A 922,746-nucleotide genomic window follows, 5' to 3' on the forward strand; every position below is an offset into this window, starting at 1 on the left:
CCGATCGAGACGACCAGGGGAACACGCATGGACCGCACCGAACGCAACGCGATGATCACCGAGCACCTGCCGCTCGTGGGCTACATCGTGTCCGACGTCCGTGCACGAGCCACCCACCTCGACCGGGACGACCTGGCCGCCGTCGGCTCGCTCGCCCTGGTCACGGCCGCGGAGGCGTTCGACCCGACCCTCGGCGTCCCGTTCGGCGCCTACGCCCGGACCCGCATCACCGGTGCGATCGCTGACGACATGCGCTCGGCCGACTGGGCGAGCCGCGGCACCCGCAAGCGCATCCGCGAGGCCCTCGCGACCCAGGAGGCGCTGTCCTCCCGACTCGGCCGCAGCGTCTCCGTGCAGGAGATCGCCGACGCGATGGGCGTCGACCGTCAGACCGCCGTCGACGCGATGAGCGATGCCGGGCGCACCGTGACCCCGATCGACGAGACCGTGCACGACACCGTCGCCGCCGACCTGCCGCTGCCCGGCGACGACCTGGTCGAGACCGAGCGCCGCCGCTACCTGCGCGCTGCCGTCCAGGCGCTGCCGGAGCGGATGCGGTACGTCGTCGAGGCCGTGTACTTCGGCGACCGGTCGGTGACCGAGGTCGCCGCCGAGCTGGGCATCACGCACTCCGCGGTCTCGCAGCAGCGCTCCGAGGCGATGCGTCTGCTGCGCGACGGCCTGGCCACCCACTACGGCGACGGCGGCACGGTGCCCGAGCCGGTCTCGCGGACCACGACCGCACGGCGCAGCGCCTACCTGGCCCGTGTCGCGACGAACGCGGCCGTCGGTGTCGCCCGCGCGGTGCAGGACGCGGCGTCCGGCCACCAGGTCGTCGCCAGCTGAGCGTGGAGGACCGGCCCCGAGGAAATCGTGCCGGTTCTCCTAACGCCTCCGGCCTCCCGGTCGACAGGCATCCATGTCAGCCCACGGACGGGCAGACGAAGACCCAGATTTCACGGAGGAAACCACCATGGGTATGTCCATCAACACCAACCTCTCGGCACTCAACACGTACCGGAACCTGAACTCGACGCAGAACGACCTGTCGAAGTCCCTCGAGAAGCTCTCGTCGGGTCTCCGCATCAACCGTGCTGCCGACGACGCGGCCGGTCTGTCGATCTCCGAGGGGCTGAAGTCCCAGGTCGGTGGCCTCACGGTCGCCGCCCGCAACGCACAGGACGGCATCTCCGTCGTGCAGACCGCTGAAGGTGGGCTCACCGAGACCCACTCGATCCTGCAGCGCATGCGCGACCTGGCCGTCCAGGCCGGCAACGACTCGAACAACGCGGCGTCTCGCGACGCCATCAAGACCGAGTCGGACCAGCTCCAGCAGGAGCTCGGCCGCATCGCCTCGTCCACGAACTTCAACGGCACGTCGCTGCTCAACAGCAACGCGACCCTGAAGTTCCAGGTCGGCGCGAACGGTGACGCCAACAGCCAGATCTCGGTCGACCTCTCCGGCGCGAACGTGTCGAAGATCGTCGACAACCTGGCCGGTGGCTCGAGCACCACGGGGACGAAGTTCGACATCGCGGACATCTCGAAGGTCGCCGGCAAGGCGTCGTTCGAGGTCACCAAGGGCGGCGAGACCACCACGGTCCAGACGGCCGACCTCGGTGCCGCGGGCACGTTCGACAGCGTGCAGGGGTACGCCGACGCCCTCAAGGCCGACGCGAACTTCTCGAAGAGCTTCACCGTCACGGTGAACAAGGACGCGAACGGTGCCGGCACCGGCATCACGGTGACCGCAAACAACGGTGGCGACGTCGCCGTCGCCACCCCGGGCACGGGCGTCGCGGCCGGCACTCCGGGCGCCACCTCGACCGGCGGCGTCGCGTTCGACACCGCCGACAAGGCGCAGGCGTCGATCAAGCTGATCGACGAGCAGATCGCCAAGGTCTCCTCGGCCCGCTCCAACCTCGGTGCGATCCAGAACCGCTTCGACCACGCCATCAACGTGACGAACGTGGCCAAGGAGAACCTCACCGCGGCGCAGTCCCGCATCACCGACGTCGACATGGCCGAGGAGATGGTCAAGTACACGCGCGACAACATCCTCAGCCAGGCCGGCACCTCGATGCTCGCGCAGGCGAACCAGAGCACGCAGGGCGTGCTGTCCCTCCTGCGCTAGCCGCGAGCGCACCGCCGTCCGGGGTCGTTCAGGTCCTCCGGGCGGCGGTGCACCCCTCCCTCTTCCCCTCCAGTCCGTAGCGCCCCGGGAGCCCCACGATGTCGACGACGTCAGCGACGGCCAGCAGCCTCGCGATCGACGGCCTGGTCAGCGGGCTGAAGACCACGGACCTCATCAACTCGCTCATGAGCGTCGAGCAGGTCCCGCAGACGCTGCTCAAGAACAAGGTCACCGCGACGACCTCGTTCATCTCCTCGCTGCAGACGCTCAACGGTCTCGTGCAGTCCCTGGCCACGAGGGCGGCGGCTGCGGCCGGGCCGGCGTCGCTCGACGTGTTCTCGGCGACGTCGAGCTCGGCGAACGCGAGCGTCTCCACCGGGGCGAACGCCTCGGCCGGGTCCGTGTCCTTCACGGTCGGGCAGACGGCGGCAGCCCAGGTCGGCGTCACCGCGGCGATGACCGCGTGGGGGTCGCAGTCCGAGCCGCTGACGTTCGTCAGGCCCGACGGCACGACCACCACGGTGACCCCCGCCTCCGGCTCCCTCGACGACACCGTCACGGCGATCAACGGGTCGGCCGCCGGCGTGAGCGCGACGAAGGTCGCCGCCGGGACCGACGCCACCGGCGCCAAGCTGTACCGGCTGCAGCTGACGAGCACGGCGACCGGAGCCGCGGGTGCGTTCACGGTGTACCGGGGGAGCGCCGACCAGGTCTCGGCCGGCACCGCGACGAACGTGCTGACCGAGTCCGGTGCCGCGACGGTCACCGCCGCTGCCGATGCCTCGGTCACGCTGTGGGCCGGCACGGCGGCGGCGCAGACGATCACGAGTGCGACGAACACGTTCGGCGACCTGCTGCCGGGGCTCAGCGTCACGGTGAGCAAGGCCTCGACGGACCCCGTCACGGTCTCGGTCGCGCGGGACACGAGCAAGGCGCAGGCGGTGGCCTCCGGCCTCGTCGACGCGCTCAACGCCGTCGCGAGCTACTACGCGTCGAACACGGGCGTGACGAGCACCACGAGTCCGACCACGGGGGCGACGAGCACCACCGCCGGCGTCCTGCTCGGTGACGCGACCACGCGTTCGGCGATGCAGCGCCTGACGAGCGCGATGTCCACGCCGGTCAACGGGAAGTCGCCGTCGTCCGTCGGGATCACCATCGGCAAGGACGGCACCTTCACGTTCGACGCCGGCGCCTTCCAGAAGGCGCTGGCCGCCGACCCCGCCGGCACGCAGACGATCCTCTCCGGCGTGGCCCAGGCCGTCTCGGACGCCGCGACCGCCGTCAGCGACAAGTACACCGGTTCCATCACCACCGCGATCACCGGACAGCAGTCGGTGGTCAAGGACCTCAACGACCAGATCGACGCCTGGACCGACCGCCTGACCGCGCGACGCGCGACGCTGCAGTCGCAGTACTCGGCGCTCGAGACCAGTCTCAGCAAGCTGCAGTCGCAGTCGAGCTGGCTCACCAGCCAGATCTCCGCGCTGTCGTCGAGCTGAGCGAGGAGACCCCATGTACGACAAGAACACGCTGCGCCGCCGTGCGCAGTACACGAACGAGTCCGTGCTGTCGGCGACGCCGGCCCAGCTCGTCACGATGCTGTACGACCGGCTGCTGCTCGACCTGCACCGAGCCGAGGCAGCGCAGGGGACGAGCGACTGGGACGCCGCCCGCGACCAGCTCCTGCACGCCCAGGCGATCGTCGGCGAGCTGTCGTCGACCCTGCGCATCGACGCATGGGACGGCGGCGAGGGCCTGCTCGCCATCTACAACTACGCCTCGACCTCGCTCATCACGGCGAACGTGCACCGCGACGTCCAGGCGACGCGGGACTGCATCCGCATCCTCGAGCCGCTGCGCCAGGCCTGGCACGACGCCGCCGGCGCGATGACCGCGGCCGCTCCCGCTGCGACCGGTGGGGCACTCGGTGTCGCCTGACGAGACCGCCGACGCGGCGCACCTCGCCGACGCGGCGCACCGCGCCGAGTGGGAGGCCGTGCTCACCGTCCTGGAACTGGCGGCGGTCGCCGACGACCCGGCCCCCTGGCACGCCCCGGCCGGGCTGGGACCGGTGCCGCGCGCCTTGGTGGGGCGGGCCTCCCGGCTGCTCGCCGCGCAGCGGGACCGCATCCAGGCACTCGAACTGCAGCGCCGTGCGACGCTCGACCACCTCGGCGCCCTGCGCCAGGTCGACGCCACGCGCGAGCCGCAGCGCTCCGTGTACCTCGACGCCAGCGCGTAGGCGACTCCGCGCACAGGACAGCTTCGCGCACAGGAAGCCGAATCGCGCATGGTCGGTCGGAACTTCCGACTGACCACGCACGATCCGGCCTGCCGTGCGCGGATCTGCCCGCCGGTCACCACGCGCGGATCGACGCGCCGTGCGCGGACCTACCCCCGCACGGGTCCCGGCCCCCGTTCGGGGCGAGCGCTAACGAGCCCCTCGGACCGCTCCGATAGCGCACCACGAGCACGGATCGCTCGACCACCCGGCCACGGATCGGCCACCACCGCACGACGTCCTCGCCCCCGGGCGGAGCCGTCCTGACGAGGGGTACCCCCGTGTTCGATTCCGTGACGTCGGCGGCGCTGCAGAGCGCGCTCGACGGCCTGTCGATGCGCCAGCGTGTGATCGCGAACAACATCGCGAACGTCAACACCACGAACTACCACGCCGAGAAGGTGCAGTTCGAGGACGCCCTCGCCCAGTCCGTCGTCGACGGGTCCGGCCGCACCACGCCGACCGTCGCACGGAGCCTCGAGCCCACGAACACCAACGGCAACAACGTCAACCTCGACGAGGAGACGCTCTCCAACGTCGACACCGTGCTGCGCTACCAGTTCGCCACGCAGGCGATGAACTCGGAGCTGACGAGCGTCCGCGCCGCGATGCGGACGAACTCGTGACGACCTTCGACGCGATCGGCATCGCGAGCACCGGCCTCACCGTGCACCGGAAGTGGCTCGACGCGATCTCGGACAACATCGCGAACGTCAACACCGTGCGGTCGATGGACGACTCGGCGTTCCAGGCCCGCTACGTCGAGGTCCAGGAGGGCGCCGGCGTCTCCGGCGCCTACGTCAAGGGCGCCGCGTTCGGTAGCGCCGCCGGCCGCGTGACCTACGACCCGGACAACCCGCTCGCGAACGCCGAGGGGTACGTCCGCATGCCGGACATCGACCTCGGCACGCAGATGGCGGACCTCATCATGGCCCAGCGCGGCTACCAGGCGAACGCCGCCGTGGTCGACCGTGCCAAGACCGCCTACGAGGCGGCACTGCAGATCGGGAAGAACTGATGCCCATCGACGCCGTCAACGGCGTGACCACGAACGCGCTCTCCGGCGTGTTCGGCACGTCCCAGGCCACGACGCCCGCCACCGGCACGCAGCCCACGACCGGCACCGACGGGTCGTTCGCGGCCACCCTCGGCAGCGCCGTCGACGGGCTGCAGGACCTGCAGAGCACGTCGAAGACCCTGGCCGTCAAGGCCGTCACCGGCAACCTCGACGACATCCACGACGCCACCATCGCGTCCACCCGCGCGCAGGTCACGCTCGAGCTCATGGCCGCCGTCCGCAACAAGGGCGTCGACGCCTTCAACGAGATCATGAGGATGCAGGCCTGATGCCCGCCGCACTGCAGAACCTGTTCGGACGCCTCGGCGCCTACGTCAAGGGCTTCTCCGCCGCCCAGCGCACGATCGCCATCCTGGCGGTCGCGGCGCTCGTCCTCGGCGGGGTCGCCCTGGCCTCGTGGCTCGGCAAGCCGTCCTACGCGCCGCTGTTCACGGGCCTGGCCGCGGCCGACGCCAGCAGCGTCACCGACCAGCTCACCACCGACGGCGTGCCGTTCCAGCTCACCGACGGCGGCGCGACGATCCTCGTGCCGCAGTCGTCGGTGTACACCGAGCGGTTGAAGGCGGCGTCGAACGGCCTGCCGTCGTCGAACGAGGGTGGCTACTCGCTGCTCGACAAGATGGGCGTCACGAGCTCCGAGTTCCAGCAGGACGTCACCTACAAGCGCGCGATCGAGGGTGAGCTCGCGAAGACGATCTCGGCGATGGACGGCGTGCAGACCGCCACCGTGCAGCTCGCGATCCCCGAGAAGTCCGTGTTCGTGTCCGAGGAGAAGGACCCGACCGCGTCGGTGTTCATCGCGACGAAGAACGGCACCGAGCTGACCAGCGACCAGGTGCAGTCGATCGTGCACCTGACGAGCGCCGCGGTCGAGGGCATGCAGCCCACCGACGTGTCCGTCGTCGACGCGAAGGGCCAGACCCTGTCCGCCGTCGGCACCGGGGCGACGGGGAGCGGCGCCGACCAGGCCGCCGACTACGACGCCACCACGTCGAAGAAGATCCAGGACCTGCTCGACACCACGCTCGGCGCCGGCAACGCCAGCGTCGTGGTGTCGGCGACGATGAACCAGAACACAGGCACCCGCACCTCGGAGGCCTACACGACCCCGACGACCGGACCCGTGGCGCTCAACGAGTCGTCGACCACCGAGGAGTACGGCTCCGGCGCGGCCGGCGGCAAGGGCGCCACGGGTGTCCTCGGGCCGGACAACATCGCGGTCCCGAACGGCACGGCGTCCGGTGCCGCGAACGGCGACGGCGGGTACAAGAACGAGTCGGCGACGAAGAACAACGCCGTCGACAAGACCACCGAGACCACGCAGATCCCGTCCGGCGGCGTCGACCGGCAGACCGTCTCGGTCGCCCTCAACAGCAAGGCCGCGTCGGTGCAGAACGCGAACCTGCAGAGCATCAACGACCTGGTGGCCGCGGCCGCCGGGGCCGACACCACCCGCGGCGACCAGGTCAAGGTCGCGATGATGGACTTCGACACGACCACCGCCGACGAGGCCGCCAAGGCACTCAAGGCGCAGCAGGCCGCCGACGAGCAGGAGGCCCTCTGGTCCTCGATCCGCACCGCGGGCATCGCGGTCGGGATCGCGCTGGCGCTGATCGCGCTCATCGTCTTCCTCGCTCGTCGGGGACGCCGTCAGGAGCGCGAGAGCGTCGACGTCGGCGAGCTCGACGCGTTCGGCGCGGCCTTCGAGCTGCCCCTGGCCGTCGACGCCGCCGCCGGTCGCTCCGGACTCGCAGCGGGTGCGGACGCGCCGACCGTCGCACTGCCCACGCTGCCGCACGACGACGCCCCGACCGAGGTCCTGACGACCGACGAGATCAGCGCCGAGCGCCGCCGCCAGGACATCGCGAACCTGGCGGAGCGCGACCCGAAGCGCACGGCCGAGCTCCTCCGTGGGCTCCTCGACGACCGGACCTCGGTGTGAGCGGCCCGATGGCGACCCCGGGCGAGCGGTCCCTCAGCGGTGCGCAGAAGGTCGCGCTGATCCTCATGCAGATGGAGACCGACCGCGCCGCCGAGGTGATGAAGCAGTTCTCCGAGCTCGAGGCCGAGGAGATCTCCGCCGAGATCGTCCGGATGCGCCGGGTCGAGGACACCGTGGTCGACGCCACGATCACCGAGTTCCACCGGATGACGAAGACTGGTCGCACGCAGCGCCGCGGCGGCAAGGACACCGCGCTCGGCCTGCTCGACGCCGCGTTCGGGTCCGAGCGTGCCGCCGGCGTGATGGACCGGCTCGCCTCGAACCTGGCCGGACAGTCCTTCGACTTCCTCGACGACGCCGAGCCCGGGCAGGTCGTCACGCTGCTCGAGGGCGAACTACCGCAGACGATCGCGCTCGTGCTCGCCCACCTGCAGCCGGGCCAGGCCAGCGCCGTGCTCGCCGGGGTCGACGACCGCGTCCGCACCGACGTCGCGCAGGCGTTCGCCACGATGGGCAGCGCGACCCCCGAAGCCGTCGGGATCGTCGCGGGTGTGCTCCGGCAGCGTGCCGGCGCCGTCGTCTCGCCCCGGGAGAGCGTCGAGGTCGTCGGTGGCATCGCGCCGCTGGTCGACATCATCAACCGCTCGGACGTCGCGACCGAGAAGGCCGTGCTGGACGGACTCGAGGCGCGCGACCCGGAGCTCGCCGAGGACATCCGGTCGCGGATGCTCACCTTCGAGGACATCGTCAAGCTCGAGTCGCGGGACATCCAGCAGGTGCTGCGCGGCATCGACTCGAAGATCCTGGCGACCGCCATGAAGGGCGCCGCCGGGCCGGTGGTCGAGACCATCCGCGCCAACGTCTCGGAGCGCAACCGCTCGCTGCTCGACGACGAGATCCAGGCGATGGGCCCGGTCCGCGTGTCGCAGGTCGAGGAGGCCCGTGCCGAGGTCGTCCGCTCCGTGCGCGAACTCGAGGCCCAGGGCGTCATCACCGTCCACCGCGCCGAGGAGGACGAGCTCGTTGACTGACACCACCTTCGCCCCGCTCGCGTTCCCCGTCGTCGCCGACACGGGGATGCAGCACCGCGTCGCCAGCGCCGAGGTACGTGGACACGCGGCCGGGTACGCCGCGGGGCTCCGCGCCGCACACGCCGAGACCGAGGCGCTGCGTGCCGAGCTCGAGGCCGTGCACGCGCAGCGCACGGCGCAGCTCGAGGCCGAGTCGTCGCGACGCCTCGCGGTGCTCGGAGCGATGACGGACGCGCTCGTCGCACGCACCGTGCCGGTGCTCGAATCCGCCGAGCAGTCGGTGGTCGAGGCCGCCATGGAGCTCGCCGAGGCTGCCGTCGGGTACGCGATCCGTGCCTCCCGTCCGGTGTCCGCGGATGGTGATGGTCGAGAACCGGACGGGACGGCCGTCGACGGACGGGAGGACCGGGTCGGCTCCGGCGCCGAGGCGACGGTTCGCCGTGCCCTCGCCCTGGTCGACCACGCCGTCGCCATCGCCGTCCGGCTCAGCCCGGCGGACGCGGCCGCCGTCGCGCACCTCGCGCTGCCGGTCGCGGTCCGCGCCGACCCCGCACTGTCCGACGGCGACGCCGTCGTGGACCTGCCGGACGGCGTGCTCGACGCCCGGATCGCCGCCGCGCTCGCCCGCGCGAAGGACGCACTGGGGGTCAGCGCGTGACCGCGACCCTGCTCCGTCCCCGCGGACTCGACGCCGCCGTGGCCCTGGCCGCGCCGCAGCGTGTCGGGGTCGTCACGAGTGCCGTGGGCCTGGGATTGACCGTGGCCGGGCTCGACGTCAGTGTCGGCGAGGTCGTGCTGGTCGGCCGCGAGGACGGACCGCAGACCGCGGTCGAGGTCGTCGCCACCGACGCCGCCGGTGTGCGCTGCATGCCGCTCGGTCGACTGACCGGGGTGACCGCGGGCATGCCGGCGCGTCCGACCGGTCGACCGGTGCTGGTGCCGACCGGACGCGGGCTGTTCGGACGCGTGCTCGACGGGCTCGGCCGACCGATCGACGACCGCGGGCCGCTCGACGCCGACGCCTGGGTGGAGCTCGACCACGCCACCCCGAACGCCATGGCACGCACGCGGATCGGCACGCCGATGCAGCTCGGTGTGCGCGTGCTCGACACGCTCACGACCGTCGGACGCGGACAGCGCATGGGCCTGTTCGCCGGCTCCGGTGTCGGCAAGTCCTCGCTGCTGTCGATGATCGCGCGGGGGAGCGACGCGGCCGTCAACGTCATCGCACTCGTCGGGGAGCGTGGCCGCGAGGTGCGCGAGTTCCTCGAGGACGACCTGGGGGCCGAGGGCCTCGCACGTTCGATCGTCGTCGTGTCGACGTCCGACGAGCCCGCGCTCATGCGCCTGCGCGCCGCGTTCGTCGCGACGCGCATCGCCGAGTCGTTCCGCGATGCCGGGCAGGACGTCGTGCTCATGATGGACTCGCTGACCCGCGTCGCGATGGCCCAGCGCGAGATCGGGCTGTCCGTCGGGGAACCGCCGGCCACCCGGGGCTACCCGCCGTCGACGTTCTCAGTGCTCGCCGGGCTGCTGGAGCGTGCCGGGACCGACCGTGTCGGCAGCATCACGGGCATCTACACCGTGCTCGTCGACGGCGACGACCACAACGAGCCGATCGCCGACGCGGCGCGCAGCATCCTCGACGGACACGTCGTGCTCGACCGGAAGCTCGCCGTGACTGGGCACTTCCCGTCCGTCGACGCGCTCGGGTCCATCTCTCGCGTGGCGTCGAAGGTCACGTCGTCCGAGCAGCGCGCTGCGGCGACGGCGCTCCGGAAGGTGATGGCCGCCCGGAAGGCCGCGCAGGACCTGCTCGACGTGGGCGCCTACCAGCGGGGGTCGAACCCGCTCGTCGACGCCGCGGTCGACCACCAGGACGCGATCGACGCGTTCCTGCGGCAGGGCATGGACGAGCGGGCCACCGCCGCCGGGTCCTGGCAGCTGCTCGACGGTCTGGTCCGTCAGCTCGGGGGTGCCTGATGGCGCGCCGGTTCCCGCTGGCCGGGCTCCTGCGACTGCGGCACGCCGAGCAGGACCGTGCCGCCGCGAGCCTGGCGACCGCGAACGACCGTGCCCGCGAGGCTGCCGACGCCCGCATCGCCGCCCGCCGCACGCTGCAGGACTCGGGCACCGCGATGCCGATCGAGGACGCCGCCACGCTCAGCGCCGTCGCCGCCGCCCGGGCTGCCACCCGGGGGATGCTCCGCGAACTCGACGCGGTCGTCGAACACCGCCGCGCCGACGTCGACCGTGCCCAGGGCGAGTACAACACCGCACGCCGATCGGCCCTGGGGCTCGAGAAGCTCGAGGAGCAGCACACGGTCCGCACGACGGCCGAGGCACTCCGCACCGAACAGAACGCACTCGACGAGATCGCGGCACGCAGCCGCACCGAAGGGGGGACCCGATGAGCCTGGAAGCCGTCCTGAGCCGGATCTCCGAGATCCGCTCCCAGATCGACACCCTGCAGAGTGGCGGGACACGCGCGTCGTCGTCTGCTGCCGCGGCGGCTGCATCGTCGTCCGCGTTCGACGCGACCATGGCCGCGACCGGCGGCGCGGCGACGGGGTCCGGTGTGACCGCCGGCGGCGCAGCCGGCACCCCGTCGGCAGCGCCCGCAACGTCCGTGGACGCCGGCAAGGGCACCGTCGCGACCGGCAGCGGGAAAACCGGCGACGACGTCGTGGCCGACGCGAAGAAGTACCTCGGCGTGCCGTACGTCTTCGGCGGCACCACGACGGCGGGCATGGACTGCTCGGGCCTGGTGCAGACCGTGTTCAAGGACCTCGGCGTGACCATGCCCCGGGTCGTGCCGGACCAGGCGAAGATGGGCGTCGCAGTGCCGTCCCTGGCGCAGGCGCAGCCCGGCGACCTCATCATCCCGAAGGGCGAGGGGCACGTCGTCATCTACGTCGGCGACGGCAAGGTGCTGCACGCCCCGCGTCCGGGCAAGGACGTCCGGATCGTCGACAACTGGTACAAGGACTCAGACATCGCCACCATCCGGCGCATCGTCCCGTCCGCCCAGGAGGCCGCCGCCACGAAGGCGGCGTCGACCGTCGGAGTCGGCGGATCCGGAACCGACCTGCAGACCGCGGCGCTGATGTCCCTGATGCAGTCGGGGAGCGCGGCATGAGCCCCACGATGACCATCGCCCCGAGCACACCCGCACCGTCGGGTCGTGCCGGGACCGCGCCGGCCGCCGACCCGGCCGCGTCGGCGGCCGACTTCATCGCGGCGATGACCGCGGTCGACACCGGGTCCCCGGAGCAGCAGGGTGCGCCGCGGAAGGGCGCGCCCACCGACACGACCGACACGGCCCTCGCGTCCGCCCATGACCCGGCGGCGTCGGCAGCGTCCGCCGCGCAGCTCGCCGGGCTGGCCGCGCTGCTCGGATCGGCCGCAGCGACTGCTGCCGGTGCTCCCGCGCCGACTGCTGCTGGTGTTCCCGCGCCGGCCACTGCCGCCGCCGCACCCACTGTCGGTGCCAGCACCGCCGCTCTGCCTGCCGCACAGGCGGACACCACGCCTGCTCCGTCGACCTCGGGCACCCGGGTTGCCCAGGACCCGATCGCCACGGGTCCCGGTGCGCCGGGTGTCGCTCCGGCTGGCGCCTCGCACGCTGCACCGGCCGAGGACAGCGCGACGGGCCGAGACGCGGCGAGCACCGGCACGGGACCGGCGGCCGCCGCCGTTGCGCCGACAGCCGTCGTCGCTGGCGCTTCCACTTCCGCCGCCGCGGAGGGAACGCGAGTCGTGACGACCTCGGACCGCCCCGTGGACCGAGCATCGGCGAGCACGAGCACGAGCACGAGTGCGAGCTCGACCACGACCACCAGCCCGGGAACGACCGCTGCGTCGGCCACGACGTCGGCAACCCCGTCCGCCGCGGTGATCGGGACGACGAGGACGACCGCGACGGCCCCGACGACGACCGCGACCGCGACGGCCGCCACGACCACGGCACTCCAGCCCCGCCGCGTCGCCGGCGCGCCCGGACCTGCCCAGGGCGAGCCGAGCCTCCAGGCTGCGACGTCCCCGGCGGCCACGACGTCGGACGTTCCCTTCGCACTGCCGACCGTCCAGGGCTCGACGGCGGCCCCGGCCACCACAGCGGCGCAGCCGACGGCCCCCGCCGCGCCGGCCCCGCTCACCCAGCAGCTCGCGCGCCCCGTGTTCGCACTCGCGCAGGCCGGCCCGGGCGAGCACGTCGTCACGGTGCAGGTCGTGCCGGACAGCCTCGGTCCGGTCACTGTCCGCGCCCACGTGACCGCGCACGGCATGCACGTCGAGCTGTTCGCGGCCTCGGACGCGGGGCGCGACGCCGTGCGGCAGGTCCTGCCGGACCTGCGGCGCGAGGGCAGCGCCGTCTCGACCACCCTCGACCTGTCCTCGCAGAACCACCCGGGGCAGTCGGCCGGCCAGTCCGCCGCCCGCGACGGACGCCCGACCGCCGGCCCGGCAGCCGCGCCGGCCGACCGGGAGGACCGACCCACCAGCGCCCCGCCCACTCCGTCCACCACCACCCCAGTCCGCACCGCGGGACTCGACGTCCTCGCCTGACCCGGATCACGACAAGGAACCCACCATGCCCCTCGACGGGATCACCGGCAGCGTCGACCAGGCCACACAGGCCGCCGCCCTCGCTGCGAACGCCACGACGAAGAAGTCCCAGACGATGGACTCCGAGGTCTTCATGAAGCTGCTCGTCACGCAGCTGCAGAACCAGGACCCGTCCTCGCCGATGGACACCAACCAGATGATCAGCCAGCAGACGCAGCTCGCGATGATGGAGCAGATCACCAACCAGACCACGACGGGGAACGAGAACTTCTCGCTGCAGATGCGCATCGCTGCCGCGAACCTCGTCGGCAAGCAGGTCAGCTACACGGACGCGACCTCGGGGGCAGCCGTCACCGGGACCGCATCGGCCGTGTCCTACGCGCAGAGCGTGCCGACCGTCACCGTGAACGGGAAGGAGGTCGATCTCGACGTGATCTCCGGTATCAAGACCGCCTGACCTCCCCTTCGCTCTCTCTCACCACTGTCTCGTTCTGGAAGGAACACCCCATGCTCCGCTCGCTCTACTCCGGGATCTCCGGACTCCGCTCCCACCAGGAGATGCTCGACGTCACGGGCAACAACATCGCCAACGTCAACACCGTCGGCTTCAAGGCCTCGACCACCGTCTTCCAGGACACCCTGTCGCAGATGACCCAGGGTGCCGGCGGACCGCAGACCGGCATCGGCGGCACCAACCCGGCCCAGATCGGCCTGGGCGTGCAGGTCGCCGGTGTCTCCACCAACTTCGCGCAGGGCTCGGCACAGGCCACGGGCAAGGCCACCGACCTGATGATCTCGGGCGACGGCTTCTTCGTGACCCGGCTCGGCAACGACACCGTCTACAGCCGCGCCGGTGCGTTCGACTTCGACGCGAACGGTCGACTCGTCAGCTCCGACGGCAAGATCGTGCAGGGCTACTCGGCCCAGAACGGCGTCGTGAACGACGGGGGAGCGCTCTCTGACATCACCCTGCCGCTGCAGGCCGCAGCGCCCGCCACCGCCACCACCTCGGCGACCGTCGCGGGCAACCTGCCCTCGGACACCGCGGTCAACGAGACGATCAACCGCGACGCGACCGTGTACGACCAGTACGGCACGAAGCACACGCTGTCCCTGGCGTACACGCGCACCCCGGGCGGCTGGTCCGTCGCCGCGTCGAACGGTCAGGGCACCTCGGCCACCGGGAACATCACCTTCGGCGCGGACGGCAAGATCACCGCCGGTGCGACCCTGGCGGTCGGCGGCATCACGGTCGACATGACGCAGCTGTCCGGCTTCGCGTCGCTGAACACCGCCTCGATCGCGTCGCAGAACGGCCACGAGGCCGGCTCGCTGCAGAACTACACCATCTCGAAGGACGGCACCGTTATGGGCACGTTCTCGAACGGCTCCTCGATGGCGCTCGGCCGCATCGCCCTGGCCACCTTCGCCAACCCGGCCGGGCTCGAGAAGACCGGGGCGTCGGGGTACCGCGCCACGGCCAACTCCGGCCAGGCGCAGGTCGGCGTCCCCGGGTCGGCCGGCATCGGTTCACTCGCGGCCGGCACGCTCGAGATGTCGAACGTGGACCTGTCGCAGGAGTTCACGAACCTGATCGTCGCGCAGCGCGGCTTCCAGGCGAACGCGCGCATCATCACCACCTCGGACGAGGTGCTGCAGGAGCTGACGAACCTGAAGCGGTAGTCGCGGTCGTTGCGGGGAGGGTCGCTGCGGTCGTTGCGGCGACGGTCGGACCGACAGGAGGCGCGGTGCCGGCTGGCACCGCGCCTCCGGTCATGCGAGGTCCCCGGCTCAGGCGGCGCGCAGGACAGCGGTCCTGATGGCTGCGGCATCGTGCTCGTCATGGTCGACCAACAGCGCGCGCTGCCTCGACGTCCCGTTCGAGGTCGTCGCCGACGAAGCGACAGACTGAACGACGTCCGCAACCGGCTCTGGTTCATTGCCGACGCCGGGTACGACCTTCGGCGGGACCTGCCGAGCCGGAGTTCTGTGCTCACTGAACTCCTCGGAACCCATCTCGCGGTCTTCGTGACGGCCCGCTCCCATCCAGACCGCGTTTCGCGTGATGCTTCCTCGCGACTGCGTCGTCGCGGCGGAGGAGCCTGTCCGGCAGCTGGAATCAGGCTCACAGCGACAGCGGCTGATCAAGCTCGCAGACGGCCTCGCCGCGTGCTGTTTCCTCCAGTGGGAACGGATTCAGCGGCACCCGACGATCCGAACGACGATGACCCGCGGGACAGATCGAACGAAGAAGCACTGACTCGGCGCGGCCGTATGACGCACCCGCATTGAGAATCGTTCCGGACCACCTATGTGCGACAGAAGATCTCTGCGGGATTGCTCTGGGCGCTGACGCGACCGGCCAACGACCGGCTATCGGGACGGCACCCGTCCTGATTGACTCGCCACATGTCTGCTCGGAGTCTCACCGTGACCGGTGTCGTCGTGATCGCGTTCGCGCTGCTTGTGTGGATCATCAATCCGACGATTCATGGGGTGAGTTTCGTGGTGCTGGTCGTCGCGCTCGTCGCTGGCCTTGCCTGCGTCGTCCTGGGGATCGTGCGGCGTCCACGAGGTTGATCCTCGTCTGTGTTGAACCCCGTCCCACCGGGGGGATCGGTTATCGGGACGCCGCGAGGGGCTTCCCATCTGGTCAGCGCCGGCGGGGCTCGAGGTGGTAGTAGACAGTCATCGCAAGGTCGTTCTCCCCATCGGTCACGCTGCTCGCAAACGTCATGTCCTCGATCGACACATCGCCGAGATCATCGATGGTCTGCGCAACTCGCCGCAGCAGGGCAGCAACATCTCCTTGCCCTTCGCCTGCGGGGTTGCTCTGCGAGAAGTGGTTGATCGTCCAATCCATACGCTCCACGCTCCCGACCATAGCTGTGCCCTCGAGCGCCGAATGCGCCGGTCCGATTGCCGGTCGGCAACTGGAACTGCTTCGCGGGAGACACCCGCGGCTGCCGTGCCATGCTGACCGGGTGATTCTGCTGACCGAGGCCGTCCGCGGTGCGTGGCTTGTCGAGCGCGCCGGCCGATGGGCGACTGTCGGCGGTGTCGCTGGCACGGGCTTCGAGGCGTACGTGCGGCTGCTGCACCCGGTGGATGCGCACCGAATTAGACCGAACGCGGTCGACGATTGGGGCAATCCCGTAGATGTTGAGCACACGCGTTGGCGGTGGGCTGAGGTCGCGCGCCGCAACGGCCGGGTGATGCATTCCCTTGTGCAGTGGTGGCGCATCACTGACGAAGAGCAGACCAAGGACTGGTCGGATGGGTGGAGGGTTGGTCAGTCCGACGATGGGTGGTTCGACCCGGAGGATCTCGCGGTCCTGACCACGCACCTGCGGGCCGCGACACGGACCCCGGACGACCTGGTCATCGGAGCGTGGGAAGGCACCGGCAACCCGCCCTGGGCCGAGGGGGTGGGAGCACGCGCGCGCGCTCTCATGCAGATGCCCTGGCCCGGTCGGGACATGTGGTTGTTCAGCTCAAGCCTTTGCGAGCTTGCGGACCCGACGTGGGCGCACCGCACCGTGCCTGGATGGCAATGCAGCCGCTACGGACAGGAAGGGCCATACACGTCGCTGATCTGGCCCGAGGATCACACTTGGGTCGTCGCTTCCGAGGAAGACTGGGACTCGACGATCGTCGCCGGCTCACGCACACTCGTCGACAGCATCGTCGCGGACGCACACTTCGAAGCCTTCGAGGTGCACGAAGATGACGACCTGAGCTGGGACGGCGATCTCCTCAACCCCCGCCGACACCCGACACCAGGGCTCTGAGACGACCAGACGCCCGGTGAGGGATCGTCGACCGTGACGGGTTGCAGGGCTAGCTGCCGAAGCTGACGTCCTCCGGGCACGGCGGCTGATCGTCTCCCGCCATGAACCCTTCCAAGCTGCTTCGGACCGGCGCTCTGCCGCCCGCGCGGGGCACTAGGTGCGAACGGTCAAGGTCCTTCCCGGAGTCGAGGAAGACCCACCGGGTTAAGCGCAGCGGCCAACCCCAGTCATCACGGCGAACGATGCGTTCCGCCTGCTGCGCGATCCACTGAGAGACACGATCGGCGGTGCGCTTGGCGCCGTGCTCTCCGGCAGGTTCGAGCACATCGAGGTTCCCGTCGATTGGCCCGACGTCGTCGTAGTGCTTCTCGTCTCCCCAGCGGCACTCGGCGACGAAGCCGCCGTCGTCGTGCGTGAATGTGACCCACAGCCATCGGAGATCAGTCGTCAGGTGAGGGAGTTCAACGCCTACGAACGGCACGGCGATCTCGAGCGCGACGGACTGCTCCGCGCTCAGGCCGAGCCGCTGCCAACCCGTTGCGTGCTGACGGAGTTGCCGCACAAATAGCGCATCCTGCGCATCTGCCATTCTGACCCGTGGGAACCAATCCAAGTCAGACACAGCAGAAGGTTGGCATCTGCGACCGACCGCCGGCAACCCAACCTCGTCTCGGCAACCGATCCCCGGGCGGACGGCACCAGTTAGTCTCATGGCTGGCGCAGGGAGCTTTCGAAAACGTTCATCGCGCTGGGGGCGCTCTGCGACCGGGACGTAATGGTGCGCTCGTATTGTGTCGGGATGAGTCAGGTCAGCGCGCCCGTACCCCTTCCTCGTGCCCTCGTTGTGATGGCATGGGTGCTCGCCGCTCTGTTCAACGTGGTGCTCGTGAGCTTCTTCGCCTTGTACTCAGTAGCCAATGACTGGGCAGCAGAACGATCGGAAGTGACTGGGGCATTCGATCCGTCACAATTACTCCCGCATGACGCGGCGCTGTGGTTGAGTGCCCACGCCGCGATCGTTCTACTCGTGATGCTCGACGTCGTGGGTATCGCGCTGTTGCTGCGCTCGCGCCGGAGGCGCCTCACCCTGTCTCAGTAGCGGATCGGCTACCGAGACGGGTCGCGCTCGATGTCGACCCCGCGTAACGGCTGACGACGAGACGTTTACGAGCAGCTTCGCTCCGTGTCGTGGTCGCGTCCCAATCGACGTTCCGATGCGGTTACGCGGAAGGATCATCTGCCCTCTGCGGCTCGCAGCGCGCGCAGGTGCACCGTGGCCCAGGAGCGATACGGCTTCCACGCCTCGGTGATCTCATCGAAGGAGCGATAGGTTCCGTAGCGTCTCGTGATTTCGTCGCTCAGCTTGCCTTCGTGGTGTGGCAGCACGTCGGGGAAGTTCGCGCCGCGAATCACCACGAGCTCGGCCGAGAACGGTCCCATCCCCAGGATGCCCTGCACCTGCACGAACGCCTCAGCCGACGGCATCGATCGGAGGAACGAGCCGGAGAGTCTGCCGTCGAGCGCGGCCTCGGCGATCGCGTGCAGGTACTCCGCCTTGCGTCCGGGCAGGACCAGTGATTCCGCGAACAGCGCGGCAGGAGACGGGAAGGCTCCGTCGTCGCCGAGCTGCTGTGTGAGCCGTGTCTTGATCGCGGCCGCCTGCCGGATTTGCAGGCGTTGCGACAGCACCGACCAGACGGCGGCCTCGTAGGGCGAGAAGAAGCCGCACGGACGGAAGCCACGGAGCTGCGCCTGCGCCTCCGCGATGACCCCGTCGCGCATCGCGACGTCGGGCCAGCTGCGTCCGTCGATGTCGATCGACAGCAGCCGGCGGACCTGGTCGGTCGCGGCATCCAGATCCCCGGTGCCATCGACCACGATGCGGACGGACGGCCCGTCTTGGGTGATGACGGAGTCCACCCGCTGCCAGTCGGTGTCGCACAGGAAGGTGGTGTGGATGCCCGGTGCCTGCGTCTGGGACGCGAGCCTGCCGGGGGTGAAGCCCTCCCAGAACCGCCTGCTGGTGGCGAGCGACCAGGGCCCGACGACGTCGTGGACCGTCTCGAGTCGCGACACGGCGCTCAGTGCACGTACACCGCTGCCTCGGTGTCGGACACCTGGGGCAGCAGCTCGGACTTCGAACCACGGATGAACACGGCCGCGATGATCGATGCGAGCACCAGTCCGATCGCCGCAGCGAGGAACGCGACGGAGTACCCGCTGGTGAACGCGTCAAGTTGTGACCCGCCGGCGCCGAAGTCGGCCACGCGTGCGGCGTAGAGGGCGGTGAAGACCGACAGACCGATCGACCCACCGATCTGCAACGCCGAGTTCAGCGTGGCCGAGGCAGCGCCGGCGTCTTGCGGCTCGACACCCGTCAGCGCGAGGTTCTGCAGCGGGACGAAGACGAACGCCATGCCGAGACCCAGCACGATCAACGCCGGCAGCACCTGCACCAGGTACGAGCCATCGGCAGTGACACGGCTGAGGTAGGCGAGGCCGACGGCGGAGACCAGCGGTCCGCCGATCATCATGGGGCGCGGGCCGATGGTGGACAGCAGCTTCGTCGCCACCGGCACCATGACCATGATGCTCAGCGTGATCGGCAGCGTCGCCAGGCCGGCGAGCAGCGGGTCCATCCCCAGCACGATCTGCAGGTGGAACGACACGTAGAGCATGGCCCCGATCATCACGCTGCCGACGATCATCTGGACCAGGAACGCGCCACCGCGAACCGAGTCGGCGACGACCCGGAGCGGCAGCAACGGCTGCGCCACACGGCTCTCGATGACCACGAAGAGCACCAGCAGACCGGCACCCAGGGCGAGGAACCCGACCGTCTGGATCTGGCCCCAGCCCTGCTCGGCGAGGCTGAACCCGTACACCAGCGAACCCAGCCCGATCGTGACCGTGACGGCCCCGATCAGGTCGTAACGGTTGTTGCCTGCGGTCTGGGACTCCGTCACCAGCAGCATCCCGCCGACGAGTCCCACGACCACGAAGAACACGTTCACGAGCAAGCACCAACGCCAGTCGGCGAACTCGGTGAGCACACCGCCGAGCACGAGTCCGACCGCCGCACCAGCGCCCGCGACCGCTCCGAAGACCGCGAAGGCGGTGTTCCGCTCCCGCCCGCTCGGGAAGGTCACGGTCAGCAGAGCCAGAGCAGCCGGGGCGAGCAGGGCTGCGAAGACGCCCTGCAGACCGCGAGCGACGATCAGCTCGGTGCCGTTCTGGGCGAGGCCGCCGAACGCGGAAGCCGCACCGAAACCGAGCATCCCGACCAAGAAGGTGCGCTTGCGACCCCAGTAGTCCGCGACCCGACCGCCCAAGAGCAGAAGCGCACCGAACGCGAGGGCATAGGCGGTCACGACCCACTGACGTTCCAGGTCAGTGAGGCCGAGTTCCTGCTGCGCCTGCGGCAGCGCGATGGTGACGATCGTGCCGTCGAGCACCACGACGAGTTGGGTGAGCGCGAGGACGACGAGCGCCCACCAACGCTTGGGAGAAGCGGATGTGCTGAGCGCGGTCCGCGACGACGTCGACATGGGAAAACCTCCGGGCTTCGATTGGGAACGCCGGAGGTTTTCAGCCCCGGATCGCCTGGGCTGATGCACCAGGTCGACCACACCGATGGGAATCGGTCAGGCGCCCAGCATACCCCGCCTTCAACCCGGCCGGCTCACCTGCAGACCACTTCGTCAGCGATACGATCAACGCGTTCACCTTCGTGAAGCGGTCGCCCTGCAAGGGCGGTCCGGGGCTGGAAACCCTCGCATCCAGCCCCGTCGACTCTGCGTCGACTGACGTCGCGAGAGGTGGCTGGCGTGCGTTCCAAGCACAGGAAGCAGCCATGCGCATGCACACCCACACCTCGTCTCCCGCCGCTCCACTGACCGACCAGGTCGTCATCATCACCGGAGGCTCCAAGGGCCTCGGCGCAGCGATCAGCGCCAGCTGCGCGGCAGCAGGAGCCCGAGTCGTCCTCGTCGGCCGCAACGGTCAGGCACTGCGTGAGCACGCCGCGACGCTGGGGCAGGCTGCCAGCTGGATCCAGGCAGACCTGAACGACCCGGCGGCGCCGACCGAGGTCCTCGCACAGACCCTGGAACGCCATGGACGGGTCGACGGGTTGGTCAACAACGCGGGCACCGCGCACTTCGCACCGATCGAGCGGATCAGCGCGAGTGACATCGACGTGACGATGTCACTCGACGTCCGCGCACCGCTGCTGCTTGCCGGCGCGGCCGCGCCAGTGATGCGTGAAGGCGGGAGCATCGTCAACGTCTCGTCCACATTGTCTGCTGTCGGCAGCCCGGCAACGGCGCTCTACGCGGCGGCGAAGGGAGCACTCGATGCGGCCACTCGCGCCTTGGCAGCAGAGCTCGGCCCCCGCAACATCCGTGTGAACGGTGTCCGGCCCGGTCTGACCCGCACCGAGGCGACCGAACTCGCCCACAGCGACGGCGTCTTGTTCGAGACGTACCGAGCAACGGTTCCCCTGGGCCGCACTGGGACCGGCGCCGAGGTCGGCGACGCGGTGGTGTTCCTGCTGAGCTCGGCCGCCGCGTTCGTCACCGGGCAGACGCTGGCTGTCGACGGAGGGCACACCACCTCCAACCTCGCCGTCCGCCCATCGGCCGATCGGCACTAGGGGAATCGAGAACAGGCCCCTCACCCGCGTCGTTCAACCGAGCGACCGGTGCGGGCTCGGCCATGGGCCGACCAGATCACAGGCGCCGCCCGGTGTTTTCTTGGACGTCTCGATAGACGATCCGCTTTCGGACCCGTGTCCGAAAGCGGATGGCTTACCGGGCGCCAGTTGACGATCAACGCTTCCGACGGTCTTCCCGGTTCACCACCAGTGAGAATCCGACAACGAAGATCGCCCAGCAGACGACTTGCACCACGTGGCCGACTGATGGCGCACCCACCAAGCCCAGGACTGCAAAGAGCAATGCGAGCACCCCGAAAATGATCGCGACGATGAGCCACCTGCGCGTCTTGCGCCACGAACGCTGATTCGGCGACCCTTCAGGCCTGCTCACGGCAACACCAACATGTCGGCAGCGTACCGGCAGTTCTTGTCCGGAGTGGATCGGCTACTGGGAGGGCTCTGAGCAGCATTCTGCTCTTTCGGCGGCGATGCGTGAGGATGACGGCATGGACTCCGATGGTGAGCGCGCCGCCCGCGTCATGCAACTTCGTCGGGCGCTCCAGGCAGCTCAGCCTGGATCGGTCGCGAGCCTCAGGGGTTCCCTCGCTGAGGGGACAGCGGACGCGTGGAGCGATATCGACCTTTCGTGGCGTGTGAGCGTCGGCGACGACGCACTCAAAGTCTTGCCGCACGCACTCGAAGCGGCGGGGCGAGTCGAGTCACTTCGGCTCGACCCCGAACTCGACCCGGATCGTCGCCTGGTGTTCGTACGGTTCAGAGATTGGTCGTTGTTTCAGCGGGTGGACCTCGATGTGGTCGGTTCGTTCCACGGCGGTCGCGCGACCTGGGATCGTGGATGGTCTCGGGCAGAGAGCGCCTTGATGAATGCGGTCGCTGCCATCCGCGCGTCACATCGAAGGCGCGGCGACATTGACGGGCTGGTCAAGCGAGGGCTGGAGCGGGTGGGGGCTCCTGATCCCGGCGGGGCGTTGACGGATCGGCTGTCCGCCCTCATCGACGCCGCGGTCGCCGCCGACCCAGCTCAGACAGGTCTGGCACAACGTGTCTATGCAGAAGTGTTCGCACTCGGCAGTGCGAATAGATGATCTTTGCCGTTCGAACGGGGATCCGCTACCGGGCAGCTGCTACTGCCATACCAAGCTTCCCGCCGAGCCCAGCTGCAAGCACGTGTGCGTCCTGAAGAGGCATCCACCAGCACGTCCAGCTCACTGCCTCCCCTCCGTCGGACCTGAAGCGTTCGCCCGCCTGCCACCGTTCCGCGAGGTCCGCCTGCTGCACTGACATGAGGAAGAAACGGCGCACTGCGATCTCGTCCCGGGCCGGCCGCACGTCGTACCGTTCCTCACCGAGCGACCGCAACACACGGCCTAGGCAATCGGTTTCCTCGAACAGCTCCCGCACCGCGGCGCGCTCGGGCGTCTCGCCAAACTCGATGCTGCCGGCGGGTACCTGGACCCCGGTCCTCGTCAGCGGGATCGTGTCGTGCGTGAAGACGAGAAGGTGCCCGTCGTGCACCACGTAGCAAACGACCTTGTCGACCTCGATTGGCATGAGTCCACGGTACGGTCCCCTCAGGGAGCCCGCAGGTGGCTCAGGGCGTTGTCCGGTACCCGATCGGCTATCGGTACAGCTCATCCTCGGAGTGACGGGCCGATAGCGTGAAGAGATGGCAACCGGCGTGAAGTATGACTCTCTCTGGGACGAAGCTCACCGGTCCTTCGATAGGGGCGCCCTCCGCGTGGATCACGCGCCCGTCGACGGCGACCCACGCTGGGGTCTCAGCCTCGTCCTGCTTCCCCCGGCGCATCTCGCTGACTCGTTGGCCGCGGCCGCCGCTGAAATCGGTAGCCTCTACGACGGCACGCACCACATCTACAACGCCGCCGACCTGCACATGACGGTCACGAGCCTGGAGCCCTACCGCGACAAGGTCGCGCAGACGACGATCAAGCACTACGTTGACGCGGTCGAGCGTGCCCGCGATCTGCTGGACGTCAACGTTCGGCTGGTTGGGCTCGGCGGCTCGCCTTCCGGTGTGTTCGTCCAGGGCTTCGACGACGAGACGCTGGTACCGATCCGGCGACAGATGCGTGAGGCAGCGGCGGACCTACACGATGGCGTCGGGCCGCCGATGGCGTTCGTCCGCGACACGGCACACGTCTCCATCAGCGTCCACCGGGAAGCAGTCCCCGAGCCCCGAGCGGCCGAATACGTCCAACGACACAGGCGCACGGGCTTCGGCGACATGGCGGAAGCCACAGTCGCGCTCGCGCGGTATCGGGTGTCAGACCACTCGATGAGTGTCCAAGTCATTCACACCGTCCGGTAGCCGATCGGCAAGTGAGACGAACGATTTGGTCGGCGATCGCGCTAGCGCGACGAGCTGCGGCGCCCGTTGAACGACCGTCTTCCGGACACTCCCGATGCGGATGAGCGCCGCCAGTGCGGGGTTGCGCGGTACTGCCTCTGCTCTGATCAAATCGATGTGACGACCCCACTGGGTCGTACTCTCGACGCGTGAGCGACCCGAGAGAACCTTCCCTCCCCAGGAACAAGGCAATGAGCAATGGGTCGCGGCCACGCAGCAAGCCAGGGTGCTTGTAGAACGAGGACCTATCATCGTCGGTGCGTCAGCGCAGGCCGCATTGACTGGACTGACCCTCGTCTTCTTCGCGCTCGGCACGACCCTGGCGGCGCTCGAGCCGTCGCCGTGGGAGGCAATCGTCAGCGGTGCTGGATTCACCGTCGCTCTGCTCGGGTGGCTGTGGGCACGTCGGCACGACGGCTTGGAGCCCTTCCTCGCCAGCGGCGAGCAAACCCCCGTCTCACTCCTCGATCGCGATCAACGGCGAGCCCTCCGGTCGCAGATGCGCGGAAAGACGCCGCCCACTCCCTACTCGAAGGAACTCGTCGACCTCCTCACACGTCGGCAGCAAGCATCGGCAAGGCACATCTGGCCGACGCTCATCGGGTTCGGGGTCGCCCTCGTCGGCATGAACCTCAACTCGGGGAGGTTTCTGCTCGCCTTCCTGGCGGTCAGCGTCATCATCGCGGTCGCCAGCTGGATCGAACGGCGTCGGTGGCGGCGAACGCGCGCACTGATCGCTGGCCATCAACGTCAGTAGTTGAGATCTTGACGTTCCTGGTCCTGCCGAGGATTGCGCGTACGCGCGAGACCTCGCGCCCGCACGGCAAGCGGCTTCGATCGAAGCAACAGACTCCAACCCGACGACGGCCGGCAGACGATCCGTGAACGGACAGAGCGCACATCGCTGCTCCGTGTTGTCAACCGAGCAGGCTGCGCAGCCCCGTGACCGCCGTCACGAGCCCGACTACCGCAAGGACTGCTCCGAGCATCCGCATCCATGCGGTTCCCCAACGGGCAAGTGGGCTCCAGGTCAGGCCGGCTCGCTCCGCAGCGCGGATCCACCCGGCGACAATCTGCGGGAAGGTGATGACGAAGGTCCCCCACAGCAGGACGAGTGTGCCGAAGATCAGGGGAACCATGGCGCCAACGCTACTGCCGCCGGTGAACAGCTCTGAGAGCGTCCGGTGGCCGATCGGGTAGCGAGACGGTTCTTGATCGTTCTGCAGGAGATGTCGCTGGAGATGGTCGTCGGTCAGACGGAGAGCGTCGGTGCGGGTGCACAACTCCGCGAAGTCGTGGTGGCCGCCCTCGAACAGCATCAGTTCGCGCTGGACGCCCTGCGCTGTGAGGGTCTTTCGCGATGCGCTAGTCGCGTCGGTCGGTGCCGCCGTCGTGCCGGAACGTCGCGCGGTACTGCTGCGGCGACGTGCCGAGATGACGGTGGAAGGCGCTGCGGAACGACGCGGGCGTTCCGAGCCCCACGTCGTGCCCGATGCGCTCCACGGGGTCGTCGGTCGTCTCGAGCAGCTGTCGAGCGCGATCGATGCGTGCCGCGGTGAGCCACGCCAACGGCGAGGTCCCGGTCTCCTCGCGGAACCTGCGGGCGAGGGTGCGCCGCGAGACGTGGGCCTCGCGCGCCAGCATGTCGATCGTGACGACCCGATGGAGGTCCCGGAACATCCACTCGCGCAGGTCGTCGAGCCGGTGGCCGGTGGGTCGTGGACGAACTCGGTCGACGTACTGCAGCTGTCCACCAGACCGGCTCGGCGGCGCCACGAGGGCCCGTGCGTGGTCGTTGGCCGCCGCGGCACCGTGGTCGCGGCGGATCAGGTGCAGGCTCAGGTCGATGCAGGCGGTGACCCCGGCCGAGGTCAGGACGTCGCCGTCGTCGACGTACAGGCGGTCGGGCTGCACGTCGACCGAGGGGTGGCGCTGCCGCAGCTCGTCGACCTTCTGCCAGTGGGTCGTGGCCGGTCGACCGTCCAGGATGCCGGCGGCAGCCAGGGCGAAGGCTCCGGAGCAGAACGACACCAGCCGAGCACCGCGGGCGTGCGCGCTCCGCAACGACGCGACGACCCCGTCCGGCAGCGGGGTCGACGTGTCCTGGTACCCAGGCACGATGACCGTCTCGGCTCCCCGGAGCGCGTCCAACCCACGAGCGGTGGACAGGGTCGCACCGGCTGACGACAGGGGAGCGACGGTGACCGGCGTCAGGGCGTAGCCAGCCTGCGGCGTGAAGACCTGGGCGGCGACCCCGAACTCGAGCGGGAAGACGCCGGGCAGTGCCAGCAGAGCGATCCGGTGCATGGCCCGATCGTAGCGAAACATGACCTACGGGCCACTGCCGGTCGTGCTCGACGGTGCTTAGCCTCGAGTCATGACCGATCATCTGACGCTCCCCTCGACGCCCTGGCTCGACGAAGCGCTCACACTCGTGCGGGGGACCGAGCGTGCCGGGGTGACGGACCACAGCATCCGGACGTATCTGTTCGCCCGCCTGGTCGCAGAGCGGGACGGCATGACCACGGACGCCGGCCACCGCGACGACCTCGTGCTGGCGGCCTGTCTCCTGCACGACCTCGGCCTCGGCTCGCTCGCCACGGGTTCGACACGGTTCGAGGTGGAGGGTGCAGACATCGCAGCCGAGCTGCTGACGCGGCACGGAGCACCTGCCGGCGACGTCGACGTGGTCTGGGAGGCCATCGCCCTGCACTCGTCGCACGGCATCGCCGACCGCCGTGGCCCCGTGTCCTACCTGACCTACCGCGGCGTGTTCGCCGATGCGAGCGCAGAGACGGAGGGGCTCGACGCGGCTGCCGTCCGGCAGATCCAGACGGCGCTGCCGCGGCCCGCCGGCGACCGATCCGTCATCGACGCGATCGCTGACCACGCGGAACGATCGCCGGCTGCGGCGCCGCCGCACAGCATCGGCGCCGACCTGCTCCGTGAGCGGCGTCTCGCAGCAGGGGGCGCCGACTGAGCGCCGAAGACGGACGGGAGGCGCGGTGCGGGCTGGCACCGCGCCTCCCGTCAAGCAACGTCCCCAGCCCCGGCGGCGCGCAGGACGGCGGTCCTGGTCGACGCGGCGTCAGAAACGTCGCGGTCGACCAACAGCGCGCGCATGCCCGCGGAGCGCGCCCCCTCGACGTCCCGTTCGAGGTCGTCGCCGACGAAGAGACACTCGGCGGCCTCGACGCCCACCGCCCGCGCCACAGTCAGGAACGCCCGCCGGTCCGGCTTCTGGAACCCGATCTGTTCGGAGACGCACACCGCGTCGAAGGCGCCCTCGAGACCGGTCTGTGCGAGCTTGTCGCGCTGCTGTCTCTCGGAACCGTTGGTGAGCAGACCCAGGCGGTACCCCCGAGCGCGCAGTTCCTGCAGCAGGGACAGGCTGCCGGGGAACGCCCGCCACGACGCTCGGTACGCGCGGAGGTAGCAGTCGAAGAGTGCATCCAGACCGTCATCATCCGTCGGCGTGCGGTGGCCGAGCGCCGGCAAGACGGTTCGGAGACGCGCGCGCCGCTGCTCCGGGAAGCTGATCTGGCCGGCGCGCCAGCGTTCGAAGTGCTCGTCCTCGGCAGCGAACCAGGTGTCGAGCGCGGACTCCGTCGGGGTCAGGCCCTGGGACTCGAGGAACGTGGTGACGCCGGCTTGGGCCGCGCCCCGGTGGTCGAACAGGGTGCCGTCGAGGTCGAAGCAGACTGCGCGGAGAGCCCCCATCGGGCCAGGCTACGACGAAGCGCCCCGTCCGGTCGTCGCCCAGCGGGTTCGCTCAGCGGTCCCGCTCGAAGGCGAGATCGAGGGCCAGCTCAACGGCGTACCGGGCGCCATCCGGCACGAGCGGGGTCTGCGCGAGGTCGCCGAGGGGGACCCAGATCGGCTCGTACCGGTTGGTCGCTGACGCACGCTTGCACTCGGGACCGCCCAGCGTGACAACGTCGTCGTCCACGCTGACGACGAAGTAGGCCACCGGGGTGTCGCGTTCGACCGGCACGTCCAGCAACTCGCCGACGGTTCCCTCGAGGCTCGTCTCCTCGAGCAGTTCACGTCGGCATGCTGTGCGGAGGTCCTCGCCGTCCTCCACGCCTCCGCCGGGCAGGACGCAGTAGTGGCGGCCGCCGTTGCGGCGGTCGATCAGGAGCAGGTGCCCGTTCCGGATGACGACTGCCGCTGCCCTGACTCGCACGCGCCAAGCTCATCACGAGACCGGCCGCCGTGTCGCGCACATCGGTCGATCAACAGACCGGCGCGCAGCCCGCGAGAGCGTCACGGTCATGACCATCGTCGAGCGTTTCGTCGTCGGGGGGAGGGGGGGCACTGCTGGCTCGAGACGTCCGGCGCCGTTCTCGTAGTGTTGTGCGATGGACCTCGATCGTCTTTGGCCGTTGTTCGGGCTGCGTCTCATCACTCCGCGACTGGAACTCCGCCCCCTGCGCGACGAGGACCTGCCTGGGCTCGTCGACGCGGCCCTGTCCGGTGTGCACGATCCAGCCCGGATGCCGTTCGGTACTCCGTGGACGGATGCAGAACCGGCGACCTTGGCTCGTTCCCTGGCGCAGTACCACTGGAAACTCCGAGCCGGTCTGACCCGTGACTCGTGGGGCGTGAGCTTCACCGTGCTGCACGAGGGAACGCCGATCGGGGTGCAGGAGTTGCACGCTCGCCGCTTCGCTGCACGCAAGACGGTCGAGAGCGGGTCGTGGCTCTCGCTGGCACATCAGGGTCTCGGGCTCGGGACCGAGATGCGGTCGGCGCTGCTGCTGTTCGCGTTCGACCACCTCGGAGCGGAGTGGGCGGAGTCGAGTGCAGCGGCGTGGAACGAGCCGTCCCTTCGGGTGTCCGCGAGGCTCGGGTACCTGGTCAACGGCGTCACCAGGGCCCAGACCCGCGCCGACGAGGTCGTCGACGAGGTCCGGGTCCGCCTGAAGCGGACGGACTTCGCCCGGCCGAGCTGGAGTCTGACGGCCGACGGGGTGGAGGCAGCGATCGGACTCCTGCGTGAGTAGAGCGGGCTGACGGACGGCTGCGGCAAGGACGAGATGTTCACGGAACGATCTGGTGGTGGCGCTGCGGTCGACGATCGACTACTGGAACACCTCGGGAAGTGCGGCGATGAACTCGTCGAAGTGGCTGTACCAGACCGAGTGCGCCGCACCGGGAACGTCACGGACCGCAACACCGCGGGCGCTGTGCAGCGCCGCCGTCTCGTCGTCGACGTACCGACTCGGGTCCGCGCGAACGATGATGGACCCGGCCTCCGGCTCGAAGGACATCCTCGCGCCCATCGACTGCGCGACGGCGGTGGGAGGATCGAACCGTTGGGCGGCGCGAGCCTCCACCTCACAGTCCTGCTCGCTGTAGAACGGCCGGGATGCTCGGAGTCCGGCGTAGGTGCGCAAGCGCGCGTCCTCCTCGTAGGCTGCGACGAGCTCGTCCCGGTCCCGTCCTCCACCACCAGCGGCGAACGGCGTGTCGACGTAGACCGACAATCTCGGTGCGAGCACACCAGACGACACCGCCGCTGCCAGCAGCAACCCACCATAGGAATGTCCGATCACGAGGTCGGGCACTGTCCCGCACCCGTTCGCAAGAGAGTCCGCGACCGATCGCGCGGCGCGGTCCACCGTCATCGTGTCATCGCTCGGAGACATCCCGTGCCCGGGTAGATCGACCGCGTGGACGCGGTAACCGCTCGAGACGAGCAGCGGGACGACCCGCTGCCAGCTCTCGTGCGACCCCATCATCCCGTGGAGCAGTACGGCATTCCGTTCGCCTCGACCCTGCACCACGACGTTGAGCAACATCCCGACAGCGAACCACATCGCAGGCTGTGTGTTCCGACGGCGAGGCGCCGTCGATGGACCGGCCATCGCGCGCTCATCCGCAATGGATGTCCACCGGGACGAGCCGTCAGAGCTTCGGGAGCGTCCGACCCGCGCTCGCGTGGAGGTAGTCGAGACCTTCGACCACCAGAGTCCCGAGGATGAGGTCGGCGCGCAACGACTCCACCTCGAGCAACGCGGCTTCACGTTCAGTTTCGGAGATCAGTCCCGACGCGCACGCGGCGGCGAACTCGTCTTCATCATCGACAACGAACGAGCCATCGCGCCGCAGCAGCGGATCAAGCTCGAGATCGTCGAACTGCCACTCGTCGCGCGACTCTCTGGGCGGCGTCGCGATGTCGACGTGCACGACGTACTCGGAGCCGAGCACCCAATGCGCGACGAACCAGGCTGCATGAGGAAGCAGGATGATCGAATCACGGCCCCGCCCCTGGGCATCCTGGGCAACCTCGCACGTCGAAGTCGGGCCGTCCCGATCGGTACCGGTGTGGCCGCTCCCAGCGGGTGTGAAGACCCCGGCCCCGCGCTCGTCGACCGCGACCACGTACCCACGCCAGGACCGGGTACCCGCCGGACGCTTCCGTTTCACGATCGTCACGACGTCGAGATCCTCAGCCGCGACAGCCATGGCGCAACGATGGACGAGCAGGGATCATCCGCCAGGCGTGTACTGCGTCTGAGCCAGGCTGGAGAACGTCAGCGGCGAAGGATGCTGCCGCTCGCATGCGCACCGCAGCGGCAGTCGGATGCCCTCACCAGTAGAGTCCGGTCATGGCGCTGGTGCTGATGTGTGGTCTGTCCTTCTCCGGCAAGAGCACCCTCGCGACGCAACTGGCGGTCGAGCTGGGCGCTGAGCTGCTGAGCCTCGACGGGATCAACGTGGAGCGCGGTTTCCACGGCGGCCAGGGCATCCCGTTGGAGGAGTGGGCGAACACCAACCGGATCGCACACGAACGAGCTGGCGCGCTGCTCGCTTCCGATCGTCACGTGGTCGTCGACGACACCGGTTCACCCCGGTTCATCCGCGACGCGTGGCGTGCGACGGCGACCGAATCGGCGGCACCGTTCGTGCTCGTGTGGGTGCAGGTCTCGCCCGAACTGCAGCGTCGTCGTGTGCTGGCAAACCGCGACCAGCCGTCACGGGCGGACGTCACCGACGCCGTGGTGACCGAGCACGCGGCGAGCTTCGAACCTCCGATCGAGGAAGACCCGTTGGTCGTCGACGCGGCTCGGACGACCGACCCCGCCACCGTCAGCGCCGTCGTCGCAGAGATCGGGGCTCGCATCGTGCGATCGCCGACCCCGCGCCCGCGTACCGGCGGCCTCGGGAGTCCTGACGGGACGGGACCGACGCGATGATGCGACCCCTGGTCCTCTCGGGAGGGCCGGCAGTCGGGAAGACCACGTGCGGTCGAGCGCTCGCGGCCACCCATGACCGGGCCGCGTACATCGACGGCGACGACATCCGCCAGCTCGTGGTCACCGGCGCCGCGACGCTGTGGTCCGGCCCCGAAGGTCAGGCGCAACACGAGCTCGCGGTCCGGAACACCGCTGCACTCGCGATGAACCTGCTCGCCGACGGCTTCGTCGTCACAGCATCCGACGTGGTGACGGCGGACGTCCTCCCCGTGTACCGCGAACAGTTGCCGGACTGCTTCATCGTGCACCTGGCGATCACCCTCAACGCAGCGCGTGCACGAGCAGCCACCCGCCCGGTGTACATCACGGACGAGGAGTTCGAGCTGCTGCATCGGATCACCGCTGCTCCACCAGCGGTCGACCTCGTCATCGACGTCACCGACATGACCGTGGAGCAGCAGATCGGACGGGTACGCGACGCCTGGACGGCGGCCGAGAAGCGCTGACCGGAGCCGATCGCTCGCGGAGGTGGAGTGCCCGCCGATCGCGATGCATGCTCGCAGCGGCGGCTGACGTCGGACGCACGGTCGTCTCCGGGACGGCCACCGAGCCTCCCGGCTGGTTCCGACAGTGGCGGATCCTGGTCGGCCAGTCCCTGACCTACAAGGGCGCCTTGATCCTGACGACGGCGGGCAGCGCGGGCCTGCAGGGGACGCAACCGCTGTTCATCGGTTGCGGCTCACCGCGCACGGCGTCTGGACGGTGTTCTCTGGACAGAGGTCGAACTGACTCCTCGTCGGCGAGGAGCGGCTGCTGGGGGATCTACTACCGAGGCGGCTCCTGCCCCTTCGTGCGAGCACCCAGGACGCCCTCGACGACCCAGCACGCGAGACCGACCACGATGAGCGCGACGCCGATCCAGACCGAGGCTCCGGTGCTCGTCGCCGCGTTGCCCGCCCACACCGCTATGCCGTACAGGACCAGGAAGAGGCCCACCCCGCCGACGATCGCCGTGATGAGCTTCGGGCGAGGCGTCCCTCTGGGCCGCGTGATCCCGAGGAAGTCGAGTACTCGTCGCATGCAGCCGAGCCTAGGGCGCTGCCGCCACTCGAGGTCACGGACCGAGGGCGCGCGCGGACAGCGACCGATCCGATCGAGATGGTGGAGCGAAGCGCGTCAGTTGACGGACGTGACCGACACGGAACCGCGGAGTGCCCTCGGCCCGAGGCGGTGTCCGATCGGCCCCCGGGCACCCCGACTCGTACGCTGGTCCGATGGAGAGCCTGATCCGCTTTGCTCGTCCAACGGACGCGGCGGCTGTCGAGCAGATCGAGAACGCGGCCGATCGGCTCCTGATCGATCGGCTCCAGCCCGAGGGATGGTCTGATGCTCCCTCGGGAGACACCCGACTGGCCGGTCATGGGTTCCTGCTCGTCGTGGAGCTGGTCGGCGGGGACGTCGCTGGGTTCGCACACGTGCTCGAGGTCGACGGAGTGTGCCACCTCGAGCAGCTCTCGGTACACCCTGCGCACGCTCGGCAGGGTCTGGGCCAGGCGCTCGTCGACGCCGCGAAACGGCAGGCTGCGGCTCGCGGCTACACGCGGATCTCGCTGCGGACGTTCGCGGATGTGCCGTGGAATGCCCCGTTCTACCGATCAGCTGGTTTCGTGGAGGAAGAACCAGCAACAGAGTTCCACCGGTCGCTGGTCGACACCGAATCCCGGCTGGGTCTCGACGCGTACGGACGCCGGGTGCAGATGACAGCATGCGTCGCGGGACTGTTGCCGTAGGACAACCCACTCGCGGACGGGCGTGCACGGCTGGTCGGTCCAACTCGGCGTACCGGACGAGGCGCCTCGCGACCACGCAGACCCGCCAGGAGCTCGGTGGCGCTGTCAGGGCATGGAGGTCTCGGGCGTCCGGACAGGATCTGTCGACGGGTGCTCCTCGACGTACCGGCGGGCGCGCCGGACGCGGATGACCGTTCGCGGGAGCAGCCAGGCGAGGACCACGACCATGAAGACCAGGAAGAGGACCGAGAACACGACCAGGCTGCCGCGCAGGATCCCGCTGACGAACTGGAACGCGATGGAGACGTACAAGAGCGTGACGTAGGCCGTGTTGAACTGCAGAACGACCTGGATGACCTGCGCGTACCGCACCGCCCCCGCCTTCTCGGCCTCCTCGAGTGGGACGGCTCTGCCGCGGAGGACGAGCTTCGCGTACCGCCGCAGCCGGTCGAGGTCGCGTCCCCCGGCGTCGCGCAGCAGTCGGCTGAACGGGAGCGCGACGATGATCGATGCGAATGCCGTGGCGAGGAACGTGAGCTGCCCGGCCAGCAGGATCCCGACCAGCGCCTCCCGGGTCGTGCTGGGGTCGAGGACGTTGAGCACGGCGGTGCCGACTGACGAGACGATCGCGGCGATCACGAACGTGATGCCGATCCTGACGACCTTTCGACGGATGACGTCTGGGCCGGGGAGGACCTGGTCCCTGAGCTCGACCATCGGGGTGTCCAGGCGGCGGAACCGGCTGCCGATCGGGCGCGCGACGACGAACAAGATCGCGGAGCCACCGACGAGCACGGCAGGCACCCACACCGGCGCCTGCGCGGACGTGCTCGCGACCACGACGACGACCGCGGCGACGACGTCGACGGCCACGACGACGAGGAAGGCACGCCGCAGGTACCGGCTGCGGCCGGACGGTGTCCGGTCGTCGAAGTACGCGGTCCAGGAACCGACGACCAGGGGACCGAAGACGAGGAACGGTGACGCTGCCGCTGCGCTGACGAGCAGTCCGTCGGGGGCTCGCCCGAGGTGCAGGGCGATGAGCAGCCCGGCACCGAGGGCCAGGGCGGTCGTGACGACGATCGTCACCAGGAAGGCCAGGACTCGCATGCACGCTCCTCGGGTGGCATCGGCACGTTGTCGACGCTGATCCCGATCATGGCCGCTTCGCTCCGCGCCGGGACGAACCGTGCGGTTCCCCGCACCGGACGGGCGGTGGGCGGACGCCTCGACACCCGGATCCGTACGCAGGTGCGGCGCCGATGCAGGGTGCCTCAGCCCTGGGCGGTCGGCCTGATGACGACCTCGCCGACGTCGACCCCGTCGGGCTGTTCGACGGCGAACGCGACGGCACGGGCGACTGCCTCTGGCGGCATCGCGATCGCGTCCCGCTGGGCGATGAGCGCCGCGGCGGTGTCCGCACTCGCACCGGCGCCGACCCCCTCGGTGTTCGTGAACCCCGGGCTGATCACGGTGACACGGAGTGACGGGCCGGCCTCTTGCCGGAGTCCCTCGGACAGCACACGCACCGCGGTCTTCGTCGCGGCGTACACGCCCTGCGCCGGGACGATCCGGTGCGCGGCCGTGGAGGCCGTGTGCACGAAGTGCCCGCCGCCCTGCGCCCGGAACACCGGCAGTGCGGCGGCGATCCCGTTGAGCACGCCGGTCACGTTGACGTCGATCATCTGCTGCCAGTCGTCGACGCGCACCTCGTCGAACGGCGAGATCGCCATGCTGCCGGCGTTGGAGAACAGGACGTCGAGGCTGCCGAAGTGCTCGCGGGCCGCGGCGACGAGCCGCTCCAGGTCCTCGCGGCGACGGACGTCGGTGGGGACGGCGATCGCCTGACCGCCGTCGGCGGTGATGTCGTCGACCAACGACGTCAGCCGATCGGCACGACGTGCACCGAGCACGAGGCGCGCTCCCGCGGTCGCGAGGTGTCGGGCGGTCGCGGCACCGATGCCGCTGGACGCGCCGGTGATCGCGATCGTCTTGCCGTGGATGCCGGTCATGGTGACTCGATTCGTCTAGGGTAAGTGGACACCTGTCTGCCACTGGAGGAGCGTACCGGACACATGTCCACTTCGTCGAGTGACCCAGACCCCGCGCTCCGCACGGACGCGCAGCAGAACCGCCGCCGGATCGTCGAGATCGCGCGCCGGGCCTTCGCCCATGACGCCAGCGCCACGATGCAGTCGATCGCACGCGCAGCGGGAGTGGGACAGGGCACGCTCTACCGGCGCTTCCCGACCCGCGAAGCACTGCTGGTCGAGGTGTACCGCGAGGACTTCGAGCGGCTGACCGCGGCAGCGGGCGTCTTGCTCGCCGAGCACCCGCCGGTCGAGGCCCTGCGCCGCTGGTTCGACGAGCTCGCGGCGTTCGGGCACCTGAAACACGCCCTGTCGAGCGTGCTGGACGCGGTGACCCGTGCCGAGCTGCACGATGACCAGTACGACCGGATCCTCGCCGCGGTCGGACAGCTCCTCGACGCCGGCAAGGCCAGCGGCGAGCTCCGGGCCGACGTCGCGCCGGACGAGGTGTTCCCGCTCCTGGCCTTCCTGTGGCACGTCCCACCACAGTCCGACGAGCGCACCGGGCACCTGCTCGACCTGGTCCTCGACGGGCTGCGCGAGCCACGACGATCGACCTGAGCGGGGCTGGCGACGTCGGAACGATCGATCACCCCGGCAGTCGCTCAGGCTGACACGGGCTCGTCGTCCCACGGCACCGGCGTGGTGGTGCCGGACTCCCAGTCCGCCCGGAGCATCCCATAGCCGACCGAGGCGAGCGGGGGACCGCCCTCGACCGGCCAGCCCGCCCGGTAGTGCGCCTCCTTGACCCAACCGGCACGCAGGAACGTGCGGCGCATCGCGGTGTTGTCCTCGCGCGTCTGTCCCTCGAACCGGTCGGCTGCGTCGAAGGTGCGGAACACGTGGTCGGTGGTCGCCCGGAGCGCGCGCACTGCCAGGCCGCGACCACGGTGGGCGCCCGCGATCCGCAGGTCGAACAGCGGCACGGGGTCGGCGAGGTCCTCGAGACGGACCAGCCCGACCCGGCCGTGGTCGTCGGCGTCGAGCCAGAACGTGTCGTGCTCGTCGTCACGCCATGCGCCTTCGTCGATCGCGCGCTGGGCGTCGGCGACCCCGATGCTGCGACGGACGTGGAACGGGAAGTCCTCGGTCGTCAGGAAGGCGACCAGGGCGTCGCGGTCGGCACCAGCGGGGTCCATACGGGTCAGGCGTACCGTCATCCGGCCACGGTACCGCCGACGCTCGTCACACCCGCGCGTCGATCTCGTCCGCCGACGCCTCGCCGACTGCCGGACGCTGACCGGCACGCAGGGCGACGCGAGCCAGCACCGCTGTCGGCACCACTGTCAGTGCGACGATCACGGCGCCGACGAGCGCCGGCCCCGCGACACCGAGTGCGCCGAGCGTCCCCCCGGCGATCGCCGTCCCGACCGCCGTGCCGAGGTTGAACGACGACACCGTGAAGGCAGACCCCAGCGTCGCGGCAGGACCGGCGGCACGCACGGCCAGGTGGATCAGGACGCCGTTCGCGCTCAGGCCGAACAGCCCCAGGACCACCAGGAGTGCCGACGTCACCCAGGGCAGACCGGACACGGCGCCGATGCCGAGCAGCAGCAGCGTGCTCACGGCCGGCGTGACGACGGTGACCACGTGCGGGTGCCGGTCACCGAGCCGTCCACCGACCACCGTGCCGACGAACGAGCCGACGCCGAAGCCGGTCAGGACCAACGGCACGAGGGTCGACGGCACACCGGCCCGGTCGGTGAGCAGGGGCGCGATGTACGAGTACGCCGCCACCACACCGCCGGTCGTCGTCGCACAGGCAGCCAGGACGAGCCACAGCCGTCCGGACCGCAGGCCGGCGAGCTGGCCGCGCACCGACACCGCGTGCGTGACACGGCCGTGGGGAACGAAGCGGGCGACCAGCACCGCGGCGACGACGGCGGCCGCGGCGATGGCCCAGAAGGTCCCGCGCCATCCGAGCACCTGCGCGAGCACGGCGCCGAGCGGCACACCGAGGACGGTGCCGAGCGAGCCCCCCGCGCCGATGACCCCCTGGGCGCGCGACCCGAGCCCCGGACCGGCGGCGTCCGAGGCCACGACGGCGGCGACGGACCAGAACGCCCCAGCCGCCAGCGCGGTGAGGAACCGGGCCGCGAGCAGCGTGCCGAAGTGCGACCCGGTGGCGACGACGACGTGGCCGACGATGAACACCACCAGCGCGAGCACCAGGGTCAGGCGTCGGGGGAGTCGCAGTGTCAGCAGCGTCATCGACGGACTGCCGACGATCATCCCGACGGCGAACACGGTGATCAGCAGACCCGTGTGCGCCAGCGAGATGCTCAGGTCGCCGGCGATCGCGGGCAGGATCCCCGCGACCACGAACTCCGACGTGATCATGAGGAACGTGCCGAGTGCCAGGACGTAGACCAGGAACGGCAGCCGCGTCACGACCGCACCCCGCTGACGGACGCGGTCCGGCCCCAGTTCGCCAGCAGCTGCAGGGCCTCGGCGTTCCGCGACCCGGGTTCGGCGGTGTACACGAGCAGGTTCAGTCCCGCACCCGCGATCGGCACCAGGTTCTCGTAGGAGAGTTCCACGTCCCCGACCAGCGCGTGCCGGAACGTCTTGCGACCGGAGCCGTGCAGGCGGACGTCGTGCTTCGCCCACCTGGCTCGGAACTCGTCGCTCCGGGTGCTCAGCTCGCCGATCAGCTCCTGCAGCCCCTTGTCGTGCGGGTCCTGTCCGGACGCGGTCCGCAGCATCGCGACCGAGACGTCCGCAGCGCCGTCCCAGTCCGTGTAGAGCCGCCGCGAACGGTCCTGGTGAAGGAAGGCGAACCGTGCGAAGTTGGGCTGGTCGGGCTCGGCGTCGAACAGGTCCGCGTACAGCGCGTGGCACAGCGGGTTCGCCGCGACGACGTCGAGCCGTCCGTTCTGCACGAAGGCGACGGCGTCGGTGATCGCGTCGACGACGAACCGCATCGACGGTCGCAGCGCGTCCGCCTGGCTCGTGCCACGCCGCTGCCGCACCGGTGAGCTGTTCGCCGTGCGTGCCAGGTCGAACAGGTGCGAGCGCTCGGACTCGTCGAACCGCAGGGCCGTGGCGATCGCATCGAGGACCACGTCCGTGACCCCGCCCAGCGCCCCGCGCTCGATCCGCGCGTAGTACTCGACACTGACACCGGCCAGCATCGCGACCTCACTGCGACGCAGGCCCGGCACACGGCGGCCGGGTCCGCCCGGCAGGTCGACCTGCTCGGGTCGCACCCGCGCGCGCCGCGACGTCAGGAAGTCGCGGACCTCTGGGTTGTTCGTCATGGGATCGACCGTAGGCGCGAGGCGCGCGTCGAGGGGTGCCGCAGCGGGGAACCCCAGCCGGCCCGACCGTCACAGCCGCAGTCGCAGCAGGAGTGAGTCGCCGTGCACCGGATCGGGTTCCCGTTCCCCGGTGTCGACGAACCCGAGCTTGTCCAGCACGTGCAGCGACGCGGCGTTCCACGCGCGGACCGTGGCAGCCAGGTGCCCGTAGCCGTGGGAGGCCGCGTCGTCGACGATCACGCGCGCCGCCTCGGTCGCGAACCCCTGACCCCAGGACGCGCGGAGGAACTCGAACGCGAGCTCGGGTTCCTGTGGGACACCAACGCTGTTCGCGACGAGCCCGCAGTAGCCCACCGCCTCGGCCGAAGTCGCGAACTCGACGACGAACAGCCCGGGCGCGGGAGTCCGCTCGTCCGTCCGGATCCGCTGCTCCAGTTCGGCGACCGTCGGGTGCCCGTCGGGCGTGATGCGTCGACGCGCCGGGACCCGGTCGTCGCGCTCCTGCCAGAGCCGGCGCTGGAAGGCGGCGTCCGCGACCCGCCAAGGACGCAACCGCAGCCGCTCGGTCCGGAAGCCGTCGTCGTGGTCCATGGCAGCATCATGCCCCGTCGCGGTCACGGCACCAGCACGATGCGGCCGAAGACCCGCCCGTCGTCCATCTGCCGGTGCGCCTCGGCCGCCTGCGCCAACGGCAGGACCGTGTCGACGACCGTGCGGAGCTCGCCTCGAGCAGCGGCGTCGAACTGTGCAGCGCGGACGGCATCGCGTTCGCCCGGGTCCACCGAGGCCAGGCTGAACGTGGCGACCGAGCGCGACTGCTGGAACGACCGCATGAGACGCATCCCGAAGTCCGGCGGCGGGAAGCCGGCGACGGCACCGACCAGGACCAGCCGCCCGTTCGGCGCGAGGAGGTCGATGAACCGCGGGACGTCTGCGCCGCCGGCGACGTCGATGACCACGTCGAACTCCGTGGGCGCGTCCGGCGCGCCGACACCGGCACGGTCGAGGACGTGGGTCGCGCCGAGTTCCCGCAGGCGCTGTCCACGGTCGGCGGAGGACGTCGTCACGCTCACCGACGACGCCCCCTGCCGCGTGGCGATCTGCACCGCCGCGATCCCGATGCTGCCGGCAGCGCCACGGACGAGGACCGTCTCACCAGCGCGGACGTGCGCGTGGGCGAGGGCGAAGTGCGCCACGGTGGCGGCGCTGCCGAGCGAGACCGCGTCGACGGACGAGAGCCCCTCGGGGATCGGGACGACGTCGTCGATCCGCGCGAGCGCCTGTTCGGCGTAGCCGCCCGAGGTCCCCGTGAACCCCCAGACCCGTCGCCCGACGTGCACCGGGTCCACCTCGGCGCCGACCTCCGTGACGACCCCGGCGACCTCGCTGCCGAGCACCATGCCGACCGGGTGCCCTGCGCCGAGCGTGCCACGGCGGATCACGGCGTCGACGCCGCCGACACCGATCGCCTCGGTGCGGATCACGACCTGGTCGTGGCCCGGCGTCGGAGCGGGCAGGTCGACCAGCTCCATCCCGCTCGGGTCACCGAACGCTCGGATCGTCACTGCACGCATGGGGTCTCCTCGTCATCGCATCCGGACCGGGTACGGTCTGGACGGTAGTGGACGACCGTGTCCACTTCGACGAAGTGAGGACGATGGACGCCGATCCGACTCGGAAGCTGCGTGCTGACGCGCAGGACAACCGGGACCGCATGCTCGTCGCGGCGCGGGAGCTGTTCGCCGAGCGCGGGCTCGACGTCGGGATGCGCGAGATCGCCCGGCGAGCGGCGGTCGGACCGGCCACGCTCTACCGGCGGTTCCCGACGCGGCAGACGCTCATCGACGAGGCCTTCGCCGTCGAACTCCGGTCCTGCCGAGCGATCGTCGAGCGGGGCGCTGCGCACCCGGACGCCTGGCACGGTCTCCGTGGCGCGCTCGAAGAACTCACCCTGCTCAGCGCGAGCAACCGGGGCTTCGTCGACGCGTTCACCGCGACGGCCGACGTGAGCGCCGCCCTCACGGAGCACCGACGCCGACTCCTCGGCATGCTCGACGGACTCGCCCGTCGTGCGAAGGCCCAGGGCGCGCTGCGTGCTGACTTCGTCGCGAGCGACCTGGTGCTCGTCCTGCGAGCCGGGCGCGCGGTCGGCTCGGTCGACGCGACCGACAGCGCAGCCGCCGCGCGTCGCTTCGTCAGCCTGATCGTCGACGGGCTGCGACGCTGACCGGCAGGCAGCCGCTCGGACCACCGGACGGGAGGCCCGGTGCCAGCTGGCACCGGGCCTCCCGTCCGACATGCGGTCGCGGTCAGCGACCGGCGTTGGCAACCGACAGTGCGCGCGCGTAGTCGACCGTCGGCAGCGCGGTGAAGCCGAGCGACTCGTACAGCGCGCGGGCCGGCGCGTGGAACTCGTCGCCGCCGGTGCCGATGTGCACGACCTCGACGCCGCGGGCGGTCAGCCGGTCGATGACCGCCGTGCAGAGGGTCCGCGCGACGCCGGTACGGCGCGCGGTGGGGCGGACGGCGACCATGTCGAGCCGCCCCGACGTCCCCCCGGTGACGTTCCAACCGACGAAGCCGAGGACCCGGCCGTCCGCCTCGGCGAGGGTGACGAACCGGTCCTGCGACGGGTCGAGCAGCGCGGGGACCTCGTGTCGGTAGTCGTCCTCCCACCGACCGTGGTCGTGGCGGGTCACCTCGGGCCGGAGTTCCAGGAGCGAGCCCGTGAAGAGCGGCCGGAAGACCTCGATCGTCAGGTCGACGAGCGCGGGGACGTCGGCGGGCGTGCAGTCGCGGATGTGCATGGGTGATGGCCTTTCGAGAGCGTGCTGGAGGAGTCCTCCCGTCGATGACGAGAGGCCGTGTGGCCGTGTCGGCCGTTCCTTCAGTGGCGGGTGCGCCAGCTCGCGAAGCAGTCCATGGCGGCAGCGTAGCCGCGGAGGGCTCAGGCCGCCCGCGCCCGGAACCAGCGCACGAGCTCGCGGACCGCGGGCACCGACGAGACGGCGTCCCCCTGGTGCGCGTCCAGGTCGTCGAACGTCGCGCGGTAGCCGGGGACGCCCTCGAGCTCCTCGTTGCTCGGGAACCCCATCGTCCACTCCGGGAACTGCCGTTCCTCGATCAGGTCCTCGAGCAGCACGGTGACCTTCGTGTGGCGGCTGTCGTCACGGATGGTGTGCATCTTCCCGCGGACCGCGGCGTCGGGTCCCTCGAGCACCTGCAGGAAGTAGCCGTTCCGGAAGAGCAGCATCCCGGTGATCCCCGTCTGCTCGTTCGACGCGCGGCTCTGGGTGAGCAGCGCGGTGAGGTCGGCGGGCTCGAGGGTGCTCGTGGCGACGCTGGAGTAGATGAGGGACAGCATGCGACCGATCGAACACCGTGGTCGCTGGGGTATGCGGCGCCGCAGGACGAATCACGCAGCGGCCGGCTGCGGTCTGGTCTGGTCCGGTCCGGACCGGTCCGGTCTGAGGGACCGACGCACGCTCGTGGTCCACCGGTCTGCTGTCGGCCCGTAAGCTGCGCCCGTGGATGCAACACTGCCCTCGGGGACGACGCGCCGACGCGTCGAGCTCCGGCTCGTCCGACCACTCCTGACGTGGTTCGCCCGCCCCACCGTCACGATCGACGGCGTCGGGCACCCGGCGCAGTGGGGAGACGGCACGTGGGCGGTGCCGGACGGCGGTGGGACCGTGATCGGCGTCTACCTGTACAACCGCGTGTGGCGGTTCGGTGCCGCGTCGGTCGAGGTCCCGCCCGCGGCCACGGCCGACGCGTTCGAGTACCGCACCGGACCGCTCCCGGTCGGTCCGGGGCGCATCCGCACCCGCGCTCGCTGATCCACTGGACCGCCGCCGGCCTCCCGCTCTACTGTGACGACATGTCGACGGTCAGGGTGCACAACTTCGCGGTCTCGCTCGACGGGTTCGGCACCGGTGCCGACCAGTCGGCGGAGCGGCCCTTCGGGCACGCCGACGGTCGCCTGATGGGCTGGTTCATGCAGACCGCGACGTTCCGCGGGATGCAGGGAGCACCGGGAGGCTCGACCGACGTCGACGACGTCCACGCACGTGCGTGGGCGCCCGGCATCGGTGTCGAGATCATGGGCCGCAACAAGTTCGGCCCGCAGCGGGGCCCGTGGCCGGACGACGGCTGGACCGGCTGGTGGGGTGACGAGCCGCCCTTCCACACGCCCGTCGTCGTGCTGACGCACCACCCGCGCGAGCCGCTGGTCATGGCGGGCGGCACGACGTTCCACTTCCTCGACGCCGGTCCTGCGGACGCCCTCGCGACGGCGCGTGCGCTCGCACCCGACACCGACGTGCGCATCGGCGGCGGGGTCGAGACCGTCCGTGCGTTCCTGCAGGCCGACCTGGTCGACCACCTGCACGTGGTCGTCGTGCCGATCGTGCTCGGCCGGGGCGAGCGGCTCTGGGACGGGCTCGAGGGGCTCGAGGACCGCTTCGACGTCGTCGCCGAGGCCTCCCCGAGCGGTGTGGTCCACCTGACGTTCGACCGCCGCCCGCACCCGCAGGTCTGACCCGGAAGTCTGGCCCGGAAGTCTGACCCGGAAGCGCGGGTCAGGCCTGCGCCGCTGCCTCGGGCCCCTGCTCGGCGGCCGCCGGGTCCATCCACCCGAACTCCAGCACGTTGCCGTCCGGATCGGTGAGCTGCCGCTGGTACATGAAGCCGAGGTCCGTCGCCGGTCGGGCTTCGGAACCGCCGGCACCGACTCCCGATGCGACGGTCTGGTCGACCGCGTCGCGGGAGTCGAGCATCACCGCGGTCAGGACGGACACGGCCTGGGACGGGTCGCCGGCCGGGCGGTCGGTGAAGCTCTGGAAGAACTCCCGACGCAGGATCATGAACGCGCTGTGGTCCTCCTCCACGATCACGCACGCGGCGTTCTCGTCCGTGAAGAGCGGGTTGATCCGGAATCCGAGGGCCGCGTAGAACGCCTTCGCCCGGTCCAGGTCGGTGACGGGCAGGTTGACGAAGACCATGGGCATCGGGAGGCTCCTCGGGACGGTGTGACCACACCCTGGCACCGCGGACGCGCCCGTGCAAGGGACCGCTCACCGTAGAGTGCACCATGACCGAAACCGGAACCGCACCGGCGCTGCTCCGCCTCGGCGTCCTCGCCACCTCGCGCAAGGCCGACGAGCGCCGCCTCCCGATCCACCCCTCGCACGTCGGCCGGATCGACGCCGACATCCGCGCCGCCATGGTCCTCGAACGCGGCTACGGCGAGCGCTTCGGGGTGTCGGACGCGCAGCTCGAGCCGCTGGTCGGCGCGATGGCCGACCGCGACGAGGTCGTCGCCCTCGCCGACGTCGTGCTGCTGCCGAAGCCGCTCGCGGCCGACCTGCGCGACCTCCGCGACGGACAGGTCGTCTGGGGCTGGCCGCACTGCGTGCAGGACGTCGAGCTCACCCAGGTGGCGATCGACCGCCGGCTGACCCTGATCGCGTGGGAGGCGATGAACCACTGGCAGTCGGACGGCGGGTTCGGGCTGCACGTGTTCCACAAGAACAACGAGCTGGCGGGGTACTGCTCGGTGCTGCACGCGATGCAGCTGTGCGGGTCGACGGGGGACTACGGCCGTCGGCTGTCGGCGGTGGTGATCGGCTTCGGTGCGACCGCCCGCGGTGCCGTCACGGCGCTGAACGCGCACGGCGTCCACGACGTGCGGGTCCTGACGCACCGCGACACGGCTGCGGTCGGGTCGCCGATCCCGTCCGTCGACCTGCTGCAGCTCCAGCCGGACGACGCCGCCCCGGCCGACAGCATCGTGACGACCGCCGACGGCCCGGTCCCGCTCGCGCCGTTCCTCGCCGGGCACGACATCGTCGTGAACTGCACGCTGCAGGACCCCAACGCGCCGATCACCTACCTGCGGACCGAGGACCTCGGGGTGTTCCGTCCGGGCAGCCTGATCGTCGACGTGTCGGTCGACGAGGGCATGGGCTTCAGCTGGGCCCACGGGACCACCTTCGCCGAGCCGATGGTGACGGTGGGGGAGTCGACGAACTACTACGCGGTCGACCACAGCCCGTCGCTGCTCTGGAACTCGACGACGTGGGAGATCAGCGAGGCGCTCATGCCGTTCCTGCGTCCCGTGCTGTCGGGACGTTCCGCTTGGGACGAGTCGGAGACGATCCGGCGGGCGATCGAGATCGACGAGGGGCACGTCGTGAACGACGCGGTCCTGGCGTTCCAGCACCGGTCGCCGCACTTCCCGCACGAGCGACAGGACTGACCCGCAGCGACGGGGCGCTCAGCGACGGGTCGCGCCGATCGCCCAGACCCGCGGCGGCTCGACGCCGTTGACGGCGTCGTCACCGACGATGCGGGCCTTGAACACCCACGGGTTGTGGCTGCCCGCGGTGCGTGCGTTCCGCCAGTGCCGGTCGAGGTTCTTCGTGGTGCTGACTCCCGACGCGGCGAGTGCGTCGAACAGGTGCGACGTCGCCTGGGTCGCGAGCGACGTCAGTGCGACCTGCGCCTGGGCGGTCGCGAGTTCAGCGCGGTCGTTGCGTCGCTCGTCCTCCTCCTCGTCGAGGAAGGCGCCCTCGTACGCCCCCTGCAGCGCCTCCGCCGCGCGGGCGACGATCGCCTCGGCGGCGAAACCAGCGGCGGAGACCTCGCCGACGACCTGCAGGATCTGCGGGTCGGCCGCGAACGTGTCGGCGTTGCCGTGCGAGAACACCCGGGTGCGGTTCCGGACCTCGAGCGCGATCTCCCGCTCGGCCGCGAGCACGGAACCGGCGAGCACGCTGAGCAGCACCCCCTGGTAGAACGCCGTCTGGTACCGGAACCGCTCGTCGAACAGCACGACGTCGTCGGCACCGACCCGGGCCTCACGGAACGTGCTCGTGCCGGAGCCGGTGGTCTGCTGGCCGAACCCGTCCCAGTCGTCGGTGTGGGCCACGCCGGGCTGGTGTGCGTCGACGATCGCGATGACCCGGTCGCCGGTGTCGGTGCGCTCGGCGTAGGTGTCGATCCAGTCGGCGAAGATGCTGCCCGTCGAGTAGTACTTCTGCCCGGTGATGCGGAAGCCGCCCTCTGGGTCCGGCGTGACCTTCGTCACGACGTCGCCGATCTGCACGGAACCGACCTCGGTCCAGGAGTTACCGGCGATCTCGCCACGGCCGAAGCGCTCGAGCCACACGTCACGGGGGCCGGATCGGGCGACCAGACGGTCCTCGACCAGGGCGAAGTGGCCACGCAGGGCCTGCGGGATGTTGCTGTCGGCGGCGGCGAGCTCCGTGAGCAGGCGGAACAGCTGGGGGAGCGTCGCACCCGATCCGCCGAACTCGACGGGGACCCGCACTGCGCCGAACCCGGCATCGGCGAGCTCGCGGATCTCGGCGGTGGGCAGGCGGTGCTCACGTTCGCGCTCCGACGCCCCGGCGGCGATGCGGTCGAACACGGGGCGGAAGCGCGCCGACAGGGCCTCGTCGGACGGTGCATCGGTCGTGGTCGTGGAGGCGGGTGTCGTCGTGGTCATGGTGGGGTCCGTTCTCGTCGGGTCAGAGTGTGGCGGGTGCCGTGGCGGGGGATGTGATGACGGTGTCGCCGGTGGTGGTCGGGGCCGTGCGCGCTGCCGTGCGTCGTGCGAGCAGGACCGCACCGCCGAACACGGCGACCAGCACGACCAGTGCGGTGCTCGTCGCGATCGGCCCGGCCGGCCAGTGCCCGGTCAGGCCGAGCACGGCCGGCACCGTCGTGGTGACCTGGCTGGCCAACACGAGGGCCCAGCCGGTGTAGGTCGTGATCCCACTGCGGCCCAGCGCGAGCAGGACGAAGAAGAGGGTCCAGAGCAGAGCCCACCCGGCCCACAGGACGGCGAGGACCGGGTCATCGGCGAGGTGTACGACCGCGAACACCGCGGCGAGCGCGGCGACCAGACCGCAGAACCAGCCGAGCCCGACGGAGCCCAGCGAGAACAGCGCGTCCAACCCGACGTACAGGTAGGTGAGCCCGAACAGGAAGGTGCCGGCGATCGCGAAGAGCGCGGGCAGGGAGCCGTCGGCCGACACGGCGACGGCGATGCAGAGGACGAGTTGCAGGCCGCCGATCAGGACGTTGAACACGCCGCTGTCGCGACCGGGCACGTGCCCGAGCAGGGTGAGGCCGTTGACCAGGAGTGCGGCCCCGGAGCGGACCAAGCAGATGAGCGCCATGCGGGGACGCTAGCGAGCGGTCGGCGTGTGCCGGAAGGGCGGTGGCGTCACATGACGAAGGTGGTCGTCGTGTGACGTTGCGCGTCGTGGTCAGTGCCGCAGTGCCGCTGTGCCGCTGTGCCGCTGTGCCGCGGTCTCGCCGTGTGACGGGTCAGGCCGCGCCGCGCTGCACCCCGGCGGCGCGAGCGACCACGATGGTGACCGCGAGCAGGACGGCCGGCACCAGCATCGCGAGCCGCAGGCCCAGGTGCTCGCCGAGGAACCCGAGTGCGGGCGGACCGACCAGGAACGCGACGTAGCCGGCGGTCGCCACGACGGACACCCGTCGGTCGCCGTCGGTGGGGTGGTCGCCCGCCGCCGAGACCGCGAGCGGGAACCCGAGCGCGATGCCGAGCCCCCACACGACGGCCGCGGCCGCGGTGACGATCGGCGTCGGGGACACGACGACCGCCAGGACGCCGACCAGCCCGACGATCCCGCAGGCCCTGACCACAGCGCCGCGACCGAAGCGCGTGACGAGCGGTGTGCCGGCGGACCGGCCGATCAGCATCGCGAGGGCGAAGCCGGTGAAGACGAGGGAGCCGAGCACCTCCGGGGCGTCGTGGTCCGTCGTCATCAGCAGCGGGAGCCAGTCGCTCGCAGCTCCCTCTGCGAAGGCCATCGCCAGCGTGATGACGGCGATGAGCGCCAGCTGCAGCGTGATGACGGAGCGCCTGGAGCCCGCGGGGTCGGGAACGCTCGCCGGCGCCGGGTCGCCGGCGGGCCGGGGCATCGGGCGGATCGTGAGCGCGGCGGTGAGGGCGAGCGCGGCCATCACCCCGGCGGCGATCGGCAGGTGCACGACGACCGGGGTCCTGGCCGCCGTCATCGCGATGCCCACGATCCCGCCCGCGACCGACCCGAGGCTGAAGCAGGCGTGCAGGACCGGCACCACGGGCTTCACGATGACCCGCTCGACCGCAGCCGCCTCGACGTTGAGCCCGATCTCGGCGATCCCGGCGCCGAACCCGATCAGGAACAGTCCCGCCCAGACCCCGGCTGCGAGCTGGGCGGGCGCGAGCAGTCCGACCAGCAGCGTGCCGACCACGGGCAGCGCACCCCCGGCCAGGATCAGCGGCTTCGGGCCGATCCGACGGAGCAGCACGCCGGCGCCCAGGATGCCGAGCATCGAACCGATCGACAGGCCGAAGAGCACGAAGCCCATCGCCTCGATCGAGGCGCCGAGGTCAGCACGGACCGACGGCGTCCGGGTGATCCAGGACGCGATGCCGAACCCCGTCATCGTCGACGTCGCGAAGAGGGCGACCCGGTGCAGGCGGGTCGAGGGCGGCGCTGCCTGGGTGTCCACCCGCCCACTCTTCCATCCCGGTGGTCCTGGACGCCTCAGCGGGACGGCAGCGCCACGCCGGTCGCCCGTTCGAGCGCGTCGACCAACGCGGTGCGGAACCCCGCGTCCTCGACGGCGTCGTGCGGGCGCTGCTGCTCCCCGTGGAACCAGTACGCGCCACTGACCGTCGTGCCGGCGTCGGTGGCGAGGGTCTCCTGCGTGCGGTGCCCGAGCGCGAAGTCGTCGGTCGCGCCGGCGCCGCCCATCTTGGTGGCGACCCAGCCCGGGTCGACGGCGTTGCTCCGGACGGCGGGCCGCCGTTCGGCGACCTCGCGCGCCATCGCGGTGACGAAGAGCTTCGTGTCCGAGTAGCTGTTGGTCGTGCTCCGCCCGTCCCAGTCGACGCCGTCGAGCCGTGCCCGACCGCCGCGGTGCATCCCGCTGCTCAGGTACACGTGCCGCGTCGGCGCGGTGAGGAGTGCCGTCATCAGGTAGGGCGCGACGACGTTCACCGGCACGAGCGAGGCTCCGGAGACGACCCCGGCGTTGTGCACGACGGCGTCGACGGGCTCCCCGTCGTCGAGGTCGTGGGCGGCGCGCACCACGGCGTCTCGGTCGGACAGGTCGACCACGACGAGCTGCGCGCCACGTCCGACCAGGTCGGCCACGGCGTCCGCGCGCTGCGGGGAGCGCGCGTGCACGAGGACGTCGTGGCCGTCGTCGAGCAGGGTCTGGGCGGTCGCGCGACCGAGGCCGTCGGTGGAACCGGTGACGAGGATGCGAGCCATGGTCCCGATCCTGCTCCCCGTGCACAGGCACCGCCTGCCAGGCTCACAGTCGACATGGAACTCATCGCACCCGAACTCGTCGTCGTGCTCGCCACGGCGATCGCGGTCACGACCGCCGTCGCCGGGCGTCTCCGGATCGCACCGCCCGTGCTGCTGCTGGCCTTCGGCGCCGCGATCGCCTTCATCCCGGCGTTCCGCGAACTGGAGCTGCCCGCCGACGCCGTGCTGCTGCTGTTCCTGCCGGCGCTGCTGTACTGGGAGAGCCTGACGATCTCGCTGCGGGAGATCCGCGCGAACTTCCGCGGCATCCTGCTCATGGGCACGCTGCTCGTCGTGCTGACGGCCGGCGGTGTCGCGACGCTGCTGCACCTGCTCGGCATGCCGTGGGGACCGGCGTGGGTGCTCGGTGCCGCGGTCGCCCCCACGGACGCCACCGCCGTCGGGGCCCTGACCCGCTCGCTGCCGCGACGGAACACCACCGTGCTGCGCGCCGAGAGCCTGGTCAACGACGGCACGACCCTCGTGATCTACGGGATCGCGGTGGCGGTCACCGCGGGCGAGCAGACCCTGAGCGTGTGGAACGTCTCGGGCATGCTCCTGCTGTCCTACGTCGGTGGGATCGCGGCGGGGCTGCTGGTGGCGTGGCTCGGGATGCTCGTGCTCCGGCGCATCTCCGCGGTCGTGCTCGAGAACCTGCTGACACTGCTGGTGCCCTTCGTGGCCTTCCTCGCGGCCGAGGCGATCGGTGCGTCCGGGGTGCTCGCGGTCGTCGTCGCGGGGCTCGTGGTCAGCCAGGTCGCCCCGAAACTCGACCGCGCCGAGACCCGGCAGCAGACCCGGTCGTTCTGGTCGTTCGCGACGTTCCTGCTCAACGGGTCGCTGTTCGTGCTGGTCGGGATCGAGGCCACGATCGCCGTGCGGGACCTCGAGCCGCGCGAGCTGCTCGTCGGCCTCGACATGATCGGCCTGGTCTCGGTGGCCGTGGTCGTGCTCCGCTTCGCCTTCCTCAACCTGTCGTGGGGCGCGGTCCGTCTCGTCACGCTCCGCACCGGTGGGTCACCGCGCGAGGGCCACCGCGACCGCGTGGTGAGCGGCTTCACGGGCTTCCGCGGCGCCGTGTCGCTCGCCGCCGCGGTCGCCGTCCCGCGCATGGTCGAGGGCGGCGGCGCGTTCCCGGAGCGCGACCTCATCGTCTTCGTCGTCGCGGGCGTCGTGATCGTCACGATCGTCGGACAGTCGCTGGTGCTGCCGGTGGTGGTCCGGTGGGCGGACTTCGGGGGCAGCCACGAGGTCGCGGACGAGCGCCGCACCGCCGAACGTCGGGCGCTCGAGGAGGCACTCGCGGCGCTGCCGAGGCTCGCCGACCGCTCGGGTGCCGACGCCGACGTGGTCCGCCGCATCCGCGAGGACTACGAGGGGCACCTGGCGCTCGTCCGGGCCGAGCAGAGCGACGACGACGACCACCCGCTGCTCGCGAAGCGCGGTGATGCCGTGGAGCTCGAGCTCGAACTCGTCCGGCTCAAGGCGGCGACCCTGATCCGGATGCGCGACGAGGGCGACATCGACGACCTCGTGCTGCGCCAGGTCCGCGCGGAGTACGACGCCGAGGAGACCCGTCTGCTGCGCCAGGGCGAGCGCGACTGACCGCGTCCGGCGGACCCCGGCGCGCGGTGACGGATCACGCGGACCGCGGCGCCGCCCGCCGTGCTCGCGACCGGCGCACCCACGCCCGCCAGGGGAGCGACGACGCCAGGGCCGACCCGATGACCACGGTGCCGAACCACCCGACGAGCACGCCGGGGACCGGCACGAGCAGGCTCGTCCACAGCAGCACCGCGAGGACGCCGAGCACGTACGCCGCGCCGGCCTTCAGGTAGCGCAACCGCTGCAGCCCTGCCGCCTGGTCCAGGCGCGACGTCAACCGCGCCAGGAACAGTGCCCCGACACCGATCGCGGCCGCGCCCACCGCAGCCTGCCCGAGCGCTCCGAGGCCGTCCACCCCGGACGTGCCCGACCCTGACAGCGAGTACACGCCGTCCAGGATCTCGAACAGCATGAACACGACGAGGCCCCGCTCGAAGACCACCGTCGAGGCGTGCGCATGGACCCGCCACGAGCGGAGCGCTGAGCCCGACCCGAGCGCCCAGGCGGCGACCCGCTTCGAGACCAGGTACGCGGTGACGCCGGCGACGCCGCCCACGGCGACCGGCACCACCGCAGCCGGGGCCCACGCCGTGTCGACCCCGACCAGCACGCTGGTCAGGGCGACCCCGGCGGTCGCCGTCACCAGCGACCAGACGCGCGGCCGCGCGACGGCGGCGAGTCGGGCCTCCAGGCGGCCGAGCCACGACCTGCGCGACGCGCGGTCGGTGTTGAACAGGTACTCCGCGAACACCAGCCAGATGAACGACGCGCCGAACGCCGCCAGCGCGGGGCGGACCTCCTGCAGGTGGGCGCTGAAGGCGCCCGGGGCGACGACGGCCTCGGTCACCGCCTGCGCCGGGTCGGTGGCGTCCCCGACGGCGACGGCCGCCGGCGGCAGCAGGAGCCGCATCGCCAGGACGCCCGCCACGATGCCGAGCGACAGGAACAGCCGTCTGGCCGGGGAGTGCAGCCGACCGGCGATGCCGGCCATCGGCACCGAGGAGTCGGCGGCCATCGCGATCTCGAGCAGGGCGAGCGCCACGAAGGCGAACGCGGCCGCCGGGCCGAGGACGCCCCACGCGAGGGCGGCGAGCGCGACGGTGACGAGCAGGGGGACGGTCAGCAGCGATCTGGCCATGACCCCATGGAGCGCTCCCGGGCTGGGCTCGGCGTGGACTCGGGCTGGGCATCAGCCTGGAGGTCCGGGCGGGTCCGCCGGATCGGGTAACGGCGGGTCCGCAGTTGCGCGGACCCGCGGGGGTGCGTTCCCGCACCCGCCTCGCCGGTCAGCTGCGGGAGCGGAGGGTGCCCCGGACGACCGAGTCGCCCGAGTGGGCGGGGTCGCCGTCGGCGGCCTCGGCGGAGACGTCGACGACCGGGTAGCGCGCCGGGTCGACGCCGGAGGGGACCACGAACCGGCCGGTGTCGCCGTCCAGGAACCCGACGCTGACCAGGCCGCGCAGGTCCGAGCGCATCATCCAGACCTCGCGGAGCGGTGCCTGGCCCTCGGTCGCCCGGTGGTCCAGGTCGACGACGAGCACCAGACTGCCCGAGCCGTCCCGCTCGAGTTCGGCGCTGCCCGCGGCACCGGTCCAGCCGGGCAGCGGGTCGAGGGCCGTGCGGGACACGACCGCTCCCGCGGGGTCGCCGCCGCGGGACAGGGCGGTCCCGAGGCCGATCCCGGCGACGAGCGCGACGATCCCGACCCCCGCGGTCAGCAGCGCGACGGTGCGGCGGCGGACCCGGCCCCGACGACGCGGTGCGACGTCGGTCACGGGGGCCGGCGCAGGACCGGCGGCTGACGGTGTGGTCGCGGGTGCGGAGGCCGTGTCGAAGCCGAGCTCGGTGGCGATGCGGTCCCACACGGCGGGTGCCGGTCGTTCGAGCGCGACGCCCTCGGTGCTCCGGGCCACGGACACGACGCGTCGGAGGTCGACGAGTTCGTCCCGACAGGTCGGGCACGCCGCGAGGTGCTCGGCCTGCGCGCCGGAGGGCCCGACCTCGCCGATGGCGAGCAGCGCCAGGGTCTCCTCGTCGATGTGGTTCATTCGATCACCTCCAAGCGTGTTCGGAGCCGAGCCAGACTTCGACGGATGTGGCTCTTCACGGTGCCGAGCGGCAGGTCGAGTCGTTCGGCGATCTCACGGTGGCTGAGTTCCTCGTAGAACGCCAGTCGCATGACCGTCCGGGGGACCTCGTCGAGCCGGTCGAGCTCGCCCGCGACCATCACCCGTTCGGCGAGTCCGTCGGTGACGTCCTCGGCCATCGGTGCCGCTGCCTCTTCTCCGGCGACGGCGATGGTGAGTCGCGTGCGTCGAGTGCGTTCGGTGTGGGCGTCGGTGATGCAGTTGCGGGCGATGCCGACCAGCCAGGCACCGAGTGGGGCCTTGGCGGGGTCGTAGGTGGAGCGACTGCGCCAGGCCCGGACGAACACCTGCTGGGTGACGTCCTCGGCCGCGGCGACGTCGGAGAGCGAGCGGAGCGCGAGCGTGTGGACCAGGGGCGACCAGCGCTCGTAGACGGAGCGCAGGACACGCTCGTCACCGCTGCCGAACGCATCGGCGAGCGCGGAGTCGTCGGGTGGTGTGATCGTCACGTCGTCGTGGGGCCTTCCGGTGACCGCGATGGGCACCTGTCCCGATGCTAGGGCGTCGGGCCGGGTCACGGTCGGGAGTCGCGGATCGGTCACTGCGGTGTCGCGGTGACCACGAGGTTGCTGTCGTAGTGGTGGGTGGTGGTGTCGAACGCGCCGCCGCAGGTGACGAGCACGAGTCGCCGGGGTCCGTCCTGGTCGAAGATGCTCGACCAGGGCACCCCGGTCTTCCGGACCAGGTCGACACTGTCGACCCGGTACCCGGTCGCGGAGCCGTCCGCGCCGGTGACCGTGATCGTCGTGCCGGTCGGGACGTCGACCAGGTGCGCGAACGGACCGATGCCGTACCCGACCGCGTCGACGTGCGCCGCGACGACGGTCGTCCCGGTGGTCGAGGTCGGTCCGGGGCCGAACTTCCACCACCCGGCGTTCGCGGGGTCCGCTGGCAGGGACATCGCCCCGGTGTCGTCGACGCCCTCGGGAAGCACGGGCTGGTCGATGGGCAGGCCGGCGACGGCGATCCGGACGGGGGCGACCGTCGGTGCGACGTCCCGGGGCAGTGCGGCGCTCTGCTGCGGCACCGAGGTGGAGAACGCCGACGGGACGGGGGTCGGCGTCCCGGTCACCACAGTGGGGAGCGGGGACTCGCCGGGGACCCGATCCGCCGACGAGCACCCGGTCAGGCAGGTCAGGGCGACGGCAGCGGCAAGGGGGACTGCCACCGCCGCCCCGACCCGGAGCCGCACGGTCAGCGCCGTGCTGCCCGGTCGCCCGCGCCACGACGACGCAGGACGACGACCACGAGACCGGCGAGCAGCACTGCTGCGCCGCCGCCGAGCGCGAGCGGGGTGGTGCTGTCGGGACGGTTCGTCGCGACGAGTCCGGCGTTGCCGGCCGGGACGCCGTTCGGGTTGCCCAGGCCGGTGATGGTCTGGGTGGCGAGCGCCAGGTTCTTGTCGTTCAGGCTGCCCCACGCGTACACGATGGTGTCGGTGCCGGACTGCACGGGGACGTCAGCCGGGCCGATGACCGGCGCGGTGGTGCCGGTCGCCGCGACCGAGGCCGAGACGGTGCCGGCGGGGAGCACGAGCGCCTTCTCGTCCGGGTTGGACAGGTTGGACACCACGGCCTTCCCGCCCGCGAGCACGTCGACCGCGGGTGCTGCTGCGACGTGACGGACGATGAGACGACCCTGACCGGCGGGGACCGCCGAAGTGTCGTTCGTGAAGACCGTGGCGGTCGGGGAGCCGTCGGCCTTCAGGTGCGCGACGGCGGTGTAGCTGCCGCCGGCGGTGAACGAGACGTCCGCCGGGCCGATGATCGGCTTGGAGTCGTCGGTGGCGTCACTCGCCGTGATGGCCAGCGTGTGTGCCCCGGCGGGGACCGTCATCGGACCGGCGAGGGTGCCGGGCGTGAAGTCGTCGATGGCGCGCTTGCCGTCGAGGTAGACGTCCACGGTGGTGTTCGGGACCGCGTGCAGGACGGAGAGCGTGGCGTCGGACGTGGCCGCTGACGCCGTGGCCGTGGGGACCGCGAGCGCGAGGGCTGCGAGCAGGGCACCGGCGCCGATGCCGGTGACGAGGTTCTTCCGCATGGTGTTCCTCCTGGTGGGTTCGGGAGCGTCGTCGTCGACGTCCTCACTCCCACTACCGGCCCACCACCCCGGTCGGATGCACCCGGACGCACCGATGTGTCCGGATCGGGCTTACGGGCGGTCCGGTCCGGTCGATAGAGCGCACTGACCACCCACGGACGGGCGGCCAGCAGGACCTGCCCCACGGACGGTGGCGGGTGGACACACCAGGGACGGACCAGATGATCGTCGTCACACGACTCAACGGCAGCGGATTCGCTGTCAACCCCGACCTCGTGGAGCGCATCCAGGAGACGCCGGACACGACGCTCATCATGGTCGACGGTGCGAAGTACATCGTCCGCGAGTCCATGGCCGAGGTCATCGACCGGATCGCCGCGTACCGCGCCCGGATCGTCACGATGGCGTACGGCTCCGAGGCGACGAACGCCACCGGCCCGCAGCCGACGCTCGCCGCGGTCGCCCCGCTGCACGCCGCTCCGGCCCCGCGCTCGCTCGACGGGGGGCGCTGACGTGGACATCGCGACCATCATCGGCATCCTGCTCGCCTTCGGTGCCCTGTTCGGCATGATCGAGATGGAGCACGTCGAGCTCGGCGGCCTGTTCCTGCCGGCGCCGATCCTGCTCGTCTTCGGCGCCACCATCGGTGCCGGCGTCGCGAGCACCACGCTCAAGGACGCCATCGCGAGCTTCAAGGCCGCACCGAAGGCGTTCACCGGCAAGGTCACCCCGCCCGCTGCGGTCATCGACGACGTCGTCGGCCTCGCCGAGGTCGCGCGGTCCAACGGTCTGCTCGCCCTCGAGCAGGAGGCGGACAAGCACGACGACCCGTTCATGAAGAAGGCGCTGCAGAACATCGCGGACGGCACCGACGGCGACGAACTACGGATCCTGCTCGAGGACGAGATCGAGTCGAACGCCGCACCCATGCGGAGCGCGAGCTCGTTCTTCATGGGCCTCGGCGGCTTCGCCCCGACCGTCGGGATCATCGGCACCGTGGTGTCGTTGACCCACGTGCTGGCGAACCTCGGCAAGCCGGACGAGCTCGGCCCGCTGATCGCGAGCGCCTTCGTCGCGACGCTCTGGGGCCTGCTCACGGCGAACTTCATGTGGCTGCCGATCGGTGGGAAGCTCCGCAAGCTCGCGCAGCTCGAGTCGGACCGGCAGACCCTGCTGATGGAGGGACTGCTCGCGGTGCAGGCCGGCAGCCAGCCGCGCCTGCTCGGGGAACGCCTGAAGGCCATGGTGCCGCCGGCAGCGCGGAACGACGCGGCGGCCGGCAAGGGCAAGGCGGGCAAGGGCAAGGGCGGCAAGGGCGGCGACAGCGCCGACGCCGACGACCAGCAGCTGGCGGCCTGACGATGAGCGCGAACCCCCGCGGGCACGGGCGCGGACGGGGCGGCCGCAAGAAGGGCGGCCACGACGACGCCGAGCACCCCGACGAGCGGTGGATGGCGTCGTACATGGACATGATCACGGTCCTGATGTGCATGTTCCTCGTGCTCTTCGCCATGTCGACGGTGGACCAGCAGAAGTACATCGCGCTGAAGAACTCGTTGGCGACGGGCTTCGGCGAGGTCAAGACGGCCAAGATCGACACGGCCAGCGGCACCGTGGTGAAGGCCGACCAGGTGAAGGACGGCAAGGGCTACTCGACGGACGACGCGAAGGCCGACCACTCGACCGCCGCGTCGGGTGCGAAGGACACCAACACCGACCCGGCGTCGACGGCGGTGCCGGCCACGGCGAGCAAGCAGGACGTCGCGGCGGCGACCAAGGAGCTCGACGACCTGAAGGCCATCCAGGAGGCCATCACGGGCAACCTCGACAAGGCGGGCCAGACGTCGAACGTGCAGTTCACGGTCGACGCTCGCGGGCTCACCGTGCGGCTCGTCGGCAGCGAGACGTACTTCGGCACGAACAGCGCCGACCTGTCCGGCCAGGCGAAGACGATCATGGACGCGATCGCACCGGTCCTGCGGGGTGCCGGCCACGACGTCAGCGTCGAGGGCCATGCCGACCAGCGGAACTCGACCGCCCCGTACGCCACCAACTGGGAGCTGAGCGCCGCACGGGCCACCGGGGTCCTCCGTGACCTGGTCGAACGCGGCGGGATGCCCGGCGAGCACATCCAGAGCGTCGGGTTCGGGTCGAGCCGCCCCCTGGCGACGGGGACGACCGACGCCGACAACGCGTTGAACCGCCGGGTCGACATCGTGGTGCTGTCGAACCAGGACCAGGACGTCAGCGCCCTGATGCCGGCACTCGCCGAGGCGCAGGACGCGGCGAAGGGGAGCGCGACCGGGTAGCCGGACGACGGCCCCACTCCGGGGTACAGCACTGACGGGTGGCACCCAGGGGACCGATAGGCCCCTTCGTGACCGACATCCTGCCCGCGCCCGAGGTGTACGACTTCGCGCGCCCGTCGACGCTCGCCCGCGAGCACGCGCGGGTGCTCGAGCTCGCCTTCGAGACGTTCGCCCGGCAGTGGGGCACGCAGCTGACCGCGAAGGTCCGTGTCGTGAGCCAGGTCACGAGCGAGCAGGTGCAGATCATGACGTACGACGAGTACGCCGCATCGCTGCCCGCACTCACCGGCATGGCGCTGCTGCCGATCGCGGACACGACCCCGAAGGGCGTGCTGCAGGTCCCGCTCGACGCCGCCTTGACCTGGGTCTCGCACGCGCTCGGCGCCGCGAGGCCGCTGCCGACCCCCGACCGCACCTTCACCCCGATCGAGCAGGCGCTCGTCCGCAAGATCGTCGAGGACGCCCTCGACGACCTGCGCTACTCGTTCGGCGGCCTGCTCGTGCACGACGTCGGCGTCGGCGGCTTCCAGTACAACTCGCAGTTCGCCCAGGCCGCCCAGAAGGGCGACCTGATGATCGTCGCGTCGTTCAGCATCCGGGTGGGGGAGCGCATCGCGCCGGGCACGCTCGCGCTGCCCGCCGAGGCCGTCCTGCCGCAGCTCGGTGAGACCGCGACCACCGTCAGCCCCGCTGACGCCCGCGCGCTGCTCGACGCGCAGCTCGCGAGCGTGCCGGTCGGCGTCTCCCTGCGGCTGGCCCCCGCGGCGGTGCTGCCGTCCCAGGTCCTCAGCCTCGCCGTCGGCGACGTGCTCCCGCTGCCGCACCCGCAGCACCGCCCCCTCACCATCGCGGTCGACGGCGAGCCCGTCGGCACCGCCGCCGTCGGCGCGAACGGTTCACGCCTGGCCGGCATCGTCGTCACCACCACATCGGAGCAGCCCGCATGACCGCCACCACCACCACCCTGCACACCGGAGCCGCCGAGGCGCTCGCGCTGCAGCTCCCGACACCGGCTCCGCTCCGCGCACTGGCACTGCCGGGAGGCGCCACCTCGGCCGTCCTCGAGGCCGCGGTCGACGGCGTGGTCGCCTCCTTCGTCGGTGGCCTGTCCGCGGACCTCGCCCTGGTCCTCACCGACCTGGGCACGATCACCGCCGCCGGTGGCACCGACCACGGGCTGGTCGACGTCACCGACGTGCTCCGTCCGTCGCTCGAGGCCGGCGCGTCGGTCCTGGGCGTCGGTGTCCTCGGTGCCGCCCGGCGCGAATCGGCGGCCTCGCTGTTCGCCGACCCGGAGACGGTCGTGTTCGAGCTCACCGCCGGTGGTCTGCCCGCCGGCTGGTTCGGCATCCGCATCCGCGAGAACGGCACGATCGGGACGACCGCGGCGCAGCCGGTGTCGAGCATCCCGACGGGCAACCTCGGCCGGATCAACAACGTCGAGATGACCCTGACCGTCGAGATCGGCCGGACCCGGATGTCCGTCCGCGACGTCCTCGGCATGGAGCCGGGCGCCGTCGTCGAGCTCGACCGCTCCGCCGGGGCGCCCGCCGACGTCCTGCTGAACGGACGGCTCATCGCGCACGGCGAGGTCGTCGTCGTCGACCAGGACTATGCCGTCCGCATCACCAAGATCCTCGACGTCGCCGAAAGCCTCTGAGCCCGCCTTGGACACGCTCGTCATCGCGCTCCGCGTCGCGCTCTCGCTCGGCGTCGTGCTGGCCCTGATGTGGGTGCTGCACCGACGCGTGTCGAAGGGGCAGTTCGGCGCGGGGAAGAAGACCCGGGGCCGCCGCTCGGCGTCCGTCGAGGTCGTCGCCCGCCAGGGGATCGGCGGCAAGGCGAGCGTCGTCGTGGTCGACGTCGAGGGTGAGCGCCTGGTGCTCGGCGTGACCGAGGCCGGCGTGAGCCTGCTGACCAGCGGCGCGGCGCCCGCGCCGGAGCTCACCATCGTCACCGGCCCCGTCGTGCTGCCCACGCGCGCCGCGACGACCGCGCCGGACGGCGCCAGCGCCAGCCTGTTCCGCGCCGAGCTGGACCGACAGGACCAGGCCACCCCGATCCTCCCGGCCGACGCGGCGGAGCCGCTGCCCATGCGCCCCCGCAACCGCGGCCGTCGTTCGGTCGCCGTCCCCACCTCGCAGCAGCTGCAGGGCTCGGTCCTGTCCGCCGACACCTGGCGCCAGGCCGCCGCCGCCCTGCGCTCACGGCGGGCCGGGTGACCGCCGCGCGCGCCCGCGTCCTGCTCCTCGCGATCCTCGGGGTGGCCATGGTCGCCGGCTTCCTCATGCTCACGGCGACCGGGGCGCACGCGGCCGGGGTCGTCCAGCCGACCGCCCCCGCGACCCCCTCCGCACCGGCCGCACCGTCGACCGGCGGCTTCTCGGTCAACGTGAACGGCCCGGACGGCACGCCCTCGTCGGCGGTCGTGACGCTGATCGGCATCACGCTGCTGAGCATCGCCCCGGCGCTCATGCTCATGATGACGTCGTTCACGAAGATCTTCGTCGTCCTGGCGATGACCCGGAACGCCCTCGGCCTGCAGTCGATCCCGCCCAACCAGGTGATCGCGGGCCTGGCGCTCTTCCTGTCGCTGTTCGTGATGGCGCCGGTGATCGGGCACATCAACGACGACGCCCTGCAGCCCTACCTGGCCGGGCACCTCGACTTCCAGCAGGCCGTCGACATCGGCACCAAGCCGCTCCGGACCTTCATGCTGCACCAGACGCGCGAGGAGGACGTGGCGCTCATCACCCGCGCCGCCGGCCTGGCGAACCCGAAGGACCTGGACGCCGTGCCGATGACGACCGTGATCCCGGCGTTCATCATCTCCGAGCTCCGCAGCGCGTTCATCATCGGGTTCGTCATCTTCATCCCGTTCCTGGTCATCGACCTGGTCGTGTCGGCGGCGCTCATGTCGATGGGCATGATGATGCTCCCGCCGGTGATGATCTCGCTGCCCTTCAAGATCCTGCTGTTCGTGCTCGTCGACGGGTGGGGGCTCATCATCAAGTCGCTCATCGAGAGCTACCAGGTGGTGCACTGATGGACCAGCAAGCGGTCATCGACCTGGTGCTCCAGGCCCTCATCGTCGCCGGCAAGCTCGCCGCCCCGGTCCTCGTCACGTCGCTCGTCGTCGGCTTCGCGATCTCGCTGTTCCAGTCGGTCACCCAGATCCAGGAGGTGACGCTGTCGTTCGTGCCGAAGGCCCTGGCGGTTGCCGTCGCCCTGGTCGTCTGCGGCAACTGGATGATCTCGGAGATGATCGGGTTCACGCACTTCGCGTTCGACCAGATCCCGAAGCTGCTCGGGGTGGGCTGATGGAACTCGCCATCGACTTCAACGCGCTCGAGGGCACCATGCTCGCCGGGGTGCGCATGATCGCGTTCTTCCTGATCGCCCCGCCGTTCTCGTACAAGGCGTTCCCGGCGACGGTGAAGCTCATCCTCGCGCTCGGACTGGCCGTCGGCGTCGCACCGCGGGTCACCGCCGGGTACGTCTCGCTCGACACCGGCCCCTTCCTGGTCGCGCTCGTCACCCAGCTCGCCGTCGGCCTGGTGCTCGGCTTCCTGGTGTACCTGGTGTTCGCCGCGGTGCAGTCCGCCGGCGCGCTGATCGACCTGTTCGGCGGCTTCACGCTCGCCCAGGCCTACGACCCGCAGTCCCAGGTCAACGGCGCGCAGTTCACGCGCCTGTTCCAGATGGCCTCGCTCGCGCTGCTGTTCGCGTCCGGCGGGTACCAGCTCATCGTCGGCGGGCTCGTCCGCTCGTTCGACGCCGTCCCGCTCGTCGACGGCACCGGGCACGTCGGGTCCTTCGCCCTCGGCGGCGTCGCCGGGCTGCTCGTCGCCGCTCTGTCCCAGATGTTCCTGGCGACGCTGCAGATCGCCGGACCGCTGGTCGTCGTGCTGTTCCTCGCCGACGTCGGACTCGGGCTGCTGACGCGTGTCGCCCCCGCGCTCAACGCCTTCCAGATGGGCTTCCCGATCAAGATCGGGCTGACCGTCATCTTCGCCGGCGCGCTCTTCATGGCGCTGCCCGCGGTCGTGTCGAGCCTGACCGGGGACGCCGTGCAGGCGATCTCGGGGAGGGGGTGAGCATGTCCGACAGCGGTGAGAAGTCCGAGAAGGCCACCGACAAGCGGATGCGCGAGGTCCACAGGAAGGGCCAGCTCGGCCGCTCCCAGGACCTCGGCGCGTGGATCGGCATCGCCGCCGCGGCCCTCGTGGTGCCCGCGACGATCGGCCGTGCGGCTGCCGCCGGGCAGGCGCAGCTCGACGCCGTCCGGGTCGTCATCGCCGACCCCACGATCGGCACGATGCGCGGGGTGTTCGACGACGCGATGGGGTCCATCGGCGCCACGATCGGCCCGATGCTGCTGGTCGTCCTCGTCGCGGTCACGGCCGCAGCGGTGGCGCAGGGCGGTGTGCACATGCGCTCGCTCGCCCCGACGCCCGAGCACTTCGACCCCGTGCAGGGCATCAAGCGCGTGTTCGGCATGCAGGCGCTCTGGAACGGCGTGAAGGCCCTCGTGAAGACCGCGGTCGTCGGTCTCGTGCTCTGGTTCGCCGTGCAGGGACTCGTCCCCGTGCTCATGACCAGCGGGTCCCTGCCGCTGACGGCCGTGCTCGCCGCCGCGGGCGAGGGCGCCGGCACCCTGCTGCGCGCGGCGATCGCCGCCGGCCTGGTGCTCGCAGCGCTCGACGTGTTCGTCGTCATCCGCCGGAACCGCAAGCGCACGATGATGACCAAGCGCGAGGTCAAGGACGAGAACAAGCAGTCCGACGGCGACCCGCTGGTCAAGGGGCAGCGCCGCTCCCGACAGCTCGCGATGAGCCGGAACCGGATGATCCAGGCGATCCCCGGTGCGGACGTCGTGATGACCAACCCGACGCACTACGCGGTGGCCCTCAAGTACGAACCCGGCAAGTCCGCGCCGCGCGTCGTCGCGAAGGGAGCCGGGCCCGTCGCCGTGCTCATCCGCGAGCGCGCGCTCGAGGCCCGCGTGCCGATCGTCCGCGACGTCCCGCTCACCCGGGCACTGCACGCCGCGTGCGAGCTCGGCCACGAGGTCCCCGTCGACCTCTACACGCCGGTCGCCCGCGTGCTGTCGTTCGTCATGACGCTCAAGGCCGCCGGCACCCACGCGGGCACCCACGCCCCGCCCCGACCCACCACCCCGGCCGAGGTCGCCACGGTCATCGACCCGGCCACCCTGACCGGGGACCTCCGGCCCCGCCGACTCCGGCCCGCACGACACCAGCCCGAACCCACCCAGGGAGTCCCCGCATGAACCGCACGGACCTGCCGAAGCTCGCCGTCCCGGTCGCCGTCGTCGGCATCATCCTGCTGCTGATCCTGCCGGTGCCGTCGTTCCTGCTCGACTTCCTGATCATCTGCAACATCCTGCTGGCGCTGGTGATCCTGCTGACGACGCTGTTCGTCAAGAAGCCCCTCGACTTCTCGGTGTTCCCGTCGCTGCTGCTCGTCGCGACGCTGTTCCGCCTCGGTCTCAACGTCGCGTCCACCCGTCTGGTGCTCGGCGAGGGCTTCGCCGGCGACGTCATCCAGGCGTTCGGCCACGTCGCGGTGTCCGGGTCGATCATCATCGGCGCGGTCATCTTCCTCATCCTCATCGTCATCCAGTTCGTCGTCGTCACGAAGGGCGCCGAGCGGGTCGCCGAGGTCGGCGCGCGCTTCACGCTCGACGCGATGCCGGGCAAGCAGATGGCGATCGACGCGGACCTGAACGCCGGACTCATCACCGACGAACAGGCGAAGGAGCGCCGTGCGTCGGTCTCCGCCGAGGCGGACTTCTACGGCTCGATGGACGGCGCGTCGAAGTTCGTCAAGGGCGACGCCATCGCCGGCATCCTGATCATCGTCATCAACCTCATCGGCGGCATCGCGATCGGGATGCTGCAGAACGGGCTCTCCGTCACCGACGCCCTGTCGAAGTACGGCATCCTGACGATCGGCGACGGGCTCGTCACGCAGATCCCGGCCCTGCTCATGGCCGTCTCGACCGGCATGATCGTGACGCGTTCCGGTGCCGAGTCCGAGATGGGGTCGTCCGCGGCCACCCAGCTCGGCCAGTCGAAGAACGCGCTGCTCATCGCCGGTGTCGCCGCGATCGCGATGGGCTTCATCCCGGGCATGCCGATCCTGCCCTTCCTGCTCGTCGGTGGCACGCTGCTGTTCACCGGGTGGCGGATCGGACGGAACGCTGCCCGCGCCGAGCAGGCGGCCGAACAGCAGCGGGCCCTGGCGGCCGTCGCACCGACCGGCGACACCCCCGAGGACCTCGTCGAGCAGATGCGGGTCCACGCCCTCGAGATCCTGCTCGCGCCCGACCTGGTCGACATGGTCTCCGGTGCCTCCGACGACCTGCTCGGCCGGGTCCGCGCGCTCCGCCGGAAGATCGCCGTCGACATGGGCGTCGTCGTGCCGCCGGTCCGCACGCGCGACAGCATCGAGCTGCCGCCGTCGACGTACGCCATCCGCATCGCCGGCGTCGAGGCCGGCCGGGGCACCGCGCCCGCACGGAGCGTGCTGGCGCTCGGCGACCAGCTCGAGGGGCTCCCGGGTGACGCGACGGTCGAGCCCGTGTTCGGCCTCGCCGGCAAGTGGGTCCCCGCCGAGCTCCGCCACGCCGCAGAGATGACCGGTGCGACCGTCATCGACCGTGTGTCCGTGCTCGTCACGCACCTGCAGGCCGTCATCGGGGACAACGCCGCGCGGCTGCTCACCCGCGAGGACGTCAAGGTGCTGACCGAGGGCGTCAAGCAGGTGAACCCCGCCGCGGTCGAGGAGCTCGTGCCCGGGATGCTCTCGATGGCCGAGCTCCAGCGTGTCCTCCAGGGGCTCCTGGTCGAGCGCGTCCCGATCAACGACCTCGGCCGCATCTGCGAGGCGCTGACCCTGCGGGCGAAGGTCTCCACCGACCCCGAGGGCCTGGTCGAGGCCGCTCGCGCCGCGCTCGGTCCCGCGCTGCCGGCCCGCCACCTGGACGACGGCGTGCTCCGCGTCATCATGATCGACCCGCTGCTCGAGCAGTCGATGCTCGAGGGCCTGCGGCCGTCGGAGCAGGGCTCGCAGATCATGCTCGACGCCCACCGCATCGAGCAGGTCCTCGGGTCCGTCCGCGACGCGGTCCACAGTGTCGAGGAGCAGGGGCTCTCCGCCGTGCTCGTCTGTGCCCCGCAGCTCCGCCCGGCCGTCCACCGCATGGTGTCGGCCCAGTCGAACGGCTTGCCGGTGCTCTCCTACCAGGAGGCCACCGCCGCGGGCTCCACCATCGAGACCGTGGGAGTGGTCCGTGCCGCCGACCCGATTGCAGCGTAGCGCCGCCACGCTCGACGACCTCCGCGTCGCCGTCCGCACCGAGTTCGGGCCGGGCGCGCGGATCGTCAGCGCCGAGCGGGTCACGAGCGGCGGCATCGGCGGGCTGTTCCGCAAGGCCCACGTCGAGGCGACCGTCGAGGTCCCGGCGGCGTCGGACCCGCCCGTCGCACGGATCGCGATCGCCGACGGTCCGGTGCAGCGCATCGGCATCGCGGCGCTCCTGGCCGACGCCGAGGCGGCCGAGGCCCGCATCGCGGGCGCCGACGGCACGTCGACGGCCCGAGCCGACGCCTTCGCGTCGGTGCTCGACGGGTTCGTCGCGGACGGGATCGCGCCGACGCCGACGCCGGCGCTGGTCGCGCTCGAGGCCCTGGACGGCCCCGACGCGCCGGACGCCGGCGCGCCCGTGGGTGCCGCACCGGGCCTCCCGTCCGGCACCGCCGGTCTGCCAGGAGGCTCGTCCACCCTCGCCGACGTCGTCGCACTCGTCCCGCGCCCCGCGCCGGCCGCGGTGCGGGCGCCGGTGCCGGCCGTGCTGTCGTCCGACGGTGACCTCGTGCTGCTGGTCGGGCGGATGCGTGACGTCGACGCGGCCGCGGGTGCGTTCGCCGCGCGCCACGGACTGCACGGGACGGATGCCCAGGACCGCCGCGCCGGGATCCTCGCGCGAGCCGAGGGGGTCCGCCAGGGGCACGCCCTGCTCGGGTTCGCGGGGTGGGACGACCGAGCGGCACTGGCGGGCCTCGTGCCGGACCAGGTGTGGGTCGTGGTGGACGCCGGACGGAAGCACGAGGACAGCGTGGCGATGGTGTCGTCGGTGACGAGCGCGGTGGCGGTCGCCGGTGTCGTGGCGATCGGCACGTCCGAGACGGCGACGCCGGACACCGTGCACACGCTGGGGCTGCCGGTGCACGTGCTCTGACGTGCCGCTGCGGCGCGCTGCCCCGCTCGGTGGTTAGGCTGAGCGGGTGCTGGTACTCACGCGGAAGGTCGGCGAGCGGATCCTCATCGGTGACGACATCGTCATCACGGTGCTCGACTCCCGGGGGGACGGCGTGCGCATCGGCATCGATGCACCCCGCGGTGTGAAGATCCAGCGCGAAGAGGTCGTCCGCGCGGTGACCGAGGCGAACGTCGAAGCGGCGCAGGCCGCTGCCGGTGTGACGCCGGACGACGCCGAGGCACGCCTGCGGGCAGCGCTCGGCGGGGCTGCGCCTGCTGCGTCGCCTTCGGCGCCCTCGTCGCCTTCGTCTGCTTCGTCTGCTTCGTCGCCTGCGGACGACTGATGCATCGCGCCCCCTGACGGACATCGCGCCCCGGGGGACCGGGGCGCGATGTGTGTTCGGGGGTGCGGCAAGCGCTAGGGACGGGGCTTCTTCTCCTGCTCGGGGAGCCGTCCGGCGGCGCGCTCGGCCGCGAACCAGGCGTGTGCCTCGTCCTGACGGGCCTGTTCCTCGCCGAGGGCGATCGGCGCGCGGACGTGCCCGGGCTGGTAGCCGAACGAGTCGAGCAGCTGCGGCACGACTGGCCGCAACCGGGCGATGAGCCGGTCGGCGTAGGCCGACACCGCACGGGCTCGCTGCGCCGACAGCCGGCCGTGCACCAGGTACCACTCGAGGTGCTGCTCGAGCAGGCCGAGTGCGAACAGGTCACGCAGCCAGACCAGCACGCGGCGGGTGTCACCCGGGGCGACCTCGTCGACCGCCGCGGTGAAGACGTCCCACTGCATGAGCTCGGCGTGCGCCTTCGCCGCCTCGATGAGCTCGTGCTGCGAGCGGTTCAGCAGCTTCGCGGCGCGGGCACGGTCCTTGCCGGCGGAGCCGATGCGCACACCGATCTCGGTCACCATGGTGTCGACACGGCCCGCGAGCAGTGCCCGCTGCACGGTAGGGTCGCGCAGGTCCGCGACGCTCGCCGCGAGGGATCCGCGGTCCTTCGCCGTCTGCCCCAGACGCCGGACACCCGACGCGTCGGCGAGCTTCGCCCCGACCTGCGCCGCGACGAACTTCGCCGTGGACGCGGCGTCCCGCGGCGCACGCTTCCGGAAGTCGGTGAGCAGGCGCTTGCCGACGAGCTGCAGCAGCACGGTGTTGTCGCCCTCGAAGGTGACGTAGACGTCGAGGTCGGCACGCAGACTGGTCAGGCGGTTCTCCGCGAGGAACCCGGCGCCGCCGCAGGCTTCGCGGCACTCCTGCAGGGTGTCGAGCGCGGACCAGGTCGACATCGACTTGAAGGCGGCCGCCTGGGTCTCGAGGTCCTCGCGGCGCTCCGGGGTGTCGAGCCGCCCGCTGAACACGTCGTCGAAGGTGCGGAGCAGCTGCTCGTGCGCGAACGACTGGGCGAACACCGTCGCCAGGCGGGGGATCAGGCGCCGCTGGTGCCGGCCGTAGTCGAGCAGGACGCCCTCGTCGCCGCCGTCGGTCGGGAACTGCCGGCGGTGCATCGCGTAGGTCAGGGCGATCTGCAGCCCGATCTTCTGCGCGACGACCGCCGCGCCGTCGAGGGACACCCGGCCCTGCACGAGCGTGCCGAGCATGGTGAAGAACCGCCGTCCGGGGGAGTCGATCGGCGAGGAGTAGGTGCCGTCCTCGGCGACGTCGCCGTACCGGTTGAGCAGGTTGGTGCGCGGGACCCGGACGTGGTCGAAGTGCAGGCGGCCGTTGTCGATCCCGTTCAGGCCGCCCTTGACGCCGTCGTCCTCGCCGCCGACACCGGGCAGGAACACCCCGTCCTCGTCGCGCAGCGGGACGTAGAACGCGTGCACGCCGTGGTCCACCCCGCGGGTGACGAGCTTCGCGAACACGACCGCGGCCCGGCCGTGCAGGGCAGCGTTGCCGATGTAGTCCTTCCACGCGCCACGGAAGGGGGTGTGCACGACGAACTCCTGCGTCGCCGGGTCGTAGGTGGCGCTCGTGGCGATGCTCTGGACGTCCGACCCGTGACCGGTCTCGGTCATCGCGAAGCAGCCGGGGACGGAGAAGTCGATGATGCCGGGCAGGAACTCGCGGTGGTTGCGCTCCGTGCCCAGGTGGTGGACGGCGGAGCCGAACAGGCCCCACTGCACGCCGGCCTTGATCTGCAGGGAGGGGTCGGCGGTGGTGATCTCCTCGAAGGCCGCCAGGTTGCCGCCGTGGTTGTCCTGGCCGCCGAACTCCGGCGGGTACGGACGCTGGATGGCACCCGCCTGCTGCAGGATCCGGAGCTGGTCGAACGCCCGGACGCGGTGCTCGTGGTTCGTCAGTCCCTCGACCTTGTGCAGCGCCGGGTCGAGCACGAGCCGGCGCGAGATGCGACGGTCCTCGGCCCAGCGGCCCAGCAGGTGCTCGGCGAGCAGGTCGACGTCGATGCGGACGTTGGTGTCGGTCCCCGCCGTCGGGGTCCCGCCCGCGGGGTCGCCAGCGGCATCGGCGTTCGGTGCGGAGACGCCCGGCGCGGCGGTGCCGGCTCGGGTGCTGGAAGCGGTGTCGACCATGGGTGTCCTCCTGAACAGCGGTGTTGCTCCTGCCAACGCTATGCACGTCCGCCCGGAGCCGCATGCGAGCGGTGCGGTCGCGACAAACCGGGGTCCGAGGTGGTCGCGTCGGTGGTGGGAACCCGACAACGCCGGAGTCCGGCACACTGGATGGCATGTCACGCACCACCGACGCACCACAGCCCACGAAGCGCGAACGGACCTTCTTCGGCCAGCCGTTCGAGCTCTCCACCCCGTTCGCGGTCGAGCTGTGGGAGCGGTTCTCGTTCTACGGGATGCAGGGCATTGTCCTCATCTACATGTACTACACGGTCACGGAGGGCGGCCTCGGTGTCGACCGGACCGTCGCCGCGGGGATCATGGGCGCGTACGGCGGCGCCGTCTACCTGTTCACGATCCTCGGCGCGTGGATCGCTGACCGGCTGGTCGGCGCGGACCGCACCCTGTTCGGCAGCGCCATCGTGGTGATGGCCGGACACATCGCCCTGGCGCTGATCCCCGGTGTCGCCGGCGTCGGCGTCGGACTGGTGCTCATCGCGCTGGGCTCCGGCGGGCTCAAGGCCACCGCCACCACGATCGTCGGCAGCCTGTACTCCCGCGAGGACCCGCGCCGCGACGCCGGGTTCTCGCTGTACTACCTCGGCGTCAACATCGGCGCGTTCTTCGGGCCGATCCTCACCGGCCTGCTGCAGAGCTCCCTCGGGTTCCACTTCGGGTTCGGGCTGGCCGCCGTCGGCATGGCCGCCGGCCTGGTGCAGTACGGCATCCGTCGGCGCAACCTCCCCGACGCCGTGCGGCACGTGTCGAACCCGCTCGACCGCCGGCGCTGGCCGGTCGTCGCGGTCGGTGTGGTCATCGGCCTGGCCGTCATCGTGACGGCGGTGCTGACCGGTCTGCTCAACGTCGGCAACCTGCCCACCGTCGTCGTCGCGATCGTCATCCTGTCCACGATCGGCTACTTCGTGGTCATCCTGACGAGTGGGATCACTCGCGACGAGCGCTCCCGGGTGCTGGCCTTCATCCCGCTGTTCATCGCCAGTGCGGTGTTCTGGTCGCTGTACCAGCAGCAGTTCACCGTCGTCACGATCTACTCCGACCAGCGGCTCGACCGGTCGATCGGCGCGTTCGAGATGCCGGTCTCGTGGGTGCAGTCGATCAACCCGATCATGATCATCATCCTGTCCGGGGTCTTCGCGGCGCTGTGGACCAAGCTCGGCGACCGGCAGCCGTCCACGCCGACGAAGTTCGCGCTCGGCACCGGGATCATGGGCATCGCGTTCCTGCTCTTCCTGCCGTTCGTCGGCACCGGGCGGAACGGCACCCCGGTCCTGGTGCTCGTCGGCATCCTGCTGGTGTTCACGATCGCCGAGCTGCTGCTCTCGCCGATCGGGCAGTCCGTCGCGACGAAGCTCGCGCCGCCGAAGTTCCAGACGCAGATGGTCGCGCTGTTCTTCCTGTCGGTGTCGCTCGGCACCGCGGTGACAGGTGTGCTGTCGAAGTACTACGACCCCGCGAACGAAGCGCCGTACTTCACGGTGCTCGGCCTGGTCGCCGTGGTCGTCGGCGTCCTGCTGCTGGTCGGAGCAAAGCCGGTGCTCCGCCTGATGCGCGGGATCCGGTAGCCGTTCCGGTAGCCTGGACGAAGCCACGTCGACCCCGAGACCACAGGAGACACACCATGCTCGAACTCGTCGGAGCGATCATCATCGGCGTCGGTGTCCTGGGCGGCGTCGGCACGTGCATGGCACTCGGCGCCATGGCCAAGAGCGGGTCCGAGGACTACTAGGCCTCATTCCGCTCCGGTTCCACCGGGACCAGTTGACGACTCAGGACGGTCGCGCGCTCGAAGGGGCCGCGGCCGTCCTCCGTGTACACGGGCTCGTCGAACGCGACGGTCCACGACAGCGGCTCGCCGACGCCGGGGTAGCCGACGATCTGGTTGCCGCCCGGAGCCACGATGACGCCGATCAGCTCGCTGCCGCCGATCGAGTCGACCCAGCGTTCGCCGCCCTGCTCGGTGTCGACGACGCGCACGAGCGCCCCGATCCCGAGCGAACCGCGGGACCGGTCGACGTCGGGGCTCGGGCGGCGCTTCCGGTTCCACATCACGCCCGTACCGTACCGCGTCGACACGTCGCCCCGCCCTGCGCGCTGACCCGCGCGGCCGCCCGCCCACCCGCCCGAGGTTCCACGATTCGCGCATCTCGGGTCGGCCGACCGGCACCTCCCGCGACCAGGACGAACGTGAGCGGCGAGTCTCGCCCTCTCGACGGGCGCCACCAGCGGACGGACGGGAGGCTCGGTGCGGGCCCGCAGCGAGCCTCCCGTCCGTCGTCCGCTCCCGTCGACGGCCCCAGATCGCAGAAATCGCGAACCTCGGGCGTCTGGACAGGCCAGTTGTGCGACCTCGGCGGAAGTGAGCGGCATGTCGTGGCATCTCGGGCCCCGGCGCCCGGCGGACGTCAGGCGGGTGCCACCGCAGCCGCCGCCGCCGGCTCCGCCCGCCGGATCTCGGTGATCGACGAGTGGCCCGTGTCGGGGTGCTTCCGCATCGACAGCAGGCGCTCCATCGACGGCTCGAGCGCCGTGACCTTGTCGAGCGGCGCACTGACGACGAGCTGGAACCCGAGCCGCAGCCACGCCGTCACCGCACGCCCGGCGAACTCCGAGTCCGCCTTGATGAACGCCTCGTCCAGGAACACCGGCGCGAACCGCGGGCGAGGCCGGGTCTCGTCACCGAGCTGGTACCGCAGCGCCGCACCGACGATGAACGCCACGAGCTCCTGCGTCTCACCGCCGGACTTGTCGCCGAGGGACGAGTACACGCCCAGGTCGGTGCCCGTCGTGTCGTACCGCACGGCCGTGATCTCCATGTGGCGTCGAACGTCGAGCACGGCGTCGCGCTGCGAGGTCCGGGCGCCGCGGTGCATCGACCCGTCGTGCCGGATCACGGCCATGAAGCGTCGGAGTCGGCGGAACCGGGTCTCGAGCACGTCGTCGGTGAGCTCGGTGTCGACCGACGCGGACAGGGCACGGAGTTCGCGGCGGAACTGCGTGACGTCCTCGCGGGTGACCCGGCGGATGACGATCTTCAGGCGGTCGCGGTTCGCGCCGAACGGCAGGTCGCGCAGGATCTCGTTGACCGGTTCGAGCCGTTCCTCGATCTCGACGACCGCACGGTCGAAGGCGCCGGCCAGCGGGACGAGGTCCTCCCCGCTCCACTGGGACAGCCGTCGACGCCACTCGCTGCGCCGCGCATGCAGGCCGGTCGCGACGATGTCGTCGAGGATCGCGCGGTAGTCCGGGTACGACGCGACACCGGTGCCGAGGTTCGGGTCAGGCCACGCGTCCTGGTAGCGCTGGAACGTCATCGTGAGCGCGTTCGACGCCGACGCGGCGCCGTCGAGGGCCTGCGACAGTCGCTCTTCGAGCCGCCGGCGCAGGCGACGGGTGGCGTCGTCGAACCCGTCGACGCCGTCGGGTGCGCCGACCTCGTCGAACGTCTCCGCGAGCAGCTGGGCCTGCTGTTCGTCGGGCAGCAGCGCGGGACTGTCGTCGAAGCGCGCCAGGATCTCGGCCGCGGCGTCCTGCCCGTCGACGAGCACCGCGTGGCGCTCCTCGAGCCGCTGCACCGACAGCCGCGCGGCAGCCCGGCGGTCGGCAGCGTCGTCGAGGGCCGTCCGGAGCCGTGCGACGGACGTCCGGAGTGCTCGGAGGCCGTCGTCAGCGGCCAGCAGGGCGTCCCGCTCGGTCGACAGGCGCGCCAGCGACTCGTCGGCGCCGGTCAGGTCGATCGCGTCCCACGTGGTGTCGACCAGGTGCTGGTGCGCGGCCCGGAGCTCGTCGAGCGCGGTGATGTCCTGCGCGACGTCGGTCCGACGGGCCTCGAGTGTGGCGAGGTCCTCGGCGATCGCCGCCAGCTCCTGCTCGACCGCGACGACCCGGGACTCGTTCGTGAAGCCGATGACGTTCGCCTGCCGTCGGTCGCCGTGCGCGCCGCGACGGCCGTCGCGGAGCTGTCCGGACTCCGTCACCCGACGACCGCCGCCCCCGAGCTCGGAGGCCGACGACACGCAGCGGGCGTCGATGCGGTCGGACTCGATGCGCGACCGGACCCAGGTGCTGAAGGGGGAGTCCTTGACGGCGAGCTTGCCGGACACCATCGCGCGGTCGCCATCGACGTCCAGGTGCGGTCCGGACGGCACGCCCTCGAACTGCACCCGGACCGGGATGCGGAGCGCGTCGATCGCGGCACTGAACGTGTCGAGCTGGTCCTGGTCGACGAGCAGCGTGCGCGCGACGGGGGCGAGCACGGACTCGATCGCGGTGCGCCAGCGCTCCTCGCCGGGCAGCACGTCGAGCAGCTCTGCGACGAAGGGCACCGACGCGGGGTCCATCCCGGCGGCCTGCGCCATCGCCACCCGGGCCTCGTGCATCGGCAGCGGCATCGCGCCCTGTCGGTGCTCGAGCGACTGCCGCTCCTGGCGGAGGGACCGCTCGCGGTCGAGCAGCGGGTACTCCTCGCGGGTGAGCGCGTCGCGGCGGTCGTCGAGCGCGGCACGCGCGGCGGCGTGGGTACCGAGGAACTCGTGCGACGCGCGCTGTCCGGCGACGAACGCGGACTCCGTCGTGAAGGTCCCGAGCGCGGCCGTCCGGTCGTCGAAGGCCGTCCGGGTGCGCTCCACGGCGGCTCGCTCGCGCGTGCGTCGCTCGATGCGGTCCTCGAGCTGGGCGAGTGCGTTGCCGCCCGAGTCGCGCAGGCGGGCCTCTGCCTCGCGCAGCTCGATCTCGACGGCGGCGTGACGGGCGGACGCCGCCTCGACCTCGGCGCGGGCCGCGGTGCGGGAGCGACGGTTGCGGTCGACCTCGTCGTCGAGCAGCGCGCGCTTGCGGGTCGCTGTCCAGTGGGCGAACGGCGACACCTCGGACCCGGTCGCGATGCCGTCGAGGGCGGCCGCGGCGGCCCGGGAGCGTTCGATCTCCAGGTGCAGCTCGGTGATGGGGGCGAGGATCCGGACCTTCCGCTCCTCGGTGTCCATCGCCTCGTACGCCTCGTCGAGCGCGGAGAAGTGCGCGAGCGCGCGGTCGGCGGCCTCGTAGGTGCCGGGCGTCTCGAGGACGAGCGACTTGTAGAGCGAGTCGACGGTCGGCATGTGCTGCCCGGCCTGGATCCGCGCGAGCAGCCGCATCGCCCGGTTGCCCCCACCGGAGTCACCGATCCCGAGCCGGGTCTGCAGCGTGTAGGCGAGCTCCTGGTACGTGTCGCGGATCACGAGCCCGGGGACGCGTCCGGTCAGCTCGAGGTGGCTGAACCGCGACGGCACGAAGGCCTCGAGTCGCCGCAGGTCGAAGTCGTCGTCGACCGTCGCCATGGTCATCTGGATGTCGCCGACGCCGCGCGCGCGCTTCGGCACGATGTACGCGCGGAGCACCGTGAAGCGTCGCTCGTCGTCGTTGAGGAACGTCACCGCCACGGCACCCCACGTCGCGGTGTCGTCGCCGCGCAGGTTCACGTCGCGCAGGCTGCCGGACTCCGGGTCGCGCCGCGTGTCGATCTTGCCCCGCAGGTACGTCAGCAGGTTGCGCTGGTCTGCGCTCCGCGCCCGCCCCGTGGTGGCGTCGTTCGACGCGCCGTTGAACGGCACGTCGGACGGCATCATCACCGCGAGGTACGCGTCCATCAGCGTGGACTTGCCCGTGCCGGACGCGCCGGAGATCAGCGTCGCCGCGCCGGACAGCTCGATCTGGCGGTGGCCGTGGAAGCCGCCCCAGTTGACGACCTGCATGGACTGGGCGCGCCACTGCGCGACGGTGTCGAAGAGCGCCGGCATGCCGGCGGTGTCGATCCGGCGGTCGGTCACGCGGACTCCTCCTCGTCGTCGTCATCGGTCTGGAGGCTCGGCTCGGCTCCGTCAGGCGCGTCCACCGGTACGGAGCTCGCGTTCGACGACGCTGTGTTCGCCAACCACGTGTCCAGTTCCAGCAGCCGCTCCAGCGGGAGCAGGACCTCGACGACGCTCGCCACCCGGAAGCGGTCCGGGTCGCTCGTCTTCAGCAGGATGCGTGCCGTCACCAGGCGCTCGATGGCCTTCGCGACCCGGCCCTCGTCGCGGGTGCGGTCGGTCGCGGTGGCCGGTCGGAAGCCCGCCACGTGCCCGAGGATCTCCGACCGGTCGACGACGACCTGGTCGGGGCCCGGCCGGGTGTCGGCGCGGAGCCGCATCCGGAGCCAGACCAGGACGATCGTCTCCTCCCGCGTGTACGGCACGTCGCGGAGCAGCGTCGGGAAGCCGCGGCGCTGGCTCTCGGAGCGTGCCTGGCGCTTCCACGCGACCTCACGGTCGCGGTCGACGTGCAGTTCGAGGAACAGGTCGTTGAGGCGTGAGCGCAGCTGTCCCTCGGCGTCGAGCACCGCGCGCCACTCGTCGGGGTGCGTCCGCGCGCTGACGTAGGGGTGCCGGAGCAGCGCGACGAGCGCGCGGCGCTGGAGCTCGTCGAGGCGGCCCTCGTCGCCCTCGAACAGCGCGAAGCTCGATTCGTCGCGCTCGGTCTCGTCGAGCGCGACCGAGGCGGACTCGTCGAAGGGATCGATGCCGTCGAACGCGTCCGCGTCGTCGACGTGGGATGCCGTCGTGTCGGTCACCGGGCCTCCAGGGTGGTGCTGTCGTCGTCTGCCGGACGGTCCTCGGTGAGGTCCGCCGTGGGCATGGTGAAGGTGACCGCCGTGCCGTCCGGGCGCACCGTGTGGTGCGGGACGGCGGTGGCGGCGGTCTCGAAGTCGGTGTGACCGGTGAGCAGGTGCGCGAGGCCGAAGAGCTCGACCGGGCGGCGCTGCTCCGGCGGCAGCGCGTGGAAGGCGCCGACGCTCGTGCCGGCACCGGCGGAGCGGAGCGCCTCGCGGAGCTCGACGAGCAGGGGACCGCCGTGGCGCCGGAGCGACTCGACGTCGATGTCGTCGAAGACGTCGTCGTCGGGTTCCTCGATGGGCGGCGGGACTGCCTCGGTGTCCGGGTCGTAGAAGCGTTCGCGGAGCGTGCCGACCTCGGCGACCGGGGGGAGGAGGCCGAGCGGGATCCGCTCCCGCGCACCGCCGGACTCCATCAGGGCGGCCATCCGGCGGTTCACGCTGCGGAGCACGGCGTCGAGCTCACGGTCCCGGACGACGTCGTGCGCGACGATCTGGTCGCGGAGCGTGCCGGTGAGCAGGCGGCGCTGCGCGAGGACGTCCTCGATGCCCTGCCGGAGGATCACGACCGTGTTGCGGAACGTGCGGCGTTCGGCGGTGCTGAGCGACTCCGCGAAGGGGTGGTCGAGGATCGTGGCGATGTCCTCGCGCAGTCGCAGCAGCAGGGCGTCGTCGCGGAGCAGCTCGAAGGCGCCCTCGAACGCGCGGCCCTCGGGCGTGGCCTCCATCAGGGTGTCCGTGCGCGCCAGGTAGTCGTCCAGGATCTCGCCGATCGGACGGACCTCGTTCCGGAAGTCCTCCACGATCTCGCGGTGCATCGTCGCCACCGCTTCCTCGACGCGCTTGAAGTCGCTCGGGAGCTGGCGGATCAGGTCGGTGATGTTCGTGTAGCCGTCGCGCATCCGGTCGTCGTCCACCGCGGTGGGCTCGTCGCCGCTGGCGAGTCGATCACGCTCGGCCTGCAGCTCGGCGATCTGTGCGTCGAGCCGGCGGATCTGCACGTCGGGGTCCGGCTCGGCGCGGGCGGCCCAGCGGTGCACGGCGTCGACGATCATCGCCAGGCGGCTCTCGCTGATCAGCGCCCGGTCCGAGGACAGGGCGTCCACGAGGCTCAGCGCTTCGAGGGCGTGGCTCGTGAGGGAGTACTGCTCGTCGCCGTCAGGGGAGTTCGAGCGGACGAGCCACTGTGCCGCGACCCACTCGCGGCAGAGCGCGCGGCCGGTCGGCCTGGTGTCGGGCTCGTCCTGCTGTTGCTGCTGCTGCGACTGCGTGTGTGCCTGCAGTCGGGCGACGTGCTCCTCGACCTGCAGGTGCATGCGGTCGGCGGGGACGTACTGCACGTCGCGGTCGAACACCGTGCGGAAGACGGCGAGCACGACGGCGCTCGTCGGGCGGGACATCAGGCGGAGCGTCGGCCGGTCGAGCACCGCGCGCACGCGGGCGTACTCGAGGTCGACGTCGGTCATGCTGCCCCTGGTGGTCGGTCGGGTCGTGGTCATGCAAAGAGCCCGACGCGCTGGCGTCGGGCTCTTCGGGGTGTGGGCGATACCAGACTCGAACTGATGACCTCTTCGGTGTGAACGAAGCGCGCTACCAACTGCGCCAATCGCCCCCTGCACTTGCGTGCGGATCGATAGTAGCGGATGTGGCCGGCGCTGCCGAACCGTGTGTCGCGCTCGCGCGTGGCGCGTGGCGCGTGGCGCGTGGCGCGCGGCGGGTGGTCGGTCGGGCGGTCAGCTCGAGGTTGATCGCTTGGCGCGCGGAGACGTCCTCGCGCCATGCGGTCGAGCTCGAGCCGGGCGGCGAACCGCGAGCGCCCGGCGGCGAACCGCGAGCGCCCGGTGGCGAACGGCGCTCCGGATCCGCCCGGCCTCAGGCCGGGACGGGCACTCGGCGCGCTGGGATCCCCGTGAACCCGGGGGACACGCCCGGTGAACGGGAGGGATTTTGGAGAAACCGCTCGGAGTCGGATAGAGTTCACGTCGTCGCCGCGAGAGCGGAGACGAACGGATGTGGCCCCGGTCACGCCGTGCGGATGTGGCGCAGTGGTAGCGCATCACCTTGCCAAGGTGAGGGTCGCGAGTTCGAATCTCGTCATCCGCTCGAGTACCGGTTCCTTCGGGGACCGGTTTCTCACCAGAGGGTATCCCACCGTTCGGGTACTCACGGAGACGTGATCCTCGATGGTGGGGTGGCCGAGAGGCTAGGCAGCGGCCTGCAAAGCCGTCCACGCGGGTTCGAATCCCGTCCCCACCTCCACGGATGTCTCTCTCTGGGCGATTGGCGCAGCGGTAGCGCGCTTCCCTGACACGGAAGAGGTCACTGGTTCGATCCCAGTATCGCCCACCACGGAAAACCCCCGGCAGACCGGGGGTTTTCGTCGTTTCTGCCCCCAGGGCTACCGCGGCGTGGTCCCGAACTCGTCGAGGACGTCGCCCAGGGTCGTGCCGAGCAACACCGCCGTCCGTTCGTACTTGTCGTGCAGTCGCGTTCGGGTTGCCTGGTCGGGGATGGTCGCGAGCCGGGCTGGATCGGCGTTGTGGCTGACGTCGGCACGCTTCACCCGAGGGGCGATCGGGTCGGCGAGCACCCGCGCCATCGAGTCGGCGAGCGTCTCCCCGCGCCGTTTCGTCATCGCGTCCACGGCCATGACCTGCTCGACCGTGAACCCCATCGACCGGAGTTCGGCGAGCGTCGTGTCCGTGTCCTCGACCACGTCGTGCAGCCAGCCGACGACCTGCTCGTCCTGGGTGGTCAGCCGGGCAGCGACCGCGGCGGGGTGCTCGATGTACGGCCGGCCCGCCTGGTCGACCTGCTGGGCATGCGCCCGGGTCGCCACGTCACGCGCCAGGGACTCCGGATCAGTCGTCATGGGCTCAGCGTGCCACGACCACCCGACAGCACGACCACGCGGGCGGGACGTCGAGGTCACGGCCCGTCGGCACGGCGCCGATGCCGGTCGCCCCCTGGTGTAGCGTCGTGCTCGAGAACGTGCCCTGACCTCTGCACGGTGCTCTCCCGAGGAGGTCTCCATGTGCATCTGTCCGCAAGGACAACCGTCGTTCGCGGGTCCGCGATGAGCCGGCCGGACGGGACGGGTTTCGTCGCGGCCATGACGGCGTTGTACCGCGCCGGGGAGCAGGACGACCTGTGCGCGCCCTTCCTCGCCGCGTTCCCCGTCGACAGCGTCGCGATCTCCACGCTCGGCGACCCACTCGGTTCCGAGACGGTCGGCGCCAGCGACGACTCCGCCGCGCGCTGGGACGAGATCCAGCTCGACCTCGGCGAGGGCCCGTGCTGGGAGGCACTGGACCGCGGGGCACCGGTCCTGGTGCCGGACCTGCAGGACACCGAGACCGTGCGGTGGCCGCTGGCACTGCATGCGCTCCGAGCGACCCAGCTCGGAGCGGTGTTCGCGTTCCCCATGCACGTGGGCCCGATCCCGGTCGGCGCGGTCGACCTCTTCGGGAGGGCATCCGTGTCCCTCCGGCCCTCGGTCGTCGAGGACGCGGTCACCATGACCGGCCTCGTCGCCCGACACGTCCTGCACCGGGCCCTGGTGCGGACTGAGCGTGCCGAAGAGGGCACGTGGAACACTGGGAGCAGTTCCGGGCGGTACTCGCGACGCGAGGTGCACCAAGCCTCCGGGATGATCGCGGCACAGACCGGGGCCGGAGCCGCAGATTCCCTGTTGCTCTTGCGGGCGTTCGCACACACGGCCGGACGACCGGTCCTGGAACTGGCCGCGGACGTGATCGCCGGGCGCGTGGACTTCACGGACCACGACGAGCACGAATGAGCGGGAAGGAACCCACCATGGCGCGGACCCGAGAACAGCACCTCGTCGACACGTTCGTCACGCTCACCGACACCCTCGTCTCGGAGTACGACACCGTCGACCTGCTGCAGACGCTCGTCGACAACGCCGCCGCCCTGTTCGACGCGTCGGCGGCGGGCATCCTGCTGGTCAACGAGCAGCAGGAGCTCGAGGTCATCGCCTCGACGAGTGAGCGCAGCACGTTCATCGGCCTGATGCAGCTGGACGCCGGCGAAGGGCCATGTGTCGAGGCCTTCACGAGCGGCATGACCGTGATCGTCGAGGACGCACGTTCGATGCGCCGTCGATGGCCGCGCTTCGCCGAGCTGTCCGCCGAGCTCGGGTACGCGTCGGTCCACTCGATCCCGCTCCGGCTGCGCGACACGACACTCGGCTCGATGAACCTGTTCCGCGAATCCGAGGGCACGCTGAACCGGAACGACGCCGTCGCTGCGCGGGCACTCACCGATGTGGCCACGATCAGCATCTTGCAGCAGCGGTCGGCCGAACAGGCCGTCCTGGTGCAGGAGCAGCTCAAGCGGGCCCTTGAGAGCCGGGTGTCGATCGAGCAGGCCAAGGGCTTCCTGGCGCACACCTACCGGCTCGACCTGGACACCGCGTTCGACGTGCTCCGCAAGTACGCTCGGTCGCACCAGTCACGGATCGCCGAGGTCGCGCGGGACGTCGTCAACCGGGTCATCGTCATCCCGCCGCCGACCGCGCCTGACCCGCAATCCGAGTCCGAGTCCGAGTCCGAAGGACGCTGACCCGCGCGACCCGCCTGGCAGACGAGACCGGCCGGGCGCGGGATCAGAAGTCGCGCCCGACCGGTGGCTCGTGGTGGGTGACGCGACGCCGCCGGCAGTGCTGCCGGGGGAGCCGTCGTCCCCGCTCGTCAACGGACCCGACTGCCGTCGCAGCGACACGGTCGTGTCAGCGACACGGTCGTGTCAGCAAGACGTTCGTGTCATCGACGCAGGTGGTTCCGGCGGCCGGGGACTGGGGCTGCTGGCAGCAACGCTAGAGGTGTCCGCCCGGCGGCGCAAGATCCAGTTCAGTCAGTCCCGCCCACGCCGCAACGTGTCGCTCGGCCGCTCGCCGAACCGGTCCCCGTAGGCGCTCGCGAAGCGGCCGAGGTGGTTGAACTGCCAGTCGCGGGCGACGTCGGCCACGGTCGCAGACTCACCGTCCTCGAGCTCGCGACGGGCACCGTCGAGACGCAGGTCGCGCAGGTACTTCGTCGGGGTGGTCTCGAGGTCACGCGCGAAGGCGTTCTGCAGCCCGCGCACGCTCAGGCCCGACGCTTCGGCGAGGTCGTCGAGCGTCAGGGGGGACCGGGCCTCGTGGTGCATGAGGTCGACGGCGCGGGCGACCGACGACGAGGTCATGCTCGGCGCGGCGCGGACGGGGAAGGTCCCGACGACGGCGTCGGCGACGCGGGCGTTGAGGATCGCACGCTCGGTGCCGGTCACGGACGCCGCGGTCAGGTCGGGCGTCGACCGCCGGAGTTCTGCCTGCAGGCGTCGGAGGGCGTCCGTCCCGTCGGGCTCCTCGTCGAAGACGAGGGGACCGCGCAGGTGGATGCCCCGATCCGCCAGGGCTCGGCGCAGCAGCCCCTCGGACAGGTGCAGCATCGAGACCTTGCGCGTGTCGGCCGAGAAGTCGTAGACGACGCTGCCGGACAGCAGCATCGGACGGCCGGGCGTGGCGGTCCGCGTGTCGGCCGCCTCCGGGGTGATCGTCGCGGTGCCGTCGCCGATCCAGAAGACGATGTGGTCACGACGTGGTTGCATGCGCCCGACCCGCGTACCCTCGACCGTGGCACCGCGCATGGACAGGTCGGCGTCGCCGGCGCCGGCGTACTGGAACTGGTCGAGGGACCCGTCCACCCCGTCGGCGAGCCCGTAGGTCGCCTCGAGCTCTGCGCCGCGGTGCTCACTGACCGTCTCCACCCGGTACCTCCGGAAGGTGGGCGGCCGTTCCGGGAGCGGCATCGCCGTCACGGGCTCATCCTGACACGGCGGGTGTCCGGACCGCGACCCGCGTCCACGGGGTGTCGCGTCCGCGCGGTCCGGACGCGACCCGGTGCCGGACGGGAGGCCCGGTGTCGGCCCGCCCCGCGCCTCCAGTCCGGTCGTGGGTCACGCCGGACGCGCGTCATCGCGCGATCTCGACCACGCGTGTGGCCCGGTCGACGAACGCGTCGTCCGACGTGGTGACGACGGCGGCGAGGCCGGTGTGCTCGACGAGGTCCACGACGAGGTCGACGATGCCGGCGGCCGTCGCGCTGTCGAGCTGCGCCGTCGGCTCGTCGGCGAGCAGCAGGCCCGGGCGGCCGACGACGGCGCGGGCGATCCCGACCCGCTGCTGCTGCCCGCCGGAGAGCTCATCGGGCCGCTGGTGCTCGTGGCCGCTGAGGCCGACCCGCGCCAGGGCGTCGGCGACCGCGGCGTCGCGCTGGACGGGGTCGGTGCGCCGGATGCGGAGCGGCACCTCGACGTTCTCGGCGGCGGTGAGCACGGGCAGCAGCGCGAAGTCCTGGAACACGATCGCGAGCCGGTCGCGGCGGAGCGCGCGGAGTTCGTCGTCCCCCTGGGTCGACAGGTCCGTGCCGTCCAGGGCGACCGTGCCGCGTGTCGGCCGTTCGAGGCCCGCGAACAGCCGGAGGAGCGACGACTTGCCCGAGCCGGAGGCACCGCGGACCACGACGAGCTCGCCTCGGTCGGCGCGCAGGTCCACGTCGTGCAGGACGCGCAGCGTGCCGGCCCCCGTGACGACGTCGAACCCGACCCCGGAGGCGTCGAGCACGGGCGCGGTCACCGTGCCACCTCGTCGTCGCCGCGCCGCAGCAGGACGTGGTCGTCCTGCAGGGACAGGCGGACGCGGTCCCGCAGTCCGAGCGCCCGCTGGAAGGACTCCGGGAGCTGCAGCCGACCGGCGTCGTCGATGACGGCGAACTCCTCACCCGACGCGTCGCCGAGGTCGTCGCGGATCGTCTCCGTCGATGTCCGACCGTCGCGGATCCGCACGGTCCGACGCACCTGCTCGGCAACCGTCTGGTCGTGCGTGACGATGAGCACCGTGACGCCCTCGTGCTCGTTGACCGCCCGCATGGTCGCGAGCACGGCGCGGGCAGCGTCGCGGTCGAGCGCTCCCGTCGGCTCGTCAGCCAGCAGGACGCGCGGTCGGTTGGCGAGGGCGACCGCGATCGCGGCGAGCTGCTGGACACCACCGGCGAGCGCCTCGGGCAGGCGGTCGGCTTCGTCGGCGATCCTGACCAGGTCGAGCACGGTGCGGACTCGGTCCGTGCGTTCCTGGCCGCGAACGCCCGCGACGGTGAGCACCGCGGCGACGTTCTCCGCCACGGTCAGGTACGGCACGAGGTTCCGGGAGGTCTGCTGCCAGACGAAGCCGACCGCGCTGCGGTGGAACGCCGTGCGGCCGCGACGGTCCAGGGCGCCGAGGTCCACGTCCGCCACGACGGCCTGTCCGGCTGAGGGCGCGTCGAGGCCGGACAGGATCCCGAGCAGGGTCGACTTGCCGCTGCCCGATGCCCCGACGAGCGCGACCATCTCGCCGGACCGGACCACGAGGGTGAGGCCCTGCAGGGCCTGGACCTCCACGTCGCGGGAGCGGTAGATGCGCACGAGGTCGCGGCAGACGATGTCGGGTGTGGTGCTCATCGGGTCCTCCCGGGATCGGTCTGACGAGGGCGTGGGCGCCGGTCGTGGCGCCCGTCGCGGTGGACGGTCCGCGGAGCCCCGACCTGGACCGCCGCTGCCAGGACCGCGGCGAGCGCGAGGACGACGCCGATGCCGACCACCGCGAGCAGGACCGGGTCGACCGCGACGCCCGGTCGGACGTCCCCGCCCGTGAACGAGCGCAGGTCGGCGGCGGGCAGGGTCGTCGCGACGACGGTACCGGCCACGACCAGGCCCGTCACGAGGGACGCGAGCAGGAGCGGGAGCGTCTCGGCCGCCACGACGGCCGCGAGCGTTCGCCGGTCGGCGCCGGACACCGCCAGCAACGCACTCCGCCTCCGGTGCACCGCCCCGGCCAGCACGGTCGCGACGGCGAGGGCACCCGCGCCGAGCACACCTCCCAGGACCGCTGCCGCGAGGGCGAACACCCGGGTGCCGGGCAGCCGCGGGTCCGCGTCGAGCGAGCGCTGCACGCCGTCGGCCGTGACGACCGACCCGGACGGGACGGCGGACCGGATGGCCGAGGCGACCTGGTCGGCACGGGCACCGGCGGTGGTCCGGACCAGGACGCGGTCGACGCTGCCGGTGTCGGTCACCGCGTCGGCGTTCCGCGCGTCGACGAGCACCCACCGTCCTGCCGGCGTGAAGGGCGACACGTCCGGCGCGGTCGCGACGATCCGGGTGTCCGTGCCGAGCACGCTCGAGTCGCGCCCGGTCGCGTCGGCGAGGGAACGCGAGGCCACCAGGTCGACCCGGTGGGTGTCGCGGTCGCGGAGCGCCGTCGGGACCGGGAGTGCTCCCGGGACGCCGTGCTGCACCCGTGCGAGACGGGCCGTGTCCGCGACGATCACGGTCGCCTGCACCGTGCCACGTGCGGTGTCGAACGCGACCTCGTCGGACGTCGAGACCCCGACCGCGGCGGCGACCCCGGGCAGGCGCGCGATCCGGTCCACCTGGTCCGCGTCGAGCGCGACCGAGGTGACGGCGACGTCGGCTGCGACGCTGCGTCGTGCCGCCTGCGCGACGCCGTCCTCGAGGGTGCTGCCGACGACGGTCGCGAACAGGGCGACGGCGATGCCGATCACCGCCACGACGAGGGGGACCGCCTGTGCCGTGGCGGTGCGCGCAGCGGTGGCGACGCCGACCAGCATCGCCAGACCCGGTCGCCGTCGTCCGCGGTCGACCACACGCGCGAGGACGACGGGCAGCAGGCGGAGCGCGACGACGACGCCGGACGCCGCGAGCAGCAGCGGGACCACGGCGGCGAACGGGTCGACCGCACCGTCCGGAGCGCTCGTGCTCAGGCCACTGCGCACCGAGACGACGACGGCCGCGGTCGTCGCGACGAGGACCGCCCCCTCGACCAGGAGCCGGAGCGGACGTCGTGTGACACCCACCTGCCGCGTCGGGGCGAGCGCCGCGGCCGCGAGACACGGCACCGCCACCGCGACCAGCGCGGCGACCACCGCCGGTGTCACCGCGGGGACGGACCCGCCGAGGGGTGACCGGCCGACCAGCCACGCCAGGACCGCCCCGACGGCGGCACCGGGCACGGCGGCGACGGCCACGAGACCGGCCGCGAGGGCGCGGAGGCGCAGGGCGGAGGCCCCGCGGGCGCCGAGCAGGCGCAGCACCGCGTCCGCGCGCTCGAGGACCAGGCGGGCGAGGATCGCGGCGAGGACCACGAGCGCACCCGCGGGTCCGGACGCCAGCGACGCGGCGAGCGTACCGACCGTGGCGTCGCGGGCGGCGGCGGCACTGAGGACCTCCGGCAGGTCGGTGGTGAACGCGGTCGACCCGGACGCCGTGCCGGGCATCGGGTGCCGCGTCGTCAGGAACCGTCGCGTGGCGTCGACCAGCGCCGGGCGACCCGGGGCGCTGACCGCGGCGGGTCGCACCGGGAACCAGGCATGCGCCTGCGTGGTGCGCCCGCCCGACGCGACGGCTCCGTACGAGCCCGGCGCCGTGAACGCCGTGCCGATCCGGCTCACGCCCCCGGTCGTGGTGTTCGTCCGCCCCGCGCGCAGGGTGGTCGGGACGTGCGCCCACGTCGGGTCGGCCGCGTCGACCGGCCGGTACACGCCGACGAGTCGGAGTGCCGTCGCACCACCGCCGATCGTCCGGACGCTGCCGAGGGGCCAGTCGACCGCGGCCTGCACCGACGGGGAGACGGCCACCTCGATGGTGGACGGGTCGGATGTCGCTCGTGGCGCGCGACCTGCCGACCACCGGACCAGGTCTGCCACCGCGCGGTCGGACGTGAGCGCGAACGACGCGGGAACCCGGGACGGTTCGGCGTCGAGGTCGAGGTAGGGCGTCGCCGCGTACGCGCCGGCCGCCCCGGTGACGGAGCGGAGTGCGGGGGGCATCGACCGGCGCACGGCGACGAGGTCCTGGTCGAGTGCGTCGAAGGCCCGTTGCGCCGATGCTGGCGACGCGTCGTCGTCGGACAGGGCGAAGGTCGCCTCGAGGTCGCGCTGCCCGACGGCGGCCCGGCTGACGTCCCCGCGCGTGCCGGCGGTCGCGAGTCCAGTCAGCACCGGCAGCGCCGAACCGCCGAGGAGTGCGGCGACGAGGGTGACGACCGCGACGGCGACCAGGGGCGCTCGGTGGGCGCCGAGCACGCGGCGGGCGGCCACGCCCTGGCCGCTGGATCGGAGGAGCGCCGGGCGGTGCAGCGCATGGCGGCCGCTCACCGTGGGTCGCCCTCTGCGACGACCCGGCGGGATCGGCGGGCAGCGACGAGTGCGGTGACGCCCGTGCCGAGCACGATCACCGCGGGGACGGCCAGCGACCACGGGGAGACGATGTCCGGCGTGGCGGTGACCAGTCCTGCCGCACCCGGGACGGTCGCGATCGCGAACGGTGCGACGACGGCGGCGACGGTCGCCCCGCCGCCGACGGTGCCCGCGACGACCGAGCCGAGCACGGGGACGACGAGCTCGGTGAACCGGGCACGCGCTGCCGCTCCCGGCTCGACCCCGAGCGCGCGGAGGACGCGGGAACGCTGGCGCTCGGCGGTCGTGACGACGGTGCCGACGACGGCGAGCAGCGCGAGGAGCGCCCCGAACCCGGCAACCACGCCGAGCACCCCGACGGCGGGCGCGAGCACGGGCGACGAGGACACCGACGCCGCGGTCGACACCGTCCCCGACACCGTGCGCACCCGGGCGACCTCAGCCGCCACGGCGCGCGGGTCCGCCGCGGCGAACCAGGTCTCGTCGACCCGGGGCACGGAGCCTGCGGTGCCCGAGACGGCGGGGCCGCCGAGGACGGCCGCGTCGACCAGGGTCGGCAGGTCGGCAGCCACTGCGCTCGTGCTGCCGCTGCCCGGGACAGCCGCCACCGTCCCGACCACCCGTGCGTGCAGGGTGCGTGCGGTCGACGCGGCGTCGAGGTCGAGCGCCGACCCGCGGTGCAGCCCGAGTCCATCGGCGAGGCCCTCGCTCACCACGACGGGCAACCGGTGGTCGATCGCCGGGCGCCCGAGCGGGATCCGGGACGGGCCGGACAGGTCCTCGAGGACGGTGTGCCCCGTCGCGCGGACCACACCGAGCACCGACGCGTCGACGCGGACCCGGAGCCGTGTGCCGTCGGCGACCACGTCGGTCTCGGGCGGCCGGGCGGTGAACGACACCGTTTCCTCGACCGCGAGCACCCGCCAGCGTCGCGCAGCCCCCGTCGGGTCCGCCGGCAGGTCCGCGGCGAGCCGTGCGGACGCACCGAGGCCGACTCCGGCGCCCGATCCAGACCCAGACCCAGACCCAGACCCAGACCCAGACCCAGACCCTGCCTCGCCCCCCGGCACGGCTCCGGCTCCGGCCGCGTCCGCCGTGACGAGCGGGAGCGCCACCGCCACACCGTCGTCGTCGACCGCCCAGAGCGTCGACTCGACCGACCCGCCGGCGTCGGACCGGGTCGTCCCGTCGAGGGTCGCGGACCCGACCCGGACGTCGACGACCACACGCCCGGTCCCCGCGGGCAGGGCCGTCCCCGCACGACCCGGCGTGGGCGTCCCGGCGAAGGCCGTCGCACCGGCGTTGCCGGTCACCCCGCGGGCCGCGCCGGCCGGCATCGCGACGAGGGGCACGGTGCGTCCACCGACGGTGACCCGGTCCGTCAGGACCGGGGTCGCTGCGGAGGAGCCGGTGACCAGTCCGGAGCTCGGCACGGTCGACGCCGCGCCCTCGCCCACCGCGTCGTCGCCATCGGCCGTGACGCGGACGGCCGGGCCGACGAGCGCGTCCGCCGTCGCACGGTCGACGGCGGCGTCGGTCGCGGACAGCCCTGCTGCCAGGCAGCCGGCCGCGACCGACATCGCGACGAGGACGACGACGGGAGCGACCGACGCGAGCTCACGGGACAGCCGCCGCGCGACGAGCGACGGCAGGAGACGCCGCGTGCGGGCGGCCGCACGTGCGGCGAGCCCGGCGGCGACCCCGACGAGCACGACCGTGACCAGGGCGGTCGCGAGCACGCCGAGCACGGGGGACAGGGCGGCGACGGGATCGGTGGTGACACCGGCGTCCGTGGCACGGACCGGGACCCCGACCGTGAACAGCCGCCAGGTCGCGAAGCCGGCGGCACCGACGCCGACGAGCGCCACGACCACCGCGCGCCCCGTGCCCGCTCGACGGGTCGGCGCGGGACGTCGTCCGCCGACGACCGCGCCGACGAGGACGGCCGCCAGCACGGCGACCGCCGGCGTCACCACGCCCGCGACCGATGGGATGACGGCGCCGCGGCTCACGACGGGCACCAGGGCCGCGGCACCGACGACCCCGACCACGGCGCCGGCAGCGCCGACGACCAGCGTCTCGAGGCCGGTCCACCGCACGAGCTGTGCGCGTGTCGCCCCGCGCGCGGTGAAGAGCGCGTCCTCACGGGACCGAGCGTCCCGCAGCAGCGTGGCCAGCACCCCGAGTGCGACGAGCGCGAGCACGGCCGAGACCACCACGCCGATGCGGACCACGGCGCGCGCGGTCGCGATGCCGAGGTCGATCCGACCGAGCGTCGACGCGAGCGACCCCTCGACGTCCGCCCCGGCGAGCGCACCGTCGTCCGCACCGGTCGCCGTCCGGACGCTCCGGAGTCCGCGGAGCAGTTCGTCCGACGACACCAGGCGCCCCTGCACGGTGACGGGCGTCACGGTCCATGACGCCACGGCGGTGTCCGACGCTGCCGACACCGTCCGCACCGGCACGACGACCGGTCCCGCCACCCCGGCGTCGGTGCCGGAGCCGACGTCCGACGCGCCGGCCCACCGGGGCGCGAGCGGGTCGTCGGCGCGCCACGTCGCGGCGATGCGGAGCTCGACACCACCCGCGGAGCCGACGTGCACGACGTCGCCGACCCGCAGACCGAGTCGTGCGGCGGCGTCCGCCTGCACGGCGGCCGGGACCGGTCCGGCGGCGGTGTCCGGCGGCCACGCGCCGGTGACGACGTGGGCGACGGACGGGAGGTCCGGGACGGCGGCGAGCCGGGCCTCCTGTCCGGTGCTCCCCGCGTCCACGGCCACGGTCGCCGACGCGGACCAGGTCACGGTCGCGCTCTGCGCGGGCAGGCGGTTGCCGATCGCGGTGTCGACACTGCGGCGCTGCTCGGCAGGTCGGTCGGCGAGGGGCTGGCTGACGACCGTGCCGGCCGCACGGGCGGGTTGCGCGGCGAGCACCGCAGCGGCGCCGGCCTGCGCGCCCGCGTCGCCGACGGACAGCGCCAGCAGGGGTACGGCGACGGCGACAGCGACGACGGTGGCGAGGGGGACCAGCAGTGCGATCCGGGCGCGGGCACGGGCGACGAGCAGACTCCGTCGTCGCACGTGCACCCCCCGGGTCTTGACCTCGCCGCCATCATCGCGCACCGCGGGGGGCCGGCAGGACGACACGCGCTGTGCGCACCGGTCGACACGACCGGATGTCGTCCCGACGGCGCACGGCGGTGCAGGATCGGTGCGTGGAATCGCGTGCACACCCCAGCCGGCCCGACGTCACGACGACCGAGATCGTCGGGGGTCCGGAGCCCCTCACGGTCGGTCTGCACCCCGCGGACGACTCCTGGCCGGCGACCTACCGCGAGCACGAGCGGCGGATCCGCTCGGCGATCGGGTCGGCGCTGGCGGTCGACGTCGAGCACATCGGGTCCACGTCGGTGCCGGGGCTGGCGGCCAAGCCGATCGTCGACCTCGTCGTGGCCGTGCCCGACATCACCGACGAGGACGCCTACCTGGGGCCGCTGCTCGCCGCCGGCTACCGACTGCGCGTCCGGGAGCCCGGGCACCGCCTGGTCCGGACGCCCGAGCGCGACGTGCACGTCCACGTGTACGAGCGGGGCGCCCCGCAGGTGGACGCCTACCTGCTGCTCCGCGACCACCTGCGTGCGGACCCGGCGGACCGGGCACTGTACGAACAGACGAAGCGCGACCTGCTGGCGCAGCAGTGGGACGACATGAACGCCTACGCCGACGCCAAGACCTCGGTGATCGAGGCGATCAAGGACCGGGCGCGCGAGCGGCAGCACGGACGCGGCGGCGCCTGACCAGGCTGCACGGCCGTGCACGCGCCTGACCGGGTTGCACGGCCGTGCACGCGCCTGACCGGGCTGCACGGCCGTGCACGCGCCTGACCGGGTGACGACGGGCGTGTGGAAGGATCGTCTGGTGGACGAGCGGGCAGCACCGGTCGCCGTGGTGATCGCGGCGATGAGCGAAGAGGTCGACGCCTTCGCCGACCTGATCGGCGGGGTCCCGTCCGAGTACGGCCCCGTCGGCGGCCACGACGGACACCAGCTGCTCGACGTCGACGGCGCCACGGTCGCCGTCCGTCGCAGCGGCATCGGGTTCACGAACGCGACCGCGGCCGTCGCGCACTGCTTCCACGACTTCGGTGCCGTGCCCGTCATCAGCGTCGGGACGGCCGGCGGGCTCATGCACGGGGTGGCCATCGGCGACGTCGTCGTGGGGGACCGCTACGTCAACCTCAACGCCGACGCCACGGCGTTCGGCTACGCGCTCGGACAGGTGCCGGGCATGCCGACCGGCTACGCCCCGGATCCCCGCATGGTCGCACTCGCACTGGGTGCGAAGACCGGGCACCGACTGCGGTCGGCGACGATCGGGTCGAGCGAGGTCTTCGTGACCGAGGACCGCGCGCGCGTGCTCCGTGACGCCTTCCCGACCGTGGCGGCCGTCGACATGGAGTCGGCCGCCATCGCCCAGTTCGCGCACGTGCACGCGATGCCGTTCGTCTCGGTCCGGGGCATCAGCGACCTGTGCGCACCGGACGGCGACGAGTTCCGTCTGCACCTCGACGACGCCGCGGCCCGGGCGGCCGAGGTCGTGCACGACGTCGTGCGGGGCCTGGCCGCCTGACGTCGACGCGGCCCTCGGCGGGTGGCTCCTGGCAGACTCCACACGGGGACTCCGGGCGGTCATCTTCGGGTCGAGCGAGAGGCTGGTGGTGTCCGTGCGGACGATGACGTTGCGTGTCCGGGAGTCGTTCTGGTTCCTGCCGGCGCTGCTGGGCATCGCGGCGATCGTCCTGGCCGAGGTGCTGGTGGCGGTCGACCGGGCGGTCATCGACGGTGGTGTCCGGATCGCGGTGCTCGACTCCCTGAGCGCGAGCGGCGGCCGGTCCACCCTGACGACGATCGGCACGGCGATGCTGACCATCGCGGGCACGTCGTTCTCGATCACCATCTCGGTCCTCGCCACGACCTCGTCCACCTACGGCCCGCGCCTGGTCCGGAACTTCATGGCCGACCGGGCGAACCAGTTCGTGCTCGCCGCGTTCACGGCGACGTTCCTCTACGCGATCGTCGTCGTCCGCTCGGTCCACACGGACGTCGACGACGGTTCCGCGTTCGTCCCCGTCATCGCTGTGCACGTGGCCGTGCTGATGGGGATCCTCGACGTGGGCGTCCTGGTCTTCTTCATCCACCACATCGCGACGAGCGTGCAGATCACCTCGCTGCAGAAGCAGGTGCAGGTGGACCTGGTGGCCGCCGTCGACCAGGCCTTCGTCGACCGGGACGACGCGCACGACGCCGTCACCGTCGCACCGCACGGGCCCGACCGCGAGGGTGGCAGGACGATCCGCGCGGCGCAGGACGGCTACGTGCAGTCGGTCGAGTGGGAGCGCCTGGTCTCGTGGGCCGATCGGCACGACCGTGTGCTCGACCTGTGCGTGATGCCCGGTGACCACGTCATCGTCGGGGATCCGATCGCAGTCGTGCACGTGGCCGACACGGCGACCGACGGGGGAGCAGTGGACGACGACGGCACCGGCGACGGGGCCGCCAGGCAGGTCCGCGCCTGCATCATGACCGGGACGGCCAGGACCCCGCTCCAGGACGTCCGCTTCGCGCTGCAGCAGCTCGTCGAGATCGCGGTGCGCGGGCTTGCGACCGGCTCGAACGACCCCTACACGGCGGTCAGTGCGCTCGACATGGCGGCGGTGGCGCTCGTGCCCGCCTGGCGTGACGGCGAGCGGGTCACCGGGTACCTCGACGACGACGGGACGGTCCGCGTGACGCCGCACTGGCCGCTGCTCGAGGACCTCGTCGACTCGGTCTTCGAGGGCGTCCGCACCTACGGGGAGGACCAGCCGATCGTGCTGCGTGCCGCGCTGCGGTTGGCCGAGCGACTCGCCGACGCCGGGAGGGACGCACGCGCGGCGTCGGCCGAGCAGACGGCGTCGGTGCTCCGGACGTCCCTCGACCGAGCCGAGCGGGACGTCCGGAGCTGAACCCGCCGACCGGGTCGTGCCGTCGCGGCACGGACCCGGTCCGACGGGGAACGACGCCGGTGCGGTGTGGAACGCACCCCTGGTGCGGGTCAGGACCCGGACCCGCAGCGCGGGTCAGGACCCGGACGTCGGGCCCTCGGTCGGGGCGGACGGCGCGTCGGACGGCTTCGGAGCGTCGGACGGCTTGGGCGCGTCGGTCGGCGGGGTCGGCGCGTCCTTCCCGTCCTTGCTGCCCTTGCCGGCACCGTCCTGGGCGGTCGGCGGCTTCGGTGCGTCCTTCGGCGGCGTGGGAGCGTCGCCACCCGGGGCCGGAGCAGCACCGGCGGCCGGGCCGCAGGTCGCGCCGGCACCACCGGGGCCACCGGCCGCCGGACCGGCGGCGGGTCCGCCCGCGGCAGGACCCCCGGAGGGCGCGCCCGACGGCGCACCGGACGGCGCACCCGACGGCGCACCCGACGGTGCACCGGTGGGGGCCGAGACGGGCGTGCTGCCCCCGTCGTTGCCCGCGGCGACCGCGGCCGTCACCCCGACGCCGCCGATCAGGACCGCGACGATCGCGGCACCGATCCCGAGCCGTCGACCCAGACCGGAGCGGCGCGCGCTCGACTCGGCGGGTGCGGCGGAGGCCATGGGGAGCTGGTGGTGCGGGAACTGCTCGGTGGGCTGTCCGTCCGCGTCTCGGCGGGGGAACTCGCGGGTCGGCTCGTCGTTGTTCGTCATGGTGTCTCCAGTTCGTCTCCGGCTGCTGCCGGGCCGGCGGTCCTGCCGGTGACGACCACGCTCGGAGTCAGATCTGAAGCATCACTGAAGCATCTCGCGTGCACAGGTTGCGCCCAGCTGCTTCCATGCTCGGTGATTGCGAGTGCGACGTACCGTGTCCGCCGTGCCCACTCCAGCCCGCGTCCTGCTCGTCGACGACGACGACACCATCCGCGTCTCCGTCGCCCGCTCGCTCCGTGACGAGGGCCTCGTCGTGCTCGACGCACCCGACGGGTCCGACCTGCAGCGCGACCTGACGCAGTTCGTCCCCGACCTGGTGGTCCTCGACTGGATGCTCCCCGGCGCGAGCGGCATCCAGCTCGCCGCGCGGGTCCGTACCTCGTCCGACGCGGCGATCGTGATGCTCACCGCCCGCGACGAGGTCGACGACCGCCTGCGCGGCTTCGCCGAGGGCGCCGACGACTACGTGGTCAAGCCGTTCGCGATGGCGGAACTCGTCGCCCGTGTCACCGCGGTGCTGCGTCGCCGGGGACGGATCCCTGCGGTGGTCGAGGTCGGCGACCTGGTGCTCGACCCCGACGCGGCGGTCGCGCGCCGGGCCGGGGTCACCCTCGACCTGACCGCGACGGAGTACCGACTGCTCGCGTTCCTCGCCGAGAGCCGCGGGCGCACGATGTCGAAGGGCCAGATCCTGACGCAGGTGTGGGGCTACGACAGCGTCGACCCGAACCTGGTCGAGGTCCACCTCAGCGCCCTCCGCCGCAAGATGGAGGCACACGGCCCCCGCCTCGTGCACACGGTGCGCGGCATCGGGTACCGCCTCAGCGCGGTGGCCGCGTGACGGCCGGCGCCCAGCCGCCCGCGTCCCTGCGCACCGGCTCGCTGCGGACCCGCACGGTGGTGGCGGTCCTGCTCCTGCTCGCCGTGCTGCTCGGTGCGCTCTCGGTCGCGGTGCAGGCGACGCTCGGCGACCGACTCCGCGCGCAGATCGAGGACCGTCTGCGCGACCGGGCCTCCGCCGCAGCCGCACTCGTCGGCACGGTGGACGCCGACGACCTGGCCGACCGGCTCTCGATGCAGGGCCTGTCCGTCACGATCACGACGAGCGACGGCGGATCGGTCGAGGCCGGTCCCACCCCGGACCAACTGCGCCAGGGCCCACCCGACCCGGCCGGTCTCCCCGGTCCCGCCGGGTCCGGTCCCGCCGGGTCCGGTCCGGGAGGCTCGTCCACCGACGACACAGCGGCGTCGGGCAGCGGGACGGCCGGTTCCACGGCGACGGGCCGTGCAGGCGCGCAGGTCACGATCACGTCCTCGCGGGTCACCGCACAGGACCGCCTGGTCACCCTGGTCTCCCGCCTGAGCGACGGGTCGACCATCCGGCTCACGGCGGGCACCGGCTCGGTCGACGAGGTCCTCGGCGAGCTCCGCTGGGTGATGCTCGGCGCGTCGGCGGGCTTCATGCTGCTCGCGGCCGGTGGCCTCGTGCTCGTGGTCCGTCGCACGATGCGGCCCCTCGACGAGATGACACGCGCGGCGCGCTCGATCGCCCACGGCGACCGTGGACGACGACTGCGCCCCGGACGAGCGGACACCGAGATCGGTCGCGTCGCCGTGGCCTTCGACGAGATGCTCGACGCCGTCGAGGGCGCGGAGCGACAGGCGCTCGAGGCCGAGGCACGGATGCGGGAGTTCCTGTCCGACGCCGCGCACGAGTTGCGCACCCCGGTGGCGGGGATCCGCGCCGCTGCCGACACCCTGGTCCGCGCACCGCTCGACCCGCTCGAGCGCGAGGACCTCGCCGTGCACGTCGTGCGACAGGCGGGCCGCGCATCACGCCTGGTCGACGACATGCTCCTGATGGCGCGCGTCGACCGCGGACTCGAGCTCGCCCTGGCGCCCACCGACCTCGGTGCCGTGGTCCGGATCGAGGCCGACCGCGCGCGCCTCCGAGCCCCGGGCCTGCGGGTGCGCGTCCGGACACCGGACGCACCCGTCACGGTGACCGGGGACGGCGACCGCCTGGGACAGGTCGTCGGCAACCTGCTCGAGAACGCCGCACGGGCGACCGGCGGCGTCGGCTCCGTCGAGGTGTCCGTCGGTCGGTCGGAGGACGAGGTCGTCGTGCGGGTCACGGACGACGGCCCGGGCGTGCCCGAGGCCGAACGCACCAGGATCTTCGACCGGCTCGTCCGACTCGATGCCGGGCGGGACGACCGCAGCGGCGGTGCCGGGCTCGGCCTGCCGATCGCCCGCGGCATCGCCCGTGCCCACGGCGGTGAGCTCGTCTGCCCGCCCAGAGGAGCGACGGCGTTCGTCCTGACCGTCCCGGCGGTCCGTGCAGCTGGTGCCCCGGCCGTTGCGCGTGCCCCGCTGGCCGAGGCGGTTCGTTCGCGCGCGTGACGGATCCGGTTCGTCGGAGCCGGGGATCGTCGACCCGATCCGTCACCGCTGGATCCGGACCCCTGCTCCGCCGGAGCTCGGTGACCGCGCCGCAGCCGTCACGACCGGGTCGATCCAGCCTGGCCGACCGGGCCACGTCGGCGTACGCTCGCGCAGCAGCAGGACCAGCAGGACCAGCACCTCCTCAACGACGAGCGAGAGCGAGACCCCGTGCGCCGAGCACTGACCGCCCTGATCGCGGTGGCGACCCTGATCGTGGGACTGACACCGGCCCTCCCGGCTGTTGCCGTGACCCCGGGTGCCGCGCCCGCATCGCGGAGCGGCCACGCCGCTCCGATGCACCAGAACCCGATGGCGCTCGCGCTGCCCGACGGGCAGACCGCCGCGAGCTGCGCCGACCCGAGCGCTGTGCACGGCGTCGGACGCGACCGCAACTGGTACCTGTACTGCACGTCGGACGCGCTGACCGCGACCGAGCTGGACCCGGACGGGTCGCTCGTGCAGCACGTCGTCCCGACCTACCGGTCGACGGACCTGACGCACTGGACGTACGTCGGCGACGCGTTCACCACGAAACCGGCCTGGGTCGGTGACGCGAACGGCATCTGGGCGCCCGACGTGGTCTTCCGGAACGGGCGCTGGTACCTGTACTACGCCGCCTCGGACACGCCCGGCGCGACCGCTCCGACCGGCGGGGGCTCCGCGGTCGGGGTGGCGACGAGCTCCAGTCCGACCGGTCCGTGGACGGACTCGGGCGGTCCGGTGGTCGCTCCGCAGGCCGCGCCGAACGGCACCGGGCAGCGGTGGGAGTTCGACCCCGAGGTCATCACCGACCGGGGCACGACCTACGTCTACTTCGGCAGCTACTTCGGCGGGGTGCACGTCCGCACCCTGAGCCGCGACGGGCTGCGATCGGACCCGTCGAGCGAGCGGTTGATCGCGATCGACAACCGGTACGAGGGCGCGTACCTGATGCGCCACGGCGGCTGGTGGTGGTTCATGGGATCGGCCACGAACTGCTGCAACGGTGCCCTGACCGGGTACGGCGTGTTCGTGGCGCGGTCGCGCAGCCCCCTCGGACCGTTCCTCGACCGGGACGGCGTGTCGATCACGAGCACCCGCGTGGGTGGGACGCCCCTGCTCGCGCAGAACGGCAACCGGTGGGTGGGCACCGGGCACGACACGGTGGTGACGGACTTCGCCGGGCAGGACTGGATCATCTACCACGCGGTCGACCGCGGTGAGCCGTACTACGCCGGGCAGCCGACCTACACGAAGCGGCCGGTGCTGATCGACCCGCTCGACTGGCAGGGCGGGTGGCCGTCGGTCCGTGGGGGTGCGGGACCGTCGGACACCGTCCAGCCCGGGCCGGTCGCACAGCCGGGGGAGCGGCCGACGTACCGTGCGTCCGTCGCCGCCGTCGACGTGCCCGGTCGCCTGATCCGCGCAGCGTCGACGGAGTTCGACGGCTCGGCGCTGCCGCCGACGCTCACGTGGACCCGCGAACCGGACGCTTCGACGTGGACGGTCTCCGACGGTGCGTTCCGGTGGCAGACGCAGGCGGCGGACCTGCACCCACCGGCGACACCGCTCGCCTCGGTGCTCTCCGAACCGGCTCCCCGTGGCGACTGGGTGGCGGAGACCACCGTGTCGGTCGACACCCCGGCGAGCGGTGACGGTGTGTACAACTACGTGCAGGGTGGGCTGATCGTGTACGGGTCCGACAGCGACTCCGTCCGGCTCGTGTCGAACTCGATCTACGACACCCGGCAGACGGAGTTCGGCAAGCAGGCCTCCGGGCAGCCCGCCGGGGCTCCGACCTACGGCAACATGGTCGTCGGCCCCGTGGGCGACGCCACGACGCTGCGGATCGTGCACCGGGTCGTCGACGGCGAGGACCACTACACGGCGTCCACCAGCGTGGACGGTCGGCACTTCGTGCAGGGCGGGACCTGGACGGCGGCACTCGGCGACACGCCGCGCATCGGGCTGATCTCGCTCGGCGGGACCGGGTTCACGAGCACCTTCGACGACCTGCGCGTGAGCACGGTGGTGTCCTCGCGCCGCTGAGGCTCGCGCCGGTTCAGGCGGCGCCGGCCTGGATGCCCGTCACCGACATCGTCGGGGGCAGGTCGGACGAGCAGGCCTGGTAGCCGGGGGCCTCGACGAAGAGCGAGCGCGTGGACCCTGGCGGGATGACACGGAGGCCGTCCGCCGACCGCGGAGCACACGACGCGTTGGAGCCGTCACCCGGGCGTGTGACGTGCAGGACGAAGTGCGCGGCCGCACCGGGGGACAGGGTCACGGTGGTGTGCGGGGTCTGGCGGTCGAGGTTCGCGCCCGGGCCGATCTGGGCGCCGTTGCCGCCGCCGACGAACGAGACACCCGGCCAGCCCTGGATCGTGCACGCGGCGGAGCCGGTGTTCGTGATCGTGACCGGGACGTCGATGTCGACGTCCGTGTGCAGGTCCTTAGTGGTCGACGCGGAGAGCGTGTCGACGCCGCAGCGGCCGGGAGCGGACGACCCACCGGCCGACGTCGTGCTCGACGCGGAGGTGCCGCTCGTCGGGGTCGTGGCGGTCGGTGTCGGGCTCATCTGGGAGTCCGACGCCGTGGTGGCCGAGCCGGACGGCCCCGTCGTGATCGCCGGGTCCCCGGTGGTGGCGGTTGCGGCGCAGCCGGCGAGGCCCACGATGACGACGCCGAGGCCGGCGAGCAGGAGGGTCGATCGTGTCGTGCGGGCGGTGCGGGTGTGGTGCGTGTGCGACCTGGGTGTGTGGTTCATGGGTTCGACCATGATCGCCCCTCGATGAGACGACCGTGAGACGGGGCGTCTCACGTGGGTCTCACGGAACACCTGGCAGGCTCTGCGTGTCCGGGACCGACCCCGGGCAGGACGGAGCACCCGGATGCGTCTGCTGCTGCTCGAGGACGACCTCGACCTGGCCGCGCAGGTGTCCGCGGGGCTCCACCGTGCCGGGTTCGCGGCCGACCACGTCGCGACCATCGCCGAGGCCGACCTCGCGGTCACGGTCACCGATTACGACTGCCTGGTCCTCGACCGGATGGTGGCCGACGGGGACGCGCTCACCCTCGTGCGCCAGCTGCGCCAGCTGCGGGAGCGCGGTGACGAGGTCGCCGTCGTGGTGCTCACCGCCCGCGACACCGTCGAGGACCGCGTGGACGGGTTCCACGTCGGTGCCGACGACTACCTGGTCAAGCCGTTCGCGTTCGCCGAGCTCGAGGTCCGGGTCCGCGCGGTCACGCGACGGCGTGGCCGGACCCGTGCCCCGGTCCTCCGCGCCGGGGACGTCGCACTGGACGTGCCGCGGCACGAGGTCACCCGCGGTGGTGTCCTGCTCTCGCTGACCGCCAAGGAGTTCGCGGTGCTCGAGATGCTGCTCGCCGCCGACGGCGAGGTCCGTACCCGGACGGACCTGTTCGAAGGGTGCTGGGACGAGCGCACGGACCCGACGTCGAACGTCGTCGACGCGGTCGTGGCGCAGCTCCGCCGACGCCTCGGTCCACCTGATCCGATCGAGACCCTCCGCGGTGTCGGGTACCGGATCCGGTCGTGACCCGTCCGTCCCGCAGCGCCGCCGGACGGCGGCTGGCGTGGGTGCGGTGGTGCATGACCGCGTTCTTCGCCCTGACCACCGCCGCGTGCCTGGTCGGGCTGGCCACGTTCGCTGCCCGGCAGGACCAGGTCGACCGGGAGCGCATCGACCGTGAGCTGCTCGTGCACGCCGACCGGATCGCGCTCGGGATCGACATCGACGCCGACGGGTTGGTCTTCTCGTCGGCGCCGCCCGGAGCGAACCTGGACACCGCGGTCGGCCTCAACGCGATCGGCACCGCGCCGACGGGGATCGTGATCGACGGCGCCCTGCAGTACGCCGAGCCCGCGGCGCGGGAGCTCCCCTCCGCCCGCACGGTTGAACGCCTGGACGCTGCGGTCCGGCACGGTGCGGGCAGCGCGTCGACGACGACGTCCGACCGGTCCGGGACCCTGACGCGGTGGGTGGCGGTCCCCGTGCCGCAGGCCCGTGACGCCACCGTCCTCGTCGGGACCGCGCCGAGCTCGAGCGTCGACCACCAGACCGTCGTGCTCGGGCTCGTCGCGGCGGTCCTCGGCCTGGTGAGCGTGGCCACCCTCGCCGGACACCTGCTCTCCGGCATCGCGATGCGACCCGCCGTCCGCCAGACCGAGCAGCAGGAGCAGTTCCTCCGCGAGGCGGCGCACGAGCTGCGGACGCCGATCGCCACCATGGCGCTGATCGCGGAGTCGGGGCTCCGCGACCCGGACACGGCGACCGGAGCGCTCCGCGCGCTGGACCGCCGACTCGCGGGCATGAGCATGCTCGTCACGAGCCTGCTCGCACGGGCGCGGGCCGACCAGTCCGGCGCGGCTGTCAGCATGCGCCCGCTCCGGCTCGACCAGCTCGTCGAGGTCACGGTCGCGGACCTCGAGGCCGGTGACGACGTGCAGGTCGACGCCCGCGAGACCGTGGTCCGCGGCAACCCGGAGCTCATCGCCCAGGCCGTGCGCAACCTTGTCGAGAACGCGCTCGGCCACGCGCCCGGCAGTCGTGTCGAGGTCACCGTCGGCGAGCGGGCGTTCGTCGTCGCGGACGACGGCGGGGCCCCGGGCCGTCGTGCCGTCGACGGGCGCGCACCCCGCCCCGCCGGCACGGGGACCGGGCTGTCCATCGTGGAGTGGGTCGCCGAGGTGCACGGCGGCACGGTCGAGCTCGGTCCGTCCTCGTCAGGCGGCACCCGCGCGACGATGCGGTTCCCGGAGCCCGCCGCAGGCACTGACGACGTCTGAGCAGCGGGATGCGCCGGGCCGTACCGAGGGGGCCGCGGTCATCGTCGCCCGGGCCAGTCGTGCCCGACCGGACCCGTCACGTCCCCCTCGTCACGACCACGCATCACCCAGTGATGCAGGAACGGGAGGCCGACGGCGACCACGAGACCGATGACGTACACGACAGTCGTCCCGAGGGCGTCGGGGGTCGACTCGTAGTTCGACCACGGGAGACCCGTGCAGACCTGGACCAACGGTCCGAGTGCCCCGACCGCAGCACCCGGTGCCACGACGAGGGCCCACGGACGCCGTCCGCCACGGTGGAGCACGACCGCACAGGACGTGGCGACGATCGCGATGCCGCCCCAGAACCACGACGCGCCGGACGTCCGCCACCCGTCGTGCGTCAGCCACGCCTGCACCAGGGTGAGCGTCCGCTCCCAGGCGTGGTCGTTCCCGGTCCGGGTCAACGGCATCGGGAGCGGCCATCCGATCACCGCGAGGACTCCCGAGACGGTCGCGATGACGCCGCAGACCCATCGGGCGAGGGTCCGGTGGTCGACCGGCTCGACGTCGAAGGACTCGATGCTCACCGGACCAGCCGCACGGTCGTGGCGATCGGGCCGAAGCTCGACGTGGTCCCATCAGCGACGAAGCCGTTCCGACGGTAGAACGCATGGGCGCGCGGGTTGTCGGCGGCGACCCAGAGTGACGCCGGCCGGTCGCCGAGTGCCGCGTCGAGGAGCGTCTGGCCGGCCCCGGTGCCGTGGGCACGAGCGAGGACGTAGAGCATGGTCAGTTCCTCGGGCCGGACCGCATCGGGCTCGGTCACGGTCTGGACCGCTGCGAAGCCGACGACGCCGGTCTGGTCCGTGACGACCACGGTGGGGGAAGGCCCCTCGGGCGAGCTCCGTCCGCCACATCGCGATCCGCCGGTCGACGTCGAACCAGGGGTGCGTGTCCGGGTCGTCGACGAAGCGGCCGTACGTCTCCCGCCACGACGTGGCGTGGACGCGCGCGATGCCCTCGGCGTCCTCGACACCGGCGTGCCGGACGACCCACGCGGGCGTCGGCGCTGGCGAGGCGAGTCGCACGAAGGACCGGAGCTGCGCCGGGCGGACGTCGTGCGTCTCGACGAGACCGTGGGCTTCGTAGAAGGCACGCTGCAGTGGCTCCGCGTCCGTCAGGAGTACGACCTGCCGGATGTCGGCCGCCCGTCGCAGCACCTCGTCCAGCAGGGCGCCGCCCACACCCTGTCCCTGTGCAGCGGGAGCCACGAGGACGTCCTGGACGTAGACGATCGTCGTCCCGTCCGACACCGTCCGCGCGAGCCCGACCAGACGGCCAGCACCGTCGCGTGCCGTCAGCACGAGGGAGGAACCCTGGATGGCCCGTTCGAGCTGTCCAGGCACGTCCGTGTACGCGGACCAACCGACCGCGTCGTACAACGCCCGCAGTTCGCCGGACATCGGTCGTTCCGCTCGGACACGCAGCTCCATGTCCCGAGTCTCCCAGCACCGCCGACGCCGGGAGCGACCGGTCCTCGGGATTGAGAGGACACGCAGGTCCGGCCGCCCGGTCGAGCGTGCACCTAGGGTTGGCCGGATGGGGAACGAGAACGGATCCGGTCGGCGACGTGGCGGACTGATCGGCATGACGGTGGTGGGCGCGTACCTGGTGCTGCGCTTCGGGTACCTGGCGTACCGCGAGCACGAGGACGGCATGTCGACGCCCGCGGTGATCGGCACGCTCGTGCTGTACGCGGTCGGGCTCTTCGTCATCGTCGAGATCGTCCTGGGCGTGCAGAACGCCACGACCCGCAGACGCGAGGCCGCGCTGGCACAGCAGCACCCCGGCGCCCACCTGGTGCCGGTGCTCCTGCAGAAGGACGTCGCGACGGACGTCCGCCGCGTGGCCGCGATGCTCAACGTCACGCTGACGGAGACCGTCCCACGCCGCGGACACGCGACGGTGGTCGCCGACCAGAACGGGATCGGCATCTACGTCGGCGGCAGCACCCCGCGCCTCCTGCTCGGCATCCCACGCGCGGCGATCCGCTCGGTGGGCAACGGCGAGACCAGCGCCGCGGGTCGGTACCGCTTCGGCAAGGTCGACGCGCTCCGGATCACGGTCGACAACGGGCAGTGGACCACGATCGACCTGCCGGCGTACCGCACGGTCGTCGGGTTCTCGAAGCACCTGCGTGACGAGGAGCTCACGACGCAGGTCCGGTCCGTGGCGGTCGCAGCCGGTGTCCGGCAGGACGACCTGCAGTCCCGGCCGTACTGACCGCCGAGCCGCTCAGGAGGCCGGTCGGAACACGCTGATCGCGGGGGCGTCCCCGGCGTCGTGGGTCTCGTCCGTGGCCCGCCAGGTCCTGCCGTCGTGCTCGATCGTGTCCGGCAGGTCGCCGCGCACCAGGATGCGGACGGCCGGCTCGTCCCCGTCGACCAGGTCCACGCCGTGCACGTCGGGCTCGGCGGGACCGTCGTCGGGGACTTCCTTCACGAACTCACTCATGCTCCCGAGTGAACACGGACACGCCCGGAACCGCCCGCGGGTCGTCCGGATCGGGTGGACACGGCTACACTCGGTGCAGCGCGGTCGTCAGGTCGTGCGATGCGGATGTGGCGCAGTGGTAGCGCATCACCTTGCCAAGGTGAGGGTCGCGAGTTCGAATCTCGTCATCCGCTCGGGAACAACCGGCTCCACCCGGCCCTCACACAGCCTCGACCTCGGTCGAGGCTGTTGTGGTTCCGGGGCCTGTTGTGGTTCCGGCTCAGGGCTGTTGTGGTTCCGGGCCCGGAACGGTCCTGGTTCAGAACGCAGCCGCTCGGACGCCCGGCATCCCGACCCACCGATGCGGCCCGTTCGTCACCACGGTGACCAACACGGCGTCGCAGCCGTGGCAGCGGGCGACCGCCCCCATCGCCGTCCGGTACACCCGTGTCTCACCCAGGGCACCGAGCTCACCGCACCCCGTGCACCGCAACCGCGCGACCGTGGCGTCCGGCCCCAGCACCTCGCTGAGGACACCCGCCAGTGCGTTGCCGTCGAGGACCGTCATCAGCTGCCTCCGAACCGTTCCGCACGGACGTCGCGGATGTCGTGTCCGAGCTCGCCGAGCCAGGTGAGGACCTGCTCGACGAAGGGCGTCGAACCGCACACGTAGACCAATGCCCCGTCCTCCGGCGGCAGCACCGCGGCGGCGAGGGCCTCGCGGGTGAGCCTGCCGCTCGGGGTGGACGACCCGGCGGGGGAGCGGCGGCTGTACACGACGGTCAGTGCGAACGGCGCCGCGGCGGCCTCGGCGGCGGCGAGCTCGTCGCGGAAGAAGACGTCCTCCGGGGTGCGCACGGCGTAGAGCATCCGGAACGGCTGTGGGTCGTCGAGCTCTTGGTGCGTCGACACCATCGCGAGCAGGGGGACGATGCCCGAGCCACCGGCGATGAGCTGCACGGGCCGCGACGACCGCGCGGGGCGCCAGACGAACCAGCCGCCGAGCGGTCCGTGCACCTCGAGGGCGTCGCCGACCTCGACCGCGTCGACCAGGAACGGGGACACCTCGCCGTCGTCGACCCGGTCCACGGCCAAGGTGACCCGGGTGCCGTCGCCCGCGGAGGCGATCGAGTACGCGCGGGTGGCCTGGTAGCCGTCCTCCGCGGTCAGGCGCAGGTCGAGGTGCTGCCCCGGGTCGTTGCCCGGCCAGGTCGGCACGTCGAGGACGATGCGCCGGGCGTTCGGGGTCTCCTGGGCGACCGACGCGACGGTCGCGTCGTGCCAGGTCGGCCGCCTGCGGGGCGCGGGCGGCGGGACGGAGCCGGCCCGGGCCTCCAGACCGACGAGATCAGTGGCGGACGTGTCGGACGTGATCGACGGAGCAGGACCGCTCACCAGTACCGCTCCTCCTTCCAGGGATCGCCGTGCAGGTTGTAGCCCGCGTTCTCCCAGAAGCCCGGTTCGTCGTCGGCCTGCATGACGATCCCGCGCACCCACTTCGCGCTCTTCCAGAAGTACAGGTGCGGCACGAGCAGCCGCGCGGGTCCGCCGTGCTCGGGCTCGAGCGGCGCGCCGTCGGCCTCGAAGGCGATCCAGGCCTTGCCGTCCAACAGCTCGTCGAGCGGGACGTTGGTGGTGTACCCGCCGAAGCTGTGCACCATGCAGTAGTCGAGGGACGTCTCGACCTGGTCGAACAGCGCGTCGAGCGGGACGCCGCGCCAGGGCATGTCGAGCTTGGTCCAGTGCGTGACGCAGTGGATGTCGACCGTGACGTCCTGCACGCCGAGTGCCTGCACCTCGTCCCACGTCCACTCGGTCAGCCCGGACTCGGTGCGGATCGAGAAGCTCCAGTCCGCGGGGGCGATCTCGGGCGTCGCGCCAGCGGACAGGACCGGCCAGTCGCGGACGAGGGTCTGGCCCGGTGGGATGCGGGAGTCGTCCTGGTCGCGACGGCGTCCGCCGAAACCCCGTGTGAAGCTCGCCATCGTTGCTCTCCCAGTCGGTCAGCGTTCCCTGTGTCGATCATGGCCCCTCGACGCCGATCCGGCGTGTAACAGGTTCGTGAACTGTGCCGCCGGGGGCGTCGAAGGATTCGCCAGGGGCGGTGAAGCCCTCTATCGTTCACCGGAACGATTACCAGGAGGGGCCACCCCGAATGCAGCACGTCGTCCACACACCCGAATACCCGCGGCGCGGGCCGAGCCGTCGCTCGCTCCTCACCGGTGCAGCCGGACTCGCCGGCCTCGGCCTGCTCACCCTGACCGGGTGCAGTTCCGGCGCCAGTGCGGGCACCCCCGAACTGCCCGAACAGGCCGCCACCGGGCTCGCCCGCCGCGGCGGCCGGCTCCGCATCGCCCGGCCCGCCGCGTCCGCCGCCGAGACCCTCGACTCGGCGAGCTCGCTGTCCGCCTACGAGTACCTCGGTGCGCTGTACAACCGGCTCGTCAAGCTCGACGAATCCGGCAGGACGGTGCCGGACCTGGCGAAGGAGTGGTCCGCGAACGCCGACGGCACCGTGTGGACGTTCCACCTGCGCCAAGACGTGCGCTTCCACGACGGCTCGCGCTTCGGAGCGGACGACGCGATCGCCAGCATCCGGCACATCCTCGACGAGGCGACCGGCTCCCCCCAGGCCGGAGTGCTCGGCGAGGTGATGACGGCGAAGTCCATGCGCGCAGTCGACCGGTCCACGCTGCGCTTCGACCTGACGAAGCCGAACGCCGAGTTCCCGTCGCTGCTGACGGCGTACCAGTGCTACATCGTGCCCGCCTCCGCGATCAGCACGATCGGCCGCACCGGGATCGGAACGGGTCCGTTCCGCCTGTCGTCGTTCACCCCCGCTGGCGCCGGCAGCGTCGAGGCGTTCGACGACCACTTCGCCGGTCGTCCCGCGCTCGACGGCATCGACTTCTTCTCGATCCAGGACACCACCGCTCGCGTGAACGCCCTGCTCGCCGGGCAGATCGACCTGATCTCGCAGACGAACCTGGACTTCGCGACCGCCCGGGTCGTCGCCGCGTCCGACCGCGCGACTGTCGCCCGCTCCGTGAACGCGCAGTGGTACACGATCCCTATGCTCGCGACCAGCAAGGAGTTCAGCGACAACCGGGTCCGACAGGCCATGAAGCTGGCGTACGACCCGAAGTCGATCGTGCAGACCGCGTTGCAGGGCACCGGGTCGCCCGGGTGGGACAACCCGGTGCCACCACAGCTCGCCGCGTTCGTCGACGTCCCGCGCGAGCACGACCCCGACAAGGCGAAGAGCCTGCTCAAGCAGGCCGGACGGGAGGGTCTGGCCACCTCGATCTACACGTCCAGTTACGAGTCGGTCTTCACCCCGCTGGCGGTCGCGTACCGCGACCAGGTCGCCGAAGCGGGCATCGACCTGACCATCAAGAACGCCTCGTCCGACTCGTACTACACGCAGATCTGGATGCAGAAGCCGCTGATGGTGAGCTACTGGTTCACCGGCCGGCCGATCGACCAGCTGCTCAACCAGATCTTCCGCACCGGCTCGTCCTACAACGAGAGCGCGTGGTCGGACACGGGCTTCGACACCATGCTCGATCAGGCCCGCGCCGAGATGGACGACGCGAAGCGTCTGACGCTCTACCAGGACGCCCAGCGTGTCGTGGTCGAGAACGGTGCCGACATGACGCCGATGTTCGGGGACCGTCTGGTCGGGCTCTCCCGGGACGTCGTCAACTACGCCGAGTTCGGGTTCGAGTTCGACTACCTCCGGATCGGACTGCGCCGATGAACGTCCTGCTCCCCGTCGTCCGCCGCGTGGGCATCGCCCTGCTGACGGTGGTCCTCGCCTCGCTCTTCGTGTTCCTGGCCGTGCAGGCGCTGCCCGGGGACGTCGCCCAGCAGCTGCTCGGACAGAACGCCACCCCCGACGCCGTCGCCGCGCTGCGGAAGACGCTCGGTCTCGACCAGAACGTGTGGCTCCGGTACGGCCAGTGGCTCGTCGGCGCTGCCCACGGCGACTTCGGCACGTCGCTCGTGAGCGGGAACCCGGTCGCGCCGACGCTGTTCACCGCCTTCCGCAACAGCATGCTCATCGCCGTGCCCGCGATGCTGGTCGGCGTCACGCTGTCACTGACCCTCGGCGTCGTCGCCGGCGTGCGCCGTGGTCGTCCGACGGACCGGGTCATCTCGATCGTGAGCCTGGTCGTCATGAGCGTGCCGGAGTTCATGGTCGCGACGGTCCTGGTCCTGCTCTTCGCGATCGGCGTCCCGCTCTTCCCCGCCGTCGTGCTGCGGGGGAGCGACGCCACGGTCGGCGAGCTCCTGCCCTCCATCTGGCTGCCGATCATCGTGCTGACCCTGGCGATGGCCGCGTACATCGTCCGGACCGCGCGGTCGTCGACGATCGACGTGATGGCGTCGGAGTTCGTCACGACGGCCGAGCTCAAGGGCCTGACGCTCCGCCGCGTCGTGTGGAAGCACGCCGTGCCGAGTGCCCTGCTGCCGACGCTCAACGTCGTCGCGCTCAACGTCGCGTGGCTGCTCGGCGGTGTGGTCGTCGTCGAGAACGTCTTCAACTTCCCGGGCATGGGCAAGCTCATGCTCGAGTCCGTCTTCAACCGGGACCTGCCGACGATCGAGGCGATCGCGCTCCTGAGCGCCGTCGTCTACGTCGTGTGCAACCTCGCCGCTGACCTGGTGGCACTCGCGCTCGACCCCCGCCTGCGCACCCGACAGCGTCGCACCCGGGTCCGACCCGCAGCACGACGCGCCACCGCACGTCGGACCGCCACCACGAGCGCTGCCCCGAGCCGCGCCGACGAAGGGACGGCAGCATGACCGCCATCGCACCCCGCCTGGGCCGCATCGCGACGCCGCTGCGGTCGTCCACGGCGCTCTCCGTCGGCCTCGGCCTGATCGCACTACACCTCGTGCTCGCGATCGCTGCGCCGCTCATCGCCGGGCACGACCCGGTCGCCACCGACCCAGGCACCGTGCTCGCCGGGCCCGAGTGGTCGCACTGGCTCGGGACCGACCAGTACGGCCGCGACATCCTGTCCCGCACCCTGAACGGTGGTCGGTACGCGCTGCTGGTGACGTTCCTGGCCACGACGATCGCCATCGCGGTCGGCACGGTGCTCGGCGCGGTCACCGCCTACGCCGACAACTGGTTCGACGAGGTCGTCATGCGCGTCGTCGACGCCCTGCTGAGCGTGCCGTCGATCCTGGCGCTGCTCGTGGTCGTGACCGTGTTCGACGCCGGGCTCTGGGTCATCGTCCTCGCGGTCACGGTCGTCTACGCACCCGCCGTGACCCGCGTGGTGCGCGGTGCCGCCCGGACCGTGATCACGCAGGACTACGTCACGGCGGCACGGGCACGGGGCGAGAAACCGCTGTCCATCGTGTTCCGCGAGATCCTGCCGAACGTGCTCGACGTCGTCCTGGTCGAGTACGCGATGCGGGCGTCGTGGATCGTGCTGCTCGTGGCGTCGCTGTCCTTCCTTGGCTTCGGCGCCAACCCGCCCACACCCGACTGGGGACTCATGGTGCAGGAGAACCGCACCGCCCTGACCGTCGTGCCGCTCGGCACGCTGGCGCCGATCGTGGCACTCGCGACGCTCGTGGTCGGCCTCAACCTCGCCGCGGACGGGCTGAGCAAGTCACTCGGTGTCGACCGCGCAACGCAGGGAGCCACGAGCGCATGACCGCCACGCACACGCACGCCCCGACCGACGCGGTCACCGACGCCGTCCCGGTCCGTGTCCAGGACCTCGCGATCTCCTACGCCGCCGGACGCACCGAGGTGCCCGTCGTCCGCGGTGTCTCGTTCACGATCGCCGCCGGCCGGACCCTCGGGCTGGTCGGCGAGTCCGGCAGCGGTAAGTCCACGGTCGCGCGGACCCTGCTGGCGCACCTGCGCACCGGGTCCCGCATCGTCGCCGGCAGCGTCACCGTCGCCGGACAGGACGTCTTCGCCCTGTCACCGTCCGCGACGCGACGGCTGCGGGGCGGCACCGCGTCGGTCGTCGCACAGAACGCCGGACAGGCCCTGACACCGTCGATGCGGGTCGGTGAGCAGATCCGCGAAGCCCTCCGCGCCCACGGCGAGCCCGACGACCCGGAGCGCGTCACCGAGCTCGTGCGGATGGTCCGGCTCCCGGACCCGGACACGATCGTCCGGCGCTGGCCGCACCAGCTGTCCGGCGGACAGCAGCAGCGCATCGCGATCGCGATGGCCGTCGCCGCGCGACCGAGCGTCCTGGTGCTCGACGAGCCGACCACCGCGCTCGACGTCGTGACCCAGGCTGCCGTGCTCGACCTGGTCGCCGACCTCGGGCGCGAGCTCGGCATGGCGGTCCTGCTCGTCAGCCACGACCTCGGCGTCGTCTCGGCGATGGCCGACGAGATCGCCGTGATGCGTCGCGGCGAGATCGTCGAGCACCGCTCGACCGCGTCGCTCTTCGCCGCGCCGCAGCACGAGTACACGCGGGCCCTGTTGGCCGCGGTGCCGGACGGCACCCGGTCGGGAGGCCCGGACCGGCTCCGTCACGACGCGAGCGTCCCGGAGACGGTCACCGACGCACCCGCCGCAGCCGGTCCTCCCGTCCGGCACGGCCGCCCCGTGGTGGACGCTCGCGACCTGGTGGTCCGGTACGGACGCGGCCTGCCGGCCGCGGTCGACGGCGTGTCCTTCACCATCGGGCCGCAGGAGACGCTCGCCGTCGTCGGCGAGTCCGGCAGCGGCAAGTCGACGCTCGCGACCGCACTGGCGGGGCTGGTCCCCGCGGAGTCGGGCATGTTCACCTACGACGACGGGACGACCTCGGGCGACCTGCGTGACCCGGTCGCCGCCCGCCGTCCGGAGCTCCGCCGTGCGGTGCAGCTCGTCTTCCAGAACGCGGACACCTCGCTCAATCCCCGCCGCACGGTCGGCGCCGCCGTCGCACGACCGCTCCGGTTGTTCACCGGCTCGAGCTCACGCGCCCGGGTGGACGACCTGCTGACCAAGGTCGGGCTCGGACCGGAGTTCGCCGATCGCCTGCCCGCGCAGCTCTCCGGTGGGCAACGGCAGCGCGTCGGGATCGCCCGGGCGCTGGCAGCCGGGCCGCGGCTCGTGATCGCGGACGAGATCACCACGGCGCTCGACGTGCAGGTGCAGGCCGGGATCCTGGCGCTGCTCGCCGACCTGCAGCGGGACGACGGGCTCAGCTGCCTGTTCATCAGCCACGACCTCGCCGTCGTGCGGGGCGTGGCCGACCGGGTCGCGGTGATGACCGGTGGGCGGATCGTCGAGATCGGCCCGACCGAACGGGTGTTCAGCGGACCGAACCACCCCTACACCCGGACGCTGCTGGCGGCGACGCTCCAACCCGGGGTCACCGAGCTGCCGGACGTCGACGACGGCGTGCAGCACTGGCGGCACACCGACGGGTGGGCCGACCACGGGGACGGGCACCGGATCAGGAACTGGGAGGACGCATGAGCACGACGCTGACCGGGATCGGCGCACCGGACGGGCTGCCCGCCGGCGTGACGGTCCGCGACACGTGGATCCCGATGCCCGACGGCGCCCGCCTGCACACCCGGATCTGGGCGCCTGCGCCCGCATCCCAGGACGCTCCGGTGCCGGTGCTGCTGGAGTACCTGCCGTACCGGCTCGACGACTGGACGGCACCGCGCGACTCGGAGCGACACCCCTGGTACGCCGCGCACGGGTACGCGTCGGTGCGCGTGGACATCCGCGGTACCGGGTCCTCCGACGGGTTGTTCGACGACGAGTACAGCGAGCAGGAGCTCCGCGACGGCGAGGCCGTGATCGCCTGGCTCGCCGCGCAGCCCTGGTCCACCGGGGCCGTCGGCATGTTCGGCATCTCGTGGGGTGGCTTCAACGCCCTGCAGCTCGCAGCCCGGGCCCCCGAGGCGCTCAAGGCGATCGTCACCGTGTGCTCGACCGACGACCGCTACGACAACGACGTGCACTACACGGGCGGCGCGGTGCTCGGCATCGACATGGCGGCCTGGGGCGCGACCATGTTCGCGTTCAACTCCCGTCCGCCCAGGCCGGAGGTCGTCGGCAGCGACTGGGTCGACCGCTGGCGGGAGCGCCTCGACGCGAACCGGCCGATGACGCCGGTCTGGCTGTCGCACCAGACGCGCGACGACTACTGGCGCCACGGCAGCGCGACCGAGGACGTCGGGGACGTCCGCGCGGCGGTGCTCGCCGTGGGTGGGTGGGCCGACCCCTACCGCGACGCGGTGCTCCGGCTGGTCCGCGACGTCGACGCCCCGGTGCGCGGCATCATCGGGCCGTGGTCGCACCAGTACCCGGACCGCGGTCTGGCTCCGGGACCCGCGATCGGCTTCCTGCAGGAGACGCTGCGCTGGTGGGACCGATGGCTGCGCGGCGTCGACACCGGTGTCGAGCGGGAGCCGGCGCTGCGGGCGTGGATCAACGACCCGGAGCCGCCCGCGTCGTACTACGCCGAACGCACCGGCCGGTGGGTCGGCGCGACGACCTGGCCGTCGGCCTCGACCGAGCCGCGGACGCTGTCCCTCGACACCCTGCGTGGTGGCCGTGACGGCAGCGTCGTCGTCGACTCTCCGCAGGAGACCGGTGCCGACGCCGGTCGGTTCTTCCCCTTCGGCAACGCGACGGACCTGCCGCCGGACCAGCGCGCCGAGGACGGTCGGTCGGTGTGCTTCGACCTGCCCGTCGACACCGCCTTCGACCTGCTCGGCAACGTCGAGGTCGCGGTGGCCGTCACGAGCGACCAGCCGCGCGCGACGGTCACGGTCCGGCTGTGCGACGTCGCGCCCGACGGCAGCTCGACGCTCGTCACGCGCGGGGTCCTGAATGCCGCCCGACGGAACGGCATGGACCGGGACGACCCGCTGGAGCCCGGGGTCCCCGCGGTGCTGCCCGCCCGGCTCGTCTCGACCGGGCACCGCTTCGTCGCGGGACACCGCCTGCGCATCGCGCTGTCGACCGCGTACTGGCCGTGGGTGTGGCCGCACGGCACCACGGCGCGCCTGGTCGTCGACCCCGCGGCGAGCACCCTCACGCTGCCGGTCTGGACGGGAGGCGCCGACGACGGGATCGTGTTCGAGGAAGCGGAACGCTCCACGCCGCTCGCGATCACCCGGGTGGCCCCGACCGACCCGCTGCCGCAGCGCACGGTGACGCACGATGTCGAGACGGGGGAGTGGACGCTCGACGTCGACCCTGGATACGGCGGCGGTCGGGTCTACCCTGACGGGCTCGAGTTCACCGAGGACGCCCGCGAGACCTACCGCATCCGCTCGGGCGACCCGTCGTCCGCGCGGGCCGACTCCCGGTGGCGGATCGGCCTGGCCCACGACGCGTGGGCAGCTCGGCTCGAGACGTCGTCGTCGGTCACCGCGAGCGTCGACGCCTTCCACGTCGTGAACACCGTGCGCGCCTGGGCCCGCGACGGCGTCGACGCCCCGGAGGAACCGGTGGCGGAGCACACCTTCCACGACGACGTGCCGCGGACCTCGGCGTGAGCGGGGCAGCGGCACCCGACGAGCGTCCGGTACCCCCTCGGGCCCGGCAGCGGCCGGCGGTGCGGCGCGCGATGATCGTCCGAGCCGCACGTTCGGTGATCGTGCGCAACGGCCTCGGGGCGACCGGGCTGCGCGACATCGCGGCCGAGGCCGGGGTGTCCGTCGGAACGGTCACGTACCACTTCGCCAGCGTCGCCGAGATCCTCAACGAGGTCGTCGTGCTCGAGACCGAGCGGTTCTACGGAGCGATCGTCGCGGCCGTCGACGCCGAGCCCGACCCGGTGCAGGCCCTGCGGATGCTCGTCGCGCCGCTGTTCGACGACAGCGAGCAGGTCCGGCAGCACTGGCGGATCTGGTCCGACTACTGGACCGCCGTCGCACGTCGTCCCGAGGTCGCCGAGGAGTACGCCGAGCGCATCCGGGTCTGGGAGGCATGTCTGGTCCGGGTCGTCCGTCGTGGGGTCGACGACGGCACGTTCGACCGCGGTCCGGGCGGCATCGACCCGGCCACCGTGGCGCTGAAGACCGCGGCGTACAGCGACGGCGTCGCGACCCAGATCGCCCAGAACGCACCGGGGCTGTCGAACGCGGTCGCGCTGACGTGGATGTGGGAGTTCCTGGCCCTCCAACTCGGGCTTGTCCCGGGGACCCTGCGGTCCTAGCGTTGGACGCATGCCGATGACGGACGGACAGCCGAGCGAGCGGGTGATGATCGCCGGCGCCGTCGAGGACCTGGCGGAGATCCACCGCCGGCTGGTCGTCCTGTCCGAAGGCGCCTACGGGCAGGTGTTCGTCGAGGTCGCCCTCGCCGAACAGGTCCGCATCCTGCCGGCCCCACCACGGGTCACCGTCACCTGGCTGGTCCGCACCGAGCGGCCGTCGGTCGTCCCGCCGCTCTGCTTCGCCGACCACGGTGAGGCCCTCGCCACCGCGGTCGTGGCCTGGGCGTCCGAGTGGTGCCGACCCGACAGTGAGCCCCGCACGAGCGTGTGGATCGGCTGCTCGGACAGCGTCTGGATCGAGCAGGCCCGCGCCGCGGTGCAGCTCGAGCTCTCCGACGCCGGCCAGCAGGTCCAGGTCGAGTTCGGCGAGTAGCCGCCCGTTCACGAACACGACGTCGTCGGTTCACCTGGCTGTACCGCTGCACAGACATCCTCGGATGGCACCCGAACGGGGCGCACGACGAGGGGAACCGACATGGAACAGCACCACTCGAAGCGGCGTCGCACCGCGCTGACGCTGGGCGCCGTGCTCATCGCCGGCGCGATCGCGCTGCCCGGCACCGCCGAGGCCGTCGGCCAGCTGGCACTCAACCAGCACGGCGGAGCCCAGCGCGCCGCCGGCGACCAGACCCAGGCCGTGCGCCAGGCCGTCAAGAACGCGAACGCGAAGAACGTCATCCTGCTCATCGGCGACGGGATGGGCGACTCCGAGATCACGGTCGCGCGGAACTACCAGTACGGCGCCGCAGGCCGGCTGCCCGGGCTCGACGCACTGCCGCTCACCGGTTCCTACACGACGTACTCGCTCGTCAAGGACGGCGCCGACAAGGGCAAGCCCGACTACGTCACCGACTCGGCGGCCTCGGGCAGCGCCTGGGCGACCGGGACGAAGACCTACGACGGTGCGATCTCGGTCGACATCGACGGCACCCCGCAGGACACCCTCGTCGAGCTCGCGAAGGCGAACGGGCTGCGCACCGGCAACGTCTCGACCGCCGAGATCCAGGACGCGACCCCAGCCGTGCAGGTCGCCCACGTCGGTGCCCGCAGCTGCTACGGCCCCGACAGCACGTCGTGCGGGACCGACGCGCTGGAGAACGGCGGCCTCGGTTCGATCAGCGAGCAGCTGCTCGACGCACGACCCGACCTGACCCTCGGCGGAGGCTCCACCAGCTTCACGCAGACCGCCAAGGCCGGGCAGTACCAGGGCGAGACCCTGTTCGACCAGGCCTCCGAGCGCGGCTACCAGGTCGTCGGCGACGCAGCCGGCCTGGCCGGCGTCCGCCGCGCCGACCAGCAGCGCCCGGTGCTCGGGCTCTTCACGCCGGGGAACTTCCCGACGCGCTACGCACCGACGACCGCCACCGTCGGCGGCGCGGACCAGCCCGCCGTTCGGTGCACCCCGAACCCGGCGCGGCTCGACACCGGGCTCTCGCTCGCATCGCTGACGAACAAGTCGATCGGCCTGCTCAACCGCCCGCAGGCCAACGGCAAGGGCTTCTTCCTGCAGGTCGAGGGCGCGAGCATCGACAAGCAGGACCACGCCGCCGACGCCTGCGGTCAGATCGGCGAGACGATCGACTTCGACGAGGCAGTGCAGGCAGCACTGGCCTTCGCGCAGAAGGACGGCAACACCCTGGTGATCGCCACCGCCGACCACGCCCACTCGAGCCAGATCGTCGACAACACGCCGCCGACCTCGCTCTCGACGGCGCTCGTCACGGCTGACGGCACCACGATGAAGGTCTCGTACGGCACCGCCGGAGCGGGGTCGTCGCAGCAGCACACCGGCACGCAGGTGCGCATCGCCGCCTTCGGTCCCGGTGCCGCGAACGTGGTGGGACTGACCGACCAGACCGACACCTTCTTCACGATGTCGGACGCCCTGCGGCTGAACGGCGACCTGGCGGCACTGAGCCGTGGTGCCCGCATCGACCTGTCGGTCGGCGCGCCCCGTCCGGGACAGCGGGTCACGCTGACCGGCAGCCGGTTCGACGGCGACCGGCAGGTGCGGGTGCAGGTCGGTTCGACGGACCTCGGCACGGTCGACGTCATCGACGGCACCGCAGCGGTCCGGTGGAAGGCCGTCGCCGGCAAGGCCACGGTCACGTTCACCGGTGTGCAGTCCGGCAAGCAGGCCTCGACGCAGGTGCGCGTCCGGTAGCCGACACCAGGACGGACGGGAGGCCCGGTGCCAGCTGGCACCGGGCCTCCCGTCCGTCGTCCGCCCGCGAGCGCGGGCCGCTGGTCGCGACGGTCAGGCGGTGTCGCCGCCGGACGTCTCGCGGATCCGTCGCACGACCGCGCTGGTGGAGTGCTCCGGGACGTAGTCGACCATGACGACCTCGCCGCCGTAGGCACGGACGACGGGGGTCTCGCGCAGCATCTCGGGGGAGTAGTCCCCGCCCTTGACGTAGACGTCGGGGCGGACGCGCTCGAGCAGCGGGATCGGGGTGTCGGTGGCGAACACGGTCACCAGGTCGACGCAGGCGAGGGCCGCGAGGACCCCCGCGCGGTCCTCAGCCGTGTTGATCGGACGCTCCGGTCCCTTGAGCCGCCGGACCGAGTCGTCGTCGTTGAGCGCGACGACGAGCAGGTCACCGAGCTCCTTCGCCTGACGGAGGTACGAGGTGTGGCCGCGGTGCACGACGTCGAAGCAGCCGTTCGTGAAGACCACCCGACGACCGTCGCGGTGGGCGGCGTCGACCGCGGCGGCCAGGTCGTCGTGGTCGACGACGGTCTCGGCGGGGGCTTCGACCGACCGCAGCAGCGAAGCGGTGTCACAGGTCGAGGTACCGGCCTCGCGCACGACCACGTCGGCCGCGGCCTGGGCGAACTGCACGGCCTCGCGCGCGCTCGACCCGACGGCCAGGGCGACGGACGCCGCGGCGCAGAACGTGTCACCGGCACCGGATGCCTGCTGCTCGGACGCCGGGGTGGCGCGCGTGCGGAACCCGCGCTCGTCGCCCGGTTCGAGCAGGACCGTGCCGTTGCGGTCGAGTGTGACGACCGCCGCACGGGCGCCCGTGGCCGCGAAGACCGCCTCACGATGGGCCAGGACGGCGTCGGCACGCTCGGCGCCCAGGCCGAGGTCGGTGCCGAGCAGTGCGGTGGCCTCGCCCGCGTTCGGCGTCACCAGGTCGGGTCGCAGGTCGTGCCAGCCCCGGAGGTCGTGGGCGTCGACGACGACGACGTCGGGGCGGTCGCGGTCGATGACGGGCAGCACGGACTCCGGCGTGACGCCGAGCCCGTAGTCGCAGACCACGGCCGCGTCCGCGCCACGGAGCGCGCGGGCGACCGCCGCTGCGAGCTGGTCGGTGTGTCCCGCGGTGGGGACGCCGGCCAGGTCGTCGACGCGCACGACGACGCGATCGCCGCCGACGATGCGGGACTTCGTGGTCGTGGTGGCGCCGGGGACGGCGACCAGGAAGTCGGTCTCGACGCCGGCGGCGGCGAGACGGTCGCGGAGGACCGTGCCGGCCTCGTCGTCACCGATCAGTCCGACCATGCGGACGCGGGCACCGAGTGCTCGTGCGTTCACGGCCGTGTTGGCGGCGCCGCCGGGGACCGCGATGGTCTCGGTCACGCGGACCACCGGGGCAGGGGCCTCGCGGGACACCCGCTCGGCCTCGCCGATGGTCCAGCGGTCGAGGATCGGGTCGCCGATGACGACGACGAGCGGCTCGCGGTCGTCGATGCGGGCAACGACGTCACGCACGAGACGGACGTCGGCGGTCATCGGTCGTAACCCTCTGCGGCGGCGGTGTCGGGCGTGGCGGCGGCGCCGGGCGCGGCGGCGGCACCGGGCGCGGTCGGGGCGGCGGCGCGCGCCCTCGTAGGCGCGGTCGCCGCCTCGAGGTGCACGACCGTGGTCGTCGTCATCTCGTCGAGCAGGTGCGGGCCGTAGCCGAAGCCGGACCCCGACGCGCCGCGCGGTTCGGCGCTGCCGCCGGGCGCACCGCCGAACACGGCGTTGACCTTGACGGTGCCGACCGGCAGTGTCGCCGCCGCACGCAGCGCAGCGCCGGTGTCGTTCGTCAGCACGGTGGCGGCCAACCCGTAGCGGTCGCCTGCGGCCAGGCGGAGTCCCTCGTCGAACGAGTCGACGACGCGGATGGGGGCGATCGGCCCGAAGGTCTCCTCGGTCAGGGCGAGGGCGTCGTCCGGCACGTCGGTCAGGACCGTCGCCGGGTAGAACGTGCCGGTGCCCTCGGGCACGCTGCCGCCGGTGCGGACCGACGCCCCGCGCGCCACGGCGTCGTCGACGTGCTGCTGGACGAGACCGCGCAGCCGCTCGTCGACGAGGGGGCCGTACTCGGCGGCCGGCAGCGCGGTGCGGCGCTCGGCCTCGGCGACGAGCGCCGCGACGAAGTCGTCGGCGATCGCGCGGTGCACGTACACGCGTTCGACGCTCGTGCAGATCTGACCGGTGTTCGCGAACGCCCCGAGCGCCGCCTGGCCCGCCGCCCACGTCGGGTCGACGTCGGCGTCGATGACGATCGGGTCGTTGCCGCCGTTCTCGCGGATCACGTGTGCACGGGTGCCGGTCGCCACCTGTGCGAGTCGGTCACCGGTCGCCGTCGACCCCACGTGCGCGTACACCGCGATGCCGTCCTCGGCGAGGAGCGCTTCGCCCGTGGACGCGTCGCCGTCGACCCCGACGAGCACGCCGTCGGGCAGGACCTCGGCCAGCAGCGCGTTGAGGCGGGCGATGGTCGCGGGGCACCGTTCGCTGCCCTTGTGCACGACGGTGTTGCCCGTGACCACAGCCGCGCCGAGGATGCCGAGCGCGACGGCGACCGGGTCGTTCCACGGCGTCAGGGCGAGCACGACGCCGCGGGGGTGCGGGATCGTCCAGTCGGCAGCACCGTGCTGGCCGCGCAGGGCCTCACCGCGGTGCAGGGGTCCGAGCTCGGCGTACTGCAGCAGCGTGCCGATGCCCGCCTCGACGCCGCCGATCGCGTCACCCGGGACCTTGCCGGTCTCGCGGGTGTTCAGCTCGGCGAGCTCGTCGGCGTGGGCGCGCAGGTGCTCGGCCGCCGTCCGGAGCAGGGCACCGCGGTCGGCGGGTGCCGTCGTCGACCAGGTGTCGAAGGCCGCACGGGCACGGGACACCGCGTCGCGGACCTGCTCGGGCGTCGCCACGGCCGTCGTCGACGCGACCGATCCCGTGACCGGGTCCAGGACGACGATCTCGGTGGTCGTGGTGGGGGCTTCGAGCGTCATGCGGGTCCTTCCAGGACGTCGGCGGAGGTCCGACGGTGCTCCTCCTTCCCTGGGGAGGGTCACGGGTCCGCGCTCCGCGGCTGACGGGCACGCTCCCGGGTGGTCGCCGGTAGACAGGACGACGTGCCGGGGACGCCGGCACGACACCCGGCGGGTCCGCCGGACGAGGGAGACGACGAGCGTGGAACGCATCGGGCAGGGCGGCGACCGGTTCGAGGGGGTCCGCGAGATCGCGGTGCTCCGGGGCGGCGGCCTCGGTGACCTGATGTTCGCGATGCCGGCGATCGAGGCCCTCGCCGCCGCGTACCCGGACGCGCGGGTGACCCTGCTCGGGACGCCATCGGCCGAGGCGCTGCTTGACGGCAGGACCACGGCGGTCCACGCGTTCGAGGAGCTCCCCGTGCACCCGGGCGTGCGCGACTCCGGCGAGGGCGCCCCCGACCTCGAGGACTTCGAACGACGACTGCGAGGCCGCTTCGACCTCGCGGTGCAGCTGCACGGCGGCGGCCGGAACTCGAACCCGTTCCTGCTCCGCCTCGGTGCGCCCCACACCGTGGGCACCGCCACCGAGGACGCCGAGGTCCTCGAACGATGGGTGCGCTACGTCTACTACCAGCACGAGGTGCTGCGCGGACTCGAGGTCGCGGCGCTGGCGGGTGCCGAGCCGGTCACGCTCGACCCGCGCGTCACGGTCACGGATGCCGAGCGACGCGACGTCCGTGCCCGGTTCGGCGTCGAGCGGACCCTCGTCGCGATGCACCCGGGAGCGACCGACCCGCGCCGACGCTGGAGCCCGGACCGCTTCGCCGCGGTCGCCGTGGCACGCCTCGCGGCGGGGGACGACGTGGTGCTGGTCGGCGACGACTCCGACCGCCCGGCAGCGGACGCGATCGTCGACGCCGTCCGCGACACGGTGGACGCCGACGCTGCCGCGCGTCTGCACGACGTGGTCGGGACGTTGCCGTTGTCCGAGCTGCCGGCGGTCCTCGGCGCCGCCGACGTGATGGTCGGGGACGACTCCGGCCCGCGGCACCTCGCCGTCGCGGTCGGCACCCGCACCGTCGGCGTGTTCTGGTTCGGCAACGTCATCAACGCCGGCCCGCTGGACCGCGGCCGGCACCGCGTCCACATGTCGTTCGTCACGCGGTGCCCGGTCTGCGGCATCGACGTCACGCAGGTCGGCTGGACCGCCGAACGCTGCGAGCACGACCCGTCCTACGTCGACCAGGTGACGCCGGACCTGGTGCTGGCGGATGTCGAGGACCTGCTCCGCACGCGCTGAGCCCCGGTCGTCGCACGACATGCCGCCGGCGTACCACCGAGGTCGCGGAGAACGTCGCCGGTCGAGGTCGCACGACGTGCCGGCGGGTTGACGTCGAGGTCGCGCGATCTGCTGCCCGGCGTGCCCACGGACGGCCCGTCGTGCGACCTCAGCGGACATGAGCGGCATGTCGTGGGACCTGGGCGGCAGGCGGCGGCAGGCGGCGACACGGCACGACCACAGGACCGAGGGGAGGCCCGGTGCCAGCTGGCACCGGGCCTCCCGTCGGTCAGCGGATCGCGATCACGGCCAGCTGGGCTCCGTGGCGGGCATGATCGACATCTCGCGGATCTCGCAGCCGGCCGGCTGCGAGAGCGCGAACAGGATCGCGTTGGCGACGTAGGACGGCTCGATCAGGAGCGCGTCCGGGCCGGGCTTGTACTGCTCGGTGCGGTCCGCGAAGAAGTTCGTGCGCATGCCGGCCGGGATGACGTTCGTGACCCCGACCTTGCCGGCCGTCTCGGCCGCCAGCGCCTGTGAGAACCCACGAACGCCGAACTTCGACGCCGAGTACGCGGTGCCGTCGCCGACCCCGCGCAGCGCGAGCGACGAGGCGATCGTGACGACGCGGCCGCGGTTCTCCTCGAGCGTGGGGAGTGCCGCGCGCACGACGGCTGCCGTGCCGAGCAGGTTCACGCCGACGATCTGCTCCCAGTCGGTGGCGGACAGCGCGCCGATGGGTGCCGGCTTGTCGATCCCGGCGGCGGTGACGACCGCGTCCAGGCCCCCGTGGCGCTCGGCGGCGTCCCGGACAGCCTGCTCGGTCGCCGCGGTGTCCGTCACGTCGACCGCGACTGCGTCGACCCCGTCGGCGACGCCCTCGACGCGCAGGTCGAGGACGATCGGGGTGCCACCGGCCTCGAGGACGGCGTCGACGACGGCCGCTCCGAGTCCGCTGGCGCCGCCGGTGACGAGGACGCGGCCGATGGGGGTGGTGGGGACGGGCATGTGGTTCCTTCCGGGGTGGATCAGGTTCGTGTGGTCGGTCGGGTTCGTGGTGGGCGCGCTCAGCCGACGGCCGCGAGCGCGGACGCCAGGCGTGTGGTGGAGCGTCCCGGGTGGAACGGCACGGTGACGACGCGCCCGCCCCACTCGGCCAGGGTGACGGCCTCGGGCAGCTCGTCGGCGGTGTAGTCGCCGCCCTTCGCCCAGACGGCGGGACGGAAGCGACGCAGCGCCTCGTCCGGCGTGGTCTCGTCGAACACGACGACGGCATCGACGCAGTCCAGCGCCAGCAGCAACTCGGCGCGGTCGTCCTGGGTCATGATCGGGCGTTCGGGTCCCTTGAGCGTGCGGACGGAGTCGTCCGAGTTCAGGCACACGACCAGGCAGTCCCCGAGCGCCCGGGCCGCGGACAGCGTCCGCGCGTGGCCGGCGTGGATCAGGTCGAAGCACCCACCGGTCGCGACGACCGTGCCGCCTGCGGCGCGCACCTCGTGGACGACCCGCAGGGCGTCCCGGTCGGCTCCTGGCACCGCGACCACGGCGGGGGCGTCGGCGAACAGGGCGGCGACCCCGCCGGCGGCGAGGTACGCCGACGCGTCGGCCACACCGGCGGCGACGGCGTCCGGGACGTCGGCGCCACCGGCGAGGGCGACGGCGACCCCGGCGGCCAGTCGGTCGCCGGCTCCGCACGGGTCGGCGGCGGTGACGGAGGGCGCCGGCACGAAGCGGGAGTCCATGCCACGCGCGGTCCGACGTCCGACCAGCGCACCCCGGTCGCCCATGGTGACGGCGACGGCACCGACGTCCCACGCGTCGACCAGGGCCGCTGCCGCGTCGGTGGCGAAGGGCACGCCCTGGCCGGGCAGGTCGGTGAAGCGTCGGGCCTCGGCGGCGTTCGGCGTCGCGACGGTGATCCCGGCCACGGGGGTCGCGCCCCTGGGGTGCGGGTCCCAGACGACGGGGGTGGCGGCGGCGGCAGCGGCGATCGCGTCGCGCAGTGCCGGAGCCGCGGCGACCCCGCGACCGTAGTCGGCCACGACGACGGCGTCGACCTGGGTCAGCACCGCGGTCATCTCGGCCGTGACCGACGGCACCGGCGGGGTGTCGCAGCCCTCGTCGATCCGGACCAGGGCGTGCTCGCCGACGCGCACGCGGGTCTTGACGGGCGTCGCGACACCCGACGGACCCGCGACGACGCGGACGTCCGGGAGCAGGGCGCGGAGCTCGTCAGCCCGGTCGTCGTCGCTCAGGACGGTGACCAGCGTGACGTCGTGGCCGTCCTTCGCCAGCATCGTCGCGACGAGCCCGGCGCCGCCGGCACGGCGGTCGTCGGTGCGGACGTCGACGACGGGCACCGGAGCGTCCGGGCTCAGGCGTTCGCTGGTCCCGCTGACGTCGACGTCGAGCAGCGTGTCGCCCACGACGGCGATGCGCAGGCGGGTCCCGCGGGCGCTCATCGACGGCCCCCGCGTCGGAGCGCCGGTTCCATGGCCTTGCAGAGGGCGTGCACGAGGACGAGTTGCGCCTCCTGCACGTTCGCGGACGGGCCCTCGATGCAGATCGCGTCGTCGACGGTGTCGGCGAGCGGGTTGGGTCGGGCCCCCGTCAGGGCGAGTGCCCGGGCACCCACCGCGCGAGCGGCCTCGGCCGCGCGCAGCAGGTTCGGGCTCCGGCCGCTGGTGCTCAGCAGGACGACGACGTCCCCGGCGCGGGCGTGGGCACGCACCTGGCGCGCGAAGACCTCCTCGAACCCGTAGTCGTTGCCGATCGCGGTGACCGCGGAGGACTCGGCGTGCAGGGAGATGGCGGAGTAGGCGGGCCGGTCCCCGTCGAACCGGCCGGTCAGCTCCGAGGTGAGGTGCTGTGCCTCGGCGGCGGACCCGCCGTTGCCCGCGGCCAGCAGGCGTCGACCGGCGACGAGCCGGGCGGCGATGTCGTCGGCCCACGCGGCGATCTGGTCGCGGTGGTCGACGAGCGAGGCCACGACCGGCACCGAGGCGGCGACGTGGTCGAGCACGGCGCGGGCGCTGTCGCTCAGCTGTTCGGTCGTGCCGATCCCGCTCTGTTCGATGGTCATCGTGCTGTCCTCTCGGTGGCGCGGTCGGGGAGCGTGCCCCGACCCGTCGAAGTGGTCCTCGCGGGGAACGGGATGTCGGCAGCGACCCCGGCGACCAGACGCTCGTAGACCCGCTCCGTGTCGGCGGCGACGCGGCTCCAGGCGTAGCGGGACTCGACCCGCGCACGACCGGCGGCGCCGTAGCCCTCGGCACGGACGGGGTCGTCCAGCAAGCCCGCGACGGCGGCAGCGACGGCGTCCTCGTCGCGCGGCGGGACGTGCAGCCCGGTGGCGTCCTCGACGACCGTGTCGATGAGCCCGCCGACCCGTGACGCGACGACGGGACGTGCGCACGCCATGGCCTCGAGCGGCACGATGCCGAACGGCTCGTACCAGGGGGCGCACACGACGACGTCGGCGCTGCGGTAGACGGCCGGCATGTCGTCCTGGCCGAGCTGCCCGCGGAAGGACACGTGGTCGCGGACACCGAGCGAGCGGGCCAGGGCGTCGAGGCGCTGGTACTCCGGGTCGTCCGGCAGGTCGGCACCGGCCGTGCCGGCACCGCCCACGACGACGAGTTCGACGTCGCGCCCGGCCTCGACCAGGCGGGCGAGCGCGGCGATCGTCGTGCCGACGCCCTTGCGGCGGACCAGGCGTGAGGCCGTCAGGACGCGGTGCGTCCGTCCGCGCACCTCGACGGGGCCGGTCGGCTGGAAGCGGTCGACGTCGACGCCGCACGGAACGACCGAGATCGCGTGCAGGGGGACCCCGAGCGCCTTGAGCTCGAAGGCCTCGTCGGAGCAGGTCGCGACCACCTGGTCGACCCCGCGGCCGACGGCCGGTTCGACCCACTCGCGCTCCTCGGGACTGGTGTCGGCGGAGCCCTGGTGTCGCCGCTTCACGATGCCGAGCGCGTGGAAGGTCTGCACGACCGGGATCCGGGTCCCACCGGTGCGGATCTGCACCTGCGACACGGCATCGAGTGCCGCGTGCCCGGACATCCAGAAGTGGCCGTGGACGACGTCCGGTCGGTCGACGAACCACTCGGCGGCGAGGATCTGGGCGAACGTCGCCATGTACGGGAAGAGCTCGTCCTTCGACACCGCACGGGCGGGTCCGGCGTCGACGTGCACGACCTCGACGCCGGGGCGCAGCATGACGCGGGCGGGCAGCTCGGCGTCGTCCCGGCGCGTGTACACGGTCACCTCGTGGCCGCGGTCGGCGAGTGCGCCGGACAGCGCGGCGACGTGCACGTTCTGCCCGCCGGCGTCGACCCCGCCCAGCACGGCCAGCGGACTGGCGTGTTCGGAGACCATCGCGATCCTCATCGGGTGCTCCCTTCCAGAGCGGGGCTCGGGCTGCGCCCCGCGCGCCGGTGGCGCGTCACGACGTCGTCGAGCAACGCGTCCCAGTCCCCGAGGAACCGGGCGAGCGAGTGTCGTGCGAGCGCGGCTTCCCGGGCGACGGCGCCACGTCGGCGCGCCTCGTCCGGGTCGTCGACCAGCAGCCGGGAGGCCCGGGTCAGCTCCGCCACGTCCGTCGCGATCGCGCCGGCCTCGGCGGGCACGGTGCGCGCCGCGTCGGTCGTCGCGAGGACCAGGACCGGCATGGCCATGTGCATCGCCTCGATGAGCGACAGCCCCAGCGAGGTCCAGCGGTTCGGGTGCAGGTACGCCCGACGCTCGGCCAGGGCGGCGTGCATCGGGTCCGGCTTGACGTCGCCGAGCCCGACCAGGCGGTCACCGAGTCCGAGGTCGGCGAGGCGCTCCGTCCCCATCCCGAAGACGTCGACGGGGGCGACCGCGGCGAAGCGGGGGAGCAGGTCCGTGCCCACCACCCGGTTGCGCCGCACCGGCTCGTTGATCACCGCACCGAAGCGCTCCAGTCGTCCCGAGTACAGCGGCCCCGGGTCGACCACGCCGTGCTCGACGACCGTGGTCCGCGCGGAGCCGCAGTCCCACATCAGCGCGTTCCAGTGCGTCACGTGCGCGATCGTCATGTCGGCGTGGTCCCGGAAGGGGTGCAGGCTGTTCGGCACGTCGACACGGGGCGCGTTGTGCTCGACGAACACCGTCGGCACCGAGCGGCCGCGCAGCAGGGTCGCGGCGACCTCGGCCTCCTCGGTGCGCTGCAGCACGACCAGGTCGACACCGGCGTCCGCGACGTCCTCGGGCGCGATCTCCACGACGTTCGGCCAGTCGCGTCCCCCGGTGCCGAGTCCCCAGCCGTCGCGGGCGGCGGTGGTCGGGACGAGGTACTCGTGCGACCCGCGGACGAACGCGTCCATCCAGCCGCCGTGGACGTGCCAGACGAGGATCCGCATGCAGTCCCTTTCGGTCGCGCTCCGTGCGGATCGGGCGGGTTGCCGGACCGTCAACAGCAGGAGCAGGAGGAGCAGTGCCGCACGCTACGCACGCGCTTCTGGTGTCCTTCGCAGACTGCTCGGCTTCATCCGCAGAGCGCGCCCGACCAGGCGACCGTGTGCCGCGAGGACGTCCTCGGGGGTCACCGACGACAGGCACGGGTGTCCGGGGACGGGGCACTCGCGTGCGCGACTGAGCCGGCACGCGGCGCCCTGGTCACCGAGCAGTTCGACGTGCTCGGCGTACGGGGCCCACTTCATGGCGGGCACCACGGGGGAGAACAGGCTGACGATCCTCGCGCCGACCGCCGCGGCCAGGTGGGCCGGGCCGGTGTTGCCGACCACGACGACCTCGGCGCCGGCCAGCACCGCCGCGAGCTCCGCCGGGCTGGTCCGCCCGCCGAGGTCGAGCACGGTGGCGTCCTCCGGCGCACCCGCGGCGACGGACGCCGTCAGCGCCCGTTCCCCGGGCGAGCCGGTCACGACGACCGGGATGCCGAGGTCGCCGTAGGCGGCGACGAGCGCCCGGTGGTGCTCGGGCGGCCAGGACCGCGCGGGGACGCTCGCGCCCGGGTGGACCACGACGTAGCGGTCCAGCGCAGCCACCTCGGGTGGCGCCGCGGCGTCGTGCCGCACCACGAGCCTCCCGTCGTCGTCGGCCGGCAGGCCGAAGCCGGCCGCCTCGGCGATCCGCAGCGCGCGCTCGGGTTCGGGGAGGTCCTCGGGCAGGTCCTCGCCGGGTCGCAGGCGCACGTCGAGCAACGAACCGGGGTGGTCGACGGACGCACCGGACACCCGTGCGACGCCCGCCAGCCGCAGCAGCACGGCCAGCGGCAGCGGCGACTGGTGGAAGGACGTCAGCACGACGGCCTCGTCGATCCGCTCCTCGTCGACGAGCGCCCGGAACTCGTCGAGCAGGGCGTCGTCGAGCGGCCGCGCGGTCTCCGTGACCCACGGCGCGGCCCACACCCGCACCCGGTCGATCCCGGGCAGCAGCTCGGCGGCGGGGGCCCCCTGCGGGCCGCAGAGCATCGTGACGTGCGACGCACCGGCCGCCACCGCGCGCACGGCCGGACCGGTGACCAGCACGTCGCCGAACGAGTCGAGGCGGGCGACCAGGACCCGCGGGCCCCGTCGGTCGTCCGTCACGCTGACGCCGCCCGCACGTGCGCCAGCACGAGGGCGACGGCGTCCTCGATGGTCGCGGCGACGGTCGGGGCGGCAGCGACCTCCTCCGGACGCGTCCGCGGTGTCGGGACGAGGACCGACTGCGCGCCCGCGGCTGCGGCGGCGCCGACGTCCGCGCCGATGTCGCCGATGACGACGAGTTCCTCGACCGGCACGCCGAGTCGCTCCGCAGCCTGGAACACCAGACCCGGGCGGGGCTTGCGGCAGGCGCAGTCGTCCTCCGCACCGTGCGGGCAGACGCACCACACGTCGAAGGGACCGACCAGTTCGTCGACCCGCGCGTTCGTCGCGTCCACCTGCTCGCGGGTGGCACCACCGCGGGCGATCACCGACTGGTTCGTCACGACGCCGACCGGCAGCCCGGCGGCGCGGGCGCGCTCGACGGCACGACGTGCACCCGGGACGGGGACCACGCGGTGCGGGTCGGCGTTGTAGGGGACGTCGATGACGAGCGTGTCGTCACGGTCGAAGAGGAGACCGCCGACTGCGCGGTCCACGGAGAGAGCCATGCGTCCGACATACCGGAGACCGCCCGGACACGCCGCCAGGAAGGCCGCCGGACGCGACCGTCGTCCGCGCCCGGGGCCGCACCGCTAGCGTCGAGCGGGTGACCGCCCTCGATGCCCTCCCTCCGTCCGACGGCCGCCCCGAGCTCGTGGTGCTGCGTGCCATCAAGCTCGGCGACCTGCTCGTGGCGGTGCCCGCACTGCGCGCGCTGCGTCGGGCGTTCCCCGACCACCGCATCAGCCTGGCGACGACCGCGTGGCTCGCCCCGGTCGTCGAGCTCGTGCCCGCCGTCGACGTGCACCTGGCGCAGCAGGGCTTCGACCACCCGATCGGGGTGCCGGCCGGCGTCACCGACGTCGCGGTGAACCTGCACGGAGCCGGCCCGGAGTCCGAGGGGCTGGTCGCCGCACTGGGGGCGCGGCGGGTCATCGGGCACGGCGGCAGCGACGGCCCGCCCTGGAACGACGGGCCGGTCAACGAACGCGAACGCTGGGTCCGTCTGCTCGAGGCCCACGGCATCCCCGGCGACCCCGACGACGTCGGCATCGACCGGCCCACCGCGCCCGCGGTCGTCGCGGACGCCGCCGTCGTGCACGTCGGTGCGTTCCACGGCGCGCGGCACTGGCCGGTCGACCGGTTCGCCGAGGTGGTGCGCGGTCTGCGCGAGCGCGGACACCACGTGGTCCTGACGGGAGGCTCGGCGGACGTCGAGCGCGCCGCCGCCGTCGCCGAGTCCGCCGGGCTGCCGCCGGAGGCGGTCCTGGCCGGTGTGCTCGACCTGCAGCCGTTCGCGGCCGTGGTCGCGGCGGCCCGCGTGGTCGTCACGGTCGACACCGGCGCAGCGCACCTGGCTTCGGCGTACGGCATCCCGTCGGTCGTGCTCTTCGGACCGGCGCCGCCGGAGTCCTGGGGACCGCCGGCGTCCGGCCCGCACGTGGTGCTCACGGATGCGTCCGTGCGGCGCGGCGACGTGTTCTCCGAGGAGCCCGACCCGGCGATCCTGGCCGTGCACCCCGCCGACGTGCTCGGCGCGGTCGACGGACTCGGGGTCTCCGCGCCGGCTGCGGCAGCAGACGGCGTGCGGGCGGGGTCGGGGACCGACCGGTAGCGTCGGTTGGACGGACCCGGAACGCCCGGGCCGTGGAGGGAGCACCGTGTTCGAAGCGGCCAACATCCGGGACTGGATCGGCATGCCGGTCGTCGACGAGAGCGACGACAAGGTCGGGAACCTCGAGAGCATCTACTACGACACCGCGACGTCCGAGCCCGCGTTCGGATCGGTCGCGACCGGGATGGTCGGCTTCCAGAAGCTCGTGTTCGTCCCGCTCGTCGGTGCGACCGTCGCGCCGAAGCACCTGCGCGTGACCTTCCCGAAGAAGCTCATCAAGGACGCGCCCTCCATCGCGACCGACGGCGAGCTCGAAGCCGACACCGAGCCGGTGCTGTTCCAGCACTACGGGCTCGAGTACCGCACCGGCAGCGGCGGAGAGCGTCGACTCGGCCGACGCTGAGCGCCGAGACGGTAGCCTGACCGCTTCCGTCCGACGTCCCGTCCACCCGAAGGTCACGTGCTGTTCAGGTCCGCCCGCTCCCTGCTGCTCCTCGCAGTGGCGGCGTCGGTCGTGCTCGCGGCCGGGGTCCTGCAGACGTCCGGTGCCACGGCAGCGCCGCTCTGGCCGGTCCCGCAGCCCTACCGGGTGACCGCCGACCCGGTGGAGTCGCTCGCGGGACTGCCGCCGGGCAGCGAGTACGTCGCCCTCGGGGACTCGTACTCCGCCGGGTACGGCCTCGGTGACCCGACCGGGCTCCCCGTCTCCGCGTGCGGGCAGTCCGCCCAGGACTACCCCCACCGGGTCGCGGCCCGGTTCGGACTCGCGTTGCACGACGTCACCTGCGGTGGCGCGACGACCGCGGACATCCTCGGCGGGCACCAGTTCCGGGGCGTCCCGCCACAGATCGAGGCACTGTCCGCCGACACGCGGCTGGTCACCGTCACGATCGGCGGCAACGACGCGGACCTGTTCGGCACGGCCGCGGCGTGTCTGGCGCTGTCACCGGCGGGTCCGGTGTTCTCCGGCCGGGATGCCCCGTCGTGCCGCAGCACGCTGGTGCAGGACGGCGTCGACCAGCTCGGGGTGAAGATCCGGTCGCGGGTGGCGCTCGGCATCGCAACGGCGTTGGCCGCCATCCGGAACGCCGCCCCGAACGCCCAGGTCGTCTTCCTCGGCTACCCGGCCATCTTCCCGGACGCCGAGCACACCCCGCCCAAGGGGTGTTTCCGGTCCGCGCTCGACCTCGGCACGCTCACGGGCTCGTTCCCGGCGAACTCCTACCCGTTCACGAACACCGACGTGCGGTACCTGCACGGTGTCCAGCAGGACCTCGACGACGTGGCGCGGTCGGCTGCGGCCGCGGCCGGCGTCCGCTACCTCGACGTGTTCGCGTCGACGCTGTCCCGGTCGGCCTGCGCCCGGCAGGGGGCGCTGGTGTCCGGCGTGACGCTCGACTCGACCAACGGGCTGCGACGGATCGACCTCGAGCCGGGGGCGCTGCACCCGAACCGCTCCGGGGCGGCGTACCTGGCGCGCCGGGTCGAGGCCGCGGTCCGCACCGCCGCCGGCTGAGCGGACCGCGTCGAGGCGTCAGGCCATGCCGACCGGGTCGGCCTCGGGTTCCGGCGAACGAGTCGAGCGCGATCGACCCCGCGACCGCGTGGGTGTCTCGTGCGCGGTGGCCGGGACGACGCACACGGGTGCGACGGAACGGCGGAGGACGTCGCGCAGCACCGAACCGGACAGCACGTGCACGTGTCCCTGCCCGAGCACGACCAGCGATGCAGTGCGGGTGTGGGCGACGATCGCCGGACCCGGGTGACCCTCGACCAGCAACGACCGGACGCGGACCCCCGGGGCACGTGCGACCAGCCGGTCCGTCGCCCGCTGCAGCAGCGCCTGGCTCTCCCGGCGCCACCGGAGGGGGTCCTCGGCGAAGTCGGTCAGTCCGGTCCGGGTGACCAGCGGCATCTCCCACGCCCGCAGCAGTGTCAGTCGTCGGTGCCGCCGGGACGCCTCGGCGACCGCGATCGCGACGGCCCGCTCGTCTTCGGGTTCGTCGACGGCCAGGACGACGTCGCCGTCGATCGGGTCCGGTCCGTCGGGCACCACGACGGTCGGGACCGCGGCGCGCTCGGCGACCCGGGCCGGCGCGGAGCCGAGGGTCGAGCCACGCCGGCTCCGGAACGTGCCGACGACGAGCAGGTCGCCGCCGCCGGATTCGGCCACGAGCGCAGCGGCGAGCGGACCAGCGTGCCGGACGACGTCGACCTCGACGTCGGGCAGCGCCGCACGGGCCGCCTCCGCGACCTGCTCGGCCACCCGGCGACTGCCTGGGCCGACGCGTCCTTCCGGTGGCGGGTCGTCGCGTCCGTCCGGTGGCGGACCGCCGCGTCCGTCCGGTGGCGGACCGCCGCGTCCGTCCGGTGGCGGACCGTCGCGTCCTTCCGGTGTCGGGTCGACGTCGACGACCCGGAGCCGCTCGAGGTCCGTCGCGGCGTGCGCGACGACCCAGCGCAGCGCTTCGTCGTGCGGCCGTGCGGCGTCCGCTGCCAGCGTGACGGTGGTCCAGTGCTCGTCCATCCCGATCGACCTCCCGTGGTGAGATCCGACGGGGCGTCTCGCGGCGCTCCTGCGGGCGAAGTTACTCCGCGCGGACCGACAGCACCACGCGGTGCGCTGGGGGTCGTCTGCGAGGACCGCGAGCGTACGTTCACGGCATGGTGCAGAGCGCGGGGGTGATGCTGTGGCGGACCGCTCCGTCCGGCGGCATCGAGGTGTTCATCGCCCACATGGGCGGGCCGTTCTGGCGGCGGCGTGAGCGGGCCTGGTCGATCCCGAAGGGCGAGCACGACGCCGTGGAGGACCCGCTCGACGCCGCCGTCCGCGAGTTCGGCGAGGAGATCGGGGTCGCGGTGCCCGACGTCCCGCTCGTGCTGCTCGGGACCTTCCGACAGGCCTCCGGCAAGCGCGTCACGGTCTTCGTCGGGCAGGCGCCGGACTTCGCGGTGGCCGCGGTGCACAGCAACACCGTCCGACTCGAGCTGCCCCGGGGCTCGGGCCGGTTCGTCGAGGTGCCGGAGGTCGACGACGCGCAGTGGGTGCCGATCGAGCGGGCGCGCGGCCTCCTGGTGGCCGGGCAGGTCCCCGCGCTCGACGCGCTGGACGTGCTGGTGTCCTCGGCGGGGTGACGGCTTCGTCACGGAACGGTCGCGAACCGGACAGCCGTGCCGCGTGCTGGATAACCTGAGCGAGCGTCGAGGCAGGCCGATGCGCGAACAGGGGAGAACACATGCGCCGGTGGCGGATGATCACAGCCGGGTTGACCGGGATCGTGCTCGGGGCAGGGCTGGCGCTCGGAGGCGCGACGAGTGCGTCGGCAGCCACCGCCGGGCACTGGGGTGCTTTCGAGGTCAGTGGGACCGCCCGTGCCTACACCGGCTCGGTCGCGCTGCCCGGGTTCCCGGAGACGACCTTCACGTCGAGCTCGCGACAGGCCCAGGTGATCAGCGGCGCCACGACGGGACAGGGGCCGGCAACGCCGCCCGGCGCGGTCTACGGCAACAGCCGGTACAACACCTACCTGAACCAGCGGCCGGCATTCGATCGCCCTGACGCGCCGGCCGAGACGACCTACACCTTCGCTGGCGGCACACCGGGTGCTGGCGGGTGGTCCTTCGTGCTCGGCGACATCGACGCCGACCAGGCGACGATCTCGGCGACCCTGGCGAACGGGCAACCGGCGCCCATCGCCGATCTCGGCTACCAGGGTTCGTACAACTCGTGCTCGACGGTGTCGCCCGGTGGGTGGAGCTGCCCGCCGGACCCGGGCGGGGTCGCGCCCGGTCAGGACACGCCGACCTGGGACCCCACCACCGGCGTGCTCATCGGCAACACGGCGGCGAACGACACGGCAGGGGCATCGGCGTGGTTCACGCCGACTGTTTCGCTGGGGACCCTCACCATCACCTACCAGCAGCGCAGCGGCCTGCCGGTCTACCAGACCTGGTTCGCCAACAAGACCTCCTCGCTGTCGGGCGTCGCGCGGCTCGACGGCGCGCCGCTGCCGAACACCGTCGTGACCGTGACCGCGCCGAACGGCTCCGAGTACACCACCACGACTGACGACCAGGGCGCGTACTCCTTCGACGCGCTGACGCAGGCCGATGGCTACCAGGTCGCGATCGCGACCCCGGACAACGCCACCGTGCAGGCCGCACCCGGCATGGTCTCGCTGCGCGGTGACGTGACGAACGCCGACTTCGACTTCCTCACCCCGCCGGGAACCGTCGCCCTGACCGGCACGGTGGTCGACACCGCTGGCACGCCGGTCGCCGACGTGCCCGTGACGATCACGGACCCCGCAACGGGAGCAGTCCTCGCCGAGACGGTGACCGACGGCGACGGCTCCTACACGGCGTCCGGGCTGCCCGCGGACACCGCCGTCGTGGCCAGCACGACCGGGGCCACCGCGGTGCCGGTGACGACCGGCGCGGACGGAGCAGCCACCGTGGTCGCCCAGCCGCTCGTCATCCAGGCCGCACTGTCGACGATCAGCGGGCGGGTGACCCTCGACGGGACTGCCCCGAGCGACGCCGCGGTCGTGGAGCTGGTGCAGGGCGACCAGGTCGTCGCGACGACCGAAGCCGACGCCGACGGCACCTACGAGTTCCGGGTGCTCCCCGGTGACTACACCGTGCGGACCGCGGCTCCCGTGCCCGGTGCCGACGGTCCCACGGAGACCTCGGTGACCACGACCGCCGGGGGCACCTCGACGGCGGACTTCCCGTTCGTCACGCCCGTGCCCGTCACGGTCTCGCAGGCGGGATCGGTGACGTACACCGACGGCACTCCCGTCGGGGGCACCACCGTGACCGCGCGCCCGGTCGACGCGGGTTCCGGTGCGGTCATCGTCGTCACCACGAACGCCGACGGGTCCTACGACCTGACGGGTCTGACCCCCGGTACCGACTACCGGATCACCGTGGACGGGACCGACCCGCAGCTCGTCACGACCGTCGCCACCGGCGCCGCTCCGACGCCGGCGGACTTCGTCCTCCCGCTCCCGACCGTCGACCAGCCCGGCACCGTGAACGACGCCGACGGCGCCCCCGCGGCGGACGTCGAGGTCGTCGCCACCCCGACCGGCTCTGGCGAACCGGTGACCGCCACGACCGACGCCGACGGTGCGTTCGACCTCGTCGGCCTGCAGCCCGTGACGGAGTACTCGGTCGTCGCCGGCAGCGGTGCACAGGCGACCGACCCGCAGGTGGTAACCACGGTGGCCGCGGGCGCGACGCCCACTCCGCTCGCGTTCGTCCTGCCCGCGGCTGTGGTCACGCCCACGCCGACCCCGACGCCCACGCCGACCCCGGCTCCGGCTCCGGCTCCGGCTCCGGCTCCGACCGTCCCGCCGGCGGGGGCGGGCTCCGGCGGATCGGGCGTGAGCGGTCCGCTCGCCTTCACGGGTGCCGAGATCGCGCCGGCGGCGATCGCTGCCGGCATCCTCGTGCTGCTCGGCGGCGGGCTGCTGACCTTCCGCGCCGCCCGCAACCGCCGTCGGACGGAGCACCTGCAGGACTGAACCCGCGCGACCGGGCTGCGCCGGGCCTCCAGGCCGCCAGCGCAGTTCGCACAACAGAAAGCGATCCGCACCACGCAAGCCGGTGGTGCGGATCGCTTTCCGTTGTGCGACCACATCCCGCACAACGCGCGCGTCAGCACACAGCGCGCGCAACGCGCGTCAGCGCGTGCGGTGCGTCCGCGTCGTGCCGGTGATCGTCGCGACCGAGCCGGTGACCGTCTGGATCGCCCGGCTGATCGTCGGGATCGACGTCGTGACGACGGCCAGGGAGGACGTGATCGCCTCGATGGACGAGGTCGACAGGTGCTCCTGGTGCGTCGAGTGCATCGGGAAGCCCCGGCGCGCCGCGACCACCACGCCGAGCGATCCGAGCAGCACCACGGCCCCGGCGACCGGCAGCATCTGCATGCCCGTCAGCCCGAGCACCTGCCCGCCGATGGCCGCACCGCCCGCGATCCCGATGTTCGACGCGCCGTTGACCAGCGCTCCGGCGATGTCGGGGGAGACCCCGCCCGTGCGGATCGCCGCGGCCATGAACAGCGTGCCGGTCGTGCCGTTCGCCGCCATCCAGACGCCGGCGACGACCATCGTGCCGAGGAGCGACCCGTGCACGAACGGCAGCGCGACGAACGCCGCGGCCATCGCGGCCACGGCTGCGATGAGCGTCTGCCGTGGGGCACGGTCGACGAACATGCCGGCGAGCCAGAGTCCGATCATCCCGGTGCCGCCCAGCACGAGCAGCGCACCGCTCACGAGAGCGGCGTCCAGCCCGGCGTCGATCACGTACGGACCGATGTACGTGTAGACGACGTAGTGCCCCGCGAAGAGCAGCAGGTCCGCCGTGACCACCGCGAGCAGACCGGTGCGAGCCCAGGCCTTCGGTGACCCGATGTGCGGCGACGCGGTGCCGGCGACCGCCGGCAGGAACGCCGCGGCGACGACGGCCAGGACGGCGGCGCACACGGCGACGGCCCCGACGGCCGGCCGCCAGCCGATCGACTGCCCGACACCGGTGGCGAGCGGGACTCCGACGACGAACCCGAGCGAGCTGCCCGAGTACACGAAGGCGATCGCCCGTCCGGCCAGGCGGGGCGGCACGATCCGGGTCGCGTAGGCCGAGGCGACCGAGAAGAACAGCGCGTGGGCGACACCGCCGACGACGCGGCCAGCGCAGACCACGGCGAACGAGGGCGCGAGCGCGACCATCAGGTTCGACACGGTGTACCCGACGAGCGTCGCGACCAGGACGCCCTTGCGGGGGAGTCGAGCGGTCAGCGACGTGAGCGGCAGCGCGAGCAGGGCGACGGCTGCGGCGTAGACGGTGATCACGATGCCCATGGTCGACTCGGACACGCCGAGGTCCGAGCTCATCGTGCCGAGCAGCCCGACGGGCATGAGCTCGGTCGTGATCGCGAAGAAGGTGGCGAGACCGAGGACAGCGATCCCGACGATCGCCTTCGAGGTCAGGACAGACGGGGTGTGGAGCGACGTGGTGCTGGGCGTGGTGCGGGTCGACGCGGTGTTCGTCGTCATTGGCTGACCTCCTCGGGGCGTGGCGGAGCGCGCGACGGGACGTCTCGTCGACGACACCACGACCAGGAGGGTCGGGCTGCGCGCTCGGTGTGCGGATGTGTGGTTGGTCACTCCACGGCGAGTGCGATCAGACCAGTCTGACACGAGGTCGTCGGATTGTCACGGGAGCGCTCCAACGCCGCCAGGAGGCTCAGAACGACTGCGCGACCCGACCCTGGACGCCGCCGCCGGACAGCTCGAGCGTCAGGGTCCCGCTCAGCGACTGCGCGGTCATCGACACCGCCCCGTGCAGGGCGTCCTCGCGGGGGAAGCACGCCGTCGACGCCTCCATCCGGTTCGCCGTGGCGACCAGGCAGACCGTCCCCCGGTCAGTGCCGACGCCCGCCCACACGTTCCACGGCGTCGCCGCGTCGTCACCGCTGAGGGAGCGGTTCGTGTAGATCAGCCGGGTGGAGTGCAGGCGCACCGGGGCCTCGAGCGACCCAGGGATCTGGTCGGCGTAGGTCTGCGGCGCGTCGAGCAGCTGTTCCAGCGTCACCGTGCCGGCCGTCGGGGTCACGGACGGTGACGACGGGACCGCTGGGTGCACGGTCCCGATGACGAGTCCGGTCCCGAACGCGACCACGATCGCCGCGGCCAGACCGCCGGCGACCCATGGCCGCGTCCGCGCGCTCCGGAGGACGCGGACGGCGCGGTCACGGGCCCGGATCCAACCGCTCGGCACGTCGGCACCGTGGCCGGGTCCGCCGGACGGGAGGCCCGGGTCGCCCTGGTCGGGAGCCGTCGCCTCCACCCCGTGGTCGGTGAGCGGCGGGACGGCAGCGGTCCCGGGCATGTCGCCCGGCAGGTCGTCGTCACGTTCGGCGTCGACGGGCGGGCCGTCGACCATCGACGCCGGCGCCTCGGCGCCTTCCGGGGACTCGGCGTGCTCCGAGGACCCGGCGCGTCCCGGGGTTGCGGGCGCGACGCTCGGCGTCACCGATGCGGCGGACCCGGGCCGGACGGTGCGCGGCACGGGGCGGCGTCCGAGGTCGGTCAGCGCGATCCGGGCCCGTGCCGCCTCGGTGGGCGTCGACCCCGAACCCCAGGCGATCTCCTGCAGGCGCGCGCGTTCGCGGTCGGTGTCGCGGTCGTCGGCGGCCATGCGCACTCCCGGTGTCCGGTCGATGCTGTCTCGAGATCATCGTGGCACTCGTGCGAACACCGCGTGCACCGAGTTCGGAGACCTGTCCGGATCCGGTGGGTGTAGGTCTTGTGCATGACAGACGCACGCGAACCCGACCCCGAGGTCATCGAGCCGGTCAGCCACGACGCGACCTCCGGCGAGGCCGACTACGTCGCGACGAACCCCGGCGGCAGCGGTGCCGAGCGGCACAACCCGCTGCCGGACGAGGAACAGGGCCGCGACACCGAGTACGACCCGGTCGACCAGGGCCCCGAGCACGAGGGCTGAGGCGCTCAGCGGAGCACGCGGCGCAGGAGTGCCCGCTCGCCGGCGGTCCACGCGGCGCTCGTGACGACGTACAGTGCGGCCGCGGACGGCGCGACCGCGGCGAAGACGACGGTCACGAACGGCACCCAGCGCGTGACCGCAGACGTCGCGGCCGCTCCGGGCACGGCGGCGTCGACGGGCTCCGGTGGGTTCCACCGCAGGTTCGACCGCCGGGTCAGTTCGACGACGACCGCCAGCACCGCCAGCAGCAGGACGAGCACCCAGGCGTGCGCCCACAGCGGCGAGGCGACCACCGCGACGAACGAGTGTCCGAGCGGGATCCCGACGAGCGTGGCCTCGAGCAGCGCGTTCGTCGCGCCGGCGATGGTCGCGTGCGTGAACAGGGCGTACACGACCGACACGACGGGTGCCTGCGCGAGCACGGGCAGGCACCCGGCCAGGGGTGAGACGTGCTCGGACGTGTACAGCTCCTGGACGGCACGCCGCAGGCGTTCGGCGTCCCCGCGGTGACGACGCCGCAGTGCCGCGAGCTGCGGGGCGAGACGACGTCGATCGCGCTCGGCACGCACCTGCAGGACGGACAGCGGGACGAGGAGCGCGCGGACGGCCAGGGTCACCAGCACGACGGCGAGTGCGGCGGCCAACGGCCCGGCGACGGGGTCGAGCGCGATGGTCAGGGCGGCGAGCAGCTCCGCACCGAGGTGCAGCGCGCCGCCGATGAGCGGCCCGACGAGGGGGAGGGTGGACAGGTCCATGACGATTCCGATCGAGTGTGGTGGCAGGGGTCGACGAGCGACCCGCACACCGATCGGTGTCAGGTCGCGGGGACGGCTCCCGGTGCCCGGGGCCGAGCGTGCCCGGCAGCGTCCGGGTGGCTCCACGCGATCCGCGTGACGAGGTCGAGCGGGACGGCCCCGACACGGCCGTCGGCGGCGGCGGGGGACCCGAGGACGAGGCCCAGCACCTGCGCCACGAGGACCGCTGCGGCGACCACCGCGACACCGAACCCGGCCAGGGCGAGCAGCGGCATCGCGCCGGAGGCAGGGTCGACGAGGAGCAGTGCGGCGACTGCGCGCAGGAACACCTCGACGACGGCCATGGTCTGATCAGCGTATCGCCCGCGTGCCGCCCCGCACCGGTGCCCTGACCAGGGGATGATCGCCGCATGACCGCCGCTGCCCCGAGCACCCCCGCGACCCTCGCGTTGGAGCGCGCCGGGGTGCCCTTCACGCCCCACGTGTACGAGCACCACGAGACCGCGACCAACTTCGGCGAAGAGGCGGCCGCCGCGCTGGGCCTCCGCGAGGAACAGGTCTTCAAGACGCTCGTCGTCTCGGTCGACGGCGCGCTGGCGGTCGCGATCGTCCCGGTGGCGAACCGGCTCGACCTCAAGGCCATCGCCGCTGCCGTCGGCGGCAAGAAGGCCACGCTCGCCGACCCGACCCTGGCCGAGAAGCGGACCGGCTACGTCGTGGGCGGCATCAGCCCCGTCGGCCAGCGATCGCAGCTCCGCACCGTGCTCGACGAGTCGGCGACCACCTACCCGACGATCTTCGTCTCCGGTGGTCGTCGCGGGTTCGACATCGAGATCGCCCCTGCTGACCTGCTGGCGGTCACGAAAGCGACCACGGCGGCCATCGCCCGGACCTGAGTCGAGTCCGCGCAACTTCTTCCACCACCCGGGAATGACCCGGTCCCTCCTGCGTTGCATTGAGTCGAAGGCACTCAAGTTCCCAGGAGGTCCCTTTGCCAGCAACGTCCGGCCCGACCAACGGCAACGACGCGTTCGACGCGTTCCTCGCTCGTCTGCTCGCGGCACAGAACGCCGGCGCCCAGCGATCCACACCGCTGGGACGTCCGGTCGACATCACCCGGCTGCTCAGCCGCCGCACCCACGACCTGCTCCAGCGCACCGCCGAGTACGCGGTCGCCCAGGGGCAGCGGGAGCTCGACGCACTGCACCTGCTGCACGTGCTCGTCGAGACCGAGCCCTTCGACGCCGTCGTCCGCTCCGCGGGCATCGACCCGGCGCACCTGGCCGACGAGGTCGAGCAGCGCCTGCCCGCCCCGACCGCCGAGCCCGTCGAGGGTCGGCCGGCACTCACGCCCTCGGCGCAGCGCGTCCTCGTCGAGGCCACCCAGGCGGCCCGCGGCTTCGGCAGCACCTACACCGACCCCGAGCACGTCTTCTTCGCGCTCGTCATGGACCAGGAGACCGTCACCGGTCAGCTCCTGGCGAGCGCCGGCATCACCCCGCAGGTGATGCAGTCGTACGCACAACAGGCCGCCGATGCGGCTCGAGAGGGGCGCCCGATGCCCGGGACCACCGAAGCCGACCAGCAGCAGTCGGAGACCCCGACGCTCGACCAGTTCGGCACGGACCTCACCGAGCGCGCCCGCCAGGGCGGCATCGACCCGGTGATCGGCCGCGCGGACGAGATCGAACAGACCGTCGAGATCCTGCTGCGCCGGTCGAAGAACAACCCCGTGCTGATCGGCGAGCCCGGTGTCGGCAAGACCGCGATCGTCGAGGGCCTCGCGCAGCGCATCGCGGACGGCGACGTCCCGAGCCTGCTGCAGGGCAAGCGCGTCGTCGCCCTCGACCTGCCCGGCATGCTCTCCGGCACCCGCTACCGCGGCGACTTCGAGGAACGCCTGACGAAGGCCATGGACGAGATCGCGGCGCACGCCGACGAGCTCATCGTGTTCGTGGACGAGCTGCACACGGTCGTCGGTGCCGGTGGTGGCGGCGAGGGCGGGTCGATGGACGCGGGCAACATCCTGAAGCCCCGTCTGGCCCGCGGTGACCTGCACATGGTCGGCGCGACCACGCTGAAGGAGTACCGCCGGATCGAGAAGGACGCCGCACTCGAGCGCCGCTTCCAACCCGTCACGGTGGGGGAGCCGAGCGTCGAGGACGCCGTGGCGATCCTGACCGGGCTGGCGCCACGGTACGCCGAGCACCACGGCGTGACCTACACCGACGACGCCCTGCGCGCCGCCGTCGAGCTCTCCCACCGCTACGTCGCCGACCGGCAGCTGCCCGACAAGGCCATCGACCTCATCGACCAGGCCGGGGCCCGCCGCCGGCTCGCCCGTTCGGGCGACGTCGACGTCGAGGCACTGCGCGACCAGGTCGCTGAGCTGATGGCCGAGAAGGACCGTGCCGTCAGCGCGGAGGACTACGAAGCGGCGTCACGCCTACGCGACCAGACGGCCGAACTGGAGGCCCGGATCACCGCCGCCGCACAGGCGGACGTAGGTCGGTCCTCCAGTCCGGAGTCCGCAAGCACGGAGATCACCGAAGCCGACATCGCGGCCGTGGTGGCGCGAGCCACCGGGATCCCCGCGTCCCGGCTGACCCAGGGCGACCGGACGCGGCTCGCCGCGCTCGAGGACGAACTGCACGAGCGGGTCGTCGGACAGGACGACGCCGTGCGGGCCATCGCCACGGCGGTGCGTCGCAACCGGACCGGCATGGGCGACCCGGACCGTCCCGTCGGCAGCTTCCTGTTCCTCGGGCCGACCGGGGTCGGCAAGACCGAGCTGGCGAAGTCCCTCGCGGCATCGCTGTTCGGGGACGAGACGGCGATGCTCCGCTTCGACATGAGCGAGTTCGGCGAGCGGCACACCGTGTCGCGGCTGGTCGGCGCCCCTCCCGGGTACGTCGGCTACGACGAGGCCGGTCAGCTGACCGAGCGTGTCCGTCGCAACCCGTACTCGGTCATCCTGCTCGACGAGGTCGAGAAGGCGCACCCCGACGTCTTCAACCTGCTGCTGCAGGTGCTCGACGACGGACGGCTCACGGACGGACAGGGCCGCACGGTCGACTTCCGGAACACGGTCGTGATCATGACGTCGAACATCGGGTCCGAACTCCTGGCGTCGCGCACGGGAGCCCTCGGGTTCTCGGCGTCGGCGGACGGTGGGTTCTCGGAGGAGGACCTGCGGCAGCGCGTGATGGGCAAGCTCCGCGAGGCGATGCGGCCGGAGTTCATCAACCGCATCGACGACATCGTGCTGTTCCGCAAGCTCGACCGCTCGCAGATGGAGTCGATCGTGTCGCTGCTGCTCGCGGAGACCTCGATGCGGCTCATCGCGCAGGACATGGTCCTGTCGGTGTCCGAGGACGCCGTCGCGTGGCTTGCCGAGCACGGGTACGAGCCGGAGTACGGTGCCCGCCCGCTCCGACGGCTGATCCAGCGCGAGGTCGACGACCGCATCGCGACGCTCGTCGTGGACGGGGTGGCCGGTGCTGGTGACACGGTGCAGGTCACCGTGGACGGCGACGCCCTCGTCGCCCGCGTCGCAGGCGTCACGGCGACGCTCGTCGGCTGACCTCGATCCACACGGAGAACGCCCCGGGACCTGTTCGGTCTCGGGGCGTTCTTCGTGCCTGTCGAATGCATTTCGAGGAATTCCGGAGGAACGCTTGCGGTGACGTCGAGAATGCCGCTATGGTTCACACACCTCGTACAAATCGTGCCGAAAGGGGGCCGACCATGATCACCATCATCATCACCACGCAGACGCCGTTCCGTGCAGTCCGTGGCAGCTTCGGCGCCCCGTTCCGCGGTACCTGCTGACGCGGGACGTCCTCGTCCCCATCTCGGCCTCGCGCCGCGGTCGTCGCTGAACTGAGCGCCCGCGCTGCAGCCGCCAGACCCGGTCATCCGGGCCCGGCATCTCTTCGCTGATCGTGACCCTGGCGGGCTCCGCTCGTCCGGTCGGTCTTGATCGGGTACCGCCACCCCGGTTCGTCGGGCTCGTGCGGTTGGGCGGGCTTGTCCGGCTGGTCCGGCGCGGCTGCCTGCGGTTCCCGATCGACGTCGCGCGGAATGCGCGCGAGGAATGTCGTGCACGACTGGGACGATTCCCGCGTCAGGTCATTCGTCGTTCTCGGCTGCCACCATTCGCGCATTTCCGTGCGAATGCATCGAGCAGTCCCCACCCGGCCGCGGGTCGCTCCGTCGCGCCGCGCTCCACAACTCCTCCTCGACACGAACGGTGACCACCATGTCCACCAAGTCCGTCCTCCGACCGCCCGACGCGCCCGTCGCCCCCGGCAGGGTCTCGTTGCCCGACCGGGTCGCGCTGCGCGTCGGGATGTCCCTCATCATCTGGAGCCGTCGCACGCGGCGGCCGCAGATCGACCCCGAGCTGCGTGCGCGGCTCGCTCGCGAACGCGAGCAGCGCGAAGCCGAGTGGGTCATACTCGGCGCCGGCCTGCGCATGTGGCGCTGAGGCGCGGCGCCCGGCCGCTCGGGCCGCTCGCGGTGTGGTGCCGGGTTGATCGCTCCGTGCGGGGATGGTTCCTCGCACGGAGCGATCGTCCCCGCACGAGCCGCCAATCTCGCACGGTGCGCAGCCGCCAACCTCGCACGGTGCGCAGCCGCCAACCTCGCACGGTGCGAGACGCACGCCGACCGCCCGTACGGTTGTCCCATGACCGAAACCGCGTCCGATCTCGTCCAGCGCCTCACCACGATCGTCCCCGACTTCCCGAAGCCCGGGATCCTGTTCCGTGACGTGACGCCGGTGTTCGCGGACGCAGTCGCGTTCGGGCGCGTGTGCGAGGCACTCGCGGCGCCGTTCGCCGTCGGGGGCGGGTTCGCCGCGGTCGCGGGCATCGAGGCACGAGGCTTCGCACTCGCCGGCGGCATCGCTGCACAGCACCAGGTCGGCGTGCTGACCGTGCGCAAGGCAGGCAAGCTCCCGGGCGAGGTGCTCAGCGAGCAGTACGCGCTCGAGTACGGCGAGGCCGAGCTCGAACTCCGCCCCGCGCAGCTCCCCGCCGGCACACGGGTGCTCGTCGTCGACGACGTCCTCGCGACGGGCGGCACCGGGGCCGCGACCATCACGCTGCTCGAGCGTGCCGGCTACCAGGCCATCGGATTCGCCGCCCTGCTCGAACTCGACGGGCTGCAGGGACGCGAGCGCCTCGAACCGCGCTTGCCCGTCACCACGCTCGGCGCCGTCCCGGCCTGAGCGGCCCCGCCCGCCGACTAGCATTGCCGCACCACCAGAACGAGGAGTCCCACCACGTGACCGAGTCAGTCGCCCCCGCACCCGACGAAGCGCCCGCCGCGCCCGAGCCCGTGACCGCGACCACCACGACGACGGGCACGGAGCTCTTCGACGGGGTGCGCGGCGTCGTCGCCATCCGGGTCGCCGGCGTCCTCAAGGACCTGTCCGCCGACGTGCAGGCGGGGGAGACCGCCGAGCCCGTCACGCTCGACGAGCAGGACGGCCTCGACATCCTGCGGCACTCGGCAGCGCACGTCCTCGCCCAGGCGGTGCAGCAGATCAACTCCGACGCCAAGCTCGGCATCGGGCCGCCCGTCACCGACGGCTTCTACTACGACTTCGACGTCGCCGAGCCGTTCACCCCCGACGACCTCAAGGCGATCGAGAAGGGCATGGACCGCATCGTCAAGCAGGCCCAGCGGTTCCGTCGCGTCGTCGTGACCGACGAGCAGGCCCGCGAACTGATGGCGGGGGAGCCCTACAAGCAGGAGCTCATCGGCCTCAAGGGCGCCGCGTCCGAGGGTGACTCGGGCGAGAGCGTCGAGGTCGGTGCCGGCGAGCTGACCGTGTACGAGAACGTCGACCCGAAGTCGGGCGAGGTCGTCTGGCAGGACCTCTGCCGCGGGCCGCACGTGCCGCACACCCGGTGGATCGGCAACGCCGCCAAGCTCATGCGCGTCGCTGCTGCCTACTGGCGCGGGTCGGAGAAGAACCCGCAGCTGCAGCGCATCTACGGCACGGCGTGGCCGGACAAGGACCAGCTCAAGGCGTACCTGGTCCGCCTCGAAGAAGCGGCCAAGCGCGACCACCGCAAGCTGGGTGCCGAGCTCGACCTGTTCTCGTTCCCGGACGAGATCGGTTCCGGCCTGGCGATCTTCCACCCCAAGGGCGGCATCATCCGTCGCGAGATGGAGGACTACTCCCGGCGACGCCACGAGGAGAACGGCTACTCGTTCGTCTACACGCCGCACATCACCAAGGGCGACCTGTTCGAGCAGTCCGGCCACCTCGGTTGGTACAAGGACGGCATGTTCCCGGCCATGCACATGGACGAGGCACGCGACGAGGACGGCAACGTCACCCGCCAGGGCGCCGACTACTACCTCAAGCCGATGAACTGCCCGATGCACATCCTGGCGTACCGCTCGCAGGCCCGGTCGTACCGCGACCTGCCGCTGCGGATGTTCGAGTTCGGGACGGTCTACCGCAACGAGAAGTCCGGCGTGATCCACGGGCTCACCCGCGTGCGCGGCATGACCCAGGACGACGCCCACATCTTCACCACCAAGGAGAAGATGAAGGAAGAGCTCACCACGACGCTCGAGTTCGTGCTCTCCCTGCTGCGCGACTACGGCCTCGACGACTTCTACCTCGAGCTGTCGACCAAGGACCCGGAGAAGTACGTCGGCGACGACGACGTCTGGGACGAGGCCACGAACACGCTGCGCGAGGTCGCCGAGGAATCCGGTCTCGAGCTCGTGCCGGACCCCGCCGGCGCCGCCTTCTACGGTCCGAAGATCTCCGTCCAGGCCCGTGACGCCATCGGGCGGACCTGGCAGATGTCGACCGTGCAGCTCGACTTCAACCTGCCCGAGCGCTTCGGCATCGAGTACGCGGCGGCCGACGGCACCCGGCAGCGTCCGGTGATGATCCACCGCGCCCTGTTCGGCTCCATCGAGCGCTTCTTCGGCGTGCTCACCGAGCACTACGCGGGTGCCTTCCCGGCCTGGCTCGCTCCGGTGCAGGTCGTGGGCATCCCGGTCGCCGAGGAGTACGGCGACTACCTGGACCAGGTCATCGCGACGCTCCGCACGCACGGGGTCCGCGCCGAGGTCGACCACTCGGACGACCGCATGCAGAAGAAGATCCGCACGCACACCAAGCAGAAGGTGCCGTTCCAGCTCATCGCCGGTGGCGACGACCGCGACGCCGGCGCGGTCAGCTTCCGCTTCCGTGACGGCCGCCAGGACAACGGCGTGCCCGTGGACGAGGCGGTCGAGCGCATCCTGAACGCGATCCGCGAGCGCGCGCAGGTCTGATGGAACTGCCTGGAGGACCCGAGCAGGTCCCCGGGACCGGTCACGTCGACGACGTGGTCGGTCCCGGGACCGCCGGCACCGGTTCCAGCGACGACCCGCTGGTGATCCGTGACGCCGCCACCGGCGCCGCGGTGCCGGACGCGTTCCAGCGCCTGTGGAACCCGCACCGGATGGCGTACATCGACGCCGGCCGCGAGGGCGAGGGTCGCGGCCACAAGGACGACTGCCCGTTCTGCGAGGCACCGACGAAGTCCGACGAGGACGCCCTGATCGTCGCCCGCGGCGAGCACGCCTACGTCCTGCTCAACCTGTACCCGTACAACAACGGGCACCTGCTGGTCTGCCCGTACCGCCACATCCCGCTGTACGACGACGCCTCGCCCGACGAACTCCGCGAGATCGGCGAACTCACCCAGACGGCGATGCGGGTGCTGCGGCAGGTGTCGCACTGCGACGGCTTCAACATCGGCATGAACCAGGGCGAGGTCGCGGGTGCCGGGGTGGCCGGGCACCTCCACCAGCACATCGTCCCGCGGTGGCAGTCGGACTCGAACTTCTTCCCGATCATCGCCCGCACCAAGTCGATGTCCCAGCTGCTCGGCGACACCCGACGGCTCGTCGCCGAGGGTTGGCCGACGAGCGACTGATCGCGGAGCGCGGTGCCGGGTCGCGCACTAGGATGGACGGCATCATGAGCGACAGCAGCAGCACCCCCGACACCAGCACCAACGGCACCTCGATCACCGGCTCGTCCCGGGTCAAGCGCGGCCTGGCGGAGATGCTCAAGGGCGGCGTGATCATGGACGTCGTCGACGCCGAGCAGGCCCGCATCGCGGAAGAAGCCGGCGCGACCGCGGTCATGGCCCTCGAGCGTGTCCCCGCCGACATCCGCGCCCAGGGTGGCGTCGCCCGCATGTCCGACCCGTCGATGATCGAGGAGATCATCGCAGCCGTGTCGATCCCGGTCATGGCCAAGGCCCGCATCGGGCACTTCGTCGAGGCCCAGGTGCTGCAGGAGCTCGGCGTCGACTACATCGACGAGTCCGAGGTGCTCTCGCCCGCCGACTACGTCAACCACATCGACAAGTGGAACTTCACCACGCCCTTCGTCTGCGGTGCGACGAACCTCGGCGAAGCGCTCCGTCGCATCACCGAGGGCGCGGCCATGATCCGCTCCAAGGGTGAAGCGGGCACCGGTGACGTGTCCGAGGCGACCAAGCACATCCGCACCATCACGAAGGAGATCGCGGCGCTCCGCAACCTCCGTCCCGACGAGCTCTACGTCGCGGCGAAGGAACTGCAGGCCCCGATCGACGTCGTGCAGGAAGTCGCCCAGTCCGGAAAGCTCCCCGTCGTGCTCTTCACCGCCGGCGGTGTGGCCACCCCGGCTGACGCCGCGATGATGATGCAGCTCGGCGCCGACGGCGTGTTCGTCGGTTCCGGCATCTTCAAGTCCGGTGACCCGGCCGCCCGCGCCGCCGCGATCGTCAAGGCCGTGACCTTCCACGACGACCCCAAGGTCATCGCCGAGGTGTCCCGTGGGCTGGGCGAGGCGATGGTCGGCATCAACGTCGCCGACGTCCCCGCACCGCACCGCCTCGCCGAGCGTGGCTGGTAACCACACCGGCGGCACCGCCCCGCGGATCGGGGTCCTGGCGCTGCAGGGGGACTTCCGCGAGCACATCGCGTCGCTGACCGCACTCGGTGCCGACGTCGTCCCGTTGCGCCGCCCGGAAGAGATCGCCACGCTGCACGGCGTCGTGATCCCCGGTGGCGAGTCGGGCGTGATGGACAAGCTGTCGCGGGCGTTCGGCGTCGCCGAGCCCCTGTCCGAGGCCATCCGGGCGGGACTGCCGACCTACGGCACGTGTGCGGGCATGATCATGCTGAGCGACCGGATCACGAACGCCATCGGCGGGCAGCAGACCCTCGGTGTCCTCGACACCACGGTCCGGCGCAACGCGTTCGGCAGTCAGAACGACTCGTTCGAGACGGACATCCCGATGCCCGACCTGGGCGACGCCCCGGTCCACGCGGTCTTCATCCGCGCGCCCGTGGTCGAGCAACACGGCGCGGGCGTCCACGTGCTCGGGGCCCTGGCCGACGGGCAGGTCGTCGCGGTGCAGCAGGACAACGTCATCGCCAGCGCCTTCCACCCCGAGGTGGCGGGCGAGGACCGGTTCCACCGCCGGTTCCTCGGCCTCGTCCACAGCGCCTGAGGCGCAACCACCTGTCCACAGCCCCTGCGCGCCGGGCGCGTACCGGGCCTCCTGTCAGTACACTGACCGGGACGTTCCGCAAGACGCAAGGAGAACCGTGTCCGGGCATTCCAAGTGGGCAACGACGAAGCACAAGAAGGCCGTCATCGACGGTCGTCGTGCCAAGTCGTTCGCCAAGCTCATCAAGAACATCGAGGTCGCGGCCAAGATGGGTGGCGCCGACATGTCGGGCAACCCGACCCTGGTCGACGCCGTCCAGAAGGCCAAGAAGACCTCGGTGCCGAACGACAACATCGACCGTGCGATCAAGCGCGGTGCCGGTCTGACCGGTGAGTCGATCGAGTACACGACCATCATGTACGAGGGCTACGCGGCCAACGGCGTCGCGATGCTGATCGAGTGCCTCACCGACAACAAGAACCGTGCCGCGGCCGAAGTCCGCACGGCGATGTCGCGCAACGGCGGCACCATGGCCGACCCGGGCAGCGTCGCGTACAACTTCGCGCGCAAGGGCGTCATCTCGGTGACCAAGGTCGACGGCCTGTCCGAGGACGACGTCATGACGGCGGTGCTCGACGCCGGTGTCGAAGACGTCATCGACCAGGGCGGCGGCTTCGAGGTCATCACCGACGCGTCCGACCTGGTGTCGGCGCGCACGGCGCTGCAGGACGCCGGCATCGACTACGACTCCGCCGACGCCGAGTTCGTCCCCGGGCTCAAGGTCCCGGTCGACGCCGAGACCGCCCGCAAGGTCTTCCGCCTCATCGACGCGCTCGAGGACAGCGACGACGTGCAGAACGTGTACGCCAACTTCGACATCCCCGCCGACGTCCAGGCCGAGCTCGACGAGGACGAGGACTAGGCCCACATGCTCCGCGTGCTCGGGGTCGATCCCGGGCTCACCCGGTGCGGTGTCGGTGTGGTCGAGGTCACACCGGACCGCCGCGCCCGGTTGGTGCACGTCACCGTCGTGCGCACGCCGTCGGACATGGCCCTCGAGCAGCGTCTCGTGCTCATCGCCAGCGGCATCGCCGAGCAGATCGAAGAGCACCGTCCCGATGCCGTCGCCGTCGAGCGGGTGTTCGCGCAGGCCAACGTCCGGACGGTGATGGGGACGGCCCAGGCCTCTGGCCTGGCGCTGCACGCCGCGGCGTCGCGGGGCATCCCGGTCGGGCTGCACACCCCGTCGGAGGTCAAGGCGGCGGTGACCGGGTATGGCAACGCCGACAAGAAACAGGTCCAGTCCATGATCGCCCGGATCCTCGGTCTCACCGAGGCACCGAAGCCGGCCGACGCCGCCGACGCACTCGCGTTGGCCGTGTGCCACGCCTGGAGGCTCGGTGCACCCGACGCCGTCGGCGTCAGTTCGGCGGTCCTGACGCCGGCCCAGCGAGCGTGGCGTGACGCCCAGGCCGGCACGGGCGGGCGGACGGCTTCCTCACCGCTCGCCCGGGCCGCGGCGGGAGCGGCCGCCGCGCAGCGCGGCGCGTCCGGCTCGTCGGCCGGTGCCCGTAGGCTCGGAGGATGATCGCGAGTCTCCGGGGCACCTGCATCGACGTCGCCGGATCGGCGGTCGTGATCGAGGTCGGCGGCGTCGGCTACCTGGTCACCGTCACCCCGGCGCACGCCCTCACGATGCGCCTCGGCTCCGAGGTCTTCGTGCGCACGGCCATGATCGTGCGCGAGGACGAACACCTGCTGTTCGGGTTCGAGTCGACCGACGCGCTGCGTGTCTTCGACCTGCTCCGCAGCGTGTCCGGCGTCGGTCCCAAGTCGGCGCTCGGCGTCCTCGGCGCGATGGACCCCGCCCAGATCGCGAACGCCGTCGCGAACGACGACGACGCGGCGTTCCGCAAGGTGTCCGGCATCGGTCCAAAGACCGCCAAGCTCATCAACGTCGCGCTCTCCGGCAAGCTCGCCGCGTTCGAGACCCCGACGGCCGCCCCCGGAGCCCGCAGCGTGACCGCGCACCCGGCGTCCGAGGACGTCGTCATCGCGCTCATCGGGTTGGGATGGCGCGAGGACGCGGCGCGCAGCGCCGTCGAGGACACCATCGCGAGCGAGCCCGGTGTCGCCGCGATGGGCACCCAGGCGCTGCTCCGCGCCGCGCTCGGCGCCCTCCGCCCCACCGGTGCCGGCCGGTGAGCGGCATCACGGCGGCCGACGCCCAGTCTCCCGAGGAACTCGCCTTCGAGGGTGCCCTCCGCCCGAAGTCACTGGCCGAGTTCGTCGGCCAGCGCAAGGTCCGCGGACAGCTCGACCTGCTGCTCAAGGCCGCCGCGATGCAGGACCGCACCCCGGACCACATCCTGATGGCGGGTCCTCCCGGACTCGGCAAGACCACGCTGGCGATGATCGTCGCGCACGAGTCCGGCCGTCCCCTCCGCATGTCGAGCGGACCGGCGATCCAGCACGCGGGGGACCTGGCGGCCGTGCTGTCCTCGCTCATGCCCGGCGAAGTGCTGTTCATCGACGAGATCCACCGCATGGCCCGGTCGGCAGAAGAGATGCTGTACCTGGCGATGGAGGACTTCCGGATCGACGTCATGGTCGGCAAGGGCGCCGGAGCGACCAGCATCCCGCTCGACCTCGCACCGTTCACGCTCGTCGGCGCCACCACCCGGGCCGGCCTGCTGCCGAACCCCCTGCGGGACCGGTTCGGGTTCACCGCCCACCTCGAGTTCTACGAACGGGACGAACTCGAGCAGGTCCTCATCCGCGCGGCCCACCTGCTCGAGCTCGACTTCGACCGCTTCGCCCTGCGCGAGATCGCCGGGCGTTCCCGGGGGACCCCCCGCATCGCGAACCGACTCCTGCGCCGCGTGCGCGACTTCGCCCTCGTGCACGGCACCCGCGACGGCATGGCGGCGGTCCAGGGCGCTCTCGAGCTGTACGACGTCGACGAGTACGGCCTCGACCGGCTCGACCGCGCCGTGCTCGAGACCATGCTGACCCGCTTCGACGGCGGCCCGGTCGGGCTCAACACGCTCGCTGTCTCGGTCGGCGAAGAAGCCGAGACGATCGAGTCGGTCGTCGAGCCCTTCCTGGTGCGCATCGGCCTGGTGACACGGACCCCGCGGGGCCGGATCGCCACGCCGGCCGCCTGGCGTCACCTGGGTCTCGCGCCGGGCGCCGCGGGTGTCGGACCGCAACCGGGCCTCTTCGACGACGACCAACCCGACTGAGCCGCCAGCCACAGCCACGTGCCCTAGACTGCTACGGCCCGAAACCGAAATACCAGAGAAGGCATCGCAATCATGGGTCAAGAAGTCATCCTCATCGTCATCGTCGTGGCGTTCGCGGCCTTCATGTTCTACAACAGCCGCAAGCGCAAGAAGCAGCAGGGCGAGCTCGCCACCAAGATGGTGCCGGGTGCTCGCGTGATGCTGTCCTTCGGTCTCTACGGCACGCTCCTGTCGGTCGACGACGAGAAGGTCACCGCCGACGTCGAGATCGCCCCCGGCACCATCGTGACCGTGCACCGTCAGACGCTCTCGCGGGTCGTCGATGACAGCGCGTCCGACATCGAGACGACCGCGACGCCGGAGGACGAGGCCAAGCCCGTCGCCGAGCCTCGTGCCGTCACCGAACTCAACGGTGAGCCCGTCTACGGCGAGCGTGCCGACGAGGCCGAGCAGACGAAGCGCAAGACCGAGGACTGAACCACCGGGCCGCCGGGACACGACCGTGACCTGGCGGTGACACCGCTTCGACCGGCGTGCGCGCGGGTCGAACTGACAGAAAGACGAGACGACCGGTGGCACGACCGACCCCCGTCAAGAAAGCGCTGCGCTCGCTCACCTGGTTGGTGATCATCATGGCGGTCCTGGCCGGCCTCAACACGGCGGCCTCGATCCTCGCCAGCACCACCAAGGACACCACGGGCAAGTGGTTCGCCGGGGCCAGCTGGGTCCCCGAACTCGCACTCGACCTGCAGGGCGGCACGCAGCTGACCCTGGCGGCGCAGAGCACCGACGGCGACTCGGTCACCTCGGAGCAGCTCAAGCAGGCGGTGGACATCATCCGGCAGCGCATCGACGCGACCGGTGTGTCTGAGTCCGAGATCAACACGCAGGGTGCGAACAACATCGTCGTGTCCATCCCGGGCAAGCCCGACCGGCAGACGATCTCACGCATCGAAGCCGCCGCGAAGCTCACGTTCCGCCCCGTGCTCTACACCGAGGCGGCGACGGACACCGCCGTCGGCGGCAAGGCCGGTTCCACGGCGTCCCCGACGCCGTACTCGCCGCCCGCGTCCCTGCCGGCGTCGCCGACCGCGAAGCCGACGAACGCGAGTGACCTCAACTGGGCCTCGCCGCGGCTGCAGGACCTCTACACGAACTACAACTGCAAGGCGCCGGACGACGTCACCGCCGCTCCGGACGACCAGCCCCTGGTCACGTGCGACCAGGACGGCACCTCGAAGTTCATCCTCGGGCCGGTCGAGGTCTCCGGTGCGGACATCAGCAACGCCACATCGGGCCTCGCGACCTCGTCGCAGGGCACCACGACCGGCGAGTGGGCCGTCAACCTGACGTTCAACGGCGCCGGCACCAAGGACTTCAGCACGGTCACCAACCGTCTGGTCAAGCTCCAGCAGCCGCAGAACCAGTTCGCGATCGTGCTCGACGGCAACGTCATCACCGCGCCGACCACGAACAGCGCGATCACCAACGGCAAGGCCCAGATCAGCGGGTCGTTCACGGCCGAGTCGGCGAAGACCCTCGCCGACCAGCTGAAGTACGGTGCCCTGCCGATCAACTTCAAGGTGCAGTCGAACGAGAACATCTCCGCGACGCTCGGCACCGCTCAGCTGATCGGCGGCCTCGTCGCCGGCCTGATCGGCCTGATCCTGGTGATCATCTACTCGATCATCCAGTACCGCGCGCTGGCCTTCGTCACGGTCCTCTCGCTCGGCGTCGCCGCGGCGCTGACCTACCTAGTGATCGCGATCATGTCGTGGCGGGTCGACTACCGCCTGTCGTTGGCGGGTGTAGCGGGGTTGATCGTCGCGATCGGCATCACGGCGGACTCGTTCATCGTCTACTTCGAGCGCATCCGCGACGAGCTCCGCGAGGGCCGTGCCCTCGAAGGAGCCGTCGAGTCGGGGTGGCGCCGTGCGTTCCGGACGATCATCGCCTCCGACTCGATCAACTTCCTCGCGGCGATCGTGCTGTACATCCTGGCCGTCAGCGACGTGAAGGGCTTCGCGTTCACGCTGCTGCTCACGACGCTCATCGACATCGTGGTCGTGATCCTCTTCACCCACCCGATGCTCCAGCTCATCTCGCGCCGTCGCTTCTTCAACGAGGGACACCGCTTCTCCGGGCTCGATCCGTCGGCCCTCGGCGCGGTCTACCGCGGTCGTGCGCAGTTCCGAGCACCCATCGTCGACGGCAAGCGCCAGCGCAGTGCCGGTGAGGCACAGCGTCGACAGACCATCGCCGAGCGCAAGGCCGGCACCGGCGAGACGCCGGACGGGAAGGACAGCTGATGGCGAGCTTCAGCCAGTTCGGGAACGACCTCTACACCGGCAAGCGGTCGTACGACATCGTCGGACGCCGTCGCCTGTGGTACCTGATCGCCCTCGCGGCCATCGTCATCTCGCTCGCGGTCCCGTGGCTCCGTGGCGGGTACCAGCTCGGCATCGAGTTCACCGGTGGTTCCGAGTTCACGATCTCCGACGTCAAGACCGTCGACCAGAACCTGGCGACGAACACCGTCGAGCGGATCGTCCCCGACGAGATCCCGCGTGTCTCGCAGCTCGGCACGCACGGCATCCGCGTGCAGACCGGGCAGCTGACCGACGCCGAGACGACGCGCGTGCAGAGCGCCCTCGCCGACGCGTACAACGTCGACGACTCCGAGGTCGCCTCGACCTTCATCGGCGCGACCTGGGGCGCCGACGTGCTGTCCCAGGCCATCCGCGGTCTGGTGATCTTCCTGGTGCTCGCGGCTGTCTTCATGGCCCTGTACTTCCGCACCTGGAAGATGTCGCTGTCGGCCATGGCCGCGCTGCTCCACGACCTGCTCATCACCGCAGGCGTGTACGGCATCGTCGGCCTCGAGGTCACCCCTGCGGCGGTGATCGGCTTCCTGACGATCCTCGGCTACTCGCTCTACGACACCGTGGTGGTGTTCGACAAGGTCCGCGAGAACACGTCGCAGGAGTCGCACCGCACCTTCGTCCAGTCCGTGAACCTGGCCGTCAACCAGACGCTCGTGCGCTCGATCAACACCTCGGTCGTGGCGCTGCTGCCCGTCGCCGCGATCCTGTTCATCGGGTCGTACGTGCTCGGTGCCGGGACGCTGCGCGACATCTCGCTCGCGCTCTTCATCGGCATCATCGTCGGCACCTACTCGACGATCTTCATCGCGTCGCCGATGTACGCGCACCTGCGTGAGGGCGAGCCGAAGGTCAAGCAGGCCGACGACAAGAAGCGGGCCGCTGCGGCAAAGCGTGCCGCAGTGGAGACCCCGGCGGAGGTCTGAGCACCGTGCAGGAGATCTCGACCGACGAAGCCATGGCGCGCATCGCCTCGGGTGCACGCCTGTACGACGTGCGCGAACAGGGCGAGTGGGACGAGGTGCACGCCCCGCAGGCCACGCTCGTCCCGCTGTCCGAGTTCGCCGAACGCTGGACCGAGATCGAGTCTTCCGACGAGCCCGCGATCGTCGTGTGCCACTCCGGCATGCGCTCCGCCCGCGTCGTCCAGGCGCTCGAGCAGCAGGGTGTCCCCGCGGTCAACCTGGCGGGCGGGATGGTGGCGTGGGAGGCCCAGGGCGGTCCCGTCGTCCACCCGGGCACCGGCGACGCCGAAGGCGAACGCGGTCACGGGCACTGACCCGACGCGCGTAGTGTTGTCGGATCAGGTCCCTGGAGGCGCAGCATGACGGACACCCGTGAGTCGGCGAAGCAGGACGACTCGGTCCCGAGCCGCCCCGGGTCGCCGTCGCAGCCCACGAGTCCGCTGGGCCCGAACACCACGGGCAACCTCGGGTCGCTCCGGTCCCTGCTCCCGCGCCTGTTCTCCCGTGCGCAGCCCGCCGGTGCGGTCGACACCCTGATCCGCACGGTCCGGTCGCACCACCCGAAGGCCGACGTCACCCTCATCGAGCGTGCGTACTCGGTCGCAGAGCGCGCGCACGACGGCCAGAAGCGCAAGTCCGGCGAACCGTACATCACGCACCCGGTCGCGGTCGCGCAGATCCTCGCCGACCTGGGCATCGGCACGATCACGATCGCCGCTGCGCTGCTCCACGACACGGTCGAGGACACCGACTACCAGCTCGACCAGCTCCGCCAGGACTTCGGCGACGAGATCGCGATGCTCGTCGACGGCGTGACCAAGCTCGACAAGGTCAAGTACGGCGACAGCGCCCAGGCCGAGACCGTCCGCAAGATGGTGATCGCGATGTCGAAGGACATCCGGGTGCTCGTCATCAAGTTGGCCGACCGCCTGCACAACGCCCGCACCTGGGGGTTCGTCGAGTCGACGTCCGCCACGCGCAAGGCGAAGGAGACGCTCGAGATCTACGCGCCGCTCGCGCACCGGCTCGGCATCCAGATGATCAAGCTCGAGCTCGAGGACCTGTCCTTCGCGGTCCTGCACCCGAAGCTCTACGTCGAGATCGACAGCCTGGTCAAGGAACGGCAGCCGAAGCGCGAGCAGTTCGTCCAGAACGTCATCGGCACGCTCAAGAAGGACCTCAAGGCGGCCAAGGTGCGTGGCGACGTCATGGGCCGGCCGAAGCAGTACTACTCGATCTACCAGAAGATGATCGTGCGCGGGCGCGAGTTCGACGAGATCTACGACCTGGTCGGCATCCGCGTGCTGGTGCCGACCGTGCGCGACTGCTACGCCATGCTCGGCTCGGTGCACGCGCGGTGGACACCGCTGCCCGGGCGCTTCAAGGACTACATCGCCACACCGAAGTTCAACCTCTACCAGTCGCTGCACACGTCGGTCCTCGGGCCGCAGGGGCGTCCGGTCGAGATCCAGATCCGCACGCACGAGATGCACCAGCGCGCGGAGTTCGGCGTCGCTGCCCACTGGAAGTACAAGCAGCGCGCCGCCGGTCGTGACGTCGACAGCTCGAGCCAGACCGACCAGGACATGGCGTGGCTCGCGCACATCACCGACTGGCAGGCCGAGACCAGCGATCCGGGGGAGTTCCTCGATTCGCTGCGCTACGAGATCGGCGCGAAGGAGACCTACGTCTTCACGCCGCAGGGCAAGGTCATCGGGCTGCCGGCCGGGGCGACACCGGTCGACTTCGCCTACGCCGTGCACACCGAGATCGGGCACCGCACCATGGGCGCCAAGGTCAACGGTCGCCTGGTGCCGCTCGAGAGCTCGCTGTCCAGCGGGGACGTGGTCGAGATCTTCACGTCGAAGAACCCCGACTCCGGGCCCAGCCAGGACTGGCTGACGTTCGTGCGCAGCCCCCGTGCCCGCAACAAGATCAAGCAGTGGTTCACCAAGGAGCGTCGCGAAGAGGCGATCGAGCAGGGCCGTGACGCGATCGCCCGCGCCATGCGCAAGCAGAACCTGCCGCTCCAGCGCATCATGAGCCAGGACTCCATCTCCGAGGTCGCCTCGGCGATGCGGTACGACGACGTCTCCGCGCTCTACGCCGCGATCGGCGAGGGCCACGTCTCGACGCAGTCGGTCATCGAGAAGGTGCTGGCGGGCGTCCAGACCGAGACGGAGACCGACGAGCCCGAGCTCTCCTTCCCGCGCCAGGTGACGAGCCGCCAGCTCCGCAACAGCGACAGCGGTGTGCTCGTCCGCGGGGCGCCGGACATCCTGGTCAAGCTCGCCAAGTGCTGCACCCCGGTGCCGGGGGACCAGATCGTGGGCTTCATCACCCGCGGACAGGGCGTCTCCGTGCACCAGGCGTCGTGCACCAACGTCAAGTCGCTCATGAACGAGCCCGACCGGATGATCGAGGTCGAGTGGGCGCCGTCGTCCAAGTCGGTGTTCCTCGTGCAGATCCAGATCGAGGCCCTCGACCGGTCCGGGCTCCTCAGCGACGTCACGCGCGTGCTCACCGACCACCACGTGAACATCCTGTCGGCGACGGTGTCGACCTCGTCCGACCGCCTGGCGCTCTCGCGGTTCGTGTTCGAGATGGGCGACACGACGCACCTCGACCGTGTCCTGAACGCGGTACGGCGCATCGACGCCGTCTACGACGTGTACCGCGTCAGCGCCGGCTGACCGGGAGCCCCGCGTCATCGCCGGCTGACCTCGGCGAGTCGCCGCTCGGCCTGACGCACCATCGGCACGGTCCCGAGCGCCCGCAGCGCGTCGGACACGTCCGCTGCGGACACCGTGCCGGCCACGAGCAGCCCGTGCACGACGGCGGCGCGACCAGCCCACGCCGCCGGACCCGCGACCCGCAACAGGTCGAGCGCGGTCCGCACCGGCGTCGTGACGGACGCGCCCCCGATCCGGACGACGTCGGCCGGTACGATAGCGACCTCGCGGATGCGCACGTCGCCGTCCTGTCGGATGCGCTGTCCCGCCGGTACGCAGGCCTCGTGGGGGAGCGGCGGACGTGAACAGGCACCCCAGACCCAGGCGGCGGAACGCCCGGCCGCGATGACCCGTGGGTCGGCGGCGCTCCACGCGAAGGACGCCGCACGGAGCGCCGGGTCCTGCGGCTCGGCGACCGAGGCCCAGCACGCACCGACGGCCACGAGCTCACCGGCCAGGACAGCGGCTCGGAGCTCTGCCTCGGGCCAGTCGTCCGTCGTCAACAGCCGGGAGGAACGCACCCGCACATCCTGCCGCACGTGGCCCCGGCGACCGGTGCGCTGTGGACAGCGGGCGCTGCCCGACGTCAGCGCAGGACGTGCGCCCGGTGCACCAGCGCGGCGGCGCCGATGAGCGGCCCGTCCTGGGACAGACCGGTCGGCACGATCCGCACCTTGGTGACGAAGCCGAACTCGACGCGCTCGGCGACCGCCTGCCTGGCGTACTCGAACAGGTCCGGCGTGACGTGGGAGAAGCCCCCGCCGATCGCGACGACCTCGAGGTCGACCAGCGACGTCGCCGCGGCGATCGCCTGGCCGAGCGCCCGCCCGCTGCGTCGCACGGCGGCGACGGCGATCTCGTCGCCGGCAGCGTACGCGGCGGCCAGGTCCTCACCGGTCTCCCCGGTGAATCCCTGCCGCTTCGCCCAGGCGACGGTCTTCGGACCGCTGGCCACGGCCTCCAGGCATCCGGTCCCGCCACAGGCGCACGGGTCGTCGTACCCACCGCACTCGACGTGACCGATGTGTCCTGCGTTGCCGGTCGGGCCGCTGACGGTCCGGCCGTGCAGGATGAGCCCGCCACCGACGCCCGTCGAGACGATCATGCCCATCACGTGGTCGGAGCCCTGCGCCGCGCCGAGCCAGTGCTCGGCCAGGGTGATCGCGAGCCCGTCCATGCGGAGCGTCACCGGCGTGCCGTCGGGGACGTGCGCGGCGACGCGGTCGCGGAGCGGGTACCCCCGCCACACGGGCATGTTGAGGGGTGAGACGAGGCCGTGTTCCTCGTCGACCGGCCCAGCCGAGCCGATGCCCACGCCCGCGAGGGCGGCGTCGGCCGGCATGGCGCCGAGGGCGTTCGTCACGGCCTCGTCGACCGCGGCCTGCAGCTCGTCGGACGTGCGCTGCGGTCCGGTCGGGCTCCGGAACCGCGTGCCGGGCAGGACGATGCCCTCGTCGGTGACCAGGGCGGCCTCGACCTTCGTGCCGCCGAGGTCGACGGCCAGGGCGAGGGACGAGGGGATGGATCCGGTGTTCGACATGCGCGCTCCGATGCGGCGGTCTGGAGGCTCGGGGCGCGTGCCGACGCTGCGTCGCGTCGAGCGCGTCCCGGCTCGGTTGGTGGTCGGCAGGCGCCGACCGGTCAGGTCAGGTCAGTACGAGGACGTGTCGTCGCCGACGCCCGACGCGGTGCCGGTCGCCGAGCGGTGCGCGACCTCGTCGAGGATGCGGGCCGAGGCACTGGTGCCGATGCGGTCGGCGCCGGCGTGCACCATCTCGAGCAGGGTGTCGAGCCCGCGCACGCCACCGGACGCCTTGACGCCCGTGTCGGGACCGACGGTCCGGCGCATGAGTGCGATGTGCTCGGCCGTGGCGCCCCCGCCGGCGAACCCGGTCGACGTCTTGACGAACGCCGCCCCGGCCGACGTCGCCGCGCGGCTGGCCGCGACGACCTCGTCGTCGGTCAGGAACGCGGTCTCGAGGATGACCTTGACGACGGTGTCGCCGGCGGCGTCGACGACCGCGCGGACGTCACGCTCGACGCGCTCCCAGTCACCAGACCTGGCCGCGCCGATGTTCTGCACCATGTCCAGCTCGAACGCGCCGTCCGCCAGGGCCTGGAGCGACTCGGCGACCTTGGCCTCGGTGGAGGTCGTGCCGTGGGGGAACCCGATGACGGTCCCGACACCGACGCCCGTGCCCTGCAGGCGCTCGACCGCGTGGGCGACGTCGCTCGGGCGGACGCAGACGCTGAAGACGCGGTGCGCTGCTGCCTCGTCGAGCTGTGCGTCCACGTCGGAGCGGGTCAGCTCCGGCTTGAGGATCGCGTGGTCGATGAGCCGACGGACGGCGTCGGCGGTGACGGGGAATGCTGCGTTGTCCACCCGGCGAGCCTACCGTCAAGGCGCACGGCGTACCGTGCCATGCATGCGCGTCCTCGTCACCGGGGCCACCGGCTACATCGGCGGTCGCCTCGTCCCCCTCCTGATCGAAGCCGGGCACAGCGTCCGGGTCCTCGTCCGCACCCCCACCAAGCTCGACGACGTGCCCTGGCGTGACCGGGTCGACGTCGTGCAGGGGGACCTGCAGGACGCCGAGGCCGTCGGCCGGGCGGTGGACGGCATCGAGGCCGTGTACTACCTGGCGCACGCCATGGGTGCCGACGGCGACTTCGAGGAGGCCGAGCGGAACGCCGCGCAGACGATGGCCGACGTCGCGAACCGTGCGGGTGTCCGTCGCTTCGTGTACCTCGGCGGGCTGCACCCGGACGGCGAGCTGTCGAAGCACCTCCGCAGCCGGAAAGAGGTCGGCGACGTCCTGCTCGGCTCCGGCGTCCCCACGATCGCCTACCAGGCCGGTGTCGTCATCGGTTCGGGCAGCACCTCGTTCGAGATGATCCGGCACGTCACCGACGTGCTGCCGTGGATGCCGACACCGCGCTGGGTGCGCAACCACATCCAGCCGATCGCCGTGCGCGACGTCCTGTACTACCTGGTGGCGGCGCTCGACATCGACGCCGACGTCAACCGGACTTTCGACATCGGTGGGCCCGACGTGCTGCGGTACGGGCAGATGCTCAATGGCTACGCGGTCGAGGCCAAGCTGCCGCAGCGCCCGATCTCGCCGCTCCCGGTCATGACCCCCGGCCTGGCCGCCCACTGGTTCAACGCCGTCACCCCGATCCCGCGCAAGCTCGCGACGCCGATCATCGAGTCGCTGCAGTTCGAGTGCGTGCAGCGCGAACACGACATCGACGACGTGGTCCCGCGGCCCGAGGGCGGACTCACCGGGTACCGTCGCGCGGTCCGACTGGCCCTGACCAAGATGCGGAAGGGCGAGGTCACGACGAGCTGGCGGAGCGCAACGCTGGCGAGCACCCCGGCCGACCCCCTGCCCAGCGACCCGGACTGGGCGGGACACACCGTCTACGTCGACGACCGGCTCCGGCACACCTCGGCCCCACCCGAGGCGGTGTGGAGTGTCGTCGAGTCGATCGGCGGCGAGAACGGTTGGTACTCGTTCCCGCTCGCGTGGGTTGCTCGTGGCTGGATGGACAAGATCGCGGGTGGCGTCGGCCTGAACCGCGGGCGGCGCGACCCGAAGCGCCTGGAACAGGGCGACGCGCTCGACTGGTGGCGCGTGGAACGACTCGACCGCGGGCGCTACCTGCGGCTCCGTGCCGAGTTCAAGTCGCCGGGTCGTGCCTGGCTCGAGATGACCGTGACCCCGTCCGACGACGGGGGCTGCGACTACCACCAGCGCGCGATCTACTTCCCACAGGGGCTCGCCGGGCGCCTGTACTGGTACGGCATCCTGCCCTTCCACGGGGTGATCTTCCCCGGCATGGTCGAGCGCATCACCGCCCGTGCCGAGCGCGAGGCGCACCGGACCGACTCGACGCAGGCCAACAGCACGCAGCAGAATGGGTCCCGCGCGCCAGCGCACGAGGAGGCAGCATGAGTGACGACGAACGCGGACTGGTCTTGTTCCTGGGGGACAGCATCACCGCAGGCGGATCATGGGACGAGCGGCTCCCCGAGGAGCGGACCGTCAACCATGGCATCAACGGCGACACCACGGACGGCGTCCTCGAGCGGCTCGACGCCGTCGTCCAGGCGGCTCCCGACGCGATCGTGCTGCTGATCGGCACGAACGACTTCGGCAACCACCGCAAGAGCGCCGAGCACGTGGTGCGCAACATCGAGACCATCCTCGTCACGCTGCGCCGCGAGCTGCCGGGCGTCCGGCTGCTGCTCGTGTCGATCCTGCCGCGCCAGGCGGAGTACGCGCCGCGCATCGAAGAGGCCAACCGGCACCTGCGGCAGTTCGTCGCCACGTGCCACGCGCAGTACCTCGACGCGTGGCCCGCACTGGCCGACGTGGACCACCTCGCCGACCACTTCACGGACGACGGTCTGCACCTGACCGATGACGGCTACCGTGCGTACACCGGCGAGCTCGTGCCGGCGCTCGAGCGACTCCGCGGGCTCCCGCCGATGTCCCGCCCCATCACCGCGATCGAGCTGGACGAGGCCTCGGCCTGATGGCCGGCCGGAAGGGGCGACCCCAGGTCGGGTCGTCCCTGCGGTCGACCGGGGAGCAGCGTCCCGACGCGTCCCGGTCCGGCGGCACGTCGCGAGCCGGGTCCACGTCGTCCTTCGGTCGCGCTGCCTCCGGTTCCGCTGCCTCCGGTTCGGGTGTCTCCGGTTCGGCGAAGACGACGCCGGACTTCACGCGACCGGCCCTCGCTCCGTCGCTCCTGGCGGCGATCGTGCTCTTGGCGTGTGTGGCGCTCCTCGACGCGCCCGCGTTCGTCGCCGTCCGGTGGGGCGTGACGGTCCTCGCGCTCATCGTGCTGGTGTTCGCCCTCCGGGGTCGCACCTGGTGGGCGATGGTGCTGATGGCCGCCGTCGCCGTGTGCTGGAACCCGCTCGTGACCGTCCCGATCCCCGGCCAGGTCTGGGCGGCCCTGCAGATCCTCGTCGCAGCGCTCTTCATCGTCGTCGGGATCGCCGTCCGAGTGCCTCGATCGGCAGAGGACCGCGCCGCCCGGTAGGATCGCAGGGTCGGACGCACGGTCCGACCGCACGATCAGATGGGCATGGATGAGCAACGAGACCGAGCCGGAGACCGAGAGTCCTCTGCTGAACCCTCGACCGTCCTCCGGCGGTCTCGACCGGTCCGACGTCGTGCTCCGCAAAGGGCGCTTCACGCTGCTGAACGGCCACCTCACGCCGCAGCAGTCGATGATCGAGGACCTGCTGTTCCTCGACGACGCCCTCACCGCCGGTGACGTCGACCACCTGCTCATCCGCGGCAACGACCAGCGCCCCGTCATCGCGCTCGACGAGCGGGACCGGCAGCGGGCCGAGGCCGCGGTCATGGACGCCGCGGTCGGTGAACCCTTCTACGCGAAGCCGCCCGGCCAGCCAGCCGTCCTCGTCGGGGACGACGGCCTCGGCTCGGCCGACGAACCCGTCCTGCGGGTGTTCCGTCCCCGTCTCGAACCCCTCGGGCGCCTGCGCTACGGCGCCGAGACGAGCGTGCAGCTCGAGTTCTGGCGCGTCACCGAGACCGAGGTGCTCGCACCGGTCGAGAACGCCCTGATGCGACGCAGCCTGCCCATCGAGGAGTTCGACCTCGTCGACATCGAGCGCTACGGACGCACCTGGCAGACCGTCGAGCACATGTTCGACGACCACGTGTCCGACATCCGGTTCCCGATCGACATCGTCTTCTCCTGGGTCGACGGCAACGCGGTCGAGTACCAGCGCGCCCGACAGGCCGCGCAGTCATCGGCCGTCCTGGGCGAGGGCGACGACGCCCCGGCGCGGTTCCGGCAGATCAACGAACTCAAGTACGCCCTGCGCTCGGTGCACATGTACGCACCGTGGATCCGGACGATCTACATCGCGACCGACTCCCCGGCTCCCGCCTGGCTCGCCGATCACCCGCGTGTCCGCATCGTGCGGAGCGAGGAGTTCTTCGCCGACCCGTCCGTGCTGCCCACGCACAACTCGCAGGCCGTCGAGTCACAGCTGCACCACATCCCGGGCATCAGCGAGCACTTCATCTACTCGAACGACGACATGTTCTTCGGGCGTCAAGTCGACCCCTCGGTGTTCTTCAGCCCGGGGTCCGTCACGAAGTTCATCCTCGCGACGACCCGGATCGGGCTCGGCTCGAACAACGCGCGCCGCAGCGGCTTCGAGAACTCTGCCCGCGTGAACCGACGGCTGCTGCAGCAGCGGTTCGGCGCGGTCACGACCCGTCATCTCGAGCACGCGCCGACGCCCCTGCGGTCGAGCATCATGACCGAGATGGAACACGAGTTCGCGGACGAGTTCCGAGCGACGGCGGCCTCGCGCTTCCGCGCCGCCGAGAACATCTCGGTCACGAACTCGCTGTACCACTACTACGCGCTCCTCACCGGGCGGGCCATCGTGCAGGAGAACTCCCTGGTGCGCTACATCGACACGACGATGCTCGCCGGGCTCCGCGAGCTCGAGGACCTGCTCAAGAAGCGGAACGCCGACTTCTTCTGCCTCAACGACGGCAGCTTCCCCGAGGTCAGTGACGACGAGCGCACGACGAAGGTCACGGACTTCCTCGAGCGGTACTTCCCGTTCCCGGCGCCGTGGGAGCGACCCGGCGCCTAGGCCCCACCACGACGAACGACAGGCCCGGCGCCCCATCTGGCGCCGGGCCTGTCGTCTGTGCCGCGTCAGCGGTGGACGGGGGAGACGGGCACCGAGTCCAGCGTGAAGACGGGGATGCTCGAGGTGACCGGTGCCGGCTCGACCGCCGCGGGGATGACCACGCCGGCCGCTGCCAGACGTGCGTCGGTCTCCGCCGACGAGACCGGCTCGCCGACGGTCGAGTACTGCCCGATCGGGACGACCGAGTGCACCACGTTGTGGCCGTACACGTGTACCAGGTTGAAGGACTGCGCCCCGTCGCGCCCCCGCGTGCCCCGCTGGAACTCGTTGAGGTCCTGCGTGTAGCACGTGGCGCTGGCGACGGACACCGGGATGCCGGCGAACACGGCGCTCGTCGAGTAGTGCAGGTGCCCGGCGATGATACTCAGGACGTCGGAGCCCTCGACCACCTCGGCCAGCGCCTGCTGCTCACGGAGCTCGACCAGCACGGTGAGGTCCTGGACGCTCGGCACCGGTGGGTGGTGCATGGCGAGGATCGTGCCGTGCGGGGCTGCCTCGGAGAGGACCTCGGCGAGCCAGTCGAGCTGCTCCGGGGTCACCACGCCGTGGTGCTTGCCCGGCACGCTGGTGTCGAGCGTGATGACCCGCAGCCCGTTGACGTCGTAGACGAAGTCCACCGGGCGGTCGGTCGGCTGCAGGCCGAACAGCTCCTGGCGGAACGCACCGCGCTCGTCGTGGTTGCCCATGGCCCAGATGACCTGCGCACCGATGCGGTTCGCCGCCGGTTCGATGATCTGCCGGACGCGAGCGTACGCACCCGGCTCGCCCTTGTCGGCGACGTCACCCGTCACGACGATGGCTTCGGGGCGAGCGCCGGAGGCCTCGATGTCGGCGATGATCTGCGTCAGCCGCGCTGCCGAGTCGACGGCCCCGTAGAGGTCACCGTCCCCGGCGATGAGGTGTGTGTCGCTGAGGTGGAGCAGGAAGTGGTTCGGCCTGGGATGTTCAGCCGTCCGGGCGTCCATCGGGTTCTCATTCCGTTGGTGGTTCCTCGGCAGAGGATCTCCCGCTGGGGGAGTGCACGGTGCAACACGATGCCACATCGTCCTGGAGCAGTCCAACACGTGTTCATGAATCGAAGGTGAACCGGAAGCGGCATTTCTGAAAATGAGGCGAACGAAAGCGCCCTCGTCCACGAGTGGACGAGGGCGCTTCGTTCTTGCCGAGAGGTGTTACCTTCCGCCAGCTCCGACCTGCGGGGCCTGGTGCGTGCCCTCGAGGTCGGGACCGTGGTGCGCGGCGTGTGCTGCCTCGAGCTCCGACTTCGAGACCGGCGCGATGCGGTCCTCGAAGAAGAAGCGCGACATGCCCGCACGGACCTTCTGCACCGAGGTGATCTGCCCCTTGGCGTTCGGGCGGACCATGAGTGGCTTGTACTCCTCGAACTCCAGGAGCTTCCAGCGCTCGTACTCGTCGAGCTGCTCGTGGACCTCGATGTACTCGCCGTGCGGCAGTCGGACGATGCGGCCCGACTCGTACCCGTGGAGCACGATCTCGCGGTCCTTCTTCTGGAGCGCGAGGCAGACGCGCTTCGCGATCCAGAAGGCGACGAACGGGCCGAGGATCGTCGTGGCCTGGATGACGTGGATCACGTGGTCGATCGACACCATGAAGTGCGTCGCGATGATGTCCGAACTCGCCGCTGCCCAGAGGCTGGCGTAGAGCGTGACACCGGCGGCACCGAACGCCGTGCGGGTCGGGGCGTTGCGGGGACGGTCCGCGATGTGGTGCTCGCGCTTGTCACCCGTGACCCACGCCTCGACGAACGGGTAGACGAACATCGCCAGGATGAGGCCCATGAGGACCGCGATCGGCACGAGGATGTTGAACGACACCGTGTAGCCGAACCACACGACCTCCCAGTGCGGCGGCACCAGACGAAGCGCACCGTCTGCGAAGCCGATGTACCAGTCGGGCTGGGTTCCGGCGGAGACCGGGGAGGGGTCGTACGGGCCGTAGTTCCAGATCGGGTTGATCGTGAACAGCGACGCGATGAGCGCCAGGATGCCGGCGACGATGAAGAAGAAGCCACCGGCCTTCGCGGCGAACGCCGGGAGGATCGGGACACCGACGACGTTGTCGTTGGTCTTGCCCGGTCCGGCGTACTGCGTGTGCTTGTTGATCACGACGAGCACCAGGTGGACACCGAGAACGGCGACCAGGATGGCCGGCAGCAGCAGGATGTGCAGCGTGTACAGGCGGCCGACGATGGCGGTCCCGGGGAACTCACCGCCGAACAGGATGTACCCGATCCAGACGCCGATCACCGGGACGCCCTCGATCATGCCGACGATGATCCGCAGGCCGTTGCCGGACAGCAGGTCGTCGGGGAGCGAGTAGCCCGTGAAGCCCTCGGCCATGGCGAGCACCCAGAGGACGAAGCCGAAGACCCAGTTGAGCTCGCGCGGCTTGCGGAACGCACCCGTGAAGAACACGCGGGCCATGTGCAGCATCACCGAGGCCACGAACAGCAGCGCTGCCCAGTGGTGGATCTGCCGGACGAAGAGCCCGCCGCGGATGTCGAACGAGATGTTCAGGGTCGACTGCAGCGCCGTGGACATCTCGACGCCCTTGAGCGGGACGTACGAGCCGTTGTAGACGACCTCGGTCATCGAGGCGCCGAAGAAGAACGTCAGGAAGGTGCCCGAGAGCAGGATCACGACGAACGAGTAGAGCGCGACCTCACCGAGCATGAAGCTCCAGTGGTCCGGGAAGATCTTGCGCCCGACCTCTTTCACCAACCCGGAGATGCTGGTGCGCTCATCGATGTAGTTGGCGACCCCGCCGATGATGCGGGATCCACGCTCCGGTGCCGGCTTGGTGCTGGTCGTCGGTGCGTTCGTGGTGGTGGTGCTGGTCATCAGCGTTCACGCTCCCAGAATGACGGTCCGACTGGCTCGTGGAAGTCGCTCTGCGCAACCAGGTAGCCGTCGTCGTCGATCGCGATCGGAAGTTGGGGGAGGGGGCGTGCCGCCGGGCCGAAGATGACGTCGCAGTTGTTCGAGACGTCGAAGGTGGACTGGTGGCAGGGGCACAGCAGGTGGTGCGTCTGCTGCTCGTAGAGCGCGACCGGGCATCCGACGTGGGTGCAGATCTTGGAGTACGCGACGATGCCGTCGTAGCTCCACCCTTCCTTGCCTTCGGAGGGGTGGAGGTCTTCTGGCTGGAGGCGCATGAGGAGGACCGCGGCCTTCGCCTTCTCCTCGAGCATGTGCTCCTTGTCGAGGAGGCCGTCGGGGATGACGTGGAACACGGAGCCGATCGTGACGTCGGACGCCTTGATCGGGAGGCCGGTGGGGTCCTTCGTGAGCCGGGTCCCCTTGGCCCACATCGTGTGGCGGAGGAGCTCGTTCGGGTCGGCGGCAGGGGCGAGGTCGCGCACCAGGACGATGCCCGGCAGCGGGAACGCCACGAGCGCACCGATCATCGAGTTGCGGATCAGCTTGCGACGGCTGAAGCCCGACTCCTTGTCGGCGAGCTGGAAGGCCTCGACGGCCTTCGCGCGGGTCGCGTCGGTGCCACGGGTCGTGTGACGCATCTCGGTGATCTCTCGGTCACTGACGAGGGTCTTGGACCAGTAGACCGCGCCGAGACCCAGCGCCAGCAGCGCGAGCGAGATGGCGAGACCGAGCCACAGGTTGGCGGTGCGCACGGTGCCGAAGTCGTCGGACCGGATGGGGAACGCGACGTAGGCCGCGATCGACAGCACACTGCCGACGATCGACAGGTAGAAGAACGTGGCGACCTGACGCTCGGCCAGGCGCTGCTTCTTGGGGTCGACGTCGGTGCGACGTGCGCGGTGCGGCGGCTCGCCCGGGTTCTCGAACGGTTCTGCAGGCACGACCGCGGTGCCGACCGGCGCCGTCGAGTCGTGCTTCTCGACAGCCGAGGACGAGGTCACTGCCTCGTCGTCGTGCTCTGCCATGGTGTTCCCTTCAGTGTCGTGCGACACGGACGATCAGTTGGACTTCGCGGTGAGCCAGACGGTCATCGCGACGACCGCGCCCAGTCCGAAGATCCAGATGAACAGACCCTCGGCCACCGGACCGATGGCACCGAGGCCGAAGCCACCGGGCGAGGAGTTGTCCTGCACGTACTTGAGGTACGTGATGATGTCGGCCTTCTGCTCCGGCGTGATGTTCAGGTCGTTGAACACCGGCATGTTCTGCGGGCCGGTGAGCATCGCCTCGTAGATGTGCTTGCCGGAGACGTCCGTGAGCTTCGGCGCGTACTTGCCCTCGGTCAGTGCGCCACCGGCGCCTGCGACGTTGTGGCACATGGCGCAGTTGATGCGGAAGAGCTCGGCGCCCTCGGCTGCGTCACCGCCGCCCTTGGTCAGCGTCGTGGACGGGACGGCGGGGCCGGGGCCCAGCGAGGCGACGTAGGCCGCGAGCTGGTCGACCTGCTCGTCGGTGAACTGTGACGGCTTCTCTTCTGCCTGGGGGCCCGAGGCGGCCATCGGCATGCGGCCGGTGCCCACCTGGAAGTCGACCGACGCGGCGCCGACACCGATGAGCGAGGGGCCTTCGCCGGTGCCCTGGGCGGACAGGCCGTGGCACGTCGCGCAGTTCGAGGCGAAGAGCTTCTCGCCCTGGTTCACCTGCGACTGGCTCGAGGCCGCCACGGTGCTGACGCTGTCGTCGGCGTTGGCCGACGAGCTGAACAGCGCGTAGGCCCCGCCGGTGGTCATGAGACCCACGACGATGAGGGAGACGGTCGCCATCGGCGAGCGACGGCCCTTCTTGGTCTTGGTTCTGTTGAACATGCTGTGGGTGCTGTCCGATTCCTACTTGAGAAGGTAAATGACGGCGAAGAGGCCGATCCAGACCACGTCGACGAAGTGCCAGTAGTACGACACGACGATGGCGGTGGTGGCTTCCTTGTGCCCGAAGTTCTTGGCGGCGAAGCCGCGGCCGAGGGTCAGGAGGAAGGCGATCAGGCCGCCGGTCACGTGCAGGCCGTGGAAGCCGGTGGTGAAGTAGAACGCGGAGCCGTACGCACTCGAGGAGAGCGTGATGCCCTCGTGCCAGAGGTTGGCGTACTCGAAGATCTGGCCGCAGACGAACAGGGCGCCCATGCAGTAGGTGACGAAGAACCACTCCGTCATGCCCCAGTCGCGCGGGTTCCAGCTAGTGCGGTGCACCTGGAAGCGCTCGGCAGCGAAGACGGCGAACTGGCAGGCGAAGCTGGACAGCACCAGGATGATCGTGTTCACCGAGGCGAAGGGCACTTCGAGGTTGGCGGTCTCCTTCGCCCAGAGCTCGGGGGAGGTGCTCCGCAGCGTGAAGTAGATCGCGAAGAGGCCGGCGAAGAACATCACTTCGCTGCCCAGCCACACGATCGTCCCCACGGCAACGGGGTTCGGCCTGTTGAGGACCGTACCGCTGGCTGGTCTGGAGAGAGGGGTGCTTGTCACAGTCTCCATTATGGCCGAAACCACCGACAGTGTTTTGCCAGTCAACTGGCGGGTCGTTCGAACTCACTACGATCGTGGTCATGTCCGACCTCCTGACCTGGCCCGCCGTCATCAGCGCCCTCATGGCGCGCGAGGACCTGACGATCAGGCAGTCCACATGGGCCATGGAGGAGATCGTCCGTGGGCACGCCACCGACGCGCAGATCGCGGGCTTCGCGGTGGCACTCCGGGCGAAGGGGGAGACCGTCGACGAGGTCGTCGGCTTCCGTGACGCGATCCTCGATGCCGCCGTTCCGCTGGACGTGGACCCGATGGCGCTCGACATCGTGGGCACCGGCGGGGACGTCGTCGGCACCGTCAACGTCTCGACGATGGCGGCCATCGTGATCGCGGCCGCGGGGGTCCCCGTCGTCAAGCACGGCAACCGCGCGAGCTCGTCGAAGTCCGGCTCGAGCGACGTGCTCGCCGCGCTCGGCCTCGACCTGACGATGGACGCGACGCGCGTAGCGGACACCTTCCGACGCGTCGGGCTGACCTTCGCCTTCGCGAGTGCGTTCCACCCCGGGTTCGCGCACGCCGCACCGGTCCGCCGCGAGATCGGTGTGCCCACGGTGTTCAACTTCCTCGGGCCGCTCGTCAACCCGGCCCGGTGCGAGGCCAACGCCGTCGGTGTGGCGCAGCTCGAGCTCGTGCCGATCATCACGGGCGTGTTCCAGACGCGTGGGGCGACGGCACTCGTGTTCCGCGGTGACGACGGGCTCGACGAGCTCACCACCACCGGACACAGCCACATCTGGGAGGTCACCGGCGGTCGCATCACGGAGCACGACCTCGATCCCCGCGACCTCGGGATCGCCCGCGCCCGCACCGAGGACCTGCTCGGGGGCGAGCCGGCCGAGAACGCCGCGATCGTCCGACGCGTCCTGGCGGGGGAGACCGGACCGGTGCGCGACATCGTCCTGCTCAACGCCGCTGCCGGACTGGTGTCCTTCCGGTTGGCGCAGGACCCGTCCCAGTGGGACCGTCCGGTCCTGCAGCGCTTCCGCGAGCAGCTCCTCGTCGCGGCCGAGGCGATCGACTCCGGTGCCGCCGAGCGCAAGCTCGCCGACTGGGTCGGCGCGGCGCCCGTCGCGTAGCCGACGGACCGCGCCCGCGGCGTGGCCGACGGACCGCGCGGGTCACGTCGGACGCACCGCGGCCCCGGACCACGGACGGGAGGCCCGGTGCCGGTCCCAGGGACCGACACCGGGCCTCCCGGCTGGTGCGTCGCGTCAGCTGACGACTACTGGACGTCCTCGTCGACCCAGTCGAAGGTCTTCGTGACGGCCTTCTTCCAGAGGCGCAGCGTGCGCTCGCGCTCCGTGGCGTCGAGCTGCGGCTCCCAGCGACGGTCCTCCTGCCAGTTGGCACGGAGCTCGTCGAGGTTCGCCCAGAAGCCCACGGCGAGACCGGCCGCGTAGGCGGCGCCGAGCGCGGTGGTCTCGGCGACGACGGGCCGCACGACGGGGACGTTCAGCATGTCCGCCTGGAACTGCATGAGCTCGTTGTTCGCGGTCATGCCGCCGTCGACCTTGAGCTCGGTGAGGTCCACGCCGGAGTCGGCGTTCACGGCATCGAGCACCTCGCGGGTCTGCAGGGCGGTTGCCTCGAGCGCTGCACGGGCGATGTGTCCCTTGTTGACGTACCGCGTGAGGCCGACCAGGGCACCGCGGGCGTCCGGACGCCAGTACGGCGCGAAGAGCCCGGAGAACGCGGGGACGAAGTACACGCCGCCGTTGTCCTCGACGGTCTTGGCCAGGGCCTCGACCTCGGGTGCGCTCTGGATGATGCCGAGGTTGTCACGCAGCCACTGGATCAGGGACCCCGTGACGGCGATGGAGCCCTCGAGCGCGTAGTGCGTCTCCTGGTCGCCGAGCTTGTACCCGACGGTCGTCAGCAGCCCGTTCTCGGAGCGGACGATGTCCGTGCCCGTGTTGAAGATCAGGAAGTTGCCGGTGCCGTAGGTGTTCTTCGACTCGCCCTTGTCGAACGCGGCCTGGCCGAAGGTGGCAGCCTGCTGGTCGCCGAGGATGCCCGCGATGGGGACCTCGCGCAGCAGGTTCGAGGACTCGACGTGGCCGTACACCTCGGACGAGCTGACGATCTCCGGCAGCATCGCCTTCGGGACGCCGAAGTCGGCGAGGATGTCGTCGCGCCACTGCAGCGTCTCGAGGTCCATGAACAGGGTGCGCGACGCGTTGGTGACGTCGGTCTTGTGCACGCCGCCGTCGGTCCCACCGGTCAGGTTCCAGAGGACCCAGGTGTCGGTGGTGCCGAACAGCAGGTCGCCGGCCTCGGCCTTCTCGCGGGCACCCTCGACGTTCTCGAGGATCCACATGATCTTGGTGCCGGCGAAGTACGTCGCCAGCGGCAGGCCGACGATGGCCTTGTAGCGGTCGGTGTCACCGTCGGCGAGCTTGTCGACGATCGACTGCGTGCGGGTGTCCTGCCAGACGATCGCGTTGTAGACCGGCTTGCCGGTGTTCTTGTCCCACACGACCGCGGTCTCGCGCTGGTTCGTGATGCCGACCGCCGCGACGTCGTGGCGGGTGATGTCGGCGCGGGACAGTGCCTGGCCGATGACCTCACGGGTGTTGTCCCAGATCTCGCTCGGGTCGTGCTCGACCCATCCCGCGCGCGGGAAGATCTGCTCGTGTTCCTTCTGTCCGACGGAGATGATCGAACCGGAGTGGTCGAAGACGATGGCACGGGTGCTGGTCGTGCCCTGGTCGATGGCGACGATGTAGTCGGCCATGGGTGCTCCTTGCGGGTGTGTGGTGCCGGCCGGGCCCGACGATGGACCCGGCCGACGTGGACGGGTGTGGGTCAGGCGAGGGGGAGGAGCGCGTACGACAGGCCGGCGGCGATCGCACCACCGACGAGCGGGCCGACGACCGGGACCCAGGCGTAGGACCAGTCGCTCGAGCCCTTGCCCTTGATGGGCAGGAAGGCGTGGGCGATGCGCGGGCCGAGGTCACGGGCCGGGTTGATCGCGTAGCCGGTCGGGCCACCGAGGGAGACACCGATCGCGATCACGAGGAAGGCGACGGGGACGGCCCCGAGTTCGGACGGGGTCTTGCCGTTCGTGAAGGCGATGACCGTGAACACGAGGACGAACGTGCCGACGATCTCGGTCACGAGGTTCCAGCCGTAGGACCGGATGGCCGGACCGGTCGAGAAGACGCCGAGCTTGGCCGCCGGGTCGGGCTCCTCGTCGAAGTGCTGCTTGTAGGCGAGCCAGACGATGACGGCGCCGATCACGGCACCGATCATCTGGGCGAGCCAGAAGAGGAGCATCGCGCCCACGGTGATGTTGCCGAGGATGGCCTGCGCCAGGCTGACCGCGGGGTTGAGCTGACCGCCGGACTTGTACGACACGGTGACGCCGGTGAAGACCGCGAAGCCCCAACCGATCGTGACCATGAGGAAGCCTGCGCCGAAGCCCTTGGACTTCTTGAGCGAGACGGCGGCGACCACGCCACCACCCAGGATGATGAGCATCGCGGTGCCGACGAGCTCGGACAGGAACTTGACGCCGATGTCGTCCATCGGTGACCTCCAGTGCTGTGAGAGGGGGTCCGGGCTGCTCCGGCACTCCCCGTCGAGTGATTGGGGCGAGCATACTGCTGAGATTTCGCTGAGGGCGATGGACACGTGAGCGATCTGCGGCAAAGTGCACGAACGTGCAGAGGGGGTGTGCGCATGCCCTCCCGGGAGCCGGTTCCCGCCCGGACAGCCATGCACGAACGTGCATGTCGTGCGAACGCCGCCCGTTGTAGATTGGCGGCACTCCGGACGACGTCGGCGGTGTGCTGACCCGGTCCGCGTGTGGAGACCCGTGGAGGCCAGCTCATGAAGAAGCTCATCAACGACCCGCAGGACGTCGTCATCGAGACCGTGCGCGGGTTCGCCGCGGCGCATGCCGGTCACGTCGTCCTGGTCGAGGACCCGATCCACCTGCGACGGGCCGATGCCCCGGTCGCGGGCAAGGTCGGCCTGGTCAGCGGCGGCGGCAGCGGGCACGAGCCCCTGCACGCCGGCTTCGTCGGGTTCGGCATGCTCGACGCCGCCGTCCCCGGTCCGGTGTTCACAAGCCCGACGCCGGACCCGATCGTCGCCGCCACCAAGGCCGTCGACGGCGGCGCCGGGGTGCTCCACATCGTCAAGAACTACACCGGCGACGTCCTGAACTTCGAGACCGCCGCTGAACTCGCCGGGATGGACGACATCCGGGTCGAGACCGTCGTGGTCGACGACGACGTCGCCGTGCAGGACTCGCTCTACACGGCCGGCCGCCGCGGTGTCGCCGGCACGGTCGTCGTCGAGAAGTGCGCCGGAGCGGCCGCCGAGCGCGGGGACGACCTCGACGCCGTCGCCGCCGTCGCCCGCCACGTCAACGACGTCACCCGCTCGATGGGCCTGGCGATCGCCCCCGGCACCGTCCCGCACGCGGGCGAACCGTCGTTCACCCTGGGCGACGACGAGGCGGAGCTCGGCATCGGCATCCACGGCGAACCGGGGCGCGAACGCATCGCGATGGCCCCGGTCGACCAGCTCGTCGACCGTGTGCTCGAACCGGTGCTGACCGACCTGGCGGCTCCGACCGGATCGCGGCTGCTGCTGTTCGTCAACGGGATGGGCGGGACCCCGCTGTCCGAGCTGTACATCATCTACCGGCGCGCCGCCGAGGTGCTGGCGGACCGGGGCTTCGAGGTCGCGCGTAGCTTGGTGGGCGACCACGTCACGTCCCTCGAGATGCAGGGGTTCTCGCTCACCGTCACGGTGCTCGACGACGACCTGACCACGCTCTGGGACGCTCCGGTCGAGACCCCCGCGCTGCGCTGGGGCCGCTGAGACCGACACATCGCTCGAAGGGACACGAATTGGCGCTCGACACCGCATGGGCCATCGACTGGGTGCGCCGCACCGCCGCGACGATCGACGAACACCGGGCTGAGCTCGTCACGCTCGACCGGGAGATCGGCGACGGGGACCACGGCGAGAACCTCGACCGTGGCTTCCGCGCCGTGCTCGAGGCCGTCGACGCCGGCTCGTTCGACACGCCGGGTGCGGTCTTCAAGACCGTCGCCACGAAGCTCATCTCCACGGTCGGCGGCGCGGCCGGACCACTGTTCGGCACCGCGTACCTGAAGGCGGCACAGGCCGCTGGCGACGCGACCGAACTCGACGCCGACACGCTGGTCGCCGTGCTCACCGCGGCGCGCGACGGCGTGGTCTCGCGCGGCAAAGCCGCTGTCGGCGACAAGACGATGATCGACGCGTGGACGCCGGCCGTCGACGCCGCGGCGACGGCTGCCGGCGCCGGCGAGTCGGCCGAGCGGGTGCTCGGGGCCGCGGCCGACGCCGCCGTCACCGGCGCCGAGTCGACCGAACCGCTCGTGGCGCGCAAGGGCCGGGCGAGCTACCTGGGGGAGCGCGCCGTCGGGCACCGCGACCCGGGTGCCCAGTCGACCGCGTACATCCTCCGCGCTGCTGTGGACGCGGCGTGACCGTCGGCATCCTGGTCGTCTCGCACAGCGCGGCGATCGCCACGGGGACCGTCGAGCTGGCTCGTCAGATGGCCGCCGACGTCCCCCTCGTGGCCGCCGGCGGCACGGAGGACGGCGGCATCGGGACCTCATTCGAGGCGATCACCGCGGGGATCGAGGAACTCGCGGGCACCGATGCGGTCGTCGTCCTGTGCGACCTCGGTTCGGCGTACCTGACGACGGACACGGCGCTCGACTTCCTCGACGACGAACTCCGCGCGCGTGTCCACGTGTCGGACGCGCCGATCGTCGAGGGTGCGGTCGCCGCTGCGGTGGCAGCGCAGACGGGTGGCGACGCCACCGCGGTGCTCGCTGCCGCCGCATCGGCCGCAGGCAGCGAGGCGGACGCGGGTGGGGCCTCCAGCCCGGACCTGCCTGGAGGACCCGCAGCGGCCGACGAGACCGGCGCGGCAGCCGAGGCGGGCGCGTCCACCACCGTCGAGCTGGTCAACGAGACCGGGTTGCACGCCCGGCCCGCGGCCGAGTTCGTGAAGACCGCCGCGCGGTACGACGCCGCCGTCCACGTCAACGGCGTCGACGCGAAGAGCCTGCTCGGGATCATGGCGCTGGCACTGCCGAAGGGCGCGACGTTGACGATCGAGGCGACCGGCGACGACGCCCAGGACGCCGTCGACGCGCTGGACGCACTCGTCCGGTCCGGGTTCGGCGAGCACTAGGGGCAGCCGAGCGCCCCGGGGTGTCGCCCGTCAGCGGATGCTGATCGTCGCTGCGACGTCTAGGTCGGACGGTCCACCCGCCGCCCCCGCGGTGGCGAAGAGGACGGCGCCGAACACGGCGCTCCAGAACGTCCGGGCATCGCGGGGAACGCCGTGCTCGCTCGTCCAACCGTGCTCGACGAGCATCCGGTCGAGGTAGCGCTCCGACTGCCGGAACAGCACCGCGAGCAGCGTGGCGGTCCGTTCCCGCAGGGCGTCGTCGTCCTGTGCGAGTCCGAGCGCCGTCACGAGCAGCGCGGTCGACGGCATCGCCAGCGCGGTCCGTGCGAGGACCTGGCCGAAGGCCTCGGGTGACGACGTCCGACGCCCGGCCGCCTGCAGCCGTGTCGTGTCGCGGAGGAACCGGACGAAGGCCGCATCGACGACCAGACGGTCCTTCGAACCGAAGTGGTGCGTGATCTGATTCGGGTACACCTCGGCCGTCCGAGCGACGTCGCTCACGGTGAGCGCGCGGGGCCCTCGGTCGGCGAGCAGGCCCGCGGCCGCTGCCAGGATGCGTGCCCTGGTCGCCTGCCCCCGAGTGGTTGCCATGTCCCGATTGTACGTGGTACAACTCAACTTGTGCAGCATACAACTCAGAACGACGACGACATCGTCATCACCGGCCTCGGCGCGGTGTCTCCGTTCGGCCACGGCGTCGACCCGCTGTGGACGGCCCTGGTCGACGGACGGTCCGGCGTGCACGAGCTCGACCGCGCCGGCATGCTCTGGGACCGGGTCCCGATCCGTGTGGGGGCCGACGCGGCCCTCGACGCCGACGCCGCCCTCGGTCGGGTCCGGGCGCAGCGACTCGACCGCAGCCAGCAGCTCGCACTCGTCGCCTCGGGGGAGGCCTGGGCCGACGCCGGTCGACCCGGCGTCGATCCGGAGCGGCTCGCGGTCGTGCTCGGGACCGGGATCGGCGGGATCGAGACGCTGCTGGACGCGCACGACGAACTCGGGCGGAACGGTGCGCGCCGGGTCTCGCCGCGAGCGGTGCCGATGCTCATGGCCAACGGGGCGGCGGCGCAGGTCAGCATCGAGCTCGACGCCCGAGCCGGTGCGTACACGACGGTGTCGGCATGCGCATCCGGTGCCGAGGCGATCGCCATGGCGGCGCGGCTCGTCCGCACCGGCGAGGCCGACGTCGTGGTCGCGGGCGGGACCGAGGCCGCGGTGACCCCGGTGACGATGGCGTCCTTCGCCCAGTCGCAGGCCCTCGCCAAGCCCGACGGTGACGACCCGACCACGCTGTCCCGCCCGTTCGACCGCGACCGGCGCGGGTTCGTGCTGGGAGAGGGCGCCGGCATCGTGGTGCTCGAACGGGGCGCGCATGCCCGGGCCCGTGGTGCGCGGGTGCACGCGGTCCTGGCCGGGTGGGGCGTCACCGCGGACGCGTTCCACATCACGGCGCCGCGCGGGGACGGCTCGGGTCAGGCGCGAGCGATGACCCAGGCGCTGCGCATGGGCGGGTTGCACGGGGGAGACGTCGACCACGTGAACGCCCATGCGACGGGTACCCCGGTCGGCGACGCCAGCGAGGCCGCGGCGATCGCCAGGGTCGTGGGGCGCGGCGCGGTCGTCACCGCACCGAAGAGCGCGATCGGGCACCTGTTCGGCGCGGCCGGCGCGGTCGAGACGATCCTGACGGTCCGGTCACTCGAGACCGGGGTCGTGCCGCCGACGCTCAACCTGGAGCACCCGGACCCCGCGATCGACCTCGACGTGGTGTCCGGTACCGCTCGGACCGTCCCGCTCCGTGCGGCGCTCACCAACTCGTTCGGCTTCGGCGGACAGAACGCCTCGCTCCTGCTGACCCGGGGCTGAGCCCTCCGGCCCGTCAGCGGGGCACGAGCTGCTGCAGCCCCGTGACGCGGAGCAGGTCGAGCTTCTCCGCGTCGGCCGAACCGGGCACCACCGTGTAGACGACGATCCGCAGGTCACCACCGGGCACACTGAGCGTGTCGCAGTCGACCTCGATCCCGCCCACCGGCGTCCGTAGGGTCTTGCGACTCGCCCGGTGCTCAGCGACGCGCGCCACCGCCCAGCGGCGCTCGAACTCCGGGGACTCGCGTCGCAGCCGCGCGACGAGGTCGGCCAGGGCGCGGTCGCCCGGGTACCGGCCGACCGCCGAACGCAGGTCGGCGACGAGGTCGCTGGAGAACTCCTCCTGGTGGTCGTCGTCGTACTCGACCCCCTCGTGGCCGACCATGAAGTGCCGCCACATCAGGTTGCGCTCGATGCCGACCAGCCGTGCCGGGTCACCGGTCAGGGCGGCCCACAGGTCGTTCCAGAGCAGGATGTCGTGCGTCGCGGTGAACACGGCCAGCGGGACGTCCCCGAGTCGGTCGATCAAGCGCTGTACGCCGGGCGTGACGTGTCGCGGCACGACACCGCGTGACGGCGGTGCGGCACCCGCGACGCGGAACAGGTGGTCGCGCTCCTCGGTGGTCAACCGGAGCGCGGTGGCCAGGGACCCGAGCAGCTGCGGTGACGGGTTGACCGAGCGGCCCTGCTCGAGCCGGACGACGTAGTCCACGCTCACCCCGGCGAGCGCGGCGAGCTCCTCGCGCCGCAGTCCGGGCGTGCGGCGACCGGCTCCGGCGGGCAGCCCCACGGCCTCGGGCGTCACGCGGTCGCGCCAGGCGCGCAGCACGGTCGCGAACTCGTTCATGTGCCCATCCTGCCCCGGACGCCGACCTCCGGGGTGGTACTCGCGGTCCCACCGTCGACGGGCACCTGGGACGCCCGTCCGCGGTGGCGCATGGTGGGGACATGACCACGACACTCATCACCGGAGCCAACCGCAGCCTGGGGCTCGAGACCACCCGCCGCCTGATCGAGGCCGGCCACACCGTGTACGCCGGCATGCGCGACCCCGCCGCCGGCGACGAAGCCCGTGTACTCGGGGCCCACGTCGTCCGGATCGACGTGACCGACCAGGACAGCATCGACGCCGCTGTCGCGTCGCTGCCGTCGCTCGACGTGCTCGTGAACAACGCCGGCGTGCTCGGCACCTCGTTCGGCGTCGACGACCTCGATGCCGCCGCGATGGCGTCGGTCCTCGACACGAACGTGACCGGGATCGTCCGGGTCACCCAGGCAGCACTCCCGCTGCTGCGCGCATCCGCGGCTCCCGTGGTGGTGAACGTGGCGTCGGGCGTCGGGTTCACTCGCTGGCTGACCACGCCGGGGCACGACGAGTTCCACGTGCCGTCGATCCCGTACGCGGCGTCGAAGGCCGCCGTGATCGCGCTGACGGTGCAGTACGCGAAGAACCTGCCGACGTTCCGCGTCAACGCGAGCGACCCCGGGTACACCGCCACCGAGTTCAACGGCTTCGGCGGCCACCAGACGGTGACGGAGGGCACGGACGCGACGGTCGCGCTCGCCACGGTCGGGACGGACGGTCCCACCGGCGAGTTCCACGACCGGACCGGTCGGATCGCCTACTGACGACGTCCCGGCCAGGGCCCGGAGCGGACGGACAGGAGGCTCGGTGCGGGCCGGCACCGAGCCTTCTGTCCGGTCCGGGGGACCGCGGTCCGAGGACCGGCTCAGTCGTCCGTCGGGACGCGTCGGCGCCGCGACGCGGCGACCAGGATCGCCGCGATGAGCACGATGCCGACGCCACCGGCCACCAGGACGGGCCAGGTCGACGGCGTGTCGTCACCCGCCGTGGGTGCTGTCGCCTCGAGGGTGACGTCGATCTCGGTCGCGTCCGAACCGGGCTCGGTGGACGCGCTCGGCGACCCGGTCGGTGTGCTGGCCGGCAGGTCGACCGTGAAGGCGAGCTCGCCGGTGATCGGGTGCCCGTCGGGGGAGACGTACCGCCAGAGCATCGTGTACGACCCGTTCGTGGGCTCCACCGCCTTCGACATCGTCAGGCCGTCGACCGTGACGTCGCCCGTGGAGACGTCCTGGCCGGCGGCGTCGCGCACCTCGATGCGGAGGCCGGCGTCGAGCCCGGTCAGCGGTGCCTCGGAGAAGGTCAGGTCGACGCGGTCGAGCGGGTCGGTGAGCGTCTGCCCGTCGGACGGCGTGCTCGACACCAGGGACGAGTGCGCGTCGGCACGGTCGGCGTCGACGACGACGAGGCTGGTGAGTGCCACGACGATCGCCACGAGGGACATCCGGACGCTGCGGCGGACCGCGGTGGAGGACATGCAGGGATCCTACGGGGCACCGGCCCTGGTCGGCCCGACGTGCTCGCCATCGGTGGCAGGATGACCGGATGCGTGCCGTCAGCTACTCCGAGTTCGGTGCCGTCCCCCGGGTCGTCGAGCTCGACCGGCCCGACTGTCCGGTGGACGGCGTGGTCGTGCGTGTCGCAGCGACCGGTGTCTGCCGGAGCGACTGGCACGCGTGGCGTGGACACGACGACTCGGTCCACCTGCCGCACGTGCCAGGGCACGAGTTCGCCGGGACCGTGATCGCCGTCGGCGACGCCGTCCGCGCACACGCGGTGGGGGACCGGGTCACCGCGCCGTTCGTCTTCGCCTGCGGGGCGTGCGACGAGTGCCGGTCCGGTGCCACCCAGGTGTGCACCCGACAGCAGCAACCCGGGTTCACGCTGCCGGGCTCGTTCGCCGAGGAACTCGTGGTGCCGCACGCCGACGTCAACCTCGTCACGCTGCCCGACGCCGTGCCCTTCGTCGACGCCGCCGGACTCGGGTGCCGCTTCGGTACCGCGTACCACGCGCTGCACACCCGGGGTCGCGTCGCCGCGGGGGAGCACGTCGTCGTGGTCGGGTGCGGCGGAGTCGGGCTGTCGGCGATCATCGTCGCCGTCGCGGCCGGCGCACACGTGATCGCGGTCGACGTGTCGCCCGGGGCACTCGAGCGTGCCCGGACACTGGGGGCGACGACGGTCGTGTCGGGGCCGGACGCCGTCGACGAGGTCCGGCGGCTGACCGGTGGCGGCGCCCACGTCTCCGTCGACGCCTTCGGCAGCCGTGCCACCTCGGTCACCGCCGTGGCCACGCTCCGCCCCCGAGGCCGGCACGTCCAGGTCGGACTGCTGCTCGACGACGAGGCCGTCCCGGCGATCCCGATGGGCCGCGTCATCGGCGAGGAGCTCGAGCTGCTCGGCAGCCACGGCATCTCGGTGGGGGAGTACGCCGCCATGCTCGACGACATCGTCGCCGGTCGGCTCCGGCTCGACGCAACGATCGGGCAGACGATCACCTTCGACGAGCTGCCCGCCGCGCTGCAGGCGATGGACCGACCTGCGACCGTGGCAGGCATGACCGTCGCCGTGCTCGACGTCGTGTCGTCATGACACGGACCCGGGTCGAGCTCGGCCGACGTGAGGACCTCGGCGCGGACTGCGCCGACTGCTTCGGGCTGTGCTGCGTGGCGTTGTCGTTCGCGAAGTCGGCGGACTTCCCGTTCGACAAGGACGCGGGGGAGCCGTGCACCAACCTCGACGACCAGGACGGCTGCCGGATCCACCCGCATCTGCGCGACCGGGGCTTCGCCGGGTGCACCGTGTTCGACTGCTTCGGTGCGGGGCAGAAGGTGTCGCGGTCCACGTTCGCCGGACGCTCCTGGCGCGACGACCCGGGGACCCGTGCCGAGATGTTCGCGGTGTTCCCGGTCGTCCGACGGCTGCACGAACTGCTGTGGTACCTCGACGAGGCGATCGGCCTCGTGACGGGGTCGCGCGACCCGGCACCCTGGACCGCGGCGTTCACCCACGTCAAGGAGCTGAGCGACGCTGACCCGGCGACGGTGCTGGCGGTCGACGTCGACGCGGAGTACGACGCGTGTCGTGACCTACTGGTCAGCGCCAGCGAGATCGCCCGCGCGGAGGTCGGTCGCGTCACGCCGCTGGACTCGGGGCGCGGCGTCCGTGGGCTGGGGAGTGACCTGGCCGGCGCCGACCTGCGTGGTGTGGATCTGCGTGGGCAGACCCTGCGGGGGAGCGTGGCGCTGGGCGCCGACCTCCGAGACGCCGAACTGTCGCGCTGCGACCTGCTCGGCGTCGATCTGCGCGGTGCAGATCTGTCCGGAGCGGACCTGACCGACGCGGTCTACCTGACGCAGCCGCAGGTGAACAGCGCGCGCGGCGACGACCGGACGCGGCTGTCGGCCGGGTTCGCGCGCCCGTCGCACTGGTCACGCAGAACGTGAGGTATGGTCATTCTACGTTCGTGTCGTCACAGTTGCCGGCGGCCGTCGGGATTCCGGCACTGAACCAGACCGACTCATTGGTGATGGCGGGGGCACCGTCGGCGATCTGCACGTGAGCGGTGGGAACCAGGACCGGTTCGGGGGCGCCCGCCGTGTCGATCGCCGGGTCGGACGGACCCAGGGTCGCAACGGCGAGGGCCACGGGGATCAGGATGTTCGCGATGATCATGCTCTGACGGTAGGGAGCATCGCTGAGGCAATTCGGGGTGTGATGTCCACCGCTGGGCGGCGTCGGGGACCGTCGGACTCATCCGAGCTGACATAATGTGCATTATCGGCGCGCCGGCACAGCTGCAGGCGGGGTGGTTCACAACGCTCTGTCGCGGCTCCAGAACTGCGAGACGGACACAGCACCGTGCGACTTCGCGGTGCTGTGTCCGTCTCGTGGTTCGGTGCGGAGCGAACTGCTCAGGCGTCGGAGGTCGGCACGTCGTCCGCGTCGATCTCGAGTGCTGCGTCCTCGCGTCCGTCTTCCTCCACCGCGTCGACGTCGGTGTCCGGCTGCTCGGGAGCTGCGCTCTGCGTGGTTTCCTCGGCTGGGTCTGGCTGGCTGTAGCTCATGGGCCGGACGCTACGCGCGCCAGTCTGGGTGCGCCGCAGGCCGTCCGTGCGGCGCACCACGTGCCGTGGGCGCCTCACCCACCGGTCGGGAGGCTCGACACCCGACCGCCACCGAGCCTCCCGTCCGCCGCGGGCCGGGCCGAGGGGAACGGCGCTATCGTCGAGCACCGTGGAACGCGTGCTCGTTGGGTTGATCGGTTCGGGACTCAGCAGGTCGCTCACGCCGCTGATGCACGAGACGGAGGGCGCCCGCCTCGGCCTCGACTCGGAGTACCGGCTCCTCGACCTCGATGCGCTCGGGCGCCCGGCGACCGATCTGCCGGCTGTGCTCGACGAGGTGCAGGCGCAGGGCTTCGCCGCCGTCAATGTGACGCACCCTTGCAAACAGGCCGTGATGCCGCTGCTCGACGAGCTCGACCCGGACGCTGCGCGCATCGGCGCGGTGAACCTCGTCGTCTTCCGTGACGGCCGCCGGATCGGGCACAACACCGACTGGCTCGGCTTCCGGATCGCGATCGAGCGGGGTCCGGGCAGTGTCGCCGGTGCCGCCGTGGTGCAGTTCGGCGCGGGCGGAGCCGGCGCGGCGATCGCGTACGCGCTGGTGTCACTCGGCGTCGCGCGGTTGACGATCGTCGATGCAGACGCCGACCGGGCCGAAGGACTCCGGGTGTCGCTGGGATCGGACGTGGTCGACACCGTCGCCCTCGACGACGTGCCGTCGGTGCTTGCACAGGCGGACGGCGCCGTCAACGCCACTCCCCTCGGCATGAACGACGACGGACGCGCCGCGTTCGATCCCTCGGTGCTGCCTGCCCAGGCCTGGGTCGCGGACGCCGTCTACTTCCCGATCGACACGCCGTTGCTGCGCGCCGCCCGGGCCGCCGGCCGGAGGACCGTTGACGGCGGCTGGATGGCCGTCGGCCAGGCGGTGGCGAGCATCCGGGAGATCACCGGCCGCTCCCCCGACCTCGACCGGGTCCGCGTCGACTTCATCGGGTTCCTCCGCGACGGACGGATCGCTGGGTCGCGGTGACCTGGGTCGTGCTGACCTGGGCCGTCTTGACCGGATGTCGTCGTCGTCCGGCTCACCCCCGGACGTAGTCGGCCAGGTGCTTCCCGGTCAGCGTCGTGCGGTCAGCGACGAGTTCGGCGGGCGTGCCCTCGAACACCACGCGACCGCCGTCGTGTCCGGCGCCCGGACCGAGGTCGATGACGTGGTCCGCGTGCGCCATCACGGCCTGGTGGTGCTCGATCACGACGACGCTCTTGCCCGAGTCGACGAGTCGGTCGAAGAGCCCGAGCAGCTGCGCGACGTCGGCGAGGTGCAGCCCCGTCGTCGGTTCGTCGAGGACGACGATGCCGCCCGGCTCGCCGAGGTGCGCCGCGAGCTTGAGCCGCTGCCGCTCGCCGCCGGACAGCGTCGTGAGCGGCTGGCCGATGGTCAGGTACCCCAGGCCGACGTCGACGAGTCGCTGCAGGACGGCGTGCGCGGCGGGGATCCGGGCGTCACCTGCGGCGAAGAACTGCTCCGCCTCGGCCACGGGCATCGCGAGCACCTCGCTGATGTCCTTCCCGCCGAGTCGGTACGCGAGCACGGACTGGTCGAACCGCTTGCCGTCGCACTCCGCGCACGTGGTGGAGACGCCGGCCATCATCCCGAGGTCGGTGTAGACCACGCCGGCCCCGTTGCACGCCGGACAGGCCCCCTCGGAGTTGGCGCTGAACAGGGCCGGCTTGACGCCGTTCGCCTTCGCGAAGGCCTTGCGGACGGGCTCGAGGAGCCCGGTGTACGTGGCCGGGTTGCTTCGACGTGAGCCCCTGATGGCGCTCTGGTCGATGGCCACGACGTCGTCGCGCGAGGCCAGCGAGCCGTGGATCAGCGTGCTCTTGCCGGACCCGGCGACCCCGGTGACGACGGTGAGCACCCCGAGTGGCACGTCGACGTCCACGTGCTGCAGGTTGTGCCGGTCCGCACCGCGGATCTCGATCGCGCCGGTGGGGTGTCGGAACGAGGACTTCACCGACACCCGGTCGTCGAGGTGCTTCCCGGTGACCGTCCCGCTCCCCCGCAGTCCGTCGATCGGCCCCTGGTAGCAGAGCGTTCCGCCATCGGTGCCTGCACCAGGGCCGAGGTCGACGACGTGGTCCGCGATGCGGATCACCTCGGGCTTGTGCTCGACCACCAGCACGGTGTTGCCCTTGTCGCGGAGGCGGAGCAACAGCCCGTTCATCCGCTCGATGTCGTGCGGGTGGAGGCCGGTGCTCGGTTCGTCGAAGACGTACGTGACGTCGCTGAGGCTCGACCCGAGGTGCTTGACCATCTTCACGCGCTGCCCTTCCCCACCGGAGAGCGTGCCGGTGGGACGGTCGAGTGACAGGTACCCGAGCCCGATCTCGACGAAGGCGTCGACCGCGTCGCGGAGGCCGTCCAGCAGCGGACCGACCGAGGGTTCGTCGAGCCCGTGCAGCCAGGCGGCGAGGTCGGTGATCTGCATCGCACACACCTCGGCGATGTCCTTGCCGGCGACCTTCGACGACCGTGCGGTCTCGTTGAGGCGCGTCCCACCGCAGTCAGGGCACGTGGTGAACGCGACGGCTCGGTCGACGAACGCCCGGATGTGCGGCTGCATCGCTTCGCGGTCCTTCTGCAGGAACGACCGGCGGACCCGGTGCACGAGCCCTTCGTACGTCATGTTGATGCCGGCGATCTTCTGCTTCGTCGGCTCGCGGTACAGGAAGTCCTGCCGTTCCTGCTCGGTGAAGTCCCGGATCGGCTTGTCCCCGTCGAAGTACCCGGACTCGGCGTACAGGCGGACGTTCCAGCCGTCGGTGCCGTAGCCGGGGATCGTGAGGGCGCCGTTCCGCAGCGCGCGCGAGTCGTCGAACAGCTGTGTGAGGTCGATGTCGGTGACGCTCCCCCGCCCTTCGCACCGGGCACACATGCCACCGAGGCGGTTGAAGGACACCTTCTGCGCCTTGGCGTCAGTGCCCTTCTGCACGGTGATGGCGCCGCCCGCCGACACCGTCGCAAGGTTGAACGAGAACGCGTTCGGCCCGCCGACGTGCGGCTGACCGAGCCGGCTGAACAGGATCCGGAGCATGGCGTTGGCGTCCGTCACCGTCCCCACGGTCGACCGCGGGTCCGCGCCGATCCGTTCCTGGTCGACCACGATCGCCGTGGTGAGGCCGTCCAGGACGTCGACGTCCGGACGGCCGAGCGACGGCATGAAGCCCTGCACGAAGGCGCTGTAGGTCTCGTTGATCATCCGCTGCGACTCGGCGGCGACGGTGGCGAAGACGAGCGAACTCTTGCCGGAGCCGGACACCCCGGTGAAGACGGTCAGCCGTCGCTTGGGCAGGTCGACGTCCACGTCGCGGAGGTTGTTCTCGCGTGCTCCGCGCACACGGATGCGGTCGTGACGGTCGGCTGCCGGGACCTCGGGCTTCTCCATGCCGCTCAGGGTACCGACGAGTACCGACCTGCAGAAGGCCCGGACGCGGACGCGGAGAGCGGCCATACTGACCGGCATGGCACTCCGCTGGTACTCCGTCGTCGTCGACAGCCACGACCCGCACGCGCTCGCGCGGTGGTGGGCCGAGACCCTCGCCTGGCCCGTGGTGTTCGAGGCCGACGACGAGGTCGTCATCGCTCCCCCGGGCTCCGAGGCGCTCGAGGGGACGGTCCCGCGCGAGCAGCTGCCCCAGGGGTGGGTGTTCGTCCCGGTCCCCGAGGCCAAGTCCGTGAAGAACCGCCTGCACATCGACCTCGCGCCGGCTCCCGACGACGACCACCAGGGACAGGTCGACGCACTCGTCACCCGCGGCGCGACAAGGGTCGACGTGGGTCAGGCGGACGCACCGTGGGTGGTGCTCGCCGACCCCGAGGGAAACGAGTTCTGCGTCCTCACACCCCGCGAGTGACCTGCCGCACCAGCGCAGGCAGCTCCGGCGGTTCGAACGGCTCGTCGGTGGCCTCGAGCTCATCGGCGCTCCACCAGCGCGAGTCGAGGATGTCGACGCGCTCGTCGTCCGTCCACTCGGCGTCCGACAGCACGAACCCGTCGGTGCGGACCACGTAGAACTCGGCGTGGCCGCGGTCGTGGTCGGCCTGGTCCCAGCTGACGTCGAAGTCCCAGGCCCAGACGGGCTCGCCCGGGTCGTCGATCACGATGCCCGTCTCCTCGCGGAGCTCGCGGACCGCTGCGTCCCGGTGGGACTCCCCCGGGTCCACGCCCCCGCCCGGCGTGATCCAGCGGTGGGACCCGTCGCTCGACGGCGCGTTGGTGTCCATCAGGAACACCCGGCCCTCGGGGTCGAGCAGCAGGATGCGGGAGGTTCGGCGCAGGCCGGGCTGGGCGGTCACCGGGCTGACGCTACCGCGTCGCTCAGGACTGCGTGAAGCCCGAGACGTCGCCGACCAGGCGCGTGTGGTCGGACGGGATCGGCTCGACGGCGGCGAGGGCGATCTCGGCGGCGAACTCGGACACGCTGTAGAGCCTGCCGACGGCGCCGCGACGTTCCTCGATCGCGCCGGGGTTGATGCGGTTCAGCAGCGTCGCCGTGATCGTGCCCTCGATCATGTCGCCGGACACGACCACGAACTCGATGCCGGCGGCTTCGAGCTGCGGGACGAGCTCACGGAGGGCGGTCTCACCCGCGTGCTTGCTCTTCGCGACGGGCAGGTACTCGGGCAGGGTCTCGGCGGTCTCGACGAAGTGCGCCTGGTGGCTCGTGACGAACACCACGCGCGACCCGGCCGGCATGTGTGGCACGGCGGTCTGCAGCATGTCGACCTGGGCGTCGCGGTTCAGCCGGAGCGCGTAGTCGTCGCCCATGCCGGACTCCATGCCCCCGGACGCGTTGAGCACCAGCAGGTCGATGCCGCCCCACGCCGCGACGACGGCGTCGACCATCGCCTGGACGGAGTCGTGGTCGGTCAGGTCCGCGCCGACGGCCAGGGCGTCCCCGCCGGCGGCGACGATGCCCTCGGCGATCTGCTCGGCGCGGCGGGCCTTGTTCCGGTAGTTCACGACGACCTTGGCCCCGGCGTCGGCCAGGTACCCGACCGTGTCGGCTCCGATGCCGCGCGAGGACCCGGTGACGAGGGCGCGCTTGCCGGCGAGTGCTCGGGCGGCGAGGGGGTTGCTCACGGTGGTGTTCCTCCTGGTTCAGGGCCGCTCGTCGGGCCCGCTCGAGCCTACCAATCCCCCCGGAGACACCCGGACCTCCACCCCTTGTCGGTGGTCATCAGATATGTTGAACGGACGTGGACCGGTCGTCGTGACGCAGCGGCACCGAACGCGTCCGAGGGAGGGAAGGACCGCGTGAACATCACCGAATGGGTCCAGGCACTGGTCTGGATCGCCCTGGTCCTGGTGCTGGGGGTGGTCGAGGTCTTCACGCTCGACTTCATCTTCATCATGCTGGCCGCAGGGGCCGCCGGTGGGCTCATCGCCGCCGTGATCGGCGCTCCGTGGTGGCTGTCCGCCATCGTCGCAGCGGTGGTCGCACTCGTGCTGCTCGCCCTCGTGCGTCCGCGCGTGCTGCAGGCCCTCGGCCGCAACGCCGACCCGCACCGCACGGGTGTCGAGGGGCTGGTCGGCATGGCCGGCACCGTCGCCGTCGCCTTCACCCCGTCCCGGCCCGGTCAGGTCCGTCTGGCCAACGGCGAGACGTGGAGCGCGCGGATCGACACCGCCGTCCCCGACCGCACCCCGCCGCTCGGCACACTCGTCGTCGTCGAGTCCATCGAGGGCTCGACCGCAGTCGTCCGCATCGAACAGAAGGCAACTCCGTGACCCTCGAACCCGGCACGATCGTGCTCCTCGTCCTGATCGTCGTCATCGTCATCTTCGTCATCGTCGTGCTCGCCAAGGCGATCCGCATCGTCCCGCAGGCCACCGCCGGCGTGGTGGAACGTCTCGGCAAGTACCACAAGACCCTCAACCCCGGGTTGAACCTCCTGGTCCCCTTCATCGACCGGCTCCGGCCGCTGCTCGACATGCGCGAACAGGTCGTGTCGTTCCCGCCACAGCCCGTGATCACCGAGGACAACCTGGTGGTCTCGATCGACACGGTCGTCTACTTCCAGGTCACCGACGCCCGCGCCGCCACGTACGAGATCGCGAACTACCTCGGGGCCGTCGAGCAGCTGACAACCACCACGCTCCGCAACGTCGTCGGTGGGCTCAACCTCGAAGAAGCGCTGACCAGCCGCGACAACATCAACGGCCAGCTCCGCGTCGTCCTCGACGAAGCCACCGGCAAGTGGGGCATCCGCGTGGGTCGCGTCGAGCTCAAGGCGATCGAGCCGCCCGTGTCGATCGTCGACGCCATGGAGCAGCAGCTCCGTGCCGAGCGGAACCGGCGTGCCGCCATCCTGCAGGCCGAGGGAACGAAGCAGTCGCAGATCCTCGAAGCCGAGGGGCAGCGACAGGCAGCGATCCTCCAGGCCGAGGGTGCTGCGAAGGCCCAGGTCCTCCGGGCCGAGGGTGAAGCCCAGGCCATCGCGACGGTCTTCGACGCCATCCACGTGGGCGACCCGGACGAGAAGCTCCTGTCGTACCAGTACCTGCAGATGCTCCCGAAGATCGCCGAGGGCACCGCGAACAAGGTCTGGATGATCCCCAGCGAGTTCACCGAGGCCCTGTCGGGCATCGCGAAGGGCTTCACGGCGACCCGCACCGGCGGAGCCCCCGCCGGCGCCGCCGCCGCCGGCAGTTCGGACTTCCTCGATAAGATCTCGAAGCTCGCGAACGAGAGCCTGGCGAACTCGTCCGCCGGCTCCACGACGGTCGCGGATGCGAACGCCCCCGCATCGGACATCGTGCCCGACTCAGCACTCGACGAGCGCCTGGCGGAGTCGAACCGCAGCGTCGAGGAGAAGCTCGCCGCGGCGGCCGACGCCACCCGTCGGCAGCTCCGCGACGACCAGCAGAACGGCTGACCCCGAGACCGCGACGGCCAGCGCCGCGGCGGCTCCGCACAGACGAAGGCCCGCTCCCCCGATGGGGAGCGGGCCTTCATCTGTGCGGACGTTACGCGCCGCGTCGAGCACGCAGGAACGCCAGGCGCTCCTGCAGCAGTTCCTCGAGCTCTTCGCGCGAGCGACGCTCGAGCAGCATGTCCCAGTGGGTGCGCGGCGCCTTGACGTCTTCAGCGGCGACCTCGACAGGAACCCCGTCATCGCCCAGGAGCCGTCCTTCGAAACCGCTGCGCGGGTCCGACCAGGTCGGCGGGACCTCGGCGTCGGCCGAGAACACCACGTCGAAGGTCTCGCCCGTCGATGCCTGGAAGACCGCTCGCTTGCGGTCAGAGAGCTCGACGCCCTCTTCGCTCTGGAGACTCTGACTCCCGAGCCGCATGCCGCGGAGACTCCGATCAGCCATGGTGGACTCCTCTCAGTCGTTCACCCGTACCAACACCGTCCCACGCGGGTTCGTTCCGGGACGGCTGCATTCACAGTCGGTTCCCAGTGCGAGAACGGCGGCGCTGCCACGGCGCGCACGCGAGCAGGACGAGCAGGCCGCCGAGCGAGAGCACCAGCGCGATGAGCCCGGACGCGACCGTCGCCGGGGTGGTCGTCGTGCCGAGCGGGACGTCGGTCACCATCGAGGTGGCGGTGTACTCCGGCACGCGGTCGATCGTCCGGCCGCTGGGATCGATCACCTGGGACGCCCCGACGGTCGAGATGTTCACCAGCGAGCGCCCGGTCTCGATGGCCCGCATCCGGGCGATCTCGAGCTGCTGCAGGTTCTCGTCGGTCCCCGAGAAGTCGGCGTTGTTGGTCTGCGCGAGGATCACCTGCGCTCCCCCGCGTGCCATGTCCCGGGTCAGTCCGTCGTCGACGATGTCGAAGCAGATCGCGATGCCGGCCTTGACCCCCGCGACGGACAACACGTTCGGCTTGGTGCCCGGCGTGTAGTCGCGCTGCAGCAGGCCGATCAGCGACGGTGCGAGCTTCGAGTAGAACCACCGGTCGGGCACGTACTCGCCGAACGGCACGGGGCGCTTCTTGTCGTAGGACGACTGCCACCCGTCGGCCGTCCACACGAACGAGGTGTTGTGCAGCACGCCGGACGGTGTCTGGGTGATCGCGCCGGCGACGAGCGGTGCGTCGACCGAACGGACGACGCGGTCCAGTGCCCCGGCGATCACGGGCTGCGCGCGCGGGTCGAACTCCGCAGATGCCTCCGGCCAGACGACCAGGTCCACCCCCGTCGCCTCCACGTCGGTCGCGGCGACCTGCGACTGCAGGACCTCGCCGGGTGCCGCCCGGTCGAAGTACCCGGCGGGGCCGTTGCCCTGCACCGCCTCGATGCGGATCGTCCCGTCGGTGGCCGTGGGCCACGCGGGCACGGCGAGCACGGCCGCGACCAGCAGTGCCGCCGTGGCGACGCGGACCCGCACCTGCATGCCGCCGACCAGGCCGAGCGAGACGACCACGGCGACGCAGTACACGACGACGAAGGACACCCCGAGCACGCCGACCCAGGCCGCCAGGTGTGCGAACGGGCTGTCGGACTGGGACAGCCCGACCCGCCCCCACGCGAACCCGCCGTAGGGCCAGCTGCCCGAGAACCACTCGCGTCCGGTCCACAGTGCGGCGATGACGGCCGGGAGGCCCCACACGCGCCCGGCGGTCGAGGTCACGACCCGCGCGACCCAGCGGTACGCGAGTGCCACGGCGACGCTGCCGAGTGCGAACATCGCGGCCTCGAAGAGCGCCAGGGCCAGCCACGGGACCGGGCCGAGGTAGCGACCGGCCCAGGAGATCGCGGGCACCCATAACGCGACGCCCCCGAGGTAGCCGATCCACGCCGCGCGTCGCCACCCGTGCCCCATGGTGGACAGCAGCAGGCACGCGACCGCGGGGTAGGCCAGGAACCACCAGCCGGGCGAGGGGAACGACAGCGCGAACAGGACCCCGCCGATGACCGCGAGCGGCAGGGCGACGCGCACCGGCAGCGCGGTGAACGGCGACGGCTGCGAGACGCCGCGCACCTCACCGGACGGCGTCGGGAACGGCGGCGTCCGGGACGGACCGCGGCGTCTCCGTGGGACGGCACCGGCGCGCGGAGGCGCGACGGACTCGGGGACCTGCACCGGGCCTCCCGTCAGACCGTCGCGTACGCGACGATGCCGCGGCGCACCGCGTCCGTCGCACGACGGGCGGTGTCGGCGAGGTCGGGGTCACCCGCGTTCTTGATCTGGTCGAGCAGGTCGATGACCTGCTTGGACCACCGGACGAAGTCACCGGCCGCCAGGTCGAGCGACCGGAGGACGTCGTCGAGCGCCGACCCGGACGCCCACCGGAACATCCCGAGGGCGATCGCGGGCGTCGGCGGCTGTGATCCCGCCAGGCGGGCGTCGCGCTCGATGTCGTCCAGGCGGGACCAGATGGTCAGGGTCTCGTCGAGCGCGGGCCGGAACGCACCGCGTGGCAGGGCGTGCTCGGTGCCGGGGGCGTCCTCGCGTCGGGGCTGGTACACGATCGTGGCCGCCATCGCGGCGAGCTGTCCGGGGGTCAGTTCCTTCCAGACGCCGGCCTCGAGGCACTCGGCGACGAGCAGGTCACGTTCACCGTAGATGCGCTGCAGACGACGTCCGCCGGCGGCGACGGTCAACTCGCCGTCACCACGGGCGGTCGCGGCGGTCGGGACGAGGCCGGACGGCTCGGTGCCGGTCGTCCCCGTGCCGGTCGTCCCGCTGTCGGTCGTCCCGCTGTCGGACGGCACGAGGTAGCCGAGCTGCAGGAGCACGTCGGTGACCCGGTCGAACGTGGTCGCGACGGCACCGGTGCGCGACCGGATCTGCTGCAGGAGCTTGTCGTTGACGCGCTTGAGCTTGTACCAGCGCTCGGCCCAGCGGGCGTGGGCCTCGCGGTCAGGGCAGGCGTGGCACGGGTGGCGCTGCAGTGCCCGACGGACCTCGGTGATCGCGGCCTGCCGTTCGGCGCGGGCGCCGTGCGATGCCTCGCGGCCACCGGGGACGTTCGTGCGCTCGAGGTCGGACAGCTGCCGGCGGAGTGCCGCGTACTCGGTGAAGTCGCCGAGGTGGCACTGCATCGACTTCTGGTAGCCGTCGAGCGACTCCTGCTGCGAGCGGACCTTGCGTGCCAGGTCGACCACGGAGCGGTCCGCCTGGAACTGCGCGAACGAGGTCTCGAGGACCTCTCGTGTGCGCTGGCGCCCGAACTGCTCGATCAGGTTGACGGCCATGTTGTACGTCGGCTTGAACGACGAGTTGAGCGGGTACGTCCGGCGGCTGGCGAGCGACGCGACAGCCTGCGGTTCGAGCCCGTCGGACCACTGGATCACCGAGTGGCCCTCGACGTCGATGCCGCGGCGTCCGGCACGGCCGGTCAGCTGCGTGTACTCCCCCGGGGTGATCGGGACGCGGGCCTCGCCGTTGAACTTCTCGAGCTTCTCGAGCACGACCGTGCGGGCGGGCATGTTGACGCCGAGCGCCAGGGTCTCGGTGGCGAACACGACCTTGAGCAGCTTGCGCTGGAAGAGGTCCTCGACCACCTCTTTGAACGCGGGGAGCATGCCGGCGTGGTGTGCTGCGACACCGCGTTCGAGTCCTTCGAGCCACTCCCAGTACCCGAGCACCGCCAGGTCCTCGTCGAGCAGGGTGCGGCAGTGGTACTCCGCGGTCTCACGGATCTCGTTGCGCTCGTCGCGCGTGGTCAGCGACAGTCCGGACCGGACGACCTGTCGGACGCCCTGGTCGCACCCGTTGCGGCTGAACACGAAGAAGATCGCGGGGAGCAGCATCCGCTCGTCGAGCATGTGCGCGATGTGCTCGCGGTGGGCCTTCTCGGTGCGCGGACCACGGCGGTCGACGTAGCCGCCGTGCCCGCGGCGTCCGCGGTGTCCGCCGCGGGAGTCGTTCCGCGAGCCGCCACCGACCAGTCGGAGCAGCTCCGGGTTCACGCGGTTCGTGGCCGCCGCGCCGGAGGAGTCGAACAGGTCGACCATCTTGTTGCCGACCAGCACGTGCTGCTCGAGCGGGACGGGCCGGTCCTCGGAGACGATGACGTCGGTCTCGCCGCGCACGGTCTGCAGCCAGTCGCCGAACTCCTCGGCGTTCGACACCGTCGCGGACAGGGACACCAGGCGGACCTCGGTCGGCAGGTGCAGGATGACTTCTTCCCACACGGCGCCGCGAAACCGGTCAGCCAGGTAGTGCACCTCGTCGAGGACCACCCACGCCAGGTCGTCGAGCAGGTCGGAGTCGGCGTAGATCATGTTGCGCAGGACCTCGGTCGTCATCACGACGACGCGGGCCCGCGGGTTGACGTTCGTGTCACCCGTGAGCAGGCCGACCTCGGTCTCGCCGTAGACCTGGACGAGCTCGGCGTACTTCTGGTTGCTCAGCGCCTTCATCGGCGTCGTGTAGAACACCTTCGCCGTGGGCTGCCGCATGGCCAGCCAGATCGCGAACTCGGCGACGATCGTCTTGCCGGCGCCGGTCGGGGCGGCGACGAGCACGCTCCGGCCCTGGTCGAGGGAGTCACACGCCGCGAACTGGAACGGGTCGAGGTCGAAGCGCAGGTCGGTGCGGAACAGCTCGAGGTTGCGCGACCGGTTGCGGATGCGCGCCGCCTGGAACCGTTCGGCAGCGCTGAGGCTCGTGTCGGTCACAGGCCGTACTCGGCGTCGAGCTTGGCCTGTCGCTTCGCGAGGCGTCGGTCGTGGACCCAGGTGATGCAGCACGCGGCGACGTACAGCACGGTCATGGGCACGGCGAGCAGGAACATCGAGATGACGTCGGCGCTCGGGGTGACGATCGCGCAGAACACGAGGATGCAGAGGATGGCGACGCGCCAGGACTTGATGATCGCCGCCGCCGTCAGCACGCCGACGAAGTTCAGCAGCACCAGGAACACCGGCAGCACGAAGGCGATGCCGACCGCCACGATGAGCTTGATCGTGAAGTCGTAGTACGCCTTGGCGTCGACGATGGACGTGTCCTGACTCGACACGAAGCTGCCGAGGATCCCGACGATGTGCGGCAGCACGTACCAGCCGAAGGCGCACCCGAGGAAGAACAGCGGGATGGCGGTGCCGAGGAAGCCCCAGACGTACTGCTTCTCGCGGCGGACCAGGGCCGGGACGATGAACGCCCAGATCTGGTAGAGCCACACCGGACTGGCGATGACGATGCCGATCGTGATCGCGATCTGCAGCTTCAGGTCGAACGCGCCGGTGATCATCGGGAAGTTCAGTTCGGCGGTGTGTCCGCCCACCTTCGCCAGCTCGGCCACCGGGGCCCGCAGCGAGTCGAGGACGAACGGGGTGAGGAACCAGCCGCCCACCGCGCCCACCAGGACCGCGAGGACCGCCTTGAAGAGCCGGTTCCGCAGCTCGATGAGGTGCTGCCCGAGGGACATGCGGCCTTCGGGTTCCTTGGGACGGCGACCCTGCCGCTTCTCTCGCCCGCTCGCGGTCGTCGAAGCCATGTCCCGATCCTACGGCAGCGGGACCGACAGTCCGCGGCCGTGCCGAGAACGCACAGCCGATGGCAGTCGACGATCGGGTGCGGGACGCCGTGTCCGGGCCGGCCGTTGCAGGGCATGCCGCGCGGACGTCGCCGACGTCGCGGGAACCGTCGCTCGCAGGGCCGCGGGGCGGCAGGTCGCGCGACCGCGGCAGCCGCGGGCGGCAAGTCGCGCGACCGCGGCAGCCGCGGGCGGCAAGTCGCGCGACCGCGTCAGCCGCGGGCGGCAAGTCGCGCGACCGCGTCAGCCGCGGGCGGCAAGTCGCGCGACCTCGGCAGCCGCGGGCGGCGCGTCGCGCGACCGCGGCGCGGCGACGCTCTCGCCTGGCCCGAGTCGGGCGGGAGGCCCGGTGCGAGCCCGCCACGGTCCTCCCGTCCGGCGCACGGTCGCGTCCAGTGTGCTGGCCGCGCCGTGTGGGCCGCGTTGCGGTCGCACGACACGCCGTGCCGACCGCGTCGAGATCGCGGGAACCGTCGGTTGGCGCGCCCCCAAGCGACACGTCGTGCGATCTCGGCGGACGCAAGCGGCGCGTTGCGCGACCTCGCGCGGTGGCGTCAGTGGCCGCGCAGCGCGGACTCGGCGAACACGCGGACCGCCTCCCGCGCAGCGGGCGGGTCGATCACGACGGCCCGGCCAGGCAGACCGGCGACCAACCGCACCACGCCGTCGAACCCGGCCGAAGCGGCCAGCCGGACGCGGACCCGACCGCCGCCGTCGGGCGCGTCGGCGGTGTCGGCGAGGAAGTCCGCCACCAGGGGCAGCGACGACGCGTCGAGCTCGACCGTGACGATGACGTCCGTGGCCGACTGCTGGAACAGGGTGTCGGGCATGTCGACGTCGTCGATCGACCGGGTCACCGGGCGGTCGTCCACCCGCACGGCGGACATCCGGTCGAGGCGGAACGTGCGCAGTGCGTCGCGGTCGAGGTCCCACGCGCGCAGGTACCAGGCCGTGTCGATCGACTCGACGCGCAGCGCGTCCACCCGACGGGTGCTGCCCCGCGTGCGGGGTCCGGCGTAGTCGAACACGAGACCGCGGCAGTCCGACATCGCCTGGCGGATGGTCGTCAGGGTCGCGTCGTGGAGTTCCTGGCTGACGGCGACGTTGGCGGCGGCACCTCCGGCGCCCCGCGAGAGCTTGGCCATGAGGGCGCGGATGGCGTCGCGGTCCGCGGCCTCGGGCAGCGCAGACAGGTACTGGAGCCCGGCGATGAGTGCGGAGGCCTCGCGGGCGGAGAGCCGCGGGGAGTCGTCGATCGCCACCAGGTTGGTCAGCACGATCATGTCGTTCTGCTCGAGGTCGTCCCAGGCGATGTCGAACAGGTCGCCGTGCTGGTACTGCATGGTCTCGCCCGGGATCCCCGAGACGGCGATGAGCTCGACGGCACGGCGGATGCGGGCCTCTGGTACGCCGAAGTGGCGCGCTGCCTCGGCCACCGACACGCGCTCGCGGTCGATCAGGTACGGCACGAGGGCGAGCAGGAACGCGAGCTTGTCCTGCGCCTGCAGGGGTTGGGTCTCAGCCACGTGGCACCTCGTCACCCATGTCGGGCCCACCGTGGTCGGCGACCAGCCCACGCAGACGGGCGGTCACGCGCTCGCGCATGTCGGCCGGTTCGAGCACGCTGACCTCTGGCCCGAAGGCGGCGAGTTCCTCGGCCAGGATCTGCGGGTCGACGTAGTGCACCAGCAGGACTCCCGGTTCGCGCACGGTGGTGTCGCGCCGACGCCCGAGCCGACGTTCCGCGTCGGACCCGGGCACGACGGTGATCGTGGCGGTGCGCTCGGCCCAGATGCGGTCGAGTTCGGCGAGGGTGCGCTCGCCGGCGCCGGCGGGAGCCGGGTGCTGCCCCGCGCCGAACTGCGACACGGGTCCGACGATGCGCGAGAGCAGGTAGTTCTTGTCACCACCGGTGGCGGGCTCGTGCGCGGCGAGCATCCACCGGCCGCCGTGCTGGACCAGCGCGAGCGGCTCGAGCTCGCGACGGCGTGCCTGGTGCTCGCCGGGGGTGATGTAGTCGAAGCGCACCGCGGCGGCCCGGTCGAGCGCGGACCGGAGGGGCTCGAAGGCGGCGTCGCGCGCGCGCAGGCGCGGGGCGTAGGCCGCGGTGCCGATGGACCCGGCTGCCGCCTCGTCGTCGCCGGCCGCCCGGACCTTGAGCAGCGCCCGTCGCGAGTCGGAGGACAGGGCACCCTCGCGCCAGGCCATGGCGGCGAGGGACAGGAGTGCTGATTCGTCGGGGGTGAAGCGGACGTCGAGGGGCAGGTCGTACTCGCCCTTCGGGATCCGGTACCGCAGGGTCTGGTTGTTCCCAGCGGCCCCGGGCGTCTCGATGGTCTCGAGCGGGATCCCGAGGTCGCGGACGTCGTCCTTGTCGCGCTCGAACTGGCGCTCGAGCGAGGCGTTGTCCCCGCCGGTGGCGAAGCGCTGCCGGTAGCCCTGCACGTTGGCGAGGATCTCGGACTTGGTCAGGCCGGCTTCGGTCGACAGCAGCGCGAGCACGAGGCTGAACAGGCGCTCTTCCGCCGGTACGCGGGGCACACGGGTGGCTGGCACGGCGGTCCTAGGACTTGACGGATCCGAGCACGTCGATGACGTACGCGTACGCGGCGCCCTGCTGGTGCACGATCGCGAGCACCTGGTCGCCGACGTGCCTGCCCAGGAGGGCGCTGCGGACGCCCTCGGCGATCTGGCCCTTGGCCAGCGGGATGGTCTGTGCGCCGGTGCCGTCGGTCCAGCTCGAGCCGGCCACCGTCGAGTCGGCACCCCACGTGACGGCCGTGTACTTGACGACGGCGGTGTCCTTCGCGGTGAGCGTCGAGCCGGAGCCCTTGCGCAGCAGGTGGGTCTCGTCACCCGAGGGCGCGGCCGTGGACGGCACGGTGATGCCCGGGGCGCCGTCCGGGGCGAGGACGACGGCGGGCATGCCATCACCCGCGAGCTGCGGGGTGCCGGTGGCACGGGCGTCGAAGGCCCGCTTGACGTCGATGACCGCGATGACCGCGTCCTCGGTCTTCTTGCTCGCGGTGGCACCGCTGCTCAGGGCGCTCTGCGGCAGCGCGACGGCCAGGCGGTCGCCCACGTGGGCGCACTCGAGCGCCTTGCCGAGGGCGCCGGCGTTCGTCGAGCCCGCGGTGATCGGCGCGACCTGGCCGGCGTACCCGCTCGTCTGTGCGACCTTGCCGGTGGCACCGTCGACCAGCGTGTACTCGATCAGGACGGGGGTGCCGTCCTCGATCTGCCGGCCGTCGCCCGTGCGCACCACGGAGACCTGCGTGCCCTTGGTGGTGACGCCCGACGGGACCGTGACGGTCGGCTCCTTGCCGAAGGCGCCCTTCACGGTGACCGCCTCGGACGCAGCCCCGGGGGTGTTGCAGCTCGACGGGGTGGACCCGGCGCCGTTCGACGCGCATGCGGTCAGCGACGCCGCCAGGGCGATGGTGACCAGGAGTGCGGGGATGGTGCGCACGGACCCTCTTTCCGTTCGGTGCAGGACGAGCGACGGACGTAGCCTACCGGTCCGCACCGGGCGTCCCGGTCGTGTCCACAGCCTCGGCGGCGGCGACCTTGCGGGCCTGTGCCGCGGCCTGCCGTGCCACCTTGCGGAGCTTCTTGTCGCTCGCCGACCGCTCACCGACGGCCCCGGGCGTCCATGCCTCGACGTCCTCGTCGGCGAACTCCGCCTTGCCGGCACGGCGCTTGAGGTTCGGGAGCACCACCCCGTCAGCCAGGCGCCGCGCGGTCACCAGGAAGCCGGTGTGTCCCACCATGCGGTGGTCCGGACGGACGGCGAGGCCCTCGACGTGCCAGGTGCGCACGAGCGTCTCGCTCGACTGCGGGTCGGTGAAGCGTCCGGTGTCGCGGAGCGCCTCGGCCGTCCGCGAGAGCTGCGTGACGGTGGCGACGTAGCAGACGATCAGGCCGCCGGGCACGAGGGCGTCGGCAGCAGCGTCGACGCACTCCCACGGCGCGAGCATGTCGAGCACGACACGGTCGACGCTCTGCGGCTCGGTGGCCCCTGGGAGCTCCTCGACGAGGTCGCCGACGGTCACGCTCCAGTTGTCCGGGACGGCACCGAGGAACGTGCCCACGTTGCCCCGGGCGATCTCGGCGAACTCGTCGCGGCGTTCGAACGACTGCAGCCGCCCGGTCGGACCGATCGCCCGGAGCAGCCACAGCGACAGCGCGCCGGAGCCGACGCCGGCCTCGACCACGCGTGCGCCGGGGAAGACGTCCGCGAAGGCGACGATCTGGGCCGCGTCCTTCGGGTAGACGATCGCGGCACCGCGGGGCATCGACATGACGTAGTCGTTGAGCAGCGGCCGGAGGGCGAGGTACTCGTCGCCCGAGCTCGCGGTGATCACGGACCCGTCGGGCTGCCCGATGACGTCGTCGTGCGCGAGCATGCCGCGGTGCGTGTGGTAGATCACGCCCGGCTCGAGCGAGAGCGTCGTGAGCTTGCCCTTCGGTCCGGTGAGCTGGACCCGGTCACCGGCCCGGAACGGACCGCGGGGCGGGGTGTGCGGCGCGCCGCCGGCCGTGTGCGTCAGGCCGGTCGTGTCGGGCAGCTCGGCGTTCACTGCGCGGCCCCGTCCGCGACGGAGGCCGACGGGTCGACCGCGGACGGGCCTCCTGTCGGGACCGGAGACGGACCGGAGCGCGCGGGACCACCGGACCCGCCGGCACGTGCTGCCAGGGCCGGCGAGGTCAGCGCCACGAGGCGGTCGACGTCCACCCCGGCGAGCGACGTCAGGTAGACGTCCCCGGCGGTCTCGGGCAGCGGGACGATGTGCTCGACGGCGATCGTCACCGCACCGGAGGCGACGGCAGCGGCGACGCCGGTCGCGGAGTCCTCGATCGCGACGCACGCGGTGGCGTCGACCCCGAGCTGGGCGGCGGCGCTCAGGTAGGCCTCGGGGTGGGGCTTCGGGTGCTCGACGTCGTCTCCGGCGACGACGACCCGGAACGGGTGGTCCGCCAGGGCGTCCGCGGCGACCAGGGCCATGTTCCGGCGGGACATCGTGACCAGCGCCGTCGGGATGCCGCGGGCGTGGAGCTCCTCGATGAGCTCACGGGCCCCCGGACGCCACGGCAGGTCGTCGTGCGCCATGCGCTCCATGACGTACGAGGTCATCCACTGGACGATCTCTTCGACCTCCATGTCGACGCCTCGGTCGCGCAGGATCTCCCCCGACCGCTCGAGGCCGCTGCCCACCAGGGACAGACCGTCCTCGTGGGTCCACTCGGCCCCGTACCGGCTCGTCAGCTCCACTTGGGACTGCTGCCAGATCGGTTCGGTGTCGATGATCGTGCCGTCCATGTCCCACAGCACGGCTGCGGGGTGGACGAGGGCGGGAGGATGCGCGGTCACGGGCGACGAGTCTACCGGCGTGCGGCCCGCGTCGCGCCTGGTCCGGAGCCGACCGGGACGCGGGCGGCGTCGCCCCGGGGGCCTACAGTGGATGCCTGATCGTGTCGGGCGCCTCGCGGTGCCCCACTCCACCTCCAGGAGGTCCGCTCCGTGCCACAGCACTCCCCCTTCCAGGACGGCCGGCTCCTCGTCGTCGCGTTCGAGGGCTGGAACGACGCCGGGGAAGCCGCCAGCGGCCTCGCTCGACGGATCGTCGACGCGCTCGGCCTCGACGAGCTGCGTGAGATCGACGGGGAGCAGTACGTCGACTACCAGTTCAACCGACCGAACGTCGGCAGTGACGACGACGGCGTGCGCGGCATCCAGTGGCCCCGCATCGTGCTGCACGGACCCGGCCAGGTCGGCCGTCCCGTGATCAGTGCCACCGGGGAACCCGCGGAGCGCGACGTGTTCGTCCTGGTCGGTCCCGAGCCGTCCCGCACTTGGCGTGCGTTCTGCGCCGAGGTCATCGACCTCGCCGACGTCCACGCGATCGACGCGGTCGTCTTCGTCGGCGCGATGCTCGCCGACGTCCCGCACACCCGTCCGATCTCGGTGTTCGTGTCGAGCGAGAACGCCTCGGTGCGCCAGGCCTTCGACGTCGACAAGTCCTCGTACGAGGGCCCGACGGGCATCCTCGGCGTGCTGTCCGACACGATGGACAAGGCCGGCCTCACCACCCTGTCGCTCTGGGCCTCGGTGCCGCACTACGTGCACAACGCGCCGTCGCCCAAGGCCACCCTGTCGCTGCTCGACAAGATCGAGGAACTGACCGACGTGACCGTCCCCCGCGGCACCCTGCTCGACGACGCCACCGAGTGGGAGGAGGGCATCGACGCCCTCGCCGCCGACGACGAGGACATGGCGTCGTACATCGGGCAGCTCGAGCAGGCACGCGACACCGTCGACTCCCCCGAGGCGTCGGGCGACGCGATCGCCCAGGAGTTCGAGCAGTACCTGCGGCGCCGGGAGCGCAAGGACGGCAAGGACGGTGGCGGTCAGGCCGGCGAGGGTCCGTGGCGGCCCCCGCAGCCACCGCAGTAGCGGCGACCGACGGACGGACGGGAGGCCCGGTGCCAGCTGGCACCGGGCCTCCGGTCCGTCGTGTGGTCGGCTCGATGTGTCGGAACTCGCCGCTCAGGTGCGTCCGGGTTCCGGAGATGGCCGATCGCGCGCGTCGAGACGCCGGGGTTCCGGAACCTGGACGCCCGACGGCCACCAGACCGCTGCCGGCGCGGGAGGACGCGCGCGCGTCAGCCGATGCGGATGCCGAGCAGTGCGTCGACGACGTCGACGAGCTCCGGCGTGGAGCGGGTGCCGCCGGCAACCGCCGTGTCGACCGCCGCGACGGCCCCGGGCGTGTCGAGGTCGTCCGCGACCCGGGCTCGCAACCGGGCGACGACGTCGTCAGCGTCGTCGGCGTGTCCGGCCCCGCCGCCCACCCACGCGTCCCAGGTCGCCAGTCGGCGTGTCGCGCTGGCGAGTTCGGCGTCGAACCACTCCCAGTCGTCCGAGTACCGGTGCGACAGCAGGGCGAGGCGGATCGCCCGCGGGTCCGCTCCGTCGTCGAGCAGCCCGCGCACCGTCACCAGGTTGCCGAGCGACTTCGAGATCTTCTCGCCCTGGTAGGCGATCATCCCGGTGTGCACGTAGGCGTGCGCGAGCGGCTGGTGCGCGAGGGCCGCCGCGTGCCCCGCACTCATCTCGTGGTGCGGGAAGACCAGGTCGCTGCCCCCGCCCTGCACGCTGATCGGCAGGCCGAGCCGGTCACCGGCGATCACGCTGCACTCGATGTGCCATCCGGGACGTCCCACGCCGACCGCGCTCTCCCAGCTCGGCTCGCCCGCCCGGGCCGCGCGCCAGAGCAGGGGGTCCAACGGGTCACGCTTGCCCGGGCGGTCGGGGTCGCCGCCGCGCTCCGCCGACAGGGCGAGCATCGTCTCGCGGTCCATGCGGCTCTCGTCGCCGAGCGACCAGGACTCGGTCGGGCGGTTGACGTCGAAGTAGAGGTCGTCGCCCTCGCTGTCCGGTGTCGGCACGGCGTAGGCGGAGCCGGTCTCCTGCAGGAAGGCCACCGCTTCGGCGATCCGCTCGACCTCGTCCGTGACGGCGACGTAGTCGTCCGGGGGCAGGATGCGCAGGGCCTCCATGTCGCGGCGGAACAGGTCGATCTGCGAGGCTGCGAGGTCGCGCCAGTCCACGCCGTCCCGCGCGGCCCGTTCGAGCAGGGGGTCGTCGACGTCGGTCGTGTTCTGGGCGTACTCGACGTCGAGACCGGCGTCGCGCCAGGCACGGCCGAGCGTGTCGAACGCCAGGTAGGTCGCGGCGTGGCCGAGGTGTGTGGCGTCGTACGGGGTGATCCCGCACACGTACAGGGCGGCGCGGGCCTCGCCGTGGGTGGGGTCGACCGGCTTGCCGGTCGAGGTGTCGTGGACGACGGGTCGTGGACCGGAGCCGGGGACCTCGGGGACGGACGGGGCCTGCCAGGCCCTCACGGCTGGATCACCTGGAGCGACAAGAGCACGAGGAGAACGATACCGAGTGCAACTCGGTAGTACACGAAGGGCATGAAACTGCGCTTGCTGATGTAGTTCATGAACGCGGCGATCACGACGAAGCCGACGCCGAAGGCCACGACCGTCGCGACGAGCGTGTCGACGACGCCGAACGGCGCTCCGGTGTCGCCGAGGCTGGTCGCGGCTTCGTACAGCCCGGACAGGAACACCGCCGGGACGGCGAGCAGGAACGCGAACCGTGCCGCCGCTTCGCGGGTGTAGCCGAGCGCGAGCCCCATGGACACCGTGGCGCCGGACCGCGAGACGCCGGGGACCAGCGCCAGCACCTGCGCCAGACCGATCAGGATCCCCCCGCCGAACGTCATGTGCTCGATGCGCCGTTCCTTGCGGCCGACACGGTCCAGCACGCCGAGGACCACGCCGAACACGATCAGGACGACCGCGACGATCCACAGCGACCGGAACGTGGTCTCGATCGTGTCCTGCAGCAGGAGTCCGACGACGCCGATCGGGATCGTGCCGAGGATCACGAGCCAGCCCAGCCGCACGTCCGGGTCGTTCCGCGGCACCTTGCCCGACAGCGCTCCGAACCACCGCCGGACGATGCGCGTGATGTCGCGCCAGAAGTAGATCAGCACGGCCGTCTCGGTACCGAGCTGCGTCACGGCGGTGAACGCGGCGCCCGGGTCCTGCGCATCGGGCAGGAAGAGGCCGACGATGCGCAGGTGGGCGCTGGAGGAGACGGGCAGGAACTCGGTGAGTCCCTGCACGAAGCCGAGGAAGATCGCCTCGAGGATGTGCACTGGCGCGGCCTTTCCGGAGCGGGGCTCGGTCGTGTCTGTCGTGGCCGGGTCGGAGGTCGCCCCGGCGACCAGCAAGTCTCTCAGTACGACCCGAGCAGGTCGCCGAGCACACGCCGACCGAAGGCCAGGGAGTCCAGCGGCACCCGCTCGTCGACACCGTGGAACATCGCGGGGAAGTCGATCCCGGCGGGCAGCTGGAGCGGGACGAACCCGTAGCCCGCGATGCCCAGGGTCGACAGCGCCTTGTTGTCCGTCCCGCCCGACAGCAGGTACGGCAGCACCGGCGCACCCGGGTCGTGCCGGCCGAGCACGTCCCGCACGGCGTCGACGAGCGGCCCGCCGAAGTCCTGCTCGAGCCCGACGTCGCGGAAGGACGTGATGACCTGGACGTCCGGCCCGGCGAGTTCGCGCACCCGGGCGAGGACCGTCTCCTCGTCCCCCGGCAGGCAGCGGACGTCGATCAGGGCCTCGGCCGCGTCGGGGATGACGTTGTGCTTGTACCCGGCCTGCAGCACCGTGGGGTTCGACGTGGTGTGCAGCGCGGCGTGGATGAAGCGTGACGCCGAGCCCGTGGCAAGCGCGATCTCGTCCGGGCCGGTGACCGCGGGGTCCACGCCGAGGAACCTGGCGACCTCGGTCACCATCGCGTCGGTCGTGGCCGACAGGCGGACCGGCCACTCCTCGCTGCCGATGCGGGCCACGGCCGCGGCGAGCTTCGTCACGGCGTTGTCGCGGATGACGTGCGAGCCGTGCGCCGCGGTCCCCGTCGCGACGAGCTTGAGCCACAGCAGCGCCTTCTCGCCGGTCTGCAGCAGGTAGGCGCGACGATCACCGAGCGTGATGGAGTACCCGCCGACCTCGCTGATGGCCGCCGTCGCGCCCGCGAAGACCTCGGGATGCTGCTCGACGACGTGGTGGGAGCCGAGGACGCCCCCGGCTTCCTCGTCGGCGAAGTACGCGATGACGAGGTCCCGGTCCGGGGCGCCCTGCGCGGCGATGACGTCGCCCAGTGCCGTCAGCATCATCGCGTCCATGTTCTTCATGTCGACGGCGCCGCGGCCCCAGAGCATGCCGTCGCGGACGTCACCGCCGAAGGGGTCGACGCTCCAGTTCGCCGGGTCGGCGGGGACCACGTCGAGGTGGCCGTGCACCACCAGCGCGGGCTTGTCGGGGTTCCGTCCGGGGACACGCGCGACGACGCTGACCCGGTCGGGTTCGGACTCGAACAGCTGCGGGGTAAGACCGAGTCCGCGGAGCTTCGCTTCGACGTAGTGCGCGGCCTCGGTCTCTCCCGAGGACCGGCCGTTCCCCCAGTTGCTCGTGTCGATCCGGATGAGGTCGCGCGCGATGGCCGCGGTGGCTTCGAGGTCGGTCGTGGTCGGCTCGAGTCCGGGGTCCGTCGTCATGCTGCAACGCTACCGGGCACCCGTGACGCCGGACGCGCCCGGGATGTCCGCCCGTGTTCAACCACCGTTCAGTCCCGTGCTAAGGTCTTCTCCGGCAGCAACGCCGGGGAAACCCGTTGTTCCAGCCCACAACTGAAGAACATCTGTCCGGATGGCGGAATTGGTAGACGCGCTAGCTTGAGGTGCTAGTGCCCGTATTAGGGCGTGGGGGTTCAAGTCCCCCTTCGGACACGCAGTGTTGAGACACGCGGCGAATGGCTCACCTTCGGGTGGGCCATTCGTTTTTGCGCGCCCGGATTCGAACAGTGGATGCGGCCGATCCGCCGACCGCGCGACATCCCCGACGTCGTACGACATCGACGGTGTCGCACCACCGGCACAGGACGCGACCACATGACGGACGGGAGGCCCGGTGCCAGCTGGCACCGGGCCTCCCGTCCGTCTGCGCGGTGGTGCCTACTTCGCCGCGTCGACGAAGGAGCGACGCGGGTCGGTCTCCTTGATCAGCGAGGTCGCGTCGCGGCCGGAGACCGCGCCGGTGATCCAGCCGATGACGATGCGCGCCTTGCGGTTGAGCGTCGGCATCGCGTACACGTGGTACGAGCGGTGCGCGAGCCACGCGAACAGGTTCGTCATCTTGATGCCCTTGATGTTGGCGGCACCCTTGGCCACGCCGTACGAGGCGACCGTGCCCACGGAGACGTGGCGGTACTCCTCGAGGGGCTTGCCCGTGATCGTCGCGACCACGTTGTCCGCGGCCACGACGGCCTGGCGGACGGCGTTCTGCGCGTTCGGCGGGTAGAAGGCCGGCTGCTTCTCGGCGGTCAGGTCGGGGACCTGCGCGACGTCGCCGAGGCCCCAGACGCCGGCGACGACCTCGTGGGTGTCCTCGGCCTCGACCTGGAGCTTCGCGTTGGCCGCGAGGTGCCCCTTCGGTCCGCGCGGCAGGTCGGACGCGTCGAGCAGCGGGTTCGGCTTCACGCCGGCGGTCCACACGAGCAGCCCGGTGGCGAACTCGTCGCCGTCGGAGAGCTTGACGACGCCACCCTCGCAGCTCGGCATGGTGGTCTTCAGACGCACGTCGATGCCACGTGCGCGCAGGGACTCGAGCGTCCACTTCGACAGCTCCGGGCCGACCTCGGGCGCGACGCGGTCGAGCGCGTCGATGAGGACCCAGCGGGGCTGCTCGCCGGCGAGCGACGGGTAGGTCTTGATCGCGGCCTGCGAGACGTCGAAGAGCTCGCCGATCGCCTCGACGCCGGTGTAGCCACCGCCGACGAAGATGCTGGTGAGCAGTCGACGACGCTCGTCCTCGTCACGCGTGGCCGCGGCCTTCGCGATGTTGTCGAGGAGCTTGGCGCGGACGTAGGCCGCCTCTTCGACGGTCTTGAAGCCGACGCCGACCTCCTCGAGACCGGGGGTCGGGAACGTGCGCGTGACCGAGCCGAGGGCGACCACGAGCTGGTCGTACCCGAGCGTGCGGTCGTCGCCGCCGGCCGTGGCGATCGCGACGGTCTTGTCTGCCGACGAGATCCCGGTCACCTTGCCCTGGATGACGCGCGTCTTCCGGAGCGCACGACGGAGCTCGACGGTGACGTCCTTCGGGTTGATGTGGCCGCCGGCCACCTCGGGCAGGAACGGCAGGTACGTGTAGTACGTGTTCTGGTCGACCAGGGTGATGCGCATCGGCACCGTCGCGGCGTGCTTCTGCAGCTGCTTGACGGTCGCGTAACCAGCGGAGCCGCCACCGAGGACGAGGACGTGAGGGATCGAATCTGCCATGGGTCTGGTCTACTCGATCAACCCTCAGCGCGTCATGTCCGCCGCGCACATCTGCCAGATCCGGTGCAGATCAACGACACCTGTCGTCTGAACTGCAGGGTGGGAAGGGTCAGCGTCCGTCGCGCAGCCGCCACCACGCGGTCTCGGCGAGGTCGACGCCCATGAAGACCCCGTGGGGCGTCCGTCGGGACTCGACCAGGCTGAAGCGCCGCAGGCGGTACCCGCCGCCGAACCGATCGATGATGGCCTCGGGCGACGAGTCGGCGGTGCGCTTGACGTGCCACGTGCGGTCGTCGACGGGGACGATCACGCTGCCACCGGCGCCGGGCGCGACACCATCACCGGCACCGGCACCGGCACCGGCACCGGCACCGGCGCTGGCACTGGCACTGGCACCGTCATCGCCGGCCGCCGATGCGGGACCGCAGGATGTCGATCCGCTTCTGGATCTGTTCGATGCTCGCCTGGGCGACGGCCGGTCCCCCGCTGATCCGCCGAAGCTCGGCGTGGATGGCCCCGTGCGGTTCGTTCGCGTGCCGCGACCAGATCGACACCAGACGCTGGAGTTCGGAGCGCTGTTCCTTGATGGTCAGGTACATCGGCCGGTCGGGCTCGGGCGCCCTGGGGGTCCCGTCCTTGACCGCGCGGCCCTTGGACCGTTTCGCCTGGGTCGCCTGCCGGGACCGGAGCAGGTCGCGGACCTGGTCGGGTTCGAGCAGCCCGGGGATCCCGATGAAGTCGAGCTCTTCGAGGGACCCGATCTCGCCGCCGGTGCCGAACTCGCCACCGTCGTAGAGCACCCGGTCGAACGAGGCCTGCGAGTCGAGGGCCTCGAACGGCTGCACGTCGAGCAGGCTCTCCGAGGCGCGGTCTTCCTTGTTGGCCTCGGCGACCAGCGCGTCCTCGGGGTTGTACATCCCGTCGTCGGCGTCCTTCGGGCGGTCGAGCGCGTGGTCGCGTTCGAGCTCGAGCGTGGCGGCGAGTGCCATCAGCCCCGGCACGCTCGGCAGGAACACCGACGCGGTCTCACCGCGACGACGGGCCCGGACGAACCGCCCGATGACCTGCGTGAAGAACAGCGGCGTGCTGGCACTGGTGGCGTAGACCCCGACGCACAGCCGTGGGACGTCGACGCCCTCGGAGACCATCCGCACCGCGACCATCCACCGCGAGGTGTCGGCGGCGAAGGCGCCGATGCGGCTCGACGCGGCGGCCTCGTCCGAGAGGACCACGGTCGGCCGCTCCCCCGTGATCCGCTGCAGGATCCGGGCGTAGGCGCGGGCGGTGGACGCGTCGGTCGCGATGACCAGGCCGCCGGCGTCGGGGACCCCGCGGCGCACCTCGGTCAGGCGCGTGTCGGCGGCGGAGAGGACCGCCGGCATCCACTCGCCCTCGGGTGACAGCGCCGTGCGCCAGGCCTGGGCGGTGATGTCCTTCGTGACCTGCTCGCCGAGGGAGGCCGACATCTCGTCGCCCATCCGGGTCTTCCAGCGCATCTGCCCGGCGTACGCCATGAACAGCACCGGCCGGACGACGCCGTCGACGAGGGCTCGGCCGTAGCCGTAGTTGTAGTCGGACACGGAGGTGCGGATGCCCTGCTCGTCCATGGCGTACTGGACGAACGGGATGGGCGCGGTGTCCGAGCGGAACGGTGTGCCCGACAGCGAGAGCCGTCGTGTGGCGCCGTTGAACGCCTCTCTGATGCCGTCGCCCCAGGTCAGCGCGTCGCCGCCGTGGTGGACCTCGTCGAGGACGACGAGGGTGCGGCCGCCCTCGGTGATCCGCCTGAGGACGTCGGGGTTCATGCCGACCTGGGCGTAGGTGACCGCCACGCCCTGGTAGTGCCGGCCGAACATGCCGTCACCGTTCTTGAACATCGGGTCGATGCGGATCGAGACCCGGTCGGCGGCGTCGGCCCACTGGCGCTTCAGGTGCTCGGTCGGCGCGACGACGACGAGGCGGTCGACCGTCCCCCTGGCCAGCAGCTCGGTCGCGAGCCGGAGCGCGAAGGTGGTCTTGCCGGCGCCGGGCGTCGCCGCGGCGAGGAAGTCACGGGGCTCGGTCTCGAAGTACTTGGTCAGCGCTTCGACCTGCCATGCACGGAGCTTCGACGCGGTCCCCCATGCCGCACGGTCGGGGAACGCCGGCGACAGGTGCTCGGCCGCCGCGTTGCCCGCGATCTCCGCCAGCTCGGCCGGCGCGAGCTCGGCGGTTGCCAGCTCGGCGGGTGCCGGCTCGGCCGGCGCCAGCTCGGCGGACACCCGGCCCGGTCGGGCCGCGTTCCCGGTGGTGTCGACCGGACCGACCGCCGCCGTGTCGGCTGCGGCGGTCTGCTGCTGTTCGTACTCCGCTGCGCTCACTTCGGGCGATTCTACCGTCACCCGATGTCCTGCCGGGCGTGAGGCGGGCGCTGCTCGGGCGTGCCGCGGACCAGCGATGCCGGACGCAGCACGCCGGCGCCGAACCGGGCGGTCACCGCGTCGACGGTGGTCTCGGTCTCACGCCACGGCGCGTCGTCGTCCCACAGGGCGTTGCTGGCGGCGGTCGGCACGAGGTTCTCGCCACGGACGCCGATGAGCCGGATGCGGTTGCCCGGTCGGTGCAGCACGTCGTAGAGCTCGACGGCTTCACGGTGGATCCGACGGGCGACGTCGGTCGGTTCCGCGAGGGTGCGGGACCGGGTCAGCGTGGTGAAGTCGGTGTACCGGACCTTGAGCGCGATCGTACGGCCCTGGACCTCGGCCCGACGCATGCGCACCGCGACCTTCTCGGCCAGACGGAGGAGTTCCCGCGCGACGGCGTCGCGCTCGGTCAGGTCGGTGCCGAAGGTGACCTCGTGCCCGATCGACTTCTCGCCGACCGCGGTGTCCACCACGCGCGGGTCGCGGCCCCAGGACAGGTCGTGCAGGCGATGTCCGCCCGCCGAACCGATCGCGTGGACGAGCGACTCGAGCGGTGTGGTCGCGAGGTCGCCGACGGTGCGGATGCCCCGTCGTTCGAGCACCTCTTGTGTCTTGCCCCCGACGCCCCAGAGCGCGGACACCGGCTGCGGGTGCAGGAACGCGACCGTGTCGGCCGCCGGCACGACGAGCAGCCCTGCCGGTTTCGCCCGGCTGGACGCGAGCTTCGCGACGAACTTGGTCGAGGCTGCACCCACCGAGCAGTGCAGGCCGGTCTCCTCGAACACCGCGCGGCGGATGGCCTGTCCGATCTGCCACGGCGTGCCGTACAGCCGGACGGCCCCGGCGACGTCGAGGAAGGCCTCGTCGATGCCGAGTCGCTCCACCCGGGGCGTGAATCGGTCGAAGACCTGCATCACCGCTCGGGACTTCGCCTGGTACTTCTCGAAGTGCGGCTCGACGATGACGGCGTTCGGGCAGCGCCGCTTGGCGACGGCCATCGGCATGGCGGAGTTCACGCCGTACCTGCGGGCTTCGTACGTGGCAGCGGTGACGACCGAGCGGTCGGAGTCGTGGCCGACGATCACCGGCAGTCCGACCAGGTCGGGGCGGTCGAGCAGCTCGACCGACGCGAAGAAGGCGTCCATGTCGACATGCAGCACCGTCGCCGAGACGTCGGCGACCGGCTGGTCAGAAACAAGTCGGTTGCTGCCGTCCTGCTTGCTCACGAGGCGATGGTGCCAGGGGCCACCGACACCGGTCCGAGCGCGTCGTTCGCGATCGTCCGTGCCGCCGAGTCGCGGGACGACGGGTGGTACTGCCCCGCCCGGACGTCCCGTGCCAGCCGCGCGAGCTCGGCGTCGGCGCGGAAGGCGCTGCCGCCCACGACCCGCATGGCCTCGTCGACGACGTGCTGCGCGGTGTCGACGGTGCGGGCCTTCGTCCCGACCAGCAGCGGGAACCAACGCCGCCCGTGGTCCTCGAGCTCGTCGACGTCACGGGCGAGCGCGTCGACCTGCAGCGCCACGGCGTCCACCGCTCCCCGCATGTCCGCGACCGCGCGACGCACGTCCGGGTCGTCACTCCGCAGCACGCCGTCCATCGACCGCCGCCGCTGCACGGACTGCACGGTGAGCTCGACGGCGCGCGACGCGATCCCGACGTACACCGATGCCACGAGCAGCTCGAACGCGGCGAAGACCCCGAACACGAGCGGATCGGCGGTCGGACCGACCGGCAGCGACCGGACGATGCGCTCTGCGGGGACGTGGACGCCCTCGAGCAGCGTCGTCCGGCTCTGCGTCGCCCGCATGCCGAGGGTGTCCCAGTCGTCCAGGTGCCGGATGCCCCCGTCCGAGCGCAGTGCGAACCCGTGCACGAGCCGCGGCTCGGACCCCGACGTGTCCTTGCCGAACACGCTCAGCACGTCCCACGCTGGTGCAAGCGACGTCGAGACCTTCGTGCCCGTGAACCGGAAACCGCCCGCGCCGTCCGGCTGCGCCGTCGTCGTCGAGTCGAAGAGCACGCGGTCGTTGCCGGGCTCGCTGACCCCGAAGGCCAGCAACCGGTCCGCCGCGGCGTGGTCCGTGACGGACTGGAGGAACGACTCGCCCCGGGCGGACGCGCTGCGGGCCGCCTGCACCCAGGTCTGGTGCATGCCGAGGGCCAGCGCGGTCGCCGGCGCGGCCTGGGCGAGCGTGCGCTGCACGGCCGCGGTCGCCCGGAGCCCGAGCCCGCTGCCGCCGTCCGCGATCGGGACACCGATCCGCAGGTACCCCGCCGCGCGGAGTTCGTCGAGGTCCTCGAACGGGAACGCGTTCTCCGCGTCGTACCGGGGTGCCCGCTCGGCGATCCGGGCGAGCAGGTCCTCGGGAACCGTCCAGGGGCGACGCTTCGTGCTCGTCGCGGAGTTGGCCTGGGTCATGGCACGAGACTACGTTCGGGAGGGTGTCAGATCGTCATCCGTGGTCCAGGTACGTCGCGATCGGTGACTCGTTCACCGAGGGACTCGGTGACCCCGACCCCACAGCACCGGGCGGCAACCGCGGGTGGGCCGACCGCGTCGCTGCGTTCCTGGCGAGCCGGACCGACGACTTCGCCTACGCCAACCTGGCCGTCCGCGGTCGGCTGCTGCAGCAGGTCATCGACGAGCAGGTCGAGGACGCGCTCGCGCTGCACCCCGATCTGATCACGGTGTCCGCCGGCGGGAACGACATCATCCGACCCGGCTCCGACCCGGACGAGGTGGCATCGCGGTTCGACAGGATGATGGCCGACCTGCGGCGAGACGGTGCCGACGTCGTGCTGTTCACCGGGCCGGACGTCGGCATGACACCGGTGCTCGGGATGGTGCGCGGCAAGGCGGCGATCTACAACGAGCACCTGCACGCCATCGCCCTGAAGCACGGCGCGATGGTCGCCGACATGTGGGCGATCCGCGGGCTGCGGGACCCGCGGATGTGGGCCCCGGACCGACTGCACCACTCCCCTGTCGGACACGCCACAATCGCCGCCGCAGTGCTGGACACGCTCGGCGTCGACCACGAACTGGCGCCCTCGACGCCCGAACCCCTGGCCGCCCGCCCGTGGCGCGAGGCCCGCGCCGAGGACCTCGGCTGGGCCAGGGAGTACCTGGTGCCGTGGGTGGTCCGCAGGATCAGGCACACGTCGTCCGGTGACGGCATCACCGCGAAGCGCCCGCACCTCGAGCAGATCGGCACCGGGGCGCGCGACGGCCGGTAGGGCAGCTCAGGCGCCCTCGAACGGGTTGGTCCACCGCCACCAGATGCCCGGGTCGGGGATCGCCTGCTCGAGCACCAGCGGCACCGAGACCGGCGCGTGGTCGGTGATCGTGAACCGGACCCGACCCACGCGCTCGCCCTTCGTCCCGAGCGTCACCGAATCGAGCTGTGCCTTCGCCCGCACGGAGGTCCGCCCCCAGACGAGCACCTCGGAGGCCTTGGCACTGACCGCGTCGGTCTCGTCCTTCCACGGGGTGGAGTACGTGCCGAAGGACTGTCCCGCGTGGGTCAGCGTCACCACGTGGAAGTTGTCGGCGACCGAGTGGAGCAGCCGCTGCACGTCCGAGTCGAGTGCGTCGTGGTCCACCCCGCCGAGCATCGCGCCGATCACCGTGACCGTGCGGCCGCCCCGCTCGTAGGTCGCGGCGAAGAGCAGGCACGCCCCGGCTTCGTCGAGGGTGCCGGTCTTGATGCCCTCGACGCCGTCGATCCCGAGCAGCTTGTTCGAGTTCTCGATGTCGCCGACGTCCGGCACCGTCACGGTCTTGGTGCCGACGACCTCCTTCACCACGGGGTTCGCGAGCGCGAGCTGCCCGAGGTCGACCAGGTCCGTCGCGGTCGAGGTGTTGCCGGCGTCGAGGCCGGTCGGCTCGTGGATCGTGGTGTCGTCGAGCCCGTGGTCGTCGAGCCAGGTCGTCGCCGCCTTCTGGTAGGCGTCGAGTGACCCGAACGCCCAGATGGCGAGGGAGCCGGCGTAGTTGTTCGCCGACTTCATGAGCATGACCTGCAGCGTCTGGTACTCGGACAGCTGCAACCCGGCAGGCATCGGCGCGACCTCGCCGTTCACCGCGAGGTACTTGGCGTACAGCCCCTGCATCTCCGGGGTGAACGCGATCGTCGGGCCGGCCTGTCCCCGTGCGAGCGGCTTGGCGTCGAGCACGACCAGCGCCGTGACGACCTTCGAGATGCTCGCGATCGACCGGGGCTTGGTGTCCCCACCGGTGCGGAGGCTCTCCGGGAAGTCAGTGGCCTCGACCGCAGTGGCCCCGTAGGACGGGAAGGACAGCGCCGGCAGGGTCGCGGTGGGCGCCGCGTACGACGTGGTCGAGGCGCTCGCCGGCGAGAACGGCACGAGCGCCGCAGCGACCAGGTACCCGATCGCCAGCAGCAGGACCGCGACGACCGAGATGGTCACCGGCCGGCGGACGGCGGAACGGGGGCGGCGGACGACTCGTGACACGACACCCGAGCGTACCGGGGGGCGGTACCGGCCATCTGGGGAACCGCCGGTCTGTGGAGAAGCCGCTCCGGGCCTCCAGGGTGTGGACGGACGACCGGGACGCGCGACCGCCGGCTAGCGCAACGCGCGCTGGGCGGCGGCGACCGCCCACAGTCCGACGGCGCTCGCCGCGGCCACGTTGAGCGAGTCGACCCCGTGGTGCATGGGGATGCGCACGGTGGTGTCGGCGGCGGCGATCGCGGCCGGCGTCAGCCCCTGCCCCTCGGTGCCCATCACGAGCGCGACCCGCTCGGGGACGTCCCGGGCGAACGCGTCCAGGTCGACCGAGCGGTCGGTCAGCGCCATCGCCGCCAGGTGGAAGCCCGCGGCGCGGAGTTCCTCGCCCGCGTGGGGCCAGTCACCGATGCGCGTCCACGGGACCTGCAGGACCGTCCCCATGCTCACCCGGACGCTCCGCCGGTACAGCGGGTCGGCGCACCGCGGGCTCACGAGCACGGCGTCCGCCCCGAGCCCGGCGACGCTGCGGAAGACGGCTCCGACGTTGGTGTGGTCGACGATGTCCTCGAGCACCACGACCAGTCGCGCGTCACGGACGACCTCGGCGACGCTCGGCAGCTCGGGACGCTGCATCGACGCGATCGCACCGCGGTGCATCCGGAACCCGGTGAGCTCCTCGAGCAGGGCGTCGGGGCCGACGAAGACCGGCCCGTCGTGGTCCGCGACGAGCGGCAGCACGTCGTCCAGCCACTTCTCCTGCACCAGGACGCTGCGGGGGACGTGTCCGGCCCGCACCGCGCGCTCGATCACGGTGTTGGACTCGGCGATGTACAGCCCGCCCTCGGGTTCGGTGACCCGCCGGAGGGCGACGTCGGTCAGCCGCTGGAAGTCGTCGAGGCGGGGATCGTCGAGGGTGTCGATGCGGACGGTGTGCACGGGGCTCGGTTCCTGGTCGTGTCCGCGCCCCGGCGGCGAGCCGGTCCCGTGCCGGCGGCGCGGGAAGGGGCGGGGACGGTCGGCTGTTGAGGGTACCGTGGACCCGATGGCGACGAGCGACGCGACGAGCGGTGCGACCGAGACGGCTGACGACCTCGACCGGGTCGCCGAGCTGCTCGCGGGCAAGCGCATCGCGGTGCTCTCCGGCGCCGGGCTGAGCACCGACTCCGGCATCCCGGACTACCGCGGCGCGGGCCGTGTGGTGCGCAAGCCGATGACGTTCCAGGAGTTCCGCGCCGACCCCGCCAAACGGCAGCGGTACTGGGCCGGCTCGCATCTGGGGTACCGGACCTTCGCGGCCGCCGCACCGAACGCCGGGCACCGGGCCCTCGCAGCGCTCGAACGCGCCGGGGTCGTCACGGGCATCGTCACGCAGAACGTCGACGGGCTGCACCTGCGCGCCGGGTCGCGGCGGGTCGTCGAGATCCACGGGTCGACCGACCGCGCGCTGTGTCTGACCTGCGGACAGGTCTTCGCGCGGGCCGACCTCGCCACCACGCTCGACACGCTCAACCCCTGGATCGACGAACCCGGCTCGGTGGTGCTCCAGCCCGACGGCGACGTCGAGATCACCGACGTCGAGCGCTTCGTCGTGCCGGCGTGCTCGGTGTGCGGCGGCGTCCTCAAGCCCGACGTGGTGTTCTTCGGCGAGTTCGTGCCCACCGAGAAGTTCGCCGAGTCCGTCTCGCTCGTGGCCGATGCCGACGCCCTGCTCGTCGTGGGGTCCTCGCTCACCGTCAACTCCGGCGTCCGCCTGGTCGACCACGCCGCACGCCGCAAGCACCCCGTCGTCATCGTGAACCGCGGCGCGACCCGCAGTGACCGCCGCGCCGCGGTCAAGATCGACGCCGGCACGACCGAGACGCTGCAGGAACTGGCCGACCGGCTCGTTCTGCGATGATCGACGCGTGACGACCCACCTGTACCTCGTCCGGCACGGCGAGACCGACTGGAACGCGCAACGCCGCATCCAGGGCTCGACCGACATCCCGCTCAACGACACCGGCCGGGCGCAGGCCGCCGCCACCGCCGAGCTGCTGGCACGACGCCGCTTCGACGCGGTCGTGGCGTCGCCGTTGTCCCGGGCTGCCGAGACCGGCGCGATCATCGCCGCCCGCCTGGGACTGCCCGAGCCGGCCGCGTACCCGGGAATCGCCGAGCGCTCGTACGGCGACGCCGAGGGACTCACCGACGACCAGGTCCTGGCGCAGTACCCGGACGACGTCATCCCCGGACGCGAGTCCCGCTCGGCGCTGCTGGCTCGCGTCACGGAGACGCTCGGCGAGATCGCGATCCGCTTCGACGGCGGCGTGGTCGTCGTGGCCACGCACGGCGCCGTCATCCGCAGCGTCGTCAACGCGGCGGCACCGGGCACGGCAGACCGTGTGCACACACCGATCCGCAACGGGTCGGTGCACTCGTTCCGCTGGGACCCTGAGCGATTCCACGCCGAACTCGTGGAGTTCGACGACCCGATCGAGGACGTCTCGGACGCTCCCGGCAAGTACGCCTCCGACTACCAGAACCCGCTCGAGCGCCGCAGCTGACCGCCGTCGCGACCGGCGGTCCCGTCGATCAGGACGGTCCGCCCGGGAACCCCGTGGCGCCGTCCGGTCGTGCACCCTGCGCCTGGGCCGTGCGCTCCGCGTGCCCGCCCTCGTCGGTGCGAGGAGCCAGTGGGTCCCCGAGGTGCTGCAGCCGCTTCGCCCGACGCGATGCCGACAGCGCCACGACCAGGGCGACCCCGACGACGAGCACGAACACGATCGACACCGTCAACCAGACCGACATGGCACCCCCTGCTCAAACCGGCAGCTGTGCACCGCCGGTCCCCCACGCTACCGCTCCATGGGTCGTTGCCGGATCGTTGTCGCGAGCAGGGCGAACGACGTCGCGGGCCGGACTAGCATCCCCTGCACCGGGACCGGCACGCGGCTCCGGCGCGGAAGGGGCGGGATGACCACTGAGGGACCCGGCGAGCACGGCCGCCACCGCGACTGGCTCGCCCAGGAGGACGAGGACGACGACCTCGGGCGTGCGTTCGGCCCGGACACGGCGTCGGTCCCGGTCCGCACGACCCCGCAGCGCGTGCGGTCATGGTCGCTCCTGCTGGTCGGACTCGTCGTCGTCGCCGTCGTCATCGTCGTGGCGCTCGGCATGATCGTCGGCGGCGTGCAGAACGGGGTCGGCGGTGTGTTCCCCCGCCCGCAGGCCGCCGGCGACCGGTTCGTCACCCAGGCCCAGACCCTGGACCACGTCACCGCAGCCAGCGCCGACGAACCGACGAAGACCTCGTTCGCCAGCTACGACGTCACGGCCCGGGTGAGCGCTGGCACGGCCATCGACCCGGCAGCGCAGACGGCACTGGTCGACCAGCTCAGCGCGTCGGCCGCGGCGACGAGCGGCAACGGCGTCACCATCTGGGCGGTCCTCGACCTGGGTACCGCCGACGTGGGCGTGTCGCGGTCGCGGGAACGCACCGAGCAGCGGCTGTCCGTCGCGCAGGCGGTCGCCGGCACCGCCGGCGTCCAGCAGGTGCGGTGCGTGTGGGTGGCGAGCGACACCGGACGCGCCGATGAGCCCACCGACCAGCGCGTCACGGTCGTCGCCGGCCCGACCGGCGTCGACGTCGAAGCCGTCCGGGCGCAGGTGACCGACGCGGTCCACCGGGTGTTCCCCGCCGCCGAGATCCAGGTCACCGCGGCGAAGAGCTGACCGGCCCGCCAGCCCGCGGGCCGCGTCAGCGCGCGCGGTCGGCGAGACGCGGTCAGCGCGCTCGGTCCGCGACCGCCCGCTCGACCGCCTGCAGCACGCGCTCGGCCGAGTCCGCCCACCGGAACCGGGCCGCCTGTGTGACCGACGCCGCCGAGGCGGACGCCCACCGGGCCTCCAGTCGGCGCACCGCCGCGGCGACCGCCGACGGCGACGACGGGTCGAAGTACTCGGCGACGTCGCCGCCGATCTCGCGGAAGATCGGGACGTCGCTGACCGCCACCGGCGTGCCGACGCCCATCGACTCGACCAGCGGGATGCCGAAGCCCTCGTCGTACGACGCCGTCACCAGCGCGGTCGCTGATCGGAGCGTGTCGAGGTACTCCTGGTCCGAGGCACCGTCGTGGAACACGACCGCCCCCGGTGCCAGGGCGTCGAGACGCGCCCGGTCGGCGTCCGACACGCGCGACATGCAGTGCAGGGTCCAGTCCGCGCCGAGGAGCGGCAGCGCCGCCGCGAGCGTCTCGACGTTCTTGTAGGGCATGAACGACCCCATGTAGACCAACGACCGCTCGCGCGGCCCGTCGGCAGGACGCACCGCCGCCGGGTCGGCGGCGTTGTACGCGACGGTGACCGGACGCCGCGTCAGCCGGTGCTCGGCGATCAGCCCGGCGGTGGTCTCCGAGACGGTGACGACCCCGTCGGCGCCGTTCAGCAGCATGCGCTGCGGCCACCACGCCAGGTGGAATGCGCGCCAACCGAGCCGGATCGGCCAGGAGAACTCGCGCGGGGGCGTGCGGTTGCGGTAGTAGATCAGGTCGTGGAGCGTCAGCACGAGCGCGTAGCGGCGTCCGCGCGACCCCATGGTCTGCATGGGCGAGAACACCGCGTCGAGGCCCAGACGGTTCACGTGCCGCGCCACCAGCGGCTCCCCCGGCTCGGTGGGCGCCGGGACCAGTTCCCAGGGCAGCTCCGCCGGCAGGGACTCGCGCTGGCGCTCGTCGCTCACCAGCAGCACGACGTCGTGCCGGTCCGGCAGGTGGGCGACGACGCCGGCGGTGAACCGGCTGATGCCGTCGTGCCGGCCGATCCGGACGTACCGGCAGTCGATCCCGATCCGCAGGCGCGTCACGATCCCTCGCCCTGGGTCGGCTTCGTCCTGGAGGCCCGACCCGGCTTGGCAGGGCGCGGTGCCTTCCGGACGGGGTCGGCCATCCGGCGCAGGGTCGGCTGGGCAGCGGCGGCGGGCGTCTCGTAGTGCACCAGGTGCCCGACGTCCGGTACGACGACGAGCTCGGCGTCGTGCAGGCGGGCCGCCAGCGCCCGCTGTTCCGGCAGCGCGGTGATGTCGTCGCGCTCGGCCGCGATCAGCAGCACGGGCACGCGGATCCGGTCGGCGTACTCGGAGACGTCGTGGGTGACCGAGGTGCGGAACGCCTCGAGCACGCTCGTGCGGTTCGCGAACGCCGAGAAGTACCGGTCGTGCTGGTCGTGCACCCATCGGCGCATCGCCGGGTCGTGCGACTTCAGCATCGCGACGCTCATCGCCCGGACGATGCCGCGGTTCCGCAGGATCCCGAGACCGATCGGCCGCGGCAGGGCGGCCCCGGCGCGGTAGTAGGCGATCGCGATGCCGGTGCCGACGGCGCGGGGACCCTGCAGTGCGGGTGCGGCGATCGGGTTGACCAGGACGAGCAGCCGGGTGTCGAGCCCGGCGGCGACGGCGGCGGACACCACGATCGAGCCGAACGAGTGCCCGAGGACGACGGCCGTCCGGTCGAGACCGAGCGCCCCGTGGAACCCACGCAACCAACCGACGTACCCGTCGATGTCGGACGTCGGCAGCGGGTCGGACACGCCGAAGCCGGGCAGGTCCGGGACGATCACCCGCACGCCGGTCAGGTGGGCCGCGATCGACTCGAGTCCGTGGTGGTCACCGCGGAAGCCGTGCACCGCCAGGACGGTCTGCGTGGCGTGTCGGGGGCCGTACTCCCAGAAGTGCGTGGTGCGGCCGTCGACCTCGACAGCGCGGTGCACGACGGGCGTCGCGGCCATCAGCGACGAGTACGGGGACAGGACCGGCGGTTGCATCCGCGCCAGTCTATGGAACGCACTCGGCAGCAGCCGCCTATCGTGTCCGGAGCGGGTCGTTTCACGGGTCCGCCGACTTTCGACGAGGAGCACGGTTGACCTTCACAGCCCCGATCCAGCTGCCCGGACTGACCCTCGACCCTCAGTGGTACAAGCGCTCGGTGTTCTACGAGTGCATGATCCGCTCGTTCGTCGACTCGAACGGCGACGGCATCGGTGACATCCAGGGTGTGATCGGCAAGCTCGACTACCTGCAGTGGCTCGGCGTCGACGCACTCTGGCTCCCGCCGTTCTTCAAGTCGCCGATGCGCGACGGCGGGTACGACATCGCCGACTACCGGGCGATCCTGCCCGAGTTCGGCACCCTCGACGACTTCCGCGAGCTCGTCACGAAGTCGCACGAGCGCAACATGCGCATCGTCATCGACATGGTGATCAACCACACGTCGGACCAGCACGAGTGGTTCCAGCAGTCCCGCGAGGACCCGGACGGCCCGTACGGCGACTTCTACGTCTGGCGGGACACCGACGAGGACTACTCCAACATCCGCATCATCTTCGTCGACACCGAGGAGTCGAACTGGACGTTCGACCCGGTCCGCCGGCAGTTCTTCTTCCACCGGTTCTTCTCGCACCAGCCCGACCTGAACTTCGAGAACCCGGCCGTCGTCGAGGCCGTGTACGACGTCGTGCGGCACTGGCTCGACCTGGGCGTGGACGGACTGCGGCTCGACGCCATCCCCTACCTGTTCGAGTCGGAGGAGGGCAACGGCGAGGGTGAGCCGGAGACCCACGAGTTCATCAAGAAGCTCCGGTTCATGGTCGACGACGAGTACCCCGGTCGCGTCCTGCTCGCCGAGGCGAACCAGTGGCCCCGCGAGACCGCCGCGTTCTTCGGTACCGACGAGGAGCCCGAGTGCCACATGGCGTTCGACTTCCCGGTGATGCCGCGCATCTTCTACTCGCTCCGCGCGCAGCACGCGTCGGAGCTCAAGGCGATCCTGTCGGAGACCCTCGACGTGCCCGCGTCGGCGGCGTGGGGCGTGTTCCTCCGCAACCACGACGAGCTCACGCTCGAGATGGTCAGCGAGGAGTACCGCCAGGCCATGTACGGCTGGTACGGCTACGACCCGCGCATGCGCTCGAACATCGGCATCCGCCGTCGTCTGGCGCCGCTGCTCGACAACTCCCGCGCCGAACTCGAGCTCATCCACGCGCTCCTGTTCTCGCTGCCCGGTTCGCCGTTCCTGTACTACGGCGACGAGATCGGCATGGGCGACAACATCTGGCTGCCGGACCGCGACTCCTCGCGCACGCCGATGCAGTGGACGCCGGACCGCAACGCCGGGTTCTCCACCGCTGACCCTGGCAAGCTCTACCTGCCCGTCGTGCAGTCGCTCGTCTACAACTACGCGCAGGTCAACGTCGAGGCCCAGCTCGCCCAGTCCCGGTCGCTCTTGCACTGGGTCCGCAACGTCATCCACGTGCGGAAGGCGCACCCGGTGTTCGGCCTCGGGTCGCTCGCGGTGCAGGACACCGACAACGAGAGCGTGCTCGCCTTCGTCCGCTCGTGGGAGGGCTCCGGCACCCAGTTCGGGCCCTCCGCCGAGGACGTCCTCTGCGTGTTCTCGTTCACGGTGAACCCGACCACGACCACGATCACGGCGCCGCAGTTCGCCGGGCGTCCCCTGTACGACCTGTTCGGTGGCAGCTCGTTCCCGTCGTTCGACGACGAGGGCAAGGTCACGCTGACACTGGGGACGCAGTCGTTCTACTGGTTGCACGTAGGCGCCGCGCCGAACGCCTGACAGGCGGGTCGCGCGGGGCGTGTCGGTGTGTCGCGTTAGCCTGACGAGCGTGACGTTCCCCACCGCACAGCTCGACTCGCCCGCACCGGCGCAGGACCTCTCGACCCGGCCCTGGTGGCACGCGCTCGGGGTGTTCGACCTCGAGACCACCGGCATCGACGTCGAGACCGCCCGGATCGTCACCGCGCACGTCGGCCTGATCGACATGACCGGTCGCAGCATCGTCGAGGGCTCGTGGCTCGCCGACCCCGGGGTGCCCATCCCCGAGCAGGCCTCGGCGGTGCACGGCATCAGCACGGAGCGCGCCCAGGCCGACGGCCGACCGGCCGGCGAGGTCGTGGCCGAGATCGTCGCGGCAGTCGAGGCCGTGTTCGCCCGGGGCATCCCGCTCGTGATCTACAACGCGCCGTACGACCTGACGCTGCTCGACCGTGAGGCCAAGCGTCACGGCATCGCCTCCCCCGTGATCGGCAACGTCGTCGACCCGCTCGTCATGGACAAGGCGCTCGACACCTACCGCAAGGGCAAGCGCACGCTCGAAGCGGCCGCCGAGCTGTACGGCGTGACGCTGTCCGACGCGCACGACGCCGGGGCCGACGCGATCGCCGCCGGACGCGTGGCGCAGGCCATCGCGGCGAAGTACCCCGACGACCTCACCGTCTCCGCCGAGGAACTGCACCGCAAGCAGGTGGCGTGGTGCGCCGACCAGGCGGTCTCGTTCCAGGAGTACATGCGCAAGAAGCGCGACCCGTCCTTCGTCGCCGACGGCCGCTGGCCCCACCGCACCGCCGACTGACCGGCCCGCGTTCCCGCGGTGTCGAACGGCTCGGCACAACGAAAACCGGCTCGAACCAGGCGCGTCCCTGGTTCGAGCCGGTTTCCGTTGTGCGACGCCGATCCGCGCCGCCGCACACGCACGCGACGACTGCGAATGCAGAACGGGCGGCCCTCCCGGAGGAGGACCGCCCGTTCACCGCGCGAGGCTGCTTACTTGGAGAAGCCCTTGAAGCGCTGGTTGAACTTCTCGACGCGGCCGGCCGAGTCGAGGATGCGCTGCTTGCCCGTGTAGAACGGGTGCGAGGCGGACGAGATCTCGACGTCGATGACCGGGTAGGTCGCACCGTCGAGCTCGATGGTCTTGTCGCTGTTCGCGGTCGAACGCGTCAGGAACGTCTCACCGGAAGCCAGGTCGCGGAAGACGATGGCGCGGTACTCGGGGTGGGTGTCGGTCTTCATGAGATTCCTCGGTGTGGATTGCGTGTTGAGAGAGGCGGATGCCCCGGAAGTCAGTGGCTCACGCCAGCCGTCCACGTTACCAGACGGAGAGCGCGATGTGGAGCAGGCTCAGGCGGCGCGCGCCGTGAACCGGCCGGCGTCCTTCGTGACCGTGAGGTCGATCCCGAACGCCGTCGTCAGGGTGTCGGCGGTCAGGACCTCGTCGATCGGCCCGGCGGCCTGGACGTGCCCGTCGGCCAGGACCAGCGCGTGCGTGAAGCCCTCGGGGATCTCCTCGACGTGGTGCGTCACGATGACGATCGCGGGTGAGTCGGAGCTCTGCGCGTAGCCCCCGAGGGTCCGGACGAGGCTCTCGCGGGCGCCGAGGTCGAGCGAGGCGGCCGGTTCGTCGAGGAACAGGATCTCGGGGTCGGTCATCACGGCCCGGGCGATCTGCACCCGCTTCTGCTCGCCGTCGCTGAGCTCGCCGAAGGTCCGGTCGGTGAAGGCTCCGAGGCCCCACTCGTCGAGCACCCGCTGCGCGCGACGCACGTCGAGCTCTTCGTACTCCTCGTTCCAGCGACCCGTGACCGAGTACGCCGCCGTGAGGACCACGTCGATGACCTTCTCGGTCACCGGGATGCGACGCGCGAGGGCGGTCGAGGCGAACCCGATCCGGGGCCGCAGCTCGAACAGGTCGGCGCCGCCGAGTTCGGTCCCCAGGACCTCGACCTCGCCCGACGTCGGGAAGCTCTGCGCCCCCGCGACCTGCAGCAGCGTGGTCTTGCCGGCGCCGTTCGCGCCGAGCACGACCCAGCGCTCGTCGTCCTGCACCTCCCACGAGATGCCGTCGAGGATGGTGGCCCCGTTCCGGACCACGGACACGTCTGACAAGCGCACAACCGAGGGCATGCCCCAACCCTACGCGAGCGCGGCTGCCCGCAACGCCCACACGCCGGGACGTGACGGGAGGCCCGGGTGACGTCCGTCACGGACGTCACCCGGGCCTCCTGTCAGAGCCGGGACGGTGGTCGGCTCAACGAGCCGCCAGGACCTGGTCGTAGACCGCGCGCGTCCGCTTCGCGATCGCGGCCCAGGTGAACTCGGTCTCGACGCGCAGGCGGCCGGCGCGGCCCATCAGTTTGGCCAGCCCCAGGTCCGACAGGACCTCGTTGAGGGTGGCCGCCAGGTCGGCGACGTACTTGTCGGGGTCCGTCGGGGTGCCGGTGCCGTCGGTGGCCTGGTCGATCGGGACAATCCGCCCGGTCAGGCCGTCGGCGACGACCTCGGGGATGCCGCCGGTGCCGGTGCCGACGACCGGGATGCCGCAGGCCATGGCCTCGAGGTTCACGATGCCGAGGGGCTCGTAGATCGACGGGCAGACGAAGACCGTGCCGGCCGTCAGGACCTTCACGATCTCGTCGTGGGCGAGCATCCGGTCGATCCAGACGACGCCGTCACGCTGCTGGCGGAGGTCCTCGACGAGGCCGGTCACCTCGGCCAGGATCTCCGGGGTGTCCGGCGCGCCGGCGCACAGCACGACCTGGACCTCGGGCGGCAGGGACGCCACCGCGCGGAGCAGGTACGGCAGGCCCTTCTGTCGGGTGATCCGTCCGACGAACACGACGCTCGGGCGGTCGGGGTCGATGCCGAGCGCACGGACGGCGTCGTGGTCGACCTGCGGCTGCCAGGCCTCGACGTCGATCCCGTTGTAGACGACGCGCACCTTGGCCGGGTCGATCGACGGGTACGACCGCAGGATGTCGGCACGCATCGCCTTGGACACCGCGACCACCGCGTCGGCCTGCTCGAAGGACTCGCGCTCCATCCAGCTGGACAGACGGTAGCCGCCGCCGAGCTGCTCGGCCTTCCACGGACGGAGGGGCTCGAGCGAGTGCGCGGTGACGACGTGTGGGATGCCGTGCGTCAGCTGGGCGAGACGGCCAGCGGCGTTGGCGTACCAGGTGTGCGAGTGCACGATGTCGGCGCCCTGGACGTCGGCGGCCATCTGGACGTCGGTCCCGAGTGCCTGCAGCGCGCCGTTCGCGTCAGCGAGACCCTCGGGGGTGCGGTAGGCCCACACACCTTCTTCGTCGCGGAACGCGCCGAAGGCACGGACCCGCACCTCGGTGTCGGTCCCGGACCGCAGGGCCGCGGTCAGTTCGGCCACGTGGACACCCGCTCCGCCGTAGACCTCCGGCGGATACTCCCTGGTCAGTAGATCGACTCGCACGGACTCAACGTAACGGGTTCACACTCCGGACGCCTACTGTGAACCCCATGGCACCAAAGAAGGTCTTCGGCATCGTCCTCGCCGGAGGCGAGGGCAAGCGGCTCATGCCGCTCACTGCCGACCGCGCGAAGCCCGCTGTCCCGTTCGGCGGGAACTTCCGCCTCGTCGACTTCGCCCTCTCCAACCTGGTCAACTCCGGGTTGCAGAAGATCGTCGTCCTGACGCAGTACAAGTCGCACAGCCTCGACCGGCACGTCGCCGAGACGTGGCGCATGGAGGGCCTGCTCGGGTCGTACGTCGCGTCCGTGCCCGCGCAGCAGCGCCTGGGCAAGCGGTGGTTCGCCGGGTCGGCCGACGCGATCCTGCAGTCGCTCAACCTGCTCCGTGACGAGCGGCCCGACATCGTCGTCGTGGTCGGCGCGGACCACGTCTACCGCATGGACTTCTCGCAGATGGTCGAGGCACACATCGCGTCGGGCCGGAACGCGACCGTGGCGGCCATCCGCCAGCCGATCGGCCTCGCCGACCAGTTCGGCGTGATCCAGGTCGCCGACGACGACCCGACGAAGATCGAGGCGTTCCTCGAGAAGCCGAAGGACGCCGTCGGGCTCGCCGACTCCCCCGGCGAGATCCTGGCGTCGATGGGCAACTACGTCTTCAACGCCGACGCACTGGTCGACGCCGTCCTGCGCGACGGACAGATCGAGACGAGCGACCACGACATGGGTGGCGACATCGTGCCGGACTTCGTGTCCCGCGGCGACGCCGGCGTGTACGACCTGCAGCGCAACGAGGTCCCCGGCTCGAACGACCGCGACAAGTACTACTGGCGCGACGTGGGCACGATCGACTCGTTCTACGACGCGCACATGGACCTCATCGCGCCCGTGCCGGTCTTCAACCTGTACAACACCGACTGGCCGATCTTCAACCAGCAGACCAACCTGCCGCCGGCCAAGTTCGTGCGCGACGGCAACGGCAACACGGGGTCGACCGTCGACTCCATCGTGTCGCTCGGCTGCCTGATGTCCGGTGCGCAGCTCGAACGCAGCGTCATCGGGCCGTGGTGCACCGCCGACTCCGGCTCGAAGGTCCTCGACTCGATCGTGTTCGAGCGCGCGACCATCGGTGCCGGGGCCGTCGTGAACCGGGCGATCCTCGACAAGGACGTGGTGCTCGCACCGGGCGCCCGCGTCGGCGTCGATCGCGCGGCGGACGAGGCGCGGGGCTTCACCGTGACCGAGTCGGGCATCACCGTCGTGGGCAAGGGCGTCCGGGTCGAGGCGTAGCCCCGGCGCGCGGTCGGGCGCATGCCCGGACGCGCGACGTCACAGGGTGCGCGGCACCGCTACCGTGGTGGCGTGCCGCGCTTCCTCGTCGTCCTCGATGCCGACTCCACCCTGCTCGAGGACGAGGTCATCGAACTGCTCGCCGAGCACGCCGGGACCCGACCACAGGTCCAGGCGGTCACGGAGCGCGCCATGCGCGGGGAACTCGACTTCGCCGAGAGCCTGCGGGAGCGGGTCGCGACCCTGGCGGGCCTCCAGGCCGACGTCGTGGAGCGCGCGCAGCGGGCGGTCCGTGTCACGGTCGGCGCTGACGAGCTCGTGCGCGGCGTGCACGCCGCAGGTGGCACGGTCGGCGTGGTGTCCGGGGGGTTCCACGAGGTGCTCGACCCCTTCGCTGCCCGGCTCGGGCTCGACCACTGCCGGGCGAACCGGCTCGAGGTGGTGGACGGCGTGCTGACCGGGCGGGTCCTCGGCGACGTCGTCGACGCTGCGGCGAAGGCCGCGACCCTGCGAGCGTGGGCTGCCGAGGACCGCGTGCCGATGACCAGGACCGTCGCGGTCGGGGACGGCGCGAACGACCTCGCGATGATGGCGGCGGCCGCACTGGCGGTGGCGTTCGACGCGAAGCCGCGCGTGCGCGACCAGGCTGACGTCGTGGTCGTGGACCGCGACCTGTCCCCGGTGCTCGCGGCGCTCGGGCTGCGCGGGTAGCGCCAAGCGCCGAGCCGGGCCGAGCCGAGCCGGGCCTGGCCGGGCCGGGCCGGGCCGGGCCGGGCCGGGACTAGTGGCCCATGCCGAGGCCGCCGTCGACCGGGACGACCGCGCCGGAGATGTACCCGGCGCCGTCGCCGGCCAGGAACAGCGTGGCGTCGGCGACGTCGTCCACGGTCCCGTACCGCGCGGCCGGGATCTGCTTCTTGAACTCGGCCTGCAGCTCGTCGGGCAGCGCAGCCGTCATGTCGGTCTGGATGAAGCCGGGCGCCACCACGTTCGCAGTGATGCCGCGGGAACCGAGTTCGCGGGTGATCGACCGCGCCATGCCGACCAGCGCGGCCTTCGAGGACGCGTAGTTGACCTGCCCGACCTGGCCGTACGCGCCGACGACGCTCGACATCAGCACGATCCGACCGAACTTCGCCTTCATCATGCCCTTGGTCGCACGCTTGACCACCCGGAACGTCCCGGTGAGGTTCGTGTCGATCACGCTGGTGAAGTCCTCTTCCGACATGCGGAGCAGGAGCCCGTCGTTCGTGATGCCGGCGTTCGCGACCAGGACCTCGACCGGGCCGAGCTCCTGTTCCACCCGGGTGAACGCCGCGTCGACCGACGCCGAGTCGGTGATGTCGGCCTGCACGGTGAGGGCGCCCTCGGGCCCGCCGTCGCCGCTGCGCGAGGTGACCGCGACCCGGTGCCCGGCGGCGACGAACCGTGCGGCGAGGGCGTGGCCGATGCCGCGGTTGCCGCCGGTGACGAGGACGGTACGGGGGGTGGTCATGGGCGCTCCGTTCGCTGGGTGCACGGGGTTGCTGCCCGGTGCACGGGGTCTTCCGCTCGGGCGTTCCGGGGGCTCCAGCGCCCGACACGCCCGCACGAGCCTACCGGGGCGGACGCGGACCGGACGATGCGGGCAAGTGTCGGTGGACGGGCTTAGGGTTGATCCTGGGCAGACGGAGATCGAACGCATGAAGACGACGCAACGCATGAAGTCAGCGCGAGGCATCAAGTCGACGCGCCACACGACGCAGAGCATCACGGCGCTGCCGGACACGCCGCAGCGCGACCGGAAGCACCGTCTCTCGCGCTACGTCTGGCAGATGGCCGTCCGCGTGATCCTGTTCGTCGGGGCCGTCCTGATCTACACCGTCTGGCACAGCCCGCTGCTCGCGCTCATCCCGATCGTCCTGGCCGGGGTCATCCCCTGGATCGCCGTCGTCGTGGCGAACGCCGGCAGCCACACCGAGTCCGACTACGTCGCCCCAGCCGGTGCGCTCGTCCGTGCGGCGGACTACGACCCGCGTCTGCGCGAAGCGCAAGAGGACGCACGGGCCCAGGCGTACCGCGACGAGCAGGAGCGCCTGCGGCAGAACGCGCAGCACGCACAAGAAGAGTGGCAGCGCAGCGGCGACCGCTCCCGTGTCTGGGGCCACCGCTGATGGGTGCGACCTTCGACCTGTTCACCGAACCGGGGTCGACCCCGGTCTGCTCGCGCGCCGGGTGTTCGACGCCCGCGGCGTGGCGCATCAACTGGCGCAACCCCCGGATCCACGCGACCGACCGCGTGAAGATCTGGGCGGCATGCGACGAGCACCGCGACTTCCTGGCCGGGTACCTGCGCTCTCGCACGTTCCCGGTGCGCGTGACCGGCCTCGACGAGGACGTCGAGCGCCTCGACGACACCAAGCAGCACGACGCGCCCAAGAACGACGTCGGCGAACGGGCGCGCGCGGCCAACGAGCGATGACCGAGTTCGACCCCCGCAGCCGGTACGGGCGACGCCACGCCGAGCGCATCGAGCGGGCCGCCCAGCAGGACCGTCCGTCCGCGGGCGAAGCACCTCGTGGCACCGATGAGCCGTTCGTCGGCTGGGGGTTCGTCCGCAGCCGACGATGGCTGGGGTACCTCGCCATCGCGGTTGGCTTCGCGATCCTCTGCACCCTGTTCGGCATGTGGCAGTGGGACCGCCGCAACGAAGCCGTGCGTGAGAACCAGCAGATCGCCGCCAACTACGACCACACCCCGGTCCCGGTCCAGGACGCCCTGCCGCGCGCGGGCAGCTGGGACGACGACCAAACCTGGTTGCGCGTCGAGGTCACCGGCCGCTACGACACCGACGACCAGCTCCTCGTCCGCAACCGCGTGCACAACGGCCAGCCCGGGTTCGAGGTCCTGACGCCGCTCGTCACAGCCGATGGCCGTGCGTTCGTCGTCGACCGCGGCTGGGTGCCGACCGGCAACCGCCAGGACGCGCCCGACAGCGTGCCGTCGCCCCCGTCCGGTCAGGTGACGGTCATCGCCCGGCTGCAGCAGAGCGAACCGCGCATCCCCGGACGCACCGACCCGGCACACACCGACCAGGTGCAGTCCGTCACGCTCACCGACGTCGCGAAGAAGGTGGACGCCCCGATCTGGACCGGCGCCTACGGTCAGCTGGCGTCCGAGTCCCCTGCGCCGACCCAGGCCCGCCCGTTCGGATGGGACCGCCCGAGCGCCGACACCGGGTTGCACCTGAGCTACTTCATCCAGTGGTTCATGTTCGCGGCCGGGGGCTTCGGCTTCCTGGCGTACCTGATGGTCCAGGAGTACCGCAACCTGAACCAGGACGACCCCGAGGAGCGCGAGCGCGCCCTCGAACGACAGCGTCGCAAGGACGCCAAGCCGAAGACCGATGCGGACGTCGAGGACGAACTGCTCGAGTCGCGCTCCTGACCGGACAGAGTCGCGCTCCTGACCGGACACACGACCCGTCCGGGCAGCGCGGTGGTCGCTACGCCAGCTCGATGAGCTCGGCGTAGTCCTTGTTCCAGTGGTCCTCGGTGCCGTCCGGCAGCAGCAGCACACGCTCGGGGTTGAGCGCCTCGACGGCGCCGGTGTCGTGGGAGACGAGCACGACGGCCCCCTCGAACCCGGCCAGGGCGTTGAGGATCTCCTCGCGCGATGCCGGGTCGAGGTTGTTCGTGGGCTCGTCGAGCAGGAGCACGTTCGCGCCCGACACGACGATCATCGCGAGCGACAGCCGGGTCTTCTCGCCGCCGGAGAGCACGCCGGCCTTCTTGTAGCCGTCGTCGCCGGTGAACAGGAACGAACCCAGGACGCGGCGGGCCTCGGTCTCGTTGAGGTCAGTCGATGCCGAGACCATGTTCTCGATCACCGTGCGGTTGATGTCGATGTTCTCGTGTTCCTGGGCGTAGTACCCGATGCGCAGGCCGTGACCGGGCTGGATCTCCCCCGTGTCCGGAGCGTCCGCGCCGGCGAGGATCCGCAGCAGCGTGGTCTTGCCGGCACCGTTGAAGCCGAGGATGACCACGCGGGAACCGCGGTCGATCGCCAGGTCGACGCCCGCGAAGATCTCCAGCGACCCGTAGGACTTCGACAGTCCCTCGGCCATCAGCGGCGTACGACCACACGGGGCCGGCGTGGGGAAACGGATCTTCGCGACCCGGTCGGCGACGCGCTCGTCCTCGAGGCCTGCGAGCAGCTTGTCGGCTCGCGCGACCATCTGGTGCGCCGCGGCGGCCTTCGACGCCTTCGCGCCGAACCGGGCGGCCTGGTCCTTCAGCGTGGCGGCCTTCTTCTCGGCGCCGGCACGCTCCTTGCGGCGGCGCTCCTCGTCGGCGACGCGCTGCCGCTGGTACAGCTTCCAGCCCATGTTGTAGATGTCGATGGTCTGGCGGTTGGCGTCGAGGTAGAACACCCGGTTGACGACCTCGTCGACCAGCTCGACGTCGTGGGAGATCACGATGACGCCGCCGGGGTAGGTCTTCAGGTGCTCACGGAGCCAGACGACGCTGTCGGCGTCGAGGTGGTTGGTCGGCTCGTCGAGGATCATCGTCTCGGCGTCGGAGAACAGGATGCGCGCGAGCTCGATGCGACGACGTTGACCACCGGAGAGCGTCTTGAGCTGCTGGTCGAGGATGCGGTCCGGCAGCTTGAGGTTCGACGCGATGGACGCGGCCTCGGCCTCGGCCGCGTACCCGCCGAGCGCGTTGAACTGGTCATCGAGGCGGGAGTACCGGCGCATCGCCTTGTCGGCGACGGCGGCGTCCGCGCTGGCCATGTCGACCGTGGCGAGACGGATGCCCTCGACGAGCTCACCGAGTCCGCGGGCATCGAGGATCCGCTTGCGGGCGGTGTCCTCGGGGTTGCCCGAGCGCGGGTCCTGCGGCAGGTAGCCGATCTCGCCGGTGCGTTCGATCTTGCCGTCGGTCGGCGGCTGCTCCCCCGCCAAGGCCTTGGTCATCGTGGTCTTCCCGGCGCCGTTCCGGCCGACGAGACCGATCTTGTCGCCCTTCTCCACTCGGAAGGACACGTTCTCCATCAGGAGGCGAGCCCCGACGCGGATCTCGAGGTCGTGCACGGCAAGCACAGTGGAAGTCCAATCAGTTGGTGGTTGTGCACAACGGTGTGTGCGTGGGGTGCACCGCTACGCTGACGGGACCGGCTGTCCCAGAACAGGGACCAGCAGTCCATTCTAGGAGAATCCATGACGAACGCCACCGGGTTCGCTCCCCGCGCAGTCCTCGCCGACCGCCTCCGCACGCACGGCCTGGCCACGAACGTCGCCCTCGTCGCCGGTGGTGCCCTCTTCACGGCCGCCATGGCGCAGGTCGAGATCCCGATGTGGCCGGTGCCGATCACCGGCCAGACGCTCGCAGTCGTGCTCGTCGGTGCCACCCTCGGCGCACGCCGGGGCATCCTGTCGATGCTCGTGTACGCCGTGGCCGGACTCGCCGGAGCGCCCTTCTTCGCGGACATGCAGGGCGGCCTCCACGCGCTGTCGCTGCCCAGCTTCGGCTACGTCATCGGGTTCGTCCCGGCGGCGGGCGTCATCGGGTGGCTCGCGCGCCGCAACTGGGACCGCAGGGTCGGCCGCGCCGCGGTCGCGTTCACACTGGCGAGCGCGATCCCCTTCGTCACCGGTCTGCCCTACCTGGCCGTCGCCCTCGGCGCGCTCGGCCTGCCGAACGACCTGCAGTCGGTGCTCGCGGCCGGCCTGTACCCGTTCATCGTGGGTGGCCTGGTCAAGGCGCTCATCGCCGCCGGCATCGTGCCGCTGGTGTGGAAGGCCGTCGGACGCCGCTGACGCACTCCCCACGAACGCTGAGGGCCCCGCACCGCACCGGTGTGGGGCCCTCGTGCGTGTCCGCGTGTCGACGGGCGTGGACGGGCGTCGACGGGCGTCGAGGTTCCGGAATTCCGGAACCTCGACGCCCGGCACCGTCCACCTGCGGAACCTCGGAAGCCGTGAGCGGCAAGTCACGGAACCGCACGCAGTGGCATGGACCCACACGACGAACGGGAGGCCCGGTGCCAGCTGGCACCGGGCCTCCCGTTCGTGTGCGAGGTCGCGACTAGATCGAGAAGCCGAGCGCGCGCATCATCTCGCGACCGTCGTCGGTGATGCGGTCAGGGCCCCACGGCGGCATCCACACCCAGTTGATGCGGAAGGCGTCGACGATGCCGTCGAGCGCGTTGGCGGTGTCGCCCTCGATGACGTCGGTCAGCGGGCAGCCCGCGCTGGTGAGCGTCATGCTGATGATGAGCGCCGTCGCCTCGTCGTCCCAGGCCAGGTCGTAGATGAGGCCGAGGTCGACGATGTTGACGCCGAGCTCCGGGTCCTGCACCTCTTTCAGGCCCTCGACGACCTCGTCGAACTTCTCCGGTGCGAGTGCGGTGATCATCAGTTGCCCGCCGCCGCTGCCTCGGCCTGCACGTACCGGTCGTAGCCCTCGTTCTCGAGGCGGTCGGCCAGCTCGGGTCCGCCCTGCTCGGCGATCTTGCCGGCGACGAACACGTGCACGAAGTCGGGCTTGATGTACCGGAGGATGCGCGTGTAGTGCGTGATGAGCAGCACGCCGAGGCCAGTGGCGGCCTTGGCGCGGTTGACGCCCTCGGACACGATCTTCAGCGCGTCGACGTCGAGTCCCGAGTCGGTCTCGTCGAGGACGGCGAACTTCGGCTTGAGCAGCTCGAGCTGCATGATCTCGTGACGCTTCTTCTCGCCGCCGGAGAAGCCCTCGTTGACGTTGCGCTCCGCGAAGGCCGAGTCCATCTTGAGGTCGGCCATCGAGGTGCGGAGGTCCTTGACCCAGCTGCGGAGCGCGGGGGCCTCGCCGTCGATGGCGGTCTTCGCCGTGCGCAGGAAGTTCGACACGGTCACGCCGGGGATCTCGACCGGGTACTGCATGGCGAGGAACATGCCGGCGCGGGCACGCTCGTCCACGCTCATGTCGAGCACGTTCTGTCCGTCGAGCGTGATCGAGCCGCCGACGACGTGGTAGCGGGGGTGACCGGCGATCGTGTAGGCCAGCGTCGACTTGCCCGAGCCGTTCGGGCCCATGATCGCGTGGATCTCGCCCTCGTTGATGGTCAGGTCGACGCCCTTGAGGATCTCCTTGACCCCCTGGTCGGCGTCGATCGAGACCTGCAGGTCGCGGATTTCGAGAGTGGACATTGGGTTCCTCCGGTTGCAGCTGGTGTGCGGCGTCAGCCGCGGGAAGTGAGTGGTGGCCGTGTCCGGCCGGAGCACATGGGGCTCAGTCGACCGGGACGGGGTCGTGCACGTCGACGTAGACCTCGCCGTCGCGGACCTCGACCCGGAACACGGGGACGGGCTCGTACGCCGGGAAGTTCTGCGGCTTGCCAGTGGTCAGCGAGAACTGCGAACCGTGGGCCCAGCACTCGAGCGAGTCCCCTTCGACGAAGCCCTCGGCCAGGGAGATGTCCCCGTGGGTGCAGGTGTCGCCGATCGCGTGCACGGTGCCGGCGGAGTCCTTCACGATCGCGACCGCGACGCCGTCGACGACGACGCGCATCGGGCTCTCGACCGCGATGTCCGTCTCGGCGCAGATCTTCTCGGCCATCAGGCGTCCGTGGTTCCGGTCGCGGGTGCAGCGAGCACGGTGCGTCCTTCGAGGAGCTCCTGCTCGACGGCCGCGATCAGGCGTGCCTCGAGCTCGGGGGCGCCGATCTTCTGGATGACCTCGACCAGGAAGCCGAGGACGACCAGACGCCGGGCCTCTTCTTCCGGGATGCCGCGGGCCTGCAGGTAGAACAGCTGCTCGTCGTCGAACCGACCGGTGGCGCTGGCGTGGCCGGCACCCTCGATGTTGCCGGTCTCGATCTCGAGGTTCGGGATGCTGTCCGCACGGGTGCCGTCGGTCAGGACCAGGTTCCGGTTCTGCTCGTACGAGTCCGTGCCGTCCCCGGAGCGCCCGATGAGCACGTCGCCGATCCACACGGTGTGAGCACCCTGCCCCTGCAGCGCACCCTTGTAGTTGACCCGACCGCGCGTGTTCGGCGCGTCGTGGTTCACGTAGACCTGCTGTTCGATGTACTGACCGGCGTCGGCGAAGTACACGCCGTACATCTCGGTGTCGGCCCCCTGGGCGCCGAGGTGCGTGGACGGGTTGACACGGATCACGTCACCGCCGAGCGAGACCACGACGTGCTTGAGGAAGGCGTCGCGCCCGACCTCGGCCCAGTGGGTGGCCACGTGCACGGCGTCGTCGGCCCAGTCCTGCAGGCTGACGACCGTCAGTCGTGCCCCGTCGCCCACCACGATCTCGACGTTCTCACTGAGCAGCGCGCTGCCGCGGTTGTCGATCACGACGATGCCCTGGGCGTGCGCTTCGGCCGTGATGACCGTGTGCGCCGCTCGCGGCTGCGTGCCGAAGTCGGACCGCGTGATGGTCATCGACTCGTTCGCGTCGGTCGCCTTCACCGTCACGGCGAGGACGGCGTCGCGCGCGGTCCATGCGGCGGCGGACGCTCGGTCCTCGGGGAGTCCGGCAGAGCCGACGCGGGCGTCGTCGCTGCGGACCCACTCGACGTCGGCGCCGTCGGTCTGGGTCGCGAGGTACGGGTACGCCGAGCCGTCGAGTCCGCCGTCGAGCAGCGGCTGGATCTTGTCGAGCGGCGCGAACTTCCAGTTGACCTCGCGGCCGGTGACCGCGGGGTAGGCCTCGATGTCGCCGGACTGCGGACGCTGCGACCGGGTCTGGATGGGGACCTTCGACTCCCAGGCGCCGTCCGAGTGCGCGCGAGCGCCATGCTGCTCGAGGCCGCCAGTGCTGCGCTCGGTGCCGGACGCCGGCTCGATCGGCTGGTCGATACGGGGGGTGGGGGTGGAGCTCGACATCTAGCCGACGGATCCTTCCATGCTCATCTCGATGAGCTTGTTGAGTTCGAGCGCGTACTCCATCGGGAGTTCGCGCGCGATGGGCTCGATGAAGCCGCGGACGATCATGGCCATCGCCTCGTCCTCGGCCAGACCGCGGGACATGAGGTAGAAGAGCTGCTCTTCGCTGACCCGCGAGACCGTGGCCTCGTGTCCGAGCTGGACGTCGTCCACGCGGATGTCGATCGCCGGGTAGGTGTCCGATCGGCTGATCGTGTCGACCAGCAGCGCGTCGCACCGCACCGTGTTGGCGGCGTGGTGCGCGCTCGGGTCGACCCGGACCTCGCCGCGGTAGCCGGCGCGGCCACCGCCACGGGCGATCGACTTCGACACGATCGACGACGTCGTGTACGGCGCCATGTGGATCATCTTGGCGCCGGCGTCCTGGTGCTGCCCGGGACCGGCGAAGGCGACCGACAGGGTCTCACCCTTGGCGTGCTCTCCAGCGAGGTAGATCGACGGGTACTTCATCGTGACCTTGGACCCGATGTTCCCGTCGATCCACTCCATCGTGGCGCCCTCGTGCGCGATGGCACGCTTGGTGACGAGGTTGTAGACGTTGTTCGACCAGTTCTGGATCGTCGTGTAGCGCACGCGGGCGTTCTTCTTGACGATGATCTCCACGACGGCCGAGTGCAGGGAGTCGGACTTGTAGATCGGGGCGGTGCAGCCCTCGATGTAGTGGACGTAGCTGTCCTCGTCCGCGATGATCAGCGTCCGCTCGAACTGGCCCATGTTCTCGGTGTTGATGCGGAAGTAGGCCTGCAGCGGGATCTCGACGTGGACGCCCTTGGGGACGTAGACGAACGACCCGCCGGACCACACCGCGGTGTTCAGGGCAGCGAACTTGTTGTCGCCGGCCGGGATGACCGTGCCGAAGTACTCCTGGAAGAGCTCGGGGTGCTCACGGAGCGCGGTGTCCGTGTCCATGAAGATGACGCCCTGCTGCTCCAGGTCCTCGCGGATCTGGTGGTAGACCACCTCGGACTCGTACTGCGCGGCGACGCCGGCGACCAGACGCTGGCGCTCAGCCTCGGGGATGCCGAGCTTCTCGTAGGTGGCGCGGATGTCCTCGGGGAGGTCTTCCCACGACTGCGCCTGCTTCTCGGTGGAGCGGACGAAGTACTTGATGTTGTCGAAGTCGATGCCCGACAGGTCGGCGCCCCACGTCGGCATCGGCTTGCGACCGAAGAGCGAGAGCCCCTTGAGCCGGTTCTTGAGCATCCACTCGGGCTCGTTCTTGAGGTTCGAGATGTCGGTGACGACCTCGTCCGAGATGCCACGGCGGGCCGAGGCACCGGCGGAGTCGGAGTCGGACCAGCCGAACTCGTACTGGCCGAGTCCCTCGAGTTCTGGACGGTCGATGAGCACGTCGGACATGGTCTCCTCGTTTCCTTCTCGGGGCAGTTCCCTGGCGGCAACCGGCGGGTGCCGGATGCCATTCCATCGCGGACCACCGACACGACCGACCGGTCGAGCAGGGGTTCACGCAGCTGCTGCCTCGCAACGTCATGGTTCCACGCAGTGCTGGGTTCCACCGGCGATCTCGGCCCATTCGGAGCCGGCGCCTGCCTAGACTTGACTGCTGCTGAACCCTCGAATCCTACAGGGCAACCGCGCAGAACGACAGGAAGGCACCACCCTCGTGACTCGCGTCGCATCTGAAGCCGAGCAGGACGTCCGCACCCCGTGGTGGTCCCTCCCCCGTGTCGTCGACCCTCGCGTCGTCGTCCTGGCCTGGGCATCGTTCGTCGTCGAGGTCGTCCTCATCGGCACCGGAGGGCTCGTCCGCCTGACCGCGTCCGGGCTCGGATGCCCGACCTGGCCCCGGTGCACGGCCGACTCGCTCGTGTCGACGCCGGAGATGGGCGTGCACGGCATCATCGAGTTCGGCAACCGGCTGCTGACCTTCGTGCTCGTCATCGTGGCGATCGCGATGTTCCTGGCCGTCGTCCGGATGCGCCGGACCCGCCCCGAGCTGTTCTGGCTGGCGTTCGCCCAGGGCGCAGCGATCCCGGTACAGGCGGTCATCGGCGGCCTGAGCGTGCTGACCAACCTGAACCCTTACGTCGTCGGCCTGCACTTCGTCGTCTCGACGGCCCTCGTCGCCGTCACGGCCACGCTCGTGTACCGCTCGACGAACGGCCCCCGCACGGCTCGACGCACGGTGCCGCGCTGGTACCGCGGTGTCGTGGGCGGGACCATCGCCGCGACCGTCGTCACCGTGCTCATCGGCATCCTGACCACGGGCAGCGGCCCGCACGCCGGCGCCGACGAGGCGGTGGACGGCGGCCGACTGCACCGCACCGGGCTCGACCCCGCCGTGCTGCAGCACGTGCACGCGGTCCCCGCCTACGTGCTCTTCGCCCTGACGCTCGTGCTCGTCGTCGGCGCCGTGCGGCTCCGCCTGTCGAGCAAGTGGGCGCTGGTGCTGCTCGTCGTCGAGTTCGTCCAGATCGCGGTCGGCCTGACCCAGGCGCGCACGGCACTGCCGGTCGGACTGGTCGGGACCCACATGGTGCTCGCCGGGCTGCTCGTGGGCGCTGTCACGGTCGTGACGCTCTCCACTCGCGCGAGCGCCGGACGCGACGCCGTCCGCGCACCGCTCCCCCGCTAGGGGCACGCAGTTCGGAGCGCCGCGGTGCTCGCCCGGATCCCGGACGCACGCGCGGCCTGCCGGGTCGGGCCGGCCCTGCGGCGGTCCGCCGTCGGAGGGGAGGAACGGTGCGAGCCGGTGACGAGCCTCCAGGCCGTGGACGGTGGCCCGTGACCCGTGACCCGTCACCCGCGAAGATGCAGTCCCACGGGTGCCGCCCGGTGTCGGTCACTTGCGTCCGCATGTTCCGTCATCGCACGAGTCGATCGACCGGTGCCATGTCGTCTCATGCGTCCGCATCTTCCGACGGCGATCAGGAGCCGACGCAGCGATCATGCGGCTGACCGTCCGCGTGGGACACGAGACGCCGCTGGAACCGCGAGACGCCGCCCCGTGGGGCGGCGTCCCGGATGCGCGGCGGCGTCTCGGCGGCGCCGCGGCGTCTCGCCCAGCGCCGCGCGGGCAGCGCCGACCGCTAGAAGGTGAAGACCTGCGGCAGGAGCGGGTCGATGCCCACGGCGATGAACAGGAGCGTCAGGTACGTGATCGAGCTGTGGAACACCCGCATCGGGTGGACGTGCTCGACGTGCTGGATCGCCCGGTTGTACAGCTTGTGCGACTCGATGACGAACCACACGCCGCCGGCGAGGGCGACGACCGTGTACAGCGGGCCCATGTGGGCGACGGGGATGAGCAGCAGCGAGCAGACCAGCGTGGCCCAGGCGTAGAGCACGACCTGCAGACCGACGACCGTGCGACCGCGGACCACGGCGAGCATCGGCACCGAGGCGGCGTCGTAGTCATCGCGGTACTTCATCGAGAGCGGCCAGTAGTGCGGCGGCGTCCACAGGAAGATCACCATGAACAGGATGACCGGCGCCCAGGTCAGCGACCCGGTGACCGCGGCCCATCCGATGAGCACGGGCATGCAGCCGGCGGAGCCGCCCCAGACGATGTTCTGCGGGGTGCGACGCTTGAGCCACAGCGTGTAGACGAACACGTAGATCAGGATCGCGGCCACGCTCAGGGCGGCGGCGAGCCAGTTGACCAGGAACCCGAGCACGGCGGTCGAACCGATCGCCAGGATCCACGAGAAGACCAGGGCCTGGCGGTCGGTGAGCTCGCCGGTGACGAGCGGGCGCGCACTGGTGCGCTTCATCAGGCGGTCGATGTCGCGGTCGATGTAGCAGTTGAAGGCCGACGCGGACCCGGCGGACATCGCGCCGCCGAGCAGCGTCCAGAAGACCAGCCACAGGTCGGGCACGCCCCGCTGGGCGAGGAACATCGTCGGTGCGGTCGTCACGAGCAACAGCTCCATGACCCGCGGCTTCGTCAGCGAGACGTACGCTCGGACCTTGCGGGACAGGGTCGAGGGACGACCGGTGTCGGGCCTGGTCACGGTGGCAGTCGGCAAGGGGACCTTCAGTCTGTTCGCTTCAGCTCGCACACTCGGTGGACGTCGCCGTCGGCGTCCGGGCATGCGCTGACCCGGAATGCTCACGGGTCCTGGACAGTTTACGTGATGGAAGCGCCGCGATGCTGCCCCGCTCCCCCGACACGCCCGGTCCACGGGCCGCAGAGGCCGGATCACGTGAACATCCGGCGTCACCTGGGGACCTTCTGTGTGGCGGTTCACTATGCTGGTGGGGCCTCCCGCTGTGTGCCCCGATGACGCCGGCCGCTCCACGAGCCGGTCGGTCGCCGTCCACCGACGGCCGGACCAGGGCCCCGGGTGGCAACCATGTCCGTGCGATGGCACGAGCCCTCGCACATGTCGCATCAAGAAGGGTCAACATCCAAGTGGCTGAATTCACCTGGGACGCCATCGACAAGAAGGCCGTCGACACGGCCCGCGTGCTCGCCGCCGATTCGGTCGAGGCCGCCGGCAACGGTCACCCCGGCACCGCGATGAGCCTCGCCCCGCTCGCCCACCTCCTCTTCCAGAAGGTGATGCACCGCGACCCGAGCGACTCCACGTGGATCGGCCGTGACCGCTTCATCCTGTCCGCGGGTCACGCCTCGATCCTGCAGTACGTGCAGTTCTACCTCGGCGGTTACGGCCTCGAGATCGACGACCTGCAGCACCTGCGCAAGTGGGGCTCGAAGACGCCGGGTCACCCGGAGTACGGCCACACGGACGGTGTCGAGATCACGACCGGCCCGCTCGGCCAGGGCCTGGCCTCGTCGGTCGGCTTCGCCTACGCGCAGCGCTTCGAGCGCGGCCTCTTCGACCCGGAGACCCCCGCCGGTCAGTCCGCGTTCGACCACCACACCTACGTGATCGCCGGTGACGGCGACATGCAGGAGGGCATCACGAACGAAGCCGGTTCGCTCGCCGGACGGCAGCAGCTCGGCAACCTCATCGCGTTCTACGACTCGAACCAGATCTCGATCGAGGACAACACCGACATCGCGTTCTCCGAGAGCGTCCCCGAGCGCTACGAGGCGCTCGGCTGGCACGTCCAGATCGTCGACTGGAAGAAGACCGGCGAGTACCACGAGGACGTCGAGGAGCTGTACGCAGCCATCGAGACCGCCAAGCAGGTCACGGACAAGCCGTCGCTCATCGTGCTCAAGACGATCATCGGCTGGCCGTCGCCCACCAAGCAGAACTCGGGCAAGATCCACGGTTCGGCGCTCGGCGCCGACGAGATCAAGGGCCTCAAGGAGGTCCTCGGCTTCGACACCGACAAGACCTTCGAGGTCGCCCCCGAGGTGCTCGAGTACACGCGCGGCGCCGTCGCCAAGGGCCAGGCCCAGCACGCCGAGTGGCAGAAGACCTTCGACGCGTGGGCCGCGGCCAACGCCGACAAGAAGGCCCTGTTCGACCGCATGCAGGCCAAGGAGCTCCCCGAGGGCATCGAGGCAGCACTCCCGGTGTTCTCCACCGAGAAGGCCGTCTCGACCCGTGCCGCCTCGGGCAAGGTCATCAACGCCATCGCGCCGCTGATGCCCGAGTTCTGGGGTGGGTCCGCCGACCTCGCCGAGTCGAACCTGACCACGATCGAGGACGCCAAGTCCTTCGGTCCGGCCGAGGCCTCGACGTCGACCTGGAGCACCGACCCGTTCGGCCGTGTGCTGCACTTCGGCATCCGTGAGCACGCCATGGGCGCGATCCTCAACGGCATCGTCCTGCACGGCAACACGCGCCCCTTCGGTGGCACGTTCCTGATCTTCAGCGACTACATGCGCCCGGCGGTCCGTCTCGCCGCGCTCATGAAGGCGCCGGCGGTCTACGTCTGGACGCACGACTCCATCGCCCTCGGCGAGGACGGCCCCACCCACCAGCCGATCGAGCAGCTCACGGCACTCCGCGCGATCCCGGGTCTCGACGTCGTCCGCCCGGCCGACGCCAACGAGGTCGCGTACGCGTGGCTGACGGTCCTGTCGCACACCGACCGCCCGGCCGGTCTGGCGCTCAGCCGCCAGAACCTCCCGGTGTTCGAGCGTGGCGAGGGCGATGCCTCCGGCGAGACCCTCGCGTCCGCCAAGAACGTCGCGAAGGGCGCGTACGTGCTCGCCGAGGCGCCGAACGGCACCCCGGACGTCATCCTCATCGGCTCCGGCTCCGAGGTGCAGATCGCGATCGACGCGCGCGAGCAGCTCAAGGGCGAGGGCATCAACGCCCGCGTCGTGTCGGCGCCGTCGCTCGAGTGGTTCTTCGAGCAGGACGACGCCTACCGCGAGTCGGTGCTCCCGTCCTCGGTCAAGGCCCGCGTGTCGGTCGAGGCCGGCATCGGCATGAGCTGGCGCGACATCGTCGGCGACGCCGGTCGCAGCGTCTCGATCGAGCACTTCGGCGCCTCGGCGGACTACCAGACGCTGTACAACGAGTTCGGCTTCACCACCGAGCACGTCGTCGCAGCCGCGAAGGAAACCATCGCAGCAGCATCCTGAGTCGTGAGGGCCGGGTCCGGTACACGGGCCCGGCCCTCCGCACGGGAGGCTCCGGGCGGCTCCGCACGTCACCTCCCGTCTTCAGGGGCTCGCCCCACAGACCCCGACGCACCAAGTCGACGAAAGAAGAGAAACACATGGCTGACACCACCCCCACCGAAGCGCTCTCCGCCACCGGCGTGAGCATCTGGCTCGACGACCTGTCCCGCGAACTGCTCGAGACCGGTCGTCTCGAGAACCTCATCAAGGACCGCAACGTCGTCGGCGTGACGACCAACCCGACGATCTTCGCGTCGGCCCTCGCCAAGGGCGAGCGCTACGACGCCCAGGTCAAGGAGCTCGCGGCGAAGGACACCGACGTCACCGAGGCGATCTTCGAGATCACCACGCAGGACGTCGCCAACGCCTCCGACGTCTTCAAGGCGATCTACGACGACACCAAGGGCTTCGACGGCCGCGTGTCGATCGAGGTCGAGCCGGGCCTGGCGCACGAGACCGCCAAGACCATCGAGCAGGCCAAGTTCCTGTTCGAGAAGGTCGGCCGCGAGAACGTCCTCATCAAGATCCCCGCGACGATCGAGGGCCTCGAGGCGATCACCGAGGTCATCGGCGCCGGCATCTCGGTCAACGTCACGCTGATCTTCTCGCTCGAGCGCTACCGCGCCGTCATCGACGCCTACCTCGGCGGTCTCGAGAAGGCCAAGGCCGCTGGCCACGACCTGTCGAAGATCCACTCGGTGGCGTCGTTCTTCGTGTCGCGCGTCGACTCCGAGATCGACAAGCGCCTCGACGCCGTCGGCACGGACGAGGCCAAGGCCCTCAAGTCGAAGGCCGGCATCGCCAACGCGCAGCTCGCCTACCAGGTCTGGACCCAGGCCTTCGCCTCGGAGCGTGCCCTCGGCCTGCTCGAGGCCGGTGCCAACACGCAGCGTCCGCTCTGGGCCTCGACCGGCGTCAAGGACCCGTCGCTGCCCGACACGCTGTACGTGACCGAGCTCGCCGCACCGAACACGGTCAACACCATGCCCGGCAAGACGCTGGAGGCCACGTTCGACCACGGCGAGATCCACGGTGACGCGATCGCTGGACAGTACGACGACGCCAACCGGGTCATGGACCAGCTCGCCGCGCAGGGCATCGACTACGACGACGTCGTGGCGCTCCTCGAGAAGGAGGGCGTGGACAAGTTCAACGTCTCCTGGGGTGAGCTCGTCGACACCGTGAAGACGGCCCTCGAGAACGCCAAGAAGTAGTGACTGTCTCCATCGCCGCCAGCGGTGACGCGGCGCGGGCCATCGAACAGGTGGTCCCGCGCCTCGTCACCGACCTGGTGGCGTCGGGCATCACCGCCCAGGACCCCGACCTCTGGGGCCCCTCGGCGGAGACCGAGGCCGCATCGCGCCTCGGCTGGGTCGAGGCAGTGGCGGTCTCGCGGCCGCTCGTGGCCCGCATCGTCGAGCTGCGGGAGCAGCTGCTGGCCGACGGGGTCGACCACGTCGTCCTCGCCGGCATGGGTGGCTCGTCCCTCGCCCCCGAGGTCATCACCCGGACCGCGGGTGTCCCCCTGACGGTGCTCGACTCGACCGACCCCGCCCAGGTCACCGCGGCGCTGACCGACCGCCTCGAGCGCACCGTGCTCGTCGTGTCGTCCAAGTCGGGCTCCACGCTCGAGACCGACTCGCAGCGCCGGGCCTACGAGCAGGCGTTCCGCGACGCCGGCATCGACCCCGCCCAGCGGATCGTCGTGGTCACGGACCCGGGCTCCCCGCTCGAGGCATCCGCGACCGACGCCGGCTACCGCGTCTTCACCGCCGACCCCACGGTCGGCGGGCGGTACTCCGCACTGACCGCCTTCGGGCTGGTGCCCGCGGGACTGGCGGGTGCGGACATCGCCGAACTGCTCGACGAGGCGGACGCGATCTCGGCGTTGCTCGCGGTCGACATCGACGAGAACCCCGGGCTCGTGCTCGGAGCGGTCCTCGCCGGGACGTCGCCGCTGCGGGACAAGATCGGCATCGTCCCGGACGGCACCCACATCATCGGGTTCGCCGACTGGGCCGAGCAGCTGATCGCCGAGTCCACGGGCAAGTCCGGGACGGGCCTGCTCCCCGTCGTGCTCGACGTGGACGCCCCCGAGCTCACCGCGGACCTGCCCGACCTGCAGGTCATCCGGCTGGTCGGCTCCCGCGACGACGAACGCCACGTCGCCGAGGGCGAGGTCGAGATCACCGGCACGCTCGGCGGCCAGTTCCTGGTGTGGGAGTACGCCGTGGCCGTCGCCGGGCGACTGCTCGGCATCGACCCCTTCGACCAGCCCGACGTCGAGGCGGCCAAGGTCGCCACCCGTGCGCTGCTCGACGGCGACGGCACGCCCGTCCCGTCGGCCGCGCCGTCCTTCCAGGACCGCGGCGTGACCGTGACCGCGACCGGTCTCGAGACCGGCGGCGGCCTCGACCAGGCCATGTCGAGCCTCCTGTCAGGCGTGGGTGCCGACGGCTACGTCGCCATCCAGGCCTACGTCGACCGCAACGTGAACCGCGAACTCGCGGTGCTGCGCGACGTCGTCGCCGAGCACGTCGGCCGACCAGTCACCTTCGGGTGGGGTCCGCGCTTCCTGCACTCCACCGGCCAGTACCACAAGGGCGGACCCGCGACGGGGGTGTACCTGCAGATCCTCGCCGACGATGCGGGCGACCTGCCGATCCCCGGTCGGCCCTTCACGTTCGGCCAGCTCATCCGGGCCCAGGCTGCCGGGGACGCCAGCGTCCTCGCCCAGCACGGTCGTCCGGTGCTGACGCTGTCGTCCGGGGACCTCCCGGCACTGACGGACGTCGTCACCGCGGCGCTGCAGGGGCCCACACCCACTTCCTGACACCAAAGGAGTTCACCGACACATGTCACCGGTGGCGATCACCCCGGAGCACAACCCGCTCCGGTTGCCCACGGACCGTCGACTGAACCGGATCGCGGGTCCGAGCACCCTCATCATCTTCGGCGTGACGGGCGACCTGTCCCGCAAGAAGCTGATGCCCGCGGTCTACGACCTCGCGAACCGGGGGCTCCTGCCGCCCGGGTTCGCGTTGGTCGGGTTCGCTCGGCGTGACTGGGAGGACCAGGACTTCTCCCAGCTCGTCCACGACGCGGTCAAGGAGCACTCGCGGACACCCTTCGACGAGGACGTCTGGCGGCAGCTCGAACAGGGCATCCGCTTCGTCCAGGGGTCGTTCGACGACCCCGAGGCGTTCGTCCAGCTCAAGGAGACCGTCGACGCGCTCGACGCCGAGCGGGGAACGCTCGGCAACCACGCCTTCTACCTGTCCATCCCGCCCAAGATGTTCCCGGTCGTCACCGAGCAGCTCAAGCTGTCCGGCCTGACCGAGAAGGCCGAGGGGTCGTGGAGTCGTGTCGTCGTGGAGAAGCCCTTCGGGTCCGACCTGCGCACCGCACGCGAGCTGAACGCCATCGTCGAGAGCGTCTTCGCGCCCGACGACGTGTTCCGCATCGACCACTACCTCGGCAAGGAGACGGTCCAGAACCTCCTGACGCTGCGGTTCGCGAACCAGATGTACGAACCGATCTGGAACTCGAACTACGTGGACCACGTGCAGATCACGATGGCCGAGGACATCGGCGTCGCCGGACGCGCTGCGTACTACGACGGCATCGGTGCGGCGCGCGACGTCATCCAGAACCACCTGCTGCAGCTCCTCGCGCTCACCGCGATGGAGGAGCCCGTCTCGTTCAAGGCCGGACACCTCCGTGCCGAGAAGGAGAAGGTGCTCTCCGCCGTGGAGCTGCCGTCCGACCTCAGCACGGCGACCGCCCGCGGGCAGTACGACGGCGGCTGGCAGGGCGGCGAGAAGGTCCTCGGGTTCCTCGAGGAAGCGGGCATGAACCCCGAGTCCACGACCGAGACCTTCGCGGCGATCAAGTTGAACATCGCCACGCGGCGTTGGCAGGGTGTGCCGTTCTACCTGCGTGCCGGCAAGCGCCTCGGCCGCCGTGTCACGGAGATCGCGATCGTCTTCAAGCGCGTCCCCGAGGACGTCTTCGGCATCCCGCAGTCGCCGCTCGGCCAGAACGCGCTGGTCATCCGCGTGCAGCCGGACGAGGGCGTCACGCTCCGCTTCGGCTCGAAGGTCCCCGGCGTCGGCACCCAGGTGCGCGACGTGACGATGGACTTCGGCTACGGCCACGCGTTCACCGAGGCATCCCCCGAGGCGTACGAGCGACTCATCCTCGACGTACTTCTCGGCGACCCACCGCTGTTCCCGCGCCACCAAGAGGTGGAGCTCTCCTGGAAGATCCTCGACCCCATCGAGGAGTTCTGGCGCACGCAGGGCCAGCCCGAGCAGTACCGTCCCGGCACGTGGGGTCCGGCCTCGGCCGACGACCTGCTGACCCGCGACGGCCGGACCTGGAGGCGTCCATGAAGATCGACCTGCCGAACACCACGGTCTCGAAGATCCAGAAGACCCTCGTCCACATCCGCGAAGAGGGTGGCGCCGTCGCACTCGGTCGCGTCCTGACGCTGATCATCTCCACGGCCCTGGGCCACGAGGAAGAGGCGATCGCGGCCGCGAACGAGGCATCACGCGAGCACCCGATGCGCGTCATCATCGTGTCGAAGAACGACGGCGACATCGCCTCGCCCGGTCGGCTCGACGCGCAGATCCGCGTCGGCAGCGACGCGGGTGCGAGTGAGGTCATCGTCCTGCGCGCGTACGGCGAGACGGCAACGAACGAGGAGAGCCTGGTCACCGGCCTGCTGCTCCCCGACGCGCCGGTCATCGCCTGGTGGCCCGGGATCGCGCCGCTGAAGCCGGCCGAGTCGTCGCTCGGCCGCATCGCCCAGCGGCGCATCACCGACGCGGCCACACAGAAGGACCCGAGCGCGGCGATCACCGCACTGGCCGAGTCGTACGTGCCGGGTGACACCGACTTCGCGTGGACCCGGCTGACGCTCTGGCGCAACCAGCTCGCCGCGGCGCTCGACCAGCCGCCGTACGAGCCGATCACCGGTGTCGAGGTGTCGGGGGCGAGCGACAGCCCGTCCACGATCCTCCTCGCCGCGTGGCTCCAGCTGCAGCTCCAGGTCCCGGTGTCGGTCGTGACCTCCCCGCGTGCCACGGGCTCGAGCGGCATCCACGGCGTCTCGCTCGTCCGTGAGTCCGGCACCATCGAGCTCGAGCGCTCCCTGGTCGACGTGGCGACGCTGTCGATGCCGGGTCAGCCGGTGCACGACCTGTCGCTGCCGCGCCGGAACCTGCGCGACTGTCTCGCAGAGGAACTCCGTAGACTCGACCCGGACGTCCTCTTCGGAGACGTCGTCAAGCACGGGGTGGCCCAGCTCCGCGAGCACATCGCGGACTGACCGCACCACTCGGTCGGGTCGCATGTCCAGCGCGGACGTGGGACCCGACCGGACCGAAGGCGGTCCACCACGGCCCGCCGACCTGAACACGGGAGTCACGTGACCAACGAACGGCGGGTGCTGGTGCACCCGGACAAGCAGGCCCTCGGCGCGTCCGTCGCCGCACGCTTCATCACGAAGATCATCGACGTGCTGGACGAGCAGGAGCGCGCGGACATCGCCATCAGCGGTGGTTCGGTGTCGACCCTCGTGCTCGCCGCCATCGGCCAGTCGCAGGCGCGTGAGAGCGTCGACTGGTCGAAGGTGCACGTCTGGTGGGTCGACGAGCGCTGGGCGCCCGAAGGGGATGCCGACCGCAACGTCACCGGCACGCAGGCCGACTTCTTCGACCACGTCGGCATCCCGGCGTCGAACATCCACCCGATGGCCGCGTCCGACGCCGGCATCTCCATCGACGAGGCCGCGGCGCGGTACGAGCGCGAGCTGCAGGACGCGGCGCCCGACTCGGCCGTCGCGCCGAAGTTCGACATCACGCTCCTCGGCGTCGGCCCGGACGGCCACACCGCGTCGCTCTTCCCGGAGTTCGCGCAGCTGTCGATCACCGACCGCACGGTCGTGCCGGTCGACGACTCCCCCAAGCCCCCGCCGCAGCGCCTGACCCTGACCTACCCGGCGATCAACGCGTCGCAGCGCGTGTGGGTCATCCTGTCCGGCGCCGAGAAGGCCTCGGTCCTCGGCCTGGCACTCGCTGGTGCCTCCGTCGACGAGGTCCCCGTCGGCGGCGTGCAGGGTCGCAAGCGCACCGTGTTCTTCGTGGACCAGGACGCCGCCCGCGACGTCCCCGAGAACCTGATCGCGTCGACGTACTGACGTCCCGCACCCTGTGACAGGAGGCCCGGTGCCAGCTGGCACCGGGCCTCCCGTCGTTCCGGGGTCGCCCCCCAACCCGCGCGAGGTTCCGAAATCATGGCATCTCGCGCCCACTGACCGGTCACTCGCGGAACCGCGACGCCAGCCGCGCGGCGAGTCGTGCGATCTCGAAGACCGCCGCACCGCTGATCGCCACCCGCAACGACGAAGGCCCCCGCACCGGAGTGCGGGGGCCTTCGTGACGTTCGGTGCTACTTCGCGGTACCGCGACGCTGCCGGAGCTGCTGCAACGCGTCTTCGAGGAGCTGTGCTGCTTCTTCCTCGGTGCGGCGCTCCTTGACGTACGCCAGGTGGGTCTTGTACGGCTCGGTCTTCGTGACCTGCGGCGGGTTCTCCTTGTCGCGGCCAGCCGGGAGCCCGGTGGACGGCGAGTCGACCGTCTCCGGGATCTCGTCGTCGGGGAGGTTCGCCGCGAAGTAGCGGACGACCTCGTTCCCCAACGCGTCCCAGTACGAGATCGCGACGCGCTCGGCCTGGACCCCGCGGTCCTGCTCCCCCATCGGGCCTGCGCCGACGCGCGACCCCCGGATTGCACTGCCTCCTGATGCCATGGCTCAGCTCCCCGCTGTGAACTTGTTGATGAGACCGAGCACGATGATGCTCACGATCCAGAGCAGACCGAGGATCACCGTGATGCGGTTCAGGTTGCGCTCGGCCACGCCGGACGCCCCGAGGTTGCTCGTCACACCGCCACCGAACATGTCGGAGAGGCCGCCACCGCGGCCCTTGTGCAGGAGGATGAGGAGCGTGAGCAGGAGGCTCGTGATTGCGAGCAGGACCTGCAGCACGACGGAGAGTATCGCCACGACGTACCTTTCGTGTCAGTCAGCCATGCAAGTGTACCGGGCCGCCGGAGCGGCCGGGTCACCGGCACGGGCGTGGCTCGGGCCGGCCACGGTGACGCGGCCGGCCCGAACTGGTCGGATCAGAGTCCGACGTGCTGCCGGAAGCGCGCGATCGCCGCGAACTCCTGCACGTCGAGGGACGCGCCACCGACGAGCGCGCCGTCGACGTCGGGCTCGCGGAGGAAGCCCGCGATGTTGCCCGACTTGACGGAGCCGCCGTACAGCACGCGCGTCGCGGCGGCGAGGTCCTCGCCCCACGCGGCGGCGATTCCCCGGCGGATGGCGGCGCACTCGTCCTGCGCCTGGTCGGCCGACGCTGCCTGGCCGGAACCGATGGCCCAGACGGGCTCGTACGCGACGACGATCTCGGACGGCTGCACGGCGTCGAGGACGACCTGCAGCTGCTCGACGGCAACGACACCGGCGCCGCGTTCTTCACGCTGCTCGCCGGTCTCGCCCACGCACACCACCGGGACGACGCCGTGCTTGACGGCGGCGGCCGTCTTGGCGGCCACGACCTGGTCGCTCTCCCCGTGCATCGTGCGGCGCTCGGAGTGTCCGACGATCACGTACGCGGCGTCGAGTGCCGCGAGGAACGCACCAGAGACGTCACCGGTGTACGCACCCGAGTCGTGCTGGGACAGGTCCTGGGCGCCGAAGCGGATCGGGAGCTTGTCGGCCGAGATGAGCGTCTGCACGCTGCGCAGGTCGGTGAAGGGCGGGAACACCGCGACCTCGACGTCGTCGAAGTCGTGGCGTGCGTCCTTCAGCGTCCACGCGAGCTTCTGCACGGTCGCGATCGCCTGGAGGTGATCGAGATTCATCTTCCAATTGCCGGCGATGAGCGGAACGCGATTCATGCTGCACTCTCCACAAGCTTGCCGGCGATGAGCGGTGTTCGGGTCATCGGGTCCATCCGAGTGCTTCGAGACCGGGCAGCGACTTGCCCTCGAGGAACTCGAGGCTCGCACCGCCGCCGGTCGAGATGTGGCCGAACTGGTCGTCGGAGAACCCGAGCGACCGCACGGCCGCGGCGGAGTCACCACCGCCGACGACCCCGAGGCCGTCGACCTCGGTCAGGGCCTGCGCGACGGTCTTCGTCCCCGCGGCGAAGGCCGGGAACTCGAACACGCCCATCGGGCCGTTCCAGAACACGGTCTTCGACCCGGACACCGCGCGGGCGAACCGCTCGGCCGTCTCCGGACCGATGTCGAGGCCGATGCCGTCGGCACCGAACGACGACGACTCGATCGCGTCAGCGGCCACCGTCTCGTGATCGGCGTCCGCTGCGAAGCCGGATGCCACGACGACGTCGGTCGGCAGGTCGATCGTCACGCCGAGCTCGTCCGCGCGCGACAGGTACTCGCGGACGACGTCGAGCTGGTCCTGTTCGAGCAGGGACTTGGCGACGCCGTGGCCCTGAGCCGCCAGGAAGGTGAAGAGCATGCCGCCGCCGATGCAGAGCGTGTCGACCTGCGGGAGCAGGTGGTCGATCACACCGAGCTTGTCGCTGACCTTCGATCCGCCGAGCACCACCGTGTAGGGGCGCTCGGGGGTCGCGGTGAGGCGCTCGAGCACGCGCAGTTCGGTCTCGATGAGCCCACCCGCAGCCGAGGGCAGCACCGACGCGAGCTCGTAGACCGAGGCCTGCTTGCGGTGCACGACACCGAACCCGTCGGACACGAAGGCGTCGGCCATGGCGGCGATGCGCTCCGCGAAGGCCTGGCGCTCGGCTGCGTCCTTCGAGGTCTCCTCCGGGTTGAAGCGGAGGTTCTCGAGCAGCAGGACGTCACCGTCCTGGAGCTCGTCGGCTGCCGCACCGGCCAGGTCACCGACGGTCTCGTCGACGAACTCGACCGGCTTGCCGAGCAGCTCGGCCAGACGCTGCCCCACCGGCGCCAGCGAGTACTCCGGTGTCGGCGAGCCGTCCGGGCGACCGAGGTGCGAGATCACGATGACGCGAGCGCCGGCCGTGATGAGCGTGTTCAGCGTGCCGAGGGACGCGCGCACGCGCCCGTCGTCCGTGATGACCCCGTCCTTGAGCGGGACGTTGAGGTCACACCGGACGACGACGCGCTTGCCGGCGAGGTCACCGAGGTCGCCCCAGTGACCGGGGCTCCCCAGGGTTCGGAGGCTCATGTGTTACAGACGCTCGCCGACGTACTCGGTCAGGTCGACGAGGCGGTTCGAGTAGCCCCACTCGTTGTCGTACCACGAGGTGATCTTGACGAGGCCGCCGATGACCTTGGTCAGGCCGGAGTCGTAGATCGAGGAGTGCGGGTCCGTGGTGATGTCGGTCGACACCAGCGGGTCCTCGCTGTAGAGCAGGATGCCCTTCATCGGGCCCTCGGCTGCTTCCTTGTAGGCGGCGTTGATCTCGTCGACCGTGACCTCGGACTTGGTCTCGAGGGTGAGGTCGGTGATCGAACCGGTCGGGACCGGGACGCGGAGCGCGAAGCCGTCGAGCTTGCCGGCGAGCTCCGGCATGACGAGACCGATGGCCTTGGCGGCACCGGTCGAGGTCGGGACGATGTTGAGTGCGGCCGCGCGGGCACGACGGGGGTCCTTGTGCGGGCCGTCCTGCAGGTTCTGGTCGGCGGTGTACGCGTGCACCGTCGTCATGAGCCCGCGCTCGATGCCGAACTTGTCGTGGAACACCTTGGCGAGCGGCGCGAGGCTGTTCGTGGTGCACGACGCGTTCGAGATGATGTTGTGGTTTGCCGGGTCGTACTGGTCCTCGTTCACACCGAGCACGATGGTGACGTCGTCACCGGTGGCCGGGGCGGAGATGATGACCTTCTTGGCGCCCGCGTCGATGTGCTTCTGCGCGTCGGCGGCCTTGGTGAAGAACCCGGTCGACTCGATGACGATGTCGACACCCAGGTCGCCCCAGGGGAGGTTGGCGGGATCGCGCTCCGCGAGGACCTTGATCGGCTTGCCGTCGACCACGATGTTGTCGCCGTCGAGCTCGACGGAGACGCCGAGGCGACCGGTGATCGAGTCGAACTTGAGCAGGTTCGCCAGAGCGGCGTTGTCCGTGAGGTCGTTCACAGCGACGATCTCGAGGTCGCTGCCCTTGGCCAGAGCGGCCCGGAAGAAATTACGGCCGATGCGGCCGAAGCCGTTGATGCCGATCTTGACGGTCAATGGTTCTCCTGGTGGGTGTGGAGCGCTCGGAGGGCGCTGCTTGTTCGGAGTCGAGGGCCCTGCGACAGGCCCGCGTGTGCTGGACGATACGCCCGCGACGTCGCCCTCACGACCCTAGCAGTCGGAGCTTCAGCACCCGTTCGTGTGACGTGCAGACGGGCGTCAGGCGCCTTCGAGCTCCTCGGGGACGCTCGCCTCGGTACCGGGGACGTCGAGCTCGACGGCGCGCTTGTCGGCCATCGCGAGCAGACGGCGGATCCGACCGGCGATCGCGTCCTTGGTCATGGGCGGGTCGGCGTGCTGGCCGAGCTCGTCGAGGGACGCGTCACGGTGGGCCAACCGGAGCGACCCGGCGTACCGCAGGTGGTCGGGGACCTCGTCGCCGAGGATCTCGAGTGCGCGCTCGACCCGTGCGCAGGCGGCGACGGCCGCCTGGGCGGAACGCCGGAGGTTGGCGTCGTCGAAGTTCACGAGCCGGTTCGCCGTGGCGCGGACCTCGCGGCGCTGACGCATCTCCTCCCAGTCCGCGGTGGTGCGGGCCGCGCCCATCGCGGTGAGCATCTGTCCGATCGCCTCGCCGTCGCGGATGACGACGCGGTGCACACCGCGGACCTCGCGGCCCTTCGCGGCGATGCCGAGGCGCGAAGCGGCTCCCACGAGTGCCATCGCCGCCTCGTTGCCGGGGCAGGTCACCTCGAGTGCGGCGGCCCGGCCGGGGTCCGTGAGGGTGCCGGCGGCCAGGAAGGCACCTCGCCAGATCGCGGCGAGGTCCTCGCGGTTGCCCGTGGTCAGACGGTTCGGCAGACCACGCACCGGACGACGGCGGGCGTCCATCAGACCGGTCTGCCGTGCGAGGGTCTCCCCCGCCTCGAGCACGCGGACCAGGTAGCGGGTCCCGCGACGGGACGATGCCGTGGAGCCGACCGAGGCCTCGCTCCGGACGCCGTACAGCTCGGCCAGGTCCTTGCGGACGCGGTGGACGATGATCCGCGTGTCGACCTCGACCTCGACGGCGATCCTGCCGGAGATGACGTGCAGGCCACCCGCGAACCGGAGGATCGTCGCGAGTTCGGCGGCACGGACCGTGTTGCGGCCCACGGCGACCCTGGCCAGTTCGTCCTTGACCTCGGCAGTCAACGGCACAGCATCATTCCTTACGTTCAGTCGGTGGTGGGGTTCTGCATCCCGGTGGCGCACACGTGTGGAGCGGCCGGTGGGACGGTCACTCCCGGCCGAGATCTCGGTTCTTCACACGCACGGCGACGTTGGGCATCCCACGGAGGAGGCTCGCCAACTCGGCGACGATGGCGACCGAGCGGTGCTTGCCGCCGGTACAGCCGATGGCGATCGTAGCGTGTCTTTTGTTCTCGCGCTGGTACCCGTCGAGGACCGGCTCGAGCACGGCGGCGTAGCGGTCGACGAACGTGCGGGACCCCGCCTGCGCGAGGACGTACTCGGACACGGGTGCGTCCAGACCGGTGTGCGGACGGAGTTCCGGCACCCAGTACGGGTTCGGGATGAACCGCACGTCGGCCACCATGTCGGCGTCGGCGGGCAGTCCGTACTTGAACCCGAAGCTCATCAGCGTGACCTGGACGCCGGTGAAGCGGTCCTCGGCGAACTTCTCGGTCACGGTGTTGGCGAGCTGGTGGATGTTGAGGTCGGACGTGTCGATGATCACGTCGGACGCCTCGCGCAGCCCGAGCAGCCGCGTGCGCTCACGGGCGATGCCGTCGAGCAGCGTGTCCTCGCCCTGGAGCGGGTGCGGTCGCCGGACCTGCTCGAAGCGCCGGACGAGGACCTGGTCGGTCGCCTCGAGGAAGAGCACCCGGACGCGGGCCGAGGTCGCCGCCCGGAGTCGTTCGACGGCGTGTTCGGGATCGGTGAAGTAGCGGCCCCCGCGGACGTCGACCACGGCGGCGAGCTTCGGGATCTTCTCGCCGGCGCGGTCGGCCAGGTCGGTGAGCGGGCCGAGCATCTGCGTCGGCAGGTTGTCGACCACGTACCAGTCGAGGTCCTCGAGCGCCTTGCCCACCGTTGAGCGCCCGGCGCCGGACATCCCGGTCACGATCAGGACGTCGTGCTGCGGACTCGCATCGGTGTCGGTCATCTGGAGATGTGCTCCGTCGTCGCTGCCCGGGCGCGTCGCTCGGGCGGGCCGGGGGCCCGCAGGGGCGGGCCGGGGTGAGTGTGCTCGGGGACCAGGCTATCGCCCGTTCGGGGGTCGCGGACCCGACGGCCGGGAGGACCGTGGTGACGTCACGACGGCAACTGCGGACCGCCGCCGGTCACCTCGGGGACCCGCACCGGGCCTGCTGTCCGGTCTGCGCTGCCCGGGCCGCCGTCGGCGTCGGGCGCGCTGCCGGGACCGGGGGCGCTGCGAGGCCCGGGGGCGCTGCCAGGCTCGGGGGCGCTCGTGGGTGACTCCCCCGTCGGCACGCTGGCCGGCACCGTCTGCAGCTTCCGCACGACCGCTGCGGCGGTCGCCGGGCCGACACCCTGCACCTCGCCGATCTCGTCCGCCGTGGCGGACCGCAGGCGGGCGACCGAGCCGAAATGCTTCAGCAGCGCGCTGACGCGGCTCGGCCCGAGACCGGGGATCTCGGACAGCTGCGTGCGGACGTCGCGCTTGCGGCGGCCCCGCTGGTGGGTGATGGCGAACCGGTGGGCCTCGTCGCGGATGCGCTGGATGAGGAACAGGGCCTCGGAGTTGCGCGGCAGGATCACCGGGAAGTCGTCGTCGGGCAGCCAGAGTTCTTCGAGGCGCTTGGCGATGCCGACGAGGGCGATGTCGGTGACCCCGGCCTCGTCCATCGCCCGCTTGGCTGCGGCCACCTGCGGCTGCCCGCCGTCGACGATGAGCAGCTGCGGGCGGTAGGCGAAGCGCTTGGTCGGCTTCTCGACCGCGACCACGCCCTCGGCGTTCTGGTCCGGCTGGTCCGGCAGTTCGGCGTCCTCGTCGAGACGGGCGAGGCGCCGCGTGAGCACCTGGTGCATGCTGTCGGTGTCGTCACGGGTCTCGGCGATCGAGTAGCGGCGGTACTGGTCCTTGCGCGGCAGACCGTCCTCGAAGACGACCATCGACGCGACGACGTTCGTGCCCTGCAGGTGCGAGATGTCGTAGCACTCCATGCGCAGGGGCGCCTCGGACATGCCCAGGGCGTCCTGGATGTCGGCCAGCGCGGCGGCACGCGTGGTGTAGTCGGCGGACCGCTTCGTCTTGTAGAGCATGAGCGCCTGTTGCGCGTTCTGCGAGGCCGTCCGGGCGAGCCCGGCGCGGTCGCCGCGCTGCGCGGTGCTGAGCTTCGTGCCACGCCCCCCACGCCGCTCGCTGAGCCACTGCTGCAACGCGTCGGCATCGTCCGGGAGCTCCGGCACGACGACCTCGCGCGGGGGCTCCTCGGTCGTCGGGCTGGTCAGTGGACCGCCGGCCCGCGACGACAGCTCGGCATCGGCGTATACACCCTGCACGATCTGCTCCACCAGCTCGCCCGTCGTGATGTCGAGCTCCTTGTCGACGACCCACCCGCGGACACCGCGGATGCGACCACCGCGGACGGAGAACAGCTGCACGGCGGCCGCGAGTTCGTCCTCGGCGATGCCGAACAGGTCGAGGTCGACCGAGTCCTTGAGCACCACCGCGGACTTCTCGAGCACGGCTTCGAGTGCCCCGACCTGGTCGCGGTACTTCGCCGCCTGTTCGTACTGCATGGCGTCGGCCGAGGCCCCCATGCGCTGCCGGAGCTCGGTGATCACGCGGCGGTCGTAGCTGTTCATGAACCGCACGAACTCGTCGACGAGCGCGCGGTGCTCGGCGATCGTGACGCGCTGCGAGCACGGGCCCCCGCACTTGCCGATCTGCCCCGGGAAGCACGGCTTGCCGGTCTGCATGGCGCGCTTGTACGACGAGTCCGAGCAGGTGCGGATCGGGAACACCTTGATCATCAGGTCGATGGTGTCGTGCACGGCCCAGATCTTCGGGTACGGACCGAAGTACTTGGCCCCCCGGATCTTGCGGTTGCGCGTGACCATCACCCGGGGGGCTTCGTCGCCGAGCGTGATCGCCATGTACGGGTACGACTTGTCGTCCCGGAACTTGACGTTGAACGGCGGGTCGAACTCCTTGATCCAGGTGTACTCGAGCTGGAGTGCCTCGATCTCGGACCCGACGGTCGTCCACTCGACGCTCTTCGCCGTCAGGACCATGCGGCGGGTGCGTTCGTGCAGGGTCGGCAGCGGCGCGAAGTAGTTGCTCAGCCGAGCGCGGAGGTTCTTCGCCTTGCCGACGTACAGCACCCGGCCGTTGCCGTCACGCCATCGGTACACGCCCGGATCGGTCGGGATCTCACCGGCCTTCGGACGCCACGGGACAGTGTCCGCCACCTACCGCGCACCTGCCCGCTGCTTGTCGGACCCGGCACCGCGCCCGAGCGTGCCGGTCTCGGAGACCTTGCGTGCGCCCACCGAACGCTGCTTGCCGACCCGTGCGTCCTGCGCCTCGAGGATCTCGCGCAGGAACACGCCCGTGTGGCTCTCCGGGACGTCGGCGACGTGCTCGGGCGTGCCGGTCGCCAGGACCGTCCCGCCGCCGGAGCCACCTTCGGGACCCATGTCGATGACCCAGTCGGCGGACTTGATGACGTCGAGGTTGTGCTCGATCGTGATCACCGTGTTGCCCTTGTCGACCAGGCTCTGCAGCACGAGCAGCAGCTTGCGGACGTCCTCGAAGTGCAGACCGGTCGTCGGCTCGTCGAGCACGTACACCGTGCGGCCGTTCGAGCGTCGCTGCAGCTCGGTCGCGAGCTTGACGCGCTGGGCTTCGCCACCCGACAGCGTCGTGGCGCTCTGGCCGAGGCGGACGTATCCCAGGCCCACGTCGACGAGGGTCGCCATGTACCGGTGGATGGCGGAGATCGGCTCGAAGAACTCGGCTGCCTCGCTGATCGGCATGTCGAGGACCTCGGAGATGTCCTTGCCCTTGTAGTGCACCTGCAGCGTCTCGCGGTTGTACCGCGCACCGCCGCACACCTCGCACGCGACGTACACGTCGGGCAGGAAGTTCATCTCGATCTTGATGGTGCCGTCGCCCGAGCAGTTCTCGCAGCGGCCGCCCTTGACGTTGAAGCTGAACCGACCGGGCAGGTACCCGCGGATCTTGGCCTCGGGGGTCTCGGCGAACAGCTGCCGGATCCGGTCGAACACGCCGGTGTAGGTCGCGGGGTTCGACCGCGGGGTGCGGCCGATCGGTGCCTGGTCGACGTGCACGACCTTGTCGAGCTGGTCGAGCCCCTTGACCCGGGTGTGCTTGCCCGCGATGTGGCGGGCACCGTTGAGCTGGTTGGCGAGCACCTTGTACAGGATGTCGTTGACGAGCGTCGACTTGCCGGAGCCGCTGACGCCCGTGACGGCGGTGAAGACGCCGAGCGGGAAGTCGACGTCGACCTCGCGCAGGTTGTTCGCGCGCGCGCCCTGCACGGTGATCACGCGCTTCTTGTTGATCGCGCGACGCTTGCTCGGCATGTCGATCGCGCGACGGCCCGCCAGGTAGTCACCCGTGATCGACTCGTGGTTCTCGATCATGTCGGCGTACGACCCCGAGTGCACGACGTTGCCGCCGTTGACCCCGGCGCCCGGGCCGATGTCGACGACCCAGTCCGCCGTGCGGATGGTGTCCTCGTCGTGCTCGACGACGATGAGCGTGTTGCCGAGGTTCTTCAGCTTGACGAGGGTGTCGATGAGTCTGCGGTTGTCGCGCTGGTGCAGCCCGATGCTCGGCTCGTCGAGCACGTAGAGCACACCGGTCAGCCCGGACCCGATCTGCGTGGCGAGCCGGATGCGCTGCGCCTCGCCGCCGGACAGCGAGCCGGCGCCACGGGACAGCGTCAGGTAGTTCAGGCCGACCTCGAGCAGGAACTCGAGCCGCGCGCGGATCTCCCGCAGGACCGCTGCGGCGATGTGCGCTTCGCGGTCGGTCAGGGTCAGGGTGTCCATGAAGGCGTAGGCGTCGTCGAGGCTGAGCTGGGTGACGTCGGCGATGCTGCGGTCGGCAACGGTGACGCCGAGGACCTCGGGCTTCAGGCGCGTGCCGTCGCAGACCGGGCAGGGCACTTCGCGCAGGTAGCCCTGGAAGCGCTGGCGCTGCGAGTCCGACTCGGCCTCGGCGAACTTGCGCTCGATGTAGGGCATGACGCCCTCGAACCCGCTGGTGTAGCGCATCTCACGGCCGAAGCGGTTGCGCCAGGACACCGAGACCTCGAAGTCCTTGCCGGTGAGGATGGCTGCCTGCACCGTCGGGTCGAGCTGGCTCCACGGGGTGTCGAGCCGGAAGCCGAGCTCCTTGCCGAGGCCGGCCAGGAGCTTCTCGAAGTACGCGTACAGACCGCTCGTGCCGGTCCACGGCAGCAGCACGCCGTCCGCCAGCGAGGCCTCGGGGTCGCCGAGCACCAGGTCGGGATCGACCGACATGCGCGTGCCGAGGCCGGAGCACTCGGGGCACGCGCCGAACGGGGCGTTGAACGAGAACGTCCTGGGCTCGATCTCGGTGAGCGCGAGGGGGTGGTTGTTCGGGCAGGACAGGTTCTCGGAGTAGGTCCGGACGGCGCCGGGGCCCTCGTGGTCGACGAGGTCGATCGCCACCGTGCCGTTGGTCAGGCGCAGCGCGGTCTCGAGCGAGTCGGTCAGGCGTCCGAGGATGTCGTCGCCGGCCACCAGACGGTCGACGATCACCGAGATGTCGTGCTTGACCTGCTTCTTGAGCGTGGGCGGGCTGCTCAGCTGGATCCGCTCGCCGTCGACGATCGCCCGCGAGTACCCCGAGGCCGCGAGCTCCTGGAAGAGGTCGACGAACTCGCCCTTCTTCTTGGAGACGATCGGCGCGAGCACCTGGAAGCGGGTGCCGGTCTCCTGCGTCATGAGCTGGTCGGCGATCTGCTGCACGCTCTGCTTGCTGATGACCTCGCCGCAGACGGGGCAGTGCGGGATTCCGATGCGCGCCCAGAGCAGGCGCATGTAGTCGTAGACCTCGGTGATGGTGCCGACGGTGGAGCGCGGGTTGCGGTTCGTCGACTTCTGGTCGATCGACACCGCGGGCGACAGACCCTCGATGAAGTCGACGTCGGGACGGTCGACCTGCCCGAGGAACTGGCGGGCGTAGGCCGACAGCGACTCGACGTACCGGCGCTGTCCCTCGGCGAAGATCGTGTCGAACGCCAGGGAGGACTTGCCGGACCCGGACAACCCGGTGAACACGACGAGCGAGTCGCGCGGGATCTCGAGGTCGACGTCCCGCAGGTTGTGCACGCGCGCACCGCGGACGCTCAGCGTCGTGGTGTCGTGCGGTGCGGTGCCGCCGGGCAGGTGCAGGTCTGCGGGCTCGAGGTCGGAACGGTCGGCGTCCGGCCGGTCGTCGTCCGCGGCGCCGCCGAGGGCGTTGCTTCCGGGCGTGACAGGGCCGCGATCAGAGGTGATGGTCATCGCCCACGAGTCTACGAACCGATGCCGACATTCGGTTCCGGTTCGGTGTCAGACGAATGCGTCGAGAGCGAACGCGACGCCGGAGGCCTGCTCGCTCGCCTGCCAGAGCCGAGCTGCCTCGGTGCGGTCGTGCGCGCGCGGCTCGGCGCGGACGACGACAGCCGGTCCCCGCAGCTGGAAGGCACCGCCCGGACCCCAGTACTCACCCGAGCGGACTCCGGCACCGACCGTGGCGTGCACGAGCGGCAGCGCACCCGCGTCCTTGCCCTGGGCGAACAGGCGTTCCCCGGGTCGGGTCCACGCGGGCTCGTCGCGCGCCGGGGTGACCAGCGGGCGGGACGGACCGAGGGAGTCGAGCGCGAGGCCCGGGTGGGCGACGACGCTCGACACGGCGGACCCGGCGTCGGCCAGGCGCTCGGCGAGCTCGAAGCCGAACAGCATCACCGCGAGCTTGCTGCGGCCGTACTGCCGGTAGCCGGAGTAGTGCCCCGCGCCGAGCGGGTCGCGACGGTCGAGGGCGGCCCAGCGGTGTGCGATCGAGCCGAGGTGCACGACGCGCCCACCCGTGCGCTCGAGCATCGGCAGCACGAGCCCGGTGAAGGCGAAGTGCCCCAGGTGGTTCGTGCCGACCTGCAGCTCGAGGCCCTGCGCGGTGGAACGTTCGGCCCGCGAGCCCACGACCCCGGCGTTGTTGAGCAGCGCGTCGACCGGACCGAGGTCCTGCAGCGCCGTCGCGGCCGCGCGGACGCTGTCCAGGTCGGCCAGGTCGACGTGCAGGTGCTCGAGCACCGCGGTCGGGACCTGCTGCCGGATGCTGCGCGCAGCTGCTTCTGCCCGTTCCGCACTGCGCGTCGCCAACACGACCCGGTGGCCCGCGGCGGCGAGCTGTTCGGCCGCGTGGTACCCGAGCCCGGCGCTCGCGCCCGTGACGACGACGGTGCGGGGTCGAGCTGCGTCGGCCTCAGCGGACATGGCCGGCCGACTCCATCTGCCGCAGTGCCTTCTTGAGGTCCTGGACCTCGTCGCGCAGGCGCGCGGCGAGTTCGAACTTGAGCTCGGTCGCGGCCTGGAGCATCTGGTCGTTGAGGTCGGCGATGGTCGCCTCGAGCTGGGTCGCGCCCTCACCGGCGATGCCCTCGCGCTTGAGCGACGGCGTCGGCGCCCGGCCGCGGTCCTTCGCGCTGCTGCCGCGACGCTCGAGCAGCGCCTTCGTGTCGTCGTTCTCGCGGTTCAGCTGCTCGGTGATGTCGCCGATCTTCTTGCGTAGCGGCTGCGGGTCGATGCCGTGCTCGAGGTTGTAGGCCACCTGCTTCTCGCGGCGACGGTCGGTCTCCTCGATGGCCTGCTTCATGGAGTCGGTCATCTTGTCGGCGTACATGAGCACCTGACCCGACACGTTGCGGGCGGCACGGCCGATGGTCTGGATGAGCGACGTCGACGAGCGCAGGAAGCCTTCTTTGTCGGCGTCGAGGATCGCCACGAGGGACACCTCGGGCAGGTCCAGCCCCTCGCGCAGCAGGTTGATGCCGACGAGCACGTCGTAGACGCCCTGTCGCAGCTCGGTCAGGAGCTCGACACGCTTGAGCGTGTCGACGTCGGAGTGCAGGTACCGGACCCGGACGCCCGCGTTGCCGAGGAAGTCGGTCAGCTCTTCGGCCATGCGCTTGGTCAGGGTCGTGACCAGCACGCGCTCGTCCTTGTCGACGCGCTGCTGGATCTCCTCGAGCAGGTCGTCGATCTGGCCGTCGGACGGCTTGACGACGATCTCGGGGTCGATCAGGCCGGTCGGGCGGATGATCTGCTCGACGACACTGTCGGTGATCCCGAGTTCGTACTTGCCGGGTGTCGCCGACAGGAAGACCTTCTGCCCGGCACGCTCGAGGAACTCTTCCCACTTGAGCGGGCGGTTGTCCATCGCGCTGGGCAGCCGGAAGCCGTGCTCGACCAGGGTGCGCTTGCGGGACGCGTCGCCTTCGTACATCGCGCCGATCTGCGGCACGGTGACGTGCGACTCGTCGATCACGATGAGGAAGTCGTCGGCGAAGTAGTCGAGCAGGCAGTGCGGTGCTTCGCCGGGCATGCGCCCGTCGACGTGCCGCGAGTAGTTCTCGATGCCGGAGCAGAAGCCGATCTGCTCCATCATCTCGATGTCGAAGGTGGTGCGCATCCGCAGGCGCTGGGCCTCGAGCAGCTTGCCCTGGCCCTCGAGCTCGGCGAGGCGTTCGGCCAGTTCTTCCTTGATGGTGCCGATGGCGCGGTGCATGACGTCGGTGTCGGCGACGTAGTGCGACGCCGGGAAGATCGAGACCGCAGGGAGGTCGTCGATGACGTTGCCCGTGAGCGGGTGCAGCGAACTCAGTGCCTCGATCTCGTCCCCGAACATCTCGATGCGGATCGCGTGCTCTTCGTACATCGGGATGATCTCGATGGTGTCGCCACGGACCCGGAAGGTCCCGCGGGCGAAGTCGACGTCGTTGCGCTGGTACTGCATCGCGACGAACCGGCGCACGAGCTGGTCGCGCGAGATCTCCTGGCCGACCGAGAGCGCCACCGAGGCGTTCATGTACTGCTCCGGCGTACCGAGGCCGTAGATGCACGACACGGTCGACACCACGACGACGTCACGACGACTGAGCAGCGAGTTCGTCGTCGAGTGCCGCAGACGCTCGACCTCGGCGTTGACCGAGGAGTCCTTCTCGATGAAGGTGTCGGTCTGCGGGACGTACGCCTCGGGCTGGTAGTAGTCGTAGTACGACACGAAGTACTCGATGGCGTTCTTCGGCAGCAGACTGCGGAACTCGGTGGCCAGCTGCGCCGCCAGGGTCTTGTTGTGGGCCAGCACGAGCGTCGGGCGCTGCACCTGCTCGATGAGCCAGGCCGTGGTCGCCGACTTGCCGGTACCCGTCGCGCCGAGCAGCACCACGTCGGTCTCACCGGCGTTGATGCGCCCGGCGAGTTCGGCGATCGCCGCGGGCTGGTCACCGCTCGGCGAGTACTCGCTGATCACCTCGAACGGGCGGACCGCGCGGGCGGGTTCCATCGTCACTGCCATGCGGTCAATGCTAGGCGCGCCCACCGACACCTCGCCGGTCTGCTCGCCGACGGCGTACCCCTCGTGCTGCAGGGCGTATCGTCCCGGAAGAGCAGGCTCCGAGGACGCTGATAAGAACGGTCCCTAGCGTCTCGTTCGTACAGCAGCACCCCGATCGATCCTCACTCCCCCGAAGAGGCCCCCATGACGACGGCGACCCCAGCGGCACCGACGAAGGGCACCCCGTTCCGCGGACGCATCCGCGGGCGCGTGCTCATCCTGCTGTGCTTCATGTACGCGATCTCGTACATCGACCGCACCAACATCTCGACCGCACTCCCCCACATCACCGAGGAGTTCGGGTTCAACGAGGCCACCGCCGGCCTGATCGTGTCGGCGTTCTCGCTGCCGTACGCCCTGCTGCAGGTGTTCGGCGGCACGATCAGCGAGAAGTTCGGCCCGCGCAAGGCCCTGTTCGTCATCACCGTCATCTGGGGCGTCGCGACGCTCTGGACCGGCTTCGCGGTGGGCTTCTGGACGCTGTTCGCCGCTCGCGCCCTGCTCGGCCTCAGCGAGGCAGCCGCCTTCCCGACCGCGACCCAGGCGATGAGCCGCTGGATCCCCCGCGACCGGAACGGCTTCGCACAGGGTGTCGTGCACTCCGCGGCCCGGCTCGGCAACGCGCTCGCCCCCCTGGTCGTCGCGTACTTCATCGCGATCAGCGGCTGGCGACTGGCCTTCTTCGCGACCGCCGTGCTGTCGTTCGCGTGGGCCGTCGTCTGGTTCGTCTGGTTCCGCGACAAGCCGGAGTCGGCCAAGGGCATCACGCAGGTCGAGCTGTCCGAGCTGCCGCCGGTCGAGACCCGTGCGACCCGGCCCCCCGTCCCGTGGCGCCAGATGGCCAAGCAGATCCTGCCGGTCACCTTCGTCGACTTCGGCTACGGATGGACCCTCTGGGTGTTCCTGACCTGGCTGCCGACGTTCCTCAGCTCCACCTACGGGCTGGAGATCGGCGACTTCGCCCTGTTCACGACGCTCATCCTGCTGGCGGGTGTCGTCGGCGACACGGTCGGCGGCATGCTGAGCGACCGCATCATCCACCGCGGCGGGAACACCCGGAACGCCCGGCGCACGATCCTGGTCATCGGGCTCGGCGGGTCACTGCTGTGCCTGATCCCACTCGTCATCGGCCAGGGGCTGCTCGTCGCGACGATCTCGCTCGCGCTGTCGTTCTTCTTCCTCGAGCTCTGCAACGCCAACCTCTGGGCGATCCCGATGGACGTCGCCCCGCAGTGGTCGGGGACGGCGTCCGGGTTCATGAACACCGGGTTCGGCGTCGCAGGCGTCATCTCGCCGATCGTCTTCGGGTTGCTCATCGACGCGAGCGGGTGGCAGCTCCCCTTCGCCCTGTCCTGCGCCCTGCTGTTCGCCGCGGCGGTCGTCGCGTGGTTCATGAAGCCGCAGCGCCTCACCTCGACGGACGGCGTGCTCGAGGTCGGGACGCCGACGGCGGAGCAGCAGGCCTGACCAAGACCACGTGACGGACTGGAGGCTCGTGGCGACGCCGCCACGGGCCTCCAGTCCGTCAGGCGCGGACCTTGCGCGACGCCAGCGACGGCCGCCCGGTCAGCGGGACGCTGAGGGGTGTCCAGCGGAACGCCTCGGTGATCGCCACCGACAGCACGACGACCAGCAGGTAGGTCACGAGCGTCAGCCACGGCTTGGGGACGAGCGCCTCGAGCGGGCTGGATCCGTAGAGCAGCAGCCAGATCACCAGCGGGTGGCTGAGGAAGATGCCGAACGACCGGTCCGAGGCGTAGTCGACCACGCGCGCGAGCGGACTGCCCGCCACGCGTCGGTCCGCCCAGGCCGCGCCGACCGCCAGGAACCCGACGAAGACGATGGTGCTCCACACGGCCTCCACCGGCTGCAGCGGCGTGCCGGCGGCGTACGGCGAGTCGCCGGTCGCCATCTGCAGCACGAACACCCCGAGCGTCAGGAGCACGCCGCCGAGGAAGGCCCAGCCGATGCCACGACGGTGGGTCCGCACGAACCCGAGGAACCGGTCGGCGTGGTCGGCGGCGATCGCACCCGACACGATGAAGAACACGTACGAGAAGAAGAACTGCTTCTGGGTGCCGTGCAGCCACGCGTCGGTCGAGGGGAAGTACTTGTAGCAGGCGAAGACCCCGAGCTGCACGACGAGCGAGACGACCAGGACGCTCACGTGGTGTCCGCGGGTCTTCCGGACGAGCCACATGATCGCCGGCAGCAGCAGGTAGACCTGCATCGTCACGAGCAGGAAGTAGAGGTGGTACTTGGCCGTCCCGGTCACGACCCCGGTGGCGAACGTGGTCACGAGCGCGGGCACGTCACCACGCTGGCCGGAGTCGAGCAGCCAGGCGGACGCGACGTACACGAACGACCACGCCAGGTACGGCACGCCCACGAGCAGGAACCGCTTCGGCCAGAACACCGACATCGGTTTCGGCCGGATGGCGTAGCTGTAGACGAGGACGAACGCCGTGAGCGTGAAGAAGACCAGCCGGGTGAAGTGCAGCAGCGCGAGCAGACCGGCCAACCCGACGTCGTCGGACGCCATCGTGTGGCTGGTCGTGTGCACCCCGAGCACGCACGCGAACGTCAGGATGCGCAGCACGTCGACCTCGTACAGGTGACGCGGTCGACCGGACGCGGTGCGCGTCGGGGTCTGCACGCCGACGGTGCCGGCGGCCGGTGTGCCGGCGGCCGGTCCGGCCGGTCCGGCGGGGTCGCGGGTCGAGATGGGGCTCTGGGTCACGACGTCGCCGCCATCCCCCGCACCCGGGCACGCTGGATCTTGCCGGTGGGTGCCCGGGGCAGGTCCGGGACGACGACGATCTCGACCGGCCGGCGGAACCGGGTGAGGGACCGCTCGGCACGCGCCGTCAGGTCGGCCACGAGGGCCACCGGGTCGAGGGGCTCGTAGAGGTCCGGCTGCGGGATGACGTACGCGATCGGGACGCTGCCGAGGACGTCGTCGGGGCGGCCGACCACGACGGCCTCGAGCACCCGGGCGTCGCCGAGCAGCACGTCCTCGACCTCGGACGGCCAGACCTTCTCGCCCCCGCGGTTGATGACGTCGTCGGAGCGGCCGACCAGCGACACCCAGCCATCCGGGGCGACGGAGCCGACGTCACCGGTGGCGAGCCAGCCCTCCGCGTCGAAGCGCTCGGCCGCACGGCCGAACAGGTACGACCGCACGACGCCGGGGCCGCGGATCCAGAGCGCGCCCACCTCGCCCGCGGGCAGGACCGAGCCGTCCTCGCCGCGGACCTGTACCTCGGAGTCGACCGGCACACCGACGGTGCCGGGTCGCGCAGGCTGGTCGAGCGGCGTCGCGGTGATCTGGCTGGCGCCTTCGGTCATGCCCCAGCTGACGACGAGCGGGACGTCGCCGAGAGCAGCCCGGACCGGGTCGGGCAGCGGTGCCGAGGCGCTCCGGACGAACCGCAGCCCGGCGGGGAACGCCATCGGGCCGGTCTTCGCGAGCACCGCGAGGATCGCCGGGACGGCGTTCAGCCAGGTGATCCGGCGTTCGCCGAGCAGCTCCCAGAAGCCCGTGCGCCGGAACCGGCGGTCGAGCACCAGCGTGGCACCGGCCACCAGGGTCGCGAGCAGGCCGACGACCTCGGCGTTGACGTGGAACAGCGGCAGCGAGTTGAAGCCGCGGTCATCCGGGGACAGGCGGTTGTGGTCGACGACGGCCCTGGCGACGGAGAGCAGCTGGGTCTCCGGCAGCTCGACCCCCTTCGGCGTACCGGTCGAGCCCGAGGTGAAGAGCACGACCGAGCCCTGGCCGGGGGCGTCCTCGGACTCCGCGGGCAGGTCACCGTCACGGACGTCGGACGGGAGGCCCGTGGCCGGGTCGACGCGCGCCGACGGCGTACCGGGGATGGTCGCGTCGACGTCGCGGTCCGAGACGACGATGGACCCGCCACCGAGCAGGTCGGCGAGCCGCGCCGGCTCGGTGGTCGGCTGGCCGGTGTCGACAGGGACGGCACGGCGCCCGGACGCGATCGCTGCGAGGTGCACCACCGCGAAGGCGAGCGGGTCGCCGACGTCGACCAGCACGGCGCCGGAGTCGGGGACGCCGATCACCTCGAACGTCGACGCCCAGGCGTCGACGGCCTGTCCGAGGGCCCCGTAGGACAGGACCCGGTCGGAGCGGGCGTCCTCGAGGTAGGCGCGGTCGGGGTCGACCTCGGCGCGGTGCCGGATCAGGTCGCGGAGACCCTGGGGAGGAGTTCGGACGTCGTGCTGCATCGGTTCATGCTAGGACCGCTTGCTATGACGCGCCGGAGGATGCGTCGACCGGCGCGAACCGGCGCAGCAGCCACTGCCACAGGCCGAGCATCCGAGGCTGTCCGTCGGCGTCGAGCGGCGTCGTGTCCTTGATGGTCCGCGAGTGCGACTCGTCCGGTGTCCCGACCCGGATGTCCGTCAGGATCGCGTGCGGATCCCATCCCGTCGGCGGGGCTGCGGTGTCGGTGCGCCAGGGTCCGTCCCGGCCGCCGGCCGTCGCGGGGCCGTCGAGGCCGAGGACTTCCCACGACCCGCGGATCCGTGGGCCGAACACGTCGCGGACGTCGTCGATCGCGTACATGCGCGACACCGGGGTGGCACCCGGGTGGTCCATCCAGGCCGCGTGCACGGGACCGAGCGACTCGACCGGCGACGAGAACATCAGCGCACCGAGGACCGGCCGGACGTGCGCGATGTACGCCGCTTCGCCGCCGCCCTGGGAGTGCCCGGCGACGACGATGTCCTGCCACGCGATGTCCTCGTCGGGGGCGACGAACCGCCCCCAGCCACCCTTCGGGTCGACGTCGTCGAGGTGCGCGATCGCGTCCCGGAACCGGGAGACGATGGAGCCGGCGGGCGAGACGTCGCTGAACTCGGACGGGCGGGTGCCGTCGAAGCGGTTGCGCTGCACCTCGCCGTAGCACTGCGCGTCGGCCTCGCAGGTGCCCGAGAGCGTCTTGCCGAGGTTCCAGTAGTCGAGCCCGAGGACGTGGTAACCGTCGCCGAGTGCGGTCGTCAGGAACCGCTGGTACTGCGCCGGCTTCGCCCGGGTGGCGGGCAGGAAGAGCAGGAGCGGGCCGTCGCTCGCCGTTCGCGCCGCGAAGTCGTCGCGGTTCGGCTCGAGCCGTTCACCGTCGATCGCCCCGAGTCGGAAGCGGTGGAACTCGTCTGCCGGACCACGTTCGCCGCCCCGCGCCTGGGCTGTGGCCGGCGCACGACCGTGCTGTTCCTCCCGCCGTTCGGCAGTCAGGTTCGCGGCGATGACCGCGCCGCCGCCGATCGCGACGAGCACGATCGCGGCGACGAGGAGCAGGATGCGGTGCCTCATCCGACCAGGCGCTCCCAGACCGCGTCAGCGGAAGCGAGGGTCTGGTCGAGCGTGCCGGTGGCGTCGACGACGTGGTCGGCCAGTGCGAGCCGCTCCGCGTCGGACGCCTGGGCCCCGATGCGCCGCTCGGCCTCGGCCTCGTCCATCCCCCGGTGCTCGACGAGTCGTCGGACCCGCACGGCGGCGGGTGCGTCGACGACCACCACCGCGTCGAAGCGGAGCGGCCGCGACCCCTTGGCCTCGGCGAGCAGGGGCACGTCGTACACGACGACCGCGTCCGGGTCGGCTGCTGCGGCGCTGTCGAAGGCCTGTTGCGCGAGTCGCCAGACCTCGGGGTGGGTGATGCGCTCGAGGTCGCGGCGTGCCGCCGGGTCCGAGAAGACCACCGCGCCGAGTGCTGGTCGGTCGAGTGAGCCGTCCGGGGCGATCACGCCCGGGCCGAAACGCTCGGCGACCCGGGCCAGGCCGGGACTGCCGGGGGCCACTGCCTGGCGGGCGAGTCGGTCCGCGTCCACGACGACGGCGCCGAGCTCCGCCCAGCGGCCGGAGACGGTCGACTTCCCCGCGGCGATGCCGCCCGTGAGTCCGATGATGCGCACGTGACCGAGCCTAGGGTCACGAGGCTCACGGAATGCCGGAAGCCCGGCACCCCCGAAGGGATGCCGGGCTTCCGGTTCGCGCAGGACTCGATCAGTTGGTCGAGCTGAGCTTCTCGCGGAGCGCCGCGAGCGATGCGTCGTCGGCCAGGGTGCCCTGGCCGGCCTGCTCGCTCGTGGTGGACGAGGACGACGCGGTCGCGGGGAGGTCGAACGACCCCGAGGCCTCGTCGGTGAGGGACTTGGCGACCTGGGCCTTGTGGGCCTCCCAGCGACCCTGGGCGGCCGCGTACTGGCCTTCCCATGCTTCGCGCTGGGTGTCGTAGCCCTCGAGCCACTCGTTGGTCTCCGGGTCGAAGCCCTCGGGGTACTTGTAGTCACCCTTGTCGTCGTACTCGGTCGGCATGCCGTAGAGCGCCGGGTCGAACTCGGTGCTCTCCGGGTCGACGCCCTCGTTGGCCTGCTTGAGGCTGAGCGAGATGCGGCGACGGTCGAGGTCGATGTCGATGATCTTCACGAAGACCTCGTCGCCGACGGAGACGACCTGCTCGGCGAGCTCGACGTGCTTGTTCGAGAGCTCCGAGATGTGGACCAGGCCCTCGATGCCGTCCGCGACGCGGACGAAGGCGCCGAACGGCACGAGCTTCGTGACCTTGCCCGGTGCGATCTGGCCGATCGCGTGGGTGCGGGCGAAGACCTGCCACGGGTCCTCCTGGGTGGCCTTGAGCGAGAGCGACACGCGTTCACGGTCCAGGTCGACCTCGAGGATCTCGACGGTGACTTCCTGACCGACCTCGACGACCTCGCTGGCGTGCTCGATGTGCTTCCAGCTGAGCTCGGACACGTGGACGAGACCGTCGACGCCGCCGAGGTCGACGAACGCACCGAAGTTGACGATCGACGAGACGACGCCCTTGCGGACCTGGCCCTTGTGGAGGTTGTTGAGGAACGTGGTGCGGGACTCGGACTGCGTCTGCTCGAGGAGCGCACGGCGCGACAGGACCACGTTGTTGCGGTTCTTGTCGAGCTCGAGGATCTTCGCCTCGATCTCCTGGCCGAGGTACGGCGTGAGGTCGCGGACGCGGCGCAGCTCGATGAGCGATGCCGGGAGGAAGCCGCGGAGACCGATGTCCACGATGAGGCCGCCCTTGACGACCTCGATGACGGTGCCGGTGACGACCCCGTCGGACTCCTTGATCTTCTCGACGTCGCCCCACGCACGCTCGTACTGCGCACGCTTCTTCGACAGGATGAGGCGGCCTTCCTTGTCCTCCTTCTGGAGGACCAGGGCCTCGACCTCGTCACCGACGTTGACGACCTCGTTGGGGTCGACGTCGTGCTTGATCGAGAGCTCGCGCGAGGGGATGACACCCTCGGTCTTGTACCCGACGTCGAGGAGGACCTCGTCGCGGTCGATCTTCACGACGGTGCCGGAGATGAGATCGCCGTCGTTGAAGAACTTCAGGGTCTTCTCGACCTCGGCCAGGAAGTCATCAGCCGAACCGATGTCGTTGATGGCGACCTGCTTAGGAGCCTTGGTCGTAGTGGTTGTCATGTAGAGATTGCTCCGAACGGACATGAGTCGGGCCAGGGCGACACAGGAGACGAGTCCTGGGCGGTGCCGCGATGGCGGTTGGTGTGCTGGCGCGGATTGCGCCGCACAAGTCTAACCGGGCGTGGGATGGCTCACAAGCACGCATGCGGTGCCGTGTCGCGACCAGTCCGGCGTGCGCAACGGCGACGGTCAGTCGACGAGTGCCGAACGCAGGGTGTCGAGACCGACACCGCCCAGGGCGAGTGCCCGGTGGTGGAACGCCTTGAGGTCGAAGTCGCTGCCCTGTCGTGCGGCCACGTCGTCGCGGATGGACTCCCAGACGCGCTGCCCGATCTTGTACGAGGGCGCCTGCCCGGGCCAGCCGAAGTAGCGCGCCACCTCGAAGCGGATGAAGGCGTCGTCCATGTTGACGTTCCGGCGCATGAAGTCGAGCGCGTACTCCCACGTCCACCCGCCGCCGTCCGGGTTCGTCTTCTGCAGGTGCACGCCGATGTCGAGCACGACGCGGGCGGCACGCATGCGCTGTCCGTCGAGCATGCCGAGGCGGTCGCCGTCGTCGTCCAGGAACCCGAGCTGCTCCATGAGCCGCTCGGCGTAGAGCGCCCACCCCTCGACGTGGCCGGAGGGGCCGGCGAGCTGTCGCCGCCAGGTGTTGAGCTCGCCGCGGTTGTAGACGGCCTGGCTGATCTGCAGGTGATGGCCGGGGACGCCCTCGTGGTAGACGGTGGTCTTCTCACGCCAGGTGCCGAACTCGGTCACGCCCTGGGGCACGGACCACCACATGCGGCCAGCACGGGAGAAGTCGTCGGACGGGCCCGAGTAGTAGATCCCGCCCTCTTGCGTGGGGGCGATCCGGCACTCCAGGCGCTTGATCGGGTCGGCGATGTCGAAGTACGTGCCGTCCATCGCGCGGATCGACGCGTCGCTGGTCTCCTGCATCCACCGGCGCAGGGCGTCGGTGCCGTGCAGGGTGCGGGCCGGGTCGGCGTCGAGGACCTCGATCGCCCGGGCGACGGATGCGCCGGACTCGATCCGGTCGGCGATCCGTTCCTGTTCGTCACGCATGCGCGCGAGTTCCTCGATGCCCCACTCGTACGCTTCGTCGAGGTCGACGACGGCGCCGAGGAAGCGCCGGGAGTGCAGCTCGTACGCGTCGCGGCCGACGGCGTCGACCGGGGTCGCGAGCGGCATCAGCTCGTGCTCGAGGAAGCGGCTGAGCGAGCGGTAGGCAGCAGCCGCGGCGTCGGCACCGCGCTGCAGGTCCGCGCGGAGCGACTCGGGCAGGGTCGTGCCGTCCTCGGTCGCCGCGGCGTCGGCGAGCTGCCGGAAGAAGCCGTCGGCGGCACCGCTGCGCGCGGCCTGTTCCGCGACGAGCTCCACCTGGCGGCGGGCCGGGGTGACCTGCTCGCGCGTGCCCTGGAGCAGTGACTCGCGGTACCCCTCGAGCGCGTCGGGCAGCGCGGCGAACCGGCTGGCGATGTCGTGCCAGTCGGACTCGGTCGCCGTCGGCATCAGGTCGATCGCGTCACGCAGGGACTGCGGCGGGCTCGCGATGACGTTCAGGTCACGCAGGTGGAGCCGACGCTCGTACGACTCGACGACCAGGTCGAGCTCGGCGCCGAGGTCGGTCTTCGTGACCCGGTCGACGTCGTCGACGGGGGTGGCGGCGTCGAGGGCGCCCTTCGCCGCGCGGGCGGCCGACGCCATCGCATCGGCACCGGCCGGTGAGGTGTCGCCGTACTCGCCCGTCCGGCCCGCGACCCCGATGTACGTGGCGATGGTCGGGTCGAGGTCGACGAGGGTGCTGACCCAGTCCTCGGCGACACGGTCGACGGCGGAGGGCTGGCGGACGGGGCGTTCTTCGGTCATGCCCCGACCCTACCGAGCCGGTCCGACGAGGTCAGTGGGCCGCGGCCTCCCAGTTGGCGCCGAGGCCGACGGAGACGTCCAGCGGCACCGTGAGCTCCGCCGCGCCGCCCATGCGTGTCCGCAGGATCTCCTCGACACGGTCCTGCTCGCCGGGAGCCACCTCGAGGATGAGCTCGTCGTGCACCTGCAGCAGCAGCCGGGTGCCGAGGTCGCCCTCGCGCAGGTCGGCCGCGACGCCGAGCATCGCGATCTTCATGATGTCGGCGGCCGACCCCTGGATCGGGGCGTTGAGCGCGGCACGCTCGGCGTTCTCACGCAGCACCCGGTTCGGGCTCTTGAGGTCGGGGAAGGGCCGTCGGCGACCGAAGATCGTCTCCGTGTAGCCGGCTTCGCGGGCCTCTTCGACCACGTTGCGGAGGTAGTCACGGACCGCGCCGAACCGGGCGAAGTACTCGGTCATCAGGGTGCGTGCCTCGGCCTGCTCGATGCGCAGCTGCTTCGAGAGCCCGAACGCGCTCAGCCCGTACGCCAGGCCGTAGGACATCGCCTTGACCTTCGTGCGCATCTCGGCGGAGACGTCGGCCGGCTCGACACCGAACACCCGAGCCCCGACGAAGCGGTGCAGGTCCTCGCCCTCGTTGAAGGCCTGGATGAGCCCGGGGTCGCCCGACAGGTGCGCCATGATGCGCATCTCGATCTGCGAGTAGTCCGCCGTCAGCAGCGTCGTGTACGGCTCGGCCACGGCGAACGCCGACCGGATGCGCCGACCGACGGCCGTCTTGACCGGGATGTTCTGCAGGTTCGGGTCGGTGGACGACACACGCCCGGTGCTGGTCCCGGTCTGCTCGTACCGCGTGTGGATGCGCCCGTCCACGACAGCGGCGTCGAGCGTGTCGACGATCTGGCGGAGCTTGGTGGCGTCGCGGTGCTGCAGCAGCAGCCCGAGGAACGGGTGGGGGTGCTGGTCCTGCAGGTCGGCGAGGCTGGCGGCGTCGGTCGAGAAGCCGGTCTTGGTCTTGCGGGTCTTCGGCATCGCGAGCTCGGTGAAGAGCACCTCTTGCAGCTGCTTCGGCGATCCGAGGTTGACCTCGTGACCGATCTCGGCGAAGGCCTGCTGGGCGAGCTCGGCGGCGCGCTCCCCCAGTTCCTTCGACAGCCCGGTGAGCACCGGACGGTCGATGCCGACGCCCGTGGTCTCCATCTGCGCCAGGACCGACACCAGGGGCAGTTCGATGTCGTCGAGGACCTGCAGCGAACCGGAGTCGATGCGGGCACGCAGGGCCGTGGTGACCCGGAGGACGTACCAGGCGTGCACGCCCACGTTCACCGGCGCCGTCTCGGGGACGAGCTGGTTGGGGTCGGCCGTCGGCAGCTCTTCGCCGAGCTCCTGGTACACCAGGTCGGCGAGGGGCTGTCCCTGCTTGCCGGGGTTGGCGAGCCAGCCCATGATGCGGGCGTCCCCCGCGATGCCGTTGACGACGATGCCCGCGGTGCCCAGCGCCTTGACCGCGGCCTTGGCGTCGTGGAAGTGCTTCGGCGCGTCCGAGGCGAACCACGCCGTCAGCTGCTCGTAGTCCTTCGCGCCGCTGCCGCCGGGGACGAGCACGGCGTCGTCGTGGGTGGCGATGCCGATCGCGCTGAGCCGGCCGTCGATGACCTCGACGGCGACGCCGTAGCCGTTCTCGGCGCCGGACGCGCCCTTGCGCTCGAGCCAGTAGCCGAGCTCTTCGTCGATGAGCGTGCCGACGGGTGGCGGCGTGACGCCGGAGTCCTCGACGGTGCCCTCGACCGCGGTGTCAGCAGCGTCGCCACCCCCGACGACCTTGAACACCCGGTCGAGCAGCGTGCGGAACTGGAGCTTCGCGAACAGCTCGCGCACCGCCGTCTCGTCGACGGGACGGAGCGCCACGTCGCCGGGGCCGACGGGGAGCTCGACGTCGGTGACCAGGCGGTTCAGTCGGCGGTTGCGGATCGCCCGGTCCCGCTGCTCGCGCAGGTTGTTGCCGACGACGCCCTTGATGTCGTCGGCGTGCTCGAGCACCCCGTCGAGCGAGCCGTACTGCGTGACCCACTTGACGGCGGTCTTCTCACCCACCTTGTCGATGCCGACCAGGTTGTCGCTGGTCTCGCCGACGAGCGCGGCGATGTCCGGGTACTGGTGCGGTTCGATGCCGTAGCGCTCGTATACCTTGTCGCGGTCGTAGCGCGTGAGCTCGGAGACGCCGCGGACCGACGGGTACAGCAGTGTGACGTCGTCGTTGACCAGCTGGATCGAGTCGCGGTCGCCGGACACGACGTAGACCTGGTAGCCCTGCGCCGCCCCCTGTGCGGACAGGGTCGCGAGGATGTCGTCGGCCTCGTAGTCCTCTTTCGTGACGGTCGTGATGCCCATCGCCTCGAGTGCCTGCTGCAGCAGCGGGATCTGGCCCTTGAACTCGGCCGGGGTCTCGGAGCGGGTGCCCTTGTACTCGGCGTACTCCCGCGTGCGGAACGAGAACCGGGAGATGTCGAACGCCACCGCCAGGTGGGTTGGCTTCTCGCGCTGCAGGAGCATGAGCAGCATCGAGATGAACCCGTGGATGGCGTTCGTGTGCTGTCCGTCGCGGTTGACGAAGCTGTCGACCGGCAGTGCGTAGAAGGCCCGGAAGGCGAGCGAATGGCCGTCGATGACCATGAAGGTAGGCTTTGCGGAGTCCGACACCCGGACAGCCTACCGACGCCACCCGACACAGGAGCGCTGCGCGTGACCGACGAAGCGACCACCACCGGCCCCGTCGACGAACGGCTCGCCGACCGCGGCATGGGGGAGCTCGGCGAGAAGATGGGCATGGTCATCACGGAGCTCTCGGCGGAGCGCGCCGTCGGCTCCATCCCCGTCGAGGGCAACCGTCAGCCGGTGGGCCTGCTGCACGGCGGCGCCTACGTCGTGCTGGCCGAGAGCCTCGGGTCGATGGCGGCGAACGTGCACGCCGGACCCGGCCGCTACGCCGTCGGCATCGAGCTGAACGCGTCGCACTCCCGCAGCGCGACGAGCGGCACCGTCACCGGGGTCTGCACCGCGATCCACCTCGGCGGCACGCTCACGACGCACGAGGTCGTGCTCACGGACGACCAGGGCCGGCGCTGCTCCACCGTCCGCATCACCAACATGATCCGCGAGCGGCGCTGAGCCCTCGCCCGTCAGCAGGGAGTCCGCCGTGGACTGGAAGATCGAACTCGTCATGGTCCCCGTCAGCGACGTCGACCGGTCGCGCGACTTCTACGAGCGCATCGGCTTCACGATCGACCACGACCAGCGGGTGTCCGACGAGGTCCGCTTCGTCCAGGCGACACCGCCGGGATCCGCCTGCTCCATCGCGTTCGGCCAGGGCATCATGTCGCCCGACGTCGTCCCCGGCTCGCTCAAGTCGATCCAGGTCGTCGTGCCCGACGCCGACCAGGCGCTGTCGGACCTGCGGTCGCTCGGGGTCGACGCCGTCGGGGTGGACGAGATGGCCTGGGGCCGCTTCGTCTTCTTCACCGACCCGGACGGCAACGCCTGGACCCTGCAGCAGGTCCCCGCGCGCAGCTGAGCCGGCGCGGTCAGTCCTCGGGCGGTCGCTGCAGCAGCAGTCGGGCGTCCCCGAAGCCGAGGCGCCGGTAGAGCCGCTCGCCGTCGACGCTCGAGTGCACCGACGTGCGCTCGGCGCCGAGCTCGTCCGCGACCGCCAGCAGCCGGTCGACCATGCGTCCGGCCACACCCGACCCACGCAGGTCGGGGTGGACGTAGACGGTCTGCAGCTCGGCCGCCACCCGTCCGCCCGGTCGGTGCGGCGCGGGCGGGCGCGGCGTCAGCGCCAGCCACGCCATCCCGAGCACGATCCCGTCGCGCTCCGCGACGACGCACCGGTGTGTCTCCGGGTGGTGCAGCGCGAAGGCCGTCATCGCGTCGCGGTAGGCCTCGGGCGACTGGCCGGGCGTGCGCCCGTCCTCGTCGACGCTCCACCGCCAGCGCAGGTCGGCCACCGCGGGCATGTCGTCGGGACGGGAGGACCGGATCACCACGTCGTTCACGGACCCACCCTCGCAGATGGTCGCCACACGCGTCGACGCCGCCACCCGGAGCAGGCGGCGGCGTCGACGTGGTGTCGGTGAGCGACTACTTCTTGGCGCTGAGCTGCTCGATGATCGCCTTGGCGACGTCGTGCATGGTCAGACGGCGGTCCATGGAGGCCTTCTGGATCCAACGGAAGGCCTCGGGCTCGGTCAGGCCCATCTTCTCGTTGAGCAGGCCCTTGGCGCGGTCGACGAGCTTGCGGGTCTCGAAGCGCTCGACCAGGTCGGCGACCTCGGCTTCGAGGGTGATGATCTGCTGGTACCGCGAGAGGGCGATCTCGATCGCGGGGAGCAGGTCGTTCGGGGTGAACGGCTTGACGACGTAGGCGAGGGCGCCGGCCTCGGTCGCACGCTCGACGAGTTCCTTCTGGCTGAACGCCGTCAGGAGGACGACCGGCGCGATGTGGTTCTTCGACAGCTTCTCGGCTGCGGAGATGCCGTCGAGCTGCGGCATCTTGACGTCCATGATGACGAGGTCGGGGCGCAGGTCGGTGGCGAGCTGCACGGCGGTCTCGCCGTCGCCCGCTTCGCCGACGACGTCGAACCCGTTGTCACGGAGGATCTCGACGATGTCGAGACGGATGAGCGATTCGTCCTCGGCGACGACGACGCGACGGGGTGCTGTTGCGGTTGTTGCTTCTGAGTCACTCACGCCGGAGAGCCTACTAGACCCGCGGAGTCCTGCCCGCAGCCATGGACCGATCAGTGAACATCCGGACCCTGGTCCGAGTGGCGGGACCCGGGGACCGGAACTGCGGACCTGGTACGAGTGGCGGGACTTGAACCCGCACGCCGTGAGGCAGAGCATTTTGAGTGCCCCGTGTCTGCCGATTCCACCACACTCGCGAGGACGCCGATGCTACCAGGCCGAGCCGGGCCTCCAGGTCGGTCGTGCCGCCGCCCGGGCACCGTCGAGCGCCTCGACCGCGGCCACCAGGCCGGCCCGACGCGGGGACCGCGGCGGCAGCACGCCGAGCAGCGCGCGGAGCACCCGCGCGTCCTCGGCGCCGTCGGGCGTCCCTGCCCAGGCGAGCAGCGCGGCGGCGGACCCGTCGGACACCACCGCCTCGCGGAACCGGCTCCGGACCAGGTCACGGAGCGCGTCCACGCCCGGCGCGTCCGATGCGGGCAGGACGGGTCCGGGGTACCGGCTGACGGCCTGGAGGCGCGCCCCGCGGTCGAGCGCGGCGAGCACGCCGTCGACGTCGGTGCGCACACCGCCCACCCGGTACGGGCGTGAGGCCAGCGTCACGCGGGGGGCGCTCGCCGCGAGCACCCGACGCAGGCGCACGACCTCGGCGCGGACGGTGACGGTGGCGCCGGGGTCCCCGTACACGGCTTCGGCCAGGTCGGCAGCGGGCAGCCCCCCGGGTGCGGTCGCCAGGACGGCGAGGATCTCCGAGTGCCGGGCGGACAGCGCGACCGCGCGGCCGTCGACCCGCAGCACGGCTGTGTCGGCCCCGAGCAGGACGAGTTCGGCGTCCTCGGGCGCCGTCGTCCGGCCCCGGTCCGGCCGCCGGAGGGTCGCCAGCGCGAGTTCTGCCTCGGCGGCCGCGACCGTCGCGGCGAGGAGCGGGAGCGTGTGCCGTTCGACGGCACGGTCGTCACCGGTGACGTCGACCACGCCGATCGGTCGGCCGTCGGTGTCGTGCACGGGGACCGCGCTGCACGAGAACGGCTTGACGGCGGTGGCGTAGTGCTCCTCGCTGCGGATCTGCACCGGCCGGTCCAGTCGGAGCGCGGTGCCGGGGGCGCTGGTCCCGACGTGCTCCTCGGCCCAGTCCGCCCCGGCGACGAACCCCATGTCCTCGGCGGCGCGGCGGGCGTGCCGGGCACCGTCGACGAACACGAGCCGACCGGCCGCGTCCCCGACCGCGACGATGCACCCGGCGGCCCGGGAGTCGTCGAGGAGCAGCCGTCGGACGATGGGCAGGAGCGTGGCGAGCGGGCCGCTCCGTCGAGCGGCGTCGAGCTCGTCGGCGCCGAGGGTGACCTCTGGCGTGCTGTCCGGATCGACCGACGCCGACCGTCGCCACGACGCAGCGACGAGGGGGCGGACGGACCCGGGACGGGGAGCGCGCATGCGTCCTCCGTCCGACCGGGTCCGCCCGTCGCGTCCTCGCGGCAGGTGCGGTCAGCCTACGTCCGCGCGCTCGACGGGACCAGGCCCAGGTCCTCCAGTTCGGTGTCGGTGAGCATGCGGGACCGGGTGAGGAACCGCTTGCCCTCGGGGACCTCGACCGAGAACCCGCCGCCGCGACCGTCGACGACGTCGATCGTCAGGTGCGTGTACTTCCAGTACTCGTACTGGGACCGGGACATGTAGACCTCGACGGGGTCGATGCCGTCGACGTCGAGCGCCCCCAGCAGCACGTCACCGGACCCGGTGCGGAACATCCCGACCGGGTAGCACATCGGGCTCGACCCGTCGCAGCAGCCGCCGGACTGGTGGAACATGAGCGGGCCGTGCCGGGCGGTGAGGGAGCGCAGGAGCTCCCCCGCCGCCGGCGTCACCGCGACACGTGCGGTGGGGTGCGGCATCAGAAGAACCCCATCGGGCCTTCTGCGTACGACACCAGCAGGTTCTTCGTCTGCTGGTAGTGGTCGAGCATCATCTTGTGGTTCTCCCGCCCGACGCCGGACTGCTTGTACCCACCGAACGCCGCGCCGGCCGGGTACTGGTGGTACGTGTTCTCCCACACGCGGCCCGCCTGGATGTCGCGGCCGGCCCGGTAGAGCGTGGTGGCCTCGCGGCTCCAGACCCCGGCGCCGAGTCCGTAGAGGGTGTCGTTCGCGATCGAGATCGCGTCGTCGTACCCGCTGAAGCTCGTGAGCGCGAGGACCGGTCCGAAGATCTCCTCCTGGAAGATGCGCATCGCGTTGTCGCCCTCGAACACGGTGGGCGTGACGTAGTACCCGCCGCTCAGTTCGCCGCCGAGGTCGGCGCGCTCGCCGCCGGTCAGGAGCTTCGCGCCCTCCTGCTTGCCGATGTCGATGTAGCTCAGGATCTTCTCGAGCTGGTCGTTGGACGCCTGCGCACCGATCATGGTCGCCATGTCGAGGGGATGCCCCTGCTTGACGGCACGGACACGGTCGAGGCCGTCGGCGACGAAGCCGTCGTAGATCTCCTTCGCGACGAGCGCCCGGGACGGACACGTGCAGACCTCGCCCTGGTTCAGGTTGAAGAAGGCGAAGCCCTCGAGTGCCTTGTCGTAGAAGGCGTCCTTCTCCTGGGCGACGTCGGCGAAGAACACGTTCGGGCTCTTCCCGCCGAGTTCGAGCGTCACCGGGATCAGGTTCTGCGACGCGTACTGCATGATCAGGCGACCGGTCGTGGTCTCCCCCGTGAACGCGACCTTGCGGACGTCGGGGTGCTGCGCGAGCGGGGCGCCGACCTCGAAGCCGAAGCCGTTCACGACGTTGAGGACCCCGGCGGGGAGCAGGTCCTGGATCAGGTCGATGAGCACGTGGATGGACGCCGGCGTCTGCTCGGCGGGCTTCAGCACAACGCAGTTGCCGGCGGCCAGGGCGGGTGCGAGCTTCCACACCGCCATCAGGATCGGGAAGTTCCACGGGATGATCTGCGCGACGACGCCGAGCGGTTCGTGGAAGTGGTACGCGACGGTGTCGTGGTCGATCTCCCCCGTCGAGCCCTCCTGCGCGCGGATGGCCCCGGCGAAGTACCGGAAGTGGTCGATCGCGAGCGGGATGTCGGCGCCGAGGGTCTCGCGGATCGGCTTGCCGTTCTCCCACGTCTCGGCGACGGCGAGCATCTCGGTGTTCTGCTCCATCCGGTCGGCGATCCGGTTCAGGATGTTCGCGCGCTCGGTGATGCTCGTCCTCCCCCACGCCGGGAAGGCCTTCCACGCGGCGGCGACGGCCTTGTCGACGTCGGTGGAGTCGCCCCGTGCCACCTCGGTGAAGGTCCTGCCGGTGACGGGTGTCGGGTTCTCGAAGTACTGCCCACCGGTCGGCGGCACGTACTCCCCGCCGATGTAGTGGTCGTAGCGGGACCGGAAGGTGACGAGGGAGCCGTCCTCCCCCGGTGCGGCGTAGGTGGTCGGCGAAGCTGCGATGGTCATGGTGGTGCCCTCTCGACGACGGTGTCGGTGGAGCGCGCGGTCCGTGCGCTCGGGAGCGACGCTACGAGCCGCGAGGTTGCATCCGGTTGCGAGTCCGGACGGTAGGGTCCATGCCATGGGGACGGAACACCCGCTGGTGGACGGGACCGGCGACGGGTACGTGGTGAGCGAGACCGTGCTGCCGGTCGTGGCACTGACGCCGATGCGCGCCGACCTGTTCCTGCGGGCCGCGGCCGACGGCCGCCGGGTCGTCGTCCTGACCCCGGACGCCGCACGGCTCACGGAGTCCTTCCGCCAGGTGCTCGACGGCGCCGACGGACGCTGGGTCGTCCGCGCCGAGGACGGTGCGCTCCGCGACGGCATGACCGGGACCGCACTCACCCGGGTGGCCGACGCGTTCCGGACCCCCGGCAGCGGTGACGCGGTCGACCCCCGCCACCTCGCGGTCCCCGTGCCCGACCAGGTGCAGTTCGTCGTCTCCGCGTCCATCCGGCACCGCGCCGATGCCGGCATCCGACTCGGCCGGGCGTGGGAGACGTTCGCGGCACTCGGGCCGGGCTCGACCCCGGTCGGGTGGGGCACCCACGAACCCGTCGAGGACGCCTGGGACAAGGACACGCTGACCGCCGCAGCCCGCGCCCGCATGCCGCACGACGCCCGCTTCTCGGTCATCGGGTCCCCCGACGCGCCGCTCGCCGGCTCGGTCACGGCGCGCCGCACCGACAAGGGCGTCGAGGAGGTCGTGACCGGCCTGGTCGGCGTCGGCGCGCCCGGCACCCCCGGCGTCCGACGCGCACACGACGCGGCCACCGTGCTGCTCGCCGACCTGTGCCGGACCGCGCTGCCGCTCGTCGCGATGGTCTTCGCCCGCGTCGGCTCGGCGGACCTGACGGTGCGCCCGGTGCTCGAACAGGACCCGGAGCCGGTCGCGATGCTGCTCGGGGCCCCCGCGGTGCAGGGCCTCGGGCTCGACGTCGACGAGATGCGGGAGCGCTTCGGCGCCGAACGCGTCGGCCGTCCGCGCGTGCCGTCGCTGGTGCTGCGGTTCCGCGACGGCCCCTCGCGTCCGGACGCCACCGGCTGGGAACGCCTGCGCCCCGTGGTCGACCACCTCGGCCGTGACGCCGTCGAGCGGCTCACCGGACGCGACCTCGGCGCAGACCGTCACTCGGAGGAGCACCCGCATGCCCCGTGAGCTCACCGTCCTCGGGCCGGTCCTGGTCGGTGACGCCGAGTTCCGACCCGCCGCTGCCGTGGTCGACCCCGGACTCGGCATGCGCCTGGTCCGCGAGGGTCTGGTCGCCCGGTTCATCGACGGTGACGGTCGGCTCATCGCCACCGTGCAGCACCCGCGCCGGGTCCGTTCGACGTCGGAGATCCGTCGACTGCTGCCGGACGTGTCGACGCTGCCGCCCGAGGCGGACGGTGGCGGGTGGTGGTGGACGGACGTGTTCGTCCCGCTCGACGACGAGACCGAGCCGATCGGCAGCGCGCTGGCGACGGCGATCGCGGAGCGGGCGCACGGCGTGCTGTCCGCCCAGGACACGAGGCGACGATGACCGACGACCCACTGTTCACCAGCCTGTTCGCCGCGATGCAGGCGGCTCCCGACGACGTGGCCCTGCGTGGGCAGGTCGCGCAGCTGCTCCTGCAGCGCGGCCGTGCCGCCGAGGCGCTCCAGCACGCCGGGATGGTCCTGCAGCAGGACCCGGGCAACGCGCTCGCCCTGCAGGTCCTGACGGACGCGACCGCCGCGCTGCGGCCGGGAGGCCCGGTGCCGGTCACCGACGACGCCACCGACACCGAGCCTCCCGCCCGTGCCGCCGAGGGCTTCGACTGGCGACGTGCCGAGGCGGACCTGGGACGCAGCGTCCCGCCGCCGTTCGTCGAGCCGAGGGCGGACGACGCCGGGACGGACGAGTCGGCCGAGTCGGCCGAGTCGGCCGGTGCGCCCGAGAAGATCCGCGTCGACGGCGAGGGCGAGCACGCCCTCGACATCGAGATCGAGCGTCCGGACGTCACGCTCGACGACGTGGGCGGGCTCGAGGACGTCAAGCAGCGCATCCGCGAGTCCTTCCTGGAGCCGATGCGCCACCCGGAGATCGCCGCCGCGTTCGGCAAGACCCTGCGTGGTGGACTGCTGCTGTACGGGCCTCCCGGGTGCGGCAAGACCTTCATGGCCCGGGCGATCGCCGGCGAGCTCGGGGCGCACTTCGTGACGGCACGGATCGACCAGATCCTCGACCCGTACGTGGGCAACACGGAGAAGAACCTGCACGCGGTGTTCCAGGCGGCAAGGACCCGGGGACCCTCGGTGCTGTTCCTGGACGAGATCGACGCGCTCGGTGCACGCCGGTCGAGCATCGGCAGCGGGTGGAGCGGCCTGCGGCAGATGGTGAACCAGCTCCTGCTCGAACTCGACTCGGTCGGCTCGGAGAACGACGGCCTGTTCGTGCTCGCGGCGACGAACAGCCCGTGGGACGTCGACCCGGCGTTCCTGCGCCCCGGTCGGCTCGACCGGATGACCCTCGTGCTGCCACCCGACGCCCCGGCGCGCGAGGCCATCCTGCGGCACCACTTCGCCCGGCGTCCGATCGCCGGCATCGACCTCGGCCAGGTCGTCGCGGCGACCGAGGACTTCTCCGGCGCCGACCTCGCGCACCTGGTGACCTCGGCCGCGGAACAGGCAATGGCGAAGTCCGTCGCCGCGGGCGAGATCCAGCCGCTCGGCATGGCGGAGGTCCGGCACGCGCTGACCCAGGTGCGGCCGTCGACCGGGTCGTGGCTGGTCACGGCGAAGAACGTCGCGGCCTTCGCGAACGCGGACGGGCGGTACGACGAGCTGGTGGCGTACCTGAAGCAGAAGCGTGTCCTCTGACGCTCCCGCGGGTGCCGACGCGGTCGGGTCCGCTGCTGCTCGCGCGGGGTCGCTCCGCGCGCTCGGGCAGCTCGACATCGCCGAACGGGTGCTGCGCGAGGCGCTCGCCCAGGCGCCAGGCGACCCGGAGCTGCTCAGCGAGTGGGCCGCGCTCCACCAGGCGCGCGGCGAGCTGCAGCAGGCCGAACAGGCAGCGCGCGCCGCGGTCCAGGCCGCACCGGACACGCTGCCGCCGTACCTGCGGCTCGTCGCCGTCCTGATCGCCGCCGGCCGGGGACCGGAAGCCCGTGTCATCACCGGCCGACTCGTCCCGATGGCGCCCGACGTGGCGGGGCTCTGGGCGCAGCACGCGATCGCGAGCATCGACGCACGGGGACGCCGACTGCCCGAGGTCCGGCAGGCGTACGAGCGGGCGATCGAGCTCGAGCCGGACTCCCCGGACTGGTACGCCCTCGCCGCGGTCTGCGAGCGGGCCCACCGCAACACCCACTTCGCGCGCGAGCTCGTCGTCGAGGGACTGCAGCGGGCCCCGCAGCATCCCGGGCTGCTCGCCATGCGCGCCGAGTACGCCCCGGTCGCTGACCAGCCGGACCTGCTGCTCGACCTGCTGGTGTCGAACCCGGGCGACGAGGAGTCCCGCGAACTCCTCGACGCGGCCGTGACCTGGGAGCGCCGCGCCGCCGCGGCCGTTGCGCTCGTCCCGGCGCTCGTGGCCGTCGTGCTGCTCGCCGCCGGGCCGGGCGTGGTCGGCGCCGTCTTGACGACCCTCGCTGCCGCACTCGGCGGCGTCGGGTCGTGGTTCCTCCTGCGGCGGTACCGCCGTCGGCGGGACCGGCTGCCCGCGAGCTACCTGGGGACACTGCCGCGGCGCGGAGCGGTGCTCGCGCGGTGGGGCGGGCTCGCGGCGACGGCCCTGGTCGTCGCCGCGGTGGCGCTGCGGTGGGCTGCGCCGGTCCTGCCCGGGCCGGACGCGCTGCCCGCAGCCCTGGCCGCGGGCGCTGCCACCGTGTTCGGACTGGCGTCGGTGGTCGCGCTCCTGCCCGGCGACGACCGTGTCCTGCGCACGGCACGGAACCGGACCGGACGGGTCCTGTGGGGAACGGCGTGGCAGTTCGGCAGCCTGCGGCAGGAGCTCGCGCTCTGGTCCGGCCTGGTGGTCGGCGTGCTCGGGATCATCGCGACGTCGACGTCCCTCGACGGCTCGGCGCCGGCCGGCCTGGTCACCGCCGTCGCGTGGCCCCTCGCGCTCGTGACCGCGTCGATGTTCGTCGAGGCGTTCCGCGCGGGACGGTTCGCCGCGCAGCGGTACTTCCGGAGCCTGGGGATCCGCTACCGGCTGTTCGCGCTGGTCGTGCTGACGGCGGGGCTGGTCGGGATCGGCGCCGCCGGGTTCCAGGCTCCCGGGGACCGCGGGTCGTCCGATGCGCCGGACCCAGAGCCAGGGTCGTCGTACTCGGTCCCGGGGTTCCAGGACCGCACGGTGACACCCGTGCCGGTGCCGACCTTCTCGATCCCCTCGTTCGACCTGCCGACCGTGCCGCCGATCACCGGCGAGGGCTGAGGGCCGGGCATCGTCGGGTCCTCATCCGCTGGCGAGTCGCTGGGCCACCGCCCGCACATCCGCAGGTACCGCGGCGTCCGGTCCCGCGCCGCGCAGGGCAGCGAGCAGCACCCGGACGACGCAGGCCGCGTCCGCTCCCGACGCTTCCGCCAGCGCGATCGCCGCTGACCGGCCGCCAGGCTCCGGACGGGACAGGACGAGGGACACGGCGACGGACAGGGCGTCCACGTCGCTCGTCCCGCTGGGCGCCATGAGCACGGCGCCGTGGTCTGACCGCTCCCGGGCCCTCGCTGCGGCGGCCCGGAGCGCCGCGTCGACCGTGGCGCCTGAAGGCTGCTGGAGCCGATGCAGGAGCGCCGAGGTCTCGCGCAGACCCTTCGACAGGTCTGCGCCGTCAGTGACAGCCCGCAGCACCGCCGCCGTGGCCGCGCCGGCCACGACGTCGAGCGACCACGCGTCGGCCGGCGCCGAGAACAGACCGAACTCCGTGAACGCCTGCTCGGGTGACCAGCCACCGACCAAGCCGAACGGGATCGCCGCGACCATCGGGGACATCGATCCGAGGACAGCCACCCGCCCAGGATGATCGGTCCGGTCCACGTGCGCTGCCGTGGCCGCAGCTCCACGGAGCCGCGCCCCACTCCGCTCGGCGCCCTGCTGGACCCACGTGGACAGTGCTGCCGCGATCCGTTGGACCGGGGGCAGGTCGGGGCGCGCGGACGCGGCGAGCCGTTCCCGGAGCACGGTCATCGTGGTGACGGACGGTTCGCTGGTCGCCGCCAACTCCGCCACGAGGTCCGTGACCGTGGCGCCGGTCGGGACGCCGGATCCCCGAGAGGACCGGAGTCGCTCGGCGACGAGGGACAGCGCCTGGTCTGCAGCGAGACCACGGTCCGGAGCGGCGAGGAACCCTCCGGCGTCCGCACCGCCACACCAGAGGAAGCCGTCCGGTCGCGACGGCTCGTCGCCGACCGCCCACACCTGTATCGGACCGTCAGTCTCGTCTGCCGCGGAGGCCCGGCCCCGGACATGCGGGACGATGTCGTCGCGCATGTGGCCAGCAGGCGACGGCGCGAGCGGCCAGGTGTCGCCGCGCTCGCTCAGCGCGCCCACGCCGGGACGAACTCCGGCGCTCGTCCCTGCGATGCAAACTCCGCTCGCCACGCGTCGAGGTCCGGCACCGGGTCGTCGTTCGTCCGCGGCACCCGGGGGTCCGCCGCACCGAAGTCGAGACGGTCGTCGTACACGAACGAGAAGGAGAACGAGCCCGCAGCGGTCAGGTGCAGTTCGGCGCCGACCCACGACCCCTTCTGCGGGTCCGCCGCGGCGCGGCGGAGGACCTGGAACTCGTCGAGCATCGGCTCCGGGACCGCGATCGAGGTCGTCTGCCCTGCGGACACGACGGAGCCCCGTGCCGTGTGTTCGCGGCCGCAGAACGCGACGAAGAAGTCCGCGGTGTCGAAGGGCCCGCCCTGCGACAACCACCGGTAGGCGTTCCCCGCGAGCGTCGTCTGCGCCTGTGTCATCGACTGGAGCGAACCAGCGGTCGGGTCCGGCTCGGACGCCGTCTGCTGCCCTGCGGTGTCCGAGCGCGACGCCAGGAGCTGCGGCGGGAGCTGCGGGTGCACGTGAGTGACCAGTGCGATCGGCAGGTACAGCTCCTGCGGCCCGGGGTTCACCAGGACACCGCGATCAGGGTTGGCGATGTCGATGACCCGTGCCCCGTTCAGGACGACGACGTCGTTGGCCGCGGGGAACTCGACCTGCACACTGTGCTGTTCACCGGTGAACACGACGAGTGCTGCACCATCGGCACGCGGCTTCGAGATGGGGTAGGCCATGCCGTCGGTCATCTGCATGGGGACGAGGAGCGGGCTGGCGATGAACCCGTTGACGAAGTCCCCGAGCGCCGCGGGATCAGCCACGGCGCTGACGAGTCGGGCGTCGAGTTCCGGGTTGTCCATCCCGGTCATCGATCGATCCGCCGCGCGAGCTGCCAGTCCACCAGGTCGAACACCGCGGACCACCGCGGCGAGGAATCCAATCGGTCGTTCTGCTCGTTCATCACAGGCCTCCTCGTGTGGTTCGGCGGGCCACAGATCGTCCGCCGGGAGCTCGGAATGCTCAGACTGCTCGAGGTGCGCCTCGACCCCGAGCGACCTCCGTCTAACCGTACCGGAGGCTGAGCAGTACGCTGATCTCGATGGACTTCACACCCTCGCACACCTTCCTGCAGGCCGTTCGGCTCCTCCATCAGCGGGGCTGGGAGTCGGTGCGGGTGTTCCCTGAGCTGTACGAGATCGGCGACTGGCGGTGCTGGCTCAACGCCTCGGGTTTCGGGTCCGGCCGACGGCCGTTCCGGATGGCGGTCTACCTCGGATCCGAGGACTGGGAGATGCCGTTCGAGCACGACCCGTCCGATCCGCTCACCCCGGAACAGATCGCTGACGGGCTCGAACCAGGCCTTGACGATCGAGCACGCCAAGCAGACCCGTCCTACGGCCCCTGGTTCGAAGAACTCCTTCGACGGAGCGGCCCCGACGCGCTGCCGGTGTTCCGGGGCGGCGGGCTGGCGCGCGGCGCTGGGCCCGCGGTGATCGGTCAGGACGGTGAGCTCACCCCACTCGACATGGCTCCGGAACCACCCGAACCGATCCGCGCGACCACCGTCGGCTGACCACGCCTTCGTCGAATCGACGGCCGTTTCAGAACAGCTCGGCAGTGAACTTCCCGGGAGTCGTCGGCGCCCGATGGGTTGGCTCGTGGTCGGCGATCGCGTCAGCGCACGCCTGCAGCAGCGCGTCTGGGTCGTCCGTCGCCGCACCGTCGATGACCTCGTCGAGCACGGTCACGAGGACACCTCGTCGCTCGACCTGGACGTCGCCGACGAGCCGGAAACGGGAACCGGGGAGGAACACGACCTCACGTTCGTCCGGGTGCGCCGAGAACGGGGCGATGCTCCGTCCCGTCCGCGAGCGGAACGCAACGAGTCCGTCGACCGTGTCGCCCTCACTTGCCACGTCAGGGTCGGATGACGTGGCGGTGAGGCCGCGGAGGGAGAACTCGCCCACGAGACGGAAGTGACCGGGCAGCGCGCCGCCGTGGAACACGATGCCGGCGGTTGCCGGGAGCTTCGACAGCGCATGGAGGAGCACCTGCACGCGTTCTGACGTGTCAACCACCCGAGCCCTCCCGCAGGGTGATCCGCCACTTGCCGTTCACGAGCTCCTTGCTCACGACCTCGAACTGCGTGTGCCGTTGGAACAGCACCTCGTCCTCGCGCATGACGTCCGAGAACGGCTTCACGTTGACACCGGTCTTCCCTTCGATTGTCAGGACCGTGTTCCCAGGGAAGGCCTTCGTCGGGTCGGTGGAGGTGCTGATGAAGCCCTCGTCACTCCACGGCTTCCCGACCTGGAGGCCGTCCAGCGTCGACTTGTCGAACTGCACGCCGCGGTAGAAGGTCCCTTCGACCGGCGGCAGCTTCGCGATGGCGTCGGTCGTCCGGGAGATGTCCGCCTCCAACGAGGTCGCGTCTGCCGGTGAGTGGATGTCACGAAGGTGGTCGTTCATGTCGCCGTAGTGCGAGGTCGTGTAGTCGTAGACACCGAGCACGTCGTCCTTCGTGAGCGTCGGGTACGCCTCGGACACGGCGGTCGCCCACTCGTCCTCGGACTTGACGAAACCGGTGCCGTCGTTGGAGCGGTACTGCTTGTTCACCTCATCCAGCTGGGGCAGCGGTGTGTCCGCAGGGGCGCCAGGAGGGGGCGCATCGAGACCGGTGTGGGGAGGCACGTGTTCCACGGGCGGTGCATCGTGCCCAGCAGCTGGCGCGTCGTGTGCAGCAGGCGGAGCATCGTGCGCAGCCGCAGGCGGCGCGTCGTGCGCAGCCACAGACGGCGCGTCGTGCGCAGCCACAGACGGCGCGTCGTGCGCAGCCACAGACGGCGCGTCGTGCGCAGCCACAGACGGCGCGTCGTGCGCAGCCGCAGACGGCGCGTCGTGCGCAGCAGCGGGCGGCGCGTCGTGCGCGACCGGCGGGACGTCGTGACCCGCGGGCGGCACGTCGTGCGTCACGGGCGGGACGTCGACCTTCGCGGCGTCTCCGGCCAGGTCGACGCTCGTCGTGGGCAGCTCGCCCTCGCGGGTCACCTTCGCGACGTCGCCCGCGTCGATGCCCTTCGCGACACCAGCCAGGTCCGACCCCGTGATGCCCTTCGCAGCGTCGACGAACCCGTCGGCGCCACGGGCAGCCCGGGCAGCGTCGTCCGCGAACCCGCCCGCACGGGCCACGTCGCCCGCGGCATCGGCAGCCGCGGCGGTCGCGTGCGCGCCGGCGCTCGCTTCGCCGGCGCCGGGGATGAACAGGGTGCCGATGTTGAACGCACTCGCGCCGGCTGCCCCGCCCGGGTCGTCGACCCACGACTGCGCGATGTTGTAGCCGTCCCAGGACGACGACTCCCACCACTCGTCGGGGAGCTTCAGCCCGACGAGCCCGCCGACGGTGTCAGCCAGGGCGGTGGTGTCGTCGTGGCCCCAGTCCGACAGGAACTGCTGCGTGTCCTTCGGCAGGAAGTCGCCGAGCGGCGTGTTGCCGAGCGTGTTGACCACGGTGCCGACCGGCGACAACGCCGACGCCAGGTGGCCGAGACCGAGCCAGGACCCGGCGAACGTCTGCCCCGCGCGGTCGAACGCGTCGCCGACCATGTCCGAGCGCCCGGTGATCCCACCCGCGATGGCCTCGGCGTACCAGGGGACCCCGGTGCCGTCCCACCCGGTCAGCAGCGAGCTCAGGCCCTTGGCCATGCCGCCGAGACCGTCGACCACGACGCCCTTGACCAGGTGCGCGGGGAACCCGGCGGCCTTCTCGCCGCAGGACTCCTTGCGGTCACCGGTGGAGCCCCACGGGGTGTCGATGTCCTGCTGGCCGGCCCACGGCATCGATGCCTCGGCCGCCGCCATGATCTGCGCCGGGGTCCCGGTGGGGCTGCCCGGCAACGGTGCCAGACACGCGGCCCCGAGGATCGCGTTCGCGCAGGTCTGCTGCGCGGCGAGCCACTCCTCGGCCAGGTCGGCCCCACGGCGGATCAGCCGGTTGTTCTCGTCGACCATGTCCGGGTCCTGGTCCCACGACGTGATCTCGACCTTGGTGCCGGTGATCAGGCTGACGCCGAGCGTGCTCACGGCCTGCGAGGCGATGACGTAGCCGTCGTCGGAGTTCTGCACCTTCGGTTGGAAGTGGTTCGCCCGGTAGACGAAGTCCTCGGCGTCGGTGCGCAGCGTGTCGAGCTTGGTCTTGATCGGGCCGACCGCCTCGGCATAGGTCGACAGCGCGGTCGCCACCGCGGTGAGCCCGTCTCCGAGCAGCGTCGTCGCCGTCCCGACCGGGGTCATCACCGAGTACAGGTGTTCGGCGCCGTCCGACTGGTACGAGCCGGAGATCGCTTGCCAGGCGCGGACCGTGTCACCGCCACCGGTCGACACCGTGGTGCCGAGCGTCGAGATGGTCGACGCCCCCGTCGACACCGACGCGGCGTCGATCTTGTCCCCGGGCAGCTTGCTCGGGTCGATCAGGCTCACGGCGCGACACCCAGGATGGACAGGTCACCGTTGCCCGCGGCGATCCCCGCGTTGGTCTCCATGGTGGCCGCGATCTCCTCGTCGCCGTGCACGACGGCGTTCGTCGCGGCGACCGCACCGTCGATGGCGGCGGGGACGTGCCGTGTGATCGTCGTCACGTTGTCGGACATCGCGTCGAAGAACTGCGACAGCGCTCCGTTGATCAGCTCGGACTGGGCTCCGGTCGCGACGGTCTGCACCGCACCGTCGATCTTGCCGAGCGCGTCCATCACGGGCTGGCTCTTCGTCGCGACGTCGGTCAGGACGGTCTTCACCCCGGCGGGGTCGACGTTGTAGGTCATGGCTCACCTGTGTCCGCCCGGCCGTCGACCGGCCGGGCGATGTGCTCGGGTCGTCAGCCGATGCTGTCGACGGCGCTCTTGGCCTTCTGGATGGTCTGCTGCGCGGTCTGGTCGGTCGACTGCAGCGAGGTCCGGAGTGTCGCGATGATGCTGCGGACCTCGGATGCAGCGTTCTTCCAGCGGAGTTCCTTCGACTGGTACTCGTCGGAGACGCCGTCGGCCTGGTAGTCGCTCATCGCGGCGCGGACGTCGCCGTCGCGCTGGTCGATCAGTGCCTCGAGCTGGGCGGCGACGCGGTTGAAGTTGTCCTGCGCGCTCTGCGAGGCGGCGACGTCGTAGTCGCGGCGGTCTGCCTGGTTGCCTGCCATGGTGCTCCCCCTGGTGTCAGTGGCCGGCGCCGAAGCGCGCAGCGTCGAAGTTGACGGTGCCGGACGCCTGGGTGGCGTCGTCGGCCATCTGCTGGTCGCCCTGCCCGAACGCGGTGTCCATGCCGCCGATGCCGCTCAGCACAGCGGCGAGGGCGGCGTTGAGCTCGTTCGCCACCTGGTCCGACTGGGACTTGAACCGGTCGAAGGCCGCGCGGCCCGCACCGTTGAACTTGCCCTGCAGCGGCTCGGCCGCGGCGAGCAGCGCCTTCACCTGGGACCCGAGGTCCTGGGAGGCACTGCCGGTCTTCTTGCTCAGCTGGCCGAGTGTGTCGGCCCCCATCGCGAACTTCACGTCTGTTCCCCTCAGTCGGTCGTGCGCTCGTGCACCAACGTCGACATTGTTCTCCATCGGAACGACTCGTGCAAGATGCAACGGGAGGTTCTCCCACCGGCTGCTAGCCTCTCCACGCTGCAGTCCTGCGGATCCACGGGGAGGAACCGATGCCGAGCGCGCTCGTCGGCTCGTTGAGCTGTGCCCGGTGCTCGCGCATCCTGGCCGCTGCCGAGCGGTTCTGCACCCGGTGCGGCGCCCCCCAGGTCGGAGCTGCGACCGGGGCCGCCACCGCGACCGGTGCCGGCCTGCTGGCCGGGGTGGTACCGGCAGCCCCGACTCGACGGCGGACCGCGGCCGTCGTCGACGGCCTGGCCACGATCCTCCCGGCCGGCGTCCTGGTGGTGTCGCTCGTCCGGACCGACACGGCGGGCGCCGTCGTCGCAGGCGTCGCGCTGGCCGTCCTCGTCGTCCTGGTCCAGCTGCTCGCCGTCTGCCGGACCGGCCTGACCCTCGGACTCGCCGTCACCCGGCTGCGCCGCGTCGACGTGCTCAGCGCCCTGCCGCCGACGGCCGCGACGGCGATCCGCGGCACCCTCGCAGCGTGGTCGCCGCACACCACGATCACCGCCGACGTGCGACGCGGCCGGGACCCGCTCACCCCGGCCCTGCCGGCCCTGCACGTGCAGCAGCTGGGTCCGGCGGTGGTGCCGTCGGCACCCGTCGCGGGCGAGGGCCGCCGCGCAGCCCGCGCACGGCAGGACGGGACGACCGAGACCCGACGCGGTGCGCGCCAGCAGGTCGTGCCGCTCGCCGACGTCCGGCTGGTCCCCGCCTCGGGCGACACGATCGTCGTGCGCGGTACCGTGCTCGTGGGCCGCCGCCCCGAGGCGGACACCCCGGACGTGACCGTGCACGCGCTGCCCGACATCGCACGCACGCTGTCCCGCAACCACGCCGTGCTCGAGTGGGCGGACGACCTGCTCTGGGTGACGGACCTGCACACCACGAACGGCACGACGATCACCTCGCCCGAGGGAGCCGTCCAACCGCTGGTGCCGGGGCAGCGCACGGCCGCCGCGACCGGGTGGCGGGTCGAGCTGGGCGAACGCGAGTACACGGTGACGGCCGGAGGACCGGCGTGATGCCCGGGCCCCGTCGCCACCACCACGAGGAGACGACCGAGCGTGCCTGACAACAACGACACGATCCTGCTGGAGTCGGTGCGGACGCACCGGGTCCGTCTGCGCGGGGCCTTCCTGATCGGCGAGCTGGCGGAGCGCCGCACGGTCAACGACAACGTCCGACGCCTGGTCGGCAGCATGGTGCTCGCCGCCGTCGTGTGTGCCGGATGTGTCGGGACGGCCTTCGTCCTGAACGCGATCCAGAACGGACAGGCCGGCGGCCTCGGCGGGTCTGCCGGCACCACGAGCACCACGGCACCCGCGAGCGGGACGAGCGTCGGGGGGAACCGGTGACCGACTTCACACGCCTGACCGTCGTCGGCGCCACCCGCCGAGCGACGCTCGTCATCCCGAGCGACGAGACCCTCGGGTCGCTGGTCCCGCGGCTCGTCGAGCTGCTCGACGAACGGGTCGCCCCGGTCGCGCGTCCGCTGACGCTGCTCCGGTCGACCGGCGAACAGCTCGACACCACGGCGTCGGCCGCCGACCAGGGCGTCGCCGACGGCGAGGTGCTGCGGCTGCTGCGACTCGACGAGGCCCCGCCCCCGCCCGAGGTCAGCGACGTGACCGACGCCGTCAGCGACGCACTCGGCTCCCGCTCCGGTCTGTGGGGACCCGGTCCACGCCTGCTGGTCGGCGGCGTGGGCATCGGTCTGCTGACGCTCGCCGCCGGGGTCGCCGCGCTCGACCTGCCGGGCCTCCGAGCAGTCCCCGCGATCGCGTGGGCCGTCTGCGTGGTCGCCGGGCTCGGCCTCGCCCTGGTCCGGGTCCGGACCGTGGCCTGGGCCCTCCTCGCCGCCGCCCTCGGGCTCGCGTTCCCGACCGCGGTCGGCCTGGAGGCCCTGCTCGCCTCCGCCGGGCCGTCCGGCTCCGTCACGCTCGGTCTGGCCGCGCCCACCGCGACCGTCGCGTGGCTCTCGCTGTTCCTGGTGGCAGGACTGGGCCGCCGCTCCGCGCCGGCCGCACTGGGCTCGGCGGTCGGTGTGGTCGGCGCCGGCGTCGCGACGCTGCTCGAGCGGACCCCGATGACCGGGGTCGAGAGTGCCGGTGTGCTCGCCACCGCCGCGGTCCTGGTGATCGGGCTCATCCCCTGGTACGCGATGTCGCTGTCGGGGTTGACGGGGCTCGACGACCAGGTGATCACCGGACGCCTCGCCCGGCGCGAGACCGTGCTGACCACGGTGGACCGCGCCTACCGGACGCTCACGTGGGCCACCTTCGCGGTGGCCTCGACGCTCGCCGTCGCCCTGGTCGGGGTCGCCGAGGCGACCGGTCCGTGGGCGCAGTGGCTCGGGGTCGCACTCGTGACCGTGACCGCGCTGCGGACCCGCGCGTTCCCGCTCGCGGCGCAGGTCGCGGCGCTGTGGGCGGCGACGGTGCCGGCGGTCGTGGTCGGCGTCACGGTGCACCTGCGCGGCGACGACGGAGCACTGGCCCCCGCTGTCCTCGCCGGTCTGGCGGTCGTGGTCGCGCTGCTCGTGCTCGTGGCCCCCGCCCGGCACCAGCGTGCGTCGCTCCGGCGGCTCGGCAACGTCGTCGAGTCGCTCGCGGTGATCGCCCTCGTCCCTCTGCTGATCGGCACGTTCGGCGTGTACGGCCAGCTCCTCGGGGCGTTCTGATGAGCGTGTTGCGGTCGCTCGTCGGCACCGCCCCGGCCGCGGTCCTCGGAGCCACGGCGTCCGGGACGGGCGTGCTGGAGCAGGCCGACCGTGCGATCCGCGCCCCGCTCGCCCTCAGTCGACGGCTCGGCTTCGTGCAGCTCACCGGCGGGGTCGGCGCATCCACGTCGGCGTCGCTCGTCGCCAACCTGGTGGCCCACCGCCGGACGGGTCCGGTCCTGGGGGTCGACGCTGCGGCCGGCGCGCGCTCGATGCTCTGGCACGCGGGGCTGCCCGACCTGCCGCCGACCCTCGACGACGCGCGACGGCGCGACCCGGCGAGCACGTCGGACGCCACCACCGGACTCGCCCGCGCCGGTTCCGGGCTGTACGCCCTCGACGTCCGCGAGCCCGGCACGGCGGACGAACACGACGCACCGCCCCGTCAGGCGACCGAAGCCCGCTGGGCCGAGGCGGTCGCCCCGGTCACGCGGTTCTTCGACGTGGTCTGCACCGACTGGGGCGTCCGCGCCCCCGGAGTCGACCTGACCGCGGTCGCGTACGCCAGCCACGCCGTCTGCCTGGTCGCGAGGACCGACCGGGTGTCGCTCGAGCGTGCCATGGCGGTCGTCGAGGCCGTCCGCGCGCTCGAACACCGACCGACGGTCGTCGTGGCCGCGGTGGACGTCGGGCGCTCGGGCTCGCGAGCCGTCGAAGCCGTCCGGTGGCCGGACGCCACGGTCCTGCGGATCCCCGCCGACCCGGCACGGCTCGCGGGCGCCCCCAGGTCGACGCGCGACCTCACCGTCGCGACCCGCACCGCGCACGCCCGGCTCGCCGCCGCGCTGCTCGACACGACGACGGCCGGCACCGCGACCGAACGGAGCGACCGATGACGCGTCGACTCGTCCACCGTCCCACGCGCGTGAGCCGCCCGCTCCGCGACGAGCCGACCGAGCCGCTCGCCCCGCCGCCCGCGCTGCCGGAGGGGCCCGTCGGCGGCATCCCGATCCAGACGCTGCTGCCCGTCGTCGGATCACTCTCGTCGATTGTGATGATCGTCGTGCTGCGCAACGCCAACCCCGTCTTCATGGTGATCGGGGCCGTCGTGCTCGTGGTCGCCCTGGTCGGGGGCGTCGGCATGGCCGTGTCCCAGCGCGGGAACCAGGCCAGGACCCGACGGTCGCAGCGTGAGCGCTACCTCGACTTCCTCGAACGGACCCGGACCGAGATGCGGGCGCGGGCCCGCGACGTCCGGGCGAAGGCCAGCGTGCTGAACCCGGAACCGGACGCCCTGATCGAGGTCGTCCGCGACCCGGCGCGGCTGTGGGAACGCCGGCGCGGCCACGACGACTTCCTCGTCGTCCGCGGTGGGGTCGGCGACGTGCGCTGGTTCGACCTGACGCTGCCCGACGACGAGAACCCGGTCCAGCCCTTCGACCCGATCATGCTCGACGAGGCGCGCACGGTCGTGCAGCACTACGCGACCGTCGCGGGCATGCCGGTGACCGTCGACCTGGACCGCGCCGGCCACGTCGCGGTCATCGGCGACCGGGACCGTGTGCTCGAGGTGGCGCGCGGGATGATCGCCCAGCTCGCGACGCTGCACTCCCCCGAGGACCTGCACCTGGCCCTCGTGCACCCCGGTGCCCGCGCCGACGACTGGCGCGGGTTCGACCTGCTGCCGCACGCCGTCGACGACGAGCTGCTCGACGGCGACGTCCCGGCGCGGCGCATCGCCCCCGACGTCCAGTCGCTCCTCGGCGTGATCGGCGGCGAACTGGCGGACCGGGCGCAGTTCGCCGCGACTGCCAAGCGAAGTTCGGGGACGAGCGACCAGGCCGAGAACGCCCGGCTCGTCGTGTTCGTCGACGACCACGGGCACATCGCCTCCGACCTGCCGGTGCCGGACGCCGACCTCGGGCTCGCGGAGCTCCAGGTCACGACCGTGCACCTGCTGTCGGACCGCCTGCACGAGCCGTCCGACGTCACCGTCCGGATCGTGGTCGAGGACGACGACGCCACCGTCACCGACGCGCGGCGCGAGGCCGACGGCGAGGTCGTCGAGACGCGCTTCCGGACCGACCGCGTGCCGGCGACGACCTTCGAGACCCTGGCCCGCGAGCTCGCGCCGCTGCGGCTCAGCCTCACCGCGCAGGACGCCGCCGAGTCGGTCGACGGCATCGGCGTGACGGAGCTGCTCGGCATCACCGACATGGCCGACGTCTCGCCCGAGCAGGTCTGGCTTCCCCGCTCGCCCCGGGACTTCCTACGGGTGCCGATCGGTCTCGACGACTTCGGCGCGCCCGTGCTCCTCGACCTGAAGGAGTCCGCGCAGCTCGGCATGGGTCCACACGGCATCTGCATCGGTGCGACCGGCTCCGGCAAGTCCGAGATGCTCCGGACGCTCGTGCTCGGCCTCGCGCTCTCGCACTCCCCCGAGGACCTCAGCATGGTCCTCGTCGACTACAAGGGCGGGGCCGCGTTCGCCCCGTTCGCCGGACTCCCGCACATCGCCGGCATCATCGACAACCTCGAGGACGACGCCGGGCTCATCGAACGGGCACGCGCCTCGATCGCGGGCGAGGTCGTCCGACGACAGCGGGTGCTGCGCGACGCCGACAACGCGCCGTCGATCACGCACTACCGCGAACTCCGCACGCAGCGTCCGGAACTGCCGCCGCTGCCACACCTGCTCCTCGTGATCGACGAGTTCGGCGAGCTGCTGACCGCGGAGCCCGAGTTCATCGAGCTGCTCATGACGATCGGGCGCATCGGACGGTCCATCGGCGTGCACCTGCTGCTGTCGAGCCAACGCATCGAGGCCGGACGGCTGCGGGGGCTCGACACGTACCTGTCGTACCGGCTGGGCCTCCGGACGTTCTCCGAGGCCGAGAGCTCCACGATCCTCGACCGCCCCGACGCGTTCCACCTGCCCGCGATCCCCGGCTACGGGTACCTCAAGGTCGACACCTCCGTCTACCGGCGGTTCCGTGCGGGGTACGTCTCCGGGCCAGTCGAGGCGACCACCGTCCGGGCCGAGCCGGCGTCGCGACCGGAGCCGGTCCTCCTGCCCGTCTTCAACACCCTCGCCTCCGATGCGGGTGACCACGGACCGGGCGAGACCGAGCTCCGTCGTCCGCAGACCGGACGCGCACTGGTCGACGAAGCCGTCGAGCGCCTGCTCGACGCCGACCGCACCACCCGCCCGATCTGGCTGCCACCGCTGCCGACGCGACTCGCGCTCTCGCGGGTGATCACCGAGCGGGTCGAGGACGTGCCAGCGCTGCGCGTCCCCCTCGGGCTGCTCGACGACCCGTCCGAACAGACGCAGCGCCCCTGGTACCTCGACCTCACGCGAGCCGGCGGGCACGCCGCCGTGATCGGGGCCCCGCAGTCCGGTCGCTCCACGATGCTGCGGTCGATCGCCGCGTCCACGGCCCTGACGGCGACGCCCCAACAGGTCAGCCTGTACGGGCTGGACCTCAGTGGGAGCGGGCTCGCGCGGATCGAGGCCTTCCCCCACGTCGGTGGCGTCGCGACCCGGGCGGACCCGGCACGCATGCAGCGGTTGCTCGAGGAGCTCCAGCTCATGCTGGCCACCCGTGAGCGCGCGTTCCGCGTGCACGGGGTCGACTCCCTCGACGCGCTGCGTGCCCGGCACGCGGCCGGTGCGCTGCCGGAGCTCCCGAGCGCCGAGGTCGTCCTGCTCGTCGACGGGTACGGCGCCGTGCGCGACGAGTACGAGCGGTTCGAGCCCGTCCTCGGCGAACTGCTGCAGCGCGGCTCCGGACTGGGTGTGCACGTCGTCATGACGATGACGCGGTGGAACGAACTGCGCATGGCCGTACAACCGCTCGTGGGGACCCGGGTCGAACTGCGTCTGAACGACCCCGCCGACTCGGTGGTCGACCGTCGGCTGTCACAGACGATCCGTGCCGACCAGCGCGGCCGGGCGATCACCGAGGAGCGGCGCTTCGTCCAGCTCGCACTGCCGGTCATGGACGACGTGGACGACGACGACGTGGCGGACGCCCTCGAGGCCCTGGCACGTCGGGCGGCGGACAGCTGGTCGGGCCCGGGTGCGGCTCCCATCCGCCTGCTGCCGGCCGACTACGAACCGGCGGAGCTCCCCGACCCCTTCGTCGAGCCGGACCGGGTGCCGTTCGGGCTGCGCCAGGACACCATGCAGCCGGCGTTCCTCGAGCTCGGCGACCGCGACCAGCACCTGCTCGTCTTCGGCGACTCCCGGTCGGGCAAGTCGACGCTGCTGCGCGGGGTCGTCGAGGGGCTGGTCGACCGGCACTCGCCCGACGAGCTCGTCGTCGCCGTGATGGACAGCCGTGGTGCCCTCGCCGACGTCTGCCCCGACGACTACCTGGGCGGACAGGCGTCGAGCGCCCTCGAGGCCCGGTCGCTCGCGGCGGCCATCGCCGAGGAACTCGCCAAGCGGCAGGCCTCGTCCGACCGCGGCTCCGGCCCTCGGATCGTCGTGGTCGTGGACGACTTCGACATCCTCGCCAGCGGCGGGACGCAGCCGCTGGAGCCGCTGCTGCCCTACCTGCCGTCGGCCCGCGACCTGCGCCTGCACGTGCTCGTGGCACGACCGGTGGCCGGTCTGCAGCGGGCGCTGTTCGACCTGACCCTGCAGGCGCTCCGCGACACCGGCGGCAGCACCTTCCTGATGTCCGGGGAGCGGAGCGAGGGGCAGATCGCGCCGCAGGTGTACGCCGAGCCGATGACCGCCGGCCGCGGTCGCATGCTGCGGCGCGGCGAACGGTCGTTCATCGCCCAGGTCGCGCACTTCCGGACTGCGGGCACGACCGCGGAGGACGACCGGTGAGCGTCACGCCCGTCCGGATCGTCGTCGCCGGCACGGCCGGCGGTGTCGGCACGACCACGGTCGCCGCGCTGCTGTTCGAGGCGCTCCGCCGCGCGTCCGTCGTGGGTGCCCCGGTGCTGTACGACCACTCGGGCGGCGACCTCGGCCTCAGGCTGCCGAACGGCGACGACGTGTCGGCGGTCGAGGACACCGTCGCCGTCCACGACGTCGGAGCGCACGCGTGGCGCGGTGGCATCGAGGCCCTGGCGTCGCCGGCCGACCTGCTCGTCGTCGTGGCTCCGGCGACGGGCGTCGGGCTCGCCGACGCTGCGCGCGTCCTCGAGGCCGCCACCGGTCGCTCCGGACGGACCGCGTCGACGCGGACGCTCGTCGTCCTCAACACCCCGTTCGGCTCCGACGTCGACCGTCGGGACGTGGACGAGTTCCGGCTCCGGCACGACCACAGCAGCGTGCTGCGCCTGCCCTCCGACCGGGCGCTCGGGATCGGCGGCCGGATCCCGTCGTCCCGCCTGTCCGCCGCCACCCGACGGGCCCTCGCCGAGTTCGACCGGCGCACCGTCGGCATGCTCGCGACGCAACGCCGCGGCTGATCCCCGGGTACCGTCTGAGTCCCGAACGATCAGGAGGACCTCCCGTGGACTCTCGTGCCGTCCGCACGTTCCGGGTGTTCGTCGTGGTGACCGCCGTCGTGGCGATCGTCCTCGGCGTCGTCGCCGTGGTGCTGCCCGACCCCTCGCTGGTCGTCGTCGCGCTGCTGTTCGGCGTCTACCTCGTCGTCGCCGGGGTGCTGCGGGTGTACGCGGCGGTGCGCGGACACGGCACGCCTCCCGTCTGGCGCTGGACCTCGGGAGTCGTCGGCACCCTCGTCGCGCTGGCCGGGCTCGTCACGCTCCTCGATCCGCTGGTCCCCCTCGTCGTCTACGCGGTGCTCGCCGGGGTGGGGTTCGTGATCGAGGGCGTCGTCGCCCTGGTCGGTGGGGTCGTCGGGCACCCCGGGTCCTCGCGTGTCCCCACGGTCGTCAGCGGTGTGCTGTCGGTCCTGGCGGGTGTCGCCGTGCTCGTCGCGCCCGGCATGGCACTGACGGTGTTCATGGTGCTGGCGGGGATCGCGCTCGTCGTCGTCGGCATCGGGGCGCTGCTGCTCCTGCCGCCGCGGTCAGCGGTCCGCCGCCAGGGCGCTCCCGCCCGCGCCGATCGCCGTTAGGCCGCGCCGGTCCCGAACAGCAGGCCGAGCAGGTACGTCACCACGGCCGCGCCGAAGCCGATGGCGAGCTGCCGGAGCGCCCGGCGGAGCGGCGACGCCCCGCTCAGGACCCCGACGACCGCGCCGGTCCCGAGCAGCGCGACGCCGACCAGGAACGCCGCCACCGCGATCGCCGCCCAGCCCTCGAGCCCGAACAGGTACGGCAGCACCGGGATGACCGCGCCGGAGGCGAAGAAGCAGAAGCTCGAGATGGCGGCGCTCATGCCGTTGCCGACCGCCTCGTGGTCGTCGGCGACCCGGGTGGGCCCGGTCGCGGGCCCGCTGCCCAGTCCGGCGATGACCTCGGCGGCGTGCGACTCGGCTTCGGCCTCGGGCATGCCACGCGCCCGGTAGACCAGCGCGAGCTCGTTCGCGTCGACGTCGAGGTGCGCGACCGCGTCCCCGGCGTCGGGGTGCGGTGCCGATGCCTCGAGCAGCTCCCGCTGGGACCGGACGGAGACGTACTCGCCGGCACCCATCGACAGCGCACCGGCGAGGAGCCCCGCGATCCCGCTCAGCAGCACGAAGTGCCGGTCGGCCCCGCTGGCGCTGATGCCGATGATCAGCGCCAGGTTCGACACCAGGCCGTCGTTCGCGCCGAACACCGCCGCCCGGAACGTGCCGGACAACCGCATCCGCCCGCGGTTCGCGAGGCCGCGGACGACCTCGCCGTGGATCCGCTCGTCGGCCGCCATCTGCGCGGTGGCGTCGTCGTCGTCGGCGTACGGGGAGCGGTCCTCGGCGCGCTGCATGAGCGCGAGCACGAACACCGACCCGAAGCGCTTCGCCAGGGCAGCGAGCACCCGCGTGCGCAGACTGCCCCGCAGCGGCCGACCTGCGTCGTCGCCGAGCAGGTCGACCCAGTGCTGCTCGTGGCGGCCCTCGGCCTCGGCCAGCGCCGCCAGGATCTCGCGCTCCTCACCGTCACGTCGCGCGGCGAGGTTGCGGTACACGGCCGCTTCGGCGCGCTCGTCCGCCAGGTACCGGCGCCAGCGACGCACGTCGCCCGGCTGACGGGCCGCCGTGTCGGTCTGGAGGCTGTGCTCGCTCATCGGGTCGTCTCCTGTCGGTGGCTGGCCGGGTCTCGACCCGGCGCGCGCGTCCTGGGCCAGGCCGCGCACTGGACGCGGCGAGGGCGCGGACCGGAGCCTGCCTGCACCCGTGTGCAGGGCCTCCGGGCCGCGCCCTCGCGCGTCGCGGGACTAGTCCCGAACGTACGCCGGGGCCGCCTCGGCGTGCGCGTCACCGACGCGGTGCACGCGCAGGTCGTTCGTCGAGCCCTCGATCCCGGGAGGCGAACCGGCCGTCACGATCACACGGTCGCCGGGCGACGCCAGGCCGTTCTCGAGCAGGACGTCGTCCACCTGCGAGAACAGCTCGTCGGTGTGGGTCTTCCGCTCGACCAGGAACGAGCGGACGCCCCAGGTGAGGGTCATCCGACGGCGGGTGGCCTCGTTCGGGGTGAAGGCGATGATGGGCAGGCCGTGCCGCAGTCGCGACATGCGGCGGGCGGAGTCACCGGACTCGGTGAACACGCAGAGGTAGGACGCCTCGGTGAACTCGGCGATCTCGACCGCTGCGAGCGTGATGGCTCCACCGAGCGTGCGCGGCTTCGTGCCGAGCGGCGCGATGCGCTCGAGGCCGTGGTCCTCGGTGGACTCGACGATGCGGGCCATCGTGCGGACGGTCTGCACCGGGTACTCACCGACGCTCGTCTCGCCGGACAGCATGACCGCGTCGGCCCCGTCGAGCACGGCGTTCGCGACGTCGGAGGTCTCGGCGCGGGTGGGGATCGGCGACGAGATCATCGACTCGAGCATCTGCGTCGCGACGATGACCGGCTTGGCCATGCGGCGGGCGAGCTCGACGGCGCGCTTCTGCACGATCGGGACGGCCTCGAGCGGGAGCTCCACGCCGAGGTCACCGCGGGCGACCATGATCGAGTCGAAGGCGTCGATGATCTCCTCGAGCGCATCGACCGCCTGCGGCTTCTCGATCTTGGCGATGACGGGCAGGCGCTTGCCCTCTTCGTCCATGATCTCGTGCGCACGGACGACGTCCGAGGCGTTGCGGACGAACGACAGTGCGATGAGGTCGGCGCCCTGGCGGATGCCCCAGCGCAGGTCGGCCTCGTCCTTCTCGCTGAGCGCGGGGACGTTCACGGCGACACCGGGGAGGTTGATGCCCTTGTTGTTCGAGACCGTGCCGGCGACGACGACCTCGGTGCGGACACGCACGCCGTCGGTGTCGAGGACGCGCAGCCGCACGCGACCGTCGTCGATGAGCAGCGGGTCGCCGGGCTTGACGTCCTGTGGGAGCCCCTTGAAGGTCGTGCCGCAGATCTCCTTCGAGCCGGGCACGTCCTCGGTCGTGATCGTGAAGACGTCGCCGACGTCCAGGTGGTGCGGGCCGTCGGCGAACCGGGCGAGTCGGATCTTCGGACCCTGCAGGTCGACGAGGATCGCGACGGGCTTGCCGAGCTCGGCCGCCGCGCGACGGACGTTCTCGTAGTTCGCCTCGTGGACGCTGTAGTCACCGTGGCTGAGGTTGAGTCGAGCGACGTCGACACCCGCCTCGATGATCTCCTTGACGGTCTCGTAGTCCGAGGTGGCCGGTCCGAGGGTCGAAACGATCTTTGCGCGTCTCACTGGATTCCTTCGTGTGTGGTGGTGGGGCCTGCGTGCATGGTGTTCGTGGGGCTTCGCGGTACGAAGAGAGGCCACCAGCACCCTATCGAGTGCCGGTGGCCTCCTGCTCACCCTGAGACGTGCATCAGACGGAGATCGCCCGGTCGGTCGCCTTGACCGGGGCGGGGAGCATCGTCGTCCCCTCGAGGTACTCGTCGACCTTCGCGGCGGCCGCCCGGCCCTCGGCGATCGCCCACACGATGAGCGACTGCCCACGACCCGCGTCACCGGCGACGAAGACGCCGGGCTCGTTGGTCGTGTAGTCGGCACCGCGTGCGACCACGCCCCCGGCGCTGAGCGGCAGGCCGAGCTGGGGTTCGAGGGTGTCGGTCTCCGGTCCGGTGAAGCCCATCGCGACGAGGACCAGGTCGGCCGGGATCTCGCGCTCGGTGCCGGCCTTGGGGACACGACGCCCGTCGAGGTACTCGGTCTCGGCCACGCGCAGCGCACGGACCTCGCCCGCCTCGTTGCCCAGGAACTCGACCGTCGAGGCCAGGAACGCACGTTCGCCGCCCTCTTCGTGGGCGCTCGTGACCTCGAACACGGTCGGGAACATCGGCCACGGCTGGTCCTCGGGACGCTCCTCGGGAGGCTGCTTGCCGATGGCCAGGTTCGTGACGCTCAGGGCGCCCTGTCGGTGCGCGGTGCCGATGCAGTCCGCGCCGGTGTCACCGCCGCCGATGACGACGACGTGCTTGCCCTCGGCGGTGACCTGGTTGTCGACCACCGTGCCGGCGCCGGCACGGTTCTGCTGGACGAGGTACTCCATCGCGAAGTGCACGCCGGCCAGGTCGCGACCCGGGATCGGCAGGTCGCGCGGAACCGTCGCACCCGTGGCGACCACGACCGCGTCGTACCGCGACTTCAGGTCGTCCCAGGTGATGTCGACGCCGATCTCGACACCGGCGCGGAAGCGCGTGCCCTCGGCCTGCATCTGGGCGAGTCGCGCGTCGATCTGGCGCTTCTCCATCTTGAAGTCCGGGATGCCGTAGCGCAGCAGCCCGCCGATGCGGTCGTCGCGCTCGTAGACCGCGACCGTGTGCCCGGCTCGGGTGAGCTGCTGGGCGGCGGCGAGTCCGGCTGGTCCGGAACCGACCACGGCCACGGTCTTGCCGGTCAGGCGCTCCGGCGGGTGCGGTGTGACCCACCCGTTCTGGAAGGCCTGGTCGATGATCGAGACCTCGACCTGCTTGATCGTCACCGGCGGCTGGTTGATGCCCAGCACGCAGGACGACTCGCAGGGTGCCGGGCACAGACGGCCGGTGAACTCGGGGAAGTTGTTCGTCGCGTGCAGCCGCTCGATCGCCTGACGACCCTCACCACGCCAGGTCAGGTCGTTCCACTCGGGGATGAGGTTGCCGAGGGGGCAGCCCTGGTGGCAGAACGGCACGCCGCAGTCCATGCAGCGGCCGGCCTGGCGCTTGAGCTGGCCCGACTCCTGCTGCTCGTAGACCTCTTTCCAGTCCATGAGCCGCACCGGGACGGGCCGACGCTTCGGCAGTTCGCGTTCCTGGACCTTCAGGAACCCCTTGGGGTCAGCCATGTGTTGCCTCCGGGGTGTCGGTCTGGTGTGTCGTCAGGGAGTCAGCCACCTGCGGTCACCTCCATGATGCGGTTCCAGACGACGTCGCCGTCGGGGTCGAGTCCTTCGTCGACGGCCTGTCTGCGGGTCTCGAGCACGGCCGCGTAGTCGCGCGGCAGCACCTTGACGAACGCGGAGAGGTCGCCGGAGGCCACCAGGTCGGCCGCGACCGTCGATCCCGTCTCGGCGGCGTGCCGCTCGAGCAGGTCGGTGACGATCTCGACGTCCGCGCTGTCGAGCGCTTCGAGGCGCAGCTCACCGCTGGCCAGCGCATCGGCGTTCACGTGCTCGGTGCGGAGGCCGAGCACGTACGCGGTGCCACCCGACATGCCGGCGCCGAGGTTCCGCCCGGTCTCGCCGAGCACGACGGCCAGCCCGCCGGTCATGTACTCGAGCGCGTGGTCACCGACGCCCTCGACCACGGCGGTCGCACCGGAGTTGCGCACCAGGAACCGCTCGCCCACGATGCCGCGGATGAACATGCTGCCCTGCGTCGCGCCGTAGCCGATGACGTTGCCGGCGATGACGTTCTCGCTCGGCTCGAACCCGCCGCCCTCGGTCGGACGCACGACGATGTCGCCGCCGGACAGGCCCTTGCCGACGTAGTCGTTGCTGTCGCCGATGAGCCGCAGCGTGATGCCCGCCGGCAGGAACGCTCCGAGCGACTGCCCGGCCGACCCGCGCAGCGTTATGTCGATCGACCCTGCCGGCAACCCGTTCTCACCGTGGCGGAGCGTGACCTCGTGACCGAGCATCGTGCCGACCGCGCGCTCCGTGTTGCGGATCGGCAGGTCGAGCGCGATCGTGCCGCCGTGCTCGAGCACGTCGGACGCCCGGTGGATGAGCTGCACGTCGAAGTGCTGCTCGAGCTCGTGGTCCTGGTCGCGGTGGTGCCGGCGCGGCTCGTCGGCCGTGAAGTCCGGGCCGTGCAGCACCGGGGCCAGGTCGAGGCCCGACGCCTTCCAGTGCTCCACCGCGCGGTCGACGTCGAGCACGTCGGTCGCGCCGATCGCCTCGTCGAGGGTGCGGAAGCCGAGCTCGGCCAGCAGCTCGCGCACCTCTTGCGCGATGAACTCGAAGAAGTTGACGACGAACTCGGGCTTGCCGGAGAAGCGCTTGCGGAGCTCGGGGTTCTGCGTGGCGACGCCGACCGGGCACGTGTCGAGGTGGCACACCCGCATCAGGATGCAGCCCTCGACCACGAGCGGGGCCGTGGCGAAGCCGTACTCCTCGGCGCCGAGCAGCGCGGCGACGACCACGTCACGACCGGTCTTCATCTGGCCGTCGACCTGGACCACGACGCGGTCGCGCATGCCGTTGAGCATGAGCGTCTGCTGGGTCTCGGCCAGGCCGATCTCCCATGGGGTGCCGGCGTGCTTGAGCGAGTTCAGCGGCGAGGCTCCCGTGCCGCCGTCGTGGCCGGAGACCAGCACGACGTCGGCGAGGGCCTTCGTCACGCCGGCTGCCACGGCACCGATGCCGGACTGACTGACGAGCTTGACGTGCACGCGCGCCGAGGGGTTCGCGCGCTTGACGTCGAAGATCAGCTGCTTGAGGTCCTCGATCGAGTAGATGTCGTGGTGCGGCGGTGGCGAGATCAGCCCGACGCCGGCCGTGGCGTGGCGTGTCCGCGCGATCCACGGGTACACCTTCTGGGGCGGGAGCTGTCCGCCCTCGCCGGGCTTGGCGCCCTGCGCCATCTTGAGCTGGATGTCGGTGGCGTGCGTCAGGTACATGCTGGTCACGCCGAACCGCCCGGAGGCGACCTGCTTGATCGCACTGCGCCGCTCGGGGTCGAGCAGCCGGTCGACGTCCTCGCCGCCCTCGCCGGTGTTCGACCGGCCGCCCAGGCGGTTCATAGCGATCGCGAGGGTCTCGTGGGCTTCCTTCGAGATCGATCCGTACGACATCGCGCCGGTGTTGAACCGCTTGACGATCGACTCGATCGGCTCGACGTCCTCGAGCGCGATCGGCGTGCGGACGCCGTGCTTGAAGCGGAACAGTCCGCGCAGCGTCATCAGCTCTTCGGCCTGGTCGTCGACCGCCTTGGAGTACTCGCGGAAGATGTCGTACCGACGGGCGCGCGTGGCGTGCTGCAGCCGGAACACGGTGTCCGGGTTGAACAGGTGCGGCGGGCCCTCGCGGCGCCACTGGTACTCGCCGCCGGTCTGCAGTCGCTCGTGCGCGAGCACCGAGCCGTCCTGCGGGTAGGCCTGCACGTGGCGCTCGGCGTTCTCCTTGGCGATGACGTCGATGTCGACGCCGCCGAGGATCGACGAGGTGCCGGTGAAGTAGCGGTCGACGAACTCCTGCGACAGGCCGACCGCCTCGAACGCCTGGGCGCCGGCGTAGCTGGACACCGTCGAGATGCCCATCTTCGACATGATCTTGAGCACGCCCTTGCCGAGCGCCTTGATGACGTTCTTGACCGCCTGCTCCGGGGTGATGCCGGCGATCATGCCCTGGCGCACCAGGTTCTCGCAGGTCTCCATCGCCAGGTACGGGTTGATCGCCGAGGCGCCGTACCCGATCAGGGTGGCGACGTGGTGGACCTCGCGGACGTCACCGGCCTCGACGATGAGCCCGACCTTCATGCGCTGCTCGGTGCGGATCAGGTGGTGGTGGACGGCCGCCAGCAGCAGCAGGCTCGGGATCGGCGCGTTCTCGGCGTTGCCGTCACGGTCCGACAGCACGATGAACTGCTTGCCGGACTCGATCGCGTCGTCGACCTCGTCGCAGACGGCCTGGATGCGCTGCTCCATCGCCTGTTCGCCGGCGTCGACGCGGTACAGCCCACGGATCGTCACGGTGAGGTGGCGCCCCGAGTCGGTCTCGAAGTGCTGGACCTTGGCGAGCTGGTCGTTGTCGATGACCGGGAAGTCGAGCACGATCTGCTTGGCGTGCTCGGGGCCGGCGTCGAGCAGGTTGCGCTCCGGCCCGAGCCCCATGCCCATCGACGTGATGACCTGCTCGCGGATCGAGTCGAGCGGCGGGTTCGTGACCTGGGCGAACTGCTGCGTGAAGTAGTCGAACAGCAGACGCGGTCGCTGGGACAGGACCGCGATGGGCGTGTCCGACCCCATGGCGCCGAGGGGCTCGGCACCCGCAGCCGCCATCGGCCGCAGCAGCACCCGCACTTCTTCTTCGGTGTACCCGAACGCCCGCTGGCGCCGCGTGACCGAGGCGGGGGTGTGCACGATGTGCTCGCGCTCGGGCAGGTCGCGCAGGTTGATGCGGCCGGCGGCGAGCCACTCCCCCCACGGACCCGACGTCGCGAGCTCGCGCTTGACCTCGTCGTCCTCGATGATGCGGCCGGCCTCGGTGTCGACCAGGAACAGTCGACCCGGGCGCAGGCGGCCCTTGCGGACGACCTTCGACGCGGGCACGTCGATGACGCCGGTCTCCGAGCCCATGACGATCAGTCCGTCGTCGGTGACCAGGAACCGACCCGGGCGCAGGCCGTTGCGGTCGAGCGTGGCACCGACGAGGGAGCCGTCGGTGAACGTGATCGCCGCGGGGCCGTCCCACGGCTCCATGAGCATCGAGTGGTACTCGTAGAAGTCGCGGAGTTCCGGGTCCATGTCGGTCTGGTTCTCCCAGGCCTCGGGAACCATCATCGACACCGCGTGCGGGAGCGACCGCCCGGTCAGGGTCAGCAGCTCGAGGGTCTCGTCGAACGAGGCCGAGTCGCTCGCGCCGGGGCTGACGATCGGCAGCAGGGGTGCCATGTCGCCGAGCAGGTCACTCTCGAGCTGCGACTGCCGAGCACGCATCCAGTTGCGGTTGCCACGGACGGTGTTGATCTCGCCGTTGTGGGCGAGCGTGCGGAACGGCTGGGCGAGCGGCCACGAGGGGAACGTGTTGGTCGAGTAGCGCGAGTGCACGATCGCCAGCTTCGACGCGAACCGCTCGTCGCTGAGGTCGGGGTAGAACGGCTCGAGCTGGAGCGTCGTGACCATGCCCTTGTAGACCATCGTCCGGCTCGACAGCGACATGAAGTAGATCTCCTGCTCGCGCTCGACGCGCTTGCGGAGGCGGAAGGTCTGCCGGTCGAGGGCGACGCCGCTGCGCGGGGTGCCGTCCTGCCCGTGGTGTTCGGACACGACGAAGCACTGCTCGAACGCGGGCATGGCGGCGCGCGCGAGGGAGCCGAGCACCTCGGGTCGCACCGGGACCTCGCGCCAGCCGAGGACGCGCAGGCCCTCGTCCGCCGCGGTGGCCTCGACCGCGGCCTTGACGGCGGCGCGGTCGTCGGCGTCGAGCGGCAGGTAGGCGGTGCCCACGGCGTACTCCCCCGCCGCCGGGAGCTCGACGGGTGCCTCGGCACGGAAGAACTCGTCGGGCACCTGGCACAGGATGCCGGCGCCGTCGCCGGTCCCCGCGTCGGAGCCGACGGCCCCGCGGTGCTCGAGGTTGCGGAGCGCACCGAGCGCCGCGTCGACGATGTCGTGGCCGGGCGTCCCGCGGAGGGTCGCGACCATCGCCAGGCCGCACGCGTCCTTCTCGTTCGCCGGGTCGTACATGCCGGCGGCGTCCGGCACCGCGGAGAACCGCTGGTGCGCGGGCCGCAACGCGGACCCGGTGGTCGAGGGGAGCTGGGGTGGCTGGAGCGCCATGGGGACCGTCCTCACGAGCGAGTGGAACAGGGACAGCGATGGCCGTGGGGCGAGGCTGGAGTCGAGCTCGCCCACCGTCCGACCCCGTGGGGCCGGGCCGTCAGGAACGGTCGGCAGCTGTGGCGACCGGGCTGGAACCGGCGGCGATGGGTGCGTCGTCGTCGTGCTCCGAGTAGGTGTCCTCGGAGTCTACATCGGTCTTCGAGCGCGGCTCGCGACCCGGCAGGTAGGCGCTGGGTTCCTTGCCGGTGTGGCGCTTCGACTGGACGTAGAAGATGACCAAGCCGATGATGATCGCCGCGAACGAGGCCCAGACGTTGGTCCGGATGCCGAAGAACGTCTCGCTCGTGTCGACGCGGATGGACTCGAGGACCGACCGGCCGATGCCGTACCAGATCAGGTACAGCGAGAGGACCCGCCCCCACTGCAGCTGGAACTTCCGGTCGATCAGCATGATCACCGCGAAGCCGACGACGTTCCAGATGATCTCGTACAGGAACGTCGGGTGGAACAGCGTGCCCTCGGGCAGACCGGTCGGGTACGCGGCGTTCGACGACTCGATCTGCAGGCCCCACGGCAAGCTGGTCGGCATGCCGAAGAGCTCGTGGTTGAAGTAGTTGCCGAGACGGCCGAAGGCCTGGGCCAGCAGCATCGCCGGGGCGACGGCGTCGAGGAACGCGGTGAAGCGCAGGCCGACCTGTCGACACCCGATGTACGCACCGACCGAACCGAGGATGAGCGCACCGAAGATCGCCAGGCCGCCCTCCCAGATGTAGAGGAACGACAGCGGGTCACGACCAGGGCCGAAGTAGTCGCTGACGTGGGTGAACACGTGGAACAGCCGGCCGCCGATGATGCCGGAGGGAACCGCCCAGATCGCGATGTCGATGATGATCCACCGCTCGACACCGCGGGCGTTGAGCCGGCGGTTCGTGACCACCACCGCGGCGACGATCCCGAGCAGGATGCAGATCGCGTAGGCGTGGATGCGGAAGTCGAGCGGCAGCGACCAGCCGAACACGTCACGGAGCCAGGCGGTCAGGTCGAAGTACTGCCAGGCCGTGCTGGGGCTCGGGATGCTCAGGAGGGGCATGGAGAAACTGGCGCCTTTCAGTGCAGCTGTCGGTGCCGATCCGGTTGCGTCGACCCCGGATCACTGTAGCGCGGGTGGCCCGCCGGTCAGGAACCGCCGGGGGCTGTCTGTGGAAACCGTGATGCGCAGGAGACGGGAGGCCCGGTGCGGGTGAGCTGGGATGCTCACCCGCACCGGGCCTCCTGGGAGGTCGGTGACGGACCGTCAGCGCCGCACAGCACCCGCCGACAGCTCGGCGGCCCGCTGACCGACACCGGTCACCCCGAGGTCGGCGAGGGCACGGACGAAGGCGGACCCGACGATGGCACCGTCGGCGTACTCGAGGACCTCGGTCACCTGGTCGGCCGTCGAGATGCCGAGCCCCACGCACGTCCGGGCGACGCCCGCGTCACGGAGCCGTGACACGACGGTGCGCGCGGCGACGTCGACGCCCGCGCGTGCACCGGTGACGCCCATCGTCGAGACCGCGTACACGAACCCGCGGCTCGAGTCGACGGCCTGTTTCATGCGGACGTCGGACGACGACGGAGCGGCCAGGAACACGCGGTCGAGTCCGGTGCGCTCGGAAGCGCCCATCCACTCGCGGGCCTCGTCGGGGACCAGGTCGGGCGTGATCAGCCCGGCAGCGCCCGCGGCGACCAGGTCGTCGGCGAACCGCTCGACCCCGTACCGCAGGACCGGGTTCCAGTAGGTCATCACCAGGACCGGCACGTCGGCACGTTCGGTGATCCGGTGGACCGCGTCGAAGACCTGCGCGACACGGAAGCCGTTGGCCAGGCTCTCCTCCGCCGCACGCTGGATGACCGGGCCGTCCATGACCGGGTCGGAGTAGGGCAGTCCGAGCTCGATGACGTCGACGCCGTTCTCGGCGAGGGCCACGGCCGCGTCGACGCTCGTGTCGAGGTCGGGGTAGCCAGCCGGAAGGTAGCCGACGACCGCGCCGGCACGGTCGGCGTTGGCCTGGTCGATCGTCGTCGCGACGGTCCGGGCGGTCACAGCTGCACCGCGGTCTCGTCGAGGACACCGAAGTACCGGCTGGCCGTGGCCACGTCCTTGTCACCGCGTCCGGACATGTTGACGAGGATGACCCCGTCCGGCCCGAGTTCCCGGCCGAGCTTCATCACGCCGGCCAGGGCGTGCGACGTCTCGATCGCGGGCAGGATGCCCTCGGTGCGACTGAGCAGCCGGAACGCCTCCATCGCCTCGGTGTCCGTGATCGGTTCGTACTGGGCGCGGCCGATCGCCGCCAGGTGCGCGTGCTCCGGTCCGACGCTCGGGTAGTCGAGACCGGCGGAGATGCTGTGGCTCTCGATGGTCTGGCCGTCCTCGTCCTGCATGAGGTAGGACTTGGCGCCCTGCAGCACGCCTTCGCGCCCGAGCGTGATGCTGGCAGCGTGCCGACCGGTCTCGACGCCGTCGCCACCGGCCTCGTAGCCGAGCAGCCGGACGGACTCGTCGTCGAGGAACGCCTCGAAGATGCCCATCGCGTTCGACCCGCCGCCGACGCACGCGGCGACGGCGTCGGGAAGCCGACCGACCAGGTCGAGGACCTGCTGGCGGGCCTCGATGCCGATCACCTTGTGGAACTCGCGGACCATCTCCGGGAACGGGTGGGGGCCGGCGACCGTGCCGAGCAGGTAGTGCGTCGAGTCGACGTTCGCGACCCAGTCGCGGAGGGCGTCGTTGATCGCGTCCTTGAGCGTGCGCGAGCCGGTCTCGACCGGGATCACCTGGGCGCCGAGCAGCCGCATCCGGGCGACGTTGAGGGCCTGTCGCTCGGTGTCGACGGCGCCCATGTAGACGACGCAGTCCATGCCGAACAGGGCGGCAGCCGTCGCGGTCGCGACACCGTGCTGCCCCGCACCGGTCTCGGCGATCAGCCGGGTCTTGCCGAGGCGCTTCGCCACCAGTGCCTGGCCGAGCACGTTGTTGATCTTGTGCGAACCGGTGTGGTTGAGGTCCTCGCGCTTGAGGATCACCCGGGCACCGCCGGCGTGCTTGGCGAACCGCGGTACCTCGGTGATGATCGAGGGTCGGCCGGTGTAGTCGCGGTGCAGGGCGTCGAGCTCGGCGTGGAACGCGGGATCGGCCCAGGCCTCGCGGAAGGCCGCTTCGAGCTCGTCGAGCGCCAGCACGAGCGACTCGGGGACGAAGCGTCCACCGAAGTCGCCGAAGTACGGGCCGTGCAGGTCACGGAGTGAGGTCACGTTGGTGCTCCAGACGAGTCCGGCTCGTGGCCGGACCATCGAGGTGTCAGGCGTCGAGGAACGACGCGAGTGCAGCGGCGGGGTCGGCACCGGTGACGAGTGCTTCGCCCACCAGGACGACGTCAGCTCCGGCGCGGCGGTAGTGCGCCACGTCGGCGGGGCCGGTGACGGCGGACTCGGCGACACGGACGACCCCGTCGGGGATCCGGTCGGCCAGGGAGCCGAACAGGTCGCGGTCGAGCGAGAAGTCGGTGAGGTCGCGGGCGTTCACGCCGAGGATGCGGGCACCGGCGTCCAGCCCACGCGAGACCTCGTCGCCCGAGTGGGCCTCGACCAGGACGCGCATGCCGAGCTGTTCGGCCAGCTCGTGGAGCTCGACCAGCTGCTGCTGCTCGAGCGCCGCGACGATGAGGAGCACCACGTCGGCGCCGGACGCCCGGGCCTCGACGACCTGGTACGGGTCGGCGATGAAGTCCTTGCGGAGCACCGGGACCGACACGCGCGCCTTGACGGCCTCGAGGTCGGCGAGCGAGCCGAGGAACTTGCGCCCCTCGGTCAGGACGCTGATCGCCGACGCGCCACCGCGTTCGTAGTCCGCGGCGAGTCCGGCCGGGTCGGTGATCGGCGCCATCGACCCGCGCGACGGGCTGGCACGCTTGACCTCGGCGAGGACCTTGACGCGGTCGCCGGGTGCCAGGAAGTCGAGGGCGTCGAGCGGCGAAGTGACACGGTCGAGGTCACGTTCGACGTCGGAGTACGGGCGGTCGACGCGGCGGGCGGCTGCGTCCTCGAGCGCGCCCGCGACGAGGGTCTCGAGCACGTTGGGCATGCGCGGCCTACTCGTTGTGGTGCTTGGAGACGTACTTCGGACCGTTGACGCCGTACCCGGCCTTGCCCATCACCCAGCCGATGATGAGCCCGATCACGACGATTGCGGCCGAGGCCCAGACGCCCCAGACGATGTCGAACCAGAAGCAGAGCGTGCCGATCGTGAAGCCCACCAGCATGATGATGACGGACGTCCAGGCTGCCGGCGAGTGGCCTTCGCCGAGTTCTGCGGGCTCAGTGGTGCTCACGGTGCTCCTCGTGGTCGGGTGCGTCGTCGGTCGAACGACGCGACTCCGATCCTACCGTGTCGTCCGGAGCGGACCCCGACAGCGGTGACTTGCCCGGCGCCGCGTCCGTGGGGTCGACACCGGCGCTCAGGTCGTCCCAGTCGACGATCGCGTCGCGCTGCACCGGGGCCGTCGGAGCGGTCTCGGTCGGCGACGCCGCGTACTTGCGACTCGGCCCGGGCCAGGAGCCCTGGACCACCAGGACGAGGACCCCGAGCAGCGCCGCGAGCACCCCACCGACGATCCCCACGACCGGCCACGCGGAGACGTCGACGGTCGTGACGATGCGACGCACGGCGGACAGGTCGCTCACCCCGGCGACGTCGCCGATCGCGCCCTTCGCGGCGCCGACCGGGTCCGCCAGGGCGCTGATGCCGGAGACGACGATGCCGATCCCGAGCAGGACCTGGATGACCGCGAGGACGACACGGACGACGCGTCCGGCGATGGTCATCGCGAGGAACAGCGCCAGCGACGCGATCGCCAGCGCCGTGAACTGCGGCACCGCCGCCGACCCGTCGGCGACCACCGTGGACGAGACCGCCGCGGCCGCGTCGAGGTGCACGGTGAACCAGGTCTGGGTCCAGGACAGCATCACGATGCCGGCGACGACGAGCCCGAGGAGGACCACGAGCGGACGCGACCGCAGCCGCTTCACGAGCGGACCTCGCGCATCCGGTTCGCGGTGGCGACCGCCCGGAGCGGCGCGGCCGCCTTGTTGACGGCCTCGGCGTGCTCGGTGGCCGGGTCCGAGTCGGCGACCAGACCCGCGCCGGCCTGCACGCGAGCGATGCCGTCCTGGATCAGGGCGGTGCGGATCGCGATTGCCAGGTCGGCATCGCCGGCGAAGTCGAAGTAGCCGACCACGCCGGCGTACGCCCCGCGCTTGGCCGGTTCGAGCTCGTCGATGATCTCGAGGGCCCGCGGCTTCGGCGCTCCGGACAGGGTGCCGGCGGGGAAGGTCGCGCGGAAGACGTCGATGGCGGACTGGCCCGGCCGGACGACCCCCTCGACGCTCGACACCAGGTGCATGATGTGGCTGAAGCGCTCGACCGTCATGAACTCGGTCACCGCGACGGTGCCCGGTTCGCAGACCTTCTGCAGGTCGTTGCGCGACAGGTCGACGAGCATCAGGTGCTCGGCGCGTTCCTTCGGGTCCTCGAGCAGGTCCGCACCGAAGCGGACGTCCTCTTCCGGGGTGGCACCGCGCGGACGCGACCCGGCGATCGGGTGCGTGATGGCCCGGCCGTCCTGCACCTTCACGAGGGCCTCGGGCGAGGCGCCGACGATCCAGAACGGCTTGCCCGCGGTGTCCTCCATCGACAGGAAGTACATGTACGGGCTGGGGTTCAGCGTGCGCAGGACGCGGTAGACGTCGATCGGGTCCGCCGTCACCTCGTGGTCGAAGCGCTGCGAGATGACGACCTGGAACACGTCGCCGTCACGGATGAAGTCCTTCGACCGGACCACGGACGCCATGTAGTCCTCGGGGGTGGTGCGGTGCGTCGGTGTGGGGTCGGCGATGTCGAAGGCCTGTGCCACGGTGGCCGGGGTCGGCTGCACCAGGTCGGCCTGCATCCGGTCGAGTCGCTGCTGCGCGCCGGTCCAGAGTGCGTCGGCGTCGTCCGTGCCGTCGTTGAGCGCGCTGGCGACGAGCAGGACCAGCCCGGTGCGGTGGTCGAGCGCGGCCATCTCGGCGACGAAGGCCAGTGACTGTCCGGGCACGTCGAAGTCCGCAGCGGGGACGTTCGGCAGGTGCTCGAGCTGGCGCACGGCCTCCCATCCGATGAACCCGACCGTCCCACCGACCAGCGGCGGTGTGCCGGGGACGCGGGGCGTGGCCCAGCGCTCGTGCAGGCGCGCGAGGACCTGGAGCGGCGCGCCGTCGAGCGAACCGACGGCGCGCTCGGCGCTCATGCCCGTGTCGATCCAGGCGGCGCGGTCGTCGTCCTGGGTCAGGACGCCGAAGCTGCGGACGCCGACGAACGACCAGCGCGACCACAGGCCGCCCTGGCCAGCGGACTCGAGCAGGAACGAGCCGGGACGCCCGTCGGCGAGCTTGCGGTAGACCCCGACCGGGGTCTCGCTGTCGCCGTAGAGCGCCCGGACGACGGGGACGACGCGGTGGCCGTCCGCGACCAGGTCGTCGAACTCCGGACGGGAGGTCGTGTGCGGCTTGTCGGGGACCGTGGCGGACGGCGCGGTGGTCGCGTTCGTCATCGGGTCGCCCCCGCCGTGTCGGCCGGGGTCGCCTCGGGTGCGGTCGCGGTGACCGGGTCGAGCGGATCGACGTCGAAGCAGCGGTGCGCGCCGGTGTGGCACGCCGCGCCCACCTGCTGCACGGTCACGAGCAGGGTGTCGTCGTCGCAGTCCAGCGCGGCGGCACGCACGTACTGGGCGTGCCCCGAGGTGTCGCCCTTCCGCCAGTACTCCTGCCGCGAGCGGGACCAGAAGGTCACCCGCCCCTCGGTCAGGGTGCGGCGGAGGGCTTCGCGGTCCATCCAGCCGAGCATGAGGACGTCCTTCGACGCTTCCTCTTGCACGACTGCCGGGAGCAGCCCGTCCGCACCGAAGCGCGCACGGTCGAGGACCGCGTCGGTGCTGGTGCTGGTGCTGTCGGTCATGAGGCTCCTAGCGTACGGCGTGCCCGGACTCCCGCAGGGCGTCCTTGACGTCGCCGATGGTCATCTCGCCACGGTGGAACACGCTCGCCGCCAGCACCGCGTCGGCGCCGGCGTCGACCGCGGGCGCGAAGTGCTCGACGAGCCCCGCTCCACCCGAAGCGATGACCGGGACGCTCGACACGGCACGGACGGCACGGACCAGTTCGAGGTCGAAGCCGTTCTTCGTGCCGTCGGCGTCGATCGAGTTGACCAGCAGCTCACCCGCGCCCCGGTCGACGGCCTCGGCGGCCCACCGGACCGCGTCGAGGTCGGACTCGGTGCGACCACCGTGCGTCGTGACCACGAACCCGGACGGCATCCGGTCCGAGCGCTTGACGTCGAGCGACAGGACCACGGCCTGGGCACCGAACCGGTCCGCGATCTCCCCCACCAGGTCGGGCCGGGCGATCGCGGCGCTGTTCACGCCGATCTTGTCCGCGCCGCACTGCTGCAGCCGCGAGACGTCGTCGACGCTGCGGACCCCGCCGCCGACGGTGAGCGGGATGAAGACCTGCTCGGCCGTGCGGGTGACGGTCTCGTACATCGTCGAGCGGTTCTCGACCGTGGCGCCCACGTCGAGGAACGTCAGCTCGTCGGCGCCCTGCTCGTAGTAGCGCGCCGCGAGCTCGACCGGGTCGCCGGCGTCCTGAAGGTCGAGGAAGTTGACGCCCTTGACGACGCGACCGCCCGACACGTCGAGGCACGGGACGACGCGCACGGCGACACCGCCGCGGGGACCGCCGACCGTGCCGCTCACAGGCGTGCGGCGTGGATCGGGCTGACCAGGATCGCGCGGGCGCCCAGGTCGTAGAGCGCGTCCATGATCAGGTTCGCGTCGTCGCGCGGGATCATCACGCGCACCGCGGACCAGTCGCGGCCGTGCAGCGGCGACACGGTGGGCGACTCGATGCCCGATGCGACGGCCGTCGCCTGTTCGAGCAGCGCCGTGGGGATGTCGTAGTCGAGCATGACGTAGCCACGGGCGACCAGCACGCCCTGCAGGCGGCGACGCAGGACGTCGATGCCCGGGATGGTCTCGTCGGTGGTGATGAGCAGCGCGGTCGACTCGAGGATGACCGGCCCGAAGATCTCGAGCCCGGCCGCCCGGAGGGTGCTGCCGGTCGAGACGACGTCGGCCACGGCGTCGGCGACCCCGAGTCGCACGGCGCTCTCGACCGCGCCGTCGAGCTTGACGAGCGTGGCGGTCACCCCGTGCCGGCCGAGGAACTCCCCCACGAGACCCGGGTAGCTGGTGGCGACGCGGACGCCCTCGAGGTCCTGCAGCGACGAGAAGCGCCCCGGGGTGCCCGCGAACCGGAACGTCGAGTCGGCGAACCCGAGCGCGTCGACCTCGTGCGCCAGGGACCCGGAGTCGAGCAGCAGGTCGCGGCCGGTGATGCCGACGTCGAGGGCACCGGATCCGACGTAGGTGGCGATGTCGCGCGGCCGGAGGAAGAAGAACTCGACGCCGTTGCGCTCGTCGAGCAGGTGGAGTGCCTTCGGGTCACGGCGACCGGCGTACCCGGCCTCGCGCAGCATCTCGGAGGCGGTCTCGGAGAGGGAGCCCTTGTTGGGCACGGCGATGCGGAGCATCAGGGGTCTGCTTTCTGGTCGGCTGGGTCGGTGACTGCTCTGTCGGGTGCGCCGGGGCGCGTCCTACAGATGTCGCCAGACGTCGGCCGGGGTCAGGCCCTTGGCGATCATCAGGACCTGCAGGTGGTAGACGAGCTGGGAGATCTCCTCTGCCGTGCGCTCGTCGCCCTCGTACTCGGCGGCCATCCAGACCTCGGCCGCCTCTTCCACGATCTTCTTGCCGATCTGGTGCACGCCGGCGTCCAGTTCGGCGACGGTGCCGGAGCCCTCGGGGCGCGCGGCGGCCTTGTCGGTCAGCTCCGCGAACAGGTCGTCGAACGTCTTCACCGTCCCAGGCTACCGTCCCGCGAGCGCCCGCTGCGCCGCGTCCCGGAGGTCCTGGATGCGCGCCGCCGGCTCGCCGCCGTACACCGCCGAGCCCGCGACCAGCGTGTCGGCACCGCTCTGCACCGCTGTCGGCACCGTGTCGACCGCGATGCCGCCGTCGACCTCGAGCCAGACGTCGAGCCCCGAGGCGTCGACCGCCGCGCGCGCGTCGGCGAGCTTGGGCATGACCGACGGCATGAACGACTGGCCGCCGAACCCGGGCTCGACGGTCATGAGCAGGACCATGTCGAAGGCGTCCAGGTGTCGCAGGACCTGCGTGACCGGGGTACCGGGCTTGAGCGCGACGGCGGCACGGGCACCGTTCGACCGGATCGCCGCGGCGGTTGCGAGGGCGTCGGTCGCCGCCTCGTAGTGGAACGTGACGCTGGCCGCACCCGTCTCGGCGTACTTCGGGGCCTGGGTGTCGGCGTCGGTGATCATCAGGTGCACGTCGAGCGGCACCGGCGACACCTCTTGCAGGCGCTGCACGATCGGCAGGCCCAGGGTCAGGTTCGGGACGAAGTGGTTGTCCATCACGTCGACGTGCACCATGTCGGCGGTCGTGATGCGCTCGAGCTCCCGCTCGAGGTTCGCGAAGTCGGCGGACAGGATGCTCGGCGAGATGCGGATCGTCACGCGGCAACCCTACCGGCGCGGGACGGGGCCCCTTTAGGCTGATGACATGACGGATGTTCAACGAGAGTCCATCCGCGTGCAGATCACCTTCGCGCAGGACGACGACGCCCCGCTGACCGACGTGATCCGGAACCAGCAGGACGTCCTCGAGCTCCTGGACTTCGCACTGTTCCTGACCCACGGCGACGTGCTGCGCTGGGTGAACGGTGGCGGCCGCGGGCAGATCCGGCTGGCACGGCTGGACCACGGCACGCCCGTGGAGATGGACATCGACCTGGTCATGTCCGGCGGGCTCGGCCTCACGCACGGTGACGCCCACGCGGGTGTGACCGCAGCCGGCACCGTGCTGCTCACCGCAGCGCGGAGCCACACCGGCGTCCCGGATCCGGAGCGCTCGGACCGCCAGCGTTCGTCGGATGCCGAGAAGCACGTCCTCGAGGCCATGGAGCGGGTGGCCTACGACGCCCGCGGCACCGACCTCGCCTGGCGCATCCGCGAGGCCGAGCAGCACAACGGCACCACCCCCGAGGGCACGACGGGCAAGGGGCTGCGATTCGTCCGGGCGGCGGCCCGCCTGTCGCAGAAGGACGGCATCGACTTCCGCATGGAGTGAGCGACCGACACCTGGACCCCGCGGTCCAGCCCGGGCTCAGCGGCGACGGAACAGCGCGATGAACATCGCGTCGGTGCCCACACGATGCGGCCAGAGCTGCGCCGTCATGCCGTCGGCGACCTGCGGGTCCCGGGCGGCGACCGAGCGCACGACCGCGGCCGTGTCGAGCTGCTCGAGCACGTCGCCGTGGCGCGCCATCAGCGCATCGACCTGGCCGCGGGTCTCGGCCAGGTGCGGCGAGCAGGTCACGTACGCCAGCGTCCCGCCCGGAGCGAGCACGCGGACCGCGGCGTCGAGCAGTTCCCGTTGCAGGACCGCGAGCTCCTGGACGTCCTCGGGCGCCTTCCGCCAGCGCGCTTCCGGGCGACGGCGGAGCGCACCCAGCCCGGTGCAGGGGGCGTCGAGCAACACGCGGTCGTACGTCACGCCCGAGCCGTCCTGGCCGTAGCGACGACCGTCCCCCTCGACGACGGTGACGGTCTCCCCGAAGCCGTCGAGGGCGTTGCGGACGAGTCCGGCACGCGCCGGCACGAGCTCGTTCGCGACGAGGGTCGCGCCGCCCTGCGCGGCCTCCGCCGCGAGCAGCGCCGCCTTGCCGCCCGGTCCGGCGCACAGGTCCAGCCACCGCTCACCCGCGCGGACCGCGGACGACCGGCTCAGCGCCAGCGCCGCGAGCTGCGAGCCCTCGTCCTGCACGCGCAGCCGACCGGCCGCGACGCCGGGCACCCGTGCCGGGTCCCCGGACAGGCCGCGGATCCCGACGGGTGAGACCGGCAGGGCGTCAGCGTCCGTCACGACGCCCGCCACGTCGGCCGGGACGGGAGGCTCGGAACCGGCAGCGACGTCGTCCTGCGACCCGTCGTCGTCCGTCTCCACCGCCCGGGTCACCGACGCCACGTCGGCCTCGGTCGCGAGTCCGGGCAGCGCGGCGAGCTGGACGCGCGGCGCGACGTCGTCCGCCGCGAGCAGCGCCACGAGCTCGTCGCGGGACCGCTCCGCCGCCAGGGCGTCCCGGAGCGAGGCCACCACCCACGCGGGGTGGGACCACCGCGTGGCCAGCAGTTCGTCGCCGGACAGGTCTCGGGTGATCTCGGTGTCCCACTGTTCGGGTGTCCGTGCCGCGATCTTGCGCATCACGGCGTTGACGAACCCGGTCGCCCGGTGCGCGCCGACCTCGCGCGCGAGCTCCACCGTCGCCGACACCGCGGCGTGGGTCGGGGTGCGCATCGCGAGCAGCTGGTGCACGCCGATGCGGAGGACGTCGAGCACATCGGCCTCGACGTTGGCGACCCGTCGACCCGAGGCGGCCTCGACGACGGCGTCGTACCGGCCGATCATCCGGATCGTGCCGTAGGTGAGCTCGGTGGCGAACCCGGCGTCACGCGGCGACAGTGCGGCGCGGCGGATGCGCGTCGGGAGCAGCAGGTTCGCGTAGGCGTCGTCGACCTGGACGGCGCGGAGGACGTCGAACGCCACCCGCCGCGCGCTCGGGCCGCGCACGGTCCGGCTCGGCTGCTGCCGCTGCTGGTGCGGGCTCATGCCATGACCTTCCCCTCGAGTCCGCCCAGGCCCCGGGCCCAGGCGGCGGCGTCCATCGGCTTCTTGCCCGCGGGCTGCACCTCGGTGAGCACGAGCGGACCGTCGGCGGTGCCGACCAACAGCCGACCGTCGTCGAGCCGGAGCGCGCCGGGCGCGAGCGACGGGGCGGACTGCTCCGGGCCTCCCGTCGGGAACCGGCTCGCTCGGAGCAGCTTGACGCGCGCGTCACCGAGGTGCGCGAAGGCGCCGGGCTCGGGCGTGACCCCGCGGACGTGTGCGTGGACGACGGCCGCGGGGCGCGCGAAGTCGACGTGACCGTCGTCGATCGTGGTCTTCGGGGCGGTGGTGGGCTCGCCCACCTGGTCGGACGCGGTGGCGCTGCCGTCGGCGATGCCGTCCACGACGCGGGCGACGACGTCGGCGCCGACCTCGGCCATCGCGGCCAGGACCTCGCCCGAGGTCGCCTCGGCGTCGATGTCGAACGGCTCGCTGGCGAACACCGGGCCGGCGTCGAGGGCCTCGACCAGCTGGAAGACGGTCGCGGCGGTGCGGGTGTCGCCGGCCATCACGGCTCGCTGGACGGGTGCCGCGCCGCGGTACGCCGGCAGGTCGGAGAAGTGCAGGTTCACCCAGCCGTGCTGCGGGACGTCGAGCGCGGCGCGGCGCAGCAGTGCGCCGTAGGCGACGATGACGCCCAGGTCGAGGTCGAGTCCGGCGAGCTGTTCGGTCACTGTGGCATCGACACGCGAGGCCTCGATCACGGGCAGGCCGAGCTCGGCGGCGAGCTGGGCGACGGGCGTCGGGGTCAGGACGCGCTTGCGGCCCTGGGGCGTCGGCGGACGGGTGAGCACCGCGGCGATCTCGTGGTCCGAGGCCGCGAGCCGACGGAGGGTGGGGACGGCCGCAGCGGGGCTGCCGGCGACGACGAGACGCATGGGTTCGATCCTCCCACGCCGCCGCCGGTCGGGCCGCCGGTCAGGCTGCGGCCTGCCGGGCGGCGACGAAGGCGTCCACGCACGTGTCGATCTGTTCGTCCGTGTGCGCGGCGGACAGCTGGACGCGGATGCGCGCGCGGCCCTTCGGCACCACGGGGTAGCTGAACGCGGTGACGTAGACCCCGCGGGCCTGCATCTCGTCCGCGACCCGGGCGGTCAGTGCGGCGTCGTGGAACATCACGGGGACGATCGGGTGCTCCCCCGGCAGCAGGTCGAACCCGGCGTCGGTCATCCGGGTGCGGAAGCGCTCCGCGTTGCGGACGAGTCGGGCTCGGGCGTCGTCGGAGCGCTCGATGCGGTCGAGCGCCGCGACGGTGCCGGCGACGATCACGGGCGCGAGCGAGTTCGAGAACAGGTACGGGCGGGAGCGCTGCCGGAGCAGGTCGACGATCTCACGCCGGCTCGACACGTAGCCCCCGGATGCCCCGCCGAGCGCCTTGCCGAACGTCCCCGTGTACACGTCGACGCGGTCCGCGACGCCGCAGAGTTCCGGGGTGCCGCGGCCGCGCTCCCCCACGAAGCCGACCGCGTGCGAGTCGTCGACGATCACGAGTGCGTCGTACCGATCGGCGAGGTCGCAGATCGCCGCCAGCGGGGCGATCGACCCGTCCATCGAGAAGACGCCGTCGGTGACGATCGCCCGGAACCGCGCGTCGCCGGCGGCGACGAGCTGCGCCTCGAGGTCCTGCACGTCGCGGTTGCGGTAGCGGAAGCGCTGCGCCTTGCTCAACCGGATGCCGTCGATGATCGAGGCGTGGTTGAGCTCGTCCGAGATGATCGCGTCCTCGGGGCCGAGCAGCACCTCGAACAGGCCGCCGTTCGCGTCGAAGCACGACGAGTACAGGATCGTCGCCTCGGTGCCCAGGAACGCCGACACCCGGCGCTCGAGGTCGACGTGCAGGTCCTGCGTGCCGCAGATGAACCGCACGCTGGCCATGCCGTAGCCCCACCGGTCGAGGGCGTCCTTCGCGGCGTCGACCAGGTCGGTCGCGTCGGCGAGCCCCAGGTAGTTGTTCGCGCAGAAGTTCAGCAGCTCGGCGCCGTCCGCCTGGATCGACGCGCGCTGCGGCCCGGTGATGCGCCGCTCGTGCTTCGTCAGCCCCGCTGCCTCGATCCCGGCGAGTTCGCCCGCCAGGTGGTCCTTGATCGAGCCGTACACCTAGATCTCCGTCCAGTCGATGACGACCTTGCCGCCGCCAGCCGTTCCCGCCGCGTCGAACGCCTGCTCCCATGCGCTCACCGGGTACCGCGCGGTCACGAGGGACCCGATGCGGTCGCGGAGCGTGCTGCTCGTCTGCAGCATCGAGCTCATGGTCTGCCACGTCTCGAACATCTCGCGGCCGTAGATGCCCTTCACGGTGAGCATGTGCGTGACGACGAGTCCCCAGTCCACGGCGATCGCGCTCGACGGCAGCCCGAGCATCGCGATCCGCCCGCCGTGGTTCATGTTCGCGACCATCGACGGCAGCGCGGTCGGGGCGCCGGACATCTCGAAGCCGACGTCGAAGCCCTCGCGCATCCCGAGCGTGCGCTGCGCCCCGCGGACCGCGGCGGCTGCGTCGTCTCGGACGTCCACGGCGAGGTCGGCGCCCATCGCCGTGGCCATCGCCAACCGGGCCGCGCTGACGTCGGTGCCGACCACGAAGCGGGCCCCGGCATGCCGGGCGACGGCGATCGCCATCAGCCCGATCGGCCCGCACCCGGTGACCAGGACGTCCTCACCGACGACCGGGAACGCCAGGGCCGTGTGCACCGCGTTGCCGAGGGGGTCGAACAGCGCGCCGACCTCGGGGTCGACGGGGCCGTGGTGCACCCAGACGTTCGCACCGGGCAGCGTCAGGAACTCGGCGAAGGCGCCGTCGCGCTGGACCCCGAGGCCCGTCGTGCGGATGCACATCTGCCGCCGACCCGCACGACAGTTCCGGCACGTCCCGCACACGATGTGGCCCTCGCCGGACACCAGGTCCCCGACGGCGACGTCCCGCACCGCCGAGCCGACCTCGACCACCTCGCCGCAGAACTCGTGGCCGGGGACGAGCGGCGCGGTCACGGCGGACGCCGCCCATTCGTCCCAGCGGCGGATGTGCAGGTCGGTGCCGCAGATCCCGGTACGGAGCACGCGGATCAGGACCTCGTCCTCGGTGGGCACCGGGTCGGGTCGTTCCGTCATCTCGAGGCCGGGTGCAGCCTGGGGTTTGTACAGCGCGCGCATGCGTCCACCTCGTCGTGGGTCTGCCGGTGGGCGACTCGTGGTCGCCCGCCTCCACCCTTCCACATCGGAACGAGTTCGCGAACCCATGGGTACGTTCGCATGCATGGCAGACGTCATCACATCCAGCACCCGGTACGCCGGTTCCTCCATCCAGAAGGCCACACTCGTCGTCGGCGTCGTGTTCCTGCTCGTCGGGATCGCGGGGTTCGTCCCCGGGCTGACCTCCGGCTCGCTCGCGGGCGCCGGCAACGGCTCGATGGCGATGCTGCTCGGACTGTTCCAGGTGTCCGTGCTGCACAACGTCGTGCACCTGCTGTTCGGTGTGGTCGGTCTGGTCGCGGCGTCCCAGGCGACGGGGTCGCGCATCTACCTGGTCATCGGCGGGATCGTGTACCTGGTGCTCTTCGTCTACGGGCTCTTCACCGCCGGGCACGACTCGGGCGCCAACTTCGTGCCGCTCAACACGGCCGACAACTGGCTGCACCTGCTGCTGGCCGGCGGCATGGTGGCGCTGGGCGTGTTCCTGCCCCGGATCGGGACCCGGGCGTCGGCCCGCGCCTGACGGGAGTCGCGGTCGTCGGCCCGCTCCTGACGGGAGTCGCGGCGTCGACCCGCTCCTGACGGGTCAGACCTCGGAGAAGGGCTCGGCGTCGTCGAGCCGCACCCGCAGCGTCGGGGCTGCGCGTCGGCGGTTGCCGCCGGGCAGCACCCGCCGGGTGGAGGACCGCCGGATCACCTCGGCCTTCAGCGTCGCAGCGACCTCGGCTCCGTGGGCGTAGGGGAAACGCACGATGGCGCGCACCGTGCCCGGCGTCGGGTCGTCGACCGGCACCGGGCCGAGCACGGGACCGACCGGCGCCTCGCCCAGTGCCTCGACCGCGGCCGTGACCGCCTGCTCGGTTCCGGTGAGCGTCGCGACGCGCACGGCGGGTGGGAACAGCAGCTCGCGGCGGTCGACGAGTTCGTCGTGCGCCGGGGCGTCGAGCTTCCACAGCACCATCGCGGTGGCGAGCTTCCCGCCGATCCCGACCAGGTACGTCTCGGCACCCGGCGCGCCCTTCGCGGCGGCGTTGGTCCAGAAGCGCAGCACTTCTTCCTGCACGCGGAGGCCCTCACGCGCCAGCGTGCGTTCACCGTCGAGCAACAGGACGCATGCGTACCCACCGGGCGTCGAGGGTTCTGCCCCGCGCGTCGCGACGACCACCGCGGGCTTCGCCGGGACCTCGTCGATCGGTCGTGACCCGTCCGCGACCACGATCCGGGTGCCGGGGAACGCCCGCCCCAGCTCGTCCGCGGTGCGCTGCGCCCCCTGCCCGACGGGCTTGAGCTTCCCGCCGCCGCACGTCGGACAGCGGTACCCCGCCGCGAGTGCGCCGCAGAACCGACACTGCGGGACGGCACCGTGCGTCGGGCTGCCCAGGGGCCCGGCACAGACGCGACAGTGCGCCCGCTCGCCGCAGTCGGCGCACACCAGCCCGGTCCCGAACCCGGGGTTCGCGACCTGCACCAGGACCGGCCCCGTTCGGCTGGCCTCGCGAGCGGCGCGCCAGGCGCTGCTCGGGATCCGGGCCTGCGCGGCGAAGCCCTCGGCGCTCACCTGCTGCGCGGTCGGGACGACCTTCGGTACTGCGGCACGGTACGGGGTGACGTCGTCGAGCCAGTGCAGCTCGACCAGCCGCTGCACGTCGGTGCTCCGCGCGTGTGCGAGGAACAGGAGCGCAGCGCCGGACTGCGCCGCGCGGACCAGCGCCACGTCCCGCGTGTGGACGTACGGGGCCCGCGGCTCGGTGAACGACGCATCGCCGTCGTCCCACATGGCGATGAGCCCGAGGTCGTCGGCGGGGGCGTACACGGCCGTGCGGTTGCCGATCGCGACCACCGCGTGCGTCCGGGCCCGCAGCAGCGCCTTCGCCCGCTGGCCGTTCGTCTGCTTGGCGTCGAACCGGACGACCCGGTCCGTCGGCAGCAGTGCGAGCAGGGCGCGCTCGAGGTCGGTCACGTCACGGAAGTCGGGCACCGCGATGACGGCGGAGCGCTCCCCCGCCACCGTGCGCGCCGCGGCCTGCGCCAGGGTCGCCGCCCACCCCGGGACCCACACCGGGTCGCCGCCCTCGACGTCGAGCTGGACCGGGTGTGGCACGGCCGCCACGGCAGCACGCCCGTTCGACGCGAGCGTCTCCTCGACGACGCCGGGAGCGTAGCCCGTGACCGCGGGCGGCTCCACCGGGTCGGGCACGTGGTCGGGGTCGCGCGCCAGCCACGCCTTCTCGGCTCGGACCTGGCGTGTCGGCACCGCGAGGCGCAGCACGTCGGACGCGACGCCGGCGGCACGGTCGGCGACCGCGCGCGCGAGCCGCCAGATCTCCGGCGCCAGGACCGGCACCGGACTGACCAGCGTCTCGATCACGCTCAGCTCGCCGGGCCAGTCCCCCTCGTCGACGATCTCGACGACGTAGGCGTCCGACATCCGCGCACCGGTCCGCAGCGGCACCTTGACGCGCACCCCCGGCACGCAGTCGTCCGCGAGCTCGGCGGGCACCCGGTAGTCGAACAGACGGTCGAGTTGCGGGAGCGGCGAGTCGAGGACGACGCGCGCGACGGTGGTCACGCGGGGACCCTAGACGGCGGCGGCGACGAGTCCTGCGGCCTGGCGGAGTTCCTCGACGCGGTCGAGGTGCTCCCAGGTGAACCCGGGGAGCTCGCGACCGAAGTGGCCGTAGGTCGCGGTCTGCGCGTAGCGCGGCTTGAGCAGGTCGAGGTCGCGGATGATCGCCGCGGGACGCAGGTCGAACACGGTCCGGATCGCGGCCTCGATCACGGCGTCGTCCACGTGCCCGGTGCCGAAGGTCTCGACGTACAGTCCGACCGGCTTGGCGCGCCCGATCGCGTACGCGACCTGGACCTCGAGGCGGTCGGCCAGGCCTGCGGCGACGGCGTTCTTCGCGACCCAGCGCAGCGCGTACGCGGCGGACCGGTCGACCTTGGACGGGTCCTTGCCGCTGAACGCGCCACCCCCGTGGCGGGACGCCCCGCCGTAGGTGTCGACGATGACCTTGCGACCGGTGAGTCCGGCGTCGCCCTGGGGGCCACCGATCTCGAACCGGCCGGTCGGGTTGACGATGACCTCGACGCCCGACGAGTCGAGGTCGACCAGGGCGAGGACCGGGCGGATCACGTGCTCGGTGATCGCCGCGGTGAGGTCGTCGAGCGTGACGCTCGGAGAGTGCTGGGTCGAGACCACGACGGTCTCGACGGTCTTCGGCACGACGCCGTCGTACCCGACCGTCACCTGGGTCTTGCCGTCCGGGCGCAGGAACGTCAGCTCACCGGACTTGCGGACCGCGGCGAGCCGCTCGGCCAGACGGTGCGCGAGCCAGATCGCGACGGGCATGTACTCGGGGGTCTCGTTCGTCGCGAAGCCGAACATGATGCCCTGGTCGCCCGCGCCCTGGCGGTCGAGCGGGTCGACGCCAGCACCCGAGCGGGAGTCCAGCGACTCGTCGACGCCCTGCGCGATGTCCGGCGACTGCGCCCCGATCGAGACCTCGACGCCGCACGTGGCGCCGTCGAAGCTGACCTCGGACGAGTTGTACCCGATGCCGGTGATGACGTCACGCACCAGCTTGGGGATCTCGACGTAGCCCGAGGTGGTGACCTCGCCGGCGACGTGCACCAGACCGGTCGTCACCATCGTCTCGACGGCGACGCGGGCGTGCGGGTCGACCGCCAGCAGGGCGTCGAGGATGGTGTCCGAGATCTGGTCGCAGATCTTGTCGGGGTGCCCCTCGGTCACCGACTCGGACGTGAAGAGGCGCAGCGTGCTGGACGTCAACGGGCTCAGACGGTGGGCTGCGGCTGCTGCTTGGTGACGGTGAGCTTGTCCTCGTTGATCTCGTGGAGGGCCACCGACAGCGGCTTGTCGTCGATCGTCGAGTCGACGAGCGGTCCGACGTTGTCGAAGAGCGAGCCCTCGTGCAGGTCGGCGTAGTAGTCGTTGATCTGGCGCGCACGCTTGGACGCGAAGATGACGAGCGCGTACTTCGACTCGACCTTGGACAGCAGGTCGTCGATGGGCGGGTCGATGATGCCCTGGGGGTTGGCCATGGTGTCTCCAGACAACGAGCGGATGCGCTCCCGGCTAGGGCGCAGTGAACAAGTCTACGACCTCGCGCGCCGCCGTGCCGACATCGGAGTTCACGATCCGCACGTCGAACTCGTCCTGGGCCGCGAGCTCGACCTTGGCCGTCTCGAGCCGCCGGGCCTGTTCCTCGCTCGACTCGGTGCCCCGGCCGATGAGCCTGCGGACCAGCTCGTCCCACGTCGGTGGCAGCAGGAACACCAGGACGGCCTCGGGCATGGCGTCACGGACCTGCCGCGCGCCCTGCAGGTCGATCTCGAGCATCACCTTGTCGCCGGCGTCGAGCGCGCGGTCGATCGGCGGTCGCGGGGTGCCGTACCGGTACGAGTTGTGCACCGTGGCCCACTCGAGCAGTTCGCGGTCGCGGATCATCCGGTCGAACTCGGCGTCGTCGACGAAGAAGTAGTGCACGCCGTCGACCTCGCCCGGCCGGGGCTGTCGCGTCGTGGCCGACACACTGAGGTTGACGTCCGGGTACTGCTCGCGGATGTAGGCGCTGACCGTTCCCTTGCCGACCGCGGTCGGCCCGGCGAGGACGACGAGCTTCGAGGTCCCGCGCTTGCGCCCGCGCGCAGCGAGCCAGTCGGCGAGGACGCCGCGCTGCCGCGTCCCGAGTCCGCCGAGCCGCTTGGACGGCGCGATCCGGAGCGTGCCCATGATGGTCTCGGCGCGTGCCGGCCCGATGCCGGCGAGGCTGGTGAGCAGGTCGCGCACGCGCAGGGTCTTCTCGGCCGAGGCGTCGTCGTCGCCCCACGCGGACCGCGCCACGTCGAGCGCCGAGCGCTCCCCGGACGCCACCGCGGACTTGACCGCGGCCCGGGCGCGTCGCGCGGCCACGGCCGCGCGTGCGGCGGCAGCCCGGTCGACCTCGGGCGGGTTCCGGTGGGCGGGCAGGTCCGCGCGGTCCGGGCTCATGCCGCCGACCCGGTCGTGGCCAGCGCGGCGCGGACACGCTCGGCGCGGTCGGTGACGAGACCGACGACACCGTCGGGGCCGTCACCGAGCAGCCCGCGCGACTCGCTGACCAGGACCTGCTCAGCACGCGACCCGTACAGCCCACGGAGGTCCTCGATGCGGGCACCCTGCGCGCCGAACCCCGGTGCGAGCACGGGGGACGTCCCGATCTCGTGCTCGTCGATGCCGAAGTCCGTCAGGTCGAGGGTGGCGCCGAGCACGAGCCCGACGTCGCCGATGGCCTGGTCGCCCACGGCCGGGTTGTCGTCTGCCACGTCCAGAACGATACCGGCCGCGACGCTCCGTCCCGCGCGCGGACCCTCGGCGAGCACCGCGGTCTGCAGCACCCGGGCCTCCGGGTTGCTCGTCGCGGCGAGGACGAACACCCCGGCGCCGTTCGCCCGCGCGACGTCGATGGTCCCCCGCAGCGAGCCGTACCCGAGGTACGGCGAGACCGTCATCGCGTCAGCCGCGAACGGCCCGTCGCGGTCCAGCCACGCGAGCGCGTAGTCGTCACCCGTGGTCCCGATGTCGCCGCGCTTGACGTCGGCGACGACCAGGAGGCCCGCATCACGTGCCCGACGGATCGTCGCGTCGAGTGCGCGGTAGCCGGCGACCCCCGCCGCCTCGAAGAACGCGACCTGCGGCTTCACGACCGCGGCGCGGCCCGCGGCCGCGTCGACGAGGGTCGCACCGAACGCGGTCAGACCGGCCTCGTCACGGCCGAGCCCCCACGCCGCCAGGGTGGCGGCATGGGGGTCGATCCCGACGCACAGGGCGGAACGCGACCCGATGGCGGCCGCGAGTCGGACACCGAACGATGCCCGGCCTCTCCCCACCGGCACGGCCGGCCCGCCGCTGGCGCGTCGGTCTGGAACCGGCGGCGTGGGCCCGGTCTGGGTGGACGTCACCAGCCCGCCCGCTCGAGCGCGTAGTCCTGCAGGCTGCGCACCGCGTGCGGGGTGCCGATCGTCTCGATGGCTGCGACGGCGGCGCCGAGCTGCGCGATCGTCGTGAACAGCGGCTTGTCCGCCGCGACGGTCGCCGCACGGATCTCGTAGCCGTCGGCGCGACCCGACGCCCCGCTCGGGGTGTTGATCACGATGTCGACCTCGTTGCGCGCGAGCAGGTCCACCACGCTCTCGCCGCCCTGGCTGTACTTGCCGACCACGTCGACCAGGATGCCGTTGCGGCGGAGGACCTCGGCGGTCCCCTCGGTCGCGGTGATCGTGAAGCCGAGCTGCTGCAGGCGGTGCACCGGAAGGACGATCGCGCGCTTGTCGGTGTCGGCGACGCTCACGAAGACCGTGCCGCTGGTCGGCAGGCCGCCGTACGCGGCGATCTGGGACTTCAGGAACGCCCGCGGGAAGTCGCGGTCGATGCCCATGACCTCACCGGTGGAGCGCATCTCGGGGCTGAGGACCGAGTCGACGACCTGGCCTTCGGCGGTGCGGAACCGCCGGAACGGCAGCACCGCTTCCTTGACGGCGACCGGCGCCTGCGCCGGGACGAACGCACCGTCGCGGGCGGGCAGCAGCCCCTCGGCGACGAGGGCGTCGACCGACGTGCCGGTCATGATCCGCGCCGCCGCCTTGGCCAGCGCGATGCCGAGCGCCTTCGAGACGAACGGGACGGTGCGGCTGGCGCGGGGGTTCGCCTCGAGCACGTAGAGCACGCCGGCGCCGATCGCGAACTGCACGTTGAGCAGGCCGCGCACGCCGATGCCGCGCGCGATCTTCTCGGTCGCGTCGACCACGGCCTGGATCTCACCGCGCCCGAGGCCGACCGGCGGGAGCGTGCAGGACGAGTCACCCGAGTGGATGCCCGCCTCTTCGATGTGCTCCATGATGCCGCCGATGTAGAGCCGCTCGCCGTCGAACAGGGCGTCGACGTCGATCTCCACGGCGTCGTCGAGGAACCGGTCCACCAGGAGCGGCAGGTCCGGGCCGATGATCGCCTGGTCGGCCATGCGGTCGAAGTAGTCGGCCATCGCGGCGGAGTCGTAGACGATCTCCATGCCGCGGCCGCCGAGCACGAACGACGGGCGGACGAGGACCGGGTAGCCGATCTCCTCGGCCACCGCGGTCGCGCTGTCGAGGTCGTGCGCCGTGCCGTTGCGCGGTGCGAGCAGGCCGGCCGCGTCGAGGATCGCGGAGAACTGGCCGCGCTCCTCGGCGGAGTCGATCGCCGTCGGGGTGGTGCCGAGGATCGGGATGCCCGCGGCCTCGAGCGGCTTCGCGAGTCCGAGCGCGGTCTGGCCGCCCAGCTGCACGACGACGCCGACGAGCTCGCCCGAGGCGGCCTCGGCCTCGATGACCTCGAGGACGTCCTCGGTGGTGAGCGGCTCGAAGTACAGCCGGTCCGAGGTGTCGTAGTCGGTCGAGACGGTCTCCGGGTTGCAGTTGACCATGATCGTCTCGAACCCGGCGTCGCTCAGCGCGAACGACGCGTGCACGCACGAGTAGTCGAACTCGACGCCCTGCCCGATGCGGTTCGGACCGGAGCCCAGGATGACGACCTTCTTGCGGTCGCTCGGCGCCACTTCGGTCTCGGTGTCGTAGGACGAGTAGTGGTACGGCGTCAGGGCCGGGAACTCACCGGCGCAGGTGTCGACCGTCTTGAAGACCGGGCGGATGCCGAACCCGTGCCGGACGTCGCGGACCTGCTGCTCGGTGATGCCGCGGAGCGCCGCGATCTGGATGTCGCTGAAGCCGTGTTCCTTCGCCCAGCGGACCGTGTCCGCGTCGAGCTCGGCGGCGTCACGGACCTCGGCCGCGACCTCGTTGATGAGCACGATCTGGTCGAGGTACCACGGGTCGATCGCGTTCGCCGCGAATACCTCTTCGACGGTGGCACCGGCGAACAGAGCCTGCTGGACCGTGACGATGCGGCCGTCGGTCGGGATCTTCGACTTCTCGAGGAGGGCGTCCTTGTCGAGCTCGGCCGCCGGGGTGTCCCAGTGGAAGCTCGACCCGCGCTTCTCGAGCGACCGCAGCGACTTCTGCAGGGCGGTCGTGAAGTTGCGACCGATGGCCATCGCCTCGCCCACGCTCTTCATCGTCGTGGTCAGGGTGGCGTCGGCGGCCGGGAACTTCTCGAACGCGAAGCGCGGGGTCTTCACGACGACGTAGTCGAGCGTCGGCTCGAAGCTCGCCGGGGTGACGCGCGTGATGTCGTTCTGGATCTCGTCGAGGCGGTAGCCGATGGCGAGCTTGGCGGCGATCTTGGCGATCGGGAAGCCCGTCGCCTTCGACGCCAGCGCACTCGACCGCGACACGCGCGGGTTCATCTCGATGACGATGAGGCGGCCGTTCGACGGGTCCACCGCGAACTGGATGTTGCAGCCGCCGGTGTCGACGCCGACCCGACGGATGATGTCGATGCCGATGTCGCGCATGTTCTGGTACTCGCGGTCGGTCAGGGTCAGCGCGGGGGCGACCGTGATCGAGTCACCGGTGTGCACACCGACCGGGTCGACGTTCTCGATCGAGCAGACGACGACGGTGTTGTCGAAGTTGTCCCGCATCAGCTCGAGTTCGTACTCCTTCCAGCCGAGGATCGACTCCTCGAGCAGGACCTCGGTGGTCGGGCTGGACTGCAGACCGTCGCCGACGAAGCGGACGAGCTCGGCCTCGTTGTACGCGAATCCGGAGCCCAGACCGCCCATGGTGAAGGACGGGCGGACGACCAGCGGGTAGCCGAGGTCCTTCGCGAACTCCTTCGCCTCGTCCAGCGTGTGGGCGATGTGGCTGCGGGCGACGTCGGCGCCCGACTCGAGCACGAGCTCCTTGAAGAGCTGGCGGTCCTCACCACGCTGGATCGCGTCGACCTTCGCGCCGATGAGCTCGACACCGTGCGCCTCGAGGATGCCGGCCTCGTCGAGCGCGATCGCCGCGTTCAGCGCGGTCTGCCCGCCGAGCGTCGGCAGGATCGCGTCCGGCTGCTCGATGCGGATGATCTCCTCGATCGAGGCGTTCGTGATCGGCTCGATGTAGGTGGCGTCCGCGAAGTCCGGGTCGGTCATGATCGTCGCCGGGTTCGGGTTGACGAGGATCACGCGGATGCCCTCGGCACGCAGGACACGGCAGGCCTGGGTGCCGGAGTAGTCGAACTCGGCGGCCTGCCCGATCACGATCGGGCCGGAGCCGATGACCAGGACGGAGTTGATGTCAGGGCGCTTCGGCATCAGTTGCCTTCCTTCGTGACGTCGGCTGCGGGGGTGGTCGCGTCGGCGGTGGCTGCGTCCAGCGGACGGCCCTCCTTGCGCGCGACGACCATGTCCCGGAAGCGGTCGAACAGGTACATGCTGTCGTGCGGTCCGGCGGCGGCCTCGGGGTGGTACTGCACGCTGAACGCCGGGATGTCGAGCGCGCGGAGGCCCTCGACCACGTCGTCGTTGAGCGAGTAGTGGGAGACCTCGACGCGGCCGAAGCCGGCCGGGGACTCGAGCACCTGACCGACGGGGGCGTCGACAGCGAAGCCGTGGTTCTGGCTCGTGATCTCGACCTTGCCCGTGGTGGTGTCGAGCACCGGCTGGTTGATGCCGCGGTGGCCGAAGGGCAGCTTGTAGGTGCCGAAGCCGAGCGCGCGTCCGAGCAGCTGGTTCCCGAAGCAGATGCCGAAGAACGGGCGGCCGTCGCCCAGGCTCTCCTGCAGCAGCGTCACCTGCGACTCCGACGCCGCCGGGTCACCGGGACCGTTCGAGTAGAACAGCGCGTCCGGGGCCAGTTCGCGCAGTTCCTGGATCGTGACGTCCTGCGGCAGCACGTGCACCTCGAAGCCGCGGGCGGCGAGGTAGCGCGTGGTCGACGCCTTGACGCCCAGGTCGAGCACCGCGAGGGTGCCGATCTGCTCGCCGACCGCGGGGACGACGTACGGCTCGGCCGTGGACACCGCGGCGGACAGGCTCTGCCCGGCCATGTCGGCCTGGTCCTGCACGAGCTGCAGCTGCTCGGCGGCGGACAGGGCCGCGTCCGGACCGCTGAACACGCCGCCCTTCATCGCGCCGGCGTCGCGGATGCGGCGGGTCAGCGCCCGGGTGTCGACGCCGGAGATGCCGACGATGCCGTCGCGGACCAGGTGCTCGTCGAGCGAGGCGGTCGCCCGGTGGTTCGACACCACGCGGCTGGGGTCGCGCACCACGTACCCGGCGACCCAGATGCGCCGCGACTCGGGGTCCTCGTCGTTGACGCCCGTGTTGCCGATGTGCGGCGCGGTCTGCACCACGATCTGCCCGGCGTACGACGGGTCGGTCAGGGTCTCCTGGTAGCCGGTCATCCCCGTGGCGAACACCACCTCGCCGAGGGTGCGTCCGCGGGCGCCGTAGGCCCAGCCGTCGTGTCGGGTGCCGTCCTCGAGGACCAGCACGGCCCGTTCGCGTGTCATCAGTTCGTCCCTTCGCCCGCGGTGTGCGGGTGGTTGTGCTTCGTCGACAGCTCCTGCAGGGCGACGAGCGCTGCCGCGTCGTCCTGCGGGAACCGGAAGTAGGTGTCGAGGTCCGTCGCGCCGGCGGCGCCGGTCGCCGTCCATCGCAGACGGACCAGTCCCCCGGGTTCGACCACCCGGTCGATGGCCGCCGTCGCGCGGTCGGCGCCCCGGAGCAGCGCTGCGGCGATCCACCGGTCCGGTTCACCGGCCAGGTGCATCACCACGCCGGTCTCGTGCACGGTCAGACCGCCGCGACCACGGAAGCCGAGCCCGCCTGCCGCGATGCGTTCCAGGGGGTGGTCGGCGCGGGTCGTCGCGACGCTGAACCCGTCCCACGACCCGACCGTGGTTCCGGGGTCGGACGGCACCGGGACGGGAGGCGCGACCTGCGCCTGCTTCCTGACCCGCGTCCGCCAGGTGCGCACCATGGCGAGGAACAGCGCGGCCACGGCGAGCAGGATCACGCCGCCGAGGACCCACCGTGCGGCGTCGCCGCTCATGCGTGCACCTGCTGCGCCCTGGCCGCCGCGGCGACCGTCGTCGCGTCGACGACGGCGCCGTCGAGCACCGTCGGGAAGCCGTGGTGGAAGGTCGCGACGACGCGGCCGGGCAGACGCATGCCGAGGTAGGGCGAGTTCCGTGACTGCCCCGCCAGGTCGGTGACGGCGAACTCGCGGCTCGCGCTCGGGTCGTAGAGCGTGACCTCGGCCGGGGCGCCCTCGGCGATGGCGTGCCCGTGGCCCTCGACCTGCCCGATGCGCGCGGGAGCGCTCGAGAGCACGCGAGCGACGTCGGCCCAGTCCAGACGACCGTCGTCGACCACGGCGGCCTGGACCACGCTGAGCGCGGACTCGAGGCCGACCATGCCGTTCGCGGCGGCCGGCCACTCGCAGCACTTGGCCTCGGCCGTGTGCGGCGCGTGGTCCGTCGCGACGATGTCGATCGTCCCGTCGGCCAGGGCGGCCCGCAGCGCGTCGACGTCCTCACGCGAGCGCAGCGGCGGGTTCACCTTGTAGCGGGCGTCGTACCCGGGGGCGCCGTCGAGCCCCGCGATGAGGTCCTCGGTCAGCACGAGGTGGTGGGGCGTGACCTCGGCGGTGACGTCGATCCCGCGGGACTTGGCCCAGCGGATCACCTCGACGCTGCCGGCGGTCGAGACGTGGCACACGTGCAGCCGGGCGCCGACGTGGTCGGCCAACAGCACGTCGCGGGCGATGATCGCCTCTTCCGCGACCGCGGGCCACCCGGCCAGACCGAGCTCGGACGACAGCCGGCCCTCGTTCATCTGCGCACCCATGGTCAGACGGGGTTCCTGCGCGTGCTGGGCGAGGACGCCGCCGAAGCCCTTGATGTACTCGAGCGCCCGGCGCATCAGCAGCGGGTCGGACACGCACGAGCCGTCGTCCGAGAACACCCGGACCTTCGCCCGCGAGGTCGCCATCGCGCCGATCTCGGACAGGTGCGTCCCCTGCAGGCCCTGCGAGACGGCTCCGATCGGGCGCACGGTGACGTAGCCCGCGTCGTCCCCCAGTGCCTGGACCTGCTCGACCACGCCGGCGGTGTCCGCGACGGGACTCGAGTTCGCCATCGCGTTGACGGCGGTGAAGCCGCCGGCGGCCGCGGCACGCGAGCCGGACAGGACGGTCTCGGACTCCTCGGACCCGGGCTCGCGCAGGTGGGTGTGCAGGTCCACGAGACCGGGCAGGGCGATCAGGCCGTCCGCGTCGACGACGGTGGCGCCGGCCGCGTCGAGACCGGACCCGACCGCGGTGACGAGCCCGCCCTCCAGTCGGATGTCGGCACGCGAGCCGTCCACCAGCTGCGCGCCGCGGATCAGGTGAGGGGTCATGCGACGGACTCCTTCGCTTCGTTGCCGGTCAGTTTCGTTTCGTTCCCGGTCAGCGCCAGGTACAGGACGGCCATCCGGACCGACACCCCGTGCTCGACCTGCTCGACGATCGTCGAGGCCGGCGCGTCGGCGGCGACGTCGGCGATCTCGAGACCGCGGTTCATCGGCCCCGGGTGCATGACGAGGGTGCGGGGGTCGAGCCGGGCGAACCGCGCCGCGGTCAGGCCCCAGTGGCGGCTGTACTCGCGCGGGTTCGGGAAGAACGCGTCGTTCATGCGCTCCTGCTGGATGCGGAGCGTCATCACGACGTCCGGGTCCTCGGCCAGTGCGACGTCGAGGTCGTGGTGCACGGCGGCACCGAACGGCGTGGTCGTGGCGGGGAGCAGGGTCGGCGGCGCGGCGAACGTCACGCTGGCGCCGAGCGTGCGGAGCAGCCAGGCGTTGCTGCGGGCGACGCGGCTGTGCAGGACGTCGCCCACGATCAGGACGCGCACGCCGTCGAGGGCCTGGCCGCGGGACCCGGAGCCGTGCAGGCGACGTCGCATCGTGAACGCGTCGAGCAGTGCCTGGGTGGGGTGCTCGTGGGTGCCGTCGCCGGCGTTGACGACCGGGACGTCGATCCAGTCCGCGTCGGCCAGCACCCGCGGGGCTCCGGACGCGCCGTGCCGCATCACGATGCCGTCGATGCCCATCGCGCCGAGCGTCTGCACCGTGTCCTTGAGGGACTCGCCCTTCGAGACGCTGGAGCCCTTCGCGGCGAAGTTGATCACGTCCGCAGACAGGCGCTTGGCGGCGGCCTCGAACGAGATGCGCGTGCGGGTCGAGTCCTCGAAGAACAGGTTCACGACGGTCTTGCCGCGCAGGGCCGGCAACTTGCGGACCTCGCGCTGGTTGACCTCGGCCATCTCCTCGGCGACGTCGAGGATGTGCACGGCGTCGGCGCGCGACAGGTCGGCGGTGGACAGCAGGTGCTTCACGCGTCGCCCCCCGACTGCTCGATCACGACTTCGTCGGTGCCGTCGGTCTCGGTCAGGCGCAGCGTGACCCGCTCGTCGGACGCCGTCGGCAGGTTCTTGCCGACGTGGTCCGCGCGGATCGGCAGCTCGCGGTGACCGCGGTCGACCAGCACGGCCAGCCGGACGGCGCGGGGCCGGCCGATGCCCTGCAGCGCGTCGAGTGCGGCCCGGACGGTGCGGCCCGAGTAGAGCACGTCGTCGACGAGCACGACGACCTTGCCGTCGATGCCGCCCGCGGGGATGGTCGTCCGGTGCGGTGCTCGGCCGATGCCGTGCCCCAGGTCGTCGCGGTGCATGGTGACGTCGAGGGCACCGACCCGTTCGGTGCCGATCCCGCCGCGGGCCGAGGCCCACTCCGGCTCGATCTCGGCCAGGACGCGGCCGAGCCGTTCCGCCAGGACGGCGCCACGGGTCGGGATGCCGAGCAGCACGAGGTCCGAGCCGCCGTGGTTGGCCTCGAGGATCTCGTGCGCGATGCGTGTCAGGGCACGCGTGATGTCGGGGTGCTGCAGGACCGTTCTGGTACCCACGCCGACCTCCTTCCCCGCCTCTCAGGACGGCATTTAAAGGATGCTGACGAGCTCAACCCTAGCGGGACTCCTGGTCCCCGGCGACCGTCCGACCGGACGGTCCACGGTCGCCTCCGACGGGCGCTCGCCCACCGGCGACCGCGCCGAGCACACCGTTGACGAACCCGGCGGACTCCTCCGTCGAGAGCGACTGCGCGAGTTCGACCGCCTCGGAGATGGCGACCGCGTCGGGCACCTCGTCGTTGAACCGGATCTCCCACACGCCCATCCGCAGGATGCACCGGTCGAGCACCGGCATGCGCGGGATCGACCAGCCCTGGGCGTGCTCGACGATCACGGCGTCGATCTCGGAGCGGGCCTCGTCCACGCCGGTGACGACCTGTCGCGCGTAGTCCCAGCTGGACGCACGCTCGGGCTGGTCGAGGTGGCGGACGGTCTCGGTCGCCAGCACGTCGGCGATCGGGAGCTCACGCACCTCGGCCACGTACAGCATGTCGAGGGCGCGCTTGCGGGCCTTGGAACGAGCACTCATGTGGCAGCGCCCTAGTCGTTGACGCGGCCGAGGTAGTTGCCGTCGCGCGTGTCGATCTTCACCTTGGTGTCGGTCTCGAGGTACAGCGGCACCTGGATCTGGTAACCGGTGGCCTTGATGGTCGCCGGCTTCGTGCCACCCGACGAGCGGTCGCCCTGCAGGCCCGGCTCGGTCTCGATCTCGGTGACGATCGAGGTGGGGAGCTCGATGTAGAGGGGGTTGCCCTCGTTCATCGCGATGGTGACCATCGCCGACTCGAGCAGGAAGTTCTTCGCGTCGCCGACGACCGTGGCGGGGACCGGGACCTGGTCGTAGGTGTCGGTGTCCATGAACACGTACGAGTCGCCGTCCTCGTAGAGGAACTGGTAGTCACGGCGGTCGACCGTCGCGGTCTCGATCTTGGCGCCGGCGTTGAACGTGCGGTCGACGACCTTGCCGGAGACGACGTTCTTCAGCTTGGTGCGGACGAACGCACCACCCTTGCCGGGCTTGACGTGCTGGAACTCGACGACCGACCAGAGCTGCCCGTCGATGATGAGAACGGCGCCGTTCTTGATGTCAGTGGTACTGGCCATGGGTGTCGATGTCCAATTCGTGTTGAGGAATGAAGGGGTGCGGGCGGCTGGGTGCCCCGGACGAGTGTAGCCGACCGCCTCAGTCCCGCCGTCGTGCCCGCCGAGCGTCTCAGTCCCGCCGTCGTGCCCGCCAGGCATCGATCGCGGCCCAGCCGAGCAGCACCACGGTCGCCCCGCCGAGCAGGCCACCCGCTGCACCCGTGCTCAGCACCGCGGTCGGCCGGCTCGGCATCGTCAGGTACACGATCGACAGGATCCCGGCGCCCGAACCGAGGAGCACGAGCAGGATCCGCCGGATCATGCCCGACACCGTCCGGCGGTCGCGCTGGTCGGCGAGCAGGCGGATGTTCACCGACAGGCGGTTCTGCTCGATCGCCTCGCCGATGCGGTCGACCCGGCGCGGCAAGCGCCGGACCGTCGAGACCAGGCCGAACAGCTCGCGGGCGGCGATGCCGCCCAGCACGCTGGGTCGGAGCTGGTCGCGGATCTGCTCGCTCGCGAGGTTGCGCGACTCGTCGAGCAGGTCGAACGACGGCAGCAACGTGCGGAGCGTGCCCTCGAAGATGGCCAGCGCCCGGGCGGCCGCGACGAAGTCCGGCGGGGGCTTCAACCGGTAGCGGCCGAACACCTCGACCGCGTCGTCGACCGTCTGCACGCCGATGCGGGCACCGGGCCCGAGCTCGTCCGCCACGAACCGCGCGATGTCCCGCCGGAAGTCCGGTTCGTCCTCGGCGCGGCGCACCGGCGCCATGCGCAGCACCGCGTCCGCGATGCGCGTCGTGTCGTTCTGGATGTACGCCGCGACGAGTTCCTGCACGACGTCGCGCAGGGTCGGGTCGAGTCGTCCCACCGATCCGAAGTCGATGAGTGCGGGGCGACCGTCGGGCAGCAGCAGGACGTTCCCCGGGTGCAGGTCGCCGTGGTAGATCCCGTCGAAGACGACCTGTCGCAGGAACACCCGCAGGATGGCCCGCATCGGTCCGTCCAGGTCGCGATCGGCACGGGACGCCCGGATCGCGCTCAGCGTGTCGCCCTCGAGGAACTCCATCACGAGCACGCGTCGGCCGGACAGCTCGGGGTACGAGGCCGGGAAGCGGACCTCGTCCGGACGAGCGCTGCGTTCCTGCGCCGCACGCAGGGTCTCGAGGTTCCGGAGCTCGGACCGGAAGTCCACCTGGCGGATCAAGTCGTCGGCGTACTGCTGCGCGACGTCCCGCACGCCGACCTGTCTGGCCTCGGCCGAGGTGCGCGCCATGAACGTGACCACCCGCAACGCGATGTCGACGTCGCGACGGACGGCGTCGTCGATGCCGGGACGCTGCACCTTGACCGCCACAGCGGTGCCGTCGTGCAGTCGCGCCCGGTGGACCTGCGCGATCGACGCCGCGGCCACGGGCGTCGCGTCGAAGGACTGGAACAGCTCGTCGACCGGTGCGTGCAGTTCGCTGGCGAGCAGTTCGGCGACCTCGGACGGATCAGCCGGCGAGACCCCCTCCTGCAACGACGCCAGGCCGTCGGTCCACTCGTCGGGCAGCAGGTCGTCGCGTGTGGAGAGCAGCTGGCCCATCTTCACGAACCCGCCACCGGCCTCCTCGAGCGCCAGGCGGAGGTGCTCGGCCTGGCTGCGCCGCTTGTCGGAGGTCTCCGGGTCGCGGGAGAAGTCCAGCCGGCGGAAGGGCAGGAGGTCGTGACGGCGGGCGATGGACAGCAGTTCGGCGAAGCGGCGCGCGCGGGTCCGGAGGGTTCCCGCGTCGACGGCCTGCCCGCCGCCGAGGTCGCTCAGGCGGGGAGGGTTGGGCACTCAGCCAGCATGCTCCCCCGGCCTGGGGTTCCGCAGGCGACTCCTCCACAGGACGGGAGGCCCGGCTCGTCCCCCACAGGACGGTTCCGCCCGCCCCGCGGTCGTCGGGGCCGCGTCAGGGTCGCCCCGTGGCTAGACCCCGACCTCTTGGTACGCGGTGAACAGCAGGTGGTCCTCGGGCCCCTCCAGCACCACCGGCTTGCCGACACCGTCGAGCACGATGAACCGGAGCATGCCGGCCCGGGCCTTCTTGTCCCGGCGCATCGTCGCCAGCAGCGACTGCCAGCGCCCGAGTGGGTACGTCGTCGGCAGCGACAGTGCGTCCAGGATCGCCCGGTGGCGGTCGACGGTGGCGTCGTCCAGGTGCCCGGTCAGACGCGCGAGCTCCGCGGCGAAGACCATGCCGACCGACACCGCCGCACCGTGCCGCCACTGGTAGCGCTCGGCGTGCTCGATCGCGTGCCCCAGGGTGTGTCCGTAGTTGAGGACCTCGCGTCGGCCCTGTTCCGTGAAGTCGTCCGACACCACGCGTGCCTTGAGCTCGATCGCGAGCTCGACGACGCGGCGGAACTCCGGCGTGGTCGGGTCCGTCGCGCGCTCGACGTCGGCCTCGATGACGTCGAGGATCTCGGGCACGGCGATGAACCCGGCCTTGACGATCTCGGCGAAGCCGGTCAGCACGTCGTTCCGGGGCAGCGTCGCCAGCAGGTCCAGGTCGGCCACGACCGCGTGCGGTGCGGCGAAGGCACCGACCAGGTTCTTGCCCTCGTTCGTGTTGATGCCGGTCTTGCCGCCGACGCTGGCGTCGACCATCCCGAGCACGCTCGTCGGGATCGACACGTACGGCACGCCTCGGAGCCAGGTCGCGGCGACGAACCCGGCCAGGTCGGTGACGGCCCCGCCGCCGAGCCCGATCACGGCATCGGTCCGGGTGAAGTCGGACTGGCCCATCACCTGCCAGCAGAACGCGGCCACCTCGACGCGCTTGGCCGCCTCGGCATCGGGGACCTCGGCGATGAGTGCCTCGAGGCCGGCGTCCACGAGCAGCACCCGCAGTGCCTCCGCACGGGCACCGAGCGTGGGGGCGTGCACGATGAGCACCTTCGCGACGCGGGGGCCGAGCAGCGCGGGCACCGAGTCGAGCAGCCCGCTCCCGACCGCGACCACGTAGCCGTCCTCGCCGCCGACGCGGATCTCGGTGGTGCCCTCGGGCAGGGTCGACTCGGTCACGGTGCTCCTCGTTGGGTTCAGTGGTCGGACTGCAGCCAGCGCACGACGTCGTCGACCACGTGCGACATCGGTCGCCGCGAGGTGTCGACCACGGTGTGCGCGAGTTCCGCGTAGGTCGCGGCGCGCTCGTCCAGGATGGTCTGCCACGCGTCGATGCCGCCGGACGCCAGCAGCGGTCGATCGGAGCCGGCGATGCGCTCGGCGACGGCCTCGGGCGACACGGTCAGCAGCACGATGCGGGCGCCGGTCAGCGCCTGACGCGTGGCCGCGTGCGTGACCGCTCCCCCGCCGACGGCGATCACCCCGCCGGCGCCGATTGCCCGCCGTACTGCGTCGGCCTCGAGTTCGCGGAAAGCGGGCTCGCCCCGGTCGGCGAAGATGCCGGGGATCGGACCGTGCTCGCGCGCGATGACCCGGTCGGTGTCGGTGAAGGGCACGCCGAGGCGCTTCGCGACCCGCTTGCCGACGGTCGACTTGCCCGCGCCCATCGGGCCGATCACCACGACCGGCGCCTCGGCAGGCTGCTCAGCGCTCACCAGGTCGTGGAGTGCGCTGCCGGCTCGGTGCGGCGCGAGCGCAGGGTCTCCGGGATCGACGCGAGGTACGACTCCAGGTTGCGCTTGGTCTCGACGACGTTGTCGCCGCCGAACTTCTCGAGGACGGCGTCGGCCAGGGTCAGGGCGACCATCGCCTCGGCGACCACACCGGAGGCCGGCACGGCACAGACGTCGGAGCGCTGGTGGTGCGCCGAAGCGTCCTCGCCGGTGGCGACGTCGATCGTGTGCAGGGCGTGGGGGATGGTGGCGATCGGCTTCATCGCGGCACGGACCCGGAGCACGGTGCCCGTGGACATGCCACCCTCGGTGCCGCCCGCTCGGTCGCTCGTGCGGATGATCTCGCCGTCTTCGCGGTACAGCTCGTCGTGCGCCTCGGAGCCGCGGCGTCCCGCGGTCTGGAAGCCGTCGCCGACCTCGACGCCCTTGATCGCCTGGATGCCCATGATCGCCGCGGCGAGCCGGGCGTCGAGGCGGCGGTCCCACTGCACGTGCGAGCCGAGCCCCGGCGGGACCCCGTAGAACAGGACCTCGACGACACCGCCGAGGGTGTCGCCGTCCTTCTTGGCGGCCTCGACCTCGGTGACCATGCGGGCCGAGGTGTCGGCGTCGAAGCACCGCAGCTGGTCCTCGTCGAGGCGGTCGACGTCGTCGGGCTGCGGGAGTGCCGTGCCGTCGGGCACCCGGACGGTGCCCACCTGCAGGGTGTGGGCGACGGAGCGCATGCCGAGCTCGGCGAGGAAGGCCTTGGCGACGGCGCCGAGCGCGACGCGGGCCGCGGTCTCGCGGGCGGACGCGCGCTCGAGGATCGGTCGGGCCTCGTCGAAGCCGTACTTCTGCATGCCGACCAGGTCGGCGTGCCCGGGACGGGGTCGGGTCAGCGGGGCACTGCGGCCGCGGGAGAGCTCGGTCTGCTCGACCGGCTCGGGGTTCATGACCTCGACCCACTTCGGCCACTCGGTGTTGCCGATGCGGATGGCGATCGGGCTGCCCAGGGAGTAGCCGTGCCGGACACCGCCCGAGACGTGCAGCTCGTCCTGCTCGAATTTCATGCGGGAGCCACGACCGTAGCCCAGCTTGCGCCGAGCGAGGTCGGTGCGGATGGACTCGAACGACACCGGGACGCCAGCGGGCAGGCCCTCGAGCATCGCGATCAGTTCGGGTCCGTGGGACTCACCAGCGGTCAACCAACGAAGCATGGTGTCCATCCTCCCACAGGCGCCGTCTGTGCGACGCGCCCGTGGGAGGACCGGCGACTACTGGTACGACGGGTGGGCGCGTAGCCATGCCTGGAACTGCTGCACAGCGGCCTCGTGCTGCGGGAGCGTGTCGGAGAACACCGTCTCGCCGGTCTCGAGGTTCACCGTGACGAAGTACAGCCAGTTGCCCGTCGCGGGCTGGGTGACGGCCTTGATGGCGACGTCACCCGGGTTCGAGATCGGCCCCGGCGGCAGTCCCTTGTGCTGGTACGTGTTGTACGGGTTGCCGGAGTCAGAGCGCTCGGCGTCGGTGGTCGTGACGCGGTGCGTGTTCCCGGTGCCGTAGGCGACCGTCGCGTCCGACTGCAGGAGCATGCCCTGGTCGAGGCGGTTCTGGAAGACGCGCGCGACCTTCGGGAAGTCCGCCGCGAGACCCGCCTCTTTCTGCACGAGCGAGGCGAACACGATGACGTGCTCCTGGTCGGCCTCGGCGACGCCGGCGTCCTTCAGGTGCTGCTTCATGGTGTCGACCATCGACTGGAAGTACTGCTGTGCCGTCCACCCCGGGTTGATCGGGTAGGTGGCCGGGAACAACCAGCCCTCGAGCGACGTGACGCCGCTCGGCAGTCCGTACGCCGACACGTCCTTCGCCGCGGCCGAGACCTGCGCCTCGGACAGTCCGGCCTTCGAGACCATGCCGGCCTCGATGTCCGCCAGCGCCGTGCCCTCGGGGATGACGATCGACGCGGTCACCTTGTTGTCCGCGTCCTGCAGGGCGGCGAGGGCGGCCTTCGAACTCATGTGCTTCTTCAACGCGTACGAGCCGGGCTGGAACTGCACCTCGTTCGAGGTGAGCAGCAGCTTGTAGAACGCCGTCGACGTCTTCACCACGCCGCTGCGCTGCAGGGTCTTCGCGACGTCCTCGCCGATGTCGCCCTGCTTGATCGTGATCGTCACCTTCGACGTCCCCGACCCGGTGTAGTCGTCGGTCTCCTGCTTGCCCGAGACCGCCGCGATCACCTGCTGCACCTTCGGTGCGGCGAACGCGTACGCGCCGATGCCGGCCGCGATCACGACCGCGACGATGACGATGCCGGCGACGAGGGCGCCACGCGACCTCCGGTGCGGCTCGCGCGTCGGACGGGAGGCTCGCCCGCCTCGGCCACGACCCCCACCACCGGCGCCGCCCGCAGCGTCGCCGCCGTTGCCGCCGTTGCCGCCGTTGCCGGCACCCTGGTCTGCGTCGCGCGGAGCGCGGGCTGCCGACCCCGTCCCGCCGTCCGCCGCGGAGCGCTCTCCCGGCCCGGTGCCCAGCAGTGCGTGCACCTCGGGGTGCAGCTGGTCGGTGCCGCGGACGGCAGGGCCGTCAGCCGGAGGGACCGAGGATCCCGCGTCGTCAGGAGCGGGAGACGCGGCGTCCCGCGCCGACGCGGACTCGCGGGCACGGGCCTCCCGTCGGGAGAGCGGTCGTCCGATCTCGCCTCCGGCAGCCGCAGCGTCGTCGTGGTCGTCTGATCGGCCGTCGGCGGGCTGCTCAGCCCGCCGTTCGGCGTCGTTGCCGGAGGCGATGATCGCGTTCCAGTCCAGGTCGTCTGCCAACGGTCCTCGGTCTCTCGGTGGGTGACTCCGCAGCGGCTCCGTCGATGCGGTGACGACGGGAGGGCAGCCTATCCAGGGAGCGTGGCCCCCGGAGGGGCGCCGGACGAGCGCTCGTGGTCGAGCGCATGTTGCAGAATGATAACAGCGGCCGCTTGGTCGATCACGGCTCGCGACTTCTTCGTGTTCCGGCCGGCCTGGTGCAGGCCGCGCTGCGCCGTGACCGTCGACATCCGCTCGTCGACCATCCGCACGGGTCGGTGTGCGGCGAGTGCCGCGGCGAACACGCGAGCGTCGGTCGTCGAGGGCGTGTCCCCACCCGACATCGACAGCGGCAGCCCCACGACCAACTCGAGCACGTCGTACTCGTCCGCGATGGCCACGATCCGGGCGATGTCGGTCTTGTCATCGCGACGGACCGTCTCAACCGGGGTGGCGATCAGGCCGTCCCGGTCGCACACCGCGACGCCGATCCGGGCGCGACCGACGTCCACGCCGAGTCGCCGCCCGGACCGCATCGGCACGATCAGCCCGCGAGCCGCGCGGTGACGGCCCGGAGCGCCGCGGGCAGGGCCGATGCGTCGGTCCCGCCGCCCTGGGCGAGGTCGGGCTTGCCGCCTCCGCCGCCGCCGAGCACCCCGGCAGCTTCCTTCGCGAGGGGACCTGCCTGGACACCGGCGGCGCGCGCGGCGTCGTTCGTCGCGACGATCACGGCCGGCTTCCCGCCGACGACGGCGCCGAGGACGACCACCGCGGCACCGTCACCGAGCTGCGACCGCACACCGGTGGCGAGCGAGCGGAGGTCGTCGGCCGACTTCAGGCCGTCGACGGACTCGGCGACGACGGTGGTGCCGCCGATGGTCGTCGCCAGACGGGCGATCGTGGGGACCCGCTGCTGCAGGCCCGCGGACTCGAACTCCGCGATGCGCTTCTGTGCGACGCGGAGGTCCTCCATCAGCGACTGCACACGCGTGGGGAGGTCGTTGCGGGGTGCCTTCAGCGCACTCGACAGCTGCGACACGATCGTTCGCTCGACGGCGAGGTCGCGGAAGCCCTCGAGGCCGACGAGTGCCTCGACGCGGCGGTTGGTCGAACCGACGCTCGCTTCGCCGACGAGGTTCACCAGGCCGACCTGCGCGCTCGAGGCGACGTGCGTGCCACCACAGAGCTCGCGGGACCACGGGCCGCCGATGTCGACCATGCGGACCTCGGCGCCGTACTTCTCGCCGAAGAGCGCCTGCGCGCCGAGCTCCTTCGCCGCGTCGAGCGGCAGGACCCGTGTCGAGACCTCGAGGTCTGAGCGGATCGCGGTGTTGACGACCTCTTCGATCTCGGAGCGGGTGCTGAGCGAGATGGGCTGGCTCCACGAGAAGTCGAGGCGCATGTAGCCCGACTTGTTGTAGGAACCGGCCTGCAGCGCCTCGGGCCCGAGGATGTCGCGCAGCGCGGCGTTCACCAGGTGCGTGGCCGAGTGCGCCTGGGTCGCACCGCGGCGGTACTCGGCGTCGACGACGGTGGTCGCGGCGTCACCGACACCGACCTCGCCGGAACGGACCTGCACCTTGTGGCTCCAGAGCCCGGAGACCGGGCGCTGGACGTCGAGCACCTCGAGGTCGAAGCCGTTGCCGACGATCGAGCCCTGGTCGGCGTCCTGCCCGCCGGACTCGGCGTAGAGCGCGGTCTCGCTGAGGACGACCTCGGCGATGTCGCCGACCACGGCGCGGTCGACGCTGGCGCCGTCGACGATGATGCCGAGCACGGTGGACTCGGCTTCGAGTGCGTCGTACCCCAGGAAGGTGGTCTCGCCCTTCGCGCGGAAGGCGCTGTACACGCTGAGGTCAGCCAGCGCGGTCTTCTTGCTCTTCGCGTCGGCCTTCGCGCGGGAACGCTGTTCGGACATGAGCGTGTCGAAGGCCGCGCGGTCGACGTGGACGCCGGCCTCTTCTGCCATCTCCATCGTCAGGTCGATCGGGAACCCGAACGTGTCGTGCAGCAGGAAGGCGGTGTCGCCACCGATCGCGGGCTGGTTGTCCTGCTTGGCGCGGTCGACCGCGACGTCGAGGATCGTCGTGCCCTGCGCCAGGGTGCGGAGGAAGGTCTCTTCCTCGGCGTAGGCGATGCGCGCGATGCGGTCGTAGTCGGACGCGACCTCGGGGTAGGCGTCGCGCATCGCGTCGCGGGACGCGGGGAACAGCCGCGGGAAGGTCGCGGACTCCACGCCGAGCAGGCGCATCGCACGCACGGTGCGGCGCAGGAGCCGACGGAGGATGTAGCCACGCCCCTCGTTCGACGGCGAGACACCGTCGGCGATGAGCATGAGCGAGGACCGGACGTGGTCCGCGATGACGCGCATGCGGACGTCGTCCTCGTGCACGGCGCCGTAGCGGCGACCGGAGACCGCTGATGCTTCGTCGAGGACCGGACGGACCTGGTCGATCTCGTACATGTTGTCGACGCCCTGCTTGATGAAGGCGACGCGCTCGAGCCCCATGCCGGTGTCAATGTTCTTGTTCGGCAGCTCGCCGGTGATCGTGAAGTCGTACTTGGAGCGGACGTCGGCGATCTGGTACTGCATGAACACGAGGTTCCAGATCTCGACGTAGCGGTCGTCGTCGGTGGCCGGACCACCGTCGATGCCGTACTCGGGTCCACGGTCGAAGAAGATCTCGGAGCACGGGCCCGCCGGGCCCGGCTGCCCGGTCGACCAATAGTTGGTGTCCTTGCCGAGGCGCTGGATGCGGTCGTCCGGCAGGGACGAGTGCTGCTTCCAGAAGGCGATCGCCTCGTCGTCGTCCTCGTAGACGGTGACCCAGAGGTCGTCCGGGGCGAAACCGAGGCCGCCGTCGGACTCCGCGCCGGTGAGGAACTCCCAGGCGTACTGGATCGCCTGTTCCTTGAAGTAGTCCCCAAACGAGAAGTTGCCGTTCATCTGGAAGAACGTGCCGTGACGCGGGGTCTTGCCGACTTCTTCGATGTCGTTCGTGCGGATGCACTTCTGCACGCTGGTTGCGCGGGGGTACGGCGCGGGGATGAGCCCGGTGAGGTACGGGATGAACGGCACCATGCCGGCGACGGTGAACAGCAGCGACGGGTCGTCCGAGACGAGCGAGGCGGAGGGGACGACTGTGTGGCCTCGGTCGCCGAAGTACTGGAGCCAACGGCGGCGGATCTCTGCGGTCTGCATGGTGCTTCCTGGTGACGAGAGGGCGGAACGGGAGGACTTGTCAGACGTCGGTGCGGAGCTCGGCTTCGCGGGAGCGGTACCCGTCTGCCACGGCACCCCGGAACGCCTTCGTGCGGGCGTCGACCTCGGCGAGGAACGTCGCACCGGCCGAGGTCCTGCCGACCCGGTGGGCGACGAGGAACCCGATGACGACGCCGACGGCGACGAAGAACAGCTGCTTCACGGTGCCTCCCTCCAACGCACGCCGAGGCGCGCGTCCGACCAGCTTAGCCGTCACCCCGGCAACGCCGAACGGCGGGCCGCCCGCTGTGGACGACCCGCCGTTCGGGGTGTGCTGTGGATCAGCCGGGGCTGGTCAGCGAGCTGCGTAGTACTCGACGACGAGCTGCACTTCGCAGGTCACGGGGACCTCGGCGCGCTTCGGGCGACGCGCGAGGCGTGCCTGGAGCTTGTCGATCTCGACCTCGAGGTAGCCCGGGACCTTCGGGAGGACTTCCTGGTGGCCACCGGCAGCGGCGACCTGGAAGGGCTCGAGCGACTCGGAGCGCTGCTTGACGTGGATCAGCTGGCCCTCCTTGACGCGGAAGGAGGGGCGGTCGACCAGCTTGCCGTCGACGAGGATGTGACGGTGCACGATCAGCTGACGGGCCTGCGAGGTCGTGCGGGCGAAGCCGGCACGGAGCACGAGGGCGTCGAGGCGCTGCTCGAGCAGCTCGACCAGGTTCTCACCGGTCAGGCCGTTCGTCTTGCGGGCCTCTTCGAAGACGATGCGGAGCTGCTTCTCGCGGATGCCGTACTGGGCGCGCAGACGCTGCTTCTCACGGAGACGGACGGCGTAGTCGCTGTCCGCACGACGGCGCGTACGGCCGTGCTCACCGGGCCCGTAGGGGCGCTTCTCGAGGTACCGGGCCGCCTTCGGCGTCAGCGGGATGCCGAGCGCGCGCGACAGGCGGGTCTTGCTGCGGGTACGTGACTTGGTAGACACAGGGTCCTTTTCTCTGTACTTGCTGAACTGAACACGGGTCTCGGCACGCGCACGTGCCGACGAACCCCGTGAAGGGATCCAGAGGGATGAGCCTGTGGGATCGGACGGCTACAGTCCGAACCTCTGTCCCCGTACCGGACCACGCGAGGTGGTCACGGGACTCTGTTCCCGACGCAGCCGCACGCGGGAACCAGGACGTAGGCCCGTCAACGATAGCAGGGATCCGCCGGGCCCCCAAGCACCGCGCTCACTCGCCGCGGGTGATCCGCCGCAGGCGGTCGAGCCGCGGGCCGACCTCTCGCTCGAAGCCGTTCGTGGTCGGCGTGTAGTACTCGGTGCCCTGGAGTGCGTCGGGCAGGTACTGCTGCTCGGCGACGCCGTGTTCGGCGTCGTGTGAGTACACGTAGCCCTTGCCGTGGCCGAGGCGCTTGGCTCCGGCGTAGTGGGCGTCACGCAGGTGGTTCGGCACCACGCCCATGCGCCCGGCCTTGACGTCGGCCATGGCCTGGTTGACGCCGTTGTAGGCCGCGTTCGACTTCGGCGCGGTCGCAAGGTAGACGACCGCCTCGGCGAGGGGGATGCGGCCCTCGGGCATGCCGATCAGCTGCACGGCTTGGGCGGCGGCGACCGCGATGGGCAGGGCCTGGGGGTCCGCCATCCCGATGTCCTCGGACGCCGAGATGATGATGCGTCGCGCGATGAAGCGCGGGTCCTCGCCCGCCTCGATCATCCGGGCCAGGTAGTGCAGCGCGGCATCGACGTCGCTGCCCCGGACGGACTTGATGAACGCACTGATGACGTCGTAGTGCTCGTCGCCCTGTCGGTCGTAGCGCAGCAGCGCGCGGTCCACGGCGGCGGCCACGGTGTCGGCGTCGACGACCGGCACGCCGTCGTCGTCGTCCTCCTGCGCCGCACCGGCGGACGCGGCGGCGGCTTCGAGCGCGGTCAGCGCGCGGCGGGCGTCTCCCGAGGCGAGGCGCACGATGGCCGCGCGGGCTTCGTCGCCCAGGACCACGGAGCCACCGAGACCGCGCGGGTCCTCGACCGCGCGGTCGACGAGCATGCCGAGGTCGGTGTCGGTCAGGGGCTTGAGCGTCAACAGGAGGGACCGTGACAGCAGCGGCGAGATCACCGAGAACGACGGGTTCTCGGTGGTCGCCGCGATGAGGATCACCCAGCCGTTCTCGACGCCGGGCAGCAGGGCGTCCTGCTGGGCCTTGCTGAACCGGTGGATCTCGTCGAGGAACAGCACCGTGGTGGCCCCGTACAGGTCGCGGTGCGTGAGGGCCTTCTCCATGACCTCGCGCACGTCCTTGACGCCGGCCGTCACGGCGGAGAGCTCGACGAACTCGCGGCCCGACTGTCGGGCGATGGCCTGGGCCAGGGTCGTCTTGCCGGTGCCGGGCGGTCCCCAGAGGATCACGGACACGCCCCCGGGGTTCTCACGGGTGCCCGTCGCGAGCTGCACGAGCGGCGAGCCGCGACCGAGCAGGTGCTGTTGTCCGGCGACCTCGGCGAGACTCGTCGGTCGCATCCGGACCGCCAGTGGCACGGACCCCTGCGACAGCCCCGTACGCCCACCGGTCGTGGGCGCCGTCATGCCCGATCGATCCGCTGCCATGGCGCCAATCGTAGGCGCGGAGACCGACACCGGATCCATCGGCGCGGTCCGATACGCTCGCAGCACACTGTGACGAGAGGGCAGACCAGCACCGTGGCACCGAAGAACCAGGCGCGCGAGGACCGCGAGGCACGCGAGCGGCTCCGACTGTACGAAGCACGGCAGGGTCTGCACGTCCGGCAGCGACGCCGTCGGGTGCGGGACGACCTGTTCGGTGTCGGTGCGCTCGTCGTGGTCGCCGCCCTCGCGACCGGCTCGCAGCTGGCCTTCGCCGGCTCACGCCCGTCGCACGACGCGAGTGCCAGTGCCAGTGCCACTGCCACTGCCTCCCCCACGCCGTCCTCGAGCGCCACGCCCGCGAACACCGGCGACGTGCCGAGCGCCTCCATCGCGAAGGACAGCACCTGGACGGGCACGCTCACCCTCAACAAGGACGTCGACCTCGGGATCGAGCTCGACGGCAAGGCCGCTCCCCAGGCGGCCAGCGTCGAGATCGACCTGATCCGCAAGCAGTTCTACGAGGGAACGAAGTGCCACCGGCTCGCCGACAGCGCGGACTTCAAGTTCCTGCAGTGCGGCTCGGCGAACGGCGACGGCACGGGTGACGCCGGCTTCGAGTACGGCCCGATCGAGAACACGCCGAGCGATGACCTGTACCCGAAGGGCACGATCGCCGTCGCGCGGAGCTCCTCGACCTCGTCCCAGTCGACGCAGTTCTTCATCGTCTACGGCGACACGACGCTCGACGGGTCCACGGGTGGGTACACGGTCGTCGGCAAGGTCACCAGCGGCCTGGACGACCTGCAGCGCGAGATCACCTCGAAGGGCATCAGGGACGCGGGCCAGGACGGCACGGGTGCCCCGAAGGTGGCAACCACCATCACCGGCGCCACGATCGAGCGCCAGCAGTAGTCCACAGTCTCCGCACCGGCGGGTCGCGCAGCCCGCAGTTGCAATAGGGTGGCTTCCTGACCGTGCCGACGGTGACGTCGGTGATGCATGACCACGATCGAGGCGAGACCTGTGGGATCTGACGAAGCAACGACCTGGGGGCGGGTCGACGATGACGGCACCGTGTACGTCCGGTACCAGGACACCGAACGTGTCGTGGGCGAGTACCCGGATGCCACCGCCGACGAGGCCCTCGCCTACTTCGCGCGCAAGTACGCCGACCTCGAGGGCCAGGTGAAGATCGCCGAGCAGCGTGTGCAACGTGGGGCCTCGGCGAACGACGTCGCCCGCACGGTCGAGCACCTGACGGCCCTGGTCGGTGAAGCCCGGGTCGTCGGTGACATCAAGTCGCTCGAAGACCGTGTCGCAGTCCTGTCCGAGCAGCTCGGTTCGCTCACCAAGGAGCAGGAAGAACAGGCCAAGCAGGCTCTGACCGACGCGTTGGAGTTCCGGACGGGTCTGGTCGAGGAAGCCGAGGCGCTGGCTGCGGTCGACCCCGCTCGCGCCCAGTGGAAGCAGATCACCGCGCAGCTCGACGACGTCTTCGCACGCTGGCAGCAACACCAGCACGACGGCCCGCGCATCCCCAAGAACGACGCCAACGAACTCTGGAAGCGCTTCCGGTCCGCCCGGTCGACCGTCGACCAGCACCGTCGCGCGTTCTACTCGGAGCTCGACGCCCAGCACCGCGACGCGCGGACGCGCAAGCAGGAACTGGTCCAGCAGGCCGAGGCACTCGCACCCCGCGGCTCCGACGCCATCCCCACCTACCGGCAGCTCCTCGACGACTGGAAGCAGGCCGGACGCGCCGGCAAGCGCCACGACGACGCACTCTGGGCGCGCTTCAAGGCCGCGGGTGACGTGCTGTTCGAGCAGCGGCACGCCGAGAGCGCTGCCGAGGACGAGGAGTACTCGGTCAACCTCGAAGCCAAGCAGGCCCTCCTCGTCGAAGCCGAGCCGCTCCTGCAGCAGCGCGACCGGGTGGCCGCGCGCAGGACGCTCACCGACATCCAGCGCCGCTGGGACGAGGTCGGTCGTGTCCCGCGCAACGACGTCCGCCGCATCGAGGACCGTCTGCGTGCGGTCGAGGACCACGTCCGCAGCCTCGAGGACGCGCACTGGCGTGAGTCGAACCCGGAGCGCAAGGCCCGCACCACGGGTCTGGCGAGTCAGCTCGAAGACGCCATCGGCAAGCTCGAGGCCGAACTCGAGTCCGCTCGGGCCTCCGGTGACTCCCGCAAGATCAAGGACGCGCAGGAAGCCCTCGACGCGCGCAAGATCTGGCTGGACGCCCTCGGCAGCTGATCCACGAACCGCCACACTCCGTGCCCTCGTGACCACCCGGTCGCGAGGGCACGGTCGTGTTTGGGCCGGCCCTCAGACCGCCGTGGCCATCCCGAGCAGCAGTCGGATGTCGAGGTCGTCCTGCCGCATCTGCGCAGCGAGTTCGTCCATCGACGAGAACTTGACCATGCCGCGCACGTACGAGACGAAGAGCACCGAGATGGTGTCGTCGTACAGGTCGATGTCGACGTCGAGCAGGTGCGCCTCGATCTGCTTCGCCGGCACGCCCTCGAATGTCGGGTTGTTGCCGACCGAGACGGCCGCTGGGTAGGTCCTACCGTGGTGCAGCACCCGCGCGGCGTAGACGCCGTCGGCAGGGACGAAGCCCTCGCACGCCGGGTCGAGGTTCGCTGTCGGGTAGCCCATCGCGCGACCCCGCTGGTTGCCGTGCACCACGGTGCTGCGGACGGCGTGCTCACGCCCGAGCAGACGGGCTGCCTCGGCGACCCGGCCGTCGCCGAGCAGCTCGCGGATCCACGTGGAGGACACCCGGCGTTCCCCGTCCGGCCGGACGTCGTCGACGAGGTCGACGTCGTCGATGAGCTCGACGGCGAAGCCGTGCTGCGCGCCCAGCACCCGCAGCAGCGCCACGTCGCCGATGCCCTTGGCGCCGAACCGGAAGTCGCTGCCGACGAAGACGAGCCGTGCGTTCAGGGTGTCGACGAGGATGCGGGACACGAACTGCTCGGGCGACCAGGACTGCAGTTCCTCGTCGAAGCGCAGCAGGAGCGTGGCGTCGACGCCCACGGCCTCGAGCAGTTCACGGCGCTGCGCGATGCTGGTCAGCGCCGGCGGGACCTTGCTCGGGTCGATCACGGTGAGCGGGTGCCGGTCGAACGTGACCACGGTCGACACGAGTCCCTGTCGGGCGGCGGCCTGTTCGAGGTGCGCGATGACGGCTCGGTGCCCGACGTGCACGCCGTCGAACTTGCCGATGGTGACCGCGCTCGGGCCGAACCCCTGTGCGACGTCCGCGACGTCCTCGTAGTACTGCATGCTGCTCCCCCGTCTACTCGCCGGCCGCAGCGGCGGGCTCGGACTGGGCGGCGGGCGCTCCGGCGGTGCGGTGGTGCTTGCGGAGCCACCAGAGGCCGGCGATTGGCAGCACGAGCGGCGCGAAGGCGTAGCCCAGGCCGTAGTAGGACCAGATCGTCAGGTCGGGGAACAGCTGCCGGTCGAAGAGCGAGAGCGTGCCGATCACCAGCACACCGGTCATCTCGAACACGATGGTCACGCATGCCACGCGGTACCAGAACCGACCGGGCACGATCAGCGCGATCATCGCGACGATGTAGACGACCGCGGCAACGGCACTGAGCGTGTAGGAGAACGGAGCGAAGGAGAACTTCTCGGCGATCTGCACCACGCTGCGACCGGTGGCGGCGAGGGCGAGGATGCCGTAGACGGCGATGAGGACGCGCCCGACACCGGTCGCGAGGGAGGACTTGGTCGCCATTGCACCGATTCTACCGATGCCCGGTGACACCACCGACCGCGACCGGGTCAGTTCAGCGCGAACCAGATCTGGTACATGCGGTAGACCATCACCGCGACCGTGAAGGCGCCGGCTCCGAGCACCACGGTGCTCCACCGCGTGCGGTCGACGAGCGCCCACACGATGGTCGCCGGCGGGACCAGCAGCACCGACACCGCGTAGACCCAGAACTCGAGCACGTTGCCCTTCGGCGGGTTGCCGACCGCCGGTGCCACGAGTGCGATCACGAGCTGCGCGACGAGCAGCAGCTCGACGAGGACGAGGGACCCGACGGTGTAGTCGTTGGGCTTCCAGCCGACGAACCCGACGACGACGGCGAACAGCCCCACGACGACGGCGAGCACGAGCTGCACCCACATGAACCACTCGATCACGCCGTGGCTCCGTTCGTGGGGAAGTTCGTGATGACGCGCAGCAGACCACGGCGGACCGACACCAGACCCACCAGGCGGTCGTCCCGCGCGGTGACCGCGGCGACCGGGCCGTCCGTGTCCGGGTGGTCCGCGCTGATCCGCTTGCCGTCGGCCAGGTCCTTGGCGGCGACGGCGTCGAGCGCGACGACCGGGAAGAGCTGCCGGGCGACGTCGGCGGGACGGTGGAGTGCGGCGCGGACGTCGACGGCGTCGTCCTCGAGGTCGATGGCGTCCGCGACCGAGAACGGGCCGACCAGCGTGCGCCGGAGCGCGGTCAGGTGTGCGCCGGTCCCCAGCGCGGCACCGACGTCACGTGCGAGCGCCCGCACGTAGGTGCCGGACGAGCAGGACACGACCACGTCCAGGTCGACGACGGCCGTGTCGGCGCCGTCCACCGTGACCGTGCGGTCGTTCCGACCGGTGACGTCGAACTGCGAGACGGTGACGGACCGGGCGGTGAGCGTGACCGCCTCGCCCTTTCGCGCCAGGTCGTACGCGCGGCGTCCGTCGACCTTGATCGCGCTGACGGTCGAGGGGACCTGCGAGATCGGTCCGCGCTGGGCGGCGACGGCGCGCTCGACCGCGTCGGCGGACACGTCGGCCTGTGCGACGCCCACAGCGGCGACCGGGGTGCCGTCGGCGTCGTCCGAGTCGGTTGCGACACCGAGCCGGATCGTCGCCGTGTAGGTCTTGCCGAGTCCGACCAGGTGCGTCAACAGGCGCGTCGACGGGCCAGCACCCAGCAGCAGCAACCCGGTCGCCATCGGGTCGAGCGTGCCGGCGTGACCGATCTTCTTGAGACCGAGTCGCCGTCGAGCGATCGAGACCGCCCGGTGGCTGGAGATCCCCTGCGGCTTGTCGACCAGGAGGATGCCGTCGGGCGCGGTTTCGAGCACCCGAGGAGAGTACCAGCGCTGGTCAGCAGGCGTCGTTCCACTCGCGTCGCGGGTGCTCCGGGTCGGTGACGTCGAGCACGGCCGACGCGGCGATCTTGACGTCGGCTCGTCGTTCGAGGCGGCCGGACTCCTGCTCGACCCACATCGACCAGCGCCACAGGCCGCGGGCACCAACGCCGAGGACACCGTGCCCGTGGACGACGAGGACGCCGTCACCCGCGCCGGTGCTGCGGAACGGCGCGACGAGGTCACTGCGGAGCTCGTCGACGTCGGCGGACGGCGCTGCCGCGGCCATCGCCGAGATCCCGTGCTGCTCGAACCCTGCGACCAGTGCTGCAGCGACGTGCTCGAGGTCGACACCGTCCTGGCCGTCGATCCCGACGACGGTCCGGTTCGTGCCGACCTGCGCGATCACCTCGCTCGCGATCGCGGCCATCGTGTCGGTCTCTTCGGGTGCCCAGCGTGCCATGCGTCCACCGTAGGCTGTCGTGGTGAACGCGCGTCGAGCCTCCCGTCAGCCCATGGCGGAGCCGGACATCGCGACACCGCTGGTCGCGTGGTTCCGCGCCGAGGCGCGCGACCTTCCATGGCGACGGCCCGGCTTCCCCGCCTGGGGCACGCTGGTCAGCGAGATCATGCTGCAGCAGACGCAGGTCGCGCGCGTGGTCCCCCGCCTGGAGGCTTGGCTCACGCGATGGCCGACGCCTCGCGACCTCGCGGACTCGCCTCCGTCCGACGCGGTCCGGGCATGGGACCGGCTCGGCTACCCGAGACGGGCGCTCGCGCTGCACGCGGCGGCGACGGTGATCGCCGAGCAGCACGACAACGTCGTGCCGCGGGACGTCGACGCACTCCTCGCACTGCCCGGCATCGGCGACTACACCGCGCGGGCGGTCGCCGTCTTCGCCTACGGCGACCGGCACCCGGTCGTCGACGTCAACGTGCGACGGGTGCTCGCCCGGGCGCTGCTCGGGGAGGGCGAGCCGGGCCCGGCGAACGCGAAGCGCGACCTGCCGCTGATGGCCTCGGTCCTCCCGGAGGACCGCGACGAGGCGGCCGCGACCAACGCCGCCGTGATGGAGCTCGGCGCATTGGTCTGCGTCGCCCGCTCCCCCGCGTGCGACGCGTGTCCGATCGCCGACCGGTGCGCATGGCGAGCCGCCGGCTACCCGGAGCACGACGGTCCCCGTGCACCGAAGCAGGCGAAGTTCGCCGGCAGTGACCGGCAGGTCCGGGGCCTGGTGATGGCGGAACTCCGCGCGAGCGACGTCCCCGTCACCCCCGCCGAGATCGCGATGGTCTGGCCGGACGCCGACCAGCTGGCCCGCGCGCTCGCGTCGCTCCTCCGCGACGGTCTCGCCGTGGGCGACGACGCGAGCGGCTACCAGCTGCCCGGCGGCGGCGACTAGGCCGGGTCCGCTGCCTCGTCGTCGTCGTGCTTGTACGGGTCGGCGTCACCGGCGTAGGTCGCTCCGGTTGCGGCGCTGCGGACCTGCTCGTCGCGCATCTTCGCCTGGGCCAGCAGGTCCTCGAGGTGTGCCGAGGTGTCCGGCAGGGCGTCGGCGATGAACTCGAGCGACGGGGTGAGCCGCGCCGTGATGTTCTTGCCGACCTCGGTGCGGAGCAGGCCGGTCGCGGCCTTGAGCGCCGCGGCGGAGTCGGCACGTTCTTCGTCGGAACCGTAGACGGTGTAGAAGACCGACGCGTGCTGCAGGTCGCCGGTGACGCGGACGTCGGTGATGGTCACGAACCCGAGGCGCGGGTCGCGCAGCCCCTTGTCGATCCGACGTGCGACGACTTCCTTGATGCGGTCCGCCATCTTGCGTGCGCGCTGCGGATCAGCCATGGGTGCCTCCTGGGGCAGTGGTGGAACGGGGAGAGCCCCGGCCTCCCCGTACAGGGAAGCCGGGGCTCAGGGTACTCACACGATCAGTCGCGCGGCTTCTCGACGAGCTCGGTGGTCTCGATCTCGTCACCGGGCTGGATGTCGTTGAACTTGCCGAGACCGATACCGGCCTCGTAGTCCGTACGGACCTCGGTGACGTCGTCCTTGAAGCGACGGAGCGACTCGATCGCCAGTCCGTCGGCCAGGACCACGCCGTCACGGATGACGCGCGCCTTGGCGTTGCGCGTGATCGTGCCGGAGCGGACGATGACACCCGCGATGTTGCCGAACTTCGAGGACCGGAAGACCTCGCGGATCTCGGCGACACCGGACTGCACCTCTTCGTACTCGGGCTTGAGCATGCCCTTGAGGGACTGCTCGATGTCCTCGAGTGCGTTGTAGATGACCGAGTAGAACCGGACGTCGATGCCCTCACGCGCCGCACGTTCACGGGCCTTGACGTCCGGACGGACGTTGAAGCCGATGACGATGGCGTTGTCGATCGTGGCGAGGTCGATGTCCGACTCGGTGATCGCACCCACACCGCGGTGCAGGATGCGCAGCTGGACGCTGTCGTCCACCTCGATGTCGAGGAGCGACTGCTCGAGTGCTTCGACAGCACCCGAGACGTCACCCTTGATGATGAGGTTGAGCGAGTCGACCTTGCCCTCTTCGAGTGCACGGGTGAAGTCCTCGAGCGAGATGCGCTTGCGGGCCTTGGCCAGCTGCGCGTTGCGCTCGGCCGCTTCACGCTTCTCAGCGATCTGACGGGCGGTGCGGTCTTCTTCCGTGACCAGGAAGGTGTCACCGGCGCGGGGCACCGAGGACAGACCCTGGACCTGCACCGGACGACTCGGGGTCGCTTCGGTGACGACGTTGCCGTCCTCGTCCGCCATCGCACGGACGCGGCCGTAGGCCGTCCCCGCGACGATCGCGTCGCCGACGTGGAGCGTGCCGGACTGGATGAGCACCGTGGCGACTGCACCGCGGCCCTTGTCCAGACGCGCCTCGATCGCGACACCGCGGGCGTCCTTGTCGGGGTTCGCACGCAGGTCGAGCCCGGCGTCAGCGGTGAGCAGCACGGCGTCCAGCAGTTCCTGGATGCCGATGTTCTGCCGCGCGGAGACGTCGACGAACATGACGTCGCCGCCGTACTCCTCGGCCACCAGGTTGTACTCGGTGAGCTGCTGGCGGACCTTGGCCGGGTTCGCGCCTTCCTTGTCGATCTTGTTCACCGCGACCACGATCGGCACGTTGGCCGACTGCGCGTGGTTCAGCGCCTCGATCGTCTGGGGCATGATGCCGTCGTCCGCCGCGACCACCAGGATCGCGATGTCCGTCACCTGCGCACCACGGGCACGCATGGCGGTGAACGCCTCGTGGCCCGGGGTGTCGATGAAGGTGATCGGGCGTTCGATGCCCTCGTGCTCCGCGACGATCTGGTACGCACCGATGTGCTGCGTGATGCCGCCGGCTTCGCCCTCGACCACCTTGGAGTTGCGGATGGCGTCGAGCAGTCGGGTCTTTCCGTGGTCGACGTGGCCCATGACGGTGACGACCGGGGGACGCTGCTGCAGGACGGAGTCGTCCTCGTCGGCGTACTCGGCGTCGATGTCGATGTCGAAGCCCTCGAGGAGCTCGCGGTCCTCGTCCTCCGGGGAGACGATCTGGATCCGGTACCCGAGCTCTTCGCCGAGGACCTCGAAGGTCGCCTCGTCGAGCGACTCGGTCGCGGTCGCCATCTCACCGAGGTGGAACAGCACCGTCACGAGGTTGCCCGGGCTGGCGTCGATCTTGTCGGCGAAGTCCGAGATGCTCGCACCCCGACGCAGACGGACGACCGTGTTGCCGTCGCCGCGCGGGACCTGCACACCGCCGAGCGACGGCGCCTGCCGCATCTCGTACTCGGCGCGCTTCGTCCGCTTCGACTTGCGGGCACGGCTCTTGCCGCCACCACGACCGAACGCACCGGCGGTCCCACCACCGGGACCACGACCACGGCCACCGCCACCGGCGGGACGCGGGCCGCTGAAGGCCGGACGAGGGAAGCCACCACCGGCGCCACCGGCACCGGCACCCGGACGACCACCGGGGCCGCCACGACCGCCGCCACCCTGGCCCGGGCGCTGCCCGAAGCCGTTGGGACGGTTGCCCTGACCGGGACCACCGGGACGAGGAGCACCCGGGCGGGGTGCACCCGGACGCGGGGGCTGGGGACGGGGGATGCCACCGCCGCCACCGGCGCCGGCTGCGGGACGCTGTCCCATGCCCTGGTTCGAGGCGAACGGGTTGTTGCCGGGGCGCGGCGGGCGCGAGCCCATGCCCTGGTTCGACGCGTAGGGGTTGTTGCCGGGACGGGCGCCCGGCTTCGGGCCACCCGGCTTGGGGCCGGCTGCGGACGGCTTGGCACTGCCGGCCTTGACGGCGTCGCTCTTCGGGGCGTCGTCGGTGGACGACTCACCCGTCGACTCGGCGGCCTTCTCGGCTTCCTTCGCCTTGCGTGCCGCCTCGGCCTCGGCCTGTCGCTGGGCGACGGACTTCGGTGCCGGGGTGGCGGGGACGTCCGAGTCGGTCGCCTGGGGAGCGACCTCGGGCTCGGGCTCCGGTGCCGGGCGCTTGGGGCCGGGCTTCGGACCACCCGGCTTCGGGGCGGACGACTTCGCCGCCGCGGGTGCGGGGGCTGCTGCGGGTGCGGCGGATGCCGAGGCACCCTGCGCCTGCAGGGCGGCACGAAGCTTCCGTGCCACGGGGGGCTCGACACTCGAGCTCGGTCCCTTGACGAACTCGCCAAGCTCCTTGAGCTTCTCGAGTGCGGTCTTGCTGTCGACGCCGAGCTCGCTTGCGATCTCGTGTACGCGTGGTTTCGCCACTGTTCTCCTTCACGGGTCCCACCCCGTCAAGGGGCAGGACTCACTGGATGATGGGTCTCATTTCGAGCCGCTCATCAGTTGTCCATAAGCCGTTCAGCCTGTTCTGTCGTGTCCTGGTGCTCTTCCGCGTCGATCTGCTCGGCGAGACGGGGTTCCGCCTCGGGCAGACGCCGCAGGTACTCGAGCACCGCAGACGTGTCCGGTTCACGATCCAGCCGCAGCGCCCGGCGGAAAGCCCGGCGCTTGACGGCCAGCTCGTAGGCTTCGACGGTCGGTGTGAGCCACGCTCCCCGGCCCGGCATGACTGCCTTCGGATCCGCCACCACACGGCCGTCGCCCTGGGCGACGACTCGGAGGAGGGAGGATCGGGGCGCGCGACGACGACTGCCGATGCACGTTCTGACGGCGACCACTCTACTCCCTGCCTTGGATGACCGCGATCCGGCACGCCCGGATCCGCAACGCCGCGGGCGAAACGCCGTCAGCGGTGCGCGTCCGGACCACGCCGATCAGGACTCGTCGTCGTCCAGGATGGAGCCCCGACGACCTGCCTGGATGTCGATCAGGATTCGTCGTCGTCCAGGATCGAGCCCCGACGACCTGCCTGGATGTCGATCACGACTCGTCGTCGTCCAGGATGGAATCCGGCTGGATGTCGATCCGGGCGCCGGTGAGCTTGGCGGCGAGGCGGGCATTCTGCCCTTCCTTGCCGATCGCGAGCGACAGCTGGTAGTCCGGCACCAGTGCCCGGACCGCCTTCGTCGAGGCGTCGAGCACGAAGGCGCTGGTCACCTTGGCCGGCGACAGTGCGCTGGCCACGAACGTCGCCAGGTCCGGCGACCAGTCCACGATGTCGATCTTCTCGGCCCCGAGTTCGGTCGTCACGGCGCGCACGCGGGCGCCGAGCTCACCGATGCAGGCGCCCTTGGCGTTGACCCCCGGCTCGTTCGCCTTGACGGCGAGCTTGGTCCGGTGACCGGCCTCGCGGGCGAGCGAGGTGATCTCGACGACACCGGACGCGATCTCCGGGACCTCGAGCGCGAAGAGCTTGCGGACCAGCCCCGGGTGCGTGCGGGACACGGTGATCTGCGGGCCCTTGTTGCCACGGCCGACGCTCGTCACGAACACGCGGATGCGCGAACCGTGCGCGTAGGTCTCGCCGGGGACCTGCTCCTCCGGAGGGAGGATCGCCTCGACCGTCCCGAGGTCGACGAGCACCATCTTCGGGTTGGGGCCCTGCTGCACCACGCCCGCGACGATGTCGCCTTCCTTCCCGCGGAACTGCCCGAGGATCTTGTCGTCCCCGATGTCGCGCAGGCGCTGGTTGATGACCTGCTTCGCCGCGAACGCCGCGATGCGGCCGAAGTCGCTCGGCTGGTCGACAGCCTCGCCGATGACCGTGCCCTCGTCGTCGCGCTCCGGCACGAAGACGCTGACCTCACCGGTCTTCCGGTCGAGCTCGACGCGCGACTGCGCATCGGCCGGCTCGCCGTTCTCGTCGGTGTGCTTGTGGTAGGCCGTGAGGATGGCCGACTCGATGATCTGGACGAGTTCTTCGAACGGGATCTCCCGTTCACGCTCCATGAGTCGCAGGACTGCGAGATCGATCTTCACCGCGTGGCCTTTCGTATTCAGCTGAGTCGCTCCGACGCACTGGAACCGCGCAGAAGTCGGCATTCAGACTACCGCACTGCGCCCCGCGGCCCGGCCGCACCCAGGATGCGCGGGAGGCCCGGTGCCAGCTGGCACCGGGCCTCTTGTTCAGCGCGGGGACGCGACCCGCTAGATCGCCCGGACGGCCTCGAGCAGCTGTGCGACCGGGACCTCGGTGCGGTCGCCGCTCGCGCGGTCCCAGACCTCGACGATCCCGTCGGCTGCACCGCGCCCGGCGACCACCACGACCGGCATGCCGAGCAGTTCGGCGTCGCGGAGCTTGACACCCGGTGAGACCTTGGGGCGGTCGTCGTACAGGACCTCGTAGCGGTCCCCCTCGAGCTGCTCGACGATGCTCGTGGCGAGGTCGTACGCCGTCGCGTCCTTGCCCGTCGCCACGACGTGCACGTCGAACGGAGCGACGTGCTTGGGCCACGCCAGGCCCTTGTCGTCATTGTGCGCCTCGGCCAGGATCGCTAGGATCCGGGTCACACCGATGCCGTAGGAACCCATCGTGACCGTGACGAGCTTGCCGTTCTCGTCCTGCACCTTGAGCCCGAGCGCTTCGGCGTACTTGCGACCGAGCTGGAAGACGTGGCCGATCTCCATGCCGCGCGCGGTCTCGAGCGGGCCCGAGCCGTCGGGTGCCGGGTCGCCGGCGCGGACGTCGGAGACCTCGGCAACACCGTCGTGGACGAAGTCGCGACCGGCGACCAGGCCGGCCACGTGCACCCCGCGCTCGTTCGCGCCGGTGAGCCAGCTCGTGCCGTCGACCACGCGCGGGTCGACGACGTAGCGGATGCCCGTCGTGCTGTCGGCACCGAGCACCTGCGGACCGATGTAGCCCTTGACCAGGCCCCGGTGCTTGCGGAAGTCGTCGTCACCAGCGGCTTCGACCTCGGCCGGGGCGAAGGCCACCTCGGCACGCTTGAGGTCGACGTCGCGGTCCCCGGGCAGCCCGACGACGACGAGCTCCCGCGACCCGTCGAGCTGCGTCAGCGCGAGCACGACGTTCTTGAGCGTGTCGGCTGCCGTCCACGGGGAGCCGTCGCGGGGGACGACCTGGTTGGCGTGGTCGACGAGGGTGCTGATGGTCGGCGTGTCGGCCGCGGGCAGCAGCACCGGCTCGGGCTGGCCGCCGATCGGCAGCGCATCGGGGACCGGCGTGACGTAGGCCTCGACGTTGGCGGCGTACCCGCCGGCGCTGCGGACGAAGGTGTCCTCGCCGACGGCGATCGGGTGCAGGAACTCCTCGGACTTCGAGCCGCCCATCGCGCCGGCGTCGGCCTTGACGATCGCGTACTCGAGCCCCAGACGGGAGAAGATCCGCTCGTACGCGTCGCGCATGGTCTGGTAGCTCGCGTCGAGCCCGGCGTCCGTCACGTCGAACGAGTAGGCGTCCTTCATCGTGAACTCGCGACCGCGCAGCAGCCCAGCGCGCGGACGGGCTTCGTCGCGGTACTTGTCCTGGATCTGGAACAGCGTGACGGGGAGGTCCTTGTACGACGAGTACAGGTCCTTGACCAGCAGCGCGAAGAGCTCTTCGTGCGTGGGCGCGAGCAGGTAGTCGGCGTCCTTGCGGTCCTTGAGCCGGAAGATGCCGTCGCCGTACTCGGTCCAGCGGTTCGTCGCCTCGTACGGCTCACGCGGGACGAGGGCCGGCAGCAGGACCTCCTGCGCACCCGCCGCCTGCATCTCGTCGCGGATGATGCCCTCGATGCGGGCGCGCACGCGCAGACCGAGCGGCAGCCAGGCGAAGATGCCCGGGGCCTGGCGACGGACGTACCCGGCGCGGACGAGCAGCTTGGCGCTCGTCACCTCGGCGTCGGAGGGGTCGTCGCGGAGCGTGCGGAGGAACAGATGTGAGAGCCGTGTGACCACGGGCCAAGCCTAGCGGCGGCCGAACCCGCACTGCGACGGGGTCGACAGGCTGTGGAGAACCGGTCGTGGTCCCCGATCGGGTCAGGACGTGACGACGAGCGGCTTGCCCGTGCCGGCCGCGGGGCCCATCTCGTCGGCCAGACGGTTGGCCTCGTCGATGAGCGTCTTGACGATCTCGCTCTCGGGCACGGTCTTGATGACCTCGCCCTTGACGAAGATCTGGCCCTTGCCGTTGCCGGACGCGACGCCGAGGTCGGCTTCGCGGGCTTCACCCGGACCGTTCACGACGCAGCCCATCACCGCGACGCGGAGGGGCACGGTCATGCCCTCGAGCCCCGAGGTGACGTCGTTGGCGAGCTGGTAGACGTCGACCTGTGCGCGGCCGCAGCTGGGGCAGGACACGATCTCGAGCTTGCGCTCCCGCAGGTTCAGCGACTGCAGGATCTGCAGACCGACCTTGACCTCTTGTGCCGGGGGTGCGGAGAGCGAGACACGGATGGTGTCGCCGATGCCCTCGCCGAGCAGGATGCCGAACGCCGTGGCGCTCTTGATGGTGCCCTGGAACTCCGGACCCGCTTCGGTCACACCGAGGTGCAGGGGCCAGTCGCCGCGCTCGGCGAGCTGGCGGTACGCCTTGACCATGATGACCGGGTCGTTGTGCTTGACCGAGATCTTGAAGTCGTGGAAGTCGTGCTCCTCGAACAGGGAGGCTTCCCAGACGGCCGACTCGACCAGGGCTTCGGGGGTGGCCTTGCCGTACTTCTGCAGCAGGCTCGGCTCGAGCGACCCGGCGTTGACCCCGATGCGCAGACTGACGTTCGCGGCCTTGGCCGCCGCGGCGATCGCGCCGACCTGGTCGTCGAACTTGCGGATGTTGCCCGGGTTCACGCGGACCGCGGCGCACCCGGCGTCGATCGCCTGGAAGACGTACTTGGGCTGGAAGTGGATGTCGGCGATGACCGGGATCTGCGACTTCTTCGCGATGATCGCCAGCGCGTCGGCGTCGTCCTGCGTCGGCACGGCCACGCGCACGATGTCGCAGCCGGAGGCGGTGAGCTCGGCGATCTGCTGCAGCGTCGCGTTGATGTTGGTGGTCTGCGTCGTGGTCATCGACTGCACCGACACGGGTGCGTCGCCGCCGACCAGCACCTTGCCGACCCGGATCTGCCGGGACTTGCGACGAGGGGCGAGGGTTTCCGGGGCCTTGGGCATACCGAGATTCACAGCGGGCACGATCAGCACTCTACGCGCTCGGTCCGACACGACCGAGCCGCCTCACAGGGTGTCGACGACCGTGACCAGCGGGCCGTACAACCGCATCGCGGCCAGGGCGCGCTCGTGGTCGGCGTCGCTCGCACCGGCGCACGCATCCGCCACGACCGTCACGTGGACGCCGGCGTCCGCTGCCGCCAGGGCGGTCGACAGCACGCAGCAGTCGGTCGAGACGCCGACCAGCACCAGGTGCGGGTGGTCGCCCACCAGGGCCGGGAGGTCCGTGCCCCACTTGCCGAAGGTCGTCGCGGTGACGACGGGACCGTCGACCGCCGCGAACGGCTCGGTCAGGTCGTACAGCGGGTCGTCCGCGGCCACGAGAGCGAACGGCCAGTCGCGGTAGTAGTCGACCCAGGCCCCCGTCGGCTGCTCCGGTGCCACGAACCGCGTCCGGACGGTCCGTCCGGCGAACCGGGGCAGGATCCGCTCGATCGCCGCGGACGCTCGGTCGTACCCGGGCGTCGACCACGGGCTGTCGCCGGTGAAGACCCGCTGCATGTCGATGACGACGAGCCACGCGTCGGTGAGGTCGACGTCGGCCACGGCGGACGCGGCGTCGGCGACCGTCATGCCCGTGCCTCCTGGCGCCGGATGGACCCCCGCGAGGCGAGCGTCCCGACGAACCCGACGACGAGCGCGACCAGGACCCCGAGGTTGGCGTAGGCCCAGGCGCCGGTCCTGCCACCCAGGCCGAAGGGCTCGAGGAGGTACCCCTGCCAGTTCAGCCAGGACGGGACGCCGTACGTGTTGGTGACGAGCCCCCACCCGAGCACCGTCCCGAGCACGACGAGCCCGATCGCGCCCCAGCGGACGTCGCCGTACCGCCCGTGCCGGTCGTGCAGCTCGCCTACGGCGTACGCCGTCCGACGCAGCACCACGTCGGCGACGAACACCCCGCACCACGCGGCGACCGGGACACCGAGCGTCACCAGGAACGCCTGGAACGGGGAGATGAAGTCGGACGCGAAGAACACGACGTACACGGCTCCGGCGATCATGAACACGCCATCGACCCCGGCCGCGACGGGACGGGGGATGCGGACACCGGCGCTCAGGAGCGCGAGCCCGGACGAGTAGATGTCGAGGACGGCGCCGCCGACCAGTCCGAGGATCGCCACGATCGCGAACGGGATGAGGAACCAGACGGGCAGCAGGGTCGTCAGGGCCCCGATCGGGTCCGCGCCGATGTCCGCGTTGAGCTGCTTCGACGAACCAGCGAGCAGGACCCCCGTCACGACGAGGATCGCCGGGGCGAGCGCGCCGCCGAACGTCGTCCACCAGACGACGCCGCCGGTCGACGCCGACCGGGGCAGGTAGCGCGAGTAGTCCGCCGCCGCGTTCACCCAGCCCAGGCCGAAGCCGGTCATCACGAGGACGAGCGCTCCGATCACCTGCTGCGCGCTGCCCGAGGGCAACGCCGCGATCGCGCCGAGGTCGATCGACGGTGCCGCCAGCACGATGTAGACCACGGTCAGGACAGCGGTGACCACGGTGATCACGGTCTGCAGCCGCATGATCACGTCGAACCCGGCGATGCCGGCTCCGATCACCAGGGCCGCGACGACGATGAGGGCGACCACCTTGGTCAGGACACCATCGTCCCAGCCGAGCTCACGGAACACGGTCGAGGTCGCCAACACGGCCAGTGCGGCGAGGGCGGTCTCCCACCCGACGGTGAGGACCCAGCTGAGGAACGACGGCAGCCGGTTGCCGCGGACGCCGAACGCCGCCCGGCTGAGGACCATCGTCGGCGCGGACCCGCGCTTGCCGGCGATCGCGACGATCCCGCACAGCAGGAACGAGAACGCGACACCGACGACGGACACGATGGTCGCCTGTGCCGCCGAGATGCCGAACCCCAGGACGAACGACCCGTAGCTCAGTCCGAGCACCGAGATGTTGGCGGCGAACCACGGCCAGAACAACCCGCGTGGGCGTCCCTTGCGTTCGGACTCGGCGATGACGTCGATGCCCTGCCGCTCGACCGTCCGGACCTCGGGCGCTGTGCTCATGCGCCGAGCGTAGTGCTACCCGAACAGGTTGACCGGACGGACGATGTCGGCGTAGATCAGCAGGGCGCTCATGCCCGCGAGCAGCACGACCACCACCATCGTGAGCGGCATGGTCTTCGCCAGGTCGATCGGACCCGGGTCGGCCTTGCCGACGAGCGTGAACGCCCGCCGCTTGACCGTCTCCCAGAGCGCACCCGCGATGTGTCCGCCGTCGAGGGGCAGGAGCGGCACCATGTTGAGCACGAACAGCCCGATGTTGAGCGACGCGAGCAGCCCGAGGATCGTGTAGATCTTGTCCACCACGGGCACGCCGCTCATCGACGACACCGTGCCGATCGCCCTGCCGACGCCGACGACCGAGACGGGGCTGTCCGCCGACCGGGCCTGTGAGCCGAACGCCGCGTTCCAGACGGCGACCAGGCGCTGCGGCAGGTCGATGATCAGGTGCGCGGACGCCCCGATCTGCGCGCCGGTCGCGGGCAGCACCGCCGCCGGCGACTGCCGCACCAGGGTCTGTCCGATCGACACGCCGACGACGCCGACCTGCTGCGTCTTGGCGGTGCCGTCGGACTGTTCGACGATCTTGCCGGACGCGTCGTACACGTCGCGGGTCGCCAGTGCCGGTGTGACCTGCAGGGTCTTCCGCTCGCCGTCACGCTCGACGACGACCGTGACCTGCTCGCCAGCCGACCGCTGGAACGCGTTCGAGACCTGCGTGATGGTCGGGTTCTCGGTCCGGCCCACTGCGACGACGACGTCACCGGATCGGATGCCGGCTTCCTTGGCGGGTGACACGGCGTCGCCGGGGGAGCACTCCGTCGACTGCGTCGTGGGCAGCACGCAGTCCACGCTCGACGTGAAGGTCGTCGTGGGGGCCCCGAAGCCCACGAGCAGCACGCCGAACAGGACGATGCCGATCACCAGGTTCATGGCCGGCCCGGCGACCATCACGATGATGCGCTTCCACGGCGTGAGTCGGTAGAACGCGCGGGAGTCGTCCCCACCCGACTCGGCGATCTGTTCGGCGCTGGCCTGGCGGGCGTCCTGGACGAAGGCGCTGTACATGCCGGTGTTGGTGATGGCACGGCCGGAGGCGCGGGGCTTCAGCATGCCGACCATCGAGATGTAGCCGCCCAGCAGGATCGGACGGATCCCGTACTCGGTCTCCCCCCGTCGGAACGACCAGATCGTCTTCCCGAACCCGAGCGAGTACTGCGTCACCTTGACGCGGAACAGCTTCGCGAAGGCGAGGTGACCGAGCTCGTGGAGCCCGATCGAGACGAGCAGGCCGATGATGAACACGACCACGCCGAGGACGAACAGGAGCACGGTTCCGACGGTCACCGGAGCAGCGTACGGGACGCTGGCCATCAACCAGCCGAGCGTGCGCTGGGTGGTGGGTCGGGCCTCTCGCCCGGACTGGAGGCTCGGTGCACGTCCGCCGCACCACGCGCGTCGGGTGTGTGGTCAGCCGGCGGTCTCAGCGCGCGAGCACGCGGTCTGCCGCGTCGCGCGCCCAGCGCTCGGCGGCGAGGACGCCGTCGAGCGAGGACTCCCCCGCGACGTGCACGTCGACGACGCGCTCGACCGTGTCGACGATGTCGAGGAACCCGATGGCACCGGCGTGGAAGGCGGCCACGGCTTGCTCGTTGGCGGCGTTGAACACCGCCGGGTGGGTGCCGCCGAGCTCGCCGACCCGCTTCGCCAGCGCGACGGCGCCGAACGCATCGGTGTCGAGCGGTTCGAAGGTCCAGGTGCTGGCGGTCGTCCAGTCGAGCGGCACACCGACCTCGGGCACCCGGTGCGGCCAGGCCATCCCGAGCGCGATCGGCAGGCGCATGTCGGGCGGCGAGGCCTGGGCGATCGTCGAGCCGTCGGTGAACTCCACCATGGAGTGCACGATCGACTGCGCGTGGACCGTCACCTCGATGCGGTCGTAGGGGACGTCGAACAACAGGTGGGCCTCGATCACCTCGAGGCCCTTGTTGACGAGGGTGGCCGAGTTCGTGGTGACCACGAGCCCCATGTCCCACGTCGGGTGTGCGAGTGCCTGCGCCGGGGTGACGTCGCGGAGTTCCTCGCGAGACCGCCCGCGGAACGGTCCGCCGCTCGCGGTGAGGACCAGGCGGCGGACCTCGGCGTCGGTGCCGGAGCGCAGTGCCTGGGCGATCGCGGAGTGCTCGCTGTCGACCGGGACGATCTGCCCGGGCGCGGCCGCCGCGCGCACGAGCGGACCGCCGACGATGAGGCTCTCCTTGTTCGCGAGGGCGAGCGTGGCACCGGTCTCGAGCGTCGCGAGGGTCGGGCCGAGGCCGACCGAGCCCGTGATGCCGTTCAGGACGACGTCGGCCTGGACGCTGCGGACCAGGCGCTCGGCGTCGGTCGCGCCGAGGGCGGTGTCACGGACTCCGAAGGCGGCGGCCTGGTCGGCGAGCATCGCGGCGTTGCTGCCCGCCGTCAGGCCGACGACCTCGAAGCGCTCGGGGTTGCGCCGGATGACGTCGAGCGCCTGGGTGCCGATCGACCCGGTGCTGCCGAGGAGGACGACTCGGCGACGCTCGACGGGCACGGTCAGCCCTTCGCGAGGATGTCGACGACGAAGACGAGCGTCGCGTTCTTGGGGATGTTCGAGCCCTCGGGCGGGGTGGCGCCGTACCCGTCCTCCGGGGTGACGACGATCATCACCTGCGAGCCGATCTTCTGGCCGACCAGCCCGGTGACGAAGCCCTTGATGAGCGAGCCCTCGGCGATGGTGAAGGTCGTCGGTGCGCCCTTCGACCACGAGGAGTCGAACTCCTTGCCGGTCTTGTAGACGACGCCCTTGTACTGCACGAGCGCGGTGTCGCCCTCGGCGATGGTCGCGCCGTCGCCCTGCTTGATGACCTCGGGCGTCGTCGTGCTGGGCGCGTCGACGTCGGGGATGGTGATCTCGGGCACGCCGCTGGCCTTGTCCTTGACCGTCGGCAGCTTCGGGTCCTGGGTCTGCGGGGTGCCGGTGGACTTGGTGGGGGTCTGCGCGACGACGTCAGCGACGACGACGATGTCACCGCCGGTGTTGAAGCCGAGCGCAGCCGACGCGCCGATGGCCGCGATGCGGTCACCCACGTGCGCGCAGGACAGGAGCGCGCCGAAGCCGCTGCCGCCGACGGAGAGGACCTGGGCGTTGCCCTGGTCGAACCCGACCGTGCCGAGCTTCTTGGCGGTCGAGGCCTGGTAGACGCTGTAGGCCACCTGGGCGAAGTCGCCCTTCTTCAGGTCGGCGCCGGTGCCCTTCGTGACCGTCGTCGCCTGCGGCGGGGAGGCCTTGAGGCCCTTGTCGAACGTCACGGTCGGCGCGGTGGTCCCACCGAAGTCACCCGTGACGTCGATCGCCGCGGAGGACTTGCCGGGCTTCGGGCAGCTGGTGATCGCTGCGGTCGACGCACTGGCCGAGGCGGACGGGGACGAGGATGCGTCGCTCGACCCGGACCCGGAACAGGCGGCGAGGCCCAGGACGACGGCGGGGACGAGGGCGATCGGGAGCAGGCGGAGACGCTTCACGGGGAGTCAGTCTGCCGCACGTGTCGAAGAGTCCGCTCCGAGTGCCGCGTCGGAGTCCGAACCCCGCACCAGGGTGACGGGGTCGTGGTGCACGGGGAACGCCACCGAGCGGGCGATGAAGCACAGCGCGTTCGCGGCGGTGTGCGCCGCGTCGGCGTCGGCGACGCGGTCCGCTTCGGCGATCGTGACGACGGGGTGCAGCGTGGCCGAGGTGATCTCGCCCGAGCCGTCGCGGTTCGTGTTGAGCGCGGCCGTGGCCGTGTCCTCGTAGGCGAGCACCGTGAACCCCTGGGTGACGGCGACGTGCAGGTAGCTCAGCATGTGGCACTGGGCGAGTGCCGCCGTCAGGAGCTCCTCCGGGTTCCACCGGTCGCGATCGCCGCGGAAGGTCGGGTCGGCCGAACCGGCCAGGTCGTGTTTGCCGGCGGCGGAGACGACGTGGTCGCGGCCGTAGTCGCGGTACCCGCTCGTGCCGGTCCCCCGGTCGCCGGTCCAGCTGACGGACACCTGGTACGTGTGGTCGTGCATGGGGCTCCTCGTCGTCGTGGCACCGCGGTCACGGTCGTCATGGCAGCGCGGTCACGGTCGTCATGGCAGCGCGGTCACGGTCGTCATGGCAGCGCGGTCACGTCGGTACGATCGCTCCATGACGGAGAGCACCGATGTCCGCACCGACCGCCATCCTCTCACCGCGTCCGGGTCCGTCGAACTGGCGGTCCTGGAGCGTTCGGGGTTCGACGAGAGCCGGCACGTCGGCGCCGGGATCGTGGTCGACGCCGCGGGCGCGATGATCGACTCGGTCGGCGACGTCACCGCGAGCATCTACCCGCGCTCGACCATGAAGCCGTTCCAGGCCCTGGCGATCCGTCGCAGCGGGGCCGTGTTCTCCGCCGAGGAACTGGTGCTGACGACGGCGAGCCACGCGGGCACCCCCGCGCACCAGGCGGTCGTCCAGCACATGCTGCACGCCTACGACCACGTCGAAGCCGACCTGGGCTGCCCGCCCGACATGCCCTACGACCGCGCGACCGCTCGTGCGATGACCGAGCCCCGACGCCTGACGATGAACTGCTCCGGCAAGCACGCGGGCATGCTCGCCGCGTGCCGGGTCAACGGCTGGGACGAGTCGAGCTACCTGGACATCGAGCATCCGATGCAGCAGGCCGTCCGTGCCACCGTCGAGGACGCGACGGGCGAGACCGTCGACGTCGTCGGCATCGACGGGTGTGGCGCGCCGGTCTTCCCGTTGACGTTCGCGGGCATGGCACGGGGCATCGCCGGCGTCGTGCAGCGCGGCGACGCCGACACCGCGGCCCTGACCGACGCGGTGCTCGCGCACCCGTGGGCGATCGACGGTGTCGGCCGGGCGAACACCGTGACGATCGAACGCCTGGGTCTGGTCGCGAAGCTGGGCGCCGAGGGCGTCATGGTCATGGCGCGTCCGGGTGGCGCCGCGGTCGTCGTCAAGGTCCTGGACGGGGCGCTGCGGGCTGGCACGCTGGCGGCCCTGACCCTGCTGGAACGGAACGGCGTGGTGTCGGCGGAGGGCGTGGCCGACGTGATGGCGACCGTGGGCGAGAAGGTGCTCGGTGGCGGCGTGCCGGTGGGTGCCGTGCGCGTGGGGGCCGGCCTGCGCTGAGGTGCTGGTCGCCGGGTCGCCGGGTCGCCGGGTCGCCGGCTCGCCGGGTCGCGGGGTCGCCGGCTCGCCGGGTCGCCGGGTCGCGGGGTCGCCGCTCATCGTTCGTCCGGCTGAAGGAGCTCGGGCAGTACCGGCGCGACCCGTTCGCCCGTCGCCCCCGGCCGTGACCGTGTGGTGCACCCGTACCGTGTGACGTCGATCGTCGGCCCGTCCTGCCGCGGCGCCGTCCCGAGATCCGGCACGAGCACCACCGACGCGATCCGCTGGCCGCGACCGTCGAGCAGCACCGCCACGGCAGTCCCCGACCCGAGGCCCGAACCCGCGCGGCGAAACACCCCGGGCAGGACACGGTCGTCGTCCGGGAACCGCACGTCGTCCGAGAAGACAGTCCGTGCCTCGTCCTGCTCCGATGCACAACGGCCGAGTGCCACGACCATCGCGGCGAAGACCGCCACGGCCAGTGCTCCGTGTCCGATGACCACGATGCCGGCGGTGGCGTCGAGCGTGACCGGCTGACCGTCGTCCGCGCGACCGACCGGGACCGTGCCCGCTCGGGCGACACCCGACGACGCACCCGTGTCCGCCGGTGGGTCCACCCAGGGCAGCGGATCGACGACGGCGACGGGCGGCAGGATGTCGGTGTCAGCGGGAGCACGGACCGACACCGCGACGACGACCAGCGCGACCGCGCACGCGACCATCGAGCCCCGCTGCACGGCAGTGGCACCAGAGTCGGCCCCGACGATCACGGACGGACCGAACGCGAGCAGGACCGCGAGGAAGCCGAGGATCGTGCGCAGCACCGTGATCGTCATGCGGCGATCGAACCGCACCCGCGCTCCCCGGAGACGGGATCGGCGCCCGCGGTGGACGACCGCGGGCGCCGGGCGCGGTGTGGAGGAGTGCTACTGGACGAGGAAGAACTGCTCGCCGATGTCCACCCGCGCGCCGCGTTCCACCCGGTAGCGGCGCCCCGGTTCGCACCGCCGGATCGAACCGTCGATGTGCCGGATGACCGACCCGTTGCCGGAGAACCGGTCCGACACCCACAGGTCGTCCCCGTCGCGTCCGATCTCCAGGTGGGTCTTCGACACGGACTTGCCCGGGTCGTGGATCGTCAGGAGGTCGTCGAACCGCTCGCCCGGCTGCGGTCGCGGCAGACGGCCGAGGAGTCCGGTGCCGTGGACACCGAGCTGCTCGCCGGTGCTGCAATGCAGCACGAACAGTGCACGCGTCGGGGCCTTCGTGACGATCCGGGTCTCGTCGACGTCCTCGTCGTCCTCGTCGAGCTGCGCTGACTCGTCGGCATCGCTGCTCGAGGGGACGGTCGCGGCGCCGGGCACGGGCAACACCGGACCGGTCACCCCGGGGATCGGGGGCAGTGGTGCGGACGTCGGGGCGGACGGGGCCTGGTCATCGCCGCCCGGTGTCGAGGACGGCGCCGTCGGCGACTCGGGCATCGGAGGGACACGGAGCATGTCCTGGTCGTGGTCCTGGTCCTGGTCCTGGTCGACCCCGCTCGACTCGCCCGGGCCTGACTCGACCATGCCGGTCTCGTCCACGTCGATCTCGCCACGGCCGGTTTCGTCCGCGCCGGTCTCGTCAGCGTCGGTCTCGTCCGTGCTGGTCTCGTCCGCCCCGGTCTCCTCCGCGTCGAGCTCGTCCGTGGCCGAGCGCGCAGCCCAGTCGGGCCGAGCGACCGGCAACGGCACCACCGGACCGGTGAACGCAGCGGTCACGGCCGGGCGGACCGCCCCGCACTCGTTGCAGAAGATGTCGTCCGGCTCGAGCTGATGTCCGCAGACGTGGCAGGTCGTGGGGTGCGTCCCCGGCTGGACCAGCGGGGTCGGACGGGGCGGGCGTCGGTCGACGAGCGGCTCGACCGCGACGGTGTCGCCGGGACGGGGAGCCTCGTTCGCCAGCTGGGGGCCGGCCGCCGGACTCGCCAGGCCCTCCGGCTCGCCGGCCTGCGCCGTCGCACCGGTCTGCGTCGCGGCGTCCGCCCGACCCGAGTCGTCGGTCGGCGCCGAGGCGTCCGCCCGCGCCGAGTCGCCGGCCGTGTCATCAGCGGGCGGTACGAGTGCAACCGGAGCGTCGGATGCGGCAACGGCAGCCACGTCGGGTTCGGACGCGGTCGTCGCCGTCTCGTCGCCGGCTCGTCCGATCCACCACGAGGGCGTGCTCGGGGTCGGTGCGGGAGTCTGCTGCGCAGGAGCCCAGAACGGCGCGGAGTCGTCTCGCGACGGAGCCGGCGGCTGGGCGCCCGGTGGGCCGGACCGTTGCGCCAAGCGGGTGATCTCGGGGTCGTCCTCGGGCGCGATCGGCTCGGCCGGGAACGCATCGGGGTCGAGCGGCGGCTCTGCGGGCGGCTGCTGCGCCTGCCCGGCGGCGACGGGAGGCTGTTCGGCAGGTCCCGTCGTCCACGCACCGAGGCCGCTGCCCGCTCCGTGGACGTGCGTCGGAGCCGAGCGCGGCGCGAAGGAGTCCGGCGTCTGTACCGGGACAGGCTCGACCAGGCCGGACCGGCGTCGGTCCTCGCCGGTGAGCCACGCACGGGTCGCGGGGTCCAGCGTCGACTCCGGCAGCCACGCTTCCGTTGCGGGGTCCTGGCGTCGTCCGTGCTGGTCGGGCTGCTGCAACGGCGGCGGGGTGCCGCGGTCGACGGGCTCGGGAGCGACGGCACGACGGTTGGCGGCGGTGTTCACGGCACGACCGCACTCACCGCAGAAGATCGCGCCGTCAGGCAGCACCGATCCGCAGTGTTCGCATGTGATCACAGGTTGCCTCTGTCCTCGTCCGGCCCGCTGCGTCGCTCGGCGAGCCTCCCGACATCGTAGTCACCGTCCGCTCCGTGCCCGACGGGGGCCCCGGCGGGGCGGCGGGCGCCGCTGCTGACCGGCCCCGGGGTCGTTGCCTGAGGACGTCGTGCGCGCAGTGACCGGGTGGAGACCGCCGTCCGGAGACGCTCGCGGCGCGTGCGACCGGAGCGCAGGTGTCCGATGGCGGAGTCGACCGCGTCCCACATCCGGTCTGCGGCATGCTGGTCCGCGTTGCTCGGCCCGAAGACGGCGCGGTCGGCCAGCGCTGCGAGCCCCGTGCCCGCGTCACCGGGGGCGGCGATCGCGACCTCGCGCCGGGTCGCCGCGGCAGGGATCTCCTGCCCCCGGTCGAGCAGGGCGTCGCGGTACTCGTCCCACGCGCCGATGATGCGTCCGCGGGCGGTGGCAGCACGTCGACGGCGGCGACGGCGGACCCGCTTGACCACGAGGACGACGGCGAACGGCAGGAGCACGAGCGCCACGAACCCGAGGGTCCCGACGATCCACGGCAGTGCGGCGAGCAGGACCTGCAGCCAGAGCGGCGGCTGGTCGGGCGTGTCGCGGTCGCTCTGTGGCGGGGCCTGCTGGTCCTGGTCCTGCTGCTCGGCGGGCGGCGGCGGGACGACCGTCTCGGGTCGCGTCACCGGCTTCGGGGTCTGCTGCTGTTCGTCGGGGATCTCACGGACGGCCGGGTTCGGGTCGAGCATGACCCAGCCCCACTGCGCCGTGTCGACCTCGATGCGGGCCGTGACGTCCGAGCCGCGGAACGTCGTGGTCCCCGACCCGCCGGAGCCGTCCCCGGTTCCCTGACCAGACGGACTCGTGCCGGAGTCACCGCCGGCGGTGAACCCCATGACGACCCGCGCGGGGAACCCGATCTCGTCGGCCATCAGCGCCGCTGCGACCGCGTACTGCTCCTGGTCCCCCACCATGAGCGGCGAGGTCAACAGCTCCTGGATCCGGTCCGCACCGTGTCCGGATCGGCTCACCCGGTCGTCGCCGACCCCGTGGCTGACGTACCCGTTGCGCTTGAGTGCCCGGATGACGGCCACGAGTTCCGCCCCGTCGGTCTGCGCATCGGCTGCCGTCGAGTCGACGGTGTCGCGGACAGGGTCGGGCACGTTCGTGGCGGACGGCACGACGGCGTCGCCTGGTCGGGCGGCCGCCATCTGCTCGTCGGTCGGCTGGTCGGGGACGACGGCCCGCAGGTCGTACCGGGTGCCGTCCCGCACACCGCCGACGACGGCTCCGGTGTGCGTCGCGGCGTTGTAGAAGAACGCGCTGCGGTGCCGTTCTGCATCGGGGCCACGGAACGCGACCTGTTCGAGGTCACCGACCGTCGGCAGCCACACGCCGCTGTACCCGTCGACGGTCACACCGACGTCGACCGTGCTCCCTCGCACACCGCGGACCTCCACCGTGGTCGGCACGCGCTCGAAGGTGCCGGACGGCGACGCCCCGTCGGACCCGCCCACCCGGTAGGTGACGCCGTCGTAGGTGTCGAGCGTCGCGATGCGGACGAACCCGTTTCGCGGCAGACCGGTCACGCGCAGCTGCGTCGTGTCCGCCGCGGTCGACTCCTCGTACGCGCGGAACCCGCTGAGCGGGCTCACCTGGTCTCGAGGGTCGAAGGGCTTCACGACGTCGGTCCGGGCCACCGTCCTCGCGGCGGTGGGCGGGGCGACGAGTCCCAGCCCGGTCGCGACGACCGCGGCCGCAACGATGGTCCCGGTGCCCACGAGTGCCGGCCGCAGCACGGATCGACGCACCGCGACGGGTGCACCGATGGTGCGCGCCACTGCGGTCGCGCGACGCGCGTGCCGGACGGTCAGTGCCCAGACGAGTGCGACCCCGGTCAACGCGACCCCGACCGCGATGGACGTGTCCAGTCGCGTCGGTCCGACCACGACGCCGGCTGCGAAGAGCACCAGCGCCGGGATGCTCGCGAACTCCGGACGGGAGGCCCGGGTCGCGCAGCTCACGCCGGTCACGGTGGCGACGAGGAGCGTCACGAAGAACGGCACGAGCAGGGCCTCGTAGGTGCCGACCGGCAGGCTGATGGTCACGAGCCGCTTCCAGCCGAGTGCGACCCCGGAGAAGAGGTCGAGGAGCCCCTGCCCCGTCGGCAGCACCCCCGCCGCGCCACCGGGCACTGCGGCCGGGACGCCCGTCACGACGAAGGCGGCGATGGTCGCGACGGCGACGGCCGCAGTGGGCAGTCGGAACACCGCGCCGAGCAGGGCGATCACGGTGCCCGCGAACACGGCCGTCAGCGCTGCGACGACCATCCCCTGGTCACGGTAGACCGGCCACCATGCGACGCTCGCGAGCGCGAGCAGGAGCCAGACGACCAGGGTTCCGGCAGTCAGCCGGGTCGGGGACACCCGTCGGGCGTCGCGACGGGCCTGCCGACGGGTGTCGCGCCGTGGGCGCGCCGGTGCGAGCGGCGGGGCGCTCATGCGGCTGCCGATCGGTGCAGTGCAAGACGGAGGTCGTCGAGGTAGCCGATGGTCATGACCGTCAGGCCGGGGACGCGGACGAAGCGCGGGACGGACTCCGCTTCGCAGATGACGGCGACGACCTCGACACCGATCGGGAAGCGGGTCGCCGCCAGACGGAGCGCGGGCAGCCCGACCGTCGACCCGACGACGAGGAAGGCCACGGAGATGCCGGCGGTGTCGTTGCCCACGATGCGCGCGACCTCGGCGACGGGCAGGCACGCGTCAGCCATGGCGACGGACGCGAACTCGTCCAGCAGCCGCGTCGGCGTGACCGTCGGCAGGCGGTGGACGGCGTAGACGGCGCGCTTGGCGAACTCGGGCGTGCGCTCGGAGACGACGACCGTGACCTCGCGTCCGTCCCGGATCGCCCGGCTGCCGAGCGACGCGGCCGCACTGACCGCGAGCTCGAACTCGTCGTCGTCGGCGAACTCCGACCGGGCCACCCCGAGCGCGACCACGAGGTGCGAGCGCCGAGTGTCCTCGAACTGACGCACCATCAGCGCACCGGTCTTCGCCGTCGACTTCCAGTGGACGGTGCGGGGATCGTCGCCCGGCATGTACTCGCGGATGGCGTGGAACGAGATGTCGGCTGGTGACAGGTCCGTGGTGGCCTGACCCTCGAGGTCGCGGACGAGACCGGTGCTCGTCGACGGGATGGCGACCGTCCTGGGGTGCACGATCACCTGTTCGCGAGCGGTCCACACGAGTTCGCGGCGGACCAGCCCCACCGGGTCGGCTCGCACACCCGTGACCGGTCCGACGTCGAGGACACCGCGCCGGGAGGTCGGGACCGGGACGGCGCGTTCGAAGGTGCCCCGCGGTGCGATCGTCGGCACGGCGACGTCCACGAGACCGGCGCCGACCGGGACCTCGACTGTGACGGGGACCGACGGCAGCCGTGTGGGGTTCTCGGCGGTCACGGTGACACCGGCCTCGTCCCCCACCGCGACGCGCTTGGCGGGCGGGCTCATCCGGATGACCAGGCGGGAGTGCCCGATGAGCGCGACGGCGGCGACGACGACGAGGAGCACCCCGGCGAAGCCCACGACCACGACCTCGCGCAGGCCGAAGCGGTACCCGACGACCAGCGCGACGACCGTCAGGGCCGCGACGGTCCAGCCCAGGCCGGTGACCACGGACGAGACCTCGTCTCGGGCACGTGATGCGGTCCTCCAGACAGTCCGCCACAGGCGCACGACACCGACGACGGCGTCGGCCGCGACGCCGTCCCGGTCGCCGACGATCCGCGTCCGGACGTTCGTGAGACCGGCGACCGTGCTCGTGCGCTCGTGGGCCGTGCCCGCTCGACGCGACCGCGTCGAGGAGGGACGACGCGAGCGCGTGGAGACCGGCCGCCGGTCGGTCACGACGTGACCCGGTCCGCGGGCGGCGGGGTCTCGACCAGGAGCTGGGAGACGACGCTCGAGGTGCTGACGCCGTCGAACTCCGCTTCAGCGTCGAGCACCATGCGGTGCGCCAGGACCGGTTCGGCGAGGGCCTTGACGTCGTCGGGCGTGACGTAGTGCCGTCCGCTCAGCGCGGCGAAGACCCGGCTTGCCCGCATCAGGCCCATCGCGCCACGCACACTGACACCGAGGCGGACCTCGCTCGCCGCGCGGGTCGCATCGACCAGCCGTGCCACGTAGTCCGCGATCGTGGCGTCGACGTGCACGGTACGGGCCAGGGCCGCCATCTCGGTGATGGTGGCGGCGGGAACGACGCTCGCGAGCGGGACCGACGACGACGGTGCGGACGAGGTCTCGAGGATCTTCACAGTCGCCGCGTGGTCCGGGTACCCGATCGACGCCTTCATCAGGAAGCGGTCGAGCTGGGCCTCGGGGAGTCGGTAGGTCCCCGCCTGCTCGATGGGGTTCTGCGTGGCGATGACCATGAACGGCGCGGCCAGGCGGTGGGTGATCCCGTCGACGGTGATCGCGGATTCCTCCATCGCCTCGAGCAGGGCGGACTGGGTCTTCGGGCTGGCGCGGTTGATCTCGTCGGCGAGCACGATGTTCGCGAAGACGGGGCCCCGGTGGAACTCGAACTCCTGGTTGCGCTGGTCGTAGACGCTGATGCCGGTGATGTCGCCGGGGAGCAGGTCCGGTGTGAACTGGATGCGGTTCGTCGAGCCCTGCACGCTCTGTGCGAGCGCCCGCGCCATGCTCGTCTTGCCGGTGCCGGGGACGTCCTCGAGGAGCAGGTGCCCCTCGCTGAGCATCGCCGTCACCGCGAGCCGGATGACGAACGTCTTCCCGAGGAGCACCTGCTCGACGTTGGTCACGATGCGGCCGGCGACGTCGGCGAACCAGGTGGCCTGCTCGGGGGACATGCTCATGCGGGGAGTTCTCCTCGTTCGGTTAGTTGCCGTCGGCCGACGTGACGTCGTGGCTGGCGTACCCGGGGTCAGTGTGTCCGTCGACGGTAGCGCTCACGCGGATCTCCACCGCTCCGACTGGCACGGGATCCGACGTGCCGTACGCTCCGCCGTTGTCCGGTTTCTGATCCGTGCAGCTGATGACGCCGAGGAGCCCGGGTGAGCAGTAGACGATGCCGTAGTCGCTGGGGGCGAACGCTGGGTTGCCGTTGTTCGGAGGGTTGATCACCGGCCTCTGGCCCTCGACAGCACCGGCGATCGACGCTCGCGTGGTGAACGCCGTTGCTCCGGAGAGCGTCGTCGAGGCGCAGTAGTCGTCCGCAGTCGCACAGGTCGTGAGCACGACGTTCGTCGGGACGCCGAATCCGGCACCAGCCCCGAGGTCGGCGGACCCGTCGAAGAGGACCCTGGGCCCTCCGTTGACCGAGTAGTACAGGTAGTCGCCGCGGCCCGAGGCAGTGAGGGCGATGCCGTAGTCCTGTTTGGGCAGACCATCCGTCGGTACCGACACGGTGCCTTTCGGCGCATCGGGCGTCTGGTATCCCTGCACGTTTGCGACATCGGAGGCAGAGCAGAACAGGCCGTTGTCCGCGAGTGCCACGTATCGGTACTGACTCGAGATCTGGTCCGTCGCCGTGGTCGCGTTCCACACGTATTCCGAACCCGAGGTCGAGCATCCCGTCGGGATTGCGGCGTCGGAACGGTACTTGACGATGCGCATCGAGGTACCGCCGCCCGCCCAGTCGGACTCCGAAGCGGTCAAGCTCACGGCCGTCTGCCCTGCCTGCGGGTTGCCCGTTGCCGACAGCGCTGGCTTCGCAGGCGACCCGACGGCCGTCCCGCTCCCCTGGGCCGAGTTCCACTGCACCACGGTGTTGTCCCGATCCGCACTGTTCCGCGCGGAGACGGTCACGGTGTACTGCGCAGCGCTCTGGGCGCCCTGGAACGTCGCGTCCGTCGCCGTGCCGGTGTTCCGCGTGGTCGACAGCCCCGGTCCCTCGATGCTGACGACGTAGTTCGACACCGCGGTGCCGTTGTTCGGCGTGGCGACCGGGTTCCACGAGACGTCGAGCTGGTTCGGCGTGGACCTGTCGGCTGCGACCGTGATGCCCTTCGGGGGTGCTGGCACGTAGTCGGCGCTCATCGCGGCGGACTGCTGCGAGGCGGCGGACTGCCCGATCGCGTTCACGGCCACGACGGTGAAGCGGTACGTCGCCTTCGGGTCGAGGCCCGTCAGGGTGCAGACCGTCGCCAGTCCGCAGTCCTTCGCGATGCCGTTGGTCCCGGTGACGCGGTACCCGGTGATCGCCGAGTTGTTGGCCTGCGGCGAGGACCACGACAGCGTGACCTGGCCGCCGTCGTACGAGCCCGTGCGGGTCGGTGCGCCGGGGGCGTCCGGCACGTCCTGCACCGAGATCGTCACGTCGCCCCAGACGTACCGGTCCGGGTCGTTCGTCGCGTCGGCGATCTGGTACTGCAGGTTGGTGTTGACGGGCTTGGCCGAGTCGGACACCGACACCTGCAGCCGTGACCGGTCTGCGCTCGGGGTGATGGTGACTCCCGAGGGCAGCCCGCCGGCCAGCCCGCGGATGTTGACGACCCGCAGTCGTTCGTTCGGGAACGGGTTCGTCGGCTGGTCGTTGGCGAGCACGTCGATCGTCGTCGACTGCCCGCGCTGCGCGACCGCGCTGTCGGCCCCCGGTTGGACGAGTGGGCGGTTCGAGGCGACGATGCCGACCGACACGAGACCCGAGCGGCCGGCGTTCGTGGCGTCCGCCACACCGATGCCGATCGTCGCGGTGGTGTTCTTCTGCGCGGTGTCGGCGACCGAGATCGTCAGGCGCTGCCCGGAGATCGTCGCGGTGGTCCCCGAGGCCGGCTGGCTGACGACGGAGTACGTGAGCTCCGGCAGGTCCTTGGGGTAGGGGTAGTCCGTCAACCGGGCCAGGTCGATCGTGCGGGAGTCACCCGGCTGCATCTCGATCGACGATCCGGTGAAGGCCGGGGGCTGGTTCGACCGTGGCTCCACCTTGATCGGCAGGACGAGCGTCGCGACACGGCCCTTGCCACCGTTGGCGTCGGAGCCGTCCGTCACCTCGAACGAGATCGAGGCGTTGCCGTAGTAGAGCTTCGCGGAGGTGAACTGGAGCGTGGACCGGTCGGCGGTCAGGTCGTCGCCGTTGGCGTGCGTGGCCTTGACGGAACCGGCGTCCGTGACCTCGGCGGTCCGGCCGTTGGCGGTGACCACGTACTTCGACAGCGGGATCCGGACGGTGGCCTCGCTCGTGACGGTGATGGCACCGGCGGAACGGTTGACCTGCGGGAGGGCGTCGTCGAAACCGGGGACGTGGATGAAGCCGTAGGACACGATGTCCGGGTGGTCCTGGCGTGCGACCGAGAACGGGATCACCTGCGACTGGTCCGTCAGCGTCACGACGACCCGACCGTCGGTGGTGACGCGGGCGTCGTCGCCGTAGCCGTCGACCACTCCGACGCGCAGCTGGGACGTCGCCCCCTCGGCGAAGAAGACGTTCCGCAACACGTCGACCGTGACGGTCTGTCGGTGCAGGATGTCCTGCAGGTCGAGGGTGGTGTCGTCCACCTCGGGTCGGAGCGGTCGGGCGTCCTTGTCGACCGTCACCGTGAGGAACGCCGTGCTCGCCCCACCGTTCTCGTTCGACGCCGTGTACAGCACCGCGAAGTCGCCGCTGGTCGCGTCCTTCGGCGGCGTCACACGGATCTGCTGCCCGCGGAGCACCTTCGCCCTGACGTCCTGCGCCGTGGGCTCGGCCTTGGAGACGGTGAGCTGCCCGCCCTCGGGATCGGAGTCGTTCTGCAGGACCCGCACCGTGACGGACCCACCCGGGCGGATGGTGACGTGGTCGGCCTCGGCGATCGGGTTCGACGCCTGTTCTGCGCGCGGCGCGATCCCGATCCGGATCGTGCCGGTGGCCCGGGCGCCGAGGGCGTCGACGACCGTGTAGGTGAACTCGTCGGTGCCGGCGGAGTAGTCACCGGCGTCGTAGGTGAGCGAGGACGACCCGACGTCGCTCACCGAGCCCTTGTCGGGGTTCGACGCGACACCGACGAGCTGCACCGAGTCACCGTCGGGGTCGATCCCGTTGAGCGGCACCGAGATGCGCACGGCCTGGCCGGCGACGACACGGGCGGTCACGGTCTGCGGCACCGGCGGGTTGTTCGTGGCGCTGTCGGCCTCCCGGACGGAGATCGACACGGCAGCGTCGGCGGACTGCCCGTCAGGGCCGGCGACCCGGTAGACGGCGGTGTAGTTGCCCGGCGTCTTCGGGGCGAGGTAGCGCAGGTGGTCACCGGAGACGAAGAGCAGGCCGCCGTCGCCCGGCACGTTCTGCACCAGGTCCGGCTCGAGCGTGAGCGGTTCGCCCTCGGGCTGCGTGTCGTTCGCGAGCACGTCGATGTCGGCCACGTCACCGACACGGACCGTGGCGGAGTCCGGCTGTGCGACCGGCGGCTGGATCCGGTCGGGCTTCGGGATCTCGACGACGGTGATGGTCCCCGTCGAGGACGCGAGCCCGTTCGTCTCGGTGTAGCTGAACGTCACGGGGCCGTCGAGCGGCGCGGTCAGCGTGGTGCGCACGGTGTGCTGGTCGAGGATGCTCGCCTGCACCCCGGAGCCACGGTCGGGTCCGCCGAGCGCGGTCACGAGCAGCACACCGCCGGCCGGGTCGATGTCCGTCGCGGTGACGTCGGTGTCCTTCGTCGACAGCGTCGTGACGAACACGGTCTTCGGGGTGGTGATCGGAGCCGTCGAGGCGTCGGGCGGGCGCAGGACCGTGATGCGCACGACACCGCTGGCCGTCTTGGTGCCGTCCGTCACGGTGTACTCGACCTGGTGGTCCCCCAGGGCGGAGCTGTCGACGCGGAACGTGCCCGCGTCGTAGCTCGGCGTGATCGTCACGCCGGTGGCCGAGGAGACACTGGTCAGCGTGACCGTGCCGTTCCCGCCCCGGACGTGCTCGAGGGGGTCGACCGAGAAGGTCCTGCCGGCGTAGCCCTGCACCGGGAAGGCGTCCGCCCGCAGCGGGACGCTCCCCTGCGCGGCGACGTGCACGGTCACCGAGCCACGACCGTCCGCGCGGCCGTCGCTGACGACGATCTGCACGCTGCGGTCGCCGGTGCGACCGCTGGTGTTCCGGAAGTCGAGCAGTCCGTCGGGCGTCGTGGAGACCTGGTCGCCGTCCGAGGCCGAGGCGGACTCCAGATAGACCGGATCGCCGTCCGGGTCGACCCAGTCGCCGAGGACGTTGCTGGAGACGTGCCCGTTGCGCACCACGTCGGCGCTGGTGTCCCGGACCTGCCGCGGTGCGTCGTTCTGCGACGCGGGACGCACCGACACGCGGACGGTCGCGCTGGCGGAGCCGCCGTTGCCGTCGGTGATCGTGTACGGGAACTCGACGGTGCCGCTGGCACCCTCGGCGAGGCTGATCTGCAGTCGCTGGCCGTCATCGACGATCGCGACCGAGCCGTCGGCGCTGTCCACGTCACCGACCTCGGTGATGACGATCGGGTCACCGTTGGGGTCGTAGTCGTTGAGCAGGACCGGGAGGCTCGTGGTGCGTCCGGGACGCGCGCCCAGGTCGTCGTCGACCGCCACCGGCGGCTTCTGGTCCTTCTCGACCTGCGGGTCGTCGTCGGACACCTGTTCCTGCTGCTGGTCGTCGTCCCGCTTGACCAGGTCGGACCAGTTGTCGATGAGCTGGCCGCTGCGGGCGATCGCCCACGACCGGCCCGTGGCGGGGTCGTTCGCGACGACCGTGTCCCCGTTGTGCACGATGGCCAGCGCAGCGTCCCCCGGCACACGGTCGAGCTGCTGCACGGCACGGCCGTCACACGTGTCGACGGCCTGTCCGCCGCTCCACGCGGCGTAGGTGCAGGACCCGGTGACGTACGGCCGAGCGGCGCGACCGGACACGGCCAGCGCGGTCGAGGTCACCGACCCCGAGGGGGTCACGCGCACGGTTCCGGCCGCGCCCGCGACGACCACCGCGTCGCCGGTGGCAGCGGAGCGCTGGAGTGCCGGCGACGCCCCCACGCGGTCCCCGAGGTCGACGGTGCTGCCGTCGATCGAGAGCCTGCCGTTGGTTCGGTCGAGGACTGCCACGTGGGTCCCGACACTCGCCACCTGGAAGTCGTCGGTCCGGTCCATGCGCACCGACCACTTCTGCGCGACCGACAGCGTCGTCCCGAGCTGGACCAGGGACGCCGTGCCCGTGCGGGGCGAGTAGACGGCGACGTGGTCGTCCGAGGCGTCGAACACGGCGTCGGCGCCGAGGGTCAGGTCGGCCTTGGTCGACGCGTCGAACTCGTCCAGGCGGTTGGCCGGCGTCGACCAGAGCTCGCCGGTGTCCTGGTTGCCGATGACCGCGGTGCTGCCGGCGAGGAAGACCTGCGGGGACCCGGACGGCAGGGTGACGGCGTCACCCACGGTCGCGTCTGCCACGTCGACCTTGGCGACGGTGCCCTTGGTCTCGTCGACGCTGTAGACCACCGAGCCGCGCTGGAGCACCGAGAGGGAGTCCGTCGATGCCTCGACCGCGGTGTTGAGCTGCAGGACCTGGGTGTTCACGCGTCCCACGGCTCCGTACTGCGCCGAGGGCACCCAGACGGTCCCGTCGCCGAGGTCGATGCGCTGGGTGTGGTAACCGCTCGACACCACGGCGGCGCCCGCGACCAGGGCCGCGACGACCACCGACGCCCCGACCGTCACGGCGGCGGACCGGTGCCGCGCGATCAGCCGCCTGATCACGAGCCGCTCCCGATGGTCGCGCAGCGCTGTGCACTCGCGGCCCCGGTCTTGCCGTCACGGTTGACGGCGACGGAGATGCACTCCTCGTCGCCGGCGGCTCCGGACACGACGAAGGTCGTGCCCGACTGCTGACTGGAAGCGCCGTTCGACGAGATGACGTACGTGTCGCCCGACTCGAGCCCGGGGTCGGACCAGCGGAAGGTGATCGACCCGGTCGACGAGGACGCACGCACGTCGGAGACCGTCGGGATCGCGCCGGTGCCCGACCGGGACACCGCGAGGACCGTCGTCACCGCGAGGGCGGCCACCACGACGGCCGCGACGCTGGACACCCACACGACGGTGCGTCGGGAGCGGCGCCGGTTCTGTGTCATCGAGCCGGTCCGGTGCACGGTGCCGACGCTGCGGGACCCCGTGGCCGCGACCCCGCCCTGGACGGGACGCCGTGCGCGGCGCCGACGTCCGACCCGCGACGGTGGCTGCAGGTCGCGCACCATCGTGCGGTCGCCGTCGGGCGAGGGCATCGCGACGGCCCAGGCCTCGACCGCGACGTCGGCCGGTGTCTGCGGCAGGCCGAGCTCGGCCTGCACCTGCTGGAACCCGCGCACCAGTTCCATCACCGTGGCGGGTCGCTGCTGGACGCGGCGCGACATCGCCGTCGCGAGCAGCCGCTCCAGCGACGGCGGGACGTCGGTCCGTCCGGTGGGCTTCACGCCACCCCGGTCGATCCGGCCCATCAGGTCGGATGCGCCGTTCTTGCCGCCGGGCACCTCGAAGGGACTGCGGCCGGCGACGAGCGAGAAGACGGTGGCCGCGAGCGAGTACACCTCGGACTGGACCGAACCGCGGGACTCGTCGATCAGGACCTCGGGCGCCGACCACGGGATCGACATGCCGATGGGCTCGTCGGGGTCCGCGCCGCCGATGGTGGCCGCGATGCCGAAGTCGGACAACACCGGGTTGCCGTACGCCGTGAGCAGGATGTTCGAGGGCTTGACGTCCCGGTGCAGCACACCCTCGCGGTGCGCCGTCTCGAGCGCCGACCCGATGCGGATGCCGATCGACAGCACCTCGGACACGGGCACGGGCGCACGACGGTACCGCTCGCTGAGGGAGGACGAGCAGAGCTCCATGACCAGGTACGGTCGGCCGTCCGACGCGACGCTGGCCTGGAACACCGTGAGGATCGACGGATGCGTGCTGAGCCGTGCCATCAGGTTCGCCTCGGCCTGGAACATCTGCCGCACGCGGTCGTCGACGACCTCGTCGAGCAGGACCTTCACCGCGACCTGACGCCGCGGCATGTCCTGTTCGTAGAGGAAGACGTCGGCGAAGCCACCGGAACCGAGCACGTGGACGGGGCTGAAGCCGGCGATGACCGGAGGCGTGGACGGCAGGCGTCGCGCCATGGTGCCCTTCCTCCCCGGCCGGCATGGCCAGTCGTTCGTCGCGGCATCCCAGTCTACGGAGCCGCACTCGGCGCGACTCCGTGCGCACACGCAGGCAACGCCCCCGCGGTCCCCCAGTTCGGGGGCCCTGGTCAGTGTCGAGGAAGCGTGTCCTCGAGGTCGGTGTCGTCGGGTGCACCCTCGACCTGCAGGACGACCACGGTGACGTTGTCGCGGCCACCCGCGACGAGTGCGTCGCCGACGAGGCGTTCGGCGAGTTCCTGCGGATCGGTGACCTTGGCGGCGATCCGGCTGATCCCGGCGTCACCGATCTCCTTGGTGAGCCCGTCCGAGCAGATGATGTAGCGGTCGCCGGTGCGGAGCGGCAGGGTCCACCAATCGGGCTCCGGCGGCTCGCCGAAGCCCACGGCCCGGGTGATCACGTTGCTGTCAGGGTGCGCCTCGGCGTCCTCGGCACGCAGGACACCGGCGTCGACCATCTCCTGGACGACCGAGTGGTCGACGGTGATCCGGCGGAGGGCGCCGTTCTCGATGCGGTAGGTGCGGGAGTCCCCCACGTTGAACACGAGCGCGGCAGGCTGCCCCTCGGTCGCCACCAGGGCCAGCCCCGTGACGGTCGTGCCCGCGCCGATCGCGTTGCCACCGGCTGCGCGCTCGATGTCCGCCGTCGCCAACAGGAGCGCGTGCTGGATGGACTGGCGCGACCCGAAGGGACCGTCGACCGCGTCTCCGAGCCGACGGACGACCGCGTCACTGGCGCGGTCGCCGGCGAGGTGGCCGCCCATGCCGTCCGCGACGACGAAGAACGGCGCCTCGACGATGTAGCTGTCCTCGTTGTGGTCCCGACGGCGGCCGATGTCGGTCGCGGCACCCCACGACAGCGTGAGCATGGCACCGCCTGCTCCGGGGACGTCGATGGCGTGTGCGGCGGCGGCTCGGCCGAGTTCGGTCACGTGTCAGGATCGCTCTCTGGGGGTTCGGGGCGTGCCGGTCAACTGCGTCGGGGGGATGCGAGGGTCGGTGGGAAGCCGTCCGCAGACGGTGTCGCTCGGAGGTGTGGCGAGAGGATCTCGATGGCGATGCCGTCCCCGATCTCGACTACCGTACCCGTCAGCGCGACGATCGACGCACCTGCTGGCATCCGGTACGGCGGGGCACCCGCGGGTCTGACCACCGTGCCGTTGGTCGAGCGGAGGTCCTGGACCACGGCGACGTCGCCCTCGGCGTGGACCTGCAGGTGCGACGAGGAGACCTGACCGAGCGGCGAGGGGACCGTCACGAGGACGGGCTCCGGTCCGCTGACGATGCGTGGGAGCGCCGGCCGACGGCCGATCACGACGGGGCGGTCCAGGCGGAGACGTCGCTCCCCCACCCGGATCGACGGCACCCGGTCGCGGACCTGCGTCGATCCGCCGCGGGACGGGACCGCGGGGAGGACCGGCGACGCGTCCGGTTCGCCGGACGGCCCCGACGAGGGCTGCGGCTCGGACGTCGCAGCACGTCGGATGACGGTGTCGCCGAACGGGTCCGACAGCCCACGGGCATGCGGCGGGAGCGACCGGGGCCGGATGACGGTGTCCTCGGTGTCGTCGTCGTGCACGCCGTGCCCCTTCCCCGATGTCCCGACGAGCGTAGACGATGCCGTGCACCGCGCGTCACCCCCGCCACGCCGGGGCGGCGCCGGCGAGCACGGAACGGAGCACGAGGCCGGCGAGCGGGTCACGCGGGTCCGTCTCCAGCGCGTAGCGAGCGCGGACCTCGGCGCGAGCGGTGGAGCCGGTCGCCCACGCGCACCACGCCGCCAGTGCGAGCGCGCCGGCGACCCCGATGCGTTCGTCGCGAGGAGACCCTTGGCGCTTCCATGCCTGCCAGACGGCGACGCAGCGGTCCCCGGCGGTGCGGACCCGGACGAGGTCCGGGGTTGGCCCCACGCCGTGGAGAGCCGTCGGGGTGTCGTCGTGGAACGGGTCGTACGGTCGCACCGCGCGGGCGACAGGCACCGCGGGGTCAGCGAGCTCACGGACGAGCGCCATGCGGGTGGCGAGGGCACCGCAGGCGGTCGTGATCGCGGCTGCGGTCGCGGTCGTCACCGCCGCCGGACCCGGCGCGACGAGGGCGGCGCACGCCGCCGGGAGGGTGATCGCAGCGGCGATCTCCCGCGGGTGACGGACGTACTGGTCGGAGGCTGATCGGACTGCGTCTGGGTTCATGGGGCAATCGAAACGCGAACCGGGCCTCCAGGACGGCGCGCAGCGTGACCTGTGGACGACCGGACGCTCCGGGCCCGCTGTGCAGGACTCGGTCAGGCCGTCGCCGGCGCGAGGCTCTCGGCGACGAGCTCCCATGCACCGTCGACGCGGTCGATGACCACGCCGTTCGCGGCCGCCCATGCCAGCAGGTCATCCATCCCGCTGACTTCGGCGCCGGTGCGCGCCAACAGGGCGACGAGCCGTCCCTTCGCCGTCTTGTTCCAGTGGTTCAGCGCCTTGCGTCGACCGCTGCCGTCGTCGCTGACCACCCGGAGGGGCACGGCCCCGTCGAGCGGACCGAGCGCGCGGTACCCCTCGGACCTGAGGTCGAGGACGAGGCCGTCCGAACGCGACGACAACGCCCGAGCAGCCGGGGCCGGCCAGTGCGACGCGAGCCGCAGCGACCCCAGGCGCGAGTCGTGGGACAGGCGGTAGGCCGGGATCGGGTCGCCCCCACCGAGCGGTCCGAACATGGCGGACTGCACCACGACGTGCCGCGCCCACCACGCACGGGACGCCACCGAGGCCGTGGCCGCCTCGAGCGGGTCGTAGAGCACCCCGGTGTACCGCTCGATCGCGGGCAGGGTCGGTGCAGTGTCCAGCGACAGGTTGCGGTGGCGTTCCGCGATCGACTTCGGGCCGAGCTTCAACGCCGTCCGTGCGGTGGACTCCTCGGAACTGACGGAGCGGGCCGCGGTGATCACCGCGGCCCGCTCGTCGGACAGTTCCGGGAACGAGAGCACTCCCAGGTCGAGGGTGGTGCCGATGTCCCCGCCCTCCCGCTTCGTCTCGGACGGCGGGAGGAGGACGGTCAGTCCGGTCAGGACGCCAGCGCGGCCTGCCGCGCCACGATCGTGACCGTGTCGTGCTCGACGGAGAGGAAGCCGTCCTCCGCGTCGACCGCGACGGTGGAGCCATCGGCCCGCGTGATGCGGACCTGGCCCTGCGCGAGGATCGCGAGCATCGGCTCGTGTCCCGCGAGGATGCCGATCTGGCCCTCCGTCGTGCGTGCGACGACCATGGTGGTGTCGCCCGTCCAGACCTCGCGGTCCGCCGAGACGACACTCACGGTGAGACCCGCCATGTCAGCGGTTCTCCTTCTGGATCTGCGACCACTTCTCTTCCACGTCGTTGATGCCACCGACGTTGAAGAACGCCTGCGTCGCGACGTGGTCGAACTCGCCGTCGGCGATGGCGCGGAAGGACTCGATGGTGTCCTTGAGCGGCACCGTGGAGCCCTCGACGCCCGTGAACTTCTTCGCCATGTACGTGTTCTGCGAGAGGAACTGCTGGATGCGACGCGCGCGCTCCACCGTGATCTTGTCCTCTTCGGAGAGCTCGTCGACACCGAGGATGGCGATGATCTCCTGCAGTTCCTTGTTCTTCTGGAGGATCTGCTTGACGCGCGTGGCCGTCTCGTAGTGGTCGGCACCCAGGTAGCGGGGGTCCATGATCCGCGACGTCGAGGTCAGCGGGTCGATGGCTGGGTACAGACCCTGCGACGCGATCTCACGCGAGAGCTCGGTCGTCGCGTCGAGGTGCGCGAACGTGGTCGCCGGCGCCGGGTCGGTGTAGTCGTCGGCCGGCACGTAGATCGCCTGCAGCGACGTGATCGAGTGACCACGCGTCGAGGTGATGCGCTCCTGGAGCACACCCATCTCGTCGGCGAGGTTCGGCTGGTAGCCCACCGCGGACGGCATGCGACCGAGCAGCGTGGAGACCTCGGAGCCGGCCTGCGTGAAGCGGAAGATGTTGTCGATGAAGAGGAGCACGTCCTGCTTCTGGACGTCGCGGAAGTACTCCGCCATCGTCAGCGCCGACAGGGCGACACGGAGGCGCGTCCCCGGCGGCTCGTCCATCTGGCCGAACACGAGGGCGGTCTTGTCGAAGACCCCCGCCTCTTCCATCTCACCGATGAGGTCGTTGCCCTCACGCGTGCGCTCACCGACACCGGCGAACACCGAGACACCGCCGTGGTCCTGCGCGACGCGCTGGATCATCTCCTGGATGAGGACGGTCTTGCCGACGCCCGCACCACCGAACAGACCGATCTTGCCGCCCTGCACGTAGGGGGTCAGGAGGTCGATCGACTTGATGCCCGTCTCGAACATCGAGGTCTTGGACTCGAGCTGGTCGAAGGCCGGGGCCTTGCGGTGGATCGGCCAGCGCTCGGTGATCTCGAGCTTCTCGTCGGTGTTGAGCACGTTGCCCAGCACGTCGAAGACCTTGCCCTTGGTGACGTCACCGACGGGGACCGAGATCGGGGCGCCCGAGTCGCGGACTTCCTGACCGCGGACGAGACCGTCGGTGGGCTTCAGCGAGATGGCACGGACCAGGTCGTCGCCGAGGTGCTGGGCGACCTCGAGGCCGATCTCCTGCGACGACTCACCGATGGTGATGGTCGTGAACAGGAGGTTGTACATCTCCGGGATTGCGTCGTGCGGGAACTCGATGTCGACGACGGGGCCCGTGACACGGGCGATCCGGCCGACACCGGGCGCCGACGACGTCTCGACCGCGGTGGTTGCGGTGTCGGTCATGGCTGGTGCCTTCCTGAGGGTGGGTTGCTGTCCGCGAGCGACGCGGACTACTTCTTCTTCGACGAGAGCGCGTCGGCGCCGCCGACGATCTCGGAGATCTGCTGCGTGATCTCGGCCTGACGCGCGTTGTTGGCGAGTCGGGTGAAGTCACGGATCAGCGAGTCCGCGTTGTCACTGGCCGCCTTCATGGCCTTCTGGCGGGCGGCGTGCTCGGAGGCAGCCGACTGCAGCATGGCGTTGAAGATGCGGCTCTCGATGTAGACCGGGAGCAGCGAGTCGAGCACCGCGTCGGCGTCCGGCTCGAACTCGTAGAGTGGCAGCGGCTCGTCGTTCGTGGGCTCGTCCACGCCGTCGACGACCTCGAGGGGCAGCAGACGCACGACCTGCGGCTCCTGCGTCGCCAGGCTGAGGAACCGGTTGAAGACGATGTGGATCTCGTCCACGCCACCCTCGGCCGTGTCCTGGAGGAACTTCGCCACGACGGCGTCGCCGATCTCCTTGGCCGTCGAGAACTCCGGCTGGTCGGTGTTGCCGACCCACTGCTGCTCGGACGGACGCTCACGGAACGCGAAGTACCCGACGGACTTGCGCCCGACCAGGTAGTAGACGACGTCCTTGCCCTCGCTGCGGAGCAGGGAGGCGAGCTCCTCGGTCTGCTTGAGGACGTTCGTGCTGAACGCGCCGTTCAGGCCGCGGTCCGAGGTGAAGAGCACCACGGCTGCACGGGTCGACGTCTCGGGTTCGGTCGTCAAGACGTGGTCGACGTTCGAGAACGTCGCCACGGCCGAAACGGCCCGGGTCACCGCACGCGAGTACGGTCCCGAGGCGGCCATGCGGGCCTGGGCCTTCTGGATCCGCGACGCCGAGATCAACTCCATGGCGCGCGTGACCTTCTTCGTGGTCTTCGCGGACTTGATGCGCTGGCGGTAGACCCGGACCTGGGCTGCCATCTAGCGACGACCCTTGACGATCTGCTCCTGGTCGACGTCCTCGGCGTCAGCCGCCTGGACCTGCTCGGACCCGAGGGTCTTGCCGTCGCTGGTCTGGAAGCTCTTCGTGAACTCGTCGATCTGGCGCCCCATCTCGGCGACGGTGTCGTCGCTGAGCTGGTTGGTCTCGCGCAGGGTCGTGAGCACGTCGGAGTTGCGACGCAGGTGGTCAAGCAGCTCGGACTCGAACCGGAGCACGTCGGGGACGGGAACCGTGTCGAGCTTGCCGTTCGTGCCGGCCCAGATGGAGACGACCTGCTCTTCGACGGGGTACGGCGAGTACTGCGGCTGCTTGAGCAGCTCGGTCAGACGGGCACCGCGGTCGAGCTGACGACGCGAGGCCTGGTCGAGGTCCGACGCGAACATCGCGAACGCCTCGAGCGAGCGGTACTGCGCCAGCTCGAGCTTGAGCGTGCCGGAGACCTTCTTGATCGACTTGACCTGGGCGTCACCACCGACGCGGGACACCGAGATGCCCACGTCGACGGCCGGACGCTGGTTCGCGTTGAAGAGGTCCGACTGCAGGAAGATCTGGCCGTCGGTGATCGAGATGACGTTGGTCGGGATGTACGCCGAGACGTCGTTCGCCTTGGTCTCGATGATGGGCAGACCCGTCATCGATCCGGCGCCGAGCTCGTCGGACAGCTTCGCGCAACGCTCCAGCAGACGGGAGTGCAGGTAGAAGACGTCGCCCGGGTAGGCCTCGCGCCCCGGCGGACGACGCAGGAGGAGCGACACGGCACGGTAGGCCTCGGCCTGCTTCGACAGGTCGTCGAAGATGATCAGGACGTGCTTGCCCTGGTACATCCAGTGCTGGCCGATGGCCGAGCCGGTGTACGGGGCGAGGTACTTGAAGCCGGCCGGGTCGGAGGCAGGAGCGGCGACGATGGTCGTGTACTCCATCGCACCGGCGTCCTCGAGCGCGCCCTTGACGGAGGCGATCGTGGAGCCCTTCTGACCGATGGCGACGTAGATGCAGCGGACCTGCTTGTCCTCGTCGCCCGACTCCCAGTTGGCCTTCTGGTTGATGATCGTGTCGATAGCGATCGCCGTCTTGCCGGTCTGGCGGTCGCCGATGATCAGCTGACGCTGACCCCGGCCGACGGGGATCATCGCGTCGATCGCCTTGATGCCGGTCTGCAGCGGCTCGTGCACCGACTTGCGGGACATGACGCCGGGGGCCTGGAGCTCGAGGGCACGACGTCCCTCGGCTGCGATCTCGCCGAGCCCGTCGATCGGGGCGCCGAGCGGGTCGACGACACGGCCGAGGAAGGCATCGCCGACGGGGGCCGAGAGGACCTCGCCGGTGCGGGTGACTTCCTGGCCCTCTTCGACGCCCGAGAACTCGCCGAGCACGATGGCGCCGATCGAGTCCTCGTCGAGGTTCTGCGCGAGGCCGAGCGTGCCGTCCGCGAAGCGGATGAGCTCGTTGGCCATGACGCCGGGGAGGCCTTCGACGTGGGCGATGCCGTCACCGGCGTCGGTGACGTGCCCGATCTCGGCCGTGGAGGCCTTCGTCGGCTCGTAGTTCGAGACGAAGTCCTTCAGGGCATCACGGATCTCATCGGGGCTGATGGTGATGTCTGCCATGGGATTTTCCTTGTTGGTTTCCGGGGCGCTACGGCTCCGAGAGGGTGATGCTGCCCGGTGGGGACAGTTCCCGTTGTGGACTTGGGTGTCTGGTTCGACCGTACGCTCAGCCGGCGAGCTGGAGCCGGAGGTCGGCGAGGCGCGTGGACACGGTGCCGTCGATGACGTCGCCGCCGACCTGCACCCGGACCCCGCCGACGACCGCGGGGTCGACGACGTGGTTGACGATGATGTCCTTGCCGTAGCGCTCCGAGAGACCGCGGGCGACGCGGGCGGCCTGGCTGTCGGACAGCGGCACGGCGGTGATCACCGTGGCCACCACCTTCGCTGCCTGGTCGGCCACGATGCGCGAGGCGTCGCGGACGAGCTCGCCGATCCGTCGACCTCGCGGCTGCTGGACCAGTGCCGACAGGATCGTCACGGTCTGCGGCGACGACTTGCTGCCGATGAGGCGCTCGACGAGCGCGCTCTTCTGTTCCGGGCTACCGAGCTTGGTCCCCAGCGCCAGCTCGAGGCCGGCGTCGGAACGGACGGCCGTCTCGAAGGCGAAGAGCTCCGCCTCGATCGAGCTGCCCGTCCCCGCAGTCGCGGCGACGGCGCGGATGCCCGCGTCCTCGATGCCGGCGAGCAGGTCCTGTTGGGACGACCAGCGCGAGCCGGCCACCGCGGTCAGCACGGCGCGCGTGGCGTCGGACTGTCCGGCGAAGACCCGGTCGACGACCGACTTCTTGCCGACGACGTCGGCGGTCGGGTCGGCCAGCAGCGTCAGGAGCTGCGGCGCACCGGCGACCACTCGCCCTGCGGCGAGGATCTCAGCACCGCTCTCCAGGTCGGCGCTGCTGCCGAGGTCGGCGAGCACCGCCTGCGTGGAGGTCAGTGCTGAACGGGTGGCGCTCCGCATGCTCAGCGCTCCGTCTCGGCCTGCGACGCCTGGACCTCGGACACGTCGGCGTTCTTCGACGACTCGAGGTCGGCGAGGAAGCGGTCGACGACCGCGGTGGCCTTGGCGTCGTCCTTGAGGGACTCACCGATGACACCCGACGCCAGGTCGAGTGCGAGCGAGCCGACCTCGGTGCGGAGCGACTGGAGCGCGCTCTGGCGCTCTGCCTCGATCTGCGCCTGGGCGTTGCTCGTGATGCGCGCTGCGTCGGCCGAAGCCTGCTCGCGCACCTCGTTGCCGATGGCGGTCGCGTCGGCACGGGCCTGCTCGCGGATCCGCGAGGCTTCGGCACGGGCGTCGGCGAGCTGCTTGTTGTACTCGTCGAGCGCGGCCGCGGCCTGCTCCTGAGCGGCTTCGGCCTTCTTGATGCCGCCCTCGATGGCCTCGGTGCGCTCATCGAGCATCTTGGTGATGCGCGGCGTGACGACACGCCAGAACACCACGAAGATGATGACGAAGGCCACCGCGGACCACACGATGTCGTACACCGGGGGGATCAGCGGATTGATGTTCTCCTCCGCCGCGATGATGAGTGCGTGCTGCATCGAGGAACCTTAGTTGGTGAAGATGAAGTACGTCGCGATACCGATGAAGGCCAGGGCCTCGGTGAAGGCGATACCGATGTACATGAGGGTCGTCAGGCGGCCCTGGAGCTCGGGCTGGCGAGCGACGGACTCGATCGTCTTGCCGACGACGATGCCGACGCCGATGGCCGGGCCGATCGCAGCGAGGCCGTAGCCAACCGTCGCGATGTTGCCGTTGATCTCCGCGAGAACGGTCGTTGCGTCCACGTGTTTTCCTTTCGAGGTGCGGGTCCGGCGGATGCCGGTCCCGTAGGGGGTCAGTGAGGAATCAGTGCTCGTCGGCCAGCGCCAGCTGGATGTAGACGGCGGTGAGGAGCATGAAGACGTAGGCCTGCAGCAGCGCGACGAGGATCTCGAAGAAGCTGAACGCGATGCCGAACGCGATGGTGCCGACACCGAACGCCTTGAAGCCGAGCGAGGCGTCGAAGAAGAAGAACTGCGTGGCCGAGAAGAACAGGACGAGCAGCAGGTGCCCGACGACCATGTTCATCAGGAGTCGCAACGTCAGCGTGATCGGTCGGAGCACGAAGGTCGACACGAGCTCGATCGGCGTCACGATGATGTAGAGGTACCACGGCACCCCGGGCGGGAAGAGCGAGTTCCGGAGGAACGTGCCCGGGTGCTTGCGCAGCCCCGCGTAGATGAAGGCGACGTAGGCGACGATGGCCAGGATCATCGGCATCGCGATGCGGCTGGTGCCGGCGAGGTTCATGAACGGGATCAGTCCCGTCAGGTTCATGAACAGCACGCCGAAGAAGATCGTCGCGAGGAGCGGCAGGAAGCGCTTGCCGTCCTTCTCGCCGAGGTTGTCGAAGGTGTTCCGGCGCACGACGTCGAAGCCGTACTCGATGAACGCCTGACCCCGGTTCGGGACCAACTTCAGTGCGCGAGTCCCCACGAACGCGAAGACGAGCAGCACTGCGACCGCGATGAAGCGGATGATGACGACACGATCGATCTCGAACGGCGTCCCGGCGAAGAAGATCGCCTCCGGGAAGAACTCGTTGATCGACGGGCCATGGAACTCGGCGGCCTTACTGCTCCCCGCCGCAACGGTGTTGGCCGCAGCGGTGAGGGACAGGGGAAGAGCGTGGGATAGCAGCGCTGTCTCCTGTGTCGGCGCGCGCACGTCATGGCACGCGATGGTGGACTGTGTGGAGGCTGTCCGCTCCGAGCGAGGCTCCGGACGCGGACGCAACAAACCCTATCAGGTGAGAGAGCCTTCTCGGGCTCTCAGGGGCGCGGGTCGCCCTTCCCAGGATCCGAGGAGTCGAGGGCCGACGACCCCGACCCGGGCAGCGGCACGTCGATCGGCACCCGGCCCTTGGCGATCACGGTGACGTCGATCACGAGCGACCCGATCACACCGACGATGATCGCGATCGCCAGGACCGGCGTGTCCACCCAGTCGCGGTCCTTGAGCAGCACGAGCACCACGATGAAGAGCACGAACTTGACCAGGAACATCCCCATGATCGTCCCGAAGAACGCGCCGGAGATCATCTGCCCGCCGGAGAACCGGATCGCCAGCAGCACGCTCACCGCGGTCAGACCGCAGAACACCACGCTCATCACGGCGCCGATCAGTCCCCCGGCCAGCCCCGGCGTCCCGGCGACGAGGAAGCCGACGACACCGCCGACCACCGCCAGCGCGAGCGCCAGGAGGGCGCCCTGCACCAGGATCCGTCGGAAGATCGGACGGACGTGGTCGAGGCCGTTCGGGGTGGTCACGAGGGTTCTCCAGTGGTGGGACGGGTCGGACCCGAACGGGGCCCGCCCGTGACGGGACGGTCGCGCCCGGCTGCGGCGCGGTCGAGCGGATCGAGACTGGCGTCCACACGACCACCCGCCCGCGCGGCGGTCTGCGCCGCGATCTCGGTGCGCTTCCGCCCGAGCGGGGCGAAGGTGGCGATCGCGCAGATGGTGAAGCCGACCGCGACGAACGCCACGACCCACCACCAGTTCACGAACAGGAAGAGCAGACACCCGACGGCGACCGTGGCGGTCCACGCGTAGAAGATCAGCACCGCGTGGAAGTGCGAGTGCCCCATGTCGAGCAAGCGGTGGTGCAGGTGCTTGCGGTCCGCCGAGAACGGCGACTTGCCCGCGCTGAGCCGGCGGAACACGGCCAGCCCGAAGTCGAGCATGGGCACGATCAGGATCGCGAAGGGCAGCAGGATCGGGATGAACGCCGGCAGCAGGTCGGTCCGGGTGCGGACCGCCGCGGGGTCGATGTTGCCCGTGATGGACACGGCGCTCGTGGCCATCAGGAACCCGACGAGCAGCGCGCCGGCATCGCCCATGAAGAGCTTCGCCGGGTGCCAGTTGAGGACGAGGAAGCCGCAGCACGCACCGACCAGCACCGCGGTCAGCAGCGACGGCAGGTTGAAGAAGAACTCGGTCTGCACGACCACGCGGTTGATGAAGAACGTGTAGAGGAAGAACACCCCGCCGGCGATGATCGCGACCCCGGCCACGAGTCCGTCGAGTCCGTCGATGAAGTTCACCGCGTTCATGACGAGCACCACGGCCAGCACGGTGAAGATCAGGCTCATGTAGGACGAGCCCACGCCGAGCGTGTTGCCGATCGGCAGCGAGACGATCGCGACGCCCTGCCACGCCAGGATCCCGGCGGCGATGATCTGCCCGGCGAGCTTGGTCATCCAGTCGAGGTCCCAGATGTCGTCGGCGACGCCCAGGACCACGATGATGGTCGCGCCCGCCAACACGGCGAGCACGCGCTGTGGCTCGGCGAACACGAGCCGGAAGAAGTCGATCCCCTGGATGTGCGGGAACACGAACCAGGCGCAGAGCAACGAGACGACCACGCCGAGGAACATCGCGATGCCGCCCAGGCGCGGGACCGGCGTGCGGTGGACGTCACGCTCGCGGACCTGCGGGTACCACCGGTACTTGACGCCCGCCTTCCAGAGCACCCAGCTGACCAGGAAGCTCACGACTGCGGAGATGGCCCCCGCGAGCAGGTAGTACTTCACGTGACGAGGTCGGCCCCCACGACCCGTTCGATCTCGGAGTCCGGGATCACCCCGTGCCGGACGATCCGCAGGCCGTCACCCGTCGACAGCCCGGTCGCGTCGACGATCGTCGAGCCCGTCGAGGCAGCGACACCGTCATGGACGTCGAGCGTGCCGCCGTCGAGGTACACCGCGACGCTCTCGCCGAGCATCGACTCCGCCGAATCGACGTCCATCGCGGCCGGGTCCCCCGTGCTGTTGGCCGACGAGACCGCGAGCGGCCCCACCTCGCGCAGCAGCTCGAGGGCGATACGGGAGTCGGGCATGCGGAGCGCGACGGTCCCCCGGGTCTCCCCCAGGTCCCAGTCGAGGGAGGGCTGGGCGTGCAGGATCACGGTCAGGCCGCCGGGCCAGAACTCCGCGACCAGCTCGCGCACCTGCTGGGGCACCTCGCTCGCCAGGGCGTCGAGCGTCGGCGGCCCGGGGATCAGCACGGGCGGCGGCGACTGCCGCGTGCGGCCCTTGGCGTCGAGCAGCCGCTGGACAGCGGGCGCGTTGAAGGCGTCGGCCGCCAGACCGTAGACGGTGTCGGTGGGGACGACGACGAGCTCGCCCCGTCCGAGTGCTGCTCGTGCGAGCCGCATCCCGGTCAGGAGCCCGTCGGGGTCGTTGCAGTCGTATCGGGATGCCATGACTCGCACGATGATAGTGCGACACAATGGTGGACATCGTGAACTCGACGCCTGCGCCCCGACTCCTGTTCCTCTTCGACATGGACGACGTCCTCGTCCGGTACGACTGGGAGACCCGCATGGCGGGCCTCACCGAGCTCACCGGGCACGACCTCGGCGAGCTCCGCCGACGCTGGTGGCTGTCCGGCAACGAGCAGCGCGCCGAGGCCGGCGGGTTCCCCGACGCCGACACCTACCTGGCGGCCTTCGAGCGGGCGATGGGCTGCTCCGTCCCCGAGTCCGACTGGGCGCGTGTCCGTGGCGCGGCCATGACCGAGCTGCCGGAACGCATCGAGGCCGTCCGGATCGCCGCCGAGCACGGGCGTGTCGCCCTGCTCACGAACAACGGCCCGCTCGCCGGCCGCTGGATCCACACGTGGGCGCCGTCGCTGCCGCCGCTGTTCGGCGAGCACCTCGACACCACCAGCAACTTCGGCGCGCGCAAGCCCGAACCCGAGGTGTTCGAGCGGGCCCTCGCCCACCACGGCGCCGCCCCCGAGGACACCTTCTTCGCCGACGACATGCCCGAGAACGTCGCGGGGGCGCGCAGCGTCGGCATCCACGCCGTGCTGGTCGAGCACGACACGGACCTGCGGGACGCCGTCCGCGCGTTCGTGGCCGACCGGCACGACACCCTGGAGGCTCGGCTCACCTCCGCCTAGCGCGTGGCGGTGGTCGTGCGGTCGCGACCCGTCAGGTCGACGTGCGTCTCCGGGGACCGGAACCCCCGGCGCGCCAGGACCTGCCGCACGGCTGCGCCCTGCGGTTCGGCGTGCTCGACGACGAGCAGTCCGCCGGGCACGAGCAGCCGCCAGGCCGTCTCGGTGAGGGCCCGGACCGCGTCGAGGCCGTCCACTCCCCCGTACAGCGCGAGCGCCGGGTCGTGGTCACGCACCTCGGGGTCGATCGGGACCGCGTCGTCCGGCACGTAGGGCGGGTTCGACACCACGACGGACACGGAGCCGTCGAGCTCCGGGAACGCGTCGGCCAGGTCGCCCTCGACCAGGCGCACCGTCCCGCCGTACGTGGCGACGTTGCGCCGGGTCCAGGGCAGCGCGTCGGCGGATCGTTCGACCGCGTACACGAGTGCGTTCGGCACCTCGGTGTCCATCGCGATCGCGATCGCACCGCTGCCGGAACCCAGGTCGACGGCGATCGGCTCCGGCACCGCCGTTGCCCGCAGCGCGTCGATGCCGAACTGCACGACGGACTCGGTCTCGGGGCGTGGGACGAACACCCCGGGTCCGACCGCGAGCGTCAGCGCACGGAAGTGGGCCTCGCCGGTGATGTGCTGCAGCGGCTCGCGGGTGGCACGGCGGGCGACGGCCTGGCGGAACCGCTCGACGTGCTCCCCCGCGATCGCGCCGCCGATCATCGCACGGGCCTGCACGGCGCCGCGCGAGGTGTCGGTCGCCCACGCGAGCAGCAGCTCGGCGTCCACACGCGGCGTCGGGACGCCGTTCCCCACGAGCGCAGCGGTCGCCTCGTCGAGGAGGCGATCTGCCGCGAACGTGGGTCCGGTCGACGTGGGTCGGCTGTCGGAGGTGATCCGGGCCTCCAGGCTGGTCCTAGGCGGTCTGGTCGCCGACGGCGGCCAGACGTGCCTCTTCGTCCGCACGGATGGCCGACTCGATGACGGGCTCGAGCGCACCGTTCATCACGCGGTCCAGGTCGTACGCCTTGTACCCGGTGCGGTGGTCCGCGATCCGGTTCTCCGGGAAGTTGTAGGTCCGGATCCGCTCCGAGCGGTCCATGCCCCGGATCTGCGACCGACGGGCGTCCGACGCCAGGGCGTCGAGCTCCTCCTGCTGCTTCGCCAGGATGCGGGCACGCAGGACGCGCATCCCCGCCTCCCGGTTCTGCAGCTGCGACTTCTCGTTCTGCATCGCCACCGTGATGCCGGTCGGCAGGTGGGTGATGCGCACCGCGGAGTCCGTCGTGTTGACGGACTGGCCACCGGGGCCGGACGAGCGGTAGACGTCGATCTTCAGGTCGTTCTGGTTGATCTCGACCTCTTCGGGCTCGTCGACCTCGGGGAAGACGAGCACACCCGTCGTCGAGGTGTGGATGCGCCCCTGGGACTCGGTCGCCGGCACACGCTGGACACGGTGCACGCCACCCTCGTACTTGAGGTGCGCCCACACGCCCTGGGCCGGGTCGGTCGAGTTCGACTTGATCGCGACCTGGACGTCCTTGTAGCCGCCGAGGTCGCTCTCGGTGCGCTCGAGGAGCTCGGTCTTCCAGCCCTTGGACTCGGCGTAGTGCGAGTACATGCGCAGCAGGTCGGCCGCGAACAGCGCCGACTCCTCGCCGCCTTCGCCGCCCTTGATCTCCATGATGACGTCGCGACCGTCGTCCGGGTCGCGCGGGACGAGCAGGCGACGCAGGCGCTCCTGGCGCTCGGCGAGCTGCTCCTCGAGCCCGGGGACCTCGTCCGCGAACGCCGAGTCCTCCTTCGCGAGCTCCCGGGCGGCGGCGAGGTCGTCCCCCGCCGCCGTCCAGGACTCGTAGGCGGACTTGATCCGGTTCAGCTCGGCGTAGCGCCGGTTGACCTTCTTCGCCCGGGCCGCATCGGCGTGGAGCGCGGGGTCCGACAGCTGCTGCGTCAGGTCCTCGTGTTCCGCCAGCAGCCCTGCCACCGACTCGAACACGCGTTACTCCTGGTGTCCGGCGTGGTGCCCGGTCGCGGGGACCGACTTCTGCACCTGCACCAGGAACTCGACGTTCGACTGCGTCTCCCTGAGGTTCCGCAGCACGATCTCGAGCGCCTGCTGCGGGTCGAGCCCGGCCAGGGCACGACGCAGGCGCCAGGTGATCGTGACCTCGTCGGCGGAGAGCAGCTGCTCCTCGCGACGGGTGCCCGAGGCGTTCACGTCGACGGCCGGGAAGATCCGCTTGTCCGCGAGGTGGCGGTTCAGGCGCAGCTCCATGTTGCCGGTGCCCTTGAACTCCTCGAAGATCACCTCGTCCATCTTCGACCCGGTCTCGACGAGCGCTGTGGCGAGGATGGTCAGCGAGCCGCCGTTCTCGATGTTGCGGGCGGCGCCGAAGAAGCGCTTGGCCGGGTACAGCGCGGCGGAGTCGACGCCACCGGAGAGCACGCGGCCCGACGGCGGGGTGGACAGGTTGTACGCGCGGCCCAGGCGGGTGATCGAGTCGAGCAGCAGGACCACGTCGTGGCCCAGCTCGACCAGGCGCTTCGCACGCTCGATGGCGAGCTCGGCGACCGTGGTGTGGTCCTCGGCGGGGCGGTCGAAGGTCGAGGCGATGACCTCGCCCTTCACCGTGCGCTGCATGTCGGTGACCTCTTCGGGCCGCTCGTCGACCAGCACGACCATCAGGTGCGCCTCGGGGTTGTTCTTCGAGACCGCGTTCGCGATGGCCTGCAGCACGACGGTCTTGCCGGCCTTGGGCGGCGAGACGATCAGGCCGCGCTGGCCCTTGCCGATCGGCGACACCAGGTCGATGATCCGCGTGCTCAGCTTCTCCGGAGCGGTCTCGAGACGCAGGCGCTCGTTCGGGTACAGCGGCGTGAGGTCCTGGAAGTCGACGCGAGCGCCGGCCTCGTCAGCGGTCTGGCCGTTGATCGTGTCGATCTTGACCAGCGCGTTGTACTTCTGGCGGCTCTGCTGCTCGTTGTCACGCGGCTGCTTGATCGCACCGACGACGGCGTCGCCCTTGCGCAGGTGGTACTTCTTCACCTGGCCCAGGGAGACGTAGACGTCGCTCGGACCCGGCAGGTACCCGGTCGTCCGCACGAAGGCGTAGTTGTCGAGGACGTCGAGGATGCCCGCGACCGGGATCAGGACGTCGTCCTCGGTGATCTCCGGCTCGAACTCGTCGTTCTGCCCGCCGCGGCCGCGCTTGCGGTCGCGCTGACGGCGGCTGCGACCGTTCTCGGCCTCGTCCTCCTGGCGGCGCTGCCCGTCCTCGCGCTGGGCCTGCGCCTGCGCCTGGCCGTTCTGCTGCTGGTTCTGGTTCGGCGCCTGCTTCTGCTGACCCTGCTGCTTCTGGCGGCCGTTCTGCTGCTTCGGCTGCTGGTCGGCCTGGTCCTCGGCGTCGTCCTGCTTCGCGTCGGCGTGGTTCTGGGCCTGGTTCTGGTTCTGGTTCTGGTTCTGGTTGCCACGACCGTTCTGGCGGCCGTTCTGCTGCTGGTCATCGGCCTGCTGCTCGCCCGACTGCTCGGCGTTCTGCCCACGGCCACGGCCGCGACCACGGCTGCGACGGCCGCGACGGGGGCCGCCGTCGGCGTCGTTCTGCTGGTCGCCGTGCTGGTCGGTGCCCTGCTGGTCGTCGGCCTGGTCGTCATGACCGGCCTGGTCCTGCTGCTCGGCCGACTGCGGCCGCGACGCCGACTGCGGCTGCGGCTGCAAAGCCGACTGCGACTGGGACGGTGCGCCGGACTGGGGCTGCTCCGGCTGCTCGGTCGACTGGGCCGGCTCGGCCTTCTGCCCGCGACGACGGCGCTGGCCACCCGACTGGGCTTCCTGCGCGTCCTTCTCGGCGCGGACCTGGTCGAGGCCCGCGAGCAGGTCCTCGGTGCCGGTGTGGCCGTGGTTGGTGTGGTCGGCCGCGGTGGTCGGGGCCGTCGTCACGGTGCCGCCGGACGTGGCACGACGCGAGCGACGAGCACGCGAGGGTGCCTCGGTGTCGGCAGTGGGTGCCTCGGCGCTGGGGGCTTCGGCGCTGGGGGCTTCGGCGCTGGGGGCCTCGGTCGGTGTCTGGCTCTTCGGCGCGCGTGACCGCGGCGCACGGGCCGCGGCGGGGATCGCCTCGTCCGTCGGTGCCACGGCGTCGGGCTCCGGCAGGGTCAGGGTCTCGGACGCCGCAGCGGCACCGGCGCCGGTCGCGGAGTCGGCGGGACGGCGGTCCTCGATCGAGGCGATGAGGTCGCCCTTGCGCAGCTTCGAGAGCCCGGTGATGCCGAGGGCGGACGCGATCCGCTGCAGTTCCGGCAGACGGAGTGCGCGCAGGTCGCTGGGGATCTCCACCGAGGCGGTGGAGTTGTTGACGTTGGTCACAGTGCTGTGTTCCTTCCGAACCGCAGAGCGCGGAGAGTTTCCACCGACTTCCCGCGCGGATGCAACAGCATCGTGAGTGCGACGGCCGCCGTTCAGACGACGGACCGGGAAGCGGTGATCTGAGGGAGATCACACCTGCGGGGACCTGGAGTTCATGCTGGCTGGTTCGTGCTGGCACGGTGTTCATGCCGGCTCGAAGCCGCGCTACGAGCGTCCGAGGTCGTTCGCCGGGTGCGCGTTCACTGTAGCACCACCGAGATCGACGGCCAGCATGAGCGGCCGCCAGGTGGTTTCGGCGTGTCGTTCCAGCAGCGCCGCCGCGGTCAGACGCTGCGCCGGGTCGCTGCCGAGCACGAGCAGGCTGGGTCCGGCGCCGGAGACGACGGCGGCCAGGCCGTGCTGCCGGAGCAGGCGGATGAGCACGTCGGTCTCGGGCATCGCACTCGCGCGGTACGTCTGGTGCAGTCGGTCCTCGGTCGCGGCGAGCAGGAGCTCGGGGCTCTGGATCAGCGCGGCGACGAGCAGCGCCGAGCGCGACACGTTGAACGCGGCATCGGCGTGCGGCACGCTGTCGGGCTGCAGGGACCGCGCGAGCTTCGTCGACAGCGTGGAGGTCGGCACGAAGACCACGGGCGAGACGCCGCGGTGCACCAGCAGGCGCTTGTACGCGGGACCGTCGGGTGTCATCCACGCGATCGTCAGGCCGCCGAACAGCGCCGGTGCGACGTTGTCCGGATGCCCCTCCATCTCGGTGGCGAGCGTCAGCAGGGTCGAGGCGTCGAGGTCGACGATCCCCTCGAGCAGCCCCCGCGCGGCCATCAGTCCGGCGACGATCGCGGCGGCGGAGGACCCCAGACCGCGGCCGTGCGGGATCGCGTTGACCGCGCTGAGCTCGAGACCGGGCTGCTCGACTCCGGCATGCTCGAGACCACGACGGACCGCGCGCACCACCAGGTTCGTGTCGTCGGTCGCGACCTCACCCGCCCCGACCCCCTGCACCGTGACCGTCGCGCCCGGTTGCGGCCGCACGCGGACCTCGACCTCGTCGTAGAGCGAGAGCGCCAGCCCCAGGGAGTCGAACCCCGGGCCGAGGTTGGCCGAGGTCGCCGGCACGCGGACGCGCACCGCCCGTCCGGCCGGTACGGCGATGCGGGCGGTCGAGCCCCGTCCCGCTCCGGACGGACGGTCGGTGCTCACGCGGCGCCGACCAGTCCGAGCACGTCGGCGATCGCCGCGGTGTCGACGGGCACGCTCGTCGGGGTGACGTCGCCGCCGTCCTCGGTCTTGAGCGCCCACTGCGGGTCCTTGAGGCCGTGGCCGGTGACCGTGATGACGACCTTCGCGCCCTTCGGGACCTGGCCGGCGTCGGCACGCTCGAGCAGTCCGGCGACGCCGATGGCCGACGCGGGCTCGACGAAGACCCCGACCTCGGCCGACAGGATCCGGTGCGCGGCGAGGATGCCGGCGTCACTGATCGCGCCGAAGTAGCCGTCCGTCTCCTCGCGGGCCTCGAGCGCGTACTTCCACGACGCCGGGTTGCCGATGCGGATCGCCGACGCGATGGTCTCGGGGTGCGGGACGACCTCGCCCGACACGATCGGGGCGGCGCCGGCGGCCTGGAACCCGAACATGCGCGGCATCCGGCTGGAGCGGCCGGCGGCGACGTCCTCGCGGTAACCGCGCGAGTAGGCGGTGTAGTTGCCGGCGTTGCCGACCGGCAGGAAGTGGAAGTCCGGGGCGTCGCCCAGGACGTCGACGACCTCGAACGCCGCGGTCTTCTGGCCCTCGATGCGGTCGTTGTTGACCGAGTTGACCAGGTGCACCGGGTAGTTTGCAGCGAGGTCGCGCGCGATGTCGAGGCAGTCGTCGAAGTTGCCCTGCACCTGCAGCAGCTGGGCGTCGTGCGCGACGGCCTGGCTGAGCTTGCCCATCGCGATCTTGCCCTCGGGCACGAGCACCGCGGCGGTGATGCCGGCGTGCGTGGCGTACGCGGCGGCAGAGGCGCTCGTGTTGCCGGTCGACGCGCAGATGACCGCCTTGGCCCCGTGCTCGACGGCCTTCGAGATCGCCATCGTCATGCCGCGGTCCTTGAACGACCCCGTCGGGTTCATGCCCTCGAACTTGATCCAGACGTCGGCACCGGTGCGCTCGGACAGTCGGCGTGCCGGGATGAGCGGCGTGCCGCCCTCGCCCAGCGTGACGATGGGCGTCGCCTCGGTCACGTCGAGTCGGTCGGCGTACTCGCGCAGGACTCCCTGCCACTGGTGGGCCATCGGGGTTCTCTCTCTGTCGGTGGTGCGGTGCTGGTGGTGGTCTGGGTCAGGGCCCGGGCCCCGGCATGGGGCTTGGTCTTGGTCTGGGTCAGGCGCCGATGACGCGCAGGACGCTCGTGACCTCGGTGACGACGTCCTCGCCGCGCAGGGCGACGACCGTGTCGGCGAGGTCCGATTCGCGCGCCTGGTGGGTGCCGATGACCAGGGTCGCCGTGCCGCCGTCGCCGTGGGCGCTCGACTGCTCGACCGTCTCGACGCTGACGCCGTGTGCCGCGAGGATGCCCGCGACGGTCGAGAGCACCCCGGGGGCGTCGGCCACGAGCAGGGTGATCTGGTAGCTCGTGCGGACCGTGCCGATCGGGAACACCGGCAGGGCGGACTGCGTCGACTCGGCGATGCCGGGGCCACCGATGACGTGTCGGCGGGCGGCCGAGACCAGGTCGCCGAGCACGGCCGAGGCCGTCTCGACCCCGCCGGCACCTGCGCCGTAGAACATCAGGTCGCCGGCGGCCTCGGCCTCGACGAACACGGCGTTCTTCGCGCCGTGGACGCTGGCGAGCGGGTGCGACTCGGGCACCAGTGCCGGGTAGACCCGCGCGCTGACGCCTTCGCGGCCGTCGGCATCGGTCAGCCGCTCGCAGGTCGCCAGGATCTTCACCACGTAGCCGGCCTTGCGCGCGGCCCGGACCTGCTCGATCGTGATCGCGGTGATGCCCTCGCGGTGCACGGCGACGAGCGGCACCGAGGTGTGGAACGCGATCGACGCGAGGATCGCCGCCTTCTGCGCGGCGTCGTACCCCTCGATGTCGGCCGTCGGGTCGGCCTCGGCGTACCCCAGCTCGGTCGCGGTGGCGAGCGCGTCCTCGAAGGTGCTGCCCTGCCGGTCCATCAGGTCGAGGATGAAGTTCGTCGTGCCGTTGACGATGCCCATGATCCGGACGATGCGGTCGCCGGCGAGCGAGTCGTGCAGCGGACGGATGATCGGGATCGCCCCGGCGACGGCGGCCTCGTAGTAGAGCTGTGCGCCGACCTGCTCAGCCGCGGCGAAGAGCTCGGGTCCGTGTGTGGCGAGCAGGGCCTTGTTGCCGGTCACGACGTCGGCCCCCGACTGCAGCGCCTGCAGCACGAGGGTGCGTGCGGGCTCGATGCCGCCGATCAGCTCGACCACGATGTCCGCTCCGAGGATGAGCGACTGCGCGTCCGTCGTGTACAGCTCGCGCGGCAGGTCGACGTCGCGCTGGGCGTCGAGGTCGCGGACGGCGATGCCCACGAGTTCGAGCCCGGCGCCGGCGCGCGAGGCGAGCTCGTCACCGTGCTCGAGCAGGAGGCGTGCGACCTGCGAACCGACGGAGCCGGCTCCGAGCAGCGCGACGCGGACGTTGCGGTATTCGATCATGTGGTGCGTTTCTTCCGGGTCTCGGGTCTCACCGTGCGGCATCGGCTGCGGCCATCGGTGACACCCCGGTGTCGCGGGCGAGGAGGTCGTCGATGCCCTCGCCACGGACGAGGATACGGGCTCGCCCGTCGGCCACCGCGACGACCGGCGGACGGCCGACGTGGTTGTAGTTGCTCGCGAGGCTCCAGCAGTAGGCACCGGTCGCCGCGACCGCCAGCAGGTCGCCGCGGTGCACGTCGCCGGGCAGGTACTCGTCGTGGACCACCACGTCGCCGCTCTCGCAGTGCTTGCCGACCACACGGGTCAGGACCGCGTCGGCGTCCGAGGTGCGGGCGAGCCGCGCCGTGTACTCGGCACCGTAGAGCGCCGGGCGGGCGTTGTCGCTCATGCCCCCGTCGACGGAGACGTAGGTGCGCGTGGCACTGCCACCGCCGTCGACCTCGAGCTGGACGGGCTTGATCGTGCCGACCCGGTAGAGCGTGACGCCGGCGGGTCCGACGATGTACCGCCCCGGCTCGACCGCGACGTCCGGCACGGGGATGTCCCGCTCGGCGCAGGCCTCGGCCACGATGGCCGCCAGCGCGTCGGCGATGTCCTCGGGTTCGAACGCCGAGTCGGCATCGGTGTAGTCGATGCCCCAGCCGCCGCCGAGGTTGAGCTCGGGCACCGGACCCGTGCGCACCAGCGTGGCGTGCACGTCCATCAGGCGACGTGCGGCTTCGCGGAACCCGGACTCGTCGAAGATCTGCGAGCCGATGTGCGAGTGCAGCCCGACGAACGCCAGCGACGGGAGGGCGCGGATCGCCTCGGCCGCCTGCACCGCCTCGGTCAGGGGGATGCCGAACTTCTGGTCTTCGCGCGCCGTCGCCAGGTACTCGTGGGTCGAGGCGTGCACACCGCTGTTGATCCGGATGCGCACCCGCTGGACGACGCCGGCGGCTCGGGCGGCATCCGCGACGCGACCGATCTCCTCGTGCGAGTCGAGCACGATCGTGCCGAGACCGATCTCGACCGCCCGGGCGATCTCGGCGTCGGACTTGTCGTTGCCGTGGAAGCCCATCAGCGCGGGGTCGGCGCCGCCGGCCAGAGCCACAGCGATCTCACCGGCGGTGCAGACGTCGAGTCGCAGGTCCGCTTCGGTCATCCACGCGGCGACCTGGGTCGTGAGGAACGCCTTGGCGGCGTAGTAGACGTGCGCGCGGCTGCCGATGCGCCCGAACGCCTCGGTGAACGCGTTCCGCACCCGGACCGCACGCGACTGCACGTCGTGCTCGTCGACCACGTAGAGCGGGGTGCCGAACTGCTCGACGAGGTCGGTGGCGGTGATGCCGCCCACCGCCAGGGAGCCGTCGTCGGTCCGCGTCGCGGAGGCCGGCCAGATCCGCGCGGTCAGCGCGGAGGCGTCAGCCGGGGACCGCAGCCGCGGCGGGGCAAGTGGGTTCTCGCTCACGGGACCCGATCCTAGCGAGCCGAGCGGGGCCTCCCGTCCGGCGGCACGCGACCTGTGGACAGGTCAGCAGGTGCCCGTGGTCTGCAGTCCCTGCTCGCTGAGCGGCAGCTGGTCCGCGGTGATGCGCACCTCGGCACGGGACGCCGTGACGTCGAGCGAGCGGACCCGGAGCGCCTCCGGCAGGAACTTGGCGGTGCAGACCGGCACCGGTGTGTCCGTGACGCCCGGGATGCTGTCCACCTTGAGGTCGAGCGCCGAGTTCGTGATGCGCACCGTCTTCGGTGTGATCGTGATGCCCCTGCCGTCGCTCTGCGCCGTCACCGACCCCTGCGCCAGGTACCCGATGTCGTACCCGAGCACCGCGGTCGACCCGGACAGCTGCACCCCGCCGTCGGTGAGCGAGAGCCGGTCGAAGAGCGGACTGTACTTCGCCAGGTCCTTGACGCTGCCGGAGGCGAGCGTCACCGTGCCGTCGACGTCGTGCACGTCGCCCTTGCCGTCGACCGGGACGTCGTGCACCGTGACGTCGGCGGCGAGCGGGATGCCGTCGACCGTGATCCTGCGTGACGAGATCGAGACGTCGTCGAGCGTGCCACTGATGAGCTGCGGGATGACCACACCGTCGGCGTGCGCCTGCACCGTGCCCTTCGTGCCCTCCGGCAGCGACTGTTCGACCTGCTGCGCGATGATCCGGTCCACCACGCCGCGCAGGACGAACTCCGCCACGACGACGAGCACGGCGAGGACCACGACGATGACGAGGACCACGATGGTCACGGTGCGGCCGCGGTGGCGCGACTCCGGGGTTGCGGTGGCGGTGGACATACGTCCCACCCTGCCAGCGTCCACCGTCAGCCACCCGGGAGGCCCGGGTCGCGTCCGGCAGGCGCCGTCGCGCGGCGGTGCCGTCGCGCGGAGGTGCGGTCGCGCGGCGGGCGCGGTCGCGCGGTACCGCGGTCGCGGTCGCGCCGAGGTGCGGTCCCGCGGTCGCGGTGCGGATCGGTGTCGCACAACAGGAAGCAGCTCGCACCACGGGATCACGTGGTGCGAGCTGCGTTCCGTTGTGCGACGTCGGCCGACCGTGCTGCCGCGGCGCGTGGCACTACATGCGCTCGGGAGCGCTCACCCCGAGCAGGCCGAGGCCGTTCCGCACGACCTGGCCGGTCGCGTCGTTCAGCCAGAGCCGGGTGCGGTGCAGGTCCGTCACGGGCTCGTCGCCGAGCGGCGTGACGCGGCAGGCATCGTACCAGCGGTGGTACAGCCCGGCGAGCTGCTCGATGAAGCGGGCGATGCGGTGCGGCTCGCGGAGTTCGGCGGCGCGGCGCACCACGCTCGGGTACTCCGCCAGGGCGCCGAGGAGCGCGCTCTCGGTGTCGTGGGTCAGCAGCGCGGCGTCGAACACCGACCGGTCGACACCGGACGCGGCGGCGTTCCGCGCGACCGACTGCGTGCGGGCGTGGGCGTACTGGACGTAGAAGACGGGGTTGTCGTTCGTGCGCTTGGTCAGCAGGTCGAGGTCGATGTCGATCGCGGTGTCGCTGGCGAACCGCACGAGCGAGTACCGGCCTGCGTCGACCCCCACGGCGTCGACGAGGTCCTCCATCGTGACCACCGTGCCGTTGCGCTTGGACATGCGCATCGGCTCGCCGTCCTTGAGGAGGTTCACCATCTGGCCGATGAGGATCTCGAGGTTCGTGCCCGGTTCGTCACCGAACGCCGCACACATCGCCATCATGCGACCGACGTAGCCGTGGTGATCGGCGCCGAGCATGATCAGGTTCCGCTCGAACCCGCGCTCGCGCTTGTCGAGGTAGTACGCCAGGTCGCCGGCGATGTACGCGGGCTCACCGTCGGACTTGATGACCACGCGGTCGCGGTCGTCGCCGAAGTCGGTCGTGCGCAGCCACAGTGCACCCTCGGCCTCGTACATCTTGCCGAGCGACCGCAGCCGCTCGATGGCGCGCTCGACGGCCTTCGACTCGTGCAGCGCGTTCTCGTGGAAGTAGACGTCGAAGTCCACACCGAACTCGTGCAGTGACTGCTTGATGTCGGTGAACATGAAGTCGACGCCCTCGCGGCGGAACAGCTCCTGCGCCTCGGCACGGGGCAGGTCGCGGACGTCACCGTCGTACGTCGCCATCACCCGCGCGGCGATCTCGCCGATGTAGGCACCGCCGTAGCCGTCCTCGGGCGTGGGCTCGCCGAGCGCCGATGCCACGAGCGACCGGGCGAACCGGTCGATTTGGTTGCCGTGGTCGTTGAAGTAGTACTCGCGGGTGACGAGGCCGCCCTGCGCCTGGAAGACCCGCGCCAGGCTGTCGCCCACGGCCGCCCACCGCACGCCGCCCATGTGGATCGGGCCGGTCGGGTTCGCGGAGACGAACTCGAGGTCGATCCGGACGCCGTCGTACAGGTCCCCGCGGCCGAAGGCCTCGCCCTGGTCGACGATCGTGCGGGCGACCTCGCCAGCGGCGGCAGCCTCGAGCGTGATGTTGATGAAGCCCGGGCCGGCGACGTCGACCGACGCGACACCGTCGAGCTCGGTCAGCTCGCCGGCGATCTCGGTCGCGAGCGCACGCGGGTTCGTGCCGAGGCGCTTCGCCAGCTGCATCGCCGCGTTCGACGCCCAGTCGCCGTGCGCCCGGTTCTTCGGCCGCTCGAGCGCTGCGTGCGACTCCTGGACCGTCACGGTGTCGGAGGCCCCACGTCGGTCGACGATCCCGGTCAGGATCGACAGGTACGCGGTGGAGAGTTCGGCAGGAGTCACGGCATACGAGTCTACCGGGGACATGCAGCATCATGGGCCGCATGACCACCCGACGACCCGCCCGGGCGATCAGCGTCGCTGCGCTCGCCGTCCCAGCCGCCCTCGTCCTCGCCGCCTGCTCCGGTGGCGGCGCCTCCCCCACGACCTCACCGAGTGCCGCGACCGGCAGCAGCGTCGACCAGACGTGCGCACAACTCGTCCCCGCGGAGACGTTCACGGTCTACGGCGAACGGTTCACCCGCGACACGTCGGCGACACCCGCCAAGGGCTCCCCCGCGGCCCGCATCGCCGAGCAGCACGGCCGGGTGTGCGTCTGGCAGGAGGCCGACGACCCCTCGGTCACGATCACCCTGGCCGTCGCCGAACTGCCTGAGAAGTCGCTCACGAACCTGAAGGACGCGCTGTTCGACCGGGGTGGCTCGGTCCCGACCTACACGGTCGAGGGGTACTTCGCCCTGACCCACGACGTCGGCCGTGCGGACGCCTTCGCCGACCCGTACTGGATCACCACGTCGTCGACCCTCTTCACCGAACCGGGCACCGCACAGCCCGTCGTCGACGCCGCCCGCCAGGCACTCACACCGAGCGCGTCGGCCACGCCAGCAGGCTGACCGGACGGGAGGCCCGGCTCGCCTCCGCACCGCGGCTGCCGCCCCGACGGGTGGTCCGGTCGGGCGGTGGGGACCTGCTACGGTTGATCACACCCCAGGGCCCCCATAGCTCAGGGGATAGAGCACTGCCCTCCGGAGGCAGGGGCGGAGGTTCGAATCCTCCTGGGGGCACAGAGACATTCCCGCGCAAGCTGTCGTCCTCGCTGCGCTCGGTCGGCAGCGCGCGACATCGCGGCAGGCCGCGACCAATCCCCGTGGGTACCGCCGGTAGACCAAGTCCGCCGCTGCGCTCGATCTGCTGCGATCGACATCGCGGCGGGCCGCGACCGTGGTCCGACGTCCAGCGTCATGTTCGAGGTCGCACGACTTGCCGCTCAGGTACGCCCAGGGTGCTCGAGTCGTCGGTACTGGGCGGCGAGATGCGCGAATTGTGGAACCTCGGGGCGGGCGGGTGTGCGGGTAGCGTCGCGGCCATGACGTTCGTGTTCCCGGAACCTGCGGTCGAGCCACTGCGGGGTGGGCCAGTCCTCCGCTGGGGCGTGATCGGTCCCGGGGAGATCGCGAACGACTTCACGGGCACGCTGCACGCCAACTCCGACCAGCGCGTCGTCGCCGTCGGCTCGCGGTCCGCCGAGCGCGCCGCCGCCTTCGCCGCACGCCACGGTGTGCCGTCCGCCCACGACTCGTACGAGGCCCTCGTCGCCGATCCCGCGGTCGACGTCGTCTACGTCGCGTCGCCTCACCCGCAGCACCTCGAACACGCCCTGCTCGCGATCGCGGCCGGCAAGCACGTCCTGGTCGAGAAGCCGATGACCACGTCCGGAGCCGACACCCGTCGCCTGGCCGCCGCGGCCCGCGAGGCCGGCGTGCTCGCGATGGAGGCCATGTGGACCCGGTACCTGCCGGGCACCACGGTCGTCGCGCGCCTGCTGGCCGACGGCACGCTCGGCGACGTCCGGCTCGCGACCGTCGACGTCGGTTGGCCGCACGACCCCGCTGACCCGGGCGACCGCATGTTCGACCCCGCCGCGGGAGGCGGTGCGCTGCTCGACGCCGGCGTCTACAGCCACTGGTTCGCACGCTTCGCCACCGGCGCCCCGGTGACCAGCCGCACGACCGGAGCGGTCTCGGACGGCGGGGTGGACCTCCAGTCCGTGACGGTGTCGCGCGCGACCGGCGGCGCGCAGGCCGTGGTGACCACGTCGATCACCGCGTGGACCCCCGGCCTGGCGATGATCGCGGGCAGCGCGGCGACCCTCCGGTACACCGACCACTTCGTGTTCCCGGCCTCGTTCGCGGTGCACCGTGGCGCAGACGCCGACCGCTGGTCCGAGCCGACCGGGCTGCGTGGCCGACAGGGACTGGTCTGGCAGGCCGCGGCGCTCGCGCGGTACGTCGCCGACGGCCGGACGGATTCACCGGTCCACTCGCTCAACGACGCGATCGGGGTCGCCGAAGCGCTCGACGCGGCCCGCGCGGCACTCGACGTTCCCCAGCAGGACACCTCGGCCCCCTAGGATCACGGGCCGGTCGGCCTGCACACGACCGGGAAGAGGACTCGATGACCGTCGCCACCGGGAACCCGCAGACCGAGCTCACCCGCGGTGGTGCCGCACCCGATGCGCGCACCCTGCTCGACGTGCTCCGTGCGACGGCGGAGGCGCATCCCGAGGCGTTCGCGCTCGAGGACGCCGACGGCGCGGTCGACTACCGGTCACTCGTGCAGCTCGTCGCGGGACGGGCCGACGACCTGGCCCGACGGGGCGTGCAGCCCGGCGACCGCGTGGGCATCCGGATCCCCTCGGGCAGCCGTGAGCTCTATGTCTCGATCCTGGCGGTGCTGGCCGCCGGAGCCGCCTACGTGCCCGTCGACGCGGACGACCCGGAAGAACGCGCGACGCTCGTGTTCGGCGAGGCGCGGGTCGCCGGCGTGATCGGTGCGGGCGGGGTGCTGCGGGCCTCTGGCCGTGCCGACGCGCCCGAGTCCCCCGTCGTCGACCCCGCGGCGAGCGCCACCGCACCCACCGCCGATGACGACGCGTGGGTCATCTTCACGTCGGGGTCGACGGGGGTGCCGAAGGGCGTCGCGGTGACCCACCGGTCGGCTGCGGCGTTCGTGGACGCCGAGGCCCGGATGTTCCTGCAGCAGGCGCCGATCGGGCCGGGCGACCGGGTGCTGGCCGGGCTCAGCGTGGCGTTCGACGCGTCGTGCGAGGAGATGTGGCTGGCGTGGGGGCACGGGGCGTGCCTGGTGCCGGCGCCGCGGTCGCTGGTGCGGACCGGGGTCGACCTCGGGCCGTGGTTGATCGTGCACGGGATCACCGTGGTGTCGACGGTCCCGACGCTGGCCGCGCTGTGGCCGGACGACGCCCTCGAGCAGGTGCGGTTGGTGATCTTCGGTGGGGAGGCCTGCCCGCCGGAGCTGGCCGCGCGGATCGCGAGCCGCGACCGGGAGCTCTGGAACACCTACGGTCCGACCGAGGCCACCGTCGTCGCGTGTGGTGCGCTGATGGACGGGTCCTCGCCGGTCCGGATCGGCCTGCCGCTCGACGGGTGGGACCTGGCGGTCGTGGACGCGGCCGGGCAGCGGGTCGCGCCGGGCGAGGTCGGGGAGCTCGTGATCGGTGGGGTGGGACTCGGTCGGTACCTCGACCCGGCGAAGGACGCCGAGAAGTACGCGCCGTTCCCGCAGCTCGGGTGGGACCGGGCGTACCGGAGCGGGGACCTGGTGCGGTACGACCCCGAGGGGCTGGTGTTCCAGGGTCGCGCGGACGACCAGGTCAAGCTCGGCGGTCGACGCATCGAGCTGGGCGAGGTCGACGCGGCGCTGCAGGCGCTCGACGGCGTGGCCGGGGGTGCGGCCGTCGTGCAGCGGACCCCCGCGGGCAACCAGGTGCTGGTCGGGTACGTCGCCCCGGTCGCCGGTGCCACGATCGACACGAGCGCCGCGAACGCCCGGTTGCGGCAGGAGCTGCCGGCGGCGCTCGTGCCGCTGCTGGCCGTGGTCGACTCGCTGCCGACCCGGACGTCGGGCAAGGTCGACCGTGCGGCACTCCCCTGGCCGCTGACCGGTGACGGGGCGACGGCGGCGCTCCCGCCGACCGTGACGTGGATCGCGGAGCGGTGGGCCGCGATCCTGGGCGTGCCGGTCACGGGCGAAGACGACGACTTCTTCGCGCACGGCGGCGGTTCGCTGACCGCGGCGCAGCTCGTCTCCGCCATCCGGGAGCGCTACCCCGCGACGACCGTGGCCGACGTCTACGACCACCCGCGGATCGGGGCCCTCGCGGACGCGCTCGACGCCTCGGGTCCCGTCGCGGCGGCGCACCGGGACGTGCGGCCCACACCGCCGGCGACGGGGATCGCGATGACGCTGCTCGGCCTGCCGGTGCAGGTGCTCCGCGGCCTGCGGGTCCTGACGTGGACGGCGCTGGTCGCCGAGGTCCTGCACGCGACGACGCTGCCGTTCCTGCCGACGCTGCCCTGGCCGGCGCTGGTGCTCGCGCTGCTGGTGTTCGTGACGCCGATCGGCAAGATGGCCGTGACGGTGGTGCTGGTACGGCTCGTGCTGCTCGGGGTCCGTCCGGGCGACCACCCCCGTGGCGGGTCGGTGCACGTGCGGGTGTGGCTCGCGGAACGGATCGCCGAGGCCGTCGACGGTCCCTCGACCGCGGGTGCGCCGTGGATCAACTACTACGCCCGTGCGCTCGGCGCGCGGATCGGGCAGGGCGTCGACCTGCACACGCTGCCCCCGGTGACCGGGATGCTCACCATCGGCAAGCGCGCGTCGATCGAACCCGAGGTCGACCTGGCCGGACACTGGGTGGACGGCGACGTCTTCCGGCTGGGCCGGGTGCGGGTCGGCCCGGACGCCGTCGTGCGCAGCCGCACCACCCTGCTGCCCGGCGCGGTCGTCGGCGCGGGCGCCGAGATCGAACCCGGTTCCGCCGTCACCGGGTCCGTGCCAGACGGCGAACGCTGGGCGGGATCCCCTGCGGAACGCGTCGGGTCGGCCCGGCACGGACGGGAGGAACGCCCCGCGCCCGGCCGGCGGTGGCTGGTCGCGTACGGGGCCGGCTCCGTGGCCGTGGCCGGGCTGCCGGTGGTCGGGGTCGCGGTGGGTCTGCTGGTCACCGCCGCCCTGGTCGGGCGCGCGCAGTCGTTGGGCTCCGCCGTCGGGCACGCGCTGGCACTCGTGCCGCTGGCCACGGTCGTCGCCGGGGTCGTGTACGCCGGCCTGGTCGTCGGCGTCGTCCGGCTGCTCGGCATCGGCCTGCACGAGGGTCGACACCCGGTGCGGTCGCGGATCGGGTGGCAGGCGTGGTGCACCGAGCGGGTCCTCGACGCGGCCCGCACGCTGCTGTTCCCGCTGTACGCCAGCCTGGTGACGCCCCTGTGGCTCCGGCTGCTCGGGGCACGGGTCGGACGGAACACCGAGATCTCCACGGTGTTGCTGCTGCCGTCCCTGACCCAGATCGCGTCGGGGGCGTTCCTGGCCGACGACACGATGGTCGCCACCTACGAGCTCGGTGGTGGTCGGGTGACGATCGGCAGGTCGAAGGTCGGTCGCCGGGCGTTCCTCGGCAACAGCGGCATGACGGGCGCGGGACGGTCCGTCCCGCGCGAGGCCCTGGTCGCGGTGCTCTCCGCCGTCCCGAAGAAGGCCAAGCGCGGGTCCTCGTGGCTCGGCTCCCCGCCCGTGCGACTGCGGCGCGCGGTCACGACGTTCGACGAGGAACGCACCTTCCGTCCGTCCCGCGGGCTCCGTGTCGCCCGCGGCTGCTGGGAGCTCCTGCGGCTCGTCGCCCCGATGGTGTCCGGCGCGATCGCGCTCGCCGTCTGCGGGACCCTGCTGGCGTCGTGGTCCGCCGTCGGGTTCGGGTGGACGGTCCTGCTCACCGCGCCGGTCCTCGTCGTCGCCGGTGCCGTCGCCGCCGTGGTGTCGACCGCCGCCAAGTGGGCGTTCGTCGGCCGGATCGCCGCGCGGGAACACCCGCTGTGGTCCTCGTTCGTCTGGCGGAACGAGGTGCAGGACACCTTCGTGGAGACCGTCGCCCGTCCGTGGTTCGCCGAACAGGCGACGGGGACGCCGGCGCTCGCCGCGTGGCTGCGCAGCCTGGGGGCGACGATCGGACGCGGGGTGTGGTGCGAGACGTACTGGCTGCCCGAGGCCGACCTGGTCACGATCGGCGACGGGGCGACGGTCTCCCGCGGGACGGTCGTGCAGACACATCTGTTCCACGACCGGGTGATGCAGCTCGACACCGTGACGGTCGACGCCGGCGGCACGCTCGGTCCGCACAGCGTGATCCTGCCGGCGGCCGGCATCGGTGCCGGAGCGACGGTCGCGCCGGCGTCGCTCGTGATGCGTGGCGAGCAGGTGCCGGCCGGGACCTCGTGGGCGGGCAACCCGATCTCGCCGTGGGACAGCGCCCCGTGGACACCCCTCGTCGCCGCCCCGGTCCCCGACTCCGTCGTCGTGGCAGACTGACCGGCACCGTGAAGCCGATCACCACCGCCGCGCCGACGGCCGCCGACCCCGACCCGTACACGCCGCACAGCGGTGACCGCCGCTGGAGCGCGAGCCACTACGAGCTCCGCGTCGACTACCGCGTCGCGACGAACCGGTTCGACGGCACCGCGACGATCACGGCGACCGCGGACACGGCGCTGGACCGGGTCGTGCTCGACCTGCACGGGATGTCGGTGGACCGGGTCGACGTCGACGGGGTCCGCGCGAAGAAGACCTCGTCCGGCATCCACAAGCTGACGGTTACACCGGCCACGCCGATCGATGCCGGTGCGGAGTTCACCCTGCACGTGCGCTACCGGGGTGCCCCGCGGCCCCTGCGCAGTCCGTGGGGACAGATCGGGTGGGAGGAGCTGACCGACGGTGTCATCGTCGCCGCCCAGCCCACCGGTGCGCCGTCCTGGTTCCCATGCAACGACCGGCCCGACGACAAGGCCACCTACCGCTTCGAGATCACCTGCGAGGCCGGGTACGACGTCGTCGCGAACGGCCAGCTGCTCGGCAAGGAGCGCGCCGGGCGCGGGACGCGCTGGACCTTCGCCACGACCGAGCCGATGGCGACGTACCTGGCGACGGTGCAGATCGGTCGCTACCGCACGCACGAACTCCGCGGCGGACCGGTCCCCGTCACCCTGCACCACCCGGCTGACCTGGCCTCGGCGGCGAAGACCGACTTCGGGCAGGTCCCCGAGATGCTCGCCCTGTACGCCGACCGGTTCGGCCCCTACCCGTTCCCCGCCTACGGCGTCGTGGTGACCGACGACGAGCTGGAGATCCCGCTCGAGGCCCACGGGCTGGCCGTGTTCGGCCGCAACCACGTCGACGGCGAGCACGGCACCGACCGGCTCATCGCGCACGAGCTCGCCCACCAGTGGTTCGGCAACTCCGTGACGCTCGGTCGCTGGCGGGACATCTGGCTGCACGAGGGCTTCGCCTGCTACGCCGAGTGGCTCTGGTCCGAGCACCGCGGCGGTGACACGGCCGACGCCCTGGCAGCGCAGCACCGCGCCGGCCTGCTCGAGCAGCCCGCGGACCTGGTCGTCGGGGACCCGGGCGCGGCGGACATGTTCGATGACCGCGTCTACAAGCGCGGCGCCCTGGCCCTGCACGCGCTGCGTCGGACCCTGGGTGACGAGGCGTTCTTCTCCGGACTCTGGACCGTCACGGACCGGCACCGCCACGGCACGGTCGCACCGGACGACGTCGTCGACGCCTTCGTCGAGGCGTCCGGCACCGACGCCGACCGGGTCCGAGCAGTCCTCGGCCCGTGGGTCGACGAGCCGACCGTGCCCGAGCTGCCCTAGCCGCTGACGTTGCCCCTGCGGCTGACGTTGCCGCTGCCGCTGCCGCTGCCGCTGCCGCTGCCGACGGGACGCTCCCAGAGCGCGACGGTGCTCTCGAACCGGTCGTACCGGTGCGGCTGCACGACGCCGTTCGGCCGGTAGCCGAGGGCGCGCCAGAACGGCTCCGCGACCGCGGCGTTGGTCGCCACGATCCCCAGCCGGATCCGCTCGACACCGCTGACACCGCGGACCCGGGCGAGCACCGCGTCGTGCATGCTCCGGCCGAGGCCCTGTCCGTGGCGCCTGCCGTGCACGACGAGCAGCCCGATGTACGCGGTCGCCGGGTCGGGGTACCCGATCAGGACGTCGGCGAAGGCCACCAGCTCCGGGCCGTCCCACAGCCCGATGCCCAGCTTGCCCGCCGGGTCGAACCCCGGCGGCACCGTGATGAGGGCGGAGAGTGCGTCGGACGGCCCCGGCGGGTAGCCGGTCACCCGCTCGGAGTAGGTCGGCACCGACTCGAGCAGCTGCTGCAGGGCATTGACGTCGTCGGCGGCGAGGTCGCGGACGGCGGACGGCCCCCGGTGGTCCTCGACCTGGACCGGGCCGGTGCAGGACACCGCGACCACCAGGTCCTCGTCGAGCCAGCGGACGTGCACGGGGTACTCGGCGGTGCCGAGGGTCGCTGCGCCCCGGGCGAGGTCGACGTCGACCGACGCGGGGTCGACCCGCAGGCCGCGCCCGTCGCGCTTGAGCACCGCTTCCTTGGCAGCCCAGCAGGCCGTCAACGCTGCCGGGTCACCGCCGGACCGTCGGAGCTCGCCGGGCGTGAACGCATCGTCGAGCGGTGCCGCGACCAGCCGGCTGCGGCGTTCGAGGTCGACACCGATCGCTCCATCGTCCACCCTCGGTGGCGCGGGCGTCCGGTTGCCGGGCGTCGCCCTGCCGGAGGTCCGGGGGCCGACCGCGAGTGCGACCGCCCCGGGCGCCCTCGCCAGGCTGACCTCGACCGGCTCGCCGTCGACGGTCGCCCACGGGCGACCGTGGTCGGTGCCGCGGCAGTGCGGACACCGACGGCCGACGGCCGTCGTGGCGAGGTGCGCGCCGGTCACCGATGCGACGAACGCGCGCAGGGCCTCCCGGTCGGCCGCGTCGTCGGGACCGCGACCCGTCACGCGGACCGAGACCGCTGACTCATCCACGTCCCCACCGTACGGGTGCGGACGGAGCCGCGACGGTCGAGCGGACGACGAGACGCCGCCGGGGTCCGGCGGCGTCTCGGTCGGGTCGTTCATACTGGTGTGCTCGTCTAGGCGTGGGTGAGGGCGATCAGCGCCACGTTCATCGTGGAGTAGAGCCCCTCGGACCGGGTGGCCTGGCGGACGCGGCCCCGGAGGACCTCGTAGCGGCCGTCGTGCTCGCGCACGAAGCCGATCACGCCACTGGCGGGTGTTGACACCCGGTGGAAGCCGTCCTCGAGCGGGACGACCTCCGTGTTCATCGTACGTTCCATCTGTCGACCCCTTTCGTCGTCGAAACGGTCATGTCCGATCCTACTCCCGACGGGGGACAAGCGACGTCCCCGCACCACTCTCTCCACAGGTCCTGGGGGAATCCGACAGAACCGTGCGCCCCCTGGATAGACTCCGGGCGACGGCGCTCCTGGCGCGGTGACACCGGGGATCCGGGGCCGCGGCGCACGCGCTGCCGGACGGACGGAGAACGGATGCGAACGGTCCAGCGTGGATCGCACACCTGGCAGTTGGACACGGACGGCCCGACGGGCGGGCGGGGTACATCGGTGCGTGTCCGGTCCCGGCGCTGGGCGGCTCGCGTGGCCGCGGTGCTCGTCGCCGCGCTGATCGTGGTGGGTCCGGCCACGGCCGCCAGCGCCACGGCCCCGGTGCAGCTCGACGGCGCCTACGTCGTCGACGACGCCGGAGCGCTGACCTCCGCGCAACAGTCCTCGGTCGAGCGGGCCGTCCGCGACCTCGCCGACAAGACGAACACGCAGCTCTACGTCGTGTACGTCGACTCCTTCACGAACCCGTCGGACCACACCGCCTGGGGCGCGGCAACGCTGTCGCAGAACCAGATCGACTCGAACGGCATCCTGCTGTCGATCGCGACGCAGGCCCGTACGTACGACGTTCAGCAGACCAACGAGACCTCGATCAGCAGCTCCGACGTGCAGCAGGCCGTCAACGACGACCTGCTCCCCGGGCTGCGGGACGGCAACTGGTCCGGCGCGGCCACCGCGTTCGCGAACGGACTGTCGTCCTCGCAGGACCCGCCGGACCTGACGTGGCTGTGGATCCTGCTGCTCGTGGTCGTGATCGGGATCGTGGTCGTCGTGCTGGTGGTCCGCACCCGCAACAAGCGCCGGACCGCGGCCGCCACGCGGGCGCAGGAAGCCTCGCTCGCCGACCTCGAGCGCACGGCCGGCGCGGCGCTCGTGACCATCGACGACGAACTCCGCACCGCCGAACAGGAAGTCGGCTTCGCCGCCGCACAGTTCGGCACGGACGCTGCCGAGCCCTTCGCGAAGACGGTCGACGCCGCCAAGAAGAACGTGCGGACGGCGTTCACGTACCAGCAGCAACTCGACGACGAGGTCCCGGACTCCCCGCAGCAGCGTGCCGACTGGTCGAACCAGATCATCGCCATCTGCGAGCAGGCCCACGCCGCCATCGCCGAGCAGACCGAGTCGTTCGACCAACTCCGTTCGCTCGAGGACGGCGTCGAGGACGCTGCCGCCGCGCTCCGTGACGCGGTCCGCGCAGCACCGGCCTCGGTCGACGGGGCCGCGGCGGCGCTCGACCAGGTCCGGGGCTCGTACACCGGCCGCACGCTCGCCACCGTCGCGGACAACGTCGACCAGGCTCGCCAGGTGCTCGCCTTCGCGACCGAGCGGTCGCAGGCCGCCGACGCCGCGATCGCCAGCGGCGACAAGGGCGAGGCGGTCGTCGCCGTGCGCGACGGGCAGCACGCGCTCGCCCAGGTGCAGCAGCTCACGGGTTCGGCGGTCGGCGCCGACGCGACCTTCCGCGAAGCCGCTGCCCGCGTCGACGCGATGCGCCTCGACATCCAGGGCGATGTCGCCGCAGCGCGGGCCATGCGGGCGCAGAGCCCCGAGCTGGCGTCGGCGGTCGTGACGGCGGAGACCGTCCTGCGCGAACGCCTCGACGCGGCGGACCCGATCGCCGCGGTCGACGCCCTGACCAAGGCGAACACCGAGATCGACGCCGCGCTGGCCTCGGCCCGCGGCGCGCAGGAACAGCACGAACGCGCGCAGCGGGCACTCGACTCCGCGATCCGTGACGCCCGCGCACGCATCAGCCAGGCGCGGGAGTTCATCTCGCTGCGTCGCGGTGGCGTGGGCACGACGGCACGCACCCGGTTGTCCGAAGCCGAGCGAGCGCTCGACGACGCCATCGACCTGGCCACGACCGACCCGCAGCGAGCGCTCCAGGCGGCTCGCGCAGCCGAGCAGTACGCGGCTGCGGCGATGGACGAAGCCGGCAACGACATGGGCGGTTGGCCCGGCGGGGGCGGTGGCACCGGTGGCGGGGCCCAGCTCGGCGGACTCGTCACCGGCATCGTGCTCGGTGGACTCCTCGGCGGACGCGGCGGCTTCTCGGGTGGTGGTCGTTTCTGAGCCGACCACGCTGAGACCGAACCCCAGACGCACCACCGACGGCACCACCACACACCAGCACCACCCCAGGAAGGGAAACCGCAATGGCAAAGCAGACGATCTTCGGTCGTATCTCCTCGCTCGTCCGGGCGAACGTCAACCAGCTCATCGACAACGCTGAGGACCCGCAGTTGATGCTGGACCAGCTCGTGCGCGACTACACGAACAACATCGCGGACGCCAAGAGCGCCATCGCCCAGACGATCGGCAACCTCCGCCTGCTCGAGCAGGACAACGAAGAGGACGTCCGCGCCGCACAGGAGTGGGGCCAGAAGGCCGCGAACGCGTCGACGGCGGCGGACAAGTACCGCACCGAGGGCAAGGCGAGTGACGCGGACAAGTTCGACAACCTGGCGAAGATCGCGATCGGCAAGCAGATCGCGGCCGAACAAGAGGTGAAGGACAACGCGACGCCGCTCGCCACGCAGAACGAGCAGGTCGAGAAGCTCAAGCAGGGCCTGGCGGGCATGGAGGAGAAGCTCCAGGAGCTGAAGTCCAAGCGCGACAGCCTCGTCGCCCGCTCCAAGACCGCCGAGGCCCAGTCGAAGGTCAACGACGCACTCGGCAACATCGACATCACCGACCCGACGAGCGACCTCAACCGCTTCGAGGAGAAGGTCCGTCGCGAAGAGGCGAAGGTCATCGGGCAGCAGGAACTGCAGTCGTCGAGCCTCGACGCCCAGTTCGAGTCGCTCGAGGACGTGGGCAAGGACGCCGAGGTCGAGGCCCGACTCGCGGCACTGAAGTCCGGCGGGTCGTCCTCGCTCTGACCCGCGAGCACGGACGGCGCCGAGCCCGGCCTGCCAGGATGAGGACATGCAGTTCCTCGTCGTCGGTCAGTGGCAGGGTTCGGCGTCGTCGCGCGCGATGCGCCTCGGCGACGGAGCCGCCGCCATAGCAGCCGATCTCCCCCGCACCGCGACCACCGTCATCAACGTCCCGACGGGCGCGGGTGACCGGCTCGAGACCGCGGTGGCCCGGTACACGTCCGTGCTGCAGGTCGCAGAACGCGTGGCAGAAGAGGTGTCGATCGCCTCGGAGCCGGTCCTGGTGATCGGTGGCGACGGAGCGAGTGCCCTGGGCGGCAGCGTCGCGCTGGGGCCGCGGACGGCCTTCGTCCGCATCTCCGGGTCGAGCGGCTACCGGTCGCTGAACCGCGCCCAGCCCGTCGCCGCCGAGACCGCCGCGCTCCGCATCCTCGTCGACCGGGCGGACGACCTGTTCACCGCGCTGCCGGTGGTCCCAGCGGCATCGGTCGTCCTCGCCGGAACCCGCGGGGTCGAGGACGCCGAGACCAACGCCGTCACCCGTGCGGGCATCCGCTCACTCGACGTCGACGCTGCAACGCCGGACGCGATCTCCGCAGCGGTCGACGCGACCGGGGCCGACTCCGTTTACGTGCACGTCGACCTCGACGTGCTCGACCCGTCCGAGGTGGACGGCCTGCTCGAACCCGTGCCGTTCGGCCTCGACGGCGCCGCCCTGGTCGAGCGCATCCAGGCCGCGACGCGCGGGCGACGCCTGGTCGGCGCGGCACTGACGGGGTTCGCACCCGTCAGCCCGGACCGTGCGGTCGACGACATGGGGGTCATCCTCCGGGCGGTGGGTGCACTGACCGCGGCCTCGCGGGTGTCCTGAGCCGCCCAGCCGGTCCACGACCGCTGCACCCCGATCGCTCGGGCCGGTCCATGCCGCTCCGCGTACGCTCGGCGCCATGACGGACTACGACCTCATCGTGATCGGCGCCGGAGCAGTCGGCGAGAACGTGGCGGACTACGCCCACAAGCGCGGCCTCTCGGTCGCGGTCGTCGAGGCGGAGCTGGTGGGCGGTGAATGCTCCTACTGGGCGTGCATGCCCTCCAAGGCCCTCCTGCGCAGCGGACACGCCCTGGCCGCGGCGAAGCGGCTCGACGGTGCGAAGCAGGCCGTGACCGGTCCGCTCGACGCCGCCGCGGTGCTCGCACGTCGTACTTCGTTCACGAGCGACTGGGACGACTCCAGCCAGGTCGCCTGGCTCGAGTCCGCCGACATCGCCCTCCTCCGTGGCCACGCGCGGATCACCGCACCGAAGACCCTCGAGGTCACCAGCCCCGACGGCGACGTCGCGACCCACACCGCCCGCGCCGCGATCGCCGTGGTCACCGGCTCGCTGCACACGCTCCCCGACGTCCCCGGCCTGTCCGACGCGGCACCGTGGGGTACGCGCGAGGGCACGAGCGCGAAGACCGTCCCCGAGAGCCTGCTCGTCATCGGCGGCGGTGTCGCGGGCACCGAGCTCGCCACCGCATGGGCATCCCTCGGTGCGAAGGTCACGATCGTCGCGCGGCACGGACTGCTGGGCGGCATGGAGCCGTTCGCGGGCGAACTCGTCGCCGACGCCATGCGGGAGTCCGGCATCGACGTCCGGCTCGGGGTCAACCCGACCCGCGTCGACCGCGACGAGCACGGCCTGGTGACGACGACGCTCGACGACGGCTCGACCGTGATCACCAGCGAGGTCCTCGCCGCCACCGGTCGCGCCGCGCACACGAAGGACCTCGGGCTCGAGTCCGTCGGCCTGACCGCTGGTGACTGGCTCGACGTCGACGACACCATGCTCGTCACCGGCACCGACTGGCTGTACGCCGTCGGCGACGTGAACCACCGCGTGCTGCTCACCCACCAGGGCAAGTACCAGGCTCGCGCCGCGGGCGAGGCCATCGCCGCGCGGCACCAGGGCACGCCACTGCACACCGAGCCGTGGGGAGCGCACGTCGCGACCGCGGACCACGCCGCTGCTCCGCAGGTCACCTTCACCGACCCCGAGGTCGCGAGCGTCGGCCTCACCGAGGCGAGGGCCCGGCAGCAGGGGATCAACGTCCGCGTGGTCGAGTACGAACTCGGCAACATCGCCGGAGCCGCACTGCAGGCCGACGGCTACGTGGGTCGCGCCAACATGGTCGTCGACGAGGACCGCAAGGTCGTGGTCGGCATGACCTTCGTCGGCCAGGACGTCGCCGAGATGCTGCAGGCAGCGACGATCGCCGTGGTCGCCGAGGTCCCCCTCGACCGGCTGTGGCACGCCGTCCCCGCCTACCCGACCATGAACGAGATCTGGCTGCGGCTGCTCGAGACCTACGGCCGTCCGGAGTAGCGGGTGCGCAACCCGCTGCTCGACTCACCCGTGTCCCGGCTCGGGTGGCTCTTCGCCACCGGGGTCGGGCTCGCGGTGGGGCTGCCGCTCTCGACCGGGCCGATCCGGGTCGTCGACGGTCTGGTCGTCTGCTCGGGTCTGCCGCGGTGGGTGTTCCGGCGTGGTGGCACCTGCGTGGGCTCGGTCTACCTGACACGGGACAACGACGGTGACCGGGTGCTTCGGCATGAACGCGTGCACGTCACGCAGTGGCGGCGCTACGGCATGCTCATGCCCCTGCTGTACGCCGTCGCCGGTCGCGACCCGCTGCGCAACCGCTTCGAGGTCGAGGCCGGGCTGGAGGACGGCGGCTACCGCTGACCCGATCCCGCCGGCCCGCCGGGGTTCCACGACACACCGCACGTCACGCGTCGAGGTGTCACGATCGAACGGTGCGGATGCCCGAGATGCGCAAATTACGGAACTTCAAGGGCGCGCGCGGCGGGGCACGACGAGCGGGGTGCCGGTCTCCGGGTCGGCGACGACGACGCACGGCAGCCCGAACACGTCCTCGACGAGCTCGGCCGTCAGGACGGCGGCCGGCGGCCCCTGCGCCACGATCTCCCCCGCCCGCATCGCGATGACGTGCGTCGCGTAGCGCGCCGCCTGGTTCAGGTCGTGCAGCACCGCGACCACCGTGCGGCCGGCGGCGTGCAACGACGCCGCCAGCTCGAGCACGTCGTACTGGTGCGCGATGTCGAGGAAGGTCGTCGGTTCGTCGAGCAGCACGATCCCGGTCTCCTGCGCCAGGACCATCGCGATCCACACGCGCTGTCGCTGCCCGCCGGACAACTCGTCGACGCCGCGGTCGGCCAGCGCCAGGGTGTCCGTCTGCACGAGCGCCTTCTGGACCGCGGCACGGTCGTTGCCGCTGGTGGGGTGCAGCAGGTCCTGGTGCGGGAAGCGTCCCCGGGACACCAGGTCGCGGACCGTGATGCCGTCGGGGGCGATCGGGGTCTGCGGCAGCATGGCCACCCGGCGTGCGACGGCCTTCGGGCGGTACGACGACAGCGGCGCCCCGTCGAGGTAGACGGTGCCCGTGGACGGCGTCAGCGTCCGGGCGAGCGCCTTGAGCAGCGTCGACTTGCCGCACGCGTTCGGGCCGACGATGACGGTCAGCTCGCCGTCGGGGATGTCCACGTCGAGACCGTCGACGACGACACGGTCGTCGTAGGCGAGCGTCAGTCCGCGTGCCCCGAGCGCCGTCGTCGGCGCGGCGACCGACGCAGCGGGCGTGGCCGCGGCGTTCAGTTCTCGGCCCTGCCGTGCCGCCAGTAGCCCATGAACGCGACCTGACGACGGTCGAGGCCGACGCCGCGCACGAGGTGCCGGCGGAGCTCCTTCACACACGCCGCCTCGCCGGCGATCCAGGCGTAGAGCTGCGCATCGGAGGCCGGCGGGACGTCCCACAGGACCTGCTGGTCGACATCGACGTCGACCAGCGCGTCCCCAGCGTCAGCGGCACCGGACACAGCACGGCCAGCGGCACCGGCACCGGACACTCCGCCGGCATCACCGACCGCACGCGACGCCCAGGCGTGCACGTGGTCGGTCATCCGGGCACCGTGCGTCGCCCCGTTGCGCGCGATCCACCGGACCTCGACCCCCGCGGGTGCCGTGACGGGCAGCCGGTCGGCGTCGGTGGGGACCTCGATGAAGACGTGGCCGACCGTCGTGACGTCGAGGGCCTCGAGGATGGCGCAGATGGCCGGCGCGGCGGTCTCGTCCCCCGCGAGCAGGATCCGGTTCGCCGCCCCGGGAGCGAACTCCGCCGCACCGGACGGCAGTTCCGCTGGCGAGGACGGCACTGCGGGGCCGACGATCCGGAGCTCGTCGCCGACGGCGCAGGACGCGACCCAGCGCGACGCGGGCCCGGTGTCGCCGTGTGCGACGAAGTCGATGTCGAGCTCGTGTGCGTCGGGGCGGAACGACCGGACGGTGTAGGTGCGCAGCGGGTTGCGGGTGTCGTCGGGCAGGGCACGCCAGGCGCCGTACCAGTCGGCGCCGTCCGGCAGGTCGGTGAACCCGTGACCCGGGATCGGCAGCACGACCTTGATCCGCTGATCGAGCCCCACCGAGGAGAACTGCCCGAGGTCGTCACCGGAGAGCGTCACACGCACGAAGGCCGGGGTGAGCGACACGACGGCGGCCACACGGACGGAGAACACACGGTACCGGGCAGCCACGACCTCGAGTATGGCATGCCTTACCTAAGGCATCCAGGGGGAAGCGCGGTGCAACACTGGCGTGGTGCTCGAACCCGACGACGAATTCCGCGACCTGGCCGACCTCGCCCGCGCGAGCGGCGTGACGGAGCCGCTCCGGGCCTCCAGACAGGACCTGCCCGTCGACGGCCACGGTGCGGTCTCCGCGATCCGGTGGCAGGATCCTGCCGACCCCGGACGGGAGGCCCGGGTCACCTACCTGCACGGCCTCGGCATCGACGCCCACAGCTTCGACCAGACGGCCCTGCTCGTCGGCGAGCCCGCGGTCGCCCTCGACCTGCCCGGCCACGGCCGGTCCGCGTGGCGGGACGACGCCGACTACGCGGCGTCCGCGACGGCGCCCGCCGTCCTGGCCGCCCTCGACGCACTCGCGGTCCCGCCGGGGCTGCTGGTCGGGCACTCCCTCGGCGCGATCCTGGCCGCCCGGATCGCCGCGACCGCGCCCGAGCGCGTGACCGGCCTGGTGCTGGTCGACATGTCGCCGGACTTCGCCCAGCGCGCCGTGGACCGGATCGCCCGCGCGCTCGAGACCGAGGAGCCGTTCGTCGACCTGGACGAGGTCGTCGACCGGGCGATCGAGGCCCGGGTCGGCGACGACCGCCAGGTGCTGCTGCGCGAGGCACGGCACACGACACGGCTGGGGCAGGACGGCCGCCTGGTCCGCCGGCACCACTTCCCGCACCTGCCCGCCGGACGGACGTCCTCGGTGGGACGGTTCGCCGACGCCTGGCCCGACCTGGAGTCCCTCGACGTCCCGGTCCTGCTCGTCCGGGGCGACCGCGGGTACGTCTCCCCGAAGCTCGAGCGGACGTTCGGGGAACGGCTGCGCGACGCCGAGATCGTCACCGTCGAAGCACGGCACGCGGTGCAGACCCAGGCGCCGCACGCGCTGGCCGCCGCGATCCGGGAATGGGCGTCGCGTCACGATTTGTTGCACTGGGGCGGAGAAACCACGGTGCGCCGGTAGATTCTCCCGAGCGCACGCGACGTGCCGTCGCTCCCCGCCGGAAGGAACCCACCACCCATGAGCCCGCTCCTCCCCCGTCGATCCGTCAGCCCGGGGGGCCGTCGGGGCCTCCGGACGGCGCTGGTCGCGACCGCGGTCGCCGTCGCAGCGGCCGTCGCCCTGAGCGGCTGCAGCGGCTCGTCGACCCCGACCGGCGGCAACGACGCCACCGTGCGCGTGGGCCTGGTGCTCGAGCCGACCAGCCTCGACATCCGCACCCAGTCCGGCGCCGCGCTCGACCAGGTGCTCATCGACAACGTGTACCAGGGGCTCGTCGGTCGCACGGCGGACGGCGACGTGCGCGACGTGCTCGCGGCCTCGCACGAGATCTCGAGCGACGGCCTGACGTACACGTTCACGCTGCGCAAGGGCATCACCTTCCAGGACGGCAAGCCCGTCACCGCCGCCGACGTGGTCTGGTCGCTCGAGCAGGTCAAGGGCAACGCCTCGTACGTCGACTCCGCCAAGCTCGCTGGCCTGACGTCGATCACCGCACCCTCGGACGGTGTCGTCCGGCTCACGCTCGGCAAGCCGGACTCCGACCTGCTGTTCAACCTGACCGGCCGTTCCGGGCTCGTGCTCGAGAAGGCCGCCACGAACGACCTGTCCGACACCGCGAACGGCACCGGACCCTTCAAGGTCTCGTCCTGGAAGCAGGGCGACGCACTGACGTTCGTCCGCAACTCGGGGTACTGGGGCACGAAGGCGAAGGTCGCGAAGATCGTGTTCCGGTACATCACCGACCCGTCGACGGCCGTCAACGCGATGGCGAACGGCGACCTCGACGTGCTCAACCCCGTCGACGGCACGCTCAAGAGCCAGCTGCAGGGCAACGGCGACGTCACGCTGCACAGCGGCAAGACGACCGACAAGTACACGCTCGCGTTCAACGACCAGAAGGCGCCGTTCACCGACAAGCGGGTCCGTCAGGCCATCCGCCAGGCGATCGACCCGAAGGCGCTGATCAAGGCGATCGGTGGCACGGGCGTCGAGCAGGGCGGCCCGATCCCCGAGCTCGACCCCGGCTACGAGGACCTGACCGACATCGACGCCTACGACCCGTCGAACGCCAAGAAGCTCCTGGCGGCGGCCGGACAGCGGGACCTGCAGCTCACGCTGACGTACGCGAACGTCTACCCGGCGACGATCGGCGACGTGCTCAAGTCCCAGCTGGCCGACGTCGGCATCACCCTGAAGGTCGAGCGCGTCGACTTCGCCACCTGGCTGTCGAGCGTGTTCCAGGCGCCGGCGTCCGGAACCCGCGACTTCGACCTGTCGATGGTCGACCACGTCGAGGCGCGCGACTTCGGCAACTGGGCGAACCCCGACTACTACTTCGGCTACGACAACCAGCAGGTCCAGGACCTCTACGCGTCGTCCATCGCCACGACCTCGGCGGACGAGAAGGCGGCCGACCTGCGCAAGGCCGCGCGGATCGTGAGCGAGGACGCGGCCGGCGAGTGGCTCTACACCGCCACCGAGATCACCGCGGTCCGCTCGGGGGTGACCGGGTTCCCGGTCGACGGTGGGAACTCCCGCCTCGACCTGGCGAAGCTCGCCGTCTCCTAACGCCTGACTACGATCGTCTCGTGACCCGGTTCCTCGTCGGGCGACTGCTGCTGCTCGTCGTCGGCCTGCTCGTGGCGAGCATCATCGTGTTCGCCGTCCTGCGCGTGCTCCCCGGCGACGTCGCCCAGGTCGTCGCCGGCACCCAGGCGACGCCCGCGACGGTCGCCCAGCTCCGGCAGCAGCTCGGCCTGGACCGTCCCGTCGTCGTGCAGTACCTCGACTGGATCGGCGGGGTGCTGCACGGCGACCTCGGGCGGTCCCTGGTGACCCGCGGCCCGGTCGCGCCGGAGATCGCGCAGAAGCTCGCGGTGACGCTCCCCCTGGCCGGCATGTCGCTCGCGGCGGCGCTGGTGCTCGGCGTCCCGCTCGGCGTCCTCGCTGCGGTGCTCCGCCGACGCGCGAGCGGTGCCGTCATCACGTTCGTCGCGCAGGCCGTCGCCGCGGTCCCGGTCGTGTGGGCCGCCCTGCTGCTCGTCGCGCTCATCGCCGTGACGCTGCACTGGCTGCCCACGCAGGGCTTCCCCCTCGACGGCTGGTCCGAGCCCGGGCGAGCGCTGTCGTCGCTCGTGCTGCCCGCGGTGACGATCGGTGCGGTCGAGGGTGCCGTCATCCTGCGGTTCACCCGCTCGGCGACCCTGTCCGTGCTCGACGCCGACCATCTGCGCACCGCCGCCGCCGTCGGGCTGACCCGCACGCAGGCGCTGCTGCGACACGGGCTCGGCTCGGTCGCACTCACCGTGCTCGCGGTCCTCGGCGTGCAGATCGCCGGCCTGCTGGTGGGCGCGGTGGTCGTCGAGCAGGTCTTCTCGCTCCCCGGGGTCGGCCGCATGCTCGTCACCGACGTCGGACGACGCGACATCACCAAGGTGCAGTCCGAGCTGCTCGTGCTGACCGGCCTCGTGCTGCTCGTCGGGTTCGCCGTCGACGTGGCGCACCGGGCCCTCGACCCCCGGCAGCGAGAGGCCTCGTGATGACCGGAGGCAGCATCCGCCGACTCGTCGCCCGACCGACCGGGGCCTTCGCCGTGGTCGTCCTCGGGCTGCTCGTGGTGCTCGCCGCGGTGTCGCTCGTCTGGACGCCGCAGGACCCGTTCCGCACGGACCCGTTCCACCAGTGGGACCCGCCGAGCGCCGCGCACTGGTTCGGCACCGACGCCGTCGGCCGGGACATCGCCAGCTACCTCCTCGCCGGCACCCGGACGACCGTGCTCGTCGCGGTCGGGTCCGGCGTGATCGCCAGCGTCGTCGGCATCCTGCTGACCGCCCTCGGGTCGCTCACCGCCCGCTGGGTGCGCGAGGGCACGGCCGTGCTGCTCGACATCCTGGTCGCGTTCCCGACGCTGCTGACCGCGATGCTGCTGACCGCCGTGTTCGGCGGGTCGCTCGGGGTCGTCATCGTCTCGGTCGGCCTGGCGTTCGGCGTGACGATCGCCCGGGTCGCCCGTGGCGAGATCCGCCGCATCGCCCGGAGCGACTACGTCACCGCGGCCAGGGCCTCGGGCGTCGGGCCGACCGGCGTGCTGCTGCGACACCTCGTGCCGAACGCCGCGCCGGTGTTCACCGTGCAGCTCTCGCTCGCGATGGCCACCGCCGTGCTGGCCGAGGCGGGGTTGTCCTACCTCGGCTACGGCGCCGGGTCGGGCACGGCGTCATGGGGCAGCCTGCTGTCCGACCTGCAGACCTACATCGGCGTGCACCCGTGGAGCGCGACCTGGCCGGGCGCCGCCATCGCCCTCGTCGTCATGGCGCTCTCGCTCCTCGGGGACGCCGTCCGCGACGCATCCGACCCGCGCCTGGCCACGGGCGACCGCGCCCGCGACGCCCGCACCGCGGGCGACAGCGCCCGCACCGCGGGCGACAGCGCCCGCACCGCGGGCGAGTCGGAGGTGACCGCGTGACCGCCGACGGCAGCAGCAGCACGGGCACGACCGCCGCCGGCACGCTCGAGGTGCGCGGACTGTCGGTCCGCATCGCGGGGCGGACCGTCCTGGACGACGTGTCCTTCACCGTGCCTCCCGGCGGTCGTGTCGGCGTGATCGGGGCCTCCGGGTCCGGCAAGTCGATGACCTCGCTCGCCCTGATGGGGCTCGAGCCGACCGGCGCCGACGTGTCGGGCAGCATCCGACTCGACGGCCAGGAGCTGGTCGGGCTGACCGACCGGCAGCGCGCGCCGTTCCGCGGCGCACGGATGGGGATGGTGTTCCAGGAGCCGGCGACCGCACTCGACCCCCTGCGTCGCGTGGGACGCCAGATCGCCGAGCCGCTCCGGCTGCACCGTGGGCTCGACCGTCGGGGCGCCGACGCCGCGGCGCTCGACCTCGCCCACGCCGTCGGGCTGCCCGACCCGGCGTCGCTGCTCCGCCAGTACCCGCACCAGCTGTCGGGTGGGCAGCGGCAGCGGATCTGCATCGCGATGGCACTCGCCGGGCGGCCCGGGCTGCTCATCGCCGACGAGCCCACGACGGCGCTCGACGTGACGACCGAGGCGCGCATCCTCGACCTGTTCGACGGACTCGACGTGTCGCTCGTGTTCGTCACGCACGACCTGGCCGTCCTGGCCCGGATCGCCGACACGGTGGTGGTGCTCGATGCCGGCCGCGTGGTCGAGACCGGGACGGTGGCGGACCTGCTGGCCGCCCCGGGACACCCGACGACCCGCGCGCTCGTCGACGCGGCACGCGCCACCGCCAGGAGGGCACCGTGACCGCACTCGAGGCCGTCGGCCTGCACCGCACCTACCGGCTCCCCCGCCGAGGCCCCTTCGAACCCGGTCCGGTCCGCACCGCCGTCGACGGCGTCGACCTGACGGTCGCCACCGGCGCGCGGCTCGGGATCGTCGGCGAGTCCGGCTCCGGCAAGTCGACGCTCGTCCGTCTGCTGGCCGGACTGGAGGCCCCCAGTGCGGGGACCGTGACCGCCGACGGCCGTCCCGTGGTCGCGTCCGGGTCCGCCGCCGCGATGCGCTGGTTCCGTCGCGAGACCGGGGTGGTCTTCCAGGACCCGTACGGGTCCCTCGATCCGCGGATGCGTGTCGGCGCGATCGTCGCCGAGCCGCTGCGGGCCCTGCGGATCCCGGGCGTGCACGCGTCGATGGTGGCGTCGGCGCTGTCGCGCGTGGACCTGCCGGCCGATGCCGTGGACCGGTACCCGCACGAGTTCTCCGGCGGGCAGCGCCAGCGCATCGCGATCGCGCGCGCGGTCGTGCACGGGCCGGCGATCCTGTTCGGGGACGAACCGATGAGCGCGCTCGACGTGGTGGTCCGCGCGCGGGTCATCGAACTGCTGGAGTCCCTGGCTGGCTCGCTCGGATTGACGATGGTGCTCGTGTCGCACGACATCGGCGTCGTGCAGCGGCTGTGCGACACCGTCGCCGTGATGGCGGCAGGGCGGGTCGTCGAACACGGCCCGGTGTCCCTGCTCGACGCACCGACGCACCCCGTCACGAGGGCGTTGGTCGCTGCGGCACCAACGCTCCCCTAGGGCTCGGTCACCACCCGGCCGGGTGTCGCCGCTGCCACCGCACACGCCGCTCGAGCTGCGCCCCGATCGCGAGCAGGGACCGCTCGCCACCGGGTCGGCCGATCAGCTGCACCCCCATCGGCAGGCCGCCGCCGTCCGGGTGGTCGTCCGCGGTGACCCCGACGGGCAGCGTGATCGCCGGCAGCCCCGCGACGTTCGCCATCGAGGTCCACGGCGAGTACGCGCACTGGCGCCGGAAGTCCTCCTCCGGATCGGTGCCGTACCAGCCGAGCGGCCGCGGGGTGAGCGCGAGCGTCGGCGTCAGGACGGCGTCGAAGCGGTGGAACGCACGGATGAGCGCGACCGAGAACGTGTCGAGCGCCGTCATCGCGTCGAGCACGTCCGTGCCGGTCAGTGTCCGGCCACGGGCGACGAGCCACGAGACCAGCGGTGTCAGGGCGTCGAGATCGATGCCCGGGACGAGCGGCAGCCGCGCCGCGCTCGACTCCCAGGCGACGCGGAAGGGGTCGCCGTAGGGCACGCGGGGCATCGCGACGTCCTCGACCCCGTGCCCGAGCTCGCCGAGCACCCGCACGGCGGTGTCGACCGCCGCACGTGCCGCGGGGTCGACCACGACGTCGACGGTGTCGTCCCACGGCGACCCGTCCAGGACCCCGAGCACGAAGCGTCCCTCGCCCCGGACGGCCGCCGCGGTGAAGGGGCCGTCGCCAACGTCGGGCGTCACGAGGGCGTACGGGGTCGGTTCGTCCAGGCCGGTCGGCGCGACCAGGGCATCGAGGTACATGCCCGCGTCCGCGACGGTGCGGGTGATCGGGCCGGCGACGGACAGCCCGCCGACCCCGCTGCGGCCCGGCATCGACGGCACCCGTCCGCGGCTCGGCTTCAGCCCGACGAGTCCGGTCGCGGCGGCCGGGATGCGCACCGATCCGCCGCCGTCCGACCCGACGGCGGCCGGCAGGAGTCCGGCGGCCACGGCGACGGCCGCACCGCTCGACGACCCGCCCGGCGCGCGGTGCGTGTCGTACGGGTTCCGCGTCACGCCGAACGCCGTCTCGGACGACGACGACATCCCGAACTCGGGGCTCGCCGTCTTGCCGAGGCTCACCGCGCCCGCCGCGTCCATCGCGGCGACGAGCGGGTGGTCGGCTGCAGCCGGTCGCGGCGGCAACGAGGCGGTCCCGGACCGGGTCGGCACACCGGCCCGGTCGTACAGGTCCTTGTCGCCGGACGGCAGGCCCCACAGCGGCCGGGACGTCGGCACCAGAAGTCCGAGACGGTCGGCCCGCTCGCGTGCGGCGTCCGCGGTGACCGTCACGAACGCGCCGAGCTCGCCGTCCAGCCGCGCGATCCGGGCCAGGTAGTGGTCGGTGGCTTCGCGGGCCGTGGTGTCGCCGCGGCGGATCCAGTCCCAGAGGTCCTGCGCCGACAGGTGGTGGAGTTCGAACACGATCCCCGAGCCTAGGCGCGCCGCCCCTCGGTACGCTCGTCGGATGGCCCGCCGCTACCCGTCCACGATCGCGGCAGCCGTCGAACACGAGATCGTCATCACCCGGTCGCGGTTCCTCACGCACGTGGTGCCCGCGTCGGACCCAGCCGAGGCTGACCGGGTGATCACGGACATCCGCAAGCGGGCGTGGGACGCGCGGCACCATTGTTCGGCGATGGTGACCGGGGTCCTCGGCGACCAGGCGCGGTCCTCCGACGACGGGGAGCCTTCCGGGACCGCCGGCGTCCCGATGCTCGAGGTCCTGCGCCGGCGCGAACTGACCGACGTCGTCGCGGTCGTCACGCGCTGGTTCGGCGGCGTGAAGCTCGGTGCCGGTGGCCTGGTCCGCGCCTACTCGACGTCGGTGTCCGAGGCGCTCGATCGGGCGACGGTCCTGCACCGCGCGGCCCTGATCGACGTGTCGGTGGACGTCCCGCACGCCGACGCCGGTCGCATCGACAACGTCCTGCGGGACTGGGTCGTGCGGCACCGGGCGGTCCTCGGTGCGACGTCCTACGGCACCGAGGCGACGTTCTCCGTGTCCGTGCCGCACGCCGACGTCGCCGTGCTGCGCGCCGACCTGGCCGCGGCGTCAGGAGGCGTGCTCGATCCCGTGGAGGGCGCCGAGCGCATCGTGGACGTGCCGGCCGGGCAGTTCCCCGCGGGGTCCTCGGGAACGTGACAGTGACTGGCGACTTCGTGAACGGTCCGCACGGTCCGGTCCCGGTGCGCCGGTACGAGGCCAGCGTCCCGACCGCCCCGACGCTGCTGTGGCTGCACGGCGGCGGCTTCTTCCGCGGCGGCCTCGACCAACCCGAGTCGGACGCGGTCGCCCGCGCCGTGGCCGAGCGGGGCATCCCGCTCGTGGCCGTCGACTACCGGCTCGGTCCACTGCCCGGCCTGGCGTGGATCGGTCGGCGCGGTCCCCGGGCACGCCTGGCTGCCCCCGCCGCCCACGACGAGGTGCTCGCCGTGTACCGGTCCGTCGTCGTCGACGCACCGCGGGGCGTGGTGGTCGGCGGCGCCAGTGCCGGGGCGTGCATCGCGGCTGGGGTCGCCAGGGCCCGGTCTTCCGACCGGCCGCCGATCACCGATGCCAAGCCCGACCTGCGCCCGGTCCTGATGCAGCGCGTGGTCAGTCGAGCGCGAGCTGTTCGAGCACGTGAAGCAGAGACGAGTGCTCGATGCCGTCGGTGCGGCTCAGGAGGTGCTCGCGAACTGCGGCGGCGTGGATCGGACGAGCGACGCGAACGAGGTCTGCCCCCTCGTCGGTGACACGGACGAGGACGCCACCCTCGACGGATCGACGACTCAGGAGGCCGCGCTTCTCCATCCGTGTGAGCTGGTGGGAGAGCCGCGTGCGGTCCCACTGCAACAGGGCGCCGAGGTCGTTCTGGCGGAGTTCGCCGTCCCCGAGCTCGACCAGGCGAGTCACGATCCCGAAGTCCTGGTCGGACAGCCCCGAGCCGGCCTTGACGTCATCGGCCACGCGCTGCCGGACCTGTTCCGCAGCGGTCTTCCACGCATGCCAGAGGCGCTGTTCCTGCGCGGTCAGCGGTGCGGTCATCCTCCGAACATAGGGCAGTGGTGTTGACACGTCAACGTAGCCGGCGCAAGCTGTTGACATGACAACACACAGCCACACCAGGAAGATCGCACTCGTCACCGGCGGCAACAAGGGCATCGGCTTCGCCATCGTGCGACAGCTCGCGCTCGCCGGGTTCACCGTGCTCCTCGGTTCGAGGAGCACGGTCGCCGGGCAGGAAGCCGCAGGGACGCTCGACGGTGACGTCCGACCCGTCGCGCTGGACGTGACCCGGCAGGACCAGGTGGACGCACTCGCCTCGCAGGTCTCGGCCGAGTTCGGACACCTCGACGTGCTGGTCAACAACGCCGGCGTGAACACCCTCACCTTCCACCCGATGGACCACCTCCCGAAGCCCACCGAGGAGACGGTCGACGACATCAGGAACGTGTACGAGGTCAACGTGTTCGCGGTCGTGCGGATGATGAGCGCGTTCCTTCCGCTGCTGATGGAAGCCGACGCACCGCGCGTGGTGAACGTCACGAGCAAGCGTGGTTCCATCGGCGAAGCGGGCGCCTGGGTCGGGCAGCCGTCGATGGCGTACTCCAGCTCGAAGACGGCCCTCAACGCGCTGACGGTCCACTACGCCCGCGAGTTCGCCGACACGGCACTGAAGGTCAACGGCGCAGCCCCTGGGCACGTCGCCACCGACTTCAACGACTTCCGCGGAACGAGGACCCCCGACGAAGGGGCTGCTGTCGCTGTCTGCCTCGCCACCCTGCCTGCCGACGGCCCCACCGGCGTGATCATCGAGGACGACCGGCAACTCGCCTGGTGACCCGCCCGTGTCCGGTGGATGCGCTCAGGGCTGTTCCCACGCCCCGTTCCGTCGAGCGGCCAGGACCGCGGCTGCGACTGCTGTCAGGACGAGGACCAGGACCAGCGTCGTGGCCGCCTGCGTCCCACTGGTCGCCACCACCGTCCCGGTGAGTGCTGCACCCAGCGCGATCCCGGACGCGGAAGCCGAGTTGATCCAGGTGAAGGCCTGGGTGCGCTCCGACGGGACGACCGTCGCCTGGACGATCTGCGAGGACGAGGCGAGCAGCGGTGCGACGGCGCTCCCACCGACGACCAGCATCACCGAGAGGCCGAGGAGTGTGGGCCAGACGACAGCGACGAGCACGCCCACGGTGAGCAGGATCGTTGCGAGCAGCTGGACGGTCGTCGGCCGGGGCGTGGTCCGGAGCGCGCCGTAGCCGAGCCCGGCGACCATGCTCGCGGCGCTGGAGAGCGCGAGCACGAATCCGGTGAGCGGCCGCAGCCCTCCGGCAGTCGCGGTCGCGGTCACGAGCAGTGGGACCGCCCCGAAGAAGCATCCCAGTCCGAGGTTCACCCCGAGCACCGCCAGGAACCGTGGGGCACGGAGTGAACTCCGCGTGCGGCCCGCGGCCCGCCCTCGTGCCGGGCGCGCAGGCGGACCGGTGCTGCGGTGCAGCGCGAGCGCCGCACAGCCGGCGCTGACGAGCGTGACCGCCGCGACCGAACCCGCCCACGGGACGAGGGTTGTGCTCGCGAGGGTGACGAGCACGGGACCGGACAGGAAGACGACGTCGTTGACGCTCGCTTCGAGCGAGAAGGCAGTGCGGAGTGCCGCCGGTTCCGTGACGAGCGCCGACCACCGGGCCGCTGCCAGTGCGCCCGGTTGCGGCATCGCTCCTCCCGCGACGACGACCGCAGCCAGGGTGACGCTGATCGGCGCGATCCCGGCGAAGGAGATCGCCGCGGCGATCGCCGCGGCATGGACGAGGACGACCACCGGGACCGTGACCGCCTGGCCCCACCGGTCGACGAGGCGCGCGACCTGTGGACCGGCCACGGCCTCCGCGATCGCGAACGTGGCAGTCGCCGTGCCCGCAGCTGCGAACGACCCCGTCGCGTTCTGGACCGAGAACAGCAGTCCGAGTCCTGTCATCGCCACGCCGAGGCGAGCCAGGCCGGCTGGGATGAAGAACGCCCGTGCACCGGGTCGACCGAGGACGTCGCGGTACCGGGCGGTGGCCGACCGGAACGGCTTGGGTGCCGAGGAGATGAGGGTGCGCGCAGTCGCCATGGGCGATGCCTCCGACGCGACGCCCGGGACCGATCGGCAGACAAGTCGGCCTGGGCTTCGACGATCCCCGCGACACCGCGGTACACCTTCATCATGCCCGGCACGGACACGCACAAGCAAGCACACACGGACGGCCGGCCGGCCGGCCGCACAGCCGGGACCCGAGACCGTCAGCCGAGCGCACCCCGATCCGCGATCGCACGGTTCGCGGCGGTGATCCCGGCGAGGTCCTCCGCGGAGAGCCCGGCCCGCCGCAGGATCCGACCGAGCACGGCGTCCTTCATCGCGCGGTAGTCGTCGAGGTCCGACGCCCGAGCGGCGGCGTCCCGTTTGATTTCTGCGTACTCGTCGCGGAGCGCGTCGTCGGCCCGCAGGTTGTCCCGGACGGCCAGGTGGTTGCGCAGTGCAAGCGACCCGGCGACCACGACGTACGTGTTGCTCGGCCGGAAGCGCTCGGGCGTCACGAAGGCCACGCGTCCGGGGACGTCTCCCCCGGCAGACACCCGGAACCCGATCGACGCCAGCGCTCGGACCGCCGCAGCGACGTCGGCAGCCGCGACGACGACGTCCACGTCGATCATCGGTTTCGCCGCGAGTCCCGGGACTGCGGTGCTGCCGACGTGCTCGATCCCGCGCACCACGACACCCGAGGCCTCGAGCGCCGCTGCGTACGCGTCCCTGAGCTCCGCGAACCGGACCCGCCACAGCGACCGGTACTCGACGACCTCGACGTTCCCCACACCCCGACGGTAGCGTCACGCCCGGACAACGCTCCCGCGGGACTCTATCCTTGGTGAGAACCACTCTCAGAAAGGATGACAATGTCCGACACCACCGACACCCCCACCCCCGAGGACGACCACCGCGTCGCCGAGCACGACGTGCAGGAACACGAGCACGGCGCCGACGGCGACGAGCACGAGACCGTGCAGCACGGCGACCACGTCGACTACGTGCACGACGGCCACAAGCACGCACGCCACGGCGACCACTACGACGAGCACTAGACACGTCAGGCTCACGCCCCGGAGATGCATCCGGGGCGTGAGCCCGTTCCGGGCACGAAGTCCCTCGACGAATGGGACGATGGACCCATGACCGCCACGCTCGTCGCCAAGGGCCTCGCCGGCGGCTACGCCGCACGCACGCTGTTCGACTCCCTCGACCTGACCGTCGCGCCCGGCGACGTGATCGGCGTCGTCGGGGTCAACGGCGCCGGCAAGTCCACGCTGCTCCGACTGCTCGCGGGCGTGGACGAACCCCTCGCCGGCACGGTCTCGCTGGCCCCGGCAGATGCCTTCGTCGGGTGGCTGCCCCAGGAACACGAGCGGGTCGCAGGCGAGACGGTGTCCGATTACCTCGCGCGTCGCACGGGCTGCGCGGAGGCGACGGCCGAGATGGACACCGCGGCCGCGGCACTCGGTGACCCGGACGTGGGCGACGACGCCGGTGACCGGTACTCCGTGGCGCTCGACCGGTGGCTGGCCTCGGGGGCAGCCGACCTCGACGAACGCGCCCCGGCGGTGCTCGCCGACCTCGGGCTGACGCTCGGGAGCGCCGAGGGCTCGGTGACCGCCGAGTCGCTCATGACGTCGCTGTCCGGGGGGCAGGCGGCGCGGGTGGGCCTGGCGGCGCTGCTGCTCTCGCGGTTCGACGTCGTGCTGCTCGACGAGCCCACGAACGACCTCGACCTGGACGGCCTGGCCCGCCTCGAGACCTTCGTGCACGGGTTGCGCGGCGGCGTGGTGCTGGTCAGCCACGACCGCGAGTTCCTCGCCCGGTCGGTCACCGCGGTGCTCGAGCTCGACCTGGCGCAGTCGTCGAACCGGCTGTTCGGCGGCGGGTACGACGCGTACCTCGAGGAGCGCGAGATCGCCCGGCAGCACAAGCGGGACGCGTACGACGAGTTCGCGGCGACGAAGGCCGACCTGGTCTCACGGGCCCGGACGCAGCGCGAATGGTCGAGCCAGGGTGTCCGGAACGCCATGAAGAAGGCGCCGGACAACGACAAGATCCGCCGCAAGGCCGCGTCCGAGTCGAGTGAGAAGCAGGCCCAGAAGGTCCGGCAGATGGAGTCGCGCATCGCCCGACTGGACGAGGTCGACGAACCGCGCAAGGAGTGGCAGCTCGAGTTCACGATCGGGCAGGCCCCGCGGTCCTCTTCCGTCGTCGCCACCCTGTCCGACGCGACCTTCACCCAGGGTGACTTCACGCTCGGCCCGGTGTCGCTGCAGGTCGACGGCGGCGACCGCATCGGCATCACGGGGCCGAACGGCGCGGGCAAGTCCACCCTGCTCCGCGCGCTGCTCGGCACCCAGGCGCCGACGACCGGCACCGCGAGCACGGGGTCCAGCGTCGCGGTGGGCGAGATCGACCAGGCCCGCGGCCGCTTCGTCGGCACGGAGCCCCTCGCCGCGGTGTTCGAGTCGCTGGTGCCTGAGATGGCCACCGCCGAGGTCCGCACGCTGCTGGCCAAGTTCGGCCTCAGGGCGGACCACGTCGGCCGTGCGTCCGGCGAGCTCTCCCCCGGGGAACGCACCCGTGCCGGGCTGGCGCTCCTGCAGGCCCGGGGCGTGAACGTCCTGGTCCTCGACGAGCCGACCAACCACCTCGACCTGGCCGCCATCGAGCAACTCGAACAGGCACTGGAGTCCTACGACGGCACCCTCCTGCTCGTCACGCACGACCGTCGGATGCTCGAGACGGTCCGCCTGGACCGCCAGTGGCTGGTGCAGGCGGGCCGCGTCACGGAACGGTAGGACCACCGGACAGGAGGCCCGGTGCGGGCCCGCACCGGGCCTCCCGTCCGTTCCCGGTCCCGACGACCGCCGCCACCCCCCCTGGTGCGCGAGCGCGGTCGGGCGTACTCTTCGCGGCAAGTGACCCTGGACCTCGGCCGCCGGATCGATCTCGTCGTCCGCGCCAGCAGGGAGCACCCCGTGTCCGTTCCGCAGCCTCCGGTGATCATGCCGCGACGCGGACGGGCCGTCCTGTCGACGGACGACCACGGCCGCGGGACCCCGGGCGCAACGGCGCGTCCCGGTACGGCTCCCGCGCGGCAGGGCGAGCCGACGCTGCGGCGACGGCACGCCCGCGGGCCGGTGGGACCCTGACCCGAAGGGGTCCCATCGGCCTCCGCCGGCCCGGCCGGCCGCGCTGCGACGTGCACGGACGGCCCCGATCTGGTGGACTGGACCCGGAGAGGGGTCCACATGCGGCGCACCACCTGGATCGCGGCCGGAGCGGCGGGGGTCGTCGCGGTCGGGATCGTCGTCGCCGTCGTGGCCGGCACCGCGAGCGGCCCCACCGAGACTGCCGCTGCGCCCACACGCTCGGCGACCCCGCGACCGACACCGACGCCGACACCGACACTCGCCGCCGTCCCCTCAGCCCCGTCGTCGGCCGAGCTCGCCGCGCTGCCGTTGGCGTACCACGACGGGGTCATCCCGCAGCTGCTCGACGGCACCACCGTGCACCCCGAGACCACGTGGGAGATCGCCACGCCGACGGCCCCGCTCGTCGCGCTGTACGCCAGCCCCGCTGCCGACGCCACCCCGGTCGCGACGCTGTCGACGACGGTGTCCACGATCGACACGCCGGCTGCGACGGCCGTGTGGGGTCGGTCCGCCGGCGCGGACGGGGGGATGCTGCTCGTCTCCACCCCGGCGCGGAACCGGACGCCGGGCGACGGCGGCGATCCCCAGGCGCCGAGTGCGACGTTCGCGTGGGCCCGGGCCGCGGACTTCACCGTCACCGGGACCGACCGGATGATCCGCGTCGACGTCGCAGCCGGCACGGTCTCGGTCGTCGGGAAGGACGGCTCCGTGTCGGCGACCGAGGCAGCACGACTCGGGACGCCCGACGACCCGACGCCGACGGCGACCTCGACGTACGTCGAAGCGGCGTACGTCGACACTCGCGTGACGTACACGCAGGGCAACCCGATCATCCTGACCGGGGCGCACTCGTCCCGCATCCCGTCGTACGGTGGGAACGCGGCCCTGACGGCGCTGCACTTCTACCCGGACCCGACGGGCAGCTCCCACGGCTGCGTCCGCATCTCGGCCGCGATGACGAAGACGCTCGCGCAGCTGCCGGTCGGCACCGCGATCCAGTTCACCTGACGGTCGGTGCGAGCCCGAGGCGCTCGATGACCTCGTCGCACTCCTCCTGCGGCGTGCGGTCCGCAGCGACGGTGATGTGCGCCTCGTCCGGCTGCGGCAGCTCGAGGGTCGCCAGCTGCGACGCGAGCAGGGCGGTCGGCATGAAGTGGCCGGAGCGCGCGGCCATCCGGTCCTCGATCAGGGTGCCGTCGCCGGCCACGTGCACGAACACCACTCCGGGCGCACGGAGCACGTCGCGGTAGGAACGCTTCAGCGCGGAACAGGTCACGACACCGTGCCTGCCGGATGCCAGGTGATCGCGGATCCACGCGGCGACCACGTCGAGCCACGGCCAGCGGTCCTCGTCGTCGAGCGGGGTCCCCGCCTGCATCTTCGCGACGTTCGCGGGCGGGTGCATGGCGTCGCCCTCGGCGAAGTCCCAGCCCAGGCGGTCGGCGATCATCGCGGCGACGGTGGACTTGCCCGACCCGGAGACGCCCATCACGACCAGGACTCGTGCGTCGAGGTCGCTCATCGGATCGGTGTTCATCGGATGAACACCCCGGCGAGCAGGACGCCGAGCAGCCCGAGGACGGAGATCAGGCACTCCAACACCGTCCAGGTCTTGAAGGTCTGACCGACGGTGGTGTTCAGGTAGCCCTTCACCAGCCAGAACCCGGCGTCGTTGACGTGTGACAGGAACACCGAGCCCGCTCCGATCGCGAGCACCAGGAGTGACACGACGGGTGACGACAGGTCGTGCGCGATCGGCGCCATGATCCCGGCCGCCGTGACGGTCGCGACCGTTGCAGAACCGGTGGCCACGCGGACCAGGGCCGAGACGACCCAGGCGACGAGCAGGACGGAGACGCCGGAGTCCTTGACCGCGTCGGCGATGACCCCGCCGATCCCAGTGTCGATGAGCACCTGCTTGAACCCACCACCCGCGCCGACGATGAGCAGCACCCCGGCGACCGGTGGCAGCGCGCTCTCGAGGGACTTGGCGACGGCGGAACGGTCCATGCCGCCGCCGATCGCGAAGAACACGATGGCGTAGAGCGCCGCGATGCCGATCGCGATCATCGGGGTGCCGAGGAAGTCGAGCAGGCCGACCCAGGTGCCGGAGGCGTCGGGCACGGTGGCCTCGCGGATCGCCTGGGCCAGCATGAGCACGACCGGCAGCAGGATGCCGACGAGCGCGACGGTGAAAGACGGGCTGCGCGGTTCGCTGATCACGCGGGTGAAGTCGCTCTTGCCGTTCGGCAGGGACGCGGTGTCCTGGGTGGCGGGGCCGCGCCGAGCCTCCCGGCCCTCGTGTGCAGGGTCCCTGGGACCGGACCCGGTGTCCCCCGCCGACCCGCGCGAGCCGAACAGGTCGGGCGCGGGGATGTCGACCCAGCGGGCCGCGAAGCGGGCGAACACCGGCCCGGCCAGGATGATGACGGGGATCGCCAGCACGATGCCGAACGCCAGGGTCGTGCCGAGGTTCGCGCCCACCGTGGCGATCGCGACGAGCGGGCCGGGGTGTGGCGGGACGAAGGCGTGCATGGTGGACAGGCCGACCAGTGCCGGCACCGCGATCTTCATGATCGGGACGTCGCTGCGCTTCGCGACCAGGACGATGATCGGGATGAGCAGGACCAGGCCGACCTCGAAGAACATCGGCAGGCCGATGAGTGCGCCGATGAGCGCCATCGTCCACGGCAGCGCCGCCGCCGACGACCGGCGCACCAGGGTGTCGACCACGCGGTCGGCGGCGCCGGAGTCGACGAGCATCTTGCCGAACATCGACCCGAGCCCGACCAGGATGCCGACGCTCGTCATCGTGGCGCCGAAGCCGTCCCCGAAGCTCGTGACGGCCTTCTCCGGCGCGAGTCCCGCACCGATGCCGACCCCGAGTGCGCCGATCGTGAGCGCGACGAAGGGGTGGATCTTCAGCCAGGTGATCAGCACGATGATGACGACCACGCCGATCAGCGCGGCGATCACGAGCTGTGGGACGGGACCGGCGGCCTTGACGGTCTCGGTCCCCGCGGCGAGCAGTGCGCCGCCGGCGGTCGGGAGATGAGGCATCGGTGCCCCTTCCTGGGACCGCTGCTCCGCGGTCCCGTCACGGTCGTGTGCGGTGTCCGAGCAACTCCGCAATAATCTGATTAATCAGACTACACGGCGGTGCGCCGCGCGCAGCCCGCCCGTCACGGCAGTCTGCCGCTGTGACGGATGACGCGTCACGGCGACGATCGATCGATGCTGCACGGAGGAACGATGACCACGCCCCGGGGCCTGCACGCGCACGTGCTCGACACGCTCGGCGAACGCATCGTGTCCGGCGACGTCCCGCCCGGCACGGTCCTGCGTCCCGAGGACGTCGCGGCGGAGTTCGGCGTGTCCCGGTCCGTCGTGCGCGAGGCCCTGCGGGTCCTGCAGTCCCTCGGGCTCGTCGAGCCGCGACAGCGCGTCGGGACCCAGGTGCTGCCCACGACCGCGTGGGAGCTCCTCTCCCCCGCCGTCATCCGGTGGCGCGGCGGACCCGCGACCTACTTCGCCCAGCAGCGGGAGCTGCTCGAACTCCGACTCGGCATCGAGCCCGTCGCCGCCGGGCTGACCGCCGCACGCGGCGACGCGGTGACCGAGGCCGTGCTGGACGCGGCGCTCGAGATGGTCGACGCGGCCGCTCGGCGCGACGGGCGCGCGTACCTCGAGGCCGACGTGCGCTTCCACCGCGCCCTGCTGGTGGGTTCGGGCAACGCCGTGTTCGGGCACTTCGCCGGCACGGTCGAGGCACTGCTCCGCACCCGCACGGGTGAGTCGCGGGACACGATCACCCGGTGGACCGACGCCGCCGCAGCACGACACGAGGCCTTCGGGCGTGCGGTGGCGGCCGGGGACGCCGCGGCAGCCGGGTCGGCGGCGACCGCGCTGCTGTCGGTCACGCGGGACGAGTTCATCGCCGAGGCGCCGGCGGATCCGGCGCGGTAGCCGGGTCGGACCGCGCGGAGGTGGTCGAATCGCGCGTTGCCGGTCGGGGTTCCGGACCCACCACGCGCGTTTCGACTCGCCACGCGCGGATCAGCGCCGCTCGCGCTCGCGACCGCGCCGCGTCCGACCGCCCTTGAGTCGCAGCCGCATCGTCACGGTGCCCAGCCAGCGGTCGTACTTGTAGCCGACCTTGCCCATCCGGCCGATCTCCTCGAAGCCGAGCCGCTCGTGCAACCGGATCGAGGCGTCGGCGGAGCGGTCGGCGATCACCGCGACGACCTCGCGCACGCCGGCGGCACGGCAGGCGTCGAGCAGCGCCTCCATCAGCGCGCGGCCGAGCCCCTTGCCGCCGGCCGTCGGTCCGAGGTAGATCGAGTTCTCGACGACGTGGTTCGACCGGTCACGCGGGTTCCACGGGTCGACCAGGGCGTACCCGAGCAGCTGGCCGGCCGGGTTGACCGCGACCAGGAACGGCAGCTGGCGACGACGGATCTCCTCGAAGCGCTTCTTCCACGCGGCGAACGACAGGACCGCGCCGTCGAACGTCACCGACGAGTTCCGCACGTAGTGTGCGTGGACCTCGCGGATGTCGGGCAGGTCGGCGGCCTCGGCGGAGCGGATCGACCACGTGAAGGCGGTCTCCGTCGGCGCGGGCGGCCGCAGGTGGCGCGGCAAGATCCGACGCTGGCGGTATTCCTCCTCGAGCACGGTGTCGAGCCTACGGTGTGCGCTGGTCAGGCGTCGGTCGGGAGCGACCAGTCGACCGGCTCGGCGCCCTGCGCCACGAGGAGTTCGTTGACCCGCGAGAACGGCCGGCTGCCGAAGAACCCGCGGGAGGCGCTGAGCGGACTCGGGTGCGCCGAGGCGACCACCGGGGTGTCCCCGAGGAACGGCTCCACCGACTTCGCCTGCGCTCCCCAGAGCACGGCGACGAGCGGCTGCTCACGTGCCACGAGCGCCCGGACGGCCTGCTCGGTGACCCGCTCCCAGCCCTTGCCGCGGTGGCTGCCGGCGTCACCCGGCGTGACGGTGAGCACCCGGTTCAGCAGCATCACCCCGCGGGACGACCAGGTCCGCAGGTCGCCGTGTGCGGGCGGGGTCACCCCGAGGTCGTCGTGGAGCTCGCGGTAGATGTTCGCGAGGCTGCGCGGGACGGGCCGGACCCCGGGGTCGACCGCGAACGACAGGCCGATCGGGTGGCCGGGCGTCGGGTACGGGTCCTGGCCGATGACGAGCACCTTGACCTGGTCGAAGGGGTACGTGAACGCGCTGAGCACGGCGGCGCCGGCGGGGAGGTACGGGCGTCCGGCGGCGGTCTCCTCGCGGAGCCACTCCCCGAGTCGGTGGACGTCGTCCTCGACCGGGGCGAGCGCCTCGGCCCACCCGGGGTCGACGAGGTCGGCGAGCGGCTTCGGCTGCACGGGGTGCTACGCGCCCATGGTGGCGACGGAGACCGACTCGTCGCCGGCGACCACGCGCCACACGCTGCCGGAGCCCCGGACCTCGAGTGCACCCTCGCCCACGACGAGCACGGTGTCCTCGTCGATCGCCAGTCCCGCGGTCACGAACTCGGCCTCGGCGCTCGCCACGAGTCGGGCGAGCGTGCCGGCTTGCACCGCGTGCACGTCGATCGTCAGGTCGACGAGCCCGAGCCCCTCGCGGAGCTCCACCTCGTCGAGGCCTTCCGACGCGTCCTCGGGGCAGACCTCGACGCCGCCGACCCGCCAGCCGCCGACCAGGGCACGGTCGGCGGCGATCATCGCGCCGGCGGAGTAGCCGAGGTAGGGCAGGCCGTCGGAGACGAGCAGACGGATCTGGTCGACGAGCGGGGCGATCGCGTCGAGGTAGTCCGGCGTGCGGCCACCGCCGATCACCAGGGCGTCGACGTCGCTGAGCACCGACGTGGTGAAGGGCTGGCCCGGTGCGACCTCGGTGACGAGGACGTCCGCCGTCTCGGCGAGCACCGAGGCGATGTCCGGCGTCGAGGACGGCGTCGCGCCGTCCACACCGCTGACCGAGAGCAGGCCGACGCGCGGCGCACTGCGGCCGACGGCGGCTGCGCGTGCGGTGGCCTCGGCGAGGAAGGGTGCTGCGGCGTCGGAGTCGGCGAATGACCCGCCACCGACCAGGTGGATGCTCACGACTCGGCCGTCACCGGTGCGAGGGCGCTCCAGGGGAACGTGATCCAGCCGTCGACGCGACGCCAGACGTGATCGGGCTCGAGCACGGTGCCGGGCTTGGAGTACAGGCAGGCGCTGCGCACGTCGGCACCGGCCCCGGTGATGATGTCGACGACGAGCGCGAGGGTCCGGCCGGAGTCGGACACGTCGTCGACGACCAGGACCCGCTTGCCCGCCAGGCTCGGGGCGTCGAGCGCGGGGGCGAGCACGACGGGTTCCTCGAGGCGCTGCTCGACGTCGGTGTAGAACTCGACGTTGATCGAGCCACACTCCTTGGTGCCCAGCGCGTAGGCGACGGCCCCGGCGATGATCAGGCCTCCGCGGGCGACGGCGACCACGACCTCGGGCTCGAACCCGGCGGACAGGACGTCCTTCGCGAGCAGCCGTGCCGCGTCACCGAACTCGAGCCAGCCGAGCACCTCGGGCCCGCTCGTCATGGTCACGACAGCTGGCGACGGGGACTCGGCGGGTTCGCTGCTGATCGGCATCCGACCACGGTACCGGCAGGGATGCTGTGCCGCGACCTGCAGTTGCCGCCCGGGCGCGTGGCCCTCGGCGACGGTGCCGTACCGAGGTCCGGGGCGTCTACGCCTTCGGGGTCAAGGGGCCGCGGGTCAGCTTGTGCTGCGCCGCCTGGGCCACCGGGCGGATCGTGACCAGGTCGAGGTTGACGTGCGGCGGCAGTTCCACGCTGTGCACGATGGCCTCGGCGACGTCCTCGGCGCTGAGCGGGTCCTCGACCCCGTCGTAGACCGCGGCCGCCTTGGCCGCGTCGCCGCCGAAGCGCACCAGGGCGAACTCGTCCGTCTTCACCAGGCCCGGGGCGATCTCGACGACCCGGATCGGCTCCCCCGCGAGCTCCAGGCGGAGCGCTCCGACCAGCGCGTGCTCGGCGGCCTTCGCCGCGTTGTAGCCGCCGCCGTTCTCGTAGGAGACGAAGCCGGCGGTGCTCGTGACGGTGACGATGTCGGCACTCCCCGACGCGACGGCGCCGTTCCGCAGGTGGGGCAGCAGTGCCGCGATAACCCGCTTGGTGCCGATGACGTTCACCTCGAACATCGTGCGCCAGTCCTCGACGTCGGACTCCTCGACCGTGGCCGATCCGAGGGCACCGCCCGCGTTGTTCACCAGCGCGTGCACTCCTCCGGTCGCCGCGACGTGGGCGGCGAGCGCCGCGACGTCGTCCGCCGAGGTGACGTCGACCACCAGGGTCTCGGCCCCCGTCTCCTCGGCGAGCGCCGCCAGCCGGTCGGCACGGCGGGCGACGGCCAGCACGTCCCATCCCCGGGCGCGGAACGAGCGGACGGTGGCCGCCCCGATGCCGGAGCTCGCTCCCGTGACGACGACGCGACGTGCCATGTGGTTCCTCCTGCGCTGCGGCCCCGGCGACGTCGGTGATGGTCGCAACGGGGATGTCCGCACCACCGTACCGAACGGGACATGTCACGATCCGGTAACGTGACCGCCGATGACGACGGAAGCTGCGCCCCCGGCACCCTCGGCTCCGGACGCCGTGCTCGAGCCGGGCCGGGCTCCCCGACGGATCCCGATGTGGGACACCGCGCGGTTCCTGGCGGTCACGCTCGTCGTCATCGGCCACGCGATCCAACGCCAGACGACGGCGAGCGAGCACGCCCTGGCGCTGTACACCTTCATCTACGCGTTCCACATGCCCGCGTTCGGCGTGATCAGCGGGTACTTCTCGTCCGCGGACACCCCGACGGCGAAGCGCATGCGGCGGACGATCACCGACATCGTCGTGCCGTACATCATCATGCAGACGATCTGGACCGTGGTGCAGGGGATCGTCGAGGGTGGCAAGAAGTTCAACCCGACGCAGCCGACGTGGACGCTGTGGTTCCTGCTCGCGCTCGGGATCTTCCGGCTGATCCTGCCGTACCTCGCGCAGCTGCGGTGGCCGCTGTTCTGGGCGGTCGTGTTCAGCATCGGTGTCGGGTACTTCGACAACGTCGACTCCACGCTGTCGCTCTCGCGGGCGATCAGCCTGCTGCCGTTCTTCCTGCTCGGGTGGCAGGTCAAGCAATGGGGTGTGTTCGACCGCTGGTACGAGGCCTCCCGTCGCACGGTCGTCCGGGTGCGGGTCGCCGCCGGCGTGGTGTTCCTGGCGTGGGCCGTGTCCTGCGTGCTGTGGATCCCGCAGTTCAAGGAGTTCGACCTGCACCACTGGTTCTTCTACGACGACTCGTACTCGGGCCTCGGCGAGGACGCGTGGTGGGCCGGCGCCGTCCGGTTCGGGCTGATGCTCCTGGCGACGCTGCTGACGGCGTCGTTCCTGGTGCTGGTCCCCCGGCGGAACGTATGGCTGACGAAGTTCGGTGCGGCGACGATGTACGTCTACCTGCTCCACACCTTCGTGCTCTACCCGATCCGCGAGTCCGGCGTGCTGGCGGGCCCGCACTCGGCGTGGCCATTCGTGCTGCTGATGGTGGCCATCGCCTGCGCCGTGAGCCTGTTCCTGGCGCAGCCGTTCGTCCGGCGCGGCATGAAGTGGTTGCTCGAGCCGAACGTCGGTTGGCTGTTCCGCCGCGGCGCCGCGTAGCCCGCACCTCGCACGGTGCGCAGTTGACCCCGCGTGCGAGGTTCACCGCCCCGTGCAGGGCACCAACCACGCACCACCCGGCCAGGGGCGCACCACCGGGCAACCTCGCACGGTGCGGGTCCGCCACGCATCGGCTCGCCGGACGGGAGGCCCGGCCCGCCCCCGCCACGTGCGTTACGTCACGAGTCGGGGGCGCTGGTGCAGGCCCGACCACGTCCGTACCGTGAGCCGCGACGCGCACGTGATCCGAGCCTCCCGGCCGGGACGCCAGCAGACGGAACAGGAGCCCGACATGACCGACAACGACGCCGCCCAGTGGCGCTTCGAGACGACGCAGATCCACGCCGGTGCACAGCCGGACCCGACCACGGGTGCCCGCGCGACGCCGATCTACAAGACGACCTCGTACGTCTTCCGGGACTCGGACCACGCGCGTGACCTGTTCGCGCTGGCCACGCCGGGCAACATCTACTCGCGCATCATGAACCCGACGAACGACGTCCTCGAACAGCGCATCGCGGCGCTCGAGGGCGGGTCCGGCGCGCTGCTCGTGGCGAGCGGACAGGCTGCCGAGACCTACGCCGTGCTGAACATCGCTCAGGCGGGCGACCACATCGTGTCCTCGTCGTCGATCTACGGCGGCACCTACAACCTGTTCAAGTACACGCTGGCGCGCCTCGGCATCGAGACCACCTTCGTCGAGGACCAGGACGACCCCGAGGAGTGGCGCCGCGCGGTCCGTCCGAACACGAAGCTGTTCTTCGCCGAGACCATCGGCAACCCGAAGATCAACGTCCTCGACATCACGACGGTCGCGGGCATCGCCCACGAGGCCGGCGTGCCGCTGATCGTGGACAACACCATCGCGACGCCGTACCTGATCCGGCCGTTCGAGCACGGCGCCGACATCGTGGTGCACTCGGCGACGAAGTTCCTCGGCGGACACGGCACGGTCATCGGTGGCGTCATCGTCGACGGTGGCACCTTCCCGTGGTCCGAGCACCCGGAGAAGTTCCCCGAGTTCAACTCCCCGGACCCCTCGTACCACGGGGTGGTCTTCGCCGAGGCCGTCGGCAACGCGCTGGCGTACATCATCAAGGCGCGGGTGCAGCTGCTCCGCGACCTCGGTGCGTCGAACTCCCCCGACACGGCCTTCGCGCTGCTGCAGGGCATCGAGACCCTGTCGCTCCGGATCGAGCGGCACGTGCAGAACGCGCAGGAGATCGCCGAGTGGCTCGACCGGCACCCCGACGTCGCGACGGTGGCGTACGCGGGGCTGCCGACCTCGCCCTGGTACGGCGCGGCCTCGCGGTACGCGCCGAAGGGCGTCGGCGCGGTGCTGTCGTTCGAGCTCAAGGGCGGCGTCGACGCCGGTCGGGCGCTCGTGGACAACCTGACGCTGTTCTCGCACCTGGCGAACATCGGCGACGTGCGGTCCCTCGTGATCCACCCGGCGTCGACCACGCACTCGCAGCTCACGCCCGAGCAGCAGCTGACGACCGGCGTGACCCCGGGGCTGGTGCGACTGTCGGTCGGGATCGAGAACGTCGAGGACCTCAAGGCGGACCTCGAGGTCGGGCTGGCCGCGGCGCGGGCCGTGTCGCAGGCGGGTCTGCGCGCGTAGCGCCCGCCGACCCGAGCGCCTGCAGACCCGGAACGACGATGCCGCTGTCGTACGACAGCGGCATCGTCGTTCCGGGTCGTTCAGTCCGCTGACACACGGTGCGGGGCGGAGCCGAGCCGGGCCTCCCGTCGGACCGCGACGTAACACGGTGCCCGGCCGGGCCGGTGTCCACGAGAATGGACGCACCATGGACTGGCAGACGACTCCCGAGGACTCCGTGCCGTCCACCCTGGTGCCGGGCGCCGCACTCGGCACCCTCGGCAAGCCCCCGGTCACCGGGGCCTGGCGTCCGGGAGACCACCCCGGCGCACGCCACTTCGTCGCACTCGGCGAACAGTGGGTCCGCGGCGGCCGGCTGCCGGGCGTGCGGATCGCGTACGAGACCTGGGGCACCCTGAACGACGCCCACGACAACGCCGTGCTCGTGTTCCACGCCCTCACCGGTGACTCGCACGTGGCTGGCGACGCCGGCCCCGGGCACCGCACCGCCGGGTGGTGGGACGACGTGGTCGGCGCGGGCAAGGCGATCGACACCGATCGCTGGTTCGTCGTCGCGCCGAACATGCTCGGCGGGTGCCAGGGCTCGACGGGGCCGTCGTCGGTGTCGCCGGACGGCGTCGAGTGGGGATCGCGCTTCCCGTTCGTGACCGTGCGCGACCAGGTCGCCGCCCAGGCGCAGCTGGCCGACGCGCTCGGCATCGACCGGTTCGCGGCCGTCGTCGGCGGCTCGATGGGCGGCATGCACGCACTCGAGTTCGCCGCGTCGCTGCCCGACCGCGTGGCCCGGCTCGCCGTCCTGAGCACCACCGCGCAGACGACCGCCGACCAGATCGCGGCGAACTCGCTGCAGCGCGCGGCGATCCAGATGGATCCGGGCTTCGCGGGCGGCGACTACTACGAGGCCGAAGCCGGAGACGGTCCGTCACGCGGGCTCTCGCTGGCGCGGCGGATGGCGATGATGACCTACCGCGCTTCCGACGAGCTCAACGGGCGGTTCGACCGCTCGTGGCAGTCGGACGTCTCCCCGCTCGGCGAGGACGGGCGCTTCTCGGTGGAGAGCTACCTCGACTTCCACGGCAACAAGTTCACGCGGCGCTTCGACGCGTCCACGTACGTCGCTCTGACGCACGCGATGGACTCGCACGACGTCGGGGCCGGTCGGGGTGGGGTCGCTGCGGCGCTCGCACGGATCTCCGCGACGACGCTCGTCGTGGGGATCTCGAGTGACCGGTTGTTCCCGGTCGAGGACCAGCACCGCATCGCGGCGGGCGTGCCCGGGGCGATCGACGGGGACCGGGCAGCGGTGATCGAGAGCGAGTTCGGGCACGACGGGTTCCTCATCGAGCACGACGCCGTCGGGGCGCACCTGCGCCGGCTGCTCGACTGAGCGTCGGAGCGCGCTGCGACGCGGTGCACCTGCGTGGGCTGCTCCGCTGGACGTCGGGGTGCGCTCCCCATACATCCAGATCGCGCAGCCGGTGTTCTCATCACGCCTGCGATCACAACTTGGTTGCCAAACCCAACGTGTGGGCGCGCCGAACGCCCCCCAACGGGTGTCCCCCGTGGAATGATGGCCGGTACCCGGTCCCGACCGAGGCTCGCGTTTCCCAACCGCTCGCGAGCAGCCCCGGACGGAGCCGGCACCAGCAGCACCTCGCAGCACCGCGTGGCGACGACGACACGCTTCCCACCGACGAGACACTGACGCACCAGGACACCGATGGAACTCATCGCACAGGAACGTGACCGGCTCCTCCGGTCGACGACCCGTGTCGTCGGCATCATCTGCACGCTCGTCAGCCTGGTGAGCGTCCTCTGCTCCTTCGCCGTCCCGGTCGGCCCGCTCGTCGCGGGGATCACCTGCATCGCCGTGATGATCGGCGCACTGGTCGTGTTCGGGGTGAACGGCGCCGTGTGGTGCACCGCGCTGACGCTCGTTTCCGGCCTCGCCGCCATGGTCATCCTCACCTCGGCCGCTGCGCCGGACGTCCGCTCCGTCGTCGCCAGCGGGCTCGTCCCGCTCGCCGCCGGCGGGCTGTCGTCGCTCCTGATGGCCCAGCGCGGCCACCTGGCCGGGTTCGGCCTGGCCGCCCTCGGCGGCGTCGCGTCGCTGGCGGTCATGGCCAACGCGACCGGCACGGTCCTCAGCGGCCCGGTCGGCGGCACCGCGCTCGGCTGGGTCCTCACCGCGGTCGTCGCCTACTGGATCTCGCGCAGCATCCCCCGGGTGGCCCGCCGCATCTACAGCATCGGCACCGCGCACCGCGCCGAGCGCCAGGCCAGCGAGACCGAGGCACAGCGCCGCCAGGGCGCGCGTCTGCTGCACGACACCGTCCTGGCCACGCTGACCCTGCTCGCGCACTCCGGGGTCGGGGTGTCCGAACAGGCCATGCGCGAGCAGGCCGCCGAGGACGCCCGGCTGCTCCGCCACCTGCGCCTCGGTGCGACCCCGCAGCCGCAGCAGTCCGGCGACTACTCCCTCACCCGCACCGAGGAGTCCCCCCTCGGCCAGACGCTCGAGTCGGTCAAGCAGCGCTTCGGGCGGATGGGGCTCGAGGTGAGCTGGCACGGCACCGGGCAGGTGCTGCTGCCGACGCACGTCCTCGACGCGTTCCTGCTGGCCCTCGCGGAGTGCCTGGAGAACGTCCGTCGACACGCCGGCGTCGCCGAGGCGCACGTCACGATCGTCCACGACAACGACATGGTCCGGGCGATGGTCACGGACTCCGGTGTCGGGTTCGAGATCGGCGCGATCGACGAGGAACGGCTCGGGTTCAAGGAGAGCGTCGTCAACCGCCTGCGCGAGGTCGGCGGCGACGCGCGCCTCTTCTCCGCGCCGGGCTCCGGCACCACGGTCGTCCTGGAGGCACCACGATGAGCCGCGTCCCCGAGGACACCATCAACCGGGGCCTGCCCGGCGAACCACCGCAGCCCGCTCCGCGGACCCGACGGGAGGCCCGGGAGCGCTACCGGGGCACGGAACGTCGGCAGGCGCGCGGCCTCCCCTCCACCTCCACCGGGGCACGGTCGCTGCGGCAGGCCGCGAAGCCCGGCGCGTCGCTCGGTGCGGGGCACCTCGGCCTCGGTGCCGCGGTGCTCACCGCGGTCGAGGCCGTCGCCGGCATCGCCCTGTTCCTGTCGAGCTGGGACGACTACACCATGCCCTGGCTGCCCGCCGCCGCGTGGATCCTGTTCGTCGTCGCGGCGGTCGGGGTCGGGCTCAGCGTCATGACGTACGGCGAACGACTCACCGGCGTCGCCTTCGCGCTCATCTGCGTCGTGCTCGCCTGCGTCGTCACGCTCGACTTCATCGGGGTGTGGCCCGAACACGACCTCGCGCACACGGCCAGCGCCTCGATCGCCGCCGGCTTCGCACTGCTGCCCGTCGCGACCCTGCGCCCCGCCCGCGAGGTCGCTGCCGCGATCACCGTGCTCGGACTCGCGTTCGTCGCGATGTCGATCGCCTCGACGCCGATCACGGCGGACACGATCCCCGGGCTCTTCTCGATGCTCGCCCTGGTCGTCGTCCCCCCGTCCGTGGCGATCTTCGTCACCCATCGCTTCCGCCAGCTCGTCCAACGCGAACTCGACCGCGTGCTGGTGCAGTCGAACATCACCGCACCGCAGTTCGCCGTCGGCATGCTGGCGTCGGACGAGCTCGCCCGACTCGACCTCGCCGCCGAGAAGCTGCTCGACGCCGTCGCCAACGGCACCGACCCGCTGCCGTTGTCCGACGCCTCCTCCTCGGTCGCGGCGTCGCTGGCCACCGAACTCCGCCTGCACCTCATCGAGGGACGCCGCGAGACCTGGCTCTACCACGCGATCACCGAGTCCGACCACCTCGGTCGGGCCGTCAGCGTCGCGGACCCCGGGTCCCTCGCCGGACACCTCTCGCCCGCCCAGCGCGACGGGCTGCTGCAGGCGCTGTGGCAGATGGTCGGCGACGGACGCGGCCTGCAGCCCGGCGTCCCCGTGGTGTCGGTCACCCTCGGCCCGGTCGGCAGCGACGGGCACCCGGTCACCGACGACACGATGGACGTCCCGATCGTCATCGAGTCCCGCGGCGTCCCCCGTAGGCGGCTCGGGCCGGCCGCCTGGAGCGGGCTCGCCCGGATCGGCCCGTACACCGACACGATGCGGGACGGCGCGGTGCACATCCACGCGCACTGCGTCGTGAACCGGCACCCCACGATGTGACCCGAGCGGCGCGCTTGTCGGACACCCGGACAGCCTGCGCCGTCACCGTGAGCGCGCCACCTAGGCTCGGCCACGCAGACCACGAGAAAGGACGCCAGCATGGCGACTCCAGAGCAACCGATCCGACTCGCGCTCGTCGACGACCACAAGATGCTCCTCGGCGCGCTCACCGAGTGGATCCGCGGCGCCGCGGACGACATCACGCTCGTCGCCGCCGTGACGACCTGGCCGGAGCTGCTCACCAGCCCCGCGTTCCCGGTCGACGTGGTGCTCCTCGACCTCGACCTCAAGGACTCGATCCCGGTCTCGTTGAAGATCTCGACGCTCAAGACCGCCGGTGTGAAGACCGTCGTCATGAGCACGTACTCGGAACCGAACGTCGTCCGCGAGGCCCTGGGCTCCGGCGCGCTCGGGTACCTGGTCAAGAGCGAGGACGCCGACATGATCGTCGAGGCGATCCGCTCTGCCCAGCGCGGCGAGCAGTACGTCTCCGCCGAGCTCGACCTGGCGATCAACAGCGGTGACGTGGGCGGCGTGCCGAAGCTCAGCGCGCAGGAGCGCCGCGTCATGGCGCTGTACGGCGGCGGCGAGCCCGTCAAGAGCGTGGCGTACCAGCTCGGGATCTCCGAGGAGACCGCGAAGAGCTACCTCAAGCGCATCCGCGAGAAGTACCGCGTCGCCGGATTCGACGTCGGCACGAAGGTGGCCTTGCGCAAGCGCGCCATCACCGACGGCATCATCTTCGAGGACGGCAGCCCGCACGGCCTGTAGCCCGCACGCCCCGGGGAGCACACAGCACCACGGAACGGACACAGCACCACGGGATCCCGTGGTGCTGTGTCCGTTCCGTGGTGGCTGGCGTGCGCGTGCCCGACCGCACCGTCGATCGCGTCAGACGGTGGGGACGGGCGCCGTGATCGGGCCCGTGGACGGGTGCCGACCGGAGGACCGTGCACGCTCGGTGGACCGACGTTCGACGCCGTAGCTGATCGCGGTCATCCCGACACCGAGCAGCGCGAGCACGATGCCGAGCCACCCCGGGGCCACGAAGCCGAACCCTGCGGCGATGACCGCACCACCGAGGGCCGCGCCGAGGGAGTTGCCGATGTTGAACGCCGAGTGGTTGAGCGCCGCCGCGATGGTCCGCGCATCCCCCGCCATGTCCATCAGGCGCGACTGCACCGCCGGCGGGATGGCGGACGAGGTGGCTCCGAGCAGGAAGGCCCCGACGAACACGCCGACGGTCCACTGCGCGGTGAGGACCATGAAGAGCAGCGACACGATCAGCGACAGCATGCCGATGTAGATCGTGCGCTTGACACTGCGGTCGGCGAGGTGCCCGCCGAGCACACCGCCGACGACCATGCCGAGCCCGACCACCACGAGCACGAGCGGAACGACGGCCTCGGGCAGCCCGGTGACGTTCGTGACGAGCGGCGAGATGTACGAGTAGACGGCGAAGAACCCGCCGAACCCGACGGCGCCCAGACCCATCACGAGCCAGACCTGCGGCACGCGGAAGGCGCGGAGCTCACGACCGATCGATGCGCTCTGGTCGCGGGCGGACCGCGGGACGAACACTGCGACTGCCAGGAAGGTGGCGACGAACAGCACCGCGACCACGCCGTAGGCCACGCGCCACCCGGCGTTCTGACCGACCCAGGTGATCGCGGGGACGCCCACGACGTTGGCGACGGAGAGTCCGAGCAGCACCATCGCGATGCCCTTGCCGCGCTTGCCCGGGCCCATGATGTCCCCCGCGACGATGGACGCGATGCCGAAGTAGGCCCCGTGCGGCAGTCCGGCGACGAAGCGGGCGACGAGCACCAGGCCGAACGAGGGCAGCAGCGCGCTGGCGACCGTGGCGACGACGAAGCCGACGAGCAGCACGAGCAACAGGCCCTTGCGCGGGAACCGCGCGCTCATCGCGGCGATGGTCGGCGCACCGACGACGACGCCGAGCGCGTAGGCGCTGACGAGCCATCCGGCGTGCGCGATCCCGGCATCCGGGTCGGCACCGTACTGCGCCGGCAGCAGTGCCTGCGCGATGTTCGGCAGGAGCCCCATCGCGACGAACTCGGTCGACCCGATGGCGAAGCCACCCAGGGCGAGTGCGGTGATGGCGAGCGCGCGACGCGCCGGCGAGAGCTGGGACATGAGCCTGGTCTTCGAACGATGGTGGTCGGCTGATCCGCACCGCACCCGTCAGGTCCGGTACCGGCTCAGTGTAGACCGCTCCAACGCATCGGAGGAAGACCTGCTCCGAATCGATTCGAGTGCCGGGGCGTCAGGCCGCGCGACGCTCCGCCGGCTGCTCGGCGACCCGCTGGCCGTCGACCCGCTGTCCATCGACCCGGTGCCCGACGACCCGCTGCTCCGGGGACTCGTCGCGGTGGATCCAGCCGACGCCGCACTCGGTGCAGGTCGCCCAGGCGTTGCCGGACGCGGTGTCGCGATCGACGACGACCGTCTGCGTCTCGCAGTCGTCGCACCAGCCGTCGTGCATTCCGTCGTGCAGCATGCCTGACTCCTCGTCCTGTCAGCGTCACCGCGTGTGACTACCTGCGGTCATGAGACACCTGACCACCGACATCCCGAGCGACGCGGGCGGCGTGTCGCCGAGGACTCAGGAACCGTCCCCGAGCGCCTGCTCCAGCCGCGCCACCTTGCCGTCGAGCTCCCCAGTGTGGCCCGGTCGGATGTCGGCCTTCAGCACCAGCGACACCCGCGTGCCGTACGCGCCGACGGCCTCGGTCGCGCGCTTCACGACGTCCATCACCGCGTCCCAGTCGCCCTCGACCTCGGTGAACATCGACGACGTGCGGTTGGGCAGCCCGGACTCGCGGACGACACGGACGGCAGCGGCGACGGCGTCGTGCACGGACCCGTCCGACTGCGCGGAGGGACCACCGGACGGAGCGACGGAGAAGGCGACGATCATGCGCCCATCCTGCCCCGCGGCACCCCGGCGCGCGCACCGACGGCGTTGTCCGTGCCACCCGTCCGTTGCCCGGCGAGCCCCAGCCGTACCACCGTGACGATGGCCCAGACCAGCACACCGACCTCGAGGGCGTTGCGGATCGTCAGCACCACGAGGATCCAGGGCTGCACGGTGAGCACCTGGTCGTAGTAACCGGGGTAGACCACCTGGGTCAGCAGCGCCATCGGCAGCGCAGCGACCGCCACCGGCAGGAAGCGACGAGCGCTCCCCCGCCCCGCGACCAGCCCCCACACGATCGGCACCGCGAACCACCCGACGTACTGCGGCGACCCGACCTTGTTCGTCGCGACGAGCGCCGCGACGAGCACCAGCGCGAGCACCGGAGCCACGTCCGCGCGACGGGCGCCGCGTCCGACCGCCCAAGCCGCCAGCCCCACCCCGCCGAGCACCACGACGGCCATCAGCGGCGTCGAGAGCGCCGCGGCCAGGTGCGTGCCGGTCCCCGAGACCTCGAACGTCAGGATGCCGGTGTCGTAGTAGACCGCCGCACCGGGCACGTGCGCGGCGGCCGCCCACATGAACGGCGTCGCGAGCGGCGACTCGATCTGGAGCGCACGACCGGACTGCTGGCCGACGAACGACAGCAGGAACGTCGCCCCGCCGAACAGCACGTCGACCAGGACGACGATCGCGGTGACGGTCAAGGCCCCGACGACCACGCCGCGACGGTGGCCGCGCCGCAGCACCAGCAGCACGCCGACGAGCGCCGCCGGCCACACCTTGACCCAGGCGGCGACGGTGAACACGGCGGAGGCCACGGCGGGCCGGGTCGCGACGAAGCACACACCGACCATCGCGACGGCCGTCGCCACGGTGTCGATCCGCCCCAGCCCGATCGGGCCGAGCGCGAGCAGGAACACCAGCCACCACCAGACGACACGCACGCCGAGCGCGCGGAACCGCCAGAGGAACAGGCAGGCCACCGCGTCGAGCACGACCATCAGCGCGAGCCACCCGGTGGCGATGTGCTCGACGCCGCCGATCGCCGCCGCGGCCATCGGCAGGAGCGCGAGGATCGGGTAGACCCAGGCGGTGTCGGTGCCGACCCAGACGTGGTCGGTCAACCCGGTCGCGATCCACCGTCGGTAGGTGATCTCGACGTCGCCGATCGGCTGGTTGGGCATCGTGGTGGCGAGCCACCAGAGCACGGCGTGGACAGCCAGGAAGGCGACCGTGGCACCGACGGGTGCGAACCACCTGGACTGCTGCACCGGACGAGCGTACCGGCCCGGCGCACCGGACGGACTGGAGGCGCGGTGCCAGCCGGCACCGAGCCTCCTGTCCCGCAGGCCGTCACGATCAGGGCTGCGATCCGCCCTCGGACGCCGACCAGACGCGGACCCAGTCGATCTCGAGGTTGCCCGGTGCTCCGTGGTCGCCGATCTGGAACATGTACCGGTGGGCCGTCGTCGGGACGTACTGCGTGTCCGCGAAGACGAGCGCACCGTCGACGTAGTACTCGACCGACTTCCCGGGGACCCACACGGTCGTGTACGTGTGCCACTTCCGCCAGGTCGCCGTGGTGTGCAGACCGTTGGCGCGTCGTTCCAGGCCGGGGACCATCGCGTGGCTGAACGCGCCGACGGTGCCCTGGAACGTGCCTTCCGGGAAGTCGAGTTCGCCCTCCGACCACACGTTCGACGTCGGCCACAGCATGAAGGCGGCACCGTTGCCGTCGCCACCGCTGGCCCGGGCACGGACGCTGAAGGTCCCGCCGACGTGCGACCAGGCGCCCTCGCGGGTGCCGAAGGTGCCGGCCGCGCCGCGGGTGCCGTCCATCGCGACGTCCATCACACCGTCGTGCGCGCTGATCACGTCACCTGACCAGTACTTGCCGCTCATGCCGTCCGGGTACGGCTGCCAGGCGTCCGCGTAGGTCGCGGCGAAGGGGCCGCCCGCGGCTGCCGGGGTGTCGAAGTCCTCGGAGAACGACGGCGCCGTGGTGGGTGCGGCCAGCGTCCGGCTCGACGTGGGGTGCGACACGGACGGGGAGGGCGACGGCAGCCCGTCGACCGTGGGGCGGGCGTCGGCGGTGGTGACCGATCCCAGGGTCACGCCGGCGGCGACGACCGCGGCCGTCACGAGCAGGAAGCGCGAGGTCCGCAGGGGTCGTCGGGGCGCCCGTCGCGTCGGTGCGGTGGGGCGGTCGTCGTCGTCGTCGTCGACGACGATGTCGTGTGCATCCTGCATGGTGACTGGTTCGCTTCCCGAGAGCGCAACCGGGTCCCTGATTCGAGCCGGCGTCGTCCCTCGGAACCTGTCTAACCGTCCACGCGGACTCCCACGAGGTCCCCGCACCCCGGTGGCGGGATCGATGCGGGCTCCCGCGTGCGATGCGTGTTCCCGCGACGGGTGTCAGGCGGGTGCGCTGTCGGTGCATGCCCCGACCTCAGGCGAGACCGTCCGGTCGGGCGTCAGGCGGGGGCGTCACCCGACGTCACCAGGTCACGGACGACCCCGGGCAGCGTCTCGATCAGTGCCGTCATCGTGAAGGGCCCCCCGCCCGACGCACGACGAGCCGCCGTCCCGTGCACGACCGCAGCCGCGGCGGCGAGGTGCGCGAGGTCGGCCGGCGTCGGCTGTCCCCGGCCGGCCCGCGTGGCGACCAGCGCTCCGAGCACCCCACCGAGCACGTCCCCGGCCCCGGCCGCGGCCAGCCACGGGGTCGCGGAGGACGCGACGAGCCGCACCGCACCGTCGGGGGTCACGACGTGGGTCCGCTCGCCCTTGAGCAGCACGACGCTGCCCGTCTGCTCCGCTGCCCGGAGCGCCGAGCCCTCGGGGTCGTCCTCGACGCGCTCGCGGTCGACGCCGAGCACGCCGGCGAGCTCCCCCGCGTGCGGTGTCAGGACCGCGAGCGGACCAAGGTCGACGAGCGGGATCGCACCCGCGTCGACGACCACGGGCACGCCGTCGTCCGAGGCGTGCCGGAAGGCGTCGGCGGTGCTGTCCGCCAGCTCGTCGAGCGACTGCGCCGAGATGCCCGACCCGACCAGCCAGGCCTGGACCCGACCGACCCCGGACACCACCTCGGGTCGACGGGCGAGGACGAAGTCCGTCGCGCGGTCGGGTCCGACGTACCGGACCATGCCGACGCCGGTGTGGACTGCGGCGTCCACCCCCATGACCGCAGCGCCCGGGTAGCGGTCCGACCCCGTCGCCACCCCGAGGACTCCCCGACGGTACTTCGTCGACTCGCCGACGGGCGCGGTCGCCCAGGCGGCGGCATCGGACACGGAGAAGGGCACGAAGTCGTTCATCGACCCCACGTTACGGTGGAGCGCATGAGCCTGTCCCTGCCCGGTCGTGTCGTCGTCTTCGACTACGGCGAGGTGATCAGCCGCACGCCGGTCGCCGCCCGCGAGGCCCTGGTGCGGGCGACCGGGCTCAGCGCGGACGAGCTCTTCCCCGTCTACCAGGAGCTGCGCCACGACCTGGACCGCGGCGACCTGTCGGTGCTGGAGTACTGGCGCGCGATCGGGGCCCGGACCGGCCGCAGCTGGAGCGTCAGCGAGGTCCACCGGCTCTGGGCGCTCGACTACACCGGCTGGTTCGAGGTGGACCCCGACGTCCTCGACCTGGTCGAGGAGCTGCACGACGCCGGCACCCGGCTCGCGCTGCTGTCGAACGCCGGCTTCGACTTCGGCGACCCGTACCGGCGGTCGCCGATGGGCTCGCTGTTCGAGACCGTCGTCGTCAGCGCCGAGGAGCACGTCCTGAAGCCCGACCCGTCCATCTACCGCGTCACGTGCGACCGGCTGGGAATCACGCCGTCGCAGATGGTGTTCGTGGACAACAGGGCCGAGAACGCCGCCGGCGCGGAAGCGATCGGGGCGGTCGGCCTCCACCACACGTCGCCCGACCTGCTCCGGACCGCCCTGGAGGAGCTGGCGGCGGCCGCACCCCACGAAGGAGCCACCGCGTGACGCACGCCCTGTTCGACCCGATCACCGTCCGTGACCTGACCGTCCGCAACCGCATCTGGGTCAGCCCGATGTGCCAGTACTCTGCCGAGCGGCAGGACGGCGTCCCGACGCCGTGGCACCTGGTGCACCTGGGTGGGTTCGCCAAGGGCGGCGCCGGAGCCGTCGTCGTCGAGGCGACCGGCGTCGTGCCCGAGGGCCGGATCAGCCCGCAGGACCTCGGCCTGTGGAACGACGAGCAGCGCGACGCGTTCCGGCCGATCGTCGACTTCATCCACTCCCAGGGCGCCGCGGCCGGAGTCCAGCTCGCACACGCCGGGCGCAAGGCGTCGACGTACCGCCCCTGGTCGTCGACGCAGGGCTCGGTCCCGGTCGAGGACGGCGGCTGGACCACCGTCGCCCCGTCCGCCGTCGCATTCGACGGGTACGCCGAACCCCGCGAGCTCACGACCGAGGACATCCGCCTCGTCGCCCTCGGCTTCGCGGCAGCGGCACGCCGCGCGATCGAGGCCGGCTTCGACCTGGTCGAGATCCACGCGGCGCACGGGTACCTGCTGCACCAGTTCCTCTCACCGCTGAGCAACCACCGCACCGACGACTTCGGCGGGTCCCTCGAACACCGCGCACAGGCCCTGCTCGACGTGGTCGACGCCGTCCGTGCCGAGGTCGGCGAGGGCTTCCCCGTGGTCGTCCGCTTCTCGGCCACCGACTGGACCGAGGGCGGGCTGACGCTCGACGAGGTCGTCCAGGTCGCGCGCTGGGCCGGCGAGCACGGCGCCGACCTCGCCGACGTCTCGACGGGCGGCAACGTGGCGAGCGCGCCGATCCCGGTCGGCCCCGGCTACCAGGTCCCGTTCGCCGCGGCGGTCAAGCGCGAGGCGGGCATCGGCACGATCGCCGTCGGCATGATCTCGGAGGCCTTCCAGGCGGAGCAGATCGTGGCGACCGGGCAGGCCGACGTCGTGATGGTCGGCCGCGAGTTCCTGCGTGACCCGGGGTTCCCCCTCCGTGCCGCCCGCGAGCTCAACGTCGCGATCGACTACGAGCCCCAGCAGTACCATCGAGCATCCGTCACGAAGCAGGGCTGATTCCCGGAGTTCCGGGGAAGCCCTGCGGTACGATCGTGAGCACTGTGGACGATCCTCCGAATCCTTCTTCGCCTCACTCATCCGCCGCTCACTCGGTGAGCTGCTCTGACTCACTGCGCCTGCACCCCGACGGGTGGTGGACCCGGTGAGCCCCATCGACATCGTCATGCTCGTCGGTGGCATCCTCCTGACCCTCGGCACCGGCGTGTTCGTCGCGTCCGAGTTCTCGCTCGTCAACCTCGACCGCGCCGACGTCGAGGCACGCCGCGACCGTGGTGAGGCCGGTCTCGCGCCGGTCATCAGCGCGCTCAAGGTCACCTCGACGCACCTGTCGAGCGCCCAGCTCGGCATCACGCTCACGACGCTGCTGACCGGCTACCTGCTCGAACCGTCGATCGCGACGCTGCTCGAGGCACCGTTCCTGGCGCTCGACCTCCCCGAGGCCGTCGTCGAGACGGTCGGCTCGATCGTGGCGCTGGTCATCGCGACCCTGCTGTCGATGATCCTCGGCGAGCTGGTGCCGAAGAACTTCGCGCTCGCGCTGCCCCTGCAGACCGCCCGGCTCGTCGTGCCGCTGCAGATCGCGTTCACGACGGTCTTCAAGCCCGCGGTCGCGGTGCTCAACGGCACCGCCAACGGCGTGCTGCGCAGCATCGGCATCGAACCGCAAGAAGAACTGAGCGGTGCACGCAGCGCCGAGGAGCTCACCTCGCTGCTCCGACGCTCGGCGTCCGAGGGCTCGCTCGAACAGGACACCGCGACGCTCCTGCAGCGCACGCTGTCCTTCTCCGAGCTCGACGCGAGCGACGTGATGACCCCGCGGCCGCGGCTGTCGACGATCCGCGTGTCCGAGTCGGCCGAGGACGTCATCGCCCTGGCCCGACGCACCGGCTTCAGCCGCTTCCCCGTCATCGAGGAGGACGCGGACGACGTCGTCGGCATCGTGCACGTCAAGCAGGCCGTCGCCGTCCCCCGCGAGAAGCGGCCCGAGGTGCCCGTCGGTGCGCTGATGACCGACGCCGAGCGTGTCCCCGAGACCATGCCCGGCGACACCCTGCTCACCGAGGTCCGCGGCCGCGGTTACCAGATGGTCATCGTGGTCGACGAGTACGGCGGCACCGCCGGTGTCGTGACGCTCGAGGACCTGATCGAGGAGATCGTCGGCGAGGTCTCCGACGAGCACGACCGCGCTCGCATCGACGTGGTCCGCTCCCGCAACTGGCTGACGTTCCCCGGGCTGCTCCGTCCCGACGAGCTCGAGGACCGCGCCGGGGTGACCGTTCCCGAGGACGGACCCTACGAGACCGTCGGCGGGTTCATCATGTCGACCCTCGGCCGGCTGCCGGTCGTCGGTGACGAGGTCCCGCTCGAGGACGGCGTCTTCCGCGTCGAACGCCTGGACGGCCGCCGCGTCGACCGCATCCGCTGGACCCCGACCCCGACCGACACCCCCGCGGACGGCATCGCCATCCCGGACACGAAGCACCACACCAAGAAGAAGGAGGCCGCCCGATGAGTTCGGATTGGTGGGGGATCTTCTGGCTGTTCGTGCTGCTGGCGGGCAACGCCTTCTTCGTCGCGGCCGAGTTCGCGGTCATCTCCGCGCGTCGCTCGCAGATCGAGCCACGCGCCGAACAGGGCTCCCGCGCCGCGCAGATGACCCTGTGGGCGATGGAGCACGCCACCCGCATGCTCGCGACCACGCAGCTCGGCATCACCGTGTGCTCGCTGCTGATCCTCAACGTCTCCGAGCCGGCGATCCACCACCTGCTCGAGGGCCCGCTGCACCTGACCGGGTGGAGCGTCGAGGTCATCGGCATCGTCGCGTTCGTCGTCACGCTGCTGCTCGTGTCGTTCCTGCACGTGGTCTTCGGCGAGATGGTGCCGAAGAACATCTCGTTCTCGATGCCGGACCGGGCCGCCCTGCTGCTGGTCCCGACGCTCTGGTACATCGGCCACGGCCTGCACTGGGTCGTCGTCGGGCTGAACGAGGTCGCGAACGGGGTGCTCCGCCTGTTCAAGGTCGAGCCGAAGGACGAGGCCGTCAGCGCCTTCACGGTCGAAGAGGTACAGACGATCGTCGAGCAGTCCCGGCGCGAGGGCACGCTCTCCGACGACGGCGGCACGCTCAAGATGGCGTTCGAGTTCACCGAGAAGAAGGTCGCCGACGTCGCGGTGCCGATGTCCGAGCTGGTCACGCTGCCCGACGTCGCCACGCCCGGTGACGTCGAGCGGGCCGTCGCCCAGCGCGGCTTCTCGCGGTACGTGCTCGTCGGCGACCAGGGCGACCCCACCGGCTACGTGCACGTCAAGGACGTCATCGACCTGCGCCCGGACGAGTACGACGACCCGGTGCCGCCCAAGCGCATCCGTCAGCTCATCTCGCTGTACACCGGGATGGACCTCGAGGACGCGCTCGCCACCATGCGCGCGGCCGGCCGCCACGTGGCCCGGGCGTTCGACGCGGACGGGCGCACGACGGGCGTGCTGTTCCTCGAGGACATCCTCGAGGAACTGGTCGGCACCGTCGAGGACGCGACCCGACGCCGGTAGACGCACCAGACAGACGGACGGGAGGCTCCCCACCAGCTGGTGGGGAGCCTCCTGTCCGTCTGTGGTCAGCTACCAGCTGACCGGAAGCGGTTTGCCCTCTTCGTACCCGGCGGCGGACTGGATGCCGACCAGCGCGCGCTCGGAGAACTCGGCCAGGCTGGTCGCGCCGGCGTAGGTGGCCGAGCTGCGGACGCCGGTCGTGATCATGTCGAGCAGGTCCTCGACGCTCGGGCGCTCCGGGTCGAGGTAGATGGTCGAGGACGAGATGCCCTCGGCGAAGAGCGCCTTGCGTGCGCGCTCGTACGGGTCGAGACGCTCGAAGCGTTCGCGCACCGCCTTGGCGCTCGCCATGCCCCAGCTCTCATTGTAGGCCTTGCCCGCCGTGTCGCGGCGCAGGACCCCGGGCGCCTCGAGGGTGCCGGCGAACCACGAACCGATCATCACGGCGCTGGCGCCGGCAGCCAGGGCGAGCGCGACGTCGCGGGGGTAGCGCACGCCGCCGTCGGCCCAGACGTGCGCGCCGAGCGACCGTGCGGCCGCAGCGGTCTCGAGCACGGCGGAGAACTGCGGGCGCCCGACGGCGGTCATCATGCGGGTGGTGCACATTGCGCCGGGGCCGACGCCGACCTTGATGATGGACGCCCCGGCCTCGACCAGGTGTGCGACGGCATCGGCGGTGACCACGTTGCCCGCGACGAGCGGGATGCCGAGGTCGAGGGAGGCGACGGTCCGGAGCGCGCGGAGCATGCCCTCCTGGTGCCCGTGTGCCGTGTCGAGGACGAGCACGTCCACCCCGGCGGCAGCCAGGGCCGACGCCTTGGCGGCGACGTCGCCGTTGATGCCGATCGCGGCGGCGACCCGCAGCCGACCGGAGGCGTCGACGGCGGGCGTGTAGATGTCGGAGCGGATGGCGCTGGTCGGGCTGGTGGTGCCGACGACCCGGCCGTGCCGGGTGACCGGCGCGAAGTCGACCCCGGCCGCCGTGAGCACGTCGTAGACGTGGCGGGGGGTACCGGCGTCCTCGGCGTCGATCGCGGTCGAGGCGCCGTGCAGCAGGTCGCGGAGCGTCGCGTCGGGGCCAGCGGTGCCGAGTCGTGTCGCCGGGACGCAACCCAGGTACTCCCCCGCGGCGTCGCGCACGACGACCCCCCGCCCGGCGACCGGCAGGAGCTGCTCGAGGGTCTCGGCCACAGTGGTGTCCGCGCCCATCTCGATGGCCGTGTCGAAGTCGACGGGCTGGTCCTTGACCCAGCGGATCGCCGCGTCGAGGTCCTGCAGGTGCATGTCCTGCGGGAGCACCCCGAGGCCGCCACGACGGGCGAGGGTGGCAGCGAGCCGAGGGCCCGTCACGGAGTTCATGTTCGCGCTGACGATCGGCACGGTGACGCCGGACCCGTCGTTCGCGGCGAGGTCCACGTCGAAGCGGCTCGTCACCGCCGAACGGCTGGGGACGAGGAAGACGTCGGAGTAGGTCAGGTCGTGGGTCGGCCGCGTCTCGTAGAACCTCATGCCGCCCACCGTACTGCGGGACGACATGCCCTCGCCGCTGACACCGGACGGACATGTGGGAACGGCTACGCTTGACGTCGTGCGGGGCAGGGTTGCGCCGCACGACACACACGAGCATCAATCGACGGAGAGTGGGCGATCGGCTGTGTCGAGCCATCTGACCGGAACTGACGAGACCGCGGGCGAATTCGGGGCGAACGAGTGGCTCGTGGACGAGCTCTACGAGCAGTTCCTCGCGGACAAGAACTCCGTGGACGAGTCGTGGTGGCCCGTGCTCGAGAGCTACCACCAGTCCGGCAAGGGGTCCGCGGCTGCCGCTCCGGCACCCACCCCGGCGGCGTCCGCTCCTGCCGCTGCCACGTCCGCTGCTGACACGCCCGCCGCTCCGGCGCCCGCTGCCCCGACGGGCGACGGCAAGGGCGGACCGATCCAGGCCCGCACCACCTCGAAGCAGCCGTCGCCGCAGCCCATCCCCGCCGAGGCGAACGACACCGCCGACGACCACGAGGAGACCCACGAAGACGTGGCGACCCCGTTGCGCGGCATGGCGAAGACCCTGGCGTCGAACATGGACGCCTCGCTGACGGTCCCCACCGCCACCAGCGTGCGCACGATCCCCGCCAAGCTGATGATCGACAACCGCATCGTCATCAACAACCACCTGCGCCGTGCCCGCGGCGGCAAGATCTCGTTCACGCACCTGATCGGGTGGGCGATGGTGCAGGCGCTCAAGGACTTCCCGAGCCAGAACGTCTTCTACGAGGAGCGCGACGGCAAGCCCTTCGTCGTGCAGCCCGCGCACGTCGGCCTGGGCATCGCCATCGACGTCCCGAAGAAGGACGGCACCCGCTCGCTCCTGGTCCCCAGCATCAAGCGCGCCGAGTCGCTGACGTTCGGCCAGTTCCTGTCCGCGTACGAGGACCTGGTCAAGCGCGCCCGCGACAACAAGCTGACCCCGGCGGACTTCCAGGGCACGACGATCTCGCTGACGAACCCCGGCGGCATCGGCACCGTGCACTCGGTCCCACGCCTGACCAAGGGCCAGGGCGCGATCATCGGCGCCGGCGCACTCGAGTACCCCGCACAGTTCCAGGGCTCTGCGGCCAAGACCCTGGTCGAGCTCGGCATCGGCAAGACGATCACCCTCACCAGCACCTACGACCACCGCGTCATCCAGGGCGCCGGGTCCGGCGAGTACCTCAAGAAGGTGCACGAGCGGCTCATCGGCGAGCACGGCTTCTACGAGGGCATCTTCTCGGCCCTCCGGATCCCGTACAAGCCGATCCAGTGGGCGAACGACATCAACGTCGACCTGGCGCACCGTGTCAACAAGACCGCGCGCGTGCAGGAGCTCATCAACAGCTTCCGCGTCCGTGGGCACCTGATGGCCGACATCGACCCGCTCGAGTACCGCCAGCGCACGCACCCCGACCTCGAGATCGAGAGCCACGGGCTGACCTTCTGGGACCTCGACCGCGAGTTCGTCACGGGTGGTCTCGCCGGCACCACGAACGCCCCGCTCCGCGACGTCCTCGGCGTCCTGCGCGACGCGTACTGCCGCACCGTCGGCATCGAGTACATGCACATCCAGGACCCGGAGCAGCGTCGCTGGTTCCAGTCCCACATCGAGGTCCCCTACTCGAAGCCGTCGAAGGACGAGCAGCTGCGAGTCCTCGGCAAGCTCAACGAGGCCGAGGCGTTCGAGACCTTCCTGCAGACCAAGTACGTCGGCCAGAAGCGCTTCTCGCTCGAGGGCGGCGAGTCCACCATCGCGTTCCTCGACACGCTCATCCAGCACGCCGCCGTCGCCGGGCTCGACGAGGTCGCGATCGGCATGGCGCACCGCGGACGGCTCAACGTGCTGACCAACATCGCCGGCAAGACCTACGGCCAGATCTTCCGCGAGTTCGAGGGCACCACGCTCCCCGGCTCCGTGTCGGGCCAGGGCTCGGGCGACGTGAAGTACCACGTCGGCACCGAGGGCGTCTTCCGCGCGTCGGACGGCACCACCATCCCGATCACCATCGCGGCGAACCCCTCGCACCTCGAGGCCGTGGACGGGGTCCTCGAGGGCATCGTCCGCGCCAAGCAGGACCGCGGCCCCGCGGGCGTCTTCGGCGTCCTGCCGGTGCTGGTCCACGGCGACGCGGCGATGGCCGGCCAGGGCGTGGTCGTCGAGACGCTGCAGATGTCGCAGCTCCGCGGCTACCGCACCGGCGGCACGGTGCACCTCGTCATCAACAACCAGGTCGGGTTCACCACGCCGCCGGACTCGGCGCGCACGTCGGTGTACTCCACGGACGTCGCCAAGACGATCCAGGCGCCGATCCTGCACGTCAACGGGGACGACCCCGAGGCCGTGGCCCGCGTCGCCGACCTGGCGTTCGCGTACCGGCAGGAGTTCCACCGCGACGTCGTCATCGACCTCGTCTGCTACCGCCGCCGCGGCCACAACGAGGGCGACGACCCCTCGATGACGCAGCCGCTGATGTACAACCTCATCGAGGCCAAGCGCTCTGTCCGCACCCTCTTCACCGAGGCGCTCGTCGGCCGTGGCGACATCACGCAGGACGAGTACGACCAGGCGCACCGCGACTTCCAGGACCGCCTCGAACGGGCCTTCGCCGAGACGCACGAGGCGCAGACGGGCACGATCCCGGTCATCGAGGTCGACGACGACGGCGCGGTCCATGGTCTCGAACGCCCCGCGGCCCAGCGCGACGACTCCGAGAACCAGGTCCGTGAGACCGCGATCTCGCAGGAGCTCGTCGAGCGGATCGGCGACGCACACGGCAACCCGCCCGCCGGGTTCCAGGTGCACCCGAAGCTGCAGTCCCTGCTCACCAAGCGCACCGACATGACCCGCAAGGGCGGTGTCGACTGGGCGATGGCCGAGCTCATGGCGATCGGGTCCCTCCTGACCGAGGGCAAGCCGGTCCGGCTCGCCGGTCAGGACGCCCGCCGTGGCACGTTCGTGCAGCGCCAAGCGGTGTTCCACGACCGGGAGAACGGGCAGGAGTGGCTGCCGCTGTCGAACCTGACCGAGGACCAGGCCCGCTTCTACATCTACGACACCCTGCTCAGCGAGTACGCGGCGATGGCGTTCGAGTACGGCTACTCGGTCGAGCGTCCCGACGCGCTCGTGCTCTGGGAGGCCCAGTTCGGCGACTTCGCGAACGGCGCGCAAACCGTCATCGACGAGTTCATCTCCTCGGCAGAGCAGAAGTGGGGACAGCGCTCCGGGCTGGTCCTGCTGCTGCCGCACGGGTACGAGGGACAGGGACCGGACCACTCGTCCGCCCGCATCGAGCGCTACCTGCAGCTCTGCGCCGAGGACAACATGGTGGTGGCGCGCCCGTCGACCCCGGCGTCGTACTTCCACCTGCTGCGTCGTCAGGCGTGGGAGCGCCCGCAGAAGCCGCTGATCGTGTTCAGCCCGAAGGCCATGCTGCGGCTGCGCCAGGCGACCAGCGCGGTCGAGGACTTCACGAGCGGCACGTTCGAGCCGGTGATCGACGACGTCAAGGTCACCGACCGCGATGCCGTGCGCCGCGTGGTGCTGCACTCCGGCAAGGTGCACCACGACCTGCGCGCCGAGGCCGACAAGCACGAGCGCACCGACGTCGCCCTGGTGCGCCTCGAGCAGCTCGCCCCGCTCCCCCTCGAACGCATCCTGCAGGTCCTCGGGAGCTACCCGAACGCCGACGTCGTCTGGGCGCAGGAAGAGCCGGAGAACCAGGGCGCCTGGCCGTTCGTGTGCATGAACCTGTCGCCGCACCTCGATGGTCGCCCGCTGTCGGTCGCCTCACGACCGGCCAGCGCCGCGCCGGCGACCGGGTCGTCGAAGCGCTCGGCAGCCGAGGCGTCCGAGGTCATCACCACGGCGCTCGGCTAGCAGCGACGACGCCGGTGTGCGCTACGCGATCCTCGTGTAGCGCACACCGGCGTCGTGGTACCCGCGCTTCTGGTAGAACCGGTGCGCGCTGTCGGTCGCAGCGGCGCTGACGGCGGACAGCTGTCGCGCGCCCTGTTCGGCCGCCCACTCCTCGAAGGTCCCGAGCAGCGCCGAACCCGTGCCCGACCGACGGACCGCCGGGTCGACCACCAGGAGCAGCAGCTGCGCGGTGGGCTCGTCCGACGCGTACGCCCAGGTGACCTGGGCGCCGGCGACCGCGACCGCGCGACCGTCGTCGCCACGGACCAACCACGTGTGGTGGCCGGCCTCGGGCGTCAGGCGTTCCAGACGTTCCCGCATCGCGGCGTCGTCGGCGGTGTGGCCGAGGGAGCGGACGAGGGCGGCGACGTCGGCGACGTCCGGGTCGGACCAGCTGGTGATCGACTCGACGGAGAGGGTCATGCTCGCGACCCTACCCGGAGCCGGTGCCGCGTCCCGCCGTCAGTGCGTGGACTGCTCGGCGCGGATCCGGGTCAGGATCTCGGTGCGGAGCTGGTCGGGAGCTGTCTCTCGGCAGGCACGCTTGACGGTCTCCATCAGCACGACGCCCACGCGGTGCTCGGTCTCGCAGTCCGGGCAGTCCGCCATGTGCTCACGGATGTCCGCCGCGTCCTCGCGGCAGAGCTCGTCGTGCAGGAACTCCTCGAGCTCCGCCTTCGCCTTGGAGCAGTCGCAGCCGCTCATCGCGTACCCTTCCCGTTCGTGCGGCTCGTCGCCGCAGATGTCCCTCGGCCTCGTCCGCGCATCGTCGCCGTCGACGCTGCATCCGGGACGACCCCGGTCTCTCGTGCGTGGTCGGCCAGGAGCCCCCGGAGGAGCCGGCGTCCACGGTGGAGGCGGCTCATGACCGTCCCCACGGGGGTCTTCATGATGTCGGCGATCTCCTGGTACGAGAACCCCTCGACGTCGGCGAAGTACACCGCCATCCGGAAGTCCTCGGGGATCGCCTGCAGCGCGTCCTTGACCGCGGACGACGGCAGGTGGTCGATCGCGTCGGCCTCGGCGGACCGCGCGGAGATCGACTGCGTGACGCTCTCGGCGCCGCCCAGCTGCCAGTCCTCGAGCTCGTCGATGGTGCCCTGGTACGGGTTCCGCTGGTTCTTGCGGTACGTGTTGATGAACGTGTTCGTCAGGATCCGGTAGAGCCAGGCCTTGAGGTTCGTGCCCTGTCGGAACTGCCGGAACGCGGCGAACGCCTTGACGAAGGTCTCCTGTACCAGGTCGGACGCGTCGGCGGGGTTGCGGGTCATCCGCATCGCCGCACCGTACAGCTGGTCCATGAAGGGCAGCGCCTGGTCCTCGAACAGCCCGCGGAGCTCATCGGCGGACACGGTCGTCGCGTCCACGACGTCGGCGTCGGCCTCGAGCGCCGCCGCTTCCTCGGAGACGGCGTCGAGCTGTTCCTCGGTCGCGTCGACCAGGTCGTGCGGTGTTGCCTGCGGCTCGTCGGTGGTCATCGCGGGCCAGTCTAGAGCGAGGGCGGCCACCACAGGAGGCAGGTGCGTCCGTGCGGCGGGCAGGTGCGGCCGCGCCGGTGCGAGTGCTGTCGCCATGGGTCCTCCCGATCGTTTCAGTAGTCTTGTGAACCGATGGCAGACACGACGCATTCCCAGAGCGGGACCGGCACCGCCGGACCCTGGATCGCCCCCGTCGCGACGGGGCCGCTGCACGGCGACGTGTCCCTGCCCGGCTCGAAGTCACTGACGAACCGCGAGCTCGTCCTCGCCGCCCTGGCCGACGGGCCGTCGACCATCCACCTGCCGCTGTACTCACGGGACTCGGCGCTGATGATCGAGGCCCTGCGCGCGCTCGGCGTCGGCATCGACGCGGTGGCCCCGGCCGACGGCGCCCCGGCGAACCCCTACGGCCCCGACCTCCGGGTCACCCCGGCGCCGATGCACGGCGACGTGCGCATCGACTGCGGACTCGCGGGCACCGTGATGCGCTTCCTGCCCCCGCTCGCAGCCCTGGCGACGGGCCCGGTCGTCGTCGACGGCGACGAGGCCGCCCGCCGCCGGCCCATGCGCCCCGTCATCGACGCGCTCGTCGCGCTCGGCGTCGAGGTCACCGACGACGGCGACGGCGCCCTGCCCTTCGCGTTCACCGGCACCGGCTCGGTCCGCGGCGGCGCGCTCACGATCGACGCGTCGGCCTCGTCGCAGTTCGTCTCCGGCCTGCTGCTCTCGGCGCCGCGGTTCGACGAGGGCCTGCACCTCACCCACGCCGGCGACCGACTGCCGAGCATCCCGCACATCGACATGACCGTCGCCGCACTCCGTGCCCGCGGCGTCCGGGTGGACCAGCCCGCGGTCGGCGAGTGGGTCGTGCACCCGGGCCCCATCGAGGCGCGCGACGTCACCATCGAACCGGACCTGTCCAACGCGGCGCCCTTCGCGATCGCCGCCCTCGTGGCGGGCGGGACCGTCCGCATCCGCACCTGGCCGACCGACACCACGCAGGTCGGCGCCGACCTCGAGACCCTCCTGCCCCTGTGGGGCGCGACCGTGGCCCGTGAGGGCGACGACCTGGTGTTCGACGGCGGCCCCGGGATCCGGGGTGGGGCCTCCTGTCCGGGTCTGGACCTCGACCTGACCCGCGGTGGCGAGCTGGCACCCGCGCTGGTCGCCCTGGCGGCCCTGGCCGACGGCCCGACGACGATCACGGGGATCGGCCACCTGCGGGGCCACGAGACGGACCGGCTCGCCGCACTGGCGGCGGACGTGACCCGGGCCGGAGGCTCCGTGCAGGTGCTCGACGACGGCCTGCGGATCGAGCCCGCCGCGCTGCACGGCGCGGACTGGGCCGCGTACGAGGACCACCGGATGGCGACCGCCGGCGCGGTCGTCGGCCTGGTCACGCCGGGCATCGCCGTCGACGACATCGGCTCGACGGCGAAGACGCTGCCGCAGTTCCCGTCGCTGTGGGCGGACCTGGTCGCGACCGCGGGACCGGGGGCCTGAGACCGTGAGCTGGTGGGACGACGTCGACGATGACGCAGACCAGGACGAGCCGTACGGACAGTACGACGAGTCGAGCGTCCGGGTCCGGCCCAACCCGAAGGGCAACCGGCCACGCACCAAGGTCCGACCGACCTACCAGGACGCCCCGACCGGCTGGGTGACGAACGTCGACCGTGGGCGCTTCGGCGTGCTCGTCGGCGACCAGCTGATCACGGCGACGAAGGCCCGTGAGCTCGGCAAGAAGTCCGTCGTCACCGGGGACACCGTCTTCCTGGCCGGCGACGTGTCCGGCGCGGAGGGCTCGCTCGCGCGCATCGTCCGCGTGCAGGAGCGCACCACGCTGCTGCGCCGGAGCGCCGACGACAGCGACGACGTCGAGCGCGTGATCGTGGCGAACGCGACGCAGATGCTCGTCGTCGTGGCCGCGGCCGACCCGGAGCCCCGCACCCGGCTGATCGACCGCTACCTGGTGGCGGCGTTCGACGCGGGACTCGACCCGGTCCTCTGCATCACGAAGACCGACCTCGCCGACCCGACCGACTTCCTGGCGCACTTCGCGTGCCTCGACCTGCGGATCGTGACCAGCCGGTCGGACTCCTTCCCGCTGGACGCCCTGCACGAGGTCCTCGACGGGCAGGTCACCGTGACCGTGGGGCACTCGGGTGTCGGCAAGTCGACGCTCGTGAACGCGCTGACGGGGTCGACGCGCGCCGTCGGGGTGGTCAACTCGGTGACCGGGCGGGGGCGGCACACGTCGTCGTCCTCGATCGCGCTGCAGGTCACGGGCGGCGGCTGGATCATCGACACCCCGGGCGTCCGGTCGTTCGGGCTCGGCCACGTCGACCCCGCGAACGTCTTCCGGGCGTTCGCGTCCCACGCCATCCCGGTCCCGTCGTCGGTGTCGGGCATCCCGGACACCGGCATCCCGCTCGACCAGGCGCACGACTGGGAGATCGTCGACCGGGTGCAGGCCGGGGAGCTCGGGGCGACGGGCATCGAGCGGCTCGACTCGTTCCGTGCGCTGCTGACGGGCATGGGCGCGCACGACCCCGGGACCGAGTAGCCCGGGCGCGGCCGCGGCGTGCTGCGCGGCGGCGGGCGCGGCCGTGCCGTGCCGTGCCGCGGGGGTTGTCCTGCGTCGGCCCCGACGCCGAGGTCGCACAACACGCCGCTCAGTTGCGTCGATGTCGCGCAAAGTGCCGCCCCGGAGCTCCGGCACCGGCGGCACGAGCGACCTCGGCGGGGCGCAGGCGGCGCGTCGTGCGATCTCGGCAACCGACATCGAGGTCGCACAACTCGCCGCTCAGTTGCGCCGAGGTGTCGCGTTCCACACGTGCGCGGCCTCGAGATCCCACAATTGTGCGATCTCGGCGCGGGCGGCGAGGTGGGACGGGCTCGGGCGGCGGTTGTCCGGTGGTCGCCCGCGGTGGTACCGTTGCCCTTCGTGTCTGAAGTTGCAAAGTACAACTTTGCGCCGACCCGCGTCGACGCTCCCGTCTCCCCCGCCCGCGCCGACGTCGCCGCGTCCCAGCACCGAGGCCACGCCGCGCCCCGGCCGCCCCACCGCTCCCCGAACGCCCTGCGCCCCGCCGGCCTCGGGCGCTCGCTGCTGTCCTTCGCGACGCACGTCCTCGTCCCGCTGTTCCTGGCGGCCGGGATGGGTCTGGCGTACCTCGGCGCCTTCCACGCCCCAGCGCCGAAGGACCTGCCCGTCGGCATCGTCGGCCAGGGTGCGACCACGCAGGTGTTCGCCCAGACCGTGACCGACCAGTCCGACGGGGCCCTCGTCGCCCACGTGGTGCCGGACGCCGCGAGCGCGGAGCGTCAGGTCCGCGACCGTGACCTGGCCGCGGTGTACGCACCGACGTCGACGAGTGCGACCCTCTACGTCTCGACCGCTGCCAGCGAGACGACCGCCACCGCAGCACAGAAGGTGTTCCTGCCGATCGCGTACGGACAGCACCTGCCGTTCACCGTGGTCGACGTCGTGCCGACGGGCGAGCAGGACACCACCGGCCAGGGGCTGTTCTTCCTGCTCGTGGCCCTGAGCGTCGGCGGGTACGCGTCGGCGATCGCCGTCGCCGCCTTCGCGACCCGGCTCGGCGCCGTCTGGACCGCGGTCGTCGGCCTCGGCACCGCTGCGGTCGTCGCCGGCATCGGCGTCCTCGTGGCAGGTCCGGTGTACGGGGTCATCACGACCCACCAGTGGCAGGTGTTCCTGTTCGCGTGGATGTACGACGCGGTCATCGTCGGCCTGGGCATCGGGCTGCACCCGCTGCTCGGGCGCTGGACCACCCCGGTGCTGACCATGCTGTTCGTGATGCTCAACTTCACGTCCTCGGGCGGCATCTTCCAACCGGCGTTCCAGCCCGGGTTCTTCGCCGCGCTCAACACGTTCTGGAGCGGGGCGGCGTGGTTGCAGGTCGCCCAGGACCTGCAGTACTTCCCCGACGCATCGCTCGGACGGAGCTCGCTCGTGCTGAGCCTGTGGCTCGTCGCCGCCGTCGTGCTCTGCCTCGTGGTGCACGGCCTGGTCGCCCGACGTACCCGGATCGCCCGCGAGCGCGAGGTCAGCCGTCTCGAGGAGGAAGAGGTCGTCGCCGCGTAGCGCCCGCCGCTACGCTCGACCCGTGGACCTCCGCGCCGACCTGGACTTCGCCCGCTCCCTCGCCGACACCGCCGACGCGATCAGCCTCGAGCGGTTCCGCGCCGCCGACCTCCGCGTCTCGCGGAAGGCCGACAGCACCCACGTCACGGACGCCGACCAGGCGGTCGAGGGAGCACTCCGCGCGCGCATCACGGCCGAGCGTCCCGACGACGCGTTCCTGGGCGAGGAGACCACCGCGGACTCCGGCGCCGAGGCCGCCAGCGAAGGCCACCGCCAGTGGGTCGTCGACCCGATCGACGGCACGGCGAACTACCTCCGCGGCGTGCCGGTCTGGGCCACCCTCATCGCACTCGCCGTCGACGGGCGCCCGGTGCTCGGCGTGGTCAGTGCGCCGGCCCTCGGCAAGCGCTGGTGGGCAGCCGAGGGCGAGGGTGCGCACTCCCTCGACGGCGAACTGCACGTGTCGACCGTCGCCGAACTCGGCGAAGCGAGCCTCAGCTACAACAGCATCCAGCAGTGGGACGACGACGACCGTCTCCAGCCGCTCATCGACCTCTCGCGCAGGGTCTGGCGGACGCGCGCGTACGGCGACATGTGGTCGTACATGATGGTGGCCGAGGGCGTCCTCGACGTCGCGGGCGAGCCCGACCTCAAGCCGTGGGACATGGCGGCCCTCGTGCCGATCGTCGAGGAGGCCGGCGGACGCTTCACCTCGCTCGACGGCGATCCCGGCCCCTGGCACGGCAGCGCCCTCGCCACGAACGGCCTGGTGCACGACGCCGTGGTCGACGTCATCCGTCGCTGAGACCCCGGAGCGTCGCGGAGCGCTCCAACCAGGATCCGGTCGACGTACCCCGTGGCTTTACCTCAATGCACACGCATGAGCATCGCTGACCCCCCACCAGGGGGGTCGACACCCCCCGTACTGGGGTGACCATCCGTCACATCCGAGTGCGTGGTCCGGCTCAATGTCCCTCGACCTGGGTTATCGTCGACCGCAGACGACAGGTCAGGTGCCGTCTCGGGATCCCTAGTCCCGGGAGCAGCGCAGACTCCGTCGTGTTCGTCAAGAACCCAACCCGAAGGGTGATACGACGATGAATTCATCGTTCCCGAGCGGAACCGAGTGCACCCTCACTCGGCCGCATGCCAACCACGATCAGCCCGGCGCCACCCTGATGGCCGCCACACGTCCGAGCTCCGCCGCGGTCACCCGCCGCGCGCCTGCCCGGTCCGCCTCCGTGCGCCCCGCCTCCCCGTTCGCATCCGGGCCCGGAGGCCGGTGAGTCCGCATGGAACTCACCGGTCGACGTTCTGAGGTCGACCGGATCGCGACCCTCGCCGTACTCCCTCGGGAGTCCGCGATGGTCGTCGTCGGCGACCCTGGCTCCGGACGCTCGAGCGTCCTCGACGCGGTCTCGCACCGCGTCTCCATCCCCGTCGTCCGACTCGGCGTCAACGGTGCAGAAGCACGTTGGCCCATGTCGGGCGTCACCTCCCTGTTCACCGCTCTCGACGACCCCCGGGCCTCGGCGCACATCGCGCGGCTCGTCCGGAACGTCGACGAGGGCCTTGCCGCAGCGCACGACTTCCTGGACGCCGTGCACGCGCTGACGCTCCCGCCGACGCTCGTGCTCATCGACGACCTGGACCGCATGGACGCCGAGAGCCAGGAGCTCGTCGCGTTCCTGGCGGGTCGGCTCGCCGGCACCGCGCTGCGTCTCGTGGCCACGGTCCGCCGTGTGCCGCTCGACGGTCCGCTCGCGTCCCTCCCGATCCTGCGGCTCACGCCGCTGCCGTCGGACGAGGCACTCGTGCTGGCCCGCGACATGGCGCCCGAAGAGGCGAACGACGGCGTGCTCGCCGTCCTCGCCGAGGAGACGGGCGGCAACCCCGGTGCGCTCCGCGAGCAGATCGGCGGCCTCCGTCGTGAGCAGCTCGTGGGCACTGAGCCGCTCGTGCTGCCGCTGCGCCCCACACCGACGACCACCGCTGCTGCGGAGCTCGTCCTCGAAGCCGCTGCAGGACGGGATCTGGATGTCCTGCAGCGCCTGGCACTCGTCCCAACGGCGCGCGTCGCCGCCTGGGACCGGGACGCCATCGACGACCTGGTCGGGGCCGGTCTCGCGACCGTCCGCGGGCAGTCGATCGGGGTCAAGGACCCGCTCGTCCGGTCGTACCTGTACTGGAGCACGCCAGCGAAGGACCGCCGCGAGGCGCACGCCGAGCTGGCGGTCGCCGCTGCAGCCCACGACGACCGATCGGCCGTGTGGCACACGAGCTTCGTCGACGACGTCCCCGACGCCGTCGCGCTGCTCGACGCCGGTCGCTCCTACGCCCGCGACGGCGATGCCCGCGCCGCGGTCGCCCTGACCGAACGTGCCCTGCACGTGGGGACGGGGTCCGAGGAGGAGCACATCGCCCTGCTCGGGGTGACCGAGGTCCTGCTCGCGCACCGGCTGCTCGGCTACGGGCAGCGGTACCTCGCGGCGATCAAGCCGTTCGTGGAGCTGTCGGACGAGGTCCGCCGACTCCGGCTGCAGTACTCGGTGCAGTACCTCAGCGGGGACGCCGTGCACGCCGACGAGCTCATGGTGCCCGTCGACACCGCCGACCCCGCCGAGGCAGACGCCTTCACCGGGCTGCTGGCGATGGTCGCGTCCTTCCGTGCCGAGGCGTGGGAGCTCGACCAGGCCCGCGACCTGCTGCACCGGGCCGAGACCTTCGAGGAGCACGCCTCCGCGCACACCGCGGAGATCCTCGCGACGTCACGGGAGCTCGTGGCCGCGGTCGACGGCACCCTGCCGCCAGACGCGGAGCTGCACGACGGTCTGGCCGCGCAGCAGTTGCTCGCCATGAGCGACCCCGCCCTGCTCCTGCTGTCGCACGCGCTCAGCCTCGCCGAGCGCTACCGCAGCGCACGCCGGGTCTTCGCGCTGGTCCTGGCACGCGCCAAGGACACGCAGCCCGTGTGGATCGAGGCCGCCCGCTACCTGTCCGCCGAGAACGAGGTGCGCTCCGGGAACTACCGGCAGGCGCTCCGCGCGATCGACGTGTGGGAATCCGGCTCGGCCGCCACGGAACGACTCCGTGAGCCGTCCCGGGCGATCGCCGTCGCATGGCGGCACTTCGCCGAGGGACGCACCGCGGACGCGCTCGACGTCGTCGACCACTGCCTGCGGCAGCGCTCGACGAACCGGCTGTGGGGAGCGACGGCGAAGCTGTACGCCCTCCGCGGGCGGGTCCTGCTGCTCGACGGCCGTCTCGACGAGGCCGCGTCCTCGCTCGAGGCCGCCGACGCGATCGGCCGGAGCCTGCGGAACCCCGCGGTCCTGCGGCACCTCGGCGACCTGGTCGAGGCGTACGTCCGGCTCGACCGGGTCGAGGACGCGCGGAACACCACCGCGCGTCTCGCCGCCGACCACCACGCCCGTCCGTCCCGCTGGGGCGCGCTGGTGCTGGCGCGGAGCCTCGCGCTCATCGCCGACGACACCACGAGGGACACCTCGCGGCGTCGTGCGCTGGAGCTCTTCCAGCCGGCGGACTCGCAGTTCGAACGGGCACGGACCTTCGCGGCACTCGCCGCGATCGGCAACCCGGCCGACCGGGCCCGGCTCGGCGCAGCGGCCGCGGCCGCCTACGAGGCAGCGGGGCTCCGGCGTCCGCTCGTCACGCCGGCGCCGACGGTCGCGATGCCGTCCCTCGGTGGGACGACGGGCGTCGCGGGTCCGTTCGCCGGCGGTGTGCGCTCCGGCGCGGTGCTGTCCGCGTCGACCCCGATGACCCCGGGCACACCCCGGAGTGCTCCCGACGCCGCCGCGGTGCTCACCTCGCTCACGGCGGAGGAGCGCGCGGTCGTGCAGAAGGTGACCGAGGGGTACCGCAACCGCGAGATCGCCTCGTCGCTGTACATGTCGCAGCGGACCGTGGAACTGCGGCTGACGCAGATCTACCGGAAGGTCGGTGCGCGATCGCGCTCCCACCTGGTCGCGCTGCTCACGTGACCTGACGGTCCGTTCCGCATGACGGGAGGCCCGGTGCCAGCTGGCACCGGGCCTCCTTGCCGTCTGTCCGGGCGTTGCGCGACTCCGCACGCCCCCGCACGGAGTCGCACCCTGCGCGCGGGGAACCGCAACAAGCGTCGCCCGACGTTGTCGGTCCGGTCCGGTTGCGGAGATGCTTCTGGTGCACCGACCGCCGCGCCTCCTCGGAGGCCAGCCCACGGTACCCCGATCGGTACCCGAACCATCGGCCCACGAACGCCGGCGTCCGTCCTCGCCTGATCCGAGGACGGGCGTCGGTCTCGGCCGGTGCCCCCGATCGCGTGGCTGACCCGAGCGGCGGTCGGTGCCGCCCCGCTCTCCCGCAGCCTCCCCCGAAGGGAAACCCGATGTGCGGCATCATCGCGGCCCGTGTCTCCGACGACGCGACCCCCTACCTGCTCGACGGACTCGAACGACTCGAGTACCGCGGCTACGACTCCGCCGGCATCGCCGTCCGGACCGCTTCCGGCAGCACCGAGGTCATCCGGTCCGTGTCGCGTGTGGGTGACCTCCGGACGCTCGTCGCAGCGCGGTCCGGGGACGCCCTGACCGGCACCGGCATCGGCCACACCCGGTGGGCCACCCACGGCGGCGTCTGCGAGCGGAACGCCCACCCCCACCAGGACTGCTCCGGCCGGATCAGCGTCGTGCACAACGGGATCATCGAGAACGCCGGTCCGCTGCGCGCGATGCTCGAGGCCCAGGGCCACCGCTTCGTGTCCGACGTCGACTCCGAGGTCGTCACGCACCTCGTCGAGCGGGCGCTCGTCGTCGACCAGGACCTGATGCTCGCGGTGCAGATCGCCACCGCACAGCTCGAGGGTTCCTGGGCGCTCGTCGTGCTCGACGCCCGGACCAACCGCATGGTCGTCGCCGCTGACCGCTCCCCCCTGGTCGTCGCCCGCGCTCCGCGTGGGGACTTCGTCGCCAGCGACATCGGGGCGATCGCCGAGTGGTGTGAGACCTTCGTGGCGCTCCGCGACGGCGACGTCGTCGAGCTCGGTGAGTCGTGGAACTGGTCCTCGAACGGCGTGGCGGTGCCGGTTCCCTTCCCGACGCCGTCGCCGTTCGCCGCCGCGGCCCTCGACCTCGGCGACCACCCCGACTTCATGGCGAAGGAGATCGAGGAGCAGCCCGGCGTCGTCGCCGAGATCGTCGAGCGCATCGCCGCGCGGGCGGCCGACGGCAGCATGTGGGTCGGCCTCGGACTCCCCGGCTTCGACCGGCTCGCGATCGTCGCCTGCGGCACGTCGCTGAACGCCGGGCAGGTCATCGCCACCGCGCTCCGCGGCATCGGCGGGATCCCGACCGACATCGTCGTCGCCAGCGAGGCGGACCAGGCGGTCCTCGGCTCCGGCACCCTCGTGGTCGCCATCAGCCAGTCCGGCGAGACCGCGGACGTCCTGCGGGCACTCGACCGCTTCGAGGACCGCTTCCCCGTCCTCGCCCTGACGAACAACGTCCACTCCTCGCTCGCCCGCCGGGCCGACGCGGTGCTCGACTGCCAGGCCGGCCCGGAGATCGGCGTCGCCGCGACGAAGACCTTCACCGCGCAGGTCGTCGTCGGGGTCGCTGCGATGGTCTCCGCACTCGTCGCCTCGGGACGGATCGACCGCGACCGGGCCCGCGAACTCGTCGCCGGCCTCCGCGAGCTGCCGGCTCGGATCACGACGGCCGGACAGGTCGCCGCGGACCGGATCCCGCTGCTCGTGTCGAGCGTCCGCGAGGCCACGGGCTTCCTGTTCCTCGGCCGCGGCGTCGGGCTGCCCTACGCCGCGGAGGGCGCCCTCAAGCTCAAGGAGCTCAGCTACCGGTGGGCCGAGGCCTACCCGGCCGGCGAACTCAAGCACGGACCACTGGCGCTCGTCGACGAGGGCACCCCGGTCGTCGTCATCGACCACGGTGAGCACCGCCTGCAGGCCGCGATCGCCGAGGTGCGGGCCCGCGGCGGCTTCGTGATCACGATCGGCGGACCCGGGTCGGACATCCCGGCGCTCGGGCCGACCGGGCCGTGGGGACCGCTCGAGGCCGTCGTGCCGCTGCAGATGCTCGCCCGCGAACTCGCGCTGCAGCTGGGCTGCGACGTCGACAAGCCGAGGAACCTCGCGAAGTCGGTGACGGTCGAATAGCCGGTCACTCGCGCAACAACCGCCTGACGGTGTTCCTCATCGTCCTCACCGCGGTCGCCGTGGCCGTGACGCTCGTCGTCCTGCTCACCGCCGCCTCGGGACTCTCCTAGCCGCCTCTGCCACAGTGGCGGACGATGTCCACCGTCCCCCTCGTGTCCTCCGCCTCGCTCGTCTTCGTCGCGATCCTCGTCGGCGCCGTGCTCCCGTTCGTCCCCGTGGTCGGACGGGTGGCCCGGATCGCCGCGACGATCGCGCACGAGGTCGGCCACGCGGTCGTCGTCGTGCCCTTCGGTGGGCAGATCCGCCGCATCGACCTGCGCCCGGACGGCTCCGGCGAGGCCTGGGTCCAGCTCGGCGGCGTGCCGCACAGCATCCGCTGGCTGGTCCGCGTCCTCAACCTGTACGCGGGCTACAGCGCACCGCTGTGGGCCGGGGCGCTGCTGCTGACGGGGGTGCTGCACGGCTCGCGGTGGCTCCCCGTCGCGGTGCTCGGGGTGATCGGGGTGATCGCACTGCTGTTCGTCCGGAACTGGTTCGGGCTGCTCGTGGTCGTCGGCTTCGACGCGCTGGCGCTCTGGGTCGCCCTCCGACCGTCCGAGGTGACGGTGCTCGTCGTCGCCGCGGTCGGCGCGCTCTTCGTCGTCGACGGTCTCCGCTCGGTGGTCCAGGTCGCACGCTGGCTCCTCACCGGCGCCCGCGTGCAGACGGACTTCCACATCGCGGCTGCCGAGATGCGCCTGCCTGCTGCCGTGTGGTTCGTGCTCTTCGTCGTCGTCAACGGCGTGGCGGTGTGGTTCGCGCGCGGCCCGCTGCTCGGTGTGTGGGACACGATCGCCGCCGGCGTCCGAGGGCTGTTCTGACGTGGACGCGACCGACGTCCTCGCCGAGCTCGCCGACGCACCGGCAGGGCCACGCCGCGACCGGTACACCGCCTTCATGCACCGAGCGGGAGACGCGGCGCTGTGGCGGGCGGGTGGCCCCGAGCACCTGACCGCGTCGTGCTTCGTGTTCTCGCCCGACCTGGGGCACGTGCTGCTCTGCCACCACCGCAAGGGCGGCTTCTGGGTGCAGTTCGGCGGGCACCTCGAACCAGGAGACACCTCGCTCGCGGATGCCGCGCGTCGCGAGTCCCGCGAGGAGTCCGGCATCACCGACCTGCACCTGGCGTCCGAACAGATCGTCGACCTCGACCGCCACGACCTGCACGGCGGGTTCTCCTGCGTCGCGCACTGGGACGTCGGCTTCGTCGCGATCGTCCCCCGCGGCACCGCGACCGCCGTCAGCGACGAGAGCAACGACGTCCGCTGGTTCCCGGTGGACGAGCTCCCCGACACCCTGCCCGACGGCTTCGCACGGCGCCTCGACGGCGTCCTGGTCGCGGCCCGGGACGAGCATCGCTGACGCGCCCCGGCCGTGGGGGCGGGGTCGGGATCGCGGTCGGGGTCGGGGTCGGGTCGGGGTCGGGTCGGCATCGCGGACGGGGTCGGGGTCGGGGTCCGAGTCGGACCATGCTCCGGCGCTGGGTCGGGGTCGTCACGGCCGCTCCTGACGAATGCGGTTCACGGTCGCCGGAGATCGTCGACCGGATCCGTCACGGCGGGCGACGAACCTGCCCGCGCCCCGACCACTGCCGATCGATCGGCCGCGTCGCGACGTAACCGGAGGCCGTAATGGAGCCGGCACGCGGCGAACGCTGCGAGAGTGACGACACGTCTACCGGAGGTGCCCCATGTCGAACGACGACCACGGCTTCGCGACCGAGCAGGTCCACGGCGGGTTCATGCCCGACGCGGGCCACGGTGCCCGGGTCCCCGCGATCCACATGTCGTCCGGCTTCCTGTTCGACGACTTCGACCAGGCGCGTGACCGCTTCGCCGGGACCGACGACGGCTACACGTACACCCGGCTCGGCAACCCCACGAACGCCGACGTCGAGCGCCGGATCGCGCTGCTCGAACGCGGCGCCGAGGCCATCCTCGTGTCCAGTGGGCAGGCGGCGGCGACCGTCGCGTTCCTCGGGCTGCTGCAGGCAGGTGACCACGTCGTCAGCGCGCAGAGCATCTACGAGGGCACGCGTGGCCTGCTGCTGCAGAACCTGGGCCGGCTCGGCATCGAGGTCGACTTCGTCGCCGACGCCCGCGACCTCGACGCCTGGGCAGCGGCGGTCCGCCCGAACACCAAGCTCTTCTTCGCCGAGACGATCCCCAACCCGAAGAACGACGTCCTCGACATCGCGGGCGTGGCCTCGGCTGCGCACCGGGCCGGCGTGCCCCTCGTCGTCGACAACACCCTCGCCACGCCGTACCTGGTCCGTCCGGTCGAGCACGGCGCCGACATCGTGATCCACTCGGCGTCGAAGTTCCTCTCCGGCCACGGTTCCGGGCTCGGCGGGGTCGTCGTCGACGGCGGCACGTTCGACTGGTCGGCATCGCCCGAGCGCTGGACGCACCTGACCACCCCGGAGCGCTCCCTCGGCGGGCAGAGCTACGTCGAGCGGTACGGCGCCCGTGCCTACGTCGTCTTCGCGCGCGACGTCATCAGCTCCCGGATCGGTCCGACGCCCTCGCCGTTCAACGCGTTCCTGCTCCGCCAGGGCATCGAGACCCTGAGCCTGCGGGTCGAGCGGCACAGCGCGAACGCGCTGGCCGTCGCGACGTTCCTCGAGCAGCAGCCGGAGGTGACGAGCGTCGACCACGCGGGTCTGGCCTCCAGTCCGTTCCACGACCTCGCCGAGCGCTACCTGCCCCGGGGAGCCGGGTCCGTGTTCGCGTTCACGCTCGCCGGCGGCGAGGCCGCCGCTCGGACGTTCATCGACGCGGTCCAGCTGTTCAGCCGGATGACCCACCTGGGCGACGTCCGGTCGCTCATCCTGCACCCGGCGACGACGACGCACGCCGGGCGGACGCCCGCCGAGCGCACCGCGCAGGGCATCGACGACGGACTGATCCGGCTGTCCGTGGGGATCGAGGACGTGGCCGACCTGCTCCGCGACCTGGGTCGCGGCTTCGCAGCGCTGCGCGGACAGCAGACGCCGGTCGACGCCGACACGGAGCGCACGGCACTCGAGCACGCGGTCCCCGGGCAGCACGTGATCGCGGAGGAGGTCTGACGATGGCCGACCTGCAGCACTTCGGGTACTTCTTCTCGCGTGGGTTCGGCCCGCAGGCGTGGGGCCGGTCCGACTGGGACTGGGGCCACGACTGGACCAAGCCGGACCTCTACCAGCAGTCGGTCCGGGCACTCGAGCAGGCCGGCATGGACCTGGTGATCGCCGAGGACGCGATCTCGCTCGGGAACCCGTCGACGCTCGACCTGCGCATCCGCCAGGCGTACGGCGGGCCGAAGCACGACCCGCTGCTGCTCGCGCCCTACCTGTTCGCCGCGACCAGCCACATCGGCATCGCGCCGACCGTGAACGCCGGGATCACCCCGCCGTACCTGGCCGCCCGGCAGTTCGCCACGCTCGCGCACCTGTCGTCCGAGCGCCTGGGGATCAACGTCGTCACCGACGTGGGCAGTGCCCGGCACGCAGGGCTGCCGCCGCTCCCCCACGACCAGGCCTACGACCGCGCCGAGGAGTGGATCACCCTGCTGCGGCGGCTCTGGCGCTCGTGGGGCTCCGACGGGTACGTCGGGTCACGCCCCGACTGGCACTTCGCCGACGGTGACGCGCTCGACGCGTTCCACCACGAGGGCGCTTACTTCACGGCGGACGGCCCGCTCAACGCCCTGCCGCTCGACAGCGACCCGGTCGTGGTCTCCCCGGGAGGCTCGGGTCGCGGGCTCGGGTTCGCCGGGACCCACTCGGACGTGCAGCTCGCCCTCGCACCGCTGTCGGCCTCCGCCGTGTCGGAGTACCGGGGCCGGGTGCTCGCCGCGGCCGCCGACGCCGGTCGTGCCGCGTCGGACCTGCGCATCCTGTTCGTGCTCAAGCCCGAGATCACGGTCTCCGCGGAGGAGGCCGACCGGATCGTCTCGGCCTCGACGCACCCGTCCGACGAGGACCTGCGCACCGCCGCGATCGCGTGGTCGAGCGACTCCGAGACCGACCTGCTGGCGCTCGACCTCGACGCACCCGTACCAGACGGCACGTTCGGCGACCACGTCTCCGCGGGCACGATCCGCGGGCTGCTCGGCGACACCCCCGACGCACCGCTCCGCGAGCTGCTCACGCGCAAGGCCCGCAAGGGACGGGTCGCATCGCGCCAGGGGTTCGTCGGTACCGCGGGCGAGTTCGCCGACTTCATCGAGGAGCTCGGGGCGGACGCCGACAACGACGGGATCATCTTCTCCGGCGACCTGCACCCCGCCTCGGTTTACCGGATGTTCGGCGACCTGGTGCCGGTGCTGCGGCAGCGCGGGCTGCTGCGGCGCGAGTACGGCGTGGGCGGGATCCGCGGCAACCTGTTCGACTTCTGACGTGCCCCACGACGGACGGGAGGCCCGGTGCCAGCTGGCACCGGGCCTCCCGTCCGTCGTCTGCCGCGTCGCGGCAGTGGCGCAGCGCGTCTGTGACGCAGCGCCCCGTAACGCAGCGCGTCAGTGGCGCGCCGGCTCCACGACGGCGGTCTCCTCGACGTCGCGCACGTCTGCGGCGGTCCGCAGGATCTCCTCGCGCGGCGAGGCCGAGTTGACGGCCCAGTAGTAGATCACGAGGGAGAACACCGCGACCACGACGATGTCGATCCACAGCGGGAACACCGGGTGCGTCAGCGGACCGAAGTCGCTCAGGAACACGATGAGCCCCATGCCGACCAGGTAGGGCAGCAGCCACTGCGCCGCCTTCCAGTCCCACCGGGGTCGGACGCTCGAAGCGCCGCGGAACACGTTGTTCAGGATGATGACGACCGCGCCCAGCAGGATCGCGATGCCGAGCTTCCAGTCGGTGTCCCACCCGGTCCACAGGATGATCAGGTTGGCGATGACGAACGCGATCGGCGACAGCACGGACGCGATCGGCATGCGGTAGGGACGCTCGACCTCGGGGATGCGCTTGCGGAAGGCGCCGAGGGCGAGCGGCGCCCCGGCGTACATGAGCACCGAGGCGCTCGTGATCAGGCTGACGAGCCCCTGCCACGACGGGAACGGGGCGAAGCAGGCGCAGCCCACGACGAACGCGGTGACCAGCCCGACCCACGGCACGCCGGCCTTGGTCGTCCACTCGAACGCCTTCGGGAAGTACCCGTTCCGGCTCAGCCCGTACGAGATGCGGGTGGTCGCCGTGACGTAGATGAGACCGGTCCCCGCGGGCGAGATGATCGCGTCGATGAAGATCACCACCGCGAGCCAGGTGATGCCGGCCGCCATGGCGATGTCGGCGAAGGGGCCGCTGTACTTCGTGAAGTCCGCCGTCGCCCACGAGCCCTGGAGGACCTCGGAGCGGAGCGCGCCGAGGAACACGATCTGCAGCAGCAGGTAGATGACGAGGCCGATGAGCACGGAACCGATCACCGCGCGCGGGATGTCACGCTTCGGGTTCTTCGCCTCGCCGGCCAGCTGGTCCGCCTGTTCGAAGCCGAGGAACGCGAAGATGATGCCCGACGTCGACACCGCCGCCAGGATGCCCTTCGCGCCCTCCGGCATGAAGCCGTTCGCCGCGGTGAAGTTCTCGCCGTGGAAGCCGCTGAACGCCAGCACGAGGATCACCAGCAGCGGGATGAACACCTTCCACCAGGTCGCCGCGGAGTTCGTGTTCGCGAGGATGCGGACGCTCAGCAGGTTGACGACCGTGACGACGGCCATCAGCAGGACCGCGACCGCGATGCCCCAGCCGGTCAGCAGCTGCTGGGTCTCGCCGTCCACCGTCGTCGTGTGCAACCAGGGGTGCGCGAACTGCCAGTGCTGCGCGTACTTGATCATCGCCTCGACCTCGATCGGCGCGACCGTGACGGACTGCAGCCACGAGAACCAGCCGAACGAGGCACCCGCGATGCCGCCGAACGCGATGTGCGGGAAACGGGCCGTGCCGCCCGCGATCGGGAACATGCCGCCGAGCTCGGCGTGCACGAGGGCCAGCACCAGCACCGCGACGCCGCCGATCACCCACGAGATGATCGCCGCGGGTCCGGCGGTCTTGAGCGCCTCCTGCGAGCCGAACAGCCAGCCGGAACCGATGATCGAGCCGGTCGAGGCCCAGATGAGGCCGATGAAGCCGACGTTGCGCTTCAGCCCGGAATCGGGCAGCGCCTGGGTGGTCGTGGTTGCCACAGTTGCTCCTGTCGAGATGACCACGACCCCCTTGCAGGGGTCGTGGTCATCGACTCTGGCACTGTGCGGCGTTCCCGGACGAATTGTTAACGCAGTGGAAACAATCGTCCTGTATAACCCCTCAGGCTACTTCTTCTTGGACTTCTTCTTCTTGTCGTCCTTGCCCTTGTCCTTCTTCTTGTCGTCCTTGCCCTTGTCCTTCTTCTTGTCGTCCTTGCCCTTGTCCTTCTTCTTGTCGGACTTCTTGTCCTTCTTCTTGTCCTTCTTCTTGTCCTTGCCCTTGTCCGTGTCCGTGTCCGTGTCCGTGACGGACTCGTCGGACTCCGCGTCTGACTGCTCCGACCGCTCCACGCCGGAGGAGGCGGGCGCGTCGTCCACGATGCCGTCGACGGGTTCGACCACGACGGCCGACCCGGTGTCCTGCAGCACGTCGACCGGCTGCTCGGTGAGTTCGGAGGCGAGGGCGTCCTCGACCCGCTCGACCGTCAGCTCGGCGGCGTCCTCGGCGAGCCGTACGAGGGCCTGCGCCGCACGGAGCCGTGTCGTGCTCTTCCGGGCGAGCACGTCGGCGCGGGCCCCCTCGAGGAAGGCGCGCAGTGAGCGCTCGGCAACGGAACGACCCCGCGGTGCGGATCGGTCCAGACGGTCGAGCTCACCGGCGACCCCGGCGACGTCGTCCTCGACGTGCTCGTGCCGCACGGACTCGATCAGCGCAGCCACGGTCGCCGCGGCACGCTCGACGCCGGCGCTGCGCTGATCGAGCACGACGAGCATCTCGAACGTCGACCCGTACGACAGGGTCTCCAGCCGGACGGGCTCTGCGCCGCGTCCGCGGACGACCAGGCGGGCATCCGGCGTCGGCAGCCATGCGACCAGCGCCGCCACCGTCGCGACGGAGCCGACGATGCGCTCGTACTCGGCCAAGCCGACACGTTCCTGCTCTCGCAGCCGGACTCGGATCGCGATCTCCTGCACGTCGACACCTTCCACTCACGGGTTCCGGACTCGGGCGTGTGCTCGGTCCTGCCCCGGAGCGTAGTCGTCGGGTGTGCACGAACGACGAATGCCCGGTCGGTGTCCTTCGACACCGACCGGGCATTGCCGTCCTGATCACTCAGGCCACGTGTGACAGCAGCTGCGCCGCTCGGCGATGGTGGAGATGGGGGGAATCGAACCCCCGTCCATCGCTGCAATTCGACGTCTTCTACGGGCGTATCCGGATGAGTCGTTCTGCTCGGCCCCGTCCTTTGCTACCGGCTTCTAGGACGACGGGCCCAGTCTCAGTGCAAGTCCCCCGCGGCCCTGAGGCGCAACCGTGGAGCAAGTCCCCTGGATGACGCCGGAACTCAGGTTAGGAGACGATCACCTGGCCGACGGACTTCATGTGCTGGGCTGCTTACGCAGCGAGAGCGAAGTCAGTGCGCTTGGAATTGGCACTTGTTGTTTTCCACGGATCGTTCACGAGATGACCGTGGGTCCTCGGCCCGCTTCCCGTCGGCACACAGGCAATGTCGAAACCGATCATCCCCGTACGGGCCGAGCAGCGAGCCGCTGTCACACTGTGGAGTTGCGATCACCTGCAGCGCAGGCGGTTAATCAGTCTATCGGTGATCCGGCGTGGACGCCAGCGGCCCGGGCTAGTCGCCCAGGCGGTTCCGGGACCGCATCGCCCGCTCGGCCTCACGCTTGTCGGTCTTCTCGCGCAGGGCCTGGCGCTTGTCGAATTCACGCTTGCCCTTGGCCACCGCGATCTCGACCTTGGCCCGACCGTCGTGGAAGTAGATCTTCATCGGCACGAGCGTGTACCCGCCCTGCGCCGTCTTGTGCGAGATCTTCACGATCTCCTGCTTGTGCAGCAGGAGCTTCCGCTTGCGCCGGGGGGCGTGGTTGTTCCAGGTGCCCTCGGTGTACTCGGGGATGTGCACGGCGTCGAGCCAGGCTTCGCCACCGTCGACGAACGCGTAGCCGTCGACCAGCGATGCCCGCCCTTCGCGCAGCGACTTGACCTCGGTGCCCGACAGGACCATGCCGGCCTCGTAGGTGTCCTCGATCAGGTAGTCGTGACGAGCACGACGATTCGTGGCCACGGTCTTCTCGCCGCGTTCCTTCGCCATGCGCGTCCCCTTCCGTTGCGTCGCTGCCGATGCGCAGCCCTACAGACTACACCCGCAGCGGCCCGCGACTAGACCTTGAGGTACCGGCGGATGGCGATCGACGCCGAGATCCCGGCCAGGACCACGCCGATGACGATCACCGCCGGCACGACCACGGCCGCGTCGCTCATGCCGATGAACGCCGTCCCGGAGAACCGCTTGGTCAGGTAGTTGCGGACGAAGAACCAGACCACCGCGGTGATCGCACCCCCGGCCAACACCGCCCCGATGGCCGCGGCGATCACGCCCTCGAGCACGAACGGTGTCTGGATGAAGCGGTTGGACGCGCCCACCAGACGCATGATCCCGAGTTCTCGGCGTCGCGAGAACGCCGACAACCGGATCGTGGTGGCGATCAGCAGGACGGCGGCCACCAACATCAGCGCGGCGATCCCGATCGCGGTGTACGACGACGCGTTCAGCAGGTTGAAGATCGGTTGCAGGTAGCCGCGCTGGTCCACAACGCTCTGCACGCCGGCCACCTTCGACAGGCTCTCTTGCAGCACGTCCGCCTGGGACGGGTTCTTGAGGTTCACCCAGTAGGTCTCGTTGAGGTACTCGGGCTTGACGAACTCGGTCGCGGGCGAGTCCTTGAACTGCTGCTTGAACCGGTCGTACGCCTGCTGCTGGTCCTCGTAGTACGTCTTCTCGATGTACGGCGACAGCGTCGAGCCCTTGAGCTGTTCCTCGACCTGCTGGCGCTGGTCGTCGGTGGCCTTCGCGCCGGTGCAGTTGCCCGTCGTGTCGGTGTCGGTGCACAGGTAGACGGCGACCTGCGCCCGGTCGTACCAGTACCCCTTCATCTGGTTGATCTGCATCTGCAGCAGGATCGCGGTGCCGACGAAGGTGAGCGAGATGAAGGTCACCAGGACGACGGAGACGACCATCGAGGCGTTGCGTCGGAGGCCGGAACCGACCTCGGACATGACGAGCCCGAGCCTCATCGGATGAGCCCCGGGATGGTCTGGATGCCGGTCGTGTTCGATACGCCAGCGGGGTGCTGCACCGGGAGCGCCTGCGTCTGGTACCCGCCCGACTGCTCGTCGCGGAGGACGCGCCCACCGGAGAGCTCGATGACCCGGCGCTGCATCTGGTTGACGATGCTGGCGTCGTGCGTCGCCATGAGCACGGTGGTGCCTCCTTGGTTGATGCGTTCGAGGAGCGCCATGATGCCCGCCGAGGTCGTCGGGTCGAGGTTGCCCGTGGGCTCGTCGGCCAGGAGCACCGACGGCTTGTTCACGACGGCACGCGCGATCGCCACGCGCTGCTGCTCGCCACCCGACAGCTCGTGCGGCATGCGGGTCGCCTTGCCGTTCAGGCCGACGAGCTTGAGCACGTCGGTCACGGCTTCGCTGATGAAGCCCTTGCTCTTGCCGATCACCTGCAGCGAGAACGCGACGTTGTCGAACACGTTCTTGTTCGGCAGCAGGCGGAAGTCCTGGAAGACCACGCCGAGGTTCCGACGGAAGTACGGCACCTTGCGCGAGGACAGGGCGCCGAGGCGCTGCCCGAGGACGTGGATCTGCCCGCGGGAGGGCTTCTCCTCCTTGAGCACGAGGCGCAGGAAGCTGGACTTCCCCGAACCGGACGCGCCGACGAGGAAGACGAACTCGCCCTTGAGGATCTCGAGCGTGATGTCGTCGAGGGCGGGACTCGGGTTGCCCGAGTACAGCTTGGTGACCTGGTCGAATTTGATCATGACCGGATCAGGGTAGGTCGCGCGGCTCGGAAAGCAAGTGAGGCGCGCGGCTCACGACGGCCCCGCGGGCAGCTCAGGACGCCTCACCCTGCTTGCGCCAGCGGATGCCCGCGTTGATGAAGCCGTCCAGGTCGCCGTCGAACACGGCTGAGGGGTTGTTCACCTCGTGCTCGGTCCGGAGGTCCTTGACCATCTGGTACGGCGCCAGGACGTAGGAGCGGATCTGGTCGCCCCAGCTCGCCGTGATGTTGCCGGCGAGCTCCTTCTTCTTCGCGTTCTCCTCTTCCTTCTTCAGGAGCAGGAGTCGCGACTGCAGCACGCGCATGGCCGCAGCGCGGTTCTGGATCTGCGACTTCTCGTTCTGCATCGACACCACGGTGCCGGTCGGGATGTGCGTCAGGCGGACCGCGGAGTCCGTCGTGTTGACCGACTGCCCCCCGGGCCCCGACGAGCGGAACACGTCGACACGGATGTCGTTCTCGGGGATGTCGATGACGGCGGTCTCCGGCATGAGCGGGATGACCTCGACCGCGGCGAAGGACGTCTGTCGCTTGCCCGCGGCGCCGAACGGCGACATCCGGACCAGGCGGTGCGTGCCGGCCTCGACCGACAGGGTGCCGAAAGCGTGCGGGGCGTCGACCTCGAACGTGGCGGACTTGATACCCGCCTCTTCGGCGTAGGAGGTGTCCATGACGGTGGCCTTGAAACCGTGCTGCTCGGCGTACCGCAGGTACATGCGCATGAGCATCTCGGCGAAGTCGGCTGCGTCGACGCCACCGGCCCCGGCACGGATGGTGATGACCGCGGGGCGGTCGTCGTACTCGCCGTCGAGGAGCGTCTGCACCTCGAGCTCGCCCATCGTCTTCGTGATCGCCTTGAGCTCGGATGCGGCCTCGTCGGCGGATTCCTGGTCGTCACCCTCGTTCGCCATCTCGACCAGGACCTCGAGATCGTCGATGCGCGCTTGCGTGTCGGTGATCTTCTTCAGTGCCGTCTGACGGTGGGAGAGCGCGCTCGTCACCTGCTGCGCGTGGTCGACGTCGTCCCAGAGGTCCTGGGCCCCGGCCTGCTCGCTGAGGTCGGCGATCTCGCGCTGCAGGCGGTCGACGTCGACCACCGAGCGGATGTTGCCGAAGGTCTCGCGGAGGGCGGAGAGTTGCTCGGTGTAGTCCAGTTCGACCATGGTCACCGAGTCTACCGGGGTGCGCTGGCCGCGCGGACCGGACGGGAGGCCCGGCGTGGCCCCGTCCCGCCGGTCACGTCGACGTGACCCCCGTCTGCCGGGCACCCGGCTCCGTCATGCGGCACGGGAGATGCTCACCCACGCCACCTGCACGTCGCCGGCAGCGTTCGCCGCCGGCTTCTGCGAGGTCGCCGTCGCCGCCTGCAGCACGAGGTGCAGCGGCTTCGTGGGGATGTTCTGCGTCGTCGAGCTCACACGCACGCCGTCGACGAGGAAGTCCAGCTTGGTCGGCGTCCACACGATCGTGTAGGTGTGCCAGGCGGAGAACGTCGTCCCGAGGTCCCGGTGCAGGCAGTTGACGGACGGGTTGCCGGGGCAGTGGTTCGCGAGCGTGACGCTGCCGTCGAGGGCGCCCTCGGGGAAGTCCACCTCGCCGTCGTCCCAGGTGTTGGTGTCCGACCACAGCAGTCCGGCGAGGCCGTAGCCCGCGACCGGGTCCGCGCGGAGCCGGATGTCGTACCGGCCGCTGGTCTGTCCGCCCCACCGGCCGTTGACGAGCGGGATGAACGCAGCGCCGGTGGGCTGCCCCGTGGCGTCGGTGGACATGTGCATGTCGAGCGTCCCGTCGGTGACGGACATCGCGGACTGTCGGTACATCCCGGCGCCGCTCGTGTCACTGAACCCGTCGTAGGCGATGAAGCGGTCGCCGTAGGTCTTCGTGAAGGCCCCGGGCGCTGCCGGTGTCGTGAAGTCCTCTCCGAAGACGCGCGTCCACCCCGACGCCGCCGCCGGCATGACCCCGCCGTCCTGCTGGTCCGACCCGGCGGGACCGTCCGGTGTCGTCGGCGGCGCGGGCGACGTCGTGGGTGCGGGCGATGTCGTGGGTGCGGGCGACGTCGTGGGTGCGGGCGACGGCGTGGGCGTGGGCGACGTCGTGGGTGCGGGCGACGTCGCGGGCGCGGTCGACGGCTCGGTTACCGGTGGTGCTGCCGGGATGGTCACCGTCCGGCACCTGAGCGGCCTGTCGGTCCCGGGGCCGACGTTGACCGCGACGACACACACCGACTGACTGCCGGTCGTCGCCGTCGCGAGCGAGGCGTTGAAGCCGTGGGCACCGGTGACGCCGACCGCCTGGTTCACATCGGCCCGGGTGACGTCCGTGTGCACGGTCCCGACCCTGGTGCCACCGACGGTGACGGCCACGTCGGTCGCATCGGCCGGGGTGTTCGGGTCGACTGCCCACCCGCGGACCCGCACCGTGCCCGGGGACGCGGAGACCCCGTCGTACGACCCGGTCGGGGACGGCTCCCTGACGACGACCGTCCGGCACCCGAGCCCGGCGTCCTTCCCGCGGGTCAGGCTCAGCGCCGTTACACAGACCGACTGCGTGCCGGTCTTCGTGGCGACGAGGGTCGCGCGGTACCCGTGGGCGCCGCTGACACGCAGGGCGCGGTTGACGTCGGCACGGTCCGAAGCGGCCGGGACGGTGCCGACCACGGAGCCCCCGACGGTGACGCGGACGCTCGTCGAGGCGCTCGACCGCGCCGGGTCGACCGCCCACCCACGGATCAGGACGGTGCCCGGACCGGCAACGACGGCGTCGAGCGAGCCCGTCGGTGTCGCGGCCGCGGCGAGCGCCGGGACCGGACTGAGCACCCCGGCGACGATCGCCGACACGGCGATGACGACGGCGAGGCGTCGGCGTGTGTGGTGGCGGACGACGACCGACCCGCCATCCGTTCGTGCCGACACCGCGTCGCGACCCGTCTCCGTCTGCGTGTCCATCGTGTGCTCCCCTGCCCCTGGTCCGACCCTGACCGGCCGGAACGATCGAGACAGTACGTGCGGAGCAGCCCGTTGTGACGGGGTCGTCCCCGGACTGGGGACAGGGTCCGGAGCGGATCGTCCCCGGACTGGGGACAGGGTCCGGATCGGATCAACCCCGGACTGGGGACACGGTGGCGACGGCCCGTCGCGAGCAGCACGCACGGACGAGGGCGTTCGTCGACAGCACGAAGATCAGCACGGCTGCGGCCGACCGGATCGCGTCGATCCGTTCCCACCGCGTCACGCCGCGCCTGCGGTCTGCCGTCGATGCCGCCGTGTCCCCGTCGTCCGCGCCGATGGGCTCCTCGCCGGCGAGCGGCCCGACCTGGACCAGCTGCACGACGAGGTGCACGCTCATCAGCCGACCGGCGCCGCTTCGTCCGCCGCCAGGTCCTTCTGCACCGCGAACTGGGTGCGGTGCAGTTCCTCGTACCGTCCGCCGGCGGCCAGCAGTTCCTCGTGCGTCCCGCGTTGCACGATCGAGCCGTCCTCGACCACGAGGATCATGTCCGCGCTGCGGATCGTGGAGAGACGGTGCGCGATCACCATCGCCGTCCGGCCCTCGAGCGCCTCGCTCAGTGCCTCCTGCACCGCTGCCTCGGACGTGGAGTCCAGCGCGGCCGTCGCCTCGTCGAGGATGACGACCCGCGGCTGCGCGAGCAGGAGCCTCGCGATCGTCATCCGCTGACGCTCGCCGCCGGACAGTCGGTAGCCGCGCTCCCCCACCATGGTGTCGAGCTGGTCCGGCAGGGACCGGATGAGGGGTTCGAGCCGCGCCCGGCGGACCGCGTCCCACACCTCGGCCTCGGTGGCCTCGGGCCGGGCGAGGCGCAGGTTGGACAGGATCGTCTCGTGGAACAGGTGGCCGTCCTGCGTCACCATCCCCATGGTGTGCCGCATGGAGGCGAAGGTCACGTCGCGGACATCGGTCCCCGCCAGACGGACGGCGCCGCTGTCGACGTCGTAGAGCCGCGACAGGAGCTGCGCGACCGTGGACTTGCCGGCTCCGGAGGTCCCGACGAGGGCGACCGTCTGCCCCGGCTCGATCCGGAACGACACGCCGTGCAGGACCTCGTCGCCGCCACGGGTGTCCAGTGTCGACACTTCTTCCAGCGAGGCGAGGGACACCTTGTCCGCCGACGGGTAGGCGAAGCGGACGTCGTCGAACTCGACGGCGACCGGCCCGTCGGGGATGGTGACGGCGTCGGGCTTCTCCTGGATGAGCGGTTCGAGGTCGAGCACCTCGAAGACGCGCTCGAAGCTCACCACGGCGCTCATGATCTCGACACGGGCGTTCGCGAGGCTGGTCAGCGGCGCGTACAGGCGGGTGAGCAGCAGTGCGAGGGTCACGACGTCGCCGGTGTTCAGCGCGCCGCCGAGCGCGAGGGACCCACCGACCCCGTAGACGAGGGCGAGTGCGAGCGCGGAGACCAGGGTGAGTGCGGTGACGAAGACGAACTGCAACAGCGCGCTCCGGACCCCGATGTCGCGGACGCGAGCGGCTCGCACCCGGAACTCCTCAGCCTCTTCTTCGGGACGGCCGAACAGCTTCACCAGAGTGGCGCCGGGCGCGGAGAACCGCTCGGTCATCTGCGTGCTCATCGCGGAGTTGTGGTCGGCGGCCTCACGGCGCAGTGCGGCGAGACGGCTGCCCATCCGGCGCGCCGGGATCAGGAAGACCGGGAGCATGACCACCGCGAGCACCGTCACGAGCCAGGAGGTGCTGAGCATGACGGCCAGGGTGAGGACCAGCGCCACGACGTTCGTGACCACGCCGGACAGGGTGCCGCTGAAGGCCTGCTGCGCGCCGATCACGTCGTTGTTGAGCCGGCTGACCAGGGCACCGGTGCGCGTGCGGGTGAAGAAAGCGATCGGCATCTTCTGCACGTGGTTGAAGACGGCGGTGCGGAGGTCCAGGATCACGCCTTCTCCGATCCGCGCCGAGTACCAGCGCGTGACCAGTGACGTGGCGGCGTCGGCGACGGCGACCAGGGCGATGACGACCGCGAGCCACACGATGGTGCCGACCGCGCCCCGGGCAGCGATGACGTCGACCACCTGGCCGGCGAGCACCGGCGTCGCGACCGCGAGGAACGCCCCGACGACCGAGAGGACGATGAAGACCACCAGCTTCGCCCGGTAGGGCACGGCGAACGTCATGATCCGCCGCACGGACTCGCGGGAGATGCCGTGCTTGCCGTCCCGGGCGGTGGAGATCTTGTAGAGCGAGCTCCAGGCCACGCCTTCCATGCTCATTGCGGTTTCCTTCCGTGGGCTCCAGGCCCGACGTGGATGCCGAGCGGCCGAGCCCGGGGTCCTCCCCCGCGGCGGCGAGCCGGAGCCAGGATACGGCCGGACCGGTGACACCGGTCGGGCCGGTGCGACGGCTACCGCCCGAGCGACGGCTCCCGCGACGCCATCCCCGCCACGCCCGCCCGTGCCACGGCATCGGGCAGCGCCGCCAGGAACGCATCCACGTCGGCGACGGTCGAGGTGTGGCCGAGGGTGATCCGGAGCGCCCCGCGGGCGTCGTCCTCGGTGAGCCCCATCGCGAGCAGCACGTGTGACGCCTCGGGCACGCCGGCCTGGCACGCCGACCCCGTCGACACGGCCACCCCCGCGGCGTCGAGCAGGAACAGCAGTGAGTCGCCCTCGCAGCCCGGGAACGTGAAGTGGGCGTTGCCGGGGAGCCGGTCGACGGGATCGCCACGGAGCACCGCGGACGGCACGGCGTCGAGCACCCCGGCGACCAACCGGTCACGCAGCGCCCGGACCGAGGCGTGCGGCATCGACGCCGCGACCCCGAACGCGATCGCCGCGGGGGCGTCCTGGGTGCCGCTCCGGACCTGGCGCTGCTGCCCGCCACCGTGGATGAGCGGTTCGACGGTGGCGGTGCGCCCGAGGACGAGCGCACCGATGCCCACCGGCCCGCCGATCTTGTGCGCCGAGACGCTCAACGCGTCCAACCCGGACGCGCGGAACGAGACCGGCACCTGCCCGTAGGCGGCGACGGCGTCGGCGTGGACGGGGACGCCGGCGGCGTGCGCGAGCGCGACGACCGAGGTGACCGGCTGGATCGTGCCGACCTCGTTGTTGGCCCAGAGGAACGTGACCAGCGCGACGTCGTCGGCGGAGGCGAGTCGGGCCTCCAGTCCGGCCAGGTCGATGCGACCCTGCGCATCGAGCGGGACCACGTCGACGACCGCGCCGTCGTGGCGCTCGAGCCAGTCGACGGTGTCAACGGTGGCGTGGTGCTCACCCGCGGCGACCACGATGCGGGGCCGCGGCCGGTCCTGCTGCCGCGCCCAGAACAGGCCCTTGACGGCCAGGTTGATGCTCTCGGTGCCGCCGGAGGTGAACACGACCTCCACCGGTTCGGCGTCGAGCGACGCGGCGACGCGGGCGCGGCCGTCCTCGAGCAGCATCTTCGCGCGCTGCCCGGCGCTGTGGATCGACGACGGGTTGCCCACGGTCGTCATGGCGTCGGTGAAGGCGGCGAGCGCCTCCGGCAGGATCGGCGTGGTCGCGGCGTGGTCGAGGTAGACCGGCACGGGGACCCCTTTCTGGTGCGTTCCCAGGATAGCCGCGGGTTCTCGTACCCTGGTCGGATGCACGAGACCGCGATCGACACCGCCCAGGGGCTGCGCCTCGTGGACGGCGGTGCGCGGTTCGGCCTGCGCTCCGCCACCGCGACCGCAGCGACACTCGTCGTCGACGGCCGCGGTGCGGTGGCGCTCGAGCGGGTCCCGGACTCGGACCTGTGGACCGGCACCCTCGACGACGTGCACCCCGGCGACACGTACCACCTGCTCGTCGACGGACCCGTCGGGTCGCGGTACGACTTCGACGCGGACCGGCCACTGCTCGACCCGTACGCGCGGGGCATCACCAGGGGCACGGCGTCGCGGTGGACGAGCGTCGCGGTGGACGACGCCTTCGACTGGGGCGGATCGACGAAGCCCGTCGTGCCGCTCGACCGGGCCGTCGTCTACGAGGCGAACGTCCGCACCCTGACGAGCGCGAACCACGCCGTGCCGGAGCACCTGCGCGGCACGTACGCGGGTGTGGCGCACGAGAGCACGATCCGGCACCTGCAGCGCCTCGGCGTCACGACGATCGAGCTGCTGCCGGTGCACGCGTTCGACTCCGAGCGTTGGTTGCAGGAGGCCGGACGCGAGAACGCGTGGGGCTACAACACGCTCGGGTTCTTCGCTCCGCACGCCGCGCACGCCTCGGAGCCCGCACGGCAGGCCGGTGCACAGGCGGTGCTCCGCGAGTTCAAGGGCATGGTCCGGCTGCTGCACGAGGCCGGCATCCAGGTGGTCCTCGACGTCGTGTTCAACCACACCGCAGAAGAGGGCCTGCGCGGCCCGACCTCGTCCCTGCGTGGGATCGACGGTGCGAACCGGTACCGCTGGGCGCCGGACGACACCTACTACGACACGACCGGCTGCGGCAACACGCTCGACACCTCGGTCGACGCCGCCGCCGACCTGGTGCTCGACAGCCTTCGGTACTGGGCGCGCGAGGTGCAGGTCGACGGGTTCCGGTTCGACCTGATGGCGTCGCTGGCGCGCGACGCCGAGCACGTGTTCGATCCGGCGCACCCGGTGCTCGACCGGATCCGCACCGATCCGGACCTGCAGGACGTGCTGGTCATCGCCGAACCGTGGGACGTGGGTCCCGACGGCTGGCGGACCGGTCACTTCGGTGCCAGGACCACCGAGTGGAACGACGGTTTCCGCAACACGGTGCGGCAGTTCTGGCTGACGGACATCGCCCAGGAGCGCCGGACGGGCGTCCCCGGTGCCGGCATCGGGGCGCTCGCCGGCGCGCTGACGGGGTCGCGCCACCTGTTCGGCGTCGACCGCGGCCCGCTGTCCGGGGTGAACTTCGTGACCGCACACGACGGGTTCACGCTGCACGACCTGACCGCCTACGACCGGAAGCACAACGCGGCCAACGGCGAGGATGACCGCGACGGGTCGGACGACAACCGCTCGTTCAACCACGGCGTCGAGGGCCCGACCGAGGACCGCGGCGTCCGTGCGGCTCGGGGCCGGTCGATGCGAAACCTGCTCGGCACGCTGTTCCTGTCGGCCGGCGTGCCGATGCTCACCGCCGGGGACGAACGCAGCCGCACCCAGCACGGCAACAACAACGCCTACGTGGTGACCGAGGACCTGACCCCGGTCGACTGGTCCGACGACGAGGACGCCGAGTCGATGACCGAGACCGTCGCCGCGCTCACCCGTCTGCGCGCAGCCCATCCGGCGCTCCGACCCGACCGGTACGGCGTCGACGGGCAGACCACCCCCGGAGCCTCGCGCATGCGCTGGTACGGGCCCGACGGCGGGCCGATGACCGGCGAGTGGTGGGACCAGCCCATCCACCGCGCGGTGCAGTGGTTCGTCGCGTCGACCCCCCATGACGACGACGAGCCCGACGACCGTGTCCTGGTCGTGGTGCACGGCAGCGGTCGCACCCGCGACCTGACCCTGCCCGCGCCGGACGACGTCACCGCGTACCGGCTGGCGTGGTCGAGCGAGAAACACCGCGACCACGAGCGCCTGCGGCCCGCCGGCACCGTCTTCACCGCCTACGGCCCCGGCATCCACGTCTTCGCGATCGTCTGACGACCCGGTGCACCCCAGCGGGAGTTCTCCACAGCTCCGGGTTCCGGGGAACACGGAGGCCCCTTCCGGGTAGCGTCTGGTCCGTGGCCACCGCAGAACGACCCCGGCGTCCGAAGATCGGGCGCATCCCGATCACCGAACTCTCCCCCAGGACGCCCAACGGCTTCCCGGGCAAGGCCTTCGACGGCGAGGTGATCACGTTCGGTGCGACCGTCTTCCGCGAAGGGCACGGCGTGATCGGCGCCGACGTCGTCCTCGAACGACCAGACGGGGGCACCCGCACGGTGCCGCTCACCCTGGTCGCCGCGGGGACCGACCGCTACGAGGCGACCGTGCAGGTCGACCACGTCGGCGTGTGGGCGTGGCACGTCGAGGCGTATTCCGACGACTGGACGACGTGGCTCCGCGCCGCCCGGCTCAAGGTCGCCGCCGGCGTCGACCTGCAGGCGACGCTGCTCGACGGTGCGGCCCTGCTCGACCGGCTCGCCGACGCGACCGACTCCCCCGCTGCCACCCGTGCGGCGGCACGCGTCCGCGACCAGGACCTCGACCCCGCCGAACGGCTCGCCGCGGTCGACGACCCGCGCATCGCCGCCGAGGTCGAGGAAGCGCCGCTCACCTCGCTCCGCACGCACTCCGCCGTGCAGCTGCTCGACGTCGAGCGCACCCGCGCCGGTGTCGGCTCCTGGTACGAGTTCTTCCCCCGCAGCGAAGGCGCCAAGCGCAACCCCGACGGCTCGTGGAAGAGCGGCGACTTCCGCAGCGCCGCCCGCCGCCTGCCTGGTGTCGCCCGCATGGGCTTCGACGTCGTCTACCTGCCGCCGATCCACCCGATCGGGCACACCGCGCGCAAGGGCCCGAACAACACCCTCGACGCCGGCCCGAACGACCCGGGCAGCCCGTGGGCGATCGGCTCCGAGGACGGCGGACACGACGCCATCCACCCCGACCTCGGCACCGAGGACGACTTCCGCGACTTCGTCGAGACGGCGAAGAACACGGGGATGGAGGTCGCGCTCGACTTCGCGCTGCAGTGCTCCCCCGACCACCCGTGGGTGACGGAGCACCCGGAGTGGTTCACGGTCCGCGCCGACGGCTCGATCGCCACTGCCGAGAACCCGCCGAAGCTGTACCAGGACATCTACCCGATCCAGTTCGACACCGACCCCGAGGGCCTGGTCGCCGAGGTCGAGCGGGTGCTGCGGCACTGGATCGCGTTCGGCATCCGGATCTTCCGCGTCGACAACCCGCACACCAAGCCGCTGTGGTTCTGGGAGCGGGTCATCCGCGAGGTCCGCGACGAGCACCCGGACACGGTCTTCCTCGCCGAGGCGTTCACCCGCCCGGCGATGATGCGGGCCCTGGCCGAGGCGGGCTTCCAGCAGTCGTACTCGTACTTCACGTGGCGCAACACGAAGGACGAGATCACCGACTACTTCGAGGAACTCAGCCACGAGACGAGCGACTACCTCCGCCCGAACCTGTTCGTGAACACGCCGGACATCCTCACCGAGTTCCTGCAGTTCGGCGGCCGAGCCGGCTACAAGGTGCGTGCGGCGCTCGCCGCGACGGGGGCGCCGACGTGGGGCATGTACTCCGGCTACGAACTCTTCGAGGACGTCGCCCGCCCGGGGTCCGAAGAGAACATCGACAACGAGAAGTTCGAGTACAAGCCGCGCGACTTCGCCCTGGCCGAGGCCGAGGGTGCCAGCCTGGCGCCGTACGTCACGATGCTCAACCGCTTCCGGTCAGCGCACCCCGCCCTCCGACAGCTCCGCAACCTGCACGTGCACGACGCTGAGGACGGCGCGATCGTCGTCTACTCGAAGCACCTGCCCGGGCGGTTCGTCCGCTCCGGTCGCGACGACACCGTGATCGTCGTCGCGAACGTCGACCCCCACTCTGCCCGTGAGACGACTGTGCACCTCGACCTCGCCGCCCTCGGCCTCGACCCGGAGCAGGCGTTCGACGTCCGCGACGTCGTGACCGGGCAGCGCTGGGTGTGGGGTTCGTCCAACTACGTGCGCCTGGATGCCTTCCAGGAGCCCGTGCACCTGCTCGTCGTGGAAGGACCACACCGATGACCACCGACCCCAACGAGGCCGACCGGACCGAACCCCGGGACCGCGGGCAGGGGCCGAGCGTTCCGCCGGTCCAGCCGCCGCCCCCGCCCGTGTCGGCGCGCCCCGCGGCACCGGTTCCGCGGCCCGTGCCCGCGCGTCCGGCACCCGCCGCTGAACCGGCTCGGACCGAGCCGCGCACGTCGGCTCCCGGCGAGGACCTGCCCGGCGCGCGGCTGCCGAAGCGCGAGGCACCCGACCGTGGCGTCGAGGAATCAGCCACGATGGCCGGACGGACGGCTCCGGTGGACGAGCACGCCCGCCACGTCGCGCCCGAGGCCCCCGTGGACGCAGCCGCTGCGGCCGCCGACGCCGAGCCGTCGCCGACCGCCGGAGCACACAGTGCAGAGCCGGCCATCGCCGCGCCGGCAACCGCCGCCGCGCCGGCCACCGCCGCTGCGCCGGCCACCGCCGCTGCGCCGACCGGTCCCGACTCGCCCGCGCCGCGTCCCGCACCGGTCGAGGAGTGGCTGCGACAGCAGGTCGCCGAGGCCCGCTGGTCCCAGCCGCACGACGTCCTGGGCCCGCACCCCGTCGACGGCGGCACCAGCGTGCGCGTCGTCCGACACCTGGCCAGGGCCGTCCGCCTGGTCCGCCCCGACGGCGACGACGTCGAGCTCACCCACGAGGGCGACGGCCTCTGGGCCGGGGCCACCGCCGAGTCACTCGGTCGCTACCGGGTCGAAGCCGACTACGACTTCGACGAGTCGACCGACTCCGACGACGCCACCTGGACGACCGACGACGCGTACCGGTTCCCGCCGACCCTCGGCGAACTGGACCTGCACCTGTTCGGCGAGGGCCGCGACGAGCAGCTCTGGAACCACCTCGGGGCCCACGTCACCACGGTCGACGGCGTCGACGGTGTCGCGTTCGCCGTCTGGGCACCGCGGGCGACCGCCGTGCGCGTGATCGGCGACTTCGAGGGCTGGGAGGGACGCACCACCGCGATGCGTCGCCTGAGCGACCTCGGCGTCTGGGAGCTGTTCGTCCCCGGTGCACTGGTGGGCCAGCGCTACAAGTTCCAGATCCTGACCGACAGCGGCTGGGTCGAGCGTGCGGACCCCTTCGCGCGCCGCACCGAGGTCCCCCCGCTGACGGCCTCGGTCATCACCCGGTCCGAGTACACGTGGTCCGACGGCGACCGCGCGTGGATGCAGCAGCGTGCCGAGACGACCACGCACGACCGGCCGATGAGCGTCTACGAGGTCCACCTCGGGTCCTGGCGTCCGGGGCTGAGCTACCGCGAGGTCGCGGACCAGCTCATCGGGCACGTGCAGTACCTCGGCTTCACGCACATCGAGTTCCTGCCGTTCGCCGAGCACCCCTTCGGCGGTTCGTGGGGCTACCAGGTCACCGGCTACTACGCGCCGACGGCCCGCTTCGGTTCCCCGGACGACCTCCGGTACCTCATCGACCGCCTGCACTCCGCGGGCATCGGCGTGATCATGGACTGGGTCCCCGGGCACTTCCCGAAGGACGAGTGGGCGCTGGGCCGGTTCGACGGCCACGCCCTGTTCGAGCACCCGGACCCCCGACGCGGCGAGCAGCTCGACTGGGGCACCTACGTCTTCGACTTCGGGCAGCCGCAGGTGCGCAACTTCCTGGTCGCCAACGCGCTCTACTGGCTCGAGGAGTTCCACGTCGACGGCCTGCGGGTCGACGCCGTGGCCTCGATCCTGTACCTGGACTACTCGCGCACCGACTGGCTGCCGAACATCCACGGCGGCCGCGAGAACCTCGACGCGATCGCGTTCCTGCAGGAGACCAACGCCACCGCCTACAAGCGCTACCCCGGCATCGTCATGATCGCCGAGGAGAGCACGTCGTGGCCCGGCGTCACCCAGCCGACCAGCGCGGGCGGACTCGGGTTCGGGCAGAAGTGGAACATGGGCTGGATGCACGACTCGCTCGAGTACGTGCAGCGCGACCCGGCGTACCGCTCGTACCACCACGACGAGCTGACGTTCTCGTTCGTGTACGCGTTCAGCGAGCAGTTCACGCTGCCGATCAGCCACGACGAGGTCGTGCACGGCAAGGGCTCGCTGTACGGCAAGATGCCCGGCGACGAGTGGCAGAAGCTCGCCAACGTGCGCGCCTACCTGTCGTTCATGTGGGCGCACCCCGGCAAGCAGCTGCTCTTCATGGGCCAGGAGTTCGCGCAGGTCGCGGAGTGGTCCGAGGAACGCGGTCTCGACTGGTGGCAGGCCGACGACCCCGGACACAACGGCGTGCAGCGCCTGGTGGCCGAGCTCAACCGTGTCTACCGGGACACCCCGGCGCTGTGGACGTTCGACTCCACGGCCGAGGGCTTCGAGTGGATCGAGGGCGGCGACGCACCGCACTCGACCATCGGGTTCCTGCGCAAGGCCGGCGACGAACGCCTGGCCGTGTTCGTCAACTTCTCCGGTGTGCCGGTCGAGCGACGCTTCGGCCTGCCGGTCGCCGGGTCCTGGACCGAAGTGCTCAACACCGACGCGACGGAGTACGGCGGCTCGGGTGTCGGCAACCTCGGCGTCGTCACGGCCGAGGACACCCCGTGGGCCGGACGGCCCGCGTCGGCGCACCTGGTGGTGCCGCCGCTCGGTGCGGTCTGGCTGCAGCTGCAGCAGTAGCGGCGAGCTCACGACGGACAGGAGGCCCGGTACCAGCTGGTACCGGGCCTTCTGTTCGTCAGGTGGTGCGCACACGTCGCCGTGCGGACGACGAGACGCCGACGTCAGTACAGGGCGTTCGCCAGGCGTCGCCGTGCCGCGACGACGCGCGGGTCCTCGGCACCGATGAGCTCGAAGTACTCGACGAGCCGGACCCGCAGCGCTTCGCGGTCCTCGCCGAAGACCGTCGGCACGAGGTCGAGCAGTCGCCCGAAGGCGTCTTCGACGTGGCCGCCGCTGATGTCGAGGTCGGCCACCGCGAGCTGTGCGGCGACGTCGTCGGGGCCGTTGCCTGCCGCGGCGCGGATCTCGTCGGCCGTCCTGCCGGCCAGGCGGTCGAGCAGCGACACCTGCGCGAGTCCGGCGACGGCCATCTGGTCGTGCGGGTCCTGCGCGATCGCGGTCCGGTACTCCTGGATCGCTGTGGCGTAGTCGCCCTGTTCGATGGCGTCGTAGGCGGCCTGGTGGTGCGGCGGGAGCGGTTCGGGCTCGGGCTCGCCCTGTTCGGCCGTCTCGTCCGGGGCGGCAGCGCCGTCGACGGCCACACGACCGGTCACGCCGTTCTGTTCGGCGGCCTGGAGCACCTGCTCGAAGACGTCGCGCACCTGCGCCTCGGGCAGTGCGCCGACGAAGAGCCCGAGGGGTCGTCCGCCGATCACCGCGGCCACGGTCGGGATGGACTGCGCCTGGAACGCCTGCACGAGCTGCGGATTCGTGTCGGCGTCGACCTTGGCCAGCACCAGACGGCCGTCGTACTCGGCAGTCAGCTGCTCGAGGACCGGTGAGAGCTGCTTGCACGGCCCGCACCACTCGGCCCAGATGTCGACGATGACCGGCACGACGGTCGACAGCTCGAGGACGTCCTGGAAGCTGGCGTCGGTGACGTCGATGACGAGCGACGGCACGGTCAGCGCCGCACCGCCTTCGGTGCCGGGAACCGCGGCGCCGGTGGGACCGGCTCCGGGTGTCTGCTGCTGTGCCGGTCGCTGTGCTCGGTCGACCAGGGATGACAGGTCGACAGCGCCGCGGAGTCCGGACGGGGTCGGGGGGATGTTGCTCATTGCACCTCACTCGCTGCGATCAGGCCCTGCGTGAACCCGAGCAGGACTATCTTGTCGTCCGACCCGACGGCCGGCACGGAGAAGAGCAGCTGCACGCCGTAGGTGGCGCTCACGCCCTTCTTGCTGGAGTCGACGCCGGACAGGGCCTTGACGGCACCCTCGGTGTTCACCTCGGCACCGTCGGCGGTCGGCGTGACCTTCTCGATCTCGTTGAGGTTTACGGACACCAGGGCGCCGGCACCGTTCGTCGCCAGTGCGACGGCGGTGTCGTCAGGGGACTCGGACGAGTACTCGATCTTGGCGGTGTCGGGCAGGGACGCGGACTTCTTGTCCTTGTAGTCCTTGCCGATCTTCGCGCGCAGGTCGTCGCCGTCGGAACGGAACAGCGCGGCGTCCTCGCTGTCGGTGTCCTTGGACAGGATGTCGCCGTAGGCGGTCGCGACCTGGTCCGGGGCGAGCGCGAGCAGCTTCGAGTCCGAGGCCAGCTGCGCCGCACCGATCGAGACCGGCGCGACCGAGGGGAGCTCGGCGTCGGCTTCGAGCGACACGTCGTACATGACCTTGTAGTCGTCCCGCGCGGACTCCTGCACCAGGGTGAGTGCCTGCGGGGCGGTCTTCTCGTCGTCGGGGTCCGACGCTACGACGAACACGGTGCGCGGCCACGAGTCGGTCTGCTGCGGCAGCGCGACCGAGATGTCCGACGCCGAGATCGCCGGCGGTGCCTGCACGTCCTGGTCCTTGTCGCGGATCTGGTAGTTCGCCTTGCGGAGCTCGAGCGCCGGCCCGGTGAAGCGGGTCTCGGCGAGCGAGGCGTCCTTGTCGGCGTCCGCCTTCGTCGCGACCTCGGCGACGCGCTGGACGACACGGTTGATCTGCTGCCGGGTGGCCGCGGTGGGCTCGGCCTGCTCGGCGGCACCGGTGGCCGAGGCGGACGGGGTGGGGGTCGCCGAGGCGTCTCCCCCGCCCTGCGGCCAGTACTCGGACGAGCAGCCGGCGAGCGACAGTGCTCCGACCAGGACCACGGGGACGGCGATGAGGGACCGGCGGCCGCGACGCGACCGGGACGGGACCTGCGCGCCGGCTGCGGCGGCCCGGCGCGAGGCACGCACGCGCGGCGGCCGGGTCCCGCCGCTGCGACGACGCGGGCCGCGTGACCGACGCTGGTGCAGGAACGCCCACACCAGCAGGACGATGCCGCCGAGCACGAAGACGGTGCCCGCCGTCATGAGGGGGCCGACCGAGGGTGTCGCGGTGTCGCTCGGCCAGGTGACGGAGACGTCGGACGGTGCCGCCGACTTGCCGTCGGAGACGACGACCATCGAGACGTCCTGGGGCAGGCGGACGGTGAACTGCCCCGCGTCGTCCCACTCCTGGTACCAGAGGTCGCTGCCCCGGGGGTCGGGCACGGAGGTCGCGCTGCCGGTCTTCCTGCCGACGAGCTCGGACTTGTCGGCGTCGTACCGCAGCGTGGTGTGGGCCGCGTCACCCACCCAGGCGTCGACGTCGCTCGTCTTGCCGTACGCCGCGAAGACCGAGCCGGAGCCGGAGATGTTGATGCGCTGGTACCCGGGGTTCGCGTTGAGCACGGTGCCCGGGATCACGGTCACCGGCGCCTTCGCGGTCGTGGACGTCTGCGCGACGATCGAGGACGGTGGAGCGAACACGGTCCGCTGCGCCACACCGAGGCCGACCAGCAGCAACCCGATGACGAAGGCGACGATCGCCAGGACGAATCGCACGGATCTCTCTCCCTCCGCGCCGGGGTGGGGGAATCGGCGCGCGAACCAACGGCCCAGGGTACGCGAACCACGCTGGAGAACGCATCCCCGTCGCCTGTCCACAGCCTCGAAGGGTGCTCGGCGCGGCACACTACAATCGGTGCGCGGACGGCACGGGGTCGTCCGGCAGGACCAGCGGGAGCGACACGTGGCGAACGACGAGGCAGAGTTCGGGGTCGAGCTGCGGGGCTACCGCAAGGACGACGTCGACCGCGCGCTGAACGACCTCCGCCGCGAACTCATCAAGTCGAACAACGACCGCGCCGAGGCAGCGAAGGAGATCCGGCTGCTGCAGACCCGGGTCGCGGACATGCAGGGCGAGCTCGACGAAGCGGGCACCCCCACGTACAGCGGACTCGGCACACGACTCGAGTCCACCCTGCGCGTCGCCGAGGAACAGTCGACCCGGTTGATCAGCCAGGCCGACATCGACGCCCAGCGCCTGCGTGCGTCCAGCCGCGCCGAGGCCGAGCGCACGCTGCGGGAAGCCCGTTCCGAGGCCAGCGAGACCCTCGAGGACGCCCGCACCCGTGCCACGAACGAACTCGCCCGTGCCCGTGCCGAGTCCGCCGACACCGTCGAACGTGCACGCTCCGAAGCCGGCATGCACACGCAGGACGCCCGCAACGAAGCCGCGGCGATCCGCGGGGCGGCGGTCACCGAGGCCGCCGAGGTCCGCTCGGTCGCGATCCGCGAGACCGACGCACTGCGGGCCGCGGTCGAGCGCGAGGTCGCCGAGCTGCGCGAACTCGCCCAGCGTGAAGCCGCCGACGCCCGCGGGGCCGCGGCTGACCTCGACCGCGAGACCGAGCACCGTCGCACCGTCTTCGAGGCCGACCACGCCCGGCGCGTCGAGGACCTCGACCGCGACGAGCAGACCCGTCGCGCAGCGCTCGAGCGGGAGATCACCGACGGTCGCGCAGCATGGGAGCACGAGCGTGCCGAGGGCCGTCGCGTGCACGAGCTCGAGTTCGCGACCGGTCGCGCCGACCTGCTGGCCGAGGTGGACGGCCGCCGCGCCGACCTGGCCGCCGAGCTCGCCGATCGCCGGCGCGTCCACGACGAGGAACTCGCCGCCGCCAGGGCCGAGTGGGACCGTGAACTCGCCGCCGCCCGCGTGGCCCTCGCCCAGGAGCTCGAGGCAGCCCGCGCGCAGCTGCGGGTCGAGCAGGACCAGACCGCGATCGAGAACGAGCGGCTGGTGCAGGAGACCGAGGCCCGCATCGCCCGCGAGACCGACGAACACGTCGCACGTATCGAACGCGAACGGGCCGAGGCCCTCGCCGCCGCTGAGCGCGCCGCGCAGGACCACGAGGCCGAACTCGCTGCTCGTCGCGAACGCGAGCACGCCGAGGTCGACACGGAGATCGCCGAACGCCGCAGCGCCGAACTGGGCACCCTCGAAGCGGAACGCACGGCACTGCGCCAGGAGATCGACTCCGCGCGTGCCGACCTGACGAAGGAGCGCGACGAGGTCCGCGCCGAGATCGCCCGGGAGCGCGACGACGCAGTCACCACGCTCGAGTCGGAGCTCGCGAACCGCCGCGACGACGCCGAGCAGGAGTACCTCCGCAAGCACCACGAGACCGTCGCCGAGACGCAGAAGTACCTCGACGAGGCGAACCTGCAGCTCGCCGAGGCCACCCGGCGTGCAGCGGATGCGCGCGAGCGCGCCGAACGCCTGCAGCAGGCGGCGAACGACCTCGAGCGCACCAGCACGGCCGATGCCGAGGAGCACGCGCGCGCAGTCGTCGCCGAGGCGAACGAACGCGCACACCGCATCGTCGCCGAGGCCGAGGCACGCACCGCGACGGAGATCGCCGAGGCCGAGGACCGCCTGGCGGCGATCCGCACCGAGCGCGATGCCGTGGCCGGCTACCTCGAGAACCTGCGGGGCGTGCTGTCGCACGCCGCCGGCGTCGTCGACGACGTCCCGTCCCAGGTGGACGCCACCCACTCCTGACGGGGCCCGGTCTGCAGGCGCTCCACGCGCCTCCAGACCGGCTCAGCGCCGCAGGAGGCCGCCGGAGGCCCCTGCCGCCCGCCTCGGCGGTCAGCGGTGCCAGTGCGTGGGCAGCGGGGCGCTGCCGGGGACGACCAGGTCGGCGATCGCGTCGAGCACGATGCGGACGTACCGTTCGCCGACCCACAGGTGCTTCGCGCCGGCCACCGGGACGACCCGGATGTCCGGCGCGACGGCGAAGCGCCGGGTTGCCTCGTCCGGCCGCAGGAAGTCGTCGTGCTCGGGCACGAGGGCGACCACCGGGACCCCGGAGTCGGACCACCGGGCGAGTTCCTGGTCGGTCGTGCGGTGCAGCGGCGGGGAGAGCAGCACGACCCCGGCGACACGGCCGGCCTCGACGTGCTCGAGCGCGTGCTTGAGGACGACCTCGGTGCCGAACGACCAGCCGACGAGCCACGGCGTCGGGAGTCCCCGGGCCGCGACTTCGGCGACGGCGGCGCGCAGGTCGAAGCCTTCGGAGACCCCCTCGCCGAAGGACCCTTCGGACGTGCCACGAGGGGAGGTGACCGAGCGGAAGTTGAACCGCAGCACCGCGATGTCAGCGAGGGCGGGCAACCGGGACGCCGCCTTCTTGAGGACGTGGGAGTCCATGAACCCGTGCGCCGTGGGCAGCGGGTGCAGTGTCACGACGGTGCCGCGGGCGGGACGCTCGAGCGGTTCGGCGAGCTCCCCCACCAGGGTCAGGTGGTCGTCCGTGACGAGCTCGATGTCAGTCCGGCGGGCGGGCAGGACAGTGCCGGAGCGGATCTCCCCGTCGTCCGAGCTGCGTGGGTCGGTCATGCGGTCCTCCAGCAGTGGGTGTGCCAGTGCCGGCGTGAAGCCAGGTCCGCGGCGTCACCCAGGACACCGTCGGTGCGCCACACGACCACATGGGCGACCCCGGGCAGGACAGCGCCGCCGCAGCCGGGGCAGACGTACTCCTTCTGCGCCGACGCGGCGGACACGGGCTGCACCGCGTACTCACGCCCACGACGGACCTCGGTCCGCTTCCACCCGCTCATCAGCCGGTCGAGACCGACGGGCTCTTCGACGTCGTCGACGCGACGATCACCCCGGGGGCGCCGCGGTCGGTTGCTGCGCGGCACCTGCGGGACCGCCGATCAGTACCAGTTGAAGGACTGGCTGTGTCCCCAGGCCCCACACGGGGTGCCGTAGACGCCGGAGATGTAGTTGAGACCCCAGGTGATCTGCGTCGCCGGGTTGGTCTGCCAGTCAGCGCCGGCCGTGGCCATCTTGCTGCCGGGCAGGGCCTGCGGGATGCCGTACGCACCGCTCGGGTTGTAGGCGTTGACGCGCCAGCCCGACTCCTTGTTCCACAGGGAGACGAGGCAGCTGTACTGGTCGCTCCCCCACCCGCGGGCGGCGACGAGCTGTTGTGCGATGGCCTGGGCGCTGCCCGGGTCGGGCGTCGCCGCAGACGGCGCGATCGCGTTGGTCGGGGTGACGGCGGTCTTCGTCGACGTCGACGTGGTCTTCGTGGTGTCCGTCGTGGTGTCGTCGGCGACGACCGGGGCGGGAGCGACCACCTTGGGCGCGGGCTTCGTGATGTCGTAGCCGTCGCGCGAGACGTCGAACGCGGCGTAGGCACCGTGCGCGGAGAACTGCTGCGGAGCGGCCGGTGCCTTGGTCAGGACCGGGGTCGTCACCGCGGCCTGGGCGACGTCGGCCTGCAGCGGGTTGAACAGCGACCCACCGGCCATGAGCGACACCGCGAAGAAGGACAGCGCCGGGATGGTCGCGCGGCGTCGCATGAAGCCGTTGAGCGTGACCGGGGCCTTCGCCGTCGCGGACCTCGCCGGACGGACCGAGGCACGACGCTGCTTCACGATGCGCGGGTCGGACGGCGTCGCGGGGACGGCGTGCGCGAGGTCCGGGCTGACCCGGTTCGCCGCGACCGACTTCGGCGCGATCGGGGTGGGGACCGGTGTCGCGATCGCGGCTGTCGCCGGGGTCGATGCGTTCACCGGAGCAACCGAGGTGTCCGCGGTGCGGATTCGGTTCTGTGCCGCGCGGCGCTCGCTGACCACGGGGTGGTCGAACTGCTGCCGGGATGCGCGGTCGGATCGAATGTCTGCCGTGTGCCTGCCCATGAGTTCGACCAGGATAACGGAACGATCACGGAAAGCGAAGCGCATCCGACCAGCGCGTCGCGGACGGGGTCAGCGGACGGCGAGCATGACCTCGACGACCGCGTCGAGGAGCGCGTCGACCTGGGCCTCGCGGTACCCGCCGTGCTTGGGCCGGAACACGATCGACCGGACCTCGGTCAGGCTGAGCGGCTTGCCGTCGCGGAAGTAGCCGCCCAGTCGCTGTGTGAACGCGTCGACGTCCTTGGGGTGGTACCCCGTCGCGAGCACGTTCACCCGGTGGAACCGCTGGCCGTCCGGCCGCTCGAGCCGCGCGACGACGTCCGAGGCCTTCGTGCGGGCCTCGGCGTACCAGGTCTTCTGACCCGACTCGGCGATCTCGCGTTCGCGCTCGCGCGTGGCGAAGGCGTCCTCGAGGCGCTCGAGCGCAGCGTCGACGTGCTGCGTCGAGTACCCGCCCTTCTTCATCGAGAACGCGGTGGCGCGGATCTTGGCGGCTTCGATCCCCGGAGCGCTGTCGTTCGCCGTGTAGGCGCGACGGGCGTCCTCGAGGAAGCGCTCGACCTCGTCGATGTCGTATCCGAGGACCGAACGGGGAGCTGTCGGGAACGTCGTGGGCACGGCGACATTCTGCCAGGACACTCCATCGACGCCAGCTGGACGCGCGGGACGGAGACCGCGGGAGCACTCAGCGGCGGACACCGCGGGAGCACGCAGCGGCGGAACCGCCCGGGATCCTCAGTGGTTGACGATGAGGTACAGCAGGTAGGCGACGGCTGCCGAGGGCAGGATGCTGTCGATCCGGTCGAGCAACCCGCCGTGTCCGGGCAGGAACGACGAGATGTCCTTGATCCCGAGGTCGCGCTTGATCATCGACTCGGTCAGGTCTCCCAGCGTGGCGGACCCGGAGATGAGCACGCCCAGGATGATGCCGAACCACCAGGGCTCGCCGAGCATCAACCAGGACACCAGGATGCCCATGACGATGCTGGCAGCGACCGACCCCGCGAAGCCTTCCCACGTCTTCTTCGGGCTGATCCGGGGCGCCATCGGGTGCTTGCCGAGGTTGAGCCCGGTGGCGTAGGCGCCGGTGTCGACGGCCACCACGACCAGGATGAAGCCCACCACCCAGAAGTTGCCGCGGGGCAGGGCCGAGAGCAGGACCACGCAGGCGCAGAGCAACGTGACGTAGGCCTGGACGAAGAGGCCGTTCGTCAGGTCGCGGAACACGTTGCCCGCCGACGGCTTCTGCCGGGCGACGACGACCTCGACCAGTCGCCACACGGTGATCAGCACGATGCCGCCCAGGATCGTGAAGAGCACCTGCACAGGACCGCCGAGGAACGCCGCGGGGACCATCGCGATGCCGGTCGCGACGCTCGGGATGCGCGGCACGTCACGGCCGGCGAAGCGCATCGCACTCGCGAGCTCGTACGCCGCGAACCCGGTCAGGAAGGCGGCGACGACCATGAACACCGGCGTGAAGATGAGGAGCGACCCGAGCATCACCACGGCGAAGGCCAGGGCGATCGCGATCGCCGCGGGCAGGTTGCGTCCGGTCCGCGCCGTCAGGGCCTCGTTGCGGGCGTCGAACGACGCACGGTGTGCATCGAAGGACGCGCGACGCTGCCGGAGCTGGGTCTCGAAGTCCTCGCGGGCGGCACGCGCCCGGGCGTCGAAGTCGTGCCGCAAGCCCTTCGTCGCGGGACGGGGATCATCTGCTGTGGGGCGGTCTGCGCCCTCGTCACGACGCGGCATCAGACCTCGAGGAGTTCGGCTTCCTTCTTCTTCAGCGCGTCGTCGATGAGGTCGACGTGCTTCTTGGTGAGGGCCTCGAGGTCCTTGTCGCTGCGTGCGATCTCGTCGTCGGAGACCTCGCCCTTCAGTGCCTCGAGGTCGTCCTTCGCGCGGCGGCGGATGTTGCGGATGACGACCTTGTGGTCCTCGCCCTTGCCGCGGACGAGCTTGACGAACTCCTTGCGGCGGTCCTGCGTGAGCTCGGGGATCGTCACGCGGACGATCTCGCCGTCGTTGGTCGGGCTGGCACCGAGGTTCGGGAAGGTCGCGATGGACCGCTCGATCTCCTTGAGTGCCGTCTTGTCGTAGGGCGTCACGATGAGCGTGCGCGCCTCGGGGGTCTGGAGCGAGGCCAGCTGCGCGAGCGGCGTCGGCGAACCGTAGTAGTCCACGGGGATCTTCTGGAAGAGCGCGGCGTTGATGCGGCCGGTCCGGACGGTTGCGAAGTCGTCCTTCGCGACGTCGACTGCCTTCGCCATCTTCTCGGTGGCCTCGGTCATGACATCACTGATCACGGTGGTTCTCCTTCGGTACGTCGTCGAGTCTAGTCAGGCGAGGTGTCAGTTGCTGACGACCGTGCCGATGCGCTCACCGCGGATGGCTGCCTGGACGTTGCCCTCGCCCTCCATGCCGAACACGTGCATCGGCATGCCGTTGTCCATGCAGAGCGAGAAGGCGGTGGCGTCCACGACCTTGAGCCCCTTGAGCAGGGCGTCCTGGTACGTCACGTGGTCGAGCTTCTCGGCCGAGGGGTCCTTCTTGGGGTCGGCGGAGTACACGCCGTCGACGCCGTTCTTGGCCACGAGGACCTCGGTGGCGCCGATCTCGAGGGCACGCTGCGCCGCGACGGTGTCCGTGGAGAAGTAGGGCAGCCCGGCACCGGCACCGAAGATGACGACCCGGCCCTTCTCGAGGTGCCGCTCAGCACGCCGCGGGATGTACGGCTCGGCGACCTGGGTCATGCTGATCGCCGACTGCACGCGGGTGGCTGCACCGGCCTGCTCGAGGAAGTCCTGCAGGGCGAGCGCGTTCATGACCGTGCCGAGCATGCCCATGTAGTCGGCGCGCCCCCGGTCCATGCCCCGCTGCGAGAGCTCGGCACCGCGGAAGAAGTTGCCGCCGCCCACGACGATGGCGACCTCGACGTCGCGCGCGGCGATGGCGATCTCCTTCGCGATGGTGCTGATCACGTCGGGGTTGACCCCCAGGGAGCCGGCGCCGAACGCCTCTCCGGAGAGCTTCAGCAGGACCCGTCGTCGCCCGGTCTTCTCGTCGGTCATGTGGTCGCCCTTCGTTGCGTGCGTCTCGTGGAATCTACTAGCGCCCGAGCGGTCGGTGGTGCCGCGGGCGCAGAAACGGGGTCAGGAACCGATTGGTTCCTGACCCCGTCACGGGTTCGTTACGCGCCGACCTTGACGCGAGCGAAGCCCTGGATCGTGATGCCGGCGTTGCTGGCGGCCTTCGCGACGGAGATCTTGTTGTCCTTCGCGTAGTCCTGGTCGAGGAGCGACACCTGCTTGATGTAGGCGTTCACCCGACCCTCGACGATCTTCGGGAGGGCGGCCTCGGGCTTGCCCTCTTCGCGCGTGATCGCCTCGACGGTGGCGCGCTCCTTGGCGATCTCGTCAGCCGGGACCTCGTCGCGCGTCAGGTACGTCGGGTTCGCGAACGCGACGTGCTGCGCGATCGAGCGGGCCTCGGCGGCGTTGTCACCCTGGTACGCGACGACGACGGCGATCTGCGGGGGCAGGTCCTGGCTGGTCTTGTGCAGGTAGATCTCGAAGGCCGAGCCCTCGACACGGCGGACCGTGCGGACCTCGAGCTTCTCGCCGAGCGCGGCCGCGTTCTCGTTGACGACGTCGAGGACGGTCTTGCCGTCGAGCGGGGCCTGGTTGGCCGACGCGACGTCGGTGGCACCCGCAGCGGCGACCGCGGCGAGGACCTTGTCGGCGAGGGTGGTGAACTTCTCGTTCTTCGCGACGAAGTCGGTCTCGCTGGCCAGCTCGACGACGGTGGCAGCACCGTTGTCGGCGGTCGCGACGACGACGCCCTCGGAGGTGGCGCGGTCATCGCGCTTGGCGACGGCCTTGGCGCCCTTGATGCGGAGCAGCTCGACGGCCTTGTCGTAGTCGCCGTCGGCCTCGACGAGCGCGTTCTTCGCGTCCATCATGCCGGCCCCGAGGTCCTCGCGGAGCTTCTTCACGTCCTGTGCGGTGAAGTTTGCCATTGGCTGGCGTCCTTTCTGGACTGTGCGTGTGTGGAGGGAGAGCGGCGTCGAGGGCGCCGGGCCGCGTGGCCCGGCGCCCTCGGACACTCACTCGGCGGGGGTGGTCTCCGCAGCAGCCTCGGCCTCGGCCGTCGGCTCCGCGTTCTTCGCGTCGTCGGCGATCGGCTCGCCGATCTCCTTCGCGGCGACCTGTGCGTCGGCGTCGTTCTCCTCGACCGGTGTCTCGGAGGCGGCAGCGGCCGGGGTCTCCGTGGCGGCCGGAGCGGCGGTCTCGCCACCGAGGAGCTCCTGCTCCCACTCGGCGAGGGGCTCGGTGGCCTCGTCGTCGTCGCCACCGTTGTGGCGGGTCTTGAGGCCCTCGGCAGCGGCGTCGGCGATGATGCGGGTCAGCAGGCCGACCGAGCGGATCGCGTCGTCGTTGCCCGGGATCGGGTAGGCGATCTCGTCGGGGTCGCAGTTGGTGTCGAGGATGCCGATGACCGGGATCCCGAGCTTCTGCGCCTCGTCGACGGCGAGGTGCTCCTTCTTGGTGTCGACGATCCAGAGCGCGCTCGGGGTCCGCGTGAGGTTGCGGATGCCGCCGAGGGTCTTGTGGAGCTTGTCCAGCTCGCGCTTCTTGATGAGGAGCTCCTTCTTGGTGAAGCCCTTCGTCGTGTCGTCGAAGTCGATCTCCTCGAGCTCCTTCATGCGCGCGAGGCGCTTGGAGACCGTCTGGAAGTTCGTGAGCAGACCGCCGAGCCAACGCTGGTTGACGTACGGCTGGCCGACGCGGGTCGCCTGCTCGGCGATGGACCCCTGCGCCTGCTTCTTGGTGCCCACGAAGAGGATCGTGCCACCGTGCGAGACCGTCTCCTTGACGAAGTCGTACGCGCGGTCGATGTAGGCCAGCGACTGCTGCAGGTCGATGATGTGGATGCCGGAGCGCTCGGCGAGGATGAATCGCTTCACCTTCGGGTTCCACCGACGGGTCTGGTGTCCGAAGTGGACGCCGCTGTCGAGCAGCTGGCGGATGGTGACGACGGCCATGTGCCGTCCTCCTTCGTTGTTCTCGGCGCGCGGCATGACCGTGCACCTGGTGCGGTTGTGTCGACCACGACCGGAGGTCATGGTCCCTGGTGTCCTGACACGCGACCGCCCGCTCGAGAGCGGGACCGATGACCGGGTGTTTTGCGTGGACACGCGAAGTCAGCGCGCACAGCGCGCTGCTGCAGAGATACTAGCAGGACGGGAAGGAGGCACGGTGCGGGTCGGACCCGCACCGTGCCTCCTGGCCGTGGTGGTGACTACGCCTTCGCGTCGACCGTGTCGCCTTCGGCCGTGATGCCCATCTCCTCGAGCGAGCGGCCCTTCGTCTCCGGGATCTTCGCGATGACGAAGAAGAGCGAGATCAGCGCGAACAGCGCGTAGATGCCGTAGGTCACCGTCAGGTTGAAGCCGGACAGGACCGGGAACGTGATCGTGACCAGGAAGTTCGCGACCCAGTTCGCGGCGGAGCCGACGCCCAGCGCGGTGGCGCGGATGCGGTTCGGGAACATCTCACCGAGCAGCACCCACATGAGCGGGCCCCAGGTCGCGCCGAAGGACACGACGAACAGGTTCGCGAAGATGAGGGCGACGATCCCCCAGGCGCCGGGCAGCTGCGGCGAGCCGTTGACGATCGTCGCCTGCGAGAACGCGATGGCGACCATGAGCAGCGACACGAACATGCCCGCAGAACCGGCGGTCAGCAGCGGCTTCCGACCGAGCTTGTCCACGGAGAAGATCGCGATGAAGGTCACGGCGACGTTGACCACGGAGGTGATCGTCGAGATGAGGAACGAGTCGCTCTCCTTGAACCCCACGGCCTGCCAGAGCGTCGTCGAGTAGTAGAAGATCACGTTGATGCCGACGAACTGCTGCAGCACGGCCAGGATGATGCCCACCCAGACGATCGGCTGCAGACCGAAGCGGTTGCCGCGGATGGAGCCCTTCTTCTCGCTGGCTTCCTTCTTGATGCCGTCCTGGATCTCCTCCAGGCTCGTGTTCACCGTGTCGCGCGGCACGATCTTCGTCATGACCTCACGCGCGTCCTCGGTGCGGCCCTTCGCCAGCAGGTAGCGCGGCGACTCCGGCAGCGTGATGGCGAGGATGCCGTAGACGATCGACGGGACGATGCCGACCAGGAACATCCAACGCCATGCCGGCAGACCGGCGACGACCTCGGACGCGCCACCTGCCGTGACCGCGAAGAACTGGTCGGACAGCAGGGCGGCGAAGATGCCGAGGGTGATGGCGAGCTGCTGGAACGAGGCCAGCCGCCCACGGATCGCCTTCGGGGAGACCTCCGAGATGTAGGCGGGCGCGATGACCGACGCGGTGCCGATGCCGAGACCGCCGACCAGACGCCAGATCACGAAGTCCCACGTGGCGAACGCGAAGCCCGAGCCGATCGACGAGACGAAGAACAGCACCGCTGCCCAGAACATGATGCGCGTGCGACCGAACCGGTCAGCGAGACGCCCGGCGAAGAACGCTCCGAACGCGCACCCGATCAGAGCCGAGGCGACCGCGAAGCCGCTGGCGGCCTCGGACAGGCCGAACTCGCCCTTGATCGCGTCGACGGCGCCGTTGATGACGGACGAGTCGAAACCGAAGAGGAAACCGCCCACCGCTGCTGCGATGGCGAACGCGGTGACCTTCCCCTTGAACGCACGGTCCTCGCCGTGCCCGGTGGCTGTGTTGGACACGATGCTCCTGGGTTCTGCCGCCGTGCTGCTGTGGGCACGGTGCCCCGGCGGTCGGCTGGTTCGCCGTCCGAGCGGCGTTGCGTGTTCCGGAGCGGCCCCGACTGTACTCCCCGATCGACGGATGGTCACATCGGCGGAACGCCGCGGTGGTGCGGGTGCCCGCACGCGGTGCCGGCGCGAGCACGCGGCGGTGCCGGCGCGAGCACGCGGTGGTGCCGGTGCGTGCACGCCCTGGTGCCGGTGCGTGGCCCCTCCACATCCTGGAGGCCCGGCTCACCCTCCACAGGTCGGCCGACCTGCCGCCCTGGCCGGCTCCACCCCCACCAGGCTGGCCCCATGACCCGACCGCTCCTGACCGTCGCGGCGTCCCTCGTCGCGGTGCTGTTGCCTCTCCCGGTGCTCGCGACGGCGGCGCTGCGGGAACCGATGCCAGCACCCGGTAGCGCATCCCCTGCTGGCACTGCCGTGTCCGCTCGGCCCCCCGCCCGTGCCGCGGCTCCGTGGGTGTGGCCGACGGGCGACCGCGTGGTCGAGCGACCGTGGGAAGCGCCGGACGGCGACTACGGCGCCGGGCACCGTGGGATCGACGTCCCCGCGGCGTTGGGCACGCCGGTGGTCGCCGTCGACGACGGAGTCGTGGCGTTCGCGGGGTCCGTTGCCGGTCGTGGCATCGTGACGATCGACCACGGCGGCGGACTCGTCAGCACGCTGGACTCTGTCGTGCCGTCTGTCCCGAAGGACCAGCCGGTGGCGCAGGGCGACGTCGTCGGGACGGTCGCGGTCGGGCACTGTCCCTCGACCTCGCCCTGCCTGCACCTCGGGGCCCGGGTCGACGACCGGTACGTCGACCCGACGCCGTACCTGCCCGCGGCGGCCTGGCCAGTGCTCCTGCCGGACGATGCCTGGCCTGGATGACCCGACGAGGGCGGGGGCAGGCATCGAGCGATCCGCACCGGGACGAGCCTCGGAGCGGTGTACACCGGGGCGATCAGCACCGGCACGAGCCGCCGAGCGGTGTGCACCGGGGCGAGCCGTCAGGCGCGGGGGTGTGCCGTGCGGTAGACCTCGCGCAGACGCGCCGACGACACGTGCGTGTAGATCTGCGTCGTCCCGAGACTCGCGTGCCCCAGGAGCTCCTGGACGGCACGCAGGTCGGCTCCCCCGTCGAGCAGGTGCGTCGCGGCGGTGTGTCGGAACGTGTGCGGTCCGCTCGGCCCTTCGCCGGGCAGGTCCTGCAGCAACCGGGCGACCACGCGGTAGGCGCTCCGGACCCCCAGCCTGGCGCCGCGGTCCCCCAGGAAGAGCGCATCCGACGGTCCGGCGGCCCGACCGAGCAGCACCGGTCGTCCCCGGTCCAGCCAGCCCTCGACGGCGTCCCGCGCGGGGACACCGAACGGCACGACGCGCTCCTTGCCGCCCTTCCCGAGCACACGGACCGTCAGGCGACCACGGTCGAGGTCGCCGACGTCGATGCCGACGAGCTCGCTCACGCGGATGGCCGCGGCGTACAGCAGTTCGACGAGCGCCAGGTCCCGGAGGGCACTCGGGTCATCGGAGCTCGCACGTGCCGCCAGGCCGTCGAGCAACGTCCGCACCTGGTCCTCGGAGACGACGCGTGGCAGGTGCGCCGCGCCCTTCGGTGCACGGAGTCGCACACCGGGGTCCGTCGTGACGAGCCCGGTCTCGGTCGCCCACCGGGTGAAGGCGCGGACTGACGACGATCGCCGCGCGATGCTCGACCGCGCGAGCCCGCGCTCGCTGCCGGCCCACAGCCAGTCGCGCAGGACGTCGAGCGAGCAGTCGGCGACCCGGTCGACCCCGCGCTGGGCGCAGAACCCGAGCAGGTCCTCGAGGTCGCCCCGGTACGCCCGCACCGTCTGCTCGCTGAACCCCCGCCCGGTGGCGGTGTGTCCGAGGAACGCGAGGACCGCAGCGCCGAGTGTCCCGCCGTCGTGGTCCATGTCGGACAGCGTAGGCGTCCGCACCGCTCCCGCTCATGCGCGCCGACCCGTCGGACCGGAACGACCAGCAGCACCCAGCACCCAGCCGTCGACGCGACGCTCGACGAGCCCCTGCAGTTCGGCGAGCGCCAGCGTGTCGGTGGCCGCGGCGACGGAGAGCCCCGAGCGCTCGGCGACCTCGACGACCGTGATCGGTCGGCGGCCCAGCGCATCGACCACCCGGACCGTCTCGGGGTCGACGGTCGCCGAGCACAACGTGGTCGGCGTGTCGTCGGGGTCGACGCCGCAGTGGACGGCGACGGCGGAGCGCACCGGGTCATGGGCATATACGGCCAGCTGCGCGACGCCGTCGGCCACCAGCCGGTGACACCCGACCGACGCTGGCGACGAGAAGGCGCCGGGGACTGCGAACACCGGGCGCCCGAGCTGCGCCGCGTGGTGCGCCGTGTTGAGCGCTCCCGACCGCGCAGCCGCCTCGACCACCACGACGGTGTGCCCGAGCGCCGCGATCAACCGGTTCCGTGCGAGGAACCGCCATCGGGTGGGCGGGGTGCCCGGCGGGGACTCGGCGAGCAGCATGCCCTGTCGCCCCACGTTGCCGAGCAGTTCGACGTGCCCCGCCGGGTAGAGCTGGTCGACGCCACCGGCGAGGACCGCGACCGTGGGCGTCCCCGCGGCGATGGCGACCCGGTGTGCGACGGCGTCGATCCCGTAGGCGCCCCCGCTCACGGTCGTGCACCCGGCGTCCGCAGCAGCCGAGGTGATCTCGGCGCACGCTTCCGCACCGGCGAGCGTGTTCGACCGGGCACCGACGACGGACAGGCACGGACGCGACACGACGGGCGGTTGGTCCCCACGCGGCCGGCCTCGACGCCAGAGCACCAGTGGCGCGTGCTCCCCGAGGTCGTCCATGCCCGCCGGCCACTCGGGGTCGCCCGGCAGCAGGAGGGTCGCTCCGACCGCCGTCGCCGCGTCGAGGATCCGCTCCGGGTCGGCTCGGGCGAACCGCGGGCGCCACCGCTCCAGCGCCCCGACGAGTGCGTCGGCGAGCCCGTCGGCCAGCGAGTCGTCGGCATGGACGTCGGCGGCGCACGCGTCGCGGATCGCCTGCACCGGTCCGGGCCCGGTGGCGAGCCGCAGCGACCGTTCCGCGCCGAGCATCCGGACCAGCGCACCGGCCGTGCTGTCCCCCGGTTCGACGAGTGCGCTCCACGCCACCCGCGCGAGCGCCTCGGCGTCGGCGGCGCTCACAGCCCGCTCCGCAGCCCGAGGGCCGCCGACACCTGATCGCCACCCGGACGGTCGACCGCAGTGAGGTCGGCGATCGTCCAGGCCAGGCGCATCACCCGGTCCCACCCGCGCATCGTCAGCGTGCCGAGCTCGAGGCCTCGGTCCAGGGCCGTCGTCGCACCGGGCTCAGCCCGACCCGGCCCCCGGAGCCATGCACCCGTGACCTCGGCGTTCCTGCTCCACCCGGTGCCGGCGAGTCGGTCCGTCATGCGGGCGCGTGCGGCTTCGACGACGACCCGCGCCTCGGCGGTGGTCGGGGTCGTCCCGGCCGACCGCCGCATCACCGCGGCCGTCACCCGAGGCACCTGCACGCGGATGTCGATGCGGTCGAGGAGCGGCCCGGACATCCGCGCGAGGTAGCGCCGGACGGTGGTCGGCGAGCAGTCGCAGACGGGTCCGCCCAGCTCGGGTCTGCTGCCGGCGTGGCCGCAGGGACAGGGGTTGGCGGCCAGGACCACCTGGCACCGCGCCGGGAACTCGGCCGATCCGGCGGCGCGGTGCACCGTGATCCGGCCCGACTCGAGCGGCTGTCGGAGGGCATCGAGCACCGCACGCGGGAACTCGGGGGCCTCGTCGAGGAACAGCACGCCCTGCGTCGCCCGGGACACGGCACCCGGCCGGATCGTGCCCGAGCCGCCGCCGATGAGCGCGATCGCGGACGCGGAGTGGTGTGGGGCTTCCCACGGCGGGCGGGTCGTCCACGACCGAGTACCGAGACCGGCGACCGAACGCACGGCCGCGACCTCGAGCGCCGCCTCGGAGTGCAGGTCGGGCAGGAGCCCGGGGAGCCGCTCGGCGAGCATCGTCTTGCCCGCGCCGGGCGGCCCGAGCAACAGCACGTGGTGTCCGCCGGCAGCAGCGGTCAGCATCGCCCGGACGCCGATCTCGTTGCCGAGGACGTCGCCGAACTCGGCATCGGGGACCCGGACGTCGGCGAGGGCGGTCGGCAGGACGGGGTCGACGTCGACGGCGGGCAGCATCGCCCCGGCGTCGATGGCAGCACCGCGAAGTGAGTCGACGCCGTGCACGAGCACGCCGGGGACGACGAGCGCTTCTTCGAGGTTGCCCACGGGCACGACGACCCGCTCGACACCGGCCGCACGCGCCGCGAGCACCATCGGGACCACGCCGGGGACCGGACGGACGCGTCCGTCGAGTCCGAGTTCGCCCACGTAGACGACCCGACCGGAGGTCCGCGGGGCCGTGCCGGCCGCCGCGAGCACCGCCATCGCGATGGCCAGGTCGAAGCCCGAGCCCCGCTTCGGTATCGCCGCGGGTGTGAGGTTGACCGTGATGCGTCGCGCCGGCAGCGGACAGCCCGCGTTCGCCGCGGCCGAGCGGACACGCTCACGCGCTTCACCGAGGGACGTGTCCGGCAGCCCGATGATGCTGAATCCGGGGAGCTGGCTGGTCAGGTGCGCCTCGACCTCGACCAGCCGCCCGCTCACCCCGAGCAGTGCGACGGCCGCCGATCGCCCGATGTCGCTCATACGATCGCCTCGACGTGCTCGACGACCGCACGAGGCCCGATCAGGTGCACGGCCATCGCGTCGATCCGGATCTGCGGCGCGGCGTGGTCCGGGTGCGCCGCGAACCACGCGGGCACGAGTTGCCGGAGCCGCCGGAGCTTGGTCCGGGTGATCGCTTCGAGCGGGTGCCCAGCCGTCGCCCCGCTGCGGGTCTTCACCTCGACGAAGACGAGACCGTCGGCGCACCGGGCGACGATGTCGACCTCGCCGCGAGCACACCGCCAGTTGCGGTCGACGATCGTGTACCCGTGTCGTTCGAGCCATGCAGCAGCGATGTCTTCACCCTGCGCACCCAATTCCGCTGTTCCCATGAGCACAGCGTCGCGAACCAGAAAGGCGGACGGCGGGCCGGACCATGATCTGTGGAGGAAATTCGACCCTCACGCAGCTGTGCAGGAACAACGGTGCCGAACGCGCAGGACCCGACCGACCATGGTGGTCGATCGGGTCCTGGAGAGCAGTCGTTCAGTGCGCGGCTGCGTACGCTTCCTGCACCTGGGTGGAGATACGCCCGCGGGTGGAGACTTCGTACCCGTTCTCCTTGGCCCATTCGCGGACCTTGGCCAGCTCTTCGGAATTGCCCCGCTTGGGCGCGGCCTTCGGGGTGCTCGTGGCACCGGTACGGCGGCCACTCACCTTGCGCGCGGCGGCGACGTAGTCGGAGATCGATTCGCGGAACTTGTCCACGTTGTCGTCGGACAGGTCGATCTCGTAGGTGGAGCCGTCGAAAGCGAATTCCACGGTCCGTCCTGCACCGGGTGTGATGGGCGAGTCGTCGAGGTCGTCGACGAGCTGCACGGTGACCTTCTGCGCCATTGTGTTCTCCTTGCTGTGGGGACAGGAATTCCCCGTCAGCGTACCGCGCATTCCCAAGGAATGTCGGAGGACGTTCCTGCGGCAGAAAAGTCGACGATCACTCGTCGAGTGCGAGTTCCTTCGGCAGTTCGAGTTCCCGCGTCGTGAGTTCCTCGACATTCACGTCCTTGAACGTCAGCACGCGGACCGATTTCACGAATCGGTCGGAACGGTAGACGTCCCACACCCAGACGTCGTTCATGGTCAGTTCGAAGTAGAAGTCGTGTTCGGTGTCGCGTCGGGCGAGTTCGACCTCGTTGGCGAGGTAGAACCGTCGCTCGGTCTCGACCACGTAGCGGAACTGCGCCACGACGTCGCGGTACTCACGGTAGAGGGCGAGCTCGACCTCGCGGTCGTAGTCGTCGAATTCGTCGTCATCCATTGCGGCCACAGTCTACGGCGCAGGAGCGCGCGACGGACCACATGGCGCGAGACCGACCGACGAGCTCAGCCGGCGACCCCGTCCAGTTCCTCGAACCCGTCGAGCACGACCGAGGGTGTCGCGGCGACGACCGTGTGCAACCACGTCGTCCGGTGCATGCTGTGCGGCCCCACGGCCCGGATCGCGTCGTAGTGCGCGCTGGACCCGTACCCCTTGTTCGACGCCCAGGCGTAGTGCGGGGCATCCTCGTGCGCGGCGACCATCAGTGCGTCTCGCTCGACCTTCGCGACGACCGAGGCCGCGGCGACCGAGGCGCAGTCGCGGTCGGCCTTCACCCGGACGGTGACGTCGAGCGGAGCCGAAGCGGTGACGAGCGTCGGTGGCAGAGCGCGCGAGAGCCAGTCGAACGACCCGTCCAGGATCACGACCGCCCCCTCGAGCGAGACCCCGGACGCGACGAGCGACGACAGGGCTCGTGCTCCGGCGAGACCGAGCGCGGGCACGATGCCCTCGGAGTCCACGACGGACGCCGAGGCCATGCCCACGGCCGTCCTCGCCCACCGGGTGACCGCCGGCACGAGCTCGGTGCGGCGCGCCGCCGAGATCAGCTTGGAGTCGGCAAGGCCCTGCGGCACCCGTCGGACGTCGACCGTCACGGCAGCGACGCCGACGGCCACCGGACCCGCGATGGCGCCACGCCCCACCTCGTCCACACCGATCACCGTCACGCGCCCGGCCGCGAAGTGGGACTTCTCGAGCCGGAGCGACGGACGGACCGGGGTCACCGGTCCTTCTCCTCGACCCCCGCGAAGACGTTCGGGTAGTCGTCGAGCCACGTCCAGCGGCTGGTCGGCCACGAGATCACGAATGCCCGACCGGTGACGTCGGAGAGCGGCACGAACCCCTTGGACGGGGTGTTCCCGTTGTAGCGGGAGTCCTTCGAGTCGTAGCGGTTGTCGCCCATCACCCAGATGGTGCCCTTCGGCACCGTGACCGAGAAGTCCGTGCCCGAGGCCCGGGTCTCCCCCGCGGGCAGCTTGAGGTACGGCTCCTTGAGCGGCACCCCGTTGACCGTCATCTGCCCGAGGTCGTTGCAGCAGGCCACCTTGTCGCCCGGCAGGCCGATGACGCGCTTGATGAGGTGGTCGTCGCTGTCGCCAGTCCCGAGGCCGACCTGCGTCAGCAGCCAGTCGATCGCCTTCGCCGGCTGGGACGTCGGCGTCACGCTCGGCACCTCGGAGCCGGTGAGCCACCCACCCGGGTCCTTGAAGACGACGACGTCACCGTGCTTCAGCGCGACGGTGTCCGGGACGAGCTCGTTCACGATCACCCGGTCGTTGATCTGCAGGGTGTTCTGCATCGACGCCGACGGGATGTAGAACGAGCGGATCAGGAACGTCTTCACGAGGAACGACACCAGCAGTGCGGCGACGAAGATGATGAGCAGGTCGCGCAGGAACGTCAGGACGCCGTTCCGCTGCTTGGGGGAACGCGGCCGATGCACGTCGTTCTCGGTCGTGTCGGTCATTCCACCCTCGAGTCAGGACAACAGGGAACAGGGAAGCCCCCCGCCGATGCACAACCGTACATCGGCGGGGGGCTGACAGCGGAGTCCGGCTCGCGGACTCCCTGTGAAGGCGATCAGTTGTCGCGCTTCTCCTTGATCTTGCGGCGGGCCGCCTTGCCGCGGAGTTCGCGGAGGTAGTACAGCTTCGCGCGGCGCACGTCACCACGGGTGACGACCTCGATGTGGTCGATGATCGGCGAGTGCACCGGGAACCAGCGCTCGACGCCGACCTGGAAGCTGACCTTGCGGACCTTGAAGGTCTCGCCGAGCCCGTGGCCCTGACGGCCGATGACGACACCCTGGAAGACCTGGATGCGCGAGCGCGTGCCTTCGATGATGTTCACGTGGACCTTGACGGTGTCTCCCGCACGGAAGTCGGGGACGTCGGTCCGCAGCGATGCTGCGTCGACGTTGTCGAGGAGCTGGCTCATTGTTGGGTCACTCTCTGCGGACGCGCACGGGTCGCCGCGGATCGAATTCGGAAACGAAGTGGTGATGTGCCCGGTGTCGGCGACTCCCCCGTGGCAGAGTCCAGCCAGGGCACAGCGGTCCATACTGCCACATCGTCCTGCCGCAGCCAAACGGATCCGCACCGACCAGGATGGACGCATGATCGAACTCCGCACCCCCGACGAACTCGACGGGCTCCGCGCCGCCGGCCGGTTCGTCGCCGACGTGCTCGACGAGCTGCTCACCACGGTGGACGTCGGCGTCGACCTGCTCGACCTCGACCGGCTGGCCGCCAGGATGATCGCCGACCGCGGCGCCGTGAGCTGCTACGTCGACTACCACCCGTCGTTCGGGAAGTCGCCGTTCGGCAGGAACCTCTGCACGTCGGTCAACGACGCCGCGCTGCACGGCCTGCCGCACGCCTACCGACTCCAGGACGGCGACGTGGTCAGCCTCGACTTCGCGGCGAGTCTCGATGGCTGGGTCGCAGACTCCGCCGTGACGGTGCAGGTCGGCACCCACGACGCCGAGGACCAGCGTCTGATCGACACGGTGGAACGCTCCCTGGTCGCCGGGATCGCCGCGGCGCGCCCCGGCAACAGGCTCGGCGACGTCTCGCATGCGATCGGCGCGGTCGCGCACCAGGGCGGCTACGACGTCAACCTGCAGTTCGGCGGCCACGGGGTCGGGCGCACGATGCACGGCGAACCACATGTGGCGAACGACGGGCGACCGGGCCGCGGCCTGAAGCTCCGACCCGGCCTCGTCGTCGCGATCGAACCGTGGCTGATGCGCGGCACCGACGAGCTGTACCAGGACGATGACGGCTGGACGCTCCGGAGCGTCGACGGATCCCGTGCCGCGCACGTCGAGCACACGGTCGCCGTCACTGAGACCGGTCCCGAGGTCCTGACCCTGCGGCGCGCCCAGCGCGCGCAGTGACGGACTGGGCCCACGACGCCGGTTCCGGACCGACGCGCCAGCGGCGGGCCGGCCGTGCCGGTGGGGGGAGGCCCGGTGCCAGCTGGCACCGGACCTCCCGTCCGCCAGGAGCCGCCTGCTCGGCAGGCCTCCGACACAGCAGGTCGAAACGCGCGTTGGTGGCCCGGATTCCGGGCCACCAACGCGCGTTTCGACTGCCTACGCGGGTTCTTCCGGCAGCAGGTCCGGCCGGACGCGACGCGTCCGCTCGAGCTGCTGCTCGCGCCGCCACGCGGCGACACGCCCGTGGTGCCCGCTGAGCAGGACCTCGGGGACGTCGAGGTCACGCCACGACGCGGGCTTGGTGTACGAGGGGTACTCGAGCAGGCCGTCCTCGTGGGACTCCTCGACCAGGGACTCGGGGTTGCCGACCACGCCGGGAACCAGGCGCCCGACGGCCTCGATCATCGCCATCGCCGCGACCTCGCCGCCGTTCAGCACGTAGTCACCGAGCGAGAGCTCGACGACGGTGCTGCGCGTCGCGGCCCACTCGAACACGCGCGCGTCGATGCCCTCGTACCGCCCGCAGGTGAAGACGAGGTGCTCGTGCTCGGCGAGGGAGCGCGCGATCGACTGCGTGAACGGTGTGCCGGCCGGCGTCGGGACGACGAGCGTCGACGACCCGTCCGGTCGCAGGATCGACTCGAGCGCCTGGGCCCACGGCTCGGGCTTCATCACCATGCCGGCACCACCGCCGTACGGGGTGTCGTCGACGGTGCGGTGCCGGTCGGTGGTCCAGGAGCGCAGGTCGTGCACGTGCAGGTCGAGGAGTCCGCCCTGGCGCGCCCGTCCCAGCAGTGACACGTCGAGCACCCCGAAGAACTCCGGGAAGATCGTGACGATGTCGATCCGCACGGTCAGGACTCGTCCGACGGGTTCGGCGTCGGCGTGACCGTCTCCGGCCGCGACATGTCCTCGGGGTCCTCGAAGAGCCCCGTGGGCGGCGTGACGGTGACGGTGCGCCCGGCGATGTCGACGGACGGCACGATGGCGGCCACGAACGGCACGAGGACCTCGCCGCGGTCGGGGGTCGTCACCGCGAGCAGGTCTTGTGCGGGCAGGTGGTCGACGCGCGCGACGGTGCCGACGGAGACGCCGTCACGGACCACGTCGAGGCCGACCAGCTGGTGGTCGTACCAGGCGTCGTCCTCGCCGGTCTCTTCATCGGGGTCCTGGTCGACCCAGAGGATCGCCCGCGCGAGCGTCTCGGCGGCGGAACGATCCGCGATGCCCTCGAAGAAGGCGACCGCGTGGCCGTTGTACCAGCGGAGCTCGTCGATGGCGATGGTCTTGCCGGACCACGGCGAGTCGTCCGGGACCTGGAGCGAGAAGACCGCTCCGTGCGTGAACCGACGATCCGGGTCGTCGGTGTAGAGCTCGAGCTTGAGACCGCCCTTGAGCCCGTGCGCCTTGGTGATGCGACCCACCCGGAGCTGGGTCGCCTCGTCAGGAATCGGTGTCGACCACGTCGACCCGCACCCGCTTGCCATCGGCCAGAGCCGTGACGAGGGTGCGGAGCGCCTTGGCGGTCCGACCGGCGCGTCCGATCACGCGGCCGAGGTCCTCGGGGTGCACGCGCACCTCGAGGACCTCACCCCGCGCGGAGGTGGAGCTGGCGACGCGCACGTCATCAGGGTGATCGACGATCCCCTTGACGAGGTGCGTCAGCGCAGATGCGAGCAAGGAATTACGCCTCGGTCGTCTCTGCGTCAGCGTCGGCCTCGGCCGGAGCGGCCGGGGCCTTCTTCTCCGACTTCGGCTTCAGGACGGCCTTCTTCGACGAGTCGACAGTGAAGGGCTCCTTCGGCTGCTTGACCTTGACCTTGGACTCGGTGTCCTTCTCGCCCTTGAACTTGGCCCAGTCGCCGGTCAGCTTGAGGAGGGCAGCGACCTGCTCGGTCGGCTGCGCGCCGACGCCGAGCCAGTACTGCGCCCGGTCCGACTTGACCTCGATGAACGAGGGCTCCTCGGTCGGGTGGTACTTGCCGATCTCCTCGATGACACGACCGTCGCGCTTGGTGCGCGAGTCGGCGACGACGATGCGGTAGTACGGTGCTCGGATCTTGCCGAGACGCTTGAGACGGATCTTGACAGCCACAAATGCTCCTGTTGCGTGTTGTTGTGGTTGAACCGGAACCGCGGGCGTGGGGGCACGCGCGGTGAAAGCTCGAATGAGATCGTCATCCGCTGGATAGAGGGTCGAGCGGACACGATTCGACCGTTCATTCTTGCAGATGTCCGGCCCAGAAGCGAGCCAGCGAGTGCGGCGTGGCGCTACGGCGCGAGGGAGCGGACCGCTTCGAGGGCCTCGGAGGTCGCACGGACCGCGTCGACGCTCCGGGCGTCACGAGCACCGCCGACCAGGGCGAACGGGACGCCCGCCGACGCGAGCGCGGACTCGAGCGAGTGCTCGAGACGTTCCTGCCCGGCGCAGACGACGACGTGGTCGGCCGGGACCGCCCGTTCGACGCCGTCCTCGTCGCGGATCCAGAGTGCACCCGGCTCGATCCGCAGGTACTCCTGCACGCCGCCGACCATGCGGACACCGGCGTCGCGGAGCCGTCCGAGGGCGACCCACCGCGACGTCAGACCGACCCCCTGCCCGAACTTGCCCGAGCGGCGGAGCACGGTGACCTGCTCGCCCGGACGGGTCGTGCGCTGGGCGACGGGCTGTCGCTGCGGCAGGGGCCCGAGGACGTCGTCGGCGACGGTCACGTCCCACCGCTCGGCGAACGCCCGCGCACGGAGGGACTCGTCCGGGGACTCGGTCAGGAACGCCGCGGTGTCGACGCCGATGCCGCCCCCGCCGATGACCGCGACCGTGCCGGCGGGGACGCCGTCGCGGAGCGCCTGCTCGTACGTCTGCACGTGCGGCAGCTCGACACCCGGGATGTCGACCGACCGCGGGACGACACCCGGTGCGAGCACGACGGCGTCGCTGCCGACCAGGTCGGCTGCCGTCGCCGGTCGTCCGAGGTGCACGGTCGCACCACGCTGGTCCAGCTCGGCGCGCGCGGCACGGACGGTCGCGGCGTAGTCCTCTTTCCCAGGGACCAGCGCGGCCAGGCCGAACTGCCCACCGAGCTCGTCGGCGGCCTCCCACAGCGTGACGCGGTGCCCGCGACGGGCGGCGTCCACGGCGGCGGCGAGCCCGGCCGGCCCACCGCCGACGACGTCGACGCGGCGGGGCTGGGTCGTCGGACGGACCGGGAAGGCGACCTCGCGGCCGGCGCGGGGGTTGACCAGGCACGACACCGGCGCCCCGATGATCGAGCGGTCCAGGCACGCCTGGTTGCAGCCGATGCACGTGTTGACGAGGTCGAAGCGGCCGTCGACCGACCGCGACACGATCGCCGGGTCCGCCAGGAACGGCCGCGCGAGCGCGACGGCGTCCAGGAGCCCGTCTGCCAGCACCGCTTCTCCGTCGCGGAGGTCCGTCATCCGGTTCGAGGCGATCACCCGGACCCCGGGGTGGTCGGAGCCGCGGACGACCCGCGCGATCCGGGAGGCGTACGCCAGCCAGGCGCCGTGCGGGACGGCAGCCTGCACGGTCGGTGTGCGGGACTCGTGCCAGCCGATGCCGACGGAGATGCCGTCGAGCCCCAGCGGCAGCAGGTCGTGCACGAGCGCGTCGACCTCGTCGTCGGTGGTCGACCCGGGCATCAGGTCGGCCCCGGAGAGCCGGATCGTCACCGCGAGGTCCGGCACCGCGGCCCGGACCGCCCGGACGACGGACACGGCGAACCGTCGGCGCTTCTCGGGGGTGCCGCCCCAGGCGTCCTCACGCAGGTTCGTCAGCGGCGAGCAGAACTGATTGACCAGGTAGCCCTCAGACGCCATGATCTCGACGCCGTCGAACCCGATGTCGCGTGCCGAACGGGCCGCGGCGGCGAAGTCCTCGATGGTCCGTTCGACCTCCGATGCGGTCAGTTCCTCCGGCACGACGCCGCGTGCTGCTGCCCACGGCAGCGCCGAGGGCGCGACGGCTCGCTGCGGGTCACCGTGCCGGTCGACCATGCCGCCCACCAGGGCGTACCGACCGGCGTGGAAGAGCTGCGCCAGGATCGTGCCGCCCTCGTCGTGCACGGCCTGCACCGCGACCCGGAACCGTTCGTCCGCGCCGTCGACACCGAACACGGCGAAGTCCGGACCACCGCGGGCCTCGTCGGACACCGCGATGCCGCCGGTGATGATGCACGCCGCCCCGCCGGCAGCGCGCTCGCGGTAGAACGCCGCCAGGCCGGCTCCGCCGTCGTCGTGCACCTCGAGCCCGGTGTGCATCGACCCCATGACGACCCGGTTGGGCAGCGTCAGCGGGCCGAGCGTCCAGGGCGAGGCGACGACGGCGAGGTCCGGGACGGCGGCGGTGCTCATGCCCCTACTCTGCCCCAGCCGGGGTCCCGGGGAGCACGGCGTCCCGCAGCGGCGACGTCGTGTCCGCCCAGTACGGCGGGGCGATGACGGTCAGACCGCCGTCGACGGAGAGGGTCTGGCCCGTGATGTAGGACGCCTTGTCGGACAGCAGGAAGTCCACGGCGTCGGCCATGTCATGCGCGGTGCCCGGGCGCTGCAGCGGCAGCTTCTCGATGACCGTCTGCATCGGCGCCATGCCCGGCACCGCGTTGTAGAAGTAGTCCAGCGAGTCGGTGTCGATGAGCCCGCCGTTGACCGCGTTGACGGTGATCTGCCGCGGGCCGTACTCGACCGCCATGTACTTCGTGTAGGCCTCGGTCATCGCCTTCGCGGCGCCCAGGGCGGCGTAGGTCGGGAACGCGCGGAGCGAGCCGTACGAGGTCACGACGACGATCCGGCCCCCGCGGTCCATCAGCTCGGCGGCACGCTGCGCACCGAGCACGAACGACCGGGCGTTGGTGGCGTAGCTGCGGTCGAGGTGGTGCAGCTTGAGCTGCGCGACCGGCTTGAAGGCGCTGGCGGCGGCGTTCGCCACGAACATGTCGAGCCGCCCGTAGGTGTCACGGACCAGGTCGAACAGCGCGTCGATCGACTCCGGCTGCTCGATGTCGACCTGCGCCGTGATGCCGTCGCCGCCGGCTGCCTTGACGTCCGCCAGGGACTGCTCGGCGAGGTCGGCGTTGCCCTTGTAGGTCACCACGACGGTGACACCGCGCTGGCCGAGCTTCTGCGCGAGCAGGCGGCCGATGCCGCGGGAGGCCCCGGTGATGAGCGCGATGGGTGCGGTGCTGTCGGTCACTTCAGTCCTTTGCGTTGCGTGAGCAGGAGACGGACGGGAGGCTCGTGGCGGGCCCGCCACGAGCCTCCCGTCGGTTGCAGGGTGCGGCTAGAACCCGGCCTGGCCGGTCACGACGGCGCGGCCGACGACCAGCTTCTGGATCTCGTTCGTTCCCTCTTCGAAGCGCTGCGCGCGTGCGTCGCGGTAGACCCGCTCGATCGCGTTGCGCTTCCAGTAGCCCTGGCCGCCGTGCACCTGCAGGGCCTTGTCGGTGACGCGGGCGAGCATGTCGACCGCGACCATCTTCGAGGCACTGGAGAGCGTGCCGGCGTCGGGGCGCCCTTCCTCGTAGGCGCGGGCGGCCTCGAGCACCAGCGCACGGGCAGCGGCGATGTCGGCGTAGTTCTCGGCCAGGTAGAACTGGATGGCCTGGCGCGTGGCGAGCTTCTTGCCGAAGGTCTCGCGCTCGTTGGCGTACTCGACCGCGAGCTCGTTCGCGCGCTCGGCCAGCCCGACGGCGCTCATCGCGACCGAGACGCGGCTGGGGAGCAGGAAGCCGCCGAGCGCGACCGCGAGGCCCTGGCCTTCGTCACCCAGTCGGGCGCTGGCCGGGATCGGCGTCTCGGTGAACCGCAGGATCGCGTGGTCGGTCCCGCGGATGCCCATCGTGTCGGAGTCGTCGATGACCTCGGCGCCCGGGAGCCCCGAGTTCGGCATGAGGAACGCGACGGTGCCGTCCTGCCCGGTGGTGCCCTCGAGGCGCGCGGCGATCAGCCAGTAGTCGCACTTGACGCCGAACGTGATGAGGTGCTTCTCGCCGTTCATGACGTACGTGTCGCCCTCACGGCGGACGGTCGTGCGGATGTCCGCGCCGGTGCCGGCCGTGGCCTCGGTCAGCGTGAAGGCGACGAGCTTGTCACCGGCGACCGAGGGCTTGACGACCTGCTCGATCTGCTCCGGCGACGCGTACGGCGCCATCGCGCGCCAGGTTCCGTTGATGACGTGCACGAGCATGCGGATCGAGGCGTGCGACCGCGACACGATCTCCATGACCTCGAGGTAGCGCGAGAACGGGATGTCCCGCCCGCCGAGCTCGGCCGGTGCGGCGAGGCTGAGCCAGCCCAGCTCCTTGAGCTCCTGGAACAACTCGGGCGCGACCTGACCGGTGCGCTCGATCTCGTTCGCCCAGTCCTCACCGCGGCCGCGGACCCACGCCGTGACCTCCGCCTTGAGCTCGGCGAAGTCCTGCTCGGCCGCCGTTTCCATGACCATCGTCATCGTTCGTTCTCCTTCATCGCGACGAGCGCCGCAGCCTGCTCGCGCAGGACGTTCTTCTGGACCTTGCCGACCGCGTTGCGGGGCAGTTCGTCGATGTATTCCAAGCGCTCCGGCCAGTAGTACTTGCTGACGCCGGCGTGCTCGAGGTACCGCTGCATGCCCGCGAAGTCGAGCGACTCGTCGGCCCGTGCGGACACGACGTACGCGCACGCCCGCTCCCCCAGGCGCTCGTCGGGCATCGCCACGATGGCGACGTCGGTGACGAGCGGGTGCTGGTACAGCAGGTTCTCGATCTCGACCACGGGGATCTTCTCGCCACCGCGGTTGATGACGTCCTTGACGCGCCCGGTGATCGACAGGAAGCCCTTCGCGTCGACCTTCGCCAGGTCGCCGGTGCGGTACCAGCCGTCCTCGGTGAAGACGTCGTCGGTCAGGTCGGGCCGGTCGAGATACCCGTCGAACATGGTCGGCGAGTGCAGTTCGTAGTTGCCCTCGGTGCCCGCCGGCAGCTCGTTGCCCTCGTCGTCGACGATGCGGATCCGGGTGCCGGGCAGTGCCCGTCCGTCGTGACCGTAGGCGTCAGCGGGGTCGTCGGTGGGGCTCGAGAGCGCGCCGAGGCACGTCTCGCTGGTGCCGAACGCACCGAGGATGGCGGTGCCGAGGACCGTCGCCGCACGCTGGGCGAGCGCCCGCGGCACGGCGGCACCGGTCGGGACGAAGACCCGGAGGGACTCCGGTGCCGGTGCACCCGCTTCGACCAGGTCGACCAGGTCGGTCAGGAACGGCGTCGCACACTGCACGAAGGTCGCCCGTGCCGCCCCGAAGGCCTGCTCGAGCGCGGCCCGGCCGTCCCACACGGGCTGGATGACCTGCGCCGCGCCGAGCCGGAACGCCAGCAGCATGCCGTACAGGAAGCCGGTCTGGTGCGCCAGGGGCGACGGGATGTAGATCCGGTCGTCCTTCGTCAGGCCGGACTGCGCCACGTGCATCGCGGTCGCCAGCCCGAGCGTTCGGTGCGGGTGCTGGACGCCCTTCGGCTCGCCGGTGGTGCCCGACGTGAACAGCAGCTGGCAGATGTCGTCGGCCGTCGGTGCGTGCGAGCGGATCTGTTCGACGTCGACCTGGACGGAGCCGAGTGCGGTGTCCCAGTAGCGCCAGTTCCACTCGCTCGCGGCCACCCGCTCGGAGGCATCGGCGGGCAGTGGCGGCTGGTTGGTCGGGATGTCGCCCTGTCCCCGGGCCTCGGAGCGGATGACGACGACGTGCTCGACACTGAGTCGGCGCTTCTGTGCGCGCGCCTCGTCGAACACGTCGAGCAGCTCCAGGGCCGGGCGGCGTTTGCGGAACACGTTCGGCAGGAACACCACGCGCGCCCGCGACCGAGCGAGCGTCATCGTGGTCTCGCGCGGGCCGAACACCGGCATGATCGGCGTGGCGACCGCGCCGATCTGGATCGCCCCGAGGGTGATCGAGACGAACTCGCGCCAGTTCGGCAGCTGCATCGCGACGGACTCGCCGCGCCGCACGCCGAGTTCGAGCAGCAGCGCGGAGACCTTGTCGGCCTCGTCCTGCAGCTCGCGCCAGGTGGTCTCGACCGGCTCGGGGCCGCCGACCTCGATGACCGCCAGGCCGTCGGGCTCGGTGTCAGCGAGCGCGCGGACCTTCTCGCTGAGCACCAGCGGATCGGCGTCGACACCGGTGAGCTCGGGCAGGTCGACGGACGGGGCAGCCGTCGTGGTGTCCTCGCCCAGGTCGGTCGGCTGGTCGGACAGACGCGCGCGGTCAGCGCGGTCGTCGGCCACGGCATCGTCGGCGAGCGCGTCGCCGACCTCCATGTCGAGGCCGACGGAGTTCATCGCCTCGAGGAAGGTCGGGTACGAGATCCGGTAGGCCCGGGGGTAGGTGAGGGCAGACGCACCGTCGGCCCTCGACGCGGCGACGGCGAGGGACATGAGGACGCGGTGGTCGTTGAACGAGGACATCGACGCCCCGCGCAGTCCGCCCGCGCCGACGCCGGTGACCCGGAGCTCGTCGGCGCCCTGCTCGGCGCGTCCGCCCATCCGGTTCAGCTGGAGCATCGCCGCGACGCGGTCGGACTCCTTGAGCCGGATGTGCGCCACGTTCCACAGCCGGGTCGTGCCCTCGGCGAAGGTCGCCATGGTGGACAGCACCGGCAGCAGGTCCGGGATGGGCTGGCAGTCGATGTCGAGGGGCCGGAGCGGGGAGCCGTCGTGCTCGATGCGCACGAAGCCGGTCTCCTCGTCGATGCGCATCGGCACGCCCATGGCCGTCGCGAGGTCGAGGAACTCGCTCTCGGGGTGGTCCGTGTCGGCGGTGCGGAACGACGTCATCCCCCGCAGCAACACGTCCGACTGGCGGATGGCCGCGGCGGCGATGCCGAAGGCGGCCGAGCCGATGTCCGGTGGGATGACGTAGTTGTGGGGAGTCGCCTGCTGGTTTGCCGGGATCCGGTACTCCAGCCAGTCGTCCGAGACCTCGACCCGCAGGCCGAACTGCCGCATCATCCGCACGGTCAGCTCGACGTAGGGCTGTTCGTTGAGACGCCCGCCGGTGATGTGGATGCGGGTCTCCTGCTCGGCGAAGGGTGCCACGAGCAGGAGGCCCGAGATCCACTGGGAGAGCGTGCCGGCGATCTGCACGTCACCACCGCGCGGACGCTTCGGCTGGACGGTGACGGGCGGGCAGTCGTTCGTCGCCTCGAGCTCGATCCCCATCTGGGTGAGCGAGGTCAGCAGCGCCTTGATCGGCCGGCGCTGGAAGTACTTCATGCCCGACAGCGTCATCGGCTTGTCCGCCAGGGACGCCAGGCCCGTCATGAAGTAGAGCGTGGTCCCCGAGGACCCCATGTTGAGGATGCCGTCGGCACCACGGGATCCGTGGTCGACGACGTCGGTGGCTTCGTACCGTCCGCCCAGACCGGTGACGTGGTACTCGTTGCCGCGGCGCCTGATGTCGACCCCGAGGGCACGCAGCGCGCCGACGGTCCACTCGACCTGCCGCGTCGTGCTGACCCCGGAGACGATGCTCGTGCCGCGTGCCAACGACGCCAGGACGAGCGCTCGGTGTGCGTGGTACTTGGAGACGGGGATGTCGAGTTCCCCGATGAGCGGTGCGGACGTACCGCGCACGACCAGCTGCATGCGTACCTCATTCCCTGTCAGACGCGCTTCTACGGTATCCCCGGTGGACAAGTGCTGAGAACCGGAACCGCACGATCGGGACAGGTGTTCGTTGTGCGTGTCCGACAAGGAGCCGGGCAGGATGTACAGCATGGACATCCGCTTCACCGAGTCCCGCCCGTCGACGATCGGCGTCGAGTGGGAGCTCCCGCTGGTCGACCGGCACACCGGCGACCTCGCACCCCGTGCGCCCGCGGTCATCGCCGCCGTGCACGAACGCCTCGGCAGTCGCGAGAAGGTCACCGAGGAACTCCTGACCAACACGGTCGAGGTCGTCACCGGTGTGCACGACACCGTGTCGGGCGCGACCGCGGAGCTGTCCGACACGATCACCCAGGTGATCGACGCCGCGGCACCGCTCGACGCCCAGGTGATGTGCTCCGGCACCCACCCGTTCGCCGTGTGGGACCAGCAGGAGATCACCCCGGACAGCGAGCACTACACGACGCTGATCGACCGGACCCGCTGGTGGGGACGGCAGATGCTCATCTGGGGCGTGCACGTGCACGTCGGCATCGACGACCGCGACAAGGCGATCCCGATCATGAACGCCATGCTCGCGTACGTCCCGCACCTGCAGGCGTTCACGGCGTCGAGCCCGTTCTGGGGCGGCACCGACACCGGCTACGCGTCGAACCGCGCGCTCATGTTCCAGCAGCTGCCCACCGGCGGCCTGCCCCCGCAGCTCGGTGCGTGGGCGAACTTCGAAGAGGTCGTCAGCGACCTGACGCACACCGGAGTGATCGACGACGTCAAGGACCTGCGCTGGGACATCCGCCCCTCGCCGGGATGGGGGACGCTCGAGAACCGCGTCTCCGACGGCCTGTCGACGCTGCACGAGGTCGGGGCGGTCACGGCGCTGGTGCAGTGCCTGGTCACGGCCTGCTCGGATCGACTCGACGCGGGCGAGACGCTGCCCACGATGCAGCCCTGGTTCATCCGCGAGAACAAGTGGCGCGCCGCCCGCTACGGCATGGAGGCGGAGATCATCACGAACGTCGCCGGTGACGAACGACTCGTGACCGACGAGGTGCACGACCTGGTCGGCCGGCTCGACCCGATCGCCGAACGGCTCGGCTGCGTCGACGAGCTGCACCACCTCGACACCATGATCGAGCGCGGGGCGTCGTACCAGCGCCAGCTCGCGGTCGCGCAGCAGCACGGCGGGGACCTGCGCGAGGTCGTCCGCCACCTGGTGACGGAGTTCACCGACTCCCTCTGACGCTGGCGGGTCGTTTCACGCAGAGGAAGTCGAATCGCGCGGAGGTGGTCGAAAGTCTCGACCCCCTCCGCGCGATTCGACTTTCCAGCGCACACCTGATGGGAACGAACGCGCGTCACCAGACGACGGACGGGAGGCCCGGTGCCAGCTGGCACCGGGCCTCCCGTCTGTGGAGGTGGTCGCGTCAGCGACCCAGGAACTTCTGCAGGCTCGCCAGCTCTTCCTCTGTGGGCGCCTTGCCGTTCTTGCCCGCACCCAGTCCGAGACCGGAGCCCTGCTGGGCCTGCTGCGGCGCCGCGGAGGCCCCGGCGGCGAGTGCCGCGCGCTTGGCCGGGTTGCCGACCTTGGCCTTCTTCTTGCCGCCCTGCTGCTGCTTCTTGCCCCCGTGCATGCCCGGGATCGGACCCATGCCGGGCATCTGCGGCACACCGCCGCGTGCGACGGTCTTCATCATCTTGGCCGCCTGCTCGAAGCGGTTGACGAGCTGGTTGACCTCGGTGACGGTCGAGCCAGCACCCTTGGCGATGCGGAGACGGCGCGAGCCGTTGAGCAGCTTCGGCAGCTCGCGCTCCTGCGGGGTCATGGACTGGATGATCGCCTCGGTGCGCACGATCTCGCGCTCGTCGAAGTTGTCGAGCGCCTCGCGCATGCCCTTCGCGCCCGGGAGCATCCCGAGCATGCCCTTGATCGAGCCGGCCTTGCGCAGCTGCTGCATCTGCTGCAGGAAGTCGTTCAGCGTGAAGTTGTCGGTCGCGATCTTGTCCGCGACCTTGCGCGCCTCTTCCTCGTCGAAGGCGCCCTGCGCCTGCTCGATGAGGGACAGGATGTCACCGAGGTCGAGGATGCGGCTCGCCATGCGGTCCGGGTGGAACGGCTCGAAGTCGTCGAGGCCCTCACCGGTGGAGGCGAACATGATCGGGCGCCCCGTGATCGAGGCCACCGACAGGGCCGCACCACCGCGGGCGTCGCCGTCGAGCTTCGAGAGCACGACACCGGTGAAGTCGACGCCCTCCTGGAAGGCGCGGGCCGTCGTGACGGCGTCCTGACCGATCATCGCGTCGATGACGAACAGGACCTCGTCCGGGTCGACGGCCTTGCGGATGTTCGCCGCCTGCTTCATGAGCTCGGCGTCGACGCCGAGGCGACCGGCCGTGTCCACGATGACGGTGTCGTACTGCTGGTCGACCGCGGCCTTGATGGCGTTCTTCGCGACCTTGACCGGGTCGCCGACGCCGTTGCCGGGCTCGGGGGCGAAGACGTGCACGCCGGCCTGTTCGCCGACGACCTGCAGCTGCTGCACCGCGTTGGGGCGCTGGAGGTCCGCCGCGACGAGCATCGGGGTGTGGCCGTCCTTCTTGAGCCACTTGCCGAGCTTGCCCGCGAGGGTGGTCTTGCCGGCGCCCTGCAGGCCCGCGAGCATGATGACCGTCGGCGGGCGCTTGGCGAACTCGAGTCGACGCTGCTGTCCGCCGAGGATGCCGACGAGTTCCTCGTTGACGATCTGGACGACCTGCTGTGCGGGGTTCAGCGCGCGGTTGACCTCGTCGGAGAGTGCACGCTCGCGCACCGATGCGGTGAAGGCCTTGACGACCTCGAGCGCGACGTCCGCGTCGAGCAGTGCCCGGCGGATCTCGCGGACGGTGCCGTCCACGTCCGACGGGGAGAGCCGTCCCTTCGTCCGCAGGTTGCGGAAGGTCTCGGTCAGCCGATCAGAGAGGGATCCGAATTGCGCCATGATCCGTCGATCTTACAGGGCCGAGTACCACAGGGATGCAGCGCCGGGTTGCGCCATGATCCGTCGATCTCACAGGGCCGAGTACCACAGGGATGCAGCGCCGGGTTGCGCCATGATCCGTCGATCTCACAGGGCCGAGTACCACAGGGATGCAGCGCCGGGTTGCGCCATGATCCGTCGATCTCACAGGGCCGAGTACCACAGGGATGCAGCGCCGGGTTGCGCCATAGTGCGTCGATTCTACAGGGCCGCGTCACGCCCGCCCCGCAGCATCGAGATCAGTTGTTGGACGGCGTCCAAGAACCGTCGTACGCTCGGCACATGCCGGAACTCTTGGTCGTCCGACCACCGGGCCTGCTGGCGTACGCCGACGGGCTCGCCCTGCAGCGCACGCTGCACGCCGACGTCGTCGCGGGCCGCTCCCCCGGTGCCCTCGTCCTGTGCGAGCACCCGTCCGTGTACACCGCGGGACGCCGCACCGAGCCAGCGGACCTGCCGACGAACGGCGCCCCGGTGGTCGAGGTCGACCGTGGCGGCCGCATCACCTGGCACGGCCCGGGGCAGCTCGTCGCCTACCCGATCGTCCGGCTCGTCGAGCCGCTCGACGTCGTCGCGTGGGTGCGCGACCTCGAGCAGGTCATCCTCGACGCGGCCGCGAGCGTCGGGGTCGTCGCCGAGCGGGTCGACGGCCGGAGCGGCGCCTGGGTGCACACCGCAGCGGGTGTGCACGCCAAGGTCGGCGCGATCGGCCTGCACGTCGCCGAGGGCGTGACGAGCCACGGCATCGCGGTCAACTGCGACAACGCGCTCGACGCCTACGGCGCGATCGTCCCTTGCGGCATCGCCGACGCGGGGGTCACGACCCTGACCGCGACGTCCGGGAGGCCCGTGACCGTGGACGGGATCGCCGCCGTGGTCGCATCCCGCGTCCAGGGCGCGGTCGACGGCATGCACGCCGGTCGCCGGATCGCGACGAGCACGACCGCCGGCACCAGCACGAGCACGACCCCCAGCACGAAGGAACGGATCCCCGCATGACCCTCGCCCCCGAAGGCCGCCGCATGCTCCGGGTCGAGGCCCGCAACGCCGAGACCCCGATCGAGACCAAACCCGCGTGGATCAAGACCCGCGCGACCCAGGGCCCGGAGTTCCGCGAGGTCTCGGCCCTGGTCAAGGACAAGCAGCTGCACACCGTCTGCCAGGAGGCCGGCTGCCCGAACGTCTTCGAGTGCTGGGAGGACCGCGAGGCGACGTTCCTGATCGGCGGTTCCCAGTGCACGCGCCGCTGCGACTTCTGCCAGATCGACACCGGCAGGCCCGAACCACTCGACCGCGACGAACCCCGGCGCGTCGCCGACTCGGTCGCCGACATGGGCCTGCGCTACGCCACCGTCACCGGGGTGGCCCGTGACGACCTGGACGACGGGGGCGCCTGGCTGTACGCCGAGACCATCCGCGCGATCCACCGGCACTCCCCCGGCACCGGCGTCGAGATCCTGGTGCCGGACTTCAACGGCGACCCGGACCAGCTCGGTCAGGTGTTCGACGCCCGCCCCGAGGTCTTCGCCCACAACGTCGAGACCGTCTCGCGCATCTTCAGGCGCATCCGCCCGGCCTTCCGGTTCGAGCGCTCCCTCGACGTCATCACCCAGGGCCGCAACGCCGGGCTCGTGACGAAGTCGAACCTGATCCTCGGGATGGGCGAGGAGATCGCCGAGATCGAGGACGCCCTGCGACAGCTCCGCGACGCCGGCACGGACATCATCACGCTGACGCAGTACCTGCGTCCGTCACCCCGGCACCTGCCCGTGGCCCGGTGGGTCCGACCCGAGGAGTTCGTCCGGCTCCGGGAGCTCGCCGAGTCGATGGGCTTCGCGGGCGTGCTCGCCGGACCGCTCGTGCGTTCGTCGTACCGCGCCGGCCGCCTGTGGGCGCGCGCCACCGTGGCACGCGGCGGCACCGTCCCCGCGCACCTGGCCCACCTGGTGGACGCCCCGGTCGGCCGCCAGGCGGTCTGACCGGCACGGAAGCGACAGCGCGCGGCCATCTGCGCGTCGCGAACCGACCTGCGGCGTCGCTTCCGGTGCACGGGCGCGACCAGGACGACGAACGGGAGGCACGGTGCCAGCTGGCACCGTGCCTCCCGTCGGTTGTGCTGCGCTACGCGCGCCCGCGGATGGTGCGGAGCAGCCAACCGATGACGGCCAGGATCACGATGACGAGGCCGATCCAGAGCAGGAACTTCACCGCTCCGATGAAGATCCCGCTGAAGAGCAGGACGAGGCCGACGATGATCGCGATGATCAGCAGTGCTGGCATGTGGGGACTCCTTCCGACGTACCTGGACGATCCCTGTACTGCGCAGAACGTACCCGGGATCAGCCCACGAGGTTCTGCACGAACACGTGCGGCGTGAAGCCGGTCAGGTCGTTGATGCCCTCGCCCTGGCCGATGAGCTTGATCGGGATGCCGGTCTTCTCCTGCACGCTGAGCACGAACCCGGCCTTGGCCGACCCGTCGAGCTTGGTGATGACCAGCCCCGTCACCCCGGCACCCTCGATGAACGCCTGGGCCTGGGCGAGCCCGTTCTGTCCGGTTGTCGCATCGAGGACCAGCAGGACCTCGGCGATCTCGGTCTGCTTCTCGATGACGCGCTTGATCTTGCCGAGCTCGTCCATCAGCCCCGCCTTGGTGTGCAGGCGGCCGGCGGTGTCGATGACCACGATCTCGATGCCGTCGCGCATGGCCTGTTCGACCGTCTGGTAGGCGACCGAGGCCGGGTCCTGCCCTGGCTGCGAGGGCCGGACGACGTCGACACCGGCGCGCTGGGCCCAGGTCGCGACCTGCTCGACCGCCGCCGCCCGGAACGTGTCCGCGGCACCGACGAGCACGGTGCGGTCGTACGTCTTGAGGAACTTCGCGAACTTGCCGATCGTGGTCGTCTTGCCCACGCCGTTGACCCCGACCACGAGCACGACCGCGGGCCGGGCGCTGAGCTTCAGGGTGGTGTCGAGCTTCGAGAGCCGCTCCTCGAGCACCTCGCGGAGCATCCGCTGCAGGTCGGCGGGGTCGGTGGTGCCGTACCGGTCGACGCGGGCGTGCAGGTCCTCGATGATCTCCTCGGAGATGTCCGGCCCGAAGTCCGCACCGATGAGCGCCGTCTCGAGGTCGTCCCAGGTGGTCTCGTCGATGGTCTTCCGCTGGAAGAGCCCGCGCAGCCGGGAGGACAGTGACCAGGAACTCGCCATGTTCCCAGCTTAGGGGCGGACGCATGGACGGACGCCCCGGTAGCATCGTCACCACGAAGGGGAGTATTCCCTCTCGGTGTCCCCGTCAGTACGGCCCGGAACGATCCGGACCCGGGGCGCCGGTCGTGCTCCACCCACTCGGGTGGCACACGGCGGAAGAGACCTTCAGGCCTCGGCGTACCCACCTTGCCCGGCAAGCGGTGCTGCCCCTCACCTGGAGGAACCACGTTGGACGTCCCCCTGTATGTCTGGCTGATCACGATCGCCGGCATCCTCGCCCTGCTCGTGTTCGACTTCTACTCGCACGTGCGTACCCCGCACGTGCCCCACATCCGCGAATCCGCGTTCTGGTCGGTGTTCTACATCGGGCTGGCGATCCTGTTCGGTGTCGGCATCCTGGTGTTCGGCGGCGGACAGGCCGGCGGTGAGTACTTCGCCGGGTGGCTGACCGAGAAGGCGTTGTCCGTCGACAACCTCTTCGTCTTCCTCATCATCATGACGAGCTTCGCGGTGCCGAAGGAGTTCCAGCAGAAGGTGCTGCTCGTCGGTGTCGCCATCGCCCTGGTCGCGCGCGGCATCTTCATCGCCCTCGGTGTCACGATCATCGAGAACTTCTCGTGGGTCTTCTACCTGTTCGGGATCCTGCTGTTCTGGCTCGCCTGGTCGCAGGCCCGCAGCGGGAACGACCACGGTGCGGAAGAGGGCGACTCCAAGCTCATCCGGATCCTCAAGCGCATCATCCCGACCTCCGACCACTACGACGGTGACCGCCTGACCACCCGGGTCGACGGCAAGCGCCTGTTCACCCCGATGCTGCTCGTCATGGTCGCGATCGGCCTGACGGACGTGCTGTTCGCGCTCGACTCGATCCCCGCGATCTTCGGACTCACGCAGGACGCGTTCATCGTGTTCACCGCGAACGCCTTCTCGCTGCTCGGGCTCCGCCAGCTCTACTTCCTGATCGCCGGGCTGCTCGAGCGCCTCATCTACCTGGGTCAGGGCCTCGCGGTCATCCTGGCGTTCATCGGCGTGAAGCTCGTCTTCCACGCCATGCACGTCAACGAGCTGCCGTTCATCAACGGCGGTGAGCACATCGAATGGGCCCCCGAGATCCCGATCTGGTTCTCGCTCGGCTTCATCATGCTGACCATCGCCGTCGCGACCGTGGCCTCGCTGGTCGTCTCGAAGAAGCGTCAGGAGCGCGGGCTCACCCCGACCGGGGAGCCGCGCACCGTCGAGGCCGAGGCCGACGCGAAGTAACGCGACCCCCTGCGGACGGGAGGCCCGGTGCCAGCTGGTACCGGGCCTCCCGTCCGTCTGCGGTCCGAAGCCGCCGAACCGGCGCTACGCCACCGCGCCGACCGGCTCGGGCTCGGGCTCGCGGCGCTGCACGCGCTGCCCCACGACCGCCGAGACGCCGTCCTGGCGCATCGACACCCCGTACAGCGCGTCGGCGATCTCCATCGTGCGCTTCTGGTGCGTGATCACGATGAGCTGCGACGTCTCACGCAACCGCTCGAACACGGTCAGCAGCCGGCCGAGGTTGGCGTCGTCGAGTGCCGCCTCGACCTCGTCCATGATGTAGAACGGCGACGGCCGCGCGGTGAAGATCGCCACGAGCAGCGCCACCGCCGCCAGTGACCGTTCCCCGCCGGACAGCAGCGTCAGCCGGTCGATCTTCTTGCCGGCGGGCTTGACCTGCACGTCGATGCCCGTCGCCAGCAGGTCGGTCGGGTTCGTCAGCGTGATGGAACCCGAACCGCCCGGGAACAGGATCGGGAAGATGACGTCGAACGCCTGCTGGGTGTCGTTGAAGGCGGACTCGAAGATGGTCTGCATCTTGGCGTCGAGCTCGTCGATGATCGTCATCAGGTCGGTCCGGGTCTTCTGCAGGTCCTCGAGCTGTTCCGTCAGGAACGCGTGGCGCTGCTCGAGTGCCTGGAACTCCTCGAGCGCCAGGGGGTTCACCTTGCCGAGCTGACCGAGGTCGCGTTCGGCGGCCTGCAGGCGGCGCTCCTGCTCGGCCCGGACGTAGGGCACGGTCTCGACGTCGGCCGGGTCGACGCCGTCCGTCGCGTCGTACTCGGGCAGCGCCGGGCCACCGGGGAGGGTGGACTCGGCATCGACGAGGAGCTCGTCGGGCTCGTCGGGCTCGTCGCCGTCGCGGTCCGTCCCCGCGTCCCCGGGCGCGATCGCGGCCGCCGCGGCCGCGGTGTCCGGATCTGCTGCCGCAGCCGCGGCGGCCCGCTCGGCGTCGCGGTGCCGTCGCGCCAGGACCCGGGGGTCGACGAGCACGTCGACGGGCACCGGCACGTGCGGTCCGTACTCGGCGACCAGGACGGCCTCGACCAGCCCGAGCTCGCTCTGCGCCCGGTCGAGCACCCCGGACACGTGCAGCTTCTTCTCGTAGATCTCCATCTCGAGCGAGTGCACCCCGTCGGTGATCGACTGCAGCCGGTCCCGGAGTTCGCGTTCCTCGGTCCGGATGGTCTGCAGCTCGGTGTTGCGTCGAGAGCGCTCGGCCTCCTGGGTGGCGAGCTGCACGCGCGCGTCGGCGAGCGACCGGTCCACGGCGCCGAGCACCGCGGGCAGGTCGGCGAGCACGCTCTCGGCGGTCGCGATCTGCCCCCGCCGGACCACCGCGCGGCGGGCGGCTTCCTCGGCCGCGGCGCGGTCGGCCTCGAGCTGGCGGTCGAGCTGGTCGGCACGCGCCCGCTCCGACCGGGCACGCTCGCGCACCGTCTCGACCTGGATGCGGTGTTCGATCTCGGCGGCGCGCGCGGCTTCGAGCGTGTCGAGCAGCCCCTGCCGCGCCGAGGCGTCCACCGTCGGCCGCGGCTGGGCCGCGTGCGCCCCACGGACCTGTTCCGCTTCGGTGAGCACGGCGTCGGCAGCCTCGACGGCGCCGTCGGTCTCGGCCAGGGCGGCGCGCAGGCGCTCGACCTCGGCGGTCGCGTTCTCCGCCTTCGCGCGGGCGGACGCGCTGGTCCGGTCGTACTCGGCCACGGCTGCGGCGTACGCGCGGCTGGCGCGGTCGGCGTCGTCCGCCCGGCGGCGTGCGTCCTCGACGGCGCTCCGCGCGGACTGGAGGCTCGTGGCCGCGGCCTCGGCGTCCGTCGCGATGGCGTCGCGTCGCGTGACGGCGTCGTCCCGCTCCGCGGTGAGCTCGATCCGGGAGGTGGTCCGCGCACCGCCACCGGTGACGCGCACAGCGCGCACCAGGTCACCGGACCGCGTGACGACCGTCGCCCGGGGGACGGCGGCGAGCACGGCCTCGAGGTCGACGTCGTCACGGTCCGCGATGAGCGTGTCGGCCAGGACGGCGGACAGCGCCGGCGGGCCGCTGACCAGGTCGAGCGCGCGCACGACGCCCTCGGGGACGGGCACCGCGGCGGCGGACTCCCCCGCGTCCGCGACGACGACGTCGATGCGCCCGATGTCGGTGGCACGAGCGTGGGCGACGGCGTCGAGTGCCACGCCGCGGTCGGCGGCCAGGACCGCGTCGGCCAGACCGTCCAACGCGGTGGCGATCGCGCCCTCGTAGCCGGGTGTGACCGTGAGCTGGTCGGCCAGGCGCCCGGTGATGCCGTCGCGGCCGGCGTCGATGAGCGCCTGGGAGCCGTCCCGCACGTCGATGGACATGCCGAGCGCCGCCACACGGGCGTCGAGCGCGTCCCGTTCCCGTTCGAGGGCGTGCAGCCGGTCACGGTGCGCGTCGCGGTCGGTCTGCGCGTGTTCCAGGTCGGCCCGCGCCGCGTCGAGCGATGCATGCAGCGCGTCGGGGTCGGCGCCGGCGGACGGGTCCGTCCCGACGTCGGCGAGGGCTGCGTCGGCGGCGCGGGCGCGCTCGGTCGCCTCGACCAGCGCACGCTCCCGTCGTTCGCGGTCGGCGACCGCGGACCCGCGCTTCGACCGTGCCACGTCGACGGCGCTGCCGAGACGCTGCGCGTCCAGGTCGTGCTGCGCCACCCGGGCCGCCTGCGCTGCGATCTGTTCGTCGAGTGCGTCGAGTGCCGCCCGTGCCTCGGACACCCGACGCGCGGCGGCGACGCTGCCACCCTGCATCTCCGCTGCGCGCTCGTCGAGCCCGTCGGCCTCGGCGCGGACGCCCGCGACCTGCTCGGGCGTGACGCTGGGCCCCTGCTGCGGTGCGTCCGCTTGCTGGGCGAGGAACATCAGCCGCTGGTTCGCGAGACTGGACAGCCCCCGCAGGCGCTCCTGGACACTCTCGAGTCGGTGCACCACGGTGCGTGCCCGGTCGACGTCGTCACCGACCATGCTCTGCTCGACGTGCTGCTGGCGCGCGCGCGTCTGGTCGAGCCGCTCGGTGAGGACGATGCGCTCGGACTTGCGACCGGCTTCGACCTCCTGGTGCTCGTGCAGCTCTCGCCGCAGACGGACGACGTCGTCCGCCAGGATGCGGGCCTTGGCGTCACGGGCGACCGCTGCGACGGACTGCGCCTTGCGGGCGACCTCGGCCTGCCGTCCCAGTGGCTTCAGCTGACGGCGGATCTCCCCCGCCAGGTCCGACAGCCGGGTGAGGTTCGTCTGCATCGCCTCGAGCTTGCGGAGCGTCTTCTCCTTCCGGCGACGGTGCTTGAGGATGCCGGCGGCCTCCTCGATGAAGCCGCGGCGGTCCTCGGGGGTGGCGTGCAGGACCTTGTCGAGCTGGCCCTGCCCGACGATGACGTGCATCTCGCGCCCCAGGCCGGTGTCGCTCAGGAGTTCCTGCACGTCGAGCAGCCGGCAGTTCTCGCCGTTGATCGCGTACTCGCTGCCGCCGTTGCGGAAGAGCGTGCGCGCGATTGTCACCTCGGTGTAGTCGATCGGCAGCAGCCCGTCGGCGTTGTCGATCGTCAGCAGCACCTGCGCGCGGCCGAGCGGCCCCCGGGTCGAGGTGCCGGCGAAGATGACGTCCTCCATCTTGCCGCCACGGAGCGTCTTCGCCCCCTGCTCCCCCATCACCCAGGCCAGCGCGTCGACGACGTTGGACTTGCCGGAGCCGTTCGGCCCGACGATGCACGTGACACCCGGTTCGAACGCGAACGTCGTGGGCTGCGCGAAGGACTTGAACCCCTTGATGGTCAGGCTCTTCAAGTACATGCGGTCTCCGGGTGGTTCGCTCGTGGGCGCTGCTGGGCTCGCTGTTCGGCGTCAGGCTAGCGCGTGCGGGAGCGCGGGCTCGGTTGGCACACGGGGCAACGGTGGCTCGAGCGGTTCATGAAGGCCTCGCGCACGATCGGCGTGCCGCACCGCGGGCACGGCTTGCCCTGCTGGCCGTAGACGTTGAGGCGCTGCGAGAAGTACCCGGACTGCCCGTTCACGTTGACGTACTGCGCGTCGAAGCTCGTCCCGCCGTCCTCGAGGGCACGGCGGAGCACGCTCCGGACCTCGTCGAGCAGCAGCTGCACGCTCGCTCGGGGCAGGCGCTCGGCGGGGCGGTCGAAGTGGAGCTTCGCAGCCCAGAGTGACTCGTCGGCGTAGATGTTGCCGATGCCGCTGACGACGCCCTGGTCGAGCAGCACCCGCTTGATCCCGCTGGCGCGCTTCCGGACCAGCTGCAGGAAGCGGCCGTCGTCGAACGCGGGGTCCAGCGGGTCGCGGGCGATGTGGGACACCTGCCCGGGGATGCTCCGCCGCCAGACGGCGTCGGGCTGCTGCAGGTCGACGGCGCCGGCCGACCCGGCGGGGGCACCGTCGATCGTCGGCACCATCCGGTCGATCGCCATCGAGCCGAACGTGCGCTGGTCGACGAACTCGAGCTCGACGGGGGGCTCCGGTGCGCCGTCGCGGGCCGGACCGGCTGGCTGCACCTCGAGCAGGACCCGACGGTGCTTCGCCGCGGGGCGGTCGCGGCCCAGCAGGATCTGCCCGCTCATGCCGAGGTGGGCGACCAGGGCCTCCGGGGTCGCGCCCGGTGCCGTGCGCAGCGGCATCCAGAGGAACTTGCCGCGGCGGACGGCCGCTTCGATGGTCCGGCCGGTCAGCCGCTCGGCGAAGTCCTCGGCGGGTCCGTCATGGCGCGTGAGTGCGCGGTCGTCGAGGACGTGCACGGCGAGGACGCGGGCACCACTGACGGCGGGTTCGAGGCCGGCGCGGACGACCTCGACCTCGGGGAGTTCGGGCACTTGGTCAGGCCTCGGAGGGCGGGGGTGCCGTGGCTGCGGCGTCGGTGCTGCGCCCGGACAGGCGGGTCCAGGAGTCGAGTGCGGCGGCCATCTCGGCGGTCTTCTTGCTCGTGCCCGAGCCCGTGGCGATGTCCTCGCCCTGCAGCACCACGGTCGCGTGGAACAGCTTGTCGTGGTCGGGGCCCTCTTCGGTCACCCGGTAGGCCGGGTTGCCGAGGGACAGCGCCGAGGCCAGTTCCTGCAGGCTCGTCTTGGGGTCCATCGCCGCGCCGAAGCGGTCCGGGTCGATCAGCAGCGGTTGCACCAGGCGCAGGACGAGCGCGGTGGCCTCGTCCGGGCCGGCGGACAGGTACGTCGCACCGATGACGGCTTCGACGGTGTCGGCCAGGATCGAGGACTTGTTCCGGCCCCCGGTCAGTTCTTCGCCCTTGCCCAGCCGGATGAAGGCACCGAGGCCGTTCAGCCGGGCGATCTCGGCGAGGGCGACTGTCGAGACGAGGCTGGCACGTCGCTTGGCCAGGTCGCCTTCGTCGAGGTCCGGGAAGTCGCGGTAGAGCTTGACCGTGACGGCCTGACCGAGGATCGAGTCCCCGAGGAACTCGAGACGTTCGTTGTGCCCGATCCCGCCGTGCTCGTACGCGAACGAGCGGTGGGTCAGGGCGAGCTGGAGCAGCTCAGGGTCGACCTGCACGCCCAACAGGGCCTGCAGACGGACGACGTCCGACCCCGCGGGGTTGGACCCCGTGGAACCGGACGTCGCCTTCATGCGTGTCGTCACTCAGACGTCGGCGACCTTGCGGCCCTTGTACTCCATGTACAGGGGGGTGCCGGCCGAGTCCTCGACGACCTTCGCGCGGTGCGGGAGGCTGTAGGTGACCTGGCCGTTCTCGATGGTCTTCACGAGCTGGACCGGCGCGGCCTTCCACTGCGAACGACGGGCGTGCGTGTTGGCACGGGACTGCTTGCGCTTGGGAACGGCCATGGTGGTTCTCTTTCGGTTGGTCGGTGGTCAGTCGGTGGGGGTGCGGTCGCCGTCGAACGTGAGTCCGTCGAGCGCGGCCCAGCGGGGATCCGTCGGCGCGGACGCCGGGCGATCACCCAGATCTGCCAGTCGTTCGCCCGTCACCGGGTCGAGTCCTGGGCAGTCCGGTCGACAGACCGGCTGGAACGGCAGCGACAGCACCACCGCGTCTCGAACGACCGGTTCACAATCCACGTGGTCTTCGTGAACATGGAAGTCGAAATCCTCCGAGGGATCATACGCGAACAGCTCGGCGAAATCGACCTCGACGGGCTCGGCGATGTCGATCAGGCAGCGCGAGCACTGCCCGGTCGCCTCGGCCGACGCGTGTCCGGAGACGAGCACCCCTTCGTGGAGCCCCTCGAGCCGGAGCTCGATGTGCATCTCGGCGCCTTCCTGGACCGCGACGACACCGGCACCGAGGGCTTCGGGGACGGTGATGTCGAGCGTGTGCTCGCGCATCTCGCCCGGGCGGTGCGCGAGGTCACGCACGCGCAGGGCGTAGGGGCTGTTCACGGGGGAAGACACGATCGACCATCCTAGCGCGGACCGGAGCACACGTCGAGGAGCGGCGTGGCGAGCGCCGTGCCGGTGCCGGGCGACGGGTGCCCGGTGCCGGCGCCTGGTGCCCGGTGCCCGGGTGCCGGGTCAGGCGAGTCGGCGCCGGAGTGCCTCGCCCACCACTGCGGGGACGTACGGCGCGACGTCACCACCGAGGGTCGCGACCTGGCGGATGAGGGAACTCGACACGTGCGCTCGCGAGGCGTCGGGCAGCAGGAACACCGTCTCGACGTCGGCCAGGTGCCGGTTCATGATCGCCATCGGTGTCTCGTACGCGACGTCCTCGCCGGACCGGACGCCCTTGACCAGGACCGAGGCGCCGACCTGGCGGCAGTAGTCGACGAGCAACCCGGCGGTCCACTCCCCGACCCGGATGGTGTCCGGCGCGCCGACCTCGGCCAGGGACTCCTCGATGAGCCGGACCCGGTCGGGCGCGTCGAACATCGCGGTCTTCTTGTCGGGGTTGTGCACGACGAGCACGTGGACCTCGTCGAACAGTCCGGCGGCGCGGCCGATCACGTCCAGGTGCCCGAGGGTCACGGGGTCGAAGGAACCGGGGACCACCGCGATCTGCGCCATGGCAGCGACGATACCGGCAGGGCCGGCGGCTAGTTCTTGCCGAGGAACGCCGCGTCGGACTCGTCGAGCCGTCGCGCGAGCGCGTCGCGCAGCTCGTCCTGGTCCTGGAGGCCCGGGTCGCGTTCCAGCAGCCGCTCGGCCTCAGCACGTGCGTCCATGATCAGGTCGGCGTCGCGGACGACACGCAGGAGGTTGAGCGAGGACCGCCCGCCCGACTGGCGTTCGCCCAGGACGTCGCCTTCGCGGCGGAGCTCGAGGTCGACCCGGGCGAGCTCGAACCCGTCGTCCGACGCGGCCACGGCGTCGACGCGTTCGCGCGAGGGGGTCTCGGCCTCGGCGGTGGTGACGAGCAGGCAGACGCCCGCCCACTGTCCGCGGCCGATGCGGCCGCGGAGCTGGTGCAGCTGGGAGACGCCGAACCGGTCGGCGTCGAGGATCGCCATCATCGAGGCGTTCGGCACGTCGACACCGACCTCGATCACGGTGGTCGCGACCAGGACGTCGACGTCGCCGGCCGCGAACGCCGTCATCACCCGGTCCTTCTCGTCGCCCGACATCCGGCCGTGCAGGACCTCGATGCGGCGGCCCTGCAGGACCGGCATGGTGCGCATCCGCTCCGCGGTGGCCAGGACGGTCGCCGGGGCGTGCTTCGGTGCGTCGTCGCCCTCGGTCGGCGGGGCGGGCTCGCCGTCGTCCTCGGCGTGGGCGTCGTCGATGGCGGGACAGACCACGAACGCCTGACGACCCGTCGCGAGTTCCTCGGCCATGCGGGTCCAGATGCGGGACTCCCACGCGGGGTGCTCGGCGAGTCCGACCGCGTGGGTCTCGACGCCGGCACGTCCGGACGGCATGCCGGCGATCGTGGAGACGTCGAGGTCGCCGAACACCGTCATCGCCACGGTGCGCGGGATCGGCGTCGCGGTGAGCACCAGCACGTGCGGTGGCGTCCGGCCCTTCGTCCGCAGGGCTTCACGCTGTTCGACGCCGAACCGGTGCTGTTCGTCGACGACCACCAGGCCGAGCTCGGCGAAGTCGACGCGGTCGCCGAGCAGCGCGTGCGTGCCGACCACCAGTCGCGACCCCCCTGACGCCGCGGCCAGCAGTGCCCGGCGGCGTTCGTCAGTGGACTGCGAACCGGTCAGGATCACCGGGCGGAGCTCGGCCGCCAGGTCGGGGCCGAGGAACTTCACGATGGAGCGCAGGTGCTGCGCGGCCAGGACCTCGGTCGGGGCGATGAGGGCGGACTGCCCCCCGGACTCGGCGACGGTCAGCATCGCGCGGATCGCCACCAGCGTCTTGCCGGAGCCGACCTCGCCCTGGACCAGCCGGTGCATCGGCCACGAGCCGGCCATGTCCTGCGCGATCTCCGCGCCCACGGTCTGCTGGTCGTCGGTCAGGGTGAACGGGAGCATGGCGTCGAACCGCTCGAGGATCCCCCCGGGCGAGGCGGTGCGGGGTGTCGAGGCGGTCGCCCGGGCCGCGATGCGTCGTTGGACCAGGGCGGTCTGCAGGACGAATGCCTCGCGGTAGCGCAGGGCGTCCTGCGCGCGTTTGAAGTCGGCGACCTTCTCGGGCCGGTGGAGCAGTTCCAGGGCGCGACGGAAGGGCACGAGGTCCAGGCGTGTCCGCACGGAGGACGGCACGGGGTCGGCGATGTCCGGCAGGGTGTCGAGCACCACCGCCATGGCCTTGGCGATCTGCCACGAGGACAGGGACGCCGTCGCCGGGTAGATCGGGATCGGCTGCCGCGAGAACCGGATCGCCTCGTCCGACTCGGGGTCGGCGGTGGCGCGCGGGTCGTCGGCGTCGAACAGCTCGTAGTCGGGATGCGCGAGCTGCCGAGCGCCGCGGTAGTCACCGACCTTGCCGGCGAAGATGCCGCGGGCGCCCACCACCAGGTCCTTCGTCCGCCAACCCTGGTTGAAGAAGGTCAGCGTCAGCAGCCCCTTGCCGTCGCCGATCTTGGCTTCGAGGATCGATCCGCGGCGCTGGCGCATGGTGCGTTCGCGCACGTCGACGACCTCGGCCACGATCGTCACGGACTCGCCGATCGCGAGCGAGTCGAGCGCTGTCAGGGCCCCGCGCTCGGCGTAGCGGCGGGGTGCGTGCTCGAGGAACTCGCCCACGGTGCGGTGTCCGAACGCCTTCTCGATCGCCTTGGCCGTTCGCCCGCCGAGGACGTTCGCCAGGCGGGTGTCGAGCGGGGCGGCGCCCCACTCCGTCGCCGCGGGGGCAGCAGAGCCGGCTGTGCCGTCGGCGGGCGCGCCCGCCGGTGCGGCGGCTCGGGAGGTGACCACAGGGCAACGGTACCCGTCACCGCCGACGCGTCACGAGCCTCCCGGGCGGCCTGTGGAGAACTCCGGTCGGGGCGCTGACGGCCGCTACGGTTGCTCCATGACCCGCATCATCGCCGGTGGCGCCGGCTCCCTGACGCTCCGGGTGCCGAAGTCGGGCACCCGCCCGACCAGCGACCGCGTGCGCGAGGCGCTGTTCTCGTCGCTGCAGTCGCGCGGGCTCGTCGACGACACGTCGGTGGCCGACCTGTACGCGGGGACGGGTGCGCTCGGGCTGGAAGCGGCCTCGCGCGGGGCGGTCGAGGTCGTCCTGGTCGACCGGGCGCCGGCGGCGGCGACCGCCTGTCGCGAGAACGCCCGTGCCGTGCAGCAGCGCGTCAAGGGCGTGCGGATCGACGTGTTCGCGCAGCCCGTGCTCGGGTTCCTGCGCGGGACCGTCCGCACGTTCGACCTCGTGTTCATCGACCCGCCGTACGACGTCGCCGAGACCGAGATCACCGAGGTGCTCGAGACCCTCACACCGAAGCTCACCCCCGACGCCGTGGTGGTCGTCGAGCGCAGCAAGCGGTCGCCCGAGCCGACGTGGCCTGCCGGTCTCGAACCGTTCAGCAAGCGCAGCTACGGCGAGACCGTGGCGTGGGAAGCCGTGGTCGCCGCGGGCTGAGCCGCGCCCGTCCGCGAGCCCCGCCCCGCGCGACGACTCCGACGTCGGACGACACCGGCCGTGTCGTTCCGGTGGCCCTCCGAGTGTCGGAACATGCAGACGCAACCAACGACACCGCACGCGTCGAACACCTCGTGCCGTGTCGGGACATGCGGACGCATCCCATGCATCCGCAAGCAACGACACCGCACGCGTCGAACGCCTCGTGCCGTGTCGAAACCTGCGGACGAACGCAGCGACACCGCCTCAGCCCGCGGCACCGTCCCAGTCCGCGTACGGGTCCCACCCCGTCGTCGGCACCGGCTCCCCCGCACGCAGGACGTCCGCCGCCCCGCGCGCCACGACGACGCCGAGCCGCCGGAACCCCGCGGGCAGCACGACGTCCGCGGGGAAGGTCGCGAGCAGCCCGTGGTCCTCGCCGCCGTGCAGCGCCGCGTCGTCGTCGACCACACCGGCATCGAGGGACAGCGTCACGCCGCTCGCACGGGCCAGGCGCCCGCCGTCGATCGCCAACCCGTCCGACAGGTCGAGCATCGCCGTCGCGCCCGCCTGGGCAGCAGCGCTCCCGGACCCGATCGGCGGCACCGGGCGACGCTGCCGCGCGACGTCCGGGTCCTCGTCGAGCCCGTTCGCCCGCACCGCCGTCGCAGACGGAGCGCCTGCACCGTCGACCCCGGACCGGAACAGCCGCCCCAGCCCCCGCGCCGCCCCGAGCTCCCCCGCGACCGCGAGCACGTCGCCGACGCGTGCTCCCGTCCGGAGCACCGGCGCCCGCCCCTGCAGATCGCCGAACGCCGTCACGGCGAGGGTGAACGCCGACGACGTCGACAGGTCGCCCCCGACGACGCCGATGCCGGGCGCGAGCGCGTCCACGGCGAGTCGGAACCCGTCCGCGATGCCCTCGAGCGCCGCCACCGGGGTGTCCTGCGGCGCGGCGATCGCGACGACGAGCCCGGTCGGCACCGCGCCCATCGCCGCGACGTCGGACAGGTTCGTCGCAGCGGCCTTCCACCCCACGTCCTCGGGCGAGGACCATGCCCACCGGAAGTCCGGACCGTGCACCATCATGTCCGTCGTTACGACGAACCGACCGTCGGGTGCCGCGACCACGGCGCAGTCGTCACCGGGCCCGACCAGCGGACTGCCGGACGGCAGCCGTGCGGTCACGCGTTCCAGCACCGCGAGCTCCCCGAGCTCCCCCACCGTCGGTCCGGTCCACACGTCCGCTGCGTCCACACGAGAACGGTAGCCTGGACGTCGATGTCCACCGCACGCCGCTTCCTCGCCGCCCTGGGTGTGACGGTCGCCCTGGCCGCGGGGCTGACGGGCTGCACGAACGCCGTCGCGCTGACCGCCGCACCATCCGCGAACGCCGCCGCCTGCGCCACCGCCCAGGTCCGCCTGCCCGACACCGTGGACTCGAAGTACGCGCTCCGCAACACCAACGCCCAGGCGACGGCTGCGTGGGGCGACCCCTCCGCGGCGCTCTACCACTGCGGCGTCGCGGTGCCGACGGTCTCCGACCTGCCGTGCTTCACGAAGGGCACGGTCGACTGGATCCGCGATGACGAGGGCAAGCGGGTCATCTACACGACCTTCGGTCGCGACCCTGCGGTGCAGGTCGTCATCGACTCGACGAAGACGACGGACCAGGTCCTGCAGGACATCGGCACCGCCGTGTCCTCGCTGCCGAAGGACGGGCACAAGTGCCTCGACCCGTCGGACGTCAACGGCTGACGGCCCGACCACCCAACGGACCGCGCGACCACCCATCGGACCAGAGGCCCCGTGCCGGTCCGGCACCGGGCCTCCAGTCCGGTCGGACGCGCGTCAGCGCACCGCGACCCGGCCGAGCTCGATGAGCTCGGTCACGAGCTCCGGGTAGCTCAGTCCCGTCGCTGCCCAGCAGCGCGGGTACATCGAGAACGGCGTGAAGCCCGGCATCGTGTTGACCTCGTTCACGACGAAGCCGTCATCAGTCAGGAAGCAGTCGACGCGCGCCAGGCCGGAGCCGCCGATGGCCTCGAACGCGCGGGCACCGATCGAGCGGATCGTGTCGGTCTCGACGTCGGTGAGGGGCGCGGGACACAGCAGCTGCTCGTCCCCGCCGAGGTACTTGGCGGCGAAGTCGTAGAAGCCGTCCTCGGCGACGACGATCTCACCGGGCAGGCTGGTGCGCGGGACACCGTCACGGCCCTCGAGCACGGCGACCTCGACCTCGCGGCCGACCACCCGGGGCTCGACGATCACCTTCGAGTCGTGCTCGAACGCCAGGTGCATCGCCGCTGCCAGCTCGTCCGGCCCGTCGACGCGCGAGACGCCCATGCTCGACCCGGCGCGGGCGGGCTTGACGAACAGCGGCCAGCCGTGGGCGGCGATGGTCTCGGCGACCCCGAGTTCGTCCGCGAGCCACTCGCGTCGCAGGACGGTGGTCCAGGGCGCGACGCGCAGGCCCGCGTGCTCGAGGACGGCCTTGGCGACGTGCTTGTCCATCGCCAGCGCACTGGCGAGCACCCCGTCGCCGGCGTAGGGCAGCCCGGCGGTCTCGAGCATGCCCTGGATCGTGCCGTCCTCGCCGAAGGGACCGTGCAGGATCGGGAAGACGACGTCGACCGGGACGGTGGTGACCGAGCCGTCGGCGTGCTCGACGGTCAACGCCCGGGCTTCTGCGGCGGTCGGGAACCGCACGCGCGTGCCGTTGTCGGGCACGACGGGCAGGTCGTCACCGCGCAGTGCCCACTGCGTCGGGTCGTCGGACTGCAGCGTGAACGCGCCGTCCTTCGTGATGCCGACCGGCACGATGTCGTACGCGTCGCGGTCGACGGCGTCCATGATGCCGCCGGCGGTCACGCAGCTGATCTCGTGCTCGCTCGACCGACCGCCGAACAGGACGACGACGACGGTCGTGGGGGCGGGGGCGTTCTGGCTCATGGGCGCTCCAGTCCGGTTGGTCGGACCGGTCACTCGCCCTGGGGCTCGTCGGTCTCGGTGAGGTGCGGCGCGATGTTGCGCGGATCGAGCCTACCGGCGAGGACCTCGGCCACCTGCCCCACGATGGGCATGTCGACACCGTTCGCGGCGGCGAGCTCGAGGATCGGCGCGACGGACGCCAGCCCCTCGGCGGTCTGGTTCATCTGCCGGACGACCTCGTCGAAGCGGTAGCCCTGCCCGAGCAGCCGGCCCGCGGTGTTGTTGCGCGAGAGCGGCGACTGGCACGTGGCGATGAGGTCGCCGAGGCCCGCGAGCCCGGACAGGGTCGACGGCTGCGCCCCGAGGGACACCGCGAACTCCGTCATCTCGGCCAGGCCGCGCGTGATGATCGACGCCTTGGTGTTCTCGCCGTAGCCGACACCGTCGACGATGCCGATCGCGACGGCGATCAGGTTCTTCAGCACCCCGCCGAACTCGGTGCCGATGACGTCCGTGTTGATGAACGACCGGAAGTAGGGGTTGGTCGCGACCGCGGCGACCGCGCTGGCGGTGTCCGCGCTCGACGAGGAGACCACGGCCGCGGTGGGCTGACGCCGGGCGATCTCGAGCGCCAGGTTGGGCCCGCTCGCGACGGCGATCCGGTCCTGCTCGATGCCGAGCCCCTCGAGCAGGACCTCGCTCATGCGCAGACCCGTGCCCTTCTCGACGCCCTTCATCAGGCTGACGACGGGCACGCCCGCGGGGAGCAGCTCGCGGATCGCGGCGAGGTTCGACCGCAGCGTCTGGGAGGGGACCGAGACGTAGACCTGCTCGGCACCGTCGAGCACCGCCGCCAGGGACGTCGACGCGGTCAGCGTGCGGGGCAGGTTGATGCCGGGCAGGTACTCCGAGTTCCGCTTCGTCTCGGTGATCTCGCGGGCGACCTCGGGACGCCGGGCCCACACGACCGTGGACGCACCGCCCTCGGCGAGCACCTTCGCGAAGGTGGTCCCCCAGCTGCCGGCACCGATCACGGCCACGCGCGGCTTGTCGGTCGACTGCATCACGACGCGGATGGCCGCGGTGTCGACGGCACCGCGGGCAGCGGCGGTGGGGTCCGGGTGGTCGTCGTGCGGGCGGAGGCCGGGGGCCCCGGTCGAGTCACTCAAACTTGCCGGTCTCCTTCTGGTGGTTCGCGGACGGGTCCCAGCGTTCCGCCGGAGCCGTCTCGCCGCGCAGTTGTTCGACCAGCGCGGTGATCTCGGCCATGAGCTGCTCGGTGACCTCGCCGAGGACCTGCTGGTCGAGCGGGCGGCCGCGGTACGCGGACAGGTCCATCGGCTCGCCGAACAGGATGTCGACGTGCGCGCGGCGGAACAGGTTGAGCTTCTTGGAGTACCGCGGCATGATCCGCTGCGTGCCCCAGTGGGCCATCGGGATCAGCGGCACGTCATTCTCGAGCGCGATCCGTGCCGCCCCGGTCTTGCCGCGCATCGGCCACAGGTCGGGGTCCCGCGTGAGGGTGCCCTCGGGGTAGACGATCACCGCGCCGCCCTGCTCGACCAGGCTCCGTCCACCGCCGAGCGGGTCGTTCAGCCGGGTCCGGCCGGACCGCTCGACGGGGATCTGTCCCATGCCGGTCATGAGCTTGCCGACGACGGGCACGCGGAAGATCGAGGCCTTCGCCAGGAACCGCGGGAGCCGCCGACTGACCCACACGGCGGTACCGACCACCAGCGGGTCGATGTTCGTGTAGTGGTTCGGCGCCACGACGAACGCACCGTGCTCCGGCAGGCGGTTCGGGCCGTGCCAGCGGTAGGCCGACACCCACCGGAACAGCGGGATGACGAACACGGAGGTGATCCGGAAGGCGGTGTTCCGCTCGCCGCGCTTCCACCGTCGCCCGGGGTTGGGCAGACCGGTGGTCACGCGGTCGAGCGAGCGCCCGCCGGTGGTGTCGTCCGCCACGTCAGCCGGCGAAGTCGAAGTCCGCGCCGAGCTTCCGCAGCTTCGGGATGAAGTGCTCGTACCCGCGGCTGATGATGCCCACGTTCGTGATGTGCGACTCGCCCTCGGCGGTCAGCGCGGCGATGAGGTGGCTGAAGCCGCCGCGCAGGTCGGGCACGCGGACGTTGGCGCCGTGGAGCTTGGTCGGGCCGGTGACGACCGCGGCCTGCTCGAACGGACGACGGGCGACGCGGCGGTCGTGCCCGGGCAGCCCCTCCTTGTGCACGACGATGTCGGCACCCATCTCGTTGAGGGCGTCGGTGAAGCCGAAGCGGTTCTCGTACACGGTCTCGTGCACGACGCTCTGTCCCTCGGCCTGCGTCAGCGCGACGACGAGCGGCTGCTGCCAGTCGGTCATGAAGCCCGGGTGCACGTCGGTCTCGATGACGACGGGCTTGAGGACGTCGAGCTCGCGGTAGAACCGGATCCCGTCCTCTTGGATGTCGAACCCGCCGCCGACCTTGCGGAAGACGTTGAGGAACGTCATGAGCTCCTGCTGCTTCGCGCCCTCGACGAAGATGTCGCCGTTGGTCGCGAGCGCGGCGGAGGCCCAGCTCGCGGCCTCGTTGCGGTCGTTGATCGCCCGGTGGGTGTAGCCGCGCAGCGACTTGACGCCCTCGATGAAGATCGTGCGGCTGGGCTCGACCGTGATGATCGCGCCCATCTTCTGCAGGATCGCGATGAGGTCCATGATCTCGGGCTCGATCGCGGCGTTGCGCAGCTCGGTCACGCCGTCGGCCAGGGTCGAGGACAGCAGGACCTGCTCGGTCGCACCGACGCTCGGGTACGGCAGCTCGATGTTCGCGCCCTTGAGGCCGTTCGGCGCCGTGATGTGGATGCCGGAGATCTGCTTGTCGACCACGGCCCCCATCGCGCGCAGGGCGTCGAGGTGGAAGTCGATCGGGCGGTCGCCGATGCGGCACCCACCCAGGTCGGGGATGAAGGCCTCGCCGAGCTTGTGCAGCAGCGGGCCGCAGAACAGGATCGGGATGCGGCTGGACCCGGCGTGCGCGTCGATCTCGGCGAAGTGCGCCGACTCGACGTTCGACGGGTCGAGGATGAGTTCGCCTCGTGCAGGATCGGTGATGCGCACGCCGTGCACCTCGAGCAGCGCGCGGACGACCTTGACGTCGGAGATGTCCGGCACGTCCTTGAGGATCGACGGCGTGTCACCCAGGAGCGACGCGACCATCGCCTTCGTCGCGAGGTTCTTCGCGCCACGGACCTCGATGCGTCCGACCAGCGGCTTGCCACCGCGGATGACGATCTCGTCCGACTTGAGTCCCACGCGCGCCCCTGCGGCCGCTGCGTCCTGTACGAGAGAGTTCACTACTTCACCGGCAATGTTTTCGGCCGCCAGCTTGCCCGGCGGGATTCGAACTCCGTGATCGAGGTCTCGTCACGGAGGGTGAGCCCGATGTCGTCGAGCCCTTCCATCAACCGCCAACGAGTGTAAGCGTCGATCTCGAAAGCCACGTCCACATCGCCCAGCGACACGCGCTGCGTCACGAGGTCCACCGTCGCCTCGATCCCCGGGTTCGCCTCGATCTCGGCCCACAGACGCTCGACGTCGGGTTCGGTCACCATCGCCGTGACGAGGCCCTGCTTGCCAGCGTTGCCCTTGAAGATGTCCGCGAACCGGGGCGACACGACGACGGAGAACCCGAAGTCGCGCAGCGCCCACACGGCGTGCTCGCGGGACGACCCGGTGCCGAAGTCGGGCCCGGCGACGAGCACCCGGGCGCCCTGGTAGCGCTCCTGGTTCAGGACGAAGTCGGGGTCCTGCCGCCAGCCGGAGAACAGCGCGTCCTCGAAGCCCGTCTTCGTGACGCGCTTCAGGTACACGGCCGGGATGATCTGGTCGGTGTCGACGTTCGAGCGCTTGAGCGGCGCGGCGATGCCGGTCACGGTGCTGATCTTGTCCATCAGTGGGTTCCTTCCAGGACGGCCTCGGCCTCGGTGGACTCGAGGTCCCACGGGCTGGACAGGGTGCCGCGCACCGCCGTGGCGGCGGCGACGAGCGGGGACACCAGGTGGGTCCGGCCGCCCTTGCCCTGGCGTCCCTCGAAGTTGCGGTTCGAGGTCGACGCACAGCGCTCCCCCGGCGCCAGCTGGTCGGGGTTCATGCCGAGGCACATCGAGCACCCGGCGAAGCGCCACTCCGCACCGAAGTCGGTGAAGACCTTGTCGAGCCCCTCGGCCTCGGCCTCGAGCCGGACCCGCGCGGAGCCCGGGACGACCATCACCCGCACGCCGTCCGCCTTGGTCCGGCCCTGGATCACGGACGCGAAGGCCCGCAGGTCCTCGATGCGGGAGTTCGTGCACGAGCCCATGAACACCGCGTCGACCGCGATGTCCTTCATCGGCGTGCCGGCCTCGATGTCCATGTACTCGAGCGCGCGCTGCGCTGCAGCCTGGTCGTTCGGGTCCGCGTAGTCCGTCGGGTTCGGCACCGACTCGGAGAGCGACACGCCCTGGCCGGGGTTGGTGCCCCACGTGACGAAGGGCTCGAGCGCGTCGGCGTCGATGAACACCTCGGCGTCGAAGACCGCGTCGTCGTCGGTCGCCAGGGTGTCCCAGTAGGCGACCGCTTCATCCCAGTCGGCCCCGGTCGGTGCGTGGTCGCGGCCCTGGACGTAGTCGTACGTGGTCTGGTCGGGCGCGACCATGCCGGCACGCGCACCGGCCTCGATCGACATGTTGCAGATGGTCATCCGGCCCTCCATCGAGAGCGCCCGGATCGCCGAGCCGCGGTACTCGAGCACGTAGCCCTGCCCGCCGCCGGTGCCGATCCTCGCGATGACCGCCAGGATGACGTCCTTCGCCGTGACGCCGGGGCGCAGCGCCCCCTCGACGGTGATCGCCATCGTCTTGAAGGGCTTGAGCGGCAGGGTCTGCGTGGCCAGGACGTGCTCGACCTCGCTCGTGCCGATGCCGAACGCCATGGCGCCGAACGCCCCGTGGGTCGAGGTGTGCGAGTCGCCGCACACGACCGTGATGCCGGGCATGGTCAGCCCGAGCTGGGGACCGACCACGTGCACGATCCCCTGCTCCTTGTCGCCCAGCGAGTGGAGGCGGACGCCGAACTCCTCGCAGTTGCGGCGCAGGGTCTCGATCTGGGTGCGGCTGGTCGGGTCGGCGATCGGCCGGTCGATGGCGAGCGTCGGGGTGTTGTGGTCCTCGGTCGCGATGGTGAGGTCGAGACGCCGGACCGGACGTCCGGCCTGGCGCAGCCCGTCGAAGGCCTGCGGGCTGGTCACCTCGTGCACCAGGTGGAGGTCGATGTAGAGGAGGTCCGGGTTGCCGTCCTCGCCCTTCACGACCACGTGGTCGTCCCACACCTTCTCGGCGAGCGTCCTGCCCATGACGGTCCTGCCCTTCATCTCGTCCGGCGATGCTAGCACCGTTGGTATACCAACGACGGACCAGACGGGAGGCCCCACTCACCTTCGGCGACACCTGTCGCGGTGGGAGGATGGTCGGGTCATGACGCAGCTCCCGCACTCATCCCGCACCGTGAACCTCGAGGGCGCCGCGCGCGCGGCGATCGCGGGCGGCGTCCCGCTCGCGGCGCTCATCGCCCTCGGCATGCCCGGGTACGCGGCGTTCGCGATGTTCGCGGGCTTCACGGCGATCTTCGGGCAGACCGAGCCGTACCGGCAGCGTGCGGTGACGACGGGCATCGCCGGCGCCCTGCAGACGCTGTGCATGTTCGCAGGCATCGCGGTCTCGATGCTCGGGGCTCCGCTGTGGCTGCAGGCCGCCGGGCTCGTCGTGGTGCTCGTCGTCGCGGTGTGCACCCTGAGCACGCTGCGGTCGATCCCCGCCCAGCCGATCTTCCCGACCTTCGCGTTCGTGGTCTCCGCGCTGGTCCCGCTGCGTGCCACGGACCTGCCGCTCGTCACGGCGATCATCCTCGGGTCGGTCGCGTGGGCGTGGCTCGTGGCGATGTCCGGCGCGGTGGTGCGCCGTGCCCTGCACCCGCGCGCGCCGCACCGCTTCCGCCCCATCGCCGAACCGAAGCACCGCTCGCTCGCGGTCCTGCGCACGCGCGCCCTCTGGGAGACCGTCGGACTCAACGTCGTGGGGGCCCTGGTCGCGGGGGCCGTCGCCGAGGCGGTCCCGGGGCTCGGCCACCCCTACTGGGCCGTGATCGCGGTGGTGTCGACGCTGCCCGCACTGCGACAGCGGCACACGGTGCTCCGGGCGTTCCAGCGGTTCATCGGCACGATCGGCGGCACCGTGATCGCGGTGGGCATCCTGCTGCTCGAACCGGGCCTCTGGTGGATCGTCGTGATCGCCGTGGTCGGGCAGTTCTTCGCCGAGGTCTTCGTCGCCCGCAACTACGCGGTGTGCTTGCTCTTCCTCACCCCGCTCGCGCTCGCGGTGTCGTGGTTGAGCGTGCCCGAGGCACCCGAACTGCTGGCACTCGACCGGGTCGCACAGACGACGCTCGGCGCGCTCGTCAGCGTCGCACTGCTGGTCGTCGGACGCGCCATCGAGCGCCACCGCGGCCGGGCACTCGGCGTGACGAGCACGATCCGGACGGTCTGACCCGAGACGCCGGCAACCGCACAGCGCGGACCGCGCAGGTCCACGCGCCTAGCGTGGGATCGTCATGAGCGCCGATCACCGCAAGCCCGCCGAGCCCGACCAGGCTCCCGCCGTCGACCACCACGCCGCGCACCACGTGGCCGCGACGGCGACCCCGAGTCCCCCCGAGCATCCCACCTCCCCGCCGCCGTCCGACGACCAGCCGGACCCGAACCGGTGGAAGGCCCTCGTCATCTGCCTGCTCGGCGGTGGCATCGTGCTGCTCGACGTGTCGATCGTCAACGTCGCCCTGCAGTCGATCTCGGCCGGCCTGCCAGGAGCGACCCCCGAGGCCGTGCAGTGGATCCTGTCCGGCTACGCCCTGTCGTTCGGACTGCTCCTCGTGCCGGGCGGCCGACTCGGCGACGCCTCGGGCCGACGACGGATGTTCGTGATCGGCGTCGGGCTGTTCACCGTCGCGAGCGCGCTGTGCGGGTTCGCGCCGAACGGGCTCGTCCTGGTCATCGCACGCCTGGTGCAGGGACTGGCGGGCGGTCTGCTCACCCCGCAGGTCACCGCCCTCATCCAGCAGCTGTTCCGCGGCAAGGAGCGCGGGACCGCGTTCGGGCTGTTCGGCGCGACCGTCGGCATCGCGACCGCGATCGGCCCGCTCATCGGCGGGCTGCTGATCACCGCGTTCGGCACCGAGAACGGGTGGCGGTTCGTGTTCTTCGTGAACCTGCCCGTCGGACTCGTGACGATCCTCCTGGCGTTCCGCTACCTGCCCGCCGCTGCGAAGGCGGCACGCGGCAAGCGCCACGACTTCGACCCCGTCGGGATCGCCCTGCTGGGCGCGGCGGTCGTCGCCCTGCTGCTGCCGTTCGTGCAGTCCGAGGTCTGGAAGAGCGGCACGAAGTGGTGGCTCATCGTCGTCGCCGTCGTGCTCGCCGTGGCCTTCGTGCTGTGGGAGCGCCGGTACTCGCGCACGAAGGAGCCCGTGGTCGACCTCGGCCTGTTCCGCCGCCGGTCCTTCTCGCTCGGTGTCGGTCTGGCCACGCTCTACTTCGCCGGGTTCACGCCGTTGTTCTTCGTCCTGACCCTGACCCTGCAGTCGGGCCTGCACTACTCGGCGCTGCTCGCCGGCGCCACGTCGGTGCCGTTCGCGGTCGGTTCGGGCATCGCCTCGACGATCGGCGGCCGGATCGTGCACCGGTTCGGACGGCAGCTCATCGTCATCGGGACGATCCTGGTGCTCATCGGCCTGGGTGCGGTGGTGTGGGTCGTGTCGAACCACTACGGACCGGACCTGGGGTGGTGGCTCATCGCGCCGCTGCTCGTCGCGGGCATCGGCTCCGGCCTGACCATCTCGCCGAACCAGACCCTGACGCTGTCCGAGGTCCCGGTCGAACAGGGCGGGTCGGCCGGTGGGCTGATCCAGGTCGGCGCGCGCGTCGGGTCGGCGATCGGGATCGCGGCCGTCGGCAGCGTGTTCTACGCGGCGCTGGCCAGTTCGGACGGCGACCACACGACCGGGCTGCCGCTCGGGCTCGGGGTGTCGCTGGCGTTCGTCGGCGCCGCGCTCGTCGCCGGGCTGGTCGACGTGCTGGTCGGCCGCGCCCACGGCACGCAGGCGACGGTCTGACGCCCGTCCCCACGCGCGAGAGCGACAGTTCCCCGCCGATGATCGGCCGGGATCTGTCGCTTCTGCGCTGACGAGGGGTGCGGGCAGGCGCGATAGGTCGCCCCGGTGGAGCACTGCCGGTGCGCTGACGGACGGGAGGCCCGGTGCCAGCTGGCACCGGGCCTCCCGTCCGTCGGTCCCCACGTCGTCACGTGACCCGGCCCCGCCCGGGCGCGCACGTCACGCAGGTGGCCGCGCCGTCGGTGGCCGCCGACATGCTGGGGGCATGACCGATCCGTACCGACTCGTGCCGACCGCTCCCCCGCTCGACGACTACCTCCGGCTCCGGACCGACTCCGGACTCTCGCCGCGGAACGCCGGACAGGGGGCAGGAGCGATCACCGGCAGCTGGTCGTTCTGCCACGTGGTCGACGCGGTCGGCCGACCGGTGGCGATGGGCCGCACGATCGGCGACGGCGGGTGGTACTTCCACATCGCCGACATCGCGACCGACCCGGCGCACCAGCGGCGCGGCCTGGGTCGTCAGGTGGTGACGTGGCTGCTCGACGACATCCGGAGCAGGGCCCCCGAGGGAGCGTACGTCACACTCATCGGGGACCCGCCCGGGCAGCGTCTGTACCGGTCGCTGGGACTCGACGACGTGGCGCCGAGCCTGGGGATGGCGCTGGTGCTCTGACTAGCGGGGCTGGATGTTCCAGGCGTCGATGACGGGACGGCCGTGCTCGTACCCGAGCACGCTGACCGAGGCCGTCGACAGCGCGAGCACCGCGCCGTCCTGCGGCGCGAGCCGGATCCAGGCGGCGCCGATCGCCCGCAGCACGTGGCCGTGGGCGACGAACACCGCGTCCTGCCCGTCGGCGAGCACCGGACGGGCACGGTCGAGCACCCGCTCGGCCCGGACACGGACCTCGGCCGCGGACTCGCCGGGCGTGTCACCGGCGGGGACACCGTCGGTCCACAGGTCCCACGGTCCGTGGCGCTGCACCTTGATCTGCGGCGTGGTCAGTCCCTCGTACGCGCCGTAGTCCCACTCGTACAGGTCCTCGTCGATGTCCGGGTCGACGCCGATGAGCGCGGCGGTGTCTCGCGCGCGCCGGAGCGGACTGGACAGCGCGAGCGCGAACTCGCGGTCCGCCAGGAAGCGGCCGGCACGCTCGGCCTGCTCGATGCCGGCGTCGGTGAGCGTGATGTCCGTGCGGCCCGTGTGCTGACCGCTCTTGGACCACTCCGTCTCTCCGTGACGGACGAGGACGAGTTCGCCGGGGCGTTCCGAGGTCATGAGTTCCTTCCGAGCAAGAGGCCGAGCGCAGCTGCGCCGACCGAGACGACGAGCATGCCGAGGCCGTTGAGCACGGCGAGCCGGGTCTTGCCGGACTGCAGCAACCGCACGGTCTCGACACTCGCCGTCGAGAACGTCGTGTACCCACCCATCATGCCCGTGCCGAGCACCGCGACCACCGGGAGGGCCAGGATGCCCGCCTCGCCCAGGCCGGTCAGCAGCCCGAGGACGAGGGACCCGCTGACGTTGATGACCATCGTGCCGAGCGGGAAGCCGGTCACCCGCGCCTTCACCACGCCGTCGAGGACGAACCGCAGCGCGGCCCCGGCACCGCCGCCGACCGCGACCAGCAGGAGGTCGAGCGCGCTCATCGTGCACCGCCCCTGCGGCGCGTCCGGGCGGCGAGCGCCAGTCCCCCGACGACCGCGACGAGTCCGAGCACGACGGACAGCAACGCGTACCCGCTGCCGGCACCCCAGCGTCCGTCGGTGAGCAGCCGGGCGGTGTCGTCCGCGAGCGTGCTGTAGGTCGTGAAGCCGCCGAGGACACCCGTGCCCACGAACAGCCGGACGGTCTGCCGGCGGCCCTCGTCCGGACCGCGCCGGGCCAGGTGCTCGAGGAGCAGCCCCAGGCAGAAGGCCCCGACCACGTTGATCCCCAGGATCGTCCAGCTGACGCCGTCGACGGCGGAGGCGGCCTCGGCCAGGACAGCACGGACGGCGGTCCCGATGGCGCCGCCCAGGGCGACGAGTCCGATCAGGTGCCAGCGGAGATGGGATGGTCGTGCGGCGTTCACATGACGATCTTGGCCCGTCCGGAGCCGGACGTCCTACGCTCGGGCGCAGACGGCACCTCGCCGCTCGACCGAAGGGACGACCAATGGCCATCAACGACGACGACATCACGACGGACCCCCAGAGCGCCGGCGAAGGCCCCGCCGACGGCGGCGCGAACCCGAACGGCCACGACGGCGGCGCAGACGGCTCCGCCGACGCCGGCGAAGGCCCCGCCGACGGCGGCGCGAACCCGAACGGCCACGACGGCGGCGCGGACGGCTCCGCGTGAGCCGAGGGCTCGAGACGGTGGGGACGGCGAGCGCCCTCCAGCGGTGCGTCGCCGTCCCGGCCGACGACTTCGCCAGCGACTACTGGGGTCGTCGCGCGCTCCTGAGCAGCGCGGACGACCTCGGCTCGACGTACGACGACCTGTTCTCCACCGCGGCGGCCGACGAGCTGCTCTCGGTCCGCGGTCTCCGGACGCCGTTCATCCGGATGGCGAAGGAGGGCTCGGTCCTGTCGCCGCAGGCGTTCACCGCGCCCGGTGGGTACGGCGCCGAAGTCGGTGACCAGGTCAGCTCCGAGAAGGTGCTGGCGGAGTTCGCCGCCGGGTCGACGATCGTGCTGCAGGGTCTGCACCGCACGTGGCCACCCCTGCAGGAGTTCACCCGCCGGCTGGTCGCGGAACTCGGGCACCCGGCCCAGGTCAACGCGTACATCACCCCGGCGTCCTCGCGCGGCTTCGACCCGCACTACGACGTGCACGACGTGTTCGTGCTGCAGATCGCCGGCGAGAAGCGCTGGGTCATCCACGAGCCCGTCCACGAACTGCCCTTCGCCGACGAGCCCTGGAGCGACCGGCGCGACGCGGTCGCCGCACGGGCTTCCGGCACCCCGGCGATCGACACCGTGCTGCGCCCGGGCGACGCGCTCTACCTGCCGCGCGGGTACCTGCACTCGGCGACCGCGCTCGGCGGCACCACCATCCACCTGACGATCGGGATGCCCGCCGTCACCCGGTCGGACCTGGCGCGGGTCCTCGTCGAACGGGCGCTCCGCTCCGACGCCCTGCGCGCGTCGCTGCCCCTCGGCGTCGACCTCGCTGACCCGGAGCAGATCGCGGCCGAGGTCCGGGCGGCCGCGGAGGACCTGGTCGCCGCGCTGACGACGACGGACGACCAGTCCGCCGCCGTCGCTGCCACCGTCGGAACGCGGTTCCGACGCTCCACGCGGCCCGAGCCCGTGCGGCCGCTGCACACGATCGAGTTCTCGGCAGCGCTGACCGGTGCCGACACGGTGCGCTGGCGTGACGGCCTGCCGACGGACGTCCGCATCGAGGGCACCCGGGTGGCGGTCGTCCTGCCGTCGGGGACCGTCCGGCTCCCCGCCGTCTGTTCCGAGGCGCTGCACGCGCTGACGGACGGCGACGGCCACCGTGTCGGCGCGCTGCCGGGGCTCGACGAGGACGACGCGGTCGTCGTCGTGCGACGGCTCCTGCGGGAAGGCGTGCTGGTACCCGCCTCGTGACCGAGTGGCGCCGCACCGGCCCGTCCGACCCCGGACGCCCCCGCTCCGGGGGCGGGCCGGCGTGCAGCGCGGGGTCACGGCTGCGCGACGAGGACGTGTCCGCGACGGCGTCGCCCGGCAGACGGTGGTTGCTCGTCGAGGTCGCCGGTGCCTGGGGCTGGAACGTGTGGACGGAGTCCCCCGTGCTCGACCCCGAGGTCGGCGCGGCGCTGGCGCGTCGGGTGCAGCACGCCGGCATGCGGATCCTGGCGGTGCGGCGACCCGGTCGGTCGCGCGGTTCAGGCCGGTGGCGGTGGGCCGTGGTCGATGCCGAACGCGCGACGACGCGGTGGGGCGAGGTCTCCGACCCGCGGCAGCTCCTGACCCTGCCGCTCGACGGCAGCACGGGGACCCCCTCGGACCAGGCCCTCTTCGCGGTCTGCGCGCACGGTCGACACGACGAGTGCTGCGCGGTCCGGGGTCGGTCCGTCGCCGAGCGCCTGTCCGGGGCCTACCCGGACGAGACGTGGGAGTGCTCGCACCTGGGCGGCGACCGCTTCGCCGCCACCATGATGCTCTTCCCGCACGCGGTCAACCACGGACGGGTCGACGAGCACGACCCCGTCGCGATCGCCGACGAGTACCTGCACGGCCGGATCGCACAGCAGGGCTTCCGCGGGCGAGCGACCCTGTCGCACGTCGAGCAGGCCGCCGTCGCCGCGGCGGTGCAGCACACCGGAGACACCCGACTCGAGGCGTTCCGACCGGTGGCGGCGACCGAGCTCACGACCGAGCCGGGCGGGTGGTCGGTCGATCTCTCGGCGCGGACCGACACGGCGGCGGAACCGCAGACGGACGCCGGCACCAGGACCATCCGGGTCCGGCTCGAGCACGTCCTGACCGGTCCGACGTTCACCACGTGCCGGGCGACGGTCGCGGTGGAGATCCCCCGGTTCGTCGTCCGGGACCTCACCGTGCTCGGCTGACGCGGGAGCGATGACAGCGCCCGCGGACGCCCGCGCCGACGACGCCGAGACGCCCGCGCGGACGACACCGAGGGACGACCGCACCGACGGATGCCCGCGCCGATGGATGCCCGCGCCGACAACGACAGAACTCCCGCCGGACGATGTCCGACGGGAGTTCTCGTGGTGACCCCAGCGGGATTCGAACCCGCGTTACCGCCGTGAGAGGGCAGCGTACTAGGCCGCTATACGATGGGGCCGCGGCAAGCATGTTGTCGGAATCGGAGGGTAGCCACCGTGGTGACCCCAGCGGGATTCGAACCCGCGTTACCGCCGTGAGAGGGCGACGTACTAGGCCTCTGTACGATGGGGCCGTTCCGACAACTCGACAAGTATGGCACAAGCCCCGCACGGTGCCAAAACGAGGCGTGTCGACCGGGTGCGCCGTCGGACGGACCGTCAGACGGTCATGGACTCCCCCGGCCGCAGCACGACGAGTTCCCCGGCGGGTTCGACGGCCTGCCGCAACCGGTCGACGTGCATCTCCAGGCCCACCTCGGACAGCGTGGCCTCGTGCACGGGGTAGGCGCGGCCCGGCGCGACCGCGGCGACGTAGTCCATCATCTCGGCCACCTTGAGCCACGGGGCACCGACCGGAGCGGCCAGCACCTCGACGGGGACACCCGGCACCGTCCAGCTGTCGCCGGGGTAGAACAGCCGCCCGTTGACCAGGACCCCGGTGTTGTCCACCACCGGGACGGACGAGTGGATGACGTTGTGCCGGGTGCCGTGGAACGTCAGGTCGAACGGCCCGACCGCGCGTCGCGCACCGTCCGAGACGACGTCCACGTGCACCGCAGCTCCGGCGAGCGCCCGTGCGACCCCGGCCGGACCGAACACCAGGGCGCCCGGGTTGGCCAGCAGGATCCGCTCCAGCTGCTCGGTCGTGACGTGGTCCGGGTGCTCGTGCGTGACGACGACCGCCACGACGCCGTCGACGTCGACCGGCCGGGTGAACCCGCCGGGATCGAGCACCAGTCGTGCACCGCGCTCCTCGACGACCTGGCACGCGTGTTCGAGCTTCGTCACCTGCATGCGGCTGAGCGTACGCGGCGCCGCCCCGCCCCGACCCGCCTGCCACCTACCGCGGCGCCGCCGTGGTCGCCCGCACCAGGAGCGTCGCCGGCGCCGGGGGCACTGGTACCGGCGCGTGGCCGTCGACCTCCGCGAGCACCGCCAGCGCCGCCGTCCGTCCCTGTGCCTCAGGGTCCTGCACGACGGTCGTCAGGCCCACGACCTCGCCGTACTCGTGCCCGTCGATCCCGATGACGGACAGCTCCCCGGGGACGTGCACGCCGAGCCGAGCGGCCGCCACCAGCACGCCCAGCGCCATCTCGTCGGAGGCACAGAACACGGCGGTGGGCCGGTGCGGACGGGGCACCGCCAGCAGTGCCGACCCGGCAGCGCAGCCACCGGCGAACGAGAACCGTCCGTCCACGAGCCACCCTGGCGGCACTGAGCAGCCCGCGGCGTGCATCGTCGCCAGGAACCCGTCCCGGCGCAGGTACGGCACGGCGACGTTCATCCCGGACTCGTCCTGACCGCCGACGTACGCGATCCGCCGGTGGCCGAGCCCGAGCAGGTGCCCGACAGCCAGACCGGCGACCCGCAGGTCGTCGACACCCACGTTGCGCAGCCCCGGTGCCGGTCCGCCGATGACGATCATCGGGTGGTTGCTGCCCTGCAGTTCGTCCCGCTCGGTCTCGTCGAGCACGAGCGACAGCAGCACGAGCGCGTCGACCCGGTGGCGCAGCATCGACCGCCGGAACGCCCGGTCCCGGTCCCCCAGCGGCCCGCCCAGGTTGTACAGCACCAGGTCGTGGCCCGCCCGACGCAGTTCGGCGTCGATCCCGCCGAGGGCCCTGACGTAGAACCAGCGGTCGATGACCGGCAGGACCACCCCGACGGCGCGCTGTCGGCCGGTGGCCAGGCCGGCCGCCGCCGAGCTCGGCACGTACCCGAGTTCGGCAGCGACCCGCTGCACCTGGTCGATGGTCGCGTCGGCGACCGACGGCAGGCCGCGCAACGCCCGGGACACGGTCGCCTTGGACAGGCCGGTGACGGTCGCGATCTCCTGGATCCCCACCGGACGACCCGCCCGACCGTCAGCGGTGCGCGCGGCGGTCGTCGACGCCGGCGGACGCGGTCCTCCGGAGCACGCGCACCCGCCACCGGTGGAGGACGACCACCGCCAGCACGCAGGCCAGCAGCGTCAGCGCCCACCCGAGCGCCGGACGCCCCGTGAGCTCGCAGAACACCGTCACGAGCAGGAACGCGACGCCGAAGAACCCGACGAAGCCCATGGCCTCCTCGATCGGTGCGACCGGGGTCCGAGGAGCACGCAGCGCCATCGCCCGTCAGCCCTTCACGCCGCCGGCGGTCAGGCCGGCCACGATGCGTCGCTGGAACACGAGCACCAGGATCACGAGCGGGATCGTGACGATCGTCCCCGCGGCCATCACCGCGGTGTACGGCTCCTGGTGCGGCTGGGTGCCGGCGAACGACGCGATCGCGACGGTCACCGGCTGGGTGGCGTCCGACGACAGCTGCGACGAGATGAGGTACTCGTTCCAGCTCGAGATGAACGCCAGGATCGCCGTGGTGAACACGGCCGGCGCGGCCAGCGGCAGGATGATCCGCCGGAACGCCTCCACGCGCGTGCACCCGTCGATGCGCGCCGCCTCTTCCAGGTCCCACGGCATCTCGCGGAAGAAGCTCGCGAGCGTGTAGACGGTGAGCGGCAGCACGAACGAGATGCTCGGCAGGATCAGCGCCTGGTAGCTGCCCATCCACCCGATGTCCGTGAAGAGCTGGAACAGCGGCGAGATGAGGGCGACGCCCGGGAACATCGACGCGGCCAGGATCGCGCCGGCGATGAGCGACTTGCCCTTGAACTCGAGCCGGGCCAGCGCGTAGGCGGCGCTCGTGCCGACGAGCAGCGCGATGATCGTCACGACACCGCCGATGAGCAGGCTGTTGAGCAGCGCCCGCCCCAGGTGGTTGCCCAGCGCGGTGGAGAACGCCGTCGTGTAGTTGTCGAGCGTCACGTGCGTCGGCCACGGGGTGGCGTCGAACGTGAAGCCGACGTCCCGGAAGCTCGTCACGACCATCCAGTAGAACGGCAGCAGGCACCAGACCGCGATGACGACGGCCTGCACGGCGGTGCGGACGCGGGGGCCGGTGTCGCGCTTGACGCGGACGTCAGCGCGGTCGATCGACCGCTCGCGGGTGCGGGTCGTGGACCGTGGCCGGTCGGCTGCGAGGGTCACTTGAGTTCACCCTTCTGCTGTGCTGCCTGCGTCTGCACGACGTTCGCCCCGAGGAAGCGGACGAACAGGAAGGCGACGATGAAGATGACCAGGAACGTGATGGTCGACAGGGCGGACGCCGAGTTGAACCCCTGCCGGATCTGGTCCACGACCAGGATGGACAGCGTGGTCGTGGCGTTGCCGGAACCACCGCCGCCGCCGGTGAGGATCGCGGGGAGGTCGTACATGCGCAGCGCGTCGAGCACGCGGAACAGGACCGCGACCATGAGCGCGGGCTTCAGCAGCGGCAGGGTGATCAGCCAGAAGCGCTGCAGGGTGGACGCGCCGTCCATCTTGCCGGCCTCGTAGACGTCCTCGGGGATCAGCTGCAGCCCCGCCAGGATCAGCAGCGCCATGAACGGGGTGGTCTTCCAGGTGTCGGCGATGATGACCGCCCACCGGGACGCCCACTCGCCGCTGGTCCACAGGATCTGGTGCCCGATGACGTGGTTGAGCACGCCGTTCGCGTCGAAGATGAAGTACCAGAGCTTGGCGGTGACGGCGGTGGGGATGGCCCACGGCACCAGGATCGCGGCGCGGACCAGAGCACGGCCCCGGAAGTTCCGGTTCATGATGATCGCCATCCACACGCCGATCACCGTCTCGAAGGCGACGGTGACGATGGTGAAGAAGACCGTGTTGCCCATCGACACCCAGAACTGCGAGCCGAGGCTGCCAGGCGGGCAGGTGACGTTGCCGCACTGCTGGCCGAGCCAGTGCGCGTAGTTCGTGACGCCCGCGAAGCCGCCCTGCACGAACAGGCCCGTCGCCTTGTCGAGCCCCTGGTCGAGCTGGAAGGACTGGATGACGGCGCTGACGACGGGGTAGCCGATGACGATCGCCAGCAGGACGATCGTCGGGCCGATCAGGTACACGGCCCACCGGCCGTGCTCGGCGTTGAGTCCGCCGCGGCGTCGCTTCTGCGGTTCGAGCCCACTGGGGTTCGGGATCGCTGCGGGGATCTCTGTTGCTGCTGACACGGACGGCCTCCTTGCCGGTGTCGGGACACGAGTGGGGCCGGACGGGAGGCTCGTGGCGGGGCCGCCACGAGCCTCCCGTCCGATGCGGCGTGAGCCGCGTCGACCAGGGTCGCTAGTTGCTGCTGCTGGTCGCCGACTTCAGGGCGGCTTCCATGTCCTTCATGGCCTCGTCGACGCTCTTGGAGCCCTTGAGCGCGGCGTAGGAGTTGTCCTGGATCGCCTTGGTCACGGCCGGGTAGAACGGCGTGACCGGTCGGGGCTCCGCACTCTGGATCGACTTGAGCAGGGTGGGCAGGTACGGCAGCTTGCTCGTCAGGTCGCTGTCCGTGTAGAGGTCGCCGACGACCGGCGCGAGCGAGCCCTGCGTCGCGAAGAACTTCTGCGTCTCGTTCGACTCCAGGAACTCGAGGAAGTCGTGCGCGGTCGCCTTGTGCTTCGAGTAGACGCTGATCGCCGCGTTGTGCCCGCCGAGCGTGGACGCACCGACGCCGTCGGCGCCGGGGATCGGGGCGATGCCGAAGGTGTCCTTGACCTTCGACGCGCCGTCGGTCTTCGCCAGGCTGTAGACGTACGGCCAGTTGCGGAGGAACAGCAGCTTGCCGTCCTCGAACGCGGTGCGGCCCTGCTCCTCCTGGTAGGTGATCGCCTCGGCCGGGATGTTGCCGTCCTTGAACGCGTCGACCAGGTTCTGCAGGCCCGCCTTCGCCTTCGACGTGTCGACGTCCGGCGCGCCGCCCTTCGTCAGGATCGAGCCACCGGAGCCGTTGACGGCCTCGGAGGCGTTCACGGTCAGGCCCTCGTACTTGGCGAACTGGCCGGCGTAGCAGCCGATGCCGTTGTCCTTCGCGATCTGGCAGTCGTCCATCATCGCCGACCACGTGGTCGGCGGGGTCTTGACGAGGTCCTTGCGGTAGTAGAGCAGCGCGCCGTCGGAGGTCTGCGGCGCCGCGTAGAGCGTGTTGTTGTACGTGGCCGTCTTGACCGTCGAGGGCAGCAGCTTCGACGTGTCGATCGCCATGTCGCCGGTGAGCGGCACGAGCCAGCTCTTGGCGGCGAACTCGGCGGTCCACACCACGTCGACGTCGACCACGTCGTAGCCGTCGTCCTTCGCCTGGAAGTGCTGGACGAGGTCGTCGTGCTGCTGGTCGGCCTGGTCGGACTGCTCCTTGAACGTGACCTTCTCGGACCCGTGCGCCTTGTTCCACTTGGCGATCAGCGGTCGGACGACGTTCGAGTTGTCCTTGCCCTGGACGTACGTGATCGGGCCGCGGCTGTCCTGCCCGGACTTCGCGGCGTCGGAACCGGAGCCGCCACCGGAGCAGCCGGCGAGGGCGAGGCCGAGCACGGCGATCCCCGCCACGGATGCGAGTCGCACCTTCGCGCGTGTGTTGTCCACAGTGATTGTCTCCTCATCGAGATCACCAGGAGTCGCCGGCCGACGTGCGGTCGGCGCTCCCTGGAGCAGGCGACGCTGCCTGCTGGGAGGTGAAGCTACGCCCGGGTCCGGGTCGGCGCAACCGGTTGCATCGGGTCCGTGACCTGAGCGTGACCTTCGGACTTCCGGTGACTTCCTGGGTGAGCGCTCACCCGTCATCACCGGGGACGCCCCCGCTCCGCAGCGGCAACTGCGGTGTCCCGCATGATCCCCGCCACGGTGCCGGTGCCGCATTGTGGGGCGTCGGAGCCGACCGTAGCGTCCCCGACATGGCCTCCCTCTCCGCCGTCAACGTCCCCGGACCCCGACGCGTCATCGGCGTCAACCTCGACGGTCCGCTGCCCGAGCTCGTCGCCGACGAGACCGGTTCGTCCGCGCTCGTCATCGGCTACCGCGACGGCTACCCGGTCACCACGCTCGACGTCATCCTCACCGACGACCCCGCGGACGCCACCCGAGCGCTCGCGCCCCTGGTCGACACGATGGTCGAGGCCGGCGCGTTCGACGACCACGCCCCGGTGTCCGACGACGACCTGCCGACGATCTCCGTCGTGGTGTCCACCGTGGTGGACCGCGTCGAGGACCTCGGCAAGCTCCTCGACGTCCTCGAGCACCTCGACTACCCGCGGCACGAGGTCGTCCTCGTCGACAACCGCGTCCGCGTCCCCGACATCGACGCCCTCCCGGCACTGCTCGAGGGCCGCGACGTCCGCCTGGTCACCGAGCGGCGCCCCGGGCTCTCGGCCGGGCGCAACGCCGGTGTCGCAGCGGCGACCGGCGAGGTCATCGCGTTCACCGACGACGACGTCCGCGTCGACCCGCAGTGGCTCCGCGCGATCGGCGAGCGGTTCGTCCGCGAACCGGGGCTGGACGCCGTGACGGGCGTGATCCTGCCCGTCGAGCTCACCACGCCCGCACAGATCTGGTACGAGGCGTACTACGGCGGCTTCAGCGCCGAGCGGACCTTCTCGCCGGTGACGATCGTCCCGGACGACGTGCAGGGTGCGATGCGCCACGCCCGTGTCTCGGCGGTGCGTCCCGACGGCACGGTGCGCAAGCACTTCGCGGTCTACGGCATCGGCGCGTACGGCGCGGGCGCGAACATGGCGTACCGGCGCTCGCTCATCGAGACCGTCGGCGGCTTCGACACCACGCTCGGCGCCGGCTCCCCCGCACGCGGCGGCGAGGACCTTGCGATGTTCATCGAGACGCTCTGGCGGGGCGGACGCATCGGGTTCGAACCGCACGCGGTCGTGCACCACCGGCACCGCCAGACGATCGAGGACCTGCACAAGCAGCTGCACGGCAACGGCGTCGGGTTCACCGCGCTGATGTGCGCGCTCGCCGCCAAGGACCGACGGCACCTGACCGTCCTGGCCCGGCTCATGCCGCTCGCTGCGAAGGTCAAGGCGAAGCAGATGGCATCGCGCCTGGCGGGTCGTCGTGACGCGGCGACCGAGACGACGACCGACGCATCCCAGACGAGTCTCCCCCGGTCGCTGGCGTACCACGAGCTCCGCGGCTTCCCGGCCGGGCCGGCGGCCTGGTTCCGCAGCCGTCGGCGCTGGCGCGACGTCGAGGCCGGGCGCTTCCGCGGGTAGCGCGGACGCCCCTGAGCGTGCGGGGCGGCAACGGTGCCGCCCCGCACCACGAAACGGACACAGCACCACGGGATCCCGTGGTGCTGTGTCCGTTTCGTGGTCCCGTGGGGGCACGGAGCGCGCCGGGCGCAGCGCGTTGAGCGCATCGCGCCGAGCGCCGCGCGGCCTACGCGCGGGAGCGCAGGCGCCCGAGCACGTAGCGCCACGGCCCGCCGAGCGCGGCGACGAGCTCGACGCGCTTCAGCCCGGCCGTCGCCGCGCGGAACTCGTCATCGACGGGCCACCCCGCCGCGGCGGACACCGCCGTCGAGACCTGGTCGGCGTTCCCCTGCCCGAGTGCCCCGAGCTGGCGGAGCGCACCGACGGCCCGACGGAGCACCGCCACGGCGGTCCGCGGCCGGGTCATGAGCTTCGCGACCCACGCGCCGAGCCCGGTGCCGTACCCGAGTGCCTGGGCACGCAGGGCCTCGCGGTCGGAGCGGTGCCGGTGCCACACGAACGCCGACGGCTCGACGGCCAGCCCGCCTCCGGAGAGCAGCACCCGCGTGAACAGGTCGGGGTCCTCGCCGGCGCGCGACGGCGTCCCCGGCCCGAGTGCGACGTCGAAGCCGCCGAGGGCGAGGGCCGCGGTGCGTCGGAGCGACATGTTCGCGCCGGTGCCGAACGCGCCGACCGAGAACGGGAAGAGCGGCAGGTCCGCCGGCGGTGCCGACGTCCGGAACACCCGGCGGTCGAGGTTCCGCGCCCAGGTCACCCGCTCGTCGAAGTAGCGCTGCGTCGGGTTCCGGAGCTCACCGCTCGGCACCAGACCGGTCACGCAGACCACGTCGGCGTCGCGCGCGTACGCGTCGGCGAGCGCCGCGAGCCAGTGCCGGTCGACGACGACGTCGTCGTCGACGAAGGCGACCACGGCACCGGAGGCGAGGGCGAGACCGGCGTTCCGTGCGCGTGAGACGCCGGGTCGGGCCTCCAGGACGTAGTGCAGCCGGTCGTCCCGGAACGACGCGACCACGTCGCGGGTCGCGGTGGTGGTCGGCGCGTTGTCGACGACGAACACCTCGAAGTCGTCGTGTGCGGACGCGAGCACCGAGGCGACGCACCGGCGGACGTCCTCCGGGCGGTCGCGGGTGCCGATGACGACCGACATGCGACCGGTCGGGTCCCCCTGCGGGGTGGCCGGGAGGCTCGTGGCACGCAGGGCGCGCAGCGCCGGTCCCAGCTCGGCCGGGTCCACGTCACCGCTCGCGTCGACCGCGACGTCGACGAAGCCGGCGACCTCGCGGCCGTCGCGGACGAGCAGCCGGGCGCGGTCGAAGCCGTCCGCCCCGGCGAGCTCGACGACGGACGCGGCGAGCGCCGCGGGCCGGTCGATCGCCCCGACCCAGGCGGCGCCGGCCCAGCTGGGGGCGTCCGGCGAGGGCATCGCGGGGGTGATCGTGAGCACGCGGGACGCGGTGGCCTGGTGGTCGGTCATGACCCGATGGTCCGACAGCGTCCGACGGCGACGCAACGACCGGTACCGGCCCGTGCGGCGAGCCCCGTCCCTCTTGCGGTTTGCCGCCAGTGACCAGGCGTTTCACCCTAGGATCGTGGGGACGACCCGGCGGCAGCACGCCGGGCACGAGGAGGACGCATGCCGCCAGGCCCCGGGACCGAGTTCGGAGCGGTCCTCCCGTCGGAACAGACGGTCGTCTCGGTCGACACGGCGACCTGCGTCTGCGGTCACGAACAAGCGGCACACGAGCACTACCGGCCGGGCTCGGACTGCGCGCTCTGCGACTGCCCGAAGTACCGTCGCCAGCGCTGATCCACGGACGTCTCGGCCCCCGGGTGCGGGAAACCGCCGCTTCCCCGCAGAGGCCCCTGACTCGCCTTGTCCGCCCCGGAACGGCGCGGTTAGCGTCGCGTCCATGGCCATCTCACCCGCGGCTCCCGCGTGCATCGTCCTCGCCCACGAGGACCCTGCGCACGTCCGCCGACTCGTCGAGGCGCTCGACCCCTTCCCGGTCTTCCTGCACTGCGACGTGCGGACCCCGGAGTCGGTGTTCCGCGCCATGACGGACGGCCTGCCGGAGCGGGTCCGCGTGCTGCCGCGGATCGCGACCGGTTGGGCGCGCTGGGAGAACGTCGAGGCCGAGCTCGCCGGGTACCGCGCCGCGCTGGCGGAGACGGACGCGTCCCACGTGGCCGTCCTGACCGGGAGCGACTACCCGCTCGCCAGCTCCGGGGAGATCTCCGCGCTGCTCGAGGCACACCGGGACGACTCGTTCGTCGACGTGCACCCGCTGCCGTTCGCGGCGTGGGGGCGCGACGGCGGTGTGGCACGGATGCGCTTCCGGCACTGGGCGTGGCGGAAGCACATGCTGCGGCTGCCGGTCCCGCGCCGGGTCCCCCGCGACGTGGTGTTCGCCGGTGGCTCGCAGCTCAAGGTCCTCGCCCGGCACCACGCCGCGGACGTCGTCGCCGTGGTCGACCAGCGGCCCGACCTGGTGCGCTTCTGGCGTCGCACCTGGATCGCCGATGAGACCTTCGTCCCCTCGGTGCTCAACACACCGAGTCTGGTCCCCGGGTTCGCCGAGGAGCACGTGCCCCACGCCCTGTGGTGGATCGGGTGGGACGGGACCGCGATGAAGAGCCCGCCGTGGCTGACGACCGCCGATGCCGGACGGGTGCTCGAGCGCCGCACCGCGTCGGACGTCGACCTGCCGCACGTGTTCGCACGCAAGTTCTCCACCGAGCGCAGCTCCGACCTGCTCGACGTCATCGACGGTGCGTTCGGTCTCCGCCAGCACGCCCCGCGGACCGCCGGCGCACCGGTCGGCGCGGTCGGGGAGGTCACCCCGTGACGCTCCCCCCGCAGACCCGCCGCGAGGCCCGAGCCGCGCGTGAGGCCGAGGCCTCGGCGGTCGCCGTGACCCCGGACCCGTCCGAGCCGGCGGTCGAGCCGGTGCCGGAAGCCCTCGACACCGGCTCGGTCGCCGTCCGCAAGGGGTCGTCCGTCCTGTTCGGCCGCGGCCTGCTGTACGTCGTCGTGTGGTCGATGCAGCTCGTCGTCTCCTCGCTCATCTCCCCAGTCCTCGCGCACCTGATGCCGCCCGCCGAGTTCGGCGTGCTGGCGTCCGCGATCGCGCTGTACCAGGCACTCGTGGTCCTCGCGGTCATCGGGATGGACCAGGCGTCCGTGCTGCAGCGCGCCGAGGACGGCGACGACCGCAAGGCCCGTGGGCTGATGGCGGTCGGCATGGTCACCGCCAGCCTGGTCACGGTCCTCGCCCTGACCACGATCCCGGTGTGGGGCGACGCCGCCGGCTTCATCGGCAACCACCCGCTCCTGCTCGTCGCCGTGCTCTGGACGGGCCCGGCCGCCATCGTGCAGATCTCCCTGGCACTGCTCGTCGCCCAGGACCGCATCAAGGTGTTCGCGCTGACCAGCCTGCTGTCCTCGATCGGCGGCTCGATCATCGGGCTCGGGCTCCTGACGTGGGTGCAGGCCGACGCGACGACCTACGCCTGGGGCGGCGTCGTCGCCCAGGTTGCGGCGATGGTCATCGGGATCACGGCGACCCGCCCCCGCTTCGCCGGCCTGTTCGACACCCGCACCATGCGCCGTGCGTTCCGCCTGGGCATCCCGATCACCCTCGGCAACCTGTCGTACTTCGTGCTCAACGTCGGCGACCGACTGGTGGTCCAGCGGCTGCTCGGCCCCGACGAGGTCGCCCGGTACCAGATCGCCTACGTCGTCGGCTCGGCGGTCATCCTCCTGCTGACGTTCACGAACAACGCCTGGGCGCCGCACTTCGCCGCTGTCCGCGACGCCGTGGCCCGCCGGCAGCTCGCCATGCACTCCCGCGACGAGCTCTACCGGCTCCTCGCGCCCGTGCTGCTCGCCGTGACGCTGGTGTCGCCGGTCGCCCTGCCGATCCTCGCGCCGGCGTCGTACCGGGTCCAGGAGCTCACCGTCGTCGTCTTCGTCGTCGCGATCACCGCCTTCCCGGTCGTCGCGAGCGGCGCCACCGGCCGGCTGCTGCTCGTGGAGCGCCGCGGCGTCGCCGTCGGTGTGATCGCCGCGATCGCGGGCGCCGTGAACATCGGCGCCAACCTGGTCTTCGTGCCGATCATGGGCATCGCGGGTGCCGCGGTGGCCACGGTCATCGCGTACGTCGTCCTCGCCGTGCTCCAGCAGGCAGCACTCCCCGACCGCCGCGAGTGGCGCGGTCCGGACCTCCGACTCGTTCTGACCGTCGCGGTCTCGCTCGGCATCGCCGGCGTGTCGGTCTTCGTGCCGCAGGACGCCCTCTGGAACTGGGTCCGGGTCGCCGGCGTCCTCGCCTGTGTGCCGTGGTTCTTCACCCGGCTGCGCGCCGCCCGCGGGAGCGCGGCATGAGCCGGGTCGACGGCTCGGCGACGACGCCGGACACCGCCGCACGCCGACCGCTGCGCGTCGGGGTCGTCACGAACGGTCTCGCGATCACGGGCGGCGTGGAGCGATGCGTCCTCGAGGACACCCGTGACCTGGTCGCCGCCGGCCACGACGTCACCGTGTGGCACCGTCCCGTGCCCGCCGGACGTGACGACGACGGCCACGCCGCCTTCGAGCGCCTCGGCGTCCGCCTGGTCCGTGCCGACGACTACCGCTTCGGCGTCCGCACCGCGATCCGGGACGCCGCACGCTTCGCCCGCCAGGGACTCCGGATGCGCCGGGCGCGACTCGACGTCCTCTGGCTGAACCGTCCGGAGTTCCTGCCCTTCGGGCGGGTCGTGTCGTTGGCGTCGGGCGTGCCCCTCGCGGTGCACCTGCACCACGCACCGAACTACCGCCGCCTCGGCCCCATCGCTGGTGGTCGCACCCGGTACTTCGCCGTCTCGCACGCGATGGCGCGCGCGTGGTCCGCCGTCGGCGTCCCTGCCGACCGGATCACCGTCGTCTCGAACGGCGTCGACACCACGGCGTTCCCGCCGCCGTCCCGACAGGACGTGCGCTCGGCGCGCGCCGCCCTCGGCATCGACGAGGCCACGCCCACGGTCCTGTACTACGGCCGGCTCACGCGGGCGAAGGGCGTACTGGCCGTCCTGGAGGCGTGGGGTCGCGTCCTCACGTCCGCTGCGGCCCGCGTCCCGGTCACCGTCCCGGCCGCCCCCGCTCACCCGCGCACGGCACCGCTCCTGGTGCTCGCCGGCGCGCTGCCGGACGAGGAGGCCGACGACGTCCGTCGCGCCGTCGCCGCGCTGCCCGTCGGCTCCGTCCTGGTGGTGCCCGAACGGGACGACGTCGTCCCGTTGCTGCACGCCGCGGACATGGTCGTCGCGCCCTCGCTCGAGCCGGAGGGGTTCGGCCGGGTCGTCGTCGAGGCGATGTCGACGGGTCGACCCGTCGTCGCCGCGGCCTCCGGGGGCACGGGCGAGATCCTCTCCGACGAGTGGGCGCGGTTCACAGTCAACCCGTCCGACGTCGACGCCCTGGCGGAGCGCGTGCTCGACACCCTCGACGAGGCCGTGCTCGACCCGACGCTCGGCGAACGGTGCCGCGCGTGGGTCCGCGGGCGGTACGACCGTGCGCAGCACGTCACCGCGCTGCTGGGGGCCCTGGACGACGCAGCCCGCTGACCGCAGCGACTTCGGCGGGGCCGTGCCGTGCCTCCCGTCGCCGGTCCCGGCCCGAGCCGTCCGAGCGGTCCGAGCGGTCCGAGCGGTCCGAGCGGTCCGAGCGGTCCGAGCATCTCGACCTGACCGGTCGGCTCAGCTGCGACCCTGCGGGACGTCGATCGTGATCCAGTCGATCAGGAGCGACCCCTCGGCGTCCGCCGGCGGGTGCCCGTCGTTCGACCCGGCCTGCACGACCAGGTGCATGCGCGCCGTCGGGATGTCCTTGTCGGTGCTGCCCACGAGCTCGTCGTCGACGAAGAACGACATGCGGTCGGGCTTCCACTCGATCGTGTAGGTGTGCCAGTCCTCGAGCGACGCGCTGGTCTGCTCGTGGACGCACTTCTGCGCGGGGTCCGCCAGGCAGTGGACGTTGAGGAACGCGGGGGCGCCGAGGGCGCCCTCCGGGAAGTCCACCTCGCCGTCTGACCACTTGTTCTCGTCGCTCCACAGCAGCACCGCGACGCCGAACCCGTCGACCGGGTCGCTCTTCATCCGGATGCTGTAGCGGCCCGAGGTCTGTCCGCCCCACCTGCCGTCCACGAGCGGGACGATGCCGCCGGCCAACGGGGTCCCCGCGGCCGTCGTGCCGAGGTGCATGTCGAGCAGCCCATCGTGTGCGCTCAGCACGGACGACTGGTACCGCCCCGTCCCCGCCGTGTCCGCGAAGCCGTGGTAGACCGAGAACCGGTCGCCGTAGCCGGCCTCGAAACGGCCGGCCGGCGTGTCGTCGTCGAAGTCCTCGGAGAACACCCGGTTCCATCCGCTGCGCTCGCTCGTCGGCATGCGCTCTCCGCTCGGGTCGGGACTGCTGCCGGTCAGGGCGGTGGCGGAACCGGCAACGATGCCGGCCACGACCACCAGGGAGCCGACCGCGACGGCGATGCGGCGTCCGGTGCGGCTGAGCGGGGTCCGGTGTCGACCGAGTCCTGCGCCGTGGGCCACCCCGGCGCCGTGCGCGGCCGACGCCTCCGCCGCCAGGGGCGGGGCGTCGGCCTGCTCGGTGCTCATCGCGCCACGGTCACTCGGCCGCGTGGCGGAGGCCGGCGGGGGTGAGCTCGTACATCACGGTCGTGCCCTCGGACCAGACGGGCTCCCAGTACGGCGACGCGGCCATTGCCCTCGCCAGCTCCTGGTAGTGCGCGTCGGTCTGGTAGCCGTACCGCTCGCCGTACGCACCGAAGGGCTCGGCGACCAGCGCGTAGTACTTTGTGGCCGGCCAGTTGTCGACGAGCTTCGTGGTGATGTCGTCCACGTCCTTCGTCGGGTCGTAGGCGCCGGTCGGGTCCTGGTACTTCGTGAGCGCCTCACGGGACAGGTACCCCACGTCGAAGTACCGTGCACCCGTGTTGCTCGGGACCGCGATCGACGAACCCGTCAGCAGCATCACGGAGCCCTTCGGGGCGGTCTTGTCGTACACCTGCGTGGCGGCCGACTCGCTGCGCGTCGGCACGCGGTTCCAGTCGAGCGCCGTCTGCCCGAAGGCCCCGACTCCGACCAGGACCGCGACACCCGCGGCAGCGACGACGACCTTGACCGCCGTCGGGCGCATCGCACCCCGGACCATCGACCCGACCCAGGCCAGACGACCGGCCGGCGACGGGAGTCCCGCTGCCAGGATCGCGATCCACGGGGTGGCGAACAGGACGACGCGGAAGATGCCCTCCTGGCCGTAGTTCGTCGCGACGAGCAGCGAGATCGGGCTGGCTGCGGCGACCAGGAGCGCCCAGTGCAGGCGGTCCCGGCGCAGCACCACCGTCAGGAGGGCGACCAGGCCGATCACGACGAGCGCCGCGGCGGGGACGTCGAACGCCAGACGGGTGACGAGGGGCTGTGCGAACACGGTCTCGTCGTGCGACGGCGGCTGCACGTTCTGCAGCACCTTGCCGACCGCGCCGAGCGACAGGAACTTGTCGAGGACGCTGCCGTTGAGCACCGCGAACACCACGGCGGGCACCAGCACGACGAGCGGCAGCCACCACGGACGGACCAGCTTGAAGACCACGAGCACCACGAGTGCCGCGACCGTCAGGTACGGGGAGATCTGGTGGGTGACGGCCAGCACGATGCTGATCGCGGCGATCGCCACGATGCGGGACAGCCCGGTCGCCCGTGCCCGGAGCACGGAGCGGTTGCCGCCGTCCGCCCCGGTCACGACCGCGGTCCGCAGCGGACCGGTGGCGAGGACGAGGATCGTGATCGAGAGCAGGATGCCGACGGACTGGGGCGAGAAGTACGTGGTGTTGAGCGACCCGGTCATCGCCGTCAGGAAGGCGGCGATCCACGGTCGGCGGACTCCGAGCAGCCAGTTCGACGCGAGCACGCCGACCGCGATCACGGTGGCGAACGCCAGCAGCACGGGGACCCAGGCGGCGATGAGCATCGCGTTCACGATCCCGGCGACGTCGGCCACCCAGGCGCCGCCGGCGAACAGGCCGGACCACGTCTGGAAGATGTCGGCGGCGGGGTTCGTGCCGCCCCAGCGTCGGATGTACTCGATCACACCGACGTGCCGCGCTGCCGCCATCACCGTGGGCATGCCGTAGGTGATGGCCTGCGCCAGCTGGATGGTCCCGCCGAGCACGACCACGGGCACGGCGACGCCCACGCCGCGGACGAGTGCGACGACGGCGGCGAGGACGACGATCGCGAGCCCGATGACCAGGCCCGGGCCGAGGGAGCCGAACAGGCCGTCGCGCACCGGGTCGCCGATGTGGGTGAGTGCCGTGACGACCACGATCACCAGGCCGAGGAGGGACACCGCCGTGGCGTTCGTGGTGTCCCATGCGGCGCGAGCCAGCTCGGCCATGGGCATCAGACTCGACCGCCGGAGTTCGGCCACGTCACGCGGCACGGCGACGGCGATCGCGAGCGCGGTCAGCACCACCACACCGACGAACGGCACCACCGGGTCCCAGATGTGGGCCGTCGCCATCGTGTAGCCGATCGCGATGGTGCCGATGATCGACCCGGTCACCGCGAACACGGCGAAGCGCGCGAGCGGCATCGGACGCAGCAGCAGCAGGGGCGCGACGCCGAGCAGGGCGAAGAGGAACACCGCGACGGCGCTCGCGCGGAGCGTCGGGAGTCCGGCCAGGCTGCCGACGGCCGCCGTGACGAGCGTCGCGACGACGAGCGCCGCAGCCAGCAGACGGGTGACGGGGCCCATCGCGGCGCCGGCAGCGGGCGGCTGCGCAGGCGCTGCGGTCGCCAGACCACGCTGCAGTTCGTGTCGACCGCGCGCGGTGCGGTCGATGGTGCCCGCGCCGCCGATGCGCTCACGCAGGGCGAGGAACGGAGCGACGGCGACCGAACGACGCTCGACCGCGCGCAGACGACGACGGGTCGCCGCGAACTCGCTGTCGACGACGTCCGCCTCGGACGAGCCGTCGACGGCCTCCACCCGGTCGCCCTGCTCCAGGCCGAGTCGCGCGAAGGCGCTGAGCGCTCCGGGGGCGGCGTCGACTGAGGCGGCGAGCGTCTCGCGGTCGAAGGCGTTCTTGGTCATCCATGCTCCGAGTCCGTGGCCGTTGGCGGCGGCGGCACGGCGGAGCGACGCCACGTCGTCCGCCGTTCGCTGCCACGCGATGGCGGCCGGTTCGACCGCGATCGCGGAACCCGCGAAGAGCAGTCGGGTGAAGAGGTCGAGGTCGTCGCCGCCACCGACGCGGGTGCCCGGTCCGAAGGCGGTGTCGAACCCGCCGATCCGGAGGACGGTCGCGCGGCGGACGGCGAGGTTCGCGCCGGTGCCGTAGGCGGACGCGGCGAAGGGGTGCAACGGCAGGTCGTCGGGGGCGTCGTCGAGCCGGAACACGCGGCGGCGGACCGTGCGGGCGGCCGCGGTCCGGTCGTCATGCCAGCGCTGGGCGGGCGTCCGGAGTTCGGCGCTCGGCACCAGCCCGGTGACACAGGCCACGTCGGGGTCGGCAGCGAACGCGCTCGCGATGGCGTCGAGCCACCCGGCGTCCACGATCGCGCCCTCGTCGACGAAGGCGACGACGTCCCCCGAGGCAGCGAGCAGCCCGGCGTTCCGTGCGGCAGCCAGTCCGCCGGCGGGGGCAGCGACCGTGGTCACCGAACGCCCGTCGATCGTCACGACCGCGTCGTCACCGGCGTCCGCTGCGTGCGAGACCACGACGACGTCGAAGGAGTCGTACCGGCAGGCCAGGACGGAGCGCATGGTCTCCCCTGAGGCGCCGTCGGTGCAGAGCACCACGGTCACGGACGGCAGCATCTGATCTGCTGCCGGCTGTGCCGGTGCGGGCCGGACGGCCTGGGTGGCCATCGGGCGGATCGCACGCTGGAGCGCGCGGACGTCGACGGTCGCTCCGATGCGGCGACGCTCGGTCACGTCGGCCTCGACGAACCCCAGGGGCTCACCGTTGTCGCGGACGAGCAGCCGGGCGCGCCGGTACCCCTCGGCACCGTCGAGGGCGATGACGTCGCGGTGGCTCGAGGCGTGCACGTCCGCGCGGTCGATCTCGCCGACCCACAGGGCGCCGTCCCACGTGGGGAACAGCGGCCCGGTGACGATCGGCGAGACGACCATCGCGAGGGTGGCCCGGCTCACGGCGCGCCGACCGTCTGGGTGGGCATCGCGACGGGTGCCGGTGCGGCGACGACGACACCGCCCAGGAACCGACCGACGGCGTAGCCGGTCACGGTGCCGAGGACGGTCGTGACGATCGCGACCGCACGGGTCCCGCCACCGCGACCGAGCCGGCCGAGCTCGCGGAACAGCGCCTTCGGCAGCACCGTCGTCAGGTACGTCGACTCGCTCGACAGCGAGTCCTTCGCACCGACCCGGCGGGCCAGCACGGCCTTCGAGATGCCCTCGTAGTAGCTCCGACGGCGGACGTAGCGCATGGTGACGCGGTCCGGCGAGACCCGGTGCGACACGTTCGACCGCGGCTCGAAGCGGATCCGCGCCGTCGGGTCGGCCTGCGCGATCCGGATGCAGAGCTCCGTCTCCTCGCAGCCGAGCGGCTGGTTGCCGACCCGGCCGATGCCCGACCGGAACCCGCCGGCGGCCAGCAGCACGTCACGGCGGAACGCCATGCTCGAGCCGATCACGTTGCGGACGTCACCGGGTTCGGTGGGGAGGCCGGTGTAGCTGCAGCCGACGATCCAGAGCAACTCCGCCGGGTACGGTCCGGCACCGGTCGCCGTGGGCCAGGACGGGGTGGCACGGCCGCCGACGCCGACCACGGACGGCAGTGAGAGTGCCTCGACCAGGTGGGCGAGCCAGTCGTCGTCCGCGGTCGCGTCGTCGTCGAGGAAGCCCACGACGTCCGACTCAGCCAGGGCCACGCCGGTGTTCCGGGCGCCGGACAGGCCGCGGTCCTCGGCGTTCTCCACGACGCGCAGCTCCGGCCAGCGGGCCTTCGCACGGAGGTAGAGCTCGGGCTCGTGGTCGATGACGACGATGACCTCGGTGGCGTGGGGCTGGCGCTTGGCCGACTCCACGGAGTCCTGCAGGTCGCCCCAGCGCTGCTGGGTGTACGCGCAGATGACGACCGCGACGGTCGGCGCGCTCACGCGGCTTCCTCGTCGAGCGCCGGGACGGGCGTCGGGACGGAGCGGGTGGTCACCGGGGCCAGGCGTGCACGAGCCTGCGCGTCGGAGGCGCGGCGACGCTCGTGCATGATCGACTTCAGCACGCGGATGCCGTCGGTGATCGCGTTGAGGTTGCTGGTGCCGTGCACGCGGAGCTTCTCGTGGCTCGGGACCTCGGAGATGGCCAGGTCGGCAGCGGACCAGCGGCAGGTCAGGATCGTCTCGATCTCGAAGCCGTCGCCCCACAGCATCGAACCGTCGGTCGGCTTGGGCAGCGTCGAGGACAGCAGCCCGATCTTCGGCAGCGTGTCGGCCCAGAACGCGTTGTAGCCGTAGCAGAGGTCCGTGTAGCTGGCACGGAGCAGGACGTTGCTGATCACGTTCAGGCCGCGGTTGCCCAGGCTGCGGACGATGGTGATGTCGTCGCTGCCGCCGCCGAGCGCGTAGCGGGTGCCCTTGGCGACGTCCGCGCCGGCGACGAGGGCGTCGACGAAGCGCGGGATCTCGTCCGGGTCGGCGGAGCAGTCGGCGTCGAACATGACGACGACGTCGCCGGTGACGGCCTCGAACCCGCACACGAGGGCGTTGCCCTTGCCCTTGCGGGTCTGCTGCACGACCTTGATCGAGGGCATGAGGCGCTTGGCCGTCTCGATGGTGTCGTCGACCGAGTTGCCGTCGACGAGGATGACCTCGTACACCGGCGGCAGCTTCGGGAGGATGATCTCGAGGTTCCTCGCCTCGTTGCGTGCGGGGATGACGACCGAGACGCGGGGGTCCAAGGGACGGATCGGGCTGGCGGACATGGTGCTCCTGTCGGGTTCAGGGCTGCAAACGGGAGGGGCAGTCAGGGCGACGGCCGATGGTCCTTCAGTCATGAGGACCGGACGCGGGTACGTCAGCTGCGGTGCACGGCGGTGAGGGTGCACCGTCGTTCCCGTCCAGAGCGGGGGTACGCCGCTCCCTGGGGATTCCCACCCTCGCCGGGGTGGACCGACCGGTCAATGCGAACCAGGGTCCATTGCGGGGCCACCACTGCGGATACGGAAAGCCGCAATGGCGCACCAGCGCCGGACGGGAGGCCCGGTGCGGCTCCGCCAGGCACGCTCGGCTCTGCTCGCATGCGGGTACGCAAAAGGCCCCCGGGAGATCCCGGGGGCCTTTCGTCAGTCTGGCTGGGGTACCTGGACTCGAACCAAGAACGACGGTACCAGAAACCGCTGTGTTGCCAATTACACCATACCCCAAGAGGCCTGTCGGCCCCGTCCCCCGTTGTCCGGGGCACGGTCATCTACTGTACATGATCCCGGAGGGCATCGAGACCACCGACGAGGTCACGGTGCACCGCCGCCGCGGTCACCGCGCCGTGTCCGGCGGCGACGATCAGTTGCTCCGGCCCCGGCGGGGTCACGTCACCGACCGCGTACAGTCCCGCGACGCTCGTGCGACCCGCTCGGTCGACCACGACGAGTCCGTCGGCGTCGCGGGCGAGCGGGACCGACACCCAGTCGAGGTCCACGTGCCACGTCGGCCGGACGAACCCACCCGTGCGCGGCTCCACGTGCCCGTCTGCCAGGCGCACACCGGTCATGCCGGACCGGTCCCCCTCGAGGTCCGCCACGGGCCGCTCGTCGACACGCACGCCAGCGTGGGCGAGTCGAGCCCGCCCGTCGTCGTCGAGCGGGGCCACCCCGTTCGTGTACACGACCAGGTCGTCCGTCCACGCGGCGATGAGCAGCGCCCGGTCGACCACGTCCGCCGTCTCACACACGAACGCGAGGGGCTGACCGGCCTTGTCGTACCCGTCGCACTCGACGCAGCTGTGCACCGACGTGCCGTAGAACGCGCGGAGCGACGGCAGCGCCGGGAACTCCTCGCGCAGACCCGTGGCGATGACGACCGCTCGTGCCGTCGCCGACACCTCGGTACCCCGCCACGAGCCGTGCACCCGGAATGCGCCCTGGCCGTCGGGAGTGACGTCGTCGACGAGCGCCTGCGTCACGGTGGCCTCGGGGTACTGCGCGACCTCCTCGCGCCCGAGCCGCCGCAGCTCGAGCGGCGAGATGCCGTCACGCGTCAGGAACCCGTGCGAGCGCAGGGTCGCGGCGTTTCGCGGGCGGTTGGCGTCGAGGAGCAGGACCCGACGCGTCGCGCGGACCAGGTTGAGCGCTGCGCTGAGGCCGGCCGGCCCCGCGCCGATCACCGCGACGTCGTACTGCTCGGGTTCGCTCATCGTCGGGGGCGGGTCATCGGGCCGCGAGCGCACGCAGCCGGGCCAGCGTGGAGTCCTTGCCGAGGATCTCCATCGACTCGAACAGCGGCGGACTGATGCGACGTCCGGACACCGCGACGCGCAGCGGGCCGAACGCGACGCGGGGCTTGAGCCCGAGGTCGTCGATCAGCGCCGTGCGCAGTGCGGCCTCGATCGGCCCGGTCTGCCACTCCTCGAGGGGCTCGAGCGCCGCGATGCCCGCGCCGAGCACCGATGCGGTGTCGCCCTTGAGGCTGGCCAGCGCGTCGTCCTCGACCACCAGGTCGTCGTCGGCCGTGAACAGGAACCCGAGCATGCCGGGGGCTTCGCTGAGCAGCTGCATGCGCTCCTGCACCAGGGGTGCCGCGAGTGCGAGGACGCGCTCCTGCTCCGGTGTCGCGGGGTCGGCGAGCACCCCGGAGAGGTAGGGCACCAGACGACCGCGGAAGTCGGCGGGGTCGAGCAGCCGGATGTGGTCGCCGTTGATCGCCTCGGCCTTCTTGTGGTCGAACCGGGCGGGGTTCGGGTTGACGTCGACCACGTCGAACGCAGCGGTCATCTCCTGCGTCGAGAAGACGTCGCGGTCGGGGCCGATCGACCAGCCCAGCAGCGCGAGGTAGTTGATGAGCCCCTCGGGGATCATGCCGTTCGCACGGTGGTGGAACAGGTTCGACTCGGGGTCGCGCTTGGAGAGCTTCTTGTTGCCCTCGCCCATGACGAACGGCAGGTGCCCGAACACCGGGATGAACGACGTCAGACCGATCTCGAACAAGGCCTCGTACAGCGCGATCTGCCGCGGCGTCGACGACAGCAGGTCCTCGCCACGCAGCACGTGCGTGATGCCCATCAGGGCGTCGTCGAGCGGGTTCGTGAACGTGTAGAGCGGCTTCCCGTTGGGACGCACCACCACGAAGTCCGGGAACGTCCCCTGCTTGAAGGTGATCTCGCCGCGGACCAGGTCCTGGAAGCTGAGGTCGCGATCGGGGACCCGCAGGCGCAGTGCAGGCTCGCGACCCTGGTCGCGGAACGCCTGGCGCTCGTCGTCGGTCAGGTCGCGCTCGTGGTTGTCGTAGCCCTGCTTGGGATCACGGCCGGCGGCGACGTTCCGCGCCTCCATCTCCTCGGGGGTGACGAACGACTCGTACACGTGGCCGGACGCCTGTAGCTGCGCGATGACATCGCGGTAGACGTCCGAGCGCTCCGACTGCCGGTACGGCCCGTGGGGTCCCCCCACCTCGACGCCTTCGTCCCAGTCGAGTTCGAGCCACCGGAGCGCTTCGATGATCTGCTGGTAGGACTCCTCGGAGTCACGGGTAGCGTCGGTGTCCTCGATCCGGAAGACGAGCTTGCCGCCGGTGTGGCGGGCGTACGCCCAGTTGAAGAGGGCCGTCCGGACGAGGCCGACGTGCGGGGTGCCCGTCGGGGACGGGCAGAAACGGACGCGGACGTCGGGGCCGGTGGCAGTGGTGAATGGCGCAGTCATGACGGACCTGATCCTACCGTGGGCACCCCGTCGTCACGGGCGTCGGGCCCGACTGCGGAGAACCCAGACGAGCGTTCCGTGAACGCAGAAAACCCCTGACCAGTCATGGTCAGGGGTTCCCTGGTGTTACCAACGTTGAGTCCGGCGGCGTCCTACTCTCCCACAAGGTCCCCCTTGCAGTACCATCGGCGCTGAGAGGCTTAGCTTCCGGGTTCGGAATGTGACCGGGCGTTTCCCTCTCGCTATGACCACCGGAACACCTTCGACTTGACCCAATGGATCAAGAAAGCTGTCCCGCTAGTGCTCTTCTCAGAGCAGCGCGGTATTCAGTTCTCATGTTCCCGATCATCTGTCGGGAACCACAAAGTGGACGCGAGCCCCGCACCGAAGTGCGGGAAATAATTGTGTTGTCAAGTCTTCGGCTTATTAGTACCGGTCAGCTCCACGGGTCGTTAGTCCCCGCTTCCACATCCGGCCTATCAACCCAGTAGTCTGCTGGGAGCCTCTCACACTCAAGGTGCATGGAAATCTCATCTCGAAGACGGCTTCCCGCTTAGATGCTTTCAGCGGTTATCCGGTCCGAACGTAGCTAATCAGCGGTGCCCTTGGCAGAACAACTGACACACCAGAGGTTCGTCCATCCCGGTCCTCTCGTACTAGGGATAGATCTTCTCAAATTTCCAACGCGCGCAGCGGATAGGGACCGAACTGTCTCACGACGTTCTAAACCCAGCTCGCGTACCGCTTTAATGGGCGAACAGCCCAACCCTTGGGACCTACTCCAGCCCCAGGATGCGACGAGCCGACATCGAGGTGCCAAACCATGCCGTCGATATGGACTCTTGGGCAAGATCAGCCTGTTATCCCCGAGGTACCTTTTATCCGTTGAGCGACAGCGCTTCCACAAGCCACTGCCGGATCACTAGTCCCGACTTTCGTCCCTGCTCGACCTGTCAGTCTCACAGTCAAGCTCCCTTGTGCACTTACACTCGCCACCTGATTGCCAACCAGGTTGAGGGAACCTTTGGGCGCCTCCGTTACTCTTTGGGAGGCAACCGCCCCAGTTAAACTACCCATCAGGCACTGTCCATGAACCCGATCAGGGTCCTACGTTAGACATCCAAAGTGACCAGAGTGGTATTTCAACAATGACTCCACGAACACTAGCGTGCCCGCTTCACAGTCTCCCACCTATCCTACACAAGCCACTCCGAACACCAATACCAAACTGTAGTAAAGGTCACGGGGTCTTTCCGTCCTGCTGCGCGTAACGAGCATCTTTACTCGTAGTGCAATTTCGCCGAGTTCGCGGTTGAGACAGCTGGGAAGTCGTTACGCCATTCGTGCAGGTCGGAACTTACCCGACAAGGAATTTCGCTACCTTAGGATGGTTATAGTTACCACCGCCGTTTACTGGGGCTTAAATTCAGAGCTTCGCCCAAAGGCTAACCCCTCCTCTTAACCTTCCAGCACCGGGCAGGCGTCAGTCCGTATACATCGTCTTGCGACTTCGCACGGACCTGTGTTTTTAGTAAACAGTCGCTTCCCACTGGTCTCTGCGGCCTTCAACGCTCACGGAGTAAATCCGGTCACGTGTCCGGCCCCCCTTCTCCCGAAGTTACGGGGGCATTTTGCCGAGTTCCTTAACCACGATTCTCTCGATCTCCTTGGTATTCTCTACCTGACCACCTGAGTCGGTTTCGGGTACGGGCGGCTGCAACCTCGCGTCGATGCTTTTCTCGGCAGCATAGGATCACTGATTTCCCCTCACGGGTACGCGTCGGATCTCAGGCATACAGACGACGGATTTGCCTATCGTCAGCCCTACATCCTTACACCAGGTTCACCTTACGGATACCATCGCCTGGCTCAGCTACCTTCCTGCGTCACACCTGTTCATACGCTAACCGCACCAGCATGGGGTCGAGCGTTAGACCGGTCACCATCACCCCGAAGGGATCCGGACATACCGGGTTAGGACTCTTAGCACCACTGGATTAGCTTGGGCGGTTGTTCGCCGGTACGGGAATATCAACCCGTTGTCCATCGACTACGCCTGTCGGCCTCGCCTTAGGTCCCGACTTACCCAGGGCGGATTAACCTGGCCCTGGAACCCTTGGTCTTTCGGAGGACGGGTTTCTCACCCGTCTTTCGCTACTCATGCCTGCATTCTCACTCGTGTAGCGTCCACGGCTGGATCACTCCGCCGCTTCACTCGCCACACGACGCTCTCCTACCACTCCGCACGACTGAACCACGAAGGCTTGTCTAGTGTGCGAAATCTACAACTTCGGTGGTGTGCTTGAGCCCCGTTACATTGTCGGCGCGGAATCACTTGACCAGTGAGCTATTACGCACTCTTTCAAGGGTGGCTGCTTCTAAGCCAACCTCCTGGTTGTCTGTGCAACTCCACATCCTTTCCCACTTAGCACACGCTTAGGGACCTTAGTTGGTAGTCTGGGTTGTTTCCCTCTCGACGATGAAGCTTATCCCCCACCGTCTCACTGCTGCGCTCTCACTCACCGGCATTCGGAGTTTGGCTGACGTCAGTAACCTGTTGAGGCCCATCGGCCATCCAGTAGCTCTACCTCCGGCGAGAAACACGCAACGCTGCACCTAAATGCATTTCGGAGAGAACCAGCTATCACGAAGTTTGATTGGCCTTTCACCCCTATCCACAGCTCATCCCCTCCATTTTCAACTGAAGTGGGTTCGGTCCTCCACGACGTCTTACCGTCGCTTCAACCTGGCCATGGATAGATCACTTCGCTTCGGGTCTAGGACATGCGACTCAATCGCCCTATTCAGACTCGCTTTCGCTACGGCTGCCCCACACGGGTTAACCTCGCCACATATCACTAACTCGCAGGCTCATTCTTCAAAAGGCACGCCGTCACACCAACAAGGGTGCTCCGACGGTTTGTAAGCAAACGGTTTCAGGTACTATTTCACTCCCCTCCCGGGGTACTTTTCACCTTTCCCTCACGGTACTTGTCCGCTATCGGTCATCTGGGAGTATTTAGGCTTATCAGGTGGTCCTGACAGATTCACACGGGATTTCTCGGGCCCCGTGCTACTTGGGATACACATCCGGCCATAACACCATTTCGTCTACGGGGCTGGCACCCACTACGGCCCGGCTTTCAAACCGGTTCGACTATGATGCGCTGTAACCGCCCCAGTCCGGCAGAACTGAGCGACGTGTCCCACAACCCCGACCATGCAACGCCCGCCGGCTATCACACATGATCGGTTTAGCCTCATCCGCTTTCGCTCGCCACTACTCACGGAATCACATGTTGTTTTCTCTTCCTGTGGGTACTGAGATGTTTCACTTCCCCACGTTCCCTCTACCCGCCCTATATATTCAGGCGGGAGTCACCAGGTCACAAAAGCGCCTGGCGGGGTTTCCCCATTCGGAAATCCTCGGCTCACAGCTCGATTATCAGCTCCCCGAGGCTTATCGCAGATTTCTACGTCCTTCTTCGGCTCCAGATGCCAAGGCATCCACCGTTTGCTCTTAGAAACTTGACCACAAAGATTAAAATTGCGATCGACTCGTCAACCACACCCACCCCGAAAGGTGAGCATGCTGGCGAGCGATCTAAGATGCTCGCGTCCACTGTGTAGTTCTCAACATACGATCGGCACCACACTCCCCCAGCAGAACCTGCCGGCTTCATGTGGCCCATCGAAGGACCCCCACAGATCATCACGACCCGTGCGGCCCAACCCCGGCAACCCGAAGGTCACCAGCAGCCTGGTCCCTCAGGACCCAACAACGTGCACCAGCAGGACCCTCCACCCCGACCCGTCCCAACCACACCCGAAGGCGCGGCGTACTGGAGTCGGAAGCATCAGCCCCCACTGCACTGTCAATGTTCCACCCATGAGCTACCCGTCGGACACGGTCGGTCCGAATCGGGCGCCTGGACCAGCGAACCACCCACCCATACGGGCGGACAGCACTGACCAGATGCTCCTTAGAAAGGAGGTGATCCAGCCGCACCTTCCGGTACGGCTACCTTGTTACGACTTAGTCCTAATCACCGATCCCACCTTCGACGGCTCCTTCCACAAGGGTTAGGCCACCGGCTTCGGGTGTTACCGACTTTCATGACTTGACGGGCGGTGTGTACAAGGCCCGGGAACGTATTCACCGCAGCGTTGCTGATCTGCGATTACTAGCGACTCCGACTTCATGAGGTCGAGTTGCAGACCTCAATCCGAACTGAGACCGGCTTTTTGGGATTCGCTCCACCTTACGGTATCGCAGCCCTTTGTACCGGCCATTGTAGCATGCGTGAAGCCCAAGACATAAGGGGCATGATGATTTGACGTCATCCCCACCTTCCTCCGAGTTGACCCCGGCAGTCTCCTATGAGTCCCCGGCATAACCCGCTGGCAACATAGAACGAGGGTTGCGCTCGTTGCGGGACTTAACCCAACATCTCACGACACGAGCTGACGACAACCATGCACCACCTGTACACCGACCACAAGGGGGCGACCATCTCTGGCCGTTTCCGGTGTATGTCAAGCCTTGGTAAGGTTCTTCGCGTTGCATCGAATTAATCCGCATGCTCCGCCGCTTGTGCGGGCCCCCGTCAATTCCTTTGAGTTTTAGCCTTGCGGCCGTACTCCCCAGGCGGGGCGCTTAATGCGTTAGCTACGACACAGAAACCGTGGAAAGGTCCCTACATCTAGCGCCCAACGTTTACGGCATGGACTACCAGGGTATCTAATCCTGTTCGCTCCCCATGCTTTCGCTCCTCAGCGTCAGTTACGGCCCAGAGATCTGCCTTCGCCATCGGTGTTCCTCCTGATATCTGCGCATTCCACCGCTACACCAGGAATTCCAATCTCCCCTACCGCACTCTAGTCTGCCCGTACCCACTGCAAGCCCGAGGTTGAGCCTCGGGATTTCACAGCAGACGCGACAAACCGCCTACGAGCTCTTTACGCCCAATAATTCCGGACAACGCTTGCACCCTACGTATTACCGCGGCTGCTGGCACGTAGTTAGCCGGTGCTTTTTCTGCAGGTACCGTCACTTTCGCTTCTTCCCTACTAAAAGAGGTTTACAACCCGAAGGCCGTCATCCCTCACGCGGCGTTGCTGCATCAGGCTTTCGCCCATTGTGCAATATTCCCCACTGCTGCCTCCCGTAGGAGTCTGGGCCGTGTCTCAGTCCCAGTGTGGCCGGTCACCCTCTCAGGCCGGCTACCCGTCGTCGCCTTGGTGAGCCATTACCTCACCAACAAGCTGATAGGCCGCGAGTCCATCCCCAACCAAAAAATCTTTCCACCACCAGACCATGCGGCCGGCGATCATATCCAGTATTAGACGTCGTTTCCAACGCTTATCCCAGAGTCAGGGGCAGGTTACTCACGTGTTACTCACCCGTTCGCCACTAATCAACCCAGCAAGCTGGGCATCATCGTTCGACTTGCATGTGTTAAGCACGCCGCCAGCGTTCGTCCTGAGCCAGGATCAAACTCTCCGTAAAAAATTACAACCAACACCGAAGTGCCAGCGAGTTGATTCTGACTGTTGACTGTCTACTGACAATCTTCAATCCAAAAGGAATTGTCTCCGGACCCCCACCGAAGTGAAGGTCACGGGGTCAATAAATTGGCATTGACAATGTGCACGCTGTTGAGTTCTCAAGGACCAGACGCACCGGGCTTCTTCTTCCTTGTCGGAATGCCCGCCCGGGCAACTTCGGTACTGTACCACTACTTCAGTGGCGGTCGAATCGACCGGCTTCATTGGAGTGGGTGGTCCCGCTTGAGGTCGGCGTGGTCGGACTGCGTCTTCCGGGGCTTTCGCTCCGTGTGACCGTCTCGGCTTCTCCGCCGCACCTTTGGGGTGACGAGTAAGAACACTACGGGTGATCCCGGGATCGGGCAAACCGGGGCCACACGACGGCGTGTCGCCCGGAACGACGGGGAACAGGTGTCGAACAACGACGACGGGCCCGGTGTCCGCGTGGACATCGGGCCCGCTGGTCGTGACGGGTCGTGTTCAGTGCCGGGCGATGACGGGGTTCTTCAACGTGCCGATCCCCGAGATGGTGACCTCGACGACCTCGCCGTCGCGGATCTCCCCGACGCCGGCGGGCGTGCCGGTCAGGATCACGTCGCCGGGGAGCAGTGTCCAGATGGACGAGACGAACTCCACGAGCGACGGGATGTCGTGGACCATCTCGCTCGTGGAGGCGACCTGACGCAGGTCGCCGTCCACCCGGGTTTCGAGCCGGATGTCCGACGGGTCGATCTCGGTCTCGATCACCGGGCCGAGCGGGCAGAACGTGTCGAAGCCCTTCGCCCTCGCCCACTGGCCGTCACGTGCCTGGAGGTCACGAGCGGTGACGTCGTTGGCGATCGTGTACCCGAGGATCACGCTCGCGAAGTCCTCACGCTTGACGTTCTTGGCGAGGGAGCCGATCACGATGGCGAGTTCGCCCTCGTGGTCGACGCGGCCGATGCCCTCGGGCAGACGGATCGGGTCCTCGGGTCCGATGACGGCGGTGTTCGGCTTCAGGAACACCACCGGGTCGTCACCCGACACGTCGTCCATCTCGGCGGCGTGCTCGGCGTAGTTGAGGCCGACACCGATGACCTTGGACCGCGGGATCACCGGTGCCAGGAGCTTGGCCTCGGACAGGGGCACCCGCTCCCCCGTCGTCTCGAACCCCTGGTACATCGGGTCCCCCGCGAGCACCACCAGTGCGCGCTCGTCGAGGATGCCGTACCGGGGGTCTTCACCCTTGCTGCTGAACCGTGCGATCTTCACCATTCGACCCTACCGACGACGGAGCCGGGATCAGGACGCGTCGGTCAGCTTGGTCATCCACCCGTGCGGGTCGGGACGACGGCCGGACTGGATGTCGGTGAGTTCCTGGCGCAGGGACATCGTGAGCTCGCCCGCGCCCTCGGTCGGCGAGCCGATCGTGAAGCCGTCGCCCCGGAGTTCTGCGATCGGGGTGACCACCGCGGCCGTCCCGCAGGCGAACGCCTCGGTGATCGAGCCGTCCGCCACGCCGTCGCGCCACTCGTCGAGCGTCACGCGGCGCTTCTCGACCGTCAGACCGCGGTCCTCGGCGAGCTGCAGGATCGAGTCACGCGTGATGCCCTCGAGGATCGAGTCGGAGTCCGGCGTCACGAGGGTGCCGTCTGCCTTGACCAGCACCACGTTCATGCCGCCGAGCTCTTCGAGGTACTTGCCCTCCTCGGAGTCGAGGAACATCACCTGCTGGCACCCGTGCTCGTACGCCTCTTGCTGCGGAAGCAGGGACGCAGCGTAGTTGCCGCCGGTCTTGGCTGCCCCGGTCCCGCCGCGGCCCGCGCGCGCGTAGGTCGTCGAGAGCCAGATCGACACGGGCTTCGGTCCGGACGTGAAGTACGCGCCGGCCGGGCTCGCGATGCAGTGGTAGGACACGGCCTGAGCGGCGCGGACACCGAGGAAGGACTCGGTCGCGATCATGAACGGCCGGAGGTACAGGCTGGTCTCGGGCGCGGACGGCACCCAGTCGACGTCGGTGCGCACCAGTTGCCGGATGGACTCGACGAAGACCTCGACCGGCAGCTCGGGCAGCGCGAGCCGGCGAGCGGACCGCTGGAAACGTCGCGCGTTCGCGTCCGGACGGAAGGTCCACACCGAACCGTCGGCGTGCCGGTACGCCTTGAGTCCCTCGAAGATCTCCTGGGCGTAGTGCAGGACGCTGGCACTCGGGTCGAGCGAGAGCGGGCCGTACGGGTGGATCGAGGCGTCGTGCCACCCTCCGTCGACCGTCCACGAGACCGAGGCCATGTGGTCGGTGAAGTGCTTGCCGAAGCCCGGGTCCGCCAGGATGACCTCGCGCTCGGCGGCCGCTCGGCGTGCTTCGGACGGGGTGGTGGAGAACTCGAGTCCGAAGACCGTGTCAGTGCTCATCGGTGTGGCTCCCTTTCAGGCCGTGGTGGTGCGCGCGGTGACCGCGGCGGCGATCGCGTCGCCGATCTCGGCCGTACTCCGCTGCGTGGTCCCCCGGTCAGCCAGGTCCGCTTCCACGGCCCGCGTCACCGCCGTCGCGAGGTCGCCCCGACCGATGTGGTCGAGGAGGAGTGCGACGGAGAGGACGGCAGCCGTGGGATCGGCCTTCTGCTGGCCCGCGATGTCCGGCGCGGATCCGTGCACCGGCTCGAACATGCTGGGGAAGGTGCCGTCCGGGTTGATGTTGCCCGAGGCCGCCAGACCGATGCCGCCGCTGATCGCGCCGGCCAGGTCGGTGATGATGTCGCCGAAGAGGTTGTCGGTGACGATGACGTCGAACCTAGCAGGCTCCCGCACCATGTGGATGGTCACGGCGTCGACGTGCTGGTAGTCCACGGTGACGTCGGGGAACTCCTGTCCGACGGCGGCCACCGTGCGCTGCCAGAGCGCGCCGGCGTGCACGAGCACGTTGCTCTTGTGCACGAGTGTCAGGTGCTTCCGCGCGCGACGGTTCGCCAGGTTGAACGCGTACCGAACGGTCCGCTCGACGCCGAACGCCGTGTTCAGCGACACTTCTGTCGCGATCTCGTGCGGCGTGCCGACGCGGATCGCTCCGCCGTTGCCGACGTAGGGCCCCTCGGTGCCTTCGCGCACGACGACGAAGTCGACCTGCCCGGGGTCGGCGAGCGGGCTGACCACCGAGTCGTACACCGTGGTCGGACGGAGGTTGACGTAGTGGTCGAACGCGAACCGCAGCTTGAGCAGCAGCCCGCGCTCGATGATCCCGCCGGCCAACCGCGGGTCACGCGGGTCGCCGCCGACCGCACCGAGCAGGATCGCGTCGTGGGACGCCACCGCGGCCAGGTCGTCGTCGGTGAGGATGTCGCCCGTCTCGAGGTAGCGCGTCGCCCCGAGGGCGTAGGGGGTCTCGCGCACGTCGATCTCGCCGTCCGCCACCGCGTGCAGGACCTTGAGTGCCTGCTCGACGACCTCGGGCCCGATGCCGTCGCCCCGGATCACCGCGAGGTCGAGCGTCTGCGTGTTCGTCATGGCCGTCCCGTCCTCAGAGGGTGATGTCGATCTCGCGGAGCGAGGACGCGTCGATCGTCGACCGGACGTGCTCGAGGATCTCGGTGGGGACCGGCGAGTCGACGGTGAGGACGCTGAGCGCCTGACCGCCGGCGGCCTGTCGCGCGATCTGCATGGCGGCGATGTTGATGCCGGCCTCGCCGAACTCCTTGCCGTACACCGCGACGATGCCCGGGCGGTCGGTGTAGTCCATGACCACGTGGTGCCGGTCGAGGGCGACCTCGACGTCGTAGCCGTTGATCTCGACGAGCTTCTCGACCTGCTTGGGTCCGGTGAGCGTGCCGGACACGCTGATCGCCGGGCCGTCGGACTGGGCACCCCGGATCGTGAGCACGTTGCGGTACTCGGGGCTGTCGGCGTCGGTGATGAGCCGCACGCTGACCCCGCGCTGCTCGGCGATGAGCGGTGCGTTGACGTAGGAGACCTGGTCGCTGACGACGTCGGTGAACACGCCCTTGAGCGCCGCGAGCTTCAGCACGCTGACGTCGTACTGCGCCAGCTCGCCGTGCACCTCGACGTCGATGCTCGTGACCGGCGAGGTCGCCAGCGCCGTGAACACCTGGCCGAGCTTCTCGACCAGCGGGATGCCGGGACGCACGTACGGGTCGATGACGCCACCGGCGACGTTCACCGCGTCCGGGACGAGTTCGCCGCCGAGTGCGAGCCGCACCGACTTCGCGACGGACACACCCGCCTTCTCCTGCGCTTCGTCCGTGGAGGCACCGAGGTGCGGCGTGACAACGACGTTCGGCAGGGACACGAGGGGCGAGTCCGTCGGCGGCTCGGACACGAAGACGTCGAGGCCGGCGCCCGCGATCTGGTTGCTGGTGAGCGCACGGTGCAGTGCGTCTTCGTCAATGAGGCCACCGCGGGCGACGTTCACGACGAACGCGGTCGACTTCATCATCGCGAACTGCTCGTCCGAGATCATGCCGAGGGTCTCCGGCGTCTTCGGCATGTGGATCGTGACGAAGTCCGCACGCTTGAGCAGGTCGTCGAGGGAGACGAGCTCGACCCCGAGCTGCTGCGCACGGGCCGTGGTGACGTAGGGGTCGTGTGCGATGACCGAGACACCGAAGGCCTGCAGGCGCTGGGTGATGAGCGCGCCGATGCGACCGAGGCCGATGATGCCCACCGTCTTCTCGTAGAGCTCGACACCGGTGTACGCGGACCGCTTCCAGGCCCCGGCAGCCAGCGAGGCGTGCGCGGCGGGGATGTGCCGAGCGAGCGACAGGATGTGCCCGACCGTCAGCTCGGCGGCGGAGATGATGTTCGACGTCGGCGCGTTCACGACCATCACGCCGGCCGTGGTGGCCGCCTTGATGTCGACGTTGTCGAGGCCGACGCCGGCACGGGCGACGACCTTGAGGTTCGGCGCCGCGGCGATCGCTTCGGCGTCGACCTTGGTGGCGGAACGCACCAGGATGGCGTGCGCATCGCCGAGGGAGGCCAGGAGTGCCGGGCGGTCGGTGCCGTCCACGTTCCGGATCTCGAAGTCGGGCCCGAGGGCGTCGACGGTGGCGGGCGAGAGTTCTTCGGCGATCAGGACGACCGGCTTCGGCACAGTTGCTGTTTCCTCACACGAGACGGGCGGTGTCCGCTCATGCTATCGACGCCGCAGGCTGCGTTACGACCGCCGGCGGCGGCCTGTGGAGAACTGCATGACGGCAGGGAGGGGCGTGACGGCGCCGCCACGCGCCTGCTGTCCGTCGACCCGTCGGGTCAGGAACCGATGCGGAGCGTCGAGGACACGTACTGCAGCAGCGTGAACCACAGCGCGGAGACCGCACAGAGCGCGGCGACGAAGACCACGACGGTGCGGAGCAGGTCCATCCGACGCGACACCAGCCACGCCACGACGAAGCCCACCGGGGCGATGAGGACGTCGATGACCAGGACGGTCCACGGAGTCGCGGTCTCGAGACCGGTGCCGCCGTTCTTGCGGACGAACTCGTTGAAGTCGGCCACCGACTTCGCGACGCCGACGAGGTTGCCGACCGCCTGCCACGTGACGTAGGCCAGGCACAGCGCCGCCACGACCCAGACGACCGCCTTGCCCGGCGTGACGGTGCGCGGGCGCCCCGGGACGACGCTCACCCGAAGCTCCTGGTCATGATGAAGGGCCACGGGATGAGCACGACGGCGCCCACGAGCAGCCAGATGAACTTGGTGCGGTTGCGGCTGCCCTGTCCGAGCCAGAGCGTGGCGGCGAACCAGAACGCCGGCGCCATGATCGCGAGCACGCGCATCAACTCGGACACGAAGCCGGCGACACCGGTTCCCGTGACGGTCAGCAGGCTCGCGCTGACCAGCCAGGCGACCGTGTAGAGCAGGTAGACGCCACCGAACACGCCCATGCCGACCAGGGCGCCGGAGCCGAGCGGCTGCTCGGCGTCCGGCTCGGGACGGACCTTCGCGCGGACCGGGTTGTGGGCGGCGTCGACGTGCGTAGCGTCGTCGGCGTCGTCCCACGAGAGGGCGGCGTCGTCGTCGTGGTCGACGGCGCCGTCCGGCGGGGAGGCCGCGCCGCCGTCGTGTGCGGGAGGTGCCGGGGTCATGCCCACGATTCTACGAGAGGCACGGGCACCGGACTGACCCGGTCCGGCTCAGGCGTCGGCGGCCTGGGTCTGCAGCACTTCGGCGACGACGTCGCGGACGGCCGGGAAGAGCGGGTGGCTCTCCATCAGGCCGGTGAGGATCTCGGTGAGCGCGTGGGCGGTCGCGCCGGAGCGGAGCAGCGCGTGCAGCTCGATCGACTCGGGGTCGTCCTGGTCGTCGAACTCGAGTGCCACGCGGATCGCGCCGAGCAGGTGGTCGACTGGCATCCCCCGTTCGGCCAGCTGTGCTGCCGGGCCCACGAACCGCTCTCGTCGACCGAGCTTGCGGAGCGGGTTGCGCCCGACCCGGACGGTGCTGTCGGGCAGGTGCGGGTTCGCGATGCGCGCGAGGTTCGCGGCGACGTAGCGCGCGTGCTCGGCCGGGTCGAACCCGTGCTTGGCGATGAGCAGTTCGGTGGTCTCGGCGAGCACGCCGTCCACCTCGGCCCGGACGTCGTGGTCCTCGAGGGCTTCGCGGATGAGCCGGATCCCCCGCACGGTGCCGTGGTAGGCCGCCGTCGCGTGCGCGGTGTTGACCGTGTAGAGCTTCCGCTCGACGAAGGGCTGCAGGTCGTCGACCCAGGTGACGCCCTGGATCGCGGGCGGTTCGGCGTCGGAGTCGGCGAAGGGGGTGCGCTCGATGACCCACTCGTAGAACGGCTCGAGGACGACGTCGAGCCCGCCGGACTGCCCGAGGACGCCGGACTGGTCGGGGACGATCCGGTCGATCGCGCAGTTCGCGAAGACGGCGGCGACGTCGCGGTCCTCGAGGATCGGGGCGCGACGGATGCTGGCGTGCAGCGAGTCCGTGGCGTTGAACGCGTTCTCGCAGGCGACGATGGTGACGTCCCCGCGGTCGAGCGGGCGTGCCGCCAGCCCCTCGGCGATGACCGGCGCGACGAGCGGCAGGGTGCGGGCGCCGACCGCCGTGGTGACCACGTCCGCCTGCGCGATGGCCTGGACGACGCGGTCGCGGTCGGTCTTGCTGTTGAGCGCGCGGAACCCGTGGACCAGGTGTTCGACCGGCATCTCGCCCACCTCGTGGACGACGAAGCGGCCGGCTTCGTTGAGGGCCGAGACGACACGCTCGTCGACGTCGACGAAGGTCAGCTCGTAGCCGCTGGCGACGAGGAACTGACCCACGAACCCGCGCCCGATCTTGCCGGCGCCGATGTGGACCGCTCGTTTCGTCACCGCCATCCGATGATCATCCCATGCGGATCGGGCGTCGCCTGACGGGTGCCACAGGTGCGTGCACGCTGCGGGCCGGTGGTGCGCGCCGCCTGGGCGCCGGTGGTGCGCGCCTGGTGGGCGCCGGTGGTGGTGGAGAGCTGCTGCATACCGTTCGGGTCACATCGAGAGGCGGCGGTGCACGGGTGCACACCGCCGCCTCGTCATCGAGTGGTCTGGGGAAGACTACCGCGCGGCAGAACCGTCGACGTAGTCGGAGTCGGACTGCTTCCACGCGAACAGCGCACGCAGCTCGCGACCGGTCGCCTCGATCGGGTGCTCCTCGCCCTTCTTGCGCAGGGCCGTGAACTCCGGGGCGCCTGCGTCCTGGTCGTCGATGAAGCGCTTGGCGAAGGTGCCGTCCTGGATGTCGGACAGCACGGCCTTCATGTTCTCCTTGACCTCGGGCGAGATCACCCGGGGGCCGGACACGTAGTCGCCGAACTCGGCCGTGTCGGAGATGGACCAGCGCTGCTTGGTGAGGCCGCCCTCCCAGATCAGGTCGACGATCAGCTTGAGCTCGTGCAGGACCTCGAAGTACGCGATCTGCGGCTGGTAGCCGGCCTCGACCAGGGTCTCGAAGCCGTACTGGATGAGCTGCGAGGTGCCACCGCAGAGGACGGCCTGCTCGCCGAACAGGTCGGTCTCGGTCTCCTCGGTGAACGTCGTCTTGATGCCGCCCGAGCGGAGACCGCCGATGGCCTTCGAGTACGACCACGCGAGGTCCCAGGCGCTGCCGGAGGCGTCGACCTCGACGGCGACGATGACGGGGACGCCGCGGCCGGCCTCGTACTCACGACGGACGGTGTGGCCGGGGCCCTTCGGTGCGACGAGCGACACGTCGACGCCCTCGGGGGCCTGGATGTAGCCGTAGCGGATGTTGAACCCGTGGCCGAAGACCAGGGTCGCGCCCTGCTTGAGGTTCGGCTCGATGTCGTCGCGGTAGACGATGCGCTGGACCTGGTCCGGAGCGAGGATGACGACGACGTCCGCCCACTTCGTGACCTCGGCGGGCGTGTGGACCTCGAAGCCCGCCTCTTCGGCCTTCTGGCGGCTCTTCGAGCCCTCCTGCAGACCGATCTGCACCTCGACGCCGGAGTCGCGGAGGTTGAGGGCGTGGGCGTGGCCCTGCGAGCCGTAGCCGATGACCGCGACCTTCTTGCCCTGGATGAGCGTCAGGTCGGCGTCGGCGTCGTACACGATGTCAGTCACGGTGCGTGATCTCCTTGTTGGTGGTTCGGTCGGAGCCGGGGGCGCTCAGCGCACCCGGTCGGTGATGCTCTTCGGTCCGCGGCCCATGCCGAGGAGGCCGGCGCGCGCCAGCTCCTTGATGCCGTAGGGCTCGAGCACGCGGAGGATCGCCTGGATCTTGCCGGGGTCGCCGGTCACCTCGACGATGAGCGAGTCGTTCGCGACGTCGACGACCTGGGCGCGGAACAGGGTCACTGCTTCGAGCACGGCCGAGCGCGTCTGGTTGTCGACACGGACCTTCACGAGCATGTGCTCGCGCTGGACCGACTGCGAGAAGTCGAGTTCGACGATCTTGATGACGTTGACGAGCTTGTTGAGCTGCTTGGTCACCTGTTCGAGCGGCAGGTCCTCGACGTCGACGACCACAGTGATGCGGGACAGGCCCTCCACCTCGGTGTTGCCGACCGCGAGCGACTCGATGTTGAAGCCCCGTCGGGCGAACAGCCCGGCGACACGGGTCAGCAGACCGGGCTTGTCCTCGACCAGGAGCGACAGGACGTGGCTCATGCGGGTTCTCCCGTCATGTCGGCGTCCTCGTCGTCCCAGGTGGGGGCGAGTTCGCGGGCGTACTCGATGGAGGAGTTGCCGGTCCCCTGCGGGACCATCGGCCAGACCATGGAGTCGCGGCTGACGACGAAGTCGATGACGACCGGCCGGTCGTTCGTGTCGAGCGCGAGCTGGATGGCGGCGTCGACCTCGTCGGCCTTCTCGACGCGGATGCCGAGGGCACCGTACGCGTCGGCGAGCTTGACGAAGTCCGGGACCCGACGCGTGCCGTGACCCGTCTGCAGGTCGGTGAACGAGTGCCGTCCGTCGTAGAACAGGGTCTGCCACTGCCGCACCATGCCGAGCGACGAGTTGTTGATGATCGCGACCTTGATCGGGATGTCGTTGATGACGCAGGTCGCGAGTTCCTGGTTCGTCATCTGGAAGCAGCCGTCACCGTCGATCGCCCAGACCACGCGGTCGGGCTGGGCCACCTTGGCACCCATCGCAGCGGGGACCGAGTAGCCCATCGTGCCGGCCCCACCGGAGTTGAGCCAGGCGTTGGGGCGCTCGTACTTGATGAACTGCGCCGACCACATCTGGTGCTGGCCGACGCCGGAGGCGAAGACGCCCTCGGGTCCGGTCATCTCGCCGATGCGCTTGATGATCGCCTGCGGGGCGAGCAGCCCGTCGGTCGGTTCGGTGTAACCGAGCGGGAAGTCGGTGCGCAGCTGCTCGAGGTGCGCCCACCAGTCGGTGATCGAGGCGCGGTCGTCGACGGGGACGTCGGCCCACGCGGCGGTGAGGTCGACCAACACCTCTCGCGCGTCACCGACGATCGGCACGTCGGCGTAGCGGATCTTGGAGATCTCGGCCGGGTCGATGTCGACATGGACGACCTTGGCGTCGGGCGCGAAGTCGTCGACCTTGCCGGTCACGCGGTCGTCGAAGCGGGCGCCGAGCGCGATGATCAGGTCGCTCTCCTGCAGCCCGAGCACTGCCGGCACCGTGCCGTGCATGCCCGGCATGCCGAGGTGCTGCGTGTGCGAGTCGGGGAACGCACCGCGCGCCATCAACGTCGTGACGACGGGCGCCCCGGTGGCCTCGGCGAACGCGAGGAGCTCGGCCGACGCGCCGGAGCGGATGACGCCGCCGCCGACGTAGAGCACCGGGCGCGAGGACTCCGCCAGCAGCTGGGCCGCGGCGGTGATCTGCTTGCCGTGGGCCTTCGTCACCGGGCGGTAGCCGGGCAGGTCGACCTTCGGCGGCCAGACGTACGGTGCCGACTTCTGCTGCGCGTCCTTGGTGATGTCGACGAGCACCGGGCCGGGCCGGCCGGTGGTCGCGATCTGGTACGCCGCAGCGATCGTCGCGGGGACGTCCTCGGGCTTGGTGACCAGGAACGAGTGCTTCGTGATGGGCATCGTGATGCCGACGATGTCCGCCTCTTGGAAGGCGTCCGTGCCCATCAGGGTCGAGAACACCTGGCCGGTGATCGCGATGAACGGCACCGAGTCCATGTAGGCGTCCGCGATCGCGGTGACGAGGTTCGTCGCTCCGGGACCGGACGTGGCGATGGCGACACCGACCTTGCCGGACGAGGACGCGTAGCCCTCGGCGGCGTGCCCGGCGCCCTGCTCGTGCCGGACCAGGACGTGGCGGATGGTCTTCGACGCCATGAGCTCGTCGTAGAACGGGATGATCGCACCACCGGGCAGACCGAAGACGTCGGTGATCCCGAGGTGCTCGAGGGACCGCAGGACGGCCCCCGACCCGGTGAGGACCTCCGGCGAACGGCGCGCTCCGGTGGCCGCGGACAGCGGTGTTGCTTCCGTGGGCATGTGGGGTTTCCTGCCTGGAGAGATGGCGATGATGCGGGTGTCGACGCTAGCCCGTGACCGCGCCCTTGGCGGCGGACTGGACGAGCTTGGCGTACTTCGCGAGGACTCCGCGGGTGTAGCGCGGGGGCAGCGGCGCCCAGCCGTCGCGGCGGGCCTCCAGCTCGGCCGGGTCGACCAGTAGGTCGAGCGAGCGAGCCGCGATGTCGACACGGATGCGGTCGCCATCGCGCACGAACGCCACTGGACCTGCGTCCACGGCTTCCGGTGCGATGTGGCCGATGCAGAGGCCGGTTGTGCCGCCTGAGAATCGACCGTCGGTCAAGAGTAGTACATCCTTGCCCAGACCCGCGCCCTTGATGGCCGCGGTGATCGCGAGCATCTCGCGCATGCCGGGGCCGCCCTTGGGACCCTCGTAGCGGATGACGACGACGTCGCCCTTCTGGATCCGGCCCTCGGTGAGGGCGTCCATCGCCGCACGCTCACGGTCGAACACGCGCGCGGGCCCTTCGAAGACCTCGGCGTCGAAGCCGGCGGTCTTCACGACGGCGCCCTCGGGGGCGAAGGAGCCCTGCAGGATCGTCAGGCCGCCGGTGGCGTGGATCGGGTTGTCGATCTTCCGGAACACCTCGCCGTCGAGCTCGGGCGGGTCGATCTCGGCGAGGTTCTCGGCGACGGTCTTGCCCGTCACGGTCATGCACTCGCCGTGCAGCAGTCCGGCGTCGAGCAGCGCCTTCATGATGACCGGGATGCCGCCGTTGCGGTCGACGTCGACCATGACGTACTTGCCGAACGGCTTCATGTCGGCCAGGTGCGGGACCGTCGAGCCGATGCGGTTGAAGTCGTCGAGGCTGAGCTCGACCTCGGCCTCGTGCGCGATCGCCAGCAGGTGCAGCACGACGTTGGTGGAGCCTCCGAGGGCCATCGCGACGGCGATCGCGTTCTCGAACGCTTCCTTGGTCATGATCTGGCGCGCCGTGATGCCGTGCTTGAGCATGTTCACGACGGCTTCGCCCGACCGGTGCGCGTAGTAGTCACGGCGACGGTCGGCGCTGGGCGGCGCGGCGGAACCCGGGAGGGACATGCCGAGTGCCTCGGCGACGGACGCCATCGTGTTGGCCGTGTACATGCCGCCGCAGGCGCCCTCGCCCGGGACGATCGCGCACTCGATCTCCTTGAGCTCCGCCTCGCTCATGGTGCCGGCCTTGCACGCGCCGACGCCCTCGAAGGAGTCGATGATGGTGACTTCCTTCATCGTGCCGTCGGCCTGCTTCACGTAGCCCGGCATGACCGACCCGGCGTACAGGAAGACGCTCGCCAGGTCGAGGCGCGCAGCAGCCATGAGCATGCCGGGCAGGGACTTGTCGCAGCCGGCGAGCAGCACCGTGCCGTCGAGGCGCTCGGCGTTGACGACGGTCTCGACGCTGTCCGCGATGACCTCGCGCGAGACGAGCGAGAAGTGCATGCCCTCGTGGCCCATCGAGATGCCGTCCGACACCGAGATCGTGCCGAACTGCAGCGGGTACCCGCCGCCGCCGTGGACGCCTTCCTTGGCGCCCTGGGCGAGCCGGTCGAGGCTCAGGTTGCAGGGGGTGATCTCGTTCCAGGACGAGGCGATGCCGATCTGCGGCTTCTCCCAGTCCTCGTCGCCCATCCCGACGGCCCGCAGCATGCCACGCGAGGTGGTTGCTTCGATCCCGTCGGTGACGACCCGGCTGCGCGGCTTCACGTCGATGTCAGGCATGCGCTGAGTCTAGGACGGATTGGGATACCAGCGGCGCACGTCTATGCGTCCGCATGGTGATGGGCCGGGTGGGAGGCTCGGCACGAGCCCGCCACGCCGGCGCGCCTCAGCGCGTGGCGCGGAGCCTGGCCAGCTGCTTCAGGACGTCGGTCAGGGCCGCCGGGTCGGCGACGCGGTGGCCAGCGAGCGTGTCGCCCTCCCCCACCTTCACGCCGACGTCACCGTCGCCGAGCACGCGGAAGGCGTCCTCGTCGGTGACGTCGTCCCCGGCGAAGAACACCGCGTCCGCACCCCGCAGCGCGCGCAGTCGGTCGATCGCGTCGCCCTTCGTGACGTGCCGGACGGCGAACTCGAGGATGTCCTTGCCGCCGCGCTCGAGCACGTCGGCGTCCGCCTCGTGTGCGGCCGCACTGGCCGCGGCGTCCGCCTCGGCAGCGACCTCGGCGCTGACCCGGCGGGTGTGCACGCCGTGGCCGGCCGGCTTGTGCTCGATGACGACACCGGGGAAGCGCTCCCCCACGGCGTCGAGCGCCGCGCCGATCCGCGCGACGCGAGCCTGTTCGTCCTCGGTCAGCGCCGCCTCGTCGTGGCCGTCGACGCGCCACTCGACGCCGTGCGAGCCGACGAGCGACATGCCGTCAGGGGCCTGCGAGACCCGAGCGAGGCTGTCGAGCGGCCGCCCGGAGACCAGGACGACCTCGGTGTCCTTCGCGCGCTGCAGGGTCAGGACGGCCGCCCAGCTGCCCGGCAGCGCACCGACCTGACCGGGGTCGTCCGCGAACGGGGCGAGCGTGCCGTCGAAGTCCAGCGCGACCAGCAGGCGGTCGACCGCCGCCAGGTCCGCGAGGGCCGTGTCGAGCCCTGGAGCTGCCGACTCGTCGGCGTGCGGTGTCTGCTCAGGCATCACGGTCCTCCCGGGTGTCCTCGGCGGCACGCGCGGTCTGCGCGTCCTGGTCGAAGATGGACATGTTGTCGGTCTGGGCCTCGCGGTGCGCCGGCTCGGCGCCGGACGGGTCGATCCGTGCGGTGCTCGGGGCGTGTCGGTCGAGCGCCTCGAGGAACGAGCGCGACCAGCGGGCCACGTCGTTGTCGCGGACGCGCTTGCGGAGCGCGCGCATGCGCGTCGAGCGCTCGCGGCGCGGCATCTCGATGGCGCGTTCGATCGAGTCCTTGAGCGCCCCGATGTCGTGCGGGTTGATGATCACCGCCTGCTTCAACTCGTCGGCGGCACCGGCGAACTCGGACAGGATGAGCACGCCGTCGTTGTCGAACCGGGTCGCGACGTACTCCTTGGCGACCAGGTTCATGCCGTCGCGCAGGGCCGTGACGAGCATGATGTCGGCGGCGAGGTAGAGCGCGACCATCTCCTCGCGCGGGTAGCCGTGGTGCAGGTAGGAGATCGGCTGGTGGCCGATGGTGCCGAGGTCGCCGTTGATCCGGCCGACGCTCAGCTCGATCTCGTCGCGGAGCGTCTTGTAGGTGTCGACGCGTTCGCGGCTCGGACTGGCGACCTGCACGAGCGTGGCGTCCTCGACCCGGATGCGACCGTCCTCGACGAGCTCGCCGAAGGCCTTGATGCGGTGCCGGATGCCCTTGGTGTAGTCGAGGCGGTCGACGCCGAGCAGCACGGTCTTCGGGTTGCCGAGCCCCTGCCGGATCTCGCGGGCACGCTCCTGGACCTCGGGCCGCCTGGCGATGTCCTCGAAGCTCTCGGCGTCGATCGAGATCGGGAAGTGCCGCGCCTCGACGTGTCGGACCGTGATGCCCTTGCGGCTGCGGGGTGCGTCGGGGTCGTCGACCGGCACGTCGATCGTGGTGCCCTTGGTCGTGTAGCCCTTGATGTGGCGGACGGCGCGCAGGAAGTCACTCGCGTCGTCGTGGCGCTGGAAGCCGATGACGTCGGCGCCGAGCAGCCCGTCGAGGATCTGCGCGCGCCACGGCAGCTGGGCGTAGATGCCGACCGGCGGGAACGGGATGTGGTTGAAGAAGCCGATCGTCAGGTCGGGACGGAGCTCGCGCAGCAGGGCGGGGACGAGCTGCAGCTGGTAGTCCTGCACCCAGACGATGCCGTCCTGCTCGGTGATCTCGGCGATCTGCTCGGCGAACCGCTTGTTCACGCTCTTGTAGGCGATCCACCAGTCGCGGTGGTAGCTCGGGTGCTCGATCACGTCGTGGTAGAGCGGCCAGAGCGTGTCGTTGCTGAAGCCCTCGTAGTAGTCCTCGACGTCGGACGCACTGAGCGGGACAGGGACGATGTGGATGCCCTCGTTGTCGAACGGCTCGACCGCGACGTCGGGCTGTCCGACCCACCCGACCCAGGCGCCGTCGTTCGCGCGCATCACGGGCTCGAGCGCCGTGACGAGCCCACCGGGTGAGTGCCGCCAGCCCTCGTTGCCGTCCTCGTCGACGACGCGGTCCACCGGCAACCGGTTCGAGGCGACGACGAAGGAGTACTTGCTGGACGAACTGGAGGGAGCAGACACGCACCGAAACTACCAGCGGCCCGTCACACCGGACCGGAGGGGGCCGTCACACCAGACCGGAGGGGGCCGGTCGGTAGGCTCGTGGCCATGGTCAGCACGCGCTCGTGGCGGAACGGATCGGCAGCCGAGCGGGACTTCCCGGTGGAGCGGGTGTCGGACTGCATCGCCGACGGCGACGGCTTCGTGTGGGTGGACTACACCGATCCGGACGCCTCGGACCTGCGACAGCTCGAGGACGAACTGGACATCCACGCGCTGGCGGTCGAGGACGCCGTCGAGCGCGGTCAGCGCCCGAAGCTCGACCGGTACCGCGACAGCCTGTTCCTGGTGGTCTACGACGTCCAGGGTCGTGACCGCGACGGCGGGCTCGTCACCCGCGAGGTGAAGGCGTTCGTCACGAAGCACGCCCTGGTGACGATCCACGGTCCCGAGGTGGACACGGCCGCGATGGAGCGTCGCCTCACCTCGAACGCCGACCTGGCGGGGCACGGGGTGCCGTGGCTCGTGTGGGGGTTGCTCGACTCGGTGGTCGACCACGCGACGGCCGAGATCGAGGCCATCGAGCAGGACATCGACGACCTCGAGGACGACCTGTTCGAGCGGGGCGACCCCCGCGAGCAGCAGATCCAGCGCCGGTCGTTCGCGCTGCGCAAGGCGCTCGGGGTCATGCGCCGGCTGGTGGTCCCCACGAAGGACAGCGTCGCCTCGCTGTTGCACGGTGACGCCGAGACCGTCGCCGACGGGGTCCGGCCCTACTTCCGCGACGTCGAGGACCACCTCGTCTCCATCGCCGACTCGGTCGAGGAGCTCCGCGATGCCGTGTCGAGCGTGCTGGACACCAACCTCAACCTGGCCTCGAACCGGCAGAACACGGTCATGAAGAAGGTCACGAGCTGGGCGGCGATCATCGCGATCCCCACGGCGATCACGGGGTTCTTCGGGCAGAACGTGACGTTCCCGGGTGAGAGCTCGTGGAGCGGGCTGTACCTGTCGCTCTCGCTCATCGTGGTGACGTCGCTGGTGCTCTACCGCGCGTTCAAGCACCGCGACTGGCTGTAGTCCGGGAGCACCGGCCGGACCGCACCGTGCGAGGTTCGCGGCCGCACCCGGCGGGCAGCACCGTGCGAGCTTCGCGCCCCGTGCCGGGTTGATGGTCCCGTGCGAGGAACCAACCGCGCACGAGACGAGCAACCGCGCACGAGACGAGCAACCGCGCACGGGCCCGGAACTCGGCACCGTGCTCCCGCGCCCCGCGCGCCGCTACAGCCGCAGCGCCAGCACGCCGGCGACGACCGTCAGCGGTGCGACGACGCAGCCGAGCGCCATGTACCGACCCCACGACAGGTGCACGCCCTCGGCGGCGAGCCGCGCGTGCCACAGCAGCGTCGCGAGCGAGGCCCACGGCGTGATGAGGCAGCCGGCGTTCACGCCGATCAACAGCGCGGCGTAGCGCAGGGCCTCGTGGCCGGCTGCCGGCTCGAGCACCAGGTATGCGGGCAGGTTGTCGATCGCGTTCGCGGCCACCCCGCCCGCACCGGCGAGCACCAGGAGCGACCCGGTCCCCGTCCCGCCCGGCAGCGCGTTGACGATCGGGTCGGTGATGCCGGTCGTGTGCAGCGTCTCGACGACGACGAACAGACCCGCCGCGAAGACGAGCGTCGACCACGGCACCCGCGAGGGCTTCAGTTCGGACGGTGCCCGGAAGGCCGCGACCACGACGAGCGCGACGGCAGCGACCACGGCGGCGATCCACACCGTGACCCCGGCGGTCAGGGCGATCACGAGGGCCACCAGGACGATCGAGGCCGCCGTGAAGAACACCCGGTCGGCCGGGGGTCGGACCGTGACGGGCGTGTAGCGGCCGAACAGCTTGCCGCGGAACACGACGAGCAGCACCGCGCACGGGACCACGACGCCGGCGAGTGCGGCCCAGACCATGAGCCCGGCGAACGGGATCGGACCGTCGAGCCCGATCCGGTCGACGGCGAGCAGGTTCGTCAGGTTCGACACGGGCAGCAGCAGCGAAGCGGTGTTCGCGAGCCAGACGGTGGTCAGTGCGAACGGCATCGGGGGCAGGTCGACGCGGCGGGCGAGGGCGATGACGATGGGCGTCAGCAGCACGGCGGTGGTGTCGATCGACAGGAACACGGTGCAGAGCACGGCGAGGACGACGACCGCGCCCCAGAGCCCGATCGTGCGGCCGCCGCCGATGCGCGCCGCGACGTCCGCCAGACGGTCGAAGACCCCGGCGTCAGCGGCGAGCTCGGACACGATCGTCAGTCCGAGCACGAACCCGAGCACGGGCAGGACACGGTCGGCGAGTTCGACCAGGTCGGGGACGGGCAGCAGACCGAGGGCGACGCACACGGCACCGACGACCAACAGGACTGCACCGATGACGGCTTGACGCACTGCGACTCCTTGGTGAGCGGCCGCGATCGGCGGCGCTCCAATGTAGCGACCAGTAGCGTGGAGGCCGACGACGACAGGAGGAATCCGTGCGCAAGTTCTTGTTCAACGGTGCGGTGTGGAGTTCGATCATCAGCGGCTACAGCGTGATCCAGACCACGCGGCAGGGTCCGCGCGACTGGCGGCTCGCCCTGACGTGGGTGGCCTGGTTGTCCACCACGATCGTGGCGATCGGCACGGTGGTGGAGGACGACCGCGCGGTCCGGTCGCGCCAGCCGTGACCTGAACGCTCCATCAGACGGGAGGCCCGGTGCCAGCTGGCACCGGGCCTCCCGTCTGCTCTCGGGGGTGCGGCTACCGCTCGGACGGCGGGATCTTCGCGGTCTGGATCGGACCGGTGAAGAGCGCTCCGCGCTCGTCGTCCTCGCCGAAGAGCGAGCTGTCCCCCTCGGCGGAGCGGCCGCGCGGCCGCGCCGGCACGCCGGGTTCGGCGAGCTGCACCCGCTGGATCGGCAGCGCGTCCGGGTGGGTGCGCTGGATCCAGTCGACCATCTCCTCGCGGACGTAGCAGCGCAGGTCGAACAGGCCGCCGGCGTCCGGAGCCGTCACCAGGATGCGGACGCGCACGAGCCCGCCGACGGCGTCCGTGACCTGCAGGACCTTCGTGCGGCGGTCCCAGATCGTCGAGGTCTCGAGGATGCGGTCGAGCTCCTTGCGCATCTCGGCCGGGCTGACCCGCCAGTCGAGGTCGAACTCCACGGCGCCGAGGAGCTCGCTGCTGGTGCGGGTCCAGTTCTCGAACGGGGTGCTCGTGAAGTAGGTCGAGGGCAGCACGAAGCGTCGGTCGTCCCACAGGTGCACGACGACGTAGGTGAGGGTGATCTCCTCGATGCGACCCCACTGCGTCTCGACCACGACGACGTCGTCGACACGGATCGATCCCGAGAACGCGAGCTGCATGCCGGCGATGACGTTGCCGAGGGTCGACTGCGCGGCCAGGCCCGCGATCACCGAGATGAGTCCGGCTGACGCGAGGACGCTCGCGCCGGCGGCCTCAACCCCCGGGAAGGTCAGCAGGATCGCGCCGACGCCGATGATGACGAGCACCGCGACGGTGACCCGTCGCAGGATCAGGACCTGCGTGCGGACCCGGCGGGCGACGCGGTTGTCGGGGACGTCGACGCGGTAGCGGTGCAGCCCGAGGCTCTCGAGGAAGACCGCGAGCTCGCACGCCAGCCACGTGCCGACGCCGATCGTCGCGACGAGGAACGCATGCGAGACGTGCCCGCGCCACGGGGACGCGTCGCTGTCGGGGACCGAGGTCGCGAACGCGACCCAGAGCGACGCGACGAGCAGCATGGTCCTGGCGGGGTGCTTGGTGCGACGGGAGAGCGCGGCGGCCCAGCGCTCACGGCGTCCGAGCGTGCGGAACACCAGGTGGAGGACGAGGGCGGCCACGGCGGTCGCGAGCAGGGCGAACCCGACCGCGATCAGGAGGCGGAGGAGGATGTCCATCCGACCATGGTGCCGGATCGACGACGTCCGTCGTCCAGGCCGCGGACAAGTCGATGCGCATGTAGCGTGTCGGCCATGACAGCGCAGAACGACACGGGCGTGGACCGTGCGAAGGCGAACGACTTCTCGCACGAGCAGGAGGGCTACCAGCACGGGCTGAAGCCCCGGCAGCTGCAGATGATCGCGATCGGCGGCGCGATCGGTACCGGTCTCTTCCTCGGTGCCGGTGGACGACTGCACACGGCGGGGCCGGCCCTGGCGGTCGTCTACCTGATCGCCGGCGTGTTCGCGTTCTTCATCCTGCGGGCACTGGGCGAGCTGGTGCTGCACCGCCCGTCCTCCGGCTCGTTCATCTCCTACGCACGCGAGTTCTACGGTGAGAAGTTCGCCTACGCAGCCGGGTGGATGTACTTCCTCAACTGGGCGATGACGTCGATCGTGGACACCACCGCGGTGGCGCTCTACCTGCAGTACTGGCGCGCGTTCACGGCCGCGCCGCAGTGGCTTCTCGCGCTCATCGCGCTGGTCGTCGTGCTGGCCGCGAACATGGTCGCGGTCAAGGTGTTCGGTGAACTCGAGTTCTGGTTCGCGATCATCAAGGTCGTCGCCCTGGTGGCGTTCCTGGTCGTCGCCCTGGTCTGGCTGATCTTCGCGTTCCCCGTCGAGACCGGTGGCGAGGCGGTCCGGACGGGCTTCTCGATCTGGCAGGACAACGGCGGTCTGATCCCGAACGGCGTGCTGCCCGCGGTGCTCGTGGTGCAGGGCGTCGTGTTCGCCTACGCCGCGATCGAGCTCGTCGGCACGGCGTCCGGTGAGACCCAGGACACCGAGAAGGTGATCCCCCGCGCGATCAACTCCGTCGTGCTGCGCATCGCCGTGTTCTACGTCGGGTCGGTCGTGCTGCTGTCGCTCCTGCTGCCGTACACGTCGTACAAGGAGGGTGAGAGCCCCTTCGTGACGTTCTTCTCGTCGCTCGGCAACCCGCAGGTCGGTGTCGTCGTCGGGTCGATCATGAACTTCGTCGTCCTCACCGCCGCGCTGTCCTCGCTCAACGCCGGGCTGTACTCGACCGGCCGCGCACTGCACTCGATGGGCATGAACGGGTCCGCACCGAAGTGGACCACGAAGATGACCAAGGGCGGTGTGCCGTTCGCCGGCATCCTGCTCACCGCGGCCTTCACGGTCGCCGGCGTCGCCCTGAACTACTTCGTCCCCAGCCAGGCGTTCGAGATCGCACTGAACATCGCGAGCCTCGGCATCATCACCGCCTGGGGCACGATCATCCTGTGCCAGATGCGCCTGCGGCAGTGGGCGAAGCAGGGCCTGGCGAAGGAGCCGTCGTTCAAGCTCCCCGGCGCCCCGGTGACCTCGTGGTTGACGCTGGCGTTCCTGGTCTCGGTGCTCGTGCTGATGGCGATCGACTGGCCCGTCGGCACGCTGACCATCGCGTCCCTCGTCATCATCATCCCGCTGCTGGTCGTCGGCTGGTTCCTGCAGCGCGACCGGATCCTCCGCATCGCCCAGCTGCGCGAGGGCGTCACCGGCCCCTACCCGGTCACCGGTCGTGACCCGGCGAACCAGGTCCGCCGCGACGCCACGGACAAGGAGTGACGCTGTCCGCGCAGCGCGACCCGCGTCCGAGCGACGCGGAGCGCTCCGGCGTCCCCCAGTACGATCAGCGGGTGCCGGACCGCTCTGCTTCCCCCACGCTCGACCTCCAACTGACCTGGCGTGGCGCCTTCGGCCGCGTGCGGGTGTTCGCCGACCGGGTGCACGCCGAGACGAGCTACGAGCGCGACGCGCTGCAGCCGGTGCCCATGGACGCACTGCGGGGCTGGCGCATCCAGCCGTGCGACTTCGACGCGGTGTGCGTGGAGTTCCTCACGCCGGACGACACGTGGCGGGTCCTGCTCGACACGTCCGACGAGCAGGTCGCGGCGCTGGCGTTGCGCCGGGTCCTGGGGCAGCCGGTGCCCGCCGACTCCTGAGGCCTGGCAACGACCCCTGCGTCGCGCGTCACGCGGTGTACTGCATCACCCGGAACGATGCGCCCTGCGGGTCGACGACGTCGGCTGCGCGGGTCGCCGGTCCCTCCCACGTCGCGAGCACACGTCCTCCGAGCGTCGTGACCCGGGTTGCCGTGTCGTCGCGGTCCTCGACCCCGAAGGTCACGTACCAGTCGTCCGGCCCCTCGTCGACCCGGGCGAGCGCCGCGACGACGTCGGCGAACTCCGCCGGCGCGCCGGCCTGCCGTTCGCGGATCTGCGGGTCGGACGTCGCCGCGAGGTGATCGCCGTACCCGGGGAGCAGGAGCATCGCGCTCGGGCCCTCCTGCACCGACGACCGCTCCCAGCCGAAGAGCCGTGCGTAGAACGACAGCGCCGCATCGGGGTCGGTCGAGCGCAGGTCGCTGAGGACCCAGCCGCCGGGAGCGTTGATGTACTGCGCCCCGAGGCGGTCGCGCGCCTGCCAGAGCGCGAACGTCGCACCGCGCGGGTCGACGCACTCCGCGCCCCGGCCGGCAGCCCCTCCCGGACCGGCGTCCATCGGTGCCGTCGCCGTCCCGCCGAGGTCGACGACACGAGCTGCGGTGACGTCGACGTCGTCGACCGCGATGGTGGTCCCCCATGCGGCCGGATCGTCGCTCGAGCCGATCGCGCCGACGTCGTGGCCGTCGACGCTGGCGATCCGGTAGGACCCGGGCGCCGACGGCGGAAGCCGCTCCTCGAACCGCCAGCCGAACAACCCGCCGTAGAAGTCGGCTGCGGCGTCCGGGTCGGGGAACCGACCCTCGATCCAGCTCGGGACGCCCTGCGGGTACCTGCGTGGTGTCGCGTCGGTCATCGTGGCCTCCGATCGGGTCCGGTTGATGCGCTCCGGTCTACTCCGCCCCGAAGCCGTGCGACCGCCCGATCGCCGGAGCCCACGTCACGACCCGATCGGTCAGTCGTCGGTGTCGACCGTGTTCGTCACGACGTCACCGGAACCGGCGTCGATCCGGATGCTGTGCTTGGTGCCCGCGGAATCGCGGACGTCGCCCTCCCACACCACGGTGCCGGTGTGGTCGTCGAGCCCGAGCTCGGTGACGGTGCCAGCGACGGTGTCGGTGAGCCGACCCGCGGCGTCCTCGACGTCGAGCTCCGCGGCGGCGACGAACCGACGGTGCTCAGCGTCGTCGTCGGCGTCGGTGTCGTCAGCGCGCGGTGTCCCCTCGGCACGGGTGCCGGCCGCGTCGGTGTGGACCTCGTGCTCCGCCCCGTCGTCCGTCACGACGAGGACCTCCCACGCCGAACCGTTGCGCTCCTGCTCGACCGAGATCACGGTGCCGGACCCGACGGCCTTGCGGGCGGTGGCACCGGCGGCGACGAGCGCCTCGTTCGAGTCGGACGCGGTCCGGGCGCCAGCACCGGTGGACGGCCCGGTCCGCGCGGACGAGTCGCTCCCGGATGACGAACCGACACCGGCGGTGTCCGTGTCGTCGGAGTCGGCGCAGCCGGTGACGGCGAGGGCTCCGGCGAGCAGGACTGCTGCGGAGAGGGCGATGCGGCGGGTACGGGGCATGTCGGTGATGGTCATGCGGTGAGCCTGCCGACCGGGTGCTGAAGCAGACCTGAAGCGAGCTGGCCGGACGGTGGACGCCGAGGGCCCGACTCTGCACGGCTCCGGTGCCGAGTGCGTCCGGCGCCGCCTGCACCCGGAGGTCAGTCGCTGCGCGGGAGCCGGACGACGAACCGTGCGCCGCCGCCAGGGGCGTCCTCGACGCGCACGCTCCCGCCGTGCGCCCGGACCGCGTCCCGCACGATCGCGAGCCCGAGTCCCGATCCGCCCTCGTCGCGGCTGCGGGCCTCGTCCAGCCGGACGAACCGGTCGAAGACCCGCTCGCGCTCCGCCGGCGCGATCCCGCTCCCGTCGTCGTCGACGACGACCTCGGCTGTGTCGCCCACGGTGCGCACCCCGACGGCGACCCGACCATCCGCGTGCCGGACGGCGTTGTCCACGAGGTTCCGGACCACCCGTCCGAGCAGCCGCTCGTCGCCGAGGACCCGCGCGGGTCCGATCCCCGAACCGTCCACCGCGACGAGACCCGCCGACCGCACGCGCGCGACCTCCGCCAGGGCGAGGTCGTCGAGGTCCACCGGGCGTCCCTCCACTGCTCGGCGCTCGTCGAGCCGCGAGAGCTCGAGCAGCCCGTCGACGAGCGCGGCGAGACGGTCGTTCTCAGCCGACACGACGTCGGCGAGCTCGACGAGGTCGACGCGGTCGGGGTGCGCCCTGGCGACTGCGGCGTGCTGCCGGACCGAGGCGATCGGGGAGCGCAGCTCGTGCGATGCGTCCGACACGAAGCGCCGCTGCGCCGCCGCCGAGCGGTCCAGCCGCTCGAGCATGTCGTTCATCGTGGCGGCCAGCCGGGCGACCTCGTCCTCCGTCCCCGGAACGGCGACCCTGGCTCCGCGGGACGCTCCCCCGACTTCCGCGACCTGCCGCCGGATCCGCTCGACGGGGCGGAGTGAGCGCCCCACGACGACCCAGGTGCCGACACCCATGAGCAGGACGAGGACGGGCACCCCGACGCCGAGCAGCGTCACCACGGTGGTGGTCGCCGTGTCGGCCGCGTCGAGCGAGGCACCGAAGACGACGGTCGCCTCGGTGCCGTCCGGCAGGTCGACGTCGTCGGCGACGAGCAACCACCGGTCGCCGTCGTCCGACCACCGCGACTCGTCGGCCGTCGGCAGCGCGGGCGGGTCGGCGTCGTCCCCGTGCGCCAGGACGCGGCCGCCACGGCCAACGACCTGCACCAGGACCTCGTCGTAGCCGTCGACGGCACGCGCGCCGTCAGCCTCGACCCGGGCCGTGGCCTGCTCGAGACCGCTCTCGGCGGTGCTCCGGACGCCGTCGAGCAGCACCAGGCGGAGCACGGTGACGAACACCACGGAGCCCACGACCAGCGCCGCCAGCACCAGCAGCACCGCCGCGAGAGTGGTCCTGGCGCGGACGCTCCGCGGCCACGACGGCGCAGCGCGCTGCGCACCCTCAGGCATCGGCCACTGCCAACCGGTACCCGGCGCCGCGCACCGTCTCGATCGTGGCCCGCCCGAACGGCCGGTCGACCTTGCGGCGCAGGTGCCCGACGTACACCTCGACGATGTTCGGGTCCCCGTCGAAGTCGACGTCCCACACGTTGTCGATCACCTGCCGCTTCGAACAGACCTGCCCGGCTCGTCGCACCAAGAACTCGAGGACCGCGAACTCCCGGCTGGTCAGGTCGAGCGCGACGTCACCGCGGTGAACGGTCCGGGCAGCGGGGTCCAGCACGAGGTCGCCGACGGTCAGGACGCTCGGACGCTCCCGCGCGCCGCGCCGCACCAGGGCACGGAGCCGTGCGACGAGCACCGGGTGGGAGAACGGCTTGGTGACGTAGTCGTCGGCCCCGGCGTCGAGTGCCTCGACCTGGTCCCACTCCCCGTCCTTGGCGGTGAGCATGAGCACCGGGGTCCAGTCCTGGTCGGCGCGGAGCTGCGCGCAGACAGCCCATCCGCTGAGCCCCGGCATCATCAGGTCGAGGACGATCGCGTCGTAGTCGAACTCCCGCGCGTGCCACAGCCCGTCGACGCCGTCGTGTGCCACGTCCACGGCCCAGCCCTCGGCCTCGAGACCCCGTCGGACGCCGTCCGCCAGCCGGACCTCGTCATCGACCACCAGGACACGCATGGAGGGCAGTCTGTCGTGCGGCGCTGAAGCGCCGCTGAAGTGGCGGCGCACGCCGCATCGGACGGGAGGCCCGTGGCGGCGCCGCCACGGGCCTCCCGTCCGTCACTCGGTCGCGTCGAGCGCCGGTCAGACCAGCAGCAGGATCCCCGCGATCACCGAGGCGAGGGTGATCGCCATCGCGACGAGCAGCAGGACCAGGTGCACGCGGTAGAACGTGGTCGGGCGGCCGGATGCGTCACGGGCCCGGGTGTCCTTCGCGACCCGCTGGAAGAAGCGCGGCCAGGCGACCACGTTGAAGAGGGCACCGATGAACAGGACGACTGCGGCGAAGACGAGCACCGGATGATCCTACCGAGCGGGGCTGGAGCGGCCGGTGCCCGTGCACAGCGATCGGCAGCGCACAGCGATCGGCAGCGCACTGCACACGGCCAGCGGCGGCGCTCGGCCGCCCCCAACGCGGCCGAGTCCCACCGGCGATCACCACACGGATGTAGCAATTGCTACAGACACTACACGGTGGTCGAGACGTCGTCGAGCCACCCGTTCGGGTCACCGTCGCGCTCCCCACCGTGGCGCGCGCCGGCCACGACACGGAGCCGCGCCGGCCCCGACCAAGCCCGGACGAGCGCACGACTCGTCGCCAGTGGGACGGTGCGGTCGGCGGCGCTGTGCACGACGAGGAGCGGCATCGTCGCGCCGGTGACGACCGGCGGCCGGACCCGCAGCGGCACGGGCTGGCCTGCGAGTCGAGCCAGCCCGGGCACCGCGAGCAGCGCGAGCACCCCGTGGCCGAGGGCACGACCGAGCCGGCCACCGCCGACGCCGTGCGCGATGGTTTGGACCCAGTCGGTGAGCGGCCCCGTGAGCACCACCGCCCGGACCGCGACCGGCAGCGGGCCCGCGCGGTCGAGCACGCGGAGCCAGAGGAGCGCGCCGAAGGACCAGCCGAACAGGACGACCTCCTGCGCGCCCGACGCGGCGGCGAAGCGGAGCCAGGCGAGGGCCTCGTCGGTCTCACGCTCCCCGAACCCGTGGCGACGGGCCGGCCACCGTGCCGAGTGCGCTGCGAACAGACAGGTCAGGCCGTGCTCGGCCAGGGCGGGGGCGATCTCCTGGTGCCGGAGCGGATGCGAGCCGAGGCCGGGCAGTGCCACCGCCCACCGGGTGCCGGCACCGACGGCGGGGGTCACCCAGCCGGGCAGGTCCTGGCCGGCGGCGTCGGGGACCGCGACCCGCCGGAGCATCGGCGCCGGCTCGGTCGCCGGGGCCGGGTACAGCGCCGCCGCACGTCGGGCGACGAACGCCAGGGTCGCGACCGCCGTGGCGGCGAGGCCGACCGTGATGCCCAGTGCTGTCGCGGCACCGCGCCGTGTCCTACGTGACATCGAGCGCGGCCTCGGCGTGGGCGAGCACGGCGCGTTCGCGGTCGCTCAGGGACGCCCGGGTGCTGCGGACCCCGTCGTTGATCTCGACGATGAGCCGGCTGAGTCGCGTTGCCGGGTCGTCGGTGGCCGGGTACTCGTTGTCGCTGCCGAGCCGGGCGTGCAGGGGTGCCAGGGTCGCGATGGCGCGCTCGACGTGCCGCGATCGGCGGGCCTGGGCGACCCGGTGGCCGATGACCAGGAGCAGCATGCCGGTCGCGACGAAGACCACCGCGCCGGGAGTCAGGACGTCGTACGGCAGCGAGAGCGTTCGGAGGAGGGACAGGTCCCCCAGCACGTGGGCCAGGTCCATCACCACGACGACGACCATGCGGACGACACCGAACGCCCCGCCGACGACGAGCACCCACAGCCCGACGAGGTCCGTCCGGACGCGGGCTTCGCGCAGGTGCAGGACGCAGATGACCCCGGTGGCGCCGAGCGCGACACCGAGGTAGACGGTCTGCGCGATCGAGTACACCGCCGCGGACGGGTGGTCGCCGGCGTCGAGCATGAACGTCGTCGTGGTCGGGGGCTTGTCGAGCACGGCGAACGCAGTGACGATCACGACACCGACGACCGCACAGGACACGATGATCGCGTTGCGCAGCCAGGGGCCCGCAGCGCCGACGGCCTTGGCCACGCCCCACAGCAGCGTGCTCGTCCCGGCGATCATCAGGCAGTCGCTGACCACGGTCACGACGTTGAACCCGCCGAACAGCGGGTCGAGCCACCGGTACAGCGGGTCGACGTTCGTGACGATCGTGGCGCAGAACAGCAGGAACGTGACGGCGAGGGTGCGGTCCTGGCCGCGCTGCAGGACGAAGAGCACGACGGCGCCGGCGACGAGCAGGACGGCCTGGACGACGGCCAGGATCACCGGAGCGTTCCCGTCACCGTGGCGTCGAGCCAGGTCCGCACCCGCGGCTGTCCGGTCATCCGAACACGCCGCGGAAGGCGCTGGGCCGACCGCGGTGGTCGCGGATCAACGCCGCGAGCTCGTCGGCGAACAGCTCGGCCTCGCGCTCGAACTCGTTCTCGAACAGCCCCCGGGCCATCGCGCGCTCAACCTTGTACTCGGGCAGGTCCGGGATGACGTCGCGGATGTACGCCGACTGCGCCGAGGCCTCGTGGTGGGCGTGCAGCACGTGGCCGAGCTCGTGTCCGATGACGAACGAGCGGAACGTCGTGGACGGGGTCGGCGAGATCATGATGAGGTGCTGGTGTTCGAGCGTGGCGACGAAGCCGCAGACCGGCTCGGCAGCGAGGAACGCCTCTTCGCGGACGACGATCGGCTTGCCGACGACCTGCGCCGCGGCGGCGACGGCCTGGTCGACGCTCGACCACCCTTCGGCGCGGCCCCGTTCCCAGAAGCGCGCGACATGGCCGGTCACGGCACGATCCCCCGCTGCGACTCTTCCTCGATCACGGAGGCGATCCGCCGCAGGGCCTCGGGCGACAGCTCGCCGGGGAACGTCCGTGCCGCGAAGCCGCTGACCCGGGCCGACCGGAGCGAGCGGACGAGGGCGAGCTGGGCGCCGATGCGCTCGGGGACGTCACTGTCCTCGAGCAGGAAGCGCTCGTCGACCTCGAAGAACCCGGCCAGCAGCTGCAACAGGGCGGTGTCCCGGTTGCGGCGTCCGTCGCCGGAGAGCATGTACGTCCACTTGGCCCGCGAGAGCGACCCGCCGCGGGCGTCGATGTACTCCTCGATCGCGGAGAACGGCACCGGGGTCCCGCGCTGGGACTCCTCGAAGTCGAGCAGCAGGTTGAGACGGCGAGCGAGCTCTGCGGCGTCGAGGGCACCACCCTTGGGTTCCCGTGTCATCATGCTTCCCCCCCCGGACCGCCTCGGGGACACCGCCTGTGCAGACGCAACCCCTCGGATACACGGGAACCCCCGCCGGAGCGAGGGTTCCTTGTTCGTGGTGCACCCCCTCGGACTTGAACCGAGAACCCACTGATTAAGAGTCAGTTGCTCTGCCAATTGAGCTAGAGGTGCATGCCCGTGTTGCCTGGGCTTCGTTGTGGTGTGTGCCGCAACGGGAATCAACAATAGCATGGGTTTCGCGTGCCCGAGAACACCTGCGGGCACCGACCGAACAGGAGCACCATGACCGACCGCCTCACCCCCGGCGACACCGCACCCGACTTCACGCTGCAGGACCAGGACGGCGCCGAACACACCCTCGGAGCGCTGCGCGGGCGCAAGGTCATCGTGTACTTCTACCCCGCGGCGTCGACCCCGGGCTGCACCACCGAGGCGTGCGACTTCCGCGACAACATGTCGTCGCTGCAGGCCGCCGGCTACGAGGTCCTGGGCGTGTCCAAGGACGAGCTCCCCGCCCTCAAGCGGTTCCAGCACGAACAGGCGCTGACCTTCCCGCTGCTGAGCGACCCGGACCTGGCCGTGCACCGGGCGTACGCAGCCTGGGGCGAGAAGAACAACTACGGCAAGGTCGTCACGGGCACCATCCGCTCGACGATCGTCGTCGACGAGGACGGCCGCGTCGAGCTCCCGCTCTACAACGTCAAGGCGACGGGGCACGTCGCGAGTCTGCGGAAGAAGCTCGGCCTGGTCTGAGCGGTGTCGTCTACTCCACGCGACGGGCCAGCGCGGCCGTCACCGACTTCGACAGCACCAACGTGATCGCGACCAGGGCGGGCAGCAGCAGTGCCCACCCGACCGACGGCACGCGGAAGACGCCCTGGAACGCGCCGATCGCGAGCGCCCCCTGCAGGACCTGCCACACGATGATGCCGCTGCGCACCCAGGGGCGGCGGCGCCAGAGCCCGACGAGCATCGAGCCGAGCCAGAGCGCAGCGATCGCCGTCAGGACCGTGAGCGCGATGCCGGAGGCCAGGCTCGAGGCGGGCGAGACCACCACCTCGACCAGCAGGACCACCGTCGCCACCACCAGGGCCGCGAACTCCAGCGCGACGACCGCGAGCAGCACGAGCATCGCCCGGGAGCGGGGCTCGCGACGCGGCTCGACGGGGTCGTACGAGTTCGAGGTGGGCTCAGACACAGTGTTCCTCCAGCATTGCAACCCTTGATTTGGCCATATCAGTATGGAACGATGTCCGAGGTCGTTTGGACGGCACGATGTGGTGTGCGTCTCCCGTGGTTCGATGCTCCTCCCCCGAGCATCTGCGGGCGTCGGACTCTCCCCGCACGGTTTCCTCCCCACAGGATCCTCCCGTACGTCACATGAGCATGTGCAGAGTCCTCGAGCCCCGAACCACGGCCCCGGCCTGCCGTTCGAGCATCGACATCAAGGAGCACCACCACATGGACTGGCGTGACAAGGCAGCGTGCCTCACCGCGGACCCCGAGCTCTTCTTCCCCGTCGGGAACACCGGGCCGGCTGTTGACCAGATCGAGAAGGCCAAGTCGGTGTGCGCACGGTGCACCGTCACCGAGATGTGTCTGCAGTACGCCCTCGAGAACAACCAGGACTCCGGCGTCTGGGGCGGCCTCAGTGAAGACGAGCGTCGTGCCCTGAAGCGCCGCGCCGCTCGCGCGCGTCGCGCATCCTGACACCGCAGCACTGACCGACCAGCACTGACCCTCGACGCCCGTCGCGCCCCTCGGGGCACGGCGGGCGTCGTCGTGCCCGGAGCGGCGACCGTCTGGAGGCCCGGTGCCGGCCCGCCGGACACGCACCGGGCCTCCAGGTGGTCAGCTCCGTACCGCACCGCGGGACGGACACGACACCGCACATCGGCGCGGTGTCCTGTCCGGCTCCCGGTGCGCTGTCGGTCCGCACCATGACGGGGCCTACGCTGCCGCGGTCTCCCACCGGAACGGGATGGAGATCGTGACCTCGGTCCCGCTGCCGGTCAGCGTGTGCCAGTCGATCGTGCCGCCGAGCTCGCCCTGGATGAGCGTCCGGACGATCTGCGTGCCCAGGCCGGAGCCGACCTTGCCCTCCGGCAGGCCCACGCCGTTGTCGCGCACCTGGATCGACAGGTGGTCGTCCGACCGGTGGGCGACAATCTCGACCTCGCCGTCGCGCCCGTCCAGGCCGTGCTCCACCGCGTTCGTCACGAGTTCGGTGAGCCCGAGCGCGAGCGGCGTGGCAGCCTCGGAGGGCAGCACCCCGAACTCCCCCGTCTTCTTCGGGTGCACCGTGGTGTTGTGCGACGCCGCGACCTCGGTCACGAGCTTGAGCACCGAGTCGAAGACCTCGTCGAAGTCGACGTTCTGGCTGAGCCCGGTCGACAGGGTGTCGTGCACGACGGCGATCGCCGCCACACGACGCATGGCGTTCTGCAGCGACGTCCGCGCCTCGTCGGAGTGCGTGCGCCGCGCCTGGATGCGCAGCAGCGACGCCACGGTCTGCAGGTTGTTCTTGACGCGGTGGTGGATCTCGCGGATCGTCGCGTCCTTCGTGATGAGCTCACGCTCCTGGTGCCGCATCTCGGTGACGTCGCGGCAGAGCACCACGGCGCCGATCCGCTCACCGTGGTCACGCAGCGGGATCGAGCGGAGCGTGACGGTGACGCCCTTCGACTCGATGTCCGCCCGCCACGGGGCACGTCCGGTGACCACGAGCGGCAGGGACTCGTCGACGTCGAGCTGCTGCCCGAGGAGCTCGGTGGTGACCTCGGCCAGGGACTTCCGCTCGAGCTCTTCCTCGAAGCCCATCCGGTTGAACGCGCTGAGGCCGTTCGGGCTGGCGAACGTCACGATGCCGTTCGTGTCGAGTCGGATCAGACCGTCGCTTGCTCGTGGGGCGCCTCGGCGCGGACCGGCCGGTGCCCCGAGGTCCGGGAAGTCCCCCGTGGCGATCATCCCGAACAGGTCGTTCGCGCTCGCGGTGAAGTTGAGCTCCTGCCGGCTGGGGGTGCGGGACTCGTCCTGGTTCGAGTGCCGGGTGACGACGGCGATCGGACGGTCGGTCGTCTGCTTGCTCTTCGGGCTGAGCCGACGCAGCACCGGGATCGCCCGCACGCGGGTCGGGGTGTCCTCGTACCAGTCGGGCTCCGCCGAGTCCGTCACGCGCGAGCTGCCGAAGCTCTCGGTCACCTGGTCGCGCCACTCCTCGCGGATCTCCTGCCCGACGATGTCGCGGTAGAAGAGCGTCGCAGCGGACGACGGCCGCGCGTGGGCGACAGCGACGAACGACCCGTCCTCGGCGGTGGGGACCCAGAGCACCATGTCCGCGAACGACAGGTCGGCGAGCAGTTGCCAGTCCCCGACGAGGAGGTGGAGCCACTCCACGTCCGCTTCGGAGGACCGGCCTTGTGCGAGGACGAGATCACTGAGTGTCGACACCGGATCAGTCTAGGTGCGGCGGCCTGTGGAGAAATGACCTCCATCCACAGGTGAACACCTGGTGAAATCCGAATGTTGCATTCACCATACGCTCGGTCTCCGATGGAAGGGGCCGGGGTGGCGCGGGAAGCACAGCGGATCGATGACGACGCAGAGGGCGAAGCGTGTGGAGTGGGGGCACCGGGGGCGCCGGGGGTACCGAGGCTCCCGGACGACGCGGTCGTGGGCGGGGGCGGCGACCTGGTCGAGCCCCTCGAGCCGGACGGGCAGGTCGGGCCGGTCGGGCCGGTCGAACCGGTCGGGCCGGTCGGACTGGTCGGGCCGGTCGTCGGTCGACCGGGCGATCCGGCTCCCCGCACCCTCGATGACCCGGCCGTCACCGCGAAGGCGCTCGCCCTCTGCGTCGCGGAGATCCTCAGCGGAGCCCGCGAGGTCGACAGCATCGCGCGCTGGATCACCGAGGACGTCCACCGACACCTCCAGCAGCGTGCCGCCTACGCCGCGCGTGCACGGTCGGCGACGCGCCACCGCGGCCGACGCGCGTCCATCCGGGTCGGCAGCGCCGTCGTCAGCCTCCCGGTCGACGGCGTGGCCGAGGTGAGCGTCGTGGTGCACACACGGTCACACGCCCGCGCCGTGGCGATCCGGCTCGAGGTCCGCGCCGGGCGCTGGCGAGCCACCGCGATCGGCATGCTCTGACGACGCTCTGCCGGATGGTCCGGAGCGTGCGCGGACACGTCCGACGCGACCGTCTGGAGGCCCGGTGCCGGTCCGCCGGGCGGGCACCGGGCCTCCAGAGCGGCCGGATGCGGCGGCGGCCAGGAGACGACCGGGATCGACGGACGACCACCGGGCAGACGGACGTCGGGCCCGGTACCTGACGGCACCGGGCCCGACGTGGTCGGTCGTGTGGACGGGTCAGCCCTTCTTGGCTGCCTGTCGACGGTCGGCGCGGTTGTTCGCCGTGGACGTCGCCTGGCCGGTGGCGGTCGCCGCCGAGCCGAACGCGGAGCCCTTCTCGGGCATCGCGGCCGCTTCTTCCTCGGCCTGGGCGCGCTGTGCGAGAGCGGTGGCGGCCTGCTCGAGACGACCGCGCTCGTCGCGGACCTCGACCTCGCCGTCGATCGACGGCGCGGAGTACTCGAGACCCGGGGTCTCCTCTTCGGAGAGGCCCTTCGCCTCGATGACTGCGTTCTCGCCGTCGGACTGCACCTGGACCTCGAGGTTGAACAGGAACCCGACTGACTCCTCGCGGATCTGGCCCATCATGCTCTGGAACAGGGCGTAGCCCTCGCGCTGGTACTCGACCAGCGGGTCGCGCTGCGCCATCGCACGCAGGCCGATGCCGTCCTTGAGGTAGTCCATCTCGTACAGGTGATCGCGCCAGCGGCGGTCGACCACGGAGAGGACCACGCGGCGCTCGAGCTCCCGCATCGCTTCCTCGCCGAGGCTCTCCTCGCGCTGCGAGTAGGCGAGCTGAGCGTCCGAGAGGATCTCGCGGCCGAGGAACTCCCGCGTCGCCTTGCCCTTCGAGCCGGCTTCGGTGATGACCTCGTCGATGGTGATCGAGATCGGGTACAGCGTGCCCAGCTCGGTCCACATCGCGTCGAGGTCCCAGTCGTCCGGCGAGCCCTCGCCGGTGTGGGTGTCGATCACGTCGTCGACCACGCTCTTCAGGAACGACTGCGTGCGCTCGTGCAGGTCGTCGCCCTCGAGGATGTGACGGCGGTCGCTGTAGATCGCTTCGCGCTGGCGGTTCAGGACGTCGTCGTACTTCAGGACGTTCTTGCGGATCTCGGCGTTGCGGCCCTCGACCTGGGACTGTGCGGAGCGGATCGCCCGGCCGACGAGCTTGTTCTCGATGGCCAGGTCGTCCGGCACGTTCGACCGGCCCATGAGGCTCTCGGCGGCACCGGAGTTGAACAGGCGCATCAGGTCGTCGGTGAGCGACAGGTAGAACCGGCTCTCGCCCGGGTCACCCTGACGGCCGGAACGACCGCGCAGCTGGTTGTCGATGCGGCGGGACTCGTGGCGCTCGGTGCCGAGGACGTAGAGCCCGCCGGCGTCGCGGACCTTGTCGCCCTCTTCCTCGACGATGGCCTTCTGGCTTGCGAACACCTCGTCCCAGGCGGCTTCGTACTCGTCCGGGGTCTCGGTCGGCGACAGGCCCTTCGCGTGCATCTCCTGCACCGCGAGGAACTCCGCGTTGCCGCCGAGCATGATGTCGGTACCACGACCGGCCATGTTGGTGGCGACGGTGACCGCGCCGAGGCGACCGGCCTGGGCCACGATCGCGGCTTCACGCGCGTGGTTCTTCGCGTTGAGGACCTCGTGCTTGACGCCCTTCTTGGCGAGCAGCTTGGAGAGGTACTCGGACTTCTCGACGCTGGTGGTGCCGACGAGGACGGGCTGGCCCTTCTCGTGGCGCTCCTCGATGTCGTTGGCGACCTGCTCGAACTTCGCCTGCTCGTTCTTGTAGACGAGGTCGGTCTGGTCGCGGCGCTGCATCGGACGGTTCGTCGGGATCGCGACCACGCCGAGCTTGTACGTCGACATGAACTCGGCCGCTTCGGTCTCGGCGGTACCGGTCATGCCCGAGAGCTTCTGGTAGAGCCGGAAGTAGTTCTGCAGGGTCACGGTGGCGAGGGTCTGGTTCTCCGCCTTGACCTCGACGCCCTCCTTCGCCTCGATGGCCTGGTGGATGCCCTCGTTGTAGCGGCGGCCCATGAGGATGCGGCCCGTGTGCTCGTCGACGATGAGGACCTCGCCGTTCATCACGACGTAGTCCTTGTCGCGCTTGAACAGGGCGTCGGCCTTGATGGCGTTGTTGAGGAACGAGATCAGCGGCGTGTTGGCCGACTCGTAGAGGTTGTCGATGCCGAGGTAGTCCTCGACCTTCTCGATGCCGGGCTCGAGCACGCCGACGGTGCGCTTCTTCTCGTCGACCTCGAAGTCCTCGCCGGCGGTGAGCCGACCGGCGATCGACGCGAACTCGGTGAACCACCTGTTCGCTTCCCCCGAGGACGGTCCGGAGATGATGAGCGGCGTGCGGGCCTCGTCGATGAGGATCGAGTCGACCTCGTCGACGATCGCGAAGAAGTGGCCGCGCTGGACCATGTCGGCCGCCTGCCACGCCATGTTGTCGCGGAGGTAGTCGAAGCCGAACTCGTTGTTCGTGCCGTAGGTGATGTCGGCGGCGTACTGCTCGCGACGCTCGGGCGGCGACTGGTTGGACACGATGCAGCCCGTGGTCATGCCGAGTGCGCGGAACACGCGGCCCATGAGTTCGGACTGGTACGACGCCAGGAAGTCGTTGACGGTGATGACGTGCACGCCGCGGGACGGGATCGCGTTGAGGTAGGCGGCCGTCGTGGCGACGAGGGTCTTGCCCTCACCGGTCTTCATCTCGGCGATGTTGCCGAGGTGCAGTGCGGCGCCACCCATGAGCTGCACGTCGAAGTGCCGCATGCCCAGGGTGCGCTTGGAGGCCTCGCGCACGGCGGCGAAGGCCTCGGGCAGGAGGTCGTCGAGGGTCTCGCCGTTGGCGTACCGCTCGCGGAGCTCCTTGGTCTCGTCCTGGAGCTCCTCGTCGGTGAGGCTCGCGAAGTCGTCCTCGAGGTCGTTGATGGCCGAGGCGTACGCCTTCAGCCGACGGAGGGTGCGCCCTTCACCGATGCGGAGGACCTTCTCCAGCACGTTTGCCACGTGAACTCCTTACGGGGTCGTCGCGCGCGGGTGGCGCGCCGATCAGCCAGTCATGCTAGCAACCCGCGGGGGCGGACTGCTGGGAGCAGCGATGTGCGCGGCCCGTCGTCGGACCGCGCACACCGTGTCGATCGGGGTCAGCGCCTAGGCGATCGCGCTGGCGGCTTCCTGCGGCGTGCCCTGGGCCGCGGCGGCGGCGGACGCATCGGCCGTGTCGGTGCCGTCGAGTCCGATGACGCCGTAGTCCCAGCCCTTGCGCCGGTAGACGACGCTCGGTCGACGGGTCTCGGCGTCGACGAACAGGTAGAAGTCGTGTCCGACGAGCTCCATGTAGTAGAGCGCGTCGTCGACGGTCATCGGGGCGGCCTCGAACACCTTCTCGCGGATGACGACCGGCGAGTAGACCTCGTCCGCTTCCTCGCGCGCCTCTTCGTCGACGACGCTGATCGACCCCGTCGCGACGTCCTCGATGAGCTTGCCGTCGGCCGGCACCACGTCCATCCCGTCGAACGCCGACCCGGCGGCCTCGGCCACCGACGTCGGACGGTGACGCCCGCGGTGCACCTTCTTGCGGTCGCGCGCCCGACGCAAGCGCTCAGACATCCGTGCGAGGGCGAGGTCGAACGCCGCGTACTTGTCCGACGCCGCGGACTCGGCGCGGACGAGCGGTCCGGGGCCGATCAGCGTCAGCTCGACGCGGTCCTCGCCCTGACTGCTGCCACTCTTCTCGTGGTGGCGGCTGATGCGCACCTCGAAGGCGAGGGCGCGGTCGGCGAGCACGTCGATCTTGTCGGACTTCTGCTCGACGTAGGTCCGGAATCGGTCGGTGATCCCGACGTTCCGGCCTGTGATCGTCACGTCCATGGCGGCTCCCATCCGTACTTCGGCGCGTCGCCTCCATCCGGCGACCAACAACGCCTTGACGGGACACGCTAGACCCGCGGCGCGGCCCGCGTCACGCCATCGCGACACTGCGGCCGGACACCCACCGGATGCACAGTGGACACCGGGCGTCCACCCGGGCGACACGCACCGCTCGACCCTCGCGAGTCGCGAGTCGCGAGTCGCGAGTCGCGCACAGCGGTCGCGGCCTCACGACTCGACGCTCGCGGTCGCGACGCACCGCACCACCCGCCCGCCCGCGGCCCGGACCGCACGGACGGCCTCGGCCATGGTGACCCCGGTCGTCACGACGTCGTCGACGAGCACGACGTCGCGGCCCTGCACCCCGACCGCCCGGAGCGTGCCGACGGTGGCGTCGACCCGCTCGAGCGCGGTGCGCTCCTTCTGCCCGCCGGCACCGACCGCTCGACGGCCGCGAACCCGTCGCAGCCGGCCCGTGCCGCGCACCCCACCGCGGCCGAGCAGCAGCACGACGGGGTCGAACCCCCGGCGCCGACGCCCGCGGGGCGACGGCGGCACCCGGAGCACGCGGGTGCCCGGTGGCGCCGCGGCGAGCGCCTGCCGCACCAGGGCGGCGGTGGGCCGTCCGAGTGGGGTGGCGACGTCGACCCGACCGCGCAGCTTCAGTTCGAGCAGCAGCGTGCGCACGAGTCCCTCGTACTCGAAGGCGGCGTCGAGACGCGCCCCGGCGACGAGACGGACGCGACCGGGACGCGCGGCGAGGTCCGCGCGGCACCGCGGGCAGAGCGCGTGGTCCGGTGCCGCACAGCCCAGACAGCTGACGGGTAGGAACAGGCCGACCACGGCGGCCACGGCTGCCCACCAGGAGCGGGTGTCGGACGGGGGCGGTGTCGATGTCATGCACCGAGCCTCCCGTCCGCACCGTCGTCGGGTGGCCCGCCCGACGCAACCGTGGACGGCGGAACCGTCTGCCCGTGCTGTGGAGGAAGGGTTGCTCGTCAGCGCTGGATGCCGAGCACCGACGCCGTGACGCCGGTCCGGTCCCAGCCGCCGCCGGCGGACTGCAGGACCTGCCCGTCGGACATCAGCAGCAGCAGCGCTCCCCCGCTGCCGCCCGCGATCGCCTTCGCGGTGCCGTCCGGTTTCTGCAGGGTGGTCGCCTGGCCGCCGATCGTGGACCGGACGATGCTCGGCCCGCTCGGGCCCTGGCCGAGCGACGCCACGTCGAGGTCGCTCACCCAGGTCGCCCCGACGGCGGTCCCCGTCGCGGCCTGCAGCCGCACCGGGGCGCCGAGTGCCGTCGGGGTGCGGTCCGAGTCACGCACGATCGCCATCACGTAGAGGGCGGGCCCGCCGTCGGTGTCGATCAGCGCGAGGGCCCTGGTCGAGTCGCGCGACACCTGGAAGGACACGAGTTCGCCGTCGGGCAGCGTCGAGGTCACCTGGTGCTGGTCGCCGCGGAAGCCCCACGCCGTGATGGTGCGCGGGTTCGACGACTGCGCGGTCCAGACGAAGCCCTGGTCGTCGACGGACGGCGGGATGAGGTCCTGGCTGTCCGTGAGGCGCACGGGCTTCTTCCCGCTCTGCACGACGAAGACCCCGGCGTCGGTGCCCACCGCGACGTCGGTCCCCGACGCGGTGATCGCGACGGACTCGGGGGACAGCGCTGCGACGGCGTCGCCCACCCCGCTGGCCAGCTTCGCCACGTCCCCCGTGCCGGGTGCCGCGTAGCCGACGGCCTTCCCGTCCACGACGAGGGGCCGGGGGTCGACGTCGGGGTTGACGACCGCGCTGGTGCCGCTCGAGTCCGGGACCGCGAACGTGGTGCCCTCGGCGGTGATCTGGACCGACGACACGGTGGCCACGGAGGACAGCGACCGGGCCAGCTGTTCGCGCATCCGCACGCGGTCGACGGTGGTCGCTCGGAGTGCGTCCTGGGAGAGGTCGACCTGCGCGCTGCCGTTGTCGACGGTCACGGCGTTCAGGGAGAGCTGGGTGCCCTCGGGGAACGAGGAGAGCACGGCACCCTTCATCCAGTCGGCGGGACCGGCGAGCAGGGCGCTGACGATCCGGGTGCTCGTCGACGACCGGGCCAGGAACCAGCGTTCGTCGGGCACCAGGTACCGGTACGTCGGGTCGTAGAAGTACAGGGCGTGGGCCTGGAACACCTGTCCGAAGCTGACCGGGGTGAGGATGATGCCGTCCGGCGCGTAGCTGATCCGCCACTGGCCGTCCTGCCTGGTGAACTGGAAGGTCAGCGTCGACGAGGTGGGGCGGACGGCCTGGGTGTACTCGCCGTCTCCGTCGACCGTCGCGCTCGCCGTCAGCGTGTAGGTCAGCTCGCGGTCCCCGACCTGTTCGACGTCGCCGTCGCCCTGCCGGATCGTGGTGCTCTGCCGCGGGTTCCACTTCTGGGCGAACGAGTCACTGAGGAACTCGCGGGCGACGGCGTAGTTGTCCTGCGCGCCCGTGGCGGCGTTCACGAACCCGCGCAGGATCGCGCTCTGGCTCGAGCCGTCCTCGGGGGCACTCGGGCGGTAGTCCACGCCGGACACCGACTCGTCCTTGAGGCTCTGCCCGGTGCGGACCGGGCCGCCGGTGGGGATCGCGGCGCAGGCCGACACCGCGACGAGCGTCACGGCGGCGAGCACGACGGCGAGCACGCGGCGGGTGCGGGAGGCGGTGCGGGTCATCGGGAGGAGTCCTCTCGTGGGCCGTCGTACGGCTCGTCGAGTTCGGGCAGCCGGATCGCGGACGTGGCCGTCGGCTCCTGCCCCTGCCGCGGCACGGTCAGCACGAACGCCGACCCTTCGCCGGGCCGGGACCAGACGTCGATGCGGCCGCCGTGGAGCTTGGCGTCGCCCAGGCTGATCGCGAGGCCGAGCCCGGTGCCGCCGATGGTGCGCTTGCGGCTGGGGTCGGCCCGCCAGAACCGGTCGAACACGCGGGTGGTGTCCTCCGGGGGCATCCCGACGCCGTGGTCGCGCACGGCGATCGCCACGGTCCTGGCGTCGCTGTCGACGACGACGTGCACGGGCTTGGCGTCGCCGTGCTCGATCGCGTTGCCGACCAGGTTGCGGAGGATGCGGCGGATGCGGCGGGCGTCGAGTCGCATCGTCGTGTGGCCGCCCGGTGTCGCCAGGCGCAGCTCCACGCCGGCCCGTTCGGCGAGCGGACGGAACTCGTCGACGATGTCGGTGGTCAGCGCGGCCGGGACGACGAGCTCGGTCTCGAGCTCGACCGCCTGGGCGTCGTAGCGCGAGATCTCCAGCAGGTCCGACAGCAGCAGCTCGAAGCGCTCGATCTGGTCGTGCATGAGCTCGGCGGACCGGCTGATCGCCGGCTCGAAGGCGTGGCGCGCGTCGTAGAGCACGTCGCCGGCGAGCCGGATCGTGGTGAGGGGGGTGCGGAGCTCGTGCGAGACGTCGGACACGAACCGCTGCTGGACGCGGGAGAGCTCGGCGAGCTGGGTGATCTGTCGGCTGACCGCGTCCGCCATGCCGTTGAAGCTGCGCGCCAGGGTCGCGACGTCGTCCTGCCCGCGCACCGGGATGCGCTCGTCCAGACGCCCGGCCGCGATCTTGCGGCTCGTCTCGGCGGCGCCGCGGATGGGCACGACCACCAGCCGCACGACGAGCGACGTGACCAAGGCGATGAGCACGATGAGCGCCACACCGCCGATCGACAGTGTCTGGGAGACGAAGTCGAGGGTCTGCTGCGCGTCCGACAGGTCGTAGACCAGGTACAGCTCGTACTGGCCGGCGCTCGGCACCTGCAGCGTCGAGCCGACGACGATGCCGGGTTCCCGTCGGCCGCCGTCATCCAGGCGGACGGCCTGCAGGTGCAGTCGGCCGGTGTTCTTGCCCACTTCTCTCCGGAGCGCGTCGGTGATGACGGCGTCCGGGAACTCCTGGCTCGCCCGGTTCTGCAGCGTCTGCGGTGTGGACTGGTCCGGGGACCGCTCGATGGCGATGCTCGTCCCGCCCGGGCTGGTCGTGTTCGACAGGATGGCGCGCTGCGCCTCGTTCTGCAGCGTCTCGAGTTCGGACTGGTTGTTGTCCTCGGCCGCGGTGGCGGCGTCGAAGATCCCTTGCGCGACGTTCGTGGCCCGTGCGGACTCGGCCTCGATCTGATCACGCCGCTGTGCGTAGACGTTGCTCGAGATGCTCAGCATGACCGCGGTGCCGATGACGGCAACCGCGAGCCCGGTCGTGGCGACGGTGATCGCCACGGACCGGACCATCAGGGAGCGCCGCCACAGGAACGCGAACCCGCGCCACCCCCGTCTGGCCCAGTGTCGGAGTCGTCGGCGCACGCGCCCCAGGCCCGACGAGCCCGAGGTCGTCGGCGGCACGGGACTCAGGCTCCCCCGGCGCGGTAGCCGACGCCGCGGACGGTGGTCACGATGCGCGGGGCGTCCGGGTCGTGCTCGATCTTCGCGCGGAGGCGCTGGACGTGCACGTTCACCAGTCGGGTGTCCGCCTTGTAGTGGTAGCCCCAGACCTGTTCGAGCAGCATCTCGCGCGTGAAGACCTGGTTGGGCTTCTCGGCGAGGGCACGCAGCAGGTCGAACTCGAGCGGGGTGAGCGCGATGACGGCGTCGCCGCGGCGGACCTCGTGCCCGGGGACGTCGACGGTGAGGTCCCCCACGTGCAGCACGGTGGCGTCCGAGGCCGCCGGACGCAGCCGGGTGCGGATGCGGGCGACGAGCTCCTTCGGGTTGAAGGGCTTCACGACGTAGTCGTCGGCGCCGTTCTCGAGCCCGGCGACGACGTCGGACGTGTCGCCCCTGGCGGTGAGCATGATGATCGGCGTCCCGCTCTCGGCACGGATGCGGCGGCAGACCTCGATGCCGTCGATGCCGGGCAGCATCACGTCGAGCAGGACCAGGTCGGGCTTGGTCGCGTGGAAGGCGTCGACCGCGTCGTTGCCGTCGGCGCTGAACTCCGGCTCGTAGCCCTCGGAACGGAGGACGATGCCGATCATCTCGGCGAGGGCCTGGTCGTCGTCGACGACGAGGATGCGCGGTGTCATGTGATGAGGACTCTTCGGTGGCATGCGGACGTACCCGGCCGGGCACGTGTCCTTCACGATAGCCGAGTGCCCCACGGCGGCGGGTTTTCCGCCAGGATGGTCGTGTCCGCGCCGTGCCGCGCGGCCGATGTGAGGGGGCGGTTCCATGGCGGGCGACGAGTGGCGCGTACCCGGTGCGTCCGACGGGCCGGACGACCGACCGGGAGGCCCGGTGCAGCCCCCGACGCAGCCCGCATCCGCGGGACCCGCCGGGGCACCGCCGTGGCCGGGTCAGCAGGGACCGCAGGGACCGCACGGCCACCAGGGCTGGGCCGGCCAGCAGCCGCCGCCACCGCTCCCGCCCGGGCAGCGCCCGGTCATCCCGCTGCGACCGCTCGGACTCGGCGACGTCCTCGCGGGGGCGTTCATTGTCTTCCGTCGCAACGCCCGCGTGCTGGTCCTGTGGGCGGTGCTGCTCTCCGGCGTGCTCGGACTGGTGTCCACCCTGGTCACGACGTTCGGCCAGCGGACGCTGCAGTCCCGCATGCTCTCGGCCGTCGACGGCGGGTCCGACGCGGACAGCATCATCGCGGGCAGCGCGACGCTGTACCTCGTCCTCGCGGTCGCCGTGCCGTTCCTGGCGTACCTGGGCCGCGGCTTCCTGGTCGCGCCGGTCGCGGTCGACACCGGGCAGCGCGTGCTCGGACGCCGGGGCACCTTCCGCGGGCTGTGGTCCCTGCTGGCAGGACGCCGGTGGAGCGTCGTCTGGTGGATCCTGCTGCAGCTCGGCGCCGGGGTCGTCGTCGGCGGCCTGTTCGTCCTGGTCGGCTTCGGCCTGCTCGGTGCGGTGACGGCGAACGACGGCAACGGGGTCGTCGGTTTCGTGCTCGGCATCATCGGCATGGTCCTGGTGTTCGTCGTCCTGCTGGCGTTCCTGACGACGCGGTTCGCGTTCACGGTCCCGACCATCGCGCTCGAGGGCCGGGGCGTGTTCTCGGCCGCCGCCCAGTCGTGGCGGCTCACCCGCGGTGCGTTCTGGCGCACGTTCGGCATCCTGCTGCTCGTGCAGGTGGTGTTCGGCTTCGCGGCGAGCATCGCCGGTCTGCCGCTCTCCCTCGGCGCCACCCTGGTGTCCGGCGTCTTCGACCCGCTCGGCCAGACGGATTCCGGGTCGGGTGCGTCCGTCGGGGCGGTCGTCGCCCTGGTCGTCGGCAGCCTGCTCGTGATCGCCGTGCAGTGTGTCACTGACGTGCTGAGCGCGTCGGTGACGACGTTCCTGGCGATCGACCGCCGCATCCGCACCGAGGCCCTCGACCAGCGGATCGCCTCGCACCTCGAGACCGGGCAGCCGGGTGACCCGTTCGCCCCGGCCGATCCGGTCGCCCGGCCACCGTGGACCGCCCAGCAGCAGTGGCCGCAGCAGCAGCCGGGGCAACAGCCGTGGCCGCAGCAGCAGCAACAGCCGTGGCCGCCGCAGCACCCGGGGCAGCCGCCGGCCGGGCAGCAGCCGCCGCGGCCGCCGCAGTGGGGACCGCCCCGTCCCGGCGGCCACGGATGACGGGCGTCGACCCGGACCAGGCGCGACGGTTGCTCGAGCGCGAGCTCGCGAAGCAGGACTACAGCGGCGCGCACGTGACCTGGTGGGACCGCGCGTCGCGCTCGTTCCTCGACTGGCTCGGCACGATCGGTCCGGACGGCCTGGGTTCCGAGGGGTTCGGGCGCACCGTGCTCGTCATCGCGATCGTGGTCCTGGTCGCGGTGGTGGTGCTCGTCGTCGTCGCACGCGGGCTCCCCCGTCGGCGAGCCAGGCTCGCGGCCTCGGCCGACGGCGGGGTCTTCGACGCCGACGACCAGCGCACGGCCGCCACGCTCGCCGCCGCAGCCCGACGGGCCTTCGACGCGGGCGACCACGACCAGGCCGTGCTCGAGGGCTACCGCGCGATCGCCAGGGGCCTCGGTGAACGCGACCTGGTGCCGGACGTCCCCGGCGCCACCGCCCGCGCGATCGCCGACCGCGCCAGCACGCCCTTCCCCGGGCTCGCGGACCACCTGCACGTCGCCGCGGTGACCTTCGACGCGGTCCGCTACCTGGGCGCCCGTGCCGACGAGCCCGGCGCACGGCAGGTCCTCGAGACCGAACGGACGCTCCGCGGGACCCGTCCGGCCCGGGTGGGCGGACCGGCGGTGCCCGCATGAGCACCACGACCACGCCGCGCCGACACCGGGACGCCGACCCGACCGCGGACCCGACGGCTCCGGCCGGGTCACGGCGTGAGGGCCGCTGGACGCGGACCGGGCTCTGGGTCGCGATCGCGCTGATCGGCGTCCTGCTCGCGGCGCTGACCGCCGCGGTGGGCGGCGGGGACGGGCCGACCGACACGCCGCTCGACCCGACCTCCACGACGGCGAGCGGGTCCCGGGCGCTCGTCCGCGTCCTCGAGCAACAGGGCACCGCCGTCAGCATCGTGCACGACGTCGACCGCCTCGACACGGACGCCGGCACGGTCTTCGTCGACGACTCGGCCGGCGTCCTCGCCCCCGCGGTCGCCCGACGCATCGCGCGCTCGGCACCCGACGTGGTCCTGGTGACGACGAACCCGGGCGTGCTCGAGGCCTTCCGCACGCGGGCGACCCCGGCCACCACGGTCGAGTCCGCCGACACCGTGTCCACACGCGGCTGCGCCATCCCCGCGGCGAGCGCCGCCCGTCGCGTCTCGACCGCCGGGGTGAGCTACACCGTCCGTGAGTCCGACACCCTCCGCTGCGCCCCGACCGGCTCCGGCAGCGACCGGACCTGGGGGCTCGTGCAGACCTCGACCGCCGCGGGCGTCGTCACCCTCGTCGGCACCACGGGCGCCTTCCGGAACGACACCGTCACGACCGCGGGCAACGCCGCCCTGGCGCTCGGGCTGCTCGGCGGCGGCGACCGACTCGACTGGTACGTCCCAACGACGGGCAGCGCGGACGCCGCGCCGTCGCTCGGCGGCCTCGCGCCGCCGTGGGTGCCGAGCGCCCTCGCCCTGCTCGGGGCCGTCGCCGTGGCAGCCGCCGTGTGGCGTGGCCGACGGCTCGGCCCCCTCGTCGTCGAGCAGCTCCCCGTGGTGGTCCGCGCCGCCGAGACCACCGAGGGCCGCGCCCGCCTGTACGCCAGGACCCGCGACCGGACCCACACGCTGGACACCCTGCGGATCGCCGCGGTGCGTCGCACGGCACGCCTGCTCGGGCTGCCCCGGTCCGCGCACGTCGACGAGGTGGTGCGCCGCGCCGCCGCGGCCACCGGCCGCACGCCCGGTGCGGTGGGTGCCGTGCTCGTCGGTGGACCGACCGCCGACGACCGCGCACTCGTGGACGGAGCGGCCGCACTCGACGAACTCGAGCGCGCCGTGACGCGAGCCGTCGCCGGGGACGCACCACGGGCCTCCCCTCCGACCACCCCGGCACCCTCCGACCAGCCCCGCCAGCCGACCGACCCCCGACCAGGAGGACGACCATGACCGACCTGCCCACCACCGCGACGAGCCCCGACACGCTCCGCGACGCCTTCGGCCGGGTCCGCTCCGAGGTCGGCAAGGCCGTCGTCGGCCAGGAAGGAGCGGTGTCCGGCATGATCGTCGGGCTGCTCGCGCAGGGCCACGTCCTGCTCGAGGGCGTCCCCGGCGTCGCCAAGACCCTGATGGTCCGGAGCCTGGCGGCCGCGATGGCGCTCGACACCAAGCGCATCCAGTTCACACCGGACCTGATGCCCGGCGACGTCACCGGTTCGCTCGTGTACGACGCCTCGACGGGGACGTTCCCGTTCCGCGAGGGGCCCGTCTTCACCAACGTGCTGCTCGCCGACGAGGTGAACCGCACGCCGCCCAAGACCCAGTCGGCGCTGCTCGAGGCGATGGAGGAACGCCAGGTCAGCGTGGACGGCACCCCGAAGCCGCTGCCCGACCCGTTCTTCGTCGCGGCGACGATGAACCCCATCGAGTTCGAGGGCACCTACACGCTGCCCGAGGCCCAGCTCGACCGGTTCCTCATGAAGCTGACGCTCGAGATCCCGCCGCGCGACGTGGAGTGGCAGGTGCTCCGCCGGCACGCTGACGGCTTCGTGCCGCGTGACGTCCGCTCGGCCGGCATCACGCCCGTGGTCGGCGTCGACGAGGTGCGCGCCGGGCAGCGTGCGGTGCGTGCCGTCGGTGCACGCGACGACGTGCTCGCGTACGTGGTCGACCTGGCCCGGGCCACGCGTGCGGCACCGTCCGTCCGGGTCGGTGTCAGTCCGCGCGGTGCGACGGCACTGCTGGCGGCGGCCAAGGCGTGGGCGTGGTTGACCGGCTACGACGCCGTCACGCCCGACCACGTCCAGGCGATGCTGCTGCCCGTCTGGCGACACCGTCTGCGGGTGGCCGCGGACGCCGAGCTCGAGGGCGTCGGGGCCGACGGGGTCCTGCAGCAGGTGCTCGAGCAGGTCCGGGTGCCCATCTAGTGGCCATCTCGGGGCGGTTCGTCGCGCTGCTCGCCGTCGGGATCGTCCCCACGGTGCTGTTCGGCAGCGGATGGGGCGCGCTGGCGTGGGTCGGCCTCGTGCTCGTGGCGGGCGCGGTCGACGTCCTGCTGGCCGCCGACCTCGGCACCGTCCGCGTGGAGCGACGGATGCCCCGCCTGGCACGGCGCGACACGACGACGGACGGCACGCTCGTGCTCGCCAACGACGGGCAGCGGGCACTGCGCGCCGTGGTCCGCGACATGTGGGAGCCCTCCGCGGGCCACACGCCGCTCCGGATGCACCTGGACGTCCCCGCCGGTGAGCGACGGACCGCACGGATGCGCTTCGCCCCGTTCCGGCGTGGCCGTCGGCGCACCGCGGGTGTCGCCGTGCGGGCCTTCGGGCCACTCGGCCTGGCCGCCCGCCAACGTGTGCTCGACGCGCCCGCCGAACTGGTCGTCACGCCGCCGTTCCGGTCGCGGCGGCACCTGCCCTCGCGCCTGGCGCGGCTGCGCGAGCTCGACGGCGAGACCACGTTGCAGCTGCGCGGGCACGGTACCGAGTTCGACTCGCTCCGGGACTACGTGCGCGGGGACGACGTCCGGTCGATCGACTGGCGGGCGACGGCACGCCGCCAGGACCTCGTCGTGCGGACCTGGCGCCCGGAGCGGGACCGGCGGGTGGTGGTCGTGGTCGATGCCGGACGCGCCGGTGCCGGCCGGGTCGGGGACGAGCCCCGGCAGGACACCGCCATCGAGGCGGCGCTGCTCGTGGGTGCGCTCGCCGCCGCCGCCGGCGATCGGGTGGACCTGGTCGTGATGGACGACCGGGTGCGTGGCCGGGTGCACGGCGCCACCCGGGTGGACGTCGTCCAGCGGTTCGGCGAGACCCTTGCGCTCGCGGAGCCCGGGCTCGCCGCCACGGACTGGGCCGCGGTGCCGGCGATCGTCGACGCCGTCACGACACAGCGTTCGCTCGTCGTGCTCGCCACGAGCCTGGACTCCGTCGGTGCCTCCGGTGACCTGCTCGCGGTGCTGCCGGCACTCGCCCGGCGCCACGCGGTCGTGGTGACGGCCGTCGAGGACCCGGCCGTCGGCGCGATGGCGACCGGCGACACAGGTGCCGACCGCGGCGACCGCACCACGGGCCTCCCGTCGGCCGCCGGTCGCGACGTCCACCGGCGGGCTGCGGCGGCCCGCACCCTGCTCGACGCCGACGGCGCTGCGGACGTCGCTCGACGCATCGGCGTCGAGGTCGTGCGCGGCACTCCGGAACAGGTGCCGCCGTCGGTCGCCGACGCCTACCTGCGCGCCAAGGCGACCGGGAGGCTCTGACCGGCTCCGGTTCGCCGGCTGCGGCCGTGCGCGGCGGGACACCGCGGCGTCGCACCAAGCCGTCGCGCCCCGCTGCGCGCACCGCGCCCCGGTGCGCGGGGGCGCGATGTCACCCCGGGGGCGCGAACCACGGCGGACCGCTCAGCCGGCGACGATGGCCGAGGCGCCGCGGTCGAACTCCTCGACGTCCCCGCGCTCACCCGCCCGGACCGCACGACCGCCGATGACCCACTGGTAGTACAGGACCGCGGCCAGGGCGACGGTGCCGATGCCGATCTTGACCGGCCAGGGCCAGTCCTGCCGCGTGACGGTGCCCTCGACGATGCCGGAGAGCAGCAGCGTGAGCACCAGGCCGATCGCAACGGCGACGAGCGCCCGGCCGTCCTCGGCCAAGGCCTGTGCACGGGTGCGTGGGCCGGGGGCGATCCAGGACCAGCAGATCATCAGCCCGGCGCCCCCGGCGAGGAAGATCGAGTACAGCTCGAGCTGGCCGTGCGGGGCGATGTAGAGGAAGAAGTCGCCCAGGCGCCCCTGCGAGTGCATGATCGACGCCGAGACCCCGAGGTTGAGGGCGTTCTGCAGGATCGAGTACGGGACGAACAGCCCCGTGATGCCGAACGCGACCATGCTCGCGGCGATGTACGCGTTGTTCGTCCACACCTGTGCGGTGAACGCCCCCAGGCCGTGGTCGGAGTAGTAGTCGACGAAGTCCTGGGTGGCGTACTGCCGGAGCGCGGCGTCCGTGCCGAAGGTCGCGACCGCGCCGGGCGTCGTGCTGATCCAGACCGCGGAGACCGCGGCGACGACGACGGTCGCGACGGCCACCCAGATCGTCACCCAGCGGATGCGGTGCAGCGCCGCGGGCAGCTGCCGGCCGAAGAACGTCGTCAGCACGGTGAGCGGATCGGCCGGCGTGCCGGTGAACCGGAGCCGGGCTCGGTGCAGCGTCAGCGAGAGCCGGTCACCCGTGGCAGAACGCGGGACGGCGCCGCGGATGCGTGCCAGGTCGGTCGCGGCGGCCTGGTACCCCGCGACCAGCCGGTCGACGTCCTCGCCAGTGGCTGGTCGACGTGCCGCGAGGCGGTCGAGGTCCTGCCACCCGTCACGGTGGACCTCGGCGTAGGCGTCCAGGTCCATGCGGCTCCCCCTCGTGCGCGGTGCGGTCCTTCGGCCAGTATGGTCCCATGCCGAAGCGATCGACGCCCCGTGACCTGACGGATGCGCGGTTCGTCCGGACGCTCGACGACGCCGGTGACGAACTCGTCGTGGGCGAGGCCGTCGCGCTCGACGTGCTGCCCGCCGGCATCGTGCTCCGCCTGGCGGCCGCGCTGCTCGACGGGCTCTGCCTGGTCGCGCTGTACGTCATGCTGCTCATCGGGCTCGCGCGGGTCTGGCCCCGCGGACTCGACGACGCCTGGCAGGCCGCTGCGCAGATCGCGTCACTGGTCGTCGTGCTCGTCCTCGTGCCCGCCGCGGTCGAGACCGTCACGCGCGGCAAGAGCGTTGGCCGGTACGCCTTCGGCACGCGGGTCGTCCGGCTCGACGGCGGCGCGGTGTCGTTCCGGCACGCCTTCACCCGCGCCCTGGTCGCCCTGCTCGAGCTCTGGGGCACGTTCGGCTCGCTGGCGTTGCTCGTGGCGCTGTTCGGCTCGCGGCCGCGGCGGCTCGGGGACCTGCTCGCCGGCACGGTCGTGCAGCACGAACGGCTCCCCCGTACCCGCGACCCGGTCGTGCTCCTCCCGCCGACGCTGACGGGCTGGGCGTCCGTCGCCGACGTCCGGGTACTGCCCCAGCGGCTCGAGAACCGCCTCGGGGCGTTCTTCCGCGGGGCGGCGACGGTGCAGCCCGCACTGCGCGAGGCCACGGCGCGCGCCCTGGCGTCCGAGGTGGCCGCGTACGCCCACCCCGTGCCGCCGGTTCCGGCCGAGGACTTCCTGGCCGGGGTCGTCGCGCTCCGCCGGGGCCGCGACCGTCGGGCGTTCGAGGCCCGTGCGCGGGTGCTCGCCGACGCCGGCGCGGCGGCGACGGCGCGGCCGCCGGGCTTCCCGCGCTGACGGCCGCGGCGCGGCGTGCGTCGCACCCCTGAACAGACATCGCGCCCCGTGGAGACGGGGCGCGACGTCGGCGAACGGGCGCGAACTGCGGAAAGGGGCTCGACGGCCCCCGCCTCAGTAGCGGTAGTGGTCCGGCTTGAAGGGGCCTTCGACGGGAACGCCGATGTAGGCGGCCTGCTCCGGGCGCAGGGTCGTCAGCCGGACGCCGAGGGCGTCGAGGTGCAGGCGCGCGACCTTCTCGTCCAGGTGCTTCGGCAGCACGTAGACCCCGGTCGGGTACTCCGACCGCCGGGTGTACAGCTCGATCTGGGCGAGGACCTGGTTCGTGAACGAGTTGCTCATCACGAAGGACGGGTGCCCGGTGGCGTTGCCGAGGTTCATCAGCCGCCCCTCGCTGAGCACCAGGATCGAGCGACCGGTCGGCAGACGCCACTCGTGCACCTGCGGCTTGATCTCGACCTTCTCGGCGCCGGCGAGCGACTCCAGGCCCGCCATGTCGATCTCGTTGTCGAAGTGTCCGACGTTCGCAACGACCGCCAGGTGCTTGAGCGCGAGCATGTCGTCGACGCCCACCACACCGAGGTTGCCCGTGCACGTCACGACGATGTCGACCTGGTCCACGACGTCCGACAGGCGCGCGACCTGGTAGCCGTCCATCGCCGCCTGCAGCGCGCAGATCGGGTCGACCTCGCTGACGATGACGCGTGCGCCCTGGCCGCGCATCGCCTCGGCGGCGCCCTTGCCGACGTCGCCGTACCCGACGACGAACACGACCTTGCCGCCGATCAGCACGTCGGTCGCCCGGTTGAGGCCGTCGGGCAGCGAGTGCCGGATGCCGTACTTGTTGTCGAACTTCGACTTGGTGACCGAGTCGTTGACGTTGATCGCGGGGAACCTCAGGTCACCGGCGCGGAACAGCTCGTACAGGCGGTGCACCCCGGTGGTGGTCTCCTCGGTGACGCCCTGCACGTCCGCGGCGATGCGGGTCCACCGGTCGGGCGACTCGGCCAGCGAGGCGGCGATGGTGTCGAGGACGATCCGGTACTCGGTGCTCGCGTCGGCTCCGGCGTCCGGGACGCGCCCGGCTGCCTCGGCATCGGCTCCGGTGTGCACGAGCATCGTCGCGTCCCCACCGTCGTCGAGGATCAGATTCGGGCCGGTCCAGGACGCACCGGCCGCTGCCGCCTCGGCGCTCCAGTCGAAGACCCGGCTGGTGCACCACCAGTACTCCTCGAGCGTCTCGCCCTTCCATGCGAACACCGGCACCCCCGCGGGGGTGTCGACGGTGCCGTCCGGCCCGACGGCGACGGCGGCCGCGGCCTCGTCCTGCGTCGAGAAGATGTTGCAGCTGGCCCAGCGGACCTGGGCACCGAGCGCCGTGAGGGTCTCGATGAGCACCGCGGTCTGCACCGTCATGTGCAGCGAGCCCGCGATCCGGGCACCGGCGAGCGGCTGCGCCGGACCGAACTCCTCGCGGAGCGCCATGAGCCCCGGCATCTCGTTCTCGGCGAGACGGATCTGGTGGCGACCGGCCGCGGCGAGGCCGAGGTCGGCCACGCGGAAGGGTGCGGCCTGCGTCTGGGTGGTCATGGCGCCAGTCTGACACGCGGTCCGTGGGCACGGTCCGAGACTGCGCACGGTGACGGACGGGAGGCTCGGTGCGGGCCAGCACCGGGCCTCCTGTCCGGTCTCCGGTCCGGTCAGTCCGCGGTGCGCTCCTCGCGGAGCGGCGCGCGTCGGATGACGTGCCAGCCCTGCGGCACGCGCAGGCCGGCGGCGTGCCGGGCACAGAGGTCGTATCCGTGCGGTTCGATCCGGGTCGAGAGCGGGCCGACGACCACCATCGAGTCGCCGTAGTCGTACGTCAGGGTCGCCGAGGCGCTCGCGCCACAGGCGACCTTGCTGCAGATCCGTACGTCCATCCCGTGGACGACCCTACCGGCCCGCCCGACGGACACCCGCCGCGTACGATGTGGGGATGCGCCGCAAGCCCCGACTCGTCATCCCGGTCGACCGTGGCCGAGGACGCTCCCGTCACGGTCGTGGCTACCGTTCGAGCATCACCGGCCCGGAACTCGCGCCGGTGATCACGCGGGCCGAGGCGTTCGACCGCCTGGTCGGCGACACCGCGCACTACCTGCTGGGGCTGTGGCCCGACGAGCTGCAGGGTGTGGTCTTCCAGGTCGCGGACATGCCCACCGACACGGCCGTGCCGGAGTCGATGCCGCGCTGGCGGGTCGAACACGACGAACGCCGCGTGACCGTGTACCGGATCCCGGTCGAGCGCCTGGCACGCTCACCCGAGAAGGACGACACCGATCGCCGCGTGGTCGTCGAGACCGCGGTGTTCCGCGCGGTCGCCGAGCTCATCGACAAGGACCCCTGGGACCTGGCGCCCGACCGCTACCGGCACTGGTGAGCCGCTGCCCGTCCGGGGCCGACGTGCACCGGGGGGTGCGCCCGTCAGGGGTAGACGTGCACCGGGGGGTGCGCGCCCGTCAGGGGTGGACGCGCACCGGGCTGCGCGCGCCCGTCAGGGGTAGACGCGCACCGGGGTCGAGACCTCGCTGGCCGGACGCACCGGGAACCCCGCGACGCCGTCCCGGCCCGCGTAGCTGACGCCCGCCACCAGACCGCGGGCTCCCGTGATCTCGAGCTGCTTCGAGGCCGGCACCGACACGGTCGCGGTCGACTGCGACGGGACCTCGACGGTCTGCCGGTCGTCGCCCGAGCGGATGGTGACCTCGGAGTCGCGGGTCGTGGGGTTCACCAGGTCCATCCGGGCGGCGGCACCGGCTGCCACGGCGGTGATCGCGCGGGACCCGAGGGGCTCGGCCGAGGCGAACCACCCCAGGTCGGTGGCGCCGTCCTCGGTCGGGGTGGTGGTGCGGGCACCGGTGACGACGGGCTGGGTGGAGCTGACGGTGAACGAGTACCGGCCGTCCGGGAAGTCGTCGAGCGCCACGTCCGTGACGACCCCGGGCTCGGCCGTGGTGTTCACGGTCGTGCCGCCGCCGTCCGCCGTGGTGATCCCGAGCGTCACCCGGGCCGACTCCGTGCCCGGCACGAAGATGCGCACGACCGGAGCAGCGTCGGCGGTGTCGTCGCCACGCTGGGACTCCTGCGCGCCCCGGAGCGCGACCGCGGGGATGACCTGGTTGCGGGAGGGAGCCGCACCGCCGGACACGATGTCGAACCCGCCGGGGGTGAGCGTCCGGACGACGCTCTCCTGCATGTGGGCGACGATCTGCCCGCCGGACGAGGTGACGTGCACGACGGTGGAGCCCTGGTCGGACACGAACCCGGACAGCGGGACGACCTTCTGCGAGTTCGGCGCCACCACGATGCCCGTGGTCCCGGGGGCACTGACGAGCCCGGTCGCGTCGTGGATCTCCAGGTCGACGGTCGCGTTGACGTCGGTCGGGTTCGACAGGGTGATCAGGCTGGTGCGCCCGGTCTCGGTCGAACCGCCCACGAGCCACGTCGACTGCGAGGGGTCGTCGCACGACGCGGCCGCGATGCCGACCAGGTCGCCGTCGGACACGCTCTGGTAGCTCGACCCGGCGACCTGCGGGGTGCGGTCCCCGGCCGGTGCCGTGAGCAGCGTGGGGTCGCTGCTGCCGGTCGTCGAGGCCTGCAGGTCGGTGCGGTCGACCGTCTGCCCGGTGGTGGCCGTGGCGATCGTCGGACGGCCGACGGTGCTGGCGGTGGTCGCGTCGTTGCCCGCGTCGTCCGACAGGCGGAGGGCACTGCCCGCGCAGACGCGCTCGGCGTCGGCCGGCACGGGGGTCACGGTGCGTCCAGCCGGTCGTCCCGGGGTCTCGGACGTGCCGATCGTGTGCGCGGCCGCGATGGTCCCAGCGGCCACCACGACGGCGATCGCGGTGGCGGTCCCCCGGATGACCCAGCGCCGCGTGGTGGAGGTGCGCTGCGTGGTGGCGGTCATTCGTCGCGCTCCTCGTCGAAGGTGGTGGCGGGTTCGTCGGCCTCGATCACGTTCGAGGTGGCGCGGCGACGGCGGGGCGCGGTCGGGACGGCGAGCAGGGCGGCTGCGCCGAACACCACGCCGAGCACCACGAGGTACAGCGCGTGCGTGGCCTTGGTGGCGGCGGACCCGGTGCTCGTCCGGTCGACCCGGCCGTCGTAGAGGAAGAGCTGCCCGTTCGTGGTGTCGCCGATGCTCGTGAACCGCGCGTCCTGGCCGATCGCGCCGGCCGCCCGGTCGTGCACCTGCTGCGCGAGGGCGTCGTCGGACGCGTCGTCGAGCAGCACGAAGCTGATGCCGAGCTCACGGAGTGCGGGCTCGGGGTCGTAGCCGCTGCGGCTCGCCAGGTTGCCGGCCAGGGTCGCCAGCCGGGCGCCGGACCGGCTCAGCGAGAGCGCCGTCGCGTCGAGCGTGTTCTGGTCGTCGAGGGTCGAGCCCTGCCCGCGCTCGAGCGAGACCGCGAGGGACCCGTCCGACTGCGGGTCGACCACGAGGGTGCCGACGTCCGGGTTCGCCTGCGCCTCGGCGTTGACGTAGGCGCTGAGGACCCGGCCGGTCGTCGGCTGGATGGCGGTGTTGCCGAGGTAGAACGCCGCGAAGGCCGGAGCCACCGCGACGCCGGCGAACACCGTCGCGACGAGACCGACGACGGGTGCCTGGCGCGGCAGGGTGTCGACGCCGATGCAGGCGGCCACGACGATCGCGAGCCAGTACACGCTGAGGCCGCTGCCCGGCCACACGATCGTGGTGGTGGACCCGACCCCGGTGACGGCGACGTGGGTGGCGGCGAAGGCGGTCGCGAACCCCAGCAGACCGGCGAGCAGGGCCGTGCCCGCGACCGACCAGCGGTGCCCGAGCATCGCCCCGAGGGCGCTCGCGGCGATCGGCAGCGCCAGGACGGCCAGGGCGACGGGGAGCGCCGCGGCGACCAGGTCGAGCGGGGAGCTCGCCGACAGCCAGCCGTTCCAGTCGGGCAGGGGCTGCCCGATCGCGAGCTGCAGTGCCGAGGGTGCCCGGGTGGCCGAGGGCACGCCCGGGTCGGCGAAGACGCCGAGCAGGTTGCCGCGTGCGACCTGCGTCAGGACGAGCGGGACGAACAGCACCGCTGCCGGCACCGGGATGAAGACCCGGCGGTGCGCGTGCCGCCACCCGGCAGCCAGTGCGACGAGCCACCCGATCAGCAGGACGGGCAGCAGCGACGGCGCACTCGCGGCGACCGCGGCGAACAGCAGGGCGGCGCCCGATGCCGAGGCCCACGACCGGTGCGCCTCGAGCACGGTGAGGAACAGCCAGGGCAGCAGCACGTGCGCGATGACGGCACCGAGGTGCCCCGTCGTCACGGCACCGACCAGGGCGGGGGCGATCGTGTACAGCGCGGCGCCGATCACGGGCACCCACGTACGGGTGGTCAGCTTCCGCACCACGAACCACGCGCCGAGTGCGGACACCGGGAACGCCAGCAGCATGACCACGACGACGGCGGTGGACGGCGACCAGAACACGATCGAGCCGAGCACGGCGAGCACCGCGGCGAACGGGTCGCTCGGGCCGGTGGACCCGGTGCCGAGCGAGTGGAAGCCGTAGCCCACGTTCTGCCACAGCTGCGACACCGTGGTCGACATCGGCAGCAGTCCGCCGCCGGTCAGAGCGGGCGAGCCGAGCAGCGGGAACAGCGTGACGACGCTCAGCAGCGCCGCCGCGAGCACGACCCAGATGCCCCCGTCGCCGAGGAAGGACGCCCGCGCGACCGGGGCGTCCTCGACCCGTGCGAGCTCCACGTCACGCGAGGTGGTGCGACGCTCGTGCACACGGCGCCAGCTGATGCGCAGGGGCTCGACCGCGGCCCACCCGAGTCGCTTCGAGCGCGCCAGCGCCCTGCGGGAACGGGCGACACCGCCGCCGAAGGCCACGGCGACCGCCGCGGCGAGCTCACCGGACACGGCTGCGGGGTGCTTCGCGACGAGGTGTCCGACCGCGCGGCCGATCGCGAAGGGCACGAGGGTGAGCCAGTGGATCCAGAGGACCCCAGCGGGCGCGTAGGTCATGCGCCGGTGCAGCTGGGCCTGCCGGTGCAGGCGCACGCGGCGGGCCTCGGACACGCGCTTGCGGCCGAACTCCTCGATCGGGCCGGTGGTGCTCGCGCGCGCGTCCGGCACGACGGCGACGCGGTGCCCGGCCAGACGGACCCGGACACAGAAGTCGAGCGCGGCGTCGACGTCGGGCAGTGCGGAGTCGAACCCGCCGAGCGTCTTCCACACGGAGCGGCGGACCAGCATGCCGCCGGCGGCGACCGCCATGACGTCGGTGTTGCGGTCGTGCTGCCCCTGGTCGAGCTCGTCCTGCACGAGGACCACGGAGCGACCCATCCGGGTCATGCTCTCGCCGAACGCCCGGATGCGGGACGGGTCCTCGACCGCGGTGAGCTTCGGACCGGCCACGGCGACGGACGGGGCGATCTCGACCGCGGCGAGCATCTCGGCCAGCGCGGTCGGGGCCGGGGCGTTGTCGTGCCCGATGAGCCAGAGCCACTCGTCGACGGCTTCGTCGGGCTCGGGGTGCGGTGCAGCCTGTTCCCCGACGGCGACCGCGTCCCCGAACGAGCGGCCCGCGGGGATCCGGGTGAGCTGCGCGGAGCCGCCGAACTCGAGCTGGGCGGTGGAGCCGTCGGTCGACCCGACGTCGACGACGACCAGGTTCTCGGGGTGCCGGGTCTGGTTCGCGAGGGCGGCCAGGGTCCGGTCGAGGTGGTCTGCCCCGTTCGCGACGACCAGGACGGCAGTGACACGGGGCTGAGCGGAACTGGGCTGCATGACGGGCGTCACTCTACGGTTCTGGAGGACCGGTGCCGGACCGTCGGGACGGCGCGCCGTGAACCTGTGGAGACGATCACCGCACGGTGTGCGACGGGCGAGCCGGGCCTCCACGGCTGGTCCCCGGCGCCGTGGTCGCAGGCGCCCATGGCGCACGCCCGGACGGCGCCGGCGCGCCGTGACCGCTCAGGCGCGCTTGCGCAGCTTGCGACGCTCGCGCTCGGACAGGCCGCCCCAGATGCCGAAGCGCTCGTCGTTCTCGAGCGCGTACTCCAGGCACTGCGACCGGACCTCGCACGAGGTGCAGATCTTCTTGGCCTCGCGCGTCGAGCCGCCCTTCTCGGGGAAGAATGCCTCGGGGTCGGTCTGCGCGCAGAGCGAGTCGACCTGCCAGGCCAGTGCATCGTCCTGGTCCGTCTCGGGACGCCGGACTCCGGGGACGCCGAGCGCCACGGGGTCGACGTGCCAGTCTTCCGGAACTCCGGCGTGGAAGTCGGAACCGCTCACCCTGATCACCCCTTGGTTTCCTCGCTCGCAACCCATCGCCCCGAACCCTGTCGGGCGATGTCGTTGCCTGTAATTACAGCGGTGTGATTCCCAAAGGTCAAGTCGCGGATCATAGAAGGCTCTGACCGTTCCGGCGTGTCATGTCCCCCGTACGGGCGTGTCGCGGCAGTTCTGTCGGCAGTCCGGGGGACGTCCCGTGTCCCTCAGCCGACGCGGCGGCGGGCCTCCCAGGCGCTGGTGACCATCTGGTCGAGGGTGTGGCGCATCGCCCACTCGAGGTCGCGAGCGGCCGCTTCGCCGGTGGCGACGATGCGCGCCGGGTCTCCCGCGCGCCGCGGGGCCACGTCGGGCTCGAAGTCGATGCCGGTGCCGCGGGCCATCGCGTCCATGATCTGCCGGACGCTCACCCCGTCACCGCTGCCGAGGTTGTAGGCGCGCTCGAGGGGCTCACCCGACTGGAGCTTCCGCGCCGCGACGGCGTGCGAGTGCGCGAGGTCGGCCACGTGCACGTAGTCGCGCACGCAGGTGCCGTCCGGCGTCGGGTAGTCCGTCCCGTTGATCCGCGGCGTGCGGCCGGCCAGCAGCGCGTCGAACACGAGCGGGAACAGGTTGTGCGGGCTGGCGTCGTACAGGTCCGGCTCCCCCGAGCCGACGACGTTGAAGTAGCGCAGCGACGTCGTGGTGAAGCCGCGGGCGACCTCCATGTCGCGGAGCAGCCACTCGCCGATCAGCTTCGACTCGCCGTAGGGCGACTCCGGGAGCTTGGGCGTGGACTCGACGACGTTCTCGACGTCCGGCGTGCCGTACACGGCGGCGCTCGACGAGAAGACCACCTTGTCGACGTCGACGTCCGCCATCGCCCGCAGCAGCGTCGCCATCCCGGTGACGTTCTGCTCGTAGGTGTGCAGCGGCCGCTCGACCGACACCCCGGCGTACTTGAACCCCGCGACGTGCACCACCCCGGTCACGCCGTGGTCGCGCATCGTCCTGGCCAGCAGCTCGCCGTCCAGGATCGTGCCCTCGACGAACGGCACGTCCGTGGGCACGAAGCCCCGGAAGCCGCTCGAGAGGTCGTCGAACGCGACCGTGTCGATGCCGGCGGCGCCCAGGGCGCGGACGACGTGGGACCCGATGTACCCGGCACCGCCGGTGACCAGCCAACTCATGCTGGTCACGCTAGCGGACCCGTGCGACGCGTCCGGTGCGACCGCGCGGCCGGTGCGGGACGCGTGCGTGGAGCCGCAGCGTCCGACCGGGCCGACGGGATGGGTCAGGTCGTCGGCGTGCCCGTCGCGATGAAGACCGTCGACGTCAGCCCGGTCGCGGAGTCGGCCTCGACCGTGACGTCGCCCTCGTCCGGCGTGACGAAGCAGGACTCACCCTGCCGCAGCAGTGTGGCCGACGTCGCGCCGACCAGCGTCACCACGCCCTCGGTGCAGACGGCGATCGAGGGACCGGAGAGCGGGGCGACGCCGCCCGTGCTCAGGCCGACCGGCCCGCCGTCGCCCGTGACCCGGACGAGTGCGAAGCCCACCCCCTCGGGGGCGAAGCGGTCGACACCGACCGCGAGCTGCTCCGGCTCGAGGAGCGGCGCCGGGTACGCCGTGAAGTCGAGCACGCGCAGGAGCTCCGGTACGTCGACGTGCTTCGGCGTGAGGCCACCGCGCAGCACGTTGTCCGACGGAGCCATCAGCTCGATGCCGAGGCCGTCGAGGTAGGCGTGGATGTTGCCGGCCGGCAGGTACATCGCCTGGCCGCGGGTCAGGGTGACGCGGTGCATCAGCAGCGAGACCACGATGCCGGGGTCGCCGGGGTACGACTCGGCGAGTGACGCCACGGTGGCGGTGTTCGGGCTCGGGTCCTGCACGTCCTGGGCCAGGTGGCTGGCGGCGTCGATGACCGCCTGTGCGGACGGGTCGGCGGTCTCGAGCCAGCGGACCGTGTCCTCGAGGCCCTGCTGCAGGTGTGCCACGAGGGGGCCGAGCCGCCCGCTGCCGGCGTCCAGCACTTCGACGTCGGCCAGTGTCTCGCCGACCGGACGGAAGCCGCTGAGTGCCTCGAACCGCTCGCTCAGCGCCACGACCAGCTCGGGCTTCGGGAACGGGTCCTTGTAGTTGCGCGCGGGGTCGTCGACCGGGACGCCGGCTGCCTCTTCGCGATCGAAGCCCTCGCGCGCCTGCTCCGGCGTGGGGTGCGCCTGCAGCGAGAGCGGTGCCGCAGCCGCCAGGACCTTGAGCAGGAACGGCAGGCCCGTGCGGTCGTCGCCGAGCGCGGTGTGCGGCTCCGCGGCGATCCAGTCGAGGACGGTGTCGGCGCCCCCGACCATCGCCGGGTTGACGACGACGCTCGGGCTGCCGGGGTGGGCTCCGAGCCAGAGTTCGGCCTGCGGAGCGCCGGTGACGGTCCGCCCGAGCAGCTCCGGGATGGCCGTGACGGATCCCCAGGCGTAGTCGCGCGGGGTGTTGGTGATGCCGAGGAACATGAGCCGAGCGTATCGGCCGCTCGCACGGCGTTAGCCTGGTCCCCGTGACGAACACCTGGCCCCTGGCCCGCGGAGCCGTGTCCGAGCGCGAGGCCTTCGCCTTCGCTGCCGCCGTCCTGTTCATCGTGTTCGCCGGCGACGCGCTCCCGAACACCCTGACGTGGTACGGCGCGGCCGTCGTGTGGGCCCTCGCCGGAGCCTGGGGCGTCGTGCTGGCGGTACGGGCGAAGCCGACGATCCAGCGGACGCCACGAGCGCTGTGGATCTTCCTCGGGTGGTGCCTGGTGACGACGCTGTGGTCGCACTGGTGGGCGGCCACGCTCGCGAGCATGGTGGCACAGGTCCTCTGTGCCCTGGTGGCGTTCGTCATCGCGTCGACACTGACCTGGCGGCGGATCCTCGACGCCCTCAGCGTCGCCATGCGCTGGGTGCTCCTGCTGTCGCTCCTGTTCGAGGCCGTCGTGGCGGTCGTCGTCCGACACCCGATCGCACCGATCTGGACCCACTACGGCGACCGGCACATCCCCGACGCCTTCTACTTCTCACGAGCGGAGCTCTTCACCGGCGGGCGCATCCAGGGCCTGCCGGGCAACGCGAACCTGCTGGCGATGGTCGCGCTGCTCGCCGCGATCGCCGTCGCCCTCCAGCTCGCCGAGGGCCGCATCCGCCGTGCCCGGGCGATCGGCTGGCTCGTCGTCGCAGCGGTGGTGTTCGTGCTCGCACGCTCCTCGACGATCGTCGTGGCGGCCGTCGTCGTCGCGGTGGTGGCGCTGGTGGCCCTGTGGATCCGGCGGACCCCCACCGAGCGCCGGACCCCGCGCTACCTCGCCGTCGCCGGTGTCGCCGTCGTCGTGGTCGCCGTCGGGGTGACGGCACGCGGCGCGCTGCTCGGGCTGCTCGGCAAGAGCTCGGACCTGACCGGACGCGGCGAGATCTGGTCGCAGGTGCAGGGCCTCATCGACCAGCACCCGGTCGTGGGGTGGGGCTGGATCGGCTACTGGTGGCCCTCGATCCCGACGCTCGCCGACCTGGCGCACCGCAAGGGCGTCACGTACCTGCAGGCGCACGACGCGTACCTCGACGTGTGGATGCAGACCGGCATCATCGGGCTGGTGCTCTTCGCGATCTACGTCGTCACGACGCTGTCCCGCTCGTGGGCCTCGGCGACGCGGATCGGCTACGACGCCGCACTCCGCCCCCGGACCTTCGACGCGGTGTCGCTGCTGCCCCTGCTGGTCGTCGTGGCGCTCCTCGCGCAGTCGGTGGCCGAGTCGCGGTTGCTCTACCAGGGCAACTGGATCCTCTTCGCCCTCATCGCGATCAAGTCCCGGATCGTGCTGGTCGGCGAGGAGCCGGTGTCGATCGGTGACGGCCCGCGCACGCCGCCCGCGAAGCGCGAGTTCCGCTGGGCCGGCACGCGCTGACCCCGTCCGAGCGGCTCACCGTCCGCCGAGCACCAGCGTGCAGGGCAGCGTCGTCCCCCATGGTGCCGTCTTCGCGTGCACCACACCCGACGGGTCGGCCCGGCACGCGTCCGTCTGCGACGCGACCTGCGGACGCCATGCCGGTCCCCCGCTGCGTTGCGTGTCGCCCGGCGCGACGTTCGTGACCGCCGCCGCGACCACCACCGCGATCGCCAGCCACCCGACCGACGCCCCGCCGATCGCGAGCCACGTCGAGCCGGCGTCGACCGACCGGCTCCGTCGGTCGATCAGCACCGATGCGGCCAGGACGACGCCCTCGGTCAGCAGCACGGCGGAGGCCGCCGCGTAGCGCGTCGGTGGCGCCGCGGTGAAGGCGGTGACCGCCTGCTCGCCCCACTGCCCGTTCGCGCTGGCGTTGAGGACGAGTGCGGCGGTCCACACCACGACGGAACCGATGCCGAGCGCCAGCACCTGCACCCGCGCGCGCCACGGACCGACGACGACCGCGACGACCAGCAGCACGGCCACGAGGACTGCGGGGAGGACCACGACGACGGCGCCGTGGTGCTCGACCGCCGCGGCGACCGACCCCACCCGCCGGGTCCACGCCCCGGCGAGCGGCTGGAGCAGGTACCCGTGGACGACGTCCCGGATGCTCGGGTCCCCGGGTCGCGAGGCACGCTCGGTGGTGAGCGCGGTCGTCACCTGCGCGGCACCGGCGAGCACCGTGGCCACGGTGACCGGCAGCGCGCGGAGTCGGTCCCGGAGGCCCGGGCGCCACCAGGCGACGACGAGCAGGGGCGCGAACAGCAGCGTCTGCGGTTCGGTGAGGACGGCGCCGAGGGCGAGCACCGCGACGAGCGCGGACCCCCACCACGTGCGGACCCGCGCGGCGAAGAGCCACGGAACCAGCACGAGCATGAACCAGTGCAGGTTCGCGGCGTTCCCGCTGATCTCGAAGGGCACGACGGGCACCACCACGGGCACGGCCGCGAGCACCACGCGGAGCGGCCACGCGGGCACCAGGTCGCGCGCGAGCACGAACACCGCGGCCGAGACGACCCCGACGACGACGCAGCACGCCCCGGCGACGGTGACCGCGTACTCCTCGATCGGACGCGCGAACCCGAGGTCGACGACCAGTCGCGGCAGCAGGTGCAGGTACCCGGCGTACGGACGGAGCAGCGAGTCGACGGGCCCGTCCGCCAGCCGGTCGCGGAAGAAGGGCCCGCCGTCCTCGGCCCAGACCGTCGCCCGGGTGACCGGGCCGAGGCGGTACCAGGCGCCGGCGGTGGCGACGACGAGCACGACCAGCGCGGCGACCGCCGTGGGCAGGGTCCTCGGCGCGCGATCCATCGCCGGCAGACGCTACCGGAGATATCGCGCCGTGCGATATCGACGCACCGCGATGACGGCGGCGACACGCAGAGGGGTGCGAGAGGATGGTCCGGTGACGGACAGCAGGGTGACCAGGCGCGCGCTCGCACGCCGGTACCTGTCCGCGTGGATCGGGTTCTCTGCGGGCGGCCGGTTCAGCCAGGCACTCGCCACGGTGATGCTGCTGTTCGCGTTCGGGCAGCCCACGGTCCACGCCCTGGTCGGGACCGCCGGCACGTGGGCGGTCCTCGTCACCCTGGTGGTCCTGGCCGGGCTCAGTCTGCTCGGGCAGCGCTACCGCATCGAGTGGCACGGTGTGCTGCCCCTGTCGCTCCTGGCCTTCGTCGGGTACTGCGCGCTCAGCGTCCTGTGGAGCGAGTACTCCTGGGTCGCGCTCCGCGGATTCGTGGCGACCGTCTGCTTCATCGGCCTCGGGCTCTACCTGGCGCTCGGCCGCGACCTCGTGCAGGTGATCCGGGCCTCCGGCGACGCGTTCCGCATCCTGCTCGTCGTCGCACTCGGGCTCGAGGTCCTGTCCGGGCTCGTCATCGACCTGCCGATCCCCGCCCTCGGCATCCGCGGGGACATCGCGGTCGGCGGCCCGATCCAGGGCATCGGCGGAACCCGCAACTTCATGGGCTTCGTCGCGGCCGTCGCACTCGTCACCTTCGTGGTCGAGTTCCTCACCCGCTCGGTGACGATGTGGCGCGCCGTCGCCTCGACCGCGCTGGCCGTCATCGCGCTCATGCTCGTCCAGTCCCCGATCACCGGCCTGGCGATGATCGCCCTGGCCGTCACCGCGCTCGCGCTGTGGTCGCTCCGGCACGCGCAGCCGCGCACGCGACCGGTCGTCAACGCCGTGCTGGGCGCGTTCGTGATCGCGATGGGGATCGTCGGTGTGCTGGCCCGCCACCGGATCCTCGCCGAGATCGGTGCGGCCGGCGGCAGCGCCATCCGGCTCGACCTGTGGGCGCAGATCCGGCTGCTCAGCGACCAGTACCCGATCCAGGGCTGGGGGTGGGTCGGCACCTGGCCGCACGAGGCAGTGGTCCCGTTCTCGACGTTCGTCGACCCGTCCGGCATCCGCTTCACCTCGGGGCTCAACGCCTTCGTCGACGCGTGGCTGCAGATCGGGCTGGCCGGCATGCTCATCCTGCTCGCCACCGCGCTGCTCGCCTTCGCGCGCGCCTGGGTCACCGCCACGACCTTCCCCGGCGTCGCGTACGTCTGGCCGGCAGCGATCCTCGTCCTGCTCGGCGTGACGAGCACCGCGGAGAGCTACCTGCTGCACGGCGCCGGCCTGATGCTCTTCGCCACCGTGATCGTCGTCGCGGCCCGCCGCCGCTCCTGGCGGCGGCACCTGCCGCGCACCGAGCACCTGACCTGACCCGGCCGGGTGAGCCGGGCCGCGATCGCGACCGGAGCCGGACTGGAGGCGCGCTGCCGGGCCGACCCGGGCCTCCAGTCCGTCGCGTCGCGGGTCGCACCCCGTGAGCGGCTACCGTGATCGGGTGCACCCCCGCCCGCTCGAACGTCTCGCCATGTGCGTGGTCGCCGCCGTCGCCACGGTCCTCAACGTGCTGCTGAAGCTGCCCTGCACCCTGCCGACACCCGAGGGCGTCGTGCGGGGCGCGTTCGTCTCGCGGTACGGCTGCTGGTCCGACGTCGCCGCGCTCTGGGGCTCGCGCGACCTGGCCGGACACGTCTTCCCCTACGTCACCGGGTCCGAGCTCGGCAACGGCACGGTCGAGTACCCGACGCTCACCGGCGTGTGGGTCTGGCTGACGGCACTGCCCGTCGGGTCCGCCCACGGGTTCCTGCTCGTCACCGGCGTGGTCGCGGTCGTGCTCGCCGTCACCGTCACGCTCCTGCTCGTCCGGGTCGCCGGCCGTCGCGCGTGGCTCTGGGCCGCGACGCCCCCGTTGGCGCTGTACGCCGTCTACAACTGGGACCTGCTCGCCGTCGTGTGCAGCGTCGTCGGGCTCGTCGTCGTGGTCCGGCCGCCGTCCTCGTGGTCGACCACCACCCGGTACGCCGTCGCCGGGGCCGCGTTCGGGCTCGGCGGGGCGTTCAAGCTGTACCCGCTGATGTTCCTGGCCCCGCTGGTCATCGCGGCGCTGCTCGACCGGGACGCCGAGCTGGGGACCCGTGTCCGTCGCACCGCCGCCGCACTCGGGTCCGGGGTCGGGGTCGTCCTGGCCGCGAACCTGCCCTTCGTGCTCGTCAACCTGCCGGGGTGGCTGTCCGTCTTCACGTTCCAGGCCTCGCGGCCGATCGGCGCCTCGACGATGTCCGTCTGGTACTACGGGCTGCTGCCGTGGTCGACCGACCTGGACGGGCCGATCCAGCAGACGATGGGCGCCATGTCGACGGTCGCGACGGCACTCGGGATCGTGGCCGTGCTCGTCGTCACGGTCGTGCTCGCGCTCCGCCGGGGCACCACACCGTGGGTGCAGTCCGCCGCGGCGCTCCTGGCCGTCTACATGGTCTGCAACAAGGTCGCGTCACCGCAGTACGTCTTGTGGCTGCTGCCGTTCCTGGTCGTGCTGCGGGTCGGCGGCTGGTGGATCGCGGCGTACCTGGTCGCGGACGTCTGCGCGGTGGTCGGGTTCTTCCGCAACACCTATTACCAGGCGATCGGTGTCGGGACGGACACGTGGGCCTACCAGGCGATGACCGCGGGGATCTGGGGCCGTGCCGCCCTGCTCGTCGCCCTGGTCGTCGTGTTCCTGCGGACGCCGGTGGTGACCCGGCCGGTCCGGGGTCTGTCGGAGCGGACCGGCACTGATCGGCCCGGGACGTCGGGACCGGCGCCGGCCGAACCGACGGACGCCGACCGGGTCGCCAGCGGCGAACACGTCGCCGCCGGCGAGCGGGTCGCCAGCACCGACCGGGTCGCCAGCACCGACCGGGCCCTCAGCACCGACCAGGTCGTCAGCGGCGACGGGCGAAGCGGCGCTGCAGACCCCACTGCGTGACGCGCAGCATCGCCTCGAGGACGATCGCCTGGCTCATCTTCGACACCCCGTGCAGCCGGTCGCGGAACCGGATCGGCACCTCGACGATGCGGCCACCCAGGTCGTGCACGCGCAACGTCATGTCGACCTGGAAGCAGTAGCCCTTCGAGTCGACCGCGTCGAGCGCCTTGCCCGCGATGACCGCGGCGCGGTAGACCCGGAAGCCGGCGGTGATGTCCCGCACGTCGATGCGGAGCATCCAGCGCGCGTAGGCGTTCCCACCACGGCTGAGCGCCTCGCGGTACCAGGGCCAGTCGACGACCGACCCGCCGGGCACCCAGCGCGAACCGATCGCGAGCTGCACGTCGGGCTGCGACCGCACCGCGTCGATGAGCGCCGGCAGCCGGTCGGCGGGGTGCGACCCGTCGGCGTCCATCTCGATGAGCAGCTCGTACCCGCGCTCCAGGCCCCACCGGAAACCGGTGACGTACGCGGTGCCGAGGCCGAGCTTGCCCGAGCGCCGCAGCAGGTGGACGCGGTCGTCCGTTGCCGCGATGCGCTCCACGACGTCACCGGTGCCGTCCGGGCTGGCGTCGTCGACGACGAGCACGTGCGCGTCCGGGACAGCGCCGAGGACGAGTCCGAGGATGTCCGCGACGTTCTCGGCCTCGTCGTACGTCGGGACGATGACCAGGGCGGCGGCACCCGTCATCGGGTCGTGCCGTCGCTCGGGCGCTCCCGCCCGAGCGTCTGGCGCGCGACCTCGGAGGGTGTCTCGCCCTCCGGGGCGGAGTGCTCGGTCAGCAGCCGACGGACCGTGCCGCCGGCAGCCGAGTACGTCAGGTAGTTCAGGCGACTGGTCTCGCGACGCAGACGGGTGATGCCCTCGAGGATGAAGCCCAGGGTCCAGGTCAGGAACGCGATCACCATGAGCGACGCGGCCAGGAACGCCGTCGGGAACCGCGGCACGAGCCCCGTGCGGCTGAACTCGATGAACAGCGGGATGGCCAGGACGACGGCGACGACCGCGAACACCGCGCCGATGACCCCGTGGAACAGCACGGGGCGCTCGAAGCGGATCAGGTGCGCGATGAGCGACAGGATCTTGAACCCGTCGCTGTAGGTGTTCAGCTTCGACTCGGTGCCCTCGGCGCGGTCCTTGAAGCCCACCGGCACCTCGGTGTGCGGCACGCGCAGGTTCATCACGTGCACCGTGAGCTCGGTCTCGGTCTCGAACTCGCGCGACAGCGCGGGGAACGACTTCACGAAGCGGCGGGACATCACGCGGTACCCGCTGAGCATGTCGGAGACCGGCGTGCCGAACAGCTTGCCGACCACGCGGTTGAACATCCGGTTGCCGGCCTCGTGGCCCGGGCGGTACGCGGTGGCGTTCGGGTCGTCCTGCCGGACACCGAGGATGTGGTCGTACGGCCCTTCGAGCAGGGTCTTGATCATCTCGGGGGCAGCAGCGGTGTCGTAGGTGTCGTCGCCGTCGATCATCAGGTAGACGTCGGCGTCGATGTCGCCGAACGCCCGGCGGATGACGTTGCCCTTGCCCTTGGTGTGCTCGTACCGGACCTCGGCACCGGCGCGACGGGCGACCTCGTCCGTGCCGTCGGTGCTGTTGTTGTCGTACACGTACACGTGGATGCCCGGCACGGCGGCCTTGAGGTCGGTCACGACCTTGTGGATCGCCGGTGCCTCGTTGTGGCAGGGAACGATCGCGGCGATGACGAGGTCGTCGGGAGTCACGGGATAGGGTCCTTCAGTGGTCGCGGATCCGTCGAGCGGCGGGGTCTGCGGTCACGAAACCCCTGCGAGAGATTAACAGTTCCCCGGTTGCGCGGTGCCCGCCGCCCCGGGACGGGAAGGACAGCGTGGCGAACGCATCGGAGTGGTTCCTGGGTCACCTCAAGCGCGGGGGCTCGTTCCTCGTCGTCGGTGGGATCGGCTTCGTCGTCGATGCGGTCGTCTACAACGCCCTGGTGTTCTGGGGTGGACACGGCCCGCTCTTCGCACTGCCCCTGGTGGGCAAGATCATCGCGATCGCGATCGCGAGCGTGGTCACGTACTTCGGCAGCCGGCTCTGGACCTACCGCGACCGCGCCGACGCGCAGACCCTCAGGAGCTTCCTGGTCTTCGCCCTGCTCAACGTCATCGCGATCCTGCTGCAGCTCGGCTGCCTGGGGTTCTCGCGCTACGTGCTGCACCTGGACTCGCCGCTCGCCGACAACGTCTCCGGCACGCTGATCGGCCAGGGCGTCGCCACGATCTTCCGGTACTTCGCCTACGGCAAGTTCGTCTTCAAGGACGACAAGGAGGGCGCCGCCGAGGCGGTCGCCGAGATCGTCTGAGTCGCGGTCCGACCGCACCACGAAACGGACGGGAGGCCCGTGGCGACGTCGCCACGGGCCTCCCGTCCGTCACCGGGTCGACCCCGGAGCGGTCACCGGACCCGGTAGATGTGCAGGTCGAGCCCGCCCTGGCGGTAGTCGCCCACCTGCGTGGCGCAGGTCGAGTCCATCGGGGTGTCCGACAACACGTACTGCACGTTCCGCTGGGCGAAGCGGCTGCACGCGTCGAACGTCACCAGGACCTGGTCGCGCACCGGGTTCGTGACCTTCGGGGCGCCGGACCCGAAGGTCCAGTTGACGTTCGCCAGGCGGTTCCACGCGTTCTCGTACCGACCCGTCGGGTCGATCTCGTCCCACATCTCCTCCGGCGGGTACGTCTGCACGCCGTTGAAGGCGTGCACCCCCGACTCCACCAGCATCGACGTCTGCACCGTCGTGCCCACACCGACCCACTGCGCGTCCGGGTGCTTCGCCTCGATCGCCTCGATCACCCGACCCGCCTTCGTGTCCACCGGCAGCTCGAACACCCCTCGGTACAACGGGTTCACCCCGAGACCGACCAGCAGGGTCCCCACCAGCAGGGCCGCGACACCCGGCAGGACCAGGCGGAACGCGATGAGCACGACCGCGACGACGACGAGCACCGACACGACCTTCCAGTTCGTCGCGGAGGCGATGACCGGGGACAGGCCGTGCCGCAGCGCGTACCAGGCGCAGACGACGGAGGCCCCGGCGACGAGACCGCCGGCCAGCGCGACCCACCACCGGGCGCGGACCCGGTCACGGTCGAGCCGGGAGACCGACACGCCGATGCCGATGACCGCCAGCAGGTCGAACGCCAGGCGGAGCCGTCCGTCCGTCGACCGGGTCAGGCCGAACAGGTTCGCGATCGGGGTCCACCCCGGCACCAGCAGGAAGAGCCACAGCACCGTCAGCACGACCAGCACCGACAGGACGGTCCAGTCGAGGCGGCGGACGGCGCCGGCCGCCCGCGCTGTGCGGACCGAGCGCACCAGCAGCCAGACGAGCAGCGGCACCAGGAACACGATGGTCATGAACGGCGCGGCAGCCTCGGACTGGTTCGGCCCGAGTCCGTCGGACACGCCGTTCTGCAGCGCGCCCGCGAACGGTGCCCCGAACGCCGACACGATCCCGTCGTAGTCGAGCGCTCCCGCGAACTCGATGCGGCGTCCGGGGTAGACCGTCCCGAGCACGGCCTCGATCGTGTCGAACCGCGTGGCGAGCCAGACGCCGAGCACGACGACGGCACCGACGGCGCTGAGCACGAGGGGCGTGATGCGGCGCAGCAACGGCCACCACCGCGACCACTCCCCCGAGAACCGCGCCTGCAACACCATCCCCACACCCACGAACACCACGACCACGACCGCCGGCACCGCGTACGGCACGTAGATCGACATCGCCAACGTCACCGTCAAGTACCCCGCGACACCAGCCGACACCCACCGCGCCACCCGCGACGAGGACCTGATCCCCCACACCACCGCGACCAACACCGCGAACGCCCACGCATACGGCCAGATCGTCGTCGGCAGGAACCACCACCCGATCAACGGACTGAACCCCAACGCCACCGCCAACACCGCCGACGTCACCGGACGACGCGGCATCACCGACACCAGGAACACGTACGCACCGATCAGCAACCCCGCGAACGGCAACCACCACCGCACCGCCATCCCCTGCGCCAACGGCAACACCAGGAACCCCCACACATGCGGACGGAACAGCGTCGACCAGTCCCACGACGGCAAGTCGTTCTGGATCGTCGCATCCATCCCACCCGGCAACGTGTGGTTCACCACCGGGAACCCCTGCTGCACCTGCGACACGATCCACGACGACTGCACCAGCCACTCATCCGACCGGATCGGACGCGGCGACCCCGCCAACAAGTTCGGGTCAGCCCCCTGACCGAAGAACCCCCAGTAGTTCCCCGTCGAGGACCCCGAGATGCCCAGGACCGTCAACACCCCCAACACCACCACCACGAACACCGGGAACCACACCACCACCCACACCCGCGGCAACCCCGACACCCGCGGCACCACCAACGCCGACACCCGGTCACGCCAGCCGGTCGCCGCGGACTCGTGGGCGGTCTCGGTCGATGTGCTCACGTCGGGCCTCTCGGTGGTGGTGCTGGGTTTCGTGGTGGTGCTGGTGCTGGTGCTCGTGCTGGTGTTGGTGCTGGTGCTGGTGCTGGTCAGCGCACGCGGTAGATGTGCATGTCGAGCCCGCCCTGGCGGTACTCGCCGAGCTGCGTCGTGCACGACGAGTCGACCGGGCTGTCCGACAACACGTACTGCACGTTGCGCTGGGCGAAGCGGCTGCACGCATCGAACGTCACCGAGACCTGGTCACGGTAGGGGTTCGTCACGACCGGTTCTCCCGAACCGAGCGTCCAGTTGACGTTCGCCAGGCGGTTCCACGCGTTCTCGTACCGACCCGTCGGGTCGATCTCGTCCCACATCTCCTCCGGCGGGTACGTCTGCACGCCGTTGAAGGCGTGCACCCCCGACTCCACCAGCATCGACGTCTGCACCGTCGTGCCCACACCGACCCACTGCGCATCCGGGTGCTTCGCCTCGATCGCCTCGATCACCCGACCCGCCTTCGTGTCCACCGGCAGCTCGAACACCCCCCGGTACAACGGGTTCACCCCGAGACCGACCAGCAGCGAGGCCACCAGGAACGCGGCCGCCCCGGCGAACACGAACCGCCGGGCGACGAAGGCGACGGCCAGCACCAGGAGGAGTGCGATGAACCGCCAGTCGTGCGCGGCGTCGATGACGGTCGCGGCACGCACCCGCAGCAGCGCCCACACGGCCAGGGTCGCCCCGCCGGCGAGCAGCATCGCCAGGGTGGTCGGGATCCACGGACCGCGGCGCCGCAGCTGGTCGAGCCGCATCGCGACGACCGCGAAGCCGATGACGTTCAGCAGGTCGAACGCCAGGCGGAGACGCCGGGTCGTCGACCGGTCGAGCAACAGCAGGTGCGCGATGCGGTCCCACCCCGGCACCAGCAGGAACGCGAAGACGAGCGTGCCCGCGGCGAGGACCCCGAGCGCCACCCAGTCGATCCGCGACGCGCGCCATCCGCCCCGGAATGCGAGCCATGCGAGCACCGGCACGAGGAAGACGCACAGCATCATCGGCGCCGAGGCTTCGGACGGGTTGAACGACAGGTAGTCGTTGACGCCGCTCTGCAGGGCCTGCTGGAACGGACCGCTGAACATCGCGACGAGCCCGGAGCGTGGCAGCGCGCCGGTGTGCTCGAGTCGCTGCCCCGGGTACACCGTGCTGAGCACGGCCTTGATCGTGTCGAAGCGGGTCAGGATCCAGACGACCAGGACCAGCAGTCCGGTGACGCCTGCGAGCACGAGGGGCGTGATGCGGCGCAGCAACGGCCACCACCGCGACCACTCCCCCGAGAACCGCGCCTGCAACACCATCCCCACACCCACGAACACCACGACCACGACCGCCGGCACCGCGTACGGCACGTAGATCGACATCGCCAACGTCACCGTCAAGTACCCCGCGACACCAGCCGACACCCACCGCGCCACCCGCGACGAGGACCTGATCCCCCACACCACCGCGACCAACACCGCGAACGCCCACGCATACGGCCAGATCGTCGTCGGCAGGAACCACCACCCGATCAACGGACTGAACCCCAACGCCACCGCCAACACCGCCGACGTCACCGGACGACGCGGCATCACCGACACCAGGAACACGTACGCACCGATCAGCAACCCCGCGAACGGCAACCACCACCGCACCGCCATCCCCTGCGCCAACGGCAACACCAGGAACCCCCACACATGCGGACGGAACAGCGTCGACCAGTCCCACGACGGCAAGTCGTTCTGGATCGTCGCATCCATCCCACCCGGCAACGTGTGGTTCACCACCGGGAACCCCTGCTGCACCTGCGACACGATCCACGACGACTGCACCAGCCACTCATCCGACCGGATCGGACGCGGCGACCCCGCCAACAAGTTCGGGTCAGCCCCCTGACCGAAGAACCCCCAGTAGTTCCCCGTCGAGGACCCCGAGATGCCCAGGACCGTCAACACCCCCAACACCACCACCACGAACACCGGGAACCACACCACCACCCACACCCGCGGCAACCCCGACACCCGCGGCACCACCAACGCCGACACCCGCCGCCGCACCGGGGTGAGCCGGGCGGGGCGGGTGCCGTGGTCGTGCACCGACGTCATCGGTTCTTGAGCCGACGCTTCACCTTGGCGGCGACGCTCCGTGGGCCTTCGGTGCGCAGGTAGTGCACCGCGCGTCCGAGGTCGTACCGGACCCCGTAGAGCTTCTGGCGGTCGGGCACGCGCACGCGCATCTCGTGGGCGGTCGGCAGCCCGGCCTGGGCGCGGACCGTCTTGTCGGCGGCGCGGATCGGGTTGCGGCAGAACTCGACGAGCGGCTCGAGCACGTTCTGCCACGTGAAGTCCTGCCGCACGCGGGTGACGTTCTCGAGGTAGGTCGCGCGGGCGTCGTCGTCGAACAGCACCTTCTCGAGCGCGTCGGCGAGCGCCGTCGTGTCACGCTCGTGCACGACCTCGCCCAGGCGCTCCTCGGCGACGAGCTCGGCGAACGAGTCGCCACCCGTCGTCACGATCGGCAGGCTCGCCCACAGGTAGTCGAGGATGCGCGTGCGGAACGAGAACGTCGTCTCGAGGTGCTCGTAGTGCGTCGAGACACCGGCATCAGCCTCGGCCAGGTAGGCGCCGCGCTCCTCGTACGGGATCCACGACTCGTTGAAGAAGACGTTCTTGCCGGTGAGCCCGAGCTCGGCCGACGCCTGGCGCACCTTCGCGACGATGTCCATCTCGGGCACGTCGGGGTTCGGGTGCTGGACGCCCATGAAGAACAGGCGCACGTCGGGCCGACGCTCGGCGAGTTCGCCCATCGCACGCACCAGCGTGATCGGGTCGAACCAGTCGTAGATGCCGCCGCCCCAGACGACCAGCTTGTCGTCCACACCGATGCCGGGCACGACGCCCTTGACGACGTTCGTGGTGTGCACGGGCGGGTTCGCCGACAGCCCGAAGGGCACGACGCCGATCAGGCTGCGCAGCTCCGGGTCGCGCGAGTAGGTGCGCGCGTTGATGCGGCCCGACCCGGCGAGCTGCCCGAGCCAGAACAGGCGCTGCCGCTCGGAGGCGCAGATGAAGTAGTCGCCGAGCTCGAGCTGGTGGTTCAGCGTGTCCGAGGCGTCGAGGATCTGCCGGTCCCACTGCTCGACGTCGTCGCTGCGCCCCTGTTCGAGCTGCTCGAGGTGCAGCGGGTCGTAGACGTCGACGACCAGGATCTTCGCGGTCGACTCGAGCACGGGGAAGAGGCGGAGCGCGTGGCCCTGCACGATGATGACGTCGGCCCAGGCCTCGTGCTCGACCATCTGCCGCGGGTGGCGGTGCGGGACGGTGACGACGTCGTAGTCCGGGTCGATCTGCGTCGACCGGGTCAGGCTCACGACGCGGACGTCGTGTTCCCCGGAGAGCTCCTTCGCCATGTTCGTGGCACGGATCGCGGGGCCGGCCATCTTCTCGCCGATCGCGTCACCGGTGACGATGAGGATGCGGCGACGCGCGCCGACCTCGAGGACACCGAGCGAGTGCACGATCTTGTCGTACCCGGCCAGGTAGGACTCGATCGGGTACGCGGGCTCGTCCCGGTTGCCGAACAGGCGCAGCAGCTCGCGGTCGCTCCGGACGCGGGACGCCTGGATCTGCCGTCGCGACTCGGTCATCGACGGGAGTTCCTCGACGAAGCGGTCGATGCCGAACACGCCGGCCATCGAGGTCTTGGGCACCGGCATCGTCGGCTCGTGGTCGCCACCGGGGCGCCGGATGTCGAGCGCCTCGGAGTCCATGTCGCCACGGCCCACCGCACGACGGACGGCCAGGGCGAGGGCGCCGGGGAGCGCCGTGCGGAGCTGCTCCTCGCCGAGGTTCTTGTAGAGCGTGAACAGCGCGTTGCGTTCGAGCAGGTAGGTCTCGCGGAAGTCGCCGAGCTTGTTCATCGAGGCGTGGTGCTTGTGGAACGCCACGGACTTGGGCTGGTACCGGAAGCGCCACCCGAGCAGGTTGAGCCGCCACCCGAGGTCGACGTCCTCGTAGAACATGAAGTAGCGGTCGTCAAAGCCGTCGAGCTGCTCGAACAGGTCGGCGCGGATGAACATGGCCGCACCGGTGCCGAACAGCACGTCGGTCTCGGTCTCCCAGCGACCCGTGTCCGGGGACCCGGCGAAGGGCTTGTAGCCCATGCCGTACCAGGTCATCGCGGCCTCGGTGAAGTCGACGTTGACGCCCTCCCAGTCGAGGACCTTGCTGGCGACGGCGCCGATGTCGCGCCCGGAGGCGAAGGTGGCCATCGCCTCGCGGATCCAGCCCGGGTCGGGACGCGCGTCGTTGTTGAGGAAGGCGACGTACTCGCCGGTGGTGTTCGCGACGCCGAGGTTGCACCCACCGGTGAACCCGAGGTTGCCGCCGGACTCGACGAGGGTGAAGGGGAGGTCGGACGCCTTGAGCCGGCCGACGTGCTCCGGCCCGGAGTCGTTGTCGACGACGATGATCTCGAGCTTGTCCGCGGGCCAGTCCTGTTCGGTCAGCCCGACGATGCTCGTGAGGGTGTCGTCGGTGCCCTTGTAGTTCACGAGGACGACCGAGACGACCCCCGTCCTGCGCTCGCTCACTCGAACCCTTTCGTCTGCGTGATCCGGCCCTGCAGGCCGTCACGACCCGCGCCGTGCGGTGAACACCCTACAAGGCCGACACCGGACGCCAGCGCCGCCCCACCGCACGGTGCCGACGTCGGGGACGGACGCTGCGGCATGATGGGGCGATGCCCGATCCTCTCTCCCCCGCGGACGACCAGGCCGCCCTCTACCGATCCATCGCCGCTGGCGACCACCGACACGGCGAACTGGGCACCGTCGCCTTCGCCGTCTCGACCGACGACGTCGACGCCGGCGCCGGTGACGTCTACGTCGCCCTCGGACTCGCCAAGTACCTCGAACGGCTCGGCTGGGGGGTGCAGCTGTGGCCGATCGACCGGTGGGACACCCACGTCCCGGACGACGTCGACGTCGTCGTGTCGATGATCGAGTCGTTCGTCCCCGGTCTCCTGCCCCGGCACACCGCTCTGGTCGGCTGGGTGCGCAACTGGACCGACGTCTGGGCGGAGCTGCCCTACCTGGACGAGTTCGACGCCGTCTGGACCTCGTCGACCGCGGCCAGGGACCGCATCGCCGAGCGGTACGACGGCGCCGTGCACCTGCTCCCGATCGGCGTCGACCCCGAGCTCTTCAGCGGGGACGACCAGGGGTCCTCGCCCATCGACGTCGTGACGACGGTCAACTTCTGGGGTGCGGAACGCCTCGGCACGAGCGCGCTCGACGAACTCGCCGAGCAGCGCGACGTCGTCTGGTACGGCGCGAACCAGGAGCACCTGGTGCGCTCGGACCGCATCGACCACCGCGGGCACGCGTCCTTCTTCGACCTGCCCGCCGTGTACGCCGCCGCGCGTGTCGTCGTCGACGACGTGATCCCGCCGGCCCGTGCCTACGCCACGCACAACTCCCGACTGTTCGAGGGCCTCGCATCCGGGTCCCTCGTCGTGACGAACTGCGCCGAGGGCCTCGAGGAGCTCGGGCTCGGCGACCTCCCCACGTACCACGACGGCCCGTCCCTCGTGCTCGCCGCTGCCGACACGGACGCTGCCCTGGTGGAGCGGCTGCGCGCGGTCGTGCTCGAGCGGCACACCTACGCCTCGCGCGCCGCCTCGGCCGACGCCGACCTGCGGCAGGCGGTGGCGCGACGCCGCGGCCTCCCGGGGCCGGACCGCGGACCGTTCCTGATCTGGGCGGCGCACATGCGCGAGCGACTACGTCAGACCGAACAGGAACGCGACGTCCACCTCGCCGGTGTGCACGACATCAACGAGCGGCTCGTCGCATCCATTGCCGACGCGCAGCGGAACGCAGCAGAGACCGCCGCCGCCCGAGCCGAGGCCGACGTACTGCGGGCCGAACGCGACCGCCTGGCCGTCCGGCTCGACCAGGTCACCCGCAGCCGCACCTACCGGCTCGCCGAACGCGTCGCGAAGGCCATGCACCGGCGCTGACCGGGCCACGCCGAGCCGGACACGACGAAGGGGCACCGCCGCGGCGGTGCCCCTTCGTCGTGTGCGGCCTACTTGACGGTGACCGTCGAGCAGACCTGGACGTTCGAGCCGGCGCCGGTGTTGATGGCCCAGGTGCAGACCTGGTGCGTCCCGGCCGTGAACCCGGTGAGGGTCTGGCTGAACTGGTGGGCAGCCCCGTACGCCGTGCCGAAGGCCGTCGCGAGCGAGGCCTTCGTGCCGTTCGCCTGGATGCTCGATCGCCCGATGTCGTCGACGTAGGTGTCGATCCGCACCGGAGCGGTCGTGTCCGGGTCGACGGCCCACCCGCGCATCGTGATCGACCCCGCGGTCCGCGACGACGCCTCGTCGATGTTGAGGCTCGGCGATCCCGACAGCATCGAGACGTTCTGGCAGGACGTCCCGTCCTTCCCACCACCGGCGTTCTTCGCCGTGATGCAGACCGTGTGCTGCCCGGGCCCGACGTTCGGCAGCGTGGCCGTGAAGCCGTGCGCGGAGCCGTACCCGGGGTACCGCGACGCGGCCGCGGCACTGTCCGCCTTGGCGACCGTCGAGCCTGCCGCGGTGCCGTCGACGGTGAAGGAGACCGCCACCGGGGTGACCATGTCCGGGTCCACGGCGAACCCGCTGACGCTCAGGGTCCCGATCGCCGTCGCCTTCGCCTGCTCGATCGTCACGACCGGGTCACCGGTCGGCTGTGCCACGGTCATGCACTGCCAGGTCGCACCGTTCCCGCCCACGGCGTCGAGCGCGGCCAGGCACAGCTCGTGGGGCACCGAGGGCGTGAGCCCCGACACGCTCATGCTGAACTGGTGGTTCGCGCCGTACCCGGGGAACGCGGTCGCGAGCGACGCCTTCGGCATGTCCGCCTTGCGGCCCTTCACGCGGGTACCGTCGACGTACGCGTCGACGCGGACGGACGCCGCGGTGTCCGGGTCGATGGACCACCCGCGGATGGTCATCGTGCCGGGCGACTTCGAGACCGCCTGGTCGACGTTGAGGTTCGGGGACCCCGTCTGCCGGGTGAACGACTGGCAACCGAGCGTCGCGTCCGACCCGCTGCCCGCGGCGTTCGTCGCGACGACGCAGAGCTGGTGGTTCCCCGGAGCGACGCCGGTGATCGTGCCCGAGTACTGGTGGGCGTCACCGAACCCCGGCTTCGCGGCGTTCAGCCCGGTCTTGGTCGCGTTCGCCGTCCACGTCGCCTTCGTGACGCCGTCGATCTGCACCCGCACCGTGACGGCTGCGGTGGTGTCCGGGTCGATCGCCCAGCCCCGCACGCTGACGGTGTCGATCGCGTTGCTCACCTGGTCGATCACGCCGACCGGGTTGCCGCCCTCGATCGTGAAGTCCGCACACTGGAACTGCGCGTTCGACCCGGCCCCGGCGTTGATCCCCCACGCACACACCTGGTGCGACCCGGCGCTCAGCCCCGTGAGCGTGGCGGAGAACCCGTGCCGGGTGTTGTTCGCCCCGAGGGTGTTCGCCAGCGACGACGTCGCGACGTCGGCCATCGTGCTCGCCGCGCCCTTGCCGTCGACGTAGAAGTCGGTGCGGATCGGGTCGGTGGTGTCCGGGTCGACGGCCCAGCCCGTGACGACGGCCTGCCGGTACCCGGTGCTGACACCGGTGATCGCACCGTTCGGCGCGTTCCCCCCGGTCGTCGAGCCGAACCAGTCGGTGTACATGCGCCAGAAGTTCCGGTTGCCGTACGCGGAGCAGCCGTCACCGGTGCCGTACAGGTTGTTCATCGCGGCCTGGTTCGGCACGTACGGCGTGTAGATGTACAGCGCGGCGGTGGCCTGGTTCTGGATGTAGACCTGCTTCGTGCCGCACGACGCGCTCGGGTTGTAGAGGATCGTGTTCGTGCGACCCGCCTGGTAGCCCCACGAGTTCGGCGACGCCTTGTAGCGCTGGAACTGCAGGCCGGCCGCGTAGACCTGGGCGAAGAAGCCGTTGTAGGCCGGGTCGCACGGTGCCGTGTCCGGGCAGGCGAAGCCCGTGGCGTGGGTGTACTTGTACGAGCTCGGGGCGCTCGAGGTGATGAGCCCCTGCTCCTTCTCGAGCAGCACGAGCAGCACCTTCTGGCTGATGTTGCAAGCGCGGGCGACGCCGTCGATGATCTGCGCCCCCGTCATCGTCCCGCCGCCGATGGCGCTGCACCGACCGGCGACGGCACCGATGGCACGGGTGTTCTGCGTGTAGTTCCGCAGGCACGCGGGCCCCGAGCCGGACCGGCAGGTCGGGACCTTCTGGTCGAGGAAGTACTGCACCTGCGCCGCGGTCAACGCGTTCGCGTTGTAGAAGTTCGCGTCGCTGATGATGTTGCCAGGGTCGAAGCCGCTCGCGGTCGCCGCGCTGGCCGGCTGGTCGTCGGTGACCACGGTGAACGCACTGAGCGCCGCGGCGACGGCCACGACCGCCGTCAGCATCGCGATCCAGGCGCGCGGCCGGCGGCGCGAGGGGGCTGCCGCCGGGCGGATGTCGGACGGGACGTTCACGGGATCTCCACAGTCGTCGTGGTCGAGGTGACGGACTTGCCGCCGAGGGCGTAGCGGAGTGCCACGGTCCAGGTGCCGGTGCCCAGCTGGGCGCGCGGGAACGCGACCTGCGCGCAGTTGACGCTCGTGTTCGCGACGGACGTCTCGCTCTGCTGCGTGCGCGTGGTGCCGCCCATGGTGGCGGTGAACGTGCAGGTGCCCCCGGTGTCGGTCGCGCCGCTGACGATGCCGGACGCCTGCAGGGTCTGCGATCCGGTGTCCCACCCGGCGTACGTCACGAGGGCGGTGGCCGGGAAGTCCGACGGCGGCGCCTCGGACGGGTCGTCGGCGGGCGTCTCGCTCGGGATCGGCACGGTGGTGTCGCCGCCGTCCCCTCCCGACGCGCCGGGTCCGGTCGACGCCGGTGCCGACGGTGCGGCCGTCGTCGACGCCGACGCCGAGGCGCTGGCGGACGCGCTCCTCGTCGGGGACGCGGTGGGACGGTCGCCGCCGTCGCCCGACGAACAGGCGGTGAGCACGAGGACCACCACGGTGCCCAGACCGAGGAGGGAAGAGGTTGCTGCAGTGCGACGCACGGGTGCCGTTCTTGGTGAGGAGCGGTGGACACAGGGCTTCGGGTGTGACCAGTGTGACAAGAGAGAACGCCGGAGGGAAGACGGAAACCGTCCCGGACCGGGTTTGGCCCCCGCACCGGGGGCACGGCTCGTCCGGGTGACGCACGGCTACACTGTCCAGGTCCTGCCCCCGGAACGAAGAGTGTGATGGTCGACAACAACCGCATGCAGCAGCTCGCGGCGGAGCCCCTCGTCGTGGTCGGTGCCCCGTCGAGCGCGATCCGCGGCACCTGGCGTGAACTGCGCGACGTGTTCCACCAGCGCGAGATGCTCGGCATGCTGATCCGCCGTGACCTCAAGGCCCGGTACAAGGACTCGGCACTCGGGTTCGTGTGGACGCTCGTGCGCCCGCTCACCCAGCTCCTCATCTACTACTTCGTCATGGGGCAGATCCTCATGGCCGCGAAGGGCATCGACAACTTCGCGATCTACGTCTTCACCGGTCTGACCGCGTACACGCTCTTCAGCGAGATCGTCGCGGGCTCCACCGGCTCGATCGTCGGCAACAGCGGCCTGATCAAGAAGGTCTACGTCCCGCGCGAGGTCTTCCCGCTCGCGAGCGTCGGCGCCGCCCTGGTGAACTACGCGATCCAGTTCGTGATCCTCATCGCCGCCACGGTCGTCCTCGGCCTGTTCCCCTGGCACGGCGGCTTGGTCTACCTGATCCCGTCACTGCTGGTGATCCTGGTGTACGGCTCGGCGATCGGGCTGGTCCTGTCCGCCCTCAACGTCTACCTGCGCGACGTCCAGTTCGTCATCGACGTCGGCCTGATGGTGCTGCTGTGGGGCTCCCCGATCGTCTACTCGTACTCGATGGTCGTCGACCGCCTCAACGTCGGCTGGCTGCTGGCGATCTACACGAACAACCCGCTGACGCTGTCCGTGCTCGGTCTGCAGAACGCCATCTGGCTGCACACCCCCGGCACCGTCGACTACCCGGACCACCTGATGCTGCGGCTGCTCATCGCGTTCGTCATCGGGGTGTTCTGCCTCATCGGGGCGCAGCGCGTGTTCTCGCGGCTGCAGGGCAACTTCGCGCAGGAGCTCTAGACCATGGCCATCAGCACCCCCGTCGCGCCGTCGACCCAGCAGCGCGGTGACGAGCGACCCGAGGTCATCGTCATCGACCACGTGCGCAAGCGCTTCATCGTCCGCAAGGACAACACCATCCGCGAGCGCATCGTGACGCTCGGCCGCGCCGGCCGCAAGCACCGCCAGGACTTCTGGGCCCTCGACGACGTCACCGTCTCGATCACGGCCGGCTCGACCGTCGGGCTGATCGGCCAGAACGGCTCTGGCAAGTCGACCCTGCTCAAGGCGATCGGCGGCATCATCCAGCCGACGTCCGGCACGGTGTCCCGTCGCGGGCGACTGGCCGCACTGCTCGAGCTCGGCGCGGGCTTCCACCCCGACCTGTCCGGCCGCGAGAACGTCTTCCTCAACGCGAGCCTGCTCGGCCTGACGCGCAAGCAGACCGAGGAGCGCTTCGACGACATCCTGGCGTTCTCGGGGATCGGCGACTTCATCGACACCCAGGTGAAGTTCTACTCATCCGGCATGTACGTGCGGCTCGCCTTCGCGGTCGCGGTGCACACCGACCCCGACGTCCTGCTCGTCGACGAGGTGCTGGCCGTCGGCGACGAGGCCTTCCAGCGGAAGTGCCTCGACCGCATCCGCACCTTCCAAGAGGCAGGCAAGACGATCATCATCGTCACGCACTCGCTCAGCCAGGTGCAGGAGATGTGCGACCGCGTCGTCCTGCTCAACAAGGGCAAGGTGCTGCACGACGGTGACCCGGTCGCCGCAGTCAGCATGTTCCGCGACGTGCTCGAGGAGCGTCGACACGACGAGCTCAGCCAGGACGTCGCCGTCGGCCGTGGCACGGTCCTCGGCGCCACCGTCCACGTGGACGGCAAGCAGCACGGCGAGAGCGTGCGCCCCGGCGACGACCTGATCGTCGACATGGAGTTCGAGCACCTCGACCGCGTCGAGGACTGGGAAGCCGCGGTCCAGGTCAACAACACCGCCGGCCAGGTCGTCTTCGGCACCACCACGGGCATCATGGGCGTCACCCTCGAGCCGTTGCACGGTCGGCGCAAGCTGCGGATCCGCATCGCCGACACCGCGTTCGGCACCGGGAAGTACTTCATCAACGTCTCGATGATGGACTCGGCCGGTCGGCACCTGCACGACCTGCCGGAGTGCGACTCGTTCGAGGTCGCGCCCTTCAGCAACGCGGTCGGCACCGTCTACGCCGAGCCCTCGCTCGAGGACGTCGACTGACCCGCACCGCGGTCGTCGTCGTCAACTGGAACCACGCCGACCTGACCGTCCGGGCCGTCCGGGCCGTCCTCGCCGACCCCGCGGCCGACCAGGTCGTCGTCGTCGACAACGGCTCCGACGACGACTCCGTGGCCGTCCTGCGCGCCGAGGTCCCGGACGCCACGCTCGTCGTCCGCGACCACAACGGCGGCTTCGCAGCGGGGGCGAACGCCGGCATCCGGGCGACCGGAGCGGACGTCGTCGTGCTCCTCAACAACGACGCCGTCCCCGCACCCGGTTTCGTCGGCGCGCTCCGCGACCACCTGGCCGGCGCAGCGCCCGAGGTCGCCGCCGTGACGGGCCGCATCGTGCTCGCCGGACGCTGGACGGCCCTCCCGTCCGGTGCCGTGGCGCGTCCGGACCAGCGCACGCTGCGCGCCCACGACGGACGTCTCTGGACCCCGTCGCCGGAGGGCGAGGCCCGCCTCAACTCGACCGGCGTCCGCGTCGACCGGGTCGGCAACGGCGCCGACCGTGACTGGCTCGCGCCGGTGTCGACGTCGGCGGACGTCCGGGTCTTCGGGTTCTCGGGCGGTGCCAGCGCACTGCGTCGCGCGGCCCTGGAGGACGTCGGCCTGCTCGACGAGAGCCTGTTCATGTACTACGAGGACACCGAGCTCGCCTGGCGCCTCGCCCGGCGCGGATGGCGTGTCGAGCACGCGGCCGACGCCGTCGTCGAGCACGACCACTCCGCCTCGTCGGGCGTGCAGAGCGACCTGTTCGTGTCGCGGAACGCCCGCAACCGGCTGGTCGTCGCCCTGTGGCACGCACCGTGGCCGACCGTGGCGCGCGCCGCCGTCCGGACAGCCGGCCGCGGCGTGCGGGGAGCGCTGACGCGGTCGAACCGACGGGAGGCCCGGCTCGTCCTGGGTGCGCTGGTCGACGTCCTGACGCACCTCCGCCACCACCTGCTGCGCCGGCGCACCGAGACGGCGCGCGCCGTCGTCCCCCGCGACCGGGTGGACACGGGGGCATGAGCGACCCGCGATACGCTGGACCGTCATCCGTCGACGGCCCCGGCCGAAAGGAACACCGCGTGCCGCAGCTCACCGTCCTGGTCGACGGGACCGCCGTGCCGCGGGCCCTCGGCGGTGTCGGCCGGTACCTCGAGGGCGTCGTCGCGCACCTGGCCGGGGCCGACCCCGCGGCCGCCGTACACCTCGTCGTGCGCCGTGAGCACGTCGAGCACTTCCGACGGATCGCTCCCGACGTCACCGTGCACGTCGCACCGACGTGGGTGCGCTCGGTCCCGCTGCGCTTCCTCTGGGAGCAGACGGGCCTGGTGCTGCTGGCCCGTCGACTGCACGTCCGGGTGCTGCACTCGCCGCACTACACGTTCCCGTTCGCCTGGCGCGGCGGCTCCGTCGTCACACTGCACGACGCGACGTTCTTCTCGAACCCCGAGTGGCACTCGCGGCGCAAGCGCACGTTCTTCACCTGGTGGAGCCGCCGTGCGCTGCGCAGTCGCCCGGTGGTGATCGTGCCGAGCGTCGCCACCCGCACCGAGGTCGCCCGTGCCGTCGGGGACGTCCGCGCCGACGTCCGGGTGGCCCACCTCGGTGTCGACCGCGGGGTCTTCCACGAGCCGACACCCGACCAGGTCGCCGACGCCCGCGTCGCCGCCGGCCTGCCGGACGACGCCGAGTGGATCGCGTTCCTCGGAACCATCGAACCGCGCAAGAACGTCGGCGCGCTCCTCGACGCGTACCGCTCCGTCCGCACCGAGCGATCCGCCGCCGGCCGGGACACCCCGTGGCTCGTGCTCTCCGGCGCGCGGGGCTGGGACACCGGGGCGATCGCTGCCCTCGACGCGCTGCGGGACGACGACCGCGTGGTCGAGGCCGGCTACCTGCCGCTCGAGGACCTCGCGGGGTTCCTCGGTGGTGCCGAGGTCGTGGTCTACCCGAGCCTCGGCGAGGGATTCGGACTGCCCGTCGTCGAGGCGATGGCCGCCGGGGCCTGCGTGCTGACCACCCCCCGGCTCTCCCTGCCCGAGGTCGGCGGGGACGCGGCGGTCTACACCGAGCCCGACGCGCGGTCGTTGGCTGACGCCCTCGCAGCGCTCCTCGACGACCCCGACCGCCGTGACGAGCACCGTGGGCGGGCCCTCCGTCGCGCCGACGACTTCAGCTGGGACGCCACCGCGCGCATCCACGCCGACGTCTATGCCGAGGTCGCACGATGAGCCTCGCCCGCGTGGTCGTCCTGACGGTCACCTACAACACCGGTGAGACCATCCGGCCGTTCCTCGAGAGCGTCGCGCGGGCGTCCGTCACACCGCTGCCCGTCGTGATCGCCGACAACGGCTCGGACGACCTCGGCGCACTCCGCGCCATCGCGGACACACACGGCGCGACCGTCGTGTCGTCCGGAGCGAACCGCGGGTACGGCGGCGGGATCGACGCCGCGTTCGCCGCGCTCGACGACGTCCTGCCCGATGCCGTGCCCGAGTTCGTCCTGGTGACGAACCCGGACGTGGTCTTCCACGACGGCGCGGTGGACGAGCTCGTCGCGGCGGCCGACCGGCTCCCCCGCGGCGGCTCCTTCGGACCGCAGATCCTCGACGACCAGGGCGACACCTACCCGTCCGCCCGGCAGCTGCCGTCGCTGCGGACCGGCCTCGGCCACGCGGCGTTCTCGCGCTTCTGGCCCGCCAACCCGTGGAGCCAGCGGTACTGGTCCACCACCCTGGTCGAGGAACGGACCGCGGGGTGGCTCTCCGGCGCGTGCTTCCTGATCCGCACGTCGGTGTTCCGCGAACTCGACGGGTTCGACGAGTCGTACTTCATGTACTTCGAGGACGTCGACCTCGGGCAGCGCGTCGGCGAGTCCGGACGGGACAACGTGTACGTCCCGACCGCGACCGTCGTGCACACCGGGGCACACTCGACCTCGTCGAACCGCCGCCGCATGGAGGTCGAGCACCACCGCAGCGCCTACCGCTTCCTGTCGCGCAAGTACCGCTCCTGGTGGCTGTGGCCGCTGCGCCTCGCGCTGCACGCGGGGCTGAGCGCCCGCGCTCGGTGGGTCACCCGGAAGTAGCCGGCGTCCCTCCGGGTGTCAGGCGGGGAAGCGCCGCCGCCGCTCGGTGAGCGCCGTGTCGAGCAGCACCCGCGCCCTGGCATCGAAGGAGTGCTCCGCGGCGATCCGCGCGGCAACGGCCGCGCGCGCATCGGCGCCTGGCCATGCGTGTGCGCCGTCGAGCAGCGCCGCGAGCCGGTCCGGCGTGTCCGCCACGGCGAGTGTCGGGACCTCGAGCACGTCGGCGAGGCCCGCGACGCGGTCGGTGACGACGACCCCACCGGCCGCCAGGACGTCGAAGACCCGGTTCGAGACGAAGCCCCCCGCCGCCATGTCCGGCCAGTGGTCGTTGAGCACGACCCGGGCGGATGCGTACGCGGTCGCGACCTCAGCACGGCCCAGGAACGGTTCGCCCAACGTCTCGGCCGGCAGGACGCCCTCCCACCCGGGTCCGTGCACGGTCAGGTCCGCACCGAGCCCGGCGGCCTCGGCGACGAGGGGTCGTGCGGCACCCCGCGTCGACCCGACGAACACCACCCGGTCGGCGTCCGGGCTCGACGACGACCGTGCGCCGGGGTGGAACACGGTCGGGTCGGTCGCCTGCAGGAGCAGCCCGACCGGCACGCCCGCTCTCCGCGCGGCGGCGTCCGCCCACACCGGACCGGCCGCGAACACGGCGTCGAACGAGCGCAGCTCGGTGTCGGCCACGTCGTCCGGGTGGCTGATCACCCACAGCAGGTTGATCGACGCCGGGTTCGGTGGCACGCGGTCGAGCCCGCGGATCACGAGCGTGACGTCGTCGGCGGCGTCGTCGTCGCGCACGTGGGCGTCACGCCGGTCGATCCGGACGTGCTGTCCGAGCCGCTCGAGTGCCGCGGCCAGCTCGGCCGCGAAGTGCACGTCGCCCCAGCCGTCCCCGTCCGGCCCGGCGGGCGCGGCGGTCTTCAGGGACCATGCGAGCGCCTCGCCGTCGCGACGAGCTCCGCCCGGCGCGACGGTGCGCGCGCCCCAGGGGGGCAGCGGTGGGCCCGCCGTGACCACACCGTCACCGTCGACCGGACGGTCACGCCACGCCGAGGAGGCGTCGACGGTCGCGGCGTCGATCGTGCGCCCGGCCTCGGCCGACCGGCCGACGGTCCAGACGACGCGCACCGGTCCGTCGATCCGGTCGGCGGCGGCGCGGGTCCAGGCGGTCAGCGTCATGCGCTCGTCCGGGAGGCCCGGTGCCGGCACCAGCGCGGCCCGCGGCATCGCGATCACCGGCTGGTCCGCCGCGAAGACCTCGTCGGTCGGGATCGTGTCCGCGAACGCGGCACGCTCGGCGAGCGGCCGGTCGACCGGCGGTCCGTCGCGACTGCCGTCGTCGGTCCAGGGCAGGGCACCGGGACGCAGCAGGAGCGCACCGTTCCGCTGTGCGCCGTCCGCCATCCGCACGCGGGCCTGCACCACGCCGGCCACGCCCGCCTCGGCGAGCACCTGGAGGTCCTGGTCGGTCACGCCGACGGTCGAGTCGACGACCACGAGCACGCGTCCGACGCCGGCGGCCACCCCGGCGTTGATCGCCGACGCGATGCCGTCCACGGGGTCCGGGCGGACCCACGGCATCCCGCGCTGCTGCTCCCCCACCGGTGACGCGTCCGCGACGTAGGCGACCGCGCGGACGTCGGCGTCGCTGCCGAAGGCCTGCCGCGCCGACGCGACCGCGAGCGGCACCGTCTCGTGCCGGTCCGATCGGCTGACGACCACGACCGTCACACGACGGTGCGGCTGCGGCAGGTCCCCGTCCCAGCCGGCCACCGGAACGGGCGACGCCGCCGTCGCCGACGCGGGACGGGCCTCCTGGTCGGAGCCCGTCGCGTCGTGACGGCGGCGTCGGAACAGGGCCACCTGCGGGTCAGCTCGCGAGCAGCTGCTGCAGGTAGACGCCGTAGCCGCTCTTCGCGAGCGGAGCGGCCAGCGCCGCGAGGGCGTCGTCGTCGATCCAGCCGTTGCGCCAGGCGATCTCCTCGATGCACCCGATCTTGTGCCCCTGGCGGTCCTCGATGACCTTGACGTACTCGGACGCCTGCATCATCGACTCGAAGGTGCCGGTGTCGAGCCAGGCGGTGCCGCGGTCGAGGACCTCGACGCCGAGGGTGCCCGCTTCGAGGTAGCGCTCGTTGACCGTCGAGATCTCGAGTTCGCCGCGGGCACTGGGCTCGATGGTCTTCGCGATCGCGACCACGTCGTTGTCGTAGAAGTACAGGCCGGGGACCGCGTAGTTCGACTTGGGACGGGCGGGCTTCTCCTCGATGGAGACCGCCGTGAAGTCGTCGTCGAACTCGACCACGCCGTAGGCCTTCGGATCGGCCACGTGGTACGCGAAGATCGTGGCGCCCTGCACCTCGGTGTTCTTCGTCAGGCTCGTGCCGAGGCCGGTGCCGTGGAAGATGTTGTCGCCGAGCACCAGCGCGACGCTGTCGTCGCCGATGAAGTCCTCGCCGATGACGAAGGCCTGGGCGAGTCCGTCGGGGCTCGGCTGCACGGCGTACTGGATGTCCATGCCGAGGGCCGACCCGTCGCCGAGCAGCGCCCGGAACTGGTCGTTGTACTCGGGCGTGGTGATGACCAGGACCTCGTTGATGCCGGCCATCATCAGCGTCGACAGCGGGTAGTAGACCATCGGCTTGTCGTAGATCGGCATGAGCTGCTTGCTGATGCCCTTGGTGATCGGCCACAGGCGTGTGCCGGAACCGCCGGCGAGGATGATGCCCTTCATCGGGTCTCCTTTACTTGTTCGTCCGGAGGGACTCGGTGTAGGCGATGCACTCGTCGTACGTCGGCAGGAGGCCCTGCTCGGCAGCCTGTTCCAGGGTCGGCGCGCTGGTGTCCTTCTCGGACAGGACGGGCTCGCCGATGCCGTCGGGCAGCTGCAGACCGACGGTGGGGTCGAGGATGCTGATCCCCTTCTCGCGCTGGGGGTCGTAGTGGGCGCTGACCAGGTAGTTCACGGTGCTCTGGTCCTCGAGCGCGACGATGGCGTGCCCGAGGCCCTCGGACAGGTACACGGCGCGGCGGTCGACGTCGTCGATGCGCACCGAGTCCCACTGGCCGAAGGTCGGCGAGCCGACACGGATGTCGACGATGTAGTCGATGAACGCACCCCGCACGGCGGTGACGTACTTCGCCTGACTCGGGGCGACCAGCGCGTAGTGGATCCCGCGCGCGACACCGCGCGCGGAGACCGACATGTTCACCTGCCGGAGGTCGAGGGGGTGGCCCACCGTCGTCTCGAGCACGTCGGCACGGTAGGCCTCGAGGAAGGCTCCTCGTGCGTCGCCGTGCTGGACGGGGGTGAACTCCCACGCGCCTTGGATCTTCAGTTCGCGGATCTGCACCCGGCGATCCTAGCAACGCGCACCGCCGCTACGATGGCGTGGTTTGTGTACTGAACCGGGGGAACCACCTGTGACATCGCTGCTCGCCCATCTCCGTCGTCACGCAGCCGCCTGGGTCTTCGCGGCCATCGCCGGTGCCGCCGTCTCGGTGTTCTGCGCGGTCGTCCCGGTCGGGTGGGGGCTCGACGAGCAGTCGCACGTCGCACGGGCCTACCAGGTGAGCCGCGGGATCCCGCTCCCGTACCAGCGCGACGACGGCAAGACGCTCGGCGCGGCGGTGCCCGAGAAGATCATGGCGCTCGAAGCAGCGGGGTTCAGTGCGTCCAACGGCGTCGACCGGAGCGCACCGTCCTGGGAACGGGCGGACTTCTCGAACCGCGGCGAAGTGCACCGGCTGAACGCCGCCGTGGTCGAACGCGGTGACCCCACCGTCGACTACGACGTCTCGAACGCGTCGGCATCGAGCTTCGTGCCGTACCTGCCGGCTGCCGTCGGGATGCGCATCGGTTCGGTGCTCGGCGCCGACGTCGGCACCACGATGATGCTCGCGAAGCTGTTCAACGGGCTGGTCTTCGTCGCGCTCGGGGCGATCGCCGTCGCGGTCCTGGCGCCGTTCCGGGCACGGTGGCTGTTCTTCGCCGTCGGGCTCCTGCCAGAGACCGTCTTCCAGGCCGCGTACGTCACCGCCGACTCGTACACGGACGGCATCGCACTCCTGTTCGCCGCCGCGGTCACCCGACTCGCGCTCGATCGCAGACCGGCCGGGGCGCTGATGCTCGCCGGCACCGTGGCGGCGGGGCTCGGCATGGCCGCGGCGAAACCCACCTACGTGGTGCTGGTGCTGGCGCTGCTCGCGATACCGGGTGCCCGGATGCTGCCGGCACGGATCGCCGAGCGGGTCGGACGTCCGGCGCTCGTGGGCAAGGCCGTCGCGGCCGGCATGGTCGTCCTGGTCGGAGCCGTCGCGCTCGTCGTGCTGAAGATGACCGGCAACTCGACGACCGCGATCGCCGCGACCTACGACCGCGGCGCCGACAGCGGTGCGCAGATCGAGTACCTGCTGCACCACCCGCTGCAGGTCCCGGTGGTGCTCTGGCGCACGATCGAGGTCTTCGGGCTGTCCTGGACGGAGAGCCTGACGGGCAACTTCGGGTACAACACCGTCCACCAGGTGGAGCCGTTCGTCACGATGTGCATCGTCACGGTCGTGCTCGCCGCGTTCCACGCCGAGCGGCTCCGACGGATCGTCGGGCTGACGTTCCTGCTCGGCAGCGTCGTCGCGGGCTTCGCGGTGATCGGCGCGCTCTACCTGACCTTCAACGCGGTCGGCGACCCGATGGCGGTCGGCGTGCAGGGCCGGTACTTCATCCCGCTGCTCGCACCGTTCGTCCTCGGGCTCGCCTCACTGGTGCCGGCGCGCCTGGCGCTGCGGGAGCGTCACGCCGCCGTGCTGTTCCCGGCACTGTCCGTCGTCGCGCTGCTCGCGAGCGGCGTGCTCTGGCTGTCGTTCCTGTACTGACCGCCGCTGTCCCGGTCCTGGTCGGTCGCGGTCTCGATCCGGCTCACACCCGCAAGGTGCGCTCCCAGACGTCGTCGGTGCCGATGAGCCGGTGCGCACGGACGTACTCGTCGGCCTGCCGTCGCGAGCCGGTCTGCACCGCGGCGACCACGGCCTCCCGCCAGGCAGCCGTGGTGTTCGGGACGACCGTCGCCAGCTCGGCGTGGCGACGGTACGGGCCGACGTCGGACAGCACGACCGGCAGGCCGAGGAGCGTGTACTCGACGAACTTCAGGTCGCTCTTGGCGTGGTTGAACGGTTCGTCGACGAGCGGAGCGACGGCGGCGTCCCAGCGCGCGGCGTGCCCGCGGAGCCAGCGGACGAAGGCGGGGTAGTGCCCGGCGCTGTCCGGGACGGGGAGGTCGTCGTACCAGTCCTCGACGTCCTCGCTGACCCCGACGACCTCGAGGCGGACCGGGCGGCCGTCCGGCGCGACCAGCCCGTCGAAGACCGGGCGCAGCAGGGCGAGGTCGGCGCCGTGGGTGCGGGACCCGGCGTAGAGGACGCGGTGCGGCGCGCCCTCGGTGCGGGCGTCTGCCGGTGTGTCTGCCGGTGTGTCTGCCGGTGCATCGGTGCTCGCGGGTGCGTCCGTCGCGATCGGCGAGGTCCACAGTCGCGGGTCGACCTGGTTCTCGACGACGACGGGAGTGCCGCCGACACGCCGGACCGCCTCGGCGAGTGCGGGCGTGCTGACGATCGTGGTGTCGGCGGCGCGCACCACCGCGGTGACCGACGCCAGGCGGCCGGGGTCGTACTCGGCGCGGCTCAGGCGGTCCCGCGCCTCGTCGGTGAAGAAGTCGTCGTCGACCTCGGCGACCAGACGCGTCCCCGTCGTCCGGAGCCGGTCCAGGAAGGCATCGAGGACGGCAGCCGGCAGGGCGTCCCGCTGCACGAGCACGACGTCGTACCGCGTGGAGTCCGCGCCGGCCGCGTAGGCCGCCGGGTCGACCTGGACGACGTCGGCCCGGCCGGACGCGGCAGTCATCTCGACGCGCTGCACCACCCGGACGTGCGCGGAGGGCGCGTGCAGACCGCCGGCGCCGTGCACGACGTAGCCCAGCACCGGACGTCGACCGGCAGGACGCCGGAACCGGTCGGTGAGCCGTCGGAGGAAGCGGGGACGGTCGACGGAGGCCATCCCGCCATCATGACAGTGGCTCGCGCCCGTAGGATGGTCGGGTTGCCCGCCACGCCGACCTCCGAGGACCCGTCACCCACGTGAAGCTGTTCGTGCAGATCCCCTGTCTCAACGAGGAGCACACGCTCCCCGCCGTCCTCGAGACGATCCCGACCTCGATCCCGGGCATCGACGAGATCGAGGTGCTCGTCATCGACGACGGGTCGACGGACCGCACCGTCGAGGTCGCGAAGGCCCACGGTGTCCGGCACTTCGTCCGGCACACCACGAACATGGGGCTCGCACGGTCGTTCCGGGACGGGGTCGACTACGCGCTGCTGCACGGCGCGGACATCGTCGTCAACACCGACGGCGACAACCAGTACCCCCAGGCGCACATCACCGAACTCGTGCAGCCGATCATCGCCGGCACCGCCGAGATCGTGATCGGCGACCGGCAGACCCGCACGATCGAGCACTTCTCCGGCTTCAAGAAGGTCATGCAGCGCTTCGGGTCCTGGGTGGCCAGCCGTGCGGCCGGTCTCGACCTTCCCGACGCCGCCAGCGGGTTCCGCGCCTACTCGAAGTACTCGCTGATCCGGTTGAACATCGTGACCCGCTTCAGCTACTGCATGGAGACCATCGTGCAGGCGGGCTACAAGCGCCTGGCGATCGCGAGCATCCCGATCACCACGAACGCGAAGACCCGCGAGTCCCGGCTCTTCAAGAACATCTGGCAGCACATGTTCCAGTCGGGCTCCGCCATCGCCCGCGTCTACCTGATGTACCGCCCGATGGCGCTGTTCCTCTGGGTCGCCCTGGTGCTCGGTGGTCTCGGCGCCTGGCCGCTCGTCCGGTACCTGGTGCTCCTGGCCATGCACTCCGGCGGCAACCACCTGCAGTCGATCATCCTGGGGGTGGTGCTGCTCATCACGGCGGTGCTCGCGATCGTGATCGGCGTCGTCGCGGACCTGACCCGCCTGAACCGCACGCTCGCCGAGGAACAGCTCGACCTGCAGAAGCTCGCACGGTACGGGGACTGAGGTGACGACGGACAGCCGTCCCACCCGATCGACCCTGCTCTGGGCGGCCGCCGTGGCCGTGCTCGGCGTCGTGGTCGGCGCGGCGGGGTCGTGGATCCCGGCCGCGTGGGCCGACGAAGCGGCCACGATGAGCGGCGTCCGGCGGTCGATCCCGGAACTCTGGCACATGGCGCACAACGTCGACGGGGTTCACTCTTTCTACTACCTGCTGCTGCACCTGTGGTTCGAGGTCGTGCCGTACAGCCCGTTCTGGCTACGGCTGCCGAGCGCACTCGCCACCGGGCTCGCCGCCGGGCTGGTCGTGCTCCTGGTCCACCGGCTCGCCGGGATCCGCCCGGCCGTCGCCGCGGGCATCGTGTACTGCATCCTGCCGCGCGTGACCTTCTCGGCGATCGAGGGGCGCTCGAACGCCCTCACCGCCGCCGCCGCGGTCGGGCTCACCCTGCTGCTCGTCGTCGCGGTGGCCGCCACGGTGGAGCGACGTCGCAGCGTCTGGCTGTGGTGGGTGCTCTACGCGGTCGTGGCGATCGCGGGCAGCGTGCTCTTCGTCTACGTCGCGCTCATCCTCGTGGCCCACGCCGTCACCCTCGCGCTCTGGCAGCTGCGCCGCCTCGCGCGTCGCCGGTCACCGTCCATGGTGCGGCCGGCGGTGTTCTGGCTCGGCGCCGCGGTGGTCACCGGTGCCGCCCTGCTGCCGTTCGTCCGGACCGTCTCCGGCCAGACCGCGCAGCTGTACTGGATGGGTCCGCTGACCATCGGCCCGGCCCTGACCAAGCGGGTCTTCGTCGACCAGTGGTTCCTCGGCTTCGGGGCGTGGGCTCCGGTGCCGTTCGTGCTCATGGCGGTCGGAGCCGTGGCGACCCTCGCGGTGCCCCGGCTCCGGACACGCATCCCCGCGCTCGAGGTCGCCGTGCCGGTCGTCGTCATCCCCACCGTCGTGGTCGTGGCCGTGTCGATCCTGATCCGGCCGTTCTACGACCCGCGCTACTTCACCTTCTGCACCCCGTTCGTCGCGGTGCTGCTCGGGCTGGCGCTGACGTGCCTGCCGTGGCGCACCGCGACCGCAGCGGCGCTCGTCGTGGCCGCGGGCCTGGTGGCCCCGATCTACCTGGCGCAGCGCACCCCGACCTCCAAGGACGACTCCACCTGGAACGTCGCGGCGGCGCTCATCACCACCGAGCGCGCGAAGGAGCCGGCCGGCACCGTCGACGCGGTCTACTACGGGCCACTGCCGAGCCACACCAACCGCACGACCGAGTTCGTCGCGTCGTCCTACCCGCAGGCGTTCGCGGGCATGCGGGACCTGACCGAGCGGCGCAGTGCCGTCTCGATCGGTCAGCTCTGGGCCGACCGGACCACGACCGCCGACCCCCTGCCGAGCACCGAGGGCGTCGACCGGGTCTGGTTCGTCGGCGAGGCGACGCCGGACCAGCCCCGCATCCCGGAGGAGCAGCTCGCCGCGCAGGGGTGGCACGTCGAGCGGCAGTGGGCCGAGAGCGCGTTCACGATCATCGTCTTCGCGCGCGACTGACGGCCCTGGACGACGCCGCTAGACTGCCGGGCGACCGTCGTCGGCACATCGAGCCGACCTCCATCGGCCACGAAAAGGAAACCAGCGTGAAGATCCTCGTCACCGGAGGAGCCGGCTTCATCGGCTCGAACTTCGTCCGCAGAACCCTCGAGGACGCCTACCCCGGCCTCGAAGGTGCCGAGGTCGTCGTCTACGACGCCCTGACGTACTCGGGCAACCTCGAGAACCTCGCCCCGGTCGCGGACTCACCGCGGTACTCGTTCGTGCAGGGCGACATCCGCGATGCCGCGAAGCTCGACGAGGTCGTCCCGACGGTCGACGCGATCGTGCACTTCGCGGCCGAGTCGCACGTCGACCGGTCCGTCCGCGACTCCGGCATCTTCGTGGAGACCAACGTCGTCGGCACCCAGCGCCTGCTCGACGCGGCCCTGCGCCACGGCACCGAGCGCTTCGTGCACGTCTCCACCGACGAGGTCTACGGATCGATCAGCGAAGGCTCGTGGGCCGAGGACCGCCCGCTCGAGCCGAACTCGCCGTACTCGGCGTCGAAGGCCGGCAGCGACCTGCTCGCCCGCAGCTACCACCGCACGCACGGCATGAACCTCTCGATCACGCGCTGCTCGAACAACTACGGGCCGTACCACTTCCCCGAGAAGGTCATCCCGCTGTTCGTCACGAACCTCATCGACGACGTGCACGTCCCGCTCTACGGCGAGGGCAACAACATCCGCGACTGGCTGCACGTCGACGACCACACCCGCGGCATCGCGATGGTGCTCGTCGGGGGCCGTGCGGGCGAGATCTACAACATCGGCGGCGGGACCGAGCTCACGAACAAGGAGCTCACCGAGATGCTGCTCGAGGCAACCGGCAAGGACTGGTCCTACGTCGACCGCGTCGCCGACCGCCTCGGCCACGACCTCCGCTACTCGGTGGACATCTCGAAGATCCAGGCCGAGCTCGGCTACGAGCCGCAGGTCCCGTTCGCGCAGGGCCTCGCCGACGTCGTGCAGTGGTACCGCGACAACCGCGCCTGGTGGGAGCCGCTCAAGGAGCGCGCGGCGCTCGCATGACCCGGTACCTCATCACCGGCGCCGCCGGCATGCTCGGCCAGGACCTCCAGCAGGCACTCGCCGGCCGTGACGTCACCGCGCTCTCCCGCGCGGATCTCGACATCACCGACCAGGACGCCGTCTCCGCGGCGGTCACCGGCCACGACGTCGTGATCAACGCGGCGGCGTACACGAAGGTCGACGACGCCGAGTCCGACGAGGCAGCGGCCTTCGCGGTCAACGCCCGCGGCCCGGAGGTCCTGGCCACCGCCGCGGTCGCCGCCGGCGCGAAGCTCGTCCACGTGTCCACCGACTACGTCTTCGACGGCAACGGCACCTCGCCGTACGCCGAGGACGAGCCGACCGACCCGATCGGCGCCTACGGCCGGACGAAGGCGGCCGGCGAAGCAGCGGTGCGCGCGATCGCCCCGGACTCGTCGTACATCGTGCGGGCCGCGTGGCTCTACGGCGCCGGCGGTCCGAACTTCGCGAAGACGATGATCCGCCTCGCCGGGTCGCACGACACCGTGAGCGTCGTCACCGACCAGATCGGGCAGCCGACCTGGACGGGTGACCTGGCCCGCCAGATCGTCGCGCTCCTGGACGCGGATGCTCCGGCCGGCATCTACCACGGCACGAACGGCGGCCAGGGGTCCTGGCTCGACTTCACGAAGGCGATCTACACCGAGGTCGGCCTCGACCCGGAGCGGGTCCTGCCGACAGACAGCTCGGCCTTCGTGCGTCCGGCTCCGCGCCCCGCCTACAGCGTGCTCGGTCACGACGCCTGGCATCGCGCCGGCCTCGAGCCGATGCGCGACTGGCGGGCGGCGTTGCACGCGGCGGTCCAGGCGGGTGTCCTGGCCTAGTCAGTCCCACCACCGACGGTGCGCGGTCCCGACCGGGGCCGCGCACCGTCGTCTGTCGGCGGCGTCTGCCGGTCTCGGCTTCCGGCGTCGGCCTCCGGCGGCTTCCGGCGGCGACGGGAACGCGTCAGGGGTCGAGTCGGACGATGTCCACTCGACAGGGCGTCGCCGAGCCACCCCGGCTGTCGTCCGTGCACGGGATCAGCGCCACGAACGACCCCACCCGGGTCCCGACGTCGGCGTAGTCCCGTTCCGGCTGCCCGGCGTCGTCGAACTGCAGGAAGTACTCGATCCCCACCTGCGAGAACAGCTCCCGCTGCTCGGCCGAGTCGATCGCGTAGCCCTGACCGGACCGGCCGTAGGCATGCGCGCCGACCAGCAGCGCCAGGCTCGACGTCACACGGGTGTTCGTGCCGATCACCCGCGCACCGGCGGGCAGGTCACCGCTCGCCGTGATGTCCTCGGCGAGCTGACGGATCGGCGGTTTCCCCGGGCCGGTCAGCACGGGCACGGCGACACCGCTGGCCGTGGAGGCCACGAAGGGTGCCTGCGTCCCGAGGACGTTCTGGGCGAAGGAGGCCACGGCGAGCGCGAGCACCACGAGCACGACGACGACCCGGCTGACCACTCCCCGGACGGACGCGGCGCGCCACACCCGAGGCAGCACCGCCGTCGCGAGCAGCATGGCCACCGGGAACAGCGGCCAGTAGTACCGGACGTTGCCGCCGGCACTCGAGGCCGACGTGATTGCGGCGTACCCGAGGAAGTAGACCAGCCCGACCACCCCGGTCAGGACGACGAACGGCGACCGCCGGAACCGGACCGCCCCGACGACGAGCGCGGCGGCGAACAGCAGCCCGACCGGCAGGGTCGCCACGTTCGCGTCGGAGATCTTCTTCACGTAGAAGGGGAACGCCTGCAGCCGCTGCGACACGTAGTACCGCGCCTTGCCCGCGAGCGACCGGTCCGGGGTCGTCGCCGTGGTCGCGGCGGCGGCGGCGGTCGAGGTCGAGGTCGGGGCCGGTGTGTCGGTCGGCCGGTCGAACGGTCCCTGGCGGTAGACGCCGGGGGTGAAGTCCTCGTTCGGGGTGGTGGCAGCCGGGTTCGGCGGCACGGGCAGGAACGGCCAGCCCTGGTCGTTCGTGGCCGAGCTGAACTTGTTGCCGAAGTTCACCCCGAACGACGATCCGATCATCACCCCGTCGTACTTGGCACTGAGCGCCCCCACCCAGGGCGCCGCGGTCAGCGCGAACGCGACCGCCACCACCACCGGGGTGAGCCACGGGCGGCGGTTCCGCTCCCGGTCCGGGCCCGTGCGCCGCGCCGACCACCACCGGACGAGCAACCACGCAACGACCGACACGACCGCGACGGGCAGGACGTAGAGCTTGGTGCAGTACCCCAGGGTCACGACCAGCCCGAGCACGGCGGCCGACGCCACACGCGTCCGCACGCCGGAACGCAGTGACCGGTCGGCCCAGCGCAACGCCCACAGGAACACGACGACCCAGGCGACCACGAGCAGGTCGGGGGTGCGCGGGGGTGCTGCCTGCATGACCGCCGGCGTCACGACGACCATGTAGACGAGTGCCGGGACGATGCGTCGGGTCTCGCTCCAGACGAGCCACCCGCCGACGCCCACGACGAGGGCGGCGGCGAAGCAGCTGACCACACCGATCGCGTCCTCGAGGCCGACCCCGGCCGCGATGAGCGGCGCGGACAACCACGACACCATCGGCGACCAGTACGCGTTGACCGCGTCCGACACGTCCCCGCGCGCGTACTGCTGCGCGATCGACAGGTACGAGATCCCGTCGCCGGACGTGACCTGCAGGCGCTGCTGGGCCACGACGACGGCGACGAGCACGACGGCGACGACGAGCGCCGCACCGAGGACGACCGAGCCCCTGATCACCGCGAGCGGACGCCGCGCGACGGACGCCGCAGCCGTCGGGGCGGTCGACGCTGCCGTCGGCGGTGTTCGGGTCACCCGACCATCGTGCCATCCGTCGACCTGCGCCCCGAACTCCGGCGCGGCGCTCCCGGCGCACCGGGTCGTCTGTCAGGATCGCTCGGTGTCCACCAGGTCGCTGCCCCTCCGCGTCGCCGCGCTCGTGCTCGTGCTCGCCGCCACCGCGTTCGACCTGTTCTGGCGGCTCGGCGCGCAGACGATCATGAACGACGAGCAGGTCTACGTCAGCGTCGGCTGGCAGTACGTGCACGGGGACTTCACCGGCAACACCGAACACCCGCCGCTGGCGAAGTTCCTGTTCGGTGCGGCGCAGCTCGTCTTCGGCCAGGGCGTGTTCGGTCCCCGGCTGGTCGCCGCGACGGCCGTCCTGGCGACCGGCCTGCTCCTCTTCTGGTGGCTCCGACGACCACTCGGCTTCTGGGGAGCGCTCCTGGCTGCCGGACTCTGGTGGCTCACCCCGCGGGCGATCGGCGCCGCGTGGCCGGACCTGGGCTCGGGGATCGGAGCGCGCATCGACCGGTTCGCGCTGCTCGAACCCGTGATGGTGGTGTTCGCGGTCGCGTCGCTCGCCTGCGCCTGGGCGTGGACCCGCGAGTGGCGCTGGTGGTGGCCGGTCCTCAGCGGGGTGTTCCTCGGGCTCTCCGTCTCCAGCAAGGTGACGACCGCGGTGCTCGTGGTCGCGCTGATCACCGTGCCGATCGTGCACCGGCGGTGGCGTGCGCTGCTGATCGGTGCGCCGCTCGCCGCGGTCGCGTCCGCGGCGGTCGTCGTCCTGGTCTACGTCCCGCTCGGCGTCGTGGCCCCGATCCAACGGATGATCGCCTTCCAGACGGCGCACAACGGCGGCGGCCACCGCACGACGATCAACGGCGTCGTCTACCTGCACGCCCCGTGGTGGGCGGACTTCGCCTTCATGGCGAACGGCATCGGGTGGGTGATGGTCGCCGTCCTCGGGGTCGGTGTCCTCGCCGCGCTCGTGGTCCGGCCGGACCGGCTGGTGGTCGTGCTCGTGGTCGCCCTGGCGGCGCTGATGCTGTTCTCGACGGTGGTCGCGCACGTGGCGCTCCCGCACTACTACGACGTGTGGATGCCGTTCCTCGTCGCCCTCGCCGCCGTCGGGTACACGCGACTCGCCCGGGTCGCCGACCCACGACGGCCCCGCGCTCCCCGGCGATCGGCGTCCGAGGTGCGTCTGCGAGCACGACGACCCTCCGTCTCGACCGCGGGCGTCGTGATGCGGGTGGTCGCGACGGCGCTCGCTCTCGCCGCCGTCGTCCCCGCGGCGACCCTCGCCTCGACGATCGCAGCCGCGCGGCCCGCCGGGATCGCCCTGCTGGGCGACGCGCTGCGCGCCGAGGGCATGCCTGCCGACCACCGGGTCCTGTTCGTGAAGTACGGCTCGACGTGGGGCGTGTACTTCCGCGGGTACGCATCGGGCAAGCCGGAGGACGGGAAGTTCGGTGCGCTCGCCATCGGACCGGACATCCGGTACCCGGTCACACCCGAGGTCCGGTCGTTCCTGGCGGAGAACCGTGACCGGCTCCAACACGTCCGGGTCGACTACCTCGACGTGTGGGTGCTGCGGGACGGGGCCGAGTTCGCCCAGCAGGACGGCCGGTTCGTCATCCAGGGCTGACACGCGACCCCGCTCGCCCGGGGTGACGCCCTCACCGAGTGCCGATCCCCGCCTGCTAGTCTCTGGCAGCCCGTTGCCCGCCACCTCTCGAGGAGCCCCGTGACCACACTCCGAGTGATCGTGGACCAGGTCGTCGCACCGGTCCCCGGCGGCATCGGACGGTACGCGGAAGAACTGACGCGTCAGCTCGTCGCGACCGCGCCGACCGGCTGCGACGTCGAAGCGGTGGTGTCCGCGGTGTCGCCGGCGGACCTGGCCCACATCCGGACGCTCCTGCCCGGACTCGGCGGTGTCGACCGCCTCGCACTCCCCCGTCGCGAACTCGCGCTCGCCTGGCAGGGCGGCATGGCACGCGGTGCGTCACACGGCATGCTGCACGCCCCGAGCGTGATGGCGCCGCTCGTCAAGCACAACCGCTTCCAGGAGCCCGGGCGGCAGACGGTGGTGACCGTGCACGACACCGTGCCGTGGACCCACCCGGAGACGCTCACGTCGCGCGGGGTGCACTTCCACAAGGCGATGGTCAAGCGCGCGTGGAAGCACGCAGACGCGGTCGTCGTGCCCACCCACGCGGTGGCGGCGGCGCTCAACGACATCCACCGGTTCGACGACCGGTTGCGGGTCATCGGCGGTGCCCCCTCCGGGCGGCTCCGGGTCCCGGTCGACGCCGACCTCCGTGCCGAGCGGCTCGGGCTGCCCGACCGGTACGTCCTGGCTGTCGGCACGCTCGAGCCGCGCAAGGGCCTGCAGCACCTGATCGAGGCCATGGCGCACCCGGACGCACCGTCCGACGTCCCGCTCGTGATCAGCGGTCCCGACGGCTGGGGCGACGTCGACGTCGTGGGCATCGCCGAACAGGCGGGCCTGCCCCAGGACCGCGTCAAGGTCCTCGGACGCGTCGACGACACCGACCTCGCCGTCGTCTACGACCGCGCGACGGTCTTCGTCTTCCCGAGCCTCGCCGAGGGGTTCGGGCTCCCCGTCGTCGAGGCGATGAGCCTCGGCACGCCGGTCATCCACTCCGACGACCCCGCAGTGCGCGAAGTGGCCTCCGACGCCGGTGTGACGGTCGCCCTCGAACCCCGGACCGGGTACGCCGAGCGCCTCGCACAGGCGGTCTACCAGGTCGTCAACGACCCGCTGCTCCGCAGTCACCTGGCCATCGCGGGCCCCGACCGAGCGCGGATGTTCGACTGGCGGGACTCCGCCACCGAGACGTGGCAGCTGCACGCCGACCTCTGACCGGGGAACGTGCGGACGGCCCTCGTCGACCCGGCAGGACGACACACGTCAGTTAGGCTTCCTCGGAACACGGCCGGGGCACGTCCGTTCCGGCATCTCTGACAGGGGAGCGAACCGGATGCGTGCGACTGCGCGACGAACCACCACGACGGCGGCGGTGATCACAGCAGGTCTGCTGGTGACCGTCGCGATCTCCGGCCCGGCCGACGCCGCCAGCGGCCCGGCACCGACGACCGCCACGGCGAACACCGTCAGCACGACGAACACCACGACCGACGGCGACCCGTCGCTCGCGACACAGGACGCGACGGGGAACCACACGATGGGCTCGAGCATCGACGCGCACGCGGCCGCGACGGGTGCGGCCGCCGGCACGACCACGCTCGCGGCGCCACAGGCCCGCGCCGCAGCCTCCGGTCCGCCGCCCGGCAAGCTGCAGGGCATGGACGTCAGCGCCTGGCAGCCCGACGCCGACTTCCGGACCGCCTACGCCAACGGTGCGCGCTTCGCGTACATCAAGGCGTCCGAGGGCACGACCTACACGAGCCGGACCTACCAGAAGCAGTACTTCGACGCGGCGCAGGCCGGCATGGTCCGCGGCGGCTACGCCTACGCCCAGCCGAGCCAGGCGAGCGGACGCGCGACCGCGGACTTCTTCTTCGCCTCCGGCGGCGGGTGGAGCGACGACGACATCACGCTGCCACCGCTGCTCGACATCGAGTACGGCAACGCGTCGCAGGGCACCTGCTACGGCCTGAGCTGGGGCGCGATGCGGACCTGGATCCACGACTTCTCGGACCGCGTGTACGAGCGCATCCACCGCTACCCGGCGATCTACACGACCACCGACTGGTGGAAGCGCTGCACGAACAACAGCCGGCAGTTCTCGGACAACCCGCTGTTCGTGGCGATCTACCCCGTGAACGACTTCACCTCGCCCGGCGAGCTCGGCCACAGCTGGACGAAGTGGAAGTTCTGGCAGTGGCGGGCCGAGGGCACGTTCCCCGGGGACCAGGACGTCTACGAGAGCACGATCGGCAACCTGCATCTGTTCGCGCGCAAGCACGAGTAGCCGGACTCGCACGGCGGGGACGACGGCGAGGGCCGGCACCACCACGGTGCCGGCCCTCGGTGCCGCTAGAGCTGGGCCCGGAGAGCGGCCGCCTTCTGCTCGACGACCTGCTCGAGGCCCTCGGCGTACTCGGCAAGACGGGCCGACACGGTCGGGTCGCCCGATCCGATGATGCGTGCGGCGAGCAGCCCGGCGTTCGCCGCGCCGTTGATCGCCATCGTCGCGACCGGGATGCCGGCCGGCATCTGCACGATGGACAGCAGCGAGTCCAGACCGTCCAGGCGTGCCAGCTGCACGGGCACGCCGATCACGGGCAGCGTCGTGAGGGACGCGACCATGCCCGGCAGGTGCGCCGCTCCCCCCGCTCCCGCGATGACCACGCGGACCCCACGCCCGGCTGCGGCCCTGGCGTAGCGGACCATCTTGTCGGGGGTGCGGTGTGCCGAGACGACGTCGGCCTCGAAGGCGATGCCGAGCTCGGTCAGGATGTCGGCGGCGGCGCGCATCGTCGGCCAGTCCGAGTCGGAGCCCATGACGATGGAGACGAGCGGAGCGGGAGCGGTGGTGTCGGTCACCCGACGAGGCTAGCGGAGCACGACCCTGGCCCACCCGGGTCGCCGTGTCAGGGCACCCGCACCGTCCGGCAGCCCAGCGCCTTGTCGCCGCCGCTCCCCGCCCCGACCGCGGTCACGCAGAACGTGTGCGTCCCGGAGGACGACGGGATCCGCCCGGAGAACCCGTGCGCGGGACCCGATCCCCACGTCGCGTCGACGTCCGGCCGGCTGGCGTCCGCCGTGAGCACGGTCGTGCTCGGCCTGCCGTCGACGGTCACCCGCACGGTCAGCCCCCGGGCGATCGCATCCCGGTCGAACACCCACCCGGTGACGGTCGTCCGGTGGTAGGACAGCGCGGACACGGACTCGAGCGAGCCCCACGGCGCACTCGCCGCGACGGTGAGCGTCGAGCACGTGGACCGCACATCGGCCCCGGCACCCTGGTTCCGCGCGACCGCGCACACGGTGTGCTGCCCGGCCGCCGCGGGCACGACGGTCCGGTACCCGTGCCGGGTGCCGCTCCCGGTCGGAGCGGAGACGTCCGGCCGGTCGATCGTGGTCGTGACGCTCCGGACCCGCTTGCCGTCGACGGTGAGGTCGACCGCGACGGGCGCGGTGCCGGCGTCCGGGTCGGCAGCCCAGCCGGTGACGTCGATGCCGGCGCGCACGACCGTCGCCCGGTCGATCCGGACGACCGGGTCGTCCCCGTAGACGACGACGTCCTCGCAGCCCAGTCGGCGGTCCGCACCGGTGGCTGCTCCGACGGCGGTCACGCACACCGACCGGACCCCGGACGCCGGACCGGAGGCAGCGACGGCGACCGTGGCGTCGTAGCCGTGGTCGGCGCCCACCCCGTAGTCGTCGTCGATGTCCTGCCGCGGGCCGTCGGCCGCGAGCGTCGACACCACCGAGCCGTCGACGCTGACCCGCACGTCCACCGTCGCTGCGGTGTCGTGCTGGTCGTACGCCCAGCCCTGCACCCGGACCGCGCGGGTCCCGCCGGTGGCGGCGTCGAGCGTGCCCACGGGTGCGCGCACCGCCGGCGGCGCGCCGAGCGCGGCGTTCGCGACCAGGGCCTGTGCGTACGCCGACCACCACTTGCCCGCGGCCGGAGCGCCACCGCAGGTGCCGTCGCTCGCACCGGGCGTCTTCACCCACAGCAGCGCGTCGAGCGCGGTGCCGTCGGTGACCACGCGCGGGGTCGTCCCGAGACCGGCACCGGGGCCGTTGCACCAGGTCCCGCGCCACCCCTGCCCGTTGCGCGACGTGTCGATGACGTAGTGCGAGCCGCCGGTCAGCGACGACACCTTCTGCGCGTAGGCCTGCTCCTGTGCGGTCGGGTAGTAGTTCGCGACGTTCGTGAAGAACCCGCGGGCGCCCTGGACGCCGGCGCTGTTCAACCGCGCTGCGATCACGGCGGGCTGCACCCAGTTCGAGTTCCCGGCGTCGAGGTACGCGGGGATCCCGGCCGCGGTGAAGGCCGCGACCTCGCGGGACAGGATCCGGTACCGCTGCTGGTCGAGCACGGTCGTGCAGGCCGCGTTGCTGAGCATGGCCAGTGCGTCCGGCTCGACGACGACCGCGGCGCGCTTGCCCGCCAGCCGGGCGACGATCTGGTCCACCCACGCGTCGTACGACGCCTCGTCGAAGCCCCCGGCGGAGTAGCCGCCGCAGTCCCGCTGCGGGATCGCGTAGGTGACGAAGATCGCGGTGGTGCCGTTCGCCGCCGCACCCGCGGTCGCCTGGTCGAGCGTCCGGGTCAGGGCCGCCCCGGTGGTCCACTCGCCGAGCCAGGTCGCGACCGGGTACTTCGCGATCGTGGCGGCGGCGCGTGCGCCGGCGGGGTCCGTGGTCGCGAGCGCGGTGGCGTTCTTCGCGGCCTCACTCGTGGGCGGGTTGTACTGTCCGTTCCCGTACAGCTGCGCTGACGAGGCCGACCGGATCTGCGCCGCGGTGGTGGCCGCGGACGCCCAGGTCGGGACCGACACGACGCCGGCGACGCTGAGGAGCGCGACGGCGCCCGCGATGAACTGGTGACGGCGCACTGCGCGACTCCCCCTCGGACTCTCGACCCGGACAGCCCAATGGCACCATGCTCGTCCGCGCGCCGACAGTCGCCAGAGCGGGTGCCACCTGGTCGGGTGGCACGCGTCCTGCGGACGGTCGACGGACGGGAGGCCCGGTGCACCGGTACGACGCGACGTGCGTCGTCGAGGTGCTCCGGGCCTCCAGGGTGGTGCGGCCGTCCGACGGTCGCGTCAGTCGTCGAAGTGCGCCGCGGCGGCGCGCGCCCGGTAGACGACGTCGTCGACGTCGTCACCGAGCACCGTGACGTGACCGACCTTGCGGCCGGCGCGCGGTGCCTTGCCGTAGAAGTGGTACTTGGCCTCGGGGAAGGCGGCCAGCGCGTCGGGGTACCGGGCGGCGAGGTCCCCGTCGGCCGGTCCACCGAGCACGTTCACCATGACCGCGGCGGGCGCGTGCATCCCGGTGGCGCCGAGCGGCAGGTCCAGCACGGCTCGCAGGTGCTGCTCGAACTGGCTGGTCGTGGCACCGTCGATGGACCAGTGCCCCGTGTTGTGCGGCCGCATCGCGAGCTCGTTGACCAGGATGCGCTCGTCGCCCGTCTGGAACAGCTCGACGGCGAGGACGCCCGTGACGTCGAGCTCCTCGGCGAGGCGGACCGCGATGGACTCGGCGACGTCCGCGATGCGTCCGGCGCTGTCGGGCGCCGGTGCGACGACCTCGGCGCAGACGCCGTCGCGCTGGACGGTCTCGACGAGGGGCCAGGCGACGACCTCGCCGGAGGGCCGCCGAGCGACGGACTGCGCGAGCTCGCGGGTGAACGGCACGAGCTCCTCGACCAGCAGCGCCTGGTCGGCGCCGGCCTCGGCGATCGCGGTGAACCAGTCGTCGACCTCGGCCGGGTCGGACACGACCCGCACGCCCTTCCCGTCGTAGCCGCCCCTGGCCGTCTTGACGACCGCGCGACCGCCGTGCTCGGCGATGAAGGCGCGCAGCGCGTCCGCGTCCTGCACCGCGGCCCAGTCCGGCACGGGCAGCCCGAGGTCGGTCAGCCGCTGGCGCATCACGATCTTGTCCTGTGCCACGGCGAGCGCGTCGGGGCCGGGGCGCACCGCGACCCCGGCGTCGACGAGCGTGCGGAGCACGTCCTGCGGCACGTGCTCGTGGTCGAACGTGACGACGTCGACGTCACGGGCGAACGCCAGCACCGTCTCGGCGTCGTGGTAGTCGCCCTCGGCGGTGGCGGCGATCGCGGCGGACATGCCGGGTCCCTCGGCCAGTACCCGGATGTCGATCCCCAGTTCGACGGCGGCCGGCACCATCATCCGGGCGAGCTGTCCCCCACCGACGACCCCGACGCGCAACGCCATGCTGTGTGTTCCTTCCGGCCTTCCCACCGAGCCGTGAGAAGTGCCTGCCTAGAATCGGTCTCCGGTCAGGAGGTCCCGACCGACGGGGCCGAACCAACGGCCCGCGACAACTCTACGGATCCCGGGAGACACCGTGCGGCGACTCATCGCACAGCTGGCACGCTTCGGTGTGGTCGGCGCCGTCGGCTTCGTCGTCGACTTCAGCATCTTCAACGTGCTGCGGGCAACGGTGCTCTCCCCCGACGAGGTCCACTCCGGCCCGTTCTGGGCCAAGGTCGTCTCCACCGTGGTCGCGATCGGGGTCAACTGGGTCGGCAACCGGTACTGGACCTTCCGGGACCAACGACGGTCGGTCGCCACGCGCGAGGGCATCGAGTTCGTCGTCGTCTCGCTGGGGGGCATGGTGATCTCGCTCGGCTGCCTCGGGATCTCGCACTACGTCCTCGGCTTCACGTCCGCGCTGGCCGACAACGTCTCCGGCAACGTGATCGGCCTGCTGCTCGGCACGCTCTTCCGCTTCTGGCTGTACAAGGTGTGGGTCTACCACCCGGACCGCGCCGAGCGCGAGGCAGCGCGACGACGCGACGGGGCGCCCGCTGTGGCGACCCGCCAGGACCCCAACGCCCACGCCGGTGCAGGCCCGACCACGACCTAGGATTGTCGGGTGCCGCCGACCGCTCCCGCCGACGTGACCGCCCGCCCGACGACAGCCGCCAGCGCCGTCGCCCGCTGGGAGCGCATCGCGATCGCGGTCCTGACCGCCGCGTTCGGGTGCTGGTTGCTCGCGTGGGCCCTCGTCCTGCCCACGTTCCAGGCGCCCGACGAGACCGCCCACATCGACGCGGCGGTGCACCTGGCGATCGGCGACCCGTGGTCGGCACCCGGCGCGATGCACGTGCTGAACGCCGTGCAGGCCGCCGCGCAGCAACAGGCGACCGAGCCGCAGTCGTCGTGGTCGACGATGACCGAGCTGCTGCGTGAGCACCCCGGCGACTCGGCGACCGTCAACCAGATGACGCAGCACCCGCCGACCGCCTACCTGGTCGGTGCCGCCGTGCTCCGCGCGGCGCACTTCGGGGACCTCCGCTGGGACCACGCCGTGCTGGCGCTGCGGATCGCCGACGTCGTGGCGGTCACCCCGCTCGCGCTGCTGGCGTGGGCGTCCGTCCGTCGGGTCACCCGGTCCCCCCGGGCCGCGGTCCTCGGCGCGCTCGCGCTGTTCGCGACGCCGCAGCTGGCGTCCATCGCGGCGTCGGTGTCGAACGACGCACCGGTGATGCTGCTGACCGGCATCGTCGTCTGGCTCGCCACCCGGATCCTGACGGGCGACCTGCGCTGGCGGACCGTCCTCGGGCTCGGGGTCGCGGTCGGCGCCGCGATCTGGGTGAAGGGCACCGCGCTGCCGGCGATCCCGTTCGTCGCGCTCGTCGTGCTGGTGGCCGGTGCCGGGGTGCTCCCGCTCGCACGACGCCTGGTGCGCACGGTCGCCGCACTCGGGCTGGCCGCGGCGATCGGCGCGTGGTGGTGGCTCCACAACCTCGTCGCATACCACCGCCTGCAGCCGAACGGGTACGCCGCGATGCGCCCGCCGAAGGAGTTCCCACCCGGGGAGCACCCGACGCTGGGCCACTTCCTCGACGTCAGCTGGGGCACGCTCGCACGCACGTTCTGGGGCAGCCCGGGCATCAAGGCGCAGGTCACGATCGGCGACGTCTTCACGGCGGTGCTCACCGCCGTCGCGCTGCTGGTCGTGGTGGTGTTCGCGTTCCGCCGCGGCCCGGAGCTCCGCACCGTCGTCGTGCTGGCGGTGTTCCCCGCGCTGCTCATCGGCATCCAGACGTACACGAGCGCGCACGCGTACCTGACGACCACCGAGGTCGCCGCGACGCAGGGTCGGTACTACTTCCCCGCGGTCGTGTGCCTGATCGTGGTGAGCGCCGTCGCATGGCGCCGGATCCCGCGGACCGGGGCGGGGCGACGGGTCCTGGCGGTCGTGCTCGCCGTCGCTGCACCCGTGGTGGGGCTGTACGGGCTGACCGTCGTCACCGCGTGGTTCTGGAACGCCGCTCGCGTCCCGCTGTCCGTCGCGGACGCCGAACGGTACGCGGCACTCGGACCCGTGCCCACCGCGGTGGTCGCCGTGCTGCTGGCCGTCGTCGTGGTCGGCATGGTCGCGGGGATCGTCGCGGTCGCGGTGGCGCCCGGGGACCGTCGCGCGGTCAGCGCGCGGTGACCTCGTCCGGCTCGACCGGGGTCAGCGCGCGGTGACCTCGTCCGGTTCGCCCGGCTTCAGCGGGCGGTGGCCTCGTCCGGTTCGTCGGCCCGACGCCGCGCGAACCACGTCGGGGCCGAGGCGCAGAGCAGGAAGAGCGCGTCGACGGCCAGGCTCCACACGCGGGTGACCACCACGACGACCAGGGCGATCGGTCCGGGCATCACCAGGCCGAGCAGGAGCGCCTGCACGCCCTCACGGACGCCGAGCCCGCCGGGCGCGAAGACCGCGAGCATGCTGATGGCCGAGGCCATGCTCGCGGCACCGATGACGAACGCCGCGTCCGAGGTCTTCAGCGACGGGTACACGGCGAGCGTGATGAAGTAGTACGCCGTGCCGGAGAACAGCGCCCCGACGACGTACAGCCCGGCACCACCGAGGACCGTCGCGATCCCCGGGGTGACGTCCTCGTCGAGGGGCTGGCGGCGCAGGACCCGCAATGCCGTGCTGACCAGGAACACGAACACCCTCGGCACCAGGCAGACGACGCACCCGACGAACGCCACGATCATCAGCACGACGATCCACGGGTCGAGGGCGTGGGTCCTGGGGTCGACCAGCAGCAGGACGAGGGCCAGCGCCAGGGTGGCGGCGATCTGCAGGCCGCCCTCGAGCAGGCCGCTCACTCCGAGCCGCGCCTTCGAGACGCCGTGTCGTGAGGCGAAGTAGACCTTCCCGATGATCCAGGTGGCGGCTCCCGGGATGTAGCGGCCCATCCACGACTTGGCGTACACGGCGGTCAACGCGACGCCGCTGCCCCGCAGCCCGGTGGCGCCGAGTCGACGCAGCAGGAAGAACCAGATGCCGACGCCCCAGTACCGGAAGCCCAGGCTGATCACGGTCGCGACGGCGACCCACCACCAGTTCCAGCGGATGCCGGCGAGCTGGCTCCAGTCGACGCTGCGCACGTACAGGAACAGGAAGACCGCCAGCAGGACGTAGAACAGGACCGGCACGCCGCGGCGCAGGACCGCCCGTGTCCGCGGACTCATCGCAGGCCCCGGGTGCCCTGTGCGAAGTCGGTGTGCAGGGCGTCGCTCATCCGTGCGACCCCGGCGGCCAGGTCGGCGACGACCCGCTCGCGGTCCCGGTCGAGGGCGTCCAGGGTGGCGAGGACGTCCTCGACGAAGGTCGGGCTGAGTGCGTCCTTGATCGGGCGTGCGAAGCGCTGCATGCCGATCTGCTCGAAGAACAGTCGACCCTTGTCGACGTAGTACAGCACCGTCGCGGGGACCCCGGCGATCGTGGCGACGATGGCGGAGTGCAGGCGGCTCGCGATGAACAGGCGGCTGCGCGACATCAGCCCGGCGTACTCGGCCGGCGAGAATCTGTCGGCCTCGACGACGTGGGCCCGACCGGGCTCGCGCATGCCCGCGATGACCTCGCGCGCGAACGCGGCGTCGCCCTCAGAGGCCTCCATGTGCATCGGGTAGAACACGACGTCGGCGTCCCAGCGCTCGACGACCCGGTCGATCAGCTCCGTCAGGGCCTGCCGGTAGCGCTGCAGCTCGGCGGACTCGGCCTGCTGCCTGCGGAGGGCCTTCGGGATGAACCGGAACGGGATCCAGCCGCTGCGCTTGTAGTGGAACCAGCGGCGCACGCCGATGCCGATCGACCCGTCGAGCCGCTCCGCGGTCAGGCCGGTGGTGCGCTCGAGCCGCTCGAGCACGTGCTGGTCCGGCGCGGTCACGGTGCCGACCACCGCGGGGTCGAACGACGAGATGACCGGGGTCCGCACGCCCCAGGCGCGCAGCTTCTCGCGGGACTCGTCGTCGCGGACCAGGAACACCTCGGTCAGGTCGACCGTCGCCCGGATCAGGCGCTTGCTGATGCCGGCCGTCGTCGGACCGATCCCCTGGAAGGCGCCGACCAGGTGGCGGTTGGCGGCACGCAGCAGCACGAGCTTGAGCAGCCAGTAGACCAGGCCGAGCTTGTTCGTGTAGTCCTTCAAGATCTCGCCGCCGCCCCAGAGCACCACGTCGGCGCTCCGCGCAGCACGCAGGAGTCGGAGCATGTCGCCGACGCCGGTGCTGTACGGCGACACGGGCAGGAACCGGATGCCGAACCACGCGGCGTCGCGCTCGGGGTACTGCGAGAGCGAGACGATCTCCGCGCCGGGCCAGCGGTGCCGGGCGAGTTCGATGTTGCCGGCGAGGATGGCGCGGTCCCCTCGGTTGTGCGGGGAATCGCTATTGTGGATCAGAACTCGCACGGCTCTCCTGCTCGGGGTCCGGTCCGTGTGTCGCCAGCCGTCCGGCGGGCGCCGCGGACCCCCAGCAGGGTACCAACGGCGGTCGTCCGCTCGCGACCGCACACCGCACCGGAGGAACACCATGCCCGCTCCCGACCGTCGTCCGCGCGTGCTCGTGCTGGCGTCCACGTTCCCGGCCCGGGCCGACGACGGGGTGCCCGCCTTCGTCCTCGACCTCGCCCGTCACGAGGCCCAGGAGTTCGACACCGCCGTGCTGACGCCGCGGGTACCGGACGCCGCGCGGTCCGAGGTCGTCGACGGCGTCCGCGTCGTGCGCTTCCCCTACTTCCCCCGGCGCTTCGAGGACCTGGCCGACGGCGCGATCCTCGACAACCTCGCGGAACGCCGCAGCCGCATCGTGCAGGTGCCGGCGTTGATGGCCGCCCAGTACGCGGCCGTCCGCCGCGCGGTCCGCTCGTTCCGCCCCGACGTCATCCACGCGCACTGGGCCATCCCGCAGGCCCTCGTGGCGACGCTCGCCGCGCCGGGTGTCCCGCGCGTCGTGACGACCCACGGCGGCGACGTCTACGCGCTCCGGGCCGCGCCGCTGGTCCGGCTGAAGCGGTGGGTGCTCGGTCGTGCCGCCCACGTCACCACGGTCAACGGCGAGATGCGCGAGCGTTTGACCAGCTGGGGCGTGCCGGAGACCAGGTCGAGCGTCGTCCCGATGGGCGTGGACCTCGAGCCCGCCGCGGCCGCCCGTGCCCGCACCGTCCGGCAGCCCGGCCGCGTCGTCGCCGTCGGCCGCCTGGTCGAGAAGAAGGGCTTCGGCACCCTGCTCGAGGCCCTGCGCGGCATCGACGACGTCCCGTGGGAGCTCGTGGTGGTCGGCGACGGCCCGTACCGCACCCGGCTGCAGGACCAGGCAGCCGGCCTGCCCGTGACCTTCACGGGCCAGCGTGGCAAGACCGAGGTGCTCGACACGCTGGCGTCGGCCGAGGTCGTGGCGCTGCCCTCGGTCCCGGCGGCGAACGGCGACCAGGAGGGGCTGCCCGTCACGCTGCTCGAGGCAGCCGCCGTCGGCGCAGCCGTCGTGGCCAGCGACCTGCCCGGCATCCGGGACGTCGTCGAGCACGACGTCTCCGGTCTGCTCGTGCCCCCGGGCGACGTCGCGTCGCTGCGAGCGGCCCTCCGCCGGGCGCTGACCGACGACGAGGCCCGCGCGCGCTGGCAACAGGGCGCGACCGCCGCGGCGGCGGCGTTCTCCGGCGAGCGAATCGGCGAACGCTACCGCGCGGTGCTGCGCGACGCCCTGCGCTGAGCGGGGCCGCCCACCCGGCGTCCGCGACCCCGCCGGAGGTCCGGCACGGCGACGGCCAGCAGCGCCACCGCGAGCGCCACGAGCGACACGACGAACGCCGTGCCCGCCACCAGGTCGGCGCCGGGGACCGACGGCAGCCCACCGAGGACGACGAGCGAGCGGTACGGCACGAGCGCGACGGCGGACCACACGGTCAGGAGCACCCAGGAGGCCCGGCCCCAGGCCGCCAGGCCGCCGGCGACCAGCAGGGCGATCGGCAGCTGCACGGTCAGGACGTAGCGGTTGATGGTGCCACCGCCACCGGCCACGTAACGGATCTCGACGATCGTGAACAGCAGCGTCACGATCGCGAACATGGCGACGACCAGCGCGGCGGGCACGAACCCGTCCGACGACGGTCGGCGCCGGCCACGCAGCACCGCGTGCAGCAGGACGGCGACGGCGGCCAGGAACACGGGCACGAGCAGCAGCAGCCACGGCGTCGCGGTCAGCGGGTCGAGCGCACCGCGGAAGGCGCCGAAGATGCCCCGCCAGTAGTCGGGATCGGTGACGACCTGCAGGTCCGTCCGTTTCTCGCGCGGGACGTGTCCGGTCCAGGTCGTGGGGCGTCCGCTGAACGACCCGGTGAGCTCGTGGTTCCGGACCCAGAACCAGCCCGACGCGGCCCCGGCGGCCACGAGCGGCACCAGTGCGGCGACGACCCGCGCGGCCGCGCCCCGCAGGCGTCCGAGCCGGGTCCGGTGGGCCAGGGCGAACCCGACCACGACGGCCGCCAGCCAGATGCCGAACGACAGGCGCGTGGTCATGCCAGCGGCACCGACGAGCGCCCCGGCGACGAGCAGGCGCGGCCCCACACCCCGGCGGATCGCGGACGCCGCGACCCCGCCCGCGAGTGCGCAGAGCACGGCGTAGAAGGCGTCGTTGTAGATCGACCCGCCCTGGACGACGACGATGCCGGTCAGCGCGGTGACCACCGCGACCGCGGAGGGCAGGCGGCGCATCGCCGGGAAGGCCCGGGACGCCGCCCAGGCGCACGCCAGCACGAGCGCGCCGGCGGCGACGACGCTGACCATGCGCCCGAGCATCGTGGCGAGCACCAGGTGTCCGGCGTCCCAGGCCGGGCCGACCACCGGGGCGAGCACCAGGTAGAACAGCGGCGGGTGCTGTGCGACCCACTGCACCGGCGGATGCGCACCGAACGGCGCCGTGTACCGCAACCCGTCCGCGAACCGGGGCAGGTGTCCGTGCCAGACCTGGAGCGCGTAGTCGATGTGCGCCGGCTCGTCGGCACTGCCGAGCGGGTCGGTCGTGAAGGCGCGCGCGACGGACGCCGCCATCACCACGACGACGGCCAGGAGGACGGTCGGCGTGGCCCAGTCGTGTCGCTGCAGGCGGCTCAGGAAGCGCGGCACCTGGATGCTCAGCGCCCCATGCCGCGCACCGTGAAGCCGGCGGCCGTCCAGGCGTCGCGGTCGAGGCAGTTCCGCCCGTCGACGACCACGGGACGGGCGACGAGTCCGGCGACCCGGGCCGGGTCGAGCGTGCGGAACTCGTTCCACTCGGTCAGCACGAGCACCAGGTCGGCATCGCGGACCGCAGCGTCGGCGGAGTCGACGTAGGTGAGCTCGGGACGGATGCGCGCCGCGGTGCCGTTGGCCTGGGGGTCATACGCGCTGACCGTGGCGCCGAGTTCGACCAGGCGGGCGGCGATGTCGAGCGCGGGTGAGTCGCGGACGTCGTCGGAGTTCGGCTTGAACGCCAGGCCGAGCACCCCCACGCGCTTGCCCGCGACCGCACCGTCGAGCAGGTCCTGGGCGAGGGTGACCACGTGGGCGCGGCGGCGCAGGTTGATCGCGTCGACGTCGGCCAGGAAGTCGAGCGACTCCCCCACGCCGAGCTCGGTCGCCCGCGCCTGGAACGCGCGGATGTCCTTGGGCAGGCAGCCGCCGCCGAAGCCGAGTCCGGCGTTCAGGAACTTCCGCCCGATGCGCTCGTCGTGCCCGATGGCGTCGGCGAGCGCCGTGACGTCGGCTCCGACGACCTCGGCGATCTCGGCCATCGCGTTGATGAACGAGATCTTCGTCGCGAGGAACGCGTTCGCGCTGACCTTGACGAGTTCGGCGGTCGCCAGGTCGACGACCAGGCGCGGGGTGCCGTCGGCGAGCGTGGTCGCGTAGACCTCGTCGAGTGCGGCGACGGCGGCGTCGCCCGCGGCACCGGACGGCACGCCGTACACGAGTCGGTCGGGTGAGATCGTGTCCTGCACCGCGAAGCCCTCGCGCAGGAACTCCGGGTTCCAGACCAGCGTCGCGCCGGGCACCGACTCGGACACCGACGCCGCGAGTCGCGCGGCGGTTCCAACGGGGACGGTGGACTTGCCGACGACGAACTCCCCGTCGGACAGGTACGGCACCAGCCCGGCGACCGCGGCGTCGACGTAGGTCAGGTCAGCGGCACCGGTCGGTCCCTGCGGGGTGCCGACGGCCACGAAGTGCACGCGGGCCCCGGCGACCTCGGCCATGTCGGTGGTGAACCGGATGCGGCCGGAGGCGATCGCCTCGGCGAGGATCTCGGGGAGTCCGGGTTCGAAGAACGGTGCGTCGCCCGCGGCGAGCCGTTCGATCTTGACGGGGTCGACGTCGACGGCGACGACGTCGTGTCCGAGCTTGGCCATGGAGGCGGCGTGCACGGCACCGAGGTACCCGCAGCCGATGACGGAGATCTTCACGCCACGACGCTACCGGTTCCTGAACGAACTTCCACCGAGTGCGATGCTCACGACCGGTGGTGGACGTCACCCCACGGCGGACGGTCCGGACCGCCGACGATCTCGTCCCAGTCGGGCTCCCGGTGCCGGCGACGGGCCTCGTACGTCTCGACCAGGTCGTGCAGGACCGCGACGACCAGGTCAGCGTGCGGCACGTCGGCGAGCACCACGGCCGGGTCGTCGCCCGGGAACACCAGGACGTCGCCGGAACGGAACACCCCCTGCAGGCCACGGCGGCGCACCGTGACGTCGTACCCCCGCGAGTGCAGCAGCTCCTGCCGCGTGCGCGTGCCGAGCCCGCGCACGACGACGAGCCGCCGCGTGGTCACCACGTAGCGCTGCGTCAGCCACCGCACGAACGGGACGAGTCCGCCGAACAGCACGAGCACGACGACGAGCACCGCGATGACGACGTTCACCCACGCCAGCTGCGCCTGGAACACCCCGAAGCCGAACCCGCCGGCGGCGGCCACGAGCACGACGAACACCGCTGGTCGCACCAGGCTCCGAGCGTGTGGCCGGAGGCGTGCGACCACGCGTTCCGGCAGTGGCTCGGCGGTCATGGCGTCATGCATACCGCAGGTGGGTGACGTCCCCCACGGCGACGCCCCTGGTGGAGCCGTCTCGGTCCCGGATCGTGATGCGGCCGTCGTCGTCGATGCCGACCGCGTCGGCCTCGACGGCGGTGCCGTCGGGCAGTTCCAGCCGCACCCGTGCACCGATCGTGCCGCAGCCGGCCCGGACGTGGGACCGGACCGTCTCGGCGGCCGCACCGCCCGCGACGAGCGCACCCACGGCCTCCTGGAGGCCCCGGTGGAACTCGGACAGCACCGCGTCGGCCAGCTCGGGCGCTCCGTCCGTCGCGCCGGCGACGCGCAGCGACGTCGAGGACGGCGTCGGCAGCTGCTCGGCCGGGATGGTGAGGTTCACGCCGGCGCCGACGACGACGGAACCGTCGGCGGCCACCTGGCAGAGGATGCCGCAGACCTTGCGACCGTCGACGAGCACGTCGTTGGGCCACTTCACCGCGACCCGGGAGGCTCGCCCCGCCCCCGCGACGGCGGTCCCGTCCGCGGGTGCGGGCTGCAGGGCCGCCTGCACGGCGTCGCGCATCGCGGCACCGGCGACGAGCGGCAACCAGCCGCGGTCACGCTCGTCCAGCGGCGCGCGGACGAGGACGCTGACGGCCAGTGCCCGTCCGGACGGGGCGGACCACGTGCGGTCGAGCCGGCCGCGTCCCGCCGTCTGGTCCAGCGTCACGACGACGCTGCCGTCGGGCAGGTCCGTCGCCGCGGCGAGGAGGTCGGCGTTCGTCGAACCCGTCACGGTCCGCAGGTCGAACGCGGCACCCCGGGACTCGACGACAGCGCGGGAACGCGGCAGGACGGGTGTGGACATGCACGCAAATGTACGGGCAGGAGCCGTGGGGATCCTCCAACCGTGGGCTGTACGTGCCCCGGTATGGTGAGCGGGTGACTCAAGGCGACACCCCCGATCTCTCCACGACGGCCGGCCGGCTCGCCGACCTCCGCGTGCGCTACCACGAAGCCGTGACCGCCGCTGGCGAAGCCGCCATCGCGAAGCAGCACGCCAAGGGCAAGACCACGGCGCGCGAGCGGATCGAGCAGCTCCTCGACGAGAACTCGTTCGTCGAGCTCGACGAGTTCGTCCGGCACCGCACGCACGCCTTCGGCATGGACGCCAAGCGGCCCTACGGCGACGCCGTCGTCACCGGCTTCGGGACCATCCACGGGCGCCAGGTCGCGGTCTACGCGCAGGACTTCACCGTCTTCGGCGGCTCGCTCGGCGAGGTCGCGGGCGAGAAGATCATCAAGGTCATGCAGCACGCGCTCAAGACCGGCGTGCCGATCATCGGCATCCTCGACTCCGGCGGCGCCCGCATCCAAGAGGGAGTGGTCGCGCTCGGCAAGTACGGCGAGATCTTCCGCCTGAACACCCAGGCCTCCGGGGTCATCCCGCAGATCTCGATCGTGATGGGCCCGGCAGCCGGTGGCGCCGTGTACTCCCCGGCGCTCACCGACTTCGTCATCATGGTCGACAAGACCAGCCACATGTTCGTCACCGGCCCCGACGTCATCAAGACCGTCACGGGCGAGGACGTCGGCTTCGAGGAACTCGGCGGCGCGCAGACGCACAACGCGATCTCCGGCGTCGCGCACTACCTCGCCGAGGACGAGACCGACGCGCTCGACTACGCGCGCTCGCTGATCGGGTTCCTGCCCGACAACAACCTGTCCGACGCCCCCGCGTACGACGTCGCCCCCGAGCTCGAGACCACCGACGCCGACCGTGAGCTCGACCTCGTCATCCCCGACTCCACGAACCAGCCGTACGACGTCTTGCAGGTCATCGAGCACGTCGTCGACGACGGCGACTTCCTCGAGGTGCAGCCGCTCTTCGCCCCGAACATCCTGATCGGCTTCGGACGGGTCGAGGGCCGCACCGTCGGCATCATCGCGAACCAGCCGCAGGCGATGGCCGGCACGCTGAACATCGACGCTGGCGAGAAGGCCGCTCGCTTCGTCCGCTTCTGCGACGCCTTCGGCATCCCGATCCTGACGCTCGTCGACGTGCCCGGCTACCTGCCCGGCACCGACCAGGAGTGGACCGGGGTCATCCGCCGCGGCGCCAAGCTGCTGTACGCGTACGCCGAGGCCACCGTGCCGCTCGTCACCGTCATCACGCGCAAGGCCTACGGCGGCGCGTACATCGTGATGGGGTCGAAGCAGCTCGGCGCGGACATCAACCTCGCGTGGCCGACCGCCGAGATCGCGGTCATGGGCGGCCAGGGCGCGGTCAACATCCTGTACCGCTCCGAGATCAAGCGTGCCGAAGAAGCGGGCGAGGACGTCGCCGCCGTGCGCTCCCGCCTGGCGAACGAGTACACGTACAACGTGGCCTCGCCGTACCTGGCAGCCGAGCGCGGCGAACTCGACGGCATCATCCAGCCGCATGCCACCCGCGTGTCCGTGATCAAGGCCCTCCGTGCACTCCGGGGCAAGCGCGCGTCGCTGCCGCCGAAGAAGCACGGCAACATCCCGCTGTGAGCGCGCGCTGATGGCCAAGCACGCAGCAGCCGTCCCCGCGGACGAGCCCGCGTCGGTCGCCGACGTGCGCGTCGTCTCCGGCGAGCCCACGCCGGAAGAGCTGGCGGCGGTCGTCGCCGTCCTGCAGCGCCAGGCCGACGAGGCGGCGGCCGCGGGTCGCGCACGCGTCGAGGTCTCGCCGCGTGCGTCGTGGGACGCGTCGGCGCGCGGGCTGCGCGCGACACTCCCGTCGGGGCACGGGGCCTGGTCGCGGTCCCTGCGGTAGTCCGCACGGTCCTCGCGAGCACCCACGGCGCCCTTCCCCGGGATCGGACCAGCGTGCAACGATGTACCCCTCGGGTCCCCCACCCTGTGGGCGTTGCGCGGTGCACTTCCCGGTCCGTCTCCCCTCGGTCGGGGGGCAGGATCCCGACGGCGGCGTCGAAATGGTCGGAAATGTCCCCCATAATGACGACTGACACACGACGTGCCAGTCGGCATAGTTACTTGTGTTCGGTGTCCTTCTACGAAGAACATCGCCGGACGGTGGCCGACTAGGGTACGACGCCATCGTCCGCTGCGAGCCAGGGCGATATTCGGGTTGTCGCTCTGCCTCGGGTCGTGAACGGGCCGGTCGGGTTCTCCGACCGGCCCGTTCCCCGTTTCCGGCCGGGCGCGCGGTCCGGCGTTGAGCGCGAACGACACCACCGATGTCGTACGACGTCGACTTTGTCGCACCATGCGCCGCCATCCCCACGAACGACACCACCGATGTCGTACGACGTCGACTTTGTCGCACAATGCGCCGCTGTCCCCACGAACGACACCACCGATGTCGCACGACATCGACATTGTCGGGCCGTGCGCCGCTGTCCCCACGAACGACACCACCGATGTCGTACGACATCGACATCGTCGGGCCGTACGACGTCGACCCTGTCGCACCATGGGCACGCATGCCGCAACGCGAGCGTCCAGCTGCGGGACGTGCGGGGCAGAGACGCACCGGGCCTCCCGGCCACCCTCTCGCGACTCGGAGCCGGGTCCGCGGTCAGACGGACTCGTGCCGCGGGATCTCGAGCCAGAGCGCGACGGAGTCGTCCTCGTCGCCGTCCTCGTCGTCGTCGTCCAGGTCGGCCCCGAGCGCCGCGGACTCGCTCGCCGCCAGGTCGAGGCGAAGCCCCACGACGCTGACCGCCGCGTCCGAGCCCTCGGGGACGGTCCGCACGATCACGTTGTCGGCGTCGTGGGCCTGGCGGAGCGCGTCAGCCAGGCGGAGGTGGATGCGCCGCAGGTCGTCCACCGGCAGTTCGTCGAGTCCACCGTCGTCGTGCAGCTGGACGACGGCTCCGCGGCGACGGAGGCGCATCACCTCGTCGCGGACGTCGTCCGACAGCAGGGACCGCCCGCGGATCTCGTCGCGGATGGCCTGTTCGAGGTGCAGACACTCGGTGCGTTCGTCCTCGGTCAGGTCACCGCACGAGTCGATGATGCGCTGGAGCATCGGCAGCGCCATCCGGGTGGTCTGGCTGAGGCGGAACTGCCGTTCGAACACGTGCGCGTCCTGCGCGGCCTGCCAGTCCGCCGTCTCCTGCTCGGCCCGCATGAAGTCCCGGGTGATGCGGGTCGCGCGGTTCATCGCGACGATGAAGGCCGAGGCGATCGCCACCCAGGACAGACTGCCGATCACGCCGAGCTTGCTGAGGGAACCGGCACCGGCCCACGCGGCGACGAACACGGTGAGGAACAACACGCCGGCCCAGGCGAACGGTGCGCGCTGCCGGACGACGAGGATCACCATCAGCGTGCCGACCGCGGCGACCCACCAGGTGCCGTAGCCGGCCTCGTCGGACGGGTCGACCACGGGCGCGGCCACGACCGGGACGGCGATGGCGGTCGCCAGGGCGAAACACGCGGACCAGACCGGCAGCACCGCCTCCCGCAGGAACAGGACCGTGGCGGTGGCGGCCGCGTAGAGGACCATGCTCGCGATGACCGGTCCCATGTCGCTCGCAGCAGGCAGCGCCGTCAGGGCGAGGACCAGGTGGTAGACGGAGAACAGCGCGGCGAGGCCGGTGGCGATGCCCGCCGGGACGGAGACCTTCACTGCTCCCCCGCTCCTGGCGCCGGCCACGTCAGCACCACGCGGGTGCCGGAGCCCGGCGCGGAGTCGATCCGGGCGGCGCCACCGGCTGATGCCACCCGTTCGAGGATCGACCGACGGACGCCCAGGCGCTCCGCGGGGATCGCGGCCTGGTCGAAGCCCACCCCGTCGTCGCCGACCTCGATGCGGACGACCCCGGCGGTGTGGTCCACGGTCACCCACCTCGAGGCGGTCGGTCCCGCGTGCTGGACGCTGTTGACGGCCGCCTGCAGTGCTGCGGACGCCAGTGCATCGGCCACGGCGGCGGGGACCGTCCTGGAGGAGATCGCACCGAGCCGGACGGTCACGGGGACGGCGAGCTCGTCGACCGCCTGGGCGATCCGCGCGCGGAGCTCCGCCAGGCGCACGGGTGGGACGTCCTCAGGCGTGTCCCCGGCGGCGGCGAGGTGGTCGATCGCGTTGCGGGCCATCCGCGCGGAGAGCATCCGGCCGTCGGGGGTGTCGGCGCGGGCGGCGGACAACAGCGTGGTGAGGACGCTGTCGTGCACGATGGCGTCCACCTGGATGCGCTCGACCTCGGTGGCGTGCTCGCGGATGGCGTGCGAGTACCGGCGCACCGCGGTCGCCTGCGCCGAGTCGACCGCAGCCGCCGCGCGTCGGAGCATCACGATCAGGGCGAGCGCGGCGCCGCCGAGGATCCCGATGAACACACCGTCGACGACCGCCCGGAGGACGCCCGCGTCACCACCGGCGGGGGTCAGGCGGATGACCGCGTAGACCACCGGGACGACGGCCGTGTAGACCACCGCGCGCCAGGTCGCGAACCCCATCGCCGCGGCGACCGTCCCGACGTTGCAGATGAACCACGGCCACGGCTGCTGTCCGACGAGCGGGCGCTCGACCGTGAACGGCCAGACGACGAGCACGACGAGGAACAGCAGTGCGGTCACGATCTGCGCCGGTTGCACCAGCCGCGGGACGAAGACCGACACGCCGACCAGCATGAAGGCCGCCGCGAGCGCCACCGGGAGCACGACGCCGCCGGTCACGTCGAGGAACCGCTGCTGGTTCAGGACGGTCGTGACGTTCACCGCCCCGAACCCGATGGCGAAGACCGCGAGCAGGATCGCGAACGCCCGCTCGACGGAGGCCTGGGAGACCGTTGCCCGCACGTTGCGGGACGGGTCCACCCCGAACGGCGCGACCTCGGTCGTCATCGGGTCACCGCCGATCGGGGACGGTCCGTGGGCTGGTCAGTGCCCGCTGCATGACGGCGTCAGCGCCCGTCGCCGTCGGGGTCGAGTCCGGAGTCGAGGCCCGGCAGGATGCCGTCCTCGACCGCACGGCGGAGCAGGTCCACCTTGGTCGGGGCGGGGCGGCCCACCTCGACGTACTTCACGCGGATGCGGTCGAGGTACTCGCGGGCGGTCGAGTACCCGATGCCGAGCTGCTGGGCCGCGAGCTTGAGCGGCAGACCCGACGCGTAGAGGTGCAGGATCTCGCGCTCACGACGTCCGAGCTGCGCCTTGGCGAAGTCGCGGTCGGCGTCGATCGCGCTCGCCCACTCGAGGTTGTTGAGCACGTCACCCCGCGCGACGGTGGCGACCGCCGCCATCACGGTCTTCGTGGCCGACGACTTCGGGATCACCCCGGCAGCCCCGGCCGCCAGTGCCTCGCGCACGTTGGCGACGCGGTCCGCGATGCTGTGCACCAGGACGGCCGAACCGGTGCCCTGGACGCCCTTGACGTTCTCGGTGACCGTCGAGCCGTCGCCGAGCGACAGGTCGAGGACGACGACGTCGACTTCGCGCCCGTCGAGGTTCGCGATGTACTCCGGCACGCTCGCCGCGGTCAGCACGACCTCGAAGCCCTCGTTCTGACAGGCCGCCTGGATGCCGAGCCGGACGGACTCGTGGTCGTCGACGATCGCGACGCGGACCGGTCTGGTGGTCAGCCCGGTCGTCCCTGTGGTTGTGGTCGTTTCTGCTGGCACGGTGACCTCTCGTTCCGACGGGCCCGGCCCCTGAAACCGGGTTGCCATCAGCAACCAAGGATACCCAGGTCGGACGGGGTTCTGACCCCCGATGCGACCAGTCTCCGCTAAGCGCTCGGCACGAGTCGAGCCACGGCCTCCATGTGGTGCGTGTGCGGGAACAGGTCGAAGGCCCGGAGTGCCTCGAGCCGGTAGCCGAGGTCGGCGAAGGTGGCGACGTCGCGGGCGAGTGCGACGGGGTCGCAGGCGACGTACACGACCTGCTCCGGCTGGAGAGCGGCGACCTGCACGACGACCTCGCGCCCGGCGCCGGCACGCGGCGGGTCGAGCACGATCGTGCCCGCGCGGTACCGCTGCCGCTCGGCCGGGGTCGCGGTGGACGTTGCGCGGGCGAGCCAGCGGTCGACCCGGGCGGTCTCGGCGCGCGCACCGATCCACTCGGCCAGGTTCTCCTGCGCGTGCTCGGTCGCCCGTACGGAGCTCTCGACGCTCGTGATCCGCGCCTTCGGACCGATGAGGTCGCCGAGGGCGGCAGCCAGCAGCCCGACCCCGCCGTACAGGTCGAGGTGGGTGCCCTCCGGGTCCAGCCGCCCGCGGTCGACCAGGTCCTGCACGGCCTCGGTGAGCACCGCCGCGGCCGCGTGGTGCACCTGCCAGAAGCCGGTGTCGTCGACCTGGAACGTGCGGTCGCCGACCGTCTCGGTGACGACCGTCGGTGCCTGGTCGTCGATCACGAGGCGCGCGCAGTCGGCGTCGCTCGGCGCGAGGACGTCGACGACCGAGGCACCCGGCATCGCGGCGCGCCCGAGCGGTGCGCTCTGCTGCACCGCGGCGGTCGCCAGCGGCAGCGACGAGACGGGGACCACGTCGTGCGAGCGCGCGGCGAAGGGACCGGCGGTGCCGGCCTCGTCGACGTGCAACCGCACGCGGGTGCGCCATCCGAGACCGTTCGCCGCGTCGTCGCCCGGCGCGGCCTCGACCACGACGTCGTGGCCGAGCACCTCGGCGAGGTCCATGTGGGCGAACCGCGCGAACGAGTCGACGAGGACGTCGTGCTTGAGCGTGCGCTGGTGGTCCAGGGCGATGTGCCCGAACTCGGCGCCACCGGGACGGACGGCGGGGTCGCGGTCGAGCCCGGCCTCGGGCCAGACGTGGTCGACGCGGTGCTCGCTCGGGGTGATGACGCTGACCGTGTCCGCGCGCCAGAACGACTTCTTGCGGTCCTCGGTCACGCGCGCCACGACCCGCTCGCCGGGGATCGCGTCCGAGACGAACACCACGCGCCCCTCGTGTCGTGCCACCGAGATGCCGCCGTGCGCGATCCCGGTGACGTCGAGCTCGAGCAGCGTTCCGACCGATTCACCCATGGTTCGATGGTCCCATGCGTCTGTACCTCGCGAGTACCTCCCCCGCCCGACGAGCCCTGTTGGCGCAGTCCGGGATCGAGCCGGTGCTGGTGTCCCCGGGGGTCGACGAGGACGCCGCGGCCGCCGCCGAGACGGAGCGGCTCGGGCGCCCCCTGACCGGGCCGGAGCTCGTGTCCCTGCTCGCGGTCGCCAAGGCCGCCGCCGTCGCGGACGCCGCCGTCGCCGGGTCGCCCGTCGACGGCTTCGTGTTCGGCGGGGACTCCGCGTTCGAGGTCGACGGGCGGCTGTACGGCAAGCCGCACGACCCGGCGGTCGCCCGGGAGCGCTGGCGCCAGATGCTCGCCGCCGGCGGCGGGACGCTCTGGAGCGGGCACTGCGTCGTGGACCGGCGCCGGGGCCTGGACCCGGCCAGGGGACGGACGGGAGGCCCGTCACCGGCCCGCACCGAGCCTCCCGTCCGTCCCGGTGCCGGTCCGGGGGCGTGGGCCGGGTCGATCGGCGACGTCGCACCCGGCGGCTCCGCGCTCGTCGTCGACGGCGACCGCGTGATCGCGGTCGACAGCGCGGTGCTCACCTTCGCCGACGACGTGTCCGCGGACGAGGTCGACGCGTACGTGGCGACCGGTGAACCGCTCGAGGTCGCCGGGGCCTTCACGATCGACGGACGGGCCGCGGCGTACATCACCCGCATCGACGGCGCCCCGTCCGCCGTGGTCGGACTGTCCCTGCCGGTGCTCCGTTCGATGCTGCTGCGTGGCTTCGGCGTGGCCTGGCACGACCTGTGGGCACTGTAGACATCCACACTGCTTCACGGTCGTTCTTTGTGGATGCCGGTCAATTCCCGCTCCCGCAGCACGAATACGCTGACTTACCATGCCCCGTATCAGCAAGGTCCTCATCGCGAACCGCGGCGAGATCGCCGTCCGCATCATCCGCGCGGCCCGCGATGCTGGCAAGGCCTCGGTCGCCGTCTACGCCGACCAGGACCGCGACGCCCTGCACGCACGCCTCGCTGACGAGGCCTACGCGCTGAACGGCACCACCAGCGCCGACACCTACCTGGTGATCGACAAGATCATCTCCGTCGCACGACGGTCCGGCGCCGACGCCGTGCACCCCGGCTACGGCTTCCTGGCGGAGAACGCCGACTTCGCCCGCGCCGTCCTCGACGCCGGGCTGGTCTGGATCGGTCCGTCGCCCGAGTCCATCGAGCGCCTCGGCGACAAGGTCTCCGCCCGACACGTGGCCGAGAAGGTCGGTGCACCGCTCGCGCCCGGCACGATCGAGCCCGTGCAGGACGTGTCCGAGGTCATCGACTTCGTCGACCAGGTCGGGCTGCCCGTGGCGATCAAGGCCGCGTTCGGTGGGGGCGGTCGCGGGCTGAAGGTCGTCCGCTCGCGCGATGAGGTCGAGGCACAGTTCGAGTCCGCGACGCGCGAGGCGATCGCCGCGTTCGGCCGCGGCGAGTGCTTCGTCGAGAAGTACCTCGACAAGCCGCGCCACGTCGAGACGCAGTGCCTGGCGGACGAGCACGGCAACGTCGTCGTGGTCTCGACGCGCGACTGCTCGCTGCAGCGCCGCCACCAGAAGCTGGTCGAGGAGGCACCGGCGCCGTACCTCACCCCGGCGCAGGAGTCCCTGCTGTACGAGTCGTCGAAGGCGATCCTGCGCGAGGTCGGCTACGTCGGTGCCGGCACCTGCGAGTTCCTCATCGGCGCCGACGGCACCGTGTCGTTCCTCGAGGTGAACACCCGCCTGCAGGTCGAGCACTGCGTGTCCGAAGAGGTCACCGGCATCGACCTCGTGCGTGAGCAGTTCCGCATCGCCGAGGGCGGCACGCTCGACTACGACGACCCCGCGCCCCGTGGACACTCCTTCGAGTTCCGCATCAACGGCGAGGACGCCGGCCGCAACTTCTTCCCCGCGCCCGGCCCCGTGCACGTGTTCCACGCACCGTCCGGCCCGGGTGTCCGCGTCGACTCGGGTGTCGTGTCCGGTGACGTCGTGTCCGGCTCGTTCGACTCGATGCTCGCCAAGCTCGTCGTCACCGGTGCCACGCGTGCCGAGGCGCTCGAGCGGTCGCGGCGCGCACTCGCCGAGTTCGAGGTCGCGGGGCTGCCCACCGTCATCCCGTTCCACCGCGCCGTGGTGTCCGACCCGGCGTTCGCCACCGACGACGCGACGCCGTTCTCGGTGTACACGCAGTGGATCGAGACCGACTTCGTCAACGAGATCCCGGCGTGGAGCGGCTCCCCCGAGGAACTCCCGGTGCCCGCGTCGCGCGACACCGTCGTGGTCGAGGTCCAGGGCAAGCGCATCGAGGTCACCATGCCGTCGATCGTCGGCGGCGGCGCGGGCGCTGCGGCCGGTCGTCGTCCGGCCGGGCCCTCCGCTCCGCCGAAGCGCCGGTCGTCGGCGGTGCGCGGTGGGCTGACGTCGTCGGGCGCCGCGGTGACCTCGCCGATGCAGGCCACCGTGGTGAAGCTCGCGGTCGCCGAGGGTGACACCGTGGTGAAGGGCGACCTGCTCGTGGTGCTCGAGGCCATGAAGATGGAGCAGCCCGTGCAGGCCCACAAGGACGGCGTGGTCACCGGCCTGAACGCCCCCGTCGGCCAGACGATCTCGTCCGGCCACGTGCTGCTCGAGCTCGCGTAGCGCGGCTCGCGCGTCGCGCGCCGAACCGCGCGCCGGGCACCGGGCGCGCGTCCTCGCGCCCCGGAGCCGCGCGTACTTCGCGCCCCGGAGTGAACATCGCGCCCTGGAACCACGGGGCGCGATGTTCGTCAGAGGGAGCGAAGCGTAGCAGCACGCCAAGCACCGGCCCAGTTCGGCCCGAGTGGCACACCGGCATCGTGCAGCCGCCGCGGCAACTGCCCGCCGGGCATGGCGTCGGCCCAGACGACGCGCCCGAAGTGGAAGATCTCGGGCTTGCGCCGAAGCGCGTCCTCGCGCCGCTTCTCCTCGACGACGACCTCGTCCGCTGACCGGCCCTTCCGGAGTCGAGCGTCGTGGTACTTGACGGCGCCGTCGAACTCGATGACCGTGCCCGAGGTCGGGTACCAGAAGTCAACTCGCTCTTGCGTGCCCCATTCGGTGTCGAAGCCGTGCTGCAGGATCGGCTCCGGCGCGCCCAGGACATGCGCACCCCACCGAGTGATGCTCTCGCCGGGCGATTCCGCCGCTGCATCGGCGACCTGGATGAGCTCCGCCGCGCGCCGACGCGCTCGCGCCGCACCCCGGGCGTGGAGTTCTGCGTCCAGAGCCGCTCGCGTGACTCCACGACGGAGAACGGCGTCGAGGACGACGATCGCTCGCCACGGATGCTCAGCGAGCGCGACGTCGACTGCCGTCACGACGAGCGACGTGACGGCGAGGCCCGACAGTATGACCGCCTCCGGAACCCGGCCAGCCGTGCCGACTCGCCGGACGATGCCCTTGGTCTGCCCTCGGTCGCGCGTGGGATCGGCGATCACCACTCGGTCGCCGAACGTCCCGATCCACGGGAGACCGTGCATGGCGACGGCTGACCGATGAGACACCACCAGCCCAGACCCGGGAAGGCGGTCCACGGTGCGGATGAGCGCCACGTGTCGATCACGATCGCTGGCCCCGTTCCACTGCGCAGCGTCCGCGAAGTTCCCGCGGGAGACCCTGACGAGTTCTCCCTTGGCCGCACTCCGACGGACACGGGCGGCCGACGCGGTGTCCACTCCCGCGCCCGTGGAGACCAGATCGATACACACCCGTCGAGCGTCACAGCTCGGAAGCGCGCCGGGCTACGAACGAGCGAGTATGTGGACGGGGCCGAGCGGACCACGGCATGTGGAGGACTTCCACCGCCGACCTTGCACCCCCGGAACGACATCGCGCCCCGGGAAATCGGGGCGCGATATGCGTGCGGGGGTGCGAACCAGCCCAAGCAGCCGCGCCGCGCCGCGCCGCCCTACGACACGCGGGGGCGGATCGCGTCGGCGAGGGCCTCGACGAGCGACTGCGCCTCGGCAGGCGTCGCCGCCACGGTGTCGATGTAGACCTTCACCTTCGGCTCGGTGCCGCTCGGGCGGACGATGACCCGCGCCTCGCCGTCGAGGTCGTAGCGCAGGATGTCCGACGGCGGGAAGCCGTCGACCCCGGCGGCGTAGTCGGTCGTGCGCAGCACGGTCAGCGGGCCGAGCGTCGACGGTGGTGACGACCGGAGGTCCTGCATGATCGTGCCGATGCGGGCGAGGTCGTCGACACGGGTCGCGACCTGTCCGGACGCGAACGCACCGAACTCCGCCGCGAACGCGTCGAGCTGCCCGGCGATGCTCGATCCCGCAGCGGCGAGCGTCGTGGCCAGATCGAGCAGCACGAGCGCTGCCGAGATGCCGTCCTTGTCGCGGACGACCTCGGGGTCGACCAGGTAGCCGAGCGCCTCTTCGTAGCCGAAGAGCAGGTCGGGCACGCGGGACACCCACTTGAAGCCGGTGAGCGTGTCGCGGTACCCCAGGCCGTGCCGCTCGGCCACGCGGGACAGCGCCGGCGACGACACGATCGACGCGGCGAGCACCCCGGTCTGCCCCGAGGCGACGGCGCGCTGGGCAGCGCGCCAGCCGAGGAGCCACCCCACCTCGTTGCCGGACAGGCGGCGGTACGAGCCGGAGCCGTCCGGGATGGCCAGCGCGAGCCGGTCCGCATCGGGGTCGTTCGCGATGACGAGGTCGGCACCGACGGCCACGCCCCGGGCGATCGCCAGGTCCATCGCACCCGGCTCCTCCGGGTTGGGGAACGACACGGTCGGGAAGGCGCCGTCGGGCTCGATCTGCTCGTGCACCACCGCGGGCTCGGCGAACCCGGCCGCGGCGAAGACGGCGCGGGCGGTGTCCCACCCGACGCCGTGCATGGCCGTGTAGACGACGCTGGGCTGCGCGTCGACCGGGAGGGCCGGGGCCGGCACGATCGCGGCCGTCGCGGACACGTAGGCCCCGACCAGGTCCGCGCTCGCCACCGTGTGGTCGGTCGCCCGCGGCAGGTCACCGAGCGGCGTCGCCGCCACGGCGTCGATCGCCGCGGCGATGGTGGCGTCGACGGGCGGCACGATCTGCGACCCGTCGTCGTCCCCGCCGAGGTACACCTTGTAGCCGTTGTCGCGCGGCGGGTTGTGGCTGGCCGTGACCATGACCCCGGCGCCGACGCCCAGGTGTCGGACGGCGAACGCGAGCACCGGTGTGGGCAGCGCGCTCGGCAGCAGCGTGACGTCGAGCCCCAGCCCGCGCATGACCTCGGCGGAGTCCCGCGCGAACACGTCGGAGTTCACCCGACCGTCGTACCCGATGACGACGCTGCGGTCACGACCGGTGTCGATGAGGAACCGTGCGAGCCCGGCCGCGGCCTGGGTGACGACCACCCGGTTCATCCGCAGCGGTCCCCACCCGAGCTCGGCGCGGAGCCCGGCGGTGCCGAACTGCAACCGTCCTGCGAAGCGCTCGTGGAGCACGGCGAGGGCCGTCGCGTCCCCGCTGCCCGCGGCGGCGACGACCGCGTCGAGCTCGTCCCGCGTCTCGGGGTCGGGGTCCTGCACCAGCCAGGCCCGTGCTGCGTCGAGGGGGGTGGTGTCGGTGACCAGGTCCCCGTCCGCGATGGCCCCGTCGGACGGCCCGGTGTACCCGCTCACAGGGCGGCCACGACCCGGGCGAGCAGGTCGGCGATCACCGGCTCGGCCACGCGGCCGGCCTCGAGCACCTCGGTGTGCGACAGCGGGGTCGTCTGGATGCCGGCGGCGAGGTTGGTGATGAGCGAGAAGCCGAGGACCTCCATGCCGGCCTGGCGGGCGGCGATGGCCTCGAGCGCGGTGGACATGCCGACGATGTGCCCGCCGATGGCCTTCGCCATCTGGACCTCGGCCGGGGTCTCGTAGTGCGGCCCGCGGAACTGCGTGTAGACGCCCTCGTCGAGGGACGGATCGATCTGCTTCGCGACGGCGCGGAGCCGGGCGGAGTACAGGTCGGTGAGGTCGATGAAGGTCGCGCCCTCGAGCGGGCTGTCGGCCGTCAGGTTGATGTGGTCGCTGATGAGCACCGGGGTACCGGGCTTCCAGTGCTCCTTGATGCCGCCGGCCCCGTTCGTCAGGACCATCGTGCCGGCGCCGGTCGCCGCAGCGGTGCGGACACTGTGCACGACGCGACGCACGCCGTGGCCCTCGTAGTAGTGGGTCCGCGCACCGACGACGAGCGCGTGCCGACCGTCGGCCAGCCGGACCGAGCGGATCGTGCCGGAGTGCCCGGGGACCGCCGACGCACTGAAGCCGGGGACGTCGGCGGCGTCGATCGAGGACACGGTCTCGCCGAGCAGATCGGCCGCCTTGCCCCAGCCGGAGCCGAGCGTCAGTGCGATGTCGTGCCGTTCGATGCCGGACTCCGTGGCGATGACGGCGGCGGCGTCGCGGGCGACGTCGAACGGGTCGACAGCAGGGTCGTTGAGCGGGTTCGTGCTTGCCATGCCGCAATGCTACGGGGCACCCGCGACCCCGCCGGACGCCGCGCTACGGAGCCGTCGGGTCCCCCAGCGACCGCTCGACCGCCGCGGCGATCTCGCGCTGGTCGAAGTGGTTGCGGATCACGATGACCTCGGCGTAGGTGTCGCCGATCGCCTCGACGAACTCCTGCGACGTCAGGATCACGTTGGCGTCGTCGGCGACCTCGCGCACCGAGGCGACGTCGGCCGCCACGACCTCGGCGGACAGGCCGAGCGCCGCCAGGGCCTTCTCGGCGTTGACCTTGAGGATGGCGCTCGAGCCGATGCCCGCACCGCAGATGGTCACGATCTTCATGCGGAGACCCCCATGACGGCGCGCACGTCGGCTGCCGAGGTGGCTGCGGCGAGGCGCGAGGTCACCGACTCGTCGTTGAACAGGTTGGCGATCTCGCCGATGGACTCGAGGTGCGTCCCGATCCCCGCGACGGCGAGCCCGAGCACGACGCTGACGGGGTCGTTGTGCGGGTGCCCGAACGCGACCGGCTCGGCGAGGGTCACGACCGAGAGCCCGTCGCGCACCACCGACGCGCCGGGACGGGCGTGGGCGAAGGCGAGCCCGGGCGAGATGACGATGTACGGCCCGTGTTCCTCGACCATGGCGATCATGGCGTCGGTGTACTCGTCGGTCGCTGCTCCTGACGCGACGAGGGCGCCACCGGCCAGCCGGAGTGCGTCCCGCCACGACGCAGCGGACGCCCCCAGCACGACGGCTTCGTCGGACAGTGGCGGCAGGCTCATCGGGTCAGGCCTCCGCGTACCCGGAGGTGATCATCGCGATGATCTCCTCGCGGTCCTCGAGCGGCAGGAACGACCCGAGCGCGGCGTTGATCTGGAACGCCGCGAGGTCGTCGAGGTCGTACCCGAACGTGCCCGCCAGCAGTGCGAGCTCCTTCGTGAGCGTGGTGTTGCTCATCAGGCGGTTGTCGGTGTTCACCGTGACGCGGAAGCCGAGCTGGTAGAGCACGTCGAACGGGTGGTCGGCGAGGTCGTCGCCCCACGCCGCGATCGCCCCGGTCTGCAGGTTCGACGACGGCGAGAGCTCGAGCGGGACCTCGCGGTCGCGGACCCACGAGGCGACCTCGCCCAGCGACGCCAGCGTGGAGCCGTCGCCCGCGTCGGACAGGGTGACGTCCTCGAACAGGCGGACGCCGTGCCCGAGGCGCAGCGCGCGGCCGTCGACCAGCGCCGACCGGATCGATGCCAGGCCGTCGGCTTCGCCCGCGTGCACGGTGACCGGGAAGAGCTCGGAGGCCAGGTGGTCGAAGGCGGCTCGGTGGTTCGACGCGGGGAACCCGGCTTCGGCGCCCGCGATGTCGAACCCGACCACACCGCGGTCGCGGTGGCGCAGCGCGAGCTCGGCGATCTCGAGTGCACGGTCGGCGTGACGCATCGCGGTGACGAGCTGTCCGATGCGGATCGCACCGCCGGCAGCGTCGACCGCGGACTCGATGCCGGCCTGCACTGCCTCGACCGTCTGGTCGAGGGTCAGTCCGCCCCGCAGGTGCTGCTCGGGCGCCCATCGGACCTCGCCGTAGACGACCCCGTCGGCGACCAGGTCCTCGACGAACTCGCGCGCCACGCGCTCGAGTCCGTTGGCGGTCTGCATCACGCTGGTGGTGACGTCGAAGGTCTTCAGGTACTCGACGAGCGAGCCGGAGTCGGACTGGTCGGCGAACCACTGCCGCAGCGTGTCGGCGTCCGTCGAGGGCAGCGTGATGCCCTCGGCCGCGGCGAGCTCGATGATCGTCGCCGGACGCAGGCCGCCGTCGAGGTGGTCGTGCAGCGACACCTTGGGCAGGTCGTTGATGACGGCGCCCGCGTCGGGCAGTCGGTACGTGGGGACGGCGTCGGCGCTCATGGAGACCAGGCTAGCGGTGGTCACCGACTGCGTGCTCGCGCCTGTGGACAACTTCCGGGGCATCGGACTGGAGGCTCCCCACCGGTCCGGTGGGGGGCCTCCAGTCCGGCGCCCCGTCGGTTCAGTTCCCGATGCGCTCGCGCACGATCGGGCCGCGCGGCTCGGCCGACGTGCCGATCGACCAGGCGCCCTCGAGCGACTCCAGCGCCCGCGGGATCCGTGACGCGTCGTCGGAGTGCAGCGTCCAGAGCGGCTGCCCCTCGGTGACCGTGTCGCCGGGCTTGACGTGCAGCTCGATCCCCGCCCCGGCCTGCACCGGGTCCTGGGCGCGCGCGCGTCCGGCCCCGAGCCGCCACGCGGCGACGCCGAACGGCAGCGCCTGCTGCTCGGCGAGCACGCCGGACGACGTCGCGGTGACGACGTGCTGCTCGCGGGCGACCGGCAGCGAGGCCGCCGCGTCCCCGCCCTGCGCCTGGATCATCCGACGCCAGGTGTCCATCGCCCGCCCGTCGGCCAGCGCCGCGGCCGGGTCGGCGTCCGGCAGTCCGGCGAGCCGCAGCATCTCGGACGCGAGCGCGACGGTCAGCTCGACGACGTCGGCCGGGCCGCCTCCGGCGAGCACCTCGACGGACTCGCGGACCTCGAGCGCGTTGCCGATGGTCAGCCCGAGTGGGACCTCCATGTCGGTCAGCAGGGCGCTCGTGGCGACGCCGGCGTCGTTGCCGAGGTCGACCATCGTCTGCGCGAGCTCCCGCGAGGCCTCGTAGGTGGGCATGAACGCGCCGGACCCGAACTTCACGTCGAGCACGAGCGCGCCGGTGCCCTCGGCGATCTTCTTCGACATGATGCTCGACGCGATGAGCGGGATGCACTCGACCGTGCCGGTGATGTCGCGGAGCGCGTAGAGCTTCTTGTCCGCGGGGGCCAGGCCGGACCCAGCGGCGCAGATGACCGCGCCGACGTCGGACAGGATCGCCATCATCCGCTCGTTCGACACGGCGGCCTGCCACCCGGGGACCGACTCGAGCTTGTCGAGCGTCCCGCCGGTGTGCCCGAGACCGCGCCCGGACAGCTGCGGCACCGCGACGCCGAACGACGCGACGAGCGGCGCCAGGGGCAGGGTGATCTTGTCGCCGACGCCGCCGGTGGAGTGCTTGTCGACGGTCGTCTTGCCGAGCGACGCGAACGACATCCGCTCCCCCGACGCGATCATCGCGAGCGTCAGGTCCTTGATCTCGCGCCGTTCCATCCCGTTCAGGAAGATCGCCATCGCGAGTGCGGCCATCTGCGGGTCCTCGACGTAGCCGCGCGTGTACGCATCGACGAGCCAGTCGATCTCGGGCGTGCTGAGCGCGTCACCCGATCGCTTCGTGCGGATCAGGTCGACGGTGTCGAAGGGTTCGACGGCCATGTGGATCAGTGCTCCTGGTGGTACGTGACGAGGGTGCGCGGGCCGAAGGCGTCGGGCAGCACCTCGTCGATGGTGCGGATGCCCGAGACGGTCTCGAGCAGCATGCCCTCGGCAGAGTGCTCGAACAGCAGCTGCCGGCACCGGCCGCACGGCATCAGGGTCGCGCCGTCGCCGTCGACGCACGTGAACGCGACGAGCTTGCCGCCGCCGGTCATGTGCAGCTGCGACACGAGCGAGCACTCGGCGCACAGCGTCACGCCGTACGACGCGTTCTCGACGTTGCAGCCGGACACGACCCGGCCGTCGTCGGTGAGCGCGGCAGCGCCCACCGGGAAGGACGAGTAGGGCGCGTACGCCCGCCCCATGGCGGCGGTCGCCGCCTGCCGCAGGGCGGTCCAGTCGACGTCGACACCCGCGTCGAGCGTCGACGAGTCGGACTGGAGGTTCGTGGCCGGGTCGGTCCAGGCGGGCTCGCCAGCCTCCTGGTCACCCGCAGCGTTCGTGTCGGTCATGTGCCGGGCCTCCTGGCTAGCTCTTGATGTACGGCTTGCCGGAGGCAGCCGGGCCGCGCGACTGCCCGACCAGGCCGGCGACGGCGAAGATCGTCACGACGTACGGCAGCATCAGCAGGAACTCGCTCGGGACGGGCGAGTTGATCGACCCGAGCACGTTCTGCAGGTTCGACGCGAAGCCGAACAGCAGCGCCGCGAGCGTGGCGCGGATCGGGTCCCACCGGCCGAAGATGACGGCCGCGAGCGCGATGTAGCCCGCGCCGGCGGTCATGTCCTTCGCGAACGGTCCGACCGAGCCGAGCGTGAAGTACGCACCGCCCAGGCCGGCGATCGCGCCCGCGAGCGACACGTTCCAGAACCGGGTGCTCAGCACGTTGATGCCGACGGTGTCCGCTGCCTGCGGGTGCTCGCCGACGGCACGGAGGCGCAGGCCCCAGCGCGTCTTGAACAGCGCGAACGTGACGACCGCGACCGCGACGTACGCCAGGTACACGATGACGTTCTGCTCGAAGAAGACCGGGCCGATCACCGGGATCTGGTGCAGCACCGGGATCGGCAGCACCGGGAAGCGGATGCCGGTGTTGAGCGTCTGCTCGGCCGGCGACAGCACCTGCGAGTACAGGAAGCCGGTCAGACCGGAGATGAACGCGTTGATGACGACACCGACGATGACCTGGTCGACGAGGTACTTGATGCTGAACGCCGCCAGGACGAACGACACGAGCACCCCGGCCACGAGGGCACCGATCAGCCCGACCCACGCGGAGCCGGTCAGGGAGCCGATCATCGCGGAGACGAACGCCCCCGCCAGGAACTGGCCCTCGATCGCGATGTTGACGACGCCGACCTTCTCGGAGATGACGCCGCCCAGCGCACCGAACACGAGCGGGACGCTGAGGCCGAGCGCGCCGACCAGCAGGCCGGGCAGCGGGATCGTGGCGCCGGCGGCGGCCCACGCCAGGAAGCCGACGACGAACAGCAGCGCGAAGACCGACGTGACCCACAGCGGGACCTTCCGGAACCCGCGGACCTGGACGACCGCGAACACGGTGGCCAGGGCGAGCAGGACGGTGACGACGACGCCGGTGCCCGTCGCGGGCAGCGGCACGTCGGGCAGCTGCACGAAGTCACCCGCGTTGGCGAGCCGGAACGTGGCGTCCCCGGAACGGTGCAGCAGGACGAAGAAAACGAGCGCCACGACCGTGAAGACGGCGTACGCGATCGGCAGCTTCCAGCTGCGGGTGGTCTCGACGGCGCGGTCGGCCAGCGGGGCGTGCGGCGCGGCCGCGGTGGGGCTGAGGGTGCTCATGCGGCGACGGCCTTCCGCTCGGACTTCGTGGAGCGCTTGCGACGGGCGCCGGGCTGCGGGATCCGGAAGATCGCGCGGACGAGCGGCGGTGCGGCGATGAACAGGACGATCAGGGCCTGGATGACCCCGACGATGTCGATCGGGATGCCGTTCGCGGCCTGCATGGCGTAGCCGCCGTTCTTCAGCACGCCGAACAGGATCGCCGCCCAGAACACGCCCCACGGCTTCGAGCGCCCGAGCAGCGCCACCGTGATGGCGTCGAAGCCGATGCCGGCGTCGATGTTCGAGGTGAACCCGCTCGTGACGGCGCCCTGCACCTGGTAGGCGCCGGCGATGCCGACGAGGGCACCGGAGATGACGAGCACCCAGAAGGTCAACGACGGCACGCTCATGCCGGCGACCCGGGCGGCGCGCGGGTTCTCGCCGATCGTCCGGAACCGGAAGCCGAGCGACGACTTGTTGAGCAGCCACCACACGACGACCACCGCGATGATCGCGACGATGAACCCGAGGTCGACGCCGTAGCGCGGCCCGAACAGTGCCGGCAGCACCGAGCTGTCCTTCATCGCGGGCGAGATCGGGTTCGGGCTGCCGCCGGCCTGCAGCAGCCCCGGGGTGCGGAGCATGTAGCTGACCAGGTACAGCGCGACGTAGTTGAGCATGATCGTCAGGACGACCTCGTTGGCGCCGGTGCGGGCCTTGAGCAGCCCGACGATCCCGCCCCAGACCGCGCCACCGACGATGCCCGCGACGATCGTCAGCGGGATGTGGATCGCGGCCGGCAGGTCGAAGGAGAACCCGAACCACCCGGCTGCCGCGGCACCCATCAGGATCTGTCCCTGGCCGCCGATGTTGAACAGCCCCGCGCGGAACGACACCGCGATGCCGAGCCCGGCGACGATGAGCGGGACGGCGTAGTCGATGGACCGGGTGATCGGCACGACGGCCTGGGCGAACGACTCCGCGCCGAAGTTCACGACCGACCCCTGGAACAGCGAGGCGTACGAGCCGCCCACGGCGGTGCCGATCGCGCGGAACGTGTCACCGGGTCGGGCGAAGAAGTAGCCGGCTGCCTGCTGCACGGCCTGGTCGGTCAGCGCGATGAGGATCCCGCACGCGACGAGCGCCAGCACGACGGCCAGGACCGTGACGAGCACGGAGCCGTTCATGATGCCCTGCAGGGCGGCCTGCCAGCGGTCGGCGCCGGATCGGTCGGCGGCCCGGCGCTCGGTGTCGGCCGCGGAGTCGGTCATGAGGTGCGGGGTGCCCTCGACGTCCTGGATCCGGTCGTCGGTCACCGGGGTCTCGTCTGGCGTGGGGGTGCTCACGCTGCCAGCTCCGTTCCTTCAGGGAGTTCTCCGGCCATCATGAGACCGAGGACGTCGCGGGGGGTGTCCGCGGGGACGATGCCGATGATCGCGCCGCGGTACATGACGGCGATCCGGTCGGCGAGCGCGACGACCTCGTCGAGCTCGGTGGACACGACGATCACGGGGACACCGGAGTCGCGGGTGGCGACGATGCGCTTGTGCACGAACTCGATGGACCCGACGTCGATGCCGCGCGTGGGCTGCGCGGCGACGAACAGGCGGAGTTCGCGGCTGAGCTCACGGGCCAGCACGATCTTCTGCTGGTTGCCGCCCGACAACCGGCCGGCCGCGGTCGCACGCCCGGGGGTGCGGATGTCGAACTCGGCGATCTTCTCGTCGGCGAAGGCGTCGCGCTCGGTGGCGCGGATGGTGCCGGCTCGGACGAACTCGGCGTGGTCGGCGCGGTCGAGCATCAGGTTCTCGGCGATGGTGAACTCGCCGACCAGCCCGTCCTCTTGCCGGTCCTCGGGCACGAACCCGACGCCGGCGTCGAGCACCTGCTTGACGCTGCGGCCGGTGAGCTCCTTGCCGTCCAGGGTGACCCGGCCTGCGCGGACGGGCTCGAGGCCGATGATGGCCTCGGTGAGCTCGGTCTGGCCGTTGCCCTGCACCCCGGCGATCGCGAGCACCTCACCGCGGCGGACGGTGAACGACACGTCGTCGACGAGCACGATGCCCTGCGGGTCCGTGACGGTGAGGCCCTCGACGACCAGGGCGTCCTCGCCACCGGTCGACGGTTCCTTCTCGACGACGAGTGACACCGCGCGACCGACCATCAGCGCCGCGAGCTCGTTGTTGGTCGCGGTGGGCGATGCCTCGCCGACGACCTTGCCGAGCCGGATCACCGTGATGCGGTCGGCGACCTCGCGGACCTCGCGGAGCTTGTGGGTGATGAACACGATCGCGGTGCCGGCCTCGCGGAGCTGGCGCATGATGCCCATCAGCTCGTCGGTCTCCTGCGGGGTCAGGACGGCGGTGGGCTCGTCGAAGACCAGCACCGAGGCGTCGCGGGACAGCGCCTTGATGATCTCGACGCGCTGCTGCACACCGACGGGGAGGTCCTCGACGCGGGCGTCGGGGTCGACGTCGAACCCGAACCGCTCGGAGATCTCCCGGACGCGTCGGCGCGCACCGGCGAGGTCGAGGCGGCCGCCGAAGGCCGTCTCCTCTTGTCCGAGCATGACGTTCTCGGCGACCGTGAACACCGGCACGAGCATGAAGTGCTGGTGCACCATGCCGATGCCCGCACGCATCGCGTCGCCGGGGCCGTCGAAGTCCTGGACGACGTCGTCCAGCAGGATCTCGCCCTCCTCGGCCTGGTACATGCCGTAGAGGACGTTCATCAGGGTCGACTTGCCGGCACCGTTCTCGCCGAGCAGACAGTGCACCTCGCCGGGTTCGACGGTGAGGGAGATGTGGTCGTTCGCGACCAGCGGGCCGAACCGCTTGGTGATGCCGCGGAGTTCGAGCTTCATGTGGCGGGATCTTCTTCTCTTGAGCGCACGGTGATGCGGGCGGAGGATCGCTCCCCCGCCCGCATCGATGGTGTTACTTGACGGTCGCCTTGGTCTCGACCTTGATCGAGCCGTCGATGATGCCGGACTTGATCGTGTCGAGCTCCTTCGACAGACCCGAGTCGACCTTGGACTCGTAGTCGTGGAACGGCGCGATGCCGACGCCCTCGTTCTTCAGCGTGCCGACGTAGGGGGTCTTCGAGAAGTCGCCCTTGGCGGCCTGCTCGACGACGTCCTTCGTGGCGGGGCGCATGCCCTTCTCGACGGAGGTCAGCGCGATGTCCTTGTAGCGGGGGTCTGCCTCGTACAGGTCGCTGTCCGCGCCGATCAGCACGGAACCGTTGTTCGCGTCCTTGATCGCCTCGGCTGCCGACTGGTAGATCGGGCCGCCGACGGGGAGGATCACGTCGGCACCCTGGTCGATCAGGGTCTGTGCGACCGACTTGGCCTGCGTGCCGGCCTCGAAGCCGCCCGTGAAGGAACCCTTCTGGCTGTCGACGTCCCAGCCGACGACCTTGACGTCCTTCTTCTTCTGGTCGTTGTAGTACTTCACGCCGTCCGCGTAGCCGTCCATGAAGATCGTGACGGTCGGGATCTGCATGCCACCGAACGTGCCGACGACACCGCTCTTCGAGTACGACGCGGCCGCGTAGCCGGCGAGGAACGCGGCCTGCGAGGTGTCGAACGTGATCGGCTTGACGTTCTTCGCGTCGATCGAGTTGTCGTCGATGATCGCGAAGTCGGTGTCGGGGTTCGCCGCGGCCTGCTTCTTCGTGGCGTCGGCGAGGTTGAAGCCGACCGTCACGATGAGCTTGCAGTTCTGGTTGACGAGCTGCTCGATGTTCGAGTCGTAGACCGTGGAGTCCTTCGACTCGGCCGACTTGTACGTCGCCCCGAGCTCCTTGGCGGCGTCCTGCAGACCCTCGTAGCCGAGCTGGTTGAACGACTTGTCGTCGAACCCACCGGAGTCCGACACCATGCACGGGCGGAAGCTGGTGGTCTTCGCCGACGAGGTGTCGGACGGAGCGGCGGAGCAGCCGGCCAGGACGGCGACGGTGCCGACGAGCGCGAGGCCGCTGAGTGCGATCTGACGGGTACGAGATGACACGGGTGGGTTCCTCCGGGGAGCTTGGCCCGGTCACTGTGCACCGGGCGATCGTGGCGACAGTACACGACCGCCTGGCCGGTACAGGACGCCGCTGAGGGCCCCCGGGGATCGGTTACGGGATCGCGACCGCACCGTAATGCGCCTGTAACGCGGGGACACCGGATCGGCCCAGATCCGGGCATTTCGTGATGGAGCGCTACAGGACGTCGTCCCGGCCGCTGATCTTCAGCGCATCCACCACACCCTTGACCCGCTGGGCGTTCGCGCTGGTGGTCACGAGGAGTGCATCGGGGGTGTCCACGACCACGATGTCGTCGACCCCGATGAGCGAGATGAGCCGCTGGCTGTGCGACACCACGATGCCACTCGACGAGTCCGCCAGGATGCGGGCCCCGTCGCCGAGCACGGCCAGGTGGTTCGCGAGCCCGCCGGACTGGAGCTTGGCGAGCGACGCGAAGTCGCCCACGTCGTCCCAGTCGAAGTCGCCGGGGACCACGGCCAGGCGTCCGGCAGCGGCTGCGGGCTCGGCGACCGAGTAGTCGATCGCGATCTTCTTCAGTTCCGGCCACACGGCGTCGACGACGGCGCCCCGCGACGAGGTGTCCCACGCGGCGGCGAGTTCCTCGAGTCCGGCGAGCAGCTTCGGCTCGTTCCGGCCGATCTCGGCGAGCAGCACGTCGGCGCGCGAGATGAACATGCCCGCGTTCCAGAGGTAGTTGCCGTCGTCGAGGTAGCCGGTGGCGGTCTCGAGGTCGGGCTTCTCGACGAAGGAGCGCACGGTGTGCGCCTGCGGCGCGGACTCGATCCCGAGCGAGTCACCGACGTGGATGTAGCCGAAGCCGATCGCCGGCTCGGACGGCGTGATGCCGATCGTCGTGACGTACCCGGCGCGGGCCGCGGCGACGGCCTCGGCAACGGACCGGCGGAACCCGCGGGCGTCCCCGATGACGTGGTCGGCGGCGAACGAGCCGATGACGACGTCGGGTTCGCGGCGGTGCAGGATGGCCGCGGCGAGGCCGATCGCCGCCGTGGAGTCCTTCGGCTCGCTCTCGAGCACGACGTTGTGGTCGGGGACCCCCGGCAGCTGCGACTCGACCGCGACCCGGTGCGCCCGCCCTGTGACGACCATGATGCGGCCCTCCCCGGCCAGCGGCGCCAGGCGGTCCCAGGTCTGGCGCAGGAGCGAGGTCCCCGACCCGGTCAGGTCGTGCAGGAACTTGGGGGCGTCGGCACGCGAGAGCGGCCAGAGGCGCGATCCGATGCCGCCGGCCGGGATGATCGCGTAGAAGTCGTCGAGGGGTGCAGCCACGGGCTCAACCTACCGCCGTGCGACACGTCTTCCTGGGTGCCCGCCGGACCTTCGGCGGGAAACCGCACGACGCCGCCTCCGGGCGCGCACGACCTGTTCACCCCCCGCGGAGGTCCCGTTCACCGGGCTGACCCGCTGCCGGACACGTCCGACGCGCAGCCTGGAGCACGCCATGAACGCACGCAGCGTGGAGCGCGGGACGTCCAGCAGGACCGTCGCCGTCGTGACCGAGAGCTTCCTGCCCACCCTCAACGGCGTGACCACGAGCGTCCTCGCGGTCCTCGACCACCTGGAGCGTCGCGGCCATCGAGCCGTGGTCATCGCACCGGACACCCCCGGGATCGCGGGCCTGCGGTCGCGGACCCAGCTCGAGCGGTACCGCGACTTCGACGTCCACCGGGTCCCGGCGGTCGCCTACCGACAGTTCCCGGTGGCGCTGCCGCACCCGGTCCTCGACACGATCCTCGCCGCCTCCGGCGCCGACGTCCTCCACGCCGCCAGTCCGTTCCTGCTGGGTGGGCGCGCGATCACGGCAGCCGGGAGGCTCGGCATCCCCTCCGTCGCCGTGTTCCAGACCGACGTGGCCGGGTTCGCCCGCCGCAACGGCCTGGCCGCGACCGCCCCCCTCGTGCGCAAGGTGCTCGGGCGCATCCACGCCGGCGCCTCGCTGACGCTCGCGCCGTCGTCCGCCACCGCGGCCATGCTCATCGAGGACGGCGTGCCCCGCGTCGCGCGCTGGGGGCGCGGCGTCGACACCGCGCTCTTCCACCCCGCGCGACGCACGTCGTCGGCCGTCCGCAGCCTGCGGCGGCGGCTCGCCCCGCGCGGCGAGACCATCGTGGGGTACGTGGGGCGGCTGGCACCCGAGAAGGAGGTCGAGCGGCTCGCCGAGCTGGGCGGCATCCCGGGCATCCGGGTCGTGGTCGCAGGAGGTGGGCCCTCCCGTCCGGCCCTGGAGCGCCGGCTCCGGCACCTCGACGCGACCTTCACCGGCCCCCTGCGCGGCGACGACCTGGCGGACGTGTACGCGGCGCTCGACGTCTTCGTGCACACCGGACCCGCCGAGACGTTCGGGCAGACGCTGCAGGAGGCGCACGCCTCGGGCCTGCCCGTCGTCGCACCGGCGTCGGGCGGGCCGCTCGACCTGGTCGCGCCGGGACTCGACGGTGCCCTCTACGACCCGGACGAACCACAGGCACTCCGAGCCGCCGTGCTCGGGATGCACCTCGACCGGGCGCGCGCGGAACGGATGGGGTCCGCCGGTCGTCTGCGCGTCGAGGGCACCACCTGGGAGGCCGTCGGCGACGAGCTCCTGGCGCACCACGACACGGCCAGGAACATCGGCGCACCGCCCGCGGCGCGCAGGGTCCTCACGGGTTGGAACGAGAAGGTCAGCGGCCGGTCGTAGGATGAACGTGTTCCACACGAACATGACGGCAACGGCTCGCCGATCGACGAGCCAGTCCTACGGAAGGGCGAGCTCATGGCCGAGCAGACCACAGGCGGTACGGCGACGACAGCCGCACCCACGGTGTCGATAGACGGACGACCCAGCGGGTCGGCGATCGAGTCGCCGCGCACACCACGCACGCCCCAGGGCACCCTGTACCGGGGCAGCGTCGGGATGTGGTCCTGGGTGCTGCACCGCATCACCGGGGTGGCGATCTACTTCTTCCTGCTCGTGCACATCCTCGACACGGCGCTCGTGCGGCTCTCCCCCGAGGCATACAACGCGGTGATCGGCACGTACAAGACGCCCATCATGAACCTCGGTGAGATCGCCCTGGTGATGGCCATCGTCTTCCACGCGTTCAACGGGCTGCGCATCATCCTGGTCGACTTCTGGTCCAAGGGGCCGAAGTACCAGCGCGCCATGTTCTGGGTCGTCCTCGTGCTCTGGGCCGTGGCGATCGCGGGCTTCCTGCCGCGCCAGCTCATGAACCTCGTCGCCGACTTCCACTGAACCAGGGGCACACCATGACCACGCAGACCATCGCGCCCCCTCGCAGTGCCGAGGCCGCCCGCCGCACCACGAACTGGGAGAAGTGGGGCTGGATCTACATGCGCGGCTCGGGCATCCTGCTCGTCGTGCTGATCTTCGGCCACCTGTTCGTCAACATGGTGGCCGGCGAAGGCGTCAAGCAGATCGACTTCGCCTTCGTCGCCGGCAAGTGGGCCAGCCCGTTCTGGCAGGTCTGGGACACCCTCATGCTCTGGCTCGCGCTGATCCACGGCTCGAACGGCATGCGCACCATCGTCAACGACTACGTCGCCAAGCCGGGCATCCGCAAGACCCTGCTCGTCGCGATCCTCGCCGCCTGCGTGCTGCTCATCGTCCTCGGCACCCTGGTGTGCTGGACGTTCGACCCGTGCCCCGCCGGCGCCGCAGCCGCCGACCTGCCGTCGTTCTGCCCCGCGCAGTAGCCGCACCCACGACGACTCCCGCCGCAGGGCCGTCGTCAGCACCCGCCGCACCACCGACCGGAAGACATCCTTGAGCGACATCACCGTCCACCACCACCAGTTCGACATCGTCATCATCGGCGCCGGAGGGGCCGGCATGCGGGCCGCGATCGAAGCCGGTCCGAAGGCGAACACCGCCGTCATCTCGAAGCTCTACCCGACCCGGTCGCACACCGGTGCGGCGCAGGGTGGCATGGCCGCGGCGCTGGCGAACGTCGAAGAGGACTCGTGGGAGTGGCACACCTTCGACACGATCAAGGGCGGCGACTACCTGGTCGACCAGGACGCCGCCGAGATCCTGGCGAAGGAAGCCATCGACGCGGTGATCGACCTCGAGAACATGGGTCTGCCGTTCAACCGCACACCCGAGGGCAAGATCGACCAGCGGCGCTTCGGTGGGCACACGCGGGACCACGGCAAGGCGCCGGTCCGCCGTGCGTGCTACGCCGCCGACCGCACCGGGCACATGATCCTGCAGACGCTGTTCCAGAACTGCGTCAAGCTCGGCGTGAACTTCTTCAACGAGTTCTACGCACTCGACCTCATCATGGTCGACGTCGTGGGCGACGACGGCGTCACCCGCAAGCAGCCCGCGGGCGTCGTGGCCTTCGAACTGTCGACCGGTGAGCTGCACGTCTTCCACGCCAAGGCGATGATCTTCGCCACCGGCGGCTTCGGCAAGATGTACAAGACCACCTCGAACGCGCACACCCTGACCGGCGACGGTGTCGGCATCGTCTGGCGCACCGGCCTGCCGCTCGAGGACATGGAGTTCTTCCAGTTCCACCCGACCGGTCTGGCCGGACTCGGCATCCTGCTCACCGAGGGTGCCCGCGGTGAGGGCGCGATCCTCCGCAACGCCTCGGGTGAGCGGTTCATGGAGCGCTACGCCCCGACCATCAAGGACCTCGCCCCGCGTGACATCGTCGCGCGCTGCATGGTGCAGGAAGTGGCCGAGGGGCGCGGGGCCGGTCCGAACAAGGACTACGTGCTGCTCGACTGCACCCACCTGGGCGCCGAGGTCCTCGAGACCAAGCTCCCCGACATCACCGAGTTCGCGCGCACCTACCTCGGCGTCGACCCCGTGGTCGAGCCCGTGCCGGTGATGCCGACCGCGCACTACGCCATGGGCGGCATCCCCACGAACGTCAAGGCCGAGGTCCTGGCCGACAACGACACCGTCGTGCCCGGCATGTACGCCGCCGGCGAGTGCGCCTGCGTCTCCGTGCACGGCTCGAACCGCCTGGGCACGAACTCGCTGCTCGACATCAACGTGTTCGGCAAGCGCTCGGGCAACAACGCCGCCGAGTGGGTGCAGACGGCCGAGTTCCTGCCCCTGCCCGAGGACCCCGCCGCCAACGTGCGCGGCATGCTCGAGCAGCTCCGCGCCGCCACCGGCACCGAGAAGGTCGCGCTGCTCCGCAAGGAGCTCCAAGAGGAGATGGACAAGAACGCGCAGGTGTTCCGGACCGACGAGTCCCTGGCCCGCGTCACCGAGACCATCCACACCCTGCGCAACCGGTTCATGAACGTCTCCATCCAGGACAAGGGCAAGCGGTTCAACACCGACCTGCTCGAGGCCGTCGAGCTCGGGTTCCTGCTCGACCTGGCCGAGGTCGTCGTCTACTCGGCGCGCAACCGCAAGGAGTCCCGCGGCGGACACATGCGTGACGACTACCCCAAGCGTGACGACGAGAACTACATGCAGCACACCATGGCGTACCTGACGGGCGACCCGCACTCGTCACTCGCCGACGACCACATCACACTCGACTGGAAGCCCGTCGTCGTGACGCGGTACGAGCCGATGGAGAGGAAGTACTGATGACCGACACCCTGGTCTCCGACGCCCCCCGTACCGACACGGTGCAGGACGCTCCCCCCGGTTCGTTCCCGGTGACCGTCATCGTCCGGCGTTTCGACCCGGACGTCGACGACGAGCCGCGCTGGCAGGACTTCGACGTCATGATGCTGCCGACCGACCGCATCCTCGACGCCCTGCACAAGATCAAGTGGGAGCAGGACGGGTCGCTGACCTTCCGCCGCTCCTGCGCGCACGGCGTGTGCGGGTCCGACGCGATGCGCATCAACGGCCGCAACCGCCTGGCGTGCAAGACCCTGATCAAGGACCTCGACGTCTCGAAGCCGATCTACGTCGAGGCCATCAAGGGCCTGCCGCTCGAGAAGGACCTCATCGTCGACATGGAGCCCTTCTTCAAGTCGTTCCGCGAGGTCCAGCCGTTCCTGCAGGCGAAGTCGGTGCCCGAGAAGGGCAAGGAGCGCGTGCAGTCAGTCGCCGACCGCGCCCGCTTCGACGACACCACGAAGTGCATCCTGTGCGCCGCGTGCACCTCGTCGTGCCCGGTGTTCTGGACCGACGGGCAGTACTTCGGCCCCGCCGCGATCGTCAACGCGCACCGCTTCATCTTCGACTCGCGCGACGACGCGGCCGACGTGCGCCTCGACATCCTCAACGACAAGGAAGGCGTGTGGCGCTGCCGCACGACCTTCAACTGCACCGACGCATGCCCGCGTGGCATCCAGGTGACCAAGGCGATCTCCGAGGTCAAGCAGGCCGTCATGCGAGGTCGGGCATAGGCGCACCCGATAGGCTCCCGATCATGACGTTCGCGGACACGCGCCCCATCCTCGACCAGCTCGGGTACACCATCCGGTACGTGCAACTCCCCGGGGAGACCCTGCACGAACCGCCCGTCGAGGGGGCGCTCCGCATCGTCCCCGCCGACGGCGCGGACACCTTCGCGCTCGAGGTCGTCGACTACGGCACCGCCCGTCGTCTCGCGACCGCGCGCGGCGAGGACGACGCGGTGGAGATGCTCCGGCGCTTCCTGAACCGTCCGTTCCCGGCACCGCGCGACCTCCCGCGGCACGAGCTCGACGGGCTGCGGGACCGCGCGGCCTCGACGTACCCGCAGCTCGCGCAACAGGTCGGGCAGTCCGGGCCAGACGGCCTGACGATCCAGATCCCGGCCGGCGTTCCCGTCGACCGCATCGGTGGACCGGACGGCTACCTGCTGCACCCGCTCGACACCCCGATGCCCGCGCGCTCGCTGCCGCCGCACGTGACGGCAGCGCCCGAGGTCCACCGCTACGTGGTCGACCGTCCGTTCCTGGTCTCGGTCCGTTTCGTGGCGCCGTGGTTCGACCAGCCCGGCGGCGCGCTGCGCTTCCTGATCGCGAACCCGACCACGACGATCCGCGACCTCGTCGTCGACGGCTCACTCGTGCGGGTCCGCGCCGTCTGACCGACCATCACCACGAGGAAGGGCCCCGGCGTTCGCCGGGGCCCTTCCTCGTCGTCGCGCGGGTCAGCCGCGGCCGGGCTCGTCGAAGCGCTGCCCCTCGGGGTTCGACGGCAGGAGCGCGAACACGATGCCGACGATGCCGACGAAGACCGCGATGATCCACAGGGCACCGGGCAGGTTCGCGTCGTGCAACCGGCGCCAGCCGAGCGCGAGGCTCGGCACGATCGTCGCGAGCCCCCACAGGGCTCCGAGGATGACGGGGAGAGCGATCAGGGGTGAGGTCGAACTGGTCGAGGCCTGCACCCCGGTCGCGCTGCTCGACGCCGAGCCGGTGCCGGTCCCGATCACGATGGCCAGGAGCAGCCCGTAGATGACGAACAGCACGATCGCGTTCGCCAGGACCCACCACCAGTACTCGCTCCGGCTGGCACGCCCGTCGAACCGCGCGTACTTCTTCCAGAACCGCGCGGCGGCCTTGGGGAACGAGATGCCGTACCAGGGTGCCCAGAGGGGCGGTTCCCCGTCCGGGCCGACGGGCGCCGAGCCCCCGTACTGCGGTGCGTGGCCCGGACCGGGCTGCTGACCGTACTGGTTCGGCTGCGCGTACGGGTTCGGCTGACCGCCGGGCTGCTGCCCGTACGGGTTCTGCGGCGGGTACTGGTCGGTCACGGGGTCCCCCTGGTGGTCGAGTGGTGGTCGTGCACGAGTCAACCAGACACGCGGCGCACCGGAGCGTCCCCGACTACCCCCGATCGGGTCGGTCGTACCGCTGCCCCTCGGGACGGGACCGCTGCAGCACCATGATGAACAGCACGATCCAGCCGATGATCGGGATGACACCGATGACCCACCACCAGCCGCTGTGGCCCGCGTCGTGCAGACGGCGCATCAGCAGCGCGATCGAGGGCAGCAGGATCGCCAGACCCCACAGCGTCGCCGGCAGGACCGCGACGAAGTTGTCCGAACTGGCTCGGACGCCGAAGTAACCGGTGCTGGTCGAGGTGACGGTCGTGCCGGTGGCGCTGGCGAGGATGCCGTCGAGGATGTTCACGACGATGCTCGCCAGGAACGCCCAGAGGACCCACCACCAGAACTCGCTGCGGCTGGCACGCCCGTCGAAGCGGACGTACTTCTTCCAGAAGCGTCCGAAGGCCCGCCCGAACGAGATGCCGTACCACGGTGCCCACAGCGGCGGTTCGCCACCGTTGCCGACCGGCGCCGGTGCGCCGTACTGCGGCGTGTGGGCCGCACCGGGCGGCTGGGCGTACGGGTCCTGCGGCGGGTACTGGTCGGTCACGGGGTCCCCCTCGGGGTCGAACGGTCGTCGCCTGCGAGTCAACCAGACGACCTGGCCAGCCGTCCCGACACCGACCGTCCCGACGCCGACCATCCCGACGCCGACCGCCCTGACGCCGACAGTCCCGACGCCGACTCAGGGAACCGACGCCGGCTCAGGGAACCAGTGCCAGCTTGCCCCCGGGGTGCCCGGACTCGAGCAGCTCGGCCGCCTCGCGGGCCTGCGCCAGCGGGAACGTCCGGGCGACCGGGACCTCGAGCTGGCCAGCAGCCGCGAGGTCGATCAGCCGCTGCCGCACCGAGTCCCGGAACGCCTTGCTCTCGGGCTGCGCTCCCCCGACCATCGGGACGCCCTCGGCGGCCGCACGCTGCTGCGCGGCGATCGTGACGATCCGGCTCCGGTCGGCCACCAGCGCCAACGAGACGTCGATCGCCTCGTCGGTGCCGACGCAGTCGATGGCCACGTCGATCCCGTCGGGTGCGAGGTCACGCACCCGGGCCTCCAGACCGTCGCCGTAGGCGATCCACTCGCCGCCGTACCGGCGGACGGTGTCCGCACCGCGTTCGGACGCCGTGCCGATGACGCGGACGCCCAGTGGGCGCAGCTGCTGCAGGACGCTCACGCCGACCGCGCCGGACGCGCCGTGCAGCAGGACCGTGTCCCGCCCGGAGGCCCGGGTCACCCGGATCACGTCGGCGGCGGTCGTGCCGGCCAGCAGCAGGTTCGCGGCCTGCGGGAAGTCGAGGGACGCGGGCTTGGCGAACACGTCGGCAGCGGGCACCGTCAGCTCCTCGGTCCAGCCGCCGGACACCCGGAACGCCAGGACCTCGTCGCCGACGGCACCGCCACCGGAGGCGATCTCGGTGTCGGGACCCATCGCGCTGACCACCCCGGCGACCTCGTACCCGATCGCGATCGGGTAGGCCGACGAGTCGGCGGCACGCGTGTGCTTCGTGTCGGCGGGGTTCATGCCGGCGGCCCGGACGGTGATCGTGACCTCGCCCGGACCCGGCGGCCGCACGTCGACGTCGATGGACTCCAGGACCTCGCTCGCGCCGGGACGCGGCGCCACCCACTGCTTCGTCATGCACCGGACGCTACGCCCCGCCGCGGTACCCTCGGCTCCGTGTCGTCCCCCGAGCCCTCCGCTGCGCGTCCACCTCGGGCCGCGGTCGTCGTCAACCCGTCGGGCATCGACGTCCGCGTGCTCCGCGCCGCGGTGACGACTGAACGGGAGACCCTCGGGTGGGCCGACACCCGCTGGTTCGAGACCGCCCGGGACGACGACGGCCGTGCGGCGGCACGCGCGGCGCGGGACAGCGGTGCCGACGTGGTCCTCGTGGCGGGTGGCGACGGCACGCTCCGGGTCGCCGCCGAGGAACTCCACGAGTCCGGCATCCCGCTCGCCCTGGTCCCGACCGGGACGGGCAACCTGTACGCGCGGAACCTCGGGGTGCGCCTGAACGACGTCACGGGGGCGGTCCGCAGGGCCTTCCGCGGAACCGACCGGCAGGTGGACATCGCCTTCGCGGACCTCACGCGGGCGGACGGCACCACGACACGGCACGCCTTCCTGGTGATGGCGGGCATCGGCCTCGACGCGAGCATGGCGGCGAACACGAACGCCCGGCTCAAGAAGCACTTCGGCTGGGTCGCGTACTCCGACCCGATCGCGCGGTCGGTGCTCGGGAACCGCCGCATCGAACTGCGCTACCGGTTGGACGACGCGCCGGAGCGGAGCATGCGCGCGCACACCGTCATCGTCGGGAACTGCGGCACGCTGACCGCCGGCGTGCTCCTGCTGCCGGCGGCGCGGCCCGACGACGGGGTGCTCGACGCCGTCGCGTTCCGGCCGGACGGCGCGATGGGGTGGACCAAGGTCGGCTGGGGGCTGTCCATGAACCGGTTCCACCACCGCACGCGCTTCGGACGCCTGCTCGCGTGGTTCCTCCCGAAGTCGCGCGCACTGGGCTACACGACCGCCCGGCGGCTCGCGATGACGCTCGACGAACCGCAGCAGGTCCAGCTCGACGGCGACCCGTTCGGCACCGTGGTCCAGGCGGTCCTGACGGTCCGCCACGGCGGGCTGACGCTCCGGGGCGCCTGAGGCGCGACCCCCTGACGGACAGGAGGCCCGGTGCCAGCTGGCACCTGGGGCTCCCGTCCTGTCAGGGGGTCGCGTCGGACCGTCAGGCGCGCGCGGACCGCACCCGCTCGGCGAAGGCGGCGTGCAGCGGGTGCTGCTGCTCGAGGCCCGTGATCTGCGTCACGACCTCGGCGTCGGACTGGTCCGAGGCGAGCAGCGCCTGCAGTTCGACGCTCTGTTCGTCGTCGGGGACGTCGAAACGGAGCGCCGCACCCATCGCGCCGAGCAGCGCAGTCGGCTCGGTGCCGTCCTCGGCCAGCGCGGCAGCGGGTGAGACGAAGCGCTCGTCGCGGGACAGCTTGCGGAGCGGCTGCCGGCCGACACGGGTGACCGTGTCGGGCAGGTGCACGTTCTCGAACCGGGCGATGATCGCCTGCACGTAGGCGCGGTGCACCTCGGGGTCGAGCTCGTGCCGACGGACCAGCAGGTCGCTCGTCTCGGCGAGCACCGACTCCAGCTCGGAGCGCACCGCGGGGATCGCGATCGCGTCGGAGATCTTGTCCGCACCGGCGAGGAAGCCGTGGTACGCGACGGTGGCGTGGCCCGTGTTGACGGTGAAGAGCTTGCGCTCGATCGAGGCCGCGAGCCCGTCGACGTAGTGCGCGCCGGGGATCTCCGGCTCGTGCCCGCCGAACGGGGTGCGGTCGATCGCCCACTCGAAGTAGGTCTCGACCGTGACGTCGAGGCCGCCGTCGGCAGCCTGGGCCGGGACGATGCGGTCGACCGCGGTGTTCGCGAAGACCGCCTTGGCGAGGGCCTGGTCGCGGGTGTCGGCCGGGAGCGCGTCGACGACGAAGCCGCGCAGGATGTCGGTGGCGTTGAGCGCGTTCTCGCAGGCCATCACGGCGATCGGGGCCGCGTCGGCATCGCGTGCGGCGAGGCCCTTCGCGATGACCGGTGCGATGAACTTGAGCACGTTCGGCCCGACGGCGCACGTGACGACCTCGGCGGTGGCGATCGCGTCGACCACGGCCTGCTCGTCCTGCGCGCTGTTCAGTGCGCGGAAGCCCGTGACCTCGTGGTCCTGGGCGTCCTGGCCGACCTCGTGCACGGTGTACGAGTCCGCCGCGGCGAGGGCGTCGATGAGCGGGGCGGCGACGTCGGCGAAGACGACCTCGTAGCCCGCCTGGTGCAGCAGCAGCCCGACGAACCCGCGGCCGATGTTGCCGGCGCCGAAGTGGACCGCGGTGCGCTGTCCGTCGCTCACTCGTTGACCTCGCCCAGGATCGCCAGGATGGCCGCGGTGTCGGGGGCGTCGGTCAGCTTGGCGACCTCGTCCTCGTCCGAGAACACGATCGCGATCTTGGAGAGGATGTCGAGGTGCTCGTTGTTGACGCCGGCGATGCCGACGACGAACCGGACCTCGTTGCCGTCCCAGTCAATCGGTGCCGCGTAGCGGATGAACGACAGCGCCGAGGACTTGATGGCGTCCTTGGCGTCGTTCGTGCCGTGCGGGATGGCGAGGAAGTTGCCCATGTACGTCGAGACGCTCTTCTCGCGCTCGAGCATCGCCGGGTAGTAGTCCGCCGTGACCGCGCCCGCAGCCTCGAGGATCTCGGCAGCCTCCTTCATCGCCTCCGACTTGGTCGGGGCGGTGTCCTCGGTGTGGATCCGGATCTGGCTCTCCTGCAGGACGGGCATCGGGGGTTCTCCTTCGTTCGTGGATCGTGATGACGAGAGGGGACGGTCGCCCGTCCCCTCTCCATCGTGCTCTCGTTGACTGGTCGTCGGACCAGCGGTCGTTACTGGTTCTTCAGCTGCTCGACGACCTGGTCGTACTGCGGTGCGTTCATGAAGTTGCCGACCGACACGTGCTGTGCGTTCGGGTTCTTCTGCTTCGCGCGGTCCGTCAGTTCCTCCTGCGTGATGATGAGGTCCTCGTCACCCGTCAGGTTCGCGATGGCCTTGTTGACGACGGTGACGCCCTCGATGCCGGCCTTCTTCACCTTGTTGCGCAGGACGCTGGCGCCCATCGCGCTGGAGCCCATGCCGGCGTCGCAGGCGAACACCACGTTCTGCACGCGGGTGGCCGTCGCGGTACTGGCCGAGCCGACGCCGCCGAGGGACGCCTCGGCCTCTTCCTCGTTGGCGGGCGAGTTGTTGCCGAGCAGGCCGGCGGTCGCGGCGTTGACGTCGCGGCCCTTGTTCGCCTGCAGCTTGGCCATCGCGGCGCTCATGTCGCCGCCGCCGTTCGCCAGGTCGCGCTTGCGGGTCGTGATGAGGAAGAACGACGCGACGGCGAAGGACACCGCGGCCGACAGCACCACGGACAGGATGACGCCGAGGAAGCTGTTGCGCTCCGTGGCGCCGAGCACCGCGAAGATCGAACCCGGCGACGCAGGCGCGACCAGACCGGACTTGAACGCGACGTTCGTGGCGACACCGGTCGCACCACCGAGGATGACGGCGATGAACAGGACCGGCTTCTGCAGCACGTACGGGAAGTAGATCTCGTGGATGCCGCCGAAGAACTGGATGATGATCGCGCCGGGAGCGGTCGAGCGGGCGATGCCGACACCGAAGAAGGTGAAGGCGAGCAGGATGCCGAGGCCGGGGCCGGGGTTCGCCTCGAGCAGGAAGAGGATGCTCTTGCCGGACTCCTGGACCTGCTGCGCGCCGAGCTGGTCGAGCACGCCGTGGTTGATGGCGTTGTTGAGGAAGAACACCTTGGCGGGCTCGATGATGATGCTCGCGACGGGCAGCAGCGAGTGCTGCACGAGGAAGTTCACGGCGTCGCCGAGGCCCTCGGCGATGAGCTTGAACAGCGGCGCGAGCCAGAAGAACCCGATCATCGCGAGCACGAAGCCGAGGATGCCGGCCGCGTAGTTGTTGACGAGCATCTCGAAGCCCGGCTTGATCTTGCCGTCCCAGATCTTGTCGATCTGCTTGATCAGGTACGCGCCGAGCGGCCCGCAGATCATCGCACCGAGGATCATCGTGGTGCCCGAGGCCCCGACGATGACGCCCATGGTCATGATCGAGCCGACGACCGCGCCGCGGGTCTCGTAGACCATCCGGCCGCCCTGGATCGCGATCGCGAGCGGGATCAGGTAGGTCAGGATCGGGCCGACGAGCCCGGGGTTGGCGACCCCGGCGGTCTCACCGAAGCCACCGAGGACGCCGACGGGCGTCCAGCCGGTCTGGATGAAGAACGCGGTGATGATGCCCCACGCGATGAAGATCGCGATGTTGGGCATGACCATGCCGGAGAGGAACGTGCCGAACTTCTGGACGGCGACGCGTGCGCCTCCCCGCGACTTCGCGGGAGCGTCAGGCGCTGCAACGGACGACGTTGTCATGTGCGATGACTTTCTGTGTGGTGGTGCTGCTGCGTGGAGGGTGACGGGTTGTGGAGCAGGGGCTAGACGGCGTGCGCGGCCGCCGCAGCGGACTTGGCAGCCGCCGCAGTGGACGCGGCGAGTGCCGCCCGGGCCATCTCGCGGGCTTCGTCGAGCGTGTGCCTGCCGAGTTCGGCGCGCACGTCGGCGAGGGCCGCGGGGGTCATGGAGAGGGTGGTGGCGCCGAGGCCGACCAGGACGACGGCGAGCAGCGGGTCGGCCGCGGCCTCGCCGCAGATGCCGACCCCCTTGCCCGCATCGGCACCGGCGCTGCCGAGCTGCGCGACGAGGCGCAGGACGGCCGGGTGCCACGGGTCCTGGTAGGACGCGACGGTGCCGAGCATGCGGTCGGCAGCCATCGTGTACTGCGTCAGGTCGTTCGTGCCGATCGACACGAAGTCGGCGGACTGGAAGACCTGTTCGGCCATGAGCGCGAGCGAGGGGACCTCGGCCATCACGCCCGCGGTGCGGATCCCGAGCTCGCGGGCCAGGTCGACGAAGTACTCGGTCTCCTCGGCGTCGGCGACCATCGGCGCCATCACCCACAGGTCCGCTTCGGTCTCGGCATCGGCCTGGGCGAGGGCGGTGAGCTGGTCGCGCAGCACCTCGGGGTGGTTCCGGAGCGCGCGGAGCCCACGACGGCCGAGCGCCGGGTTCTCCTCGTCCTTGTCGGTGAGGAACGGCAGCGGCTTGTCTGCGCCCGCGTCGAGCGCCCGGACGACGACCTTCTTGCCGGGGAACGCGGCGAGGAGCTGGCGGTAGGACTCCTGCTGCTCGGCCACCGTCGGTGCCTTCGGCGAGTCGAGGAAGAGGAACTCGGTGCGGAAGAGCCCCACGCCCTCCGCACCGAGAGCAACGGCGCCCGCGGCGTCGGCGGGGCTGCCGAGGTTCGCCAGGAGCGGCACGAGGTGGCCGTCGGACAGGGCACCGGCGGTGAGCGGTGCGGCTGCGGCGGCGAGGCGGTCGGCGATGCGCTGGTCGACGTCGGCGACGAGCTCCGGCGAGGGGTCGGTCACGACGGTGCCGGCCGCGGCGTCGACGACGACGTGGGTGCCGTCGGACAGGTCGTCCGCGCCGGCCACCCCGACGATCGCGGTGATGCCCTTGGCACGGGCGAGGATCGCCGTGTGCGAGGTCGGGCCGCCGTCGCGGGTGACGAGTGCGAGGACCTTGTCGAGGTCGAGGAGTGCAGTGTCCGCCGGCGCGAGGTCACGGGCGACGAGCACGAACGGGGTGTCCGACTCGGGGACACCGGGGGCGTGCACGCCGCGGAGCTTGGCGATGATGCGCTGGGCGACGTCGTCGAGGTCGGTCGCCCGCTCCCCCATGTACCCACCGATCGAGACGAGCAGGTCGCGGAACTGGCCGAACGCCTCGAACACGGCGCGCTCGGCGTTGGTGCCGCCGTCGATGCGGGCGTGCACGTCGTCGAGCAGCGTCGGGTCCTGCGCCATGAGCGCCTGGGCCTCGAGCACGGCCTGGGCATCGCCACCGGCGAGCTGCCCGCGCTTGTTGAGGTCCTCGGCCACCGCGGCGAGCGCCGCGTGCACGGCCTGCTTGGCGTCGTCCGCCGAGCCCTCGAGTGCCGCCGTCGACGGTTCGCCGAGCGGGTCCGCCATGCGGAGCACGGGGCCGTGGGCGACGCCACGGCCGACGCCGGTTCCGAGCAGTTCGGGCATTCGAGACTCCTTCATCTCACGCGCGCTTGCGGTGGGGTGGTTCGGTTCGGTGCTGCGCACACGAAGCGGACCACGTCCGTGCGGCTGTGGAGCACACTACATCGATCCGCGTTGACAAACAAACACATCCGGGGATAAAAATACACAAACAGATGCCCGTTTCCGTCTGGGGTCACCCCCACTCCGGGTCTCCTCCGGCGGAATCTGCCCGTCCGTGTCCGTTCCGCCCCGATCCGAGCCCGACGACGAGGTCCCATGTACGCACCAGAGCGCCACCAGCGCATCGTCGACCAGGCGCGTGCCGCTGGCCGGGTCGACGTCAAGGACCTCGCCGAGCTCCTCGAGGTGACCCCGGAGACCATCCGTCGCGACCTCACCTCGCTCGAGCGCCGCGGACTCGTCCGCCGCGCACACGGCGGTGCCATCCCGGTCGAGCGCATCACGCTGCACCCCGGGGTCGGCGACCGCGGCGGCATCAACCAGACCGAGAAGATGGTCATCGCCGAGGCCGCACTCGAGGAGCTCCCCGAGAACGGCTCGATCATGATCGACGCGGGCACGTCGACGATCTGCCTGGCCGAGATGCTGCCGACCGACCGCGGGCTGACGGTGGTCACCCACTCGCTGCCGGTCGCGATGGCGGTGGCGAACCGCGCGGGCATCGACCTGCACCTGCTCGGTGGCAACATCCGCAGCGACTCGCTCGCCGGCGTCGGCACCTGGACGCACCAGCTGATCGGGATGGTCAGCGTCGACGTCGCGTTCATCAGCATCAACGGCATCACCCCCGAGCGCGGCCTGACGACCCACAACATGGCCGAGGCCGCGGTCAAGTCCGCGATGATCAAGTCCGCGCGCCGGAGCATCCTGCTGGCGGACCACACGAAGTTCGGTCGCGAGGAGTTCGGCCGCGTCGCACCCCTGGCCGCGATCGACACGATCATCACCGACCCCGGCGTGAACCTCGACCTGGTCCGCGAGGTCGAGGCCGCCGGCACCGAGGTGTTCTGGCCCGGCCGTCCCTGACCGTTCCGTCCGACCCACCCCCGGCCGCTCGCTACCATGAGCGCACCACCCATCGACGAGGAGTCAATCGATGTCCGAAGCCACCCGCACCGTCACCGTCGCCAGCGGATCCGGGCTGCACGCCCGCCCGGCGTCCCTGTTCGTCCAGACCGTCACCGCGTCGGGCCACCAGGTCACGATCGCCAAGGGCGACAAGTCCGCGAACGCCGGTAGCATCCTCGGCCTGCTCGGCCTGGGCGTCGAGAACGGCGACGAGGTCACGCTGACGGTGTCCGGCGACGACGCCGAGACCACCGCGGACAGCCTGGTCGAGTTCCTGAAGACGGACCACGACGCGGCCTGACCGCGACCGTCGCGTCCTCGACGCGACCACCAGACGGACGGGAGGCCCGTGGCTGCGCAGCCACGGGCCTCCCGCGCGCGCTCCGCATGTTGCAACGCGCCAGCGGCGCGCGGCGCCAGCGCCGGCCGAGCCTGCGAGGTCGGTCGTCCTGCACGTCCCACCCCGCCGATAAGGTGGTCGGCATGACCCGCCTGCGCCTCGCATCCGTCAACGTGAACGGCGTCCGCGCCGCCTTCCGCAAGGGCATGGGCGACTGGCTGGCCACGCGTGACGTCGACGTGCTGGCGCTGCAAGAGGTGCGCGCGTCGACCGACGACCTGACCGGGCTGCTCGGCGACGAGTGGGACGTCGTGCACGACCCCGCATCGGCCAAGGGCCGCGCCGGGGTCGCCATCGCGTCGAAGCACCGGGCGCACATCCACCGCGTCGAGCTCGGCCCGTCGGAGTTCGACTCCGCCGGTCGCTGGCTCGAAGCGGACTACGAGATCGGCGGCACCCTCGTGACGGTGGTGTCGACGTACGTGCACTCGGGCGAGGTCGGCACCGACAAGCAGGAGCAGAAGTGGCAGTTCCTCGACGCCATGACCGAGCGGCTGCCCGCTCTGCGCGCCCACAACCCGCTCGCGGTCGTCGTCGGTGACCTGAACGTCGGGCACGACGAGCGTGACATCAAGAACTGGAAGGGCAACGTCAAGCGTGCCGGCTTCCTGCCGCGGGAGCGCGCGTACTTCAGCCGCTTCTTCGGCGCCGAGGGCACCGACGTCACCGGGGCTGACGACTCCACCGGCCCCGGTCTCGGGTGGGTCGACGTCGGTCGCGACCAGGCGGGCGACGTCGACGGTCCGTACACGTGGTGGTCCTGGCGCGGCCAGGCCTTCGACAACGACTCCGGCTGGCGCATCGACTACCAGATGGCCACGCCCGAGCTCGCGGCGAAGGTCCGTTCGTACACGGTCGACCGCGCCGACGCGTACGACCAGCGATGGTCCGACCACGCCCCCGTGGTCGTCGACTACGAACTCTGACTCCCCCACCTCCCAGCACGTCACGTACAGGACCCGCACCATGACCAAGACCCGCATCTTCTCGGGCATCCAGCCGTCCGCCGGCTCGCTCCACCTCGGCAACTACATCGGGGCGCTCATGCAGTGGCGCGACCTGCAGGACGAGCACGACGCGATCTACTGCGTCGTCGACATGCACGCCATCACCTCGCCGCAGGACCCGGCGGAACTCCGCGCGAGCACCCGGGCGACCGCGGCGCAGTACATCGCCTCGGGCATCGACCCGTCGAAGTCCACCCTGTTCGTGCAGTCCCACGTGCCGGCGCACGCCGAGCTCGCCTGGGTCCTCAACACGCTGACGGGCTTCGGCGAGGCCAGCCGGATGACGCAGTTCAAGGACAAGTCCGCGCGCCAGGGTGCCGAGGCGGCGTCGGTGGGCCTGTTCACCTACCCCGTGCTGATGGCGGCGGACATCCTGCTCTACGACACCGCCGTGGTGCCGGTCGGCGACGACCAGCGCCAGCACGTCGAACTCACCCGCGACCTGGCCAACCGCTTCAACTCCCGGTTCGGCGAGACCTTCGTCGTGCCGACCGCGCAGATCGGCACCGAGACCGCACGCATCTACGACCTGCAGGACCCCACGAGCAAGATGAGCAAGTCCGCCGCGTCGGACAACGGTCTCGTCCGCCTGCTCGACGACCCGAAGCGCACGGCCAAGAAGATCCGCTCCGCGGTGACCGACACCGAGCGCGAGATCCGGGCCGACCGTGCCGCCAAGCCCGGGGTGACGAACCTGCTGGCGATCCTGTCGGCGTTCACGCGCACGCCGGTCGCGTCGCTCGAGGACGCGTTCGCGGGCAAGGGCTACGGCGACCTCAAGGCCGAGGTGGCGGACGCCGTCGTCGCCGAGATCGAGCCGGTGCGCGCGCGCACGCACGAGCTCCTCGACGACCCGGCCGAGCTCGACCGACTGCTCGCCGTCGGTGCCGACCGCGCGTCCGCGATCGCCGAGGACACCCTCGCCCGGGTGTACGACCGCATCGGCTTCGTGCCGCGCGGTCGTCGCTGACGTGCTGCCCGTCACGCTGCGCTCGGAGCGGGTGCTGCTCGAGGTCCCGACGCGCGCGGACACCGTCGCGATCACCGAGGGCTGCCAGGACCCCGAGGTCGTCCGCTGGACCACGATCCCCACGCCGTACCGGCCGCAGGACGCGAACGCCTTCGTCGACGCGCTCGTCGGCCCCGGCTGGGCGTCCGACCGCGAGTACACCTGGGCGATCCGGCGACCGGGCTCGACGTGGCTCGACGGCGTGGTCTCGTGGCGCACCGAGCGGCGCGACCTCGGGTTCTGGCTCGCGCCGTCGGCACGGGGCCGTGGCCTGGTGCACGAGGCGGTGTCGCTCGTCGTCGACTGGGCGTTCGACCGCGGGGCGCCCGACGTGTCGTGGGAGTGCTACGTCGGCAACACGGCGTCGGCCGCCGTCGCCCGTCGCGCCGGCTTCGCCTACACCGGCACCGGCGACGCCGACATCCCCAGCCGCGACGGCGGCCCCACGCCGGCGTGGAAGGGGCTGCTCCGTGCCGACGGGGTGCCCGCGTCGGACCTGCCCTGGCCGGCCGAGTCGTACGGCGCCGGGCGTCCAGAGGCCGGTCGCGCCGGTAGTCTCGGTCCGTGAACGAGCGAACGTCGTCAGGGGCGTCCGCGACCGAGGTCCAGGCCATGCGCCGTGGTCTCGAGCTCGCGGCCCAGGGACCCGTCGTGGGCGACCACGCCCGGGTCGGTGCCGTCGTGCTCGCTCCGGACGGCACCACGCTGGCCGAGGGCTGGCACCGCGGTGCCGGCACACCCCATGCCGAGGTCGACGCGATGTCGCGGCTCACGCCGGACCAGCTCCGGGGTGCGACCGTCGTCGTCACCCTCGAACCGTGCGACCACACCGGCCGGACCGGGCCCTGCTCGGTGGCGCTCATCGAGGCCGGTGTCGGTCGGGTCGTGTACGCGATCGACGACCCCGGTCCGCAGGCGCACGGCGGTGCCGACCGACTCCGCGCGGCCGGCGTCGACGTCGTGTCCGGCGTGCTCGCCGACCAGGCGTCCGCCTTCCTCGAGCGCTGGCTGCTGTCGGTCCGCCGGGGGCGCCCGTGGGTGACCGTGAAGTGGGCGTCGAGCCTCGACGGCCGCACCGCCGCGGCGGACGGCACGAGCCGGTGGATCACCGGCGCGGCCGCCCGGCAGCACGTGCACGAGCAGCGCGCCGCGCACGACGCGATCCTGGTCGGGACCGGCACCGTCCTGGCGGACGACCCGTCGCTGACCGCGCGGGGTGACGCCGGCGAGTTCCTGGCCGACCAGCCGCTGCCCGTCGTGCTCGGCGACCGTGCCGTGCCCGGCGACGCCGCCGTCCGCGCACACCCGCGCGGGCTGGTGCACCTGCCCGGCCACGACCTCCACGTCGCGCTGGGCTCGCTGGCGGACCGGGGCGTCCGCACGGTGTTCGTCGAGGGTGGCCCCACCGTCGCGTCCGCCTTCATCGCGGCTGGACTCGTCGACGAGGTCCTCGTCTACCTGGCCCCGGTGCTGCTCGGCGGTCCGCGTGTTGCACTTTCCGACATCGGCGTGGGAAGCATGAACCAGCGTCTGCGGTTGGACGTACTATCGACCACCAGCCTCGGCCCCGACCTGCTGGTGCGTGCACGACCCGTCCGTGTCGACTCCCGCCGACACCACGACGAGCACGCTGACGACGGGGCCCGTACCGACCGGAGCACCCCATGACCGACGCACTGACCTCTCCCGTCCCGGGCAGCCCGGTCCGGTTCGAAGTCGCCACGAACGTCCCGACGACCCACGGCACCTTCGAGATGCGCGCCTACCGTGACCTGGTCACCGGGGCCGAGCACGTCGCCGTCATCGGTCTGACACCTGACGGCGACGCTCCCGTCGACGGCGCCCTCGTCCGCGTGCACTCGGAGTGCCTGACGGGCGAGGCCTTCGGGTCGCTCAAGTGCGAGTGCGGTCCGCAGCTCGACGCCGCCCTCGACACGATTGCGGCCGAGGGCGGCGTGGTCGTCTACCTGCGCGGGCACGAGGGCCGCGGCATCGGTCTCGTGAACAAGCTCAAGGCGTACCGCCTGCAAGAGGACGGCCTGGACACGCTCGACGCCAACCTGGCGCTCGGGCTGCCGGCGGACTCGCGGGCGTACGGCGGCGCAGCCGGCATCCTCGCCGACCTCGGCATCCACCGCGTGCGACTGCTGTCGAACAACCCGGAGAAGCAGCGTCAGCTCGAAGAGCACGGCATCGCGGTCGACACCCTCGTGCCGCTCGTCGTCGGCATCTCCGTGCAGAACGCCGGGTACCTCGACACCAAGCGCGACCGGATGGGCCACCAGCTCCCCGAGCACCTGGAAGCCGGCGCACACCAGTAGCCACCGGCACCGGCAGACCCTCGGCGGATTCGCAGGTCCACGACATCCGTCGTACACTGGGCCTCCCCGTCACGAGCGGCCCACCACCACCCGAACGCACCCGACCGAGCAGCCGCCCACCTCGCGGCCCGGTCCGAGTCCGCCGTTCGCGCCCTCTGCGTCCCACGACGCTCTCCTCGGAGTCGCCCGCATGTCCGCCACCTCGGCTGCCCCCGCACCCACCCAGAAGACCAACCCGCGCTCCCGCGTCGTCGTCGCGAGCCTGATCGGCACCTCGATCGAGTTCTACGACTTCTACGTCTACGCGACCGCCGCGGTGCTCGTCTTCCCGACGCTCTTCTTCCCGAACGAGGACCCGACCGCGTCGCAGCTGTCCTCGTTCGTCACGTTCGCCCTCGCGTTCTTCGCCCGACCGGTCGGGTCGGTCCTCTTCGGCCACTTCGGTGACCGCATCGGCCGCAAGACCACGCTCGTCGCGTCGCTGCTGGTCATGGGGACCGCGACGTTCCTGATCGGCTGCCTGCCGACGTTCGACTCGATCGGCATCTGGGCGCCCGTCCTGCTCGCGGTGATGCGTTTCGCCCAGGGTGTCGGCCTCGGCGGCGAGTGGTCCGGTGCCGCGCTCCTGGCGACCGAGAACGCCCCCGAGGGCAAGCGGGGTGTCTTCGGGTCGATGCCCCAGCTCGGCGCGCCGATCGGCTTCCTGCTCGCCAACGGCCTGTTCATCGCGATCAACGCCGCGATGCCGGCCGGCGCGGACGGCACGCCGAACCCGGACTTCCAGGCGTGGGGCTGGCGCCTGCCGTTCCTGCTCTCCGCCGTGCTCGTGCTCGTCGGCCTGTACGTCCGGTTCCGCCTGGTCGAGTCGACCGTGTTCCGCGGGGTGCAGGAGTCCGGCACCGTCGCGAAGGTGCCGCTCGGCCGGGTGTTCCGCACCTCGTGGAAGGCGCTCATCGTCGGCACCTTCGGCATGGTCGCCACGTACGTGCTGTTCTACTTCATGACGACGTTCACGCTGTCGTACGGCACGACGGGGTCCACCGCCTCGGCGCTCGTCCCGAAGGTCGGGCTCGGCTACTCGCGCGGCGAGTTCCTCACCCTGCTCATGATCGGCGTGGTGTTCTTCGGCATCTTCACCCCGATCGCCGGCATGCTCGCCGACCGGTTCGGGCGTCGTCGCACGCTCATCCCGACCACGATCGGCATCGCGCTGTTCGGCCTGACGTTCCAGTTCTGGTTCGCCGCCTCGACCGGACCGATCACCGTCGTGACGTTCCTGATCGTCGGTCTGTCGCTGATGGGCCTGACGTTCGGCCCGATGGGTGCGCTGCTGCCGGAGCTCTTCCCGACGAACGTCCGGTACACGGGCTCCGCGCTGGCCTACAACGTCGCCTCGATCCTGGGCGCCTCGCTGGCGCCGACCATCGCCCTGGCGCTGTGGAAGCCGGACGGCGACATCTTCCTCGTCGGGCTCTACCTGACCATCGCAGCCGTGGTCACCCTCGTCGCGCTCCTGCTCGTCCGGGAGACCCGCGGCACCGACTGGAGCGCGGCCGACGCGGGCGCCGTGCGGAGCGCCGAGCCGACGGACGCGAGCCGCAGGCCGTAGTCCGGACCTCCGAACGGACGGGAGGCCCGGTGCCAGCTGGCACCGGGCCTCCCGTCCGTCTCGGTGCGGCCCGTACCCGAGGAACGACAGGAGCGACGTCGCACGACAGCGACGATGTCGCACGAGTGGCACCTGGCGCACGGAGTGCCGCCGAGACGACAGACCCGCAGTCGTACGACATCGACGATGTCGTTCGGCGTCGGCACCCCTGCGGCCCGGCCTGCGCGTCAACTCAGGTTGACGCGTGTCGGCACGTCAATGTAGGTTGACGGGCATGGACCGGCCGACCATCACGCACCTCGCCGCGGGGGCCAGCGGGGACGACCCGTTCGACGCCCTGGCCAGCGTGCGCGAGCTCCGGCGCGAGCTCGACCGGACCGAGGAACTCGCCGCCCGGCGGGCCCGGAACGCCGGTGCGTCGTGGCAGGAGATCGCCACGCTCCTCGGCGTCAGCCGCCAGGCAGTGCACAAGAAGTACGGCAGAAACTAGGACACGATGAGCCTCCCCTTCGCCCGCCCCAAGAAGACCGACGGCCCCCGCGCCACGTTCGGCCGGCTGCTGTCGTACCTGTTCGAGAACAAGCCCGCGATGGTCGTCATCATCGTGCTCAGCGTCCTGGGTGCGGGCGCGTCCCTGGCGCAGCCGCTGCTCGTGAACCAGGTGATCACGGCGGTGCAGCACGGCAACACGCTGAGCATGCTCGTGTGGTTGCTGGTCGGGCTCGTCATCGTCTCCGGGCTGCTCAACGGCATCCAGCACTTCCTGCTGCAGCGCGCCGGTGAGGGCGTCGTGCTCTCCACCCGCCGCAAGCTCATCGCGCGCATCCTGAACCTGCCGATCTCCGAGTTCGACACGCGCCGCACCGGTGACCTGGTGTCCCGGGTCGGCAGCGACACGACCCTGCTGCGGGCCGTGCTGACCCAGGGCCTCATCGAGTCGATCGGCGGCTCGCTCACCTTCATCGGCGCGATCATCGCGATGGCGGTCATCGACCCGCTGCTGCTCGGCATCACCCTCGCCATCGTCCTGGTCGCCATCGTCGTCGTCGGCGGTCTGAGCCGCCGGATCCGCGTCGCGTCGAAGCGTGCGCAGGAGAAGGTCGGCGACCTCACCGCGGCCGTCGAGCGGGGCATCGGTGCCGTCCGCACCATCCGCGCCGCCGGTGCCACGGAGCGCGAGGTCACCGAGGTCGACACCCACGCCACCGAGGCGTACCGCCGCGGTCTCGACATCGCGAAGATGTCCGCGTTCGTCGTCCCCGTCGCGAGCATCGTGATGCAGGTCGCGTTCATCGCCGTCCTCGGCGTCGGCGGAGCCCAGGTCGCCGCAGGCACGATCACCATCGCCACGCTCATCACGTTCATCCTGCTGCTCTTCATGATGATCATGCCGCTCGGCCAGGCCATGGGCGCGGCAGTCGCCGTCGCCCAGGCGCTCGGCGCGCTCGGCCGGATCGAGGAGATCCTGCACCTGCCCACCGAGGACCAGGACGACGCGGCCGTCCGCCCCAGCGCCGCGATCGCGACCGACGACGCGATCACGTTCGAACACGTCACGTTCCGGTACGCCCGGTCCGCTGACGCGTCCGGTCCCGACGGCGCGGTCGCGTCCGGTCCGGACGGCGCGGTCGCGTCCGGTGACCGTTCCGGCTCCCCAGCAGGCCGCGCCCCGGTCGTCGACGCGGCCGACGCCGAGCAGGCGGTGCTGCACGACGTCTCCTTCCGGGTCCCCCGCGGCTCGCGTGTCGCTCTCGTGGGTCCGTCCGGTGCCGGCAAGTCGACGACCCTCGCCCTGATCGAGCGCTTCTACGACCCGACCGACGGGGTGATCCGTCTCGGTGGCATCGACGTCCGTGGCCTCGACCGTGACGAGCTCCGTGCCCAGATCGGGTACGTCGAACAGGACGCCCCCGTGCTGGCCGGCACCATCCGCGCGAACCTGCTGCTCGGGTCGCCGAACGCATCCGAGGACGACTGCGTCCGCGTGCTCGAGGCCGTGAACCTCGGTGACGTCCTGCACCGCGACCCCCGCGGGCTCGACGCCCAGGTGGGCGAGGACGGTGTGATGCTCTCCGGTGGCGAGCGCCAGCGCCTGGCGATCGCCCGTGCGCTGCTCGCCGCTCCCCCGATCCTGCTGCTCGACGAGTCGACCTCGTCGCTCGACGGTGTCAACGAGCAGAAGATGCGTCTGGCGATCGACGCCGTCGCCGAGGACCGCACCCTGCTCGTCATCGCGCACCGGCTGTCGACGGTGGTGGACTCGGACGTCATCGTGGTGCTCGAGCACGGGCGCGTCGTCGGGGTCGGGACGCACTCCGAGCTCGTTGAGTCGACCCCGCTGTACCGCGACCTGGCGAAGCACCAGCTCCTGGTCTGAGGCGGGGCCGCCTGCGCGGTCTCCGTCAGACCTGCGCTCCCCCGGGCCGCCCGATGCCCTCGTCCATGTCGCTCTGGTCCACGTGTCCACCGGCGTCGGCGATCTCCGCCAGCGCCGTGGCGCTCCGGCCCGGGTCGACGCCGACGACCAGGTCGCGGAGGACGACGACGTCGAGCCCCGCGCGCAGGCCGTCCTGCGCGGTGGCCCGGACGCAGTGGTCGGTCGCGATGCCGACGATCGCGATCTCGTGGACCGCGCGGTCGAACAGCACGTCAGCGAGGTCCTGACCGGTGTCGGTGGTCCCCTCGAACGCCGAGTACGCCGGCTCGCCCTGGCCCTTCATCACGTGCACGTCGATCGGCGCCGTGTCGAGCTCGGGGTGGTAGTCCGCCCCCGGCGTGCCGGCGACGCAGTGCACGGGCCAGGTGGTGACGAAGTCCGGTTCGACACCGACGGCGAAGTGCCCGCCGTTGTCGTCGTCACCGTGGTGCCAGTCGCGCGACCCCACGATCAGGTCGTACTCGTCGCCGTGTCGGGCGAGGAACGCGGAGATGCGGCCGGCGAGTGCCTGTCCTCCGGTGACGCCCAGCGCCCCGCCCTCGGTGAAGTCGTTCTGCACGTCCACGACGATGAGTGCCCGGGTCATGCACCCATCCAACACCGCCCGCCGTGCCGGACAGTCGGGGGTCAGCTGTTCGTGAGCCTGTTCCCACAGGTGTACGCGGCCGCCGTCACGGCGTCGAGCGCCGGCAGCGCCGCGGCCCGCGACGACCCGATCGCGTAGAACGCGAAGGTCAGCTTCGTGCCGTCGGCGGCGTCGATGTAGCCGCCGAGGGTGTTGGCACTGTCGATCCACCCGGTCTTCGCGTGCACCTTGCCCCGCGCCACGGCGTTCGCCCCGGTGAAGCGGCTGGACAGCGTGCCGGACTGTCCGGAGACGGGGAGCGACTGCGCCAGGGTGTCGAGGCCCTTCGCACCCGCCGCCACCTGCACCATGAGGTGCGCGACGAAGTCCGGCGACACCGCGTTCGCAGCGCTCTCGCCCGAGCCGTCCTTGATCACGATGCCCGACGGGTCGACCCCGTACGACGACAACGCCTTCTGGTACACGCTCGTCAGCGACGCAGCGGAGCCGCCTGCGCCGGACTCGCGCGAGGAGATGCGGGCGAGCATCTCGGCGAGGGTGTTGTCCGAGTTCGGGATCATCTGCCCGATCAGGGTGGAGACGGGCTGCGAGTCCACCTGGGCGATCGTGGACTGGCTGGTGGTCGCACGCTTGACGATCTGCGCGCTGCCGGCACCGACGACACCGGCGTTCGCGAGGGCGGTGCGGAAGGCGGCACCAGCACGACCCACCGGGTCCTCGGAGCGCGGCGAGGTCGCGGCGCCGGGGTTCGCCCGGTCACCGTCGACCATGAGCGCCGTGACCTCGGGCTGGTACCCGATCGTCCGCTCGCTGACCGGCCAGGTCGGGTCCCAGGCGTCGGCGTCGTTCCAGTAGGTGTCGTCGGTGACGATGGTCGTGACGGGTGTGTCGCCGAGCTTGGCCTTCACCTGCTGCGCGAGCTGGCCGAGGGTCGGGGCGCCGGGGTAGACGGTCGCGCCGCCCGCGGACAGCGTGGCGTCACCGTGGCCGACGATCGCGATCGCCCCGTTGCCCTCGTCCGTGACCGTCGTGGGGATGGTGTGGCCGCCGCCGAGGACCGCGAGTGCCGTCGCCGTCGTCAGGGTCTTCATCACGCTGCCGGTCTGGGCAGCGGTGTCGCCCTTCCGCGAGAACAACATCTCGCCGGTGGCGGCGTTCATCACGTACCCCTCGAAGTCGCCGAGGCCGGAGGCCGACGCGGCAGTCGCGATCGAGCACGTCCGCAGCGCGCTGGGTCCCGGGGCATCAGCCGGGACCGTCCGCGGCGGGACGGTGGCCGAGGCCGAGGGTGACGGCGCGGCCGAGGCGCTCGTCCGCGCGCTCGGGCTCGTCGACGCCGACGCGACCGCCGCCCGTGAGGAAGTGGGCGCCGTGGCCGATGCGACCGCGACCGCTCCGCCGGACCCGAGCACGAGCACGGCGGCCAGACCACCGATCACCCAGGGCACGGGCTTGCGGGCGATCGATGCACGGATCGCGGCGAAGGCCCCGCTCAGCCGTGCGGGCACGGACGGACGGTCGGGTTCGGACGGTTGCTCGGACATCGCAAGCGATCCTACGGAACTGCGGCAGGAGCCTCCAGACCGGTTCCTGCGGTCTCCGGCCCGGCTGCCGACGTCACCGCGCGGCGGCGGCCTCGTCCGCGGCGTAGCGGACGCCGACCTGGCGCCGTGCCTCGTCCATCGCGCGCATCACGGCGATGGTGCCCTCGGGCGTCATGGCCGTGGCCTCGTGGTCCCCGGACGCGATCATCGCCTCGAACGCGCGCACCTCGTGCACGTAGCCGGCGAGTTCCTCGCGGCCGTCGAACTCCTCCACGACCTCGCCGTCGCGGTCCCGGATCCGCCAGGTCGTCGGGGTGTACCAGGTCGCGTCGAGGTCGATCCGGCCGTCGTCGCCGATCACGGACGCCGTGTTCGGGCTCCGCACGTCGAGGGCGAAGTGCACGAGTGACTGCGCGCCGCCGTCGTGGGTCATCACGATGCCCATCTGCGTGTCGACGCCCTGGTCGCTGAGCGTGCCCGCTGCGGCCACGGCAGTCGGTGCACCGAGCACGTCGATCGCGAACGAGATCGGGTAGACGCCGAGGTCGAGGATCGCGCCGCCGCCGAGCGCCGGGTCGTTGAGGCGGTGCGACGGGTCGCTCGGCAGGGCCTGGTGGTGCGACGCCTCGACGATGCGGGGCCGGCCGATGCGCCCCTCGGCGATCACCTGTCGGAGCATGGTCATCTGCGGCAGGAAGCGTGTCCACATCGCCTCCATGACGACGACACCGCGCGCGCGGGCCGCGTCGACGACCCGCTGGGCCTCGTCCGCCGTGATGGTGAAGGCCTTCTCCACGAGCACGTGCTTGCCCGCCTCGATCGCGAGCAGCGTGTCCTCGGCGTGGCGGGAGTGCGGTGTCGCCACGTAGACGGCGTCGACCTCGGGGTCGGCGACGAGGTCCGCGTAGCTGCCGTGCGCGCGCGGGATACCGAACTCGGTGGCGAAGGACTGCGCGCTCTCGCGCGTGCGACTGCCCACCGCGACGAACACCACCCCCGCACGAGCGCAGTCGCCGACGAAGGACCGGGCGATGCCGCCCGTCCCGATGACTCCCCATCGAACGGTCATGCGGCATGTCTACCAGGTGGCCCTCCACAGCCACGCCCGGTGCGGGACGTCGTCCACATCATCGCGGACCAGTGGACTACCCGGCTGACTGCCAGCTAGCGTGCTCCTGCGTCCCCCGCTCGGGGGTCGACAACCGAAGATCAGGAAACCCATGCGCCGTATCGCGTCCACGTCCCGGTTCCTCTCCGTCGCGGCTGTCGGGGCCGTGCTCGTGATCACCTCGACCGTCGTCGGGGGCGCTCCCGCGTCGGCACACGGCTGGGGTCCACCCGGTCACGGCGCCGACCCGGACGCCGGACTCACCCCACGCACGTCGTTCACGATGGCGCCGGACGGGTCCTCGGGCGCCACGCAGGGCGGTGAGGGCATCCCCAACATCGACTCCGACAAGAAGACGATCGCGACCTACTACGGCGACCCCGGTACGGGTCTGGCCGACCGGACCGACTCGCCGTACATCCGCGAGGTGCGCGCGATCGTCGACCGACAGACACGGCAGCTCCGACAGATTCACGACCGCGCGGTCCGGCACGGTGAGAAGCCGGCGATCGTGCTCGATGCCGACGACACCACGCTGTGGACCTACGACATGGAGGTCGCCGACATGCACTTCGTCTTCGACCCGGCCGAACAGGACGCCTGGGTCCAGGACCAGCGCTTCCCGGCCGTCCCGTCGATGGTCGGCTTCGTGAACACCGCGTCGAGCATGGGGTTCACGGTCTTCGGGCTGACCGGACGCAACGACGACCAGAAGGCCGCCACCCTCGCGAACCTGACGAAGGTCGGCTACCAGGGGTTCACGTCGGACGACTTCTTCACGAAGTGGACCGGCAAGGGCGACAGCACCCAGCCCGCCTGGATCACGTGTGCGACGACGTCCTGCACGACGGTCGAGTACAAGGCGCAGACGCGCAGGCACATCGAGCAGGACCTCGGGTACGACATCGCGCTCAACGTCGGCGACCAGTGGAGCGACCTGCAGGGCGGGTTCGCGGACCGCTCGGTCAAGCTGCCGAACCCGACCTACTACCTCCCCTCGACGAACCTGCCCGGAGTGTCGGAGCCACGGCTCGCGCCGCGCACCCGGTTCACCATGGCCGCTGACGGCTCCTCGGGCACGACCCAGGGTGGCGAGGGGATCCCGAACATCGACTCGGTCAAGAAGACGATCGCCACGTACTACGGCGATCCCGGCACGGGCATCGCGGACAAGACCGACTCCCCGTACATCCGCGAGATGCGGTCGATCGTCGCCCGTCAGGCGCCGGTCATCGCCGCGCAGTGCGTCGTCGCCCGGCACCAGCACCGGAACCCGGCGATCGTCCTCGACGCCGACGACACCACGCTGTGGACGTACGACATGGAGGTCGCCGACATGCACTTCGTCTTCGACCCCGCCGAACAGGACGTCTGGGTCCAGGACCAGCGCTTCCCCGCCACCCCCTCCATGACCTCGCTGGCCGGGGTCGCGCAGCGCGCCGGGTGCACGGTGATCGGGCTGACCGGGCGCAACGACGACCAGAAGGCCGCGACGATCGCGAACCTGCAGAAGGTGGGCTACCCACAGATCACCGCCGACCAGCGCGGGACCCAGACCTACTACACGAAGTGGACGGGCATCGGCGCCTCCCAGCAGCCTGCGTACATCACGTGCGCGTCCGCGAAGTGCACCACGGTCGAGTACAAGGCACAGACGCGGGCGCACATCGAGACACCGAGCGGGGGACGGTACGACATCGTCGCGAACGTGGGTGACCAGTACAGCGACCTGCTGGGCGGCTCGGCCGACCGGGCGGTGAAGCTGCCGAACCCCACGTACTACCTGCCGTGAGCGCGTAGCGTCGCAACGACCAGGGGGTCGTACCGGCCTGGAGGCCCGTGGCAGACCGCCACGGGCCTCCAGTCCGGCCCCGGTCCGGTCAGGAGCCACGGCACGGCACCCGGCCGGTTCCGCTCCGTGCCCTGCACGGGACTCGCGAGGAGGCGCCGACTGTGGACGAACCAGAACCGTGGTGGACCGGAGCCGTGGTCTACCAGGTCTACCCGCGCAGCTTCGCGGACGGCAACGGCGACGGGATCGGGGACCTCGCCGGCCTCCGGCGTCGCCTGGACCACATCGCCGACCTCGGTGTCGACGTCGTCTGGCTGTCACCCGTGTACCGGTCCCCGCAGGCGGACAACGGCTACGACATCAGCGACTACGAGGACATCGACCCGCTGTTCGGCACCCTGGACGAGTTCGATGCGCTGCTGGTCGAGGTGCACCGCCACGGCATGAAGCTGGTGATGGACCTCGTCGTCAACCACTCGAGCGACCAGCACCCCTGGTTCCAGGCCGCCAAGCTGTCCCGCACCTGCCCCAAGCACGACTGGTACATCTGGCGCGACCCGGTGGACGGCCACGAACCGAACGAGTGGCGCGCGGCGTTCGGCGGCCCGGCGTGGTCGTGGGACCCGGGCACCGGTCAGTACTACTTGCACATGTTCACGCCGCAGCAGCCCGACCTGAACTGGGACAACGCGGACATGCGGGACGCCGTGTACACGATGATGAACCACTGGCTCGACCGGGGAGTCGACGGCTTCCGGATGGACGTCATCAACCACATCGCCAAGGACCCGGCGGCGCTCGCGGACGGCAGTGCGGCGTACGTCATGCAGCCGCGCATCCACGACCACCTGCAGGAGATGCACGAACGCGTGTTCGCCGGTCGTGACGCGCTGCTGACGGTCGGTGAGATGCCGGGCGTGACCGTCGAGGACGCGGTCCTGTTCACGGACCCCGAACGGCACGAGCTCGACATGGTGTTCCAGTTCGAGCACGTCGGGCTCGATCACGGACCGACGTCCAAGTTCGACAACGAGCCGTTCGACCTGGTGGCGCTCAAGGCCTCGCTCGCACGCTGGCAGACCGGCCTGGCCGACACCGGGTGGAACTCGCTGTACCTGGCCAACCACGACCAGCCGCGTCCCGTGTCCCGCTTCGGCGCCGCTGCCGTCGCCGCCGCGCACGGGTTCCGGGCCGACCCCTTCGACCTGCGCTACGAGTCGGCGACCCTGCTCGCCACTGTCCTGCACCTGCACCGCGGGACGCCCTACCTGTACCAGGGCGACGAGATCGGCATGGTCAACGCGGGCTTCACCGCCATCGACGAGTACCGCGACGTCGAGTCGCTCAACTGGTTCCGGGGCGCCGTCGGGCGGGGCATGCCCGTCGACGACGCGCTCCAGGCGCTGGCGGTCCGCAGCCGCGACAACGCCCGCACGCCGATGCCGTGGGACGACGCGACGCCGGCCGGCGGGTTCTCGGACGTCGAACCGTGGATCGGCATGGGTCAGGGTTGGCCGCGGGTCACCGTCGCGTCGGACCGAGCGGCCGGGGACCGCTCGGTGTACGAGCACCACCGCCGGCTGATCGCGCTGCGACATGACTCCAGGACCGTCCGCGTCGGCGACTTCACCCTGCTCGAGGCGGACCACGCGGCGCTGTGGGCGTTCACCCGGTCGCTCGAGGACGCCGCGGAGCCGGGGCTGGTCGTCGTGGCGAACCTGTCCTCCTCGAGGATGACGCTGCCCGACGCCGTCGCGGAGCGTCTCGGTCGCTGCGTGCTGGGGAACCTCGGCGTCCCCGCACCGGACGACGCCCGATCGCTGCAGCCCTGGGAGGCGCGGGTGCACGAGGACCTGGGCTGACCTCGCACCGCTGATCTCACCCTCGCGGGGGAGGTTCCCGAGGCGAGCGCTGCCGTACCGTGGCGCCGTGATCGAAGTCGACCATCTCTCCAAACGATACGGTCCGAAGCTCGCCGTCGACGACGTCTCCTTCGTCGTCCGACCGGGCAGCGTGACCGGCTTCCTCGGGCCGAACGGTGCCGGGAAGTCCACCACGATGCGCATGATCATGGGACTCGACCGGCCCACCGCCGGACGTGCAACCGTGAACGGGCAGCCGTACCAGGCACTCCGCGACCCCCTGCGCCAAGTCGGAGCGCTGCTCGAGGCCAAGGCGGTGCACACCGGGCGGAGCGCCTACAACCACCTGCTGTCGCTCGCGGCGACCCACGGGATCCCGAAGTCCCGCGTGCACGAGGTCATCGACATGACCGGGCTGGAGTCCGTCGCACGGAAGCGCGTGGGCGGGTTCTCGCTGGGCATGGGACAGCGGCTCGGCATCGCCGCGGCGTTGATCGGCGACCCACGGACGCTCATCCTCGACGAACCGGTCAACGGCCTCGACCCGGACGGCGTGCTGTGGGTCCGGCAGCTCGCCCGGCGTCTGGCCGCCGACGGCCGCACCGTCTTCCTGTCGACCCACCTGATGAGCGAGATGGCGCAGACGGCTGACCGCGTGGTCGTGCTCGGCCGGGGCCGGGTCCTGGCCGACGCTCCCATCGCCGAGTTCGTCGCCGGCTCGGACGGCGGCGGTGGGACGCGTGTCGTCGTCCGCACGCCGACGCCGGACCGGTTGTTCCCGGCGATCGGTGCCGCCGCCACCGCGGTCACACCGCGCGACGACGGGTCGTTCCTGGTCGTCGGTCCCGACGCCCCGACGATCGGCGCGATCGCCGCCCAGGCGGGGATCGTCCTGCACGAGCTCACCCCGGTGGGCGCCAGCCTCGAGGAGGCCTACATGGCCCTGACCCGCGACGACGTCGAGTACCGATCGGAGGGCACCCGATGACCACGACCGCCACGATCCCGCCCGACGCCCGCCTGTCCTTCCCCCGGCTGGTCCGCAGCGAGTGGATCAAGCTCCGCAGCATCCGGTCCACCGTGTGGTGCTACGGCGCGCTCGTCGTCCTGACGATCGCCATGGCCGTGCTGCTCGGTGCGCTGGTCAACCGGGGCGGCACCGCGCTGCCCACCGACGCGGCGAACGCGCAGATCGTGAACATCAACACCGCCGGGGTGTCCATCACGGCGCTCGTCGTCGGGGTCCTGGGCGTGCTCATCATCACCGGTGAGTACGGCACCGGGCAGATCCGGTCGACCTTCACCGCCGACCCCCGCCGCATCGGCGTGGTCCTCGCCAAGGCCTGTGTCCTCGCCGCGACGACGTTCCTGGTCAGTGCCGTGTCGACCTGGATCGGCGTCGCGGTGTCGACCGCGCTGCAGGCGACCAACGACGTCCACCCGCACCTCAGCGACCCCGCCGTGGTCCTGCCGATCCTCGGCTCGTCCGTCTACGTCACCCTGCTCGCCCTGCTGGCGTACGGGATCGGGCTGCTCGTCCGCTCCAGCGCCGGTGGGATCGCGATCACGCTCGGCATCCTGCTCGTGCTGCCGGTCATCCTGTCGGTCTTCGCCAGCCTGACGAACGCGCAGTGGATCCTCGACGTGGCGAACCTGCTGCCGTCGCAGGCCGGCGGCAAGCTGTTCACGTACTCCCCTCCGGGCGTGCCCGCGGCGGCGCAGACCGGGCTCGTGCTCAACGGCTGGGGCGGCTTCGGGGTCCTGGCTGCCGAGGTCGTTGCCGTCGGGGCGCTGGCGGTCGCCGTCGCGCGGAGTCGGGACGTGTGATCGTCGGGCATCGCGTGGCGCGATCGGAGTGATCGGGTGCCGGTGCCGGTTCCGGTTCCGGTTCCGGTTCCGGTTCCGGTTCCGGTTCCGGTTCCGGTTCCGGTTCCGGTTCCGGAACGAAGAAACCCCCGGGAGACCGGGGGTTTCTTCGTTGTTGCGTGGAGCCGCCTGTCGGAATCGAACCGACGACCTATTCATTACGAGTGAATCGCTCTACCGACTGAGCTAAGGCGGCGGACGCTCCGGAGACCGGAGCGGCACGGGTCACGACTATACAGGTTCAGACGAGCGAGCGCGAAACGAGCGACCCGAGCTCGTCGAAGGAGCGCTGCAGGTCGTCCACCAGGTGCGACTGCGCGGGCGACTCGGACCACTCCCACCACGCGTGTCGGAGGGTCGCCAACGACACCAGCGACGCCAGTCGAGCGCGGCGGTGCAGGGACGCCTGGTCCTCGGTGACGGTCGGGTCGTCATGGGTCATGCGCCGGGCGATCACCGTCTCGAGTTCGGCCTGGAACTCCTTCATCGAGGCCATCCGCTGGCTGAAGAGCTCGGGATTGGCGCGCAGCACCTGCTGGCGCTCGGTGATCAGCCCGCGCTCCTCGATCAGTTCCCGCGCCGAGTGCACCAGGAGCGCCCCGACGTCGCCGAGCAGTTCACCCGTCGGGCCGCCGGCGACGAACGCGTCGAGGGCCTGGTCGTCCGGCAGGGTGGGGTCGTCCCCCAGGATCGCCTGTTCCTTGCTCGGGAAGTAGTTGAAGAACGTGCGCGGGGAGATGTCCGCGCGGCGCGAGACCTCGTCCACGGTGACCGCGGCCAGGCCGTCCTCGATCGCGATGCGGAGGGCGGCCTGCTGGATGGCGAGTCGGGTGGCGCGTCGCTTCCGTTCACGCAGGCCGGGTTCTGCATCGGGCATGGGCTGATTGTCCCATGTCGGACCGGCTGGGCGGACCGACCTCGGACTGCTCTCAGCGGAGGGCCCGGACGACCGTCACCAGGAGCGCTTCGAGTGCCAGGAGTGCGGCGACGTTGGCCGCGATCCGCGTTCGGGCGAGCGCGACGGCGTCGAGGACCTCGAGCGCGGCCGCCGGCGGGACCGAGTCGAGCGCGCGGTCGAGGTCGTCCTGCATCGCCAGGTTCACGGGTTCACCCGGCGCCCCGAGCCCCATGAGCAGCAGGTCCCGGTAGAGCGAGGACACATCGACGAGGATGCGGTCGAGGCCGTCCCGCAGGCTGCGCGTCGCCCGGCGCTTCTGGTCGTCCTCCATCGCACGGAGCTGCGACCGGAGCGCCGGCGGGACGGTGCCCCCGGGTTCGACACCGAGCGAGCGGAGGGCGGCATCGCGTTCCTCGGCATCGCGCTCGAGCGTGATGGCCTTGGCGTCCTCGTCGGCGACGGCGAGGAGCTCCGCTGCCGCGGTGACCGCGTCGCCGACGCCCCGGATGCGGAGCACGGTCTGCAGCGTGCGACGGCGACGGTCGCGCGCGTCGGCACTCGTCGCGAGGCGCTGCGCCATGCCGATGTGGCTCTGCGCCTGGCGAGCCGCGTCGAGCGCCAGGTCGCGGTCGACGCCGTTGCGCGCCACCAGGAGGTCGGCGACGGCCTCGATGCCCGGGACACGGAGCCGCACCGAACGGACGCGGGACCGGATCGTCGGCAGCAGGTCGGCTTCACTCGGGGCGCAGAGGATCCACACGGTGCGCTCCGGGGGTTCCTCGAGCGCCTTGAGCAACAGGTTCGATGTGCGCTCGGTCATGCGGTCGGCGTCCTCGATCACGACGACGCGCCACCGACCCACCGAGGGCGAGTAGTACGACGAGGTGACGAGCTGGCGGATCTCGTCGATGGTGATGATGACGCGCTGCGTCGTGAGGACGGCGACGTCCGGGTGCGTGTGCGCGGTGATCTGCCGGAGCGTGTGGTCGTCGTCGGGCCCGGAGCCGACGAGCGCCGCGGCGAAGGCGGTCGCCACGTTGGACCTGCCCGATCCGGGCGGACCGGTGATGAGCCACGAGTGGGTCATGCCGCCGGTGCCGTCGGGCGACTCGGCGGCGTTCCGCAGCGCGGCCACCGCTTCTTCCTGCCCGGTCAGGCCGTCCCAGACGCTCACAGCGCCATCTTCGCAGCGACCACCGTCACGGAGCGATCCCGACCAACGGGCCGATGCCGGCGCGGATCGCTGCCTGCACCTGGTCGCTCGGGGCGGCCGCGTCGACCACCAGGAACCGGTCGGGTTCGGCGGCTGCCATCTCCAGGAACGCCTGGCGGACGGTCTCGTGGAACGCCGCGGCCTCGGACTCGAGTCGGTCGAACGTGTCGCCCCGCGCCGCGGCGACGCGAGTGCGCCCCACGGTCACGTCGAGGTCCAACAGCACCGTCGCATCCGGCACGAGCCCGTCGGCGGCCCAGTCGGAGACGCTGCGGACCTGGTCGGCGCCGAGGCCGCGCGCGACACCTTGGTAGGCGACCGAGGAGTCGATGTAGCGGTCCTGCAACACGATGTCGCCCCGGGCCATCGCCGGTCGGACCACGGTCTCGACGTGGTGGGCGCGGTCGGCGGCGTACAGCAGGGCCTCGGCACGCGGAGCGACGTGTCCGCGCTCGTGCAGGACGATCTCGCGGACCCGCAGCCCGAGGTCGGTGCCCCCGGGTTCCCTGGTCCGGACGACCGTTCTGCCGTGCGAACCGAGCCACGTCGCGAGCAGCTCCGCCTGGGTGGTCTTGCCCGCGCCGTCGCCGCCCTCGAGCGTGATGAAGCGACCGGTCACTTCTTCTTGGCCGGTGCGCGTCGGGCGGCGGGCTTCTTCTTGACCGGCCCCTTGGCTCGCTTGTCCGCGAGCAGCTGGACGGCGCGCTCGAAGTCCACGGACTCGACCTCTTCGCCGCGCGGGATCGTGGCGTTCGTCTCGCCGTCGGTGACGTACGGCCCGAATCGGCCGTCCTTCATCTTGATCGGCTTGCCCGACACCGGGTCCGCTTCGAACTCCTTGAGGGACGCACTCGCGGCCCGCTTGGCGCCGTACTTGGGCTGGGCGAAGATCTCGAGCGCTCCGGCGAGGTCGACGTCGAAGATCGCGTCCTCGCTCGGCAGCGTGCGGGTGTCCGTCCCCTTCTTCAGGTACGGCCCGTACCGGCCGTTCTGCGCCGTGATCTCGTCACCGGACTCCGGGTCGGCACCGACCGTCCTGGGCAGGGACAGGAGCTTCAGCGCGGTCTCGAGGTCCACGCTCTGCGGGTCCATCGACTTGAACAGCGACGCGGTGCGCTCCTTCGGAGCAGCAGCCTTCTTGGCGGGCTTCTTGGCCTTGGTCGCGGTCGCCGTCGTGCCGGCGGCGGCCTTCTTCGCAGCGGCGGTCTTCGTCGCAGCGGCGGTCTTCGTCGCGACGGGCTCCGGCTCGGCAGGGGTCTCGATGACCTCTCCCGTGGCGGGGTCCACCTGGGGCTCGGGCTCGGGCGTGCGCTCGGTCACGTACGGACCGAAGCGGCCGTCCTTCGCCAGGACCTCTTTCCCCGTCTCCGGGTTGATCCCCACCACGCGGTCGCCGACGACCGGGGCCTCGACGAGTTCGCGTGCCTTGTCCGCCGTGAGCTCGTCCGGGGCGAGGTCCTCGGGCACGTTGACGCGGCGGGGCTTCTCCGGGTCGTCGCTCGGCGTCTCGATGTACGGGCCGTACCGACCGATGCGGAGGGTCAGCCCGGGCGAGAGCTCGACGGAGTTGATCTCCCGGGCGTCGATCTCGCCGAGGTTGTCGATGACCGTGCGGAGTCCGCGCTGGTCGCCGCCACCGAAGTAGAAGCCCTTGAGCCAGTCGACGCGGTCGGCCTCGCCGTTGGCGATCCGGTCCAGGTCGTTCTCCATCTCGGCCGTGAAGTCGTACTGCACGAGGTCGCCGAAGTAGTCCTCGAGCAACCGGACCACGCTGAACGCGATCCAGTTCGGGACGAGCGACGTGCCGCGCGGTGTGACGTACCCGCGGTCGACGATCGTCGAGATGATCGCCGCGTAGGTGGAGGGACGCCCGATGCCGAGCTCCTCGAGCGTCTTGACCAGGCTGGCCTCGGTGTAGCGCGGCGGAGCGGAGGTGTCGTGGCCCTTGGCCTCGACCTCGTCGACACCGAGGTGGTCGCCTTCGGCCATCGCCGGGAGCTTGGCGTCCGCGGCGTTCGCCGACGCGTCGTGACGCTCTTCGTCGCGGCCCTCTTCGTAGGCGTTGAGGAAGCCGCGGAACGTGATGACGGTGCCGGACGCGGTGAACTCCACGTCCGTGCCCTGCGCCGTGGACGCGAGGCCCTCGACGGGCTCGGCGGATGTGATCCCGAGGACGACCGACGCGGTCGAGCCCTTGGCGTCCGCCATCTGCGAGGCGACGGTCCGCTTCCAGATGAGGTCGTAGAGCTTCCAGTCGTTGCCGCGGAGGACCTTCTCCATCTGCGACGGCGTCCGGAACACGTCACCGGCGGGACGGATCGCCTCGTGCGCCTCCTGGGCGTTCTTGCTCTTGCCGGCGTAGCTGCGCGGCTTGTCCGGGATCGTGTCCCCGCCGTAGAGCTCGGAGGCCTGCTTGCGAGCGGCGGCGACGGCCTGCTGCGAGAGCGACGCGGAGTCGGTTCGCATGTAGGTGATGTGGCCGTTCTCGTAGAGCGACTGCGCGACGCTCATCGTCTGTCGCGCGGAGAACCGGAGCTTGCGCGCGGCTTCCTGCTGCAGCGTCGACGTGGTGAAGGGCGCGGCTGGTCGACGCGTGTAAGGCTTCGAGTCGACGCTGCGCACGACCGCGTCCCCGGCACGCTCGAGGACGGCTGTGAGGGCGGTGGCGGAGGCCTCGTCGAGCCGCACGGCGTCGGAGGTGGTGACACCCCGGTCGTCGAAGTCGCGGCCGGAGGCGACGCGGGTGCCGTGGATCCGGGCGAGCTTGGCCGTGAAGGCGCTGTCGCCGGCCTTCTCGAACCGGGCGGTCAGGTCCCAGTAGTTGGCGGAGACGAACGCCAGGCGCTCGCGCTCACGGTCGACGACCAGACGCGTCGCGGCGGACTGCACGCGGCCGGCGGACAGGCCGGGTCCGACCTTGCGCCACAGGACGGGCGACACCTCGAAGCCGTAGAGGCGGTCGAGGATGCGGCGGGTCTCCTGCGCGTCGACGAGCGCGGTGTCGAGTTCGCGGGTGGCTTCCTGCGCCCGCTGGATCGCTTCCTTGGTGATCTCGTGGAACACCATCCGCTTCACGGGGACCTTCGGCTTCAACACCTGGAGCAGGTGCCACGCGATGGCCTCGCCCTCGCGGTCCTCATCAGTTGCGAGGTAGAGCTCGTCGGCGTCCTTCAGGGCGCGCTTGAGGTCGGCGACGGTCTTCTTCTTGGCGTCGGAGACGACGTAGTACGGCTCGAAGCCGTTGTCGACGTCGACCGAGAACTTGCCGACCGACCCCTTCTTCAGCTCGGCGGGGAGGTTCTTGGGCTCGATGAGGTCACGGATGTGCCCGACTGACGCCTGGACCTCGTATCCGTCACCGAGGTATTGCGCGATCGTCTTCGCCTTCGCGGGGCTCTCGACGATCACGAGCTTCTTCGTGCCTGGCACGTGACTCCTTGATCGATGGTGCTGTCGGCCCTGGGACGCGGACGCGTCCGGGTCGACCGGGACATCGATGACCGGCGGGCCGACAGGCACACCATACACACAGTGCCGGGGATGCCTGCCGGACGAGGTCATCGCTGACGGTGCGGCGTGGGAGGGGCGGGACCGGCCACCGCGTCCGCGTCGACCGCGAACGGTCCGGAGTGGACCGTGACGGCCACCCGGACCACGCCACTCGCGGTCTCGCAGGACGCGAGGACCGCTCCGGAGGCGGTGACCGCGGTGTCGGCGACAGCGCAGGGGCCCCCCGGGACGAGGCCGACGAGTGCCGCGGCACCGGAGAGCGCCCCCGCGTCGGCAGCACCCTGTGCCCGGACCGTGCCGCCCCGGACGGCGGCCGCGGTCACCAGGGCGCTGACGAGCGCGAGCACCACCGCGACGACCGCGACCATCACCACGGTGGCCGAGCCCCGGTCACCGCGGCCGCCGGTGCTCACCCGCCGCCGTTCGCGGCGCACGCGTCGCCCCGCAGGACCACCGGCAGCGGCCCGGCGGGCTGCCGTTCGACCCGGACGCACACCAGGCCGTCACGGTGGGTCACGGCGCTGGAGGTGCCGGTGCCGAGACCCGCGAGCGCCGCCTGCCCGGTGGCGGCGTCGCCGCGCCCGATCGCTCGCGACGCGGTGGCCGCTGCGAGCTGCAGTCGCCCTTGGGTGTCGACGAGGAGGACCCCCGCGACGGCGACCGTGACGACCACCGCGACGACGGGGAGCGCGAGTGCGAACTCGACGGTCACCGCCCCGCGGTCACAGCGAGAGCGCACCGCGGACGAGGTCGGTCAGGATCGACTGGACCTCGCCGGAGCGCATCACGGCGACGAGGACGCCGGCGAACGCGACCGCCGCGAGGATGACGACCGCGTACTCCGCCGTCGCCGACCCCCGGTCGTCAGCACGCAGGGCGTCCGGACCGGGCTCGTCGGCGCGGAGTTCGTCGGCGCGCAGTTCGTCGGCGCAGAGTTCGTCCGCACCGGGCTCGTCGAGACGTTGTTCGTCGACACGGGACGGATCGGTGCGGTGCTGTGTGGACAGTGTCATGGTGTGGGTCCCTTCTCGGTGGTGCTCCGAGCCTGGCGCGATCGCCTCGCCGACGGGCCCCACTCGGCCCGGTTGTGGACGCTTCACCCGAGCCCGGCGACGGTGGAGGAGAGGAGTGCGACCACGACCGGCACCACCCCGACCAGGACGAACGCCGGCAGGACGCACACCCCGAGCGGCACGACGAGTCGGACGCCCAGGCGCTCTGCATCCGCCAGCGACGCGGCTGCCGCGTCCTCGCGCAGGTCCTCGGCCGCCGAACGGAGGAGCGCCGCCGCGGGCACGCCGGCACGTCGGGCGAGTGTCAGTGTCTCGGACAGGCGGGCCTGCTCCTCCGGGTCCGTCGGCCGGTCCCCCACCGCCGCGCGCACGACGTCGCCCGCTCCGGACCACGAACCGCCGCCGGAGAGCGCGACCGCCCAGACGTCGAGCAGCACGCCCGGGATCCGCCCGTCGGGCTCCACGGCGCGCACCAGCCGCCGCGACCACGCGCTGCCGGTGCCGACCAGGCACGCCGCCGTGACCAGGGACGCCCAACCGACCGGGGAGCCGACGAGCACGCCCAGCGTGTCCACACCCCACAGCGAGGCGAGCACGACGCCCAGCACCGGGAGCGCGAGCACCACGTTCGCGCTCGTGCGGGGTCCGGCGAGCGCGACGCGGACCGCGCGGTCACCGGCGGCGGTGCGCCGCAGCGCCTCGGCCAGTGCGCGCAGGGTGGGGGCGACGGGCGCCCCGGTGCGTTCCGCCACCGCGACCACGACCCGCACGTCGTCCGCGGCAGCCGAGCCACGAGCGGTCGCACGAGCCCCCGATCCCGCACCAGCGCCAGCGCCAGAAACAGCACCAGCACCAGCACCAGCACCAGCACCAGCACCAGCACCCACCCTCGCACCCGCACCCGCACCCGCACCCGCACCCGCCACACCGTCGCCCCGGCCCTCGACGAGCGCCCACGCCCGCGCCGGAGCGGCCCCCGCGGTCACCAGCGTCGCCACCCGGTCGAGCACCCGCGCGGTCCGGACCGGGTCGAACCCGGCGGGCGCGCTCACCCGCGGCGCGTGGTCGACGTCGCTCCCCCGGTCACACAGTCGACCGCGAGCCGCCCTCCCCGTTCGAGACGCAGCTGCCCCGCCGCCCCGAGTCGGCGTACCCCGCGACGGCGTTCGACGTGGAGGACCAGGTCGAAGGCGCTGACGGCCTGGCGCGCCAGCACGGTGGGCTCGAGCCCTGCCAGTCCCCCGAGCGCCTCGAGCCGCGCGGGGACGTCGTCGAGACCGTTGGCGTGCACGGTCCCCGCACCCCCGTCGTGCCCGGTGTTGAGCGCCGACATGAGCTCGCGCACCTCGGCCCCGCGGCACTCGCCCACGACGAGTCGGTCCGGACGCATGCGGAGCGCCTCGCGCACGAGCCGGTCGAGGCCGAGCGCCCCGGCGCCCTCCGCGTTGGCCTGGCGCGCCTCGAGTGCGACGACGTGCGGGTGGTCGACGCGGAGCTCGGCGACGTCCTCGACCGTCACGATGCGTTCGCCGTGCGGGACCCGGGCGAGCATGGCGCCGAGCAGGGTGGTCTTGCCGCTGCCGGTCGCCCCGGAGACCAGCACGTTCCGCCGCAGGCGCACGGCGTCCTCCACGACCCGACGCGGGACCCGGTCGAACGTGTGCGACCGATCCAGGTCGTCGAGCGTCGGTCGGCGGCCGCGGGGCAGTCGGATCGAGATCGCCGTGCCCCCGACCGCGACCGGCGCGAGCACGACGTGGACGCGGATGCCGTCCCCGTGTCGGACGTCGGCCACCGGGGTCGTCTCGTCGACGTGCCGACCGCCCGCCGCGACCAGGCTCGTCGCGAGCTCGCGGGTGCGCCGTTCGTCCAGACGGGTGCCGGTCCGGACCAGCCCGGCCCCGCGGTCGACCCACACCCCGGCGCCGCCCTGGACGAGCACGTCCGTGACCGTGTCGTCGTGCACCAGTGGTGCGAGTTCCTCGAACACCAGCGGGTCGGGTCCGGACCGGATCCGGGTGGGAGTGGCGTGGCCGGGGAGGAACAGTGCGGGATCGGCGCGATGACGGTGCATCTGCGGCACGCTAGGGCGCATCGTCCCGCATCCCGGGCCTGGACCTGCCGTTGTGGACGGTTTGCGTCGTCCCCAGCAGTGCGCGCTTTTGTACCCCGTTCAGTCGCGGCGTACCCCGCCGAGTGCCGCTCGGCACGGTGCCGCCGGATCGCCGCCGGTGGGGCGGGAGGAGGACCGCCGACCCGGCGCGAGGGCGCCCACGATCCGATGCGGCGGTGGGCGCCGACGTGGACCGTTCTGTCCATGGTTCCGCGGCACGGTGCGGATCGACGGGGTCGTGAGGACCGGAACGCTCGACGACACGTGTCGGGCGCATCCGGGAAAAAGAAGAGGCGGCACCGGTTGGGGGGAACAGGTGCCGCCAGGACAACGGAGGATTGGGGGGAATCCGATCCGATGCCGCCGGGAACGAGCCCAGCGAGATCGAGTGTACCCCAAGACTCGCGCACTCGGGCAACCTCGACGCGCCGCTGTGCGTCGACCGGCTTGTGCACCGCACACGCCCGCGCGGTCCCGGGCATCGGTGCCCTCGCGTCCGGGGGTAGTCTCCGACTGCACGAGGACGCAACGACGCGAAAGGACATCGATGTCCACTCCGACCCAGGTCGACCCCCGCAACGACGACGCAGCAGCCGGCACCACCGACGCCGCAGCCGATACCGAGCGGACCTTCCCCCCGTCCCCTGAGTTCGTCGCCGACGCCGTCGCGCACGAGGACCTGCACGACGCCGCGCGCTCCGACCGCCCGGCGTTCTGGGGCGAGCAGGCACGGACGCTGCTGGACTGGCGGACCCCGTTCACGCAGACCCTGGACTGGTCTGGAGCCCCCTTCGCGACGTGGTTCGCGGACGGCACGCTCAACGTCGCGGAGAACTGCCTGGACCGCCACGTCCGTGCCGGCAACGGGGACCGGGTCGCGATCCACTTCGAGGGCGCTCCCGGCGACACCCGTCGCATCACGTACGCCGAGCTCACCGCCGACGTGCAACGCGCTGCGAACATGCTGACCGACCTGGGCGTCACGCAGGGCGACCGCGTCGTCGTCTACATGCCGCTCATCCCCGAGGCCGTCGTGACGATGCTCGCCGTGGCCCGCATCGGCGCCGTGCACTCGGTCGTCTTCGGCGGGTTCAGCGCCGAGAGCCTCCGCGCCCGCATCGAGGACGCCGGCGCGAAGCTCGTGGTCACCGCCGACGGCGGCTGGCGCCGCGGGGCCGTCGCCCCGCTGAAGCCGGCGGTCGACGAAGCGCTGGCGGGCGAGGGCACCGACAGCGTGGAGCACGTGCTGGTCGTCCGTCGCGGCGGCAACGAGGTCGCGTGGGACGACGCGCGGGACCTGTGGTGGCACGACGTGTTCGCCACCGCCGACGCGCACCACGACCTGCAGGCCTTCCCGGCCGAGAACCCGCTGTTCATCCTGTACACCTCGGGCACGACCGGGAAGCCGAAGGGCATCGTGCACACGTCCGGCGGCTACCTGACGCAGGCCACGTACACGCACCGCAACGTCTTCGACATCCACCCCGACAAAGACGTGTACTGGTGCACGGCCGACATCGGGTGGATCACCGGGCACACGTACGTCGTCTACGGCCCGCTGGCCAACGGCGTCACCCAGGTGCTCTACGAGGGCACGCCGGACGAGCCGCAGCCCGGTCGGTGGTGGGACATCGTCGACTCCTACGGCGTGACCGTCCTCTACACCGCCCCGACCGCCGTCCGCGCGGCGATGAAGGGCGGCCGCCAGGTCCCCGACTCCCGCAGCCTCGACAGCCTCCGCCTGCTCGGCAGCGTCGGTGAGCCGATCAACCCCGAGGCCTGGCACTGGTTCCGCCAGGTCATCGGCCACGACCGCACCCCGATCGTCGACACGTGGTGGCAGACCGAGACCGGCGCAATCATGATCTCCGCCCTGCCCGGCGTCACGAAGCTGAAGCCCGGTGCCGCCCAGACGCCGCTGCCCGGCATCGTCGCCGAGATCGTCGACGAGGACGGCCACCGCGCCGACCCGGGCGAGAGCGGCTACCTCACCATCACCGAACCGTGGCCGTCCATGGCCCGTGGCATCTGGAACGACCCGGACCGGTTCGTCGAGACGTACTGGGACCGCTTCCCCGGCCGCTACTTCGCCGGTGACGGGGCACGCCTCGACGGCCAGGGCGACATCTGGGTGCAGGGCCGGGTCGACGACGTCATGAACGTCTCGGGCCACCGGCTCTCGACGGCCGAGATCGAGTCGGCACTCGTCGGCCACGAGGGCGTCGCCGAGGCGGCCGTCGTGGGTGCCGCCGACGAGACCACCGGGCAGGCGATCGTCGCGTTCGTCATCCTGACCACCGAAGCGGCCGACGGCGTCGACCGCGACGCCGTCGCCGCCGAGCTCCGCGCCTGGGTCGGGACCCGGATCGGCGCGATCGCGAAGCCCAAGCAGGTCGTCATCGTGCCGGAGCTGCCGAAGACGCGGTCCGGCAAGATCATGCGCCGGCTGCTCCGCGACGCGGCCGAGGGCCGGAAGATCGGTGACACGACCACACTGGCCGACCCGACGATCATGGCGACCATCGCTGATCTGATGTAGACCGCAGAACGCAGGTGGGGCCTCCCGTCCGGATCCGGACTGGGCCCACGCCGCCGGTTCCGGACTGACGCGCCAGCGGCAGGCCGGCCGTGCCGGTGGGGAGAGGCCCCACCTGCGTGTGCAGTGTCGGTCACCGCCGTCAGGCGGTCAGCTCCACCACCAGCTCGACCTCGACAGGCGCGTCCAGCGGGAGCACGGCGACGCCCACCGCACTCCGCGCGTGCACACCGGCATCGCCGAACACGTCACCGATCAGGGTCGATGCGCCGTTCGCGACGCCGGGCTGCCCGGTGAAGGACGGGTCCGACGCCACGAAGACCGTGACCTTGACGACCCGGGCGACCCGGTCGAGCGACCCGGCGACCGAGGCCACGGCGGCGAGCCCGTTGAGCGCGGCCTGGCGGGCCTGCGCCGTCGCGGTCTCGGCGTCGACGTCCGAGCCGACCTTGCCGGTGACCGGGAGTGCTCCGTCGACGAACGGCAGCTGCCCCGCGGTGTACACGTACTGCCCGGTGACGACCGCCGGCACGTACGCGGCGACGGGGGCAGCGACCGAGGGGATCGTCAGCCCGAGCTCGGCGAGCCGGTCGGAGACGCTCACGCCTGGGCCTTCGGACGCTTCAGGTAGGCGACGAGTCCACCCTCGGGCCCGGTGACGATCTGGACCAGCTCCCAGCCCTCGTCCCCGTAGTTGTTGAGGATGGCGGTGGTGTTGTGGATCATCAGGGGCGTGGTGAAGTACTCCCAGCGAGTCATGCGGTTCCTTGCCAGCCTTTCAGTCGTGGGTGTCGTTTAGGCTGCATCCTATGTCTGCCCAGAAGACGTCTGCCTCGCGGACCAAACCCGTCTCTGCAGTCGGCGCCTTCGTCGGTTTCGTCGGTTTCAGTGTGCTGGCCGGCCTGCTGGTCACCATCGGTGTCACGCCGGCGATCGCGGTCGCCGGTGTCACGACGACCTCGACGATCGGCGTGTTCGAGTCGCTGCCCGAGTACATCGAGATCGGTGACCTCCCGCAGCGCAACGAGGTCCTGGCGTACCAGGGCGGGCAGTCCGTGCACCTCGCGACGGTCTACGACCAGAACCGTCAGGAACTGAGCTTCGACCAGATCAGCGACCAGCTCAAGAACGCGGCCATCGACGGCGAGGACAAGCGTTTCTACGACCACGGCGGTGTCGACATGACCTCGCTCGTGCGTGCCGGTGTCGGCTCGCTCGCGGGCGGCCTCGGCGAGTCCGGTGGTGGGTCCACGCTGACGATGCAGCTGGTCCGCAACATCAAGATGCAGCAGGCCCTCGAGCTCCCGACCGAAGAAGAGCGCAACAAGGCCTACAACGACGCGGTCGAGCAGACCATCCCCCGCAAGCTCGAGGAGATGAAGCTCGCGATCGGCCTGGCGAAGAAGTACTCGCACAAGGAGATCCTGACCGGGTACCTGAACATCGCCTACTTCGGCGACCAGACCTACGGGGTGCAGGCAGCCGCGCAGCACTACTTCAACAAGAACGCCACGGACCTGACGCCACAAGAGGCGGCATCGATCCTGGCGATCGTGCAGTCGCCCAACACGCGCAACCTGTCCGACCCGAAGTACTACGACGCCAACGTCGCCCGGCGCGACGTCATCCTCAAGTCGATGTACGCGCAGAAGCACCTGACCAAGGAGCAGTTCGACTCGGCGATCGCATCGAAGCCGGCGGGCTACGTGCACCTGACGGCACCGAACCAGGGCTGCAAGGCCGCGGCGGGCAACGGGTCGCAGTTCTTCTGCGACTACGCCGTCAAGGTCGTCAAGCAGATGTCGCAGCTCGGCGGCACCGAGAAGGAACGCGGCGTCGCGTGGCGCAACGGCGGGTATACCGTGCAGACCACGCTGAACCTCGACCTCAACGGTCAGCAGAAGGACCTGCTCAACAAGTACGACCCGAACACCGAGACGCGGTTCCAGCTCGGTGCGACGATGAACTCGGTCGAGGCATCGACGGGGCGCATCCTGACGATGGCGCAGAACAAGGACTACGACCAGTCCATCCAGACGCCGCCCACCGCGACCTCGCTGAACTTCAGTGCCGACCGCGAGTACGGCGGATCGAGCGGGTTCCAGACCGGATCGACGTACAAGCTCTTCACGCTGCTCGACTGGCTGAAGGACGGCCACGGACTCAACGAGACCGTGAACGGCACGCCGCACAGCATCAACCGCTGGACGGAGTGCGGAGCCGTCAACTACACCCCCTACGGACCGAAGAACGACTCGGCTGGCGAAGCCGGCAACTACACCGTCGCCCGCGCAACGGCGCTGTCGGTCAACGCGGCCTTCGCCTCGATGGCTTCCAAGCTCGACCTCTGCGACATCAAGCAGACCGCCCAGGACCTCGGCGTCCACTCCGCCGACGAGAAGACCGAGCTCAACTCGTACCCGTCGTCCATCCTCGGGACGAACACGATCGCCCCGATGACGATGGCGTCGGCGTACGCGACGATCGCCAACAACGGCACGTACTGCAAGCCGATCGCGATCGACAACATCACCGACGCCACCGGCAAGAGCCTCGGCGGCCAGCCGAAGGAGTGCAAGCAGGTGCTCGACCCGAGCGTCGCCGCCACCGCCGCCTTCGCACTGCAGGGCACCATCAAGTACGGCACCGCGGTCGGCGCGCAGACGGCCGGCGGCACGCCGATGTTCGCCAAGACGGGGACCACCGACGACGCCGACCAGATCTGGCTCGTCGGCGGCAGCTCCAAGGTCGCCACGGCGTACTGGCAGGGCAACTGGGACGGCGGCAAGACCAACCTCCGTCACTACTACAGCGGGTCCGGGTACGGCTCCTACGCCAGCAACCGCGCCGACGTCTGGCGCCAGGCGATGACCCCGATCAACACGTACTTCCCCGGCGAAGCGTTCCCCGCGCCGTCGCAGACCGCGATCCGTGGCAACAGCATCGCCGTGCCGAACGTCGCCGGGCAGACCGCCGACCAGGCCCGCTCGGCCATCTCGGCCGCCGGGTTCACGTACGTCGACGGCGGCACGCAGCCGGGCGGTGGCACGGCGGGCACGGTGTCCTCGACCTCTCCCGGGTCCGGGTCGCTGCTCTCGCGTGGCTCGTCGGTGACCGTCTACACGACCGACGGCACGCAGTCCACGGTCCCCGAGGCCGCAGGCCAGTCCGTCGGTGATGCCCGCTCCACGATGAACAACGCCGGGTTCGGCAACGTCGCGGTGGCCGACGCGTTCGAGAAGGGCGACGGCAAGAACCAGTGCACCGTCGCGAGCATCGACCCGGCTCCGGGCACGGCGACCTCGAAGGACACCGGCGTCACGCTCAAGCTCTACGGGGACAAGGACGGCAAGGCGCCGAAGGGCTGCAAGTGACCCGCACCGGTCGCGCCGCCCTCGGTGTCCTCGCCGCGGGCGCCGCTGCCGGCACCGCCGCGGCGGCGTGGGGAACGCTCGTCGAACGCCGCCGTTTCGGCATCCGGTGGGAGACGGTTCCGGTCCTGCCGCCGGGGTCACGTGACGTCGTCGTGCTGCACCTGTCCGACATCCACATGGCGCCGTGGCAGGCCGACAAGCAGCAGTGGCTCCGTGACCTGAGTCTGGTCGAGCCGGACTTCATCGTGAACACCGGCGACAATCTGGGGCACGCGACGGCCAACGCTGCGGTCGAGTACGCCCTCGAGCCGTTCCGGGGCGTCCCGGGGGCGTTCGTGTACGGCTCGAACGACTTCTTCGGACCGTCCCCGCGCAACCCGCTGCGCTACTTCAGCGGGCCGAGTGCCATGCACGCGAAGGCGACGCCCGTCGACCTCGACGTCGAACGACAAACGGCGTTCTTCGAGTCCCTCGGGTGGCTCGACCTCAATGACCACGCCCGCGCCATCGAGGTCCGGGGATCCCGGTTCGAACTGTTCGGCACCTCCGACGCGCACCGCGACTGGGACCGGCTCGACCTGCTCCCCACCAACGTCGACGAGATGCGTGGCGAGGTCCCCTGGTCCGAGGATGAGGACGGCCCCACCCCGGTGTCGATCGGCGTCACGCACGCGCCCTACCGACGTGTGCTCGACGCCTTCGTCACGCAGGGCGCCGACATCGTGTTCGCTGGCCACACCCACGGCGGCCAGGTGGCGGTCCCGGGTGTCGGCGCACTCGTGACCAACTGCGACCTCCCCCGCGAGTACGCCAGCGGCCTGCACCGGTGGCAGAACAAGACGCACTGGTCGTGGCTCGAGGTCTCGGCGGGGCTCGGCACCTCGATCTACGCACCGGTGCGGTTCGCCGTGCGCCCTGAGGCCGTCGTCGTGACGCTGACAGCGCGCACCGCCTGACCGCCCGGTCCCGCCTGACGGGCCGTTCGGTTGGTCGTGAGCACCCTCGATCATCCGCTAGACTGCTTCAGGTCGCTCCACGGAACGGCCAACACACCGCGGGGTGTGGCGCAGCTTGGTAGCGCGCCTCGTTCGGGACGAGGAGGTCGCAGGTTCAAATCCTGTCACCCCGACACACGAAGGCCCGGATCCACCTGGATCCGGGCCTTCTCGCATGTCCGCACGCCCCCGTGTGTGTCCTCCGACACAGGGCACCCGAGCCGAGGCCGCAGTGCTCCGCTCCCCCGCTACCCTGGCTGGGCCATGGAGATCCCCGAGCCCCTCGCCCCTGTCCTGCAGCGCATCGCCGCGACGTCGCCCGAGCTCGGGGACGACCCCGTGATGGCCGCGAGCTTGTACGAGAACGTCACGTCGATGCTCGCCGATGCACACCGGCACTACACCGACGGGCTCGAGGCCTCGATCACGGGCGACCAGCTGCTCGCGGACGAACACCTGGCGACGGGCGCCCTGCACGCCGAGCGCATGCAGCACCCCGCCGGTGCCATGCTCGCCGCCGAGGTGCTGTTCGACGAGTACCTGCCCGTGTTCGTCGACGAGGTCGGTGCCACCACCCCGGCCGAGCTGCTCCGCGCCGCCAGGGCGCTCCACGCGGGCATCTGGCGGCGCTTCCCCGCCGGGGCCGTCGCCTACACCGAGGCGCTGCGCCAGCGCGTCACGACCGCGAACCTGGACTCCCGCGCGCACATTGCCCGTGACCTGCACGACCGGGTCGCCCACGGCATCCTCGCCGGGCTGCAGCGCATCGACCTGGCCCTGCTCACCGATCCCCCGGCGCCGGAGCGGACGGCGCAGCTCGAGGCCGCGGCCACCCAGCTCCGGCGTGCCCTCGGCGACGTGCAGAACCTGGCGGTCGCCCTGCACGCCCGCGTCGGCGACGACCTGCTCGACGCGGCACTCGCGCGGCACACCGCCGACCTGTTCCCCGACACGGAGCGCGTGACGATCTCCTCACACGGCACGCCGAGCGTGCTCGTCAACTGGCGGGCAGAAGAGGCACTGACGATCCTGCTCGAGGCGCTCACGAACTGGTGGAAGCACGCGCGCGACGCTGCCGTCCGCGTCGTGTTCACCTGGAGCGACGACGCCGTCACCGTCACGGTGGACGACGAGGGCCCCGGCTTCGACCAGGACGTGCTCGCCCAGGGACGGCTCGGGCAGTCGACGATGCGCGAGCGCGCGGCCCTGATCGGCGCGCGGCTCGACGTCCGGAGCGCGCCGGGCGCCGGCACCACCGTCACGCTCGTGGTCCCGCAGGGCGCACTGTGACCGCCGGGGTGACCCACGTCGCGATCGTCGACGACCACCGCCTCTTCCGCGAGGGCCTGGCGACGCTGCTCGCCGCCGTGCCCACGATCCGTGTCGTCGCACACGGGGAACGACCGTCCGACGTGCTCGACGGGCCCGAGGTCGCCGCCGTCGACGTGCTGCTGCTCGACGTCGAGCTCGACGGGCCCCCGGCACGTACGACCATCGCGACCGTCCGGCGGAACCACCCGCAGATCGCCGTCGTGGTCCTGACCATGCACCGGGACGCCGTACTCCGACGGGCGCTGCTCGACGCCGGTGCGGTGGACTTCGTCACGAAGGACACCCCGAGCCGCGAACTCGTCGAGCGCATCGTCCGCGCCGGCACGCACCCCGGCGGCCCGGTCACCTTCCCCGTCGACGTGGTCACGGACGCGCGGGCGGGCTCACCGCTCAGCGACCGCGAGGTCGAGGTCCTCCGCCTCATCGCGGCGGCACGCTCGAACGCCGAGATCGCAGCCGACCTCGGCCTCGCGGTCGGGACGGTGAAGCGCCACGTCTACAACGTGTTCCGGAAGCTCGACGTCGCCAGCCGGGTGGGAGCCGTGGCGACGGCCACGCGACTCGGCCTGCTCAGCTGACCCGAGCCTCCAGGCCGGATCGCCGAACCGACGGCGGGACGGCGGGACGGCGCGACGGCGCACAACCGGGACCCGCTCGCACCACGCGATCCCCTGGTTCGAGCGGGTCCCGGTTGTGCGAATCCGATCCGAACCGTGCGTCAGCCGCCTGCGTCAGCCGCCTGCGCCAGCCGCCTGCGCCAGCCGCCTGCGCCAGCCGCCTGCGCCAGCCGCCTGCGCCAGCCGCCTGCGTCAGGCAGCGACGGCGGACCGGACCAGACGGCCCTCACGGTGCAGCGCCGCGACGACGTCGAGCGCCTGGTGCCGGTAGCGGGCCTGGGCGGCACCGGGGGCGACGATGACGCCGTTCGCACCCGTCGACTCGAGCAGGGCGTTGATCTTGTCCGCCACCTGGTCCGCGGTGCCGTAGGCCTGTCGCTCGGTGCGTGCGGCGATGAAGCGGCGCTCGAGGTCGCTGAACTCGTAGGCACGGGCCTCGTCCATCGACACCGGCTCGGGCTTGGTGCCCTGTCGCATCCGGATGAACGAGATCATCCCGGGGGCGCTCTGCTCCTCGACGACCCGGGGGTCCTCGTCGGTGACGACCTGCACGCCGATCAGGGCGTTCGGCTCGGAGCGGAAGCGCGACGGGCGGAACGACTCACGGTAGAGGGCCAGCGCCGCCTCGGTGTTGTCCGAGGCGAAGTGGTGCGCGAACGCGAACGAGATGCCGAGCGCACCGGCGACCTGCGCGCTGTACCCGGACGAGCCGAGCAGCCAGAACTCGGGGACGTCCCCGTAGCCCGGCACCGCGCGGATCCGCGAGAGCGGGTTCTCCGCGTCCATGCCCGTGAAGAAGCCGATCAGGTCGGCCAGGCGCTGGGGGAAGTCGTCCACGTCGAGCCGGTCGGTGCGCCGCAGCGCCATCGCCGTCGCACCGTCCGTGCCGGGCGCACGGCCCAGACCGAGGTCGACGCGGTCGCCGTACAGCGCGCGCAGGGTGCCGAACTGCTCAGCGATCACCAGCGGCGCGTGGTTCGGCAGCATGACCCCGCCCGACCCGATGCGGATCGTGCTCGTGGCGGCGCCGACGGCGCTCAGCAGGACCGCGGGTGCCGACGAGGTGATGCCGGGCATCCCGTGGTGCTCGGCGACCCAGAAGCGCTCGTAGCCGGCCTGCTCCGCGTGCACCGCCATGTCGACGGAGCCCTGCAGGGCGTCGGTGTTGGTCTGGCCGTACTCGCGGGTGGCCAGGTCGAGGACGGACAGGTGCACGGAAGCGTCGCTCATGTGGTCGGCAACGCCGCCCGGCACGCGTGCATTCCGAGTCCCCTGCACCGGACGGGAGGCCCGGGTCGGCTCCGTCAGGCCGGGTCGCCGTCGAGTCGGCCGCCGGACTCGGTCAGGCCAGGTCGCCGTCGAGTCGACCGCCGGACTCGGTCAGGTAGCAGTTCGCGCAGAGCGACTCGTACTCGACGTCGACGCCGTCGATCGCGACCTGGGACCCGTCGAACACGAACCGCCCGTCGACCTTGCGGGCGTTGAAGACCGCCTTGCGGCCGCACCGGCAGATCGTCTTGAGCTCTTCGAGGGAGTGCGCGAGCTCGAGGAGTCGCCGGCTGCCGGGGAAGGCCTCCGTGCGGAAGTCGGTGCGGATGCCGTACGCGATCACCGGGACCTCGTCGAGCACAGCGATGCGCAGCAGGTCGTCCACCTGGCGTGGGGTGAGGAACTGGGCCTCGTCGACCAGGACGCAGCTGACCGCCCGGACCATGCCATCGAGACGGGGCGACTCCGGGTCACGCGCACCCGCCGCGCTCACGGCGGCACGGACGTCGTCGTCGGCGGAGAAGACGATGTCGACCATGCGGGTCACCCCGAGTCGCGACACGATCTCATGGTCGCCCTTGGTGTCGACGGACGGCTTCGCCAGGAGCACCCGGTGACCGCGTTCCTCGTAGTTGTAGGCGGCCTGCAGGAGTCCCGTGCTCTTGCCGCTGTTCATCGCGCCGTAGCGGAAGTAGAGCTTCGCCACTACGCGAGGAAGCCGTCCTCCGCCGCACGACGGATCAGATCGGACTTCTTCGAGGCAGGGCGGCCCACCTTGGCGTACTTCTCGCGGACGCGTCGCAGGTAGGTCTTGGCGGTCTCGTACTGCACGTTCATCTGGCTGGCGACCTCGTTCGTCGAGTAGCCCGACACGTACAGGCGGAGCGCCTCTTCTTCGCCGTGGCTGAGCTTCGGGCGCTGGTGGGCAGCCGCCCCGGTCGGCAGCGGACGCCACTCGCGCTGCGGCGGGGTCTCGCGCGCCACGCCCATGACGTCGCGGGCGACGTCCATCACCTCGCGCATCGGCAGCGACTTCGACAGGAACGCCGCCGCGCCGGCGGCAAGCGCGCGGTCGCGGGATTCTCGGGTGTCCACGCTCGACAGGACGATGACCTTGGCGCCGGCGGCACGGCAGGTGCGGACGCGGGCCTCGATCGAGACGGGTTCCTTGAGCTGGAAGTCGAGGAACACCAGGTCGGTCGGGAAGCTGTCGCTGTGGACCATCTCGAGCCAGGTGTGCGCGGTCAGTGCCAGGTCGAAGTCGAACGCGTTGACGGCGATCCAGCTCGACAGGCTGTCCAGCAGCACTTCGTGGTCGTCGAGGATGGCCAGACGCACCCGGCGGGAGCCCGGGTTCGGCAGGGCGGGAGTGCCCTCCGTCAGCCTGTTCGGGTCAGTGCTGGTCATAGGAGAACCTTAGTGCGAGGGAAGAGGGACGGACGGCGACGTCGAGGTCCGGGAACGTGACCCGGAGGACGGCGAAGTAGGGGTCGAAGGTGCGGTGGATGCCGACGTCGGTGTCGGCCACGTCCACGTCGAGCGAGACGAGCACGCGGTTCGTCGGCGGGTCCTGATCGCCGCGGGCGTCGGCGGTGCGGCGGTCGGCTGCACGACGGACCGTGGCGTGGAAGCCGGCGGGGTCGACGGTCGGGGCGCCGAGGACCGCTCGGACCACGGTCCGGACGACGGTGCGCTGGTCGGTGTCGAGCGTGGCGATGAGCCCGTCCGGGTCGTCGACGACAGCGCGTGCTCCGCCGTGGGCACGGACGGCCTGCTCGAACCAGGTGCGGTCGGCGTCGGCGACCATCGCACGACGGATGCCGTCTGCGATCGCCCGTGCTCGGGCGCGGTCGGCGTCCGTGATGGTCTCGCGGGTCCGGAGTTCGGCGAAGAACGGCCCGACGTCGCGCGCGAGGATCGTCGACCGGTCCTCTTCCACGCTGGCGGCGATCCCGTCCCGCTCGGCACGCTCGACCGAGTACGAGCCCGCGCGGATCTGCACGCGCTCGGCCAGCCCGCCGAAGGTCCACGCGAAGACCCCGGCGGCCGCGGTCAGCACGAGCGTCGGCGCGGCCGCCAGGAACGCCGACACGGACACCGGCACACCGTGCGGGAACACCGTCGCGGCGGTCCCCCACGCGGCCGCGTCGACGAGGGCCAGGACCAGGCCGCCGATCACCAGGTCGGCCCAGGGGCGGTACGGCGCCGCCATCACGATGCCCGTCGCGGTGAGCAGGGACATGAAGTCGTTGAGCGCGCTGCGGTCGGGTCCCCACTGTGCCGCGACGCTGGTGACGGCGGCGACGGCGAGCAGCACGACGTGCAGGGCGAACGCCCACCGCGGGAAGGGCGCGCGGAAGGGACTCGACGCCACGAGGACGACCGCGGCCGACGCGGCGAGCAGCAGGACCGTCATCGCGCTCAGCGTGGGGCTGCCCGCGACGTCGCGGTCGAAGACCGAGGTCAGGATCGCCCAGAGGACACCGGCGGCGCCGAGGACGACGGCGAGCGGGCGCGACCCCATGGCGCCGAGCGGGTCGTACTGCTGGGCGGTGCGTCCGGTCCCACCGTCCAGGGGTCGACGCGGCACGGCGCGGCGTGGGCGCCGTGTGGCGTCCCGACGCTGTCGCGGCCCGGACGGCACCGCAAGGCGAGCGCTCACGGAGTGGCCCCGTCCGCCGCCGCGACGACACCGGTCCGGACCTCGAACGGCACGGTCATCATGACGCTGGTGCCGGTGCCGGGCGACGACCACACCTGGACGTCGCCACCGACGCGACCGATTCGCTCACGGACCGAGTTGCGGAGTCCCATGCGGTCCGCCCCGGTCTGCTGCTCGTCGAAGCCGCGCCCGTCGTCGACCACCATCACGGTGCAGGCGACGCCGTTGTCGAAGACACTGACCTCGGCGGTGTCGGTGTCGGCGTGCTTGCGGACGTTCGCCAGGCACTGTCCGACCGCTCGGACCAGGGCGTTCAGTACGGTGGAGTCGAGTCGGCCCATCGCCGCGGGGTCGCCGGTCACCGTCACGTCGAGCCCCTCGGCGCGTTCCTCGGCGAGCATGTGCTCGAAGGCGTCGACCGCCGCGCCGGGATCGGTCGGCGGGGTCGGTGCCAACCACTCGGACCCCGTGAGCATCGCGACGTCGGCTTCGACGGTCCGTGCCAGCTGTGCGTCCATCGGTCCGTCGGGGGCGAGCGAGATCGCGCCGAGGTGGTTGAGCACGGTGTCGTGCAGGATCGCCGACGCCTCGAGCTCGACGCCGGCACGGTAGGCGGACACGTGTTCTTCGCGGGCGGAGCGCAGGAGTTCGGGTTGGACGCGCTGGGACTGCGCCGTGGGGCGGCTGGCGACGAGCACGATGGCGATCACGGACGCCAGGGTGACCCAGGCGAGGACGAGCGGGTGTCCGACTCCACCGCTCTGGAACGTGGCGATCGCCGTGGCGAGCCGCCCGACGACGAGCCCCGCGATCGACCAGAGGACGACCCGGCCGGGGACGGCGCCCGCTCCGCCGACCAGGACCAGCGGCACGACGACGAGCGACAGCAGGTACGAGGACACCCAGGGCACGGGGAGCTCGCGGAGGACGATGACCGAGAACCACCAGGCGCAGGCCCCACCGACGGCCAGGAAGGCCACGGCGGACCGCCACGTGCTGAACTGGACGTGGACGCCGATCATCGCCAGCATCGGCAGGACCGCCACGACGGCGGGCACCACGGCCACGCGGGGGTCGTCGATCCGGAACAGCACCAGGGTGATCACAGCAGCCACCAGCGACCCGATCGCCGCCGCGTGGAACGCCCGCACGGTCGACCACGCGTTCACTCGCGGAGCGAGGTGCGTGGGGATGCCGAGCACGGTGGATCGTCCTTCCGGGAGCCAGGGAGCGCCGCCCTCGATCCAACCACCACGACGGCGGTCGTGTACCCCGGATCGGGTACCGGGAGACGACTGTGTCGATGATACCGGCCCCCACTGACGCTCGGTGTCCCCCGAACGCGCTCCGCGGTCCGCACAGCGCGACGTCAGAACAGCGTCGGTCCACCGTTCGAGATCCCGGTGCCGGACCCGTGACGCGGGGCCCCCGCCGGGACGAGCGAGCGGGTGCGCAGATCGCGGCGGTCCCGCTGCTGGCGCTCGTCCCACGTGCGGTCCGCGCGCTTGAGCGGCGAGATCCCGGCGGCTCGGTCGCTGCCCGGCCCAGCAGCGGGGTCGGCGGTGCGTCGGTCGCCGACCGGGTCGTTGCCGAGGGGGCCCGCCCCTTGCGAGAACCCCATCGACCCGGTGGCGGGGTCGACCTGGCCGACGCCGACGCCGTGCGCGCGGAGGATCGGCCGGATGCGCTCGGCGAGCCACCGGCGGTAGTCCTTGGGTGCGAAGGTGTTGTCGAGGTACATCGCGCGGTACCGCGGCACCAGGTCGGGGTGCGTCCGCGCCAACCACTCGAGGTACCACGGCTTGACGCCCGGCTTCAGGTGGAGTGCCGAGTACATGACACTCGTCGCCCCGGCCGCTGCCGCGCGACCGATCGCGTCGTCCAGGTGCGCGACCGTGTCGGTGATGTAGGGCAGCACCGGCATCAGGAACACCGAGCACGTCAGCCCGGCGTCGCGGACCGCCCGCACCGTCGCCAGGCGCGCCGCCGTGGTCGGCGTCCCTGGTTCGACCGACTGCTGCAGGTCGTCGTCGTACACGGCGATCGACATCGCCAGGTCGACGGAGACCCGCTCCGAGGCCGCGACCAGCGCCGGGATGTCCCGACGCAGCAGCGTGCCCTTGGTCAGGATGCTGAACGGCGTGCCCGAGTCGGCGAGGGCGGCGATGACGTCGGGCATCAGCCGGTACTTGCCCTCGGCCCGCTGGTACGGGTCGGTGTTCGTCCCGAGGGCGACCGGGTGACGGTCCCAGGTCGGCTTCGCGAGTTCGCGCCGCAGGACGTCGGCCACGTTGGTCTTCACGACGATCTGCTGGTCGAAGTCCGCGCCGCCGTCGAACTCGAGCCAGGTGTGGGTGGGGCGGGCGAAGCAGTACACGCACGCGTGGGAACACCCGCGGTACGGGTTGATCGTCATGCCCCAGGTGCCGCCGTCGATCGCGTTCACGCGATTGAGCGCGGACTTCGCCAGGACTTCGTGGAAGGTCACGCCGGCGAACTCCGGCGTCGTCACACTGCGGACGAACCCGGTGTTCGACTCGAGCCCCGGGAGCATGTCGTCCCGTGACGCATCGATCGCCTGCCCGTCCCATCGCATGCCGTCATTCGAACACACGTTCGAACGCGGCGCAAGTGCGATCGGGTGTCAGTGGTGCAGACCCAGGACCTTCGCCGTGTGCGTGAGGGTCTCGTCGGCCAGGGCAGCGTCCTCGCCGAGGTCCCTGCCGTACGTCGGCACCATGACGCGGACCGCGTCCTCCCAGCGGTCCCAGCGGTCGGGGAAGCACTTGCGGAGCAGACCGAGCATGATCGGCACGGCGGTCGACGCCCCGGGGGACGCGCCGAGCAGGCCGGCGATCGAACCGTCTGCCGAGGTGATCACCTCGGTGCCGAACTGCAGCACCCCGCCCTTGTCCTTGTCGGGCTTGATGACCTGCACGCGCTGCCCGGCGATGATCTTGTGCCAGTTGTCGGGCTGCGCTGCCGGCATGAAGTCGCGGAGTGCCTCGAACTTGGTCTGCTTCGACGCGAGCAACTGGCCGATCAGGTAGCGGAGCAGGTCGAAGTTCGAGAAGGCGACGCTGAGCATCGGTCGCAGGTTGTGCGGCCGGATCGACTTGACCAGGTCGAACAGCGAGCCCTGCTTCAGGAACTTCGGGCTGAAGCCGGCGTACGGGCCGAACATGAGTGACGCCGACCCGTCGACGATGCGGGTGTCGAGGTGCGGGACGGACATCGGCGGAGCGCCGACGCTCGCCTTGCCGTAGACCTTCGCCGCGTGCTTCTGCACCACCTCGGGGTCATCCGTGCGCAGGAACTCCCCCGAGACCGGGAAGCCGCCGTACCCGCGGATCTCCGGGATGCCGGACTTCTGCAGCAGGTGCAGCGCCCCGCCGCCGGCACCGACGAACACGAACTTCGCCGCGATCGACTGCCGGGTCCGGCCGACCTCGTTGCGCACGTCGAGCGCCCATCCGTCGAACACCTTGCCGCGGCGGATGCTGACCACCTGGTGGTTGGGCTCGAACTCCACACCGTCGACCTCGAGCTGGTCGAAGAGCTGCCGAGTCAGCGACCCGAAGTCGACGTCCGAACCCGCGGCCGAGTAGGTGGCCGCGATCGGCTGGTCCTTCTTGCGCCCGGGGATGAGCGCCGGGGCCCACTGGCGGATCTGCTCGGGGTCGTCGCTGAACTCGAGGCCGGCGAACAGGGGGTGGTCCCGCATCGCCTCGTACCGCTTGCGCATGTACTCGACGTTGTCGGCACCCCACACGAAGGAGATGTGCGGCGTCGGGTTGATGAAGCTGGTGGGGTCGGGCAGCGTGCCGTTCTCGACGAGGAAGGACCAGAACTGGCGCGACACCTGGAACTGCTCATTGACGGTGACGGCCTTGGCGATCTCGACCCGGCCGTCGGGCAGTTCGGGCGTGTAGTTGAGTTCGCAGAGCGCCGAGTGCCCCGTCCCCGCGTTGTTCCAGGGGTTCGAGCTCTCCTGCGCGACGCCGCTGAGGCGCTCGTACACGCGGATCTTCCAGCTCGGCTCGAGTCGGTGGATGAGCGCGCCGAGGGTGGCGCTCATGATCCCCCCGCCGATGAGGACGACGTCGATCGGGTCCACCTGCTTCACTGCCACCAGGCGATCCTACAAGCGTGCGCCGACAGGGTGGACAGCACACGGACAGACTGGAGGCCCGGTGCAGGCTGGCACCGTCCCTCCAGGCGCAGCCGTCACGCCGCTGGCACGTCGCGCCGGTACCGGCTGGCGGGGCCCACCGCCGGTCGGAAGGGTCCTACGCGACGACCGCGCGACGCGCGACGACGACCTCGGCGATCTGGACGGCGTTCAGTGCCGCGCCCTTCCGCAGGTTGTCGTTGCTCACGAAGAGCGCGAGGCCGTGCCCCTCGGGGGCCGACTGGTCGGGCCGGATCCGCCCGACGAACGTCGGGTCCGCACCCGCCGCCTGCAGCGGTGTCGGGACGTCGGAGAGCTCGACTCCGGGGGCCGTGGCGAGGAGCTCCGTCGCGCGGGCTGCGGACAGCGGCTGGGCGAACTCGGCGTGCACCGAGATCGAGTGCCCCGTGAAGACCGGCACGCGCACGCAGGTGCCGGCGACGAGCAGGTCGGGGAGCTCGAGGATCTTGCGGCTCTCGTTGCGGAGCTTCTGCTCTTCGTCGGTCTCGCCCAGGCCGTCCTCGACGATGCTGCCTGCGAGCGGCACGACGTCGAAGGCGATCGGACGGACGTACTTCACCGGGTCCGGGAAGGTGACGGCGGACCCGTCGTGGGTGAGCCGCGCGGTGTCCTGCTCGAGCGCAGCACGGGCCTGGCCGAGCAGCTCTTCGACACCGGCGAGCCCCGAGCCGGAGACCGCCTGGTAGGTCGTCGCGACCAGTCGACGGAGACCGGCCTCGGTGTCGAGCACCTTGAGGACCGGCATGATCGCCATCGTCGTGCAGTTCGGGTTCGCGATGATCCCCTTGCCCGCGGTGTCGATGGCGTGGGGGTTCACCTCGCTGACGACGAGCGGGACCTCGGGGTCCAACCGCCACGCGCTCGAGTTGTCGATGACCAGGGCCCCGGCCGCGGCGAACTTCGGTGCGAGCGCACGGGAAGCGGTGGCTCCGGCCGAGAACAGCGCGATGTCGATGCCCGTGGGGTCGGCCGTCTCGGAGTCCTCGACGACGATCTGCTCGCCGCGGAACGGCAGCGTCGTGCCGGCCGAGCGGGCGCTGGCGAAGAACCGCACGGTGGCGGCGGGGAAGGCGCGCTCCTCGAGCAGGCGGCGCATGACGGCGCCGACCTGTCCGGTCGCGCCGACGACGGCGATGGTGAGGTCGGTCATGGGTGCTCCTGGTCGCGTCGGCGGGTCAGCGGCCGGTACCGGCGTAGACGACGGCTTCGTTGTCGGCATCGAGGCCGAACGCCTGGTGCACGACGCGCATCGCGTCGTTGAGGGTGTCGGCACGGGTGACGACCGAGATGCGGATCTCGGACGTCGAGATCATCTCGATGTTGATCGACGCCTGGTGCAGCGCGCGGAAGAGCTCCGCTGAGACACCGGCATTGGTGCGCATGCCGGCGCCGACCAGGGCGAGCTTGCCGATCTGGTCGTCGTACTGGATGCCCTCGAAGCCGATGTCGGCCTTCGCGACGCCGAGTGCGGTCATGACGGTCTGGCCCTGGTCCTTCGGCAGCGTGAAGGAGATGTCGGTGCGTCCGTTCGAGGCCGAGACGTTCTGCACGATCATGTCGATGTTCGCGCCGGCCCGGGCCACGATCGTGAAGATCTCGGCGGCCTTGCCGGGTTGGTCGGGCACCCCGACGACGGTGATCTTGCCCTCGGAGAGGTCGCCGGCGATGCCGGTGATGATCGGTTCTTCCACGGTTTCCCCCTCGGCAGGGTTGTAGACGATGGTGCCCTCGGCGTTGCTGAACGACGAGCGGACATGGAGGGTGACACCGTGCCGACGGGCGTACTCGACGGCACGGATGTACAGGACCTTGGCGCCGGACGCCGCGAGCTCGAGCATCTCCTCGCTGGTGATCCGGTCGATCTTGTGGGCCTTCGGGACGACGCGGGGGTCGGCCGAGAAGATGCCGTCGACATCGGTGTAGATCTCGCAGATGTCGGCGTCGAGCGCCGCCGCCAGCGCGACGGCGGTCGTGTCCGAGCCGCCGCGTCCGAGCGTGGTGATCTCACCGGTGGTGCGGTTGAAGCCCTGGAAGCCGGCGACGATGGCGACGTGGCCGGCGTCGAGGGCCTCGCGCACGCGCTTGGGGGTGACGTCGACGATCCGGGCCTTGCCGTGCTGGGCATCGGTGAGCATGCCCGCCTGGCTGCCCGTGTACGAGGAGGCTTCGACGCCGAGGCTCTTGATCGCCATCGCGAGCAGCGCCATCGAGATGCGCTCGCCCGCCGTGAGGAGCATGTCGAGCTCGCGCCCGGCCGGGATCGGCGTGATCGAGTGGGCCAGATCGACGAGCTCGTCGGTGGTGTCCCCCATCGCCGAGACCGCCACGACGACGTCGTTGCCGGCCTTCTTGGTCTCGACGATCCGTTTGGCCACGCGCTTGATGCTCTCGGCGTCCGCGACGGACGATCCACCGAACTTCTGCACGATCAAGGCCACGGGCGAGCACTCCTGGGACGAGGTTCCGCGACGCTGCACGGCTTCGACAATCGTAGTCGGTGTTCCGGGGATGTTGCGTCCGGACGGGGGTCCACGCAACGATCCTGCGTGCGCTATCCCCCGACGAGCCGGCGACCCTCGAAGGCACGGCCGAGCGTGACCTCGTCGGCGTACTCCAGGTCGCCACCGACCGGCAGGCCGGACGCGAGCCGCGTCGTCCGGATGCCCATCGGCACGAGCAGTCGACTCAGGTAGGTCGCGGTGGCCTCGCCCTCGAGGTTCGGGTCGGTCGCGATGATCACCTCTTCCACCGTGCCGTCGGCCAGGCGTGTCATGAGCTGCTGGATGCGGAGGTCGTCCGGTCCGACGCCGTCGATTGGGCTGATGGCGCCGCCGAGGACGTGGTACAGCCCGCGGAACTCACGCGTCCGCTCGATCGCGGCGACGTCCTTCGCCTCTTCCACCACGCAGATCACCGCCGGCTGTCGTCGGGGGTCGCGGCAGATGCTGCAGCGCTCCGACTCGGTCACGTTGCCGCAGACCTCGCAGAACCGGACGCGTTCCTTCACGTCGGCCAGCAGCTCCGACAGCCGGGACGGGTCGAACGACTCGCTCTGCAGGATGTGGAAGGCGATGCGCTGCGCCGACTTCGGGCCGATGCCGGGCAGGCGGCCGAACTCGTCGATGAGGTCCTGGACGATGCCGTCGTACATCAGGCGCCCTCACTCAACGTGGTCTCCTCGATGAACTGCGCGCCGAGGATCTCACGCACCACGGCCTCGCCGTACCGGCCGGGGACCGCTGCGCGGCGCGGCTGCTGGGGCTGTCGGGGTGGCGCTGCCGCCGTCCGCGCCGCGGTGGTCCCGTTCGCGGATGCCGGTGCGGCCGGAGCCGTGCCGGTCGGAGCCGTGGCCACCGCCCCGGCGGCGGGGGCGTGCTGTCGGGCACCGTCGTCGGGTGGGACGTCGTCGAAGGGGCCGTCGTCGAGTGGGTAGTCGTCGACGGGCACGTCCGGTGCTGCGGCCGTGCGCTCGCCCGGACCGGTGGGTGCCGGTCGGTCGGCCGGTGCCGGCGCAGCAGTCGGTGCCGGCGCAGCAGTCGGTGCCGGCGCAGCAGTCGGTGCCGTCGCAGCAGTCGGTGCCGTCGCAGCAGTCGGCGCCGGTGCGTCCGTTCCGGTCGATGCGTCGGGGGCGGCCGCTCCGTGCTGCGCGGGAGCGACGGTGTCACCGGGGCCGGTCGACCCGAAGGGGGCGCCCCAGGCAGGCTCGACGCTGTCGGGGACCGTCCCCGCGGTCGGGTCGGTCGCCGGGATGGACGCGACGGCCCACTCCGTGACGGGGTCGTTCGACGCGGCGGGTGCAGGTGCAGGTGCAGGTGCAGGTGCAGGTGCAGGTGCAGCCTGCGCCGGGGCCGCCGGGGTCGGCGCCTGCGCGGCTGCGTCCGACGTCGGGGCGGTCGCAGTGGGAGCCTGGGCCTGCCGAGTCGTCGCGGGAGCGGCCGATCCGGAGGCCGTCCGCGCCGCGGGCTCTGGCGGAGCGGCAGCCTCGGACGTCGGCGACGCGTCGTGTCCGTCGCCCGTGCGCCGTGGCCCGGGATCGCCGGCGCCGCTCGGACGCTGCTGCCCGGGACCACCCTGTCCGGGGCCGCGAGCCACGAACTTCACGCGGAAGCCGAGCACGTCGTTGATCGCCTGGCGGACGAGTTCGCTCACGCTGGTCGTCGGGTCGGACATCTCCTTGAACGAGGCGACGTCCTGGTGGCTGGGGAACGTGAGCGCCAGGACGTCGTCCCGCAGCGAGGTGACCTGTGCGGTGACGATCACCGTCCACGCGGAGCGCTTGGCGCGCTGGACGTGCTCGAGGACCTGCGGCCATGCGTCGCGCATCTGCTGGAGACCGACCGCGGCGATCGGCTGGACGGCAGGCTCGGACCCGATGACGGTGCCCTGGCCCGTCGAGGAGGACGACGCGTGTTCCGACGGCACGGACGGATCGGAGGGTGCGGTGGACTCGGCGTGTGGCGTTCCCGGTGCGACGGCGGCCCACGAGGCCGCTGCGTCCTGGGCGGCGTTCGCGGCGGCTGCCGGCGCGGACTCGGAGTCGGCAGCCGGTGGGACCGACGCTGCCGAGGTGGACGCGGACGGAGCGGACGCGGACGGAGCGGACGCAGACGGAGCAGTCGCCGACGAGGGTGGTGCCGACGGAGCCGGAGCCGTCGGGGCGGAACTGGCCGGAGCAGCGCCGCCGTCGGGTGCCGGCGCTGCCGGCTGCGACGACGCGGCAGCAGGAGCGGTGCGCGCAGGCTGCGATCCGGTCCGGGCCGCCGGCGCCTCGGCCGGCGCCTGGTGCCCGCCGGCGTCGCCGACGCCCACACGACGCTCGAGGCGCTCGACCCGGGCCAGGGCGCCACGCTGCGTGTCGTCCGCTTCCGGCACGAGCATCCGCGCCACCATCAGCTCGAGGTGCAGTCGGGGCGAGGTCGCTCCGGTCATGTCGGTCAGTGCGCGGTTCGCGATGTCGGCGCCGCGGGACAGCCCGGTGGCACCGAACACACCGGCCTGGCGCGACATGGTGTCGAGCTCTTCCGGGGAGACGCCACGCAGGACGGCGCCCGCGCTCTCGTTCGTCGCGGCGACCACGATCAGGTCGCGGAGTCGTTCGAGCAGGTCCTCGACGAAGCGGCGCGGGTCCTGACCGGTCTGCACGACGCGGTCGACCGCGGCGAAGGCCGAGCCGGGGTCAGCGACCGCCAACGCGTCGACGACGTCGTCGAGCAGGGCGCTGTCCGTGTACCCGAGCAGGGCGACCGCACGCTCGTAGCGGAGCGCGCCGTCCTCACTGCCCGCGATGAGCTGGTCGAGCAGCGACAGGGTGTCGCGGACGGACCCGCCACCCGCACGGACGACCAGCGGCAGCACCCCCGGGTCGACCGTCACCGATTCCTGCGTGCAGAGCTGCTCGATGTACTCGAGCATCGCGGCCGGCGGGACGAGCCGGAAGGGGTAGTGGTGCGTGCGCGACCGGATCGTGCCGATGACCTTCTCGGGTTCGGTCGTCGCGAAGATGAACTTGACGTGCTCCGGCGGTTCCTCGACCAGCTTGAGCAGCGCGTTGAACCCCTGCGGGGTCACCATGTGCGCTTCGTCGAGGATGAAGATCTTGTAGCGGTCGCGCGCCGGTGCGAACACCGCGCGGTCACGCAGGTCGCGCGCGTCGTCGACACCGTTGTGGCTGGCGGCGTCGATCTCGATGACGTCGAGCGAGCCGCTGCCGCCGCGTGCGAGTTCAACGCAGCTGGGGCAGACACCGCACGGGGTGTCGGTCGGCCCCTCGGCACAGTTCAGGCAGCGCGCCAGGATGCGGGCGGAGGTCGTCTTGCCACAGCCGCGCGGCCCGCTGAACAGGTAGGCGTGGTTGACACGGTTCGTGCGGAGGGCGGTGCGGAGCGGATCGGTGACCTGCGACTGTCCGATCAGCTCGGCGAAGTTCTCGGGCCGGTAACGGCGATACAGGGCGGTGACCACGCGACAAGGGTAGCCGGGACAGCCGACACCGGGAGGCCGTTCTCCACAGGCGTCGGAGCGACCGGCGTGGACCCGTCCGCGAACGAAGAAGACTCCTCACGCACCCGCCAGAGCCCGGTTGCCCTTGCTGCGTTTCCGCCCTGGGGGAGTTGGCCTGGATGGCGTCACGTGAGGAGCCTCCGGAAGCATACCGGAACCGACGGGCATGATCGAACGCATGAAGATCGCCATCGCCGGAGGCCACGGCCAGATCGCCCTCCTCCTCGCCCGCCTGGTCGTCGACGCCGGACACGAGGCCGTCGGCATCGTCCGGAACCCCGCCCACGTCGCCGATGTCGAGCAGACCGGGGCCACCGCGATGATCGCCGACCTCGAGCAGCTCGACGACGACGAGCTCGCGCTCCGGCTGCGCGGGGTGGACGCCGTCGTGTTCGCCGCCGGCGCTGGGCCGGACAGCGGCGCCGAGCGGAAGCTCACGGTCGACCGCGACGCCGCGGTCCTGCTCGCCGATGCCGCGGTCCGGGTCGGCATCGAACGGTACGTGATGATCTCGGCGATGGGTGCCGACACCTACGACGCGACCCAGGCCGTCGTCCCCGCGGCAGACGACCGCGCGGTGTTCCAGGTCTACCTGCGCGCCAAGGCCGAGGCCGACGCGAACATCCGGGCGCGGCGCTTGCGCTGGACGATCGTCCGTCCCGGTGGGCTGCTCGACACCCCGCCGCAGGGCACCGTGACGGTGGGGTCCACGGTCCCCCGCGGGACGATCCCCCGGGCCGACGTCGCGGCGGTCGTGCTGCACGCGCTGCTCGACGACGCCGCGATCGGTGTGCAGTTCGAGGTCACGAGCGGCAACACGCCGATCACTGCCGCACTGGGTGCACTGGGCTGACCCACGGACGGACAGGAGGCCCCGTGCGCGACGTGCGCGGGGCCTCCTGTCCGTTGTGGGTGTCTACAGCGCGACGGCCGCGGACTGCCGCGCGATCTCGAGCTCTTCGTTCGTCGGGACGACGAGCACGGCCACCCGTGAGGAGTCCGTCGAGATGAGCCGGGCGTCCTTCGCGTGCAGTTCGTTGCGGTCGTCGTCGATCTCGATGCCGAGGTGCTCGAGTCCGGCGAGCACCCGCCGACGCAGCAGCGCGTTGTTCTCGCCCACGCCCGCGGTGAACACGACGGCGTCCAGCCCGCCGAGCTGCGCGGTGTAGGCCCCGACGTACCGGCGGATGCGGTGCCGGTACACGGCGAGCGCCGCCTCGGCGGTCTCGTCCCCGTCGATCGCCGCTGCCTGGACGTCGCGCATGTCACCGTTGCCGGTGAGTCCGAGCAGTCCGGACCGCTTGTTGAGCATGTCGTCGAGCTCGTCGAAGGACAGCCCGGCCTGTCGGTGCAGGTGGATGAGGACCGCGGGATCGAGGTCACCGGAGCGGGTCCCCATCACCAGACCTTCGAGCGGAGTGAGGCCCATCGAGGTCTCGATCGACCGACCGCCGTCGATGGCCGCCGCCGACGCGCCGTTGCCGAGGTGCAGGACGATGGTCTTCAGCTCGGACAGCGGCCGGTCGAGGAACACGGCGGTCTGCTCGGAGACGTACTTGTGGCTGGTGCCGTGCATGCCGTACCGGCGCACGGAGTACTGCGACGCCAGGTCGGCCGGGATCGCGTACGTGTAGGCCTCGGGCGGCATCGTCTGGTGGAACGCGGTGTCGAACACGGCGACGTGCGGCACGTCGGAGAAGACCCGCTGTGCGGCCCGGATCCCCTCGAGGTTGGCGGGGTTGTGCAGCGGCGCCAGGCTCGAGAGCGCCTCGATCTGCTGCTCGACCTGCGGCGTGACGACGGTCGCCCGGTCGAAGGTCGTCCCGCCGTGGACGACGCGGTGGCCGACGACCGCCGGCGGGTGCTCGTCGAACGACGGGCCGGTCCTGCTGAACGCGTCGAGCATCGCCTGGAAGCCCGCCGCGTGGTCCGGCACCTCAGCCGAGTCGTTCGACGCGGACTCCCCCGTCAGCGCGTTCGTGTGCTTCCACGAGCCGGACGACTCACCGATGCGCTCGACGAGTCCGGACGCGAGCATCCGCTCACCGTCGAGCTCGATGAGCTGGTACTTGAACGAACTCGATCCGGAGTTGACGACGAGGGCGGATGTCACGTGTCGCTCGCTTTCTGTGCGTGGCCCGGTCGGGCCGGTCTGGAGGCGCGGGTGCGGTCCGGCGGTCAGCCCGCGTCCGGCTCGGCGGTGCCGGCCTGGATCGCGGTGATTGCGACGGTGTTGACGATGTCGCTGACGAGCGCGCCACGGGACAGGTCGTTGATGGGCTTGCGGAGCCCCTGCAGCACCGGGCCGATCGCGACCGCGCCGGCTGATCGCTGCACGGCCTTGTACGTGTTGTTGCCGGTGTTGAGGTCCGGGAAGATGAACACGGTCGCGTGCCCGGCGACCGGGGAGTCCGGCATCTTCGTGCTGGCGACCGTGGGGTCGGCGGCGGCGTCGTACTGGATCGGGCCCTCGACGAGCAGGTCGGGGCGACGCTCGCGGACGAAGGCCGTGCCGGCACGGACCTTGTCGACGTCGGCCCCCGTGCCGCTGTCGCCCGTCGAGTAGCTGAGCATCGCCACGCGCGGGTCGATGCCGAACTGGGTCGCGGTCTCGGCGGAGGAGATCGCGATGTCGGCGAGCTGCTCGCTCGTGGGGTCCGGGATGACCGCGCAGTCACCGTAGACGAGCACCCGGTCGGCGAGCGCCATCAGGAACACGCTCGACACGATCGAGGTGTCCGGGCGGGTCTTGATGATCTCGAAGGACGGCCGGATGGTGTGCGCCGTGGTGTGCTTCGCCCCGGACACCATGCCGTCGGCGAGCCCGAGCTGCACCATCATCGTGCCGAAGTACGACACGTCGGTCACGGTGTCGCGGGCGAGCTCGATGCTCATGCCCTTGTGGGCGCGCAGGCGGGTGTACTCGGCAGCGAAGCGTTCGCGCAGCTCCGGGTCGAAGGGCGACACGAGCTGTGCGGCGTCGAGGTCGAGGCCGAGCTCGGTCGCCCGGGCCCGGATGGCGGCGGGGTCGCCCAGGATCGTGAGGTCGCACACCTGGCGCTGCAGGAGCGTCGACGCCGCGCGGAGGATGCGGTCGTCGTCCCCCTCGGGCAGGACGATGCGCCGGGCGTGGTCGCGCGCCCGCTCGATCAGGCCGTGCTCGAACATCAGCGGTGTCACGACGCCCGAGGGCGTGACCTCGAGCCGGGCGAGGAGCTCGTCCGCGCGCACGTGCCGCTCGAACAGCGCCAGCGCCAGGTCGGCCTTGCGCGGGGAGTCCGCCGCGAGCCGCCCGCGCGTCTGGGTGATCCGGAGCGCGGTGTCGTACGTGCCGAGGTGGTTGGTGGCGATCGGCAGCGAGCTGGACAGCCCTTCGAGCAGGCGCGTGATCTGCGGCGCGGTCTCGAACCCGCCGTTGAGGATCACCCCGGCCAGGCTCGGGAAGGTCTCGGACTGGTTCGCGAGCAGGGTCGCGATGAGGACGTCGTTGCGGTCGCCGGGGACGACGACGATCCCGCCCTCGATCAGACGCGGGAGCACGTTCTCCATGCTCATGCCCGCCACCACGGTGCCCAGGGCCTCGCGGTCGAGCAGGGCTTCGTCGCCGCGGACGAACGTGGCGTCGGTGGCGGCGAGCAGGGCCCGCACGGTCGGGGCGACCAGGACCGTGTCCTCGGGGATCGCCCACACCGGTGTGTCGGGGTGGTGGTCGGCGACCGCGGCGGCGACGCTCGCGCAGACGGTGTCCAGCGCGTCGGGGTCGGCACGGTTCACCACGACCCCGAGCAGCTGGGCGTGTGCGGCGCGGAGTTCGCTGGTGGTGACGTCCGCGACCTGTGCCATGTCGGCCGGCGTCCGCGCGCCGCGCTCGGCGGACACCCGGCCGCCCAGCACCAGGAGCACCGGTGCACCGAGGTTCGCCGCGACCTTGGCGTTGAACGACAGCTCGGTGGGGCTGCCGACGTCGGTGTAGTCCGACCCGAGCACCAGGACCGCGTCGTACTGGCGCTCGACCTGCCCGAAGCGACCGACGATCGTCGCGAGGGCGGCATCGGGGTCGGCGTGGACGTCGTCGTAGGTCACGCCGAGCGCGTCGTCGTAGGACTGGTTGGTGCCGGTGTGCTGGAGCAGGAGCTGCAGCACGTAGTCGGGTTCCTCGACCGAACGGGCGACGGGCCGGAACACGCCGACGCGTCCGACCGTGCGCGCGAGGGTCTCGAGGACACCGAGCGCCACCGTGCTCTTGCCCGTGTGTCCTTCTGCTGACGTGATGTAGATGCGGGTCGACACCGTCTCAGCGTATCGGCGCGCCCGTCGTGGCCACTGGGAACCGGGCCACTGTGGACGGAGGTGGTCGTCCACAGGCCCGATGACCTGTACCATGGGGTGTCGTCGCGAGACGGCACCAGGAGAATTCGCCTAGTGGCCTATGGCGCACGCTTGGAAAGCGTGTTGGGTGCAAGCCCTCGGGGGTTCGAATCCCCCATTCTCCGCAGCACCACCGAGAGCGCGAGACCCCGTCGGGTCTCGCGCTCTCGTCGTTCGTGCCGCGTCGGTCGTGCCGCGTCGGTCGTGCCGCGTCGGTCGTGCCGCGTCGGTCTGGGGCCGGTCCCCCACCCGGTGGACGCCCCTGCACCCCGTTCGCCAGGAACGCCGTGGGAAGGGTGGACAGATCTGTCGCGGGCCTCCGCCGCTCCCCTATGCTGGCCGGGACGGGCGGCCCGACACGGGCGCCCGAGGGGACAGGAGCGAAGCCGTGGGGGAGACGACGGTGCCGGCGGAGACGCCCCGGACGGAGACGGCCTACGAGCTCGTCCTGCGCCCGCGGTCCTCGCTCGTGCGGTCGACCGCGCTGAGCATCGTCTTCTCGGCCGTGCCGCTCGTCGTCGCACTCGTCTGGGTCGCGCTCCCGCTGCGGCTCTGGGCCCTGGTGGCGACGGCCGTCGTGGTGCTCGCCGTGGTCGCGGGTCTGGCCTTCGTCCGGCTGCGGTTCGCGTTCGTCGGCATCGGCACCGACGCGGTCGCGGTCCGCGGTCTCGTCACCCCGGCCAGGACCTTCCCACGCTCCGAGGTCGCTGGCCTCGTGCTCGGCACGACCTTCGGCAGCTCGGTGGACCGGACGACGCGCGAGCTCGTCGCGGTCGACGCCACCGGCGCACGGCTGTTCCGGATGCGCGCGGACGTCTGGGGCGAGGACGCGATCGACCGGGTCGTCGAGACCCTCGGCGTCCAGATCACGGAGCTCCGGCGACCGATGCCCGCGCGGGACTTCGCCCGACGGACCCTGCGCGGGCGCCGCGACGACTGACCCGGCGCTGCACGACGTCCCCTGAGGGAGCTCGCACCCGCGCGCCGCTGTCCGACGCCCCGTGAAGGGGCTCGCGGCGGTCCGGCACGCCCGGAAACGCACACGCGCTTGACACGTGTCCAGACGATGCGTGATGGTGACATCACCTCATCACGAGTGCCACCACATCCGGACCTCACCAGTCCGGCCGGGTCCAACCAACCCGGAGGGTCGGGGGCGGCGCTCATGGGCCCCTACAGCCGGCCGCCCCCGCGACGGCCTGTCGTCGTGCGCGAACACGGCGGCAGGTCATCAGGTGTTCCCGCGTATCCGACGGGAACCCGTCAATGCTAACGAATGCACTGGGCAGCACGCGTTTTCTGACCCGGTGCCCGGCGGGCAACGGCTGTCGTGCTGCGTTCGGCGCGCCCGCGCCCGCGCCCGTCACCCCCGGACTGGGGTCCGATCAGCCGGGACTTCCACCCGGGCACGCTGGTGCTCCTCTCAGTCTGGGCTTAACGTGACTCAGACATCGCACAGACGGTGACGGAGGTCCCTACCCTCCCTCGCCGCGTATCCGAAAGAGGTTGCCATGTCGCAATCGCGTGCGCGTTCGTCGCGCCGTGCACCAGCACTGATGGGACTCATGGGAGTCTCCGTCGGCCTGGCCGTCACCCTGCTCGCCCCCTCTGCGGCCTCGGCCGCCCCTGTGGTCTCACAGGGCACCGGCCGTCTCGTGCAGACGTCGCTGCTGAGCTCGACGGTGCTCGACACCGTCGCGACGCTCCGCGGTGCCGCAGCCGTCAACGCGGACGCCACCGGGGACGTGGTGGTGAACACCCCCCTCGACGCGGCCGCGGTCGCGCAGCTCGTGCAGCTGCAGGCCGGGGCGTCGAACCTGTTCGGCACGAACGGGGTCATCCAGCTCGGTGCGGTCGGCCAGTACGGCCGCGCGGCGGACGACGGCTCCTCGGCCGCGTTCTCCGGCGCGGTCTCGCAGGCCGCCAGCCTCATCGGCGCCGGCACGACCGTGAACGGCGGCGACGTCGGCTCCCCGACCGCCGGCAGCAACGCGCAGATCACCGTCGGCACCGCGGCCAGCCCGGTCTCGCTGAACGTCGCACTGACCGGTCTCGCGGCATCGGCACAGCAGACCGCCGACGGCACGCAGACCGGCCGCTACACGCTCACCGACGGCAGCGTCATCGTGGGCGGAACGGTGCTCGCGCCGACCCTTTCCGCGCTGCGTGCACCGCTGACGACCGTGCTCGGCGTCGCGTCCGGCATCGGTGTCACGGTCGCCAACCCGATCGCCGCCGACGGCACCGTCCGGGTCACGCTGCAGCAGCTGCTCGACGCTGCCGGTGTCACGAGCGTCAACGACCTGCCGGCGAACACGAACCTGCTGAACTACGTCCCGCAGGCGGTCACCACGCAGGTCACGACATCGGTGAACGCCACACTCGCCGACCTGGCGACCAGGGCCAACGCGATCCCGGTCCTCGGTGCGACGCTGAACTCCGCCATCACCGTGGCACGGACGGCGCTCAACCCGCTGCTCGGGTCGCTCGGCACGACGCTCACGTCGAACCTCGCCCCGGCCATCACGACCGCGGCGCAGCTCAACGTGAACCGCCAGGCGACCAGCGCGGACGGCGCCTTCACGCAGACGGCACTCCGCGTCGGTGTCGGACCGAACGGCAGCATCGCAGCGGTCGACCTCGCCAGCGCCACCGTCGGCCCGAACGCCGGCATCGCTGCGGTCCCCGTCGTCAACCCGGCATCGGCCAGCATCGCCGGTGGTGCGCTCGTCCTCGCGGCGATCGCAGCACTGCTGGTGCAGCGCCGTCGTCGGTCGACGGCACTCGCCGCCGCCTGATGTACCGCGCAGGCTCGATCGGGCCGTCCGTCATGACGGGCGGAGTGATCGCAGCGGGAACCGGCGCCCCCGCGATGGGCATCGCGCTGCTGGTGCTCGGCGCCGTCCTCGCAGCGTTCGTGCTCTGGCGCGTGCTGTACCGCCGTCGACGCGCAACCAGCGTCGACCGGTGACACCGTCGGCCGTCTCGTCCCTGGATCAGGAGGACGAGGCGGCCGCCGGAGGACACGTCCGACGTCGGGTCGTCCGACGGGTCCTCCCCGGGTGACCGCCTTCCCGGCCGCTGGCCGAGGCGGTCACCTGCCCGTGGACGCGCAGGTTCGGGACCTGCGCTCCACGGGCCCCCGACCCCCCACACCCGCACCCCGCTCGTCCCTCCTCACGGAAAGGACCGTCGTGTCCGCCTCCGAATCCGCGCAGACCCTGGCGTTCGTCCTGCTGGTCGTCTTCCTCGCGTACGTGACCGCGATCCTCGTGCCGTTCCTGCGCCGCCGTCCCTCCGCCGAGGGCGACCCGACGACGCTCGACTGGCACGTGTTCGTCGCCTGCCGCGACGAGGTCGTGGTGATCGGCGACACGCTCGCCAGGCTCCGCCGGGACTTCCCCGCCGCCCACGTCTGGGTGGTCGACGACGCGAGCACCGACGGCACCGGGGACGTCGTCCGCGCCGTGTCCGACCCGATGGTGCACCTGGTCGAACGGCGTCTGCCGGATGCACGGACCGGCAAGGGCGCCGCGCTCAACGCCGCGTACCACGCACTCGGGGCCTGGCTCCCGGCCGGGTCCGCACACGACCGTGTCGTCGTCGCGGTCGTCGACGCGGACGGACGACTGGCCGCCAACGCGCTGGCCCAGGCCGCGGGCCCGACGGCCTTCGGCGACCCGCGGGTGGGCGCGGCACAGGCCGCCGTGTGGATGTCCAACCGCACCGCGCTGCACGGAGACGACGACAGAGCAGGTGCCGGCACCGCCGCGCCGCTCTCCCGATGGGGTCGCTGGTTGGTCCGGATGCAGGACATCGAGTTCCGCACCGCGATCGCGGCGATGCAGTGCCTCCGCGGACACACCCTGTCCGTCGGCCTCGGTGGCAACGGCCAGTTCACCCGACTGAGCACACTGGACCGCATCGGCGCCGCGAACGGCACACCGTGGCACGGGTCGCTGCTCGAGGACTACGAACTCGGCGTCCACGTCATGCTCGCCGGTTTCCGGAACGTGTACCTGCACGACACCCACGTCGAACAGGAGGGGCTGCCGTCGGTCCGCCGCCTGCTCACCCAGCGCACCCGGTGGTGCCAGGGCGGCATGCAGTGCGCGAAGTACCTGCCGCGGATCTTCGCCTCGCGCCACGTCACGCACGCCGGCGCGATCGAGGCGAGCTACTTCCTCATCCAGCCCTTCACCCAGCTGGCCGGCGTGCTCCTGTGGCCCGCCGTCCTGGTCTCGATGCTCGCCGCAGGCACCGTGTCCGCCGGCAGCGCCGCCGCCTGGGCCGCCGAGAACTGGTGGCTGCTCCCGCTCGTCGTCGTGACCGGCATCGCCCCGTTCGCGATGTGGCCCCTGATCTACCGCCGTCGCGCCGAGCCGGGCACCAAGATCGGTACCGCGCTCCTCTGGGCCCTCGGCTACTGGCTGTACATGTACCAGAGCTACGTCTGCGTCCCGCGCGCGTTCGTCCGGTTGGTCCGGGGTCGCGCCGGGTGGGCGAAGACCCGACGCAACGCCGAGTCCGGCTCCCTGCTGCTGGCCACGGAGGTCTGATGTCCCACGCCGTCGTCCCCGCCGCCCGGCGCGTCCGCCACCGCGGCGGCCACGTGCTGCTCGCCGTCCTCGCCACCGCCGCCGCCGTCGCGACCCTCGCCGCCGCGAACGCGATCCACCCGCTGGAGGCCCGGGGCGTCGCCGCAGCGCTGGCTCCACTCGCGGACGGGGGCACCGCCGCGTCCGGCAGCGTCGCGTACTTCGGCCTCGGCACCCGGACGGTGCACGGCATCCAGATCACCCCGATGTGCTCGAGCGTGGTCCTGGTGGTGCCGCTGCTCCTGCTGGCCGCGGTGCTCGCGCTCGTCACGCGCGGCAACCGCACGCCGCGGGTCGCCATCGGACTGGCCGCCGCGGTCGGCCTCGTGGTGGCGTGCAACACGCTGCGGTACCTCGGATCGGCGCTCGCGCTGCAGGGGTGGGGCGAGCAGGGCTTCGACGTGGTGCACGAGTACGCCGGATCGCTCTTCGTGATCGCCGGCTTCGCCGCGGCGTTCCTGCTGCAGCTCCGGTTGGCGCTCCACCAGCCGGTCCGCCGACGGGGTCGTCGTGCCGTCAGCCGGGCCCGCGCCGTCGAGGTGGCGCCGTGACCGGGCCGCGTGCCGGCCGACTCGTCGCCGCCTTCCTGGCCGTCGCGACCAGCGGAGCGCTGGTCTGGGGGGCCGCGACCGTGGCCGCCGGTGCCGAACCGCCCCGGGCCGCGGGCACAGCGCTGCGGGTCGGAGCGTGCCTGGACCTGGCGACGCCGCGCGACCGCTCGGCACGCACGGCGCCGGACCCGGTCGCCTGCGCCGGGGAGCACACCCACCAGGTCTTCGCCGTCGCCACCGTGCCCGGTCTCGCGGGGCAGTGGCGGCAGCGGCCGACCGCCGCGGTGTTCGCCGCGGCGACCGCCGGGGTGTGTGGACCCGACGCACTCCGTGCTTTCCTCGGCGCCCAGGCGGTCGACGCCCTCACCGACCTGACGATCAGCCGGTTCGCCCCGTCGGCCCGCGGGTGGGCCGACGGGTCCCACCGCGTCGCGTGCACCGTGTCCGTCCCGGTCGACGCCGCCGGGACGCCCCTCCCTCTCCGGACCTCGCTGCAGGGCATCGCCGGGCGCGAGGGGACCGGCACCGACAGCTCGGCCGTCGTCCGGGCGTGCCGCCGTCAGCTGCCCGAGGGCGACGCGTGGTCCGCGCACGGTTCCCGCGTGCGCTGCGACCTGCCGCACACCACCCAGGAGGTCGGCGCGTGGATCGCGCTGACCTCCGACACCGAGGACCTCTCCCCCGCCACGATCACGACACGCTGTCGCGACGCGGCCGAGACCTTCGTCGGCGGTCGGCTGCCGACCGGGCTCGCACCGTCGGGCGTCGTGGTCCGTGCCGACGGCGCCGTCACCCTGCGCTGCACGATCGGGGGTGAGCCCCGTGACGATCGCACCGACGTCGTCGTCCTCCCGGGCTGAGCGCCGGGCTGCTGCCGGACGCTCCCGGGCTGAGCGCCGGGCTGCTGCCGGGCGCTTCCGGCAGCGCGGACTCGGCGAGCGCCTGTTCCTGCTCCTCCTCGGCCCGGTCACCGTCGCGGTCCTGCTCTGGCGGTTCGTGTCCGCGGTCCCGCGCGTCCGGTTCGACGACGCCGTGCTCTGCCTGCTCGACGTCGCGCCGCCGCGCACCCTCGGCGCACCGCTCTGGCCCGCGCACGCCTGGACGGCCGCCGCGTGTTCGCCGGCGGACGGCACCGCGACCGTCAGCAGTGCAGCCCTCCCGTTCCGGCTCGCCGAGCTGCTCACCCCGTTCGTGACCGGTGCCGCCGGGCTCGACGTCCGACTGGCCGCGGCGGTCATCGCCCTCGTGCTGGCCGTCGTGGTCGTCGCGGGGACCCTCGCCGTGCCCGGTCGGCTGGTGGTCCGCGTGGGCGCCGCCGTGCTCGCGGTCGGGGCGCTCGTCGACCCGTGGTCCGTGCGGACGCTGCTCGCTGCCGGGCCGGAGTCGGCTGCGCTGCTCGGCGCGGCCGCCACCGCCGTGTCGGCGGCCTGGCTGCCGCGGAGGCCGTTCGTCGCGACGGCCGCGATCACCGTGAGCGCAGCCTCCTGGGTGACGGCGGCACCGACGCTGGCGTGGGTCGTCCTGCCCGTCGTCACCGCGGTCGTCGTCGTCGTGGTCGTCCGCGCGACCGGGGTCGACCGTGTCGTCGGTCTGGCCGTCGCCGGTGCGGCGGTCGCCGCCCTCGTGACCAGCGCCTGGACCGGGGCGCACCTGGCGTCACCGGACGACGGCGTCGACGCCAGGACCCGTCACGTCCAGGTGGTCGCGTCGGTCATCGGTTCCGACGCCGCGCGGGCGACGTTCGGGCTCGGACCCGGGACCGGCGACGGCTCGATCCGGGACGGCGACCCCGACCCCGCGTTCGCCACCCTCGACGACCTCGACCTCGTCCGAGCGGCGGTCGTCCACCCGGCGACGACGGTCGTGCTCGCCGACCGCGCGGTCTCAGCCCTGCTCGATCCCGACGTCGACTCCCCGGACACGGGTGCGTCGCCGGTCACCGTCGCCGCGGGCGCGCTCGCGAGCCTGCCGCTGCTCGCGCTCGGTCTCCACCTCGCGGTGGCGGCGTCGGCCGCGGCGCTCACCGTCCGTCGGCGGCTCGGCTCGCGAGCGTCGGGCGTCGGGATCGCGGCGCTGGTGATGACCTCGTCGTCGTGGCTCGTGTTCTGGGCCTGGGTCGTCACCGGGGACCCGGCTGACCCGGTCCCGGCGGTCGTCTTCACCACGACGACCCTGGCGCTCGTCCCCCTGCTCCCCGTGCAGCTCGCCGTCCTGCTGCGCAGCGGCCCCGCCGTCGCCGGTCGCCAACGGCACCGCCGACTCGTCCTCACCACCGCACGGACAGGAGCACACCGATGACGTACCGCCCGCGAGTCCTCGTCGTCTACGGCACGCGGCCCGAGGCGGTGAAGGTCGCCCCCGTCGTCCTCGCCCTCCGCCAGGACCCCGACCTGCAGGCGCTCGTCGTGGACACCGGACAGCACCCCGACCTCACCGCCGCGGTGCACGAGACGTTCGGCACCCACCCGGACTGCACCCTGTCGATCGCGCGACCGGGCCAGTCCGTCGGCGCGATCGCCGCACGGACGATGACCGCGGTGGGGTCGCTCCTGGCCGAGTGGCGACCCGACCTCGTGCTCGTCCACGGCGACACGACCGCCGCGGCCGCCACGGCACTCGCCGCCCACTACGCCCACCTCCCGGTCGCACACCTGGAGGCAGGACTCCGGTCGGGCGACCTGTGGTCCCCGTGGCCGGAGGAGGCGAACCGCAGCGTCATCGGTCGCCTGGCCGGGCTGCACCTGGCTCCGACCGCGACCGCGCGGGACAACCTGCTGCACGAGGGGGTGCCCGCCGAGCGCGTCGTCGTCACCGGCAACACGGTCGTCGACGCGCTCCTCCACACCCTGGACCGGGCACGACCGAACCTGCCCGGACCGCTCGAGGAACGGGCCGCAGCGGCTCGTCAGGTCGTGCTGTTCACGGCGCACCGCCGCGAGTCGTGGGGCGGCGGACTGGCCCGGGTGGCCGCTGGCCTGGCCGACGTCCTGGCTGACCGTCCGGACACCCTGCTGCTCGCGCCGCTCCACCCCAACCCGGTGGTGCGTGACGCGGTCCTGCCCGAACTCGCCCGCGTGGCGTCCGCCGTGGTGACCGACCCGTTCGACCACCCCGCGTTCTGCCGGGCGATGCAGCTGTCGACCGTCATCGTCACCGACTCCGGCGGGGTGCAGGAGGAGGCACCGTCGCTCGGGGTCCCGGTGCTGGTCACGCGCGACACCACCGAGCGCCCGGAAGCCGTCGCCGCCGGTGCCAACCGGCTCGTCGGCACCGAGCGTGCGGCCGTGGCGAGCGCGCTCCGCGAGGTCCTCGACGACCCGGGAGCACGTGCGCGGATGGCCGCCGTGGAGAACCCCTACGGCGACGGACACGCGGGACGGCGCGTCGTGCGGGCGATCCGGGAGTTCCTCGGGGTTCCCCCGCGCCACCGGCGACGCGACGACGTCGTCCTGCACGACGACGACCGGCGGCACGACGACGTCCTGAACGAGGAGGTCCTGCACGAGGATGCGCGACACGACGGTGCCCTGGGCGCCACGGCGGCGGTGGGCGTCGCGTGAGGGCCCTGCCGGCCGCGGTCCTGGGCGTGCTCGCGGTCGCCGCCATGGCCGCGGGCGTGGTCAGCCTGCAGACGCCGGCCCGGGACCCCGGCGCCGGGGTGGCACGAGACCTCGACGGCCGTCCGGTGGCCGGAGCGCCGCCCGCGACGGCGACTTCGACCACGGCGACGACGGCGGACGCCGTGGGCCGGCCGGGCGACCGGCTGGTCGTGCCGGCGGTCGGGCTCGACGTCCCCCTCGACACGATGCAGGTCCGGCACGGCGTCGTCGACCCGCCGGGCTTCGCCGCCGCGTACGAGGTGCAGGGCCTGACGACCGACGTGCCCTCGGCCACCGGGACCTACATCGCCATGCACGCGCTGCGCGGCGGGGGCCGTGCGCCCGGGAACGCCCTCTGGGACACGGACGCCGGACGCCCCCGCATCGCGATCGGCGACACCGTCAGTGTTGACGGTGCATCGTGGCGCGTCACCGGCATCGGCACCCCGACGAAGCAGTCCGTGCCCGGGAGCGACCGGCTCTGGTCGACGACGCCCGACGAACTCGTGCTGCTGACGTGCCTGGAGACCCCCGACGGACGTCCCTCCACCCGGAACGTCGTCGTCACGGCAGAGCCTGCGGGCTGAACCCGGTCCGGCGTCAGCGGCGTCGGCGCAGGGTCGAGAAGATCCCCTGCACCACCTCTTTCGCGATGGTGCCGCCGAGGCCGCCACCGAGCAGGTCGGACAGCGGGTCCGTCGTCCGACGCTTCGACGTCGTCCGGGTGCCCGAGCGCGACGAGCCGCGCGACCGACGGGCCTCGGCAGCACGCTCCGCCTGCTCGAACTCCCGCTGCGTCCGCTCGTACTCGCGCTGCGCCGTCGCGTGCTCGCGTGCCTCGCGCTTCGCGTCGGCGGCCGCCTGCTTCGCCGCGGCGGCGGCCGCGCGTGCGGCCTCCTTCTCCGCGTCGGCGGCGGCGGCCTCGGCCGCCTCGCGTGCGTCCGCGGCGGCAGCCTGCGCAGCGGCGGCCTCCATGCGGCGGGCGAGCATCTCGTGGGCCGAGTCGGGGTCGACGCGGGTGCCGTAGGTGGCGAGCAGCGGGGACGCGGTGACCCGGGCCTCCAGGTCGGCCGACGGCATCGGCTCCATCGATCCGCGCGGCGCGCGCAAGCGGGTCCAGGCGACCGGGGTCGGCGCGCCCTTCTCGTTCATGACCGTGACGATGGCCTCGCCCGTGGCGAGGGAGGTGAGGACCTCACCGAGGTCGTAGTCGCTGGTCGGGTAGGTGGACACGGTCGCACGCAGGGCCTTCGCATCGTCCGGGGTGTGCGCTCGGAGCTGGTGCTGCACGCGCGAGCCGAGCTGCGCCAGGACGTCGTTCGGCACGTCCTTCGGGGTCTGCGTCACGAAGAAGATGCCGACACCCTTCGACCGGATCAGCCGCACGGTGCGCACGATCTGCTCGAGGAAGTCCTTCGACGCACCGGTGAACAGCAGGTGCGCCTCGTCGAAGAAGAACACGAGCTTCGGCTTGTCCTGGTCGCCGACCTCGGGCAGCTCGTTGAACAGGTCCGCGAGCAGCCACATCAGGAAGGTCGAGAACACCTCGGGCTGGTCCTGCACGCCGGGGACCTCGAGGAGGCTGACGATCCCGCGCCCGTCCGCCGTCGTCCGGAGGAAGACCTGCGTGTCGATCTCCGGCTCGCCGAAGAACCGGTCGGCACCCCGGTCGGCGAAGGTGATGAGCTCGCGGAGGATGACCCCGACCGTCTGCTTCGACAGCCCGCCGAGGTCGGCCAGTTCCGGCTTGCCTTCGTCGCTCACCAGGAAGGTCAGGACGCTCCGCAGGTCCGTGAGGTCGACGAGCGGCAGCCCGGCCTGTTCGGCGTAGTGGAACACCAGACCGAGGGAGGACTCCTGGGTGGCGTTGAGCCCGAGGGCCTTCGCGAGCAGCAGGGGCCCGAAGCCCGACACCGTCGCCCGGATCGGCACGCCGGAGCCCTGGCCGCCGAGCGAGTAGAACTCGGCCTGGCTGGCGGCGGGGGTCCAGTCCTGGCCGATCCCGGCCGTGCGCGCCAGGAGCTTGTCGCTGCTCGTCCCCGCGACCGCCAACCCGGACAGGTCGCCCTTGATGTCGGCAGCGAACACCGGCACGCCGTTCGCCGCGATCTGCTCCGCGAGGACCTGCAGCGTGCGGGTCTTGCCCGTCCCGGTGGCACCGGCGACGAGCCCGTGGCGGTTGAGCATGCCGAGCGGGATGCGCACCTGGACGTCCGGCAGGGCGGCGCCGTTGACCAGGGCGCCGAGCTCCAGCGCGCTGCCGTCGACGGCGTACCCGTCGCGGATCGCGGCGACCGCGGCGTCGCCGAGCGGACCGACGGGAGGCTCGGTGCCGGTCGGCGTCGCAGCCGTCGGGCCCGGGGTGGGCGCGTCCGGGGCCGCAGGGGCGTCCGGTGCGGGTGGTGCGGGTGGTGCGTCCGGCGCTGGCGGCGCTTCCGGTTCGTCCGGCGCGGGTGGTGCGGGCGGTGCGGGCGGTGCGTCCGGCGCGGGTGGTGCGTCCGGCGCTGGCGGCGCTGGCGGCGCTGGCGGCGCTGGCGGCGCTGGCGGCGCTGGCGGCGCTTCCGGTGCGGGGGTCGCCGGGGTCGGTGTTGCCTGGGCCAGCGCCGCGGCGAGCTCCTCGGCGCGGGCGACTGCTTCGTCGGCGAGTCGTCGTGCCTCGTCCGCCGCTGCCCGTGCTGCCTCGGCCGCCGCTCGTGCCTGCTCCACCGCGTCGCTCATGCGCTCAGCCTAGGGACGGACCCGGCTCTGCGCCCGGCTCGTGTCGCGAGCGATCCGGATGCATCCGCATCAGACGACACCGCACACCGCGAACGACCTCTGCCGTGTCGGAACATGCACACGCACCGGATACCTCCGCATCAGACGACACCGCACAACGCGAACAACCCCTGCCGTGTCGGAACATGCACACACACCAGACAGTTGCCCGCCCGCCCGCCCGCCCGCCCGAGCAGCCCATGCACGCCCGTCCCGCGCGCCTCAGTGCGTCAGCGCAGGCACCGACCTCGGCCGCACCACGAACCACAGCAACAGGACCGCCACTGCGGCGGTGCTGGCCATCACCGCGGCCATCGGTGCCGCCTGCGTGATCCCGAGCAAGCCGACGATCGGCGAGATCAGCCCGGCGACACCGAAGTTCAGCGCGCCGAGAACCGAGGCCGCCGTCCCCGCCTCTTTCCCGTGGGAGGCGAGACCGATGACCTGCACGAGCGGGAACGAGAAGCCGCACGCCGCGATGAAGAACCACAGCGGCACGAGGACCCCGACGAGCCCGGCACCGAGCAGGTCGAGCACGATGATCGCGGTCGAGGCCAGGAGCAGCGTCGCCGTCGAGCACGCCAGGATCCACTGCGGGCCGACACGCTGCGCGAGCCGCGCCGAGATCTGCACGCCGAGGACGACCCCGATCGAGTTCACCGCGAACAGCAGCCCGTACTGCTGCGCGTTCAGCCCGTACACGCCCTGGAACAGGAACGGCGACGCGCTGAGGTACGAGAACAGCCCGCTGAACACCATCGCACCGATGAGCGCCACGCCGACGAAGATCCGGTCCGTGAACAGCGCGCGGTAGCGCTGGCGCATCGTGGAGTGTCCGGCCTCTCGGCGGCGGGCCGGCGGCAGGGTCTCGACGATGAGCAGGATCGACGCGATCACCACCGCCAGGCCGTAGCAGGCCAGGAACACGAAGATGCCGCGCCAGCTGGTGAACCGGAGCATCTGCGACCCGATGAGCGGGGCGAGGATCGGCGCGAGCCCGTTCACCATCGCCAGCCGCGAGAGCATGCGCACGAGGGGCTTGCCGCCGAACAGGTCGCGGACCGTGGCCATCGCGACGACACCGCCGGCCGCGGCACCCATCCCCTGCAGGACGCGGAACAGCCCCAGCAGCTCGATGTCCGGCGCGGTCGCGGCACCGATGGACGCGGCGATGTGCACCGTCGTCGCGATGATGAGCGGGAGCCGACGACCGACCTTGTCGCTCCAGGGACCGACGAGCAGCTGCCCGGCGGCGAAGCCGAGCGTGGTGGCCGTCAGCGTGAGCTGGACCGCCCCGTCGGTGACGCCGAACTGCTCCTTCAGCGAGGGGAACGCCGGCAGGTAGAGGTCGATCGTGAACGGCCCGAGCGCGGTCAGGGCACCGAGGACGAAGACGTAGACGAGGCGCTGGGCGCGGGTCAGGGAGTCCCCGGGGTGCAGGATGACCCGGATCGAACCGGTGGTCGCGGGCGCGGTCACAGCAGTGTCCTTCGGCGGTGAGGGGCGGTCGGCGGAGCGGCGTCGGCGTCGATCGAAACGATTCGGCCGTGGAACCATCCTATGACCGAAGCCGGGCATCGCGACACCCGCTGCCGGTCGTTGCCGCGTGTCGAGCGACACGACGAACGGCCCAGACTCCGGGCTGCGGTACCGTCGTACCGCCCGGGATCCCCCGGGTCAGCACGGAAGAGGGGGTGCGCGTCATGGTCGACGCTCGGATCCTGCACACGACGGCAGCCCTGCGCGAGGCCATCCTGCGTCTCGCGGCGGGCCGACCCGTCTCCGAGATCACCGTCGCCGACGTCACCCGCGCCGCCGGGATCAACCGTGCGACGTTCTACTCCCACGCGGTCTCACCCGGCTCGCTGCTCGCGGACGTCCTGACGCCCGAGCTCGACGAGATCCGCGCCGAGGACTCCGATGCGCGGCGCGTGGCTGCCGAGCGTGGTGCCGGCCGGGACGAACTCGCCGCGATCACCCGACGCGGGATCAACGCCGTCGTCGAGCACGTGGTCACGCACCGGGAGATCTACCTGCGGGCGCTGCCCGACGCGAACGACGCCTCGTTGCACCGGTTGCTCGTCGAGCACTTCACGGTCTCGAGCGCGATCCACATCCGCGAACTCGACCCCGCCACCCGGCCCGAGCTGCTCGACGACGTCGCCGCGGGCTTCGTCGCGCAGGGCTTCGTCGGCGCGATCGAGGCGTGGCTCGCCGGTCCCCGGCGTTCCCGCAAGGCGCTCGTCGACACGATCACGCAGTCGTTCCCGGCTTGGTGGAGCTGACGCGACGCCCGAGACCGTCACACGGACGGACGGGAGGCCCGGTGCCAGCTGGCACCGGGCCTCCCGTCGTTCAGGTGGTCACGTCAGTGATGCGCGACCTGGCTCATCCCGGTGAAGGACACCGCGCCGAGCCCGGTGACGTCGTCGTAGCCCTTGGCCGTGGTCAGCGACGTGTCGTGGTCGAGCGTGACCAGGAAGTCGTGCCCACTGGTCGCGCTGGTGTAGGCCAGGGCGAGCGGCGACCGCGGCGACGTGACGTCGGCGAAGGCCGACGGTGTCGCACGGTAGGTTGCGTACAGCGTCGGGTTCGCGAAGCCGAGGCGGACGTTGGTCGACTGCTGCACGATGGCCGACAGCGCCGCGGTGATCGGCGACGCGAGCGACGTGCCGCCGTACGTCTCGTTCACGAACTGGCCGGCCTTGAGGGTTGCGTCGTCCGTGATCGGGCGGATGCCGATCGAGAACCCGGTGTACGGGTCGGCCAGCGCGGCCAGGTCGGGCGAGACGCGCTTGCCGCCGGCCAGGGACGCCGGGACGACGCCCTTCTGGTACGCGGGCTGGTCGAACAGCGTGCTCTGGCCACCGCCGGCGCCACCACCGTCGAGGTTGCCGGGGAGTGCCGCGGAGTAGACGTTGCCGCGGGGGCTGCTCACGATCTGGTCGAGCAGGTCACCCCAACCGGTCTCGAACGACTTCTTGCCGGTCTTGTCGATGCCGAGGCTCGTACCACCCACCGAGGTCACCCACGGGCTCGAGGCCGGGAAGTCCGGCTGCGCACTGCCGAGCGCCGCGGACTCGTCGCCGTGGTCACCGCTCGAGAAGTACAGGCCGATGCCCTCACCGGCGGCCTGGATGTGCAGGTTCTCCTGACCGCGGATGCTCGACAGCGGGACGTTCTCGCCGACGTCGCCGTAGCTGTTGCTGACGAGCGAGGCCAGGCCCTGGTCGAGGATCTTCGACATCGCGACGTCGAGGCCGCCACCGCAGTTCGTACCACCGACGTAGAGGATCTTGGCCGAGGGGGCCACCGCGTGCACGGACTGCACGTCGAGGGTCTCCTCACCCTGCCAGCCGCTGGGCTGCTGGCAGAGCACCTGGTCGGTGAACTGCGACGGCGACGGGATGCGCTGCTCGAAGGTGGCGCCCGTCAGCTGGGGCTCGCCGTGCTGCTGCGAGTAGGAGTTGGTGTCGTGGATGATCGTCGGCGAGGCGTACGCGTCGATGATCGCGACGGTCTGCCCCTGGCCCGACACGCCCTTCGCGGCGAGCGCGTCGACGCCGTACGCCGAGCGGAGCTGCGACGGGCCGTAGCCGCAGGCGAAGGTCGGCACCACGGTCTTGCCGTACGCGGACGGGACGGTCGCGGTGTGCTCGCCCGCGTACGAGGAGCACTGGGCGTTGATCCCGGTCGGGGTGGTCGCCTGCTGGCGCAGCGACCGGGTCGGGGTCGACGAGGCGGGCTCCTGGCCCTGCTCGACGAGCTCCGGGTGGGTCAGCAGCCGTCCCTGGTCGACGCTGACGCCGCTGACGAGTCCGGCGATGGATGCCGGGAGGCTCGGTGCGGTGGACGGTGCCACCAGCGTCTGCTGCGCGTGGCGGTAGGAGTGCAGGGTCGTCCCGAGCACCGAGTCCACGACCGAGGCCGCTCCCCGGAACACCACGTACTCGTGGCTGGCGGGCACGGCGGTGATCGACAGGCCCTGTGCGCGCAGGAAGCCCGTGACCTGGTCGGCATCGGCCTTGCTCGGCGCGTACGCGGCGATCCAGGCCGCGGGGGTGAGCGGCTTGCGGTACTGCGGGGAACCCGGGGTGGACACCGCGGTCGCGAGCGCCTCGGCGCCGGCCTGGTTCTTCAGGGGCAGGTAGACCTCGCCCTCGACGTCGGTGGACGCGGCGACCGTGCCAGCGTCGTTCGGTGCCGTCGCCCAGGTCGGGACGGAGTCGGGCAGGACCTGGCGGGTCGCGGCGTCGGCTGGACCGCCGGCGAACAGCACCGCGCCGACGGTGCAGGCGGCGGTCGTGACGGCGAGCGCGGTGAGGCGCCTGCGGGTGGAGGGAGTGGGAGAGCGTCGTTGCACGTCGGGTCCTCTCGGGAACTGCCTGGTATGGAGTGAGCTGACTGTAGTAAGTTCCGCGAACCAACAGACAGTCAGTGGAACCACCGACCTGCCATGTCACCCGTCCGGGGGGTGAAGCTGTCGCTGTGTTCAGCCCCGGATCCGCGTCGTTGCTGTGATGCGCATCGGCCGACTGGGTCCGAGCCGTGAAGCGGAGCACGGGGGCTTGTGCCCAGCCCGCGACCGACCCGTTCCCGCAGGGCTCAGTCGCCCGCGGGCTTCTTGCCGCGCTGCAGTGACTCGACGACCGCGACGGCCTTGCCGACCATGGCCGCGTCGGAGTCGGTGCCCTGCACCCGGTAGTCGGTCGCGAGTCCGTCGCCACCCGTGCCGGACGACGGCAGCGGGTCACCGAGGGCGATGACGACCACACCGGCGTCGTGCGCGGTCTGGACGGCACCGGTGAGGGCGTCGGGATCGGCGGCCTCAACGAACAGTGCCTTCGCCCCACGCTGCACGAGGGCCCGGACGTCGCGCACCTGGGACGTCGCCGGGTCGGTCGCGCTGGCCACCCGGACGTCCGGACGGAACCCCGCGGTCGTCAGGTCGGACCGGAACCGGTCGGGCAGCGCGACGCCGCCCGACGTGGGCCCCGGCGTGGCGGCCGCGGACAGCAGCAGCACGCCGACCACGGCGTGCTGGTCGAAGCCGCCGTCCGAGCTCGTGAGGTCCGTGCTCTGCACCGGAGTCGGCGCGGCACTGGTCGTCCCTGTGCACCCGGTCATCACGACGACGGCGATGACCGCCAGAGCGGCGGAGACCAGGGTGCGGCGCACGGTTCCTCCTCGTCGTGGACCCACCACGCTACCCGTTCCCCGCGGAGGAGGCCGGTGGCGGCACGGGGCCCAGCCGGCGGACCGCGAACAGCCCCACCAGGGCGACGACGATCATCGCGGCGAAGACCGCGGCGAAGGCCAGGGGGTCCGAGCGCCCGCCGAGCGCCGTGAACAGCAGTCCCGCGACCGCGAGCCCGACCACGCTGCCGGAGGCGTCGGCGATCGTCAAGGCGGAGCTCGCGAAGCCGTCGTCGCCCTCGGTCGAGAAGCGCAGGGTGAGCATCGACGTGCGCGGGTACGCCACCCCCATGCCGGCACCGCCCACGAACCAGCCGGCGACGAGCACCCACGCGGGCAGGTCGGCGAGTGCGACGGCGAGGGCCGCGACCAGGCTGACCAGCACCAGGCCGAGACCGACGCCGAACGCACGGGCAGCGGGGAGCCGTCGCTCCCCCAACCGACCGTGCACCCAGCTCGCGCCGGCCCAGCTGAGCGCGGCGACGGTGAGTGCGAGCCCGGCGGCCGACGGCGACAGCCCGTGCTGGGCCTGCAGCAGGAAGGGCACGTACGCCTCGCTGCCGAAGAACCCCGCGGCGAGGACGCCGCGCAGCAGCACCACCGAGGGCAGGCCCGGCGCCGCGGTCAGGGTACGGCGCGGGAGCAGTGGTCGCAGGGCGAACCAGGCACCGGCGACGCCGACCACGACGGAGACGACCCGCAGGACCACCGGCAGGTCGGGAGCGACGTTGAGCAGCAGGACCGCGACCGCGGCACCGGCCGACCAGGCGATCCGTCCGCGCTGCCACGGCGGGCGGCGCTCGACGGCGGGCGGGTGCAGGCGGCCGAGCGTCGGGACCAGCAGCGCGAAGGCGGAGACGGCGATCACGAGGGCACCCGCGAAGACCCAGTGCCAGCTGAACAGGTCGGTGACGATGCCGGCGAGCGCGGGACCGACGAGCGCGGGGACGACCCAGGCGGCGGCGAACCCGGCGAACACCGGGCCGTGCAGGTCCTCGGGGAAGATCCTGGCCACGAGCACGTAGAGCACGACGTCGATCGCACCGGCCCCGAAGCCCTCGACCAGTCGACCGGCCAGGAACACCGGCATCGTCGGGGCGAGCATGACGATCGCCGTGCCGATGGCGAAGAGCGCTGCGGAGACCCACGCGACCACCCGGCCGCCCGCGCGGTCGGTCCAGTTCCCCGCGAGCACCATCCCGGGCACGCCGGCCGCGAGCGGCGCCGCGAAGCTCAGCGAGTACAGGGTCTCGCCGCGCAGGTCTCGGCTGATCTCCGGCATGATCGTCGTCATTGCCAGGTTCTGGAACGCCGAGACGGCGACGATCGCGACCATGCCGATGGTCGGGAGCGCGTAGCCCCGACTGAACAAGGTCGTCCGCGTCACCGTCGTCGTCACCAGGCTCATCGTAGGGCCGACGGGTGACGCGGCTACCGGCGCAGCGCCTGCTGCACGTCGGCGACCAGGTCGCCCGCGTCCTCGATCCCGACGGAGAGCCGCACCAGGTTCTCCGGCACCGCGAGCTCCGTGCCCTTGACCGAGGCGTGGGTCATCTCGCTCGGGTACCCGATGAGCGACTCCACGCCGCCGAGCGACTCGGCGAGGGCGAACACCTCGGTCGACTCCGCGAAGCGCTTGGCGGCCTCGGGTCCACCGGCGAGCGCGACCGAGAGCATGCCCCCGAACCCGCGCATCTGCCGCGCCGCGACGTCGTGCCCCGGGTGGTCGGCGAGTCCCGGCCAGTACACACGCTCGACGGCTGGGTTGCCCACGAGGGACTCGGCGACCGCCTGGGCGTTCCGCGAGTGCCGCTCCATGCGGACCGACAGCGTCTTGATCCCGCGGATCGTCAACCACGCGTCGAACGGCGACGAGATGGCCCCGGCACCGAACTGCACGAAGCCGACCAGCTCGGCGAGCTCGGCGTCGCGGAGCACCACGGCCCCGCCGACGATGTCGGAGTGCCCGCCGAGGTACTTCGTCGTCGAGTAGACCACGACGTCGGCACCGAGTGCGAGGGGCTGCTGCAGGGCCGGGGACGCGAACGTGTTGTCCACCACGACGAGCGCGCCGGCGTCGTGCCCGATCGCCGCGAGCGCCGTCACGTCGGCGATCTTCATGAGCGGGTTCGTCGGGGTCTCGACCCACAGGACGGTCTTCGCGGGGGCACCCTCGAGCGCCGCACGGACGAGGTCGGGGTCGCTCATGTCGACGACGACGAGCTCGACGCCCCACGGGACGTGCAGGCGGTCCACGAGACGGTGCGTGCCGCCGTAGACGTCGTTGCCCATCACGACGCGGGCGCCGGGGGCCAGGGTGGCGCGGAGCAGGGCGTCCTCGGCGGCCAGACCGGACGAGAACGAGTACGCGGCCACCCCGCCGTCCAGGTCGGCGAGCAGCGTCTGCAGCGAGTCGCGCGTCGGGTTGCCCGAGCGGGAGTACTCGTAGCCGTTCCGCATCTGCCCGATGCCGTCCTGCAGGTACGTCGAGGTCAGGTACAGCGGCGGGATGACGGCACCGGTCGGGCCGTCGGGCTCCTGGCCGGCGTGGACGGCGCGGGTGTCGAACTCGGTCATGGTGCGTTCTCCAGGTGGGGCTCGGGTGTCGGACGGGAGGCTCGGCACGGCCATGCGCGCACCGCACGGTGCGCGCACGGCCGGGATCACTCCGACAGGAAGGTGAGCAGGTCGTGTCGCGTGAGCACGGTGACGGGCTTGCCGTCCTCGACGACGAGGAGCGCGTCGACCTCTTCCAGCGCCCGTCGCGCCGTGGAGACCGACTCGCCGATGCCGATGAGCGGCAACGGGTCACCGACGGATCCGGAGACCCGATCGGCCATCTTCGCGGCGCCGGTGAAGACCTGCTCGAGCAGGTCCTTCTCGGCGACGGCGCCGATGACCTCGCCGATCACGACGGGCGGTTCCGCGCTGAGCACCGGCATCTGCGAGACGCCGTACTTCGACATGATGTCGACGACCTCGCGGACGGTGTCGCCCGGGTGTGCGTGGACCAGGTCCGGCAGGCGGCCGTCCTTCCCCGCGATCAGCGACCCGACCGTCCGGGCGTCGTCGGTCTCGGCGAAGCCGTACGAGCGCATCCACCGGTCGTTGAAGATCTTGCCGAGGTAGCCGCGGCCGCCGTCGGGCAGCAGCACGACGACGACGTCGTCCTCGGTCAGGTCACGTGCGGCGCGCAGCGCGGCGACGACCGCCATGCCGCTCGAGCCGCCGACCAGCAGCCCCTCTTCGCGCGCCAGACGTCTGGTCATGGCGAAGGACTCGGCGTCGGACACGGCGATGATCTCGTCCGGGACGCTCGGGTCGTAGGCGCTCGGCCAGAAGTCCTCGCCGACGCCCTCGACCAGGTACGGACGCCCCGTGCCGCCGGAGTACACGGACCCCTCGGGGTCGGCGCCGATGATCCGGACCCGACCGTCCGACGCTTCCTTGAGGTACTTCCCCGTCCCCGAGATCGTGCCGCCCGTGCCGACGCCGGCGACGAAGTGCGTGATGCGCTGGTCGGTGTCGCGCCAGATCTCCGGCCCGGTCGTCTCGTAGTGGCTCCGGGGACCGTTCGGGTTGGCGTACTGGTTCGGCTTGTAGGCCCCGGGGATCTCGCGGACGAGCCGGTCGGACACCGAGTAGTACGACTCGGGGTGGTCGGGCGGGACCGCGGTCGGTGTGACCACGATCTCGGCGCCGTACGCCGTCAGGACGTTCCGCTTGTCCTCGCCGACCTTGTCCGGCAGCACGAACACGCACCGGTAGCCGCGCTGCTGGGCCACGAGCGCGAGCCCCACGCCCGTGTTGCCGGACGTCGGTTCGACGATGGTGCCACCCGGGCCGAGGTCCCCCGCAGCCTCGGCGGCGTCGAGGATCCTCGTCGCGATGCGGTCCTTCGACGAGCCGCCGGGGTTCAGGTACTCGACCTTGACCAGGACCGTGGCCCGGATCCCCTCGGTGACGCGGTTCAGCTTGACGAGCGGGGTGTCGCCGACGAGGTCGACGACCGAGTTCGCGTAACGCACGCGCCGAGTCTAGGCGGGGCTCCTGCGGCCGTTACCGATCAAGACGTGCCGGTGCGCGTTGCGACTCGACGTGGGCCGTCACCGCGGCTGCGACCTCGTGTCGGCGGCGGTCGATCACGTCGCCCATGTCCCGGGCGAGCGCCGGCGTGGACCGGACGATCTGGTCGAGCGCGGTCGCGGGGACGACCAGGACGGCGACCTCGTTCCGGGCGATCGCCGTCGTCAGCATGGCCTCGCGGGTGAGCGCCGTCTGTCCGAGGTAGTCACCGGCCTCGACACGGCTGGCCGGCAGTTCCGCGTCTTCGAACGGCACGCGCAGCTCGACGCTGCCGGCGAGCACGAAGCGCACCGCGTCCGGGACCGTGCCGACCGTGGAGATGACCTCGCCCGCCGCGTACCGCTCGAGACGGACCACGGGCGCGAGCGCCAGGGCGTCGTCACCGGTCAGGTACAGCGTGGGCGAGATCGTCGCGAGGGCGGCGTCGCGACGCTCGTCGGTGACGAAGTCGTCGGTGGTGTCGCCGTCGAGTCCGAGACCGGCACGCCGAGCGGCGTACCAGAGCCACATCCGGAAGGTGGCCAGGGCGGCCCCCTCCTGGGACGGGCCGCGGACCTCGAAGGACACCTCGTAGGCGGGACCGCCCTTCGGCACGGCGCTCGGTGTCGTCCCCGGGATCACCTGGGGCAGGCTCGACGCGACCCGCTGGAGCAGGCCGACCACGGCCGCGGGTGCGTCATCCGTCGTGAACGCGACCTCCGTCGAGACCGTGAACGCGCCTCCGGTCCGGCTCAGGTTCGTGAAGGACGCACCGGCCAGCGACGAGTTCGGGGTGATCAGGATGCCGTCGCCGGTCTCGATGTGGACGGACCGCCAGTTCACCTCGATGACGCGACCACGCGTGCCCCCGACGTCGAGCCAGTCGCCCAGGCGGAACGGCTGCTCGAACAGCAGGAACAGGCCGGCGATGACCGGGCCGACCGCGGACTGCAGCGCGAGGCCGATGACGAGCGAACCGACGCCGAGCGCGGTGAACACGCCGCCGACGTCCGCGTCCCAGACCAGCCGGAACACCAGCGCGAGCCCGAGCGCGATGAGGACGATCCGACCGATGTCGACGAAGATCGACGGGATCTTCTCGCGCCAGCTGCCCTTCCGCGCGTTCGTGAACAGCAGGATGTTCAGGCCGTTCAGCACGAACACGATGACCAGGAAGCCCAGCACCGTCGCGATGATGCGGTTCGTGGTGAGCTGCTCCGGGTCCACCGCGTCCGTGACCTGCACGGACAGGATGAGGATGGCGATGAGCGGCACCACGGCGTTCCGGAGCAACCCGACGATCTTGGACAGCTCGTTGCCACGCCGCTGCAGGCTCGACTGCAGTTCGGTGAGGACCAGGAGCGTCACCGGCAGGCCGATGATCACCACGATCGCCGGCCAGAACCACGACTGCTCCCAGAAGGCGGTCATGCGCTCGGCCGATCGAGCTTCCACACGCGCTGCGGGCCGGACTGGGTCTGGACCTCGCCGACGTCCCGCACGTCGGCGCGGTCACCGAGCTTGTCGACCACGCGCTGCGTCGCGTAGACACCTGGCGTCGGGGCGATGCCCTGCACCCGGTACGCCAGGCTGACCGCGTCGCCCCACATGTCGTAGACGATGCTCGACCGGCCGACCAGGCCGCTCGTGACCTGACCGGTGTCCACGCCGGCACGCAGTGCGATCGAGGCGCCGTGCTGCGCGTTGAAGCGCTCGAGCACCCCCTCGGCCTCGGCGGCGAACTCGATCACGCGGCGGACGTTGTCGACCCGCGGGACACTGAGGCCGCAGCTCGCCAGGTACCCGCTGCGGGTGGTCCGGACCCGCTCGATCCCGTGCCGGGCGGCCGCCTCGTCGAAGGAACGCCAGACGTCGTTCACCAGTGACAGCGACTCCTCGGCGGTCAGGCCCGCGGCGAAGTCGTCGATCCCGATGATGTCCGCGTACACGACGGCGACGTCCTGGTGGTCCTCGGCGATCGTCTCGTCACCCTGCTTGTAGCGACGCGCGACCTCTTCCGGCATGAGCGTCAGCAGCATGGTGTCGTTCTGCCGCCGCTGCTCGTCCAACAGGTCCTGTTTCACGCGGAGACTCCGGCTCATGTCATTGAACGCCAGGCCGAGGTCACCGATCTCGTCGCCCTGCTTCGTCTTCACCTCGACGCCGATCTCGCCCGCGCTCACCCGGTTGACCGCGGTCTGCAGTCGGCGGATCGGCCGGACGAACACCTGCGCCAGCAGCAGCGACAGCAGGCTCACCAGCACGATGATGCCGACCAGGGCGAGCCCGATGTTGCGCGTGAAGTCGTTGACCGGCGCGAAGGCCTCGGCGGTGTCCATCTGCGCCACGACCACCCACCGCAGCCCGTCGACCTCGAGCGGGGCGTAGGCGGCCAGGGTCTCCTTGCCGCGGTAGTCGTTCGCGATCACCGTGCCCGTCTTGCCCTGCAGCGCCCGGGTGACCGGTGTCGTGTTCACCTGCTGCAGGAGCACCGAGCCCTTGACCGCGACCTCGCGCTTCGCCGTCGCCGGTGCCGTCCCCGCCGCGATCACGTCCTGCTGGTACTGCTTCGGGTGCTCGAGGAGCTGCCGCGGGTAGGACCGCATCAGGTTGTCGTCCCCGACCAGGTACGACTCGCCGGTGTCGCCGAGCCCGTCGTTCTTCCAGCCCTGGTTGCCCGTCATCACCTGGGTGATCAGGTCGACCGGCACCTGTACCGCCATCACGCCGATGACGCGGCCGTCCTCGGCCACCGGGCTCATCACCCACAGGGTCGGGACGTTGAGACTCGGGACGTACCGTCCGAAGTCCGTCACGACGACCGCGTCGGAGTTCGTCAGCTGCAGGGCCTGCTCGTACCCGGTGGCCAGGTTCGAGTCGCGGTACGGACCGTCCTCGAGGTCCGAGCCGAGGTCGGCACCGCCGTAGGCCGAGTAGACGACGTCGCCGTCGGTGTTCATCAGCAGCAGGTCCTCGTAGCCCTGCGCGTCCACCGCCTGCCGGAAGTACGACTGGTACTGCGCGTGTGCCGCGCTCCACGTGCTGCCGTCGCCGGCGTCGTCGCGCTGGATGGCCTTGTCGTAGTCGTCGAACGGGGCGGTGTAGCGCGCCTGGAGGTAGGTCTGCGGGTCGCGCGTCGGCGCGAACTGCTCCGGGTTCGCCGAGCCGCCGCTCCGCTGGTCGAGCTGCGGCACGAAGGTGTCCTGGTACCAGGCGTCCACCGCGGACTGGTCGGCCGAGGTCACCGGCTGGTCCTGCAGGTCACGCCACCCGGCCTCGAAGGCCTGCGTCGCACCGATCACGCTGGCGTTGCGGCTCTGCGAGACCACGGTCTGCGTGAACTGGTCGAACGACCGCTTGAGTTCGGTGATCCGGGACTCGCGCAGCGAGGTGACCTGGTTGAGCGCCGCCGCCTGCAGGGAGTCGCGGCCGTTCACGTAGCCGACGGCACCGACCACGAGGGCCGCGAGGACGCTGACCCCGAGCAGCATCACCAGCAGCTTGGACTGGATGTCGAGGGACCCCGTCTTCCGGAACCGGCTCCAGCGACCGCGTCGGCGGGGTGCGGTGTCGGCGCTCGGGGTGCCGGGCGCGGCAGGGGGATGGGGTCGGCCGGGGGGATGGGGTCGGCCGGGACGGAGCCGGGAGCGTGGGAGCCCGACGGGTTCGTGCCGGTCGGGTTCGTGCTGGTCGGGTTCGTGCCGGTCGGGTCTGCGCCGTGCGACGCGGCTGGTGTGTCGGCGGGCCGGTCATCCGGCGAGGACGGAGGGGCTGCGGTCACGATGACTCCGATCGACAGCCCACTGGTGCCGGTGGGCTCCTGGTCGTGCGACGCCGCTGATTCGGCGCCCATCACATCTATCACGCGAGTAACACTCGTGTCCGTTTCGCGTCCCCTGTCCGCAAAACGAGCCAGTCGACGCCGGTGCCCACCGCGCGCCCGGAGCGTGCGGTGCGTGCGGTGCGTCCGGCGTCCGGCGTCCGATGCGTCCGGCGTCCGATGCGTGCGGCGTCCGATGCGTCCGGTGCGTCCGGTGCGTGCGGCGCGTGCGGTGTGTCCGGAGCGTCCGGTGCGTGCGGCGCGTGCGCGTCAGGTGCCGAGGGCGTCGATCGGCGCTGCCTGCTGCTGGTTCAACGTCGTGTAGATGCCGTCCAGCGCGAGCAGCTCCTCATGGGTCCCCTGCTCCACGATCCGTCCGTGGTCGAGCACGAAGATCACGTCGGCATCCCGCACGGTCGACAGGCGGTGCGCGATCGAGATGGTCGTGCGTCCTCGCGCTGCGGCATCGAGCGCGGCCTGCACGACCCGCTCGGAGATCGAGTCGAGCGCACTCGTGGCTTCGTCGAGGACGAGCACGGGCGGGTCCTTGAGCATGACGCGAGCGATCGCGATCCGCTGCTTCTCACCCCCGGACAACCGGTACCCGCGCTCCCCGACCACCGTGTCGTAGCCGTCGGGGAAGGACGCGATCGTCTCGTGGATGTTCGCTGCCCGTGCAGCGCGCTCGAGCTCGGCGTCGGTGGCGTCCGGCTTGGCGTACCGGAGGTTGTCGCCGATGGTCGCGTGGAAGAGGTAGGTCTCTTGGCTGACGATGCCGACGTGCCGCATGAGGTCCTCGTGCTCGAGGTCGCGGACGTCGGCCCCGGCGAAACGGACCGACCCCTTCGTGGCCTCGTACAGTCGTGGCACCAGGTAGGACACCGTCGTCTTGCCGGCACCGGACGGCCCCACGAAGGCGGCGAACTGCCCTGGCTGGAGCTCGAACGACACACCGCGCAGCGTGGGCTTGTCGGCTTCGCCGTCCGGGTAGGTGAAGGTGACGTCGTCGAAGGCGACGTGTCCGACCCGACTCTCGTCGACCTTGGCCGCAGCAGGCGAGTCCGTGATGGCCGGCTTGAGGTCGAGGTACTCGAAGATGCGGGCGAACAGCGCGCCGGAGGTCTGCAGGTCGAGCACGACACGCAGCAGCCCCACGGTCGGGAACAGCAGCCGCGACTGCACGGTCGTGAACGCGACGATCGTGCCGGCGGTGATCGGGACGCCACCGAGGATCAGGTACGCCGCCACCAGGTAGATGATCGCCGGGATGATCGACAGGAAGATCTGCACGATGGCGAAGAACCACTGTCCGGACATCTGCTGGCGGACCTGCAGCGAGATCTGGTTGCGGTTCTCGTCGCCGTAGCGGTGGGTCTCGGCCCGCTGCTGGTTGAAGCTCTTGGCGAGGAGGATCCCCGACACGCTCAGTGCCTCTTGGGTGATCGCGGTCATGTCCGACAGCGATTCCTGCGTCTGCCCGGCGATCTTCGCGCGGACCTGACCGACCCGACGCTGCGCGATCACGAGCAGCGGCAGCAGGACGACGGCCACGATGGTCATCTGCCAGCTGAGCAGCAGCATCGCGACGACTGCGGCGATCACCGTCACGGTGTTGCCGAGCACCGAGGAGATCGTGTTGTTCAGCACGCTCGCGACGCCGCCCACGTCGTTCTGCAGACGCGACTGGATCACGCCGGTCTTGGTCCGGGTGAAGAACGCCAGCTCCATCCGCTGCAGGTGCGCGAAGAGCCGCATGCGCAGCGCCCCCATCACCTTGTTGCCGACGGTCGCCGTCAGGTACGTCTGCCAGACACCGACACCGGCGCTCGCGATCCACAGGGCGACCATCCCGCTGACCAGCCAGAACAGCACCGGCACGTTCGGCGTCCCCGACTCGGGGAACAGTCCCCGGTCGAAGGCCTGCTGCGTCAACAGGGGCGGGATCACCGACAGCGCGGCCCCCACGAGCACCAGGGCGATCGTGAAGACGATCGAGCGACGGTGCGGGACGAACAGCCCGGCGATCCGCCGCAGCAGGTGCGGGACCGCCGGCGCCTGGGCGTTCGCGGCACGCTGCGCGTCGAAGTCGCCGCTCGAGATGCGGCCACCGTGGCCGCCGCCGCGCATCATGCTCATGCGAGATCCTTTCGCCCGGAGGGCCTGACCGGTCATCCGCGAGAGCAAATGTATCCCCGCGGTACGACAGCGGTGCGGCCGGGAGCGACATCTGTGGAGAACGTCGCTGACAGCGGAATTGACCCCTTTCCGGGGCCATGCGAGCATGACCCGTCCCGTTCCCCCACCACGAGGTCCCATGTCGTCCGCGCCACCCCGTCCTGCCCAGCCCCGTCCCGCTCGGACCCTCCGCCATCAGCTCGCGCGGCGCAAACCGATCGACCAGCTGCAGGCAGATGCGGCAGCCGGCGTCGACGGGCAGCCGCTCCGCAGGACCCTCGGCGTCTGGCACCTGACGATGATCAGCGTCGGCGCCACGCTCGGCACCGGGATCCTCGTCGTCCTCGGGACCGCGGTGCCGCTGGCAGGGCCGGCGGTCTGGATCTCGTTCATCCTGGCGGGCGTCGCGGCGCTGTTGTCGGCGCTGTCCTACGCCGAGATGGCCGGAGCCGTGCCGACCTCGGGGTCGAGCTACTCGTACACGTACGCGACCATGGGCGAGGGCATCGCCTGGGTCTGCGGCTGGTGTCTGGTCCTCGAGTACGCCGTCTCGGTCGCCGCCGTCGCCGTGGGTGCGAGCGAGTACGTCGACGAGACGCTGCGCGTGTTCGGCCTGCACCTGCCGACGGCCCTGTCGGCTCCTCCCGGTGACGGCGGCGTCGTCAACCTGCCCGCCGCCGTGCTGGTGCTCCTCGCCACCGCGGTGCTGCTGCCGGGTGCCCGCGAGAGCGCGTGGGTGAACACCCTCATGGTCATCGTGAAGATCGCGCTGCTGGTGTTCTTCGTCGTCGTGGCGTTCACCGCGTTCCAGGCGGGCAACTTCGAGCCGCTCGCGCCGATGGGTGCTGCCGGGGTCACCGCAGCTGCCTCTCGCCTGTTCTTCTCGTACATCGGCTTCGACGCCGCCTCGACCGCGGGCGAAGAGGCGAAGGACCCGCGCCGTGACCTGCCCCGGGCGATCATCGGGTCGATCGTGGTCATCACCGCGCTGTACATCCTCGTGGCGATCGCGGCGATCGGCGCCCGGCCGTGGGAGTCGTTCTCGTCGACGGAGGCCTCGCTCGTGCGCATCGTCGTCGACGTCACCGGTCGGCCGTGGGTGGCACTCGTGTTCTCGGTCGGCGCCGTCATCGCCATCGCCAGCGTCGTGCTGACCGTCCTGTACGGCCAGACCCGCATCCTGCTCACCATGGCGCGCGACGGCCTGGTGCCGAAGGTGTTCGGACGGGTGTCGGCGCGCACCGGCACCCCGATCGCCAACACCCTCATCGTGGGGGTCGTGGTGACGGTCGTCGCCGCGCTCGTCCCCCTCGGCGAACTCGCCGACGCGACGAGCATCGGCACCCTCGTGGCCTTCGCGCTCGTCAACGTGTCGGTGATCATCCTGCGCCGATCGCAACCGACGCTCGAGCGCTCGTACCGCGTGCCGCTGTTCCCGGTCGTCCCCGTCCTGGGCACCCTGTGCTGCGTCCTGCTCGCGGTCTTCCTCGGCGCGGGCACCTGGATCGCCTTCGCCGTGTGGATGCTCGCCGGCGCCGTGCTCTACGTGCTGTACGGCCGCCGGCACAGCACCCTCGCCTGATCCGCAGATCCGCTGAACCGCTGAGCCGCTGAGCCGCTGAGCCGCCTGCAACCCCGGGCCCCTTCTGCTCTTCCGGCGCCCCGATCGCCCGGATCGCCCGGATCGCCCGGATCGCCCGGAGACGGTTCACACCTGCAGTCCGTGGCCGCGGAGCAGTGCCCGCAGCCGATCGACGTCGACGAGGTGCCACCATCGCACCCGGATGAACGCGACGACGCCGGGCCGGATGCGGTCCTCGCGCTGCTTCTCGTGCCAGAGGACGTCCTGCGGCGTCCGACCGGCGAGCATGGTCGGGTCGGTGTACTTCTGACGGCCGTCGAACTCGATCACGATCCGCTCGGCGGGCAGCCACAAGTCCACTCGGTCGACGAATCCGTCGCTGACGAACTCGTGCTGCGGCTCGACTGCGGTGATGCCGAGTTCGGCGAGCCGAGCCGCGCAGAACGACTCACCCACCGATTCGTGACGGACGTCGCTCGTCTGGACGACCCGGTCGAGATGTACGCGCCCACGTCCGTCGAACCGGTCGGCGAACGCGGTCAACGCCGTCCGCGCCAGACCCCCGCGGAGCGCACTGTCGAGCACGATCACCGCCTGGGGGAACTGCAGGTCGAGGGCAGCTCCCACAGCGGTGCTGACCGGGTCCGCGAGCCGGGCCCCGGCGTACGTGTCGAGCGAAGTCGATGCGCGCTCCGGCTGGGGCGATGACCGGACGCTGACACCCGACATGCGCCGGCGCCCACCGTGGGGCACGGTGACCTGTACCCGGTCCGGCCACGGTCCGATGTGCGCCCATCCGCGGAGTGCCGCGGCGGACAGGTGCGAAATGACGCCGTCGTGCGGGAGCCTGGGCGTGACGGCCCGGACCAGGGTCAGATGTCGCGCGCGGGTGTCGAGTCGGTCCCACTCGTCGGGGTCGACGTAGACGCCGGGGACGAGCCGGGTCAGTTCCCGTTCGGCCGCCCGACGCTGGAGCCGTCGAGCAACGGTGCGGCCGGACGATGCGCGCCAGAGCTGCGGTTCGTACGAGGTCTCGATCTCCATGCACTCAGCGTCGTTGAGCCCGTCGACGCCTGGGACCGGGCGACCAGAACCGTGGATCGATCGTCACCGACCCCGACCTGTGGAGGAACCGGTCATGCACGTCGTGCGACATGAGTGCAGCGAAAGCGCGACGCTTTCGCTGCCGCGATGTCGCCCGGCGCCGGCTGGAACCGATGTCGGCGCATCGAGCGACGTCGCGGCACCGAAAGCGCGTCGCGGAACCGCCTGCGATGTCGCTTTTGGAGAGGGAACCCCCGCAGCCCCCCACAGCACGGCAGCACCCACCGCACCCACAGCCCCACCCACACAGCCCCCCCGAACGACGACGGCCGCCGCCCCGAAGGGCAGCGGCCGTCGTGATGAAGCGGATCGAATTACGCGACCTCGACCGTGGCGCCAGCGGCCTCGAGGGCTGCCTTCGCCTTGTCAGCGGCTTCCTTGTTCGCACCCTCGAGCACCTTGGCGTCGGGGGTCTCGACCAGGGCCTTGGCCTCGCCGAGGCCGAGCGACGTGAGGCTGCGGACCTCCTTGATGACCTGGATCTTCTTGTCGCCAGCCGACTTGAGGATGACGTCGAACTCGGTCTTCTCCTCGACCTCTTCGGCCGGGGCAGCAGCACCGGGAGCCGCAGCAGCGGCAACGGGGGCAGCAGCGGTGACCTCGAAGACCTCTTCGAACTTCTTCACGAAGTCCGAGAGTTCGATGAGCGTGAGCTCCTTGAAGGCCTCGATGAGCTCGTCCTGCGAAAGCTTCGCCATGATTTTCTCCTACTACTAGCTAGTACGTGTGGTTGATGAACGCGTGCCTGATCAGGCCGCGGACTCCTGCTTCTCGCGGAGGGCGTCCACCGTGCGGACGGCCTGCGAGAGGGGTGCGTTGAACAGGTACGCAGCACCGAACAGCGAAGCCTTGAAGGCACCGGCGAGCTTGCCGAGCAGCACTTCACGGGATTCGAGGTCGGCGAGCTTGTCCACCTCGGTCGCGGAGAGCGGGTTACCGTCGAAGTAACCGCCCTTGACCACGAGCTCGGGGTTCGCCTTGGCGAATGCACGCAGCGACTTCGCGACGGCGACGGTGTCACCGTGGACGAAGGCGAGAGCGGACGGACCGGCGAGCTCGTCGTCGAACGACGAGATGCCGGCGTTGTTCGCCGCGATCTTGGTCAGCGTGTTCTTCACCACGGCGTACGTGGCGTGCTCACGGATCGAGTTGCGGAGCTCCTTGAGCTGCGCGACCGTGAGACCGCGGTACTCGGTGAGCAGAACGGCGTTCGAGCTACGGAAGGACTCCGTGAGCTCGGCGACCGCAGCTTCCTTGTTCGCCATGGTTCTCCTTGGGGGTCTTGCCGGCTAGCCCCAGGTCCCCGGTTGCGACGTACACAACCACCACACGAAAAAAGCTCCGGCGCAGAGGCTCGGAGCTGCTCCCCCGCGAACGGAAGGAGTGGTTCGGAACACCTGCGCGGGCTGCCTCGTGAGAGAGGACCTTCGGTTGACGTGCATGCACGACAACGACCGGCGGTCTTTGGCTTCGAGAACTGTACCAGACGCCACGGGCGCCGCCAACCACCGGACGGGAGGCCCGGTGCCGGCCCGCCCCGCGCCTCCTGTCCGTCAGTAGGTCGGGTCCGAAAGGAAGTCGGATCGCGCGTTGGGGGTCGGAAGAACCGACCAACTACGCGCGATTCGACCTCCTACGCGCGGTCCGGCACGGTGGCCCATGATGCAGCCGAGTCCACCGAGCGGGCCGAGCCGTCGACATCCGCCTGCGGAGCGACGGCGGGCAGGTGCACGGTGAACACGGTGTCCCCCGGCTCGCTGGCGACCTCGACCGAACCGCCGTGGGCCTGCACGACCGCGTCGACGATGGCCAGCCCGAGGCCGGTCGAGCCCGCGCTCCGCGACCGTGAGCTGTCGGCCCGCGCGAACCGCTCGAACAGCTTCGGCAGGAACCCGGGGTCGATGCCCTGGCCGGTGTCCCGCACGGTCAGGTCCACGCCGGCGTCGCGCGTCGCGATGCCCACGGTGATGCGCGTGCCCTCGGGGGTGTGGGTCCTGGCGTTGGTGACGAGGTTGACGATGACCTGGTGCAGGCGAGCCGCGTCGCCGGGGACGACCACGGGCTGGTCCGGCACGTCCACGTCGATGGGGTGCTCCGGCGACGCCGCGTGCGCGTCGTTGACGGCGTCGAACACCAGCCCGGTCAGGTCGACGTCGTCGAACTGGATCTCGCGGCCCTCGTCGAGGCGCGCGAGGAGCAGCAGGTCCTCGACCATGCTCGTCATGCGCAGGGACTCGGACTCGATGCGGCCCATGGCGTAGACGACGTCCGGCGGCAGGTCCCCGCCCATGCGGCGGGTGAGTTCGGCGTACCCGCGCACCGAGGCCAGGGGCGTCCGGAGCTCGTGCGAGGCGTCCGCGACGAACTGCCGGACCTTCTGCTCGGAGCGTTCACGGGCCTGCATCGCGCCGCCGATGTGCTCGAGCATCCGGTTGAACGCGGTGCCGACACGGCCGACCTCGGTGCGCGGGTCGGTGTCCGGGACGCGCACGCCGTCGAGGGCGTCACTGCGTTCCAGGGGCATCCGAGCCACGGTCGAGGCCGTCTCCGCGACGCGTTCGAGGGGTCGGAGTGACCGGCGGACGACGACCGCTGCGCCGAGCGACGCCGCGAGCAGGGCGAGTGCGGTGACCGCGAGCACCACCCCGAACAGCTTCCAGACGCTCTCGTAGACGGGCGCCATCGGCAGACCGACGACGAGCACGGCGGGGCCGACCGTGGCCGCGGTGACCCGGTACCGACCCAGGTCGCCGCCGAGGTCGATCGTGTGTGGCTGCTTGTCGACCGTCACCGACCCGAGCGGCGCGACGACGCTCCCGGACAGGCGGTCGATGTCACCGTCGTTGTCGAGGACGCTGCCGACCACCGCGTCGCCGTTGAGGAAGTACACGGTGAGGGTCCCGGCGGCCTGCCCCGACGGTCGGCCGATGTCGAGACCGGGGCCGTTCCCGCCCTGCTGCTCCACCGAACGCTGCGCGCGACCCGTGGCGAACTGCAGCTGCTCGTCGATCGCGGAACGCTGGATCGAGAAGAGCGCGATGATGCTGCCCGCACCGATCACCGCGCTGACGGCGACGACGAGGGCGACGATGCTCAGGACGAGCCGACGGCGCAGGGTCACGGCAGGCTCAGGAGATCGGCTTGATGACGTACCCGACACCGCGGACGGTGTGGATCATCGGCTGCTCGCCGGCGTCGATCTTCTTGCGCAGGTAGGAGATGTAGATCTCGACGACGCTGGACTTGCCGCCGAAGTCGTAGGACCACACGCGGTCGAGGATCTGCGCCTTGCTCAGCACGCGGCGCGGGTTGCGCATCAGGAAGCGCAGCAGCTCGAACTCGGTGGCGGTCAGCTCGATCGGCCGGCCGGCCCGGGACACCTCGTACGACTCCTCGTCGAGCACCAGGTCACCCACGACGATGCGCGAGTCGCCGGCCTCGGAGACCGAGATCTGCGAGCGACGGATCAGTCCGCGCAGCCGTGCCACCACCTCTTCCAGCGAGAACGGCTTCGTGACGTAGTCGTCGCCGCCGGCCGTCAGCCCCGTGACGCGGTCCTCGACCGAGTCCTTCGCGGTGAGGAACAGCACCGGGGTGTCGTCGTTGTTCTGCCGCAGACGACCCAGCACCTGCAGGCCGTCGAGGTCCGGCATCATCACGTCGAGCACCATCGCGTCCGGCTTGAACTCGCGGGCCTTCGTCAGGGCGTCCTGCCCGCCGTTGGCACTCGTGACGTCCCACCCCTCGTAGCGCAGCGCCATCGAGAGCAGGTCGGTGAGGCTGGCTTCGTCGTCGACGACGAGGATGCGCAACGGCGAACCGTCGGCACGCGTGAGGCGCGGGGCTGTCTGCTGCTGGGAGATGGTCACGTCGTCGAGTGTCGGAGGGGTTCCTATGAGGCGTCTGTGGAGCGCCCCTCCACGGTCTGTGGATGAACCGTCATGATCCGGAGGACCGCCTCCGTAGGGTCGGTCCCATGATCCGTTCCGCCGCCTGGCCCGCCGACGCCACCGGCGTCGACGTCGACGCGCTCACGGCAGCGGCCGGGAGGGCCGGCTCGACCCCGTCCGACCGGCTCGCCCTGGCACGCGCGGTCGCGGTGACCACCCCGCCCCTGTCCGCGGGCACGGCAGGCCGGGCCTTCGTGACGCTCGCGGCCGTCGCCGCGGTCGACGTCGCCCTCGCCCGCACCGTTGAACCACACCTGGACGCGCTCGGGATCCTGGCGCAGGCCGGGGTCGCGGTGCCGGAGGGGTCGACGTGGGGCGTGTTCGCGGCCGAGGGCCCCGGGGTGCAGCTCACCGCGACGCCGTCGTCCGTCGGGGACGACAGCGTCGTGCTCGACGGCACGAAGCCGTGGTGTTCGCTCGCGTCGTCGTTGTCCCACGCGCTGGTCACCGCCCACGTCGAGGACGAGCGGCAGCTGTTCGCCGTGGACCTGCGCCAGGACGGTGTCGCCCCGCACGACGAGGCCTGGGTCGCACGGGGCATGCCCGACGTGCCGAGCGGCCCGGTGGACTTCGACGGGGTCACGGCCGCACCGGTCGGCGGTCCCGGCTGGTACCTCACCCGTCCCGGCTTCGCGTGGGGCGGCATCGGCGTCGCAGCCTGCTGGTGGGGCGGAGCCGTCGGCCTCGCTCGGGTCCTCCGTGACCACGCCACGCAGCGTCCGGACGCCGAACTGCTGCGCGTCGCCCTCGGTGCCGTCGTGACCGACCTGGCCGACGCCGAGGACGCCCTGGCCGACGCCGCCGCCCGGATCGACGGCGGGCAGGAGACGGACTGGGCGCTCCTCGCGCAGACCGTGCGCTCGCGGGTCCGGCGTGCGGTCGACGCCGTCCGCACCCGGGTCGTCAGCGCGGTCGGCCCGGGTCCGCTGACGTCCGACCCCGCCGTCGCGGCCCGGGTCGCCGACCTCGAGCTCTACGTCCTGCAGGACCACGGCGACCGGGACCTCGCCCGCATCGGCCGGATGGTCCTCGACCGCGGTGGTGTCGCGTGGTGAGCTTCGACCACCGCGAGCCGGGGACCGCACCCGAGGCCTGGACCGCCTTCCTCGAGACGGTCGCCGCGCGCCCCGTCGACCTGGCCGGGTCCGCCGCGGTGCTGGTCGTCGCGCCGCACCCGGACGACGAGACCCTGGGTGCCGGTGGACTCATCGCGACGGCCGCGGACGCCGGTTTCCCGGTGCACGTGGTCCTCGTCTCGCTCGGCGAGGGCTCGCACCCGGACTCGCCCACGACCACCCCGGACGAACTCGCGCGCCGCCGTGCCGTCGAGTTCCGCGACGCGCTGACGGAACTGCACCCCGACGTCACGGCCAGCTCCCTCGGGGTCCCGGACGTCGGGATCCGCGAGCAGCCCGAGACCTTGCGGGACGCCGTCGCCGCACGGCTCGACGCGACACCGGGTCGCACGCTGCTCGTGGCACCGTGGCGCGGGGACGGCCACCGCGACCACCGCGTCGCCGGCGAGGTCGCCGAGACGCTCGCCGCCGAACGGGACGACGTCACGCTGCTGTCCTACCCGATCTGGGCCTGGCACTGGGACGACGCCGACGCTCCGGCCGCCCCGTGGGACACCGCCCGGGCGCTCCCGCTGACGCCGGGGGTCCTCGGCCGCAAGCGCTCGGCGCTCGCAGCCCACCGCTCGCAGGTGCTCCCCCTCTCGCCGTCACCGGGAGACGAACCGGTGGTCGACGAGCGGCACGGAGCGCACCACCTGCGCGACACCGAGTGGTTCTTCGGCACGCCGCGGTCCCGCTCGCGCGAGTCCTTCGACGCGCACTACGCCCGGAAGCCCGAGGGGTGGGACTTCGACGGGTCCTGGTACGAGCGGCGCAAGCGTGCCGTGACCCTGGCCGCGCTCCCCCGCGAGCGCTACCGGTCCGCACTCGAGATCGGCTGCGCCACCGGTGTGCTGACCGCGGCGCTCACCGACCGGGCCGACGACGTCCTCGGGACCGACATCGCCGCGGCGCCCCTGGCCCGTGCGCAGGTCCGCGCACCCCGGGCACGCTTCGTGCAGGCCGCCCTGCCGGACGAGTGGCCCGACGGCGCGTGGGACCTCGTCGTGATGTCCGAGGTCGGCTACTACCTGTCCGCCGAGGACCTCGACCGGACGATCGACCACGTGCTCGCGTCCCTCGCCGACGACGGCGTCCTGGTCGCCTGCCACTGGCGACACCCCGACGACGAGGCCGTCTCGAGCGGTGACGTCGTCGACGCTCGACTGGCCGAGCGGTGGCCCCGCGCCGCCCTGGTCCGGCACGTCGAGGACGACTTCGTGCTGAGCGTGCTGCCCGGCCCCGGCGTGCGGTCCGTCGCCCGCACCGAGGGGCTCGCGCCGTGACGCCGCCGCACGCTGCAACACGGATCGACGTCGTGGTCCCGGCCCACCAGGAGGCCGACCGCATCAGCGCGTGCCTCGCGGCGCTCGACGCAGCGACCGTCCGGCTGGCGATCGAGCGGCCGGACGTGTCCGTCGGTGTCACCGTGGTCCTCGACGGGTGCACCGACGGCACCGCGTCCGTCGTGGCGCGGCACCTGGTGCAGACCCTCGAGACCGCGCACGTCGGGGTCGGACGGGCCCGGTCGCTCGGCGTCGCACGGGCACTGGCGTCCGGCAGCGCCGACCTGACCGGTCGGTGGCTGGCACACACCGACGCCGACTCCCGCGTGCACGCCGACTGGCTCGTGCAGCAGGCCGACGCCCTCGCCGACGGGTCGCACGTGCTGGTCGGCGCCGTCGTGCCCGACCCCGCCGACCTCGACCCCGAGGTGTTCGCCCGCTGGACCGTCGCGCACCCGCCCGGGGCGGCACTCGGGCACGTGCACGGCGCGAACCTCGGCGTCCGCGCCGACGCCTACGTGGCGCTCGGCGGCTTCGACCCCGTCCCCGAGCACGAGGACGTGCGCCTCGTCGAACGCGCCCACGCGCTCGGGCTGCGGGTCGCGGCGACGACCGACCTCCCCGTCGTGACCAGCGGACGCTTCACCGGGCGCACCCCGGGCGGGTACGCCGAGCACCTGCGTCGGACCTACGCCCCTTAGCCGTCTCTTGGGTACGGCATGGCCCGGTCATCGGGTGCGTCCCTAGCTTCTCCCCAGGTCGGCCCCGCCGCGCTCCCGACGCGCGACCGGTGACCAGTGCGCCGGCCCCCACCGAGGAGAAGCATGTTCCTGACCTACCTCAGGCGCGAACTCACGAACCGCAGGAAGCAGACCGCCGTCATCGCGATCGGCATGGCGCTCGCCATCGCCCTCGTGGTGATCGTGTCCTCGATCGCGGGCGGCGTGCAGGCCGCGCAGTCGAGCGTCCTGCAGTCCGTGTACGGCGTCGGTACCGACATCACCGTGACGAAGACCGAGACCCCCTCGTCCACGAACGGCGGACGACCGTCGTTCGACTTCGGCGACCAGGGCTCGTCGGGCAGCGGCAGCACCGATCTGTCCCAGTCCCGCCTGGCCGTGGCCCGCGGGACGAGCACGCTGACCACCGCGGACGTGGCGACCGTGACCGCGACGGACGGCGTCGCGGCGGCGACCGGGGTCCTGACGCTCGAGGACAGCACGTTCTCCGGCTCGGTCCAGCAGGGCGGCAGCGACTCCGGCGGCACGAGCACCGAGAGCGGCACATCCGACGGCACGAGCACCGAGCAGGGCCCGCCCAGCGGTGGCACCGGCGGCGGCGGCTTCGGCGGCGGCTCCTTCAGCGTCGACTCGTTCACCGTCACCGGCATCCCCGTCACCGGAGACACCGTCGGCCCGCTCACGAGCACCGAGGTCACGAAGGGCCGCGCGTTCACGGAGGCCGACGCCGGCAAGGACGTCGTCGTCCTCGACGCCGCGTACGCGAAGAGCGAGTCGAAGACCGTCGGCGACACCGTGTCGATCGGCGGGAAGGACTTCTCGGTCATCGGCATCGTGTCGTCCACCGGGTCGGCGAGCACCACCGGCTCGAACACGTACGTCCCGCTCGACACCGCCCAGGCGCTCGCGGACCTGGACGGCAAGGTCACGTCCGTGTACGTCTCCGCCTCGTCGTCGTCCGACGTCGCGACGATCAAGACCGCGCTGCAGAAGCAGCTGTCGAGCGCCACGGTCTCGACCGAGTCAGACCTGGCCTCGAGCGTCTCCGGCTCCCTGTCGACCGCGTCGACCCTGGTCTCGAACCTGGGCACCTGGCTGTCGGTCGTCGTCCTCGCGGCGGCGTTCCTCATCGCGATCCTGTTCACGATCTCGGGCGTCACCCGGCGCACCCGTGAGTTCGGCACCCTCAAGGCGATCGGCTGGTCGAACGGCCGGATCACCCGGCAGGTCGCCGGCGAGTCCCTCGTGCAGGGGCTGATCGGCGGCGTGATCGGGACCGCCGTCGGCCTGCTCGGCATCCTCGTCGTGAACGTCATCGCCCCGACGATCTCGGCCAGCGCCTCGGCGTCGACGGGCACCGGTCCCGGCGCCGGGAGGATGCCCGACGGTGCTGCCACGGCCGCGGCGGGCAGCGGCACCGCGGGGAACGTCCCGGCCGGCGGGTTCGGCGGCGGCGGGAGCACCGCGTCGACCACGGACGTCGTCCTGCACGCACCGGTGACCGTCGAGGTGGTCCTGCTGGCGATCGGGCTGGCGGTCCTCGGTGGACTCGTCGCCGGTGCCCTCGGCGGCTGGCGCGCGAGCCGGCTGCGTCCGGCCGAGGCCCTGCGGAGCGTGGCGTGATGCCCCGTCCGACCGGCGCGACCGCATCCGGCGCCACCGTGCCGGGCACTCCCGACACCACCGCGACACACGAGCACGAGCCGACCCGAGGAGCCACCGTGACCAGCACCGAGACCGCAGCGTCCGCAGCGGAGGCGAGCCGGGCCTCCCGGCCGATGTACCGCCTGACGAACGTGCGCAAGACCTACCGGCAGAAGCAGCGGACCGTCACCGCGCTGACGGACGTCGACCTGACGATCCCGCAGGGGCAGATGGTCGCGGTGCAGGGACCGACCGGCGGTGGCAAGTCGACGCTGCTGCAGATGCTCGGCGCGCTGGACCGACCGACCTCGGGATCGGTCGAGCTCGGCGAACACGACGTCGCGACGCTCGGCGACCGGGCGCTGACCGCCGTGCGTGCCACCGAGATCGGGTTCGTGTTCCAGAGCTTCAACCTCATCCCGACGCTGACCGCGCTCGAGAACGTCGAGACCGCGTTCGCCGGTGCGCTCGCGAACCGGAGTCGCGCGGAGATCCGACAGCGGGCGGCCGACGCGCTCCGGGAGGTCGGCCTCGGCGAGCGCCTCGACCACCTGCCGGCGGAGCTGTCCGGAGGCCAGCAGCAGCGGGTCGCGATCGCCCGTGCCCTGGTCAAGAACCCGAGCGTGCTGCTGGCCGACGAGCCGACGGGCGCGCTCGACGAGGGCACCCGCGACGAGATCATGGGGCTCATCGAACGACAGTGGCAGGACCGCGGGCTGACGGTGGTCGTCGTGACGCACGACTCGTGGGTGGCGCGTCGCGCCGAGCGGCGCCTGTACCTCGAGAGCGGCCAGGTGCGCGAGGCACGGTAGCGCGGTCCGGGGCGGCCGGGAGGCCCGGTGCGCGTCCGACGCGCGCCGCGCCTCCGTCGGCTGGTCGTCCCCACTGCACCCCCGCGCGGACAGCGCGCCCCGTCCCCTCGGGGCGCGATGACCGTGCCGGGGTGCGACCCGTCAGGGGCGCGGCCCCGTCGGGTAGTCGCAGTAGGCGAACCAGCGCGAGTCCGGAGCCCACGGCGGGACGTTGACCGTTCCCTGGCCGCCCTCGAGCGTCACGAGCGTCTCGGGGAGGACTGCGATCCGGGCACCCCGCACTAGGACGCCGGGGAGCAGCCGGAGCTCGACGCGCTGGTCGGCCGGGTGACCCTGCACGCCGGGCTCGTACGACAGGTACAGCAGGTGCGCACCGTCCGGCGACACGTGCGGGAACCAGTTCACCCGGTCGTCGGCCGTGATCCGCACGGGCTCGGTCGCCCCGGGTCGGCGGGACACGAGCTGCGCGGTCCCGGGGCTGAACACCTCGGAGTTGTACACCAGCACGTCGCCGGCGAACGAGCAACCGTCCGACGGGAACGCGTCGCGGGTGACGAACGTCGTCTCGCCCGTCGCCGGGTCCACCAGCGCGACGTCCGTCGTCCAGACCCCGTCCTCGCTGAGCTCGCCCACGATCGCCGCGAGCGAGGACCCGTCCGCCGCGACGCCGTGCAGGTAGTACTTCCGCCGCACGGGCAGCACGGCCGCGGCGTCGGTGAGCTGTTCTGCGGTCCCCCCGGCGGGCAGGGGCACGCGGTACAGCTCGCCGTTCCGGGCACTGACCACGACGGAGCCGTCGGACGGGTCGAGCACGTGGTCGTTGTTGATCTCGTCGACGCCCGGCATGGGGACCGGCATGAGCGCGGACTCGTCGAGGACCGTGTCGTCGCCCGGGGTCGGCAGCCGCAGCAGCCACAGGTCCCCGTCGCCGTTGAGCACGAGGGTGTCGGCGTCGAGGACGTTCGGCGCTTCCACCAGCACGGTGCTCGACTCGAACACGAGTCGGCTCGTGCGCGCCTCGATGTCGTACACGTGCACGCGGCTGGTCTGTCCGGGCAGCAGCTGCCGCCCGCGGGTGGTGTCGCTCATGGTTCCATCCTGTCGTGTGGTGGCCCGGTCCGGCGCCGTCGGGGGCCCACTCCGGCGCCCGGTCCGGCGCCCGGTCCGGCGCCCGGTCCGGCGCCCGGTTCCGTGTGGCGTCGCACAACCGACGACGGTCCGCACCACGGGAAACCGTGGTGCGGACCGTCATGGGTTGTGCGACGCCGATCGGCATCGCCGACGTCATCGCGCCGATCAGTCAGTCAGCGGCCTACTTCACCGCTCCGGCGGTCAGGCCGGCGACGAACTGGCGCTGGACGATCAGGAACGCGATCACGACCGGGATGCTCACGACGAGCGACGCCGCCATGATCTGGTTCCAGTACACGTTCGTCTGCGTCGAGTACTGCTGCAGGCCGACCGCCAGGGTCTGCCCGTTGCCGTTCGTCATGACCGAGGCGAACAGCACCTCACCCCACGCCGTCATGAACGAGTAGATGCCGACCGCCACGAGACCCGGACGGGCCGAGGGCAGGATGATCCGGAACAGCGCACCCATCGGACCGGAGCCGTCGACCATGGCGGCCTCGTCGAGTTCACGCGGGATCGTCTCGAAGTAGCCCGCGAGCATCCAGATCGAGAACGGCAGCGTGAACGTCAGGTACGTGATGATCAGGCCGGTCCAGCTGCCGACGAGCTGGATGCCCAGCGAGTTCCCGAGGTTCGTGAAGATCAGGAACAGCGGGAGCAGGAACAGCACGCCGGGGAACATCTGGGTCGAGAGCACCGTCGTCGTGAAGGCGCTCTTGCCCTTGAAGTTCCACCGCGACACCGCGTAGGCGGCGAACGTGGCGATGATCAGCGAGAACACCGTCGCGACGGTGCAGACGACGAGCGAGTTGATGAAGTACTGCCCCAGCGGCACGGTCGACCACATGTCGATGAACGGCTGGAAGGTGATGTTGGTCGGGATCCACGTGAAGTCGTTCTGCACGTCACCCAGCGGCTTGATCGCCGTGGTGACCATCACGTAGAGCGGCACGACCGTGAACACGGTCAGGAGTGCCAGGACGATGACCTTGAAGGACTTGGCGCCCACTGTTTCACGCACGGACGGACCTCCGGTTGGTCACGGCGAGGTAGATGCCGGTGACGACGAGCAGGAAGAGGAGCAGCAACACGCTCATCGCGGCACCGGAACCGAAGTTCCAGGTGATGAACGACGCGTTGTAGATGTGGAAGCTGAGCAGGTCGGCGGCCGGTGGCTGCGCCGTCGAGCCGAACAGCACGTAGGGCGTGTTGAAGTCGTTGAACGTCCAGAGGAACATCACGAGCACGAGCGTCACGTTGACCGGGCGGACCATCGGCAGCGTGATCGAGCGCCACTGGCGGAACGGCTTGGCACCGTCGACCGAGGCAGCCTCGTACACGTCGGCCGGCACGGACTGCAGGCCGGCCATGAGCATGAGGAACGCGAAGGGCCAGGTCTTCCAGATCGCGACGACCACCACGGCCACGAAGGCGTTGTTGCCGATCAGCCAGAACGGCCCGCTGCCGCTGACCAGGTGCAGCTGGTCGACCAGGATGTGGTTGATCGCACCCGAGTCGCGCTGGAACATGAACTTCCAGGTGATCACGCCGGCGTACATCGGCAGCGCGTAGGGCACCAGGAACAGCGTGCGGAACAGGCCACGGCCCGCGAACGGCTTCTGCAGCGCGACGGCCGCCGCCATGCCGAAGCCCCACGAGAGGCCGACCACCAGGATCGTGAACGCGACGGTGATCAGGAACGAGTTGAGCAGTCCCTTGCCGATCGCCTGGTTGAAGTCGACCGCGACCGCGTAGTTGTGCAACCCCGCGAAGGGCGCGGCACCCCAGTTGGCGATGAAGTACTTGGTGAGCTGGATGAACGAGATCCAGATGCCCGTGAGCATCGGCACGATGTGGATCAGCAGCTCGAACAGGATGGCGGGGCCGACGAGCGCGTAGGGCAGCCACTGGCGGCGGCGCTTCCCGCGGGGCGGAGGCGACGACAGGGTCGGCGCCTTCGTGCGGGTCAGGTCGAGGGCCTCGGGTTCCGGCAGGACCGTCGTGGACATGGGCAGGGCCTTTCGGCTGAGGGAGTTCGGGAGAGCCGGCGCCGTGGCAGCGGCGGTCGCCGCGATGCGGCGGACGGGAGGCTCGGGGTGCGTGGGCCGGTCGGCTCACGGCCGGCGCTGAGCCGGGTTGTCATTGCTGTGGCGGGGGCGGAGACCCGGGGCGGACCTTGCGGACGCGCCCCGGGCCTCCTGGATGTGGCTGGATCAGCCGTTCGCCTGGGACACCTGGTCCTGGGCGGTCTGCAGCGCGGACTTGATGTCGCTGTCGGACACCGTGCCGCCGGTGGCGATCTTGGCGAACATGTCGTTCATCGCCTTGCCGACCGTGGACTCGAACTGGTCCTCGGCGGGGACCAGCGGGAGCGGCTTCGCCTTGTTGTTGTAGATGTCGAGGAACGTCTTCGTCTGCTCGTCGGTGACCGAGTCAGCAGCCGAGGCGAGCACCGGCAGGGCCGAGTACGGCTTGTCGAGCGTCGACTGCGTGTCGGCGCTCGTCATGTACTTGACGAACTTCAGCGCGCCGTCCTTGTTCTTCGTGTTCTTGAAGATCGACAGGTTGATGCCGGCCGGGAAGCTCGCGATGTCCTTGCCGCCGGTCGGGGCCGGGAAGGGGACCACGCCGAAGTCGTCGGCGGACATGCCGTTCGACGTGATCGTCGCGTTCGCGTTGTTCTGCGTCAGCATCATCGCGGCCTTCTTGTTCGCGAAGTCCGAGACCGCCTGGGTGCCGTTGTCGTACTGGGCGTTCGAGGTGTTGACGACCTTGTCGCTCTGCATCAGGTCGAGGTAGCGCTTGATGCCGTCGACGTTGGCGCTCGAGGTGAAGGTCGGCTTGCCGCTCTTGTCGAACCACTCGCCGCCGTTCTGCGCCGAGTTGATGAACGCGAAGTGCGCGTTCTCCGTGTACGAGCCACCGGCGATGGTGAAGCCGTACTTGCCGCCCGTGGTGAGCTTCTTGGCGTCGGCGGTCAGGTCCTCCCACGTGGTGGGGGCCTCGATGCCGGCGTCCTTGAACATCTGCTTGTTGTAGTACAGGCCGTAGGCGAGACCGTAGAGCGGGACGCTCGTGACGGTCTTGCCGGGGGCGCCACCGGTCGACAGCGCGACCTTGCCGAACTTGTCGGCGCCGCCGATCGACTTCATCTCCGAGCTGCCGAACTCCTGGAAGGCGCCGGTGGCCTGGAGCGAGGTCGCCCACGTGTTGCCGATGTTGACCACGTCCGGGCCCTGGCCCGAGGTGACGGCGGTCTGGATCTTCGTCTGCAGGTCGTTCCAGCCGATGACCTGCAGGTCGACCTTGATGCCGGTCTGCTTGGTGAACTGCTTGAGGACGGGGGTCAGAACCTCCTTGTCGTTCTGCAGGGAGGTGCCCTGGTTCGACGCCCAGTAGGTGAGCGTCTTGGAGTCGCCGGACGAACCGGACCCTCCGGCGGAGCAGGCTGCGAGGCCGGTCACGGTGAGTGCCGCGGCCGCGGTGATGGCCAGTGCGCGGATGGCAGTGCGCATGACTCTCTACTTTCTCGTCGTTGAGATGGTGCAGGGATGGAGCGTTCGGGTGCTGCTGTGTGGTGCTGTCGTGCGTGTGGTGCTGTCGTGCTCGGTGTTCTCGCGGGTCAGACCAGGGTCTGCTCCGCGGGGTCCCAGCCCTCGTCGAGGGTCTGGGAGGGCGACACGGTGCTCGTGACGAGCACCGCCTCGCCACGTTCGGCGGCCTCGGCGATGGAGACCATCACGTCGAGGACGTGGAAGGCGAGCGCACCGGGGACGCGGTTCGTCTCGCCCGCGCGCAGGGAGCGGGCCAGGTCGACCACGCCGGTGCCGCGCGAGTACGTGGACCCGACGGCCGGGATCGTCTCGGGCTCGTCGGCGCCGAGCGCGTACAGCTCGGTGTCGCCATCGAAGTTGTTCGGGTCGGGGAACACCACGGTGCCCGTCTCGCCGGCGATCTCGACGACACCCGTGCGGCCGCGGTCCGACTCGAACGAGAACACGCTCTGCGCGCTCCCGCCGTTCTCGAACTCGATGAGCGCGGAGTGGTTCGTCGGGACGTCGACCGGGAACTCGGTCCCCGCCTTCGGCCCGGAGCCGATCGTGCGGGTGGCACGGGACTTCGACGCGGTCGCGGTGACCTTCGACACGGGGCCGAACGCCTGCACCAGGGTGGTGATGTAGTACGGGCCGATGTCGAACAGCGGGCCGGCGCCGTACGCGAACAGGAACTCGGGGCTCGGGTGCCACGACTCCGGACCGGGGCTCTGGAACAGCGTCAGGCCGTTCAGCGGCGTCCCGATGCGGCCGTCGCGGATCGTGCGGAGCGCGGTCTGCAGCCCGGCGCCGAGGAAGGTGTCCGGCGCGACGGAGACCGTCAGGCCGGCGGCGGCAGCGGCGTCGCGGAGCTGGGTGGCGCTCTCGCGGTCGAGGGCGTAGGGCTTCTCGCCCCAGACGTGCTTGCCGGCGGCGATGGCCTGCAGCGCGACCTCGACGTGCGCGGCCGGGATCGTCAGGTTGACGACGATCTCGATGTCGTCGTCGGCGAGCAGCTGCTCGACCGATCCCGACTCCGGCACGCCCCACTTCTCGGCCTGGGCAGCGGCGCGGGGCTCGTCGATGTCGGCGATGAACCGGACCTGCACGTCGGGGAAGACCGTCAGGTTCGACAGGTACTGGTCCGAGATGACCCCGGCGCCGATCACGCCGACGCCGACCGGGCCGGTGCGGCGGGCCGTGGCGGACGCCGTGCTGTCGGCCGGAGCGGTCGTGGTGGTGTCGGTCATGCGCGGGCCCCCTGCAGGAACGAGTACGAGTCGGTGACGGCCTGGAACACGTCGCCGTCGTGGTCGTCGAGCTCCACGACCTGCTGCGCGTCCGGTGCGGCCGCGATGATGTCGCGGATCGGCATGATGCCGTTGCCGACGGCGACCTGGCGCTTGTCGTCGTGCGAGCCGTCGCCGTCCTTGACGTGCAGGAAGCGCACCTTGTCGCCGAGCGTGCGCAGCACGGCCACCGGGTCGTCACCGCCGACCTTCGCCCAGTAGGTGTCGAGCTCGAGCACGACGTCGTCGGAGAGCGCGTCGGCGAAGACCTGGTAGGCGCTGACGCCGTCGATGCGGTTCGAGAACTCGAACGCGTGGTTGTGGTAGCCGAGCGTCAGGCCGTGGTCGGCGGCACGGGGGGCGAGCACGCTGAGTTCGCGGGCGATGGCCTCGACGTCCTCGCGGGTGGTCCAGCGGGCCTCGTCGATGTGCGGGTCGATGAGCGTCTCGGTGCCGACCTGCGCCGTGGCGTGGAAGATGCGCTCGAGGTCCTGCTCACCGGCGTCCAGCAGTCGGGCGTGCCCGCTCGGTGCAACCAGGCCGGCGTCCTGCAGGGCCGTGGCGTACTCGTCGGCGCGGTCCACGTAGCCGAAGAGCTCGACGTTCGTGAAGCCGATGCCGGCGATGCGCTGCAGGGTGCCGGGCAGATCGGCACTGAGCGCGTCGCGGACCGTGTAGAGCTGGACCGAAAGCGGTTGGGTCACCAGTGTTCTCCTCGTCGAGTGGCGTGGTCGTCTCTGACCGTTCGTCACACTACGAGCACTTCTGTCGGCCGTCAAGCAGAAGTCCGCAGATGTTCGACGCACTTCGTTGCGTGCCGCATTCGAAGTGTGTTTCACTCGCACCATGGTCGACTTGGCACGGACGGCAGCGACGCCGCCGGTCGGGACGAGCGAGCTCTTCCAGATCCTGCGCGACGGTGTGCCGCGGACCCGGTCGGAACTCGCCGCACTGACGGGAGCAGCACGCTCGACCATCGGCGTGCGCCTCGACGCCCTCGTCGACGTCGGCCTCGTCGGCGCGGTCGAGACGGCCGCGTCCACCGGTGGACGCCCGCCCGCACAGGTCGCGCTGCGGCCCACCTCCCGCCTGGTCATCGCCGCCGACCTCGGCGCCTCGCACGGCCGCGTCGCCGTGACCGACCTCGTGGCGCAGCCGCTCGCGACCCGGGAGGCCCGGATCGACATCGCCGCCGGCCCCGTCCCGACCCTGACCTGGCTCGTCCAGGCGATCGACGAACTGCTCGACGAGATCGGTCGTGCACGTGACGACGTCATCGCCATCGGGATCGGTGTGCCCGGTCCCGTCGAGTTCTCGACCGGACGCCCCGCGAACCCGCCGATCATGCCCGGCTGGGACGGGTTCGACGTCCCGTCGTGGCTGCGGCAGCACATCCGGGCGCACGTCCTGCTCGACAACGACGTCAACATCGCGGCCCTGGGTGAACGCGAACACGGCTGGCCGGGCGTCGACCACCTGCTCTTCGTGAAGGTCGCCACGGGCATCGGGTCGGGCATCGTCTCCGAGGGTCGCCTGCAGCGCGGCGCGCAGGGCACCGCGGGCGACATCGGGCACGTGCGGGTCTCCCGCGCCGGTGACGTCCCCTGCCACTGCGGCAACACCGGGTGCCTCGAGGCAGTCGCCTCCGGACCCGCCATCGCCCGCGCACTCCGCGACAAGGGCCACGACGCCAACTCGAGCGCGGACGTCATCGCCCTGGTGAACCGCTCCGACCTCGACGCCATCTACGCCGTCCGCCAGGCCGGCCGCGACATCGGCGAGGTCCTCGCCACCTGCATCTCGCTCATCAACCCCCAGGTCATCGTGCTCGGCGGGTCGGTGACCCAGGCCGGGGAGCACCTGCTCGCCGGCGTGCGCGAGGTGGTCTACTCGCGCTCGATGCCGCTCGCGACCGAGCACCTCGTCATCGCGCCGTCGCGTGCCGGGGGCATGGCGGCCCTCCAGGGTGCCGCGTCGCTCGCCATCGGCTACGCGCTCTCCCCCGCGGGCGTCGACGAACTCGTCGCCTACGCCGAGGGCCGTCAGCTGGTGTCCTGACCGCGCGCCGGATTCGCGTCCGTCACCGGTCGGGGTGAGAATCGTCCGGTGACGATCGTGCAGCCCACCCTGTGGGACAGTCTGGAGGCCCTGTCCGGCTCCGACGCGCCCGTCACCACGGTCCGCGACAGCTTCACGGCCCTGCGCGGCCACACCGAGCGGATCGTCGCGCACTCGTCAGACCGCGTCGCGTGGCTCCGCGCCCGTGCGGCGGGCATCACCGCGACCGACGTGGCGCGGTTGGCGTCGCACCACGCGATCGAGGCCGTCGTCACCGACAAGCGGTACGGGTCCCGCTTCTCCGGCAACGTCTACACCGAGCACGGCCGCGACCGCGAACCGGTCATCGCCGCGTGGGTCGCCGCGACCCACGGCATCGAGCCCTCGGCGCACCTGTTCCACGCGGCCGCCAACCGTGCGCACCTTGCCACGCCGGACGGTGTCGGACAGGACCGCGACGGGCGCCTGCTGCTCGCCGAGATCAAGACCACCTCCCACGGCTGGAAGCGCGTCCCGCGGCACTACCTGCGGCAGGTCTGGTGGCAGCAGTACGTGCTCGGTGCCGAGCGCACGCTGTTCGTCTGGGAGAAGCACGACGACTTCGTGCCGATCGCCGACGAACCCGAGTGCACCTGGATCGACCGCGACGACGACCAGATCCGCGGGCTGGTGTCGCTCGCCGACATGGTGCTCGACCGGCTCCGCTCCGCTCGCTAGCCGTGCCGCTGGGTCGCCGCGCCGCCGCGTCGCTAGACCTTGACCAGCCGGAGTCGACTCATGCCGACCACCAGGATGCCCATCAGCGCGATGAACACCGCCACGCCCAGGCAGTACAGGGCCACGACGCCGTAGCCCTGCGCCGGGTCGAGGAACGGGTACGGTACCCACCCGTCGGTGGCCCCGCGGACGAGGATCACGACGAGCCACACCGCGGGGTAGACCAAGAACCACCACACGTGCCGGAGCAGCAGCTTGGCGCGGTCGGAGAACAGCAGCCAGTCGAGGACCGCGTACACCGGGATGATCTTGTGCAGCACGTCGTTCGACCACTGCACCGTGAACGACTGGTCGAGGGTCGCGTTGACCAGGAGCGTGTTGTAGACGATCCCCGTCGTGGCGATGTAGACCGTGGCCGCACCGCGGAACACCGAGAGACCGACCTGCCCGCGCTTCCGTCGGGCCGCAGCGATCAGCGTCAGGGCGAACGCCAGTGCGACGAACACGTTCGACTGGATCGTGAAGTACCCGAAGAAGTTGAAGAAGTTGTAGACCGGGCTCTCGACGCTCCGCAGGAACTGCGCGACGATCGCCGCCACGATCGCGATGACGGCGATGAGCCGCAGGGCGTTGACGAGGGTGCGCACCGATCCAACCTAGCGGCCGCGACGCCGAACGGCCCCGCTCCGGTGTGGGAGCGAGGCCGTTCGTGTCGTCAGTCGATCAGATGCTGTTGACGTCCAGCGGGATGCCGGGCCCGAAGGTCGTCGAGACGGCGCCCTTCATGACGTAGCGGCCCTTCGAGGCGCTCGGCTTGAGGCGGTTGATCTCCTCGAGCGCGGTCGAGATGTTCTCGTCGAGCTGCTCCGGGGTGAACGAGGCCTTGCCGACGACGAAGTGCACGTTGGCGTGCTTGTCGACGCGGAACTCGATCTTGCCGCCCTTGATGTCGTTGACGGCCTGCGCGACGTTCGGGGTCACGGTGCCGGTCTTCGGGTTCGGCATGAGGCCACGCGGGCCGAGCACCTTGCCCAGACGACCGACCTTGCCCATGAGCTCGGGGGTCGAGACGGCGGAGTCGAACGAGGTGTACCCCTCGGCGACCTTCGCGATGAGCTCGTCGCCACCGACCTCGTCAGCGCCGGCTGCGATCGCGGCCTCGGCCGCAGCGCCCGTCGCGAAGACGATGACGCGGGCGGTCTTGCCGGTGCCGTGCGGCAGGATGACGGTGCCACGGACCATCTGGTCCGCCTTGCGGGGGTCGACGCCGAGCTTCAGCGCGACCTCGACCGTGGAGTCGGTCTTCGCAGAGCCGGTCTCCTTGGCCAGGGCGACGGCCTCGGTCGGGGTGTAGAACTTGTCGGCCTCGATCTTCGCGGCCGCGGCCTGGTAGGCCTTGGACTTCTTCGCCATGGTGGTCTCCTTGCGAGATACGTGGTTGGCGAGCCGGCGAGGCTCTCCCACGGAAGGGTGTTGGGGTGTGGACCTGAGGGAGAGGCTTACGCCTCGACCGTGATGCCCATCGAACGAGCAGTACCGGCGATGATCTTCGCGGCCTGGTCGATGTCGTTGGCGTTCAGGTCGGCCTGCTTGGTCTCGGCGATCTGACGGACCTGGTCCATCGAGATCTTCGCGACCTTGACCGTGTGCGGGGTCGCGGACCCCTTCTGCACACCCGCAGCCTTCTTGATGAGCTCGGCGGCCGGCGGGGTCTTGAGGACGAACGTGAACGAACGGTCCTCGTAGACGGTGATCTCGACCGGGACGACGTTGCCGCGCTGCGACTCGGTCGCGGCGTTGTACGCCTTGCAGAACTCCATGATGTTCACGCCGTGCTGACCGAGCGCCGGACCGATCGGCGGGGCCGGGTTGGCGGCTCCCGCGTTGATCTGCAGCTTGATCAGGCCCGTGACCTTCTTCTTCGGTGCCATGTTCGCTTTCCTCCTGGGATCGAACGCACGGGATTCCGTGCACTCTCCCGCGTGGCCGGCGGTTCCGGCTCGCGGTGACGAGCCTGCGACGCACGAGGCGTCGCAGGCCCAAACTCGATGAGTCTACCTGATGCCTGTCGGCGTCAGAGCTTGGTGACCTGGTCGAAGCTGAGCTCGACCGGGGTCTCGCGCTCGAACAGCGAGACGAGGACCGTGAGCTTGCCGCTCTCCGGCTTGATCTCGGAGATCGACCCCGGCAGACCCGCGAACGAGCCCTCCTTGATGGTGATCGTCTCGCCGACCTCGAAGTCGACCTCGGCGGCCGGCTGGGCCTGCGTGAGGCCGGAGCCCTTGCCGCCCTTGCTCGGTGCGGTCTCGGCGACCTGCACCAGGGACTTCAGCATGCCGAACGCCTCGTCGAAGCGGAGCGGCGTCGGGTTGTGCGCGTTGCCGACGAAGCCGGTGACGCCCGGGGTGTGCCGGACGACGGACCAGGAGTCCTCGTTGAGGTCGAGGCGCACGAGCACGTACCCGGGGATCCGGACGCGCGTGACGAGCTTGCGCTGGCCGTTCTTGATCTCGACGACGTCCTCCATCGGGACCTCGACCTGGTAGATGTAGTCCTCCATCGACATCGACACCATGCGGTTCTCGATGTTCGACTTCACGCGGCGCTCGAAGCCCGCGTAGGAGTGGATGACGTACCACTTGCCCGGCTTCATCCGCAGCTCGGCCTTGAAGGCCTCGTACGGGTCGACCTCTGTCGGCTCGTCGTCCTCGAGTGCGTCGGCGTCGGGGTCGGCCTCGATCGAGACCTCGGTGCCCGGAGCCAGGTCGACCTCGGACTCGGGGGCGATCGCGCCGGGGGTGTCGGTGGACTCCTCGGCGGCGATGGTCGCGTTCGCCTCGTCGGGGGTCTCGGTCTCGAGCTCGGCCTCTTCTTCGTCCTCGACGGCCTCCACGGCAGCCTCGGCCTCGTCGGCGGAGTCGATCTCGAGCGCGTCGTCGACGACCGCGTCGGCCTCGGCGTCACGGGACTCGGCGAGGGCGGTGAGCGTCTCGTCGATGCCGTCCACGTCACCGTCGTCCGGCTCGGCGCTCAGCCCGAGGGACTCGTCGTCCTCGTCCTCGACCGCGATCGCACGCTCTTCGGCGGACTCGGCCGAACGGAGCTCGCCCGTCTCGACGTCGCCTTCCTGGTTCTCTTCCACCTCGGAGGACTGCTCTGCAGCGGTCGCGAGGTCGATGTCGTCGCGGGAGTAGTCAGACACTGTCGGTTCTTTCCGTTCGGTGGTGCGGGTCGGGTCGGCGTTCGCCCTGGTCACTGTTCGCGCTGGTCACTGGTCACGCTGCTCGGCGTCGCCGCCGGCGTGGGTCGGGATCGGCCGATGGAGACGAGCCCCGACGGGTGCGACACCGATCAGGCGGTCGGACCGTTGCCGAAGACGTAACCGACGCCGAGCCCGAACACGAAGTCGAGGATCGACACGAGGACCATCATCACGACGACGAACACCAGGACGACGCCGGTGTAGCTGAAGAGTTCCTTGCGCGTCGGCGTGACGACCTTGCGCAGTTCGCCGATGACCTGGCGGATGAACAGCGCGATGGCCGCGAACGGGCCCCGGCGCGCGGCACGGTCCTGCTTCGCCTTGGCGACGACGTCGTCCGTCGTCGTCTCCATGTCGTTGCTCGCCAACTTCGTCACCTTCCAGATGTGCAGGGCGGACAGGACTCGAACCTGCAACCTGCGGTTTTGGAGACCGCTGCTCTACCAATTGAGCCACCGCCCTTCGGGAGACGATGCCGTCTTCCGGGTGGTACGCGTCCGTCATCAACGGGTCGCGACCGCCGCAGACGAGTGTACGGGAGTGCGTCACGCGGTGTCCACTTGAGGGGTCTCGCGGCGTGCCGCGCCGATAGGCTGGGCGGGTGAGCACCGCAGCCGAAGGCCCCGAGTCCACCACCACCCAGCGACCCCGGATCGCGTCGCGCATCGCCGCGATCGCCGAGTCCGCGACGCTCAAGGTCGATGCCAAGGCGAAGGCGCTCAAGGCGGCCGGACGACCCGTGATCTCCTTCGCGGCCGGCGAACCGGACTTCGCCACGCCCGCGCACGTCGTCGACGCCGCGGTCGCTGCGGCGCAGGACCCGAAGAACCACCGGTACACGCCCGCCACGGGCCTGCCGGAGCTCAAGCAGGCCGTGGCCGACAAGACGGCGCGTGCATCCGGCATCACCGTCGAGCCGTCGCAGGTCATCATCACGAACGGCGGCAAGCAGGCCGTCTACCAGGCCTTCCAGACGATCGTCGACGCCGGCGACCAGGTGTTGTTGCCCGCGCCGTACTGGACCACCTACCCCGAGGCGATCCGGCTTGCCGGGGGCGAGCCCGTCGAGGTCTTCGCCGGCAGCGACCAGGACTACCTGGTCACGGTCGAGCAGCTGGAGGCAGCGCGCACACCCACGACCAAGGCGCTGCTGTTCTGCTCCCCCTCGAACCCGACCGGCGCCGTCTACTCCGCCGAGCAGACCCGCGCCATCGGCGAGTGGGCGCTCGAGCACGGCATCTGGGTGATCAGCGACGAGATCTACCAGGACCTGGTCTACGACGGCACCACCTTCACCGGGATCCTCCAGGCGGTCCCCGAGCTCGCCGACACGACGATCCTGGTGAACGGCGTCGCGAAGACCTACGCGATGACGGGGTGGCGCGTCGGGTGGTTCATCGGCCCGGCCGACGCCGTCAAGGCCGCGTCGAACCTGCAGTCGCACCTGTCGAGCAACGTGTCGAACGTGTCCCAGCGCGCGGCGATCGCCGCGCTCACCGGGCCGCAGGAACCGGTCGTCGCCATGCGCGAGGCCTTCGACCGCCGTCGCCGGGCCATCGTCGCGGGACTCAACGCGATCCCGGGCTTCGTCACGCCGACGCCCGAGGGGGCCTTCTACGTCTACCCCGACGTCACGGCGCTGCTCGGTCGCGAGTGGGCCGGCTCGACGCCGACGACCACGCTCGAGCTGGCCGACCTGATCCTCGAGCACGCCGAGGTCGCGGTCGTCCCCGGCGAGGCCTTCGGCCCCTCCGGCTACCTGCGCCTGTCCTACGCGCTCGGCGACGACGACATCGCCGAGGGCGTCGCCCGGTTGGCGACGTTCTTCAGCTGAGGCGCTCGCACCCCGCCACGCACGTCGCGCCCCGTTCCCACGGGGCGCGACGTTCTTCCGGGGGTGCGGCTCCGGCGGACCGGGGGAACGGCCGGCCGGGAGGCCCGGTACGGCTCAGGCGAGCAGGTCGCCGACGACCACGGGTTCCGGCACCAGCGCCACACCGAAGCGGTTGAGCACGCTCACCTGGACGTACCGCGCCAGCTCGGCGACCTGGGCGGCGGTCGCACCGCCGCGGTTCGTCAGCGCGAGCGTGTGCTTGGTGGAGATGCCGGCACGGGAGCCGGCAAGCGCGTAACCGCGGTGGACGCCGGCGTGCTCGATGAGCCACGCGGCGCTGAGCTTGACGTCCTCGCCGACCGGCCAGCTCGGCGCGTCGGCGGGCAGGGACTCGGCGAACCCGGCCGAGACGATCGGGTTGGTGAAGAACGAGCCGGCGCTCCAGGTGTCCTGGTCGTCGCCGTCGAGGACCATCCCCTTCGAGGACCGCAGCGCCAGGACCGTGGAACGCACCTGGGCGGGGTCGACCCGGTCGCCCAGCGTCACACCGAGGGAGCCTGCCAGCTGCGCGTACCGCACGGGCACGCCGCCCTGGACGTCGGTGCCGAGCGCGAACTCGACGGTCAGGACGACCCCGCGTCGCCCGTGCTTGAGCGTCGAGGTGCGGTAGCCGAGCTCCAGCTCGGCCGCGTCGAGCCAGGCGCGCTCCCCGGTGGCCGCGTCGAGGAACTCGACCCGGGTGAGCACGTCGGACAGCTCGACCCCGTACGCCCCGATGTTCTGCACGGGGCTCGCACCGACGGTGCCCGGGATGCCGCTGAGGGCCTCCAGTCCGGTCCAACCGCGCTCGACGGTCGACGCGACGAACGCGTCCCAGGGTTCCCCGGCGGCGACGCGGACGGTGACGCCGTCCGTGGTGGTGTCGTGTTCGACGCCCCGGGTCCGGACCAGCACCACGGTGCCGTCGAAGCCGTCGTCGGCGACGAGCAGGTTGCTGCCGCCACCGACCACGAGCCAGTCGTCGTCGGCCCAGGCGTCGCGTGCATGCGCGACGAGCTCGTCGGTGGTGTCCGCGGTGAGCAGGCGACCGGCGGCTCCCCCGACGCGCAGGGTCGTGAGGTCGGCGAGGAGGGTGTCGGCCACGATCAGCGGAACACCACCGTGACCTGCGCCTTGCCGAGCACGGTCTGCCCGGCGGCGGTCACGGTGAGGTCGATGCGCTGCGGACGGCCCTGGTCGTCGACGGTGCCGACCTTGGCGACGACGCCGACGGTGGCGCCCTGCTCGGGGTCGACGACCACCGGCCGCGTGAAGCGGACACCGTAGGAGGCGATCCACCCGCGGTCGCCGAGCCACTCGGACACGGGCTGGACGGCGAGGCCCATCGTGAGCATGCCGTGCGCGAGCACACCAGGCAGCCCGACGGAGGTGGCGACGTCGTCGCGGTAGTGGATCGGGTTGAAGTCCCCGGACGCACCGGCGTAGCGCACGAGAGAGTCGCGGGTGAGGTGGACCTCACGCTCGGCGACCACCGTGCCGACCTCGGCCGTGGTGGGGGTTGCGGTGCTCATGCGTCGTCTCCTCGGACCACGAGGGTGGAGGTCGCCGTGACGACGTGCTCCCCCGCGGCGTCGCTCATGGTGCTCTCGGCGGTGACCATGGCGTTGCCGCCGAGCGTCTTGACGCTCGTCACCGTCAGGGTCGCGGTGAGCTCGTCACCCGCCACGATCGGCCGGTCGTAGGTGAACTTCTGCTCACCGTGCACCACGCGCGAGAAGTCGATGCCCGCGTCGGGTTCGGCGAGGAGCTGGGCCAACGTGGCTTCCTGCACGACGACCGCGAAGGTGGCCGGTGCGACGACGTCGGTGTAGCCGGCGGCGCGGGCGGCGTCCGTCTCGTGGTGGATCGGGTTGGTCGCGAACGTCGCGCGTGCGAACTCGCGCACCTTCTCGCGACCGACCAGGTACGGCGGGGCCGGCGGGAACGTCCTGCCGACGAGCTCGGGGTTCACTGACACGACGGGCAGTCTACCGACGGCAGCGGGTCGCACGGGTCCTGAGGATGGATCGCGTATGCTCGCGGGGCGCGGTGCCGGAGGGGGCGTCGACGCGCTGTCTTCACTCTGGGAGGGTGCGATGGAGACCACGATCGAGTACGCGGTGCACACGGGCGACCGCAGCGCCGCGATGGAGCTCGCCGGCGCTGCACTGCGGTCGGCCGGGCATCGCGTCGACGCCGCCCCGGGGACGATCGTCGCCGAGTCCGGCAGTCGCGTCCTGACGATGCTGCTCGGCGCGCTCGTCCACCCGGCGCGGGAGTACCGCCGGTACGAGCTGGTCGTGTCGACCGCAGGGAGCCGGTCGACCGCAGGGAGCCGGTCGACCCTGACGCTGCGGCACGCCGACCACGGCCCGGCGGTGGTGGGCGGGTCGATCGGCGCTGACCGGCGGCGGGAGCACTGGCGGCGGGTGTCGCGCGCGGTCGAGGGGTCGCTGCGCGCGGCCGGCTTGCTCGTCGCGCCGGGCGGTCGATAGGTCCGGCGTCATGCGAATTGCGTTCGCGGAACTCAAGGCGCGCGGAACCACGTGAACGCACGGCGCGACGTGATCGCGGTTGTGAGAAATTCGGCGGCGTCGAGCGGCGGGCGGCGACCGCCTGGAGGCCCCGTTCCGGTCCGGCGGACGCGCGCCGGGCCTCCAGTCGGTGGGGTCGCACCCCCGCACGCCCGTCGCGCCCCCGCACCACGGGGCGCGACGTCCGCAAGGGGGCGCGAACTGCGTTCGTGCGAGATGCTCCCCGTCCGCCACGCCACCAGCGCGAGCCCCGGGAACGACGAAAGCCCGGCGCGGACGCCGGGCTTGCGGTAGCGAGGGCGGGACTTGAACCCGCGACCCCACGATTATGAGTCGTGTGCTCTAACCAACTGAGCTACCCCGCCACAGATCCGGCGATGAGTTCTCGCCGGGTCGGAGCCCCGAGTCAGGATTGAACTGACGACCCCTTCCTTACCATGGAAGTGCTCTACCACTGAGCTATCGGGGCGAGTACCGCGAGCGGCACCACACGAGGATAGCAGAACCCGGACGGTGGTCCGGAACCGGCCACGACGCCCGGGCGTGCCGTCCGCGGGGCTAGTTCGCGTTCGCCTTGAGCCATGCCAGCGGGTCCACCGGGACGCCGTCGACGTGGACCTCGAGGTGCAGGTGCGGGCCCGTGGAGTTGCCCGTCGAGCCGACCAGACCGAGCTCGTCGCCGACCGCGACCTGCTGGCCCTTCACGACCTTGAACGAGTTGTCCATCATGTGCCCGTAGACGCTGGTGAACTGCTTGCCGTCGACGTCGTGCTCGACCCAGACGTCGTTGCCGAAGCCGCCGTCGTCGGGCTGCACCTTGATGACGGTGCCCGCGGCGATGACGCGGATCGGCGTGCCGGCGCCCGGTGCGAAGTCGACGCCCTGGTGGTTCGTCGAGCAGAACGAGCAGCCCTCGACCTGACGACCGCCGAAGCCGGAGGTGATCGGCACGCCGGTCAGGAACGGCCACTGGATGGTGCCGTTCGCGTCGTTCGTGAAGCTCGAGGAGTCGACGTTCTTGTACTGCGTGGCGTCGGAGACCGTGTAGGCGTCGCGACCGGTCTCGGCCTCGGTGGCGTCGCCGACGGCGAGGGACTGGGCATCGCCCGCGACGGCGGCCCGCTGCGTGGTCGAGCCGGGCTCCGGGGTGTAGAGCGCCTGCGCCGGCAGCGATGTCGACACGACGAGCCCGGCGACGAAGAGCAGTGCACCGACCGCCGTGACCCGCGAGGCGTTCCGCTGGAAGGCGCTCCCCCGTCGCGGCGTGGGCGTCGCAGCCTGACGAGCGGTGGCACCGAGGTGACGGGTCGCGCGATCGACACGGCGCGGGGCCACCGGAGCGGCGGTGCGCGCGGACGCGGCTGCCTGCGGCCGCGGAGCGGCGGTCTGCGGGCGGGGAGCGGCGGTCTGCTTGCGCGGGGCAGCAGTCCTGGCGGCGCCGCGCGGGGTGGCGTCCGGGCGCGTGGCCGTCGGGCGAGGGGCGCTCGGACCGGAGGCCGCTGCTGCGGCTCGACGGACGGCCGCCGGTGCGACGACCGGCGAGGTCGGCGCCGGGGGCGTCTCCGGCTGGAGCGTCGAGGCCGGCAGCACCGGGGAAGCCGGTGCCGACGGCGTGACCGGCAGCGCGGGCGAGTCAGCGGTCGAACGTGCGGCGGCGACCGGCTCGGCAGGGGCGGCGACTGGCTGGTCGCGTCGGACCGACTGCTTGGCGACGGCGCGTTCCGCTTCGATACGGGCCCGGCGGGTCAGATGGACGGCTGGTGCCGGTGCATCGGAGACCTTCTGGTCGGTGGCGACGGGCGAGAGCGGAGTTCGGGGCATACGTACGGTGCAGATCCTGATCGAGGCAGATGCGCTCATTGGTAACGAGCAGATAACGGGACCCGAGCGACGGTACCAGGGCTCTCGGCGCTCCGCCAGTCGTGACGGGGACCCGGACCGCTCCCCAGAGGTGGGGTCAGCTGGCCAAAGCAGTGGCCTCGGCGGTGCGGACGAGTTCCTCGAGCGGTGCGGCGACCGACGGTGCCGCGAACAGGAAGGAGCGCGTACCGCCCGCCTGCCAGGTGCGGACGACGGCGCCGGACGAGGCGGCCACGATGGCTCCGGCTGCGATGTCCCACGGGTTCACACCACGCTCGTAGTAGGCGTCCACCACGCCGGCACCGACCGCGCAGCAGTCGAGCGCAGCGGAGCCACCGCGGCGGATGTCGCGGACCTCGCCGAGCAGTCCGGCGAGCACGGCGACCTGCTCACGACGGCGGTCCACCGTGTAGCCGAACCCGGTGGCGACGAGGGTCTCGGCGAGCGACGCCGGCGTGGCGACGGCGATCGGCGCACCGTTCAGCGTCGCCGGTGACCCCGCGACGGCGCGGTACACGTCGCCGGTGGCAGGAGCCACGACGACGCCGGCGATCGGCTCCCAGACGGCGGGGTCCGGTTCGCCGCGGACGACCCCGATGCTGACGGCGTACTGCGAGCTGCCGTACAGGTAGTTGACGGTGCCGTCGATGGGGTCGACCACCCACGTGATGCCCGTGGAGCCTGGTGTCGCGCCGGTCTCCTCGCCCAGGAAGCCGTCGTCGGGGCGCGCTGCGCGGATGCGGTCGTGGACGAGGGACTCGACTTCTCGGTCGGCGGCGGTGACGACGTCGACGATGCTGGACTTGCGGTCAGCGACCTCGACGCCCTCGGCACGACGGCGGGCTGCGAGTGTGGCGGCTTCGGTCGCGATGGCCTGGGCCAGGTCGGCGAGTTCGGTCGGTGTCGGCTCAGCGCTCATGCTCCGATCCTCCCAGCACCGTGCGACCGGGTGTTCAGGCCGGGCCCACCGGACGGGAGGCAGCGGTCCAGCCCGCACCGGGCCTCCTGTCCGGCGCGGTCCAGCCCGTCAGGAACGAGGGCGTGCAGCACACGACGAGAAAGGGGCCCGTCAGAAGCGGGGCCCTGTCGACAAACAGAACAGGGCTCCGTCAGAAACGGGGCCCTGTCCGATGTCGTCACCACCCGCAACGAGTTCTTCAGCGAATGGACACGTGGCGAGTGAGGGATTCGAACCCCCGAAGGCTACGCCGGCTGATTTACAGTCAGATCCCTTTGGCCGCTTGGGTAACTCGCCATGCGCGCACCCAGCCCGTGTGATCACCAACCGGAGGCGCCAGAACAGCATACCGGATGGTCGGCGATGGTCGCGACCAACCGCGATCAGCAGCGATGGATAGGGTGGACGGCATGGCAGACAGCTCCTTCGACGTGGTCAGCAAGGTCGACAAGATGGAGGCGGACAACGCCCTCAACCAGGCCGCGAAGGAGATCGAGCAGCGCTACGACTTCAAGGGCGTCGGCGCCTCGATCGCGTTCAGCGGCGAGGACGTCCTCATCAAGGCGAACACCGCCGAGCGCGCCACGGCCGTCCTCGACGTGTTCGAGTCGAAGGCCATCAAGCGCGGCATCAGCCTCAAGAGCATCGATGCCGGTGAGCCCTACGCCTCGGGCAAGGAGTTCCGCATCGAGGTGTCGTTCAAGAACGGCATCGAGCAGGACGTGGCGAAGAAGATCGGCGCGTTCCTCCGGGCCAACGCCGCCAAGAGCGTGAAGAGCCAGATCCAGGGGGACGAACTCCGGGTTTCTTCCAAGAGCCGCGACGACCTGCAGAACACGATCCAGCTGCTCAAGGGCGAAGAGTTCGACGTGCCGCTGCAGTTCATCAACTTCCGCTGACGCGCCGACCCCCCGACGACTCGACACCCCCGTGGAGCACTGGCTCACCGTCGCCCTGGTCATCCTGCTGGTCCTGCTGGACCTGGCGATCCGCGCGTTCTCGATCATCTACGTCCCGATCAACCGCAAGCCCCAGACAGCCACGGGTTGGCTCCTCGCGATCTTCCTCATCCCCTACATCGGCTTCATCGTCTTCCTGGTCATCGGGTCGACGAAGCTGCCGAAGGCCCGGCGCGAGAAGCAGACCGAGATCAACGCGTACATCCTCGAGCAGACCGAGGGCATCGAGCGTGTGCGACGAGACCACCCGTGGCCGCACTGGTTCGAGAGCATCACGACGCTGAACCGGACGCTGGGCGCGATGCCCCTGGTCGGCGGCAACTCGGCCGAGCTCTACCCCGACTACGACGAGTCCTTCGCCGAGATGGCGAAGGCGATTGACGCGTCCCGGCGCTTCGTGCACGTCGAGTTCTACATCGCCTCGCTCGACGACACCACCCGCCCGTTCTTCGAGGCGCTGGCGCGGGCACAGGCCCGGGGCGTCACCATCCGGTTCCTCATGGACCACTGGGCCAGCCGCGGGTACCCGGGCTTCAAGGACACGCTGGCGTTCCTCGACGAGGCGGGCATCGAGTGGCACCTGATGCTGCCGCTGCAGCCGCTGCAGGGGAAGTTCCAGCGACCCGACCTCCGGAACCACCGCAAGATCATGGTGATCGACGGGTCGATCGCGTTCACGGGTTCGCAGAACCTGATCGACCGGTCCTACGACACGAAGGCGCACATCGAGAAGGGCCTGGCGTACAAGGACCTCTTCGCACGGTTCGAGGGCCCGGTCGTCGCGGGGATCAACGCCCTGTTCGTGACCGACTGGTACAGCGAGACCGACGAACTGCTGCTGCGCGAGAGCGACCCCGTCCAGCGAGCCGACCGCGGCGACGCCCTGGACTGCCAGGTCGTCCCCTCCGGCCCGGGTTTCGACGGCGAGAACAACCTGCGCCTGTTCAACGCGCTGCTCTACTCGGCCCAGAAGAAGGTGTCGATCACCTCGCCGTACTTCGTCCCGGACGACTCGATGCTCTACGCCATCACCACGACGGCGCAGCGCGGGGTCGAGGTCGAGCTCTTCGTCGGGCAGATCGGCGACCACGCGATGACGTGGCACGCGCAGCGCTCGTACTACGAGGGTCTGCTCCGCGCCGGCGTGAAGATCTGGCTGTACCGGGCACCGACGATCCTGCACGCCAAGCACTTCACGATCGACGACGACGTCGCCGTCATCGGGTCGAGCAACATGGACATGCGCTCGTTCTCCCTCAACCTCGAGATCTCGGTCATGGTGCGCGGCGAGCGGTTCGTCAACGCCCTGCGTGGCGTGCAGAGCTCGTACCGTCAAGAGAGCATCCAGCTCGACCTCGAGACCTGGCTCGGACGCACGCGGCGTTCGCAGGTGCTCGACAACGTCGCGCGGCTCACGGCGGCACTGCAGTAGCGCCGGACAGGAGGCCCGGCTCGCGCCCGGTGTGCCGCTGCGGTCCCGACGGGATCAGCGGACGACCGACGCGGCGATCCGGGCGACGAGCCGTTCGGCCGGTCCCCGGCCGAGGAACCGCTGCCACAGCATCGCGAACAGCACGGCGCCGAACACGAACCACCACCACGTCGCGGCCTGCTGCGGCAGCGCGGGCAGTGCGGCGATCACGACGAGGTGCAGCGCGTAGATCGTCAGCGGCATCGACCCGACCGCGGACAACGGCGTCGCGATCCGCTCGACGGTCCGCCCGCGGCCGTCGACCAGCAACGTGCAGAGCGCGATGACGGCGACGGCGACCCCGGCGGACCCGACGACGTCGACGATCGACCCGGAGTGGTCGCGCGGCGACAGGAACACCTGCGCGAACCCCTGTCCGACCGTCGCACCCTCCGGGACGAACGGCACCCCGGGGAACGCGTCCCCCGCATCGACCGGGACGGGGGCGGCGACCGAGCCGACGACGTACGCGGTGGCGGCGACCAGTGCGCCGGACGCGAGGAGCGCGATCTGCGTGCCCCGCTCCTCCAGTACAGACCGGGCGACCGCCAGCCCGACCAGCACGAACGCCAGGAAGGTGATCACGGGGTACACCAGGCCGAGCTGCACCCCGAACATGTCGGCCCCGGCGTAGAGCGGCACGATCGCGATCGCCGCGGGCGCGGAGACGAGCGCGCAGACACCCGCGGCGACGAGCAGTGTGCGTCGTCGCCAGCGCAGCGCCGGCAGCACGAGCAGGAACAGTGCGCCGTAGGTCGGCAGGATCACGTAGACGGACGTACCGAGTCCCATGAGCATGATGCCGATCAGGACGATGACCAGCGCACGGACGGCCAGACGACCGCGGATCCGCGTGATCGCCGGCGGTCCGGGCGGGTGCTGCCGGCCGCTGACGAGCCCGACCGACACCCCGGCCAGCACGGCGAAGAGCGTCGAGGACCTGCCGTTCACCACAGCGGACCACGACGCGGGGTCACTCCAGTCGAGCTGCTCGGCGATGCCGCCGACGTGCGCGGCGACCATGCCGAACAGGGCGACCGCCCGGGCGACGTCGACCCCGGACAGGCGGGCGCCCCGCACCTCGGTGGCGAGGGCGGGGCGCACGGCGGTCATGGCGTCAGACCCGGTCGGCTGGCTCGCGGCCGAGTGACGCGTCGATCATGGCGTCGCGCGGCACGACCTTGACCCGCGCACGACCCTGCGGCTCGCCGAGCGCGATCTCGTGCTCGTCGAGGCGGTGCCAGCCGTCGAGGTCGGTGTACTCGACACCGCGTTCGCGCAGGAGCGCCGGGATCGCGCCCTCGGACGGGTCCTCCGGCGTCCACCAGCTGGCCTGGTCGTTGACGATGTGCTGCACGGTCTCCATCGCGTCGGACTTGGTGTGGCCGATCAGGCCGACCGGCCCGCGCTTGATCCAGCCCGTGGCGTACAGGCCCGGGATCTGCTGGTTGTCGTCGTCGAGGACCTGGCCCTCGTGGTTCGGGATGACACCGTGCCGCTCGTCGAACGGGACGCCGGGCACCGGGGAGCCGAAGTAGCCGACCGCGCGGTAGGCCGCCTGGATCGGGATCTCGCGGATCTCGCCCGTGCCCTCGACGCCGCCCTGACCGTTCGGCCGGGTGCGCTCGTACCGGATCGCTGCGACGCGGCCCTGGTCGTCGCCGACGAACTCGAGCGGCTTCGCGTAGAAGTGCAGGTGCAGGCGGCGGCTGGCCTGCCCGACCTCGCGCTTCCGCCACTGCTCGAGCACGCGGTTGATGACCATGACCTGCTTGTTCGTCTGGATCGCGGTGAGCGATGCCTCGTCGTGGTCGAAGTCCTCGTCGTACACGACCATGTCGACGTCGGGGACCTCGCCGAGTTCGCGGAGCTCGAGCGGGGTGAACTTCACCTGGGCGGGACCGCGGCGGCCGAAGACGTGCACGTCGGTGACGGGCGAGCGCTTGAGGCCCTGGTAGACGTTGTCCGGCACCTCGGTCGGCAGCAGGTCGTCGGCGTGCTTGGCCAGGATGCGGGAGACGTCGAGCGCGACGTTGCCGTTGCCGATGACCGCGACGCTCTCGGCCTCGAGCGGCCAGGTGCGGGGGACGTCCGGGTGTCCGTCGAACCAGCTGACGAACTCCGCCGCGCCGTAGGAGCCCTCGAGCTCGACGCCGGGGACGTCGAGGTCGGCGTCCTTGATCGCGCCCGTCGAGAACACGACGGCGTTGTAGTGCTTGCGCAGGTCGTCGAGCGTGATGTCCTTGCCGAACTCGACGTTGCCGAAGATCCGGATGTCGCCGCGGTCGAGCACGTCGCGCAGCGCGTTGATGATGCCCTTGATGCGCGGGTGGTCGGGCGCGACGCCGTACCGGACCAGGCCGTAGGGCGCCGGGAGCTGCTCGAAGAGGTCGATCGACACGTCGTAGGCGTGCGCTTCCCGAAGCAGGATGTCCGCGGCGTAGATGCCGGCGGGACCGGCGCCGACGATGGCGAGGCGGAGGGTGGGCACTGATCGTCTCCAGGTTCGTTCGAGGGGTGGTGCCGTGGTGCGGCGCGGTTGCCCGCCGGGTCAGCGGCTGCGGTCGACGACGGACTCGGCGAACCGTGTGAGGGCGCGTTTCACGACGCCGTCGGGCAGCGGTTCGAGGGCGACGACCGCTTCGCCGGCCCACTGCGCCGCGAGCGCCCGGGTGGCGACGGTGGCCTCGTGGTCGCGGAGCGCGGCGACCGCGGACAGGTACACGTCCGTGGTGACCGCGTCGTCGGGGGCTCCGGTGACGTCGCGTTCGATCCGCTCGAGCAGCGCGGCGGCACCCGGCTCGGACGCCGCACGACGCCGGAGCTGCAGCAGGGGCAGCGTGTCGACACCGGCCCGCAGGTCGTTGCCGGCGATCTTGCCGGTCTTGTCCTTCGCCGGGGCCAGGTCGATCACGTCGTCGACGAGCTGGAAGGCGACGCCGACCTTCTCGCCGAACGTCCCGACGGCCTCGAGGTACGCGCGGTCGGCACCGGAGAACAGCACACCCGCACGGGCGGCCGTCGCGATGAGGGACCCGGTCTTGTCGCTGAGCACCTGGATGTAGTGCTCGACGGGGTCGTCGTCGGGCTGCGGACCAGTCGTCTCGTGCAGCTGCCCCATGCACAGTCGTTGGAAGGTCTCTGCCTGCATCCGGATGCCCTCGGGCCCCAGGTCCGCGGTGATCAGGCTGGCGCGGGCGAAGAGCAGGTCGCCGGTGAGGATCGCGACGTTGTTGCCGTACGTCACGTGGGCGGCGGGGACCCCGCGGCGCACCGGCGCCTCGTCCATGACGTCGTCGTGGTACAGCGAGGCCAGGTGCGTGGTCTCGACGCTCACCGCCGCCTTGACGACGTGGTCGGTGACACCGTTGCCGAGCTGCGCGATCAGGAGCGTCAGGGTGGGGCGGATCCGCTTGCCGCCCGCGGACAGCAGGTACCGGCTCGTCGTGTCGGCGAGCGTGTCGGCGGAGCGCATGGCGTCGTCCAGGCCCTGCTCGACGAGCTCGAGGCCGTCGTCCACGGCGGTGATGAACCGACGCTCCGCGGGGCTGGCGAACATCCGCTCGCCGATGCCGAGCGACGCTCGGAGACTCGGTGCGCGGCGTGCGACCGGGACGCTCGGGTTCAAGTGGTGCTCCGTGTTCGGGGGCCGTGTGCGGGAGGAGGTGCCGGTCAGCTGTCGGTCGGCTCGACACGCGGCTGCTCGCCGGTGCCCTGGTGGTCCCGGCGCGCCTTGGCACGACGGGCGACGGACTCGCGCACGGTCCCGGCGACGGGCTTGCGTCCGCGGTGCAGGGCGACGATACCGGCCGTCAGGTTGCGGTACGCCACCATCGTGAAGCCGACGCCGCGCAGCCACTGGCTGAGGACCTGCTGTTCGGGCCATGCCTCGATCGACTCGGCCAGGTAGCGGTAGGCGGCGGGGTTGCTGCTCGACACGCGCGCGATGCCGGGCAGGACCCGCTTGAGGTAGGCGCCGTAGCCGAGCCGCAGTGCTGCCAGGGGCGGGGTCGAGAACTCGCAGATCACGACGCGCCCGCCGGGCTTGAGCACCCGGAGCATCTCGCCGAGCGCCTGGTGCGGGTCGTTCACGTTGCGCAGGCCGAACGAGATGGTGACGGCGTCGAAGGTGTCGTCGTCGAAGGGCAGGTTCTCGGCGTCGCCCTCGACGAAGGTGATCTCGGGGTGCCGCTCACGCCCGACGGCGATCATGCCCGCGGACAGGTCGAGCGCCGTGACGTCGGCACCCTTCTTGGCGATCACGGCCGCGCTCGTGCCGGTGCCCGCGGCGATGTCGAGGACGCGCTCGCCCGGCTGGGGATCGACGGCGCGGACGGTCGCCACCCGCCACAGCGGGGCGTTGCCGGCGGAGAGGATGTCGTTGGTCAGGTCGTACTTCTCCGCGACGTCGTCGAACATGGCCGCCACTTCGTCCGGCCGCTTGTGCATGTCCGCTCTGCTCACCCGTCTGATCCTAGAGGTCCGTCCCGTGCGTTGCCGGAACGACCGGCGCGGCCGCGGGCCTGCCGGGCGCGTCCGCCGACAGCGGCCGCAGCCGACCGTCCGCGCGGCCCGGCGTCGGACGCCTCGCGTACGATCGGCCCGTGAACCGAACCGCCACGGCGGCGCCGCCGCTCACGGTCTCGACCCGGATCCTCGACGACCCGGGCGCCGTGCTCCGCCACACGCTCCCCGACCAACCGCTCGCCTTCGTGCGCAACGGCGACGGCATCGTCGGGATCGGCGAAGCCCTCCGGTTCGTGTTCACCGGGCCCACGCGCATGCGCGACGCCGCCGCCGTCTGGCGTGACATCGTCGCCCGCGCCGAGGTCGACGACCCGGTCCAGCTGCGCGGCTCCGGGCTCGTGGCGTTCGGGACCTTCGCGTTCGCCGACGACTCCGCGTCCACCAGCGTCCTGATCGTCCCGCGGGTCGTGGTGGGGCGGCGCCGGGGCAAGGCCTGGTTGACGGCGATCGACACCACACCCGACCCCGCCCCCCTCGCCTTCACCCGCACGTCCGTCCCGGTCCCCCACGTCGGACCGCACCTGTCCGTCGCGCTGCGCCCCGGCCGGATCGACGAGCACGCCTACGCCGCGTCCGTGGCCGAGGCCGTGCGACGCATCACGGCGGGAGACGCCCGCAAGGTCGTCCTCGCTCGTGACCTCGTCGGGGTCCTGCCGCCGCGGGCCGACCAGCGAGCACTGCTGCTCGACCTCGCCGCCACCTACCCGCAGTGCGTCGTGTTCGCCGTGGACGGGATGGTCGGCGCCACCCCCGAGACCCTCGCCCGCACCGACGGCACGCGGCTGACCGCGCGCGTCCTCGCCGGCAGTGCCGCCCGGGGCGCGGACGCCGTCGCCGACCGGGCCGCCGCCGAGGCCCTCGCCGCCAGCGCCAAGGACGTCGAGGAACACGCGTTCGCGACCGCGTCGCTCGTCGACGCGCTCCGTCCGCTCGCCACCGACCTCCGCGTCGACCCCGAGCCCTTCCGCCTGCAGCTGCCGAACCTGTGGCACCTGGCGAGCGATGTGCAGGCGACCCTGCCCGTCGGCACGACCTCGCTCGACGTCGCCGACGCGCTCCACCCCACCGCCGCCGTCGCCGGTACCCCGACGGACGTCGCCGTGCGGCTGGTCTCCGAGCTCGAGGGCGTCGACCGGGGGCGGTACGCCGGGCCGGTCGGATGGTTCGGGGCGTCCGGGGACGGCGAGTGGATGCTCGCGCTGCGCAGCGCCCAGATCGACCCGGACGGCACGGTCACGGCCTGGGCCGGCGCCGGCATCGTCGGCGGCTCGGACCCCCAGCGCGAGGTCGCCGAGACGGCCCTGAAGTTCCGCCCGATCCGCGACGCGCTCGCGTAGCAGCGGCTGACGCGCGGCCGTAGCGCGCCGCCGCACGGTGCGCGATCCGCAGCTGGTGCGAGGAAGACCGCGCCGTGCCCGGCAACAACCCCGCACCACGCGGACATCAGCGCACGACGCACAGAAGGCGCACGGTGCACCGACGCGCCGACCACCGGACCGGAGGCTCGTTGCCAGCCCGCACCGAGCCTCCAGCACGGTGCGCGATCCGCAGCTGGTGCGAGGAAGACCGCGCCGTGCCCGGCAACAACCCCGCACCACGCGGACATCAGCGCACGGCGCCCAGAACGCGCACGGTGCGCGGTCAGTCGGCCAGCGGCACCTCGATGACGACCCGCTCCGCCGGGTCCGTCAGCACCTGCTCCAGGTCGCCCCAGGTCGCGGCCCGGCGGTACTCCCACCCGAGCCCGGTGACGACCCGCTCGACGTCGACGTGCTGCGGCGTGGTCATCATGCGCCGCATGTCCTCGGCCGGCGTGGTCTCGGCCACCTCGAGTCCGCGGAAGATGGCGCCGCCCGAGTCGTTGCCGACGACGACCTGCACGCGGCGTGTCGACTCGTCGGTCCCGGTGACGAACGCGCCGAGGTCGTGCAGGAAGGTCAGGTCGCCGAGCAGCACGCGCGTGGTGCCGCCGGCCGCCTGCGTGGTCTCGAGGGCGGCGGCGATGCCCAGTGCGGTCGAGACGGTCCCGTCGATGCCGGCCAGGCCGCGGTTGGCGTGCACGTGGATCTTCTTGCCGGCGACGCGGCCGTCGGCGACGCGGATGATCTGCGACGCGCCGAGCACCAGGCGGTCGTGCGGCCAGGTGACGCCCCACACGGCATCCGCGAGCATGGCGCGGTCGACGGGGCGACGGCGGAGCGCCACCTCGTCGCGGAGGAACCGGTTCCGCTCGGCGCGGTCGTCCGAGCGCTTGGCGTCCAGGTCCGGCCCGGCGTCACCGGCGCCGAGCGCGGCCCGGCTGGCCGCGACCCACCGCCCGACCCAGGCGCGGTGGGCGGGACCGGTGCGTCCGGTCACCTCGACGTCCGACACCAGCCGGGAGTCGCGGCTCGGGTCGTACGCGTCGGCACCAGCCCCACGGACGGTCACGACCTCGACGTCGTCCCGCTGCAGGAGCGCCGGCACCTCGCGCGACAGTGTCGGGTGACCGAGCACGACCGCTCGACGGACACGGCCGCCGAACTCCGGGTCACCGAGCAGCGCACGGTAGGCGACGACGAGGTTGCGGCCGAAGTGCGCCCCGCTCGAGACCTCGGCGACCAGCGGCGCTCCGAGCTCCCACGCGATCCGTTCGGCGTCCTCACCAGCGTCGTGCCCCGCGATCACGACCGTCGCCGGGTCGTCGTCCGGCGCGAGCTCCGCGACGGGCAGCCCGGAGTGGACGCGGCGGACGGCGAACGCGGTGTCGACCTGGTCCTCGGGGACGCCGACGACGTCGGTCAGCGTCGCGGACAGGGGCTCGCGGAAGGCGACGTTCAGCTGGGCCGGGCCGGGCTGGCCGGTGTGCCCGGACGCCGCGGCGACGGCCTCCCGAACGATGCCGCGCACGACCGTCCGGGTGTCCTCGTCGATGCCGTGCGCGGACGGCGCCTCGACGTCGCGGACGAACGCGGCCGCATCGGCGAACATCCCCGGCTGCACCGTCGTCTGGTTGCTGCCGATCCCCCGGAGTTCGGTGGGACGGTCGGCCGAGACGACGAGCATCGGGACGCCCGAGTGGTGCGCTTCGAGGACCGCCGGGTGCAGGTTGGCGACCGCGGTGCCCGACGTGGTGACGACGAGCGCCGGACGGCCGGTCTCGACGGCGAGTCCGAGCGCGAAGAACCCCGCGGTGCGCTCGTCGAGGCGCACGTGCACCGTGATCCCGCCGGCCCGCTCGAGCGCGACCGCCGCCAGCGCGAGCGCCTGCGAGCGCGACCCGGGACTGACGACGACGTCGGTCACGCCCGCGCGGGCTGCTTCCTGCAGGAGCGCGAGTGCGAAGTCGGACGCCGGGCTGCCGGACGCCGGGTCGGCCGATCCGGCGGGGGCGTCAGCGATCGGCGCGGCCGTCGTCGTCGGTGTCGTGGAACTGGTCTTCGAGGTTGCGGAGCGTGGCGTCGTCCTGGTCCTTGTCCGTGCGGGGCCGCTCGGGAGCCTGCTCGCCGAGGAAGTCCGGGTCGTCTTCGGGACCACGGTACCGGGCGATGCGCTCGGGGGTGGCGGGTGCACGGCCGAGCAGGAACCACAGCAGGGCACCGAGTACCGGCAGGACGATGATCAACAGGACCCAGATGCCCTTGCGGAGCGACCGGACACGGGGCTTGGGCATCGTGGCGCAGTCGATGAGTGCGTACACCGTGAACGCCACGGCGGCGACTGCGACGACGAGCCACAAGCGGATCATGCACGGAGTCTAGGTCGGGAGTCTGTGACGGGCCTCATGGAGTGCGGGTCCGTAGACTTGCCGCGTGAAAGCGTGGCTCGTGTACACCCTCGCCCGTCTCGGGATCTTCGCGGCGGCGCTCGTCGTCCTGTTCGTGATCGGGCTGCCCTGGTACTGGGCGACCATCGGTGCGGCGCTCGTCGGGCTGCTCGTGTCCTACATCGCGCTGCCCCGGCTGCGCGAGCAGGTCACGCTGAGCCTCGCGTCCCGACGCCCTCGTCCGGCGCACGACGCCGACTCGGACTTCGAGGACGACTTCGTCGACGCCGAGGACACGGACGCGCCGACGGTGCGTCCGGTGTCCGACGCCGACCGACACGCAGACCGCCGCGAGGGGCCGACCGCCGGCTGACTCGCGGCCGCGCCGGTGCCGATGCTGGCTCCGGCGTTCCGGCTACGGCTGGACGGCGAGTGTGATGCCGAGCACCACGCCGAACACCAGCGACGCGAACGACGACAGCTGCAGCGCGGTGATCAGCTCGCGCGGTTTCTTCGACGTCACGCCGATGAGCAGTGCCGGCAGGGCGAGCAGCAGCGAGAAGTACGTGAAGCCGGTGCGGAAGTACAGCAGCACGAACCAGAGCAGCACGACGTAGGGCAGCATCAGGAACACGCCGTAGAGCGTCCGCGCCACACCGCTGCCCAGGACGACGGCCAGGGTGCGCTTGCCGGCGAGCCGGTCCTCGTCGATGTCGCGGATGTTGTTCACCATGAGCACGGCGCAGGCGAAGAAGCCCGCGGCGACGGCCGCGGCCCACCCGCTCGTGGTGACCTGCTGGATCTGGGTGTACTGCGTGCCGAGGACCGCGACCAGGCCGAAGAACACGAAGACGAAGACCTCGCCGAGGGCGTTGTACCCGTAGGGCTTCTTGCCACCGGTGTAGAACCACGCGGCGACGATCGCGGCGGCCCCCACGATGAGCAGCCACCACAGCTGCGTGATGACCACGATGGCGATCCCGGCGACCGCGGCGAGCCCGAAGAAGGTCAGCGCGACGGTCAGCACGGTGCGCGGCTTCGCGAGCCCGGCACCGGTGAGCCGTGCGGGTCCGACGCGGAACTCGTCGGTGCCGCGGACCCCGTCCGAGTAGTCGTTGCTGTAGTTCACGCCGATCTGCAGGAACAACGCCACCGCGAGTGCGAGGAGTGCGACCGCCAGGTGGGCGTCCTGCGACAGGTAGTCGCCGAAGTCCCCCGCGATGCCGCTGTCCACGAACCCGACCGCGGTGCCGAGCACGACGGGGACGACCCCGAGGGTCAGCGTGCGCAGTCGGGCACCGCCGATCCAGTCGCGTGCGGTCGCACGACGCTTCGGGGCCACCGGCGAGGCGGCCTTCGCCGGGTTGCCGGACCGGCCCTGCTTCTGGGTTGCGTTCTTCGATCGTGCCACGGGTGACGATCCTATTCGTCGTCGACGAGGGCGTGGATCGCACGCCGGTCGGGCTTGCCGGCGCTGAGCATCGGCAGCGCGTCGACGAGGACCACCGCCGCCGGGCGCGCCGCTCGACCGAGGGCGGCCTGGACGTGGTCTCGGACCCGCTGGAGGTCGATCGGGGTGGCGGTCACGACGACGGGGACCTCACCCCACTCGTCCGACGAGCGTCGGGTCACCACCGCGGCGTCCTGCCCGGGGAGTTCGCGCACGTGGCGTTCGACGAGACCGAGCGGCACCTTCTCGCCGCCGGAGATGACGACGTCGTCGAGCCGCCCGAGCACCCGCACGACGCCGTCCGAGGTCGTCGCGGCATCGCCCGTCCGGTACCACCGGAGCCCGTCGTCGACCACGAACGTCGACGCGGTCCGGGTGTCGTCCCCGAGGTACCCCTCGGCGAGCATCGGTCCGTGCAGCCAGAGCTCACCGTCGACGAGTCGCGTCTGCACGGTGCCGAAGGGGACACCGTCGTAGACGCACCCACCGCTCGTCTCGCTCGCCCCGTACGTCGTCACCGCGCGGATGCCGGCGGCGCGGGCCCGCTCGCGGAGGGGTGCCGGGGTCGCCTGTCCGCCGACGAGGACCGCGTCGAACCGCGCGAGGGCGGCCGTGGCGCGGGCGTCGTCGAGCACACGGGCGAGCTGCACCGGGACGAGCGAGGTGTACCGGCGTGGTGCGGCCGGCCCGACCTCGAGGCGGTCCGCGGCGTCCGCGAACGCTTCGGCGGTGAAGTGTCCCGGCGCCACGAGGGACGGGGTCGTGCCCGCGACGATCGACCGGGTCAGCACGTTGAGGCCCGCGATGTAGTGGGTGGGCAGCGCGAGGACCCAGCTGCCCGGTCCCCCGAGCGCCTGGTCGGCGGCGGCCGCACCGGCCAGCAGCGCGTCGGCGGACAGCGCCACGCGCTTGCCCGTGCCGGTGGACCCGCTCGTCTCGACGACCAGGGCGACCCGCTGCGGGACGTCGGCCGGAGGCGGAGTCGGCAGCGCCGGGACGTCCTCGGCGACCGGCAGGAGCGCGGGGCCGCCGGCGAGGGCGGCCTCCAGTCCGCGCAGCACGGCCAGCGGGTCCGACGCGTCCAGCGTGACCAGCGGTCGGGTCATCAGTAGTGCCAGGGGAAGGACGTCCACTCCGGGGCGCGCTTCTCGAGGAACGAGTCACGGCCCTCGACGGCCTCCTCGGTGCCGTAGGCGAGACGGGTGGCCTCGCCCGCGAAGACCTGCTGGCCGACCAGACCGTCGTCGACCGCGTTGAAGGCGTACTTGAGCATCCGGATCGCCGTCGGTGACTTGCCCAGGATGGTCTCGCCCCAGCGGATCGCCTCGTGCTCGAGGTCAGCGTGCGGCACCACCCGGTTGACCGCACCCATCTCGTACGCGCGCTGGGCGGAGTACTCCTCGGCCAGGAAGAACACTTCGCGCGCGAGCTTCTGGCCGATCTGCTTGGCGTAGTAGGCGCTGCCGTACCCGCCGTCGAACGAGCCCACGTCAGCGTCGGTCTGCTTGAACCGGCCGTGCTCGGCGCTGGCGATCGTCAGGTCGCAGATGGCGTGCAGCGAGTGCCCACCGCCGGCGGCCCAGCCCGGGACGACCGCGATGACGACCTTGGGCATCATCCGGATCAGCCGCTGGACCTCGAGGATGTGCAGCCGACCCATCGAGGCCTGTGCGGCGGCCGGGTCGACGCCCTCGGGCGGAGCGCCCTCGTCGCCGACGTACTGGTAGCCGCTGCGGCCGCGGATGCGCTGGTCACCGCCGGAGCAGAACGCCCAGCCGCCGTCCTTCGGGCTCGGGCCGTTGCCGGTCAGCAGGACGACGCCGACGCGGGGGTCCTGGCGGGCGTCGTCGAGGGCGCGGTACAGCTCGTCGACCGTCCGGGGACGGAAGGCGTTCCGGACCTCGGGGCGGTCGAACGCGATGCGGACGATGCCCTTCGACACGTGCTTGTGGTACGTGATGTCGGTGAAGGACGCCGACGCGGGGGCGGTCGTCCAGACGTCGGGGTCGAACAGGTCGGACACGGTGTCGGGCATGGTCCCAACCTATCGCCGGGGTGCTCCGGCCCGGTCGTGCGCCGGGTGGATCAGACGCCGGGTGGGTCAGGCGTCGGGGTGCTCCGGCCCGGTCGTGCGCCGGGTGGGTCAGGCGCCGCTCATCCCGGTCAGCATCTCGGGCGCCACGATGACGAGCAGGACGACGAGGATCACCGGGTTGGCGAAGAACGCCACCACGACGCCGACCGCTCCGTACCACCGTCCGAGCCCCCCGACCGCGGCGATGAAGCCGAGGATCGCCGCGATGAGGGTCAGGAACACCACGACGAAGCAGATCCCGAACGCGAACGTGGTGTCGCCGCCCATGAAGACCGCGAACGCGCTGGCGTCCACGGCGGCGGAGACGATCGCCAGGCCGAGTGCGATCTTGCCCACGATCGGGTTGCGACGACGACGACGCTGCGCGCCGGTCTGGGCACGGACGTCGACCGTGTTGCGCTGCATCAGCCGCTCGAAGTCGGCGGTGCCTCGACCGGGCGACGTGGGCCTGGCGGACGTCGGAGCAGCGGCGGGTGCAGCGGCTCGACCGTTCGGCGTCGATGCGGTCCGTGCCGTCGGCGACGCGGCTCGGGACGGGCGGGGCGACCGCTGCGGCGGGTCAGTCGCCACGGGGCCTCCCTCTGGTCGTCGTGTCCGGTCGTGCACTGCATGGTCACCGAACGGGAACCGTCGCCGACCGGAGCATGCTATTGCGCCGCCCTGGCCTTCGCCTCCGAGGAACTGTGACGTCCGCTGCGAGGATGGGCCGGTGCTCCCCGACCTGACCGACCTGTTGTCCGACGCGCACGTCGTCGCCCTGCCGATGCGCGTGCGGTTCCGCGGCATCACGACTCGCGAGGCGCTGGTCCTGCGCGGCCCGCAGGGCTGGACCGAGTTCTCGCCCTTCGTGGAGTACGAGGACACCGAGGCCGCCGCGTGGTTGCGCGGCACGATCGACTTCGGCTGGACCGAGCACGTCCCCGCGGCGCAGTCGGTCCCGGTGAACGCCACCGTGCCCGCGGTGGCCCCCGGTGCCGTCGAGGGGCTCCTGGCGCGGTACCCCGGCTGCACCACCGCCAAGGTCAAGGTCGCCGAGCCCGGCACCACCGTCGAGGACGACGTCGCCCGGGTCGCCGAGGTCCGGCGGGTGATGGGCGCCGACGCCGCGGTGCGGATCGACGCGAACGGGCTCTGGAGCCTGGACGAAGCGGTCGTTGCCCTGGAGCGGCTGGCGCCCTTCGACCTCCAGTACGCCGAGCAGCCGTGTCGGACCGTCGATGAACTCGCGGAGCTCCGACGCCGCATCGCCGGACTCGGGGTGCGGATCGCCGCCGACGAGAGCGTGCGCAAGGCCTCGGACCCGCTCGCGGTCGCCCGAGCCGGAGCGGCCGACGTGCTGGTGGTGAAGGCGCAGCCGCTCGGTGGGGTCACCGCGGCACGGCGGGTCATCGCCGATGCGGGCCTGCCCTGTGTCGTCTCGAGTGCGCTCGACACGTCCGTCGGGCTGGGGATGGGGGCGTTCCTCGCCGCGGCGGCGATGACGCCGGGCTACGCCGCCGGGCTCGGGACCGCCGCGATGTTCCTGGGTGACGTCACCTCCGATCCGGTGCTGCCCACGAACGGGAGGATCGGTGTGCGCCGCGTCGACGTCTCGCCGACGCTGCTGGCCCGGTTCGCCGCATCCCCGGAGCGGACCGCCTGGTGGCGCGCACGCGCGGAGCGCGTCCACGCGCTGCTCGCGGCGGACGTCACCGTGTAGCGGCCGCGTCGCCCGGGGTTCCCGGGGTTCCCGGGTCCCGAGGTCCCGAGCCCGAGGTCCCGAGGTCCCGAGGTCCCGAGGTCTCGAGGTCTCGAGGTCTCACAATTCTGGGATCTCGAGCCCCGGCACGGTGGAGTCGTCGCACCTCGGCGAACCTGAGCGGCGAGTCGCGCGACCACGTCTCGGCGGACGGCGTGCTCGGACCACTCGGCGACCGGCCGGCGGGGGTGTCGCGTCCGCGCGGGTCGCGCACCGGGCCTCCTGACGGGTCGGCCGCCAGCCGACCTGGACTGGGCGCTTGCCCGCCTGCCCGCCTGGCTGCGGTGGTCGCACGACCTGCCGCTCAGCGTTGCCGAAGTCGCGCAAACGGCCGCTCGCGGGGCTCGAAGGCGGCAGCTTCTGCAACCACGACGACCAACCAGCGGCAAGTCGTGCGACCACGGGAGGGCGACCGGGTCCAACGAGCGGAGCCAGTGCCGGTGAGCAAGGCCGGTGAGCAGGGCCAGTGACCAGCGCCAGTGACGGAGCGACCGGTCAGTACCCCGGAACGGGAGGAGCACGGTGTCGGTCGGACCGACACCGTGCTCGCAGCGTTGCAGCGTCAGTGGCTCACAGGCCGGAGTAGCTGTGCAGCCCCTTGAAGAACACGTTGACGACGGCGAAGTTGAACATCACCGCGGAGAATCCGACGAGTGCCAGCCACGAGGACCGGGCGCCGCGCCAGCCACGGGTGGCACGGGCGTGGATGTACCCGGCGTAGATGACCCAGATGATGAAGGTCCAGACTTCCTTGGTGTCCCAGCCCCAGTAGCGGCCCCAAGCCCGCTCGGCCCAGATGGCGCCCGCGATGAGCGTGAAGGTCCAGAGCACGAAGCCCACGAGCAGGACGCGGTAGGTCAGGACCTCGAGCCGGTCGGCGTCGGGCAGGGTCTCCATGAAACGGAGCTGCTTGGATGCTCCGCTGTGGCTGAGGCGGTAGGTCTGGATGAGCTGGGACACGGCCAGGCCGGCGCCGAGGGCGAAGAACCCCGTACCGGCGATCGCGACGAACACGTGCAGGACGAGCCAGTAGGACTCGAGCGCGGGCACGAGCGGCCGGACCGGCACGTAGTAGTTGACCGTGGCGATGCCGAGCAGGATCAGCGTGAGCCCGGTGATGAAGACACCGAGGAACTTCAGGTTCTGCCAGAGCTGCACGAGCAGGAAGATCGCGATGATCAGACCCGTGCCCGTCAGCGAGAACTCGAACATGTTGCCCCACGGCACACGATCGGCTGCGATGCCGCGGAGGACGATGGCCCCGACGTGCAGCACGAGCGCCAGGACGGTCATCGCCATGCCGACGCGCTCGAACCGCGACCCGCGTCGACCAGAGCCGGTCTTGGCGGGCGCTTCGACACGCTCGAGGACGACGGTGCCGCCCTGCACCGTCGCGACGGTCTTGGCCTGCTGCTGCCGTACGGTCGTGGCGACGGCGGTGCCGTCAGCACCCACCGTGACCTCGCCGGACCGCTTGGCCATGTCGAGTGCGAACGAGATGAACGCCACCACGTACACGGCCATGGCCGAGTAGGTGAGGACGACCGAGTAGGTCGCGAGGTTCGTCGTCATGTCCACGAGGGAATCCTAACTCCGAGGTCTGACACGTGCTTGGCGGCGATGTCCGCCACGGCCCGTTCGAGATTGGGGTCCTCGCCGCGGGCCAGCCCCGCGTACTCGAGGTCGTACTCGCCGTGTTCGGCGCCGGTGCGCGGCACGACCTTCACCCACACACGACGGCGCGGGACGAACAGCGACGTCAGCAGCCCGAGCACGCTGAGCACGGCGAACCCGCCGACCCACAGCTGCGAGGGGTCGTGGTGCACGTCGAGCGACACGTACCGCTTCACGCCGTTGAACGTGATCGACCCGGCTCCCTGCGGCAGGGTCTTGGTCTGGCCGGGCTTCAGCTCGATGCTCTTGGCCTCGGACTTGGTCCCGGCGATCTGCGTGAGCCCGCTCGTGTCGAGCTGGTAGACGCTGCGCGGCACACCGTCGTCCAACCCGAGGTTGCCGGTGTACACCTGCAGCGTCAGCAGCGGGTTCTCGGCGTCCGGGTAGTTCGACGTGAACGCCCCGGTGCCGAGCTTGACGGCCGTCGGGTAGAAGAACCCGACCATGCCGAGCTGGTCCGGTGCGGCGTCGGGGACCTTGACGACACCGGTCGACGTGTAGTTCGCGTCGGCGGGCAGGAAGGGCACGTCGTCCTGGAACGCCACGTTGCCGTCGCCGTCGCGCACCGTGACGTCCATGGCGTAGCCGTTGCCGAGCAGGTACACGTTCGTGCCGCCGATGGACAGCGGGTCGTTCACGCCGAGCCGGCCCGTCGTCGGCTGGCCGCCCTTGGCCTGCGATGTCACCGTCGCCGAGTAGTCCGTCGCCTGACCGAGCGCGTCGAGGTTCCGCTCCTCGTACTTGGTGACGAACTTGTCGAGGGTCAGGTTGTAGCCCTTGAGGTCGGTCTGCTGGAACCAGCGACCCGGGTTGAACGAGTCGTACGACCCGAGGACGTTCGAGAAGGTCTGTCCCTCGACGAGCAGCCGCTGTCCGGTGTACCCGAAGCCGCCGCCGATCCCGACGGCGACGAGCACGCCGACGAGCGCGGCGTGGAACACCAGGTTGCCGGTCTCGCGCAGGTAGCCGCGCTCCGCGCTGACCGAGTCGCCGAACCGCTCGACGCGGTACCCGGAGCGCTTCAGCAGCGCCATGGCGCGGGTGACGGCGTGGTCGGCTGACGGGAGGCCCGTGGCCGGGTCCGTCCCGCGTGCACCGTCCGCCACCGTGTCCGGCCCGACCGGGACACTGCGGTAGCCCGCGAGTCGCGTCAGTCGGGCGGGGGTCCTGGGCGGGCGGGTCCGCAACGCCTGCCAGTGGTGCCTGGTGCGCGGGATGATGCAGCCGATGAGCGAGACGAACAGCAGCAGGTAGATCGCCGAGAACCACACCGAGGTGTAGGTGTCGAAGACCTGGAGCTTGTCGAGCACCGGGAAGAGCTGCGGGTGGTCGGCCTTGTACTGCACGACGCCGTTGGGGTCGGCGGTGCGCTGCGGCACGAGCGACCCGGGGATCGCGGCCAGCGCGAGCATCATCAGCAGGAACAGCGCCGTGCGCATGCTCGTCAGCTGGCGCCAGAAGTACCGAACGTACCCGAGGAACCCGAGCTTCGGTTGGTTGACCTCGCCGGGGCCGTCGGCCGGACCCGCGCCGTCAACGTGGTCGGACGGGCGCATCGGGTCGGACGCGGTGCCGTTCTCGAGCCGGCTGTCGTCGGTGTCAGACTGCCGGGACATAGCTCTGGATCACCGCCCCGACGCTCGACATGACGGCCGACCAGATGCCGGTGACCATGAGCAGACCGATGACGATCAGGATCGCTCCTCCGATGATGTTGACGACGCGCATGTGGCGCTTCACGACGCGGATCGCTCCGGCTGCCCACCCGGCTCCGAGGGCGACGAGCAGGAACGGGATGCCGAGCCCCAGGCAGTAGGCGACGCCGAGCCACATGCCCTGCCAGGCGCTGCCGGCCTGCACGCTCAGCAGGTTGATCGCGGCGAGGGTCGGGCCGAGGCACGGGGTCCAGCCGAGGCCGAACACGATGCCGAGCAGCGGGGCACCGACCAGGCCGGTCGCGGGGGTCCACGACGGCTTGAGCGTGCGCTGCAGGACGGTGAAGCGACCGATGAAGACCAGGCCCATCAGGATCACGACGACGCCGAGGACCTGGGTGATCACGTCACGCCAGCGGACGAGCCAGAAGCCGAGCGCGCCGAACACGGTCGTGTAGGCGACGAAGACGGCGGTGAAGCCGAGCACGAAGAGCAGCACCCCGAGGACCACGCGACCCCGACCCCGGTTCCCCGCGTCGGCGATCCCGCTGACGTACCCCAGGTACCCGGGGACGAGCGGCAGGACGCACGGCGAGAGGAACGACACGAGCCCCGCGAGCAGGGCCACGGGCAGCGCCACCAGCATCTGTCCGCTGAGGATCGCGTCGGAGAAGGGGTTGCTGCCCACGGGTCAGGACGCCTTGCTGCCGTCGAGCTCGTCGCTGACCAGGGTGTCGAGGATGCTCGTGCCGTCGATCGCGCCGAGCACGCGGGCGGCGACGCGGCCCTTGGTGTCGAGGACGATCGTCGCGGGGACGGCGTTCGGCGCGATCTGCCCGGACAGCGCGAGCTGCATCGTGCCCTTGTCGGCGTCGAGCACGGTCGGGTAGTCGATCCCGAAGGTGCGCTCAAAGGCCGCGGCGGTGGCGGCCTGGTCGCGCACGTTGACGCCGATGAACTGCACGTCCTTGTCCGCGTACTTCTGCTGCACGGTGTTGAGGTACTTCGCCTCGGCGCGGCAGGGCGGGCAGCTGGCGTACCAGAAGTTCAGCACGACGACCTTGCCGCGCAGCGCCTTCGCCGACAGCGTCCCGCCATCGGTGTCCTTCGCGGTGAAGTCGACGGTGTCCGTCCGCTTGTCGGCCGCGACCTCGGTCACCGCGCCGTCGCCGGAGATGTAGTTCTGCGTGGTGCCACTGCCGTACTGCTTCGACAGCGAGTCGCTGCCGCCGGAGCACCCGGTCAGCGCGAGGGCGGCGACCACGGCGGTCGCCGCGACCGCGACGACACGCTTCCTGACACTGCGGTTGGTCACACTGCTCCTTCGTCGACGGCGCGTTCGCGGAGTTCCATCGCCGGGTCCGCGTACCCGGCCTCGATGAAGCGGCCGCCGGACGTGGCGGGCACGCGCTCGAGGGTCGTGATGCTGGAGAGGTCGCACCGGCGTCGGCGCGGGTCGTGCCACAGGGGCTCCCCCGCGAGACGACGGTGGACCATCCAGATCGGCAGCTGGTGGCTCACGAGGACGACGTCGCCCTCGTCGACACTCTCCCACGCACTGCCGACAGCGGCCAGCATGCGGTTGGCGATCGACTCGTAGGCCTCGCCCCAGCTGGGTCGCCACGGGTTCGCGATCCAGGGCCACTCGGCCGGTCGCCGGACGGAGCGCTTGGTGAACCCGGGAGGCTGTCCCTCGTACCGGTTGGTCGGCTCGATCAGGCGTTCGTCGAGGCTGACGTCGAGCCCGTAGGCGGCGGCCCATGGTGCAGCGGACTCCTGCGTGCGCTGGAGCGGCGAGGCCACGATGCGGCGGACGTCGACGCCGGCGTCCTTCCACGCGGTGGCGGACGCGGCAGCCATCCGGTGCCCGAGCTCGCTAAGTCCGAAGCCCGGCAGACGCCCGTACAACACGCGGTCCGGGTTGTGGACCTCGCCGTGACGGACGAGGTGGATTCGGGTCGCCGGCATGGGTTCCAGTGTAGGTCGCGCGACCGTTCCCACTGGCCACACAGCGGATTGGCGGCTTCGGGACCGCTCAGCCGAGGTGGCCGGACAGCCGGCCGTGCAGCGCCACCGACCCGGTGTTGAGGTTCACGACCTCGACCCGCGTCCCGTGCTTGGCGAACCGCTGCTCGACGCCGTCGAGTGCAGCGACCGTGCTGGCGTCGAACACGTGCGCGTCGGACATGTCGATGACCACGTTCGCCGGGTCCTCGGCGTACGAGAACCGCGTGACGAGGTCGTTCGACGACGCGAAGAACAGCGCACCACGAACCCGGTACCGCACGGTGTCGTCGTCGACCGGTTCGCGGACGACCTCGACCACGTGGGCAACCCGACGGGCGAAGACGAGCGCGGCGACCACGACGCCGACGAGCACGCCGGTCGCGAGGTTGTCCGTGACGACGACCACCAGGACCGTGATCACCATGACGGCCGTCTCGCCGAGCGGCATCCGGCCGAGCGTGCGGGGACGGATGCTGTGCCAGTCGAAGGTCGCGACGCAGACCATGAGCATGACCGCCGTGAGCGCGGCCATCGGGATCCGCGCGACGACGTCGTGGAGCACGATCGTCAGCACGAGCACCGAGGCACCCGCGGCGAACGTCGAGATACGTGTCCGGGCGCCGGCGGTCTTCACGTTGATGACCGTCTGCCCGATCATCGCGCAGCCGCCCGTGCCGCCGAAGAACGCGGAGGCGATGTTGGCGATGCCCTGGCCCCACGACTCGCGCCACTTGCTCGAGCCGGTGTCCGTCAGGGCGTCGACGAGCTGCGCCGTCAGGAGCGTCTCGATGAGTCCGACGATCGCCATGCCGAACGCGTACGGCGCGATGATCGTCAGGGTGTCGAAGGAGATCGGCACCGTGATGCCGTTGAACCCCGGCAACGCCGTGGGGAGCGCCCCCTCGTCGCCGACGGTCGGCACGGCGACGCCGAACACGACCGTGATCAGGGTGATGACCACGACCGCGATGAGCGGTGCCGGCACGGCCTTGGTCAGGTAGGGGAACCCGACGATGACCGCGACGCCCAGGGCGGTCAGGGGCCAGACGACGAACGGGACGTCGTGGCCGAACAGGTTCGGCAGCTGCGCGGTGAAGATCAGGATGGCCAGGGCGTTGACGAACGCGACGTTGACGCTGCGCGGGATGAACCGCATCAGCCGGGCGACCCCGAGAAACCCGAGCACGAGCTGGATCACGCCCCCGAGCACGATCGTCGGGACCAGGTAGGCGATGCCGTGGTCGCGGACGAGCGGCGCGATGACGAGCGCGACCGAGCCGGCCGCTGCCGAGACCATCGCGGGCCGCCCGCCGACGACGGCGATCACGACGGCGATGACCACGCTGGAGAACAGGCCGACCGCCGGGTCGACACCGGCGACGACGGAGAAGGAGATCGCCTCGGGGATGAGTGCGAGCGCGGTCACGACACCGGCGAGCACCTCGCGTGACAGCATGCGCGGCGAGCGGAGGGCCGACAGGACGCTCTGGGCGGGGGGAGCCGAGGTGAGGGTGGTCATCGCCGCCAACCCTACCCTCACGTGAGGGTAGGGTTGGCTCATGACGGATGATCGCGATCCCGGCTCGATGCACATCGGTGAGCTCGCCGACCGCGCGGGGATGTCCCTGCGGACGATCCGCCACTACGACGAGGTCGGTCTGCTGGTGCCGAGCGGGCGGACCGCCGGCGGCTTCCGGGTCTACACCGAGCGCGACCTCGAGCGCCTGCTGGTGATCCGCCGGATGAAGCCGCTCGGATTCTCGCTGGACGAGATGGGCGACCTGCTCAGCATCGTGGACGGCCTGCCCGGTACGGACGCCGAGGACACGGCCGCTCGCGCCGCTCGGCTCGACGCCTTCCTGCAGGACGCCCGCGACCGTCACGCGAAGCTCGTCGAACGCGCGGGCATGGCCGAGGAGTTCATCGGCACACTCGGGACTCTCCGCGCCTCGCTGCCCTGAGCCGGCCGCTGCCGGGCGGCCGGGCCAGCCCCTGACAGCCAGCCACTGCCGGGTGGACGGACCAGCCCTGGCGGACCGGGCCGCGAGTCCCCCGCTCGCGACCCGGCCACCCCCGGAACGCTACGGTTCCCCGGACGGCGATCCGGGCCTCCCGACCGGGTCTGTGGACAACTGCGAACCGCAACCGGCCTGTGCAGGAAGCGGAGCCGGATAGACTCGACGACCGTGATCGAACGCACCCGCATCAGCGACCTCGCCGCTCTCCCCGACGGTCCCGTCTCCGTGGCCGGATGGGTCGAGACGGTCCGTGATCAGAAGAAGGTGCAGTTCGTCGTGCTCCGCGACGAGACCGGCGCCGTCCAGCTGGTCAACCCGGCGACCCGCGAGGCGACCGAGGGCGACGACGCATCCGCGGCTGCCCTGGCCACGACCGAGTCGATCTCGGGCCTGGCGCACGGCTCCTTCATCCACGTGACGGGCACGCTCAAGCACGACGAGCGCGTCAAGCTCGGTGGACTCGAGGTCAAGGTCGGCGAGCTGACCGTCGTCAGCGCGGCGATCCCGGAGACCCCGATCGCCGACGACTCCTCGCTCGACAAGCGGCTCGACTGGCGCTTCATCGACCTGCGCAACCGCAAGCAGAACCTGATCTTCCGCATCCAGACGACCCTCGAGCACGCGTTCCGCACCTACTGGGTCGAGCGCGACTACATCGAGATCCACACCCCCAAGCTGATGGCGTCGGCGTCCGAGTCCCGCGCCGAGCTCTTCCAGCTGGAGTACTTCGAGACCACCGCCTACCTGGCGCAGTCGCCGCAGAACTTCAAGCAGATGGCCCAGCCGGCCGGGTTCGGTGCCGTGTTCGAGATCGCCGACGCGTTCCGCGCCGACCCGTCGTTCACCAGCCGCCACGCGACCGAGTTCACCAGTGTCGACGCCGAGTTCTCGTGGATCGAGTCCCACGAGGACGTCATGGCGATGCACGAAGAGGTGCTGGTGGCGGGCATCACCGCGGTCAAGGAGAAGTACGGCAAGGACATCGAGGAGGTCTTCGGCTTCGAGCTGCAGGTCCCCACCACGCCGTTCCCCCGGGTGACCCTGGCCGAGGCCCGCACGATCGTCGCCGACAGCGGCCACGACGTCGTCCGGGCCGACGGCGACCTGGACCCCGAGGGCGAGCGCCGCGTGTCCGCCTGGGCCAAGGAGCACCACGGTTCGGAGTTCGTGTTCGTCACGGACTACGACGCCTCGATCCGGCCGTACTACCACATGCGCCACGCCGACGACCCGACGCTCACGAACAGCTACGACCTGCTGTTCAACGGCGCCGAGATCTCCACGGGCGCCCAGCGCGAGCACCGCGTCGACGTCCTCACCGCCCAGGCCGAGGAGAAGGGCCTGGACCCGGCCGAGCTGGGCTGGTACCTGGACTTCTTCCGCTACGGCGTGCCGCCGCACGGTGGCTTCGGCATGGGCCTGGCGCGCGTGCTGATGCTCATGCTCGGCGAGCCCTCGATCCGCGAGGTCACGTACCTGTTCCGCGGCCCGACGCGCCTGACCCCGTAGACGGCGCGCGGGGGCGGCGCGAGCCGCACCCGCCACCCGCACAACCAAAGCCGGCTCGAACCACGGACTTCCGTGGTTCGAGCCGGCTTTCGTCGTGCGCCGCCGATGCGCACCAGCGCGGCGCAGGCGCACGCGACGGCGCCAGCGCACGCGCAGCCGTACGCGCGCGCGCACGCGCCCCGGACCGGAGGCCCGGCTCAGTCCTGCCAGTCGATGGCGGCGCGGCTCGTGACGAGCTCGCGGATCTCGGCGGCGGCGGCCTGGTGCTGCGGGTGCACCTGGTACTCGTCGAGCCCGGCGAGGTCGTCGAACGTCGCGACGACGGCGACGTCGTGGTTCTTCTCGGGGTAGGCGACGTTGTCGACGACCCGCAGCATGCGGATGGACGGCACGACGCCGACCAGCCCGGTCAGGAGCGTCCGGATCCGTTCGATCGTGGCGGCCCGGTCGAGCTCTGGACGGAGCCCCCAGGAGACGACGTGGTTGATCATGCGGTGGCCTCGGCCTTCTCGATCGCACGCGACAGCCGGTCGGCGTCGACGTGCCAGTTGCTGTGGACCCTGCCGTCGACGAGCACGACCGGGATGTCCTCGGCGTACTCGAGCCGGAGCGCGTCGTCGTCGAGGATCGACCGCTCGGTCAGGGTGACGCCGGGGTGCGCGGCGACGACCCGTTCGACGATGGGTCGGGCGTCGTCGCAGAGGTGGCATCCGGGCTTGGTCAGGAGCGTCACGGCGGGCATGCTCCCAGCGTAGCCAGGCCCGTGGCCCGGGAACGCAAAAGCCCCGGCGAACCGGGGCTTCGACGACGGTCTTGCGACCTACTTCTTGTTGCGACGCTGGTGGCGCGTCTTGCGAAGGAGCTTGCGGTGCTTCTTCTTCGCCATGCGCTTGCGACGCTTCTTGATGACAGAACCCATGTGGACCTCGCTCGGACTGATGCTGATGTACGGACACCGGGCCGATGAAGCCGCGGAAAATCAACCTCCCCGATGCTACCGGAGCGGTGCTCCGATGTCGAACGGGCCGGTGCGCCGCGGGTGCCGGACCGTCTCAGCCGACGTCGGCGATGCCGCCGCGCAGGACCTCGGCGACGGCCGACTCGGGCACGCGGAAGGACCGGCCGAAGCGGATCGCGGGGAGCTCCCCCGCGTGGACCATGCGGTAGACGGTCATCTTCGAGACGCGCATCATCTCGGCGACCTCAGCGACGGTCAGGAAGCGCACGTCGTCGAAAGTGCCGTTCATGGTCCGCCTCCGGAAGGCTGCGCCGGGGCCGATCGGCTCATTCCCGGACGCGGATGATTGGTGTGACCTGAGTGGTCACTGGCAACTGTAGGGGCGTCTGCGGCCCGGTGTCCAGCGTTCTCGGTCAGTCCTGGTCGGGGCGCTTGGTGAAGCGTCGACGGGACCGGTCCACGACCCGCTCCCAGCCCTGCTGCGCACCCGAGAACGCCGCCGTCGCACGGTACGACGCCTCGGCCATGACGCGCCCGAGTTCGGTGCCGACCTCGACCGTGGCCTTGCCCGCCACCCCGTTCCGGCGCACCGACACGGGCTGCCCGTCCGGGGTCCAGGCGGTGGTCGCCGGCGTGCCGTCGGCGTCGACCGCGCCGGTGAACGGCACGACCCACTCCTCGATGTGCAGCAGCGGCTCCGGGTCGAGACGGTAGAAGCGGTGCTGCCCTTCCTCGCGGGAGGTGACGAGCCCGATGTCACGGAGCACACGCAGGTGCTTCGACACCGTGGGCTGACTGACCCCGAGCTTCTCGACGAGCTGGCCGACGCTCAGTTCCCCGCCGGTGGCGTCCGAGCCGTACGCGGTGAGGAGCGCGCCGAGGAGCTCGCGCCGCGTCGGGTCCGCGACCACGCTGAAGATGTCGGCCATGCGGCAAGGCTAACCGCCGTGCTGCGCGATGTACCATGCGAGGCGTCCCGCCCATGTCCTCGGAGGCATACGATGCTCGACCGCACGGAGCCGCCGACCCGCGCGGTGGGCGCGACCCGTCGTCGTCCCAGCCAGCTGGGCACCGCGCTCCGGTCGTCGCCGTCACGTCTGGCGATCGTGGTGTTCGTCGCGCTGATCTTCGTCTTCACGAGCCTGTTCATGACCCCGATCGCGGCCGCGGACGGCTCGTCGACCCACTTCGCCGACGCGCTGTTCACCGCCGCGTCGGTCGTGTGCGTCACCGGCCTGTCCACCGTCGACATGGCGACGCACTGGTCGGTGTTCGGCAAGACCCTGGTGGTCATCGGCACGCAGATCGGTGCCGTCGGCGTGCTGACCTTCGCGTCGATCCTCGGGCTGTTCGTCACGCGCAAGCTCGGCCTGCGCGCGAAGCTCATGGCCGCCGGGGACTCGAACCCGCTCCGCACCCACCACGGCGCGGTCCCCGAGGGACAGGCCGTGCGGCTCGGCGAGGTCGGCACCCTGCTCGCGACGGTCGCGATCAGCACCCTGTCGATCGAGATCGTCCTGGGGCTCCTGCTGCTGCCGTCGGTGCTCATCGCCGGCATGCCGTTCTGGACCGCCGTCGGGGACTCCTTCTACTACGCCGCGATGGCCTTCACGAACACCGGGTTCGCACCGAACGCGACGGGGCTCGAGCCGTTCGCCCACGACTACTGGTTCCTGTCGCTGCTCATGGTCGGCGTGGTCGCGGGGTCGATCGGCTTCCCGGTGATCCGCGCCCTCACGAAGCAGCTCCGGACGCCGCGACGGTGGCCCATCCACGTCAAGCTCACCCTGGTGACGAGCGGGGTGCTGCTGCTCGGCGGCGCGGCCGTCTACATCGCGCTCGAGGCCTCGAACCCGAGCACGTTCGGGCAGGAGGGCGCCGGCCGCACCGCGTTCCAGGCGCTCTTCCTGTCGACGATGACCCGGTCGGGCGGCTTCTCGCTCGTCGACTTCGACCAGCTCAACGGATCGAGCCTGCTCGTCACCGACATGCTCATGTTCATCGGCGGCGGCTCCGCGTCCACCGCTGGCGGCATCAAGGTCACGACGCTCGCGGTGCTGTTCCTGGCCGCGGTCGCCGAGGCCCGCGGTCGTCGCAGCATGGAGGCCTTCGGTCGACGCATCCCGAGCGACGTGCTTCGCGTGGCCGTCGCGGTCGTGCTCTGGGGTGCCACGATCGTCGCCGTCGCCACCGTCGTCCTGCTCCAGATCACCCACGAGTCGCTCGACCGCGTGCTGTTCGAGGTCATCTCCGCCTTCGCGACCTGCGGCCTGTCGTCGGGGGTGAGCGCCGACCTGCCGGAGTCGGGCAAGTACGTCCTCGCCGCGACGATGTTCCTGGGCCGTGTCGGTACAGTGACCATCGCCGCCGCGCTGGCCGCCAGCCAGAGCCGGCAACTGTTCCGCCGTCCCGAGGAGAGGCCGATCGTTGGCTGACCGAACCCGTCCGCAACACCCGCTCGGTGCCGTCAGCCACGACGCCCCGGTGCTCGTCATCGGTCTCGGCCGGTTCGGCGCCGCCACCGCCGGGCAGCTCGAGCGCCAGGACCGTGAGGTCCTGGTCGTCGACACCGACCCGGGGCTCGTGCAGAAGTGGTCCGACCGGGTCACGCACGCGGTGCAGGCCGACGCGACCGACATCGACGCCCTGCGGCAGATCGGCGCGCAGGACTTCCCGATCGCGGTGGTCGGCACGGGCAGCGACCTCGAGTCCAGCGTCCTGATCACGGCGAACCTGGTCGACCTCGGCATCCCGCAGATCTGGGCGAAGGCGATCAGCCGCTCGCACGGCACGATCCTGTCGCGCATCGGCGCGAACCACGTCGTCTACCCGGAGCGCGAGGCCGGCGAGCGCACCGCGCACCTGGTGTCGGGTCGGATGCTCGACTTCATCGAGTTCGACGACGACTTCGCCGTCGTGAAGATGTTCCCGCCACGCTCGGTGCGGGGCAAGGACCTCGGCACCACGGCGATCCGCACCCGCTTCGGGCTGACCGTCCTCGGCATCAAGCCCCCGGGCGAGGCCTTCGTGCCCGCCACCCCGGAGAGCGTCATCGGTGAGCACGACGTCATCATCGTGTCCGGCTCGACGACGGCGCTGGAGCGCTTCGCCGCCCTGGAGTAGACCACAGGCGGACGGGAGGCCCGGTGCCAGCTGGCCCCGGGCCTCCCGTCCGCCGTTCGGTTGCGACTAGAGCCGCGACAACTCCTCGGCACGCGCGATCGCCGCGTCGGCGGCGCGCCGGAGTGTGTCCGCCAGGTCGGCCTGCTGGAGCACGGCGACCGCGCGCTCGGTCGTGCCCTTCGGGCTCGTGACCGCGCGCCGCAGGTCCGACGGCTCCCGGCCGGAGCGCGCGAGGAGCTCGACCGCGCCCCGCACGGTGCCCTGCACCATCGTCTCGGCCTGGTCGTGCGTGAAGCCGAGCGACTCCGCAGCGCGCTGCCACTCCTCGATGAGCAGGAAGACGTACGCCGGACCGGACCCGGAGACCGCGGAGAGCGCGTCGAGTCGGTCCTCGGGGACCTCGATCACCGAGCCGGAGACGTCGAACAGGCGCGACGCGAGCGCGACGGCGTCGGCGTCGGCCGACGTCCCGCCGCTGACCCCGGTGACCCCGTGACCGACGCCGATCGGCGTGTTCGGCAGCGCGCGGACGACGCGGACACCGTCGGGGACGCGGGCCTGCATCGCCGCGGTCGTCACACCGACCGCGACGCTGACCACCACGGTGCCCGGAGCCAGGTCGGGGGCGACCTCGTCGAGCAGGTCGCCCACACCGAACGGCTTCACGCCGAGCACCACGATGCCAGCGCCGCGGACGGCCGCGCGGTTGGCGTCGGCATCGGTGTCGCTGGCGTGCGCGCCGAGGCCGCGTTCGCGATGGGCGGCGGCTGACGCCTCGGACTTCGTCGTCAGGACCACGGTCGCCGGGTCCAGTCCGGCGGCGAGCAGACCGTCCAGGACCGCGCCGGACATGGAGCCGACACCGAGCAGCGCGGTGCGGGGCAGTTCGATCGTCATGGCCCGACCCTACCGAGCAGCCTCCCCGTAGGATCGTGCAGCAGGTCAGCAGAACAGGGGTCACAGTGAGCGCTTCCGGAGGCAACCGGGCCATCTTCGCCGCACTCGGCGCGAACGTCGGCATCGCGGTCGTCAAGTTCATCGCGGCGGCGATCAGCGGCTCCGCGTCGATGCTCGCCGAGGGCGTGCACTCGCTCGCGGACTCGGCGAACCAGCTCCTGCTGCTGCTCGGTGGCCGACGCGCCCGACGTGCCGCCGACGAGGAACACCCGTTCGGGTACGGGCGCGAGCGCTACGTGTACGCCTTCGTCGTGTCGATCGTGCTGTTCTCGGTCGGCGGGGTGTTCTCGCTCTACGAGGGCATCGAGAAGTTCGCCGACCCGCACCCGCTCGACAACTGGTGGCTGCCCATGCTCGTGCTCGTCATCGCCATCGGGCTCGAGGGCTTCTCGCTCCGCACGGCGCTGAAGGAAGCGGCACCGCACAAGGGCTCGATGTCGTGGGTGCAGTACGTCCGCCGCGCGAAGGCCCCCGAGCTGCCCGTGGTGATGCTCGAGGACACCGCGGCCCTGACGGGTCTGGTGTTCGCCCTGTTCGGCGTGGGGTTGACCGCGCTCACCGGCAACGGGGTGTTCGACGCCATCGGCACGGTGCTGATCGCCGTCCTGCTCATCGCCGTGGCGCTCGTGCTCGGTGTCGAGACGAAGAGCCTGCTCGTCGGCGAGGGTGCCAGCGCCGCCGACGTCGCCGCGATCAAGGCGGCACTGCTCGACGGCCCGGAGATCGAGTCGATCATCCACATCAAGACGCTCTACCTCGGCCCCGACGAACTCATGGTCGGGGTGAAGGTGGCGGTCGACGGTGACCGTCGGCTCGGTGACGTCGCCGCGGGGATCGACGCGGTCGAGCAGCGGGTGCGGCGGGCCGTGCCGGTGGCGCGGGTCATCTACGTCGAGCCGGACGTCCTGCGGACGGGGCCGCGGCCGCCGACCGAGGCGATCGTGATCCGCGCGGCGGACTAGCGGTCGGCGCGTCAGCGTCGGTCCGTCACCGTCGGTGCGTCACCGTCGGTCGGCAGGTCAGCGTCGGTCGGCGAAGAACGCGTCCAGCAGGGCGGCGCACTGTTCCTCGAGCACGCCTGCGACGACCTCGGACCGGTGCGGCAGCCGTCGGTCGCGGGCGATGTCGTGGACGCTGCCGGACGCCCCCGCCTTCGGGTCCCAGGCGCCGAACACGATGCGCGGGACGCGAGCGGCCAGGATCGCGCCCGCACACATGACGCAGGGCTCGAGCGTGACGACCAGGGTGTGCCGGTCGAGGTGCCAGTCGCCCACCGACGCGGCGGCGGCACGGAGTGCCAGGACCTCGGCGTGCGCCGTGGGGTCCTGCGTGGCCTCGCGCTCGTTCCGCCCCGTCGCGACGACCGTGCCGTGCTCGTCGACCACGACCGCTCCCACCGGGACGTCCCCCGTCGCCAGGCACGCCCGGGCCTCGGTGAGGGCCCGTTCCATGGCGGAGCGCCACGGCCGGGCTGCGGGGTCGTCCACGGGTCCTCCTGCGCTGCTCGGTCCTGGGCACGGCCGTCCGTCGGCACGCGGCACGGTACGCTCGACCCTATGCGAGTCCACGTCGCCGACCACCCGCTCATCACCCACAAGCTCTCGGTGCTCCGCGACCGGACCACTCCCTCACCCACGTTCCGCGCGCTGACCGAGGAACTCGTCACGTTGCTGGCTTACGAGGCCACGCGCAACGTGCGCGTCACGGCCACGCCGATCTCCACGCCGGTCGCGCAGACCATGGGCGTCGCGATCGCCAAGCCGCGTCCGCTGGTGGTCCCCATCCTGCGTGCGGGACTCGGCATGCTCGAGGGCATGGTCAAGCTCGTGCCCACGGCCGAGGTCGGGTTCCTCGGCATGGCCCGCAACGAGGAGACCCTCGAGCCGCAGACCTACGCCGAGCGCCTTCCGGACGACCTGTCGAACCGGCAGTGCTTCGTGCTCGACCCGATGCTGGCGACCGGTGGCACCCTGGCAGCGGCGATCGACTTCCTGTTCGACCGCGGCGCCGTCGACGTCACCTGCGTGTGCATCCTCGGTGCGCCTGAGGGGCTCAAGGCCGTCGAGGCGGCAGTCGGCGACCGTGATGTCACCATCGTGCTGGGTGCCCTCGACGAGCGGCTGGACGAGAACGGCTACATCGTCCCGGGTCTCGGGGACGCGGGCGACCGTCTGTACGGACTGGCCGAGTAGCGCCCACCGTCGGCGGACCGTCCGGGCGGACGGTTGACAGCCGCTTGGTATACCGCTGATACTCATCGACATGACTGCAACCGTGTCCCGCGTCCTCTCCGAGGCGTGCCCCTCCACCGGGGCAGTGCGGACCGTCGGCACGATGATGTCGGCGGCGGCCGTCATGCGTTGTCGAATGTGTGCCTGACCGGCACCCGTTCCAGCCGGATCCGCCGCGACACCACCCCGGTCGCGAGCGCCTGATCCCCACGGTGACGACCCCCGACGACGCGCACGGCGTGTCACGAGGTCGTCGACCGCTCCCCCGGGTCAGCCCCGGTCCGACGTCGGACCGCCGGGCAGGTCGGCTCCCCTGCACACCCGCAGGTCGCCGACCGCACGAACCGCACCCGGGCTGACGCATTCGACACCGGCCGCCCCGCTCCTCGCGAGCACCGGCCACACCGCCCGGAGAACCACCATGTCGCTCACCATCGCCCAGCCCCGCACCGCCGCCGCCCCCGCGCCGCTCGACCTGGGCTCCGTGGCGCCCATCCGGACCCGGCGCACGCCGATCCAGCCCGCGCGCACCACACTGCCGACCAGCCCCGTCGTCGCACCGCAGCGCAACCGGTCGCTCCCCGAGGGCACCGAGGCACGCGGATTCGCCCTGTACGTCGGCATCGACGAGGCAGCGGCCGCCGCTGCTGGCACGACCCTGGCCGCCGTCGTCGAGCAGCTGAAGGCCCTGACCGCGCAGCTCGTCCCGACCGCCGAGACGTACGCCGCCGTGGCCGTGGCCGCCGAGGACTCCGGCGGGCGCGACGTCGACGTGGTGCGCCTCGCACTGCAGGACCGGTCCGCGGTCGCCGCGCGGAAGCAGGCCGAGAAGACCGAACCCGAGGAGACCGGTGTCGTCATCGACATCTCCCGGAAGCGCGTCACGCTTGACGGCGAGGCCGCTCCCCTGACGTACAAGGAGTTCGAGCTCCTGCAGTTCCTCGTCCTGCGCGAGGGCCGCACCGTCGACCGCTCGGCGATCATCGACGGCCTGTGGTCGGACGACGAGGACGAGACGCCGAACGAGCGCACCATCGACGTGCACGTCCGGCGACTCCGTTCGAAGCTCGGCGCCTTCGAGGAGATCGTGCGCACCGTCCGGGGTGTCGGCTACCGCTTCGACCGGCACGCCGACGTCGCCGTCCGCTACGCATCGACACCGTCGCCCGACCTGTTCTGACCCTCGGTGCGGCATCTGGGCCGCCTCTTGGTGAACTCGCAGCGAACGAAGCCGTCGGATGGTGGCGCCCGTTACCCCTTCGTTATACAGTCGTCAGCAGCAGTCGGGGTTTGCTGTGGCTCCGCCTGCGGAATGTGATTGCAGGACACTCTTGGTGCAAGGGAGAAGGCCGGTCGTCCACCAGGGCGACCGGCCTTCGTCCGTCCGGGGCCCTCCGCGATCCGAGTGTCTGCCCCCGTCGGTAGTGTGGAGGACCACCGGACCAGAGGGAGTACCACCGTGAACGACAGGTCGACCGCCGTCGCCGCCTGGGAAGCCCTCTTCCGGGCGCAGGTGAGCGTCATGCGGAACCTCAACAACGAGTTCCCGGGCGGCGAGATCTCGTTCAACGAGTACGACGTCTGCTTCAACCTCTCCACGCAGCCCGGCCGACGTGCCCGCATGCGGGACCTGACGGGGCACCTGCTCCTGACCCAGCCGAGCGTCAGCCGGCTGGTCGACCGGCTCGCGTCGCGCGGCATCGTCGAGAAGCAGCCCGACCCGACCGACGCCCGCGGGGTGATCGTCGCCCTCACGTCCCACGGTTTCGACGTCTACCGCGCGGTCGCCGTGCAGCACGCCGCCAGCATCGCCGCCCAGGTCAGCGCCGGCCTGACGGATGCCGAACTCCGCACCCTCACCGACCTCTGCACCAAGCTCCGCACGGCGACCTCCGACCCGGTCCCCGCCCGACGCGGCGGCGCGCCCCTGACCGACGTGGCGACGGCATGACCGGCGCGATCGTCTGGCTGCGCGACGACCTGCGGCTCGCTGACAACCCCGCACTCCGCGCGGGCATCGACCACGGCGGTGACCTGACCGTGGTCCACGTCCTCGACGACCAGAGCGAGGGGATCCGTCCGCTCGGCGGTGCGGCGAAGTGGTGGCTGCACCAGTCGCTGACGTCGCTCGACGCCGACCTGCGGCAGCGCGGGTCCCGACTGGTGCTCCGCCGGGGCGCCGCGGCCGACGTCATCGACCAGCTCGTCGCCGACACCGGAGCGGACGGCGTCTACTGGAACCGTCGGTACGGCCCGGTCGAGCGCGAGATCGACGCCGGCATCAAGGCCGCACTGACCGACCGTGGCATCGCTGCACACAGCTTCGCGGCGTCGCTGCTCTGGGAACCGTGGACCGTGCTGAACGGCTCGGGCGAGGCCTACAAGGTCTTCACGCCGTTCTGGCGTGCGGCCCAGTCGATGCCCGAGCCCCGGCACCCCCTCCCGAAGCCGCGCACGCTGCCCGACCCGTCGTCCGCCACCGGGGACGACCTCGCCGACTGGGCGCTCCTGCCGACCTCCCCGGACTGGGCCGGTGGGCTGCGTGACGCGTGGACGCCGGGCGAGCACGGTGCGGCCAAGCTGCTCGAGGACTTCGTCGAGCACGCGCTCGAGGACTACGACCAGCGCGACGAACCCGCCATGGCCGCGACGAGCGACCTGTCCCCACATCTGCGCTGGGGCGAGATCAGCCCGTACCAGGTGTGGCACCGGCTGCACGGCAAACTCGAGCCGCACCAGCGCCAGCAGGCGCCGGCGTTCCTGCGGCAGCTCGCCTGGCGCGAGTTCAACTGGCACGAGTACTTCCACTGCGAGCAGCTCGCCACGGTGAACGTCCGGCGCGAGTTCGACGCGTTCCCGTGGCGCGACGCCCCCGAGGACGAACTCCAGCGCTGGTACCACGGCGCCACCGGGTTCGACCTGGTCGACGCCGGCATGCGCGAGCTGTGGAGCTCGGGCGCGATGCACAACCGCGTGCGCCTGGCCACGGCGAGCTTCCTCGTGAAGAACATGCTCGTCGACTGGCGCATCGGCGAACAGTGGTTCTGGGACACGCTGGTGGACGCCGACCCCGCCAACAACGCCGGCAACTGGCAGTGGGTCGCGGGCTCCGGCTTCGACGCGGCGCCGTACTTCCGGGTGTTCAACCCGGACCGGCAGCTCGAGCGGTTCGACAAGCACCGCGAGTACGTGCGGCGCTGGGTCCCCGCCGACGAGGAACGCCCGGAGCCGATGCTCGACCTGCGCGAGACCCGGCAGCGTGCCCTCGACGCGTACGACCGGATGCGCCGCGCATGACCGGTGCCACCGCGGCGGCGATCGACCGGATCGACGGGCTGTTCCGCGATCGGGTCGACCAGGGCATCGCTCCGAGTTCCGTCTGGGGTGTGTTCGACCGCAACGGCCTCGTCGCGACCGGCGGTCACGGTGACCGTGGTGACGGCGCGCCACCGGACGCGGACACGGTCTACCGGATCGCGTCCTGCACGAAGAGCGTCACCGCGGCGACGCTCCTGTCACTCGTCGCCGACGGCCGAGTCTCGCTCGACGCGCCGATCACCGACTTCGTCCCGGCCTTCGCGGACGTCACCCTGCCCACCGCCGACTCGGCCGTCCCGACGCTCCGCATGCTGCTGACCATGTCGGCCGGGTTCCCGACCGACGACCCCTGGGGCGACCGGCAGGAGTCGATCACCGACGCCGAGCTCGACGCCGTGCTGCGCGAGGGGCTGCTGTTCGACAGCGTGCCCGGCACCGGGTTCGCCTACTCGAACCTCGGGTACGCGCTGCTCGGTCGTGCGGTCCAGGTCGTCGCGGGCCGCCCCTTCACCGAGGTGGCGTCCCAGGTCGTTCTGCGCCCACTCGGTCTCGACGACACCGTGTTCGCGGCGGCCGACGCCCGCGGCCTCGTCGTCACCGGCGCCCGCCGCCACGACGACGCATGGGAAGCGCTGCCCCTCAGCGGCCCCGGCGCCTTCTCACCGATCGGCGGGCTGTTCTCCACCGTGACGAACCTGTCCCGCTGGGCGCGCCACCTGTCGTCGGCGTTCGCGTCGGTGGTCGACCCGGACGGCTCTGCCGAGCCCGGGCCGGTCTCCCCCGCCGACCGTCGGACGATGCAGCAGGCCATGCGCGTCATCCCCGGGCCGGCGATCCCGAGTGCCCGTCGCCCGATCGGCTACGGCTTCGGGCTGTTCGTCGAACAGGACGACGCGGTCGGACCGATCGTGTCGCACTCCGGCGGGTACCCCGGGTTCTCCGCGCACATGCGATGGTCGGTCCACACCGGCCTCGGGGTCGTCGCGTTCGAGAACGCCACGCAGGCCAAGGTGTCGGTCCCGACCGAGACGGCGCACGACCTGCTGCTCGGCATCGAGCCACCGGTCGTCCGACCCTCCGAGGCGACCCGGCCGCCCGGTACGACCCCGCCCGGTGCGACCCCGCCCGCGGTGCTGCCCGCCACGCGCGCCGCTCAGGCAGCGGTGACGCACCTCCTCGCCGCGTGGACGGCAGCGCCCGACACGACAGGGCCCGACACGACGAGCACCGGCACGCCAGCGCCCGACACGACGAGCACCGACACGACGAGCACCGACACGGAGACGCAGCACCCGGCGGTGCCCGACCGTACCCACGACCCCGTCGCACAGGCGATCTGCTCGCCGAACGTCCCGATGGACGTGCCCTGGGACCGGCGCCGTTCGGCCGCCCTGCGTGCCGTGGCCGCGGTCGGTGCCGACGTGCACGCGGACCCCGTCGGCGAGTCCTCGTCGGCCCCGACGCACCTGCGCTGGTGGCTCCCCGGCACGGCCGGCCGACTCCGGGTCGAGATCCGGCTCGCGCCCCTCGCCTCGGGGCTGGTCCAGACGCTGCTCGTGGTCGCGGAACCGGTGGAGCGCGACCGCTGACGTCCAGCGTCCGGGTCAGACCGGCGGGCGCCCGCCGACGAACCCCAGGGCGCGTGCGGCGACCCTGGTCCCCTCGCGCGCGGCGGACCCGACGCGCACCTGGTCGGTGGCCCACGCGCGGATGAACCCCGCGGCGAACGCGTCTCCGGCACCCAGGGTGTCGACGACCGTCGCCGGCGTCGCCGGGACCCGTTGCTGGGCGCGTCCTCGTCGCCCGAGCAGCACGCCGTCGGCCCCGAGCGTGACGAGCACGAGCGGCACGGTCTCCGTGAGGATGCGCGCCGCCTCGTCCATGTCCGTCGTCCCGCTGAGCGCCGCCGCCTCGGCACGCCCGGGCAGGAGCACGTCGACGCCGTCGAGGGCCCCCAGCAGGTCAGCGGCGCCGATCGCACGCACCACCCCGACCGACGACGGATCGAGCGAGACCCGTGCGGCGCCCGTCCGGGCGCGCTCGACCAGGGCAGCCACCCGGTCCGCTCCCCCGGCGCCGAGCATCGCCTCCCCGGTGAGGTGCACGATGTCGGCGCGGCCGGCGAGGTCCGAGGGCACGTCGTCGGCACTCAGGACCGCGCTCGCGCCGCCGTCGGACATCGAGGTCCGTCCGAAGTCGCTGCGCACCGAGACGACGGCGCCGGTCGACGTCCGGGCGTCGTACCGGATGTGCGGTCGGACGCCCGCGTCCTCGAGCGCCCGCTCGTGCCGGTAGACGTCGTCGACCCCGACGCGGCCCACCAGGTCGACGTCGGCGCCGAGCCACCCGAGCCAGGTCGCCGTGTTGCCGGCCGCGCCCGCCGGACGGTGGCGGATCTCCGCGGTCGCGTCGTGGTCGCCGGTCGCCTGTGCCCGGGTGTGTACGATCACGCCGTCCAGGACGTCACCGACCACCAGGAAGCGCTTCCCTGCCCCACGACGGCGCCCACCCACCGACCGTCCGCCGACGGTGCCTCCGGGACGTGGCGGGGGCACAGGACGCTCGGGGAGGGTGGTCATCACACAGAGCCTAGAGGTAAGCGAGCAATACTCCGCTTTTCTGGGTGTCGACCTGGACGGTCCTTCAGATCCACGTGCCGGGGGCTCCACTGTCGATACGAGACATTTCAGCGGTAGCATGCTCGTGACCGCACCCAGCGGCCCGCCGCGGACACTTCCCGCCGCGACCGCAGCACACCCGCACCGCCGGAGACGCCAATGCCCCGCAAGCCAGACCCGACCCTGAAGCCCGCGATCGTCGAGAAGGTCGCCCAGCACCTGCGCGACACCCCGACCGCGGACGTCTCGGTCCGGAGTCTCGGTCGCGTCCTGGGCACCAGCGCGTACCCGATCGTCTACCACTTCGGCTCACGGGACGCCCTCATCGACGCCGTCGTCGATCACCTGGCGCCGGCAGCCGATCAGCCGCTCGACCCCGCGACGGACGCCACAGGGCTCGCCGACTGGCTCGTGGCGCGGTTCGGTGGGCTCGACGACCCCGACCGTGCCCTCGCCGCACGTCTGACGTTCGAGCTCGGGGCGGTCGAGTCGCTCGCTGGTCGCACGCACGAACACCGTTCCCACCAGGCGCTCGTCGACGCTGTGTCCGCCTGGTGCACCGCGCACGGTCACACGGCCGACACCGCGGCCACGACGGCGCGGGCCGTGGTGTCCGGAGCGCGCGGGGCGCAGTGGAGCCACATCGTCGACGACGGACACACCGACGTCGACACACGGCTGCGGGCCGTCGCACGCGGGCTGACGAGTGACGCGCGCGTCCCGGCGGGCTGACCGCCGACCTGGACGGCACCGACGAACGACGGGAGGCCCGGTGCCAGCTGGCACCGGGCCTCCCGTCGTTCAGGCGGTCACGCTCAGAGCGTGACGAACTGCTGCGACTTCGCGTTCGCGAAGCGCGCCGCGACGTTCTCCCAGTCGACGATGTTCCACACGGCCTTGACGTAGTCCGCCTTGACGTTGAGGTAGTCGAGGTAGAAGGCGTGCTCCCACATGTCGAGCATGAAGACCGGCACCAGGCCGAACGGCACGTTGGCCTGCTGGTCGAACAGCTGGAACGTGGTGAGCTTCTGGCCGACGGTGTCCCAGGCGAGGACACTCCAGCCGGAGCCCTGGATGCCCGTGGCGACGGCGGTGAACTGGGCCTGGAACTTCTCGAACGAGCCGAAGAACTCGTCGATCGCAGCGGCGAGCTCACCCTCCGGGACCTTCGTGTCCGGGCCGAGGTTGGTCCAGAAGATCGAGTGGTTGACGTGACCGCCGAGGTTGAACGCGAGGTCCTTCTCGAGCTTGTTCACGTTCGCCAGGTTGCCCGACTCACGGGCCTCGGCGAGCTGCTGGAGCGCGGTGTTCGCACCCGTCACGTAGGTCTGGTGGTGCTTGTCGTGGTGCAGCTGCATGATCTTGCCGCTGATGTGCGGCTCGAGTGCGGCGTAGTCGTACGGCAGCTCCGGCAGGGTGTACTCAGCCATGTGAGTTCCTTTCGATCAGTGGTTGGCGGATGGTGCTCCGCAGCTCACGAGAGCCGGGAACGATCAGTGAGGGAGTGGAATTCCCGGTTGTGGTAGACCAGCGGCTCGCCCCGGTCGGCCCCGAGGACGATGTCCAGGACCTCGGCGACGACCACGGTCGAACCGCCGATGGGCGTCGTCGACAGGGGGCGGCACCGCAGCACCGACGCGGCGGAGGGCAGGTAGCGGTCCCCCGACGGCAGGGTGCCCCACACCGGGTCGTCAGCGGCGGGGCTGCCCGTGCTGGCGAAGCGCTTCGCGAGCGCGACCCCGTGCGCGTCCATCAGGTGGACGACGAACAGCGGGGCTCCGAGGATCGTGCCGGCCGATCCGGAGTTCGTCGACAGCGAGAACACGAGGACCGGCGGGTCGATCGCGACGCTGGCCACGCTCGATGCGGTGAGGCCGGTCGGGCCGTCGGGTCCCTCGGCGGTGATCACCGCGACGCCGGCGGGGTGCCCGCGGAACGCCGACTTGTAGGCGTCGGTGATGCCCGACGGGACGGTGGTCGACGGCGCGGCGTCCGACGGTGCTGCTTCGGGCATGGGAGTCGTGGTTCGTTCCTCGTCTTGGCGGTGGTCGCGGTGCTCGCGGCCATGTCCCAACGTAGGACCTCGACCCCGCTCGAGGTCAGCGATTCACAGGTTCGGCGCACCCCGGGCGTGCCGTGGGGCCCGCTCGGTGCGAGGTTCGGGCACGGTGCGGGGTCGCACGGTGCGAGGTTCGCGGGCGGTGCGGGGTCGCACGGTGCGAGGTTCGCGGGCGGTGCGAGGTTGACGGCCCCGTGCGCCGATACAACCTCGCACCGAGGACGCAACCTCGCACCACGGACGAAGCTCGCACGGTGCGAAACGGACCCGGCACCTCGCGGCTCAGCGGTCCCACGGCCCCACGGCGCGCGGCGCGCCTCAGCGGCGACGGAGCATCACGAGGGCACCCGCCGCCGCGACGACCATGAGCACCGCGGCCACGCCGGCCGTGATCGTCACGCCCGAGTCGAACGCCGCCCGCGCCGACTCGAGCAGCACCTGCCCGGTCGACCCGCCGAGCGACGACGCCGCGGCGACGGCACCGCCGAGCGTCTCCTGGGCAGCGGTGTGCGCCGTCGAGGACAGCCCGCTCGGCACCACGACGTGCGCGCGGTAGGCCGTCGCCAGGATCGTCCCGAGGATCGCCGTCCCGAGCACCGCGCCGATCTCGTACGCGGTCTCGGACACCGCCGACGCCGCGCCGGCCTTGTCCGCGGGGGCCGTCGAGATGATGAGGTCGTTCGTCACGGTCTCCGACGCGCCGATCCCGATGCCGAGCAGCACGAAGGCGAACGCCAGCGCGGCGATCGAGGCGTCGTGGCCGAGCACCGCGACCAGGGCGTACGCGGCGGCCGAGAACAGCAGCGCGACGGCGACGACCCAGCGCGGGGCGACCCGGGCGACGATCGGCACGACGACGAGCCCGGCGACGATGGTGAGCACCGACCCGGGGATGAGCACGACCCCGGAGGCGAAGGGGTCGAGGCCCGCGACGAGCTGCAGGTGCTGCGCGATGAAGAACAGGAACCCGGTGAGCGAGAACATCGCCGCCATGTTCATGAGCACGCTGCCGGTGAAGGCCGTGCTGCGGAACAGCCGGAGGTCGAGCATCGGGGTGCGCGACCGCAGCTGCCGCCGCACGAACGCGACGCCGCAGAGCACGCCGACGCCGAGCATCGCGATCGCGAGGCCGCGCTCCTCCGGGTGCACGACGGACTTGATCGCCCAGGCGACGGGCGCCAGGGTGCCGAGCGACAGCAGCATGCTCACGACGTCGACCGGCCCGGGGTTGCGGTCACGGGACTCCGGCACGCAGAACGGCACGGCGACGAGCATCACGACCAGGATCGGGACGGCGACCAGGAAGACGCTCCCCCAGTGGAAGTGCGCCAGCAGTGCGCCGCCGACCAGCGGGCCGAGCGCGTTGCCGGCCGCGAACATCGTCGACCAGACCGCGAGGGCCATGCGCCGCTCGCCCGCGTCCGGGAACACGTTGCGGATGATCGACAGGGTCGCGGGCATGAGCATCGCGCCGAACACGCCCATCGCGATGCGGGCGGCGACGAGCATCCACGCGTCGGTCGCGAACGCCGCGGCGACGGACAGCAGCGCGAAGCCCGTGGCACCGGTCACCAGGATGCGACGACGCCCGATGCGGTCGCCGATGCTGCCCATCACGACGAGCAGCCCGGCCAGGACGAGCGGGTACGCGTCGACGATCCAGAGCTGGGTGGTGGCGTCCGGGTGCAGGGCGCGGGCGATCGACGGCAGCGCGAAGCTCAGGATGGTGTTGTCCACCGAGATGAGCAGCACGGGCAGCATGAGCACCGCGAGCGCCAGGAAGCGTCGGGACCGGCTCGCGGTGACACGGGTCGCGACGGGACTGGTGAGGAGTGCGGACATGGTGGTGCTCCACGGACTTCGAGGGTGTTGCTCCGGGCGCGGAAGTCGTCACGCTGCCCGGCAGGACCACTCCACTGTACCGTCTGGACGGTTGACGTGGCAAATGCAACACAGAACGGACGGGAGGCCCGTGGCGGCGCCGCCACGGGCCTCCCGTCCGCCCTGTGGTCGCCGGACGGCTACGCCGACTCGCGCAGCAGGAGCCGGTGGCGCACGGTCCGCTGCACGGCGGCACCGTGCCGCGGCAGCTCGCCCGCGAGCATCCCGAGCGCCAGGTCGAGCGCTTCGCGCGCGACGGCGTCCAGGTCGACCGCCAGGGTCGTGAGCGTCGGCGTGACGAGCGTGCCGAGCGGCAGCCCGTCGACGCCGACCACGCGGACGTCACCGGGGACGTCGACCCCGGCGCGACGGCAGGCGGAGAGCACGCCGAGCGCCATCACGTCGTTGAAGGCGAGGATCGCGTCGAGACGACCGCGGCGCTGGAGGATCCGCTCGGTCTCCGCTGCGCCGCACTCCGCGGTGCCGTGCGCACCGTGCACGATCCGGGGCAGGTAGCCGCGCCGTCGGAGGGCGTCGAGCATGAGCACGCCGCGCGCACTCGTCTGGTCCGGCGGGGAGTTGTCGAGCACCACCGGGTGCCGCACGCCGGTGGCGACGAGGTGGTCGGCGAGGACCTCGACCGCGTCGGCGGGATCGATCCACACCGCGCCCGTCGGGGGCTCCGACGCCGGGTCGAGCTCGACCATGGGGACGGTGCCGAGCACCTCGTGCCAGCGCTCGCGACGCGAGCCGAAGTACCCGATCACGACGTCGGTCTGGGCGCCGAGCGCCGCGACCATCCGGTCCGCGTCACTCACCAGGTCGACGTCGGCCAGCATGACGTTCCACCCCTGTTCCGCCGCGAGCCCGACCACCGCGGCGGCGAGCTGCGGCGTGTACGGGTTCCGGAGGTCGTTCACCACGAGCCCGAGCTGGTGGTCGCCGCCCGTGACGAGCCCGCGGCCGAAGCGCGAGGGTCGGTAGTGCAGGACCGCCGCCGCGGACAGGACGCGCTCCTTGGTGCTCGCGCTGATGCCGGGCATGCCGTTCATCGCGCGCGTGACGGTCTGCCGGGACACCCCCGCGGCCGCGGCGACGTCGATGATCGTCGCCCGGCCGGCGGGAGCGTGCCCCGGTCCGGACCCGGGGTCGCTGGCCGGGTCGGTCAGTCGCGGAGGTCCAGCCATGCCACCTGTTCGGGAGTGAGGTCGACGGAGAGGCCCGTCATGGAGGACCGGGCTTCCGCGATCGTACGCGGTCCGAAGAGCGGGAACGTCGGGAACGGCTGGTTGAGCACGTAGGCCAGGGCGATCGCCGTCGCGGGCACGCCGAACTGCTCGCCGAGTTCGCGGGCACGACGCAGGCGCTCGAAGTTGTCGTCCGAGTAGTAGCAGCGCACGAGTTCGGCGTCGCTGGTGTCCTCGGGCTTCGCGCGTCCGGTGAAGAACCCGCGCGCCTGGGACGACCAGGGCAGCAGCGGGACCTGGCGCTCCTCGAGCCAGGCCTTCGAGGCGGGGTCCGTCGCGTGTCGGCAGCCCGCCCACGGGACGTCGTACGCCTCGGCCAGGCCGAAGTGGTTGCTCAGGACCTCGAACTCGTGCTTGCCGTTCGCGCGGGCGTAGGCGTTCGCCTCGTCGAAGCGCGCCAGGCTCCAGTTCGACCCGCCGTACACGCGGATGCGACCCGCGCGACGGTGCTCGTCGAGGACGTCGACGAACTCCCCCACCGGGATGTCCTCGTTGTCGCGGTGCATCATGTAGATGTCCGCGTAGTCGGTGCCCTGGCGCTCGAGGCTCTCGAGCAGCTGACGACTCAGGGATTCGGGGTCGCAGTAGGGGGTGTGGGCGCCCTTGGTGATGACGACCACGTCCTCGCGGAGTCCGCGGTTCTGGATCCACTTCCCGAGGCGCCCCTCGAGCACGCCGCCGCCGTAGATGTAGCCCGTGTCGAACACGTTGCCGCCACGCTCGACGAACAGGTCGAAGATCGCGCTGGCGTGCGCCAGGTCGGGCTGGTTGTCGACGCCCATCACCAGGCGCGACAGGCGCTTGCCGACGCCGGGGATCTCGCCGTACCGCATCGTGTTGTCGCTCTGCACGGTGAGCGGGCGACCGCTGACCGTGGGGATGTCGGCGGTCTCGGCCTCGAACGGGTACCGCAGCCCGATCGCGGCGCGCCACCGGTCGAGTGTGCGGGCGGTGGCGAGCGACTCGTCGAGGGTGTGCTCTGGCGCGTCGACCCGGCCGGCCGCGAGGGCCGCGGTCGTGGCGTCGGCCTCGAGCGCGTACGGCGCCGCACCGGCGAAGGACAGCGTGCGCGGGTCCTCGTCGACGGTGCTGATCTGGATCGTCGGGTCGTCGCTCAGGGTCCACGGGTCGGTCAGCCGGATGCGCCCGGTCGTGCCGTACACGGTGACGACGTTGTCGTCCTGCACCCGGACGCCCGTCCGGACGCTCGCGGTGATCGTTCCGGGGCCGCTCGCGCCACCGCGGTACGTCAGGGCAGCGCTCGTCCACTCGTCGACACCCGTCGGGCCGAGCGAGCCGGTCGCGGTGAGCTCGGTCGGTTCGGCGACCGCGACACCGGTGGCTGCCTGGACGACCGCTGCGGCCATCGTGACCGGGTAGCCGCCGACGTCGAGGATGCCGCCGCCGGCCGTCTCGACGTCGAACAGGCGGCCGGTGCGGGACCCGGCACGGAACGCGAACGACGCGTCGACGTGGGTGACGTCACCGATCGCGCCCTGGCGGACGAGGTCGAGCAGGGCAGCGGTCTGGGGGTGGAAGCGGTACATGTACGCCTCGACGAGCGGCAGGCCGGCCTGGCGCGCCGCGTCGACGAGCGCCATGGCGGTGCCGTGGTTCGGGGCGAGCGGCTTCTCGCAGAGCACGGCCTTGCCGGCGTCGAGCGCGGCGAGCACGAGGTGCGCGTGGCCGGTGTGCACGGTCGAGACGTACACGGCGTCGACGTCCGGGTCGGCGAGGACCTGGTCGTAGGTGCGCGCGGCGACGTCGGTGAAGCCGTGCTCGACGGCGTCGTCCGCGAACGCCTGGGCGCGCTCGGCGGACGAGCTCCCCGCCGCGACGAGGGTGGCTCCGGCGGTGCTCGCGTGCAGCTGGGAGAGGAAGCGGCGGGCGATGCTGCCCGGTCCGAGGACGGCCCAGCCGGGCGTGTCGTGGGCGGCGGCGGTGGGGGTGCCGGCGGTGGTCGCGGTCTGCGCTGACATGCGGATCCTGTTCGTCTCGTGAACCTTCACGGTCCTTCGGGGTCGTGACGACGGTATCGCCGCGATCCGCCCGCTGCAACGGCTCCGGTGCTTGACACGGCGTGTCGTGCAGGCAATGCTCTGCTCCAGTTCCGTGAGCGTTCACGGTCGAACGCGCACGACACCCGATCTCAACGACGAGAGCAGGTCTCCAGTGACAGCAGCACCATCGATCAGTCTGAGCCGGCGGGGGTTCCTCGCCGGTGCAGGTGCCCTCGGGGCACTCGCCAGCACCGCACTCCTGGCCGGGTGCTCGAGCGGCACCGCCATCTCCAAGGACCCCGACGAACTGGTGCTCTGGTACTGGAATCGGTCGCTCGACCCGAAGTTCCTGCAGCAGGCGGCCCGCGGCATCGACGGCCACCGACCGATGCGGCTGCGTCCCGACCTGATCGGCGGCGCGGCGTACGACACGAAGTTCCGAACGGCGCTCGCGGGCAAGGCGTTCATCCCCGACGTGCTCATGGTCAACTCGAACTGCTGGCTGTACTTCCCCGACGAGGACCTGTTCACCGACTTCGACGCCCACGGCGGGAAGGCGAAGTCGAGCGACTACTACGACTGGAAGCTCTCGCTCGGACGGACCCCGACCGGACGCCAGTGCTTCTGGCCGGTCGACACCGGGCCGACCGCCTTCTTCTACCGGCAGGACGTGCTGGCGAAGGCCGACCTCCCGACGGACCCCGACGAGGTGTCTGCGGCGATCAGCACCTGGGACGACTTCCGCCGGTTCGGTGCGACGCTCCGCAAGAAGGCCGGCGTCGCGACGGTGATCACCGCGAACCAGCTCTTCAACCAGTACGTGTACGCCAGCCCCACCCGGTACTTCGACCGCGATGACCGGCCGGTGTTCGAGCGGGACGACAGCAGCATCCGGAAGGCGTGGGAGAACGCCGTGGCGTGCGCGAAGTCCGGGGTCACGGGCAACCTGCAGTCCGGTACCGACCAGAACGCCGGATGGGTGTCGGGCCGCGTCGCCGGGCAGATCGAGGGCGCCTGGTGGACGCAGGTCATCCACGACACCGCACCCGACTCGTCCGGGCAGTGGCGGATCGCCCGCCAGCCCGAGCGGCCCGGCAACAGCGGCGGCTCGTTCCTGACGGTCCCGAAGACCTCGAAGGACCCAGCTGCCGCGGTGGCCTTCGCACAGTGGATCACCTCGCCCGAGGTCCAGTCGCACACGTACAACGACATCCAGCTGTTCCCGTCGACGCCGTCGTCGTTCGACAACGGTCTGATGCGCAAGCCCGGGGACTTCTTCGGGGACCAGGACCCGCTGACGTTCTTCAGCGACACCGCGATGGACGTCCCCGTGACGTACATCTCGAACAACGAACGGTTCATCGGCGCCTTCGCGACCGAGATCACCAACGTCGAAGCGGCCGGCAAGGACCCGGACCGCGCGTGGCAGGACGCCGTCGACCAGACCAACCGTGTCCTCGAGAAGCGTGGGGTCGGCGCATGAGCACGAAGCAGGCACCACCGACCACGAGCATCCCGGCGGTCGTCGGGACCCCCACGGCGTCGATCACCACGGCGGCCTCCGGGAAGCGCCTGGGACTGCGGAGGTTCTGGCCGCAGTACGTCGCGATCGCGCCGTTCTACGTGCTGTTCCTGGTGTTCGGGCTGTTCCCGATCGTCTTCTCGATCGTGCTGTCCTTCACGGACTGGGACGGCATCGGGGCACCGGCGTGGGTCGGGTTCGCGCAGTACGAGTACCTGCTCGGCGACCCGCGGTTCTGGAACGCCGTCGGCAACACGTTCCTGATCTGGGTGATGTCGACGATCCCGATGCTCTTCCTGGCACTCGTGCTGGCGTTCCTGCTGCACGGCAACATCCGCGCGAAGGGCTTCTACCGGGTGGCGTTCTTCATCCCGAACGTCACGAGCATGGTCGCGATGGCGATCGTGTTCGGCTCGGTGTTCTCCGACGGCTTCGGCCTGGTGAACGCCGCGCTCCGAACGCTCGGGGCCGACCCGGTCGGATGGCTGTCGTCGTACTGGGGCATCAAGGTGACGATCTCCGTGATGGTCATCTGGCGCTGGACGGGCTACAACGCGATCATCTACCTGGCCGGGCTGCAGTCGATCCCGACCGAGCTCTACGACGCCGCGAAGGTCGACGGTGCGAACACCTGGCAGATCTTCTCCCGCATCACGGTCCCGCTGCTGCGGCCGGTGATCCTGTTCACGCTGATCACGTCGACCATCGGCGGACTCGGGCTCTTCACCGAGCCGCAGATCCTGTTCAACGGCGGTTCGGTCGGCGGACCGGACGAGGCGGGCATGACGATCGTGCTGTACCAGTACGAACAGGCGTTCAACCAGTTCGACTTCGGGTACGGGTCCGCGATCGCCTGGGTCCTGTTCCTGTTCTCCGTGGTTTTCGCGATCATCAACTGGCGCCTGCTCAGTGAGCGGGACGGCCTGAAGACACCACGGCGCCTGCGCACCGCGCGCACGGTCCGCCCCGTCCGCTCGACCACGAAGGGGGTCGACGCATGACCGCGACACAGCCGACCACGACCACGACGAACACGGCGGCCGCCCTCGGCCGCCCCGGTGCCGCTGCCGACGACCCGCACCGCGGGTTCCGGCGCGGCTGGGTCGGGACGCTCGTGACACACGTCTGCCTGGTGGTCGGCGTCGTGCTCTCGATCTTCCCGTTCTGGTGGCTGCTCGTCATGTCCACGTCGACGAACGCGCAGATCTTCGGCTACCCGCCGTCGCTGTGGTTCGGCAGCAACGCGCTGGCGAACGTCGCCTCGGTGTTCGCCAACGTGGACATGCTCCGCGCACTGCTGAACACGGTGATCGTCGCCGGGTCCACCGCCGTGCTGGTGATGCTGTTCGACTCGCTCGCCGCGTTCGCGTTCGCCAAGTACGAGTTCCCGTTCAAGCGGTCGCTCTTCACGGTGATGCTCGCGACGTTCCTGGTGCCCGGCAGCCTGTCCCTGGTGCCGAGCTTCGTGCTGATGTCGCACCTCGGGTGGATCGGCGGACTGCAGGCCCTGATCGTGCCGGGAGCGGCGAACGCCTTCGGCATCTTCCTGCTCCGCCAGTTCGCCACCGGCTCGATCCCGAACGAGATCATCGACTCCGCGCGGGTCGACGGGGCCGGCTTCTTCCGGACCTGGTGGTCGATCGCGGTGCCGATGCTGCGCGGCGGTCTGGCGTTCCTCGGGATCTTCACGTTCATCACCGCGTGGAACGACTACGTCTGGCCGCTGATCGTGCTGATCGACCCGAAGGGCCAGACACTGCAGGTGGCGCTCGCCGGGCTCAGCTCGGTGAACGCGACCGACCTGGGGGCCGTCATGGCTGGCGCGGTGATCAGCGTGTTCCCGCTGATCGGCGTGTTCATCATCGGGTCGCGGCACTTCATCGCGAACATCGCGGCCGGTGCCCTGAAGGGCTGAGTCCGCGGGCGGCGGGGCGGTACCGTCCCGCCACCCGTGACTCTCTAGACTCCCCCTCATGGCAAGTGCTCGCGACCGCGTCCTCGACAGCTTCGTCGCCATCGTGTGCGCGGAGGGCGAGCGTCCCGCGACCCTCGACGCCGTCGCCGCGCGGGCCGGGGTCTCGAAGGGCGGGCTGCTCTACCACTTCGGGTCGAAGGCCGCCCTGGTCGAGGGGCTCTGCGACCGGCTCGCCGACCTGTCTGCCGCCGACGTGGAGCGGATGCGCGACGCCGAGGACGGCCCCGCTCGCTACTTCGTCCGCAACTGCCAGTTCGTCGGCAGCGAGCTCGACCTCGCACTGCTGGCCGCCAGTCGCCTGCAGCAGGCCGGCTACGACGAGGCGGGGCGCACCCTCGACGAGACCGAGAACGCCTGGCTCGCGACGCTGGTGGACGCGCTCGGCGACGTGCCGACGGCGCAGGCGATCAAGCTCATGGGCGACGGGCTGTACCACGCGGCGTCCCTCGGCGCGGCGAGTGCCGGCCGCCCGGACCGGGCGAGCGTCGACATGGAACCCCTGCTCGTGGTGGTCGACCGTCTGGTGTCCGCCCGGCCCGGGGCGTGAACCCGGACGTCGGCACCTGGGGATAGACTGGCGGCGTTCCACCCGCCTGACTTCCGGAGGTACCACCGTGGGCCGCGTCATCGCTGCTGTCTTCTCGATCCTGCTGCTCGTGGTCTCCATGTACCTGTTCGGCGTGGCCTTCCAGGTCGCCTCGGGTCAGGCCTTCGTCTTCATGGGCGGCGTGCTCCTCATGTCGCTCTCGTTCTTCCTGCCGATCCACGTGTTCGGCAAGCGGTAGTCACCACCGCACGGCAGAACGGCCCCGCACCGATCGGTGCGGGGCCGTTCTGCGTACCGGGTCTTCCGCGTACCGGGTCTTCCGCGTGCGGGGTCTTCCGCGTGCGGGGTCTTCCGCGTGCGGTCGTCGTTCGCTTCGCACTCCCTGACGAACATCGCGCCCCGAGGGATCGGGGCGCGATGTCAAGGACGGGGTGCGACGCGGGCGGCGGCGACCCTCCGGACCGCCGCCGTCAGACGACGGGGACGGTCAGGGTCCGGAGCAGCACGGCGGTCGACACGGCGGCGTGCGCGGCCTCGGCACCCTTGTCCTCCTTCGAGCCGGGCAGGCCCGCGCGGTCGATCCCCTGCTGCTCGTCGTCGAGGGTGAGCACGCCGAAGCCGACGGGCTTGCCGGTGTCGATCGCGACGCGGGTCAGCCCGTCGGTCGCCGCCGACGACACGTACTCGAAGTGCGGGGTGCCCCCGCGGATGATGACCCCGAGGGCCACGACCGCGTCGAACCCGGCGCCGAGGGCGGCCTTCGCGACGACGGGGAGCTCGAAGCTGCCCGGCACGGGCAGCACGGTGGCCTCGGCACCGAGACGCTCGACCTCACGTCGGGCGCCGGCCAACAGCCCGGCCGCGATCGTCTCGTGCCACTGCCCGGCGACGATCGCCACCCGGACCCCGCTGCCGTCGACCTGGTCGCGCTCCGCTGCGCCTGCTCCGCTCATCGTTCGGTTCCTTCCGTGGGCGAGACGTCCGTCGCCGCCCGGTCTGCCGCGTCGAGCCACTCGACGAGTGCGGCGATGGTGATGACGGGCACGTCGGCGCGTGCCCCGAGTTCGACGAGCCGCGGCAGCCGCATCATGCTGCCGTCCTCGTCGACGATCTCGCAGATCGCGGCCGCTGGGCGCAACCCCGCCGCCGTGACGAGCTCGATCGCGGCTTCGGTGTGCCCGGCGCGCTCGCGGACCCCGCCGGGACGTGCGCGCAGCGGCACCACGTGGCCCGGTCGGTGCAGGTCGTCCCGCACCGACGCCGGATCGGCGAGCACCCGGAGCGTGCGGGCTCGGTCGTGCGCGCTGATGCCCGTGGTCACGCCGACCGCGGCATCGACGGTGACCGTGTAGGCGGTGCCCCGCACGTCCTCGTTGTGCGCCACCATCGGCGGCAGGTCGAGGGCATCGGCGATCTCGGCGCTGACCGGGGCGCAGATGAAGCCGGACGAATGCGCGACGGTCCACGCGATCCATTCGGGTGTCGCGAGCTCGGCGGACAGGATGACGTCGCCCTCGTTCTCGCGGTGCTCGTCGTCGGCGACGATGACGGGGCGCCCGGCGGCGATCGCGGCCACGGCCGCCTCGATGGTCGCCAGACCGGGCACGGCCCGGTCGTCAGCCGGACTGGAGGCCCGCCCCGCGCCCGCAACGCCGGCCACGTCGGTCAGGTGCCCGGTCTCGGTGCCCATCACCGGGCCTCCAGACCGACCGCCTGCGCAGCGGCGTCGAGCCGGAGCATGCGACGGACGTGGCGGGCGAGGACGTCGGTCTCGACGTTGACCCGGTCACCGGGGACGCGGTCGCCCAGGGTGGTGGCCGCGAGGGTCTCGGGGATGAGGCTGACCTCGAACCAGGCGTCGGACGGGTCGGTCGTCTCGGGTGAGACGGCACTGACGGTGAGCGAGACGCCGTCGAGCGCGACCGAGCCCTTGTCGACCACGAGCGGGCTGAGCTCGGGCGTCAGGGCGAAGCGGACCCGGCGCCAGCCGTCGCCGTCCGCGGTCTCGAGCACGGTCGCGGTGCCGTCGACGTGGCCCTGGACGATGTGGCCGCCCAGTCGGTCCCCGACCGACGCCGCACGCTCGAGGTTGACGGGGTCCCCGACCCGCAGCGACCCGTGTGCGCTCATGTCGAGCGTCTGCTTCATGACGAAGGCGGTGAAGGACTCGGGGGTCTGCCCGACGACGGTCAGGCAGACGCCGCTGGTCGCGATCGAGTCGCCGTGGCTGGCGTCGGCCACGACCAGGGGGCCGCGGATGGTGAGCGCGACGGAGTCGCCGTGCTGCTCGACGGCGGTGACCGTGCCGAGTTCCTCGATGATGCCGGTGAACACTGGTGCCCTTCCTACGGGACTCCGGGTGTGCACGACGGTCGTCGGCGGAGCGGACGGGTGCACCGCGGCCACGGACCTGCAGGGTCCGGGCATGGTGGTGCCGTCCGCCAGCGCATCCTTCCATCCGGACTCTCACCGTCGGTCCCGGAGTTCACACCGGGTCAGCATCGGTCGGGCGTGGACCCGTCGTCAGCTCGTGGACTGTCACCACCGGTTCGGACTTGCACCGACCCCGGAGCGCTTGCGTACCCCCGACGATACCGCAGCACCCCGACACCCGCGCCCGGTGTGGTCATGCGCCGTCACGCGCCAGCGAGGGTCAGCCGCGTCCGCGTGCCAGGGCCAGGGTCTGCCGGAGCGACAGGTCGGGGAGGTAGGCGCGGACGACCGCGACACCGATGGCGGGCAGCGCGACCGCGTCCGGGTACGCCAGCACCAGGGGGTGCAGGTCGGGGCCGAACTTCAGCTTGAACCGCAGCAGCGACCGGAAGCCGTACACGGGCTCGAGCACGCCGCCGACCAGGTCGAGCAGGCTCTGCACACCGTCGCCGGACGGAGCCGCCCCCGGCGCCTGGGCGAGCGGCGCGGCGGACAGACTCAGTTTCTCGGCACCGTCCTCGCGCATCCGGTCCGCGGCACTCGCCACCAGGAACTCCATCACGCCGTTCGGGGCCGCGTTCGTGCGGCGCATCACGTCGAGCGTCCACCCGACGACCCGGCCCTCGCGGTACGACGGCAGCCAGCTGGTGACGGCGAGGACGGTGCCCTCGGCGTCCTGCGCCACGAGGGTGCGGACGTCGGGGTCGCGCATCTCGTCGACGCCACCGAGGGTGAACCCCATCTCCGGCAGCTCGCGTTCGGAGACCCACTCCTCCGAGATCGCCTCGATCTGTCGGGTGGTGGCGGTCGGCAGCTCGTGCCAGGCGGACCACGTGGCGGTGATCCCCTCGCGGGCGGCCTTGTTCACCGCGGTGCGGACGTCCTGCTTCTTCTTGCCGCTCGTCGTCCACGGGCGCGGGTCGAAGTCGGCGTCCTCAGCGACGGGCAGGGTGCTCCAGCCGACGGCGCGGAGCGGCACCGCGACGGCGTCGTCCACGCCGTAGAACACCGGGGTCCAGCCGTTGTCGTCGCAGTGCCGGGCGAAGGCGGCGAGCGCCGGGGTCCTGGCGTCCTCGTACCCGAACGGCCCGCCGAGGGTCACCGCGACCCCGCCGTTCCGCCGGTAGGCGATCCCGGCGCGGCCGTCGTCGGCGAACCAGTACGTGTTGCCCTGCCAGGTGGTCATCCACCCAAACGTGTCCCCGCCGCCGGCCTTGAGCAGGGCTCGGGCACGCTCGCGGTCCGCCCGGGTGCCGTCGGGGTCGAGGTCCAGCGGAGCCGCTCCGGTCGGGCGGACCGCGGCGATCGCGACGACGAGCCAGAGGACCGGGCCCGCGATCGCGAGCGAGAACCGCAGTCCGGCGCCCATCGTCGGCAGGTGGTCCCAGAAGGTGGTCGGCGAGATCGGCCCGAGGGCGGCGACCGCGATCCCCAGCGGGTCGGCCACCCGGGTCGGCGAGGCGTCGGCGACGACGAGCAGCACGGCGACCAGGACCGCGGCCGTCCCGAGCACGACCGCCGCGAACCCGATCAGGCGTCGGCGGGTGGGGAGCACAGTGAACGACCGACGCAGGACGACCAGCACCACGGCCGTCGCGAGCGGCACCAGGACCGACGCGACGATCGAGAGCGTGACGATGAACTGGTCCTCGGTGCCGTGCAGTCGTTCGATGCGCCCGGGGACCGCCGTGTAGGTCACCGCTGCGGCGATCGCCGTCACCAGGTCGACCACGACGACGAGCCACACCGCGAACCGGCTGCCGCGGAACAGCCCGAGCCCGCCGACGACCAGGACCAGCAGGGGCGGGACGGCGAGCAGGAGCGTCCACGGGTCGGTCGCCCGGTACGCGAGCAGGTGGCGCAGGCACTCCCCCGCGACCCCGTCCGCGCGGCAGCCGGACACCGGGGTGACGGGACCGGTGCCGACCACGGCGGCGATCGGTGCGAGCAGGCCGACGCGTGCGCGGGAGACGAGCGCGATGACCGGGCCCACGGCGGAGACGAGCACGACGGTGCCGAGCAGGACCCGGATCTCGCGGTGCGAGCTGCGCGTCCACCCGACCCGCTTCGGGGTCCGCCGCAGCACCTCGCCGAGGATCCAGCCGGTCGCCGCGGCCAGCACGGCGTACAGGTCCGACGCGTGTCCGGCGTACAGGAACAGCGCCGCGACGACGGCGAGGGTGTTCACGCGGATGCGCCGGCGCCAGAGCGGTCCGGCGAAGGCGCTGGCGGTGGCGATCGTCCCCACGATCGCGGTCCAGGGGTCGAAGCTGGTCGCCCGCCCGAGCAGCAGCGCCCCGGCGTTCCGTCCGTCCAGGTCGACGAAGGCGCTGAGCGCGCCCAGGCCGGTCCCGACGACGGTCGTCACGACGAAGGCGGCGGCCGTCCGCCTCGACCCCATCAACCGTTCGGAGGCTCCCACCAGGACCACGACGCCGGCGAGCGTCAGGAGGAGCGCGAGCACACCCGTCGAGGCGGCGAAGACCCGGAACGGTCCGAGGTCCTGCGGACCGTTCGGCGCGTGGGAGACGCGCGTCACGACCCCCACGACGGTGGTCAGCAGGACCAGCACCGTGATCGTGACCGTCACCGGGGCGCGTCGGGCCGAGCGGAGCGCCGTCGACCCGAGGTCGCGCGGGCTCACAGCGCGCCGTCCTGCGCCGGCAGGCCGAGGTGAGCGATGACCAGCTGGAGTCCGTGGGCGAGCACGTACCGGACGGTGTTCCAGTCGTGTGCCGAACCCGGTGAGACCAGGACGTCGGTCTGCATGCCCGCCTGTTCGGCCGCGGTGCGGAGTCGCGCGGTCGTTGCTCGGTACGGGGCGTCGTCCTGGCCGAAGCCGAAGACGGTGAGGTGGTCGTGGTACGGCGCGTTGCGGTGCATGATCGCGATCGGGGCGGCCGCGGCGTACGCGGCACGGTCTCCGTGGAACGCCACCTGGGCCGAGTGCTGCGCCGAGCCGGTGAACGGCGCGATCTCGCTGGAGATCGCGAGCGCCGAACCGAACACGCCGGGGTGCTCCGCCGAGAACTGCATCGCGCAGGTCGCCCCCTCGGAGAACCCGTCGACGCCCCAGGCCGACGGCCCGGACGCGACGTCGAGGTGCTTCTCGATCCAGTGCACGGTGTCCGTCATGACGTAGGTCGCGCTGCGTCCGAGCTGCCGTGAGTCCAGGCACATCGGGTTGCGGTTCGGGGCCCCGAGCTGGTCCGGCGCGACGACGATGGGCGCCAGGCCCTTGTGCGCAGCTGCATAGGCGTCAAGGTACCGGCCCATGCCACCCGCCTGGAACATGTCGGACGGCTGACCGGGCTGACCGGAGAACGTCACGAGCACGGGCAGGGTCGGCGGGTCCTTCGTCAGCGCTGCCGGCGGGAACCAGACGACGGCCTTGCGGGCGTGGAAGTGGGACACCGTCCCGGGGATGCGGAACGACATCGCCTTCCCCTCGCGGGGCATGCCGGCCGGTGCCGTCCACGTCGCGGCGTCGACGACCGTCGCGCCCGGCGCTGCGGCGTGCTGGTGTCCGAGCGTGCCGTCCGGGTAGGGGTTCGTCGTGATGGCCTGGTCGATCGTGCGGTACGCCCCGAAGTCCACGTTCACCCCGAGGCCCGCCGCCAGCACCATGGTGGCCATCGCCGTGACCGCGAGCACCCGACGCCCCCACGCCCGTCCGTTGAGCCCGCCCTGCACCAGCACGACCAGGGCGAGCGCGATGCCGGCGAACGCCAGAGCGACCCACATCCGTGTGACCGGGGTGAACGCGACGCCGAACTCGTCGCGGACGTCGCCGAACCACCAGACGGCGAGCAGCCCGACAGCGGCACCGACGACGACGGCGACCACCCGCAGCACCAGCCCCCGACGCCGACCGAGGAGCGTCCAGAGGGTCAGCAGCGCCGCCAGGACGTCGACGGGGACGAGCACCTGGGGGGTGACGATCGGCACGCGGAGCAGTTCGGTGAACACGGGTTCATCGTCCTGCCGAGCGGCTGCCGAGGGGCTGCCGAGGCGCTTCCGCTGTTCACAGCATCGGCATCAACCACACCCAGACGTCATACGGATCGTTCCCAGGTTGCCCTCCGCACGTCCCCGGGTACGCAGTGGCACGCCTCTGAGGGGCACCGGCGGACCGGTGCCCCTCGGAGTCGGTGGTCAGTGCCGGCGTCGGAGGACGAGCGTCCCGGCACCGGCGAGGAGCAGCAGCAGCGCGAACCCCAGGGGCACGGCGGGCGAGGTCGCCCCCGTGTACGCCAGGGTCGACGGGGTGGTGCCCGACGTCGCAGCGGCGGCGGCGACCGGGACGGTGGCGACCGTGCGGGCCGTCGTGGCGGTCTGTGCCGTGGCGACGGTGGCGACGGTGGCGACCGTGCCGGTGGTCACGACGCCGATCGGGGTCGTCGTGGAGCCGGGCGTGGTCCCGTCACCGGGATCGGTCCCGTCGCCGGGGGTCGTCCCGTCACCGGGATCGGTCCCGTCACCCGGGGTCGTCCCGTCACCGGGGGTCGTCCCGTCACCCGGGTCGGTCCCGTCACCGGGGGTCGTCCCGTCACCGGGGGTCGTCCCGCCACCCGGGGTCGTGGTGGTGCTGGTGCCGTCACCGACGATGCCGATGCCGTTCCCGCCGATGGTGATCGGGATGCCGATCACCGGCGCGACCTGCGTGCCCGAGAGCAGCCCACCGTCGCCGGTGGTCGTGCTCCCGGTGCCGGTGCCCGCCGTGCCGGAACCCGTGCCGGTGCCCGTCGATGAACCGGTCGAGGTGCCGTCACCGACGATGCCGATGCCGTTCCCGCCGATCGTCACCGGGATCGAGACCACCGGGACGACCTGCGTCCCGGATGCGACGCCGTCGGAGCCGGTCGTTGCCGGACCCGACGTACCGGCACCGGGCGTACCCGTCGTGCCGGTGCCGGTCGAGGAACCGGTCGAGGTCCCGTCACCGAGCAGCCCGATGCCGTTGCCCGACACCGTCACCGGGACCGAGACCACCGGGACGATCTGCGTCCCGGATGCGATCCCGTCGGAGCCGTCCGTGGTCGGAGCGGCCTCGGACGGTGCCGACGGCGCCGGGGCCGTGGCGGCCGGAGCCACCGCGGTCGAGGTCGCGTCACCGAGCACCGAGATCGCGTTGCCGGTCACGTCGACCGGAGCCTGTACGGTGCCGGCGACCTGGGTGCCGGACGCCACCGCGTCCGCACCCGACGTCGTCGGTGCCGCGGGGGCCGCGGGGGCCGCGGCCGGTGCTGCAGGGGCCGGAGCCGCGGTCGCCACCGCGTCGCCACCGACGGCGATGGCGTTGCCGCCGACCGTCACAGGGGCGGTCACCTCGGGCACCACCTGGGTCCCCGAGGCCACACCGTCGGACCCGGACGTCGACGGGGCGGCAGCCGGTGCGGCAGGGGTCGGCGCCGGCACGGCAGCCGGTGACGGTGCAGCCGGCGCAGGTGCCGCCGGGGCCGCGGACGACACCGCGTCACCGAGCACGCCGAGGGCGTTGCCGAGGACGGACACGGGGGCGTCGACGGACGGCGCCACCTGGGTCCCGGACACGGCACCGTCAGCGCCGGTGGTGGTCGCAGCGTTCGCCGCGGCAGCACCTCCGAACGTCAACCCGCCGACGAAGAGGGCGAACCAGAGCCCTCTGGAGACGTACTTGTTCATGGTCATCACTCCTGATCGAGATGTCACGACCGCGGTCGCGGTCGGTGGTGCTGTTCCTGCCGTGCTGGGCAGGTGCACCGATCTCAGTCAGGGGCGACGTCGTGCTCGCCGGAGAGCGACGTGGGGACCGCGTCGTCGGCGATGGTGCCGCGCGTCCCGGCGGCGAGGGGGTCCTGGTCGGCGGACGCGCCGACGGTGCCGATGACACCGGCCCCGGCGGACCCGGAGCTCGCGGTGCCGCCGGAGGTCGAGGAGCCGGCGCCGCCGAGGGGCTGGTCGCCGGGGGTACGGCCGTCGGGGACGACGAGCGCCGTTCCGCCGAGCGTGGCGGACGCGGGTGCCGCGTTGGCCGATGCCGACTGCGGAGTCGCCACGCCGACCGCGGCGCGCGACGGCGCGGAGGGTGCGTCCGCGCTGGCGGCGGCAGCAGCCGGCACGGCGGCAGCAGATGGCGCGAGCGCGACCGGTGCTGCAACGGGCTCGACGGACGCCGACGACGCCGGTGGCGGTGAGGCCCCCGCGGTGCCGGAGCCGGTGCCCACCGGGGGCGCGGGTGCGGGCAGGACGGGAGTGGGGCCTCCAGGCAGGAGGACCGTCGGCGGCGACACGCCGGACACGACGTCCGGGACGTCCCCGACGACCGATCCGACGCTGCCGAGTGTGTCGTCCACCAACCCCGTGACCGGCGCCGTGACGGTGCCGAGCGTGTCGTCACCGAGCACCGTGCCCACGACGGGCACCGCGCCGACCACGTGGTCGAGCGTGCCCACGAGCGAGGTGAACGGGCGT

General features: G+C 71.4%; 835 protein-coding genes, 19 tRNA genes, 3 rRNA genes, 2 other RNA genes, 3 pseudogenes and 1 riboswitch (1 of these 863 cut by a window edge). Of the genes and pseudogenes, 330 read left to right on the plus strand and 532 right to left on the minus strand.

The features are described 5' to 3' along the window. Positions 1–27: 27 nt before the first annotated feature. The 18 genes from DEJ13_RS08350 to DEJ13_RS08435 all read left to right on the plus strand — a co-directional run bounded on the left by DEJ13_RS08350 (position 28) and on the right by DEJ13_RS08435 (position 15,615). A complete protein-coding gene (locus DEJ13_RS08350; protein ID WP_111107337.1) occupies positions 28–846 on the plus strand; it encodes a sigma-70 family RNA polymerase sigma factor in 819 nt (272 codons plus the stop codon). Between the two features lie 127 nt (positions 847–973). Then, positions 974–2,134, plus strand: a complete 1,161-nt coding sequence (locus DEJ13_RS08355) for a flagellin N-terminal helical domain-containing protein (protein ID WP_111107336.1) — start codon at positions 974–976, stop codon at positions 2,132–2,134. Between the two features lie 98 nt (positions 2,135–2,232). Beyond that, complete coding sequence (gene fliD, locus DEJ13_RS08360; protein ID WP_111107335.1) at positions 2,233–3,636, plus strand: flagellar filament capping protein FliD; 1,404 nt, start codon at positions 2,233–2,235, stop codon at positions 3,634–3,636. A gap of 13 nt (positions 3,637–3,649) precedes the next feature. Further along, positions 3,650–4,075 carry a flagellar export chaperone FliS gene (fliS, locus tag DEJ13_RS08365; RefSeq protein WP_056124959.1) on the plus strand — a complete coding sequence of 142 codons (426 nt, stop codon included), beginning with the start codon at positions 3,650–3,652 and terminating at the stop codon, positions 4,073–4,075. Beyond that, complete coding sequence (locus tag DEJ13_RS08370) at positions 4,065–4,379, plus strand: hypothetical protein (protein WP_146245263.1); 315 nt, start codon at positions 4,065–4,067, stop codon at positions 4,377–4,379. Before fliS ends, DEJ13_RS08370 begins: the two co-directional genes overlap by 11 nt. A gap of 320 nt (positions 4,380–4,699) precedes the next feature. After that, positions 4,700–5,044, plus strand: a complete 345-nt coding sequence (locus DEJ13_RS08375; protein ID WP_056124953.1) for a flagellar basal body rod protein FlgB — start codon at positions 4,700–4,702, stop codon at positions 5,042–5,044. Then, positions 5,041–5,436, plus strand: a complete 396-nt coding sequence (locus DEJ13_RS08380) for a flagellar basal body rod protein FlgC (RefSeq protein ID WP_056124952.1) — start codon at positions 5,041–5,043, stop codon at positions 5,434–5,436. The genes DEJ13_RS08375 and DEJ13_RS08380 overlap by 4 nt, the downstream gene beginning before the upstream one ends. Beyond that, on the plus strand, positions 5,436–5,765 hold the full coding sequence (gene fliE, locus DEJ13_RS08385; RefSeq protein ID WP_111107333.1) for a flagellar hook-basal body complex protein FliE: 330 nt from the start codon (positions 5,436–5,438) through the stop codon (positions 5,763–5,765). Before DEJ13_RS08380 ends, fliE begins: the two co-directional genes overlap by 1 nt. Then, the gene (gene fliF, locus DEJ13_RS08390; RefSeq protein ID WP_111107332.1) at positions 5,765–7,438 is read left to right on the plus strand and encodes a flagellar basal-body MS-ring/collar protein FliF; all 1,674 of its coding nucleotides are present in this window, start codon (positions 5,765–5,767) and stop codon (positions 7,436–7,438) included. The genes fliE and fliF overlap by 1 nt, the downstream gene beginning before the upstream one ends. An 8-nt stretch (positions 7,439–7,446) precedes the next feature. Then, positions 7,447–8,469, plus strand: coding sequence for a flagellar motor switch protein FliG (fliG, locus tag DEJ13_RS08395; protein WP_056124945.1), 1,023 nt, complete (start codon positions 7,447–7,449; stop codon positions 8,467–8,469). Then, the gene (locus tag DEJ13_RS08400; RefSeq protein ID WP_146245262.1) at positions 8,462–9,127 is read left to right on the plus strand and encodes a FliH/SctL family protein; all 666 of its coding nucleotides are present in this window, start codon (positions 8,462–8,464) and stop codon (positions 9,125–9,127) included. Before fliG ends, DEJ13_RS08400 begins: the two co-directional genes overlap by 8 nt. Next, entirely contained in the window at positions 9,124–10,452 is a 1,329-nt protein-coding gene (locus DEJ13_RS08405) for a FliI/YscN family ATPase (RefSeq protein WP_111107330.1), read from the plus strand. Before DEJ13_RS08400 ends, DEJ13_RS08405 begins: the two co-directional genes overlap by 4 nt. Then, the gene (locus tag DEJ13_RS08410) at positions 10,452–10,883 is read left to right on the plus strand and encodes a flagellar FliJ family protein (RefSeq protein ID WP_111107329.1); all 432 of its coding nucleotides are present in this window, start codon (positions 10,452–10,454) and stop codon (positions 10,881–10,883) included. The genes DEJ13_RS08405 and DEJ13_RS08410 overlap by 1 nt, the downstream gene beginning before the upstream one ends. Beyond that, positions 10,880–11,608 carry a C40 family peptidase gene (locus DEJ13_RS08415; RefSeq protein ID WP_111107328.1) on the plus strand — a complete coding sequence of 243 codons (729 nt, stop codon included), beginning with the start codon at positions 10,880–10,882 and terminating at the stop codon, positions 11,606–11,608. The genes DEJ13_RS08410 and DEJ13_RS08415 overlap by 4 nt, the downstream gene beginning before the upstream one ends. Then, positions 11,605–13,035 (plus strand): flagellar hook-length control protein FliK, encoded by a 1,431-nt coding sequence (locus tag DEJ13_RS08420; protein WP_146245261.1) that lies wholly within the window; start codon positions 11,605–11,607, stop codon positions 13,033–13,035. Before DEJ13_RS08415 ends, DEJ13_RS08420 begins: the two co-directional genes overlap by 4 nt. 25 nt (positions 13,036–13,060) lie before the next feature. Further along, entirely contained in the window at positions 13,061–13,492 is a 432-nt protein-coding gene (locus DEJ13_RS08425; RefSeq protein ID WP_111107326.1) for a flagellar hook assembly protein FlgD, read from the plus strand. A 50-nt stretch (positions 13,493–13,542) separates the two neighbouring features. Continuing rightward, a complete protein-coding gene (locus tag DEJ13_RS08430) occupies positions 13,543–14,718 on the plus strand; it encodes a flagellar hook protein FlgE (protein ID WP_111107325.1) in 1,176 nt (391 codons plus the stop codon). Between the two features lie 747 nt (positions 14,719–15,465). Beyond that, a complete protein-coding gene (locus DEJ13_RS08435; RefSeq protein ID WP_156463515.1) occupies positions 15,466–15,615 on the plus strand; it encodes a hypothetical protein in 150 nt (49 codons plus the stop codon). Positions 15,616–15,688: 73 nt separating this feature from the next. Here DEJ13_RS08435 and DEJ13_RS08440 read toward each other — a convergent pair whose 3' ends face one another. Continuing rightward, positions 15,689–15,898 (minus strand): hypothetical protein, encoded by a 210-nt coding sequence (locus tag DEJ13_RS08440; RefSeq protein WP_111107400.1) that lies wholly within the window; start codon positions 15,896–15,898, stop codon positions 15,689–15,691. A gap of 121 nt (positions 15,899–16,019) precedes the next feature. Here DEJ13_RS08440 and DEJ13_RS08445 point away from each other — a divergent pair, with 121 nt between their 5' ends. Next, entirely contained in the window at positions 16,020–16,826 is an 807-nt protein-coding gene (locus DEJ13_RS08445) for a hypothetical protein (RefSeq protein ID WP_111107324.1), read from the plus strand. 49 nt (positions 16,827–16,875) lie between these two features. On the opposite strand, the gene DEJ13_RS08450 is transcribed toward DEJ13_RS08445, so the two are convergent. Next, positions 16,876–17,415 (minus strand): hypothetical protein, encoded by a 540-nt coding sequence (locus tag DEJ13_RS08450; protein WP_111107323.1) that lies wholly within the window; start codon positions 17,413–17,415, stop codon positions 16,876–16,878. Positions 17,416–17,625: 210 nt separating this feature from the next. Here DEJ13_RS08450 and DEJ13_RS08455 point away from each other — a divergent pair, with 210 nt between their 5' ends. Continuing rightward, positions 17,626–17,925: a cell surface protein gene (locus tag DEJ13_RS08455; RefSeq protein ID WP_146245260.1), complete on the plus strand. Its 300-nt coding sequence runs from the start codon at positions 17,626–17,628 to the stop codon at positions 17,923–17,925. A 134-nt stretch (positions 17,926–18,059) separates the two neighbouring features. On the opposite strand, the gene DEJ13_RS08460 is transcribed toward DEJ13_RS08455, so the two are convergent. Together DEJ13_RS08460 and DEJ13_RS08465 are read right to left on the minus strand one after the other, a co-directional pair. After that, positions 18,060–18,902, minus strand: coding sequence for a DNA-3-methyladenine glycosylase family protein (locus DEJ13_RS08460; protein ID WP_111107321.1), 843 nt, complete (start codon positions 18,900–18,902; stop codon positions 18,060–18,062). 5 nt (positions 18,903–18,907) lie between these two features. Further along, a complete protein-coding gene (locus tag DEJ13_RS08465; protein WP_284158184.1) occupies positions 18,908–20,374 on the minus strand; it encodes an MFS transporter in 1,467 nt (488 codons plus the stop codon). Positions 20,375–20,679: 305 nt separating this feature from the next. On the opposite strand from DEJ13_RS08465, the gene DEJ13_RS08470 reads away from it, so the two are divergent. Next, positions 20,680–21,480 (plus strand): SDR family NAD(P)-dependent oxidoreductase, encoded by an 801-nt coding sequence (locus tag DEJ13_RS08470; RefSeq protein WP_284158185.1) that lies wholly within the window; start codon positions 20,680–20,682, stop codon positions 21,478–21,480. Between the two features lie 509 nt (positions 21,481–21,989). Next, positions 21,990–22,589, plus strand: coding sequence for a hypothetical protein (locus DEJ13_RS08475; RefSeq protein WP_146245325.1), 600 nt, complete (start codon positions 21,990–21,992; stop codon positions 22,587–22,589). A 25-nt stretch (positions 22,590–22,614) separates the two neighbouring features. Here the strand turns inward: DEJ13_RS08475 and DEJ13_RS08480 are convergent, their stop codons facing one another. Beyond that, a complete protein-coding gene (locus DEJ13_RS08480) occupies positions 22,615–23,055 on the minus strand; it encodes an NUDIX domain-containing protein (protein ID WP_111108069.1) in 441 nt (146 codons plus the stop codon). A 115-nt stretch (positions 23,056–23,170) separates the two neighbouring features. Between DEJ13_RS08480 and DEJ13_RS08485 the strand changes: the two genes are divergently transcribed. Both DEJ13_RS08485 and DEJ13_RS08490 read left to right on the plus strand, forming a co-directional pair. Continuing rightward, positions 23,171–23,833 carry a hypothetical protein gene (locus DEJ13_RS08485; RefSeq protein WP_111108068.1) on the plus strand — a complete coding sequence of 221 codons (663 nt, stop codon included), beginning with the start codon at positions 23,171–23,173 and terminating at the stop codon, positions 23,831–23,833. Positions 23,834–24,149: 316 nt separating this feature from the next. Further along, positions 24,150–24,629 (plus strand): hypothetical protein, encoded by a 480-nt coding sequence (locus DEJ13_RS08490; protein ID WP_111108067.1) that lies wholly within the window; start codon positions 24,150–24,152, stop codon positions 24,627–24,629. A gap of 160 nt (positions 24,630–24,789) precedes the next feature. Here the strand turns inward: DEJ13_RS08490 and DEJ13_RS08495 are convergent, their stop codons facing one another. Then, the gene (locus tag DEJ13_RS08495) at positions 24,790–25,191 is read right to left on the minus strand and encodes a hypothetical protein (RefSeq protein ID WP_111108066.1); all 402 of its coding nucleotides are present in this window, start codon (positions 25,189–25,191) and stop codon (positions 24,790–24,792) included. Between the two features lie 46 nt (positions 25,192–25,237). Then, a complete protein-coding gene (locus tag DEJ13_RS08500; protein WP_220037619.1) occupies positions 25,238–26,179 on the minus strand; it encodes a GlxA family transcriptional regulator in 942 nt (313 codons plus the stop codon). A gap of 70 nt (positions 26,180–26,249) precedes the next feature. On the opposite strand from DEJ13_RS08500, the gene DEJ13_RS08505 reads away from it, so the two are divergent. Beyond that, on the plus strand, positions 26,250–26,852 hold the full coding sequence (locus tag DEJ13_RS08505; protein WP_111108065.1) for an HD domain-containing protein: 603 nt from the start codon (positions 26,250–26,252) through the stop codon (positions 26,850–26,852). A 50-nt stretch (positions 26,853–26,902) separates the two neighbouring features. Here the strand turns inward: DEJ13_RS08505 and DEJ13_RS08510 are convergent, their stop codons facing one another. Together DEJ13_RS08510 and DEJ13_RS08515 are read right to left on the minus strand one after the other, a co-directional pair. Continuing rightward, positions 26,903–27,592: an HAD family hydrolase gene (locus tag DEJ13_RS08510; protein WP_111108064.1), complete on the minus strand. Its 690-nt coding sequence runs from the start codon at positions 27,590–27,592 to the stop codon at positions 26,903–26,905. A 52-nt stretch (positions 27,593–27,644) separates the two neighbouring features. Then, a complete protein-coding gene (locus DEJ13_RS08515; RefSeq protein WP_111108063.1) occupies positions 27,645–28,058 on the minus strand; it encodes an NUDIX domain-containing protein in 414 nt (137 codons plus the stop codon). A 175-nt stretch (positions 28,059–28,233) separates the two neighbouring features. Between DEJ13_RS08515 and DEJ13_RS08520 the strand changes: the two genes are divergently transcribed. Further along, positions 28,234–28,878 (plus strand): GNAT family N-acetyltransferase, encoded by a 645-nt coding sequence (locus tag DEJ13_RS08520; RefSeq protein WP_111108062.1) that lies wholly within the window; start codon positions 28,234–28,236, stop codon positions 28,876–28,878. Between the two features lie 78 nt (positions 28,879–28,956). Here DEJ13_RS08520 and DEJ13_RS08525 read toward each other — a convergent pair whose 3' ends face one another. Together DEJ13_RS08525 and DEJ13_RS08530 are read right to left on the minus strand one after the other, a co-directional pair. Next, entirely contained in the window at positions 28,957–29,676 is a 720-nt protein-coding gene (locus DEJ13_RS08525) for an alpha/beta fold hydrolase (protein ID WP_181437142.1), read from the minus strand. Positions 29,677–29,782: 106 nt separating this feature from the next. Beyond that, entirely contained in the window at positions 29,783–30,343 is a 561-nt protein-coding gene (locus DEJ13_RS08530) for a ribonuclease FAU-1 family protein (RefSeq protein ID WP_111108060.1), read from the minus strand. Positions 30,344–30,486: 143 nt separating this feature from the next. Between DEJ13_RS08530 and DEJ13_RS08535 the strand changes: the two genes are divergently transcribed. Together DEJ13_RS08535 and DEJ13_RS08540 are read left to right on the plus strand one after the other, a co-directional pair. Then, a complete protein-coding gene (locus tag DEJ13_RS08535; protein ID WP_111108059.1) occupies positions 30,487–31,074 on the plus strand; it encodes a P-loop nucleotide/nucleoside kinase family protein in 588 nt (195 codons plus the stop codon). After that, positions 31,071–31,580: a nucleoside/nucleotide kinase family protein gene (locus DEJ13_RS08540; protein WP_146245324.1), complete on the plus strand. Its 510-nt coding sequence runs from the start codon at positions 31,071–31,073 to the stop codon at positions 31,578–31,580. The genes DEJ13_RS08535 and DEJ13_RS08540 overlap by 4 nt, the downstream gene beginning before the upstream one ends. 319 nt (positions 31,581–31,899) lie before the next feature. Here DEJ13_RS08540 and DEJ13_RS08545 read toward each other — a convergent pair whose 3' ends face one another. Beyond that, positions 31,900–32,154 (minus strand): DUF2207 domain-containing protein, encoded by a 255-nt coding sequence (locus tag DEJ13_RS08545; RefSeq protein ID WP_146245323.1) that lies wholly within the window; start codon positions 32,152–32,154, stop codon positions 31,900–31,902. 194 nt (positions 32,155–32,348) lie between these two features. On the opposite strand from DEJ13_RS08545, the gene DEJ13_RS08550 reads away from it, so the two are divergent. Next, complete coding sequence (locus DEJ13_RS08550; protein WP_111108057.1) at positions 32,349–32,864, plus strand: GNAT family N-acetyltransferase; 516 nt, start codon at positions 32,349–32,351, stop codon at positions 32,862–32,864. A gap of 105 nt (positions 32,865–32,969) precedes the next feature. Here DEJ13_RS08550 and DEJ13_RS08555 read toward each other — a convergent pair whose 3' ends face one another. Further along, the gene (locus tag DEJ13_RS08555) at positions 32,970–33,974 is read right to left on the minus strand and encodes a hypothetical protein (protein ID WP_111108056.1); all 1,005 of its coding nucleotides are present in this window, start codon (positions 33,972–33,974) and stop codon (positions 32,970–32,972) included. Between the two features lie 164 nt (positions 33,975–34,138). After that, a complete protein-coding gene (locus DEJ13_RS08560) occupies positions 34,139–34,876 on the minus strand; it encodes an SDR family oxidoreductase (protein WP_111108055.1) in 738 nt (245 codons plus the stop codon). Between the two features lie 63 nt (positions 34,877–34,939). On the opposite strand from DEJ13_RS08560, the gene DEJ13_RS08565 reads away from it, so the two are divergent. Next, positions 34,940–35,515, plus strand: a complete 576-nt coding sequence (locus DEJ13_RS08565) for a TetR/AcrR family transcriptional regulator (RefSeq protein ID WP_111108054.1) — start codon at positions 34,940–34,942, stop codon at positions 35,513–35,515. 44 nt (positions 35,516–35,559) lie between these two features. Here the strand turns inward: DEJ13_RS08565 and DEJ13_RS08570 are convergent, their stop codons facing one another. The 5 genes from DEJ13_RS08570 to DEJ13_RS08590 form a co-directional block, all read right to left on the minus strand. Continuing rightward, the gene (locus DEJ13_RS08570) at positions 35,560–36,114 is read right to left on the minus strand and encodes a GNAT family N-acetyltransferase (protein WP_111108053.1); all 555 of its coding nucleotides are present in this window, start codon (positions 36,112–36,114) and stop codon (positions 35,560–35,562) included. Between the two features lie 25 nt (positions 36,115–36,139). Next, on the minus strand, positions 36,140–37,345 hold the full coding sequence (locus DEJ13_RS08575) for an MFS transporter (protein ID WP_258374197.1): 1,206 nt from the start codon (positions 37,343–37,345) through the stop codon (positions 36,140–36,142). After that, a complete protein-coding gene (locus DEJ13_RS08580; protein ID WP_111108052.1) occupies positions 37,342–38,214 on the minus strand; it encodes a helix-turn-helix transcriptional regulator in 873 nt (290 codons plus the stop codon). The genes DEJ13_RS08575 and DEJ13_RS08580 overlap by 4 nt, the downstream gene beginning before the upstream one ends. A 69-nt stretch (positions 38,215–38,283) precedes the next feature. After that, on the minus strand, positions 38,284–38,805 hold the full coding sequence (locus DEJ13_RS08585) for a GNAT family N-acetyltransferase (protein ID WP_111108051.1): 522 nt from the start codon (positions 38,803–38,805) through the stop codon (positions 38,284–38,286). A 23-nt stretch (positions 38,806–38,828) separates the two neighbouring features. Continuing rightward, complete coding sequence (locus DEJ13_RS08590) at positions 38,829–39,788, minus strand: zinc-binding dehydrogenase (RefSeq protein WP_111108050.1); 960 nt, start codon at positions 39,786–39,788, stop codon at positions 38,829–38,831. A 47-nt stretch (positions 39,789–39,835) separates the two neighbouring features. On the opposite strand from DEJ13_RS08590, the gene DEJ13_RS08595 reads away from it, so the two are divergent. Beyond that, positions 39,836–40,441, plus strand: a complete 606-nt coding sequence (locus tag DEJ13_RS08595; RefSeq protein ID WP_258374196.1) for a TetR/AcrR family transcriptional regulator — start codon at positions 39,836–39,838, stop codon at positions 40,439–40,441. Between the two features lie 82 nt (positions 40,442–40,523). Here DEJ13_RS08595 and DEJ13_RS08600 read toward each other — a convergent pair whose 3' ends face one another. Then, complete coding sequence (locus DEJ13_RS08600) at positions 40,524–41,021, minus strand: GNAT family N-acetyltransferase (RefSeq protein WP_111108049.1); 498 nt, start codon at positions 41,019–41,021, stop codon at positions 40,524–40,526. Positions 41,022–41,161: 140 nt separating this feature from the next. After that, positions 41,162–41,578, minus strand: coding sequence for a BLUF domain-containing protein (locus tag DEJ13_RS08605; RefSeq protein WP_111108048.1), 417 nt, complete (start codon positions 41,576–41,578; stop codon positions 41,162–41,164). Positions 41,579–41,741: 163 nt separating this feature from the next. Here DEJ13_RS08605 and DEJ13_RS08610 point away from each other — a divergent pair, with 163 nt between their 5' ends. After that, complete coding sequence (locus DEJ13_RS08610) at positions 41,742–42,053, plus strand: hypothetical protein (protein ID WP_235515533.1); 312 nt, start codon at positions 41,742–41,744, stop codon at positions 42,051–42,053. Between the two features lie 41 nt (positions 42,054–42,094). Next, a complete protein-coding gene (locus DEJ13_RS08615) occupies positions 42,095–42,754 on the plus strand; it encodes a dihydrofolate reductase family protein (protein ID WP_111108047.1) in 660 nt (219 codons plus the stop codon). Between the two features lie 40 nt (positions 42,755–42,794). Here DEJ13_RS08615 and DEJ13_RS08620 read toward each other — a convergent pair whose 3' ends face one another. Then, positions 42,795–43,223, minus strand: coding sequence for a VOC family protein (locus DEJ13_RS08620; RefSeq protein ID WP_111108046.1), 429 nt, complete (start codon positions 43,221–43,223; stop codon positions 42,795–42,797). An 83-nt stretch (positions 43,224–43,306) separates the two neighbouring features. Here DEJ13_RS08620 and DEJ13_RS08625 point away from each other — a divergent pair, with 83 nt between their 5' ends. After that, the gene (locus DEJ13_RS08625) at positions 43,307–44,473 is read left to right on the plus strand and encodes a N(5)-(carboxyethyl)ornithine synthase (RefSeq protein ID WP_111108045.1); all 1,167 of its coding nucleotides are present in this window, start codon (positions 43,307–43,309) and stop codon (positions 44,471–44,473) included. Between the two features lie 18 nt (positions 44,474–44,491). Here DEJ13_RS08625 and DEJ13_RS08630 read toward each other — a convergent pair whose 3' ends face one another. The 4 genes from DEJ13_RS08630 to DEJ13_RS08645 all read right to left on the minus strand — a co-directional run bounded on the left by DEJ13_RS08630 (position 44,492) and on the right by DEJ13_RS08645 (position 48,515). Next, positions 44,492–45,724 (minus strand): acyl-CoA dehydrogenase family protein, encoded by a 1,233-nt coding sequence (locus tag DEJ13_RS08630; RefSeq protein ID WP_111108044.1) that lies wholly within the window; start codon positions 45,722–45,724, stop codon positions 44,492–44,494. Positions 45,725–45,746: 22 nt separating this feature from the next. Further along, complete coding sequence (locus DEJ13_RS08635) at positions 45,747–46,400, minus strand: AmiS/UreI family transporter (RefSeq protein WP_111108043.1); 654 nt, start codon at positions 46,398–46,400, stop codon at positions 45,747–45,749. A gap of 151 nt (positions 46,401–46,551) precedes the next feature. Further along, positions 46,552–47,898 (minus strand): MFS transporter, encoded by a 1,347-nt coding sequence (locus DEJ13_RS08640; protein ID WP_284158186.1) that lies wholly within the window; start codon positions 47,896–47,898, stop codon positions 46,552–46,554. Beyond that, entirely contained in the window at positions 47,784–48,515 is a 732-nt protein-coding gene (locus tag DEJ13_RS08645) for an SDR family NAD(P)-dependent oxidoreductase (protein WP_111108042.1), read from the minus strand. The genes DEJ13_RS08640 and DEJ13_RS08645 overlap by 115 nt, the downstream gene beginning before the upstream one ends. A 54-nt stretch (positions 48,516–48,569) precedes the next feature. Here DEJ13_RS08645 and DEJ13_RS08650 point away from each other — a divergent pair, with 54 nt between their 5' ends. After that, positions 48,570–50,159 (plus strand): Na+/H+ antiporter, encoded by a 1,590-nt coding sequence (locus DEJ13_RS08650; RefSeq protein ID WP_111108041.1) that lies wholly within the window; start codon positions 48,570–48,572, stop codon positions 50,157–50,159. A 34-nt stretch (positions 50,160–50,193) separates the two neighbouring features. Here the strand turns inward: DEJ13_RS08650 and DEJ13_RS08655 are convergent, their stop codons facing one another. From DEJ13_RS08655 to DEJ13_RS08675, 5 genes are all read right to left on the minus strand, one after another. Beyond that, a complete protein-coding gene (locus DEJ13_RS08655; protein WP_111108040.1) occupies positions 50,194–51,297 on the minus strand; it encodes a DUF475 domain-containing protein in 1,104 nt (367 codons plus the stop codon). 148 nt (positions 51,298–51,445) lie between these two features. Next, complete coding sequence (locus tag DEJ13_RS08660) at positions 51,446–52,207, minus strand: anti-sigma factor (protein ID WP_111108039.1); 762 nt, start codon at positions 52,205–52,207, stop codon at positions 51,446–51,448. Continuing rightward, positions 52,204–52,755 (minus strand): RNA polymerase sigma factor, encoded by a 552-nt coding sequence (locus DEJ13_RS08665; protein ID WP_111108038.1) that lies wholly within the window; start codon positions 52,753–52,755, stop codon positions 52,204–52,206. Before DEJ13_RS08665 ends, DEJ13_RS08660 begins: the two co-directional genes overlap by 4 nt. A gap of 89 nt (positions 52,756–52,844) precedes the next feature. Next, positions 52,845–53,474 (minus strand): class F sortase, encoded by a 630-nt coding sequence (locus tag DEJ13_RS08670; RefSeq protein WP_181437141.1) that lies wholly within the window; start codon positions 53,472–53,474, stop codon positions 52,845–52,847. Between the two features lie 26 nt (positions 53,475–53,500). Further along, positions 53,501–54,346 carry a DUF4397 domain-containing protein gene (locus DEJ13_RS08675; RefSeq protein WP_111108036.1) on the minus strand — a complete coding sequence of 282 codons (846 nt, stop codon included), beginning with the start codon at positions 54,344–54,346 and terminating at the stop codon, positions 53,501–53,503. A 197-nt stretch (positions 54,347–54,543) separates the two neighbouring features. On the opposite strand from DEJ13_RS08675, the gene DEJ13_RS08680 reads away from it, so the two are divergent. From DEJ13_RS08680 to csrA, 13 genes are all read left to right on the plus strand, one after another. Next, positions 54,544–54,858 carry a flagellar FlbD family protein gene (locus DEJ13_RS08680; RefSeq protein WP_414835829.1) on the plus strand — a complete coding sequence of 105 codons (315 nt, stop codon included), beginning with the start codon at positions 54,544–54,546 and terminating at the stop codon, positions 54,856–54,858. Position 54,859: 1 nt separating this feature from the next. Then, on the plus strand, positions 54,860–55,705 hold the full coding sequence (locus tag DEJ13_RS08685) for a motility protein A (protein WP_111108035.1): 846 nt from the start codon (positions 54,860–54,862) through the stop codon (positions 55,703–55,705). Positions 55,706–55,707: 2 nt separating this feature from the next. Further along, positions 55,708–56,655 (plus strand): OmpA/MotB family protein, encoded by a 948-nt coding sequence (locus tag DEJ13_RS08690; protein WP_056124784.1) that lies wholly within the window; start codon positions 55,708–55,710, stop codon positions 56,653–56,655. 68 nt (positions 56,656–56,723) lie between these two features. Continuing rightward, positions 56,724–57,602 carry a flagellar motor switch protein FliM gene (locus DEJ13_RS08695; RefSeq protein ID WP_111108034.1) on the plus strand — a complete coding sequence of 293 codons (879 nt, stop codon included), beginning with the start codon at positions 56,724–56,726 and terminating at the stop codon, positions 57,600–57,602. Then, a complete protein-coding gene (gene fliN / locus DEJ13_RS08700; RefSeq protein WP_111108033.1) occupies positions 57,599–58,315 on the plus strand; it encodes a flagellar motor switch protein FliN in 717 nt (238 codons plus the stop codon). The genes DEJ13_RS08695 and fliN overlap by 4 nt, the downstream gene beginning before the upstream one ends. Positions 58,316–58,322: 7 nt before the next feature. Continuing rightward, the gene (locus DEJ13_RS08705; protein WP_181437140.1) at positions 58,323–58,877 is read left to right on the plus strand and encodes a FliO/MopB family protein; all 555 of its coding nucleotides are present in this window, start codon (positions 58,323–58,325) and stop codon (positions 58,875–58,877) included. Positions 58,878–58,924: 47 nt separating this feature from the next. Next, on the plus strand, positions 58,925–59,701 hold the full coding sequence (gene fliP / locus DEJ13_RS08710) for a flagellar type III secretion system pore protein FliP (RefSeq protein WP_111108070.1): 777 nt from the start codon (positions 58,925–58,927) through the stop codon (positions 59,699–59,701). Next, entirely contained in the window at positions 59,701–59,976 is a 276-nt protein-coding gene (gene fliQ / locus DEJ13_RS08715) for a flagellar biosynthesis protein FliQ (RefSeq protein WP_056124776.1), read from the plus strand. Before fliP ends, fliQ begins: the two co-directional genes overlap by 1 nt. Beyond that, a complete protein-coding gene (locus DEJ13_RS08720; RefSeq protein WP_111108032.1) occupies positions 59,976–60,752 on the plus strand; it encodes a flagellar biosynthetic protein FliR in 777 nt (258 codons plus the stop codon). Before fliQ ends, DEJ13_RS08720 begins: the two co-directional genes overlap by 1 nt. Before the next feature lie 2 nt (positions 60,753–60,754). Then, positions 60,755–61,948, plus strand: a complete 1,194-nt coding sequence (locus DEJ13_RS08725) for an EscU/YscU/HrcU family type III secretion system export apparatus switch protein (protein ID WP_111108031.1) — start codon at positions 60,755–60,757, stop codon at positions 61,946–61,948. After that, complete coding sequence (locus DEJ13_RS08730) at positions 61,945–63,999, plus strand: flagellar biosynthesis protein FlhA (protein ID WP_056124765.1); 2,055 nt, start codon at positions 61,945–61,947, stop codon at positions 63,997–63,999. The genes DEJ13_RS08725 and DEJ13_RS08730 overlap by 4 nt, the downstream gene beginning before the upstream one ends. Further along, entirely contained in the window at positions 63,974–64,921 is a 948-nt protein-coding gene (locus tag DEJ13_RS08735; protein ID WP_111108030.1) for a hypothetical protein, read from the plus strand. The genes DEJ13_RS08730 and DEJ13_RS08735 overlap by 26 nt, the downstream gene beginning before the upstream one ends. Before the next feature lie 46 nt (positions 64,922–64,967). Next, positions 64,968–65,285 carry a carbon storage regulator CsrA gene (csrA, locus tag DEJ13_RS08740; RefSeq protein WP_111108029.1) on the plus strand — a complete coding sequence of 106 codons (318 nt, stop codon included), beginning with the start codon at positions 64,968–64,970 and terminating at the stop codon, positions 65,283–65,285. A 74-nt stretch (positions 65,286–65,359) separates the two neighbouring features. Here csrA and DEJ13_RS08745 read toward each other — a convergent pair whose 3' ends face one another. Then, on the minus strand, positions 65,360–67,471 hold the full coding sequence (locus tag DEJ13_RS08745; protein ID WP_111108028.1) for an acyl-CoA dehydrogenase family protein: 2,112 nt from the start codon (positions 67,469–67,471) through the stop codon (positions 65,360–65,362). A 155-nt stretch (positions 67,472–67,626) separates the two neighbouring features. On the opposite strand from DEJ13_RS08745, the gene DEJ13_RS08750 reads away from it, so the two are divergent. Then, a complete protein-coding gene (locus DEJ13_RS08750; protein ID WP_111108027.1) occupies positions 67,627–69,093 on the plus strand; it encodes a peptide MFS transporter in 1,467 nt (488 codons plus the stop codon). Positions 69,094–69,253: 160 nt separating this feature from the next. Here DEJ13_RS08750 and DEJ13_RS08755 read toward each other — a convergent pair whose 3' ends face one another. The 5 genes from DEJ13_RS08755 to DEJ13_RS08775 all read right to left on the minus strand — a co-directional run bounded on the left by DEJ13_RS08755 (position 69,254) and on the right by DEJ13_RS08775 (position 75,768). Further along, positions 69,254–69,580: a hypothetical protein gene (locus DEJ13_RS08755; RefSeq protein ID WP_146245321.1), complete on the minus strand. Its 327-nt coding sequence runs from the start codon at positions 69,578–69,580 to the stop codon at positions 69,254–69,256. A gap of 353 nt (positions 69,581–69,933) precedes the next feature. Continuing rightward, positions 69,934–73,332, minus strand: coding sequence for an ATP-binding protein (locus DEJ13_RS08760; protein WP_111106186.1), 3,399 nt, complete (start codon positions 73,330–73,332; stop codon positions 69,934–69,936). Next, complete coding sequence (locus DEJ13_RS08765) at positions 73,329–74,114, minus strand: DUF4194 domain-containing protein (protein ID WP_111106187.1); 786 nt, start codon at positions 74,112–74,114, stop codon at positions 73,329–73,331. The genes DEJ13_RS08760 and DEJ13_RS08765 overlap by 4 nt, the downstream gene beginning before the upstream one ends. Next, a complete protein-coding gene (locus DEJ13_RS08770; protein ID WP_111106188.1) occupies positions 74,111–75,655 on the minus strand; it encodes a DUF3375 family protein in 1,545 nt (514 codons plus the stop codon). Before DEJ13_RS08770 ends, DEJ13_RS08765 begins: the two co-directional genes overlap by 4 nt. A gap of 40 nt (positions 75,656–75,695) precedes the next feature. Beyond that, a tRNA-Val gene (locus tag DEJ13_RS08775) sits at positions 75,696–75,768 on the minus strand. Positions 75,769–76,187: 419 nt separating this feature from the next. Between DEJ13_RS08775 and DEJ13_RS08780 the strand changes: the two genes are divergently transcribed. The 3 genes from DEJ13_RS08780 to DEJ13_RS08790 all read left to right on the plus strand — a co-directional run bounded on the left by DEJ13_RS08780 (position 76,188) and on the right by DEJ13_RS08790 (position 76,505). After that, a tRNA-Gly gene (locus DEJ13_RS08780) sits at positions 76,188–76,259 on the plus strand. Positions 76,260–76,341: 82 nt separating this feature from the next. Next, positions 76,342–76,415: transfer RNA gene (locus DEJ13_RS08785), tRNA-Cys, on the plus strand. Positions 76,416–76,430: 15 nt separating this feature from the next. Then, positions 76,431–76,505 (plus strand) — tRNA-Val (locus tag DEJ13_RS08790). Between the two features lie 49 nt (positions 76,506–76,554). Here DEJ13_RS08790 and DEJ13_RS08795 read toward each other — a convergent pair. Continuing rightward, positions 76,555–77,028 carry an HD domain-containing protein gene (locus DEJ13_RS08795; RefSeq protein ID WP_111106189.1) on the minus strand — a complete coding sequence of 158 codons (474 nt, stop codon included), beginning with the start codon at positions 77,026–77,028 and terminating at the stop codon, positions 76,555–76,557. 240 nt (positions 77,029–77,268) lie between these two features. On the opposite strand from DEJ13_RS08795, the gene DEJ13_RS08800 reads away from it, so the two are divergent. Next, complete coding sequence (locus DEJ13_RS08800) at positions 77,269–77,955, plus strand: GAF and ANTAR domain-containing protein (RefSeq protein WP_146245180.1); 687 nt, start codon at positions 77,269–77,271, stop codon at positions 77,953–77,955. A 17-nt stretch (positions 77,956–77,972) separates the two neighbouring features. Then, positions 77,973–78,740: a GAF and ANTAR domain-containing protein gene (locus tag DEJ13_RS08805; RefSeq protein ID WP_111106191.1), complete on the plus strand. Its 768-nt coding sequence runs from the start codon at positions 77,973–77,975 to the stop codon at positions 78,738–78,740. Positions 78,741–79,031: 291 nt separating this feature from the next. On the opposite strand, the gene DEJ13_RS08810 is transcribed toward DEJ13_RS08805, so the two are convergent. The 5 genes from DEJ13_RS08810 to DEJ13_RS08830 form a co-directional block, all read right to left on the minus strand. After that, positions 79,032–79,925, minus strand: coding sequence for a helix-turn-helix transcriptional regulator (locus tag DEJ13_RS08810; protein ID WP_146245181.1), 894 nt, complete (start codon positions 79,923–79,925; stop codon positions 79,032–79,034). A gap of 205 nt (positions 79,926–80,130) precedes the next feature. Then, positions 80,131–80,793 carry an ABC transporter ATP-binding protein gene (locus tag DEJ13_RS08815; RefSeq protein ID WP_111106192.1) on the minus strand — a complete coding sequence of 221 codons (663 nt, stop codon included), beginning with the start codon at positions 80,791–80,793 and terminating at the stop codon, positions 80,131–80,133. Next, positions 80,790–81,656: an ABC transporter ATP-binding protein gene (locus tag DEJ13_RS08820; protein WP_111106193.1), complete on the minus strand. Its 867-nt coding sequence runs from the start codon at positions 81,654–81,656 to the stop codon at positions 80,790–80,792. The genes DEJ13_RS08815 and DEJ13_RS08820 overlap by 4 nt, the downstream gene beginning before the upstream one ends. After that, complete coding sequence (locus DEJ13_RS08825) at positions 81,653–84,370, minus strand: permease-like cell division protein FtsX (RefSeq protein ID WP_146245182.1); 2,718 nt, start codon at positions 84,368–84,370, stop codon at positions 81,653–81,655. Before DEJ13_RS08825 ends, DEJ13_RS08820 begins: the two co-directional genes overlap by 4 nt. Beyond that, the gene (locus DEJ13_RS08830; protein ID WP_146245183.1) at positions 84,367–87,492 is read right to left on the minus strand and encodes an FtsX-like permease family protein; all 3,126 of its coding nucleotides are present in this window, start codon (positions 87,490–87,492) and stop codon (positions 84,367–84,369) included. The genes DEJ13_RS08825 and DEJ13_RS08830 overlap by 4 nt, the downstream gene beginning before the upstream one ends. 134 nt (positions 87,493–87,626) lie before the next feature. Between DEJ13_RS08830 and DEJ13_RS08835 the strand changes: the two genes are divergently transcribed. The 3 genes from DEJ13_RS08835 to DEJ13_RS08845 all read left to right on the plus strand — a co-directional run bounded on the left by DEJ13_RS08835 (position 87,627) and on the right by DEJ13_RS08845 (position 90,415). Next, a complete protein-coding gene (locus tag DEJ13_RS08835) occupies positions 87,627–88,208 on the plus strand; it encodes a GrpB family protein (protein ID WP_258374035.1) in 582 nt (193 codons plus the stop codon). 121 nt (positions 88,209–88,329) lie between these two features. Beyond that, the gene (gene mtnN, locus DEJ13_RS08840) at positions 88,330–89,040 is read left to right on the plus strand and encodes a 5'-methylthioadenosine/S-adenosylhomocysteine nucleosidase (protein ID WP_111106195.1); all 711 of its coding nucleotides are present in this window, start codon (positions 88,330–88,332) and stop codon (positions 89,038–89,040) included. Between the two features lie 103 nt (positions 89,041–89,143). Next, the gene (locus DEJ13_RS08845; protein WP_146245184.1) at positions 89,144–90,415 is read left to right on the plus strand and encodes a DUF2254 domain-containing protein; all 1,272 of its coding nucleotides are present in this window, start codon (positions 89,144–89,146) and stop codon (positions 90,413–90,415) included. Between the two features lie 114 nt (positions 90,416–90,529). On the opposite strand, the gene DEJ13_RS08850 is transcribed toward DEJ13_RS08845, so the two are convergent. Continuing rightward, positions 90,530–91,135, minus strand: a complete 606-nt coding sequence (locus DEJ13_RS08850) for a hypothetical protein (RefSeq protein WP_111106197.1) — start codon at positions 91,133–91,135, stop codon at positions 90,530–90,532. A 163-nt stretch (positions 91,136–91,298) separates the two neighbouring features. On the opposite strand from DEJ13_RS08850, the gene DEJ13_RS08855 reads away from it, so the two are divergent. The 3 genes from DEJ13_RS08855 to DEJ13_RS08865 all read left to right on the plus strand — a co-directional run bounded on the left by DEJ13_RS08855 (position 91,299) and on the right by DEJ13_RS08865 (position 95,608). Beyond that, a complete protein-coding gene (locus tag DEJ13_RS08855) occupies positions 91,299–91,976 on the plus strand; it encodes a response regulator (protein ID WP_181436951.1) in 678 nt (225 codons plus the stop codon). Next, positions 91,973–93,538: a sensor histidine kinase gene (locus tag DEJ13_RS08860; protein ID WP_111106198.1), complete on the plus strand. Its 1,566-nt coding sequence runs from the start codon at positions 91,973–91,975 to the stop codon at positions 93,536–93,538. Before DEJ13_RS08855 ends, DEJ13_RS08860 begins: the two co-directional genes overlap by 4 nt. Positions 93,539–93,748: 210 nt before the next feature. Beyond that, the gene (locus tag DEJ13_RS08865; protein WP_111106199.1) at positions 93,749–95,608 is read left to right on the plus strand and encodes a family 43 glycosylhydrolase; all 1,860 of its coding nucleotides are present in this window, start codon (positions 93,749–93,751) and stop codon (positions 95,606–95,608) included. Positions 95,609–95,621: 13 nt separating this feature from the next. Here the strand turns inward: DEJ13_RS08865 and DEJ13_RS08870 are convergent, their stop codons facing one another. Next, complete coding sequence (locus DEJ13_RS08870; protein ID WP_181436952.1) at positions 95,622–96,323, minus strand: DUF4232 domain-containing protein; 702 nt, start codon at positions 96,321–96,323, stop codon at positions 95,622–95,624. A gap of 124 nt (positions 96,324–96,447) precedes the next feature. On the opposite strand from DEJ13_RS08870, the gene DEJ13_RS08875 reads away from it, so the two are divergent. Together DEJ13_RS08875 and DEJ13_RS08880 are read left to right on the plus strand one after the other, a co-directional pair. Further along, positions 96,448–97,116 carry a winged helix-turn-helix domain-containing protein gene (locus DEJ13_RS08875; RefSeq protein WP_111106200.1) on the plus strand — a complete coding sequence of 223 codons (669 nt, stop codon included), beginning with the start codon at positions 96,448–96,450 and terminating at the stop codon, positions 97,114–97,116. Next, positions 97,113–98,366: a sensor histidine kinase gene (locus DEJ13_RS08880; RefSeq protein ID WP_111106201.1), complete on the plus strand. Its 1,254-nt coding sequence runs from the start codon at positions 97,113–97,115 to the stop codon at positions 98,364–98,366. Before DEJ13_RS08875 ends, DEJ13_RS08880 begins: the two co-directional genes overlap by 4 nt. 38 nt (positions 98,367–98,404) lie before the next feature. On the opposite strand, the gene DEJ13_RS08885 is transcribed toward DEJ13_RS08880, so the two are convergent. The 3 genes and pseudogenes from DEJ13_RS08885 to DEJ13_RS18140 all read right to left on the minus strand — a co-directional run. Next, positions 98,405–98,938 carry a hypothetical protein gene (locus DEJ13_RS08885; RefSeq protein WP_111106202.1) on the minus strand — a complete coding sequence of 178 codons (534 nt, stop codon included), beginning with the start codon at positions 98,936–98,938 and terminating at the stop codon, positions 98,405–98,407. Continuing rightward, positions 98,935–99,228, minus strand: coding sequence for a GNAT family N-acetyltransferase (locus DEJ13_RS18135; RefSeq protein WP_349815037.1), 294 nt, complete (start codon positions 99,226–99,228; stop codon positions 98,935–98,937). Before DEJ13_RS18135 ends, DEJ13_RS08885 begins: the two co-directional genes overlap by 4 nt. A gap of 250 nt (positions 99,229–99,478) precedes the next feature. Further along, positions 99,479–100,069 (minus strand): annotated as a pseudogene (locus DEJ13_RS18140) (GNAT family N-acetyltransferase); the annotation flags it as partial. Here DEJ13_RS18140 and DEJ13_RS08900 point away from each other — a divergent pair. Further along, positions 99,951–100,634, plus strand: a complete 684-nt coding sequence (locus DEJ13_RS08900) for a hypothetical protein (protein WP_111106204.1) — start codon at positions 99,951–99,953, stop codon at positions 100,632–100,634. The pseudogene DEJ13_RS18140 and the gene DEJ13_RS08900 overlap by 119 nt on opposite strands. A 12-nt stretch (positions 100,635–100,646) precedes the next feature. Here DEJ13_RS08900 and DEJ13_RS08905 read toward each other — a convergent pair whose 3' ends face one another. Beyond that, on the minus strand, positions 100,647–100,865 hold the full coding sequence (locus tag DEJ13_RS08905; protein ID WP_056124705.1) for a hypothetical protein: 219 nt from the start codon (positions 100,863–100,865) through the stop codon (positions 100,647–100,649). A 101-nt stretch (positions 100,866–100,966) separates the two neighbouring features. Here DEJ13_RS08905 and DEJ13_RS08910 point away from each other — a divergent pair. After that, a tRNA-Gly gene (locus DEJ13_RS08910) sits at positions 100,967–101,038 on the plus strand. 125 nt (positions 101,039–101,163) lie between these two features. Here the strand turns inward: DEJ13_RS08910 and DEJ13_RS08915 are convergent. The 3 genes from DEJ13_RS08915 to DEJ13_RS08925 are packed head-to-tail and all read right to left on the minus strand — an operon-like array spanning position 101,164 to position 102,829. Further along, the gene (locus tag DEJ13_RS08915; protein WP_056124702.1) at positions 101,164–101,412 is read right to left on the minus strand and encodes a DUF6510 family protein; all 249 of its coding nucleotides are present in this window, start codon (positions 101,410–101,412) and stop codon (positions 101,164–101,166) included. Then, positions 101,412–102,239, minus strand: a complete 828-nt coding sequence (locus DEJ13_RS08920) for a ferredoxin reductase (RefSeq protein ID WP_258374037.1) — start codon at positions 102,237–102,239, stop codon at positions 101,412–101,414. The genes DEJ13_RS08915 and DEJ13_RS08920 overlap by 1 nt, the downstream gene beginning before the upstream one ends. Then, on the minus strand, positions 102,236–102,829 hold the full coding sequence (locus tag DEJ13_RS08925; protein WP_056124698.1) for a molybdopterin-dependent oxidoreductase: 594 nt from the start codon (positions 102,827–102,829) through the stop codon (positions 102,236–102,238). Before DEJ13_RS08925 ends, DEJ13_RS08920 begins: the two co-directional genes overlap by 4 nt. A 170-nt stretch (positions 102,830–102,999) precedes the next feature. Between DEJ13_RS08925 and DEJ13_RS08930 the strand changes: the two genes are divergently transcribed. The 8 genes from DEJ13_RS08930 to phoA all read left to right on the plus strand — a co-directional run bounded on the left by DEJ13_RS08930 (position 103,000) and on the right by phoA (position 113,225). Next, positions 103,000–104,604, plus strand: a complete 1,605-nt coding sequence (locus tag DEJ13_RS08930) for an ABC transporter substrate-binding protein (protein WP_056124694.1) — start codon at positions 103,000–103,002, stop codon at positions 104,602–104,604. Further along, positions 104,601–105,653 (plus strand): ABC transporter permease, encoded by a 1,053-nt coding sequence (locus DEJ13_RS08935; RefSeq protein WP_056124686.1) that lies wholly within the window; start codon positions 104,601–104,603, stop codon positions 105,651–105,653. Before DEJ13_RS08930 ends, DEJ13_RS08935 begins: the two co-directional genes overlap by 4 nt. Continuing rightward, positions 105,650–106,519: an ABC transporter permease gene (locus DEJ13_RS08940; protein WP_056124683.1), complete on the plus strand. Its 870-nt coding sequence runs from the start codon at positions 105,650–105,652 to the stop codon at positions 106,517–106,519. Before DEJ13_RS08935 ends, DEJ13_RS08940 begins: the two co-directional genes overlap by 4 nt. Next, positions 106,516–108,297 carry a dipeptide ABC transporter ATP-binding protein gene (locus DEJ13_RS08945; protein ID WP_111106205.1) on the plus strand — a complete coding sequence of 594 codons (1,782 nt, stop codon included), beginning with the start codon at positions 106,516–106,518 and terminating at the stop codon, positions 108,295–108,297. Before DEJ13_RS08940 ends, DEJ13_RS08945 begins: the two co-directional genes overlap by 4 nt. Next, complete coding sequence (locus DEJ13_RS08950) at positions 108,294–110,339, plus strand: CocE/NonD family hydrolase (protein WP_111106206.1); 2,046 nt, start codon at positions 108,294–108,296, stop codon at positions 110,337–110,339. Before DEJ13_RS08945 ends, DEJ13_RS08950 begins: the two co-directional genes overlap by 4 nt. Positions 110,340–110,410: 71 nt before the next feature. Further along, the gene (locus tag DEJ13_RS08955; RefSeq protein ID WP_111106207.1) at positions 110,411–111,001 is read left to right on the plus strand and encodes a TetR/AcrR family transcriptional regulator; all 591 of its coding nucleotides are present in this window, start codon (positions 110,411–110,413) and stop codon (positions 110,999–111,001) included. Between the two features lie 10 nt (positions 111,002–111,011). Beyond that, a complete protein-coding gene (locus DEJ13_RS08960) occupies positions 111,012–111,434 on the plus strand; it encodes an SIP domain-containing protein (RefSeq protein WP_056124677.1) in 423 nt (140 codons plus the stop codon). Between the two features lie 102 nt (positions 111,435–111,536). After that, positions 111,537–113,225: an alkaline phosphatase gene (gene phoA, locus DEJ13_RS08965; RefSeq protein ID WP_111106208.1), complete on the plus strand. Its 1,689-nt coding sequence runs from the start codon at positions 111,537–111,539 to the stop codon at positions 113,223–113,225. A 93-nt stretch (positions 113,226–113,318) separates the two neighbouring features. Here the strand turns inward: phoA and rfaE2 are convergent, their stop codons facing one another. Both rfaE2 and DEJ13_RS08975 read right to left on the minus strand, forming a co-directional pair. Next, positions 113,319–114,800, minus strand: a complete 1,482-nt coding sequence (gene rfaE2 / locus DEJ13_RS08970) for a D-glycero-beta-D-manno-heptose 1-phosphate adenylyltransferase (RefSeq protein ID WP_111106209.1) — start codon at positions 114,798–114,800, stop codon at positions 113,319–113,321. Then, entirely contained in the window at positions 114,797–116,287 is a 1,491-nt protein-coding gene (locus tag DEJ13_RS08975) for an aldehyde dehydrogenase family protein (protein WP_111106210.1), read from the minus strand. The genes rfaE2 and DEJ13_RS08975 overlap by 4 nt, the downstream gene beginning before the upstream one ends. A 181-nt stretch (positions 116,288–116,468) precedes the next feature. Here DEJ13_RS08975 and DEJ13_RS08980 point away from each other — a divergent pair, with 181 nt between their 5' ends. After that, the gene (locus DEJ13_RS08980) at positions 116,469–117,569 is read left to right on the plus strand and encodes a glycosyltransferase family 9 protein (protein WP_111106211.1); all 1,101 of its coding nucleotides are present in this window, start codon (positions 116,469–116,471) and stop codon (positions 117,567–117,569) included. Between the two features lie 282 nt (positions 117,570–117,851). On the opposite strand, the gene DEJ13_RS08985 is transcribed toward DEJ13_RS08980, so the two are convergent. The 7 genes from DEJ13_RS08985 to DEJ13_RS09015 form a co-directional block, all read right to left on the minus strand. Next, positions 117,852–118,556 (minus strand): SDR family oxidoreductase, encoded by a 705-nt coding sequence (locus tag DEJ13_RS08985; protein ID WP_056124666.1) that lies wholly within the window; start codon positions 118,554–118,556, stop codon positions 117,852–117,854. Between the two features lie 59 nt (positions 118,557–118,615). Then, complete coding sequence (locus DEJ13_RS08990; RefSeq protein WP_111106346.1) at positions 118,616–119,989, minus strand: PfkB family carbohydrate kinase; 1,374 nt, start codon at positions 119,987–119,989, stop codon at positions 118,616–118,618. A 17-nt stretch (positions 119,990–120,006) separates the two neighbouring features. Continuing rightward, on the minus strand, positions 120,007–120,630 hold the full coding sequence (locus DEJ13_RS08995; protein ID WP_056124663.1) for a D-sedoheptulose-7-phosphate isomerase: 624 nt from the start codon (positions 120,628–120,630) through the stop codon (positions 120,007–120,009). After that, positions 120,627–121,937, minus strand: a complete 1,311-nt coding sequence (locus DEJ13_RS09000) for a glycosyltransferase (protein WP_111106212.1) — start codon at positions 121,935–121,937, stop codon at positions 120,627–120,629. The genes DEJ13_RS08995 and DEJ13_RS09000 overlap by 4 nt, the downstream gene beginning before the upstream one ends. Next, the gene (locus tag DEJ13_RS09005) at positions 121,934–122,932 is read right to left on the minus strand and encodes a glycosyltransferase (protein ID WP_111106213.1); all 999 of its coding nucleotides are present in this window, start codon (positions 122,930–122,932) and stop codon (positions 121,934–121,936) included. Before DEJ13_RS09005 ends, DEJ13_RS09000 begins: the two co-directional genes overlap by 4 nt. An 84-nt stretch (positions 122,933–123,016) precedes the next feature. Further along, positions 123,017–124,120 (minus strand): glycosyltransferase family 9 protein, encoded by a 1,104-nt coding sequence (locus DEJ13_RS09010; RefSeq protein WP_111106214.1) that lies wholly within the window; start codon positions 124,118–124,120, stop codon positions 123,017–123,019. Beyond that, positions 124,117–124,668 carry an HAD-IIIA family hydrolase gene (locus tag DEJ13_RS09015; protein WP_056124650.1) on the minus strand — a complete coding sequence of 184 codons (552 nt, stop codon included), beginning with the start codon at positions 124,666–124,668 and terminating at the stop codon, positions 124,117–124,119. Before DEJ13_RS09015 ends, DEJ13_RS09010 begins: the two co-directional genes overlap by 4 nt. Before the next feature lie 98 nt (positions 124,669–124,766). Here DEJ13_RS09015 and DEJ13_RS09020 point away from each other — a divergent pair, with 98 nt between their 5' ends. Genes DEJ13_RS09020 through DEJ13_RS09030 form a run of 3 tightly spaced genes read left to right on the plus strand, consistent with a single transcriptional unit; the run spans position 124,767 to position 127,290 of the window. Continuing rightward, positions 124,767–125,774 (plus strand): glycosyltransferase family 9 protein, encoded by a 1,008-nt coding sequence (locus DEJ13_RS09020; protein ID WP_111106215.1) that lies wholly within the window; start codon positions 124,767–124,769, stop codon positions 125,772–125,774. 46 nt (positions 125,775–125,820) lie between these two features. Beyond that, positions 125,821–126,177: a PRC-barrel domain-containing protein gene (locus tag DEJ13_RS09025; RefSeq protein WP_056124644.1), complete on the plus strand. Its 357-nt coding sequence runs from the start codon at positions 125,821–125,823 to the stop codon at positions 126,175–126,177. A 57-nt stretch (positions 126,178–126,234) separates the two neighbouring features. Beyond that, positions 126,235–127,290, plus strand: coding sequence for an SGNH/GDSL hydrolase family protein (locus DEJ13_RS09030; protein ID WP_111106216.1), 1,056 nt, complete (start codon positions 126,235–126,237; stop codon positions 127,288–127,290). An 18-nt stretch (positions 127,291–127,308) separates the two neighbouring features. Here the strand turns inward: DEJ13_RS09030 and DEJ13_RS09035 are convergent, their stop codons facing one another. After that, complete coding sequence (locus tag DEJ13_RS09035) at positions 127,309–128,301, minus strand: universal stress protein (protein WP_111106217.1); 993 nt, start codon at positions 128,299–128,301, stop codon at positions 127,309–127,311. A gap of 137 nt (positions 128,302–128,438) precedes the next feature. Here DEJ13_RS09035 and DEJ13_RS09040 point away from each other — a divergent pair, with 137 nt between their 5' ends. Next, on the plus strand, positions 128,439–128,909 hold the full coding sequence (locus DEJ13_RS09040) for an NUDIX hydrolase (RefSeq protein WP_111106218.1): 471 nt from the start codon (positions 128,439–128,441) through the stop codon (positions 128,907–128,909). A 101-nt stretch (positions 128,910–129,010) separates the two neighbouring features. Next, on the plus strand, positions 129,011–131,302 hold the full coding sequence (locus DEJ13_RS09045) for an MSCRAMM family protein (RefSeq protein WP_111106219.1): 2,292 nt from the start codon (positions 129,011–129,013) through the stop codon (positions 131,300–131,302). Positions 131,303–131,461: 159 nt separating this feature from the next. Here DEJ13_RS09045 and DEJ13_RS09050 read toward each other — a convergent pair whose 3' ends face one another. Both DEJ13_RS09050 and DEJ13_RS09055 read right to left on the minus strand, forming a co-directional pair. Continuing rightward, complete coding sequence (locus tag DEJ13_RS09050) at positions 131,462–132,835, minus strand: MFS transporter (RefSeq protein WP_111106220.1); 1,374 nt, start codon at positions 132,833–132,835, stop codon at positions 131,462–131,464. 190 nt (positions 132,836–133,025) lie between these two features. Next, positions 133,026–133,979: a hypothetical protein gene (locus DEJ13_RS09055; protein WP_111106221.1), complete on the minus strand. Its 954-nt coding sequence runs from the start codon at positions 133,977–133,979 to the stop codon at positions 133,026–133,028. A 114-nt stretch (positions 133,980–134,093) separates the two neighbouring features. On the opposite strand from DEJ13_RS09055, the gene DEJ13_RS09060 reads away from it, so the two are divergent. Next, complete coding sequence (locus DEJ13_RS09060) at positions 134,094–134,288, plus strand: hypothetical protein (RefSeq protein WP_056124628.1); 195 nt, start codon at positions 134,094–134,096, stop codon at positions 134,286–134,288. Positions 134,289–134,293: 5 nt separating this feature from the next. On the opposite strand, the gene yidC is transcribed toward DEJ13_RS09060, so the two are convergent. Both yidC and DEJ13_RS09070 read right to left on the minus strand, forming a co-directional pair. After that, entirely contained in the window at positions 134,294–135,043 is a 750-nt protein-coding gene (yidC, locus tag DEJ13_RS09065) for a membrane protein insertase YidC (RefSeq protein WP_111106222.1), read from the minus strand. Positions 135,044–135,102: 59 nt separating this feature from the next. Further along, positions 135,103–135,387 carry a DUF6412 domain-containing protein gene (locus tag DEJ13_RS09070; RefSeq protein WP_111106223.1) on the minus strand — a complete coding sequence of 95 codons (285 nt, stop codon included), beginning with the start codon at positions 135,385–135,387 and terminating at the stop codon, positions 135,103–135,105. 66 nt (positions 135,388–135,453) lie between these two features. Between DEJ13_RS09070 and ybaK the strand changes: the two genes are divergently transcribed. From ybaK to DEJ13_RS09155, 17 genes are all read left to right on the plus strand, one after another. Next, positions 135,454–135,939, plus strand: a complete 486-nt coding sequence (gene ybaK / locus DEJ13_RS09075) for a Cys-tRNA(Pro) deacylase (protein WP_111106224.1) — start codon at positions 135,454–135,456, stop codon at positions 135,937–135,939. Positions 135,940–136,034: 95 nt separating this feature from the next. Then, positions 136,035–138,626, plus strand: coding sequence for an ATP-dependent Clp protease ATP-binding subunit (locus tag DEJ13_RS09080; protein ID WP_111106225.1), 2,592 nt, complete (start codon positions 136,035–136,037; stop codon positions 138,624–138,626). A gap of 678 nt (positions 138,627–139,304) precedes the next feature. Then, positions 139,305–139,532 (plus strand): hypothetical protein, encoded by a 228-nt coding sequence (locus tag DEJ13_RS09085; RefSeq protein ID WP_146245185.1) that lies wholly within the window; start codon positions 139,305–139,307, stop codon positions 139,530–139,532. A gap of 201 nt (positions 139,533–139,733) precedes the next feature. Further along, positions 139,734–140,276, plus strand: coding sequence for an adenine phosphoribosyltransferase (locus DEJ13_RS09090; protein WP_056124612.1), 543 nt, complete (start codon positions 139,734–139,736; stop codon positions 140,274–140,276). Between the two features lie 110 nt (positions 140,277–140,386). Beyond that, on the plus strand, positions 140,387–142,354 hold the full coding sequence (thrS, locus tag DEJ13_RS09095) for a threonine--tRNA ligase (protein ID WP_111106347.1): 1,968 nt from the start codon (positions 140,387–140,389) through the stop codon (positions 142,352–142,354). Further along, a complete protein-coding gene (locus DEJ13_RS09100; RefSeq protein WP_111106227.1) occupies positions 142,354–143,001 on the plus strand; it encodes an HIT family protein in 648 nt (215 codons plus the stop codon). The genes thrS and DEJ13_RS09100 overlap by 1 nt, the downstream gene beginning before the upstream one ends. Before the next feature lie 44 nt (positions 143,002–143,045). Then, positions 143,046–143,972, plus strand: coding sequence for a pyridoxal 5'-phosphate synthase lyase subunit PdxS (gene pdxS, locus DEJ13_RS09105; RefSeq protein ID WP_056125755.1), 927 nt, complete (start codon positions 143,046–143,048; stop codon positions 143,970–143,972). Next, complete coding sequence (gene pdxT / locus DEJ13_RS09110; protein ID WP_111106228.1) at positions 143,962–144,573, plus strand: pyridoxal 5'-phosphate synthase glutaminase subunit PdxT; 612 nt, start codon at positions 143,962–143,964, stop codon at positions 144,571–144,573. Before pdxS ends, pdxT begins: the two co-directional genes overlap by 11 nt. Positions 144,574–144,670: 97 nt before the next feature. Then, on the plus strand, positions 144,671–145,435 hold the full coding sequence (locus tag DEJ13_RS09115; RefSeq protein ID WP_056124606.1) for a YebC/PmpR family DNA-binding transcriptional regulator: 765 nt from the start codon (positions 144,671–144,673) through the stop codon (positions 145,433–145,435). Between the two features lie 6 nt (positions 145,436–145,441). Further along, positions 145,442–146,101 (plus strand): crossover junction endodeoxyribonuclease RuvC, encoded by a 660-nt coding sequence (ruvC, locus tag DEJ13_RS09120; protein WP_056124604.1) that lies wholly within the window; start codon positions 145,442–145,444, stop codon positions 146,099–146,101. Next, positions 146,098–146,718 carry a Holliday junction branch migration protein RuvA gene (gene ruvA, locus DEJ13_RS09125; protein ID WP_056124600.1) on the plus strand — a complete coding sequence of 207 codons (621 nt, stop codon included), beginning with the start codon at positions 146,098–146,100 and terminating at the stop codon, positions 146,716–146,718. The genes ruvC and ruvA overlap by 4 nt, the downstream gene beginning before the upstream one ends. Continuing rightward, a complete protein-coding gene (ruvB, locus tag DEJ13_RS09130) occupies positions 146,715–147,758 on the plus strand; it encodes a Holliday junction branch migration DNA helicase RuvB (RefSeq protein ID WP_111106229.1) in 1,044 nt (347 codons plus the stop codon). Before ruvA ends, ruvB begins: the two co-directional genes overlap by 4 nt. Before the next feature lie 72 nt (positions 147,759–147,830). Next, positions 147,831–148,235 carry a preprotein translocase subunit YajC gene (locus tag DEJ13_RS09135; protein ID WP_056124595.1) on the plus strand — a complete coding sequence of 135 codons (405 nt, stop codon included), beginning with the start codon at positions 147,831–147,833 and terminating at the stop codon, positions 148,233–148,235. 95 nt (positions 148,236–148,330) lie between these two features. After that, positions 148,331–150,067: a protein translocase subunit SecD gene (gene secD / locus DEJ13_RS09140; RefSeq protein ID WP_056124591.1), complete on the plus strand. Its 1,737-nt coding sequence runs from the start codon at positions 148,331–148,333 to the stop codon at positions 150,065–150,067. Then, entirely contained in the window at positions 150,067–151,065 is a 999-nt protein-coding gene (gene secF, locus DEJ13_RS09145) for a protein translocase subunit SecF (RefSeq protein WP_056124589.1), read from the plus strand. Before secD ends, secF begins: the two co-directional genes overlap by 1 nt. Positions 151,066–151,070: 5 nt before the next feature. Further along, positions 151,071–151,418, plus strand: coding sequence for a rhodanese-like domain-containing protein (locus tag DEJ13_RS09150; protein WP_235515530.1), 348 nt, complete (start codon positions 151,071–151,073; stop codon positions 151,416–151,418). 45 nt (positions 151,419–151,463) lie between these two features. Then, positions 151,464–153,797 carry a RelA/SpoT family protein gene (locus tag DEJ13_RS09155; protein WP_235515529.1) on the plus strand — a complete coding sequence of 778 codons (2,334 nt, stop codon included), beginning with the start codon at positions 151,464–151,466 and terminating at the stop codon, positions 153,795–153,797. Between the two features lie 14 nt (positions 153,798–153,811). On the opposite strand, the gene DEJ13_RS09160 is transcribed toward DEJ13_RS09155, so the two are convergent. The 3 genes from DEJ13_RS09160 to deoC all read right to left on the minus strand — a co-directional run bounded on the left by DEJ13_RS09160 (position 153,812) and on the right by deoC (position 156,219). Next, positions 153,812–154,357 (minus strand): type IV toxin-antitoxin system AbiEi family antitoxin, encoded by a 546-nt coding sequence (locus DEJ13_RS09160; protein WP_056124586.1) that lies wholly within the window; start codon positions 154,355–154,357, stop codon positions 153,812–153,814. A gap of 65 nt (positions 154,358–154,422) precedes the next feature. Further along, positions 154,423–155,376, minus strand: coding sequence for an ROK family protein (locus tag DEJ13_RS09165; protein WP_056124583.1), 954 nt, complete (start codon positions 155,374–155,376; stop codon positions 154,423–154,425). 111 nt (positions 155,377–155,487) lie between these two features. After that, positions 155,488–156,219 (minus strand): deoxyribose-phosphate aldolase, encoded by a 732-nt coding sequence (deoC, locus tag DEJ13_RS09170; RefSeq protein ID WP_111106230.1) that lies wholly within the window; start codon positions 156,217–156,219, stop codon positions 155,488–155,490. 43 nt (positions 156,220–156,262) lie between these two features. Between deoC and DEJ13_RS09175 the strand changes: the two genes are divergently transcribed. The 4 genes from DEJ13_RS09175 to DEJ13_RS09190 are packed head-to-tail and all read left to right on the plus strand — an operon-like array spanning position 156,263 to position 160,494. Next, a complete protein-coding gene (locus DEJ13_RS09175; RefSeq protein WP_111106231.1) occupies positions 156,263–157,795 on the plus strand; it encodes an SDR family oxidoreductase in 1,533 nt (510 codons plus the stop codon). Next, on the plus strand, positions 157,792–158,379 hold the full coding sequence (locus tag DEJ13_RS09180; protein ID WP_111106232.1) for a GDSL-type esterase/lipase family protein: 588 nt from the start codon (positions 157,792–157,794) through the stop codon (positions 158,377–158,379). The genes DEJ13_RS09175 and DEJ13_RS09180 overlap by 4 nt, the downstream gene beginning before the upstream one ends. After that, positions 158,379–158,891 carry a DUF6804 family protein gene (locus DEJ13_RS09185; RefSeq protein WP_258374038.1) on the plus strand — a complete coding sequence of 171 codons (513 nt, stop codon included), beginning with the start codon at positions 158,379–158,381 and terminating at the stop codon, positions 158,889–158,891. Before DEJ13_RS09180 ends, DEJ13_RS09185 begins: the two co-directional genes overlap by 1 nt. 49 nt (positions 158,892–158,940) lie before the next feature. Further along, positions 158,941–160,494 (plus strand): stealth family protein, encoded by a 1,554-nt coding sequence (locus DEJ13_RS09190; RefSeq protein WP_111106233.1) that lies wholly within the window; start codon positions 158,941–158,943, stop codon positions 160,492–160,494. 65 nt (positions 160,495–160,559) lie between these two features. On the opposite strand, the gene DEJ13_RS09195 is transcribed toward DEJ13_RS09190, so the two are convergent. The 5 genes from DEJ13_RS09195 to ctaE all read right to left on the minus strand — a co-directional run bounded on the left by DEJ13_RS09195 (position 160,560) and on the right by ctaE (position 165,979). Beyond that, a complete protein-coding gene (locus DEJ13_RS09195; protein WP_056124572.1) occupies positions 160,560–161,519 on the minus strand; it encodes a phosphodiesterase in 960 nt (319 codons plus the stop codon). A 207-nt stretch (positions 161,520–161,726) separates the two neighbouring features. Then, positions 161,727–163,415 carry a cytochrome bc1 complex cytochrome b subunit gene (qcrB, locus tag DEJ13_RS09200; RefSeq protein WP_056124568.1) on the minus strand — a complete coding sequence of 563 codons (1,689 nt, stop codon included), beginning with the start codon at positions 163,413–163,415 and terminating at the stop codon, positions 161,727–161,729. Further along, the gene (gene qcrA, locus DEJ13_RS09205; protein ID WP_056124565.1) at positions 163,415–164,479 is read right to left on the minus strand and encodes a cytochrome bc1 complex Rieske iron-sulfur subunit; all 1,065 of its coding nucleotides are present in this window, start codon (positions 164,477–164,479) and stop codon (positions 163,415–163,417) included. Before qcrA ends, qcrB begins: the two co-directional genes overlap by 1 nt. 33 nt (positions 164,480–164,512) lie before the next feature. Then, positions 164,513–165,319: a cytochrome bc1 complex diheme cytochrome c subunit gene (gene qcrC / locus DEJ13_RS09210; protein WP_056124562.1), complete on the minus strand. Its 807-nt coding sequence runs from the start codon at positions 165,317–165,319 to the stop codon at positions 164,513–164,515. Between the two features lie 21 nt (positions 165,320–165,340). Next, positions 165,341–165,979 carry an aa3-type cytochrome oxidase subunit III gene (gene ctaE, locus DEJ13_RS09215; RefSeq protein WP_056124560.1) on the minus strand — a complete coding sequence of 213 codons (639 nt, stop codon included), beginning with the start codon at positions 165,977–165,979 and terminating at the stop codon, positions 165,341–165,343. Positions 165,980–166,050: 71 nt separating this feature from the next. Between ctaE and trpD the strand changes: the two genes are divergently transcribed. Further along, positions 166,051–167,106 (plus strand): anthranilate phosphoribosyltransferase, encoded by a 1,056-nt coding sequence (gene trpD / locus DEJ13_RS09220; protein ID WP_111106234.1) that lies wholly within the window; start codon positions 166,051–166,053, stop codon positions 167,104–167,106. Between the two features lie 146 nt (positions 167,107–167,252). Here trpD and glpK read toward each other — a convergent pair whose 3' ends face one another. Both glpK and DEJ13_RS09230 read right to left on the minus strand, forming a co-directional pair. After that, complete coding sequence (glpK, locus tag DEJ13_RS09225) at positions 167,253–168,764, minus strand: glycerol kinase GlpK (protein WP_056124551.1); 1,512 nt, start codon at positions 168,762–168,764, stop codon at positions 167,253–167,255. A gap of 71 nt (positions 168,765–168,835) precedes the next feature. Continuing rightward, positions 168,836–169,558, minus strand: coding sequence for an MIP/aquaporin family protein (locus tag DEJ13_RS09230; RefSeq protein ID WP_082518089.1), 723 nt, complete (start codon positions 169,556–169,558; stop codon positions 168,836–168,838). A 303-nt stretch (positions 169,559–169,861) separates the two neighbouring features. Here DEJ13_RS09230 and dhaK point away from each other — a divergent pair, with 303 nt between their 5' ends. Genes dhaK through dhaM form a run of 3 tightly spaced genes read left to right on the plus strand, consistent with a single transcriptional unit; the run spans position 169,862 to position 172,235 of the window. Beyond that, a complete protein-coding gene (dhaK, locus tag DEJ13_RS09235) occupies positions 169,862–170,863 on the plus strand; it encodes a dihydroxyacetone kinase subunit DhaK (protein ID WP_111106235.1) in 1,002 nt (333 codons plus the stop codon). A 29-nt stretch (positions 170,864–170,892) separates the two neighbouring features. Then, positions 170,893–171,519, plus strand: coding sequence for a dihydroxyacetone kinase subunit DhaL (dhaL, locus tag DEJ13_RS09240; RefSeq protein ID WP_111106236.1), 627 nt, complete (start codon positions 170,893–170,895; stop codon positions 171,517–171,519). Further along, positions 171,516–172,235 carry a dihydroxyacetone kinase phosphoryl donor subunit DhaM gene (dhaM, locus tag DEJ13_RS09245; protein WP_111106237.1) on the plus strand — a complete coding sequence of 240 codons (720 nt, stop codon included), beginning with the start codon at positions 171,516–171,518 and terminating at the stop codon, positions 172,233–172,235. The genes dhaL and dhaM overlap by 4 nt, the downstream gene beginning before the upstream one ends. A gap of 30 nt (positions 172,236–172,265) precedes the next feature. Here the strand turns inward: dhaM and DEJ13_RS09250 are convergent, their stop codons facing one another. Next, positions 172,266–172,826 carry a TetR/AcrR family transcriptional regulator C-terminal domain-containing protein gene (locus tag DEJ13_RS09250; protein WP_111106238.1) on the minus strand — a complete coding sequence of 187 codons (561 nt, stop codon included), beginning with the start codon at positions 172,824–172,826 and terminating at the stop codon, positions 172,266–172,268. 30 nt (positions 172,827–172,856) lie between these two features. Here DEJ13_RS09250 and DEJ13_RS09255 point away from each other — a divergent pair, with 30 nt between their 5' ends. Beyond that, complete coding sequence (locus DEJ13_RS09255) at positions 172,857–174,101, plus strand: beta-ketoacyl-[acyl-carrier-protein] synthase family protein (RefSeq protein WP_220037558.1); 1,245 nt, start codon at positions 172,857–172,859, stop codon at positions 174,099–174,101. 13 nt (positions 174,102–174,114) lie between these two features. Here DEJ13_RS09255 and DEJ13_RS09260 read toward each other — a convergent pair whose 3' ends face one another. Next, complete coding sequence (locus tag DEJ13_RS09260; protein WP_111106239.1) at positions 174,115–174,948, minus strand: helix-turn-helix domain-containing protein; 834 nt, start codon at positions 174,946–174,948, stop codon at positions 174,115–174,117. 101 nt (positions 174,949–175,049) lie between these two features. Here DEJ13_RS09260 and DEJ13_RS09265 point away from each other — a divergent pair, with 101 nt between their 5' ends. Then, entirely contained in the window at positions 175,050–175,730 is a 681-nt protein-coding gene (locus tag DEJ13_RS09265) for an SDR family NAD(P)-dependent oxidoreductase (protein WP_111106240.1), read from the plus strand. 101 nt (positions 175,731–175,831) lie between these two features. Here DEJ13_RS09265 and DEJ13_RS09270 read toward each other — a convergent pair whose 3' ends face one another. Beyond that, positions 175,832–176,440, minus strand: a complete 609-nt coding sequence (locus DEJ13_RS09270) for a copper resistance CopC family protein (RefSeq protein ID WP_056124530.1) — start codon at positions 176,438–176,440, stop codon at positions 175,832–175,834. Between the two features lie 68 nt (positions 176,441–176,508). Here DEJ13_RS09270 and DEJ13_RS09275 point away from each other — a divergent pair, with 68 nt between their 5' ends. Beyond that, a complete protein-coding gene (locus tag DEJ13_RS09275) occupies positions 176,509–177,555 on the plus strand; it encodes an alcohol dehydrogenase catalytic domain-containing protein (RefSeq protein WP_111106241.1) in 1,047 nt (348 codons plus the stop codon). After that, positions 177,552–178,409, plus strand: coding sequence for a pentapeptide repeat-containing protein (locus DEJ13_RS09280; protein ID WP_111106242.1), 858 nt, complete (start codon positions 177,552–177,554; stop codon positions 178,407–178,409). The genes DEJ13_RS09275 and DEJ13_RS09280 overlap by 4 nt, the downstream gene beginning before the upstream one ends. A gap of 7 nt (positions 178,410–178,416) precedes the next feature. Here the strand turns inward: DEJ13_RS09280 and DEJ13_RS09285 are convergent, their stop codons facing one another. Beyond that, complete coding sequence (locus DEJ13_RS09285) at positions 178,417–178,638, minus strand: hypothetical protein (protein ID WP_111106243.1); 222 nt, start codon at positions 178,636–178,638, stop codon at positions 178,417–178,419. A 239-nt stretch (positions 178,639–178,877) separates the two neighbouring features. Next, positions 178,878–179,030, minus strand: coding sequence for a hypothetical protein (locus tag DEJ13_RS09290; RefSeq protein ID WP_181436954.1), 153 nt, complete (start codon positions 179,028–179,030; stop codon positions 178,878–178,880). Positions 179,031–179,199: 169 nt separating this feature from the next. Between DEJ13_RS09290 and DEJ13_RS09295 the strand changes: the two genes are divergently transcribed. Further along, the gene (locus DEJ13_RS09295; protein ID WP_056124516.1) at positions 179,200–180,063 is read left to right on the plus strand and encodes a shikimate dehydrogenase; all 864 of its coding nucleotides are present in this window, start codon (positions 179,200–179,202) and stop codon (positions 180,061–180,063) included. A gap of 52 nt (positions 180,064–180,115) precedes the next feature. On the opposite strand, the gene DEJ13_RS09300 is transcribed toward DEJ13_RS09295, so the two are convergent. Beyond that, positions 180,116–182,482 (minus strand): excinuclease ABC subunit UvrA, encoded by a 2,367-nt coding sequence (locus DEJ13_RS09300; RefSeq protein ID WP_056124513.1) that lies wholly within the window; start codon positions 182,480–182,482, stop codon positions 180,116–180,118. A 76-nt stretch (positions 182,483–182,558) separates the two neighbouring features. Here DEJ13_RS09300 and DEJ13_RS09305 point away from each other — a divergent pair, with 76 nt between their 5' ends. After that, entirely contained in the window at positions 182,559–182,951 is a 393-nt protein-coding gene (locus DEJ13_RS09305) for a VOC family protein (protein WP_111106245.1), read from the plus strand. Here the strand turns inward: DEJ13_RS09305 and DEJ13_RS09310 are convergent. Together DEJ13_RS09310 and DEJ13_RS09315 are read right to left on the minus strand one after the other, a co-directional pair. After that, the gene (locus tag DEJ13_RS09310; RefSeq protein WP_111106246.1) at positions 182,935–183,393 is read right to left on the minus strand and encodes an NUDIX hydrolase; all 459 of its coding nucleotides are present in this window, start codon (positions 183,391–183,393) and stop codon (positions 182,935–182,937) included. The two genes, DEJ13_RS09305 and DEJ13_RS09310, sit on opposite strands and share 17 nt — an antisense overlap. Positions 183,394–183,415: 22 nt before the next feature. Beyond that, complete coding sequence (locus DEJ13_RS09315) at positions 183,416–184,180, minus strand: SDR family oxidoreductase (protein WP_111106247.1); 765 nt, start codon at positions 184,178–184,180, stop codon at positions 183,416–183,418. Positions 184,181–184,354: 174 nt separating this feature from the next. Between DEJ13_RS09315 and DEJ13_RS09320 the strand changes: the two genes are divergently transcribed. Then, the gene (locus DEJ13_RS09320) at positions 184,355–184,828 is read left to right on the plus strand and encodes an NfeD family protein (protein WP_181436955.1); all 474 of its coding nucleotides are present in this window, start codon (positions 184,355–184,357) and stop codon (positions 184,826–184,828) included. Further along, positions 184,825–185,976 carry an SPFH domain-containing protein gene (locus DEJ13_RS09325; protein ID WP_056124497.1) on the plus strand — a complete coding sequence of 384 codons (1,152 nt, stop codon included), beginning with the start codon at positions 184,825–184,827 and terminating at the stop codon, positions 185,974–185,976. The genes DEJ13_RS09320 and DEJ13_RS09325 overlap by 4 nt, the downstream gene beginning before the upstream one ends. 91 nt (positions 185,977–186,067) lie before the next feature. On the opposite strand, the gene DEJ13_RS09330 is transcribed toward DEJ13_RS09325, so the two are convergent. The 9 genes from DEJ13_RS09330 to DEJ13_RS09370 all read right to left on the minus strand — a co-directional run bounded on the left by DEJ13_RS09330 (position 186,068) and on the right by DEJ13_RS09370 (position 196,906). Further along, positions 186,068–186,418 carry an RNA polymerase-binding protein RbpA gene (locus DEJ13_RS09330; protein WP_056124495.1) on the minus strand — a complete coding sequence of 117 codons (351 nt, stop codon included), beginning with the start codon at positions 186,416–186,418 and terminating at the stop codon, positions 186,068–186,070. Positions 186,419–186,488: 70 nt separating this feature from the next. After that, positions 186,489–188,135: an apolipoprotein N-acyltransferase gene (lnt, locus tag DEJ13_RS09335; protein ID WP_258374039.1), complete on the minus strand. Its 1,647-nt coding sequence runs from the start codon at positions 188,133–188,135 to the stop codon at positions 186,489–186,491. An 11-nt stretch (positions 188,136–188,146) separates the two neighbouring features. Further along, on the minus strand, positions 188,147–190,678 hold the full coding sequence (locus tag DEJ13_RS09340) for a DEAD/DEAH box helicase (protein ID WP_111106249.1): 2,532 nt from the start codon (positions 190,676–190,678) through the stop codon (positions 188,147–188,149). Beyond that, positions 190,675–191,427 (minus strand): twin-arginine translocase subunit TatC, encoded by a 753-nt coding sequence (gene tatC / locus DEJ13_RS09345; RefSeq protein ID WP_111106250.1) that lies wholly within the window; start codon positions 191,425–191,427, stop codon positions 190,675–190,677. The genes DEJ13_RS09340 and tatC overlap by 4 nt, the downstream gene beginning before the upstream one ends. Before the next feature lie 662 nt (positions 191,428–192,089). Next, positions 192,090–193,061, minus strand: coding sequence for a helix-turn-helix transcriptional regulator (locus DEJ13_RS09350; RefSeq protein WP_111106251.1), 972 nt, complete (start codon positions 193,059–193,061; stop codon positions 192,090–192,092). Continuing rightward, positions 193,054–194,091, minus strand: coding sequence for a helix-turn-helix transcriptional regulator (locus tag DEJ13_RS09355; protein ID WP_111106252.1), 1,038 nt, complete (start codon positions 194,089–194,091; stop codon positions 193,054–193,056). The genes DEJ13_RS09350 and DEJ13_RS09355 overlap by 8 nt, the downstream gene beginning before the upstream one ends. 7 nt (positions 194,092–194,098) lie before the next feature. Beyond that, complete coding sequence (locus tag DEJ13_RS09360; protein WP_056124478.1) at positions 194,099–195,004, minus strand: FKBP-type peptidyl-prolyl cis-trans isomerase; 906 nt, start codon at positions 195,002–195,004, stop codon at positions 194,099–194,101. Positions 195,005–195,047: 43 nt separating this feature from the next. Next, positions 195,048–196,085: a tRNA (adenine-N1)-methyltransferase gene (locus tag DEJ13_RS09365; protein ID WP_111106350.1), complete on the minus strand. Its 1,038-nt coding sequence runs from the start codon at positions 196,083–196,085 to the stop codon at positions 195,048–195,050. Positions 196,086–196,111: 26 nt separating this feature from the next. After that, positions 196,112–196,906 (minus strand): HAD family hydrolase, encoded by a 795-nt coding sequence (locus DEJ13_RS09370; RefSeq protein WP_258374040.1) that lies wholly within the window; start codon positions 196,904–196,906, stop codon positions 196,112–196,114. Between the two features lie 150 nt (positions 196,907–197,056). Here DEJ13_RS09370 and DEJ13_RS09375 point away from each other — a divergent pair, with 150 nt between their 5' ends. Further along, positions 197,057–197,989 (plus strand): proteasome assembly chaperone family protein, encoded by a 933-nt coding sequence (locus tag DEJ13_RS09375; protein ID WP_056124475.1) that lies wholly within the window; start codon positions 197,057–197,059, stop codon positions 197,987–197,989. Between the two features lie 209 nt (positions 197,990–198,198). Here DEJ13_RS09375 and mshC read toward each other — a convergent pair whose 3' ends face one another. From mshC to DEJ13_RS09390, 3 genes are all read right to left on the minus strand, one after another. Then, a complete protein-coding gene (gene mshC / locus DEJ13_RS09380) occupies positions 198,199–199,440 on the minus strand; it encodes a cysteine--1-D-myo-inosityl 2-amino-2-deoxy-alpha-D-glucopyranoside ligase (RefSeq protein ID WP_111106254.1) in 1,242 nt (413 codons plus the stop codon). Then, positions 199,437–200,264, minus strand: a complete 828-nt coding sequence (locus DEJ13_RS09385) for an undecaprenyl-diphosphate phosphatase (RefSeq protein WP_111106255.1) — start codon at positions 200,262–200,264, stop codon at positions 199,437–199,439. Before DEJ13_RS09385 ends, mshC begins: the two co-directional genes overlap by 4 nt. An 80-nt stretch (positions 200,265–200,344) precedes the next feature. Beyond that, entirely contained in the window at positions 200,345–201,670 is a 1,326-nt protein-coding gene (locus DEJ13_RS09390) for a M20/M25/M40 family metallo-hydrolase (RefSeq protein ID WP_111106256.1), read from the minus strand. 145 nt (positions 201,671–201,815) lie between these two features. Here DEJ13_RS09390 and DEJ13_RS09395 point away from each other — a divergent pair. Next, positions 201,816–201,901: transfer RNA gene (locus DEJ13_RS09395), tRNA-Leu, on the plus strand. Between the two features lie 225 nt (positions 201,902–202,126). Here DEJ13_RS09395 and DEJ13_RS09400 read toward each other — a convergent pair. The 5 genes from DEJ13_RS09400 to DEJ13_RS09420 form a co-directional block, all read right to left on the minus strand. Further along, positions 202,127–203,452: an NAD(P)/FAD-dependent oxidoreductase gene (locus DEJ13_RS09400; protein WP_056124467.1), complete on the minus strand. Its 1,326-nt coding sequence runs from the start codon at positions 203,450–203,452 to the stop codon at positions 202,127–202,129. Positions 203,453–203,561: 109 nt separating this feature from the next. Then, positions 203,562–203,762 (minus strand): hypothetical protein, encoded by a 201-nt coding sequence (locus DEJ13_RS09405; protein ID WP_146245186.1) that lies wholly within the window; start codon positions 203,760–203,762, stop codon positions 203,562–203,564. A gap of 88 nt (positions 203,763–203,850) precedes the next feature. Then, on the minus strand, positions 203,851–205,671 hold the full coding sequence (locus DEJ13_RS09410) for a DEAD/DEAH box helicase (RefSeq protein ID WP_502868731.1): 1,821 nt from the start codon (positions 205,669–205,671) through the stop codon (positions 203,851–203,853). A gap of 158 nt (positions 205,672–205,829) precedes the next feature. After that, positions 205,830–207,080, minus strand: a complete 1,251-nt coding sequence (gene dinB, locus DEJ13_RS09415) for a DNA polymerase IV (RefSeq protein WP_111106258.1) — start codon at positions 207,078–207,080, stop codon at positions 205,830–205,832. Further along, on the minus strand, positions 207,077–208,276 hold the full coding sequence (locus DEJ13_RS09420) for an acyl-CoA dehydrogenase family protein (protein ID WP_111106259.1): 1,200 nt from the start codon (positions 208,274–208,276) through the stop codon (positions 207,077–207,079). Before DEJ13_RS09420 ends, dinB begins: the two co-directional genes overlap by 4 nt. A gap of 23 nt (positions 208,277–208,299) precedes the next feature. Here DEJ13_RS09420 and DEJ13_RS09425 point away from each other — a divergent pair, with 23 nt between their 5' ends. Then, positions 208,300–209,094 (plus strand): SGNH/GDSL hydrolase family protein, encoded by a 795-nt coding sequence (locus tag DEJ13_RS09425; protein WP_111106260.1) that lies wholly within the window; start codon positions 208,300–208,302, stop codon positions 209,092–209,094. Positions 209,095–209,100: 6 nt separating this feature from the next. Here DEJ13_RS09425 and DEJ13_RS09430 read toward each other — a convergent pair whose 3' ends face one another. Then, positions 209,101–210,333 (minus strand): D-alanyl-D-alanine carboxypeptidase family protein, encoded by a 1,233-nt coding sequence (locus DEJ13_RS09430; RefSeq protein ID WP_111106261.1) that lies wholly within the window; start codon positions 210,331–210,333, stop codon positions 209,101–209,103. Positions 210,334–210,447: 114 nt separating this feature from the next. Continuing rightward, positions 210,448–211,266 carry a TrmH family RNA methyltransferase gene (locus DEJ13_RS09435; RefSeq protein ID WP_111106262.1) on the minus strand — a complete coding sequence of 273 codons (819 nt, stop codon included), beginning with the start codon at positions 211,264–211,266 and terminating at the stop codon, positions 210,448–210,450. Positions 211,267–211,372: 106 nt separating this feature from the next. Between DEJ13_RS09435 and DEJ13_RS09440 the strand changes: the two genes are divergently transcribed. Both DEJ13_RS09440 and DEJ13_RS09445 read left to right on the plus strand, forming a co-directional pair. Next, positions 211,373–212,227, plus strand: coding sequence for a Sir2 family NAD-dependent protein deacetylase (locus DEJ13_RS09440; RefSeq protein WP_111106263.1), 855 nt, complete (start codon positions 211,373–211,375; stop codon positions 212,225–212,227). A 7-nt stretch (positions 212,228–212,234) separates the two neighbouring features. Next, complete coding sequence (locus tag DEJ13_RS09445; protein ID WP_111106264.1) at positions 212,235–212,873, plus strand: histidine phosphatase family protein; 639 nt, start codon at positions 212,235–212,237, stop codon at positions 212,871–212,873. Positions 212,874–212,901: 28 nt separating this feature from the next. On the opposite strand, the gene DEJ13_RS09450 is transcribed toward DEJ13_RS09445, so the two are convergent. Then, the gene (locus tag DEJ13_RS09450; protein WP_056124441.1) at positions 212,902–213,117 is read right to left on the minus strand and encodes a hypothetical protein; all 216 of its coding nucleotides are present in this window, start codon (positions 213,115–213,117) and stop codon (positions 212,902–212,904) included. Positions 213,118–213,282: 165 nt separating this feature from the next. On the opposite strand from DEJ13_RS09450, the gene DEJ13_RS09455 reads away from it, so the two are divergent. Then, complete coding sequence (locus tag DEJ13_RS09455; protein ID WP_111106265.1) at positions 213,283–214,041, plus strand: hypothetical protein; 759 nt, start codon at positions 213,283–213,285, stop codon at positions 214,039–214,041. Positions 214,042–214,093: 52 nt separating this feature from the next. Here DEJ13_RS09455 and DEJ13_RS09460 read toward each other — a convergent pair whose 3' ends face one another. Both DEJ13_RS09460 and DEJ13_RS09465 read right to left on the minus strand, forming a co-directional pair. After that, positions 214,094–215,161 (minus strand): glycosyltransferase family 4 protein, encoded by a 1,068-nt coding sequence (locus DEJ13_RS09460; RefSeq protein WP_111106352.1) that lies wholly within the window; start codon positions 215,159–215,161, stop codon positions 214,094–214,096. A 5-nt stretch (positions 215,162–215,166) separates the two neighbouring features. Then, the gene (locus DEJ13_RS09465; protein ID WP_111106266.1) at positions 215,167–216,129 is read right to left on the minus strand and encodes an alpha/beta fold hydrolase; all 963 of its coding nucleotides are present in this window, start codon (positions 216,127–216,129) and stop codon (positions 215,167–215,169) included. A gap of 95 nt (positions 216,130–216,224) precedes the next feature. Here DEJ13_RS09465 and treS point away from each other — a divergent pair, with 95 nt between their 5' ends. Then, the gene (gene treS, locus DEJ13_RS09470) at positions 216,225–217,937 is read left to right on the plus strand and encodes a maltose alpha-D-glucosyltransferase (RefSeq protein WP_056124435.1); all 1,713 of its coding nucleotides are present in this window, start codon (positions 216,225–216,227) and stop codon (positions 217,935–217,937) included. 49 nt (positions 217,938–217,986) lie between these two features. Further along, on the plus strand, positions 217,987–218,733 hold the full coding sequence (locus DEJ13_RS09475) for a 3'-5' exonuclease (protein WP_056124432.1): 747 nt from the start codon (positions 217,987–217,989) through the stop codon (positions 218,731–218,733). Between the two features lie 191 nt (positions 218,734–218,924). On the opposite strand, the gene DEJ13_RS09480 is transcribed toward DEJ13_RS09475, so the two are convergent. From DEJ13_RS09480 to glgA, 3 genes are all read right to left on the minus strand, one after another. Further along, a complete protein-coding gene (locus DEJ13_RS09480; protein ID WP_017887280.1) occupies positions 218,925–219,173 on the minus strand; it encodes a type B 50S ribosomal protein L31 in 249 nt (82 codons plus the stop codon). 108 nt (positions 219,174–219,281) lie between these two features. Then, complete coding sequence (locus DEJ13_RS09485; RefSeq protein WP_056124428.1) at positions 219,282–220,064, minus strand: ABC transporter ATP-binding protein; 783 nt, start codon at positions 220,062–220,064, stop codon at positions 219,282–219,284. 124 nt (positions 220,065–220,188) lie between these two features. Next, positions 220,189–221,385, minus strand: coding sequence for a glycogen synthase (gene glgA, locus DEJ13_RS09490; protein WP_111106267.1), 1,197 nt, complete (start codon positions 221,383–221,385; stop codon positions 220,189–220,191). A gap of 47 nt (positions 221,386–221,432) precedes the next feature. Between glgA and DEJ13_RS09495 the strand changes: the two genes are divergently transcribed. Then, positions 221,433–222,674 carry a glucose-1-phosphate adenylyltransferase gene (locus DEJ13_RS09495; RefSeq protein WP_056124422.1) on the plus strand — a complete coding sequence of 414 codons (1,242 nt, stop codon included), beginning with the start codon at positions 221,433–221,435 and terminating at the stop codon, positions 222,672–222,674. Between the two features lie 21 nt (positions 222,675–222,695). Continuing rightward, positions 222,696–223,385, plus strand: a complete 690-nt coding sequence (serB, locus tag DEJ13_RS09500; protein WP_111106268.1) for a phosphoserine phosphatase SerB — start codon at positions 222,696–222,698, stop codon at positions 223,383–223,385. A gap of 70 nt (positions 223,386–223,455) precedes the next feature. Here serB and fabG read toward each other — a convergent pair whose 3' ends face one another. Beyond that, positions 223,456–224,169 carry a 3-oxoacyl-ACP reductase FabG gene (gene fabG / locus DEJ13_RS09505; RefSeq protein ID WP_111106269.1) on the minus strand — a complete coding sequence of 238 codons (714 nt, stop codon included), beginning with the start codon at positions 224,167–224,169 and terminating at the stop codon, positions 223,456–223,458. A 205-nt stretch (positions 224,170–224,374) separates the two neighbouring features. On the opposite strand from fabG, the gene DEJ13_RS09510 reads away from it, so the two are divergent. The 3 genes from DEJ13_RS09510 to DEJ13_RS09520 are packed head-to-tail and all read left to right on the plus strand — an operon-like array spanning position 224,375 to position 226,100. Further along, entirely contained in the window at positions 224,375–224,827 is a 453-nt protein-coding gene (locus tag DEJ13_RS09510) for a DUF3099 domain-containing protein (RefSeq protein WP_162241717.1), read from the plus strand. Then, entirely contained in the window at positions 224,827–225,135 is a 309-nt protein-coding gene (locus tag DEJ13_RS09515; protein WP_414835828.1) for a hypothetical protein, read from the plus strand. Before DEJ13_RS09510 ends, DEJ13_RS09515 begins: the two co-directional genes overlap by 1 nt. Further along, on the plus strand, positions 225,132–226,100 hold the full coding sequence (locus tag DEJ13_RS09520; protein WP_111106270.1) for an SURF1 family cytochrome oxidase biogenesis protein: 969 nt from the start codon (positions 225,132–225,134) through the stop codon (positions 226,098–226,100). Before DEJ13_RS09515 ends, DEJ13_RS09520 begins: the two co-directional genes overlap by 4 nt. A gap of 58 nt (positions 226,101–226,158) precedes the next feature. Here the strand turns inward: DEJ13_RS09520 and DEJ13_RS09525 are convergent, their stop codons facing one another. Next, entirely contained in the window at positions 226,159–227,757 is a 1,599-nt protein-coding gene (locus tag DEJ13_RS09525) for an ABC-F family ATP-binding cassette domain-containing protein (protein WP_056124412.1), read from the minus strand. 117 nt (positions 227,758–227,874) lie between these two features. Here DEJ13_RS09525 and DEJ13_RS09530 point away from each other — a divergent pair, with 117 nt between their 5' ends. After that, on the plus strand, positions 227,875–228,474 hold the full coding sequence (locus DEJ13_RS09530) for a biotin transporter BioY (RefSeq protein WP_056124408.1): 600 nt from the start codon (positions 227,875–227,877) through the stop codon (positions 228,472–228,474). Between the two features lie 268 nt (positions 228,475–228,742). Here the strand turns inward: DEJ13_RS09530 and DEJ13_RS09535 are convergent, their stop codons facing one another. From DEJ13_RS09535 to sufB, 5 genes are all read right to left on the minus strand, one after another. Beyond that, positions 228,743–229,072: a metal-sulfur cluster assembly factor gene (locus DEJ13_RS09535; protein WP_056124405.1), complete on the minus strand. Its 330-nt coding sequence runs from the start codon at positions 229,070–229,072 to the stop codon at positions 228,743–228,745. Continuing rightward, positions 229,072–229,845: a Fe-S cluster assembly ATPase SufC gene (gene sufC, locus DEJ13_RS09540; protein ID WP_111106271.1), complete on the minus strand. Its 774-nt coding sequence runs from the start codon at positions 229,843–229,845 to the stop codon at positions 229,072–229,074. The genes DEJ13_RS09535 and sufC overlap by 1 nt, the downstream gene beginning before the upstream one ends. A gap of 82 nt (positions 229,846–229,927) precedes the next feature. Next, a complete protein-coding gene (locus DEJ13_RS09545) occupies positions 229,928–230,254 on the minus strand; it encodes a non-heme iron oxygenase ferredoxin subunit (protein WP_082518070.1) in 327 nt (108 codons plus the stop codon). Further along, positions 230,254–231,531: a Fe-S cluster assembly protein SufD gene (sufD, locus tag DEJ13_RS09550; protein ID WP_082518068.1), complete on the minus strand. Its 1,278-nt coding sequence runs from the start codon at positions 231,529–231,531 to the stop codon at positions 230,254–230,256. The genes DEJ13_RS09545 and sufD overlap by 1 nt, the downstream gene beginning before the upstream one ends. After that, complete coding sequence (gene sufB, locus DEJ13_RS09555; protein WP_056124401.1) at positions 231,532–232,950, minus strand: Fe-S cluster assembly protein SufB; 1,419 nt, start codon at positions 232,948–232,950, stop codon at positions 231,532–231,534. Between the two features lie 265 nt (positions 232,951–233,215). On the opposite strand from sufB, the gene DEJ13_RS09560 reads away from it, so the two are divergent. After that, positions 233,216–234,187, plus strand: coding sequence for a COX15/CtaA family protein (locus DEJ13_RS09560; protein WP_111106272.1), 972 nt, complete (start codon positions 233,216–233,218; stop codon positions 234,185–234,187). A gap of 454 nt (positions 234,188–234,641) precedes the next feature. Here the strand turns inward: DEJ13_RS09560 and DEJ13_RS09565 are convergent, their stop codons facing one another. Then, positions 234,642–235,565 carry a heme o synthase gene (locus tag DEJ13_RS09565; RefSeq protein ID WP_056124398.1) on the minus strand — a complete coding sequence of 308 codons (924 nt, stop codon included), beginning with the start codon at positions 235,563–235,565 and terminating at the stop codon, positions 234,642–234,644. Positions 235,566–235,966: 401 nt separating this feature from the next. On the opposite strand from DEJ13_RS09565, the gene tkt reads away from it, so the two are divergent. The 6 genes from tkt to pgl all read left to right on the plus strand — a co-directional run bounded on the left by tkt (position 235,967) and on the right by pgl (position 244,307). Next, on the plus strand, positions 235,967–238,063 hold the full coding sequence (gene tkt / locus DEJ13_RS09570) for a transketolase (protein WP_111106273.1): 2,097 nt from the start codon (positions 235,967–235,969) through the stop codon (positions 238,061–238,063). A gap of 137 nt (positions 238,064–238,200) precedes the next feature. Beyond that, positions 238,201–239,316 (plus strand): transaldolase, encoded by a 1,116-nt coding sequence (gene tal, locus DEJ13_RS09575; RefSeq protein WP_056124394.1) that lies wholly within the window; start codon positions 238,201–238,203, stop codon positions 239,314–239,316. After that, entirely contained in the window at positions 239,316–240,935 is a 1,620-nt protein-coding gene (locus tag DEJ13_RS09580) for a phosphoglucose isomerase-related protein (RefSeq protein ID WP_111106274.1), read from the plus strand. The genes tal and DEJ13_RS09580 overlap by 1 nt, the downstream gene beginning before the upstream one ends. Before the next feature lie 22 nt (positions 240,936–240,957). Beyond that, complete coding sequence (gene zwf / locus DEJ13_RS09585) at positions 240,958–242,496, plus strand: glucose-6-phosphate dehydrogenase (RefSeq protein ID WP_111106275.1); 1,539 nt, start codon at positions 240,958–240,960, stop codon at positions 242,494–242,496. Next, positions 242,493–243,437 (plus strand): glucose-6-phosphate dehydrogenase assembly protein OpcA, encoded by a 945-nt coding sequence (locus DEJ13_RS09590; protein ID WP_111106276.1) that lies wholly within the window; start codon positions 242,493–242,495, stop codon positions 243,435–243,437. Before zwf ends, DEJ13_RS09590 begins: the two co-directional genes overlap by 4 nt. Before the next feature lie 99 nt (positions 243,438–243,536). Then, positions 243,537–244,307 carry a 6-phosphogluconolactonase gene (pgl, locus tag DEJ13_RS09595; RefSeq protein WP_056124382.1) on the plus strand — a complete coding sequence of 257 codons (771 nt, stop codon included), beginning with the start codon at positions 243,537–243,539 and terminating at the stop codon, positions 244,305–244,307. Positions 244,308–244,558: 251 nt separating this feature from the next. Here pgl and DEJ13_RS09600 read toward each other — a convergent pair whose 3' ends face one another. The 11 genes from DEJ13_RS09600 to uvrB form a co-directional block, all read right to left on the minus strand. Beyond that, positions 244,559–244,918 (minus strand): RNA polymerase-binding protein RbpA, encoded by a 360-nt coding sequence (locus DEJ13_RS09600; RefSeq protein ID WP_056124379.1) that lies wholly within the window; start codon positions 244,916–244,918, stop codon positions 244,559–244,561. Between the two features lie 3 nt (positions 244,919–244,921). After that, positions 244,922–245,173, minus strand: a complete 252-nt coding sequence (gene secG, locus DEJ13_RS09605) for a preprotein translocase subunit SecG (RefSeq protein WP_056124375.1) — start codon at positions 245,171–245,173, stop codon at positions 244,922–244,924. A gap of 119 nt (positions 245,174–245,292) precedes the next feature. Then, complete coding sequence (gene tpiA / locus DEJ13_RS09610) at positions 245,293–246,072, minus strand: triose-phosphate isomerase (RefSeq protein ID WP_111106277.1); 780 nt, start codon at positions 246,070–246,072, stop codon at positions 245,293–245,295. A 43-nt stretch (positions 246,073–246,115) separates the two neighbouring features. Beyond that, on the minus strand, positions 246,116–247,351 hold the full coding sequence (locus DEJ13_RS09615) for a phosphoglycerate kinase (RefSeq protein ID WP_111106278.1): 1,236 nt from the start codon (positions 247,349–247,351) through the stop codon (positions 246,116–246,118). A gap of 3 nt (positions 247,352–247,354) precedes the next feature. Beyond that, on the minus strand, positions 247,355–248,359 hold the full coding sequence (gene gap / locus DEJ13_RS09620; protein WP_111106279.1) for a type I glyceraldehyde-3-phosphate dehydrogenase: 1,005 nt from the start codon (positions 248,357–248,359) through the stop codon (positions 247,355–247,357). A 162-nt stretch (positions 248,360–248,521) separates the two neighbouring features. Continuing rightward, positions 248,522–249,502, minus strand: coding sequence for a DNA-binding protein WhiA (whiA, locus tag DEJ13_RS09625; RefSeq protein WP_111106280.1), 981 nt, complete (start codon positions 249,500–249,502; stop codon positions 248,522–248,524). A gap of 79 nt (positions 249,503–249,581) precedes the next feature. Beyond that, entirely contained in the window at positions 249,582–250,469 is an 888-nt protein-coding gene (gene rapZ, locus DEJ13_RS09630) for an RNase adapter RapZ (protein WP_111106281.1), read from the minus strand. Between the two features lie 149 nt (positions 250,470–250,618). After that, positions 250,619–252,742 (minus strand): excinuclease ABC subunit UvrC, encoded by a 2,124-nt coding sequence (uvrC, locus tag DEJ13_RS09635; RefSeq protein ID WP_111106282.1) that lies wholly within the window; start codon positions 252,740–252,742, stop codon positions 250,619–250,621. Beyond that, a complete protein-coding gene (gene uvrA, locus DEJ13_RS09640) occupies positions 252,743–255,832 on the minus strand; it encodes an excinuclease ABC subunit UvrA (protein WP_111106283.1) in 3,090 nt (1,029 codons plus the stop codon). Between the two features lie 48 nt (positions 255,833–255,880). Beyond that, the gene (locus DEJ13_RS09645; protein WP_111106284.1) at positions 255,881–256,804 is read right to left on the minus strand and encodes an SDR family NAD(P)-dependent oxidoreductase; all 924 of its coding nucleotides are present in this window, start codon (positions 256,802–256,804) and stop codon (positions 255,881–255,883) included. Beyond that, positions 256,794–258,872: an excinuclease ABC subunit UvrB gene (gene uvrB / locus DEJ13_RS09650; RefSeq protein ID WP_111106353.1), complete on the minus strand. Its 2,079-nt coding sequence runs from the start codon at positions 258,870–258,872 to the stop codon at positions 256,794–256,796. Before uvrB ends, DEJ13_RS09645 begins: the two co-directional genes overlap by 11 nt. 195 nt (positions 258,873–259,067) lie before the next feature. Between uvrB and DEJ13_RS09655 the strand changes: the two genes are divergently transcribed. Next, entirely contained in the window at positions 259,068–260,390 is a 1,323-nt protein-coding gene (locus DEJ13_RS09655; RefSeq protein WP_111106285.1) for an MFS transporter, read from the plus strand. 58 nt (positions 260,391–260,448) lie between these two features. Here DEJ13_RS09655 and DEJ13_RS09660 read toward each other — a convergent pair whose 3' ends face one another. The 7 genes from DEJ13_RS09660 to polA form a co-directional block, all read right to left on the minus strand. Beyond that, positions 260,449–261,663, minus strand: coding sequence for an acyltransferase (locus DEJ13_RS09660; RefSeq protein ID WP_111106286.1), 1,215 nt, complete (start codon positions 261,661–261,663; stop codon positions 260,449–260,451). Continuing rightward, on the minus strand, positions 261,660–263,168 hold the full coding sequence (locus DEJ13_RS09665; protein ID WP_111106287.1) for a class I adenylate-forming enzyme family protein: 1,509 nt from the start codon (positions 263,166–263,168) through the stop codon (positions 261,660–261,662). The genes DEJ13_RS09660 and DEJ13_RS09665 overlap by 4 nt, the downstream gene beginning before the upstream one ends. Before the next feature lie 22 nt (positions 263,169–263,190). Continuing rightward, the gene (locus DEJ13_RS09670) at positions 263,191–264,255 is read right to left on the minus strand and encodes a BPSS1187 family protein (RefSeq protein WP_111106288.1); all 1,065 of its coding nucleotides are present in this window, start codon (positions 264,253–264,255) and stop codon (positions 263,191–263,193) included. Then, on the minus strand, positions 264,252–264,854 hold the full coding sequence (gene coaE / locus DEJ13_RS09675; protein ID WP_111106289.1) for a dephospho-CoA kinase: 603 nt from the start codon (positions 264,852–264,854) through the stop codon (positions 264,252–264,254). Before coaE ends, DEJ13_RS09670 begins: the two co-directional genes overlap by 4 nt. Positions 264,855–264,945: 91 nt before the next feature. Next, complete coding sequence (rpsA, locus tag DEJ13_RS09680; RefSeq protein WP_111106290.1) at positions 264,946–266,406, minus strand: 30S ribosomal protein S1; 1,461 nt, start codon at positions 266,404–266,406, stop codon at positions 264,946–264,948. 189 nt (positions 266,407–266,595) lie between these two features. Then, entirely contained in the window at positions 266,596–268,275 is a 1,680-nt protein-coding gene (locus tag DEJ13_RS09685) for a DUF885 domain-containing protein (RefSeq protein ID WP_111106291.1), read from the minus strand. Between the two features lie 31 nt (positions 268,276–268,306). Further along, positions 268,307–270,976, minus strand: a complete 2,670-nt coding sequence (gene polA, locus DEJ13_RS09690) for a DNA polymerase I (protein ID WP_111106292.1) — start codon at positions 270,974–270,976, stop codon at positions 268,307–268,309. Between the two features lie 99 nt (positions 270,977–271,075). Between polA and DEJ13_RS09695 the strand changes: the two genes are divergently transcribed. Beyond that, positions 271,076–271,444, plus strand: a complete 369-nt coding sequence (locus tag DEJ13_RS09695) for a PaaI family thioesterase (protein WP_111106354.1) — start codon at positions 271,076–271,078, stop codon at positions 271,442–271,444. Positions 271,445–271,472: 28 nt separating this feature from the next. Next, positions 271,473–271,847 carry a VOC family protein gene (locus DEJ13_RS09700; protein ID WP_111106293.1) on the plus strand — a complete coding sequence of 125 codons (375 nt, stop codon included), beginning with the start codon at positions 271,473–271,475 and terminating at the stop codon, positions 271,845–271,847. Positions 271,848–271,857: 10 nt separating this feature from the next. Here DEJ13_RS09700 and DEJ13_RS09705 read toward each other — a convergent pair whose 3' ends face one another. From DEJ13_RS09705 to exaC, 6 genes are all read right to left on the minus strand, one after another. Then, complete coding sequence (locus DEJ13_RS09705) at positions 271,858–272,328, minus strand: GNAT family N-acetyltransferase (RefSeq protein WP_146245188.1); 471 nt, start codon at positions 272,326–272,328, stop codon at positions 271,858–271,860. 85 nt (positions 272,329–272,413) lie between these two features. Further along, positions 272,414–273,022: an ANTAR domain-containing response regulator gene (locus tag DEJ13_RS09710; protein WP_056124330.1), complete on the minus strand. Its 609-nt coding sequence runs from the start codon at positions 273,020–273,022 to the stop codon at positions 272,414–272,416. A 109-nt stretch (positions 273,023–273,131) separates the two neighbouring features. Next, a tRNA-Leu gene (locus DEJ13_RS09715) sits at positions 273,132–273,216 on the minus strand. A gap of 13 nt (positions 273,217–273,229) precedes the next feature. Beyond that, entirely contained in the window at positions 273,230–274,453 is a 1,224-nt protein-coding gene (locus DEJ13_RS09720; protein WP_111106295.1) for a GAF domain-containing protein, read from the minus strand. A gap of 56 nt (positions 274,454–274,509) precedes the next feature. Then, positions 274,510–274,911, minus strand: coding sequence for a DUF779 domain-containing protein (locus tag DEJ13_RS09725; protein WP_111106296.1), 402 nt, complete (start codon positions 274,909–274,911; stop codon positions 274,510–274,512). Next, positions 274,911–276,452 (minus strand): acetaldehyde dehydrogenase ExaC, encoded by a 1,542-nt coding sequence (exaC, locus tag DEJ13_RS09730; protein WP_056124322.1) that lies wholly within the window; start codon positions 276,450–276,452, stop codon positions 274,911–274,913. Before exaC ends, DEJ13_RS09725 begins: the two co-directional genes overlap by 1 nt. Before the next feature lie 115 nt (positions 276,453–276,567). Between exaC and DEJ13_RS09735 the strand changes: the two genes are divergently transcribed. Genes DEJ13_RS09735 through DEJ13_RS09750 form a run of 4 tightly spaced genes read left to right on the plus strand, consistent with a single transcriptional unit; the run spans position 276,568 to position 280,891 of the window. After that, positions 276,568–277,647 (plus strand): DUF6177 family protein, encoded by a 1,080-nt coding sequence (locus DEJ13_RS09735; protein WP_111106297.1) that lies wholly within the window; start codon positions 276,568–276,570, stop codon positions 277,645–277,647. Then, positions 277,637–278,011 carry a hypothetical protein gene (locus DEJ13_RS09740; RefSeq protein ID WP_111106298.1) on the plus strand — a complete coding sequence of 125 codons (375 nt, stop codon included), beginning with the start codon at positions 277,637–277,639 and terminating at the stop codon, positions 278,009–278,011. The genes DEJ13_RS09735 and DEJ13_RS09740 overlap by 11 nt, the downstream gene beginning before the upstream one ends. Then, positions 278,008–279,330, plus strand: coding sequence for an AAA family ATPase (locus DEJ13_RS09745; protein ID WP_111106299.1), 1,323 nt, complete (start codon positions 278,008–278,010; stop codon positions 279,328–279,330). The genes DEJ13_RS09740 and DEJ13_RS09745 overlap by 4 nt, the downstream gene beginning before the upstream one ends. After that, positions 279,320–280,891 carry a tetratricopeptide repeat protein gene (locus tag DEJ13_RS09750; RefSeq protein WP_111106300.1) on the plus strand — a complete coding sequence of 524 codons (1,572 nt, stop codon included), beginning with the start codon at positions 279,320–279,322 and terminating at the stop codon, positions 280,889–280,891. Before DEJ13_RS09745 ends, DEJ13_RS09750 begins: the two co-directional genes overlap by 11 nt. A 21-nt stretch (positions 280,892–280,912) precedes the next feature. Here the strand turns inward: DEJ13_RS09750 and DEJ13_RS09755 are convergent, their stop codons facing one another. Both DEJ13_RS09755 and DEJ13_RS09760 read right to left on the minus strand, forming a co-directional pair. Then, the gene (locus tag DEJ13_RS09755) at positions 280,913–282,004 is read right to left on the minus strand and encodes a hypothetical protein (RefSeq protein ID WP_111106301.1); all 1,092 of its coding nucleotides are present in this window, start codon (positions 282,002–282,004) and stop codon (positions 280,913–280,915) included. Then, on the minus strand, positions 281,992–282,864 hold the full coding sequence (locus DEJ13_RS09760) for an SseB family protein (protein WP_111106302.1): 873 nt from the start codon (positions 282,862–282,864) through the stop codon (positions 281,992–281,994). Before DEJ13_RS09760 ends, DEJ13_RS09755 begins: the two co-directional genes overlap by 13 nt. A gap of 230 nt (positions 282,865–283,094) precedes the next feature. Here DEJ13_RS09760 and DEJ13_RS09765 point away from each other — a divergent pair, with 230 nt between their 5' ends. Next, entirely contained in the window at positions 283,095–283,568 is a 474-nt protein-coding gene (locus tag DEJ13_RS09765; RefSeq protein WP_111106303.1) for a hypothetical protein, read from the plus strand. A gap of 28 nt (positions 283,569–283,596) precedes the next feature. On the opposite strand, the gene DEJ13_RS09770 is transcribed toward DEJ13_RS09765, so the two are convergent. The 5 genes from DEJ13_RS09770 to DEJ13_RS09790 are packed head-to-tail and all read right to left on the minus strand — an operon-like array spanning position 283,597 to position 287,532. Beyond that, positions 283,597–284,073, minus strand: coding sequence for an ADP-ribosyltransferase family protein (locus DEJ13_RS09770; protein WP_146245189.1), 477 nt, complete (start codon positions 284,071–284,073; stop codon positions 283,597–283,599). Then, positions 284,066–286,471: an ADP-ribosyltransferase gene (locus DEJ13_RS09775; RefSeq protein WP_111106305.1), complete on the minus strand. Its 2,406-nt coding sequence runs from the start codon at positions 286,469–286,471 to the stop codon at positions 284,066–284,068. Before DEJ13_RS09775 ends, DEJ13_RS09770 begins: the two co-directional genes overlap by 8 nt. Then, on the minus strand, positions 286,468–286,812 hold the full coding sequence (locus tag DEJ13_RS09780; RefSeq protein WP_111106306.1) for a DUF6507 family protein: 345 nt from the start codon (positions 286,810–286,812) through the stop codon (positions 286,468–286,470). Before DEJ13_RS09780 ends, DEJ13_RS09775 begins: the two co-directional genes overlap by 4 nt. Before the next feature lie 53 nt (positions 286,813–286,865). After that, complete coding sequence (locus DEJ13_RS09785; protein ID WP_056124295.1) at positions 286,866–287,180, minus strand: pore-forming ESAT-6 family protein; 315 nt, start codon at positions 287,178–287,180, stop codon at positions 286,866–286,868. 16 nt (positions 287,181–287,196) lie between these two features. Continuing rightward, the gene (locus tag DEJ13_RS09790) at positions 287,197–287,532 is read right to left on the minus strand and encodes a WXG100 family type VII secretion target (protein ID WP_056124291.1); all 336 of its coding nucleotides are present in this window, start codon (positions 287,530–287,532) and stop codon (positions 287,197–287,199) included. Positions 287,533–287,681: 149 nt separating this feature from the next. Here DEJ13_RS09790 and DEJ13_RS09795 point away from each other — a divergent pair, with 149 nt between their 5' ends. The 7 genes from DEJ13_RS09795 to DEJ13_RS09825 are packed head-to-tail and all read left to right on the plus strand — an operon-like array spanning position 287,682 to position 296,340. Then, complete coding sequence (locus tag DEJ13_RS09795; RefSeq protein WP_111106307.1) at positions 287,682–288,656, plus strand: FHA domain-containing protein; 975 nt, start codon at positions 287,682–287,684, stop codon at positions 288,654–288,656. A 42-nt stretch (positions 288,657–288,698) separates the two neighbouring features. After that, a complete protein-coding gene (locus tag DEJ13_RS09800; RefSeq protein ID WP_181436956.1) occupies positions 288,699–288,989 on the plus strand; it encodes a hypothetical protein in 291 nt (96 codons plus the stop codon). Then, the gene (locus tag DEJ13_RS09805; protein ID WP_181436957.1) at positions 288,986–290,314 is read left to right on the plus strand and encodes an EsaB/YukD family protein; all 1,329 of its coding nucleotides are present in this window, start codon (positions 288,986–288,988) and stop codon (positions 290,312–290,314) included. The genes DEJ13_RS09800 and DEJ13_RS09805 overlap by 4 nt, the downstream gene beginning before the upstream one ends. Further along, positions 290,314–291,189 (plus strand): P-loop NTPase family protein, encoded by an 876-nt coding sequence (locus DEJ13_RS09810; protein ID WP_111106309.1) that lies wholly within the window; start codon positions 290,314–290,316, stop codon positions 291,187–291,189. Before DEJ13_RS09805 ends, DEJ13_RS09810 begins: the two co-directional genes overlap by 1 nt. A 29-nt stretch (positions 291,190–291,218) precedes the next feature. Continuing rightward, positions 291,219–295,136, plus strand: a complete 3,918-nt coding sequence (eccCa, locus tag DEJ13_RS09815) for a type VII secretion protein EccCa (RefSeq protein ID WP_258374042.1) — start codon at positions 291,219–291,221, stop codon at positions 295,134–295,136. After that, positions 295,133–295,726 (plus strand): hypothetical protein, encoded by a 594-nt coding sequence (locus tag DEJ13_RS09820; protein WP_181436958.1) that lies wholly within the window; start codon positions 295,133–295,135, stop codon positions 295,724–295,726. The genes eccCa and DEJ13_RS09820 overlap by 4 nt, the downstream gene beginning before the upstream one ends. 44 nt (positions 295,727–295,770) lie before the next feature. After that, positions 295,771–296,340, plus strand: coding sequence for an HdeD family acid-resistance protein (locus tag DEJ13_RS09825; protein ID WP_181436959.1), 570 nt, complete (start codon positions 295,771–295,773; stop codon positions 296,338–296,340). Here DEJ13_RS09825 and DEJ13_RS09830 read toward each other — a convergent pair. The 16 genes from DEJ13_RS09830 to rpe all read right to left on the minus strand — a co-directional run bounded on the left by DEJ13_RS09830 (position 296,337) and on the right by rpe (position 314,937). Further along, entirely contained in the window at positions 296,337–297,431 is a 1,095-nt protein-coding gene (locus DEJ13_RS09830) for a VIT1/CCC1 transporter family protein (protein ID WP_111106312.1), read from the minus strand. The two genes, DEJ13_RS09825 and DEJ13_RS09830, sit on opposite strands and share 4 nt — an antisense overlap. Before the next feature lie 150 nt (positions 297,432–297,581). After that, on the minus strand, positions 297,582–299,027 hold the full coding sequence (pyk, locus tag DEJ13_RS09835) for a pyruvate kinase (protein WP_056124261.1): 1,446 nt from the start codon (positions 299,025–299,027) through the stop codon (positions 297,582–297,584). 124 nt (positions 299,028–299,151) lie between these two features. Further along, complete coding sequence (locus DEJ13_RS09840) at positions 299,152–300,609, minus strand: glutamate synthase subunit beta (RefSeq protein ID WP_111106313.1); 1,458 nt, start codon at positions 300,607–300,609, stop codon at positions 299,152–299,154. Between the two features lie 41 nt (positions 300,610–300,650). Beyond that, positions 300,651–305,264, minus strand: coding sequence for a glutamate synthase large subunit (gltB, locus tag DEJ13_RS09845; RefSeq protein WP_502868691.1), 4,614 nt, complete (start codon positions 305,262–305,264; stop codon positions 300,651–300,653). Between the two features lie 100 nt (positions 305,265–305,364). Next, positions 305,365–306,357: a prolipoprotein diacylglyceryl transferase gene (lgt, locus tag DEJ13_RS09850; RefSeq protein WP_111106314.1), complete on the minus strand. Its 993-nt coding sequence runs from the start codon at positions 306,355–306,357 to the stop codon at positions 305,365–305,367. A 204-nt stretch (positions 306,358–306,561) separates the two neighbouring features. Next, entirely contained in the window at positions 306,562–307,353 is a 792-nt protein-coding gene (gene trpA, locus DEJ13_RS09855; RefSeq protein WP_056124252.1) for a tryptophan synthase subunit alpha, read from the minus strand. After that, positions 307,350–308,603 carry a tryptophan synthase subunit beta gene (gene trpB / locus DEJ13_RS09860; protein WP_082518183.1) on the minus strand — a complete coding sequence of 418 codons (1,254 nt, stop codon included), beginning with the start codon at positions 308,601–308,603 and terminating at the stop codon, positions 307,350–307,352. The genes trpA and trpB overlap by 4 nt, the downstream gene beginning before the upstream one ends. Positions 308,604–308,610: 7 nt before the next feature. After that, the gene (trpC, locus tag DEJ13_RS09865; protein WP_056125711.1) at positions 308,611–309,384 is read right to left on the minus strand and encodes an indole-3-glycerol phosphate synthase TrpC; all 774 of its coding nucleotides are present in this window, start codon (positions 309,382–309,384) and stop codon (positions 308,611–308,613) included. A gap of 16 nt (positions 309,385–309,400) precedes the next feature. Next, the gene (locus tag DEJ13_RS09870; RefSeq protein ID WP_111106315.1) at positions 309,401–309,640 is read right to left on the minus strand and encodes a DUF6704 family protein; all 240 of its coding nucleotides are present in this window, start codon (positions 309,638–309,640) and stop codon (positions 309,401–309,403) included. Then, a complete protein-coding gene (locus DEJ13_RS09875; RefSeq protein WP_111106316.1) occupies positions 309,627–310,337 on the minus strand; it encodes a Trp biosynthesis-associated membrane protein in 711 nt (236 codons plus the stop codon). Before DEJ13_RS09875 ends, DEJ13_RS09870 begins: the two co-directional genes overlap by 14 nt. Further along, entirely contained in the window at positions 310,334–311,899 is a 1,566-nt protein-coding gene (locus DEJ13_RS09880) for an anthranilate synthase component I (protein WP_111106317.1), read from the minus strand. Before DEJ13_RS09880 ends, DEJ13_RS09875 begins: the two co-directional genes overlap by 4 nt. Then, entirely contained in the window at positions 311,896–312,303 is a 408-nt protein-coding gene (gene hisI / locus DEJ13_RS09885; protein WP_056124240.1) for a phosphoribosyl-AMP cyclohydrolase, read from the minus strand. The genes DEJ13_RS09880 and hisI overlap by 4 nt, the downstream gene beginning before the upstream one ends. A gap of 7 nt (positions 312,304–312,310) precedes the next feature. Further along, complete coding sequence (hisF, locus tag DEJ13_RS09890) at positions 312,311–313,099, minus strand: imidazole glycerol phosphate synthase subunit HisF (RefSeq protein ID WP_111106318.1); 789 nt, start codon at positions 313,097–313,099, stop codon at positions 312,311–312,313. Beyond that, positions 313,096–313,935, minus strand: coding sequence for an ATP phosphoribosyltransferase (gene hisG / locus DEJ13_RS09895; RefSeq protein ID WP_056124234.1), 840 nt, complete (start codon positions 313,933–313,935; stop codon positions 313,096–313,098). The genes hisF and hisG overlap by 4 nt, the downstream gene beginning before the upstream one ends. A gap of 63 nt (positions 313,936–313,998) precedes the next feature. Continuing rightward, positions 313,999–314,262 carry a phosphoribosyl-ATP diphosphatase gene (locus DEJ13_RS09900; RefSeq protein WP_056124231.1) on the minus strand — a complete coding sequence of 88 codons (264 nt, stop codon included), beginning with the start codon at positions 314,260–314,262 and terminating at the stop codon, positions 313,999–314,001. 9 nt (positions 314,263–314,271) lie between these two features. Beyond that, on the minus strand, positions 314,272–314,937 hold the full coding sequence (gene rpe / locus DEJ13_RS09905) for a ribulose-phosphate 3-epimerase (protein WP_056124230.1): 666 nt from the start codon (positions 314,935–314,937) through the stop codon (positions 314,272–314,274). Between the two features lie 46 nt (positions 314,938–314,983). Here rpe and DEJ13_RS09910 point away from each other — a divergent pair, with 46 nt between their 5' ends. Then, positions 314,984–315,550 (plus strand): hypothetical protein, encoded by a 567-nt coding sequence (locus tag DEJ13_RS09910; protein WP_146245190.1) that lies wholly within the window; start codon positions 314,984–314,986, stop codon positions 315,548–315,550. Between the two features lie 36 nt (positions 315,551–315,586). On the opposite strand, the gene DEJ13_RS09915 is transcribed toward DEJ13_RS09910, so the two are convergent. Genes DEJ13_RS09915 through tdh form a run of 4 tightly spaced genes read right to left on the minus strand, consistent with a single transcriptional unit; the run spans position 315,587 to position 320,296 of the window. Further along, entirely contained in the window at positions 315,587–317,089 is a 1,503-nt protein-coding gene (locus DEJ13_RS09915) for an RsmB/NOP family class I SAM-dependent RNA methyltransferase (protein ID WP_111106320.1), read from the minus strand. After that, positions 317,086–318,024: a methionyl-tRNA formyltransferase gene (locus tag DEJ13_RS09920; RefSeq protein ID WP_111106321.1), complete on the minus strand. Its 939-nt coding sequence runs from the start codon at positions 318,022–318,024 to the stop codon at positions 317,086–317,088. Before DEJ13_RS09920 ends, DEJ13_RS09915 begins: the two co-directional genes overlap by 4 nt. A 40-nt stretch (positions 318,025–318,064) precedes the next feature. Beyond that, positions 318,065–319,243: a glycine C-acetyltransferase gene (locus DEJ13_RS09925; RefSeq protein WP_111106322.1), complete on the minus strand. Its 1,179-nt coding sequence runs from the start codon at positions 319,241–319,243 to the stop codon at positions 318,065–318,067. After that, on the minus strand, positions 319,244–320,296 hold the full coding sequence (tdh, locus tag DEJ13_RS09930; RefSeq protein ID WP_111106323.1) for an L-threonine 3-dehydrogenase: 1,053 nt from the start codon (positions 320,294–320,296) through the stop codon (positions 319,244–319,246). Positions 320,297–320,399: 103 nt separating this feature from the next. On the opposite strand from tdh, the gene DEJ13_RS09935 reads away from it, so the two are divergent. After that, positions 320,400–320,858, plus strand: coding sequence for a DUF4383 domain-containing protein (locus tag DEJ13_RS09935; protein WP_111106324.1), 459 nt, complete (start codon positions 320,400–320,402; stop codon positions 320,856–320,858). Between the two features lie 63 nt (positions 320,859–320,921). On the opposite strand, the gene DEJ13_RS09940 is transcribed toward DEJ13_RS09935, so the two are convergent. The 23 genes from DEJ13_RS09940 to DEJ13_RS10050 form a co-directional block, all read right to left on the minus strand. Further along, positions 320,922–322,904, minus strand: a complete 1,983-nt coding sequence (locus DEJ13_RS09940; protein ID WP_111106325.1) for a primosomal protein N' family DNA-binding protein — start codon at positions 322,902–322,904, stop codon at positions 320,922–320,924. 9 nt (positions 322,905–322,913) lie between these two features. After that, entirely contained in the window at positions 322,914–324,128 is a 1,215-nt protein-coding gene (gene metK / locus DEJ13_RS09945; protein ID WP_181436960.1) for a methionine adenosyltransferase, read from the minus strand. Between the two features lie 5 nt (positions 324,129–324,133). Next, positions 324,134–324,400 (minus strand): DNA-directed RNA polymerase subunit omega, encoded by a 267-nt coding sequence (gene rpoZ, locus DEJ13_RS09950; protein ID WP_056124209.1) that lies wholly within the window; start codon positions 324,398–324,400, stop codon positions 324,134–324,136. Between the two features lie 34 nt (positions 324,401–324,434). Continuing rightward, positions 324,435–325,349, minus strand: coding sequence for a guanylate kinase (gene gmk, locus DEJ13_RS09955; protein WP_111106326.1), 915 nt, complete (start codon positions 325,347–325,349; stop codon positions 324,435–324,437). Then, the gene (pyrF, locus tag DEJ13_RS09960; RefSeq protein ID WP_181436961.1) at positions 325,346–326,233 is read right to left on the minus strand and encodes an orotidine-5'-phosphate decarboxylase; all 888 of its coding nucleotides are present in this window, start codon (positions 326,231–326,233) and stop codon (positions 325,346–325,348) included. The genes gmk and pyrF overlap by 4 nt, the downstream gene beginning before the upstream one ends. A 62-nt stretch (positions 326,234–326,295) precedes the next feature. After that, positions 326,296–329,574, minus strand: a complete 3,279-nt coding sequence (gene carB, locus DEJ13_RS09965) for a carbamoyl-phosphate synthase large subunit (protein ID WP_111106327.1) — start codon at positions 329,572–329,574, stop codon at positions 326,296–326,298. Continuing rightward, on the minus strand, positions 329,574–330,773 hold the full coding sequence (gene carA / locus DEJ13_RS09970) for a glutamine-hydrolyzing carbamoyl-phosphate synthase small subunit (protein ID WP_111106328.1): 1,200 nt from the start codon (positions 330,771–330,773) through the stop codon (positions 329,574–329,576). Before carA ends, carB begins: the two co-directional genes overlap by 1 nt. Further along, positions 330,773–331,315, minus strand: a complete 543-nt coding sequence (locus tag DEJ13_RS09975; RefSeq protein WP_111106329.1) for a PH-like domain-containing protein — start codon at positions 331,313–331,315, stop codon at positions 330,773–330,775. The genes carA and DEJ13_RS09975 overlap by 1 nt, the downstream gene beginning before the upstream one ends. Further along, on the minus strand, positions 331,312–332,664 hold the full coding sequence (locus DEJ13_RS09980; RefSeq protein ID WP_111106330.1) for a dihydroorotase: 1,353 nt from the start codon (positions 332,662–332,664) through the stop codon (positions 331,312–331,314). Before DEJ13_RS09980 ends, DEJ13_RS09975 begins: the two co-directional genes overlap by 4 nt. Continuing rightward, positions 332,661–333,641: an aspartate carbamoyltransferase catalytic subunit gene (locus DEJ13_RS09985; RefSeq protein ID WP_111106331.1), complete on the minus strand. Its 981-nt coding sequence runs from the start codon at positions 333,639–333,641 to the stop codon at positions 332,661–332,663. The genes DEJ13_RS09980 and DEJ13_RS09985 overlap by 4 nt, the downstream gene beginning before the upstream one ends. Then, a complete protein-coding gene (gene pyrR, locus DEJ13_RS09990; RefSeq protein WP_056124187.1) occupies positions 333,638–334,210 on the minus strand; it encodes a bifunctional pyr operon transcriptional regulator/uracil phosphoribosyltransferase PyrR in 573 nt (190 codons plus the stop codon). Before pyrR ends, DEJ13_RS09985 begins: the two co-directional genes overlap by 4 nt. Positions 334,211–334,268: 58 nt before the next feature. After that, positions 334,269–334,742, minus strand: a complete 474-nt coding sequence (gene nusB, locus DEJ13_RS09995) for a transcription antitermination factor NusB (RefSeq protein WP_111106332.1) — start codon at positions 334,740–334,742, stop codon at positions 334,269–334,271. 11 nt (positions 334,743–334,753) lie between these two features. Beyond that, on the minus strand, positions 334,754–335,317 hold the full coding sequence (gene efp, locus DEJ13_RS10000) for an elongation factor P (protein WP_056124181.1): 564 nt from the start codon (positions 335,315–335,317) through the stop codon (positions 334,754–334,756). A gap of 109 nt (positions 335,318–335,426) precedes the next feature. Next, entirely contained in the window at positions 335,427–337,118 is a 1,692-nt protein-coding gene (locus DEJ13_RS10005; RefSeq protein WP_056124179.1) for an ABC1 kinase family protein, read from the minus strand. A 132-nt stretch (positions 337,119–337,250) separates the two neighbouring features. Then, positions 337,251–338,348, minus strand: a complete 1,098-nt coding sequence (aroB, locus tag DEJ13_RS10010; RefSeq protein WP_258374043.1) for a 3-dehydroquinate synthase — start codon at positions 338,346–338,348, stop codon at positions 337,251–337,253. A gap of 17 nt (positions 338,349–338,365) precedes the next feature. Continuing rightward, the gene (locus DEJ13_RS10015; protein WP_258374044.1) at positions 338,366–338,884 is read right to left on the minus strand and encodes a shikimate kinase; all 519 of its coding nucleotides are present in this window, start codon (positions 338,882–338,884) and stop codon (positions 338,366–338,368) included. Beyond that, positions 338,881–340,101 carry a chorismate synthase gene (gene aroC, locus DEJ13_RS10020; RefSeq protein ID WP_056124176.1) on the minus strand — a complete coding sequence of 407 codons (1,221 nt, stop codon included), beginning with the start codon at positions 340,099–340,101 and terminating at the stop codon, positions 338,881–338,883. The genes DEJ13_RS10015 and aroC overlap by 4 nt, the downstream gene beginning before the upstream one ends. A 57-nt stretch (positions 340,102–340,158) precedes the next feature. Beyond that, positions 340,159–341,700: an endolytic transglycosylase MltG gene (gene mltG, locus DEJ13_RS10025; protein ID WP_258374045.1), complete on the minus strand. Its 1,542-nt coding sequence runs from the start codon at positions 341,698–341,700 to the stop codon at positions 340,159–340,161. 68 nt (positions 341,701–341,768) lie between these two features. Then, positions 341,769–342,215 (minus strand): Holliday junction resolvase RuvX, encoded by a 447-nt coding sequence (gene ruvX, locus DEJ13_RS10030; RefSeq protein ID WP_181436962.1) that lies wholly within the window; start codon positions 342,213–342,215, stop codon positions 341,769–341,771. A gap of 8 nt (positions 342,216–342,223) precedes the next feature. Beyond that, a complete protein-coding gene (gene alaS / locus DEJ13_RS10035) occupies positions 342,224–344,881 on the minus strand; it encodes an alanine--tRNA ligase (RefSeq protein ID WP_111106334.1) in 2,658 nt (885 codons plus the stop codon). A gap of 40 nt (positions 344,882–344,921) precedes the next feature. After that, positions 344,922–345,104 carry a hypothetical protein gene (locus DEJ13_RS10040; RefSeq protein WP_056124165.1) on the minus strand — a complete coding sequence of 61 codons (183 nt, stop codon included), beginning with the start codon at positions 345,102–345,104 and terminating at the stop codon, positions 344,922–344,924. 132 nt (positions 345,105–345,236) lie between these two features. Next, positions 345,237–345,866 (minus strand): 30S ribosomal protein S4, encoded by a 630-nt coding sequence (gene rpsD / locus DEJ13_RS10045; RefSeq protein WP_056124163.1) that lies wholly within the window; start codon positions 345,864–345,866, stop codon positions 345,237–345,239. Between the two features lie 247 nt (positions 345,867–346,113). After that, on the minus strand, positions 346,114–347,487 hold the full coding sequence (locus DEJ13_RS10050; RefSeq protein ID WP_502868692.1) for a replication-associated recombination protein A: 1,374 nt from the start codon (positions 347,485–347,487) through the stop codon (positions 346,114–346,116). Between the two features lie 69 nt (positions 347,488–347,556). Here DEJ13_RS10050 and DEJ13_RS10055 point away from each other — a divergent pair, with 69 nt between their 5' ends. After that, complete coding sequence (locus DEJ13_RS10055) at positions 347,557–348,399, plus strand: peptidylprolyl isomerase (protein ID WP_258374046.1); 843 nt, start codon at positions 347,557–347,559, stop codon at positions 348,397–348,399. A 111-nt stretch (positions 348,400–348,510) separates the two neighbouring features. After that, on the plus strand, positions 348,511–349,743 hold the full coding sequence (locus DEJ13_RS10060) for a DUF349 domain-containing protein (RefSeq protein ID WP_181436963.1): 1,233 nt from the start codon (positions 348,511–348,513) through the stop codon (positions 349,741–349,743). A 72-nt stretch (positions 349,744–349,815) separates the two neighbouring features. Here the strand turns inward: DEJ13_RS10060 and DEJ13_RS10065 are convergent, their stop codons facing one another. From DEJ13_RS10065 to DEJ13_RS10085, 5 genes are read right to left on the minus strand one after another with little or no spacing between them, the layout of a single operon-like run. After that, entirely contained in the window at positions 349,816–350,778 is a 963-nt protein-coding gene (locus DEJ13_RS10065) for a bifunctional riboflavin kinase/FAD synthetase (RefSeq protein ID WP_111106337.1), read from the minus strand. 13 nt (positions 350,779–350,791) lie between these two features. Beyond that, on the minus strand, positions 350,792–351,238 hold the full coding sequence (locus DEJ13_RS10070; RefSeq protein WP_111106338.1) for a hypothetical protein: 447 nt from the start codon (positions 351,236–351,238) through the stop codon (positions 350,792–350,794). 47 nt (positions 351,239–351,285) lie between these two features. Continuing rightward, positions 351,286–351,651 carry a hypothetical protein gene (locus DEJ13_RS10075; RefSeq protein WP_056124152.1) on the minus strand — a complete coding sequence of 122 codons (366 nt, stop codon included), beginning with the start codon at positions 351,649–351,651 and terminating at the stop codon, positions 351,286–351,288. Continuing rightward, positions 351,648–352,586, minus strand: coding sequence for a tRNA pseudouridine(55) synthase TruB (gene truB / locus DEJ13_RS10080; protein WP_111106339.1), 939 nt, complete (start codon positions 352,584–352,586; stop codon positions 351,648–351,650). The genes DEJ13_RS10075 and truB overlap by 4 nt, the downstream gene beginning before the upstream one ends. 22 nt (positions 352,587–352,608) lie before the next feature. Next, the gene (locus DEJ13_RS10085; RefSeq protein ID WP_111106340.1) at positions 352,609–353,055 is read right to left on the minus strand and encodes a hypothetical protein; all 447 of its coding nucleotides are present in this window, start codon (positions 353,053–353,055) and stop codon (positions 352,609–352,611) included. A gap of 52 nt (positions 353,056–353,107) precedes the next feature. On the opposite strand from DEJ13_RS10085, the gene DEJ13_RS10090 reads away from it, so the two are divergent. Beyond that, positions 353,108–353,995 (plus strand): iron-sulfur binding domain-containing protein, encoded by an 888-nt coding sequence (locus tag DEJ13_RS10090; protein WP_111106341.1) that lies wholly within the window; start codon positions 353,108–353,110, stop codon positions 353,993–353,995. Here DEJ13_RS10090 and rbfA read toward each other — a convergent pair. The 12 genes from rbfA to DEJ13_RS10150 form a co-directional block, all read right to left on the minus strand. Next, positions 353,992–354,432, minus strand: a complete 441-nt coding sequence (rbfA, locus tag DEJ13_RS10095) for a 30S ribosome-binding factor RbfA (RefSeq protein ID WP_111106342.1) — start codon at positions 354,430–354,432, stop codon at positions 353,992–353,994. The genes DEJ13_RS10090 and rbfA overlap by 4 nt on opposite strands. An 83-nt stretch (positions 354,433–354,515) precedes the next feature. Next, positions 354,516–357,341, minus strand: a complete 2,826-nt coding sequence (gene infB, locus DEJ13_RS10100) for a translation initiation factor IF-2 (RefSeq protein ID WP_284158056.1) — start codon at positions 357,339–357,341, stop codon at positions 354,516–354,518. Between the two features lie 74 nt (positions 357,342–357,415). Continuing rightward, the gene (locus DEJ13_RS10105) at positions 357,416–357,754 is read right to left on the minus strand and encodes a YlxR family protein (RefSeq protein WP_082518052.1); all 339 of its coding nucleotides are present in this window, start codon (positions 357,752–357,754) and stop codon (positions 357,416–357,418) included. 202 nt (positions 357,755–357,956) lie between these two features. Next, positions 357,957–358,955 (minus strand): transcription termination factor NusA, encoded by a 999-nt coding sequence (nusA, locus tag DEJ13_RS10110; RefSeq protein ID WP_111107230.1) that lies wholly within the window; start codon positions 358,953–358,955, stop codon positions 357,957–357,959. Between the two features lie 168 nt (positions 358,956–359,123). Continuing rightward, positions 359,124–360,875: a proline--tRNA ligase gene (locus DEJ13_RS10115; protein ID WP_111107229.1), complete on the minus strand. Its 1,752-nt coding sequence runs from the start codon at positions 360,873–360,875 to the stop codon at positions 359,124–359,126. Positions 360,876–360,956: 81 nt separating this feature from the next. Further along, positions 360,957–362,087, minus strand: a complete 1,131-nt coding sequence (ispG, locus tag DEJ13_RS10120; RefSeq protein WP_111107228.1) for a flavodoxin-dependent (E)-4-hydroxy-3-methylbut-2-enyl-diphosphate synthase — start codon at positions 362,085–362,087, stop codon at positions 360,957–360,959. 63 nt (positions 362,088–362,150) lie between these two features. Beyond that, a complete protein-coding gene (locus DEJ13_RS10125; protein ID WP_111107227.1) occupies positions 362,151–362,717 on the minus strand; it encodes a cysteine hydrolase family protein in 567 nt (188 codons plus the stop codon). Continuing rightward, positions 362,714–364,159 carry a purine-cytosine permease family protein gene (locus DEJ13_RS10130; RefSeq protein WP_111107226.1) on the minus strand — a complete coding sequence of 482 codons (1,446 nt, stop codon included), beginning with the start codon at positions 364,157–364,159 and terminating at the stop codon, positions 362,714–362,716. Before DEJ13_RS10130 ends, DEJ13_RS10125 begins: the two co-directional genes overlap by 4 nt. Before the next feature lie 15 nt (positions 364,160–364,174). After that, positions 364,175–365,503: a M50 family metallopeptidase gene (locus DEJ13_RS10135; protein WP_181437061.1), complete on the minus strand. Its 1,329-nt coding sequence runs from the start codon at positions 365,501–365,503 to the stop codon at positions 364,175–364,177. Between the two features lie 136 nt (positions 365,504–365,639). Beyond that, on the minus strand, positions 365,640–366,728 hold the full coding sequence (gene dxr, locus DEJ13_RS10140; RefSeq protein ID WP_111107225.1) for a 1-deoxy-D-xylulose-5-phosphate reductoisomerase: 1,089 nt from the start codon (positions 366,726–366,728) through the stop codon (positions 365,640–365,642). A gap of 2 nt (positions 366,729–366,730) precedes the next feature. Next, entirely contained in the window at positions 366,731–367,699 is a 969-nt protein-coding gene (locus DEJ13_RS10145) for an FKBP-type peptidyl-prolyl cis-trans isomerase (protein WP_111107224.1), read from the minus strand. A 6-nt stretch (positions 367,700–367,705) separates the two neighbouring features. Continuing rightward, complete coding sequence (locus DEJ13_RS10150; RefSeq protein WP_056124119.1) at positions 367,706–368,227, minus strand: OsmC family protein; 522 nt, start codon at positions 368,225–368,227, stop codon at positions 367,706–367,708. 118 nt (positions 368,228–368,345) lie between these two features. Here DEJ13_RS10150 and DEJ13_RS10155 point away from each other — a divergent pair, with 118 nt between their 5' ends. Further along, a complete protein-coding gene (locus DEJ13_RS10155) occupies positions 368,346–369,338 on the plus strand; it encodes an asparaginase (RefSeq protein WP_111107237.1) in 993 nt (330 codons plus the stop codon). Between the two features lie 95 nt (positions 369,339–369,433). On the opposite strand, the gene DEJ13_RS10160 is transcribed toward DEJ13_RS10155, so the two are convergent. The 22 genes from DEJ13_RS10160 to DEJ13_RS10265 form a co-directional block, all read right to left on the minus strand. Continuing rightward, complete coding sequence (locus DEJ13_RS10160; RefSeq protein ID WP_111107223.1) at positions 369,434–370,153, minus strand: hypothetical protein; 720 nt, start codon at positions 370,151–370,153, stop codon at positions 369,434–369,436. A 90-nt stretch (positions 370,154–370,243) separates the two neighbouring features. Further along, positions 370,244–372,043, minus strand: a complete 1,800-nt coding sequence (locus tag DEJ13_RS10165; protein ID WP_146245257.1) for an FHA domain-containing protein — start codon at positions 372,041–372,043, stop codon at positions 370,244–370,246. Positions 372,044–372,111: 68 nt separating this feature from the next. Continuing rightward, positions 372,112–374,616: a transglutaminase TgpA family protein gene (locus tag DEJ13_RS10170; RefSeq protein WP_111107221.1), complete on the minus strand. Its 2,505-nt coding sequence runs from the start codon at positions 374,614–374,616 to the stop codon at positions 372,112–372,114. Next, positions 374,613–376,025, minus strand: coding sequence for a DUF58 domain-containing protein (locus tag DEJ13_RS10175; RefSeq protein WP_111107220.1), 1,413 nt, complete (start codon positions 376,023–376,025; stop codon positions 374,613–374,615). The genes DEJ13_RS10170 and DEJ13_RS10175 overlap by 4 nt, the downstream gene beginning before the upstream one ends. Next, on the minus strand, positions 376,022–376,993 hold the full coding sequence (locus DEJ13_RS10180; protein WP_056124103.1) for an AAA family ATPase: 972 nt from the start codon (positions 376,991–376,993) through the stop codon (positions 376,022–376,024). The genes DEJ13_RS10175 and DEJ13_RS10180 overlap by 4 nt, the downstream gene beginning before the upstream one ends. Before the next feature lie 22 nt (positions 376,994–377,015). Further along, the gene (locus DEJ13_RS10185; protein WP_111107219.1) at positions 377,016–382,817 is read right to left on the minus strand and encodes an Ig-like domain-containing protein; all 5,802 of its coding nucleotides are present in this window, start codon (positions 382,815–382,817) and stop codon (positions 377,016–377,018) included. Next, positions 382,814–384,226, minus strand: a complete 1,413-nt coding sequence (locus DEJ13_RS10190; protein WP_111107218.1) for a serine/threonine-protein kinase — start codon at positions 384,224–384,226, stop codon at positions 382,814–382,816. Before DEJ13_RS10190 ends, DEJ13_RS10185 begins: the two co-directional genes overlap by 4 nt. 131 nt (positions 384,227–384,357) lie before the next feature. Then, positions 384,358–385,179 (minus strand): PP2C family protein-serine/threonine phosphatase, encoded by an 822-nt coding sequence (locus DEJ13_RS10195; protein WP_056124095.1) that lies wholly within the window; start codon positions 385,177–385,179, stop codon positions 384,358–384,360. Between the two features lie 38 nt (positions 385,180–385,217). Further along, positions 385,218–385,826 carry an FHA domain-containing protein gene (locus DEJ13_RS10200; RefSeq protein WP_111107217.1) on the minus strand — a complete coding sequence of 203 codons (609 nt, stop codon included), beginning with the start codon at positions 385,824–385,826 and terminating at the stop codon, positions 385,218–385,220. Positions 385,827–385,881: 55 nt separating this feature from the next. Continuing rightward, complete coding sequence (locus DEJ13_RS10205; RefSeq protein ID WP_111107216.1) at positions 385,882–386,436, minus strand: hypothetical protein; 555 nt, start codon at positions 386,434–386,436, stop codon at positions 385,882–385,884. Positions 386,437–386,528: 92 nt separating this feature from the next. Beyond that, positions 386,529–387,299, minus strand: coding sequence for a YaaA family protein (locus DEJ13_RS10210; protein WP_349815053.1), 771 nt, complete (start codon positions 387,297–387,299; stop codon positions 386,529–386,531). Beyond that, entirely contained in the window at positions 387,296–387,559 is a 264-nt protein-coding gene (locus tag DEJ13_RS10215) for a F0F1 ATP synthase subunit epsilon (protein WP_056124084.1), read from the minus strand. The genes DEJ13_RS10210 and DEJ13_RS10215 overlap by 4 nt, the downstream gene beginning before the upstream one ends. Position 387,560: 1 nt before the next feature. After that, positions 387,561–389,015, minus strand: a complete 1,455-nt coding sequence (atpD, locus tag DEJ13_RS10220) for a F0F1 ATP synthase subunit beta (RefSeq protein ID WP_111107214.1) — start codon at positions 389,013–389,015, stop codon at positions 387,561–387,563. Positions 389,016–389,062: 47 nt separating this feature from the next. Continuing rightward, complete coding sequence (locus DEJ13_RS10225; RefSeq protein WP_056124082.1) at positions 389,063–389,965, minus strand: F0F1 ATP synthase subunit gamma; 903 nt, start codon at positions 389,963–389,965, stop codon at positions 389,063–389,065. After that, positions 389,966–391,594: a F0F1 ATP synthase subunit alpha gene (gene atpA, locus DEJ13_RS10230; RefSeq protein WP_056124078.1), complete on the minus strand. Its 1,629-nt coding sequence runs from the start codon at positions 391,592–391,594 to the stop codon at positions 389,966–389,968. Between the two features lie 106 nt (positions 391,595–391,700). Beyond that, positions 391,701–392,495: a F0F1 ATP synthase subunit delta gene (locus DEJ13_RS10235; protein ID WP_056124074.1), complete on the minus strand. Its 795-nt coding sequence runs from the start codon at positions 392,493–392,495 to the stop codon at positions 391,701–391,703. Positions 392,496–392,497: 2 nt separating this feature from the next. Continuing rightward, entirely contained in the window at positions 392,498–393,079 is a 582-nt protein-coding gene (locus DEJ13_RS10240; protein ID WP_056124073.1) for a F0F1 ATP synthase subunit B, read from the minus strand. A 9-nt stretch (positions 393,080–393,088) separates the two neighbouring features. Then, positions 393,089–393,325 carry an ATP synthase F0 subunit C gene (atpE, locus tag DEJ13_RS10245; protein WP_027465781.1) on the minus strand — a complete coding sequence of 79 codons (237 nt, stop codon included), beginning with the start codon at positions 393,323–393,325 and terminating at the stop codon, positions 393,089–393,091. A gap of 61 nt (positions 393,326–393,386) precedes the next feature. Then, positions 393,387–394,247 (minus strand): F0F1 ATP synthase subunit A, encoded by an 861-nt coding sequence (gene atpB, locus DEJ13_RS10250; protein ID WP_235515522.1) that lies wholly within the window; start codon positions 394,245–394,247, stop codon positions 393,387–393,389. A 104-nt stretch (positions 394,248–394,351) separates the two neighbouring features. Next, on the minus strand, positions 394,352–394,849 hold the full coding sequence (locus DEJ13_RS10255) for a Cg1360 family ATP-synthase-associated protein (RefSeq protein WP_056124071.1): 498 nt from the start codon (positions 394,847–394,849) through the stop codon (positions 394,352–394,354). After that, on the minus strand, positions 394,846–396,114 hold the full coding sequence (locus DEJ13_RS10260; RefSeq protein WP_056124068.1) for an MraY family glycosyltransferase: 1,269 nt from the start codon (positions 396,112–396,114) through the stop codon (positions 394,846–394,848). Before DEJ13_RS10260 ends, DEJ13_RS10255 begins: the two co-directional genes overlap by 4 nt. Further along, the gene (locus DEJ13_RS10265; protein WP_111107213.1) at positions 396,111–396,785 is read right to left on the minus strand and encodes an L-threonylcarbamoyladenylate synthase; all 675 of its coding nucleotides are present in this window, start codon (positions 396,783–396,785) and stop codon (positions 396,111–396,113) included. The genes DEJ13_RS10260 and DEJ13_RS10265 overlap by 4 nt, the downstream gene beginning before the upstream one ends. 38 nt (positions 396,786–396,823) lie before the next feature. On the opposite strand from DEJ13_RS10265, the gene DEJ13_RS10270 reads away from it, so the two are divergent. After that, the gene (locus DEJ13_RS10270) at positions 396,824–397,486 is read left to right on the plus strand and encodes an HAD family hydrolase (RefSeq protein ID WP_258374122.1); all 663 of its coding nucleotides are present in this window, start codon (positions 396,824–396,826) and stop codon (positions 397,484–397,486) included. Here the strand turns inward: DEJ13_RS10270 and prmC are convergent. The 9 genes from prmC to argS form a co-directional block, all read right to left on the minus strand. Beyond that, entirely contained in the window at positions 397,483–398,373 is an 891-nt protein-coding gene (gene prmC / locus DEJ13_RS10275) for a peptide chain release factor N(5)-glutamine methyltransferase (RefSeq protein WP_502868732.1), read from the minus strand. The genes DEJ13_RS10270 and prmC overlap by 4 nt on opposite strands. Before the next feature lie 19 nt (positions 398,374–398,392). Next, the gene (prfA, locus tag DEJ13_RS10280; protein ID WP_056124057.1) at positions 398,393–399,475 is read right to left on the minus strand and encodes a peptide chain release factor 1; all 1,083 of its coding nucleotides are present in this window, start codon (positions 399,473–399,475) and stop codon (positions 398,393–398,395) included. 3 nt (positions 399,476–399,478) lie between these two features. Continuing rightward, entirely contained in the window at positions 399,479–401,845 is a 2,367-nt protein-coding gene (rho, locus tag DEJ13_RS10285; protein ID WP_111107210.1) for a transcription termination factor Rho, read from the minus strand. A gap of 204 nt (positions 401,846–402,049) precedes the next feature. Further along, on the minus strand, positions 402,050–402,994 hold the full coding sequence (gene thrB, locus DEJ13_RS10290; RefSeq protein ID WP_111107235.1) for a homoserine kinase: 945 nt from the start codon (positions 402,992–402,994) through the stop codon (positions 402,050–402,052). Between the two features lie 44 nt (positions 402,995–403,038). Beyond that, complete coding sequence (gene thrC / locus DEJ13_RS10295) at positions 403,039–404,118, minus strand: threonine synthase (RefSeq protein WP_056124053.1); 1,080 nt, start codon at positions 404,116–404,118, stop codon at positions 403,039–403,041. A gap of 88 nt (positions 404,119–404,206) precedes the next feature. Further along, a complete protein-coding gene (locus tag DEJ13_RS10300) occupies positions 404,207–405,514 on the minus strand; it encodes a homoserine dehydrogenase (protein ID WP_111107234.1) in 1,308 nt (435 codons plus the stop codon). A 28-nt stretch (positions 405,515–405,542) separates the two neighbouring features. Further along, the gene (lysA, locus tag DEJ13_RS10305) at positions 405,543–406,964 is read right to left on the minus strand and encodes a diaminopimelate decarboxylase (protein ID WP_111107209.1); all 1,422 of its coding nucleotides are present in this window, start codon (positions 406,962–406,964) and stop codon (positions 405,543–405,545) included. Between the two features lie 63 nt (positions 406,965–407,027). Continuing rightward, on the minus strand, positions 407,028–407,789 hold the full coding sequence (locus DEJ13_RS10310; protein ID WP_111107208.1) for an LmeA family phospholipid-binding protein: 762 nt from the start codon (positions 407,787–407,789) through the stop codon (positions 407,028–407,030). Between the two features lie 277 nt (positions 407,790–408,066). Beyond that, positions 408,067–409,683, minus strand: a complete 1,617-nt coding sequence (argS, locus tag DEJ13_RS10315; protein ID WP_502868733.1) for an arginine--tRNA ligase — start codon at positions 409,681–409,683, stop codon at positions 408,067–408,069. Positions 409,684–409,772: 89 nt separating this feature from the next. Between argS and DEJ13_RS10320 the strand changes: the two genes are divergently transcribed. From DEJ13_RS10320 to DEJ13_RS10340, 5 genes are all read left to right on the plus strand, one after another. Next, positions 409,773–410,342, plus strand: coding sequence for a hypothetical protein (locus DEJ13_RS10320; protein WP_146245256.1), 570 nt, complete (start codon positions 409,773–409,775; stop codon positions 410,340–410,342). Between the two features lie 99 nt (positions 410,343–410,441). Then, positions 410,442–410,513: transfer RNA gene (locus DEJ13_RS10325), tRNA-Arg, on the plus strand. A 302-nt stretch (positions 410,514–410,815) separates the two neighbouring features. Then, the gene (locus tag DEJ13_RS10330) at positions 410,816–411,859 is read left to right on the plus strand and encodes a Gfo/Idh/MocA family protein (RefSeq protein WP_111107205.1); all 1,044 of its coding nucleotides are present in this window, start codon (positions 410,816–410,818) and stop codon (positions 411,857–411,859) included. Positions 411,860–411,903: 44 nt separating this feature from the next. Continuing rightward, positions 411,904–415,833, plus strand: a complete 3,930-nt coding sequence (locus tag DEJ13_RS10335; RefSeq protein ID WP_111107204.1) for a Pls/PosA family non-ribosomal peptide synthetase — start codon at positions 411,904–411,906, stop codon at positions 415,831–415,833. 8 nt (positions 415,834–415,841) lie between these two features. After that, positions 415,842–417,176: a M1 family metallopeptidase gene (locus DEJ13_RS10340; protein WP_235515561.1), complete on the plus strand. Its 1,335-nt coding sequence runs from the start codon at positions 415,842–415,844 to the stop codon at positions 417,174–417,176. Here the strand turns inward: DEJ13_RS10340 and DEJ13_RS10345 are convergent. Together DEJ13_RS10345 and DEJ13_RS10350 are read right to left on the minus strand one after the other, a co-directional pair. Then, entirely contained in the window at positions 417,173–418,357 is a 1,185-nt protein-coding gene (locus DEJ13_RS10345; protein ID WP_181437060.1) for a GNAT family N-acetyltransferase, read from the minus strand. The genes DEJ13_RS10340 and DEJ13_RS10345 overlap by 4 nt on opposite strands. Before the next feature lie 107 nt (positions 418,358–418,464). Then, positions 418,465–418,656, minus strand: coding sequence for a hypothetical protein (locus DEJ13_RS10350; RefSeq protein WP_056125872.1), 192 nt, complete (start codon positions 418,654–418,656; stop codon positions 418,465–418,467). A 333-nt stretch (positions 418,657–418,989) separates the two neighbouring features. Between DEJ13_RS10350 and DEJ13_RS10355 the strand changes: the two genes are divergently transcribed. The 5 genes from DEJ13_RS10355 (at position 418,990) to DEJ13_RS10375 (ending at position 424,345) form a co-directional block, all read left to right on the plus strand. Next, on the plus strand, positions 418,990–420,813 hold the full coding sequence (locus DEJ13_RS10355) for a TPM domain-containing protein (protein ID WP_181437059.1): 1,824 nt from the start codon (positions 418,990–418,992) through the stop codon (positions 420,811–420,813). Between the two features lie 83 nt (positions 420,814–420,896). Further along, a complete protein-coding gene (locus tag DEJ13_RS10360) occupies positions 420,897–421,622 on the plus strand; it encodes a PspA/IM30 family protein (protein WP_056125876.1) in 726 nt (241 codons plus the stop codon). 46 nt (positions 421,623–421,668) lie between these two features. Beyond that, the gene (locus DEJ13_RS10365) at positions 421,669–422,490 is read left to right on the plus strand and encodes an arginase family protein (RefSeq protein ID WP_111107201.1); all 822 of its coding nucleotides are present in this window, start codon (positions 421,669–421,671) and stop codon (positions 422,488–422,490) included. Between the two features lie 76 nt (positions 422,491–422,566). Continuing rightward, positions 422,567–423,985 (plus strand): dihydrolipoyl dehydrogenase family protein, encoded by a 1,419-nt coding sequence (locus tag DEJ13_RS10370; protein ID WP_111107200.1) that lies wholly within the window; start codon positions 422,567–422,569, stop codon positions 423,983–423,985. A 3-nt stretch (positions 423,986–423,988) separates the two neighbouring features. Then, positions 423,989–424,345, plus strand: coding sequence for a hypothetical protein (locus DEJ13_RS10375; RefSeq protein ID WP_056125881.1), 357 nt, complete (start codon positions 423,989–423,991; stop codon positions 424,343–424,345). 105 nt (positions 424,346–424,450) lie between these two features. Here the strand turns inward: DEJ13_RS10375 and DEJ13_RS10380 are convergent, their stop codons facing one another. Next, positions 424,451–425,275, minus strand: a complete 825-nt coding sequence (locus DEJ13_RS10380) for an ABC transporter ATP-binding protein (RefSeq protein WP_111107233.1) — start codon at positions 425,273–425,275, stop codon at positions 424,451–424,453. Further along, positions 425,272–426,210 (minus strand): siderophore-interacting protein, encoded by a 939-nt coding sequence (locus DEJ13_RS10385; protein ID WP_258374120.1) that lies wholly within the window; start codon positions 426,208–426,210, stop codon positions 425,272–425,274. The genes DEJ13_RS10380 and DEJ13_RS10385 overlap by 4 nt, the downstream gene beginning before the upstream one ends. Before the next feature lie 64 nt (positions 426,211–426,274). Between DEJ13_RS10385 and DEJ13_RS10390 the strand changes: the two genes are divergently transcribed. From DEJ13_RS10390 to DEJ13_RS10415, 6 genes are read left to right on the plus strand one after another with little or no spacing between them, the layout of a single operon-like run. Next, complete coding sequence (locus DEJ13_RS10390) at positions 426,275–427,216, plus strand: alpha/beta fold hydrolase (protein WP_181437058.1); 942 nt, start codon at positions 426,275–426,277, stop codon at positions 427,214–427,216. Positions 427,217–427,273: 57 nt separating this feature from the next. Further along, positions 427,274–428,824 carry an ABC transporter substrate-binding protein gene (locus tag DEJ13_RS10395; RefSeq protein ID WP_111107197.1) on the plus strand — a complete coding sequence of 517 codons (1,551 nt, stop codon included), beginning with the start codon at positions 427,274–427,276 and terminating at the stop codon, positions 428,822–428,824. Positions 428,825–428,844: 20 nt separating this feature from the next. Beyond that, complete coding sequence (locus tag DEJ13_RS10400; protein WP_111107196.1) at positions 428,845–429,795, plus strand: ABC transporter permease; 951 nt, start codon at positions 428,845–428,847, stop codon at positions 429,793–429,795. Beyond that, positions 429,795–430,721: an ABC transporter permease gene (locus tag DEJ13_RS10405; protein WP_258374119.1), complete on the plus strand. Its 927-nt coding sequence runs from the start codon at positions 429,795–429,797 to the stop codon at positions 430,719–430,721. The genes DEJ13_RS10400 and DEJ13_RS10405 overlap by 1 nt, the downstream gene beginning before the upstream one ends. Continuing rightward, the gene (locus DEJ13_RS10410; protein ID WP_111107195.1) at positions 430,718–431,527 is read left to right on the plus strand and encodes an ABC transporter ATP-binding protein; all 810 of its coding nucleotides are present in this window, start codon (positions 430,718–430,720) and stop codon (positions 431,525–431,527) included. Before DEJ13_RS10405 ends, DEJ13_RS10410 begins: the two co-directional genes overlap by 4 nt. Then, positions 431,524–432,303: an ABC transporter ATP-binding protein gene (locus DEJ13_RS10415; RefSeq protein ID WP_082518240.1), complete on the plus strand. Its 780-nt coding sequence runs from the start codon at positions 431,524–431,526 to the stop codon at positions 432,301–432,303. The genes DEJ13_RS10410 and DEJ13_RS10415 overlap by 4 nt, the downstream gene beginning before the upstream one ends. A gap of 7 nt (positions 432,304–432,310) precedes the next feature. Here DEJ13_RS10415 and DEJ13_RS10420 read toward each other — a convergent pair whose 3' ends face one another. Next, positions 432,311–433,750 (minus strand): amidase, encoded by a 1,440-nt coding sequence (locus DEJ13_RS10420; RefSeq protein ID WP_056125894.1) that lies wholly within the window; start codon positions 433,748–433,750, stop codon positions 432,311–432,313. 43 nt (positions 433,751–433,793) lie between these two features. Here DEJ13_RS10420 and DEJ13_RS10425 point away from each other — a divergent pair, with 43 nt between their 5' ends. After that, complete coding sequence (locus DEJ13_RS10425) at positions 433,794–434,471, plus strand: IMPACT family protein (RefSeq protein WP_111107194.1); 678 nt, start codon at positions 433,794–433,796, stop codon at positions 434,469–434,471. Positions 434,472–434,924: 453 nt separating this feature from the next. On the opposite strand, the gene DEJ13_RS10430 is transcribed toward DEJ13_RS10425, so the two are convergent. Then, the gene (locus DEJ13_RS10430) at positions 434,925–435,356 is read right to left on the minus strand and encodes a MarR family winged helix-turn-helix transcriptional regulator (RefSeq protein ID WP_258374118.1); all 432 of its coding nucleotides are present in this window, start codon (positions 435,354–435,356) and stop codon (positions 434,925–434,927) included. A gap of 58 nt (positions 435,357–435,414) precedes the next feature. Here DEJ13_RS10430 and DEJ13_RS10435 point away from each other — a divergent pair, with 58 nt between their 5' ends. Next, a complete protein-coding gene (locus DEJ13_RS10435) occupies positions 435,415–436,152 on the plus strand; it encodes an SDR family NAD(P)-dependent oxidoreductase (RefSeq protein ID WP_111107191.1) in 738 nt (245 codons plus the stop codon). Positions 436,153–436,176: 24 nt separating this feature from the next. On the opposite strand, the gene DEJ13_RS10440 is transcribed toward DEJ13_RS10435, so the two are convergent. Together DEJ13_RS10440 and DEJ13_RS10445 are read right to left on the minus strand one after the other, a co-directional pair. Next, positions 436,177–437,424 (minus strand): MFS transporter, encoded by a 1,248-nt coding sequence (locus DEJ13_RS10440; RefSeq protein ID WP_111107190.1) that lies wholly within the window; start codon positions 437,422–437,424, stop codon positions 436,177–436,179. 170 nt (positions 437,425–437,594) lie between these two features. Beyond that, the gene (locus tag DEJ13_RS10445) at positions 437,595–438,164 is read right to left on the minus strand and encodes a GrpB family protein (RefSeq protein WP_111107189.1); all 570 of its coding nucleotides are present in this window, start codon (positions 438,162–438,164) and stop codon (positions 437,595–437,597) included. An 81-nt stretch (positions 438,165–438,245) separates the two neighbouring features. Between DEJ13_RS10445 and DEJ13_RS10450 the strand changes: the two genes are divergently transcribed. The 3 genes from DEJ13_RS10450 to DEJ13_RS10460 all read left to right on the plus strand — a co-directional run bounded on the left by DEJ13_RS10450 (position 438,246) and on the right by DEJ13_RS10460 (position 441,548). Continuing rightward, positions 438,246–438,431: a hypothetical protein gene (locus tag DEJ13_RS10450; RefSeq protein ID WP_056125905.1), complete on the plus strand. Its 186-nt coding sequence runs from the start codon at positions 438,246–438,248 to the stop codon at positions 438,429–438,431. A gap of 87 nt (positions 438,432–438,518) precedes the next feature. After that, positions 438,519–440,183 carry an ABC-F family ATP-binding cassette domain-containing protein gene (locus DEJ13_RS10455; protein WP_111107188.1) on the plus strand — a complete coding sequence of 555 codons (1,665 nt, stop codon included), beginning with the start codon at positions 438,519–438,521 and terminating at the stop codon, positions 440,181–440,183. 453 nt (positions 440,184–440,636) lie between these two features. Continuing rightward, on the plus strand, positions 440,637–441,548 hold the full coding sequence (locus tag DEJ13_RS10460; RefSeq protein ID WP_056125910.1) for a L,D-transpeptidase: 912 nt from the start codon (positions 440,637–440,639) through the stop codon (positions 441,546–441,548). Here DEJ13_RS10460 and DEJ13_RS10465 read toward each other — a convergent pair. Then, positions 441,541–442,062, minus strand: coding sequence for a gluconokinase (locus DEJ13_RS10465; RefSeq protein ID WP_220037597.1), 522 nt, complete (start codon positions 442,060–442,062; stop codon positions 441,541–441,543). The two genes, DEJ13_RS10460 and DEJ13_RS10465, sit on opposite strands and share 8 nt — an antisense overlap. 11 nt (positions 442,063–442,073) lie before the next feature. After that, on the minus strand, positions 442,074–443,600 hold the full coding sequence (locus DEJ13_RS10470; RefSeq protein ID WP_111107186.1) for a GntP family permease: 1,527 nt from the start codon (positions 443,598–443,600) through the stop codon (positions 442,074–442,076). A 192-nt stretch (positions 443,601–443,792) separates the two neighbouring features. Here DEJ13_RS10470 and DEJ13_RS10475 point away from each other — a divergent pair, with 192 nt between their 5' ends. Then, on the plus strand, positions 443,793–444,506 hold the full coding sequence (locus DEJ13_RS10475) for a FadR/GntR family transcriptional regulator (RefSeq protein ID WP_181437056.1): 714 nt from the start codon (positions 443,793–443,795) through the stop codon (positions 444,504–444,506). A 90-nt stretch (positions 444,507–444,596) separates the two neighbouring features. Here the strand turns inward: DEJ13_RS10475 and DEJ13_RS10480 are convergent, their stop codons facing one another. From DEJ13_RS10480 to DEJ13_RS10500, 5 genes are all read right to left on the minus strand, one after another. Beyond that, on the minus strand, positions 444,597–445,214 hold the full coding sequence (locus DEJ13_RS10480; RefSeq protein WP_056125915.1) for a GNAT family N-acetyltransferase: 618 nt from the start codon (positions 445,212–445,214) through the stop codon (positions 444,597–444,599). Positions 445,215–445,240: 26 nt separating this feature from the next. After that, entirely contained in the window at positions 445,241–445,927 is a 687-nt protein-coding gene (locus tag DEJ13_RS10485; protein ID WP_111107184.1) for a uracil-DNA glycosylase, read from the minus strand. 6 nt (positions 445,928–445,933) lie between these two features. Beyond that, positions 445,934–446,647 (minus strand): Type 1 glutamine amidotransferase-like domain-containing protein, encoded by a 714-nt coding sequence (locus tag DEJ13_RS10490; RefSeq protein ID WP_056125919.1) that lies wholly within the window; start codon positions 446,645–446,647, stop codon positions 445,934–445,936. Continuing rightward, positions 446,644–447,123, minus strand: a complete 480-nt coding sequence (locus tag DEJ13_RS10495; protein WP_056126134.1) for a phosphoribosyltransferase — start codon at positions 447,121–447,123, stop codon at positions 446,644–446,646. Before DEJ13_RS10495 ends, DEJ13_RS10490 begins: the two co-directional genes overlap by 4 nt. A 148-nt stretch (positions 447,124–447,271) precedes the next feature. Then, entirely contained in the window at positions 447,272–448,045 is a 774-nt protein-coding gene (locus DEJ13_RS10500) for an SDR family oxidoreductase (RefSeq protein ID WP_111107183.1), read from the minus strand. Positions 448,046–448,154: 109 nt separating this feature from the next. Between DEJ13_RS10500 and DEJ13_RS10505 the strand changes: the two genes are divergently transcribed. The 6 genes from DEJ13_RS10505 to DEJ13_RS10530 all read left to right on the plus strand — a co-directional run bounded on the left by DEJ13_RS10505 (position 448,155) and on the right by DEJ13_RS10530 (position 455,838). Continuing rightward, positions 448,155–449,246 carry an acyltransferase family protein gene (locus tag DEJ13_RS10505; protein WP_111107182.1) on the plus strand — a complete coding sequence of 364 codons (1,092 nt, stop codon included), beginning with the start codon at positions 448,155–448,157 and terminating at the stop codon, positions 449,244–449,246. 292 nt (positions 449,247–449,538) lie between these two features. Continuing rightward, positions 449,539–450,870 (plus strand): bifunctional o-acetylhomoserine/o-acetylserine sulfhydrylase, encoded by a 1,332-nt coding sequence (locus DEJ13_RS10510; protein WP_056126137.1) that lies wholly within the window; start codon positions 449,539–449,541, stop codon positions 450,868–450,870. Positions 450,871–451,057: 187 nt separating this feature from the next. Next, positions 451,058–452,257, plus strand: a complete 1,200-nt coding sequence (gene metX, locus DEJ13_RS10515) for a homoserine O-acetyltransferase MetX (protein ID WP_056125924.1) — start codon at positions 451,058–451,060, stop codon at positions 452,255–452,257. 333 nt (positions 452,258–452,590) lie between these two features. Then, complete coding sequence (locus DEJ13_RS10520) at positions 452,591–453,748, plus strand: sensor histidine kinase (protein WP_111107181.1); 1,158 nt, start codon at positions 452,591–452,593, stop codon at positions 453,746–453,748. Further along, positions 453,745–455,067, plus strand: coding sequence for a hypothetical protein (locus DEJ13_RS10525; RefSeq protein WP_111107180.1), 1,323 nt, complete (start codon positions 453,745–453,747; stop codon positions 455,065–455,067). The genes DEJ13_RS10520 and DEJ13_RS10525 overlap by 4 nt, the downstream gene beginning before the upstream one ends. Positions 455,068–455,166: 99 nt before the next feature. Next, positions 455,167–455,838 (plus strand): response regulator transcription factor, encoded by a 672-nt coding sequence (locus DEJ13_RS10530; protein ID WP_056125929.1) that lies wholly within the window; start codon positions 455,167–455,169, stop codon positions 455,836–455,838. Between the two features lie 120 nt (positions 455,839–455,958). Here the strand turns inward: DEJ13_RS10530 and DEJ13_RS10535 are convergent, their stop codons facing one another. The 6 genes from DEJ13_RS10535 to DEJ13_RS10560 form a co-directional block, all read right to left on the minus strand. Next, the gene (locus tag DEJ13_RS10535; RefSeq protein ID WP_111107179.1) at positions 455,959–457,224 is read right to left on the minus strand and encodes an MFS transporter; all 1,266 of its coding nucleotides are present in this window, start codon (positions 457,222–457,224) and stop codon (positions 455,959–455,961) included. A gap of 130 nt (positions 457,225–457,354) precedes the next feature. Beyond that, a complete protein-coding gene (locus DEJ13_RS10540) occupies positions 457,355–457,588 on the minus strand; it encodes a hypothetical protein (RefSeq protein WP_056125933.1) in 234 nt (77 codons plus the stop codon). Between the two features lie 105 nt (positions 457,589–457,693). Beyond that, on the minus strand, positions 457,694–458,008 hold the full coding sequence (locus tag DEJ13_RS10545; protein WP_056125934.1) for a thiamine-binding protein: 315 nt from the start codon (positions 458,006–458,008) through the stop codon (positions 457,694–457,696). Continuing rightward, the gene (locus DEJ13_RS10550) at positions 458,005–459,279 is read right to left on the minus strand and encodes a glycosyltransferase 87 family protein (protein WP_111107178.1); all 1,275 of its coding nucleotides are present in this window, start codon (positions 459,277–459,279) and stop codon (positions 458,005–458,007) included. Before DEJ13_RS10550 ends, DEJ13_RS10545 begins: the two co-directional genes overlap by 4 nt. Before the next feature lie 88 nt (positions 459,280–459,367). Then, positions 459,368–460,258, minus strand: coding sequence for a glycoside hydrolase family 16 protein (locus tag DEJ13_RS10555; protein WP_111107177.1), 891 nt, complete (start codon positions 460,256–460,258; stop codon positions 459,368–459,370). Positions 460,259–460,482: 224 nt separating this feature from the next. Then, positions 460,483–461,328 carry an ADP-dependent NAD(P)H-hydrate dehydratase gene (locus tag DEJ13_RS10560; protein WP_111107176.1) on the minus strand — a complete coding sequence of 282 codons (846 nt, stop codon included), beginning with the start codon at positions 461,326–461,328 and terminating at the stop codon, positions 460,483–460,485. A 24-nt stretch (positions 461,329–461,352) separates the two neighbouring features. Between DEJ13_RS10560 and DEJ13_RS10565 the strand changes: the two genes are divergently transcribed. From DEJ13_RS10565 to DEJ13_RS10580, 4 genes are all read left to right on the plus strand, one after another. After that, the gene (locus DEJ13_RS10565) at positions 461,353–461,994 is read left to right on the plus strand and encodes an HAD family hydrolase (protein ID WP_146245254.1); all 642 of its coding nucleotides are present in this window, start codon (positions 461,353–461,355) and stop codon (positions 461,992–461,994) included. After that, on the plus strand, positions 461,991–463,079 hold the full coding sequence (locus DEJ13_RS10570) for an NADH:flavin oxidoreductase/NADH oxidase (protein ID WP_111107174.1): 1,089 nt from the start codon (positions 461,991–461,993) through the stop codon (positions 463,077–463,079). The genes DEJ13_RS10565 and DEJ13_RS10570 overlap by 4 nt, the downstream gene beginning before the upstream one ends. 166 nt (positions 463,080–463,245) lie before the next feature. After that, positions 463,246–464,595 (plus strand): hemolysin family protein, encoded by a 1,350-nt coding sequence (locus tag DEJ13_RS10575; protein WP_056126139.1) that lies wholly within the window; start codon positions 463,246–463,248, stop codon positions 464,593–464,595. Further along, complete coding sequence (locus DEJ13_RS10580; RefSeq protein ID WP_056125946.1) at positions 464,592–465,632, plus strand: hemolysin family protein; 1,041 nt, start codon at positions 464,592–464,594, stop codon at positions 465,630–465,632. Before DEJ13_RS10575 ends, DEJ13_RS10580 begins: the two co-directional genes overlap by 4 nt. A gap of 69 nt (positions 465,633–465,701) precedes the next feature. Here DEJ13_RS10580 and guaB1 read toward each other — a convergent pair whose 3' ends face one another. Continuing rightward, positions 465,702–467,141 carry a GMP reductase gene (gene guaB1, locus DEJ13_RS10585; RefSeq protein ID WP_111107173.1) on the minus strand — a complete coding sequence of 480 codons (1,440 nt, stop codon included), beginning with the start codon at positions 467,139–467,141 and terminating at the stop codon, positions 465,702–465,704. A gap of 145 nt (positions 467,142–467,286) precedes the next feature. Between guaB1 and DEJ13_RS10590 the strand changes: the two genes are divergently transcribed. After that, the gene (locus DEJ13_RS10590) at positions 467,287–471,036 is read left to right on the plus strand and encodes a multifunctional oxoglutarate decarboxylase/oxoglutarate dehydrogenase thiamine pyrophosphate-binding subunit/dihydrolipoyllysine-residue succinyltransferase subunit (RefSeq protein WP_181437055.1); all 3,750 of its coding nucleotides are present in this window, start codon (positions 467,287–467,289) and stop codon (positions 471,034–471,036) included. A gap of 21 nt (positions 471,037–471,057) precedes the next feature. On the opposite strand, the gene DEJ13_RS10595 is transcribed toward DEJ13_RS10590, so the two are convergent. The 3 genes from DEJ13_RS10595 to DEJ13_RS10605 are packed head-to-tail and all read right to left on the minus strand — an operon-like array spanning position 471,058 to position 472,649. Continuing rightward, positions 471,058–471,498, minus strand: a complete 441-nt coding sequence (locus DEJ13_RS10595) for a GNAT family N-acetyltransferase (protein ID WP_056125952.1) — start codon at positions 471,496–471,498, stop codon at positions 471,058–471,060. 39 nt (positions 471,499–471,537) lie between these two features. Continuing rightward, on the minus strand, positions 471,538–471,780 hold the full coding sequence (locus DEJ13_RS10600; RefSeq protein WP_056125954.1) for a zf-HC2 domain-containing protein: 243 nt from the start codon (positions 471,778–471,780) through the stop codon (positions 471,538–471,540). After that, complete coding sequence (locus DEJ13_RS10605) at positions 471,777–472,649, minus strand: sigma-70 family RNA polymerase sigma factor (protein ID WP_502868693.1); 873 nt, start codon at positions 472,647–472,649, stop codon at positions 471,777–471,779. Before DEJ13_RS10605 ends, DEJ13_RS10600 begins: the two co-directional genes overlap by 4 nt. A gap of 36 nt (positions 472,650–472,685) precedes the next feature. On the opposite strand from DEJ13_RS10605, the gene aroA (DEJ13_RS10610) reads away from it, so the two are divergent. From aroA (DEJ13_RS10610) to DEJ13_RS10655, 10 genes are all read left to right on the plus strand, one after another. Beyond that, complete coding sequence (gene aroA, locus DEJ13_RS10610; RefSeq protein ID WP_111107172.1) at positions 472,686–474,056, plus strand: 3-phosphoshikimate 1-carboxyvinyltransferase; 1,371 nt, start codon at positions 472,686–472,688, stop codon at positions 474,054–474,056. 4 nt (positions 474,057–474,060) lie between these two features. Next, the gene (rsgA, locus tag DEJ13_RS10615; RefSeq protein WP_056125960.1) at positions 474,061–475,119 is read left to right on the plus strand and encodes a ribosome small subunit-dependent GTPase A; all 1,059 of its coding nucleotides are present in this window, start codon (positions 474,061–474,063) and stop codon (positions 475,117–475,119) included. Between the two features lie 381 nt (positions 475,120–475,500). Further along, positions 475,501–476,664 carry an ABC-2 transporter permease gene (locus DEJ13_RS10620; RefSeq protein ID WP_111107171.1) on the plus strand — a complete coding sequence of 388 codons (1,164 nt, stop codon included), beginning with the start codon at positions 475,501–475,503 and terminating at the stop codon, positions 476,662–476,664. 22 nt (positions 476,665–476,686) lie between these two features. Continuing rightward, entirely contained in the window at positions 476,687–477,469 is a 783-nt protein-coding gene (locus tag DEJ13_RS10625) for an inositol monophosphatase family protein (RefSeq protein ID WP_111107170.1), read from the plus strand. 487 nt (positions 477,470–477,956) lie between these two features. Further along, positions 477,957–480,668 (plus strand): helix-turn-helix transcriptional regulator, encoded by a 2,712-nt coding sequence (locus DEJ13_RS10630; RefSeq protein ID WP_111107169.1) that lies wholly within the window; start codon positions 477,957–477,959, stop codon positions 480,666–480,668. Between the two features lie 386 nt (positions 480,669–481,054). Continuing rightward, a complete protein-coding gene (gene glmS / locus DEJ13_RS10635; RefSeq protein WP_111107168.1) occupies positions 481,055–482,836 on the plus strand; it encodes a glutamine--fructose-6-phosphate transaminase (isomerizing) in 1,782 nt (593 codons plus the stop codon). Between the two features lie 134 nt (positions 482,837–482,970). After that, positions 482,971–483,696 (plus strand): M50 family metallopeptidase, encoded by a 726-nt coding sequence (locus tag DEJ13_RS10640; RefSeq protein WP_056125971.1) that lies wholly within the window; start codon positions 482,971–482,973, stop codon positions 483,694–483,696. 1 nt (position 483,697) lies between these two features. Further along, positions 483,698–484,237 carry an NUDIX hydrolase gene (locus DEJ13_RS10645; RefSeq protein WP_111107167.1) on the plus strand — a complete coding sequence of 180 codons (540 nt, stop codon included), beginning with the start codon at positions 483,698–483,700 and terminating at the stop codon, positions 484,235–484,237. Positions 484,238–484,565: 328 nt separating this feature from the next. Continuing rightward, the gene (locus DEJ13_RS10650; RefSeq protein WP_056125975.1) at positions 484,566–485,945 is read left to right on the plus strand and encodes an O-acetylhomoserine aminocarboxypropyltransferase/cysteine synthase family protein; all 1,380 of its coding nucleotides are present in this window, start codon (positions 484,566–484,568) and stop codon (positions 485,943–485,945) included. Positions 485,946–485,947: 2 nt separating this feature from the next. Beyond that, positions 485,948–487,255 (plus strand): LLM class flavin-dependent oxidoreductase, encoded by a 1,308-nt coding sequence (locus DEJ13_RS10655; protein WP_111107840.1) that lies wholly within the window; start codon positions 485,948–485,950, stop codon positions 487,253–487,255. Positions 487,256–487,375: 120 nt separating this feature from the next. Here the strand turns inward: DEJ13_RS10655 and DEJ13_RS10660 are convergent, their stop codons facing one another. From DEJ13_RS10660 to DEJ13_RS10710, 11 genes are all read right to left on the minus strand, one after another. Then, positions 487,376–489,043, minus strand: a complete 1,668-nt coding sequence (locus DEJ13_RS10660; RefSeq protein WP_220037612.1) for an APC family permease — start codon at positions 489,041–489,043, stop codon at positions 487,376–487,378. Positions 489,044–489,169: 126 nt separating this feature from the next. Next, entirely contained in the window at positions 489,170–490,018 is an 849-nt protein-coding gene (locus DEJ13_RS10665) for a hypothetical protein (RefSeq protein ID WP_146245312.1), read from the minus strand. A 176-nt stretch (positions 490,019–490,194) separates the two neighbouring features. Beyond that, positions 490,195–490,572, minus strand: a transfer-messenger RNA (tmRNA) gene (gene ssrA, locus DEJ13_RS10670). A gap of 108 nt (positions 490,573–490,680) precedes the next feature. After that, positions 490,681–491,157, minus strand: coding sequence for an SsrA-binding protein SmpB (gene smpB / locus DEJ13_RS10675; RefSeq protein ID WP_056125981.1), 477 nt, complete (start codon positions 491,155–491,157; stop codon positions 490,681–490,683). A 68-nt stretch (positions 491,158–491,225) separates the two neighbouring features. Then, positions 491,226–492,140 carry a permease-like cell division protein FtsX gene (ftsX, locus tag DEJ13_RS10680; protein ID WP_056125983.1) on the minus strand — a complete coding sequence of 305 codons (915 nt, stop codon included), beginning with the start codon at positions 492,138–492,140 and terminating at the stop codon, positions 491,226–491,228. Beyond that, positions 492,137–492,895 (minus strand): cell division ATP-binding protein FtsE, encoded by a 759-nt coding sequence (ftsE, locus tag DEJ13_RS10685; RefSeq protein ID WP_056125985.1) that lies wholly within the window; start codon positions 492,893–492,895, stop codon positions 492,137–492,139. Before ftsE ends, ftsX begins: the two co-directional genes overlap by 4 nt. 73 nt (positions 492,896–492,968) lie before the next feature. Further along, entirely contained in the window at positions 492,969–494,078 is a 1,110-nt protein-coding gene (gene prfB / locus DEJ13_RS10690) for a peptide chain release factor 2 (RefSeq protein WP_056126142.1), read from the minus strand. 114 nt (positions 494,079–494,192) lie between these two features. Next, the gene (locus DEJ13_RS10695; RefSeq protein WP_181437119.1) at positions 494,193–495,863 is read right to left on the minus strand and encodes a glycoside hydrolase family 16 protein; all 1,671 of its coding nucleotides are present in this window, start codon (positions 495,861–495,863) and stop codon (positions 494,193–494,195) included. A 151-nt stretch (positions 495,864–496,014) separates the two neighbouring features. After that, complete coding sequence (locus DEJ13_RS10700) at positions 496,015–496,263, minus strand: hypothetical protein (RefSeq protein WP_111107837.1); 249 nt, start codon at positions 496,261–496,263, stop codon at positions 496,015–496,017. After that, the gene (locus tag DEJ13_RS10705; protein ID WP_111107836.1) at positions 496,263–498,161 is read right to left on the minus strand and encodes an ABC transporter ATP-binding protein; all 1,899 of its coding nucleotides are present in this window, start codon (positions 498,159–498,161) and stop codon (positions 496,263–496,265) included. The genes DEJ13_RS10700 and DEJ13_RS10705 overlap by 1 nt, the downstream gene beginning before the upstream one ends. A gap of 131 nt (positions 498,162–498,292) precedes the next feature. Next, positions 498,293–499,456 (minus strand): cysteine desulfurase family protein, encoded by a 1,164-nt coding sequence (locus DEJ13_RS10710; protein WP_111107835.1) that lies wholly within the window; start codon positions 499,454–499,456, stop codon positions 498,293–498,295. A 57-nt stretch (positions 499,457–499,513) separates the two neighbouring features. On the opposite strand from DEJ13_RS10710, the gene DEJ13_RS10715 reads away from it, so the two are divergent. The 3 genes from DEJ13_RS10715 to glgB all read left to right on the plus strand — a co-directional run bounded on the left by DEJ13_RS10715 (position 499,514) and on the right by glgB (position 506,276). Continuing rightward, positions 499,514–501,541 carry a glycogen debranching protein gene (locus tag DEJ13_RS10715; protein WP_111107834.1) on the plus strand — a complete coding sequence of 676 codons (2,028 nt, stop codon included), beginning with the start codon at positions 499,514–499,516 and terminating at the stop codon, positions 501,539–501,541. Positions 501,542–501,624: 83 nt separating this feature from the next. Beyond that, positions 501,625–503,625 (plus strand): maltotransferase domain-containing protein, encoded by a 2,001-nt coding sequence (locus tag DEJ13_RS10720; protein ID WP_181437118.1) that lies wholly within the window; start codon positions 501,625–501,627, stop codon positions 503,623–503,625. Next, the gene (gene glgB, locus DEJ13_RS10725; RefSeq protein WP_258374182.1) at positions 503,622–506,276 is read left to right on the plus strand and encodes a 1,4-alpha-glucan branching protein GlgB; all 2,655 of its coding nucleotides are present in this window, start codon (positions 503,622–503,624) and stop codon (positions 506,274–506,276) included. Before DEJ13_RS10720 ends, glgB begins: the two co-directional genes overlap by 4 nt. Positions 506,277–506,380: 104 nt before the next feature. Here the strand turns inward: glgB and DEJ13_RS10730 are convergent, their stop codons facing one another. Both DEJ13_RS10730 and DEJ13_RS10735 read right to left on the minus strand, forming a co-directional pair. Then, entirely contained in the window at positions 506,381–507,376 is a 996-nt protein-coding gene (locus tag DEJ13_RS10730; RefSeq protein ID WP_111107833.1) for a tetratricopeptide repeat protein, read from the minus strand. Then, a complete protein-coding gene (locus DEJ13_RS10735) occupies positions 507,373–509,115 on the minus strand; it encodes a DUF8094 domain-containing protein (RefSeq protein WP_111107832.1) in 1,743 nt (580 codons plus the stop codon). The genes DEJ13_RS10730 and DEJ13_RS10735 overlap by 4 nt, the downstream gene beginning before the upstream one ends. A 139-nt stretch (positions 509,116–509,254) precedes the next feature. Here DEJ13_RS10735 and DEJ13_RS10740 point away from each other — a divergent pair, with 139 nt between their 5' ends. After that, the gene (locus DEJ13_RS10740) at positions 509,255–511,117 is read left to right on the plus strand and encodes a coiled-coil domain-containing protein (protein WP_111107831.1); all 1,863 of its coding nucleotides are present in this window, start codon (positions 509,255–509,257) and stop codon (positions 511,115–511,117) included. 90 nt (positions 511,118–511,207) lie between these two features. On the opposite strand, the gene DEJ13_RS10745 is transcribed toward DEJ13_RS10740, so the two are convergent. The 10 genes from DEJ13_RS10745 to DEJ13_RS10790 form a co-directional block, all read right to left on the minus strand. Next, positions 511,208–511,957, minus strand: a complete 750-nt coding sequence (locus DEJ13_RS10745) for an alpha/beta hydrolase (RefSeq protein WP_111107830.1) — start codon at positions 511,955–511,957, stop codon at positions 511,208–511,210. Then, positions 511,954–512,262 carry an Rv1322 family protein gene (locus tag DEJ13_RS10750; RefSeq protein ID WP_258374181.1) on the minus strand — a complete coding sequence of 103 codons (309 nt, stop codon included), beginning with the start codon at positions 512,260–512,262 and terminating at the stop codon, positions 511,954–511,956. The genes DEJ13_RS10745 and DEJ13_RS10750 overlap by 4 nt, the downstream gene beginning before the upstream one ends. Before the next feature lie 15 nt (positions 512,263–512,277). After that, positions 512,278–513,141 (minus strand): aggregation-promoting factor C-terminal-like domain-containing protein, encoded by an 864-nt coding sequence (locus DEJ13_RS10755; protein WP_258374180.1) that lies wholly within the window; start codon positions 513,139–513,141, stop codon positions 512,278–512,280. Between the two features lie 195 nt (positions 513,142–513,336). After that, a complete protein-coding gene (locus DEJ13_RS10760; RefSeq protein ID WP_111107846.1) occupies positions 513,337–513,885 on the minus strand; it encodes a DivIVA domain-containing protein in 549 nt (182 codons plus the stop codon). A gap of 117 nt (positions 513,886–514,002) precedes the next feature. After that, positions 514,003–515,022, minus strand: coding sequence for a phosphatidate cytidylyltransferase (locus DEJ13_RS10765; RefSeq protein ID WP_111107829.1), 1,020 nt, complete (start codon positions 515,020–515,022; stop codon positions 514,003–514,005). Next, the gene (frr, locus tag DEJ13_RS10770; protein WP_111107828.1) at positions 515,022–515,576 is read right to left on the minus strand and encodes a ribosome recycling factor; all 555 of its coding nucleotides are present in this window, start codon (positions 515,574–515,576) and stop codon (positions 515,022–515,024) included. The genes DEJ13_RS10765 and frr overlap by 1 nt, the downstream gene beginning before the upstream one ends. Before the next feature lie 45 nt (positions 515,577–515,621). Further along, positions 515,622–516,341, minus strand: a complete 720-nt coding sequence (gene pyrH, locus DEJ13_RS10775) for a UMP kinase (RefSeq protein ID WP_056126010.1) — start codon at positions 516,339–516,341, stop codon at positions 515,622–515,624. Between the two features lie 119 nt (positions 516,342–516,460). Beyond that, on the minus strand, positions 516,461–517,288 hold the full coding sequence (gene tsf, locus DEJ13_RS10780; protein WP_056126013.1) for a translation elongation factor Ts: 828 nt from the start codon (positions 517,286–517,288) through the stop codon (positions 516,461–516,463). 87 nt (positions 517,289–517,375) lie between these two features. Continuing rightward, entirely contained in the window at positions 517,376–518,314 is a 939-nt protein-coding gene (gene rpsB / locus DEJ13_RS10785) for a 30S ribosomal protein S2 (RefSeq protein ID WP_056126014.1), read from the minus strand. A 257-nt stretch (positions 518,315–518,571) separates the two neighbouring features. Then, positions 518,572–520,014, minus strand: coding sequence for a sugar porter family MFS transporter (locus DEJ13_RS10790; protein WP_258374179.1), 1,443 nt, complete (start codon positions 520,012–520,014; stop codon positions 518,572–518,574). A 336-nt stretch (positions 520,015–520,350) separates the two neighbouring features. Between DEJ13_RS10790 and DEJ13_RS10795 the strand changes: the two genes are divergently transcribed. Next, a complete protein-coding gene (locus tag DEJ13_RS10795) occupies positions 520,351–520,929 on the plus strand; it encodes a M23 family metallopeptidase (RefSeq protein ID WP_258374178.1) in 579 nt (192 codons plus the stop codon). 119 nt (positions 520,930–521,048) lie between these two features. Here DEJ13_RS10795 and DEJ13_RS10800 read toward each other — a convergent pair whose 3' ends face one another. The 9 genes from DEJ13_RS10800 to rplS form a co-directional block, all read right to left on the minus strand. Next, positions 521,049–521,975, minus strand: a complete 927-nt coding sequence (locus DEJ13_RS10800) for a tyrosine recombinase XerC (RefSeq protein WP_111107827.1) — start codon at positions 521,973–521,975, stop codon at positions 521,049–521,051. Positions 521,976–522,008: 33 nt separating this feature from the next. Then, on the minus strand, positions 522,009–523,226 hold the full coding sequence (locus DEJ13_RS10805; protein WP_258374177.1) for a DNA-processing protein DprA: 1,218 nt from the start codon (positions 523,224–523,226) through the stop codon (positions 522,009–522,011). Beyond that, positions 523,223–524,755 carry a YifB family Mg chelatase-like AAA ATPase gene (locus DEJ13_RS10810; protein ID WP_111107826.1) on the minus strand — a complete coding sequence of 511 codons (1,533 nt, stop codon included), beginning with the start codon at positions 524,753–524,755 and terminating at the stop codon, positions 523,223–523,225. The genes DEJ13_RS10805 and DEJ13_RS10810 overlap by 4 nt, the downstream gene beginning before the upstream one ends. Next, on the minus strand, positions 524,752–525,105 hold the full coding sequence (locus DEJ13_RS10815; protein ID WP_056126152.1) for a YraN family protein: 354 nt from the start codon (positions 525,103–525,105) through the stop codon (positions 524,752–524,754). Before DEJ13_RS10815 ends, DEJ13_RS10810 begins: the two co-directional genes overlap by 4 nt. 154 nt (positions 525,106–525,259) lie before the next feature. Next, positions 525,260–525,610 (minus strand): histone-like nucleoid-structuring protein Lsr2, encoded by a 351-nt coding sequence (locus DEJ13_RS10820; RefSeq protein WP_056126026.1) that lies wholly within the window; start codon positions 525,608–525,610, stop codon positions 525,260–525,262. Between the two features lie 97 nt (positions 525,611–525,707). After that, the gene (locus tag DEJ13_RS10825) at positions 525,708–526,031 is read right to left on the minus strand and encodes a DUF2469 family protein (protein ID WP_056126028.1); all 324 of its coding nucleotides are present in this window, start codon (positions 526,029–526,031) and stop codon (positions 525,708–525,710) included. A gap of 65 nt (positions 526,032–526,096) precedes the next feature. Then, entirely contained in the window at positions 526,097–526,816 is a 720-nt protein-coding gene (gene rnhB / locus DEJ13_RS10830) for a ribonuclease HII (RefSeq protein ID WP_056126030.1), read from the minus strand. Beyond that, the gene (gene lepB / locus DEJ13_RS10835; protein ID WP_056126032.1) at positions 526,813–527,559 is read right to left on the minus strand and encodes a signal peptidase I; all 747 of its coding nucleotides are present in this window, start codon (positions 527,557–527,559) and stop codon (positions 526,813–526,815) included. Before lepB ends, rnhB begins: the two co-directional genes overlap by 4 nt. A 113-nt stretch (positions 527,560–527,672) precedes the next feature. Next, positions 527,673–528,029 carry a 50S ribosomal protein L19 gene (rplS, locus tag DEJ13_RS10840; protein ID WP_056126034.1) on the minus strand — a complete coding sequence of 119 codons (357 nt, stop codon included), beginning with the start codon at positions 528,027–528,029 and terminating at the stop codon, positions 527,673–527,675. 178 nt (positions 528,030–528,207) lie between these two features. Between rplS and map the strand changes: the two genes are divergently transcribed. Then, on the plus strand, positions 528,208–528,990 hold the full coding sequence (gene map, locus DEJ13_RS10845; protein WP_111107825.1) for a type I methionyl aminopeptidase: 783 nt from the start codon (positions 528,208–528,210) through the stop codon (positions 528,988–528,990). Positions 528,991–529,188: 198 nt separating this feature from the next. On the opposite strand, the gene trmD is transcribed toward map, so the two are convergent. From trmD to aroA (DEJ13_RS10885), 8 genes are all read right to left on the minus strand, one after another. Then, the gene (gene trmD, locus DEJ13_RS10850) at positions 529,189–529,884 is read right to left on the minus strand and encodes a tRNA (guanosine(37)-N1)-methyltransferase TrmD (RefSeq protein WP_111107824.1); all 696 of its coding nucleotides are present in this window, start codon (positions 529,882–529,884) and stop codon (positions 529,189–529,191) included. Positions 529,885–529,886: 2 nt separating this feature from the next. Beyond that, positions 529,887–530,456, minus strand: coding sequence for a ribosome maturation factor RimM (rimM, locus tag DEJ13_RS10855; protein ID WP_502868694.1), 570 nt, complete (start codon positions 530,454–530,456; stop codon positions 529,887–529,889). A 19-nt stretch (positions 530,457–530,475) separates the two neighbouring features. Beyond that, on the minus strand, positions 530,476–530,712 hold the full coding sequence (locus tag DEJ13_RS10860) for an RNA-binding protein (protein WP_056126038.1): 237 nt from the start codon (positions 530,710–530,712) through the stop codon (positions 530,476–530,478). Positions 530,713–530,716: 4 nt separating this feature from the next. Next, positions 530,717–531,127: a 30S ribosomal protein S16 gene (rpsP, locus tag DEJ13_RS10865; protein ID WP_056126040.1), complete on the minus strand. Its 411-nt coding sequence runs from the start codon at positions 531,125–531,127 to the stop codon at positions 530,717–530,719. 176 nt (positions 531,128–531,303) lie between these two features. Then, positions 531,304–533,403 carry an oxidoreductase gene (locus tag DEJ13_RS10870; RefSeq protein ID WP_111107822.1) on the minus strand — a complete coding sequence of 700 codons (2,100 nt, stop codon included), beginning with the start codon at positions 533,401–533,403 and terminating at the stop codon, positions 531,304–531,306. 4 nt (positions 533,404–533,407) lie between these two features. After that, positions 533,408–534,241: an SDR family oxidoreductase gene (locus DEJ13_RS10875; protein WP_056126043.1), complete on the minus strand. Its 834-nt coding sequence runs from the start codon at positions 534,239–534,241 to the stop codon at positions 533,408–533,410. Between the two features lie 87 nt (positions 534,242–534,328). Beyond that, entirely contained in the window at positions 534,329–535,498 is a 1,170-nt protein-coding gene (locus tag DEJ13_RS10880; RefSeq protein WP_220037611.1) for an acyl-CoA dehydrogenase family protein, read from the minus strand. Beyond that, positions 535,495–538,659 carry a 3-phosphoshikimate 1-carboxyvinyltransferase gene (aroA, locus tag DEJ13_RS10885; RefSeq protein WP_111107820.1) on the minus strand — a complete coding sequence of 1,055 codons (3,165 nt, stop codon included), beginning with the start codon at positions 538,657–538,659 and terminating at the stop codon, positions 535,495–535,497. The genes DEJ13_RS10880 and aroA (DEJ13_RS10885) overlap by 4 nt, the downstream gene beginning before the upstream one ends. A 121-nt stretch (positions 538,660–538,780) precedes the next feature. On the opposite strand from aroA (DEJ13_RS10885), the gene DEJ13_RS10890 reads away from it, so the two are divergent. Next, complete coding sequence (locus DEJ13_RS10890; RefSeq protein ID WP_156463707.1) at positions 538,781–539,920, plus strand: glutamate--cysteine ligase; 1,140 nt, start codon at positions 538,781–538,783, stop codon at positions 539,918–539,920. 184 nt (positions 539,921–540,104) lie between these two features. On the opposite strand, the gene ffh is transcribed toward DEJ13_RS10890, so the two are convergent. After that, positions 540,105–541,655, minus strand: a complete 1,551-nt coding sequence (gene ffh, locus DEJ13_RS10895; protein WP_056126055.1) for a signal recognition particle protein — start codon at positions 541,653–541,655, stop codon at positions 540,105–540,107. Between the two features lie 321 nt (positions 541,656–541,976). On the opposite strand from ffh, the gene lipB reads away from it, so the two are divergent. Both lipB and lipA read left to right on the plus strand, forming a co-directional pair. Next, positions 541,977–542,693 (plus strand): lipoyl(octanoyl) transferase LipB, encoded by a 717-nt coding sequence (lipB, locus tag DEJ13_RS10900; protein WP_111107819.1) that lies wholly within the window; start codon positions 541,977–541,979, stop codon positions 542,691–542,693. Beyond that, positions 542,690–543,673: a lipoyl synthase gene (gene lipA, locus DEJ13_RS10905; RefSeq protein ID WP_111107818.1), complete on the plus strand. Its 984-nt coding sequence runs from the start codon at positions 542,690–542,692 to the stop codon at positions 543,671–543,673. Before lipB ends, lipA begins: the two co-directional genes overlap by 4 nt. 142 nt (positions 543,674–543,815) lie before the next feature. Here lipA and DEJ13_RS10910 read toward each other — a convergent pair whose 3' ends face one another. Both DEJ13_RS10910 and ftsY read right to left on the minus strand, forming a co-directional pair. Further along, on the minus strand, positions 543,816–543,974 hold the full coding sequence (locus DEJ13_RS10910) for a DUF4175 domain-containing protein (RefSeq protein ID WP_146245311.1): 159 nt from the start codon (positions 543,972–543,974) through the stop codon (positions 543,816–543,818). Between the two features lie 59 nt (positions 543,975–544,033). Beyond that, a complete protein-coding gene (ftsY, locus tag DEJ13_RS10915) occupies positions 544,034–544,903 on the minus strand; it encodes a signal recognition particle-docking protein FtsY (RefSeq protein WP_111107817.1) in 870 nt (289 codons plus the stop codon). A 228-nt stretch (positions 544,904–545,131) separates the two neighbouring features. Here ftsY and DEJ13_RS10920 point away from each other — a divergent pair, with 228 nt between their 5' ends. Beyond that, entirely contained in the window at positions 545,132–546,163 is a 1,032-nt protein-coding gene (locus DEJ13_RS10920; protein ID WP_111107816.1) for a TerC family protein, read from the plus strand. 84 nt (positions 546,164–546,247) lie between these two features. Here the strand turns inward: DEJ13_RS10920 and DEJ13_RS10925 are convergent, their stop codons facing one another. From DEJ13_RS10925 to DEJ13_RS10955, 7 genes are all read right to left on the minus strand, one after another. Further along, on the minus strand, positions 546,248–550,006 hold the full coding sequence (locus tag DEJ13_RS10925; RefSeq protein WP_111107815.1) for a chromosome segregation SMC family protein: 3,759 nt from the start codon (positions 550,004–550,006) through the stop codon (positions 546,248–546,250). Between the two features lie 56 nt (positions 550,007–550,062). Then, the gene (mutM, locus tag DEJ13_RS10930; protein WP_056126065.1) at positions 550,063–551,031 is read right to left on the minus strand and encodes a bifunctional DNA-formamidopyrimidine glycosylase/DNA-(apurinic or apyrimidinic site) lyase; all 969 of its coding nucleotides are present in this window, start codon (positions 551,029–551,031) and stop codon (positions 550,063–550,065) included. 4 nt (positions 551,032–551,035) lie between these two features. After that, positions 551,036–551,797: a ribonuclease III gene (rnc, locus tag DEJ13_RS10935; RefSeq protein ID WP_111107842.1), complete on the minus strand. Its 762-nt coding sequence runs from the start codon at positions 551,795–551,797 to the stop codon at positions 551,036–551,038. A 12-nt stretch (positions 551,798–551,809) separates the two neighbouring features. Continuing rightward, positions 551,810–552,013 (minus strand): 50S ribosomal protein L32, encoded by a 204-nt coding sequence (gene rpmF / locus DEJ13_RS10940; protein WP_056126067.1) that lies wholly within the window; start codon positions 552,011–552,013, stop codon positions 551,810–551,812. Between the two features lie 27 nt (positions 552,014–552,040). After that, positions 552,041–552,544, minus strand: coding sequence for a YceD family protein (locus tag DEJ13_RS10945; protein ID WP_502868695.1), 504 nt, complete (start codon positions 552,542–552,544; stop codon positions 552,041–552,043). A gap of 156 nt (positions 552,545–552,700) precedes the next feature. Next, positions 552,701–553,192: a pantetheine-phosphate adenylyltransferase gene (gene coaD / locus DEJ13_RS10950; RefSeq protein WP_056126075.1), complete on the minus strand. Its 492-nt coding sequence runs from the start codon at positions 553,190–553,192 to the stop codon at positions 552,701–552,703. A 29-nt stretch (positions 553,193–553,221) separates the two neighbouring features. After that, positions 553,222–555,381, minus strand: a complete 2,160-nt coding sequence (locus tag DEJ13_RS10955; protein ID WP_111107841.1) for an ATP-dependent DNA helicase RecG — start codon at positions 555,379–555,381, stop codon at positions 553,222–553,224. A gap of 205 nt (positions 555,382–555,586) precedes the next feature. Between DEJ13_RS10955 and DEJ13_RS10960 the strand changes: the two genes are divergently transcribed. Further along, a complete protein-coding gene (locus DEJ13_RS10960; RefSeq protein ID WP_111107813.1) occupies positions 555,587–556,150 on the plus strand; it encodes an RsmD family RNA methyltransferase in 564 nt (187 codons plus the stop codon). Positions 556,151–556,396: 246 nt separating this feature from the next. Here DEJ13_RS10960 and thiL read toward each other — a convergent pair whose 3' ends face one another. Continuing rightward, entirely contained in the window at positions 556,397–557,386 is a 990-nt protein-coding gene (thiL, locus tag DEJ13_RS10965; protein ID WP_284158057.1) for a thiamine-phosphate kinase, read from the minus strand. A gap of 24 nt (positions 557,387–557,410) precedes the next feature. Between thiL and DEJ13_RS10970 the strand changes: the two genes are divergently transcribed. Beyond that, positions 557,411–557,887, plus strand: coding sequence for a DUF3515 family protein (locus DEJ13_RS10970; protein WP_111108167.1), 477 nt, complete (start codon positions 557,411–557,413; stop codon positions 557,885–557,887). A gap of 93 nt (positions 557,888–557,980) precedes the next feature. Here DEJ13_RS10970 and DEJ13_RS10975 read toward each other — a convergent pair whose 3' ends face one another. From DEJ13_RS10975 to leuC, 6 genes are all read right to left on the minus strand, one after another. Then, the gene (locus DEJ13_RS10975) at positions 557,981–559,081 is read right to left on the minus strand and encodes a D-alanine--D-alanine ligase family protein (RefSeq protein WP_111108166.1); all 1,101 of its coding nucleotides are present in this window, start codon (positions 559,079–559,081) and stop codon (positions 557,981–557,983) included. Positions 559,082–559,110: 29 nt separating this feature from the next. Then, positions 559,111–560,124, minus strand: coding sequence for an NAD(P)H-dependent glycerol-3-phosphate dehydrogenase (locus DEJ13_RS10980; protein WP_111108171.1), 1,014 nt, complete (start codon positions 560,122–560,124; stop codon positions 559,111–559,113). Between the two features lie 97 nt (positions 560,125–560,221). Beyond that, positions 560,222–561,028 (minus strand): lysophospholipid acyltransferase family protein, encoded by an 807-nt coding sequence (locus DEJ13_RS10985; protein ID WP_258374207.1) that lies wholly within the window; start codon positions 561,026–561,028, stop codon positions 560,222–560,224. A gap of 1 nt (position 561,029) precedes the next feature. Continuing rightward, entirely contained in the window at positions 561,030–562,397 is a 1,368-nt protein-coding gene (murA, locus tag DEJ13_RS10990) for a UDP-N-acetylglucosamine 1-carboxyvinyltransferase (protein ID WP_056126083.1), read from the minus strand. After that, entirely contained in the window at positions 562,397–562,993 is a 597-nt protein-coding gene (gene leuD, locus DEJ13_RS10995) for a 3-isopropylmalate dehydratase small subunit (RefSeq protein ID WP_111108165.1), read from the minus strand. The genes murA and leuD overlap by 1 nt, the downstream gene beginning before the upstream one ends. Continuing rightward, positions 562,993–564,432 carry a 3-isopropylmalate dehydratase large subunit gene (leuC, locus tag DEJ13_RS11000; protein ID WP_111108164.1) on the minus strand — a complete coding sequence of 480 codons (1,440 nt, stop codon included), beginning with the start codon at positions 564,430–564,432 and terminating at the stop codon, positions 562,993–562,995. The genes leuD and leuC overlap by 1 nt, the downstream gene beginning before the upstream one ends. A gap of 121 nt (positions 564,433–564,553) precedes the next feature. Here leuC and DEJ13_RS11005 point away from each other — a divergent pair, with 121 nt between their 5' ends. From DEJ13_RS11005 to DEJ13_RS11015, 3 genes are all read left to right on the plus strand, one after another. Further along, entirely contained in the window at positions 564,554–565,621 is a 1,068-nt protein-coding gene (locus tag DEJ13_RS11005; protein ID WP_181437151.1) for an FUSC family protein, read from the plus strand. 64 nt (positions 565,622–565,685) lie between these two features. Beyond that, complete coding sequence (locus tag DEJ13_RS11010) at positions 565,686–567,242, plus strand: MFS transporter (RefSeq protein WP_111108162.1); 1,557 nt, start codon at positions 565,686–565,688, stop codon at positions 567,240–567,242. Positions 567,243–567,507: 265 nt separating this feature from the next. Beyond that, the gene (locus DEJ13_RS11015) at positions 567,508–567,918 is read left to right on the plus strand and encodes a GNAT family N-acetyltransferase (protein ID WP_111108161.1); all 411 of its coding nucleotides are present in this window, start codon (positions 567,508–567,510) and stop codon (positions 567,916–567,918) included. Here DEJ13_RS11015 and DEJ13_RS11020 read toward each other — a convergent pair whose 3' ends face one another. From DEJ13_RS11020 to DEJ13_RS11030, 3 genes are read right to left on the minus strand one after another with little or no spacing between them, the layout of a single operon-like run. Beyond that, entirely contained in the window at positions 567,919–568,521 is a 603-nt protein-coding gene (locus DEJ13_RS11020; protein ID WP_111108160.1) for a histidine phosphatase family protein, read from the minus strand. Further along, positions 568,518–568,892, minus strand: a complete 375-nt coding sequence (crcB, locus tag DEJ13_RS11025; RefSeq protein ID WP_111108159.1) for a fluoride efflux transporter CrcB — start codon at positions 568,890–568,892, stop codon at positions 568,518–568,520. Before crcB ends, DEJ13_RS11020 begins: the two co-directional genes overlap by 4 nt. Then, positions 568,889–569,317, minus strand: a complete 429-nt coding sequence (locus tag DEJ13_RS11030; RefSeq protein WP_111108158.1) for a fluoride efflux transporter FluC — start codon at positions 569,315–569,317, stop codon at positions 568,889–568,891. Before DEJ13_RS11030 ends, crcB begins: the two co-directional genes overlap by 4 nt. Positions 569,318–569,400: 83 nt before the next feature. On the opposite strand from DEJ13_RS11030, the gene DEJ13_RS11035 reads away from it, so the two are divergent. Genes DEJ13_RS11035 through DEJ13_RS11045 form a run of 3 tightly spaced genes read left to right on the plus strand, consistent with a single transcriptional unit; the run spans position 569,401 to position 571,789 of the window. Then, on the plus strand, positions 569,401–569,586 hold the full coding sequence (locus tag DEJ13_RS11035) for a hypothetical protein (RefSeq protein ID WP_111108157.1): 186 nt from the start codon (positions 569,401–569,403) through the stop codon (positions 569,584–569,586). Continuing rightward, a complete protein-coding gene (locus DEJ13_RS11040) occupies positions 569,583–570,824 on the plus strand; it encodes a cupin domain-containing protein (protein ID WP_111108156.1) in 1,242 nt (413 codons plus the stop codon). The genes DEJ13_RS11035 and DEJ13_RS11040 overlap by 4 nt, the downstream gene beginning before the upstream one ends. Beyond that, entirely contained in the window at positions 570,821–571,789 is a 969-nt protein-coding gene (locus DEJ13_RS11045; RefSeq protein ID WP_111108155.1) for a ferredoxin family protein, read from the plus strand. The genes DEJ13_RS11040 and DEJ13_RS11045 overlap by 4 nt, the downstream gene beginning before the upstream one ends. A gap of 163 nt (positions 571,790–571,952) precedes the next feature. On the opposite strand, the gene DEJ13_RS11050 is transcribed toward DEJ13_RS11045, so the two are convergent. The 9 genes and pseudogenes from DEJ13_RS11050 to DEJ13_RS11085 all read right to left on the minus strand — a co-directional run bounded on the left by DEJ13_RS11050 (position 571,953) and on the right by DEJ13_RS11085 (position 577,512). Then, a tRNA-Glu gene (locus tag DEJ13_RS11050) sits at positions 571,953–572,028 on the minus strand. A gap of 38 nt (positions 572,029–572,066) precedes the next feature. Further along, a tRNA-Glu gene (locus tag DEJ13_RS11055) sits at positions 572,067–572,142 on the minus strand. Positions 572,143–572,227: 85 nt separating this feature from the next. Next, positions 572,228–572,863 carry an MBL fold metallo-hydrolase gene (locus DEJ13_RS11060; protein ID WP_111108154.1) on the minus strand — a complete coding sequence of 212 codons (636 nt, stop codon included), beginning with the start codon at positions 572,861–572,863 and terminating at the stop codon, positions 572,228–572,230. A gap of 46 nt (positions 572,864–572,909) precedes the next feature. Continuing rightward, positions 572,910–573,812 (minus strand): LacI family DNA-binding transcriptional regulator, encoded by a 903-nt coding sequence (locus DEJ13_RS11065; protein WP_349815054.1) that lies wholly within the window; start codon positions 573,810–573,812, stop codon positions 572,910–572,912. Then, a pseudogene (locus DEJ13_RS18145) lies at positions 573,786–573,917 on the minus strand (LacI family DNA-binding transcriptional regulator); the annotation flags it as partial. The gene DEJ13_RS11065 and the pseudogene DEJ13_RS18145, both read right to left, overlap by 27 nt. 16 nt (positions 573,918–573,933) lie before the next feature. Next, positions 573,934–574,179: a hypothetical protein gene (locus DEJ13_RS11070; RefSeq protein WP_235515567.1), complete on the minus strand. Its 246-nt coding sequence runs from the start codon at positions 574,177–574,179 to the stop codon at positions 573,934–573,936. 6 nt (positions 574,180–574,185) lie between these two features. Beyond that, complete coding sequence (locus DEJ13_RS11075) at positions 574,186–575,043, minus strand: carbohydrate ABC transporter permease (RefSeq protein WP_258374210.1); 858 nt, start codon at positions 575,041–575,043, stop codon at positions 574,186–574,188. A 50-nt stretch (positions 575,044–575,093) separates the two neighbouring features. Then, complete coding sequence (locus DEJ13_RS11080) at positions 575,094–576,116, minus strand: carbohydrate ABC transporter permease (protein WP_111108151.1); 1,023 nt, start codon at positions 576,114–576,116, stop codon at positions 575,094–575,096. Between the two features lie 112 nt (positions 576,117–576,228). Continuing rightward, the gene (locus tag DEJ13_RS11085; RefSeq protein ID WP_258374206.1) at positions 576,229–577,512 is read right to left on the minus strand and encodes an ABC transporter substrate-binding protein; all 1,284 of its coding nucleotides are present in this window, start codon (positions 577,510–577,512) and stop codon (positions 576,229–576,231) included. A 308-nt stretch (positions 577,513–577,820) separates the two neighbouring features. Here DEJ13_RS11085 and DEJ13_RS11090 point away from each other — a divergent pair, with 308 nt between their 5' ends. Next, entirely contained in the window at positions 577,821–579,152 is a 1,332-nt protein-coding gene (locus tag DEJ13_RS11090) for a glycosyltransferase (RefSeq protein WP_111108150.1), read from the plus strand. A gap of 166 nt (positions 579,153–579,318) precedes the next feature. Here the strand turns inward: DEJ13_RS11090 and DEJ13_RS11095 are convergent, their stop codons facing one another. Then, positions 579,319–580,626 (minus strand): glycosyltransferase family 2 protein, encoded by a 1,308-nt coding sequence (locus DEJ13_RS11095; protein WP_111108149.1) that lies wholly within the window; start codon positions 580,624–580,626, stop codon positions 579,319–579,321. Positions 580,627–581,062: 436 nt separating this feature from the next. Here DEJ13_RS11095 and DEJ13_RS11100 point away from each other — a divergent pair, with 436 nt between their 5' ends. The 3 genes from DEJ13_RS11100 to DEJ13_RS11110 are packed head-to-tail and all read left to right on the plus strand — an operon-like array spanning position 581,063 to position 584,756. Continuing rightward, positions 581,063–581,998 (plus strand): beta-1,6-N-acetylglucosaminyltransferase, encoded by a 936-nt coding sequence (locus tag DEJ13_RS11100; RefSeq protein WP_181437150.1) that lies wholly within the window; start codon positions 581,063–581,065, stop codon positions 581,996–581,998. After that, complete coding sequence (locus DEJ13_RS11105) at positions 581,995–583,536, plus strand: lipopolysaccharide biosynthesis protein (RefSeq protein WP_111108147.1); 1,542 nt, start codon at positions 581,995–581,997, stop codon at positions 583,534–583,536. The genes DEJ13_RS11100 and DEJ13_RS11105 overlap by 4 nt, the downstream gene beginning before the upstream one ends. Next, positions 583,533–584,756 carry a glycosyltransferase family 4 protein gene (locus DEJ13_RS11110; protein WP_111108146.1) on the plus strand — a complete coding sequence of 408 codons (1,224 nt, stop codon included), beginning with the start codon at positions 583,533–583,535 and terminating at the stop codon, positions 584,754–584,756. Before DEJ13_RS11105 ends, DEJ13_RS11110 begins: the two co-directional genes overlap by 4 nt. A 132-nt stretch (positions 584,757–584,888) precedes the next feature. Here DEJ13_RS11110 and DEJ13_RS11115 read toward each other — a convergent pair whose 3' ends face one another. The 24 genes from DEJ13_RS11115 to otsA form a co-directional block, all read right to left on the minus strand. After that, positions 584,889–585,803 (minus strand): glycoside hydrolase family 16 protein, encoded by a 915-nt coding sequence (locus DEJ13_RS11115; RefSeq protein WP_111108145.1) that lies wholly within the window; start codon positions 585,801–585,803, stop codon positions 584,889–584,891. Positions 585,804–585,813: 10 nt separating this feature from the next. Beyond that, entirely contained in the window at positions 585,814–589,362 is a 3,549-nt protein-coding gene (locus tag DEJ13_RS11120; protein WP_111108144.1) for a glycosyltransferase, read from the minus strand. Beyond that, complete coding sequence (locus DEJ13_RS11125; protein ID WP_111108143.1) at positions 589,359–590,330, minus strand: glycosyltransferase family 2 protein; 972 nt, start codon at positions 590,328–590,330, stop codon at positions 589,359–589,361. Before DEJ13_RS11125 ends, DEJ13_RS11120 begins: the two co-directional genes overlap by 4 nt. Then, the gene (locus tag DEJ13_RS11130) at positions 590,327–591,151 is read right to left on the minus strand and encodes a glycosyltransferase family 2 protein (RefSeq protein WP_056126117.1); all 825 of its coding nucleotides are present in this window, start codon (positions 591,149–591,151) and stop codon (positions 590,327–590,329) included. The genes DEJ13_RS11125 and DEJ13_RS11130 overlap by 4 nt, the downstream gene beginning before the upstream one ends. Positions 591,152–591,517: 366 nt before the next feature. Then, positions 591,518–591,592 (minus strand) — tRNA-Gln (locus DEJ13_RS11135). Between the two features lie 44 nt (positions 591,593–591,636). Then, positions 591,637–592,578, minus strand: coding sequence for an NAD(P)/FAD-dependent oxidoreductase (locus DEJ13_RS11140; RefSeq protein WP_111108168.1), 942 nt, complete (start codon positions 592,576–592,578; stop codon positions 591,637–591,639). 13 nt (positions 592,579–592,591) lie between these two features. Then, on the minus strand, positions 592,592–594,079 hold the full coding sequence (gltX, locus tag DEJ13_RS11145) for a glutamate--tRNA ligase (protein WP_111108142.1): 1,488 nt from the start codon (positions 594,077–594,079) through the stop codon (positions 592,592–592,594). A 139-nt stretch (positions 594,080–594,218) separates the two neighbouring features. After that, a 5S ribosomal RNA gene (gene rrf, locus DEJ13_RS11150) occupies positions 594,219–594,335 on the minus strand. Positions 594,336–594,485: 150 nt separating this feature from the next. Beyond that, positions 594,486–597,613: ribosomal RNA gene (locus DEJ13_RS11155) — 23S ribosomal RNA — on the minus strand. 453 nt (positions 597,614–598,066) lie between these two features. Next, a 16S ribosomal RNA gene (locus DEJ13_RS11160) occupies positions 598,067–599,588 on the minus strand. The 16S, 23S and 5S rRNA genes sit together here, the layout of an rRNA operon. A gap of 518 nt (positions 599,589–600,106) precedes the next feature. Next, the gene (locus DEJ13_RS11165; RefSeq protein ID WP_056126303.1) at positions 600,107–600,877 is read right to left on the minus strand and encodes a fumarylacetoacetate hydrolase family protein; all 771 of its coding nucleotides are present in this window, start codon (positions 600,875–600,877) and stop codon (positions 600,107–600,109) included. 30 nt (positions 600,878–600,907) lie between these two features. Further along, positions 600,908–602,017: a branched-chain amino acid aminotransferase gene (locus DEJ13_RS11170; protein WP_056126301.1), complete on the minus strand. Its 1,110-nt coding sequence runs from the start codon at positions 602,015–602,017 to the stop codon at positions 600,908–600,910. A gap of 15 nt (positions 602,018–602,032) precedes the next feature. Beyond that, on the minus strand, positions 602,033–603,106 hold the full coding sequence (locus DEJ13_RS11175) for a 3-isopropylmalate dehydrogenase (protein WP_111106666.1): 1,074 nt from the start codon (positions 603,104–603,106) through the stop codon (positions 602,033–602,035). Positions 603,107–603,119: 13 nt separating this feature from the next. Further along, entirely contained in the window at positions 603,120–604,709 is a 1,590-nt protein-coding gene (gene serA, locus DEJ13_RS11180; RefSeq protein ID WP_111106665.1) for a phosphoglycerate dehydrogenase, read from the minus strand. A 158-nt stretch (positions 604,710–604,867) separates the two neighbouring features. After that, on the minus strand, positions 604,868–605,242 hold the full coding sequence (locus DEJ13_RS11185; RefSeq protein ID WP_111106664.1) for a hypothetical protein: 375 nt from the start codon (positions 605,240–605,242) through the stop codon (positions 604,868–604,870). Next, positions 605,239–605,703 carry a hypothetical protein gene (locus tag DEJ13_RS11190; RefSeq protein WP_111106663.1) on the minus strand — a complete coding sequence of 155 codons (465 nt, stop codon included), beginning with the start codon at positions 605,701–605,703 and terminating at the stop codon, positions 605,239–605,241. The genes DEJ13_RS11185 and DEJ13_RS11190 overlap by 4 nt, the downstream gene beginning before the upstream one ends. A 48-nt stretch (positions 605,704–605,751) precedes the next feature. Further along, entirely contained in the window at positions 605,752–606,942 is a 1,191-nt protein-coding gene (locus tag DEJ13_RS11195) for a mannitol-1-phosphate 5-dehydrogenase (protein WP_056126290.1), read from the minus strand. Next, the gene (locus DEJ13_RS11200) at positions 606,933–607,082 is read right to left on the minus strand and encodes a hypothetical protein (protein ID WP_181437003.1); all 150 of its coding nucleotides are present in this window, start codon (positions 607,080–607,082) and stop codon (positions 606,933–606,935) included. Before DEJ13_RS11200 ends, DEJ13_RS11195 begins: the two co-directional genes overlap by 10 nt. 76 nt (positions 607,083–607,158) lie before the next feature. Next, positions 607,159–608,184: a ketol-acid reductoisomerase gene (ilvC, locus tag DEJ13_RS11205; RefSeq protein WP_056126288.1), complete on the minus strand. Its 1,026-nt coding sequence runs from the start codon at positions 608,182–608,184 to the stop codon at positions 607,159–607,161. A 45-nt stretch (positions 608,185–608,229) separates the two neighbouring features. Beyond that, positions 608,230–608,730 carry an acetolactate synthase small subunit gene (gene ilvN, locus DEJ13_RS11210; protein WP_056126286.1) on the minus strand — a complete coding sequence of 167 codons (501 nt, stop codon included), beginning with the start codon at positions 608,728–608,730 and terminating at the stop codon, positions 608,230–608,232. Next, the gene (locus tag DEJ13_RS11215) at positions 608,727–610,550 is read right to left on the minus strand and encodes an acetolactate synthase large subunit (protein WP_111106662.1); all 1,824 of its coding nucleotides are present in this window, start codon (positions 610,548–610,550) and stop codon (positions 608,727–608,729) included. Before DEJ13_RS11215 ends, ilvN begins: the two co-directional genes overlap by 4 nt. 46 nt (positions 610,551–610,596) lie before the next feature. Next, the gene (gene ilvD, locus DEJ13_RS11220) at positions 610,597–612,291 is read right to left on the minus strand and encodes a dihydroxy-acid dehydratase (protein ID WP_111106661.1); all 1,695 of its coding nucleotides are present in this window, start codon (positions 612,289–612,291) and stop codon (positions 610,597–610,599) included. A gap of 106 nt (positions 612,292–612,397) precedes the next feature. Next, entirely contained in the window at positions 612,398–613,195 is a 798-nt protein-coding gene (otsB, locus tag DEJ13_RS11225; RefSeq protein ID WP_111106660.1) for a trehalose-phosphatase, read from the minus strand. After that, positions 613,188–614,774: an alpha,alpha-trehalose-phosphate synthase (UDP-forming) gene (gene otsA, locus DEJ13_RS11230; protein ID WP_111106659.1), complete on the minus strand. Its 1,587-nt coding sequence runs from the start codon at positions 614,772–614,774 to the stop codon at positions 613,188–613,190. Before otsA ends, otsB begins: the two co-directional genes overlap by 8 nt. Positions 614,775–614,861: 87 nt before the next feature. Between otsA and DEJ13_RS11235 the strand changes: the two genes are divergently transcribed. Then, a complete protein-coding gene (locus DEJ13_RS11235; RefSeq protein ID WP_056126274.1) occupies positions 614,862–615,833 on the plus strand; it encodes a magnesium transporter CorA family protein in 972 nt (323 codons plus the stop codon). A gap of 201 nt (positions 615,834–616,034) precedes the next feature. Here the strand turns inward: DEJ13_RS11235 and DEJ13_RS11240 are convergent, their stop codons facing one another. Next, positions 616,035–617,186, minus strand: a complete 1,152-nt coding sequence (locus DEJ13_RS11240; protein WP_056126272.1) for an SLC13 family permease — start codon at positions 617,184–617,186, stop codon at positions 616,035–616,037. Positions 617,187–617,272: 86 nt separating this feature from the next. Here DEJ13_RS11240 and DEJ13_RS11245 point away from each other — a divergent pair, with 86 nt between their 5' ends. Beyond that, entirely contained in the window at positions 617,273–617,464 is a 192-nt protein-coding gene (locus DEJ13_RS11245; RefSeq protein ID WP_056126270.1) for a hypothetical protein, read from the plus strand. A gap of 73 nt (positions 617,465–617,537) precedes the next feature. Here the strand turns inward: DEJ13_RS11245 and DEJ13_RS11250 are convergent, their stop codons facing one another. Continuing rightward, positions 617,538–618,698: a mechanosensitive ion channel family protein gene (locus DEJ13_RS11250; protein WP_056126269.1), complete on the minus strand. Its 1,161-nt coding sequence runs from the start codon at positions 618,696–618,698 to the stop codon at positions 617,538–617,540. A 75-nt stretch (positions 618,699–618,773) separates the two neighbouring features. On the opposite strand from DEJ13_RS11250, the gene DEJ13_RS11255 reads away from it, so the two are divergent. Further along, on the plus strand, positions 618,774–620,309 hold the full coding sequence (locus DEJ13_RS11255) for an amino acid permease (protein ID WP_111106658.1): 1,536 nt from the start codon (positions 618,774–618,776) through the stop codon (positions 620,307–620,309). A gap of 71 nt (positions 620,310–620,380) precedes the next feature. Beyond that, the gene (locus DEJ13_RS11260; protein WP_146245221.1) at positions 620,381–620,686 is read left to right on the plus strand and encodes a hypothetical protein; all 306 of its coding nucleotides are present in this window, start codon (positions 620,381–620,383) and stop codon (positions 620,684–620,686) included. A gap of 28 nt (positions 620,687–620,714) precedes the next feature. On the opposite strand, the gene DEJ13_RS11265 is transcribed toward DEJ13_RS11260, so the two are convergent. The 10 genes from DEJ13_RS11265 to DEJ13_RS11310 all read right to left on the minus strand — a co-directional run bounded on the left by DEJ13_RS11265 (position 620,715) and on the right by DEJ13_RS11310 (position 627,830). Then, entirely contained in the window at positions 620,715–621,542 is an 828-nt protein-coding gene (locus DEJ13_RS11265) for a VOC family protein (RefSeq protein ID WP_111106656.1), read from the minus strand. Positions 621,543–621,641: 99 nt separating this feature from the next. Beyond that, complete coding sequence (locus DEJ13_RS11270; protein WP_111106655.1) at positions 621,642–622,274, minus strand: PepSY domain-containing protein; 633 nt, start codon at positions 622,272–622,274, stop codon at positions 621,642–621,644. Between the two features lie 125 nt (positions 622,275–622,399). Then, positions 622,400–623,737 (minus strand): sensor histidine kinase, encoded by a 1,338-nt coding sequence (locus DEJ13_RS11275; protein WP_111106654.1) that lies wholly within the window; start codon positions 623,735–623,737, stop codon positions 622,400–622,402. Beyond that, positions 623,730–624,407, minus strand: a complete 678-nt coding sequence (locus DEJ13_RS11280; RefSeq protein WP_111106653.1) for a response regulator transcription factor — start codon at positions 624,405–624,407, stop codon at positions 623,730–623,732. The genes DEJ13_RS11275 and DEJ13_RS11280 overlap by 8 nt, the downstream gene beginning before the upstream one ends. Before the next feature lie 126 nt (positions 624,408–624,533). Then, positions 624,534–624,746, minus strand: a complete 213-nt coding sequence (locus DEJ13_RS11285) for an SCO4848 family membrane protein (RefSeq protein WP_111106652.1) — start codon at positions 624,744–624,746, stop codon at positions 624,534–624,536. Between the two features lie 170 nt (positions 624,747–624,916). After that, positions 624,917–625,792: an alpha/beta hydrolase gene (locus tag DEJ13_RS11290; RefSeq protein ID WP_111106651.1), complete on the minus strand. Its 876-nt coding sequence runs from the start codon at positions 625,790–625,792 to the stop codon at positions 624,917–624,919. Then, positions 625,782–626,708 carry a hypothetical protein gene (locus DEJ13_RS11295; protein WP_111106650.1) on the minus strand — a complete coding sequence of 309 codons (927 nt, stop codon included), beginning with the start codon at positions 626,706–626,708 and terminating at the stop codon, positions 625,782–625,784. The genes DEJ13_RS11290 and DEJ13_RS11295 overlap by 11 nt, the downstream gene beginning before the upstream one ends. Positions 626,709–626,763: 55 nt before the next feature. Beyond that, a complete protein-coding gene (locus DEJ13_RS11300; protein WP_111106649.1) occupies positions 626,764–627,222 on the minus strand; it encodes a M48 family metalloprotease in 459 nt (152 codons plus the stop codon). Further along, positions 627,219–627,656, minus strand: coding sequence for a hypothetical protein (locus tag DEJ13_RS11305; protein WP_146245220.1), 438 nt, complete (start codon positions 627,654–627,656; stop codon positions 627,219–627,221). The genes DEJ13_RS11300 and DEJ13_RS11305 overlap by 4 nt, the downstream gene beginning before the upstream one ends. A 98-nt stretch (positions 627,657–627,754) precedes the next feature. Beyond that, a tRNA-Lys gene (locus DEJ13_RS11310) sits at positions 627,755–627,830 on the minus strand. 111 nt (positions 627,831–627,941) lie between these two features. Between DEJ13_RS11310 and bcp the strand changes: the two genes are divergently transcribed. Then, the gene (gene bcp / locus DEJ13_RS11315; RefSeq protein ID WP_111106648.1) at positions 627,942–628,412 is read left to right on the plus strand and encodes a thioredoxin-dependent thiol peroxidase; all 471 of its coding nucleotides are present in this window, start codon (positions 627,942–627,944) and stop codon (positions 628,410–628,412) included. A 10-nt stretch (positions 628,413–628,422) separates the two neighbouring features. On the opposite strand, the gene DEJ13_RS11320 is transcribed toward bcp, so the two are convergent. Then, a complete protein-coding gene (locus DEJ13_RS11320; RefSeq protein ID WP_056126242.1) occupies positions 628,423–628,857 on the minus strand; it encodes a hypothetical protein in 435 nt (144 codons plus the stop codon). Positions 628,858–629,120: 263 nt separating this feature from the next. Here DEJ13_RS11320 and DEJ13_RS11325 point away from each other — a divergent pair, with 263 nt between their 5' ends. Then, the gene (locus tag DEJ13_RS11325) at positions 629,121–629,369 is read left to right on the plus strand and encodes a WhiB family transcriptional regulator (RefSeq protein ID WP_017888820.1); all 249 of its coding nucleotides are present in this window, start codon (positions 629,121–629,123) and stop codon (positions 629,367–629,369) included. A gap of 240 nt (positions 629,370–629,609) precedes the next feature. On the opposite strand, the gene DEJ13_RS11330 is transcribed toward DEJ13_RS11325, so the two are convergent. Next, positions 629,610–631,109, minus strand: a complete 1,500-nt coding sequence (locus DEJ13_RS11330) for a sensor histidine kinase (protein WP_056126240.1) — start codon at positions 631,107–631,109, stop codon at positions 629,610–629,612. Between the two features lie 222 nt (positions 631,110–631,331). On the opposite strand from DEJ13_RS11330, the gene DEJ13_RS11335 reads away from it, so the two are divergent. Continuing rightward, the gene (locus DEJ13_RS11335) at positions 631,332–631,808 is read left to right on the plus strand and encodes an Rv3235 family protein (protein WP_220037569.1); all 477 of its coding nucleotides are present in this window, start codon (positions 631,332–631,334) and stop codon (positions 631,806–631,808) included. A 219-nt stretch (positions 631,809–632,027) separates the two neighbouring features. Here the strand turns inward: DEJ13_RS11335 and secA are convergent, their stop codons facing one another. The 6 genes from secA to mtrA form a co-directional block, all read right to left on the minus strand. After that, a complete protein-coding gene (secA, locus tag DEJ13_RS11340) occupies positions 632,028–634,814 on the minus strand; it encodes a preprotein translocase subunit SecA (RefSeq protein WP_056126236.1) in 2,787 nt (928 codons plus the stop codon). A gap of 144 nt (positions 634,815–634,958) precedes the next feature. Then, positions 634,959–635,678 (minus strand): ribosome hibernation-promoting factor, HPF/YfiA family, encoded by a 720-nt coding sequence (hpf, locus tag DEJ13_RS11345; protein WP_056126234.1) that lies wholly within the window; start codon positions 635,676–635,678, stop codon positions 634,959–634,961. Positions 635,679–635,906: 228 nt separating this feature from the next. Beyond that, positions 635,907–636,578: a phosphoribosyltransferase family protein gene (locus tag DEJ13_RS11350; protein WP_111106647.1), complete on the minus strand. Its 672-nt coding sequence runs from the start codon at positions 636,576–636,578 to the stop codon at positions 635,907–635,909. Between the two features lie 98 nt (positions 636,579–636,676). Beyond that, on the minus strand, positions 636,677–638,371 hold the full coding sequence (locus DEJ13_RS11355) for an LpqB family beta-propeller domain-containing protein (protein ID WP_111106646.1): 1,695 nt from the start codon (positions 638,369–638,371) through the stop codon (positions 636,677–636,679). Beyond that, on the minus strand, positions 638,368–640,032 hold the full coding sequence (gene mtrB / locus DEJ13_RS11360; RefSeq protein ID WP_502868696.1) for an MtrAB system histidine kinase MtrB: 1,665 nt from the start codon (positions 640,030–640,032) through the stop codon (positions 638,368–638,370). The genes DEJ13_RS11355 and mtrB overlap by 4 nt, the downstream gene beginning before the upstream one ends. A 5-nt stretch (positions 640,033–640,037) precedes the next feature. Continuing rightward, positions 640,038–640,712 carry an MtrAB system response regulator MtrA gene (gene mtrA, locus DEJ13_RS11365; protein WP_056126225.1) on the minus strand — a complete coding sequence of 225 codons (675 nt, stop codon included), beginning with the start codon at positions 640,710–640,712 and terminating at the stop codon, positions 640,038–640,040. A 145-nt stretch (positions 640,713–640,857) separates the two neighbouring features. Here mtrA and DEJ13_RS11370 point away from each other — a divergent pair, with 145 nt between their 5' ends. From DEJ13_RS11370 to DEJ13_RS11390, 5 genes are read left to right on the plus strand one after another with little or no spacing between them, the layout of a single operon-like run. Continuing rightward, complete coding sequence (locus tag DEJ13_RS11370; RefSeq protein ID WP_111106644.1) at positions 640,858–642,249, plus strand: glycerophosphoryl diester phosphodiesterase membrane domain-containing protein; 1,392 nt, start codon at positions 640,858–640,860, stop codon at positions 642,247–642,249. Beyond that, positions 642,246–642,887, plus strand: coding sequence for a DUF4129 domain-containing protein (locus tag DEJ13_RS11375; RefSeq protein ID WP_146245219.1), 642 nt, complete (start codon positions 642,246–642,248; stop codon positions 642,885–642,887). Before DEJ13_RS11370 ends, DEJ13_RS11375 begins: the two co-directional genes overlap by 4 nt. Next, positions 642,884–644,185, plus strand: a complete 1,302-nt coding sequence (locus DEJ13_RS11380) for a DUF4350 domain-containing protein (RefSeq protein WP_111106642.1) — start codon at positions 642,884–642,886, stop codon at positions 644,183–644,185. The genes DEJ13_RS11375 and DEJ13_RS11380 overlap by 4 nt, the downstream gene beginning before the upstream one ends. Next, entirely contained in the window at positions 644,182–645,162 is a 981-nt protein-coding gene (locus DEJ13_RS11385) for an AAA family ATPase (protein WP_111106641.1), read from the plus strand. The genes DEJ13_RS11380 and DEJ13_RS11385 overlap by 4 nt, the downstream gene beginning before the upstream one ends. Continuing rightward, the gene (locus tag DEJ13_RS11390) at positions 645,162–646,496 is read left to right on the plus strand and encodes a DUF58 domain-containing protein (protein ID WP_111106640.1); all 1,335 of its coding nucleotides are present in this window, start codon (positions 645,162–645,164) and stop codon (positions 646,494–646,496) included. Before DEJ13_RS11385 ends, DEJ13_RS11390 begins: the two co-directional genes overlap by 1 nt. 141 nt (positions 646,497–646,637) lie before the next feature. Here DEJ13_RS11390 and DEJ13_RS11395 read toward each other — a convergent pair whose 3' ends face one another. Next, positions 646,638–647,633 carry a stage II sporulation protein M gene (locus tag DEJ13_RS11395; protein WP_111106639.1) on the minus strand — a complete coding sequence of 332 codons (996 nt, stop codon included), beginning with the start codon at positions 647,631–647,633 and terminating at the stop codon, positions 646,638–646,640. A gap of 47 nt (positions 647,634–647,680) precedes the next feature. Here DEJ13_RS11395 and DEJ13_RS11400 point away from each other — a divergent pair, with 47 nt between their 5' ends. Then, the gene (locus DEJ13_RS11400; RefSeq protein WP_111106638.1) at positions 647,681–648,550 is read left to right on the plus strand and encodes an RDD family protein; all 870 of its coding nucleotides are present in this window, start codon (positions 647,681–647,683) and stop codon (positions 648,548–648,550) included. A gap of 114 nt (positions 648,551–648,664) precedes the next feature. Here the strand turns inward: DEJ13_RS11400 and ahcY are convergent, their stop codons facing one another. Beyond that, positions 648,665–650,140, minus strand: coding sequence for an adenosylhomocysteinase (gene ahcY / locus DEJ13_RS11405; RefSeq protein ID WP_111106637.1), 1,476 nt, complete (start codon positions 650,138–650,140; stop codon positions 648,665–648,667). A gap of 110 nt (positions 650,141–650,250) precedes the next feature. Continuing rightward, positions 650,251–650,472 (minus strand): DUF3499 family protein, encoded by a 222-nt coding sequence (locus DEJ13_RS11410; RefSeq protein WP_056126205.1) that lies wholly within the window; start codon positions 650,470–650,472, stop codon positions 650,251–650,253. 56 nt (positions 650,473–650,528) lie between these two features. On the opposite strand from DEJ13_RS11410, the gene DEJ13_RS11415 reads away from it, so the two are divergent. Continuing rightward, complete coding sequence (locus tag DEJ13_RS11415) at positions 650,529–650,969, plus strand: metallopeptidase family protein (RefSeq protein WP_056126203.1); 441 nt, start codon at positions 650,529–650,531, stop codon at positions 650,967–650,969. A gap of 114 nt (positions 650,970–651,083) precedes the next feature. On the opposite strand, the gene DEJ13_RS11420 is transcribed toward DEJ13_RS11415, so the two are convergent. The 5 genes from DEJ13_RS11420 to manA all read right to left on the minus strand — a co-directional run bounded on the left by DEJ13_RS11420 (position 651,084) and on the right by manA (position 658,334). Next, positions 651,084–652,496: a DUF5719 family protein gene (locus DEJ13_RS11420; protein ID WP_111106636.1), complete on the minus strand. Its 1,413-nt coding sequence runs from the start codon at positions 652,494–652,496 to the stop codon at positions 651,084–651,086. Then, a complete protein-coding gene (locus DEJ13_RS11425; protein ID WP_146245218.1) occupies positions 652,493–655,345 on the minus strand; it encodes a glycosyltransferase family 2 protein in 2,853 nt (950 codons plus the stop codon). The genes DEJ13_RS11420 and DEJ13_RS11425 overlap by 4 nt, the downstream gene beginning before the upstream one ends. A gap of 186 nt (positions 655,346–655,531) precedes the next feature. Continuing rightward, the gene (locus DEJ13_RS11430) at positions 655,532–655,888 is read right to left on the minus strand and encodes a WhiB family transcriptional regulator (RefSeq protein WP_082518291.1); all 357 of its coding nucleotides are present in this window, start codon (positions 655,886–655,888) and stop codon (positions 655,532–655,534) included. A 167-nt stretch (positions 655,889–656,055) separates the two neighbouring features. Continuing rightward, positions 656,056–657,018 carry a UDP-glucose 4-epimerase GalE gene (gene galE / locus DEJ13_RS11435; protein WP_056126195.1) on the minus strand — a complete coding sequence of 321 codons (963 nt, stop codon included), beginning with the start codon at positions 657,016–657,018 and terminating at the stop codon, positions 656,056–656,058. Between the two features lie 104 nt (positions 657,019–657,122). Next, entirely contained in the window at positions 657,123–658,334 is a 1,212-nt protein-coding gene (gene manA / locus DEJ13_RS11440; protein WP_056126193.1) for a mannose-6-phosphate isomerase, class I, read from the minus strand. 44 nt (positions 658,335–658,378) lie between these two features. Here manA and DEJ13_RS11445 point away from each other — a divergent pair, with 44 nt between their 5' ends. Continuing rightward, the gene (locus DEJ13_RS11445) at positions 658,379–659,758 is read left to right on the plus strand and encodes an O-antigen ligase family protein (protein WP_056126190.1); all 1,380 of its coding nucleotides are present in this window, start codon (positions 658,379–658,381) and stop codon (positions 659,756–659,758) included. A 15-nt stretch (positions 659,759–659,773) separates the two neighbouring features. On the opposite strand, the gene DEJ13_RS11450 is transcribed toward DEJ13_RS11445, so the two are convergent. Then, entirely contained in the window at positions 659,774–661,114 is a 1,341-nt protein-coding gene (locus tag DEJ13_RS11450) for a hypothetical protein (RefSeq protein ID WP_056126188.1), read from the minus strand. Positions 661,115–661,208: 94 nt separating this feature from the next. On the opposite strand from DEJ13_RS11450, the gene DEJ13_RS11455 reads away from it, so the two are divergent. Continuing rightward, entirely contained in the window at positions 661,209–662,522 is a 1,314-nt protein-coding gene (locus tag DEJ13_RS11455) for an O-antigen ligase family protein (protein WP_146245217.1), read from the plus strand. 124 nt (positions 662,523–662,646) lie between these two features. Then, positions 662,647–664,113, plus strand: a complete 1,467-nt coding sequence (locus DEJ13_RS11460; RefSeq protein WP_146245216.1) for a glycosyltransferase family protein — start codon at positions 662,647–662,649, stop codon at positions 664,111–664,113. Here DEJ13_RS11460 and DEJ13_RS11465 read toward each other — a convergent pair. Then, complete coding sequence (locus tag DEJ13_RS11465; protein WP_111106632.1) at positions 664,070–664,804, minus strand: polyprenol monophosphomannose synthase; 735 nt, start codon at positions 664,802–664,804, stop codon at positions 664,070–664,072. The two genes, DEJ13_RS11460 and DEJ13_RS11465, sit on opposite strands and share 44 nt — an antisense overlap. Continuing rightward, on the minus strand, positions 664,801–665,844 hold the full coding sequence (locus tag DEJ13_RS11470) for a glycosyltransferase family 2 protein (RefSeq protein WP_056126181.1): 1,044 nt from the start codon (positions 665,842–665,844) through the stop codon (positions 664,801–664,803). The genes DEJ13_RS11465 and DEJ13_RS11470 overlap by 4 nt, the downstream gene beginning before the upstream one ends. 125 nt (positions 665,845–665,969) lie before the next feature. Between DEJ13_RS11470 and DEJ13_RS11475 the strand changes: the two genes are divergently transcribed. Next, positions 665,970–666,446 carry a GtrA family protein gene (locus DEJ13_RS11475; protein ID WP_258374066.1) on the plus strand — a complete coding sequence of 159 codons (477 nt, stop codon included), beginning with the start codon at positions 665,970–665,972 and terminating at the stop codon, positions 666,444–666,446. A gap of 92 nt (positions 666,447–666,538) precedes the next feature. On the opposite strand, the gene DEJ13_RS11480 is transcribed toward DEJ13_RS11475, so the two are convergent. Then, positions 666,539–668,587 (minus strand): DUF7657 domain-containing protein, encoded by a 2,049-nt coding sequence (locus DEJ13_RS11480; RefSeq protein WP_284158058.1) that lies wholly within the window; start codon positions 668,585–668,587, stop codon positions 666,539–666,541. Positions 668,588–668,673: 86 nt separating this feature from the next. Next, positions 668,674–670,623, minus strand: coding sequence for a DUF7657 domain-containing protein (locus DEJ13_RS11485; protein WP_502868734.1), 1,950 nt, complete (start codon positions 670,621–670,623; stop codon positions 668,674–668,676). Here DEJ13_RS11485 and DEJ13_RS11490 point away from each other — a divergent pair. Next, positions 670,538–670,717, plus strand: a complete 180-nt coding sequence (locus DEJ13_RS11490) for a hypothetical protein (protein ID WP_284158060.1) — start codon at positions 670,538–670,540, stop codon at positions 670,715–670,717. The two genes, DEJ13_RS11485 and DEJ13_RS11490, sit on opposite strands and share 86 nt — an antisense overlap. On the opposite strand, the gene DEJ13_RS11495 is transcribed toward DEJ13_RS11490, so the two are convergent. After that, complete coding sequence (locus DEJ13_RS11495; protein ID WP_111106629.1) at positions 670,704–673,193, minus strand: glycosyltransferase; 2,490 nt, start codon at positions 673,191–673,193, stop codon at positions 670,704–670,706. The two genes, DEJ13_RS11490 and DEJ13_RS11495, sit on opposite strands and share 14 nt — an antisense overlap. 149 nt (positions 673,194–673,342) lie before the next feature. Between DEJ13_RS11495 and DEJ13_RS11500 the strand changes: the two genes are divergently transcribed. Then, complete coding sequence (locus DEJ13_RS11500) at positions 673,343–674,623, plus strand: glycosyltransferase (RefSeq protein WP_111106628.1); 1,281 nt, start codon at positions 673,343–673,345, stop codon at positions 674,621–674,623. A 68-nt stretch (positions 674,624–674,691) separates the two neighbouring features. On the opposite strand, the gene DEJ13_RS11505 is transcribed toward DEJ13_RS11500, so the two are convergent. Together DEJ13_RS11505 and DEJ13_RS11510 are read right to left on the minus strand one after the other, a co-directional pair. Continuing rightward, positions 674,692–677,142, minus strand: coding sequence for a hypothetical protein (locus DEJ13_RS11505; RefSeq protein WP_111106627.1), 2,451 nt, complete (start codon positions 677,140–677,142; stop codon positions 674,692–674,694). After that, a complete protein-coding gene (locus tag DEJ13_RS11510; RefSeq protein WP_146245214.1) occupies positions 677,139–677,717 on the minus strand; it encodes a hypothetical protein in 579 nt (192 codons plus the stop codon). The genes DEJ13_RS11505 and DEJ13_RS11510 overlap by 4 nt, the downstream gene beginning before the upstream one ends. Positions 677,718–677,903: 186 nt before the next feature. Here DEJ13_RS11510 and DEJ13_RS11515 point away from each other — a divergent pair, with 186 nt between their 5' ends. Genes DEJ13_RS11515 through DEJ13_RS11535 form a run of 5 tightly spaced genes read left to right on the plus strand, consistent with a single transcriptional unit; the run spans position 677,904 to position 683,120 of the window. After that, a complete protein-coding gene (locus DEJ13_RS11515; protein ID WP_111106625.1) occupies positions 677,904–678,806 on the plus strand; it encodes an ABC transporter permease in 903 nt (300 codons plus the stop codon). A 3-nt stretch (positions 678,807–678,809) separates the two neighbouring features. Further along, the gene (locus tag DEJ13_RS11520) at positions 678,810–680,039 is read left to right on the plus strand and encodes an ABC transporter ATP-binding protein (RefSeq protein WP_111106624.1); all 1,230 of its coding nucleotides are present in this window, start codon (positions 678,810–678,812) and stop codon (positions 680,037–680,039) included. Then, a complete protein-coding gene (locus DEJ13_RS11525) occupies positions 679,958–681,055 on the plus strand; it encodes a glycosyltransferase family 2 protein (RefSeq protein ID WP_111106623.1) in 1,098 nt (365 codons plus the stop codon). The genes DEJ13_RS11520 and DEJ13_RS11525 overlap by 82 nt, the downstream gene beginning before the upstream one ends. A gap of 59 nt (positions 681,056–681,114) precedes the next feature. Next, positions 681,115–682,263 carry a glycosyltransferase family 4 protein gene (locus tag DEJ13_RS11530; RefSeq protein WP_220037568.1) on the plus strand — a complete coding sequence of 383 codons (1,149 nt, stop codon included), beginning with the start codon at positions 681,115–681,117 and terminating at the stop codon, positions 682,261–682,263. Then, entirely contained in the window at positions 682,260–683,120 is an 861-nt protein-coding gene (locus tag DEJ13_RS11535) for a glycosyltransferase family 2 protein (RefSeq protein WP_111106621.1), read from the plus strand. The genes DEJ13_RS11530 and DEJ13_RS11535 overlap by 4 nt, the downstream gene beginning before the upstream one ends. A gap of 18 nt (positions 683,121–683,138) precedes the next feature. Here DEJ13_RS11535 and DEJ13_RS11540 read toward each other — a convergent pair whose 3' ends face one another. Genes DEJ13_RS11540 through DEJ13_RS11550 form a run of 3 tightly spaced genes read right to left on the minus strand, consistent with a single transcriptional unit; the run spans position 683,139 to position 686,476 of the window. Then, positions 683,139–684,986, minus strand: a complete 1,848-nt coding sequence (locus DEJ13_RS11540; protein WP_111106620.1) for a glycosyltransferase family protein — start codon at positions 684,984–684,986, stop codon at positions 683,139–683,141. A gap of 7 nt (positions 684,987–684,993) precedes the next feature. After that, positions 684,994–685,857, minus strand: coding sequence for a glucose-1-phosphate thymidylyltransferase RfbA (gene rfbA / locus DEJ13_RS11545; protein ID WP_111106619.1), 864 nt, complete (start codon positions 685,855–685,857; stop codon positions 684,994–684,996). 10 nt (positions 685,858–685,867) lie between these two features. Then, entirely contained in the window at positions 685,868–686,476 is a 609-nt protein-coding gene (locus tag DEJ13_RS11550; protein WP_056118521.1) for a dTDP-4-dehydrorhamnose 3,5-epimerase family protein, read from the minus strand. A gap of 70 nt (positions 686,477–686,546) precedes the next feature. Between DEJ13_RS11550 and DEJ13_RS11555 the strand changes: the two genes are divergently transcribed. Further along, positions 686,547–687,995 carry a DUF2142 domain-containing protein gene (locus tag DEJ13_RS11555; protein WP_181437000.1) on the plus strand — a complete coding sequence of 483 codons (1,449 nt, stop codon included), beginning with the start codon at positions 686,547–686,549 and terminating at the stop codon, positions 687,993–687,995. A 43-nt stretch (positions 687,996–688,038) separates the two neighbouring features. Here the strand turns inward: DEJ13_RS11555 and DEJ13_RS11560 are convergent, their stop codons facing one another. After that, positions 688,039–689,172, minus strand: a complete 1,134-nt coding sequence (locus DEJ13_RS11560) for a glycosyltransferase family protein (protein ID WP_111106617.1) — start codon at positions 689,170–689,172, stop codon at positions 688,039–688,041. Positions 689,173–689,252: 80 nt separating this feature from the next. On the opposite strand from DEJ13_RS11560, the gene DEJ13_RS11565 reads away from it, so the two are divergent. The 4 genes from DEJ13_RS11565 (at position 689,253) to rfbD (ending at position 693,643) form a co-directional block, all read left to right on the plus strand. Further along, the gene (locus DEJ13_RS11565) at positions 689,253–690,194 is read left to right on the plus strand and encodes a glycosyltransferase family 2 protein (RefSeq protein WP_056118530.1); all 942 of its coding nucleotides are present in this window, start codon (positions 689,253–689,255) and stop codon (positions 690,192–690,194) included. 1 nt (position 690,195) lies between these two features. Then, the gene (locus DEJ13_RS11570; protein WP_056118532.1) at positions 690,196–691,725 is read left to right on the plus strand and encodes a glycosyltransferase family 39 protein; all 1,530 of its coding nucleotides are present in this window, start codon (positions 690,196–690,198) and stop codon (positions 691,723–691,725) included. Positions 691,726–691,811: 86 nt separating this feature from the next. Then, positions 691,812–692,798, plus strand: a complete 987-nt coding sequence (gene rfbB / locus DEJ13_RS11575; protein ID WP_111106616.1) for a dTDP-glucose 4,6-dehydratase — start codon at positions 691,812–691,814, stop codon at positions 692,796–692,798. After that, positions 692,795–693,643 carry a dTDP-4-dehydrorhamnose reductase gene (gene rfbD / locus DEJ13_RS11580; protein WP_111106615.1) on the plus strand — a complete coding sequence of 283 codons (849 nt, stop codon included), beginning with the start codon at positions 692,795–692,797 and terminating at the stop codon, positions 693,641–693,643. Before rfbB ends, rfbD begins: the two co-directional genes overlap by 4 nt. A gap of 124 nt (positions 693,644–693,767) precedes the next feature. On the opposite strand, the gene DEJ13_RS11585 is transcribed toward rfbD, so the two are convergent. Next, positions 693,768–695,630: a hypothetical protein gene (locus tag DEJ13_RS11585; protein ID WP_181436999.1), complete on the minus strand. Its 1,863-nt coding sequence runs from the start codon at positions 695,628–695,630 to the stop codon at positions 693,768–693,770. Between the two features lie 85 nt (positions 695,631–695,715). Between DEJ13_RS11585 and DEJ13_RS11590 the strand changes: the two genes are divergently transcribed. The 3 genes from DEJ13_RS11590 (at position 695,716) to DEJ13_RS11600 (ending at position 699,562) form a co-directional block, all read left to right on the plus strand. After that, positions 695,716–697,248, plus strand: a complete 1,533-nt coding sequence (locus DEJ13_RS11590; RefSeq protein ID WP_181436998.1) for an ArnT family glycosyltransferase — start codon at positions 695,716–695,718, stop codon at positions 697,246–697,248. Positions 697,249–697,347: 99 nt separating this feature from the next. Continuing rightward, on the plus strand, positions 697,348–698,490 hold the full coding sequence (locus DEJ13_RS11595; protein ID WP_111106613.1) for a glycosyltransferase family 4 protein: 1,143 nt from the start codon (positions 697,348–697,350) through the stop codon (positions 698,488–698,490). A gap of 157 nt (positions 698,491–698,647) precedes the next feature. Then, entirely contained in the window at positions 698,648–699,562 is a 915-nt protein-coding gene (locus DEJ13_RS11600) for a GH25 family lysozyme (protein ID WP_181436997.1), read from the plus strand. A 65-nt stretch (positions 699,563–699,627) separates the two neighbouring features. Here DEJ13_RS11600 and purE read toward each other — a convergent pair whose 3' ends face one another. The 3 genes from purE to DEJ13_RS11615 all read right to left on the minus strand — a co-directional run bounded on the left by purE (position 699,628) and on the right by DEJ13_RS11615 (position 703,511). Next, a complete protein-coding gene (purE, locus tag DEJ13_RS11605; RefSeq protein ID WP_258374064.1) occupies positions 699,628–700,137 on the minus strand; it encodes a 5-(carboxyamino)imidazole ribonucleotide mutase in 510 nt (169 codons plus the stop codon). Between the two features lie 47 nt (positions 700,138–700,184). Next, the gene (locus tag DEJ13_RS11610; RefSeq protein ID WP_111106611.1) at positions 700,185–702,161 is read right to left on the minus strand and encodes a glycoside hydrolase family 6 protein; all 1,977 of its coding nucleotides are present in this window, start codon (positions 702,159–702,161) and stop codon (positions 700,185–700,187) included. Between the two features lie 213 nt (positions 702,162–702,374). Further along, on the minus strand, positions 702,375–703,511 hold the full coding sequence (locus DEJ13_RS11615) for a 5-(carboxyamino)imidazole ribonucleotide synthase (RefSeq protein WP_111106610.1): 1,137 nt from the start codon (positions 703,509–703,511) through the stop codon (positions 702,375–702,377). Between the two features lie 133 nt (positions 703,512–703,644). Here DEJ13_RS11615 and DEJ13_RS11620 point away from each other — a divergent pair, with 133 nt between their 5' ends. Then, the gene (locus DEJ13_RS11620) at positions 703,645–704,166 is read left to right on the plus strand and encodes a GtrA family protein (RefSeq protein ID WP_056118563.1); all 522 of its coding nucleotides are present in this window, start codon (positions 703,645–703,647) and stop codon (positions 704,164–704,166) included. Positions 704,167–704,175: 9 nt separating this feature from the next. Then, complete coding sequence (locus DEJ13_RS11625) at positions 704,176–705,744, plus strand: ArnT family glycosyltransferase (protein WP_111106609.1); 1,569 nt, start codon at positions 704,176–704,178, stop codon at positions 705,742–705,744. 56 nt (positions 705,745–705,800) lie between these two features. Here the strand turns inward: DEJ13_RS11625 and DEJ13_RS11630 are convergent, their stop codons facing one another. Beyond that, positions 705,801–706,775 carry a lysylphosphatidylglycerol synthase domain-containing protein gene (locus tag DEJ13_RS11630; protein ID WP_111106608.1) on the minus strand — a complete coding sequence of 325 codons (975 nt, stop codon included), beginning with the start codon at positions 706,773–706,775 and terminating at the stop codon, positions 705,801–705,803. Next, positions 706,772–707,995 carry a polysaccharide pyruvyl transferase family protein gene (locus tag DEJ13_RS11635; RefSeq protein ID WP_181436996.1) on the minus strand — a complete coding sequence of 408 codons (1,224 nt, stop codon included), beginning with the start codon at positions 707,993–707,995 and terminating at the stop codon, positions 706,772–706,774. Before DEJ13_RS11635 ends, DEJ13_RS11630 begins: the two co-directional genes overlap by 4 nt. A 121-nt stretch (positions 707,996–708,116) precedes the next feature. Here DEJ13_RS11635 and DEJ13_RS11640 point away from each other — a divergent pair, with 121 nt between their 5' ends. After that, positions 708,117–709,295 carry a glycosyltransferase gene (locus tag DEJ13_RS11640; RefSeq protein WP_181436995.1) on the plus strand — a complete coding sequence of 393 codons (1,179 nt, stop codon included), beginning with the start codon at positions 708,117–708,119 and terminating at the stop codon, positions 709,293–709,295. Here the strand turns inward: DEJ13_RS11640 and DEJ13_RS11645 are convergent. Genes DEJ13_RS11645 through DEJ13_RS11660 form a run of 4 tightly spaced genes read right to left on the minus strand, consistent with a single transcriptional unit; the run spans position 709,262 to position 713,460 of the window. Further along, on the minus strand, positions 709,262–710,707 hold the full coding sequence (locus DEJ13_RS11645) for a glycosyltransferase family protein (RefSeq protein ID WP_111106606.1): 1,446 nt from the start codon (positions 710,705–710,707) through the stop codon (positions 709,262–709,264). The two genes, DEJ13_RS11640 and DEJ13_RS11645, sit on opposite strands and share 34 nt — an antisense overlap. Positions 710,708–710,715: 8 nt before the next feature. Continuing rightward, positions 710,716–712,023 carry a UDP-glucose dehydrogenase family protein gene (locus tag DEJ13_RS11650; protein ID WP_111106605.1) on the minus strand — a complete coding sequence of 436 codons (1,308 nt, stop codon included), beginning with the start codon at positions 712,021–712,023 and terminating at the stop codon, positions 710,716–710,718. A gap of 47 nt (positions 712,024–712,070) precedes the next feature. After that, the gene (locus tag DEJ13_RS11655; protein WP_181436994.1) at positions 712,071–712,625 is read right to left on the minus strand and encodes a PH domain-containing protein; all 555 of its coding nucleotides are present in this window, start codon (positions 712,623–712,625) and stop codon (positions 712,071–712,073) included. Between the two features lie 4 nt (positions 712,626–712,629). After that, on the minus strand, positions 712,630–713,460 hold the full coding sequence (locus DEJ13_RS11660) for a biotin--[acetyl-CoA-carboxylase] ligase (protein ID WP_111106603.1): 831 nt from the start codon (positions 713,458–713,460) through the stop codon (positions 712,630–712,632). A gap of 74 nt (positions 713,461–713,534) precedes the next feature. Between DEJ13_RS11660 and DEJ13_RS11665 the strand changes: the two genes are divergently transcribed. Together DEJ13_RS11665 and DEJ13_RS11670 are read left to right on the plus strand one after the other, a co-directional pair. Next, a complete protein-coding gene (locus DEJ13_RS11665) occupies positions 713,535–715,130 on the plus strand; it encodes an acyl-CoA carboxylase subunit beta (RefSeq protein ID WP_111106602.1) in 1,596 nt (531 codons plus the stop codon). 10 nt (positions 715,131–715,140) lie between these two features. Continuing rightward, on the plus strand, positions 715,141–715,395 hold the full coding sequence (locus DEJ13_RS11670; RefSeq protein WP_111106601.1) for an acyl-CoA carboxylase subunit epsilon: 255 nt from the start codon (positions 715,141–715,143) through the stop codon (positions 715,393–715,395). Positions 715,396–716,160: 765 nt separating this feature from the next. Here DEJ13_RS11670 and DEJ13_RS11675 read toward each other — a convergent pair. The 4 genes from DEJ13_RS11675 to DEJ13_RS11690 all read right to left on the minus strand — a co-directional run bounded on the left by DEJ13_RS11675 (position 716,161) and on the right by DEJ13_RS11690 (position 720,573). Next, on the minus strand, positions 716,161–717,216 hold the full coding sequence (locus DEJ13_RS11675) for a DUF8320 family protein (RefSeq protein ID WP_056118587.1): 1,056 nt from the start codon (positions 717,214–717,216) through the stop codon (positions 716,161–716,163). Next, on the minus strand, positions 717,213–718,430 hold the full coding sequence (locus DEJ13_RS11680; RefSeq protein WP_111106600.1) for a sensor histidine kinase: 1,218 nt from the start codon (positions 718,428–718,430) through the stop codon (positions 717,213–717,215). The genes DEJ13_RS11675 and DEJ13_RS11680 overlap by 4 nt, the downstream gene beginning before the upstream one ends. A gap of 59 nt (positions 718,431–718,489) precedes the next feature. Next, complete coding sequence (locus DEJ13_RS11685) at positions 718,490–719,206, minus strand: response regulator transcription factor (protein ID WP_056118591.1); 717 nt, start codon at positions 719,204–719,206, stop codon at positions 718,490–718,492. Positions 719,207–719,313: 107 nt separating this feature from the next. Then, a complete protein-coding gene (locus DEJ13_RS11690) occupies positions 719,314–720,573 on the minus strand; it encodes a class I SAM-dependent RNA methyltransferase (protein WP_111106599.1) in 1,260 nt (419 codons plus the stop codon). Between the two features lie 14 nt (positions 720,574–720,587). Between DEJ13_RS11690 and DEJ13_RS11695 the strand changes: the two genes are divergently transcribed. Together DEJ13_RS11695 and DEJ13_RS11700 are read left to right on the plus strand one after the other, a co-directional pair. Further along, positions 720,588–721,367: a Maf family protein gene (locus tag DEJ13_RS11695; RefSeq protein WP_111106598.1), complete on the plus strand. Its 780-nt coding sequence runs from the start codon at positions 720,588–720,590 to the stop codon at positions 721,365–721,367. Positions 721,368–721,446: 79 nt separating this feature from the next. Further along, the gene (locus tag DEJ13_RS11700; protein ID WP_111106597.1) at positions 721,447–723,228 is read left to right on the plus strand and encodes an acetyl/propionyl/methylcrotonyl-CoA carboxylase subunit alpha; all 1,782 of its coding nucleotides are present in this window, start codon (positions 721,447–721,449) and stop codon (positions 723,226–723,228) included. Between the two features lie 128 nt (positions 723,229–723,356). On the opposite strand, the gene DEJ13_RS11705 is transcribed toward DEJ13_RS11700, so the two are convergent. The 13 genes from DEJ13_RS11705 to DEJ13_RS11765 form a co-directional block, all read right to left on the minus strand. After that, complete coding sequence (locus DEJ13_RS11705) at positions 723,357–724,160, minus strand: hypothetical protein (RefSeq protein ID WP_284158061.1); 804 nt, start codon at positions 724,158–724,160, stop codon at positions 723,357–723,359. A gap of 356 nt (positions 724,161–724,516) precedes the next feature. Continuing rightward, positions 724,517–726,178: a phospho-sugar mutase gene (locus DEJ13_RS11710; RefSeq protein ID WP_111106671.1), complete on the minus strand. Its 1,662-nt coding sequence runs from the start codon at positions 726,176–726,178 to the stop codon at positions 724,517–724,519. A gap of 44 nt (positions 726,179–726,222) precedes the next feature. Beyond that, on the minus strand, positions 726,223–727,050 hold the full coding sequence (locus tag DEJ13_RS11715; protein WP_111106595.1) for a purine-nucleoside phosphorylase: 828 nt from the start codon (positions 727,048–727,050) through the stop codon (positions 726,223–726,225). Positions 727,051–727,093: 43 nt separating this feature from the next. Continuing rightward, positions 727,094–727,381 (minus strand): PTS sugar transporter subunit IIB, encoded by a 288-nt coding sequence (locus tag DEJ13_RS11720; RefSeq protein ID WP_111106594.1) that lies wholly within the window; start codon positions 727,379–727,381, stop codon positions 727,094–727,096. Next, positions 727,378–727,824 (minus strand): PTS sugar transporter subunit IIA, encoded by a 447-nt coding sequence (locus tag DEJ13_RS11725; RefSeq protein WP_111106593.1) that lies wholly within the window; start codon positions 727,822–727,824, stop codon positions 727,378–727,380. Before DEJ13_RS11725 ends, DEJ13_RS11720 begins: the two co-directional genes overlap by 4 nt. A 4-nt stretch (positions 727,825–727,828) precedes the next feature. Further along, entirely contained in the window at positions 727,829–728,944 is a 1,116-nt protein-coding gene (locus DEJ13_RS11730; protein ID WP_111106592.1) for an adenosine deaminase, read from the minus strand. A gap of 121 nt (positions 728,945–729,065) precedes the next feature. Further along, positions 729,066–730,355, minus strand: coding sequence for a thymidine phosphorylase (locus tag DEJ13_RS11735; protein WP_111106591.1), 1,290 nt, complete (start codon positions 730,353–730,355; stop codon positions 729,066–729,068). A gap of 5 nt (positions 730,356–730,360) precedes the next feature. After that, the gene (locus DEJ13_RS11740; RefSeq protein ID WP_111106590.1) at positions 730,361–730,867 is read right to left on the minus strand and encodes a cytidine deaminase; all 507 of its coding nucleotides are present in this window, start codon (positions 730,865–730,867) and stop codon (positions 730,361–730,363) included. A gap of 16 nt (positions 730,868–730,883) precedes the next feature. Further along, positions 730,884–732,176, minus strand: coding sequence for an ABC transporter permease (locus DEJ13_RS11745; protein ID WP_111106589.1), 1,293 nt, complete (start codon positions 732,174–732,176; stop codon positions 730,884–730,886). Then, complete coding sequence (locus DEJ13_RS11750; protein WP_502868697.1) at positions 732,173–733,504, minus strand: ABC transporter permease; 1,332 nt, start codon at positions 733,502–733,504, stop codon at positions 732,173–732,175. Before DEJ13_RS11750 ends, DEJ13_RS11745 begins: the two co-directional genes overlap by 4 nt. Then, the gene (locus tag DEJ13_RS11755) at positions 733,501–735,021 is read right to left on the minus strand and encodes an ABC transporter ATP-binding protein (protein WP_056118624.1); all 1,521 of its coding nucleotides are present in this window, start codon (positions 735,019–735,021) and stop codon (positions 733,501–733,503) included. The genes DEJ13_RS11750 and DEJ13_RS11755 overlap by 4 nt, the downstream gene beginning before the upstream one ends. A gap of 73 nt (positions 735,022–735,094) precedes the next feature. Then, entirely contained in the window at positions 735,095–736,168 is a 1,074-nt protein-coding gene (locus DEJ13_RS11760; protein ID WP_111106588.1) for a BMP family lipoprotein, read from the minus strand. Between the two features lie 196 nt (positions 736,169–736,364). Further along, positions 736,365–737,477 (minus strand): mannose-1-phosphate guanylyltransferase, encoded by a 1,113-nt coding sequence (locus tag DEJ13_RS11765; RefSeq protein WP_111106587.1) that lies wholly within the window; start codon positions 737,475–737,477, stop codon positions 736,365–736,367. A 172-nt stretch (positions 737,478–737,649) separates the two neighbouring features. Between DEJ13_RS11765 and DEJ13_RS11770 the strand changes: the two genes are divergently transcribed. The 6 genes from DEJ13_RS11770 (at position 737,650) to DEJ13_RS11795 (ending at position 743,206) form a co-directional block, all read left to right on the plus strand. Further along, on the plus strand, positions 737,650–738,885 hold the full coding sequence (locus DEJ13_RS11770) for a glycosyltransferase family 4 protein (protein ID WP_181436993.1): 1,236 nt from the start codon (positions 737,650–737,652) through the stop codon (positions 738,883–738,885). 75 nt (positions 738,886–738,960) lie between these two features. Continuing rightward, entirely contained in the window at positions 738,961–739,440 is a 480-nt protein-coding gene (gene sdhC, locus DEJ13_RS11775) for a succinate dehydrogenase, cytochrome b556 subunit (protein ID WP_258374062.1), read from the plus strand. A gap of 14 nt (positions 739,441–739,454) precedes the next feature. After that, positions 739,455–739,901: a succinate dehydrogenase, hydrophobic membrane anchor protein gene (gene sdhD, locus DEJ13_RS11780; protein ID WP_056118635.1), complete on the plus strand. Its 447-nt coding sequence runs from the start codon at positions 739,455–739,457 to the stop codon at positions 739,899–739,901. A 70-nt stretch (positions 739,902–739,971) separates the two neighbouring features. After that, complete coding sequence (gene sdhA / locus DEJ13_RS11785; RefSeq protein ID WP_056118637.1) at positions 739,972–741,765, plus strand: succinate dehydrogenase flavoprotein subunit; 1,794 nt, start codon at positions 739,972–739,974, stop codon at positions 741,763–741,765. Next, the gene (locus DEJ13_RS11790) at positions 741,765–742,538 is read left to right on the plus strand and encodes a succinate dehydrogenase iron-sulfur subunit (RefSeq protein WP_056118640.1); all 774 of its coding nucleotides are present in this window, start codon (positions 741,765–741,767) and stop codon (positions 742,536–742,538) included. The genes sdhA and DEJ13_RS11790 overlap by 1 nt, the downstream gene beginning before the upstream one ends. Before the next feature lie 23 nt (positions 742,539–742,561). Beyond that, a complete protein-coding gene (locus tag DEJ13_RS11795; protein WP_181436992.1) occupies positions 742,562–743,206 on the plus strand; it encodes a TNT domain-containing protein in 645 nt (214 codons plus the stop codon). Between the two features lie 63 nt (positions 743,207–743,269). Here the strand turns inward: DEJ13_RS11795 and DEJ13_RS11800 are convergent, their stop codons facing one another. The 3 genes from DEJ13_RS11800 to DEJ13_RS11810 form a co-directional block, all read right to left on the minus strand. Next, positions 743,270–743,875 carry a DUF805 domain-containing protein gene (locus tag DEJ13_RS11800; protein WP_111106584.1) on the minus strand — a complete coding sequence of 202 codons (606 nt, stop codon included), beginning with the start codon at positions 743,873–743,875 and terminating at the stop codon, positions 743,270–743,272. Between the two features lie 73 nt (positions 743,876–743,948). After that, positions 743,949–744,503 carry a DUF805 domain-containing protein gene (locus DEJ13_RS11805; RefSeq protein WP_082517760.1) on the minus strand — a complete coding sequence of 185 codons (555 nt, stop codon included), beginning with the start codon at positions 744,501–744,503 and terminating at the stop codon, positions 743,949–743,951. Between the two features lie 154 nt (positions 744,504–744,657). Then, positions 744,658–745,590: an NADP-dependent oxidoreductase gene (locus tag DEJ13_RS11810; protein ID WP_111106582.1), complete on the minus strand. Its 933-nt coding sequence runs from the start codon at positions 745,588–745,590 to the stop codon at positions 744,658–744,660. A gap of 39 nt (positions 745,591–745,629) precedes the next feature. Here DEJ13_RS11810 and DEJ13_RS11815 point away from each other — a divergent pair, with 39 nt between their 5' ends. Next, positions 745,630–746,610, plus strand: coding sequence for a diacylglycerol/lipid kinase family protein (locus tag DEJ13_RS11815; RefSeq protein WP_111106581.1), 981 nt, complete (start codon positions 745,630–745,632; stop codon positions 746,608–746,610). Positions 746,611–746,692: 82 nt separating this feature from the next. On the opposite strand, the gene DEJ13_RS11820 is transcribed toward DEJ13_RS11815, so the two are convergent. The 4 genes from DEJ13_RS11820 to ptsP form a co-directional block, all read right to left on the minus strand. Then, positions 746,693–747,856 (minus strand): mannitol-1-phosphate 5-dehydrogenase, encoded by a 1,164-nt coding sequence (locus DEJ13_RS11820; protein ID WP_111106580.1) that lies wholly within the window; start codon positions 747,854–747,856, stop codon positions 746,693–746,695. Then, entirely contained in the window at positions 747,853–748,290 is a 438-nt protein-coding gene (locus tag DEJ13_RS11825) for a PTS mannitol transporter subunit IIA (protein WP_056118651.1), read from the minus strand. The genes DEJ13_RS11820 and DEJ13_RS11825 overlap by 4 nt, the downstream gene beginning before the upstream one ends. Positions 748,291–748,391: 101 nt before the next feature. Continuing rightward, positions 748,392–749,948 (minus strand): PTS mannitol transporter subunit IIBC, encoded by a 1,557-nt coding sequence (locus tag DEJ13_RS11830; RefSeq protein WP_111106579.1) that lies wholly within the window; start codon positions 749,946–749,948, stop codon positions 748,392–748,394. A gap of 62 nt (positions 749,949–750,010) precedes the next feature. Further along, a complete protein-coding gene (ptsP, locus tag DEJ13_RS11835; RefSeq protein ID WP_111106578.1) occupies positions 750,011–751,666 on the minus strand; it encodes a phosphoenolpyruvate--protein phosphotransferase in 1,656 nt (551 codons plus the stop codon). Positions 751,667–751,921: 255 nt separating this feature from the next. On the opposite strand from ptsP, the gene DEJ13_RS11840 reads away from it, so the two are divergent. The 10 genes and pseudogenes from DEJ13_RS11840 (at position 751,922) to DEJ13_RS11885 (ending at position 761,457) form a co-directional block, all read left to right on the plus strand. Further along, positions 751,922–752,692, plus strand: a complete 771-nt coding sequence (locus DEJ13_RS11840) for a DeoR/GlpR family DNA-binding transcription regulator (protein ID WP_056118659.1) — start codon at positions 751,922–751,924, stop codon at positions 752,690–752,692. A 70-nt stretch (positions 752,693–752,762) separates the two neighbouring features. After that, complete coding sequence (locus tag DEJ13_RS11845) at positions 752,763–753,035, plus strand: HPr family phosphocarrier protein (RefSeq protein WP_111106577.1); 273 nt, start codon at positions 752,763–752,765, stop codon at positions 753,033–753,035. 182 nt (positions 753,036–753,217) lie between these two features. Next, entirely contained in the window at positions 753,218–754,060 is an 843-nt protein-coding gene (locus tag DEJ13_RS11850; protein WP_056118668.1) for an exodeoxyribonuclease III, read from the plus strand. Positions 754,061–754,100: 40 nt separating this feature from the next. Next, positions 754,101–755,111: a tryptophan--tRNA ligase gene (gene trpS, locus DEJ13_RS11855; protein WP_111106576.1), complete on the plus strand. Its 1,011-nt coding sequence runs from the start codon at positions 754,101–754,103 to the stop codon at positions 755,109–755,111. Between the two features lies 1 nt (position 755,112). Further along, positions 755,113–755,718, plus strand: a complete 606-nt coding sequence (locus DEJ13_RS11860) for a GNAT family N-acetyltransferase (protein WP_181436991.1) — start codon at positions 755,113–755,115, stop codon at positions 755,716–755,718. Positions 755,719–755,762: 44 nt separating this feature from the next. Beyond that, a complete protein-coding gene (ribD, locus tag DEJ13_RS11865; protein WP_056118678.1) occupies positions 755,763–756,818 on the plus strand; it encodes a bifunctional diaminohydroxyphosphoribosylaminopyrimidine deaminase/5-amino-6-(5-phosphoribosylamino)uracil reductase RibD in 1,056 nt (351 codons plus the stop codon). 14 nt (positions 756,819–756,832) lie between these two features. Beyond that, positions 756,833–757,471: pseudogene (gene ribA / locus DEJ13_RS11870) on the plus strand (GTP cyclohydrolase II); the annotation flags it as partial. A 190-nt stretch (positions 757,472–757,661) separates the two neighbouring features. After that, on the plus strand, positions 757,662–759,080 hold the full coding sequence (locus DEJ13_RS11875) for an MFS transporter (RefSeq protein ID WP_111106574.1): 1,419 nt from the start codon (positions 757,662–757,664) through the stop codon (positions 759,078–759,080). A 274-nt stretch (positions 759,081–759,354) separates the two neighbouring features. After that, positions 759,355–759,570: a hypothetical protein gene (locus DEJ13_RS11880; protein WP_056118685.1), complete on the plus strand. Its 216-nt coding sequence runs from the start codon at positions 759,355–759,357 to the stop codon at positions 759,568–759,570. A 6-nt stretch (positions 759,571–759,576) separates the two neighbouring features. Then, positions 759,577–761,457, plus strand: a complete 1,881-nt coding sequence (locus DEJ13_RS11885) for an ABC transporter ATP-binding protein (RefSeq protein WP_111106573.1) — start codon at positions 759,577–759,579, stop codon at positions 761,455–761,457. A 25-nt stretch (positions 761,458–761,482) separates the two neighbouring features. Here DEJ13_RS11885 and DEJ13_RS11890 read toward each other — a convergent pair whose 3' ends face one another. The 3 genes from DEJ13_RS11890 to DEJ13_RS11900 all read right to left on the minus strand — a co-directional run bounded on the left by DEJ13_RS11890 (position 761,483) and on the right by DEJ13_RS11900 (position 764,716). Then, positions 761,483–762,103, minus strand: coding sequence for an isochorismatase family protein (locus tag DEJ13_RS11890; RefSeq protein WP_111106572.1), 621 nt, complete (start codon positions 762,101–762,103; stop codon positions 761,483–761,485). 41 nt (positions 762,104–762,144) lie between these two features. Next, positions 762,145–763,647, minus strand: coding sequence for a D-alanyl-D-alanine carboxypeptidase/D-alanyl-D-alanine endopeptidase (gene dacB, locus DEJ13_RS11895; protein WP_111106571.1), 1,503 nt, complete (start codon positions 763,645–763,647; stop codon positions 762,145–762,147). A gap of 73 nt (positions 763,648–763,720) precedes the next feature. Further along, positions 763,721–764,716, minus strand: a complete 996-nt coding sequence (locus tag DEJ13_RS11900) for a Gfo/Idh/MocA family protein (protein ID WP_111106570.1) — start codon at positions 764,714–764,716, stop codon at positions 763,721–763,723. A gap of 151 nt (positions 764,717–764,867) precedes the next feature. On the opposite strand from DEJ13_RS11900, the gene DEJ13_RS11905 reads away from it, so the two are divergent. The 4 genes from DEJ13_RS11905 to DEJ13_RS11920 all read left to right on the plus strand — a co-directional run bounded on the left by DEJ13_RS11905 (position 764,868) and on the right by DEJ13_RS11920 (position 770,236). Next, positions 764,868–766,547 carry an HAD family acid phosphatase gene (locus DEJ13_RS11905; RefSeq protein WP_111106569.1) on the plus strand — a complete coding sequence of 560 codons (1,680 nt, stop codon included), beginning with the start codon at positions 764,868–764,870 and terminating at the stop codon, positions 766,545–766,547. Between the two features lie 161 nt (positions 766,548–766,708). Next, positions 766,709–768,409, plus strand: a complete 1,701-nt coding sequence (locus tag DEJ13_RS11910) for an alpha-glucosidase (RefSeq protein ID WP_111106568.1) — start codon at positions 766,709–766,711, stop codon at positions 768,407–768,409. Positions 768,410–768,476: 67 nt separating this feature from the next. Further along, positions 768,477–769,397, plus strand: coding sequence for an ABC transporter ATP-binding protein (locus DEJ13_RS11915; RefSeq protein WP_111106567.1), 921 nt, complete (start codon positions 768,477–768,479; stop codon positions 769,395–769,397). Then, positions 769,394–770,236 carry an ABC transporter permease gene (locus DEJ13_RS11920; protein WP_056118708.1) on the plus strand — a complete coding sequence of 281 codons (843 nt, stop codon included), beginning with the start codon at positions 769,394–769,396 and terminating at the stop codon, positions 770,234–770,236. Before DEJ13_RS11915 ends, DEJ13_RS11920 begins: the two co-directional genes overlap by 4 nt. Positions 770,237–770,395: 159 nt before the next feature. Here DEJ13_RS11920 and DEJ13_RS11925 read toward each other — a convergent pair. From DEJ13_RS11925 to DEJ13_RS11970, 10 genes are all read right to left on the minus strand, one after another. Beyond that, positions 770,396–770,471 (minus strand) — tRNA-Thr (locus DEJ13_RS11925). 45 nt (positions 770,472–770,516) lie between these two features. Continuing rightward, positions 770,517–771,152, minus strand: coding sequence for a TetR/AcrR family transcriptional regulator (locus DEJ13_RS11930; RefSeq protein ID WP_056118711.1), 636 nt, complete (start codon positions 771,150–771,152; stop codon positions 770,517–770,519). A gap of 52 nt (positions 771,153–771,204) precedes the next feature. Beyond that, positions 771,205–772,347 carry a DNA polymerase III subunit delta' gene (locus tag DEJ13_RS11935; RefSeq protein WP_111106566.1) on the minus strand — a complete coding sequence of 381 codons (1,143 nt, stop codon included), beginning with the start codon at positions 772,345–772,347 and terminating at the stop codon, positions 771,205–771,207. A 25-nt stretch (positions 772,348–772,372) separates the two neighbouring features. Further along, positions 772,373–773,005, minus strand: coding sequence for a dTMP kinase (gene tmk / locus DEJ13_RS11940; protein WP_056118716.1), 633 nt, complete (start codon positions 773,003–773,005; stop codon positions 772,373–772,375). Then, positions 773,002–775,815: a type I DNA topoisomerase gene (gene topA / locus DEJ13_RS11945; protein ID WP_111106565.1), complete on the minus strand. Its 2,814-nt coding sequence runs from the start codon at positions 775,813–775,815 to the stop codon at positions 773,002–773,004. The genes tmk and topA overlap by 4 nt, the downstream gene beginning before the upstream one ends. Before the next feature lie 128 nt (positions 775,816–775,943). Then, on the minus strand, positions 775,944–776,309 hold the full coding sequence (locus DEJ13_RS11950; RefSeq protein ID WP_146245208.1) for an Rv3654c family TadE-like protein: 366 nt from the start codon (positions 776,307–776,309) through the stop codon (positions 775,944–775,946). Further along, on the minus strand, positions 776,306–776,608 hold the full coding sequence (locus DEJ13_RS11955; RefSeq protein WP_056118725.1) for a TadE/TadG family type IV pilus assembly protein: 303 nt from the start codon (positions 776,606–776,608) through the stop codon (positions 776,306–776,308). The genes DEJ13_RS11950 and DEJ13_RS11955 overlap by 4 nt, the downstream gene beginning before the upstream one ends. A 10-nt stretch (positions 776,609–776,618) precedes the next feature. Then, a complete protein-coding gene (locus DEJ13_RS11960; RefSeq protein ID WP_111106668.1) occupies positions 776,619–776,816 on the minus strand; it encodes a DUF4244 domain-containing protein in 198 nt (65 codons plus the stop codon). Between the two features lie 176 nt (positions 776,817–776,992). Next, a complete protein-coding gene (locus tag DEJ13_RS11965; protein ID WP_146245207.1) occupies positions 776,993–777,961 on the minus strand; it encodes a type II secretion system F family protein in 969 nt (322 codons plus the stop codon). After that, on the minus strand, positions 777,958–778,983 hold the full coding sequence (locus DEJ13_RS11970; RefSeq protein ID WP_258374061.1) for a TadA family conjugal transfer-associated ATPase: 1,026 nt from the start codon (positions 778,981–778,983) through the stop codon (positions 777,958–777,960). Before DEJ13_RS11970 ends, DEJ13_RS11965 begins: the two co-directional genes overlap by 4 nt. A 586-nt stretch (positions 778,984–779,569) precedes the next feature. Here DEJ13_RS11970 and acs point away from each other — a divergent pair. Continuing rightward, a complete protein-coding gene (acs, locus tag DEJ13_RS11975; RefSeq protein WP_111106561.1) occupies positions 779,570–781,561 on the plus strand; it encodes an acetate--CoA ligase in 1,992 nt (663 codons plus the stop codon). 139 nt (positions 781,562–781,700) lie between these two features. On the opposite strand, the gene DEJ13_RS11980 is transcribed toward acs, so the two are convergent. Together DEJ13_RS11980 and sp36 are read right to left on the minus strand one after the other, a co-directional pair. Then, entirely contained in the window at positions 781,701–782,162 is a 462-nt protein-coding gene (locus DEJ13_RS11980) for a RidA family protein (RefSeq protein WP_111106560.1), read from the minus strand. Continuing rightward, entirely contained in the window at positions 782,159–782,317 is a 159-nt protein-coding gene (sp36, locus tag DEJ13_RS11985; RefSeq protein WP_111106559.1) for a Sp36 family protein, read from the minus strand. Before sp36 ends, DEJ13_RS11980 begins: the two co-directional genes overlap by 4 nt. Before the next feature lie 50 nt (positions 782,318–782,367). Here sp36 and DEJ13_RS11990 point away from each other — a divergent pair, with 50 nt between their 5' ends. The 5 genes from DEJ13_RS11990 (at position 782,368) to DEJ13_RS12010 (ending at position 787,837) form a co-directional block, all read left to right on the plus strand. Next, positions 782,368–784,932: a transglycosylase domain-containing protein gene (locus DEJ13_RS11990; RefSeq protein ID WP_111106558.1), complete on the plus strand. Its 2,565-nt coding sequence runs from the start codon at positions 782,368–782,370 to the stop codon at positions 784,930–784,932. After that, positions 784,929–785,888, plus strand: coding sequence for a metallophosphoesterase (locus tag DEJ13_RS11995; protein ID WP_056118738.1), 960 nt, complete (start codon positions 784,929–784,931; stop codon positions 785,886–785,888). The genes DEJ13_RS11990 and DEJ13_RS11995 overlap by 4 nt, the downstream gene beginning before the upstream one ends. A 99-nt stretch (positions 785,889–785,987) precedes the next feature. After that, positions 785,988–786,061: transfer RNA gene (locus DEJ13_RS12000), tRNA-Pro, on the plus strand. Positions 786,062–786,191: 130 nt separating this feature from the next. Then, entirely contained in the window at positions 786,192–787,217 is a 1,026-nt protein-coding gene (locus tag DEJ13_RS12005) for a sensor histidine kinase (RefSeq protein WP_111106557.1), read from the plus strand. After that, the gene (locus DEJ13_RS12010; protein ID WP_111106556.1) at positions 787,214–787,837 is read left to right on the plus strand and encodes a response regulator transcription factor; all 624 of its coding nucleotides are present in this window, start codon (positions 787,214–787,216) and stop codon (positions 787,835–787,837) included. The genes DEJ13_RS12005 and DEJ13_RS12010 overlap by 4 nt, the downstream gene beginning before the upstream one ends. A 231-nt stretch (positions 787,838–788,068) precedes the next feature. Here DEJ13_RS12010 and DEJ13_RS12015 read toward each other — a convergent pair whose 3' ends face one another. The 12 genes from DEJ13_RS12015 to ffs form a co-directional block, all read right to left on the minus strand. After that, positions 788,069–789,106 (minus strand): LLM class flavin-dependent oxidoreductase, encoded by a 1,038-nt coding sequence (locus tag DEJ13_RS12015; RefSeq protein WP_111106555.1) that lies wholly within the window; start codon positions 789,104–789,106, stop codon positions 788,069–788,071. Positions 789,107–789,218: 112 nt separating this feature from the next. After that, positions 789,219–789,851 (minus strand): thymidine kinase, encoded by a 633-nt coding sequence (locus tag DEJ13_RS12020; protein WP_056118745.1) that lies wholly within the window; start codon positions 789,849–789,851, stop codon positions 789,219–789,221. Next, positions 789,851–790,552, minus strand: a complete 702-nt coding sequence (locus tag DEJ13_RS12025; RefSeq protein WP_235515382.1) for a DNA-binding response regulator — start codon at positions 790,550–790,552, stop codon at positions 789,851–789,853. Before DEJ13_RS12025 ends, DEJ13_RS12020 begins: the two co-directional genes overlap by 1 nt. Continuing rightward, on the minus strand, positions 790,539–791,735 hold the full coding sequence (locus DEJ13_RS12030; RefSeq protein ID WP_056118746.1) for a hypothetical protein: 1,197 nt from the start codon (positions 791,733–791,735) through the stop codon (positions 790,539–790,541). Before DEJ13_RS12030 ends, DEJ13_RS12025 begins: the two co-directional genes overlap by 14 nt. Positions 791,736–791,803: 68 nt before the next feature. Further along, positions 791,804–793,009, minus strand: a complete 1,206-nt coding sequence (locus DEJ13_RS12035; RefSeq protein ID WP_111106554.1) for a sensor histidine kinase — start codon at positions 793,007–793,009, stop codon at positions 791,804–791,806. A gap of 167 nt (positions 793,010–793,176) precedes the next feature. Beyond that, positions 793,177–794,403: an Rv2578c family radical SAM protein gene (locus tag DEJ13_RS12040; protein ID WP_111106553.1), complete on the minus strand. Its 1,227-nt coding sequence runs from the start codon at positions 794,401–794,403 to the stop codon at positions 793,177–793,179. Positions 794,404–794,451: 48 nt separating this feature from the next. Then, on the minus strand, positions 794,452–795,939 hold the full coding sequence (locus tag DEJ13_RS12045; protein WP_082517690.1) for a malate:quinone oxidoreductase: 1,488 nt from the start codon (positions 795,937–795,939) through the stop codon (positions 794,452–794,454). A 157-nt stretch (positions 795,940–796,096) separates the two neighbouring features. After that, positions 796,097–797,149, minus strand: coding sequence for an aspartate-semialdehyde dehydrogenase (locus DEJ13_RS12050; RefSeq protein ID WP_111106552.1), 1,053 nt, complete (start codon positions 797,147–797,149; stop codon positions 796,097–796,099). Positions 797,150–797,174: 25 nt separating this feature from the next. Next, the gene (locus tag DEJ13_RS12055; RefSeq protein WP_111106551.1) at positions 797,175–798,437 is read right to left on the minus strand and encodes an aspartate kinase; all 1,263 of its coding nucleotides are present in this window, start codon (positions 798,435–798,437) and stop codon (positions 797,175–797,177) included. A gap of 113 nt (positions 798,438–798,550) precedes the next feature. Further along, a complete protein-coding gene (gene recR / locus DEJ13_RS12060; RefSeq protein ID WP_056118756.1) occupies positions 798,551–799,150 on the minus strand; it encodes a recombination mediator RecR in 600 nt (199 codons plus the stop codon). After that, entirely contained in the window at positions 799,150–801,960 is a 2,811-nt protein-coding gene (locus DEJ13_RS12065) for a DNA polymerase III subunit gamma and tau (protein ID WP_111106550.1), read from the minus strand. The genes recR and DEJ13_RS12065 overlap by 1 nt, the downstream gene beginning before the upstream one ends. Positions 801,961–802,044: 84 nt before the next feature. Further along, positions 802,045–802,141: signal recognition particle sRNA small type (gene ffs, locus DEJ13_RS12070), an RNA gene on the minus strand. Positions 802,142–802,177: 36 nt separating this feature from the next. On the opposite strand from ffs, the gene DEJ13_RS12075 reads away from it, so the two are divergent. Next, positions 802,178–802,852 (plus strand): SDR family oxidoreductase, encoded by a 675-nt coding sequence (locus tag DEJ13_RS12075; protein WP_056120078.1) that lies wholly within the window; start codon positions 802,178–802,180, stop codon positions 802,850–802,852. A gap of 63 nt (positions 802,853–802,915) precedes the next feature. On the opposite strand, the gene DEJ13_RS12080 is transcribed toward DEJ13_RS12075, so the two are convergent. Together DEJ13_RS12080 and pta are read right to left on the minus strand one after the other, a co-directional pair. After that, the gene (locus DEJ13_RS12080; protein ID WP_111106549.1) at positions 802,916–804,112 is read right to left on the minus strand and encodes an acetate/propionate family kinase; all 1,197 of its coding nucleotides are present in this window, start codon (positions 804,110–804,112) and stop codon (positions 802,916–802,918) included. Positions 804,113–804,177: 65 nt separating this feature from the next. Beyond that, entirely contained in the window at positions 804,178–806,289 is a 2,112-nt protein-coding gene (pta, locus tag DEJ13_RS12085; protein WP_111106548.1) for a phosphate acetyltransferase, read from the minus strand. Positions 806,290–806,407: 118 nt separating this feature from the next. On the opposite strand from pta, the gene DEJ13_RS12090 reads away from it, so the two are divergent. From DEJ13_RS12090 to DEJ13_RS12135, 10 genes are all read left to right on the plus strand, one after another. Next, a tRNA-Ser gene (locus DEJ13_RS12090) sits at positions 806,408–806,492 on the plus strand. A gap of 263 nt (positions 806,493–806,755) precedes the next feature. Next, positions 806,756–807,307, plus strand: a complete 552-nt coding sequence (locus tag DEJ13_RS12095; protein ID WP_056118769.1) for a hypothetical protein — start codon at positions 806,756–806,758, stop codon at positions 807,305–807,307. Positions 807,308–807,932: 625 nt separating this feature from the next. Continuing rightward, the gene (locus tag DEJ13_RS12100; protein ID WP_111106547.1) at positions 807,933–809,165 is read left to right on the plus strand and encodes a PVV-CTERM domain-containing choice-of-anchor G protein; all 1,233 of its coding nucleotides are present in this window, start codon (positions 807,933–807,935) and stop codon (positions 809,163–809,165) included. Positions 809,166–809,209: 44 nt separating this feature from the next. Further along, complete coding sequence (locus DEJ13_RS12105) at positions 809,210–809,338, plus strand: LPXTG cell wall anchor domain-containing protein (protein ID WP_146245205.1); 129 nt, start codon at positions 809,210–809,212, stop codon at positions 809,336–809,338. Positions 809,339–809,561: 223 nt separating this feature from the next. Then, positions 809,562–810,926: an XrtP-associated glycosyltransferase gene (locus DEJ13_RS12110; protein WP_111106546.1), complete on the plus strand. Its 1,365-nt coding sequence runs from the start codon at positions 809,562–809,564 to the stop codon at positions 810,924–810,926. Then, positions 810,926–811,516: an exosortase S gene (xrtS, locus tag DEJ13_RS12115; protein ID WP_111106545.1), complete on the plus strand. Its 591-nt coding sequence runs from the start codon at positions 810,926–810,928 to the stop codon at positions 811,514–811,516. The genes DEJ13_RS12110 and xrtS overlap by 1 nt, the downstream gene beginning before the upstream one ends. Then, the gene (locus DEJ13_RS12120) at positions 811,513–812,376 is read left to right on the plus strand and encodes a septum formation family protein (RefSeq protein WP_181436990.1); all 864 of its coding nucleotides are present in this window, start codon (positions 811,513–811,515) and stop codon (positions 812,374–812,376) included. Before xrtS ends, DEJ13_RS12120 begins: the two co-directional genes overlap by 4 nt. Further along, a complete protein-coding gene (locus DEJ13_RS12125) occupies positions 812,339–813,814 on the plus strand; it encodes a hypothetical protein (RefSeq protein WP_146245204.1) in 1,476 nt (491 codons plus the stop codon). The genes DEJ13_RS12120 and DEJ13_RS12125 overlap by 38 nt, the downstream gene beginning before the upstream one ends. Further along, positions 813,811–815,076, plus strand: a complete 1,266-nt coding sequence (gene wecB / locus DEJ13_RS12130) for a non-hydrolyzing UDP-N-acetylglucosamine 2-epimerase (RefSeq protein ID WP_111106542.1) — start codon at positions 813,811–813,813, stop codon at positions 815,074–815,076. Before DEJ13_RS12125 ends, wecB begins: the two co-directional genes overlap by 4 nt. After that, a complete protein-coding gene (locus DEJ13_RS12135; RefSeq protein ID WP_111106541.1) occupies positions 815,073–815,702 on the plus strand; it encodes a class F sortase in 630 nt (209 codons plus the stop codon). The genes wecB and DEJ13_RS12135 overlap by 4 nt, the downstream gene beginning before the upstream one ends. A gap of 13 nt (positions 815,703–815,715) precedes the next feature. On the opposite strand, the gene DEJ13_RS12140 is transcribed toward DEJ13_RS12135, so the two are convergent. Both DEJ13_RS12140 and DEJ13_RS12145 read right to left on the minus strand, forming a co-directional pair. Beyond that, positions 815,716–817,833, minus strand: a complete 2,118-nt coding sequence (locus tag DEJ13_RS12140) for a helicase HerA-like domain-containing protein (protein ID WP_111106540.1) — start codon at positions 817,831–817,833, stop codon at positions 815,716–815,718. Positions 817,834–818,094: 261 nt separating this feature from the next. Then, entirely contained in the window at positions 818,095–819,324 is a 1,230-nt protein-coding gene (locus tag DEJ13_RS12145) for a multidrug effflux MFS transporter (protein ID WP_111108226.1), read from the minus strand. Between the two features lie 251 nt (positions 819,325–819,575). Here DEJ13_RS12145 and DEJ13_RS12150 point away from each other — a divergent pair, with 251 nt between their 5' ends. Beyond that, complete coding sequence (locus DEJ13_RS12150) at positions 819,576–820,157, plus strand: TetR/AcrR family transcriptional regulator (protein ID WP_146245337.1); 582 nt, start codon at positions 819,576–819,578, stop codon at positions 820,155–820,157. Positions 820,158–820,240: 83 nt separating this feature from the next. Here the strand turns inward: DEJ13_RS12150 and DEJ13_RS12155 are convergent, their stop codons facing one another. The 8 genes from DEJ13_RS12155 to DEJ13_RS12190 form a co-directional block, all read right to left on the minus strand. Then, positions 820,241–822,235, minus strand: a complete 1,995-nt coding sequence (locus tag DEJ13_RS12155) for a S53 family peptidase (RefSeq protein ID WP_258374225.1) — start codon at positions 822,233–822,235, stop codon at positions 820,241–820,243. Positions 822,236–822,477: 242 nt separating this feature from the next. Then, positions 822,478–823,050 carry a substrate-binding domain-containing protein gene (locus DEJ13_RS12160; RefSeq protein WP_111108220.1) on the minus strand — a complete coding sequence of 191 codons (573 nt, stop codon included), beginning with the start codon at positions 823,048–823,050 and terminating at the stop codon, positions 822,478–822,480. Positions 823,051–823,078: 28 nt separating this feature from the next. Then, positions 823,079–824,467 carry an MFS transporter gene (locus DEJ13_RS12165; protein WP_056118796.1) on the minus strand — a complete coding sequence of 463 codons (1,389 nt, stop codon included), beginning with the start codon at positions 824,465–824,467 and terminating at the stop codon, positions 823,079–823,081. Positions 824,468–824,499: 32 nt separating this feature from the next. Beyond that, positions 824,500–825,645, minus strand: coding sequence for a cystathionine gamma-synthase (locus DEJ13_RS12170; protein ID WP_111108222.1), 1,146 nt, complete (start codon positions 825,643–825,645; stop codon positions 824,500–824,502). Positions 825,646–825,731: 86 nt separating this feature from the next. Beyond that, positions 825,732–827,096: a cystathionine beta-synthase gene (locus DEJ13_RS12175; RefSeq protein WP_111108223.1), complete on the minus strand. Its 1,365-nt coding sequence runs from the start codon at positions 827,094–827,096 to the stop codon at positions 825,732–825,734. Between the two features lie 31 nt (positions 827,097–827,127). After that, positions 827,128–828,564, minus strand: a complete 1,437-nt coding sequence (locus DEJ13_RS12180; protein ID WP_111108224.1) for a mechanosensitive ion channel domain-containing protein — start codon at positions 828,562–828,564, stop codon at positions 827,128–827,130. Further along, positions 828,561–830,624: an adenylate/guanylate cyclase domain-containing protein gene (locus DEJ13_RS12185; protein ID WP_284158078.1), complete on the minus strand. Its 2,064-nt coding sequence runs from the start codon at positions 830,622–830,624 to the stop codon at positions 828,561–828,563. The genes DEJ13_RS12180 and DEJ13_RS12185 overlap by 4 nt, the downstream gene beginning before the upstream one ends. 599 nt (positions 830,625–831,223) lie before the next feature. Next, positions 831,224–833,089, minus strand: coding sequence for an ABC transporter ATP-binding protein (locus DEJ13_RS12190; RefSeq protein WP_111108271.1), 1,866 nt, complete (start codon positions 833,087–833,089; stop codon positions 831,224–831,226). A 178-nt stretch (positions 833,090–833,267) separates the two neighbouring features. Between DEJ13_RS12190 and DEJ13_RS12195 the strand changes: the two genes are divergently transcribed. Then, a complete protein-coding gene (locus tag DEJ13_RS12195) occupies positions 833,268–834,710 on the plus strand; it encodes an APC family permease (RefSeq protein WP_111108272.1) in 1,443 nt (480 codons plus the stop codon). A 126-nt stretch (positions 834,711–834,836) separates the two neighbouring features. Here the strand turns inward: DEJ13_RS12195 and DEJ13_RS12200 are convergent, their stop codons facing one another. The 5 genes from DEJ13_RS12200 to DEJ13_RS12220 all read right to left on the minus strand — a co-directional run bounded on the left by DEJ13_RS12200 (position 834,837) and on the right by DEJ13_RS12220 (position 839,683). After that, on the minus strand, positions 834,837–835,754 hold the full coding sequence (locus tag DEJ13_RS12200; protein ID WP_111108273.1) for a hypothetical protein: 918 nt from the start codon (positions 835,752–835,754) through the stop codon (positions 834,837–834,839). A 374-nt stretch (positions 835,755–836,128) separates the two neighbouring features. Further along, a complete protein-coding gene (gene rplL, locus DEJ13_RS12205) occupies positions 836,129–836,512 on the minus strand; it encodes a 50S ribosomal protein L7/L12 (RefSeq protein ID WP_056118818.1) in 384 nt (127 codons plus the stop codon). A 51-nt stretch (positions 836,513–836,563) separates the two neighbouring features. Continuing rightward, positions 836,564–837,079: a 50S ribosomal protein L10 gene (gene rplJ, locus DEJ13_RS12210; protein ID WP_056118821.1), complete on the minus strand. Its 516-nt coding sequence runs from the start codon at positions 837,077–837,079 to the stop codon at positions 836,564–836,566. A gap of 368 nt (positions 837,080–837,447) precedes the next feature. After that, a complete protein-coding gene (locus DEJ13_RS12215) occupies positions 837,448–838,935 on the minus strand; it encodes a sensor histidine kinase (protein WP_220037531.1) in 1,488 nt (495 codons plus the stop codon). A 7-nt stretch (positions 838,936–838,942) separates the two neighbouring features. Further along, positions 838,943–839,683, minus strand: a complete 741-nt coding sequence (locus DEJ13_RS12220) for a response regulator transcription factor (RefSeq protein ID WP_111105582.1) — start codon at positions 839,681–839,683, stop codon at positions 838,943–838,945. A 107-nt stretch (positions 839,684–839,790) separates the two neighbouring features. Between DEJ13_RS12220 and DEJ13_RS12225 the strand changes: the two genes are divergently transcribed. The 5 genes from DEJ13_RS12225 (at position 839,791) to DEJ13_RS12245 (ending at position 845,361) form a co-directional block, all read left to right on the plus strand. Continuing rightward, entirely contained in the window at positions 839,791–840,819 is a 1,029-nt protein-coding gene (locus DEJ13_RS12225) for an acyl-CoA dehydrogenase family protein (RefSeq protein ID WP_111105583.1), read from the plus strand. Beyond that, positions 840,816–842,165, plus strand: a complete 1,350-nt coding sequence (locus DEJ13_RS12230) for a PIG-L family deacetylase (protein WP_258373966.1) — start codon at positions 840,816–840,818, stop codon at positions 842,163–842,165. Before DEJ13_RS12225 ends, DEJ13_RS12230 begins: the two co-directional genes overlap by 4 nt. Further along, entirely contained in the window at positions 842,162–842,866 is a 705-nt protein-coding gene (locus DEJ13_RS12235; protein WP_258373967.1) for a glycosyltransferase family 2 protein, read from the plus strand. The genes DEJ13_RS12230 and DEJ13_RS12235 overlap by 4 nt, the downstream gene beginning before the upstream one ends. Positions 842,867–842,989: 123 nt before the next feature. Beyond that, a complete protein-coding gene (locus tag DEJ13_RS12240) occupies positions 842,990–844,528 on the plus strand; it encodes an ABC transporter permease (RefSeq protein WP_111105585.1) in 1,539 nt (512 codons plus the stop codon). 155 nt (positions 844,529–844,683) lie between these two features. Beyond that, positions 844,684–845,361: an ABC transporter ATP-binding protein gene (locus DEJ13_RS12245; RefSeq protein ID WP_111105851.1), complete on the plus strand. Its 678-nt coding sequence runs from the start codon at positions 844,684–844,686 to the stop codon at positions 845,359–845,361. A gap of 141 nt (positions 845,362–845,502) precedes the next feature. Here DEJ13_RS12245 and DEJ13_RS12250 read toward each other — a convergent pair whose 3' ends face one another. The 6 genes from DEJ13_RS12250 to DEJ13_RS12275 form a co-directional block, all read right to left on the minus strand. Beyond that, entirely contained in the window at positions 845,503–846,450 is a 948-nt protein-coding gene (locus DEJ13_RS12250) for a TolB family protein (RefSeq protein WP_111105586.1), read from the minus strand. Positions 846,451–846,673: 223 nt separating this feature from the next. Continuing rightward, positions 846,674–847,513: a carbohydrate ABC transporter permease gene (locus DEJ13_RS12255; RefSeq protein ID WP_056118842.1), complete on the minus strand. Its 840-nt coding sequence runs from the start codon at positions 847,511–847,513 to the stop codon at positions 846,674–846,676. Beyond that, positions 847,506–848,501, minus strand: coding sequence for a carbohydrate ABC transporter permease (locus DEJ13_RS12260; RefSeq protein ID WP_056118844.1), 996 nt, complete (start codon positions 848,499–848,501; stop codon positions 847,506–847,508). Before DEJ13_RS12260 ends, DEJ13_RS12255 begins: the two co-directional genes overlap by 8 nt. 204 nt (positions 848,502–848,705) lie before the next feature. Then, positions 848,706–850,007 (minus strand): ABC transporter substrate-binding protein, encoded by a 1,302-nt coding sequence (locus tag DEJ13_RS12265; protein ID WP_111105587.1) that lies wholly within the window; start codon positions 850,005–850,007, stop codon positions 848,706–848,708. Between the two features lie 107 nt (positions 850,008–850,114). Beyond that, complete coding sequence (locus DEJ13_RS12270; protein ID WP_111105588.1) at positions 850,115–851,275, minus strand: Gfo/Idh/MocA family protein; 1,161 nt, start codon at positions 851,273–851,275, stop codon at positions 850,115–850,117. Further along, positions 851,272–852,018: a sugar phosphate isomerase/epimerase family protein gene (locus tag DEJ13_RS12275; RefSeq protein ID WP_220037532.1), complete on the minus strand. Its 747-nt coding sequence runs from the start codon at positions 852,016–852,018 to the stop codon at positions 851,272–851,274. Before DEJ13_RS12275 ends, DEJ13_RS12270 begins: the two co-directional genes overlap by 4 nt. Before the next feature lie 142 nt (positions 852,019–852,160). Between DEJ13_RS12275 and DEJ13_RS12280 the strand changes: the two genes are divergently transcribed. Continuing rightward, positions 852,161–853,372 carry an ROK family protein gene (locus DEJ13_RS12280; protein ID WP_111105590.1) on the plus strand — a complete coding sequence of 404 codons (1,212 nt, stop codon included), beginning with the start codon at positions 852,161–852,163 and terminating at the stop codon, positions 853,370–853,372. A gap of 48 nt (positions 853,373–853,420) precedes the next feature. Next, positions 853,421–854,089, plus strand: a complete 669-nt coding sequence (locus DEJ13_RS12285) for a YqaJ viral recombinase family protein (protein ID WP_056118859.1) — start codon at positions 853,421–853,423, stop codon at positions 854,087–854,089. A gap of 32 nt (positions 854,090–854,121) precedes the next feature. Here the strand turns inward: DEJ13_RS12285 and DEJ13_RS12290 are convergent, their stop codons facing one another. The 6 genes from DEJ13_RS12290 to DEJ13_RS12315 all read right to left on the minus strand — a co-directional run bounded on the left by DEJ13_RS12290 (position 854,122) and on the right by DEJ13_RS12315 (position 857,813). Beyond that, positions 854,122–854,736: a Pr6Pr family membrane protein gene (locus tag DEJ13_RS12290; protein WP_111105591.1), complete on the minus strand. Its 615-nt coding sequence runs from the start codon at positions 854,734–854,736 to the stop codon at positions 854,122–854,124. 76 nt (positions 854,737–854,812) lie between these two features. Next, positions 854,813–855,502 (minus strand): 50S ribosomal protein L1, encoded by a 690-nt coding sequence (gene rplA / locus DEJ13_RS12295; protein WP_056118864.1) that lies wholly within the window; start codon positions 855,500–855,502, stop codon positions 854,813–854,815. An 86-nt stretch (positions 855,503–855,588) separates the two neighbouring features. Further along, complete coding sequence (rplK, locus tag DEJ13_RS12300) at positions 855,589–856,020, minus strand: 50S ribosomal protein L11 (RefSeq protein WP_056118868.1); 432 nt, start codon at positions 856,018–856,020, stop codon at positions 855,589–855,591. A gap of 143 nt (positions 856,021–856,163) precedes the next feature. After that, positions 856,164–857,291, minus strand: coding sequence for a transcription termination/antitermination protein NusG (gene nusG / locus DEJ13_RS12305; protein WP_111105592.1), 1,128 nt, complete (start codon positions 857,289–857,291; stop codon positions 856,164–856,166). Between the two features lie 149 nt (positions 857,292–857,440). Continuing rightward, positions 857,441–857,704 (minus strand): preprotein translocase subunit SecE, encoded by a 264-nt coding sequence (gene secE / locus DEJ13_RS12310; RefSeq protein ID WP_111105854.1) that lies wholly within the window; start codon positions 857,702–857,704, stop codon positions 857,441–857,443. Between the two features lie 36 nt (positions 857,705–857,740). After that, a tRNA-Trp gene (locus tag DEJ13_RS12315) sits at positions 857,741–857,813 on the minus strand. Between the two features lie 139 nt (positions 857,814–857,952). Here DEJ13_RS12315 and DEJ13_RS12320 point away from each other — a divergent pair. Then, positions 857,953–859,185, plus strand: a complete 1,233-nt coding sequence (locus DEJ13_RS12320) for a pyridoxal phosphate-dependent aminotransferase (protein WP_284158079.1) — start codon at positions 857,953–857,955, stop codon at positions 859,183–859,185. Between the two features lie 114 nt (positions 859,186–859,299). Here the strand turns inward: DEJ13_RS12320 and DEJ13_RS12325 are convergent, their stop codons facing one another. Genes DEJ13_RS12325 through DEJ13_RS12335 form a run of 3 tightly spaced genes read right to left on the minus strand, consistent with a single transcriptional unit; the run spans position 859,300 to position 861,202 of the window. After that, positions 859,300–860,334 (minus strand): UDP-N-acetylmuramate dehydrogenase, encoded by a 1,035-nt coding sequence (locus tag DEJ13_RS12325; RefSeq protein ID WP_502868735.1) that lies wholly within the window; start codon positions 860,332–860,334, stop codon positions 859,300–859,302. Beyond that, positions 860,331–860,756: a MaoC/PaaZ C-terminal domain-containing protein gene (locus DEJ13_RS12330; RefSeq protein ID WP_056118883.1), complete on the minus strand. Its 426-nt coding sequence runs from the start codon at positions 860,754–860,756 to the stop codon at positions 860,331–860,333. The genes DEJ13_RS12325 and DEJ13_RS12330 overlap by 4 nt, the downstream gene beginning before the upstream one ends. Further along, on the minus strand, positions 860,753–861,202 hold the full coding sequence (locus DEJ13_RS12335) for an FAS1-like dehydratase domain-containing protein (RefSeq protein ID WP_111105855.1): 450 nt from the start codon (positions 861,200–861,202) through the stop codon (positions 860,753–860,755). Before DEJ13_RS12335 ends, DEJ13_RS12330 begins: the two co-directional genes overlap by 4 nt. 118 nt (positions 861,203–861,320) lie before the next feature. On the opposite strand from DEJ13_RS12335, the gene DEJ13_RS12340 reads away from it, so the two are divergent. Further along, entirely contained in the window at positions 861,321–861,719 is a 399-nt protein-coding gene (locus DEJ13_RS12340; RefSeq protein ID WP_146245141.1) for a hypothetical protein, read from the plus strand. 330 nt (positions 861,720–862,049) lie between these two features. Here the strand turns inward: DEJ13_RS12340 and DEJ13_RS12345 are convergent. The 5 genes from DEJ13_RS12345 to DEJ13_RS12365 form a co-directional block, all read right to left on the minus strand. Then, positions 862,050–862,123 (minus strand) — tRNA-Met (locus DEJ13_RS12345). Between the two features lie 32 nt (positions 862,124–862,155). After that, positions 862,156–862,227: transfer RNA gene (locus DEJ13_RS12350), tRNA-Thr, on the minus strand. Between the two features lie 89 nt (positions 862,228–862,316). After that, on the minus strand, positions 862,317–863,579 hold the full coding sequence (locus DEJ13_RS12355) for a M23 family metallopeptidase (protein WP_111105595.1): 1,263 nt from the start codon (positions 863,577–863,579) through the stop codon (positions 862,317–862,319). A 136-nt stretch (positions 863,580–863,715) separates the two neighbouring features. Beyond that, complete coding sequence (locus DEJ13_RS12360) at positions 863,716–864,537, minus strand: inositol monophosphatase family protein (protein ID WP_056118898.1); 822 nt, start codon at positions 864,535–864,537, stop codon at positions 863,716–863,718. A gap of 254 nt (positions 864,538–864,791) precedes the next feature. Continuing rightward, positions 864,792–864,873: transfer RNA gene (locus DEJ13_RS12365), tRNA-Tyr, on the minus strand. 113 nt (positions 864,874–864,986) lie between these two features. On the opposite strand from DEJ13_RS12365, the gene DEJ13_RS12370 reads away from it, so the two are divergent. Together DEJ13_RS12370 and cls are read left to right on the plus strand one after the other, a co-directional pair. Further along, a complete protein-coding gene (locus DEJ13_RS12370; protein ID WP_056120096.1) occupies positions 864,987–865,475 on the plus strand; it encodes a YajQ family cyclic di-GMP-binding protein in 489 nt (162 codons plus the stop codon). Positions 865,476–865,506: 31 nt separating this feature from the next. Beyond that, positions 865,507–866,967, plus strand: a complete 1,461-nt coding sequence (gene cls, locus DEJ13_RS12375) for a cardiolipin synthase (protein ID WP_111105596.1) — start codon at positions 865,507–865,509, stop codon at positions 866,965–866,967. 54 nt (positions 866,968–867,021) lie between these two features. Here the strand turns inward: cls and DEJ13_RS12380 are convergent, their stop codons facing one another. From DEJ13_RS12380 to DEJ13_RS12395, 4 genes are read right to left on the minus strand one after another with little or no spacing between them, the layout of a single operon-like run. Continuing rightward, a complete protein-coding gene (locus DEJ13_RS12380; RefSeq protein WP_111105597.1) occupies positions 867,022–868,119 on the minus strand; it encodes a heparan-alpha-glucosaminide N-acetyltransferase domain-containing protein in 1,098 nt (365 codons plus the stop codon). 4 nt (positions 868,120–868,123) lie between these two features. Further along, positions 868,124–869,497 (minus strand): FAD-dependent oxidoreductase, encoded by a 1,374-nt coding sequence (locus DEJ13_RS12385; protein WP_056118909.1) that lies wholly within the window; start codon positions 869,495–869,497, stop codon positions 868,124–868,126. Between the two features lie 60 nt (positions 869,498–869,557). Continuing rightward, the gene (locus DEJ13_RS12390) at positions 869,558–870,634 is read right to left on the minus strand and encodes a polyprenyl synthetase family protein (RefSeq protein ID WP_111105598.1); all 1,077 of its coding nucleotides are present in this window, start codon (positions 870,632–870,634) and stop codon (positions 869,558–869,560) included. 44 nt (positions 870,635–870,678) lie between these two features. Next, entirely contained in the window at positions 870,679–871,470 is a 792-nt protein-coding gene (locus tag DEJ13_RS12395) for a demethylmenaquinone methyltransferase (protein WP_111105599.1), read from the minus strand. A gap of 140 nt (positions 871,471–871,610) precedes the next feature. On the opposite strand from DEJ13_RS12395, the gene DEJ13_RS12400 reads away from it, so the two are divergent. Next, a complete protein-coding gene (locus DEJ13_RS12400; RefSeq protein WP_056118917.1) occupies positions 871,611–872,870 on the plus strand; it encodes an isochorismate synthase in 1,260 nt (419 codons plus the stop codon). 304 nt (positions 872,871–873,174) lie between these two features. Here the strand turns inward: DEJ13_RS12400 and menD are convergent, their stop codons facing one another. Continuing rightward, complete coding sequence (gene menD, locus DEJ13_RS12405) at positions 873,175–874,914, minus strand: 2-succinyl-5-enolpyruvyl-6-hydroxy-3-cyclohexene-1-carboxylic-acid synthase (protein ID WP_181436932.1); 1,740 nt, start codon at positions 874,912–874,914, stop codon at positions 873,175–873,177. After that, positions 874,907–875,260, minus strand: coding sequence for a PLD nuclease N-terminal domain-containing protein (locus DEJ13_RS12410; protein ID WP_056118921.1), 354 nt, complete (start codon positions 875,258–875,260; stop codon positions 874,907–874,909). Before DEJ13_RS12410 ends, menD begins: the two co-directional genes overlap by 8 nt. 64 nt (positions 875,261–875,324) lie before the next feature. Between DEJ13_RS12410 and DEJ13_RS12415 the strand changes: the two genes are divergently transcribed. After that, complete coding sequence (locus tag DEJ13_RS12415) at positions 875,325–875,651, plus strand: DUF4229 domain-containing protein (RefSeq protein ID WP_056118925.1); 327 nt, start codon at positions 875,325–875,327, stop codon at positions 875,649–875,651. Between the two features lie 42 nt (positions 875,652–875,693). Here the strand turns inward: DEJ13_RS12415 and DEJ13_RS12420 are convergent, their stop codons facing one another. From DEJ13_RS12420 to DEJ13_RS12435, 4 genes are all read right to left on the minus strand, one after another. Continuing rightward, the gene (locus DEJ13_RS12420; RefSeq protein ID WP_258373968.1) at positions 875,694–876,689 is read right to left on the minus strand and encodes a 1,4-dihydroxy-2-naphthoate polyprenyltransferase; all 996 of its coding nucleotides are present in this window, start codon (positions 876,687–876,689) and stop codon (positions 875,694–875,696) included. Between the two features lie 11 nt (positions 876,690–876,700). Then, entirely contained in the window at positions 876,701–877,834 is a 1,134-nt protein-coding gene (locus tag DEJ13_RS12425; protein WP_111105602.1) for an AMP-binding protein, read from the minus strand. Further along, complete coding sequence (locus tag DEJ13_RS12430) at positions 877,834–878,763, minus strand: 1,4-dihydroxy-2-naphthoyl-CoA synthase (RefSeq protein ID WP_111105603.1); 930 nt, start codon at positions 878,761–878,763, stop codon at positions 877,834–877,836. Before DEJ13_RS12430 ends, DEJ13_RS12425 begins: the two co-directional genes overlap by 1 nt. 108 nt (positions 878,764–878,871) lie before the next feature. After that, positions 878,872–879,228, minus strand: a complete 357-nt coding sequence (locus DEJ13_RS12435) for a hypothetical protein (protein WP_146245142.1) — start codon at positions 879,226–879,228, stop codon at positions 878,872–878,874. Between the two features lie 304 nt (positions 879,229–879,532). Between DEJ13_RS12435 and DEJ13_RS12440 the strand changes: the two genes are divergently transcribed. Then, positions 879,533–880,522 carry an o-succinylbenzoate synthase gene (locus DEJ13_RS12440; RefSeq protein ID WP_111105605.1) on the plus strand — a complete coding sequence of 330 codons (990 nt, stop codon included), beginning with the start codon at positions 879,533–879,535 and terminating at the stop codon, positions 880,520–880,522. Positions 880,523–881,131: 609 nt separating this feature from the next. Here the strand turns inward: DEJ13_RS12440 and ccsB are convergent. The 6 genes from ccsB to DEJ13_RS12470 form a co-directional block, all read right to left on the minus strand. Further along, positions 881,132–882,133 (minus strand): c-type cytochrome biogenesis protein CcsB, encoded by a 1,002-nt coding sequence (gene ccsB, locus DEJ13_RS12445; protein ID WP_111105856.1) that lies wholly within the window; start codon positions 882,131–882,133, stop codon positions 881,132–881,134. Further along, on the minus strand, positions 882,130–883,791 hold the full coding sequence (gene resB / locus DEJ13_RS12450; protein WP_056120110.1) for a cytochrome c biogenesis protein ResB: 1,662 nt from the start codon (positions 883,789–883,791) through the stop codon (positions 882,130–882,132). The genes ccsB and resB overlap by 4 nt, the downstream gene beginning before the upstream one ends. 43 nt (positions 883,792–883,834) lie before the next feature. Beyond that, complete coding sequence (locus DEJ13_RS12455; RefSeq protein ID WP_056120115.1) at positions 883,835–884,536, minus strand: cytochrome c biogenesis CcdA family protein; 702 nt, start codon at positions 884,534–884,536, stop codon at positions 883,835–883,837. 45 nt (positions 884,537–884,581) lie between these two features. Further along, a complete protein-coding gene (locus DEJ13_RS12460; protein WP_111105606.1) occupies positions 884,582–885,205 on the minus strand; it encodes a TlpA family protein disulfide reductase in 624 nt (207 codons plus the stop codon). Beyond that, complete coding sequence (locus DEJ13_RS12465; RefSeq protein WP_111105607.1) at positions 885,202–885,858, minus strand: histidine phosphatase family protein; 657 nt, start codon at positions 885,856–885,858, stop codon at positions 885,202–885,204. The genes DEJ13_RS12460 and DEJ13_RS12465 overlap by 4 nt, the downstream gene beginning before the upstream one ends. Positions 885,859–885,925: 67 nt before the next feature. Next, positions 885,926–887,416, minus strand: a complete 1,491-nt coding sequence (locus tag DEJ13_RS12470) for a SulP family inorganic anion transporter (RefSeq protein WP_056118944.1) — start codon at positions 887,414–887,416, stop codon at positions 885,926–885,928. 40 nt (positions 887,417–887,456) lie between these two features. On the opposite strand from DEJ13_RS12470, the gene DEJ13_RS12475 reads away from it, so the two are divergent. After that, a complete protein-coding gene (locus tag DEJ13_RS12475; protein ID WP_111105608.1) occupies positions 887,457–887,858 on the plus strand; it encodes a helix-turn-helix domain-containing protein in 402 nt (133 codons plus the stop codon). Between the two features lie 225 nt (positions 887,859–888,083). Beyond that, positions 888,084–889,424, plus strand: a complete 1,341-nt coding sequence (aspS, locus tag DEJ13_RS12480; protein WP_111105609.1) for an aspartate--tRNA(Asn) ligase — start codon at positions 888,084–888,086, stop codon at positions 889,422–889,424. A gap of 197 nt (positions 889,425–889,621) precedes the next feature. On the opposite strand, the gene DEJ13_RS12485 is transcribed toward aspS, so the two are convergent. The 5 genes from DEJ13_RS12485 to DEJ13_RS12505 all read right to left on the minus strand — a co-directional run bounded on the left by DEJ13_RS12485 (position 889,622) and on the right by DEJ13_RS12505 (position 891,311). Beyond that, a complete protein-coding gene (locus DEJ13_RS12485; RefSeq protein ID WP_111105610.1) occupies positions 889,622–889,915 on the minus strand; it encodes a Dabb family protein in 294 nt (97 codons plus the stop codon). Next, positions 889,912–890,166: a glutaredoxin family protein gene (locus tag DEJ13_RS12490; RefSeq protein WP_056118954.1), complete on the minus strand. Its 255-nt coding sequence runs from the start codon at positions 890,164–890,166 to the stop codon at positions 889,912–889,914. Before DEJ13_RS12490 ends, DEJ13_RS12485 begins: the two co-directional genes overlap by 4 nt. A gap of 78 nt (positions 890,167–890,244) precedes the next feature. Then, complete coding sequence (locus tag DEJ13_RS12495) at positions 890,245–890,343, minus strand: 30S ribosomal protein bS22 (RefSeq protein WP_003792170.1); 99 nt, start codon at positions 890,341–890,343, stop codon at positions 890,245–890,247. A gap of 133 nt (positions 890,344–890,476) precedes the next feature. Further along, a complete protein-coding gene (locus DEJ13_RS12500; RefSeq protein WP_056118956.1) occupies positions 890,477–890,671 on the minus strand; it encodes a helix-turn-helix domain-containing protein in 195 nt (64 codons plus the stop codon). A gap of 124 nt (positions 890,672–890,795) precedes the next feature. Further along, positions 890,796–891,311: an ArsR/SmtB family transcription factor gene (locus DEJ13_RS12505; protein WP_111105611.1), complete on the minus strand. Its 516-nt coding sequence runs from the start codon at positions 891,309–891,311 to the stop codon at positions 890,796–890,798. 72 nt (positions 891,312–891,383) lie between these two features. Between DEJ13_RS12505 and DEJ13_RS12510 the strand changes: the two genes are divergently transcribed. Together DEJ13_RS12510 and DEJ13_RS12515 are read left to right on the plus strand one after the other, a co-directional pair. After that, positions 891,384–892,817, plus strand: coding sequence for a TrkH family potassium uptake protein (locus tag DEJ13_RS12510; RefSeq protein ID WP_111105612.1), 1,434 nt, complete (start codon positions 891,384–891,386; stop codon positions 892,815–892,817). Continuing rightward, positions 892,810–893,505, plus strand: a complete 696-nt coding sequence (locus DEJ13_RS12515) for a potassium channel family protein (protein ID WP_181436905.1) — start codon at positions 892,810–892,812, stop codon at positions 893,503–893,505. Before DEJ13_RS12510 ends, DEJ13_RS12515 begins: the two co-directional genes overlap by 8 nt. Positions 893,506–893,571: 66 nt before the next feature. On the opposite strand, the gene proC is transcribed toward DEJ13_RS12515, so the two are convergent. Further along, positions 893,572–894,402 (minus strand): pyrroline-5-carboxylate reductase, encoded by an 831-nt coding sequence (gene proC / locus DEJ13_RS12520; RefSeq protein WP_111105613.1) that lies wholly within the window; start codon positions 894,400–894,402, stop codon positions 893,572–893,574. Positions 894,403–894,467: 65 nt separating this feature from the next. On the opposite strand from proC, the gene DEJ13_RS12525 reads away from it, so the two are divergent. Next, positions 894,468–895,424 (plus strand): cation diffusion facilitator family transporter, encoded by a 957-nt coding sequence (locus tag DEJ13_RS12525; protein WP_111105614.1) that lies wholly within the window; start codon positions 894,468–894,470, stop codon positions 895,422–895,424. 57 nt (positions 895,425–895,481) lie between these two features. Here the strand turns inward: DEJ13_RS12525 and DEJ13_RS12530 are convergent, their stop codons facing one another. Then, positions 895,482–895,913, minus strand: coding sequence for a nucleoside deaminase (locus DEJ13_RS12530; RefSeq protein ID WP_111105615.1), 432 nt, complete (start codon positions 895,911–895,913; stop codon positions 895,482–895,484). A gap of 105 nt (positions 895,914–896,018) precedes the next feature. Here DEJ13_RS12530 and upp point away from each other — a divergent pair, with 105 nt between their 5' ends. From upp to DEJ13_RS12555, 5 genes are all read left to right on the plus strand, one after another. Then, the gene (upp, locus tag DEJ13_RS12535) at positions 896,019–896,654 is read left to right on the plus strand and encodes a uracil phosphoribosyltransferase (RefSeq protein WP_056118978.1); all 636 of its coding nucleotides are present in this window, start codon (positions 896,019–896,021) and stop codon (positions 896,652–896,654) included. Positions 896,655–897,114: 460 nt separating this feature from the next. Then, on the plus strand, positions 897,115–897,873 hold the full coding sequence (locus DEJ13_RS12540) for a winged helix-turn-helix domain-containing protein (RefSeq protein ID WP_181436906.1): 759 nt from the start codon (positions 897,115–897,117) through the stop codon (positions 897,871–897,873). Between the two features lie 279 nt (positions 897,874–898,152). Continuing rightward, on the plus strand, positions 898,153–898,644 hold the full coding sequence (locus tag DEJ13_RS12545; RefSeq protein ID WP_220037533.1) for a MarR family winged helix-turn-helix transcriptional regulator: 492 nt from the start codon (positions 898,153–898,155) through the stop codon (positions 898,642–898,644). Then, a complete protein-coding gene (locus tag DEJ13_RS12550) occupies positions 898,641–899,990 on the plus strand; it encodes a cryptochrome/photolyase family protein (protein ID WP_111105616.1) in 1,350 nt (449 codons plus the stop codon). Before DEJ13_RS12545 ends, DEJ13_RS12550 begins: the two co-directional genes overlap by 4 nt. Continuing rightward, the gene (locus tag DEJ13_RS12555) at positions 899,987–901,600 is read left to right on the plus strand and encodes a serine hydrolase domain-containing protein (RefSeq protein WP_111105617.1); all 1,614 of its coding nucleotides are present in this window, start codon (positions 899,987–899,989) and stop codon (positions 901,598–901,600) included. The genes DEJ13_RS12550 and DEJ13_RS12555 overlap by 4 nt, the downstream gene beginning before the upstream one ends. Before the next feature lie 15 nt (positions 901,601–901,615). Here DEJ13_RS12555 and DEJ13_RS12560 read toward each other — a convergent pair whose 3' ends face one another. Further along, complete coding sequence (locus tag DEJ13_RS12560; RefSeq protein ID WP_181436907.1) at positions 901,616–902,590, minus strand: carbohydrate kinase family protein; 975 nt, start codon at positions 902,588–902,590, stop codon at positions 901,616–901,618. A 198-nt stretch (positions 902,591–902,788) separates the two neighbouring features. On the opposite strand from DEJ13_RS12560, the gene DEJ13_RS12565 reads away from it, so the two are divergent. Next, positions 902,789–903,361: a TetR/AcrR family transcriptional regulator gene (locus DEJ13_RS12565; protein ID WP_111105619.1), complete on the plus strand. Its 573-nt coding sequence runs from the start codon at positions 902,789–902,791 to the stop codon at positions 903,359–903,361. A gap of 83 nt (positions 903,362–903,444) precedes the next feature. On the opposite strand, the gene DEJ13_RS12570 is transcribed toward DEJ13_RS12565, so the two are convergent. The 5 genes from DEJ13_RS12570 to DEJ13_RS12590 all read right to left on the minus strand — a co-directional run bounded on the left by DEJ13_RS12570 (position 903,445) and on the right by DEJ13_RS12590 (position 909,795). Next, entirely contained in the window at positions 903,445–904,059 is a 615-nt protein-coding gene (locus tag DEJ13_RS12570) for a superoxide dismutase (protein ID WP_111105620.1), read from the minus strand. A 44-nt stretch (positions 904,060–904,103) separates the two neighbouring features. Beyond that, complete coding sequence (locus tag DEJ13_RS12575) at positions 904,104–904,643, minus strand: flavin reductase family protein (protein ID WP_056118997.1); 540 nt, start codon at positions 904,641–904,643, stop codon at positions 904,104–904,106. Positions 904,644–905,006: 363 nt separating this feature from the next. Next, on the minus strand, positions 905,007–906,530 hold the full coding sequence (locus DEJ13_RS12580) for an MFS transporter (RefSeq protein WP_056119000.1): 1,524 nt from the start codon (positions 906,528–906,530) through the stop codon (positions 905,007–905,009). Between the two features lie 179 nt (positions 906,531–906,709). After that, entirely contained in the window at positions 906,710–907,756 is a 1,047-nt protein-coding gene (locus DEJ13_RS12585) for a LacI family DNA-binding transcriptional regulator (protein ID WP_111105621.1), read from the minus strand. Further along, a complete protein-coding gene (locus DEJ13_RS12590; RefSeq protein WP_111105622.1) occupies positions 907,735–909,795 on the minus strand; it encodes an aldo/keto reductase in 2,061 nt (686 codons plus the stop codon). The genes DEJ13_RS12585 and DEJ13_RS12590 overlap by 22 nt, the downstream gene beginning before the upstream one ends. A 193-nt stretch (positions 909,796–909,988) precedes the next feature. Here DEJ13_RS12590 and DEJ13_RS12595 point away from each other — a divergent pair, with 193 nt between their 5' ends. The 5 genes from DEJ13_RS12595 to DEJ13_RS12615 all read left to right on the plus strand — a co-directional run bounded on the left by DEJ13_RS12595 (position 909,989) and on the right by DEJ13_RS12615 (position 914,098). After that, entirely contained in the window at positions 909,989–911,299 is a 1,311-nt protein-coding gene (locus DEJ13_RS12595; protein ID WP_235515388.1) for an ABC transporter substrate-binding protein, read from the plus strand. Continuing rightward, on the plus strand, positions 911,296–912,339 hold the full coding sequence (locus DEJ13_RS12600; protein WP_082517703.1) for a carbohydrate ABC transporter permease: 1,044 nt from the start codon (positions 911,296–911,298) through the stop codon (positions 912,337–912,339). Before DEJ13_RS12595 ends, DEJ13_RS12600 begins: the two co-directional genes overlap by 4 nt. Beyond that, a complete protein-coding gene (locus tag DEJ13_RS12605; protein ID WP_082517704.1) occupies positions 912,336–913,253 on the plus strand; it encodes a carbohydrate ABC transporter permease in 918 nt (305 codons plus the stop codon). Before DEJ13_RS12600 ends, DEJ13_RS12605 begins: the two co-directional genes overlap by 4 nt. 58 nt (positions 913,254–913,311) lie before the next feature. After that, the gene (locus DEJ13_RS12610) at positions 913,312–913,860 is read left to right on the plus strand and encodes a TetR/AcrR family transcriptional regulator (protein ID WP_111105624.1); all 549 of its coding nucleotides are present in this window, start codon (positions 913,312–913,314) and stop codon (positions 913,858–913,860) included. A 67-nt stretch (positions 913,861–913,927) separates the two neighbouring features. Next, positions 913,928–914,098 (plus strand): hypothetical protein, encoded by a 171-nt coding sequence (locus DEJ13_RS12615; RefSeq protein ID WP_156463469.1) that lies wholly within the window; start codon positions 913,928–913,930, stop codon positions 914,096–914,098. A 232-nt stretch (positions 914,099–914,330) separates the two neighbouring features. Here the strand turns inward: DEJ13_RS12615 and ribH are convergent, their stop codons facing one another. The 7 genes from ribH to DEJ13_RS12650 all read right to left on the minus strand — a co-directional run. Continuing rightward, on the minus strand, positions 914,331–914,813 hold the full coding sequence (ribH, locus tag DEJ13_RS12620) for a 6,7-dimethyl-8-ribityllumazine synthase (RefSeq protein ID WP_111105625.1): 483 nt from the start codon (positions 914,811–914,813) through the stop codon (positions 914,331–914,333). Continuing rightward, on the minus strand, positions 914,810–915,550 hold the full coding sequence (gene ribB, locus DEJ13_RS12625) for a 3,4-dihydroxy-2-butanone-4-phosphate synthase (RefSeq protein WP_349815038.1): 741 nt from the start codon (positions 915,548–915,550) through the stop codon (positions 914,810–914,812). Before ribB ends, ribH begins: the two co-directional genes overlap by 4 nt. Then, positions 915,550–916,194 (minus strand): riboflavin synthase, encoded by a 645-nt coding sequence (locus DEJ13_RS12630; protein ID WP_056119011.1) that lies wholly within the window; start codon positions 916,192–916,194, stop codon positions 915,550–915,552. The genes ribB and DEJ13_RS12630 overlap by 1 nt, the downstream gene beginning before the upstream one ends. Positions 916,195–916,302: 108 nt before the next feature. Next, positions 916,303–916,437: riboswitch (FMN riboswitch) on the minus strand. A gap of 76 nt (positions 916,438–916,513) precedes the next feature. After that, entirely contained in the window at positions 916,514–918,937 is a 2,424-nt protein-coding gene (locus tag DEJ13_RS12635; RefSeq protein WP_111105626.1) for a bifunctional lysylphosphatidylglycerol flippase/synthetase MprF, read from the minus strand. Further along, a complete protein-coding gene (locus DEJ13_RS12640; RefSeq protein ID WP_111105627.1) occupies positions 918,934–920,262 on the minus strand; it encodes an alpha/beta hydrolase in 1,329 nt (442 codons plus the stop codon). Before DEJ13_RS12640 ends, DEJ13_RS12635 begins: the two co-directional genes overlap by 4 nt. Before the next feature lie 186 nt (positions 920,263–920,448). Continuing rightward, positions 920,449–921,957: an LAVTG motif-containing sortase-dependent surface protein gene (locus tag DEJ13_RS12645; RefSeq protein WP_284158080.1), complete on the minus strand. Its 1,509-nt coding sequence runs from the start codon at positions 921,955–921,957 to the stop codon at positions 920,449–920,451. An 83-nt stretch (positions 921,958–922,040) separates the two neighbouring features. Beyond that, a protein-coding gene (locus tag DEJ13_RS12650; RefSeq protein ID WP_181436909.1) for a hypothetical protein crosses the window boundary here: on the minus strand, positions 922,041–922,746 show its 3' portion. 644 nt of this gene lie beyond the right edge of the window; 706 of the gene's 1,350 nt are visible here — the last part of the coding sequence; its start codon lies off the right edge, out of view; its stop codon occupies positions 922,041–922,043.

It is taken from the genome of Curtobacterium sp. MCLR17_007 (genome assembly GCF_003234655.2).
Classification (GTDB): Bacteria; Actinomycetota; Actinomycetes; order Actinomycetales; family Microbacteriaceae; genus Curtobacterium.

Excerpts from the sequence above, each read along its gene's own strand:
- DEJ13_RS11020 (WP_111108160.1), bottom strand. The coding sequence starts at position 568,521 with ATGACCTCGGAACGCCCCGGCGAACTCGTCCTCGTCCGTCACGGAGAG.
- sufD (WP_082518068.1), bottom strand. The coding sequence starts at position 231,531 with ATGTCGAGCTCCACCCCCACCCCCCGTATCGACCAGCCGATCGAGCCG.
- tal (WP_056124394.1), top strand. The coding sequence starts at position 238,201 with ATGGCTGACACCACCCCCACCGAAGCGCTCTCCGCCACCGGCGTGAGC.
- DEJ13_RS09280 (WP_111106242.1), top strand. The coding sequence starts at position 177,552 with ATGACACGGACCCGGGTCGAGCTCGGCCGACGTGAGGACCTCGGCGCG.
- DEJ13_RS11395 (WP_111106639.1), bottom strand. The coding sequence starts at position 647,633 with ATGGACCTGGACGCCTACGCCGAGGTCCACCGTGACGGGTGGCAGGAC.
- DEJ13_RS09810 (WP_111106309.1), top strand. The coding sequence starts at position 290,314 with ATGAGCGTGTTGCGGTCGCTCGTCGGCACCGCCCCGGCCGCGGTCCTC.
- lepB (WP_056126032.1), bottom strand. The coding sequence starts at position 527,559 with ATGACCGACACGACCGAGAACGACGTGCATCGGCCGCGTTCCCCCAAG.
- rbfA (WP_111106342.1), bottom strand. The coding sequence starts at position 354,432 with ATGGCTGATCCGCAGCGCGCACGCAAGATGGCGGACCGCATCAAGGAA.
- DEJ13_RS12380 (WP_111105597.1), bottom strand. The coding sequence starts at position 868,119 with ATGACCGCCGTGCGCCCCGCCCTCGCCACCGAGGTGCGGGGCGCCCGC.
- manA (WP_056126193.1), bottom strand. The coding sequence starts at position 658,334 with ATGTTCCTCGGCATCACCAACACCCCGCGCGACTACGCCTGGGGATCC.
- DEJ13_RS12585 (WP_111105621.1), bottom strand. The coding sequence starts at position 907,756 with ATGGCTGGACCTCCGCGACTGACCGACCCGGCCAGCGACCCCGGGTCC.
- secF (WP_056124589.1), top strand. The coding sequence starts at position 150,067 with ATGGCGAGCTTCAGCCAGTTCGGGAACGACCTCTACACCGGCAAGCGG.
- DEJ13_RS10500 (WP_111107183.1), bottom strand. The coding sequence starts at position 448,045 with ATGGCACGTCGCGTCGTCGTCACGGGAGCGAGCTCCGGCATCGGGGCG.
- DEJ13_RS09305 (WP_111106245.1), top strand. The coding sequence starts at position 182,559 with ATGGCACTCCGCTGGTACTCCGTCGTCGTCGACAGCCACGACCCGCAC.
- DEJ13_RS12580 (WP_056119000.1), bottom strand. The coding sequence starts at position 906,530 with ATGTCCGCACTCCTCACCAGTCCCGTCGCGACCCGTGTCACCGCGAGC.
- DEJ13_RS11250 (WP_056126269.1), bottom strand. The coding sequence starts at position 618,698 with ATGGACATCCTCCTCCGCCTCCTGATCGCGGTCGGGTTCGCCCTGCTC.
- DEJ13_RS10330 (WP_111107205.1), top strand. The coding sequence starts at position 410,816 with ATGACGTTCGTGTTCCCGGAACCTGCGGTCGAGCCACTGCGGGGTGGG.
- DEJ13_RS08555 (WP_111108056.1), bottom strand. The coding sequence starts at position 33,974 with ATGCGAGTCCTGGCCTTCCTGGTGACGATCGTCGTCACGACCGCCCTG.
- DEJ13_RS12470 (WP_056118944.1), bottom strand. The coding sequence starts at position 887,416 with ATGACCACCCTCACCTCGGCTCCCCCCGCCCAGAGCGTCCTGTCGGCC.
- DEJ13_RS08420 (WP_146245261.1), top strand. The coding sequence starts at position 11,605 with ATGAGCCCCACGATGACCATCGCCCCGAGCACACCCGCACCGTCGGGT.
- coaD (WP_056126075.1), bottom strand. The coding sequence starts at position 553,192 with ATGGCGCAGATCGCGGTGGTCCCCGGTTCCTTCGACCCCGTGACCCTC.
- ilvD (WP_111106661.1), bottom strand. The coding sequence starts at position 612,291 with ATGCCTGACATCGACGTGAAGCCGCGCAGCCGGGTCGTCACCGACGGG.
- fliP (WP_111108070.1), top strand. The coding sequence starts at position 58,925 with ATGGTCGCCGGCTTCCTCATGCTCACGGCGACCGGGGCGCACGCGGCC.
- DEJ13_RS08950 (WP_111106206.1), top strand. The coding sequence starts at position 108,294 with ATGAGCACGACGCTGACCGGGATCGGCGCACCGGACGGGCTGCCCGCC.
- DEJ13_RS10130 (WP_111107226.1), bottom strand. The coding sequence starts at position 364,159 with ATGAGCACAGCGCCCGAGGTCCGGACGGTCGAGCGGCAGGGCATCGAC.
- DEJ13_RS10180 (WP_056124103.1), bottom strand. The coding sequence starts at position 376,993 with ATGAGCATGTCCCCCGAGCAGGCCACCTGGTTCGCCGACGTCGCCGGC.
- DEJ13_RS10510 (WP_056126137.1), top strand. The coding sequence starts at position 449,539 with ATGACCGACAACGACGCCGCCCAGTGGCGCTTCGAGACGACGCAGATC.
- DEJ13_RS12510 (WP_111105612.1), top strand. The coding sequence starts at position 891,384 with ATGCTCGACCGCACGGAGCCGCCGACCCGCGCGGTGGGCGCGACCCGT.
- DEJ13_RS11970 (WP_258374061.1), bottom strand. The coding sequence starts at position 778,983 with ATGCACCGTCATCGCGCCGATCCCGCACTGTTCCTCCCCGGCCACGCC.
- DEJ13_RS10975 (WP_111108166.1), bottom strand. The coding sequence starts at position 559,081 with ATGAGCCAGAACGCCCCCGCCCCCACGACCGTCGTCGTCGTCCTGTTC.
- DEJ13_RS09590 (WP_111106276.1), top strand. The coding sequence starts at position 242,493 with ATGAAGATCGACCTGCCGAACACCACGGTCTCGAAGATCCAGAAGACC.
- DEJ13_RS12485 (WP_111105610.1), bottom strand. The coding sequence starts at position 889,915 with ATGATCAACCACGTCGTCTCCTGGGGGCTCCGTCCAGAGCTCGACCGG.
- DEJ13_RS12475 (WP_111105608.1), top strand. The coding sequence starts at position 887,457 with ATGACGGATGATCGCGATCCCGGCTCGATGCACATCGGTGAGCTCGCC.
- DEJ13_RS08660 (WP_111108039.1), bottom strand. The coding sequence starts at position 52,207 with ATGAACCACATCGACGAGGAGACCCTGGCGCTGCTCGCCATCGGCGAG.
- DEJ13_RS10455 (WP_111107188.1), top strand. The coding sequence starts at position 438,519 with ATGACCGCCACGCTCGTCGCCAAGGGCCTCGCCGGCGGCTACGCCGCA.
- DEJ13_RS09935 (WP_111106324.1), top strand. The coding sequence starts at position 320,400 with ATGGCAGACGTCATCACATCCAGCACCCGGTACGCCGGTTCCTCCATC.
- fliD (WP_111107335.1), top strand. The coding sequence starts at position 2,233 with ATGTCGACGACGTCAGCGACGGCCAGCAGCCTCGCGATCGACGGCCTG.
- DEJ13_RS10475 (WP_181437056.1), top strand. The coding sequence starts at position 443,793 with ATGACCACGCCCCGGGGCCTGCACGCGCACGTGCTCGACACGCTCGGC.
- DEJ13_RS11850 (WP_056118668.1), top strand. The coding sequence starts at position 753,218 with ATGACCCGCCTGCGCCTCGCATCCGTCAACGTGAACGGCGTCCGCGCC.
- DEJ13_RS11905 (WP_111106569.1), top strand. The coding sequence starts at position 764,868 with ATGCGCCGTATCGCGTCCACGTCCCGGTTCCTCTCCGTCGCGGCTGTC.
- tsf (WP_056126013.1), bottom strand. The coding sequence starts at position 517,288 with ATGGCAAACTTCACCGCACAGGACGTGAAGAAGCTCCGCGAGGACCTC.
- DEJ13_RS09055 (WP_111106221.1), bottom strand. The coding sequence starts at position 133,979 with ATGGCCGCCGACGACCGCGACACCGACCGCGAACGCGCGCGCCTGCAG.
- DEJ13_RS10605 (WP_502868693.1), bottom strand. The coding sequence starts at position 472,649 with ATGGCGACAGCACTCGCACCGGCGCGGCCGCACCTGCCCGCCGCACGG.
- DEJ13_RS09615 (WP_111106278.1), bottom strand. The coding sequence starts at position 247,351 with ATGAGCCTCCGAACCCTGGGGAGCCCCGGTCACTGGGGCGACCTCGGT.
- DEJ13_RS10225 (WP_056124082.1), bottom strand. The coding sequence starts at position 389,965 with ATGGCAGCCCAGGTCCGGGTCTACCGCCAGCGCATCAAGTCCGCGAAG.
- DEJ13_RS10470 (WP_111107186.1), bottom strand. The coding sequence starts at position 443,600 with ATGCCTCATCTCCCGACCGCCGGCGGCGCACTGCTCGCCGCGGGGACC.
- DEJ13_RS08820 (WP_111106193.1), bottom strand. The coding sequence starts at position 81,656 with ATGAGCACCACACCCGACATCGTCTGCCGCGACCTCGTGCGCATCTAC.
- DEJ13_RS12240 (WP_111105585.1), top strand. The coding sequence starts at position 842,990 with ATGTTCCTGACCTACCTCAGGCGCGAACTCACGAACCGCAGGAAGCAG.
- DEJ13_RS11450 (WP_056126188.1), bottom strand. The coding sequence starts at position 661,114 with ATGGATCGCGCGCCGAGGACCCTGCCCACGGCGGTCGCCGCGCTGGTC.
- DEJ13_RS09920 (WP_111106321.1), bottom strand. The coding sequence starts at position 318,024 with ATGCGTCTCGTCGTCGCCGGCAGCCCCGCTGCGGCCGTCCCCACCCTC.
- DEJ13_RS08850 (WP_111106197.1), bottom strand. The coding sequence starts at position 91,135 with ATGACGAACAACGACGAGCCGACCCGCGAGTTCCCCCGCCGAGACGCG.
- serB (WP_111106268.1), top strand. The coding sequence starts at position 222,696 with ATGCCCGGACGCGCGACGTCACAGGGTGCGCGGCACCGCTACCGTGGT.
- DEJ13_RS10815 (WP_056126152.1), bottom strand. The coding sequence starts at position 525,105 with ATGGGAACAGCGGAATTGGGTGCGCAGGGTGAAGACATCGCTGCTGCA.
- DEJ13_RS12075 (WP_056120078.1), top strand. The coding sequence starts at position 802,178 with ATGAAGATCGCCATCGCCGGAGGCCACGGCCAGATCGCCCTCCTCCTC.
- secE (WP_111105854.1), bottom strand. The coding sequence starts at position 857,704 with ATGGAGACGACGACGGACGACGTCGTCGCCAAGGCGAAGCAGGACCGT.
- DEJ13_RS08955 (WP_111106207.1), top strand. The coding sequence starts at position 110,411 with ATGATCGTCCGAGCCGCACGTTCGGTGATCGTGCGCAACGGCCTCGGG.
- DEJ13_RS12370 (WP_056120096.1), top strand. The coding sequence starts at position 864,987 with ATGGCAGACAGCTCCTTCGACGTGGTCAGCAAGGTCGACAAGATGGAG.
- DEJ13_RS11070 (WP_235515567.1), bottom strand. The coding sequence starts at position 574,179 with ATGGCGCTGCGTGCTCCTCGGACCCCGGTCGCACCGATCGAGGAGGCC.
- DEJ13_RS09535 (WP_056124405.1), bottom strand. The coding sequence starts at position 229,072 with ATGATCACCGCACTCGCACCGGAGAAGTTCGACGAGGTCGTCGAGGGC.
- DEJ13_RS10650 (WP_056125975.1), top strand. The coding sequence starts at position 484,566 with ATGTCGAACGACGACCACGGCTTCGCGACCGAGCAGGTCCACGGCGGG.
- DEJ13_RS10170 (WP_111107221.1), bottom strand. The coding sequence starts at position 374,616 with ATGAGCGCCCCGCCGCTCGCACCGGCGCGCCCACGGCGCGACACCCGT.
- DEJ13_RS08935 (WP_056124686.1), top strand. The coding sequence starts at position 104,601 with ATGAACGTCCTGCTCCCCGTCGTCCGCCGCGTGGGCATCGCCCTGCTG.
- DEJ13_RS08625 (WP_111108045.1), top strand. The coding sequence starts at position 43,307 with ATGACCGAAACCGGAACCGCACCGGCGCTGCTCCGCCTCGGCGTCCTC.
- DEJ13_RS11465 (WP_111106632.1), bottom strand. The coding sequence starts at position 664,804 with ATGACGGGTGCCGCCGCCCTGGTCATCGTCCCGACGTACGACGAGGCC.
- DEJ13_RS10310 (WP_111107208.1), bottom strand. The coding sequence starts at position 407,789 with ATGTCCACCGCCACCGCAACCCCGGAGTCGCGCCACCGCGGCCGCACC.
- trpB (WP_082518183.1), bottom strand. The coding sequence starts at position 308,603 with ATGGTCCGGCCACGAGCCGGACTCGTCTGGAGCACCAACGTGACCTCA.
- DEJ13_RS10705 (WP_111107836.1), bottom strand. The coding sequence starts at position 498,161 with ATGAGCATGGAAGGCGTGGCCTGGAGCTCGCTCTACAAGATCTCCACC.
- DEJ13_RS11410 (WP_056126205.1), bottom strand. The coding sequence starts at position 650,472 with ATGGACGTACGGATCTGCAGCAAGGTCGCCTGTGGCGCGAGCGCCTCG.
- DEJ13_RS12250 (WP_111105586.1), bottom strand. The coding sequence starts at position 846,450 with ATGAGCGACACCACCCGCGGGCGGCAGCTGCTGCCCGGACAGACCAGC.
- DEJ13_RS11175 (WP_111106666.1), bottom strand. The coding sequence starts at position 603,106 with ATGACGAACACGCAGACGCTCGACCTCGCGGTGATCCGGGGCGACGGC.
- aroA (WP_111107172.1), top strand. The coding sequence starts at position 472,686 with ATGGCAGACACGACGCATTCCCAGAGCGGGACCGGCACCGCCGGACCC.
- smpB (WP_056125981.1), bottom strand. The coding sequence starts at position 491,157 with ATGGCGAAGGAACGCGGCGAGAAGACCGTGGCCACGAATCGTCGTGCT.
- DEJ13_RS08550 (WP_111108057.1), top strand. The coding sequence starts at position 32,349 with ATGGAGAGCCTGATCCGCTTTGCTCGTCCAACGGACGCGGCGGCTGTC.
- DEJ13_RS10190 (WP_111107218.1), bottom strand. The coding sequence starts at position 384,226 with ATGGCGCGACGCCTGCCGTCCACGCCTCCGGTCATCGCCGGCTTCAGC.
- DEJ13_RS12600 (WP_082517703.1), top strand. The coding sequence starts at position 911,296 with ATGAGCACGAAGCAGGCACCACCGACCACGAGCATCCCGGCGGTCGTC.
- DEJ13_RS09830 (WP_111106312.1), bottom strand. The coding sequence starts at position 297,431 with ATGAGCGAGCACAGCCTCCAGACCGACACGGCGGCCCGTCAGCCGGGC.
- lipA (WP_111107818.1), top strand. The coding sequence starts at position 542,690 with ATGACCCTCGCCCCCGAAGGCCGCCGCATGCTCCGGGTCGAGGCCCGC.
- DEJ13_RS11385 (WP_111106641.1), top strand. The coding sequence starts at position 644,182 with ATGACCGACCTGCCCACCACCGCGACGAGCCCCGACACGCTCCGCGAC.
- DEJ13_RS09100 (WP_111106227.1), top strand. The coding sequence starts at position 142,354 with ATGGAACTGCCTGGAGGACCCGAGCAGGTCCCCGGGACCGGTCACGTC.
- fliS (WP_056124959.1), top strand. The coding sequence starts at position 3,650 with ATGTACGACAAGAACACGCTGCGCCGCCGTGCGCAGTACACGAACGAG.
- uvrA (WP_111106283.1), bottom strand. The coding sequence starts at position 255,832 with ATGACCATCACCTCTGATCGCGGCCCTGTCACGCCCGGAAGCAACGCC.
- DEJ13_RS10695 (WP_181437119.1), bottom strand. The coding sequence starts at position 495,863 with ATGGACACGCAGACGGAGACGGGTCGCGACGCGGTGTCGGCACGAACG.
- upp (WP_056118978.1), top strand. The coding sequence starts at position 896,019 with ATGCGAGTCCACGTCGCCGACCACCCGCTCATCACCCACAAGCTCTCG.
- DEJ13_RS10150 (WP_056124119.1), bottom strand. The coding sequence starts at position 368,227 with ATGCACGACCACACGTACCAGGTGTCCGTCAGCTGGACCGGCGACCGG.
- aroA (WP_111107820.1), bottom strand. The coding sequence starts at position 538,659 with ATGCAGCTGGTCGTGCGCGGTACGTCCGCACCGCTCATCGGGGAACTC.
- DEJ13_RS11700 (WP_111106597.1), top strand. The coding sequence starts at position 721,447 with ATGCCCCGTATCAGCAAGGTCCTCATCGCGAACCGCGGCGAGATCGCC.
- DEJ13_RS11640 (WP_181436995.1), top strand. The coding sequence starts at position 708,117 with ATGCCCGCTCCCGACCGTCGTCCGCGCGTGCTCGTGCTGGCGTCCACG.
- DEJ13_RS09655 (WP_111106285.1), top strand. The coding sequence starts at position 259,068 with ATGACGACGGCGACCCCAGCGGCACCGACGAAGGGCACCCCGTTCCGC.
- glmS (WP_111107168.1), top strand. The coding sequence starts at position 481,055 with ATGTGCGGCATCATCGCGGCCCGTGTCTCCGACGACGCGACCCCCTAC.
- rplA (WP_056118864.1), bottom strand. The coding sequence starts at position 855,502 with ATGGCGAAGAAGTCCAAGGCCTACCAGGCCGCGGCCGCGAAGATCGAG.
- DEJ13_RS09195 (WP_056124572.1), bottom strand. The coding sequence starts at position 161,519 with ATGGACGCCCGGACGGCTGAACATCCCAGGCCGAACCACTTCCTGCTC.
- exaC (WP_056124322.1), bottom strand. The coding sequence starts at position 276,452 with ATGACCATCGCAGCTTCGCCGACCACCTACGCCGCACCGGGGGAGGAC.
- DEJ13_RS08875 (WP_111106200.1), top strand. The coding sequence starts at position 96,448 with ATGCGTCTGCTGCTGCTCGAGGACGACCTCGACCTGGCCGCGCAGGTG.
- DEJ13_RS12495 (WP_003792170.1), bottom strand. The coding sequence starts at position 890,343 with ATGGGTTCTGTCATCAAGAAGCGTCGCAAGCGCATGGCGAAGAAGAAG.
- efp (WP_056124181.1), bottom strand. The coding sequence starts at position 335,317 with ATGGCCAGTACCACTGACATCAAGAACGGCGCCGTTCTCATCATCGAC.
- DEJ13_RS09400 (WP_056124467.1), bottom strand. The coding sequence starts at position 203,452 with ATGGCAGATTCGATCCCTCACGTCCTCGTCCTCGGTGGCGGCTCCGCT.
- DEJ13_RS08800 (WP_146245180.1), top strand. The coding sequence starts at position 77,269 with ATGACGGCGTTGTACCGCGCCGGGGAGCAGGACGACCTGTGCGCGCCC.
- DEJ13_RS10820 (WP_056126026.1), bottom strand. The coding sequence starts at position 525,610 with ATGGCGCAGAAGGTCACCGTGCAGCTCGTCGACGACCTCGACGACTCG.
- DEJ13_RS12225 (WP_111105583.1), top strand. The coding sequence starts at position 839,791 with ATGATCCGTTCCGCCGCCTGGCCCGCCGACGCCACCGGCGTCGACGTC.
- DEJ13_RS08960 (WP_056124677.1), top strand. The coding sequence starts at position 111,012 with ATGCCGATGACGGACGGACAGCCGAGCGAGCGGGTGATGATCGCCGGC.
- DEJ13_RS12140 (WP_111106540.1), bottom strand. The coding sequence starts at position 817,833 with ATGAGCGACGCGGTGGAGCAGGCACGAGCGGCGGCCGAGGCAGCACGG.
- DEJ13_RS11920 (WP_056118708.1), top strand. The coding sequence starts at position 769,394 with ATGACCACGACCGCCACGATCCCGCCCGACGCCCGCCTGTCCTTCCCC.
- sp36 (WP_111106559.1), bottom strand. The coding sequence starts at position 782,317 with ATGACTCGCTGGGAGTACTTCACCACGCCCCTGATGATCCACAACACC.
- nusB (WP_111106332.1), bottom strand. The coding sequence starts at position 334,742 with ATGAGTGCTCGTTCCAAGGCCCGCAAGCGCGCCCTCGACATGCTGTAC.
- xrtS (WP_111106545.1), top strand. The coding sequence starts at position 810,926 with ATGTCCCACGCCGTCGTCCCCGCCGCCCGGCGCGTCCGCCACCGCGGC.
- DEJ13_RS12200 (WP_111108273.1), bottom strand. The coding sequence starts at position 835,754 with ATGGAGATCGAGACCTCGTACGAACCGCAGCTCTGGCGCGCATCGTCC.
- DEJ13_RS12575 (WP_056118997.1), bottom strand. The coding sequence starts at position 904,643 with ATGCCCGAAGCAGCACCGTCGGACGCCGCGCCGTCGACCACCGTCCCG.
- DEJ13_RS09530 (WP_056124408.1), top strand. The coding sequence starts at position 227,875 with ATGACGAACGCCACCGGGTTCGCTCCCCGCGCAGTCCTCGCCGACCGC.
- DEJ13_RS09720 (WP_111106295.1), bottom strand. The coding sequence starts at position 274,453 with ATGCGCGCTCCCCGTCCCGGGTCCGTCCGCCCCCTCGTCGCTGCGTCG.
- DEJ13_RS11035 (WP_111108157.1), top strand. The coding sequence starts at position 569,401 with ATGGCCATCAACGACGACGACATCACGACGGACCCCCAGAGCGCCGGC.
- DEJ13_RS11990 (WP_111106558.1), top strand. The coding sequence starts at position 782,368 with ATGTCTGCCCAGAAGACGTCTGCCTCGCGGACCAAACCCGTCTCTGCA.
- DEJ13_RS09915 (WP_111106320.1), bottom strand. The coding sequence starts at position 317,089 with ATGAGCCCGCACCAGCAGCGGCAGCAGCCGAGCCGGACCGTGCGCGGC.
- DEJ13_RS10730 (WP_111107833.1), bottom strand. The coding sequence starts at position 507,376 with ATGAGCAACATCCCCCCGACCCCGTCCGGACTCCGCGGCGCTGTCGAC.
- DEJ13_RS11115 (WP_111108145.1), bottom strand. The coding sequence starts at position 585,803 with ATGAGCACCGAGCAGGCCGACGCCCCGCCCCTGGCGGCGGAGGCGTCG.
- DEJ13_RS12170 (WP_111108222.1), bottom strand. The coding sequence starts at position 825,645 with ATGACCGAGTTCGACACCCGCGCCGTCCACGCCGGCCAGGAGCCCGAC.
- DEJ13_RS08750 (WP_111108027.1), top strand. The coding sequence starts at position 67,627 with ATGTCACGCACCACCGACGCACCACAGCCCACGAAGCGCGAACGGACC.
- DEJ13_RS10600 (WP_056125954.1), bottom strand. The coding sequence starts at position 471,780 with ATGAGCGGCTGCGACTGCTCCAAGGCGAAGGCGGAGCTCGAGGAGTTC.
- sufC (WP_111106271.1), bottom strand. The coding sequence starts at position 229,845 with ATGTCCACTCTCGAAATCCGCGACCTGCAGGTCTCGATCGACGCCGAC.
- DEJ13_RS09050 (WP_111106220.1), bottom strand. The coding sequence starts at position 132,835 with ATGACGACGAACACCGCGTCGACCCGCACCACGCCCAGCACCACGTCG.
- DEJ13_RS12590 (WP_111105622.1), bottom strand. The coding sequence starts at position 909,795 with ATGTCAGCGCAGACCGCGACCACCGCCGGCACCCCCACCGCCGCCGCC.
- sdhD (WP_056118635.1), top strand. The coding sequence starts at position 739,455 with ATGACCACGCAGACCATCGCGCCCCCTCGCAGTGCCGAGGCCGCCCGC.
- DEJ13_RS09510 (WP_162241717.1), top strand. The coding sequence starts at position 224,375 with ATGAAGTCAGCGCGAGGCATCAAGTCGACGCGCCACACGACGCAGAGC.
- qcrC (WP_056124562.1), bottom strand. The coding sequence starts at position 165,319 with ATGTTCAACAGAACCAAGACCAAGAAGGGCCGTCGCTCGCCGATGGCG.
- DEJ13_RS08585 (WP_111108051.1), bottom strand. The coding sequence starts at position 38,805 with ATGGACCACGACGACGGCTTCCGGACCGAGCGGCTGCGGTTGCGTCCT.
- DEJ13_RS08475 (WP_146245325.1), top strand. The coding sequence starts at position 21,990 with ATGGACTCCGATGGTGAGCGCGCCGCCCGCGTCATGCAACTTCGTCGG.
- DEJ13_RS12455 (WP_056120115.1), bottom strand. The coding sequence starts at position 884,536 with ATGCTGGTGGCGCTGCCCGTGGCCCTGCTCGCGGGGCTCGTGTCGTTC.
- DEJ13_RS11100 (WP_181437150.1), top strand. The coding sequence starts at position 581,063 with ATGGCCATCTCACCCGCGGCTCCCGCGTGCATCGTCCTCGCCCACGAG.
- DEJ13_RS12555 (WP_111105617.1), top strand. The coding sequence starts at position 899,987 with ATGACCGGTGCCACCGCGGCGGCGATCGACCGGATCGACGGGCTGTTC.
- DEJ13_RS09685 (WP_111106291.1), bottom strand. The coding sequence starts at position 268,275 with ATGACCGAAGAACGCCCCGTCCGCCAGCCCTCCGCCGTCGACCGTGTC.
- DEJ13_RS10365 (WP_111107201.1), top strand. The coding sequence starts at position 421,669 with ATGCAGTTCCTCGTCGTCGGTCAGTGGCAGGGTTCGGCGTCGTCGCGC.
- dhaK (WP_111106235.1), top strand. The coding sequence starts at position 169,862 with ATGAAGAAGCTCATCAACGACCCGCAGGACGTCGTCATCGAGACCGTG.
- DEJ13_RS12570 (WP_111105620.1), bottom strand. The coding sequence starts at position 904,059 with ATGGCTGAGTACACCCTGCCGGAGCTGCCGTACGACTACGCCGCACTC.
- DEJ13_RS11715 (WP_111106595.1), bottom strand. The coding sequence starts at position 727,050 with ATGGCAAGCACGAACCCGCTCAACGACCCTGCTGTCGACCCGTTCGAC.
- DEJ13_RS11840 (WP_056118659.1), top strand. The coding sequence starts at position 751,922 with ATGTACGCACCAGAGCGCCACCAGCGCATCGTCGACCAGGCGCGTGCC.
- DEJ13_RS09035 (WP_111106217.1), bottom strand. The coding sequence starts at position 128,301 with ATGGACGAGCACTGGACCACCGTCACGCTGGCAGCGGACGCCGCACGG.
- DEJ13_RS09740 (WP_111106298.1), top strand. The coding sequence starts at position 277,637 with ATGCCCCGTGAGCTCACCGTCCTCGGGCCGGTCCTGGTCGGTGACGCC.
- DEJ13_RS09265 (WP_111106240.1), top strand. The coding sequence starts at position 175,050 with ATGACCACGACACTCATCACCGGAGCCAACCGCAGCCTGGGGCTCGAG.
- DEJ13_RS10535 (WP_111107179.1), bottom strand. The coding sequence starts at position 457,224 with ATGTCCCAGCTCTCGCCGGCGCGTCGCGCGCTCGCCATCACCGCACTC.
- ybaK (WP_111106224.1), top strand. The coding sequence starts at position 135,454 with ATGACCGCCGCTGCCCCGAGCACCCCCGCGACCCTCGCGTTGGAGCGC.
- acs (WP_111106561.1), top strand. The coding sequence starts at position 779,570 with ATGTCCACTCCGACCCAGGTCGACCCCCGCAACGACGACGCAGCAGCC.
- DEJ13_RS11670 (WP_111106601.1), top strand. The coding sequence starts at position 715,141 with ATGGCCAAGCACGCAGCAGCCGTCCCCGCGGACGAGCCCGCGTCGGTC.
- DEJ13_RS10370 (WP_111107200.1), top strand. The coding sequence starts at position 422,567 with ATGACGGACTACGACCTCATCGTGATCGGCGCCGGAGCAGTCGGCGAG.
- DEJ13_RS11375 (WP_146245219.1), top strand. The coding sequence starts at position 642,246 with ATGACGGGCGTCGACCCGGACCAGGCGCGACGGTTGCTCGAGCGCGAG.
- galE (WP_056126195.1), bottom strand. The coding sequence starts at position 657,018 with ATGAGTTGGCTGGTCACCGGCGGTGCCGGGTACATCGGGTCCCACGTC.
- DEJ13_RS10560 (WP_111107176.1), bottom strand. The coding sequence starts at position 461,328 with ATGAACGACTTCGTGCCCTTCTCCGTGTCCGATGCCGCCGCCTGGGCG.
- DEJ13_RS11305 (WP_146245220.1), bottom strand. The coding sequence starts at position 627,656 with ATGACACGGGAACCCAAGGGTGGTGCCCTCGACGCCGCAGAGCTCGCT.
- DEJ13_RS08520 (WP_111108062.1), top strand. The coding sequence starts at position 28,234 with ATGGACCTCGATCGTCTTTGGCCGTTGTTCGGGCTGCGTCTCATCACT.
- DEJ13_RS09465 (WP_111106266.1), bottom strand. The coding sequence starts at position 216,129 with ATGCAACCGCCGGTCCTGTCCCCGTACTCGTCGCTGATGGCCGCGACG.
- DEJ13_RS08425 (WP_111107326.1), top strand. The coding sequence starts at position 13,061 with ATGCCCCTCGACGGGATCACCGGCAGCGTCGACCAGGCCACACAGGCC.
- fabG (WP_111106269.1), bottom strand. The coding sequence starts at position 224,169 with ATGACCACCCCCCGTACCGTCCTCGTCACCGGCGGCAACCGCGGCATC.
- ruvX (WP_181436962.1), bottom strand. The coding sequence starts at position 342,215 with ATGCGGTCCGGGCGGCGACTCGGCGTGGACGTCGGTCGCGCCCGGATC.
- DEJ13_RS12025 (WP_235515382.1), bottom strand. The coding sequence starts at position 790,552 with ATGACCAGCACTGACCCGAACAGGCTGACGGAGGGCACTCCCGCCCTG.
- DEJ13_RS08465 (WP_284158184.1), bottom strand. The coding sequence starts at position 20,374 with ATGTCGACGTCGTCGCGGACCGCGCTCAGCACATCCGCTTCTCCCAAG.
- DEJ13_RS08745 (WP_111108028.1), bottom strand. The coding sequence starts at position 67,471 with ATGGTCGACACCGCTTCCAGCACCCGAGCCGGCACCGCCGCGCCGGGC.
- DEJ13_RS11190 (WP_111106663.1), bottom strand. The coding sequence starts at position 605,703 with ATGACCCCGGCACCTCCCGCACACGACGGCGGCGCGGCCTCCCCGCCG.
- DEJ13_RS12245 (WP_111105851.1), top strand. The coding sequence starts at position 844,684 with ATGTACCGCCTGACGAACGTGCGCAAGACCTACCGGCAGAAGCAGCGG.
- DEJ13_RS08945 (WP_111106205.1), top strand. The coding sequence starts at position 106,516 with ATGACCGCCACGCACACGCACGCCCCGACCGACGCGGTCACCGACGCC.
- DEJ13_RS12645 (WP_284158080.1), bottom strand. The coding sequence starts at position 921,957 with ATGAACAAGTACGTCTCCAGAGGGCTCTGGTTCGCCCTCTTCGTCGGC.
- pdxS (WP_056125755.1), top strand. The coding sequence starts at position 143,046 with ATGAGCGACAGCAGCAGCACCCCCGACACCAGCACCAACGGCACCTCG.
- DEJ13_RS10425 (WP_111107194.1), top strand. The coding sequence starts at position 433,794 with ATGGCCCGCCGCTACCCGTCCACGATCGCGGCAGCCGTCGAACACGAG.
- DEJ13_RS12355 (WP_111105595.1), bottom strand. The coding sequence starts at position 863,579 with ATGCCCCGAACTCCGCTCTCGCCCGTCGCCACCGACCAGAAGGTCTCC.
- DEJ13_RS12605 (WP_082517704.1), top strand. The coding sequence starts at position 912,336 with ATGACCGCGACACAGCCGACCACGACCACGACGAACACGGCGGCCGCC.
- leuC (WP_111108164.1), bottom strand. The coding sequence starts at position 564,432 with ATGGGCAGGACGCTCGCCGAGAAGGTGTGGGACGACCACGTGGTCGTG.
- ruvC (WP_056124604.1), top strand. The coding sequence starts at position 145,442 with ATGCTCCGCGTGCTCGGGGTCGATCCCGGGCTCACCCGGTGCGGTGTC.
- ribB (WP_349815038.1), bottom strand. The coding sequence starts at position 915,550 with ATGGGCACCGAGACCGGGCACCTGACCGACGTGGCCGGCGTTGCGGGC.
- DEJ13_RS09270 (WP_056124530.1), bottom strand. The coding sequence starts at position 176,440 with ATGTCCTCCACCGCGGTCCGCCGCAGCGTCCGGATGTCCCTCGTGGCG.
- DEJ13_RS09665 (WP_111106287.1), bottom strand. The coding sequence starts at position 263,168 with ATGCAGCACGACGTCCGAACTCCTCCCCAGGGTCTCCGCGACCTGATC.
- DEJ13_RS08440 (WP_111107400.1), bottom strand. The coding sequence starts at position 15,898 with ATGGATTGGACGATCAACCACTTCTCGCAGAGCAACCCCGCAGGCGAA.
- DEJ13_RS11275 (WP_111106654.1), bottom strand. The coding sequence starts at position 623,737 with ATGCCTGAGGGTGCGCAGCGCGCTGCGCCGTCGTGGCCGCGGAGCGTC.
- prfB (WP_056126142.1), bottom strand. The coding sequence starts at position 494,078 with ATGGTCGAACTGGACTACACCGAGCAACTCTCCGCCCTCCGCGAGACC.
- DEJ13_RS12560 (WP_181436907.1), bottom strand. The coding sequence starts at position 902,590 with ATGACCACCCTCCCCGAGCGTCCTGTGCCCCCGCCACGTCCCGGAGGC.
- DEJ13_RS09485 (WP_056124428.1), bottom strand. The coding sequence starts at position 220,064 with ATGCCCTCGGTTGTGCGCTTGTCAGACGTGTCCGTGGTCCGGAACGGG.
- DEJ13_RS09230 (WP_082518089.1), bottom strand. The coding sequence starts at position 169,558 with ATGGACGACATCGGCGTCAAGTTCCTGTCCGAGCTCGTCGGCACCGCG.
- DEJ13_RS09515 (WP_414835828.1), top strand. The coding sequence starts at position 224,827 with ATGGGTGCGACCTTCGACCTGTTCACCGAACCGGGGTCGACCCCGGTC.
- DEJ13_RS12505 (WP_111105611.1), bottom strand. The coding sequence starts at position 891,311 with ATGGCCGACATCTTCAGCGTGGTCGCGGACCCGACGCGGCGCGAGCTC.
- DEJ13_RS11630 (WP_111106608.1), bottom strand. The coding sequence starts at position 706,775 with ATGAGTCCGCGGACACGGGCGGTCCTGCGCCGCGGCGTGCCGGTCCTG.
- DEJ13_RS11740 (WP_111106590.1), bottom strand. The coding sequence starts at position 730,867 with ATGACCGACACGAACGCTGCGGGTGACCAGGAGGCTGGCGAGCCCGCC.
- hisI (WP_056124240.1), bottom strand. The coding sequence starts at position 312,303 with ATGACCGACAGCACCAGCACCAGCACCGACGCGGTCCTCGACCGTGCG.
- DEJ13_RS09005 (WP_111106213.1), bottom strand. The coding sequence starts at position 122,932 with ATGCGGATCCTCGTCTGGCACGTCCACGGCGGCTGGATGGACGCGTTC.
- DEJ13_RS10405 (WP_258374119.1), top strand. The coding sequence starts at position 429,795 with ATGACCGGAGGCAGCATCCGCCGACTCGTCGCCCGACCGACCGGGGCC.
- metX (WP_056125924.1), top strand. The coding sequence starts at position 451,058 with ATGGACTGGCAGACGACTCCCGAGGACTCCGTGCCGTCCACCCTGGTG.
- DEJ13_RS09165 (WP_056124583.1), bottom strand. The coding sequence starts at position 155,376 with ATGTCGAACACCGGATCCATCCCCTCGTCCCTCGCCCTGGCCGTCGAC.
- DEJ13_RS08690 (WP_056124784.1), top strand. The coding sequence starts at position 55,708 with ATGAGCGCGAACCCCCGCGGGCACGGGCGCGGACGGGGCGGCCGCAAG.
- DEJ13_RS10880 (WP_220037611.1), bottom strand. The coding sequence starts at position 535,498 with ATGACGATGGTCATGGAAACGGCGGCCGAGCAGGACTTCGCCGAGCTC.
- DEJ13_RS10215 (WP_056124084.1), bottom strand. The coding sequence starts at position 387,559 with ATGGCGGGTCTCACCGTGAGTGTCGTCTCGGCGGACCGCGAGGTCTGG.
- qcrB (WP_056124568.1), bottom strand. The coding sequence starts at position 163,415 with ATGACCAGCACCACCACCACGAACGCACCGACGACCAGCACCAAGCCG.
- sdhC (WP_258374062.1), top strand. The coding sequence starts at position 738,961 with ATGGCCGAGCAGACCACAGGCGGTACGGCGACGACAGCCGCACCCACG.
- DEJ13_RS11885 (WP_111106573.1), top strand. The coding sequence starts at position 759,577 with ATGAGCCTCCCCTTCGCCCGCCCCAAGAAGACCGACGGCCCCCGCGCC.
- DEJ13_RS10715 (WP_111107834.1), top strand. The coding sequence starts at position 499,514 with ATGCACGAGACCGCGATCGACACCGCCCAGGGGCTGCGCCTCGTGGAC.
- DEJ13_RS09275 (WP_111106241.1), top strand. The coding sequence starts at position 176,509 with ATGCGTGCCGTCAGCTACTCCGAGTTCGGTGCCGTCCCCCGGGTCGTC.
- DEJ13_RS09290 (WP_181436954.1), bottom strand. The coding sequence starts at position 179,030 with ATGAGCTACAGCCAGCCAGACCCAGCCGAGGAAACCACGCAGAGCGCA.
- DEJ13_RS11280 (WP_111106653.1), bottom strand. The coding sequence starts at position 624,407 with ATGCGTGTCCTGGTGGTCGATGACGAGGTCCGGCTGGCGGACGGCGTC.
- DEJ13_RS08630 (WP_111108044.1), bottom strand. The coding sequence starts at position 45,724 with ATGACCACGACGACACCCGCCTCCACGACCACGACCGATGCACCGTCC.
- DEJ13_RS08645 (WP_111108042.1), bottom strand. The coding sequence starts at position 48,515 with ATGGCTCGCATCCTCGTCACCGGTTCCACCGACGGCCTCGGTCGCGCG.
- DEJ13_RS12610 (WP_111105624.1), top strand. The coding sequence starts at position 913,312 with ATGGCAAGTGCTCGCGACCGCGTCCTCGACAGCTTCGTCGCCATCGTG.
- DEJ13_RS12005 (WP_111106557.1), top strand. The coding sequence starts at position 786,192 with ATGGAGATCCCCGAGCCCCTCGCCCCTGTCCTGCAGCGCATCGCCGCG.
- guaB1 (WP_111107173.1), bottom strand. The coding sequence starts at position 467,141 with ATGAGGTTCTACGAGACGCGGCCGACCCACGACCTGACCTACTCCGAC.
- DEJ13_RS09545 (WP_082518070.1), bottom strand. The coding sequence starts at position 230,254 with ATGGCCGAGAAGATCTGCGCCGAGACGGACATCGCGGTCGAGAGCCCG.
- tatC (WP_111106250.1), bottom strand. The coding sequence starts at position 191,427 with ATGTCCCTCGGGCAGCACCTCATCGAGCTGCGGAACCGGCTCTTCAAG.
- DEJ13_RS12530 (WP_111105615.1), bottom strand. The coding sequence starts at position 895,913 with ATGGAACGGGCCCTCACCGAGGCCCGGGCGTGCCTGGCGACGGGGGAC.
- DEJ13_RS11380 (WP_111106642.1), top strand. The coding sequence starts at position 642,884 with ATGAGCACCACGACCACGCCGCGCCGACACCGGGACGCCGACCCGACC.
- zwf (WP_111106275.1), top strand. The coding sequence starts at position 240,958 with ATGTCACCGGTGGCGATCACCCCGGAGCACAACCCGCTCCGGTTGCCC.
- DEJ13_RS11890 (WP_111106572.1), bottom strand. The coding sequence starts at position 762,103 with ATGACCCGGGCACTCATCGTCGTGGACGTGCAGAACGACTTCACCGAG.
- DEJ13_RS08930 (WP_056124694.1), top strand. The coding sequence starts at position 103,000 with ATGCAGCACGTCGTCCACACACCCGAATACCCGCGGCGCGGGCCGAGC.
- rapZ (WP_111106281.1), bottom strand. The coding sequence starts at position 250,469 with ATGACCGACACCGATGCGAGTCCGCAGCACGACGTCCTGATCGTGACC.
- DEJ13_RS10520 (WP_111107181.1), top strand. The coding sequence starts at position 452,591 with ATGGAACTCATCGCACAGGAACGTGACCGGCTCCTCCGGTCGACGACC.
- DEJ13_RS08615 (WP_111108047.1), top strand. The coding sequence starts at position 42,095 with ATGTCGACGGTCAGGGTGCACAACTTCGCGGTCTCGCTCGACGGGTTC.
- DEJ13_RS12490 (WP_056118954.1), bottom strand. The coding sequence starts at position 890,166 with ATGCCCGCCGTGACGCTCCTGACCAAGCCCGGATGCCACCTCTGCGAC.
- fliQ (WP_056124776.1), top strand. The coding sequence starts at position 59,701 with ATGGACCAGCAAGCGGTCATCGACCTGGTGCTCCAGGCCCTCATCGTC.
- DEJ13_RS10125 (WP_111107227.1), bottom strand. The coding sequence starts at position 362,717 with ATGACGGTCGCCGACGCCGCGTCCGCCGTGGCCGACGTCGACCTCACC.
- DEJ13_RS09090 (WP_056124612.1), top strand. The coding sequence starts at position 139,734 with ATGACCGAAACCGCGTCCGATCTCGTCCAGCGCCTCACCACGATCGTC.
- DEJ13_RS08530 (WP_111108060.1), bottom strand. The coding sequence starts at position 30,343 with ATGGCTGTCGCGGCTGAGGATCTCGACGTCGTGACGATCGTGAAACGG.
- DEJ13_RS12340 (WP_146245141.1), top strand. The coding sequence starts at position 861,321 with ATGGAGACCACGATCGAGTACGCGGTGCACACGGGCGACCGCAGCGCC.
- DEJ13_RS11720 (WP_111106594.1), bottom strand. The coding sequence starts at position 727,381 with ATGAAGATCGTGACCATCTGCGGTGCGGGCATCGGCTCGAGCGCCATC.
- DEJ13_RS11130 (WP_056126117.1), bottom strand. The coding sequence starts at position 591,151 with ATGTCCGCCAGCCCGATCCGTCCCTTGGACCCCCGCGTCTCGGTCGTC.
- DEJ13_RS09645 (WP_111106284.1), bottom strand. The coding sequence starts at position 256,804 with ATGTCCGCTGAGGCCGACGCAGCTCGACCCCGCACCGTCGTCGTCACG.
- DEJ13_RS09185 (WP_258374038.1), top strand. The coding sequence starts at position 158,379 with ATGGCCGGCCGGAAGGGGCGACCCCAGGTCGGGTCGTCCCTGCGGTCG.
- otsB (WP_111106660.1), bottom strand. The coding sequence starts at position 613,195 with ATGCCTGAGCAGACACCGCACGCCGACGAGTCGGCAGCTCCAGGGCTC.
- ribH (WP_111105625.1), bottom strand. The coding sequence starts at position 914,813 with ATGAGCGGAGCAGGCGCAGCGGAGCGCGACCAGGTCGACGGCAGCGGG.
- DEJ13_RS12500 (WP_056118956.1), bottom strand. The coding sequence starts at position 890,671 with ATGAACGGCACTTTCGACGACGTGCGCTTCCTGACCGTCGCTGAGGTC.
- DEJ13_RS09420 (WP_111106259.1), bottom strand. The coding sequence starts at position 208,276 with ATGACCCAGGCCAACTCCGCGACGAGCACGAAGCGTCGCCCCTGGACG.
- DEJ13_RS11195 (WP_056126290.1), bottom strand. The coding sequence starts at position 606,942 with ATGGCGGTGACGAAACGAGCGGTCCACATCGGCGCCGGCAAGATCGGG.
- DEJ13_RS11560 (WP_111106617.1), bottom strand. The coding sequence starts at position 689,172 with ATGGCCTCCGTCGACCGTCCCCGCTTCCTCCGACGGCTCACCGACCGG.
- DEJ13_RS09975 (WP_111106329.1), bottom strand. The coding sequence starts at position 331,315 with ATGAGCGGCGACGCCGCACGGTGGGTCCTCGGCGGCGTGATCCTGCTC.
- DEJ13_RS09600 (WP_056124379.1), bottom strand. The coding sequence starts at position 244,918 with ATGGCATCAGGAGGCAGTGCAATCCGGGGGTCGCGCGTCGGCGCAGGC.
- DEJ13_RS12195 (WP_111108272.1), top strand. The coding sequence starts at position 833,268 with ATGTCGTCCGCGCCACCCCGTCCTGCCCAGCCCCGTCCCGCTCGGACC.
- DEJ13_RS10065 (WP_111106337.1), bottom strand. The coding sequence starts at position 350,778 with ATGCAGTACTACGAGGACGTCGCGGACGTCGCACAGGGGTTCGGCCCG.
- DEJ13_RS10505 (WP_111107182.1), top strand. The coding sequence starts at position 448,155 with ATGACGACGGAAGCTGCGCCCCCGGCACCCTCGGCTCCGGACGCCGTG.
- ccsB (WP_111105856.1), bottom strand. The coding sequence starts at position 882,133 with ATGACGACGAACCTCGCGACCTACTCGGTCGTCCTCACCTACTCGGCC.
- DEJ13_RS10160 (WP_111107223.1), bottom strand. The coding sequence starts at position 370,153 with ATGACGATCACGGTGCTGCGCACGATCCTCGGCTTCCTCGCGGTCCTG.
- DEJ13_RS09695 (WP_111106354.1), top strand. The coding sequence starts at position 271,076 with ATGGGGGAGCTCGGCGAGAAGATGGGCATGGTCATCACGGAGCTCTCG.
- DEJ13_RS11875 (WP_111106574.1), top strand. The coding sequence starts at position 757,662 with ATGTCCGCCACCTCGGCTGCCCCCGCACCCACCCAGAAGACCAACCCG.
- DEJ13_RS11010 (WP_111108162.1), top strand. The coding sequence starts at position 565,686 with ATGAGCGCCGATCACCGCAAGCCCGCCGAGCCCGACCAGGCTCCCGCC.
- DEJ13_RS10810 (WP_111107826.1), bottom strand. The coding sequence starts at position 524,755 with ATGAGCGACATCGGGCGATCGGCGGCCGTCGCACTGCTCGGGGTGAGC.
- DEJ13_RS08495 (WP_111108066.1), bottom strand. The coding sequence starts at position 25,191 with ATGCTGTTCGAGGGCGGCCACCACGACTTCGCGGAGTTGTGCACCCGC.
- DEJ13_RS10580 (WP_056125946.1), top strand. The coding sequence starts at position 464,592 with ATGAGTTCGGATTGGTGGGGGATCTTCTGGCTGTTCGTGCTGCTGGCG.
- alaS (WP_111106334.1), bottom strand. The coding sequence starts at position 344,881 with ATGCAGACCGCAGAGATCCGCCGCCGTTGGCTCCAGTACTTCGGCGAC.
- DEJ13_RS11900 (WP_111106570.1), bottom strand. The coding sequence starts at position 764,716 with ATGACCGTTCGATGGGGAGTCATCGGGACGGGCGGCATCGCCCGGTCC.
- DEJ13_RS09175 (WP_111106231.1), top strand. The coding sequence starts at position 156,263 with ATGCGCGTCCTCGTCACCGGGGCCACCGGCTACATCGGCGGTCGCCTC.
- DEJ13_RS08570 (WP_111108053.1), bottom strand. The coding sequence starts at position 36,114 with ATGACGGTACGCCTGACCCGTATGGACCCCGCTGGTGCCGACCGCGAC.
- DEJ13_RS08915 (WP_056124702.1), bottom strand. The coding sequence starts at position 101,412 with ATGACGGTCCTCGACGGCAACGCACTGGCGGGTGTCCTCAGCGAGGTG.
- DEJ13_RS10890 (WP_156463707.1), top strand. The coding sequence starts at position 538,781 with ATGTACAGCATGGACATCCGCTTCACCGAGTCCCGCCCGTCGACGATC.
- hpf (WP_056126234.1), bottom strand. The coding sequence starts at position 635,678 with ATGGACGTGACGATCACAGGCCGGAACGTCGGGATCACCGACCGATTC.
- DEJ13_RS09745 (WP_111106299.1), top strand. The coding sequence starts at position 278,008 with ATGACCGACGACCCACTGTTCACCAGCCTGTTCGCCGCGATGCAGGCG.
- DEJ13_RS08430 (WP_111107325.1), top strand. The coding sequence starts at position 13,543 with ATGCTCCGCTCGCTCTACTCCGGGATCTCCGGACTCCGCTCCCACCAG.
- DEJ13_RS09455 (WP_111106265.1), top strand. The coding sequence starts at position 213,283 with ATGACCACTGAGGGACCCGGCGAGCACGGCCGCCACCGCGACTGGCTC.
- DEJ13_RS11745 (WP_111106589.1), bottom strand. The coding sequence starts at position 732,176 with ATGAGCACCCTCAGCCCCACCGCGGCCGCGCCGCACGCCCCGCTGGCC.
- trpD (WP_111106234.1), top strand. The coding sequence starts at position 166,051 with ATGTCCGACCTCCTGACCTGGCCCGCCGTCATCAGCGCCCTCATGGCG.
- DEJ13_RS11660 (WP_111106603.1), bottom strand. The coding sequence starts at position 713,460 with ATGTCCACACCCGTCCTGCCGCGTTCCCGCGCTGTCGTCGAGTCCCGG.
- DEJ13_RS08525 (WP_181437142.1), bottom strand. The coding sequence starts at position 29,676 with ATGTTGCTCAACGTCGTGGTGCAGGGTCGAGGCGAACGGAATGCCGTA.
- DEJ13_RS08730 (WP_056124765.1), top strand. The coding sequence starts at position 61,945 with ATGAACCGCACGGACCTGCCGAAGCTCGCCGTCCCGGTCGCCGTCGTC.
- DEJ13_RS11325 (WP_017888820.1), top strand. The coding sequence starts at position 629,121 with ATGGACTGGCGTGACAAGGCAGCGTGCCTCACCGCGGACCCCGAGCTC.
- rplL (WP_056118818.1), bottom strand. The coding sequence starts at position 836,512 with ATGGCGAAGCTTTCGCAGGACGAGCTCATCGAGGCCTTCAAGGAGCTC.
- rfaE2 (WP_111106209.1), bottom strand. The coding sequence starts at position 114,800 with ATGACCGCCGACGTCCGTCTCGTGCGTGACGTCGTTGCCCGCATCGAC.
- DEJ13_RS11170 (WP_056126301.1), bottom strand. The coding sequence starts at position 602,017 with ATGAGCACTGACACGGTCTTCGGACTCGAGTTCTCCACCACCCCGTCC.
- DEJ13_RS08975 (WP_111106210.1), bottom strand. The coding sequence starts at position 116,287 with ATGACGCTCGAAGCCCCCACCACGACCACCGAGATCGTCGTCCTGGAC.
- DEJ13_RS11810 (WP_111106582.1), bottom strand. The coding sequence starts at position 745,590 with ATGACGAAGCAGTGGGTGGCGCCGCGTCCCGGCGCGAGCGAGGTCCTG.
- DEJ13_RS10240 (WP_056124073.1), bottom strand. The coding sequence starts at position 393,079 with ATGCAGCACGCACTCATCATCGCGGCGGAGGAGAACATCAATCCGCTG.
- DEJ13_RS11515 (WP_111106625.1), top strand. The coding sequence starts at position 677,904 with ATGGTCGACAACAACCGCATGCAGCAGCTCGCGGCGGAGCCCCTCGTC.
- rplJ (WP_056118821.1), bottom strand. The coding sequence starts at position 837,079 with ATGGCGAACAAGGAAGCTGCGGTCGCCGAGCTCACGGAGTCCTTCCGT.
- DEJ13_RS10440 (WP_111107190.1), bottom strand. The coding sequence starts at position 437,424 with ATGGCGACTGCGCGCACCCTCATCTCCTCGGCACCCAAGCCGTTCCGG.
- DEJ13_RS11015 (WP_111108161.1), top strand. The coding sequence starts at position 567,508 with ATGACCGATCCGTACCGACTCGTGCCGACCGCTCCCCCGCTCGACGAC.
- DEJ13_RS09260 (WP_111106239.1), bottom strand. The coding sequence starts at position 174,948 with ATGAACGAGTTCGCGACCGTGCTGCGCGCCTGGCGCGACCGCGTGACG.
- DEJ13_RS08925 (WP_056124698.1), bottom strand. The coding sequence starts at position 102,829 with ATGGCGAGCTTCACACGGGGTTTCGGCGGACGCCGTCGCGACCAGGAC.
- DEJ13_RS10070 (WP_111106338.1), bottom strand. The coding sequence starts at position 351,238 with ATGGCGACCAAGTCCTCCCTCGCGACCGGTGTCGGGCGCGTCCTCATC.
- DEJ13_RS09190 (WP_111106233.1), top strand. The coding sequence starts at position 158,941 with ATGAGCAACGAGACCGAGCCGGAGACCGAGAGTCCTCTGCTGAACCCT.
- DEJ13_RS12100 (WP_111106547.1), top strand. The coding sequence starts at position 807,933 with ATGGGAGTCTCCGTCGGCCTGGCCGTCACCCTGCTCGCCCCCTCTGCG.
- DEJ13_RS12150 (WP_146245337.1), top strand. The coding sequence starts at position 819,576 with ATGGTCGACGCTCGGATCCTGCACACGACGGCAGCCCTGCGCGAGGCC.
- DEJ13_RS11235 (WP_056126274.1), top strand. The coding sequence starts at position 614,862 with ATGGTCAGCACGCGCTCGTGGCGGAACGGATCGGCAGCCGAGCGGGAC.
- DEJ13_RS11615 (WP_111106610.1), bottom strand. The coding sequence starts at position 703,511 with ATGGCGTTGCGCGTCGGGGTCGTCGGTGGGGGACAGCTCGCCCGGATG.
- DEJ13_RS10460 (WP_056125910.1), top strand. The coding sequence starts at position 440,637 with ATGCGGCGCACCACCTGGATCGCGGCCGGAGCGGCGGGGGTCGTCGCG.
- resB (WP_056120110.1), bottom strand. The coding sequence starts at position 883,791 with ATGCGCCCGTCCGACCACGTTGACGGCGCGGGTCCGGCCGACGGCCCC.
- DEJ13_RS12565 (WP_111105619.1), top strand. The coding sequence starts at position 902,789 with ATGCCCCGCAAGCCAGACCCGACCCTGAAGCCCGCGATCGTCGAGAAG.
- DEJ13_RS11215 (WP_111106662.1), bottom strand. The coding sequence starts at position 610,550 with ATGCCCACGGAAGCAACACCGCTGTCCGCGGCCACCGGAGCGCGCCGT.
- DEJ13_RS10925 (WP_111107815.1), bottom strand. The coding sequence starts at position 550,006 with ATGTACTTGAAGAGCCTGACCATCAAGGGGTTCAAGTCCTTCGCGCAG.
- DEJ13_RS08580 (WP_111108052.1), bottom strand. The coding sequence starts at position 38,214 with ATGACGAACAACCCAGAGGTCCGCGACTTCCTGACGTCGCGGCGCGCG.
- DEJ13_RS09910 (WP_146245190.1), top strand. The coding sequence starts at position 314,984 with ATGACGGATGTTCAACGAGAGTCCATCCGCGTGCAGATCACCTTCGCG.
- mtrA (WP_056126225.1), bottom strand. The coding sequence starts at position 640,712 with ATGACACCGCGCATCCTCGTCGTCGACGACGACCAGGCCCTCGCCGAG.
- DEJ13_RS08535 (WP_111108059.1), top strand. The coding sequence starts at position 30,487 with ATGGCGCTGGTGCTGATGTGTGGTCTGTCCTTCTCCGGCAAGAGCACC.
- DEJ13_RS09085 (WP_146245185.1), top strand. The coding sequence starts at position 139,305 with ATGTCCACCAAGTCCGTCCTCCGACCGCCCGACGCGCCCGTCGCCCCC.
- DEJ13_RS12410 (WP_056118921.1), bottom strand. The coding sequence starts at position 875,260 with ATGATCCGCTTGTGGCTCGTCGTCGCAGTCGCCGCCGTGGCGTTCACG.
- DEJ13_RS11005 (WP_181437151.1), top strand. The coding sequence starts at position 564,554 with ATGACGCAGCTCCCGCACTCATCCCGCACCGTGAACCTCGAGGGCGCC.
- DEJ13_RS09285 (WP_111106243.1), bottom strand. The coding sequence starts at position 178,638 with ATGATCATCGCGAACATCCTGATCCCCGTGGCCCTCGCCGTTGCGACC.
- DEJ13_RS10980 (WP_111108171.1), bottom strand. The coding sequence starts at position 560,124 with ATGCAGTCGACCGACAAGCCGCGCGTGGCCGTGATCGGTGCCGGCAGC.
- DEJ13_RS12270 (WP_111105588.1), bottom strand. The coding sequence starts at position 851,275 with ATGACCGACACCACCACGACCGCTCCGGCCGACAGCACGGCGTCCGCC.
- DEJ13_RS10910 (WP_146245311.1), bottom strand. The coding sequence starts at position 543,974 with ATGCCAGCACTGCTGATCATCGCGATCATCGTCGGCCTCGTCCTGCTC.
- DEJ13_RS11425 (WP_146245218.1), bottom strand. The coding sequence starts at position 655,345 with ATGCAGCCCAGTTCCGCTCAGCCCCGTGTCACTGCCGTCCTGGTCGTC.
- DEJ13_RS11880 (WP_056118685.1), top strand. The coding sequence starts at position 759,355 with ATGGACCGGCCGACCATCACGCACCTCGCCGCGGGGGCCAGCGGGGAC.
- DEJ13_RS10265 (WP_111107213.1), bottom strand. The coding sequence starts at position 396,785 with ATGGCATCCCGATACGACTGCAACGACCCCGACGGGCTCCTGACCGGG.
- DEJ13_RS12050 (WP_111106552.1), bottom strand. The coding sequence starts at position 797,149 with ATGACCGACCTCACCATCGCCGTCGTCGGCGCGACCGGACAGGTCGGC.
- DEJ13_RS08450 (WP_111107323.1), bottom strand. The coding sequence starts at position 17,415 with ATGGCAGATGCGCAGGATGCGCTATTTGTGCGGCAACTCCGTCAGCAC.
- glpK (WP_056124551.1), bottom strand. The coding sequence starts at position 168,764 with ATGGCCGACTACATCGTCGCCATCGACCAGGGCACGACCAGCACCCGT.
- DEJ13_RS08590 (WP_111108050.1), bottom strand. The coding sequence starts at position 39,788 with ATGCGTGCAGTGACGATCCGAGCGTTCGGTGACCCGAGCGGGATGGAG.
- DEJ13_RS08870 (WP_181436952.1), bottom strand. The coding sequence starts at position 96,323 with ATGAACCACACACCCAGGTCGCACACGCACCACACCCGCACCGCCCGC.
- DEJ13_RS10350 (WP_056125872.1), bottom strand. The coding sequence starts at position 418,656 with ATGAACACGGAGGTCGTCCCGCTCGAGGACGGCTTCCACCGGGTGTCA.
- DEJ13_RS10085 (WP_111106340.1), bottom strand. The coding sequence starts at position 353,055 with ATGGCACGCTGGGCACCCGAAGAGACCGACACGATGGCCGCGATCGCG.
- fliG (WP_056124945.1), top strand. The coding sequence starts at position 7,447 with ATGGCGACCCCGGGCGAGCGGTCCCTCAGCGGTGCGCAGAAGGTCGCG.
- DEJ13_RS10090 (WP_111106341.1), top strand. The coding sequence starts at position 353,108 with ATGGCGGAGCCGGACATCGCGACACCGCTGGTCGCGTGGTTCCGCGCC.
- carB (WP_111106327.1), bottom strand. The coding sequence starts at position 329,574 with ATGCCGAAGCGCCCTGACATCAACTCCGTCCTGGTCATCGGCTCCGGC.
- DEJ13_RS09000 (WP_111106212.1), bottom strand. The coding sequence starts at position 121,937 with ATGAGGATCGCGATGGTCTCCGAACACGCCAGTCCGCTGGCCGTGCTG.
- DEJ13_RS08620 (WP_111108046.1), bottom strand. The coding sequence starts at position 43,223 with ATGCCCATGGTCTTCGTCAACCTGCCCGTCACCGACCTGGACCGGGCG.
- DEJ13_RS11060 (WP_111108154.1), bottom strand. The coding sequence starts at position 572,863 with ATGCAGGTGACGAAGCTCGAACACGCGTGCCAGGTCGTCGAGGAGCGC.
- DEJ13_RS09180 (WP_111106232.1), top strand. The coding sequence starts at position 157,792 with ATGAGTGACGACGAACGCGGACTGGTCTTGTTCCTGGGGGACAGCATC.
- DEJ13_RS08415 (WP_111107328.1), top strand. The coding sequence starts at position 10,880 with ATGAGCCTGGAAGCCGTCCTGAGCCGGATCTCCGAGATCCGCTCCCAG.
- DEJ13_RS10655 (WP_111107840.1), top strand. The coding sequence starts at position 485,948 with ATGGCCGACCTGCAGCACTTCGGGTACTTCTTCTCGCGTGGGTTCGGC.
- DEJ13_RS11095 (WP_111108149.1), bottom strand. The coding sequence starts at position 580,626 with ATGACCGACCACCAGGCCACCGCGTCCCGCGTGCTCACGATCACCCCC.
- qcrA (WP_056124565.1), bottom strand. The coding sequence starts at position 164,479 with ATGGCAGAGCACGACGACGAGGCAGTGACCTCGTCCTCGGCTGTCGAG.
- DEJ13_RS10745 (WP_111107830.1), bottom strand. The coding sequence starts at position 511,957 with ATGACCGACCCACGCAGCTCGGACGACGGGGAGATCCGCTCCGGCACT.
- DEJ13_RS11110 (WP_111108146.1), top strand. The coding sequence starts at position 583,533 with ATGAGCCGGGTCGACGGCTCGGCGACGACGCCGGACACCGCCGCACGC.
- DEJ13_RS08545 (WP_146245323.1), bottom strand. The coding sequence starts at position 32,154 with ATGCGACGAGTACTCGACTTCCTCGGGATCACGCGGCCCAGAGGGACG.
- bcp (WP_111106648.1), top strand. The coding sequence starts at position 627,942 with ATGACCGACCGCCTCACCCCCGGCGACACCGCACCCGACTTCACGCTG.
- DEJ13_RS10565 (WP_146245254.1), top strand. The coding sequence starts at position 461,353 with ATGAGCCTGTCCCTGCCCGGTCGTGTCGTCGTCTTCGACTACGGCGAG.
- DEJ13_RS10525 (WP_111107180.1), top strand. The coding sequence starts at position 453,745 with ATGAGCCGCGTCCCCGAGGACACCATCAACCGGGGCCTGCCCGGCGAA.
- DEJ13_RS09070 (WP_111106223.1), bottom strand. The coding sequence starts at position 135,387 with ATGGCCGTCGTCGAGGTGTTCCTGCGCGCAGTCGCCGCACTGCTCCTC.
- aroC (WP_056124176.1), bottom strand. The coding sequence starts at position 340,101 with ATGCTTCGTTGGTTGACCGCTGGTGAGTCCCACGGACCCGAACTGATC.
- carA (WP_111106328.1), bottom strand. The coding sequence starts at position 330,773 with ATGACACGCGAACGGGCCGTGCTGGTCCTCGAGGACGGCACCCGACAC.
- DEJ13_RS12260 (WP_056118844.1), bottom strand. The coding sequence starts at position 848,501 with ATGTCCACGACGGTCCTGCCGGAACCCGAGGCCCTCGACCTGACCCGC.
- dacB (WP_111106571.1), bottom strand. The coding sequence starts at position 763,647 with ATGTCCGAGCAACCGTCCGAACCCGACCGTCCGTCCGTGCCCGCACGG.
- rpsA (WP_111106290.1), bottom strand. The coding sequence starts at position 266,406 with ATGACAACCACTACGACCAAGGCTCCTAAGCAGGTCGCCATCAACGAC.
- DEJ13_RS11090 (WP_111108150.1), top strand. The coding sequence starts at position 577,821 with ATGGCCTCCCTCTCCGCCGTCAACGTCCCCGGACCCCGACGCGTCATC.
- DEJ13_RS11140 (WP_111108168.1), bottom strand. The coding sequence starts at position 592,578 with ATGAGCGAACCCGAGCAGTACGACGTCGCGGTGATCGGCGCGGGGCCG.
- DEJ13_RS08995 (WP_056124663.1), bottom strand. The coding sequence starts at position 120,630 with ATGACCATCGAACAGAGCGGGATCGGCACGACCGAACAGCTGAGCGAC.
- DEJ13_RS09480 (WP_017887280.1), bottom strand. The coding sequence starts at position 219,173 with ATGAAGACCGACACCCACCCCGAGTACCGCGCCATCGTCTTCCGCGAC.
- DEJ13_RS11270 (WP_111106655.1), bottom strand. The coding sequence starts at position 622,274 with ATGACCATCACCGACATGCCCCGTACCCGCCGCATCGCCCTCTCCGCA.
- DEJ13_RS12280 (WP_111105590.1), top strand. The coding sequence starts at position 852,161 with ATGGTCGACTTGGCACGGACGGCAGCGACGCCGCCGGTCGGGACGAGC.
- lgt (WP_111106314.1), bottom strand. The coding sequence starts at position 306,357 with ATGCCCCTCCTGAGCATCCCGAGCCCCAGCACGGCCTGGCAGTACTTC.
- DEJ13_RS08350 (WP_111107337.1), top strand. The coding sequence starts at position 28 with ATGGACCGCACCGAACGCAACGCGATGATCACCGAGCACCTGCCGCTC.
- DEJ13_RS10640 (WP_056125971.1), top strand. The coding sequence starts at position 482,971 with ATGTCCACCGTCCCCCTCGTGTCCTCCGCCTCGCTCGTCTTCGTCGCG.
- DEJ13_RS11790 (WP_056118640.1), top strand. The coding sequence starts at position 741,765 with ATGACCGACACCCTGGTCTCCGACGCCCCCCGTACCGACACGGTGCAG.
- DEJ13_RS11415 (WP_056126203.1), top strand. The coding sequence starts at position 650,529 with ATGCGCCGCAAGCCCCGACTCGTCATCCCGGTCGACCGTGGCCGAGGA.
- DEJ13_RS10430 (WP_258374118.1), bottom strand. The coding sequence starts at position 435,356 with ATGACCGCACCGCTGACCGCGCAGGAACAGCGCCTCTGGCATGCGTGG.
- lipB (WP_111107819.1), top strand. The coding sequence starts at position 541,977 with ATGCCGGAACTCTTGGTCGTCCGACCACCGGGCCTGCTGGCGTACGCC.
- DEJ13_RS09760 (WP_111106302.1), bottom strand. The coding sequence starts at position 282,864 with ATGACCGGGATGGACAACCCGGAACTCGACGCCCGACTCGTCAGCGCC.
- rplS (WP_056126034.1), bottom strand. The coding sequence starts at position 528,029 with ATGAGCCAGCTCCTCGACAACGTCGACGCAGCATCGCTGCGGACCGAC.
- DEJ13_RS12265 (WP_111105587.1), bottom strand. The coding sequence starts at position 850,007 with ATGCGCACTGCCATCCGCGCACTGGCCATCACCGCGGCCGCGGCACTC.
- DEJ13_RS11255 (WP_111106658.1), top strand. The coding sequence starts at position 618,774 with ATGACAGCGCAGAACGACACGGGCGTGGACCGTGCGAAGGCGAACGAC.
- DEJ13_RS08905 (WP_056124705.1), bottom strand. The coding sequence starts at position 100,865 with ATGAGTGAGTTCGTGAAGGAAGTCCCCGACGACGGTCCCGCCGAGCCC.
- DEJ13_RS11755 (WP_056118624.1), bottom strand. The coding sequence starts at position 735,021 with ATGAAGCTCGAACTCCGCGGCATCACCAAGCGGTTCGGCCCGCTGGTC.
- DEJ13_RS11730 (WP_111106592.1), bottom strand. The coding sequence starts at position 728,944 with ATGAGCGCCGACGCCGTCCCCACGTACCGACTGCCCGACGCGGGCGCC.
- DEJ13_RS08635 (WP_111108043.1), bottom strand. The coding sequence starts at position 46,400 with ATGGCGCTCATCTGCTTGGTCCGCTCCGGGGCCGCACTCCTGGTCAAC.
- DEJ13_RS08470 (WP_284158185.1), top strand. The coding sequence starts at position 20,680 with ATGCGCATGCACACCCACACCTCGTCTCCCGCCGCTCCACTGACCGAC.
- DEJ13_RS08540 (WP_146245324.1), top strand. The coding sequence starts at position 31,071 with ATGATGCGACCCCTGGTCCTCTCGGGAGGGCCGGCAGTCGGGAAGACC.
- DEJ13_RS09330 (WP_056124495.1), bottom strand. The coding sequence starts at position 186,418 with ATGGCTGATCGGAGTCTCCGCGGCATGCGGCTCGGGAGTCAGAGTCTC.
- DEJ13_RS11795 (WP_181436992.1), top strand. The coding sequence starts at position 742,562 with ATGACGTTCGCGGACACGCGCCCCATCCTCGACCAGCTCGGGTACACC.
- ffh (WP_056126055.1), bottom strand. The coding sequence starts at position 541,655 with ATGGCGCAATTCGGATCCCTCTCTGATCGGCTGACCGAGACCTTCCGC.
- gltX (WP_111108142.1), bottom strand. The coding sequence starts at position 594,079 with ATGACTGCGCCATTCACCACTGCCACCGGCCCCGACGTCCGCGTCCGT.
- DEJ13_RS08845 (WP_146245184.1), top strand. The coding sequence starts at position 89,144 with ATGACGTTGCGTGTCCGGGAGTCGTTCTGGTTCCTGCCGGCGCTGCTG.
- DEJ13_RS08720 (WP_111108032.1), top strand. The coding sequence starts at position 59,976 with ATGGAACTCGCCATCGACTTCAACGCGCTCGAGGGCACCATGCTCGCC.
- DEJ13_RS08805 (WP_111106191.1), top strand. The coding sequence starts at position 77,973 with ATGGCGCGGACCCGAGAACAGCACCTCGTCGACACGTTCGTCACGCTC.
- ribD (WP_056118678.1), top strand. The coding sequence starts at position 755,763 with ATGCGCCGTGGTCTCGAGCTCGCGGCCCAGGGACCCGTCGTGGGCGAC.
- DEJ13_RS11200 (WP_181437003.1), bottom strand. The coding sequence starts at position 607,082 with ATGCAGCAGCTCTCCACCACCACCGGCGCCCACCAGGCGCGCACCACC.
- DEJ13_RS08900 (WP_111106204.1), top strand. The coding sequence starts at position 99,951 with ATGGGGAACGAGAACGGATCCGGTCGGCGACGTGGCGGACTGATCGGC.
- DEJ13_RS10235 (WP_056124074.1), bottom strand. The coding sequence starts at position 392,495 with ATGCGGAGCGCCACCCGTTCAGCACTGACCTCCACGCAGGCGGTGCTC.
- DEJ13_RS10450 (WP_056125905.1), top strand. The coding sequence starts at position 438,246 with ATGTCCGACACCACCGACACCCCCACCCCCGAGGACGACCACCGCGTC.
- rpoZ (WP_056124209.1), bottom strand. The coding sequence starts at position 324,400 with ATGGCCAACCCCCAGGGCATCATCGACCCGCCCATCGACGACCTGCTG.
- DEJ13_RS11535 (WP_111106621.1), top strand. The coding sequence starts at position 682,260 with ATGAGCCTCGCCCGCGTGGTCGTCCTGACGGTCACCTACAACACCGGT.
- rpsB (WP_056126014.1), bottom strand. The coding sequence starts at position 518,314 with ATGGCCGTCGTCACCATCCGCCAGCTGCTCGACAGCGGCGTCCACTTC.
- DEJ13_RS12185 (WP_284158078.1), bottom strand. The coding sequence starts at position 830,624 with ATGCTGCTCGGGGTCAGCGTCCTCGCGGCCCTCGTGGTCGGTGCCGTC.
- recR (WP_056118756.1), bottom strand. The coding sequence starts at position 799,150 with ATGTACGACGGCATCGTCCAGGACCTCATCGACGAGTTCGGCCGCCTG.
- rfbA (WP_111106619.1), bottom strand. The coding sequence starts at position 685,857 with ATGAAGGGCATCATCCTCGCCGGCGGTTCCGGCACACGCCTGTGGCCG.
- rfbD (WP_111106615.1), top strand. The coding sequence starts at position 692,795 with ATGACCCGGTACCTCATCACCGGCGCCGCCGGCATGCTCGGCCAGGAC.
- DEJ13_RS10530 (WP_056125929.1), top strand. The coding sequence starts at position 455,167 with ATGGCGACTCCAGAGCAACCGATCCGACTCGCGCTCGTCGACGACCAC.
- rplK (WP_056118868.1), bottom strand. The coding sequence starts at position 856,020 with ATGGCACCGAAGAAGAAGGTCACGGGCCTGATCAAGCTGCAGATCAAC.
- DEJ13_RS11655 (WP_181436994.1), bottom strand. The coding sequence starts at position 712,625 with ATGACCGCCGAGCCACTGCCGGAACGCGTGGTCGCACGCCTCCGGCCA.
- DEJ13_RS09725 (WP_111106296.1), bottom strand. The coding sequence starts at position 274,911 with ATGCCGCACCCCACCGCACGTGTCGCGGTGACGCCGGCGGCGGGGGAG.
- DEJ13_RS09785 (WP_056124295.1), bottom strand. The coding sequence starts at position 287,180 with ATGGCAGGCAACCAGGCAGACCGCCGCGACTACGACGTCGCCGCCTCG.
- ftsE (WP_056125985.1), bottom strand. The coding sequence starts at position 492,895 with ATGATCAAATTCGACCAGGTCACCAAGCTGTACTCGGGCAACCCGAGT.
- DEJ13_RS11420 (WP_111106636.1), bottom strand. The coding sequence starts at position 652,496 with ATGACCGCCACCACGCAGCGCACCTCCACCACGCGGCGCTGGGTCATC.
- DEJ13_RS09135 (WP_056124595.1), top strand. The coding sequence starts at position 147,831 with ATGGGTCAAGAAGTCATCCTCATCGTCATCGTCGTGGCGTTCGCGGCC.
- DEJ13_RS09670 (WP_111106288.1), bottom strand. The coding sequence starts at position 264,255 with ATGAGGCACCGCATCCTGCTCCTCGTCGCCGCGATCGTGCTCGTCGCG.
- yidC (WP_111106222.1), bottom strand. The coding sequence starts at position 135,043 with ATGGACCTGTCCACCCTCCCCCTCGTCGGGCCGCTCATCGGCGGCGCG.
- DEJ13_RS09250 (WP_111106238.1), bottom strand. The coding sequence starts at position 172,826 with ATGGCAACCACTCGGGGGCAGGCGACCAGGGCACGCATCCTGGCAGCG.
- DEJ13_RS12435 (WP_146245142.1), bottom strand. The coding sequence starts at position 879,228 with ATGCAGCGCAACACGGTCGACGTCCGTGCCCAGACCGGCGCGCAGCGT.
- DEJ13_RS08410 (WP_111107329.1), top strand. The coding sequence starts at position 10,452 with ATGGCGCGCCGGTTCCCGCTGGCCGGGCTCCTGCGACTGCGGCACGCC.
- DEJ13_RS11370 (WP_111106644.1), top strand. The coding sequence starts at position 640,858 with ATGGCGGGCGACGAGTGGCGCGTACCCGGTGCGTCCGACGGGCCGGAC.
- DEJ13_RS12425 (WP_111105602.1), bottom strand. The coding sequence starts at position 877,834 with ATGACCCGACCGCTGGTCACGCTGGACGCGTCGGACCCGCTGGCCGTG.
- atpD (WP_111107214.1), bottom strand. The coding sequence starts at position 389,015 with ATGACCGACACCGCAACCACCGCGGTCGAGACGTCGTCGGCGCCCGGT.
- DEJ13_RS11490 (WP_284158060.1), top strand. The coding sequence starts at position 670,538 with ATGCCCAGGACCGTCAACACCCCCAACACCACCACCACGAACACCGGG.
- DEJ13_RS11500 (WP_111106628.1), top strand. The coding sequence starts at position 673,343 with ATGCCCGATCCTCTCTCCCCCGCGGACGACCAGGCCGCCCTCTACCGA.
- wecB (WP_111106542.1), top strand. The coding sequence starts at position 813,811 with ATGACGTACCGCCCGCGAGTCCTCGTCGTCTACGGCACGCGGCCCGAG.
- DEJ13_RS10795 (WP_258374178.1), top strand. The coding sequence starts at position 520,351 with ATGACCCGACCGCTCCTGACCGTCGCGGCGTCCCTCGTCGCGGTGCTG.
- DEJ13_RS10335 (WP_111107204.1), top strand. The coding sequence starts at position 411,904 with ATGACCGTCGCCACCGGGAACCCGCAGACCGAGCTCACCCGCGGTGGT.
- DEJ13_RS10765 (WP_111107829.1), bottom strand. The coding sequence starts at position 515,022 with ATGCCGCGTCGTGACGAGGGCGCAGACCGCCCCACAGCAGATGATCCC.
- DEJ13_RS10545 (WP_056125934.1), bottom strand. The coding sequence starts at position 458,008 with ATGATCGTCGCCTTCTCCGTCGCTCCGTCCGGTGGTCCCTCCGCGCAG.
- fliF (WP_111107332.1), top strand. The coding sequence starts at position 5,765 with ATGCCCGCCGCACTGCAGAACCTGTTCGGACGCCTCGGCGCCTACGTC.
- ptsP (WP_111106578.1), bottom strand. The coding sequence starts at position 751,666 with ATGCCCGAACTGCTCGGAACCGGCGTCGGCCGTGGCGTCGCCCACGGC.
- DEJ13_RS08940 (WP_056124683.1), top strand. The coding sequence starts at position 105,650 with ATGACCGCCATCGCACCCCGCCTGGGCCGCATCGCGACGCCGCTGCGG.
- DEJ13_RS09390 (WP_111106256.1), bottom strand. The coding sequence starts at position 201,670 with ATGACGACGGACCCCGGACTCGAGCCGACCACGACCGACCTCGAAGCC.
- DEJ13_RS11930 (WP_056118711.1), bottom strand. The coding sequence starts at position 771,152 with ATGCCCGATGCAGAACCCGGCCTGCGTGAACGGAAGCGACGCGCCACC.
- crcB (WP_111108159.1), bottom strand. The coding sequence starts at position 568,892 with ATGAGCGCGCTCGACCTCCTGCTGGTCGCGGTCGGCGGCGGTGCCGGG.
- DEJ13_RS08355 (WP_111107336.1), top strand. The coding sequence starts at position 974 with ATGGGTATGTCCATCAACACCAACCTCTCGGCACTCAACACGTACCGG.
- DEJ13_RS10465 (WP_220037597.1), bottom strand. The coding sequence starts at position 442,062 with ATGAGCGACCTCGACGCACGAGTCCTGGTCGTGATGGGCGTCTCCGGG.
- DEJ13_RS12015 (WP_111106555.1), bottom strand. The coding sequence starts at position 789,106 with ATGAGCGACGCTTCCGTGCACCTGTCCGTCCTCGACCTGGCCACCCGC.
- DEJ13_RS08485 (WP_111108068.1), top strand. The coding sequence starts at position 23,171 with ATGGCAACCGGCGTGAAGTATGACTCTCTCTGGGACGAAGCTCACCGG.
- DEJ13_RS09980 (WP_111106330.1), bottom strand. The coding sequence starts at position 332,664 with ATGACCCCTCACCTGATCCGCGGCGCGCAGCTGGTGGACGGCTCGCGT.
- ftsX (WP_056125983.1), bottom strand. The coding sequence starts at position 492,140 with ATGAGGCTCGGGCTCGTCATGTCCGAGGTCGGTTCCGGCCTCCGACGC.
- ahcY (WP_111106637.1), bottom strand. The coding sequence starts at position 650,140 with ATGACCACCCAGACGCAGGCCGCACCCTTCCGCGTGGCCGACCTCGGC.
- DEJ13_RS08985 (WP_056124666.1), bottom strand. The coding sequence starts at position 118,556 with ATGCCCGTCCCCACCACCCCCATCGGCCGCGTCCTCGTCACCGGCGGC.
- DEJ13_RS12430 (WP_111105603.1), bottom strand. The coding sequence starts at position 878,763 with ATGCCCGACACCGTGTCCGACCTGTTCGACCCCGACGTCTGGACGACC.
- pyrH (WP_056126010.1), bottom strand. The coding sequence starts at position 516,341 with ATGACCGACGAGAAGACCGGGCGACGACGGGTCCTGCTGAAGCTCTCC.
- ispG (WP_111107228.1), bottom strand. The coding sequence starts at position 362,087 with ATGCCCAAGGCCCCGGAAACCCTCGCCCCTCGTCGCAAGTCCCGGCAG.
- DEJ13_RS12360 (WP_056118898.1), bottom strand. The coding sequence starts at position 864,537 with ATGAGCGCTGAGCCGACACCGACCGAACTCGCCGACCTGGCCCAGGCC.
- DEJ13_RS09840 (WP_111106313.1), bottom strand. The coding sequence starts at position 300,609 with ATGGCTGACCCCAAGGGGTTCCTGAAGGTCCAGGAACGCGAACTGCCG.
- DEJ13_RS10540 (WP_056125933.1), bottom strand. The coding sequence starts at position 457,588 with ATGCTGCACGACGGAATGCACGACGGCTGGTGCGACGACTGCGAGACG.
- DEJ13_RS10205 (WP_111107216.1), bottom strand. The coding sequence starts at position 386,436 with ATGAACCCAGACGCAGTCCGATCAGCCTCCGACCAGTACGTCCGTCAC.
- DEJ13_RS08795 (WP_111106189.1), bottom strand. The coding sequence starts at position 77,028 with ATGACGACTGATCCGGAGTCCCTGGCGCGTGACGTGGCGACCCGGGCG.
- DEJ13_RS09060 (WP_056124628.1), top strand. The coding sequence starts at position 134,094 with ATGACAGACGCACGCGAACCCGACCCCGAGGTCATCGAGCCGGTCAGC.
- DEJ13_RS09795 (WP_111106307.1), top strand. The coding sequence starts at position 287,682 with ATGCCGAGCGCGCTCGTCGGCTCGTTGAGCTGTGCCCGGTGCTCGCGC.
- DEJ13_RS09880 (WP_111106317.1), bottom strand. The coding sequence starts at position 311,899 with ATGACGAACGCGACCACCGCGCCGTCCGCCACGGTCCCCGACAAGCCG.
- proC (WP_111105613.1), bottom strand. The coding sequence starts at position 894,402 with ATGACGATCGAACTGCCCCGCACCGCGCTGCTCGGTGTCGGCTCCATG.
- sufB (WP_056124401.1), bottom strand. The coding sequence starts at position 232,950 with ATGTCCGACGTGCTCATCGACCGTCCAGAACTCGAGGGACTCGGCCAG.
- DEJ13_RS09045 (WP_111106219.1), top strand. The coding sequence starts at position 129,011 with ATGCGCCGGTGGCGGATGATCACAGCCGGGTTGACCGGGATCGTGCTC.
- DEJ13_RS11350 (WP_111106647.1), bottom strand. The coding sequence starts at position 636,578 with ATGACATCGACACCGCCCCCGTCCGACACCCGCTCCTGGTGGGCAGCC.
- DEJ13_RS11725 (WP_111106593.1), bottom strand. The coding sequence starts at position 727,824 with ATGAGCCTGCCGCCACTGTCCGACGAAGCCGTCGTGCTGGGGGCGTCC.
- DEJ13_RS08650 (WP_111108041.1), top strand. The coding sequence starts at position 48,570 with ATGGAACTCATCGCACCCGAACTCGTCGTCGTGCTCGCCACGGCGATC.
- DEJ13_RS09520 (WP_111106270.1), top strand. The coding sequence starts at position 225,132 with ATGACCGAGTTCGACCCCCGCAGCCGGTACGGGCGACGCCACGCCGAG.
- DEJ13_RS11830 (WP_111106579.1), bottom strand. The coding sequence starts at position 749,948 with ATGACAACGTCGTCCGTTGCAGCGCCTGACGCTCCCGCGAAGTCGCGG.
- DEJ13_RS10435 (WP_111107191.1), top strand. The coding sequence starts at position 435,415 with ATGACAACACACAGCCACACCAGGAAGATCGCACTCGTCACCGGCGGC.
- DEJ13_RS08510 (WP_111108064.1), bottom strand. The coding sequence starts at position 27,592 with ATGGGGGCTCTCCGCGCAGTCTGCTTCGACCTCGACGGCACCCTGTTC.
- DEJ13_RS11735 (WP_111106591.1), bottom strand. The coding sequence starts at position 730,355 with ATGGCCGTCGAACCCTTCGACACCGTCGACCTGATCCGCACGAAGCGA.
- DEJ13_RS08500 (WP_220037619.1), bottom strand. The coding sequence starts at position 26,179 with ATGCACCGGATCGCTCTGCTGGCACTGCCCGGCGTCTTCCCGCTCGAG.
- DEJ13_RS08655 (WP_111108040.1), bottom strand. The coding sequence starts at position 51,297 with ATGGCCAGATCGCTGCTGACCGTCCCCCTGCTCGTCACCGTCGCGCTC.
- DEJ13_RS10395 (WP_111107197.1), top strand. The coding sequence starts at position 427,274 with ATGAGCCCGCTCCTCCCCCGTCGATCCGTCAGCCCGGGGGGCCGTCGG.
- DEJ13_RS10155 (WP_111107237.1), top strand. The coding sequence starts at position 368,346 with ATGACGGAGAGCACCGATGTCCGCACCGACCGCCATCCTCTCACCGCG.
- rpmF (WP_056126067.1), bottom strand. The coding sequence starts at position 552,013 with ATGGCCGTTCCCAAGCGCAAGCAGTCCCGTGCCAACACGCACGCCCGT.
- DEJ13_RS11265 (WP_111106656.1), bottom strand. The coding sequence starts at position 621,542 with ATGACCGACGCGACACCACGCAGGTACCCGCAGGGCGTCCCGAGCTGG.
- DEJ13_RS11845 (WP_111106577.1), top strand. The coding sequence starts at position 752,763 with ATGTCCGAAGCCACCCGCACCGTCACCGTCGCCAGCGGATCCGGGCTG.
- DEJ13_RS12040 (WP_111106553.1), bottom strand. The coding sequence starts at position 794,403 with ATGCGATGGGACGGGCAGGCGATCGATGCGTCACGGGACGACATGCTC.
- DEJ13_RS09495 (WP_056124422.1), top strand. The coding sequence starts at position 221,433 with ATGGCACCAAAGAAGGTCTTCGGCATCGTCCTCGCCGGAGGCGAGGGC.
- trpS (WP_111106576.1), top strand. The coding sequence starts at position 754,101 with ATGACCAAGACCCGCATCTTCTCGGGCATCCAGCCGTCCGCCGGCTCG.
- atpA (WP_056124078.1), bottom strand. The coding sequence starts at position 391,594 with ATGGCAGACATCACCATCAGCCCCGATGAGATCCGTGATGCCCTGAAG.
- ruvA (WP_056124600.1), top strand. The coding sequence starts at position 146,098 with ATGATCGCGAGTCTCCGGGGCACCTGCATCGACGTCGCCGGATCGGCG.
- DEJ13_RS10360 (WP_056125876.1), top strand. The coding sequence starts at position 420,897 with ATGGCAAAGCAGACGATCTTCGGTCGTATCTCCTCGCTCGTCCGGGCG.
- ftsY (WP_111107817.1), bottom strand. The coding sequence starts at position 544,903 with ATGGCGAGTTCCTGGTCACTGTCCTCCCGGCTGCGCGGGCTCTTCCAG.
- DEJ13_RS08675 (WP_111108036.1), bottom strand. The coding sequence starts at position 54,346 with ATGCGGAAGAACCTCGTCACCGGCATCGGCGCCGGTGCCCTGCTCGCA.
- tpiA (WP_111106277.1), bottom strand. The coding sequence starts at position 246,072 with ATGAATCGCGTTCCGCTCATCGCCGGCAATTGGAAGATGAATCTCGAT.
- DEJ13_RS10970 (WP_111108167.1), top strand. The coding sequence starts at position 557,411 with ATGTCCACCGCACGCCGCTTCCTCGCCGCCCTGGGTGTGACGGTCGCC.
- DEJ13_RS11825 (WP_056118651.1), bottom strand. The coding sequence starts at position 748,290 with ATGCCCGTCCTGCAGGAGAGCCAGATCCGGATCCACACCGAGGACACC.
- DEJ13_RS09015 (WP_056124650.1), bottom strand. The coding sequence starts at position 124,668 with ATGGCTCTCTCCGTGGACCGCGCAGTCGGCGGTCTCCTCTTCGACCGT.
- DEJ13_RS08770 (WP_111106188.1), bottom strand. The coding sequence starts at position 75,655 with ATGACCACGACCCGACCGACCACCAGGGGCAGCATGACCGACGTCGAC.
- DEJ13_RS11690 (WP_111106599.1), bottom strand. The coding sequence starts at position 720,573 with ATGGGTGAATCGGTCGGAACGCTGCTCGAGCTCGACGTCACCGGGATC.
- DEJ13_RS12190 (WP_111108271.1), bottom strand. The coding sequence starts at position 833,089 with ATGAGCATGATGCGCGGCGGCGGCCACGGTGGCCGCATCTCGAGCGGC.
- DEJ13_RS12465 (WP_111105607.1), bottom strand. The coding sequence starts at position 885,858 with ATGCCGGCGACCCGAATCCACCTCGTCCGTCACGGCGAGGTCCACAAC.
- DEJ13_RS10555 (WP_111107177.1), bottom strand. The coding sequence starts at position 460,258 with ATGCAGGATGCACACGACATCGTCGTCGACGACGACGACGACGACCGC.
- DEJ13_RS12180 (WP_111108224.1), bottom strand. The coding sequence starts at position 828,564 with ATGACCGCCTTCTGGGAGCAGTCGTGGTTCTGGCCGGCGATCGTGGTG.
- DEJ13_RS12330 (WP_056118883.1), bottom strand. The coding sequence starts at position 860,756 with ATGAGCACCGCAACCCCCACCACGGCCGAGGTCGGCACGGTGGTCGCC.
- DEJ13_RS10700 (WP_111107837.1), bottom strand. The coding sequence starts at position 496,263 with ATGAGCGTGCACCTCGTCGTGCAGCTGGTCCAGGTCGGGCCGCTCGCC.
- DEJ13_RS10630 (WP_111107169.1), top strand. The coding sequence starts at position 477,957 with ATGGAACTCACCGGTCGACGTTCTGAGGTCGACCGGATCGCGACCCTC.
- DEJ13_RS11355 (WP_111106646.1), bottom strand. The coding sequence starts at position 638,371 with ATGACCCGCACCGCCTCCCGCACCCGCCGCGTGCTCGCCGTCGTGCTC.
- DEJ13_RS12550 (WP_111105616.1), top strand. The coding sequence starts at position 898,641 with ATGACCGGCGCGATCGTCTGGCTGCGCGACGACCTGCGGCTCGCTGAC.
- DEJ13_RS09780 (WP_111106306.1), bottom strand. The coding sequence starts at position 286,812 with ATGACCTACAACGTCGACCCCGCCGGGGTGAAGACCGTCCTGACCGAC.
- leuD (WP_111108165.1), bottom strand. The coding sequence starts at position 562,993 with ATGGACAAGATCAGCACCGTGACCGGCATCGCCGCGCCGCTCAAGCGC.
- DEJ13_RS11520 (WP_111106624.1), top strand. The coding sequence starts at position 678,810 with ATGGCCATCAGCACCCCCGTCGCGCCGTCGACCCAGCAGCGCGGTGAC.
- DEJ13_RS09300 (WP_056124513.1), bottom strand. The coding sequence starts at position 182,482 with ATGGAGAAGCCCGAGGTCCCGGCAGCCGACCGTCACGACCGCATCCGT.
- DEJ13_RS10575 (WP_056126139.1), top strand. The coding sequence starts at position 463,246 with ATGCTCGTCGGTGGCATCCTCCTGACCCTCGGCACCGGCGTGTTCGTC.
- DEJ13_RS10870 (WP_111107822.1), bottom strand. The coding sequence starts at position 533,403 with ATGAGCACCGCCGCCGTCCCGGACCTCGCCGTCGTCGCCTCGCCCTGG.
- phoA (WP_111106208.1), top strand. The coding sequence starts at position 111,537 with ATGGAACAGCACCACTCGAAGCGGCGTCGCACCGCGCTGACGCTGGGC.
- DEJ13_RS10495 (WP_056126134.1), bottom strand. The coding sequence starts at position 447,123 with ATGACGAGCGGGCCCGAGGTGCTCGGCTGGCTCGAGTTCGGTGACGCG.
- DEJ13_RS08455 (WP_146245260.1), top strand. The coding sequence starts at position 17,626 with ATGAGTCAGGTCAGCGCGCCCGTACCCCTTCCTCGTGCCCTCGTTGTG.
- DEJ13_RS11400 (WP_111106638.1), top strand. The coding sequence starts at position 647,681 with ATGCCGAAGCGATCGACGCCCCGTGACCTGACGGATGCGCGGTTCGTC.
- tdh (WP_111106323.1), bottom strand. The coding sequence starts at position 320,296 with ATGCGCGCGCTGTACAAACCCCAGGCTGCACCCGGCCTCGAGATGACG.
- DEJ13_RS09450 (WP_056124441.1), bottom strand. The coding sequence starts at position 213,117 with ATGTCGGTCTGGTTGACGGTGTCGATCGTGTTCGTGCTCGTCGTCGGG.
- hisG (WP_056124234.1), bottom strand. The coding sequence starts at position 313,935 with ATGCTCCGCATCGCCGTGCCCAACAAGGGCTCCCTCTCCGAGACCGCC.
- DEJ13_RS09040 (WP_111106218.1), top strand. The coding sequence starts at position 128,439 with ATGGTGCAGAGCGCGGGGGTGATGCTGTGGCGGACCGCTCCGTCCGGC.
- ilvN (WP_056126286.1), bottom strand. The coding sequence starts at position 608,730 with ATGAGCCACGTCCTGTCGCTCCTGGTCGAGGACAAGCCCGGTCTGCTG.
- DEJ13_RS11695 (WP_111106598.1), top strand. The coding sequence starts at position 720,588 with ATGCGTCTGTACCTCGCGAGTACCTCCCCCGCCCGACGAGCCCTGTTG.
- DEJ13_RS09155 (WP_235515529.1), top strand. The coding sequence starts at position 151,464 with ATGACGGACACCCGTGAGTCGGCGAAGCAGGACGACTCGGTCCCGAGC.
- DEJ13_RS10320 (WP_146245256.1), top strand. The coding sequence starts at position 409,773 with ATGACCACCCGACGACCCGCCCGGGCGATCAGCGTCGCTGCGCTCGCC.
- gmk (WP_111106326.1), bottom strand. The coding sequence starts at position 325,349 with ATGAGCCCGGACCGCGCGGACCTGCCCGCCCACCGGAACCCGCCCGAG.
- fliN (WP_111108033.1), top strand. The coding sequence starts at position 57,599 with ATGACCGCCACCACCACCACCCTGCACACCGGAGCCGCCGAGGCGCTC.
- DEJ13_RS09735 (WP_111106297.1), top strand. The coding sequence starts at position 276,568 with ATGGGGACGGAACACCCGCTGGTGGACGGGACCGGCGACGGGTACGTG.
- map (WP_111107825.1), top strand. The coding sequence starts at position 528,208 with ATGATCGAACTCCGCACCCCCGACGAACTCGACGGGCTCCGCGCCGCC.
- DEJ13_RS08505 (WP_111108065.1), top strand. The coding sequence starts at position 26,250 with ATGACCGATCATCTGACGCTCCCCTCGACGCCCTGGCTCGACGAAGCG.
- DEJ13_RS08605 (WP_111108048.1), bottom strand. The coding sequence starts at position 41,578 with ATGCTGTCCCTCATCTACTCCAGCGTCGCCACGAGCACCCTCGAGCCC.
- DEJ13_RS11290 (WP_111106651.1), bottom strand. The coding sequence starts at position 625,792 with ATGTCACGTAGGACACGGCGCGGTGCCGCGACAGCACTGGGCATCACG.
- thrC (WP_056124053.1), bottom strand. The coding sequence starts at position 404,118 with ATGGCCCACCAGTGGCAGGGAGTCCTGCGCGAGTACGCCGACCGACTC.
- DEJ13_RS11430 (WP_082518291.1), bottom strand. The coding sequence starts at position 655,888 with ATGGGTTGCGAGCGAGGAAACCAAGGGGTGATCAGGGTGAGCGGTTCC.
- rnc (WP_111107842.1), bottom strand. The coding sequence starts at position 551,797 with ATGAAGGCGACGTCCGGTTCCACGGGGTCCAACCCCGCGGGGTCGGAC.
- DEJ13_RS10825 (WP_056126028.1), bottom strand. The coding sequence starts at position 526,031 with ATGGATGACGACGAATTCGACGACTACGACCGCGAGGTCGAGCTCGCC.
- DEJ13_RS08565 (WP_111108054.1), top strand. The coding sequence starts at position 34,940 with ATGTCCACTTCGTCGAGTGACCCAGACCCCGCGCTCCGCACGGACGCG.
- DEJ13_RS10300 (WP_111107234.1), bottom strand. The coding sequence starts at position 405,514 with ATGATCGAATACCGCAACGTCCGCGTCGCGCTGCTCGGAGCCGGCTCC.
- DEJ13_RS11680 (WP_111106600.1), bottom strand. The coding sequence starts at position 718,430 with ATGACGACCGAGGTCGCGCCGTTCGGGGTGGACCCGTCCCGCAACGTG.
- uvrB (WP_111106353.1), bottom strand. The coding sequence starts at position 258,872 with ATGGAACCCGCCCGCGCGGTCCGCCCGTTCGAGGTGATCAGCGAGTAC.
- DEJ13_RS08480 (WP_111108069.1), bottom strand. The coding sequence starts at position 23,055 with ATGCCAATCGAGGTCGACAAGGTCGTTTGCTACGTGGTGCACGACGGG.
- DEJ13_RS08725 (WP_111108031.1), top strand. The coding sequence starts at position 60,755 with ATGTCCGACAGCGGTGAGAAGTCCGAGAAGGCCACCGACAAGCGGATG.
- DEJ13_RS08600 (WP_111108049.1), bottom strand. The coding sequence starts at position 41,021 with ATGCACATCCGCGACTGCACGCCCGCCGACGTCCCCGCGCTCGTCGAC.
- glgB (WP_258374182.1), top strand. The coding sequence starts at position 503,622 with ATGACCACCGACCCCAACGAGGCCGACCGGACCGAACCCCGGGACCGC.
- DEJ13_RS09765 (WP_111106303.1), top strand. The coding sequence starts at position 283,095 with ATGGACTTCACACCCTCGCACACCTTCCTGCAGGCCGTTCGGCTCCTC.
- DEJ13_RS10960 (WP_111107813.1), top strand. The coding sequence starts at position 555,587 with ATGACCCGCATCATCGCCGGTGGCGCCGGCTCCCTGACGCTCCGGGTG.
- DEJ13_RS10050 (WP_502868692.1), bottom strand. The coding sequence starts at position 347,487 with ATGGCAGCGGATCGATCGGGCATGACGGCGCCCACGACCGGTGGGCGT.
- DEJ13_RS10595 (WP_056125952.1), bottom strand. The coding sequence starts at position 471,498 with ATGACCCTCTCCGTCGAGTCGATCACCAGCTGGTCCGACCCGGACGTC.
- gltB (WP_502868691.1), bottom strand. The coding sequence starts at position 305,264 with ATGGCGCTCCAGCCACCCCAGCTCCCCTCGACCACCGGGTCCGCGTTG.
- DEJ13_RS08560 (WP_111108055.1), bottom strand. The coding sequence starts at position 34,876 with ATGACCGGCATCCACGGCAAGACGATCGCGATCACCGGCGCGTCCAGC.
- fliE (WP_111107333.1), top strand. The coding sequence starts at position 5,436 with ATGCCCATCGACGCCGTCAACGGCGTGACCACGAACGCGCTCTCCGGC.
- DEJ13_RS12540 (WP_181436906.1), top strand. The coding sequence starts at position 897,115 with ATGTCGCTCACCATCGCCCAGCCCCGCACCGCCGCCGCCCCCGCGCCG.
- DEJ13_RS10800 (WP_111107827.1), bottom strand. The coding sequence starts at position 521,975 with ATGGACCACGACGGCGGGACACTCGGCGCTGCGGTCCTCGCGTTCCTC.
- DEJ13_RS11770 (WP_181436993.1), top strand. The coding sequence starts at position 737,650 with ATGAACGCACGCAGCGTGGAGCGCGGGACGTCCAGCAGGACCGTCGCC.
- DEJ13_RS09440 (WP_111106263.1), top strand. The coding sequence starts at position 211,373 with ATGGCGACGAGCGACGCGACGAGCGGTGCGACCGAGACGGCTGACGAC.
- ctaE (WP_056124560.1), bottom strand. The coding sequence starts at position 165,979 with ATGGAGACTGTGACAAGCACCCCTCTCTCCAGACCAGCCAGCGGTACG.